This window comes from Brevundimonas sp. ABV4_179, assembly GCF_056311945.1.
In genome coordinates, this window is the sequence record NZ_CM149976.1 from 2,070,980 (window position 1) to 2,960,806 (window position 889,827).

880 protein-coding genes, 16 tRNA genes, 1 other RNA gene, 10 pseudogenes and 1 riboswitch (2 of these 908 only partly in view) are annotated in these 889,827 nt (G+C 66.1%); of the genes and pseudogenes, 415 read left to right on the forward strand and 492 right to left on the reverse strand.

Annotation, left to right across the window (positions count from 1 at the left end):
• The 3 genes from ACYX4P_RS09965 to ACYX4P_RS09975 form a co-directional block, all read left to right on the forward strand.
• Positions 1-1,594: the 3' portion of a PPC domain-containing protein gene (locus ACYX4P_RS09965; RefSeq protein ID WP_248116099.1), read on the forward strand. Its footprint begins 290 nt before the window's first position; the window shows 1,594 of its 1,884 coding nt (coding positions 291-1,884); its start codon lies off the left edge, out of view; it ends in the stop codon at positions 1,592-1,594.
• Positions 1,595-1,601: 7 nt separating this feature from the next.
• Positions 1,602-2,633: a type 2 isopentenyl-diphosphate Delta-isomerase gene (fni, locus tag ACYX4P_RS09970; RefSeq protein WP_248116101.1), complete on the forward strand. Its 1,032-nt coding sequence runs from the start codon at positions 1,602-1,604 to the stop codon at positions 2,631-2,633.
• A 44-nt stretch (positions 2,634-2,677) separates the two neighbouring features.
• Positions 2,678-2,821, forward strand: a riboswitch (yybP-ykoY riboswitch).
• A 26-nt stretch (positions 2,822-2,847) separates the two neighbouring features.
• Positions 2,848-3,420, forward strand: coding sequence for a manganese efflux pump MntP (locus ACYX4P_RS09975; RefSeq protein WP_292047648.1), 573 nt, complete (start codon positions 2,848-2,850; stop codon positions 3,418-3,420).
• A 38-nt stretch (positions 3,421-3,458) separates the two neighbouring features.
• On the opposite strand, the gene hutH is transcribed toward ACYX4P_RS09975, so the two are convergent.
• From hutH to hutG, 3 genes are read right to left on the reverse strand one after another with little or no spacing between them, the layout of a single operon-like run.
• Complete coding sequence (gene hutH, locus ACYX4P_RS09980; protein ID WP_292047646.1) at positions 3,459-4,988, reverse strand: histidine ammonia-lyase; 1,530 nt, start codon at positions 4,986-4,988, stop codon at positions 3,459-3,461.
• Positions 4,989-4,990: 2 nt separating this feature from the next.
• Positions 4,991-6,655: a urocanate hydratase gene (hutU, locus tag ACYX4P_RS09985; RefSeq protein ID WP_248116107.1), complete on the reverse strand. Its 1,665-nt coding sequence runs from the start codon at positions 6,653-6,655 to the stop codon at positions 4,991-4,993.
• Positions 6,652-7,470, reverse strand: a complete 819-nt coding sequence (hutG, locus tag ACYX4P_RS09990; RefSeq protein WP_248116109.1) for an N-formylglutamate deformylase — start codon at positions 7,468-7,470, stop codon at positions 6,652-6,654. The genes hutU and hutG overlap by 4 nt, the downstream gene beginning before the upstream one ends.
• A gap of 78 nt (positions 7,471-7,548) precedes the next feature.
• On the opposite strand from hutG, the gene ACYX4P_RS09995 reads away from it, so the two are divergent.
• The 4 genes from ACYX4P_RS09995 to ACYX4P_RS10010 are packed head-to-tail and all read left to right on the forward strand — an operon-like array spanning position 7,549 to position 14,297.
• Complete coding sequence (locus ACYX4P_RS09995) at positions 7,549-8,940, forward strand: formimidoylglutamate deiminase (protein WP_248116111.1); 1,392 nt, start codon at positions 7,549-7,551, stop codon at positions 8,938-8,940.
• Positions 8,937-9,650 (forward strand): histidine utilization repressor, encoded by a 714-nt coding sequence (hutC, locus tag ACYX4P_RS10000; RefSeq protein ID WP_248116113.1) that lies wholly within the window; start codon positions 8,937-8,939, stop codon positions 9,648-9,650. The genes ACYX4P_RS09995 and hutC overlap by 4 nt, the downstream gene beginning before the upstream one ends.
• Positions 9,647-10,858, forward strand: a complete 1,212-nt coding sequence (gene hutI / locus ACYX4P_RS10005; protein WP_248116115.1) for an imidazolonepropionase — start codon at positions 9,647-9,649, stop codon at positions 10,856-10,858. Before hutC ends, hutI begins: the two co-directional genes overlap by 4 nt.
• 37 nt (positions 10,859-10,895) lie before the next feature.
• Entirely contained in the window at positions 10,896-14,297 is a 3,402-nt protein-coding gene (locus ACYX4P_RS10010) for a class I SAM-dependent DNA methyltransferase (RefSeq protein WP_248116116.1), read from the forward strand.
• Here ACYX4P_RS10010 and ACYX4P_RS10015 read toward each other — a convergent pair.
• Both ACYX4P_RS10015 and ACYX4P_RS10020 read right to left on the reverse strand, forming a co-directional pair.
• Positions 14,294-14,671, reverse strand: a complete 378-nt coding sequence (locus tag ACYX4P_RS10015) for a response regulator (protein ID WP_248116118.1) — start codon at positions 14,669-14,671, stop codon at positions 14,294-14,296. The genes ACYX4P_RS10010 and ACYX4P_RS10015 overlap by 4 nt on opposite strands.
• Positions 14,668-16,188 (reverse strand): sensor histidine kinase, encoded by a 1,521-nt coding sequence (locus ACYX4P_RS10020; RefSeq protein ID WP_248116120.1) that lies wholly within the window; start codon positions 16,186-16,188, stop codon positions 14,668-14,670. Before ACYX4P_RS10020 ends, ACYX4P_RS10015 begins: the two co-directional genes overlap by 4 nt.
• 118 nt (positions 16,189-16,306) lie before the next feature.
• On the opposite strand from ACYX4P_RS10020, the gene ACYX4P_RS10025 reads away from it, so the two are divergent.
• Positions 16,307-17,827, forward strand: a complete 1,521-nt coding sequence (locus ACYX4P_RS10025; protein ID WP_248116122.1) for a carboxylesterase/lipase family protein — start codon at positions 16,307-16,309, stop codon at positions 17,825-17,827.
• Between the two features lie 4 nt (positions 17,828-17,831).
• Here ACYX4P_RS10025 and gor read toward each other — a convergent pair whose 3' ends face one another.
• Positions 17,832-19,214, reverse strand: coding sequence for a glutathione-disulfide reductase (gene gor, locus ACYX4P_RS10030; RefSeq protein WP_248116124.1), 1,383 nt, complete (start codon positions 19,212-19,214; stop codon positions 17,832-17,834).
• Between the two features lie 167 nt (positions 19,215-19,381).
• Between gor and ACYX4P_RS10035 the strand changes: the two genes are divergently transcribed.
• From ACYX4P_RS10035 to ACYX4P_RS10045, 3 genes are all read left to right on the forward strand, one after another.
• Positions 19,382-19,846 (forward strand): hypothetical protein, encoded by a 465-nt coding sequence (locus tag ACYX4P_RS10035; protein WP_248116126.1) that lies wholly within the window; start codon positions 19,382-19,384, stop codon positions 19,844-19,846.
• Between the two features lie 148 nt (positions 19,847-19,994).
• On the forward strand, positions 19,995-22,343 hold the full coding sequence (locus ACYX4P_RS10040; protein WP_476069402.1) for a TonB-dependent receptor: 2,349 nt from the start codon (positions 19,995-19,997) through the stop codon (positions 22,341-22,343).
• Between the two features lie 79 nt (positions 22,344-22,422).
• A complete protein-coding gene (locus ACYX4P_RS10045; protein WP_292047634.1) occupies positions 22,423-23,586 on the forward strand; it encodes a metallophosphoesterase in 1,164 nt (387 codons plus the stop codon).
• Between the two features lie 301 nt (positions 23,587-23,887).
• Here the strand turns inward: ACYX4P_RS10045 and ACYX4P_RS10050 are convergent, their stop codons facing one another.
• Both ACYX4P_RS10050 and ACYX4P_RS10055 read right to left on the reverse strand, forming a co-directional pair.
• Entirely contained in the window at positions 23,888-24,199 is a 312-nt protein-coding gene (locus ACYX4P_RS10050; RefSeq protein WP_174085765.1) for an excalibur calcium-binding domain-containing protein, read from the reverse strand.
• Between the two features lie 66 nt (positions 24,200-24,265).
• The gene (locus ACYX4P_RS10055) at positions 24,266-24,574 is read right to left on the reverse strand and encodes a hypothetical protein (protein ID WP_088582789.1); all 309 of its coding nucleotides are present in this window, start codon (positions 24,572-24,574) and stop codon (positions 24,266-24,268) included.
• Between the two features lie 12 nt (positions 24,575-24,586).
• Here ACYX4P_RS10055 and ACYX4P_RS10060 point away from each other — a divergent pair, with 12 nt between their 5' ends.
• From ACYX4P_RS10060 to ACYX4P_RS10080, 5 genes are all read left to right on the forward strand, one after another.
• Complete coding sequence (locus tag ACYX4P_RS10060) at positions 24,587-26,272, forward strand: recombinase family protein (RefSeq protein ID WP_476069405.1); 1,686 nt, start codon at positions 24,587-24,589, stop codon at positions 26,270-26,272.
• A complete protein-coding gene (locus tag ACYX4P_RS10065) occupies positions 26,269-27,147 on the forward strand; it encodes a plasmid partitioning protein RepB C-terminal domain-containing protein (RefSeq protein ID WP_088582790.1) in 879 nt (292 codons plus the stop codon). Before ACYX4P_RS10060 ends, ACYX4P_RS10065 begins: the two co-directional genes overlap by 4 nt.
• A complete protein-coding gene (locus ACYX4P_RS10070) occupies positions 27,147-28,037 on the forward strand; it encodes a plasmid partitioning protein RepB C-terminal domain-containing protein (RefSeq protein ID WP_217431704.1) in 891 nt (296 codons plus the stop codon). The genes ACYX4P_RS10065 and ACYX4P_RS10070 overlap by 1 nt, the downstream gene beginning before the upstream one ends.
• A 294-nt stretch (positions 28,038-28,331) precedes the next feature.
• Positions 28,332-28,550 (forward strand): hypothetical protein, encoded by a 219-nt coding sequence (locus ACYX4P_RS10075; protein ID WP_088582792.1) that lies wholly within the window; start codon positions 28,332-28,334, stop codon positions 28,548-28,550.
• A 64-nt stretch (positions 28,551-28,614) separates the two neighbouring features.
• Positions 28,615-28,785, forward strand: a complete 171-nt coding sequence (locus tag ACYX4P_RS10080) for a hypothetical protein (protein ID WP_242076310.1) — start codon at positions 28,615-28,617, stop codon at positions 28,783-28,785.
• A gap of 124 nt (positions 28,786-28,909) precedes the next feature.
• On the opposite strand, the gene ACYX4P_RS10085 is transcribed toward ACYX4P_RS10080, so the two are convergent.
• Both ACYX4P_RS10085 and ACYX4P_RS10090 read right to left on the reverse strand, forming a co-directional pair.
• Positions 28,910-29,599 carry a uracil-DNA glycosylase family protein gene (locus ACYX4P_RS10085; protein ID WP_165116460.1) on the reverse strand — a complete coding sequence of 230 codons (690 nt, stop codon included), beginning with the start codon at positions 29,597-29,599 and terminating at the stop codon, positions 28,910-28,912.
• Between the two features lie 4 nt (positions 29,600-29,603).
• Positions 29,604-30,545 carry a hypothetical protein gene (locus tag ACYX4P_RS10090; RefSeq protein ID WP_476069410.1) on the reverse strand — a complete coding sequence of 314 codons (942 nt, stop codon included), beginning with the start codon at positions 30,543-30,545 and terminating at the stop codon, positions 29,604-29,606.
• Positions 30,546-30,667: 122 nt separating this feature from the next.
• On the opposite strand from ACYX4P_RS10090, the gene ACYX4P_RS10095 reads away from it, so the two are divergent.
• From ACYX4P_RS10095 to ACYX4P_RS10120, 6 genes are all read left to right on the forward strand, one after another.
• Positions 30,668-31,222 (forward strand): hypothetical protein, encoded by a 555-nt coding sequence (locus ACYX4P_RS10095; RefSeq protein WP_088582796.1) that lies wholly within the window; start codon positions 30,668-30,670, stop codon positions 31,220-31,222.
• Positions 31,219-32,190, forward strand: a complete 972-nt coding sequence (locus tag ACYX4P_RS10100; protein ID WP_167544818.1) for a hypothetical protein — start codon at positions 31,219-31,221, stop codon at positions 32,188-32,190. Before ACYX4P_RS10095 ends, ACYX4P_RS10100 begins: the two co-directional genes overlap by 4 nt.
• 2 nt (positions 32,191-32,192) lie before the next feature.
• Positions 32,193-33,425, forward strand: a complete 1,233-nt coding sequence (locus ACYX4P_RS10105; RefSeq protein WP_476070256.1) for an MBL fold metallo-hydrolase — start codon at positions 32,193-32,195, stop codon at positions 33,423-33,425.
• 459 nt (positions 33,426-33,884) lie between these two features.
• Positions 33,885-35,074 (forward strand): IS3 family transposase gene (locus ACYX4P_RS10110; protein WP_269218895.1). Its coding sequence is split into 2 segments (ribosomal slippage): positions 33,885-34,143 and positions 34,143-35,074, totalling 1,191 coding nucleotides; the frame shifts between segments, so codons are not numbered across the junction.
• 241 nt (positions 35,075-35,315) lie between these two features.
• Entirely contained in the window at positions 35,316-35,849 is a 534-nt protein-coding gene (locus ACYX4P_RS10115; protein WP_476069413.1) for a hypothetical protein, read from the forward strand.
• Positions 35,850-35,973: 124 nt separating this feature from the next.
• Positions 35,974-36,417, forward strand: a complete 444-nt coding sequence (locus tag ACYX4P_RS10120) for a hypothetical protein (protein ID WP_476069415.1) — start codon at positions 35,974-35,976, stop codon at positions 36,415-36,417.
• A 114-nt stretch (positions 36,418-36,531) separates the two neighbouring features.
• Here the strand turns inward: ACYX4P_RS10120 and ACYX4P_RS10125 are convergent, their stop codons facing one another.
• Positions 36,532-37,971 (reverse strand): IS1182 family transposase, encoded by a 1,440-nt coding sequence (locus ACYX4P_RS10125; RefSeq protein WP_476069417.1) that lies wholly within the window; start codon positions 37,969-37,971, stop codon positions 36,532-36,534.
• A 208-nt stretch (positions 37,972-38,179) separates the two neighbouring features.
• On the opposite strand from ACYX4P_RS10125, the gene ACYX4P_RS10130 reads away from it, so the two are divergent.
• Genes ACYX4P_RS10130 through ACYX4P_RS10145 form a run of 4 tightly spaced genes read left to right on the forward strand, consistent with a single transcriptional unit; the run spans position 38,180 to position 44,138 of the window.
• A complete protein-coding gene (locus tag ACYX4P_RS10130) occupies positions 38,180-41,602 on the forward strand; it encodes a response regulator (protein ID WP_313015571.1) in 3,423 nt (1,140 codons plus the stop codon).
• Between the two features lie 3 nt (positions 41,603-41,605).
• The gene (locus tag ACYX4P_RS10135) at positions 41,606-42,430 is read left to right on the forward strand and encodes a CheR family methyltransferase (RefSeq protein ID WP_152950508.1); all 825 of its coding nucleotides are present in this window, start codon (positions 41,606-41,608) and stop codon (positions 42,428-42,430) included.
• Positions 42,427-43,002, forward strand: a complete 576-nt coding sequence (locus ACYX4P_RS10140) for a chemotaxis protein CheB (RefSeq protein ID WP_152950507.1) — start codon at positions 42,427-42,429, stop codon at positions 43,000-43,002. The genes ACYX4P_RS10135 and ACYX4P_RS10140 overlap by 4 nt, the downstream gene beginning before the upstream one ends.
• Positions 42,999-44,138: a hybrid sensor histidine kinase/response regulator gene (locus ACYX4P_RS10145; protein WP_152950506.1), complete on the forward strand. Its 1,140-nt coding sequence runs from the start codon at positions 42,999-43,001 to the stop codon at positions 44,136-44,138. Before ACYX4P_RS10140 ends, ACYX4P_RS10145 begins: the two co-directional genes overlap by 4 nt.
• 812 nt (positions 44,139-44,950) lie before the next feature.
• Here ACYX4P_RS10145 and ACYX4P_RS10150 read toward each other — a convergent pair.
• Positions 44,951-45,349, reverse strand: a complete 399-nt coding sequence (locus ACYX4P_RS10150) for a putative quinol monooxygenase (protein WP_165116481.1) — start codon at positions 45,347-45,349, stop codon at positions 44,951-44,953.
• 261 nt (positions 45,350-45,610) lie between these two features.
• On the opposite strand from ACYX4P_RS10150, the gene ACYX4P_RS10155 reads away from it, so the two are divergent.
• Entirely contained in the window at positions 45,611-46,906 is a 1,296-nt protein-coding gene (locus ACYX4P_RS10155; RefSeq protein WP_152950505.1) for a cation:proton antiporter, read from the forward strand.
• 378 nt (positions 46,907-47,284) lie between these two features.
• Here ACYX4P_RS10155 and ACYX4P_RS10160 read toward each other — a convergent pair whose 3' ends face one another.
• From ACYX4P_RS10160 to ACYX4P_RS10200, 9 genes are all read right to left on the reverse strand, one after another.
• Positions 47,285-47,839 carry a dihydrofolate reductase family protein gene (locus ACYX4P_RS10160; RefSeq protein WP_165116485.1) on the reverse strand — a complete coding sequence of 185 codons (555 nt, stop codon included), beginning with the start codon at positions 47,837-47,839 and terminating at the stop codon, positions 47,285-47,287.
• Between the two features lie 242 nt (positions 47,840-48,081).
• Complete coding sequence (locus ACYX4P_RS10165) at positions 48,082-48,948, reverse strand: DUF4238 domain-containing protein (RefSeq protein ID WP_313015548.1); 867 nt, start codon at positions 48,946-48,948, stop codon at positions 48,082-48,084.
• A 551-nt stretch (positions 48,949-49,499) separates the two neighbouring features.
• A complete protein-coding gene (locus ACYX4P_RS10170; RefSeq protein WP_128115720.1) occupies positions 49,500-50,627 on the reverse strand; it encodes an ABC transporter permease in 1,128 nt (375 codons plus the stop codon).
• Positions 50,627-51,571 (reverse strand): ABC transporter ATP-binding protein, encoded by a 945-nt coding sequence (locus ACYX4P_RS10175; RefSeq protein WP_128115721.1) that lies wholly within the window; start codon positions 51,569-51,571, stop codon positions 50,627-50,629. The genes ACYX4P_RS10170 and ACYX4P_RS10175 overlap by 1 nt, the downstream gene beginning before the upstream one ends.
• Entirely contained in the window at positions 51,568-52,548 is a 981-nt protein-coding gene (locus ACYX4P_RS10180; RefSeq protein WP_128115722.1) for an HlyD family secretion protein, read from the reverse strand. The genes ACYX4P_RS10175 and ACYX4P_RS10180 overlap by 4 nt, the downstream gene beginning before the upstream one ends.
• On the reverse strand, positions 52,545-53,171 hold the full coding sequence (locus tag ACYX4P_RS10185; protein ID WP_128115723.1) for a TetR/AcrR family transcriptional regulator: 627 nt from the start codon (positions 53,169-53,171) through the stop codon (positions 52,545-52,547). Before ACYX4P_RS10185 ends, ACYX4P_RS10180 begins: the two co-directional genes overlap by 4 nt.
• 262 nt (positions 53,172-53,433) lie before the next feature.
• Entirely contained in the window at positions 53,434-54,600 is a 1,167-nt protein-coding gene (gene chrA / locus ACYX4P_RS10190; RefSeq protein WP_476069424.1) for a chromate efflux transporter, read from the reverse strand.
• A 273-nt stretch (positions 54,601-54,873) separates the two neighbouring features.
• Positions 54,874-56,172 (reverse strand): cation:proton antiporter, encoded by a 1,299-nt coding sequence (locus ACYX4P_RS10195; RefSeq protein WP_313015556.1) that lies wholly within the window; start codon positions 56,170-56,172, stop codon positions 54,874-54,876.
• Positions 56,173-56,389: 217 nt separating this feature from the next.
• Complete coding sequence (locus ACYX4P_RS10200; RefSeq protein ID WP_313015558.1) at positions 56,390-56,677, reverse strand: hypothetical protein; 288 nt, start codon at positions 56,675-56,677, stop codon at positions 56,390-56,392.
• Between the two features lie 188 nt (positions 56,678-56,865).
• Here ACYX4P_RS10200 and ACYX4P_RS10205 point away from each other — a divergent pair, with 188 nt between their 5' ends.
• A complete protein-coding gene (locus tag ACYX4P_RS10205) occupies positions 56,866-57,474 on the forward strand; it encodes a hypothetical protein (protein ID WP_313015475.1) in 609 nt (202 codons plus the stop codon).
• A 66-nt stretch (positions 57,475-57,540) separates the two neighbouring features.
• On the opposite strand, the gene ACYX4P_RS10210 is transcribed toward ACYX4P_RS10205, so the two are convergent.
• Positions 57,541-58,167, reverse strand: coding sequence for a tyrosine-type recombinase/integrase (locus tag ACYX4P_RS10210; protein ID WP_313015478.1), 627 nt, complete (start codon positions 58,165-58,167; stop codon positions 57,541-57,543).
• A 357-nt stretch (positions 58,168-58,524) separates the two neighbouring features.
• Here ACYX4P_RS10210 and ACYX4P_RS10215 point away from each other — a divergent pair, with 357 nt between their 5' ends.
• Positions 58,525-61,320 carry a PAS domain S-box protein gene (locus ACYX4P_RS10215; protein WP_313015564.1) on the forward strand — a complete coding sequence of 932 codons (2,796 nt, stop codon included), beginning with the start codon at positions 58,525-58,527 and terminating at the stop codon, positions 61,318-61,320.
• 245 nt (positions 61,321-61,565) lie between these two features.
• Positions 61,566-62,432 (forward strand): NmrA family NAD(P)-binding protein, encoded by an 867-nt coding sequence (locus ACYX4P_RS10220; protein ID WP_313015565.1) that lies wholly within the window; start codon positions 61,566-61,568, stop codon positions 62,430-62,432.
• 313 nt (positions 62,433-62,745) lie between these two features.
• Here the strand turns inward: ACYX4P_RS10220 and merA are convergent, their stop codons facing one another.
• The 5 genes from merA to ACYX4P_RS10245 all read right to left on the reverse strand — a co-directional run bounded on the left by merA (position 62,746) and on the right by ACYX4P_RS10245 (position 66,852).
• Entirely contained in the window at positions 62,746-64,230 is a 1,485-nt protein-coding gene (merA, locus tag ACYX4P_RS10225) for a mercury(II) reductase (protein WP_476069429.1), read from the reverse strand.
• A 67-nt stretch (positions 64,231-64,297) separates the two neighbouring features.
• On the reverse strand, positions 64,298-65,653 hold the full coding sequence (locus tag ACYX4P_RS10230) for a dihydrolipoyl dehydrogenase family protein (protein ID WP_021696245.1): 1,356 nt from the start codon (positions 65,651-65,653) through the stop codon (positions 64,298-64,300).
• A 65-nt stretch (positions 65,654-65,718) separates the two neighbouring features.
• Positions 65,719-65,961 carry a mercury resistance system transport protein MerF gene (merF, locus tag ACYX4P_RS10235; RefSeq protein ID WP_476069267.1) on the reverse strand — a complete coding sequence of 81 codons (243 nt, stop codon included), beginning with the start codon at positions 65,959-65,961 and terminating at the stop codon, positions 65,719-65,721.
• 153 nt (positions 65,962-66,114) lie between these two features.
• Complete coding sequence (locus ACYX4P_RS10240) at positions 66,115-66,444, reverse strand: cation transporter (protein ID WP_021696243.1); 330 nt, start codon at positions 66,442-66,444, stop codon at positions 66,115-66,117.
• Between the two features lie 12 nt (positions 66,445-66,456).
• A complete protein-coding gene (locus ACYX4P_RS10245; RefSeq protein ID WP_021696242.1) occupies positions 66,457-66,852 on the reverse strand; it encodes a mercuric transporter MerT family protein in 396 nt (131 codons plus the stop codon).
• A 77-nt stretch (positions 66,853-66,929) separates the two neighbouring features.
• On the opposite strand from ACYX4P_RS10245, the gene ACYX4P_RS10250 reads away from it, so the two are divergent.
• The 6 genes from ACYX4P_RS10250 to ACYX4P_RS10275 all read left to right on the forward strand — a co-directional run bounded on the left by ACYX4P_RS10250 (position 66,930) and on the right by ACYX4P_RS10275 (position 73,412).
• The gene (locus tag ACYX4P_RS10250) at positions 66,930-67,337 is read left to right on the forward strand and encodes a MerR family transcriptional regulator (protein WP_045318677.1); all 408 of its coding nucleotides are present in this window, start codon (positions 66,930-66,932) and stop codon (positions 67,335-67,337) included.
• An 83-nt stretch (positions 67,338-67,420) separates the two neighbouring features.
• Positions 67,421-68,230 (forward strand): thermonuclease family protein, encoded by an 810-nt coding sequence (locus ACYX4P_RS10255; RefSeq protein ID WP_313015489.1) that lies wholly within the window; start codon positions 67,421-67,423, stop codon positions 68,228-68,230.
• 103 nt (positions 68,231-68,333) lie between these two features.
• A complete protein-coding gene (locus tag ACYX4P_RS10260; protein ID WP_313015490.1) occupies positions 68,334-69,605 on the forward strand; it encodes a DUF2130 domain-containing protein in 1,272 nt (423 codons plus the stop codon).
• A gap of 305 nt (positions 69,606-69,910) precedes the next feature.
• Complete coding sequence (locus ACYX4P_RS10265; RefSeq protein WP_476069432.1) at positions 69,911-72,442, forward strand: hypothetical protein; 2,532 nt, start codon at positions 69,911-69,913, stop codon at positions 72,440-72,442.
• 221 nt (positions 72,443-72,663) lie between these two features.
• Entirely contained in the window at positions 72,664-72,987 is a 324-nt protein-coding gene (locus tag ACYX4P_RS10270; RefSeq protein ID WP_039248881.1) for a helix-turn-helix domain-containing protein, read from the forward strand.
• 155 nt (positions 72,988-73,142) lie between these two features.
• Positions 73,143-73,412 (forward strand): hypothetical protein, encoded by a 270-nt coding sequence (locus tag ACYX4P_RS10275; protein ID WP_313015494.1) that lies wholly within the window; start codon positions 73,143-73,145, stop codon positions 73,410-73,412.
• On the opposite strand, the pseudogene ACYX4P_RS10280 reads toward ACYX4P_RS10275, so the two are convergent.
• Positions 73,409-74,436: pseudogene (locus ACYX4P_RS10280) on the reverse strand (IS3 family transposase); the annotation flags it as partial. The gene ACYX4P_RS10275 and the pseudogene ACYX4P_RS10280 sit on opposite strands and share 4 nt — an antisense overlap.
• Before the next feature lie 942 nt (positions 74,437-75,378).
• Positions 75,379-76,680, reverse strand: coding sequence for a mechanosensitive ion channel (locus ACYX4P_RS10285; RefSeq protein WP_088582828.1), 1,302 nt, complete (start codon positions 76,678-76,680; stop codon positions 75,379-75,381).
• Between the two features lie 224 nt (positions 76,681-76,904).
• On the opposite strand from ACYX4P_RS10285, the pseudogene ACYX4P_RS10290 reads away from it, so the two are divergent.
• Both ACYX4P_RS10290 and ACYX4P_RS10295 read left to right on the forward strand, forming a co-directional pair.
• A pseudogene (locus tag ACYX4P_RS10290) lies at positions 76,905-77,150 on the forward strand (mechanosensitive ion channel family protein); the annotation flags it as partial.
• A 151-nt stretch (positions 77,151-77,301) separates the two neighbouring features.
• Positions 77,302-77,769 carry a mechanosensitive ion channel family protein gene (locus tag ACYX4P_RS10295; RefSeq protein WP_165116560.1) on the forward strand — a complete coding sequence of 156 codons (468 nt, stop codon included), beginning with the start codon at positions 77,302-77,304 and terminating at the stop codon, positions 77,767-77,769.
• 107 nt (positions 77,770-77,876) lie between these two features.
• Here ACYX4P_RS10295 and ACYX4P_RS10300 read toward each other — a convergent pair whose 3' ends face one another.
• The 7 genes from ACYX4P_RS10300 to ACYX4P_RS10330 all read right to left on the reverse strand — a co-directional run bounded on the left by ACYX4P_RS10300 (position 77,877) and on the right by ACYX4P_RS10330 (position 84,927).
• Positions 77,877-78,380 carry a YciE/YciF ferroxidase family protein gene (locus ACYX4P_RS10300; RefSeq protein WP_088582831.1) on the reverse strand — a complete coding sequence of 168 codons (504 nt, stop codon included), beginning with the start codon at positions 78,378-78,380 and terminating at the stop codon, positions 77,877-77,879.
• A gap of 338 nt (positions 78,381-78,718) precedes the next feature.
• Complete coding sequence (locus tag ACYX4P_RS10305; protein ID WP_039248896.1) at positions 78,719-78,949, reverse strand: hypothetical protein; 231 nt, start codon at positions 78,947-78,949, stop codon at positions 78,719-78,721.
• A 699-nt stretch (positions 78,950-79,648) separates the two neighbouring features.
• Positions 79,649-80,056 carry a hypothetical protein gene (locus ACYX4P_RS10310; protein ID WP_165116562.1) on the reverse strand — a complete coding sequence of 136 codons (408 nt, stop codon included), beginning with the start codon at positions 80,054-80,056 and terminating at the stop codon, positions 79,649-79,651.
• 1,376 nt (positions 80,057-81,432) lie between these two features.
• Complete coding sequence (locus tag ACYX4P_RS10315) at positions 81,433-81,846, reverse strand: hypothetical protein (protein WP_165116564.1); 414 nt, start codon at positions 81,844-81,846, stop codon at positions 81,433-81,435.
• Positions 81,846-82,751, reverse strand: coding sequence for a hypothetical protein (locus ACYX4P_RS10320; protein WP_165116566.1), 906 nt, complete (start codon positions 82,749-82,751; stop codon positions 81,846-81,848). The genes ACYX4P_RS10315 and ACYX4P_RS10320 overlap by 1 nt, the downstream gene beginning before the upstream one ends.
• Before the next feature lie 491 nt (positions 82,752-83,242).
• Positions 83,243-83,641, reverse strand: coding sequence for an iron-containing alcohol dehydrogenase family protein (locus ACYX4P_RS10325; RefSeq protein ID WP_165116568.1), 399 nt, complete (start codon positions 83,639-83,641; stop codon positions 83,243-83,245).
• Positions 83,638-84,927 (reverse strand): energy transducer TonB, encoded by a 1,290-nt coding sequence (locus ACYX4P_RS10330; RefSeq protein WP_088582833.1) that lies wholly within the window; start codon positions 84,925-84,927, stop codon positions 83,638-83,640. Before ACYX4P_RS10330 ends, ACYX4P_RS10325 begins: the two co-directional genes overlap by 4 nt.
• A 94-nt stretch (positions 84,928-85,021) precedes the next feature.
• Here ACYX4P_RS10330 and ACYX4P_RS10335 point away from each other — a divergent pair, with 94 nt between their 5' ends.
• Entirely contained in the window at positions 85,022-85,306 is a 285-nt protein-coding gene (locus ACYX4P_RS10335) for a helix-turn-helix domain-containing protein (RefSeq protein WP_088582834.1), read from the forward strand.
• A gap of 114 nt (positions 85,307-85,420) precedes the next feature.
• Here ACYX4P_RS10335 and ACYX4P_RS10340 read toward each other — a convergent pair whose 3' ends face one another.
• From ACYX4P_RS10340 to ACYX4P_RS10355, 4 genes are all read right to left on the reverse strand, one after another.
• Positions 85,421-85,753, reverse strand: coding sequence for a DUF3768 domain-containing protein (locus ACYX4P_RS10340; protein WP_088582835.1), 333 nt, complete (start codon positions 85,751-85,753; stop codon positions 85,421-85,423).
• A 29-nt stretch (positions 85,754-85,782) separates the two neighbouring features.
• Positions 85,783-86,001 carry a hypothetical protein gene (locus tag ACYX4P_RS10345; RefSeq protein WP_088582836.1) on the reverse strand — a complete coding sequence of 73 codons (219 nt, stop codon included), beginning with the start codon at positions 85,999-86,001 and terminating at the stop codon, positions 85,783-85,785.
• On the reverse strand, positions 85,998-86,573 hold the full coding sequence (locus tag ACYX4P_RS10350) for a tyrosine-type recombinase/integrase (protein WP_088582837.1): 576 nt from the start codon (positions 86,571-86,573) through the stop codon (positions 85,998-86,000). The genes ACYX4P_RS10345 and ACYX4P_RS10350 overlap by 4 nt, the downstream gene beginning before the upstream one ends.
• 74 nt (positions 86,574-86,647) lie before the next feature.
• Positions 86,648-87,421, reverse strand: coding sequence for a hypothetical protein (locus ACYX4P_RS10355; RefSeq protein ID WP_146112059.1), 774 nt, complete (start codon positions 87,419-87,421; stop codon positions 86,648-86,650).
• Between the two features lie 410 nt (positions 87,422-87,831).
• On the opposite strand from ACYX4P_RS10355, the gene ACYX4P_RS10360 reads away from it, so the two are divergent.
• Both ACYX4P_RS10360 and ACYX4P_RS10365 read left to right on the forward strand, forming a co-directional pair.
• On the forward strand, positions 87,832-88,386 hold the full coding sequence (locus ACYX4P_RS10360) for a hypothetical protein (protein WP_088582839.1): 555 nt from the start codon (positions 87,832-87,834) through the stop codon (positions 88,384-88,386).
• Positions 88,387-88,579: 193 nt separating this feature from the next.
• The gene (locus ACYX4P_RS10365) at positions 88,580-89,647 is read left to right on the forward strand and encodes a tyrosine-type recombinase/integrase (protein WP_088582840.1); all 1,068 of its coding nucleotides are present in this window, start codon (positions 88,580-88,582) and stop codon (positions 89,645-89,647) included.
• Positions 89,648-89,696: 49 nt separating this feature from the next.
• Here ACYX4P_RS10365 and ACYX4P_RS10370 read toward each other — a convergent pair.
• Positions 89,697-89,772: transfer RNA gene (locus ACYX4P_RS10370), tRNA-Lys, on the reverse strand.
• A 157-nt stretch (positions 89,773-89,929) separates the two neighbouring features.
• On the opposite strand from ACYX4P_RS10370, the gene ACYX4P_RS10375 reads away from it, so the two are divergent.
• Both ACYX4P_RS10375 and ACYX4P_RS10380 read left to right on the forward strand, forming a co-directional pair.
• A complete protein-coding gene (locus ACYX4P_RS10375) occupies positions 89,930-91,345 on the forward strand; it encodes an amino acid permease (RefSeq protein WP_248116240.1) in 1,416 nt (471 codons plus the stop codon).
• Positions 91,345-91,698: an Hpt domain-containing protein gene (locus ACYX4P_RS10380; RefSeq protein WP_248116242.1), complete on the forward strand. Its 354-nt coding sequence runs from the start codon at positions 91,345-91,347 to the stop codon at positions 91,696-91,698. The genes ACYX4P_RS10375 and ACYX4P_RS10380 overlap by 1 nt, the downstream gene beginning before the upstream one ends.
• Positions 91,699-92,150: 452 nt before the next feature.
• Here ACYX4P_RS10380 and ACYX4P_RS10385 read toward each other — a convergent pair whose 3' ends face one another.
• Together ACYX4P_RS10385 and ACYX4P_RS10390 are read right to left on the reverse strand one after the other, a co-directional pair.
• A complete protein-coding gene (locus ACYX4P_RS10385) occupies positions 92,151-92,483 on the reverse strand; it encodes a chorismate mutase (protein WP_248116243.1) in 333 nt (110 codons plus the stop codon).
• A 40-nt stretch (positions 92,484-92,523) separates the two neighbouring features.
• Positions 92,524-93,351, reverse strand: coding sequence for a ferredoxin--NADP reductase (locus tag ACYX4P_RS10390; RefSeq protein WP_248116246.1), 828 nt, complete (start codon positions 93,349-93,351; stop codon positions 92,524-92,526).
• 109 nt (positions 93,352-93,460) lie between these two features.
• On the opposite strand from ACYX4P_RS10390, the gene ACYX4P_RS10395 reads away from it, so the two are divergent.
• From ACYX4P_RS10395 to egtB, 5 genes are all read left to right on the forward strand, one after another.
• Positions 93,461-95,710: a S9 family peptidase gene (locus tag ACYX4P_RS10395; protein WP_248116248.1), complete on the forward strand. Its 2,250-nt coding sequence runs from the start codon at positions 93,461-93,463 to the stop codon at positions 95,708-95,710.
• A 121-nt stretch (positions 95,711-95,831) separates the two neighbouring features.
• Positions 95,832-96,110, forward strand: coding sequence for a SemiSWEET family sugar transporter (locus ACYX4P_RS10400; RefSeq protein ID WP_248116250.1), 279 nt, complete (start codon positions 95,832-95,834; stop codon positions 96,108-96,110).
• A gap of 261 nt (positions 96,111-96,371) precedes the next feature.
• Positions 96,372-96,677, forward strand: coding sequence for an SCP2 sterol-binding domain-containing protein (locus tag ACYX4P_RS10405; RefSeq protein ID WP_248116252.1), 306 nt, complete (start codon positions 96,372-96,374; stop codon positions 96,675-96,677).
• A 104-nt stretch (positions 96,678-96,781) separates the two neighbouring features.
• The gene (locus ACYX4P_RS10410; protein ID WP_248116254.1) at positions 96,782-97,993 is read left to right on the forward strand and encodes an acyl-CoA dehydrogenase family protein; all 1,212 of its coding nucleotides are present in this window, start codon (positions 96,782-96,784) and stop codon (positions 97,991-97,993) included.
• A 121-nt stretch (positions 97,994-98,114) separates the two neighbouring features.
• Positions 98,115-100,286: an ergothioneine biosynthesis protein EgtB gene (egtB, locus tag ACYX4P_RS10415; RefSeq protein WP_476069444.1), complete on the forward strand. Its 2,172-nt coding sequence runs from the start codon at positions 98,115-98,117 to the stop codon at positions 100,284-100,286.
• 87 nt (positions 100,287-100,373) lie between these two features.
• On the opposite strand, the gene ACYX4P_RS10420 is transcribed toward egtB, so the two are convergent.
• Both ACYX4P_RS10420 and ACYX4P_RS10425 read right to left on the reverse strand, forming a co-directional pair.
• Complete coding sequence (locus ACYX4P_RS10420; protein ID WP_248116258.1) at positions 100,374-100,592, reverse strand: con-10 family general stress protein; 219 nt, start codon at positions 100,590-100,592, stop codon at positions 100,374-100,376.
• 126 nt (positions 100,593-100,718) lie between these two features.
• The gene (locus ACYX4P_RS10425; RefSeq protein WP_248116260.1) at positions 100,719-100,877 is read right to left on the reverse strand and encodes a hypothetical protein; all 159 of its coding nucleotides are present in this window, start codon (positions 100,875-100,877) and stop codon (positions 100,719-100,721) included.
• Between the two features lie 127 nt (positions 100,878-101,004).
• On the opposite strand from ACYX4P_RS10425, the gene ACYX4P_RS10430 reads away from it, so the two are divergent.
• Positions 101,005-101,298, forward strand: a complete 294-nt coding sequence (locus ACYX4P_RS10430; RefSeq protein ID WP_248116262.1) for a hypothetical protein — start codon at positions 101,005-101,007, stop codon at positions 101,296-101,298.
• A 3-nt stretch (positions 101,299-101,301) separates the two neighbouring features.
• On the opposite strand, the gene ACYX4P_RS10435 is transcribed toward ACYX4P_RS10430, so the two are convergent.
• Positions 101,302-102,003, reverse strand: coding sequence for an MBL fold metallo-hydrolase (locus ACYX4P_RS10435; protein ID WP_282438743.1), 702 nt, complete (start codon positions 102,001-102,003; stop codon positions 101,302-101,304).
• A gap of 204 nt (positions 102,004-102,207) precedes the next feature.
• Between ACYX4P_RS10435 and tig the strand changes: the two genes are divergently transcribed.
• From tig to ACYX4P_RS10455, 4 genes are all read left to right on the forward strand, one after another.
• Complete coding sequence (tig, locus tag ACYX4P_RS10440) at positions 102,208-103,554, forward strand: trigger factor (protein ID WP_248116264.1); 1,347 nt, start codon at positions 102,208-102,210, stop codon at positions 103,552-103,554.
• 104 nt (positions 103,555-103,658) lie between these two features.
• Positions 103,659-104,570, forward strand: a complete 912-nt coding sequence (locus tag ACYX4P_RS10445) for a hypothetical protein (RefSeq protein WP_312571093.1) — start codon at positions 103,659-103,661, stop codon at positions 104,568-104,570.
• A gap of 96 nt (positions 104,571-104,666) precedes the next feature.
• The gene (locus tag ACYX4P_RS10450; RefSeq protein WP_150823970.1) at positions 104,667-105,314 is read left to right on the forward strand and encodes an ATP-dependent Clp protease proteolytic subunit; all 648 of its coding nucleotides are present in this window, start codon (positions 104,667-104,669) and stop codon (positions 105,312-105,314) included.
• A gap of 72 nt (positions 105,315-105,386) precedes the next feature.
• Positions 105,387-105,707 (forward strand): hypothetical protein, encoded by a 321-nt coding sequence (locus tag ACYX4P_RS10455; RefSeq protein ID WP_248116268.1) that lies wholly within the window; start codon positions 105,387-105,389, stop codon positions 105,705-105,707.
• Positions 105,708-105,709: 2 nt separating this feature from the next.
• Here the strand turns inward: ACYX4P_RS10455 and ACYX4P_RS10460 are convergent, their stop codons facing one another.
• Complete coding sequence (locus tag ACYX4P_RS10460) at positions 105,710-106,357, reverse strand: HAD-IB family hydrolase (RefSeq protein WP_248116270.1); 648 nt, start codon at positions 106,355-106,357, stop codon at positions 105,710-105,712.
• 194 nt (positions 106,358-106,551) lie between these two features.
• Here ACYX4P_RS10460 and clpX point away from each other — a divergent pair, with 194 nt between their 5' ends.
• From clpX to ACYX4P_RS10480, 4 genes are all read left to right on the forward strand, one after another.
• A complete protein-coding gene (gene clpX / locus ACYX4P_RS10465; protein WP_087119136.1) occupies positions 106,552-107,820 on the forward strand; it encodes an ATP-dependent Clp protease ATP-binding subunit ClpX in 1,269 nt (422 codons plus the stop codon).
• Between the two features lie 386 nt (positions 107,821-108,206).
• Positions 108,207-110,603 carry an endopeptidase La gene (lon, locus tag ACYX4P_RS10470; protein ID WP_248116272.1) on the forward strand — a complete coding sequence of 799 codons (2,397 nt, stop codon included), beginning with the start codon at positions 108,207-108,209 and terminating at the stop codon, positions 110,601-110,603.
• Between the two features lie 102 nt (positions 110,604-110,705).
• The gene (locus ACYX4P_RS10475) at positions 110,706-110,981 is read left to right on the forward strand and encodes an HU family DNA-binding protein (RefSeq protein WP_248116274.1); all 276 of its coding nucleotides are present in this window, start codon (positions 110,706-110,708) and stop codon (positions 110,979-110,981) included.
• 33 nt (positions 110,982-111,014) lie between these two features.
• Positions 111,015-111,091, forward strand: a tRNA-Val gene (locus ACYX4P_RS10480).
• 59 nt (positions 111,092-111,150) lie between these two features.
• On the opposite strand, the gene ACYX4P_RS10485 is transcribed toward ACYX4P_RS10480, so the two are convergent.
• Positions 111,151-114,450, reverse strand: coding sequence for an autotransporter outer membrane beta-barrel domain-containing protein (locus ACYX4P_RS10485; RefSeq protein WP_248116276.1), 3,300 nt, complete (start codon positions 114,448-114,450; stop codon positions 111,151-111,153).
• Positions 114,451-114,761: 311 nt separating this feature from the next.
• Between ACYX4P_RS10485 and ACYX4P_RS10490 the strand changes: the two genes are divergently transcribed.
• On the forward strand, positions 114,762-116,012 hold the full coding sequence (locus tag ACYX4P_RS10490) for a glycosyltransferase (RefSeq protein WP_248116278.1): 1,251 nt from the start codon (positions 114,762-114,764) through the stop codon (positions 116,010-116,012).
• A 214-nt stretch (positions 116,013-116,226) separates the two neighbouring features.
• On the opposite strand, the gene ACYX4P_RS10495 is transcribed toward ACYX4P_RS10490, so the two are convergent.
• From ACYX4P_RS10495 to ACYX4P_RS10505, 3 genes are all read right to left on the reverse strand, one after another.
• A tRNA-Asp gene (locus ACYX4P_RS10495) sits at positions 116,227-116,303 on the reverse strand.
• A gap of 82 nt (positions 116,304-116,385) precedes the next feature.
• Positions 116,386-116,462, reverse strand: a tRNA-Asp gene (locus ACYX4P_RS10500).
• A 96-nt stretch (positions 116,463-116,558) separates the two neighbouring features.
• Positions 116,559-118,190, reverse strand: coding sequence for an AbgT family transporter (locus ACYX4P_RS10505; protein WP_248116280.1), 1,632 nt, complete (start codon positions 118,188-118,190; stop codon positions 116,559-116,561).
• Positions 118,191-118,395: 205 nt separating this feature from the next.
• On the opposite strand from ACYX4P_RS10505, the gene ACYX4P_RS10510 reads away from it, so the two are divergent.
• The 24 genes from ACYX4P_RS10510 (at position 118,396) to ACYX4P_RS10625 (ending at position 141,094) form a co-directional block, all read left to right on the forward strand.
• Entirely contained in the window at positions 118,396-118,773 is a 378-nt protein-coding gene (locus ACYX4P_RS10510) for an NADH-quinone oxidoreductase subunit A (protein WP_248116282.1), read from the forward strand.
• The gene (locus ACYX4P_RS10515; RefSeq protein WP_248116284.1) at positions 118,743-119,372 is read left to right on the forward strand and encodes a NuoB/complex I 20 kDa subunit family protein; all 630 of its coding nucleotides are present in this window, start codon (positions 118,743-118,745) and stop codon (positions 119,370-119,372) included. Before ACYX4P_RS10510 ends, ACYX4P_RS10515 begins: the two co-directional genes overlap by 31 nt.
• Positions 119,369-119,998, forward strand: a complete 630-nt coding sequence (locus tag ACYX4P_RS10520; RefSeq protein ID WP_374322955.1) for an NADH-quinone oxidoreductase subunit C — start codon at positions 119,369-119,371, stop codon at positions 119,996-119,998. The genes ACYX4P_RS10515 and ACYX4P_RS10520 overlap by 4 nt, the downstream gene beginning before the upstream one ends.
• An 86-nt stretch (positions 119,999-120,084) precedes the next feature.
• A complete protein-coding gene (locus tag ACYX4P_RS10525) occupies positions 120,085-121,263 on the forward strand; it encodes an NADH-quinone oxidoreductase subunit D (protein WP_248117248.1) in 1,179 nt (392 codons plus the stop codon).
• Entirely contained in the window at positions 121,260-121,937 is a 678-nt protein-coding gene (nuoE, locus tag ACYX4P_RS10530; protein ID WP_248116286.1) for an NADH-quinone oxidoreductase subunit NuoE, read from the forward strand. Before ACYX4P_RS10525 ends, nuoE begins: the two co-directional genes overlap by 4 nt.
• Complete coding sequence (locus tag ACYX4P_RS10535) at positions 121,937-122,200, forward strand: hypothetical protein (protein WP_292023269.1); 264 nt, start codon at positions 121,937-121,939, stop codon at positions 122,198-122,200. The genes nuoE and ACYX4P_RS10535 overlap by 1 nt, the downstream gene beginning before the upstream one ends.
• Positions 122,201-122,205: 5 nt before the next feature.
• Positions 122,206-123,519 (forward strand): NADH-quinone oxidoreductase subunit NuoF, encoded by a 1,314-nt coding sequence (nuoF, locus tag ACYX4P_RS10540; protein WP_248116290.1) that lies wholly within the window; start codon positions 122,206-122,208, stop codon positions 123,517-123,519.
• A gap of 2 nt (positions 123,520-123,521) precedes the next feature.
• Positions 123,522-124,013 carry a hypothetical protein gene (locus tag ACYX4P_RS10545; RefSeq protein ID WP_248116292.1) on the forward strand — a complete coding sequence of 164 codons (492 nt, stop codon included), beginning with the start codon at positions 123,522-123,524 and terminating at the stop codon, positions 124,011-124,013.
• A complete protein-coding gene (nuoG, locus tag ACYX4P_RS10550) occupies positions 124,013-126,073 on the forward strand; it encodes an NADH-quinone oxidoreductase subunit NuoG (RefSeq protein ID WP_248116294.1) in 2,061 nt (686 codons plus the stop codon). Before ACYX4P_RS10545 ends, nuoG begins: the two co-directional genes overlap by 1 nt.
• Positions 126,074-126,076: 3 nt before the next feature.
• Positions 126,077-127,150 carry an NADH-quinone oxidoreductase subunit NuoH gene (nuoH, locus tag ACYX4P_RS10555; protein WP_248116296.1) on the forward strand — a complete coding sequence of 358 codons (1,074 nt, stop codon included), beginning with the start codon at positions 126,077-126,079 and terminating at the stop codon, positions 127,148-127,150.
• 40 nt (positions 127,151-127,190) lie between these two features.
• A complete protein-coding gene (nuoI, locus tag ACYX4P_RS10560) occupies positions 127,191-127,682 on the forward strand; it encodes an NADH-quinone oxidoreductase subunit NuoI (protein WP_017503987.1) in 492 nt (163 codons plus the stop codon).
• 172 nt (positions 127,683-127,854) lie between these two features.
• Positions 127,855-128,481 carry an NADH-quinone oxidoreductase subunit J gene (locus ACYX4P_RS10565; protein WP_248116298.1) on the forward strand — a complete coding sequence of 209 codons (627 nt, stop codon included), beginning with the start codon at positions 127,855-127,857 and terminating at the stop codon, positions 128,479-128,481.
• The gene (nuoK, locus tag ACYX4P_RS10570; RefSeq protein ID WP_017503985.1) at positions 128,481-128,786 is read left to right on the forward strand and encodes an NADH-quinone oxidoreductase subunit NuoK; all 306 of its coding nucleotides are present in this window, start codon (positions 128,481-128,483) and stop codon (positions 128,784-128,786) included. The genes ACYX4P_RS10565 and nuoK overlap by 1 nt, the downstream gene beginning before the upstream one ends.
• 2 nt (positions 128,787-128,788) lie before the next feature.
• Positions 128,789-130,894, forward strand: coding sequence for an NADH-quinone oxidoreductase subunit L (nuoL, locus tag ACYX4P_RS10575; RefSeq protein WP_248116300.1), 2,106 nt, complete (start codon positions 128,789-128,791; stop codon positions 130,892-130,894).
• Positions 130,895-130,898: 4 nt separating this feature from the next.
• On the forward strand, positions 130,899-132,383 hold the full coding sequence (locus ACYX4P_RS10580; protein WP_248116303.1) for an NADH-quinone oxidoreductase subunit M: 1,485 nt from the start codon (positions 130,899-130,901) through the stop codon (positions 132,381-132,383).
• A gap of 7 nt (positions 132,384-132,390) precedes the next feature.
• The gene (gene nuoN / locus ACYX4P_RS10585; RefSeq protein ID WP_248116305.1) at positions 132,391-133,833 is read left to right on the forward strand and encodes an NADH-quinone oxidoreductase subunit NuoN; all 1,443 of its coding nucleotides are present in this window, start codon (positions 132,391-132,393) and stop codon (positions 133,831-133,833) included.
• 4 nt (positions 133,834-133,837) lie between these two features.
• Positions 133,838-134,602: a biotin--[acetyl-CoA-carboxylase] ligase gene (locus tag ACYX4P_RS10590; protein WP_045811218.1), complete on the forward strand. Its 765-nt coding sequence runs from the start codon at positions 133,838-133,840 to the stop codon at positions 134,600-134,602.
• On the forward strand, positions 134,599-135,378 hold the full coding sequence (locus ACYX4P_RS10595) for a type III pantothenate kinase (RefSeq protein WP_045811217.1): 780 nt from the start codon (positions 134,599-134,601) through the stop codon (positions 135,376-135,378). The genes ACYX4P_RS10590 and ACYX4P_RS10595 overlap by 4 nt, the downstream gene beginning before the upstream one ends.
• Positions 135,379-137,052, forward strand: a complete 1,674-nt coding sequence (locus ACYX4P_RS10600; RefSeq protein WP_248116307.1) for a ribonuclease J — start codon at positions 135,379-135,381, stop codon at positions 137,050-137,052.
• 46 nt (positions 137,053-137,098) lie between these two features.
• Positions 137,099-137,437, forward strand: a complete 339-nt coding sequence (locus ACYX4P_RS10605; protein ID WP_248116309.1) for a DUF3088 family protein — start codon at positions 137,099-137,101, stop codon at positions 137,435-137,437.
• Between the two features lie 16 nt (positions 137,438-137,453).
• Complete coding sequence (locus tag ACYX4P_RS10610; protein ID WP_248116312.1) at positions 137,454-137,720, forward strand: DUF1467 family protein; 267 nt, start codon at positions 137,454-137,456, stop codon at positions 137,718-137,720.
• Positions 137,721-137,797: 77 nt separating this feature from the next.
• Positions 137,798-139,114 carry a proline--tRNA ligase gene (gene proS / locus ACYX4P_RS10615; protein ID WP_248116314.1) on the forward strand — a complete coding sequence of 439 codons (1,317 nt, stop codon included), beginning with the start codon at positions 137,798-137,800 and terminating at the stop codon, positions 139,112-139,114.
• A complete protein-coding gene (locus ACYX4P_RS10620) occupies positions 139,111-140,397 on the forward strand; it encodes a lipoprotein-releasing ABC transporter permease subunit (protein WP_374322968.1) in 1,287 nt (428 codons plus the stop codon). Before proS ends, ACYX4P_RS10620 begins: the two co-directional genes overlap by 4 nt.
• Positions 140,390-141,094 (forward strand): ABC transporter ATP-binding protein, encoded by a 705-nt coding sequence (locus tag ACYX4P_RS10625; protein WP_248116315.1) that lies wholly within the window; start codon positions 140,390-140,392, stop codon positions 141,092-141,094. The genes ACYX4P_RS10620 and ACYX4P_RS10625 overlap by 8 nt, the downstream gene beginning before the upstream one ends.
• On the opposite strand, the gene msrA is transcribed toward ACYX4P_RS10625, so the two are convergent.
• Positions 141,095-141,703, reverse strand: a complete 609-nt coding sequence (msrA, locus tag ACYX4P_RS10630; RefSeq protein WP_314135418.1) for a peptide-methionine (S)-S-oxide reductase MsrA — start codon at positions 141,701-141,703, stop codon at positions 141,095-141,097.
• A gap of 82 nt (positions 141,704-141,785) precedes the next feature.
• Positions 141,786-142,094 carry a hypothetical protein gene (locus tag ACYX4P_RS10635; protein WP_248116319.1) on the reverse strand — a complete coding sequence of 103 codons (309 nt, stop codon included), beginning with the start codon at positions 142,092-142,094 and terminating at the stop codon, positions 141,786-141,788.
• A gap of 100 nt (positions 142,095-142,194) precedes the next feature.
• On the opposite strand from ACYX4P_RS10635, the gene dnaE reads away from it, so the two are divergent.
• The 18 genes from dnaE (at position 142,195) to ACYX4P_RS10725 (ending at position 162,433) form a co-directional block, all read left to right on the forward strand.
• Positions 142,195-145,647, forward strand: a complete 3,453-nt coding sequence (gene dnaE / locus ACYX4P_RS10640) for a DNA polymerase III subunit alpha (RefSeq protein ID WP_248117252.1) — start codon at positions 142,195-142,197, stop codon at positions 145,645-145,647.
• Between the two features lie 95 nt (positions 145,648-145,742).
• Positions 145,743-146,339: a DUF4142 domain-containing protein gene (locus tag ACYX4P_RS10645; protein ID WP_248116321.1), complete on the forward strand. Its 597-nt coding sequence runs from the start codon at positions 145,743-145,745 to the stop codon at positions 146,337-146,339.
• A 226-nt stretch (positions 146,340-146,565) separates the two neighbouring features.
• A complete protein-coding gene (gene rpsB / locus ACYX4P_RS10650) occupies positions 146,566-147,474 on the forward strand; it encodes a 30S ribosomal protein S2 (protein ID WP_248116323.1) in 909 nt (302 codons plus the stop codon).
• 110 nt (positions 147,475-147,584) lie between these two features.
• Positions 147,585-148,526 carry a translation elongation factor Ts gene (gene tsf / locus ACYX4P_RS10655; protein WP_248116325.1) on the forward strand — a complete coding sequence of 314 codons (942 nt, stop codon included), beginning with the start codon at positions 147,585-147,587 and terminating at the stop codon, positions 148,524-148,526.
• 127 nt (positions 148,527-148,653) lie between these two features.
• Positions 148,654-149,388 (forward strand): UMP kinase, encoded by a 735-nt coding sequence (gene pyrH, locus ACYX4P_RS10660; RefSeq protein ID WP_248116327.1) that lies wholly within the window; start codon positions 148,654-148,656, stop codon positions 149,386-149,388.
• A 40-nt stretch (positions 149,389-149,428) separates the two neighbouring features.
• The gene (gene frr / locus ACYX4P_RS10665) at positions 149,429-149,986 is read left to right on the forward strand and encodes a ribosome recycling factor (protein ID WP_292047592.1); all 558 of its coding nucleotides are present in this window, start codon (positions 149,429-149,431) and stop codon (positions 149,984-149,986) included.
• A gap of 37 nt (positions 149,987-150,023) precedes the next feature.
• A complete protein-coding gene (gene uppS, locus ACYX4P_RS10670) occupies positions 150,024-150,782 on the forward strand; it encodes a polyprenyl diphosphate synthase (RefSeq protein ID WP_248116331.1) in 759 nt (252 codons plus the stop codon).
• Complete coding sequence (locus ACYX4P_RS10675) at positions 150,782-151,600, forward strand: phosphatidate cytidylyltransferase (protein WP_248116333.1); 819 nt, start codon at positions 150,782-150,784, stop codon at positions 151,598-151,600. Before uppS ends, ACYX4P_RS10675 begins: the two co-directional genes overlap by 1 nt.
• Positions 151,597-152,793, forward strand: coding sequence for a 1-deoxy-D-xylulose-5-phosphate reductoisomerase (dxr, locus tag ACYX4P_RS10680; RefSeq protein ID WP_292047591.1), 1,197 nt, complete (start codon positions 151,597-151,599; stop codon positions 152,791-152,793). The genes ACYX4P_RS10675 and dxr overlap by 4 nt, the downstream gene beginning before the upstream one ends.
• Positions 152,794-152,817: 24 nt before the next feature.
• Entirely contained in the window at positions 152,818-154,035 is a 1,218-nt protein-coding gene (locus tag ACYX4P_RS10685) for a M50 family metallopeptidase (RefSeq protein ID WP_248116337.1), read from the forward strand.
• Positions 154,036-154,064: 29 nt separating this feature from the next.
• The gene (bamA, locus tag ACYX4P_RS10690) at positions 154,065-156,509 is read left to right on the forward strand and encodes an outer membrane protein assembly factor BamA (RefSeq protein ID WP_476069464.1); all 2,445 of its coding nucleotides are present in this window, start codon (positions 154,065-154,067) and stop codon (positions 156,507-156,509) included.
• A gap of 31 nt (positions 156,510-156,540) precedes the next feature.
• A complete protein-coding gene (locus ACYX4P_RS10695) occupies positions 156,541-157,158 on the forward strand; it encodes an OmpH/Skp family outer membrane protein (protein WP_248116341.1) in 618 nt (205 codons plus the stop codon).
• Positions 157,159-157,164: 6 nt separating this feature from the next.
• Positions 157,165-158,178: a UDP-3-O-(3-hydroxymyristoyl)glucosamine N-acyltransferase gene (gene lpxD, locus ACYX4P_RS10700; protein WP_248116343.1), complete on the forward strand. Its 1,014-nt coding sequence runs from the start codon at positions 157,165-157,167 to the stop codon at positions 158,176-158,178.
• 2 nt (positions 158,179-158,180) lie between these two features.
• On the forward strand, positions 158,181-158,645 hold the full coding sequence (gene fabZ / locus ACYX4P_RS10705) for a 3-hydroxyacyl-ACP dehydratase FabZ (RefSeq protein ID WP_248116345.1): 465 nt from the start codon (positions 158,181-158,183) through the stop codon (positions 158,643-158,645).
• On the forward strand, positions 158,645-159,433 hold the full coding sequence (gene lpxA / locus ACYX4P_RS10710) for an acyl-ACP--UDP-N-acetylglucosamine O-acyltransferase (protein ID WP_248116347.1): 789 nt from the start codon (positions 158,645-158,647) through the stop codon (positions 159,431-159,433). The genes fabZ and lpxA overlap by 1 nt, the downstream gene beginning before the upstream one ends.
• Positions 159,430-160,263 (forward strand): UDP-2,3-diacylglucosamine diphosphatase, encoded by an 834-nt coding sequence (lpxI, locus tag ACYX4P_RS10715; RefSeq protein ID WP_292047590.1) that lies wholly within the window; start codon positions 159,430-159,432, stop codon positions 160,261-160,263. Before lpxA ends, lpxI begins: the two co-directional genes overlap by 4 nt.
• A complete protein-coding gene (lpxB, locus tag ACYX4P_RS10720; RefSeq protein WP_248116351.1) occupies positions 160,260-161,438 on the forward strand; it encodes a lipid-A-disaccharide synthase in 1,179 nt (392 codons plus the stop codon). The genes lpxI and lpxB overlap by 4 nt, the downstream gene beginning before the upstream one ends.
• Before the next feature lie 2 nt (positions 161,439-161,440).
• Positions 161,441-162,433, forward strand: coding sequence for an FUSC family protein (locus ACYX4P_RS10725; RefSeq protein WP_248116354.1), 993 nt, complete (start codon positions 161,441-161,443; stop codon positions 162,431-162,433).
• A gap of 63 nt (positions 162,434-162,496) precedes the next feature.
• Here ACYX4P_RS10725 and gltA read toward each other — a convergent pair whose 3' ends face one another.
• Both gltA and gltX (ACYX4P_RS10735) read right to left on the reverse strand, forming a co-directional pair.
• Positions 162,497-163,798 carry a citrate synthase gene (gltA, locus tag ACYX4P_RS10730; protein ID WP_476069469.1) on the reverse strand — a complete coding sequence of 434 codons (1,302 nt, stop codon included), beginning with the start codon at positions 163,796-163,798 and terminating at the stop codon, positions 162,497-162,499.
• Positions 163,799-163,864: 66 nt separating this feature from the next.
• Positions 163,865-165,280: a glutamate--tRNA ligase gene (gene gltX / locus ACYX4P_RS10735; protein WP_248116358.1), complete on the reverse strand. Its 1,416-nt coding sequence runs from the start codon at positions 165,278-165,280 to the stop codon at positions 163,865-163,867.
• On the opposite strand from gltX (ACYX4P_RS10735), the gene ACYX4P_RS10740 reads away from it, so the two are divergent.
• Positions 165,279-167,453, forward strand: coding sequence for a ComEC/Rec2 family competence protein (locus ACYX4P_RS10740; protein ID WP_248116360.1), 2,175 nt, complete (start codon positions 165,279-165,281; stop codon positions 167,451-167,453). The genes gltX (ACYX4P_RS10735) and ACYX4P_RS10740 overlap by 2 nt on opposite strands.
• Here ACYX4P_RS10740 and lexA read toward each other — a convergent pair.
• The 4 genes from lexA to ACYX4P_RS10760 form a co-directional block, all read right to left on the reverse strand.
• The gene (gene lexA / locus ACYX4P_RS10745) at positions 167,434-168,132 is read right to left on the reverse strand and encodes a transcriptional repressor LexA (RefSeq protein ID WP_248116362.1); all 699 of its coding nucleotides are present in this window, start codon (positions 168,130-168,132) and stop codon (positions 167,434-167,436) included. The two genes, ACYX4P_RS10740 and lexA, sit on opposite strands and share 20 nt — an antisense overlap.
• 132 nt (positions 168,133-168,264) lie before the next feature.
• Entirely contained in the window at positions 168,265-169,059 is a 795-nt protein-coding gene (trpC, locus tag ACYX4P_RS10750) for an indole-3-glycerol phosphate synthase TrpC (RefSeq protein ID WP_248116364.1), read from the reverse strand.
• Positions 169,056-170,093 carry an anthranilate phosphoribosyltransferase gene (trpD, locus tag ACYX4P_RS10755; protein WP_248116366.1) on the reverse strand — a complete coding sequence of 346 codons (1,038 nt, stop codon included), beginning with the start codon at positions 170,091-170,093 and terminating at the stop codon, positions 169,056-169,058. Before trpD ends, trpC begins: the two co-directional genes overlap by 4 nt.
• 16 nt (positions 170,094-170,109) lie before the next feature.
• On the reverse strand, positions 170,110-170,700 hold the full coding sequence (locus ACYX4P_RS10760) for an anthranilate synthase component II (RefSeq protein ID WP_248116368.1): 591 nt from the start codon (positions 170,698-170,700) through the stop codon (positions 170,110-170,112).
• An 88-nt stretch (positions 170,701-170,788) separates the two neighbouring features.
• Between ACYX4P_RS10760 and ACYX4P_RS10765 the strand changes: the two genes are divergently transcribed.
• Entirely contained in the window at positions 170,789-170,992 is a 204-nt protein-coding gene (locus ACYX4P_RS10765; protein ID WP_248116370.1) for a peptidoglycan-binding protein, read from the forward strand.
• Here ACYX4P_RS10765 and trpE read toward each other — a convergent pair.
• Complete coding sequence (trpE, locus tag ACYX4P_RS10770; protein ID WP_248116372.1) at positions 170,989-172,506, reverse strand: anthranilate synthase component I; 1,518 nt, start codon at positions 172,504-172,506, stop codon at positions 170,989-170,991. The two genes, ACYX4P_RS10765 and trpE, sit on opposite strands and share 4 nt — an antisense overlap.
• The gene (locus ACYX4P_RS10775; protein ID WP_292048108.1) at positions 172,503-174,410 is read right to left on the reverse strand and encodes a SurA N-terminal domain-containing protein; all 1,908 of its coding nucleotides are present in this window, start codon (positions 174,408-174,410) and stop codon (positions 172,503-172,505) included. The genes trpE and ACYX4P_RS10775 overlap by 4 nt, the downstream gene beginning before the upstream one ends.
• A 139-nt stretch (positions 174,411-174,549) precedes the next feature.
• Between ACYX4P_RS10775 and tpiA the strand changes: the two genes are divergently transcribed.
• From tpiA to ACYX4P_RS10795, 4 genes are all read left to right on the forward strand, one after another.
• Positions 174,550-175,302 (forward strand): triose-phosphate isomerase, encoded by a 753-nt coding sequence (gene tpiA, locus ACYX4P_RS10780; RefSeq protein WP_248116376.1) that lies wholly within the window; start codon positions 174,550-174,552, stop codon positions 175,300-175,302.
• Positions 175,303-175,370: 68 nt separating this feature from the next.
• Positions 175,371-175,817: a preprotein translocase subunit SecG gene (secG, locus tag ACYX4P_RS10785; protein ID WP_248116378.1), complete on the forward strand. Its 447-nt coding sequence runs from the start codon at positions 175,371-175,373 to the stop codon at positions 175,815-175,817.
• Positions 175,818-175,942: 125 nt separating this feature from the next.
• Positions 175,943-177,595 (forward strand): CTP synthase, encoded by a 1,653-nt coding sequence (locus ACYX4P_RS10790; RefSeq protein WP_248116380.1) that lies wholly within the window; start codon positions 175,943-175,945, stop codon positions 177,593-177,595.
• Between the two features lie 104 nt (positions 177,596-177,699).
• Positions 177,700-177,858, forward strand: a complete 159-nt coding sequence (locus ACYX4P_RS10795) for a hypothetical protein (protein ID WP_248116382.1) — start codon at positions 177,700-177,702, stop codon at positions 177,856-177,858.
• Here the strand turns inward: ACYX4P_RS10795 and ACYX4P_RS10800 are convergent.
• From ACYX4P_RS10800 to ACYX4P_RS10810, 3 genes are all read right to left on the reverse strand, one after another.
• Positions 177,855-178,418 (reverse strand): GNAT family N-acetyltransferase, encoded by a 564-nt coding sequence (locus tag ACYX4P_RS10800; RefSeq protein WP_248116384.1) that lies wholly within the window; start codon positions 178,416-178,418, stop codon positions 177,855-177,857. The two genes, ACYX4P_RS10795 and ACYX4P_RS10800, sit on opposite strands and share 4 nt — an antisense overlap.
• A complete protein-coding gene (locus ACYX4P_RS10805) occupies positions 178,415-180,634 on the reverse strand; it encodes a S9 family peptidase (protein WP_248116386.1) in 2,220 nt (739 codons plus the stop codon). The genes ACYX4P_RS10800 and ACYX4P_RS10805 overlap by 4 nt, the downstream gene beginning before the upstream one ends.
• A 79-nt stretch (positions 180,635-180,713) precedes the next feature.
• On the reverse strand, positions 180,714-182,498 hold the full coding sequence (locus ACYX4P_RS10810) for an acyl-CoA dehydrogenase (protein ID WP_248116388.1): 1,785 nt from the start codon (positions 182,496-182,498) through the stop codon (positions 180,714-180,716).
• Positions 182,499-182,617: 119 nt separating this feature from the next.
• Between ACYX4P_RS10810 and ACYX4P_RS10815 the strand changes: the two genes are divergently transcribed.
• Positions 182,618-183,169 (forward strand): cytochrome b, encoded by a 552-nt coding sequence (locus ACYX4P_RS10815; RefSeq protein WP_248116390.1) that lies wholly within the window; start codon positions 182,618-182,620, stop codon positions 183,167-183,169.
• Entirely contained in the window at positions 183,166-184,083 is a 918-nt protein-coding gene (locus ACYX4P_RS10820; RefSeq protein ID WP_248116392.1) for an L-threonylcarbamoyladenylate synthase, read from the forward strand. Before ACYX4P_RS10815 ends, ACYX4P_RS10820 begins: the two co-directional genes overlap by 4 nt.
• Here ACYX4P_RS10820 and ACYX4P_RS10825 read toward each other — a convergent pair.
• From ACYX4P_RS10825 to yaaA, 3 genes are read right to left on the reverse strand one after another with little or no spacing between them, the layout of a single operon-like run.
• Positions 184,080-185,147: a patatin-like phospholipase family protein gene (locus ACYX4P_RS10825; protein WP_248116394.1), complete on the reverse strand. Its 1,068-nt coding sequence runs from the start codon at positions 185,145-185,147 to the stop codon at positions 184,080-184,082. The genes ACYX4P_RS10820 and ACYX4P_RS10825 overlap by 4 nt on opposite strands.
• Before the next feature lie 33 nt (positions 185,148-185,180).
• Positions 185,181-186,023, reverse strand: coding sequence for a 3-hydroxybutyrate dehydrogenase (locus ACYX4P_RS10830; RefSeq protein ID WP_248116396.1), 843 nt, complete (start codon positions 186,021-186,023; stop codon positions 185,181-185,183).
• Positions 186,024-186,077: 54 nt separating this feature from the next.
• Positions 186,078-186,848, reverse strand: coding sequence for a peroxide stress protein YaaA (gene yaaA / locus ACYX4P_RS10835; protein WP_248116398.1), 771 nt, complete (start codon positions 186,846-186,848; stop codon positions 186,078-186,080).
• Between the two features lie 104 nt (positions 186,849-186,952).
• Here yaaA and ACYX4P_RS10840 point away from each other — a divergent pair.
• Positions 186,953-187,283, forward strand: a pseudogene (locus tag ACYX4P_RS10840) (transposase); the annotation flags it as partial.
• A gap of 70 nt (positions 187,284-187,353) precedes the next feature.
• On the opposite strand, the gene ACYX4P_RS10845 reads toward ACYX4P_RS10840, so the two are convergent.
• The 4 genes from ACYX4P_RS10845 to metC form a co-directional block, all read right to left on the reverse strand.
• Positions 187,354-188,760 (reverse strand): FAD-binding oxidoreductase, encoded by a 1,407-nt coding sequence (locus tag ACYX4P_RS10845; RefSeq protein ID WP_248117253.1) that lies wholly within the window; start codon positions 188,758-188,760, stop codon positions 187,354-187,356.
• A 54-nt stretch (positions 188,761-188,814) separates the two neighbouring features.
• Positions 188,815-190,824, reverse strand: a complete 2,010-nt coding sequence (locus ACYX4P_RS10850; protein ID WP_374323117.1) for a DNA topoisomerase IV subunit B — start codon at positions 190,822-190,824, stop codon at positions 188,815-188,817.
• Positions 190,825-190,885: 61 nt separating this feature from the next.
• A complete protein-coding gene (locus tag ACYX4P_RS10855) occupies positions 190,886-192,232 on the reverse strand; it encodes an O-antigen ligase family protein (protein WP_248116401.1) in 1,347 nt (448 codons plus the stop codon).
• 23 nt (positions 192,233-192,255) lie between these two features.
• On the reverse strand, positions 192,256-193,434 hold the full coding sequence (metC, locus tag ACYX4P_RS10860; RefSeq protein WP_248116403.1) for a cystathionine beta-lyase: 1,179 nt from the start codon (positions 193,432-193,434) through the stop codon (positions 192,256-192,258).
• Positions 193,435-193,512: 78 nt separating this feature from the next.
• Here metC and ACYX4P_RS10865 point away from each other — a divergent pair, with 78 nt between their 5' ends.
• Together ACYX4P_RS10865 and ACYX4P_RS10870 are read left to right on the forward strand one after the other, a co-directional pair.
• Complete coding sequence (locus ACYX4P_RS10865) at positions 193,513-194,604, forward strand: amino acid ABC transporter substrate-binding protein (protein WP_292046310.1); 1,092 nt, start codon at positions 193,513-193,515, stop codon at positions 194,602-194,604.
• A gap of 33 nt (positions 194,605-194,637) precedes the next feature.
• Positions 194,638-195,993 carry a dicarboxylate/amino acid:cation symporter gene (locus tag ACYX4P_RS10870; protein WP_248116405.1) on the forward strand — a complete coding sequence of 452 codons (1,356 nt, stop codon included), beginning with the start codon at positions 194,638-194,640 and terminating at the stop codon, positions 195,991-195,993.
• A gap of 5 nt (positions 195,994-195,998) precedes the next feature.
• Here the strand turns inward: ACYX4P_RS10870 and sseA are convergent, their stop codons facing one another.
• The 3 genes from sseA to ACYX4P_RS10885 are packed head-to-tail and all read right to left on the reverse strand — an operon-like array spanning position 195,999 to position 199,526.
• A complete protein-coding gene (gene sseA / locus ACYX4P_RS10875; RefSeq protein WP_248116407.1) occupies positions 195,999-196,823 on the reverse strand; it encodes a 3-mercaptopyruvate sulfurtransferase in 825 nt (274 codons plus the stop codon).
• Positions 196,820-198,040, reverse strand: a complete 1,221-nt coding sequence (locus tag ACYX4P_RS10880) for an SAM-dependent methyltransferase (RefSeq protein WP_248116410.1) — start codon at positions 198,038-198,040, stop codon at positions 196,820-196,822. The genes sseA and ACYX4P_RS10880 overlap by 4 nt, the downstream gene beginning before the upstream one ends.
• A gap of 31 nt (positions 198,041-198,071) precedes the next feature.
• Positions 198,072-199,526, reverse strand: coding sequence for a cryptochrome/photolyase family protein (locus tag ACYX4P_RS10885; protein ID WP_312572918.1), 1,455 nt, complete (start codon positions 199,524-199,526; stop codon positions 198,072-198,074).
• Positions 199,527-199,618: 92 nt separating this feature from the next.
• On the opposite strand from ACYX4P_RS10885, the gene kdsA reads away from it, so the two are divergent.
• The 7 genes from kdsA (at position 199,619) to ACYX4P_RS10920 (ending at position 207,071) form a co-directional block, all read left to right on the forward strand.
• Positions 199,619-200,515, forward strand: coding sequence for a 3-deoxy-8-phosphooctulonate synthase (kdsA, locus tag ACYX4P_RS10890; RefSeq protein ID WP_248116414.1), 897 nt, complete (start codon positions 199,619-199,621; stop codon positions 200,513-200,515).
• Positions 200,516-200,533: 18 nt separating this feature from the next.
• Positions 200,534-202,015 carry a D-glycero-beta-D-manno-heptose 1-phosphate adenylyltransferase gene (gene rfaE2 / locus ACYX4P_RS10895; protein WP_248116416.1) on the forward strand — a complete coding sequence of 494 codons (1,482 nt, stop codon included), beginning with the start codon at positions 200,534-200,536 and terminating at the stop codon, positions 202,013-202,015.
• Positions 202,012-203,013, forward strand: coding sequence for an ADP-glyceromanno-heptose 6-epimerase (gene rfaD / locus ACYX4P_RS10900; protein WP_248116419.1), 1,002 nt, complete (start codon positions 202,012-202,014; stop codon positions 203,011-203,013). Before rfaE2 ends, rfaD begins: the two co-directional genes overlap by 4 nt.
• Complete coding sequence (locus ACYX4P_RS10905; RefSeq protein ID WP_248116421.1) at positions 203,013-204,104, forward strand: DUF3089 domain-containing protein; 1,092 nt, start codon at positions 203,013-203,015, stop codon at positions 204,102-204,104. Before rfaD ends, ACYX4P_RS10905 begins: the two co-directional genes overlap by 1 nt.
• 73 nt (positions 204,105-204,177) lie before the next feature.
• Positions 204,178-205,167: an SPFH domain-containing protein gene (locus tag ACYX4P_RS10910; protein WP_248116423.1), complete on the forward strand. Its 990-nt coding sequence runs from the start codon at positions 204,178-204,180 to the stop codon at positions 205,165-205,167.
• Positions 205,168-205,186: 19 nt separating this feature from the next.
• Positions 205,187-205,645 carry an NfeD family protein gene (locus ACYX4P_RS10915; RefSeq protein ID WP_248116425.1) on the forward strand — a complete coding sequence of 153 codons (459 nt, stop codon included), beginning with the start codon at positions 205,187-205,189 and terminating at the stop codon, positions 205,643-205,645.
• Positions 205,646-205,676: 31 nt separating this feature from the next.
• Positions 205,677-207,071: an MFS transporter gene (locus ACYX4P_RS10920; protein WP_292046303.1), complete on the forward strand. Its 1,395-nt coding sequence runs from the start codon at positions 205,677-205,679 to the stop codon at positions 207,069-207,071.
• Between the two features lie 189 nt (positions 207,072-207,260).
• Here the strand turns inward: ACYX4P_RS10920 and rnhA are convergent, their stop codons facing one another.
• On the reverse strand, positions 207,261-207,713 hold the full coding sequence (gene rnhA / locus ACYX4P_RS10925) for a ribonuclease HI (RefSeq protein WP_248116431.1): 453 nt from the start codon (positions 207,711-207,713) through the stop codon (positions 207,261-207,263).
• 111 nt (positions 207,714-207,824) lie between these two features.
• On the opposite strand from rnhA, the gene ACYX4P_RS10930 reads away from it, so the two are divergent.
• Genes ACYX4P_RS10930 through tatC form a run of 3 tightly spaced genes read left to right on the forward strand, consistent with a single transcriptional unit; the run spans position 207,825 to position 209,556 of the window.
• Positions 207,825-208,043 (forward strand): twin-arginine translocase TatA/TatE family subunit, encoded by a 219-nt coding sequence (locus ACYX4P_RS10930; RefSeq protein WP_248116433.1) that lies wholly within the window; start codon positions 207,825-207,827, stop codon positions 208,041-208,043.
• Positions 208,044-208,066: 23 nt separating this feature from the next.
• Entirely contained in the window at positions 208,067-208,672 is a 606-nt protein-coding gene (gene tatB / locus ACYX4P_RS10935; protein WP_248116435.1) for a Sec-independent protein translocase protein TatB, read from the forward strand.
• The gene (gene tatC / locus ACYX4P_RS10940; protein WP_248116437.1) at positions 208,669-209,556 is read left to right on the forward strand and encodes a twin-arginine translocase subunit TatC; all 888 of its coding nucleotides are present in this window, start codon (positions 208,669-208,671) and stop codon (positions 209,554-209,556) included. The genes tatB and tatC overlap by 4 nt, the downstream gene beginning before the upstream one ends.
• A 108-nt stretch (positions 209,557-209,664) precedes the next feature.
• Here the strand turns inward: tatC and glnA are convergent, their stop codons facing one another.
• Together glnA and ACYX4P_RS10950 are read right to left on the reverse strand one after the other, a co-directional pair.
• Positions 209,665-211,071: a type I glutamate--ammonia ligase gene (glnA, locus tag ACYX4P_RS10945; protein ID WP_248116439.1), complete on the reverse strand. Its 1,407-nt coding sequence runs from the start codon at positions 211,069-211,071 to the stop codon at positions 209,665-209,667.
• Positions 211,072-211,154: 83 nt separating this feature from the next.
• Positions 211,155-211,493: a P-II family nitrogen regulator gene (locus ACYX4P_RS10950; RefSeq protein ID WP_248116441.1), complete on the reverse strand. Its 339-nt coding sequence runs from the start codon at positions 211,491-211,493 to the stop codon at positions 211,155-211,157.
• A 117-nt stretch (positions 211,494-211,610) separates the two neighbouring features.
• Between ACYX4P_RS10950 and ACYX4P_RS10955 the strand changes: the two genes are divergently transcribed.
• Positions 211,611-212,426 carry an NAD(P)H-hydrate dehydratase gene (locus ACYX4P_RS10955; protein WP_248116443.1) on the forward strand — a complete coding sequence of 272 codons (816 nt, stop codon included), beginning with the start codon at positions 211,611-211,613 and terminating at the stop codon, positions 212,424-212,426.
• Here the strand turns inward: ACYX4P_RS10955 and ACYX4P_RS10960 are convergent.
• Positions 212,423-214,534: a GumC family protein gene (locus ACYX4P_RS10960; protein WP_248116445.1), complete on the reverse strand. Its 2,112-nt coding sequence runs from the start codon at positions 214,532-214,534 to the stop codon at positions 212,423-212,425. The genes ACYX4P_RS10955 and ACYX4P_RS10960 overlap by 4 nt on opposite strands.
• Positions 214,535-214,708: 174 nt before the next feature.
• Here ACYX4P_RS10960 and ACYX4P_RS10965 point away from each other — a divergent pair, with 174 nt between their 5' ends.
• Complete coding sequence (locus ACYX4P_RS10965) at positions 214,709-215,410, forward strand: polysaccharide biosynthesis/export family protein (protein ID WP_248116447.1); 702 nt, start codon at positions 214,709-214,711, stop codon at positions 215,408-215,410.
• Positions 215,407-216,666, forward strand: coding sequence for an MATE family efflux transporter (locus ACYX4P_RS10970; protein WP_248116449.1), 1,260 nt, complete (start codon positions 215,407-215,409; stop codon positions 216,664-216,666). Before ACYX4P_RS10965 ends, ACYX4P_RS10970 begins: the two co-directional genes overlap by 4 nt.
• Here ACYX4P_RS10970 and ACYX4P_RS10975 read toward each other — a convergent pair.
• Together ACYX4P_RS10975 and ACYX4P_RS10980 are read right to left on the reverse strand one after the other, a co-directional pair.
• Positions 216,653-217,996 (reverse strand): O-antigen ligase family protein, encoded by a 1,344-nt coding sequence (locus ACYX4P_RS10975; protein WP_248116451.1) that lies wholly within the window; start codon positions 217,994-217,996, stop codon positions 216,653-216,655. The genes ACYX4P_RS10970 and ACYX4P_RS10975 overlap by 14 nt on opposite strands.
• Positions 217,989-218,789: a WecB/TagA/CpsF family glycosyltransferase gene (locus ACYX4P_RS10980; RefSeq protein ID WP_248116453.1), complete on the reverse strand. Its 801-nt coding sequence runs from the start codon at positions 218,787-218,789 to the stop codon at positions 217,989-217,991. Before ACYX4P_RS10980 ends, ACYX4P_RS10975 begins: the two co-directional genes overlap by 8 nt.
• Positions 218,790-218,886: 97 nt before the next feature.
• On the opposite strand from ACYX4P_RS10980, the gene ACYX4P_RS10985 reads away from it, so the two are divergent.
• The 9 genes from ACYX4P_RS10985 (at position 218,887) to ACYX4P_RS11025 (ending at position 226,275) form a co-directional block, all read left to right on the forward strand.
• Positions 218,887-219,561: a sugar transferase gene (locus ACYX4P_RS10985; protein WP_248116455.1), complete on the forward strand. Its 675-nt coding sequence runs from the start codon at positions 218,887-218,889 to the stop codon at positions 219,559-219,561.
• Positions 219,558-220,508, forward strand: a complete 951-nt coding sequence (locus tag ACYX4P_RS10990) for a glycosyltransferase family 2 protein (protein WP_248116457.1) — start codon at positions 219,558-219,560, stop codon at positions 220,506-220,508. Before ACYX4P_RS10985 ends, ACYX4P_RS10990 begins: the two co-directional genes overlap by 4 nt.
• A complete protein-coding gene (locus tag ACYX4P_RS10995; protein WP_248116459.1) occupies positions 220,505-221,467 on the forward strand; it encodes a glycosyltransferase family 2 protein in 963 nt (320 codons plus the stop codon). The genes ACYX4P_RS10990 and ACYX4P_RS10995 overlap by 4 nt, the downstream gene beginning before the upstream one ends.
• Positions 221,468-221,587: 120 nt before the next feature.
• A complete protein-coding gene (locus ACYX4P_RS11000; protein ID WP_248116461.1) occupies positions 221,588-222,343 on the forward strand; it encodes a transaldolase in 756 nt (251 codons plus the stop codon).
• 2 nt (positions 222,344-222,345) lie between these two features.
• Positions 222,346-222,903: a D-glycero-alpha-D-manno-heptose-1,7-bisphosphate 7-phosphatase gene (locus ACYX4P_RS11005; RefSeq protein WP_248116463.1), complete on the forward strand. Its 558-nt coding sequence runs from the start codon at positions 222,346-222,348 to the stop codon at positions 222,901-222,903.
• 6 nt (positions 222,904-222,909) lie between these two features.
• On the forward strand, positions 222,910-223,524 hold the full coding sequence (locus ACYX4P_RS11010) for an SIS domain-containing protein (protein WP_248116465.1): 615 nt from the start codon (positions 222,910-222,912) through the stop codon (positions 223,522-223,524).
• Between the two features lie 11 nt (positions 223,525-223,535).
• Positions 223,536-224,543 carry a GHMP family kinase ATP-binding protein gene (locus ACYX4P_RS11015; RefSeq protein WP_248116468.1) on the forward strand — a complete coding sequence of 336 codons (1,008 nt, stop codon included), beginning with the start codon at positions 223,536-223,538 and terminating at the stop codon, positions 224,541-224,543.
• Positions 224,543-225,601: a GHMP family kinase ATP-binding protein gene (locus ACYX4P_RS11020; protein WP_248116470.1), complete on the forward strand. Its 1,059-nt coding sequence runs from the start codon at positions 224,543-224,545 to the stop codon at positions 225,599-225,601. Before ACYX4P_RS11015 ends, ACYX4P_RS11020 begins: the two co-directional genes overlap by 1 nt.
• Positions 225,598-226,275: a sugar phosphate nucleotidyltransferase gene (locus ACYX4P_RS11025; RefSeq protein ID WP_292046289.1), complete on the forward strand. Its 678-nt coding sequence runs from the start codon at positions 225,598-225,600 to the stop codon at positions 226,273-226,275. Before ACYX4P_RS11020 ends, ACYX4P_RS11025 begins: the two co-directional genes overlap by 4 nt.
• Before the next feature lie 16 nt (positions 226,276-226,291).
• On the opposite strand, the gene ACYX4P_RS11030 is transcribed toward ACYX4P_RS11025, so the two are convergent.
• From ACYX4P_RS11030 to ACYX4P_RS11040, 3 genes are read right to left on the reverse strand one after another with little or no spacing between them, the layout of a single operon-like run.
• Entirely contained in the window at positions 226,292-229,666 is a 3,375-nt protein-coding gene (locus tag ACYX4P_RS11030; protein ID WP_248116474.1) for an error-prone DNA polymerase, read from the reverse strand.
• Positions 229,663-231,222, reverse strand: coding sequence for a Y-family DNA polymerase (locus tag ACYX4P_RS11035; protein ID WP_248116477.1), 1,560 nt, complete (start codon positions 231,220-231,222; stop codon positions 229,663-229,665). The genes ACYX4P_RS11030 and ACYX4P_RS11035 overlap by 4 nt, the downstream gene beginning before the upstream one ends.
• Entirely contained in the window at positions 231,113-231,694 is a 582-nt protein-coding gene (locus ACYX4P_RS11040) for an ImuA family protein (RefSeq protein WP_248116480.1), read from the reverse strand. Before ACYX4P_RS11040 ends, ACYX4P_RS11035 begins: the two co-directional genes overlap by 110 nt.
• 379 nt (positions 231,695-232,073) lie before the next feature.
• Here ACYX4P_RS11040 and ACYX4P_RS11045 point away from each other — a divergent pair, with 379 nt between their 5' ends.
• The 3 genes from ACYX4P_RS11045 to ACYX4P_RS11055 are packed head-to-tail and all read left to right on the forward strand — an operon-like array spanning position 232,074 to position 234,673.
• Positions 232,074-232,667 carry a site-specific integrase gene (locus ACYX4P_RS11045; RefSeq protein WP_476069497.1) on the forward strand — a complete coding sequence of 198 codons (594 nt, stop codon included), beginning with the start codon at positions 232,074-232,076 and terminating at the stop codon, positions 232,665-232,667.
• A 57-nt stretch (positions 232,668-232,724) separates the two neighbouring features.
• Complete coding sequence (locus tag ACYX4P_RS11050; protein ID WP_185223775.1) at positions 232,725-233,822, forward strand: type IV toxin-antitoxin system AbiEi family antitoxin; 1,098 nt, start codon at positions 232,725-232,727, stop codon at positions 233,820-233,822.
• The gene (locus tag ACYX4P_RS11055; protein WP_476069499.1) at positions 233,816-234,673 is read left to right on the forward strand and encodes a nucleotidyl transferase AbiEii/AbiGii toxin family protein; all 858 of its coding nucleotides are present in this window, start codon (positions 233,816-233,818) and stop codon (positions 234,671-234,673) included. The genes ACYX4P_RS11050 and ACYX4P_RS11055 overlap by 7 nt, the downstream gene beginning before the upstream one ends.
• On the opposite strand, the gene ACYX4P_RS11060 is transcribed toward ACYX4P_RS11055, so the two are convergent.
• The 5 genes from ACYX4P_RS11060 to ACYX4P_RS11080 all read right to left on the reverse strand — a co-directional run bounded on the left by ACYX4P_RS11060 (position 234,670) and on the right by ACYX4P_RS11080 (position 239,388).
• A complete protein-coding gene (locus ACYX4P_RS11060) occupies positions 234,670-235,206 on the reverse strand; it encodes an SLATT domain-containing protein (protein WP_476069501.1) in 537 nt (178 codons plus the stop codon). The two genes, ACYX4P_RS11055 and ACYX4P_RS11060, sit on opposite strands and share 4 nt — an antisense overlap.
• On the reverse strand, positions 235,203-236,129 hold the full coding sequence (locus ACYX4P_RS11065; RefSeq protein ID WP_476069503.1) for an SMODS domain-containing nucleotidyltransferase: 927 nt from the start codon (positions 236,127-236,129) through the stop codon (positions 235,203-235,205). The genes ACYX4P_RS11060 and ACYX4P_RS11065 overlap by 4 nt, the downstream gene beginning before the upstream one ends.
• Before the next feature lie 629 nt (positions 236,130-236,758).
• Complete coding sequence (locus ACYX4P_RS11070; protein WP_404417854.1) at positions 236,759-237,316, reverse strand: DUF1353 domain-containing protein; 558 nt, start codon at positions 237,314-237,316, stop codon at positions 236,759-236,761.
• 9 nt (positions 237,317-237,325) lie between these two features.
• Entirely contained in the window at positions 237,326-238,342 is a 1,017-nt protein-coding gene (locus ACYX4P_RS11075; RefSeq protein WP_404417851.1) for a hypothetical protein, read from the reverse strand.
• Between the two features lie 29 nt (positions 238,343-238,371).
• A complete protein-coding gene (locus tag ACYX4P_RS11080; protein ID WP_404417848.1) occupies positions 238,372-239,388 on the reverse strand; it encodes a S1/P1 nuclease in 1,017 nt (338 codons plus the stop codon).
• A gap of 110 nt (positions 239,389-239,498) precedes the next feature.
• Here ACYX4P_RS11080 and ACYX4P_RS11085 point away from each other — a divergent pair, with 110 nt between their 5' ends.
• The 4 genes from ACYX4P_RS11085 to ACYX4P_RS11100 all read left to right on the forward strand — a co-directional run bounded on the left by ACYX4P_RS11085 (position 239,499) and on the right by ACYX4P_RS11100 (position 242,206).
• Positions 239,499-239,771 carry a hypothetical protein gene (locus tag ACYX4P_RS11085; RefSeq protein WP_404417845.1) on the forward strand — a complete coding sequence of 91 codons (273 nt, stop codon included), beginning with the start codon at positions 239,499-239,501 and terminating at the stop codon, positions 239,769-239,771.
• A gap of 356 nt (positions 239,772-240,127) precedes the next feature.
• Positions 240,128-240,484 carry a hypothetical protein gene (locus ACYX4P_RS11090; RefSeq protein WP_404417839.1) on the forward strand — a complete coding sequence of 119 codons (357 nt, stop codon included), beginning with the start codon at positions 240,128-240,130 and terminating at the stop codon, positions 240,482-240,484.
• A 245-nt stretch (positions 240,485-240,729) separates the two neighbouring features.
• The gene (locus ACYX4P_RS11095) at positions 240,730-241,140 is read left to right on the forward strand and encodes a hypothetical protein (RefSeq protein WP_404417836.1); all 411 of its coding nucleotides are present in this window, start codon (positions 240,730-240,732) and stop codon (positions 241,138-241,140) included.
• Between the two features lie 133 nt (positions 241,141-241,273).
• The gene (locus ACYX4P_RS11100; RefSeq protein ID WP_476069507.1) at positions 241,274-242,206 is read left to right on the forward strand and encodes a hypothetical protein; all 933 of its coding nucleotides are present in this window, start codon (positions 241,274-241,276) and stop codon (positions 242,204-242,206) included.
• On the opposite strand, the gene ACYX4P_RS11105 is transcribed toward ACYX4P_RS11100, so the two are convergent.
• Positions 242,190-242,750 carry a hypothetical protein gene (locus ACYX4P_RS11105; protein ID WP_476069509.1) on the reverse strand — a complete coding sequence of 187 codons (561 nt, stop codon included), beginning with the start codon at positions 242,748-242,750 and terminating at the stop codon, positions 242,190-242,192. The genes ACYX4P_RS11100 and ACYX4P_RS11105 overlap by 17 nt on opposite strands.
• A 145-nt stretch (positions 242,751-242,895) precedes the next feature.
• Positions 242,896-243,222: a hypothetical protein gene (locus ACYX4P_RS11110; RefSeq protein WP_404417827.1), complete on the reverse strand. Its 327-nt coding sequence runs from the start codon at positions 243,220-243,222 to the stop codon at positions 242,896-242,898.
• Positions 243,223-243,328: 106 nt separating this feature from the next.
• Between ACYX4P_RS11110 and ACYX4P_RS11115 the strand changes: the two genes are divergently transcribed.
• Genes ACYX4P_RS11115 through ACYX4P_RS11125 form a run of 3 tightly spaced genes read left to right on the forward strand, consistent with a single transcriptional unit; the run spans position 243,329 to position 244,876 of the window.
• Entirely contained in the window at positions 243,329-243,517 is a 189-nt protein-coding gene (locus tag ACYX4P_RS11115) for a hypothetical protein (RefSeq protein ID WP_404417824.1), read from the forward strand.
• 50 nt (positions 243,518-243,567) lie between these two features.
• Positions 243,568-244,398: a hypothetical protein gene (locus tag ACYX4P_RS11120; protein ID WP_476069512.1), complete on the forward strand. Its 831-nt coding sequence runs from the start codon at positions 243,568-243,570 to the stop codon at positions 244,396-244,398.
• Positions 244,399-244,453: 55 nt separating this feature from the next.
• On the forward strand, positions 244,454-244,876 hold the full coding sequence (locus tag ACYX4P_RS11125; RefSeq protein WP_404417818.1) for a thermonuclease family protein: 423 nt from the start codon (positions 244,454-244,456) through the stop codon (positions 244,874-244,876).
• Between the two features lie 62 nt (positions 244,877-244,938).
• Here the strand turns inward: ACYX4P_RS11125 and ACYX4P_RS11130 are convergent, their stop codons facing one another.
• Positions 244,939-245,337, reverse strand: a complete 399-nt coding sequence (locus ACYX4P_RS11130; RefSeq protein ID WP_472975056.1) for a GFA family protein — start codon at positions 245,335-245,337, stop codon at positions 244,939-244,941.
• Between the two features lie 286 nt (positions 245,338-245,623).
• Here ACYX4P_RS11130 and ACYX4P_RS11135 point away from each other — a divergent pair, with 286 nt between their 5' ends.
• Complete coding sequence (locus tag ACYX4P_RS11135) at positions 245,624-246,373, forward strand: alpha/beta hydrolase (protein ID WP_404417812.1); 750 nt, start codon at positions 245,624-245,626, stop codon at positions 246,371-246,373.
• A gap of 166 nt (positions 246,374-246,539) precedes the next feature.
• Here ACYX4P_RS11135 and ACYX4P_RS11140 read toward each other — a convergent pair whose 3' ends face one another.
• The 7 genes from ACYX4P_RS11140 to ACYX4P_RS11170 all read right to left on the reverse strand — a co-directional run bounded on the left by ACYX4P_RS11140 (position 246,540) and on the right by ACYX4P_RS11170 (position 254,155).
• The gene (locus ACYX4P_RS11140) at positions 246,540-247,757 is read right to left on the reverse strand and encodes a CaiB/BaiF CoA transferase family protein (protein WP_404417809.1); all 1,218 of its coding nucleotides are present in this window, start codon (positions 247,755-247,757) and stop codon (positions 246,540-246,542) included.
• A 4-nt stretch (positions 247,758-247,761) separates the two neighbouring features.
• Positions 247,762-248,982, reverse strand: coding sequence for an OpgC family protein (locus ACYX4P_RS11145; RefSeq protein WP_404417806.1), 1,221 nt, complete (start codon positions 248,980-248,982; stop codon positions 247,762-247,764).
• Positions 248,885-250,513, reverse strand: coding sequence for a thiamine pyrophosphate-binding protein (locus tag ACYX4P_RS11150; protein ID WP_404417803.1), 1,629 nt, complete (start codon positions 250,511-250,513; stop codon positions 248,885-248,887). The genes ACYX4P_RS11145 and ACYX4P_RS11150 overlap by 98 nt, the downstream gene beginning before the upstream one ends.
• Positions 250,514-250,551: 38 nt before the next feature.
• Complete coding sequence (locus ACYX4P_RS11155; RefSeq protein ID WP_404417800.1) at positions 250,552-251,034, reverse strand: hypothetical protein; 483 nt, start codon at positions 251,032-251,034, stop codon at positions 250,552-250,554.
• Between the two features lie 23 nt (positions 251,035-251,057).
• Positions 251,058-252,386 carry a tetratricopeptide repeat protein gene (locus ACYX4P_RS11160; RefSeq protein WP_404417797.1) on the reverse strand — a complete coding sequence of 443 codons (1,329 nt, stop codon included), beginning with the start codon at positions 252,384-252,386 and terminating at the stop codon, positions 251,058-251,060.
• Between the two features lie 277 nt (positions 252,387-252,663).
• Positions 252,664-252,948 carry a hypothetical protein gene (locus ACYX4P_RS11165; RefSeq protein WP_476069517.1) on the reverse strand — a complete coding sequence of 95 codons (285 nt, stop codon included), beginning with the start codon at positions 252,946-252,948 and terminating at the stop codon, positions 252,664-252,666.
• Positions 252,949-253,159: 211 nt separating this feature from the next.
• Positions 253,160-254,155, reverse strand: a complete 996-nt coding sequence (locus tag ACYX4P_RS11170) for an alpha/beta hydrolase (RefSeq protein WP_404417791.1) — start codon at positions 254,153-254,155, stop codon at positions 253,160-253,162.
• Between ACYX4P_RS11170 and ACYX4P_RS11175 the strand changes: the two genes are divergently transcribed.
• Together ACYX4P_RS11175 and ACYX4P_RS11180 are read left to right on the forward strand one after the other, a co-directional pair.
• Positions 254,049-254,402, forward strand: coding sequence for a DUF3182 family protein (locus tag ACYX4P_RS11175; RefSeq protein WP_476069519.1), 354 nt, complete (start codon positions 254,049-254,051; stop codon positions 254,400-254,402). The genes ACYX4P_RS11170 and ACYX4P_RS11175 overlap by 107 nt on opposite strands.
• Positions 254,399-255,157 carry an alpha/beta hydrolase family protein gene (locus ACYX4P_RS11180; protein ID WP_476069521.1) on the forward strand — a complete coding sequence of 253 codons (759 nt, stop codon included), beginning with the start codon at positions 254,399-254,401 and terminating at the stop codon, positions 255,155-255,157. Before ACYX4P_RS11175 ends, ACYX4P_RS11180 begins: the two co-directional genes overlap by 4 nt.
• Before the next feature lie 195 nt (positions 255,158-255,352).
• On the opposite strand, the gene ACYX4P_RS11185 is transcribed toward ACYX4P_RS11180, so the two are convergent.
• From ACYX4P_RS11185 to ACYX4P_RS11240, 12 genes are all read right to left on the reverse strand, one after another.
• The gene (locus ACYX4P_RS11185) at positions 255,353-255,994 is read right to left on the reverse strand and encodes an LPD7 domain-containing protein (protein ID WP_476069523.1); all 642 of its coding nucleotides are present in this window, start codon (positions 255,992-255,994) and stop codon (positions 255,353-255,355) included.
• Positions 255,991-256,476, reverse strand: a complete 486-nt coding sequence (locus tag ACYX4P_RS11190; protein WP_476070257.1) for a type IV secretory system conjugative DNA transfer family protein — start codon at positions 256,474-256,476, stop codon at positions 255,991-255,993. The genes ACYX4P_RS11185 and ACYX4P_RS11190 overlap by 4 nt, the downstream gene beginning before the upstream one ends.
• Complete coding sequence (gene virB11, locus ACYX4P_RS11195; RefSeq protein WP_476069525.1) at positions 256,377-257,330, reverse strand: P-type DNA transfer ATPase VirB11; 954 nt, start codon at positions 257,328-257,330, stop codon at positions 256,377-256,379. The genes ACYX4P_RS11190 and virB11 overlap by 100 nt, the downstream gene beginning before the upstream one ends.
• The gene (gene virB10 / locus ACYX4P_RS11200) at positions 257,330-258,457 is read right to left on the reverse strand and encodes a type IV secretion system protein VirB10 (RefSeq protein WP_476069527.1); all 1,128 of its coding nucleotides are present in this window, start codon (positions 258,455-258,457) and stop codon (positions 257,330-257,332) included. Before virB10 ends, virB11 begins: the two co-directional genes overlap by 1 nt.
• Positions 258,454-259,263, reverse strand: a complete 810-nt coding sequence (locus ACYX4P_RS11205) for a TrbG/VirB9 family P-type conjugative transfer protein (RefSeq protein ID WP_476069529.1) — start codon at positions 259,261-259,263, stop codon at positions 258,454-258,456. The genes virB10 and ACYX4P_RS11205 overlap by 4 nt, the downstream gene beginning before the upstream one ends.
• Positions 259,260-259,943 carry a VirB8 family type IV secretion system protein gene (locus tag ACYX4P_RS11210; protein ID WP_476069531.1) on the reverse strand — a complete coding sequence of 228 codons (684 nt, stop codon included), beginning with the start codon at positions 259,941-259,943 and terminating at the stop codon, positions 259,260-259,262. The genes ACYX4P_RS11205 and ACYX4P_RS11210 overlap by 4 nt, the downstream gene beginning before the upstream one ends.
• A 291-nt stretch (positions 259,944-260,234) precedes the next feature.
• Positions 260,235-260,726, reverse strand: coding sequence for an XRE family transcriptional regulator (locus tag ACYX4P_RS11215; protein ID WP_476069533.1), 492 nt, complete (start codon positions 260,724-260,726; stop codon positions 260,235-260,237).
• 79 nt (positions 260,727-260,805) lie between these two features.
• Positions 260,806-261,447, reverse strand: coding sequence for an NrsF family protein (locus tag ACYX4P_RS11220; RefSeq protein ID WP_404417781.1), 642 nt, complete (start codon positions 261,445-261,447; stop codon positions 260,806-260,808).
• 43 nt (positions 261,448-261,490) lie between these two features.
• Positions 261,491-261,970, reverse strand: a complete 480-nt coding sequence (locus ACYX4P_RS11225; protein WP_404417778.1) for a YHS domain-containing (seleno)protein — start codon at positions 261,968-261,970, stop codon at positions 261,491-261,493.
• Positions 261,971-262,060: 90 nt separating this feature from the next.
• Complete coding sequence (locus tag ACYX4P_RS11230) at positions 262,061-262,696, reverse strand: NrsF family protein (RefSeq protein ID WP_476069536.1); 636 nt, start codon at positions 262,694-262,696, stop codon at positions 262,061-262,063.
• The gene (locus ACYX4P_RS11235) at positions 262,686-263,228 is read right to left on the reverse strand and encodes a sigma-70 family RNA polymerase sigma factor (RefSeq protein ID WP_404417772.1); all 543 of its coding nucleotides are present in this window, start codon (positions 263,226-263,228) and stop codon (positions 262,686-262,688) included. The genes ACYX4P_RS11230 and ACYX4P_RS11235 overlap by 11 nt, the downstream gene beginning before the upstream one ends.
• A 370-nt stretch (positions 263,229-263,598) precedes the next feature.
• The gene (locus ACYX4P_RS11240) at positions 263,599-263,838 is read right to left on the reverse strand and encodes a response regulator transcription factor (protein WP_404417769.1); all 240 of its coding nucleotides are present in this window, start codon (positions 263,836-263,838) and stop codon (positions 263,599-263,601) included.
• 333 nt (positions 263,839-264,171) lie between these two features.
• Here ACYX4P_RS11240 and ACYX4P_RS11245 point away from each other — a divergent pair, with 333 nt between their 5' ends.
• Positions 264,172-264,699 (forward strand): RNA polymerase sigma factor, encoded by a 528-nt coding sequence (locus ACYX4P_RS11245; RefSeq protein WP_476069539.1) that lies wholly within the window; start codon positions 264,172-264,174, stop codon positions 264,697-264,699.
• On the opposite strand, the pseudogene ACYX4P_RS11250 reads toward ACYX4P_RS11245, so the two are convergent.
• Positions 264,689-265,966, reverse strand: a pseudogene (locus ACYX4P_RS11250) (glycoside hydrolase family 15 protein); the annotation flags it as partial. The gene ACYX4P_RS11245 and the pseudogene ACYX4P_RS11250 sit on opposite strands and share 11 nt — an antisense overlap.
• Complete coding sequence (locus tag ACYX4P_RS11255) at positions 265,963-266,952, reverse strand: SDR family oxidoreductase (RefSeq protein WP_476069541.1); 990 nt, start codon at positions 266,950-266,952, stop codon at positions 265,963-265,965. The gene ACYX4P_RS11255 and the pseudogene ACYX4P_RS11250, both read right to left, overlap by 4 nt.
• Positions 266,953-267,684: 732 nt before the next feature.
• Here ACYX4P_RS11255 and ACYX4P_RS11260 point away from each other — a divergent pair.
• The 5 genes from ACYX4P_RS11260 to ACYX4P_RS11280 all read left to right on the forward strand — a co-directional run bounded on the left by ACYX4P_RS11260 (position 267,685) and on the right by ACYX4P_RS11280 (position 273,813).
• On the forward strand, positions 267,685-268,380 hold the full coding sequence (locus ACYX4P_RS11260; protein WP_476069543.1) for a helix-turn-helix transcriptional regulator: 696 nt from the start codon (positions 267,685-267,687) through the stop codon (positions 268,378-268,380).
• A gap of 310 nt (positions 268,381-268,690) precedes the next feature.
• Positions 268,691-270,691, forward strand: a complete 2,001-nt coding sequence (locus tag ACYX4P_RS11265) for an HAD-IIB family hydrolase (RefSeq protein WP_476069545.1) — start codon at positions 268,691-268,693, stop codon at positions 270,689-270,691.
• Positions 270,691-271,833 carry a glycosyltransferase gene (locus ACYX4P_RS11270; RefSeq protein WP_476069547.1) on the forward strand — a complete coding sequence of 381 codons (1,143 nt, stop codon included), beginning with the start codon at positions 270,691-270,693 and terminating at the stop codon, positions 271,831-271,833. Before ACYX4P_RS11265 ends, ACYX4P_RS11270 begins: the two co-directional genes overlap by 1 nt.
• Positions 271,826-272,740 (forward strand): glycosyltransferase family 2 protein, encoded by a 915-nt coding sequence (locus tag ACYX4P_RS11275; RefSeq protein ID WP_476069549.1) that lies wholly within the window; start codon positions 271,826-271,828, stop codon positions 272,738-272,740. Before ACYX4P_RS11270 ends, ACYX4P_RS11275 begins: the two co-directional genes overlap by 8 nt.
• A complete protein-coding gene (locus ACYX4P_RS11280) occupies positions 272,737-273,813 on the forward strand; it encodes a glycosyltransferase (protein WP_476069551.1) in 1,077 nt (358 codons plus the stop codon). The genes ACYX4P_RS11275 and ACYX4P_RS11280 overlap by 4 nt, the downstream gene beginning before the upstream one ends.
• A gap of 383 nt (positions 273,814-274,196) precedes the next feature.
• On the opposite strand, the gene ACYX4P_RS11285 is transcribed toward ACYX4P_RS11280, so the two are convergent.
• The 9 genes and pseudogenes from ACYX4P_RS11285 to ACYX4P_RS11325 form a co-directional block, all read right to left on the reverse strand.
• Positions 274,197-275,105 carry a pepsin/retropepsin-like aspartic protease family protein gene (locus tag ACYX4P_RS11285; RefSeq protein WP_476069553.1) on the reverse strand — a complete coding sequence of 303 codons (909 nt, stop codon included), beginning with the start codon at positions 275,103-275,105 and terminating at the stop codon, positions 274,197-274,199.
• Positions 275,106-275,170: 65 nt separating this feature from the next.
• Positions 275,171-275,695 (reverse strand): hypothetical protein, encoded by a 525-nt coding sequence (locus ACYX4P_RS11290; RefSeq protein WP_476069555.1) that lies wholly within the window; start codon positions 275,693-275,695, stop codon positions 275,171-275,173.
• Positions 275,692-276,081, reverse strand: a complete 390-nt coding sequence (locus ACYX4P_RS11295; protein ID WP_476069557.1) for a DUF2568 domain-containing protein — start codon at positions 276,079-276,081, stop codon at positions 275,692-275,694. The genes ACYX4P_RS11290 and ACYX4P_RS11295 overlap by 4 nt, the downstream gene beginning before the upstream one ends.
• Complete coding sequence (locus ACYX4P_RS11300) at positions 276,078-276,734, reverse strand: hypothetical protein (RefSeq protein ID WP_476069559.1); 657 nt, start codon at positions 276,732-276,734, stop codon at positions 276,078-276,080. Before ACYX4P_RS11300 ends, ACYX4P_RS11295 begins: the two co-directional genes overlap by 4 nt.
• Positions 276,734-277,423: a hypothetical protein gene (locus tag ACYX4P_RS11305; protein WP_476069561.1), complete on the reverse strand. Its 690-nt coding sequence runs from the start codon at positions 277,421-277,423 to the stop codon at positions 276,734-276,736. The genes ACYX4P_RS11300 and ACYX4P_RS11305 overlap by 1 nt, the downstream gene beginning before the upstream one ends.
• Positions 277,424-277,560: 137 nt before the next feature.
• Positions 277,561-278,073: a hypothetical protein gene (locus ACYX4P_RS11310; protein WP_476069562.1), complete on the reverse strand. Its 513-nt coding sequence runs from the start codon at positions 278,071-278,073 to the stop codon at positions 277,561-277,563.
• Complete coding sequence (locus ACYX4P_RS11315; RefSeq protein ID WP_476070263.1) at positions 278,070-278,555, reverse strand: TetR/AcrR family transcriptional regulator; 486 nt, start codon at positions 278,553-278,555, stop codon at positions 278,070-278,072. Before ACYX4P_RS11315 ends, ACYX4P_RS11310 begins: the two co-directional genes overlap by 4 nt.
• A 12-nt stretch (positions 278,556-278,567) precedes the next feature.
• Positions 278,568-278,708 (reverse strand): annotated as a pseudogene (locus ACYX4P_RS11320) (hypothetical protein); the annotation flags it as partial.
• 465 nt (positions 278,709-279,173) lie between these two features.
• Positions 279,174-280,142: a hypothetical protein gene (locus ACYX4P_RS11325; protein ID WP_476069564.1), complete on the reverse strand. Its 969-nt coding sequence runs from the start codon at positions 280,140-280,142 to the stop codon at positions 279,174-279,176.
• 517 nt (positions 280,143-280,659) lie between these two features.
• On the opposite strand from ACYX4P_RS11325, the gene ACYX4P_RS11330 reads away from it, so the two are divergent.
• From ACYX4P_RS11330 to ACYX4P_RS11350, 5 genes are all read left to right on the forward strand, one after another.
• Positions 280,660-281,799 (forward strand): ComEC/Rec2 family competence protein, encoded by a 1,140-nt coding sequence (locus ACYX4P_RS11330; RefSeq protein ID WP_476069566.1) that lies wholly within the window; start codon positions 280,660-280,662, stop codon positions 281,797-281,799.
• Positions 281,796-284,027, forward strand: a complete 2,232-nt coding sequence (locus ACYX4P_RS11335) for a Mov34/MPN/PAD-1 family protein (RefSeq protein WP_476069568.1) — start codon at positions 281,796-281,798, stop codon at positions 284,025-284,027. The genes ACYX4P_RS11330 and ACYX4P_RS11335 overlap by 4 nt, the downstream gene beginning before the upstream one ends.
• Entirely contained in the window at positions 284,024-284,656 is a 633-nt protein-coding gene (locus ACYX4P_RS11340) for a hypothetical protein (RefSeq protein ID WP_476069570.1), read from the forward strand. The genes ACYX4P_RS11335 and ACYX4P_RS11340 overlap by 4 nt, the downstream gene beginning before the upstream one ends.
• 170 nt (positions 284,657-284,826) lie before the next feature.
• Positions 284,827-285,609, forward strand: a complete 783-nt coding sequence (locus tag ACYX4P_RS11345) for a hypothetical protein (protein WP_476069572.1) — start codon at positions 284,827-284,829, stop codon at positions 285,607-285,609.
• Positions 285,606-286,541 carry a DUF4238 domain-containing protein gene (locus tag ACYX4P_RS11350; protein WP_476069574.1) on the forward strand — a complete coding sequence of 312 codons (936 nt, stop codon included), beginning with the start codon at positions 285,606-285,608 and terminating at the stop codon, positions 286,539-286,541. The genes ACYX4P_RS11345 and ACYX4P_RS11350 overlap by 4 nt, the downstream gene beginning before the upstream one ends.
• Positions 286,542-286,788: 247 nt before the next feature.
• Here ACYX4P_RS11350 and ACYX4P_RS11355 read toward each other — a convergent pair.
• From ACYX4P_RS11355 to ACYX4P_RS11365, 3 genes are all read right to left on the reverse strand, one after another.
• A protein-coding gene (locus ACYX4P_RS11355) for an IS3 family transposase (RefSeq protein WP_191559183.1) occupies positions 286,789-287,954 on the reverse strand; the annotation gives its coding sequence in 2 pieces (ribosomal slippage) (positions 286,789-287,696 and positions 287,696-287,954; 1,167 coding nt in all).
• Between the two features lie 105 nt (positions 287,955-288,059).
• Positions 288,060-288,734, reverse strand: a complete 675-nt coding sequence (locus ACYX4P_RS11360) for a phosphatase PAP2 family protein (RefSeq protein WP_476069576.1) — start codon at positions 288,732-288,734, stop codon at positions 288,060-288,062.
• Between the two features lie 59 nt (positions 288,735-288,793).
• Complete coding sequence (locus tag ACYX4P_RS11365; protein ID WP_476069578.1) at positions 288,794-289,420, reverse strand: methyltransferase family protein; 627 nt, start codon at positions 289,418-289,420, stop codon at positions 288,794-288,796.
• A gap of 138 nt (positions 289,421-289,558) precedes the next feature.
• Between ACYX4P_RS11365 and ACYX4P_RS11370 the strand changes: the two genes are divergently transcribed.
• A complete protein-coding gene (locus ACYX4P_RS11370; RefSeq protein ID WP_476069580.1) occupies positions 289,559-289,927 on the forward strand; it encodes a PepSY domain-containing protein in 369 nt (122 codons plus the stop codon).
• Positions 289,928-290,002: 75 nt separating this feature from the next.
• Here ACYX4P_RS11370 and ACYX4P_RS11375 read toward each other — a convergent pair whose 3' ends face one another.
• From ACYX4P_RS11375 to ACYX4P_RS11390, 4 genes are read right to left on the reverse strand one after another with little or no spacing between them, the layout of a single operon-like run.
• Positions 290,003-290,617: a DedA family protein gene (locus ACYX4P_RS11375; protein WP_476069581.1), complete on the reverse strand. Its 615-nt coding sequence runs from the start codon at positions 290,615-290,617 to the stop codon at positions 290,003-290,005.
• A complete protein-coding gene (locus ACYX4P_RS11380; RefSeq protein WP_476069583.1) occupies positions 290,617-293,730 on the reverse strand; it encodes an efflux RND transporter permease subunit in 3,114 nt (1,037 codons plus the stop codon). The genes ACYX4P_RS11375 and ACYX4P_RS11380 overlap by 1 nt, the downstream gene beginning before the upstream one ends.
• A 3-nt stretch (positions 293,731-293,733) precedes the next feature.
• The gene (locus tag ACYX4P_RS11385) at positions 293,734-294,657 is read right to left on the reverse strand and encodes an efflux RND transporter periplasmic adaptor subunit (RefSeq protein WP_476069585.1); all 924 of its coding nucleotides are present in this window, start codon (positions 294,655-294,657) and stop codon (positions 293,734-293,736) included.
• The gene (locus tag ACYX4P_RS11390; protein WP_476069587.1) at positions 294,654-296,039 is read right to left on the reverse strand and encodes a TolC family protein; all 1,386 of its coding nucleotides are present in this window, start codon (positions 296,037-296,039) and stop codon (positions 294,654-294,656) included. Before ACYX4P_RS11390 ends, ACYX4P_RS11385 begins: the two co-directional genes overlap by 4 nt.
• 155 nt (positions 296,040-296,194) lie before the next feature.
• Here ACYX4P_RS11390 and ACYX4P_RS11395 point away from each other — a divergent pair, with 155 nt between their 5' ends.
• Both ACYX4P_RS11395 and ACYX4P_RS11400 read left to right on the forward strand, forming a co-directional pair.
• On the forward strand, positions 296,195-296,872 hold the full coding sequence (locus ACYX4P_RS11395; RefSeq protein WP_201097300.1) for a winged helix-turn-helix domain-containing protein: 678 nt from the start codon (positions 296,195-296,197) through the stop codon (positions 296,870-296,872).
• Positions 296,859-298,235 carry a sensor histidine kinase gene (locus tag ACYX4P_RS11400; protein WP_476069590.1) on the forward strand — a complete coding sequence of 459 codons (1,377 nt, stop codon included), beginning with the start codon at positions 296,859-296,861 and terminating at the stop codon, positions 298,233-298,235. The genes ACYX4P_RS11395 and ACYX4P_RS11400 overlap by 14 nt, the downstream gene beginning before the upstream one ends.
• A 10-nt stretch (positions 298,236-298,245) precedes the next feature.
• On the opposite strand, the gene ACYX4P_RS11405 is transcribed toward ACYX4P_RS11400, so the two are convergent.
• Entirely contained in the window at positions 298,246-298,503 is a 258-nt protein-coding gene (locus ACYX4P_RS11405; RefSeq protein ID WP_476069592.1) for an energy transducer TonB, read from the reverse strand.
• A 505-nt stretch (positions 298,504-299,008) separates the two neighbouring features.
• Entirely contained in the window at positions 299,009-301,171 is a 2,163-nt protein-coding gene (locus tag ACYX4P_RS11410) for a TonB-dependent receptor (RefSeq protein ID WP_476069594.1), read from the reverse strand.
• 156 nt (positions 301,172-301,327) lie between these two features.
• Here ACYX4P_RS11410 and ACYX4P_RS11415 point away from each other — a divergent pair, with 156 nt between their 5' ends.
• The gene (locus ACYX4P_RS11415; protein ID WP_476069596.1) at positions 301,328-301,756 is read left to right on the forward strand and encodes a Fur family transcriptional regulator; all 429 of its coding nucleotides are present in this window, start codon (positions 301,328-301,330) and stop codon (positions 301,754-301,756) included.
• Positions 301,757-301,772: 16 nt separating this feature from the next.
• On the opposite strand, the gene ACYX4P_RS11420 is transcribed toward ACYX4P_RS11415, so the two are convergent.
• Positions 301,773-302,231 (reverse strand): EamA family transporter, encoded by a 459-nt coding sequence (locus ACYX4P_RS11420; protein WP_476069598.1) that lies wholly within the window; start codon positions 302,229-302,231, stop codon positions 301,773-301,775.
• Positions 302,231-302,509, reverse strand: coding sequence for a hypothetical protein (locus ACYX4P_RS11425; RefSeq protein WP_476069600.1), 279 nt, complete (start codon positions 302,507-302,509; stop codon positions 302,231-302,233). Before ACYX4P_RS11425 ends, ACYX4P_RS11420 begins: the two co-directional genes overlap by 1 nt.
• A 131-nt stretch (positions 302,510-302,640) precedes the next feature.
• On the opposite strand from ACYX4P_RS11425, the gene ACYX4P_RS11430 reads away from it, so the two are divergent.
• Complete coding sequence (locus ACYX4P_RS11430) at positions 302,641-303,897, forward strand: hypothetical protein (protein WP_476069602.1); 1,257 nt, start codon at positions 302,641-302,643, stop codon at positions 303,895-303,897.
• On the opposite strand, the gene ACYX4P_RS11435 is transcribed toward ACYX4P_RS11430, so the two are convergent.
• Positions 303,894-304,463 carry a recombinase family protein gene (locus ACYX4P_RS11435; protein WP_476069604.1) on the reverse strand — a complete coding sequence of 190 codons (570 nt, stop codon included), beginning with the start codon at positions 304,461-304,463 and terminating at the stop codon, positions 303,894-303,896. The genes ACYX4P_RS11430 and ACYX4P_RS11435 overlap by 4 nt on opposite strands.
• Positions 304,464-304,815: 352 nt before the next feature.
• Here ACYX4P_RS11435 and ACYX4P_RS11440 point away from each other — a divergent pair, with 352 nt between their 5' ends.
• From ACYX4P_RS11440 to ACYX4P_RS11460, 5 genes are all read left to right on the forward strand, one after another.
• On the forward strand, positions 304,816-305,109 hold the full coding sequence (locus ACYX4P_RS11440) for a hypothetical protein (RefSeq protein WP_476069606.1): 294 nt from the start codon (positions 304,816-304,818) through the stop codon (positions 305,107-305,109).
• The gene (locus ACYX4P_RS11445; protein WP_476069608.1) at positions 305,106-306,722 is read left to right on the forward strand and encodes a DNA-binding domain-containing protein; all 1,617 of its coding nucleotides are present in this window, start codon (positions 305,106-305,108) and stop codon (positions 306,720-306,722) included. The genes ACYX4P_RS11440 and ACYX4P_RS11445 overlap by 4 nt, the downstream gene beginning before the upstream one ends.
• Positions 306,719-307,609 (forward strand): TniB family NTP-binding protein, encoded by an 891-nt coding sequence (locus tag ACYX4P_RS11450; protein ID WP_476069610.1) that lies wholly within the window; start codon positions 306,719-306,721, stop codon positions 307,607-307,609. Before ACYX4P_RS11445 ends, ACYX4P_RS11450 begins: the two co-directional genes overlap by 4 nt.
• A complete protein-coding gene (locus tag ACYX4P_RS11455; RefSeq protein WP_476070258.1) occupies positions 307,599-308,630 on the forward strand; it encodes a TniQ family protein in 1,032 nt (343 codons plus the stop codon). Before ACYX4P_RS11450 ends, ACYX4P_RS11455 begins: the two co-directional genes overlap by 11 nt.
• Positions 308,631-309,006: 376 nt before the next feature.
• Positions 309,007-309,279: a hypothetical protein gene (locus ACYX4P_RS11460; RefSeq protein WP_476069612.1), complete on the forward strand. Its 273-nt coding sequence runs from the start codon at positions 309,007-309,009 to the stop codon at positions 309,277-309,279.
• Positions 309,280-309,506: 227 nt separating this feature from the next.
• On the opposite strand, the gene ACYX4P_RS11465 is transcribed toward ACYX4P_RS11460, so the two are convergent.
• Both ACYX4P_RS11465 and ACYX4P_RS11470 read right to left on the reverse strand, forming a co-directional pair.
• The gene (locus ACYX4P_RS11465; protein WP_248116482.1) at positions 309,507-310,307 is read right to left on the reverse strand and encodes a DUF1365 domain-containing protein; all 801 of its coding nucleotides are present in this window, start codon (positions 310,305-310,307) and stop codon (positions 309,507-309,509) included.
• Positions 310,304-311,641 (reverse strand): NAD(P)/FAD-dependent oxidoreductase, encoded by a 1,338-nt coding sequence (locus ACYX4P_RS11470; RefSeq protein ID WP_248116484.1) that lies wholly within the window; start codon positions 311,639-311,641, stop codon positions 310,304-310,306. Before ACYX4P_RS11470 ends, ACYX4P_RS11465 begins: the two co-directional genes overlap by 4 nt.
• 195 nt (positions 311,642-311,836) lie before the next feature.
• On the opposite strand from ACYX4P_RS11470, the gene ACYX4P_RS11475 reads away from it, so the two are divergent.
• The 3 genes from ACYX4P_RS11475 to ACYX4P_RS11485 are packed head-to-tail and all read left to right on the forward strand — an operon-like array spanning position 311,837 to position 313,853.
• A complete protein-coding gene (locus ACYX4P_RS11475) occupies positions 311,837-312,415 on the forward strand; it encodes a sigma-70 family RNA polymerase sigma factor (protein ID WP_248116486.1) in 579 nt (192 codons plus the stop codon).
• Positions 312,412-313,050 carry a cadmium/peroxide/UV radiation responsive anti-sigma factor ChrR gene (gene chrR, locus ACYX4P_RS11480; protein ID WP_248116488.1) on the forward strand — a complete coding sequence of 213 codons (639 nt, stop codon included), beginning with the start codon at positions 312,412-312,414 and terminating at the stop codon, positions 313,048-313,050. Before ACYX4P_RS11475 ends, chrR begins: the two co-directional genes overlap by 4 nt.
• Positions 313,050-313,853, forward strand: a complete 804-nt coding sequence (locus ACYX4P_RS11485) for a DUF1295 domain-containing protein (RefSeq protein ID WP_476069615.1) — start codon at positions 313,050-313,052, stop codon at positions 313,851-313,853. Before chrR ends, ACYX4P_RS11485 begins: the two co-directional genes overlap by 1 nt.
• On the opposite strand, the gene trhO is transcribed toward ACYX4P_RS11485, so the two are convergent.
• From trhO to ACYX4P_RS11530, 9 genes are all read right to left on the reverse strand, one after another.
• The gene (trhO, locus tag ACYX4P_RS11490; protein WP_248116491.1) at positions 313,819-314,805 is read right to left on the reverse strand and encodes an oxygen-dependent tRNA uridine(34) hydroxylase TrhO; all 987 of its coding nucleotides are present in this window, start codon (positions 314,803-314,805) and stop codon (positions 313,819-313,821) included. The genes ACYX4P_RS11485 and trhO overlap by 35 nt on opposite strands.
• A 30-nt stretch (positions 314,806-314,835) precedes the next feature.
• Positions 314,836-314,912 (reverse strand) — tRNA-Arg (locus tag ACYX4P_RS11495).
• A gap of 19 nt (positions 314,913-314,931) precedes the next feature.
• Entirely contained in the window at positions 314,932-315,237 is a 306-nt protein-coding gene (locus tag ACYX4P_RS11500; RefSeq protein WP_248116493.1) for an ETC complex I subunit, read from the reverse strand.
• Between the two features lie 76 nt (positions 315,238-315,313).
• Positions 315,314-315,390: transfer RNA gene (locus tag ACYX4P_RS11505), tRNA-Pro, on the reverse strand.
• A 45-nt stretch (positions 315,391-315,435) separates the two neighbouring features.
• Positions 315,436-315,915, reverse strand: coding sequence for a DUF192 domain-containing protein (locus tag ACYX4P_RS11510; RefSeq protein WP_248116495.1), 480 nt, complete (start codon positions 315,913-315,915; stop codon positions 315,436-315,438).
• Positions 315,916-315,938: 23 nt separating this feature from the next.
• Entirely contained in the window at positions 315,939-316,451 is a 513-nt protein-coding gene (locus ACYX4P_RS11515; protein WP_476070259.1) for a cold-shock protein, read from the reverse strand.
• 250 nt (positions 316,452-316,701) lie between these two features.
• Positions 316,702-316,776 (reverse strand) — tRNA-Glu (locus ACYX4P_RS11520).
• Positions 316,777-316,852: 76 nt separating this feature from the next.
• The gene (gene recJ, locus ACYX4P_RS11525) at positions 316,853-318,664 is read right to left on the reverse strand and encodes a single-stranded-DNA-specific exonuclease RecJ (protein WP_248116497.1); all 1,812 of its coding nucleotides are present in this window, start codon (positions 318,662-318,664) and stop codon (positions 316,853-316,855) included.
• Between the two features lie 50 nt (positions 318,665-318,714).
• Complete coding sequence (locus tag ACYX4P_RS11530; protein ID WP_248116499.1) at positions 318,715-319,164, reverse strand: hypothetical protein; 450 nt, start codon at positions 319,162-319,164, stop codon at positions 318,715-318,717.
• Between the two features lie 45 nt (positions 319,165-319,209).
• Here ACYX4P_RS11530 and phaC point away from each other — a divergent pair, with 45 nt between their 5' ends.
• Together phaC and ACYX4P_RS11540 are read left to right on the forward strand one after the other, a co-directional pair.
• Positions 319,210-321,192, forward strand: a complete 1,983-nt coding sequence (gene phaC / locus ACYX4P_RS11535) for a class I poly(R)-hydroxyalkanoic acid synthase (protein ID WP_409514492.1) — start codon at positions 319,210-319,212, stop codon at positions 321,190-321,192.
• Positions 321,189-321,566 carry a hypothetical protein gene (locus ACYX4P_RS11540; protein WP_248116503.1) on the forward strand — a complete coding sequence of 126 codons (378 nt, stop codon included), beginning with the start codon at positions 321,189-321,191 and terminating at the stop codon, positions 321,564-321,566. The genes phaC and ACYX4P_RS11540 overlap by 4 nt, the downstream gene beginning before the upstream one ends.
• On the opposite strand, the gene msrB is transcribed toward ACYX4P_RS11540, so the two are convergent.
• The 4 genes from msrB to rplM all read right to left on the reverse strand — a co-directional run bounded on the left by msrB (position 321,563) and on the right by rplM (position 324,117).
• Positions 321,563-322,066, reverse strand: coding sequence for a peptide-methionine (R)-S-oxide reductase MsrB (gene msrB / locus ACYX4P_RS11545; RefSeq protein WP_248116505.1), 504 nt, complete (start codon positions 322,064-322,066; stop codon positions 321,563-321,565). The two genes, ACYX4P_RS11540 and msrB, sit on opposite strands and share 4 nt — an antisense overlap.
• Positions 322,067-322,106: 40 nt before the next feature.
• Positions 322,107-323,042 carry an N-acetyl-gamma-glutamyl-phosphate reductase gene (gene argC / locus ACYX4P_RS11550; RefSeq protein ID WP_248116507.1) on the reverse strand — a complete coding sequence of 312 codons (936 nt, stop codon included), beginning with the start codon at positions 323,040-323,042 and terminating at the stop codon, positions 322,107-322,109.
• Positions 323,043-323,143: 101 nt separating this feature from the next.
• A complete protein-coding gene (gene rpsI / locus ACYX4P_RS11555) occupies positions 323,144-323,638 on the reverse strand; it encodes a 30S ribosomal protein S9 (RefSeq protein ID WP_248116509.1) in 495 nt (164 codons plus the stop codon).
• 2 nt (positions 323,639-323,640) lie between these two features.
• Positions 323,641-324,117, reverse strand: coding sequence for a 50S ribosomal protein L13 (gene rplM, locus ACYX4P_RS11560; RefSeq protein WP_054765955.1), 477 nt, complete (start codon positions 324,115-324,117; stop codon positions 323,641-323,643).
• 262 nt (positions 324,118-324,379) lie between these two features.
• Between rplM and ACYX4P_RS11565 the strand changes: the two genes are divergently transcribed.
• Positions 324,380-325,777, forward strand: coding sequence for an alkaline phosphatase PhoX (locus ACYX4P_RS11565; protein WP_248116511.1), 1,398 nt, complete (start codon positions 324,380-324,382; stop codon positions 325,775-325,777).
• On the opposite strand, the gene ACYX4P_RS11570 is transcribed toward ACYX4P_RS11565, so the two are convergent.
• Positions 325,746-326,846: a COX15/CtaA family protein gene (locus tag ACYX4P_RS11570; protein WP_248116513.1), complete on the reverse strand. Its 1,101-nt coding sequence runs from the start codon at positions 326,844-326,846 to the stop codon at positions 325,746-325,748. The genes ACYX4P_RS11565 and ACYX4P_RS11570 overlap by 32 nt on opposite strands.
• 135 nt (positions 326,847-326,981) lie before the next feature.
• Here ACYX4P_RS11570 and ACYX4P_RS11575 point away from each other — a divergent pair, with 135 nt between their 5' ends.
• The gene (locus ACYX4P_RS11575) at positions 326,982-327,233 is read left to right on the forward strand and encodes a transglycosylase (protein WP_248116515.1); all 252 of its coding nucleotides are present in this window, start codon (positions 326,982-326,984) and stop codon (positions 327,231-327,233) included.
• The gene (locus tag ACYX4P_RS11580) at positions 327,233-327,427 is read left to right on the forward strand and encodes a DUF2842 domain-containing protein (RefSeq protein ID WP_248116517.1); all 195 of its coding nucleotides are present in this window, start codon (positions 327,233-327,235) and stop codon (positions 327,425-327,427) included. Before ACYX4P_RS11575 ends, ACYX4P_RS11580 begins: the two co-directional genes overlap by 1 nt.
• A gap of 66 nt (positions 327,428-327,493) precedes the next feature.
• On the opposite strand, the gene ACYX4P_RS11585 is transcribed toward ACYX4P_RS11580, so the two are convergent.
• The 7 genes from ACYX4P_RS11585 to ACYX4P_RS11615 all read right to left on the reverse strand — a co-directional run bounded on the left by ACYX4P_RS11585 (position 327,494) and on the right by ACYX4P_RS11615 (position 331,639).
• Positions 327,494-327,570, reverse strand: a tRNA-Pro gene (locus ACYX4P_RS11585).
• Between the two features lie 59 nt (positions 327,571-327,629).
• Complete coding sequence (locus ACYX4P_RS11590; protein ID WP_248116519.1) at positions 327,630-328,034, reverse strand: MerR family transcriptional regulator; 405 nt, start codon at positions 328,032-328,034, stop codon at positions 327,630-327,632.
• Positions 328,035-328,039: 5 nt separating this feature from the next.
• On the reverse strand, positions 328,040-328,348 hold the full coding sequence (locus tag ACYX4P_RS11595) for an integration host factor subunit alpha (RefSeq protein WP_248116521.1): 309 nt from the start codon (positions 328,346-328,348) through the stop codon (positions 328,040-328,042).
• Positions 328,349-328,425: 77 nt separating this feature from the next.
• Positions 328,426-329,403: a beta-ketoacyl-ACP synthase III gene (locus ACYX4P_RS11600; RefSeq protein WP_248116523.1), complete on the reverse strand. Its 978-nt coding sequence runs from the start codon at positions 329,401-329,403 to the stop codon at positions 328,426-328,428.
• Complete coding sequence (gene plsX, locus ACYX4P_RS11605) at positions 329,400-330,440, reverse strand: phosphate acyltransferase PlsX (RefSeq protein WP_248117255.1); 1,041 nt, start codon at positions 330,438-330,440, stop codon at positions 329,400-329,402. Before plsX ends, ACYX4P_RS11600 begins: the two co-directional genes overlap by 4 nt.
• Before the next feature lie 151 nt (positions 330,441-330,591).
• Positions 330,592-331,104 (reverse strand): YceD family protein, encoded by a 513-nt coding sequence (locus ACYX4P_RS11610; RefSeq protein ID WP_248116524.1) that lies wholly within the window; start codon positions 331,102-331,104, stop codon positions 330,592-330,594.
• Positions 331,105-331,114: 10 nt separating this feature from the next.
• Positions 331,115-331,639, reverse strand: coding sequence for a ubiquinol-cytochrome C chaperone family protein (locus ACYX4P_RS11615; RefSeq protein WP_248116526.1), 525 nt, complete (start codon positions 331,637-331,639; stop codon positions 331,115-331,117).
• Positions 331,640-331,730: 91 nt separating this feature from the next.
• On the opposite strand from ACYX4P_RS11615, the gene ACYX4P_RS11620 reads away from it, so the two are divergent.
• A complete protein-coding gene (locus ACYX4P_RS11620; RefSeq protein ID WP_248116528.1) occupies positions 331,731-332,210 on the forward strand; it encodes an outer membrane protein assembly factor BamE in 480 nt (159 codons plus the stop codon).
• A gap of 70 nt (positions 332,211-332,280) precedes the next feature.
• Here ACYX4P_RS11620 and ACYX4P_RS11625 read toward each other — a convergent pair whose 3' ends face one another.
• Positions 332,281-334,428, reverse strand: a complete 2,148-nt coding sequence (locus tag ACYX4P_RS11625) for a sodium-translocating pyrophosphatase (RefSeq protein WP_248116530.1) — start codon at positions 334,426-334,428, stop codon at positions 332,281-332,283.
• Positions 334,429-334,689: 261 nt separating this feature from the next.
• On the opposite strand from ACYX4P_RS11625, the gene ACYX4P_RS11630 reads away from it, so the two are divergent.
• On the forward strand, positions 334,690-334,977 hold the full coding sequence (locus ACYX4P_RS11630) for a hypothetical protein (protein ID WP_248116532.1): 288 nt from the start codon (positions 334,690-334,692) through the stop codon (positions 334,975-334,977).
• Here the strand turns inward: ACYX4P_RS11630 and ACYX4P_RS11635 are convergent.
• The 13 genes from ACYX4P_RS11635 to ACYX4P_RS11695 form a co-directional block, all read right to left on the reverse strand.
• Entirely contained in the window at positions 334,974-335,399 is a 426-nt protein-coding gene (locus ACYX4P_RS11635; RefSeq protein WP_248116534.1) for a hypothetical protein, read from the reverse strand. The two genes, ACYX4P_RS11630 and ACYX4P_RS11635, sit on opposite strands and share 4 nt — an antisense overlap.
• A 42-nt stretch (positions 335,400-335,441) precedes the next feature.
• Positions 335,442-336,431 carry a thiamine-phosphate kinase gene (thiL, locus tag ACYX4P_RS11640; RefSeq protein WP_248116536.1) on the reverse strand — a complete coding sequence of 330 codons (990 nt, stop codon included), beginning with the start codon at positions 336,429-336,431 and terminating at the stop codon, positions 335,442-335,444.
• Positions 336,431-336,955, reverse strand: a complete 525-nt coding sequence (nusB, locus tag ACYX4P_RS11645; protein ID WP_248116538.1) for a transcription antitermination factor NusB — start codon at positions 336,953-336,955, stop codon at positions 336,431-336,433. The genes thiL and nusB overlap by 1 nt, the downstream gene beginning before the upstream one ends.
• Positions 336,952-337,413, reverse strand: coding sequence for a 6,7-dimethyl-8-ribityllumazine synthase (ribH, locus tag ACYX4P_RS11650; protein WP_248116540.1), 462 nt, complete (start codon positions 337,411-337,413; stop codon positions 336,952-336,954). Before ribH ends, nusB begins: the two co-directional genes overlap by 4 nt.
• Positions 337,410-338,549 (reverse strand): 3,4-dihydroxy-2-butanone-4-phosphate synthase, encoded by a 1,140-nt coding sequence (gene ribB / locus ACYX4P_RS11655; RefSeq protein WP_248116542.1) that lies wholly within the window; start codon positions 338,547-338,549, stop codon positions 337,410-337,412. Before ribB ends, ribH begins: the two co-directional genes overlap by 4 nt.
• Positions 338,546-339,148, reverse strand: a complete 603-nt coding sequence (locus ACYX4P_RS11660; RefSeq protein WP_248116544.1) for a riboflavin synthase — start codon at positions 339,146-339,148, stop codon at positions 338,546-338,548. Before ACYX4P_RS11660 ends, ribB begins: the two co-directional genes overlap by 4 nt.
• 66 nt (positions 339,149-339,214) lie before the next feature.
• Positions 339,215-339,835, reverse strand: a complete 621-nt coding sequence (locus ACYX4P_RS11665) for a RibD family protein (protein ID WP_248116546.1) — start codon at positions 339,833-339,835, stop codon at positions 339,215-339,217.
• On the reverse strand, positions 339,835-340,305 hold the full coding sequence (gene nrdR, locus ACYX4P_RS11670; RefSeq protein ID WP_248116548.1) for a transcriptional regulator NrdR: 471 nt from the start codon (positions 340,303-340,305) through the stop codon (positions 339,835-339,837). Before nrdR ends, ACYX4P_RS11665 begins: the two co-directional genes overlap by 1 nt.
• 7 nt (positions 340,306-340,312) lie before the next feature.
• A complete protein-coding gene (glyA, locus tag ACYX4P_RS11675) occupies positions 340,313-341,596 on the reverse strand; it encodes a serine hydroxymethyltransferase (protein WP_292046249.1) in 1,284 nt (427 codons plus the stop codon).
• A 98-nt stretch (positions 341,597-341,694) separates the two neighbouring features.
• Complete coding sequence (locus ACYX4P_RS11680) at positions 341,695-342,240, reverse strand: GNAT family N-acetyltransferase (protein WP_248116550.1); 546 nt, start codon at positions 342,238-342,240, stop codon at positions 341,695-341,697.
• A 32-nt stretch (positions 342,241-342,272) separates the two neighbouring features.
• A complete protein-coding gene (locus tag ACYX4P_RS11685) occupies positions 342,273-342,455 on the reverse strand; it encodes a DUF6898 family protein (RefSeq protein WP_248116552.1) in 183 nt (60 codons plus the stop codon).
• Complete coding sequence (hemA, locus tag ACYX4P_RS11690; protein ID WP_248116554.1) at positions 342,452-343,678, reverse strand: 5-aminolevulinate synthase; 1,227 nt, start codon at positions 343,676-343,678, stop codon at positions 342,452-342,454. The genes ACYX4P_RS11685 and hemA overlap by 4 nt, the downstream gene beginning before the upstream one ends.
• A gap of 130 nt (positions 343,679-343,808) precedes the next feature.
• A complete protein-coding gene (locus tag ACYX4P_RS11695; protein ID WP_248116556.1) occupies positions 343,809-344,519 on the reverse strand; it encodes a class I SAM-dependent methyltransferase in 711 nt (236 codons plus the stop codon).
• A gap of 270 nt (positions 344,520-344,789) precedes the next feature.
• Here ACYX4P_RS11695 and hemB point away from each other — a divergent pair, with 270 nt between their 5' ends.
• Positions 344,790-345,791 carry a porphobilinogen synthase gene (gene hemB, locus ACYX4P_RS11700; protein ID WP_248116558.1) on the forward strand — a complete coding sequence of 334 codons (1,002 nt, stop codon included), beginning with the start codon at positions 344,790-344,792 and terminating at the stop codon, positions 345,789-345,791.
• Positions 345,788-346,279, forward strand: coding sequence for a GNAT family N-acetyltransferase (locus tag ACYX4P_RS11705; RefSeq protein ID WP_248116559.1), 492 nt, complete (start codon positions 345,788-345,790; stop codon positions 346,277-346,279). The genes hemB and ACYX4P_RS11705 overlap by 4 nt, the downstream gene beginning before the upstream one ends.
• A gap of 4 nt (positions 346,280-346,283) precedes the next feature.
• On the opposite strand, the gene ACYX4P_RS11710 is transcribed toward ACYX4P_RS11705, so the two are convergent.
• Positions 346,284-347,144, reverse strand: coding sequence for an NAD(P)-dependent oxidoreductase (locus tag ACYX4P_RS11710; RefSeq protein ID WP_248116561.1), 861 nt, complete (start codon positions 347,142-347,144; stop codon positions 346,284-346,286).
• Positions 347,145-347,261: 117 nt separating this feature from the next.
• Between ACYX4P_RS11710 and ACYX4P_RS11715 the strand changes: the two genes are divergently transcribed.
• Positions 347,262-348,158, forward strand: a complete 897-nt coding sequence (locus tag ACYX4P_RS11715) for a flagellar motor protein MotB (protein ID WP_248116563.1) — start codon at positions 347,262-347,264, stop codon at positions 348,156-348,158.
• Positions 348,159-348,266: 108 nt separating this feature from the next.
• Complete coding sequence (locus tag ACYX4P_RS11720; RefSeq protein WP_292046248.1) at positions 348,267-349,013, forward strand: arginyltransferase; 747 nt, start codon at positions 348,267-348,269, stop codon at positions 349,011-349,013.
• A 7-nt stretch (positions 349,014-349,020) separates the two neighbouring features.
• Here ACYX4P_RS11720 and parC read toward each other — a convergent pair whose 3' ends face one another.
• The gene (gene parC / locus ACYX4P_RS11725; protein ID WP_248116567.1) at positions 349,021-351,222 is read right to left on the reverse strand and encodes a DNA topoisomerase IV subunit A; all 2,202 of its coding nucleotides are present in this window, start codon (positions 351,220-351,222) and stop codon (positions 349,021-349,023) included.
• A gap of 134 nt (positions 351,223-351,356) precedes the next feature.
• On the opposite strand from parC, the gene ACYX4P_RS11730 reads away from it, so the two are divergent.
• A complete protein-coding gene (locus tag ACYX4P_RS11730; protein ID WP_248116570.1) occupies positions 351,357-353,087 on the forward strand; it encodes a cytochrome c biogenesis protein DipZ in 1,731 nt (576 codons plus the stop codon).
• Here the strand turns inward: ACYX4P_RS11730 and recO are convergent.
• From recO to ACYX4P_RS11745, 3 genes are all read right to left on the reverse strand, one after another.
• On the reverse strand, positions 353,084-353,815 hold the full coding sequence (gene recO / locus ACYX4P_RS11735; protein WP_248116572.1) for a DNA repair protein RecO: 732 nt from the start codon (positions 353,813-353,815) through the stop codon (positions 353,084-353,086). The two genes, ACYX4P_RS11730 and recO, sit on opposite strands and share 4 nt — an antisense overlap.
• 46 nt (positions 353,816-353,861) lie before the next feature.
• Complete coding sequence (locus ACYX4P_RS11740) at positions 353,862-354,344, reverse strand: nuclear transport factor 2 family protein (RefSeq protein WP_248116573.1); 483 nt, start codon at positions 354,342-354,344, stop codon at positions 353,862-353,864.
• 69 nt (positions 354,345-354,413) lie between these two features.
• A complete protein-coding gene (locus tag ACYX4P_RS11745) occupies positions 354,414-355,025 on the reverse strand; it encodes a flavodoxin family protein (protein WP_248116575.1) in 612 nt (203 codons plus the stop codon).
• A 174-nt stretch (positions 355,026-355,199) separates the two neighbouring features.
• Here ACYX4P_RS11745 and ACYX4P_RS11750 point away from each other — a divergent pair, with 174 nt between their 5' ends.
• Positions 355,200-356,714, forward strand: a complete 1,515-nt coding sequence (locus ACYX4P_RS11750) for an acetyl-CoA hydrolase/transferase family protein (RefSeq protein WP_248116577.1) — start codon at positions 355,200-355,202, stop codon at positions 356,712-356,714.
• On the opposite strand, the gene ACYX4P_RS11755 is transcribed toward ACYX4P_RS11750, so the two are convergent.
• The 11 genes from ACYX4P_RS11755 to folK all read right to left on the reverse strand — a co-directional run bounded on the left by ACYX4P_RS11755 (position 356,711) and on the right by folK (position 366,574).
• A complete protein-coding gene (locus ACYX4P_RS11755) occupies positions 356,711-357,949 on the reverse strand; it encodes a serine hydrolase domain-containing protein (RefSeq protein ID WP_248116579.1) in 1,239 nt (412 codons plus the stop codon). The two genes, ACYX4P_RS11750 and ACYX4P_RS11755, sit on opposite strands and share 4 nt — an antisense overlap.
• Positions 357,950-357,964: 15 nt before the next feature.
• The gene (gene era, locus ACYX4P_RS11760; protein ID WP_248116580.1) at positions 357,965-358,912 is read right to left on the reverse strand and encodes a GTPase Era; all 948 of its coding nucleotides are present in this window, start codon (positions 358,910-358,912) and stop codon (positions 357,965-357,967) included.
• Positions 358,909-359,619, reverse strand: coding sequence for a ribonuclease III (gene rnc / locus ACYX4P_RS11765; RefSeq protein ID WP_248116583.1), 711 nt, complete (start codon positions 359,617-359,619; stop codon positions 358,909-358,911). Before rnc ends, era begins: the two co-directional genes overlap by 4 nt.
• Positions 359,619-360,512 carry a signal peptidase I gene (lepB, locus tag ACYX4P_RS11770; protein WP_248116585.1) on the reverse strand — a complete coding sequence of 298 codons (894 nt, stop codon included), beginning with the start codon at positions 360,510-360,512 and terminating at the stop codon, positions 359,619-359,621. The genes rnc and lepB (ACYX4P_RS11770) overlap by 1 nt, the downstream gene beginning before the upstream one ends.
• Before the next feature lie 55 nt (positions 360,513-360,567).
• On the reverse strand, positions 360,568-360,969 hold the full coding sequence (gene acpS / locus ACYX4P_RS11775; protein ID WP_248116587.1) for a holo-ACP synthase: 402 nt from the start codon (positions 360,967-360,969) through the stop codon (positions 360,568-360,570).
• The gene (locus ACYX4P_RS11780; protein WP_248116589.1) at positions 360,966-361,703 is read right to left on the reverse strand and encodes a pyridoxine 5'-phosphate synthase; all 738 of its coding nucleotides are present in this window, start codon (positions 361,701-361,703) and stop codon (positions 360,966-360,968) included. Before ACYX4P_RS11780 ends, acpS begins: the two co-directional genes overlap by 4 nt.
• A gap of 144 nt (positions 361,704-361,847) precedes the next feature.
• Positions 361,848-362,432, reverse strand: a complete 585-nt coding sequence (gene pyrE, locus ACYX4P_RS11785) for an orotate phosphoribosyltransferase (RefSeq protein ID WP_248116591.1) — start codon at positions 362,430-362,432, stop codon at positions 361,848-361,850.
• Between the two features lie 50 nt (positions 362,433-362,482).
• Positions 362,483-363,241 carry an LOG family protein gene (locus ACYX4P_RS11790; RefSeq protein ID WP_248116593.1) on the reverse strand — a complete coding sequence of 253 codons (759 nt, stop codon included), beginning with the start codon at positions 363,239-363,241 and terminating at the stop codon, positions 362,483-362,485.
• Positions 363,238-365,307 (reverse strand): RelA/SpoT family protein, encoded by a 2,070-nt coding sequence (locus ACYX4P_RS11795; RefSeq protein ID WP_248117257.1) that lies wholly within the window; start codon positions 365,305-365,307, stop codon positions 363,238-363,240. Before ACYX4P_RS11795 ends, ACYX4P_RS11790 begins: the two co-directional genes overlap by 4 nt.
• A gap of 224 nt (positions 365,308-365,531) precedes the next feature.
• Complete coding sequence (gene rpoZ / locus ACYX4P_RS11800; RefSeq protein WP_054765722.1) at positions 365,532-365,891, reverse strand: DNA-directed RNA polymerase subunit omega; 360 nt, start codon at positions 365,889-365,891, stop codon at positions 365,532-365,534.
• Between the two features lie 101 nt (positions 365,892-365,992).
• Complete coding sequence (folK, locus tag ACYX4P_RS11805) at positions 365,993-366,574, reverse strand: 2-amino-4-hydroxy-6-hydroxymethyldihydropteridine diphosphokinase (protein ID WP_248116595.1); 582 nt, start codon at positions 366,572-366,574, stop codon at positions 365,993-365,995.
• Here folK and ACYX4P_RS11810 point away from each other — a divergent pair.
• Both ACYX4P_RS11810 and ACYX4P_RS11815 read left to right on the forward strand, forming a co-directional pair.
• Positions 366,573-367,109, forward strand: coding sequence for a LabA-like NYN domain-containing protein (locus tag ACYX4P_RS11810; RefSeq protein ID WP_292046232.1), 537 nt, complete (start codon positions 366,573-366,575; stop codon positions 367,107-367,109). The two genes, folK and ACYX4P_RS11810, sit on opposite strands and share 2 nt — an antisense overlap.
• Positions 367,106-367,744, forward strand: a complete 639-nt coding sequence (locus ACYX4P_RS11815) for a uracil-DNA glycosylase (protein WP_248116600.1) — start codon at positions 367,106-367,108, stop codon at positions 367,742-367,744. The genes ACYX4P_RS11810 and ACYX4P_RS11815 overlap by 4 nt, the downstream gene beginning before the upstream one ends.
• A 10-nt stretch (positions 367,745-367,754) precedes the next feature.
• On the opposite strand, the gene smpB is transcribed toward ACYX4P_RS11815, so the two are convergent.
• Both smpB and dapA read right to left on the reverse strand, forming a co-directional pair.
• Positions 367,755-368,225, reverse strand: coding sequence for an SsrA-binding protein SmpB (gene smpB / locus ACYX4P_RS11820; protein WP_248116602.1), 471 nt, complete (start codon positions 368,223-368,225; stop codon positions 367,755-367,757).
• The gene (gene dapA, locus ACYX4P_RS11825; RefSeq protein ID WP_248116603.1) at positions 368,225-369,109 is read right to left on the reverse strand and encodes a 4-hydroxy-tetrahydrodipicolinate synthase; all 885 of its coding nucleotides are present in this window, start codon (positions 369,107-369,109) and stop codon (positions 368,225-368,227) included. Before dapA ends, smpB begins: the two co-directional genes overlap by 1 nt.
• A 125-nt stretch (positions 369,110-369,234) precedes the next feature.
• Between dapA and ACYX4P_RS11830 the strand changes: the two genes are divergently transcribed.
• Positions 369,235-371,295 (forward strand): lytic transglycosylase domain-containing protein, encoded by a 2,061-nt coding sequence (locus ACYX4P_RS11830; RefSeq protein ID WP_248116606.1) that lies wholly within the window; start codon positions 369,235-369,237, stop codon positions 371,293-371,295.
• On the opposite strand, the gene ACYX4P_RS11835 is transcribed toward ACYX4P_RS11830, so the two are convergent.
• The 4 genes from ACYX4P_RS11835 to ACYX4P_RS11850 are packed head-to-tail and all read right to left on the reverse strand — an operon-like array spanning position 371,289 to position 374,459.
• Complete coding sequence (locus tag ACYX4P_RS11835; protein ID WP_248116608.1) at positions 371,289-372,044, reverse strand: ABC transporter ATP-binding protein; 756 nt, start codon at positions 372,042-372,044, stop codon at positions 371,289-371,291. The genes ACYX4P_RS11830 and ACYX4P_RS11835 overlap by 7 nt on opposite strands.
• Positions 372,041-373,030: a FecCD family ABC transporter permease gene (locus ACYX4P_RS11840; RefSeq protein WP_248116610.1), complete on the reverse strand. Its 990-nt coding sequence runs from the start codon at positions 373,028-373,030 to the stop codon at positions 372,041-372,043. The genes ACYX4P_RS11835 and ACYX4P_RS11840 overlap by 4 nt, the downstream gene beginning before the upstream one ends.
• Entirely contained in the window at positions 373,027-373,833 is an 807-nt protein-coding gene (locus ACYX4P_RS11845; protein ID WP_248116612.1) for an ABC transporter substrate-binding protein, read from the reverse strand. Before ACYX4P_RS11845 ends, ACYX4P_RS11840 begins: the two co-directional genes overlap by 4 nt.
• Positions 373,830-374,459, reverse strand: coding sequence for a TetR/AcrR family transcriptional regulator (locus ACYX4P_RS11850; RefSeq protein WP_248116614.1), 630 nt, complete (start codon positions 374,457-374,459; stop codon positions 373,830-373,832). Before ACYX4P_RS11850 ends, ACYX4P_RS11845 begins: the two co-directional genes overlap by 4 nt.
• Before the next feature lie 117 nt (positions 374,460-374,576).
• Between ACYX4P_RS11850 and ACYX4P_RS11855 the strand changes: the two genes are divergently transcribed.
• Genes ACYX4P_RS11855 through ACYX4P_RS11865 form a run of 3 tightly spaced genes read left to right on the forward strand, consistent with a single transcriptional unit; the run spans position 374,577 to position 377,716 of the window.
• Positions 374,577-375,980: a glycosyltransferase family 2 protein gene (locus ACYX4P_RS11855; protein WP_248116615.1), complete on the forward strand. Its 1,404-nt coding sequence runs from the start codon at positions 374,577-374,579 to the stop codon at positions 375,978-375,980.
• A gap of 18 nt (positions 375,981-375,998) precedes the next feature.
• Positions 375,999-376,910, forward strand: coding sequence for an RsmD family RNA methyltransferase (locus tag ACYX4P_RS11860; protein ID WP_248116617.1), 912 nt, complete (start codon positions 375,999-376,001; stop codon positions 376,908-376,910).
• The gene (locus tag ACYX4P_RS11865) at positions 376,907-377,716 is read left to right on the forward strand and encodes a TrmH family RNA methyltransferase (protein ID WP_248116619.1); all 810 of its coding nucleotides are present in this window, start codon (positions 376,907-376,909) and stop codon (positions 377,714-377,716) included. The genes ACYX4P_RS11860 and ACYX4P_RS11865 overlap by 4 nt, the downstream gene beginning before the upstream one ends.
• Here ACYX4P_RS11865 and ACYX4P_RS11870 read toward each other — a convergent pair.
• On the reverse strand, positions 377,713-378,990 hold the full coding sequence (locus ACYX4P_RS11870; protein ID WP_292046222.1) for an MFS transporter: 1,278 nt from the start codon (positions 378,988-378,990) through the stop codon (positions 377,713-377,715). The two genes, ACYX4P_RS11865 and ACYX4P_RS11870, sit on opposite strands and share 4 nt — an antisense overlap.
• A 58-nt stretch (positions 378,991-379,048) precedes the next feature.
• A complete protein-coding gene (gene hrpB, locus ACYX4P_RS11875; RefSeq protein ID WP_248116623.1) occupies positions 379,049-381,481 on the reverse strand; it encodes an ATP-dependent helicase HrpB in 2,433 nt (810 codons plus the stop codon).
• A gap of 148 nt (positions 381,482-381,629) precedes the next feature.
• Between hrpB and ACYX4P_RS11880 the strand changes: the two genes are divergently transcribed.
• Complete coding sequence (locus tag ACYX4P_RS11880) at positions 381,630-383,174, forward strand: amino acid permease (protein WP_248116625.1); 1,545 nt, start codon at positions 381,630-381,632, stop codon at positions 383,172-383,174.
• A gap of 39 nt (positions 383,175-383,213) precedes the next feature.
• Here ACYX4P_RS11880 and ACYX4P_RS11885 read toward each other — a convergent pair.
• The 4 genes and pseudogenes from ACYX4P_RS11885 to ACYX4P_RS11900 form a co-directional block, all read right to left on the reverse strand.
• Positions 383,214-383,298: transfer RNA gene (locus ACYX4P_RS11885), tRNA-Leu, on the reverse strand.
• A gap of 49 nt (positions 383,299-383,347) precedes the next feature.
• Positions 383,348-383,710: a hypothetical protein gene (locus tag ACYX4P_RS11890; RefSeq protein ID WP_248116627.1), complete on the reverse strand. Its 363-nt coding sequence runs from the start codon at positions 383,708-383,710 to the stop codon at positions 383,348-383,350.
• 75 nt (positions 383,711-383,785) lie between these two features.
• Positions 383,786-384,301, reverse strand: a complete 516-nt coding sequence (locus ACYX4P_RS11895; protein WP_248116629.1) for a Dps family protein — start codon at positions 384,299-384,301, stop codon at positions 383,786-383,788.
• 337 nt (positions 384,302-384,638) lie between these two features.
• Positions 384,639-384,749, reverse strand: a pseudogene (locus ACYX4P_RS11900) (hypothetical protein); the annotation flags it as partial.
• A 67-nt stretch (positions 384,750-384,816) separates the two neighbouring features.
• On the opposite strand from ACYX4P_RS11900, the gene ACYX4P_RS11905 reads away from it, so the two are divergent.
• The 6 genes and pseudogenes from ACYX4P_RS11905 to ACYX4P_RS11930 all read left to right on the forward strand — a co-directional run bounded on the left by ACYX4P_RS11905 (position 384,817) and on the right by ACYX4P_RS11930 (position 389,992).
• The gene (locus ACYX4P_RS11905) at positions 384,817-384,960 is read left to right on the forward strand and encodes a hypothetical protein (RefSeq protein WP_314135554.1); all 144 of its coding nucleotides are present in this window, start codon (positions 384,817-384,819) and stop codon (positions 384,958-384,960) included.
• 330 nt (positions 384,961-385,290) lie between these two features.
• Positions 385,291-385,947 carry a TetR/AcrR family transcriptional regulator gene (locus tag ACYX4P_RS11910; RefSeq protein WP_436355498.1) on the forward strand — a complete coding sequence of 219 codons (657 nt, stop codon included), beginning with the start codon at positions 385,291-385,293 and terminating at the stop codon, positions 385,945-385,947.
• Positions 385,944-386,342, forward strand: a pseudogene (locus ACYX4P_RS11915) (acyl-CoA thioesterase); the annotation flags it as partial. The gene ACYX4P_RS11910 and the pseudogene ACYX4P_RS11915, both read left to right, overlap by 4 nt.
• A 97-nt stretch (positions 386,343-386,439) precedes the next feature.
• Positions 386,440-387,303: a 3-hydroxyacyl-CoA dehydrogenase gene (locus ACYX4P_RS11920; RefSeq protein WP_003169322.1), complete on the forward strand. Its 864-nt coding sequence runs from the start codon at positions 386,440-386,442 to the stop codon at positions 387,301-387,303.
• A gap of 44 nt (positions 387,304-387,347) precedes the next feature.
• On the forward strand, positions 387,348-389,114 hold the full coding sequence (locus ACYX4P_RS11925; RefSeq protein WP_292046219.1) for an oleate hydratase: 1,767 nt from the start codon (positions 387,348-387,350) through the stop codon (positions 389,112-389,114).
• 152 nt (positions 389,115-389,266) lie between these two features.
• Entirely contained in the window at positions 389,267-389,992 is a 726-nt protein-coding gene (locus tag ACYX4P_RS11930) for a transporter substrate-binding domain-containing protein (protein ID WP_292046218.1), read from the forward strand.
• 31 nt (positions 389,993-390,023) lie between these two features.
• Here ACYX4P_RS11930 and ACYX4P_RS11935 read toward each other — a convergent pair whose 3' ends face one another.
• From ACYX4P_RS11935 to ACYX4P_RS11950, 4 genes are read right to left on the reverse strand one after another with little or no spacing between them, the layout of a single operon-like run.
• The gene (locus ACYX4P_RS11935) at positions 390,024-391,145 is read right to left on the reverse strand and encodes an ABC transporter permease (protein ID WP_292046217.1); all 1,122 of its coding nucleotides are present in this window, start codon (positions 391,143-391,145) and stop codon (positions 390,024-390,026) included.
• A complete protein-coding gene (locus tag ACYX4P_RS11940) occupies positions 391,142-392,305 on the reverse strand; it encodes an ABC transporter permease (RefSeq protein WP_292046216.1) in 1,164 nt (387 codons plus the stop codon). Before ACYX4P_RS11940 ends, ACYX4P_RS11935 begins: the two co-directional genes overlap by 4 nt.
• Positions 392,302-393,354, reverse strand: a complete 1,053-nt coding sequence (locus ACYX4P_RS11945) for an HlyD family secretion protein (protein ID WP_312571501.1) — start codon at positions 393,352-393,354, stop codon at positions 392,302-392,304. The genes ACYX4P_RS11940 and ACYX4P_RS11945 overlap by 4 nt, the downstream gene beginning before the upstream one ends.
• Positions 393,351-394,760, reverse strand: coding sequence for a TolC family protein (locus ACYX4P_RS11950; RefSeq protein WP_476069651.1), 1,410 nt, complete (start codon positions 394,758-394,760; stop codon positions 393,351-393,353). Before ACYX4P_RS11950 ends, ACYX4P_RS11945 begins: the two co-directional genes overlap by 4 nt.
• Positions 394,761-394,984: 224 nt before the next feature.
• Between ACYX4P_RS11950 and ACYX4P_RS11955 the strand changes: the two genes are divergently transcribed.
• The 5 genes from ACYX4P_RS11955 (at position 394,985) to ACYX4P_RS11975 (ending at position 398,575) form a co-directional block, all read left to right on the forward strand.
• Positions 394,985-395,470, forward strand: coding sequence for a TetR/AcrR family transcriptional regulator (locus ACYX4P_RS11955; protein ID WP_312573037.1), 486 nt, complete (start codon positions 394,985-394,987; stop codon positions 395,468-395,470).
• A gap of 109 nt (positions 395,471-395,579) precedes the next feature.
• Positions 395,580-395,765, forward strand: coding sequence for an NAD(P)H-dependent oxidoreductase (locus ACYX4P_RS11960; RefSeq protein WP_292074614.1), 186 nt, complete (start codon positions 395,580-395,582; stop codon positions 395,763-395,765).
• A 116-nt stretch (positions 395,766-395,881) separates the two neighbouring features.
• Positions 395,882-396,343 (forward strand): VOC family protein, encoded by a 462-nt coding sequence (locus ACYX4P_RS11965; protein ID WP_054765647.1) that lies wholly within the window; start codon positions 395,882-395,884, stop codon positions 396,341-396,343.
• Positions 396,340-397,017: a PD-(D/E)XK nuclease family protein gene (locus tag ACYX4P_RS11970; RefSeq protein WP_292046209.1), complete on the forward strand. Its 678-nt coding sequence runs from the start codon at positions 396,340-396,342 to the stop codon at positions 397,015-397,017. The genes ACYX4P_RS11965 and ACYX4P_RS11970 overlap by 4 nt, the downstream gene beginning before the upstream one ends.
• A 70-nt stretch (positions 397,018-397,087) precedes the next feature.
• Complete coding sequence (locus ACYX4P_RS11975) at positions 397,088-398,575, forward strand: ATP-dependent nuclease (protein ID WP_292046208.1); 1,488 nt, start codon at positions 397,088-397,090, stop codon at positions 398,573-398,575.
• Positions 398,576-398,655: 80 nt separating this feature from the next.
• Here the strand turns inward: ACYX4P_RS11975 and ACYX4P_RS11980 are convergent, their stop codons facing one another.
• The 4 genes from ACYX4P_RS11980 to ACYX4P_RS11995 all read right to left on the reverse strand — a co-directional run bounded on the left by ACYX4P_RS11980 (position 398,656) and on the right by ACYX4P_RS11995 (position 401,669).
• A complete protein-coding gene (locus ACYX4P_RS11980; protein ID WP_292046204.1) occupies positions 398,656-399,654 on the reverse strand; it encodes a relaxase/mobilization nuclease domain-containing protein in 999 nt (332 codons plus the stop codon).
• On the reverse strand, positions 399,651-400,172 hold the full coding sequence (gene mobC / locus ACYX4P_RS11985; RefSeq protein WP_292046202.1) for a plasmid mobilization relaxosome protein MobC: 522 nt from the start codon (positions 400,170-400,172) through the stop codon (positions 399,651-399,653). The genes ACYX4P_RS11980 and mobC overlap by 4 nt, the downstream gene beginning before the upstream one ends.
• A 257-nt stretch (positions 400,173-400,429) precedes the next feature.
• A complete protein-coding gene (locus tag ACYX4P_RS11990) occupies positions 400,430-401,305 on the reverse strand; it encodes an ArdC family protein (protein ID WP_292046199.1) in 876 nt (291 codons plus the stop codon).
• A gap of 70 nt (positions 401,306-401,375) precedes the next feature.
• Positions 401,376-401,669 carry a DUF736 domain-containing protein gene (locus ACYX4P_RS11995; RefSeq protein WP_292046197.1) on the reverse strand — a complete coding sequence of 98 codons (294 nt, stop codon included), beginning with the start codon at positions 401,667-401,669 and terminating at the stop codon, positions 401,376-401,378.
• Between the two features lie 586 nt (positions 401,670-402,255).
• Here ACYX4P_RS11995 and ACYX4P_RS12000 point away from each other — a divergent pair.
• On the forward strand, positions 402,256-403,170 hold the full coding sequence (locus ACYX4P_RS12000; protein ID WP_292046196.1) for a HEPN domain-containing protein: 915 nt from the start codon (positions 402,256-402,258) through the stop codon (positions 403,168-403,170).
• Between the two features lie 74 nt (positions 403,171-403,244).
• Here the strand turns inward: ACYX4P_RS12000 and ACYX4P_RS12005 are convergent, their stop codons facing one another.
• From ACYX4P_RS12005 to ACYX4P_RS12040, 8 genes are all read right to left on the reverse strand, one after another.
• A complete protein-coding gene (locus ACYX4P_RS12005; protein WP_292046194.1) occupies positions 403,245-403,601 on the reverse strand; it encodes a hypothetical protein in 357 nt (118 codons plus the stop codon).
• Between the two features lie 171 nt (positions 403,602-403,772).
• Complete coding sequence (locus ACYX4P_RS12010) at positions 403,773-404,096, reverse strand: matrixin family metalloprotease (protein WP_349679343.1); 324 nt, start codon at positions 404,094-404,096, stop codon at positions 403,773-403,775.
• Between the two features lie 295 nt (positions 404,097-404,391).
• The gene (locus tag ACYX4P_RS12015; RefSeq protein WP_292074619.1) at positions 404,392-405,288 is read right to left on the reverse strand and encodes a hypothetical protein; all 897 of its coding nucleotides are present in this window, start codon (positions 405,286-405,288) and stop codon (positions 404,392-404,394) included.
• 104 nt (positions 405,289-405,392) lie between these two features.
• A complete protein-coding gene (locus ACYX4P_RS12020; RefSeq protein WP_292046189.1) occupies positions 405,393-407,456 on the reverse strand; it encodes a ParB/RepB/Spo0J family partition protein in 2,064 nt (687 codons plus the stop codon).
• Between the two features lie 321 nt (positions 407,457-407,777).
• A complete protein-coding gene (locus ACYX4P_RS12025) occupies positions 407,778-408,251 on the reverse strand; it encodes a thermonuclease family protein (RefSeq protein ID WP_476069659.1) in 474 nt (157 codons plus the stop codon).
• A gap of 8 nt (positions 408,252-408,259) precedes the next feature.
• Positions 408,260-409,267 carry a plasmid partitioning protein RepB C-terminal domain-containing protein gene (locus ACYX4P_RS12030; protein WP_312570823.1) on the reverse strand — a complete coding sequence of 336 codons (1,008 nt, stop codon included), beginning with the start codon at positions 409,265-409,267 and terminating at the stop codon, positions 408,260-408,262.
• Position 409,268: 1 nt separating this feature from the next.
• Entirely contained in the window at positions 409,269-410,147 is an 879-nt protein-coding gene (locus ACYX4P_RS12035; protein ID WP_292047573.1) for a plasmid partitioning protein RepB C-terminal domain-containing protein, read from the reverse strand.
• Entirely contained in the window at positions 410,144-411,712 is a 1,569-nt protein-coding gene (locus tag ACYX4P_RS12040) for a recombinase family protein (RefSeq protein ID WP_292047571.1), read from the reverse strand. Before ACYX4P_RS12040 ends, ACYX4P_RS12035 begins: the two co-directional genes overlap by 4 nt.
• Before the next feature lie 79 nt (positions 411,713-411,791).
• Between ACYX4P_RS12040 and ACYX4P_RS12045 the strand changes: the two genes are divergently transcribed.
• The gene (locus tag ACYX4P_RS12045) at positions 411,792-412,172 is read left to right on the forward strand and encodes a hypothetical protein (RefSeq protein ID WP_292047568.1); all 381 of its coding nucleotides are present in this window, start codon (positions 411,792-411,794) and stop codon (positions 412,170-412,172) included.
• A gap of 61 nt (positions 412,173-412,233) precedes the next feature.
• Here the strand turns inward: ACYX4P_RS12045 and ACYX4P_RS12050 are convergent, their stop codons facing one another.
• The 4 genes from ACYX4P_RS12050 to ACYX4P_RS12065 all read right to left on the reverse strand — a co-directional run bounded on the left by ACYX4P_RS12050 (position 412,234) and on the right by ACYX4P_RS12065 (position 415,003).
• The gene (locus ACYX4P_RS12050) at positions 412,234-412,437 is read right to left on the reverse strand and encodes a hypothetical protein (protein WP_292047566.1); all 204 of its coding nucleotides are present in this window, start codon (positions 412,435-412,437) and stop codon (positions 412,234-412,236) included.
• A gap of 67 nt (positions 412,438-412,504) precedes the next feature.
• Positions 412,505-412,921: a very short patch repair endonuclease gene (locus ACYX4P_RS12055; protein ID WP_476069663.1), complete on the reverse strand. Its 417-nt coding sequence runs from the start codon at positions 412,919-412,921 to the stop codon at positions 412,505-412,507.
• Positions 412,922-412,962: 41 nt separating this feature from the next.
• The gene (locus tag ACYX4P_RS12060; protein ID WP_292047562.1) at positions 412,963-413,949 is read right to left on the reverse strand and encodes an HNH endonuclease; all 987 of its coding nucleotides are present in this window, start codon (positions 413,947-413,949) and stop codon (positions 412,963-412,965) included.
• A 4-nt stretch (positions 413,950-413,953) separates the two neighbouring features.
• Positions 413,954-415,003 (reverse strand): DNA cytosine methyltransferase, encoded by a 1,050-nt coding sequence (locus tag ACYX4P_RS12065; RefSeq protein WP_292047560.1) that lies wholly within the window; start codon positions 415,001-415,003, stop codon positions 413,954-413,956.
• A gap of 319 nt (positions 415,004-415,322) precedes the next feature.
• Between ACYX4P_RS12065 and ACYX4P_RS12070 the strand changes: the two genes are divergently transcribed.
• The 3 genes and pseudogenes from ACYX4P_RS12070 to ACYX4P_RS12080 all read left to right on the forward strand — a co-directional run.
• Entirely contained in the window at positions 415,323-415,571 is a 249-nt protein-coding gene (locus ACYX4P_RS12070) for a helix-turn-helix domain-containing protein (protein WP_312570817.1), read from the forward strand.
• Positions 415,516-415,881, forward strand: a complete 366-nt coding sequence (locus tag ACYX4P_RS12075; RefSeq protein ID WP_292047555.1) for a hypothetical protein — start codon at positions 415,516-415,518, stop codon at positions 415,879-415,881. Before ACYX4P_RS12070 ends, ACYX4P_RS12075 begins: the two co-directional genes overlap by 56 nt.
• Before the next feature lie 251 nt (positions 415,882-416,132).
• Positions 416,133-416,504: pseudogene (locus ACYX4P_RS12080) on the forward strand (tyrosine-type recombinase/integrase); the annotation flags it as partial.
• Positions 416,505-416,730: 226 nt separating this feature from the next.
• Here the strand turns inward: ACYX4P_RS12080 and ACYX4P_RS12085 are convergent.
• Positions 416,731-416,804, reverse strand: a tRNA-Gln gene (locus ACYX4P_RS12085).
• Positions 416,805-417,004: 200 nt separating this feature from the next.
• Between ACYX4P_RS12085 and ACYX4P_RS12090 the strand changes: the two genes are divergently transcribed.
• Positions 417,005-417,081: transfer RNA gene (locus tag ACYX4P_RS12090), tRNA-Pro, on the forward strand.
• Between the two features lie 47 nt (positions 417,082-417,128).
• On the opposite strand, the gene ilvC is transcribed toward ACYX4P_RS12090, so the two are convergent.
• The gene (gene ilvC, locus ACYX4P_RS12095) at positions 417,129-418,163 is read right to left on the reverse strand and encodes a ketol-acid reductoisomerase (protein ID WP_248116640.1); all 1,035 of its coding nucleotides are present in this window, start codon (positions 418,161-418,163) and stop codon (positions 417,129-417,131) included.
• Here ilvC and ACYX4P_RS12100 point away from each other — a divergent pair.
• From ACYX4P_RS12100 to ACYX4P_RS12110, 3 genes are all read left to right on the forward strand, one after another.
• The gene (locus tag ACYX4P_RS12100; RefSeq protein WP_248116642.1) at positions 418,162-418,704 is read left to right on the forward strand and encodes a DUF924 family protein; all 543 of its coding nucleotides are present in this window, start codon (positions 418,162-418,164) and stop codon (positions 418,702-418,704) included. The genes ilvC and ACYX4P_RS12100 overlap by 2 nt on opposite strands.
• 167 nt (positions 418,705-418,871) lie before the next feature.
• Entirely contained in the window at positions 418,872-419,699 is an 828-nt protein-coding gene (locus ACYX4P_RS12105; RefSeq protein WP_292047582.1) for a thymidylate synthase, read from the forward strand.
• Positions 419,699-420,004, forward strand: a complete 306-nt coding sequence (locus ACYX4P_RS12110) for a phosphoribosyl-ATP pyrophosphohydrolase (RefSeq protein ID WP_476069668.1) — start codon at positions 419,699-419,701, stop codon at positions 420,002-420,004. The genes ACYX4P_RS12105 and ACYX4P_RS12110 overlap by 1 nt, the downstream gene beginning before the upstream one ends.
• Here ACYX4P_RS12110 and ACYX4P_RS12115 read toward each other — a convergent pair.
• Positions 420,001-420,588, reverse strand: a complete 588-nt coding sequence (locus ACYX4P_RS12115; protein WP_248116649.1) for a hypothetical protein — start codon at positions 420,586-420,588, stop codon at positions 420,001-420,003. The two genes, ACYX4P_RS12110 and ACYX4P_RS12115, sit on opposite strands and share 4 nt — an antisense overlap.
• 56 nt (positions 420,589-420,644) lie before the next feature.
• Here ACYX4P_RS12115 and ACYX4P_RS12120 point away from each other — a divergent pair, with 56 nt between their 5' ends.
• Positions 420,645-421,172 carry a dihydrofolate reductase gene (locus ACYX4P_RS12120; protein ID WP_248116666.1) on the forward strand — a complete coding sequence of 176 codons (528 nt, stop codon included), beginning with the start codon at positions 420,645-420,647 and terminating at the stop codon, positions 421,170-421,172.
• A 47-nt stretch (positions 421,173-421,219) separates the two neighbouring features.
• Positions 421,220-421,501, forward strand: coding sequence for a YbjQ family protein (locus ACYX4P_RS12125; protein ID WP_248116668.1), 282 nt, complete (start codon positions 421,220-421,222; stop codon positions 421,499-421,501).
• Between the two features lie 22 nt (positions 421,502-421,523).
• Here the strand turns inward: ACYX4P_RS12125 and ACYX4P_RS12130 are convergent, their stop codons facing one another.
• Positions 421,524-422,621 carry an NADH:flavin oxidoreductase gene (locus tag ACYX4P_RS12130; RefSeq protein WP_248116670.1) on the reverse strand — a complete coding sequence of 366 codons (1,098 nt, stop codon included), beginning with the start codon at positions 422,619-422,621 and terminating at the stop codon, positions 421,524-421,526.
• Between the two features lie 78 nt (positions 422,622-422,699).
• Positions 422,700-423,767 carry an Mrp/NBP35 family ATP-binding protein gene (locus ACYX4P_RS12135; RefSeq protein WP_248116672.1) on the reverse strand — a complete coding sequence of 356 codons (1,068 nt, stop codon included), beginning with the start codon at positions 423,765-423,767 and terminating at the stop codon, positions 422,700-422,702.
• 147 nt (positions 423,768-423,914) lie between these two features.
• Between ACYX4P_RS12135 and miaA the strand changes: the two genes are divergently transcribed.
• From miaA to ACYX4P_RS12150, 3 genes are all read left to right on the forward strand, one after another.
• Entirely contained in the window at positions 423,915-424,724 is an 810-nt protein-coding gene (miaA, locus tag ACYX4P_RS12140) for a tRNA (adenosine(37)-N6)-dimethylallyltransferase MiaA (RefSeq protein ID WP_248116674.1), read from the forward strand.
• 5 nt (positions 424,725-424,729) lie between these two features.
• Positions 424,730-425,097, forward strand: a transfer-messenger RNA (tmRNA) gene (gene ssrA, locus ACYX4P_RS12145).
• A 68-nt stretch (positions 425,098-425,165) separates the two neighbouring features.
• Positions 425,166-425,639: an SspB family protein gene (locus tag ACYX4P_RS12150; protein ID WP_248116676.1), complete on the forward strand. Its 474-nt coding sequence runs from the start codon at positions 425,166-425,168 to the stop codon at positions 425,637-425,639.
• 3 nt (positions 425,640-425,642) lie between these two features.
• Here the strand turns inward: ACYX4P_RS12150 and ACYX4P_RS12155 are convergent, their stop codons facing one another.
• Together ACYX4P_RS12155 and ACYX4P_RS12160 are read right to left on the reverse strand one after the other, a co-directional pair.
• On the reverse strand, positions 425,643-426,002 hold the full coding sequence (locus ACYX4P_RS12155; RefSeq protein ID WP_248116678.1) for a RusA family crossover junction endodeoxyribonuclease: 360 nt from the start codon (positions 426,000-426,002) through the stop codon (positions 425,643-425,645).
• On the reverse strand, positions 425,999-426,628 hold the full coding sequence (locus tag ACYX4P_RS12160) for a peptidylprolyl isomerase (RefSeq protein ID WP_312570810.1): 630 nt from the start codon (positions 426,626-426,628) through the stop codon (positions 425,999-426,001). The genes ACYX4P_RS12155 and ACYX4P_RS12160 overlap by 4 nt, the downstream gene beginning before the upstream one ends.
• Before the next feature lie 87 nt (positions 426,629-426,715).
• Between ACYX4P_RS12160 and fumC the strand changes: the two genes are divergently transcribed.
• Positions 426,716-428,107: a class II fumarate hydratase gene (gene fumC / locus ACYX4P_RS12165; protein WP_248116681.1), complete on the forward strand. Its 1,392-nt coding sequence runs from the start codon at positions 426,716-426,718 to the stop codon at positions 428,105-428,107.
• A gap of 71 nt (positions 428,108-428,178) precedes the next feature.
• Here the strand turns inward: fumC and ACYX4P_RS12170 are convergent, their stop codons facing one another.
• A complete protein-coding gene (locus ACYX4P_RS12170; RefSeq protein WP_248116683.1) occupies positions 428,179-428,565 on the reverse strand; it encodes a YccF domain-containing protein in 387 nt (128 codons plus the stop codon).
• A gap of 95 nt (positions 428,566-428,660) precedes the next feature.
• The gene (locus tag ACYX4P_RS12175) at positions 428,661-428,900 is read right to left on the reverse strand and encodes a DUF2171 domain-containing protein (RefSeq protein ID WP_248116685.1); all 240 of its coding nucleotides are present in this window, start codon (positions 428,898-428,900) and stop codon (positions 428,661-428,663) included.
• A gap of 148 nt (positions 428,901-429,048) precedes the next feature.
• On the opposite strand from ACYX4P_RS12175, the gene ACYX4P_RS12180 reads away from it, so the two are divergent.
• On the forward strand, positions 429,049-430,296 hold the full coding sequence (locus ACYX4P_RS12180; RefSeq protein WP_248116687.1) for a patatin-like phospholipase family protein: 1,248 nt from the start codon (positions 429,049-429,051) through the stop codon (positions 430,294-430,296).
• A 2-nt stretch (positions 430,297-430,298) separates the two neighbouring features.
• Positions 430,299-430,484, forward strand: a complete 186-nt coding sequence (locus tag ACYX4P_RS12185; RefSeq protein WP_248116689.1) for a DUF4169 family protein — start codon at positions 430,299-430,301, stop codon at positions 430,482-430,484.
• On the opposite strand, the gene ACYX4P_RS12190 is transcribed toward ACYX4P_RS12185, so the two are convergent.
• Positions 430,481-431,365: a DMT family transporter gene (locus tag ACYX4P_RS12190; RefSeq protein WP_248116691.1), complete on the reverse strand. Its 885-nt coding sequence runs from the start codon at positions 431,363-431,365 to the stop codon at positions 430,481-430,483. The genes ACYX4P_RS12185 and ACYX4P_RS12190 overlap by 4 nt on opposite strands.
• Before the next feature lie 105 nt (positions 431,366-431,470).
• Here ACYX4P_RS12190 and ACYX4P_RS12195 point away from each other — a divergent pair, with 105 nt between their 5' ends.
• The 3 genes from ACYX4P_RS12195 to ACYX4P_RS12205 are packed head-to-tail and all read left to right on the forward strand — an operon-like array spanning position 431,471 to position 432,855.
• On the forward strand, positions 431,471-431,890 hold the full coding sequence (locus ACYX4P_RS12195; RefSeq protein ID WP_248116693.1) for a YbaY family lipoprotein: 420 nt from the start codon (positions 431,471-431,473) through the stop codon (positions 431,888-431,890).
• Entirely contained in the window at positions 431,887-432,111 is a 225-nt protein-coding gene (locus ACYX4P_RS12200; protein ID WP_248116695.1) for a ribbon-helix-helix domain-containing protein, read from the forward strand. The genes ACYX4P_RS12195 and ACYX4P_RS12200 overlap by 4 nt, the downstream gene beginning before the upstream one ends.
• A gap of 24 nt (positions 432,112-432,135) precedes the next feature.
• Positions 432,136-432,855: an SIMPL domain-containing protein gene (locus ACYX4P_RS12205; protein ID WP_248116697.1), complete on the forward strand. Its 720-nt coding sequence runs from the start codon at positions 432,136-432,138 to the stop codon at positions 432,853-432,855.
• Here the strand turns inward: ACYX4P_RS12205 and ACYX4P_RS12210 are convergent.
• Positions 432,836-433,078, reverse strand: a complete 243-nt coding sequence (locus ACYX4P_RS12210) for a hypothetical protein (protein WP_248116699.1) — start codon at positions 433,076-433,078, stop codon at positions 432,836-432,838. The genes ACYX4P_RS12205 and ACYX4P_RS12210 overlap by 20 nt on opposite strands.
• 138 nt (positions 433,079-433,216) lie before the next feature.
• Between ACYX4P_RS12210 and ACYX4P_RS12215 the strand changes: the two genes are divergently transcribed.
• Positions 433,217-435,568: an ATP-dependent helicase gene (locus ACYX4P_RS12215; protein WP_248116701.1), complete on the forward strand. Its 2,352-nt coding sequence runs from the start codon at positions 433,217-433,219 to the stop codon at positions 435,566-435,568.
• A 120-nt stretch (positions 435,569-435,688) separates the two neighbouring features.
• Here ACYX4P_RS12215 and lpdA read toward each other — a convergent pair whose 3' ends face one another.
• From lpdA to lipA, 15 genes are all read right to left on the reverse strand, one after another.
• Positions 435,689-437,095: a dihydrolipoyl dehydrogenase gene (lpdA, locus tag ACYX4P_RS12220; protein ID WP_312570805.1), complete on the reverse strand. Its 1,407-nt coding sequence runs from the start codon at positions 437,093-437,095 to the stop codon at positions 435,689-435,691.
• The gene (locus ACYX4P_RS12225; RefSeq protein ID WP_248116705.1) at positions 437,095-437,574 is read right to left on the reverse strand and encodes a glutathione peroxidase; all 480 of its coding nucleotides are present in this window, start codon (positions 437,572-437,574) and stop codon (positions 437,095-437,097) included. Before ACYX4P_RS12225 ends, lpdA begins: the two co-directional genes overlap by 1 nt.
• A gap of 15 nt (positions 437,575-437,589) precedes the next feature.
• On the reverse strand, positions 437,590-438,891 hold the full coding sequence (locus ACYX4P_RS12230) for a pyruvate dehydrogenase complex dihydrolipoamide acetyltransferase (RefSeq protein WP_248116707.1): 1,302 nt from the start codon (positions 438,889-438,891) through the stop codon (positions 437,590-437,592).
• Positions 438,891-439,208 carry a DUF5076 domain-containing protein gene (locus ACYX4P_RS12235; protein WP_248116709.1) on the reverse strand — a complete coding sequence of 106 codons (318 nt, stop codon included), beginning with the start codon at positions 439,206-439,208 and terminating at the stop codon, positions 438,891-438,893. Before ACYX4P_RS12235 ends, ACYX4P_RS12230 begins: the two co-directional genes overlap by 1 nt.
• Positions 439,205-440,584: a pyruvate dehydrogenase complex E1 component subunit beta gene (locus ACYX4P_RS12240; protein WP_248116711.1), complete on the reverse strand. Its 1,380-nt coding sequence runs from the start codon at positions 440,582-440,584 to the stop codon at positions 439,205-439,207. The genes ACYX4P_RS12235 and ACYX4P_RS12240 overlap by 4 nt, the downstream gene beginning before the upstream one ends.
• A 3-nt stretch (positions 440,585-440,587) precedes the next feature.
• On the reverse strand, positions 440,588-441,616 hold the full coding sequence (gene pdhA / locus ACYX4P_RS12245; RefSeq protein WP_292047539.1) for a pyruvate dehydrogenase (acetyl-transferring) E1 component subunit alpha: 1,029 nt from the start codon (positions 441,614-441,616) through the stop codon (positions 440,588-440,590).
• 135 nt (positions 441,617-441,751) lie between these two features.
• The gene (locus ACYX4P_RS12250) at positions 441,752-442,051 is read right to left on the reverse strand and encodes an FtsB family cell division protein (protein WP_282438778.1); all 300 of its coding nucleotides are present in this window, start codon (positions 442,049-442,051) and stop codon (positions 441,752-441,754) included.
• A gap of 138 nt (positions 442,052-442,189) precedes the next feature.
• Positions 442,190-443,467 (reverse strand): phosphopyruvate hydratase, encoded by a 1,278-nt coding sequence (gene eno, locus ACYX4P_RS12255; protein WP_248116716.1) that lies wholly within the window; start codon positions 443,465-443,467, stop codon positions 442,190-442,192.
• 89 nt (positions 443,468-443,556) lie between these two features.
• Positions 443,557-444,192: a hypothetical protein gene (locus ACYX4P_RS12260; RefSeq protein WP_248116718.1), complete on the reverse strand. Its 636-nt coding sequence runs from the start codon at positions 444,190-444,192 to the stop codon at positions 443,557-443,559.
• Between the two features lie 111 nt (positions 444,193-444,303).
• Positions 444,304-444,486 carry a 50S ribosomal protein L32 gene (gene rpmF, locus ACYX4P_RS12265; protein WP_026108365.1) on the reverse strand — a complete coding sequence of 61 codons (183 nt, stop codon included), beginning with the start codon at positions 444,484-444,486 and terminating at the stop codon, positions 444,304-444,306.
• Positions 444,487-444,638: 152 nt separating this feature from the next.
• Positions 444,639-445,190 carry a sugar O-acetyltransferase gene (locus tag ACYX4P_RS12270; protein ID WP_282438749.1) on the reverse strand — a complete coding sequence of 184 codons (552 nt, stop codon included), beginning with the start codon at positions 445,188-445,190 and terminating at the stop codon, positions 444,639-444,641.
• The gene (locus tag ACYX4P_RS12275) at positions 445,187-446,305 is read right to left on the reverse strand and encodes an NAD(P)/FAD-dependent oxidoreductase (RefSeq protein WP_374323121.1); all 1,119 of its coding nucleotides are present in this window, start codon (positions 446,303-446,305) and stop codon (positions 445,187-445,189) included. The genes ACYX4P_RS12270 and ACYX4P_RS12275 overlap by 4 nt, the downstream gene beginning before the upstream one ends.
• Positions 446,302-446,613, reverse strand: a complete 312-nt coding sequence (locus ACYX4P_RS12280; RefSeq protein WP_292047538.1) for a hypothetical protein — start codon at positions 446,611-446,613, stop codon at positions 446,302-446,304. Before ACYX4P_RS12280 ends, ACYX4P_RS12275 begins: the two co-directional genes overlap by 4 nt.
• 30 nt (positions 446,614-446,643) lie before the next feature.
• Entirely contained in the window at positions 446,644-447,090 is a 447-nt protein-coding gene (locus ACYX4P_RS12285) for a type II toxin-antitoxin system RatA family toxin (protein WP_292047536.1), read from the reverse strand.
• A gap of 7 nt (positions 447,091-447,097) precedes the next feature.
• Positions 447,098-448,060: a lipoyl synthase gene (lipA, locus tag ACYX4P_RS12290; RefSeq protein ID WP_248116726.1), complete on the reverse strand. Its 963-nt coding sequence runs from the start codon at positions 448,058-448,060 to the stop codon at positions 447,098-447,100.
• Positions 448,061-448,231: 171 nt separating this feature from the next.
• On the opposite strand from lipA, the gene ACYX4P_RS12295 reads away from it, so the two are divergent.
• The gene (locus ACYX4P_RS12295) at positions 448,232-449,785 is read left to right on the forward strand and encodes an AMP-binding protein (RefSeq protein WP_248116728.1); all 1,554 of its coding nucleotides are present in this window, start codon (positions 448,232-448,234) and stop codon (positions 449,783-449,785) included.
• 18 nt (positions 449,786-449,803) lie between these two features.
• Here the strand turns inward: ACYX4P_RS12295 and ygiD are convergent, their stop codons facing one another.
• From ygiD to ACYX4P_RS12315, 4 genes are read right to left on the reverse strand one after another with little or no spacing between them, the layout of a single operon-like run.
• Positions 449,804-450,562 carry a 4,5-DOPA-extradiol-dioxygenase gene (gene ygiD / locus ACYX4P_RS12300; RefSeq protein WP_292047533.1) on the reverse strand — a complete coding sequence of 253 codons (759 nt, stop codon included), beginning with the start codon at positions 450,560-450,562 and terminating at the stop codon, positions 449,804-449,806.
• A gap of 4 nt (positions 450,563-450,566) precedes the next feature.
• Positions 450,567-451,169, reverse strand: coding sequence for an NAD(P)H:quinone oxidoreductase (wrbA, locus tag ACYX4P_RS12305; protein ID WP_248116732.1), 603 nt, complete (start codon positions 451,167-451,169; stop codon positions 450,567-450,569).
• Between the two features lie 54 nt (positions 451,170-451,223).
• Entirely contained in the window at positions 451,224-451,727 is a 504-nt protein-coding gene (locus tag ACYX4P_RS12310; RefSeq protein ID WP_248116734.1) for a hypothetical protein, read from the reverse strand.
• Complete coding sequence (locus ACYX4P_RS12315; RefSeq protein ID WP_248116736.1) at positions 451,703-452,560, reverse strand: D-alanyl-D-alanine carboxypeptidase family protein; 858 nt, start codon at positions 452,558-452,560, stop codon at positions 451,703-451,705. Before ACYX4P_RS12315 ends, ACYX4P_RS12310 begins: the two co-directional genes overlap by 25 nt.
• Positions 452,561-452,669: 109 nt before the next feature.
• Here ACYX4P_RS12315 and ACYX4P_RS12320 point away from each other — a divergent pair, with 109 nt between their 5' ends.
• Genes ACYX4P_RS12320 through ACYX4P_RS12330 form a run of 3 tightly spaced genes read left to right on the forward strand, consistent with a single transcriptional unit; the run spans position 452,670 to position 455,501 of the window.
• Positions 452,670-454,043 carry an MFS transporter gene (locus ACYX4P_RS12320; RefSeq protein WP_248116738.1) on the forward strand — a complete coding sequence of 458 codons (1,374 nt, stop codon included), beginning with the start codon at positions 452,670-452,672 and terminating at the stop codon, positions 454,041-454,043.
• A complete protein-coding gene (mazG, locus tag ACYX4P_RS12325) occupies positions 454,040-454,834 on the forward strand; it encodes a nucleoside triphosphate pyrophosphohydrolase (RefSeq protein WP_248116740.1) in 795 nt (264 codons plus the stop codon). The genes ACYX4P_RS12320 and mazG overlap by 4 nt, the downstream gene beginning before the upstream one ends.
• Before the next feature lie 10 nt (positions 454,835-454,844).
• Positions 454,845-455,501 (forward strand): HAD family hydrolase, encoded by a 657-nt coding sequence (locus ACYX4P_RS12330; RefSeq protein ID WP_248116742.1) that lies wholly within the window; start codon positions 454,845-454,847, stop codon positions 455,499-455,501.
• A 6-nt stretch (positions 455,502-455,507) separates the two neighbouring features.
• On the opposite strand, the gene ACYX4P_RS12335 is transcribed toward ACYX4P_RS12330, so the two are convergent.
• From ACYX4P_RS12335 to dusB, 7 genes are all read right to left on the reverse strand, one after another.
• Complete coding sequence (locus tag ACYX4P_RS12335) at positions 455,508-457,145, reverse strand: Na+/H+ antiporter (RefSeq protein ID WP_476069687.1); 1,638 nt, start codon at positions 457,143-457,145, stop codon at positions 455,508-455,510.
• Positions 457,146-457,151: 6 nt separating this feature from the next.
• Positions 457,152-458,465, reverse strand: coding sequence for a GTPase HflX (hflX, locus tag ACYX4P_RS12340; protein ID WP_248116746.1), 1,314 nt, complete (start codon positions 458,463-458,465; stop codon positions 457,152-457,154).
• A complete protein-coding gene (hfq, locus tag ACYX4P_RS12345; RefSeq protein WP_003164861.1) occupies positions 458,466-458,711 on the reverse strand; it encodes an RNA chaperone Hfq in 246 nt (81 codons plus the stop codon).
• Between the two features lie 103 nt (positions 458,712-458,814).
• On the reverse strand, positions 458,815-459,675 hold the full coding sequence (locus tag ACYX4P_RS12350) for a D-amino-acid transaminase (RefSeq protein WP_248116749.1): 861 nt from the start codon (positions 459,673-459,675) through the stop codon (positions 458,815-458,817).
• Complete coding sequence (gene ntrX, locus ACYX4P_RS12355; RefSeq protein WP_248116751.1) at positions 459,675-461,081, reverse strand: nitrogen assimilation response regulator NtrX; 1,407 nt, start codon at positions 461,079-461,081, stop codon at positions 459,675-459,677. Before ntrX ends, ACYX4P_RS12350 begins: the two co-directional genes overlap by 1 nt.
• Positions 461,082-461,090: 9 nt before the next feature.
• Positions 461,091-463,361, reverse strand: a complete 2,271-nt coding sequence (locus ACYX4P_RS12360) for a sensor histidine kinase NtrY-like (protein ID WP_248116753.1) — start codon at positions 463,359-463,361, stop codon at positions 461,091-461,093.
• Positions 463,358-464,413, reverse strand: a complete 1,056-nt coding sequence (dusB, locus tag ACYX4P_RS12365) for a tRNA dihydrouridine synthase DusB (protein ID WP_248116755.1) — start codon at positions 464,411-464,413, stop codon at positions 463,358-463,360. Before dusB ends, ACYX4P_RS12360 begins: the two co-directional genes overlap by 4 nt.
• Positions 464,414-464,508: 95 nt before the next feature.
• Between dusB and ACYX4P_RS12370 the strand changes: the two genes are divergently transcribed.
• Entirely contained in the window at positions 464,509-465,663 is a 1,155-nt protein-coding gene (locus ACYX4P_RS12370) for a bifunctional 2-C-methyl-D-erythritol 4-phosphate cytidylyltransferase/2-C-methyl-D-erythritol 2,4-cyclodiphosphate synthase (RefSeq protein ID WP_248116757.1), read from the forward strand.
• On the opposite strand, the gene ACYX4P_RS12375 is transcribed toward ACYX4P_RS12370, so the two are convergent.
• Entirely contained in the window at positions 465,660-467,945 is a 2,286-nt protein-coding gene (locus ACYX4P_RS12375; protein WP_248116759.1) for a spermidine synthase, read from the reverse strand. The genes ACYX4P_RS12370 and ACYX4P_RS12375 overlap by 4 nt on opposite strands.
• A gap of 40 nt (positions 467,946-467,985) precedes the next feature.
• Between ACYX4P_RS12375 and ACYX4P_RS12380 the strand changes: the two genes are divergently transcribed.
• Together ACYX4P_RS12380 and ACYX4P_RS12385 are read left to right on the forward strand one after the other, a co-directional pair.
• On the forward strand, positions 467,986-468,474 hold the full coding sequence (locus tag ACYX4P_RS12380) for a CinA family protein (RefSeq protein ID WP_248116762.1): 489 nt from the start codon (positions 467,986-467,988) through the stop codon (positions 468,472-468,474).
• Positions 468,471-468,722 carry a sulfurtransferase TusA family protein gene (locus ACYX4P_RS12385; protein ID WP_248116764.1) on the forward strand — a complete coding sequence of 84 codons (252 nt, stop codon included), beginning with the start codon at positions 468,471-468,473 and terminating at the stop codon, positions 468,720-468,722. Before ACYX4P_RS12380 ends, ACYX4P_RS12385 begins: the two co-directional genes overlap by 4 nt.
• On the opposite strand, the gene ACYX4P_RS12390 is transcribed toward ACYX4P_RS12385, so the two are convergent.
• A complete protein-coding gene (locus tag ACYX4P_RS12390) occupies positions 468,679-469,524 on the reverse strand; it encodes a YihY/virulence factor BrkB family protein (RefSeq protein WP_374323123.1) in 846 nt (281 codons plus the stop codon). The two genes, ACYX4P_RS12385 and ACYX4P_RS12390, sit on opposite strands and share 44 nt — an antisense overlap.
• Positions 469,525-469,822: 298 nt before the next feature.
• Between ACYX4P_RS12390 and ACYX4P_RS12395 the strand changes: the two genes are divergently transcribed.
• A complete protein-coding gene (locus tag ACYX4P_RS12395) occupies positions 469,823-471,130 on the forward strand; it encodes a diguanylate cyclase domain-containing protein (protein ID WP_248116768.1) in 1,308 nt (435 codons plus the stop codon).
• A 10-nt stretch (positions 471,131-471,140) separates the two neighbouring features.
• Here the strand turns inward: ACYX4P_RS12395 and mfd are convergent, their stop codons facing one another.
• The gene (gene mfd, locus ACYX4P_RS12400; protein WP_248116770.1) at positions 471,141-474,587 is read right to left on the reverse strand and encodes a transcription-repair coupling factor; all 3,447 of its coding nucleotides are present in this window, start codon (positions 474,585-474,587) and stop codon (positions 471,141-471,143) included.
• Positions 474,587-474,913 carry an FAD assembly factor SdhE gene (locus ACYX4P_RS12405; RefSeq protein ID WP_248116772.1) on the reverse strand — a complete coding sequence of 109 codons (327 nt, stop codon included), beginning with the start codon at positions 474,911-474,913 and terminating at the stop codon, positions 474,587-474,589. The genes mfd and ACYX4P_RS12405 overlap by 1 nt, the downstream gene beginning before the upstream one ends.
• A 146-nt stretch (positions 474,914-475,059) precedes the next feature.
• Between ACYX4P_RS12405 and recG the strand changes: the two genes are divergently transcribed.
• Positions 475,060-477,147, forward strand: a complete 2,088-nt coding sequence (gene recG / locus ACYX4P_RS12410; protein WP_248116774.1) for an ATP-dependent DNA helicase RecG — start codon at positions 475,060-475,062, stop codon at positions 477,145-477,147.
• 198 nt (positions 477,148-477,345) lie between these two features.
• Here recG and ACYX4P_RS12415 read toward each other — a convergent pair whose 3' ends face one another.
• Genes ACYX4P_RS12415 through ACYX4P_RS12435 form a run of 5 tightly spaced genes read right to left on the reverse strand, consistent with a single transcriptional unit; the run spans position 477,346 to position 481,475 of the window.
• On the reverse strand, positions 477,346-478,140 hold the full coding sequence (locus ACYX4P_RS12415) for an MBL fold metallo-hydrolase (RefSeq protein ID WP_248116776.1): 795 nt from the start codon (positions 478,138-478,140) through the stop codon (positions 477,346-477,348).
• Positions 478,137-478,919, reverse strand: coding sequence for a TatD family hydrolase (locus ACYX4P_RS12420; RefSeq protein WP_248116779.1), 783 nt, complete (start codon positions 478,917-478,919; stop codon positions 478,137-478,139). The genes ACYX4P_RS12415 and ACYX4P_RS12420 overlap by 4 nt, the downstream gene beginning before the upstream one ends.
• Complete coding sequence (locus ACYX4P_RS12425; protein WP_248116781.1) at positions 478,919-479,908, reverse strand: DNA polymerase III subunit delta'; 990 nt, start codon at positions 479,906-479,908, stop codon at positions 478,919-478,921. Before ACYX4P_RS12425 ends, ACYX4P_RS12420 begins: the two co-directional genes overlap by 1 nt.
• Positions 479,905-480,537, reverse strand: coding sequence for a dTMP kinase (tmk, locus tag ACYX4P_RS12430; protein ID WP_248116783.1), 633 nt, complete (start codon positions 480,535-480,537; stop codon positions 479,905-479,907). The genes ACYX4P_RS12425 and tmk overlap by 4 nt, the downstream gene beginning before the upstream one ends.
• A 38-nt stretch (positions 480,538-480,575) precedes the next feature.
• Positions 480,576-481,475, reverse strand: coding sequence for a septal ring lytic transglycosylase RlpA family protein (locus tag ACYX4P_RS12435; RefSeq protein WP_248116785.1), 900 nt, complete (start codon positions 481,473-481,475; stop codon positions 480,576-480,578).
• 110 nt (positions 481,476-481,585) lie between these two features.
• Between ACYX4P_RS12435 and ACYX4P_RS12440 the strand changes: the two genes are divergently transcribed.
• Both ACYX4P_RS12440 and ACYX4P_RS12445 read left to right on the forward strand, forming a co-directional pair.
• A tRNA-Ser gene (locus ACYX4P_RS12440) sits at positions 481,586-481,672 on the forward strand.
• Between the two features lie 76 nt (positions 481,673-481,748).
• Positions 481,749-483,068 carry an Hsp70 family protein gene (locus ACYX4P_RS12445; RefSeq protein WP_248116787.1) on the forward strand — a complete coding sequence of 440 codons (1,320 nt, stop codon included), beginning with the start codon at positions 481,749-481,751 and terminating at the stop codon, positions 483,066-483,068.
• Between the two features lie 8 nt (positions 483,069-483,076).
• Here the strand turns inward: ACYX4P_RS12445 and ACYX4P_RS12450 are convergent, their stop codons facing one another.
• From ACYX4P_RS12450 to ACYX4P_RS12495, 10 genes are all read right to left on the reverse strand, one after another.
• Positions 483,077-484,195, reverse strand: coding sequence for an acyl-CoA dehydrogenase family protein (locus ACYX4P_RS12450; RefSeq protein WP_248116789.1), 1,119 nt, complete (start codon positions 484,193-484,195; stop codon positions 483,077-483,079).
• A 4-nt stretch (positions 484,196-484,199) separates the two neighbouring features.
• Positions 484,200-484,478 carry a hypothetical protein gene (locus ACYX4P_RS12455; protein ID WP_248116791.1) on the reverse strand — a complete coding sequence of 93 codons (279 nt, stop codon included), beginning with the start codon at positions 484,476-484,478 and terminating at the stop codon, positions 484,200-484,202.
• 26 nt (positions 484,479-484,504) lie between these two features.
• Positions 484,505-485,686, reverse strand: a complete 1,182-nt coding sequence (locus ACYX4P_RS12460) for an acyl-CoA dehydrogenase family protein (RefSeq protein ID WP_248116793.1) — start codon at positions 485,684-485,686, stop codon at positions 484,505-484,507.
• Between the two features lie 264 nt (positions 485,687-485,950).
• Entirely contained in the window at positions 485,951-487,105 is a 1,155-nt protein-coding gene (rodA, locus tag ACYX4P_RS12465) for a rod shape-determining protein RodA (RefSeq protein ID WP_476069700.1), read from the reverse strand.
• Positions 487,102-489,132, reverse strand: coding sequence for a penicillin-binding protein 2 (gene mrdA / locus ACYX4P_RS12470; protein WP_248116797.1), 2,031 nt, complete (start codon positions 489,130-489,132; stop codon positions 487,102-487,104). Before mrdA ends, rodA begins: the two co-directional genes overlap by 4 nt.
• Positions 489,129-489,647 carry a hypothetical protein gene (locus ACYX4P_RS12475; protein ID WP_292074633.1) on the reverse strand — a complete coding sequence of 173 codons (519 nt, stop codon included), beginning with the start codon at positions 489,645-489,647 and terminating at the stop codon, positions 489,129-489,131. Before ACYX4P_RS12475 ends, mrdA begins: the two co-directional genes overlap by 4 nt.
• The gene (gene mreC / locus ACYX4P_RS12480) at positions 489,644-490,816 is read right to left on the reverse strand and encodes a rod shape-determining protein MreC (RefSeq protein WP_248116801.1); all 1,173 of its coding nucleotides are present in this window, start codon (positions 490,814-490,816) and stop codon (positions 489,644-489,646) included. The genes ACYX4P_RS12475 and mreC overlap by 4 nt, the downstream gene beginning before the upstream one ends.
• Before the next feature lie 161 nt (positions 490,817-490,977).
• Positions 490,978-492,018 (reverse strand): rod shape-determining protein, encoded by a 1,041-nt coding sequence (locus ACYX4P_RS12485; protein WP_017504801.1) that lies wholly within the window; start codon positions 492,016-492,018, stop codon positions 490,978-490,980.
• Between the two features lie 252 nt (positions 492,019-492,270).
• Positions 492,271-492,888 carry a glutathione S-transferase family protein gene (locus ACYX4P_RS12490; protein ID WP_248116803.1) on the reverse strand — a complete coding sequence of 206 codons (618 nt, stop codon included), beginning with the start codon at positions 492,886-492,888 and terminating at the stop codon, positions 492,271-492,273.
• A gap of 5 nt (positions 492,889-492,893) precedes the next feature.
• The gene (locus ACYX4P_RS12495) at positions 492,894-493,607 is read right to left on the reverse strand and encodes a TVP38/TMEM64 family protein (RefSeq protein ID WP_248116805.1); all 714 of its coding nucleotides are present in this window, start codon (positions 493,605-493,607) and stop codon (positions 492,894-492,896) included.
• 122 nt (positions 493,608-493,729) lie between these two features.
• On the opposite strand from ACYX4P_RS12495, the gene ACYX4P_RS12500 reads away from it, so the two are divergent.
• Positions 493,730-494,935 carry a pyridoxal phosphate-dependent aminotransferase gene (locus tag ACYX4P_RS12500; protein WP_248116807.1) on the forward strand — a complete coding sequence of 402 codons (1,206 nt, stop codon included), beginning with the start codon at positions 493,730-493,732 and terminating at the stop codon, positions 494,933-494,935.
• A 9-nt stretch (positions 494,936-494,944) separates the two neighbouring features.
• On the opposite strand, the gene ACYX4P_RS12505 is transcribed toward ACYX4P_RS12500, so the two are convergent.
• From ACYX4P_RS12505 to serS, 9 genes are all read right to left on the reverse strand, one after another.
• Complete coding sequence (locus tag ACYX4P_RS12505) at positions 494,945-496,624, reverse strand: ATP-binding protein (protein WP_312572977.1); 1,680 nt, start codon at positions 496,622-496,624, stop codon at positions 494,945-494,947.
• A gap of 34 nt (positions 496,625-496,658) precedes the next feature.
• Positions 496,659-497,645 (reverse strand): protein translocase subunit SecF, encoded by a 987-nt coding sequence (gene secF, locus ACYX4P_RS12510; protein ID WP_248116811.1) that lies wholly within the window; start codon positions 497,643-497,645, stop codon positions 496,659-496,661.
• Between the two features lie 5 nt (positions 497,646-497,650).
• A complete protein-coding gene (gene secD / locus ACYX4P_RS12515; RefSeq protein WP_248116813.1) occupies positions 497,651-499,243 on the reverse strand; it encodes a protein translocase subunit SecD in 1,593 nt (530 codons plus the stop codon).
• 34 nt (positions 499,244-499,277) lie between these two features.
• On the reverse strand, positions 499,278-499,595 hold the full coding sequence (yajC, locus tag ACYX4P_RS12520; RefSeq protein WP_248116815.1) for a preprotein translocase subunit YajC: 318 nt from the start codon (positions 499,593-499,595) through the stop codon (positions 499,278-499,280).
• A 104-nt stretch (positions 499,596-499,699) separates the two neighbouring features.
• Positions 499,700-500,809 (reverse strand): peptidoglycan DD-metalloendopeptidase family protein, encoded by a 1,110-nt coding sequence (locus ACYX4P_RS12525; RefSeq protein WP_248116817.1) that lies wholly within the window; start codon positions 500,807-500,809, stop codon positions 499,700-499,702.
• Between the two features lie 104 nt (positions 500,810-500,913).
• The gene (locus ACYX4P_RS12530; protein ID WP_248116819.1) at positions 500,914-501,312 is read right to left on the reverse strand and encodes an OmpA family protein; all 399 of its coding nucleotides are present in this window, start codon (positions 501,310-501,312) and stop codon (positions 500,914-500,916) included.
• A gap of 37 nt (positions 501,313-501,349) precedes the next feature.
• Positions 501,350-501,994 (reverse strand): protein-L-isoaspartate(D-aspartate) O-methyltransferase, encoded by a 645-nt coding sequence (locus ACYX4P_RS12535; protein ID WP_248116821.1) that lies wholly within the window; start codon positions 501,992-501,994, stop codon positions 501,350-501,352.
• Positions 501,991-502,785, reverse strand: a complete 795-nt coding sequence (gene surE / locus ACYX4P_RS12540) for a 5'/3'-nucleotidase SurE (RefSeq protein WP_248116823.1) — start codon at positions 502,783-502,785, stop codon at positions 501,991-501,993. Before surE ends, ACYX4P_RS12535 begins: the two co-directional genes overlap by 4 nt.
• A gap of 138 nt (positions 502,786-502,923) precedes the next feature.
• On the reverse strand, positions 502,924-504,318 hold the full coding sequence (serS, locus tag ACYX4P_RS12545; protein ID WP_248116825.1) for a serine--tRNA ligase: 1,395 nt from the start codon (positions 504,316-504,318) through the stop codon (positions 502,924-502,926).
• Between the two features lie 112 nt (positions 504,319-504,430).
• On the opposite strand from serS, the gene ACYX4P_RS12550 reads away from it, so the two are divergent.
• Positions 504,431-506,185 (forward strand): patatin-like phospholipase family protein, encoded by a 1,755-nt coding sequence (locus tag ACYX4P_RS12550; protein WP_292046105.1) that lies wholly within the window; start codon positions 504,431-504,433, stop codon positions 506,183-506,185.
• Here the strand turns inward: ACYX4P_RS12550 and ACYX4P_RS12555 are convergent.
• Positions 506,182-507,987 carry an aminopeptidase P family protein gene (locus ACYX4P_RS12555; protein ID WP_292046162.1) on the reverse strand — a complete coding sequence of 602 codons (1,806 nt, stop codon included), beginning with the start codon at positions 507,985-507,987 and terminating at the stop codon, positions 506,182-506,184. The genes ACYX4P_RS12550 and ACYX4P_RS12555 overlap by 4 nt on opposite strands.
• 10 nt (positions 507,988-507,997) lie before the next feature.
• Positions 507,998-508,861 carry a 50S ribosomal protein L11 methyltransferase gene (locus ACYX4P_RS12560; protein ID WP_476069710.1) on the reverse strand — a complete coding sequence of 288 codons (864 nt, stop codon included), beginning with the start codon at positions 508,859-508,861 and terminating at the stop codon, positions 507,998-508,000.
• A gap of 94 nt (positions 508,862-508,955) precedes the next feature.
• Between ACYX4P_RS12560 and ACYX4P_RS12565 the strand changes: the two genes are divergently transcribed.
• From ACYX4P_RS12565 to ACYX4P_RS12585, 5 genes are all read left to right on the forward strand, one after another.
• Complete coding sequence (locus tag ACYX4P_RS12565; RefSeq protein WP_248116834.1) at positions 508,956-509,630, forward strand: hypothetical protein; 675 nt, start codon at positions 508,956-508,958, stop codon at positions 509,628-509,630.
• A gap of 113 nt (positions 509,631-509,743) precedes the next feature.
• Entirely contained in the window at positions 509,744-509,926 is a 183-nt protein-coding gene (locus ACYX4P_RS12570; protein ID WP_047413801.1) for a DUF3606 domain-containing protein, read from the forward strand.
• 217 nt (positions 509,927-510,143) lie between these two features.
• Positions 510,144-511,688, forward strand: a complete 1,545-nt coding sequence (locus ACYX4P_RS12575) for a DEAD/DEAH box helicase (protein WP_248116836.1) — start codon at positions 510,144-510,146, stop codon at positions 511,686-511,688.
• A gap of 113 nt (positions 511,689-511,801) precedes the next feature.
• Positions 511,802-512,863 carry a GGDEF domain-containing protein gene (locus tag ACYX4P_RS12580; protein WP_248116838.1) on the forward strand — a complete coding sequence of 354 codons (1,062 nt, stop codon included), beginning with the start codon at positions 511,802-511,804 and terminating at the stop codon, positions 512,861-512,863.
• Positions 512,864-512,905: 42 nt separating this feature from the next.
• Positions 512,906-513,658: a lysophospholipid acyltransferase family protein gene (locus ACYX4P_RS12585; protein WP_248116839.1), complete on the forward strand. Its 753-nt coding sequence runs from the start codon at positions 512,906-512,908 to the stop codon at positions 513,656-513,658.
• Here ACYX4P_RS12585 and ACYX4P_RS12590 read toward each other — a convergent pair.
• Genes ACYX4P_RS12590 through ACYX4P_RS12630 form a run of 9 tightly spaced genes read right to left on the reverse strand, consistent with a single transcriptional unit; the run spans position 513,651 to position 520,873 of the window.
• The gene (locus ACYX4P_RS12590; protein WP_248116840.1) at positions 513,651-514,010 is read right to left on the reverse strand and encodes a TfoX/Sxy family protein; all 360 of its coding nucleotides are present in this window, start codon (positions 514,008-514,010) and stop codon (positions 513,651-513,653) included. The two genes, ACYX4P_RS12585 and ACYX4P_RS12590, sit on opposite strands and share 8 nt — an antisense overlap.
• A 1-nt stretch (position 514,011) precedes the next feature.
• Positions 514,012-514,401: a HesB/IscA family protein gene (locus tag ACYX4P_RS12595; RefSeq protein WP_248116841.1), complete on the reverse strand. Its 390-nt coding sequence runs from the start codon at positions 514,399-514,401 to the stop codon at positions 514,012-514,014.
• Positions 514,401-514,790: an SUF system Fe-S cluster assembly protein gene (locus ACYX4P_RS12600; RefSeq protein ID WP_248116843.1), complete on the reverse strand. Its 390-nt coding sequence runs from the start codon at positions 514,788-514,790 to the stop codon at positions 514,401-514,403. Before ACYX4P_RS12600 ends, ACYX4P_RS12595 begins: the two co-directional genes overlap by 1 nt.
• Before the next feature lie 6 nt (positions 514,791-514,796).
• Positions 514,797-516,035 (reverse strand): aminotransferase class V-fold PLP-dependent enzyme, encoded by a 1,239-nt coding sequence (locus ACYX4P_RS12605; protein ID WP_248116845.1) that lies wholly within the window; start codon positions 516,033-516,035, stop codon positions 514,797-514,799.
• Positions 516,014-517,036 (reverse strand): Fe-S cluster assembly protein SufD, encoded by a 1,023-nt coding sequence (gene sufD / locus ACYX4P_RS12610; protein WP_248116847.1) that lies wholly within the window; start codon positions 517,034-517,036, stop codon positions 516,014-516,016. The genes ACYX4P_RS12605 and sufD overlap by 22 nt, the downstream gene beginning before the upstream one ends.
• The gene (gene sufC, locus ACYX4P_RS12615; RefSeq protein WP_248116849.1) at positions 517,033-517,782 is read right to left on the reverse strand and encodes a Fe-S cluster assembly ATPase SufC; all 750 of its coding nucleotides are present in this window, start codon (positions 517,780-517,782) and stop codon (positions 517,033-517,035) included. Before sufC ends, sufD begins: the two co-directional genes overlap by 4 nt.
• A 9-nt stretch (positions 517,783-517,791) precedes the next feature.
• Positions 517,792-519,258, reverse strand: a complete 1,467-nt coding sequence (sufB, locus tag ACYX4P_RS12620) for a Fe-S cluster assembly protein SufB (RefSeq protein WP_248116851.1) — start codon at positions 519,256-519,258, stop codon at positions 517,792-517,794.
• A complete protein-coding gene (locus ACYX4P_RS12625; RefSeq protein ID WP_248116854.1) occupies positions 519,258-520,397 on the reverse strand; it encodes a cysteine desulfurase family protein in 1,140 nt (379 codons plus the stop codon). Before ACYX4P_RS12625 ends, sufB begins: the two co-directional genes overlap by 1 nt.
• Complete coding sequence (locus ACYX4P_RS12630) at positions 520,394-520,873, reverse strand: Rrf2 family transcriptional regulator (protein WP_248116856.1); 480 nt, start codon at positions 520,871-520,873, stop codon at positions 520,394-520,396. The genes ACYX4P_RS12625 and ACYX4P_RS12630 overlap by 4 nt, the downstream gene beginning before the upstream one ends.
• 158 nt (positions 520,874-521,031) lie before the next feature.
• Between ACYX4P_RS12630 and ACYX4P_RS12635 the strand changes: the two genes are divergently transcribed.
• From ACYX4P_RS12635 to ACYX4P_RS12645, 3 genes are read left to right on the forward strand one after another with little or no spacing between them, the layout of a single operon-like run.
• A complete protein-coding gene (locus tag ACYX4P_RS12635; protein WP_248116858.1) occupies positions 521,032-521,682 on the forward strand; it encodes an alpha/beta hydrolase in 651 nt (216 codons plus the stop codon).
• Between the two features lie 34 nt (positions 521,683-521,716).
• Positions 521,717-522,991: an NAD(P)/FAD-dependent oxidoreductase gene (locus tag ACYX4P_RS12640; protein WP_248116860.1), complete on the forward strand. Its 1,275-nt coding sequence runs from the start codon at positions 521,717-521,719 to the stop codon at positions 522,989-522,991.
• 57 nt (positions 522,992-523,048) lie between these two features.
• Positions 523,049-523,861: a transporter gene (locus ACYX4P_RS12645; RefSeq protein WP_248116862.1), complete on the forward strand. Its 813-nt coding sequence runs from the start codon at positions 523,049-523,051 to the stop codon at positions 523,859-523,861.
• A 119-nt stretch (positions 523,862-523,980) separates the two neighbouring features.
• On the opposite strand, the gene ahpF is transcribed toward ACYX4P_RS12645, so the two are convergent.
• The 4 genes from ahpF to ACYX4P_RS12665 all read right to left on the reverse strand — a co-directional run bounded on the left by ahpF (position 523,981) and on the right by ACYX4P_RS12665 (position 528,178).
• On the reverse strand, positions 523,981-525,567 hold the full coding sequence (gene ahpF, locus ACYX4P_RS12650) for an alkyl hydroperoxide reductase subunit F (protein WP_248116864.1): 1,587 nt from the start codon (positions 525,565-525,567) through the stop codon (positions 523,981-523,983).
• Positions 525,568-525,746: 179 nt separating this feature from the next.
• The gene (gene ahpC / locus ACYX4P_RS12655; RefSeq protein ID WP_248116866.1) at positions 525,747-526,310 is read right to left on the reverse strand and encodes an alkyl hydroperoxide reductase subunit C; all 564 of its coding nucleotides are present in this window, start codon (positions 526,308-526,310) and stop codon (positions 525,747-525,749) included.
• Positions 526,311-526,472: 162 nt separating this feature from the next.
• Positions 526,473-527,675, reverse strand: coding sequence for an exo-beta-N-acetylmuramidase NamZ family protein (locus ACYX4P_RS12660; RefSeq protein WP_248116868.1), 1,203 nt, complete (start codon positions 527,673-527,675; stop codon positions 526,473-526,475).
• A complete protein-coding gene (locus ACYX4P_RS12665; RefSeq protein WP_248116870.1) occupies positions 527,672-528,178 on the reverse strand; it encodes a DOMON-like domain-containing protein in 507 nt (168 codons plus the stop codon). Before ACYX4P_RS12665 ends, ACYX4P_RS12660 begins: the two co-directional genes overlap by 4 nt.
• Positions 528,179-528,529: 351 nt before the next feature.
• Here ACYX4P_RS12665 and tyrS point away from each other — a divergent pair, with 351 nt between their 5' ends.
• The 4 genes from tyrS (at position 528,530) to ACYX4P_RS12685 (ending at position 531,319) form a co-directional block, all read left to right on the forward strand.
• Entirely contained in the window at positions 528,530-529,783 is a 1,254-nt protein-coding gene (gene tyrS / locus ACYX4P_RS12670) for a tyrosine--tRNA ligase (RefSeq protein WP_248116872.1), read from the forward strand.
• Between the two features lie 75 nt (positions 529,784-529,858).
• Positions 529,859-530,206 (forward strand): GIY-YIG nuclease family protein, encoded by a 348-nt coding sequence (locus tag ACYX4P_RS12675; RefSeq protein ID WP_348983608.1) that lies wholly within the window; start codon positions 529,859-529,861, stop codon positions 530,204-530,206.
• Positions 530,199-530,660 (forward strand): peroxiredoxin, encoded by a 462-nt coding sequence (locus tag ACYX4P_RS12680; RefSeq protein WP_248116874.1) that lies wholly within the window; start codon positions 530,199-530,201, stop codon positions 530,658-530,660. Before ACYX4P_RS12675 ends, ACYX4P_RS12680 begins: the two co-directional genes overlap by 8 nt.
• 113 nt (positions 530,661-530,773) lie before the next feature.
• Positions 530,774-531,319: a bactofilin family protein gene (locus ACYX4P_RS12685; protein WP_248116875.1), complete on the forward strand. Its 546-nt coding sequence runs from the start codon at positions 530,774-530,776 to the stop codon at positions 531,317-531,319.
• Positions 531,320-531,403: 84 nt separating this feature from the next.
• Here the strand turns inward: ACYX4P_RS12685 and prfB are convergent.
• Both prfB and ACYX4P_RS12695 read right to left on the reverse strand, forming a co-directional pair.
• A protein-coding gene (prfB, locus tag ACYX4P_RS12690) for a peptide chain release factor 2 (protein WP_248116877.1) occupies positions 531,404-532,526 on the reverse strand; the annotation gives its coding sequence in 2 pieces (ribosomal slippage) (positions 531,404-532,456 and positions 532,458-532,526; 1,122 coding nt in all).
• Positions 532,527-532,645: 119 nt separating this feature from the next.
• Positions 532,646-535,060 (reverse strand): penicillin-binding protein 1A, encoded by a 2,415-nt coding sequence (locus ACYX4P_RS12695; protein WP_476069720.1) that lies wholly within the window; start codon positions 535,058-535,060, stop codon positions 532,646-532,648.
• Positions 535,061-535,196: 136 nt separating this feature from the next.
• Here ACYX4P_RS12695 and ACYX4P_RS12700 point away from each other — a divergent pair, with 136 nt between their 5' ends.
• A complete protein-coding gene (locus ACYX4P_RS12700) occupies positions 535,197-535,625 on the forward strand; it encodes an organic hydroperoxide resistance protein (protein WP_248116879.1) in 429 nt (142 codons plus the stop codon).
• A 59-nt stretch (positions 535,626-535,684) separates the two neighbouring features.
• The gene (gene cobS, locus ACYX4P_RS12705) at positions 535,685-536,689 is read left to right on the forward strand and encodes a cobaltochelatase subunit CobS (protein WP_248116881.1); all 1,005 of its coding nucleotides are present in this window, start codon (positions 535,685-535,687) and stop codon (positions 536,687-536,689) included.
• Positions 536,690-536,692: 3 nt separating this feature from the next.
• Here cobS and ACYX4P_RS12710 read toward each other — a convergent pair whose 3' ends face one another.
• Positions 536,693-537,052 carry a phage holin family protein gene (locus tag ACYX4P_RS12710; RefSeq protein ID WP_248116882.1) on the reverse strand — a complete coding sequence of 120 codons (360 nt, stop codon included), beginning with the start codon at positions 537,050-537,052 and terminating at the stop codon, positions 536,693-536,695.
• 107 nt (positions 537,053-537,159) lie between these two features.
• Here ACYX4P_RS12710 and ACYX4P_RS12715 point away from each other — a divergent pair, with 107 nt between their 5' ends.
• Positions 537,160-537,597 carry an HIT family protein gene (locus ACYX4P_RS12715; protein ID WP_248116884.1) on the forward strand — a complete coding sequence of 146 codons (438 nt, stop codon included), beginning with the start codon at positions 537,160-537,162 and terminating at the stop codon, positions 537,595-537,597.
• A 4-nt stretch (positions 537,598-537,601) separates the two neighbouring features.
• Here ACYX4P_RS12715 and ACYX4P_RS12720 read toward each other — a convergent pair whose 3' ends face one another.
• Genes ACYX4P_RS12720 through cyoA form a run of 7 tightly spaced genes read right to left on the reverse strand, consistent with a single transcriptional unit; the run spans position 537,602 to position 544,481 of the window.
• Positions 537,602-538,150: a response regulator transcription factor gene (locus ACYX4P_RS12720; protein WP_248116886.1), complete on the reverse strand. Its 549-nt coding sequence runs from the start codon at positions 538,148-538,150 to the stop codon at positions 537,602-537,604.
• Positions 538,147-539,466, reverse strand: a complete 1,320-nt coding sequence (locus ACYX4P_RS12725) for an ATP-binding protein (protein ID WP_248116888.1) — start codon at positions 539,464-539,466, stop codon at positions 538,147-538,149. Before ACYX4P_RS12725 ends, ACYX4P_RS12720 begins: the two co-directional genes overlap by 4 nt.
• Positions 539,463-540,179 carry an SURF1 family protein gene (locus ACYX4P_RS12730; protein ID WP_248116890.1) on the reverse strand — a complete coding sequence of 239 codons (717 nt, stop codon included), beginning with the start codon at positions 540,177-540,179 and terminating at the stop codon, positions 539,463-539,465. The genes ACYX4P_RS12725 and ACYX4P_RS12730 overlap by 4 nt, the downstream gene beginning before the upstream one ends.
• Before the next feature lie 46 nt (positions 540,180-540,225).
• A complete protein-coding gene (cyoD, locus tag ACYX4P_RS12735) occupies positions 540,226-540,621 on the reverse strand; it encodes a cytochrome o ubiquinol oxidase subunit IV (RefSeq protein ID WP_248116892.1) in 396 nt (131 codons plus the stop codon).
• Complete coding sequence (gene cyoC / locus ACYX4P_RS12740) at positions 540,618-541,244, reverse strand: cytochrome o ubiquinol oxidase subunit III (RefSeq protein ID WP_248116894.1); 627 nt, start codon at positions 541,242-541,244, stop codon at positions 540,618-540,620. The genes cyoD and cyoC overlap by 4 nt, the downstream gene beginning before the upstream one ends.
• Positions 541,245-541,246: 2 nt before the next feature.
• A complete protein-coding gene (gene cyoB, locus ACYX4P_RS12745; RefSeq protein ID WP_248116896.1) occupies positions 541,247-543,250 on the reverse strand; it encodes a cytochrome o ubiquinol oxidase subunit I in 2,004 nt (667 codons plus the stop codon).
• A 13-nt stretch (positions 543,251-543,263) separates the two neighbouring features.
• Positions 543,264-544,481 carry a ubiquinol oxidase subunit II gene (cyoA, locus tag ACYX4P_RS12750; protein WP_248116898.1) on the reverse strand — a complete coding sequence of 406 codons (1,218 nt, stop codon included), beginning with the start codon at positions 544,479-544,481 and terminating at the stop codon, positions 543,264-543,266.
• Between the two features lie 214 nt (positions 544,482-544,695).
• On the opposite strand from cyoA, the gene ACYX4P_RS12755 reads away from it, so the two are divergent.
• Positions 544,696-546,048, forward strand: coding sequence for an MFS transporter (locus ACYX4P_RS12755; protein WP_248116900.1), 1,353 nt, complete (start codon positions 544,696-544,698; stop codon positions 546,046-546,048).
• An 82-nt stretch (positions 546,049-546,130) separates the two neighbouring features.
• On the opposite strand, the gene ACYX4P_RS12760 is transcribed toward ACYX4P_RS12755, so the two are convergent.
• The 5 genes from ACYX4P_RS12760 to ACYX4P_RS12780 form a co-directional block, all read right to left on the reverse strand.
• Complete coding sequence (locus ACYX4P_RS12760; RefSeq protein ID WP_476069726.1) at positions 546,131-547,801, reverse strand: alkaline phosphatase D family protein; 1,671 nt, start codon at positions 547,799-547,801, stop codon at positions 546,131-546,133.
• A 10-nt stretch (positions 547,802-547,811) separates the two neighbouring features.
• Positions 547,812-550,334: a TonB-dependent receptor gene (locus ACYX4P_RS12765; RefSeq protein ID WP_476069728.1), complete on the reverse strand. Its 2,523-nt coding sequence runs from the start codon at positions 550,332-550,334 to the stop codon at positions 547,812-547,814.
• Between the two features lie 119 nt (positions 550,335-550,453).
• The gene (locus ACYX4P_RS12770; protein WP_248116906.1) at positions 550,454-551,794 is read right to left on the reverse strand and encodes a hypothetical protein; all 1,341 of its coding nucleotides are present in this window, start codon (positions 551,792-551,794) and stop codon (positions 550,454-550,456) included.
• 14 nt (positions 551,795-551,808) lie between these two features.
• Positions 551,809-554,856, reverse strand: coding sequence for a TonB-dependent receptor domain-containing protein (locus tag ACYX4P_RS12775; RefSeq protein ID WP_312571458.1), 3,048 nt, complete (start codon positions 554,854-554,856; stop codon positions 551,809-551,811).
• Between the two features lie 70 nt (positions 554,857-554,926).
• On the reverse strand, positions 554,927-556,282 hold the full coding sequence (locus tag ACYX4P_RS12780; RefSeq protein ID WP_374323107.1) for a dicarboxylate/amino acid:cation symporter: 1,356 nt from the start codon (positions 556,280-556,282) through the stop codon (positions 554,927-554,929).
• Between the two features lie 240 nt (positions 556,283-556,522).
• Between ACYX4P_RS12780 and ACYX4P_RS12785 the strand changes: the two genes are divergently transcribed.
• Positions 556,523-558,352 (forward strand): sensor histidine kinase, encoded by a 1,830-nt coding sequence (locus ACYX4P_RS12785; RefSeq protein WP_248116910.1) that lies wholly within the window; start codon positions 556,523-556,525, stop codon positions 558,350-558,352.
• A complete protein-coding gene (locus tag ACYX4P_RS12790) occupies positions 558,352-559,683 on the forward strand; it encodes a sigma-54-dependent transcriptional regulator (protein WP_248116912.1) in 1,332 nt (443 codons plus the stop codon). Before ACYX4P_RS12785 ends, ACYX4P_RS12790 begins: the two co-directional genes overlap by 1 nt.
• Positions 559,684-559,688: 5 nt before the next feature.
• Here ACYX4P_RS12790 and ACYX4P_RS12795 read toward each other — a convergent pair whose 3' ends face one another.
• Together ACYX4P_RS12795 and ACYX4P_RS12800 are read right to left on the reverse strand one after the other, a co-directional pair.
• Positions 559,689-563,114: a trifunctional glycoside hydrolase family 18/polysaccharide deacetylase/glycosyltransferase family 2 protein gene (locus ACYX4P_RS12795; protein WP_248116914.1), complete on the reverse strand. Its 3,426-nt coding sequence runs from the start codon at positions 563,112-563,114 to the stop codon at positions 559,689-559,691.
• Between the two features lie 204 nt (positions 563,115-563,318).
• Positions 563,319-563,410: transfer RNA gene (locus tag ACYX4P_RS12800), tRNA-Ser, on the reverse strand.
• 125 nt (positions 563,411-563,535) lie between these two features.
• Here ACYX4P_RS12800 and ACYX4P_RS12805 point away from each other — a divergent pair.
• The 4 genes from ACYX4P_RS12805 to ACYX4P_RS12820 are packed head-to-tail and all read left to right on the forward strand — an operon-like array spanning position 563,536 to position 568,362.
• Entirely contained in the window at positions 563,536-565,041 is a 1,506-nt protein-coding gene (locus ACYX4P_RS12805) for an exopolysaccharide biosynthesis polyprenyl glycosylphosphotransferase (RefSeq protein ID WP_248116976.1), read from the forward strand.
• Positions 565,042-565,052: 11 nt separating this feature from the next.
• Positions 565,053-566,498 (forward strand): lipopolysaccharide biosynthesis protein, encoded by a 1,446-nt coding sequence (locus tag ACYX4P_RS12810; RefSeq protein WP_248117268.1) that lies wholly within the window; start codon positions 565,053-565,055, stop codon positions 566,496-566,498.
• A complete protein-coding gene (locus ACYX4P_RS12815; RefSeq protein WP_248116978.1) occupies positions 566,495-567,430 on the forward strand; it encodes a glycosyltransferase family 2 protein in 936 nt (311 codons plus the stop codon). The genes ACYX4P_RS12810 and ACYX4P_RS12815 overlap by 4 nt, the downstream gene beginning before the upstream one ends.
• Positions 567,430-568,362, forward strand: a complete 933-nt coding sequence (locus tag ACYX4P_RS12820) for a glycosyltransferase family 2 protein (protein ID WP_248116980.1) — start codon at positions 567,430-567,432, stop codon at positions 568,360-568,362. Before ACYX4P_RS12815 ends, ACYX4P_RS12820 begins: the two co-directional genes overlap by 1 nt.
• A 7-nt stretch (positions 568,363-568,369) precedes the next feature.
• Here ACYX4P_RS12820 and ACYX4P_RS12825 read toward each other — a convergent pair whose 3' ends face one another.
• Complete coding sequence (locus tag ACYX4P_RS12825; RefSeq protein ID WP_248116982.1) at positions 568,370-569,071, reverse strand: P-loop NTPase family protein; 702 nt, start codon at positions 569,069-569,071, stop codon at positions 568,370-568,372.
• Positions 569,072-569,119: 48 nt separating this feature from the next.
• A complete protein-coding gene (locus ACYX4P_RS12830) occupies positions 569,120-570,559 on the reverse strand; it encodes a GumC family protein (protein WP_248116984.1) in 1,440 nt (479 codons plus the stop codon).
• A 122-nt stretch (positions 570,560-570,681) separates the two neighbouring features.
• Between ACYX4P_RS12830 and ACYX4P_RS12835 the strand changes: the two genes are divergently transcribed.
• A complete protein-coding gene (locus ACYX4P_RS12835) occupies positions 570,682-571,434 on the forward strand; it encodes a polysaccharide biosynthesis/export family protein (protein ID WP_248116987.1) in 753 nt (250 codons plus the stop codon).
• 19 nt (positions 571,435-571,453) lie between these two features.
• Here the strand turns inward: ACYX4P_RS12835 and ACYX4P_RS12840 are convergent, their stop codons facing one another.
• A complete protein-coding gene (locus ACYX4P_RS12840; RefSeq protein ID WP_248116989.1) occupies positions 571,454-571,759 on the reverse strand; it encodes a sel1 repeat family protein in 306 nt (101 codons plus the stop codon).
• Positions 571,760-572,046: 287 nt separating this feature from the next.
• On the opposite strand from ACYX4P_RS12840, the gene ACYX4P_RS12845 reads away from it, so the two are divergent.
• Both ACYX4P_RS12845 and ACYX4P_RS12850 read left to right on the forward strand, forming a co-directional pair.
• Positions 572,047-572,631 carry an RcnB family protein gene (locus tag ACYX4P_RS12845; protein WP_248116991.1) on the forward strand — a complete coding sequence of 195 codons (585 nt, stop codon included), beginning with the start codon at positions 572,047-572,049 and terminating at the stop codon, positions 572,629-572,631.
• A gap of 157 nt (positions 572,632-572,788) precedes the next feature.
• The gene (locus tag ACYX4P_RS12850; protein WP_248116993.1) at positions 572,789-573,832 is read left to right on the forward strand and encodes an RcnB family protein; all 1,044 of its coding nucleotides are present in this window, start codon (positions 572,789-572,791) and stop codon (positions 573,830-573,832) included.
• Between the two features lie 120 nt (positions 573,833-573,952).
• Here ACYX4P_RS12850 and gatB read toward each other — a convergent pair whose 3' ends face one another.
• Entirely contained in the window at positions 573,953-575,455 is a 1,503-nt protein-coding gene (gene gatB / locus ACYX4P_RS12855) for an Asp-tRNA(Asn)/Glu-tRNA(Gln) amidotransferase subunit GatB (RefSeq protein WP_248116995.1), read from the reverse strand.
• Between the two features lie 96 nt (positions 575,456-575,551).
• Here gatB and ACYX4P_RS12860 point away from each other — a divergent pair, with 96 nt between their 5' ends.
• Entirely contained in the window at positions 575,552-575,890 is a 339-nt protein-coding gene (locus ACYX4P_RS12860; RefSeq protein ID WP_248116997.1) for a hypothetical protein, read from the forward strand.
• A 230-nt stretch (positions 575,891-576,120) separates the two neighbouring features.
• Here the strand turns inward: ACYX4P_RS12860 and exaC are convergent, their stop codons facing one another.
• The 4 genes from exaC to gatC all read right to left on the reverse strand — a co-directional run bounded on the left by exaC (position 576,121) and on the right by gatC (position 580,602).
• Positions 576,121-577,638, reverse strand: a complete 1,518-nt coding sequence (gene exaC / locus ACYX4P_RS12865; protein WP_292046454.1) for an acetaldehyde dehydrogenase ExaC — start codon at positions 577,636-577,638, stop codon at positions 576,121-576,123.
• 137 nt (positions 577,639-577,775) lie between these two features.
• Positions 577,776-578,750, reverse strand: coding sequence for a GAF domain-containing protein (locus ACYX4P_RS12870; RefSeq protein ID WP_248117001.1), 975 nt, complete (start codon positions 578,748-578,750; stop codon positions 577,776-577,778).
• A gap of 83 nt (positions 578,751-578,833) precedes the next feature.
• On the reverse strand, positions 578,834-580,312 hold the full coding sequence (gatA, locus tag ACYX4P_RS12875; RefSeq protein WP_248117003.1) for an Asp-tRNA(Asn)/Glu-tRNA(Gln) amidotransferase subunit GatA: 1,479 nt from the start codon (positions 580,310-580,312) through the stop codon (positions 578,834-578,836).
• Positions 580,313-580,314: 2 nt separating this feature from the next.
• Positions 580,315-580,602: an Asp-tRNA(Asn)/Glu-tRNA(Gln) amidotransferase subunit GatC gene (gatC, locus tag ACYX4P_RS12880; protein ID WP_248117005.1), complete on the reverse strand. Its 288-nt coding sequence runs from the start codon at positions 580,600-580,602 to the stop codon at positions 580,315-580,317.
• 112 nt (positions 580,603-580,714) lie between these two features.
• Between gatC and ruvX the strand changes: the two genes are divergently transcribed.
• From ruvX to ACYX4P_RS12905, 5 genes are all read left to right on the forward strand, one after another.
• Positions 580,715-581,194, forward strand: a complete 480-nt coding sequence (gene ruvX, locus ACYX4P_RS12885) for a Holliday junction resolvase RuvX (protein WP_248117007.1) — start codon at positions 580,715-580,717, stop codon at positions 581,192-581,194.
• Entirely contained in the window at positions 581,191-582,114 is a 924-nt protein-coding gene (locus tag ACYX4P_RS12890; RefSeq protein ID WP_248117009.1) for an AEC family transporter, read from the forward strand. The genes ruvX and ACYX4P_RS12890 overlap by 4 nt, the downstream gene beginning before the upstream one ends.
• Positions 582,115-582,153: 39 nt before the next feature.
• The gene (locus ACYX4P_RS12895; protein WP_248117011.1) at positions 582,154-583,137 is read left to right on the forward strand and encodes an aspartate carbamoyltransferase catalytic subunit; all 984 of its coding nucleotides are present in this window, start codon (positions 582,154-582,156) and stop codon (positions 583,135-583,137) included.
• Positions 583,134-584,408, forward strand: coding sequence for a dihydroorotase (gene pyrC / locus ACYX4P_RS12900; protein ID WP_248117013.1), 1,275 nt, complete (start codon positions 583,134-583,136; stop codon positions 584,406-584,408). The genes ACYX4P_RS12895 and pyrC overlap by 4 nt, the downstream gene beginning before the upstream one ends.
• Before the next feature lie 66 nt (positions 584,409-584,474).
• Positions 584,475-585,398 carry an alpha/beta hydrolase gene (locus tag ACYX4P_RS12905; RefSeq protein WP_248117015.1) on the forward strand — a complete coding sequence of 308 codons (924 nt, stop codon included), beginning with the start codon at positions 584,475-584,477 and terminating at the stop codon, positions 585,396-585,398.
• A 7-nt stretch (positions 585,399-585,405) separates the two neighbouring features.
• Here the strand turns inward: ACYX4P_RS12905 and ubiM are convergent, their stop codons facing one another.
• Positions 585,406-586,587, reverse strand: coding sequence for a 5-demethoxyubiquinol-8 5-hydroxylase UbiM (gene ubiM, locus ACYX4P_RS12910; RefSeq protein WP_248117017.1), 1,182 nt, complete (start codon positions 586,585-586,587; stop codon positions 585,406-585,408).
• A gap of 61 nt (positions 586,588-586,648) precedes the next feature.
• On the reverse strand, positions 586,649-587,584 hold the full coding sequence (locus tag ACYX4P_RS12915; protein ID WP_248117020.1) for a glycerophosphodiester phosphodiesterase family protein: 936 nt from the start codon (positions 587,582-587,584) through the stop codon (positions 586,649-586,651).
• A gap of 127 nt (positions 587,585-587,711) precedes the next feature.
• On the opposite strand from ACYX4P_RS12915, the gene plsY reads away from it, so the two are divergent.
• Together plsY and dprA are read left to right on the forward strand one after the other, a co-directional pair.
• A complete protein-coding gene (gene plsY / locus ACYX4P_RS12920) occupies positions 587,712-588,350 on the forward strand; it encodes a glycerol-3-phosphate 1-O-acyltransferase PlsY (protein ID WP_248117022.1) in 639 nt (212 codons plus the stop codon).
• Entirely contained in the window at positions 588,347-589,420 is a 1,074-nt protein-coding gene (dprA, locus tag ACYX4P_RS12925) for a DNA-processing protein DprA (protein WP_248117024.1), read from the forward strand. Before plsY ends, dprA begins: the two co-directional genes overlap by 4 nt.
• Positions 589,421-589,427: 7 nt before the next feature.
• Here the strand turns inward: dprA and ACYX4P_RS12930 are convergent, their stop codons facing one another.
• Complete coding sequence (locus ACYX4P_RS12930; protein ID WP_248117026.1) at positions 589,428-589,619, reverse strand: hypothetical protein; 192 nt, start codon at positions 589,617-589,619, stop codon at positions 589,428-589,430.
• Positions 589,620-589,757: 138 nt separating this feature from the next.
• On the opposite strand from ACYX4P_RS12930, the gene topA reads away from it, so the two are divergent.
• Entirely contained in the window at positions 589,758-592,385 is a 2,628-nt protein-coding gene (topA, locus tag ACYX4P_RS12935) for a type I DNA topoisomerase (protein ID WP_248117028.1), read from the forward strand.
• Between the two features lie 56 nt (positions 592,386-592,441).
• Here the strand turns inward: topA and ACYX4P_RS12940 are convergent, their stop codons facing one another.
• On the reverse strand, positions 592,442-593,752 hold the full coding sequence (locus tag ACYX4P_RS12940; RefSeq protein WP_248117030.1) for a TCR/Tet family MFS transporter: 1,311 nt from the start codon (positions 593,750-593,752) through the stop codon (positions 592,442-592,444).
• A gap of 177 nt (positions 593,753-593,929) precedes the next feature.
• Between ACYX4P_RS12940 and ettA the strand changes: the two genes are divergently transcribed.
• The 6 genes from ettA to metH all read left to right on the forward strand — a co-directional run bounded on the left by ettA (position 593,930) and on the right by metH (position 602,415).
• Positions 593,930-595,597 (forward strand): energy-dependent translational throttle protein EttA, encoded by a 1,668-nt coding sequence (gene ettA / locus ACYX4P_RS12945; protein ID WP_248117032.1) that lies wholly within the window; start codon positions 593,930-593,932, stop codon positions 595,595-595,597.
• A 29-nt stretch (positions 595,598-595,626) separates the two neighbouring features.
• Positions 595,627-596,553, forward strand: coding sequence for a 2-hydroxyacid dehydrogenase (locus tag ACYX4P_RS12950; protein WP_312571085.1), 927 nt, complete (start codon positions 595,627-595,629; stop codon positions 596,551-596,553).
• Between the two features lie 47 nt (positions 596,554-596,600).
• Complete coding sequence (locus tag ACYX4P_RS12955) at positions 596,601-597,560, forward strand: ArsR/SmtB family transcription factor (protein ID WP_248117036.1); 960 nt, start codon at positions 596,601-596,603, stop codon at positions 597,558-597,560.
• 1 nt (position 597,561) lies between these two features.
• The gene (gene metF / locus ACYX4P_RS12960; protein ID WP_248117038.1) at positions 597,562-598,503 is read left to right on the forward strand and encodes a methylenetetrahydrofolate reductase [NAD(P)H]; all 942 of its coding nucleotides are present in this window, start codon (positions 597,562-597,564) and stop codon (positions 598,501-598,503) included.
• A complete protein-coding gene (locus ACYX4P_RS12965) occupies positions 598,503-599,597 on the forward strand; it encodes a homocysteine S-methyltransferase family protein (RefSeq protein ID WP_248117040.1) in 1,095 nt (364 codons plus the stop codon). The genes metF and ACYX4P_RS12965 overlap by 1 nt, the downstream gene beginning before the upstream one ends.
• A gap of 151 nt (positions 599,598-599,748) precedes the next feature.
• A complete protein-coding gene (gene metH / locus ACYX4P_RS12970) occupies positions 599,749-602,415 on the forward strand; it encodes a methionine synthase (RefSeq protein ID WP_248117042.1) in 2,667 nt (888 codons plus the stop codon).
• 51 nt (positions 602,416-602,466) lie between these two features.
• Here the strand turns inward: metH and ACYX4P_RS12975 are convergent, their stop codons facing one another.
• From ACYX4P_RS12975 to ACYX4P_RS12985, 3 genes are all read right to left on the reverse strand, one after another.
• A complete protein-coding gene (locus ACYX4P_RS12975) occupies positions 602,467-603,021 on the reverse strand; it encodes a hypothetical protein (protein WP_248117044.1) in 555 nt (184 codons plus the stop codon).
• 139 nt (positions 603,022-603,160) lie between these two features.
• Entirely contained in the window at positions 603,161-606,340 is a 3,180-nt protein-coding gene (locus tag ACYX4P_RS12980) for a TonB-dependent receptor (RefSeq protein WP_248117046.1), read from the reverse strand.
• Between the two features lie 495 nt (positions 606,341-606,835).
• Positions 606,836-609,844, reverse strand: a complete 3,009-nt coding sequence (locus tag ACYX4P_RS12985) for a TonB-dependent receptor domain-containing protein (protein ID WP_248117048.1) — start codon at positions 609,842-609,844, stop codon at positions 606,836-606,838.
• 254 nt (positions 609,845-610,098) lie between these two features.
• Here ACYX4P_RS12985 and ACYX4P_RS12990 point away from each other — a divergent pair, with 254 nt between their 5' ends.
• The gene (locus ACYX4P_RS12990; RefSeq protein ID WP_248117050.1) at positions 610,099-610,638 is read left to right on the forward strand and encodes a hypothetical protein; all 540 of its coding nucleotides are present in this window, start codon (positions 610,099-610,101) and stop codon (positions 610,636-610,638) included.
• Positions 610,639-610,641: 3 nt separating this feature from the next.
• Here the strand turns inward: ACYX4P_RS12990 and ACYX4P_RS12995 are convergent, their stop codons facing one another.
• Positions 610,642-610,785 (reverse strand): hypothetical protein, encoded by a 144-nt coding sequence (locus ACYX4P_RS12995; RefSeq protein ID WP_248117052.1) that lies wholly within the window; start codon positions 610,783-610,785, stop codon positions 610,642-610,644.
• Between the two features lie 72 nt (positions 610,786-610,857).
• Between ACYX4P_RS12995 and ACYX4P_RS13000 the strand changes: the two genes are divergently transcribed.
• Positions 610,858-611,760, forward strand: a complete 903-nt coding sequence (locus tag ACYX4P_RS13000) for an MBL fold metallo-hydrolase (RefSeq protein WP_248117054.1) — start codon at positions 610,858-610,860, stop codon at positions 611,758-611,760.
• 9 nt (positions 611,761-611,769) lie between these two features.
• Here the strand turns inward: ACYX4P_RS13000 and ACYX4P_RS13005 are convergent, their stop codons facing one another.
• Positions 611,770-612,444: a DUF1499 domain-containing protein gene (locus ACYX4P_RS13005; RefSeq protein ID WP_248117057.1), complete on the reverse strand. Its 675-nt coding sequence runs from the start codon at positions 612,442-612,444 to the stop codon at positions 611,770-611,772.
• Positions 612,445-612,472: 28 nt separating this feature from the next.
• Entirely contained in the window at positions 612,473-614,101 is a 1,629-nt protein-coding gene (locus ACYX4P_RS13010; RefSeq protein ID WP_248117059.1) for a long-chain-fatty-acid--CoA ligase, read from the reverse strand.
• Between the two features lie 156 nt (positions 614,102-614,257).
• Between ACYX4P_RS13010 and udk the strand changes: the two genes are divergently transcribed.
• Positions 614,258-614,905, forward strand: coding sequence for a uridine kinase (udk, locus tag ACYX4P_RS13015; protein ID WP_248117062.1), 648 nt, complete (start codon positions 614,258-614,260; stop codon positions 614,903-614,905).
• 133 nt (positions 614,906-615,038) lie between these two features.
• Here the strand turns inward: udk and ACYX4P_RS13020 are convergent, their stop codons facing one another.
• Entirely contained in the window at positions 615,039-615,719 is a 681-nt protein-coding gene (locus tag ACYX4P_RS13020; protein ID WP_248117065.1) for a type 1 glutamine amidotransferase domain-containing protein, read from the reverse strand.
• Between the two features lie 120 nt (positions 615,720-615,839).
• Here ACYX4P_RS13020 and ACYX4P_RS13025 point away from each other — a divergent pair.
• The 4 genes and pseudogenes from ACYX4P_RS13025 to ACYX4P_RS13040 form a co-directional block, all read left to right on the forward strand.
• A pseudogene (locus ACYX4P_RS13025) lies at positions 615,840-616,337 on the forward strand (CE1 family esterase); the annotation flags it as partial.
• 396 nt (positions 616,338-616,733) lie between these two features.
• A pseudogene (locus tag ACYX4P_RS13030) lies at positions 616,734-616,847 on the forward strand (IS5/IS1182 family transposase); the annotation flags it as partial.
• A 788-nt stretch (positions 616,848-617,635) separates the two neighbouring features.
• Positions 617,636-618,424 (forward strand): response regulator, encoded by a 789-nt coding sequence (locus ACYX4P_RS13035; protein WP_312572352.1) that lies wholly within the window; start codon positions 617,636-617,638, stop codon positions 618,422-618,424.
• Positions 618,421-619,815 carry an ATP-binding protein gene (locus ACYX4P_RS13040; RefSeq protein ID WP_248117070.1) on the forward strand — a complete coding sequence of 465 codons (1,395 nt, stop codon included), beginning with the start codon at positions 618,421-618,423 and terminating at the stop codon, positions 619,813-619,815. Before ACYX4P_RS13035 ends, ACYX4P_RS13040 begins: the two co-directional genes overlap by 4 nt.
• Before the next feature lie 52 nt (positions 619,816-619,867).
• On the opposite strand, the gene ACYX4P_RS13045 is transcribed toward ACYX4P_RS13040, so the two are convergent.
• From ACYX4P_RS13045 to ACYX4P_RS13055, 3 genes are read right to left on the reverse strand one after another with little or no spacing between them, the layout of a single operon-like run.
• On the reverse strand, positions 619,868-620,479 hold the full coding sequence (locus ACYX4P_RS13045) for a DUF1190 domain-containing protein (protein ID WP_292046080.1): 612 nt from the start codon (positions 620,477-620,479) through the stop codon (positions 619,868-619,870).
• A 4-nt stretch (positions 620,480-620,483) separates the two neighbouring features.
• Positions 620,484-620,897 carry a DUF350 domain-containing protein gene (locus ACYX4P_RS13050; protein ID WP_248117072.1) on the reverse strand — a complete coding sequence of 138 codons (414 nt, stop codon included), beginning with the start codon at positions 620,895-620,897 and terminating at the stop codon, positions 620,484-620,486.
• 25 nt (positions 620,898-620,922) lie between these two features.
• Complete coding sequence (locus ACYX4P_RS13055) at positions 620,923-621,570, reverse strand: DUF2491 family protein (protein WP_248117073.1); 648 nt, start codon at positions 621,568-621,570, stop codon at positions 620,923-620,925.
• Positions 621,571-621,723: 153 nt separating this feature from the next.
• Here ACYX4P_RS13055 and ACYX4P_RS13060 point away from each other — a divergent pair, with 153 nt between their 5' ends.
• The 5 genes from ACYX4P_RS13060 to ACYX4P_RS13080 all read left to right on the forward strand — a co-directional run bounded on the left by ACYX4P_RS13060 (position 621,724) and on the right by ACYX4P_RS13080 (position 625,160).
• Positions 621,724-622,389, forward strand: a complete 666-nt coding sequence (locus ACYX4P_RS13060; RefSeq protein WP_248117074.1) for a YjfI family protein — start codon at positions 621,724-621,726, stop codon at positions 622,387-622,389.
• Between the two features lie 16 nt (positions 622,390-622,405).
• Positions 622,406-623,146 carry a PspA/IM30 family protein gene (locus ACYX4P_RS13065; RefSeq protein ID WP_248117075.1) on the forward strand — a complete coding sequence of 247 codons (741 nt, stop codon included), beginning with the start codon at positions 622,406-622,408 and terminating at the stop codon, positions 623,144-623,146.
• 3 nt (positions 623,147-623,149) lie between these two features.
• Entirely contained in the window at positions 623,150-624,316 is a 1,167-nt protein-coding gene (locus ACYX4P_RS13070) for a glutathionylspermidine synthase family protein (protein WP_248117076.1), read from the forward strand.
• A gap of 119 nt (positions 624,317-624,435) precedes the next feature.
• Positions 624,436-624,511, forward strand: a tRNA-Thr gene (locus ACYX4P_RS13075).
• A 22-nt stretch (positions 624,512-624,533) separates the two neighbouring features.
• Positions 624,534-625,160: a TetR/AcrR family transcriptional regulator gene (locus ACYX4P_RS13080; RefSeq protein ID WP_248117077.1), complete on the forward strand. Its 627-nt coding sequence runs from the start codon at positions 624,534-624,536 to the stop codon at positions 625,158-625,160.
• On the opposite strand, the gene ACYX4P_RS13085 is transcribed toward ACYX4P_RS13080, so the two are convergent.
• From ACYX4P_RS13085 to ACYX4P_RS13095, 3 genes are read right to left on the reverse strand one after another with little or no spacing between them, the layout of a single operon-like run.
• The gene (locus ACYX4P_RS13085) at positions 625,157-625,921 is read right to left on the reverse strand and encodes a prepilin peptidase (RefSeq protein ID WP_248117078.1); all 765 of its coding nucleotides are present in this window, start codon (positions 625,919-625,921) and stop codon (positions 625,157-625,159) included. The genes ACYX4P_RS13080 and ACYX4P_RS13085 overlap by 4 nt on opposite strands.
• Positions 625,922-625,953: 32 nt before the next feature.
• Positions 625,954-627,822 (reverse strand): ferrous iron transporter B, encoded by a 1,869-nt coding sequence (gene feoB / locus ACYX4P_RS13090; protein WP_248117079.1) that lies wholly within the window; start codon positions 627,820-627,822, stop codon positions 625,954-625,956.
• The gene (locus ACYX4P_RS13095) at positions 627,822-628,088 is read right to left on the reverse strand and encodes a FeoA family protein (protein WP_248117080.1); all 267 of its coding nucleotides are present in this window, start codon (positions 628,086-628,088) and stop codon (positions 627,822-627,824) included. Before ACYX4P_RS13095 ends, feoB begins: the two co-directional genes overlap by 1 nt.
• Positions 628,089-628,241: 153 nt before the next feature.
• Here ACYX4P_RS13095 and ACYX4P_RS13100 point away from each other — a divergent pair, with 153 nt between their 5' ends.
• Positions 628,242-628,751, forward strand: coding sequence for a c-type cytochrome (locus ACYX4P_RS13100; RefSeq protein ID WP_248117081.1), 510 nt, complete (start codon positions 628,242-628,244; stop codon positions 628,749-628,751).
• 4 nt (positions 628,752-628,755) lie between these two features.
• Here the strand turns inward: ACYX4P_RS13100 and ACYX4P_RS13105 are convergent, their stop codons facing one another.
• The 4 genes from ACYX4P_RS13105 to ACYX4P_RS13120 all read right to left on the reverse strand — a co-directional run bounded on the left by ACYX4P_RS13105 (position 628,756) and on the right by ACYX4P_RS13120 (position 634,704).
• A complete protein-coding gene (locus ACYX4P_RS13105) occupies positions 628,756-631,962 on the reverse strand; it encodes an efflux RND transporter permease subunit (RefSeq protein WP_248117270.1) in 3,207 nt (1,068 codons plus the stop codon).
• The gene (locus tag ACYX4P_RS13110; RefSeq protein WP_292046079.1) at positions 631,962-633,068 is read right to left on the reverse strand and encodes an efflux RND transporter periplasmic adaptor subunit; all 1,107 of its coding nucleotides are present in this window, start codon (positions 633,066-633,068) and stop codon (positions 631,962-631,964) included. Before ACYX4P_RS13110 ends, ACYX4P_RS13105 begins: the two co-directional genes overlap by 1 nt.
• A 113-nt stretch (positions 633,069-633,181) precedes the next feature.
• Entirely contained in the window at positions 633,182-633,790 is a 609-nt protein-coding gene (locus ACYX4P_RS13115) for a hypothetical protein (protein ID WP_248117083.1), read from the reverse strand.
• 149 nt (positions 633,791-633,939) lie between these two features.
• Complete coding sequence (locus ACYX4P_RS13120; protein WP_292046333.1) at positions 633,940-634,704, reverse strand: class II aldolase/adducin family protein; 765 nt, start codon at positions 634,702-634,704, stop codon at positions 633,940-633,942.
• Positions 634,705-634,882: 178 nt separating this feature from the next.
• Here ACYX4P_RS13120 and ACYX4P_RS13125 point away from each other — a divergent pair, with 178 nt between their 5' ends.
• Genes ACYX4P_RS13125 through ACYX4P_RS13135 form a run of 3 tightly spaced genes read left to right on the forward strand, consistent with a single transcriptional unit; the run spans position 634,883 to position 637,373 of the window.
• On the forward strand, positions 634,883-636,010 hold the full coding sequence (locus tag ACYX4P_RS13125) for a DUF2336 domain-containing protein (RefSeq protein ID WP_248117085.1): 1,128 nt from the start codon (positions 634,883-634,885) through the stop codon (positions 636,008-636,010).
• Between the two features lie 31 nt (positions 636,011-636,041).
• Positions 636,042-636,836 carry an NAD kinase gene (locus tag ACYX4P_RS13130; protein ID WP_248117087.1) on the forward strand — a complete coding sequence of 265 codons (795 nt, stop codon included), beginning with the start codon at positions 636,042-636,044 and terminating at the stop codon, positions 636,834-636,836.
• A gap of 60 nt (positions 636,837-636,896) precedes the next feature.
• Positions 636,897-637,373 carry an Hpt domain-containing protein gene (locus tag ACYX4P_RS13135; RefSeq protein ID WP_248117088.1) on the forward strand — a complete coding sequence of 159 codons (477 nt, stop codon included), beginning with the start codon at positions 636,897-636,899 and terminating at the stop codon, positions 637,371-637,373.
• A 61-nt stretch (positions 637,374-637,434) separates the two neighbouring features.
• Here ACYX4P_RS13135 and spbR read toward each other — a convergent pair whose 3' ends face one another.
• Together spbR and ACYX4P_RS13145 are read right to left on the reverse strand one after the other, a co-directional pair.
• Positions 637,435-638,574 carry a SpbR family protein gene (gene spbR, locus ACYX4P_RS13140; protein WP_248117090.1) on the reverse strand — a complete coding sequence of 380 codons (1,140 nt, stop codon included), beginning with the start codon at positions 638,572-638,574 and terminating at the stop codon, positions 637,435-637,437.
• An 88-nt stretch (positions 638,575-638,662) separates the two neighbouring features.
• Positions 638,663-639,460: a transglycosylase SLT domain-containing protein gene (locus ACYX4P_RS13145; RefSeq protein ID WP_248117092.1), complete on the reverse strand. Its 798-nt coding sequence runs from the start codon at positions 639,458-639,460 to the stop codon at positions 638,663-638,665.
• 167 nt (positions 639,461-639,627) lie between these two features.
• Here ACYX4P_RS13145 and ACYX4P_RS13150 point away from each other — a divergent pair, with 167 nt between their 5' ends.
• A complete protein-coding gene (locus tag ACYX4P_RS13150) occupies positions 639,628-640,362 on the forward strand; it encodes a TonB family protein (protein ID WP_248117093.1) in 735 nt (244 codons plus the stop codon).
• On the opposite strand, the gene ACYX4P_RS13155 is transcribed toward ACYX4P_RS13150, so the two are convergent.
• Entirely contained in the window at positions 640,359-641,372 is a 1,014-nt protein-coding gene (locus ACYX4P_RS13155) for an NAD(P)/FAD-dependent oxidoreductase (RefSeq protein ID WP_248117095.1), read from the reverse strand. The two genes, ACYX4P_RS13150 and ACYX4P_RS13155, sit on opposite strands and share 4 nt — an antisense overlap.
• 47 nt (positions 641,373-641,419) lie before the next feature.
• Entirely contained in the window at positions 641,420-643,267 is a 1,848-nt protein-coding gene (locus ACYX4P_RS13160; protein WP_248117097.1) for a phosphoenolpyruvate carboxykinase (GTP), read from the reverse strand.
• A 197-nt stretch (positions 643,268-643,464) separates the two neighbouring features.
• On the opposite strand from ACYX4P_RS13160, the gene ACYX4P_RS13165 reads away from it, so the two are divergent.
• Positions 643,465-644,100, forward strand: a complete 636-nt coding sequence (locus ACYX4P_RS13165) for a DUF938 domain-containing protein (RefSeq protein ID WP_248117099.1) — start codon at positions 643,465-643,467, stop codon at positions 644,098-644,100.
• On the opposite strand, the gene ACYX4P_RS13170 is transcribed toward ACYX4P_RS13165, so the two are convergent.
• The gene (locus ACYX4P_RS13170; RefSeq protein WP_292074727.1) at positions 644,101-644,505 is read right to left on the reverse strand and encodes a hypothetical protein; all 405 of its coding nucleotides are present in this window, start codon (positions 644,503-644,505) and stop codon (positions 644,101-644,103) included.
• Positions 644,506-644,870: 365 nt separating this feature from the next.
• Between ACYX4P_RS13170 and ACYX4P_RS13175 the strand changes: the two genes are divergently transcribed.
• Complete coding sequence (locus tag ACYX4P_RS13175) at positions 644,871-645,644, forward strand: pseudouridine synthase (protein ID WP_248117102.1); 774 nt, start codon at positions 644,871-644,873, stop codon at positions 645,642-645,644.
• Positions 645,645-645,648: 4 nt separating this feature from the next.
• Here ACYX4P_RS13175 and ACYX4P_RS13180 read toward each other — a convergent pair whose 3' ends face one another.
• From ACYX4P_RS13180 to ACYX4P_RS13215, 8 genes are read right to left on the reverse strand one after another with little or no spacing between them, the layout of a single operon-like run.
• The gene (locus ACYX4P_RS13180; RefSeq protein ID WP_248117104.1) at positions 645,649-646,401 is read right to left on the reverse strand and encodes an ATP12 family chaperone protein; all 753 of its coding nucleotides are present in this window, start codon (positions 646,399-646,401) and stop codon (positions 645,649-645,651) included.
• Between the two features lie 17 nt (positions 646,402-646,418).
• Positions 646,419-647,903: a putative 2OG-Fe(II) oxygenase gene (locus tag ACYX4P_RS13185; RefSeq protein ID WP_292048266.1), complete on the reverse strand. Its 1,485-nt coding sequence runs from the start codon at positions 647,901-647,903 to the stop codon at positions 646,419-646,421.
• Positions 647,900-648,925 carry an RluA family pseudouridine synthase gene (locus tag ACYX4P_RS13190; RefSeq protein ID WP_312571463.1) on the reverse strand — a complete coding sequence of 342 codons (1,026 nt, stop codon included), beginning with the start codon at positions 648,923-648,925 and terminating at the stop codon, positions 647,900-647,902. The genes ACYX4P_RS13185 and ACYX4P_RS13190 overlap by 4 nt, the downstream gene beginning before the upstream one ends.
• Positions 648,922-649,317 (reverse strand): fluoride efflux transporter CrcB, encoded by a 396-nt coding sequence (gene crcB / locus ACYX4P_RS13195; protein WP_292048263.1) that lies wholly within the window; start codon positions 649,315-649,317, stop codon positions 648,922-648,924. Before crcB ends, ACYX4P_RS13190 begins: the two co-directional genes overlap by 4 nt.
• A 40-nt stretch (positions 649,318-649,357) precedes the next feature.
• Positions 649,358-649,846 carry a CC0125/CC1285 family lipoprotein gene (locus tag ACYX4P_RS13200; RefSeq protein WP_248117110.1) on the reverse strand — a complete coding sequence of 163 codons (489 nt, stop codon included), beginning with the start codon at positions 649,844-649,846 and terminating at the stop codon, positions 649,358-649,360.
• A 49-nt stretch (positions 649,847-649,895) separates the two neighbouring features.
• Entirely contained in the window at positions 649,896-650,249 is a 354-nt protein-coding gene (locus ACYX4P_RS13205) for a DUF1304 domain-containing protein (protein WP_248117112.1), read from the reverse strand.
• Positions 650,250-650,275: 26 nt separating this feature from the next.
• Positions 650,276-651,001, reverse strand: a complete 726-nt coding sequence (locus tag ACYX4P_RS13210; RefSeq protein ID WP_248117114.1) for an RluA family pseudouridine synthase — start codon at positions 650,999-651,001, stop codon at positions 650,276-650,278.
• 16 nt (positions 651,002-651,017) lie between these two features.
• Positions 651,018-652,346 carry a replication-associated recombination protein A gene (locus ACYX4P_RS13215; RefSeq protein WP_248117116.1) on the reverse strand — a complete coding sequence of 443 codons (1,329 nt, stop codon included), beginning with the start codon at positions 652,344-652,346 and terminating at the stop codon, positions 651,018-651,020.
• Between the two features lie 75 nt (positions 652,347-652,421).
• On the opposite strand from ACYX4P_RS13215, the gene ACYX4P_RS13220 reads away from it, so the two are divergent.
• Positions 652,422-652,844, forward strand: a complete 423-nt coding sequence (locus ACYX4P_RS13220) for a VOC family protein (protein ID WP_248117118.1) — start codon at positions 652,422-652,424, stop codon at positions 652,842-652,844.
• 7 nt (positions 652,845-652,851) lie between these two features.
• Here the strand turns inward: ACYX4P_RS13220 and ACYX4P_RS13225 are convergent, their stop codons facing one another.
• The 3 genes from ACYX4P_RS13225 to ACYX4P_RS13235 form a co-directional block, all read right to left on the reverse strand.
• A complete protein-coding gene (locus ACYX4P_RS13225) occupies positions 652,852-653,619 on the reverse strand; it encodes a hypothetical protein (RefSeq protein WP_292048257.1) in 768 nt (255 codons plus the stop codon).
• 220 nt (positions 653,620-653,839) lie between these two features.
• Entirely contained in the window at positions 653,840-654,043 is a 204-nt protein-coding gene (locus tag ACYX4P_RS13230) for a hypothetical protein (protein ID WP_248117122.1), read from the reverse strand.
• 37 nt (positions 654,044-654,080) lie between these two features.
• Complete coding sequence (locus tag ACYX4P_RS13235; RefSeq protein WP_248117124.1) at positions 654,081-655,484, reverse strand: Do family serine endopeptidase; 1,404 nt, start codon at positions 655,482-655,484, stop codon at positions 654,081-654,083.
• A 162-nt stretch (positions 655,485-655,646) separates the two neighbouring features.
• Between ACYX4P_RS13235 and mutL the strand changes: the two genes are divergently transcribed.
• The 4 genes from mutL to ACYX4P_RS13255 all read left to right on the forward strand — a co-directional run bounded on the left by mutL (position 655,647) and on the right by ACYX4P_RS13255 (position 659,140).
• Positions 655,647-657,539, forward strand: coding sequence for a DNA mismatch repair endonuclease MutL (gene mutL / locus ACYX4P_RS13240; protein ID WP_292048271.1), 1,893 nt, complete (start codon positions 655,647-655,649; stop codon positions 657,537-657,539).
• A 38-nt stretch (positions 657,540-657,577) separates the two neighbouring features.
• Positions 657,578-658,000, forward strand: a complete 423-nt coding sequence (locus tag ACYX4P_RS13245) for a hypothetical protein (RefSeq protein WP_248117126.1) — start codon at positions 657,578-657,580, stop codon at positions 657,998-658,000.
• Positions 657,994-658,452, forward strand: a complete 459-nt coding sequence (locus ACYX4P_RS13250; RefSeq protein ID WP_248117128.1) for a low molecular weight protein-tyrosine-phosphatase — start codon at positions 657,994-657,996, stop codon at positions 658,450-658,452. The genes ACYX4P_RS13245 and ACYX4P_RS13250 overlap by 7 nt, the downstream gene beginning before the upstream one ends.
• 235 nt (positions 658,453-658,687) lie before the next feature.
• Positions 658,688-659,140 carry a hypothetical protein gene (locus ACYX4P_RS13255; RefSeq protein WP_248117130.1) on the forward strand — a complete coding sequence of 151 codons (453 nt, stop codon included), beginning with the start codon at positions 658,688-658,690 and terminating at the stop codon, positions 659,138-659,140.
• Between the two features lie 72 nt (positions 659,141-659,212).
• Here the strand turns inward: ACYX4P_RS13255 and rsmD are convergent, their stop codons facing one another.
• From rsmD to ACYX4P_RS13270, 3 genes are read right to left on the reverse strand one after another with little or no spacing between them, the layout of a single operon-like run.
• The gene (gene rsmD, locus ACYX4P_RS13260; RefSeq protein ID WP_248117132.1) at positions 659,213-659,788 is read right to left on the reverse strand and encodes a 16S rRNA (guanine(966)-N(2))-methyltransferase RsmD; all 576 of its coding nucleotides are present in this window, start codon (positions 659,786-659,788) and stop codon (positions 659,213-659,215) included.
• A gap of 6 nt (positions 659,789-659,794) precedes the next feature.
• Positions 659,795-660,208 carry a GFA family protein gene (locus ACYX4P_RS13265; RefSeq protein ID WP_248117134.1) on the reverse strand — a complete coding sequence of 138 codons (414 nt, stop codon included), beginning with the start codon at positions 660,206-660,208 and terminating at the stop codon, positions 659,795-659,797.
• A 26-nt stretch (positions 660,209-660,234) separates the two neighbouring features.
• Entirely contained in the window at positions 660,235-661,743 is a 1,509-nt protein-coding gene (locus ACYX4P_RS13270; RefSeq protein ID WP_248117136.1) for a pseudouridine synthase, read from the reverse strand.
• 12 nt (positions 661,744-661,755) lie between these two features.
• Here ACYX4P_RS13270 and tadA point away from each other — a divergent pair, with 12 nt between their 5' ends.
• From tadA to ACYX4P_RS13285, 3 genes are read left to right on the forward strand one after another with little or no spacing between them, the layout of a single operon-like run.
• The gene (gene tadA, locus ACYX4P_RS13275; protein ID WP_248117275.1) at positions 661,756-662,214 is read left to right on the forward strand and encodes a tRNA adenosine(34) deaminase TadA; all 459 of its coding nucleotides are present in this window, start codon (positions 661,756-661,758) and stop codon (positions 662,212-662,214) included.
• Positions 662,215-662,262: 48 nt separating this feature from the next.
• Positions 662,263-662,688 carry an MliC family protein gene (locus tag ACYX4P_RS13280; protein ID WP_476069765.1) on the forward strand — a complete coding sequence of 142 codons (426 nt, stop codon included), beginning with the start codon at positions 662,263-662,265 and terminating at the stop codon, positions 662,686-662,688.
• Positions 662,689-662,728: 40 nt separating this feature from the next.
• Positions 662,729-663,772 carry an NAD(P)H-dependent flavin oxidoreductase gene (locus ACYX4P_RS13285; protein ID WP_292046184.1) on the forward strand — a complete coding sequence of 348 codons (1,044 nt, stop codon included), beginning with the start codon at positions 662,729-662,731 and terminating at the stop codon, positions 663,770-663,772.
• Here ACYX4P_RS13285 and ACYX4P_RS13290 read toward each other — a convergent pair.
• Genes ACYX4P_RS13290 through ACYX4P_RS13300 form a run of 3 tightly spaced genes read right to left on the reverse strand, consistent with a single transcriptional unit; the run spans position 663,769 to position 666,025 of the window.
• The gene (locus ACYX4P_RS13290) at positions 663,769-664,356 is read right to left on the reverse strand and encodes a GNAT family N-acetyltransferase (protein ID WP_248117277.1); all 588 of its coding nucleotides are present in this window, start codon (positions 664,354-664,356) and stop codon (positions 663,769-663,771) included. The genes ACYX4P_RS13285 and ACYX4P_RS13290 overlap by 4 nt on opposite strands.
• Positions 664,356-665,462, reverse strand: a complete 1,107-nt coding sequence (aroB, locus tag ACYX4P_RS13295) for a 3-dehydroquinate synthase (protein WP_248117142.1) — start codon at positions 665,460-665,462, stop codon at positions 664,356-664,358. The genes ACYX4P_RS13290 and aroB overlap by 1 nt, the downstream gene beginning before the upstream one ends.
• Complete coding sequence (locus ACYX4P_RS13300; RefSeq protein ID WP_248117144.1) at positions 665,459-666,025, reverse strand: shikimate kinase; 567 nt, start codon at positions 666,023-666,025, stop codon at positions 665,459-665,461. Before ACYX4P_RS13300 ends, aroB begins: the two co-directional genes overlap by 4 nt.
• A gap of 125 nt (positions 666,026-666,150) precedes the next feature.
• Between ACYX4P_RS13300 and ACYX4P_RS13305 the strand changes: the two genes are divergently transcribed.
• From ACYX4P_RS13305 to ACYX4P_RS13320, 4 genes are all read left to right on the forward strand, one after another.
• A complete protein-coding gene (locus ACYX4P_RS13305) occupies positions 666,151-667,071 on the forward strand; it encodes a tyrosine recombinase (RefSeq protein WP_248117146.1) in 921 nt (306 codons plus the stop codon).
• 90 nt (positions 667,072-667,161) lie between these two features.
• A complete protein-coding gene (locus ACYX4P_RS13310) occupies positions 667,162-668,109 on the forward strand; it encodes an acetyl-CoA carboxylase carboxyltransferase subunit alpha (protein WP_248117148.1) in 948 nt (315 codons plus the stop codon).
• Positions 668,110-668,235: 126 nt separating this feature from the next.
• The gene (locus tag ACYX4P_RS13315; RefSeq protein WP_248117150.1) at positions 668,236-668,787 is read left to right on the forward strand and encodes a response regulator; all 552 of its coding nucleotides are present in this window, start codon (positions 668,236-668,238) and stop codon (positions 668,785-668,787) included.
• Positions 668,784-669,263: a chemotaxis protein CheE gene (locus tag ACYX4P_RS13320; protein ID WP_248117152.1), complete on the forward strand. Its 480-nt coding sequence runs from the start codon at positions 668,784-668,786 to the stop codon at positions 669,261-669,263. Before ACYX4P_RS13315 ends, ACYX4P_RS13320 begins: the two co-directional genes overlap by 4 nt.
• Here the strand turns inward: ACYX4P_RS13320 and ACYX4P_RS13325 are convergent.
• The 7 genes from ACYX4P_RS13325 to ACYX4P_RS13355 all read right to left on the reverse strand — a co-directional run bounded on the left by ACYX4P_RS13325 (position 669,248) and on the right by ACYX4P_RS13355 (position 677,835).
• On the reverse strand, positions 669,248-671,098 hold the full coding sequence (locus tag ACYX4P_RS13325) for an ABCB family ABC transporter ATP-binding protein/permease (protein ID WP_374321853.1): 1,851 nt from the start codon (positions 671,096-671,098) through the stop codon (positions 669,248-669,250). The genes ACYX4P_RS13320 and ACYX4P_RS13325 overlap by 16 nt on opposite strands.
• Before the next feature lie 110 nt (positions 671,099-671,208).
• Positions 671,209-672,225 carry a threonine aldolase family protein gene (locus tag ACYX4P_RS13330; protein ID WP_248117157.1) on the reverse strand — a complete coding sequence of 339 codons (1,017 nt, stop codon included), beginning with the start codon at positions 672,223-672,225 and terminating at the stop codon, positions 671,209-671,211.
• Positions 672,225-673,169 carry a mechanosensitive ion channel family protein gene (locus ACYX4P_RS13335; protein ID WP_248117159.1) on the reverse strand — a complete coding sequence of 315 codons (945 nt, stop codon included), beginning with the start codon at positions 673,167-673,169 and terminating at the stop codon, positions 672,225-672,227. Before ACYX4P_RS13335 ends, ACYX4P_RS13330 begins: the two co-directional genes overlap by 1 nt.
• Before the next feature lie 51 nt (positions 673,170-673,220).
• Entirely contained in the window at positions 673,221-674,909 is a 1,689-nt protein-coding gene (locus ACYX4P_RS13340) for a cisplatin damage response ATP-dependent DNA ligase (protein WP_248117161.1), read from the reverse strand.
• Positions 674,910-675,007: 98 nt separating this feature from the next.
• Positions 675,008-675,505, reverse strand: a complete 498-nt coding sequence (locus ACYX4P_RS13345; protein WP_248117163.1) for an RcnB family protein — start codon at positions 675,503-675,505, stop codon at positions 675,008-675,010.
• Positions 675,506-675,640: 135 nt separating this feature from the next.
• Positions 675,641-677,461: an ATP-binding protein gene (locus ACYX4P_RS13350; RefSeq protein ID WP_248117165.1), complete on the reverse strand. Its 1,821-nt coding sequence runs from the start codon at positions 677,459-677,461 to the stop codon at positions 675,641-675,643.
• Positions 677,462-677,535: 74 nt separating this feature from the next.
• Entirely contained in the window at positions 677,536-677,835 is a 300-nt protein-coding gene (locus ACYX4P_RS13355; RefSeq protein WP_248117167.1) for a BolA family protein, read from the reverse strand.
• Positions 677,836-677,880: 45 nt separating this feature from the next.
• Here ACYX4P_RS13355 and ACYX4P_RS13360 point away from each other — a divergent pair, with 45 nt between their 5' ends.
• Entirely contained in the window at positions 677,881-678,549 is a 669-nt protein-coding gene (locus ACYX4P_RS13360; protein ID WP_087119288.1) for a J domain-containing protein, read from the forward strand.
• Here ACYX4P_RS13360 and ACYX4P_RS13365 read toward each other — a convergent pair.
• The 3 genes from ACYX4P_RS13365 to ACYX4P_RS13375 all read right to left on the reverse strand — a co-directional run bounded on the left by ACYX4P_RS13365 (position 678,546) and on the right by ACYX4P_RS13375 (position 681,077).
• Positions 678,546-679,109 (reverse strand): hypothetical protein, encoded by a 564-nt coding sequence (locus ACYX4P_RS13365; protein ID WP_292046177.1) that lies wholly within the window; start codon positions 679,107-679,109, stop codon positions 678,546-678,548. The genes ACYX4P_RS13360 and ACYX4P_RS13365 overlap by 4 nt on opposite strands.
• A gap of 72 nt (positions 679,110-679,181) precedes the next feature.
• On the reverse strand, positions 679,182-679,859 hold the full coding sequence (locus ACYX4P_RS13370) for an SDR family oxidoreductase (RefSeq protein WP_248117170.1): 678 nt from the start codon (positions 679,857-679,859) through the stop codon (positions 679,182-679,184).
• A gap of 39 nt (positions 679,860-679,898) precedes the next feature.
• Positions 679,899-681,077, reverse strand: coding sequence for an N-acetylmuramoyl-L-alanine amidase family protein (locus ACYX4P_RS13375; RefSeq protein WP_292046174.1), 1,179 nt, complete (start codon positions 681,075-681,077; stop codon positions 679,899-679,901).
• Between the two features lie 509 nt (positions 681,078-681,586).
• On the opposite strand from ACYX4P_RS13375, the gene ACYX4P_RS13380 reads away from it, so the two are divergent.
• The 4 genes from ACYX4P_RS13380 to ACYX4P_RS13395 are packed head-to-tail and all read left to right on the forward strand — an operon-like array spanning position 681,587 to position 687,128.
• Positions 681,587-684,289, forward strand: a complete 2,703-nt coding sequence (locus ACYX4P_RS13380; RefSeq protein WP_292074736.1) for an Rne/Rng family ribonuclease — start codon at positions 681,587-681,589, stop codon at positions 684,287-684,289.
• A 59-nt stretch (positions 684,290-684,348) separates the two neighbouring features.
• Positions 684,349-685,749, forward strand: coding sequence for a M48 family metalloprotease (locus ACYX4P_RS13385; protein WP_248117176.1), 1,401 nt, complete (start codon positions 684,349-684,351; stop codon positions 685,747-685,749).
• A 22-nt stretch (positions 685,750-685,771) separates the two neighbouring features.
• The gene (locus ACYX4P_RS13390) at positions 685,772-686,563 is read left to right on the forward strand and encodes a DsbA family protein (RefSeq protein ID WP_248117177.1); all 792 of its coding nucleotides are present in this window, start codon (positions 685,772-685,774) and stop codon (positions 686,561-686,563) included.
• 7 nt (positions 686,564-686,570) lie between these two features.
• The gene (locus ACYX4P_RS13395) at positions 686,571-687,128 is read left to right on the forward strand and encodes a CDP-alcohol phosphatidyltransferase family protein (protein ID WP_248117178.1); all 558 of its coding nucleotides are present in this window, start codon (positions 686,571-686,573) and stop codon (positions 687,126-687,128) included.
• On the opposite strand, the gene ACYX4P_RS13400 is transcribed toward ACYX4P_RS13395, so the two are convergent.
• A complete protein-coding gene (locus tag ACYX4P_RS13400; RefSeq protein ID WP_476069775.1) occupies positions 687,125-688,846 on the reverse strand; it encodes a tetratricopeptide repeat protein in 1,722 nt (573 codons plus the stop codon). The genes ACYX4P_RS13395 and ACYX4P_RS13400 overlap by 4 nt on opposite strands.
• Positions 688,847-688,913: 67 nt before the next feature.
• Positions 688,914-690,158 carry an alkaline phosphatase family protein gene (locus ACYX4P_RS13405; RefSeq protein WP_248117180.1) on the reverse strand — a complete coding sequence of 415 codons (1,245 nt, stop codon included), beginning with the start codon at positions 690,156-690,158 and terminating at the stop codon, positions 688,914-688,916.
• Positions 690,159-690,257: 99 nt separating this feature from the next.
• On the opposite strand from ACYX4P_RS13405, the gene ACYX4P_RS13410 reads away from it, so the two are divergent.
• Positions 690,258-691,169, forward strand: a complete 912-nt coding sequence (locus ACYX4P_RS13410; RefSeq protein WP_248117181.1) for an ABC transporter ATP-binding protein — start codon at positions 690,258-690,260, stop codon at positions 691,167-691,169.
• Positions 691,159-692,016, forward strand: coding sequence for an ABC-2 transporter permease (locus ACYX4P_RS13415; protein ID WP_292046885.1), 858 nt, complete (start codon positions 691,159-691,161; stop codon positions 692,014-692,016). Before ACYX4P_RS13410 ends, ACYX4P_RS13415 begins: the two co-directional genes overlap by 11 nt.
• On the opposite strand, the gene ACYX4P_RS13420 is transcribed toward ACYX4P_RS13415, so the two are convergent.
• The 30 genes from ACYX4P_RS13420 to rpsJ form a co-directional block, all read right to left on the reverse strand.
• A complete protein-coding gene (locus ACYX4P_RS13420) occupies positions 691,988-692,905 on the reverse strand; it encodes a LysR substrate-binding domain-containing protein (protein ID WP_248117184.1) in 918 nt (305 codons plus the stop codon). The two genes, ACYX4P_RS13415 and ACYX4P_RS13420, sit on opposite strands and share 29 nt — an antisense overlap.
• A 189-nt stretch (positions 692,906-693,094) precedes the next feature.
• Positions 693,095-693,553 carry a GNAT family N-acetyltransferase gene (locus tag ACYX4P_RS13425; RefSeq protein WP_248117185.1) on the reverse strand — a complete coding sequence of 153 codons (459 nt, stop codon included), beginning with the start codon at positions 693,551-693,553 and terminating at the stop codon, positions 693,095-693,097.
• Positions 693,554-693,642: 89 nt separating this feature from the next.
• A complete protein-coding gene (rplQ, locus tag ACYX4P_RS13430; protein ID WP_087119301.1) occupies positions 693,643-694,059 on the reverse strand; it encodes a 50S ribosomal protein L17 in 417 nt (138 codons plus the stop codon).
• A gap of 109 nt (positions 694,060-694,168) precedes the next feature.
• On the reverse strand, positions 694,169-695,188 hold the full coding sequence (locus ACYX4P_RS13435) for a DNA-directed RNA polymerase subunit alpha (protein WP_248117186.1): 1,020 nt from the start codon (positions 695,186-695,188) through the stop codon (positions 694,169-694,171).
• A gap of 94 nt (positions 695,189-695,282) precedes the next feature.
• A complete protein-coding gene (rpsK, locus tag ACYX4P_RS13440; RefSeq protein ID WP_013268944.1) occupies positions 695,283-695,672 on the reverse strand; it encodes a 30S ribosomal protein S11 in 390 nt (129 codons plus the stop codon).
• A 9-nt stretch (positions 695,673-695,681) separates the two neighbouring features.
• Positions 695,682-696,050 (reverse strand): 30S ribosomal protein S13, encoded by a 369-nt coding sequence (gene rpsM / locus ACYX4P_RS13445; RefSeq protein ID WP_026108555.1) that lies wholly within the window; start codon positions 696,048-696,050, stop codon positions 695,682-695,684.
• 127 nt (positions 696,051-696,177) lie between these two features.
• Positions 696,178-696,915 carry an energy transducer TonB gene (locus ACYX4P_RS13450; protein WP_248117187.1) on the reverse strand — a complete coding sequence of 246 codons (738 nt, stop codon included), beginning with the start codon at positions 696,913-696,915 and terminating at the stop codon, positions 696,178-696,180.
• Between the two features lie 30 nt (positions 696,916-696,945).
• A complete protein-coding gene (locus tag ACYX4P_RS13455) occupies positions 696,946-697,506 on the reverse strand; it encodes an adenylate kinase (RefSeq protein WP_248117188.1) in 561 nt (186 codons plus the stop codon).
• Between the two features lie 37 nt (positions 697,507-697,543).
• Positions 697,544-698,923, reverse strand: a complete 1,380-nt coding sequence (gene secY / locus ACYX4P_RS13460) for a preprotein translocase subunit SecY (protein ID WP_248117189.1) — start codon at positions 698,921-698,923, stop codon at positions 697,544-697,546.
• A 127-nt stretch (positions 698,924-699,050) separates the two neighbouring features.
• Positions 699,051-699,644, reverse strand: a complete 594-nt coding sequence (gene rplO, locus ACYX4P_RS13465) for a 50S ribosomal protein L15 (RefSeq protein WP_248117190.1) — start codon at positions 699,642-699,644, stop codon at positions 699,051-699,053.
• A 158-nt stretch (positions 699,645-699,802) separates the two neighbouring features.
• Positions 699,803-699,991: a 50S ribosomal protein L30 gene (gene rpmD / locus ACYX4P_RS13470; protein WP_292046727.1), complete on the reverse strand. Its 189-nt coding sequence runs from the start codon at positions 699,989-699,991 to the stop codon at positions 699,803-699,805.
• 3 nt (positions 699,992-699,994) lie between these two features.
• Complete coding sequence (gene rpsE / locus ACYX4P_RS13475; protein ID WP_248117194.1) at positions 699,995-700,603, reverse strand: 30S ribosomal protein S5; 609 nt, start codon at positions 700,601-700,603, stop codon at positions 699,995-699,997.
• Positions 700,604-700,615: 12 nt separating this feature from the next.
• On the reverse strand, positions 700,616-700,972 hold the full coding sequence (gene rplR, locus ACYX4P_RS13480) for a 50S ribosomal protein L18 (protein ID WP_248117196.1): 357 nt from the start codon (positions 700,970-700,972) through the stop codon (positions 700,616-700,618).
• A gap of 3 nt (positions 700,973-700,975) precedes the next feature.
• Positions 700,976-701,509, reverse strand: coding sequence for a 50S ribosomal protein L6 (gene rplF / locus ACYX4P_RS13485; RefSeq protein ID WP_248117198.1), 534 nt, complete (start codon positions 701,507-701,509; stop codon positions 700,976-700,978).
• Position 701,510: 1 nt separating this feature from the next.
• Positions 701,511-701,909, reverse strand: coding sequence for a 30S ribosomal protein S8 (gene rpsH / locus ACYX4P_RS13490; protein WP_219895805.1), 399 nt, complete (start codon positions 701,907-701,909; stop codon positions 701,511-701,513).
• A 15-nt stretch (positions 701,910-701,924) separates the two neighbouring features.
• Complete coding sequence (rpsN, locus tag ACYX4P_RS13495; protein ID WP_017506048.1) at positions 701,925-702,230, reverse strand: 30S ribosomal protein S14; 306 nt, start codon at positions 702,228-702,230, stop codon at positions 701,925-701,927.
• A gap of 19 nt (positions 702,231-702,249) precedes the next feature.
• Positions 702,250-702,810 (reverse strand): 50S ribosomal protein L5, encoded by a 561-nt coding sequence (gene rplE, locus ACYX4P_RS13500; RefSeq protein ID WP_248117200.1) that lies wholly within the window; start codon positions 702,808-702,810, stop codon positions 702,250-702,252.
• Complete coding sequence (rplX, locus tag ACYX4P_RS13505; protein ID WP_087119312.1) at positions 702,810-703,118, reverse strand: 50S ribosomal protein L24; 309 nt, start codon at positions 703,116-703,118, stop codon at positions 702,810-702,812. Before rplX ends, rplE begins: the two co-directional genes overlap by 1 nt.
• A gap of 1 nt (position 703,119) precedes the next feature.
• Positions 703,120-703,488, reverse strand: coding sequence for a 50S ribosomal protein L14 (gene rplN, locus ACYX4P_RS13510; RefSeq protein ID WP_248117202.1), 369 nt, complete (start codon positions 703,486-703,488; stop codon positions 703,120-703,122).
• A gap of 18 nt (positions 703,489-703,506) precedes the next feature.
• Positions 703,507-703,749 (reverse strand): 30S ribosomal protein S17, encoded by a 243-nt coding sequence (rpsQ, locus tag ACYX4P_RS13515; RefSeq protein WP_087119313.1) that lies wholly within the window; start codon positions 703,747-703,749, stop codon positions 703,507-703,509.
• 10 nt (positions 703,750-703,759) lie between these two features.
• A complete protein-coding gene (rpmC, locus tag ACYX4P_RS13520; protein WP_054765463.1) occupies positions 703,760-703,957 on the reverse strand; it encodes a 50S ribosomal protein L29 in 198 nt (65 codons plus the stop codon).
• Positions 703,957-704,397 carry a 50S ribosomal protein L16 gene (gene rplP / locus ACYX4P_RS13525; RefSeq protein ID WP_087119314.1) on the reverse strand — a complete coding sequence of 147 codons (441 nt, stop codon included), beginning with the start codon at positions 704,395-704,397 and terminating at the stop codon, positions 703,957-703,959. The genes rpmC and rplP overlap by 1 nt, the downstream gene beginning before the upstream one ends.
• Positions 704,398-704,400: 3 nt before the next feature.
• A complete protein-coding gene (rpsC, locus tag ACYX4P_RS13530; protein ID WP_248117204.1) occupies positions 704,401-705,156 on the reverse strand; it encodes a 30S ribosomal protein S3 in 756 nt (251 codons plus the stop codon).
• Complete coding sequence (rplV, locus tag ACYX4P_RS13535) at positions 705,156-705,536, reverse strand: 50S ribosomal protein L22 (RefSeq protein WP_248117206.1); 381 nt, start codon at positions 705,534-705,536, stop codon at positions 705,156-705,158. Before rplV ends, rpsC begins: the two co-directional genes overlap by 1 nt.
• Before the next feature lie 3 nt (positions 705,537-705,539).
• The gene (gene rpsS, locus ACYX4P_RS13540) at positions 705,540-705,818 is read right to left on the reverse strand and encodes a 30S ribosomal protein S19 (protein WP_017506055.1); all 279 of its coding nucleotides are present in this window, start codon (positions 705,816-705,818) and stop codon (positions 705,540-705,542) included.
• A gap of 2 nt (positions 705,819-705,820) precedes the next feature.
• Positions 705,821-706,657: a 50S ribosomal protein L2 gene (rplB, locus tag ACYX4P_RS13545; protein WP_248117208.1), complete on the reverse strand. Its 837-nt coding sequence runs from the start codon at positions 706,655-706,657 to the stop codon at positions 705,821-705,823.
• 4 nt (positions 706,658-706,661) lie between these two features.
• Positions 706,662-706,964: a 50S ribosomal protein L23 gene (locus ACYX4P_RS13550; RefSeq protein WP_017506057.1), complete on the reverse strand. Its 303-nt coding sequence runs from the start codon at positions 706,962-706,964 to the stop codon at positions 706,662-706,664.
• A complete protein-coding gene (rplD, locus tag ACYX4P_RS13555; RefSeq protein ID WP_248117210.1) occupies positions 706,964-707,602 on the reverse strand; it encodes a 50S ribosomal protein L4 in 639 nt (212 codons plus the stop codon). The genes ACYX4P_RS13550 and rplD overlap by 1 nt, the downstream gene beginning before the upstream one ends.
• Positions 707,602-708,351 carry a 50S ribosomal protein L3 gene (rplC, locus tag ACYX4P_RS13560; protein ID WP_055753390.1) on the reverse strand — a complete coding sequence of 250 codons (750 nt, stop codon included), beginning with the start codon at positions 708,349-708,351 and terminating at the stop codon, positions 707,602-707,604. The genes rplD and rplC overlap by 1 nt, the downstream gene beginning before the upstream one ends.
• A gap of 21 nt (positions 708,352-708,372) precedes the next feature.
• The gene (gene rpsJ, locus ACYX4P_RS13565; RefSeq protein WP_003164367.1) at positions 708,373-708,678 is read right to left on the reverse strand and encodes a 30S ribosomal protein S10; all 306 of its coding nucleotides are present in this window, start codon (positions 708,676-708,678) and stop codon (positions 708,373-708,375) included.
• Between the two features lie 679 nt (positions 708,679-709,357).
• Between rpsJ and ACYX4P_RS13570 the strand changes: the two genes are divergently transcribed.
• Entirely contained in the window at positions 709,358-710,104 is a 747-nt protein-coding gene (locus tag ACYX4P_RS13570; RefSeq protein ID WP_248117212.1) for an outer membrane beta-barrel protein, read from the forward strand.
• Positions 710,105-710,240: 136 nt separating this feature from the next.
• Here ACYX4P_RS13570 and ACYX4P_RS13575 read toward each other — a convergent pair whose 3' ends face one another.
• From ACYX4P_RS13575 to ACYX4P_RS13585, 3 genes are all read right to left on the reverse strand, one after another.
• Complete coding sequence (locus ACYX4P_RS13575) at positions 710,241-711,137, reverse strand: head GIN domain-containing protein (RefSeq protein ID WP_248117214.1); 897 nt, start codon at positions 711,135-711,137, stop codon at positions 710,241-710,243.
• Positions 711,138-711,221: 84 nt separating this feature from the next.
• Entirely contained in the window at positions 711,222-712,136 is a 915-nt protein-coding gene (locus tag ACYX4P_RS13580; protein WP_248117216.1) for a cupin-like domain-containing protein, read from the reverse strand.
• A gap of 13 nt (positions 712,137-712,149) precedes the next feature.
• The gene (locus tag ACYX4P_RS13585; RefSeq protein WP_248117218.1) at positions 712,150-713,310 is read right to left on the reverse strand and encodes a GNAT family N-acetyltransferase; all 1,161 of its coding nucleotides are present in this window, start codon (positions 713,308-713,310) and stop codon (positions 712,150-712,152) included.
• 152 nt (positions 713,311-713,462) lie between these two features.
• Here ACYX4P_RS13585 and ACYX4P_RS13590 point away from each other — a divergent pair, with 152 nt between their 5' ends.
• Positions 713,463-713,624 (forward strand): hypothetical protein, encoded by a 162-nt coding sequence (locus ACYX4P_RS13590; RefSeq protein WP_248117220.1) that lies wholly within the window; start codon positions 713,463-713,465, stop codon positions 713,622-713,624.
• 37 nt (positions 713,625-713,661) lie between these two features.
• Positions 713,662-714,711, forward strand: a complete 1,050-nt coding sequence (locus ACYX4P_RS13595; RefSeq protein WP_248117222.1) for a L,D-transpeptidase family protein — start codon at positions 713,662-713,664, stop codon at positions 714,709-714,711.
• Between the two features lie 3 nt (positions 714,712-714,714).
• Here ACYX4P_RS13595 and ACYX4P_RS13600 read toward each other — a convergent pair whose 3' ends face one another.
• From ACYX4P_RS13600 to rpsL, 5 genes are all read right to left on the reverse strand, one after another.
• Positions 714,715-716,310: a carboxylesterase/lipase family protein gene (locus ACYX4P_RS13600; RefSeq protein WP_292074750.1), complete on the reverse strand. Its 1,596-nt coding sequence runs from the start codon at positions 716,308-716,310 to the stop codon at positions 714,715-714,717.
• Between the two features lie 161 nt (positions 716,311-716,471).
• A complete protein-coding gene (gene tuf, locus ACYX4P_RS13605) occupies positions 716,472-717,662 on the reverse strand; it encodes an elongation factor Tu (RefSeq protein WP_292021164.1) in 1,191 nt (396 codons plus the stop codon).
• A 111-nt stretch (positions 717,663-717,773) separates the two neighbouring features.
• A complete protein-coding gene (gene fusA, locus ACYX4P_RS13610) occupies positions 717,774-719,852 on the reverse strand; it encodes an elongation factor G (RefSeq protein WP_248121327.1) in 2,079 nt (692 codons plus the stop codon).
• A gap of 150 nt (positions 719,853-720,002) precedes the next feature.
• Positions 720,003-720,476 carry a 30S ribosomal protein S7 gene (gene rpsG / locus ACYX4P_RS13615; RefSeq protein WP_248121325.1) on the reverse strand — a complete coding sequence of 158 codons (474 nt, stop codon included), beginning with the start codon at positions 720,474-720,476 and terminating at the stop codon, positions 720,003-720,005.
• Positions 720,477-720,557: 81 nt separating this feature from the next.
• Positions 720,558-720,932: a 30S ribosomal protein S12 gene (rpsL, locus tag ACYX4P_RS13620; protein ID WP_008260482.1), complete on the reverse strand. Its 375-nt coding sequence runs from the start codon at positions 720,930-720,932 to the stop codon at positions 720,558-720,560.
• A gap of 429 nt (positions 720,933-721,361) precedes the next feature.
• Here rpsL and ACYX4P_RS13625 point away from each other — a divergent pair, with 429 nt between their 5' ends.
• From ACYX4P_RS13625 to ACYX4P_RS13635, 3 genes are read left to right on the forward strand one after another with little or no spacing between them, the layout of a single operon-like run.
• The gene (locus tag ACYX4P_RS13625) at positions 721,362-721,958 is read left to right on the forward strand and encodes a hypothetical protein (protein ID WP_248121323.1); all 597 of its coding nucleotides are present in this window, start codon (positions 721,362-721,364) and stop codon (positions 721,956-721,958) included.
• Between the two features lie 32 nt (positions 721,959-721,990).
• Positions 721,991-722,683 carry a hypothetical protein gene (locus ACYX4P_RS13630; protein WP_248121321.1) on the forward strand — a complete coding sequence of 231 codons (693 nt, stop codon included), beginning with the start codon at positions 721,991-721,993 and terminating at the stop codon, positions 722,681-722,683.
• A complete protein-coding gene (locus ACYX4P_RS13635) occupies positions 722,680-723,516 on the forward strand; it encodes a hypothetical protein (RefSeq protein ID WP_248121319.1) in 837 nt (278 codons plus the stop codon). Before ACYX4P_RS13630 ends, ACYX4P_RS13635 begins: the two co-directional genes overlap by 4 nt.
• Positions 723,517-723,524: 8 nt before the next feature.
• Here ACYX4P_RS13635 and ACYX4P_RS13640 read toward each other — a convergent pair whose 3' ends face one another.
• The 5 genes from ACYX4P_RS13640 to ACYX4P_RS13660 form a co-directional block, all read right to left on the reverse strand.
• Positions 723,525-723,668 (reverse strand): hypothetical protein, encoded by a 144-nt coding sequence (locus ACYX4P_RS13640; RefSeq protein ID WP_248121317.1) that lies wholly within the window; start codon positions 723,666-723,668, stop codon positions 723,525-723,527.
• Between the two features lie 40 nt (positions 723,669-723,708).
• Positions 723,709-723,843: a hypothetical protein gene (locus ACYX4P_RS13645; RefSeq protein WP_282438995.1), complete on the reverse strand. Its 135-nt coding sequence runs from the start codon at positions 723,841-723,843 to the stop codon at positions 723,709-723,711.
• A gap of 123 nt (positions 723,844-723,966) precedes the next feature.
• Positions 723,967-728,163: a DNA-directed RNA polymerase subunit beta' gene (rpoC, locus tag ACYX4P_RS13650; RefSeq protein WP_248121315.1), complete on the reverse strand. Its 4,197-nt coding sequence runs from the start codon at positions 728,161-728,163 to the stop codon at positions 723,967-723,969.
• Positions 728,164-728,289: 126 nt separating this feature from the next.
• Positions 728,290-732,405, reverse strand: coding sequence for a DNA-directed RNA polymerase subunit beta (gene rpoB / locus ACYX4P_RS13655; RefSeq protein WP_248121313.1), 4,116 nt, complete (start codon positions 732,403-732,405; stop codon positions 728,290-728,292).
• A 299-nt stretch (positions 732,406-732,704) separates the two neighbouring features.
• Positions 732,705-733,400 (reverse strand): hypothetical protein, encoded by a 696-nt coding sequence (locus ACYX4P_RS13660; protein ID WP_476069801.1) that lies wholly within the window; start codon positions 733,398-733,400, stop codon positions 732,705-732,707.
• A 98-nt stretch (positions 733,401-733,498) separates the two neighbouring features.
• Between ACYX4P_RS13660 and ACYX4P_RS13665 the strand changes: the two genes are divergently transcribed.
• From ACYX4P_RS13665 to ACYX4P_RS13680, 4 genes are all read left to right on the forward strand, one after another.
• Positions 733,499-734,047 carry an FKBP-type peptidyl-prolyl cis-trans isomerase gene (locus ACYX4P_RS13665; RefSeq protein WP_248121310.1) on the forward strand — a complete coding sequence of 183 codons (549 nt, stop codon included), beginning with the start codon at positions 733,499-733,501 and terminating at the stop codon, positions 734,045-734,047.
• Positions 734,048-734,180: 133 nt separating this feature from the next.
• Positions 734,181-734,666 carry a hypothetical protein gene (locus ACYX4P_RS13670; RefSeq protein WP_248121308.1) on the forward strand — a complete coding sequence of 162 codons (486 nt, stop codon included), beginning with the start codon at positions 734,181-734,183 and terminating at the stop codon, positions 734,664-734,666.
• Between the two features lie 135 nt (positions 734,667-734,801).
• Positions 734,802-736,757: a M61 family metallopeptidase gene (locus ACYX4P_RS13675; protein WP_292049460.1), complete on the forward strand. Its 1,956-nt coding sequence runs from the start codon at positions 734,802-734,804 to the stop codon at positions 736,755-736,757.
• 235 nt (positions 736,758-736,992) lie between these two features.
• Positions 736,993-738,981 carry a M61 family metallopeptidase gene (locus ACYX4P_RS13680; protein ID WP_248119122.1) on the forward strand — a complete coding sequence of 663 codons (1,989 nt, stop codon included), beginning with the start codon at positions 736,993-736,995 and terminating at the stop codon, positions 738,979-738,981.
• 30 nt (positions 738,982-739,011) lie between these two features.
• On the opposite strand, the gene ACYX4P_RS13685 is transcribed toward ACYX4P_RS13680, so the two are convergent.
• Entirely contained in the window at positions 739,012-739,794 is a 783-nt protein-coding gene (locus ACYX4P_RS13685) for a HisA/HisF-related TIM barrel protein (RefSeq protein WP_248119119.1), read from the reverse strand.
• 61 nt (positions 739,795-739,855) lie between these two features.
• Positions 739,856-740,056, reverse strand: coding sequence for a sulfur carrier protein ThiS (gene thiS / locus ACYX4P_RS13690; protein ID WP_248119117.1), 201 nt, complete (start codon positions 740,054-740,056; stop codon positions 739,856-739,858).
• 192 nt (positions 740,057-740,248) lie between these two features.
• Between thiS and aroQ the strand changes: the two genes are divergently transcribed.
• The 5 genes from aroQ (at position 740,249) to lepB (ACYX4P_RS13715) (ending at position 744,192) form a co-directional block, all read left to right on the forward strand.
• Entirely contained in the window at positions 740,249-740,695 is a 447-nt protein-coding gene (gene aroQ / locus ACYX4P_RS13695; protein WP_248119115.1) for a type II 3-dehydroquinate dehydratase, read from the forward strand.
• Between the two features lie 45 nt (positions 740,696-740,740).
• A complete protein-coding gene (gene accB, locus ACYX4P_RS13700) occupies positions 740,741-741,235 on the forward strand; it encodes an acetyl-CoA carboxylase biotin carboxyl carrier protein (RefSeq protein ID WP_248119112.1) in 495 nt (164 codons plus the stop codon).
• A 3-nt stretch (positions 741,236-741,238) separates the two neighbouring features.
• Positions 741,239-742,591 carry an acetyl-CoA carboxylase biotin carboxylase subunit gene (accC, locus tag ACYX4P_RS13705; RefSeq protein WP_248119110.1) on the forward strand — a complete coding sequence of 451 codons (1,353 nt, stop codon included), beginning with the start codon at positions 741,239-741,241 and terminating at the stop codon, positions 742,589-742,591.
• Between the two features lie 86 nt (positions 742,592-742,677).
• On the forward strand, positions 742,678-743,286 hold the full coding sequence (aat, locus tag ACYX4P_RS13710; RefSeq protein ID WP_248119146.1) for a leucyl/phenylalanyl-tRNA--protein transferase: 609 nt from the start codon (positions 742,678-742,680) through the stop codon (positions 743,284-743,286).
• Positions 743,287-743,430: 144 nt separating this feature from the next.
• Positions 743,431-744,192 (forward strand): signal peptidase I, encoded by a 762-nt coding sequence (gene lepB, locus ACYX4P_RS13715; RefSeq protein WP_248119108.1) that lies wholly within the window; start codon positions 743,431-743,433, stop codon positions 744,190-744,192.
• Between the two features lie 32 nt (positions 744,193-744,224).
• On the opposite strand, the gene ACYX4P_RS13720 is transcribed toward lepB (ACYX4P_RS13715), so the two are convergent.
• Genes ACYX4P_RS13720 through ACYX4P_RS13730 form a run of 3 tightly spaced genes read right to left on the reverse strand, consistent with a single transcriptional unit; the run spans position 744,225 to position 745,639 of the window.
• Positions 744,225-744,569, reverse strand: a complete 345-nt coding sequence (locus tag ACYX4P_RS13720) for an EF-hand domain-containing protein (RefSeq protein ID WP_248119105.1) — start codon at positions 744,567-744,569, stop codon at positions 744,225-744,227.
• Positions 744,570-744,590: 21 nt separating this feature from the next.
• Positions 744,591-745,250 (reverse strand): DUF2155 domain-containing protein, encoded by a 660-nt coding sequence (locus ACYX4P_RS13725; RefSeq protein ID WP_248119104.1) that lies wholly within the window; start codon positions 745,248-745,250, stop codon positions 744,591-744,593.
• Positions 745,247-745,639, reverse strand: a complete 393-nt coding sequence (locus tag ACYX4P_RS13730) for an NADH:ubiquinone oxidoreductase subunit NDUFA12 (protein ID WP_248119102.1) — start codon at positions 745,637-745,639, stop codon at positions 745,247-745,249. The genes ACYX4P_RS13725 and ACYX4P_RS13730 overlap by 4 nt, the downstream gene beginning before the upstream one ends.
• Positions 745,640-745,855: 216 nt before the next feature.
• Here ACYX4P_RS13730 and ACYX4P_RS13735 point away from each other — a divergent pair, with 216 nt between their 5' ends.
• The 3 genes from ACYX4P_RS13735 (at position 745,856) to ACYX4P_RS13745 (ending at position 750,007) form a co-directional block, all read left to right on the forward strand.
• On the forward strand, positions 745,856-748,483 hold the full coding sequence (locus tag ACYX4P_RS13735; RefSeq protein ID WP_248119100.1) for a TSCPD domain-containing protein: 2,628 nt from the start codon (positions 745,856-745,858) through the stop codon (positions 748,481-748,483).
• Between the two features lie 57 nt (positions 748,484-748,540).
• Positions 748,541-749,035 (forward strand): pentapeptide repeat-containing protein, encoded by a 495-nt coding sequence (locus tag ACYX4P_RS13740; RefSeq protein ID WP_248119098.1) that lies wholly within the window; start codon positions 748,541-748,543, stop codon positions 749,033-749,035.
• An 81-nt stretch (positions 749,036-749,116) separates the two neighbouring features.
• The gene (locus ACYX4P_RS13745) at positions 749,117-750,007 is read left to right on the forward strand and encodes a pentapeptide repeat-containing protein (protein ID WP_248119096.1); all 891 of its coding nucleotides are present in this window, start codon (positions 749,117-749,119) and stop codon (positions 750,005-750,007) included.
• A 61-nt stretch (positions 750,008-750,068) separates the two neighbouring features.
• On the opposite strand, the gene aspS is transcribed toward ACYX4P_RS13745, so the two are convergent.
• Positions 750,069-751,901: an aspartate--tRNA ligase gene (gene aspS, locus ACYX4P_RS13750; protein WP_248119094.1), complete on the reverse strand. Its 1,833-nt coding sequence runs from the start codon at positions 751,899-751,901 to the stop codon at positions 750,069-750,071.
• Between the two features lie 164 nt (positions 751,902-752,065).
• On the opposite strand from aspS, the gene ACYX4P_RS13755 reads away from it, so the two are divergent.
• The 5 genes from ACYX4P_RS13755 (at position 752,066) to ACYX4P_RS13775 (ending at position 757,542) form a co-directional block, all read left to right on the forward strand.
• Complete coding sequence (locus tag ACYX4P_RS13755) at positions 752,066-752,353, forward strand: YciI family protein (protein WP_248119093.1); 288 nt, start codon at positions 752,066-752,068, stop codon at positions 752,351-752,353.
• A gap of 87 nt (positions 752,354-752,440) precedes the next feature.
• The gene (locus ACYX4P_RS13760; protein WP_248119090.1) at positions 752,441-753,115 is read left to right on the forward strand and encodes a P-loop NTPase family protein; all 675 of its coding nucleotides are present in this window, start codon (positions 752,441-752,443) and stop codon (positions 753,113-753,115) included.
• Between the two features lie 126 nt (positions 753,116-753,241).
• Positions 753,242-753,742: a DUF3617 domain-containing protein gene (locus tag ACYX4P_RS13765; RefSeq protein ID WP_248119087.1), complete on the forward strand. Its 501-nt coding sequence runs from the start codon at positions 753,242-753,244 to the stop codon at positions 753,740-753,742.
• A 96-nt stretch (positions 753,743-753,838) separates the two neighbouring features.
• A complete protein-coding gene (locus tag ACYX4P_RS13770) occupies positions 753,839-756,055 on the forward strand; it encodes an RNA degradosome polyphosphate kinase (protein WP_292046385.1) in 2,217 nt (738 codons plus the stop codon).
• Positions 756,055-757,542, forward strand: coding sequence for a Ppx/GppA phosphatase family protein (locus ACYX4P_RS13775; protein ID WP_248119082.1), 1,488 nt, complete (start codon positions 756,055-756,057; stop codon positions 757,540-757,542). Before ACYX4P_RS13770 ends, ACYX4P_RS13775 begins: the two co-directional genes overlap by 1 nt.
• Positions 757,543-757,703: 161 nt before the next feature.
• Here the strand turns inward: ACYX4P_RS13775 and rnd are convergent, their stop codons facing one another.
• The gene (gene rnd / locus ACYX4P_RS13780; RefSeq protein WP_248119080.1) at positions 757,704-758,852 is read right to left on the reverse strand and encodes a ribonuclease D; all 1,149 of its coding nucleotides are present in this window, start codon (positions 758,850-758,852) and stop codon (positions 757,704-757,706) included.
• A gap of 79 nt (positions 758,853-758,931) precedes the next feature.
• Between rnd and purM the strand changes: the two genes are divergently transcribed.
• Complete coding sequence (gene purM, locus ACYX4P_RS13785; RefSeq protein WP_292048141.1) at positions 758,932-759,969, forward strand: phosphoribosylformylglycinamidine cyclo-ligase; 1,038 nt, start codon at positions 758,932-758,934, stop codon at positions 759,967-759,969.
• A gap of 22 nt (positions 759,970-759,991) precedes the next feature.
• Here purM and ACYX4P_RS13790 read toward each other — a convergent pair whose 3' ends face one another.
• The gene (locus tag ACYX4P_RS13790; protein ID WP_476069812.1) at positions 759,992-761,605 is read right to left on the reverse strand and encodes a S10 family peptidase; all 1,614 of its coding nucleotides are present in this window, start codon (positions 761,603-761,605) and stop codon (positions 759,992-759,994) included.
• Between the two features lie 140 nt (positions 761,606-761,745).
• On the opposite strand from ACYX4P_RS13790, the gene purN reads away from it, so the two are divergent.
• Both purN and ACYX4P_RS13800 read left to right on the forward strand, forming a co-directional pair.
• Positions 761,746-762,348: a phosphoribosylglycinamide formyltransferase gene (gene purN / locus ACYX4P_RS13795; protein WP_248119073.1), complete on the forward strand. Its 603-nt coding sequence runs from the start codon at positions 761,746-761,748 to the stop codon at positions 762,346-762,348.
• A 164-nt stretch (positions 762,349-762,512) separates the two neighbouring features.
• Positions 762,513-764,567 carry a M13 family metallopeptidase gene (locus tag ACYX4P_RS13800; protein ID WP_248119071.1) on the forward strand — a complete coding sequence of 685 codons (2,055 nt, stop codon included), beginning with the start codon at positions 762,513-762,515 and terminating at the stop codon, positions 764,565-764,567.
• Between the two features lie 80 nt (positions 764,568-764,647).
• Here the strand turns inward: ACYX4P_RS13800 and ACYX4P_RS13805 are convergent, their stop codons facing one another.
• The 4 genes from ACYX4P_RS13805 to ACYX4P_RS13820 form a co-directional block, all read right to left on the reverse strand.
• Positions 764,648-764,848: a glycine zipper 2TM domain-containing protein gene (locus tag ACYX4P_RS13805; RefSeq protein ID WP_248119069.1), complete on the reverse strand. Its 201-nt coding sequence runs from the start codon at positions 764,846-764,848 to the stop codon at positions 764,648-764,650.
• A 131-nt stretch (positions 764,849-764,979) separates the two neighbouring features.
• Positions 764,980-765,399, reverse strand: coding sequence for a nucleoside-diphosphate kinase (ndk, locus tag ACYX4P_RS13810; RefSeq protein WP_248119067.1), 420 nt, complete (start codon positions 765,397-765,399; stop codon positions 764,980-764,982).
• A 77-nt stretch (positions 765,400-765,476) separates the two neighbouring features.
• Positions 765,477-765,896: a type II toxin-antitoxin system VapC family toxin gene (locus ACYX4P_RS13815; protein WP_248119064.1), complete on the reverse strand. Its 420-nt coding sequence runs from the start codon at positions 765,894-765,896 to the stop codon at positions 765,477-765,479.
• A complete protein-coding gene (locus ACYX4P_RS13820; RefSeq protein ID WP_248119062.1) occupies positions 765,893-766,234 on the reverse strand; it encodes a type II toxin-antitoxin system Phd/YefM family antitoxin in 342 nt (113 codons plus the stop codon). The genes ACYX4P_RS13815 and ACYX4P_RS13820 overlap by 4 nt, the downstream gene beginning before the upstream one ends.
• A gap of 46 nt (positions 766,235-766,280) precedes the next feature.
• On the opposite strand from ACYX4P_RS13820, the gene ACYX4P_RS13825 reads away from it, so the two are divergent.
• Both ACYX4P_RS13825 and ACYX4P_RS13830 read left to right on the forward strand, forming a co-directional pair.
• Positions 766,281-768,203: an ABC-F family ATP-binding cassette domain-containing protein gene (locus ACYX4P_RS13825; RefSeq protein WP_248119145.1), complete on the forward strand. Its 1,923-nt coding sequence runs from the start codon at positions 766,281-766,283 to the stop codon at positions 768,201-768,203.
• Positions 768,200-768,442, forward strand: a complete 243-nt coding sequence (locus ACYX4P_RS13830; RefSeq protein ID WP_248119060.1) for a DUF2164 domain-containing protein — start codon at positions 768,200-768,202, stop codon at positions 768,440-768,442. Before ACYX4P_RS13825 ends, ACYX4P_RS13830 begins: the two co-directional genes overlap by 4 nt.
• A gap of 35 nt (positions 768,443-768,477) precedes the next feature.
• On the opposite strand, the gene ACYX4P_RS13835 is transcribed toward ACYX4P_RS13830, so the two are convergent.
• On the reverse strand, positions 768,478-769,179 hold the full coding sequence (locus tag ACYX4P_RS13835; protein ID WP_248119057.1) for an AIM24 family protein: 702 nt from the start codon (positions 769,177-769,179) through the stop codon (positions 768,478-768,480).
• A gap of 122 nt (positions 769,180-769,301) precedes the next feature.
• Here ACYX4P_RS13835 and ACYX4P_RS13840 point away from each other — a divergent pair, with 122 nt between their 5' ends.
• Complete coding sequence (locus ACYX4P_RS13840; protein WP_248119056.1) at positions 769,302-770,102, forward strand: DUF4198 domain-containing protein; 801 nt, start codon at positions 769,302-769,304, stop codon at positions 770,100-770,102.
• A 24-nt stretch (positions 770,103-770,126) separates the two neighbouring features.
• Here the strand turns inward: ACYX4P_RS13840 and ACYX4P_RS13845 are convergent, their stop codons facing one another.
• Entirely contained in the window at positions 770,127-770,336 is a 210-nt protein-coding gene (locus tag ACYX4P_RS13845) for a DUF3126 family protein (protein WP_248119054.1), read from the reverse strand.
• Positions 770,337-770,527: 191 nt separating this feature from the next.
• Between ACYX4P_RS13845 and ACYX4P_RS13850 the strand changes: the two genes are divergently transcribed.
• Entirely contained in the window at positions 770,528-770,671 is a 144-nt protein-coding gene (locus ACYX4P_RS13850; RefSeq protein ID WP_248119051.1) for a hypothetical protein, read from the forward strand.
• A gap of 7 nt (positions 770,672-770,678) precedes the next feature.
• Here the strand turns inward: ACYX4P_RS13850 and cysE are convergent, their stop codons facing one another.
• A complete protein-coding gene (gene cysE / locus ACYX4P_RS13855) occupies positions 770,679-771,506 on the reverse strand; it encodes a serine O-acetyltransferase (protein WP_248119049.1) in 828 nt (275 codons plus the stop codon).
• A 17-nt stretch (positions 771,507-771,523) separates the two neighbouring features.
• Positions 771,524-772,153, reverse strand: a complete 630-nt coding sequence (locus ACYX4P_RS13860; protein ID WP_248119047.1) for an NUDIX domain-containing protein — start codon at positions 772,151-772,153, stop codon at positions 771,524-771,526.
• A 45-nt stretch (positions 772,154-772,198) separates the two neighbouring features.
• Here ACYX4P_RS13860 and ACYX4P_RS13865 point away from each other — a divergent pair, with 45 nt between their 5' ends.
• The 3 genes from ACYX4P_RS13865 to ACYX4P_RS13875 all read left to right on the forward strand — a co-directional run bounded on the left by ACYX4P_RS13865 (position 772,199) and on the right by ACYX4P_RS13875 (position 774,718).
• Positions 772,199-772,792, forward strand: a complete 594-nt coding sequence (locus ACYX4P_RS13865) for a nitroreductase family protein (protein WP_248119046.1) — start codon at positions 772,199-772,201, stop codon at positions 772,790-772,792.
• Between the two features lie 74 nt (positions 772,793-772,866).
• Positions 772,867-773,529: a DedA family protein gene (locus tag ACYX4P_RS13870; RefSeq protein ID WP_248119044.1), complete on the forward strand. Its 663-nt coding sequence runs from the start codon at positions 772,867-772,869 to the stop codon at positions 773,527-773,529.
• Between the two features lie 67 nt (positions 773,530-773,596).
• Positions 773,597-774,718, forward strand: coding sequence for a sensor histidine kinase (locus tag ACYX4P_RS13875; protein ID WP_248119042.1), 1,122 nt, complete (start codon positions 773,597-773,599; stop codon positions 774,716-774,718).
• A gap of 4 nt (positions 774,719-774,722) precedes the next feature.
• On the opposite strand, the gene queF is transcribed toward ACYX4P_RS13875, so the two are convergent.
• The gene (queF, locus tag ACYX4P_RS13880; RefSeq protein ID WP_248119039.1) at positions 774,723-775,184 is read right to left on the reverse strand and encodes a preQ(1) synthase; all 462 of its coding nucleotides are present in this window, start codon (positions 775,182-775,184) and stop codon (positions 774,723-774,725) included.
• A 372-nt stretch (positions 775,185-775,556) separates the two neighbouring features.
• Here queF and ACYX4P_RS13885 point away from each other — a divergent pair, with 372 nt between their 5' ends.
• The 5 genes from ACYX4P_RS13885 (at position 775,557) to ACYX4P_RS13905 (ending at position 778,461) form a co-directional block, all read left to right on the forward strand.
• Positions 775,557-775,694: a hypothetical protein gene (locus ACYX4P_RS13885; protein WP_248119037.1), complete on the forward strand. Its 138-nt coding sequence runs from the start codon at positions 775,557-775,559 to the stop codon at positions 775,692-775,694.
• Positions 775,695-775,754: 60 nt separating this feature from the next.
• Entirely contained in the window at positions 775,755-776,687 is a 933-nt protein-coding gene (locus tag ACYX4P_RS13890) for an NAD(P)H-dependent flavin oxidoreductase (protein ID WP_292048130.1), read from the forward strand.
• A gap of 35 nt (positions 776,688-776,722) precedes the next feature.
• Positions 776,723-777,433: a TorF family putative porin gene (locus tag ACYX4P_RS13895; RefSeq protein ID WP_312572013.1), complete on the forward strand. Its 711-nt coding sequence runs from the start codon at positions 776,723-776,725 to the stop codon at positions 777,431-777,433.
• 227 nt (positions 777,434-777,660) lie between these two features.
• A complete protein-coding gene (locus tag ACYX4P_RS13900) occupies positions 777,661-777,795 on the forward strand; it encodes a hypothetical protein (protein ID WP_282438885.1) in 135 nt (44 codons plus the stop codon).
• A 195-nt stretch (positions 777,796-777,990) separates the two neighbouring features.
• The gene (locus ACYX4P_RS13905; RefSeq protein WP_248119031.1) at positions 777,991-778,461 is read left to right on the forward strand and encodes a thioesterase domain-containing protein; all 471 of its coding nucleotides are present in this window, start codon (positions 777,991-777,993) and stop codon (positions 778,459-778,461) included.
• Here ACYX4P_RS13905 and ACYX4P_RS13910 read toward each other — a convergent pair.
• Together ACYX4P_RS13910 and ACYX4P_RS13915 are read right to left on the reverse strand one after the other, a co-directional pair.
• A complete protein-coding gene (locus ACYX4P_RS13910) occupies positions 778,446-779,609 on the reverse strand; it encodes a cystathionine gamma-synthase (protein ID WP_248119030.1) in 1,164 nt (387 codons plus the stop codon). The genes ACYX4P_RS13905 and ACYX4P_RS13910 overlap by 16 nt on opposite strands.
• A gap of 4 nt (positions 779,610-779,613) precedes the next feature.
• On the reverse strand, positions 779,614-781,014 hold the full coding sequence (locus ACYX4P_RS13915; protein WP_248119028.1) for a pyridoxal-phosphate dependent enzyme: 1,401 nt from the start codon (positions 781,012-781,014) through the stop codon (positions 779,614-779,616).
• A gap of 105 nt (positions 781,015-781,119) precedes the next feature.
• Between ACYX4P_RS13915 and rnr the strand changes: the two genes are divergently transcribed.
• From rnr to ACYX4P_RS13935, 4 genes are all read left to right on the forward strand, one after another.
• Entirely contained in the window at positions 781,120-783,429 is a 2,310-nt protein-coding gene (gene rnr, locus ACYX4P_RS13920; protein ID WP_248119026.1) for a ribonuclease R, read from the forward strand.
• Between the two features lie 466 nt (positions 783,430-783,895).
• Positions 783,896-784,363 carry a hypothetical protein gene (locus ACYX4P_RS13925; protein WP_292046663.1) on the forward strand — a complete coding sequence of 156 codons (468 nt, stop codon included), beginning with the start codon at positions 783,896-783,898 and terminating at the stop codon, positions 784,361-784,363.
• Between the two features lie 58 nt (positions 784,364-784,421).
• Positions 784,422-785,132 carry an NUDIX hydrolase gene (locus ACYX4P_RS13930; RefSeq protein ID WP_248119022.1) on the forward strand — a complete coding sequence of 237 codons (711 nt, stop codon included), beginning with the start codon at positions 784,422-784,424 and terminating at the stop codon, positions 785,130-785,132.
• 4 nt (positions 785,133-785,136) lie between these two features.
• Positions 785,137-785,547 (forward strand): DUF5990 family protein, encoded by a 411-nt coding sequence (locus ACYX4P_RS13935; RefSeq protein WP_292046666.1) that lies wholly within the window; start codon positions 785,137-785,139, stop codon positions 785,545-785,547.
• Positions 785,548-785,549: 2 nt separating this feature from the next.
• Here ACYX4P_RS13935 and ACYX4P_RS13940 read toward each other — a convergent pair whose 3' ends face one another.
• Positions 785,550-786,116, reverse strand: coding sequence for a hypothetical protein (locus tag ACYX4P_RS13940; protein WP_248119017.1), 567 nt, complete (start codon positions 786,114-786,116; stop codon positions 785,550-785,552).
• 126 nt (positions 786,117-786,242) lie between these two features.
• Here ACYX4P_RS13940 and rpmG point away from each other — a divergent pair, with 126 nt between their 5' ends.
• Entirely contained in the window at positions 786,243-786,410 is a 168-nt protein-coding gene (gene rpmG, locus ACYX4P_RS13945; protein WP_003164451.1) for a 50S ribosomal protein L33, read from the forward strand.
• Positions 786,411-786,484: 74 nt separating this feature from the next.
• Here the strand turns inward: rpmG and ACYX4P_RS13950 are convergent, their stop codons facing one another.
• Both ACYX4P_RS13950 and ACYX4P_RS13955 read right to left on the reverse strand, forming a co-directional pair.
• Complete coding sequence (locus ACYX4P_RS13950) at positions 786,485-787,846, reverse strand: PleD family two-component system response regulator (protein WP_248119014.1); 1,362 nt, start codon at positions 787,844-787,846, stop codon at positions 786,485-786,487.
• Entirely contained in the window at positions 787,843-788,208 is a 366-nt protein-coding gene (locus ACYX4P_RS13955) for a response regulator (RefSeq protein ID WP_166622562.1), read from the reverse strand. Before ACYX4P_RS13955 ends, ACYX4P_RS13950 begins: the two co-directional genes overlap by 4 nt.
• Before the next feature lie 112 nt (positions 788,209-788,320).
• On the opposite strand from ACYX4P_RS13955, the gene ACYX4P_RS13960 reads away from it, so the two are divergent.
• From ACYX4P_RS13960 to ACYX4P_RS13970, 3 genes are all read left to right on the forward strand, one after another.
• Entirely contained in the window at positions 788,321-789,583 is a 1,263-nt protein-coding gene (locus tag ACYX4P_RS13960) for a DNA polymerase IV (RefSeq protein ID WP_292046671.1), read from the forward strand.
• Between the two features lie 176 nt (positions 789,584-789,759).
• The gene (gene pncB, locus ACYX4P_RS13965) at positions 789,760-791,055 is read left to right on the forward strand and encodes a nicotinate phosphoribosyltransferase (RefSeq protein WP_248119012.1); all 1,296 of its coding nucleotides are present in this window, start codon (positions 789,760-789,762) and stop codon (positions 791,053-791,055) included.
• 37 nt (positions 791,056-791,092) lie between these two features.
• Entirely contained in the window at positions 791,093-791,833 is a 741-nt protein-coding gene (locus tag ACYX4P_RS13970; RefSeq protein WP_248119011.1) for a polysaccharide deacetylase family protein, read from the forward strand.
• Between the two features lie 31 nt (positions 791,834-791,864).
• Here the strand turns inward: ACYX4P_RS13970 and ACYX4P_RS13975 are convergent, their stop codons facing one another.
• Together ACYX4P_RS13975 and ACYX4P_RS13980 are read right to left on the reverse strand one after the other, a co-directional pair.
• Positions 791,865-792,260 carry a hypothetical protein gene (locus ACYX4P_RS13975; RefSeq protein ID WP_248119010.1) on the reverse strand — a complete coding sequence of 132 codons (396 nt, stop codon included), beginning with the start codon at positions 792,258-792,260 and terminating at the stop codon, positions 791,865-791,867.
• A complete protein-coding gene (locus tag ACYX4P_RS13980; RefSeq protein ID WP_476069828.1) occupies positions 792,188-793,087 on the reverse strand; it encodes a hypothetical protein in 900 nt (299 codons plus the stop codon). Before ACYX4P_RS13980 ends, ACYX4P_RS13975 begins: the two co-directional genes overlap by 73 nt.
• Positions 793,088-793,199: 112 nt before the next feature.
• On the opposite strand from ACYX4P_RS13980, the gene ACYX4P_RS13985 reads away from it, so the two are divergent.
• Together ACYX4P_RS13985 and ACYX4P_RS13990 are read left to right on the forward strand one after the other, a co-directional pair.
• A complete protein-coding gene (locus ACYX4P_RS13985; RefSeq protein ID WP_248119008.1) occupies positions 793,200-793,658 on the forward strand; it encodes a RidA family protein in 459 nt (152 codons plus the stop codon).
• A gap of 8 nt (positions 793,659-793,666) precedes the next feature.
• Entirely contained in the window at positions 793,667-794,800 is a 1,134-nt protein-coding gene (locus ACYX4P_RS13990; protein ID WP_374323165.1) for a GNAT family N-acetyltransferase, read from the forward strand.
• Positions 794,801-794,803: 3 nt separating this feature from the next.
• On the opposite strand, the gene ACYX4P_RS13995 is transcribed toward ACYX4P_RS13990, so the two are convergent.
• The 4 genes from ACYX4P_RS13995 to ACYX4P_RS14010 form a co-directional block, all read right to left on the reverse strand.
• A complete protein-coding gene (locus ACYX4P_RS13995) occupies positions 794,804-795,610 on the reverse strand; it encodes a hypothetical protein (protein ID WP_248119007.1) in 807 nt (268 codons plus the stop codon).
• A gap of 103 nt (positions 795,611-795,713) precedes the next feature.
• Entirely contained in the window at positions 795,714-798,020 is a 2,307-nt protein-coding gene (gene clpA, locus ACYX4P_RS14000; protein ID WP_248119006.1) for an ATP-dependent Clp protease ATP-binding subunit ClpA, read from the reverse strand.
• Between the two features lie 13 nt (positions 798,021-798,033).
• Entirely contained in the window at positions 798,034-798,363 is a 330-nt protein-coding gene (gene clpS / locus ACYX4P_RS14005; protein ID WP_017504641.1) for an ATP-dependent Clp protease adapter ClpS, read from the reverse strand.
• 168 nt (positions 798,364-798,531) lie between these two features.
• Entirely contained in the window at positions 798,532-799,023 is a 492-nt protein-coding gene (locus tag ACYX4P_RS14010; protein ID WP_248119005.1) for a phasin family protein, read from the reverse strand.
• Between the two features lie 305 nt (positions 799,024-799,328).
• Between ACYX4P_RS14010 and ACYX4P_RS14015 the strand changes: the two genes are divergently transcribed.
• The 3 genes from ACYX4P_RS14015 to ACYX4P_RS14025 all read left to right on the forward strand — a co-directional run bounded on the left by ACYX4P_RS14015 (position 799,329) and on the right by ACYX4P_RS14025 (position 802,850).
• Complete coding sequence (locus tag ACYX4P_RS14015; RefSeq protein WP_248119004.1) at positions 799,329-800,810, forward strand: D-alanyl-D-alanine carboxypeptidase; 1,482 nt, start codon at positions 799,329-799,331, stop codon at positions 800,808-800,810.
• Positions 800,811-800,875: 65 nt separating this feature from the next.
• Positions 800,876-801,973 carry a PA0069 family radical SAM protein gene (locus ACYX4P_RS14020; RefSeq protein ID WP_248119003.1) on the forward strand — a complete coding sequence of 366 codons (1,098 nt, stop codon included), beginning with the start codon at positions 800,876-800,878 and terminating at the stop codon, positions 801,971-801,973.
• A 43-nt stretch (positions 801,974-802,016) separates the two neighbouring features.
• On the forward strand, positions 802,017-802,850 hold the full coding sequence (locus ACYX4P_RS14025; protein ID WP_292046800.1) for an alpha/beta hydrolase: 834 nt from the start codon (positions 802,017-802,019) through the stop codon (positions 802,848-802,850).
• 114 nt (positions 802,851-802,964) lie between these two features.
• Here ACYX4P_RS14025 and ACYX4P_RS14030 read toward each other — a convergent pair whose 3' ends face one another.
• Both ACYX4P_RS14030 and ACYX4P_RS14035 read right to left on the reverse strand, forming a co-directional pair.
• Positions 802,965-803,378, reverse strand: coding sequence for a hypothetical protein (locus tag ACYX4P_RS14030; RefSeq protein WP_248119001.1), 414 nt, complete (start codon positions 803,376-803,378; stop codon positions 802,965-802,967).
• Between the two features lie 7 nt (positions 803,379-803,385).
• A complete protein-coding gene (locus ACYX4P_RS14035) occupies positions 803,386-804,630 on the reverse strand; it encodes a class I SAM-dependent RNA methyltransferase (protein ID WP_248119000.1) in 1,245 nt (414 codons plus the stop codon).
• A 201-nt stretch (positions 804,631-804,831) separates the two neighbouring features.
• On the opposite strand from ACYX4P_RS14035, the gene ACYX4P_RS14040 reads away from it, so the two are divergent.
• The gene (locus ACYX4P_RS14040; protein ID WP_248118999.1) at positions 804,832-805,497 is read left to right on the forward strand and encodes a glycine zipper 2TM domain-containing protein; all 666 of its coding nucleotides are present in this window, start codon (positions 804,832-804,834) and stop codon (positions 805,495-805,497) included.
• Positions 805,498-805,589: 92 nt separating this feature from the next.
• On the opposite strand, the gene ACYX4P_RS14045 is transcribed toward ACYX4P_RS14040, so the two are convergent.
• The 5 genes from ACYX4P_RS14045 to ACYX4P_RS14065 form a co-directional block, all read right to left on the reverse strand.
• Positions 805,590-806,321, reverse strand: a complete 732-nt coding sequence (locus ACYX4P_RS14045) for a TlyA family RNA methyltransferase (protein ID WP_248118998.1) — start codon at positions 806,319-806,321, stop codon at positions 805,590-805,592.
• A complete protein-coding gene (locus ACYX4P_RS14050) occupies positions 806,318-809,050 on the reverse strand; it encodes a valine--tRNA ligase (RefSeq protein ID WP_292048073.1) in 2,733 nt (910 codons plus the stop codon). The genes ACYX4P_RS14045 and ACYX4P_RS14050 overlap by 4 nt, the downstream gene beginning before the upstream one ends.
• Positions 809,051-809,126: 76 nt before the next feature.
• Positions 809,127-809,723, reverse strand: coding sequence for a DUF2497 domain-containing protein (locus tag ACYX4P_RS14055; RefSeq protein ID WP_248118996.1), 597 nt, complete (start codon positions 809,721-809,723; stop codon positions 809,127-809,129).
• Positions 809,724-809,896: 173 nt separating this feature from the next.
• Positions 809,897-811,432 carry a TolC family outer membrane protein gene (locus ACYX4P_RS14060; protein ID WP_248118995.1) on the reverse strand — a complete coding sequence of 512 codons (1,536 nt, stop codon included), beginning with the start codon at positions 811,430-811,432 and terminating at the stop codon, positions 809,897-809,899.
• 137 nt (positions 811,433-811,569) lie between these two features.
• Positions 811,570-812,199, reverse strand: a complete 630-nt coding sequence (locus ACYX4P_RS14065; RefSeq protein WP_248118994.1) for a protein-L-isoaspartate O-methyltransferase family protein — start codon at positions 812,197-812,199, stop codon at positions 811,570-811,572.
• Positions 812,200-812,333: 134 nt separating this feature from the next.
• Here ACYX4P_RS14065 and ACYX4P_RS14070 point away from each other — a divergent pair.
• A tRNA-Cys gene (locus ACYX4P_RS14070) sits at positions 812,334-812,407 on the forward strand.
• Between the two features lie 46 nt (positions 812,408-812,453).
• Here the strand turns inward: ACYX4P_RS14070 and ACYX4P_RS14075 are convergent.
• Positions 812,454-813,278, reverse strand: coding sequence for a TrmH family RNA methyltransferase (locus ACYX4P_RS14075; protein WP_248118993.1), 825 nt, complete (start codon positions 813,276-813,278; stop codon positions 812,454-812,456).
• A gap of 49 nt (positions 813,279-813,327) precedes the next feature.
• Here ACYX4P_RS14075 and ACYX4P_RS14080 point away from each other — a divergent pair.
• The 7 genes from ACYX4P_RS14080 to mnhG all read left to right on the forward strand — a co-directional run bounded on the left by ACYX4P_RS14080 (position 813,328) and on the right by mnhG (position 819,636).
• A tRNA-Asn gene (locus ACYX4P_RS14080) sits at positions 813,328-813,402 on the forward strand.
• A 266-nt stretch (positions 813,403-813,668) separates the two neighbouring features.
• Complete coding sequence (locus ACYX4P_RS14085) at positions 813,669-816,587, forward strand: monovalent cation/H+ antiporter subunit A (RefSeq protein ID WP_248118992.1); 2,919 nt, start codon at positions 813,669-813,671, stop codon at positions 816,585-816,587.
• Positions 816,584-816,928 carry a Na+/H+ antiporter subunit C gene (locus ACYX4P_RS14090; protein ID WP_282438884.1) on the forward strand — a complete coding sequence of 115 codons (345 nt, stop codon included), beginning with the start codon at positions 816,584-816,586 and terminating at the stop codon, positions 816,926-816,928. Before ACYX4P_RS14085 ends, ACYX4P_RS14090 begins: the two co-directional genes overlap by 4 nt.
• Positions 816,925-818,520 carry a monovalent cation/H+ antiporter subunit D gene (locus ACYX4P_RS14095; RefSeq protein WP_248118991.1) on the forward strand — a complete coding sequence of 532 codons (1,596 nt, stop codon included), beginning with the start codon at positions 816,925-816,927 and terminating at the stop codon, positions 818,518-818,520. Before ACYX4P_RS14090 ends, ACYX4P_RS14095 begins: the two co-directional genes overlap by 4 nt.
• Positions 818,517-819,005 carry a Na+/H+ antiporter subunit E gene (locus tag ACYX4P_RS14100; protein ID WP_248118990.1) on the forward strand — a complete coding sequence of 163 codons (489 nt, stop codon included), beginning with the start codon at positions 818,517-818,519 and terminating at the stop codon, positions 819,003-819,005. The genes ACYX4P_RS14095 and ACYX4P_RS14100 overlap by 4 nt, the downstream gene beginning before the upstream one ends.
• Positions 819,002-819,283, forward strand: coding sequence for a K+/H+ antiporter subunit F (locus ACYX4P_RS14105; RefSeq protein ID WP_248118989.1), 282 nt, complete (start codon positions 819,002-819,004; stop codon positions 819,281-819,283). The genes ACYX4P_RS14100 and ACYX4P_RS14105 overlap by 4 nt, the downstream gene beginning before the upstream one ends.
• Positions 819,280-819,636 carry a monovalent cation/H(+) antiporter subunit G gene (mnhG, locus tag ACYX4P_RS14110; RefSeq protein WP_248118988.1) on the forward strand — a complete coding sequence of 119 codons (357 nt, stop codon included), beginning with the start codon at positions 819,280-819,282 and terminating at the stop codon, positions 819,634-819,636. Before ACYX4P_RS14105 ends, mnhG begins: the two co-directional genes overlap by 4 nt.
• Positions 819,637-819,703: 67 nt before the next feature.
• Here the strand turns inward: mnhG and ACYX4P_RS14115 are convergent, their stop codons facing one another.
• Positions 819,704-820,453 (reverse strand): hypothetical protein, encoded by a 750-nt coding sequence (locus tag ACYX4P_RS14115; RefSeq protein WP_248118987.1) that lies wholly within the window; start codon positions 820,451-820,453, stop codon positions 819,704-819,706.
• Between the two features lie 111 nt (positions 820,454-820,564).
• Between ACYX4P_RS14115 and ACYX4P_RS14120 the strand changes: the two genes are divergently transcribed.
• Both ACYX4P_RS14120 and ACYX4P_RS14125 read left to right on the forward strand, forming a co-directional pair.
• Positions 820,565-821,170 carry an LOG family protein gene (locus tag ACYX4P_RS14120; protein ID WP_248118986.1) on the forward strand — a complete coding sequence of 202 codons (606 nt, stop codon included), beginning with the start codon at positions 820,565-820,567 and terminating at the stop codon, positions 821,168-821,170.
• A 105-nt stretch (positions 821,171-821,275) separates the two neighbouring features.
• On the forward strand, positions 821,276-821,569 hold the full coding sequence (locus ACYX4P_RS14125) for a DUF8200 family protein (protein WP_248118985.1): 294 nt from the start codon (positions 821,276-821,278) through the stop codon (positions 821,567-821,569).
• A 22-nt stretch (positions 821,570-821,591) separates the two neighbouring features.
• On the opposite strand, the gene gltX (ACYX4P_RS14130) is transcribed toward ACYX4P_RS14125, so the two are convergent.
• Complete coding sequence (gltX, locus tag ACYX4P_RS14130; RefSeq protein WP_248118984.1) at positions 821,592-822,926, reverse strand: glutamate--tRNA ligase; 1,335 nt, start codon at positions 822,924-822,926, stop codon at positions 821,592-821,594.
• Between the two features lie 104 nt (positions 822,927-823,030).
• Between gltX (ACYX4P_RS14130) and ACYX4P_RS14135 the strand changes: the two genes are divergently transcribed.
• Both ACYX4P_RS14135 and ACYX4P_RS14140 read left to right on the forward strand, forming a co-directional pair.
• Positions 823,031-823,294, forward strand: coding sequence for a type II toxin-antitoxin system VapB family antitoxin (locus tag ACYX4P_RS14135; RefSeq protein ID WP_248118983.1), 264 nt, complete (start codon positions 823,031-823,033; stop codon positions 823,292-823,294).
• Positions 823,291-823,686, forward strand: coding sequence for a type II toxin-antitoxin system VapC family toxin (locus tag ACYX4P_RS14140; RefSeq protein ID WP_292048059.1), 396 nt, complete (start codon positions 823,291-823,293; stop codon positions 823,684-823,686). Before ACYX4P_RS14135 ends, ACYX4P_RS14140 begins: the two co-directional genes overlap by 4 nt.
• A gap of 25 nt (positions 823,687-823,711) precedes the next feature.
• On the opposite strand, the gene dksA is transcribed toward ACYX4P_RS14140, so the two are convergent.
• Both dksA and ACYX4P_RS14150 read right to left on the reverse strand, forming a co-directional pair.
• Positions 823,712-824,146 (reverse strand): RNA polymerase-binding protein DksA, encoded by a 435-nt coding sequence (dksA, locus tag ACYX4P_RS14145; RefSeq protein WP_248118981.1) that lies wholly within the window; start codon positions 824,144-824,146, stop codon positions 823,712-823,714.
• A gap of 179 nt (positions 824,147-824,325) precedes the next feature.
• Positions 824,326-824,751, reverse strand: a complete 426-nt coding sequence (locus ACYX4P_RS14150; protein WP_248118980.1) for a flagellar assembly protein FliX — start codon at positions 824,749-824,751, stop codon at positions 824,326-824,328.
• Between the two features lie 184 nt (positions 824,752-824,935).
• Between ACYX4P_RS14150 and ACYX4P_RS14155 the strand changes: the two genes are divergently transcribed.
• Genes ACYX4P_RS14155 through ACYX4P_RS14170 form a run of 4 tightly spaced genes read left to right on the forward strand, consistent with a single transcriptional unit; the run spans position 824,936 to position 828,413 of the window.
• Positions 824,936-826,051, forward strand: a complete 1,116-nt coding sequence (locus ACYX4P_RS14155) for a flagellar basal body P-ring protein FlgI (RefSeq protein WP_248118979.1) — start codon at positions 824,936-824,938, stop codon at positions 826,049-826,051.
• 1 nt (position 826,052) lies between these two features.
• A complete protein-coding gene (locus ACYX4P_RS14160; protein ID WP_248118978.1) occupies positions 826,053-826,355 on the forward strand; it encodes a rod-binding protein in 303 nt (100 codons plus the stop codon).
• Positions 826,352-826,789: a flagellar basal-body protein FlbY gene (locus ACYX4P_RS14165; RefSeq protein WP_248118977.1), complete on the forward strand. Its 438-nt coding sequence runs from the start codon at positions 826,352-826,354 to the stop codon at positions 826,787-826,789. Before ACYX4P_RS14160 ends, ACYX4P_RS14165 begins: the two co-directional genes overlap by 4 nt.
• A 46-nt stretch (positions 826,790-826,835) precedes the next feature.
• Complete coding sequence (locus ACYX4P_RS14170) at positions 826,836-828,413, forward strand: EAL domain-containing protein (protein WP_248118976.1); 1,578 nt, start codon at positions 826,836-826,838, stop codon at positions 828,411-828,413.
• 205 nt (positions 828,414-828,618) lie between these two features.
• On the opposite strand, the gene ACYX4P_RS14175 is transcribed toward ACYX4P_RS14170, so the two are convergent.
• Positions 828,619-830,229 carry an ABC-F family ATP-binding cassette domain-containing protein gene (locus ACYX4P_RS14175; RefSeq protein WP_248118975.1) on the reverse strand — a complete coding sequence of 537 codons (1,611 nt, stop codon included), beginning with the start codon at positions 830,227-830,229 and terminating at the stop codon, positions 828,619-828,621.
• 169 nt (positions 830,230-830,398) lie between these two features.
• Here ACYX4P_RS14175 and ACYX4P_RS14180 point away from each other — a divergent pair, with 169 nt between their 5' ends.
• On the forward strand, positions 830,399-830,929 hold the full coding sequence (locus ACYX4P_RS14180; protein WP_476069843.1) for a group III truncated hemoglobin: 531 nt from the start codon (positions 830,399-830,401) through the stop codon (positions 830,927-830,929).
• A 104-nt stretch (positions 830,930-831,033) separates the two neighbouring features.
• Entirely contained in the window at positions 831,034-833,973 is a 2,940-nt protein-coding gene (gene uvrA / locus ACYX4P_RS14185) for an excinuclease ABC subunit UvrA (protein WP_248118973.1), read from the forward strand.
• Between the two features lie 51 nt (positions 833,974-834,024).
• Here uvrA and ACYX4P_RS14190 read toward each other — a convergent pair whose 3' ends face one another.
• From ACYX4P_RS14190 to flgK, 9 genes are all read right to left on the reverse strand, one after another.
• Entirely contained in the window at positions 834,025-834,915 is an 891-nt protein-coding gene (locus tag ACYX4P_RS14190; RefSeq protein WP_248118972.1) for a hypothetical protein, read from the reverse strand.
• An 80-nt stretch (positions 834,916-834,995) separates the two neighbouring features.
• Positions 834,996-835,658: an ABC-type transport auxiliary lipoprotein family protein gene (locus ACYX4P_RS14195; RefSeq protein WP_248118971.1), complete on the reverse strand. Its 663-nt coding sequence runs from the start codon at positions 835,656-835,658 to the stop codon at positions 834,996-834,998.
• Complete coding sequence (locus tag ACYX4P_RS14200; RefSeq protein WP_312572945.1) at positions 835,655-836,593, reverse strand: MlaD family protein; 939 nt, start codon at positions 836,591-836,593, stop codon at positions 835,655-835,657. Before ACYX4P_RS14200 ends, ACYX4P_RS14195 begins: the two co-directional genes overlap by 4 nt.
• A gap of 12 nt (positions 836,594-836,605) precedes the next feature.
• A complete protein-coding gene (locus ACYX4P_RS14205) occupies positions 836,606-837,400 on the reverse strand; it encodes an ABC transporter ATP-binding protein (RefSeq protein ID WP_248118969.1) in 795 nt (264 codons plus the stop codon).
• Positions 837,397-838,512, reverse strand: coding sequence for an MlaE family ABC transporter permease (locus tag ACYX4P_RS14210; RefSeq protein ID WP_248118968.1), 1,116 nt, complete (start codon positions 838,510-838,512; stop codon positions 837,397-837,399). The genes ACYX4P_RS14205 and ACYX4P_RS14210 overlap by 4 nt, the downstream gene beginning before the upstream one ends.
• A 232-nt stretch (positions 838,513-838,744) precedes the next feature.
• Positions 838,745-840,196: a UdgX family uracil-DNA binding protein gene (locus ACYX4P_RS14215; protein WP_476069848.1), complete on the reverse strand. Its 1,452-nt coding sequence runs from the start codon at positions 840,194-840,196 to the stop codon at positions 838,745-838,747.
• Complete coding sequence (locus tag ACYX4P_RS14220) at positions 840,196-841,434, reverse strand: putative DNA modification/repair radical SAM protein (protein WP_248118966.1); 1,239 nt, start codon at positions 841,432-841,434, stop codon at positions 840,196-840,198. Before ACYX4P_RS14220 ends, ACYX4P_RS14215 begins: the two co-directional genes overlap by 1 nt.
• A 66-nt stretch (positions 841,435-841,500) precedes the next feature.
• Complete coding sequence (locus ACYX4P_RS14225) at positions 841,501-842,466, reverse strand: flagellin (RefSeq protein WP_292048049.1); 966 nt, start codon at positions 842,464-842,466, stop codon at positions 841,501-841,503.
• Positions 842,463-844,580, reverse strand: a complete 2,118-nt coding sequence (gene flgK, locus ACYX4P_RS14230) for a flagellar hook-associated protein FlgK (protein WP_292048048.1) — start codon at positions 844,578-844,580, stop codon at positions 842,463-842,465. The genes ACYX4P_RS14225 and flgK overlap by 4 nt, the downstream gene beginning before the upstream one ends.
• A 396-nt stretch (positions 844,581-844,976) precedes the next feature.
• On the opposite strand from flgK, the gene ACYX4P_RS14235 reads away from it, so the two are divergent.
• From ACYX4P_RS14235 to ACYX4P_RS14265, 7 genes are all read left to right on the forward strand, one after another.
• Complete coding sequence (locus ACYX4P_RS14235) at positions 844,977-846,548, forward strand: flagellar hook-length control protein FliK (RefSeq protein WP_248118963.1); 1,572 nt, start codon at positions 844,977-844,979, stop codon at positions 846,546-846,548.
• Positions 846,549-846,552: 4 nt separating this feature from the next.
• Entirely contained in the window at positions 846,553-847,275 is a 723-nt protein-coding gene (locus ACYX4P_RS14240; protein ID WP_292048047.1) for a flagellar hook assembly protein FlgD, read from the forward strand.
• A gap of 48 nt (positions 847,276-847,323) precedes the next feature.
• Positions 847,324-849,105: a flagellar hook protein FlgE gene (gene flgE, locus ACYX4P_RS14245; RefSeq protein WP_248118961.1), complete on the forward strand. Its 1,782-nt coding sequence runs from the start codon at positions 847,324-847,326 to the stop codon at positions 849,103-849,105.
• 172 nt (positions 849,106-849,277) lie between these two features.
• Entirely contained in the window at positions 849,278-849,562 is a 285-nt protein-coding gene (sciP, locus tag ACYX4P_RS14250; RefSeq protein ID WP_248118960.1) for a CtrA inhibitor SciP, read from the forward strand.
• A 92-nt stretch (positions 849,563-849,654) separates the two neighbouring features.
• Positions 849,655-850,866 (forward strand): tRNA 2-thiouridine(34) synthase MnmA, encoded by a 1,212-nt coding sequence (mnmA, locus tag ACYX4P_RS14255; protein WP_248118959.1) that lies wholly within the window; start codon positions 849,655-849,657, stop codon positions 850,864-850,866.
• A 187-nt stretch (positions 850,867-851,053) separates the two neighbouring features.
• A complete protein-coding gene (locus ACYX4P_RS14260) occupies positions 851,054-853,393 on the forward strand; it encodes a TonB-dependent receptor (protein ID WP_248118958.1) in 2,340 nt (779 codons plus the stop codon).
• 163 nt (positions 853,394-853,556) lie between these two features.
• Complete coding sequence (locus ACYX4P_RS14265; RefSeq protein ID WP_248118957.1) at positions 853,557-854,246, forward strand: response regulator; 690 nt, start codon at positions 853,557-853,559, stop codon at positions 854,244-854,246.
• Between the two features lie 4 nt (positions 854,247-854,250).
• Here the strand turns inward: ACYX4P_RS14265 and ACYX4P_RS14270 are convergent, their stop codons facing one another.
• The 3 genes from ACYX4P_RS14270 to ACYX4P_RS14280 are packed head-to-tail and all read right to left on the reverse strand — an operon-like array spanning position 854,251 to position 855,896.
• On the reverse strand, positions 854,251-854,598 hold the full coding sequence (locus ACYX4P_RS14270) for a VOC family protein (RefSeq protein ID WP_248118956.1): 348 nt from the start codon (positions 854,596-854,598) through the stop codon (positions 854,251-854,253).
• A gap of 42 nt (positions 854,599-854,640) precedes the next feature.
• Positions 854,641-855,357, reverse strand: a complete 717-nt coding sequence (locus ACYX4P_RS14275; RefSeq protein WP_312570677.1) for a helix-turn-helix transcriptional regulator — start codon at positions 855,355-855,357, stop codon at positions 854,641-854,643.
• Positions 855,358-855,407: 50 nt separating this feature from the next.
• Positions 855,408-855,896, reverse strand: a complete 489-nt coding sequence (locus ACYX4P_RS14280; protein WP_248118954.1) for a winged helix-turn-helix transcriptional regulator — start codon at positions 855,894-855,896, stop codon at positions 855,408-855,410.
• Positions 855,897-856,074: 178 nt separating this feature from the next.
• Between ACYX4P_RS14280 and ACYX4P_RS14285 the strand changes: the two genes are divergently transcribed.
• Genes ACYX4P_RS14285 through ACYX4P_RS14295 form a run of 3 tightly spaced genes read left to right on the forward strand, consistent with a single transcriptional unit; the run spans position 856,075 to position 857,971 of the window.
• Positions 856,075-856,932, forward strand: coding sequence for an acyl-CoA thioesterase (locus ACYX4P_RS14285; protein WP_248118953.1), 858 nt, complete (start codon positions 856,075-856,077; stop codon positions 856,930-856,932).
• 60 nt (positions 856,933-856,992) lie between these two features.
• Positions 856,993-857,271 (forward strand): hypothetical protein, encoded by a 279-nt coding sequence (locus tag ACYX4P_RS14290; RefSeq protein ID WP_248118952.1) that lies wholly within the window; start codon positions 856,993-856,995, stop codon positions 857,269-857,271.
• Positions 857,222-857,971 carry an alpha/beta fold hydrolase gene (locus ACYX4P_RS14295; RefSeq protein ID WP_292048045.1) on the forward strand — a complete coding sequence of 250 codons (750 nt, stop codon included), beginning with the start codon at positions 857,222-857,224 and terminating at the stop codon, positions 857,969-857,971. The genes ACYX4P_RS14290 and ACYX4P_RS14295 overlap by 50 nt, the downstream gene beginning before the upstream one ends.
• On the opposite strand, the gene ACYX4P_RS14300 is transcribed toward ACYX4P_RS14295, so the two are convergent.
• From ACYX4P_RS14300 to queC, 3 genes are read right to left on the reverse strand one after another with little or no spacing between them, the layout of a single operon-like run.
• A complete protein-coding gene (locus tag ACYX4P_RS14300; RefSeq protein ID WP_248118950.1) occupies positions 857,968-858,336 on the reverse strand; it encodes a 6-pyruvoyl trahydropterin synthase family protein in 369 nt (122 codons plus the stop codon). The two genes, ACYX4P_RS14295 and ACYX4P_RS14300, sit on opposite strands and share 4 nt — an antisense overlap.
• Complete coding sequence (queE, locus tag ACYX4P_RS14305; RefSeq protein WP_248118949.1) at positions 858,336-858,971, reverse strand: 7-carboxy-7-deazaguanine synthase; 636 nt, start codon at positions 858,969-858,971, stop codon at positions 858,336-858,338. Before queE ends, ACYX4P_RS14300 begins: the two co-directional genes overlap by 1 nt.
• Entirely contained in the window at positions 858,968-859,687 is a 720-nt protein-coding gene (queC, locus tag ACYX4P_RS14310) for a 7-cyano-7-deazaguanine synthase QueC (RefSeq protein WP_248118948.1), read from the reverse strand. The genes queE and queC overlap by 4 nt, the downstream gene beginning before the upstream one ends.
• 193 nt (positions 859,688-859,880) lie before the next feature.
• Between queC and ACYX4P_RS14315 the strand changes: the two genes are divergently transcribed.
• Positions 859,881-861,500 carry a response regulator gene (locus ACYX4P_RS14315; protein ID WP_312570679.1) on the forward strand — a complete coding sequence of 540 codons (1,620 nt, stop codon included), beginning with the start codon at positions 859,881-859,883 and terminating at the stop codon, positions 861,498-861,500.
• A 6-nt stretch (positions 861,501-861,506) separates the two neighbouring features.
• Here the strand turns inward: ACYX4P_RS14315 and ACYX4P_RS14320 are convergent, their stop codons facing one another.
• Complete coding sequence (locus ACYX4P_RS14320) at positions 861,507-862,538, reverse strand: ligase-associated DNA damage response exonuclease (RefSeq protein WP_248118946.1); 1,032 nt, start codon at positions 862,536-862,538, stop codon at positions 861,507-861,509.
• 84 nt (positions 862,539-862,622) lie between these two features.
• Here ACYX4P_RS14320 and ACYX4P_RS14325 point away from each other — a divergent pair, with 84 nt between their 5' ends.
• The 5 genes from ACYX4P_RS14325 to ACYX4P_RS14345 all read left to right on the forward strand — a co-directional run bounded on the left by ACYX4P_RS14325 (position 862,623) and on the right by ACYX4P_RS14345 (position 865,204).
• Positions 862,623-863,075 (forward strand): PaaI family thioesterase, encoded by a 453-nt coding sequence (locus ACYX4P_RS14325; protein ID WP_248118945.1) that lies wholly within the window; start codon positions 862,623-862,625, stop codon positions 863,073-863,075.
• A complete protein-coding gene (locus tag ACYX4P_RS14330) occupies positions 863,072-863,467 on the forward strand; it encodes a PaaI family thioesterase (RefSeq protein WP_248118944.1) in 396 nt (131 codons plus the stop codon). Before ACYX4P_RS14325 ends, ACYX4P_RS14330 begins: the two co-directional genes overlap by 4 nt.
• A 176-nt stretch (positions 863,468-863,643) precedes the next feature.
• Positions 863,644-863,994: a hypothetical protein gene (locus ACYX4P_RS14335; protein WP_248118943.1), complete on the forward strand. Its 351-nt coding sequence runs from the start codon at positions 863,644-863,646 to the stop codon at positions 863,992-863,994.
• A gap of 91 nt (positions 863,995-864,085) precedes the next feature.
• Complete coding sequence (locus ACYX4P_RS14340; RefSeq protein WP_248118942.1) at positions 864,086-864,517, forward strand: hypothetical protein; 432 nt, start codon at positions 864,086-864,088, stop codon at positions 864,515-864,517.
• A gap of 51 nt (positions 864,518-864,568) precedes the next feature.
• Complete coding sequence (locus ACYX4P_RS14345; RefSeq protein ID WP_248118941.1) at positions 864,569-865,204, forward strand: S24 family peptidase; 636 nt, start codon at positions 864,569-864,571, stop codon at positions 865,202-865,204.
• Between the two features lie 58 nt (positions 865,205-865,262).
• Here ACYX4P_RS14345 and ACYX4P_RS14350 read toward each other — a convergent pair whose 3' ends face one another.
• The 5 genes from ACYX4P_RS14350 to ACYX4P_RS14370 form a co-directional block, all read right to left on the reverse strand.
• The gene (locus tag ACYX4P_RS14350) at positions 865,263-865,736 is read right to left on the reverse strand and encodes an SH3 domain-containing protein (RefSeq protein WP_292021700.1); all 474 of its coding nucleotides are present in this window, start codon (positions 865,734-865,736) and stop codon (positions 865,263-865,265) included.
• Between the two features lie 114 nt (positions 865,737-865,850).
• A complete protein-coding gene (locus ACYX4P_RS14355) occupies positions 865,851-867,530 on the reverse strand; it encodes a lysine--tRNA ligase (protein WP_476069860.1) in 1,680 nt (559 codons plus the stop codon).
• 64 nt (positions 867,531-867,594) lie between these two features.
• Positions 867,595-867,939, reverse strand: coding sequence for a RidA family protein (locus tag ACYX4P_RS14360; protein ID WP_248118938.1), 345 nt, complete (start codon positions 867,937-867,939; stop codon positions 867,595-867,597).
• A 60-nt stretch (positions 867,940-867,999) separates the two neighbouring features.
• Entirely contained in the window at positions 868,000-868,476 is a 477-nt protein-coding gene (locus ACYX4P_RS14365) for a hypothetical protein (protein ID WP_248118937.1), read from the reverse strand.
• Positions 868,477-868,506: 30 nt separating this feature from the next.
• Positions 868,507-868,956, reverse strand: a complete 450-nt coding sequence (locus tag ACYX4P_RS14370) for an Lrp/AsnC family transcriptional regulator (RefSeq protein ID WP_248118936.1) — start codon at positions 868,954-868,956, stop codon at positions 868,507-868,509.
• Between the two features lie 136 nt (positions 868,957-869,092).
• Between ACYX4P_RS14370 and ACYX4P_RS14375 the strand changes: the two genes are divergently transcribed.
• The 3 genes from ACYX4P_RS14375 to queA all read left to right on the forward strand — a co-directional run bounded on the left by ACYX4P_RS14375 (position 869,093) and on the right by queA (position 871,980).
• Positions 869,093-870,379 carry a D-amino acid dehydrogenase gene (locus tag ACYX4P_RS14375; RefSeq protein ID WP_248118935.1) on the forward strand — a complete coding sequence of 429 codons (1,287 nt, stop codon included), beginning with the start codon at positions 869,093-869,095 and terminating at the stop codon, positions 870,377-870,379.
• A gap of 96 nt (positions 870,380-870,475) precedes the next feature.
• On the forward strand, positions 870,476-870,775 hold the full coding sequence (locus ACYX4P_RS14380) for a putative quinol monooxygenase (RefSeq protein ID WP_248118934.1): 300 nt from the start codon (positions 870,476-870,478) through the stop codon (positions 870,773-870,775).
• Between the two features lie 104 nt (positions 870,776-870,879).
• Positions 870,880-871,980: a tRNA preQ1(34) S-adenosylmethionine ribosyltransferase-isomerase QueA gene (gene queA / locus ACYX4P_RS14385; protein ID WP_248118933.1), complete on the forward strand. Its 1,101-nt coding sequence runs from the start codon at positions 870,880-870,882 to the stop codon at positions 871,978-871,980.
• A gap of 7 nt (positions 871,981-871,987) precedes the next feature.
• Here the strand turns inward: queA and pdxH are convergent, their stop codons facing one another.
• Positions 871,988-872,662, reverse strand: coding sequence for a pyridoxamine 5'-phosphate oxidase (gene pdxH, locus ACYX4P_RS14390; RefSeq protein ID WP_248118932.1), 675 nt, complete (start codon positions 872,660-872,662; stop codon positions 871,988-871,990).
• Between the two features lie 111 nt (positions 872,663-872,773).
• Here pdxH and ACYX4P_RS14395 point away from each other — a divergent pair, with 111 nt between their 5' ends.
• Both ACYX4P_RS14395 and aroC read left to right on the forward strand, forming a co-directional pair.
• On the forward strand, positions 872,774-873,508 hold the full coding sequence (locus ACYX4P_RS14395) for a DnaJ C-terminal domain-containing protein (RefSeq protein ID WP_248118931.1): 735 nt from the start codon (positions 872,774-872,776) through the stop codon (positions 873,506-873,508).
• Between the two features lie 9 nt (positions 873,509-873,517).
• Complete coding sequence (aroC, locus tag ACYX4P_RS14400) at positions 873,518-874,603, forward strand: chorismate synthase (protein WP_292048028.1); 1,086 nt, start codon at positions 873,518-873,520, stop codon at positions 874,601-874,603.
• A gap of 3 nt (positions 874,604-874,606) precedes the next feature.
• Here the strand turns inward: aroC and ACYX4P_RS14405 are convergent, their stop codons facing one another.
• Positions 874,607-874,747 (reverse strand): hypothetical protein, encoded by a 141-nt coding sequence (locus ACYX4P_RS14405; RefSeq protein ID WP_248118929.1) that lies wholly within the window; start codon positions 874,745-874,747, stop codon positions 874,607-874,609.
• A gap of 98 nt (positions 874,748-874,845) precedes the next feature.
• On the opposite strand from ACYX4P_RS14405, the gene ACYX4P_RS14410 reads away from it, so the two are divergent.
• Entirely contained in the window at positions 874,846-875,187 is a 342-nt protein-coding gene (locus ACYX4P_RS14410) for a VOC family protein (RefSeq protein ID WP_248118928.1), read from the forward strand.
• Positions 875,188-875,191: 4 nt separating this feature from the next.
• Here ACYX4P_RS14410 and ACYX4P_RS14415 read toward each other — a convergent pair whose 3' ends face one another.
• The 3 genes from ACYX4P_RS14415 to thiE are packed head-to-tail and all read right to left on the reverse strand — an operon-like array spanning position 875,192 to position 878,418.
• Complete coding sequence (locus ACYX4P_RS14415; protein WP_248118927.1) at positions 875,192-875,971, reverse strand: hypothetical protein; 780 nt, start codon at positions 875,969-875,971, stop codon at positions 875,192-875,194.
• Positions 875,972-876,014: 43 nt separating this feature from the next.
• On the reverse strand, positions 876,015-877,700 hold the full coding sequence (locus ACYX4P_RS14420) for a sensor histidine kinase (RefSeq protein WP_248118926.1): 1,686 nt from the start codon (positions 877,698-877,700) through the stop codon (positions 876,015-876,017).
• 58 nt (positions 877,701-877,758) lie between these two features.
• On the reverse strand, positions 877,759-878,418 hold the full coding sequence (gene thiE / locus ACYX4P_RS14425; protein ID WP_292047999.1) for a thiamine phosphate synthase: 660 nt from the start codon (positions 878,416-878,418) through the stop codon (positions 877,759-877,761).
• A 130-nt stretch (positions 878,419-878,548) separates the two neighbouring features.
• On the opposite strand from thiE, the gene ACYX4P_RS14430 reads away from it, so the two are divergent.
• The 6 genes from ACYX4P_RS14430 to ACYX4P_RS14455 all read left to right on the forward strand — a co-directional run bounded on the left by ACYX4P_RS14430 (position 878,549) and on the right by ACYX4P_RS14455 (position 882,706).
• Positions 878,549-878,734, forward strand: a complete 186-nt coding sequence (locus ACYX4P_RS14430; RefSeq protein WP_087119906.1) for a (2Fe-2S)-binding protein — start codon at positions 878,549-878,551, stop codon at positions 878,732-878,734.
• 143 nt (positions 878,735-878,877) lie between these two features.
• Complete coding sequence (gene bfr / locus ACYX4P_RS14435) at positions 878,878-879,378, forward strand: bacterioferritin (RefSeq protein WP_248118924.1); 501 nt, start codon at positions 878,878-878,880, stop codon at positions 879,376-879,378.
• Between the two features lie 56 nt (positions 879,379-879,434).
• Positions 879,435-879,995 carry a tryptophan-rich sensory protein gene (locus tag ACYX4P_RS14440; RefSeq protein ID WP_248118923.1) on the forward strand — a complete coding sequence of 187 codons (561 nt, stop codon included), beginning with the start codon at positions 879,435-879,437 and terminating at the stop codon, positions 879,993-879,995.
• A gap of 120 nt (positions 879,996-880,115) precedes the next feature.
• Positions 880,116-880,682, forward strand: coding sequence for an elongation factor P (gene efp / locus ACYX4P_RS14445; protein ID WP_248118922.1), 567 nt, complete (start codon positions 880,116-880,118; stop codon positions 880,680-880,682).
• A 101-nt stretch (positions 880,683-880,783) separates the two neighbouring features.
• Positions 880,784-881,590, forward strand: a complete 807-nt coding sequence (locus tag ACYX4P_RS14450; protein WP_248118921.1) for an inositol monophosphatase family protein — start codon at positions 880,784-880,786, stop codon at positions 881,588-881,590.
• 84 nt (positions 881,591-881,674) lie between these two features.
• On the forward strand, positions 881,675-882,706 hold the full coding sequence (locus tag ACYX4P_RS14455) for a glycerophosphodiester phosphodiesterase (RefSeq protein WP_248118920.1): 1,032 nt from the start codon (positions 881,675-881,677) through the stop codon (positions 882,704-882,706).
• 5 nt (positions 882,707-882,711) lie between these two features.
• On the opposite strand, the gene ACYX4P_RS14460 is transcribed toward ACYX4P_RS14455, so the two are convergent.
• Positions 882,712-884,577, reverse strand: coding sequence for an ABC transporter transmembrane domain-containing protein (locus ACYX4P_RS14460; RefSeq protein WP_292048003.1), 1,866 nt, complete (start codon positions 884,575-884,577; stop codon positions 882,712-882,714).
• Positions 884,578-884,713: 136 nt separating this feature from the next.
• Here ACYX4P_RS14460 and rpmE point away from each other — a divergent pair, with 136 nt between their 5' ends.
• Positions 884,714-884,938 (forward strand): 50S ribosomal protein L31, encoded by a 225-nt coding sequence (gene rpmE / locus ACYX4P_RS14465; RefSeq protein ID WP_087119900.1) that lies wholly within the window; start codon positions 884,714-884,716, stop codon positions 884,936-884,938.
• A 168-nt stretch (positions 884,939-885,106) separates the two neighbouring features.
• Entirely contained in the window at positions 885,107-886,669 is a 1,563-nt protein-coding gene (locus tag ACYX4P_RS14470; protein WP_248118918.1) for a L,D-transpeptidase family protein, read from the forward strand.
• A 9-nt stretch (positions 886,670-886,678) separates the two neighbouring features.
• Here ACYX4P_RS14470 and rcdA read toward each other — a convergent pair whose 3' ends face one another.
• A complete protein-coding gene (gene rcdA / locus ACYX4P_RS14475) occupies positions 886,679-887,179 on the reverse strand; it encodes a protease adaptor protein RcdA (RefSeq protein ID WP_248119141.1) in 501 nt (166 codons plus the stop codon).
• Between the two features lie 107 nt (positions 887,180-887,286).
• Complete coding sequence (locus ACYX4P_RS14480; protein WP_248118917.1) at positions 887,287-887,490, reverse strand: DUF1192 domain-containing protein; 204 nt, start codon at positions 887,488-887,490, stop codon at positions 887,287-887,289.
• An 88-nt stretch (positions 887,491-887,578) separates the two neighbouring features.
• On the opposite strand from ACYX4P_RS14480, the gene ACYX4P_RS14485 reads away from it, so the two are divergent.
• The gene (locus tag ACYX4P_RS14485; protein WP_248118916.1) at positions 887,579-888,550 is read left to right on the forward strand and encodes an NAD(P)H-quinone oxidoreductase; all 972 of its coding nucleotides are present in this window, start codon (positions 887,579-887,581) and stop codon (positions 888,548-888,550) included.
• Here ACYX4P_RS14485 and ACYX4P_RS14490 read toward each other — a convergent pair.
• Entirely contained in the window at positions 888,547-889,209 is a 663-nt protein-coding gene (locus ACYX4P_RS14490) for a beta/gamma crystallin-related protein (protein WP_248118915.1), read from the reverse strand. The genes ACYX4P_RS14485 and ACYX4P_RS14490 overlap by 4 nt on opposite strands.
• 220 nt (positions 889,210-889,429) lie before the next feature.
• Between ACYX4P_RS14490 and ACYX4P_RS14495 the strand changes: the two genes are divergently transcribed.
• Positions 889,430-889,827, forward strand: partial view of a DUF1013 domain-containing protein gene (locus ACYX4P_RS14495; RefSeq protein ID WP_248118914.1) — the 5' portion only. Its footprint extends 268 nt past the window's final position; 398 of the gene's 666 nt are visible here — the first part of the coding sequence; it begins with the start codon at positions 889,430-889,432; its stop codon lies off the right edge, out of view.

Consider the following 889,827-nt stretch of genomic DNA (forward strand, 5'->3'; position numbering starts at 1 on the left):
CGGCCTGGGCGACGGCACTAATGCGCGCCTGCGCTTCACGCCCGAGCGGGACGGCGTCTATGTGCTGAGGGCGCGCACGCTCAGCGGCCTGGACGGCGGCGACTATCGCCTGTCGCTGCAGGAACGTCCCCCCGCGCCCCGCGCCCCGCGCCCGACCGGCATCCGCGTCGGCGCGACGGTCAGCGGAGAACTGACGGACCATGATCCCGAGCAGGAGGACGGCGGACGCTATGACGCCTACGCCTTCCGAGCGGCGGCGGGCGACCGGTTCGTCATCACCCTGGACTCCAGCGACATCGATCCGCTGGTGCGGGTCGGCCGTATGAACGGCCCGGACTTCACCGAACTGGCCAACAACGACGACGCGCCCGGCGGCGGGCTGAACTCACGCCTCGTCTTCACGGCTCCGTCGGCCGGCGAGTACGTGATCCGAGCGACGGGCGTGGACGAACGCCTGGGTCGCTATGCGCTGGGGCTGGCCGAGGCGCCGCCCGCGCCGCCGTCCAAGCCCATCGCCGTCGGCGACGAGATCAAAGGCGAACTGGGCGACGACAGCGCCACCAACGACGATGGGCAGCGCGCCGACACCTACCGCTTCACCGGAACGGCCGGTCAGCGTGTCGCCATCGAAATGAAGTCCAGCGACTTCGACGCCTATCTGACGCTGCGCCGCGCCTCCGACGGCGGTCTGGTGGCCGAGGACGACGACGGCGCGGGCTCAGGCACCGACGCCCGCATCGGCCGCACCCTGGACGCGGCCGGCGACTACATCATCGAGGCGCGCGGTTTCAGCGACGAAGCCGAGGGCGACTATACGCTGAAACTGACCGAAACGGCGCCGCCGCCGCCTCCGACGCCGGCCGTATTCGGCCAGACGGCCGAGGGCGAGATCAGCGATGCGAGCCCCCAAGGGGACGATGGCAAACGCTATCACGCCTACGTCTTCACCGGGACCAAGGGGCAGCGCGTTCAGGCCATACTGCGCTCCGGCGACTTCGACGCCTATCTGGAGATCGGCAAGGCGGGCGAGGCCTTCGAGGCCTTGGCCAGCGACGACGACGGCTTGGCCGAGGGCACGGATTCACGCCTGACCTTCACCCTGCCGGAAGACGGCGACTATGTAGTGCGCGCCATGCCGCTGAGCGCAGAGGAGAAAGGGCTCTATTCCTTCGAACTGTCGGATCGCGGGCCCGAACCCAGACCCGGCAGCCTGCTGGTGGGGTCCACGGTGCGTGGCGTGCTGAAGGATACGTCGGCCCTGACGGACGAAGGCGCCTATTTCGACGCCTATCGGTTCCAGGCCAAGAAGGACGAGAAGCTGCGGCTGACCATGGTCTCCAACGCCTTCGACTCCTTTATCGACCTGGGCCGCCAGGACGACGACGGCGACTTTTCCAGCCTGGCCACCGACGATGACGGCCTGTCCGACGCTCACGCCAAGCTGGATTGGACGGCGCCCGACGACGGCTGGTATCTGGTGCGCGCCCGCGCCTATGGCGCAAATCAGACGGGCGCCTACGCCCTGACGGTGGAACGCCAGCCCGCGACGGGCGGCCGCAGCAGCGAAGCGCGGAGCCAGACGCCGTCCGAGTAGTCCCCTCATGAGCGACGCCGCCGCGCCCGACCGCAGGGAACAGCATCTGGACGTCGTTCTGGCGGGGCGGGCACGTCATGCGCGCGCCGCCGGTTTCGACCGGGTGCATTTCGTCCACGAGGCCTTGCCGGACCTTGATCACGACAAGATCGACCTGGGGGCCGACTTTCTGGGCCGGCGGCTGAAGGCGCCTCTGCTAATCTGCGCCATGACCGGCGGTCCCAGCCGGTCAGAGGCGATCAACGCCCGCCTGGCCGAGGCGGCCCAGCATCTGGGTGTCGCCTTGGCGGTGGGATTGCAGCGGGCGGCGATCAAGAACGACGACAGCGGGGGGCTGGACCGGACCCTGCGTCGTCGCGCCCCCGATACCGTCATCCTGTTCAGTATCGGCGCGGCCCAGCTGACGCGCGGCTTCGGATTGGACGAGGCGCGGCGGGCCATGGACATGATCGACGCCGACGCCTTGGTCGTTCATCTGAACCCCCTGCAGGAGGCCTGTCAGCCTGAGGGAGACCGTGACTGGTGGGGCGTGGGCGCGGCGCTGGAGGCGCTGATCCTGAAACTGGACGCCCCGGTGGTGGTCAAGGAGACGGGCGCGGGCCTGTCCGGCCGCACCGCCCGCCGGTTGATCGACATGGGCGCGGCGGCGGTGGAAGTGGCGGGCGCGGGCGGCACAAACTGGGCTCTGGTCGAGGGCGAACGGGCCTCGGACCCGTTCGATCAGGCGCACGCCGCCGTCTTCGCCGACTGGGGCGCGCCGACCGCCCAGGCCCTCGTCGATGTGCGGCGCGCCTGCCCGGAGGCCGTCATCATCGGTTCGGGCGGCGTTCGTGACGGAGTGGATGCCGCCAAGGCGATTCGGCTGGGCGCCGACATTGTGGGCCAGGCGGCGGGTGTTCTGGCGGCGGCCACGACTTCTTCGGAGGCGGTGGTCGAACATTTTCAGCAGGTGGTGCGCCAGCTGCGAACCGTCTGTTTCTGCACCGACTCCGCCAATCTGGCGGCGTTACGCCGCGCCCCCTTGCGACCCTTCGACTGATCGTGAGCGGTTGCCAAGCGCGCATCGGGTCGTGTAGAGCGCCGCCTCCTGTTGGGGAGTAGCTTCCGGCGTCGCATCGTCGGGATCGCGTCAACACACTCGCGCTTCGGCGCGTGGCGCGATCAGCGGACCACCGCCTAGCGAGACCAGCGTGTTCCACCGCCGCACCGGCCGGCGTGGGGACCGCTGTCGCTTGCCCGGTGGAGTATTTCGCATGACCCCAGGAGCCATTGCCGTTCTGTCCCTCAGCATGTCCACGGACGCCTTCGCGGCCGCCGTGGGGCGCGGTGCGTCGCACCGACCGACCGTGCCGGCCGCCGTCAAGGCGGGCCTGGTGTTCGGGGTGATCGAGGCCATCACGCCGTTGATCGGCTGGGGGCTGGGGATCATCGCCGCCGGTCTGGTCGAGCGGATCGACCACTGGATCGCCTTCACCCTGCTGCTGATCGTGGGCGGAAAGATGATCTGGGAAGGCGCCAAGCCGCGCGACGGCGACGAGGACGCCGCCCCCCGTCGCTCGGGTCCGTGGGCCTTGATCGCCACCGCCATCGGCACCAGCATCGACGCGGCGGCGGTCGGCGTGGGCCTGGCCTTCATCGGCGCCAACATCTGGGTGATCGCCGCCTCGATCGGCTTCACCACCTTCGTCCTGACCACTATCGGCATGCTGATCGGCCGGGCCGTGGGCCTGAAGTTCGGCAAGGCGGCCGAGATCGTGGGCGGCGTGGCCCTGATCGGCCTGGGCACGATGATCCTTATGGAACACCTGGGCGTTCTGGGCGGCTGATCCAGGCGCCCAGGCGCCCAGGCGGGGCGGGGCGGGGCTCAGGCGGACGGCAGCAGGTCGTCGGCGAACGCCCGGTAACGCCCCGCCCGAACGCCGTCGGTGGCGCGGGCGATGTCGGGCGCGAAATAGTGGTCGCTGGCGTAGGGGGCGGCGGCTTCGCGCACGATGGCGAAGACCTGCTCCAGCGCCGGCGAACTGGTCAGGGGGCGGTGAAACTCGATCCCTTGCGCCGCCGCCAGCAGTTCGATGCCCACCACCGTCGCCGCGTTCTCGGCCATGTCCAGCAGACGGCGCGCGCCGTGGGTGGCCATGGAGACGTGATCCTCCTGATTGGCGCTGGTCGGGACCGTGTCCACGCTGCACGGATGGGCCACCATCCGGTTCTCGGCGATCAGGGCGGCGGCCGTGACCTGGGCGATCATGAAACCGGAGTTCAGGCCGCTTTCCTTGACCAGAAAGGCCGGCAGTTCACTCATCTTCGGATCGACCAGGATGGCCGTGCGACGCTCGGACATATTGCCGATCTCGCATAGGGCCATAGCGATCTGATCGGATGCAAAAGCAACGGGTTCTGCGTGGAAGTTGCCGCCCGAGATTACGTCGCCGTCCTCAATGAAGACCAGCGGGTTGTCGGTGACGGCGTTGGCCTCGCGCTCCAGCGTCGCGGCTGCCGTCTTCAGCACGTCCAGTACGGCGCCCATGACCTGAGGCTGACAGCGCAGGGAGTAGGGGTCCTGCACCTTGGCGCAGTCGTCGCGGTGGCTGTCGCGAATGGCCGAACCGTCGATCAGTCGTCGCAAGGCGGCGGCCACGGCGATCTGGCCGGGCTGGCCGCGCAGGGCGTGAATGCGCGGATCGAAGGGGGCGTCGGACCCCTTCAGTGCATCGACCGACAGGGCGCCCGCCGCCAGGCCGGCCGCGAAAACCGCCTCGGCCGCGAACAGGCCCGCCAAGGCCAGCGCCGTCGAACACTGGGTGCCGTTCAACAAGGCCAGACCCTCCTTGGGGCCCAGCGTCAGCGGCGTCAGCCCCGCGCGCGCCAGAGCCGTTTCGGCCTCCAGCGTCTGGCCGTCCACCCGCGCCTCGCCCACGCCGATCAGGATGCAGGACATATGGGCCAGCGGGGCCAGATCGCCGGACGCCCCGACCGATCCCTTGGACGGAATGCAGGGCAGGATGCCGGCGTTGACCAGGGCGACCAACGCCTCCAGCGTCTCGCGCCGGATGCCCGAGGCGCCCCGCGAAAGAGAGGCGATCTTCAGCACCATCAGCAGACGCGTCACCGCATCCGGCAGTAGCGGGCCAACGCCGCAGGCATGGCTCAGAACCAGGTTCTTCTGAAGGGTTTCAAGGTCCTGTGGCGCAATGTTGGTGTTAGCCAAGAGGCCGAATCCGGTATTCACCCCATAGACGGTGCGCCCCTCGGCCACGATCGCCGCCACCGTCGCCGCGCCCCTTTCCACATCGGTCCAGGCGGGGTGCGTGATGGAAACCGTCACGGGGCCGTCCAGCACGGCGCGAAGCTGGGCCAGGGTCAGGGGCGCCTCGCAGATGGTCAGGGTGGTCATCGTCAGGCCTTCAGGCTGGGCAGGTTCAGTTCGTGTTCGCGGGCTGCGTTGCGCGCGATCTCGTACCCCGCATCGGCATGACGCATCACGCCGGTGGCCGGGTCGTTCCACAAGACGCGCTCCAGCCGCATGGCCGCTTCCGGCGTGCCGTCGGCGACGATGACGACGCCCGAGTGCTGGGAATACCCCATGCCGACCCCGCCACCGTGGTGCAGAGACACCCATGACGCGCCCGAGGCCGTATTCAGCAGGGCGTTCAGCAGAGGCCAGTCGCTGATTGCGTCCGACCCGTCCATCATCGCCTCCGTCTCCCGGTTGGGGCTGGCGACCGAGCCGGAATCCAGATGGTCGCGGCCGATGACGATGGGGCCGGACAGTTCGCCGGACGCCACCATCTCGTTGAACATCAGGCCCGCGCGATGGCGGTCCCCCAGGCCGATCCAGCAGATGCGAGCGGGCAGGCCCTGGAAGGCGATCCGCTCGCCCGCCATGTCCAGCCAGCGGTGCAGTCCTGTATTGTCGGGAAACAGACGCTTCATCGCCGCGTCGGTCTTTCGGATATCTTCCGGGTCGCCGGTCAGGGCTGCCCAGCGGAACGGGCCGATCCCCCGGCAGAACAGCGGGCGGATATAGGCGGGCACGAAGCCGGGGAAGTCGAAGGCGTTCTTCAGTCCTTCGTCGAAGGCGACCTGACGGATATTGTTGCCGTAATCGACGACCGGAACGCCCGCCGCCTGGAAACCCAGCATGGCCTGAACATGGGCGACGATGGACTTGCGCGCGGCCGCCGCCACCGCGGCCGGGTCGCTGACCCGCCGATCCTCCCATTGCGCGATCGTCCAGCCGGACGGCAGATAGCCGTTGACCAGATCGTGGGCGCTGGTCTGGTCGGTCACCAAATCCGGGCTTGCGCCGCGCCGCACCAGTTCAGGCAGCACATCGGCTGCGTTGCCCAACAGCCCGACCGATATCGGTTTCCCGGTTTCCTTGGCTGTCTCGATCATGGCCAAAGCCTCGTCCAAAGTCTCGGCCATGACGTCCAGATAGCGGGTCTTCAGCCGCATCTCGATCCGGCTGCGCTGGCATTCGACCGCGAGGCACGAGGCGCCGGCCATGGTCGCCGCCAGGGTCTGGGCGCCGCCCATGCCGCCCAGGCCTGCCGTCAAGATCCACTTGCCCGACCAGTCGCCGCCGTGATGCTGGCGTCCGGCCTCCATGAAGGTCTCGTAGGTGCCCTGCACGATGCCTTGCGTGCCGATGTAGATCCAAGACCCGGCCGTCATCTGACCGTACATCATCAGCCCCTTGCGATCGAGTTCGCCGAAATGCTCCCAGGTCGCCCACTTCGGCACCAGGTTGGAGTTGGCGATCAGCACCCGCGGCGCATCGGCATGGGTTCGGAACACGCCAACGGGCTTGCCTGACTGCACCAGCAGGGTCTCGTCCGCCTCCAGCGCGCGCAGGGTCTCCACGATGCGGTCGAAGGCGGCCCAGTCGCGCGCCGCCTTGCCGATGCCGCCATAGACGACCAGGTCCTGGGGCCGCTCGGCGACCTCCGGGTCCAGATTGTTCATCAGCATCCGCAGGGCGGCCTCAGCGGCCCAGGTCTTGGCGGTCATCTCCGGCCCGCGCGGACTGCGGACGATGCGGGTGTTCGGCGTGTTCATCTCTGGCTTTCCGCAAAGGCGATGCAGGCGCCGAGCACGCGGCGCAGATGGTCCCGCATCGGCTCCGCGCGTTCCGGCCGATAGGGGCTGGGCCAGTTGTCGGGCGACAATGGCCCGGCGGGATCGGCCATATAGCCCCGGTCGGCCAACTCCATCTGGATGGCGTGCATCCCCAGGCTCGGTCGTCCGTAATGGCGCGTGGTCCAGCCGCCCTTGAATCGGCCGTTGACGACCAGGCTGAAGCCGCTGATCGCGCAGGCGGCCTCGACGCCCTGAGTCAGTTCCGGCGCGCATGTCGATCCGTCGTTGTCGCCGATATTGAACTGAGGCAGTTCGCCCTCGAACAGGCGCGGCACGACCGAACGGATCGAATGGGCGTCATAGAGGACGACGGGGCCGCTCGCGCGCAGCCGATCCAACTGCCCCCGCAGCGCGGCATGATAGGGATCGAACCAGGCCGCCCGTCGCATTGCGATTTCGTCGGCGTCAGGGGCCTGGCCGTTGCGATACAGCGGTTCGCCGTCGAAGGTCTCGGTTGGGCAAAGGCCCGTCGTCGTCATGCCGGGATAGAGTGAGGCGCCGGAGGGATCGCGGTTCACGTCGATGACGCTGCGTGAAATCGCCGTCCGCACCATCGTCGCGCCCATGTCGGCCGCGAAGTCATAGAGCCGATCGACCCACCAGTCCGCGTCCTTACGCGCCAGCCAGGGCGAGGTCATTCGCGCCTCGATCTCGGGCGGAATATCGATCCCGGTGTGCGGCAGGCCGATCACCAGCGGCGCCGAACCCTCGTGGATGGTCAGCCAGTCCTTCATCCGCTCCAGCCTCCCTCGCCAAATCGATCCGTCGTGGTATGTCTAGACATATTGATCGTAGAGATGCGGACCTGTCCAGTGACCCCTGAAGCGCACCCTGTGGATCGCAGCCTCTGGTTCCAGGCCGCCCTGCTGCCGGACGGCTGGGCGAAAGCGGTGCGGATCGGGCTGGCGGGCGGGCGGATCGCCAGGGTCGAAACCGGCGTGGCGCGCCAGCCGGCGGACACGGGCGGCGGCGTCGCTCTGCCCGGCATGACCAATCTGCACAGCCACGCCTTCCAGCGGGCGATGGCGGGCCTGACCGAGGCGCGTGGGCCTTCTGACGACGATTTCTGGACCTGGCGCGCGCTGATGTATCGCTTTCTGGACCGCGGCGGGCCTGAGGAGATCGAGGCCATCACCGCCTTGGCCTTCTTGGAGATGCTGGAAGGCGGCTTCACCCGCGTGTGCGAGTTTCATTATCTGCACAACGATCCGTCGGGCGCGCCCTATGGCGATATCGCCGAGATCGCCGGCCGGATCGTTGCGGCGGCCCGGACGACGGGGATCGGCCTGACCCTGCTGCCGGTCTTCTACGCCCACGCCGGGTTCGGCGGCCAACCGCCCGCGCACGGCCAGCGGCGGTTTCTCACCGATCTGGACGGGTTTTCCGATTTGGTTGGCCGTTGCCACGTTTTGACCGCCGACATGGAGGGCGCCGTGGTGGGTGTGGCGCCCCACAGTCTGCGTGCAGTCGCGCCGGACGAACTTACGGCGATGCCGGGCTTGGCGAGCGATGGGCCGATCCATATTCATGTGGCCGAACAGACCAAGGAGGTTCAGGACTGCCTGGACTGGTCGGGCGCACGTCCGGTCGAATGGCTTCTGGCCAATGCGCCCGTGGATCCGCGCTGGTGCCTGATCCATTCGACCCATGTGACCCAGGTGGAATGGCGCGGGATCATGGATCGGCATGCCGTGGTCGGCCTGTGTCCCATCACAGAGGCCAATCTTGGCGACGGCGTCTTTCCCGCCGTCGATTTCACTCAAGGAGGCGGGCGGTTTGGTGTCGGCACGGATTCCAACGTCCAGATCGGCGTGTCCGACGAGCTGCGGATGCTCGAATACAGCCAGAGGCTGGCGCGACGGGGTCGCGGGGTCATGGCCGACCCGCGACGCTCGACGGGGCGCGCCCTCTATGACCGTGCTCTGGCGGGCGGGGCGCAGGCGGGGGGCGTCAAGTCCGGTCTGATCGCGGGCGCCTGGGCCGATATCGTGTCGTTGGATGTGGACGGGGTCGCCTTCGTCGGGCGCGACGGCGATGCGGTTCTGGACAGCTGGATTTTCGGCGCGCCGCGATCCGGCGCGATCCGCTCGGTCTGGCGGGCGGGACGCGAGGTGGTGAAGAACGGCCGCCATATCGCTCGCGACGCGGTTCAGAGCCGGTACCGCCAGGCCCTGCTGCGGATCTTGGGCGAGGCGGCGGCATGACGCTGCACCAACGCATCTATGCCGACCTGGAGCGCCGCATCCTGTCCGGCGATCTGTCGCCCGGCGACCGGATTCCGTTCGAGCATGAGTTGACCGAAACCTACGACTGCTCGCGCATGACGGTCTCCAAGGCGATCTCCGAACTGGCGGGGCGCGGGCTGGTGACGCGCCGCCGCCGCGCTGGCACCTTCGTCGCCCAGCCCAAGGCCCATGCCGCCGTATTGGCCATTCCTGATCTGCAGGCCGAGGTCGCGGCGCGCGGTCAGGCCTATGGCTATGCGCTGCTGGATCGGGTGGAGCGGAACGCCCGGGACGACGACGAAGGGGAACTGGCCGCTGGCGGGCGTCTTCTGGACCTGACGTGCCTTCACAGCGCGGACGGGGCGCCTCTGGCGTTGGAGCATCGGCTGATCGCGCTCGCCGCTGCGCCACAGGCTGTCGACGTTGATTTTCAGACGCTTTCGCCCGGCAGTTGGCTGCTGAAGTCACAGCCCTGGACCGAGGCGGAGAACCGCATTTCCGCCATCGAGGCCGACGCCATGGCCGCGCGCCTGTTGGGCCTGAAGCCCGGCGCCGCCTGCCTGTGCGTCGAGCGACGGACATGGCGGGACGGGCAGGGGGTGACGCGCGTATGGCAGACCTTTCCCGGCGACCGCTACGATCTGGTCGCCCGCTTTTCGCCTGCGCACATGAAGGACATCCGCCGATGAAGGCCGACCGCCTGCTGATCGACTGTCATGTCGCGACCATGGTCGAGGGCGGACCTCCCTATGGCGCGGTGACCGATGCGGCGGTTGCGATCGCGGATGGACGCATCGCCTGGGTCGGGCCGCGCGCCGACCTCCCGGCCATTGACGCCGCACAGACCGACCGCCTGGATGGACGCTGGGTCACGCCGGGACTGATCGACTGTCACACCCATCTGGTGTTCGGCGGGGATCGTTCGGGCGAGTTCGAACAAAGGCTGGGGGGGGCCAGCTATGAGCAGATCGCCCGCGCAGGCGGGGGCATCGCCTCTTCGGTCAAGGCGACGCGGGTGGCGACGGAAGACGATCTGTTCGTCTCGGCCATGCGCCGCCTGGCGGGCCTGAAGGCGTCCGGCGTGACCACCGTCGAGATCAAGTCCGGCTATGGCCTGGATCGCGACACTGAGCTGAAGATGCTGCGCGTCGCCCGCCGGATCGGGCGCGAAGGCGGGGTGCGTGTTCGCACCACCTATCTGGGCCTGCACGCTGTGCCGCCCGAATATCGCGACGACCGCGCCGCCTATGTCGACCTGGCCATCGGCGACATCTTGCCGGCCGCCCATGCGCTGGGTCTGGTCGACGCGGTGGACGCCTATTGCGAGCCCATCGCCTTTTCCATCCAAGAGGTCTCGCGGCTGTTCGACAAGGCGTGCGACCTGGGCCTGCCGGTAAAGCTGCATGCCGACCAGTTGTCGGACGGCGGCGGGGCGGCTTTGGCCGCGCGTCATCGGGCGTTGTCGGCGGATCACATTGAACACGCGACGAAAGAGGGCGTCGCCGCCATGGCCGCCGCCGGCGTCGTCGCGGTCCTGCTGCCCGGCGCCTACCTGATGCTGCGCGAGACCCAGGCGCCGCCGGTCGATCTGCTGCGCCGCCATGGCGTGCGAATGGCCGTCGCCACGGATTGCAACCCTGGCACCTCGCCCGTCGCCTCCATGACCGCCGCCATGACCCTAGCCTGCGTCCAGTTCCGCCTGACCCCTGAGGAGTCTTTGGCCGGGGCGACGCGAGAGGCCGCCCGAGCGCTCGGGATGCTGCAAGAGGCGGGAACGGTGGAATCGGGCAAGGCGGCCGACTTGTCGGTTTGGGACGTCTCCGGCCCGGCCGAACTTTGCTACTGGCTTGGCAAGCCGTTGCTGAACCAGCGCTATCTCAAGGGAAATCGCGTTTAGGTTGCGCTGTGCGTGAGGATAACCATAGATTGTCTGTATGCTCGCAGAACAATCGAACGATGTGGACGCCTTCATCGCGCACTGGTCCGCCGCCCCCATCAGCGAGCGCGCGCACTATCAAACCTTCATCATCCAGCTTTGCCGCCTGATCGGCGCGCCAGCCCCGGACGATGAGCGCGCCGGCGATCTGGACTACTGTTTCGAGCGCCCGATCCAGTTCCTTCACGACAACGGACTGACCACGACGGGCTGGATCGATTGCGCCAAGCGTGGCTGCTTCGTTCTCGAGGCCAAGCAGTCGCGCAAACGCCGAGACGGGGGACCGCTGGATCCCGCCGCCCAACTGGCGCTCCTTTCGAAGCCGGCCGCCAGGTCTCGCGCGCCGTCGCAGGAGGCGCTGGACCGCGTCATGCGTATCGCCAAACGCCAGGCCGAAAACTACGCCAAGGCGCTGGACGAATGGCCGCCTTTCCTGATCACCGTCGACGTCGGGCGCTCGATCGAGCTGTGGTCCGATTTTGCGAGACAGGGCAAGATCTACGCGCCGTTTCCCGACCGGGCTGGCCACCGCATCACCTTGGAACACTTGCGCTCGCCTGACGTGCGCGAGCGGCTGCGTCGAGTCTGGACCGATCCTATGTCGCTGGACCCCGCCGCGCGATCCGCGGAGGTTACGACGGACATCGCGACCTCGCTCGCCTGGCTGGTCAAGTCGATCAACAACCGCCGCCAGTTCGGGCTCGGGCGGGTGGAGCGCACGGCCCAGGCCGCCAAGACCGCCCGGTTCGTCATGCAGTGCATCTTCGCCATGTTCGCCGACAGTGTGAAACTGATAACCCACCGCAGCTTCCTGGACCTGCTCCAAAGCCACAGGGGAACGGCCGACCGCTTTCATGAGGGCGCGCGCGACCTGTTCATCACGATGGAAAAGGGCGGCTATTGTGTCGCCACGCGCCAGACTGTGCCGTGGTTCAACGGCGGGCTGTACAAGACGGTAGAAACGCTTCCGATCACAGAGGATGAACTGGCGGCGCTGATCGCGGCGGCGAAATGCGACTGGACCGATGTGGAACCGGCCATATTCGGAACACTGCTGGAACAGGCGCTCGACCCGGCTGAACGCGCGGAGCTTGGCGCCCACTACACGCCGCGCGCCTTTGTCGAGCGGCTGGTCGAGCCCACGATCATGGAGCCGTTACGGGCGGACTGGGAGGCCGTGGAGGCCGAGGCGGTCGCCGATTTCGTCCAGGGCGACACCATGAAGGCGCGCCGCCGGCTTCACGCTTTTCATGCGCAGCTTTGCAAGACGCGCGTTCTGGATCCGGCCTGCGGCACCGGCAACTTCCTCTATGTCGCCATGCGGATGATGAAGGAGCTGGAAGAGGAGGTGTTCGGCACGCTCGGCGAAATGGGCGAACACCAGGGCGTTCTGGCCTTCCAGGGCCAGGTCGTCAGCCCGGAGCAGTTCTATGGCATAGAGAAGAACGCCAACGCCGCCTGGATCGCGGAGATGGTGATGTGGATCGGCTATCTGCAATGGTATTTCAAGGCGACCGGCGGCTCCTCGCCGTCCGAGCCGATTTTGAAGAATTTTCGCACGATCCGGCATGCCGACGCCTTGCTGGACTATGCCCGCGTTGAGGCGGCGCCGGTCCAGGCAGCGGGCGTGCGAGAGGCCGAGACCTACGTCGATCCGCGCCCGACGCCCTGGCCGTCCGTGCATTTCATCGTCGGTAATCCGCCCTTCATCGGCGGCAAGGGTCTGAGACGCGAACTGGGCGACGGCTATGTGGACGCTTTGGCGACGATCAGAGGCGGGCGGTTCCTGTCGGCGGACTTCGTGACCGCCTGGTGGGATCGCGCGGCTGAAATCCTGACGCAGCCGGGGTCGATCCTGCGCCGGTTCGGGTTCATCACCACCAACTCGATCACCCAGACCTTTTCGCGCCGCGTGCTGGAGCACCATCTGCGCGCTACGCCGCCCATCAGGCTGGTCTTCGCCATTCCAGATCATCCGTGGGTCAGGGGCGCAGGATGCGCCGACGTCAGGATCGCCATGTCCGTCGCCGAGCGGGGCGAGCCGGATGGCCACGGCCGGTGGCTGCGACCTGTCGATCCCGACGCCGTGACGTTTGAGGAACGGCACGGCGACATCGGCGCCGACCTGATGCTGGACAGTCGTTTGGCGCAGGTCCGCCCGCTCAAGGCCAACGCCTGCCTGGCCTATCGCGGCGTTCAGCTGATGGGCGCGGGATTTCAGGTCACGCCTGAACGAGCAAAGGCGCTGCTGGCCGGTTCGGACGCGGATGCGCCGTCTCCGGTTCGGGATTATCGCAACGGTCGCGATCTGGCGGATCGGCCCAGGGGCGTGCAGGTCATCGACTTCTTCGGTTGGGACGAGGGCGAGGCCAGGCGTCGCCACCCTTTGCTGTTCCAGCATCTGATTGAGGCGGTGAAGCCGGAACGGGATCGAAACAATCGCGCGTCATACCGCGAGAACTGGTGGATTTTCGGCGAACCCCGGCGCGACCTTCGCGCCGCGCTGCAGGGCTTGAGCCGCTACATCGTCACGGTCGAGACGGCCAAACATCGCTGGTTCCGGTTCCTGGACGCATCCGTCCTGCCGGACAACAAGCTGGTGGTGATCGCCAGCGATGATCCGGCGGTTCTGGGCGTGTTGTCGTCGCGTCACCACCGCGCCTGGTTCGCCGCCAACGCCGGGCGAATTGGCGAGTACGAGCGCGAGGCGGTCTATGTGAAGGGCGTCTGCTTCGACGCCTTTCCCTTGCCTGATTTGACCGGAGCGGCGGCCGCAGAGATCGCCGTGCTGGCTGAAGAGTTGGATGCCCTGAGAGCATCCGTTCTTAGCGCCAGCCCGGTTCGTACCATGACCGGCCTCTACAACGACCGGGCGCGCATAGGGCAGGGCGACGCCCTGACCGAGGTCGAGCGGGAGGCTCAGGAGTCTGCGCGCATCGGTCTGATCGACCATCTGCACCAGCGTCTCGATCAGCAGGTGTCGCGCGCCTATGGCTGGCCGGACGATCTGACAGACGCTCAGATCGTGGATCGCCTGATCGGTTTGAACCACGCCCGCGCCGAACAGGAGGCGGCGGGCGAGGTCGCCTTTGTTCGGCCGGTCTATCAGGTGGACAAGGTCCGACAATCCAAAGCGACCAAGCCCGTACAACCGACGCTGCCGACCTCTCGCGAAAAGGTCTTGCTGCCCGAAGAACCCGGCGTCCTGGCGTCCAGCCTCTTGGCCATTCTGCGAAAGGAGGGGGCGCCCATGTCGCCGGGTGATCTGGTCGACGAGTTCGAAGGTAGTCGGCCGCGCGCCAGGCGGCTGATCAGCCATACGTTGAAGGTGCTGGCGGTCGCAGGCTCGGTTCAACTGACCGATGTCGGCTGGTTCGCGCCCCGGCGGATGCCGACCTAGACCTCGGCGAGGCCGATGACCTTCATCAGGGCGTCGCGGATGGCGGCTTCGGTGAAGGGTTTCTGCACGGTGGGCTGGCCGCGCCATTCGTCGGGCAGGCCGCCCTCGCCATAGCCGGTTGAGAAGACGAACGGCACGCCGCGCGCCTTCAGCGCCTCGGCGACCGGGAAGATCTGCTGGCCGGCGACATTCACGTCCAGAAGCGCGGCGTCCAACCCTTCGGCGTCGCGCACCAGGGCAAGACCCTCGTCAATAGTGGAGGCGGGGCCGACCGGCACGCATTCCATGTCTTCCAGAATGGTCTCGATCAGCATGGCGACAAGCGATTCGTCTTCCACGATCAGGACGCGGCGGCCGGTCAGGGGCTGGGTCATTTTGCGGCGGTCCTGTCGAGCGGAATCGTAAGCTCTGCAATCAATCCTTCAGGGGCGTAGACCAGATCGATCTCTCCCGCCAGATCATGGCGAATGTTTCGTTCAATCAAGCGACTACCAAAGCCTCTTCTGTCCGGTACCGTAACTTTCGGCCCGCCCATTTCGCGCCAGGTCAGGCGTAGTTTGCGATCGCGTTGATCGGCCAGCGCCCAATCGATCAGCACCCGTCCCTCAGGTGTATGCAAGGCCCCGTATTTGGCGGCGTTGGTCGCCAACTCATGAAAGATCATGCCGAGCGACAGAACCACCGACGGCTCCAGAGACACAGGCGGACCGATCAGACTGATCCGTGTCGGACCATAGGCTTCGGTTTCATGCTGCAGGATAGCGCGCAGGTCGGCGCCTTCCCAATGGCTTCGGGTCAGGAGATTGTGGGTGTGGGACAGGGACATGATCCGCGACTGGAAGGTCTCGGCGAACCCGGCTGGATCGGTATTTGACCGAGCGGTCTGGATGGCGATGGACTGGACCGTGGCCAGGGTGTTCTTCACCCGGTGGTTCAGTTCGTCGATCATCAGCTTCTGGCGCTGGGCGGCCAGGACATTGGCGGTGACGTCGTGGCCTTGCACGAAGATGCCGACGACCACCCCTGATCCGTCCCGGATCGGCTGATAGATGAAGTTCAGATAGACCGTCTCCAGCGGACCATCGGGCGTGCGTTGCAGGCGAGCGGCGCTTTCGCGGCCCTCGTAGGGTTCGCCCGTGACGAAGACGCTGTCCAGCAGGTCGAAGAAGCCCTGACCGTCCAATTCGGGCAGGGCCTCGCGCACCGGCTTTCCAGCGATGTCGCGATGGCCGATCAATTGGCCATAGGCGTCGTTGTGCATCTGGAACCGATGATCCGGGCCGGACAGAATGACCACGAAACCCGGCGCCTGCATGAACATTTCGACCAGGCGATTGCGTTCGCCTTCAAGGCGGCGATTGTCCTCCTGCACCGACTGGGCGCGGCGAAGGACCGAGCCGCCTACGATGGCGTCCAGAGCCGTGGTTGGTTCTTCCGGCCTGATCTCAGGCGACAGGTCGGTGACGTCGCTGGTGTGCTGCAGGAGCAGCTCGACCTCTCCGGCCGCATTCAGCACAGGCGTGTGCGTCGCGCTCCACACCCGTTCGACGAAGCCAACACTCCCATCGGCCAGCGTCTTTTCGACCGAGAAGCGGACGACCGCCAGATGGTCGCGCTGACGTGTATCGCGCGCCTTTTCCAGCGAATCGCGCACCTGGCGCACGTTTTCCGGTGCGTCAGACCCTGGCCCGGAATCGAAGGCGGCGAACAGCGGCTGGCCCACGATGTCCTGTCGCCGCCCCCCTGTCACATCCTCGTAGGCGCGATTGACGGCGACGATCCGCAAATCCGGCGTCAACAGCACATAGGGATTGGGCGAGCTTTCGAACGCCGCGCCCAGGGCCGCAGTCTGGGCGGCCGTCAGGCTGTCTGATGTCTTCGGATCGTTCAACGCCTACCCCGCTAGCTTGGCGATAACGCACGATGCGTGAAACGGTTCGATAGAGAGATTTCAGGGATTGTGACCGCAAGATCATTGGCCCGTCGCCAGGATTTGCTAATCAGCGAGGATGACAATCGCCGGCGTCTTCGCCACCCTCTCGCTCATGATCGCGCCCGCAGCCGACCAGCCCACCGTCCGCATCTCGCAGGGCGTCCTGACCGGACGCGCCGACGGCGACGTGGTTTCCTTCAAGAACATTCCCTATGCGGCGCCGCCGACGGCCGCGCGCCGGTGGCGGCCGCCCGGTCCCGCGCCGACCTGGCAGGGTCAGCGCGACGCCGGCGCCTATGGGCCGATCTGCATCCAGGCGCCGCCCAGCGGGGATCCTGGCGTCGGCCCCTTGCCGATGAGCGAGGATTGTCTGAACCTGAACGTCTGGCGGCCAGCCGGCTCCAGTCCGCCGGCGCCGGTGATGGTCTGGATCCATGGCGGCGGGATGGTGAACGGTTCGGGCACCGCGCCGCTGTATGATGGGGCCGCCCTGTCCCGGCGCGGCATGGTGGTCGTCACACTGAACTATCGGCTGGGACGTCTGGGCTTCTTCGATCATCCGGCCCTGGCGGCCGAGCGGCCGGCGGGCGAGGCGGCCGCGAACTATGGCCTGATGGACGTGACCGCGGCGCTGAAATGGGTGCGCGCCAATATCGCGGCCTTCGGCGGCGACCCCAAGAACGTCACCATCTTCGGCGAATCGGCGGGCGGGGCCATCGTGACCCGGCTGATGATCTCGCCGCCCGCGCGGGGCCTGTTCGACCGGGCCGTGGTCCAGTCGGGACTGGGGCGCGAGTTGCAGACTCCGCTGGACCGCAAAGGGCCGCATGGCGCTCCGTCCGCGCGCGAGAGGGGCGAGGTCTGGGCCTATGGCGCGGGTCTTCGCACGGCGGCGGATCTGCGCGCGGCGCCGGCGGACCTGTTCCTGACGCCGCCGCCGGTGTTCGCCAATGGCGACCTGACCTTGATCGACGGTCGCGTCGTGCCGTCCACGGTCGAGGCCGCCTTCAAGGCCGGGCGTCAGGCGGCCGTGCCGCTGATCATCGGCACGAACAGCGCCGAATTCTGGTGGATGCGCCCGACCGACCGCAACGGCTATGGCCAGGTCGACGACGACATGACCTGGCTGGAGCGGGCCGACGCGGTCCAAGCCTATGGCGGTCTGGAGGCGTTCGACAAGCTGGTCGTCACCGACCTGGTCTTTTCCGAACCGGCGCGGATGCTGGCGCGGCTGCACAACAAGGCCGGGCATCCGGCCTGGCTCTATCGGTTCGACGTCTCGTCGCCGCAGAATCCAGAGCCGCACGGCGGTGCGACGCACGCGATTGAACGGCCCTATGTGTTCGGCACGCTGAACACCCTGCCGTATCCAGTCGAGGATCGGGATCGCAAGGCGTCTGACGCCATGATGGGCTATTGGACCGCCTTCGCGCGCTCGGGCGATCCGAACGGCGTGGGTCGCCCGGAATGGCCGAAGGCCAGGGCAGGGGACACCCGCCTGATGAACTTCGGCAACGCCGGACCGACCGTGACGCCCGTGCCGTTCAGCGCGCGCCTTGATCTGTTGGAGCGGTTCCGCGAGCGGCCTCGCCCGTAAAGGTTCAGCCGGCGGAGGTCGCCGACGACTGCTTCTCCTTCAGCGTCACCAGTTCCTCGGCCATGGTCGGGTGAACGGCGCAGGTCGCGTCCCATTGGGCCTTGGTCAGACCGGCCTTCACGGCGATGGCGGCCAGTTGGATCATCTCCGGGCTGTCGGGGCCGACGATGTGGACGCCGACGACGCGCTGGCTGTCGGCGTCGACCACCAGCTTCATCAGGACCCGCTCGTCCGAGCCGGTGAAGGCGTATTTCATCGGGCGGAAACGAGTGAGATAGACGTCCACGCCGTTCGAGCACGACCGCCGCGCCTCGGCTTCGCTCAGCCCCACGACACCCACGGGCGGCTGGCTGAAGACGGCCGTCGCCACGGCCTCGTAATCGAAGTGCTGGGGGGTGTCGCGATAGACGGTCTGATGGAAGGCGAGCGCCTCGCGGATGGCGACGGGGGTGAGGTTCATCCGGTCGGTGACGTCGCCGATGGCCCAGATATTGTCTGCCGTGGTTCTGGAATACGCATCGACCTTGATCGCGCCTTGGTCGGTCAGCTCCACGCCGGCGGTTTCCAGGCCCAAATCCTTGACGTAGGGGACGCGGCCCGTGGCGAACATGACCACGTCGGTCTCCAGCTTCATGCCGTTTTGCAGGTGGTTGACCAGGCCGGCCTCGGTCTTTTCGATCTTCTCGTGCTGGCAGCCCAGGATGACCTTGATGCCGCGCTTCTCGATCTCGCCGGCCAGATGGGCGCGCACGTCGTCGTCGAACCCGCGCAGGATGTTGGGGCCGCGATAGATCAGGGTGGTCTCCACCCCCAGTCCGGCGAAGATGCCGGCGAATTCCACCGCGATATAGCCGCCGCCGGCGATCAGGATGCGCTTGGGCAGTTCCGGCAGATGGAAGGCTTCCTCGGAGGTGATGGCGTGTTCGATGCCGGGCAGATCCTCCGGCTTCCAAGGCCGGCCGCCGGTGGCGATCAGAATTTTCTCGGCGGTGATGCTGCGGTCCTTGCCGACGATCTCGACGGTATGGGCGTCCTTCAGCACCGCCCGCCCATGCACCAGTTCCACGCCCGCCTTGCCCAGATTGGCGGCGTAGATGCCCGACAGCCGCGCGATCTCGACGTCCTTGGCCTCCAGGAATTTGGGCCAGTCGAACGTGGCGTCGGCGAACGACCAGCCATAGCCCTCGGCGATCTCCAGCGCGTGGCTGACTTCGGAGGCCATGACCATGAACTTCTTGGGCACGCAGCCGCGGATGACGCAGGTGCCGCCGACCCGAAACTCTTCCGCGATCGCGACCCGCTTGCCATCCAGGGCCGTCAGCCGCGCCGCGCGCACGCCCCCGGAACCTGCGCCGATGACAAAGAGATCGTAGTCGTAGTCGGCCATGGCGTGCGTCCGTTCAGCAGAGACCCCATCCGAAGGGGCCTTGGCATTTAAGCCGCTCGCCGCGAAATCCAACCCCGCCCGCTTGTCGGGTTCGAGGCGCCCTCGGCGGAACGGCCGTCCATCGTTCGGGGTTCTGCCGTTGATCGAGGTCGTGAAGGGACGCGGACATGCAACCAACGAAGCTGGGATGGGCGGCGTCCATCGTCGCGTTGTGCGGATTTCTCGTCGTGGCGGGTTGCGACCGCCAGCCGGGCCAGCCCCGCGCCGAATCGACCACCCCCGCACCGACGCCCAAGCCAATCGAGGACGGGACGACCCAAAGGGCGAGCGAGACGCCGCCGGCTTCATCGACCCAGGCCTGCTACCTATCGGTCGATGGTCAGGTGCGGGTTCAGGGGCCGTGTCTGGTCTTCCCGTTCGGCGATGGCGGATACACGATGAACGCCTGGTCGAACGGCAAGCCGGCGCAGTCGCATTTCGCCGTCGTCACGACCAATGGCGACGGCGCGGCCGACGCCACCTGGAACGCCGACCCCGACGATACGCGCGCGGCGGATCCGCTCGGCACGGTCACATTCGCGGACGGATGCTGGAGCAACGACCGCGCCAGAATCTGCGCCGGGATGCGATGAGGGCGCACCCCTTCTGAAGCGGCGGACTGAACTTTAGCCTGTCTCGAAGTTGTAACGAAAGCGTAGCCGTATCGTATCCGCAGCGGCTTAGACGCGGGCCCCTCAACGGGGGATATGCGTCATGGTGTCACGTTTTAAGGGTCTGAGTTTGGCTAGCCTGCTTGCGGGCACGGCCTTGTCGGGTTGGGCCGGGGCCGCCGTAGCGGAAACCGCGGCGCCCGACCCGGCCGTCGATCAGGTCGTGCAGCGGTCGTCGGTCGATCAGCTGGACGAGATCGTGGTGGTCGGCTCGGGCCAGACCCGTTCGGTTTCGACCTTGACGCCAGCCAATCTGGAAACCCTGCCGCCGGGAACCAGTGTCCAGAAGGCGCTGAACTTCCTGCCGGGCGTCAGCGCCCAGTCGATCGACGCCCTGGGCGTCAACGAGCAGTCCCTGACCCTGCAGGTGCGTGGGTTCAACACGACCCACCTGGGCTATACGCTGGACGGCGTGCCGTTGGGCGACGGCGCCTATAACAACTACAACGGGCTGACGATCAGCCGCGCGCTGATTTCCGAGAACCTGGGCCGCGCCGACCTGGCCACCGGCATCGCGGGCCTGGCCATTCCATCCACCAGCAATTTGGGCGGCGCCCTGATCTACACCTCGCGCAATCCCAGCCGTTCGTTCGGCCTGGCCGCCAGCCAGGGCTTCGGCAGCGAGGCCTCCAAGCGCAGCTTCCTGCGTGTGGACACGGGCGAGCACAACGGGTTTTCGGCTTATGTGTCCGGCCAGTACAGCGAGCAGGACCTGTTCGTGAACCAGGGCGCCTACAAGACGTCCTGGGGGCGCCAGTTCAACGGTAAGGCCATGTACCGCTTCGATCGCGGCGCCATCACCGCCTTCGCCGACCTGTCGCGCACCAACCAGGCGGACGACGCCTATCTGTCAAAGGACATGCTGAACCGGCTGGGCTGGGACTGGGCCGGCTATGCGCCCGACTGGCAGTCGTATCTGGGCGTCGCCTATTGCGGCGTGACCAATCCGACGGCGACGGCCAGATGCGTTCCGGCGCCCGCGCCGCAGAAGAACTCGGACGTGACCTTCACCAATGGTCAGATCCTGCGCAACGACGACCTCTACTATCTGGCAGGCGACTATGATCTGACGGCCAATCTGAAGATCAACGCCAAGGTCTATCGCCACACGGACAAGGGCGCGGGCAACAACTTCATCACCGGCTGGTCCACTCAAGGGACGACGACCACGGCCGACGACGTGCCGGTTCAGATCCGCGACACGCGCTACACCATTGATCGCTCAGGCGTGCTGGGCGGCCTGAGCTGGGTCTTCGGTCCCAACCACGTCCAGGCGGGCTTCTGGTTCGAAGAAAACACCTCCAGCGCCGCGCGCTACATCCGCACCGACGTGACCGGCCCCTTCAGCCTGGCCCACTATCTGGGCGGTCAGCCGGCCCGCGCCCAATGGGTGCAGGAGACGGATTGGGAGACGCGCCAGTTCTACATCCAGGACACCCTGTCGCTGCTGAACGACGCGGTGACGATCGATTTCGGCTTCAAGAGCACCTACGCGAAGTCGGACGCCAAGGCGATCGACGGCGTCGCGGCGACCCCGCCGCCCGCCTCCAGCCAGTTCGCCAGCGGCAGCCTGACGGCCAAGGACGACTTTCTGCCCGAGATCGGCGTCCACTGGCAGGTCGCCGAGGGCCACGAACTGTACGCCAGCTACGCCGAGAACATGGCCATGTTCCAGGGTGGCTTCAAACTAGGGCCGCAGTCAGTGTCGCAGGCCCTCTGGGACCTGCAGGGCCAGTATCTGAAGCCCGAGACCTCCAAGAGCTTCGACGCCGGCTACCGCTACATCAGCGGGCCGCTTCAGATCGCGTTGGCGGCCTATCGGGTCAAGTTCGACGACCGGCTGCTGCAATACAATCCGTGCCCGACCAACCAGCAGCAGAACCCCGGCTGCGGCAACTCCTTCCACAACGCAGGAAGCGTGACCAGCACGGGTGTCGAACTGGGCGTGCTGTGGAAGCCGACCCCCTGGTTCAGCTGGTACAACTCAGCGTCCTACAGCAAGACGACCTATGACGACGATCTGAACTGGTGCACCACGACCTGCGTGGTCAAGGCGACGGCCGGCAAGCAGCAGATCGATACGCCCAAGGAGATGCTGTCCAGCGTGGTCACGGTGAACTGGCGCGGCTTCTCCGGCTCACTGATGGGCAAGTACACGGGCGAGCGGTTCTACACCTACACCAACGACCAAGGCTTCGGCGGCTATACGACCTTCGATCTGGGCCTCAGCTACGACCTGAGCGAAATCGGGGCGACCAGGGTCAAGTTCGCGGTGAACGTGACCAATCTGACCGACAAGCGCTACGCTTCAAACTTCGACGGCAGCGTCTTCGCGCCGGACGATGCGACGGGCAGCATCGTGGTCTTCCACGCATCGGCCCCGCGTCAGGTGTTCGCCACTGTGAGCTACGCCTTCTGACCCCACTCGGCGGCCTCTTTCCGCACCCGAGCGGAAAGGGGCCGTGCGTGATAAGAGACCGCATTCTGGAGACGCACCGATGACGACGCCGCGCTGGATGGTGACCCTGGGGGCGATGCTGGCGGCGTCGTGGCTGGGCCTGGCGGTGGGCGCCCGCGCCCAGGACTTCACCGTCGCGGTCGTGCCGGACACCCAGAACTATTCCGACGTGACGATGGCACAGCCGCGCGGCGAAGAGACCTTCGCCCTGGAGATGCAGTATCTGGTCGATCAGCGCGAGGCCAAGAACATCGCCTTCGTCACCTTCGTCGGCGACATCGTTCAGCACGGCGACGGGCGTTTCCGCATCCCGGCCGTGGGCGATGCCCCGGCGCGGATCATGGACACGCGGGCTGAGTGGGACATCGCCAACCGCGCCGTTTCAGTCCTGAGCCGCAGCGGCGTTCCGTTCGGGATGTCGCCGGGCAATCACGACTACGACAACTATTCCTGGTGGTCCGAGCCGGGCGGACCGGGCGCATCGCGGCCCCTGTCCGGCGGTCGCGCCTGGGGCTTCTATTTCGGGTCGACGTCGCCTCATTTCGTCGGCCGGGACTGGTATGGCGGCGCGTCCGCCAACGGGCTGAACAGCTGGCAGACCTTCGTCGGCGACGGGCAGCGGTATTTGAATCTGTCGTTGGAGATGGACCCGCCCGCCAGCGTGCTGGACTGGGCGCAGGGCGTCGTGGACGCCCATCCCGGCCTGCCGGTCATCGTCACCACTCATGAATGGCTGTCGCCCAGCAAGACCGGCGAAACCCAGCGCAGCGACAGCACCGCCAACAGCTTCGCCGGTACCGATCACCTGTCGCCGGATCAGGTGTGGGATCGCTTCATCCGCAAGAACCCGATGATCTTCCTGGTGCTGAGCGGACACGCCTATCTGCCTGCGGTCGACGGCGTCTCGCTGGGTGAAAACCTGAGGATCGACCGCAATGACGCGGGCCATCCCGTCTATCAGGTGCTTCAGGATTATCAGGCCAATACGGTCGGGCCGGACGGCCAGGCGACCTCGGCCAACGGCGGCGGCGGATGGTTGAGGTTCGTCCGCTTCGACGTGGCGCGGCGCAAGATGCATTTCTACACCTATTCGCCGCTGCTGGACCGCTACGCCGGCCGGGACGGGGAGGCGACCTTCGGCGTGGCGCCGGGCCTGTCCGATTTCGAATTGGATTTCCCGCCGCAGATCCCGGCGAAGCGCTGAGGCGCCGCGCCAAATCGACGTGGGGAAAGTCGCCCGGGCGATGGGGCGCCGGCCGAAGCGGCGCTGCGGCCGGTCAAAGCCCGTCATTTTCCAAATGGGAAGACGATGGTGGGTGATCACAGGTTCGAACTGTGGACCCGCTGATTAAGAGACGCTGTAAGTACATTGAAATAAAAGAAGAAAGCCTCCAAACAGGATCAAGCTGATACGAGCAAATTCAATGGGTTACAGCGGGTTTTCCAAATGGAATTGCGTTGCTGCCGGTTTGATAACTCATTGAAACCATTCAGTTTGGGCGTGCTCATTCGCAGCCGACGCCGTCACCATCTCGATCTAAGTGCCGTCCATAACCGGGATCGCCCCTACGCACGGGAGCCGCACCTGCCGCACGGGCCGCAGTGCAGTTCGCAAACGCGCCGCTAGACGGGGGCGACGACCTCAAGCCCCGTGGACGAGAGGGCGACGAAGAGCCTCCGCCCGCACGATGGCAGTGGTAACCGCCTCGCTTGCGATCGTTGTGGCACCCCTCTGCGTTCAGTCCGCCGGAATGCGCAGCTACAGCTATCGGTACCGCCGAGGCCGCAATGACGACGAACGCAATAATGAACTTCATGTCGGTGCCCCGTGCCAGGGCTTCATAGCTCGCAACTTTTGCGCGCGTCCAGCTCGCGTGGTTTGGTCACCGGCTAGGAAAGGCTTCGTCGAGACTATCGATTGCCATTTGAAGCGAAGCTTTAAGGCGCATTAGCGCCACGGCAGGTAGGAGCTGATCTCGTCGCGAAGCTCGTAGCACCGCTGATAATACGGCGTCTGAGTGCTGGATCAGGCGCACCAGATTTTCGCCGCTGGGCCCGTTACGGCCATCAAACCAGTTTCGCACAGCACGTTCATTTGCATTGGTGATGAGGCCGACCGCCTTGCGCGCAGAGGGACTCTCGCCCCATTCCTCGCGAAGTGCTCCAGCAATCAACTGCGGGAAGGCCTGCATCGATGCCTCCTGATGGAGAAGTTTTCCGATTTTGGGCTGAAGTTTTCAGACCATCTTTTGAAAGGACATCCATTCGGTCTGCGATTACGGCTCGATTCTCGCCGTCCATTCGGACGGATGTTTCTGGCGTGCATTATGGACCCAAAGGACGGTCAGCACGAGATGGGAGCCGCAAAACCGGTGCGGGCGGCTCAGTACGTCCGCATGTCGACGGAGCACCAAAAGTACTCAACCGAAAATCAATCTGAGGCCATCGCGGCCTACGCGGCTCGCCGTGGGTTTGACGTGGTTCGGACCTACACGGACGCTGGAAAAAGCGGGCTGAGGCTCGATGGGCGAGCGGCTTTGCAAGAGCTGATCGCCGACGTTCGAAAGGGCGCTCCAGGATTTGAGGCGATCCTGGTTTATGACGTCAGTCGGTGGGGTCGTTTTCAGGATGCCGACGAGAGCGCCTATTACGAGTTCATCTGCCGTGAGGCCGGGCTGTCGGTGCACTACTGCGCTGAACAGTTTGAGAACGACGGCAGCCTAAGCGCGACAATCATCAAGAGCATGAAGCGCGCGATGGCGGGGGAGTATAGTCGTGAGCTCTCGGCGAAGGTCTTTGCTGGACAGTGTCGCCTCATCACGCTGGGTTTTCGGCAAGGTGGCGCGGCTGGATATGGGCTGCGTCGGCAGCTAGTTGACGAGCATTTGTCGCCGAAAGGTCTGCTTGAGCGAGGCGAGCAAAAGAGCATCCAAACCGATCGTGTCGTGCTCACCCCCGGGCCGCCAGAGGAAGTCGAAGTCGTTCGACGTCTCTATAGGATGTTCGTCGTTCAGCGTCGCTCAGAACGCGAAATTGCTACGGTGCTGAACGGGGAGGGCCGGCTTACGGATTTGGGGCGTCCCTGGACACGCGGCACGGTCCACCAGGTTCTCACGAACGAAAAGTACATCGGCAACAATGTGTACAATCGCTCTTCCTTCAAGTTGAAGGCAAAGCGCGTTGTGAACGATCCAGACAACTGGGTGCGTCGCGACGGTGCGTTCGAAGGGATCGTTGAGCCGGACTTTTTCGAGGCTGCACAGCGCATCATCCAGGCCAGGTGCGTGCGATACAGTGACGAAGAGCTGCTGGCTCGGTTGTCTGACCTGCTGGCGAAAAAGGGATGGCTATCGGGGCTCGTGATCGACGAAGTCGATGACATGCCGTCAAGCTCGGCATTTCGCCACCGGTTCGGGAGCCTCGTCCGTGCTTACCAACTGATCGGCTATTCGCCAGCTCGCGACTATCGCTACATCGAAATCAATCAGGCGCTTAGAGCGATCCATCCGGATGTCATTGCGCAGGTTGTTGCTGGGATCGCACGGGGCGGGGCTGTTGTGGCAGAAGATCCGTCACATGGACTGCTGAGCATCAATGATGAGTTCACCGCATCGGTGGTGATCGTCCGCTGCCTCGAAACGCCGGCGGGCGGACTGCGGTGGAAAATCCGTTTGGATCAGGGGCTACGCCCCGACATAACCATTGCAGTGCGAATGGAGGTCGGGAACGCTGTAATCCGCGACTACTACCTGCTCCCCTGGTTCGAGTGTGGCGCGGATCCAAGCATGAGGTTGGCGCCCGACAATGGCGTGCTGCTGGACTCGTTTCGCTTCGACACACTCGACGCGTTCTTCGATCTCACGCAGCGGGTGGAGGTCCATGCAGCATGACCGACGTCGCTGAAATTCGTCTAATCCCGGTCAATGACATCACGGTGCTGAACCCTCGCGCCCGAAACAAGAGAGTGTTTCAAGAGCTGGTGACCAGCATCGAGCACCTCGGGCTGAAAAAGCCGATCACCGTCAGTCAGCGGCCCGGTCGATCGCGATACGATCTGGTCTGCGGTCAAGGGCGGCTAGAGGCGTTCATCGCGCTTGGCCAAGAGCAGATCCCGGCCGTGTTGATCGATGCCGCCGAGGAAGACTGTTTTGTGATGAGCTTGGTTGAAAACCTCGCTCGTCGACAGCACACACCGCTCGAGCTGGTCCGAGCCATCGGATCTCTTCGAGAGCGTGGGTACAGCCACAGTGAGATTGCTGCGAAGGTTGATTACAGCACGGAATATGTTGGGGCGATCTGCCATCTCTTGGAGAACGGCGAAGAGAAGCTGATCTCAGCGGTCGAGCGCGGCGTGATCCCTCACACTGTCGCTATGGAGATCGCGCATTCCAAGGAAGGGGAGGTGCAGCGCGCTCTGGCTCAGGCCTTCGAAGAAAAGGCTATTCCGGGCAATCAGGTTTTGGCCATTCGACACATTATCGAGCAACGCAGTACAAGCGGCAAAGGGATCCACAATCGTAATCGTGGCGTCCGCAATCAAAAACCGATCACGGCCGACACGCTTGTTCGGTCGCTACAACGCGAGACGGAACGTCGCGAGACTTTTGTCAGACGGGCCTCCCTAACGCGCACGCGTCTCGTGTTTGTGGTCAACGCGCTGAAACATCTGCTTGCCGATGATCATTTCGCTGCGCTCATGCGCGCTGAAGGGATCACCAGTCTTCCGTCCGCGCTCGCGGCGCGCGTCGGTTTGGAGCATCCGTGATGGCCTCCGTCAAAATCGCCTTCCAGGAACGCGTTCGATCTGTCTCTTTCGACCGCATTCTGCCCTCCAAGATGCTGTCGGCGGCGGTCACCGAAAGCGCAAAGTACAAGCGCATCGCCGCATCGATCTCAGAAGTGGGTTTGGTCGAGCCGCTGATCCTCGCCGAAGCCCGGGCAGGCGATGTCTTCACTCTTCTCGACGGCCACGTGCGATTGGCCGTGTTGAAGGAGCAGGGCGCAGTGGAAGCGCGATGCATCCTCGCCAAGGACGATGAGGCCTTTACCTACAACAAGCGCGTCAATCGGCTTCAACCGATTCAAGAGCACTACATGATTGTTCGCGCCATCGAGCGAGGGGTATCCGAAGCCAAACTCGCGCGGGCGCTCAATGTCGATGTCGGCTCAATTCGCGCCAGACGTCACATGCTCAACGGGATTCATGACGACGTCGCTGAACTGCTCAAGGACAAGCCCGTCGGCATCAATGCCTTTCAGAAGCTGCGCAAGATGAAAGCTATGCGTCAGCTCGAAGTTGCGGAGCTGATGATCTCGGCAAACAACTACAGCGCCACATATGCGAGGGCGCTTCTCGTCACGACCAAGCCCGCCGATCTCGTGAAGCCCGAAGCGAAGGCGATACGCGGCGTCAGCCCGGAACAGATCGAGCGGCTTGAGCGGGAGCTCGCTGCGGTGTCTGAAGACTTTCACGAGTTGGAGACAGCGTTTGGCGACGACACGCTGCTGCTGGTCATCGCGGCAGGCTTTTTGGAGCGGTTGCTCACCAAACGGTCGATCGAAACCTTTCTCGCAAACTCGCATCGCGAGATGCTGGAGACCTTCCGATCCGTTGTCGCAGCAACCTCGTTAGACCCTCCCGCCCAAGCGGCTTGAGCACGTCTAAGGGGACCGGGACCCTTCAAGCGCCGGGACCACCGGAGAAGCCGTCGGCGGAGGCGGATCAAGGGTGGTGGCGGGGATGACGGCGATCCCGTTCGGAGCCCGCTAGGATGGGCGTCATCTGCCCATCTAGGGTCGGTCCGGCGGGCCGACCCGCCGTTGGGATCGTGCGCCAAGCTCGACGACCGCTGCGCTCGACTAAGATCGATTTGGCGTCTCAGTGTGCATTCAAAAAACCGCACTGATCGCGGAAACCAATATGATGAGACTGGATCGAGGGGGACCAGGATGACGCAACTCGCTGGCGGATGGACGCTCGAAAAGCTCGAGGCCAAGACACCTGAAGAGCGCTTCAATGTGTGGTCGAACGCGCGGGCCAAGGGTACACTCGAGGCGGACGAGCTCGCGCAGTTTATCGAGAGGTCTGGGTTGAACTATGCGCCGACCGGCGGCATCAGCATGTCTGATCTTCGCGTGCTCGAGATGCGCCGTCATCGAGTCACCTGAGGGACAGGCAGCCTGTCTGAAGGCCACAGCCGACGGGTTGCCGGCACTCGCTGGGGTCGAGCCGATGATCGTTGAGCGGATGGGCAGCAGGTACGGTCAGATCAGCATGACGACAGTCACAGCAGGCTCGATCGTCGGCGAGCTCATGCTGAGCAAGGGCTTTAAAATCGGAAGTCAGAAGAAGATGCCCGAAGTGTCGGTGGCGCAGACTGCGGCGTTCTGGGTGGCGCGGTAAGTTCGCAGCGCAGAGGGCTCAACAGAGCTGAGTTTAGATCGCGACAAACGCAGGGGGGCGGAAGCCGCGTTCTCGTCGCTTAGGGACGATAGCACAAAGACACTGACGCGTGTCGCGCTCGGACCTACGCCAACCCGCTCAATCGCTTTCCTGCAGCCAAACAAGCTTCGACCTCCGAGCGGTCCGCCGTGGTCATCAGTTTGAAACGGCTAAGGTGAGGCAGGGCAAGCACCACGCGACCATCGGGCGCTTGATAGAGTTCGGCGAACTGCCGATTCCAGCCGACGTTCAAACGTCGCGGCGTGCCGGCTTCCAAGATCGCGGCGAGCTCTCGACCTGCCTGCTTACCGAGCGAGATCCAAAGCCTGATCGTCGGCGACTTCTTCGCGACCTCTTGCCACAACGGTCTCACCGCTGCGAGGGCGACGCCAGGGGTTGGCAGCTTGGACCAGCTCCGGCTCCTAAATGGAACAAGCTGAGCGGCGAATACGTCCCTGCTGTCGACCTCAAGCGTTTCGAGCATTCGAACGATCTGCTGCTGAAGCGGATTGTGTGAGTCCGCGGGCCCCCACTTTTGGTCGGTGTAGGCCATGCCGCCCTTAGGCCAGTCCCAATCGGCTTGCTGCGTTTGCGTGTCGCTATCTTCGCGATCCGCACCCGGGTTGAGACCGATGATGCCGACTTTGGCAGTGCTCAAGCGGTCCTCTCGGCAGTACATAAATGTCCAGCCCATCGCGGTCTCAGGCGCGTCTTTAAAGTGGTTGGCGTAAAGCTCAGCGATGGCGGCTTTCGAGAAGGGCGTGTTGGAGCTCATGAACCTAATTCGCGATCTGGTCAGAGAGGACCGGAGAGATATGGGCCGGTAGATTGGTTAGCGCGGATTGCAACAGCACGAGCGCGTCGGGCGCAAGCGTTGCATTGCGTCGACCGGCGGCCTCGGTGATCTCCCAACCGAGATTGGAGACACGCTCCATCTCAACCACGCCAACCTCGCCGAGTTGGTAATAGTAGGAGAACCCCATCCTGACTTGGCTGACGCGACTCCCGAGACAGTTTCGGAACAGGCGTCCAGCGACCTCCATTTTCGCCTCCGTATCGAGCGGCGTGAGGTGTTCGTTGCCGGGCCAAGGCGGCGACGGCAATGGCAGGCCAGCGTACGTGTCGCCGTCGGCTTCAGAAATGACCGACGCGACGAAGTCACGCTCGAAAACAGCAGCTGCAGCGGTGTCTAACTGACCTAAGCGATCCAAGCGCCATTGCTGTCTGCGCAGCAAGATCGCGGTGACGCGCCGATTGCTTTTGAGGCGTTGCACCTTCTTGGGCGAGCAGGCGTGGTCAGGTATTGCGGCGAGCAAATCGATCACGCGCTCGTCGATCGCGTCGAGATGTCGAAGGACCTTCGCTGGTCCGCGACCAGCCTCCAACACGTCCGCGAGCTTGAGGTATGAGCTCGTGCACTTCAGAGCCTTCCAGCCCAGTCGCTTCAGAGCGCGCTCGAAACCTGCCGCCTGCTTGAATCCCGACAGCGCGATCAGCGATCTTAACGAGGATGCTCTGAACCGTTCGCGCCAAAGATCGACGTCGGTCGGACAATCCACGCGCTCAGCACGCGCAGACATTTGGGCCCAGATTGCGCACCAAAGTTTTCGTCGCTCAGCTGAGATCAACGCGAGCTCAGCTTCGGCACGACCACCGAAGAATGCGACCGCCCAACCCTCGCAGGGACCTGCGATCGCCGACAACAGACTGCGCTCCATCATGTCGGGATACTGCGCGCGAGGTACGTCACAATCGGTCGTAGGTCACACCACTTGGTTGATCATTAGAAACTTCTCGCTTGCTCAAGTGAATCAATACGGTTGAATGAGCTGGGGGAGTAGCGATGGATCACAACGAAAACGAGCATCTGGCGGACTTCGTCGAGGACGCCGCCAGGCGGCACGATCCAAACGACCACTATGTGATGCAGCAGGTAGCGAGCGGTCAGGTTGCGATCAGTGACGACGACGAGCATTTTAGGTCAGCCAAGCACTTCGTCGGCCGGTTCTGGGTCGTCGAGCCGAGGAATGGCAATCCTGAGCTTGCTAGCTACCGACGTAGGTTTCAGGATGCGGAAATCGAAGACGACACGTTTATCGATTTGCATCACTCATTGACCTTCGAGCGGTGCTGGTCAGGTCTCGGCGAGAACGACCAACACCTTACTCCGCATCAGCGCCTCTCAGTGGAGGGAAGAGAGAGCAGCGACTGGCCGCGAGGGCATGTCGTTTACGCGCCTTGGGACCGGATGTGGCTCGTCACAATCGCTGAAACTCTGGCGGCCGATGACGCAACGCTGCTCGCCGTTCGGCAGCGCTTCGTCATCGACAAAACAAGCTGTCGCGTGGTTGGCGACGCGCGATTTAATGCAGACCTTCCGACGCCGGGATCCGAATGACGACGACTGACAAACTCTTCTGCCGGGGACTCACCTCGAAGCAAATGAACGCCCTCGCAGTTGCTGCGGTCGTAAGCGATCATTGGTGGCGTGACCTGCTGTCGCTTTGGAAACCGAGTGGAGTGAGTAGCGGGGAATACGGGCTGCGCTTGGCGGTCCGGCACGGCTACCTTAACTTCTATCGACACGGCCAATCGGTGGCTAAAGTCAGCTTCGACGGATCGCATCGGCCGACGCTTTCGGTCCACGCCAAATACATCTGCAACGACGATGAGCGCGGGGTGGTCGGCCAGGTCTATGCCCGCCTCGACGACCGCGGGATCAGTTGCAAAGGCCTGACATCGCGCGCCTACGAAGGGCTTGCGACGGTGAAGGCTTGGATTGACGTCGTGAACCGGCACTACGCCAAGGTCGGCGGTGAAAAACCGCTCATCGATCAGCTGCTCGACAACCCTGCGAACGACGGCGTGATCGATCTGGAGATGGGTCTTCCCGCTTGGGGCTCGCGAAGAACCGCGCCACGCATGGATGTCGTCGCGGTCGAGGAGGTCGAGGGGACGCTGACGGTTATCTTCGGCGAGGTGAAGCGCATCGACGACGGTCGAGTTCGCTCCTCGAAAGCAGAGCCTGAGGTCGTCAATCAGCTCAAGAAATACGAGAACTATCTCACCGACCCGACAAACCGCGATGCCATTGCCAACGCGTACTCACAGACAGCGATAAGTCTCCTGGAGCTGGCTGGCATGGCGCGAAGTGTCGGCGCGGAAATCACGCTGTCGGACACGATTCGTCGAGCGGCGACGACGGTGCCCCTCAACGTTGCTAGGCAAGCCGTTCTGGTCATCCTAAGACCCGGTGATCGCGGCGAAGGGAACTGGGAAGATCTACATCGGCCCGCGTTGAACGGCGCCGTCAAGTTTGTCGAAGTCCGACCGGGCGAGGCCATGAATCTTGGGGTCGTCGTTTGACGGTGAATCTCACCGTCCATCGCGCGACCGATCAGATCGGCGGGAACTGCATCGAGCTTTCTAGCGACGCCGGCAGGATCCTACTCGACGTCGGCCGACCTCTTGATGCGCCGAATGATGCGGTAGGTTTGCTGCCAACTACGCTCGATCGAGACCGACCTCTCGACGGAATGCTGATCTCACACCCTCACCAAGACCACTACGGCCTTCTCGAGGAAATACCGGCGCACTGGCCGATCTACAGCGGCAAGGCGACCGAGCGACTCATACAGCTGACCGCGATCATTTTCGGTCAACCGATGCAGCGGGAATTCCGGCCGTGGGACGTGGGCAAGGCGAACCAGATCGGACCGTTCACGGTCACACCTTACCTGACGGACCACTCGGCGTTCGATGCGCACATGCTGCTCATCGAAGTGGAAGGTCGGCGTATTCTCTACTCGGGCGACTTCAGGACACACGGGCGCAAGTCGAAGCTCGTCGAGCGCATGATGGCGTCGCCGCCGGCCGATATCGACGTGCTGCTGATGGAGGGGACCAACCTCGGCAGCGACAAACCTTGCATGACAGAGACCGACCTTGAGGCGGACTATGTCGAGCTGTTTCGGGCGACTAAGGGGCGGGTGTTTGTGGCGTGGTCTGCGCAAAACATCGACCGTACCGTCACGCTCTATCGCGCGTGTCTGAAAACCAAGCGCACGCTTGTGATCGACCTCTATACGGCAGAGGTGCTCGACGTGTTGGCGGAGCACGGTCGCATACCTCAACCAGACTGGTCGTCGATTAAGGTGGTCATCACCAGCGCGTTTTCGCGGATGTACAAGCGCAAGGGCGACGAGGCGTTCGTGACGCGCATGGCGGCGAACGGCATCTCGGCCAAGGCGCTCGTGAACTCACCTGAGAGGTGGGTGATCATGGTGCGGCCGTCTCTGATCAAGGACTACTCGCCGGCTGGGGTCACGCCGACCGCAGACGACGCGTGGAGCTACGCGATGTGGAGCGGCTATCTCAAAAACGAGGATGGCCAACGACTGCAGAACTGGTTCGGCGAGGGCCGTGCCAGGGCAAAACATCTGCACACCAGCGGGCATGCGTCGCCGTCAGATCTTCGAGCGTTCGCCAACGCGATGAAACCAAAGACGATGGTGCCGATACACGGGGTGGCGTGGGATCTCGACCGAGAGGGGTTTCCGCCGATTACGCGTCTCGTCGACGGGCAACCGTTGGTTCTGTGAGCTGCAGAACAGGCCTCAGTGTACATTCGGAAAATCGCACTGAAGACGGAAATCCGTCCGAGCCTGTCAGCCCAACTGGGACGGCCAGGGTTGGCATAACGCCACCTTCCGACAGCGAGCAGATCGACCTCGGAACAGATCATGAGCAAGCCGATGGGTGACCGCTACTGACGTATCTCTATGCGCAGTTGTCGAGGCTTAGTCAGGAGAAGACGTTGAACAGGATATCAGCTGCCGCCCTAGATTTTCGGCTTAGAGTCGAGGATGAAGCGCGTTTCCTCGAGACCTGTGAAGGGGGCGACCCTGGCACGCCTGAGCAGCCGTCACTGGGTGGTCGGGATAGAGGCGGGTTGGAGTTTGGCGGATGCGCTAGCTGACGAGCAGGGGAATCCCGATGACGTGACCCCCTGAAACTCCTCCAGGAATAGCTAGAGTCCGCCCCTCGAAAGGACGGACAGAATGAAGCGATCACGGTTCACGGAAGAGCAGATCATCGGAATCTTGCGCGAGCAGGAGGCCGGTGTCCCGGTGGCGGACCTGTGCAGGAAGCACGGGCTGAGCTCGCCGACCTTCTACAAGTGGAAGGCCAAGTATGGCGGCATGGACGTGTCGGAGGCCCGTCGTCTGAAAGCGCTGGAAGACGAGAACGCCAAGCTGAAACGGATGCTGGCGGACTCGATGCTGGACAACGTCGCGCTGAAGGATCTGCTGGGAAAAAAGTGGTGACGCCCGCTGCGCATCGAGAGGCGGCGGCGCACCTGCAGTCGGCCTACGAGATGAGCGAACGGCGGGCCTGCCGGGTGCTGGGCATTGATCGGACGAGCGTGCGCTATCAGGCGACACGACCGGACGATGGCACCCTGCGCGATCGGCTGAAGGCCCTGGCCCAGGAGCGTCGGCGGTTCGGCTATCGTCGTCTGCACGTGATGCTCCGGCGCGAGGGCCATGCGGTCAACAAGAAGCGGGTCCAGCGGATCTACCGCGAGGAAAAGCTGACGGTGCGTCGGCGCGGCGGGCGCAAACGCGCGATGGGCACAAGGCGGCCGCTGGAGATTCCTCTGGTCGCGAACCAGCGCTGGTCGCTGGACTTCGTGTCCGATCAGATGACCGACGGGCGGCGCTTCCGCATCCTGACGGTGATCGACAACTGCACACGTGAGTGCCTCGGACTCGTCGCCGACACCTCGCTGTCGGGCCGGCGGGTGGCGCGCGAACTGGACGCCATCATCCTGCGACGCGGGCGCCCCGAGACGATCATCAGCGACAACGGCACGGAATATACGTCCAACGCCATCCTGGCCTGGGCCGACGGCACCGGCGTGGGCTGGCATTACATCGCGCCGGGCAAGCCCCAGCAGAACGGCTTCAACGAGAGCTTCAATGGCCGCCTGCGCGACGAACTGCTGAACGAGACGCTGTTCCGGTCCCTGCCGCACGCCCGTGCCGTGCTCGAAACCTGGCGGCGCGACTACAACGAAACCCGGCCGCACTCGAAGCTGGGATGGCTGACGCCGCAGGCTTACGCAGATGCGCTCAACGGACAGATCGGCCGGTCCGCTGCGCTGGTTGAAGGCTGCGCTGACCGGCCTCTTGCCAACCCCACCAACCCCAGTTCAGATCAGCAAAGGACTCTCGTTATGGCTGGATGAGAAACGGGGGTCACGTCACAAGGCACGTGGCGAACTAGCGCTACCGCTGTCCAACGCGCTTACTCCATCAAAAAATCCGCGAAAGAAGCGCTCATTTGAAGGCGCTCTGGGACACCTATTCGCGAGTAATAATGACCTACAGAATGCGACTACGGGTACGTGCCTGACTTCGTCAATCTATACTGGCAGAAATGGTGGCGGAGTATTTGTTTCGCCTGACAATCTGGCCTCGGCAGCTGTTGTGTTTGCGGTCCGCCGCCTCATCAAACCGACATGGCTCAACGACCGAGACCAGTTCCTACAACCCACTCAGCCGCTGTCCGATGAGTTCAAATCCGACTGTCTCGTTTGGATGTTGTTCAACGGCGGCAACTTGACTGCCGGGGCCGACGGCCTTCACTGGAACGATCAGGACTGGTCGCTGACAAATCACTTCATCCCCTTCACCGAGGCACAAGTCGGGGTTGCGGGTCGTTTTGAGTCCGATTTCATGGTCCGGCGACTGCAGAATACACCCCTCTCGGCTGAGGCGCAGGCTGTTCTTGATGAAGGACTCAAACTGTGGCGGCGCTTTCACGCCATCCAGTTCCCTCGCAAGATCCGCGAAGAGCTTAAACTCGGTCGTCCTGATGCGGGTTGGTATCAAATTCGCCGTGCCCTCGACGCCTACGGCGATGCTGAGTTGACAGACTTTGAGCCGTTCAAACGCGCATACGCAGCACTGTCGGCCAAGCTACGCCCGATGGTTTTCGAGTTAGGTTTCCTTCCGAAGTAGGTGGCCGGCCGAACAACGATCCGGTGCCGCAACTCACTGACGGAGCCAGCCCGGCGCTGAGTGCACATTGAGACAAATGCACTCTGGGCTCGCATCGAACCACGTTCGACTGCTAAGATTCTGCATGAGTAAGAATGGCCCGACCACTGTTCGCTTCGGTTTTAGCGTAGCTGACGCTGTCAAATCGAAGGTGCCGATTGTGCGCACCAGGACGAATGGCGAGATCAATCTCGCATCACGTATCGCGAAAAAGCCAGAAGTTCTCCCTCTCGTGGAAAAACTCAGAGCGAAAGGCTGGCGGAACGGGAAGATCGCTGACTGGCTGGACGAAAACGGACATAGCGGTCGATTTCGACTGAAAGCCTGGCTGGATGCCGACAAAACGAAACCAGTGCGCACTGAATATGCAGACACAGCAGAAGAGCTGCGCCAGATCGCTGATACAGCTTTTGAGAAGCGAATTTATCGACGAGCTCGATTGGCCGAGTTCTCACCAAAACGCGAAAACTGGAAAAAACGAGATCGCTGGCCCGCCGAGCGAAAAAAGCAGAAAAAGAAGAAGCGGTAAGAGAAATCCACTGAAGGGCAGGGGAGGGGCGTCCGCTTCTGACTGAGGCCGTGTAAAAACGTGCGGCCCCACGGCGGGGCGGAAGGTGGCGACAAGGTGCGGAGCGCCTCCGTCTCAGGCCCTGATCGCCTCCATCAGCGGCTTGGTTCCGAGCACCGCCATCACCCGCTTCATGTTGTAGGCCAGGATGTGGAGGCTGATCTCGGTTTTCACGTTGGGCAACCGCTTCATCAGGAAGTGGGAGTGGCCCATCCAGGCCTTAATGGTGCCGAACGGGTGTTCGACCAGGCTTCGCCGTTCACGCATGGCTCTGGGCCTCAGGTCCATTCGGGTTTGAAGGGCATCGATCACCGCCTCATGCTCCCAGCGGGTGACCTTGCGCTCGACCGCAGGCGTGCACTGAGCCTTGATGCTACAGCCTGTGCAACTGGCCCGATCCCAGTACCGATGCAGCGTCATGCCTCTTTCGACGACGGTCATGTGGTACGGAAGCAGGGAGCCGGCCGGGCAACGGTAGACGTCTTGATCAGGTAAGTAGACGAAGTCCTGCTTGCCGAAGCGGCCATTCGCTTTGGCGCCTGACGTCAGCGTCTTTGGCACGAAGGGCGTCGCGCCCAGGGCCTCACAGGCCAGGATCTCCTCGCCGGAGAAGTAGCCCCGGTCCGCCAGCACATCGAGCCTATCCACGCCCATGGCGTCCTTGGCTTGACCGGCCATGTTCGCCAGCTGTTGCTTGTCCGAGCCGGTCATCACCACCTCATGGGCAACGATCAGGTGATGCTCGCCTTCGACGGCGGACTGGACGTTGTAGCCGACGATCCCGCTGCCCCGACCCGACGTCGCCATGGCGCGCGCATCGGGATCGGTCAAGGACACCTGGCCGTCAGGTGACGCTTCGACCTCAGCTTCCATGACCTTCAACATCGCCATCTGGGCGCGAAGGCGATCGATCTTCTCGACCAGCCTCACCGACCGTGCCTCCACGCCATCCCCCTCGTGCCGATCGGCCGTATCCAGGTCGTCGAGGTAGCTGGCGATGTGCTCGGCGACCTGCTCGATCCGGCGCTTCACCTTGTAGGCGGTGAAGTTCCTGTCGCGGGTGTTCACCGCCTTGAACTTCGAGCCGTCGATGGCAACCAGCGCCGATCCGAACAGGCCCAACTGTCGGCACAGCACCACGAACTGGGCGCACGCCGCTTGGATCGCCGAGCCATTCTCGCGGCGGAAGTCGGCGATGGTCTTGTGATCGGGCGCCAGCCTCCCCGTCAGCCACATCAGCTCGACGTTACGCTGCGCCTCACGCTCCAGACGGCGGCTCGACTGCACTTTGTTCAGATAGCCGTAGACGTAGAGCTTCAGCAGCATGGCCGGGTGATAGGCCGGTCGGCCCGTCGCCGCCGGCGTCATACCCTCAAAGCCCAGACCCTTCAGATCCAGTTCGTCGACAAAGACATCGACAACCCGGACCGCATTATCCTCGGCCACATAGTCGTCGAGACACTCGGGAAGCAGCGTCTGCTGCCGGCGATCGGCACCCTGAACGAAGCGGTTCATACCCACCTCCTGCTGACCCAGGAGGCTAACCTAATTCGCTCGAGCTGGAGACGTTTTTACACAGCCTCGACTCAAAGCGGCGGTTGGGGACGTCGGCTTTCGGTCAGGGAAATTATGAAAACAGCGGTGGCGTCCTCAGCACTGTTTGCCAAGGTGTGGCTTGCAGCTATGGACGGGCGGAATGAACTTTTCGGGTTGGAGAGCGAGCTTGGCTCAGACGCAGCATGGCGTTGGACGCATTCGATCGAAGGTCGAAATTTGGGTCGGAGTGGGCGTCGTGCTCGTTCTCGCCTTCTTCCTGATTAGCGGCGTCGTCGCCTACCTCAACGTCCAGGGCCTGCGCGCCAATAGTCAGAAGGTGGTTGGAACCCATACGACACTGGTGGCCATAGACCAGGTCCTGTCGACCGTGCAGGACGCTGAAACGGGACAGCGCGGTTACCTTCTCACGGGCCAAGACCGTTATCTTGAGCCCTACGAAGACGCCGTGGCCGCAATGGACCGTGACCTTGCGATCCTCACCGAAGTGACCTCGCGCGACCCAGCGCAGCAGGCCAACCTCAAAGAGGTCAAGCGCCATGTCGGCGTCAAGATGGAGCAGTTGACCCGGGGAATCGAAGCGCGGCGTACGGGCGGCCTCGCGGCGGCCGTCGCGATGATCGAAACCGACCGCGGCAGGACGGCGATGAATGCGATCCGGGAACGCTTGGCCATCATGCGCGCCGACGTCGCGCAGCAGCGGCGACAGTGGCTGTCTGAGATGGAGGTCGCTTACCGGACCGCCCTGCTGACCGGAATCCTGTCCGCCCTGCTCGGCGCCGCCCTCACCGTCGGAGTGTTCCTGCTCATCCGCAACAGCACGCGGGAACGCGCCCGGCGGGAGTGGCTTCAGGCCGGACAGGTCGGGCTCGCCGAAGCAATGAGCGGCGACAAGACCATCGAGGCGCTGGCCGACAGCATCTTGGGCTTCCTGGCTCGATATGTCGACTTTCAAGCCGCAGCGATCTTCAAGGGCGAAGGCGGCGTTTTCCGCCGCGCCGCCACCCTGGGCGTTCCATCAGACGCGCCCGTGCCTATGGAGTTCCGACTTAAGGAGGGCCTTCTGGGCCAGGTCGCCGCTGATGGGGCGTCAGTGCTGCTGACGGATGTCCCTCAAGGCTATCTGACTATTGGATCCGCGCTGGGACGGGATGACCCGCGTCATCTCGTCATCGCCCCTGCGAACGCTGATGGCGTCATCAACGCCGTGATCGAGTTGGGCTTTATCCATGCCCCGGGACCGCAGGTCCTTCGGCTGCTGGACGAAAGTGCGGCTGCGATAGGCGTCGCCCTCAGGTCGGCGCGCTATCGTCTGGATCTTCAGAACGCCCTCGAAGAGACCCAGCGCCAGTCCGAGGAACTACAGGTGCAGAGCGAAGAGCTTCGGGTTTCCAACGAGGAGTTGGAGGAGCAGGGGCGCGCGCTCAAGGAATCCCAGGTGCGGCTGGAGCAGCAGCAGGTGGAGCTTGAACAGACCAACAGCGAGCTGGAAGAGCAAGCACAGGTTCTGGAGGGACAGCGCGACGACCTGGAACGGACCGGCGCCGATCTGGCCCTCAAGGCCCGGGAGCTCGAAGCGGCCAGCCAGTACAAGTCCGACTTCCTCGCCAACATGTCCCACGAACTCCGGACGCCTCTTAACTCCCTGCTGATCCTGTCGAAGCTTCTCGGCGACAACAGCGACGGAAACCTGTCCGAAGAGCAGGTTCGCTACGCCCGGACCATTCAGTCCTCGGGCGACGATCTGTTGACGTTGATCAACGACATTCTCGACCTCTCCAAGATCGAGGCCGGGCACGTCCAGATCCGTCCCGAAGCTGTTTCGGTCCAGAGACTGGCCGGCGACTTGCGCCAGCTGTTCGATCCGATTGCAGACCAGCGGGGGCTGAACTTCACGATCGACGTCGCCAAGGGGACGCCCGATCTGGTTGAGACGGACCGTCAACGTCTGGAACAGATCCTTAAGAACCTGCTTTCGAACGCCTTCAAGTTCACAGAGAAGGGGAGCGTAAAGCTGAGGATCGCGCCCGGCGACCGGGGCTTGGTTTTTTCGGTGAAAGACACCGGAATCGGTATTTCGCGCGAACAGCAGAACAGCATCTTCGAAGCCTTCCAGCAGGCCGACGGCACGATCAGCCGCAAGTACGGCGGGACGGGGCTCGGACTTTCGATCTCCAGGGAACTGGCTCGGTTGCTCGGAGGCGCGATCACTCTGGAAAGCAAGCCCGGCAAAGGCAGCACCTTCACCCTCAGCGCGCCCCTCGCCTACGACGCCGCTCAGGTTGCGTCGCGCGCGCCCTTTGCTCCGCAACCCGCGGCGTCCTCAGTCACGCAGGCCGCCCCGAAATCGTCGCCCGCTGTCCTGCCCCGCGCGATTGAGGATGATCGGGACGCGCTGGCCGTGAACCGGCGCACGTTGCTGGTCGTTGAAGACGACGATCGTTTCGCCGCCATCGTCCGGGACCTGTCGCGCGAAATGGCGTTCCAGTGTCTTGTGGCCAGTAATGGCGAGGACGCGATCAAGCTGGCCAAACAGTACCGGCCGAGCGCCATCGTCCTTGACGTCGGCCTTCCTGACCAGTCCGGTCTGACGGTCCTGGACACGCTGAAGCGCGACGACCAGACCCGCCATATACCGATCCATGTGGTGTCCGCTGGAGACCATGCCACGACCGCGCGCGCGCTTGGCGCGATGGGGTATCTCACCAAGCCGGTCAAACGTGAGGCGCTGGCGGATGTCCTTCGGGCCCTGGAGGAGGACCTCACCCGGACCGTTCGACGAGTCCTGATCGTGGAGGATGACGCCGTCCAGCGCGAGGCCATGAGAGCCCTTCTGTCGAGCGGCGGGGTCGAGACGGTCGGGGTGGGCACGGCGGCGGAATGCCTTCAAACCCTCGAACAGCAGACCTTCGACTGCATGGTTGTGGACCTGTCCCTGCCCGACGCCTCCGGCTTCTCGCTGCTGGAGACGCTCAGTCTGGACGGTCAGCAGGCCTATCCGCCGGTGATCGTCTATACCGGCCAGGATCTGACGGCGGACCACGAGCAACAACTGCGCCGCTACTCCAGCTCAATCATCATCAAGGGCGCCAAGTCGCCGGAACGCCTGCTGGATGAGGTCTCGCTGTTCCTCCACCAGGTGGTCGCCGACATGCCGCCCGAACAGCAGCGCATGATCCAGAAGGCGCGAAATCGAGATGCCGTGCTGGAAGGCCGGCGCATCCTCGTCGTCGAGGATGATGTCCGAAACATCTATTCCCTCACCAGCGTGCTCGAACCTCGCGGCGCCGTCGTGCAGATCGCGCGCAACGGGCAGGAAGCGCTCGACGCGCTCGATGCGTCCGCCGCCTCTGCACCCGCCATAGACCTCGTTCTGATGGATGTGATGATGCCGGTCATGGACGGGCTCACCGCGACACAGCGCATCCGGAGCGATGGACGCTGGGGCGGCCTGCCGATCCTGATGCTGACCGCCAAAGCCATGCCGGACGACCAGGAACGCTGTCTCGCAGCAGGGGCCAACGACTACATGGCCAAGCCCCTGGATGTCGATAAGTTGCTCTCTCTGGTCCGCGTGTGGATGCCGCGCTGATCCATGGCCGACGCTCTCGAAGACCTCGAAATCCAACTGCTGCTGGAGGCGCTGTTCCAGCGCTATCATTTCGACTTCCGTCACTATGCCCGTGCGTCGATCAAGCGGAGGCTAGTGCAGGCCCGCGACCAGATGGGCTATCCGACGCTGACCGCGCTGCAGGACGCTGTACTGCACGACCCGACGATGCTGCCTCGGCTGCTGGGCTATCTGACGGTGCAGGTCAGCGAAATGTTCCGCGACCCGACCTATTTCAAAGCCTTGCGCGAGACGGTGCTTCCCCATTTGCGCACCTATCCGTCGCTCAAGGTTTGGATTGCGGGGTGCAGCACTGGCGAGGAAGTCTACTCCCTAGCCATCCTGTTCCGGGAGGAAGGGCTGTATGATCGCACCCTCTTCTATGCCACCGACATCAATCCCGATGCGCTCCGCGCAGCAGAAGCCGGGGTCTACGCCCTCGATCGGCTGCGCAAATTCACCGAGAACCACCAGAAGTCGGGCGGACGTTCGTCCCTGTCCGACTACTATACGGCCGACTACGGGCGGGCCGTCTTCGACCGTAGCCTCAGCGCCCGGGTCGTCTTCTCCGATCACAGCCTCGTCACGGACGCGGCGTTCGCCGAGATGCAACTGATCTCCTGCCGCAATGTCATGATCTATTTTGATCGCGCCCTGCAGGATCGCGCCATTGGCCTGTTCAAGGACTCCCTACCACGCGGAGGCTTCCTCGGCCTCGGCTCCAAGGAAAGTTTGAGGTTTTCGGCCCACGCCGGCGAATTTTCTGAGTTCGTCCCCCAGGAAAAGCTCTACCGAAGGCTAGGCGCATGAGTGTCCCATCACAACGCGCGGTGGTGATCGGCGCTTCCGCCGGCGCCGTGCAGGCGCTTTTAGCCATCCTTCCCATCCTCCCAGCGGACTATCCCTTGCCCATTCTGATCGCGGTCCATGTCCCCCCGGATCGAGGCAATGGTCTCGTGCCGCTGCTTCAAGCGAGCTGCGCCCTTGCGGTGCTTGAAGCCGAGGACAAGGAAAGGGTCCTTCCGGGAACCGTCTATTTTGCGCCCCCCGACTATCACCTTCTGGTCGAGCGAGATGGCGGGCTGGCCTTGTCCTCGGATGAGCCGGTCAACTATTCTCGCCCATCGATTGACGTTCTCTTCGAAAGCGCCGCCGACGCCTATGGAGCCGGCCTGATCGGCGTCGTGCTGACGGGCGCCAACAACGACGGGGCCGCCGGACTGAGAGCCGTTATGGAAAGGGGTGGCGAGGCCTTCGTCGAATGCCCGTCAGAGGCCTATGCGTCAGCGATGCCAGAAGCCGCTCTCGCGGCCTGCGCGGGCGCAACGGCCATGAGTCTGGCGGACATCGCAAACTATCTGGTGGAACTCGAATCCGCATGACGACCCTCGACGCCCCGATAAAGGTTCTTCTTGTCGATGATCTCGAGGAAAACCTCCTCGCGCTTGAGGCTTTGCTCCAGCGCGAAGGTCTCCACCTGCTCAAGGCGAAGTCCGGAGATCAGGCGCTTGAGCTGCTCCTTGCCGAAGACGTCGCTCTCGCCCTCCTAGACGTGCAGATGCCTGGCATGGACGGCTTCCAACTGGCCGAATTCATGCGCGGCAACGCCCGGGTCCGTCATGTCCCCATCATCTTCGTCACGGCGGGCAGCGCAGAACAGCAGCGCCGGTTTCGCGGCTATGAGGCCGGCGCTGTCGATTTTATACAGAAGCCGATCGAGCCTGATATCCTGCGAATGAAGACGGAGATCTTCATTGAACTCTATCAGCAGCGTGAGCGGATACGCCTGCAACGAGACGAATTGGACGTGCATGCGACGGCCTTGAGCGCCGCAGATCAACGCAAGAACGAGTTCCTGGCGGTCTTAGGTCATGAGCTACGCAATCCCATCATGGCCCTGAACGCAGGGCTGAAGTTGCTCGATCGCGCCGGCGAGCCAGATCAAGCCGCCGTCATCCGGGAGCGGATGGCGACCCAACTGTTCCACCTCTCGCGGCTTGTCGAGGATCTGCTTGACGTTTCGAGGATCGATCAGGGCAAGATCGCCCTGCGCCTCGAACGGGTGCAGTTAAAGACCGTGCTGGACTCCGCGATCGATACAAGCCGTCCCAGGATCGACGCGGGTGGGCATGCCTTCACGTTTGACCTACCGACGGAAACCGTATGGGTCACAGCCGACTTCACCCGCCTATCGCAGATCGTCAGCAATCTGCTGACCAACGCAGCCAAATACACCCCGTCGGGCGGGACGATCCAGCTCCGGGCGAACGCCGGGCCCGACTACGTCGAAGTCGCCGTCTCCGACACTGGCGTCGGCATTTCCAAGGATATGCAAGCTCGGGTCTTTGAGCTGTACACGCAGTTGAAGGGGCCCGACGATCGATCCAGCGAAGGCCTTGGCATCGGTCTGGCCCTGGTCCGCCAACTGGTCGATCTGCATAAGGGCGACATCCGCGTGGAAAGCGACGGTCCGGGCGCCGGCAGCTGTTTCACCATACGGTTGCCGCGTTCAGCATAGCATCGACCGTCGGAGTAGGCGCGGCTATTGCCAAACAATGCGGCAGTGGATGTCTGGGACTGGCGCACAGAAGTTCATTATCCGGAAGCAGGCGTCGCGACAGGGAGGCGACCTCAGAGGAGGGGGCATGCGACAGTCTGACCTGTTCCTACAACCGAAGCCCTCAGGGAACGCCGGCCGTCTAATCGGCCCCAAGGCGCCGCTTAAGCCCACGCTCATCTGGTCCATCCGACAACAGTTGAGTGTGGCTAGGAGATTTCGCGACCTCGCCATGTTCAACTGCGCGTTGGATTCGAAACTACGCGCCTGCGACCTGGTCCGACTTCGCGTGAGCGATGAGGCGAGAGGCGGTGTTCTCCGTCAGCGGTCGGTCGTCATCCAACAGAAGACCGGGAGACCTGTGCCCGTTGAGATCACCGAGCCTGCGCGTGATGCGATCGCTGCTCGCCTGAGTGTGCGGCGCCAGCCTGAAGACGACTGGCCGTTCCCAAGCCGGAGCCGGTGCGGCCAGCACATCGGCGCCAGGCCGTATGCTGGGCTGATAGACCGATGGCGCCGTTGATTGACCTAGAGCCCTAAGGGTACGGCGCTCACAGCCTTAGACGCACTAAGGTCTCGCTCATTCACAAGAATGACAGGCTATCTTCGCGCATGCCAGCTCCTGATCGGCCACAGGAGATTGGAGAGCATAGTCAGATATCTCGGTATCGAGGTGGATGACGCCTGGGAGATGTCAGAGCAAATCGACTTGTGACCCTAAGCCGGGCCCTGAAGCAGGCCCGGCGATGTCAGCTTTGGGTGGGAAGCGGATGTTAGTGGGCGGGCGCCGAGAGGCCGTACCCTCCTGCGGGCGCCGTCTCGGCCACCCTCGACATTCCCGCGATCATCGGTCGCCCTCTCGAGATCGCATCGCGGACCGCCGGAAGCGTGAGTGACGCGCCGTGCGCTTCCTTACTTTGCCATGCCTCTGTGATCCAAATCACCTCCGGCTCTAGCGGGTCCAAAGCAACGATGTAGCTCAAACAGCCCGGCAGTCCGCTTACACCCTCGATGAGGACTCTGACCAGCTCGTCGCGATGACCTGGCTGCGCTGTCATTTTGCCGATCAAGCCGTACATCGATGAACTTTCCATGTCCGCAGCAGACGCGCGAAGCGGTGAAGTGACGGCCAAGCCGACGCCAGCAACGACGATTCTGCGGCTGATTTCCATCGCAATACGTTAGCTGGCCGATAGATCGAGACAAGCGGATAGTTCCGCAACGGGTCGATTTCGGTCCTGGGCTTTGGCGCCGAACGCGGATGTTGGCCGTTAGGCCGGAAAGCAGTCGCCCTTGACGCCAAATCGGGGTGATTAGTGGACGTTCCTCATCGAAACAACGGGGCGTGGAACCATAGCCTCTAGAAACGACCGGTAACCGGACGGGCGTTGCCGCATTAAGGGAACGACGCCTTGTCGATCCTCCGGAGAGCCATGCCCGATCCCTATATCCTCATGCTGTTTGTGGTGGGGGCGCTGGTCGCGCTGGTGGCGTGGCTGCCGCTGGTGTTCCGGCGCGCGCCGCTTTCGCTGCCGATCGTCTGCGTCGGGCTTGGGGCCGCGCTGTTCAGCCTGCCGCAGGTGGGGTTCGATCCGCTGCCGCAGACCTATCCCGAGATCACCGAGCGGCTGACCGAGTTCGTGGTGATCATCGCCCTGATGGGGGCAGGGCTGAAGATCGACCGGATCTTCAATCCGAGGCGATGGGGCGTGACCTGGCGGTTGCTGGGCGTCACCATGATGCTGTCGATCGTGGCGATCGTGCTGCTGGGATGGACGGTCCTGGGGCTGGGCCTGGCGGGGGCGATCCTGCTGGCCGGCACGCTGTCGCCGACCGATCCTGTGCTGGCGTCGGACATCCAGGTGGCGGCGCCGGGCGAAGGGCGTGAAGACGAGGTGCGGTTCGGCCTGACGTCCGAGGCGGGGCTGAACGACGGGTTGGCGTTCCCGTTCGTGAACCTGGCCATCGCCCTGGCCCTGGTGGCGGCGGGCCAGAAGGACGACTGGTTCGTAGAGTGGCTGACCGTCAGCGTGCTGTGGGAAATCGGCGCCGGGCTGGGCATCGGCTGGGCGATCGGCTGGCTGTTCGGCTGGCTGACCTTCACCATTCCGGTCAGCACGCGACTGGCCGCGACGCGCGACGGGTTCATCGCCCTGGCGGCGACCTTCATCTCATACTCGGTGACGGAGATGCTGCACTGCTACGGCTTTCTGGCGGTGTTCATCACGGCGCTGGCGTTCCGGCACGCCGACCGGGACCACGATTTCCAAGTCGAGATGCACGACTTCATCGAGCAGATCGAGCGTATGGCGATGATGGTGGTGCTGGTGCTGTTCGGCGGGGCGCTGGCGTCGGGCCTGCTGGCGCCGCTGCGGCCGCTGGATGCGATGGTGGCGTTGGCGATCGTGCTGGTGGTGCGGCCTCTGACCGGGATGATCGGCTTCATCGGCTGGAGGCGGCCGATGCGCGAGAAGCTGATTCTGGCCTTCTTCGGGATCCGGGGCGTGGGGTCCTTCTACTATCTGGCCTATGGGCTGAACGCCGCGCCGTTCGAGAGCGACGACCGGCTGTGGGCCATCGTGGGGCTGATCTGCCTGATGTCGATCCTGCTGCACGGGATCACGGTCACGCCGGTGATGCGATGGTTTGACCGCAGCGAAGGCCGCGATCCGGATGCAGAGGCGGATGGGGTGCAGGCCGAAACGTCGGGGCGAGGAACGTCAGCCTGACTTTGTGACCAAGGCCGATTGGATCAGGCACCTCAAATGTCCGCTACGGGTGGTTAGCGGTCATCGACTGGCGGTAGCCTTCGCTTAGCTTCCGAGATGAGCCACTTCACGACTTCAAGGGGGATGCTTCCTTTATCAAACGTCGCCAAGGTCATCTGACCGTTTGCGTCAGCGTAGAAAACCTCTGCCAAGGGCGCGTGTTCGATCACCCCATCCGACAGTTCGAGGAACATGCCGTCACGCTGGACATCACTGCCCATGGTCAGTTGAACGATCCAGCAGGCGACTTTGACATGCGAATACCCCAGATCGCACTAGCCTAATCGGCTGGGCCGATGTCCGCCTCGGGTGGGAAGCGGACATCGTCCCAACTTTCAATCAATGAGCTCGGTAATGCATAGCGACCGCGCCGTTACTGAAAGGCTTGGTCGAGAGCAGTTCTAGTCTGCGTGTTGCGGACAAGCCGGCGTGATAAAGGGTCGGACCGTGCCCTGCGATCCTTGGATGAACGACGAGCTTGTATTCGTCGATCAGATTCAACCGATCTAGTTCCGTCGCCAGCTTGTCGCTGCCGAGGAGCACGCCAGCCGGCGTAGCGTCCTTCAGCGCTTGCACCGCCGCATGTAAGTCGCTGCCAAGATGGTGGCTGTTTGTCCACGGGAACGTCGTACGAGTCGTTGACGCCACATACTTTGGTTTGTCTTCCAGCTTGACCGCCCACTCGCGGATCGCCGCAGGTGCATCCACCTCGCCACTAGCGACGGTAGGCCAGTATCTCTCCATCATCTCGTAGGTCACACGACCCCAGAGCATCGCGCCGTTCTCGTCCATCAAGCGGGTAAAAAAGGCGTGCGTCTCGTCGTCGGCGATGCCTTCCTGATGGTCGACGCAGCCATCTAGAGTGAGGTTGATGCTGAAGGTCAGAAGTCCCATGAGGCTAGCCTATGCGATCTTGGCTCGAGCTCAACGTCCGCAACGGGTTGGTTTGCGAAGCAGCCATCGCCCCCGAAAGAGGACCTCTGATCCACGCACGGAATGTCGTCTTTCCGGCATGGTCCGCATGACCGCTCCTGGCGCAAAGCCGTCGCTCAGTGTGGATTGCGAAAAGTGCACTAATGGGGCGCGGGGAGGGGCCGCTCATACCTCATGACCGAAGTCCTCTGGCGGATGACGGCTCAGCGCGGCCGAGCAAGCGATCGCGTCAGGGCCGCGACTGCGCTCGCAAACACGGTACTCTGCTTAGCGACTCCAGAATTAAAATGTCGCACCTGATCCGGAGTGAGCGGTCCTACGGTTTCGGTACCCCGACCCTTGCCTAATCCAACGAGGATGTCGGAGGCCACCGGAAGCCAAAGCTCACACTCCGGATTACGGATATCGGTCTTTCCGGGATTTGTGAGTTTGATGACAGGGCGGCCCCCGATAATGAACCGCTTGCCGGGCTGACGAATCACCGCGATGGCGATTCCCCTACTATCTATTGCGTCCATGACCTCCCCGGAGACTCTGGCGAGCGACTCCACCCGAGCGCGTTTAATCGTCCGCTTGCGATTCTCGGGTGTATCGAGCGCCGCCAGTTCTTCACTTAGATGCGGCTGTGTCTCGCGCAGCTCGACCATCAGCGCGTCGAGCGAGCGCTCCACTTCGTCGTTAGTGGTCACGGTCAGGTGAAGGTCCGGAACGCGACGCCACTGGATCGCTAGAAATGCGGCCCAGGTGATTAGCTCGTCACGTTCTAACTCTGGCCTTTCGTTGTACCGAGCCGCATCGACGATCCGCGAGATCACACGGTCCGCAGCCTGCTCAAGGCGTCCGAGGTCCTCCTCCATACTCGACACCTTCGAGCCTTGCTCATCTTCGAAGCTGTAGAGATGCCCCTCAAGGAACAGGTTGGCCGGTCGCGATCGATAGACCGCCCCATCGGACCGCTTACGAGAATACGCGTGGAGCCAGCCGTCCTCGTCTACGAAACGCTTTTGGAGCATCTCCGGCACGAAGTGGTGCCGCTTGCGAGCCGGAGAACGGGAGTGCAGTTCACCCAAAGCCTACTTATCCCGATTTACGTTGTCCTTGGTCGACGAGTCTGGGTTGTCCCTCGCGTATTCGCGCCCATTCACCTTCACCACGTGGGCTCCCGGGTGTTCCCCGCGCTTGATCTCGGCCACCACGTTGCGCCGCGGGACATCTTTGCGTGAGCCAATGTCGTAGTGCTCATTGCGACCCCCTGGGCCGTCGTTCTTGCCTTTGATCCTGCTCATCTGCGTTCCCGTTCCGACGTTGAGATTAACGATGATGTGCGTGGTTTGTTCTCGGCGCAAGCTATCGCAGGGAGCACCTGCATGCTTAAGCAAGACGAGGCCCGTCGTGCACGCTGCTGCCTGTGGGCGAAGACCAAGCATCGTCGTTGGTGAGCTCTAGACGCGCGCATGGGGGCGACGACGGCGCTGCTGCGCGACCATTCCGCCTCTCCTGCCTCCCGATGCGGAAGGCCTCCTCTCAGTGCAGACGAAGACAAATGCACTGAGTGACGGGGCAGGGAAGGGGCGGATTTGCGCCAGGACGAGACATTGGATCCGCTACAGTTAGGCGACTTTCAATCCAATGTGGTCCGGTACCTGAGCATCGCCAGCGTCCCCACGACGCCGACGAAGATCACCAGGGCCGTCAGACTCCCCCAGGCGTTCTCGACCCCGACGCCCTTCAGCAGAGAGCCGCGCACGACCCTCAAGAAGTGCGTAACCGGCACCATGGTCCCGATCGCCTGGGCCCAGTCTGGCATGCCCCTGAAAGGGAACACGAATCCGGACAGCAGGATCGACGGAAGGACATAGAAGAAGCTCATCTGCATGGCCTGGAGCTGGGTCTTCGCGAGGGTGGAGATCAGGAACCCCAGCGCCAGCGATCCCACGATGAACAGCATCAGCCCGATCGCCAGCGCCAGCCAGCCGCCCTGCATCGGCACATGGAACAGCACCCGTGATAGGATCAGGATCACGGCGGCCTGGATCAGTCCCACCAGCACATAGGGCGCGAGCTTGCCGACCATGACCTCCAGCGGCCGGACCGGCGTGGCCAGCAGGCTCTCCATCGTGCCCCGCTCGCGTTCCCGGGCCATAGCGAGCGAGGTCATCATCACCAGGGTCATGGACAGGATCACGCCGAGCAGGCCCGGCACGACGTTGTAGGCGCTGATCTGTTCGGGATTGTAGCGGGCCTGGGTGACCACGGTGAATGGCTGGACAACGTTCGCCCGCTGCGCCAGCGGTCCGGTGAGATCACGCGCCAGCGCCCGTTCGGGCAGGCCCGCCAGCGCCGCCAGCGCCCCGCTGGTGGCCGAAGGGTCGGAGGCGTCCGCCTCGACCAGCACCACGGCCTGGTCGCCGCGCACCACGCGCCGTGTGAAATCGCCGGGGATGATGACCGAGAACTGGACCTCGCCCCGCTCCATGGCCCGGTCCAGCTCGGCCTGACTTCGCGCCATCAGGGTCACGTCGAAATAGGTCGAGTTCTCAAGAGCCCGCACCACCGAACGGGAGAAGGCGCCGTTGTCAAGCGCCAGCACAGCCGTCGGCAGGTGGCGTGGATCGTCATTCACCGCATAGCCGAACAACATCAGCTGCACGATCGGCAGCATCAGGATCATCGCATAGGTCAGCCGGTCGCGCGTCAGCTGCACGAACTCTTTGGCCATCACCGCCCAAGTGCGCGTCAGGTCAAGCATCAGGCGGCTCGTCCCTTCTCGGCGTCCAGGTCGGCGATCAGCTGGATGAAGACGTCCTCCAGACTTGGCCGGGTCTCGGTCCAGTCCAGCCCGGGACGCCGGTAGGGCTGGATCGCGGCCTCCAGGGCCGGGCGGTCACGCCCCGAGACGTGAAGCGTCGTGCCGAAGGCCGCCGCCATGTCCACGCCCGTCTGGCCGCGCAGCCGGACCGCCAGCTTGTCGGCCCCCAGCCCGTCCGCCTGTCCGACCGCATGGAAGGTGATCAGGCCCGACTGATCGATGACCTCCTCGGCCGTCCCGCGCGCCAGGGTCCGGCCGCCGGCGATGTAGGCGATCTCGTGACAGCGTTCGGCCTCGTCCATGTAGTGGGTGGAGACCAGCACCGTCATCCCGTCGGCTGCGAGCGCGTGGATTTCATCCCAGAAGGTCCGCCGCGCCTCGGGGTCCACCCCTGCCGTAGGCTCGTCCAGCAACAGCAGGTCGGGGCCATGCAAGGTCGAAGCCGCCAGCGCCAGCCGCTGTTTCCAGCCGCCCGACAGGGTCCCCGCCAGCTGCCTGCGCCGCGCCTCCAGCCCCAGCCGGGCGATCGCCGCGCTGACCTGCTCACCGCGACGATCCAGCGAGTGGACGCGCGCCGTGAACGTCAGGTTCTGCTCGATCGACAGGTCGTCATACAGCGAAAATTTCTGCGTCATGTAGCCGACGCGGGTCTTGATCTCTCGGGCCTGACGGATGACGTCCAGGCCCAGCACCGTCCCCTCGCCCGCGTCCGGCGTCAGCAGGCCGCACAGCATCCGCAGGGTCGTGGTCTTGCCCGCTCCGTTGGGACCAAGGAAGCCGCAAATTCGGCCGCGCTCGACCGTGATTCCGAAATCCTTGACGGCCTGCAGCGAGCCGAAGGCCTTGCTCAGACCGCGGACGTCGATGGCGGGGCCATCGGTCACGGAACGACCAGCGGCTCGACGTCGACCGGCAGGCCGGGGTTCAAGCTGCGGGGATCGGCCGGCCGCGCCTCGACACGATAGACCAGCCGGTCCCGGCTGCCCCGGCCATACAGGATCGGCGGGGTGAATTCCGGGCGCGGGCTCACCCAGCTGATCCGCGCGGTTCGCGTCGGGCCGCAGCCGTCGCAACCAAAACGGACCGTAACGCCGGGCCGATAGGCGGCCATCTCCGCCTCCGGCACGTAGAACCTCAGCTTGACCTCGTTGTCGGGCAACAGGGCCATGATCGGCTGGTTCGCCGCCGCGTATTCGCCGGGGCGATAGAAGATTTCCTCGACCCGGGCCGCGACCGGCGCCGTCGGCGACAGGGTCGACAGCCGCACGGTGGCCTCGCTCAGGGTCCCGCGCGCCTGGGCCGCCTGCTCGTCGGCGGCGCGGATCGCGTCCTCGCGCTGGCCCAGGGCGGCGACCTCGCGCTGGCGCCGGACAGCGGCGGCGTTGGCGCGGGCGGCGTCGCGCGCGGCCCGCACCTGATCCAGTCGGGCGGGGGCGTAGATGCCCTGGCGCACAAGCGGCTCGATGCGACCGTAATCGGCGTTGGCCTGGCGCACGGAGGCCTCGGCTGCGGCGAGCTGAGCGTCGATGACTGACAGCTCCTGGACCCGCTGGCCCTTTCGCGCATCCTGGGCCCGCGCCTCGGCGGCGCCCAGGGCGGCCTCGGCACCCTCGACCTGCGCGCCGCGCTCGCGCGGGTCAACAAGGAATGTGGGCGCGCCCGCCGCTACCCGCGCGCCTTCCTCGACATAGATGGCCGAGACCAGCCCGGCCGCCGGTGCCGCCAGATACAGTCGTTCACCTTCGACATAGCCGGTCAGGACGCGCGGGCCCTCGTCGCTGCGCGCTACCAGCCACCAGACCAGCGCAAGGACGCCGGCCGCCAGGGCGCCGCGCGCCGCGATCTTGATCCGAGGGTTCATGGCCGCATCCCCTTCAGGCAGGTATCGACATGTTGGGCGATCAGACGGTCGATCCGGACCGGCTCGGCCCCGATGGGTTCGAAGGTCTCGCGCCACAGGGCCCCCAAGAGCACTGGTCCCATCAAGCCCATGGCGAAATAGCGTGCGTCGCCGTCGCGCACCGCACCCTGGCGCTGCCCGGCCTCGATCAGTTGAGACGCCAGCTTTACGGCCGGCGCGACCATGTTCTCGTGCCAGATCACTGCCAGTTCAGGCAGGTTGCGACTCTCGGCGATAACCAGCTTGACCACGCCACTGATCCGCTGGTCCGCCAGCACCTTCTGGGCCAGCATGGCGAATATGGCGCGCACCGTCGGCTCGAACGGAGCCTCGATGTGTGACAGCGCCGCCGCCTGATGCAGGTTCGGCGCGATGGTGTCGGTTACCACAGCGCGGAACAGCTCCTCCTTGGTTTCGAAATAAAGATACAGCGCGCCTTTCGACACACCGGCGCGGCGCGCGACCTCCTCAAGGCGGGCCGCCTGAAAGCCACGCTCGGCGAAGACCTCGAGTGCTGCCGCGACGATCTCGGCCGGGCGGTTTGCGGGCCTGCGACGAAATTTAGGTTCACCGATCGGGAGCATAACCGCTCATTACTAACTGACTGGCCGGTTATCAATAGAGTTGCGAACTTCTCAGGTTGCGCTTCCGCTCGCCCAAACGCCTTATCAGCTCATCGAGCGGCCAATGGCCTAAGGTTCTGCAAAGCGCCAGGATCGGTCATTCACTGAGCGCCGGAAACACGACATTCAGCCATGCCGTCTGAGCCTAGGAACGTCCGCTTTTCGATCCGGCACCTTTGGCAGTTCCCGACCCGCTGCAGACCTGCGCGCTAGGCACAGTCTGTCAGCCGAAAGCCAATCGCCCTGCGAGAGCGCCCGTCACAATAAGCAGCGGCGGCGCCCACTTCCCTTTCGCCAGCCACACCGCTGCCAGTGCGACCGAGAAAATGAGGGCGGCGCCCCAGAGGGTCGGTGCACGCTCGGCCGTGGACCACATCAGTTGAAGACAGGTCGCGCCGATCACGCCAACGACGGCCGCTGCGACCCCGGCGAGCACGCGGTGCAGCGCCGGATTGTCTACCATGGCTTCCAACCGTTCGAACAGGATCAGGGAGAAAGCGAAAGCCGGCAGGAAGATGCCGGCTGTCACCGCCAGGGCGCCGGCCCAGCCGCCTGCGACATAGCCGGCGAAGGTTCCGAAAATCACCAGGGGCGCAGGCAAGACTCCCGCCAGGGCGACCCCGTCGAGAAAGGCTCCGTCGGACAGCCAGCCCCGCCCCACCGTGTCGGCCCGGACATAGGGAATGGCGGTGTAGGCCCCGCCGAAGGTCAGCAGCCCGCCCTTGAGCCCTGCGACAAACAGATCAAACGTTCCCGCGTGGGTGATGGGGCCGTTGACGGTGATAGCTGCATTGATCCCGCCCGAGTGCAGGGCGACAGATAGCGCCAGGGCGACCAGGCCGAGGCTCAATGCGATCCAGGGGCGCGCGCCTAAGCCGTAGATCAGCCCGCCGGCGACAAGCGGTATCCAAAACGGAGCGCCGATCAGGCTGGCGGCAAACGCCAGGCCAGCCAGCAGCCACAGCATTCGGTCTTCAAGGACGTGTTGTCCGATCCGCTGCACCGCCCTGATGATAAGCGCCACCACGACGATCTGAACCCCGAGCAGGGCGCCGGTCCAGACCGCGCGACCGGCGACCAGGACGTCATAGGTCCAGGCCGCCAGCATCATCAGGATGAAGCCCGGCAACATGAACCCGAGGCCCGCCAGAACGCCGCCTATGCGACCACGCGCCAACATCCCCATGTGTACGCAAAGCTCATGCGCCTCCGGCCCTGGAAGTGCCTGCATCACCGCCAGCAGGCGGTTGAACCGTGCGCTGGAGATCCAGCGTTCATGCTCCACGAGTTCGCGCCGGATCATGGCGATCTGCGCCACAGGCCCGCCGAACGCCAGGACGCCGAAGTGCAGAAATTTCAGGAATAGGTCGATGAGCGTGAGGCGAGGCACTCTCGCGTCTTCCTGGGTAACAGCCATCACCTTGCTCATATAGCCAAGCCCGCGCGGTACGAGAACGGACCGCTTGTATGGGTCAGGCAGGCTTTGGAAAAAAGACCCCGGTCGTCGGGGGCCGATGTCCGCTCACCACCCCTATCGGAAGTCCGCAACGTCCACTCCTAGCAAGGGTAACCGAATATCCGCTTTCGGGAGGTGAGCCAACTTCGAAAATCGACCCGTTGCGGACCTCCGACTCAGTCAGTTGGAACGGCCCTTGTCAGCAAGTCAGGCTGATGCCCCGCGCCCTGACGCCCGGGCCTCGGCCCCGTCCGTATCTGCGTCCGGGTTGCGGCCCTGGCTACGATCAAACCACCGCATCACCGGCGTGACCGTGATCCCGTGCAGCAGGATCGACATCAGGCAGATCAGCCCCACTATGGCCCAAAGCCGATCGCCGCCTTCGAACGGCGCGGCGTTCAAGCCGTAGGCCAGATAGTAGAGCGACCCCACGCCACGGATGCCGAAGAAGGCCAGGATCAGCTTCTCGCGCAGGGGCCGCTTCCAGCCGATGAAGCCGATCATCCCCGCCAGAGGCCTCACCACCACGACGATCACGGCGGCGACCGCGACGTCCAGCGGCCTCAGCGGCGCCAGCAGGCCGGAGACCAGGGCGCCGCCGAACAGGACCAGCACCACCATCATCGCCATCCGTTCGATCTGTTCGATGAAATCGTGCATCTGGGCGTGGAAGTCGTGGTCACGGTCGGCGTGCCGGAACGCTAGGGCCGTGATGAAGACCGCCAGAAATCCGTAGCAGTGCAGCATCTCCGTCACCGAATAGGAGATGAAGGTCGCCGCCAGCACGATGAACCCGTCACGCGTCGCCGCAAGTCGGATGCTGACTGGGATCGTGAAGGTCAGCCAGCCGAACAGCCAGCCGATCGCCCAACCGATGCCGAGACCGGCCCCGATCTCCCACAGGACATTGACGGTTAGCCACTCGACGAACCAGTCCGACTTTTCGCCCGACGCCACCAGTGCCAGGGCAATGGCCAGGTGGACGAACGGAAACGCCAGCCCGTCGTTGAGACCGGCCTCGGACGTCAGACCGAACCGGACCTCGTCCTCGCGGCCCTCGGTCGGCGCGCCCACCTGGATGTCGGAGGCCAGGACCGGATCGGTCGGCGCCAGGCTCCCGGCCAGCAGGATCGCCCCGGCCAGCCCCATCCCCAGCACCGTCCAGCCCAGCAGCACGATCGCCAGGATCGACAGCATCATTGTCATGCCCAGTAGACGCCAGGTCACGCCCCAGCGCCTGAGGTTGAAAACCCGGTCGATCTTCAGCCCCGCCCCCATCAGTGCGATGATGACCACGAACTCGGTCAGCCGTTCGGTGCTCTCGGGATAGGCCTGGGGCAGAGGGTCGAACCTCACCTGGGGCAGGCTGAACAGCGCGGCACCCAGGAGGACGCAGACGATCGGCAGCGAGAGAGGAGCGCGGCGGAACACCAGCGGCAACCACGCCACCATGGCGATCAGAACCGCCACCACGAAGAGCATCAGGATATAGGGATCTGGCATCATGTTCCGGGTCGGGTGATAGGGCGGCGCTCCCTTAATGCGGCAACGTTCGTCCGGTTACCGGTCGCGTATAAACGCGGTCCTTCCACGCTCCGTTTTCCATCAGGAACTTCCGCTAACCACCCCTAGCTGAACCGCGCGGAGTCCGCTTTCGGACTGTCACCGGAATGTCGGGTTTTCGGCGGGATGGTAACTTCGCAAGCCGACCCGTTGCGGACCTTTAGCGGTCGCTAGCAACATCAAGATTGACGCACCTTCGAGCGGCCTCGCCCGCTGGCGTCAGAGTGAAGTCGAACACAGGGCCATATCGGTAAAAATCAATCCGTCCCATCCGGGTAGATCGCGCCAAAAAGCCCAATCTTTCCGCCTCGACCAAAGCAAAGTCCCGGGTGCCGGGCGTATCTTTGGTCAGCAGTGCGGAGGTGCCGCCGCCAGCTTCCAAGACGGAGTTCACCTCTGTCGCTGCTTTCTTGCCGAGAAGGCTATGCCACCTTTGGATCAGGTTCATTCTCAAACTTTAACGTAGGATTGCGCTTCTGCAACCCGCCCCTAGCTGAACCTCGCGGAGTCCGCTTCCGGACCGTCACCGGAATGTCGGGTTTCCGGCAAGATGCCAGTTTCGCAAGCCGACCCTTAGCGGAAATTCAATCATGGGTTCTAACGTGCCAGATCGTTACGCTATGTCGGAGGAATCGAATGAGGTTGTTAATCGCACTGGCGGCCATCAGCGTCGCGGGCTGCGGTCAGGGGCAACTGACATGCTCTCCAGCACAGATTGTCCGGGCGACGGTGAATGACCAGGGCTTCGCCATTCCCGTCGATCTAAAGCCCTCATTCAGCGGACCGGTAGCGGAGCAATTGGCACTTCCAAGTTCTGTTCATCGGGACGACCAGGGTCGTTGGGCCTACTGTCAAAAAGCGAGTGACGAGCCAATCGTGGGTGACAGCTTTTCGTTCTACCCCGGCGCAGCGTTGCCGGATGCCTATTTCATCATCGTTGGTCGAAAGCGTCGATTTGAGCGGCGGAAACCCGACCAATATCCGCTTCACAATGAGAGCGGATTTGAAGTGACGATAACCAAAGGTCCGAAGTTAATCTTCAGTCCGGCGGGCGGTGTTCGACCTACAGCTATCGACGGGCATTGTATGCCCTGGTCTCCTGGATCGTCTGAGTATTGCAGAGTGGCGTTCACGACACTCAGCGGCGTGCCTGCGAGCGTCGATATCATCGGTGAGCAATCGCTAAGCGAGTGGCCCGCGATCCTCGCTCGGGTAGACGCCTACGTCCTACAACTGGAGACTTAGGGTCAGCTTCCCCCCCCTCTGAGACATAGGGGCAGTCCGCTTTCCGGCGGGCCGCCCCAAGCCTGCTCAGAGGTCGATCTGCTCTGAAATCTCCAGCGCGTCGTCCACTTCGATGCCGAGATACCTGACGGTGCTCTCGAGCTTTCCGTGCCCGAGAAGGAGCTGGCAGGCGCGTAGGTTTCCGGTCTTCTTATAGATCAAGGCCACCTTGGTCCGTCTAAGGCTGTGGGTGCCATAGGCGCTGGGGTTCAGGTCGATCATTCTCACCCAGGTATCGACCAGCCGAGCGTACTGCCTGGTGCCTATGTGCTCTCCATCTCGGCTGCGGCTGGGGAACAGCCAGTCGTCACGCCGTCGTCCTCGGCGCTCCAACCAGTGAGCCAGAGCTTCTCTAGCGGCCTCCGTGATCTCGAACGGCACGGGCCGACCGGTCTTCTGCTGGATGATCGTCGACCGCTGCCGAATGACGCCGCCTTGAGCAATATCGCCGAGGCGGAGTTTCACCAGATCACAGCCCCGCAGCTTGGCGTCCAATGCGATGTTGAACATCGCAAGATCCCGTATCGATCCAACGGACTTCAGGTGCTGACGGATCGCCCAGATGTGCTTTGGCTTGAGCGGGGCCTTCGCTCCGGTCATTCGACCAGCGTTCCAGGGTTTGCGGGGTAAACGAAATAGATCGGGCTGGCTCATGGCCACCTCCCAAGATCAACGCCCCCTCCGCACGATACGCTCCAAACAGCGCAGATGCGCCAGGATCAGACATTGATGGCACGCCGGAAACACGACATTCAACCAGGCCGTCAGAACCTTCGAGCGTCCGTTTTTTGTCTGGCGCTTTCGGCACTCGATCCCATCAGGACTTTAAAGCGGTCGCGCACATGGGCTGGATATACGATCCTCTTGTAGGCCATGTCGCACCGCATTCAGCCCGGCTTGGGCCTCAGCCGGAAGCCATCCCCAAACCTTGGCAGGAAAAGGCTTCGTTGAGGTGTCCGCAGCGGTCGGATACTGCTGACATCCATCTGCTTTTTCGAATGAGCCCTGTCCATGATCCAGAAGGAAGGCGTTGATCCCGATCGCGGATTCATGGTGCTGCAGCAGATGCCCGGCTTTGTGGCGGTCCTTGCTGGACCGAAGCATATCTTCGAGTACGTGAACGACGCCTACATCGTCCTTTCGGGCGATCGCAACTTCATCGGCCGCACCGTCCGCGACGCCTTCCCGGAGGTCGAGGGACAGGGATTCTTCGAACTGCTCGATGGCGTCTATTCGACGGGAGAGCCGTTCAAGGCGCAGGCCCAGCCGATCCTGCTGCAAACCCGCGAGGGCGGCCAGCGCTACGTCGACTTCCTCTACCACCCGATCCGCGACGAGGCTGGCGCGGTCAGCGGCATCTTCGTCGGCGGGTACGACGTGACGGATTCAGTGCGAGACCAAGCGCGCCTGGCGGCGCTTGAGGAGCTCGGTCGCGTGCTTCGCCTGGGCGACGACGTCGAAGCATTGCCCTATGCGGCGGCCGAGGTGCTGGGGCGCGCGCTGGGGGTCAGTCGGGTCGGTTATGGCACCATCGATGACGTGGCCGAAACGCTGCACGTCGACCGCGACTGGACCGCGCCCGGTGTTCAGACTCTGGCGGGCACGGTCAAACTACGGGAATACGGCTCGTTCATCGACAGCCTGAGACGCGGCGAGTTCATATCCATCATTGACGTCCGGCTTGACCCTCGGACAAGCGATGCGTCGGACGCGTTGGAAGGCCGCAGCGCGCGCTCGTTCGTCAATGTGCCGGTCATCGAGAGGGGTCGGCTGGTGGCCGTCCTCTTCGTCAACCATGAAGCAGTGCGGCAGTGGCGGCCCGACGAACTGGCCCTGATCCAAGAATTCGCGGATCGCACGCGCGCTGCGGCGGAGCGGGGCCGCGGCGAGGCGGCGCTGCGGGAGAGTGAAAACAAGTATCGCACTCTGTTTGAGGCCGTGGACGCCGGCTTCTGCGTCATTGAGTTGAAATACGACGACGCCGGCCAAGCGGTCGACTACCGCATGCTGGAGACCAATCCGGCCTTCGAGCGCCAGACCGGCCTGGTCGACGCGACCGGCAAATGGGTCAGCGAGATCGCGCCGGGCTTGGAGCGACACTGGTTCGACGTCTACGGCGGGGTCGGCCTGACCGGGGAGCCGGTGCGGTTCGAGAACGAGGCTGTGCCGCTCAGCCGGTGGTACGACGTCCACGCGTTCCGCATCGGTTCCGCCGAGGACCGGCGCGTCGCGGTCCTGTTCAACGACATCACCGAAAGGCGCGCGGCCGAGGAAAGACTGCAAGGCCTCAATGCGAACCTGCGGGAAATGGTCGCTGAACAGGTCGCAGAACGAGAGCAGCTGTGGTCGCTATCGCAGGACATGCTCGTCAGGGCGGACTACCGGGGGATGATGTCGGCGGTGTCGCCGGCTTGGGCGCGGGTGCTTGGCTGGAGCGAGCACGAACTGCAGTCGCGCCCCTACGCCACCTTCGTGCATCGCGACGACCGAGCCCCAACCCTGGAGGTCATCGACAGGATGTACGAGAGCCGCGAGCCTACGCGGTTCCAGAACCGCATGAAAACCACCGACGGCGAGTACAAGTGGGTCGACTGGATCGTCACGCCTGAAACCGATGCCGATGTTTTCGTCGCCGTCGGACGCGACCTGAGCCAGGCCAAGGCTCGCGAAGCCGAGCTGGAAGCCGCACAGGCCGCACTGCGGCAGTCGCAAAAGATGGAAGCCATGGGTCAGCTGACCGGCGGCGTAGCCCACGACTTCAACAACCTGCTGACGCCGATTATCGGCTCGCTCGACATGCTGCAGCGGCGGCAGATCGGCGGTGATCGCGAGCAGCGGCTTATAGACGGGGCCCTACAGTCGGCGGAGCGCGCGAAGACGTTGGTCCAGCGTCTCCTCGCCTTTGCGCGCAGGCAGCCGCTCCAGGCCTCGGCCGTCGATCTCGACACTCTGATCCGCGGCATGGCCGACCTGATCCGCAGCACTTCCGGACCACAGGTGGCGGTCGAGGTCCATGTGTCGCCGGACCTTCTGGCGGCAAGGGCCGACGCCAACCAACTCGAGATGGCCGTGCTGAACCTGGCCGTGAACGCGCGCGACGCCATGCCGGGCGGCGGGACGATCACTATCTCGGCCGACCGAGCCGAAGCTGCCGGTCCGGCGCCTGCTGATCTGCCCGCCGGCGATTTTGTTCGGCTGAGCGTCACAGACACAGGCGTCGGCATGGACGAAGCGACGCTGAAGCGGGCCACGGAGCCCTTCTTCTCGACCAAGGGCGTGGGCAAGGGCACTGGCTTGGGGCTGTCCATGGTCCATGGCCTGGCCTCCCAGCTGGGTGGATCAATGGTGATTTCCAGCCGGTCCGGCATGGGCACGCGCATCGATCTTTGGCTGCCAGTCAGCGCTGAGCGAGCCGAGATTCCGTCCGATGATGTGGGCGCAGTCGAGGCAGCGGGGCGGACGGGCGTGGCCCTCTTGGTTGATGACGAGCCCACCGTGCGCGGCAGCACTGCCGACATGCTGATGGACCTCGGCTTCGAGGTCGTAGAGGCCGAGTCGGCCGTGCAGGCGTTAGCCCTCGCGCAGGACGGCCAACATTTCGACCTGCTGCTCACCGACCATTTGATGCCGGGGATGACCGGCACCGAACTGGCCCGCGAGGTTCAGGCAAGATGGCCAGGGCGGCCCGTTCTTGTGATCTCAGGGTTCGCGGAGGGTGAAGGTGTCGACGAAGACCTGCCCCGCTTGACCAAACCATTCCGGCAGGCCGAGCTTGCCCAGATGATGGCTGAAATCACCACGCCCTGAGAGCTCTCACCGACGCCGCCGCGCATCCTTGATCGCCTTCACCTTCGGCGTCCATGGAACGAAGGAGCGGCGGTGCTCTCCTGGATTTCCGCTCTTCGCCCTTGGCACGAGCTCGGAGCGTCCCGCTTCAAGGGCGGACGTGTGCGTCTGGTTCGAACCGGTTGGCGATGACCGCTCCCACCCGTTGCTGACGCTGAACCATCAAGGCCGCTTGCGCCTTTTTCTCCGGTACAAGGGAGAAGGCCATGTTCATCATCCTCGGGGCTACGGGTCATGTTGGTTCGGCTTTGGCGCAGTCGCTTCTCGACAGAAGTCTGCCGGTCACGGCCGTTTTGCACGACGACCGGAGGACGGCAGATTGGGAGCGTCGAGGCGCCCAAGTTGCTGTGGTCGACGCCAGAGACAGCGACGCGCTTCGGGAGGTCCTGCGAACCGGAACACGGGCGTTCCTCCTTAACCCGCCGGCGGATGTCGCCTCGGACACCGACCAGGAGGAGCTGGCGACAGCCACCAGCATCATCTCCGCGCTCGATGGATCCGGCCTGGAGAAGGTCGTGGTGGAATCGACGTTCGGAGCACAGCCCGGCGAGGCGATGGGCGATCTCAGCGTGCTACACGCATTCGAACAGGCCGCACTCGCTCAACGCATCCCGGTCACGATCCAGCGCGGCGCCTATTACTTTTCAAACTGGGACGCCCAACTCGAAGAGGCCAGGCAGGGCGCCCTGACGACGATGTTTCCCCCTGACCTGAAAATACCCATGGTCGCGCCTGCAGACCTGGGCCGGGCGGCTGCCGACCGGCTGGTCGAGCCCTTCAACGGAGATACCGACCTCCATCTCGTCGAAGGCCCAGACCGCTATTCGGTCCGTGACGTTGCAGATGCCTTCACAAGTGCACTCGGGCGAAGCGTCGAAGTCCGAACTCTGCCGCCCGGCAAATGGGTTGAGGCCTATCGGAAGCTAGGCTTCTCCCAGCCTGCTGCGAAATCGTATGCGGCGATGACCAAGGCCACATTGGATGGAGAGTTCCCGGCGCTCGAAGAGACAGAGCGTGGCGCGACCAGCCTCCAAACCTACATCGAGGGATTGATGATCCGTTCGCCGGCATAATCTCCAATGTTCGCATCTGGCGAAGTTTGCGGGGACAGCATCAGGACGCGATCCCCGAACCGGATTGCAATGCCCCTGATGGGTTGGGAACGGCTGTCGGGGCGAAGTCTGACAAGCGCCAAGAGCGGACACCAACTGCCCGCCAACAAGACGACATTCCAATCGAGGCTCCGGGCTATCGAATGCCTGTGACCTCTCCGAGTGCCAAACACGGGAATCCGCTCTATTGCGGACAACAACATTCTCCGCCGCGATGCACTACCCGACCGTCACCTGATGCTCGGGGGTGAGGCAGCGGCCCAAATTGCTCGCTTCACCCCGCACAGCAGGAGAGCTTTGCTACATCCATGTCGAAGGTCTGTGCGGCGAGTTTCAGACCTTCGACCGTGGTCAGATAGGGGAAGATCGTCGCCCCCAGCTCGGCGGCCGTCATGCCGTGTTTGATCGCCAGCACCATCGTCTGAATTGCGTCCGCGCCTTCGGGGGCCATGATCTGCCCGCCGAGAAGGCGGTCCGTCGTCTTGTCGGCGATCAGTTTGATGAGCCCGCGTGTGTCGCGCGCTGCCAGTGCCCGGGGCACCTGATTGAGTGCGAGCAAGGACACCTTGATATCCAGTCCGCGCGCCCTCGCCGCCGTTTCAGTAAGGCCGACACTCGCGACCTGCGGGTCGGTGAATACCACCGCCGGCATGGTGCTGTTGTCGTAGCGATGGTCATTGCCGCCGACGGCGTTGCGCGCGGCCAGCTTCGCGGCATAGGCCGCCATATAGACGAACTGGTCACGCCCGGTGACGTCCCCGGCTGCGTAGACGCCTGGGGCCGTGGTCTCGAGATGGGCATCGACGACGATCCCGCCATGGCGGGACAATGCGACGCCCCGTGACTCCAGTCCCATGCCGTCACTGTTCGGCTGGCGGCCCGTCGCGATCAGCACCTGCTCTGCGGCGATGACCTCGACCGCCGCATCCCGGTTGCGCGCCGCGCCCTTGCCGGGCGGACGGTCGCAGGTGAGTTCGATCCCGTGCTTCGCGTGCACAATCCGCTGGTAGCCGACCCCGGTGCACACCCTGATACCCTCCGCCTCCAGATAGGTCTTAAGGGCGACGCTGAACTCCGGGTCCATGTCGGGCAACAGCCGGCTGCGGCAACAGATCGTGACGGCCACGCCAAGCCGGGCGAACATCTGTCCCAGTTCAACACCGACTACCCCACCGCCGATCACCAGCAGCGACCGGGGCAAACGTTCAAGCGCCAGCGCCGAAGTGCTAGTGAGCCACGGGACGCTATCCAGCCCCGGAATTTCGGGAACGGCGGCGCGCGCGCCCATCGCCAGAATAATCTTGCCGACCGGCATCGGTGCATCATCGACGAGCAACCTGCCGTCGACAAAGCGCGCCCGGCCTTCGACATAGGTCACGCCCGGATAGGCCGGCAGCAGGTCGACATATTTCTTCTGCCGCAGACCCGCGACCAGCTCATCCTTCGAGGCCGCGAGCGCAGCCCAGTCTTCCAGCTTGAGGCTGCCCCCCAGGCCGGGAAACCGACGGGAAGCCTGGCCGGCATGAACCGCTTCAGCGGCCCGGATCAATGTCTTGGACGGGACGCAGCCGACATTGACGCAGGTGCCGCCGATCGTCCCATGGCCGACCAGCGCCACCCGGGCACCCAGATCGGCTGCGGTGATCGCGGCGGAGAATCCCGCCGACCCCGCGCCGATGACGGCGACGTCGAAACTCGCATGGCCGGATTTTTTCGCGGTACCCGAACAGCAGTCGAGGTCCTTTGCGGGCTTGTTCATCGTGCAGTCCGTTCTGTTGGGTGGGCCAGTAGTGTCATGGGTTCAGCCGACGCGCGCGTGAGTGGCCTCAGACCATCGATCCGATGTCCGAGGCGAAGCTGGGGTAGGCAAAAATCATGGCCTTGATCTGGTTGGCGGTGAGCCCCGCGCCCATGGCCATGGCGAACAGATTGATCTGTTCCTCGGCCCCCGGCCCGATCAGATGCGCGCCGAGGATCAAGCCGGTTTTCTGTTCCACCAGCACCTTGAATCCGCTCGTGGTCGCCCCGACCCGCATCGACGAATACCAGCCGGAGGTCTTCTCGAAATGCGTATCGAACTCCAGACCCTTTTCCGTCGCCGCCGTCTCGGACAGCCCCACGGTCGCGACCGGCGGCAGGGTGAAGACCACGCTGGGTATCGGCGGATAGGACACGAGCCGTGCGTCCTTCCCGGCCAGAAGGTTCTTGCCCGCGATCCGCCCTTCATAGGCCGAGACCGGGGTCAGGTTCAGCCCGCTGTCGGCACAATCCCCGGCGGCGAAAATGGCGGGATTGGTGGTACGCATGGCGGCGTCGACCTTGATTCCGCGCTTCCCGGCGTCCACCCCTGCAGCCGGCAGGTTCAGATGGTCGATATTGGGCACGCGACCGGTCGCATGGACCACCAGATCGCAGGTCAGCACCTGGATGCCGGACGGCGTTTCATAGGACACGGCGAATTCGTCGCCCTGCTTCTCGACCTTGAGGACTTTCGCCTCGGTCTGCACGTCGATGCCCAGTTCGGTCGAGGCCTCCACCAGCATCGCCACCAGATCGGCGTCGAAGGGCCCGAGCGGCCGCCCGGCCATTTCCAGAACCGTGACGGCGCTGGCTCCGGCGCGTTGGGCGATATGGGCGAACTCCATGGCGATGAACCCCCCGCCGACAAAGACGATCCTGTCGGGGCGCTCGGACAACTCCAGAAATTCCGTGCTGGTCGTCAGCAGGTCCTCGCCGGGAATGTTCAGCGTCATCGGCCGTGCGCCGGTGGCGATGTGGAAATGCTTCGCGCGCAGGGTCTCGCCGTTTAGCGTGATCGTATCGCGCCCGATGAAGCGTGCTTCGCCATGCAGCGGGGTGATTCCGGCCTTGCGGAAGCCCGCTTCGATGCGCGACGGCATGGCGTCGGTGAAGGTGCGCTTGAACGCCATCATCTCGGGCCAGTTGACCGAGGGCCGCGCCTCCAGGCCCTTGCCGGCCATGGTGTGGGCCCAGTCCACGCCTTCGGTGACGGCAATCAGCATTTTCTTGGGATCACAGCCCCGCAGCGCACAGGTGCCGCCGTAGGGCAGGCTGTCGATGCTGGCGACTTTCCACCCCGCCGCCGCCGTCATCCGGGCGACGCCGTTGCCGCCGGTCCCGGCCCCGATCACGATCAGGTCGTAGTCATATGTGTCGGTCATGTCAGTCTTCTCCATTTCGGGGGCCTGCAGCCTCTGACGATCGGCGCTGTCCGGTGGGCCGTCGATCAGGTGGTCTTCATCCGCCGCCGACGCCGCCAGACGGCATAGACCGTCAACGCGGCGAACACGGCCAGCGCGGGCAGCAGCACAACATCGAGCCAGCCCGTCAGCGCAGAAAGCCCGACGACGCCCAGCAGCACCACCAGCACCGGAGCAAAGCAGCACAGCGCCACAATGACGTTGCCGATCACCCCCATCCGCAGCAGCAGGCTGTCGGTCCCGTCCGTCTTGTCAGCCTTGTCAGCCATAACGCCGTTTGATCCTGAAGACGCGCAGCCTTCCCCGGCTGCAGCCCGAGGCCGGGATGCACGCGATGCATTGCGTTGGTGGCCTGGTCCCACCCCCATGCGGGGGGGCGGGAGCTCTGGCGCCGATGAAGGCCGTCTTGTTGCCTGCGGGGCCTAGTTTTGTACGACGCGGGCGGGATAGCCGGCATTGGTCGAGGCGGCCGCGATCTGCGCGGCCGTGGCGCGCGCCGGGTCGTAGGTGGCGCGGGCCGTCTTTGCGGCGAAGTCCACTTCGACCGAGTTGACGCCCGGCACGCTCTCCATCGCCCTGCGCACCGTGATCGGGCAGGTGGCGCAGGTCATGTGCTCAATGGCGAAAGTCGTCTGCTGCTGGGCAGCGGCGGTCGCCGCCGGACGGTTCTGTGCCGGTCCATCAAACGCGACGGCGGCACCGACGCCAGCCACGGCCACAACGGCCAGGCCGATCAGAAATGTCTTTTTCATGGGTCTTTCCTCTCAGTAAAAATAGGGAGCCCACCAGTTGAGGGTGAGCGCGATGATGACGACGGCCAACCCGAACCAAAGGGCCAGTTTCGTGGTCCGCGCCGATTGCGGGCGAGCGCAGTAGGTCCCGTCCTCGCAGGGCGGCTTCGGCTTGAAATAGACGTGCCAGAACCCGTAGCCGAGCAGGGCCAGGGTGACGGCGGCGACATAGGGTTTGTACGGCTCAAGCGCCGTCAGGTTGGCGATCCACGCCCCTGAAATGCCAAGCATGACCAGCACCAGCGGAACGATGCAGCAGGCCGACGCCAGCACCGCGCCGATCAGCGCGCCGCCCGCGATCCATCGGCCCTGCTTCGCGCCCTCGTCCGGCGTTGATGCCGGTGGCTCCGGCTCCGGTGCTGAAAACATCGATAAGTTCTCTCGATTTCTTTCTGACTGATTTCAGCGTAATCCCTGTAGTTGCTACAGACACAAGGGCTTTTTTCATGGTGCTTCAGACGGGCTTGTTGCGGGCCCAATTGGCGAAGCTGACCGGGTGCAACCTCGAAACCATCCGCTATTACGAGAAGGTCGGACTGCTGCCCCCGCCGCCTCGTTCGGCCAACGGTTACCGGGTCTATTCGCCAGACCTGACGCAGCGGTTACGGTTCATCCTGCGTGCGCGGGATATCGGCTTCTCGATGGAGGAGACCCGCTCGCTGCTGGCGCTGACAGACACCGGGACCCAGACCTGTGCCGAGGTCAAACACAAGACCGAAGTGCAGCTGGAGGATGTGCGCGCCAAGATTGCCGATCTGCGGCGGATGGAACGGATCCTCGCCAACGCCGCCGCGAAATGCTCGGGCGGGGAAGTACCGGAATGCCCGGTTCTGGAGGCGCTTACGTCAGACTGAGGGCGCAGAGCGGACCCTGGTAAGGTCTGAAATGAGTCAAAGCCGGTCACCGCTTCGTAGGAGTTTCGACGGAAACTTGCTCAGTGCAGATCACGACAAACACCCTGAAGCCTTTTTCGCGACTACCTATGCTCCTCCTCGCGCTGGCGTCATTCGCAGTGTCAGCATGCGACCAGATTGGGGGCGCGGCGCAGAAGACCACAGACGTCATCGGCATCGGAGCGCGTTCCGAGCCCGCAGTTACCTTTCGCGCGCGCGTTGTCGGCGTAACCGACGGCGACACGCTGACTGTGCTTGATGAAGGCAATCAGCAGCACACAATCAGACTTGCCGAAATCGACGCGCCCGAACGTGGACAGCCATGGGGCACGCGCGCGAAGCAGACGCTATCATCGCTCGTGTTCGGCAAAACAGTTTCGCTGCAGCAGATCGACACTGACCGCTATGATCGTATCGTGGCACGCGTGTTTGCCGACGGGGAAGACGTCAATCGCGCGATGGTCGGGCAGGGCGCCGCGTGGGCTTACAGACGATACCTGCGTGACCAGACACTGATCGATGTCGAAGCGAGAGCTCGCCGGGATCGGCTGGGGCTGTGGTCGCTCAGCGATACTGAGACGGTTGAGCCATGGGAATGGCGGAAGGGCAAACGCGAGGATGACGGCAATATTCCAACCGACGGCTCCCGTGAGGTTCGCTCACTGCTTGCCCCACGCCAAAGCATCGTCACTGAGCGGGCGAATGAAAGCTTCAGCTGCTCTGGCAAACGCTATTGTCGCCAAATGAGCTCATGTGCGGAAGCCCACTTCAATCTAACGCAGTGCGGGGTGGCATCGCTGGACGGAAACAGTGGCGGCGAACCATGCGAAATGCTGTGTGGGACCGCCCATTAGACCGCGCGAAGAGCACAACCGCTCTGACCGCTTCTGACGTATCGTCGCGCTAGCCCTCGATTCGAAACGTTAACGCTCGAAGGCCGACGGGAGGAATACGACGATGAACGAACCCACGATCACGTGCCCCAGCTGCAAGTCAGACATCAAGCTGACGGAATCCCTAGCTGGTCCTCTCGTTGAACAAACGCGTCGCCAGTTTGTCGAACAGCTGAACGAAAAAGATCGGCTGGTTGAAAAGGTCCAGGCCGACATCGCAGCTGAGAAGAAGCGTGTGGAGCTCGAGCGTCAGGCTATTGAGGCGACGGTGGCTGCGCGCATGGACGATGCGCGCAAGCAGATTGCGACGGATGAGGCTGAGCGGGCGAAACGGATCGTCGCGGCGGACATCGAAGAGCGTGATCGCAAATTCGCGGAGCTCCAGCAAATGCTGGCCAGTCGCGAAGAGAAGCTGAAGCGCTCACAGGCTGCTGAGGCGGAGATGCTGAAGAAGCAGCGCGAGCTTGATGACAAGCTGCGAGAGATGGATCTCGCGGTGCAGCGACAGGTCAATGAGGGACTGGAGGCTGTTCGAGCGACAGCCAAACAGGAAGCTGAAGACGCGCTTTCGTTGAAGGTCAAAGAGCGCGACACGCAGATCGCGTCGATGCAGCAGAAGATCGAAGAGCTGAAAAAGAAGGCAGAGCAGGGGTCGCAGCAGCTGCAGGGGGAAGCGCAGGAACTGATTCTGGAAGACATGCTGCGCGCACGCTTCCCATTCGATCAGATCGAACCGGTCGGAAAGGGGGAGTTCGGGGGCGATGTCCTTCAGCGCGTGGTCAATCCAGCCGGCCAGGTTTGCGGATCCATCCTGTGGGAGACCAAGCGCACGCGAACGTGGAGCGACGGTTGGCTCAGCAAGTTGAAGGGTGATCTGCGGGCGGCCAAAGCTGACCTCGCGCTGATCGTCTCTCATGCGCTGCCAAAGGACATCGAGACGTTTGGGCAGATGGAGGGGGTTTGGATCACCGGACCGAAGTGCGCCATGCCCGTCGCGATGAGTTTGCGTGAAAGTCTCGTGCTCATGAATGGGGTGCGGGCGGCAGGCGAGGGGCAACAGACCAAGTCTGCGCTGATGTATGATTATCTGACCGGGCCGCGTTTTCGTCACCGCATAGAAGCGGTCGTCGAGAAGTTTTCAGAGATGCAGGAGGATCTCGCTAGCGAGCGCAAAGCGACGATGAAACGATGGGCTAGACGCGAGCAACAGCTGCACACGGTGCTGGACTCGACGGCGGGGCTCTACGGCGATTTGCAGGGGATCGCTGGCCGTTCGATGCTGGAGATCGAAGCTCTGGAAGCGCCTTTGCTGGAAGGTCCGGACGACGAAGATTGAGGTAGAAACTGAGATCGGCGCAGCCGGCGAAAAAGGCCGAGCTCTCCGAACCAAGATCCGACGAACGTGCGCCTGAGGGGGTGAAATTAATGAGCATAAGGTTTGGCGAGGGGTTTGTTATCGGGCTCTGCTTATTGGTGAGCGGCTGTGCGAGCACGGGGGCGTCTTCACAGGATGACGGCGCCGCCGGGGTGGTTTCTCTCGTGCGTGCCGCTCTCGCCCCCGCGCCTGCTGATATGCCCGCTACCGACCCATCGACCTCTAGCGCGGTTCAATCGCTGCAGTATCGGTTTGGGCTGATGGGCATGCCTGTCGATGTCGTCCGCGCTGATGCGCTGCGTGCCGCTTCAGTCGGCGGTGGGCGGCCGCTTGTGCTCACCCAATATATTCCCGGCCTGAACGGCGCGCCGGGTCGTGTGGTCCCGTTGGTGATCCAGCAGCAAAGCCCTCTGAAGCAAATCATGCAGCAGGCCGAGCTTTGCGGACGCGCGCTCGATGGCGATCCCGCGCTGATGGTTTGGAACAATGGAGTTGGGGAAACTTCACCGTCAGCCGTTTCGGCCTGTGGTGGTGACACGCCGTTTTATGAGCTGTCTCAAGCGTGGTCCGAAGCCAAGACTTGGCATTTCATGCCGCTGCCAGACTGCGGGGAAGGATCCGACGACCGGTGTGCTGCGCTGTCGAGGAAAATCGACCGGCTGAACGGCCGAGATCCCGTCGCTGAGGCGATGACCGCTGCGGCGCGTGGCGATTTTCGCCTAGGCGCCTTCAACTCCATCGGCCCTATGCCGCAAGGGTGGCGACTGCCTGGCGTAGAATGTCGATCATGGTCGCGCGACATGATTGGAGCTTGGCACGTCAATCAAGACGTCATTCGTCCGGGTGATAGCGAGCATAGCCAAGCCGCTATCGGCTTTATTGCAGCCTACAACCGCGCCGTCGTTCAAGCCCCCTCGTTTCCCTATCGCGACATCTGCGCGGTGGGTCTTGGCAAACCTGCTGCGCGATACATCGGACCGATCACCAACTGGTCTGAATACGCGCGCGCTAGAGATGCGCAGTCGACCCCGCCGAACGGCGATGTCAACGCCACGGATGTCTTCAATCGAACCGCCCTCGAGTGGGCGTCCGACGCCGATGACGAGCCAATGATGTTGCGCTTGCTGGCTGCGGGCGCAAAACCCAACCAGCCACAAGACGCGCGTGCCCCGTCGGCCTTGGCGCTCGCTCTGAAGCGCCGTCGCCCGGATTTGATCGCTGCCCTGATTGCAAATGGCGCGAAGATGACGGGGCAAACCCAGTTGTGTGAGCAGCCCTTCTACGCCTTTGTTGATGATCCCGCACCGGCAGCCGAATGCGATTGGGTCGGGCTGCTCATCGCCACGGGACGGGATGATCTCATTGGGCAAGCGGTCGCCGACGGTGGCGGGGGCGGTCTGTTTCCAGCATTTCTTAGAGCGATTGAGCAAGGCGATGACGGGCTCGCACGACGACTAGCGCCGATGGTGGACGGACCCGCCGCAGCGCAGGGTTTGATGAAGGTATTGAGCTTGGGGCGAAGCGATCTCGCGATGGCGATGGTCGTTGGCAAGGGCGGTTCGGCGGCGCGTTCACAGACCGAAGAGCGCGTATGGCGTGCTGCTGCCGAAAACCAGCATGCCGAGTCCCTGGCTTTCGTTTTCCAATATGGCGCTGACCTAAACCTCCTGACCGCCGATCGCGCAGCAACCTGTGTGAACGCTGCAGCGAGAGGTGACGACGCTGCGCTGCTAGGCTGTGTCGAGGAAGCCGGTCGACGCCGATTGGCGCTCGTCGACCAGCTTGAGAAGGGCGATTTCACAGGCTTTGTCAGGGGTGCGTCAAACGCTTCAGACCTGGTCGAAGATGCGAAACCTACGCTTCTAGAGCGGGCGGTGACTAAGGCGGATTCGGCCACGGTGCGACGTCTTCTCGATTTGGGCGCTCGACCGCAGACCACGCGTTTTCTTCTTAACGGTCAAACCGATCCGCAACCCTATCAAGGCTCGCTGAAAGCCCAAGCTGACGCGCAAGCGATGGTGTCCGACTATGCGACGGCCTCTGTCAGCAGTGGTCAGTTGACGACGCTGCAGACGGCAATCCAGCGACGCGATGCCGGACTGCTTTCTGAGTTGTCCGCTCGCGGTGCGGTTGGTCTCAAGGGCATCGCAACGTCGCAGGGGATGTCGGGAAGTCTGTCTGTCGGTCTGACTGACGAGAGCCGCGACGTTTCCATTTTTCCAAGTCGGCCGTCTTCTGAGCAGTTTGAGGCCCTGCAACTCGTCATTCCTGTGTTGGCCAAAGAGGCTAACGGCATGGCGTCTCTGGAAGAGCTGTTCTGGCACGCCATCGGGTTTGGCTTTGACGATGTGCTTGAGCTGATTGTCACCAGTGGATTCGACCCCAGTCGCGCTGTCCGGCCTGATCGGTTTTGGCAGGCCTGGTCAGGGTTGGGGAGCGCCTGCAAACCCTCAACCGGACGGCTGCTCGTTCTATACGGGGTGAATGCGCGCTATCCGCTTGATCCGCAGCTGAACGGCTGGTTGCCGCAGAAGATCGTCGCTGCAGGGTGCCGCAATCCCGACAGTGCAGCGGTGCTTGTTGAGGCCGGGCTCGCGCCCATCAATGAGCTGGATGATGGGGGAAGGACGGTGCTCGACGAGGCGCTGGCCCGACCTTATCGGCCGATGATGCAAGCTGCATTGCGGGCGCTGGGCGGACTGCCGGGCGCTGAGGTCGACGCGAGCGGACGTGTGGCGCGCATGGTGGAGCTGCGAGAAGGTTACGACTTGGATTTGGAGCAGTCCGAGCGCGAATAGCGCAGACAGAGTGTGCGATGACCGATGCTTTGGGGGAACGGTCGATCTCCTGAAGAAAGCTCGGCAGCGACACGTCAGGCTCTCTCAGTGCACATGTAGAAAAAGGCACTGAGAGCGGCGACGCGGCTTTCGATCACAGGTCGTGCCGCCGGTGCAAAGCGCCATTGCCGTACGGAGATCGGCTCTTGCGGAGGCTCCGAATTCGGAGACTATTCGTGGTCATGAGCGACTATGAAAAGCGACTGGACGTCGCCATTGGCAAAGCGATTACCGATCGCCGTGAAGCTGTTGGAATGACGCAGCGCCGTTTGGGCGAAGCGATGGGGGTGACGTTCCAGCAAGTTCAGAAATACGAGATTGGTAAAAACCGCGTCGCTGCATCGAAGCTCGTACTCGCAGCGAAAGCGTTGCGTTGTGATGTCGCTGAGCTGGTTGGGGAAGAGCGTGAGGATCTTCCTGGAACTGCCCGATTGATCAGGGCGTGGTCGAAACTGAATGCGCATCAGCGAGATGCGGTGACCTCGATGATTGAGTCTTTCGAGTAGGAGGGAGCAGCGGTTGCACCTCCCATCCGCCACCAGGCTAGACCAAATACGAAGAAGCGCAGGAGCCCGATTGAGAGGGGACTGGCATTCGTCGACATACGGCGAGCAGTTTTTGGGATGGCGGTCGGCCTGCTCCTCAGCCAGGGTGAAAGTCCATGAGAGCCCACCTCACCCTCGCTCTGTGGCTTACGGTTTTGACCGGGTGCGCCTCGCGCGACGAGGGGCCTCAAACCGACGCAGAAGTCTTTGCTCAGCATGATTTCGGAGCTTTGAACTTCAAAGCCTTAAATACGGTGGCTGTGCCTTGGAAGCTGGTCGCCGCGGCCTTGGTGCTTGATGATCCGCAAGGTGGCGAAGTCAGCCAGACGCATCTCAAGGCGCGCCTTCAGATGTTTGATCTTCCCCCGCAAAGTGGACGGGGTTAAGCCGCTCTGCATTCGGCCTCGGCGGGGCTGATATAGCCCAGTGACGAGTGCAGGCGACGGGGATTGTAGAAGCCCTCGATGTATCCGAACAGATCTCGCCGGGCCTAGTCTCGGGTTGCGTAGACGCGGTGATGGACACGCTCTGCTTTGAGGGTGTGGAAGAAGCTCTCCATCGGGGCATTGTCCCAGCAGTCGCCCTTGCGACTCATCGACGGGGTGATGCCGGATCGGGCGAGAGCCAAGCGGTAAGATTCTGCTGCATATTGGATCCCGCGATCCGAATGATGGATCAGCCCAGTCGCGGGGCGCTGGCGTTCGACAGCCATGTTGAGTGCGTCGAGGGCGATCTCGGTGTGCAGGGTTTGGCGCATCGACCAGCCGACAATCTTGCGGGTGTGCATGTCGAGGATGGCGGCGAGGTAGAGCCAGCCTTCGCCGGTCGGGATGTAGGTCAGGTCGGCGAGCCAGACCTGGTTGGGAGCCGCCGCCTCGAAGTTCCGGGCCAGCCTGTTGGGCGCGATGGGATAGCCGTGACGGCTGTTCGTCGTCCGGGCGCGACGCGGCAGGGCCGCCAGTCCCCGCAGGCCGGCGCGGCGCATCAGCCGCTCCACGCGGGATCGACCGACCCGACGCCCATGCCGCCGCAGGGTGGCGTGGACACGCGGTGAGCCGTAACAGCCGCTGCTTTCGGCATGGATCAGGCGAATGTTCTCGGTCAGCTCGCGATTGGCGACAGATCTTGGGCTCTCAGGGCGACCGCGCCAGGCGTAGTATCCGCTGGACGACAAGCCGAGGACCGCGCACATCACGCGGACCGGCCAGACCTGACGATGCCCATCGACGAACCCGAACTTCATCGGGAGGTCGCTCCGAAGATGAGCGCGGCTTTTTTTAGGATGTCCCGCTCCATCCGAAGCTGACCGTTCTCCCGCCGCAACCGGGCCACCTCAGCCGCCAGATCCGACGGCGACGGGGACGACGCCTGCGTTGTGGGGCGCCGCGACGTCCCCGTCGCTTGCACCCCGTTCGCACGGTCCCGGGCCTGGTTAAGAAACTCTCCGCCTGGGACGACTATTGCGAAGGAGAGCGGCCTGTTGTCGCCGCGATAAAGCGGCTCGGCAAGGTTTAGCTCAACTCACTGGCCCCTGGACTATTGCGTCGGTTCCCGCCGATTGCGTGACTTTGCACTTGAGACGGAATCGGTCGTCTCCTGGACGAGGCGGGTTCGAGTCCGGCAGAATATAAGGACCCCCTCGCGCCGGACCTCAACTGCGTGACGGCTCGGCATTCCCAACAACTCTCGCACGGCGCGTACCGCCGCCTGTCCGTCGTCGTTCAGGTCGGCGTGCTCGATCGCCGGTTCGGAGGAGGCGCCGTAGCGATAGCGAAGTTCGTACATAGGGATGGCAGGCCAACGGCGCGTGCCTCTACTCGTTCCTGTGTCGGCTCGGCGACGGCCCCCGCCGACATCCCCGACGATGGCCAATTCATCGCCAAGCCTTACCATCTTGATATGATCACAAATCTGATCGCGTCGCTCCCGCGGAGCTAGCCCGCGACCTGCCCGGCGACCCGGCGCGGTTGTCTGTTAGTTCGGCTCTCGGCGCGCCTGTTGCAGCCTCGATTCCGTCGAGGGCCAGCCGCTCAATTAGAACTTCGGTCAGAATTTCGGTCGCAAGCGATGTTGCCGGTGAGCCTGCCTGGCCGAAATAGCGGATCGAGGCATCCAGCTGGCTGCCATTCAAAGACCGGGCAAAAACGAGAACACAATCCCGGTCGCCTCCAGGAGAGCCTGCGCTGCTCAGGCTGAGATGTTGAAGAAGAAGATCAAGCGCTGCGCGCTCAAGGTCTCTACACGTCAGGCTGGACACCAGGGACGACTTTCCTCCCAAAAGACGCCGAGGGTGGGGCGGGGGGGCGGGACGCCGGCTGGCGCCCGCCCCGCTGTAGGCGATAACACGGAATGTTATTGGAGTGGCGTCTTGGTGACCTTGTCCGCCCACATCTGGGCCACCTTGCCCGCAGCTTCCCGTCCACCAAGCCCGAAGGCAAGAGCCGCGGCGATAGCGGCGGCCCCCAGGATCAGGCCAAACGCCAGAAGCACGATGTCGTCTGCGATCCCCATGAACCGCAGGCCCATGGCGGTAGCCAGAGCGATCGTCGCCCAGCGCACCAAGGTGGAGGCGAACCCGTCCGCGCCGCCCGTGCCCTTGTTAATCAGGTTTGCCAGAACGCCCCCGATCAGCACGCCGGCGGTGATGATGATCCCGCCGACGATGACATGGCCGGCAAGCGCCAAGATTTCCTGGAGGGTGACGGCGATTGTGCCGAACTGCAGCAGCTTGGCCGCCTCCACCGCCGTGAAGGCGACAATGGCGACCATGGCGATCTTGCCGACGATGCCGGATGGGGTCATCGGATTCGACACCTCGCCGCCAAGAGCCCGCGCAGTCGCAGGAGTGACGTCACCGGCATAGGGAGCCGTGGCCGGATTCGGCGCCGCGGGTGTTGAAGTCGAAGCTGTCAGCGAGGTCAGACTCGAGATGCTGCGGTCGAACCCGGTCGCAGGGAGGACGCGCTCGATCAGCTGAGCGACCCAGCGGCCGATGAACCAGCCGACGGCCAGAACGATCGCGGCGGCGAGCACGTGAGGAATGGCTGCGAGGACGGTCGAGAGAACGGCGACCGCCGGGATGGTCAGGGATTCGATGCCCAACTGCTCGAGGGCGGCAATGGTGATCGGGATGAGGATTAGGACGAAAACGAGGGTGCCGATCGCCGAGCTTACGCCCGTCGATCCGGTCGCCTTAGTCAATCCAGACTTCTCAAGCCAGCGGTCGGCATTGGCGGCTTGCAGCGCCGCCTCAACGACGCGCTTGGCCAAGGTTGCGACCACGAAGCCGATGAAGAAGATGAGCACCGCGCCGAGAACGCTCGGAACGAACGAGGCGACTTGATTCAGCAGCGAGTTGAGAGGGGTGACGACCTGGCCCAGATTGAGGACGCCGAGGGCGGCGACGACGCCGAAGAGCAGGATCAGCCAGAAGGCCACATCGCCGAGGCTGGCGCCGATGGAGTGTTTGGGATTGTCGCTCGCCGTAGCCTTCGCGGCGCCGGGAATGCGGTTGATTACCTTGGCTAGGGCCCACTTGACCGCCTTGCCGATGAACCAGGCCACGAAGAGGATCAGGACGGCGCCGATCGCCTTGGGCGCCCACTCATAAACGAGCGCGTTCCAGCTGATGAAATCGTAGTCTGTCGTTTGCATAGAGCCCTCTCAAACCCGGCGCCTTCGCGGGGTGTTCCATTCGGTAAAACCTGTGAGCTCGCCGCAAGTTCCGTCGCGTCCGGGACACAGCCCTGATCCGCCGTCGAGAACCTTCGTCAGGCTTGACCGGTGGGCAACCTAGGGAGCCTTGCATGACGACAGTCGCTGCCGGCGACCCGGGGCTCGTGGGGACCGTGCAAAGCGCCTTTTCCGGTGACGCGCCCATGGCGCGTGAACTGGCCGGCGTCGTCGGCGTCTATTCCGTTCGCCTCCTCGTCGCTCTCCTCATCCTGGCGGTGACGCTATGGGCATCAAAGCGTCTGGCCCGTCTAGTGCACAGAGCTGTCGACCGACTGCCCCACCACCACACCGCTGACGAGACCCTGGCTGACTTCGTGTCCGCCCTGGTCCGTTATCTCGTCATCGCGATCGGGTTAATTGCGGTCCTGCAGCAGATCGGCGTCCAGGCCACGTCGGTGCTCGCCGTCCTGGGGGCGGCGTCCCTAGCGATCGGGCTGGCGCTCCAGGGCACACTGGGCAACGTCGCCCCCGGGGAGATGATTGTCCTGTTGAGACCCTATCGGGTCGGCGACAAGGTCGAGCTCAACGGGCGACAGGAAGGTGGTCGATCTCGACCTTTTCAACACGACGGTCGTCGATTTCGACGGACTGACCCTCTACCTGCCCAACGGCAAGGTGTTCGGCGAGATGATCGTCAACATGAGCCAGTCCGGCCATCGACGCATCGAACTCGTCTTCGGCGTCGATGACGACGACGATCTGAACACGGCCTTGCGGCTCCTGATCGAGTGCGCCCAGGCAAATCAAAGCGTCCTGAACGATCCGCCGCCCTGGGCCAAGGTCACCAGTTTGGGGGACAACGCCGTCAATGTGACCCTGCGCTGCTGGGCAAGCTCCGATGACTATGTCGATGCGCGGTTCGACCTGACCAAGGCGATCAAGGAGACCCTGGAGGCGCATGGGTTGAGCTTCCCCTATCCTCATCAGGTTACGATAAACAGGCCAGGCCTCGCGAAGGTCTCTCCCGACGAAGAGCGGACGCCACTGGAACCGGCGCCCGGGGCTTGAGTCACTGCATCGGATCCGCCGCCCCTGCCAGCCATTGTTAAAGCGTCAGTTGCGGCGGCCGGTTGACGCCCCGTCGCTGGGCGACGGGGCCGTTGGGGTTCGAGGCTCTACGCGCCTTTGCGTTGCATCGCTTCGGCGTTGACTGCAGCATCAGCGATCGTGGTGAGGTCTTCGTCGGTCTGGGACTCCTCCTCGAGCGTCTCGTCTAGCAGGGCAGCGGCGTCCTCAAGACCCAGCACCAGCGCCCAGCGCTTAAGCGTGCCGTAGCGCGTGATTTCATAGTGTTCCACGGCCTGGGCCGCGGCCAGCAGGCCTGCGTCGAGCGCAGCTGTGTCCTTGTACTCCTCCATGATCTCGTCCCCCTCGGCAAGGATGCCTTCGATTGCGTCGCAGGTCTTGCCGCGGGGAGCCTTGCCGATGATCTCGAACACCTGCTGCAGGCGTTCGATCTGGCCTTCGGTTTGATCCCTGTGCTTTTCGAAGGCGGCCTTTAGCTTGGGGGACTGCGCGGCCCGGGCCATCTTCGGCAGAGACTTCAGGATCTTCCTTTCGGCATAATAAATGTCCTTAAGCGTGTCGTGGAACAGGGTGTCGAGGGTTTTCTCGGCCATGGTGCAAACTCCTGATGATGCGCCTAGCGCGCCCAGCAAAAAGGGCAGGCGGCTCTATTGGTTCCTGTTCGCAGGGCAGGCGGGTAGGCGGACGCAGGCGCAGGTCTCGACCGCCGCGAGCACCAGCGGGCCGCGTCCGACACGGTTCTGCGCAACTTCCGACGAGTCCGCTTCCAGTGAACGACGAGGCCGGCCGACCGCCCCACCTGACCGCGTCCCTCGGCCGACACGGAAACCGCCGCCTGCGGCCAACCATTCACCCTCTCCCGGGCGCCGTCGCAGGCGAAGCGGGCTTGCCCAGCAAGCCGCCAAGGAATTCGAAAGCGCCACGCTCCTTTTCATGACTGCTGACGGGAGCTGTGTTTGCGATCCGCCCGGATATGTCGTCCCGGGAAAGAACAACCCGCCAGCGACTGCTGCCCATCGGCGAGGCTGGCAGCGAACATCTGGTGGACCCGCATTGCGTTCCGATCCAGTGCCACTCCATCCATCGCAGCCCTCAAGGGCGGTAATGCGGCCTGGCCGATGATGTCCTCGCCCAGCCAGGCCGCCTGACGCAGTTCGGGCATGAGCCGCGACGCGCCAGCTTAGCCTTAACGCATGGTCATGTCAGCCGGCGTTGGTAGGGGGGGGGGGGGAGGGCCTGTAATTTTGTCGAAACAGACTCGCCGCAGCGGTCAAAAACCAAGTTCGGCCCGCCCCTGAGTCACTGAAGGTTCGGAACGGGCCTGCCCGGTTATTCCCTCCCGGATGCCTTTAACGTAACGCGAGTTGTTGAGATGGCAAGGGGCGCGGATCTCCGAATCTACGGTCTGGCGATAGTCTACAAATGACCCAGCATCGCCGCCGCTGACCCAGCATCGCCGCCGCGCGGGACGCACAGATCCGATTTTCGTTGCTTGGTCGAGCACTCGAAGCTCGCCTTTCTGGGTGAATAAAAACGGTCGTTCCTGGCGCAAAGCCGGCGCAGGCCTGTCTAAGTGTAGATCCAGACAAACCCACTGATGCGGGGAAAAATCCAACCGCATCGGCCCGTTTTACGCGCCGGGGCAGGCGCTGTGAACATTCCAGGTGTGGTCGAAGTCACACCAGCCCGATGTCCGATATGAGTCGCACTTTCGTATCGTATAGCAATATAGGGTCGTAGGCGCCTTTGATGGACCGAATAGAGTGGGATTGGTGTCAAATGCTAAAGACGGGGCTTACCAGTTTAAGCCCCGTCTATACCACGTTCACAAAAGCATTCTGTTGCCTTCAGGCATAGGATTTCATCCGTACAAATCCCATGGTGTGTCAATGTCAGACACCCCGACTGCAGCGTAATGATTGAAAAGGTGGGCGGTAGCCTCCACAAACGGCGTATACGCCTTGCCTTCGTTTGGAAGATACGCAGCGGTAAGATCAACCGCGCAATCTAGCAACGCGATGACGATGCTGCTTGCCGATATCCCTTCATCATGAAGCTGGTCTATCAATTTGTAAATTTGCTTCCTCTGGGTTTTATCTATTTCTTTGTCATTTGCGGATCCACGTTTGTTTATCTCAAAACCTCTCAAGTGGTGCTCCGAGCCGCAATAGGTCCGAGCCTCGAAAAGAGGGGTAGGGGGTCGGAACTTTAGTCCCGGCGTTAACTTTTCAGCACCGCGGCTTGCACTCTCTCGCGTTGATTTTGTCATGCGTTGGTTTCCTTTGAAGGTCGTTTGAAGCAATTGTAAAATTAGCGCCCATGAGGCGCGTTTTAATCAACTCTATCGATCAATAACAAAGCCGATTATATAATATTTACAGTTCAAAAGTGCTTTGGTGATTTAGACGTAGTGGTGTGTAAGTTGACGGGTCTCGGTCCTGAGGGGCGGGCTTGAATTGGATGTCTTGGATGCAGCTTAGCGTTAGACGTCCGAAATTACGTCGAGTACACGCTATGACCACGCGGTCTGAAAACGAAAGTGGGACTATTGTTGCAGGGGCCCGGCAATTTGGAAGGCTTTCAGCTTCCAATTTGATGCTTGGCCTTTTTCGTCGCGGTCAATGAAAGTCTCACGCCGCATCATCAATGAAGCTTTTCGCGATCAAGTGCATTAGATGGTCCAGTCGATTGCATGCCGTTTTGGTTTGATCGATGTTCGAACAAGAGTCCGCTTGATGAGGTGTGGATTCAAGTCAGATGAGCAGGCAGCGAGTATGCCTTCTTCAAGGCTGTGCGGGCTGCATTTTTATCAGCCGCTTGCATTCACATCAGCGTGTGTTCATCGATGCTGAAAATTCCCTGGCCATCGATCTCAACGTTCCTGGGGATATAGATAAAGCCCGCCTCGAAGATTCAGACATACCCACAATGTGCTCAATCCACCGTCCCCGGTTCTGGAAACAGGTTTGGCCGTTTCCGGCTAAGGGCGCGACGTTTATGACCTCTTCGAACCTGCTGCGTCGCGTCGTGCAAAGATTGTCAGGGGCTAGACAAACAGAGACACGTCAAGCCGCTTCATGGCGACGTGCAATGCCTATTTCTCTGCCGATTTCGATCGTGCTGGCCTGTCATCACGCGACCTAAAGCGACACCGGTTTCGACCGTCGTACCTTGCAATCAGCCCTATGATATGGCCGATCCGACTGAGTCGCGTCAGTTCTTCCCTCGGACCTACGCGTCCCATTCCATGGATCTAAATCTGGTCTGGTTGGCCTGGTGGTTACGAGCGGCAACCCAGTTCCCGATGGTCGACGACTCAGTTCGATCGCTCAGCCCATTTTGCTGGGGGCCTAATCAGCCATATTGTTAGACGTATGCCCCCTCCGGGGTAACACTTCTTCTTGTGCGACTGGCTAAGTTCTAGATGTTGGTGCTGGAGCACAAGCTCTCGAAATGTGCACCGTGGAGATGAAAGTCTTAACTCGCTCAAGAAGCTTTTGAAGCCCTTGATCCTCAATCAGACAAATTTCTGGCGATGCGCCACCCTGTCGGGGAGAGGTCCTTACTCGCCGGGGGAGCCTCGCTTCGCCCCGGGTCGTCATAGTTCGCTCACCATCAAATTACAGTTTGCTTATTTTCGCGATTTTACGCGTAGAGAAAGACTGCTGCATCCGGACCAAGCTTCCAGAAATCCTTGGTTACGTAGCGCGCGATGGCTTCCGGATTTTCGGCTCGACCGGCGTAGAAGTGGCCGCCCGATAAAATTCCTTTCCAAATCTCGCCGCCGTTGACGATGATGTCCTGGATCGGGTCCGGGGCCCTGACAGCTAAGTGCAAGTGGGTATTCGTCAGCGGATGTTCGAGAAATCCGATGGCGTGTCCTCGGTCGCAATCTGGCCTTTTTGACCAGCGTGGCCCGAGGCCCTTTCTATGCACGCGATTAAAAAATTCACGTGCGGTCCGATCCATCATTTCTTTTGAGACGGGTCTATTCGCGCCGAGTGTCATGAACAGATCAGGGTCGAATTCCGTCAGCCAGGCCTCGTATTGTCGACGCATTATGATCTCCTATTCACGAAGTCAGTGAGAACCGTGGTTGCATCACTCATCACCTCTTTTACGTCTGATTTTTTCATCATCTTCATTCGGTTGGTTTCGCCGAAAGCGCGTGACGGTGTCCGGATTCCTACGTCTCCGTCGGGATCGACCTCGATGATGGCGAGGTAGACCCCTGGATGCTTCAGCTTTTTGAGTCCGCGAACTCTCGTGGTGCGCCCTCCAGCGGTAGTCGCCGAATTGGATATTGCCTTCGCGGCGGCTCCGTTGATGAACGGCGCAGAGTGTGAAGCCGCGCTGTTGAGGGTCGATGCTGCGGGCGCTGACGTTTCGTGCTTAGCCCTCGTGCTTTTTGCGGCGGACATTTCCTTCCGCAGTCGAGGGATGGCCGACTCGAACTCAGCAGATGGTATTGACTGACGCTTGGCGAAAATTAGCAAAGCTTTGTCTTTGCTCAGCGTCGCTCGATGGCTGGGATCGTCGACTCGATAAAGGGCAAGGCTTTTTAGGATCACCGTCGTCGGGTCGGCGTTTTTGACTTTACCGCCCCGCCTATCCGGAGGCCCTGCTCGATCGAGCGCTTCGAGTTGCCGCATCAAACTTTCTACGACCGTCACGCGCTCTTCGGTTGTGAAGCTATCGAGGCGGAGGAGGGCTTGATAGGCGAGGGCGAGCTGAAGGCTCTTCTTGCGGCGTTCCTGGAGGGCGAGGCGGCTGGTAGTAAGCTCGGCTACCTGTTCCAACCACTGTTGAAAATCAGCAGGGTCCGCGTCGGCGAGTAGCCGCTTGGCGTCGTCTGGCGTAATGTCGGGACGTGTACAAGCCTTCTCTATCTTCTCTCGTCTGGCTGCGCCGATACGAACCGCTTGGTTTCGCTGTCGCTTCCGAAGCGTGCTTTTAGGGGGCATTCATCACCTGGAATGTTGCTTAAAGCAACATTATCGCGCGACAAGCCGGCGTTGTCCAGATCACACTGTGCTTGGGTTACTGCGCGCTGTCGGTCCGGCAGTTCGCCCTAAAGCGACGCTGAGATTCGATTGGGTGACCACCGTTGCCACTCACATCAACCTGTCGGAGTTTTCGCGATGCGCTTCGCATCCTGAGAAGCGTGTTGCGTGGTCGCCAAACCTAATCCATCCGCCGCTCACCCTACCTCGGCCCATACAGACTGGTGAGGCATCTTGGCGCGGGGCAAATGTATCGAGTAAGCCGACGTAATCTCGACCGCCTGACCCTTGCTCGCCCTGAGGCGATTTCCCTATTCTACCCTGAGGTCATCTCCAGGCTGTTTTCCTCGTCGTACGTCCCAAACGCATGTTGATCGCGAACAATCAAAGGGAGGGGAAGCTGTTGGATCACAGTCCTGAATGAATGGAATGATATCAGGCATGGGGGGGGATTAGTGTTGCTCGTTGTCAAGCCGGTCTTGGTCAAGTTGCTCCGCTAAACCGTCGAGCATATCCTCCTGATGTAAACGCTCGATCAGCGTGACAAAGCACTCTCGATCCTCTTTTGTCAGAATAACGTGCTCAGGCCCGCGTTCCAAAGACACAGCCATTCGCACTAGTGTCCAGCCGAACCGTTTTCGGACGTCGCGGTCTTCATCTTGGTCATTGATACGATTAAGTCCGCCTCGCGGATTGGTGCCGTTACAGACCGAACGATACTCTGAAAGAAGATGCTCAGAGATCGAGCTTGGACGACTCTTAGATCCAGCGACTGCCTGGGAAGCCATTTCGGTCGGGGCAAAGGAAGCCGCAATCAGGGCCGAAGCCAGTGTTGTAATGATCATGGTCATTGAGCCGCAAACGTCACATGGAAACGGATGGTTGAAGGCACGGGATCATTGCCCGACATGGCAGGTCGCAGTCTCCCGGATGATAACGCTCCTGCGACGGCTGCGGGACCTAATCCATATCGCGGTGGGCTTTCCCAGAGCGCCCCGCAATCGGCCAGACGACCGTTGGTTGTAACTGTGCACTGCAGTAGCGCCGCGCCAGTTACGCCTGCATCTATCGCGCGTTGAGGCATGGTAGGCTTTGGCTGGGAAATCCAGGATGCAGGCGTGAAGGTTGGGGGCTGCGACGCGCTCGGTCTTGAGACGTCGTGATTTAGCGAAGGGATTGCGTCTTCAGAGCGAGGTGAGGATCTCTCAGATGGGGCGGGGTCTGTCTCGGGCCTTTGAGGGCTAGCCGTAGCCGGGACCAGGACAAGCCTTCGCTTTCGACCGCTTTGGGAAACCTCGATTATCACTCCCCCGTCAGATCGCTCGAACTCAAACGTGGGGCCGGCGCCTGAGTTTGTTTGGAGATCGTTAATCTTCATCGTCTTGAGGTTGACCGCATAGGTCGTCCCTCCGCCTGCGGCATTGCCGGTATTTTGGGTCAACAACACAAAGTCACCCCAGGCCTGCGTGAAATAAACGAGCCCCAACCGCAGTGCGCGACGGCTTCGCGACCCTTCGCATCCAATGCAGAAGACGTCGTTCTCCTCATTGTTGCTGACCAACTTCAAACCTCCGCGCTCGAAGAGCGTTTGGTCGCTGGAGTAGGGATCGGATATCCTGCCTTGATCATCGGCGGGCTGCGCCGCATCCGTCGCTTCCCCGGCTCGTCTAAGGCGCTTTGTCGCTTTGGCGACCAGCTCGAAGAACCAAACGTCTGGGACAGAGGACGTTGTCTGCCGGCTACCAGATCCATCCGAAATCGATGTGGTATAGAGATACTCGCGGCCTCCAGCTTCCTTCTGGCGCGTGAACTCCAACCGATAGCTCTGACCATCGCCTGAAGCAGGGGAGACAGTGGTTGAACAGCTGACACGTTTGATCTGCGGATCTCGCCCTTCGACGGCGATATCTGCGAACTGGATCTCGTCTGCGATGATCTCTGCGATGTCAGAGCGCCGGGCGATAGCGGCGTCAACGCCATCTCCAAGAAGAAGACGATAGTCACCGAGATTGGCGATCAGGACAGAAATGACATCCTGGTGAACTTGGGGCGATGCGCAGACCTGCTCCGGCGATTGCGGGATGCAGGCCGAAAGGGGAATGGCAGCCAATAGGGCCGCCGGCGGAAGCCGGGTCATGTGAAATCCTATCAAAGGTCGCCCAGGTTGCTGCTCTTTTAGCAGCAACCTGGGCGGGGTCTAGCGAGAAGGGGATGGTTGAGTTCTTCCCCCGATGAACGTCGCTTTTTCCGAGCCTCACCGAGAGCTCGTCAGGCGGCTTGTGGAGGCCAGAATTGCTGCCGGTTTAAGCCAGCGCCAGTTGGCCGAGCGGCTGGGCGTCGATCACTCCTGGATCGGAAAATTTGAATCCGAACGGGTCCGTCTCAACGTTATTCAGTTTCTGAAGTTGGCTGACGCCCTAAACATTGACGCGGGCCGGCTGCTTGTAGGTCTTGGTGAGCTTTCCAAGATCCCAATGGTCGCGACGCGTGTCGGTGAACCAAAAAGCGCCGAATAGGACCACATAATCCCCACAACAGCTTTTGGGGAAAAACGAGAATTGGGCCCAGTTGACCGATCTAAAAGCCGTTTAGATGGATCAGGAACACATCTAGATGGGTCTGAGGGGCGCTTAGTACTCATCAGCCAGCATAATGGTCATGACGCGCTGGGTGATGTTTGGATCTGACGGATCGTCAGAGGCATATCGACGATCCAGATCGTAATAATCGATTTTCCAGAGGACACGGTTGCCCTCGATATCGATCGCGCCGAAATCGTGCTCGTTATAAGGGTCGTTACCAGCGGGAAAGTTGGTTTCTCGCGCGATCGCAGCGCGAACCTGAGCGGCGAAGGGAAAACCGAATTCCAACAGCCCTCGCGTTACAAGAATCAGCCCGCCTTGGCCGGACGCGCGCAGTTGATCGTTCAGCTCGCGAATGCGCGCAGTCTTTTCGTCTGTCATTTTAGGAAATGCCTTTTGCGGCGAAGACGCTAGATTCGATCCAGCGCCATCAGCGTGAGAACGAGCACAAGCCCGTTCGATTGGGAAAGCTGACGCGGAAAATCAGCCAACGCAGTGGTTTCAATTGTCACTCGCACCGAATGGCCACCATCGAGATCGATACCCGCAATTTCTAGTTGGGGGTCTAACGCGATGGAATGGATGGCGATCGTGACTGGGTCGATCAGCTCAGAAAGCGAGCGGGTCACAGCGTGTGCACCAATCGATGTTGCGCGCGACTATCGCCATCGATGTAGCGTTGCGTCGTCTCGATCGACTGATGCCCGGCTAAAAGTTGGACATCCCTGAGGCTTGCGCCGGCGCGGTGCGCTGCTTTTGCTGCGGCGGTTACGAACGTGCGCCGTCCAGAGTGCGACGAACAGCCGTCCGCGCCAATGGCGTGAAATGCGCAGCTGAACCAGTTGACGATACTGTTTGCGCGCATCCCTCCGCCTCTTAGCGAGCGCACGACCGGCCCTATGCGTAGTGCCTTTGGGGCCAGCTTGACCAGGGCCTGACTGAGTTCTGGATGGATGGGAATGCGACGGCCGGATCCCTTCTTAGCGATCGCGTCTCTAAGCTCGATGATGTTCGACACTTGACCTCTAGCGTCCGTGACCATGGACCAGTCCAACCCCGCGATCTCGCAGGCTCTCAACCCGGCGCGGACCGAGAGTAGCACGATGACGCGATCTCGCTCTGGGGTCGGGGAGCGCCGAGTGTGTGCGAGCAGTCGCCGAAGCTCGCCGCTGGTGAGGATCTTTGCTTGTCTGCCGGCCATGAAGTTCCTTTCTGGGCATGCAAAAATGCCCCCGCGCTTGGGGCGCGGGGGCAGGGTGGTAAGAGCTGTCGAAGTCAGCCCTCGTGGAGCTGAATAAATGCGTTCATCGGGCGACGGCCGCTGCCCCGAACGCTGAAGCTATCTGTCGGGGCATGCGTGTAGGCCGTTCGAAAGTTCGCGAGCCCGAGTTGCTCCGGCGGCGCCCGTGTAGCCGCCAGCATGGCGAAGCCCTCGGTTGGTAGCGTTCTTTGATAATGCGCTGCCCCGATTGCTAAGCCGCCGCCGAGGAAGCTGCTGGCGCATGCGAGCCCGTGACGATGCCAAAGGACTTCCCGACCGGGGGCGTCGAACCCGTGGATAGGGTTGAGGAGCACGCGGGGCCAATGAGTGCGAATTCGGTGGTAAAGGTCTGAAAGCCAGAGCCACGATTCCGTTGGCGTCAGGTCGTCCCATCCATCTGGAACGGCCGTCTTGTATCGCATGGCTCGCAGCTTGGTCGTTGGGCCTAGCGCAAGTTCGGAGAAGACGAAGCTGTCGTAGCAGAGGCACAGCATCGCGATGTCGCCGTTGGGGAGCGGCAGAAAACGATCTTCGGTGAGAGCATCCTCATGGTCCAAGAGATACGGGGCACGACCATATTCATTGGTATCGCCATCTGTCGGGAAGATTTTTCGGACGACCGCGAGACAGCCATCCTGATTGAATGCCGCTAGAGCCTGGTCTCCTCGAAACCCCCACGGGCGGAACCGGTTGGTGTCGATCCCTGTCACGATGACGCACCCGGGCGACCCTTCACTGAGCTTACGAACGGCCTGGACGCAGATGTCGCCGACAGATGCGTCGATCATCGCGCGTCTGAGTGTGGTTGGAGCCGGAGCGAGCCAGTCTGCTGTTCGAAGGTAGCCAGCGGGGAAGACAATGGTGTCGAGAGCGCGCCACCCCCGGCGCCGAATGGCGCGCATGATTGTGACCATAAAGTCGAGGCGAAGCTCGGTCGATCGGGGGCGTGTGGCGGGGGAGCCTTTGACGTGAATGCTCACGATCCGCGCTGGCCGTGAGCCCCGCATTTCGCTGAGCATGGACTGATCTCGATGTGTTTGGCTGGCAATCCATGATACCATCGATTTGCTGCAATGTCAATAACGCATTGAAAAGGCATGTAAAAAACGCCGAACTGAGCCGGCCGCCTTCAAAAAATATCCGATTGATATTGTTATATCAGCATGATACCTTTCGCTCGTAATCGGAGAGGCAAGGCATGCGCAGATCGCAGCTAGTGAAGTTGGTGGGGTTGAGCGAGGAGGCCTTTAATCTTCTCAAGGCCCGTAAACATGTCCCGATGCGTGGGCGGCCTCCTGGTTCGGGGTGGCAGGATTTCACGGTTGAGGACGCCATCGCCTTTGAGGCGGCTGTCGCATTGGCGCGATGTGGCGTTAAAAAGAATAACGCGCGTGCGTGGGTCGATCTCTATTTCGACGTGGCCATCGAGCGCGCGAGCGAGAACGACCGCAAGTCTACCGATCCCGTCTATCTCGGCGTGGTGACCTCCTTCGGCATCGCAGAGACGACACTTGTCGCCGACGACCAGTTTCCGTTGGTTGGATCAGCGAGTGACATCGCGAGCGAGCTGCAAAGCATCCAGGAAGCCCTCGGGCAGGATCGCTGGCTAGATGGTCTCATAACCATCAATCTCAATCTTTGTGTCCAGCTCGTCTATCTGCGGGCGGAGCAGGCCCTGATTGCTGATGATCGGCTCGAAGAGCTCGCGACCCTGTTCGGCGCGCGCAGCCGCATGATCACGATCGTTGAGTAGGGGGCGATAATGCCAAGGGCTTCAACAAGATTCACAAAGGCGGATGTGGCGCGCGCCTTGAAAGGGGCCAATGAAGCGGGGTTCGACGCGACCAGCGTCGAGATAATGCCTGACGGCGTGATCCGCATCTCAAAGGGCGGGGTGACCGTAGAGCCCGTCCTAAGTGCGTATGATCAGTGGAAGGCTAAGCGGGGTGCGCATTAAGCTGAAAGGGCTCAACGTCGTGCGCAAGACGCGCGCCGACGGAACGAAGGTCATTTACTACTACGCTTGGAAGGGCGGTCCGCGCATCGAGGGCGAGCTGGGCTCTGCCGAGTTTATGGAAAACTACAACGCGGCCCTCAACGACCGTCGGCGCAAGCCGTCCGATACTCTCGTCGCCCTACTGGACGCCTATGAGTCCTCGTCAGACTTCCGCAGTCTCGCCGAACGTACGCGCACAGATTACAAAAAGCATCTTCGAGCGATCGCCAGCGAGTTCGGCGACTTCCCTATCGCCGCGCTGAGCGACAAGCGCGTGCGGGGCGACTTCTTATCCTGGCGCGACCGCTTAGCGTTGAGCTCGCGACGTACAGCTGACTACCGGTTCACCGTCTTCGCGCGCGCTCTGTCTTGGTCCGTTGACCGGGGGCTCGCCCCTTTCAATCCATTGGAGCGACAAGGGCGCGTCTATCGTGCGACGCGACGGGATAATGTCTGGACCGACCATGATGAAGCGACCTTCCTGGCGCAGGCCCCTCGCCATCTCCAACTAGCGTTGCTTCTCGCGTTATGGACCGGGCAACGGCAGGGGGATTTGCTGCGGCTGAGCTGGAGCGACTATGATGGCGATGTCATTCGGCTCAAGCAGCGCAAAACAAGAGCGCGAGTGGCGATCCCTGTCGGCGCCCCTCTGAGGGCGGCCCTCGAGACGCTCGCCATCCATACGGGCGACAGCGAGACGATTTTGACCACTGAAGCGGGACGGGCTTGGACCGAATCTGGTTTCCGCGCTTCGTGGAGAAAGGCCTGCGCCAAAGCTGGCATCGCCGACGTCACGTTCCACGATCTGCGCGGAACGGCGGTCACCCGTTTAGCTATGGCGGGTTGCAACGAAGCTGAGATCGCTACGATCACGGGCCATAGCCTGCGAGACGTCGGTGCGATCCTCGATGGCCACTATCTCAAGCGCGATCATTCGCTCGCTGTGTCTGCGATCAAGAAGCTCGAAGCGAGAGCTGGCTTTCCAACTTTTTTCCCAACTAAGGCTGAGCGCACATAGTCGCTTCCCAATGGTGGGGGATTTTCTCTAGCAAAAACAAGGGGGACGATGGTGGGTGATGTAGGGTTCGAACCTACGACCCGCTGATTAAGAGTCAGCTGCTCTACCGACTGAGCTAATCACCCACACCGATCGTCATGTCTTCGGCGGCGATTGGCCTTGCCGAAGGGCGCTCCTACTACCCAGCGGTTCGGGGGTTGGCAAGCGCTTTCGCAAACTTTCTTCGACAGTTTATGCTGATGACGGAATCGGCCGCAGCAAGGCGGCGGGGGGAACAGGCACATGGCATTCTGGAACCGGCGTCGATCAATCGACGCCATGCTGAGGCCCCACGACGGACCGGGCCTGAAACCGACCTTGAGCTGGCCGCACCTGCTGGCGCTGGGCGTCGGCGCCATTGTGGGCACCGGAATCCTGACGCTGATCGGCGTGGGGGCGGGCCTGGCGGGTCCAGCCGTGCTGATCAGCTTCGCCCTGGCGGGTCTCGTCTGCGCCTGCGCGGCCCTGGCCTATGCCGAACTGTCGACCATCATGCCGGCCTCGGGCAGCGCCTACACCTATTCCTACGCCGCGCTGGGCGAGATCTTCGCCTGGGTCGTGGGGTGGAGCCTGATCCTGGAATATTCGCTGGTGGTGTCCACGGTCGCGGTCGGCTGGTCCGGCTATGCCGTGCCCTTCCTGGCGGGGCTGGGGCTGGATCTGCCGCTGGCGCTGTCGGTCGGGCCGCACGTCGAGGGCGGGCTGATCAACCTGCCGGCCATCTTCATCATCGCCGTGGTGACCGGGCTTCTGCTGCTGGGCACGCGCGAGAGCGCGACCGTCAATGCGGTGCTGGTCTTCGTCAAGATCGCCGCCCTGGTCGCCTTTATCGCCATCGCCATGCCGCACTTCGACGCCGGAAACTTCACGCCCTTCATGCCCAACGGCTTTGGCGCCCCCTTTGTCCAGACGGGAGTCATGGCGGCCGCGGCCATCATCTTCTTCGCCTTCTATGGCTTCGACGCCATCGCCACGGCGGCGGAAGAGACCAAGAAGCCCGAGCGCGATCTGGCCATCGGCATCGTCGGCTCGATGGTGGTCTGCACCATCCTCTATATCGCTGTCGCGGCGGCGGCGATCGGCGCGGCGCCCACCGCCAGCTTCTCCGACAGCCCCGAGCCCTTGGCCCACATCATGCGCGGCCTGGGACAGGGCGTCGCCGCCCAGTGGATCGCGGCCGCCGCCGTGATCGCCCTGCCCACCGTGCTTCTGGCCTTTCTGTTCGGTCAGAGCCGCATCTTCCTGGGCATGGCGCGCGACGGCCTGCTGCCCACCCGCCTGGCCAGGATCTCCAAGCGCGGCGTCCCGGCGGTCGTGACTATCTTCACCGCCATCGTGGTGGCCTTCCTGGCGGGTATCATGCGTCTGGACGAACTGGCGTCCCTGGCGAACGCGGGCACCCTGATGGCCTTCATGGCCGTGGGCGTCAGCCTGATCGTGCTGCGGGTGCGTGAACCGGGCCGCGTGCGCCGGTTCAAGGCGCCGCTGTGGCCCCTGGTCGGCGGTGTCGCCATCATCGGCTGCATCATCTTCTTCTTCAGCCTGAAGGGTTCGACCCAGGTCTATTTCCTGCTGTGGAACCTGTTCGGCCTGGCCGTCTATCTGCTTTGGTCGTCGCGCAACTCGCGGCTGGCCAAAGGCGAGGAGCCGTCGGCCTGATGGCGCGACGCGATCTGACGGGCGCGGTCGACTTCTCGGTGCTGGAAGGCATGACCGGGGGCGACCGCGCTATCAACGAGGAGGTGCTGGGCCTGTTCGTCAATCAGGCCGCCCTGTGGTCGGCGCTGCTGGATCCGAAGGTCGAGGGGTGGCGCGACGGGGTCCACACGATCCGGGGCGCGGCGGCGGGCATCGGTGCGCGCGATCTGGCCGCGACCTGCGCCGAAGCGGAGGGGGCGGACCAGCGGCTGGCGGCGCCTGCGGTCGAGCGGGTCCGTGACGCCCTGGAGGCGGCGCTGGCCGATGTGGCGGCCTATCGCCACGAACTGATGCTGAGCGGCCTGAAGGGCTGAGGCCGCCGGGCGGAAGTTGGACCCGGAAAAAACAGTCCAAGTGTCCACGTGGGGCCAACTTCGTCGACTGCCCGGAATTGCACTGCACTTCGGAAATGCGTGCAAAGTGCAAGAGAGTGCAATTTCGGCAGACGAGACGCGCCGCGATGTCAAAGACCGGACGGCCATTATAGGGCGCCTGGACCGGGTGTTGGGTCGATTGACGCTGCTGGGGCGTAAGAAGCTGTTTTCGAAACAGGATGTTTTCGCAGTTGGGATGGCTGAGCCTCGCGGACGCGATCCAGCCAAGGCTCATTTCACGTCCTTCTCCCGCTCGTCACGGCGAAAGTCGGGACCCAGCGCCTTGGCATCCCTGACCGCACCGGATGACCAGCGGCCCGTGATCCCACGCGACGTTCGTCCAAGGGTCTGGCGAAGGTCTGGGGCCCGCCGGGATGAGCGGATAGAGGGGTTTAGCTGCGCGTCCGGTCGTAGGTGGAGAACTCGTGGGCGATGCAGCGGTCGATGAGCAGGCGCCAGACGGGTTCGGCGATGTCGGGCGACAGATTATGCGCTTTAGCCGAAACGAGGACCTTGGCCACCACGTCGTCGATGCGGGCCTGGTCGAAGACGGCGTCGCGGTCGGGCTTGATGCGGGCCGCGGCGTCCATGTAGCGCTGGCGTTCGGCCAGGAGGGCGACCAGGGCGCGGTCCAGGGCGTCGACGCCCTGGCGAACCTCGGCCATCGACTGGCATTCGGCGGGATCGACGCGCGGATCGACGGCGACAAGGGCGGGCTTTGACATGGCCGTGGGTTAGCGGGTCAGACCGCTCAAGCCAAGACGTTCAACCGACGAAGGCGCGTTCCAGGACGTAGTCGGCCGGTTCGGCGTTGGAGCCTTCCTTCAGCCCATAGGTCTCCAGCAGTTCGCCGGCTTCCTTGATCATGGCCATGGAGCCGCACAGCATGGCGCGGTCGCGGGCGGGGTTGAACCCCTCCGGCAGGCCCAGGTCGCGGAAGAAGTCGCCGGACTTGATGCGGTCGGTGATCCGGCCCGGCGTTGCGAAGGCTTCGCGGGTCACGGTGGGGTAATAGGTCAACTGGGCCTTGGCCTCGTCGCCGATCAGGGGATCGTCGTAGATTTCGCGGGTGAAGAAGTCGCGGTAGGCCAGGTCGGCGACGCTGCGGACCGTGTGGATCACATAGACATGACCGAAGCGGGCATAGGTGTCGGGGTCGCGCGCGACGCTGAGCCAGGGGGCCAGGCCCGTGCCGGTGCCGATCAGGAACAGGCGCTCGCCGCCGGTCAGAGCGTCCAGAACCAGGGTGCCGGTGGGCTTCTTGCCCATCAGGACGGTGTCGCCGGGCTGAATCTTTTGCAGGCGCGAGGTCAGGGGGCCGTCGGCGACCTTGATGGAGAAGAACTCCAACTCCTCGGCCCAGCAGGGGCTGGCGATGGAATAGGCGCGCAGGACCGGCTTTGCGCCGTCCTCGCCCGGCAGGCCGATCATCACGAACTCGCCCGATCGGAATCGGAAATCCTCGGGCCGTTTGACGCCGAAGCTGAACAGGCTGTCGGTCCAGTGGCGGACCCACAGAACCTCAAGTTCGTTGAACGGGCTGGCCTTGCCAGGAACCTTGGCGGGGGCGGGGGATACGGCGGCGTCTGTCATCGTGCGGTCTCTGTAAGCTGAGAGCCGGTCGCAGGAAAGAAAAAGCGTTTCGCCCGGCGACGACATTTCCTCGTGACGGCTTGCAGAAGCGCGGTTAGCGTCCCGGCCCATGCGCACCGTCCTTCTCGCCTCGACCATCCTCCTGTCCGCCACATCGGCGCTTGCGCAGGAGACGCCATCCAACATCCTGACGCCGGAGCGGGTGTTCGCCAGCCCCAATCTGAACGGACCGGTGGCCAAGGGCGTCAGCCTGTCGCCGGACGGGCAACTGGTGGCCTTCCTGCGCTCGCGGCCGGACAATGTGGATGTGCAGGACCTGTGGGCCGCGCCGACCGGGGCGGGAGAACCCTATAAGCTGATCGACGCGCGGGCCCTGGTTCCCGATGCGGGCGAGTTGTCGGAGGCCGAGAAGGCGCGGCGCGAGCGGATGCGGATCAGCGCGCGCGGCGTGGTGGAATATTCGTGGGACCAGCAGGGGCGCTATATCCTGGCGCCGCTGGAAGGCGACATCTTCCTGGCCAATCGGGCCGACGGCAAGGTGCGCCGCCTGACCGAGACGCCCGCCGACGAGATCGACGCCAAGGTCTCGCCCAAGGGCAGCTATGTCTCCTATGTCCGCGAGCAGAACCTGATCGTCTATGATCTGGCGAGCGGCAAGGAGACCCCGATCACCGATGACGGCGCCGGCCTGATCACCTGGGCCACCGCCGAGTTCATCGCCCAGGAGGAGATGGACCGCGACACCGGCTATTGGTGGAGCCCGGACGAACGCTACATCGCCATGACCCGCGTGGACGAAAGCCCGGTGGACGTCGTGCCGCGCTTCGAGATCACCGGCGGCGGCGCGACCATGGTCGAGCAGCGCTACCCCCGCGCGGGCCGGCCCAATGCCGTGGTTGAACTGTATGTCCGCGATCTGCAGAGCGGTGCGCGGGTCAAGGTGGACCTGGGCGCCAACACCGACATCTATCTGGCGCGGGTCAACTGGTCCGGCGACGGCAGGACCCTGTATGTCCAGCGCCAGTCGCGCGACCAGAAGACGCTGGACCTGCTGAGCGTCGATCCGACCACGGGCGCCTCGCGCGTGATCCTGAGCCAGAAGGCCCAGGCCTGGGTCGATCTGAACGACGATTTCAGGGTGCTGTCGGACGGGCGTTTCATCTGGTCCAACGAGGATTCGGGGTGGCGGCACCTGTATCTGTACGACCGCAACGGACGACGGCTGCGGGCGATCACGCGAGGCGACTATCCGGTCAAGCATCTGGACGGGGTCAATGAACAGACCGGCGACGTCTATTTCACGGCCTCGATGCGGGACGCCAAGGAACTGCCGATCGAGCAGCAGATGTTCCGCGCCAATCTGAACCGCACAGTCGATCCGGTCGCCGTGACGCCGGGCGGCGGGTGGTGGACCGTGTCGGTGAACGGGCCGGCGACGGCCTATGTCGGCAACTATTCCGACCCCGCCACGCCGCCGCAGTCGGCGCTGTACCGGATCGACGGGACGCGGGTGCGCTGGATCGAGGAGAACAGGCTGGACGCCAGCCATCCGTTCGCCCCCTACGCCTCGCGCCTGCGCGCACCGGAGTTCGGGACGATGCAGAGCCACGGCCAGACCCTGGTCTGGCGCATGACCACGCCGCCCGACTTCGATCCGTCCAAGACATACCCGGTGGTGATGCAGGTCTATGGCGGCCCCGGCACGGGCGCCGGCGTGCAGAAGAGCTGGCAGCCGCTGACCAACCAGTTGCTGACCGAGGCGGGCTACATCGTCTTCCGCGTCGACAATCGCGGCGAGGGCGATCGGTCGCAGGCGTTCGAGACCAGCATCTATCGCCGCCTGGGCATTCCGGCGGTCGAGGACCAGGCCCAGGCCGCGCAATGGCTGAAGACGCTGCCCTATGTCGATCCTGACCATATCGCGGTGATGGGCTGGAGCTTCGGCGGCTTCCTCAGCCTGCTGACCCTGACGGACAAGGACGCGAACCTGGCGGCGGCCCTGGCGGGCGCGGCGCCGACGGAGTGGAGCCTGTACGACACCCACTACACCGAACGCTACATGTCCACGCCGCAGGCCAACCCGGAAGGCTATGCCGCCACCGACATCCTGCCGCGCCTGGACGACATGACCGGCCGCCTATTGCTGCTGCACGGCATGGCCGACGACAACGTCATCTTCGGCAATGCGACGCGCGTCATCGACGCCCTGCAGGCCAAGAGCCAGCCGTTTGAGATGATGCTGTATCCCGGCCAGCGGCACGGCGTTCGCGGCGACCCGAGACAACTGCAGCAATGGCGCACCTATCTGGACTTCCTGGACCGCACGATCGGCAAGCGGGCCGCGCCCAAGGCGGACTGATGCTCGGATCCGCCGGTCGAGCATCCTTTCGCCCCGCCGCGCTTTCGGTGAATGGGGCCTAAGGCTGAGGGTGAGGGTCAAGAATGGCGAGACAGGGCGAACGCACGCGAAAGATCGTTTCATGAGCGACCTGATCGCCAATGTCGTCGGCTCGGCGGCGGCCGTGTGTTCGATCACCAGTTTCGCGCCCCAGGCGGTCAAGATCTGGAAAGAGCGCGATGCGTCGTCGGTCAGCCTGAAGACCTATTCGCTGACGGTGACCTGTTTCGTGCTGTGGGTCGTCTATGGGGTGATGACCCAGGCCTGGCCGGTCACGGTCGCCAACGCCTGCGCCCTGGTGATGGCGTCGGGCGTGTTGGTGATGAAGTGGCGGTTTCGCGACGGCGACCCCGACGCCTGACCATTTGATCTTGATCAAGGCGGCCGTGGGCGTTCGCGCACACACATTCGGCAAAGGAGATTTCCGATGCCCGAAGCCGCCGTTCCCTTCATCGCCGCCATCGTCGCGGCCTTCGTCTTCTTCATGGTCGCCGTGGGCGCGGCCGCCCTCTACGCCCGCGAACCCGATCAGAAGTGATCCAACCTTCCCCGACGTGATCTTGGCGCCCCCGCCGATGCGGGCTAACCCATAGCGACAACGTCCAACAGGGAGACGCCCCCAATGCCTGATCTCGCACAAGTCACCGAACACATCCGCGGCGCCGTCGGCGACAACTCCGGCCTCGGCAAGACCGTCAAGCTCGACCTGGGCGACCAGGGCAAGATCTTCATCGACGGCGCCTCCACGCCGAACACGGTGACGAACGAGGACAAGCCCGCCGACGCCACCGTCTCGATCAAATGGGATGACTTCATGGCTCTGTCGGAAGGCAAGCTGGACCCGATGATGGCCTTCATGCAGGGCAAGCTGAAGATCGCCGGCGACATGATGATCGCCCAGAAGCTGGCGCCGCTGCTGAAGCGCTGATGCCGGTCTGAACGACCATTTAGGGCGGCGCGGCTCTCGATCGGGAGCCGCGCCGTTTTCGTATCGAGCGCTCGGTAGAAGCGCGAACGGGAAGAGGAAACGACATGGACTTCAAACATTCCGACCGCGCCCTGGACTGGCACGCCCGCGTCCGCCGTTTCCTGGACGAGCAGGTGATCCCGCGCGAGCATGAATATTTCGCCCAGGTCCGCGAGGACGCGACCCGCCAGCCGCCCGTGATGGAGGCGATGAAGGCCGCCGCGCGCCAGGCGGGGCTTTGGAACATGTTCCTGCCGGGAGAGCACGGGGCGGGCCTGACCAATCTGGAGTATGCGCCCCTGGCCGAGATGATGGGCCGCCATCTGTGGTCGGCCGAGGTGTTCAACTGCAACGCCCCCGACACCGGCAATATGGAAGTGCTGCATATGTACGGGAATGCGGCCCAGCAGGATCGCTGGCTGAAGCCGCTGATGGCCGGCGAAATCCGCTCCGCCTTTCTGATGACCGAGCCGGAGGTCGCATCCTCGGACGCCACGAACATCCAGACCCGGATCGAACGCGACGGCGATCACTACGTCATCAACGGCCGCAAATGGTGGTCGACCAATATGGGCCACCCGAACGTCGCCATGACCATCGTCATGGGCAAGACCGACCCGGAGGCCGCGACCCACGCCCAGCAGTCGCAGGTGATCGTGCCGGTCGATGCGCCCGGATTCCGCGTCGAGCGAATGCTGTCGGTGTTCGGCTATGACGAGAAGCCCATCGGCCATGCCGAGGTCGTGCTGGAGAATGTGCGGGTGCCGGTCGAGAACCTGATCGCCGGCGAGGGGCGGGGCTTCGAGATCGCGCAAGGGCGGCTGGGGCCGGGCCGCATCCACCATTGCATGCGCGTGATCGGGGCGGCGGAACGGGCCTTGGAGTTGATGGTGACGCGGCTCTTGAACCGCACCGCCTTCAGAAGACAGTTGGCCGAGCATTCGGTGTGGGAGCAGCGCGTCGCCGACGCCCGCACCAATATCGAAATGTGCCGCCTGCTGGTGCTCAAGGCCGCCTGGATGATGGACGAGGTCGGGGCCAAGAACGCCCGCTCCGAGATCGCCCAGATCAAGGTGGCGGCGCCGAAGATGGCGCTTCAGGTCATCGACGACGCCATCCAGGCGTTCGGCGGGGCCGGGGTGTCGGGCGACACGCCTCTGGCCGAGCTGTATGCCGGGGTGCGCACCCTGCGCATCGCCGACGGCCCGGACGAGGTTCACAACCGCACCATCGCACGGCTGGAATACGCCAAACATGGGGGACGCCCGGCGCGCTGACCGAAAGTCGTTTCTGGCCAATCGGTTGGGAACCTTGGCTGGTCGATGGCGTTGGAACGATCAAGGAACGGCAGGGCGTTGAGTCGGGGTCGTCGAGCGGTCTAGCCACGGAACGGCCGGCATGAATGCGCGCTTTGAACCCGATGCGGGGGTTGCGTCTGACGTGGCGCGTTACCGAGCCGTGCGTGCAGTCATGGTCGATCTGGCGCAGGGTTTGTCGACCGAGGACCTGTCGGCCCAGTCCATGCCGGATTGTAGCCCCGGCAAGTGGCATTTGTCCCATACCAGTTGGTTCTTCGAGGCGATGATCCTGAGCGACGACCCGGCCTATCGGCCGGTCGATGCGCGGTTCCAGCAGTTGTTCAATTCCTACTACGAGGCGCTGGGCGAGCGGGTGGCGCGTCATCAGCGTGGCCTGATGACCCGGCCTTCCGTCGACGAGGTGCTGGCCTATCGCCGCGAAATCGACCGTCGCATGGTCGACTGGCTGGCCCAGGCGCCGTCGGGCGGTCAGCATCGCTATCTGCTGGAACTGGGCCTGCATCACGACCAGCAGCATCAGGAGCTGTTCCTGATGGATATTCTGAACCTGCTGTCGCGCTCGCCGCTGGATCCGGCTGGCTATGAGGTCGAACCGCGCACGGAGCCGCTTCAGCCGGCGCGCGGCGGCGTCGTGGCCCTCGACGGCGGTCTGGTCACCGTCGGTCACGACGGGGCGGATTTCGCATTCGACAACGAAGGCCCGGCGCACCGGGTCTGGTTGGAGCCGTTCGCCTTGGCCGCCGATCTGGTGACGAACGGCGACTGGCTGCGGTTCATGGCCGACGACGGCTATGGGCGCGCCGATCTGTGGCTGTCGGACGGCTGGGCGGTGGTGAAGGCCGAGGGCTGGATCGCGCCGCACTACTGGCGGCGCGACGGCGAGGACTGGACCGTGATGGGGCTGACCGGCCGCGCGCCCGTCGATCCGGCCGCCCCGGTGCGCCACATCAGTTTCTACGAAGCCGACGCCTATGCGCGTTGGGCCGGAAAGCGCCTGCCGACCGAGGCGGAGTGGGAGCATGCCGCCGCGACGAAGGGCGACGCCTTCTCCAACCTGTCGGGCGAGGTCTGGCAGTGGACCGCCAGCGCCTATGCCCCCTATCCGGGCTTCCAGCCCACGCCGGGCACGGCCGCCGAATACAACGGCAAGTTCATGGCCAATCAGATGGTGTTGCGGGGCGGCGCCTTCGCCACGCCGCCCGGCCATGCGCGCCTGACGTACCGCAACTTCTACTATCCCCAGCAAAGGTGGGCCTTCATGGGTCTGAGACTAGCCGAAGACGCCGCCGCGCGTCGCGACGATCCGTCCGCGACCCGCGTGGACGACGCCCAGACCGAGGCCTTCCGCCGCGACATGATCGACGGCCTGTCGCAGCCGCAGAAGGCCGTGCCGCCCAAATGGTTCTATGATGCGGAGGGGTCGCGCCTGTTCGAGGACATCACCGCCCTGACGGAATACTATCCGACGCGGCAGGAGACGGCCCTGCTGCGCGAACGGGCGGCGGAACTGACGGCCGACTTCGGGTCTGATGCGGTGTTGGTGGAGTTCGGATCGGGCGCCAGCGAGAAGACGCGCATCCTGCTGGACGCCGTGCCGGACCTGGGCGCCTATGTGCCGCTGGACATCAGCGAAAGCGCCCTGGCGCACGCCGCTCACCGTATCGGCGCCGACTATCCGCAGTTGCGGGTCGAGCCGTTGCTGGGCGATTTCGAACATTTGTCGCCCCTGCCGGACGACCTGCCCAAGGGGCGCAGGATCGGCTTCTTCCCCGGCTCGACCATCGGCAATCTGCAGCCGGACGAGGCGGTGCGCTTCCTGGCCGCGGCGCGCCGGATGCTGGGGGAGGGCAGTCTGTTCATCCTGGGGACCGATCTTGTGAAAGATGCGGGCGTGCTGGTCGCCGCCTACGACGACGCGAAAGGGGTGACGGCGGCGTTCAATATGAACCTGTTGGTCCGGGCCAACGCCGAACTGGGCGCCGATTTCGATCTGGACGTCTTCGCGCACCAGGCGGTCTGGAACCCCCAGGCCTCGCGCATGGAGATGCATCTTCGAGCGGCCAAGCCCACGACCGCCTTCATCGACGGCCGGACCTTCCGCTTCATGGAGGGCGAGACGATCCACACCGAAAGCTCGCGCAAGTTCACGCCCGAGACCATTACGGCCATGGCCGAGGCGGCGGGGTGGACGGTGTCGCGCCTGGACGTTTCGTCGGAACCCAGTGTGGCCCTGTCGCTTCTGCGCGGCTGATCGGCCGCCTTCGCGACTGTCGCAATAAGAAAGGGCGGCTCATCCTGCGATGGGCCGCCCTTTGATATGGAGTGGGATCTAACCCGCTCAGTCCGGGCTTTCCGCCGGATCCTTTTTCGTGCCGTGCGACGCCTCGCCGCCCTTGCGGCCGGCCTGGGCGGCCAGGCTGCGATCCTGGGAGAAGCTGCGCTTCTCGCTGGGCACGCTGGCGCCGCCCTTACGGGCGATCTCGCGCTGACGTTCGGGGTCCATTGAAGCAAAGCCTCGCTTGGAAACGCCTGAGGGTCGGGTGGGTTGGCTGTCCATCGGTCTTCCTTTCAGTGTCGCCGTTGCGCTTGCTGAAGTGAACCCAGTGACTCGGTGACGGTTCCGTTCGGAACCCTGTTTTACTGTCATGGCTCTGAGCATCTCTTCGCGCCTCGACTTCGGCCATCAGCCATAGGGGCGCGAATCACCTTCATCGCCGCCGCCGGGTTCCATGGGCGGAACTTCGTCCGGCGTATCCGACGGCTGGATTTCGGGTTCGGGCGTGGGGGCGGGCGGGATTTCGGGCTGGGGGGCGCCCGAGGGCGTGGGTTCGATATAGGTCATGGCCATCTCCTTCTGTTGAGGAGACAACGCCCGGCGCGACGCCGCGTTCGACGGACTGGCGCGCCGTCATGCCGCAGGGGAACTTCGTGGGTCGCGGCTGGTTTGATCTGCGAACCCGGAGACCGACATGACACAGAGCCCCATCGCCGCCCCAACCCCCGACGACATCGTCATCGAAGACGACAGCCTGAACCAGCGGCTGGATCGCCAAGCGGACGCCATACTGGCCTCGGGCGAAGACGACAGCTTCGCCCCGACCACCTCTGTGCGTCAGGCGGTCAAGGACGACGCCGAGCGAGTGCGCCAAATGGTCTCGCACCAGATCGACGACGCGCGTGACGGCATCCGCGACGAGCCGATCCGAACGACCCTGTACGCCCTGGGCGTCGGCGTCATCATCGGTATGTGGCTGCGCCGCTGATCGTCAGGCGGGCCCGACCGGCTCTCGCCGGATCGGCGCCTGCCTGAGGGCGGCGTCCGAGACGAACGGATTGGTGCGGCGTTCTTCGCCGAAGGTCGAGATCGGCCCGTGTCCCGGCACGAAGGTGACGTCGTCGCCCAGCGGCCACAGCTTTTCGACCACCGAGCGGATCAGAGCGGACGGGTCGCTCATGGGGAAATCGGTCCGTCCGACCGACCCCTTGAACAGCACGTCGCCGACCTGAGCGAATCGCGCCGTCCGGTTGAAGAAGATGACGTGACCGGGCGTGTGTCCGGGACAGTGGCGCACCTCCCACTGGGTCTCGCCCAGGCTGAGGGTGTCGCCGTCTTCCAGCCAGCGGTCGGGCGTGAAGGGACGCGCGTCGGGCAGGCCGTACATCCGGCCGCTTTCGACGATGCGGTCGATCCAGAACTGATCGGCCTTCTGTGGTCCGATGATCGGAACGCTGCTCTTTTCCTGCATCTCCGCCGCGCCGCCCGCGTGATCCAGGTGGCCGTGGGTGATCCAGATCTGGTCCAAGGTCAGGCCACGCCGTGCAACCTCGTTCAAAATGACATCCACCGATCCGCCAGGGTCGATAACGGCGGCCTTGTTCGTCGCGGTGCACCAGACGGTCGTGCAGTTCTGCTGAAGCGGGGTGACGGGCGTGACGAAGACGCCAATGGGGGAGGCGGGCTGGCTCATCGCGCCAGTATAAGGCCGGCCGATGCGCGAAACCACCGGCGGCGATCACGCCCGCGTTGACCTTTTGGACCCTTCTCGACATAAGGGCGGGCTTCGAGGCGCCGCTGCTGCCCATGACCTGGGCGGGGCGGCCTTCTTGCTTTATCCATTCCGCGCCCGTCGTGTCCCACGATCATGCGCCCCAGAGCGTCAGAAGTCCCGACCATGCAAGTCGTCGAAAAGTCGAACGAAGGCCTCAGCCGCGTGATCGCGGTCACCATTCCCGTCGCGGAGCTGAACGAAAAGCTCGACGCCCGCGTCAAGGAAGTCGCCCCTCAGGTGAAGCTGAAGGGCTTCCGTCCGGGTAAGGTGCCGGTCGCCCACGTCAAGAAGACCTTCGGCCGCGAGTTCATGGGCGAGATCATCAACGCCGAGCTTAACGAAACCAGCCAGAAGGCCCTGGACGAGGCCAAGATCCGGCCTGCTGCTCCTGCCGAGATGAAGCTGACCAGCGACATGGACAAGGTGATCGCCGGTCAGGAAGACCTGGCCTATGAAATGTCGCTGGAGATCATGCCGGAGTTCGAGCCGGTCGATCCCAAGACCCTGAAGCTGGAACGCCCTACCTATGAGGCGTCGGACGCCGATCTGGACGAGGCCCTGACGGAACTGGCCGGTCAGGCCAAGACCTACGAAGACAAGAAGGGCAAGACCGTCAAGGCCGCCGAGGGCGACCAACTGACGATCGACTTCCTGGGCAAGCTGGACGGCGAACCCTTCGAAGGCGGCGCCGCCGAGGATGCGGACCTGGTGATCGGCTCGGGCCGCTTCATCCCCGGCTTCGAAGAGCAACTGACGGGCACCAAGGTCGGCGAGGAAAAGACCATCGAGGTCACCTTCCCTGAGAACTATCAGGCCGCGCATCTGGCCGGCAAACTGGCCACCTTCGACATCAAGGTGAAGGCCATCAAGGCTGAGGCCGAAGCCAAGATCGACGACGAGTTCGCCACCCGCATCGGTCTGGAATCGCTGGATAAGCTGAAGGAACTGCTGAAGTCCAACCTGGACCAGCAATACGCCGGCGCCGCCCGCTTCAAGCTGAAGCGCGCCCTGCTGGATCAACTGGACGAAGCCCACGACTTCCCGCTGCCGCCCAAGATGGTGGACGCCGAGTTCGACGGCATCTGGCAGCAGGTCGAGGCGGACAAGGCGGCGGGTCGCCTGCCGGAAGACGACGCCGCCAAGTCCGAGGAGGACCTGAAGGCCGAATACAAGAAGATCGCCGAGCGCCGCGTGCGTCTGGGCCTGGTGCTGGCCGAGATCGGCCGCGCCAACAACGTCCAGGTCACGGATCAGGAGCTGAACGCCGCCATCCTGCAGGAAGCGCGCAACTATCCGGGCCAGGAACAGGCCGTCCTGAACTTCTATCGCCAGAACCCCAACGCCGCCGCCCAGATGCGCGCCCCCATCTATGAAGAGAAGGTCGTCGACCTGATCGTGGGCGTCGCCGATGTGACCGACAAACCGATCACCAAGGAAGAGCTGCTGAAGGAAGAAGACGAAGAGGGCTGAGCCCGGCGGATTACAATCGTTTAACTGGCGGTTGTGACATCATCTTCGGTAAAGCTTGAAGGGTCCGCGATGCGGGCCCTTTTTGTTTTCCAAGGCTGATCCCCATGTCCCTGCCCGGCGCGTTTTTGGCCGCCCTTCTCGTATCCGGCGCCCAGGCTCAGGATCCCGCGCCCACCGCCCCGCCTGTGGACCTGGAGGACATCACGGTCGAGGGGCGTTCGACGCGGCAGGCGGCGCAGCAGTTCGTCCAGCGCGTCGCCGCCGCGCCGGCCGGCGCCCGACTGGGACGGTGGAATACGCCCGTCTGTGTCAGCGTGGCCAATATGAAGGCGCCCTACGGCCAGATGCTGGCGGATCGGATCGGCGATATAGCCACAGAACTTGGCGTGAGCGTCGGCGCGCCGGGGTGTACGCCCAATGTGCTGGTGATCGCCGCCGACGATGGCCCGGCCGTCGCCTCCGCCTTGGTCGAAGGTTGGCGTCGTCGATTCCGGCCGCCGATCGACAACACCAACATGGGGCTTGCGGCGCTGGAACGGTTCAAGATCAGCGATGCGCCCGTGCGCTGGTGGCATATTTCATTGCCCGTATCCGCCGATACAGGACAACTGGCGGCTCGCGTCGCTGGAGAGGATCCGCCGACCATCGCCTCACGCAACCTCAGCCGGATGCGTTCGCCGCTTCGTTACGACCTCAGCTCGGCCACGGTCGTGATCGATATGGCCAAGGCGAACGGCGTGATGTTGCCGGCGCTGTTGGATTACACCGCCATGGTGGTGCTGGCCCAGGTCGATCCGCGTTCGGATTATTCGGATCAGCCCACCATCCTGAACCTGTTCAATGCGCCGGAGGGTGTCACGGGGATGACGGACTGGGACCTCGCCTATCTGCACGCCCTGTATGAAGCCGAACCGGATCGCGCGTCGGCCCGCGCCCAGGAGGCGGCGGTGTCCGACAGGTTGGAAGCCCGGCGTCGCCGGTCGGCCGGCGAGCCCGAAGAGTCACAGCCGCGCTGACCGGGCGCTTGCATACGCAGGCGTCGAACGCGATATGCTGAATGCAAAGCCGTCGCATCCACTGCGGCCGCAGTCCGTAAGACCAAAAAGGCATCCATGCGCGATCCGATCGAACTGATGAATATGAACCTCGTGCCGATGGTGGTGGAGCAGTCCAGCCGGGGCGAGCGGTCCTTTGATATTTTCTCGCGTCTGCTGCGTGAGCGGATCATCTTCCTGACGGGGCCGTTCGAGGACGGCATGGCGTCGTTGATCTGCGCCCAACTGCTGTTCCTGGAATCGGAAAATCCGAAAAAGGAGATCAGCATGTACATCAACAGCCCCGGCGGTCAGGTGACCTCGGCGCTCGCGATCTACGACACCATGCAATACATCAAATCGCCGGTCTCGACCGTGGTGATGGGCATGGCGGCCTCGGCCGGCTCCCTGATCCTGACGGCGGGCGCGGCGGGCCAGCGGATCGCCCTGCCGAACGCGCGGGTCATGGTGCACCAGCCGTCGGGCGGGTTCCGGGGCCAAGCGTCGGATATCGAACTGCACGCCGCCGACATCCGCTACACCAAGCGACGTCTGAACGAGATCTACGTCCACCACACCGGACGCACCTATGAGGAAGTCGAGAAGACGCTGGATCGCGACCACTTCATGTCGGCCGAGGAAGCCAAGGCCTGGGGCATCGTGGACCATGTCTATGATCGCCGCGAACAGGCCGACGCCGATGGCGTGAAGACGCCTGGCCACTGATTCGACCGGATCGAAACCGGAAGGGCGCGCCCCTCGCGGCGCGCCCTTTTCATTTGTGCTATCGGAACCGTCATGCAGTTCACGCGAGATCAGACCGGCCAGATCGAGGTCGATGGCGAGGCCTATGTGTGGGAGCTGCGTCGCCAGCCCCGGCCCAAGGGCGGCAATGTCTGGGAGGGGATGGCCGTGTCGCTGCGTCACCTGGACTACAAGCGCGAGGCGATCGTCCAGTTTCCGCCGCCGCTGCGCCCCAACGGCCGCCCGGACGTCGAGAAGCAGCGCGTTAATGTCGATGCGGTGCGCACCGCCGTCGCCTCCATCATGGCGGCGGGTTGGGACCCGACGACGCGCGGCAAGCCCATGGTGTTCGACGTCGACGCCGACGGCAACTGAGGTCAGGGCTTCTCGCGAAAGACGCGGAAGCCGGCCTCCTGGGCCATCGCCAGCATTTCGGCGTCGCCCGAGGTGTCGCCATAGGCGGCGACCAGCGTCATGGTGTCGCCATAGGCCGCCTTCAGCCGCCGCACCTTCTCCGCGCCGCGACAGTTGGGGCCGGCGAAGTCGCCGGTGATCCGGTCGGCGGCGTCAAAGACGAACTCGGTCCCCAGCAGGGCCTCGGTGCCCAGGCGTTTCGCGAACGGGGCGACCGTGGTGACGGGCGAGGCGGTCACGATGACGCGGTGGGCGCCGCGCCGGCCCCAGTCGTCCCAGACCTTGAGCGCGTCAGGCCGCATGAAGCGGGGCCAGATCTGATCGGCGAACCGGGCGGCTTCTTCCTCCAGCGTGTGGCGGTCCACGCCGTGCAGAAACTCGCGCACCGAGGCCGCCTTGATCCGGCCCCGGTCTCTATCGCGGGCATAGGCGGCCAGGGCCGGCGCCAGCTTGACCAGACCCAGCGCCCAGCCGCCCGGTCCGACGCGCCAGCGCAGGAATTCGGTGAAACTGTCGCGAATCGTCAGCGTGCCGTCGAAATCGAAGGCCACGATCGGCTGGTCGGGACGAGGGGACTGGCGCTCCGCACCGCGAATTCCCATGTCAGACATTCGCCTTGATCCCCGTCGACACTGATCCATCCACGCACTGCAACAATCCCCCGTCGCCTTCGGGGTTGTCGTGGAACGTGTGATGGGTGATTGTCATTTTTTGAAGACCTTCGCGTCCAGAGTGCTGGAATCAACGTGAGGGAAGCGCGTTACGGGCCATTTCGGTCCGCACCGCGGGAGTGAGATAAGGGTCTATGACCAAAGCAGCCGGCTCTGACGCCAAAAGCACCCTGTACTGCTCGTTCTGCGGAAAGAGCCAGCACGAGGTCCGCAAACTGATCGCGGGCCCGACCGTGTTCATTTGCGACGAGTGCGTCGAACTGTGCATGGACATCATCCGCGAAGAGCACAAGATCGGCTTCAAGAAGACGACCGATGGCGTGCCTTCGCCGAAGGAAATCCGCGACGTGCTGGATGACTATGTCATCGGCCAGGCCCACGCCAAGAAGGTGCTGTCGGTCGCGGTGCACAATCACTACAAGCGTCTGAACCACGCGACGAAGAACAACGACGTGGAACTGGCCAAGTCCAACATCATGCTGATCGGGCCGACCGGCTCGGGCAAGACGCTTCTGGCCCAGACGCTGGCGCGCATCATCGACGTGCCCTTCACCATGGCCGACGCCACCACCCTGACTGAAGCCGGTTATGTGGGCGAGGATGTCGAGAACATCATCCTGAAACTGCTTCAGGCGTCCGACTACAACGTCGAACGGGCGCAGCGCGGCATCGTCTATATCGACGAAATCGACAAGATTTCCCGCAAGTCCGACAATCCCTCGATCACCCGCGACGTGTCGGGCGAGGGCGTGCAGCAGGCCCTGCTGAAGATCATGGAAGGCACTGTCGCCTCCGTGCCCCCGCAGGGCGGCCGCAAGCATCCGCAGCAAGAGTTCCTGCAGGTCGACACCGCCAACATCCTTTTCATCGTCGGCGGCGCCTTCGCCGGGCTGGAGAAGGTGATCTCGGCGCGCGGCGCGGGGGCCTCCATCGGGTTCGGCGCTCAGGTCAAGGAAATCGACGAACGCCGGACGGGCGACATCCTGAAGGGCGTCGAGCCGGATGACCTGATGCGTTTCGGCCTGATCCCGGAATTCATCGGCCGTCTGCCGGTTCTGGCGACGCTGGAGGACCTGGACGAAGCCGCTTTGGTCACCATCCTGACCGAGCCGAAGAACGCCCTGGTCAAACAGTACAAGCGTCTGTTCGAGATGGAGAATGTCGAACTGACCTTCACCGACGACGCCCTGACCGCCGTCGCCAAGAAGGCGATTACGCGCAAGACGGGCGCGCGCGGTCTGCGTTCGATCCTGGAAGGCATCCTGCTGGAGACCATGTTCGAACTGCCGACCTTCGAAGGCGTCGAGGAGGTGGTGGTCAACGCCGAGGTCATCGACGGCAAGGCCCAGCCGCTGCTGATCTATTCGGAAGCGTCCAAGAAGAAGGCCGACGGCGCGGCCTGATCGAGTCCGAAAACCGAAATACGCAGGCCGGGGAGGGTGACCTCCTCGGCCTTTTTCTTGGGTTTATGGTCCAGGCGTCTCCGCTCCATGCAATGGGGGGCGCGCGCCTAGGGTGGCGGAATGTCATCCCAGCCAGCGCCGCGCTGCGCTTAACCCTCGATGCGAAAAGAGCGCGGCCGAAGACGCTCGTCTGGCCTTCCAGACGGCTTTGCGACCACGCAGATGTGGGCCGTTCGCCCGTCACGCTTGAACCGCGGGTCTTTCAAACCACATACTCATCCGAACGCCGTCGGAATCGACGGGTCGTCACGCGCTGTCCGGGCCTGTTGTCCGGGCGACCGTGGCGGCGGGCCGGAGATACGCAATGGCCCGGGAGTATGTGCATCATGACTGAAACCAAGATCCTGCCCGTCCTGCCGCTGAGAGACATCGTCGTCTTCCCGCACATGGTCGTGCCGCTGTTCGTCGGCCGCGAGAAATCGGTGAAGGCCCTCGACGAGATCATGAAGGGCGAAAAGCAGATCCTTCTGGCCACCCAGAAGAACAGCGTAGACGACGACCCGTCACCCGACGCCATCTATCCCATCGGGGTGTTGGCCTCGGTGCTGCAACTGCTGAAACTGCCGGACGGCACCGTCAAGGTGCTGGTCGAGGGCAAGGGGCGCGCGCGCCTGACCCGCTTCACCGACCGCGAGGAGTATTTCGAGGCCGAGGCCGTCGAGATCGAGGACGAACCGGGCGAGACCTCGCAGGCCGAGGCCATGCTGCGCGCCGTGGTCGAGCAGTTCGAAAACTATGTGAAGCTGAACAAGAAGGTGCCACCCGAGGCCCTCAGCTCCATCCCTCAGATCACCGACGCCTCCAAGCTGGCGGACTCGGTCGCCGCCCATCTGTCGGTCAAGATCGCCGACAAGCAGGGCCTGCTGGAAACCTTCGACGTGCCCAAGCGGCTAGAGAAGGTCTATGGGCTGATGGAGGGCGAGATCAGCGTCCTGCAGGTCGAGAAGAAGATCCGCTCGCGCGTGAAGCGCCAGATGGAGAAGACCCAGCGCGAATACTATCTGAACGAGCAGATGAAGGCGATCCAGCGAGAGTTGGGCGAGACCGACGACGCGCGCGACGAGATCATGGATCTGGAAAAGCGCATCCGTAAGACGCGCCTGTCCAAGGAAGCCCGCGCCAAGGCTGAGGCCGAGGTCAAGAAGCTGCGCAACATGTCGCCGATGTCGGCGGAATCGACCGTGGTCCGCAACTATCTCGACTGGCTGCTGTCCGTGCCGTGGGGCAAGGCCAAGCAGAAGCCGATCGACCTGCAGAAGGCCGAGGACATCCTGGAAGAGGATCACTTCGGGCTGGAGAAGGTCAAGGAACGCATTATCGAATATCTGGCGGTCCAGGCGCGCACCGGCAGTTTGAAAGGCCCGATCCTGTGCCTCGTCGGCCCTCCCGGCGTCGGCAAGACCTCGCTGGCCAAGTCCATCGCCAAGGCGACCGGGCGTGAGTATGTCCGCATGTCGCTGGGTGGGGTGCGTGACGAAAGCGAGATTCGCGGCCACCGCCGGACCTACATCGGCTCCATGCCCGGCAAGATCATCCAGTCGATGAAGAAGGCCAAGACGACCAACGCCTTCGTCCTGCTGGACGAGATCGACAAGCTGGGGTCCGATTGGCGGGGCGATCCGTCTTCGGCCCTGCTCGAAGTGCTGGACCCGGCGCAGAACTCGACCTTCGGCGACCACTATCTCGAGGTGGACTACGACCTGTCGCAGGTCATGTTCGTGACGACCGCGAACAGCCTGAACATGCCGCAGCCGCTGATGGACCGGATGGAGATCATCCGGGTGTCGGGCTACACCGAGGACGAGAAGGTCGAGATCGCCAAGCGTCACGTCCTGCCCAAGCAGTTGGCGGACCATGGGCTGAAGGACGGCGAGCTGATCGTGCCGGACGACACGATCCGCGACCTGATCCGCTATTACACCCGCGAGGCCGGGGTGCGTTCGCTGGAACGGGCGCTGGGCGGACTGGCGCGCAAGGCGGTTCGCGAAATGGCCAAGACCGGCGCCAAGTCGATCACGGTCGATGAGGCCAAGCTGGCCGACTATGCGGGCGTGAAGAAGTTCCGCTATGGCGAGACGGACGAGGAGGATCAGGTCGGCATCGTCACCGGTCTGGCCTGGACCGAGTTCGGCGGCGACATCCTGACCATCGAGGCGATCAAGATGCCCGGTCGCGGCCGCATGACCGTGACCGGCAATCTGAAGGACGTGATGAAGGAGTCGATCTCTGCGGCCGCCTCCTACGTCCGCTCGCGGGCCCTGGCCTTCGGCGTCAAGCCGCCGGTGTTCGAGAAGACCGACATCCACGTCCACGTGCCGGATGGCGCCACGCCCAAGGACGGGCCGTCCGCCGGCGTCGCCATGACGGTGGCCATGGTCTCGGTCCTGACGGGCATCCCGATCAGGAAGGATATCGCCATGACCGGCGAGATCACCCTGCGGGGCCGTGTCACCGCCATCGGCGGCCTGAAGGAGAAGCTGCTCGCGGCCCTGCGCTCCGGCGTCAAGACCGTGCTGATCCCGCAGGAGAACGAGAAGGACCTGGCCGACGTGCCGGACAATGTGAAGTCGGCGTTGGAAATCGTGCCGATCTCCACGGCGGACGAGGCGTTGAAGTGGGCCCTGGTCGGCACCCTGACCCCGGTCGAGTGGGACGAGGCGGCCGAGCCGTTGCCGGCCCCCGTGCCGCCGCTGGACGGACCCGCCACGACCGTCAGTCACTGACGCCGGGTTGAAGAGGAAGCGCCGCCGGTCAACACCCGGCGGCGTTTTCGTTTTTGACGCCACCGGCGATCTGGCCTTTAGTGATTCGGCTTGGAGGGCAGGATGACCAAGGCAGAACTGATCGGCCGCATGGCCGCAGCGGCGAACATCAGCCGCGACCAGGCGAAATCGGCGCTGGAGGCCTTTACCGACGGCGTGGCCGAGGCTCTGACCAAGGGGCAGGACGTCAAGCTGATCGGCTTCGGCAGCTTCGTCGCCGTGGATCGCAAGGCCGGCGTGGCCCGCAATCCCCAGACCGGCGCCGCCGTGGCCCGGCCAGCGTCCCGCACCGCGCGCTTTCGTCCAGGGGAAGGCTTGAAAAGCGCCTTGAACGGTTGAGGCGGGAAGGGCATAAGCCCGTCTCCGATTTGAGGGCGGCTAGCTCAGCTGGTCAGAGCATCTCGTTTACACCGAGAGGGTCGGCGGTTCGAACCCGTCGCCGCCTACCATAACAAAAGGCCGCCGGAGCGATCCGGCGGCCTTTTGCATTTTTGGCTCTCTCTTCAGATCAGAAGCGGAAGCTGGCCCGCAGCAGCAGCGAATAGCGGACGTAGTCCTCCAGCAGTTCCGCGTCGCCCGTCAGCGACAGCATCCCCAGCTCGTTGCCGAAGTTCAGGCGGAAGCCCAGGATCGGTCCGCCGCCCTCGATGGCGTCCGGCGACAGGATGAAGTCCGGGCCGCCGCTGGCGAAGCGGGCGATGGTCTCGCCGGCGTCCACCGAGATGTTCTGGCGATAGCCGACGCGCAGTTCGGGGCGGATCCAGCCGTTGCGGCCGAAACCGTAGCCGATGTTCATCGCCGCCACGGCCGAGAAGATGTGGCTGTCGCGCGAATCGATGTCCAGATCGAAGCCGTCGCCCCCGCCGCTCTCGCTGCGGGCGCCTTCCGACAGGCGGAAATACTCGCCGTAGATTTCCGGCCGCACGTTCAGGCGGCCGAAGTTCCGCTCATAGCTGGCGCCGCCCGCGACGGCGGCGGTCCAGCCGTGCCAGTCGGACTTGTTGTTCAGATAGACGCCGCTGGCGACCAGTGAGCGGTCTGCGTTGAAGCTGGCGTAGCCGCCGGCCGCGCGGGCCCAGGTCGTCCAGTACTGGCCCTGGGCGCGCCAGTAGAGACCCAGTTCCAAGAGGTTGGCGGACAGGACCTCTTCGGCTTCGGACTCGGGGTCCTTGATGTCCGAGGAGGTGAAGGCGGCAGAGATGCCGACCGCGCCGACGCTCGTGCCCTTTTCCACGCCGCCCGCCACGCCGAAACCCTCGGAGCGGAAGCCGTAGGAATCGGTCTTGTCCTTGTCGGCATAGAAGTTGATCTCCTGCACCCAGGCGCTGGTCTCGCCCGGCGCGGCGACGGCGTTGCGGCCGGTCAGGGCGCGGGTCACGGCGTCGACGCCGGCCGACAGCGACATCAGCGGACCGCCCGAGTGGTCGGGCAGCATCTGCTCATAGGCGTCGATGAAGCCGTCTCGGGTCGTCTGCGACAGGAACAGGTTGCGCACCGTCTCATTGGACCCCAGGGCCGCATAGACGGCGTCGTAGGCCGAGGCCTCGACCGGGATCAGACTGGCCTCGGCGGCCGTGCGGCGACGGGCGTCGACATAGACGGTGTTGGCGGCCTGATTGACCCCGGCCTCGACCACATAGAGGTAGGGCGAATTGTCGGTCAGCTGGCTTTGGTTGATCTGGCCGACGTTCAGCGAGCCGGCGGTGATGATGTTGAACCGCTCGGGCCCGTCCAGCAGGGATGAGAAGCGCACGCCCAGCTTGGACCCGGTGGCCAGGGTCGCATTGCCGCTGACGTTGAAGCCGCCGGCGCGGTCGTTGGCCGGGTCCAGATTGACCAGCAGCGACCCCTCGGCGCCCACGTTCAGGCTGGAGATGCCGACGGCGCCGGTCTGGGTCGCGTTCAGCGTCCCCTTGCCGATGTTGATGTCCAGCAGGTTGTCGCCGTTCTTGATCGCGCCGGTCACCACGGCGCCGCCGCTGATGTTCAGCTTGTCCGCCCCGGCGCCGAAGTCGATGTCGCCGTTGACGACGCCGTTCTCGATATTGAGCGTGTCGGCGCCCGAGCCCAGCTTGATCGCGCCGACGATGGCCGGTTCATTGGCGTCCGGCACGCCGTCCTTGTCGGTGTCGACCGCCGTGCTGCCGGCGGGAGCGGGAATGCCATACTGGCGCAGGGTGACGCCGCTGGTGTTGGCCGACAGGTCGATGGCGGTGACGGTTCCCGTCACCGGGTTGGTGTCGGCGGTGTTGGGGGTGAGCGAGCCGATGATGGAGCCGGCGTTGTTCAACTGGGTCAGAGCGCCCGACTGATCGCGGATGACCACGGCCGAACCCTGGTTGCCGCCGAAGGAGGCGACCAGATTGCCGGTGTTGGTCAGGGAGCCGACGTTGGCGCCCGCGCCGATCAGAATGCCCGTCGCACTCTGGGTCTCCTTGCCCGAGGCCACGGCCTGAATGGCGCCGGTGTTGACGATGGCGGGCGCGGTCACGCCCGAGCCGATCCACAGGCCGGTGGCGCTGGCGTCCACGGCGGTGGAGGACACGCCGCCCTCGTTGCGCACGCCGCCCGCGACATTGACCGCCTGGCCGCCCGTGACGCCCAGCTGCACGGCGCGCGATTCGACGCCGGAATACAGGCCGGACGCCGTGATGGAGCCGCGATTGATCAGGCCATAGGCCGCATCGCCCGTTCCGACGGCGCCCAGATTCACCGCCTGGGTGGTCGAACCCACCAGCAGGGCGGGCGCGCCGCCCAGCGAGGTGATCGAGGCGGTCGTCTCGCTGGCGTCGGGGATGCCGTTGCCGTTGCGGTCGGGATCGTCGCGGTTCTTGATGCCGTCGCCGTCGTCGTCCTCGTCGCCGTTCTTGACGCCGTCGCCGTCGTCATCGCCCTCGATGCCTGCGGCGGAATAGGCCAGCGCCTTGTCCAGCAGGACGCCGCCCGCCACGCTCGCGCCGATGCGCACCGCGGGTCCGCCCTGCAGCAGGTCGTCGGCGTCCAGTTCGTCCAGGAACAGGGTCGAGGCGTTGTCGAAGGCGCCCGTCGCCGGACGCGCCGGCGGCGGGGTGGTGTAGCGATAGCCGGTGGCGACGACGGAGGAGTGGATCTTCACCGCCCCGCCCACATCGCCCTCGATCGACACGCCGGTCGCATTGGCCCCCAGGGCCGAGATCGAGCCGGACAGCTCGACATTGCCGGAGACCGGGCCGGTCGTGCGGATGCCGGCCGTATTGTCGCCGGTCACGCGGATCGTGCCCAGGCTTTGCAGCTTGCCGTTCAGGCCGGTCTCGACCGCCAGGCCGTAGGAGTTGTTGCCTTCGACCGTGATGGCGCCGGTGCTTTCGACCAGGACGTTGCCGGTGAAGGGCGCGGGGCCGACCACGCGCACGCCGTAGCGGCCGGTTCCGGTGGCGAAGGGACCGTCCAGGTCGCCGTCGCCGTCGACATCCTTCACGTCAGCCGCTTCCTGGGTGTCGTTGACGGTGATGGCGCCGCCGACGATGACCGATCCGGTGTTGCCGCCGTTGACCAGCAGGCCGGTCGAGCCGTCGGCCGACTTGTCCATGGTGATGGAGCTGCCGCTGTCCAGGTCGACCGTGTGGTTGGAGTTCAGCGTCACGGCCGCGCCGGATGTCACCGCGACGCTGCCGCCGCTGGCCAGGCGAATATTGTCAGGGCCGGTCCCGGTCGCGTTGGACGTCTGGATCGGCGTGGTGCGGGCGTTTGAGATCACGATCTCGGCCTGAGAGCCGGTGGCGACCATCAAAGGGGCGATCGCCACGGCGCTCGCGAGCAGAATACGCATTCGGTAGAAACCCCTGGTGGTCACGCACAACGGTACAGGCGACCCCTTAGCAGGGTCTGCGGCAGCCTTCCTCAAGTTTATCGAATTTGAGGCGAATACAAGGCCGCAACTGCCGGATCGTCGGCCTATGCCGTGACTGACGTTCTGACAAATCCAAGCTTTGCGGCGAATACGGAGCGATTTGGCGGGGCTGCTCTTGAGCTTTGCCACGGCCGGGTTTACGGGCGACGAAAGGCTTGGCGCCGCGTCGCGACGACGCATCCAACGAACCCCTTCGGCGTTCGACAGCCCCAGCCATACGAGAACGCCCCATGAGCATGACCGACCTCGACGTCCAGGAAAGCGAACTCCGGTTGATTCCGGGGCTGGACGTGGAAGTCGCCGACACGCTGCGCGCCCTGAAGGCGGCCGCGATGGACGACCGGCCGCGGCTGGTGGACACCACCATGCTGTATGCGCCGCGATCCGGGGGCGTGAAACGCTATCTCCTGTCCAAGAAGGCGTGGATAGAGGCCAACCGCCCGGGGGTCAGCCATTCGCTGATCGTGCCGGGCGCGCGGCACAAGGCAGGCGCGGACGGGGTGGTGCGGCTGCGCGCCACCAAGCTGCCGTTCGGCGACGGCTACCGCTGGCCGACGTCGGTCAAACGTTGGAGCGCCTGGGTCGCCGCGATGAAGCCGTCGATCATCGAGGCTGGCGACCCCTACACGCCGGGGCAGGGCGCTCTGGAGGCCGGACAGCGGGTCGGATGCCCCGTCGTCGGCTTCTGTCATTCGGACCCGGCGGGTCTGGCGGCGCTGCATTTCGGCGAATGGGCCAAGAAGCCGGTCGAGAAGCGCTGGGCGCGTCTGTTTTCGCAGTTCGACCGGGTGGTTTCGCCGAGTCGGTTCATCGCCCGACGGTTGGAAGAGGCTGGCGTGGACAATATCGTCATCCGCCCCCTGGGCGTCGAGATCGACACCTTCCGGCCCGAACGCCGCGACCGGCAATGGCTGCTGGACCGACTGGGCCTGGACCAGGACGCGCGCCTGCTGTGCTTCGCCGGACGGCCGGCCAAGGAAAAGAACGTCGACGTGCTGATCGAAGCGGTCCAGAAGCTGGGCGCGCCCTATCATTTGGTCTTGGTCGGCGCCGGGTCGGGCATGCCGGACGAGGACCGGGTCATCTCCCTGCCTTACGAGACGGACCCCCGCGCCGTCGCCAAGATCATCGCCAGCTGCGACGCCTTCGTTCACGCCAACGACAAGGAGCCGTTCGGCCTGATCGTGCTGGAGGCCATGGCCTGCGGACGGCCGGTCGTGGGCGTCAACGCCGGCGGCGTGGCCGAAACCGTGGACGATACGGTCGGGCAACTGGCCGCGCGCGCCGAGGCGACGGACTACGCCGAAGCGGTCGAGGCCCTGTTTGCGCGCGATATCGAGGCAATCGGCCGGGCTGCGCGCGAAAAGGCCGTCAGTCAGTTCGCGTGGAACCGCGTGTTCGAGGATCTGTGCGCCGTCTATGGCCAGCTGACCGGCGAGGCGACCTTCATGACGCCTGACGCGGGACTGCAACTGCACTGAGCTTACGACGGTCTTCAGGACAGGCCCTTGGAACCCAGGGCCGAGTTTCCGTCGCTGGGTTCATTCGAACATCGATGCGAGCCCCCTGGGTTCCGGGTTCGTCCTTCGGACGCCACGGAATGACGGCGCTGAGTTATCGACTGAATTCGAGGGCGGGACCCGTCCGCGCAGGCGGGGGCGCGCCACTTCTTTATAACGATGTCAGAAAAAGAAGTGGCGCGAGTGACGGGGCTCGAACCCGCGACCTCCGGCGTGACAGGCCGGCACTCTAACCAACTGAGCTACACCCGCGTACCTGCGACGAAACTTTTGAGCTGTTTCGAAAGCTTCTTGGGAAGGCGGTGTGCGCCACTCTTTCTATCTCTAGAGAGAGTGGCGCGAGTGACGGGGCTCGAACCCGCGACCTCCGGCGTGACAGGCCGGCACTCTAACCAACTGAGCTACACCCGCGTTTCCCGGCCGAAGCGGCTGTGCGCCCCGGCGAGGGGCGTCGTTTAGGCGGCTCGACCCAGCGCGTCAAGCGACCTTTTCGGAGAAAGACGTCGGTCAGCGCGACGGGGCTGTGGACGGCGCCACGACGGCCGCCTGGGGCGGACTGTGCGGACCGGCCAGGCCGCCCGCTGCAGGCTCCTGAGCGGCGACGGCGGGGGCGGGCGGCTCGTAATGGACGCCGACGCCCGGCCCCAGCGGCAGGTCGAAGGCGACCCAGGCCGCCACCATGCAAAGCCCCGCGATCAGAAACGCCCCGGCGTAGGGCAACATGGTGGCCATCAGCGACCCCAGGCCGAATCGCGGATCCCATCGCTGGGCGAAGGTCAGGATCAGCGGAAAATAGCTCATCAGCGGCGTGGCGATGTTGGTCACAGAATCGCCCATGCGATAGGCGGCGGTCGTCATCTCGGGCGAGATGCCCAGGAGCATGAACATGGGCACCACGATGGGCGCCAGGGCCGACCACTTGGCCGAGGCCGATCCGATGAACAGGTCGAAGAAGCAAGAGACGAAGACCACGCAGATCAACAGCAGCGGGGCGGGCAGGGCGATGCTTTTTAGCCCGGCCGCCGCATGGACCGCCAGGATCGGCCCCAGCCCCGACCAGTTGAACATGGCCACGAAATGGGCGGCGAAGAAGGCCAGCACGATGTAGGGCGCCAGCTGGGCGATGCCGTCGCGCATCATGGCCACCAGATCGCGGTGCGACTTGATCGCGCCCGATCCTGCGCCGTAAGCCCCGCCCGCTACGAAGAAGGTGACGGCGAAGAAGGCGACCAGCGAGCGGTACAGAGGGTTGAACCGCTGCTCCGGATCGGCGTCGGGATCCACGAAGGGGGAGCCGGGCAGGGCGGTGATCAGAGTCCACAGCGCCATCATGCCCAGCACCGCCAGGCCGGCGAAGGCCAGGCCGCGCTTCTCGGCTGCGGTCAGGGGCTGTTTCTCGTTGGCGGCGGGGGCGGCGACGCCCTCGGCGGGCTTCCATACCCCCAGGCGCGGTTCGATGACCCGGTCGGTGAGGAACCAGACGATGGGGGTGAAGACGAGGACGACGCCGACGATGAAGAACCAGTTGCCGGCGATGTTGACCGAATAGGATGGGTCGATCAGCCGGGCGGCCGGCTCGGTGATTCCCAGAATCAGGGCGTCGCTGGCGCCCGGGAACAGATTGCCGGCGTATCCGCCCGATACGGCGGCGAAACCGGCCGCAAGGCCCGCCAGCGGATGACGCCCCGCGGCGGCGAAGATCACCGCAGCCAACGGTATGACCACGACGTAGGAGGCGTCCGACGCATGGTGCGAGACCATGCCGGTGATGACCACGACCGGCGTCAGGATCACGCGCGGCGCATTCAGCAGGGCGCCGCGAATGGCCGTGGCGAAGAGGCCCGTCCGCTCGGCGACCGAGGCGCCGTATATGATGGTGATGACGATCCCCAGCGGCGGGAAGTCGGCCAGGGTGCGCGGCATGCCGATGATCAGCCGCTCCAGATTTTCGCCCGACAGCAGGCTTTGCGCCGCCAGCCGGTCGCCGGTGACGGGATTGACCGCCGACCAACCCAGACCCGCCCCGATCAGGCTCAGCACGATCAAGCCGCCGATCAGCCACAGGAACAGGAAGACCGGATCAGGCAGCCGATTGCCGATCCGTTCGACGGCGTTCAGGGCGCGGCTGGCGACGCTCATTCGGATGACTTTCGGTTACGCGAGAGAGGTCGCCATAGGGCTTTGACCACGCAAGACGCGCAAGCGCCGGGCCTGCGACATATGGCGCGCAAACTTGCGATCCATTCTCAATGAAAAGCCAATGTCCGCAGGGGTTTGAACGGCGACGTTGTTGGGTCTAAGAAGCGCCGAATCCCGCCTCTCCCCGGCGGACGAGGTTCTTCGAATGAACGCATTTCTTCTAGAATATCTGCCCGTGCTGGTGTTCGCCGGCGTCGCGGCCTTCATCGGCATCCTGTTCATCGCGCTGCCGCTGCTGCTGGCGCCGAAGAACCCGGATAGCGAGAAGCTGTCGGCCTATGAGTGCGGGTTCAACGCCTTCGACGATGCGCGCATGAAGTTCGACATCCGCTTCTATCTGGTGTCGATCCTGTTCATCATCTTCGACCTGGAAGTGGCGTTCCTGTTCCCGTGGGCGGTGTCGATGTTCGACCTGTCGCATGCCGGCATGGTGTTCGCCTTCTGGTCGATGATGGTCTTCCTGGGCGTTCTGACCATCGGCTTCATCTACGAATGGAAGAAGGGAGCCCTGGAATGGGAGTAGTCGCCGCTTCCAAGCCCGCCGGCCTGGTGTCCGCATCGGGCGCGCCGCTGGTTCCGGCCGGAGCCGCCGCGCGTTCGACCGTCGAGGGCTATGACCCTAAGGTCCACGACAAGTTCTTCGAGGCCGTGAACATGGAGCTGGGCGAGCGCGGCTATCTGGTCGCCGCCGCCGATGACGTGATCAACTGGGCGCGCACCGGCTCGCTGATGTGGATGACCTTCGGTCTGGCCTGCTGCGCCGTCGAGATGATCCAGATGTCGATGCCGCGTTTCGACGTCGAGCGCTTCGGCATGGCGCCGCGCGCCAGCCCGCGCCAGTCGGACCTGATGATCGTCGCCGGCACCCTGACCAACAAGATGGCCCCCGCCATCCGCAAGGTTTACGACCAGATGCCCGACCCGCGCTACGTCGTGTCGATGGGCAGCTGCGCCAACGGCGGCGGCTATTATCACTACAGCTACAGCGTCGTTCGCGGCTGCGACCGCGTGGTGCCTGTGGACGTCTATGTGCCGGGCTGTCCGCCCACGGCCGAGGCGCTGCTGTACGGCCTGCTGCAACTGCAGAAGAAGATTCGTCGCACGGGGACCATCGACCGATGACCTCTTTGGCTGTTCAGGCCCAGCACGAGGCCGTTCTGACGCCGCTGGGCGCCGAGATGGTCGGGGCCTTGGGCGTCGAGGCCCAGGTGGCCTTTGGCGAACTGACGCTGGTGGCGCCGCGCGACCGGATCGTCGAGGTGATGACCGCGCTGCGCGATCAGTTCGGGTTCCAGCAACTGCTGGATCTCTGCGGCGTGGACTACCCGGATCGCAAGGAGCGGTTCGAGGTGGTCTATCACCTGATGTCGTTGACCCGGAACGCGCGCCTGCGCGTCAAGGTGTCGACCGATGAGGTGCAGCCCGTTCCGTCGATCATCGCCGTCTATCCGGCCGCCAACTGGTTCGAGCGCGAAGCCTACGACATGTACGGCATGCTGTTCTCGGGCCACCCCGACCTGCGCCGCCTGCTGACGGACTATGGTTTCGAGGGGCATCCGCTCCGCAAGGACTTTCCCATGACGGGCTATGTCGAGGTCCGTTACGACGAGGAACAGCGCCGCGTGGTCTATGAGCCGGTCAAGCTGACGCAGGAGTTCCGCACCTTCGACTTCCTGTCGCCGTGGGAAGGCGCCGAATACCCTGCGCCGGTCCTGCCGGGCGACGAAAAGGCGGGAGGCCAGGCGTAATGGCTGACGGAAACCCCACCGTGGCGCCGCTGGGCGTGGACGTGTTCGAGGACGACCTGGACACCCGCACCGCCCACGCGCGCGAGATGGAAGACCGCAAGTTCACCATCAACTTCGGCCCGCAACACCCGGCCGCGCACGGCGTGCTGCGCCTGGTGCTGGAGCTGGACGGCGAGATCGTCGAGCGCGTCGATCCGCACATCGGCCTGCTGCACCGCGGCACCGAGAAGCTGATGGAGGCGCGCACCTATCTGCAGAACGTGCCGTATCTGGACCGGCTGGACTACGTCTCGCCGATGAACCAGGAGCACGCCTTCTGCCTGGCCATCGAGAAGCTGCTGGGCATCGAGGTTCCGTACCGGGCGCAGCTGATCCGCGTCCTCTATTCGGAAATCGGCCGCATCCTGTCGCACATGCTGAACGTGACGACCCAGGCCATGGACGTCGGCGCCCTGACGCCGCCGCTCTGGGGCTTCGAGGAACGCGAAAAGCTGATGGTGTTCTACGAGCGCGCCTGCGGCGCCCGTCTGCACGCCAACTATTTCCGTCCGGGCGGCGTCCACCAGGACCTGCCGATGGACCTGATCGACGACATCGGCCGCTGGTGCCAAGAGTTCCCGCCGGCGCTGAAGGACATCGAAAGCCTCGTCACCGAAAACCGCATCTTCAAGCAGCGCAACGTCGATATCGGCGTGGTCTCGAAGGAACAGGCCCTGGCCTGGGGCTTCACCGGCGTCATGCTGCGCGGATCGGACATCGCCTGGGACCTGCGCAAGTCGCAGCCCTATGAGTGCTATGCCGAACTGGAGTTCGACGTTGTGGTCGGCAAGAACGGCGACTGCTGGGACCGATATCTGGTGCGCATCGAAGAGATGAAGCAGTCGGTGCGGATCATGGAGCAGTGCATCCATAAACTGCGCAACTGCCCAGGCGAGCCGGTGATGATCGAGAACAACAAGATCGTGCCGCCGCGTCGCGGCGAGATGAAGCGGTCGATGGAATCGCTGATCCACCACTTCAAGCTCTACACCGAAGGCTTCTCGACGCCCGAGGGCGAGGTCTATGCCTCGGTCGAAGCCCCCAAGGGTGAGTTCGGCATCTATCTGGTGTCGGACGGCACCAACAAACCCTATCGCGTGAAGATTTCGGCGCCGGGCTTCCGCTCGCTGCAGGCGATGGACTGGATGAACCGGGGCCACCAGCTGGCCGACGTGTCCGCCATCCTGGGCTCGCTCGACATCGTTTTCGGAGAAGTGGACCGATGAGCGTTCGTCGTCTCGCCAAGGACCAGCCCGCCTCGTTCGCCTTCTCGGCCGACACGATGGCCAAGGCCGAATGGTGGATCAAGAAATACCCGGAAAGCCGTCGTCAGTCGGCGGTGATCCCGGTTCTGTGGCTGGTGCAGAAGCAGGAAGGCTGGGTGTCCGAACCCGCCATCCGCGCCATCGCCGAGCTGCTGGGCATGGCCTATATCCGGGTGCTGGAGGTCGCGACCTTCTACACCATGTTCATGCTGGAGCCGGTCGGCAAGACCGCGCTGATCCAGGTGTGCGGCACCACGCCGTGCATGCTGCGCGGCGCCAATGAACTGATGCGCGTCTGCAAGGAGAAGATCGGTCCCAAGGATCATCTGTCCGCCGACGGCCGCTTCACCTGGCAGGAAGTAGAATGCCTGGGCGCCTGCTCCAATGCGCCGATGGCCCAGATCAACGACTACTATTTCGAGGACCTGACGCCCGAGACGATCGGCCAGATCATCGACGACTTCGCCGCCGGCAAGACGCCGGAGCGCGGGTCCTATGTCGGTCGCACCAATGCGGCGCCGGAGGGCGGGCCCAAGACCCTGCTGGACGCCAAACTGTATGACGGCTCGGCCGCCAAGCCGATCAAGAAACTGCCGAACAGCGACCCGGCCCCGGCCGAGAAGGCCCCGGCCTGATGTCGCCGCCCGATCTGAACACCGACGAGGGCCGCGCGGCCTATCGCAAGGAACTGCGGGGCGTGGGTCGTCCGTTGCGCGCGGGCGGCCTGGCGATGGTCGTCGGCGCCGCCATGTTGATCCTGATCTCGCGTCAGGGCGTGGTCGGGCCATGGGCGGTCAACGTCTCCTACTTCATGCTGGCGGCTGGCTGGGCGATGGTCATCGCCGCCATCTGGATGCGCACCCGCCACCACAAGCGCCGTCTGGCGGAAGGACTCTGAGGGCCATGGTCGGCATTCTCGAAGACAAGGACCGGATCTTCACCAACCTGTACGGCTTCCATGACTGGGGCGTAGAGGGGGCGAAGCAGCGCGGCGCGTGGAACGCCACCAAGGACATGCTGGACCTTGGCCGCGACTGGATCATCAACAACGTCAAGGCCTCGGGGTTGCGTGGCCGTGGCGGCGCCGGCTTCTCGACCGGCCTGAAGTGGTCGTTCATGCCCAAGGAAGTGAAGGATCGTCCTCACTACCTGGTCATCAACGCCGACGAATCCGAGCCCGCGACCTGCAAGGACCGCGAGATCATGCGCCATGATCCGCACCTGCTGATCGAAGGCGCGCTGATCGCCAGCTTCGCGATGCAGGCCCACGCCTGCTACATCTATCTGCGCGGCGAATACGTGCTGGAGCGCGAACGGATGGAAGCCGCCGTCAAGCAGGCCTATGAGGCCAAGCTGATCGGCGACGGCAACGTCCACGGCTGGGACTTCCACGTCTATATCCACCACGGCGCCGGCGCCTATATCTGCGGCGAAGAGACGGCTCTGCTGGAATCGCTGGAAGGCAAGAAGGGCCAGCCGCGCCTGAAGCCGCCGTTCCCGGCGGGCGCGGGTCTGTACGGCTGCCCGACCACGGTGAACAATGTCGAGTCCATCGCCGTCGTCGGCACCATCCTGCGTCGCGGCGCCGACTGGTTCGCCGGCTTCGGTCGTCCGAACAACACCGGCACCAAGCTGATGTCCCTGTCGGGTCACATCAACACGCCGTGTGTGGTCGAGGAGGCCATGTCGATCCCGCTGCGTCAGTTGATCGAGGATCACGGCGGCGGCGTTCGCGGCGGCTGGGGCAATCTGAAGGCCATCATTCCCGGCGGCGCGTCCTGCCCGGTCATCACCCGCGAGCAGGCCGAGACGGTCCTGATGGACTTCGATTCCATGCGCGAGATGCGTTCGTCGCTGGGCACCGCCGGCGTGACCGTGATGGACGAGTCGACCGATATCGTGAAGGCCATCGCCCGCATCAGCTACTTCTTCAAGCACGAGAGCTGCGGCCAGTGCACGCCGTGCCGCGAGGGCACCGGCTGGATGTGGCGCGTGCTTGAGCGGATGGCCGTGGGTGAGGCCGATCCTTCGGAAATCGACCTGCTGCTGGATGTCGCGGGCCAGGTCGAGGGCCACACCATCTGCGCCCTGGGCGACGCCGCCGCCTGGCCGGTTCAGGGCCTGATCCGTCACTTCCGTCACGAGATCGAAGAGCGGATCGCCAACTACCGCAGCCGCCGCGCGAACTTCGCCGGCCACGCCATCGCCGCGGAGTAGGGATGCGCCTATCACCCGCCATCGTGATCGGAGCCTTCGCTCTCGCCGCTTGCGGCGAGCGTGACCCTGCGCCCACGCCTGCGGAAAAGGTCTCGGCCGAGGTGAAGACGTCGGACGGGGTGCAAACCGCGCCGAAGGTCCTGACCGTTGGCGAACTGCGCCGGGTGTGCCGGGCTGGTCTGGCCCAGATACACGGCCAAACGCCGTCGGCGATCACCCTTGACGGGGTTCAGGACGGGGTGTTGCGCGCCTCGTGGCGGGCGCCGGTCGACGGCGGCCGGATGCGCGCCGAGTGCCGCGTCGAGAACGATCTGATCGTGTGGAAGCCACTCGATCTGCCCGATGCAACGCTCGTTCGCTGGATGAACCAGTCGGGCGATCCGGTGATCCGCTACGTCATGGACGGCGAGACGATCACCATCACACAGACGCTCCCGGATGGGACGACGGAACGCGCCGATCTGGCCGTTCCCGCTGAAGAAGAGGCCCGCTGATGCCAGTCGCCAAGGTCAACGGCGTCGAAACCGAGTTCGAGCCCGGCATGACCGTGCTCCAGGTCGCCGAACGCGCGGGGCAAGAGATTCCGCGCTTCTGCTACCACGAGCGCCTGTCCATCGCCGGCAACTGCCGGATGTGCCTGGTTGAGGTGAAGCCCGGACCGCCGAAGCCGCAGGCCTCGTGCGCGCTTCCGGCCGCCGATGGCCAGGAAATCTTCACCGATACGCCGATGGTCAAGAAAGCCCGCGAGGGGGTGATGGAGTTCCTGCTCATCAACCACCCGCTGGATTGCCCCATCTGCGATCAGGGCGGCGAGTGCGATCTTCAGGACCAGTCGGTCGGCTATGGCCGCGACGGCTCGCGCTATTCGGAGAACAAGCGCGCGGTCGAAGAAAAGGCGATGGGTCCGACCATCAAGACCTTCATGACGCGCTGCATCCAGTGCACGCGCTGCGTCCGCTTCATCACCGAAGTCGCCGGGGCGCCGGACATCGGCATGATCTCGCGCGGCGAGGACGCCGAGATCACGACCTATCTGGAGAAGTCGGTCGCGTCGGAATTGTCGGGGAATGTCAACGATCTGTGCCCGGTCGGCGCCCTGACGCACCGTCCGTGGCAGTATCACTACCGTCCGTGGGAACTGAAGAAGACCGAAACCATCGACGTCATGGACGCCCTGGGCTCGAACATCCGCGCCGACTATCGCGGGTCCGAGGTCATGCGCGTGCTGCCCCGCGTTAATGAGGGCATCAACGAGGAGTGGCTGTCGGACAAGAGCCGCTACGTCGTCGATGGCCTGACCGCCCGCCGTCTGGACCGTCCGTGGATCCGCGAGAACGGCAGGCTGCGCGCCGCATCGTGGAACGAGGCGCTGGACGCCGTGGCCGCCAAGCTGAAGGCCGCGCCGGCCGACCGCATCGGCGTGATCGCCGGCGACCTGCAAGACGCCGAGTCGATGAAGGCCACGCTGGACCTGTTCCGCGCCCTGGGTTCGAAAAATACTGACTGCCGCCAGGATGGCGCGGCCCTGGGCTATGGCCCACGCGAGGGCTGGCTGTTCAATTCCGGCCTGGAAGGCATTGAAAAGGCGGACGCCATTCTGATCGTGGGCGCCAATCCCCGCGTCGAGGCCCCGCTGCTGAACGCGCGCCTGCGCAAGACATGGCTGAAGGGCGACGTCGAGATCGGCGTCATCGGCGAACAGGCCGATCTGACGTTCGACTACGCCTATCTGGGCGCTGGAACCCAGACGCTGGGCCAACTGCCCAAGTCGGCGATGGACATCCTGACCAAGGCCGAGCGTCCCGCGATCATCGTTGGTTCCGGCGCGCTGGGCGGGGAGGGCGGCGCGGCCGTCCTGAACGCCCTGGGCGCCCTGGCCAAGACCGTCGGCGTCGTCACGGATGGCTGGAACGGCTTCAACGTCCTGCACCATGCCGCCGCCCGCGTCGCTGGTCTGGACATGGGCTTCGTGCCGGCCCAACCCGGTGAAAACGGGGGCGGCCTGACGGTGGCCGAGATGCTGAAGCCGGACGCGCTGGACGTGCTGTTCCTGCTGGGCGCCGACGAGGTCGATCCGACCGGCTCAAACGCCTTCCGCGTCTATCTGGGCAGCCACGGAGACCGAGGCGCGCACGGCGCGGACGTCATCCTGCCGGGCGCGGCCTACACCGAGAAGTCGGGCCTCTACGTCAACACCGAGGGGCGGGTGCAGATGGCCGAACGGGTCGTCTTCCCGAAAGGCGAGGCCAAGGAAGACTGGGCCATCATCCGGGCCCTGTCGGCGCGCGTCGACAAGACCCTGCCGTACGACACGCTGGAGCAACTGCGCGCCAAGCTGATGGGCGATCATCCGACCTTCGGCCGGATCGACTATCTGCCCGCGCCGGCGACGTTCGACGTGGCGGCCCTGGGCGCCAAGGGCGATCTGGGCGACCGCGCCTTCGTGTCGGCCGTGGCCGACCCGTATCTTTCCAATCCGATAGCGCGCGCCAGCGCGACGATGGCCGAGTTGTCCGCCCTGCGGATCGCCCCGGTCGCTTTGGCGGCGGAGTAAGTCATGGACCCCGTTTCCTTCTGGGCCACCCCGCTGGGATGGACGCTGATCACGCTCGGTCAGGTTCTGCTGATCACCGTCGGCGTGCTGATCGCCGTCGCCTTCCTGCTGCTGGCCGACCGCAAGGTCTGGGCCGGCGTGCAGATGCGTAAAGGGCCGAACGTCGTCGGTCCCTTCGGCCTGCTTCAATCGTTCGCGGACATGATCAAGTTCGTGCTGAAGGAGGTCGTGATCCCGGCCGGCGCCGACAAGGCCGTCTTCATCATCGCCCCGATCATCACCGTGATCCTGGCCTTCATGGCCTGGGCTGTCATCCCATTTGCGCCCGGCTGGGTGGTGTCGGACCTGAATGTCGGCATTCTGTACATCTTCGCCGTGTCGTCGCTGGGCGTTTACGGCATCATCATGGGCGGCTGGGCTTCGAACTCGAAGTATCCGTTCCTGGGTTCGCTGCGTTCAGCGGCGCAGATGGTGTCCTATGAAGTCTCGCTGGGCCTGATCATCATCAATGTGATCCTGCTGGCCGGCACCATGAACCTGTCGGCCATCGTCGAGAGCCAGAAGGGCATGTTCTGGAACTGGTACGGTTTCGGCGGCGGCGCCGATACCTGGCCGCTGGTCGTGATCCTGTTCCCGATGTCGATCATCTTCTTCATCTCGGCCCTGGCCGAGACCAACCGTCCGCCGTTCGACCTGCCTGAGGCCGAGTCCGAACTGGTCGCCGGTTATCAGGTGGAATACAGCTCGACCCCGTATCTGCTGTTCATGATGGGCGAGTACGTCAACATCGTCTTCATGTCGGCTATGATCAGCCTGCTGTTCTTTGGCGGCTGGAACCCCGGCGTGCCGCAGGCATGGATGGACAGTCTGCCGGCCTGGATCGCCTATGCGATCTACCTGCTGACCTTCATGGCCAAGACGGTCTTCTGGTTCGTCATGATCTCAATGGTGAAGGCCTTCGTGCCGCGCTATCGCTACGATCAGCTGATGCGCCTGGGCTGGAAGATCTTCCTGCCGACCTCGCTGGTGGCGGTCGTCATCGTCTCGGCCTGGCGCGTGTTCGTGGTGGGGTCGTGATGGTCGCGCCGAAGACGCCTGCTTTCAAGGATAAGTGCTGATGTTCACCCGTATCGTCCAGGCGACCAAGGGCGCGATGATGCTGGACGTCATCGGCGCCATCGGCCTGTCGCTGAAATATATGGCGCGGCCGAAGATGACCGTGAACTATCCGTTCGAGCGCAATCCGCAGTCGCCGCGCTTCCGCGGCGAGCATGCGCTGCGTCGCTATGCGAACGGCGAGGAACGTTGCATCGCCTGCAAGCTGTGCGAAGCCATCTGCCCCGCCCAGGCCATCACCATCGAGGCCGAGCCGCGCGCCGACGGCAGCCGCCGCACGACCCGCTACGATATCGACATGGTCAAATGCATCTACTGCGGCCTGTGCCAGGAGGCCTGCCCGGTGGACGCCATTGTGGAGGGGCCGAACTCGGAGTTCGCCGTCGAGACGCGCGAAGAGCTGCTCTACGACAAGCAACGCCTGCTCGATAACGGCGACCGCTGGGAACGGCAGATCGCCAAGAATCTGGAACTCGACGCGCCTTACCGCTAGAGCGTGATCCCGAAAAGTGGCTACCGGTTTTTCGGACAAGATCACGTTCCACTACAGTTGCCGTTCAAGACCTCTTCAAGAGGAAGAGGTCTTGAACTAGGCAGCATCTCGCTAAACGGGTCGCCGATTCCAAACGGGGTCGCGGCCGATACGAAAGGGGCTTCGTCCCGACATGCTGCAAGGCATAGCCTTCTATCTGCTGGCGGCGGTCGCCACGGTTTCCGGCCTTCTGGTCGTGACCGCGCGCAACCCGGTGCACAGCGTTCTGTGGTTGATCCTGGCCTTCTTCTCGTCGGCAGGTCTGTTCGTCCTGCTGGGGGCCGAGTTCCTGGCGATGCTGCTGGTCGTCGTCTATGTGGGCGCGGTGGCGGTGCTGTTTCTGTTCGTCGTCATGATGCTGGACGTGGACTTCTTGAAGCTGCGGGAGGGCTATGCGCGCTATCTGCCGCTGGGTGCGATCATCGCCGCCGTACTGCTGGCCGAGATGATCATCGTGTCTGTCGCCGTGGTTCAGGGCGGGGCTGCGGCGGGCGTGCCGGCGCCAGGCGCGCCGGACGCCAGCGTCACCAATGTCGAGGCCATCGGTCGCGTGCTCTACACGGATTACGTCTACTTCTTCCAGGCGGCCGGGATCGTGCTGCTGATCGCGATGATCGGCGCCATCACCCTGACCCTGCGCCACAAGCCGCATATCAAACGCCAGAACCCTGGCGATCAGGTGAACCGCGACCGTCTGAAATCAGTCGAGATCAAACCCGCCGCGACGGGCGAGGGCGTCAGCGCCGAGGAGCTTCTGTGATGATCGGCCTGACCCACTATCTGACGGTCGCTGCGATCCTGTTCACCATCGGGGTCTTCGGCATCTTCGTGAACCGCAAGAACGTCATCATCATCCTGATGTCGATCGAGCTGATCCTGCTGGCCGTGAACATCAACTTCGTCGCCTTCTCGACCTATCTGAACGAGATCAGCGGGCAGATCATGGCGATGTTCGTCCTGACCGTCGCCGCCGCCGAGGCCGCCGTCGGCCTGGCGATCCTGGTGACTTTCTTCCGTAACCGCGGCGACATCGCCGTCGACGACGCCTCCGTGATGAAGGGTTGAGCGTGACTTTCCATACCCTCGTCATTCTCGGGATTTTCGCCCCGCTGCTGGGCGCGGCCATCGCCGGCTTCTTCGGGCGCCGCATCGGCAACATCCCGTCGCAGGCCGTCACGACCGGCCTGCTGTTCTTCTCGTGCGCCGTCGCCTGGACGGTGTTCGGGCAATGGACCTGGGGCCATCTGGAGCCTTTCACCATCCGCCTGGCGCCGTTCATCAACGTCGGCGACTTCCAGTCGGCTTGGTCGATCCGCATCGACGCCCTGTCGGCGACAATGCTGATCGTGGTGACCAGCGTGTCGTCGCTGGTCCACCTGTATTCCTGGGGCTACATGGCCGAGGACGACAGCCGACCGCGCTTCTTCGCCTATCTGTCGCTGTTCACCTTCATGATGCTGGCGCTGGTGACGGCGGCCGACTTCATGCAGATCTTCTTCGGTTGGGAAGGGGTGGGCCTGGCGTCCTATCTGCTGATCGGCTTCTGGTTCAAGAAGCCGACGGCCAGCGCCGCCGCCATCAAAGCCTTCGTGGTCAACCGCGTCGGCGACTTCGGCTTCGTCCTGGGGATCATGACGATCTTCTGGATGTACGGCACGATCAACTTCGCCGAACTGTTCCCGCTGATCGCCACAAAGGCCGGCACGACTTGGGAGTTCCTGGGCGTCCAATGGTCCGCGCTGGACCTGGCCGGTTTCCTGCTGTTCATCGGCGCGATGGGCAAGTCGGCCCAGTTCTTCCTGCACACCTGGTTGCCGGACGCGATGGAAGGTCCGACGCCCGTATCGGCCCTGATCCACGCGGCGACCATGGTCACCGCCGGCGTCTACATGGTCTGCCTGCTGAGCCCGATCTATGAATATGCGCCGGGCGCGTCGCAGATCATCGCCATCATTGGCGCGATCACGGCGCTGTTCGCCGCGACGGTCGGTCTGACCCAGAACGACATCAAGCGGGTCATCGCCTATTCGACCTGTTCGCAGCTGGGCTACATGTTCTTCGCTGCTGGCGTCGGCGCCTATCAGGCCGCCATGTTCCACCTGTTCACGCACGCCTTCTTCAAGGCCCTGCTGTTCCTGGGCGCCGGTTCGGTGATCCACGGCATGCACCACGAGCAGGACATGCGGAAAATGGGCGGTTTGTGGAAGCTCCTGCCCGTCACCTATGCGGTCATGACCATCGGCACCATCGCCATCACCGGCCTGGGCATCCCTGGCGTCGGCGGTTTCGCGGGCTTCTATTCCAAGGACTCGATCATCGAGAGCGCCTACGCCTCGGCGGCCTCGGGTCACTCGGCCATCGGCCTGTTCGCCTTCTTCGTCGGCATCATCGCCGCCGGTCTGACGGCCTACTATTCGTGGCGCCTGGTCTTCATGACCTTCCACAACAAGCCGGTGTGGAAGGAAGAGGGCGACGCGCATCATGCCGCCCATCACGGGGATGATCACGCCTCGCACGCCCAGCTGGAAACGCACTCCGAACCGGTCACGGACGACCACGCGCACCACGGTCATGCTCATGACGACCATGGCCATCATGGCCCGCTGAAGCCGCACGAGAGCCCGCTGGTCATGCTGATCCCGCTGATCCTGCTGTCGGTCGGCGCGGTCGCCGCCGGCTTCGTCTTCGCGCCGCACTTCATCGGCCATCACGAGGGCGAGTTCTGGCGCGGGGCCATCTTCACCGGAGCGCACAATCACGTCCTGCACGAGAGCCATTCGGTCCCGACCTGGGTGAAGTGGTCGCCGCTGATCCTTACCCTGATCGGTACAGCCTTCGCCTACTGGATCTATGTCGCCCGCGAAGGCATGGGCCGTCGCATGGCCGAGCGGAACGGCGTCATCTACCGCTTCCTCTACAACAAGTGGTATTTCGACGAACTGTACGACGTCGTCTTCGTGCGCGGCTTCCGCGCCGTCGGGAACTTCTTCTGGAAGGTCTGCGATGTGAAGCTGATCGACGGGCTGGGGCCGAACGGCGCCGCCTGGGTGTCGCTGAAATCCGCCGCTCGACTGGCCAAGATCCAGTCCGGCTATGTCTATCACTATGCCTTCGTGATGCTGCTCGGGGTGGCTGGCTTGCTCACCTTCGCCATCCTCGCGTGGGGAGCCTGATCTCGTGCCCTACATCCTGAGCCTCGTTACATTCCTGCCCCTGGTCGGCGCCCTGGCGATCTTCGCCGCTCGGCTGACGTCCAAGTCGGCCGATGCGACCGCGCCGGCCGCCCGCTGGATCGCCCTGATCACGACCCTGGTCGTGCTGGCGGTTTCGGTCGTGCTGGTCTCTGGCTTCGACCCGGCTGACACCGCCTATCAGTTCGTGGAGTTTGCGCCGTGGTTCGCCGGCGCCAGCTATCACCTGGGCGTGGACGGGATTTCGGTCCTGTTCGTCCTGCTGACCGCCTTCCTGATGCCGATCTGCATCCTGGCCAGCTGGAAGTCGGTCGAGACGCGCGTCGTCGAATATATGATCGCCTTCCTGGTGCTGGAGACGCTGGTCATCGGGGTGTTCACCTCGCTGGACCTGTTCCTCTTCTACATCTTCTTCGAAGGCACCCTGGTCCCGATGTTCCTGATCATCGGCATCTGGGGCGGTCAGAACCGGATCTACGCGGCCTACAAGTTCTTCCTATACACGCTGCTGGGGTCGGTGCTGATGCTGCTGGCCATGCTGTGGATGGCGCATGAAGCGGGCACCACCAGCATTCCCGAGCTGAAGCGTTTCGCCTTCGATCCGGCCGTTCAGCCGATCCTGTGGCTGGCCTTCTTCGCCTCGTTCGCGGTCAAGATGCCGATGTGGCCGGTCCACACCTGGCTGCCCGACGCCCACGTTCAGGCGCCGACGGCCGGTTCGGTCATCCTGGCGGGCATTCTGCTGAAGCTGGGCGGATACGGCTTCATCCTGTTCAACGTGCCGATGTTCCCGATGGCGTCGGAGATGTTCCGGCCGCTGGTCTTCACCCTGTCGGTGATCGCCATCGTCTATACGTCGCTGGTCGCCTGGCGTCAGACGGACATCAAGAAGCTGATCGCCTATTCGTCGGTCGCCCACATGGGGTTCGTCACCTTGGGCATCTTCTCGGGCAACGACATCGGCATGCAGGGCGCCATCTTCCAGATGATCAGCCACGGCCTGATTTCAGGCGCGCTGTTCCTGTGTGTCGGCGTCGTCTACGACCGGATGCACACCCGCGAGATCGCCTTCTACGGCGGACTGACGTCCAAGATGCCGTGGTACGCGGCCATCTTCCTGATGTTCACCATGGCCAACGTCGGCCTGCCGGGCACCTCGGGCTTCATCGGCGAAGTATTGACCATGACGGGCGCCTATCAGGCCTCGACCTGGGCGGCGCTGGTCGCGGCCTCGGGCGTGATCTTCTCGGCGGTCTATGCCCTGACCCTGTACCGCGCGGTCATGTTCGGCGAGATCACCAATCCGAAGCTGGAGACCATCACCGACATCGACAAGCGCGAACTGCTGCTGTTCGTGCCGCTGATCGTCGGCACGCTCTGGCTGGGGGTCCATCCGGCCTCCGTCCTCGATTACACCGGGCCCGCCGTCGAGGCCCTGACCAGCGCCTATCGCGCCGCGATCGGCGGGTGAGACCATAATGCCTGATCTGTCCTCCGCCCTGCATCTCGCCGCCTCGGAAGTCACCCTTGCGGTCGGCGCCCTGGTCCTGCTGATGGTCGGCGCCTTCGTCGGCGACAAGAGCGCCCGGCTGGTGTCGATCCTGTCGGTCCTGCTGCTGATCGCCGCCTCGGTCATCGCCATCGTCGGCCCGTGGGGCGTCGCCTTCAACGGGGCCTATGTAGCCGATCCGCTGGCCATCTACGCCAAGAGCCTGATCTATCTGTCGGCCGCCGTGGCGGTCGTGCTGGGTGACGGCTGGATGAAGCGTACGCGCATCGCCAAGTTCGAATATCCGGTCCTGATCGTGCTGGCCTCCGCCGGCATGGGGATGATGGCGTCGTCGGGCGACCTGATCTCCATGTATGTCGGGATCGAGCTGCACTCGCTGGCCCTGTATGTTCTGGCGGCCTTCCACCGCAACGACGTCAAGGCGTCGGAAGCGGGCCTGAAGTATTTCGTCCTTGGCGCCCTGTCGTCGGGCCTGCTGCTTTACGGCTCGAGCCTGATCTACGGTTTCGCCGGTTCGATGCGGTTCGAGGACATCGCCGCCTTCGCCGCCGACAACCCCGGCCCCGGCCTGATCTTCGGTCTGGTCTTCCTGATCTGCGGTCTGGCGTTCAAGGTTTCGGCCGCGCCGTTCCACATGTGGACGCCCGACGTCTATGAGGGCGCGCCGACGCCGGTCGTGGCCCTGTTCGCCACGGCGCCCAAGGTGGCGGCCATGGTCCTGATCGCCCGCGCGCTGGAGCATGGCTTCGGCGACGCCCACGCCCAGTGGTCGCAGGTCCTGATCGCCATTTCGCTGATCAGCTTCGTCGTCGGCGCCTTCGGCGGTCTGGCCCAGAAGGACATCCAGCGCCTGCTGGCCTATTCGTCGATCGCCAACATCGGTTACGCCCTGCTGGGCGTCGCGGCGGGCACGGCCGAGGGCCTGCAGGCCATGCTGATGTTCATGACCCTTTACGTCATTGATCAGCTGGGCTTCTTCGCCATTCTGCTGTCGCTGTCCAAGTCGGGCCGTCCGATCCGCCGCATTGCGGATCTGGCCGGTCTGAAGAAGGACCGCCCGCTGACCGCCGTCGCCCTGACGGTGCTGTCGCTGTCGGTGCTGGGGATGCCGCCGTTCTCGGGCTTCTGGGGCAAGTACTATGTGTTCGGCGCCGCCGCCGATGCGGGCCTGTGGCCGGTCGCGGCCGCGGGTCTGGTGGCTTCGGTCGTCGCCGCCTTCTACTATCTGCGCATCATCAAGCTGATGTGGTTCGATGCCCCCGTGGATGACATCGCCACCGACGCCGCGCCGGTCGAGGCCAAGTGGATCGGCTGGGCCTGCGCGGCCTTCGCCTTCCCTCTGGTCATCGTGGGTCTGACCTGGCTGGAGCCGCTGACCAAGGCCGCGAGCGCCGGCTTCGGGAACGGGTAGGGCGTTGACGCCCGCCCCCTTGGTCATCCTCGACGAGATCGACTCGACGCTCTCGGAGGCCCGACGGCTGGCGGAGGCCGGCGAGGTCGGTCCGAAGTGGATCATCGCGCGCCGTCAGACCGCGGGGCGTGGCCGCCGGGGCCGGGCCTGGGTGGACAAGCCGGGCAATCTGGCCGCGACACTGTTGATCAGGGTTCATGCGACACCGCGAGAAGCGGCGCAGGCGACGTTCATCGCCGCGTTGGCGGTTGCGGATCTGCTGGATGTTTTCGTGTCGCCCGCGCTGGTGTCCATCAAATGGCCGAACGACGTCCTGCTGGACGGACGCAAGGTGTCCGGCATCCTGGTGGAGAGCGGGGTCCATGCGTCGGGCGGGCTCTGGCTGGGCATCGGCATCGGCGTGAACCTGACCCACGCTCCCGAAGGCACTGAAACCGCCGCGGCGGCGATGTCCGAAAAGCTGCGGGAAGATCATGCGTTCGCGCCGCCCATCGAGGCCGCCGCCGAGATTTTGGCCGAAACTTTCGCGGTCTGGTGGGGACGCTGGCAGACGCTGGGCTTCGAGCCGGTGCTGGACGCCTGGACCAGTCGCCTGACCGGGTTGAACGGCCCGTGCGTCGCGCGTTTGGACAACGAAACCGTTGAGGGTCTGGCCGAGGGCGTGGAGCCGGACGGCGCCTTGCGCCTGCGTCTCGCCGATGGTTCGGCGCGCCTGATTTCCGCTGGCGACGTCTTCTTCGGTTCGGCGCCCAACGTCGGTGCCGTCTGATGCTTTTGGCCATCGAGCAGGGCAACACCAATACGTTGTTCGCCGTTCACGACGGATCGGAATGGATCGCCCAATGGCGCGCCGCCACCGAGGCCAGCCGCACGGCGGACGAATACGCCGTCTGGCTGAACCAGTTGATGGTCATGAAGGGGTTGGCGGTCGCCGACCTGACCGGCTGCATTATCTCCAGCGTCGTGCCGCAGTCGATCTTCAATCTGCGCAACCTGGCGCGCCGTTATCTAAACATCGAGCCGCTGGTGATCGGTGAGAATGTCGACCTGGGCATCGACGTGCGGATCGCCAAGCCCAGCGAGGCCGGCGCCGACCGTCTGGTCAACGCCATTGGAGCCAAGCTGCTGTATTCGGGCGACCTGATCGTGATCGACAGCGGCACGGCGACGACCTTCGACATCGTGGCGCACGACGGCGCCTTCGAGGGCGGACTGATCGCGCCGGGCATCAATCTGTCGCTGCAAGCCCTGCACGAGGCGGCGGCCAAACTGCCGCGCATCGCCATCCAGCGGCCTGAAAACGTCATCGGGCGCGGCACGGTCGAGGCCATGCAGTCGGGCGTTTTCTGGGGCTATATTTCGTTGATCGAGGGCCTGGTCGCGCGCATCAAGGCCGAGTGGGGTCGACCCATGACGGTCATCGGCACCGGCGGCGTCGCCAGCCTGTTCGAAGGCGCGACCGACAGCATCGACCACTTCGATTCCGACCTGACCATTCGCGGCCTCCTCGCAATCTGGCGTCGTAACGCCCATTTGACTGACTGAATGAAAAAGCAAAACCAAGACGAACTCGTTTTCCTGCCGCTGGGCGGCTCGGACGAGGTCGGTATGAACCTGAACGCCTATGGCTTCGGCCCGGAGGCGAACCGTGAATGGCTGATCGTCGATGTCGGCGTCACCTTCGGAGATCTGTCCACGCCGGGCGTGGACGTGATCGTGCCCGATCCGACCTATCTGCAGGGCGAGACGATCAAGGGCATCGTCCTGACCCACGCGCATGAGGACCATATCGGCGCCCTGGGCTGGCTGTGGCCGCGCATCAAGGCGCCGATCTACGCCACGCCCTTCACGGCCTATCTGATCCGCGACAAGCTGCGCGAGCGCGGCATCCTGGATCAGGTCGAACTGATCGAGGTTCCGCTGGGCGGCACGGTCGACATCGGTTCGTTCGGCGTCACCTTCGTCAACATGACCCACTCGATCGCCGAACCAAGCGGCCTGGCCATCGACACCCCGCTGGGGATGGTGTTCCACACCGGCGACTGGAAGATCGACGACCAACCGGTGATCGGGACCAAGACCGACGCCCCCGCCATTCGCGCCCTGGGCGACGAGGGCGTGCTGGCCATGGTGTGCGATTCCACCAACGTCTTCGTGCCGGGCGTCGCCGGGTCCGAGGGCGATGTCGCCGTCGCCATCTCCAAGCTGATCGCCAGCCTGAAGGGCCGCGTCGCCGTGGGCTGTTTCGCCTCCAACGTCGCCCGGATGGACAGCGTGATCCGCGCGGCCGAGGCCTGTGGGCGTCGTGTCGCCCTGGCCGGCCGGTCGATGCACCGGATCACGGCGGCGGCCAAGCACGTCGGCATGCTGCAGGACGTCAAACCCTTCCTGTCGGACGAAGAGGCCCGCGTCTGGCCCGCCGATCAGATCCTTTATCTGTGCACCGGCAGCCAGGGCGAGGCGAGGGCGGCCCTGTCGCGCGTCGCCGATGGGACACACCCGACGGTCAAGCTGGGCCTGGGCGATCACTGCATCTTCTCGTCGCGCCAGATCCCGGGCAACGAACTGGCCATCGGCAATCTGCAGGACCGGCTCGCGGATCGCGGCGTGCGCCTCTACACCGAGAAGGATCACCCCGGCATCCACGTCTCGGGCCACCCCTGCCGCGACGAGCTGAAGCAGATGTACGAATGGGCGCGGCCGCAGATCGCGGTGCCGACCCATGGCGTTCGACGCTTCCTGCTCGAACACGCCAACCTGGCCAAGGAGGTCGGCGTTCAGGAGACTGTCACGCCGCGCAACGGCGACATGGTGCGTCTGGCGCCCGGACCGGCACAGATCATCGACGAAGTGCCGAACGGCCGCCTGTATGTCGACGGCGGGATGCTGGTCACCGAACAGGGCGAGGCGCTGAAGGAGCGTCGGCACGCCTCGACCAACGGCGTGCTGATCGTCAGCTTCGCCCTGGACAAGCGCGGCCGGATCGTCAGCGACATCGACATCCGCAGCGTGGGCCTGCCGGGCGACCTGCAGAAGCCGCTGGGCGATGTGCTGGACGACCTGGCCGAGCGCGTCGAACAGGTGGTCAAGAACCTGAAGGGCGAGGCGCCGGAGGACGAGATGGTGGTGGAACAGGCCATCGCCCGCGTGCTGAAGAAGGCCAGTCAGCAGGTCTGGGATCGCCGTCCCATCGTCGAGACCGTCGTCCTGCGCGTCTGAGATTAGCGGTCGCGACAGGCCGCCCGCATCGGCTATAGGCTGAGGCATGGCCGAGACGCTCTTTCTGCTGAATCCCGACTGGCACGACGATCAGGGCGGGCCGTGGTTCTGCCCGCCCGGCGCCTATATCGAGGGCGTTCTGGCCTTCTATCCGCGACTGCGCGAGGCGCTGAACGTGGTCTATCTGGACCATGCGAAGCCGCGACCGCCGGTGATCGAACAGGTGGGCGAGGCGCATCAGAGCTGTCCGATCCTGATCCTGGACGGCGAACTGGACTGGCCCGACGCGCAGGTCAGCGCGGCGACCGGGCGGCGTTTCCTGCAGGATCACGCCATCGCCCCCTATCTGGCGGCCCGCTACGGCGTCGGCCGCCCGCATCCCTGAAGCAAAGAGGCCCGTCATGCCCATCGGCCCGCTGACCATGATCGGCATCTACATCATCGTCTGGTGGACGGTGCTGTTCGCCGTCCTGCCGCTCGGCACCTCGCAGGAAACCCACGAGCCGCCGACCGACGGCGCCCAATGGGGCGCGCCCCGCACGCCGAACCTGAAGAAAAAGTTCCTGACCACCACCTGGGTCTCGGCGATCGTCTGGGCCTTCGTCATGGTGCTGATCTTCACCGGCTGGCTGCCGCTGCCGGACTTCTCGCACGCGCCTGCAGTCTAAACCGCAAGCCGGTCTAGCTTTCGCCCCGCTCCAGCGGCTAAAGCCTTGTTCCGTCTCTACGCCTAGGATTCCCGATCATGCGCCTGTCGCGCTTTTTCCTGCCCACGCTGAAGGAAGCCCCTTCGGACGCCCAGATCGTCTCGCACCAGCTGATGCTGCGCGCCGGCATGATCAAGCAGGAGGCCGCCGGCATCTACGCCTGGCTGCCGCTGGGTCTGAAGGTGCTGCGCAAGATCGAGCAGATTGTGCGCGAGGAGCAGACGCGGGCAGGGGCGGTCGAACTGCTGATGCCGACCCTGCAACTGGCCGACCTGTGGCGCGAGAGCGGCCGCTACGACGCCTATGGCCCCGAGATGCTGCGCATCACTGACCGGCATGAGCGCGAACTGCTGTACGGCCCCACGAACGAGGAGATGGTCACCGACATCTTCCGGGCCTATGTGAAATCCTACAAGTCGCTGCCGCTGAACCTGTTTCACATTCAGTGGAAGTTCCGCGACGAGCGCCGCCCGCGCTTTGGCGTGATGCGCGGCCGCGAGTTCCTGATGAAGGACGCCTATTCGTTCGATCTGGACGAGGCGTCGGCCCGCACCGCCTACAACCGTATGTTCACGGCCTATCTGAACACCTTCGCCCGTATCGGCCTGAAGGCCGTGCCGATGCGCGCCGATACCGGCCCCATCGGCGGCGACCTGAGCCACGAGTTCATCGTTCTGGCCGAAACCGGCGAGAGCGAGGTCTTCTGCGACCGCAAGCTGGTCGAGATGGCGCCGCCCGGACACGATCTGGACGCCGAGGCGCTGCAGGCCGTGTTCGACGAGCGCACGGCGCTGTACGCCGCGACCGAGGAAATGCACGACCAGGCCCAGTTCGAAGCCCAGACCGCCGAAAGCGACCGTCTGTCGGCCCGCGGCATCGAGGTCGGCCACATCTTCTATTTCGGCACCAAATATTCCGCGCCGATGAAGGCCAAGGTCGCCGGGCCGGACGGTCAGGACACCGAGGTCCATATGGGCAGCTATGGCGTCGGGGTGTCGCGCCTGCTCGGCGCCATCATCGAGGCCAGCCACGACGAGGGCGGCATCATCTGGCCCGACGCCGTCGCGCCCTTTGATGTCGTGGTCATCAATCTGCGCGCCAACGACGCCGCCGTCTCGGCCGCCTGCGAAGATGCGGTCGCCCAGCTGGAAGCCCTGGGCAAGGATGTGCTGTACGACGACACCGACGAGCGTCCGGGCGGCAAGTTCGCCACCGCCGACCTGATCGGCGTGCCGTGGCAGTTGACCATCGGGCCGAAAGGTCTGGCGGACGGCGTGGTCGAGCTGAAGCGCCGCGCCACCGGCGAGAAGGTCTCGGTCGCCCTGGCCGAAGCCATCGAAAGGCTGACCGCTTGAGCCTGCCGTCCCAACCGTCCGGCGCCTTCTCCTCCTGGGAGATCGGCCTGGCCCTTCGCTACCTGCGCGCTAAGCGCAAGGAGGGCGGGGTGGCCACCATCGCCGTCATCAGCTTCATCGGCATCATGCTGGCCGTCGCCGTGCTGATCAGCGTAATGAGCATCATGTCCGGCTTCCGCAGCGAGCTGCTGGGCCGAATGCTGGCCTTCAACGGGCACATGTATGTTCAGGGGCCGGTCCTGACGTCGCCGGATCGGGATGCGGTCCTCAAGAAGATCGAGGCCATCCCCGGCGTCTATAGCGTCAATCCGCTGAACGAGGCGCAGAGCCTGATCCGCGTAGGCAGCTATACGACCGGGGTGATGGTCAAGGGCATTCGTCCGCAGGACCTGGCCAAGACGCAGTATGTGTTCGACAGCCTGTCGCCGCAGGAGCGCGATAGCTTCGGCAAGGGCGCCTATGGCGGCGACCGCGTCCTGATCGGCGCGGCCCTGGCCAACTCGCTGGGCATTCGGGTCGGCGACGCGATCACCGTCTATTCGCCGACCGGCGCCGACAGCGCCTTCGGCAATTTGGGCGGTCTGGAGAAGACCTATTTCGTGGGCGGCCTGTTCCGTTCGGGCGCCGCCGATTACGACCGCGCCTTCATGTTCATGCCGCTGGAGCAGCAGCAGCTGTTCTTCGGCAAGGAAGGCGTCTGGGACGCCATCGAGATCAAGGTCGATGACCCCGATCAGGTCGGCACCCTGACGCCCGCCATACGCGCCGCCGCCGGCCCCGGCTCGGTCGTCAGCGACTGGCGCGAACGCCTCGCCGCCTTCTATGGCGCGCTGAAGGTCGAGCGGGTGGCCATGAGCATCATCCTGGGCCTGGTCGTCGCCATCGCCGCCATGAACATCATCTCCGGCATCGTCATGCTGGTGAAGAACAAGGGGCGCGACATCGCCATCCTGCGCACCATCGGCGCCAGCCCGTCGGCGATCCTGCGCGTCTTCTTCATGGCCGGCGCCATGATCGGCGTGGCGGGCACACTGGCCGGACTGCTGCTGGGCCTGCTGTTCTGCTGGAACATCGGCGCGATCCAGCATTTCCTGGAGTGGGCGCTTCAGACCAAGCTGTTCGATTCCGACGTCTATATGCTGGACGCCATTCCTGCCCTGGTCGATCCGATCGACGTGACCTGGGTCGCCTTCTGGTCGTTGCTGATGAGCTGTATCGCCAGCCTGCCGCCGTCGTGGAATGCGTCGCGCATCGATCCCGTGGAGGCGCTCCGCTATGAGTAAGGCTCCCATCCTGTCGGTGCGCGGCCTGACCCGCACCTATCCCACGGCCCAGGGCGGACTGACCGTTTTGAAGGGCGTCGATCTGGACGTGTTTCCGGGCGAACTGGTCGGGCTGATCGGACCGTCGGGGTCCGGCAAGTCGTCACTGCTGCACGCCGCCGGTCTGTTGGAAAAGCCGACCAGCGGTACGGTGGCCATCGATGGCGAACAGGTCGGCGATCTGGACGAGCGCGCGCGCACCCGGCTGCGCCTGGGCCGGATCGGCTTCGTCTATCAGTTCCACCATCTGCTGCCCGAGTTCGACGCCCGCGACAACGTCGCCTTGCCGATGCGGATCGCCGGCCTGGGGCAGGATGAGGCCCGCAAGCGCGCTGAAGTCACCTTGACGGCGCTCGGCCTGGGCGAGCGCCTGACGCACCAACCGGCGCAACTGTCGGGCGGCGAGCAGCAGCGCGTCGCCATCGCCCGCGCCCTGGCCAACGGTCCACGCCTGCTGCTGGCCGACGAGCCGACAGGCAACCTTGACCCGATCACCAGCCAGTCGGTGTTCGAGGCCCTGCGCGACCTGGCCAAGACCACGGGCGTCGCCGCCCTGATCGCCACGCACAATATGGAGTTGGCCGGTCATATGGACAGGGTCTTCGCCCTGCGCGACGGCCATCTGGAAGAGCGCGCGGCCGAAAGCCACGCCTATTGATCAACTGACGGCGGCGTCGCCCCAGATGGCGCGCAGCCGTTCCGGCCGGCGGCAACCGATCCGATAGGCCTGATAGCTGGCGGCGTGGCGTTTGGCGTAGTTCTGATGCTCTTCGGCCGCCGGCCAGAAGCGCTGGACGCCGACGACCGGGGTGGTGAAGCTCTTTCTCAACACCCGCATCGCCGCATCGCGGGAGGCGACCGCATCGGCCCGCTGCTGGTCCGTAGCGAAGACCGCCGCACGATAGGATGGGCCCTGATCGCAGAACTGACCGTTTGGATCGGTCGGGTCGATGGTGCGCCAGTAGCGATCGACCAGGGCGCGATAGCTGACGACGCGCGGATCGAAGGTGACCTGCACCGCCTCCATATGGCCGGTCCCGCCGCGCACCACCTGCTCATAGGTCGGATTGGCGGTGTGGCCGCCGACGAAGCCCGACACGGCGGACCGCACGCCGGGCACGTCTTCGAACGCCTTTTCCTCCGACCAGAAACAGCCGCCCGCGAAGATCGCCGTCCGCAGGTCCGGCGCACGGGACTGAGCATAGACGACCGGCGACGCCAGCAAAGCCGCTCCCGCCAGAATGGAAACCCCAAACCGCATCGCCATTACCTGTTGTTGTCTGGTCAGGAATACGTGGGCGACAGCCGTTCGGTTTCAGGCCGCAGGCATCGGCTGACCGTCGCGGCGATCACCGCTGCGCTTGACGAGAACGCACAGGGAACATAGAACAGAGAGAGAACATTTTCGAGGTCGGGAAAGCCATGCCGCGTTTGATGAGGGATATGTTGTCGTTGGCCTGCTGCGGCGGTTTCGTCTGGATGGTCTGGACGTTGGCGTTCAGTGTCACCGCCGTCTGAGGAAGGATCCGGTGGGCGTTGGCGTCTGAAATGCGTCGACGAACATCAATAGGTTCAATCAAGTTCAGACGATGAGGCGCTGTTTTCCAGTCTCGCGACCATCGGTTCGCCGTTCTTCTGGGGATGATGCAGCGCCGCATCGGGTTTGCCATGGTGGCGCGGCGCAGGATGTGAGACTCGCTTTAGGGTGATGATAGGCGGACGTTGCGTCGCCCAGACGGAGAGCCAGTGAGCCAGCGGATGAAGAGCCAGGGTTTCGTGCATCTGCGGGTTCGGTCGGCCTATTCGCTGCTGGAAGGCGCGATCAAGGCCAGCAAGGTTGGCAAGCTGGCGGCGGACGCGGGTATGCCCGCCGTCGCCGTGGCGGACCGGGCCAATCTGTTCGGGGCGCTGGAGTTCAGCCAGACAGCCAAGGATGCCGGCGTCCAGCCCATCGTGGCCTGCGCCCTGCCGGTCGTAGGCGTCGGCGGCCAGGTCAATGCGCGCTGGGCCAAGACGCCGACCGTTGTTCTGCTGGCGCAGGATATGACGGGCTGGCTGAACCTGTGCGCCCTGTCGTCCTCGGCCTATCTGGACGCGGGCGAAATGGCCGAGCCGGGCGTGGCCTGGGACCAGGTCGTGGCGCGATCCGAAGGCTTGATCCTGCTGTCTGGCGGCCCCGACGGCCCGGTCGACCCGCTGTTCGCCCAGGGAAAGACCGCCGAGGGCGTCGGGACGCTGGCGGAGATGAAGGCCGCGTTCGGCGACCGGTTCTACGTCGAGCTTCAGCGCCATGGCCTGGACGATGAACGCCGGGCCGAGCCGGGGCTGGTGGAATGGGCCTACGCCAACGACGTCCCGCTGGTCGCCACCAACGATGTCTATTACGCCAAGGCCGCCCAGGCGAAGTCGCACGACGCCCTGCTGTGCATCGCAGACGGCGCCTTCACCGGCCAGGAGGACCGTCGCCGCATCACGGGAGAACACTGGTTCAAGTCGGCGGAGGCGATGCGTGACCTGTTCGCCGACCTGCCGGAAGCTTGCGACAACACCATCGACATCGCACGGCGCTGCGCCTTCCTGGTGCAGACCCACGCCCCGATCCTGCCACGCTTCGACACCGGGGCAGGGCGGTCAGAGGGGGACGAACTGGCTCACCAGGCGCGTGAGGGGCTGAAAGTCCGCCTGACTCAGGTCGATCCCGCCGTGCCCGAGGCGGAATATTGGTCTCGGCTGGAGTGGGAGGTCGGGATCATTCAGCAGATGGGGTTCCCTGGCTACTTCCTGATCGTGTCGGACTTCATCAAATGGGCCAAGACCCACGGCATTCCGGTTGGGCCTGGGCGGGGGTCCGGCGCCGGTTCGCTGGTGGCATGGTCCCTGACCATCACCGATCTGGACCCGTTGCGGTTCGGCCTGCTGTTCGAGCGGTTCCTGAACCCCGAACGTGTCTCCATGCCCGACTTCGACATCGACTTCTGCCAGGAGCGGCGCGAAGAGGTGATCGACTATGTCCAGGCCCACTACGGCAAGGACCGGGTGGCGCAGATCATCACGTTCGGCACGCTACAGGCGCGGGCGGTGCTGCGCGACGTCGGGCGTGTGCTGCAGATGCCGCTGGGCCAGGTGGACCGGCTCTGCAAGATGGTGCCGAACAACCCGGCCAACCCCGTGACCCTGGCCCAGGCCATCGAGTTGGAGCCGCGCCTGAAGGAGGCGAGGGACGCCGAGCCGGCGGTCAAGACCCTTTTGGAGACGGCGCTGGAGCTGGAGGGGCTTTACCGCAACGCCTCGACCCACGCCGCCGGCATCGTCATCGGCGACCGACCGCTGACCGAGTTGGTGCCGCTGTATCAGGACCCGCGTTCGACCATCCCGGCCAGCCAGTTCAACATGAAGTGGGTGGAGCCGGCGGGCCTGGTGAAGTTCGACTTCCTGGGCCTGAAGACCCTGACCGTGCTGGATCGGGCGCGGGGCTATCTGGAGCGGCGCGGCGCGGCGCCCGAATGGAACCAGCTGCCGCTGGACGATGCGCGCACCTATGAACTTATGGCGTCGGGGCAGACGGTCGGGGTGTTCCAGCTGGAATCGCAGGGCATGCGCGACACCCTGCGCAAGATGCGTTGCGGCTCCATCGAGGAGATCACCGCCCTGATCTCCCTCTACCGGCCGGGGCCGATGGAGATGATCGACACCTATATCGACCGCAAGTTCGGTCGGGCCGAGGTGGACTATCTGCACCCCAGTCTGAAGGAGGTGCTGACCGAGACCTATGGCGTCATCATCTACCAGGAACAGGTGATGAAGATCGCCCAGATCCTGGCGGGCTACAGCCTGGGCGAGGCCGACCTGCTGCGTCGCGCCATGGGCAAGAAGAAGAAGGAGGAGATGGACTTTCAGCGAGCGCGCTTCATCAAGGGCGCGCTCGAGAAGTCAGTCTCCGAGAGCCAGTCCGGCTCTATCTTCGACCTGGTGGCCAAGTTCGCGGGCTATGGCTTCAACAAGTCCCACGCGGCCGCCTATGCCCTGATTTCATTCCAGACGGGGTGGCTGAAGGCCAATCAACCGGTCGAGTTCTTCGCCGCGTCGATGAGTCTCGACCTGTCGAACACCGACAAGCTGGCGGTCTTCTATCAGGATGCGCGTCGCTTCGAGGTGCCGGTGCTGTCGCCCGACATCAACCGCTCGTCCGCTGACTTCGACGTGGCGTGGGACGATGCGAAGGGCGCGGTCCTCTATGCCCTGGGCGCCATCCGAAACGTGGGCCTGGAGGCGATGAAGCACGTCATCGAAGTGCGCGAGACCGGCGGGCGGTTCGCCGACATCTTCGACTTCCTCGAACGGGTCGATCCCCGCAGCGTCAACAAGCGCGCGCTGGAGGGCCTGGCCAAGGCCGGCGCCTTCGACAGCATTCATCCCAACCGCCGCCAGTTGGTCGAACAGGCCGATGTGCTGATGGCCTATTGCCAGAGCGTGGCGGCCGAGCGGGCCTCGTCGCAGGTGTCGCTGTTTGGCGGCGATCAGGCTCACGCAGCGCGCCCACGCCTGAAGACGGTCGAACCCTGGGTTGGGCCGGAACGGCTGGATCACGAGCTGGCCGCCGTGGGATTCTATCTGTCGGGCCACCCGCTGGACGAGATGACGTCGGCCTTGAAACGCAAGCGCGTCACCTTTGTCGCCGAGGCCATCCCGCTGGCGGAATCGGGGCACGAAGCCTTCCAGATGGCGGGTATGGTTCGGCGCAGACAGGAACGGGCCAGCGCCCGGACAGGCGAAAAGTTCGCCTTCGTCACCTTTTCGGACCCGACGGGCGAGTTCGAATGCCTGTTCCCGCCTGAACAACTGCGCAAATGCCGAGAGGTGCTGGAGCCCGGCGCCTCTGTCATGGTGCGGGTCCGCGCCAAGGCGTCCGAAGGGGAGGTGCGTTTCTTCGGCGACGATGCGTCGCGCATGGACAATCTGCTGGACGACGCCAACATCGGCCTGCGTATCCATGTCTCGGCCCGAACCGCCGACGCCGACGCCTTGAAGGGCCGGCTGGAGCGCGCCCGATCCGGCGCCATCGGCAAGGGCGGCGAGATTTCGCTGATGATCGCCGGGCTGGAGCAGGGGCGGGAGGTCGAGGTCAAATTGCCTGGACGCTATCGCCTGGACGGCGCATTGCGCGGTGCGCTGAAATCCGCGCCGGGTGTGGTCATGCTGGAGGACGCATAGGGATTTGCAGGCGTGAGCTTATGGTCAAGCTGTTGATTTTTCGGAACCTCACGGGCGCGTGATGGGTTTGGTCAGTCCATAGGGAGACTGTTCCAATGAAATATCTCGCCATCGCCAGCGTCGCCTCGCTGGCTCTCCTCGCAGCGTGCAACCAAGGTGGAGACAGCGCCGGCCAGAACGCCAGCGAAGCCGTCAACGCCACCCAGGACGCGACTTCGGGCGTCGTCGGCCAGACCTCGGCCATGACCATGGGCGCCAACACCGTGGACGGCTTCGTGACCGGTCTGGGCACGAGCAACATGTACGAACTGGAAGCGGCCAAGATCGCCGCCGCCAAATCGACCAACGCCGACGTAAAGGCGCTGGCCGCCATGATCACCAAGGACCACACCGCCGCCGGCGAGAAGCTGGGCGCTGCAGTCGCGACCGCCGGTCCGAACGTGGCCATCCCGACCACTCTGGACGAGCGCCGCAAGGGTCTGATCGACAACCTGAACGCCGCCACGCCCGGCGACTTTGACAAGGTCTATCTGAACCAGCAGGTCGCCGCCCATAACGAGGCCCTGACCTTGCTTAACGGTTTCGCCGGCAACACGGACGCTCCGGCCCTGTCGACGCTGGCGCGCGAACTGGTGGCCCCGGTGACCGCGCATCGCGACCGCGCCCAAGCGCTGCTTGATGCGATGAAGTAAGGATTACGCCTTAGGGCTGATCGGGAAAGGCGGTCTCGAGAGGGGCCGCCTTTCTGCTGCGCGCGACGCAGCGCTTGCTATTCGAGGCCATCCCGCCTACATGGCCCCCGCATTTCGCAACGCGGGTGAGGCGCGATTCGGGGAGAAATCCCGGCACGCACCATTCCGAGGGTCGTCGACCTTTAATCCCCCGCGCCACGTTGATCGGAAAAAGGATTGAACGATCATGGCTCTGCCTGAATTCTCGATGCGCACCCTGCTGGAAGCGGGCGCCCACTTCGGCCACCAGACGCACCGCTGGAACCCGAAGATGGACCGTTACATCTTCGGCTCGCGCTCGAACATCCACATCATCGACCTGTCGCAGACGATGCCGCTGTTCCACCAAGCTTTGGTGGCCGTGCGCGACGTCGCCGCCAAGGGCGGTCGCGTCCTGTTCGTCGGCACCAAGCGCCAGGCTTCCGAGCCGGTCGCTGAAGCCGCCAAGCGCTGCGCCCAGTACTATATGAACAACCGTTGGCTTGGCGGTACGCTGACCAACTGGCGCACCGTCTCGGGCTCGATCGCTCGTCTGCGCGAACTGGAAGGCATCCTCGAGAACGGCGGCGAAGGCCGCGTCAAGAAGGAACTGCTGACCTTGCAGCGCGAGAAGGACAAGCTGGAACTGTCGCTGGGCGGCATCAAGGACATGGGTTCGATTCCGGACATCATGTTCGTGATCGACACCAACAAGGAAGCGATCGCGATCCAGGAAGCCCGCAAGCTGAACATCCCGATCATCGCCATTTTGGACACCAACTCGGACCCGGACGGCATCACCTATCCGGTGCCCGGCAACGACGACGCCGCGCGCGCTATCCAGACCTACTGCGACCTGATCGCGGACGCGGTTCTGGACGGTCTGGCCGCTGGCGCCTCGGCCTCGGGCGTGGACCTGGGCGCTTCGGAAGCCCCGGTCGAGCCGATGCTGCGCGAAGCCTCGGCGCCGGTCGCCGCTGAAGCCGCTCCGGCCGGCACGGAAGGCGCCGCCGCCGAGCTGGAAGCCGCCGCTCAACCGGCCGTCGCCGATGAAGCGGCCCAGGCCGCCACTTCGGAAGCCAACGACGCGGTCGAAACCGAGAAGGCCACGGGCTGATGGCCCGCAGGGCGGCGCTCGGGTTTTCGAACGCCGCCTGACGAAATGACACACGGCCGGGCTAAGTCAGTCCGGCCGTTCCCACATACGAATCCCCCAAGGAGAAGAACATGGCCGAGATCACTGCCGCCCTCGTGAAGGAACTTCGCGAGCGTTCGGGCGTCGGCATGATGGACTGCAAGAAGGCCTTGCAGGAAAACGACGGCAACATCGAAGCCGCCATCGACTGGCTGCGCGCCAAGGGCCTGTCTAAGGCCGCCAAGAAGGCCGACCGCGTCGCAGCCGAGGGCCTGGTCGCCGTGGCGTCCAAGGAAGACGGCAAGGGCGAAGTCGCCGCCGCCATCGAGTTCAACGCGGAAACCGACTTCGTCGCCCGCAACGAGCTGTTCCAGAACGCCGCCAAGTCGTTCGCCCAACTGGGCCTGGAGCACCACTCGGTCGAGGCCCTGCACGGCGCCGAACTGGAATCCGGCAAGACGGTCCAGGATGAAGTGACGAACATGATCGCCACCATCGGCGAGAACATGCAACTGCGCCGCGCCGCCCGCCTGTCGGTGTCGGAAGGCGTGGTTTCGACTTACGTCCACAATGCGGTTTCGCCGGGCGTGGGCCGCATTGGCGTTCTGGTGGCGCTGGAAGGCGAGGGCGACAAGACCGCTCTGCGCGAACTGGGCCGCAAGATCGCCATGCACGTCGCCGCCACCGCGCCGCTGTCGCTGAACACGGACGACCTGGACCCCGCCGCCATCGAGAAGGAACGCGCCGTTCTGATCGAAAAGGCCAAGGAGGAAGGCCGTCCGGAAAACATGATCGAGAAGATCGTGGAAGGTCAGATCAACAAGTTCCAGAAGGACGTGGTGCTGTCCAAGCAGCCGTTCGTGATGGACCCGGACGTGACCATCGAACAACTGGTCGCCAACTCGGCCAAGGAACTGGGCTCCTCCAATCTGCATCTGGCCGGCTTCGTCCGCCTGGCGCTGGGTGAAGGCGTCGAGAAGGTCGAAGGCCCCGACTTCGCGTCGGAAGTCGCCTCCATGATGGGCGGCAACTAAGCCCCTATCCCCTCATTCGTGAGGGTTTTGTATCAGAAGGGCGCGTTCGGCTTTGATGGCCGGCGCGCCCTTCGTCTATAAGAAGTCGCCTGATTCAAGGGCGCAGCAGCCAACGGACCCTCCGCACATGCCCGACGCCCCCAAAACCTTCCGCTACAAACGCGTCCTGCTGAAGGTCTCCGGCGAGGTGCTGATGGGCGATCAGTCGTTCGGGGTGGACATGAAGACGGTGGACACGGTCGCCAAGGCCGTCGCCGACGTCGCCGCCGAGGGGATCGAAATCTGCCTGGTCATCGGCGGCGGCAACATCTTCCGCGGCCTGTCCAAGGCGGCCGCAGGAATGGAGCGCGCCCAGGCCGATTACATGGGCATGCTGGCCACCATCATGAACGCCCTGGCCATGCAGTCGGCGCTGGAGAAGATCGGCGTCTCGACACGGGTGCAGAGCGCCATTCCGATGGCCGCCATTGCTGAACCCTACATCCGTCGGCGCGCCTTGCGTCATTTGGAAAAGGGCAGGGTTGTGATCTTCGCCGCCGGCGTGGGCGCTCCCTTCTTCACGACGGATTCGGGCGCCGCTCTGCGCGCCGCCGAAATGGGCTGCGACGCCCTGCTGAAGGGCACCAGCGTCGATGGCGTCTATACCGCCGACCCCAAGAAGGACGCCACCGCCACCCGTTACGAAACCCTGACCTATCAGGACGTGCTGGCCAAGGATCTGCGGGTCATGGACGCCTCGGCCATCGCCATGATGCGCGACACGGGCATTCCCATCGTGGTCTTCTCGATCCGGGAAGACAATTCGCTTCGCCGGACCCTGACCGGCGAAGGCACGTTCACGGTCATTCAGGACGTCGCTTAAGCGTCCGCACGACCAGGAAAAACGAAGAGAGACCAAGACCATGGCAAAACCCGATCTCAAGACCTATCGCGACCGGATGGACCGTTCGGTCGCCGCCCTGAAGGAAGAGTTCAGCGGCCTGCGCACCGGCCGCGCCAACGCCGGCCTGCTGGAGCCTGTGCGGGTCGAGGCCTATGGTTCGGCCTCGCCGCTGACCGCCGTGGCCGCCATCAGCGTGCCCGAGCCGCGCATGATCAGCGTCAGCGTCTGGGACAAGGGCATGGTCGTCGCCGTCGAGAAAGCGATCCGCAACGCCAACCTGGGACTGAATCCCATTGTCGATGGTCAGACCCTGCGCATTCCCGTGCCGCCGCTGACCGAGGAGCGCCGCAAGGATCTGGTCAAGCTGGCCGGCAAATACGCAGAGCAGCAGAAGATTTCGGTCCGCAACGTCCGCCGCGACGCCAATGACGACCTGAAGAAGGCCGAAAAGGCCGGCGACATCAGTCAGGACGAGCAGAAGAAGATGGAGACCGAGGTCCAGAAGGACACGGACGCGGCCATCAAGCGCATCGACGAGGCCTTGAAGACCAAGGAACAAGAGATCATGCAGGTCTGAGGCGAAACGGCTTGGGCCTGAAGGGATCGCACGACAGATGACGGCAGACAGCGCCGCCTCTTCAGGGCCGAGCCTCGCGGGTCCGCGCCATGTCGCCATCATCATGGACGGCAACGGCCGCTGGGCCAAGGCGCGGGGACTGCCGCGCGCCTTGGGCCACCGCGAGGGCGTGCAGGCGTTGAAACGCACCATCCAGGCGGCTCCGGACCTGGGCATCGAATGCCTGACCGTCTTCGGCTTTTCGACCGAGAACTGGAGCCGTCCCGAGGACGAGGTGTCGGACCTGATGGGTCTGGTGCGGACCTATGTGGCCAGCGATCTGGCGCGGCTGGAGAAGGCGGGCGTCCGCCTGAGGATACTGGGCCGGCGCGAAGGGCTGCCCGCCGACATCGCGGCCATCATCGACAGGGCCGAGGCGCAGACGGCGCACAACGACCAGTTCCTGTTGCAGGTCGCCTTCAACTATGGCGGTCGCGCCGATCTGGTGGACGCCGCGCGTCGGCACATGGCGCGGATGGCGGCCGGCGAGACGACCGAACCCCTTACGGAACAGGCCCTGGAGGCCGGACTGACCACGGCCGGTTCGCCGCCGCTGGATCTGATCGTGCGGACATCGGGCGAGCAGCGGCTGTCGAACTTCCTGTTGTGGGAGGCCGCCTACGCCGAACTGGTCTTCCAGGACATCCTGTGGCCCGACTACGGTCCCAAGGCCCTGGCCGAGGCCATCCAAGCCTTTGGACGGCGCGACCGCCGGTATGGCGGCCGTGTTGTCCCGCCCTTGCGCGAAACAGCCTGATGGCGGTCAAGCCTCGCGACATCGCGCTGCGCGCTGCATCCGCCGTGGTTCTGGCGCCGGCCGCCGTGGCTGCGACCTGGGCCGGCGGCGTCTGGTTCCTGGCTCTGATGGTGGCGGCCAGCATCGTTCTGGCGTTCGAATGGGCGGCGATGAGCGCGCCCCACGCCCGGCGCGTGATGGGCGGGGCCGTCGGCTTCGGCGTCGTCGCGGCCGTGATCAGCGCGCATTTCGGCGTGATGTCGGTGGCCTTCATCATGCTGGTGTTCGGGGCGGCCGCCGCTGGCGTCTATGCCCGCAGTCGAGGGCAGGAGGCGTTGGATGCGGCCTATGGCGTGCTCTATTTGGGATGGCCTGCCGTTCTGCTGATCTGGCTGCGCGGCGTCGACAGCCCCATCGGACTGCATTGGACCGTGCTGGTGTTCGCGGTGGCCTGGTCGGCGGACATCGTCGCCTATCTGGCCGGTTCGACCTTTGGCGGGCCTAAGCTGTGGCCCCGCTTTTCGCCCAACAAGACCTGGTCCGGCTTCATCGGCGGCATATTGGCCGGCGCGGTCGCCGGCGGCTTGATGACGACCTGGGTCGATATGGGGGCCTTGACCGTGATCTGGGGCTCCATCCTGGGCCTGGCGGCCGCGCTGGCCACCATGGCGGGCGACCTGTGGGAGTCGGCGTTGAAGCGGCGGTTCGGGGTCAAGGACGCCGGCAACACCATTCCCGGCCACGGCGGTCTGCTCGACCGCGTCGACGGGCTGATGTTCGCCGTGGTCGTGGTGGCGGCCGGGCGATTGCTGCTTCTGATGCTGGAGCGTGGCGCGTGATTCATCGTCGCGTCACGGTGCTGGGCGCCACCGGCTCGGTCGGTTCCTCGACCCTGGACCTGATGGCCCAGGCCGAGGCCTCGGGAACCGGGGCCTTCGAAGTCGAGGCCCTGACGGGCGGCGCCAATATCCAAAAGCTGGCCGAACAGGCCCGGCGGTGGAAGCCCAGGGTGGCGGTCACCGCAGATCCGGCGCGCTTGGACGACCTGCGGGTCGCCCTGGTCGGAACCGACATCGAGGCGGCGGCCGGCGAGGCGGCCATCGTGGAGGCGGCGACCCGACCGGCAGATTGGATCATGGCCTCAATCGTGGGGGCCGCGGGTCTGAAGTCGGCCTGGGCGGCGGCGGGGACGGGCGCGACCCTGGCCCTTGCCAACAAGGAGAGCCTGGTCTGCTGCGGTCCCGCCTTGATCGAGCGGGTCAGGCGGGCAGGGGGACGGCTGATCCCGGTCGATTCGGAACACTCCGCCATCTTTCAAGTCTTTCCGGCGGAGGCGCCCGAGCGGGTGTCCAAGCTGATCCTGACCGCTTCGGGCGGGCCATTCCGGCAGACCCCGCGTGAGCATATGGGGGCGATCACGCCGGAGCAGGCGGTGGCCCACCCCAACTGGAGCATGGGGGCCAAGATTTCTGTCGACAGCGCCACCATGGCCAACAAGGGCCTGGAGATGATCGAGGCGGCCTATCTGTTCGACATGCCGCAGGATCGGATCGACGTGGTGGTCCACCCTGAATCGATCATCCACAGCCTTGTGGAATATGTGGATGGATCCACTCTGGCGCAGATGGGGCCGCCGGATATGCGCACGCCGATCGCCTGCGCCCTAGCCTGGCCGGACCGCATCGCCTGGCCAGCGCCCCAGTTGGACCTGGCCACGCTGGGCAGACTGACATTCGAGGCGCCGGATTTGGCGCGCTTCCCGGCCCTGGATCTGGCGCGTCAGGCGCTGAAGGCCGGGGGCGCGGCGCCGGCCGTTTTCAACGCCGCCAACGAGGTCGCAGCCTTCGCCTTTCTTGACCGGACGCTGGCCTTTCTCAATATTGCCGCAGTCGTCGCCGAAACCCTTGAACGTGCGACGAAAGCGGGGATGGTTTTCGGCTCTGGAGACGCCTGCGGCGCGGCCCTGTCGGTCGATGCCGAGGTTCGTCTGATGGCCCGTTCCATAATCGCTGGACTGGCGAGCGCGGCCTGATCGGTCGGGGGAGACGATTTTCGAATGCTGGGCGTCCTGGGTCAGATCCTGATCTACATCGTGCCTTTCCTGCTGGTGCTGACCTTTATCGTCACCATCCATGAACTGGGTCACTTCCTGGTCGCGCGCGCCTTCGGCGTGAAGGTGGATCGTTTCGCGGTCGGCTTCGGCAAGGCCGTCTTCAGTCGCACTGATCGGCACGGCATAGAGTGGCGGCTGGGTTGGCTGCCGCTGGGCGGCTATGTGAAGTTTTCCGGCGATCTGGATGCGTCCAGCGTGCCGGATCAGGCGGGGCTGAACGAACTGCGCCAGCGTGTCGTCGCCCAGAGCGGGCCAGGCGCCGAGCGCGACTATTTCCACTTTAAGCCCGTATGGCAGCGCGCCCTGGTCGTCGCCGCCGGGCCTGTCGCCAACTTCATCCTGGCCATCACAATCTTCGCCATCGTCTTCATGGCTGTGGGCGTCCAACTGCGTCCGGCGCGCGTGGCCCAGGTGCAGGCGGGATCGCCGGCTGCCGCCGCCGGTTTCCAGGTCGGCGACCTGATCACGGGCGTGAACGACAAGGCGATCAAGGACGGCAGCGCGGTGACGCGCACTGTCATGCTGTCGACCGGCGATCCCGTGCGGTTCACGGTAGAGCGCGGCGCACAGACGTTGCACCTGACGGCGGTGCCTGAGCGGCGCGAGGAGAACGACCCGGTCGCCGGCCGCGTCAAGGTCGGCCGCATCGGTCTGGGCCTGGGGTCGACCGCCGCCGACGTTCGACACGTCCGCTATGGCCCCGTCAGCGCCGTGGTCGAGGGCGTGCGCCAGACCGGTGATGTGATCGGCTCGACCCTGACCTATCTTGGACGCCTGGTGACCGGCCGAGAGTCCGGCGATCAGTTCAGCGGACCGTTGGGCATCGCCAAGGCCACCGGATCGCTGACGACCGCTGCGGTCGAGGCCAGCCCGGCGCCCGGTCAGATGGCGATCAATCTGCTTCTGACGCTCACGACCTTGGCCGCCATACTTTCGATCGGAATCGGCTTTCTAAATCTGCTTCCCATTCCGATCCTCGACGGCGGGCATCTGCTTTTCTACGGCTATGAGGCCGTGGCCAAGCGACCTGTGTCGGCGCGGTTCCAGGAGATGGGCTATCGCGCAGGTCTTGCGCTTTTGGCGGGATTTATGTTGTTCGCGACGTGGAACGACCTACAGAAGCTCAACCTCTTCCAATTCCTCGGCGGGCTCGTCTCTTGAGCCGACGCCAGCCCCCGATGGTTTCCCGAATGAATGACATGACCTCTCGCGCCGCCGTTCGATTGAGCGCCCGTTCCAGCCTGCTGGCGCTAGCCGTCGCCGCAGGCCTCGGCGCACCCGCCCTGGCGCAGACCGCACCGGCGCAAGCCACGCCCGCAACGCCGGCGCCCACACCTGCTCCCCAAGGCGCCGCCGCCGAACAGACTCCGCGCGTCGAGATCGCCGCGCCCCAGACGATCACGATCAACCGCATCATCGTGCAGGGCGCGCAGCGGATCGATCAGACGACGGTTCTGTCCTACCTGCCGATCCGTCCCGGCGATGCGGTGGACGCCTCTGTGCTGGATGTCGCGGTGCGCACCCTGTCGCGCACCGGCCTGTTCGCCGATGTGCAACTGGGCGTGCAGAACGGCGACCTGATCGTTCAGATCAAGGAAAACCCGATCATCAACCAGGTGGTGTTCGAGGGGAACAAGGCGCTGTCGCAGGACAAGCTGACCAAGGAGGTCACCCTGGCGCCGCGCGGCATCTACACCCGCGCCAAGGTGCAGGAAGATGTCGGCGCCATCGTCGAACTGTATCGCCTGCAGGGCCGGATATCCGCGACCGTCACGCCCAAGCTGGTCCAGCTGGATCAGAACCGCGTGGACGTGATCTTCGAGATCAACGAAGGGCCGCAGACCGGCATCAGCGCGATCAACATCCTGGGCAACCATGCCTTCTCAGACCGCGATGTGCGCGGGGTGATGGTCACCGAGAAGTCGACATGGTGGAAGTTCTTCTCCAACAACGACAACTACGATCCCAACCGCCTGGAATACGACCAGGAGCAACTGCGCAAGTTCTACACCAACCGGGGCTATTACGACTTCCGCGTCATTTCCTCTGTCGCCGAACTTCAGCCTGACGATCAGGCGTTCCAGCTGACGCTGACGCTGAACGAAGGCGACAAGTACAACTTCGGCGAGGTCAAGGTCGTCACCCAGAACGACCGCCTGAACGCCGACTTCCTGCAGCGCCTGATCCCGATCCGCTCGGGCGACCTGTACGAAAGTGACAAGATCGAACAGGCGGTCGACGCCCTAACGTTTGCGGCGGGTTCGGCCGGTTACGCCTTCGTCGAGATCAATCCGACCTATCGGGCCAATCCCGACGCCGACACGGTGGACGTGACCTTCAACGTGTCCGAGGGACAGCGGGTCTATATCGACCGCATCAATGTGGTCGGCAACACCCGCACCATCGACCCGGTGATCCGGCGCGAACTGATGCTGACGGAAGGCGACGCCTTCAACCGCGCCCTGATGGAGCGGTCGCGCAACAACCTGCGCGCCCTGGGCTTCTTCAAGGACGTGAAGGTTGAGGAGACGCGCGGCAGCGCGCCGGACCGTACGGTCATCAACGTCAACGTTCAGGAACAGCCCACCGGCGAACTGTCGGTCGGCGCGGGCTTCAGCTCGGTCGACTCATTCACCGTAAACCTGGGCATCTCCGAGCGGAACTTCCGTGGACGCGGCCAGAACGTGGTGGCCCGACTGGAGTGGGGTTCGCTGCGTCAGCAGGTCGACTTCCGCTTCACCGAGCCGAAGTTCCTGGGCCGCGACCTGCGCGCGGGCTTTGATCTGTTCCACTCGCGCTATGACCTGAGCAAATACTCGTCCTACGATTACCGCTCGACCGGCGGCGGGGTGCGGCTCTCCTATCCGCTGAACGGCAATATGCTGCTCAGCACCCGCTACTTCCTGAAGTCGGACGAGATCATCGTTCCGTTCGGCTATTGCTCTGGCGTGGGGCAGGGTTCGTCCGCGCTGTGCGACCAGGTGGGCAGCTTCATCAACTCGTCCGTCGGCTATACGCTGCAGATGAACTACACCAATGATCCGGTGCGGCCGACGCGCGGTTGGGCTGGCTCGTTGCGTCAGGATCTGGCCGGTCTGGGCGGCGACGTGAACTATGTGAAGACCGAGGCGGACGCCAGCTGGTACTATGGGTTCACGCCCAACTGGGTGGTCAGCCTGCAGGGTTCAACCGGCTATGTCAGCGGCTGGAACGGCGATCCGATCCGCATCAACGATCGTTTCTTCAAGGGCGGGAACAGCTTCCGCGGCTTCGAGACAGCCGGCATGGGGCCGCGCGATCTGAACACGACCGATGCGCTGGGCGGCAACTTCTACGCCATCGGCACGGTCGAGCTGACAGTGCCGAACTATCTGCCCGAGCAGTACGGCATCAAGACGTCGCTGTTCGCCGATGTCGGTACGCTGGGCGTGCTGGATGATCGCTACAAGCTGACCTCCACCGGGACGGTGAACCCGAACATCGCCGACGAACTGTCGCTGCGCGCGTCGGCCGGCGTCAGCATCCACTGGAAGTCGCCGATGGGTCCGATCCGCTTCGACATCTCCAAGGTCCTGTCCAAGGAAGACTACGACAAGACCGAATCCTTCCGCTTCTCGACCTCCACCCAGTTCTAATCGCGGCATTTCGACCGCACGAGGAAATCCCATGAAAGCTCTGATCATCGCGGCGACCGCCGCCGCTTCGCTTCTCGCCACCGCCGCCTCGGCGGCCACGGCCCAACAGGCGTCCGCCGCCCCCGCCAACCCCGGCCCGGTGATCCCCGGCGTGTGCGTCTATTACAACGCCCGTCTGCTGGCCCAATCGTCGGCTGGCCAGGCCGTCGAAACCCGCATGCAGCAACTGGCCCAGGAAGTTCAGGGCGAACTGCAACCCTACGCCACGGCGATCCAGAGCGAAGCCCAGCAACTGCAGACGTCGGGCGCCAGCCTTCCGGCCGATCAACTGCAACAGCGCCGCCAGGCCCTGCAACAGCGCGCGCAGGAAGCCCAGCAGCTGGAAGCCACCCGCGAGAACGAGTTACGCTACACCCTGGGCATGCAGCGTCAGGCGATCACCGAGGCCGTCTCCCCGATCCTGACCGCCCTGTATCAGGAAAAGGGCTGCGGCCTGCTGCTGGACCGCGAAAGCGTCTTCATGATGAACCCGGCCATGGACGTGACCGATCTGGCCATCCAGCGCCTGAACACCGCCCTGCCGACGCTCAGCTTCAACCGCATGACCGTGCCGGCTCAGACGCAGGCTCAGCCGGCGGCCGCGCGCTAAGTCTCGATGCCCGATTCCCGCTTTTTCGAAACCCTGTCGCCCCTCAGTGTCGCCGAACTGGCGGCCAGGATCGGCGGGGAGGTCGAACGGGGCGGGGATCGCATGATCGCCTCCGTCGCGCCCCTGTCCTCAGCGGACGGGGGCGCGATCGCGTTTTTGGGCGACCGCAAGTTCGCCGGAGCGCTGAAGGAAACCCGCGCCGGGTGCGTGATCTTGCCGTCGGAGGCCGTTGACGCGGCGCCGGCGGACGCCGCCGTGATCGTTTCCCGCACGCCACAGGCCGCCTGGGCCAAGGCGTCGATCCTGTTGCATCGGCCGATCCTGCTGGACGCCGCCATCGCGCGCGCGGAGGCGGCCGAAGACGACAGCGTCGTGATCGAGCCGGGCGCCGTGCTGGGCGCGGGCGTTCGCATCGGTCGCGGCTCTCGCATCGGGGCCAACAGCGTGATTGCGCCGGGCGTCCAGATCGGACGCGACTGCGCGATCGGCGCCAACGTCAGCGTCGGTTTCGCCCTGATCGGCGACCGGGTGAAACTGTATGCCGGGGCGCGGATCGGCGAGGCGGGTTTTGGCGCGACCGGAACCCAGGCCGGGGTGATGGACATTCCGCAGCTGGGCCGGGTTATCCTTCAGGATGGGGTGACGGTGGGCGCCAACAGCTGCATCGACCGCGGCGCCTATGACGACACCGTCATCGGCGAAAACACCAAGATCGATAATCTGGTCATGGTGGGCCACAACTGCGTCATCGGGCGCAACTGCCTGCTGGTCGCCAATACGGGCATTTCCGGCTCGGTCACGGTCGGCGACAACGTCATCTTCGGCGGCAAGGCGGGGATCGGCGATCACATCACGATCGGCGAGGGCGCCCGTATCGCGGCCGGCGCCGGGGTGTTGGCTGACGTTCCGGCGGGCGAAACCTGGTCGGGTTATCCGGCCCGTCCGATCCGACAGTTCTTGCGCGAGACCGTCTGGCTCGCCAAACAGGCCTCATCCAAGAAGGCCCCGAAGGAATCATAGGGATGAGCGAAGACGGCAAGATCGATTACGCCGAGGTGATGCGGCGGCTGCCGCACCGCTATCCCTTCCTGCTGGTGGACAAGGCCGAGGACTTCGTGCCCCGCACCTCCATCGTGGGCATCAAGAACGTCACCCATAACGAGCCCTTCTTCCCCGGCCATTTCCCCATCGACCCGGTTATGCCGGGCGTGCTGATCGTCGAGGCCATGGCCCAGACCGGCGCCTTGCTGATGTCCAAGACGCTGGATGTCGCGGTGGCGGACAAGGTCATCATGTTCATGTCCATCGACGGGGTGCGGTTCCGCAAACCCGCCCGCCCCGGCGATCAGTTGCGCATGGAGGTCAAGGTGATCAAGGCGCGCGGCGACGCCTACAAGTTCCGGGGCGAGACCTTTATCGACGGCAAACTGGCCGCCGAGGCCGAGTTCATGGCCATGGTGGTGACGGTGCCGGAGCCGGCCGCCTGATGAGCATCCACCCGACCGCCCTCGTCGATGCGTCCGCCCTCCTGGCTGACGGGGTGCAGGTAGGGCCGTGGTGCACGGTCGGGCCGAACGTGACGCTGGGCGAGAATGTGCGGCTGGTCAGCCATGTCGTGATCCAGCAGGACACCGCGGTCGGGGCGGACACCTCGATCCATCCCTTCGCCGTCATCGGCGGCGATCCGCAGCACAATGGCTACAGGGGGGAGGCCGTGAGGCTCGAGATCGGGCGCAACAACCTGATCCGCGAACACTGCACCTTCAACCGGGGGACGCCGCAGGGGACGGGCGTCACGGTGATCGGGTCGAACAATCTGTTCATGACCGGCGCCCACATCGGTCACGACTGCGTTGTGGGCGATAATGTCGTCATGGCCAATAACGCCACCCTGGGCGGTCATGCCCAGGTCGGGGACAAGGTCTTCCTGGGCGGCCTGTGCGCGGTTCATCAGAACGGACGGGTGGGGCAGGGCGCCATAATCGGCGGTCTGGCCGCCGTGACGCGCGACGTCATCCCCTATGGCTCGGCCTGGGGCAATCATGCGCGGTTGAGAGGGCTGAATCTGATCGGCCTGAAGCGCAAGGGCTATGGCAAGGATCAGGTGCGGCGTCTGCTGGCCGCCTATCGCGAACTGTTCGAAGGCGGGGGCGAGTTCGCGGGGCGCCTCGAGGGTGTCGCCGCCCGCTATTCCGACCTGCCCGAGATCATGGAAATCCTGACCTTCATCCGCGAGGGCGGCAGGCGGCCGCTGTGCCTGCCGAACGCGGAATGAGCGTCAAACTGGGTCTGATCGCGGGCGGCGGCGATCTGCCGCAGGCGGTGGCCCAGCGCTGCGAGGCCGAGGGGCGCGCGGTCTATGTTGTGCGGCTGGACGGGTTTGCCGGCCCGCATCTGGCGCGTTGGCCGGGCGACGATTTCGGCATGGCCCAGATCGGCGCGATCCTGAAGGCGTTGAAGGCTCAAAAATGCGGCGCGGTCTGTCTGGCGGGCATCGTCAGCCGGCCTGATTTCAAGACGTTGAAGCCGGACTTCAAGGGCGCGACCCTGCTGCCCGGCATCGTGGCCGCTGCGGCCAAGGGCGACGACGCTCTTTTGCGCAAGATACTGTCGGTGTTCGAGGCGGAGGGGTTCGCGGTCGAGGGCGCCGACGACATACTAGGCGGTGAGACGCTGGCCCCCGGCGCCTTGGGCGCGTTGACTCCGACGCCCGAGCAGCTTTCGGACCTGAAGAAAGCGCTGCACGTCGCTGAAAGGTCTGGCGAACTGGATATCGGCCAAGGGGCTGTCGTGTGCGACGGTCTGGTGCTGGCGGTCGAAGCTCAAGAGGGCACGGACGCCATGCTGGGGCGGGTCGCCAATCTGCCGGCCGACCTGCGGGGTTCGACTGCCGACAGAAAGGGCGTGTTGGCCAAGGCGCCCAAGCCGATCCAGGACCTGCGGGTCGACATGCCGGTGATCGGGCCACGCACGGTTGAGATGGCGGCGGCGGCGGGACTGGCGGGCATCGGCGGGGTCGCGGGCCGGCTGATCCTGATTGACCGCCCTGGCATTGTCGCGGCGGCGGACCGGCTGGGCCTGTTCGTTTGGGGCGAGGAACAATGAGCCGGCCCCTGAAGATCATGCTGGTTGCGGCCGAGGCGTCGGGAGACGCCTTGGGCGCGGGCCTGGCCAAGGCGCTGCGGGCGCGGCTGGGCGACGATGTGGCCTTCGTCGGCATCGGCGGGCCGCGAATGGCCACAGAGGGCGTGGTCAGCCCGTTCGACATCGCCGAACTGTCGATCTTGGGCTGGATCGAGGGTCTGCGCGCCTATGGCAAGGTCAGGCGCCGGGTCGCGGAGACAGCGGCCTTGGCCGCGCGCGAACGGCCGGACGCCGTGGTCCTGATCGACAGCTGGGGCTTCACCATTCGCGTCGCCCAGGCCATCCGAGCCGCGCGGTCGGATGTAGCCTTGATCAAATATGTCGGCCCCCAGGTCTGGGCTTCCCGTCCCGGTCGGGCCAGGACGCTGGCCGGGGCGGTCGATCATCTGCTGGCGCTCTATGGCTTTGATGCGCCCTGGTTCGAGCGCGAGGGTCTGGCGACGACCGTGGTCGGCTCGTCTGCGCTGCATATCGACATGGCCCATGCTGACGGGAAGGCCTTTCGCGCGCGACGCGGCATAGCGGCGGACACGAAACTGCTGCTGGTCTTGCCGGGCAGCCGGCCCAGCGAAATCGCGCGCATGACCCCCGTCTATGAGGAGACGGTGCGCAAGCTGAAGGCCATCGACCCCGCACTGGAGATCGCCGTGATCGCCGCGGGCACGGTGGCCGACGACGTCGCCGGCCGGATCGCGACCTGGCCCTTCCGCGTGCATCTGGTGGACGAGGCCGAGAAGTACGACGCCATGCGCGCCGCCGATGTGGCCCTGGCCACCAGCGGCACGGTCTCGACCGAACTGGCCTTGGCTGGCGCGCCAATGGTCATCGCCTACAAGATCGACGGCCTGTCGTATCAGCTGATGAAGCGGATGGTGACAGCCAAATACATCACCCTGTTCAACGTCGCCGCCGACGACCAGATCGCGCCTGAATACATTCAGCACGAGGCGACGCCGGCCCTGCTGGCTTCCGCCGTCGGTCGGCTGCTGTCCGATCCCGAAATGGCCGAGGCGCAGGCGCGGCGCCAGACGGCGGCGCTGGATCTGATGGGGCGCGGCGGGCCCGATCCGTCGGAACTGGCCGCCGACGCCGTTCTGCGCGTCATCGCGGCCAAGGTCGGCGCGGGGCCGAGCTGACCGTGGCCCGCGCCCTCAGCCCCCGTCGTGCGGCCGAGGTGCGGGCGGCGCTGCAGATGGCGGTGGCCGCGACGGCCGCGCTTTATCTGGCCACCCTTCTGCATCTGCCCCATCCCTATTGGAGCGTGATCTCGGCCATTGTGGTGGTGCAGGCCAGCGTCGGGGGAGGGGTGGTGGCGATCGCGCGAGACCGGGCGCTCGGCACAATGACTGGCGCACTCGTCGGCGCGGCGATCGCCTTCGTCCGGCCGCCGGGCATGGAGAGCCTGGCCCTCAGCATCGCCGTCTCGACGGCGGTGCTGGCCTTCTTGGGAGCCGGACGCCCCTGGTTGAAGATCGCCCCGGTGACGGCGACCATCGTCATCGCCGGGGGCGCGGGATCGGAGGGGCCCGCATCCTTGGCGCTGGATCGGGTGATGGAAATCCTGGTGGGCAGCGGGGTCGGCGTGGTCGCCATACTGGCCTTGTTTCCGCGTCATGCGCGCCAGGCGTTCAAGCTTCAGGCCCGCGAAGCGGCGGGCGAAGCCGCCGTGCTGCTGGCCCTTGTGGCCAAGGGCGACGCCAAGGATGCGGCCGAGTTGACCCGCCGTCACGCCGATTTGAAACGGCGTCTGGACGCCCTGGCCCAGGCGGCCAAGAATGTCGTCGACTTCCCTGGCGTGCAGCGCGAGACGGCCGACCGGGCCGCCCTGGCCCGCGCCTTCTGGCGGGTGCGCAGCGACATCGTCATCTTGGGCCGTGGTTTTCATGACGAGGGGGCGGATGGGCGGTTGACGCCCTGGTCCCAGGACGCCGCGCGCGCCGTCGAACGGCTGGAAGCGCTGTCGCGGGGCAAGGCCGCCGATCCTATGGGGCCCATCGACCAGAGCCTGGCCCTGTCCATCGCGGTCGAGGGCGACGACATGGCCTTGGGCGCCGCCGCCATCGGCGCGGCCCACATGCACCGGGACCTGGACGACCTGGCCGCGCGTTTCCGGGATCTGCGCCTGGTCTGATGGACCAAACGAAAACGCCGGGGAGGTCCCCGGCGTTCTGCATTTCGGATGCTGGACTGCCGATCAGCCGCGCTGGTCGATGGCCACGTAATCGCGCTCGGTCGGGCCGGTGTACAGCTGGCGCGGGCGGCCGATCTTCTGCGACGGATCCGACATCATTTCTTGCCACTGGGCGATCCAGCCCACGGTGCGGGCCAGGGCGAACAGGACGGTGAACATGGTGGTCGGGAAGCCCATCGCCGACAGGGTGATGCCCGAATAGAAGTCGACGTTCGGGAACAGCTTGCGCGAGGTGAAATATTCGTCCGACAGGGCGACCTTCTCCAGCTCCTTGGCGACCTGGAACAGCGGATCGTTCTCGCGGCCCGTGGCGGCCAGCACTTCATAGGCCGACTGCTGCATGACCTTGGCGCGTGGATCGTAGTTCTTGTACACGCGGTGGCCGAAGCCCATCAGCTTGTACTTGCGGTCCTTTACGCCCTGAATGAACTCAGGGATCTTGTCGGGCGTGCCGATTTCCTTGAGCATGTTCAGCGCCTCTTCGTTGGCGCCGCCGTGCGACGGCCCCCACAGGCAGGCGATGCCGGCGGCGATACAGGCGAACGGATTGGCGCCCGACGAACCGGCAAGGCGAACGGTCGAGGTGGATGCGTTCTGCTCGTGGTCGGCGTGCAGGGTGAAGATGCGGTCCATGGCGCGAACCAGGGCCGGATCGACGTGATAGTCTTCGGCCGGCACGGCGAAGCACATGCGCAGGAAGTTCTCGGCGTACGACAGGTCGTTGCGCGGCGAGATGAAGGGCTGGCCGACGTGGTATTTGTAGGCGCGAGCCGCGATGGTGGGCATCTTGGCGATCAGGCGGATGGCCGAGATGTCGCGCTGGATCGGATCATGGATGTCCAAGCTGTCGTGGTAGAAGGCCGACAGGGCGCCGACCGTGCCGACCATGATCGACATCGGGTGGGCGTCGCGGCGGAAGCCCTCGAAGAAGCGGTCGAACTGGGCGTGCAGCATCGTGTGGGTGGTGATGCTGTTTTCGAACTTCTCGAACTGTGCGGCGGTCGGCAGTTCGCCGTGCAGCATCAGATGGCAGACTTCCAGGAAGTTCGACTTCGACGCCAGTTGATCGATGGGATAGCCGCGGTGCAGCAGCACGCCGGCGTCGCCGTCGATATAGGTCAGGGCCGATTCACAGGCCGCCGTAGAGGTGAAGCCGGGATCGAAGGTGAAGGCGCCCGTTCCCGCATAAAGCTTGCGGATGTCGATGACGTCCGGGCCGGTGGAGCCCGAAAGGACCGGCAACTCGATGGTCTTGTCCTCGAAGGACAGGGTCGCCGAGCCGGCGGTTTTGGCTTGTTCAGTCATGAATGCCCCTTTGCATCATACGTCCAGGCGCGGGGAGGCGCCGGGCGCTTTTTGGTTTGTGGGTGATCACTTAGTCTGTTGCAGCGCATCATCCAAGCGTCCGAGACTTTCGTCGCGACCGAGAGCGGATAAAGTTCGTGCGATGTCGGGCGAAGCTGACCCTGCGGTAAGCGCCGCGCGCATCGGCGGGCCGATTTTTCCAAAGCCCACGCGCTCGGATTCGGCGAAGGCCTTCAGTTCAGCCTCCAGGGCGAAGACGTCCCAGGACTGGAACAGGGCCAGCCGGTCGCGCAGTCGCGACAGGCGATCCAGCGTCTCGCCAGACAACAGGCCGCGGGCCTTTTCGTCGAGCGTCAGAGGTCGGGTCTTCAGCACGAATGCGGTCTGATCGGCCAAGTCTAGCACCGTCTTGGCGCGGTCCTTGACGAAGGGCATGGCGCGCTGGAGCCGGGCCTCGTCGGCCTCAGCCAGGACGTGCCCTTTCTGCAGGTGAGCGTCCAGCGCCAGCTTGGCCAGTCGTTCGTCGTCGGCCAGACGCAGCCAATGGGCGTTGACGTGGGCCAGTTTGTCGAAGTCCAGCCGAGCTGGGGCCTTGCCGATGCCGGCCAGATCGAACCAGGCGATGGCCTGGGCGTCGCTGAACAGTTCGTCGTCGCCGTGCGCCCAACCCAGTCGGGCCAGATAGTTGCGCATGGCCTCCGGCAGATAGCCCATCTCGGCGTATTCATGCACCGCCTGGGCGCCGTGCCGTTTGGACAGTTTGGCGCCATCCGGCCCGTGGATCAGCGGGATGTGGGCGAAGACGGGCCGCATCCAGCCCAGGGCGTCGTAGATCAGGCTCTGACGCGCGGCATTGTTCAGGTGGTCGTCGCCGCGAATGACGTGGGTCACGCCCATGTCGTGATCGTCCACCACCACGGCCAGATTATAGGTCGGGGCGCCGTCCGAGCGCAGTAGGACCAGATCGTCCAGATCGTCGGTCGACCAACTGACCGCGCCCTGGACCTCGTCGGGCACCGTCACCGTGGTCGATTGCGGCCGGCGGAACCGCACGACGTGGGGCAGAACCAGATCGTCAACGGTGGGCTCGCGGTCGCGCCAAGGCGATTCGAAGCTGCGCTTCTCCGCCTTGGCCTCATCGCGCAGACGGCCCGTCTCCTCGGCGGAGGTGAAGTCGCGATAGGCGTGGCCGGCTTCGAGTAGTTGATCGACCACCTCGCGGTGGCGGTCGGCGCGGCTGAACTGGAACACAGGCTCCTCGTCGGCGAACAGCTCCAGCCAGCTCAGCCCGTCGAAGATCGCCCTGACGGCCTCATCGGTGGAGCGCTCGCGGTCGGTGTCTTCGACACGGATCAGGAAACGCCCTGCGTGTCGCTTGGCGTACAGCCAGTTGAACAAGGCGGTTCTCGCCCCGCCGATATGCAGATAGCCTGTCGGCGAGGGGGCGAAGCGGGTGACGACAGTCGAAGAAGGTGAGGTCATGGGGGAGGGGTCCGTAGGCGAGGCCCTTATACGCTCCGATGCGGCAAAGCCTACCCCCGGCGCGCGATTGCAATCCTGGCTGGCCGATCAGGTCGGCGCCCAGGCGCTGCGATGGCGGCTGTGGGGGCCGGTGGCGTTCGGCGGCGGGTGCGCCTTCTATTTCGCCCTGCGGTCCGAGCCGCCGTTCTGGCCGCTGGTGTTGGCGGCGGTCGCGGCTTTTGCGTTCTGGGGCTTGGCCAAGGCGCGGGGAATGACGCGGCGCATCACATGGCCCCTGCTGCTGATCGCCTGTCTGGCGGGCGGCCTGGCGGCGGCCAAGGCGCGCACTGGCTTCGTCGCCGCCCCCATCGCACCGGTGCTCGGCGAGCCGACGGCGATCGAGGCCTGGGTGGTCGATGTGGACAGCCCTGGCCAACGCGGCGCCCGGGTGGTGATCGCTCCCGTCTGGATTCGCGGCCTGGCGCCAGACCAGACGCCGGTGCGCCTTCGCGCCACCGTGCGGGGCGAACCGCCCGAACCGGGCCGGGCCATACGTGTGTTCGCCATCCTCAATCCGCCGCCGGCGCCGGCCAGTCCCGGCGCCTACGATTTCGGCCGGAACGCCTTCTTCCAGGGCATGGGCGGGGTCGCCTTTGCGCTGGGAGAGACGCGCGAGGCGGACCTGCCCCGCCCGCCGTGGCGCCTGCGGCTGGAGATGGCGGTGAACGGCGCGCGCTACGCCCTGGCTCAGCGCATCGTGGCGCGGTTGGGCCAGCGGACGGGCGGGATCGCGGCCGCCATGACCACCAGCCACGAGACCTGGATCAGTCAGGAAGACATGGATGTGATGCGCGATTCCGGTCTGGCGCATATCCTGTCGGTGTCGGGTCTGCACATGGCCATCGTCGGCGGCTTCGTCTTCTTCGCCGTACGCCTTGGCGTCGCGGCATGGCCCTGGTTGGCGCTGCGGGTTTCGGGCAAGAAGGTCGCGGCTTTGGCGGGCCTGGTCGCGGTGGGGGTCTATCTGGTGGTGTCCGGCGCGCCGCCGCCGGCCGAGCGGGCCGCCATCACCGCCGCCATCGCCTTTCTCGCCATCCTGCTGGATCGGCAGGCGGTGACCATGCACGGCCTGGCGGTTGCGGCCTTCGTCGTGCTGGCCATCCAGCCGGAGGCTGTCGTTACGCCCGGCTTTCAGATGTCGTTCGCGGCGACCGCGGCGCTGGTGGCCTTGGTCGAGGCCTGGCCCAAGCGACCGCGCGAAATTTCCGCACCCTGGCCGATCCTGGCGATACAGCGGTTCGCCGGCTGGATCACGGCGGCGGTGGCGGCCAGCCTGGTCGCCGGCATGGCGACCGGGCCATTCTCCATGCAGCATTTCAACCGCACGGCCGTCTATGGCCTGCTGGCCAATCTCGGCACATCGCCGGTGGCGGACTTCATTTTGATGCCGGCCTTGGCGCTGGGTGCGGCGCTCGAACCCCTGGGGCTGGGCGGCCCCTTCCTGGCGGTGGCGGGATGGGGCGTCGATCTGATGCTGGCGATCGGGTCGTGGACGGCCAGCTTACCGGGGGCCGTTAGAACCATACCGAGCGCGCCCGACGTCGTTCTGCCCATCGCCTTCGTCGGCGTGCTGTTCATCTGCCTGTGGCGCGGGCGGCTACGCTGGATGGGTTTGCCGCTGGCGGCGGCGGTGCTGATCTGGCCCCGTCCGTCGGCGCCTGACCTTTGGATCGGGGACGGCGGAACAAACGCGGCCTTCAATCGGCACGGCGCGGCGGTCGTCGTGTGGCCAGGCGTGCGAGAGTTCGCCGCAGACCTGTGGTCCCGGCGAAGGGGGCTGGCCCTGACCAAGCGGGAAATGGACGGCTGGACCTGCGATCGCTTCTCGTGCCGGCCCCAAAGCCCTGTTGCTGGACCGATCGCATTATGGTGGGGCAGGCGGGCGCCCGATCCCGAACGTCTGGCGGCATTGTGCGAAACGGCCGAGGTCGTCGGACTCCGCGCCGCCGTCCCAGATATTCCCGCATCCTGCGCCGGCCGTCTGGTTCTGGACGGGGTGGATTTCTCTAAGGGCGGGGCGGTCGAACTATGGCGCGATGGCGTCGGCTGGCGCGCGGTCTGGACGACCGACGTGCGCGGCAACCGTCCCTGGACGCGCCAACCCGACCCCGATGTCAGTGATAGCGGCGCATGAGCCCCACCAGCTTGCCCTGAACCTCCACCTGATCAGGGCCGAAGATGCGGGTCTCATAGTTGCGGTTGGCCGGTTCAAGCGCGATGGAGCCGCCCTTGCGGCGCAGGCGCTTCAGGGTGGCTTCCTCGCCCTCGACCAGGGCGACGACGATCTCGCCATTGGTCGCGGTGTCGCCGCGCCGGATCACCACCAGATCGCCGTTCAGTATGCCGGCCTCGATCATAGAATCGCCCTCGATCTCCAGCACGTAGTGATCGCCCTTGCCGAGCATGGATTCCGGCACCGGTAGGCGGTCCTGTTCATGCTGAATGGCGGCGATGGGAGTGCCGGCGGCGATCTTGCCCAACAGCGGCAGATCGCGCGTGTCGTTGGCGGCCATAGGCGCGGTCTCGCGAACCGGTGCGCCGCCTTCGATCACGTCGGGCTTGAACCCGGCCCGGCCGCGCGGCGCGCCGGCGGTCGCCTGTTCGGGCAGTTTGGTCACTTCCAGCGCGCGGGCGCGGTGGGCGAGGCGGCGGATGAAGCCGCGCTCCTCCAGCGCTGTGATCAGCCGGTGGATGCCCGACTTGGAGGCCAGGTCCAAAGCCTCCTTCATCTCGTCGAACGAGGGAGAGACGCCCGTCTCCTGGATCCGTTCGTGGATGAACATCAGCAGTTCGTGCTGTTTGCGCGTGAGCATCGCCAAGCCCTCAAGCGCCCTCTCCGTAGAATCGGAACGGGCCGTGAACATTGATGATGTTCTGTAAGTGTTCCTTCCTAATGTCAACTTAACGGCCGCGCTGGCCCGCATCGGGCCAAGGAAAGCCGTGCCTCAGGCCGCCAGCAGCGCTCGCGTCGCCGCCTCGACATCGGCTTGGCGCATCAGGCTTTCGCCGACCAGTATGGCCTGGGCGTGGGCGGCTGAGACCCGCGCGACATCATCCGGCGTGAAGATTCCGCTTTCCGCGACCAGAAGGGCGCGCACAGGGCTGAGCATCGACAGGCGTTCGGTGACCTCCAAGTCGACCTCGAACGTCCGCAGCGAGCGATTGTTGACCCCCACCAGATCACCGCCCAGCGCACAGGCGCGGGCCATCTCGTTCTCGTCGTGCGTTTCGATCAGGGCGTCCATGCCGAACCGTTCGGCCTCCGCCAGCAACTCGGCCGCAAGCCTGTCGTCGATCATGGCCAGGATGATCAGGATGCAGTCCGCGCCCAGAGCGCGGCTTTCCGCCACCTGCCACGGATCGACCAGGAAATCCTTGCGCAGGCAGGGCAGGGCGACGGCCTCGCGCGCGGCGGCCAGATAGGCGTCGTCGCCCTGGAAGCTGGGGCCGTCGGTCAAGACCGAAAGACATGCGGCGCCCCCCGCCTGATAGGCGCGGGCCAAGGCGGGCGGATCGAAATTGGGGCGAATCAGACCCTTGGACGGGCTGGCCTTCTTGATCTCGGCGATCAGGGCGGGGCGACCCGTCTCTTCTTCGACCCGCTCCAGGGCGGCGCGAAATCCGCGCGGCGCCGAGGCGGTCTTGGCCATGGCCTCGATCGCGTCCTGAGACGTGGCGGCTTTTCGGGCGGCGACGTCCTCGCGCTTGTAGACGGCGATACGGTCGAGAACGTCGGTCATGCGTCGGCTTCGGGGTCCAGCGGAGTCGTGGTGATGCGGGCCAGACGCTCTAGCGCCTGTGCGGCGCGGCCGTCGTCGATGGCGGCGGCGGCCAGCACCGCGCCCTCGGCCAGATCGGCCGCCTTGTCCGCCACGACCAGGGCGGCGGCGGCGTTCAACAGGACGATGTCGCGATAGGCGCCGGCCTGGCCCGCCAGCAGGGCGCGCAAGGCGGCGGCGTTCTCCTCGGCGTCGCCGCCGCGAATGGCGTCGATGGGGCTGCGCGACAGGCCGGCGTCCTCTGGCGTGACCTGGAACCGTCGGACGGCGCCGTCCCTCCATTCGGCCACCTCGGTCGGGCCGGATGTCGCCAGCTCGTCCAGCCCCTGCCCGTGGACGGTCCAGGCGCGCGTCGCGCCCAGCCGCCCCAAGACATCGGCCAAAGGCTCCAACAGACGCGGATCATAGACGCCCATGACCTGACGCCGTGCAGACGCTGGGTTCGAAAGCGGACCCAGAAGATTGAATACGGTGCGAAAACCGATCTCGCCCCGCACGGGCCCGACGTGACGCATGGCCCCGTGATAGGCGGGCGCGAACAGGAAGCAGATACCCGCCTCGTCCAGCGCCTTCCGTTGCTGCGCCTGATCGGCCATCAGGTTCACGCCCAGGATCGACAACACGTCGGAAGAGCCTGATTTAGACGACATGGCCCGGTTGCCGTGCTTGGCGACCTTCAGCCCCGCGCCAGCCAGAACCAGGGCGGCGGCGGTGGAGATGTTGTAGGTGTGCTGACCATCCCCGCCGGTGCCGCAGGTGTCGATGACTTCGTAAGGGTGATTCAGCGTCAGGGCCGCTTCGCGCATGGCCGAAGCGAAGGCGGCGATCTCATCCACCGTTTCGCCGCGCATCCGCATGGCGGTGACGGCGGCTGCGACCTGGGACGGGGTCGGCTCGCCCCGCAGACAGGCGGCGAAGAAGTCGTGCGCCTGTTCCGACGTCAGCGGTCGGCCCTCGACCAGCCGGGCCAGGATCGGCTTGAACCCTTCCGCCATGGTCAGTCCGCCACGATCAGGCGGCCGCGAGGCGCTTTACGCCGGCGATATCGAGGAAGTTGGCCAGCATGTCATGGCCGTGTTCGGTGGCGATCGATTCCGGGTGGAACTGCACGCCGTGGATCGGACGGACGCGATGCCGCAGGCCCATGATCTCGCCGTCGGCGGTCCAGGCGGTGACCTCCAGGTCATCGGGCAGGGTTTCGCGCCGGACGGCCAGCGAATGATAGCGGGTGGCGGTGAAGGGCGAGGGCAGGCCGGCGAAGACGCTCTGGCTCTCATGCAGGATGGGCGACGTTTTGCCGTGCATCAGGGTCTTGGCGCGGATCACATCGCCGCCGAACGCCTGACCGATGGCCTGATGACCCAGGCAGACGCCCAGGATCGGCATGGAGGCCGGCGCCGTCTGGATCAGCGGCAGGCAGATGCCGGCCTGATCCGGCGCGCAGGGGCCGGGGGACAGCAGGACGGCGGCGGGGTTCAGCGCCCACGCCTGGTCCACCGTCAGGTCGTCGTTGCGCACCACATGCGTCGGCGCGCCCAACTCCGCGAGGTAGTGGACGAGGTTGTAGGTGAAGCTGTCGTAGTTATCGACGACGAGGATCATGCCTTGGCTTCTAGGCGCGACAGGCGTCCGCGCCAAGCCAGCGCGGCGGTAAAGCGCATTTTAACTCGCATGGACGCAGGATGCGGCTGTGAAACTGACCGCAGAAAAAGACATCGCCGCCAAGATCGCCGCCGCCAGGGCCAGGCTGGTCGTGGTCGAAAGCCCGCCGAGCGCGGCCGCCGCCTTGGGCGCCGCCGCTCTGGCGGCGATGGCGGCGCTGCTGATGGCCGGAGTGGTCATCGTCGGGCCGGGCGTCCAGTTCGACGACCCGACGACGACGCTGACCCGCTAGCGATTGCCGGTGCGAAAGCGCCAGGCTTCCTCGGCCGCCCGCATCGGCGCGCGCGCCTTGTGCTGGGTTTCGGCGTATTCGGCGGCCGGATCGCTGTCGGCGACCACTCCGGCCCCAGCCTGAACGAAGATGCGGTCGTCCGCGAACAGGGCGGTGCGCAGGGTGATGCAGATGTCCGCCTCGCCACCGGCCGAGATATAGCCGACGCCCCCGCCGTAGCCGATGCCGCGCTTCTGGCTTTCCAGTTCGTCGATGATCTCCATCGCGCGAACCTTGGGCGCGCCCGACAGGGTGCCGGCGGGCAGGGCCGCCAGCAGGGTGTCGACGGCGTCGAGACGCGGATCGGCCTTGCCCCGCACGTTTGAGACGATGTGCATCACCTGGCTGTAGCGTTCGACGACGAAGCTTTCCGTCACCTCCACCGTGCCCGGCGCGGCCACGCGGCCCACGTCATTGCGGCCCAGGTCCAGCAGCATCAGATGCTCGGCCCGCTCCTTCGGATCGGCGAGCAGTTCGACTTCCAGCGCCTTGTCCGCCTCGGGCGTCTCGCCGCGCGCCCGGGTGCCGGCCAGCGGACGAATGGTCACTTCGCCGTCCTTCAGCCGAACCAGGATTTCCGGGCTGGATCCGGCCAGCTGGAAGCCGTCGAAATTCAGATAGAACAGATAGGGCGACGGGTTCTGGCGGCGCAGCGATCGATAGAAGGCGAAGGGATCGGCCGACCAGGGCGCGGAGAATCGGTGGCTGAGCACGACCTGAAAGATGTCGCCGGCGGCGATATAGTCCTTGGCGCGCGCCACCATCTCGCCAAAGCCGGCTTCGTCCACCGGCGAGGCGAAGGCCGGCGCCTGGGTTTTCTGAGGCGCGGCGCGGACTGGCAGCGGATCACGCAAGGCGGCTTCGAAGGCGTCGAGCCGCGCCACCGCCGCGTCGTGGGCGGACTCAGGCTCTAGTCCCGCGTCCGGGTAGGCGGCGGAGACCAGGACGATCTCATGACGCACCGAATCGAAGATGGCGACCAGCGACGGCCGGGTCAGGACGGCGTCTGGCAAATCCAGCGGGTCGGGATTGGGCGCACCCAACGGCTCCAGCAGCCGCACCATGTCATAGCCGAACACCCCGAACAGGCCCGCCGCCATGGGCGGAAGGTCGTCGGGCAGATCGAACCGCGAGGCCGCGATCAGGCCGCGCAGCGACTGAAGCGCCGGCAGGCTCTCGGGTGTGAAGGCACCTTGGCCGATGGCCTGCCCACGGGCCATCTCGGCCGCGTTCGCCCGGCAACGCCAGACCACGTCGGGGTCCAGCGTCAGGATCGAATAGCGACCGTTGACCGCACCGCCTTCCACCGATTCCAGCAGGCAGGCGTAGGGGCGGTCCAGGCCCAGTTTCAGATAGGCCGAAACCGGCGTTTCCAGATCGTCGATGATCCGGCGCACGATCACCTGCGGCCGACCGGCCCGAAGACCGGCGGCGAAGGCGTCGAAATCGGCGTCGGCAGGCGTCGCCGTGCTCATTGCGCCGGGGCGGCGGGCTTGGCGTCGGCCGACAGGCCCAGCGCAGAAAGCGCCTGGGCTGGATCGTTCTTGGCCTTGGAACGCTGGGCGCCGGCGGTGAAGGACGACTGAACCATGGCCTGGACCAGTTCCTGGGTCAGACGCGGACGGACCTGTTCGGCCAGCGGGCCGGCGGCGGCGGGATTGGCGGCATGGATGTTGTCCACGCGACCGACGACATAGGCGGTCTGCGACGCCGGCTGCGAGAAGGCCTGGCCCTTGGACTGGCCAAACAGACCCTGCAACACGCCCTGTCCCAGCGACTGCTGGGTTTCCTGATTGCGGACCACGCCGGTTCGGACCGTGAGGGGCGCGTTCACCGAGCGGGCGACGGCGGCGATGTCCTCGCCATTGCGGACGCGGCCGGTCAAATCCTCAGCCTTGGTCGACAGACGGCGCATCGTTTCGCGCTGGATCCACTGTTCGGCCAGGGGCGCGCGGACTTCGGCCAGGGTCGGCAAGGCCGAGGGGCGGATGTCGTTGACGCGGATGGCGAAATACTGGCCCTGGCCGGCGTCGACCACGTCGCTTTCGCCGCCCTTGGTCAGGCTCCAGGCCGTCTCGAAGATTTGCGGCGGGGCGTTCAGCGCCTGACCGTTCGGCAGCTTGCCGTCCTTTGTGAACGGCGGCAGGTCGACCATGCGGCCGCCGGCTTCACGCGCGGCGTCGGCCAGGGACTTACCGGCCGTGCGGGCGGCTTCGTACTTCTCGACCTTGGCGTAGGTCTGGGTCTTCACATCCTCGGCGCGTAGTTCCTGGATCAGCTCCTGGCGGGCGCTTTCCAGCGACGCCGGGGCGGCGGGCTGAATGGCCGTGACCTTGGCGACGGCGAAACCGACGCCGGCCTGGACGGGATCGGACACCTGATTGGCTTGCAGGCCGAAGACGGCGCCGGCCGTGGCGGCGTCGCCGATGGCGGCGCGCGGGGTGGCCTCGAAGCTGGCGGGGGCGATGTTGTTGGCGCGGCCCACGTCGGCGGGCGACTGACCGGCGCGCAGGGCGGCGGCGATCTTCTGGGCCGTCTCGCGGTTCGGGGCCGTCAAGGTGACGAAGGTGCGGGTCTCGGGCTTGCCCAATGTGTCCTTCTTAAACTCGAAGCGCTCACGAATACGATCTTCCGAGATCGGCGCATTGCCGGCGTTGTCGGGCGTGAACAGCACGACCGAAACCATGCGGAACTCGGGCGCGCGCAGACGCTCGGCGTTTTCCTGGATGAAGGCGTTCAACTGGGCGTCGGTCGGGGCGGGAACCTGGCCCGCCATGGCCGAGGTCACTTCGAACCAGCGACCATCGCGCGTTTCAAGCGCCGAACCGGCCAGCAGGGCGCCGTAGATGCGCGGCACGCGGGCGCCGGCGAAGACGGCGGCGCCGAAATGTTCGGTGGCGTATTGGTCACGCAGGTCCTGCTCCAGCATGGCCGGCGTCAGGTTCTGCTGGGCCAGGGCGGCCTGATAGGCCTGCTGGTCGAACTGGCCGGTGACAGAATTGAAGAAGGCCGGAATCTTGCGGATCTGTTTGACGACCAGTTCCTGGCCAGGGCGGATGCCCGCTTTCCAGGCCCAGTTCAGGAAGCCCAGCTGTTCGGTCTGCTCGGCGAGGAAACGGGTGTGGATGTTCTCGGCGACCAGATCCTGATTGGTCAACGGGCGGCCCACCTGCTGCTGCAGCCGCTCGCGCACTTGGTCGAATGCGGTCTTGAACTCGGCCTCGTTCATCGAACGCTCGCCGGCGTCGATCACATGCTTCGGCCCCAGGTTCGAGAACACGTCCATGCGCGCGCCGACGATGACGAAACTGATCGCGATCAGGACAAGCAGGGCGGCCGCCCATTTGGATCGAGAGAAGGCGCGGAAGGCGGTGAGCATTCGAAAACCCGGGACAGGCCGATATTGGCGTCAGCTGTCGCGTATAGTCGCGCCGGGCACGCCCCCGCAAGGATGGCATGATGTCGAGATTGCGGCGCGCCTCTTGGCTTCGCGGTTTACGCCCCCTAGAGAGGCGGCCATGAAACAATCCGTGAAGATGATCGTCGGCAATTGGAAGATGAACGGCCTGGCCGGGGCCTTGGATGAAGCGCGGGCGATCCGAGACGCCGCAAAAACCCTCGATGGCGCCTGTCGGGTCGCCCTGTGTCCGCCCGCGACGCTGGTCGAGCGTATGGCGACCGTGTTGAAGGACGGGGCGACGGCCGTCGGAGGGCAGGACTGCCACGCCAAGCCGTCAGGCGCCTTCACCGGATCGGTTTCGGCCGAGATGCTGGCGGACGCAGGGGCGACGCTGGTGATCCTGGGGCACTCCGAACGCCGGGCGAGCTTTGGCGAGACGGACGCCGAGGTTTCGGCCAAGGTCGAAGCGGCATTGACTGCAGGCCTTGAACCAATCGTCTGCGTCGGCGAGACCCTGGCGCAGCGTGAGGCGGGTGAAGCCATCGCCGTGGTGTCCGCGCAGGTCGAGGGTTCGTTGTCCGACAGCCTGTCGGAACGGCCTTTCGCCGTGGCCTATGAGCCGGTGTGGGCCATCGGCACGGGCCTGACGCCCACTTTGGATCAGATCGCAGAGGTCCATGCGGCCGTCCGCGCCGCCATCGTCAGGCGGTTGGGGGAGGGCGCGCGCGCCGCGCCGATCCTGTATGGCGGTTCGGTCAAGCCGGATAACGCCCGCGACATCCTGGCCGCGCCTGAGGTCGGCGGAGCCCTGGTCGGCGGTGCATCGCTGACGGCGGCGGATTTCATTCCGATCATCCAGGCGGCCGTCTGAGGATGGTTTGCCCCCGGCGCGCTTCGATGATAGAGGCCGCCGCTTGATCGGCGCAGATCCGCGCCCACATGATTGACACCATGCTCCAGACCATTCTGCTCGTCGCCATTATCATCGTCGCCGTCGCCCTGACGGGGGTGGTGCTGCTCCAACGGTCCGAGGGCGGCGCCCTGGGCATGGGCGGCGGACCTTCGGGCTTCATGACGGCGCGGGGCGCGGGCAATCTGCTGACGCAGATCACCTGGATCTTGGCGGCCCTGCTGTTCGTTTTGACCATCGTGCTGACCGTGGTCGGCAACATGGATCGCGCCTCGGTTTCGGGCATCGACGCCGACGCCGTCGGATCGCTGGCCACCACGCCTCAGAGCCAGGCGCCGCAGCAGCCCGCGCAGCAACAGCCAGCCACACCGGCGCAGCCGGCGGCGCCGTCGCTGGACGATCTGGAAGCCAGTCTGCCGTCAGCGGGCGCCCGGCCCGCGACGGCCCCGACCCCGGCCCAGCAACCCGCCCAGTAAGGGTCGGAAATCCCGACCAGAGTTTTGGAAAGCGCGCCGCAGGGCGCGCTTTCTTCTTTTGATCAACAGTTCGATTCGCCGCGGGCCATGCGCCGTTTGCGAATCATGGAGTAAGGTGTCCCCCCATGGCTCGCTATGTGTTCATCACCGGCGGCGTGGTTTCCTCGCTAGGAAAAGGCCTCGCCTCCGCCGCTCTCGGCGCTCTTCTGCAGGCGCGCGGCTACAAGGTCCGCCTGCGCAAGCTGGACCCCTATCTGAACGTTGATCCGGGCACCATGAGCCCCTATCAGCACGGGGAGGTCTTCGTGACCGATGACGGCGCCGAGACCGACCTGGACCTGGGCCACTATGAGCGGTTCACCGGCGTGTCGGCGGCCAGGTCCGACAACATCACCACGGGCCGGATTTATTCGACCATCCTGGAGAAGGAGCGTCGCGGCGACTATCTGGGCGCCACGGTGCAGGTCATCCCGCACGTCACGGATCAGATCAAATCCTTCTGCCTGACGCCGGCCCTGACAGATGTGGGCGAGGATGTGGACTTTGTGCTGGTCGAAATCGGCGGCACGGTCGGCGACATCGAGGGACTGCCCTTCTTTGAAGCCATCCGCCAACTGGGTCAGGACCTCCCGCGCGGCCAGTCGTGCTTCGTCCACCTGACTCTTCTGCCCTTCATCAAGACAGCCGGGGAGATGAAGACCAAGCCGACGCAGCACTCGGTCAAGGAACTGCGATCCATCGGCATCCAGCCCGACATCCTGCTGTGCCGCTGCGAACAGCCGATCCCGGCCGAGGAAAAGCGCAAGATCGGCCAGTTCTGCAACGTGCGTGAAAGCGGCGTCATCCAGGCGATGGATTCGGCCGACATCTACGCCGTGCCGCTGGACTATCACCGCGAAGGTCTGGACCGCGAAGTTCTGGCCCATTTCGGCATCACGGACGCGCCGGAGCCGGACCTGACCCGCTGGCAGGAAATTTCTCGCCGTCGCCTTCACCCCGATGGCGAAGTCACCATCGCCGTGGTCGGCAAATATACGGTCCTGAAGGACGCCTATAAGTCCCTGATCGAGGCGCTGCATCACGGCGGCGTGGCCAACAACGTCAAGGTCAACATCGATTGGGTGGAGGCCGACACCTTCGAAGGCGATCCTGAAGCGTGCGAGGAGCGGCTGCAGGGCGCGCACGCGGTCCTGGTGCCCGGCGGGTTCGGCGAGCGTGGATCGGAAGGCAAGATCGAGGCGGCGCGTTTCGCCCGCGAACGCAACATCCCCTATTTCGGCATCTGCTTCGGCATGCAGATGGCGGTGATCGAGGCGGCGCGGAACCTGGCAGGCTACCCCAAGGCGTCCTCGACCGAGTTCGGCCCTACGGACGAGCCAGTCGTCGGCCTGATGACCGAATGGACGCAGGGCAACCAGCGCGTCCTGCGACAGCAGGGCGGGGACCTGGGCGGCACCATGCGTCTGGGCGCCTATGATTCGACGCTGACGTCGGGATCCAAGATTGCGGAGATTTACGGCGCGACCGCCATCAGTGAACGGCACCGCCATCGCTACGAGGTCAACATCAACTATCGCGAAGCGATCGAGGCCAAGGCGGGGCTGGTCTTCGCCGGTCTGTCGCCGGACGGCGTGTTGCCCGAGACGGTCGAACGTCCCGACCATCCGTGGTTCATCGGCGTCCAGTATCATCCCGAACTGAAGAGTCGCCCGTTCGCGCCCCACCCGCTGTTCGCGAGCTTCATTGGCGCGGCCGTAGTCCAAAGCCGTCTGGTTTGATGTAACGTCGTTCACGGACCTGCGATTCCGTCAGGCGCGACTTTTGCGTTAAAGTGAACGGAACGGATCGATTTGGCACGATCCGAGATCGCGTGGGACCGTCGATGATCGGCGAGATGCTTTACCACCTGCATCGGCATGTCCGATTGGTGTTGATCGCCGGTGGGCTGATGTTCCTTATCGGTGTGGCCCTGCTCGGCTATGAGGCCGTGCGGCACATAGACGATCAGTCGAACCGGCCCGTGGCGTCGTCGCAGGCTTAACCGCGCTTCTTGTCTACCAACGGCAGGCCTGGCGCGTCGGGCGATGAATCGCCGCCCTGGCCCAGGGCACGCTGCATGAAGACCACGTCTCGCCAGTCGTCGTGCTTCCAGCCGGCCGCCTTGAAGACGCCAGCGTCGAGGAAGCCGCGTGTCCGATGCAGGGCGATGGAGCCGACGTTTTCCGAATCGCCGATGACCGCCACCATCTGACGAAGGCTCAACGCTTCGCAGCGCTGGATCAGGGCATCGAGCAGGGCGCCGGCGACGCCCTGTCCGCGCGCCCAAGGCGCGACGTAGATCGAATCCTCGACCATATAGCGATAGGCTTGGCGTGTGCGGAACGGCGCAGCGTAGGCGTATCCGGCGACCCGGCCGCCGATTTCGCCGACCAGACGGGGCAGGCCCAGGGTTTGGACCACCGCCAGACGTGACGCCATCTCGGCCTCGTCCGGCGGTTCCAGCTCGAACGTGCCTCGCCCGTTGGCGACGCTCTCCGCATAGATGGCGGTGATCGCCGCGATGTCGTCGGGACGGGCGTCGCGAACCGTTGGTGCGCTCACGCCGTCTCCCACCCCTTGTCGACGGCCCAGACGGCGAAGGCGTAGTCGTGGGCGACTTCCTTCAAATAGTCGAATCGCCCGGCCGCCCCGCCGTGGCCGGCCTCCATGTTGATCTTCAGCAGCACAGGCTTGCCCGAGGTCGTGGCGGGCCGCAGCTTGGCGACCCACTTCTCCGGCTCCCAATAGGTGACGCGCGGGTCGGACAGGCCGCCGGTGGCCAGCACGGCCGGATAGGCTTTAGGCGCGACCTGATCGTAGGGGCTGTAGCTGAGCATATAGTCGTAGGCGGCCGCATCCTCGATGGGGTTGCCCCATTCGGGCCATTCGGGCGGCGTCAGCGGCAGGGAGGTGTCGCTCATGGTGTTGATCACGTCCACGAATGGCACCTGACCGATCACGCCGGCCCACAGGTCGGGCCGCATATTGGTGACGGCGCCCATCAGCAGGCCGCCCGCCGATCCGCCCTGAGCGACGATGTGCCCGGTCGTCGCGTATTTGCGGTCGATCAGATGTTCGGCGGCGGCGATGAAGTCGGTGAAGGTGTTCTTCTTCGTCATCTTCCGGGCGTCCAGGAACCAGCCCCAGCCCTTGTCGGAGCCGCCCCGAATGTGGGCGATGGCGTAGATCCAGCCGCGATCCACCAGCGACAGCCGGTTGGTCGAGAAGCTTGCGGGCATGGGAATGCCATAGGAGCCATAGCCATAGAGCAGCAGGGGCGCCGAGCCGTCGACCGGCGTCGATTTTCGACGCAGCACCGTCACCGGCACAAGCTGTCCATCGGACGCCGGGGCGTTCAGACGCTCCACCACATAGTCTTCGATGTTGTGACCGGACGGAATCTGCTGGGTCTTGCGCAGCGTCCGTTCCCGCGTCGCCATGTCGTAGTCGAAGGTCTGGGTCGGGGTGGACGGCGAGTTGTAGGCGTAGCGGGTGGTCGTCGTCTCGAACTCCGACGCGCCGGCCAGCGACAGGGCGAAGGCCGGCTCGTCCACCGCGATCTCATGCTCAGCGCCGGCCCGGTCGCGGATGATGATCCGGGTGTTGGCGTCGGCGCGTTCCTGGCGGGCCAGATGGGCGGAGGTCAGGTCGAGACCTTCGATGAAGCGGCCGGGCGTGTGGGCGACCAGATCGGTCCAGTTCGCCTTCGACGGCGTCGCGCTCGGGGCCTGGACGATCTTGAAATCGATAGCGTCGTCGGCGTTGGTGCGGATCACCCAGCGGTCGCCCCAGTGATCCGCGTCATAGCGAACGGCGACGACGCGCGGCTCCAGCACCACCGGCTCGGCGGTCGGTGTCGCGGCGGGGATATAACGGGCTTCCGACGTTTCCTGGTTCTGGATGCCGATCAGGATGAACTGATCGTCGGCGGTGCGGCCCACGCCGATGAACATGCCGTCGTCGGCCTCTTCATAGACCAGTGTGGTTTCGCCGCCGCGCGCAGGGCGACGGAAGATCTTGTCCGGGCGGCCGTTGTCGTCGCGGTTGGTCCAGAAGATCCACTGGCTGTCGGGCGAGAAGACGAAGTCGCCGGTGGCGCTGTCGATCACATCAGGCAGAACCTCGCCCGTGGCGATGTCCTTGACGTAAATCTTGTGGACCTCGGACCCTTGGGCGTCCTCGGCATAGGCGAACAGGGCGTGGTCGGGGCTGTGGGAGGCGGCCGACACTTCCGAATAGGCCTTGCCTTTGGCCAGGACATTGGCGTCCAGCAGCAGTTGCGGGGTCGGAGCCATGACGAAATTCTTCGTCACCGGCTGGCCGTCCACCATCCATGTGCCTTGGCGTTCTACTCGCATGTAGCGGGGGTGCTGATCGCCGGTCTTGTATTCGACGTAGTAGTTCCAGCCGCCATCGGGCGCGGGCACCGAACTGTCGTCTTCCTTGATGCGACCGCGCATCTCGGCGAACATCGTCTGCTGCAGCGGCAGGGTGGAGGCCATCATGGCCTCGCGATAGGCGTTCTCGGCCGTCAGATGCTCCTTGACCTCGGCCTTGATCAGGGTCGGGTCGCGCAGAACCGCCTGCCAGTTGTCGTCCTTCATCCATTGATAGTCATCGGTTCGGGTGCGGCCCAACTGTTCGATGACGACAGGTATCTTCTTGGCGACGGGCGGTTGGGGCATCGAGGCTCCGGCAGGTTGGCGGGCGAGGGCAGGGGCGGCCGAGGCGGCCAGGGCCGTGGCTGCCGTGGACATGATCACTTGCCGACGGTTCATCGGTCGCTCCCTGCATTTGAAGGTCAAGGCCGCACCTTGCGGGCCTCCGACGACGAAGGTCAATGAGGCGCCACGCGGTTCAGCCCGCCAGCGCCTCGACCGACAGGCGTTGCAGCAGGGCGCCGCCCTGGCCCACGGCCGCCAGGCGGCTGGAGACGTGGCCCAGCACATTGGCGGCGTAGATTTCGTAGAGGTCCAGCTTGCCCTGCAGCCAGGCCGGATCGCCGTCCTTGGCGTCGAGCCGGGCCTTGGCCGCCAACGCGCCTTTGGCCAGCATCCAGCCGCCGACGACGTCGCCCAGCAGTTTCAGATAGGCGTCGGCGGCGGCCAGAACGTCGGCCGCCGCATTCGCGTCAGCCTTCTGGTCCAACAGCCAGAGGGTTGCGTCCTCGACCGCCTCGATGGCCGTGGCGAACCGTTCGACGGGCTTGCCGGGATAGAGCGCCCCGAGGTCGGCGAGCGTCGCCTTCATGTCCGCAATCAGGGCCTTGGCCGATTCCCCGCCGTCCATCGACAGCTTGCGCCCGACCAGGTCCATGGCCTGGATGCCGTTGGTGCCTTCGTAGATCGGGGCGATACGGGCGTCGCGATAGTATTGGGCCGCGCCAGTCTCCTCGATAAAGCCCATGCCGCCGTGGACCTGCACGCCCATCGAGGCCACGTCGCACCCGACGTCGGTGGACCAGGCCTTGGCGATGGGGGTGAACAGGTCTTCGCGACCCTTCCAGCGGCGGCGCTCCTCCTCTGTCGCGGCGTGTCGGGCCAGATCGGCGGCGACGCCGGTGGACAGGCAGATGGCGCGGGCGGCAGAAATCTTGGCCTTCATGACACCCAGCATCCGGCGCACATCCGGGTGATCGAAGATCGGCGCATTGGCCTCGCCCGTCCAGACAGAACGGCCCTGACGACGCTCCAGCGCATAGGCCAGGGCGTGCTGATAGGCGCGTTCGGCGACGCCGACGCCCTCGACTCCGACAGCCAGGCGGGCGGCGTTCATCATCACGAACATGTGGGCCAAGCCTTGGTTGGGCTGTCCGACCAACTCGGCGGTCGCGCCCTCATAGCTCATGACGCAGGTGGGCGAGGCGTGGATGCCCAGCTTGTGCTCGACCCCGACCGGGCGGAAGGCGTTGCGGTCGCCCAGGCTTCCGTCGTCCTTGACCGCGAACTTGGGCGTCAGGAACAGGCTGATCCCCTTCGGCCCCTTGGGCGCGTCGGGCAGTCTGGCCAAGACCAGATGGACGATGTTGTCGGTGGCGTCGTGGTCACCCCAGGTGATGAAGATCTTCTGGCCGTTCAGCGCATAGGTGCCGTCGCCGTTCGGCGTGGCGGTGGCGGTCAGGGCGCCCAGGTCCGACCCGGCGCCCGGCTCGGTTAGGACCATGGCCCCGGTCCATTCGCCGCTGACTAGTTTGGTCAGATATTTCGACTTCTGCTCCGGGGTGCCGACCTGCTCCAGCGCCTCAATGGCGGCCAGCGACAGCATGGGACACAGGCCGAACGCCATATTGGCGGCGTGCACGGTCTCATAGGCGGCCAGCTCCAGCGCCTTGGGCAATGCTTGGCCTCCGGCCTCGGCCGGGGCGGACAGGCCGGTCCAGCCGCCGGCGGCGAACTGGCGATAGGCGTCGGCGAAACCCGGCGCGGCGGTGACGGCGCCGTTGGCGTAGGTCGAGCCCTGCTGGTCGCCGATGCGGTTCAGGGGCGCCAGCACCTCTTCGGAAAACTGGCCGGCGGCCTCGATCACGGCCGCGGCGACATCGGCGTCGTAGTCGGGAAAGGCGCCGGTCGCGGCGACGTCGGCCATGCCGGCGACGGCTTCCAGGGTGAAGGCCAAGTCTCGAACGGGCGCGCGGTAGGTCATGGGTTTCCTCAATCGTCTTTGCGGCCTAAGTGCCGCGTCGAGGCGGGGTGTCGCAAGCGTCTTGGCGACGCGCCTCGTCTCTGCGCAAGGTGACGTAGTGCCGTCACGGAAGGGAAGCCATGGGCGAACCGCGAAATCGATATTCGATCGTGTCCCTGGTCCTGCACTGGGGGATCGCGGCGGCGGTCCTGATCCAAGTGCTGCTGATCACGGCGCACGAGAATACCGAGGGCCCGCTGTCGGGCCAGTTCGTCATGCTGCACAAGTCGCTGGGTCTGACGATCCTGGCGCTGACGCTGGCGCGCATCGGCTGGCGTCTGGCCCATCCCGCCATCGCCCTGCCGTCCGACCTGCCGCGCTGGCAGAGGGTGGCGGCGCGGGCGACCCATGTGCTGTTCTATCTGGCGCTGATCGTCATTCCAATGACCGGCTGGCTGGCGTCTTCGGCCGGCGGCCGCGCCATCCAATGGTTCGGCCTGTTCGAATGGCCCTTGCTGCCCATCGGCGGGGGGCGAGAGGCGGCGCGGGGGCTGATGGCCATCCATGGTCTGGCGGTGAAGGGGCTGTATGTCCTGATCGCCCTGCACGTCCTGGCGGCGCTGAAGCATCAGTTCATTGACCGGGACAATGTGCTGCACCGGATGATCCCGCTGATTCCGCGCAGACCATGAGGGCGACTCCGCAAGAGGCCGCCGACGCCCTGAAGGCCGGGGCCCTGATCCTGCTGCCGACCGAGACCGTCTATGGCCTGGGCGCCGACGCCGGCGACCCGAAGGCGGTCGCGGCCATCTTCGAAGCCAAGGGGCGGCCACGGTTCAATCCACTGATCTCGCATGTCGCCGAAGCGGCGGCGGCGGCCGAGATCGCGGTGTTCGGCGCCACGGCCCAGGCTCTGGCCGACGCCTTCTGGCCCGGACCGTTGACGATCGTCGCGCCCGTTCGTTCCGCCGCGCGGGTCTGTGACCTAGCACGCGCCGGTCTGGACAGCGTGGCGATCCGGGTTCCGGCCCACCCGATGGCTCGGGCGGTTTTGGCGGCGTTCGGCGGGCCTGTCGTGGCGCCCTCCGCCAACCGTTCGGGACGGCCCAGCCCGACGACCTTCGACGATGCGTTGGAGGAAACCGGCTTCGCCGTCGCCGCCGCCGTCGATGGCGGGCCGTGTCAGGTCGGGCTGGAAAGCACGGTCGTGTCGGTGCTGGACGGCCGTGTCGCCTTGTTGCGGCCCGGCGCGGTGACCCGGGCCCAGATCGAGACCGTGGTCGGGCCGCTGGCCGACAGCGGGGAGGGGCGCCGTTCTCCCGGACGGCTGGCGCTGCACTATGCGCCGGACGCCCCGGTGCGGATTGCAGCGGACGTCGCAAGGCCAGGCGAAATCCTGCTGGGGTTCGGCCCCGGCGTGGGCGAGGCGCGCTGGAGTCTGAGCCCCGCCGGCGATCTGGCGCAGGCGGCCGCCAATCTGTTTAGGTTGCTGCGCGAGGCGGATCGCACACGCCCGGTCGGCATCGCCGTCTCGCCGATCCCGCCAAAGGGCCTGGGAGAGGCCATCAACGATCGTCTGAGACGGGCCGCCGGCTTCGTCGGTTAGCCGAATCGGGCCTGCATATCGACGCTAGCATGGCGCCCAACGGCGCCCAGACAACTGTCCAGCCATTCGTCGGCGGCGGCGCGGCCGCGCGTCTTCAAATCGTTCAGGAAGCTCCATTCGGTGTTGAACTTGGTGCGCAGCGACAGGTCCGACAGCCAGCGATCCGCCTCGATGGCGTGCATTCGAACGTGGCGGTATGGCCCTTGGCCGCCCACGTCGATCTGACCCTGACCGATCATCTCGCCCGCGATGGCGATGGCGCGAAGTTCCGCGACCAGGGGGGCGTTGAAGACAATCTCGTTCAGCCGATCCATGATGTCGGCGGCGCTGCGCGGCGTTTCCTCGCGCGTCATGGGGTTCAATGTGACTAGAAGCACATCGTCCGGCGTATCCTCGCCCGTCAGGGGCCACAGTGGCGGATTGGTCAGATAGCCGCCGTCCCAATAGGGCTCGCCCTCGATCTCGACCGCCTGAAACAGGTGGGGCAGGCAGGCCGACGCCATCAGGACATCGGCGTTGATCTCGCTGGCGGTGAATATCCGCGCCCTGGCCTGACGCACCGCCGTCGCGGCGACGAACAGCTTTATGTCGGTCGCCTGAACGGCGCCGAAATCGACGGCGGCTTTCAGAACCCGTTTCAGGGGATTGTGGTTCAGGGGGTTGAATTCATAGGGGCTCATCGACAGGGCCAGCGTCTCGCCGGCGCGCCAGAAGGGATTGTCCTTCATCCAGTCCGGCGGCTGGGCGGCGTTCCAGATAGCGCTGTCGCCAAAGACGTTGCGGCCGCCCGACTGGTTCACCTCGCGCCACAGCCTGTCCAGGGCGGCGCGGGCGTCGCCTGCCGCCAGACCCGAGACCAAAGCGGCGGCGTTCATGGCGCCGGCCGAAACGCCCGAGATGGCGCGAATGTCGAGGCGGTCGTCTTCCAGCAGCCGGTCCAGCACGCCCCACTGGAAGGCGCCGTGCGCGCCGCCCCCCTGAAGCGCCAGACAGATCGGCCGTTTGCCCGATGGTTGAGCGGTCGCGTCCGCCGGTTGGGGGGGCTTGCGTCTGAAGATCGCCATATCGCCCCCGCGTCCGCCCCTGCCTGTCAGACCCTATTGCGCGGTCCAGCCGCCGTCGATGGAGAAGCTGGCGCCGTTGGCCGAGGCGCCCAGGTCGCTGACCAGATAGAGGAACATCCCGGTCAGTTCCTCGGTCGTCACGAACCGTTTGGTCGGTTGGGCGGCCAGGATCACGTCGGTCAGCACCTGCTCCTCGCTCATGTTGCGTGTGCGGGCCTGGTCGGCGATCTGTTTCGACACGATGGGGGTCTCGACGAAACCGGGGCAGATGGCGTTGCAGGTGATGTTGTCGCGCGCCAGTTCCAGCGCCACGGTCTTGGTGAAGCCGACGATCCCATGCTTGGCCGCCACATAGGCCGACTTGAACGGACTGGCGACCAGGCCGTGGGCCGAGGCCATGTTGACGATCCGACCGCGCCCCTGCGCCTTCATGATCGGGATGGCGGCGCGCGTGGCGTAGAAGGCCGAGGACAGGTTGATGGCGATAATCTTCTCCCACTGATCGGCAGGGAAGTTCTCGACGGATTCGACATGCTGGATGCCGGCGTTGTTGACCAGGATGTCCAGCCGACCAAGCTCGCGCTGCGCAAAGGCGACCATATCTGCGATCTGGTCGCCTTGGGTCATGTCGGCGGGATGATAGAGGACGCGCCGCCCGGACGAGCCTTCCAGATCGGCGCGGGCGCGTTCGATTTCGAGCGGATCGCCCAGGCCATTCAGCACCACGTCGCCGCCCGCCGCCACCACCGCCCGCGCCAGTGCCAGACCGATGCCGGAAGTCGAGCCGGTGACGACCGCGACCTGACCGGACAGGTCGCCGATCTGGCGAAGCAGCGAGGCCTGATCTTGGGTCGAGGAGTGAGGCCGTTCTGACATGGGTCCGCCCTTTATGATCTTTCGGTCGAGACTAGCGGCATGACGCGCCGTTGATCAAGAATTTCGCGACCTGATGAATATCCAGTCGCTGCCGGTCGATGCGGCCTTGTCGAAACGGTAGCCGTCGCGGTCGAAAGCCTTCAGATCCTCGACCCGTTCCACCCGCTCGTCGATGGCGAAACGGGTCATGGCGCCGCGCGCCTTCTTGGCGAAGAAGGAGACGATGCGGGTCTCGCCGTTTTTCTCCTCGCGGAACTGCGGCGTGACGACCGGCAGGTTCAGCGCCTTGGCGTCCACGGCGCCGAAATATTCCTGGCTGGCCAGGTTCACCAGGGTGGGATCAGCCTGATCGGCCGCGTCCGCGTTCAACTGTTTGGAGATGCGGTCGCCCCAGAAGTCGTAGAGGCTGTTGCCGCGCTGGGTCTTCAGCCGCGTACCCATCTCCAGCCGATAGGGTTGGATTCGGTCAAGCGGACGCAGCAGCCCATAGAAGCCGGACAGGATGCGGACGTGCGCCTGGGCGAAGTCCAGGGCCTTGGCGTCCAGCTCACGCGCCTGAAGCCCCTCATAAACATCGCCGGCGAACGCGAACGCGGCCTGGACGCCGCCGGTCGATTCGGGCTCGAAGGCCTTGAACCGCTCGACGTTCAGGGTCGCCAGATCGTCGGAAATCCCCATCAACCGGCGCAGATCAGCCTTGGTCTGCAACCGGGCGGTCTTGGCCAGACTGTCGGTGTCTTCCAGAAAGCGGCGGTCAGAGCCGGGCAAGGCCGGGTCGGCCGGGGTGAAGTCTAGTCGCTTGGCGGGGGAAAGAACGATCAGCAAGGCAGCCTCCGTGACAGCGCGGCTGACATAAGCCGGTTCGCACACGATTTGAACCGGGCGCAGCCGCTAAGCCGGGCGCGCCACTACCGCAAGGTATGCGACCGGTCAGCGACTACATCGGCGCTGCCGCTCTTCTGGACAGCCTGCCACGCGCCCAGTGGCTTCTGGGAGACCGGGGCTACGACGCCGACTGGTTCCGGGACGCCTTGCAGGCCAAGGGGATCACGCCGTGCATCCCAGGCCGCAAAACCCGCACCGAACCGATCCGCTACGACAAGCGCCGCTACAAACGGCGCAACCGCATTGAGATCATGTTGGCTGCTACGCGCCGCCCTTCGGGTCGGCAGGCTGAAAGACTGGCGACGGGTCGCCACGCGCTATGATCGCTGCCCGAACGTCTTCCTGTCCGCCATAGCCCTCGCGGCCACCTTCTAGCTATGAGTCCTGAGCCTAAGCTTAGCCTTGCGGCATTTAATTGGAATTGAATGACAGGGATGATCGCCGATCAGAACAGGACAGCGGGGTTCATTATCCGCCTGGGATCAATCGCGAGGCGGATGGCAGCCATTGTTTCGATTTCGAGCGGCGTCTTGTAGCGTTTGACTTCATCGGTCTTGAGCCGGCCGAGCCCGTGTTCGGCCGAGATCGAGCCGTCGTAGCGCGCGACGACGTCGTGGACGACCTGGGAGCCTTCCTTCCAGCGCCCGATGAAGGCGGGGATATCCTGACCGACGCCCGGCAGGATGTCGTAGTGCAGATTGCCGTCGCCGACATGGCCGAAGACTGAGATTCGCGCGCCCGGATGGAAGCGTTCGACGGCGGCGGAGGCTTCGTCGATGAAGTCGGCGATGCGGCTGATGGGGACCGAGACATCGTGTTTCCAGCCGCCGCCCTCAGGCTTGAGCGCCGCAGAATGTTCTTCGCGCAGACGCCAGAAGGCGGCGCGCTGGGCGTCGTTCTGGGCTAGGGCGGCGTCGTTGATCAGGCCTTGTTCGAAGGCGGCCTCAAGCAGCCGTTCAAGCTGGGCCTCGGCGCCGCCGGGCGTGCCTGAAGCGATCTCGATCAGGACGTACCATTCGGGGGTCGACTCCAGCGGTTCCCGGGTGTCGGGGATGGTCTTGAGCACCAGCTCCATGCCAAGGCGCTTCATCAGTTCGAAAGCCTCCACGCCGCCGCCGGTCTCGGCCTTGGCGCGGGCCAGAAGTTCTACCGAGGCGGCTGCGGTCTCCAGACCGACAATGGCCACCGCGCGCGACCGCATGATGGGAAACAGCTTCAGTGTGGCGGCTGTGACCACGCCCAATGTGCCCTCCGCGCCGATAAAAAGATGTTTGAGATCATAGCCGGTGTTGTCCTTGCGCAGCCGCTTCAGGCCGTTGAAGACCTCGCCATTTGGCATGACGGCTTCGACCCCCAGCACCAGATCGCGCATCATGCCGTAGCGCAGAACCTGGGTGCCGCCCGCATTGGTCGAGATCACGCCGCCGATGGTTGCCGATCCCTCGGCCGCCAGGCTGAGCGGAAAATAGCGGCCCGCCGCCGTCGCCGCCTGTTGCGCCTCCAACAGGGTCAGACCGGCCTCGACCGTCATGGCGTCGTCCAGCGGGGTGACGTCGCGGATGGCGCGCAACTTCTTCAGCGACAGCAGGACTTCGCCGAAGGGAATCTGGCCGCCGACCAGGCCGGTGCCGCCGCCCTGGGGGGTGATGGCGACGCCCTCGCGCGCGCAGATGGCCACGGCGCGGGCGACCTCCTCCGTCGAACGCGGGGTCAGCAGGATCGGCGTGTTCCCGGTCCAGCGATTGCGCCATTCGGTCAGGAAGGGCGCGACGACGTCGGGGTCCTGGGTCCAGCCGCCGGAACCCAGGGCGGCCTTCAGGTCGTCGAGGACGGCGGATGAGGGGGCGGTCATGCTCATGCCTCCTTGTGTCAGGCGTCGCCGTGCGTTGGAAGGGCCGCGATGGCGTCAGACGTCCAGTTCTTCCTTCACGAACTGCGCGTTTTCCTGAATGAACTGGAAGCGGGCGTCGGCGCGCTTGCCCATAAGCCGTTCGACCAGATCCTCGACGCTGGATTCCGCGTCGGGAACGGTGATGCGCGCCAGGGTCCGCTTCTTCGGGTCCATGGTGGTTTCCTTCAGCTGGGACGCCATCATTTCCCCTAGGCCTTTGAAGCGGCCGATCTCGGTCTTCTTGCCCTTGAAGACGGTGGCCAGCAGTTCATCGCGGTGGGCGTCATCGCGGGCGTATTCGCTCAGGGGGCCGGCGGATATCCGATAGAGCGGCGGCAGGGCCATGAAGACGCGGCCTTGACGGATTGTCTCGGGCATGACGCGATAGAAGAAGGTGATCAGCAGGGCGGCGATGTGGGCGCCGTCCACGTCGGCGTCGGTCATGATGACGATCCGCTCATAGCGCAGGTCATCGATGTTGAAGCGATTGCCGGGCTGGACGCCCAGGGCCAGGGCCAGATCGGACAGTTCGACGTTCTGGCGCAGCTTGTCGGCGGTGGCCGAGGCGACGTTCAGGATTTTGCCGCGCAGCGGCAGGATGGCCTGGGTCGTGCGGTCGCGCGCCTGTTTGGCCGAGCCGCCGGCCGAATCGCCTTCGACGATGAACAGTTCGGTGCCTTCGGCGGCCTGACGGCTGCAGTCCGACAGCTTGCCCGGCAGGCGCAGCTTGCGGGTGGCGGCGGCGCGCTGGACCTCCTTGTCCTTGCGACGGCGCAGGCGGTCCTCGGCGCGGTCCACGACGAAACCCAGTAGGGCGTTGGCCTGTTTGGGGCTTTCGGTCAGCCAGTGGTCCAGCGGGTCGCGCAGAAGCTGCTCCACCAGACGCGCGCCTTCGGGCGAGGACAGGCGGTCCTTGGTCTGACCCTGGAACTCGGGATTTCTGATGAAGACGCTGATCAGGGCGCCGGCGTTGGCGATGACGTCTTCGGCGGTGATGATGCCTGCGCGCTTCTCGTTGGTCAGCTCGCCATAGGCCTTTAGGCCCTTGACCAGGGCGGCGCGGAAGCCCGCCTCGTGCGTGCCGCCATCCGGCGTCGAGACGGTGTTGCAGTAGGACTGGATGAAGCCGTCAGACTCACCGAAACCGATGGGCGACCAGGTGACGGCCCATTCAAAGGCGCCGGCCTCGCCCTGACGTTCGGCGCGGCCGGCGAAAGTGGGGGTGACGGTCTCAAGCTGGCCGATGCGGTCGGTCAGGGCGTCGGCCAGACCACCGGGGAAGTGAAGCAGGGCCTGGGCCGGGGTGGCGTCGGTGATCCGGTCCGGCGCGCAGGTCCATTTGATCTCGACGCCGCGGAACAGATAGGCCTTGGACCGCGCCATGCGGAACAGGCGGGCGGGCTTGAAGGCCGCGCCCATGCCGAAGATTTCGTCGTCCGGCTTGAACCGGATCAGGGTGCCCTTCTTCTTCGACGGCTGGACCTGCAGGATGGGACCAAGGACGTGGCCGCGCGAGAAGGACTGCTTCCACTCAAACCCGTCGCGCCAGACGGTGACGTCCAGATGTTCCGACAGGGCGTTCACGACAGAAACGCCGACGCCGTGCAGACCGCCAGAGGTTTCATAGGCCTTGCCCGAAAACTTGCCGCCCGAGTGGAGGACTGTCATCACCACCTCCAGCGCCGACTTGCCGGGATGTTTCGGGTGGGGATCGACCGGAATGCCGCGCCCGTCGTCGCGCACCGACAGATAGCCCTCGGCGTCCAGGTCTACGGTGATCAGTTTGGCGTGGCGGGCCACGGCCTCGTCCATCGCATTATCGAGGACTTCGGCGAACAGATGGTGCAGAGCGCGTTCGTCGGTGCCGCCGATATACATGCCGGGGCGTTTGCGGACGGGTTCCAGCCCCTCCAGCACTTCGATCGACGAAGCGGAATAGCCGGTGGCGGCCGCCGTAGTCGCCGTGGCTTGAACAGCGGGCGGCGCAGGCGTGGGGACCACCGCGGGCGCAGTCTGAGGCTGCATCGCCGCAGCGGGCTGCGACGCCTTTTGAGGCGGCTCGGGTTTGCGAGCTTCGGGTTCGTCGTCAAAAGCGAAGAGGTCGGCGGCCATTCACATAGTCTGAGGCGATTCGGGGCCGGTTCTGGTAGGCCCGCAAAGCCGGTCGAGCAAGCGGCGCGCGCACGGGCGGCGGATCGAAGGTTACGGCGCGCGTCAGAATGGCCAGCATCAGCGACCAAGGCAGGCTGGCGTGGTTCAGCAGCACGCTTTCCGACAGGCTGAGCGCGATAAAGACCGACAGATAGCCGACGCTCCAATAGCCTTCGCGCGCGCCCAGGCCGTTGGTGCGGGCCAGGATCATGACGACGGCGATGACGATCAGGGCCCCGACTGCTATCGCGCCGGGCCAGCCCAACTGGACCAGAAGGTCGATCCAGCCATTGTGGGCGCTGGGTACGGGCCACTGGGTCTGGATGCGGATTTCGCGCGCCGGGACCGAGTCCACGCCCCAGAAGGCGCTGAAGCCGTATCCGGTCCAGGGGCGTTCGGCCACCTTGCGCATAAGGGCCTCCCAGATCAGGGTTCGTCCGGTCAGGGAAGGGTCCTTTCCCAGGGCCTGGAGGATGGAGGCCGAGGCGACGTGCCACGCCCAGCCGCCGCCGACAATCCCGACCACAGCGGCCCACAAGGAGACGATAGTCACGGCCGCGCCCCCCTGCTTCAAGACCCACCAACCGCCCACCATGCCGACGCCGATCATCAGGCACAGCAGGGACGTCTTGGACTGGGTCGCCAAGACCAGCAGGGTCGTCAGGGCCAGCGTCAGCAACGCGGCCCAGGGCTTGCGTCCGTTGGCGGCGATCTGGTCGGCCGCCAGACAGGCCGCCGCCGAAACGGAGCCGACGACCATGACCAGGCCCATCTGGTTCTTCTCGTACCACAGGCCGCGCCAGAGACCGGCGTTGTCGAACTGGTGCACGCCCACCTTTGGATAGGCGAACACCATGATCAGACTGCCCACCGCCATCACCAGACAGGTGTGCATCAGGACGCGCGGCAGGGCGGCGCCGCGAAACACGGCCCCCAGATAGACGGCGAAGGCGCTGTTGATCGCCATGGCGATGACGCGGCGATCCGTGACCTCTGGATCGATCGACCAGTATTGAGAGACGTAGGCCAGGGCGACCAAGGCGCCGACCATCAACCAGGCAGGCCAGGCGCGGATCGCCTTGTCGAAGCGGAAGACCAGAAGGCCGGCCGTGACGGCGTAAACCGGCAGCCAGATCAGTCGCAGCACCGGCGTCTCGGCCTGGTCCGGCGCGATCACAGGCGCGATCAAGGCGCCCGTAAGCATGAAGACGACGAAGCCTGCGGCCAGCTGCTCCCACAGCGGCGGCGAATCATTCGGGACCTGGGCTGGCGATGCGCGCACGAACGGACAGTCCGTTGTCGCGCTTAAGGAAGGGTGAGCGCGGCGCGGAAGGCGCCCAGGCCGACCTCCAGATCGGCGATCAGGTCGGCCGGGTCCTCCAGCCCGATGTGCAGCCGGATCAGTTCACCCTCAAGCTTCGGAGGATGGGCGCGATAGGCCATCTGGTGCGTCTCATGCGTGATCAGGCTTTCGAACCCACCCCAGGAATAGCCCAGGCCGAACAGGGTCAAGGCGTCCAGAAAGGCCTCGCCCGCCGCCGGGTCGCCGCCCTTCATCACCACGCTCATCAGGGAGGCGGCGCCGGTGAAGTCGCGGGTCCAGAGGTCATGACCGGCCGCGCCGGGCAGGGGCGGATAGAGAACGCGCGAAATCTCGGGGCGGGCCTGAAGCCACTCGGCGACCCTCAGGGCCGAACGCGCCTGTTCGGCATAGCGCAGCGGGAGGGTGCGAAGGCCCCTTAGCGCCAGCCAGGCGTCGTCGGGCGAGACGTGCCAGCCCAGATCCTCGATGGCGTCGGCGATGGCGCGGCGGCAGGCGGGGGCGTTGACGGCGATGCCGCCCATCAAGACGTCGGAATGGCCGCCGACATATTTCGTCACGGCCTGGACGCTGACATCGACGCCCTGGGCGAGGGGACGATAGGCCAGGCCCGCCGCCCAGGTGTTGTCCATGATGGTCAGCACGCCCCGCGCGCGACAGCTAGCCGCCACCGCCGCCGCATCGACCATGTCAAAGGTCAGGGACGCGGGCGATTCCATCAGCACAAGGCGCGTCCGGTCGCCCACCGCCGCGATTATGGTCGCCGCATCGGCGTCGGCCGGAAGGAAGCGGGTCGTGACGTCGCGCGCGGCCTGATAGCGGCTGAGGAAACGTCGCGTGGGGCCATAGAGGGCGTCGGTCGTCACCACCTCGTCGCCGGGTCGCAACAGGGCTAGAAGCGGAACGGTGACCGCCGCCAGACCCGAAGGGACCAGAAAGGCTTCGTCGGCGCCTTCAAGGTCGGCCAGGGCGCGACGCAGCTGACGCGCCGCGTTGGTTCCCGACAGGCCGTAGGTCGGACCTTCCGTTTCGTCGCGCATGACGGCGGCGGCGTCGCTGAGCATTGTTGAGGCGCGTTCCAGCGGCGGATTGACGGGGCGGCGGCCCTCACCCCGGCGCGTGGCGGAGGCGATCAGGCGGGTGCGGTCCGAATGCGTCGGCATGGGGAATCCATGGTTGCGGTTCAGGGCCTAAAGGCCTCTAAAGCCTGCATGGGCGCAAGCGGCGAGGGACCAAACGCGATGCGGTGCTGGATGATCGGGACGATGGCCGTGGTGCTGCTGGCCGCCGGCTGTGGACGCCAGGATGCGTCGCCCGCCGCCCCCGAAACCGCCGCGGCGCCTTCAGCGAGCGGCCCCGCCGCCCTGCCTGAAAGCCCGACCGTGAAGGCGATCAAGCGTCGCGGGCGACTGAACTGCGGCGTTCACCAGGGGCTGGTCGGCTTCGCCTATACCGACAATCGGGGCCAGTGGCGTGGGTTCGACGTGGACTTCTGCCGCGCGACGGCTGCGGCGGTGCTGGGCGACGCTAATGCAGTGCGGTTCGTGCCGCTGTCGGCCGCCGACCGGTTCGCCGCCCTGAACGACGGGCGGATCGACGTGCTGTGGCGTAACTCGTCATGGACGATGACCCGTGACGCGGGGGAGGGCTTTGTCTTCGCGGGCGTCAACTATTACGACGGTCAGGGTTTCCTGGTCCGGCGCTCGCTGAAGCTGAACAGCGCGACGGAGCTGACGGGGGCGCGAGTTTGCGTTCAGTCCGGTTCGACCTCCCAAGCCAACGCCGCCGACTATTTCGGATCGCGCGGCATCGAATACCGGCCTGTGGTCTTCGATACCGAAGAGGCGGCGCGCGACGCCTACAACCGCGAGGATTGCGACGCCTTCAGCGCGGATATCTCGGCTCTGGCCGCGGCGCGTACAGTGCTGAGCAACCCCACCGAACATGTGATCCTGTCGGACGTGGCGTCCAAGGAGCCGCTGGGGCCGGTGCTAAAGGTAGGCGACGAGCGCTGGGCCGCGACCGTGCGATGGACGCTGAACGCCTTGATGCTGGCTGAGGAACTGGGCGTGACGCGCGAGGGCGCCGACGACCTGGCCAAGACCGCGAGCGACCCGCGTGTGCGGCGATTGCTGGGCGCGGAGGGCGATTTCGGCCCGATGTTGGGGCTGTCCAAGACCTGGGCCAGGGATGCGGTCTCGGCGGTTGGGAACTATGGCGAGATCTTCGAGCGGAATCTGGGTTCGCAATCGGCGCTCGACCTGGACCGCGGTTTGAACGCACAATGGAACGCGCGTCCAGCCGGCTTGATCTATGGGCTGCCGATCCGATAAGCGCCGAAAGCAGCATTGCTTCCTGGGGGAAATATGACCGAGACGAAACGCGGCCTCGCGCTGCATTGGCTGATGCTGATCGGCTTTTCCGTGGGATTGGTCGGGGGGCTTTTGGTCAATCTGGCCGTCGGCGCCGATACGGCTTGGGTCGTCTGGCTGACGGACAATGTGACTGGACCGATCGGTCAGATATTCCTGCGCCTGCTGTTCATGATGGTGATCCCGCTGCTGTTCTCGGCCCTTGTGGTCGGGGTGGCCGAGATGGGCGACCTCAGCGCCCTGGGCCGCGCGGGCATCAAGACCCTGTTGCTGACCATCGTGGTGTCCAGCATCGCCGTGGTCATCGGCCTGGTGATGGTCAATGTCTTCCAGCCCGGTCGCGGGGTCGATCCGGCGGTGGCGCAGCAACTGCTGGCCCAGGGCAAGGACGGGGCGGCCAGCATCGTTCAGACCGGTCGCGACAGTTCGATCCAGCTGGGCGACTTCTTCCTGGACCTTGTGCCGTCCAATGCGGTCACCGCGGCGGCGGAGAACGCCATCCTGCCGCTGATGGTCTTCGCCCTGTTCTTCGGCATCGGCCTGGTCATGGCCAAGAGCCCGGCGACGGATCGGCTGCAGGAGGTGATCCAGGGGATTTTCGAGGTCTCCATGACCCTGATCAACCTGTTCATCAAACTGGCTCCGCTGGCCATCGCATGCCTGATGTTCAACCTGGCGGCCCTGTTCGGGTGGGATCTGCTGGTCCGGCTGGCGGCCTTCGTCGGCGTCGCCGTAGGTGCGATGGCGATCCATATGTTCGTGGTCTATCCGCTGGTGATCTGGCTGCTGGCCGGGCGTTCGCCTATCGCCTTCTTCAAGGGCGTGCGCGAACCGATGGTGGTGGCCTTCTCGACCGCCTCATCCAACGCCTCGCTGCCCGTGTCGCTGAAGGCGGCGGAGGAGCAGCTGAAGCTGCCGCGCAAGATCGCCCGCTTCGTCCTGACCGTGGGCGCCACCGCCAACCAGAACGGCACGGCCCTGTTCGAGGGGGTGACGGTGCTGTTCCTGGCCCAGTTCTTCGGCATCGACCTGACGATCACCCAGCAGGTGGTGGTGATGCTGGTCTGCATTCTAGGCGGCGTAGGGACGGCGGGCGTGCCGGCCGGCTCCCTGCCGGTGGTGGCCATGATCCTGGTGATGGTGAAGGTGCCGCCCGAAGGCATCGGCCTTATCCTGGGCGTGGACCGTTTCCTGGACATGTGCCGCACCACGCTGAACGTGACCGGCGATCTGGTGCTGGCGACCGTTGTGTCGCGCGGCGAGGTCGATACCTCGGACGCACAAGACCTGAACGCAGCGGAGGGCCTGCCTGGCGCGGCTCGACGCGGCCTGACACACGAAACGGCCTGAAGGGATCAGTCGGTTTGGACGGGCGTGTCCATGCGCCCGCCCCATTCCGACCAGGAGCCATCGTACAGGCGCGACGGCCGGCCCAGTTCGGCTAGGCCCAACGTCAGAACGGCGGCGGTCACGCCAGAGCCGCAGGTGGTGATCGCGGGCCGGGCCAGATCCACCCCGGCGTCGACGAAGGCTTGGGCCAGGGCGTCACCGGGCTTCATCTTGCCGTCTGAATCGAGCAATTGGCCGAAGGGCAGGTTGAGAGCGCCCGGCATATGGCCGCTGCGAACGCCAGGGCGTGGTTCGGCCGCCTTGCCCGCGAACCGGCCCGCGCTCCGCGCGTCGATGACCTGAGCGTCCCCCTTAAGCGCGTCTCGAACATCGTTCAGCCCGGCGACGGCGGATGGCGCCTCGATTGCATCGAACGCGGCGGGCTGGGCGGCAGCGTCGCCTTGCTCCAGCGCAAACCCACGAGATCGCCACACCGGCAGGCCGCCATCCAGAACCCGCACGTCGCGCGCGCCCATGGTCCTGAACATCCACCAGACGCGGGCCGCCGAGAACAGACCAGCCGTGTCATAGATCACGATCAGGTCGTCCGCCGCCACGCCCAGCGCGCCGACCGCTTCGGCGAAGGCCGTTGGCGTAGGCATCATATGGGGTAGGGGGCTGTCGCGGTCCGACACGGCGTCCAGGTCGAAGAAGACGGCCCCCGGAATATGCGCCTGCTGGAAATCGGCGCGCGCGTCGCGGCCGTCCAGATGCCAGCTGGCGTCCACGATCCGCAGATTGGGCTGGCCCAGCCGGTCCGCCAGGTCCTCGACCGAGATCAGAAAGCTCATGCGCGCGCCAGGGTCAGTTGGATCACATCGGTGCGGGCCGAGCGAAAACCCGCCTCGCAATAGGCCAGGTAGAAGCGCCATAGACGTCGGAAACGTTCATCGAAACCGCGCATGCGGCTGATGTCGCTCCATGCCGCCTGGAACCGCTCGTCCCAGAGCTTGAGCGTTTCGGCGTAGTCTTTCCCGAACCGCTCCACCGCCTGCCAGGTCAGGCCTGCAGCCTTTGTCACCGGAGCGAGACGCTCTTCGGACGGCAGCATTCCGCCGGGGAAAACGTATTTCTGGATGAAGTCGGTGCGGGCGTTGTATTCGTCGAACAGGGCGTCCTGGATGGTGATGATTTGAAGGCCCGCCACGCCGTTAGGGGTCAGGACATCATGAATCTTGCCGAAATAGGCGGGCCAGTATTCCTTGCCGACCGCCTCGAACATCTCGATGGAGGCGACACGGTCGAAGCGGCCCTGAACGTCGCGATAGTCGATCAACCGGATGTCGGCGCGTTCCGACAGCCCGGCGTTCGACAGTCGGGCCTTGGCGAAGTCGTGCTGCTCCTTTGAAATCGTGATGCCCGTGACCCTGGCGCCGATGTCGCGCGCCACGAACTCGGCGAAGCCTCCCCAGCCGCAGCCGATCTCCAGCACGGTCATGCCGGGCCTTATGTCCATCATCCGGGCCAGGGCGGCGTATTTCTCGCGTTGGGCGGCCTCAAGCGGTTCGCCCGCACGGCCGAAGCGAGCCGAGGAATAGGTCATCGAGCCGTCCAGCCAACTGGCGTAGAAGGTGTTGCCCAGGTCGTAGTGGGCGTGGATATTCTTTTTGGACCCGGCGCGGCTGTTGCGGTTGCTGCGATGAGACAGCCAGTTGACCGCCATCATCAGCCAGTTGCCGTCGAATAGGCGGCGGATGTGATCGTAGTTGTCGACCAGCGTCTCCAGCAGGGAGGCCAGGTGCGGGCTGTCCCATTCGCCGGCCATATAGGCCTCGGCGAACCCGATGTCGCCGGCGGCAAGGACGCGGCGGGCGAAGCGGTAGTCCTTGACGTTCAGAATGCCGCAGGGCCCCGGCCGGTCGCCCTGCAGGACATGCACCTCGCCGTTCGGCAGTTGGACGGTCAACCGGCCGAAGGTCCAGTTCCTGGCCAGCAGGCGCAGCATCATCGCAAACACGCGAGGGGTCTGGCGGAAGACGGTTTCGAGATCGGCGCTGGCGACGCTCATGCATAGACTTTCGGCTTGGAGGACATGTCGGTCAATCGCGATCGCTTGGATCGTCGCCGCGACCGGTGACGGTTTTTAGAGCGTCGAGCGCGCGGGCGCGGGCCTTCTCGTGCTCGACGATGGGTCTGGGATAGTCGTGGCCCAGACGCACCCCCGCATCGCGCAGCACCTCGGCCGGCGCCGTCCAAGGGGCGTGAAGCCAGCGGTCGGGCAGGCGGGCCAGTTCGGGAACCCAGCGACGCACATAGCCGCCTTTAGGATCGAACTTCTCGCTCTGGGCCATGGGATTGAAGATGCGGAAATAGGGCGAAGCGTCGGCGCCCGAACCCGCGACCCACTGCCAGTTCTGCACATTGCTGGCCAGGTCGGCGTCCACCAGAGTATCCCAGAACCAGGCCTCGCCTTCGCGCCAGTCGATCAGCAGATGTTTGATCAAGAAGGAGGCGACGATCATTCGCACGCGATTGTGCAGCCAGCCGGTGGTCCAAAGTTGGCGCATCCCGGCGTCCACGAGCGGATAGCCGGTTCGGCCGCATCGCCAAGCCTGTAGACCTTTTGGGTCGTTGCGCCACGGCATGGCGTCGTATTCGGGCCGGAAGGCGCGATCGACGATGTAGGGGAACTGATGCAGCAGATGGGCCGAAAACTCGCGCCAGCCGACTTCGGCGACGAACTTTTCAGCCTCGGCGGGTGAGGCCTTGCCGACCTCGGCGGCCTGGCGGGCGCGTTCGATGGCGCGCCACGGACTGATCTCGCCCCAGTGCAGATGCGGGGAAAGGCGGCTGGATGCGGGACGGTCGGGAAAGTCCCGATCCTTCGTATAGGTCGCCAAGCCGCCGGCAAGGAAGGTCGACAGCGCCTCCAACGCGCCCGCCTCGCCCGGGGTCCAGTCGAAGCCGCCGGACCAGTCGGGGGATGTTGGATGCAGGCCCCAGTCGTCCAAATCGTCGCTGGCGATCCGCTCGGGCGTCTCGATTCGCCGTGGACCTGTCGTGTGCGGGGGCGGCTCCGACGTCGAAAGCAGCGTTTTAAGAAAGGGGGTGAAGACCTTGTACGGGTTGCCCGATCCGTTCAGAACGGCGCCCGGCCGACACATCAGAGTTCCGTTGAAACCCCGGCATTCGACGCCGTCGGCCTTCAAGGCATGGGCGATCTCCGCGTCCTGTTCGAAGGCTTCCGGCTCGAACAGGCGGTTCAGGAATACGGCGTCGGAGCCGGTTTCCGCGATCAAGGCCTGCAAGACGGCCGCAGCGCGGCCACGGCGCAGGATCAGGCGCGTTCCGCGATCCTTCAGCGTGGCGTCCAGGGCGCGAAGGGACTTGTTGAGCCACCATTGCGACGCCGCGCCGATAGGCCGGTCGTAATGGTCTTCCAGAATGAAGATCGGCAGGATGGGCCGACCCGTCCCGGCCGCATGGTTAAGGGCTGGATTGTCCTGAAGCCGCAGATCGCGCCTGAACCAGAGAATGACAGGCTTATTGGCCAAGCAGGCGAACTCCGTGATAACTTGCGCCCATCGCCGACGAGCGCCAACTGATGGCCTCAGGTTTGCGGCAGTCACGCACGCAGACCCTCTAAATGCAGAAAGCCGTACCCGTGAGCCGACCCAACGCTGTCATTACGTTGTCCGAAGGTCTTCGGACGCCTGTCGTCATCGGCGGCGGCGCACGAATCGCCTTCATCGCGGGACCGTGCCAGATGGAAAGCCGCCAGCACGCGCTGGAAACGGCGCACCAACTGAAGGAAATCGGCGAGCGGCTGAACGCGGGCATCATCTACAAAACCAGCTTCGACAAGGCGAACCGCACCAGCGCCAGCGCGGCGCGCGGGATTGGCCTGAAGGACGCTCTGCCGATCTTCGCCGAGATTCGCGATGTCACCGGCCTGCCGACCCTGACCGACGTCCATTCCGAGGCCCAGTGCGGGCCGGTGGGCGAGGTGGTGGACGTGCTGCAAATCCCCGCCTTCCTAAGCCGCCAGACCGATCTGCTGCTGGCCGCCGCCGCCACGGGCAAGGCGATCAACATCAAGAAGGGTCAGTTCCTGGCCCCGTGGGACATGAAGAATGTCATCGCCAAGGTCGTCGGCGCGGGCAATCCGAACGTCATGGCCTGCGAACGCGGCGCCAGCTTCGGCTACAACACCCTGGTCAGCGACATGCGGGCGCTGCCGGTGTTGCGCGACATCGGCTGCCCGGTCGTGTTCGACGCGACCCACAGCGTCCAGCAACCAGGTGGACAGGGCACGTCGTCGGGCGGTCAGCGCGAATTCGTGCCGGTTTTGGCGCGCGCCGCCGTCTCGGTGGGCGTGGACGCCGTCTTCATCGAGACCCATCCCGATCCCGACCACGCGCCCTCGGACGGCCCGAACATGGTGCCGCTGGGTCAGTTCGAGGCCCTGGCCGCGCAACTGATCGCCTTCGACGACCTGGCCATCAAGCTGGGAGCCAAGGCGCCGGTGGCGCGGGCGGCGTGAATCCTTTAGGTCGGGCGGATGTCTGACACCCTGGATCTGGCCGCCCTGCAGAGCCTGCTGGAGCGCGTTCGCGGTCTCAAGATCGCCTGCGTCGGCGATCTGATGCTGGATCGCTACGTCTATGGCGAAGTCAGCCGCATTTCGCCCGAAGCGCCGATCCCAGTGCTGCGGACCGCGCGCACCGTCGCCATGCCTGGCGGCGTGGGCAATGTGGCGCGCAACATCGCCGCGCTGGGCGGCGTTGCGCGTCTGGGCGCCGTGGTCGGAGACGATGCGGCGGGGGCGGAGTTGACCGCTTTGATCGACGCCGAAGCCGGCATCGAAGACGTGTTGGTCAGGCCTCCCGGGGCTGTGACGATCGTCAAGACGCGGTTCGTCTCGGCGGGGCAGCAACTGCTGCGGCTGGACGATGAGGCGGCGCCGGCCAGGGTAGAGGATTCCGACGCGTTTTCCGAAGCGTCTGTCTATTTGTTGTCAGACTATGCGAAAGGCGTCGTAGGCGACGCCTTGATCGCTGCGGCCCTGAAGGCGGCCAAGGGATCGGGCGCGCCTGTCGTGGTCGATCCAAAAGGGCGCGACTTCGCCCGTTACGGCGCTGTGGACGTCATCAAGCCCAACGCTTCGGAGCTGGCGGCGGCGACGGGCCTGCCGGTTGGAACGGACGCGGAGGTGGAGGCGGCGCTCGACGCCCTGCTGGCCGCCACCACCGCCAAGGCCGTCATCGTCACGCGCGCCGGCAAGGGCATGAGCCTGGCCCGGCGGGGCGCGCCGGTGAAGCATTTCCCCGGCCGGGCGCGCGAGGTGTTCGACGTGTCCGGGGCCGGCGACACGGGTCTGGCCGCCATCGGCCTGGCGCTGGGCGCGGGCGCTTCGTTGGAAACGGCGGTGCAGTTCGCCATCCTGGCCTCGGGCGTGGTGGTCGGCAAGGCGGGGACCGCCGTGGTTACGCCGGCAGAGCTGATCGAGGCCGAGGTGAGCCAGCACGCCAGCGCCGCCGTCGCCAAGGTCACGCCGCTGGACGAGCTGGACGCCGACGTCGAGACGTGGCGGCGTCAGGGGCTGAAGGTCGGCTTCACCAACGGCTGTTTCGACATTCTTCACCGGGGCCATGTCGCCTATCTGGCCCAGGCGCGCAGTTGGTGCGACCGGCTGGTGGTGGCGCTGAACACAGACGCCTCCGTCCGGCGATTGAAGGGCGAGGGACGGCCGGTCAACGACCTGGACAGCCGCGCGGTCGTCATCGGCGGCCTGGCCAGCGTGGATCGCGTGACCAGCTTCGACGATCCGACGCCGCTGGCGCTGATCGAAAGACTACGCCCTGATGTCCTGATCAAGGGTTCGGACTATACGCGCGAAGGCGTAGTGGGCGGCGATCTGGTTGAAAGCTGGGGCGGAGAGGTCAAGCTGGCCGATTTCAAGGACGGCTTCTCGACCACGCGGACCATAGAGAAGATGACAACCGGCGCCCCGGCCGCGCCGGCGACAGGACAAGAGCAATGACCCCGCGCATGATCGTGGTGACCGGCGGCGCCGGATTTATCGGCTCCAACATCGTGGCGCGCCTGACGGCCGAGACGGCCTATGACGTCGTGGTCTGCGATCGCCTGGAAACGGCCGATCTGGCCAAGTGGAAGAACCTGGCCAAACATCCTATCGCCGACTTCTGGTCGCCCGAAGAGCTGTTCGAACAGCTGGAACGCCACGCCGAGCGGATCGAGGCCGTCGTCCATATGGGCGCGATCTCTTCAACGACGGAGCCGGATGCGGACCTGATCCTGCGGACCAACTTCACCCTGTCGCGCGACCTGTGGGATTGGTGCGCCATCCGTGACGCGCGGATGATCTACGCCTCGTCGGCGGCGACCTATGGCGACGGAGAGACGGGGTTCAACGACGATGACGATGCGGAGTCACTGTCTCAGCTTCGGCCGCTAAACGCCTATGGCTATTCGAAGATGCTGTTCGACCAGTATGCGGCGCGCCAGGCGGACCGAGGCCAGGCGCCGCGTCAGTGGGCCGGGCTCAAGTTCTTCAACGTCTATGGCCCGAACGAGGGACACAAGGGCGGTATGAAGTCGGTGGTGGCCCAGATCTGGCCCAAGGTGCAGGCAGGTGAGGCCGTGACCCTGTTCCGCTCGCATAATCCGAATTATTCGGACGGGGGCCAAATGCGCGACTTCGTCTATGTCGACGACGTGGTCGACATCATCGAATTCCTGCTGCAATCGCCTGAGGTTTCGGGCGTGTTCAACGCCGGGTCGGGACAGGCGCGTTCGTTCGCGGACCTGGCCAGGGCGACATTCGCCGCCGCGGGCAAGGCCCCGTCCATCGACTATGTCGATACGCCGGTCTCGATCCGGGATCGCTACCAGTATTTCACGGAAGCGCGCATGGACCGCATTCGCGCCGCCGGCTTCCAGGGGCAGTCCACGCCGTTGGAAGAGGGTGTACGACGCTACGTGCAGAACTTCCTGTCGACGGCCGACCCGTACCGCTGATGCGCCGGCTGACCTTCAGGCAGTGGGTCGGCTATGCGGGGTTCGCCGCCGTCTTCGTGATGACCGCCGCCGTCGCCGTCTGGAGCGGCGATATCTTGCGGGCTGGACTGGACCCGCAGGTGCCGTTCCAGACCTATGAGCCGCCGGCCGAGCCGGACTATCGTTCGGCCCTGTCCTGGGCGTTGCAGGACGACGGAAGGTCGGATCAGGCCTCGGTGTTCTTCGTCATGCCGACGACGTTCGATGGCGGTTCGGGCTGGAACGGGGCCATCGATGACGCGCGGGCGAACGCCTATATGCGCCGCGTGGTGCTGCCGAACTATGCGTCGCCGTTCGCGCGCGAGGCCAAGGTCAGCGCGCCGCTGTATCGACAGGCCAGCCTCTATACCCGGCTGACGCTGCGCGACGACGCACGCGAGGCCAGGGCCTTCGCCTATGGGGACGTGAAGCGGGCCTTCGATCTGTGGCTGCAGAACCATCCGAACGGGCCCATCATCATTGCAGGGGTGGAGCAGGGCGGCGAACTGGCGGCCCGTCTGGTGCGTGAGGAACTGCAGGCGCATCCGGCGCTGAAGGCGCGTCTGGCCGCCGCCTATTTGATCGAGACGCTGGTGAGCCGCGAGATGTTCGATGGACGCATCGCGCCCTGCGACGCCGCCGACCAGACCGGCTGTCTGGTTGCCTGGATGTCGGTGCAGAACGGCGATGATTCGGCTGCCCGTCGCGCCCTTCGTCGCGCCCTGGAGTGGAACGACCGGGGCGAACTGGTAGGCTTGGAGACCCCGTCCATCTGCGTCAATCCCGTCACCGGCGCCGCCGCCCACCCGCGCGCCGAAGCGCGACAGCACAGCGGCGCAACCAACGCGACCGGCCTGGAATGGGGCGCGCGGCCGGCCCTGACCGGGCGGCTGATCTCGACCGAATGTCGCGGCGGCCTGCTGTGGCACAGCGCGCCTGACGCCGATTTCCTGACCGCCGGAGGAAGCTGGGCGGATCGGCGCAAGATCGAGCCCTACAATCTGTTTTACGGCGATATAGAGCGCGACGTGGCGACGCGGATCGGCGCCTGGCGGCGGCGAAACGGCGCCTGACAACAAGGGCCGCCGGTTTCTGTAGCGCCGCTCGCGCGCAGCGGGTAGGCTTGCCGCCTCAGGGAGGATCCGAATGGACGTGACCACCATCTTCGCCGGCGTCGTGCTGCTGCTGGCCATCGTGCTCTTGATCAGCGTGATCAAGATCGTGCCGCAAGGCCGTGAATTCACGGTCGAACGTTTCGGCAAATATACCAAGACCCTCAGCCCCGGCATCGGCTTCCTGACGCCGTTCGTGGAGCGGGTCGGCCGTCGCATGAACATGATGGAACAGGTGCTGGACGTCCCGACCCAGGAGGTCATCACCAAAGACAACGCCATGGTGAAGGTGGATGGCATCGTCTTCATCCAGGTGATGGACTCGGCGCGCGCCGCCTATCGCGTCGACGATCTGCCCTACGCCATTTCGCAACTATGCATGACCAACCTGCGGACGGTGGTCGGTTCGATGGAGCTGGACGAGGTTCTGAGCCAGCGCGACAGCATCAACACCCGCCTGCTGCACGTCATCGATGCGGCCACCGAGCCCTGGGGCGTCAAGGTCAACCGCATCGAGATCAAGGACCTGACCCCGCCGACAGACATCACCAACGCCATGGCTCGCCAGATGAAGGCCGAACGCGAGCGCCGCGCCGTCATCACCGAGGCCGACGGCGAGAAGTCCGCCGCCATCGCCCGCGCCGAGGGCGCCAAACAGGCCGCCATTCTTCAGGCCGAGGGCCGCAAGGAAGCCGCCTTCCGCGACGCCGAGGCCCGCGAGCGGGAGGCCGAGGCCGAGGCCCGCGCCACCGCCATGGTGTCGGAAGCCATCGCGCGCGGCGACGTGAACGCCATCAACTATTTCGTGGCGCAGAAATACGTTGAGGCCTTCGCCGAATTGGCCCGCAGCCCGCAGCAACGCACCGTGATCGTGCCCGCCGAAATGGGCGCCCTGGTCGGCACCATCGCCGGCATCGGCGAGATGGTCGGCCTGGCCAAGCAGCAGAGCGGACCCACGGCCGCGCCCGCACGCCCCGCGCCGCCGCGTCGCCCCGCGCAAGGCAGCGTCCCGCCCTCCGCCTGATTTCTTAGGAAGCTGATCGATGACCGCGCTCGCCGATTTCTATGTCGCCCAGCCGTTCTGGATCTGGCTTGCTGTTGGCGTGCTGCTGCTTGCGGTGGAGGCGATGTTCTCGACCGAGTGGCTGCTGTGGCCCGCAGTCTCGGCCGGGGTCGTCGCGGTGATGACGGCGGCGGGCGTGCGGCTGGGCCTGCCGGGCGAGGTCGCGGTGTTCGCCCTCTTGACCGTGATCTCGACCCTGCTGTCGCGCCGACTGATCGCCAAGGCCAATCCCGACGGTCCCGACATCAACGACCGCGACGGCCGCCTGATCGGCCAAAAGGCCAGGGTGGTCCAGGCCTTTGTCGATGGACGGGGCCGGGTCTTCGTCTCTGGCGCCGAATGGTCAGCCGAGATCGAGGGCGAGGCGCCGGGAGAGGGGCAGGATGTCGTCGTCAAGCGCGTCGACGGCTCTCGCCTGACGGTTCAGGCCAGCGTCTGAACCGTTACGCGGTCGCCCGCGTTGGCGTGGGATGACTAGCCAGTATGTCGCAGCCGACGGCCTGCCCACGCCTCGGCGCTATTGGGCCATCGTGTCCATCGGCCTGGGCATCACCCTGGCTGTCTTGGACGGCGCCATCGCCAACGTCGCCCTGCCGTCCATCGCCCGCGATCTGCAGGCGTCGGCCGCAGCCTCGATCTGGATCGTCAACGCCTATCAGATCGCCATCGTCGTGGCCCTGCTGCCGCTGGCGTCGCTGGGCGAGATCGTGGGGTATCGCCGTGTGTCCCAGATCGGGCTGGCGGTTTTCACCCTGGCGTCCATCGCCTGCGCCCTGTCCGATTCGATCCTGACCCTCAGCCTGTCGCGGGTTCTGCAGGGATTCGGCGCGGCCGGGATCATGAGCGTGAACGGCGCCCTGGTGCGCTTCACCTATCCGCAGCGAATGCTGGGGCGGGCCGTCGGTATCAATGCGGTGATCGTGTCGATGGCCGCCGCGGCCGGCCCGACCATCGCCAGCGCGATTCTCAGCGTCGGCGAATGGCGTTGGCTGTTCGCGCTGAACATTCCGTTGGGCGTCCTGGCGGTGTCGATGGCGGGGTTCACCTTGCCGCACAATCCGTTGCACAAGCGACGGCTGAACATCGTCGGCGCCCTGTTGAGCGCGGCCGCCTTCGGCTTCGTCATCACCGGGATGCAAGCGCTTGCGCATGGCGAGGCGTCCATCTTCGGCTTCGGCCTGACGGGACTTGGGCTGGCGGCGGGCGTCCTGCTGGTTCGACACGAGAAGCCCAGCAAGACGCCGTTGATCCCGCTCGATTTGCTGGCGCGACCGATGTTCGCCTTGTCGGTGGCGACGTCGATCATTTCCTTCACCGCCCAGATGATGGCTTTCGTTGCCTTGCCCTTCTTCCTGCAGGGCTCGCTTGGACTAAGCGCGGTGCAGACGGGGCTGCTGATGACGCCGTGGCCGCTGGGGACCATGTTCGCCGCGCCGCTGGCCGGAGCCTTGTCGGACCGATATTCGGCCGGCGTGCTGGGGGCCGTGGGGCTGACGCTGTTCGCCTGCGGGCTTATGGCGCTGAGCCTGTTGGACGCCGAATCGTCGCATTTCGACATCGTCTGGCGCATGGCCCTGTGCGGAGCTGGATTCGGTTTCTTCCAGTCGCCCAACAATCGCGCCATGTTGTCGGAGGCCCCGCGTGAGCGGGCTGGTGCGGCGGGCGGGGCGCTGGGGACCGCGCGCGTCCTGGGTCAGTCGATGGGCGCCGTGGTCGTGGCCTTTCTGCTGTCGGCCGCGCCGCAGAGCGGCGTGCGGCATGGTTTCCAGATCGCCGCCACAGCCGCCCTGTTCGGCGCGGTCATGAGCGGATCACGCATCCGCCGCCGACCGGCCGAGCCGGAAAAGGAAGTCGAGGTCGTCTAAGGTTCGATCCACATTCAGCTTTCTAATGTCATTCCAAGGGCGTCCGAAGGCGGAATCCGAAACCTGGAAGTCGTGCATCAGGCTTTAGGTCTGTCCAACAGTCCGGGCGTGCCCCTGGGTTCCAGGTTCTTCGCTGTAAACAGCCCGGCAGTGACCACCAGGCCTGGGCCCACAGATGTGCAGTTGAACCTAACGCCCCTTCAGCTCCGCCACGCCGCGATTCGCCAGTTGGTCCGCGCGCTCGTTCAGCTCATGGCCGGCGTGGCCCTTGACCCAGCGCCATTTGACGTCGTGGCGCGTGCGGGCGGCGTCCAGTCGCTGCCAAAGGTCGGCGTTCTTGACCGGCTTCTTGTCCGCCGTCAGCCAGCCGCGCGCCTTCCAGCCGCGCATCCATTCAGTGATTCCCTGCATCACATACTTGCTGTCGGTATGCAGCTCGACCTTACAGGGCCGTTTCAGGGCCTCCAGAGCCATGATGGCGGCCATCAGCTCCATCCGGTTGTTGGTGGTGTTGGGCTCGCCGCCCCAGAGTTCCTTTTCGTGGCCGCCGCCTGCCTGAAGCACGGCGCCCCAGCCGCCAGGTCCGGGATTGCCCTTGCAGGCGCCGTCGGTGTGGATGATGACGTGATCGGAGGGACTCATGGTCGCGCAGGCCTACAGCCTCCCTTGGCGGGACGCCATGACTGCGCCTATATGCGGGTCGAATAAGAGTGGATGGGATCGGATGACCGATCCCCGCGAGGAGAATACGCCATGGGCTCCATGAGCATCTGGCACTGGGCCATCGTCATCGTCGTGGTCGCCCTGCTGTTCGGCGGGCGCGGCAAGCTGTCCGGCATCATGGGCGACGCCGCTAAGGGCATCCGCGCCTTCAAGGACGGACTGAAGGACGAGGACAAGAAGGACGGTCCGCACGAGGGCGTCAGCTCGCTGCCGCGCACCGAGGCGGAAAAGGAAGAGCTGAAGCGCTAGCCGTCATCTGTAAGGGTTGACGCATGGGCGGGCTCGCCCCCGGAGTGGGGGGTTTCGAATTAGTGGTGATCGGCATCGTGGCCCTGCTTGTGGTGGGACCAAAGGATTTGCCGATCCTGATGCGTCGCGTCGGCCAGATGGTGGCCAAGGCGCGCGCGATGGCCAATGAGTTTCGCACCAGCTTCGACGAAATGGCGCGCCAGTCCGAGTTGGACGACCTGCGCAAGGAGGTCGAGGCGCTGCGGACCGGGCAGGGGGCGATGTATCCGCTGGGGCCCGAGGCCGACGCGGCGTTCAAGGACATCAACGCCGGACTGACCGCGCCGACGACATCGACGCCCCGGCCGGCGCCCGTGCCCGAAGCGCCGGTGATGACGCCGGCGGCGGACGAATGGCCGGACGTCGGCGCGTCGGTGAACGCTGAACCCGCTCTCGCACCCGAGGCCAAGCGCACGCCGACTGTGAAGAAGGCTGCGGCGAAGCCCCCGACTGTCGCCAAGACCAAGGCGCCGAAGACGGCCTCGGATAAACCGAAGGCGGCCAGACCGGCTGCGACCAAGACCGTCAAGACCGCTGCGGCCAAGGCCGCCAAGCCCAAGGGCGCGCGCAAGAAGGCTGTCGATCTTTGACCCTGTCCGATCGTGACGAAGCCGAGATCGAGGCGTCGCGGGCGCCTCTGATGGACCATCTGATCGAGCTGCGTCGGCGGCTTCTGATCTGCGTCGTCGCCTTTGCGGTCGGCTTCATCGGCTGTTTCGCCTTTTCCGAGCCGATCTATCTGTTTCTGGTCAAGCCGTTCGTGGCGGCCCAGGCCTTCTATTCGTCGGTCGGCCCACATGGTCACGTCTCGCCGCTGGACCTGATCCTGGGCACGGCCGGGCTGAAGCCCCTGCCGCACGTCAACGGCCATACGGTCAATCTGATCTATACGGCGCCGCTGGAAATCCTGTTCACCAAGATGAAGCTGGCCGGGTTCGGCGCGGTGTTCGTGGCCTTCCCCGTACTGGCCTGGCAGTTGTACCGCTTCGTCGCGCCGGGGCTTTATCGCAACGAGCGCGGCGCCTTCCTGCCGTTCCTGGTGGCGGCGCCCTTGCTGTTCCTGCTTGGGGCCGCGCTGGTCTATTTCGTCATGCTTCCCTTCGTGATGTGGTTTTCGCTGAGCCAGCAGATCGTGGGCGACGGAGTGGCGGCCAATCTGCTGCCCAAGGTGTCGGACTATCTGAACCTGGTGACGGCGCTGCTTCTGGCGTTTGGCCTGTGCTTCCAGCTGCCGGTCGTGATGACCCTGTTGGGGATGGCGGGTCTGATCAATTCCAAGCTGATGTCGTCGGGCCGCCGCTACGCCATCGTCGCGGTCGTGGTGGTCGCCGCCGTCGTGACCCCGCCTGATCCGATCAGCCAGCTGATGCTGGCCGTGCCGATGGTGCTGCTCTACGAGGTTTCGATCTGGTGCGTGCGGCTGATCGAACTGCGCCGCAAGAAGGCCGACGCGCTGGAAGCCGAGATGGCCTGACGATCCGATAGAGCGGCGAGGGCGTGGCGTTTCCCCAGCCAATCCGAGACATGAAAAAGGGCCGGGGAGCGATCCCCGGCCCTTCGTCTTTTTACGCCGATCCTGCGATCAGCAGCTGTAGTACATGTCGAACTCGACCGGGTGCGGATGCAGTTGCAGGCGCATCACCTCTTCCATCTTCAGCTCGATGTAGCTGTCGATGAAGTCGTCATCCATGACGCCGCCCTTTTTGAGGAAGGCGCGGTCCTTGTCCAAGTTCTCCAGCGCTTCACGCAGCGAGCCGCAGACCTCGGGGATCGAGCCGCGCTCTTCCGGCGGCAGGTCGTAGAGGTTCTTGTCGGCGGGCGCGCCCGGATCGATGCGGTTCTCGATGCCGTCCAGGCCGGCCATCAGCAGGGCTACGAAGGTCAGATAGGGGTTGCCCATCGGATCGGGGAAGCGGGCTTCCAGACGCTTGGCCTTGGGCGAGGAGACGTGTGGGATGCGGATGGAGGCCGAACGGTTGCGCGCCGAATAGGCCAGCTTCACCGGGGCTTCGTAGCCGGGCACCAGACGCTTGTAGGAGTTGGTGGTCGAGTTGGCGAAGGCGTTGATGGCCTTGGCGTGCTTGATGATGCCGCCGATGTACCACAGGCATTCTTGGCTCAGGCCGGCGTACTGGTCGCCGGCGAACTGGGGCTTGCCGTCCTTCCAGATCGACATGTGAACGTGCATGCCCGAGCCGTTGTCGGCGAACATCGGCTTGGCCATGAAGGTCGCCGACTTGCCGTAGGCGTGGGCCACGTTGTGGATGACGTACTTATAGAGCTGAAGGCGGTCAGCCATGGTCAGCAGGTCGGAGAACTTCAGACCCAGTTCGTGCTGGGCCGGGGCCACCTCGTGGTGGTGCTTCTCGGGCTGCAGGCCCAGGTCGCGCATGACGCCCAGCATTTCGCCGCGCAGGTCCTGGCCGGAATCGACCGGATTGACCGGGAAATAGCCGCCCTTGGGTCCGGGGCGGTGGCCCATATTGCCTTCGGCATATTCGGCGCCGGTGTTGGCGGGCAGTTCCGTCGAATCGTAGCTGTAGCCGGTGTCGTGCGGCTGGGTAGACCAGCGCACGTCGTCGAAGATGAAGAACTCGGCTTCCGGGCCGAAGAAGACCTGATCGCCCACGCCCGACGACTGCACATAGGACAGCGCCTTCTTGGCCATGGAGCGGCTGTCGCGGTTATAGGGCTCGCCCGTGTCGGGGTTCAGCACGTCGCAGAACAGGAACATCGTGGTCTGCTGGTAGAACGGATCGATGTAGGCCGTGGTCAGGTCCGGCTTCAGCAGCATGTCGGACTCGTTGATGGCCTTCCAGCCGGCGATGGACGAGCCATCGAACATCGTGCCTTCCGTCAGGAAGTCCTCGTCGACCAGATCGACGTCGAAGGTGACGTGCTGCAGCCTGCCGCGCGTGTCGGTGAAACGGACGTCGACATATTGGACGTCCTTTTCCTTGATCTCCTTGAGGATCTTGCTGGCGCTCATTCTCGGAAGTCCTGTTTTCTTATCGTTTGGGGAGGAAACCGGACCACGACCCGAGGGCCGAGGCCGGGGAGGGGTAGTCAACGTCAGACGGCCTGTGCGCCCGTTTCGCCGGTTCGGATGCGGATCACCTCGGCGACGTCGGACACGAAGATCTTGCCGTCGCCGATCTTGCCCGTGCGAGCAGAGGTCTGAATAGCCTCGACCACGGCGGGCGCCATGTCGTCGGCGACGACAACCTCGATCTTGATCTTGGGCAGGAAGTCGATGACGTATTCGGCGCCGCGATACAGTTCGGAATGGCCCTTCTGGCGGCCATATCCCTTGGCCTCCAGCACAGTCATGCCTTGCACGCCCACATCCTGGAGTGCCTCTTTGACGTCATCCAGCTTGAAGGGCTTGATGATGGCTTCGATCTTCTTCATGGCGACCCCTGAGCGGCGCACGAAATGCAGCGGCGCTCGGGCCTGAATGGGACACACCAAGGGCGCTGAAAGCAAGCAGTTTTCGCAGAAGAGCCACGGATAATCGGAAGGCGGACAATGCAGACCAACGACCCCGCGCTATGGCGCAGTTTTCTGCCCTGGCCGAGCGCAGAGACGCACAAACATGCTCGGGGGCGTTTAGTGGTGGTGTCGGGTCGAGCGCATCACACGGGCGCGGCGCGGCTGGCGGCGCGGGCGGGACTGCGGATGGGCGCGGGCGTAGTGCGAATCCTTTGCCCGCCCGATGCCGCAGCGGTGATCGCTCCGGCCATTCAGGCGATCATGCTGACGCCCTTCCCCTCGGCGGAGGCGCTGGGGCGCGAGGCGAGCAGCGCCGATGCGATCGTGGTCGGCCCGGCGGCCGGCGCCGACGAGGCGACCGTGGCGAACATCCATGCACTGGCCGGGACAGGGGCGGTGCTGGTGATCGACGCCGACGGCCTGTCGGTCTTCAAGGGACGGACGGTCGAGTTGATCGGTTTGCTGGACCGCGACGACATCCTGACCCCGCACGAGGGCGAGTTCGAGCGGCTGTTTCCTGGCCTGCTGAAACAGGGACGCGAGGCCGCCGTGGCGGAGGCGGCCAAGCAAGCGCGGGCGGTGATCGTGCTGAAAGGCTCGCAGACCCTGATCGCGGCGCCGGACGGGCGGGTGCGATTCAATCCAAACGGCTCGCCCTGGCTGGCCACCGCCGGCAGCGGAGACGTGCTGGCCGGGATCATCGGCGGCCTGACGGCCCAGCGGATGGATAGTTTCGAGGCGGCCTCGGCGGCGGTCTGGATCCATAGCGATGCGGCGAACCGGTTCGGACCGGGCCTGATCGCCGACGACCTCAGCGAGATCCTGCCCCGCGCCCTGGCGGCGCTGCGCTAGATGCGGGTGTAGATGAAGCGGGGGATGTGGAAGCGGCGCATGTTCAGGATGACGCCCGCCACCGTCCCGCCCGCCGCCGTGACCCGTTCAATCAGATTGGCGGCGACGGCCGTGCGCGTCTCCTCCGCCTCGATCACCACCAGCGACAGGTCCGTCAGCGGCGCAAGCAGCAGGGCGGCGGAGGATCGGTGCAGCGAGGGCGTGTCCACGATCACCACCGGGAACCGCGCCTTAACCCCATCGACAAAGTTGCGCCAGCGCGCCTCGGAAATGTTCGAGCCGGTGCGCGTCATCGGCGTGGTGACGTACAGATTACTGTCCTCGACCCGCAACACATAGGGGCTGTCGGGGATGTTGGTCAGTCGTCCGCCCAGGCCGTGAATGGCCATGGCGACGCTGGCGTCCTCTCGCGGTTCGGCGTCGATCAGCAGGGTCTCGACACCCGATCGGAAGGCCGAGGCCATCGCTAGGTCCAGCGCGATGCTGGTGACGCCCACGCCGTCCTCTGGCCCGATCACCGCTAGCGCGGCCTGGCCATCGGCGTTTTCCCGCAAGCGCCGCAGGATCAAAGCCGCCTGATCCGCCGTCAGCCGCGACGTCAGCGGGCGCCAGCGGGGCAGGGGGCTGTCGTCGTCGTCGCCCAGCGGCACGGTGGCCAGGACCGGGGCGCGCAGACGCACCTCCGCATCGCGCGGGGTCAGTATGACGGGCGAGGCGGCGGCCGAAACGATGATGACGGCCAGGGCCGCCAGGCTTCCGACGACCAGACCTGCCGCCAGGATCAGCAGCCGGCCGGTGCGGGCCTTGGTCGGCGGTTGGGCGGCCTCGATGACACGCACATTGGCGTTTGCGCCGGCGATTGAGCTTTGCAGCCGCGAATCCTCGGCGTTCTCGGAAACGCTGCGATAGGCGGTTTCGGTCAGGGTGCGCTGGCGCGTCAACTCGCGATAACGCGGCCCGATCTCGACCAAACTGGCCAGGCGGCTGCGCGCGGCGCCGAGGGCGTCGGACAGCTGTGCGCGTCCCGACTGCAGACCGGCCAGTTCGCCGCGTGTGGTGGCCAGTTGTGTCTCGATCTGCTGGCTGACGGGGTTGGGGCCGCTGCGGACCAGAGTCGTCTGCGACGGGGGCGCGGCGGCGATCTGGGTTTCAAGGTCGGTGATTTGACGATCCAGTTCGACCACGAGCGGATAGCCGTCGGCATAGCGGGCGGCGGCGACCCGACGACGCTCGCGCAGCAGCATCAGATTGTCGGTCAGGGCCGTGACCTGTTGAGAGCGGGTGTCGTCGGTGTTCAGCGCGATCTGGGCCGAGGCGTTGCGCAACTGCTGGGCCAGCCGGTCGGCGCGTGCGGCGGCGGTGGCGATCAACTGGTCCTGAGCGGCCAACTGAGCGGTCAATGCGGTCTGCTGCGACTGCACGCCTTGGATTTCCTGATCGTAGTCGCCGATGGCGTAACGGTTCGACAGGTCGGCGATCTGGGCCTCGGTTGCGGCCAGTTGATCGGACAGGCCGCGCTGCTGATCGTTGACGGCCGCGCTGTCGGCGCGCTGGAATATTTCGCGGCGGCTGGCGATGTAGTTCTGAACCAGGCGATTGACGAAGTCGGCCGCCACCTTGGGATCGCTATGACGCAGACGCACCTCGATGGTGTTGGACTGGGGTACGTTTTCGATCGTCAGGTCGCGGCCGAGTTGCTCTAGAGCCGCGTTCATGCCTGCCGGGCCGGCTTTCGCCTTGGGATAGACGCGCGTCAGGCCGATGTCGGTCAGGGTCTTCTCGCGGATTTCACGCGAGCCCAGGATTTCCATTTCGGCATGGACGATCTGGGCGCGGTCGAAGGTCTGCGGATTGCCGGTCGCGTCTTCGCCCACCGAGCGGCGAAACACATAGTCGTCGCCCAGCAGGATCAGCAGGCGTGACTGGGCGGTGTAGATCGGTTGGGCCAGGGTCGCGGCGGCCAGGGCCAGCAGAACGGGGATCAGGAACGCGATCAGCGCCTTGCGCCAGTGATAGAAGACAGGCGTCGCCAACTCGCGAATCGTGATCGCCGCCCCGGCGTTTCTGGGGCGTTGGTCGTCTTCGAGTTTCAGCGTCTGGTCGGTCAATACGCGGCTCTGGAGCAGGACGATCCCGCCGACGGGGGCGAGGCTGCCGGTCAGCCTGTCTCATAAAGCCCTGAGTCGTAGGCGCAACGCCAGTCCGGCCTTGGCATTGTCGGTGAAAAACAGAAAGATGGCGCAGGCGGCGGCGCGCGAGTCGGTCCGCGACAAGGAACCCCGATGGCCGTCTGGCGCACGATCGCGATCGCCCTGGTGCTGTTTTCGGCCGCCTGCGCTTCGGGCGGCGGCGTGCGGGGGCAGGCCCAGCCTTATGATTTCGCGCCCTGGGGGCAGGACGACTATCAATATCGGCTGGCGGCGGGCGACGCCCTGCGGCTGGGCTTTCTGGTCGAGGACGGACTGAACGCCGACGTCGTGCTGGGGCCGGACGGCCAGGGCGTGTTTCCCGTGATCGGTCCGTTGCCGGTCGGCGGCCTGACCGTGCGCGACGCCAGCCAGAGGCTGACGGAAGCCTATGCCGGGGTGCTGCGCAATCCGCAGGTCCAGATCAGCGTGTCGACCTATGGCGCGTCGCAGATCTATGTGGGGGGCGAGGTCAAGACGCCGGGCGTGGTTCAGATACGCGGCGAGATGAACACGGCCCAGGCTATCTTCGCGGCCGGCGGATTCGCCGAGACGGCGGGGACGGGCAAGGTGGTTGTGCTGCGGCGCGTGGCGGACGGCCGGCTGGCGTCGCGGATCGTGGACGCCAAGGCCCTGCTGAACACCGACCCGCGCCAGGACTTCCTGCTGCATCCGGGCGATCTGATCTTCGTGCCGCGTAGCGCCATTGCGGAGGTCAATCTGTTCGTCCGGCAATATCTGAATGGCATCCTGCCTTTCAACTTCGGCTTCAGCTACGATCTGAACCGCTTCCGATGAGGAGGCTGGCGGGGCGGATCGGCCGCGCGTCGCCCTATCTGACGGCCATCGTCGAACAGGGGCTGTTCTCGCTGCTGAACCTGGGCGTCGCCTTGGCCCTGGGACGGGTGATGGCGCCCGATCAGTTCGGCGCCTGCGTGCTGTGGTTCTCGGTCGCCTATGTGCTGGCCAGCGTGCAGAACGCGGTCAGCGTGGCGCATCTGCAGGTCCTGCCCAACGGCAGGGGCGTCGACGCCACCCGGTTCGCGACCGAGCGGCTGATGCTGGGCGCCACACTGTGTTTCTGGGTGGCGGTCGCGGCTAGCGTCGCCCTGGCGGTCGAGCTGATGACCGGCGACGGGCCGTTCGCGGCCTGGGCGGCGGTGCTTTTCGTGCCGGCCTATCTGTTGCAGCAATATGTGAGGCTGACCTTATTCAGCCGAGGCGAACCGGGCGGGGCGACGGTTCAGACAGGGGCTGTGCTGGCGGGGGCGGCGGCGTTCCTGGCGTTGGGGTCGACCGTGTTTCGGCCCCTGCAGGCCGAACATGTGCTGGCCCTGATGGGCGCGGCCTATGCGGTTGTGGGTCTGGTCGGGTTGGCTCGGGCCAGCAGGGGTTTGTGGGTCGGCTTGGTGGGCGCCTTGCCGAGCTATGTGGCCTATGGCCGGCAATCCGGTTGGCTTTTTCTGGGGGTGTCCAGCACCGAAGTTCTGGCTCGGTTCTATGTGTTCGCCATCGGCGCCGCCTATGGGCCCGGGGTGCTGGCGGCCCTGTCGTTCAGCCAGACGTTCCTGCGGCCCGTGCCTCTGCTGGCCTCGTCTTGGAGCATGGCGGCAAGAAGCGATCTGGTGGCGCGGCGAGAGGTCGACGACTGGCGCGGCTATGTTCGGCTGTTGACGATGTCGGCCATGGCCGGCTCGACCTTCGCCCTGGTCTGGGCGGGTCTGGTGTGGGCGGCCTGGCCCACGATCACCGGCCTGGCGTTCGACGGCAAATACGCCGAGGCCCGATGGATGCTGCCGCTGTGGGGGCTCAGCGTGGCGTTCGGCTTCACTCAGGTGGTGGTCAGCACGGGCTTACAGATTCTGAAGGCGTTCAAGGCCTTGGCCATCGCTAACGCCTCGGCCTCGGCAGTCGCGGCGGTCGGGGTGCTGTGGGGCATCGGCCGGCTGGGACCGGCCGGCGCGATCCTGGGCACGGCGGCCGGCCAGGCGCTGGAGGCGGCGGCGATGCTGGCGGTGCTGGTCGTGTTGATCCGCCGTCTCAGGCGCGGATGAAGCGTCGCTCGATTTCAACCCCCAACAGAAGCAGCACCGTGCCGAAGATGGAGTTGGCGGTGAAATAGCTGCTTTCCATGAAGTTGTGGCCGAACACCATCAGCGGAAAGACGCCCAGCAGAATGGCGGCGCCCAGCCGTCCGCGATCCCCGCTCACGGCGTCTCGGATCAGGATGAGACCGCCGACGATCCAGCGTAGGAGAACGATGACGGCCCCCGTCAGACCGATCATGCCGGTCGTGACCGCCAGGTCCAGGAAGCCGTTGTGCGCTTCGTTGGTATAGGCGTCGGGCTGGGCGAACCAGGCGTCGGTCTGCAGGCTGGGCTGGACGGTCGGGTTGATGTCCCAGAATGAGCCGAAGCCCCAACCCTGAATCGGCCGCTTGACGAACTCGTCCCAGACGAAGGCCCAGACTTCGGTGCGCTGGGTGAAGGTGATGCCGGCGAACGGCGCCCAGGGATCGGCGCCGACAACGAGACAATAGGCCAGCCAGCCGAAAGCGACCCCCGCCACCATCAAGGCGGCTATGGCGATCAGACCCCATCGCACGATGCGGCGCTGCGCCATCAGGGACACGATGACCGGCGTGGCGCAGGCCAGGGCGGCGAACAGGCCCATGCTGGTCTTGGACAGGCTGGCGACCAGCAGCACCAGGGCCAGGACAGTGACGCCCCACCAGAAGGCGCGCGCCCGCCAGTCAGTCCGAGACCAGGCGTAGGTTCCACAGACGAAACCCGCCAGCAGCATGACCGCGCCCAGAGTGTTCTTGTGCGAATGGATGGCGGCCAGACCCAGCGGCGTCATCGACACGCCGGGTGCTGCGACCCAGGACAGGATGTCGACGCCCACCAGCACGGCGCACCCCGTCGCCATCGCAAGGTGCAGTCGTCGACTGTCGTCCAAACCGACTGCAATAGCCACGCAGATCAAGAGATTGATCGCATAGAGGATCAGGCGGCGCGTGGAGACCGCAGGGTCCAGGGCCCAGCGAGTCGTCAGTACAAACCAAGCGAACAGGAGCAAAAGGGGCAGCAGCTTCAACAGCATGGCCGGAAGCGCCCGACGACGGAACCACAGCAGCGGCGCCGAGAGGCCGAACAGTCCCAGCCAGACGAGCCGGTTCACCGGCGACGCCTCGGCCCCGCCGGTCAGGGGATCGACGACAATCTCATGCTGATAGGGATTGGGGCCTATGCAGATATAGAGCAGCATCAACACCAGCACCGCGCCGGCCCACAGGGCGATGGCGCGGTCGGCTTGCGCGCCGCGTCGACGCGCGTCCTGATCCAGACGTCCCTGCCAATCCTGAATGCGCGCGGCGTCAGCCACGCGGACTCGGGGACTTGAGCCGCAGGCGGTAGGCGAGGGAGTCGATCAGGCCAAGGCCCAACCCGTAGAGACCACGCACCAGATAGCGGCGCCACAGACGACCCGGCTCGCGCGCCAGGCGATAAAGCCAGACCAGTCCCCGATCCTCCATCCAACGGGGCGCGGGCGGGGTGCGGCCGATCAGGGTTGTGATCGAACTGCCGATGCAAAGGCCAAGGCCCGTGGACCGCCCATCCTCCATGATGCGCAAACACAGCTTTTCCGACTGTGGGGGGCCCATGGCGATGAAGATGAAGCGGGCGGGGTGGGCGACGACGAACTCCACCGCCGTCTGAACCGCTTCGGCATCGCGGATGAAGCCCATCGGCGGATTATGATGGGCGACGCGCGTCAAGCCGAACTGACGGACCAGGTCAGCGATGACCGAGGCGTCTCCACCGATGATGGTGATGGGGTCGGCGGGGCCGATCACGGTCTTGAACAATCGTTCGACCACATGGGATCCTGGCGCGAACCCCAGGTCCACACCACCGATTGCGGCGGCCTTGCGCAACACGCGGCTGTCGTTGGTGCTGAGCCAAGCGCGAGCGCTGATGCGGTCGAACGCCTGGTCCTTGCGGCGCAGCCAGGCGTGTTCGGCGTTTGGCGTGATCAGGAGGTCGAAGGGCAGGTCGGCCGGACGCGCCGCCAACGCCGCGACTGTCTGGTCCGTCGTCATCCGATGAAACCGCAGGCCCGCGAAGCGCACCTCGGGCTGCGGCTGAAGACGGCTGTTGGGCGACAGGCTGTTCATGATGCGACCGTTCTGCGTTGCATCGCGGCAAACTGCAATTCGCTTGCCGCGATAACGGCGACGCGCGACATGGCGTGGTTCTTGATATAGGGGCGGCATGAGCGACGCCGCCTTGCCATTGTCGAACGAAAAACCCGCTTTGCCGCGTCTGGCAGGCGGCCGTGACGTGCGCCTGGGATTGGCGTTGAAACGGCTGATGGACATCGGAATTTCAGCCGTCCTGCTGGTGGTCCTGTCACCCTTGCTGCTGGCCATCGCCCTTCTGGTCAGGGCGACCTCGCCTGGTCGGGCGTTGTATGGCGTGGACTGGGTCGGGCAGGGCGGCCGCCGTTTTCGAGGCTATAAGTTCCGAACCATGGGGATCGACGCTGATCGCCAGGAAGAGGCGCTGCAGTCCCAGAACGAGATGCGGGGGCCAGCCTTCAAGATGGAGAATGACCCGCGCGTCACGCCGCTGGGACGCGTGCTGCGGCGCTATAGCTTGGACGAGTTCCCGCAGCTGTGGAGCGTACTGAAGGGCGACCTGAGCCTGGTCGGGCCGCGCCCGCCGCGCGTGCATGAATACGCGCGCTTCACCCCCTTCCAGATGAGCAAGATGGCGGTCAAGCCCGGGATAACCTGTCTGTGGCAGGTCGAGGGGCGCCATCGGATCAACGACTTCGACGAATGGGTGCGGCTGGATATCCGCTATATCGAGACCTGGTCGCTGGGACTCGATGTCTGGATCCTGATCCGCACGGCCGGGGTGGTGCTGCGGGGGACCGGCGCATGAGCGTGGACATAAGCGTCGTCATCCTGAGCTATGATCGGGTGCATCTGCTGGAGCGGACGTTGCGCGGCTGCGCTGTTCAGGGCGGGGACTGGGGCGGATTCGAGATCATCGTCGTGGATAACCACCCCACTCAACTGGCGCGGGGGTTGGTCGAGCGGCTGGCGGTCGAGACGGGCGTGGCCATGACCTATCTGGCCGATCCGCGACGCAACATCTCCATTGTCCGAAACAAGGGCATCGCCGCCTCGCAAGGCCGCTATATCGCCTTCATAGACGACGACGAAGAGCCTCAATCCGGCTGGCTGGCGGCCCTGACGACCTGTCTGGACCGCACCGGCGCCGATGCCGCCTTTGGCCCCAAACTGCCAGAGTTCGAGGGCGGACGCGCGCCGGATTGGGACCCCGCTGGTTGGCGCTATACGCTCGATTTCCAGATGCCGGCGGACGAGCAGATCCATATGTTCGGTCGGCTGCGCAAACGCGGCAAGGGCCTGGGCAGCGGCAATGCGGCCTTCCGGGTCGCAACCTGCCTGGAGGGGGCAGAGCCGTTCAGCGTGGCGTTCGGCGACGCCAATGGCGAAGACACCCAGCTGCTCTTTCGTTTGGCGATGGCGGGGCGGCGCTTCGTATGGTGTCCCGACGCCGTGGTTCGGGAGTTCATCGAGACCAGCCGCGCGCGGCCGGACTATATGATCACGCGCATGAAGCGCGGCTCGCAGCACTATGCCGTGTGCCGGATCGATACGAGCGACAACAAACTCCTGACCAAGGCCAAGGTGGCCCTGCTCGGCCTGGCGCAGACGACGGTGCACGCCGGCCTCTATGTCGCCGCGGGCGAGTTTCTGGATCGCAAGCAGCGCTACGATCACCGGATCGGCATGGCCAAGGGCCTGGGCAAGCTGACCTGGCGCGCCCCTATCGGCTTCATCGCGGAGAAATCGGCGTGAGCGAGGCGGCGCCCGACCTGACGCTAGCCATACTGACCTATGATCGGCCCGAGGGGCTGGAGGTGACGCTGCGGTCCTGTCTGGCCCAGACGAACAGCCTGGGTCTGGCGCTGGAGATCGTCGTGGTGGACAACCATCCCGGCGGGGCAGGGAAGAAGGTGGTCGAGTCGTTGGCGCCCAACTCGCTCTGGCCGATCCGCTACATTTCGGACCTGACCCGAAACATGGCCGCCGTGCGAAATCGCGGATTCAGGGAAGCGCGCGGGCGCTGGCTGGCGGTCATCGACGACGACGAGATTGCCGATCCCGACTGGACCGACGCCCTGGTCGGTGCGCTGAAAGCCACGGACGCCGACATCGCTGTGGGTCCCCGTTTCGCGGTGTTCGAGGATGGGGCGCCGCCCGCCTATGATCCCGAAGGCCGCCAGTTTGTGCGCGACCTGGGTCTGGCCGATCTGGCGGAGATCGAACTGACCGGACCGTCCGGGCGGCCGCGCTATGGCCTGGGCACCGGCAATTCCATCTTCGATGTGAAGCGGTGTTTTCCTGACGGCCAGGCCGCCATGCGCGAAGCCTTCGGCTATGCGGGCGGGGAGGACGCCGAGCTGTTCGTGCGGCTGCATCGTCAGGGGCGGCGCATCGTCTGGGCGGCGCGTGCTCGCGTCACAGAAGTGGTGTTTCGAAATCGGACGGCCATCCCCTATCGGCTCATCCGCACCCGTCGCGAAACGCAGCACTATGTCTCGATCTACGTCGATGGGGCGCGGCGCCCAGCCCTGGCGCGGGCTGAATTATTCGGAAAAGGGTTAATACAAACGGCCGTCGGCGGCGCCCTGTCCTGGCTGACGGGGGAGGACCGCTCGACCTCTCGCCTCAGGTGGCGACTGCTGACACAGCATGGATTGGGCAAGCTGACGTGGCGCCGGCCGGTGGGCTTCATCGATGAGACAATCGTCTGACAACCATGGCGAGCCTTAACCTTTTCGATTAAGGGGGCGTCGTTTTGCAGCCGATATAGTCGGCCCACGGCACGCATCTTGGAGGATGCAGGGCCGAACCGTTTTCCGAAGGATTTCCCCATGCTGACCCAGGTCGATCGACCCATCGTCTCGAAGGCGCCGCCGATGCCGTTGATCGCGGGGCTGAAGCTGTTCGGAGACGGGGCCAGCCTGGCGGATTTCTCGCGCCTTCACGCGCAGGGCATGGTCACGGGATTCACGACCAATCCGACCCTGATGTTCAAGGCGGGCGTCAAGGATTACGCCGAGTTCGCGCGGCAATTGATCGCCCTGATTCCCGACATGCCGCTGTCGTTCGAAGTCTTCTCCGACGACTTCCAAGAAATGGATCGCCAGGCGCGGGTGATCGCCAGTTGGGGCGACAATGTCTATGTGAAGATTCCGATCACCAACACCAAGGGTCAGTCCAGCCTCCCGATGGCGCGCGCTCTTGCCGCTGACGGCGTGAAGCTGAACATCACCGCCATGCTGACGCTGGAGCAGGTGGCCGAGGCGATCGAAATCCTGGCCGACGACACGCCCGCCATACTCTCGGTCTTCGCGGGGCGGATCGCGGACACTGGCGTCGATCCTGCGCCGGTCATGCGGGCCGCCGTGGCCATGGCCGCGCGCAAGCCGCTGGCCGAAGTTTTGTGGGCCTCTACCCGCGAAGTGCTGAACGTCTTCCAGGCGGCGGAGTGCGGTTGCCACATCATCACCGCCACGCCGGACATTCTCAAGAAGCTGGACATGGCGGGCAGGGATCTGGACGCCCTCTCGCTGGATACCGTGGCCATGTTCCGCGCCGACGCGGTGGCGGCGGGCTTCACCCTGTAATCATGTCAGGTCGTCCCGCCATATTCCTGGACCGCGACGGCGTTCTGAACGACGTGGTGTGGCGCGACGGCAAGCCGGCGTCCCCGCGCACCGTGGACGAACTGCGGATCGCGGACGGAGCGGCCGAGGCCGTGCGAGCGCTGGGCCAGGCGGGCTATCTGACCTTCGTCGTTACCAATCAGCCCGACGTGCGACGCGGCAAGATGAGCGCCGAGGCGCTGGACGCCATCCACGCCGCCCTGGTCCGATCCGTGCCGGTGGACGAGGTCCGGGCCTGTCTGCACGACAACGCCGACCTGTGCGATTGCCGCAAGCCCAGGGCCGGGATGTTGTTGGACCTGGCGGCGCGCTGGAACATCGATCTGGCCGACAGCTGGATGGTGGGCGACATGGACCGAGACATCGCCTGCGGCCGCGCCGCCGGGTCGCGGACCGCCCTGCTGGCGCGACCTTACAACAGCCAGGCCGGGGCCGATGTGGTCGCCGCCGATCTTCATCAGGCCGTGGCCTGGATTCTTCAAACCACGCCGGCCGATCCGGCGCCCGCCCTTCAGGACTAAACAGCCATGTTCGCCGACCATTTCTTCGCCGCTGCCGAAAAGGCCATGGCCGCCATCGACCGGAACGCCGTTGAAGCCATGGCCCAGCGCCTGGCCGAGGTGCGCGAGCGCGGTGGGCGCCTGTTTCTCATCGGCGTTGGCGGCAGCGCTGGCCACGCCAGCCACGCCACCAATGACTTCCGCAAGATCTGCGGCTTTGAAGCCTATTGCCCGACCGACAATGTCTCGGAACTGACCGCCCGCATCAATGACGAGGGCTGGGAAGGCACCCTGTCGACCTGGCTGGAGACCAGCCGCCTGAAGCCCGAAGACGGCCTGCTGATCTTCTCTGTCGGCGGCGGCAGCATCGAACCGCCCGTCAGCGCCAACATCGTGCGCGCGATCCAGCTGGCCAAAACCCGCGGCTCTATGGTCACCGGCATTGTCGGCCGCAACGGCGGCTATACGGCCGAGGCCGCTGACGCCTGCGTCATCGTGCCGACGGTCGATCCGCAACTGATCACGCCGCTGGTCGAGGGTCTGGCCGCCGTGGTCTGGCACCTGCTGGTGTCCCATCCGGCCCTGGCGCTGCACAAGGGCCACTGGGAGCAGATCGCACCCGTCGCCGCTCCTGCCGCCTGAGCCGTCGCCCGATGATCACAACCCGCACCCCGCTGCGCGTCACCCTGGGTGGGGGCGGCACCGATCTGGAAAGCTATTACCGCAACGACGGCGGCTTCATTTTCGGCATGGCGCTGGACAAATACATCCGTGTCGTCGCCCATCGTCCGGCCTTCGACGACCGGGTGGTGGTGTATGGCCCCCAGCCCGAGGTGTCGCCGCGCGCGACCGGGGTACAGCATGAACTGGTGCGCGCCGCCCTGATGGCGCACGGGTTTGACGACCGGCTTGAGACTGCGTCGCTGGCCGATATCGCAGGCGGTACGGGGCTGGGGTCCTCGTCCAGCTTTCTGGTCGGCTTCCTGAACGCCCTGCACGGTCTGAAGGGCCAGAAGCCGTCGCCTCAGGCCCTGGCCGAGGAAGCCTGCGATCTGGAGATCCGTGTCCTGAGCAAGGGCATCGGCAAGCAGGACCAGTATATGGCGGCCTTTGGCGGCCTGACCACGCTGGACATCGCGCCGGACGGTCTGGTGGTGGTCAAACGGGTCGATCTGGACGCTGAGGTCGAGGCGGCCTTCATCGAACACACCCACATCTATTACACTGGCCTGCGCCGCGACGCCGCCGTGGTTCTGGCCGATCAGCACACGGCCATGTTGTCCGAGGCCGCCCCGCGCCGCGAGACGGTCAGCGATAGTCTGGGGTTCATCAAGGATTTGGGCTACCGCATCCGGGACGCCTGGATGGCGGGGGATCTCGACGGCTGGGGCCGTATGCTGGACGACCACTGGAGCCAGAAGAAAAAGCTGTCTGGCAAGATCAGTTGGTCCGCCGTCGACGACCTGTATGACCATGTGAAGCGCGATATGGGCGTGACCGGCGGCAAGGTGATCGGCGCCGGCGGCGGCGGCTTCCTGATGCTTTTCCACCCCGGCGACGGCGCTGAGCTTGAGGCCTATATGGCCAGCCATAACATGCCCCGTCTGCGCTATGGCATCGACCGAACCGGTTCGCGCCAGATGGCCGAAACGCCCCTGTAATGGTGCGTGCCGGGCAAACGCCGAACTGGGGCGTGCGGGCGCGTGCGCCGCTGCGGCTCGGCCTGGCCGGCGGCGGCACCGATCTGTCGCCCTATTGCGATCAGTTCGGCGGCGCGGTTCTGAACGCCACGATCGACCGGTTCGCCTTCGCCCACATCGATGCGAATCCCGAAGGCCGGTTGGCCTTCCGGGCGCGTGATATCGGCGTCGAGGAGGTGATGGACCCGGTCATGCCGCCAGTCGATGGGGGTGATCTGGGGCTTCACCGTGCGGTCTATCGTCACGTCGCCGAACGTTGGCTGGGCGGAGCGACGCCGCCGTTGACGGTCTCCACCACTTCGGACGCGCCGGCCGGTTCGGGTCTTGGGTCGTCGTCGGCCCTGGTCGTGGCGTTGGTCGAGGCTTTTCGGGTGGCGCTGGATTTGCCGCTCGGGCCCTATGATGTGGCGCGGCTGGCCTATCGGATCGAGCGGGTGGAACTGGGGCTGTCCGGCGGGCGACAGGACCAGTATGCAGCGGCCTTCGGCGGCGTGAATTACATCGAGTTTCTCGCCGACGAACGGGTAGTTGTGAACCCGTTGCGCGTCCGGCGCGCCTATCTGAACGAGCTGGAATCCTCCCTCGTCGTCTGTTTCACCGGCCAGTCGCGGCGGTCCGAAACCATCATCAACGAGCAGGTTAGGGGGCTCACCGATCTGGACGCCGGCGTTCTGGACGGCATGCATCGCCTGAAACAGGACGCAACAGCGATGAAGGAGGCGGTCCTGGAAGGCGACATGCGCCGCGTCGCCCGCGTACTGATGCGCTCGTGGGAGGCCAAGAAGATGACGGCGTCCGGCATCGCCACGCCCAAGGTCGATCAGTTGTTCGACCTGGCTCTGCGCGAGGGCGCGTGGGGGGGCAAGGTGTCCGGGGCGGGAGGCGGCGGCTTTCTGATGTTCTGCACCGACCCCGAAAACCGCTATCGACTGACCGCAGCGCTGAACGAGGCGGGCGGTGCGGCCAGCGCCGTCAAGTTCACCCTGGACGGCGCCGAGGCCTGGAGCGTGCCGCGATGAGCGCAGGGCAGGCCGTCTTTCTGGTCGGGGGCAGAGGGTCGCGCCTTGGCGACCTGACCCTCGACACGCCCAAACCCCTGTTGCCGGTGGGGGGACGCCCCTTCATAGAACACTTGCTGGACAAGGCCGTGCGCGAGGGGTTCGACGATCTGGTCCTGTTGGCCGGCTATCGGCATGAGGCGATCAAGGCCTATGCGGGGGAATGGAGCGGCGTTCCATTGCGGCTTTCCATAGAGCCGGAGCCGCTCGATACGGCTGGCGCAGTCGCGCACGCCGTGTCGCTGTTGCGCGACGATTTTCTGCTCGTCAACGGCGACACCTGGTTTGATTTCGAGTGGTCCAGCCTGCGGCTGTCCGGCGGATTTTCCGGCCTAGTCGCCGCACGCGATGTTTCGCCGGCGGATCGCTACGAAACCCTCGACATCCGCGAGGGCCGGGTCGTCGCCATCCGCCCGCGCGCCGACCTGGCGGCCGGTGTCATCAACGGCGGCGTCTATCGTCTAAGGCGAGATGTCTTCGCCGATGTGCGCGGCCGAGCCTCGCTGGAGAAAGACACTCTGACCACCTTGTGCGCTGACGGCCTGCTCGGGGCGGAAACCAGGACCGGCGCCTTCATCGATATCGGACTGCCGCATAGTCTGAAGGCGGCGAACGACCTGTTCCCTCCAAGTTAGCAGAGCGGCGGCCGGGTCAGTGGAAATCCCGCGACCCCGGCAGGATGCGGATGTTTCGCGGGTGGCGGTGTGTGGGTTGGCGAGGCTGCTGAGGGTGAGCCACGACGTCGGCGCGGGCCAGTTGAATATTGGTCTGCCGGTCCTGCGACAGGGTTTCCAACTCGGTGGATCGATCAAAGACCTTATGGACCACGACATGGACCACATCCTCCGGGCTCTTTTCTATGACGCCCTCGACCAGCATCAGGCGCGCGGACATCACCTCGCGTCGGAACTGTTCGAACATACGCGCCCATAGGACGACATTGGTGATCCCGGTCTCGTCTTCCAGCGTCACGAAGATCGCATTGCCCTTGCCTGGTCTTTGACGCACCAGAACCACGCCGGCCACCTGAACCCGGGTTCCGCCTTTAAGGGCTTCCGCCGCCTGGCACGTCAGAACGCCTTCGGCATTGAAGGTCGGGCGCAGGATGTGCATGGGGTGCGCCTTCAGCGACAGGCGCGTGGTCTGGTAGTCGGCCGCCACATGCTCTCCCAACGACATCTGCGGCAGGCGACAATCGGGCTCGTCGCCCAGTTCTCGCGCATCGGCCGCGGCGAACAGGGGCAGTGGGGCGTCGTCTGGAAGCCGGCGGACGGCCCATAACCCCTCTCGCCGCCCCAGATTCAAGGAGCGAAAAGCGTCCGCGTCCGCAAGCTTGCGCATCGCCGCAGTCGGCAATGCGGCGCGTCGCGCAAGGTTCTCCACGTCGCGGAAAGCCGACCCGATCCTGGCCTGAACCAAGGCTGTCGCCCAATCCTCTCTGAACCCGTCGATCTGACGCAGCCCCAAGCGCAAAGCCGGCTCGCCCGAGGTCGGCTCCAGGGCATTGTCCCAGTCGCTGAACGCCACGTCGATCGGCCGGATTTCCACGCCCCCTATCTCATGGGCTTCGCGCACGATCTGAGCCGGCGCGTAGAAGCCCATCGGCTGGCTGTTGAGCAAGGCGCAGGCGAAGGCGGCCGGATAGCGACATTTGAGATAGGCCGAGACATAGACCAGGCGGGCGAAGGACACGGCGTGGCTTTCGGGAAATCCGTAGGAACCGAACCCCTTGATCTGATTGAAGCATCGGCGTGCGAAGTCCGCGTCGTAACCCCGCGCGATCATATTCGTGACCATCAGGCCCTCGAACCGCTCCAGATCGCCTTCGCCCTTGAACGTGCCCATGGCCTTGCGAAGACCGTTGGCCTGTTCGGGCGTGAACTGGGCGGCGACCATGGCGATCTTCATCGCCTGTTCCTGGAAGAGCGGCACGCCCAGGGTCTTCTTGACGATGGACTCCAACTCGTCCTGCGGATGTTCGAGGCCGGGCCGGGGGTAGTCCGGTTCTTCCAATCCGGCGCGCCGCCGCAGATAGGGATGGACCATGTCGCCCTGGATCGGGCCGGGTCGGACGATCGCCACCTGGATGGCGAGGTCGTAGAATTTTTCCGGTTTCAGGCGTGGCAGCATATTGATCTGGGCGCGGCTTTCGACCTGGAACACGCCGATCGAATGCCCCTTCCGCAGCATGGCGAAGACATCCTCCTGGTCGTCTTCGATGGTGTGCAAGGCATAGGTCTTGGCGTGGTTCGCCTGGATCAGATCGAAGGCTTTTCTGACGCAGGTCAGCATGCCGAGCGCCAGGACATCCACCTTCATGAGACCCAGGTCGTCGATGTCGTCCTTGTCCCATTCGATAAAGGTGCGGTCCGGCATGGCCCCATTGTGGATGGGCACGATCTCGTCCAGCCGACCCCGCGTCAGGACAAAACCGCCGACATGCTGGCTGAGGTGACGGGGGAAGTTCAACAGGCGCGAGGCCATCTTCACCGCGCGCGAAATCATTGGATTGGCGGGGTCCATGCCGGCCTGTTCGACATGAGCCTGGGTGATATCCGCGCCCCAACTGCCCCAGTGACTGGCGGCGAGACGTGCGGTCACATCCTCGCTGAGCCCCAGAACCTTGCCGACTTCACGGATGGCGCTGCGGGGGCGGAAATGGATAACGGTGGCGGCGATGCCCGCGCGATGTCGCCCATAATCCTGGTAAAGATACTGGATGATCTCTTCGCGCCGCTCGTGTTCGAAATCCACGTCAATGTCGGGCGGTTCGCCGCGACTGGATGACAGGAAACGTTCGAACAGAAGATCATGCTGCGCGGGGTTCACGCTGGTGATGCCCAGCACGTAACAGACGGCGGAATTGGCCGCCGACCCCCGTCCCTGACACAGGATGCCCAAGTTCTCCGCCTTCTGGACGATGCGGTGGATGGTCAGGAAATAGGGAGCGTATTCGGCCGTCTTGATGAAGGTGAGCTCCTTTTCCAGCGTCGCGCGCACGCTTTCGGGAATGCCGTCGGGATAACGCATTCCGGCATTGCGCCACGTCAAATGACTCAACCAATCATCAGGCGTCTTGTCCGGCGGTATGGGCTCATGGGGATATTCGTATTTGAGATGCGCCTTCAGATCGAACATCACGCGCGCCAGAAAATCGGTCGTCTCAGGCACTGCGGCGGGGTAATCCCTGAACAGCCGTTTCATCTCGGAGGCGGTTTTGAGATGGCGTTCCGCATTGGCTAACAGCCGGTGGCCGGCGACCTCCAGGGTGGTGTTTTCGCGGATACAGGTCAGGACGTCCTGTAGGTCACGCTGCTCCGGCGCGTGGTACAGCACGTCATTGACCGCCAGCAGGGGAACGCCCGTGTTTCGAGCCATGGCCTGCAATCGCGCGAGGCGGCGGCGGTCATCTCCCTTTCGGAGCATGGCGGCGCCCAACCAGACCGCACCGGGCGCGCCCTGGGCGATCCGAGACAAGGTGGCCTCAAACCCCGCCAGCCGATCGGGCGGCATGACGATAAGCAGGATGTCTTCGGGAGCGGCCAGCAAATCGTGAAGACCGATTTCGCACTGGCCTTTCTTCGCGCGCCGATTTCCCAGCGTGAGCAACCGCGTCAGACGTCCCCATCCGGCGCGGGTTTCGGGATAGGCGAGGATGTCGGGCGCGCCGTCGCTGAAAACCAGACGCGCGCCCAGGATCAGTTTGAAGGTCTGGGCGCGCCGCCTGACCTGGTCGGATAGGGCCGGATCAATGGTGTGGTCTTCATCGACGGTGACTTCACCCGGCCCCGAGCCTTCTCGTCGAAAGTCAGGCGGAAGAAGACCATGTTCTCGCAAGGCCTTTAGCGCGCTCCAGGCGCGGACCACGCCGGCGACGGTGTTGCGATCCGCGATGCCCATGCCGGCATGACCCCGCAGGAGCGCCGTCGCCACCATCTGTTTGGGGGATGAGGCCCCGTGAAGAAACGAGAAGTTGGTCGTCGTCGCCAGTTCGGCGTAATCGCCAGAAGGATCAGGTTCGATCATGCGAACAGGCCATGGATGAACCAACGTTGCTGTTCATCGACGCCGTATTCGCCTTGACGAAACAGCCAGAAACGGCGGCCGTCCGTGTCCTCCACGCGATAGTAGTCGCGGGTGCGCTGTCCCGGCGCACGCCACCATTCTCCAGCGATCCGCTCCGGCCCTTCGGCGCGTGTGACCTGGTGCAGAACGCGACGCCAGCGGAACTTCAACGGATGACCGTCGGGCACTTCGGCCAGGGTCTCGATCGGCTGAGGCGGATCGAACAGCTGCAAGGGGCGCAAGGGCGGATCGTCCGGGTCCAGGTCAGGCCAGTCGCCGTCGCCGGACCGGGCCGAGGCCTGAACCCGTCGCGAGGCGCGTTCTGGAATATGGGACGCGAACGGCTCGAACCGGATCACCGCCTCGGGACCCAGCCGGGCGGTGAGTTGATCCACCAGCAGGCTGAGGGACTCTTCGCCCGGCGCGTCCTCCTCTAGTCCCTGCTGAGTCGGTGTCAGGACCTGCGTCCACACGACCGTCATCCGCGTCTGATCGAACCCGAATCCGGGATCCAGCGGATTGGGCAAGGCCGCGATCCGTTCCTGAAACAACCTCAGGATCGCCTTTTCATCCCGTGTCGGTCGCCCCGTGCGCACGACAATGCGCCGCACCGCGCCATCCACGCGATAGAAGCCCGCCTCGAAGGCGCGGCCGCCCAGGCTGATCTGGTCCAACTGGGTCATGGTCTCGATCAGCAGGTCGGACAGGATGCGGTCGATATCCTCCAGAGTCGTGATCGGCTCGAAGAAAACCCGGTCGACAACCACGGGAGCGGGGGGACGATGAGGGACGATGCGAATGTCCTCTTCACCCAGGATGCGCGCCAATCGGTTCGGGAACCCGACGCCAAATCGCGCGGCCAAGGGCGCGCTCGCCCGGTCGTCCAGATCGCCCAGTCGCTTCAAGCCCAAGCGGCGCAAAGCCACCTCGTCCTTGTCGGGCAGTTCCAGCGCGGCGACCGGCAAACGGCGGACAGCCTGGCGATCCTGCCCCGGTTCGAACAGGCCGCCGGGACCGAAGCGAACAAGCGCGCGCGCGGCCTGCGGCGTTGCAGCCAGGGCGCACCGGGTCTGAAGGCCGAAGTGCTCGCCGCGAGCTTGGACTGCGTGCAGCAGCCCCTTTTCGTCGCCGAACAGATGCGCGCAGCCGGTTGCGTCCAGGATCAGGCCATCCGCAGGATCAAGCGCGATCATGGGGGTGAAGCGGTCGAAATCCTCCAGAACCTGTTCGAGAAAGGCGGCATCAGCATCCGCCAAATGCGGGACGACACGCAGATCCGGCGTGCGTGCGCGGGCGTCGGCCAGGCTCAGTCCAGGCGTCAGCCCCACTCGTGCGGCCGATGGATCGACAGCGGCCAGCCTCAGTGCGCCCTTGACCTTTTCCGTCAGAACCAAGGGCGAGGTATGGTCAGGCGGCGTATCGTCTTTCGCCTCCTGGCGCAGCAGTCGGTCGCTGGCCAGCCAAGGAAACCAGACCGCCAGGTAACGGCGGGGGCGGCTGAAATGATCTCTGCTCACGATCCCACTCCACGATGCTTGTTCCTGTCTGCCCGCCGCCCCGCCGCCGCAGCAGGGTCACGGAAAAAGACGGACGGCCCGGCGCTCCGCCTTCCAGGGGGACCGAGGCCGATGAGGCCACAGACCATCGGCTTTCGGCGGCGCTGGGGCAGGGCGCGGCGGCGGCGCGCGCCAGAAACAGTGTTCCCCCTCCGGTTTCAGCCGCCAGCGCCAGACGTCGGCTGGCCGTCATGCTGAAAGCCTTCGCTTCGCCCCAGGCGCTCAACACCACCGCGCCCACGGCGAGACAGCGCAAAGCCTCTTCACCCACGGCCAGCAGGGTGTGCACGTCGCGAGTCCGCACCAGCAGAATGTCACGGGCCGACAGGCCCATTTCATGCAGGCCACGCCCGTAAGGGCGCCCCGTCTCTTGCGCCATCATGTCGTGCATGCCCCACAGGATCGGCCGATCCCCCCTGATGGTCTGGGCCATCCCCAATCCGAAAGCGTTGAGAGCCACGGCGTCCGCTGGCGTCGCGGCATAGAGGTCATGCACGACCCCTGGGATCAAAGGCGCAAGAGGGGTGTCACATATCCCGCGCGCGCCGATGGCGACCCGACGATCACCAAGCCGCTCAAGCCTTTCCAGCCGAGCCTTCAAAGCCGCCAAGGCGTCAGGTTGCGAACAAATGTTCCTCATTTGTTCTAGAAAGCCCAAAACCTCTAACCAGAGTCAAGCAGAGCAATGGGCTAGGTTTCAGAGACCTGTGCTTAAGGGAGCACACGGAATGCATAACAAGTGTCGCTGATCTGAATGCTTGCGACCCGTGGCCTCGGCCTTCCGTCGCAAGATGCCGAGGGCATGGCGCATAATGCGCCAAATCCGACCTCGGTTGTACGAGGCGACGCGCGAAAGGGCTAAGAACCCGAAGAAAGAGCGTTGGCGGGAAGAGTGCGAGCAGTTCCACGACTTCGTCCTGTTCATGGTCAACACCGGGCTGCGTCCCGACGAGGCGCAGCGCCTCGAGTTCAGGGATGTCTCGATCGTCGAGGACGAGGCGACCGGCGAACGGATCTTGGAGATCGAGGTGCGCGGCAAGCGCGGGGTCGGCTACTGCAAGAGCATGCCGGGCGCCGTTCGCCCCTTCGAACGTGTGTTGAAGCGCAAGAACGGTCAGCCAACCGATCTCGTCTTCGGTCTGGTGCAGCGTGAACTGCTGAACGCGATCCTGGACGAGCTGGGTCTGAAGAAGGACCGGGATGGCAAACCGAGGACAGCCTACAGCCTGCGCCACACCTACATCTCCATGCGGCTGATGGAGGGCGCCGACATCTACCAGGTCGCCAAGAACTGTCGGACGAGTGTGGAGATGATCGAGAAATACTACGCCTCGCACATCAAGAACGTCCTCGACGCCTCGGCAATCAACGTCCGCAAGCCGAAGCCGACGAAGCGAAAGTCATGAGAGGCGGATAGCGCCTGATCGTCGTCGCCAGAGACCGAACTTGATTATTTCAGTGAAATGACTTATTTCAGCGTGATGATGAAACAGGACTTCTCAGTGAAAGAGACCGAGAGGGCGGTAGCGGAAGCGCTGCGGGAAATCCTCAGCGGTGTTCCTCTCGTGGATTTTTGCTCGATCAAGTCCGAGGTCGAGACGCCAGCTGGTAGGCACGTAGACTTCATCGCCGATATCGCCATCGATGCTCGCCCGTACAAGATCCTTTTGGAGGTCAAAAGCTCGGGCCAACCGCGCGCCATCCGTGGGGCGATCGATCAAGCACGCCATGCCGCAGAACGGGTCGGAGGCAAGTTCGTAGCGGTCGTGGGAGCGCCCTACATCGCGGACGCCGCCCGGCGCCTGTGCGAAGAGGCCGGGGTGGGCTGGATCGATCTCGCGGGTAACGTCCGCATCGTCGGCCCGGGCCTCTACATCGATCGCCAGACGACCGAGAAGCCCAAGGCGGTTGCGCGCGAGCTAAAGTCGCCGTTCGCGCCGAAATCGGCTCGGGTTCTCCGTTGTCTTCTTGAGACGCCCGGCCGAGCCTGGAAGGTGACGGACCTCGCCGAAGCCGCCAATGTGAGCTTGGGCCAGGTCAGTAACGTCCGGCGCGCGCTGATTGATCGTGAGTGGGCCTTGGCCGACTCTGACGGGCTGCAACTCACCGATCGCGAGGGGCTCCTGCGCGGCTGGCGAGAGAGCTACGAACCGCATGTGGGCGAGCGCCGACGATACTACACGACCTTGCATGGCAAGCGGCTGGATGTGGCGTTGCGAGACGCCCTGCGTGAGGCCCAGTCCTTAGGCCGGGCCGCAGCCATGTCCTTCACGGCAGCCGACTGGTGGGCGCCCTACGCCCGTGTGCCGATGACCTACCTCATGGCCGAACCCGGCGCCCTGCCGGCCTTGGTCGAGCATCTTCAGCTCAAGCCCGCCGAAAGCGGGGCCAATGTCGAGATTCTGATCCCCGACGAGGCCGAGCTGCTCGACAATCTGCGTCAGCCCGCGCCGGGTTTCTGGACGACCAGCCCGCTGCAGACCTACCTCGACCTCGGGACGGGTGGCGAACGCGGACAGGAGGCGGCGGATCATCTGCTCGCCAGCGTGTCGCAATGGTGAAGTCGGAACCGCAGAGCGCGGCGGACTACCCCGCACGTAGCACCGCCGCCGTCCGCCAGACCCTCGTCGAGATCGGCCAGATTCTAGGCGGCTATGAAGGCAAGTTCGCCGTGGTCGGCGGCGCCGTGCCGTGGCTGTTGCTCGAGCCGGACGACATGGTCCATGTCGGGACCTTCGACATCGATCTCGCGCTCGACCCGGTCGCGCTCGGCGACACCGAGTACGCGGATCTGGTGCACGCGCTTCAGGCCCATGGCTACGAGCGTGGCCCGGAGGATCGGGCGTTCCAGCTAACCCGGGAGGTTCCCGCCGAAGACGACGGTCCCCCGATCAAGGTCGTCGTCGACTTCCTAATGCCGCGGGATGCGGAGGTGCCGAAGCGGGAGCGGCCGCTCGTGAAGGACTTCGCGGTCCAGAAGGCGCATGGGGCCGACTTGGCGATCGACTTTCAGGCGCTGATCGAGATCGAGGACCGGATGCCGGGACGGTCCGGGACCAACCGCGTGAAGATCGCGGTGGCCTCGATCCCGGCGCTTCTCGGCATGAAGGGGCATGCCCTCGTCGGCCGCTTCAAGCGCAAGGACGCCTACGACATCTATTATTGCGTCAGAAACTACCCGGGCGGCCCCGAAGCCCTGGCAGAAGCCTGTCGGCCCCTGTTGGAACGGGCCAGCGCCCTTCAGGGCTATGAGAAGATCGCCGGCAAGTTTCGGGAGGTCGATGACCATGGACCTACCTGCGTTCGCGAGTTCGTGGAGAGCAGCGCGGCACTTGGGGATCGGACCCCGGAACAGTGGCAGACGGACGCCTACGGACAGGTCCGGGCCTTCCTGGACGCGCTGGGGCTCTAGCCGCCGGCGAGCGCCAGTTCCTCGGCGGTGTACTCCGCCGATCCGCCCTGGATCGACTTGAATGCCTTCTTGTGGGCTCCGGACGGGATCGGCAGGGACTCGGACTGCAATGCGCCGATCTTCTCCGTCAGCTCGGAGAGGCGCGACCGGAGCCCAGCGATATCCATCATGCCCACGTCGATCTGGACGAACTGGCGCAGAGCGCGCCGTAGTACGCCGTAGGAGACGCCGCTTCGATGGTGTTGGGACGCTCGCTCAGAAGGATTGAGGAAGGTCATCAGGGCCGTGATGGCGGCGCCGACAAGCGCGAGCGAACCGCCGATGGCCGGATCCATGTCCGCGAGAATAGTGGCTCCGGCGGTCGCGCCAATGAGCGCTGCCGGAATGCCGAGCCAGTAGGTGCGGGCGCGCCAGGCGCTGGCGGCCTCGAAATGACCCTTCTCGGAATAGAGGGCGTCCACAGCCAGTCGGCGGGCCTCAGCCAGAATGGCGTCGCGAGGGTCGCTTTCAGTCGGGCTGACGGTATCAGTCATGACAAAGGTCCAATCGCGGAGCCGAACAGCGACCGCCATTCCGCGCCCGCTCGGCGGTCGGCGTTTACCGCCTCACACTGGCAGGCGCGCTGGGCGGTCGCCAAGGCCGTTCGCGCTCGCGAAGCCCAAGCGTCGCCGATCGACACCCACTCGCCGGTTCCAGGCATCTGGACCCAGCCGCCGACATACCGGAGCATAAACTCGAAGAAGTCGCGGACCATCCAGTCCTCATAGCCAAGGGTCGCGTGCCGCCAGGTTTCGAGGAAGGCCACGGCCAGCCGCTCAAGCATGAACGACTTTATCGGCGCACTGGCATGACGCTGCCACTGTTTGGCCATTCGGATCAGGCGGCGTGTGGCGCCGAAGGTGGCGCGATCCGACGCTTCGAGCACCGAGAGTTCAGCCCAGGGATCGGTTGTGCGGTAGGAACCGCCACCATTCGCATCGGCGATCAGATGTTGGCCCGTGTCGAGACGGAAGGCCGGGATGACCTCGACAGGCATGGTCGCGAAGGGGACGACGACGACCTGGCCATCGCCTCGGATCGCGGTTTGGGGATAGGTCTGGGCCAACGCCGAGCGAACTTCCTGCAACAGTTGCGATTGGCGGTTGCCCACGCGGCCCTCGTAACGATGGAAGGTGTCGATAGGCATGCAGAACAGGACATCGATGTCGCGCGGCGGGGCCACTCGCAGCGTCTTGGCCCAGGACCCGATCAGCAGGCTGTTCTGCGCTGCATCGCCATGGCCGTAGTACCAGCGATTGAGCGCGGCCCGAACGCCCGCCTGCTTGCGTTGGCCGTCGGCCTCCTGCTGGTCAGTGATCCCCAGTCTCTGGATGAAGGCAGAGAAGCGCGGCCCCACGAGCATCCACTTCGGAGGGGGCGGTGGGAGAGTGGAAGACAGCGGAACGAGGAAGCTCAAAGGTGGACCTAGGAACGGCGGCGCAGAGCCGGCATATCGGCGATATAGGTATCGCTCCCGCTTCTGCGAGGCCTGTATGCGAAGGGGATGTGCGTCTGGAGACACGCAGCGGCGTGCTGCTGATCGACGAGCGCGGGCCGTCATGGCGTGACGACACGAACGCGGATACAAGGCCGGCTCGGCTGGCGGGCGTGGCGAAACTGGTAGACGCAACGGACTTAAGCTGAGGATTGAGTGCGCCGGGGGAAATCCCGGACGTAGAACCGCTCAAAGTCGGGGAACCCTGTCAGATGGCGATCCCGAGCCAAGCCCGTCTCCGGACGGGAAGGTGTAGAGACTAGACGGGCGGCGTCTAAGGCCTTCGGGCTATGACGAAGGGATAGTCCAGACCACGAACGGCCCTGATCAGGACCGGCGGCGAAAGTCGAAGTGGTACGAAAATCCGTCGGGCATTGCCCATGCCGGTTCGACCCCGGCCGCCCGCACCAACCCAAATCTTGTGAGATCTCGATCCATGGGGGGCGGATCTGCTAGCCGACGGCTGACCCTGACAGAGGGTTGAAGACTGAACTCGCCCCGCCGTCTATCGGTCCGAAGCAGCGGCCTTGGCGAGCGGTCCGGTGACGTGTTCATGACTGTCGATCGGAAGCGGCGGAGGTGGGGGCAGAGACGGCGCGCTCGCCCTTCTTCGCGATAGGCTTGCCGAGTTTCTGGCGTTCGGCGCGAATCTCGCCAGCTCGGTCCCAGCCGCGCTGGCCGCCGAAATTGACCGCCAGCCAAATCACCAGCCGCTCCCAGCGACCGACGTTCCGCTCGATCATGCCTTCCAGCAGGATGTCGTCAGCTTCCTTGCGGCTATAGGCCGTTGCCCGCGTCACCCCGACCGTATCGTTCCAACGGCCATCGCCCTGGGTGTCGTAGAGGAAGTCGTGAACGATGGCGGCCTTCACCCAGGGACCGTCGGGCGGATAGAAGGACCAGACCAGCCGCGGGATCGAGGTCAGGTCAGTGACGAACCCCGCCGGCACGATGATCTCCTCGTCGCGTTTGGGGCCGCTGTAGTAGGACATCGGCCGCTGCAGCGCCCAGAGCGACCGGCCGTCTCGGATCGCCGGGCCGTCCCGGTTGTCGAGCAGCACCAGATAAAGCTTGTGCGGAAAGCGTCGGCGCGGCTTGGACGGCGGCATGGTTCGGTCTCAGCCCCCAGCTTCAATCAAGAGCGCCGAGTCGCTCGTTGGACGTCTGGCGGAGCTGCCCGGTCGATCGACCAGAGGCGGCGCGCCGGTGGAGAACAAGGCCTCGACGAGGTCCGCAACCTCCGCCTCTCGCTCGACCGCATCGAGGATTGCCGCCAAGTTGGCGCTCCTGATCGACCCGTCCAAGTGAACCCCCAAGGCGTCGGGGCACAACTCGCTGTGAACCTTCCGGGCAGAAGATGCGGCCAAGGCAATATGATTCCGAGAGGGCGGGGCGGCGTAGAATTCGCACGCGTACGCCCGACTGATGAGCGCATCCGGCACAGGGCGATGACGGGTCGTGAGAACCTGTTGAACGATCGCGACCCGTCGGGCCCGCAGTTGAGACGCGGCCTGTTCGTAGACATCCACGGCGAGGATCTTCCAGACTTCGGGGCGTCTCAGCGCTCGGGCCAGGTCGTCGCGGGAGGGCGGAAAGACAGAGACGCCCAGACGATGACCGATCCAGTCTCCGACATAGTAGCCGGTGACGACGCCCACGACGCCGACCACGATCGCGCTGGTCGCTCGGCCCAGGCGCCTCAGCTCCGCCACCCGATCGGCGCGATACCGGTAGCGTTGAAGCGCCTCACCCGGGACCAGAAACGACTTGGCGCCCAGGGTCGCCGCGCCGCCGGCCAGCGCGATTGTGAGGGTGGTCGGAAGCTCGATCGAGATGGCGCCGGAGAAGGGCTCGAAACCTCGCGGAGCCTCTCGCGAAGACGAGATCGTGTCAGTGTCCGGATCGTAGGCGACGAAATGCTCGCCCTCGTAGATGACGAGCCGCACCTCGCGTTCCGTTCGCATGGCACCGACCTCACCGGACAAGGCGGCCGCCCAGGCCGCGTTGGATCGCGTGTCCATGAAGCCATGAACGAGGCCTGCGGCTGTCGTGACCAGAAAGAAGGCGCCGAAGGTGGCGCCCAGGATGGCGGCGGTCGGGAGCGGACGGTCGCGCCTCAGCGTGGATTTCGGCATCGATCGAACTTGGGTCAGGGCGTTCGCCTCTAGGCCGGTTGGTCGCCGTTCGCGGTGGGGCCCGTATAGCCCGGATCAAGCGCCTGGTTCATCAGGTGCGCCAGCCGAAAGCCCGCGTAGCGGACCCGGTTCTCAGCCACCCGATCATGGGCGGCCAGATAGGCGGCGTCGATCACCTGGCGGCGTTTCGGAGCGTTGCCGACCAGCGTCGGCGCGGTGTCGGAATACTGGCAGTTCGCGCCGATCCGGACGCAATAGAGGGTCGCCGGGGCCAAGGCGATCTGGAAGGATTCGTCGGCCCAGGCGCGCGGGTCGCCCCGGACAATCGTCTCTTCCTCGGCCAGGCTCGTATTGGCCATCAGTGTATCGACCGCCCGATAGGTGATGGTCCTTTCACCCCAGGTGGATCGGAAGTCGGCGCGCCTGCGGACCCGGTCGAACAGGCCGGCCTCCAGAATGCAGGCGTCCCAGATGGAGTGGAGGTTATCGGACCGGTACCTGGATCCCCCGCAGCGGAAGCTCGGCACGCCGATGCGGTTGCCGCCCCGGTCGTCGGCGAAGGAGACGTGCAGCGGCTGGTGGATGTCGCCGAGCCAATGTCCGAGCGCCATCAGGGCGAACACCCGGTCCTCGCGTGAGCGGGAGGAGTCCCTGAGGATGCCGAGATCGCGGTCAATGCCGGAGAGAATGCAGTTGCCGTCGCGCGGGCAGGCCGCGCTGTCGATCGTCAGGACGTTCCGGCCGACGTTGATGAAATGGTCCTGGAGGTGACGGCGCGGCATGGCGTCTTCTTCCAGGCATCCAATGTTGAAGGAGGTGTAGTGGCGGTCCGCGATCTGGCCTCGTCCCGGGACGTGGATTCCGCCCGAGCGAGACTGCAGCAGGTCGGTCAGGGCGGCGCGGGTCGCCGGCGTGAGATTGCGATAGGCAAGGTCGCAGACGGTGAGATGACCTTTCTCGCCCCAGGCCTTCGCCTCGGTCGGCGCCAGGGTCATGCCGACCATGATCGTCAGAGCCAGGATCGCTGCTGAAATCAACCAAGTCATCGCAACCTCCCCAAAGTCGAGCGAACCTTGTTCTCTCGTCGAGGTTGCGTCAATCGGATTGTGCTGACCGCGACGATGGGCCGTGCCGCGACTCTGTCTAGGATCGGTGGATGACCCGTGACGAACTCGACCTGGCGCTGGATGGCATGGCGAACAACGAGCCGGACCAGCAGCCTGGAGTGATCACGGTCGAGGCTGATCACTGGTGCGCTCACCTCTCCCAAGTCCGGGCGAGCTCCGCCTCCCTCGCGGACGGCATGCGCTATCGAAACATCAAGATCCTGGTCTTCTCCGCTTTCGAGACTGCGGTGGTCACGCGCGCTGAAGCCTGTGGGCGCGGCGAACCCTATCGTGACCTCACCCCGCGGCCTAAGACCGCCTAGCTCGGACCCTTACCGCCGCGCACGAGACCTGAACGCCGTCGCGCAGGCCGAACGCGAGCTCCTTTCGGAAACCAAGGAACGGGCGATGGTCGAGGGACGCCTCCATGCCGGAAAGGCAACGCCGGTTCGCGCTGTACGGCAAGCGGGCGTCGACAATCCTACGACCGGAACTGTCGTGCGGAGATATTCGGCCACTTTACCCGGTGGGGGCCTTGTCTCGGACCGTCCAAGGGGTGTCAGAACGCCGGGCGCGAGGTTTCAGGCCACCCGATCGGCCCGGTGCCAGAACCTGTGCTGACCTTTTTATCCTTGCCGACTCAGTCCCCAACAGCCGTTCGGGCCTTGGGGAGGGGCGTATGACGGCGGAGGAGTTTCAGGCGCTCGCCCTTCGACTGGGAGCCGTGGAGATGCATCCGATCCTGGACACCATCCGTTTCCGGGTGGCGGACCGCACGTTCGCCACCTTGGGATGGCCGGAACGCGGATGGGCGGTCGTTCAGTTGTCCGCCTCCGCCCAGGCTGCTGTTCTGGCCAGCAGCAATGCCTTCGCTTCGGACGGCGGACGGCGGGGCGAACGCGGCGTCACGCTGATCAGGCTCGACCGGGTCGATGCGCCGATGTTGGCGGAGGTCTTGGCTGACGCCTGGCGCGAGGCCTACCGGTCCCGCGATGTGATCGCGGCCGGCGCCGCCACGACAAGCGCGCGGGTCTAGCTTCTATCGTCTCGAGAGCGCGCGGGGCCTGATCGCGTTGGACGGCTCCGTCGAACATTTGCCCGAAGGCCGGAGTTCCGGCCTTCGGCGTCGAAGGCGGCACGCCGATCACCTGTACGGACGACGGGCGTCGACCGGCCGTCGAGCGCAGATGTACGCGCAGACCGCCCTGGTCCATGTCGTGCCGGCTTCGTCGAAGATTAACGAGGCGCAGGCTTTGCTGTTCGCGTTGTTCAGCCGCCGTCATGGCCCAGGTGGGGACTGCGGGATCGGGACTGTCGAATTACCCCGGACGGGAGGTCGGCGACAGCTCCTCGTTCGTCGTCACCGCCGCCAGCGTCGCCGCCACGAAGGCGTCGAACCTGTCCGGATCGCCGAGCGCTTCGCGAGCGGCCTGCCCCCAAGTCGGATGTTCCTTCTCGCGCGTGTCGAAGGCGCGGGTGCTGGACGCGGTGATCGAGGCCGTCAATCCGGAGGAGGCGGGGCGCATCGCCGGGTTCAAGAAGGCGGACATGGCCGAGGCAGCCGAACGGCTGGTGGAAGGGGAGGGGTGGCTTCCTGTTCCCTTGCGGACGGTGTCGGATGCGGCCGAGCCGGAGGATCAAGACCCTGAGGTGTCGCATGACGACGACGCCTACTCAGTCGCCGCCGAATAGCGTCGCACCCCCGTCCGAAAACTCGCCGCGCGCCCTTTGGGGGCGCGCGGCTTTTTCTTGCGCTCTGCGCTCATGCCGGGCCACCTGATCGACAGAGCATGATCATGCGAGGCGGACAGGTGTGGAGGTGATGATGTTCGAAGCGGTCAGCGAAAACGTGGGCCCGCTTCGCGTGGTGATCGACACCAATGCTTTGACCAGCGACGAACTGCGGGCCTTCCTATCCGCGTCCAAGGCGAACCGGGCAGTTCTCCCCGACTACGTCGTGATGGAGCGGTTCAAGCCGGATAACCTTCAGGCCCTGCGCGACGGCTTCTCGGTCCTGAAGCCGTTCGCCGATCAGGTCGTGATCCTGAAAAGCACCGGTGACGTATCGCGCCTGAACCCGGACCACGAAATCTTCCCGGACGCGATGATCGACACCGATCAGACCGAGGCGTTCGAGGAGTTCTTTGAGCTCCTGGACCACGCGCTCGACGGCGACGAAACCCTCCTTGGTCAACTTCGCGAACGCGCCGGATGGGCGCAGGCGCAGATGTCAGTGGTCCTCGCCGGCTCCTCCAACTTCTCGGCCGATCTCGCCGAGTTCGAGGCCTTCTTCACGGCATCCGATCTCGCTCACGTGCGTCGCGGCGGGAGGCTCACGCCCGCCATGCACGACAAGTTCGACACCGCCGTTAGCGCGGTGGCTCATTCCGTCTTCCAGAATGCACCGGGTCCACTCGACTATCCGCGCGACGAAAACTGGCCACATCACTTCATTCTGCGAAACGCCTTCTGTCACGGCGTCTACATGCTGTCCTTCATCCAGCGCGGTATCGGCGCTCGCAAACCCGAGAAGGCGCGCAACGACGTCGTGGACGTCCTACTCGCCACCTACGGCACCTATTTCAACGGGGTGATGTCCAACGACGATCTGACAAACCACGTCCATCACATCAGCCGCTTCCTGCTGGAAGCCGACGGCGTTCCGCTGTCGCCGGACTACCTTCAGCTTTTGTCCGAGGCGTCAGGCCATGAACCGGCGATGCCCGACGAAGGTGCCCCGGCTAGTGAAGGCGCTTGAACGCCCAGAGATGGCCGTAGAGCTCGGCCAGCTCGGCGGCCTTGGCCGTGGAGAATCCTCGCGCGGCCAGAAGGGGCCGAAGCTCGGCTTCCGGCAGCTCCTGGCGGCTTTCACGGACCAGTTCATAGAATCGTTTCCAATCGAGCGGATGCAGTGAGGACGTGTTCGCGAGGAGGGCGAACCGGTCCAGGAGGGCCTTATTTCGCGGGGACATCTTGAACCGATCGGAGCCGAACCGTTCGATCCGAAGACGGTATCGGGTGGACTGACTCCGGTTCAGCACCGTCAGCAGTGGCGACACCAAACCTCGGGCTGCTTCGCAATAGACCGCGTTAGTCGGCGGATCGGGGTTCCAGCGCTGCGCGCGCATTTCGACGGCCACCCCTCCCGCCGTGTCCGGAGGCGCCAGAAGTTGAAAACCCAACGCCCAATGCGGACCGTCCCGCCGAAGCCGAAAGTTCACGGCGTCGAAGCCGACCGTGCTCACGGCGTCGCGATGGTGTTCGACATCGAAACGCCCGGACGCCCGACCGATGTCGGCCATCTGGCTGAGGAAGACGCCGCGATCACCGCTGACGGCGATATCTATACCGGGAAGCCAATCAGAGATCTCAGTATCCATCTTCAAGCTTTGCGACCCCAGCGGCCTCGATCACGTTCAAGGCCAGCCCCAAGCGCGACCCACCGTCTCAGGACAGCCGGGTGATATTGGCCACATAGCCGCGCAAAGACGTCGGCATCGTCACCTTACCCCAGTAACGAGCGGCGGCGGTGGACACCTTTCGAATGACAAGGGTGTCGAGACTGGCGTCAAGCCCGGCGACGACAGTTCTGCCGACAGCATCGATATCGTCCTGGGCTTCGAAGAGGATGAAGGAGGTCGTTTCCTCCCAATAGCCGGGATCGAAGGCTGTGACGGCGTCGTAGATGGATTGGCGACGGACCGTGTCGGCGCCTTTCGAGGTTGAGCGATCCGTCGAGACCTTGAAGCTCAGCCAATAATTCACGATCGCCATTTTCAGCCTCCCGAACGAACGCCGAGACAGGGCTGGCGCAACACGTATATGGATGTGGCGAAGCTATGCTGCAACCGCAAGTCATTCGAGTTAGGCCCTGATATCCATGCGCGAAGTCATCTACGAAAATCGGGACGCGACCGTCTGGTGCGTGACCGGCGAGGACGGCGCCCAGCACTGGGAGACAAAGGTCGGCATCCAGCGGGTGCTTCCGTTCGAGACCGAGGAGAAGGCATTGGCGCATGTTCGCCTGTGGGAGGGCGAAGCACGGCATGATCGCCTGCACCGGCCATGACCAAAGCTCCGAGCAAGGCGGGGAAGTCTTCGTCTGGCGCGCCGCCGAGCGTGGCCTACGAAGACTGCATCGTCAGCTTCACCGATGTCCTCGGCTTCCGGCGCCTCCTCAAGAGCCGCGAGGCGACGGAGGTCATGGACGTTCTGAACCAGATGCAACTATTCAGGCAGTCGGTGGACGACGACAAGCCTGTGAAGGTCAAGGACGCTCGCCTGACAAGCCGGCCGTTCGCGTTCGCCATGTCTGACGCCATCGTGCGGGTTCGCCCCTACAACACCCAGTATCGCGACGGGGCCCTGGTCTGGGAGCTTTTCGATCTGGTGCATGCCCAGATCGAAATGGTGAACCGGGGTGTTCTTGTTCGAGGGGGCATGACCGTCGGACAAGCCTACATCGGCTTGAAGGGGCAGGGTCCGGTGTTCGGTCCGGCGTTGGCCAGAGCCTATGAGATCGAAACCGACGAGGCCGTCTATCCGCGGATAGTCGTGGATGACGCACTGCTTGAAGCACATCGCGCCGACAAACGGCTCTGGATGTCAGGCAACAGCTATGCTGACGAAAAGAAGGCGGTGGCTGGTCTGCTGGCCACTGGTGACGACGGCATCCGCTATATCGACTATCTGGCGCAGATCGGCGAGTTCGACAGTCCGGCGCATTATCTGGAGTTTTTGGGACGGCACGCGGAACTGATCCGCAAGGGGCGGGAAGAGACGAAAACCGACCGGCGGACAGCCCGAAAGTTCGAATGGCTGGCCCGGTATCACAATGCCCAGGTCATTCTGCAAAAGAAGAACGTCCTAAGCTCCGCGGAGCGTCGCCAGTCCTTCTTCGAGGAGTTCGACGTCGATGCCGAGGACTTCTACGACGAAGTGGAAGTCTGACTTGGGTGAACCTGACCCCGAGCTAGCCAGGGGCTACATACTTCGGGTCGGCGGTATGATCGCGGCGGCGGTTTGCGTTGCGGGCTGCGGCGTGGACCGGCAGCCGACGATTGAGGGACGCGCCACGGTCATCGACGGGGATACGCTGGAGATCCAGGAACAGCGCATTCGGCTCTGGGGTGTCGATGCGCCTGAGAGCCGGCAGTCGTGTCGGCTGGAAGGTCGCGACGTCGCCTGCGGACGCACCGCCGCCAACCGGCTCGATCGATACCAGCAGAACCTGGAGCAGGGCGGGAAGTGGATTGGCGAAAGCGATGACGACGGCTTGGTGATCTGGGATCAATCCCAAATCCTTGACTACGAGATCGACGTGGTCACGGAGGCCGCGCAAGATCTTCGCAAAGCTTTCGCCCTTGCGCTTTATCACCATTGGGAGCGCTCTGCGCGCGGCTGGTCCAAGGCCGATAAAGCGCTGTGATCGCCGCGCCATCTCTAGTTTGCGGACTGGAGCCAAGGGCTGCTTGTGGCGCAACGGTGACGTTACGCATGCCGTTCGCGAGAGTGCTGCGGTCTATCGAGGGCGCAAAGCCACGGCTCGCGACGAACCACCCAAGATTCGTACTGCGGCTCGAGCATCCCCGGCTCATCCAAGCTGCCAAGGGAGATTTCCACCTCATCCCCGTTGATCGCGATGACACGTGATCCGCAATCGCCGCAGAACTGTCTGTCATAGCCCGGCGAGCTAAGCCAGCTGCGCGGTTTGCCGATCACCTCGACAACCGCGGCTTGAAATACGATGAATGGGTTGAACGCAGCCGCGTGAGCCTTTCGGCAAGTCATGCAGTGGCAGAGTCCGATCCGCAGAGGCTCGGACCGAGCTTCGAAGCGGATTGCGCCGCAGGCACATCCTCCAGCAAGTGGTATCGATCCTTTCAGCATGACACTGCAACGCCGGCTCCGTTCATCCGATCCGCATCGGTTGGCTTGGCGGCCTGACTTGCAATCTTAAGGCCGGAACGTCCGAAAGTTGGAGATTTAGGAATGTCTACCCTTGGCGTATTGCGGATGTCCGACGCCGCAAACTAAAATATTCGCAAGCCGGCGCTTCGATGGCCGGGCAAGGGCTGATCGACCGATCGCTGTTCGGGCGCAGTCAAGAGAGATATCAATATCTCTCGGGTCGCGTTTGGGGGATCGGATGCGAAGTAAGAACCTGCCGATAATCGTGACAGCGATTTTCTCGCTCCTTCTCCTGGGCGGCTGTTCGCAGTTGATCCGCGACCGAATCTACTTTCCCTCGCCTCTGGCCGCGACGCCGTCCTGGGAGCGCCAACCCGAGCCGATGACCGTGACGACGGCGGACGGGCTGACGCTGAGGGGGCTCTACTGGGCGCCCCAAGGCGAAGAGCGCGACGTTGTCGTCTACTTCCACGGTAACGGCGGAAACCTCCATCGCGACGGCGCCTACGCCCAGGCCCTGGCCCGGAATGGACATGGGCTGCTGATGACCAGTTACCGGGGCTATTCCGGCAATCCGGGCAGGGCGACCGAGGCCGGGCTCTCGGCGGACGCCGATGCGTTCGTGGCCGAGGCGTACGAGCGCCTGCCGACGGGTGGGAAACTCTATGTTTTCGGTCATTCGCTCGGTGGCGCGGTCGCTCTGGGGGGAGCCTCCCGGTGGCCCGTGTCCGCCGTCGCCACTCTGGGGACGTTCGGCGCCATCGCCGACTTCGCGCCGGGGTGGGTTCGCGGCGTGATGCCTGATCGCTTCGATAACCGTCAGGCGATCGCGCGGATCACGGTTCCCGTCATCCTGTTCCATGGAACCGCGGACACCACGGTGCCCTTCGCGGCTGCAGCGGAATTGAGGGCGGCCTCGAACGGTCACGCCATGGTCGTTCCGCTGGAGGGCGCGGGTCACCACCCCGACATGCAGCGGTTGGCTCCGCTGGTCTGGGAAGCTCTGAAGAACTGACCCGCCGCCAGGCCCACTTTTCGACGCGCGCGGGCGCTGGAAGTCAACCGCCCACAGGCGCGTCGATAGGCGCGCACGCCTTGCGACGCCCGCCCAGGTCAAGCCGCGTTGTCAGATGACGCCCCTGCCATGACGCCGGCGGCTCCCGACCAACCCGCGTGAGCCGTCATCGCTCACTTCCGTCGCCAGTCTCTAGGCGGGAGAGCTCGACTTGTATCTCCTCACTGTGCTCGCCGAGATGCGGCGGAGGCCGATCGAACCGCACGGGCGTCGCCGACATCTTGAGGGGATTGCCGAGCAGTCGCAGGGGACGGCCGTCGGAGCCCGACATCTCCACCACCATGTCGCGCGCGAGCGTATGGGGGTGATTTACGACCTGATCGATGGTCGCCACTCGCCCGGCCGGGATTTCGGCGGCGACGAGGCGGCGCTCCCAAGTCTCGGCCGTGTCCGCCCTCAAGGCCGCGGTCAGGACGTCGTCGAGTGCGTCGATATTGGCGACCCGATCCCGGTTGCGGCGGAACCGCTCATCATCGGCGAGTTCAGCAAGACCGATCGCGGCGCAGAAGCGACCGAACTGTACGTCGTTGCCGACGGCGATTGCAATCTCGCCATCAGCCGTCCCGAAGGTCTGGTAGGGCGCGATGTTCGGATGCCGGTTGCCGATCCGCCCGGGCGTCCTGCCCGATACGAGATGGTTCGTGGCCGCATTGATCAGCCAGGCGACCTGGCTGTCGTAGAGCGCCAGATCGATATACTGGCCCTCGCCCGTGCGGTCGCGGTGCCGAAGCGCGGCGAGAATGCCGACCGTCGCGTACATGCCGCACATGACGTCGGCGACGCCGACACCGACCTTGACCGGTCGGCCTCCGGCCGCATCGCTGTCGCCGGTGATGCTCATGAGGCCGCCCATCGCCTGGACGAGGAAATCGTATCCGGTGCGGTCGGCATAGGGCCCGGTCTGTCCGAAGCCCGAGATCGCACACCAGACGATGTCCGGCTTGATCTTGCGCACGTCATCATACCCCAGACCGCGTCGGTCGAGGTCTCCGGGCTTGTAGTTCTCGACGACGACATCCGAGACGGCGACGAGGCGCTTGACGAGGGCCCCGCCCTCCGCCGTCGTCAGGTCGATGGCGATCGATCGCTTGTTGCGATTGGCGGAAAGAAAATAGGCGCTGAGGTCGCTGTCGGCGCCATCGGCGCGCGGAACGAACGGCGGTCCCCAGCTTCGCGTATCGTCCCCGACGCCGGGCCGTTCGACCTTGATGACGTCCGCCCCGAGGTCCGCCAGCAACTGCGTCGCGGTGGGGCCGGCCAGGATGCGGGACAGATCGAGGATTCGCAGCCCCGACAGGCTGGCGGGTGGGAGGCTGTCCGTCATCGGCTCAGGCCTTCCAAGGCATGGCTTTGAATCCGCGCACGAGATAGGCCGTGCCGATGACGACCGCGAAACCCGCAAGGTTGCCGAGGGCCTCCAGAAGGACGCTCCGGCCGGTGGCGTCGAGGGCGATTCCGATCGCCTGCGCCAGGACCATGCTGGTCACGAACACGGCGAGAGACTGCTGGCCGACGACGCTGATCACACGCACGGCGAGGCCCTTGAGACGCTCGCCTCTCTCGCCGACGACGTAGACGGCGATGTAGGCGAGGGCGAGGAAGTGAACGAGCCGCAGGGCGCCGAAATCCGTCTTGTCGGTGAGCGGCGCCAGGGCGGCGGCGGCGGAGCGCAGGAGCGGCTGGGCGTTCAGGAGGACATACCAGGCGAACGGCACGGTCGCGACGACGCACAGTATGGCGAGAGCGAGGACGCGCCGGCTCCTGCCCGGCGTGGGGACGGTCCCGCGCATGATGAAGAAGCCCGTGAAGAAGAGCAGCTGCCATCCGAACGGGTTGAGGAACCAGGCCCTGTCGGACCAGGGCTCGGCCGGCAAGCTCGCATATCCGAATTGAGCGGCGGCCCACAGGACAGCCATGAGCGCGAACGGCAAGGCGCGGTGGACGCGCTCTGCGAACACCATCACCGGGAGCAGCGCCAGGATGACGATGTACATCGGCAGGATGTCGAAATAGTTCGGCACATAGGTCAGCGTCAGCAGGCCGACGAGCAGCCTCGCCGGATCCTCGACGAACGGGATCAGGTTGAGCCGGCCGAGATAGGAAACGCCATCGGGGGTGGTTCCCGCGACCGTCACAAGGGCGACGACGGCGATGAAGACGATCACATGGGCCCAGTAGATCTGCCAGATGCGCTGGACGACGCGGGCGATCAGCGCCGTCGCGCCGTGGCGATCGAAGGTCGCGCCGAAGGCGATCGCTGACGCCATGCCCGACAGGAACACGAACATCTCCGTCGCGTCGGAGAAGCCGAAGCGTGCCGGAATCCACAGGGCCCATCGGTCGTTGGGGATGTGCGCGACCAGGATGATGAGCATGCCGACGCCCCGGAAGAAATCGAGGCGAGGGTCGCGTGCTGGTCTTGAGGCGCGCGTTTGCGGCGCCGCTTCCGGGTCAGAAGGCGCCGTCATAGCCGGCGACATCGAACCGGCAGGCGATGAGGGTGAACGCGTCGCGAAGGGCGGCAGCCTCAAGCGCAGAGCGTAGGTCATTGGAATTCTCCACGTTGACGCCGTGACCGCCGAACCCTCTGGCGACGGCGGCGAAGTCGGTTTCGCCGAGCGTCACCCCGGCGGTCGCAAGACCGGCGGCGGCCTGTTTGATTTCGATCAGCGCGAGGCTGCGATCCTGGAAGACGACGATCGTCAACGGCAGGGCGAGGTCGCGGACCGTGGCGAGCTCGCCGATCCCCATCTCGAGGCCGCCGTCGCCCATCACCGCGAAGACCCGCCGGGATCGATCCGCCGTCTGGGCGCCGATGGCGAGCGGGAGAGCCGCATTCATGGTGCAGAATCCCGCCGACTGAAGGAGGGTGAGCGGATTTCTGGCCTTCCACTTCTGCGACAGGAGGATGCGATGGGCGCCGCTGTCGACCGTCACGATCGCATCCGGACCGGCCGCGCTGTTCAGGAGATGGACGATCGTGTGCGGGCCCCAGAGCGCCTGCGGCGAGAAGAGGCGAAAGAGATCGACCTTGGCGCGGGTCGGCTCATCGTTCGTCCACGCGCCGCGCCTGCGGACGGCGTTGTTCAGCCCGTCCAGGAACGCCTTGGTCGAGGCCGTCACCTGAATGGCGGCATGGTGCATGCCGTGGTCGGGAGGTGAACGGCCGACTTCGATCAGCTTCCACGGATCGTCGACGAAATCGAGCCAGCCGAGGCGCATTTCGATCGGGTCGTAGCCGATCAGGAGGAGCAGGTCGGCTTGGCTCGCCAGATCGAACAGGATGCGGTCCGCCAGTGGCGAAAGGCCGGCGGCGCCGAGGGAGAGCGGGTGATCCTCCGGAATGACGCCCTTGGCCTTGTAGGTCGTCACGACCGGAGCGTTGATCGCCTCCGCCAGCTGAAGGAGCGCGTCGCCGGCGCCATCCCTCGCCGCCTCGAAGCCGGCGATGATCAGCGGTCGCTTGGCTTGGCCGATCCGCTCGGCGATCCTGCGGACCGCCGGATCTGTCTCGGTCACCGACGGGGTCAGGACGACCGGCGGCTGGACCGCCGCCTGCGCCGGTACGGTCGCCGCCGCGGTCGCGGGCGACAGGTCCAGATGAACCGGACCCCGGGGCTCCGTCATCGCGATCGCGATGGCGCGCGCGACAGTCGAGGACGCGCTCTCGGGCTCGACTTCGAACGACGCCTTGACCAGGGGCCGCAAGAGCGCGGCGTGGTCGATGACCTGATGGGTGTAGCGCGCCCGGGTCGCTCGATCGACGACGCCCGACACGACGATCAGGGGCGCCCGCTCCTGGGCGGCGTCGGCGATGCCGTTGACCGCATTGGTCAGGCCCGGGCCCACCGTGGTGACGAGGAGCTCGGGATGGCCGGTCATGGCGCTCGCGCCAGCGGCCATGATCGCCGCCGCCGTCTCGTGACGGGCGAGATGGAAGGCGATGCCGGCCTTGCCGAGGCCGTCGATAAGCGTGACGACCTCCCCGCCGGGCATGCCGAAGGCGTGGCGCACACCATGCGCGTGGAGACTGGCCGCGACGATGTCGGCGACCCTTGGGGGCGTGCTTCTAGCCGGCATGTGGAAACGTCTCGAAGGTCGGTGCGCGTTGACGGCCGTTATCGCTCGAGGAAGCGAACGACGTAGGCGACGATCAGGCCGAACAGGAGGTGGCCGACCAGCGAGGCCCAGGTCAGGGTGACGAAGCCCAGGAAGGGCGGCAGGCCCGCGAACAGATGCGCCATCACATAGAGGGCGAAGATCCAGAGACCCACCCCGAAGCCGGCGCCGGTCAGGGCGACGGGCAGGCCGGGGACGATCAGGCGCTGAAGCGGCCGCGCGATGAAGAGGTAGCCGAGCGGATAGAAGACCACCCCGACGACGGCATGGATGGCCTCGGCGACCAGCGTGTTGTTGAAGCCGAACACCGATTGCACCAACGCCGCCGGCTGGAGCGGACCGCCCACCCAGAGCGGCGTGATCAGGCGCGCCCAAATCTCCCAGACGATGTCGGCGGCCAGGCCGGCTAGCAGCGCGGTGCGGATCAGCTTCGGCTGGATCTGCGGGAAGAGGCTCGTCTTGTTCATTTCCATCGTGGTCATGGAAAACTCCTTGAAATGGGGGCTTAGGCGGAAAGGCGCCGGTTTTCGGGGCGTTCGATCAGCTGGAACAACCGGTCCTCCGCCTTGAGCCGCTGGCGGACCTGACCGATCCGGGAGACGGCGGCGCCACCCGCGCTGCTGCCTGCGGCCCTGGCGAGCGCGAGCACGAAGACATCGCGCTGGGCGTTGCTGCCGCCGATCGTCGGCAGATTGGAGATCATCCGGTCGATGACCTGACGGTCGGCCGGTGCGTCGAACCCGGCGAGTACCCGCGCCATCGGCGCGCCGATCTTCGCGGCGACCCGCGCTTGATCGCCCTGGCCGAGCGCCTTCCTGTCGAGCTCCGCAACGAGCGTGCTGACGCCGCCGAGATCGCCGACGGCGACCATGGCCGCGAGATTGTGGAGCGCGGCGAAGATCAGGGTCGTATCCTTCCGACGCGCGTGAGCGACCTGCGCCAGTTCCGTCCAGCGGTCGCCGACATGGACGCCGGAATGCTCGAGCCGCCAGAGCAGCGACACCGCATTCGCCATGTCACGGAAATCGTCCGTCGGCTGCGGGCGGACCTCGTCGTCGTAGATCTGCAGGACCCGATCGTGGTCGCCGCGCTCGAGGTGAAGCAGGCCGAGATGCCAGGCCATGTGGAACGAGAAGTTGTTGCAGCGAGACCAGGCGTCGCGGCCGTTCTCGAGCCAGTCGATCCCGTTCGCCGTATCGCCCCGCATCTCGAACACGTGCGAGACCGCATGCAGCCCCCAGGCGTCTTCAGGCTGGATCGCCACAGCCTGCTGACCGAACCTCAAGGCGTCGGCGTAGAGACCCTGCTCTTCGAGCGAAAACGCATGGCAGCCGAGGACGAATCCGGCTCCCGGCGCCGTCACGTCGAGGTGAGCGACAGCGCGCCGGCTGCTGGTGAGCATGCCCGCCTGATCGCCGGCCATGAATCGCAGCGACTGCGAAAGCTTGAACGTCAGGAGCGTCGCCGGGCGGGCTTCAGAGCCGTGGTCGAGACTATCGGCCGCGCGGAGGAACTCGCCGGCGCACGCCGCGGCCAGGGCGTCGACAAGGATACGCTCGTCGGCCGAGCCGCCATGCTTGATCACCAGCGCCGTTCGCGCGTCCACGAGCGCGGCCTGGGCGACGGGGTGAAGTTCCGATCGACCCAGAATGAGGTTGGCGAACCCTTTGACCGCATGAGCCGCGACATGATCCGGGTCGGCCGCCAGCGTGGCCTGCAGAGCGGCGCCCGTGCTCGGCCGGTGCGCCGCGAGGCCGAACACCGTGTTCTCGAACGCGGTCTGCGCCACCCGACTGTCGGTCGTGGTGAAGAGGCCGTAGCAATCGCAGTTCATCCCGTCGCTCCGTAACGAAAGCGGCCTTCTCCCCGAGGTGCGAGGACGCGACCGACAATGCGTTTTCGTGAGCGGCGCGCTTCCCGTTACAGCGAAGTCTGCATTTTCTTGTGGTCGGGCGCGGGCGGGCGTCTTTCCGGGCCGGGCACGGGGGCGCCTTTTCGAACGGATCAGGCGCCTGACGCCACAGGGCCTCGGTCGTGATCCGCAGCTGTGTGATCGACGCGGCCCTTGCCGCCGTCAGGCGGGCGAGCCTCGCTCGGTTGCGCCGTCGGACCTAATGAAACGAAGGTTTGGTCGCGCCGGGAGCGAGGTCCGTCATGTCCAGACTGGCCACCATGTCGTCGATCTCGGCGTGCAACTTGTTGAGGTCGAGGCCGTCGAAGCGGGTCTCCGCCGCCTCGCGCCAGGCGAGGCGCAACAGGTCTCTGGCCTCCTCCGCGTCGAGATCGTCGAGATAGGCCAGACCGCGTTCCGCCAGCAGCCGTCGCGCGACGATGCCGGCCCTCCGGGCGAGGTCCTCGTAGATCTCCGTTTCCTCGTCGGTCACGTCTTCGGCCACGATGGTCTTCCGGGACGGCGAATAGGGGACGGGCCTGGAACTTCTGCGAGGAAGCCCGGGGTTTCGGAGCCGGCCGCCGCCGACGTCAGAAACGTCCCCCGGCTCCCGGTCGGTCCCTATCGATCCGGAACCCGTCTCCTCCAACCTACAGGCTGTAGGGACGCAGGCAATGCCGGGACATCGGCGGCGGGGCCGACGCATGCGGCCGTCGTCAGACTGCGGCGCGCTTCAGCTCGTCGGGAGAAGGGGCGCGGTCGAGGCGGACGCCGAGCGCATCGGCCATATCGACCCTGTAGGCCTCGGCGAACCTCCGGCTGACCGTCGCACGCGGCGCGACCAGGTCGAAGGCGTGGAAGGCGCCCTGCGCGACGTGCAGCCCACAGGCGACGCCTTCGGCCTTCAGCCGGGAGGCGTAGGCGAGGTCTTCCTCATGGAACAGGTCCTGGTCGCCCACGCCCAGCCACGTGCGGGGAAGGCCCGCGAGGCTCGTCGATCGCGCCGGCGCGGCGTAGGGCGAAACGGCTCGCGACGGATCTTCGGTCCGCAGATAGGCCGCCCAGCCGAAGCGATTGTTCGCCGGACTCCAGAGCGGGTAGGCTCGCCCGTCGCCGGCCTCGCGTTCCGCGGTTCGATCGTCGAGCATGGGATAGAGGAGCAGTTGGAAGGCGATCGACGGCCCTCCCAGATCCCGCGCGGCCAACGCCAGTCCGGCCGTCAGACCAGCTCCCGCACTGCGTCCGCCGACGGCGATGCGCTCCGGATCCAGTCCCAGTTCGAGCGCCGAGCCGTGAACCCACTCCAGCGCGGCGAGGGCGTCGTCCAGCGCGGCGGGATAGGGGTGGGTCGGCGCGAGGCGATAGACGGGCGCGACCACGACCACGCCCAACGCCTTGCAGAGGCTCAGGCTATGGGCGTCATCGTCCTCCGGCCGACCCAGAACAAAGCCGCCGCCGTGAAGCCACAGGATGGCGGGTCGAGGTCCGACTTCTTCGACAGGACGGTAGACCAGCAGGCTCACCGCGCCGCCGTCCGCACGCGGTGCGCGCGCCCACCTTCGCTCCACGCCGTCGTGCACCCGGTCTTTGCGGAAGGAGAAGACGGTGCGGAGACGCTGGACGAGGCCGACCATCCTCGGACCCAGCCGCAGCTTCGGGAGCCAGGCGGCCACCCCTCGCAGCTCGGGATCGAATCTCTCTTCGACCTTCATTCTGGACGCCCGGAATAAACGGGGGAACGCGCCTGTCGTCCGACCATCGCACCGTCTCGGCGGAGCCACGGGCGCGGAGCTCGCCGCCCTGGAAGCCTTCGCCAAATCTCCGCAGCTGAGCGCGGTCACGACGGCGACGGTCGAGATTTACGGCGTCGCGGATACGCCGCCGGACGCCGTGATCTATTTCAAGGGTACGGATCCCGTGGTCGGCCCCATGACCAAATACGCGGCGAGGATCGGGTGAAAGGCGCCAAGGCGGTCGATGAGGGACGGGTCGATCTCTCGGTCGAGGGACAGAGACTGACCGGAACTCTGCTCCAGCCGGAAGCGCCGGTGCCCGGCCTGCTCTTCGTGCACGGCTGGGGCGGAGATCAGGAGGAGGATCTCGGCCACGCCGAGGAGCTGGCTCGCCTCGGGTGCGTCTGTTTCACCTTCGACCTCAGAGGCCACGCGGGCAGCGGCGCCAGTCGCGACGACGTGACCCGACAGGACGGCCTGGACGACGTCAAGGCGGCCTACGACTATCTGGCCTCTCAACCCCTCATCGACCCTTCCGCCATCGGCGTCATCGGCACCAGCTACGGAGGCTATCTCTCCGCGCTTCTCACCAGGGAACGCCCGGTCCGCTGGTTGGCCTTGCGTGTGCCGGCCCTGTATCCCGACAGGGACTGGGACGTGCCCAAGGCGAAGCTGAACAAGGATGAGGTCGCGGCCTATCGGAAGCGGCTCCGATCTCCGGATGAAGACAGGGCGCTCGCCGCCTGCGCGGACTTCGACGGTGATGTTCTGATCGTCGAATCCGGGGAGGATGACCGCATCCCCACAGAGGTGATCCTTTCCTACCAGGCGGCATTCAAACAGGCGAGTTCGTTCACCCACCGCCTCATTCCCGGCGCGTCCCATGCGATGCGAGACCCGGCGCACCAGCGGGTTTACTCGACCATGCTGATCAACTGGATCGAAGAGATGGTTCGAGCCAGCCGCCGTGCCTATCGCTGAAGGCCGCTCGCCACGACAACCCCCTGAACCTGGCGCAGAACGAGAAGGGAGGCTGGGCTCGAGGCCAGCTTTGTCTCACCTTGGAGCCGAGGCGGTCTTCATGCTTTCGTCTCGCCGGAAAGCGATGTCAGCGCCTCCTCATAGATCAATGCCGCCAGCCTCGGCGCGGGCAGACAGGTTCGCCTGTGGCCGACCCTATCGCTCTCGACGCCGCTCTGCTCCCCGGCTCGTGTGGGTATCGCGGCGGGGGGTCTGTTCCGTCTCCGATCGCGCCCGGGACCACGCCCTCTCCATAAGCCGCGCCTGGGCGGCGGGATCGGCGATCAGGGCGCGGACCACCACGGCCGCCATCTCCAGCCGACGTTTGACGGCTTCCGGTGAGAGCCTGATGTCTGTGTTTCGGTTGGGGCGCCGTCCGGCGGTTCGGTCTGGATCGTCATTGGCGGCCTGGCGATCACGTTCGGACGGCTTGTAGCCGGCGACCTCGAGGCCGAGCGTCCGTCCCTGAACCCAGACCTCGCGGCGGAAGGCTTCATCACCCGAGACCCTGATCCGCGACCATCCCCGATGCTGTGCGATCCGGAGCATGGAGGCGACCGAGTCCGGGTAGGCGTGGAACGAGGACAGTGCACGGCCATGATCCCGGAACACGGGTTCGGCGGTCTTGTGGTCTCGGTAATAGCGCTCCGGTCGCCCCTGCCGATCCCGCTCGATCAGGTACCGGTCCAGAAGCTGGGCGGGAACGTCGCCCTTGTCGAGGGAGCGTCGCTCCGGCGCGACGTCGCCTTGAGGAGCTAGACGGTTGTTCGGAGGGGCTTTCGCCGGCTGCCGGGTCATGTGTTGCGCTCCCGCTGTTCGGAGGCAGGCGTCGCCACAACCCGATCCAGCCAGACCTGCACCTCGGCCTCACTGGCGCCGGGCGGCGGCGGCGTCAGACCCTCCGCGGTGAATCGGCGAACGATGCTGTCGAAGTCCATGTCGGTCGCCTCTGTCGACAGGGCCGGCAGGCTGGGCCCGGTCACGGCCGGCCGAACAGGAAACGGCGCAGTCGCGATCTCGGGGGGCGGGCGCACCCGCGCCATGAAGCGCCTGTCGCGATAGAAGACCAGCTTGCGCCCGCGGGTCGGCGACAGTCCGGCCTTCAGGACGATCAGCGCCTTCGAAGAGAGCTGCATCAATTCCTGGGGCAGCATCAGTGCGCGTCTCTGGTCGGAGTCGGTCAAACTGCGTCGGCCCTGACCGAGGCCGATCGGCCGGCTGCGGCTGCGGGCCCGATAGGTGTAGTATCGTCGCGCGGCAGATCGCGGCCGCCTTCGGATTCGCGCACCAGAAGCGTCAGTTGCTCGAACGCCAGGGTGGCGGAATCGGCGTGCACCGTGGTGATCGAACCGGGATGGCCGGAGTTGACATTGCGCAGGAAGAAGAAGGCTGTCCCGTCGCGAAGCTCCTGAAGGAGAATTCGATCCGGCCGCATCCGCAACGCGCTTTCCAGCAGCGCCTTCGGGCCGACCTTGGCCAGGCCCTGACCGTCCTTGGAATAGAGCAGATGCACGACGTTGCGCTGGGGCAGGACCAGCTCGCGCGTGTCCTCGATCGTCAGCAGCCGTTCGTGCGCGGGAATGAGTTCGACCAGGCCCTTGGCGAAGGTCGTCTTTCCTGAACCCGTCGCGCCCGAGATCAGGATGTTGCGGCGGCTCTCGACGGCGAGCCTGAAGAAGCCGATCCAGTCTCCTGTCTCGCGCAGGCGGATGAGCGCCGCGTCGGTCTCATCCATCTCCCCGCCGCAAACGCTTTCGGCCGCGTCGAACAGCCCCGCCGCCTGAAAGTCCTCCAGGCCCATTCGCCTGCCGGAGGGCTTCCGGATCGTCAGGGAGACGGCGCCGGCGGGCACGGCCGGGGGCAGGACGATCTGACACCGGGCGTCGCCCGGCAGGACCGTTGAACAGATGGGATGCTCGGCGTCCACGTCCTGTCCGGTGTAGGCGGCCGCCGCCACCGCCAGGGTGCGGAGCCAGCTCTCCGTCAACGCCGGCACGGCGTGCCAGCGCCACCCGTCAGGGTGTTCCACCCCGACCTCGCCCGGTCGGTTGACCACCACCTCGGTCACCGTCTCCGGCGCGAGGAAGGGGCGCAGCGGAGCGAGATAGTGATCGATGACGGAGGTGTCCCGCATCACCTCGGCCGCAGGCGATAGACGTCCGAAAAGTCGAGGTCCTGCGCCACAAAGATCGACACCTCCGACCCCTGCGCCTTGCGCAGGGTCGGTCGGATGCCGACCGAGCCCTGCAGGGCGACCGACGCCGCGTCCGACGGCGCGCGGGCGGCGGATGGAAAGGATGGGCCGCCCCCGGTCGCCGCAGAGGCGGCGTCGTCGACGATCGACAGCAGGAGTGCTCCGCCGAACCGGTCCCAGAACCGATTGTCCACGGCGCCATCGAACCCGGCGCGTCCCAGGGCGTCCGCGGCCGGCGAGGCGAGGGCCACGGCGACACCCGCGGGCGTGACGGCGCGCGTCCAGAGGACGAACAGGCGGCCACGGCCCGGCTCAACGCCGCCCTGATATTCTCCGAGAACCCGCGTCCCCCGCTCCAGAAGGACGACCGCGCCGCTTTCTGAATAGACGTCGCGCGAGACCACGCAGCTGACGAAACCCGGGGTCGAGCTGTCCATCGCCGTCTGAAGGGTACAGGGGACGCTGGCCCCCGCCGTGAGCAGGAGATGACGATCCGGCAGACGCCCGGCCCTCGCCGAGGCGATCGGGCTGACCCGTCGCAGCCTGTCGAGCGCATGGTCGGCGTCATCGGCGCCGGCCGCGGGGACCGGGGGGCGGACGGCGGCCGGTCGATCGCCGGCGCCCGGCCGGCTGTAGGCCAGAAGCGGGGCGCGCTGGGCGCTTTCAGCGATTGCGCGCCTCTGCTCCTGCGGCGTCGGCCCGTCCGTCGCACCGCCACGCGGGTCGGTCTCGATCGCGGGGATCTGATCGTCCTCGTCCCCCAGGGTCGGCGCGAACGGATCGCTTCCGGCGGTCTCCAGCAAGGGCGGCTCCAGCCGACGCGCCGGCTCGAAGGGCGCCAACTGGCGAGGAGGGGTGTCGTCCGGTTCGCGATCGCGCTCCCGCGCATCGCCGCGGTCCCAGGTCGCGAACAGGAAGACGCCGCAACCGGCGGCGAGCGCCGCGAGGGTGATCATCCGGCCCTGTCGACCACCGAGCCGGCCGGCGATGGGGGATATGCCCCGGTCCCGCAGTGGCGTCGGCGGCTCCGGAGCCTGCGCGGGCGGGGGCGGGGTCTCGGCGGTCATGGACGCTCCCCCGCCACGGTGCGATCGACGGCGGGAGACGCCGTCCCGGTGCCGGTGGCGCGGCCGCGCGGATCGAAGGCCTCGTTGAAGATGCAGAGGACCGCCTCGCCCTGACGCAGTCGCAGGCCGGAGACCACCCCGTGTACGACCACGAACTCGCCGCGGACATCATAGGGGACGAGCCGCTCGGTCCCGTCGGCGGAGACCTCGAAGACGGCGGGCGCCGGCTGGGCGCCCGGGAAGCGCAGCACGGTGAACCGCCCGTTGTCCGTCACCTCGCTCGGCTGCAGGCTGGCGTCGCCCTGCACGGAATAGGCGAGATTGCGCGGCCCTTCGAGGGCGCCGGCCTGGAGTTCGAGCCCGACAAGCCGCGCCTCCGCCGCTTCGGCGGACGCGGCAAGCGCCGCCGCCAGCCGATCGCGCTCGTCGTCGGGATAGCGGAAGCGGATCTGATAGACCGTCTGCGCCGAGCGTTCCTGCGCCTGAAGCTCGAACACGTAGTGACGGGCCACCCCGTCCCGTTCGGTGACAACCAGAAGATTGGTGGACTGATGCCGCTCGCGCGGCTTGAGAAAGAGAACCGAGCCCTCGGCGGCCACTTCCCAGGCCACACTGTCGCCGATGGCGGCGTGGCGGATGGCTTCGTCCGGCGAAAAGATGATCTGGGTCGCCGTGCGGAAGGCGCCCGAGACCGTATAGATCCCGTCCGGCGCATAGGTGAGCTCGCGGATCCGATCGGTCTGCGCCAGGACTGGGCTCGCCGTCGTCGCAAGGACGACGGCGAGGACGACGGCAGGGATCTTCATCGGATGACCTCCGGGTCGGCGCGATAGGATGTCACCTGAAAGCCGAGCGGATTGCGCAGCCGGTCCGCCTCCGACATCGGCGCGCGCGTGTAGGCGAAGGCGATCGTGGCGATCCAGTCGCTTTCGGCGACCTGCTGGGCCTGCCGCACCGTCCGGCGAAACCGGACGTTGGCGACGCTGTCATTGATGAAGCCGATCGCCCGTATGGAGACCACGGCCTCGCCGTCGCGCCCGTAGAAGTTCTGAGGACTGTCGGGATTAGAGCCGCGGTAGAAGTCGGCCCAGCGGCGTTGCTCGGCCGGACCCGACAGGATCGACACCTGGCGGTAGGCGTCCTCAGCCGCGGGATCGAGATAGCCCTCGCGGCCTCGCACATACTGGCCGAGGAAATATTTGCTGACCGCCTCGTCGTAGCGAACCGGTCCGTCATCCGCAGAGAGGCCGCGCACCACATCGACCGATCCCGTGGTCCGGTCGACGCGGATGACGAAAGGCTCGCTCGTCTTGAGCGGTGTCAGAAAGCTCACCGCCACGGTCGCCGCGACCGCCAGCGCCGACGCGGTTCCGGCCGCCGCCCAGGCCAGGTTCCGGGACCGGAAGGCGCTGGCCAGGCGATCCTGATCCCAACGGCGCGCCTCCGCGAAATAGCGCTTCAACTCGCTCGAGGGTACGCCGGTCATGCGCACCCTCCGGAAGACGGCGCCGGCTCTGCGTCAGCGGACGGCGAGGGCGAGGGCCGGGCCGCTGAAGGCTCGAGGATGGTGCCGTAGGGATTGGCGGGACGGCGATGGCGCCCGTCGCACACCGGCGGCGCATCCGTCGGTCCCGTGGCGCATTCGTGCTGGCGGGTCGTGAGTTCATCCCCGATGGGTGTCGGAGCCGGGGCGTGTTCAAGGCGCATGCCGCCATTCCGGCAGACCTCGCGACGGGCGACCATCCCTGAGATTCACGGCCGGGATCACACGGTGGGATCAGGGCTCCCGATCGCTGTCTTCGCGCGTCGGCGCCACCAACCGCTGGCGTCGTTCGTCGATCCAGGCCTGCGCCTCCGCCTCTCTGTTGATCGCCTGGTCGGCGAGCTCCCTCAGCGTCCTCGTGAAGGCGTTTATGATCGTGCGGCCGTCGAGATCGGCAATCGCGTCCCCCGTCTCCTCGTCAAACTCCTGAAGGACGATCGTGAGGATGGTCGCCAGCTTGTTGTCCATGCATCGGACGGCGAACTCCGGGGACCCCAGCGCCAGCGCGGCGATGATCGCATGGGGATCGCTGTCGGTGACCTCGGCGAACCGATGGATGCGCTCGAGATTGATCCGACCCGCTCCGGCCTCGAAATGCTCATAGGACCGGACGGCCATGTTCATTCGGCCGGCGACGTCGAGCGTCCGGAGTCGACGGCGCGACCGAATGAGCCGCAGGCTGGAGGACAGCACCGCGCGGGATACGGGGAGGTCGCCGCTTTCCATCTTCAGGTGGCCAGACGTGCTTCACGGGGGGTCGCCGGGCTCATCAACCGGACGAACCCGACGGACGCCATGCGTGAGTTCACCACCGCAAGAGCGTGCGCCCGGCCAGGAACCCCACAAGCGCGGCCGCCGCGACGCCAAGGGAATACCAGGTGGCCACGAACGCCAGAGAGACCTCCGGGCAGAAGAAGAAGCCGTAGGCTGCGGCGGCGATCGCGCCTGCCGAGGCCCCGAGCGCCGCCCCGGCCGCCCGGGGCCGGACGGGGGCGAATTTGCGCATGGCGTAGACGAGCAGGGGGGCGGGGAACAGAGTGACGATCAGAATGTTGCGGCCACAGATCGTCCAGGTGTCGCCCAGCCAGATGGCCAGACGATCAGCCGGACGGGTCGCCACCAACTCGATCGCGCCGGCGGACCCGCCGATCGCCAGGACGAGCAGGAGCATCGCGGCGGCGCCACGCGCGTCGACCCCGGGACGGCCCAGGTGCGACGCCAGGCGGAGAGACGCCGCCGCCAGCGCCAGCACATACAGCTCCTTCAACCACAAGCCGGGCGGAGGATGGATGTCCAGGTGGCCGACCCCGAAGATGGCGGCCACGCCGATCATGGCGGCGATCGCCGAGCCGACCACCGGCCAGCCCCAGATCCGCGTTCGAGACGCCGCCCTGAGATCGGATGAAAGAGCGTCGATGAGGCGCTCGGTCGTGAGAGTTGTGGTCATGGGATGGGACAGATCGAGGAGGAAGACCGGCGAGCGCGCGGCGTCACCGCCGGGCTGCACCACGCTGTGCAGTCAGGACCCGGGGCCAGTTCGCGCGACCCCGCACGATGGAGGCGGCGCGATCCGCCTCCCACAGCGCCTTCGCCTGCGCGTTGAAGTTCAGGAACAGCTGGCCATCGACGATCCGCCATTGCAGCGGATCCCCGGGCGCCAGGTAGTTTCGACTGACCGCCCAGGCGCAGTAACCGCCGAACTGGGGCGCATAGGTTTGCGGCGCAGCGCGAAACCGCGCCAGATTGGCCGCGCTGGCGAACCGCCAGGTGGCGCCGTTCCAGCGCGTGGAGTGTGCGTCAAGACCTCGCCTCGGGCGTCCCTCGGTGAAATAGCTGACGGTGTCGTAGCCGCGCAGGGCGAGCCCGGCTCCATCGACGTCGATGGCCGGAGAATCCGCATGCGCGCTCGATGCGGCGAGGGGGACGAGCGTGGCGCAGGCCGCGACGAAAAGCAGGGAGCGACGGTTCATGAGAGCCTCGGTAGGGAACGGTACCCCTCATTCGTCTCCGCCGCCGGATCGGTTACAGGATCGTCTGTCCCGGCCGCTTCGCCCGAGACATCACCAGCGCAGGGCGAACCGCCCCGCGATGCCGCCGCACACGCCGGCCGCGGCCACGCCGAGCGTGTACCAGGTCGCCACGAAGGCGGCGGTCGCCTCATCGCAATGGAGCACGCCGTAGGCCGTGGCCGCGAGGCCCCCGGTGACGAGCCCGAGAGCGACCCCGGCGGCGACGGGACGGGTCGGCGCGAGCTTGCGAGCGGACAGGAAAACCAGCGGCCCCGCCAGCAGCGAGACCATGACGATGTTGCGGCCGCAGACCGTCCAGGTGTTGCCGAGCCAGGTCGAGAGTCTCAGATCCGGGCGCGTCAGCGCGATCTCGGCGCCGCCCCACGCCACGGCGAAGGCCACGATCAGGACGAGGGCGATCACGGCGCGCCGGGGATCCGTTCCCGGCCGCCCCAGACGGGTCGCCAGCCAGACCGACGCGGCGCAGAGGCCCGCAGTATACCCTCCCTTCACCCAGGGGGTGGGGGAGCCGAGCGCTGTCAGAAGGTCAGGGCGTATGTCGAGCAAGAGGGCCACGGCCAGAACCGCGATGGCCGCCGCCACGCCGAGCAGTCTGGAGTCGAGGCGCGCCATGCCGGTCGGTTCGATGCCGGCGGCAAGGGCGTCGATGAGGTCGTCAGTCTTCATGATGCGCCACGCTGGCGGAGAGGGTCTTCATCGATCGATGCACGCTGACCTTGGCCGCACCTTCCGTAAACCCGTTGCGGGCTCCAGCCTCCGCCAGACTGTAGCCGCCGATACGCACATCCTCGATCAGACGTCTTTGCCGTGACGGCAAGATGGCCATTACCTTCGTCAGATCGCGGCGGATGGCCCCGTCCTCCACAGTATGCTCCGCGAAAAGGATCGAGACATCGTCGATCGGGATGTCGGACCGGCGGCTCATCCTCCGGAAGTGGTCGATCAGCTTGTAGCGCGCAATGGCGTAGATCCACGCCGTCGCGGGAAGGGTGCGATCATAGGTGCCTCTCTTGGCGTGGATCGCGATCAGACATTCCTGGACGAGATCCTCGACGTCCGCATCGCGACCGATCAGCCGCTGCTTGAAGAAAGGAGTCAGCACGGCGCGCAAGGCGATGAGGAACATCCGCCAGGCGTTGGCGTCACCGTCCAATCCCCGCAGCATATCCGCTTTGAGTTCGGCTTCCTTGTCGATCAAAGGGCGATCCATCGTTCGTGCTGCACGCGCAAGCGATTGTTCGTTCCACCAAGGCAAAGGTTACACACGGGATCGAAAAAAATAGATTTGCTTGCGAACGGCCGGGACTTCGCCCGCCTTTCAGGGCGCGCAGAGACTGCGTCCCGGGCTTTCGCGCGAGGTCTTCGGCAGGCTCTCGATGGCGGTTCGCGCCGGGTTCGACAGGCGATCATCCCGGCGCTAGTCTGACGTTCGGCGGGTTCGGGGACAGCTAGGCGCTGATCTTGAGCCAGGGGACGCATCGCGTCGGCGGCGATCAGCGCTGAAACTCCCGGCTTCCTCACAGAAGTTCCAGGCCCGCCCCCTTCTCCTCCGGGCCGGGACGGGACCATCATCCGATTTCCGGATCGATCAAGCCTTCCCTCACGGCCACGGCGACCGCCTCTATCCGGGTTCGGACTCTCAGTTTGGCGCAGGTCTTCTCGAGGTAGCTGTCCACGGTTCTCGGAGAGAGTCCGACGATCTGGCCGATGTCGACGGAGCTCTTTCCCCGGCTGACCCATTGCAGACATTCGGCCTCCCGCGCGCTCAGGAGAGGTGTGGGTCGAGCCCCTTGAGGTGCGCAGTCCATGGTCGTTCCCTAAGTTGTCCGGCGCACGTTGGGAGGGAATCGCGTTTGAGGGCAACGACAGTGATTGGCGGTCGATCCGCAAGAAATCTGCGCGGACAGAGCGGGCCGCGCCCGGGCGCCCGGGTTGCGCATCGTGCGACTTTGATTCATGATTCCGTCGCCGGCGCCTGCGTCGGTGGGGCCTGGAATCCCCTGTGCGACACTGATCATCGACGGCACGCGTGGAGCGCGGATGCCGGTCGCCGACGACGTCGGACCCCTGCGCTTGCGCATGGGCCCGGGTCGCGAGCCGCCTCGGGATTCCCGACTTCTCAGGAGAGCCGGAGAAGCGTTGTGACAGAGGCGAAACAGCTCGGCGTCAACGATCAGGACGGGCTGAACCGCCTGTATCGGCAGTACAGCGTCTGGCTGGGCCGACGCCTTCGGCCCGCGCTGGGGTCGGAGGCCGCCGCCGACGTCGTGCAGGAAACCTACATCCGCGCGGCGCCCTACGCCCTGAGCGATATCCGCCATCCCAAGGCGTTTCTTCTCAAGATCGCCATGAACCTCCTGAGAGACGAGCGACGGTCCAGAGCGCGCCGTGAACCGGCGGAGCACGGCCCTGACATGGTCAACCACGAGCACGCTTCGCAGATCGAGGAAATCCTGCTCGCGCAGATTCTCCATTCGATGCCGGCCCTGTACCGGCATGTTTTCGTGCTCAATCGCTTTGACGGCATGACCTATCCCGAAATCGCCCGGACCCTCGACGTGAGCGTGAAAACGGTGGAGTGGCGGATGGCCAGCGATCGCGGCAGTTGGTCGGCAGCTGCCCGTCATCGGCCAGCTCGACGGCGCGGGCGAGCGCCTGCCAACAGCTGATCTTCGACATCGTGTAGTGCTGGACGTCCTCCAACTCCCACATGCCGGCGTCAGGCTGGCGCCAGAGGTCGGCGCACTGGTCGGCCAGTTCCGACAGAAGCTGGGCGCTGGCGCTGTCGAGGATGTTGCCGCAACCGACGAAGCGCGAGGCGGTCTCGAAGATGTCGCCGAAAACGCCGTGCTGGCGCTGGGCGGCCGCGCGGTTTCCGGTCACAACGGGGCGCGAGCGCCGATAACCGGGCATGTCCCAGTGGGTTTCGCCGGGCACGGCGTCGCCGTCGAGCGTGTAGCAGACCTTCGGGCCGTGATCCCGAAGCTGCTTTAGGAGCCAGGTGAAGGCCGCCTTAGCCTCGGCCTGGGCGCCGGCCGCGAGGAAGGCCTCGATGGTGTAGCCGGCGTCACGCACCCAGGCGTAACGATAATCCCAGTTCTTGTCCGAGCCGATCCGTTCCGGAAGAGAGGTCGTGGCCGCTGCGGCGATGGCGCCGGACGGTGAATAGAGAAGGAGTTTGAGCGCCAGTGCGCTGCGGACGAAGGCATCCCGGTAGAGGGAGGGCGCGTGAAGCCGCGCCGACCAGTCCTTCCACTCCTGATCGGAAAGGTCGATGCGGCAGTCGATCTCTTCGATGGTCGGCGCCACCAGCGGCTCGTCGCGTCCGGCCACGATCGCGACGGTGCGACGCTCGCCGGCGCGCACCGTGATGTCGGCGAGGATACGCTCGTCGGACCAGACGCAATCGATCCGGGGATCGTGGACGAACAGGCCGAGCACGCGCTCAACGTGGAAGACCGTATGTGCGCCGATCTTTGAATGGTAGGGGTTCGCAGTGTCGCCCCGACGCCCTGGCCGCATCTCCATCGCGAAGGTCATCGCCCCCTCGAGACCGTCGATCCGGCGGGCGAGCTCGCACCAGGGGAGACGACCCGCCGTGCCGCTGTTGAGGCTTTCGGTCAGACGCGCGCGGCCTGATGCTGTCACGAACTCCGTCTCGAGCACATTGCTGTCGTCGCGGTAGCGTCGGGTGGCGGTGAAGGGCTGGTCGGGCGTCAGAGAGAACCGGCCGCCGTCGGGGTCGAGCAGGCGGTCGAACAGGGGAGGGGCGTCCATGGCCGGGACCGCCCACCAGTCGAGGCTCCCGTCCAGGCCAGAGAGGGCGACGGTGCGGCCTTCGCCGAGGACGCCGTAGTTCTCGAGCGGAAGGGCGCCGTCGGGGCGCAAGCACTCCGCCTGAGCTGGCGGTTGCGGCGTCATCGGTGAGACGGTCATCGTCTGGCGCGCCCCGCGGCGAAGCCCAGGACGCCTCCCAGTGCGGCCAGGGCGACGGGGGCGACGACCTTGAGAAACAAGACGTGCCGGCTGCTGACCCACCCCACGACGGGCCTCACCACGCGATCCGACCCAGGGCCGTCGATGCGCGCCGGACCGCCCGAAGGTGCGTCCAGATTACCTTCGCGATAACTTGCGGCTTCTCCAAGCTGTGCGTCGATCATCCGGCCTGCCTGACGATCGGCCAATCCGGGCGCGAGGCGTTGAGAGGCGGCCATCAACCAGGTCGATCGCCCGACCCAGATCTGGCGCGTCGGACGCGCGACTGCGGCCCACACGGCATCCGCGCAGAGGCGGGGGTCGAAGAGAGGATCGGGAATGATCTGCTCGCGTCCCGTCCGGTTGCGGGCCCACGTCGATTGGGGCGTATTCACCGCAGGGAGATAAAGGGTCGTGAGCGTGATTGCGGAGCCCTCCGCCTGGAGTTCAGCCCTCACCGCGTCGGAGAAGCCGTCGATGGCGGCTTTGGCGCCGCAGTAGGCTGCCTGCAGAGGCGCCGCTCGCAGGGCAAGGCCGGATGATATCTGGACGATCGCTCCCCGACCGACAGGCCGCATGGCCTTGAGAGCGGCGCGAACTCCATAGACCTGCGAAAGATAGGTCGTCTGTGTAACCCGCAGGTACTCAGCGTCTGTAATGTCCTCGGCCGCGCCCAGCACCGTGGACATCGCATTGTTGACCCAAGCGTCGATACGGCCCCAGGCGGTCATCACCGCCTCGCCCGCCCTGCGGACCGCTTCAGAGTCCGCCACATCCGCCTCAAGCGTCATCACCCGACCTGAGTGAGGGGACAGCTGCGATGCGGCTGCGTCTAGACGCTCGGCATGCCGCGCAATCAGAGCGACGTCCCAGCCGGACCTTGAGAAGCGGTGCGCGATGGCGAGACCGATGCCGGCGCTTGCTCCGGTGATGACGATGACGGGCATGGAGTCCTGAGCAGGACGCCGGCGGAACGATGCGCCGAACGAGGAGGGGGAGGGATGGGAGAACGAGGCTTGTCTCCGAAGGTTGCCGCCAGCGAGGGCGACCGTGATGCGACGACTGGCTGTCGCGAGATGAGCCGGAGAAGCGACTTGCGATACGCCAAACAGCCGGGACCTTGACCTGCCAGCTCAACGGCGTGCGAGGTCTGGCCTCGAATACGCCGCGAAAATGACGACTTCGAAGGCGGCAGTTGAGAGTGGGGTGAGGCACAGGACGCTGGGGTGCGATCGGGCGGCCGCATCGTCGCCGCTCTCACGATCCCTCGCAGAACCCTGGGTCGCCCTAGGTGGCCGACGCATGGCGGAACGTGTCTAACTGACCGCCGAAGTCCAGGCCGTCACCCCCAGAAAGCCGATACCTGCGGCGACAAAGAGGGCGACCCAGATCCAGTCCTGCACGTCACGACGCCGCATGGCCGGCCACCGAGCTCCACTGGTCGAAATGTCTGCACTACCTCAAGGCCTGCATCCGCGAAACACGCGCCGGCCTCGTCCCCGATGTCCGCAATGCGACGTAAGGTTTGCGTTTAATCTGTTAGCAGCGTCTGAGCCCTAGCGGGGGTCGATGAAGCCGGTAAAACGGGTGTCCTTCATCATCATCGCTCTCAACTTGGCCGCGGTCGTCGCGGCGCTTCTTTAAGACTCTGTCCCGGTTCCCTACAGCCTAACCTTCACATGGCGTCTCCCAAAAATCTTGGTGCCTTGCTGGACTCGCTGCGCGGGCGACGGCATCCGGTCACCGCGGCACAACTCGCGGCCGAGTTCGGGAGATCCGAACGGACGATCTACCGCGATCTCGCCTTTTTGCGAGCCCAGGGGGTGAGGATCGATGGCGCTCCGGGCTTCGGCTACCTCTTGCGATCCGATCGCCTTCTTTCACCGCTCCTCCTGACGGCGTTGGAAGCGGAGGCCTTACTCCTCAGCCTGCGAGCCCAGGCGGAGAGCGACGATCCTCGTGTGTCGCCAGCGGCGCGATCCTCGGCTGCCAAGATCGCCGCGCTTCTGCCGGAGCCTGCGCAAGGCGCGCTCTGGCTCAACCGACACCCAGCTTCGCCTCCGTGCGATGTCGACGGGCTGGCAGCAACGATCCGCGGCGCTATCCGCAGCGGGCACAAACTCGGCCTGGACTACACCGACGCCGAAGGACAGCGCACCGAGCGGATTGTCTGGCCCATCGCCACGGGTTTGTTCGGAGCCACCGAAATCCTGGCGGCGTGGTGCGAACTCCGCTCGGCGTTCCGGCACTTCAGTCTGCGGCGCATCGCTCAGCTCGAAACTCTGGGAGTTCTCTCGCCCAGGCCTCTTCCGAGCCTGTTCGCCGAATGGGAAACTGCGCATCCCGGAAAGCTGGCCCCGGGATGCCGCCTTTAGCCGGGGCGCGCGATGGGTCGGTCCGCGCGCCGCAGCGCGCAGGACCGAGCATAGGGCGGCGTCGAAGTAGGGAACGCTGTCACAGACGATGACGGAGCGGCGATCGAGGTTCTGAGCCGAGGGATGTCACGCCGTCGAGGTTACGGTGATCCGCGAGCCGGAGGATATCCGCACCGACACGACGCGGGTGGAGGCGGCGCGACCGGTCGCCCATCAATACCCTTGTCAGGGGTGTGTCAGGAGGCGCGGCACGGACGCGGCCGACGCGGAGCCTATCGGCAAGCGCAGCATTAGGTCCGCCGGAGGGCCTGTGCACATCATTCATATCGCTCTGGGGGGCTGCCTCAAGGCTCCGCCGGTTCAGTTCGGTCTCACCGCCGATACCGGCGGCCATATCGCCTATGTTTTGGAAGCCGCCATCCACCAAGCCAGGCGACCGGACGTTTCGCGTGTCGAAATCTACACCCGCCGTTTCGCGGAGGCCGGCCTCGGCGCCGTATACAACCAGGCGGAGGAACCGGTCGCGCCGGGCGTTACGATCCGCAGGATCGCAACGGCTTCGCCGGGGTATCTGTCCAAGGAAGCGCTTGATCGTGAAACGGCCGACTTCGCCCGGGCGTTCTGCGAAAGGCTGGAAGTCGAAGGCGTCCTGCCCGACGTCATCCATGCGCATTTCGCCGATGCCGCGTCGGTCGCGCTCGAGGCCCGACGGCGTTTCGGCATTCCCTTCGTCTACACCCCCCATTCCCTGGCCAGGGACAAGGCGGCGACAGGGGCGCCTGGCCTCGACGCCCGGGTCGCTGCGGAGACGACCGCCCTCGCGCAGGCCGACGCCGTCATCGTTTCCAGCCGTGAGGAGCGAGATCGTCAGGTCGGCGCCTATGGGGTTGCAGACGCCCATCGGCGGACCGTGGTGGCGCCGCCCGGTCCCCCGACCCCGGCCGATCCTGACTTCGCCGCCTGCGACGCCCTGCTGTCATCGCTCGATGCGCCGGAGAAGCCGATTCTGCTCGCGGTCGCCCGTCCCGTTCGCAAGAAGAACCTGCACGGGCTTCTTCTGGCCTTCGCGGACAGTCCCGAGCTCCAGCAGGCCTGCAATCTCGTGATCCTGGCGGGGCAGGACACCCCCGAGCGGTCCGGCGAGGAAAGGGCCGTCGTCGACGGTCTTGCGGCCTGTGTTGGCGACCGGGGTCTGGCGGGGCGGGTCTGTCTTCCAAGCTCGCACACCCAGGGCGAGGTTCAGGCTCTCTACCAGCGCGCCGCCCGCGACGGCCTCTTCGCCAATCCCGCTTTGCACGAACCCTTCGGCTTGACCCTCCTCGAGGCGGCGAGGGCGGGCGCCCCAGTGGTCGCGACGGACCGAGGCGGCCCGGCCGAGATCGTCAGCCGGATCGGCCACGGCCTGCTTGTCGATCCCCTGGACGAACAGCGCCTCGCCGAGACCTGTCTGCGTCTGATGACCGACCGGCCTCTGCGGGATCGCCTGGCCGCCCGAGGACCGGCAGGTCTGGCCCGGTATGACGGTCGACGCTATGGACGGGGGTCAGTTCTCGTCTATCGCGCGATCGCGCCGCAGCCCCGTCTGCTCGTTTGCGATATCGACGGCACCCTTACGGGATGTCGCGATGCCGCCCGACGTTTCGCGCGATGGCGCAACGAGGCGACGTTCCCCTTCGTGGTGGCGACGGGCCGCGATCTCGCCACGGCGCGCCGCATCCTCTCGGATTGGTCGCTGCCGGAGCCCGACGCCTTCATCACCGACGTCGGCACGGCCATCCATCGGGCCGAGGCGAACGGCTGGGCGAGATGCGACCGCTTCCATGACCAGCTTCTTCGGGGCTGGGACGTCGATCGGCTCTCGGCGCTCGCGGATGATGCAGGGCTGACACCGCAGTCGCCGTCCTGTCAGACGTCCGTCAAACTCAGTTATTTCGGAGACGCCGCCGCGGCGGACGGTTTGCGAAGGCGGATTGTTCTGTCCGGCCTGCACGCCCGGGTCGTTCACTCCCACCGCCGGCTGATCGACGTTCTTCCGTCCGGGGGCGGCAAGGCGCGGGCTGTGCACGCCTACGCGGCCTCTAGGGGATGGACGCTGGCCCAATGCGTCGGCGCCGGCGACAGCGGGAATGACGAGGATATGCTAAACGCCTGCGGGCGCGCCATCGTCGTGGGCAACGGCGACGCGGACCTGGCCGGATTGGCGCCGCGTCGCGGCCTCATGAGGAGCCGCGCGCGTCATGCCGATGGCGTGCTTGAGGCTCTGGCGGCGTTCGGGGTGATCCCGGCGCCTGCGACGCGGTGGGCGGCGTGATGCGCCCATTCGGATATTTCGTTCATCACCAAGGGCGCGGCCACGCCGAACGGCTTGCCGATCTGGCCTGGGCGCTCCCGCGCGAGCGACCGCTCACCGTCTTCTGCGCCAAGACCGAGATCTTTCCCGTCCTCCCCGATCACGTCGAGGTCGTCGCCATTCCCTCCCTGTTCGAGCGACAGGGCGACGAAGCTCCGGGCGGCGATTTGCCTACGCCGGACACCCTCCACTGCGCCCCGGTGGGATGGCCGGGGATACGCCGGGCTATGGGTCTGATGAGCGACTGGTTCGCGCGCGAGGATCCCGAACTCATGGTGTCCGACGTCTCCGCCGAAGTGGCCCAGCTGGCGCGCCTGTGCAGCGTCCCGCACGTCAAGGTTTTGCAGCATGGCGACCGGTCCGACCCCGGCCATCGCGCCGCCTATGACGGGGCGGTCGGCCTTCTTGCGCCTTTCGACGCGGTCCTCGCCCAACCCGATTGGACGCCTGCGATGCTGGGCAAGACGCATTTCGCGCCTGGCCTCGGAGTACGGGGAAACGCGCCGGACCAGGCGGTCGCTCGTCGCGCGCTGGGTGTCGGCGAAGGTCAGAATGTCATCCTGGTGATCGCCGGCGCCGGCGGTTCGGGCTTCGGCCAGGCGCCCCTGGGGGTGGGGGCCCGGGCTCGGCCGGACAGTCTGTGGCTGACCATCGGTCCGGTGGAGCGCGACTGGCACGCCACCGAACCGTCGAACCTTCGCCACTGCGGTTGGGTCACCCAGCCCCAGCTTCACCTGGCGGCCGCCGATCTCGTCGTGGCCTCCACAGGAAACACCACAACCCAGATGATCCTTGCGGCCGGCAAGCCTTGGCTGGCCGTACCGGAATGGCGCTATTTCGACGAGCAGCACAGGAAGGCCGACTGTCTCGCACACGCCGGACTGGCGACCGTGCGCGCCCATCTGCCGTCTTCCCCGGAAGCCTGGCGAACGGCGATCGACCAGGCGCTGCTGACCCACAATCCGGCGAGGCAGCGCGCTGCCGCCGGCGAGGGCGGGGCGGTGCGCGCCGCCGCCTGGCTTGAAGACCTCGCTGATCAAGTCTGGCGCCGCCAAGGCGACCCTGACGCCCTTCTCCTGTCGATCGGAAGCTCCCATGTCTGACGTCTCCGTCATCACCCTCGCCCGAGGCCGCGACGACCACCTCGTCAATCTTGTCAAAGGACTCGCAAACCAGAGCGTGCCGCCGAACGAACTGGTCGTCGCTGTCATGCAGGAGACGCCTTACGTCCTGCCGGACGTCGGTTTTCCGATCCGCCAGTTCCACGTGCTGGGCGACGACCTTCCGCTCGCAGCGGCGCGAAACGCCGCCGCCAGACGGGCTGTGGGTCGGGATCTGGTCTTCCTGGACATGGACTGCATCCCGGCGCCGGATCTCGTCGAAATCTACCGCGATCGGCTCGAACGTCTCGACGGCCTTCTGATGGGGGAGGTGCTGTACCTGCCCGGGGGGGCGACTGAGGGGGACTGGGATTGCAGCGCCTTCGCCGCCCAGGGCGTCAAACACTCGGATCGGTACGGTCCTCCGGCGTCCGAGATCGAACCGTGCGCAGACTACCGCTGCTTCTGGTCGCTGAACTTCGCCATCCGGCGCGACACCTTCCTCGCGGCGGGAGGCTTTGATGAACGCTACCGGGGTTATGGCGCGGAGGACACGGACTTCGGAAAGTCCGTCACCATGGCGGGCGTTCCCCTCGCCTGGATCCAGGGCGGGCTGGCCTTCCATCAGTACCACCCGCACTTCATGCCGCCGGTCCACCATCTCGACAGCGTGGTGCGCAACGCCGAGCTCTTCGAGGCCAAATGGGGCTATCGCACCATGGGCCATTGGCTGCACGCCTTCCGGTTGATGGGCCTTGTGGACGACGCCGAGGGCGCGCCGATCCGCATATTGCGCCGGCCCACGCAGGACGATTTCGCCCTTACCGGCCAGCAGAGCCATCAGCCCTACGCCAACAGCGCGCGTGTGATCCGATTGCTGCAGGCGCGCGCGGAGACGGTGGCGGCGTGAGGATCGCCGTCCTGAGCCACCTTCGCTTTCCGGTGGCGCGACCCTATGCGGGAGGAATGGAGGCCCACAGCGCCATGCTGGTGGAAGGCCTCCGGCGCCGGGGCCACGACGTCGTCCTGTTCGCGTCCGGCGACAGCCGGGTCGATGTTCCTTTGCACCCGGTCCTGGACCGCGCCTATGAAGCGGATTTTCCGTGGGCGACGTGTCGGGGCGGTCCGGCTTTGACCAGCCTGCTCGATGAGGCTTACGACAAAGCCTGCCGGGCGATCGCCGAAGGCGGGTTCGACGTCGTACACAACAACAGTCTTCACCGCTTTCCGCTTCAGCGCCAATGGACCGACCTGACGCCTACGGTCACCTCTCTTCACGTCCCGCCTTACCCGGCTCTGCATGGTTTCGTCACTCAAAGCCCCTCGCCCCGACATCGTCTAACCGTAACGTCGGGACGGCAGATGGACCTGTGGTTTCCAGAGGGACCGCCGCCTGAAGCTACCATTCTCTACAACGGCGTGGACCCGGATCTTTGGGAGTTTTCCGAAAAGGGCAACGGTCAGGCAGTCTGGAGTGGCCGCTTGTCCCCGGAAAAGGGTGCACATTTAGCCATCGCAGCGGCGCGACACGCTGGTCTCGCCCTAACCCTTTGTGGCCCCATCGACGACAGGGCCTATTGGGATGAAGCCGTTCAACCCTTGCTCGGTGATGGCGTCCTCTATGGCGGACATCTCTCTACCAGTAGTCTGTCCCAGCTTGTCGGAGAGGCGTCCGTCTGTCTCTTCACGCCATGTTGGGATGAGCCGTTCGGCCTGGCTGCTGTCGAGGCTATGATGTGCGGTACACCGGTCGCGTCTTTCTCCGCCGGAGCGGCGAGAGAGATTGTCGGCGATGGTGGCGTGATCGCAGATCAAGATACCGCGCATGCGTTGGCATCTGCGATCAGCATTGCGAAGTCGCTCGGTCGTGAAGAGGTGCGAAGGTCAGCCGTGAAACGATTCTCGATCGATCGCTGGCTCGACGGCTGCGAGATTGCTTACGCGCAGTCGGTTGAGGGCGACGCCGAGAAAGCGTCGCCGTAGCGGACATCAAACTCCGTGGCACAAGAAGAATTTCCTTGGAACGGCGGATCAAATTCGCCGTGGAACACCGAACCGATCTCCGCCCGCTTCTAGAGCGCCGATTCGGACCGCGTGGTCGGCCCAAGACGCCACGAGCGCGGTCGGCCCAAGACGCCACGAGATTGATCATTCGATCGCCGAACAGAAGTTCCAGCCGTCGCGACTACGGACACGATCGCTTGGGCAGTGTTGGCTTTTCCACCGTGTCGGCGATTCAGACGGGTCCGCTGACGATTGTCGCGTCTTGCTGGGGTGGTGCCATGAGATCTGGTGTGCCGACATCAGGCGTAAAGACGAAGAGAACGGCTCGTCCTGATAGCATGCACAGGCTAACGGGTCTGAGCTCAGTGATGGATGACCATGCGGGCTGCGGGGTAGTCGAGCGTGAAGGTCCGGCCAGCGAAGGCGTTGCCTCCGAGGGCACCCTCCACCGGCTGATCCATCATGCCGCTCATGAAGGTGTGGAAGGCGTCGTCGGGTCGTCGGGTGAACCACACGGGCCCTAGCGTCACCCCGCCCAAGGTCAATGAGGGAACTTCGATCATCGGCGCGCTGGAGCCAATCTGGGCGTCCTCGACCACCCGCCATTCCGGGTGGGCCGCACGCCAAGTTTCGAACCGAGCTTCCGAGATCATGCTCGTGGCGCGCAGGGCGGGTCCGTTGTCGTCCAGGGCCGCCAAGGCGTTCTGGGAGAGCAGGGTGGTCGCGCCGGTATCGAACAGGAGAGGAACCGGCTGACCATCGATCTGGGCGACGACCCGCGGGAAATGCGTCGTGCGTTGATCGTCCCGGGTCTGGAAGGTGAGCGGCAGAACGACGAGGCCGGCCGGCGGCGTCCAATCAGCCGCCTCGCGGGTCAATCGTCCGCGCGGAAAATCGAATGTCCAGATGCGGTCGGCGAACCAGAGCGCTCCGAGCATGGCATCATGGTCGAACAGTGCGCTTGGCGCCTGACCCGGTCTGCCGTGATCAACCACGCCGACTGCGAGGCGGGGCAGGGGGGCGATCGCCGAGCCAGTCGACAGTTCGGGATAGCGCGCAGCGTCGCCTGCTTCCGCCGCTTCAACGACCAAATCCAGGCGTGCGACGGCCTCGCGGGTGACGTAGCGGCCTCCGCCCGTGTCGGTGAAGAAAACGACAGGCTCGCCCCGCCGGGTTTCGCCATCGAGGAGGACGCGGCCGGCCACGAACCGGGCCGGCATGTCCGCGGCCGAAGTCTGTGCCTGGGCGACGCCGCCGGCGATGACGATCACGGCGAAGAGGACGGCGGTTGCAGATTGGAGAAAGCTCGGTTGGGCTGACATGGCGGGCGGTCCGGTCAGTCCGCCGTCGCGTTCGACAGGCGCGGCGGACGCGGATTGCGCCCGAAAGCCTCGTCGCAAACAGCGCGCCCCAAGGCTTCCGCCGCCAGCATCTGACGATCCGCCAGCAGTCCGGCGAGGCCGCCTCCAACCTCTACGGCGGCCTCCATCGGAACGCGGCCGACGATCCGCCTGCGCGCGGGATCGACGAACTCGACCACCGCCCGGATCGACTGACGCCCGCCTCCGTTCAGGAGGGTGTTGAGCCGGCCTGCGCGATCGAGGTCCTCGACATGGATCCGTATGTCGACCGGCGCCGTCCCGTGCATGCACAGTGACAGCTCTTCACGCATTTCTTCGGCGACGGTGTCGGGGAAATCGTCCCCGGCGTTCACCCAGTCGGTCGAGAGAATGATCGCCCCGGGCTGGGCGGTCTCTTGAAGCCCCGGGGGAAGCGCAATAGCGGCACGGCCCTGAACGACAGGGGCGCAGGCGGTCGTCAGAAGCAGGACGGCGCAGGATGCCGTCAGAACCGGATTCATGGGAGCTCCAGTTTTGGAAGCGGACGAGGTCCGGGAAGGGTCGGCCGTCGATCGAGTAGCGCGAGTCCGATCGTGGTGATGAGATGAACCGTCGCGCCGAGCGCCAGCGCTACGGCAAGGACGGTCGCGCCCTGCGCCATGAAGCCGACCACGCCTGCGGCGAAGACCGTCGCCTTGAACAGCAGGAGGGCGATGCGTTTCAGTCGGCGCGACGCCTTGGGAGCCGCCCAGACACGCCACAGACCCAGCACAACGACGATGGCGGACGAGGCGGCGACGACGGGGTGCCACGGCGTCACCGAGGCCGCGCCCCACCCGACGCCGGCTACGGCAGCGATCTCGACGGCGAGCGCGGCGACGTCGTTGAGCAGATGGAAACGCGTCATGGCCGCAGGCTCGCGGCCCAGCGGCGTTCGTCCGGCGAAAGTTCGCGGTCGTCGGTCACGTTCCAAACGAGGTTCTGGAGCCGGAGGATATCCGCCTCTGTCTCGAACGTCCGGCCCGCCGGACTTTCGATCAGGGCGACGAGTTTGCTGTCGGTCGTGACCGGACCGGGCCTGAAGGTGTCCCAAGACGCTGAAGGGCCGCGCTCGTGGTTGAGGCACTGGAGCGCCAGCTTGACGAAGACGGGCTGGTCGCCCGGAGGGACCTCGAAGCTCTCCACGATCACCAGCAGGCCGTTCTGCGTCTCGTCGTCGAAAGAGACGAAGGTCAGACCGGCCGGCAGCTCGACCCGGATAGGGTGCGCCGTGGTATTGATGAAGCTGAGGCACAGCCGGACATAGACGCCCACGCCCAGGGTATGATCCGGATCGGTTTCGTCGGGTCGACGGCATTTGCTGCGATCAAAGCCCTCGACCGGTTCCTGGATGACGAGGCCGGCAGGCCAGGCGAAGGCTTCACCGACCGGCATGCCGGTTTGAGGTCCGACGCCCGGCCGGTCGGCCGCCGCTGAAGGCGATGATCCGACGGTTAGGAGAGCCGCCGCAAGGGCCAGCGAGGCGAGCCGACCCGGCCTGGCGGTCAGGATGCCTGTCATCAGAACACCTCGTGCCAGGTGTCGGCGCCGGAATAGGCGTCCTGCCGGCCCAAGCAGATCAGCCCCGGGTATTCGGCGACGACCGGATTTGCACCGCGCGTACTGATGCGATGGCGGAGTTGCCGACAGGAAAAGCCCCCAACCGGGATTTCGCTTACGACGGTGATCCGGCCGTCGTGGGCTCCGCCGCGCCAATCTATGACTCGGCCGGGCGTCCAAGCGCCGATCACGGCCGACCAGGCGGAATAGGTGTCGTCATGCGGCCTGAGCGCCTTGCGCCAGCTGTCGATATCCATCGAGGCCTCGCAGCCCGAACAGGCGTAGCGGCTGGCGTCGCGATAGGCTTGACGCTGCGCTTCGTCTTCGGGCCGGAAGGCGAACTGAGTCGGCCGCACGACGGCGCGATGGCCGGCGTTGGTCGGCCACGGCTCCACGCCCGGCGGCGGAGGCTCGACGGCCGAGGGCGCGGCTGCGGCGTCCTCGTCCGCATTGCGGTGGGAGGAAGGCCCGGTCCGTTCGGGTCGGGTCGCGGCGGAGCGGTCGGTCCGGGGACGTACCGCGTCCTCGACCGCGCGTTCGGCCATCCGGCCGAGCAACCGGCCGAAGTCTTGGGCGGCGGCGGGGGGAGGGGCGCACACGAGCGCCGTGACCACGGCCGTGACGGCCGTGGCGGCGGAAGCGAGTTTCATGAGAGAGGACTTTCGGAGAGGCGATCGCGGATCCGCGAGACGCCGGACGGCTCAGTCGCTGAGCTTGGAGGAGACCATGGCCAGGCCGGCCAGGCCCAGGAAAACGAGGAAGAAGATGAGCAGCGAGGGAAGGGGCGTCACTGCGGCGTTCCCCCGAACATCCGACCGGCCACCTCCGGCGTGTAGAACGCGAGGTAGCGGTCGGCGCCGCGGGGCGGCAGAACCTCGATCAGGAACCGGTTCTCTATCCAGAGTTCCACCAGATCAAACACTCCGCCGCGATCGCACGGAACGGCGCGCCATCCCTGACGCTCGCCGACGGCGATGATCTCTTCGGAGGTCAGGGCGCTGGTGATCGCGACGTGGAAACCGCTCGCGGCCTGGGCCTGGCCGTCCTGCCGGATCTGGACCTCCCAGGGCATAACTTCCGGGCCGTTGGCCTTGCGGGCCGGATCGGCGTCGCCGGCGCCCGGATTGTGGGCGGACGCTTCGGGGAGGACCTCGACGCCGACGCCGGAGCCGTCGCGAGCGATCGCGACCCAGGCGTCAGGCACGACGGGAAACGGCATGGCCATTCCGTCGATCAGGACGGCGAAGACTTCGGCGACCGCCTTAGGATCGCGTGCGGGGAGAGAGAAATGACAGATCATGAGGAGCTTTCTTCGGGCGAGGTCGCCAAGGGCGCACCGCCTCGGGTCTGGAGATCTTTGATGAGAGTACGCACCGCCCAGGCGACGGCGTCGGACGCGTCCGGGCCATCGAGGCCCCACTGTTCTCGCAGGGAGAGCCACGGGTAGGCGGAATACAGGCACTGAAGGACGGCGGCGGCGCGGGTCCGGTCGGCGGGCGAGAGGTCGGGCGCGCCTTGCGCCACCGCCGTCTCGAACGCCAGTCGTCGGGCATCGTCCTGACTAGCGCGCATTTTCCGACCGCTGTCGGTGGTCATTATGCCGAGGATGTGGCCGGGGGCCTGGTCGAAGGAGGCGTAAAGCGGCTTGAGACGGCCGGCGATGTCCTCGAGACGATCTGGGAAGCCTCCGGCGACGCCCTGAAGCTCGTTGCCGCGCTTCCAAAGTGCTTCGTCGAGCACCGCCCGGCTTGGAAAATGACGGTACACGGTCATCTCGGTCACGCCCGCCGCCTCCGCGATCTTTCGGTTGCTCAGCCCCGACGGTCCTTCACTTTCGAGCACGCCCGCCGCCGCTTCGAGGATGCGGGTGCGGGTGGCGTCCGCCTGGTCACGGCGCAGGCCTGAGCGATAGGGTCGAGTGGCTGTAGTTGTCATGATGTTAGTAGCTATAACATCAACAGGGCTATGACAACATTAATGTTTGGTTAGATGCAGAAGCACCTAGTGTCGACGCCAGCCTACGTGTCGAATGACCTCGCTGGTGTTGTCTCAAAACGCGCGACTGGACGGTCCACGAGATACCAATCCGCTAGCGTCGTCGATCTTTAGGATCGAGCGCCGTTAGGTCGGATTGGCATTGAGGCTCTCAACCTGCGTATCTTTGGTGCGGCTGATTCAAACTGAAGACGGTCGCGCCGAGCGGAGGCGGCCGAGGGCGCGGTTCCTACTCTCAACGATACCACTGATGGAAATCTGCGCCGCCGGTGTGCGCTGTGTTGCACATTCCCTTACACACTACCCTTCGATGTGCTACGAAGTGCTGTACTATCAATTATTTAGATGTGGCGTGTGTGACTTACCTGCTTAGCCAATCGCGGAACGAGGCGAAAGACCTGCTGCTTACGGGACAGCATCCGGCATTGCCAAACTGAGAGGGCCCACCCAGCGATCAGAGCCCTGACGAAGCTCAATCTTGGTCCCGGTATGGCTCACGTCGAAGCGGATCGGCGAGGTTTCCGACTTCGACCAGATCGCCAACGGTTCAATGTTGCCTTGGCTGAGAAAAAGGGCGGCGGCTGACATGCGTTCGGCTGATCGCACGAGCACCTGCCTAGCCGCCCGGATCTGTTTCAGCTTGTCGCGCCTGGCAGTCGGAGCCAGGGCTTTCGCCCAGGCCTGAGGGTCCGCGCCAGCTTCAGTCGCCGCCCTGCGGATGCTCAGAGCCGCCTCGGACAGTTCGCGGCTCATCGACCAAGAGCCTGTTAGGAAGGCAGGGCCACGGATTGAAGCCAGCGCTCGGCCGCTGGAGGATCTGAGAACTGCCCCTCGGGTCTTGATATCGCGGGACAAGGCAAGGCGGAGGGTTTTCATTGTTCGCCCGAACTCGCGATGCGCCTGTTCGGCGGCTGAGGCGCGTCCTTGGTGATCTGCGATCCACTGCAAGAAGGCGTCGGCCCGCCGGACGTGATGAAAAAGCGCGGCGGCCTCCTCTCGCTCCTTCTGGGAGCGGCGGAAGGCGTTCTTTGCTGTCTGCAGTCGGTTGTCGGTCCAAATGCTGAGGCTACATTTGGGCCCGATGGCGTAGATCGCCTCGGTGTGCGCGCACCAGATCAATGTCCCGTCGGACAAGTACTTCGGAGAAGTCGGGCTACAAATCGGGCACGGGGCACCGTCCCCGTTCGGGCGCAGCTTCTTATTGATGCTGATTTTTTCGAGAAGCACCTCCACCTCGCCGTCCACGGGCGGCCTGGTGGTGCTGATCGCATGGAAGGTCTCCGGCTGACCGGTTGTCCTCACGTGGTCTTCGAACGCGGCGATGAGCGACTGGGCAGGAGGCTCAGGGAAATGGCTTCGAAGGACGAGATTCACGCCGGTCTCCTATCGCAGGCCACCCGCTACGCGCGTGCAGCCGTCTAGCTCATGGTAAGGTGTTCTTGTTTTGTGCGAAATGCTCCCTCTAGCGGCAGAGAGAGGGAGGATCGCTAAACCTAGTAGTGTGTCGCTCCAGCAACACCATATCTGGACTTTAACTCCGAATCACGCGAATCTGGATAGCTTCCGTTAACTGCGCTTTTCATCTTCGCCCGGCGCCCCATACTGATGGGTGCGTACCGGCGATTCGTGTGCGCGGGTGGCTGGCTCGAACCAGCGCAATGCTCTCGGGAGGGGGCGAACGGGAGGCTCAGGCCAACCAACCACGGCCAGCCGGCCGGGGTCCACGGGGAGAGGCGACCACCAGACTTGGCCGTCGCAGGAAGTCGTCTCTCACCCGCTTTTCTTTCAACCGATCGCAGATCGGCCCCGGATATAAGCGCGCTTCTCCTCGGCTTACAACAGCCATGAGAGCCTCCCGGCGGCCGCCTGCGGCAAAGCAAATCCGGACAACATGACCGCTAAGGTTAGCTTTTTCCGCGTCGGCAACGGCGACATGACCCTGATCACCCTGCAAAGCGGCAGGACGATCCTGATTGACTGCAACATTCGCGCGGCGGCGGATGACCCCAACGACGAGACCGCTGACGTGGCCTCGCAGCTCCGGGCTCGCCTCCGTACCGACGATGCCGACCGGCTGTACGTCGATGCGATGATCCTCTCCCACCCCGATGCGGATCACTGCCGCGGCCTTGAGAAGCATTTCCATCTCGGGCCGATCGCGGACTACGACGCCGACGGCGACAAGATCGTCATCCGAGAGATGTGGTCTTCGCCGATGGTGTTCCGCCGCGCCTGTCGTAGCCACACCCTCTGCAGCGACGCCAAGGCCTGGAATCGCGAAGCCAAGCGTCGGGTGAAGGTCTTCAAGGACGAAGGCGCGTGCAAGGCGAATGAGCGCGTGCGCATCATGGGCGAAGACGAGGATGGCAAGACCGACGATCTCGCCGCCATCTTGGTGAAGATCGATGAGGTCACCTGGGAGATCGACGGATCGAGCGAGGATCTGTTCGAGGCCCGCTTGCTCGCGCCGCTCCCCAAAAGCGAGGATGACGAGGAGGAAGAGGCGCTGTCAAAGAACGACAGCAGCATCATCATCCAGTTCAGCCTCGCCAGCGAGCAGGGCAACGATCCGGTACTGTTTCTCAGCGGCGGTGACGCGGAGGTCGGCATCTGGGAACGTCTCTGGGACAGGAAATCGTCGACGCCGGAACACCTCGCCTACGACCTGCTCCAGACGCCCCACCACTGCAGTTGGCATAGCCTGTCGTGGGACAGTTGGAGCGACTGTGGCGAAGAGGCGGAAGTCAGCGATGATGCGCGCAACGCCTTGGGACAGGCCCAGTCGGGGGCGAAGATCGTCGCCAGTTGCAAGCCGATCCAGGACGACGACTGCGATCCGCCCTGCGTGCGCGCGAAGCGCGAGTACGAAGACATCCTCGATGGGGTCAACGGCGAGTTCGTCTGCGTTGGGGATGACGGTCCGGACCCGCTGGAATATGAGATCGGTCGCGGCGGCCTTACCATCCTCAAGGCTGCGGCGACCCGTCGCGGTCCGACGCTGATTGGCGTCACCCCCCAGGGGCACGGGTGACCGAGCTGCTGGTAGAGTATGCTTGCCGGCAGGTTGCCCGACACCCTTCGGTTCGTAGCATCGAGGCGCCCGTAGCGGCCTTCGGCACGACGACCGTTGAGTTCGAGCTCGACTTGTCCCTGGGCCACCGATGGGTGGCCCAGGGCGCCAGCCCGTCTGGCATTCGTCCGGTCGAGCGGGTCCGCCTCGACTTCGGCCCCCTCTATCCCACGAAGGCGCCTGGGCCCTCCTACCGTGCCGATCTCGGCCGAGGATTTCCCCACGTTCAGCCATGGCTGACCCCAGACGGGCGGCCGGTGCCGTGCCTGACGGAGGCGCCGATCGATGACTTTCATGCCGTTTATGGTCTTCACGGCCTGATCGATCAGTTCGTCGCGTGGCTGCAACGTGCGGCGTCCGGCGCTCTGATAGATCCGCAGCAGGGCTGGGAGGTGTCTCGCCGCGACGGCTACATCGACAGCGTGCTCGTCGACGTGGCTGCCATCCGAAAGCTGCCGGACGCTCAACCTGGTGGGCGGTTCGGTTACGCTTATCTCCAGACCAGATTTGCCGCTCATCAGCTTGGCAAAGGAGGTCCAGGATCCTGGCTCGGTGAAGTGGGGGACCTCGTCAAGCTCGACGATGCGAGCCTTGGCGGGCGAGCGACCCAAGATGTTGTGTACGGCGAAGGTGTCTGTCTGGCGGTGTGGGCCACAGCAGGGGAAGACGAACCGGCTCCCGTGTTTCCGGAGTATGAGCCTGATGACGTGGAGACATACGCCGACCTGATGGCGAAGGCTGAACGGCTCAAAGTCAGTCGCCGCTTGGGCATGTATCTCGACATTCTGACCAACAATGCCCCGTACGGCGGGAACGCCGCCAGACTCCCAGTCGTGGTGTTGATGTTGGTCCGCCGTCCGTTGCCTTTGGCCGGTTCGGATAGCGACATTGAAGTGTTCGCCTACTCGCTGCCTCTGACTTTCCCGTGCAAGCGAGCGAAACTGGATCCTGAGACCAAAGTGGACCGCCTTGCCGTACGGGATCGGCTATCGCGCCAGCTTCTGCGCCGTGTGAGCGGGGGGCCGGAAGTTGCGACTCGCTGGGCCCTGATAGGAGCCGGAAGCCTAGGCTCGAAGATTGGGATTCACCTCGCACGGCAAGGCGTCACCCCGATCGCTGTTACGGACAAATCCCAGCTGCTTCCGCACAACGTTGCGCGTCATGGCTTGTTACCGACAACCGGCGGCCTCGGCCTCGAATGGCGAGGCCCTAAGTCCTCTGCCCTAGTCGAGGCGATCGCCAGCATTGTGCGAGAACCGCTATACGATCTTCCTGGCGATGCCACAGAGGCCTTGATGCTCATGGAGACATGGGCTGACCGGCCCGAAGTGATCGTCAATACGACCGCCTCGTTGGCCCTAAGGGCGGGCGCGGCGCAAACGCCGTCCTCAGCCCGTTGGATAGATGCGGAGCTTTTTGATCGAGCGTCGCTGGGGACTCTGCGGGTGGAGGGGCCAGACCGTAATCCCTCGATCGAGGAACTGGCCGGCGTCGGCTATGCCACGGCAGCGCGCGACGAAAGTCTGGCTCAGCACATATTCGAGGGAGCCGGCGTATCACGCCTGGCTCTGGGGGAGGGCTGTGGTTCATCGACCATGATTGCGGACGACGCCCGTCTTTCGGTCCAGGCCGCGGCGATGGCCGAGTCGATCGGACAACACTTGGCGCAAATGCCGGCCGAGGGTCTGGTCCAGACTTGGCGACGCGATGGCGGAGGCCTGAGTCACGAGACCACCCTGATCTCTCCCTTTTTCCGACTGGCCCTCGCGGACGGCTGGACCCTGTCGATCGCGCCGACCGTGAGCGACGCAATCGACGCCGAAGTCGGCAGGTGGCCCAAATCCGAGACCGGCGGCGTACTGATCGGCAGGGTGTCGTTCATCACTCGGACCATCTACGCGCTGGATACGATGCAAGCGCCCAGCGACAGCAAGCGCTCGCCGTCATTCTTTGAACTCGGTGTGGCCGGACTGGCAGGTGCGATCGCTGACCTATCGGCCCGGACGGGCGGCGCCTTGTACTGCGTCGGGACGTGGCACAGTCATTTGGGCGCCGCCAACCCATCGCAGGTCGATCGGGCGACGGCGGCGAAGCTGGGCAAGGATGCGGCTTATCCGCTCGCACTGCTTATCCGCGGCAGGGACGGTTATCAGGGTGTTTTCGCGGGCTACCGAGAGGAGGGCAGGTGAGCCAGAACTTCGATCCGTACGAGTATATCGCGATTATCACGCCGGGATCGGTCGTGGCCGCTGGCGTGATCTTGCTCTGGCCGGAAGCGAGGGCGCTGGTTGAGATAGATGGCTTGTCCGTCGGGGACCTCGGCATGTTCCTGATCTGCGCCTTCGTCGCGGGGCACCTCGTTCAAGGACTGGGCAATCTGGTCGAATGGATAGCCTGGGCGCCGTTCGGCGGCCTTCCCTCCCGTTGGCTTCGCCGACCGAACGGGCTGGTTGCCCCAGCTCAGCGAGAAGCGTTCCTTGCCAAGCTCGCAGGGCTTTCCGGCGTCGAGGCTCCAGCGGATCTGGGCGGGCGGCAATTCGACGGCCTAGTTCGCCAAGTTTATGCACTGCTCGCGTCCGCCGGCAGAACCAGTCGCATCGACCTCTTTAACCGCACCTATGGCCTGATGCGTGGCCTGACCGCGGCTTTCCTGCTGTTGGGCGCCTGGTTCCTGATCGTTCGTTGGCCAGATGTTCGCTACGCCCTGGTCGCTGGCGTTGCGGGGATGATCGCGTCCCTTCGAGCATGGCGCTTTGCGCGATATTACACGCGGGAACTGGTCGCGGAGTTCCTGATTCACGAGGGGCGCCCGCAGTGACGACGGATCAATCGGAGCAACGCCCGACCAAGACTGGAGGCCTTGGGGCCCAGCTGTTGCTTCGCTTCTCAAGACCAATGCGGGAACGCCCGCAGAAGCGCGCAACGAGGAAGGCGCGCTCCGGCGTGAACCTATTCTGGCCCTTGCTGGGAGTAGGAACGGTGACCGGGATGTCGATCCTGCTCATCGGCCTCGACGGCGGATGTAAACTTGTCTCCACCGAGACGTGTCGGACCGTCATCGTGCCTGTGACCACGATCGCGTGGTCGTGGCAGTCGCTTCTGGGCGCGATCTTCACTCTGCTGGCGGCTGTCTACGGCGCTTGGTTCGTCCTGCGCCAGATTCAGCAGAATGATCAACAGGAGCAGGACCGAAAGGCTCGCCGTCTCCGGGCCCAGCGTGCTTCCATGCCTTTGGTGATGAGCGACCTCTGTGATTTCGCGGAACAGAGCGTTGAGCGGCTGAAGCGGGCGCTGCCTCTCGCGCTGCGATATGGAAGTGTGACGGGAACCCGGTTTGCCCCGCATGCACCAAAGCTGGCGCCTGGAGCGGTCAAGGAAATCACCGCGATGATCGAGGCCGCCGATGACGCCGAAGCGGATGCCTACATCGACCTGTTGGCGGAGCTGCAGGTTCACCTCGCGCGATGGCGCAGTTTTGAAGCGGACCTGACGGCCCGCCGCAACGGCCGCGTGCCGCGAGACATCGAAATCGAGATCGTCGACGCCGCGGAAATCTACGCCCGTGCCTCGAACCTTCTCGCCGTTGCGAGACCAGGGCGTCGGTCGGAGGAAGGTCCCATGAGCCGTCGATCGGCGATGACGGTCCTGGGGTTGCACGACGCGATTTATGACAACGCGAAAGGGTATGCTGAGCGTGCCGACGCGCGGACGCCGTTGGTGTTGCCGGACAGTGAAAACCCTGCCGACGCGGGGTCGGCCGTCGGCGCATGACGTCCAATCCGCCCCGCAAGCACCACTTCGCGCCCGTGTTCTATCTCAATCGGTGGACCGGCCCGGATGGACGCCTCGAGCAGTATGACCGGCCGTTCGGCGATGCCGTGAAGCGGCGGCGGGTGTTCCCGGCGGGTACTGGATACGAGGACGGCCTGTACAGCATGCCCGGTATGCCGCCCGACCTCATGCAGCAGGTGGAAGAGCGGTTCATGCAGCAGGTCGATCATCAGGCCGCGGGCGTGCTCGCGCTTCTGGAAAGCGGTCAGTTTCCCCGGACGTCCGTCGCGAGAAGTGCATGGTCACGCTTCATTCAGTCCCTGCAGTTGCGCACGCCTGCGGACATCGCCGGGATCAAGGCGCGAACCCGAGCGGATTGGGTTGTCAATCAGCCTGAGATTCAGGCGGCATATGAGGAGATGGTCCGGCAGGAGGGCGATCCGGCGACCTTCGAGGACTTCATGACCGCGCGGGATCCGGAGATCGTCGAACGGGTCGCCATGCAGATCGCGACGGTGCTCATCGACAATCCCACGATGGGCGAGTTCATCAACAACATGCGCTGGGGCGTGGTCGATGTGGCGGCGTCCAACCTGTCGCTTCTGGTTTCCGACTGGTGCGTCGATCAGGTCTCGGGCTTGCGAGATCCGCAGGCCTTCATCCATTTGCCGATTGGGCCCAAGCGCCTGTTCGTTGCGGCCAATGATCAAGGGACGATCGACGCGCTTCGGCGGGCTCCTGCTCGAGAACTGGTAAGGCGCCGCAATCTGACAACCGTCGCCCTGGCCCGCAGATATGTCTGGGCGACGGATCGGCGGCAAGAGGCGTTTATTCACGCGAACTTCGGGTCGGTCATCAGGCCCACTCTCGGGGAGCGGCTGGCTGATCTTGGTGCAGCGGCCGAAGGTCAAAGCGGGATGATTACAACCTGAGTATAGCCCAAGGCGCCATCGCTTGTGGGAAGGGCGACATACTCGGCGCCGGACTTTTCCAAGGTCTCCCGAACCAGCGCGCTGAATGCTTCGCCTGACCCCGAGAGGATGAAGCCGTGATCGGTGTCCTGAACGTTCGACGCTCGTGCGTCGCCCTTCAGCGCGATGAGAAGTGGTCCCATAATCAAGCACTCAGGATGGGTTTTGCAGATGCGAGATGAGGCGCCCCCCTCTGGTCCCTCGATCATTATGAGAGTCCAGGGGGTTGATAGCCGATCTGCTTCGCCGACGGGAGCGGCCGTGCGGCGGAGCTGATCAAGTTGCGCAGCCGAACGGCCGCGGGGTTCAGGCGCACCGCCTCCGGGGTCAGTCCCCCGTGCGCCGAGTGCGGCCTGACGTGGTTGTAGTCGATGCGCCAGCGCTCGATGACGGCGCGGGCCTCGGCCAGGGTGGCGAAGACCTCCTCGTTCAGACACTCGTCGCGGAGCCTGCCGTTGAAGCTTTCGACGAAGCCATTCTGCTGCGGCTTGCCCGGCGCGATGTAATGCCAGGCCACGCCGGTGCGGTTGGTCCATTCCAGGATGGCCCGGCTGGTCATCTCGGTCCCGTTGTCGCTGACGATCATGGCCGGACGCCCGCGTCGGGCGATCAGCCGGTCCAACTCGCGCGCCATGCGTGAGCCGCCGATCGAGGTGTCGACCACCAGAGCCAGGGCCTCGCGCGTGAAGTCGTCCACGATGCACAGGATGCGGAAGCGTCGGCCCCACGACAGACTGTCGGCCACGAAGTCCAGCGACCAGCGCTGGTTTGGGCCGTCCGGCAGGGCCATGGGCGCACGGGTTCCGGTGGCCCGCTTGCGGCCCCGTCGCCGTCGCACCGCCAAGCCTTCCTCCCGATAGAGCCGGAACAGCCGCTTCTTGTTCATGCTGAGGCCCTCCCGTTGCAACAGAATGCCCAAGCGCCGGTAGCCGAACCGGCGGCGCTCAGCCGCCAGGCTGCGCAGGCGCTCGCGCACCTCCACATCGCCCTGTTCAGGCTCGCGACGCACCGTCTTCGGATCGATCTGAACCAGCCCGCAGGCGCGCTTCTGGGAGAAGCCGCGCTCCGCCATCAGACGAAGCACGGCCGCTCTGCGCGCTGCAGGCCCGATCAGTTTTTTCCCAGAAGATCCTTCAGCGCCGACACGTCCAGCATCGACTCCGCCAGCAGCTTCTTCAGCCGCCGGTTCTCGTCTTCCAGCGCCTTCAGCTTCGTGGCGTCCGACACGCTCATGCCGCTGTACTTCGCCTTCCACCGATAGAAGGTCTGCTCGCTGATCCCGTGCCTTCGGCATACCTCCGCCGTCGGGCTTCCGGCCTCCTGCTCGCGCAGCACGCCTATGATCTGCGCTTCGTTGAACCTGCTCTTCTTCACGTCCGTCTCCTTGATGAAACGGACTCTCACTCAAAACGAGGGATCAGGAAGGGGGCGCCTCAGAGAGTAGCGCAGTCTGGTTGTGAGAAAAGACAAGCGCGGCGGTTATGAGGTCGCTTCGGCGGTTTTGCCGGTCGTCAGATTGAGCGCGAGCCAGCCGAGGATCGTCCAGGCGCTTCCCAGCGCCCAGCCGGCGATCACATCCGTCGGCCAATGCACGCCGAGATAGGTCCGGCTGATGCAGATCACGATGACCAGAACGGCGGCCAGAACGCACACCGCCGCTCTGGATCCTGCGGAGCGAAGCGCGGGGATCAGAAGGATCGCCAACATCATGTAGACGGCCGCGGATACCGCCGAATGGCCGCTGGGGAAGCTGTTGGAATAGACGTAGCTCTCATGCGGCACCAGCGCCGGTCGGGGCCGGGCGTAGAGCACCTTGAGGAGGTCGCTGGACAGCTGGGCGCCGAGGACTGTCACGGCCAGGATCATCGCCTCACGTTGGCGCGCCAGTCGCCACAGGCTGATGACGGCCACCACGGTGATAAGGGTCAGGACGGTGAACCCGCCCAGCGCGGTGACATCCCGCATCGCCTCCTCGAACACCCGTGATCCAATGGGGTCGCTGAGGTCTGCGGGATTGCGCATCCGGAGCAGAGCCCATTCGTCGAAGGCTTGGGTCTCTCCTTCGAGCGCTTCGCCGCCCAGGGTCAGGCAGCCCCACAGGGTGAAGCTTGTGAGACAGAAGGCGAGGAGCACCCGTCCGACCGGTCGGCTCAACAGGCGTTTCAGTTTCCCTGCAGACTGAAGCCTGCGAGCGCTCTGTGCTTTTCGGCGCGTCATGGCAGGACGATCGGAGCGTGAAGCCACCCCGCCTTCTGGGCCGTTTCGACCATCTCAAACAGGGGAATGGCGATCAGGAACGCCAGACCGTCCCGAAGGGTGAGCAGGAAGAAGGCGGGGCGAACTTCCAGGCGATCCTCGTCGCGCCAGAGGCGGAAGTCGGGCCAGAACCGCGGCGTGCGCTCGTAGTAGGCGGCGTAGACGTCGCCGAAGTTGGCCAGCAGCCAGACTTCCTCGCGTTTGACCGTGGCGTAGAAGACGATCACCGCGATGAGCAGGAACACCGTGGCGAGGACGATGCTGCCCGTCTGGGCGCCCATGCCGAAAGCGCCCATGAAGCTGAAGACATAGAGGGGGTTGCGGCTCAGCGAATAGGGACCGCGATCCACGATCTCGGCCTTCTTGCGCCCGCCGATATAGAGGGAGCACCAGGCTCTTCCCACAATGCAGATGACGATCAGCCACAGGCCGACCGCCTCCAGCGCTTCGTGAAAAACGGTTTCGCCGGCGAGCGTCTGGCTGAGTGCAGCCACGGCGATCACAGCGATGATCGCCACGAACAGCACGGCCTTTCGGATCAACTGGGTTCTCTGGATGTCGCGAGCAGTATTCAAGGTCTTCATCCGATCAGTTGGGGATGCTGGAGTTGACGGGCGACGCGAAGGGAGGCGTCGGGGTTTCGTAATGTTGGCTCAACGGTGAGCGGAGGGGCCTCAGGGCAGGCTCCTCCTCGCGGACATCCGGTCCGCGAGGAGAACCGCATGAAGAAGTTGCAGATGATGGGGCTCGCCGCCGTCGCGCTGGCGGGTTCCGCCGGAGGCGTGGTCGCCTTGACCACCCACGTGCCGGCGCAGGATGAGGACGCCGCGCTGCTGGCGCGGACATCCGTAGCGCTGTCACAGGCCGTGTCGATCGCCGAAGCTCGCACCCAGGGGCGCGCCGTCGAGGTCGCTCTAGAGGGCACGGCGAGCGGTCCGGTCTGGGATGTTACGACGGTCGGTTCGGCCGGCGAACAGAAGGCCCGGATCGACGCGACCTCGGGCTCCATTCTGGCCATTGCGGCCGACACCGAAGATCGTGAGCAGGGGGAAGCCGAGGACGGCGAGGAAGACGACGACGGCACCCGCTGAGCGCGCGCTGTCAATGCAGGTTGAGCCGCAACGCTTCCCCCGGCGTTGCGGCTCTTCGCCTGTGCAATCGCCGATCTAGTCATTGGCGCCCGCCTGGTGTCGCGGAAAGACGATGACCCGCCAGATCCACGTGACGACGCCGGCGACGAGCAGGAAGGTCGTGATCGGATCGAGCCAGCTGGCGACCCGTTCGTACTGGCTTTCCAGCACATAGCCGGCGGCGGTCAGGGCGAAGGTGAAGATGGCTGTGCCGAGCAGAGTCCAACCGAGGAACGGGGCGGGCCGCATGTCCGCGACCCCGGCCGGGATCGAAATCCAGGTCCGGACAATGGGCAGGAGCCGGCCGAAAAAGACCGCCGGCGCGCCAAACCGTTGAAAGAACCGGGTCGACCGGTCGATATCCTTCGGTGTGAGGGTGAGCCAGCGCCCGTGTCGGGAAGACCACGCGCTGAGCCGATCCGCTCCGATGCGCCGGCCGAGTTCGTACCAGATGGCAGCGCCCGCGGCGGCGCCGAGCGTCCCGGCCGTCACCGCTAGGAAGAAGTTCATGTCCCCGCGCGCTGCGGCGAAGCCCGCCAGGGGCATGATCAGCTCGGACGGGATCGGCGGGAAGATGTTCTCGGCGAACATCAGGATGAGCACGCCCAGCACGCCCGTTACGGTGATGATCTGGACAATGAGATCGAACATCAGGCGATGGCCTCCTGGAGGCGGATTGTCGGAGCGCCAGGCGCGGGAAGGGGGCGCCAGAAGCGCCAGACCAGCGCCGGCAGAACGAGCAGGGTCATCAGGGTGGACGAGATCAGGCCGCCGAGGATGACGATGGCCATCGGTCCCTGGATCTCGCGACCGGCCTGACCGGTCTGCAGAGCCAGCGGCAGGATGCCGAGGCCCGTGACGAGCGCCGTCATCACGATCGGCGTCAGCCGCTCCCGTGCCGCTAGGATCACCGTCTCCAGCGACCAGGCCTCGCCCTCGTGCGACACTAGGTGCTCGGCATGGGAAATGAGCAGGATGGCGTTTCGGGACGCGATGCCGAAGAGCGCCACGAAGCCGACCAGGGCGCCCAGCGACAGGCTGGCGCCGGTCAGGGCGACGGCGATCACGCCTCCGACCAGAGCGCCCGGCGCGGTTCCGAGGATCAGGCCGACGGCGCGGCCGCTGCGGAAGGCCAGCAGCAGCAAGACCACGACCCCGATCACGGCGATCGCCGTGTTGAGCAGCAGATCATTGCGCGCGGAGGCCGCCCCGGCCGCCGCCCCGGCGTATTCAACATAGACGCCCTGCGGAAGCCTGACCTGCGAGGAGATCGCGGTCCGGGCGGCCAGGGTCACGCGAGCCACATCGCCGGGCGCAGGATTGGCGGTCACGGTCTGGACCGGGCGGCCTCCATTGTGAGCGATGACGGTGCGGCTTTCGGCCAGTCGCACGTCCGCGACCTGGCGCAGCGGGACAACGGCGCCCGAGGATGAGCGAAGGAGCAGGTCCCCGACAGCTTCCGGCTGATTGCGCAGGGAGGGCGGTGTGGTGACCGCGATGTCGATGGCGCGATCCAGGCCATAGATCTGGGCCGGGATCGCGCCTTGATAGGCGGTCTGGACGGCGTTCAGGGCCTCGGCCGGCGACAGGCCGTAACGCGCCAGCGCGGGCAGGTCGAGCTCGACCCGCACAGCGGGGGTGGACGGCGGCGTTCCCAGCTGGACGTCCGTCGCGCCCGGTAACTTGCCCAGCACCGTGCTGATGTCGCGGGCGGCCTGATCAATCTTGTCGAGGTCTCCGCCAAAGACGTTGACCACCAGACTGGCGGTCTCGCCGCTCAGGGACTCGCCGATCCGATCGCCCAGGAAGGTCAGCACTTCGGTCTCAAGCCCGGGATAGCTGGCGAGGATTTCCTGGATGCGCGCCTGAATCTGATCCTGTCGGGCGCCTGAGAGGCCGGGCTCAAGTTCGACATGGAACTCGCTGCGTTCCGTGCCCCAGGTGTCCTCGCCGCCCTGGGCCCGGCCAATCTGCTGTTCGACGGACCGGATGCCGGGCACCGCCAGAAGATCGCGGGTGATGGCCTTGCCGTAGGTGCGCATCACCGTGAGAGAAGCGCCCGGCCGGGCGGCGACGCCGAGCACGAAATGGCCTTCGCGGAAGGCCGGCAGCAGTTCGCTGTTGAACAGGGCGAAGCCGGTCGCCGACATCAGAAGAGCCGCCACGGAGACGATCACAGCGCCGCGGGGACGGGCGGAGATGCGTCCCAACAGACCGGCGTGGCGGTCCTTGAGCCGCGCCAGCACGCGGGGTTCCTCGGAAAGACGCGCCGATCGAAGCAGCAGCAGGCTGAGCGCCGGGGTCACCACCACGGCGACGGCGAGGGAGGCGAGCGTGGCGAGGATGATGGCGGCGGCCAGAGGGCTGAAGAACGCGCCCTGGAGGCCGTGAAGGAACAGGACCGGCGACAGGACAAGAGCCACGACCAGGGTCGCGTAGATCACCGGCGCCCGCACCTCGAGAGAGGCCTTGAGGATGGTCGCGGCCGCCGGTTCGCCGCCGTCGCGGGTCCTGAGGCGCCGGACGATATTCTCCACATCGATGACGGCGTCGTCGACGACGACACCAAGCGCCACGGCCAGACCGCCCAGCGTCATGGTGTTCACCGTAAGGCCCATGCGGTCGAGCACCACGACGGCGATCAGCAGGGACAGGGGGATGCTGAGGAAGGAGATCAGCACCGCACGGGCATTGCGTAGAAAGAGGAACAGCACGACCGCGATCAGCAGGGCGCCGATGACCAGATCGTCGACGATGCCGCCCAGCGCGGCCTCGATGAAGTTGGCCGGGCGGTGCAGGTCCGCGTTGACCGTGACCCCGGCCGCGTCGAGCGTAGGCTTGAGTTCGGCGAGCGCCTTTTCGAGTTCTCTGGTGGCTGTCAGGGTGTTGGCGCCGTACTGGCTCGACAGGCTGACCAGGACGCCCGGACGACCCATGATCAGCGCATCGCCATTCAGCGGGGCCATGCCGTCGACCACGTCGGCCACATCGGACAGGCGCAGGGCCACACCGTCCAACGTCGTGATCTGCGCCGCTCCGACCTCGGCCGCAGTGGCGGCCTGTCCTTGCGTCTCGATCAGGATCCGTTGTTCCGCGGTGTCGATGAAGCCGCCGCCGGTTACGCCCGTCGCGCCCTGGACGGCCGTGATGATGTCGGAGAAGCCCAGCTCCCGCAGGGCGAGGTCAGAAGGGCGGACGCGCACTTCGATGCGGCGCGCCTCCCCGCCATAGACCGTGGCCCGGGCGACGCCCGGCGCGGAGAGCAATCGGGGGCGGACGGTCCACTGGACGAGATCCCGCAGCTCGGCCGGCGTCAGCTTATCGCTGGTGAAGCCGACCTTGAGCAGGTCCATGGTCGAGGAGGTCAGGGGCGCCACCTTGGGCGCGCCGGCGGCGGCGGGCAGGCCGCTCGACGCTTCCCCCAGCGCCTCGGCGACGATCTGGCGGGACCGATAGGGATCGGCGCCGTCCTTGAAGGTGACGGAGACGATGGAGATGCCCTGGGTCGATTCCGACCGCACGACCTCGACCCCGGAAGCGCCCGCGACCGCCTGTTCGATCGGGCGCGTCACCAGCTGTTCGACCTGCTCGGCGGTCAGGCCCGGGGCCTCGGTCTGCACCTCGGCCTGGGCGGGGACGAACTCCGGAAAGACGTCGTATGACGCCCGGGTCAGGGTCAGGCCGCCGAAGAGCAACACAAGGGCGGCCGCGGCGAGAACGATCCGGGCGCGATCCAGTGACCAGGCGACGACGGCGTTGAGCATGGATCAGGACCCCGCCAGTTCCGCCGCATACAGGGCCGAGGCGCCGCGGGTCGCGATGATTTCTCCGGGGCGCACGCCGGAGTCGGCGAACAGTCCCCGGTCGACGACCGCGACGGCGCCGAGCGCACGGCGTTCAAAGGCGCCCGGCGCGGTCCGGACATAGACCCAGCTCTCGCCCTCGGCCCGCAGCACTGCCGAGTCCGGCACAAAGACGCCGGTCGATCCGGCGCCGGCGGGCAACCGGACGGGCACGACAAGTCCGGTGGCGAGGCGCCGCGCCTGGCTGCCCGACGCCAGGGCGAGGCTGCCTGAAGATTGCAGGCGGACGTCGGCGGTGCGCGCCGCGCCGAGCACCCGCGCCGGTATCAGGCCGTTCGGCCCGAGATCGAGCGTGACCGTACCGCTCAAAGGCGTGGTGGGACCATCGATGCGAAGGAGGGCCGCGTCACCGCGCGCGATAGAGGCCATCAGGGCGCGACGCTGGCCGTCGCCGAGCGCCGCCAGCGCTGGTCCCCATTCCAGCCCCATCCTCGTCCGCAGAAGGGTGACCCGGGACTGATCGGCCGTGGCCTGGGCGGCTGCGGCCTCGGCGACCTTGGCCGCCACCATCTGATCTTCCGAAGCGAGGATGCGGGCGCGCGACGCCTCGGCGCGGGAGGCCCCTGCCGCAGCGAGCGCCGCTGTGAGGTCGGCGTCCAGCGTCGCCAGCGGTACGGGGTCGATCACCCGGGCATAGCCAGTGGCGCCCGGCGCCCAACTCATGGCCTCCAGAGGCGCCGTCTGGACGGCCAGTCTCGCCTGCTGTGCGGAGGTCAGGCCCGCTTTCGGCGCGGCGGCCGGCGCCGGAGCGGCAGGCGCGGCCCCGAGCAACAGAACGACGGCGAGGGCGGCGATCGGGGCTGCGTGCCCCAGGCGGTGAAGCATCATGAGCTGGCGTCCAGACTGGCCATGGCGTTCGCGATGACGATGAGTTCGGCAGGATCGGAGGGCCGGCGAATGGCGGCCTCGAGGTCGGCGATCGCAGTCGCGCGCAGACGCAGGGCGTCGATTTCCGCAAGGCGGGCGTCGAGAACGCCGGCCTGGGCCGCGATCAAATCCGTCCGATCAAGCTCGCCCAGTTGAACCACTCGATGCGTCAACCGCTCGGACCGCTGAGCGAGCGGCAGGTCCCGGGACCGCAATTGGATCAGGCTGTCGTCCGCCGCCCGCAGGGCTTCGACGGCCGCATCCGTCTGGGCGTAGACGGCGGCCTGGGCGCTCTCCAGCGCCTTGCCCGCTTCGGCCCGGCGCGCCTCCGCTTCGCGGATCGCGGCGCGGTTCAGGTCGGGCGGGGGCAAGGCCAGGCCAAGATTGAACGGCAGTTTGGCGACGCCGCGTTCCCACGTGTAACCAGGGCTCAGTGTCACCTGGGGGTACTGGCCTGCTACCGCCTGACGCACGGCTTGCTCGGCCAGATCATAGTCGATGACCGCCTTCAGGACGTCCGCGCGAGCCGTGGCGGCGTCCAGCCGCGCGTCGCGAAGCTCGGCTGGCGTCGGGAGGATCATGGCCGGATCGACCGTCACCTCGAGATTAGCGATGGCCTCAACCGGCAGGCCGAGGGCGGCGGCCAGGGCCGCGGTGGCCTGGGCCTCGGCGCCCCGGGCGGTCGTCAGTCGCTGGCGGGCCAAGGCATGGTCGCTCTGCGCCGCCAGCGCCACGGATCGTCCATCCTCGCCGGCCGCGACTCGACGCTCCATGGCCGCGCCGCGCTGTTCCCGCAACGCGACCTGGTCTGACGCCAATGCGATCTCCTGCCGGGCGACGGTACGATCCAGAAGCGCCCGGCGAAGCGTGGAGCGGACGGTCCAGACGGCTTCCGCGACGTCATAGCGGGCCTTCAGGACGGCGAGGTCCGCGCTGTCCAGTCGCGCTTCCCGGCGCGCCCCGGCGTCGACCGGTATGTCGACGGCGCCGCCGAACAGCCACGGGTGCTGAGGATCGGCCTGACGCGAATACTCGGCCGTCAGCGTCAGGGTCCAGGCGGACCCGACGCGCGCTGTCCGCGTGGCGGCCACCGCAGACGCGTAAGCGGCCTTGGCCTGATGGACGGAGGGCGCATTGACCAGCGCGAGCTCCAGAGCCTCGGCTTCGCTCATGATGCGCCCGGCAGGCCAAACCGCCCGGCGATCCTGGTAGGCCTGAGCCGTAACGACCGGATCGATGGGAGCGGGTCGATACGTCGTACAGGCGGACAGACTTGCGCCCACGGCGGCGATCAGCACGACCGTGTGCGACAGTGGCGGGAAGGCGCGGCGAAAAGCGGGCACGGACAGTCTTTCGGGACGATCCGCCAGCCCTAGCGCGATGCGTTTACGCGTAGTCTGACGGCCCCGTTAAAACCGTCGCAGAGAGGCCGTGTGGTCCTTTCGCCCCGCGCATCCGCGTGATTGGATACTGTCGAAGCAGGCGGCCGAGGCGCGACGTGAAGGTTCTGGTTATCGAGGATGACGCCCGCACGGCTTCCTTTATCGGGCGGGGGCTGACAGAGGCCGGCCACACCGCGGATTTGGCCCATAACGGAGACGACGGCCTGCATCTCGGCCTGGCCGGGGGCTACGATGTGCTGGTCATCGACCGAATGCTGCCGGGCTTGTCCGGTCTGGAGGCCCTGCGGGCGCTTCGTGCCGAAGGCGTCCGTGCGCCCGTTCTTCTCCTGACGGCCCTTGGCTCGGTCGACGATCGGGTCGCGGGTCTGGAGGGCGGTGCCGATGACTACCTGGTCAAACCGTTCGCGTTCAGCGAACTGTTGGCGCGCCTGAACGCCCTGGTGCGGCGACCGCCTCTGGCCGATATCGAAACGCAGATCCGGATCGCGGATCTTGAGATCGACACCCGGCGTCGACGGGTCATCCGCGCCGGCAGGCGCATCGATCTGACGCCTCAGGAATACAAGCTGCTGGAGTTTCTGGCCCGGCGGGTGGGTGAGACAGTGACCCGAACCATGCTGCTGGAGAACCTGTGGGGCTTCCACTTCGACCCAAGGACCAACATCGTCGACGCCCACGTGAGCCGACTGAGATCGAAGGTCGACAAGGGCTTCGATTCAGAGCTGATCCGGACGCTTCGAGGCGTGGGATATCTCATCGATGAACCGGAATAGGCCGCGGGCGCGACTTTGGCAGACCACCACCTTCCGGCTGGCGGTCCTGTTTGCGACGATCTTCGGCATCGGTTCGGCGGCGTTGCTGGTCGTGCTGGATCTCGCGGTCGCCGATTTCGCCGAGGAGACAGCCCGCGATGCGCTGCGGGACCAGATGGCGGTCCTGAAGGCGGACGCCAACGCAGAGGGCGGCCTGGCCCTGATCTCCGCGCTTCGAGAGCACGTCGAAGGCGGCCTTCCGGAACGCTTCAGCTATGTGGTGATCGCACCGACCGGCGAGCGGCTGGACGCGGGCCTGCCGCGCGCGGTGGAGACAATCTCCGGATGGGGTGAGCTGCGCATTCCAACCCGGGAAGAACAGCCGGGTCCGGATCCCTACAACATCAACCTCATCGTCCTGACCGACCGCGCCTCCGACGGCACCTTCATTGCGGTCGGCCGGGACGACTACGCCCTGTCGGAGCTTCGGGAATGGCTTCACAAACTCGCCGTGTGGGGCGGATCGGCAATGGTGTTGCTGGCGCTGCTGGGCGGCGTCGCGGCAGGGCTGATCCTTCTGAACCGTCTGAAGGCGGTCGGTGCGGCGGCCGAGAAAGTCATGCGGGGCGATCTAAGCGAGCGGTTGCCTTCGCTAGGCTTGGGCCGGGAGTTCGACGATCTGGCCGACATCCTGAATGTCATGCTGGAGCGGGTAGAGGACGCGATGGTCGCCTTGCGGCAGGTCTCCTCCGATGTCGCCCATGACTTGCGAACGCCGCTGACCCGGCTGCGCAACACGCTTGAGGAAGCGCAGCAGGCCGATGCCAGCCAGAGAGACGGGCTGCTGGCGGAAGCGATCGGGGATACGGACCGTCTGCTGGAGATCTTCAGCGCGCTGCTTCGCCTGGCCCAGATCGAGGGTGGGGCGGAGCGGCGGTTCATCGTGATGAACCTTACCGAAATCGTCGACGACGTCGTGGAAGCCTACCGGCCGGCTGCGGAGGAGGGGGAAGGGGCCCTGACGGTGCAGGCTGACGGTCCGGCCATCATGTCCGGCGACCCGACGATGCTGGCCCAGGTGGTGGCGAGCCTCATCGACAACGCCATCACGCATGGGGGACCAGGCGGGGCAATCGTGATCGCCGTGCATGCGCTGGACGAACAGGTCGAACTCAGTGTGACCGACAATGGCCCGGGCGCGCCTGCTGAGGAGTTGTCGAAGCTGACCCGCCGCTTCTACCGCCTCGATCGCAGCCGCAACACCGTTGGGTCCGGCCTCGGCCTTTCCATGGTGGCCGCCATCGTGGATCTACACCGGGGCGAGTTGATCCTGGAGAACAGCCACCCCGGCCTGAGGGTACGGATGGTCTTTCCGGGCGGCTGAACCGGCAGGATCAGTTCAGGGTGAACTCGATGGCGACAGTGAGCGTCAGAGGCGCCGGCAGGTTTTCCGGGACGGACGGCAATGGCGTGGCCCGCCGGACGGTGTCGAGCGCCTCGCGGTCGAGCGCCGCGACGCCCGAGGACCGATCGAGACTGATCGCACTCGGCCGACCAGCGCGGCTCAATGTAAATCGGACATAGCCCGTACCGGTTTCGCGGCGAGCCCGGGCAGACGCCGGATAACGCTTCACCTGGGCGAGGCGCGCCATCACCCGTCCTTCAAAACTGTCCCTGGCCGCCGGCGTCGGTGACGCAGGCGGCGGATCGACACGCGGCGAGGCCGGAACGGGCGTCGGCGCTGCGGGCGGCGCAGGGGCGAGGGGCAGAGGTTCCACCGCCGCCGCAAGCGGGAGCGGCGTAGGCCGTGGCGCGGGCGGCGCTGCCGCTGGCGGCGGCGGCGTGGTCGACCGGATCACGTTCTGACGCGGGCGCGGATCCTCAGGCGGGCTCGGCGCCTTGGGGGGTGATGGACGCACCCGGGGCTCAAGCTGCACGAGGATGACCGGTTCCGCCGAGGGCTCGCGCCGCAGATCGGGGCGGACGATCGAAAGCCCCCCGATCGCAGCGGCGTGGCCGACAACAACGATCAGGACCGCGAGCATACGCTCACGGCCCCGACGTCGTGATCCTTGAACGGCGACTGGCGTCAGCACGGGGATGGGCTCGCCAGTCGCCGATCTGGACGGGTAGGAGGCGCCGTCCATTTCATCAGGCCTAGAACCGCGTGGTCAGGCCGACCCGGAAGGCGCGCGGGCCGCCCGGAGTGATGTTGTTGTTGCTGTGAGCCGTGGCGAAGTAGTCCTCGTCCAGAAGGTTCTCGACGTTGAGCTGAATGTCGATCCGATCGGTCAGCGCATAGAACAGAGCACCGTCAACGCGGGTGAAGCTCGGCATCACCTGGGTGTTGTCCGACGCTGTGAAGCGGTCGCCCTGGTAGATGACGCCGAGGCCGGCGCCGAAACGCGGCGTGAAATCATAGCGGCTCCAGATCGAGGCGCTGTTCTCCGCCACGTTGGCCAGCTTGTTGCCGGCCAGGACCGTCGTCGATTGCGCCGCCGTGATTTCGGCGTCGAGATGCGTGTAGGCCGCAACGACGCTCCACTGTTCGGTGATCTGTCCCGTGGCGCTCAATTCCACCCCCTTGCTGCGCTGGCCATCGACGAGGATGGACTGCGCCGGATTGGCTGGGTCAGGCACGACGACATTGCTACGATCGAGCTGGAAGACGGCGGCGGTCAGGCTCAGGCCCGGCGTCACGTCCCATTTGGCGCCGAGTTCGTAGTTGTCGAACTCCTCGGGATCGAGCGCGCGGTTCGTCGGGGTCAGGCCGGTCAGTTGCTCGCCCGAACGCGGCAGGTAGGTCTTGGTGTAGCTGCCGTAGAGCGAGAGATTGTCCATGGGCTTGAACACCAGGCCGGCGCGCGGCGACCACAGATTGTCGGTCGCCTCCGTGCGGACGTTGTTGCGGCGGTTCAGAACCTCGCTTTCGATATGCTCGTAGCGCACGCCCAGGATCAGCTGCAGTTGCGAGGTCAACTCGATCTGGTCCTGCAGATAGCCGGCCGCCAGCTTCGTCACCCCCTCGTTGCTGGCGTCCGACGCGCTCGGCGCCCAGGTCAGCGGTTGATTGATCGTCGGGTTGGTCAACGGGGCGTTGAAGGTCGTGCCGCCGCCCGGGAAGTACCCAGTCAGGCGCAGGTTGTCGGTTTCCTGGCGACCAAACTCGGCGCCGGCCAAGAGGGTGTGCCTGATCGAGCCGGTGTCCGCGTAGAAGACGAGGTCCGTCTGGTTGATCAGGTTCTGACGCGTGGTGGCGTTGTTGTACGCCGAGATCGGCACCGTCTGTGCGGCGGCGTTTACTGCGCCGGGGAAGACGTTCTGGTAGAACTTGTCGTAGTCGGCCAGGCGGGTACGGTTGCGCAGGGTCAGTCCGTTATCGAACCGGTGCTCGAAGGCGATGCTCAGCGCATCGACATCGGTATCGGTCGGGCTACGAGCCGGGTCGCCGAAGAAGGTGTCCCGATAGCCGTCCAGCGGACGGGCCGGGTTGGCCCGCGTTCCGCCCGGGTTGGCCGAGACGCCCCGGTCGGCGATACGGCGGTCTTCAAAATGCTCGTAGCCCAACTGCAGCAGGGTGTTGTCGCCCAGGCGGAAGCTGGCGGTCGGGTTGATGCCGAACTTCTCGTAGGTCACGCCGTCCCGGTAGCTGCCGCTGTCCTCATAGAGGCCCGTGACGCGCAGCGCGGTCGTATCGCTGACCTCGACGTTGTAGTCGACGGCGCCGCGATAGAAGTCATGCGAGCCCGCCTCCAGGCGCAACTCGTTCTCGATGTCCCAGCCGGCTTGGCGGGTCACGCGATTGATCAGACCGCCCGAGCCGCCGCGACCGAAGATCATGGCGTTGGGGCCCTTCAGGACCTCGACGCGCTCCACATTGTAGAGGTCGCGGTAGTACTGGGTGTCGTCGCGAAGGCCGTCGGTGAAGTAGTCCGCCGTCGAGGCGATCCCGCGGAAGATGATGGCGTCGCGGTTGCCTTCGCCCTGGGCATAGGTCACCCCGGGGACGTAGCGGACCAGGTCATTCAGGCCCACCAGGCCCTGATCGTTGATCTGATCGCGGGTGACGACGGTGATCGCCTGCGGCGTGTCGATCAGAGCAGTCTCGGTCTTGGTGGCGGAGGTGCTGGTCGGCGCCACATAGCCCTGATCCCTACGCGGCTGGATGCCGAAATCTCCGGCCTGATCGTCAACGCGGAGGGTGCCGAGCGGCACGGTCGGCTGCTGCTGGGCAAAGGCGGGAGCCGCCACGCACAGAGCCGTGGACGCCAGCAGAACGGGGGCGAGTTTGCGGATGAGCGGGGTCTGGATCGGGTTCACCTGAAGGTCCTCACGCGGCGGGATAGCGCCGTTCGTTTTTGCGATTCATTCGCGGGACCGCCAGCTACTGCGATTGATAATGCCTTTCAACAAGCAAGCGGGGCCTTGGCCTCAACCGTAATCTCCTCGTCATGTTACGCGAATGTTCGCCCTCTCATGGTCCCGACCATCGAAGGAGCGCTCTTGGAAATATGGGATGCTTGCCGGCGGCGGGGCTTGCGGCCGACGGGTCCGCGTCTGGCCGTCGCGAAAGTCTTTGCAGACACCGATGACCTGTTGGACGTCGACACGATCTGGCGGCGTCTCAATGTGGAGGGAGGCAGTCTCTCCCGCACGGCCATCTACCGGGCGGTGAAGGATCTGAGCACTGCTGGCGCCATTCGGGTGCACGCTGTCGCAGGCAGTGGGAGGACCTATTTCCAGAAGCACACCGAGTTGCCGCCAATCAGCCTCGTCGACGTTGACCAGGGAGACATCATCGCCCTGAACGCCCCCGACCTCGCCGCACGGATCGGCAAGGCCGTGAAGAGCGCCGGCTATGATCTTGCAGGTGGGATGGAGGTTCGCGTGACGCGCCGTCGCTGAATTCCAGCGCGAAGCCTCAGGCTGATTTGAAAGCGATCAGAATGACGCCGGATGTGATCAGCGCCACACCCAGCCAGGCGCGCGGTGAAAGCTGTTCCCCCAGAAAGGCGACACCGAAGATCGCCACGAGCACGACGCTGATCTTTTCCACCGGAGCCACCTGCGCCGCCTGTCCGAGACTGAGCGCGCGGAAATAGCAAAGCCAGGACGCGCCGGTCGCGAGGCCAGAGAGTACCAGAAAGAGCCAGGCGCGAGCGGGCAAGGGCTCGCCCGCCTGAAACCCGCTGGTCAAGGCGACGATGGCGCCGGCGAAGACGAGGATCACCAGCGTCCTGATGAAGGTCGCGAGGTTGGGATCGATCGTCTGAACACCGGCCTTTGCAAAGATCGCGGTCAGCGCCGCGAAGCCGGCCGAGAGCAAGGCCCAAGGGAGCCAATGGGTCGTCGATAGTCCTGTCTCGATCCACCGGCTCATCAGTCCTCTGCTCCGTTTGGCGGTCGGGCAGGGGGTAGGGGTGAGGCCGTATGGCCGCGCGGATCGCCAGCCTCCTTAGGCAAAAACCGGAGGATCCACAGGCTGATCGCGGACAGGATCACAAAGCCTGCGGAACCCACGGCGACCTGATGCGGAAGCAGTCGCTCCCAACCGAGTACGGCTGCCAGCCCCAGTGCGAAGAACCCCAGCGCGACGTAGCCGAGCCAGCGCGCCCACAGGATCAACGAGATCGATTTCTGATGAGGAGACAGAGCCATCACGGTCCCTTGGCGGGTTCGCGGCCCATTTCACTACGAAGACGACGATTTTTCCAACACTGTCCTTCGGTGCACCTCCGACGAGCTGCCTGCGCCATTGCGCCGACGACGGCCTCCGATAGCTTGAGTGAATGTCCGACGAGGTCGAAGTCTATGTGGGGCGCATCGCGCTCCCGTCCGCCGAGATTCTCGGCTGGCGAAATCTGGTCGATACAGTTTTCACGGAGGCCGATTTCGTGTCGCGGCCCCGGGCGTCTGCGCATCGGCAGTTGCGAGAACATGCGGACCGCTATCGTGACGAGCCGCTGGCCAACTACCAGTATCTGCGCGCGCCCGCCCGCACTGTTAGAAAGCGCCTCCTGATCCAGGGCTACACGACGGAATTCTGCGCCCAGTCCTGGGACATCGCGCGACGCCACGCGGTAGAAATGCACCGCCGTTGGGCCAGCCCCGACGGGGACACCGCGGCGGCGCTGGCCGTCATGGAAACTCTTTCCTATGAGGCGTGGAAGAAGGCGGTGGCCGAGGCCGCCCGTTCAAAGCGGCTGATCGCCGGCCGCTACCAACCCTGGGATCTGCTGAGCCTGCTGGACGGCCCGAACGATCCCTTCGTTCAGCTGGCCATGCTCACAGAAATAGAAGCCCGGTCCACGGTCTGGATGGACTGTTCCCACCTCTATGAGGACGACGCCTTCGTTGTGCCCCCACAGGAGCTGGCGCGTGAGGAACAGGCAGAGGAGGCGCTTTACCCGAACGGCAAGATCATTGTCCTGACCGAAGGCAAATCCGACACGCGCATCATCACGGCGGCGCTGCGAGCCTTCTATCCCGAGTACGCGGACCTCTACCAGTTTATCGACTTCGATGAATTTCGCATCGAGGGCGGCGCATCTCTCCTGGCGGGGATGGTGAAGGTGCTGTCCGGCGCCCGTGTCCAGAACCGCCTTCTGGCGCTGTTCGACAACGACGCCGCCGGGCTGGAGGCCATGGCCTCGCTGAAGACTGTGAAGTTTCCCCGCACCGTGAGACTGCGGTCGTTGCCTCGCACCGAGCTCGCCGCCGACTATCCCACCTTGGGGCCGGCGGGTCTCACCCGAATGGATGTCAACGGTTCCGGGGCGCCCTTGGAGCTCTACCTGGGCCGTTCCTCGCTCACGGACGCAACCGGCGCTCTGAGACCCGTTAGATGGAAGGAATGGAAGGGCGGCGTGGAGCGCTACCAAGGGGTGGTTCAGGACAAGGACGCGGTCGCCAAAGCGTTCGAGAACGCCATCCAGGGCACGCATCAGCCTGCGGCCTTACGCAGACGGTTCCCTGAAATGGACCTCTTGCTGCGATCCATCTTCGACGCGTTCGAGGACAACGCTCCGCCGCTGGACCTGCCTTAGGAACCGACGCCTTCCGGATGCCGCGCGAGCGAGCGGTAGAGCGTGCTCCGAGAGACGCCGAGCGAGGACGCCACGCCTGCCATCGTCTGGTCCGGATGCTTGAGAAGGAGCCGGGCCTGGGCGACCTGACGTTTGGTGAGCGACTGACGGCGTCCGCCATTTCGGCCCCGAGCGCGCGCAGCGGACAGTCCGGCCATCGTGCGTTCACGGATCAGGTCCCGTTCCATCTCGGCGAGCGCCGCCATCATGTGGAAGAAGAACCGTCCGGCCGGCGTTGTCGTGTCGATGCCGTCGGTCAGGCTCCTGAACTCCACGCCCCGACCCCGCAGGCTGGCGACGAACTCGACGAGTTGGCCGACGGTCCGGCCCAAACGGTCCAGCTTCCAGACGACGAAGACATCTCCCGCCCGGGCGTGGGACAGGGCTTCAGTCAGCGCGGCCCGCTCCGTCCTTACGCCCGACGCCACCTCGCAGAATGTACGCTCGCATCCTGCCTTCTCCAGCGCGTCGGTCTGAAGGGCGAGGTTCTGGTCCGGGGTCGATACCCGCGCATATCCGATCAGCATGTCGCAAAACCCGTCAGCGTCTACGATCCTGACACATAGAATCAGCGACAGGGTTTCGACACAAGCGGCGCCGAGCAAACGCGCAGGTCGTGTTCAGTTCATAAGCAGTGCGTCAGAAACGAACGTTTGTGAGACAGGGTCGACTTGGCGTTCACGCGATATGCCACATCGCGCGCGAGTCTCACGCGAAGTTGATGAGAGGCAATATTCGTGCTAATTCAATTAAGTCCTTGCGAGGTGTTCAGGTCAATTCGCGCGCGCCAATAGCTCGCAAACCGCGACCTCGCCAGAGTTGCGATGCTTCGTATTCGGAGTCGTGACTTGTCCTCCCATCTAGCTGGAGGCCTTGCTCATGACCGACCTGCCGTCTTCTCAAGAACCCCGTCCGCTACATCAGGAAGACCCGCTCGCCGGGCTGCCGGAGTGCGTGATCGTCGCCACAGAACAGCTTCTCTGCGATCTCCTTGAGGCGGCGACCGCCGAGGTCGACCTAGACAACTGGGATGTCCAGGCGGCCGAACTCGACGTCGCGGTGAAGGGGGCTCGAACTGCCTGGTTGGTCACCGTCACCGATCTGAGCACGAGATCGATCTTGGGTTCGACCACGGTGTTCGAGCCGGTCTCAACTGAGGCGGTTGCCGCGTGAGCGCGGTCGAGCCGATCACGGGCGGCGATCTCGAAAGCATGTCCGAGGAGCGGTTTGCGCAACTGGCCGCCCGGGCCCGAGGTATCGCTGAGCTCGCGACGCGTCAGCACAGAACGGCGTGGGATGTGGAAGCGGCAGCAGAACGCGCCGGCGTCAGCCGGGCGACCGTCTACCGGGATCTGCAACGCGCCCGAGGGGAGGGGAGGACGACCATCCGGGACCTGACGGGTCGCAAGGGCGGCTTCCCCAAGGGCCGGAGCCGCCTTCATCCGCATGTGGAGGCCGTTGTGGCTGAAGCACTGAGGACCCACTACCTGTCGCCCAACAAGCCGCCTTTGACGGAGACGGTGAAGGTCATCGACTCCGCCTGTGAACGACTGGGCCTCCCCGGTCCGAGATACACAACGATCCGACGTCGCCTTCAAAGAATGAAGCGCGCAACGGTGCTTGGACGTCGCGACGGCAAGAAGGCGCGTGAAGCTGCGACGGCCCGGCCGGGCAGCTATGAGATCGAGCACCCTTGGGACTGCTGGCAGATCGATCACACCAAGGCCGACGTCATTCTCGTCGACAAGGAGAGCCGCAAGCCGGTCGGGCGTCCGTGGCTGACGGTCATCATCGACGTCGCCACCCGAATGGTGGCGGGCTTCTACGTCTCGCTCGAGCCACCCTCGATCCTGCGGGCCGGGACCGCTCTGGATCTGGCCGTGCAGCACAAAGGCGCGTGGTTGAAACAGATGGGGCTCGACTATCGCTGGCCGATCGAAGGATTGCCCAAGCTCGTCCATTCTGACCGTGCCGGCGAATTCCAGTCTCGCGCCTTTGAACGGGCGTTGGCCAATCAGGGAGTCGAAACCTTCCTGCGGCCCGCCGGCAAGGCCCACTGGGGCGGCCACATCGAGCGAATGATCGGCACGATGATGGGCCGGTGCAAGATGCTGCCGGGCGCCACCCAGCGAAGCCCCAAAGAGCGCGGCGATTACGACGCCAGCAAGGGAGCGGCCCTGGATATCGACCAACTCGAGCTCTGGTTCGCCCACCAGATCTTGGGTGAGTACCACAACACCGTTCACAGCGCGCTCGGCTGCACGCCGCTCGAGGCTTGGGACCGTAAGGTGGCTGGCCTGCATCCGCGGCGACCGGACGATCCCGAGGGCTTCCGGATCGATCTCTTCCCGGAAATCAGCCGCACTCTGACCCGCACAGGCCTGAAGGCCTTCGGCGAGGAGTACGCGTCAGAAGACACCACGCTCGCCTACGCTGAAGGACGAGCTAAGGTGCGTCTCAAGTTCGATCCCCGGAACCTCGGCTGCGTCTACCTCCAAGTGGCCAAGCGATGGATCCGCGTTCCATACCGGCTGCCGAACTACTCTGGGCGCTATCCAACGCTCTGGTTCTACAGCTACGCCCGCCGACTCGCGCAGGTGCTCGGCGCGCCCCTCGAGGGCATCCTGGCGCGCGCGGCCCGCGAGCGCGCGGAGGAGTTGCTTCACGGCGAAGCCCATGGCTCCCGCATCGCCCGGCTGGCCGTCGAGCGCCTCCGCCACGCCCGCACAGCCACGGAAGCGCCACCGACGCAGCACGAGGACGATAGCTGGGGAGGCGCGCTGTGACCGACGACACCGGCGATCCCTTCGCGCACTTGGACGAGAGGGTAAAAGACCGCGCGCTGGCGGACGACGCATCGCGTCTGGCGCTGATCTCCAGCGATTGGTGGATTTCCTATCCGCCTGGTGACGAGGTCATAACCAGGCTGTTCGAGTTGATCGATCTGCCGCTCAGGCAAAGGCCGCCATCCGTCGTTGTCCACGCGCCGCCGAACTATGGGAAATCGGCGATCATCGACCGGTTCAAGGCGCTCTACGCCGGCCGGGTATCTCGTGATGAGGCTGACAAGGACGGCGTCGTCGTTATTCAAGCGCCGCCCACGGTCGACGAGAAGCGCCTCTATCTCGAGATACTCTCTGCGATCGGCGCGAGCGCCCCCGAGACGACGACGGCGCGGCTTCGGGCGATGGTCGTCAATCAGCTCCGCCTGCGTCGCACCCGCCTGCTGATCATCGACGAATTGCAGCACGCCTTGCTGCAGCGGGCCAGCGCCCAGCAAGTCGTCCTGAACACCCTGAAGTACCTGTCCAACGAACTGGGCCTGTCCATCGCCGGCTTCGGTTCGCGGGAGTCGAAGGCCCTCGTTTACTCCGACGAGCACCTTGCCCAGAGGTTCGAGGTTATCGCCCTCCCGGCCTGGGACAAGAAGCACAGCTGGGTCGTCGACGTGGTCCGCCAGCGCATCGCGTTGTTTCCCCTGCGTCGGCCGACCGTGGTCGATCGACGCTTCATGAACCTGCTGCTGCAGCTGTGCGGCCCCACGGGCGGGCGAATGCTAACCATGCTGGAGCGCTGCGCACGTTCGGCTATTCGGGATGGCAGCGAGCGCCTGTCGGCTGAGCTGCTCGAAGCTGTGGCGCTCAAGGGCGAGCGGCTTGAACATGGGCTTTGATCGGCCGCAGGGGGCCACGCTCTCATTTCCCGCCGTCAGGCGGGAGGAGGGGGAAGCTCTATCCTCCTGGCTCGCCCGCATCGCCCGGGCGCATCTGTTGGATCTGGATCATGTCGCCGCCGAGATCGCCTGTCGCCTGCAGTTGGTCGACCACGCGCCTGGCGAAGACGTCCTCGTTCAGATCGCACTGCGCACCGCCGTCGACCTCGACCAGGTCAGAGCGGCGGTGCATCCACTTCTCACGACGGCCGATCGCCTTTCCCGAGGAGAGTTGGACTGGCGCGTGTGCGCCTGTTGTCTGATCGACGACGCTGAGGCGGGGAGGGTGCCCTATGTGAGGACCGCGTGGACCCACCCGCTTTCGACGGTCTGTCCCCTTCATCGCGCACCACTCCTGATACCGACAGAGGCGCAAGCCTCAGCCATGCTTCCGTTCGATGTCAGCTTGTCCCGTCAGGATCATGGGTTGTCGCACCTCGGGCAGGAGCCCTTAGACAGCCTTCTATTCGCCGCCCAGATGGTCGACCCAGCCCAGTCAGCCTCTACGGACGTCATAACCTCAGTCCGCGAGGTGAGGGACCTCGTCGATGCGCTTTCGGTCCAGATCAGCCTCGCCCTGGGAAGGGGCGCTGCGCTGACCCTTTTCGAGGAGCCTCGCCGGGGCCGTCATATCGCGCCGCTTGCGCTCACCCTGCCAGAGGGCATCCTGACAACGTTGGATCCGGCCGATCGACTTCTGTTCGCGAGGGCAGCCATCGCTCTGCGGTGGCCGTCGCCCGGCTATCGCCAGGAGCACGAGGTGTTGGGCGACTGGTTCTCACGCGTTGTAGCGGTCGTCGTGCCCAAGGGCCGACGCCGGGTGATCGGCGACGTCGGCATGGACCCGCTCGGTCTGTTGGCCGTTGCGATGCCAGCCCAGCCATTCCATCAGCTACGAGCGAGAGCGGGAGGCTGGTCGGATGAGTTCCGGGCACGTTGGGCGGCTGCCGAGCAACTGGCCGCCTTGGCTTGCCTCAACTGAACCACGCTCGCGGATCACTCTCGACGATGCTTCTGGCGCGAGTTGGGACCGCGCCGCGCCCGCGCTAGCGCCGAGATGAGCGCGCCTAGGACGAGCACCCCAAAGAAAGTCAGCACGACCGGTATCGAGAACTCGTCGAGCATGGAGAGACCTTCGATGAACGTCGTCAGGACACTATATCGCTCCCTGGCAAGATCGGAAGACGGCGTCTTGACCGCTTCGACTAGACGTGGACTCCACGATCAGCGATTCTCCCGACAAAGCAGGGAGTTTGCCGATGACAGAGCCAGAACCGACGCGAGCCCACCAGGAGGCAGCGTGGGAAGTGCCACGCACGAACCTATCGATGCGGATTCCTCGATGGGCCCACAAGCGCATGAAGGCCAAGGCCCGCGACGAGGGCAGGACCGCCGCCGATCTCTACACGGACGTCGTGGGCGACTTTGTTGAAAACGAGATTGACCGCTGGAAGAACGGATTGATCGCGGGGCCGACGTCATCGCCGTCGACCTCACTGGTGGTGCCGCGGCCATTGGCGACGCGCGTCCGAGCCATCGCTGAAGACCGCGACGTCATCATCAGCGACATCATCTATACCGCAGTCCTGCTTTACCTGGGCGAAGCGCCTCCGAGCGCCGCCGCCGCCTGAGCCACGAGCCAGGCCGGCCACACAAGCTGCGCTCATGAGCACAGAGTCGCAGCATTTCGATCAAACGCTACTGATCTGAACTCAAACCCGCTGCGAACGGTCGTAGCCGGTGAGATTCTCAGCGAATGGAAAAAGCGACAACAAGGTACCGGTTTCGACTCGCATCAAGTATCGCCTAAGATATATTATGCGAAATAACTGTCGTTCGGTTGTCTAGTCGTCGCTATTCAATGGCCTAGCCGGCTTTCCTCAGCCGTCGCTTGGTAAGTGGCCGGCGTTTGCGCTGGCGGGGGCTGGTTGGTGAGTCGGACGCCTTTGAGCCAGAGCTTGAGCGCTTCCCAATGGATCGCAGCCATGACCTTAAGCGTCATCAGCGGGATGGACGCAGCGACGGATACGATGACGCGATCGGTCAGGGGTTGGCGCCAAGCCTTCATGGCGGCGTTGATCAGGACGCCGTCGGCGTCCAGGCCGTCGATGGTCATGTCCAGTTGATCGCCCGGCGCATGGCCGCGAAACCGATAGTCCATCTCCATGCCCATGAATGGCGAGACATAGAGCGCCTTGGCCGCCCCCTGACGGATCAGGCCCTTGGCTTGGTCGGCCGCCGGCACAGGAATGACATAGACGTGACGCACGCCGAAGGTGCTGGTTACCTCATAAACCATGGCCGCCAAACGCTCATCGGGATGATGGCAGTAATAGAGGCTGATCGGATTGAAGACGTAGCCCAAGACGCGGGGCATGGTTAACAGGCGGACCGGCCCCAAACCGATGTCGATCCCGGCCCGCGCCAGCCATGCCTGAACCTGGGGCCTGAGATCGCCGGAGCCGTCGCCATAGTCTCGGTCATGGAAGGACAGCAGGTTGAAACGGTTGCGAGAGAAAAGACGTAGCCGCCGGGCTGCGTCTTCGATCTCGCTCAGGTCCAGAAACAGCCAGAAGACACGGTAATCCAACTGGTGAACCTTGGGTCGCAGCCGACGGTGCATGACCCGGCCGCGATAGAGGGCCGATGCCCCGCTCATGCCGCGCGTTCAAGATATGGGGTCGGGCTGGCGATTAGATGGATGCGGCCGCTCTCGTTATCGACCGCCCAGGGCCGGCGCACACCACCCAACTGTTCGGCGACGGCCAGGCCGGATTGCAGGCCGTCCTCGTGGAAGCCGGCGCCGAAGTGCGCGCCGCAGAACCAGACGCCCCCCTGCCCTTGCAGGCTCCACAACTGCTTCTGGGCGGCGACGGCGGCCGGATCGAAGATCGGGTGTTCGTAGATCTCGCTGCGCAGAAGGGTGTCGGGACGCGGCGGACGCGGCGGGTTCAGGGTCACGAACAGATCGTCGCCCGCCAGCCCCTGGAGCCGGTTCATCCAGTAGGTGACACACAGGCCGGAGTCCGCTCCGATATAGTTCCAACTGGCCCAGGCGCGGCGACGACGCGGCATCAGGGAGGCGTCCGTATGCAACACGGTCAGATTGCGACTGTAGCGGAAGGCGCCCAGCAGCGACTGCTCGGCCGAGGTAGGCTGATCCAGCATGGCCAGCGCCTGGTCCGCGTGGGCGCCGATGACGACATGATCGAAACGTTCGACGCCGCCGTGGCTGTCGTGAACGATCACGCCGTCGTCGGTGCGACCGATCAAGACGACGCCGTGATCCAGCCGAATGTCCTGAAGCGCGCGCGCCAGGTGTTCGACATAGACGCGGCTGCCGCCCTCGACCGTGCGCCACATCGGGCGCCCCACTAGTTTCAGCAGACCATGATTGCCGCAGAAGCGGATGAAGGACTCCGCCGGATAGTCCATCAGCGTATGGGCCGGCGACGACCAGATGGCGGCGGCCATCGGCAGCAGGTGATCGTCGCGAAACGCCTCGCTGAACCCTTCGCGTTTCAAATAGTCGCCCAGCGTCAGGGACGGATCGTTCAGACCGACCAGATCGCGCGGCGCCTCGCGATAGAAGCGCAGAATTTCGGTCAGCATGGACCAGAAGCGCGGCCTCAGGGCATTGCGACGCTGGGCGAACAGGCCCGGGGCCGCGTATTCGAACCGTCCATCATCCAGCGACACGGCGAACGACATGTCGGTGGCGCGGGTCTGAATCCCCAGATGCGTGAAAAGGGCGATCAGATTGGGATATGTGGCGTCGTTGAAGCAGATGAATCCGGTATCCACCGCGATCTCGCCGGACGGCACGCCCGCCGTCACCGTATTGGTGTGCCCGCCCAGACGGTCCGCCTTTTCATAGAGCGTGACCCGGTGTTTCTGCGATAGAAGCCAGGCTGAGGACAGGGCCGCGACGCCCGAACCGACAACGGCGATCTTCAGGGGTTCGAGGGACGATCTTGCGGGCGAGACGGACATGGAGGCTCCAGGGCGCGCCCGCAGGCGCGGCGACGACGCATGGAGGATTTACGGCCCTGCGTCATGATCGGATCGCGATTGATCCAGACATTTCCGCCCGCCGTATTAGGGTTCATGCATGGCGAACCCCAATCCTTCGCACCCACACGGTCCGCAACCTTGGCGCCCCGACCGGGCGTCTCCCGTTCTGGCCGAATGACCCGTCCTGACGCGCCCCTGGATCCCCGGCTGCACGATCAGATGATCGAGGCGATCGCGCTGCGGCGCGACCGGGCGGCGTTCGCTTGCCTGTTCGAATATTTTGCGCCGCGCCTGAAGGCCTGGCTGATCAAGTCCGGGGCCACGCCGGGCGCGGCGGAGGATTTCGCCCAGGACGCCATGCTGACGGTTTGGCGCAAGGCCGATCTGTTCGATGGCCGCAAGGCGCGGGCGGCGACCTGGATCTTTACCATCGCTCGCAATCGCCGCCTGGACATCCTGCGTCGCGACGCCCGGCCGCTGCCGACGCCTGAGATCGAACTGGCGGGTGAAGACGTTCTGCGGCCGGACGAGCTGTTGTCCATGTCCCAGGATGCCGACCGGGTGCGTGACGCCCTGGCCCGTCTGAGCCCCGAACATGTCGAGGTGCTGCGCCTCGCCTTCTTTGTCGACAGTTCCCATTCCGAAATCGCGCGTCAGTTGGATCTGCCGCTGGGCACCGTGAAATCCCGCATTCGAAACGCCATGACCAAGCTTCGCCTGATACTCGCTCCGTCCGAAGAGGCCTCGCGATGAACGCGCGCCGCAATCCGTCCGAAGACCTGCTGCTGTCCTATGCGTCCGGGTCGTTGAGCGCGCCGGAAGCCGTGGTGGTCGCCGCCCATCTGGCCCTGCGCCCCGCCAATGACGCCTGGGTGCGAGAGTTGCAGGCGGTTGGCGGCGCATTCCTCGACGACGCCTCGCCCGTCGATTTGTCAGAGGATGCGCTGGCGCACGCCTTGGCGCGGATCGAGACGGATGCAGGCGCGGCGAAATCGCCTGCCCCGCTGAATGACATGCCCGAACTGCCAGAGCCGCTTCGCCGCTATGCGCTCGGCCCCTGGCGTTGGATCGGCCCGGGTATGCGGGTTCGCGATGTTCATGCGCCTCGCGATGGCGACTGCCGCGTCATTCTGTTGCGAATCGAGCCGGGTCGCGACACGCCGAAACATACGCACGGCGGGGTCGAACTGACCTGCGTCATCTCGGGCGCCTACGCCACCGAAACGCAACGGTTCGATGTCGGCGATCTGGAAGAGGCCAACGACGACGTGCTGCACCAGCCGCGCGTCGTCTCTGACGAGGCCTGTCTGTGCGTGGTCGCCCTGGATGGACAGATCAAGCTGGACGGCTGGATGGGCCGGTTGCTGCAGCCGTTCGTGCGCCTGTGATGGGCCTGGTCGGCCTCTGGGGCGTGGCTGCCCTGTTCATAGTCTTGGTCATGTGTGCCGCCTGGGTCGTGCAGCGCCGGACCGGACAAGGCGGATGGGCGGACGCCTTTTGGTCGTTGGGTCTGGGGGCGGCCGGCGTTGGCGTGGCCCTGTTTCCACTCGACGGCGCCGCTCCCTCCCCTCGTCAATGGCTGGCGGGTTTGCTGATCGGCGCCTGGGGTCTGCGTCTGGGGTTACACATCGCCAAACGCGCGGCGGCCGAAGGCGAGGACGCCCGTTACGCAAGGCTGCGCCAGGACTGGGGCCGGGGCTTCCAGGCGAAGATGTTCGGATTTTTGATGTTGCAGGCCGGCGCTGCGGCCTTTCTTTCGCTCAGCGTTCTGGTCGGCGGACGCAATCCGGCGCCGGGTCTCACGCTTCAGGACGTCTTGGCGGCGCTGATCTTTATCGGCGCCCTGCTCGGCGAGGGCGTGGCTGACCGGCAGTTGGCCGCGTTCAAGCGCGATCCCGCCAACAAGGGCAGGGTGTGCGATGTGGGCCTGTGGGCCTGGTCGCGGCACCCGAACTATTTCTTCGAATGGTTGGGCTGGTGCGCTTGGCCCATTTTCGCCATCGGCCTCAGCGGCGACTGGCTTTGGGGTTGGCTGGCGCTGACGGGCCCCGCTTACATGTATTGGCTGTTGACCAAGGTGTCGGGCGTGCCGTTGCTGGAGGCGCACATGAAGCGGTCGCGGCCGGACGCCTTCGCCGCTTACGTCGAGAAGACGCCTAGCGCCTTCTTCCCGCGTCCGCCACGCCGTTAGGATTGGGCGAGGCGCCGATATGGGTCTGCCCACGCTTTTGGGCGATCTCGATTTGGCGATGCCGTTCGGCGTAGCGGGCGCGTTGGCCCTCGTCGCGCGTGTCGTGACAGCGTGCGCAGCAGACGCCCTCGACGTAATGCACAGATGCGCGGCCAACCTCGTCCACCGGCAGACGGCAACCGCGGCACAGGGTATGCGCCCCCTGGATCAGGCCGTGACCGACAGAGACCCGCTCGTCGAAAACAAAACACTCTCCATGCCATAGGCTATCTTGTTCGCTCGTCGTCTCAAGATAACGCAGAATCCCGCCCTCCAGGTGGTGGACGTTCTTTATCCCTTCGGCCTTGAGGAAGGCGGTGGATTTCTCGCAGCGGATCCCGCCGGTGCAATACATGGCGACCCGCCGCGCGCCGGTCTGCGCCAGCAGGGCGCGGCCCTCGGTGCGGAACCAGTCGGGGAAATCGCGAAAGCTCTCTGTATTGGGCTTCACCGCGCCTTCGAAGGCGCCGATCTCGCTCTCGTAGGCATTGCGCGTGTCGATCACCAGGGTCTCAGGATCGGCAATCAAAGCATTCCAGTCCGCGGGCGAGACGTAGACGCCGGCGTCGCGCGCCGGGTCCAGGTCCGGCTGGCCCATGGTGACGATCTCCGTCTTGACCCGCACCTTCATCCGATGGAACGGCGAAATGTCCGTCCAGGCGTATTTTAGTTCCAGCCTGTCGAACCCCGGTAGGGCGTGGATGGCGTCCAGCACCGCCTCGACGCCGTTGATCGGCCCGGCGATGGTGCCGTTCAACCCCTCGTGGGCGACCAGCAACGTCCCCCTCACCTGCCCTGCGTCGCAGACAGCCTGCAGCCTTTCGCGAACCCTAGCGGGATCGGCGACCGGCGCGAACCGATACAGCGCCGCCACGCGGATGGCCTGTTCGGGCGAGGTGGGGATGTCGGTCATGTGCGGACCCCATACGCGCCGCGCCGGGAATGGCGCGCCCAGCAGGACTCGAACCTGCAACATCCCGCTTAGAAGGCGGGTGCTCTATCCGGTTGAGCTATGGGCGCTTTTGGCCGGACGCAGGCGTCAGTGCGTCCAGGATTGCTTGCGGTTGGTGGCGAAGTTGTCGGCATAGGCCTTGATAATCACCGGCGGATCGTTCGGCTCATGCAGACGGAAGGCGATGCCGTGACGCTCGGCGTATTCGACGGCCTCTTCCTTCGAATCGAAGTTCATGCGGACCTGGCCGTTCATGTCGCTGGAGCTGGTCCAGCCCATCAGCGGGTCGATGGTGCGCGCCGAGGCGGGTTCGAACTCTAGCCGCCAGTCGCGGCTCTTGGCCTTGCCTGACTGCATCGCGGTCTTGGCCGGGCGGTAGATGCGAGCGAGCATGGGCGGGTCCTCAGTGACGGCGAGCTTTCGCCCCTGCCATAACGCGCGCCGGATGCGGAATCCAGCGGCCTTCCGTTGGTCGGGGCGAGAGGATTCGAACCTCCGACCCTCTGGTCCCAAACCAGATGCGCTACCAGGCTGCGCTACACCCCGGACCGAACGGAGCGCCCTATTGGCACTTCGCGCGGCAAACCGCAATCAAGGCTTGAAATAAGGATGTAAAACTTTGTCGCCGGGCTGTGCGTTGATCTCGGCGGCGCGGCCGGCGCGGAGTTCCAGCACGCCGTTGGCCGCCCCGTTGGACGGTATCGGCGCCTCGGAAAACGGCGTGGCGTGCGAGGCGATGGAGACGATGCGCCCCTTGGGGTCGATATAGAGAATGTCCAGCGAACTGGGGGTGTTGCGCATCCAGAAGCTCTGCTCGCGCGGCGCCTCGCCGGGCCATTGGAACAGCATGCCGCGATCCGCCTCCAACGGCGGTCGGAACATCAGACCACGCTGACGCTCCGGTTCGTCATCGGCGATCTCAACCCAGAACTGGTGTTCGCCCGAGGTCGTGACGATGGCCAGACTTTGCAGCGGCTCGCCATTGGGGCCGGTCGGCGCCTTGGCCGCGCAGCCGGCGACGGCCAGAATCAGCAGCCCTGCCAGAATCAGTCGTCTGCTTGCGTCGATCATGCGCCTCTCCTGGGCGCCGGATATCAGTCGCCCGTTCTGATGTCCGCGACCACCAGCCCCTTGGGCCCATTGGCGAATCGCACCCGCACCGTATCGCCAGGGATCAGATCGTCCAGGCCGCAGCGACGCAGCGTCTCGATATGGACGAAGATATCGCCTGGCTCGCGATCACGCACGACGAATCCGTAGCCCTTGGTGCGATTGAACCATTTGACCAGCGCGGTCTCCAGTTCGTCGTCCGACAGTTCGACCGAGGCGGTTGGCGGTGGCGCGCGACGAACAGGCGGGGCCGAATCTCCATAGCCGAGATCGTGGATCGCCACCGTCTGCCACCCCTTTGGACGTTTGACGCAATCGCAGGTGATCGGCGCACCTTCTTCCGCGTCGCGGCCAAGGTCGCGAAGGCTGCTGATGTGCAGCAGCACGTCGCGCATTTCAGTCAGCGCCGGATCATTGGGAACGATGAAGCCATAGCCCTTTACGGCATCGAACCATTTCACCCGCCCGATGACGCGAACGGTCTGCGCCGTGTCCATCTCGTTGTAGTCAGACAACTTAAGACCCCCGTCCGCGCGTTTAGCGGACTCGGTCTATGTTTAACACCGTTCCGCGAAACTTTGAAAAGCGGAAAATGCACGCGATGGGCGAAGATTAACGTTATTGGTCAATAACGACTAACCACGAACGCGCACGGCGCGGTTCCGCGATGCGGAACATCAGCAATATTGGTCGGTGGAAATTGATCGTCGCCAGAGCCATTCGGCTAGACGATCGGCCTGCCCCGCGTGGCAGTCCCTAGGGGAGTCGAACCCCTCTTTTCAGGTTGAAAACCTGACGTCCTAACCGATAGACGAAGGGACCGCTGCGCGGGAGAGCCGGCGATATAGCCGCGCCCTCGAAACGGTGCAAGCGTGGATTTTCAGTTTTTTGGGCGCGTTCAGATCATCCGGGGATCGGACACATCCTCGATCTCGAACTGCACGCCCTTACGGCCATTCCAGTCGTCGGCCTTCAGCCGACCAACGACGCTCAGCCCCCCCTGCCCCGCCAGAAGCGCCTGGCCGGTCGGCAGATCGGCGCAGCGCCAGGCGATGGCCCGAACCGAGGCGCCATCCGGCCCGACCAGCCGGCACCGCACATGGCCGCCGTTCATCGCAATCGGCTCACGCGCCTGAACGCCGTTGAGCGCGAATGTAGGTTCGGGATTGGCGGGACCGAAGGGCGCCAGGCGCTCAAACGATTCGAACAAGTCGCGCGTCGCGGCGGACGGATCGATCAGGGCGTCGATCTCCAACACATCCTGAGCGACCGCCTCGACACGTTCCTGCGCCAGCCGGTCGTTTAAAAAGGCGTTCAGTTCCGCCAGACGCGCGCCGTCCATCGTCAGACCTGCCGCCATCGCGTGCCCGCCGCCGGCGATCAGGACGCCGTTTTCCCATGCCGCCTGGATCGCGCGCCCCAGGTTCATGCCAGGCTGGGACCGTCCTGAACCCTTGCCGATGCCGGTGATGGGATCGATGCCGATGACGATGACGGGCTTGCGCCAGCGTTCGCGCAATCGACCCGCGACGATGCCGACCACGCCGGGATGCCAGTCGTCGCCGGCCACCACGACCACGGCGCTGTCGTCGGCGTGAGCGCCCGTCGCCTCGACGCGACGCACGGCGGCCTCCGTCACCATCCGCTCCACCTCGCGCCGCGACACGTTCAGGGCGTCCAGTTCGATGGCCAGGGCCTCGGCTTCTCTGGGGTCGTCGGTCGACAGCAGGCGTGCGCCCAGGTCCGAACGACCGATCCGCCCGCCCGCATTGATTCGCGGTCCCAAAATGAAGCCCGCGTGATTGCTCTTGGCAGGCCCCGGTTCGGCCCCCGCGGCCGCCAGCAGGGCGCGCAGACCCGGATTGCGCCAGTCGCTCATCACCTTCAGCCCCAGGCCCGTCAGGGCGCGGTTGAAGCCGGTCAGGCCGGTGACGTCGCAGATCGCGCCCAGGGCGGCCAGGTCCAACCACTGTCGGATGTCGGGCTCGGACCTGTTTGCAAACAGGCCGCGCCTGCGCGCCTCGCGGTTCAGGGCGGCCAGAAGCACGAAGACCACGCCCGCCGCCGCCAGGTTGCCTTGGCCAGAGTTGCAGCCCGGCCGGTTGGGATTGACGACAGCCAAAGCCGTCGGCGGTTCGCTGCGCATCATGTGGTGGTCGATCACCACGACGTTCAAAGCGATGGTGGCGGCATGGGCCAAGGCTTCGTTCGCCGCCGCGCCGCAGTCTACGGTGATGACCAGATCTGCGCCCGACGCCTTCAGGGTGTCGAAGGCCTTGGCGCTGGGGCCGTAACCTTCGGTCAGGCGATCGGGAACATAGATGGGCAGTTCGTGGCCCATGGCCCGGAACCAGCGCACCAGAAGGGCGGCGCTGGAGGCGCCGTCGACGTCATAGTCGGCAAAGACATGGATGCTCGCCTGGGCCTGGAGCGCGTCCAGAATGGCTTCGGCCGCCGCGTCCATGTCCATGAAGCTGGACGGATCGGGAAACAGGGCCCGCAGGGTCGGCGTCAGAAAGTCCGCACCCTGATCCGCCCGCACGCCGCGCGACGCCAGGGCGCGGGCCAGAACTTCTTCCAGGCCCAGGGTCTGCATGTGGGCGCGCACGACCGCCGCGTCGGCCAGCCTCTGTCGCCAGGCGCGGCCGGACAGGGATCGGGACACGCCCAGAAAGGCGTTCAGTGTTTTTGCCGCGCTGTCGTCAGCCATAGGCGCATCATCGGCGGATTCTGCCGGCGCGGCGACCGCCAGTGTCGATTTCACCGCGCAGGGCGGCGGTCAAGCGGCGGCGGCGCCTTCGCCCTGTCGCGCAGGCTCTGGGCGAAGGCCTCGATCTCGGCCTGGGTGCGCGCGGCGTCGGGCGATACGGGAACGGTCGCGACCTTGGCGTTGATCTGGGCCGCTAAGGCCTCGGGATCGTTCAGTGTCCAATCGATTCGGGCGATCTCGCCGTTCAGGGCGGCGTTGTCGGCCTGAAGCCGTTGGGCGTTCGCTGCGACCTGACGCACGTCCGGCAGGCTGGTCGGCGCCGCCGGGAAGTCCTCCCAGCGCGGATAGTGGCGGTTGGCGTCGACCAGTTCCTGGACGCGCGGGGCTAGCGGCGAGGCGGCGTCGGTCTTGGCGGCCAGGCCGCCGGAGCAGGCGCCTAATGCCCCTGTGATCGCGACTGCGGCGATCAGGATCATCCTTTTTGAGAGCGGCGCGTTCATTTCCCGGTCGGTCTTATGCCATCATGGCCCCGCGCGGAAGGGCGGATGAACCAGCCCGCAGCGCAGGAAGCGCGAAGGACGATGATGGCCAAGCCTCCCCCGCCCCCAAAGGACACGACCGACAAGCCTGCGCGTAAAGCCGGCCGCCCCACCTCCGCCAAGCCGCGACCGCCGCGTCAGCCCAAGGAACAGCTGAAATCCTTGCCGGACGGGCCGCCGCCGGCCGATGAACCCCAGTCCGCCTTTGCCGGCGCCGAGCAGGCCGCGCTGATCGAGACGCTGTCGCTCAATCTGGCCAAGGCGGCGATGATGGCCCAAGGCGCCATGGCCGAGGCTGCTCTGAACCAGGCGGTCAAGAACCCAGACGGCGCGGCGACGCTGACGCCTGACCCTTTCAACGTCGGGCCCGCCATGACGTCGGTGATGACCAGCCTGGCCGCGCGCCCCGAGAAGCTGTTCCACGCCCAGGCCGACCTGTTCGGCCGCTACATGGACCTGTGGAGCACCACGGCGCGTCAGGCGGCGGGCGAGACGCCGGACCCCGCCCCGGCCGACAAGCGCTTCAAGGACCCCGCCTGGTCGGAAAACCCGATGTTCGACATGATGCGGCGGTCCTATCTGCTGACGTCGGACTGGATGAACGGCTTGGTGGCAGGGGTCGAGGACGTCGATCCGGCGGTAAAACGCCGCGCTCAATTCTTCACCCGCCTGCTGACTGACGCCTTCTCGCCGTCGAACTTCCTGGTCTCCAACCCGGTCGCGCTGAAGGCCCTGGCCGAGACCAGCGGCGAATCCCTGGTCCGGGGGATGCAGAATTTCGCCGCCGACCTGGAGCGCGGCGGCGGTTCGCTGCGCATCAGTCAGGCCGATTACGGAAAGTTCGTCGTTGGCGAGAATGTCGCCACGGCGCCGGGCCAGGTCGTCTGGCGCGACGAACTGTTCGAACTGATTCAGTACGCGCCGGACAGCGAGATGCAGCATGAGATCCCGCTGCTGATCTTCCCGCCGTGGATCAACAAATTCTACATCATGGACCTGCAGCAGGCCAACTCGCTGATCCGCTGGCTGTCGGCGCAGGGGTTCACCGTCTTCGTCTGTTCCTGGGTCAACCCGGATCGCGACAAGGCTGATTTCGGCTTTGACGACTATCTGGAGAAGGGCGTCTATCGCGCCGTCGAGAAGACGCTGGAGCAGGCGGGTGCGGATCGACTGAACGCCGTCGGCTATTGCATCGGCGGCACTCTGCTCGGCGCCGGTCTGGCGCATATGGCGGCCAAGGGCGACGCACGCGTCGCCGCCGCCACCTTCTTCGCCGCCCAGCACGATTTCGCCGAAGCTGGCGACCTGCTGCTGTTCACCGACGAACACTGGATCGCCGAGATCGAGCGTCAGATGGATGCGGCGGGTGGCGTACTGCCCGGTGCGGCGATGGCTGAGACGTTCAACGCCCTGCGGTCAAACGACCTGATCTGGTCCTTCTTCATCAGCAACTATCTGCTGGGCAAGGATCCGCCGGCGTTCGACCTGTTGTTTTGGAACGCCGATCAGACACGGATGCCCAAGGCGCTGCATCTAGAGTATCTGCGCCAAATGTACGGCGCCAACGCCCTGGCAGAAGGCGTGTTCGAGATCGGCGGCGTGACCGCCGACCTGTCGAAGGTGAAGATCCCGCTGTATTTCCAGGCCAGCCGCGAGGACCATATCGCGCCGATGAACTCGGTCTATCGCTCGGCGCGACTCTTCGGCGGGCGGGACGTGACCTTCACCCTGGCCGGATCGGGCCATATCGCCGGCGTCATCAACGCCCCGGCGGCGCGAAAATATCAGCATTGGATCAACCCCGCCCTGCCCGACACCCTGGCGGAGTGGCAGGCGGGCGCGACGGAGCATCCCGGCAGCTGGTGGGAGCACTGGGCGGCGTGGCTGCGCGAACGATCCGGCAAGCCGATCCCCGCTCGTGATCCGGCGAAAGGGCCGCTAAAGCCCATCGAGCCCGCGCCCGGCAGCTATGTGAAAGTGAAGTCTTGAACCGTATCGAACCGAACGCCCTTCTGGCCCTCAGCACGGGCGTGGCCCTGGCGCTTTTGCTCATGACCGCCAGCGTGTTCGGGGAGCCGGGCAATACGCTGAAATACGTCCTGTCGGCCGTAGTCTGCGCCGGCACCTTCGTGCTGTTGAACGGGCGGGTGGCGCGGATGATGAAGCGGCCGGCGGTCCAGCCGATGATCCACGGGGACGCCCCCGGCACGGCCGTCTGGTCGGGCCTTTTTCCGCTGATGGTCATCGCCATGGCCTGCGCGCCGGTCTTCTTCCCCGGTCATGACTACGGCCTGCTGGTCATCATCGCATCGGTCATCTTCGGCGCGACAGTGGACTCCGCCGTCCGAGCGCGTCGCCTCTAGGCGGCTGCGAACTTCAGCGCTACGCCATTGTTGCAGTAACGTAGGCCCGTCGGGCGCGGGCCGTCCGGGAAGACATGGCCCTGGTGGGCCAAACAGCGGGCGCAATGGTATTCGGTGCGTGGAACGCCGATGGCCAGATCGCGCTTCTTGCCGATATTGGCGGCGATCACGTCGTAGAAGCTGGGCCAGCCCGTGCGGGAATCGAACTTCCATTCCGATCGGAACAGCGCCAGATCGCATCCCCTGCACGAGAAGACGCCGCGTGCATGCTGGTCGTTCAAGGGGCTGGAATAGGGACGTTCGGTTCCGTCGTGCCGCATGACGCGCCAGGAGGCGTCGCCCAAGCGTCGTCGCCAATCCGCATCCGACACCCGACGATAGGACGAGGCGGCGTACTGACTTTCCCCGGCTTCGGACATCTCGGGCGAACAGGCGGAAAGAGCGAGCGCGCCGGCGCTCATCAGAAGGCCCCGGCGATGCAGGATCAGGGACTGGGTCATGTCCCTGATACGACGAAGGCCGCCGAATGGTTTCAGCGCCTCAGATCAGGCCTGTCGCCTCGTCCAGGCCCAGCATGATGTTCAGGTTCTGAACCGCCGCGCCCGAGGCGCCCTTGCCCAGATTGTCCAGCAGGGCGACCAGCCGCGCCTGTTCGCCATTGCGATCACCGAACACGTGCAGCCGCAAGCGGTTGGTGCCGTTCAGACCCTCGGGCTCGATACCGGCCATGGCCTCGGTCTCCTCCAGATCCGCGACCTCGACGAAACGCTGGCCGTCATAGGCCTCGACCAGGGCGCCGTGCAGCCGTTCGACCGAGGGCGTTTCGGGCAGCGCCGCCAGATGCAGCGGAACCTCGACCAACATGCCCTGGCGATAGGCGCCGACGGCGGGCGTGAACAGGACGTCGCGGCTCAGCCCCGCATGCCGGGTCATCTCGGGCACATGTTTGTGCTTCAGCGTCAGCCCATAGGCGCGATAGGCGGTCGCGGCGCCGGGCGCTTCGAACTCGGCGATCATGGCCTTGCCGCCACCGGAATAGCCCGACACCGCATTGACCGTGATCGGATAGTTGGCCGGAACCAGACCCGCCTTCACCAGCGGCCGCATCAAACCGATGAAACCCGTCGGATAGCATCCGGGATTCGACACGAACTGGGATCGCGCGATCAGCGCGCGCTGCCCCGCATCCATTTCTGGAAAGCCGTAGGCCCAGCCTGGCGCGACCCGATAGGCGGTCGAGGCGTCGATCACCTTCACGGACGGGTTCTCGACCATCGTCACGGCTTCCCTCGCCGCATCGTCGGGCAGGCACAGGATCACGGCGTCTGCACCGTTCAACGCCTCGCGCCGCGCCTCCACATCGCGACGACGCTCCCCCAGCAGGACCAGTTCCAGATCCGGGCGCGCTTCCAGCCGCTCGCAGATCTCAAGCCCCGTGGTGCCGGCCTCGCCGTCGATGAAGATGGTGTGGGTCATCTGTCTCTCCCGTCCCTTCTCCGCTTAAGGAGCAAAGGCGCAAGAAAAAGGGCGCTCCGGGTGTCCCCGAAGCGCCCAAAATCCGAACCGCGTGAACGCGATCAGCGCTTCGAGAACTGGAAGCTGCGGCGCGCCTTGGCGCGGCCGTACTTCTTGCGCTCGACGACGCGGCTGTCGCGGGTCAGGAAGCCGTGCGGCTTCAGAACCTTGCGGAGTTCCGGTTCGAAGTGCGTCAGGGCGTGCGACAGGCCGTGGCGGATGGCGCCGGCCTGGCCCGACAGGCCCGAACCCTCGACGGTGCAGATCACGTCATACTGGGTGGCGCGGTCGGCGACGTTCAGCGGCTGGGCCACCATCATCTGCAGAACCGGACGGGCGAAATAGGAGGCCACGTCCTTGCCGTTCACGGTGATCTTGCCGGCGCCGGGCTTCACCCACACGCGGGCGATGGCGTTCTTGCGCTTGCCGGTCGAATAGGCGCGGCCCTGCGCGTCCAGCTTCTGGACGTAGACGGGCGCGTCGTTCTCGGCCGAGGCCGACAGGCCCTTCAGGGCGTCAAAGCCGGTGGCGGTTTCGGTGTTGGTCACGTCGGTCATGCTCAGACGCTCCGGGTGTTCTTGGGCGACGCCGACTTGAAGTCGATCGTTTCCGGTTGCTGGGCTTCGTGGTCGTGCTGGCTGCCGGCGAACAGGCGCAGGTGCGTCATCTGCTTGCGGGCCAGGGGGCTTTCCTTGGGCAGCATGCGCTCGACGGCCTTCTCGAGCACGCGCTCGGGGAAGCGACCGCCCAGAACCTTTTCCGGGGTCGTCGACTTGACGCCGCCGGGGTGGCCCGTGTGGCGATAGTAGATCTTGTCGGTGTTCTTCTTGCCGGTGAACACCACCTTGTCGACGTTGGTGACCACGACGTAGTCGCCGCAATCGACGTGCGGGGTGTAGTCGCCGCGGTGCTTGCCGCGCAGACGGTTGGCGATGAAGGTCGCGAGGCGGCCCACGACGACGCCTTCGGCGTCGATGTGGATCCACTTCTTCTCGACCTCGGCCGGCTTCAACGAAGCCGTGGTGCTCTTCAGCATGAGGGGGTTCCTGGAGACGAAAATCGGGTCCGGCCCCCGAAGGAACCGAATGAAGGCGCGCTGATACCGGAGACGATCAGTCGCGTCAATGCGCAAGATCGGCGTCCGCATGATGTAAGTATCGGATTTTTATACATATTTGCAATGCGGTATCAAAATACCCGACTGCATAACCCGTATGGACGTTACAAAATAACAAATTCTGTCATCAAACCATGACGTTTTGCCGCCATCCGGGGCGCCAAGCCTTTCGGAGCATCCCATGCATCTTCATCGTCGCGGACTGATCGCCTCCAGCGCCGCCCTCGCCTTCTCGGGTCTAGCCCGAAGCGTCCAGGCGGCCGAGGAGACCTATCTGAACGAGGTCGAAGGTTATGGTCCGCTGACGCGCGATCCCAACGGCCTGCTGGATCTGCCGGACGGCTTTTCCTACCGAATCGTGTCCCAGGGCGGCGAGACCATGGCGGATGGTCTGCTGGTCCCCGGTCAATTCGACGGCATGGGCTGTTTCGGCCTGGGCGGGACGCGCGTCGCCCTGGTCCGCAACCATGAACTGAAAGGGTCGTCCGCCGCGCACCGCAACTGGGGACCGGGGGGCTATAATCAGCAGCGGATCGGCCTGCTGGATGCAACGTGCGCCTATGACACCTATAAGGACGGCCGCCCTCTGCCCGGCGGCACGACTACGGTGGTCTATGACCTGGCGACCGGCAAGACCGAGCGCCAGCACCTCAGCCTGGCGGGCACCAGCACCAACTGCTGTGGCGGGCCGACGCCCTGGGGTTCATGGCTGACCTGTGAAGAGACTCAGGAGACGCCTGCCGACGCCGACGTAAACAAGGCCCACGGCTATGTCTTCGAGGTGCCGTCGCGCGCCGAGGGGCTGGTGGATCCCATTCCCTTGACCGCCATGGGCCGGTTCGACCACGAGGCTGTGTGCGTCGATCCGCGCACCGGCATCGTCTATCTGACTGAGGATAAGCAGGACGGCCTGTTCTATCGCTTCATCCCCGAGAGGCCGAGAGAACTGGCCAGGGGCGGCCGGTTGCAGGCCATGGTCGTGCGCGCGCGGCAAGGGGCTGACACCTCCAACCACCAGGATCGGCTGTGGTCGGTCGGCGACTGGCTGGACGTGAACTGGATCGACATGGCCGAGGTCGACAGCCCCAAGGGCGACCTGCGCCAGCGGGGTCACACAGACGGCGCCGCCCTGGTCGCCCGGGGCGAAGGCGTCTGGTGGGGCGACGGCGAGCTTTATCTGACCGCCACCTCGGGTGGGCCGATCCAGCGGGGGCAGATACTGCGCTACGTCCCCTCGCCCGACGAAGGCCGTGCGGGCGAGGCGCGTCGACCGGGCCGGCTTCAGTTGTTCGTCGAAAGCACGAATGAGAAGACGCTCAACATGGGCGACAACATCACCGTCGCCCCTTGGGGCCATCTGATCGTATGCGAGGACAACTATTCCAGCGACATCAGGAACCACCTGAAAGGCGTGACGCCGGACGGCAAGATCTACACCCTGGGCCGCAATGTGTTTCAGGGAAACTCGGAGTTCGCAGGCGCGGTCTTCTCGCCGGACGGATCGACCCTGTTCGTCAACATCCAGTATCCCGGCATGACCCTGGCGATCACCGGCCCATGGCGCGCGGCCCGGACATGAAGATGCGGGGCTGGGCGCGCAGCACCAGCCACAGGTTCGCCGTCGCCAAGGCCAGGACGACGGCGGCCCCGCCCTGGTGCAGCACCCCCAGCCACACCGGCACGGCGTTGATCAGGGTGACTACGCCCAGCAGGGCCTGGGCCCAGATCGCGCCGGCCAAGGCGAAGGCGCCGAACCCCATGCCTTCGGCCACGCGCCAACGCCAGGCCTGGAAGGCGTAGACGGTGACGGCGATCAGCAGTCCATAGGCGACCATTCGGTGGTTGAACTGGGTCAGGGCCTGATCGTGCAGCAGGGCGCCCGCCCCCAGGCTCCAGTCAGCCGGCGGCAGGACCTGGCCGTTCATCAGGGGCCAGTCGGTATAGACCAGCCCGGCATGACCCCCGGCGACCAGGGCGCCCAACAGGCACTGCAGGAAGACCAGCCCCAGCAGCAGACCCGCGCCCCGCGCCCAGCCGGCAGGCGGACGACCGTGATCCTGGCCGCTCCAGGCCTCCAGCCCGGTCCAGATCAAGGCGGCGAACAGAACGAAGGCCAGGCCCAAGTGAGTCGCTAACCGCTCGGGCGCGACACTCACGCGCTCGGACAGGCCGCTGGACACCATCCACCAGCCGATCAGCCCCTGAAGCCCGCCCAGCGCCAGCAGAACCACACAGCGCCAGATCAGCCGATCCGGCATAGCCCATTGACGAAACACCGAGCGCGGCGGCGCGGCGCGGCACAGCAGGAAGAAGACCAGCGGCAGGGCGAACACCGCCCCGACCAGCCGCCCGATCAGCCGGTGCAGCCATTCCCACCAGAAGATGCCCCGGAACTCCCCCAGGCTCATGCCGGCGTTGATCTGGGCGTATTGGGGAATCTGTTTGTACTTCTCGAACGCCTCGTTCCACTGGGCGTCGTTCAGAGGCGGGATGGCGCCCATGATGGGCTTCCACTCGGTGATCGACAGGCCCGAACCCGTCAGGCGCGTAATGCCGCCGATGACGACCATCAGGAACACGATGACCGCCGTGGCGAACAGCCACGCGGCCACGGCGCGATTGCGATCTGGATTTCCGAAACGGTTCATTCGACGCCCGACGCTGACCCGGATATGCTGTCGCGCTCGACCATGACCAAATCGCGACCGTGGCGGTATGCCCCGGTCTCGAGGCAAGATCGAGTCGGATTGAGTTAACGGCGCTGACGCCGCAGGAGATCAGGGTTGCAGTACGCCGATATCGCCGCCGCCATCGCAGGTGGATTGCTTCTGGCCTGGATCGCGGACCTGCTGACCGGGCGTCGCGGATTCGGCGGGACGTCGCTGGTGTCCGGGGTCGGCCTGGTCTGCGGCTGGTTCCTGGCGGTGCGGGTGTTTGCGATCGGCACGATGGACAGCTGGGTTTGGGTGCCCTGGGCCCTGGTCGGATCTGGGGTCTGCCTGGTCGCCTTCTTCCTATTCAGGAACAAGCGCTGATGCCGCCCCGCGCGCGTCGATTCGTCGCCGCGATCGGCGTGCTGGCCTTTCTGGTCTTCTGGGTCTGGAGCCTGATCGCCCTGCGCGGCCTGTTCCCGGCCTCGGCCTGGATCGACTTCATCTTCTTCGGCGTGGGCGGCACGGCCTGGGGCCTGCCGTTGATCCCATTGCTGAAGTGGGCCGAACGCGGCTGAGGCCGGATATGGCGATGGGGCCGCCCGCAAGGACGACCCCACCATCAACATTCTATTTTTCAAGAATGGTCGGAGCGACAGGATTCGAACCTGCGACCCCTTGACCCCCAGTCAAGTGCGCTACCAGGCTGCGCCACGCTCCGAAGGCGCTCCCTATAGACGGGGGAATCCGGGATCGCAAACGCTAAAACGACTTATCCACCTACCGCGCGAGAATGGCGTCCAGCCGGGCCTTGGCCTGTTCCAGATCGGCTAGAAGCCGCTGCAAACCGGAGGTTTCAAGTCGCGCCGCATCGGGGGTCGGCGTCTGTTCGCGCGGCCCGTCCTCGATCAGATCGGCGGCGTCGGCGCCCACCAGCTTTTTCAGCCCCTGCTCCTTGTGCAGACGCTGGACGCCGCGAATGGTCAGACCGTCGTCATGCAGCAGCCGCTTGACCGTCTTGAGCACCAGAACGTCCTGCGGTCGATAGAATCGACGCCCGCCGGCGCGTTTGACCGGCGTTACGAACTCGAACTTGGTTTCCCAGAATCGAAGCACATGCTGCGGCGCCCCGACCTCTTCGGCCGCTTCGGAAATGCTGCGAAAGGCGCCGGGGCTCTTGGCCACCAGCGTCAGGCCTCGACGACGGCGTCGTGAACCCGGCTTTTCATGATCTGGGAGGCGCGGAAGCTGATGACGCGGCGCGGATTGATGGCCGCCGGCTCGCCCGTCTTGGGGTTGCGACCCATGCGGGCGCGCTTCTCGCGAACCTGAAAGACGCCGAACCCCGACAGTTTCACCGTCTCGCCGCGTTCCAGCGATTCGACGATCAGCTCCAGCGTTCGTTCGACTAGTGCCGAACATTCCTGACGCGACAGACCGACCTCGTCGTGGACGGCCTCGCACAGATCCGCGCGGGTCACAGTCTGTTGGCTGGCCATCATATCCCCCGCTCGCGCGATCAACTCGTTGTCATAGGGACGCAAAGGCCCCGAAAAATCAATGCCGCTAGGCGACTTTAGAGCCGCAGGGCGCAGGCGCCCCAGGTCAGGCCGCCGCCCATGGCCTCAAGCAGCACCATGTCGCCCTTCTTGATGCGGCCGTCTTGGATCGCGGCGTCCAGCGCCAGCGGGATGGAGGCGGCAGAGGTGTTGGCGTGCGTGGCGACGGTCGAGATCACCTTGTTCTCGTCCAGCCCCAGGCGGTCGCCCACGCCCTTGATGATGCGCTGATTGGCCTGATGAGGCACGAACCAGTCGACGTCCGAAATCTGGATGTTCGCCGCTGCACAGGCCGCGGTGATTCCCTCAGCGATATTGACGACCGCATGACGGAAGACCTGGTTTCCGGCCATGCGCAGATGCCCGACCGTGCCGGTCGTCGCAGGCCCGCCGTCGACATAGAGAAGGTCGGTCTTGGAACCGTCCGCGCGCAAAGCGAAGCCCAGCATCCCCTGATCGTCCGATGTCCCCTGCCCTTCGCGCGGCTCCAGCACGACCGCGCCGGCGCCATCGCCGAACAGGACGCAGGTGGTTCGGTCGGTCCAGTCCATCAGCCGAGTCATTTCTTCGGCCCCGATCACCAGGGCGCATTTCGACAGGCCGCGCGCCACGAAACCGTCGGCGACGCTGAGCGCATAGACGAAGCCCGAACAGACCGCCTGGACATCGAAGGCCACGCCCACGCCGGCCCCCAGCTTGCTTTGAACGATGGAGGCCACGGCCGGGAAGGTCATGTCCGGCGTGGTGGTGGCCACGATGATCAGATCGACGTCCGTCGGCGTCTTGCCGGCGTCCGCCAGAGCTTTCCTGGCCGCCTCGACCGCCAGGTCGCTGGTCGGCTGGTCGTCGCGCGCCTTGTGGCGCTGCTTGATGCCGGTGCGTTCCTGGATCCATTCGTCGGAGGTGTCGACGATCTTGGCCAGATCGGCGTTGGTGACGATCTGCTCCGGCAGGAAGGAGCCGACGCCGGTGACGACGCTGCGGGTGACGCTCACTGGACGGTTTCTCCCACGGGGGCGGCGGCCTTGGCGTGATCGAACACGGCGTCCAGCTTGCCCAGGTTGTCCCCCACCTTGCTCATATAGTCGCTGCGGGCCAGATCGACAGCGATGCGGATGGCGTTGCCGAACCCCTTGGCGTCCGCGCCGCCGTGGCTTTTCACCACGATGCCGTTCAGACCCAGCAAGGGACCGCCGTTGATGGCGCTGGGGTCGATCTTCTGACGCATCTTCTTCAGGGCCGGCATGGCGATGGCGGCGCCCAGCTTTGACTGCAGATTTGAAGTCAGGGCTTCTTTCAGCAGGGCCGAAATATAGCGAGCCGTGCCCTCGGCGGTCTTCAGGGCGATGTTGCCGGTGAAGCCGTCGGTGACAACAACATCCACCGTGCCCTTGGCGATGTCGTCGCCCTCGACGAAGCCATGATAGTTCAGGTCGAACGGGCCATCGCGCAGGATAGCATGCGCCTCCTTGACCTGTTCATTGCCCTTCATGTCCTCGGAGCCGACATTCAGCAGGCCGATGGTCGGGCGCGCCACCCCGCGCACCGCCGCCTGGAAGGCCTCGCCCATGATGGCGAACTCGATCAACTGCTCCGCGTCGCTGCCGATGTTGGCGCCCACGTCCAGAACGGCGGTATGCCCCTTGAAGGTCGGCCAGCTCGCGACGATAGCCGGCCGTTCCAGGCCGGGCGCGGACATCCGCAGGATCAGCTTGGCGATGGCCATCAAGGCGCCGGTGTTGCCGGCCGAGACCACGCCACCCGCCTCGCCCGTCTTCACGGCCTCGATGGCGTTCCACAGGCTGGAGCCCTTGCCGCGCCGCATCGCCTGGGCCGGCTTCTCGTCCATAGCCACGACCTTTTCGGTGTGTCGGATGTCGATGATGTCGGCCGCCAGGTTGCAGCGGGCCAGCTGCGCCCGGATCTGGGTCTCGTCGCCATGCAGCAGGAACCGCACGCCCTCGCCATTGTGGGCGGAGAGGTAACTGCTGATGCCGGGAACGACGACGGACGGCCCGTGATCGCCGCCCATGGCGTCAAGCGAGATCGTAACTGGGGTGGGCAAATGGACCTCGTGTGGCCGCGTCGTCTTGTCGCGCGACGCTTTCAGATTGGGCGCTGGACGATAGCGCCGACGCCGGGGGATGCAACCACCCGGTCCCTACGTCAACCTCGGCCCCGCCTCAGGCCGGATCTTCGCGATCCTTCAAGGCCTTCAGAGCGGCGAACGGCGAGATTTCACTGGGTTCTTCCGGTTGCACGAACTCCGCGCCCGGCTTGCGGGGGAACGGGTCCAGCGACAGCACCAACTGTTCGACGGCGTACTGGCCCAGGTCGATCTTGCCATCCTCGATCAGGTCGGCGCCCTCCTCGTCCAGCGTGATCTCGATCTCGTCGGTTTCCTCGGCCGCCGCCTCGGCCATCTGGATCGAGAAGCGTCGGTCAACATCGACCGGCAGCGGCTCCAGCGTCAGACCGCAGGTCTGGACGGCGTGGGCGACGACCCGGCCCCTCATCGTCCATTCGCTGGTGGAAGGCGTGGGCTTTATCTCCAGATCGACGATGAAATCCTCAAGCCGCTGCAGATCCAGGGATTGAGCGATTCGTTTGCGGGTGTCGGCGTCCGGTTCCAGCCGACGGCTCAGGCCGGCGCCGATCTGATTGATGCGAACCACGTCGCTGAAAGGCTGCGTCATGCTCATCTCGTTAAACCTCGGCCCAGGCTGGCGTCGCCAGCACGGTCTTGTAATCTTGTGCGCCCAGCGCCGACCGGCTGGCCAGGGCGTAGTCCGCCAAGGCGGCGGCGTGATCAGCTTGCGTCTCCGCATAAACGTTGCGGGCCATGGCCTCGGCCAAGGTCGTGGCGTCGCCGGCCCTTAGCGGCGCCTCATAGGCGTTCATGCGGCCATAGACCGCTTCGCCCAGCTTACGCATCTTCTTGCCCACCGAGACGTCGCCCACGCCTTCCTCGCGCAACGCATTATCCAGCGCTGATACATAGACGTCGAATACCGCCTGGGCCGCGTCGCGTCCTTGGGCCGTGTCTTCATCGCGCAAGCGCAGCACCAGCAGCAGCACGTGCAACGTATAAAGCTCGAATCGGGCGTCTATGCGGTCGGCGACGCCCAACCGCGTGTAAAAGACGGGATTTCGCGCCTGAGACACGGCCTTGGCGTAAAGATCGTCGCCGATGCGCGGCCCAGATCTGGGTTTGAACAGGTTTTTCAGCATGGGTTCCTACGGCCCCTTTTCCGCCGCGCCGTTGAACTAGGACGCAGGTCCGTCTAGGTCAAAGACCTTGTTCTCTCGCAGGCGCCCGACCATGTCCCGTTTCGTCCCGCTTCTCGCCGCCGTTTCGCTGGCCGGTTTCAGCGCCGCCTGCGCGCCCGTTATCGGCTCCAACGGCTTCCAGGCCATCGACGCCAAGCCCCAGGACGTGGTCGCCGGGACCGACACCAAGGAGACGGTGCTGGCCAAGCTGGGCTCGCCCTCGACCACCTCGACGTTCGAACCTAACCAAGTCTGGTACTACATCAGCCAGACGACCGAGAAATACACCTACAACCTGCCCAAGGTCTCCAGCCGCACTGTGACCGAGATCACCTTCGCGCCCGGCGGCGATCAGGTGGCGGCGGTGCGGACCCTGGGTCTGACCGACGGCGAGGACGTCGCGATGAACCGTAACGAGACCCCGACGCGCGGCCGCTCGCTGACGGTTCTGGAGCAACTGCTCGGCAACGTCGGTCGCGGCCAATTGCCCCGCACGGAAGACGACACGCCCGGTCAGCGCCGCCCCGACTAAGTTCGCCCGCCTCCAGACAAGCGAACGGCCCGGAGATCGTTCTCCGGGCCGTCGTTGTTTCGGAACGGCTCTAACCGACCGAGCCGCTGGCCAGCATCGCCAGCAGAAGCAGGGCGACGATATTGGTGATTTTGATCATTGGATTGACCGCCGGGCCGGACGTGTCCTTGTAGGGATCGCCGACCGTATCGCCGGTCACGGCCGCCTTGTGCGCCTCCGACCCCTTACCGTGGACGACGCCGTTCTTGTCGGTGAAGCCTTCCTCGATCACCTTCTTGGCGTTGTCCCAGGCGCCGCCGCCCGAGGTCATCGAAATGGCCACGAACAGGCCGGTCACGATCACCCCCATCAGCATGGCGCCGAGGGCGGCGAAGGCGTTGGCCTTGTCCGAAATGCTCAGCACCGCGACGAACAGAACGATAGGCGACAGCACCGGCAGCAGCGACGGCGCGATCATCTCGCGGATCGCCGCCTTGGTCAGGATGTCGACCGCCCGCCCGTATTCCGGTTTGACCTGATAGGTCATGATGCCCGGGTTCTCGCGGAACTGCCGCCGCACCTCTTCGACCACCGATTCGGCCGCCCGCCCGACCGCCATCATCGACATGCCGCCGAACAGGAAGGGCAGCAGCCCCCCGAACAGCAGACCGACGACGACGTACGGATTGGTTAGGTCGAATGCGACCTCCCCCATATTAGCGAAGAACGGATAGTCCGCCGGATTGGCCGAGAAATACTGCAGGTCCGACGTGTAGGCCGCGAACAGCACCAGCGCGCCGAGACCCGCAGAACCGATGGCGTAGCCCTTGGTCACCGCCTTGGTCGTGTTGCCGACCGCATCCAGCGCATCTGTCGAATGGCGCACCTCAGCCGGGAGGCCGGCCATCTCGGCGATGCCGCCGGCGTTGTCGGTGACGGGACCGAAGGCGTCCAGCGCCACGATCATCCCCGCCACGCCCAGCATGGTCGTTGTGGCGATGGCGATGCCGAACAGGCCCGCCAACTGGAAGCTGACGATGATGCCGACGATGATCGTGAGAGCCGGGAGAGCCGTGGCCTCCAACGACACCGCCAGACCCTGGATGACATTGGTGCCGTGACCGGAGACCGAGGCGTTGGCCACCGACCGCACCGGCCGGAAGCCCGACCCGGTGTAGTATTCCGTCACCACCACGATCGCCGCCGTCACTACCAGTCCGACCATGCCGGACCAGAACAGCGCCATGGGCTGGATCTCCAACCCGCTGGCCGTGACGATAGGCCCTGTCACCATCTGGTTGATGACCCACCAGACCGCCCCAATCGATAGGACGCCGGTCACGATCAGGCCCTGGTACAGCGCGCCCATGATGTTGCGGCTCTTGCCCAGTCGCACGAAGACGCTGCCGACGATGGAGGTGACCACGCAGACGGCGCAGATCGCCAGCGGCAGGACCATCATGACATCCACATAGGGCTGGCCTCGGAAGAAGATGGCGGCCAGCACCATGGTCGCCACCGTCGTCACCGCATAGGTCTCGAACAGGTCGGCAGCCATGCCGGCGCAGTCGCCGACGTTGTCACCGACATTGTCGGCGATGGTGGCGGCGTTGCGGGGATCGTCTTCCGGGATGCCCGCCTCGACCTTGCCTACCATGTCGCCGCCGACGTCGGCGCCCTTGGTGAAGATGCCGCCGCCCAGACGCGCGAAGATGGAGATTAGCGATGCGCCGAAGCCCAACGCCACCAGCCCGTCGATGACGTCGCGTCCGGTCGACGCCAGCCCCAAATGCTGGGTCAGCACGATATAGTAGCCCGACACCCCGATCAGGGCGCCGCCCGCCACGAACATGCCGGTGATGGCGCCCGATCGGAACGCCAGGTCCAGCCCCTTTGCCAGACCTTGGGACGCGGCCTGGGCTGTGCGGACATTGGCGCGCACGGATATCAGCATCCCTGCATAACCGGCCGCCCCGGACAAGAAGGCCCCGATCAGGAAGCCGATGGCGGCATAGACGCCGATCAGAAAATAGGCCGCGATCAGGATCAAGATCCCGACCAGACCGATGGTCAGATATTGCCGTTTCAGATAGGCGGAAGCGCCTTCCTGAATGGCCGCTGCGATCTCTCGCATCTTGTCGTTTCCGGTGCTCGCCTTCATCAGCACGGCGGTCTGAACGGCGCCGTAAAGCACCGCCAGAACGCCCGCCGCGAAGACCAGCGTAAGTGAGTTCGTCATTGGCGTTTCCATGCCCTTGCAACCAGGCGCGCAGGCCATGGGCGGCGGTCGGGCGTTGTCGCCTCTGTCCGCCTTCCGGTCCCCCCGCACGCGGCGAACGCGTCAGTGCGTCCTTTGGGATTTGCATACCAACGGTGTCACGGCGGGAGTTTCGATGCAATCACACCAGGTGGCCGTGAGAGCGACCCGCTTCAAAACAACCTGAGACCGTTGCCACTTCGCGCAGATCGTGAGACCCTTCATGAGAATGAGGTTTTGCAAATGATCTTGAATGTCGCGTTTTTCGTCGCAGCCTTAATGGTTCAAGACCAACCGGCGGCGCCCGCACCGGCTACGGCCCAACCCGCGCCCACCACGCAGGCGGCGCCTCAAAGGTCGCGTCGGATCTGCGAAACGCGCGCTCCTACCGGCCGACGGCTGCAGCAGCGCATTTGCTATACGCCTGAGCAGCACGCGGCGCTTGTCGCGGCGAAGCGCAAGGAAGCGGAAGACGTGGTGGCCGGCGGGAACACCTTAGACGAGGAAGCCAAAATCCTCGGTGGCATCTAACGCGGCGTCGGTATCCCTGTCCGGCGACGCGGTGTCTGGCTGAGCACCTGGACACGCCGGATGGAGCCGCGCCCGGAAATCGCGGCCGAAGCCGAAACAAGGGCGGCGGAAAGGGCGCGTTCATCCAATCGGGTCCAGTCGCCGGGCACGGTGAAGGGCGTGCGATGGGCGGCGCGGACCAGGGCGTCGCGAAAGAAGGCTTCCTTGGGCTTGATCTGTTCCATCGTCTTGCCGGCGCCCAGTTCCAGTCGAAGCGCGACGAAGACGTAGTTGCGAAGCCGGCCGCCGTCGATGACCGGTAGGCCCAATCCGGCGATGCTCAAGGACGCAGGCGCGGCAGGTGCGTCGCTGGAGGCGGCGGGGCGCGGCAGGCCGCCTGCAAGGGCGACGGTCCCGGCGGCTATCAGGGTTCTGCGATCCATCACGACTCTTTAGCCGATGGGCGTTAGGATTCCCTTGCCGCCTCAGCCATGGGTCCAGCCGCGACGTCTCATTTCGATCGGACGACCGTCGTGGATCGCGGTCAGGCCGGCGCCGGAAGTTACGTCGCCTATTCGCGTCAGTCGGACCAGTCGCTTCTCGGCCTCGCGACGCAGCGCCTCCTCATGGCGGGGACGGGCGGTGAAGGCGATCTCGTAGTCGTCGCCGCCGCTGGCCAGGTCTTCCAACGACAGTTGAGCATCGACGCGGTCGTCGAACCACGCCTGGGCGGCGGCCGACAGCGGCAGAACGTTCAGGTTAAGGGTGACGCCGACGCCGCTGACGTGGGCGATATGGCCCAGGTCCGCCGCCAGACCATCGGACACATCCACCGATGCCGTCGCGAACTCTCGGATCGCCTGTGCGAAATCCAGGCGCGGCGTCGGCGTCCGGTAGCGGTCGATCAGAGCCGCGAGACGCACCTCGTCCAGCGACAGTTCACCCCGCGCCGCCCGCAGGCCCAGAAACCCATCGCCGATGGCGCCGGTGACGAAGACCAGATCCCCCACCTGCGCCCCCGCCCGCGAAACCGCCGCGCCCGCCGACACCCAGCCCAGGGCAGTCAGGGAGAAGCTGGCCGGTCCCGGCGTCCTGACCGTGTCGCCGCCCAGCAGGGCCACGCCGAACCTGGCCTGATCCTCGGCCAGACCCGCCGCAAAGGCTTCGCGCTCTGGCCAGCCGCAGCGTTCCGGCCAGAAGCAGGACAGCAGATAGCCGAACGGCTCGGCGCCCTTGGCCGCCAAGTCCGACAGATTCACCCGCAGCAGCTTCCTGGCCACGGTATTCATCGGATCGTCGGGCAGGAAATGCACGCCCTCGACCATGGCGTCCTTGGTCAGGACGAGGTCATGGCCGGGACGCGACGGCAACACAGCCACGTCGTCCATAAGCCCCCTCGCCCACTCGGGATGGGCCAGGGGCCTCAGCAGCCTCTCGATCGTCTCGAACTCGCCCGCGACGTCGAGCGCGGGCATTATTTGCGCGTGTCTTTGGCTACGCCGTCCAGCGCGGCGTTGACGAAGCGCGCCTCGGCGTCGTCGAAGAAGGCCTTGGCCAGCTCGACGTATTCGTCGATCACGACCTCGCGCGGCGTCTCGGGGTGTTTCATCAGCTCCCAGGCGCCCGACCGCAGAAGGGCGCGCAGGGTGGCGTCGATCCGCTCCAGCTTCCAGTTGGAGGCCAGGCGCGCCTTGATGGCGGCGTCGATATCGCGCTGGCTTTCGATCACGCCGCGCACGATGTCTGCGAAATAGGCCTCGTCGGCCTCGGCCAGGGCCTCGCCCTCGATGTCGGCGTCGAAGCGGAAGTTGGAGAATTCGGTGATCACCGTCTCCACGCCCTCGCCCGCAAGCTCCATCTGATAGAGCGCCTGCACGGCGGCGAGACGCGACACGGTTCGGGCGCGGCGCTGTTTGGAGGTCAGATTCGGCTCGGCGCGCTGCCTTTGGGCTTCGGCGAGTTGTTCGAGGACGGCTTTTACGCTGTTCGGTTCAGTCATGCGCCGACGCCTACGCGCAATCGCTTCTTCAAGGCAATCAGTTCCAGACAGGCTTTCGCCGCCCCGCCCCCCTTATCCCCTTCCGACAACCGCGCCCGATACCAGGCCTGATCCTCGTCCTCGGTCGTCAGCACGCCGTTGCCAATGGCCAGACCCTTGACCCCCAGGGCCATGATGCCGGCCGCCGACTGATCCGAGACGATCTCGAAATGATAGGTCTCGCCGCGGATGACCGTGCCGAGCGCGACATAGCCGTCATAGCGTGGCGCGGTCGGGAAGCGTCCCGCCTCTTCGGCCATGGCGATCGCGGGAGGGATTTCCAGCGCGCCGGGCACGGTGATCACGTCGAAGTCGGCGCCGCGCGCCTTCAGCGTCTCCTTGGCGCCCTCGAGAAGGGCGTCCGCCAGCTCGTCATAGAACCGAGCCTCAACGATCAGAATACGGGGGGCTTCGCTCACGCCTTGGTCTCTCCATCCATGTCCCGCCAGCCGACGATGCGCAGGCCGTAGCCTTCCAGCGCGGTTGGTTCGGGTCGGGTCGAACTCATCACGATCATGTCCTTGACGCCCAGGTCCAGCAGGATCTGCGCCCCGACTCCGTAAGCCCGCAGCGACCGATCCACCGCCGTTGGCCGGTCCGCCCCCGCCAGCCGCTCGGCCAGCGATGTCAGCGACGGGTCGCGCAGGAACACGACCACGCCGGGGCCCTCATGGTCGGTGATCTGGCGCAGGGCGCTGGGCACATAATCCTGGCGCGCCTCCACGTGACCCAGCAGGTCGCAGGCGAAATCGACCTGATGCATCCGCACCAGGGTCGGCTTGGACGGGTCGATCCGGCCGTGGACCAGGGCGACGTGTTCGGCCCCCTCGATGGTGTTCTTGTACAGCATCAGGCGGAACGGTCCGCCGTGCACACTGTCGAACGGGGTGTCCATAATCCGCTCGACGAAGCGTTCTGTGCGGCGGCGATAGGCGATCAGATCGGCGATGGTGCCGATCTTCAGCCCATGCAGTTGGGCGAAGGCCACCAGATCGGGCATCCGCGCCATCTCGCCGTCGTCCTTGATGATCTCGCAGATCACCCCGGCGGGCGTCAGGCCGGCCATGCGGCTGATGTCCACGGCCGCCTCGGTGTGGCCAGCGCGGACCAAAACGCCGCCATCGCGCGCCACCAGGGGGAAGATGTGGCCGGGTGAGACGATGTCGTCCATGCCCTTGGACGCATCGGTCGCCACATGGATGGTGCGCGAGCGGTCGGCGGCGGAGATGCCGGTCGTGACGCCCTCCTTGGCCTCGATGGAGACGGTGAAGGCCGTCTTCATGCTCTCGCGATTGTCGGCGGCCATCGGCGGAAGGCGCAGTTGCTGCGCCCGCTCGGCCGTCAGGGCCAGGCAGACCAGGCCCCGCGCCTGGCGGATCATGAAGTTGATCTGGTCCGGCGTGGCGAACTGGGCGGGGATGATGATGTCCCCCTCATTTTCGCGGTCCTCGGCGTCCACCAAGATGTAGGGACGGCCGTTGCGGGCGTCCTCCAGGATGTCCTCGATCGGACTGATTGGGCTGTCGTTCACATTGGCGGCCGGGACTTGCATCATGCCGTCTCCTGCCACCGCGCGAGGTAACGCGCCAGCATGTCGATCTCCAGATTGACCAGATCGCCGACCTTGAGCTCCCCCAGCGTCGTCACCGCCCAGGTGTGGGGGATGATGTTCAGCCAGAAGACCTGCCCCTCGACCGCGTTAACGGTCAGGGACACGCCATCAACGGTGATCGAACCCTTGCCGGCGATATAGCGATGCAAAGGGGACGGAGCCTCGACCCCGATCCGGTGCGATCCGCCCTCCGGCGTGATGGAAACGATGCGTCCCAAGCCGTCGACGTGTCCTGAAACGACATGGCCGCCCATCTCGTCGCCCAGTTTTGCCGCCCGTTCCAGGTTGACGCTGTCCCCCACGGCCCAGGAGCCAAGCGTGGTCTTGGACAAGGTCTCGTTCGACACCTCGACGGCGAACCAGCCCCCATTCTCGTCCAAGCCCTTCTCCGTCACAGTCAGGCAGCAGCCCGCATGACTGATGGAGGCGCCCAGGTCTATGCCTGCGGTGTCCCAGGCCGTCTCGATCTCATAGCGCAGGTCGCGGTCGGTCTCGCGAACGTCGCGGACGCGGCCGATGTCGGTGACGATGCCGGTGAACATTTGGCGTTGGCCCCTTTCGGACCCCGAAAACACAGTCTGAATAGTCTCAATCGTCTGAAATCGACATCACAGACGGACGTAGCGTTCCCACAGATCGGCGCCTACGGGCTCAACGCCCAGGCGACGGAACTTGGGGGCGTCGGACAGCTTTGCAAGAGCCAAGGCGGCGACGCAGGGCCGCCCCTCCCCTCCCAGCAGCATGGGCGCGCGGAACCATTCCAACGCATCGACGGCCTTGGCGCGCAGGAAGGACGCCGCGACCTGCCCGCCGCCCTCGATCAGAACCGAGGTCACGCCAGCGTCTTTCAGGGCCTTCAGCACAGCGGGGATGGCCGGACGGCCGTCTTCCGCTTCAACCCGCCGCACCTTGGCCGACCCGATGGCTTGGGGCTCGGCGGAGGTCAGGATCAGGGTGTTCTCGCCAGCGACCTTCGCTGTGCAAGGCGTCCGAAGCCGGCTGTCCAGCACAACCCGCAACGGCTGGTCCACGGCGCGGCCCGGCAGGCGGGCGGTCAGTTCGGGATCGTCGTGCAGCACCGTCGCCACGCCGACCAGAATGGCGTCATGGGCGGCGCGCAGCCTGTGGCCCTCCAGCCGCGCCGCCTCGCCGGTGATCCACTGGCTTTCACCCGAGGCCGTGGCGATCCGCCCGTCCAGCGAGGTCGCCAGTTTCAGGGTGACCCGCATCAGACCTTGCCGGTCGGCTCGTCCAACCCTTCGTCGCCCAGGAATTTTGCGAAATCGCCGGTGTGGCGGAAATCCTTATAGACCGAGGCGTAGCGGACATAGGCCACCTCATCCACGCCCTTCAGCGCCTTCATGATGAAGTCGCCGACGGTGCTGGACGGGATTTCCGTTTCGCCCAGACTTTCCAACTGGCGGACGATCCGGTTGACCATCTGCTCGACCTGATCGGCCTGGACCGGGCGTTTGCGCAGGGCCACGCCTAAAGAGCGTTCCAACTTGTCGCGTTCGAACGGGGTGCGTCGTCCGTTGCGCTTCAAGATGACCAGTTCGCGCAACTGGACGCGCTCGAAGGTCGTGAAGCGGCCGTTGCAGTTGGGACAGGACCGGCGGCGACGAATGGCCGAGCCGTCGTCCGACGGTCGGCTATCCTTAACCTGCGTATCCTGATGACCGCAAAACGGGCACTTCATCAGCGGCTTACCCGTAGATTGGGAAGCGATGCGTCAACTCGCGCACCTGAGCAGCGACACCAGCGACCACGGCCGGATCGGCTTCGTCGCCGCCGTTCATCGACGAGACGACGTCGGCGATCCAGTGACCGATCTGTTTGAACTCTTCTTCGCCGAAGCCGCGCGTGGTGCCTGCGGGGGCGCCCAGGCGGACGCCCGAGGTGACGGTGAAGGGCGCAGTGTCGAACGGCACGCCGTTCTTGTTGCAGGTCATCAGCGCCTTTTCGAGTTCATGCTCGGTCGCCTTGCCGGTCACACCCTTTGGCCGCAGGTCGACCAGGGCCAGGTGGCTGTCCGTGCCGCCCGAGACGATGGCCAGACCGCGCTCGATCAGCACGCCGGACAGGGCCTGGGCGTTCTTGACGATCTGTTGGGCATACAGCTTGAACTCGGGCTTCAGCGCCTCGCCGAAGGCCACGGCCTTGGCGGCGATGACGTGTTCCAGCGGGCCGCCCTGCAGGCCGGGGAAAACGGCCGAGTTGATCTTCTTGCCCAGATCAACGTCGTTAGACAGGATCATGCCGCCGCGCGGGCCGCGCAGGGTCTTGTGCGTCGTGGTCGTCACGACGTGGGCGTGCGGGATCGGGTCGGGATAGGCGCCCCCGGCGATCAGACCGGCATAGTGGGCCATATCGACCATCAGATAGGCGCCGACCGAATCTGCGATCTCGCGGAAGCGCTTGAAGTCGATGTGGCGCGAATAGGCGCTGGCGCCCGCCAGGATCAGCTTGGGCTTCTCCTTCTCGGCCATTTCGGCGACGTGATCGTAGTCGATCAGGTGGGTGTCTTCGCGAACCTTGTAGGTCACGGGGCGGAACCACTTGCCCGACTGGTTGGCTGGTGAACCGTGCGTCAGGTGTCCGCCGCAGGCCAGATCCATGCCCAGGAAGGTGTCGCCGGGCTGCAGCAGGGTGAAGAAGACGGCCTGGTTGGCCTGGGCGCCAGAGTGAGGCTGGACGTTGGCGAAGGCGGCGCCGAACAGCTTCTTCGCCCGCTCGCGCGCAAGATCCTCGGTGATGTCGACGAACTCGCAGCCGCCGTAATAGCGGCGACCGGGATAGCCTTCCGCATATTTGTTCGTCAGGACAGAGCCTTGCGCGTCCAGCACAGCCTGGGAGACGATGTTCTCGGAGGCGATCAGTTCGATCTGTTCGCGCTGACGGCCCAGTTCACCCTGGATGCCCTTGAAGACGTCCGGGTCGGCGTCAGCGAGCGTTTTGGTGAAATAGGCGTCGTGAGTGAAGGCCGTCACGCTGAAATCCCCGCAAATCAGAAGCTGGCCTATCTATCCCCAGCCGCGCGCGACCACAACATCTTGTGGCGCGGCGTTCAATGAATGGCCTGCGCCCGCTAGACTGTCGAAGTCTGTGGCACCCGCCACTCGCGCCGAAGCGCGCCATAGACCACCATGTCGCACAGCCCCTTGTGGGTCGTCTCGTGCTCCCTCAGACAGCCCTCCCGCACTAGGCCGAGGCTTTCGGCCAGAGCGATGGACGCGACATTCTCGGCGTCGATTTCCGCATAGACCCGTCGGCGGCCCTCGCGCGCGAAAAGATAGGAAATCAGGGCAGTCATACACTCCTTGGCCGCCCCACGACCCTGATGGTCGATGACCGTGACATAGCCGACTTCGAACACGCCCTCGTCTCGACCGGGAAAGGCGACGTATCGACCGGCGACGGCCCCTGTGGTTCGATCCACGGCGATCCAGCTGCGGCCTGGCCATGTCGGATCGGTCAGCCAGTCCGCCAGTTCCGCCTCGCTGCCGAACGCGCCGCGCGACATGTAGAGACACTGGGCGTCGTCGGACAGGGTGGGAAACAGCGCCGTTGCGTCCTGGCGAACCAGCTTCCGCATTTCGAAACGGGGTGTGTCGAGGGTGGGCGTATCAAGCATCGTCGTGTTCGAACCAGCGAGCGTGACGCGGGCTATGTCGCCAAGGCGCGTCGCAACTTGGCGATCGCCACCCGTTCGACGGACTTCGGCTCGTTCACCGGGCCCATGGCGCTGACCTCGCGGCCGGTGGCGACGTGGATGGCCGAGCATTTGACGTAGGGGCCGTTACGGGTGAACTCGACGATGACCTCACCGAGGTCGTCGCCGGTCGTCATGCGGCGACGGGACGGCGCGCCACGTTGCAGTGGGCGAACAGCTTGTCCATCGCCTGGACCAGATGGTCCATCATGGCGTCGGTGTGGTTCGGCGAGGGTGTGAAGCGCAGGCGCTCGGTTCCCTTGGGCACGGTCGGATAGTTGATCGGCTGAACATAGACGCCGTATTCATCCAGCAGCATGTCCGAGATCATCTTGCAGTGGATCGGATCGCCCACATGCACAGGCACGATGTGGCTCTCGCTTTCCATCACCGGAATGCCGGCAGCGGCGAAGCGAGCCTTCAGCGTCGCGGCGCGTTCCTGATGTTTTTCACGCAGTTCCGGATGGCTTTTCAGGTGACGCACAGAGGCTAGCGCCCCCGCCGTCAGGGCCGGCGGCAGGCTGGTGGTGAAGATGAAGCCCGAAGCCCAGCTGCGGACCGCGTCCACGATCACGGCGTCGGCCGCGATATAGCCGCCCATCACGCCGATGGCCTTGCCCAAAGTGCACTCGATGATGTCGATCTGGTTCAGAACGCCGTCGCGTTCGGCCACGCCCGCGCCCGTGCGTCCATACAGGCCAACGGCGTGCACCTCGTCGAGATAGGTCATGGCGCCGTATGTCTTGGCCAAGGCGATGGTGCCGGCCAGGTCGGCGATGTCGCCGTCCATCGAATAGACGCTCTCGAATGCGATCAGCTTGGGCGCGTCGGCGGGCGCGGCGGCCAGCAGGCTTTCCAGATGCGCCAGGTCGTTGTGCATGAACACATGACGCTCGCCCCCGCCATGGCGGATGCCGGCGATCATGGAGGCGTGGTTCACCGAGTCGGAGAAGACGATCAGGCCGGGCAGAATCTTCTGAAGCGTCGACAGCGTCGCCTCATTGCCCACATAGCCCGATGTGAAGAGCAGCGCCGCTTCCTTCTGGTGCCAGTCGGCCAGCTCGGCCTCCAGGTCCACCGCCGAACGGGTCGTGCCGGAAATGTTGCGGGTGCCGCCGGCGCCGGCGCCCACGGCGTCGATCTCTTCGTGCATAGCCGACAGCACCGCGTCGTGCTGGCCCATGCCGAGATAGTCGTTGGAGCACCAGATGACGACATCCTGTTCGGACCCATCTTCACGGCGACGCACGGCGAGCGGGAACTGGCCACGCACGCGCTTGAGATCGGCGAAGACGCGATAGCGTCCTTCGCTGCGAACCTGCTCCACGGAGCGGTTGAAGGCGGCCTTGTAATCGAACAACGCGGAGTCTTTCGCTTATGGCGACGGCTGAACGTTTTCTGCTCTCCCCGCGCCGCCTTGTCCATGTCCGCGACATGGACAAAACGACCCAAACCGTTAATTGATAACGGTTCTCACTAGCCTGAGCGGGTTAGCCCGGCTTGCGGAAGCGATAGACGAATTGGTCTGTCCTGCCGCGAATCCTCTCGTCGAAGACGTTCAGGCTGTGATCGTCGGCCGGGTTGGCGACGGCTGTGCTTTCGCCCTCATAGACAAATCCGGCCGCCTGGACCTCGCGCTTCAGATAGTCGCCTTCGATCCGGTGCAGGGTCTGGACCGCCGAAACGCCGGTTCCCGGCGCGGCCTGGTGGTCGATCAGGATGTAGCGACCACCCGGCCTCAGGGCGGCGAAGGCGGCGGCGTTCATCCGGGCGACGTCGGTGTTGAAACCGGGGATGTGGAAGTCGTGGTACTCCTGGCTCATGAAGATCATGTCCAGCGGCTCGGCGAAGGTCATGGAGTCCAACAGGCCGTTGACCCGCGCCACGTTCGGATAGGCAGCGGCCAGGGCGTCGGCACCCGCGTTTTCGCGCGCCATCGTCCGCTCGGGCACGAAGGCGTAGACGCGGCCAGTCGGGCCGACGACGTCGGAGAACAGGCGGGTGAAATAGCCGGAGCCGGGGCGGATGTCGGCGACCTTGTCGCCGGGCGCCAGCTGGGCGAAGGCCAGCATCTCGGCCGGATGACGCAGCGCATCGCGCGCCACCTCTTCGGCGGGACGCCTGGGGTCGGCGAAGGCCTCGGCGTACAGGTCGGCATAGCCTGCGGGTTCGGCGTCAGCCGCTGCCTGATCTGCCCTCAAGGCATAATCCGAAGCCGATCTGACGACCGTGCGCTCCCCACCGTCCGAGTCGATGATGATACAGCCGGATAGGCCCGCCGCCGAAGCCAAGGCCGTCACGTTCGTCGCCAATTTCCAGATCATCGCCGTCTCCCTTGATTGTCGCGATAGGCCCGCATTTCACCGATCCGCGCAAGCGGCGATCACGACCGAAACGATCCGACGCATCTCGCGATTTGCGCCGTTCGCCCTGCGGCGCTAGTCCCACGCCAGATTTCGCAAGGTCACGCCATGCTTCCGTATCAGCCCGCCCCCTTCCCGCTCGCCCGGCCGCGCCGCCTGCGCGCCAGCTCATGGGTGCGCCGCCTGGTGGCCGAAACCACCCTGACGCCGGCCGATCTGATCTGGCCGCTGATCGTGCATGACGGGGTGGAGGATCGTGTTCCGGTCGCCTCCATGCCCGGCGTGTTTCGGCTTTCGCCCAAGGCGGCCGCGGCTGCGGCGGTCCAGGCGCGTGACCTCGGCATTCCGATGGTGGCTCTGTTCCCCAATGTCGATGGCGCGATCAAGGATGCGGTCGGCACCGGGGCGACCGATCCCGACGGCCTGATCCCCGACTGTATTAAGGCGATCAAGGACGCTGCTCCCGAGATCGGCGTCATGACCGACGTGGCGCTGGACTGCTACACCGACCACGGGCACGACGGGGTGATGGAGGGAGAGCGGGTTTTAAACGACGCTTCGCTGGACCGCCTGGCAGAACAGGCCTTCATTCACGCCCACGCCGGAGCCGACGTCGTGGCGCCTTCCGACATGATGGACGGGCGCATCCAGGCGGTGCGCGAAGCGCTGGAGGCCAATGGATTTCAGGACACGCTGATCCTGTCCTACGCGGCCAAGTTCGCCTCGGCCTTCTATGGCCCCTACCGCGACGCCGTGGGGTCGTCCGCCATGCTGAAGGGCGACAAGAAGACCTATCAGATGGACTACGCCAACTCCGACGAGGCGCTGAAGGAGGTGGCCATGGACCTGTCGGAAGGCGCCGATGCGGTGATGGTCAAGCCGGGGATGCCCTATCTGGACATCGTGCGCCGGGTTTCGGAAACCTTCCGCGTGCCCACCTTCGCCTATCAGGTGTCGGGCGAGTATGCGATGATGCAGGCCTCCATCGCCAATGGCTGGCTGAATCAGGATCGTGCCATTCTGGAGACCCTGCATGGATTCAAGCGGGCCGGTTGCGCGGGCGTCCTGACCTATTTCGCCCCCCAGGCCGCGCGTTTGCTGGGCCGATGACCGTCGAGATTCGGCCGGTCACGGACGCCGACTGGCCGGGGCTCTGGCCGATCATCGAGGCCGTCACGCGCGCGGGCGAGACCTACACCTATCCGCTGGACATGACCGAGGCGCAGGCGCGCGGGTTTTGGACGCCGTCGGCTCCCGGCGGAACCCTGGTCGCGGTCGAGGACGGTCGGGTGCTGGGCGCCGCCAAGATCATCCCGAACCAGCAGGGAAACGGCGCCCACGTCGCCAACGGCAGTTTCATGGTCGCGCCCCAGGCGCGCGGACGCGGCGTGGCCCGCGCCCTGGGCGAGGCCGCCCTAGCCTTCGCCCGCGACGCCGGATTCAAGGCCATGCAGTTCAATGCGGTCGTGGAAACCAATACAGTCGCCGTCGCCCTGTGGCGAAAGCTTGGCTTCGACATCGTCGGGACGGTCCCCGAAGCGTTCGATCACCCGACGCACGGCCTGGTCGGGCTGCACGTCATGTATCGGCGCCTCTGAACCATCAGTTGCGAGGCTGCAGCCGCGCCGCCAGGCTGGAAGTGTCCCAGCGATTTCCGCCGATGCCCTGCACCTCGGCGTAGAACTGGTCGACCAGAGCCGTCAGGGCCAGTTTGGCGCCGTTCGACCGCGCCTCGTCGAGCACCAGACCCAGATCCTTGCGCATCCAGTCGACGGCGAAACCGAATTCGAACTCGCCCCTAGCCGCCGTCTTCCAGCGGTTGTCCATCTGCCAGCTCTGCGCCGCGCCCTTCGACACGGCCTCATAGGCGGCGTCGGTGTCGAGACCCGCGACCTGTGCGAAATGCACCGCCTCGGCCAGGCCCTGGACCACGCCGGCGATGGCGATCTGGTTGACCATCTTGGTCAGTTGGCCCGATCCCGCCGGCCCCATGTGTTTGATCGCCTTGGAATAGGCGTTCAGGGCGGGCTCCACCCTAGCCAGAGCCTCGGCGTCCCCGCCCGCCATGACGCTGAGCTGGCCGTTTTCAGCCCCGGCCTGACCGCCCGACACGGGGGCGTCCACGAAGCGGCGCCCCTGCCCCGCCGCCAGATCGGCCATCTCGCGCGCCAACTTGGCCGACGTGGTCGTGTGGTCGACGATGACGGCGCCCTCGGCCAAATGCGGCACGGCCTCGGTCACAACCGCGCGCACATCGTCGTCATTGCCGACGCACAGGACGAACAGGTCCACGCCTCGTACCGCCTCGGCCACGGTCATCGCAGCCCGCCCGCCGGTCGCGGCGGCCCAGGCCTGGGCCTTCGCGGGCGTGCGATTGAAGCCGGTCACGTCGTAGCCCGCCTGAACCAGATGACGCGCCATGGGGGCGCCCATAACGCCCAGGCCGGCGAAAGCGATCTTCATGTCAGGCTCCTGAAAGCGTTTGCGTCGGACTAGGCCGCGTCGCGGCGGCGTTCAAGGTCAACGCGCGGTTAACCTTGCCGGGTCAGAATGGGACACCACTCCTCGGGATGCATATCCATGTCCGTGAGCGATCGTCCGATCCTCATCAAGAAGGTCAAGAAGGTCTCCGGCGGGGGCCACCATGGCGGCGCGTGGAAGGTGGCCTATGCGGACTTCGTCACCGCAATGATGGCCTTCTTCCTACTGATGTGGCTGATCAACGCGACCGACCCCGAGCAGAAGAAGGGCATCGCCGAATATTTCGCACCGGCCAGCGTATCGGAGACCACCTCAGGCTCGGGCGGCATCCTGGGCGGTACGGCGTTGGGTGACGACGGCCCCAAGAGTTCCGGCTCCCAATCCGTGCTGCAGCAACTGGCGCCCGAGGCGCCGGCGACCGATCAGACTGGACCCAGCGCCAACCTATCCTCGGCCAGCGACGCCGCGCTCCAGGCCGAAATGCAGAAGCGCGAGGCGGCCGAATTCGCCAGCGCAGCCGAATCCCTGCGTCAGGCCATGCAGTCGATGCCGGAACTGGCCGAACTGTCCAAACAACTGATCGTGGACCAGACGCCGGAGGGCCTGCGCATCCAGCTGGTCGATCAGGAAGGTCGGTCCATGTTCGACAACAACTCCGCCCGCCCCAACGCACGGGCCCAGGTGCTGCTACGAGCGGTGTCCAAGGTCATCAATCAACTGCCCAATCGCATCTCCATCACCGGCCACACGAGCGCCACGGCCGGCTCCAATCGCGCCAGCGCGCCGGCGGACTGGAGCCTGTCGTCACAACGCGCCAACGCCTCGCGTCTGGTGCTGCAATCGGCCGGGGTCGACGCCGACCGTATCTATTCGGTGGCGGGCAAGGCGGGTTCCGATCCGCTTTATCCCGACGACCCCAGCCTGGCCGGCAACCGGCGGATCGCCATCGTCCTGCTGCGTGAGGCGCCCGTCCTGCCCACGGACACCTCGCTGTGACCCGCCCGGCTGCAACGCCGACGCTTGCAGCCGGCCCGCGAATGACGGCAAATCGCGCCATGAGCCTGATGTCGCAAAATCGGCAAGATCGGATGCGGACCTGAGGCCGTGACCCAGCACGTTCCGACACGACAGCTTCGCTTCTTCATGACCTCGGTGGCGCCCTGCCCCTATCTGCCCGGCAAGACCGAGCGGAAGGTGTTCGCCAACCTGCCCTTTTCCGACGGCGCCCACGTCAACGACGAACTGACCCTGGCCGGATTTCGCCGCAGCCAGAACATCGCCTATCGCCCGGCGTGCGAGGCCTGCGACGCCTGCGTTTCTGTGCGGCTGCCCGTACCGCGCTTCGACTTCAGTCGGTCGCAGCGCAAGGTGCTGGCCCGCAACGAGGACCTGTCGCGCGCCCTGGTCGAGGCCGAGGCCACCACCGAGCAGTTCCAACTGCTGCGTCGCTATCTGACGACCCGCCACCCGACCGGCGGCATGAGCGACATGGGCTGGCTGGACTATGTCGCCATGGTCGAGGACACGGCCGTCCGCACCCATCTGATCGAATACCGCCTGCCCTCCACCGATGGCGGGCCGGGCGATCTGGTCGCCGTGACCCTGACGGACCTGCTGAAGGACGGCCTGTCGATGGTGTACAGCTTCTACGATCCGACGATGGATCGGCGCAGCTTGGGACGGTTCGCCATCCTGGATCATGTCCGCCAGGCCGCGATCGTGGGCCTGCCCTATGTCTATCTGGGCTACTGGGTCAGGGGCTCGGCCAAGATGGACTACAAGGCCGACTTCCGCCCGATGGAGATGCTGGGCAAGCTGGGCTGGACCCCGCTGGAGGATCAGGCGACCTGACGGCCGCCTACCTGAACTTCCTGAGGCCGCGCGGGCCCTGACGACCGGCGCCGGCGCGTTTGCCCAGCCAGTCTTTCCAGTCAGGCCAATTGCGACGACGCCCGCCTCCGTCCGCCCATTCCGGCCCCTGCTCGGCGCTGAACACCGCGACATCGGCCAGACCGCCTTGTTTGAAGTTCTGCAGCTTGACACCCTTGCCGCGGCCCATCTCGGGCAGTTCCGCCAAGGGGAAGATCAGCGTCTTGATATTCTCGCCGATGGTGGCGATGTGGTCGCCCGTCACCCGCAGCATGGCCAGCATTTCGCCGTTCAGAACCTGTTTGCCGCCCCGCTTCTGGGCCAGGGTGTCGTCTTCCGGCGCGATGAAGCCGTAACCGGCCTTGGACGCGATCAGCAATTTTGCGCCCGGCTGGTGCGCCAACACGGCGATGATCTCGGCCTTCTCATCCAGATCGATCATCAGGCGCAGCGGCTCGCCATGCCCACGACCGGACGCCAGTTTGTCGGCGCCGATCGTGAAGATGCGCCCGTCCGAGGCCCCGACCAGCAGTTTGTCGGTCGTATAGGCCGGGACCAGATAGGCCAGTTGGTCGCCTTCCTTGAACTTCAGTTCCGATGGATCCTCGACCTTGCCCTTTGCGGCGCGAATCCAGCCGCGTTCCGACAGGATGACGGTGATGGCCTCGCGCGGGATGAAGGCCTCGGGAGCGACAAAGGCGGACGCATCCACAGCGTCGGCGATCAGGGTCCGGCGCGGGGAAATCAGCGCCTTGCGAACCGCCTCCAGTTCCTTGGAAATCGCCTTCCACTGCTTGCCTTCCGACGACGTCAGCGCCTTCAGGTTGGCCAGTTCGTCCGACAGTTCTTTGAATTCCTTTTCGATCGTCATCTCTTCCAGACGCGCCAACTGACGCAGCCGGGTGTCGAGGATGAAGTCGGCCTGAACCTCGGTCAGACCAAACCGCGCGATCAGGACGGCCTTGGGCTGTTCTTCCTCGCGGACGATGCGGATGACCTCGTCCAGATTCAGGAAGACGATCCGCAGACCTTCCAACAGGTGCAGCCGCTTCTCAACCCGCGCGATCCGCCATTCCGAACGGCGGTTCAGCACTTCGCGGCGGTGATCCAGGAAGGCCCGCAGACAATCCTTCAGCCCCATGACGCGCGGCGTGCCGCTGGCGTCCAGCACGTTCATGTTGATCGGGAAGCGGACCTCCAGATCGGACAGTTTGAACAGGCTTTCCATCAGCATCTCGGGCTCGATGGTGCGGTTCTTCGGCTCCAGGATCAGGCGGATGTCTTCGGCCGACTCGTCGCGCACATCGCCCAGCAGCGGCGCCTTCTTGTGCTCGATCAGGTCCGCCAACGCCTCGATCAGGCGCGACTTCTGCACCTGATAGGGCATCTCGGTGATGATGATCTGATAGGCGCCGCGATCCAGCTTCTCCTCGACCCATTTGGCGCGCAGTCGCACCCCGCCCCGGCCCGTCTCATAGGCGTCCAGAATCGAGGCGGCGCCTTCAACAGACACGCCGCCCGTGGGGAAGTCGGGACCGGGAACCAGTTGCACAAGTTCGGCGGTCGTCGCCTCGGGCCGCTCCAGCAATAGCTGGCAGGCGTCGATCAGTTCGCCGACATTGTGCGGCGGGATCGAGGTGGCCATGCCGACCGCGATGCCGGATGACCCATTGGCCAGCAGATTCGGGAATCCGGCCGGCAGGACGACCGGCTCTTCGTCCTGATCGTCATAGGTCGGGCGGAAATCGACGGCGTCCTGATCGATGCCGTCCAGCAGCAACACGGAGGCGGGCGTCAGCTTGCACTCGGTATAGCGCATGGCCGCGGCGCTATCGCCGTCGATATTGCCGAAGTTGCCCTGACCATCGACCAGCGGATACCGCTGGGCGAAATCCTGGGCCAGGCGCACCAGGGCCTCATAGATCGAGGCGTCGCCGTGCGGGTGGTATCCGCCCATGACCTCACCCACGACCTTGGCGCATTTGCGCGCCGCAGCCTGCGGGTTCAGCCGCATCTGGTGCATGGCGTACAGGATGCGCCGGTGCACAGGCTTGAAGCCATCGCGCACGTCAGGCAGGGCGCGGTTGGTGATGGTCGACAGGGCGTAGGCCAAATAGCGGCGGCTGAGCGCCGTCTCCATCGGCTCGTCGATGATGCGGCCGCCTTCCGGCGGCGGGGCGTGGATCGTCATGGCTCTGCGAATCGGGGATCGGAAGCGATAAGTCTAGCCCGCCCGGCCGCAGTTTGGGGGATAAGCCGACGCGGAGGGTGACCGAAAGTCTGCGCCGTTCGTATGAAGTCACACACTCTGCGTCAGGCCGTCCGATGATCCTGTTCCTGCTGTCCTATCTCGCCGGTGTTCTGACCATCGTCAGCCCCTGCATCCTGCCCGTTCTGCCGTTCGTGTTCGCTCGGGCGGGCCGGCCGTTCTTGAGAAACGGCTTTCCGCTGCTTGTCGGCATGGCCGTCACCTTCGCCGGGGTCGCCACCCTGGCGGCCCTGGGCGGCGGCTGGGCTGTGCGGGCCAATGCGGTCGGGCGCTGGATCGCCCTGGCCGTCATGGGCGTACTGGGCCTCAGCCTGTTATTCCCCGCCCTGGGTGATCGGCTGACGCGCCCGTTCGTGGCGGCGGGGTCCTGGCTGACGGACAAGGCCGAGCGGCATGGCGGAGACCAGGGCGACGTGCGGGCCTCCCTGTTGCTGGGCGTGGCCACGGGGCTGCTGTGGGCGCCGTGCGCGGGTCCGATCCTGGGATTGATCCTGACCGGCGCAGCGCTTCAGGGCGCGGGCGTGGGCACGACGGTCCTGCTGCTGGCCTATGCAGCGGGGGCAGCGACGTCGCTGGCCCTGGCCCTGCTGGTCGGGGGGCGGGTGTTCAAGGCTATGAAGGGCGCGCTGGGCGTTGGCGAATGGGTGCGCCGGGGCCTGGGTGTTCTGGTCATGATCGGCGTTGTCGTGATCGGCCTGGGAGCCGACACCGGCTTGCTGACCCGTATTTCGGTTGGCAGCACGGGCCGGATCGAACAGGCGCTGCTGGGCGGGATCGGTCGTGGGATGCCGACGAACGCCGCGCCGACGAACCTGGCCGATCTGCCGGTCGAGGGCGTGATGCCGCCGCTGACCGGCGCCACGACCTGGATCAACACCCCGCCGCTGACGACCGAGCAGTTGCGCGGCAAGGTGGTGGTGGTCGATTTCTGGACCTACTCCTGCATCAATTGCATCCGCTCCATCCCCTACGTCCGCGCCTGGGCCGAGAAGTACAAGGATCAGGGGCTGGTGGTGATCGGCGTCCATACGCCCGAGTTCGCCTTCGAGAAGTCCGAGGCGAATGTGCGTCAGAACATTCGGCGGCTGGGCATCGCCTATCCGGTGGCGATGGACAATGATTTCGCCGTCTGGCGCGCGTTCAGGAACCAGTATTGGCCCGCCCACTATTTCATCGACGCCAAGGGCCAGATTCGCCACCATCACTTCGGCGAAGGCGACTACGCCGGATCCGAGCGCGTCATCCAGCAACTGCTGAAGGAGGCCGGCGCGGCCGGTGTCGCCAATGATGTGGTCAGGGTTCAGGCCAGCGGGGCCGAAGCGGCCGCCGACATGGGACAGGTCGGCTCGCCCGAAACCTATGTCGGTTATGCCCGCGCCGAAAACTTCCGCTCGCCCGGCGGCCTGGGCCGCGACATCGTCAAGACCTATGCGGGCGCGCCGTTGCAACTGAACGACTGGAGCCTGGTGGGCGACTGGCGGGTCACGCGCGAACACGCCGATCTGCAGAACCCTGGCGGTCGCGTCGCTTTCCGGTTCAAGGCGCGCGACCTGCATCTGGTCATGGGCCCCAGCCAGACCGGCGCCACGCCCCGATTCCGCGTCACCATCGACGGCGCCGCCCTGGGCGTCGACGCCGGTTCGGACATCGACGCCCAGGGCCTGGGCCGCATTCAGGGTGAAAGGCTCTATCAGTTGATCCGCCAGGCGGGGCCGGTGCGCGAACGCACCTTCGAGATCGAGTTCCTTGACCCCGGCGTTCAGGTCTTCGCCTTCACCTTCGGCTAAAGCCGGCCGGCCTCGGCCAACTTGTCCAGCATCCAGACGCGGGCGGGCGGCAGAGGCCGGTTCTGGGGGTGGAACACGAACTGCTCCAGGAAGTGGCCGGTCAGGTCGAACCCGGCCCGAACATCGCCCTCGATCAACCCCGCCTGCGCGCCCAGCATGAAGGGCGGCAGCGCCAGCATCTTGTCGGCATAAGGAGCGCCGGCGTCACGGCTGACCGCCCGGCCGGTGCGGGGACTGACATAGATCAGGTCATCCGCCGTGCCGGTCGCCGCACATTTCGACAGGTCCAGACCAAAACCCAGATCCTCCAGCAGCCCGGCCTCGAACCGTACGAAGATGGCGGGCCAGACATCCGGCAGGGCGAAGGCCGTCATCAAGGCCTCGAACGCCAGGAAGACGCCGGGATGCGGCTCGCGCTCCGGCAAGGCGCCCTGCGCCACCCCGGCTGCGGCCGCCAGGCCTGTCAGGGCCAGGGCGTCGTCGAACAGGGCGCTGGGGCCCTCCCCCACAGGTTCCAGCCGCGCAGCGCCCAGATGGTCCGCTGTGCGCGCCCGGTAGTCCGCCACCACCCGCGCCCCTGCCTGCAGAAAGGGCCGCATCTTGCGCGACGCGCCACCCGCCACATAGGCCGAACGCCTTCCGTGCCCCTCGGTCAGCAGGTCGACAACCGCGCCCGTATCGCCGTGGACGCGGGCCGACAGAATATAGGCCTCTTCGTGGAAATCCATCGCCACGACTTAGCGCGGCCCCGCGAAGTTGGCCATACGTTCCGCCCTAATGCGCGGGCGCCGCGTCGCCCTTGATCAGGGCCACGACCGCATCGGCCTTGTCGTTAGGCACTGCGATGCTGAGCACATATTGTTCGATCTTCCACCCGTCGTCCGTCAGGCGCATGACGCCAGAGCCGCGCGTCTCGCCATAGGACGGGCTTGCCAGCTTCTCCTCGAACCAGGCGATGCAGCGGCAGTCGATCGGGGCGATGGTGATGGTGCGAGACATAGCGGGAAACGACCAGGCGCTGTCGTGCTTGAACCACGGCTCGGCGAAGGCGCGGAACTGCTCCATCGTCCAATGCTCACTGGCGTCGGTGCCGACGAAGCGGGCGTCTGGGGCGAACAGGTTGAAATAGGTCGCTTCGTCGGCGGTGGACGAAGCCTGGTTCAGGCGATCCAGCACCGAGGCCACCTGCGCCTCGGCGGTAGGGGCGGCTGTCGTGGACTGCGACAGGGCCAGGGCGGCGATCAAGGCGGTGAACATGGCGATCTCCCTTCGTCGGTTTGGGACGGTGCAGCCCCGGACGTCCTGCCGCAAGCCGCAATCGGGCGCTTAGTCCGCGCTTTCCGGCACGGGATAGGTATCCGGTTTCAGCACCTTGGCCAGGGCCAGCAGATTGCGCGCGGCGTTTCGGCCCACACGGTCGGCGTAGTCGTGGCCCTGGTCCGTCTCAACATAGTCCGGCCCCGGTCCCGGCCCCAGGTGCCAATAGGTCCAGCTTTGCGCCGGCATGGTGAACCCCATGTCGATCAGCGCCTGGGATACGGTGGCGACGATGTGGTGGGCGCCGTCCTCGTTGCCCGTGATCACGATGCCGCCCACCTTTCCGAAGGCGACGGGCCGGCCGCTATCGTCGGTCTCCTCGAACAGGGCGTCCATCCGCTCCAGGGCGCGCATGCAGACGCTGGACATTTGGCCAACCCAGGTCGGCGTGGCGAACACCACGATATTGGCCGCCATTATCTTTTCGTGGACCGCAGGCCAGTCATCGCCCTCGCCCTGATTAGTCTTCACGCCGGGCTTTAGGTTCAGATCGACCAGGCGGACCAGATCCGTGTCCGCGCCGCCCTTCTTCAATTCGTCGATCACCACCTGGGCCAGGGCCTCGGTGCTGGACGTCTCAGGCGACGGCTTCAGCGTGCAGTTCAGGATCAGGGCTTTCATCGGCGGGTCCTTTGATGGGCCTCCAGCTAACCGATGGCCGCATTCGGCGTTCCCCCTTGATCGAGATCATGGACGGGGGGCGTCGTCTCGACCAAGGTCGAATGGATCACCGCCGTCGCCCCGACTAGCACCGGGCGGCCCCAGGCCCTCCCCGGCCGCAGCCCACAGCCGTCCATGTCATCGCGTATCCGCAACCAGGCCCTCAAATCCAAGGTCATGTCGGCCCACGACGCCGCCGCCCTGATTTCTCCCGGCTCGACCATCGGCATGAGCGGCTTCACCGGATCGGGCTATCCCAAGGCCGTACCGCCCGAGTTGGCCCGGCGGATCGAGGACGCCCACGCCGCCGGCGACGCCTTTCGCCTGAATCTGTGGACCGGCGCCTCGACAGGGCCGGAGTTGGACGGCGCCCTGGCCAAGGCCGACGGTATCGAGCTGCGACTGCCCTATAACTCCGACCCCATAGCGCGCGAGAAGATCAACGCGGGCCAGATGGAATACCTCGACATGCACCTAAGCCAGCTGGCGCCTGCCGTCTGGCAGGGTGTGCTGGGGGCGCTGGATACGGCGGTGATCGAGGTGTCGGCGATCAACGACGATGGCTCGCTGGTGCCGTCATCGTCCATCGGCAACAACAAGACATGGTTGGACCGCGCCGACCGCGTGATTCTGGAGGTCAACCGCTGGCAGAACGCGGCGCTGGAGGGGATGCACGACATCTACTACGGCACCGCCCTGCCGCCCGACCGCGTGCCTATTCCGCTGACGCGGCCAGACCAGCTGATCGGCCAGCCCAGCCTGCGTTGCGACCCCGACAAGATCGTCGCCATCGTCGAGACAGATGCGCCGGACCGCAACCTGCCCTTCGCCGCGCCCGACGCCACGGCGCGCGCCATCGCCGGTCATCTGATCGAGTTCCTGAAGCACGAGGTGAAGGTCGGCCGCCTGCCCGCCGGCCTGCTGCCGCTGCAATCCGGCGTCGGCAATGTCGCCAATGCTGTGCTGGCGGGCCTGATGGACAGCCCGTTCGAACGGATGGCCGCCTATACCGAAGTCATCCAGGACGGGATGCTCGACCTGCTTGACGCGGGCAAGCTGACGGTCGCCTCAGCGACCGCATTTTCGCTCAGCCCCGAGGCGGCGGCCGATCTGAACGGTCGGATGGCCCAGTTCCAGGGCAAGATCATCCTGCGCCCGCAGGAAATCTCGAACCACCCAGAGCTGATCCGTCGCCTGGGCTGCATCGCCATGAACGGACTGATCGAGGCCGACATCTATGGCAACGTCAACTCGACCCAGGTGATGGGATCGCGCATCCAGAACGGCATCGGCGGATCGGGCGACTTCGCGCGCAACGCCTTTATTTCCTGCTTCGTGACGCCCTCGACGGCCAAGGGCGGCAAGATTTCCGCCATCGTGCCCATGGCCAGCCACGTCGATCACATCACCCAGGACGTGCAGGTTCTGGTCACCGAACAGGGGCTGGCCGATCTGCGCGGCCTGTCGCCCAAGCAGCGCGCCCGGGTCATCATCGCCAACTGCGCCCACCCCGACTATCGCGACGCCTTGGTCGACTATTATGGCCGGGCGCTGAAGGGATCGTACGGCCTGCAGTCTCCGCATCTGTTGGACGAGGCCCTGTCCTGGCACCAGCGCTTCATCGAGACGGGCTCGATGAAACCGACCTAGCGCGCCAGGGTCGTCGGGAAGTCACGCCCGAGGGCCTCGGCCATGCCCTGTTCCGCGATCAGGAACACCTGGTCACGCAGATGATAGTTGTTGGACAGGACAATCACCGTCACGTCCTGATCCGGTTGATAGAGCATCAGGTTGCGAAACCCGCCCCAACTGCCGGTGTGATAAATCTGGCGGTCCTGGAAGCTGGGCCGAACCTGATCGCCCAGACGGTTCGAGAAGATGCCATATCCCCAGTCGCGGCGCGGATGGCTGCGCTCGTTCGGTTTGGTGTCGGCGGGCGCGTGGTCGGCCAGCATCTGCTGATAGCTGGCCGGCGTCAGCAGCGATCCGCGATGCAGGGCCCGCTGCCAGACCAGCAGGTCGTCCAGCGTCGAATAGACGGCGCCCGCCCCCGCCACGATGGAGGTGTTAGCGTTCGGCTGGGCCGCCAGGCCGCCAGGGAAGTTGGCGTATCCCATGATGACGCCGTGATCGCCGCCGTCCAGATCCAGCCCGGTCTCCTTCATACCCAGCGGCTTGAAGAAGGCGTCGCGCATATAGGTCTGGAACGGCTTCCCACTGGCCTTTTCAACAATCGCGGCGGCCAGGTTGAAGCCGGCGTTGTCGTATCGAACCTCGGTTCCCGGCTCGAACTGAAGGCCGAACCGCTTGGAATCCTCGGTCAGGTCCTCCAGCGTGGCGTGGGTTGTGCGACGCATCCCCCAGCCCGGCCGCGCCATCAGGTCTGGAATGCCCGAGGTATGCGACAGCAGATGGCCGATGCGGACGGCCTGCCACGCCGCCGGACACGGCTGAATCCATTTGCAGATCGGATCGGAGACGTTCAGACGGCCTTCGTCCTGAAGCTTCAGAATCGCTGTTGCGGTGAATTGCTTGGAGATCGAGGCCAGGCGGAATCGCGATTCCAGCTTCAGCGGCCGATCCAGTTCGTAGTTCGCCTTGCCGTACACCTGACGGAACAGCACCCGGTCGCCCTTGGCCACCAAAACCGCGCCCATGAAGCGCCCCGCCGCCGCTTCGCGATCAAGGCGGGCGGTCAGTTGCGGCAGGTCCTGGACGACTATGACGGGAGGACGCGGCGGAGCGTTTGCCCGTTCAGCGATCAGGGCCGTGTCGCTTTTGGGCGCGACGGTCGTGGCCACGCCCGCCCAAATCGCCGCGCCAAGGATCAGCGCCCCGAGGACGCCCAGAACGAGCCGGGGATGCCCCCCGGCGGTACGCGGCACTTCAAACACGGGAACTCAGACGTCGAAATCCAAACCGAACTGGGCGTACAGGGCGCGGCTGTCCTGCCATTTCGGATCGACCTTGACGGTCAGGAACAGATGGACCTGGCGGCCCAGGATATCGTTCAACTCCTCGCGCGCCTTCTGGCCGATCCATTTCAAGGTCTGACCGCCCTTGCCCAGCACGATGGGCCGCTGGCTCTCGCGCTCGACATAGATCGTTTGTTCGATGCGGGCCGAGCCGTCGGCGCGGTCCTCGAAACTGGTCGTCTCCACCGCCGCCGAATAGGGCAATTCCTCGTGGACGCGAAGATAGACCTTCTCGCGCGTGATCTCCGCAGCCAGCACGCGGACCGGAACGTCCGCCGCCTGATCCTCGGGATAGAGCCAAGGGCCCTTCGGCATCGAGCGCGCCAACCGCTGCTTAAGGTCTTCGACGCCGTCGCCGTTGGCGGCCGAGATCATATAGACCTCTTCATAGACGCCGCTCTCGAACAGTTTCTGCGACAAGGCCAACAGGGTGTCGCGGCGCATGCCGTCGATCTTGTTCAGCGCCAGGATGACCTTGGTCTGGGTGGCCTGAAGATTGGCGATGATGGTCTCGGTGTCCTCGGCCGAGCGGCGGTCGGCCGCCGTGCCCTCGCGCCCTTCGGAATCGATATGCGACTGGGCGTCGATCAGGTGAACCACGACATCGGCGTCCTCCGCCCCGCCCCAGGCCGAGGCGACCATGGCCCGGTCCAGCCGACGGCGCGGCGTGAAGATGCCCGGCGTGTCCACCATGACGATCTGGGCGTCGCCCTCCATGGCGATGCCGCGCACGGGAAAGCGGGTCGTCTGCACCTTCTGGGTGACGATGGAGACCTTGGACCCGGTCAGCCGGTTGACCAGCGTGGACTTGCCGGCGTTCGGCGCGCCGATGATGGCGGCAAAGCCTGCGCGCTGGTTTTCGATATCGGTCAAATGACGCCTTCACGTTTGAGCAGGGCCATTGCGGCCGCCTTCTCCGCCTCCTGACGCGAACGCCCTTGCGCGGTCAAGGGCTGCACGTCCTGCACCGTCACTTCGACGGTGAATGTCGGCGCATGATCCGAACCCGTCCGATCCGCCACGCGATAGGTCGGCAGCGGCCGTCCCTGCCCTTGCGCCCACTCCTGCAAGGCCGACTTGGGATTGGTCACGGTGCGGGACGGCGGCGCCGACAGTTCCTCAGCCCAGGCCTGTTCGAAGAAAACGCGCGCCGCATCCAGGCCGCCGTCCAGATAGACCGCCGCCAACAGGGCCTCGACCGCATCGGCGATGACGCCCGCCTTGCGACGTCCGCCGGTCTTGGTCTCGCCTGGCGACAGCCTAAGCGCCAGGCCGACGCCCAGGGCCTCGCCCACGCGGGCGCAGGCGTTCTTGTCGACCAGAGCGTGCAGACTGGACGACAACTGGCCCTCGTCGGCCGTGGGAAAGTCGCTGGACAGCCGCTCGGCCACCAGCAGCCCCAGCACCCGGTCGCCCAGGAACTCCAGCCGTTCGTTGTCGCGCGGGCCATGCACGCCCGCCGGCGCCCCCTCACCCACACTAGCGTGGGTCAGGGCGCGCTCCAGCAGCGCCTTTTCCTTGAACGCATGGCCGATACGGCGCTCAAGCGCGACGACCGCCTCGGCCCGCAGATTGGCCATCAGTGCAGGACGTTGAAGAACCGGTCCAGACGCACGTTGAACCAGCTGACGGGGTTCCACAGCGAGGAGCCGGGCTTCCACGAGAACAGGATGATCTGCGCCTTCCCGACCAGGTTCTCGGCCGGGACCATGCCTACGCCGCTGGACTGTTCGACGCGGCTGTCGATCGAGTTGTCGCGGTTGTCGCCCATCATGAAGTAATGGCCGGCAGGCACCTCATACGCGAGGGTGTCGTCCAGATCGTTTCCGGGACCGAAGTCCTGGGTCATGAAGCTCTTGCCCCCGGGCAGGGTTTCGCGGACCTCGGTGACCGGGCGCGGGCCGAAGATGTCCTCGATCTCGGTCCGGCTGACGATCACGTCCTGAACGGGCTTGTCGTTGATATACAGCTTGTTGGCGATCATCTGGATGCGGTCGCCAGGCAGACCGATAACGCGTTTGATGAAGTCGGTCTTGTTGTCGCGCGGCAGTTTGAACACGACGATATCGCCGCGCTTGGGCGCCGAGCCCATGATCCGACCATCGAACAGCGGCGGGCTGAATGGGATGGAGTGTTTTGAGAAGCCGTACGACCATTTCGACACGACGATATAGTCGCCTTCGTACAGGTTCGGCTCCATCGAGGCGGACGGAATGGTGAAGGGCTGGAACAGGAATATCCGCAGCACCATGGCGATCAGCAGGGCGAAGACGATGGTCTTGAAGATTTCGCCGGTCTCGCTGGCGGCCGACGCCTTTTTGCCGCGTTGGCCGGGCTTGTTGGCGTAAACCTTCTGGTTCGCCGTGGTCGGCTCCTGAACCGACTTGACCGGAGCGTCGGCTTCCGACGCCGCAAAACGTTCCTCGGGGGTGGCGTCGCGATTGGCGTCGTCGGGCTTTTGGTCTTCGCTCATGCGATCAGGCATCCTCGCCGCGTCCGCGCGGTCATCGGGCACGCCTATAACCTGATTACGACTGCGGCAAGGCTTCGATCACCACGAAAGCCAGTGCATAGGGATGTTCGTCGCTCAGCGTCAGGTGGATTTTCGCCTCGTGCCCCGCCGGCGTCAGACGCGCCAGATGCTCGGCCGCATGGCCGGTCAGCGCCATCGTCGGCTGGCCCGAGCGCAGGTTCACCACGCCCATGTCGCGCCAATAGACATCGGCCCGCATCCCCGTGCCCAAGGCCTTTGCGCAAGCCTCCTTGGCGGCGAACCGTTTGGCGTAGCTCCAGGCCGGGTCCGGTTTGCGGTCCGAGCGCGTACGTTCCAACTCGGTGAAGCAGCGGTTCTTGAAGCGATCCCCGAACCGATCCAACGACGTCTGGATGCGGCGGATGTCGGAAAGATCGGCGCCGACCCCGATGATCATGCCGCGTCCATCGCAGCGCGCATCCGGCGGATGGCGGCGTCCAGACCGATGAAGATCGATTCGCCGATCAGAAAATGGCCGATGTTTAATTCGCGGATTTCCGGGATAGCCAGCATGCGCGGAGCCGTGTCGTAATCCAGCCCATGCCCCGCATGGACCTCAAGCCCCAGGATGTCGGCCTGGGCGGCGGCGGCGGCGAGACGTTCGAACTCCACCTCGCGTTCGCCGGGATCGGTCAGATGGCAGTAGCGGCCCGTGTGAAACTCAACCACCTGGGCGCCGACGGCGGCGGCGGCCTTGACCTGAGCTTCGGACGGTTCGATGAACAAGGACACCCGGATATCGGCCCCGGCCAGCGTCTTCACGACGGGGGCGATAAGCGCCTCTTGACCGGCGACCGCCAGTCCACCCTCGGTCGTCACCTCCTCGCGCCGTTCGGGCACCAGGCAGGCGGCGTGCGGCCGGTGACGCAACGCGATGGCCAGCATCTCATCCGTCACAGCCATCTCCAGGTTCAACGGCTTGCCCGCGCGGGCACACAGGGCGCTCAGCACGTCGATGTCGGCGTCGGTGATATGGCGGCGATCTTCGCGCAGATGGGCGGTGATGCCGTCGGCGCCGGCGGCCAGCGCCGCCTCGGCCGCACGGGCCGGATCGGGATGCGCCCCGCCGCGCGCGTTCCGTACGGTGGCGACGTGGTCGATGTTGACGCCGAGGCGGACGCGCTGGTTCATCTCAATTCCCGCTCATCCCGACGAAAGCCGGGACCCAGTTCTTTTGTATCACCGTCCGCCTGCCGACGGCCTGCGCGTCTAAGTTCCGCCCATCGCCCAAAGTGCTGGGTCCCGGCTTTCGCGGGAATGAGCGGACAGAGGATTTCACTTCGACAAACGCCGGCTGCCAGGATCTTCCACCGGCAGCGCTGCCAGTTCCGGCGGCAGGGCGTGGGCGGGATAGGCCGGTACATCCAGCGAGGCCAGGGCGATCAGGGGCACGCCCACATCCGCCTTTCCGCCCGAGCGATCAACGATACAGGCCGCCGCGATGACCTCGCCGCCGGCCGCCTGGATGGCCGCGATGCATTCGCGCGAGGACAGGCCGGTCGTGACGATGTCCTCGACCATGACGACCTTCTCGCCCGCCTCGACCGAGAAGCCGCGACGCAGTTTGAAAGCGCCGCCTTCGCGCTCGACATACATCGAACGAACCTTCAAGTGCTTGGCCGTCTCATAACCGGGAATGATGCCGCCCACAGCCGGTGAGATGGCGACATCCACCGGACCGACCTTGGCCACGATCTTCTCGGCCAATGCCTTGCACAGGCGCTCGCAGCGCGCGCCGTCCATGAAGACCAGGTTCTTCTGCAGGAAGACCGGGCTGTGCAGGCCGGAGGATAGGACGAAATGGCCTTCGCGCAGGGCGCCGGCGTCGCGGAATTCGTTGAGGACGTCTTGGGTGTTCATGACGGCGTTCTAGACCCGGATCGCGCGCGGATGAACCCACCCGCTGCGCTTCAGTCGATGTTTTCGTTCGGCCGCAGACCGCGCGCCAGAAGTTCCGCCCAGACACCCTCGGCGTCTTCCGCGAAACCGATCAGGTCCATATCCGAGGCCGCGATCATCCCGTGCTCGATCAGGGCCTCGAAACCGATCACCGACGTCCAATAGGCCTTGTCCACCAGAACGACGGGCACCGGCGGCGCCTTGCCCGTCTGGCGCAGGGTCAGGATTTCAAACATCTCGTCGAAGGTGCCGAATCCGCCCGGAAACACCACCAGGGCATTGGCGCGCATCGCCAGATGCATCTTCCGCATCGCGAAATAGTGAAATAGGAAGGTCAGTTCGGGCGTCGAATAGGCGTTCGGCTCCTGCTCGTGCGGCAGGGTGATGTTGAAGCCGACCGAGGGTGCGCCAGCTTCGAGCGCCCCGCGATTGGCCGCCTCCATGATGCCCGGCCCGCCGCCGGTGGCGATGACATTGTCGCGCGGTTCGCCGATCGATCCCCGAAACGCACCGCCCCGTTCGGACGCCAGCCGCCCAAAGGCCCGCGCCTGTTCGTACCAGCGATGGCCTTCGCGGATGCGGGCGCTGCCGAAGACGACGATGGTGGAGCGCACGCCCCAGGCCCTCAGCGCCTCCTCGGCCTTGGCGTATTCCATCAGGAACCGCACGCCGCGCATGGAATCGCCCATCAAGAAATCCTGATCCATCGCCGCCATGCGATAGGACGGCGACGCCATCTGGGCGGCGTTCGGCTTGGTCGTTTCGGTCATTCGCCGCGCGCGCGTTCCACGGAATCCACGGACGGATTGGCGCGCAGCGCCGCGATGATCATGGTCGCGTGCTTGGCGTCCTCGACCTCGACATCCACGTCCACGTCGAAGAAGTCTTGCTGACGGTGCGCCATCGACAGATTGATGATGTTGCCGCCAGCCTCCCCGATCAGGGTCGTCACCTGACCCAGCACGCCCGGCGCATTGCGAATCGTCGCACGGATGCGAGCGGCGGCGACCGCATCCGTCTCGGCCTGGGGCGTCCACTGCAGATCGTGCCAGACCGAATCGTCGTCGGCGAATGCCGCCAGGGTCTGGCAGTCGATGGTATGCACCGTCAGTCCGGCTTCCGGCTCCAGAATGCCCACAATTCGGTCACCCGGCACCGGGGTGCAGCATTGGCCGAAATGGACCGACACGCCGGGCGTCAGACCGCCGCCGCGCACGAACAGACGCGCCTTGTCGCCCTCGATCCGCTGCTTCTCCGGCCCGGCCTTCAGTCGTCCCTTCAGGGCGGGGAACAGAATCTCGGCCGTCGCGGTCGGCGAAAGACGCCCGCGCCCCAGCCCCTCGAACAGATCGTCCTCGCTGGTCGTGGCCAGGGTTTCCAGCACCGGCTTCAGCGACACGTCGGCCAGCGACTTGTCGATGCGCGCCAGGGTCTGGTCCAGGGCGACGCGGCCCAGCTTGACGAACTCCTCGCGCTCGGAGGTGCGGATATGACGACGGATGGCGGACCGGGCGCGGCCCGTCACGGTCAGGCTGCGCCAGTCGGCCGGCACCTCACGCTTGGAGCCGCGAATGATCTCGACCACGTCGCCGTTCTGCAGCGGCGTGCGCATCGGCTTCAGCTCGCCGTTGACCTTGACGCCAACGGCGGTGTCCCCGACCTCGGTGTGGACGGCGTAGGCGAAGTCAAGCGGCATTCCCCCGCGCGGCAAGGTGACCAGTTGCCCCTTCGGCGTGAAGACGAACACCTGATCCAGGTACATTTCCAGCTTGGCGTGTTCGACCCAATCCTCGCCGCCTTCGCCGTGTTCGATGACCTGAACCAGATGGCGAAGGTTCTGCAGCGGGTCGCGACCACCGCCCTGCTCCATCGCCTCGCGGTCGAAGCCATAGGACTGGTTTTTGTAGCGCCAGTGGGCGGCGACCCCGTCCTCGGCGACGCGGTCCATCTCCTCGGTGCGAATCTGCATCTCGATCCGCAGGCCGCGCGGGCCAACGACCGTGGTGTGCAGCGAGCGATAGTTGTTCGACTTCGGCGTGGAGATGAAGTCCTTGAACCGTTCCGGCACCATCGGCCATTCGCGGTGGATGACGCCCAGCGCGCGGTAACAGTCGTCTTCCGCCTCCACGATGACGCGGAAACCATAAATGTCGGACAGCGACGAGAAGCCGACCGACTTCCTCTGCAGCTTGCGCCAGATCGAATAGGGGGTCTTCTGCCGGCCATAGACCTTGGCCTTCAGCCCGGCCTCTGACAGCACTCGCTCGACCTCGCCCGCCACGCCTTCGATGGCGCGACCATGCTCTAGCTTCAGCGCTTCCAGCCGCCGCTCGATGGCGGTCTTGGCGGTCGGGTTCAGATGGGTGAACGCCAGTTCTTCCAGCTCGGACGCGATCGAGTGGATGCCGATGGACCGGCCCAACGGTGCGTAGACCTCCAGCGTCTCGCGGCTGATCCGCTCGCGCTTCTCGGGCTTCACGTACTGGAGCGTGCGCATATTGTGCAGGCGGTCGGCCAGCTTGACCAACAGCACCCGCACGTCCCGACTGATGGCAAGGATGAATTTGCGCAGGTTCTCGGCCTGGCGCGTGTGCTCGGCCTGAAGCTCCAGCCGCGACAGCTTGGTCACGCCCTCAACAAGGACCGCGACCTCTTCGCCGAACATGCCGGCGATGTCGTCGCGCGTCGCGGAGGTGTCCTCCACCACGTCATGCAGCAGGGCGGTGACGATGGTGGCGGTGTCGAGCTTGTAGTCTGTCAGTATGCCCGCGACCTGGATCGGGTGGGCGAAATAGGGATCGCCCGAGGCCCGCAACTGCGAGCCGTGCATTTTCATCGCATAGACATAGGCGCGGTTCAGCAGCGCTTCGTCGGCGGTTGGGTCATAGGCCTTTACGGCCTCGATCAGCTCGAACTGACGCAGAATAGGCGCGCGTTTCAACTTCGGAGCCGAATCGGCGGGCGCCGTCTGGGGTTCGTTTTTGTTTGCAGCTTGGGGCGCCGGCGGAACCGCGTCGGTCCGCGCCGGCAGAATAGTGACGCCAGGGGCTCCCTCGGGCGTCAGTACCGCTCCTCCTGGCCGCCGTCGCGGTCGCTTTGCAACGCGCGGATCAGCTCGGCCTCGGCCATGTTCATGTGCTGCGGTTCGGCCAGCAGGGCGACCGTTTCCGCCTCGTCCTCGGCTTCCGTCCGCTCATCGACGCGCTGCAGCGTGGTGATGATGGTCTCGCGCAGTTCGTCCGGCGCCACGGTGTCGTCGGCGATCTCGCGCAGGGCGACGACCGGGTTCTTGTCGTTGTCGCGGTCGATGGTCAGTGCGGCGCCGTTGGCGATGCTGCGAGCGCGGTGGCCGGCCATCAGCACCAGCCCAAAGCGGTTCGGAACCTTCTCGATGCAGTCTTCGACGGTGACGCGGGCCATGAAATTCCTCGAACGCGGGGGAGAACCGCGTCAAATACAGATGGAGACTGCTTTTTGCAACGCCACAGGGGCGGAAGTTGGGCGCAGCCGCCCTGCCCGGCTCACCTCGTGGGGCGCGCGTCCGATCCGACCGAAGCCGTGCCGGCCAAATCAAGCGCCCTTCTTCCATCGGTCGGATGCGTCCAGTCGGGCGCGATCTCTGCGATCGGCCCCATCACGAACCCTCGTTCGGCTGCGCGGGGATGGGGAAGGATCAGCCCGTCCAGATCGCCGCTCATCCGCCCATAAGCGATCAAGTCCAGATCAAGTGTGCGCGGGGCGTTGCGGACCGAACGCTGGCGGCCGAACGCGTCCTCGATCCGGCCCAGCGTCGCCATCAGAGCATGCGGGTCGTGGGCGGTGCGCACAATCGCAACCCCGTTCAGGAACGGCGGTTCGGATGGGTCGGGCCAGGCCAGGGACGACCACCAACTCGAACGCGCGACGATGTCTATCCCCTCGCTGCGGAACCGCGCCAGCGCCGCCTCCAGCGCTTCGCGGCACGAGGCCCATGCCCCCTTGTCATTGCAGCCCAGCGCAACGATGACTGCCTGATCCAGGTTCAGCGTCTCGTCGATTCCCACATCGGCGCGGGCCTTCGCCGGGGCGTCATTTTCTTCATTTCTTTTGTCGGCTTCAACCATGTTTCATTCCACCGACCGCCTGGCGATCTTCATCGACGGGTCCAATCTCTATTCCGCCGCTCGCGCGCTGCAGCACGACATGGACTTTCGCCGAATGCTGGACTGGTTCCGCGAGAAATCCGTCCTGACCCGCGCCTACTATTACACGGCCATAATCGAGGGCGAAGAGTTCTCGCCGGTGAAGCCGCTGGTGGACTGGCTGGACTACAACGGGTTTTCGGTCGTTACCAAGTCGGTGAAACGCTTCACTGACGGCGCCGGCCACAGCCGGATCAAGGGCAATATGGACATCGAGATCGCGGTGGACATGCTGGAGTTGGCCCCGCACATCGACCACGCCGTGCTGTTTTCCGGCGACGGCGATTTCCGCCGCGTGGTTCAGGCGATTCAGGCCAAGGGGGTGCGGGTCACGGTGATCTCCACCCAAAGGACCCAGCCGCCGCACATCGCCGACGAGTTGCGTCGCCAGGCCGACGCCTTCCTGGACCTGAACGACCTGATGGCCGAGTTCGGCCGCCCGAAGGCCGCGCAATGAGCCTGACGCCCGAGCCGCCTCGCGACTGCCCGCTGTGCCCGCGCCTGGTCGAATACCGCCGGGAGAATGCGCGCCGGAACCCCGACTGGTGGAACGGTCCGGCCGCCTCCTTCGGTGATCCGAATGCGCGCCTGCTGATCGCGGGCCTGGCTCCGGGCCGAACGGGCGCCAACCGCACCGGCCGCCCCTTCACTGGAGACCATGCCGGCTGGCTGCTTTACGACACGCTGAAGAAGGCTGGGTTCGCGCACGGCCATTACGATCCCAACGGGCACGACGACCTGACGCTGACGGATTGCATGATCACCAACGCCGTGCGCTGCGCCCCGCCTGGCAACAAGCCCCTGCCGATCGAAGAGACCAACTGCCGCCCCTTCCTGATCGACCGGCTGAAGCTCCTGCCCAATCTGAAAGTGATCGTGACCCTAGGCGACGTGTCGCGTCGCAACATCCTGAAGGCCTTCGGACGGCCGGCGTCAGCCATGCCGGCGGGCCATGGGGCACAGGGCGAAGCAGGCGGCTATATCATTCTGAACAGTTATCACTGTTCGCGATTGAACACGAACACAGGCCGGCTGACGCCCGAGATGTTCGAGGATATCTTCGCGCGCGTTCGCACTCTGATCGAGGGCTGACCTTCGCGGATCAGCCCTTGTCGCGCATCAGCCGGGCCTTGTCGCGCTGCCAGTCGCGATCCGCGCTGGCCTGCCGCTTGTCGTGCAGCTTCTTGCCCTTGGCCATGGCGATCTCGATCTTCGCCTTGCCCGCCTCGTTCAGATACAGCCGCACCGGAATGATGGTCTGGCCGTCGCGCTGAACGGCGCCGATCATCCGGTCGATCTGTTTGCGATGCAGCAGCAGCCGGCGCGGACGACGCGGTTCGTGGTTGAAGCGATTGGCCTGTTTATAGGGCGGGATGTCAGCGTTGATCAGCACCAGATCGCGCCCCTCGGGCGAGACATAGCTTTCGGCGATATTGGCCCGACCATCGCGCAGCGCCTTGATCTCGGTGCCCAGCAGTTGGATTCCCGCCTCGACGAAATCCTCCAGGAAATAGTCGAACCTGGCTCTGCGGTTCTCCGCCAGAACCTTGGTTTTCGGTTTTTCGGACGCCATCAGCCGACGCCCGCATCCGCCATGGCGCGGTCGATGATCGGCTTGACCGCTTCCGACGTCGGCGAAAGCGGCAGGCGCGCATCCTCATTGCACAGCCCCAACTTGGCCAAGGCGTATTTGGTCGGCGACGGGGAATTGTCCAAAAACAGCGCCTTGCACAGGCCGATCAACCGGCCTTGCCATTCCCGCGCCGTGGCGTAGTCGCCGGCCGTCATGGCGTTGTGAAGCGCGACCATGGCCTCGGGCGCCACATTGGACGCCACGGAGATCAGCCCCACGCCGCCATGCGCGTGATAGCCCAGATAGCTGGGATCATCGCCGGAGATCAGATCGAACTGGCCGGCGATATTGGCGCGCATCCAGCTGACGCGGCTCATGTCGCCCGTGGCGTCCTTGATGCCGACGATGTTGGGGTGGGCGGCTAGACGCGCCACCGTCTCGTTGGTCATGTCTGACCCCGTCCGTCCGGGCACGTTGTAAAGCAGGATCGGCAGTTGAACCGCGTCGGCGACGGCCTCGAAATGAGCGGCCATGCCCGCCTGAGACGGGCGGATGTAATAGGGCGTGACGATCAGCGCCCCGTCCGCGCCCACCGTCTTGGCGTGACGGGTCAGGTCGATGGCTTCCTTGGTGTAGGGCGATCCGGTTCCGGCGATGACGCTGACCCGGCCGGCGACGAGACGCACGCACAGTTCGATGACGTGCTTGTGCTCGTCCAGGTCCATGCTGGCGCCCTCGCCTGTGGTGCCCATTGGTACGACGCCGTGAACGCCTGCGGCGATCTGACGCTCGAGCAGTTTGGCGAATGCGGCTTCGTCCACGTTTCCGTCACGAAGTGGTGTGATCAGGGCGGTGATCACGCCCTTGAACAAGGGGGCGTTCATGAGACTAAGCTGGCCTGCGTGGGGAGTGACGATGGACGGATGTTCATCGCCTTTGCAATGAGCGCGGGACGTTAGGTCGCCAGCGGCTCCGCCGCAACCAGGATTGAATGGGAACAGGACAGATCATGATCGCGACCAGTCTGGCGGCGGCCCTCGCCGTCCTTGCGCCGAACCCGCAGGACGTCCTGCCCACCCAGCCTGTGCCCTATGCGTCGGCGTCCTCGTCCGTGCCCGGCTATTCCGCCACCTATCAGGGCCGCGTGCTGAACGATCAGGACACGGCGCTGTTTCGCCAGGGGCTGGCGGCGGCCCGCGCGCGCGACGTCTTCGGCGCCCAATCCGCCATGTCGCAGATTCGCGACGCCTCGGCCCGCAAGCTGGTCGAATGGGCCCTGATCGACACCTCGGGCGAACAACTGTCCTACGCCGATCTGGCGCGGGGCCAAGGCGATCTGGCCAATTGGCCCCGCGGCGAATCACGTCGCGCCGCCGCCGAGAAGGTTCTGGATCGGTCCGGCCTGGGCGCCGACGCAGCGCTGTCGCTGATGTCGGACGGCAAGCCGACGACGGTCGAGGGCGCCATCGCCTATGCCTCGGCGCTGGAGCAGCGTGGGCGCCAGGATCAAGCCCGCGATCTGGTGCGCGACTGGTGGCGCACGCGTTCGTTCGACGACGCGCCGCAGTCACGAATCCTGGCCCGTTGGGGCGCGTGGCTGACGCCGGCGGATCACGAGACACGCCTGAACATGTTGTTGCTCGGCCCGCACGGCCCGGCGACGCGCAGCATGGTCAATCTGGTGTCGCCCGAGCGCGCCGCCATCGCCAACACGGTCATGACCCTGCGCTCGGCCTACAGCCCCGACGCCGTCATCGCCAATCTGACGCCCGCCCAAGCGGCTGATCCGGCCGTGGTGCTGGAGCGCGTCCGTCTGTTGCGGTCGCAGAACCGCCAGTCTGAGGGCTTCGCCCTGCTCGCCAACCTGCCGCCCGCCCCGTCGCACACGACCGGCGATAACACCCTGTGGAGCGAGCGTCGCAACTATTTCCTGGACGCCCTGCAACAAGGCAACTGGCGCGCCGCCTATGACGCCATGAATGGCCACGGCTTCACCTCGGGCGACCGGATGGTGGACGCCGAGTTCTTCGCCGGCTGGGTCGCCCTGACCAAGCTGAACCAACCCGAGGTCGCGGCCCGCCACTTCGAGGCCCTGCGCACCGCCTCCTCCACCCCCATCACCCAGGGTCGCGCCTACTATTGGCTGGGCCGGGCGGCCGAGGCGCGCGGCGAACGCGACGCGGCGCTGGGCTACTATCGCAACGGCGCCCAGCACTGGCAGACCTTCTACGGTCAGCTGGCGGCCGAAAAGGCGGGCATGACCACGCTTCAGCTTCCCGGCGAACCCGTCCCGTCCCAGGCCGACATCGCCCGGTTCGAAGGCAATGAGATCGTGCGCGCCACACGCATCCTAGGCGAAACCGGCGAGATGAGCCTGCTGCGCGTCTTCGCCTATCAGCTCGACAACGATCTGCCCACCATCAACGATCTGGCGCTTCTGATGGACCTGTCACGCGGCTATGGCGAAGGCTTCACCGCGATGATGGTGGGACGCGCCGCCAGCCAACGCGGCTTCGTCATGCCCGAGCGGATGTATCCGGTGCGTATCCCGCCCCAGGTCGCCGGCGCGGCCCCGTTGGAGTTCACCCAGGCCATCACACGCCAGGAGTCCAGCTTCGATCCCCGCGCCCGCTCCGGCGCCGACGCGCGCGGCATGATGCAGTTCCTGCCGTCCACCGCCTCGGGCGTCGCTCGTCGCCTCGGCATGGGTTATTCGGCCGAACAGTTGTGGGATCCCGACTACAACATGACCTTGGGCAGCTATCATCTGGGCGAGCTGATGGCCGCCAACAACGGCTCCATGCTGCTGGCGACGGTGGGCTACAACGCCGGCCCGGCGCGTCCCAGCCAGTGGATCGCGCGCTGCGGCGACCCGCGCGGCGATGCGGTCAAGACCATCGACTTCATCGAATGCGCGCCCTTCACCGAGACACGCAACTATATGATGCGGGTGATGGAGAATATGGCGGTCTACAAGGCGCGCCTGAACGGCGGCACGGCCCCACTGACGCCCTCGGCCGACATATCGCGCGGCGCGGCGGCAGGCCCCAGGCCCTACGCGGGCTACTGAGCGCGGCGGGCCGTCAGCAGCGGTCCGTTCGGCCCTTCGACCCAGCCGCCGTCCAGCCCGAACGTCCGACGCAGGATGTCGGGCGCCAGGGCCTGCATCGGCGGGGCGTCGGCGACCACTTGGCCGTGAGCCAGCACCACAAGCCGGTCTGCGACGTTCGCGGCCAGGGCGAGGTCATGCAGACTGACCAGCACCCCGGTGCCGCTGTCGGCCCGCACCCTCAATCGCTCCAGTACCAGCCGCTGGGCATCCGGGTCCAGCCCAGCAATCGGCTCGTCGGCCAGCAGCAGCGGCGCATCGACCACCAGCGCCCGCGCCAGCAGGACCCGCGCCCGCTCGCCGCCCGACATTTCCGCCACACCGCGATCCGCCAGATGACCGGCCCCCACCTCCTCCAACGCCGCGCCGGCCCGCGCCAGGGCCTCGGCGCCCGACAGGAAGGGCGCGCCAAGGGCCGCCACCTCAATGGCCGGCAGGTTCCAAGCGATGCGTCGTTCCTGCGGCAGATAGGCCGCTCGTTCCGCGCGCTGACGATGAGACAAGTCGGCGATCCGCGTCCCGCCCAGCCTGACCTGACCGCCAGTGGTCGCCAGCAGGCCGACAGCCGCGCGAATGGCGCTGCTCTTGCCCGCCCCGTTCGGCCCGCACAGGGCGACGACCTCGCCGGCGGACACCGAAAGGTTGACACCATCCAGCACGACGGCCTTGCCCAGCCGCGCCTGAACATGCTCCAGCGACAGCAGGCTCACAGCCGCCACTCCCTCGCCGCGCGCCAGGCGATCAAGGCGAACAGCGGCGCGCCGATCAAGGCCGTGAACACGCCCAGCTTCAGCTCCTGATCCGTGGGCGTCAGCCGCGCCAGCAGATCCGCGACGACCAGCATCAGTCCGCCGGCCAGCGCCGAGGGCGCCAGTATCCGCTTCGCGTCCCCCCGCACCGCCGCCCGCACCAGATGCGGCGCCGCCAGACCGACGAAGCCGATGACGCCGGCCGCCGCAACCGCCGCCCCTGTGGCCAAGGCCGCCGCGATCAAAGCGAATGCCCTGAGCCGCCCCATGTTCAGACCCGACGACGCCGCGCCCTCGTCGCCCAAAGTCAGCATTCTCAGGCCCTGTCCAGACAGGACTGCGAATACGGCCGCGACGATCAACGCCGGCGTCACCCAGGCCACGTCGATCCAGCTTCGGTTCTGCACCGATCCCAACAGCCAGGACATGACCTCGGCCTGCGCAATAGGCGATGGCGACAGGTTGAAGATCAAAGCGGTGGCGGCGCCGGCGAAGCTGGACAAGGCCACGCCGAACAGGATCAACGCTTCCGGCGCCCGCATCGCTCTGGACGCGACGATCAACAGGCCGCCCGCCAGCGCGGCCCCCGTCAAGGCCGAAATTTCGATCAGGCCGGGCACAATCGCTGCGCCCAGGACGATGGCCAAGGCGGCGCCCAGCGCCCCCGTCGCCGACACGCCCAGCACGCCCGGATCGGCAAGCGGATTACGCAACAGCCCCTGCATCACCGCCCCAGCCAGCCCCAAGGCCGCGCCGACGACAAGGGCGCAAACCGCGCGGGGCGCCCGCACCTGCCACAACACTTCCGCCGGTCCCGACGTGGGATCGCCGAAGGCGGCGCCATACTGCGCCCCGGTGAACGCCGTTTCGCCCATCAGGATCGCCAGCGCCAAGGCCGCCGCGATCAGCAGTCCCAGGATAAGGCAGAGTCGCACCATGCCGCTCATGGCCGCCCCTCAGCCATCATCGCCACCGCATCGGCGGCGAACCAGGCTGGGCAGGTCAGGGTCGCTGCGGGCAGGCGCGCCGCCGTCCGCCCCTCGGCGGCCCGACGAACCACCGGATGTCGGCCCGGTCCGCGCAGGTCGGCCCGCAACTGATCGAAGAAGCCCAGGATGAACCGCGCCGGCGGGTTCATGGCGATCCGTTCCACGCTAATCGCGCCGAAACCGGGCGTCGTCGTCAGATTGCGGAAACCCGCCGCCCGCATCATGGCGTCCATCAAGGTTCCTGGTCCCGAGGTGAAGCCTCCCGAGGTCAGATAGACCGCGCCCGGCGCCTGGGTCGCACTTCGCGCAGGCGCGGCGTGGGCCAGCTTGGCGTCCATCCGCTGTTCCAGCCTGTTTCCGCGCTCCACCTGGCCCAGCCCGCCGGCCACCGTGCGAATGTTGCGGCGAACACCCTCCAGATCCACGGCGTCCTCGATCGTGATCACCCGGACCCCGCGCTGTTCAAGCGCCGTCAACAGCCGAGGCTCGCCGCCCCAATAGCGCACCACGACATCCGGCCGAAATCCGACGGCCGCCTCCAGCGTCGGCCGTAAACGCAGCCGCCCGGCGGCTTCGCGCCGCAGCCAGGCGTCGGGATCGTCGGCGCGGGGCGACAGCGCCAATCGCGCATCCGGCGAAAGCGCCAACACATATTGATCCGCACACTGATCAAGCGCCATGACGCGCAAAGGGTCGGCGTCGGCGAAGCCGGCAGCGCCCAGCAGCATCAGGCCCGCCAGAGCCCCCAAGGTCCGCCTCATGGTCTGGGCAGGCCGGCGAACACGGCGTCCAACATCGTGCCGACGAGCAGCTGACGATCCGCCCACGGAAAATACGGCTTGGTGATCATCAGCGACACCACGCCATGCGCTGTCGCCCATATGGCCTGGGCCAAAAGACTGGGGTCGCCCGTCAGCTCGCCCGCCGCCACCGCGTCGGCCACCGTCGCCTGCAACGTCGTGAACAGGCCGGCGCCCAGTTCGCGCGCCATGTCCTGGGCGCCCTCTCGCGCTTCCACCGGCCGCGTCAGATAGATCAGGCGATAGGCGTTGGGATGGGCGAAACCGAACGCGACATAGCCTTCGATCATGCGGCGCAAACGCTGAATCGGCGGCCAATCCTCGTCGGCCACCGCGGCATTGGCGGCGATCAGGCGGGCGAAAGCGTCGCGGCAGATTTCCTGCAGGATCGCGCCCTTGTCCGGGAAATGCATGTAGAGGGCCGTCGAAGACAGGCCGACCTCGTCCGCGATCTTGCGGATGGTGGCGCCTTCATAGCCGTGCTCGACGAAGATTCGCTCGGCCGCCGCCAGGATTTCGCCGCGCCGAGAATGGCCCTCGCCCTTGGGCTTTCGGGTCGTGCGCGAGGATGTCGAGGCGTCGGACAAACGGCTGCTCCAGATCGGGCGTCCTGAATAGCGACAATCCGTCCACGGCGCCAACCGGCTTGCCGAACGCGGTTGCTTGCCATAGCGATTACAGGTTGAACGCAGCGCGGGGGCGAGGTGGCGAAGGACTGGACGCATCCGGGCATCACGCCGCGCACCAGTGGGGCGTGGCGGCGTGCGCCCAGCGGATTTCAAGTCCTGGCGACGACGGTGATCGTCGGCGGCTATGTCTTCGCGGTGATCAGATGGCCTCAGACGGCATTCCTGGCCGGATTGCTGATCGTTCAGGCGGCCATCGTCCTGTCCGCTGTATGGAAGACGGTCATCGCCATCGCCAGCCTGCGACGTCCCAGGCCGGCGCCCGTGCCCATCGAATGGCCGCGCTACAGCATCCTTGCGGCTTTGCACGACGAAGCGGCGGTGGCGCCGGAGTTGATCGCCAATCTGGCGCGCATCGACTATCCGGCCCACCGGCTGGAGGCCTTCATCGTGCTGGAAGCCCACGACGCCGCGACCCTGGCGGCGGTCGAGGCGGCCCCCAGGCCCGCTTGGCTGAAGACCTGCATCGTCCCGCCCGGCCATCCGCTGACCAAGCCGCGCGCGCTGAACCATGCCTTGACCCAGGCGCGCGGCGACCTGGTCACCATCTATGATGCCGAAGATCGCCCCCATCCGCACCAGCTGCGCCGCGCCGCCGCGCGCTTCGTCGCCGAACCCCGGCTGGGCTGCCTGCAGGCGCCGCTACGGATAAGGCCCTCGGGCCGCGTGGGCTCGACCTTTCTGGACCGCCAGTTCGCCCTCGAATACGCGGCCCTGTTCGAGGTGACCCTGCCCGGCATGGCGCGCCTCGGTCTGCCCTTTCCGCTGGGCGGGACCAGCAACCACATCCGAATGACGGCGCTGCGCGCGGCAGGCGGCTGGGACGCGCACAATGTCACCGAGGACGCGGACCTGGGCTTTCGCCTGTGGTCGCTGGGCTGGACGCTCGATGTGATCGATTGCCCGACCTGGGAGACGCCGCCCGGCCCCCTGGATCGCTGGCTGCCGCAGCGCACGCGCTGGCTTAAGGGCTATATGCAGACGTGGGGCGTACATACCCGACGTCCGCGCCGGTTGGGGCGGCGCGGCCTGCTGTCGCTGGTCATGACCCTGGGGACGGCGATCCTGGCGGCGGGAGCCCATGCGCCCACCCTGGCCTGGCTGGCCTCTGCCGTGCTGGTCGGATTGCACGCCGGGATCGCGCCGGCGACGCCTTTGGCCTCCATCGCGGTTCTGGCGGCCGGGGTGATCGCCGCCTGGATGGGGTGCGCGGTCGGGGCGCGGCGCGCCGGGCTGGACTATCGGCTCGGCGACATGTTGGCGGCGCCCGCCTATTGGTCCCTGCTCAGCCTGGCCTTCGTCCACGCCGCCTGGCGGCTGATCGTCGAGCCGCACGTCTGGGACAAGACCCCGCACGACAGCGAGCTTCAGCCGCAAGAACTGGTCGTGATCTCTGACGACGCTGGACGCGAGGCGGCTTGAGCGCCTATCAGCCCGACGATGGCGCCCGTGCTCTCCAAGACCCCCGAAACCCTCGTGACCCGCGGCTGGTCGGACTACGCCCTGCTGGATTCGGGCGACGGCAAGAAGCTGGAACGCTACGGCCGCTATACGGTGGTCCGGCCCGAGCCGCAGTGTTTCTGGTCCCCGCACGATCCCGCCGCCTTCGAGGCCGCGACGGCCCTCTTCGATCCGCAGCAGGAGGAAGAGGATTCCGGCCGCTGGAAGTTCGACAAGCATGGCCCCGTCGACGCCTTCCCGCTGAAATGGCGCGACGTGAAGTTCACGGGCCGGTTCACCCCCTTCCGCCACCTGGCCTTCTTCCCCGAACAGGCCGCCAACTGGGAATGGCTGGACCAGCGGGTCCGCGACTTCCCGCAATCAGCGGGCCGCGCCCTCAAGCTGCTTAACCTGTTCGGATACACCGGGGTCGCCAGCTTGGCTGCGGCTGCGGCCGGCGCCGAGGTCACCCACGTCGACGCCTCCAAGAAGTCCGTCGCATACGCCCGCGAGAACGCGGAACAGTCAGGCCTGGGCCAGCATCCGATACGCTGGATCGTCGAGGACGCCCGCAAATATGTCGCGCGCGAGGTTCGTCGGGGCTCGAAATACGACGGGATCATCCTGGACCCGCCGAAATACGGTCGCGGACCGACCGGCGAAGTCTGGCGTCTGTTCGAAGATATGCCGGGCCTGCTGAAGGACTGCGCCGGCCTGTTGGCCGACGACGCCGACTTCCTGCTGCTGAACGCCTATGCCGCCCGCGTGTCTGGTCTGTCACTGGCGCACCTGATGGCCGAGGCGACGCATGATCGCGGCGGGCGCATCGACTGGGGTGAACTGGCCCTCTCCGAAGACGGGCCGCACGCCCGCGCCATCGGCCTGTCCTTCTTCGCGCGGTGGTCGCGATGAGCGCGCGGGACGAATACCGCGTCATCACCTCGCTGACGAACGACACCATCAAGGCCATCCGCGCCCTGCATATGCGCAAGGAACGCGACCTGACGGGCACCTTCCTGGCCGAAGGTCTGAAGTTTATCGGCGAGGCGCTGGATCAGGGTCGTGCGCCGAAAATGCTGTTGGTCGGCGAGGACGCCCGCGCCCACCCGTTACTGGACCGCGCCAAGGCGGAAACGCGCAAGGCGGGCGGCGAGGTCATCATCGTCACCCACGCCATCCTGGAAAAGATCAGCCGGCGGGATAACCCCCAGACCGTGCTGGGCGTATTCGAACAGGCCTATGCGCCGCTCGACAGCCTGAACCCCGCCGAGGCCCCCTGTTGGGTCGCGCTGGAGCAGGTGCGCGATCCGGGCAATCTGGGCACCATCATCCGCACGGCGGACGCCGCGGGCTGCGGAGGCGTCATCCTGATCGGCGACTGCGTCGATCCCTATTCGGTCGAGGCCGTGCGCGCGACCATGGGCTCGGTCTTCGCCGTTTCGATCACCAGGACGACGCCGGAAGCCTTCGTGGCGTGGCGCCAATCTTGGCCCGGCAGCGTCGTCGGCACCCGCCTCGACGCCACCGTCAGCCACCGCTCGGCGGTGATGCGCAAGCCGGCCCTGATCCTGATGGGCAATGAACAGGCAGGCCTGACCGACCAACTGGCCGCCGCCTGCGACGTCAACGTCAAGATCCCGATGCGCGGCCGGGCTGACAGCCTGAACCTGGCCATCGCCACCGGCATCATGGTCTATGCTGCGACGGACGAGGCCTAGCGCTTCTCTTCCGGCACAACCCAGCCCATGCCCCACAGGGCGGCTATGGAGATCAGGGCTGACAAGGCCAGGTAACCGCCCACCGCCGCCGGCCCGAACCCCTCGGCCAGTTTCAGCGCGATATAGGGCGCCAGCGACGCGCCCAGAATGCCCGCCAGATTGAAGGCCATCGACGCCCCGGTGTACCGCACCGCTGTCGGGAACGGTCGGGCCATGGCCGCGCCGATGGGTCCATAGGTGCAGCCCATCAGGGCGAACCCCAGCGCGAAGAAGATCAGCAATCCCGTCAGACCGCCGCCGAACAATGGCGCGAAGAGGAAGCCGAACAGGCCGATCCCGACTGACGACGCGATCAACACCCTCACCTGTCCATATCGATCCGCCAGCAGGGCCGTCACCGGAATGAAGGCGGCGAAGAACAGCACGCCGATCAGCTGGATCGGCAACACGTCGGCCCGCGCCAACCCCATCCCCGTCGTCGCCCATCCCAGGGCGAAGACCGTCATCAGATAGAATAGGGTGAAGGTGGTCACGCCGCTAAATGTCCCTAGAACAAGTGCGGCCTTGTGATGCGAAAACAGGGTCACGGCCGGGGCCTTGACCCGCTCGTCGCGGTCCACGGCCTTCTGGAACTCAGGCGTCTCGGTGATCTTCAGCCGCACCCACAGGCCGACGAACACCAGGATGGCGCTGGCCAAGAAGGGGATGCGCCAGCCCCAGCTCTCGAACGCGCCTTCGCTCAGGGTCGAGGTCAGGGCGATGAAGGCGGTGGTGGACAGGATGAAGCCGATGGGCGCGCCCAGTTGGGGGAACATGCCGAACCATGCCTTCTTGCCGGGAGGCGCATTCTCGGTGGCCAGAAGGACCGCCCCGCCCCACTCTCCGCCTAGACCCAGCCCCTGTCCGAATCGGCAAAGCGCCAGCAGCAGGGGCGCCAGCAGGCCGACCTGCTGGTGCGTCGGCAACAGACCGATGGCCACGGTCGACAGGCCCATGGTCATCAGCGCCGCCACCAGCGTCGCCTTGCGCCCGACCCTGTCCCCGAAATGTCCAAACGCCAAGGCGCCGATTGGCCGCGCGAAGAAGGCGATGGAGAAGGTGGCGAACGACGACAGCAGCGCCGTGCCCGGATCCTCGCCCGGGAAGAACAGCGTCGGAAACACCAGCACCGCCGCCGTGGCGTAGATGTAGAAGTCGAAGAATTCGATCGTCGTGCCGATCAGGCTGGCGAACAGCACGCGACCCGTGGAGTTCTTGGGCAGGACTTCGGACATGGTTTCGGCTCCCAACAGCCCCTGCGATGCCCGCAAGCCGGCCATGCCGTCAAGCCGATCAGGTTCCGCGCGGCTTCACCCGGTTCGTCGGTTGCGCCTGGGCCGGATTCTCGGGCCAGGGGTGCCGCGGATAGCGGCCCCTCATCTCGCCCCGCACCGCCGCCCAGGACCCGGCCCAGAAGCGCGGCAGGTCCTTCGTCACCTGCACCGGCCGGCGCGCGGGGGACAAAAGCGCCAGGGTCAGGGGGACGCCGTTCGCCACGGTCGGATGGGTCGTCACCCCGAACAGTTCCTGCACGCGAATGTCCACGCGCGGTCCGCCCTCGGCCGAATAGTCGATGGCCGCCGATCCCAGCGGCGTCACCAGCCGCGCCGGCGCCAGTTCGTCCAACCGACGCTGCAAGTCCCACGGGATCAGCCCGCGCAGCGCTTCCGCCAGTCGCGCGTCGCTGATGGCGTCCAAAGCCTTCGCACCCTCCAGCAAGGGCCACAGCCAGTCTTCGCGCGCCGCCAGTAGAGCGGCGTCCGATACATCCGGCCAGCCAGCGTCCTGACCGTGCAGAAAGGCCAGTCGCGCCCTGAGGCCCGTCGCCTGTTCTCCCCAGCGCAGCGCGCCCAGACCCTCGGCCTCCACCTCTGATCGCAGGGCGGCGGCCAGCATCTTCGCGTCAGGCGCGCCCATCACCTTCTCATCCAGAACGATGGCGCCGATCCGTCGAGACCGCCGGATCACCGCCCGGCCGGACGGTTCGCGCGCCATCCGGTCCTCGGTCGTGATCAGACGCGCCAGCTTGGTTTCCACTTCGGCGGCGTCGAGAGCAGCCGCCAATCGCACCCGGTCGCGCACATCGCCGCCGCTCAGCTCGGCGACCGCCAACCACGGCGCGCGCGCCAGATGGTCGGACGGCTCCAGCACGGCGCCCCGTCCGCTGGCCAGCAGCAACTCGCCAGACCTGCCCCGCGCCTTCGCGATCCGCTCGGGGAAGGCCTCGGCCAGCAAAAGCCCTGGATGGACCGTTTGGCCCGACCCGCCGCCCGCCGCCTTGGCCCAGCGATCCGCCAGTTTCAGGGCATCACGCGCGCGGGGCGACCGATCCCGCGTCAGGCCGACCAGACGGTCCGAAAGATCGACGCCTGATCCGCCCAGCCCGGGCTCACTCAACACCGCCGCGATCCGCGCGCCGGTCAGGGCGTCGCCCCGATCCGAGGCGACCGCGACCATATGGGCCAGGCGCGGCGACAGCGGGATCTTCGTCAACCGCATCCCATGTGCGGACAAGCCGCCATCAGCGTGCAGCGCGCCCAACCGGGTCAGCACCTTTCGCGCCTCGGCCATCGCGCCAGTTGGCGGCGGGTCCAGCAGCGCCAGTGCTTCGACCGACCGCGCGCCCCATCGCGCCAGATCCAGCGCCAGGCCGGTCAGGTCCGCCTCCTGGATCTCGGGCCGCTGGTGAGCCACAAGCCCCCGCGTCTGCTCCTCTTCCCACAGGCGGTAGCAGACGCCAGGCCCTGTCCGCCCCGCCCGCCCGCGCCGCTGTTCCGCCGAGGATCGGCTGACCTTGACCGTCGCCAGCCGCGTCAGGCCGCTCGACGGTTCGAAACGCGGCACGCGCGACAGGCCGCCGTCGATCACCACCCGCACGCCCTCGATGGTCAGACTGGTCTCCGCGACCGAGGTGGCCAGCACAAGCTTGCGCCGTCCCGGCGCCGCCGGCGCGACGGCGCGGTCCTGTTCGACGCGATCCAGCCCGCCGTAGAGCGGTGTTACGTCCACGTCGCCCAGCCTCAGACGTTCCTTGACCAGACGCGAGACGCGGTGGATTTCCCCCTGCCCCGGCAGGAAGACCAGGATCGACCCGCTTTCCTCGCCCAAGGCGGTCAGGCAAGCCCCCGCCACCGCCTCTTCGAGCCGCTCCGCCGGATTGCGGCCCAGATAACGGGTTTCGACCGGAAACGCGCGGCCTTCCGCCTCGATCACCGGCGCGCCGTCCAGCAGACGCGAAACGCCGACCACATCCAGCGTCGCCGACATGACCAGCAGACGCAAATCCTCACGCAACAACCCTTGCGTCTCGCGCGCCAACGCCAGGCCCAGGTCTGCGTCCAGACTGCGTTCGTGAAATTCGTCGAACAGGACCGCGCCAACGCCCTCCAGTCCCGGATCGTCCAGAATCATGCGGGTGAACACGCCCTCGGTGATCACCTCGATCCGGGTCGTGGCCCCGATGCGGCTTTGCAGACGTGTGCGATAGCCCACCGTCCCGCCGGCCTGCTGGCCCAGCGTCGCCGCCATCCGATCCGCCGCCGCCCGCGCCGCCAGCCGCCGCGGTTCCAGCACCAGCACCTTGCCGTCGCCCAGCCACGGCTGGTCCAATAGGGCCAGCGGCACGACCGTCGTCTTGCCCGCGCCGGGCGGCGCCGCCAGCACAGCCGTGTTTCCGGCGCCCAAGGCGGCCTTCAGCGGGTCCAGAACGGCATGGATCGGCAACATATCCGGCCTGTAGCCGACCCTGGGGCGATCACGAAAGCGTCGTCCGGCCTTTACTGCGCCGTCATGCGCGTTGCGCACCGTCACATCCCCCGCTAGCGTCCGCCCAAACCCAGCCGAGGGGCTGGCTTATAATGTGGGGAATAAATCTATGTGGCGCGTCAAATCGTTGGATGCGATTCTCGCATCCGCGGAGAAAAAATCGCTAACCCGAACCCTGGGCCCCGTTCAGCTGACATTGCTGGGCGTGGGCGCGATCATCGGCACCGGCATCTTCGTCCTGACCTCCGAGGCCGCCCAGAAGGCCGGCCCCGGCATGATGTGGAGCTTCGTCATCGCCGCTGCGGTCTGCGCCGTAGCGGCGCTTTGCTATTCGGAAATCGCTTCGATGGTGCCGGTCTCCGGCTCGGCCTACACCTACACCTATGCGGTGATGGGCGAGTTGCTGGCCTGGATGGTGGGCTGGGCGCTCATTCTTGAATACGCCGTCGCCGCCTCGGCGGTCTCCGTCGGATGGTCCGGCTATTTCATCGGCCTCCTGCAGAGTTGGGGCGTAACCTTGCCACAGGCCATAGCCGTCGGCCCCTACGCCGGCGGCATGATGAACCTGCCCGCCCTGCTGATCGCCCTGGTGATCACCGGCCTGCTGATGATCGGCACCAGTGAAAGCGCGCGCGTCAACGCCGTTCTGGTGGCGATCAAGGTCACGGCCCTGACGGTCTTCATTGTCCTGACCGTGCCGGTGCTGAAGGGCGCCAACTTCACGCCCTTCACGCCCAACGGCTGGTTTGGCGATGGTCATGGCGCGGGCCTTGGCGTCGTCGGAGCCGCAGCCTCGATCTTCTTCGCCTATGTCGGCTTCGACGCCGTTTCCACGGCGGCCGAAGAGACCAAGAATCCGCAACGCAACGTGCCCATCGGCCTGATCGCCTCGCTGGGCATCTGCACCATCTTCTATCTGCTGGTCGCCGCCGGCGCGATCGGCGCGGTCGGCGCTCAACCCCTGCTTGGTCCGAACGGCGAGGTGCTGCACGCCGGTTCGTCGGCCCTGGCCGCGCAGTGCTCAACCTTCTCGTCGATGCAGGAGCCTCTGGTCTGCTCGCGCGAAGCCCTGGCCCACGTTCTGCGTGTTGTCGGTCATGAGCGGATCGGCGACCTGATCGGAATTGCCGCCTTCCTGGCCTTGCCGTCGGTCATCTTGATCATGCTGTTCGGTCAGACCCGCATCTTCTTCGTGATGGCGCGCGATGGCCTGCTGCCCGGCTTCCTGGCCACCATTCACCCTAAGTGGAAGACGCCGCACGTCGTCACCATGATCACGGGCGCGGCCGTAGCCGTGTTCGCCGCCTTCCTGCCCGTCGGGCAGTTGGCGGACATCTCCAACTCCGGCACCCTGTTCGCCTTCTTCATGGTGGCGATCGCGGTGATGATCCTGCGCGTGACCCAGCCGAACCGTCACCGCCCGTTCAAGACGCCCCTGGTGTGGATCATCGCCCCGCTGGCGGTGCTGGGCACCCTGGGCCTGTTCTTCAACCTGCCGACGGAATCCAAACTGGTTCTGCCGATCTGGGGCGCCATCGGCCTAGTGGTCTATTTCGCCTACGGCTATCGCAAGAGCCACGTCGGACGCGGTCTGGTCGAGGTCCACGAGACGGACAGCGACGCGCCTCCGCCGCCTGTTCCGCCGATCAAATAAGAAGAAAGGCCCCGGAGCGATCCGGGGCCTTTTTTACTTTGGTGCGGATGAGAGGACTCGAACCTCCACGCCTCTCGGCGCTGGAACCTAAATCCAGTGCGTCTACCAGTTCCGCCACATCCGCATTCAGGTAGGCCGTCGCCTCTAGAGGCTGGCGACCGTCAGGGCAAGGGTCAACGACGCCCCGCCACCAGTTCATTGCGGATATTGCGCCCCAGCGGATCGCGCGCTTGCCAGCTGTCGCCAACGTCGGCCTCGACCATTCGGCTGCAGAAGCGCGGCAGGATCTGGCGCGGAGCGAACTCGCTGAGACAGATTCGACCATTCTCGGCCGTCCAACGCGCGTTCAGCCGCCGCCCGTCTGAAAACTGGGACGTGTATCGCCCGTCAGGCTCGAAGAAATGCTTCACCCATTGTCCGTTGGGATAGTGGGACACGATGGTGTTGCCAAAGGCGTTCGACATGTCCGCGCTGGCCGTCGATGCGGCAGCCAAGCCCGCCAGCGCCAATCCGCCGATCCAGATGCCGTATTTCAACCCGTCCCTCCTGCGCTGTCCCCGGACACGACTATCGACGTTCCATAAGACAGCACAAGCGGGACGGTTCCGCCGTCAGCCGTTGCCGCGACGCCCCGATTCGAAGAGGAACCAGACGCGCTTCTCGCTCTCGTCGATCCAGTTTTCCAGCAGGCTGGCGGTGGCGATGTCGTTATGCTCGTCGCACAGGTCGTGCGCCTCGCGCATCCGGGCGATCAACTCGCCGTTGTCGTCGCGAAGCTCGGCCAGCATGTCCAGCGGATCGACATAGTCCGCATCGTTGTCGGCGACGCGCGTTTCCTTGGCGATCTGACCGATGGAGCGCAATGTCGTTCCCCCGATCTTACGCGCGCGCTCGGCCATCGGATCCGTCATGGCCAGGATTTCCGCCGACTGGTCGTCCAGCAGCAGGTGATAATCCCGGAAATGCGGCCCCGACACGTGCCAGTGGAAGTTCTTGGTCTTGATGTAGAGCGCGAACGTATCGGCCAACAGCGCGGTCAGAGCAGCGGAAATGTCCCGCGTCGCCTCTTCCGACAGGCTGGTTGGCGTCCTCAACGGCGCCAGACGTTTCTCACGGGCGGTGACCATTCTCGTTCTCCTCAGCAACGGCTGCCGTCTAGCTAGGAAGCGGACAAGCCCAACGGAAGCCCTGCATCGGACGATAATGCTGAAACCATTAAAGGTGATCGGCGTCGCGGACCTTTGTCGGCGGTGGCTGGGGAACTAGGACTCGAACCTAGAATGACGGTACCAAAATCTGGAATTTCCGACGACGAAACAGATATTTAGCCTGTAAAACCCTCGCCTTTTGCACCTAACAAGATCAATGACTTAGCTTGGCCCCGTAAAACCCAATCGGGACGGAGTGGCATCGATAGTGAAGGCGGCGGCACGGCGAATCCCGCTGCCGCCGCCCAGTCGGACGCTAGGCCCAAACCTTATTCAAGACTGCCGCAGCAAGCGCCGCCTTGTCCTGGGGGAGGAACCGTCCGTAGTGCGCCTGGACGGTCGCAGGCGTGTCCTGAATGGCGTAGCTCGGGGAGACCGGCCGATCCGGCGGCGCAGCCGCTTCACCCTGGCCCGCGCGAGGGCGGAGCACCGACTTGATGGCCGAAACCGTTGAGGCGGTCGACCCCGCAGAAGCGCAACTCCTGGCGCAACTGCGCTTCGCAGCCAGTCCGGACCTGTTCAGCATCCTGGTGACGCGACGCGGAATGGAAGTGGCGCTCGTCAGGCGGCCCCAGTAACCGCCGCCAATCGGCGCGAGCCCGATCGGCCTGGAGGCGACGTCCGGAGCAGGCGGACAGGCCCGCGATGGTTTCTCGGCAGAAAAAAGGGGCCGTCATGCGGCCCCGAAGTTCATAGGGAGGAAAACGCCCCAGGAAGGGCGACACCGAACTTATGTTGCAGCGCAGCATCGTGCAAGCTTCGTTCATCGATGAATGAATAGCCGCCGGCAGGAACGCCTGAACCTGTCCAGGCCCGGCGGCCCGGACGCCGGGCGAAACACTCTCCTGGCTGCCATATTTCAAATATCACACGATATGCGACTCGAATATCGTGTGATATGTGAGTTGATGTTCCACGACGACGGCAAAGGTCACGACGCTATGAGGGTCAACCGGAAGGAAGCGCAAGGGCGGACCCGACGTCGCCTCTTGGCGGCCGCCCACGCCTCGATCGTCGAGGAGGGCGTAGCCGCCCTGTCGATCCGCAACATCTGCGGCGCGGCCGGTCATTCCCAGGGCGCCTTCTATTCCAACTTCGCCACCAAGGACGACCTGCTCGTCGAGATCATGGAGACGCACATCCATGACGAGGTGATGTTCCTCCGCGATCTGATCCGCCGCGCCGATGGAGACGACATCGAACGGACCCTGCTTGGTCTGGCGGGCCGATTGTCCGATCTGGCGGCCCAACCCGAATGGTCCCTGCTGTCCGTGGAGTTGCAATTACACGCCCGTCGGGATCCCGACTTCGCCGAACGACATCGCGAGAGCAAGGCGTCCTGTTATCGACTGTTCGGCGACCTCATAGAGGAACTGGCTCAAAGGTTCGACCTGCGCCCTCTCCTGCCGCCGTTCCAGGCCGGGATTGGTCTTTACGGCCTCTGGATGGGGCTGGCGGTCCAGGGGGATATCGAAGGAGCCGCCGCCCGGGACGCCATGTTGCTGGCCTTCTTTCGCGCCACCGCGGGCCTGCAGGCCAGCCCTCTCGAAAGCGTCCGGGGATGACCTCCGTCCTGCCGAGGCATCGTCGAATCGGCTGTCATCCGTCCGGCGCGCCCCTGAAGGGCGAGGTGGACGAACAGCGGCGGTTCCACCTTTGCTTCCAGGCGCAGGACGAGGACATCGACGAACTCGGCCATGTGAACAATGCGGTCTGGATCGTCTGGATCCAGGACGCCTCGGTGGCGCACTGGTTCGCCATGGCCTCCCCGGGCGATGTGGACCGCTACGTCTCGGTGGTTCTGCGTCATCAGGTCGATTACCGCGGCAATATCGCGGCCGGAGAGGCGGTGACCGCCGTCACCTGGGTCGAGGACTCGCTCCGCGGCGCGCGCTACCGGCGCCGGATCGACTTCATTGACGTCAAGGGCCGGGTCGTCGTCGCGGGCCTGGCCGAATGGGCCGTGATCGATCGATGCACCCACAAGCTTGTTCGCGTCGTGCCTGACATGGCGGCGCCGTTTCCTTCTCCAGGACAACTGAAACAGGAATCCGACGATGGGCGAAATCAAGAAGGTGGTCGTGATCGGGACGGGCGTCCTGGGAAGCCAGATCGCTTTTCAGACCGCCTACAGCGGCTTCGACGTCATTGCCTGCGACGTCAGCGACGACGTCCTCGCCAAGGCGCGCCTGCGACTGGCGGCCTTGGTCGAGACGTACCGGAAGGAGGTTCCGGGCGCGGTCGGCGGAAAGGAGGCGGAGGCCATAAGGCGTCTGACGCTGTCGACGGATCTGGCGGCCGCCGTCGCCGATGCGGATCTCGTGATCGAGGCCGTGCCCGAGGTTCTGGCTTTCAAACAGGCGGTCTATGAACAGTTGGCCACGCTCGCGCCGGCCAGGACGATCTTCGCCACCAACTCCTCCACCCTTCTGCCGAGCGCATTAAAGGCGTTCACCGGCCGACCCGACCGGTTTCTCGCGCTGCATTTCGCCAACAACATCTGGAAGTTCAACACCGCGGAGGTCATGGGAACGGACGACACCGATCCGTCGGTGTTCGAGACCGTCCTGAAGTTCGCTGCGGACATCGGCATGGAGCCGATCCCGATCCGCAAGGAAAAGGCCGGTTACATCCTCAACTCCCTCCTGGCACCATTCCTGAACGCCGCCGCCGATCTGGCGGCGGGCGGCTATGCCGATCCCCACGATGTCGACAAGGTCTGGCGGATCGCGACGGGCGCGCCGATGGGCCCCTTCCAGATGTACGACGTCATCGGCCTGAACACGCCCTACAACATCCTGTCGCAGGGCGACGCCCGCGCCCGCGCGCTCGCCGCCTGGCTGAAGGAAAACTACATCGACAAGGGCAGGCTGGGCGTCGCCTCCGGCGAAGGCTTCTACAGCTACAAATCCACCGACTGAGCCCTGACCAAATCCTCCCCCACGCCCAACCGAAGGAGTTCGCCGTGCACTACAGCAGTGGAAACTATGAGGCCTTTGTTCGTCCCCGCAAACCCGAGGGCGCCGACAGGAAGACGGCGTGGTTTGTGGGATCGGGGCTGGCCGGTCTCGCGGGGGCCGCGTTCCTGATCCGGGACGGCGGCGTGCCCGGTGATCGCATCACCATCCTTGAGGAACTGGAGATTCCCGGCGGGGCGCTCGACGGGCTGGACGTGCCGGAAAAGGGCTTCGTTATCCGCGGCGGTCGCGAGATGGAGGAGCATTTCGAGTGCCTGTGGGATCTCTATCGCTCGATCCCCTCGCTAGAAATCGAGGACGCCAGCGTTCTTGACGAATTCTACCGGCTCAACAGGGACGATCCGAACTTCTCCTTGCAGCGTACAACCCAGAACCAGGGCCAGGACGTCCCGGACAAGCATCTGCTGACGCTGAATGACCAGGCGCAGAAGGATCTAATCTCCATCTTTCTGGCGACCCGCGAGGAGATGGAGAACAAGCGGATCAACGAGGTCTTCAGCGAGGACTTCCTCAAGAGCAATTTCTGGCTCTACTGGCGCACCATGTTCGCCTTCGAGGAATGGCACTCGGCGCTGGAGATGAAGCTCTATCTCCACCGCTTCATCCACCACATCGCCAACCTGGCGGACTTCTCCTCGCTCAAGTTCAACCGCTACAACCAGTATGAATCCATGGTCCTGCCGCTGGTCAAATGGCTGACCGAACGCGGCGTCCGGTTCCGCTACGGCGTGGAGGTCACGGATGTGGACTTCGACATCCAGAACGGACGCAAACAGGCTACCCGCGTTCACTGGATCGAGAAGGGCGAGGAAGGCGGGGTCGATCTCGGCGACGACGATCTCGTCTTCATCACCATCGGATCGCTGACGGAAAACTCAGACAACGGCGACCATCACACGCCGGCGAAGCTGAAGGAAGGCCCCGCTCCCGCCTGGGACTTGTGGCGACGCATCGCGGCCAAGGATCCGTCCTTCGGACGTCCGGACGTGTTCGGCGCCCATATTCCCGAGACCAAATGGGCCTCGGCCTCGATCACCGCCTTCGATCCGCGGATCGCCCACTATGTCGAGAAGATCACCAAGCGGAACCCGTTCACCGGCAAGATCGTCTCGGCCGGCATCGTCACGGTCAAGGATTCCAGCTGGCTGCTCAGTTGGACGGTGCATCGCCAACCGCATTTCAAGAAACAGCCCAAGGACCAGATGATCGCCTGGTTCTACGCCCTCTTCGTCGACACCCCCGGCGACTATGTGAAGAAGCCCATGCAGGACTGCACCGGCGAGGAGATCACCCAGGAATGGCTCTATCACCTGGGCGTGCCGGTAGAAGAGATTGCGGAACTCGCCGCCAAGGGCGCCAGCACCGTCCCGACCATGATGCCGTACATCACCGCCTTCTTCATGCCGCGTCAGGCCGGCGACCGGCCGGACGTGGTGCCGGAAGGCGCCGTCAACTTCGCCTTCATCGGCCAGTTCGCGGAATCGAAACAACGCGACTGCATCTTCACCACCGAATATTCGGTGCGTACGCCGATGGAGGCCGTCTATACTCTGATGAATGTCGAACGCGGCGTGCCGGAAGTGTTCAACTCCACCTATGACATCCGCACCCTGCTCGCCGCCGTCACGCCTCTGCGGGATGGCGAAGGCATCGAAGTTCCCGGCCCCGCCTTCCTGCGCAAGGCGCTGATGAAGAAGCTTGAAGGCACCGAGATTGCGAAACTGATCGAGGAGTTTCACCTGATATCGGAGTGAGCGAAGCGCGACGTCGTCGCGAAGGAAGGTGAAGGATGGCTGACGACGATCACCGAAGCGGACCCGCCGCAGGCCGACGGCAACGGCTTTCTCAAGGGCTGGACGGAGCGGCGCCGTCCAGTTCCCTGCATGAGAAGGGAATGGACGTGTCGATGCACATCATCCGGTCCGAACTGGCGCCCCTGGGGCGGTTGCGCGTGGCGATCAATCTCGGCAATCCGGTCCTGGCGCAGAGGGCGGCGGACGGGGCTCTCGCTGGCGTGTCGGTCGATCTCGCCTGGGAGATCGCTGTGCGCCTCGGCGTGGAGATGGAGCTGTCGAACTTCGCCACGGCGGGGGCGGCGCTTCAGGATCAGGCCTGCGATCTCGCCTTCCTCGCGATCGATCCGGATCGTCGCGCCGTCCTGGACTATACCGCGCCCTACGTCCGGATCGAAGCCTCCTATCTGGTCCCCTCCGAGTCCCGCTTCCGCTCCGTCCGCGACGTGGACGTTGCGGACGTGACGATCGCGTCGGGCCTGAACACCGCCTACGATCTCTTTCTCAACCGTTCGCTGAAACAGGCCCGACGGATTCATACGCCCTCCTCCCAGGCAGCCGTCGCCCTCTTCCTGGAGGGCGGCGCCGATGTCTGCGCCGGTGTGCGCCAGACGCTTGAGGCGGCGGCGCGCGACCGGGCCGGCGTCCGCCTGCTCCCGGACAGTTTCCAGGCCATCGACCAGGCCGTCGCCCTCCCCCGCGAGCGGCCTCACGGGCGCGGTTTCCTGGAAGCGCTCCTCGAAGATCTGGTCGCCTCCGGCTTCGTCGCCCGAAGGCTGGTCGCCAGCGGACAGGACGCCGCCCTCGCGATCGGTCCGGGACGCCCGGCGCCGGCCTAGGCTGCGGCGGGCGATCATTCCCAGCCGCAGTTCACGCTCCGGTCGAGGGCGCTCCGGACGGCCGGGTGAAGCGCCACCACGCCACGCCGCCGTAAAGGAGGATGAGGCCCAGGAGGTTGAGAACCTCGCGCCCCTGTTCGACGAGGCTGGCCCCCATCTGGTTCACCCCGACCATGAGATGGATTCCGGGCGTCGTGGGCAGCAGTCGGGCGAGGAAGGCGAGCCAGGTCGGCGTCGCCTCCGCGGGCCAGGACAGTCCAGCGAGAAAGAAGATGACCAGGGAGGTGCCCATGAGCAGTTGCAGGGGCCGCTCGCGGGTGCGGAAGACGCTCGCCAGGGCAAGCGCCGCTGCAACCGTCGCCGCCACGAAGAGGCTGCCGGCCACGATCAGCGTTCCGGGCGCGGCGGCGGCCCGTGGATAGTCTTGGAACCAGAAGACGAAGCCGGCGTAGTAGGCGACATCGATCCAGCCGATGACGAAGAAGGCGAGCGCGACGCCGAGGAGACGACGGGACGCAAACCGAAGCCGGCCCCCCTCGCCACGCAGGGTGGCCGCCAGCATCGCCAGTCCCATCAGCAGCGTCTGATGAATGATGAGGAAGCCGACGCCCGGAAAGACGGTGCTGCCGTATCCTTCGCGGGTGTTGAACAGCGGGTGCGCGATCACCGACAGGGCCGGCGGCGCCGGCGCGCCCTGCGCCATCGCCTGATCGACGGCGGCCTCGCCCGCCTCGGCCGTGATCGCCGCGCCTATGCCGGCCAGCGCCGTGCTGCTGCGCAGCAGATAGGCGCCGTTGCCATAGAGGGCCACCGTCCCTTGCCCGCCGGTGAGGATGCGACGTTCGAACCCCGCAGGCACGACGACGATCGCCCCCGCCCCTCTCGTCCGCAACCAGTCGTCCGCCGCCTCGGGCGACGGCAGGCGGGCGACGAGATCCGCCTGCTGCAGACCCGAGAGCTTGTGCACCAGCGAACGGCTGGCCCCGGTGTTGTCCAGATCCACCACGGCGACCGGGATCCGGACGGCGACCTCGCCGGAATAGGCGGAAGGGTAGAAGAAGGAATAGAGGATCGTCGACACCACGATCAGCATGAAGGCCGACCGGTCGGCGAGGACCGCGCGAAACGTCGCGATGAAGGCCCGGCCGATCAACGTCGCCCCCAGACATCGGGTTTGCGGGAGGCGGCCAGATATCGCGGCAGGCCCAGCCCGAACCCCACGACCGCGAAGGTCATCAGGATCAGCAGCAGTTTGGCCGACATCGCCGCGGGCGCGCCCATCATCCATTGTTCGGCGACGAGACGGGCGAAGGTGGTGTAGGGCAGAAGCGCGCTCCAGACGCGCGCGAAGGCCGAAGCGGATTCGATTGGAAAGACGGCCCCGGCGAAGGCGAAGGAGGCGCCCGCATAGAGGGCGGTCATGGACAGCGCCTGCCCCATGGACAGCGTCAGGCCGACGATCAGCGTGGCCATACCCGCATAAGCGAGATAGAGGCCGACATAGCCCGCCAGGAGCAGGCCGACGCTGCCTTCAACCGGCCAGCCGCGAAACGCCGCGAGATAGATGGTCGCCAGGGCGCCCCAGACGAGAAAGATCGCCACATAGGGCGCGATCTTGCCCACGACCGCCGCAGCGGCCTCGCGCGGCGGCCCGGCCAGCCAGCCGCCGATCGTCCCGTCTCGCAGTTCGCGTCCCAGGGCGCTGACGACCGCCACCATGAACAGCAGATGCAGCAAGGCCGGGTGGATCAGGGCGACCAGTTGCAGCTCGTAGCTGGCCTGGGGATTGTAGAGGATGCGGCTCTGGACCTGGATCGGCGCCGGCCGCACCCGGCCCGGGCCGAGGATCGCCGCGCTCTGTTGCGCGGCCAGGGTCCGGGCCTGGCTCTGGATCACGGCGCCGACCTCGCGCAGCACTGACCCCGAGGGCGTGGAGTAGCTGGCGTTGTAGAAGACCAGCACCCTGCCCGCCTCGCCGCGCAGCACCGCGCGTTCGAGCCCTTGCGGCAGCATGACGATCGCATAGGCGCGGTTGGACCGCACCACGCTCTCGGCCTCGGCCATATCCTTGGGGCGGGCCGCCACGTGCAGGCCGGGCGAGGCGTCCAGACGACGAACCAGATCGCGAGCGACGCTTCCGCCGTCGGCGTCGACGACGGCGACCGGCAGATCGCGCATGACCCCCGCCGACATCTGCACGGCGACGAGGGCGAGAAGCGCCAGCGGTAGCCAGACGACGAGGAACAGATCCCAGAAGCTCCCGCGCAGAAAGGCGATCTCGCGTCGGGCGCCGGCGAGAAACGCCGCGATCATTGCGGCCAGTCGAACAGGACGGTCATGCCCGGCCGCAGCCCGTCGACGCGCGAGACCGGTGCGACGCGCACCTCGAAACTCTTGACGTCGAAGCCGCTCGACTGCCGGGTCGCGCGCCAGGTCGCGAAATCTCCGGCGGGAGCGATGAAGGTCACCCGGAACCGGGCCGTGCGGTTCTCCAGAGCGGGAATACGACCCGTCAGAGTCTGTCCGCGTCGAATCCCGCTGAACTGATCCTCGCGCAGGGTGAGCGTCACCCAGGGATGCTCTATGTCCGTGAGCATGAAGACCGGGAACCCTTGGGGGACCAGTTCGCCGGGCTGGGCGAGCCGCCGGCCCACCTCGCCGGACGACGGCGCCAGCACCCGGGTTTCGCGCTCCGCCGCCTCGACCTCCGCCACGGCGCCGCGCGCCTGCCGCACCTGTCCCCCGGCCGCCTGGCGATCCTGTCGGCGCGCCCCGGCCAGCGCCAGGTCATACTGGGCGCGAGCGGCGCGGGCGGCCTCCGTCGAGGCCACCGCATTGGCCCGGCTCTCGTCGCGCTTCTGCCCCGCGATCACGCCCTGATCGTACATCTCCTGGGTGCGGGCATACGTCGTCTGGGCCAGATCCGCCGCCGCCTGCGCGCGCCGCCATTGCGCTTCCGCGGCCCGGATATCCTCCGGACGCGCACCTTCGTCGGCCTTGTCGGCCGTGGCCTCGGCGGCGACGAGGGCGCCGCCCGCCTGTTCTGAACGTGCCGCGACCTCGGGACTGTCGAGGGTGTAGAGCAATTGGCCGGCCCGGACCGGCTGCCCCTCCTCCACATGGAAGTCGACGATCCGCCCCGTCACCTTGCTGGTGATCCGAAGCTCCCGCGCATCCACCATCCCCTGAAGCTGATCGGGAACGGGTCGGTAGCTGAGCCAGAGGCCGACGCCGAGCCCCGCCACGATCAGCGCCCCGATGCCGAGGGGCAGCAGTTTGCGGCGCCGTCGAGACGGTCCGGCGTCGCCCCGTTCCCCGCCCGGCTCCGTGTTCGGCGTCGGCGTGTCCTGGGTGTCGGTCATGGCGCGATCCTTTCGCCCTGGTCGATATAGTCGGGCATGTCCTCGATCCGGCCGCTGACATGAAGAAGGCGGGCGAGCGCGACCACGAAGTCATGGGCGGCCTGGGCGCGCTGGATCCGCGCGCGTCCGACGCCGAGTTGGGCGTCGATGACGTCGAGCGAGGTGGTTTGCTGCACCTGGTAGCCGACCATCTGGACGCGCAAGTTCTCCTCGGCGGCGACGATGGCGCTGTCGGTTCTCTGGAACCGCCGCCGGGCCGCTTCCGCGTCGTTCCAGGATCGGGTCACGCCGATCTCGATCTGGCTTTGCGCCTCGCGCAGCCCCGCCTGGGCCTGGGCGACCTTCTCGCGCGCGGCGCGGACATTCTGCGAGCGATCGACGCCGGAGAAGAGGGTGTAACGGAGACCGACCCCCACGGACCAGTCCGGATCGGTCAACAAGGTGTCCCGACGATCAAAGTTGTACTGGGCGAAGCCATAGACCGTCGGCAGAAGCTCGGCGCGCTGGGCGGTGACACCGGCTTCCGCCTGGTCTTCCAGGGCCTGGAGCCGCTCCAGCTGCGGGTGGGCGCGATAGGCGGCTTGCAGATAGGTTTCCAGCGGCTCGAGCGGCCGGAGAAGCACGAAGAGAGACGTAGCCGGATCGATCCCCGACGGCGCCCTCAAGGTCCCAGAGAGCGCCGTGTCCGCGCTGGCCAGATTGGCTTCGGCCGTCTCCAGTTCGCGCGCCGCGTCGTCACGCGCCACCTCCACCTGCAGGCGCTGGGCGCGACTGATGAACCCGCCGCGCTCCAGAATCGTCGCATCGGCCAGGTGGCGTTCGAGGCCCGCCAGGACGTCGCGGCGGACGTCCCGAACCCGGGTGAGCAACTGTTGCCCGAAATAGAGTTCGGTCATCTGCAACAGGGCGTTATCAACGACGATCTGGCGCTCAGCCCGGGACTGGCCGAGTTGAGCCTCAGCGGCCGCCTGGGCGGCCGGAATCCGGCCGCCGGAATACAGCGGGACGGTGGCGGTGACGATCGGCCGCGTGCTGTCGCGTTCCATCTGGAACTGCAACGGATCGCTGATGGCGTAGTCCTGAGCGACATCCGCCAAGGGCCCCAGCGGCAGATAGAGGGTCTTTTGATACCGCATCATCTGGCCCTCGAACTCCACCGTGGGCAGCCGCAGCGTCCTTACAGCGTTTTCCTGGGCTTCCCGGCTGCGGACATCGGCGTCCGACGCCTCAATGGCGTCCGAGCGTTGCAGGAGCCTGGCCTGCGCGTCGCGATAGGTCAGGGGCAAAGGACCAACGGTCTGGAGGCCGGAGGTTTCGGCGTCAGAGATCTGGGCCTTGGATGCGGGAGCGTAGGCGGCCGCACAGGCCGAGGAGATCAGCAGGATCAGCAGGATGGAAGGGCGCAAGGTCGCGAGGTTCTCCTTGGCCGACCGTAGCGTTGACATCGATCCATCTCAATACATACCTGTATCGAATGATCCAGAAGACTGCTCTCTTGAGCCCAAGGCCTGTCCGGAGCCGTCCCACGCGTGCCCAGACGCGCGAGCGTATCCTCAACGGCGCCCTGGAAGCCTTCGCCGAACGCGGTTTCTAGGGGGCGACACAGGAGGACATCTGCGAACGGGTCGGATTGAGCCGGGGGGCGTACAACTCCAATTTCCGGTCCAAGGAGGAGCTGTTTTTCGCCATCTACGATCGGACGATCGAACGGCTTGAACGGCATCTCGAAATCTCGATCGCTTCGGCCCAGTCCAGACCGGGACCGGCGGCGGAGAACTTCGTCAGGGCGTTCATCGCCGGCTACGCCTTCGACCGCAGTTGGTATCTGCTGCAGGCGGAGTTCGGCCTGCACGCCCTGCGCAACCCCGCAGTGGCGAGCCACTACGCCGCACGGCAGGCTCGCATCCTCTCGGTTATCGAAGAGGCCGTCTGCCGCGTATGGAGCGGAATCGAGCCCGGCCGCCCCCACGCGTCTTCTCGCGTCGCTCGCCTCATTCTGGCGGTCCACGAAGGCGCCATGTTCCAGCGCCTGCTGGAACCATCCGCAATCAAGGACGGGGAATTGCTCGCCCTCTTCGCCGAGTTTCTGGTCTCAAGGTCCGTCATCGACGCGTGATGAGCGTGGCGCCGCCCGCTCGCCTCCGCCTTCGGCAACGACCGCGATGCAGGCGGCGCAACGCGAGGACAGAACGCCGCCAGCCAGCAGCCTCTATACCGAAGGCCCCTTGGCGAGCCTGGATTTTCAGGAACCCTATCTTCGCCTCCTGCTCGGCTTCATCGGGATCAGCGATGTCGCGTTCGTCCAGGCTGAGCGGATCAGCCTTGGACCGGACGCCCGAGAAGCGGCGATCAACCAGGCGAAATCCACAATCGCGGTCGTCGCCGCTCAGCCCTTGTCCGACGACGTCTAGACCCCGCCTCGGCGAGCCCCCGGCTGGCCAGCCCGAGCCCTGCCCTTGGGAGCGAGCGAGCCACCGATGCCCCACCCACGTCCCGCCGTCGCTGCGCGTTGAAATGGAGGTCTTCCATGCCTGACTTCGCGCCGCCCGCTGTGAATCACGGCTCCGTTTTCGCCGACATGCGCGCCCACCACGTCGCCATCCGCACGCCCGATCTGCAGCAAGCTCTCGACTTCTACGTCGGCGTTCTGGATTTCCGCATCGTTGCGACCTGGCCTCACGGCGACAGCCTGCTCGCCTATATCGCCCCGCCCGCTGACGACCATTTCTACGTCGAGATTCTGGGAGGCGGCGCGCCAGTACCGGTCGAGACTCGCCCCTACGCAGATTTGAGCGATAGCCTGCAGTATCGCGGCTATCATCACCTCTGTTTCGCCGTCGCCAGCGTGGACGCGACCATCGAGCGACTGCGCGCACGCGCGGTGACGATCGTGACAGATCCCTTCGTCGTCCCCGCGATCAACCGCAAGCTCGCGTTCTTCTGCGACCCCTTCGGCAATCTCATCGAACTCGCAGAGGTCCTGAGTTGATCACAGACCATGTCGCCTATGATCGACCGGCAGCGGAGGCCGCGCTGACAATGCCGTCCCACCCCGCCATCGCGACATCGACGACGCTGTCGAGTTCGGAACGGTCGGACCGGGAAAGCGGCGCGCTGATCACCGGCGTTGTCGACCTTCTGGAGCGCGTTGAGGCTTCGCCATCGGGCGATCCGCACCGCGAGGCGGTCGGGATCGTCGATTTCAAGGCCCACCGGATAACTTCTATCGAACAGTTCGACGAGCTGAAACTCCAGGCGGAACGACAACTGCGACTTTACGCTCACGCAGTTCAGTACGCCTTCCCCTATCAACCGGCGACCGCCACCGCCCAGCTAATCATTCCGAAGGAACCAGTCCCGGAACTCGCGAGCCAGGGCGTTACGGACAGGATCAACATCGATGTGTCCCCCGCCAGCCAGGGCGCGGCCCTGGACGAGGTGCGGACGGCCGTTGCAGGGATCAAGTCTAGCCTCAAGTCACAGGACTTCCCGTGTTATGGTCCCCTGAACGGCTGGTGCAAACGTTGCGATTTCCGGACTTTCTGTCCCGGTTTTGTCACCTGGCGCAGACTCAATGCATCCTCGCCATCTCCGCCTCAACCGGTAGAGGAGCGTGAGGCCGAAGTTGACGCGGTGATGGTGGATCAACTTGCCGGGTCGTAGACTTACTCACGCCGAACGCCGCCTCGGGGAGTTCTGGGACAATCCTCCCCCGGCCTTCCAACGTCCCCTCTTGCGGCAACTTCGGGTGGAAGGTGGTCCCGGACTGCGCGGCATCCGTCAGGTGGTGGTCTCCTTCCACTATCCGTTGACGATTGTCTGCGGCCGAAACGGAGTTGGAAAGTCGACCGTTCTGGGTCTGGCGGCCCTGTCAGCCCGCCCGCCTGCCGATTGGCGGGTGTACTGGGGCAACGCCCGCCCCCGCACCCAGCCGGACGCACGCACGCGATATGCGTTCAACGACTTCTTCCATCGTCGTCGCGGCGCGCCCGCCCTTGAGGGGCTTCGCCTGACCTGGGTCCTGATGGATCGGGGCAATGAGGTCGAGATAGTGGACCGCTTCGAGGACGGCCGCTGGAGGGGAGTCGCGGATCCTGGGCGTCACAGGCGAGCTGGCGAACGACCAGCCCGAGAAATCGACTTCATTCCGATGGCCCGGGTTTTGCCGGCGAGTGAGCTGGGCGCCCTGCGCGCTGCCTTCAACCGTGACGCCGTAGAGGCCGTTGAACCGCTTACCGAGGAGTCTATCGGCAAACTCTCCTACATCATGGGCCGCCCCTACACCCAGGCGGAGACACAGTTCGTTCGCGGATTGGGCCTGGCGTCCGCAACCTCAGGCGTCGCCTACACCGGCTTCGACATGGGCGGCGGCGAGAGTTCGGTCATCGTCCTGCTGTCGCGTCTTCAGGCCATGCCGATCGGGGGTCTCGTCGTCATTGAGGAGATCGAGCTCGGCCTGCACGCGGAGGCCCAGATTCGGCTGATCAGCGTTCTGCTCGAATTCTGCACTGAGCGCCGGCTTCAGATAATCTGCACCAGTCATTCGGAGACTGTTATCGACGCGGTCCCTCGTCGCGCGAGAGTTCTGCTGCGACGCCACGGTGGGGAGCATGAGGCGATGGCCCATGTCAGCACCCGCTTTGCCGTCCATGAAATGGCCGGTCAGGTTCAGCCTGAACTGCTGATCTACACCGAAGATGCCTTCGCCGCGATGCTGGTGGAGGAGGCTATCGCGGGGCCCATGAGGCCTCGAATCGCCATCAAGGACGTGGGAAGCAACGCCACGCTGGCGCGGCAATCCGTCGCTCACCTCCGCATGAACCCCCAGCTCAAAGCGCTGAGCGTCTACGATGGAGACTGCACCGAAGCTGAGGTCGAGGGTTGGGTTCGTGGTGAACGCGGCGAACGCGTCCTGAACCCGGACTCCCTCATTCTTCCCGGCGATGGCCGACCGCCCGAGGCCTGGCTGCTCGGGGAGCTCGCCGGAGAGTATCGCGACCAGTTCTGTGCCGAACTCGCCTGTACGCCAGCAATCGCGGACGGGCATGTTCAAGCCATGAGCGTGCGCCCCGATCACCACGACAGCGGATTCGAGCTCGCCCAACGAACGGGGCTCGCCCCGGATCAGGCTCGCCGGATGATCATCCGCGCCGTCGCCCGGACACATCCGGCCCTCGACCCGCTGCGCGCCCGGATCTCGGACCTTCTGGACGCCCAGTGATAAGCGTTCGGCTCACCAACCGCCGCTACGAGCCACGTTCAGCCGTGTGAAAATGTTGCATGTGCGCCAAATGGAGGCCTTCACAGCTCCCTCTGATGGTCAGTGGGCCGCCGCTCGTCATCCGGCCTGATCAAGGTCATCTGTCGATCTTTCAGCGTCGAGAAACGACGTATGTATCCCCTCAAAGCGAGGCCCAGCGCCCTGTCTTCCCGCCGAGCCGAGCGCGAAAGAGCGATCGCTTCTACCGTCAACCACCGACGTATGCGCTCACGCCTCTCTGTTTGCTTGGCTTCCCAGGGTGCCGCTGTGCGCTGGCTGGGTCCATTACGCTGATGAGAGTTGATCCGGACGCGGGGTCCCCGACCATCCTGCTCAGACCAGCGCTCGCGCATCTTGCGTACCGGCATAGGTTCAGCCCGGCATCGCACTCCGCGCGCCCGGCGTGGACTAGCCTCCGCCTCCACGCGGCGGTCACGAAGCGCCTGCGCAAAGCGCTGGCGCCAGACCTCAAGGTCCGCCTTTCTGGGATTGAGCCGCGTTCCATCCGAACCCAACGCTCTCACCGTCAGATGCACGTGAGGATGACCGCCCTCGTCATGCAGGGCGAACACATAAGGAAACCGCGCCCCGAACGACTCCGCTGCAAAGGCTCGCGCCGCATCGTGCAGCCGCATCGGATCTGTGCCCCTTGGCATACTCAGCACGATCGAGCGGGAAAGAGGCCGATCCCGCCGACCGCGCGGCTCCAGCATTGCCTCCACCGCCCAGTCCGATGCGAGCACCCTCATAGCCGCCCGCCCCTCGAACCGCTCGCCGTCCGGACCCTCAAGGTTCAGGCTGCCGTTGCGGCTGGTGTAATCGAGGTGCCGCATCAAATGATCCCCATCGCGCGTGCTGCCGGTGACCTTGACCATCACCTCAGGGGCGCGCCGGATGATCCGCGCGAGCTGCGCATAGGCGGCCGCGTCGCCGGCCCGTCCGGACGGCCTCAACACCGGCTGGGTGATCCGAGCCCGGCGAACGTCAATGGGCGGGCGCAGCGCCTCCTCGAATCCGAGCGGCCTGCGGAATTCGGTCACGGCTCGGCCGACCAATAGGCCAGGTTGCCGGCGAAGGCCTCATCCAGCCCGTTCAGATGCGCTCGGATCTCGGCGGCGAAGGCGGCCAGCTGGGCCACTTCCAAGTCGAGGACGGACCCTTCCATCACAGCCGTGTTAAGGGCGCGGGCGATCTGGTTGATGTTCACGCCGATACGGTGAAGCTCGCGCCGGACGCCGATCAGGGCCATCGACTCCGGCGGCGTCAGTTGCAGCCGCCCATGCAATCGCCGACGGATGAGGGCCGCCGCCCATTGCGTCCGCAACAGCCCGGCGCGGGCCGCCTCGGCCTCCAGGCGCGCCATGTCGTCGTCGGACAGCCGGAGGGTCAGCTTGGCCGACTTCGCGCCGGGCGGGGCTTGTTCGGGCTTCGACAGGGACGCCTGTGCGGCCCTCTCCATGATCGCCCGCAGGTAGCGGGACCGTCCGCCGCGCGCGGCCGCCGCCGCGTCGAAGCGGCGGACCAGATCGGGCGGGAGGCGAAGGGTGATGCGGTCCATCGGGAAACGGGTCTGTCAGACATTGCCGGCGCAAAGCCTATCCTGCCCTAGACCGCGAACCGCCTCGTCCCGCAGCCCTACGGAGGTTCCCCGCCCTCCCCTCGGCGGCCGCAATCGGCCGCTCGCCCGCCGCCCTGAAGGGCGCCCCAACCGAGAGCGGCGACACCCTCATCTCATCTCTCGGCCCCCATCCGAGCAAGAAAGAAGCCGCGCCCGGTCAGGACGCGGCTCAAGCTCAAAGCGATGATGTCAGCCCATCAGGGATGCGCCTCATGCAGCCAAGCGACCGCCCTTTGCGCATGCGCCGCCGCCGAGAACAGGAACCGCTTGTCGGCCTTCAGCACCTCGAGCCAGTGGCCGAGATAGGCCGCGTGATCCTCGCGCGGCTCGAGTTCGAGGCCGAGGTCGGCGCAGAGGAAGGCGGCGCCGAGTTCGGCGACCAGTTCCTCGCGTGCGTAGGCCTGGGTCGAGCGGCTGAAGTCGCGGGCCAACCGGGACTCATGGCCGGTCCAGTGCACGCATTCATGACCGAGCGTGGCGTAGTAGGCGCCCGCGTCTCTGAAGGTCTCGAAGGGCGGCATCTGAACATGGTCGGACGCCGGGACGTAGTAGGCGGCCGATCCGCCGTGGCGGATGTCGGCGCCCAGCCCGGCGAAGAAGCGTTCGATCGCTTCCCGCCGCGCGTCGGGATTGACGGGTTCCGCTGGCGTCGGACGATACGCGTCCGGCAGGTCGTCGATCTGTTCGATGTTGAAGACGGTGTAAGCCTTCAGGAACGGGATGCGCTGTTCGACCTCCTCGCCTGCGTGGTCGGTTTCGGTGCGGACGATCTGGTTGGCGTAGATCACGGTGGAGCCCCTCTCGCCCCTGCGGACATGGGCACCCAGCGCCAGAGCCTGACGGAAGGTCATCCAGGTCGGCGAGGCGAACCCTCGACTGAAGGCCTCCGACCACAGCAGCAGGATGTTGACGCCGCTATATGGCGTACCGTCGTGGCGGAGCGGACGGGTGACCGGGGCGCCTCCGGTCCAGGGCTGGGTCCACGGCCGGACGCCGGCCTCCAGCTGGTCGATGATCTGGTTGGTGATCCGGGCGTAGATGTCCGGACGAGCGGGATCGACGGGGCGCGTCATGGCGGCCTCCTCAAGGATGGATTGTTCGGATGAAGGGGCAGCGGCGCGTCCGACGCGCCGCCGCTCCGGTTCAGCGGGACCAGATCAGGCTGTGCCCGCCCTCGATCTCGACCAGCGAGGCGTAGATCGGCGCCGGGAAGCTGGGGTCGTCCAGTTTGACCGAGAGGTATTCCCGGTTCTCGCGGGAGGTCTTCTTCCAGGCTGCGCCGAACTCGGTCTGACCCGCGAAGATGCGGTAGTCCGGCGCCTTGTCGTCAGTCTTCTCGTTCGGGCGCAGGCTCGCGCTCTTGACGTTGAGGGTCAGGGTCTTGATCGACCCGGTGTAGCCGTCGCCTTGGGCGGTGAAGGTTCCGATGGCGGCCATGTCAGTCTCTCCTTTGCTGTCGGGCCACGCCTGTCGCGGCCTCGATGGCGATCGGGAGACCGGGGGCCGGTCGGCGCGCAGGGCGAGCGCAGTCGAGCCCCCGCAGCGCAGCGGAGGACCGCAAGCGAGAGTTTCTTGTCCCGCGAGGAGGCCGTCAGGCCGGGGAAGAAAGTCGAACGCGCGGTTGCGTCCAGCCGGCCGGCTTCCGGTCAGATCCGCCTTTTCGAGAGGCCGCGCGGTGGCGCGCGCAAACAGGGGAAAGACCCACAGACCGTCGGAGCATCACTGACGCAGGCGACATGACCCAAAGATCACGACCCGCTCTGACGCCTGGAGCCGCAGACCACAGCCCACATTGAAAGGGGAAAAGGTGCGGGCGTTGGAACCTCTGCGTGGAGGCCCGGGACTTTCAGGCGGCGCCGCGACGATTTTCCGGCGGACCGGCCCTACGGCGAACAGACGACGCCCTATGGAACCGGCGCCCGCGGCGGCTAGGGTAGCGATTGTCAGCGCCGGAGCCTAGTTGCGTGCGGATCGGGGCGTTTCGACTCTTGCGTGTCGGCCCCGCATTTCGGAGACTCCAGGCATGAAACGTCCGCTGAGGAAATTGCCGCTCGCGAAACAGCGTGAACTCGACGCCGCCGTCGGGATCATCCAGGAGGGCTTCGCCAGGGCCATCGCCACGCGTCGGGCCGACCGGCTGAAGAACGGCCGCATCCTCAAGATCATCCTGTTCGGCAGCTATGCGCGCGGCGACTGGGTGCACGATCCGGTCGGGCGCTATTTTTCGGACTTCGACCTGCTGGTCGTGGTGGACCACGAGGACCTGACCGACTTCGAGTTCTGGGAGGACGTGGAGAAACGCCTGCTGGCCGAACTGTCGGCAAACGCCATGCGCACGCCCGTCAGCCTGATCATCCATAGTCTGGACGACGTGAACTGGAAGCTGGAGCACGGGCGCGGCTTCTTCATCGACATCGCCCGCGACGGCGTGGTCCTGCAGGACACGCCCGGCGTGACATTCTCAGAGCCCCAGCCCCTGCCGCCGTCCACCGCGTTGGAAGAGGCGAAGGAGTACTATGAGGAATGGAAGCAAGACGCCGACGAGTTTCTGGCGACGGTCGAATTTTGTCGGTCTCGGGGCTTCACGAAGAAGGCCGCATTCAATCTGCATCAAGCAGCGGAGACAATTTATCAGGGGCTCCTGCAGGTCCTGACCTTCTATTCGCCCAAGAGCCATAACCTCATCCGCCTCCGAAACATGACGGAGCCGCTCGAACCGAGCCTGCGCGAAGTCTGGCCGCACGACACCAAGTTTCAGAAGCGCTGCTTCGAACTGCTGCGGGCGGCCTACGTCAAAGCTCGCTACTCACGCCACTACCGCATCACTGACGAGGAACTGGCCTATCTCACCGAAAGGATCAGGGTCCTGCGCCAAGTCGTCGCAGAGGCTAGTCAGAAGCGCATCGCCGAGCTCCGCAAGACGGCCGATCAGGCCTGACCTAGGCCGCGCGTTCTGCTGCCGCCGCTGGCCGCCCGGCCGAGACACGACCGGGCGGCCGACTGAACCGAAATCTAATCGCGGCTGTCGCTGAGGTCGATCAGCGAGAAGATACGGCGCGCCACGTCACAATCGGCGTCTGTTCGGCAGTTCGCCGTGGCGCCAAGTTCCATGCCTCTCCCCGGCGTCGGCGCCGACTGATGTGTCTGCGCTTCCGGCCGCCTGACCCGCATGCGCAACGTCCTTCCACCAGCGAAGGCATCGGTCGCCGCGTAGGAGACGAGGTCGGCCTCCTGCCCATCGACCTTCATGCGATCCTGCGACCAATCCTGCTGGCCCAGAGGGCCTTCCGGAAAGCCGACCTGGGGCCGGTATTCGAAGACGATTTCGGTGGCGTCGTTCCCGACCACGATGAAGCTGGGATCGCGCACGCCGGAAGGCTTGGGAACTTCGCGGAACTCCGGAGGCACATGGATCGTGCAACAGGGATCGAATGCGACTGCCCGCCAGTCGGCCGGAACGGCCTGCTGCCCTCGTCCGGGATCGGCGGAGCAGGCCGCCAGTGAACTGGTGAATAAGATCGCGACAACAACGGCTCTCATCTATCGGGCTCCGTACTGTCGGCGCAGTTCCGCCGCCTCCGCAGCGCAGGGACGCGTGCGGGTGTCCCCGGCGAAGGTGCCGTAACTCATGGCGCAGCTGTAGTCGTTGTGATGACCAAAGCCGAGCGTGTGCCCAAGCTCATGCAAAGCCACATATTCGAAACTGTAGCGGTTCGACGCCACCCCGCCGCTCGTCGGACACTGGAGGTCGCCATCCGCAGTATAATAGGAACCGTTCCAGTAGAGCATCTGGTCGTTGATGCCGATCCAGGCCGAGTTCATCGTCGTGCCGGTGTTCGGATATCTTGTAGCTTGGCCAGGCACGGACGGGCCTAGCCGCTGCGGCGCAAATGTGACCCGACCGACGTAGGCTTGGCGGTCCGTCTGATAGTTCTGCGAGGTCCACCCATACGTCCACCGCGATCCCTGAGCATTCCACGTATTGATGGCGCGCTGGGTCGCAGCATCGCAAGCGGGCGGCATGTCTACGTGAATGAAGACCTGTGCCGAGGGCGTCGCCCACTTCCGTTCCATTGGCGGTGTTTGCGCAAACACCGGCGTAGCGGCGAGGCATGTGCAAAGGGCCAGAGCCGCCGGGCGGAAAACCATTGATGCGGATTTATTGAGCTGCATTTCTAGCTTCCTCGATAGAAGAAAGACGGGGTTGTCCGATGACTGTGGGCATCAGGCCCTCTGGAGAAACCAGATAGCCCGGCATGATCTGCGCATAGGCTGCATCCTGGCCCTGCCTGCCTGCCTCAGCGACCAACTGCTGGTAATAGTCTCGCGACAGGAGCAGCAGGAATTGCTCGCCCGCAGCGGGACGCAGGTCGGTGCTGACGTCCATCGTTTCCGTGGACTGCTGTCGAAGGGCGAACTCGGCGCCTGGTGAAAGATCGCCTTTAAGGCGGTCCACCACCCGAAATCGGACTGTTGAACCGAACCCATCGCCTGCGCTGGTCTGGCGCTGATCCAGCGCCTCAGCCACGACGATACTCTGGGCAAGAGCGGCCTGCTGTTGGAAAGTGGCCTCCCCTCGGATCGCGGCGGACGCCGCTTCGAACACATCGACGCCGCGCGCGCGATTCCGGAGAATATCCGCAGGCCGCAATCCGGCGGCCGCAAGCAGCTGGATAACTTCAACATTCAGCGCCGACTCCAGCCGAGCCCGCATCTGCGGGTTTCGTCCGAGCCCATTGGGGGCGATGCGTGCGTTGGCCAAAAGCGGTCTAAGCTGAGCGACTAGTGCATTTGCGCCCCGTCGGGAAAGCGCGGCTTCCCTGATCCGTTGGCGCTCTGCCGTTCGCTCAAGGAACGCTTCGACGGGATCGGTGGGTGCCGCCGTAGTCGGACGCTCGATCCCAGCGGGAGCATCGGGGGATGCCGTCGCCGGGGCGGTTTGGGCGTTCACAGCCGACGCCAAGGCCGTGGACAGAACAACCGCAGCTATAGATGCGAGTGGCTTCACTGTTTCCTCCTGGTTGTAGTCCTTTTTCCAATCCCATTCGCCGATCAAGGTTCCGGGAATTGCGTAGATGACCGTCGAGCGTCTCGTCCCGATAAAAGACGACCGCGCGACCCCCGACGCGCGGTCGCAATGCGCCACAGCGATCGTTTGTTTTATTCAGCCGCGCAGGGATAAGCGTGGTCATCCGACGTTGCGGCGTCCTCCACATCAGCCTCTTCAACCGCCGCGGTGCGCAGCACCGGCGGCAGCCACCCCCTGCCCTCCAGCAGCCGCTCCGCCGCCTCGGCCATGTCGGCCTTCTTCATCCCGGCGATCCGCCCGGCCTCCTCCGCGCCGACCGCCTCGGTCACCGCCTCCAGCACCCGCGCCTTGGACACCCGCGAGAAATACCCCGCCGCCGTCGCCGACCACGTGCCCGTCATGTCCAGACCGACCGCCGTCGCCAGCGTCTCGGCCTGGGTCAGGGCGCCGGGCCTGCGGTCGTGCGGATCACGCACGGCGTAGAGGCCGACGCCCGCGCAGACCGCCATCAGGTCCAGCAGGTCGGCCCGGTCCATCGGCGCCAGGACGGCCCACAGGTCCTCGGCCTTCTCCGGCAGCCGCGCGCCCCACGCCTCCAGCCTGTCGGCGACCCGCCGTCCGGTGGGCGCATCGCTGACGCCCGGGGCGAGGCGCTCAAGACCGGTCACGGACAGGCGCAATTGCAACGGCGTCCAAAGGCCGTAGCCCGGGTAGAAGACCTGCAACGCCAGCGCATGGACCACGGTCAGCAGGGCGGCTGCGATATCGGCCTGCACCGCGTCCCGCAGGCCCATGGTCCTGTGCGCGGTCAGGTCCATGACCAGCCGGTCTGACAGGGGCGCGAGCCCGCCCTCTTCGTCCGGGTCGGGTGCGACAGCGGCGGAAGACGCCTCCACGCCGTCGTCGTCCCCGGTCGCCTCCCCTACCTCCCAAGGCGGCGGCTCATTCGCCGCGTCATCGGCGCGGACCAGTCCGCGCTCGAAACGGGCCAGCCCGTCATAGCCCAGCAGGACCATGACCCCGGCCCGCGCCCTGGCCTCGGGCGCATAGTCGAAGTCGGGACCGAAGGCCTGCAAGGCCCGGTCGATCTCCTCCAGCCGGGCGTCCACCTCGGGCGGCAGGGTCTCCGCAGCGTCCGTCTCGGAGACGAGGCGGTCGTATTCCTCGCACAAGGCGGCGATCTCGGCGGCGTCCGCCTCGGAGCGGGCGACCTCGACCGGATAGACCCGACCGAAGGCCGAGGCCTCAGCATAGTCTGAGCCGACCTCGGCCCATTTCCAGCCCTCGCGGGCGCGGACCTCCTCGGCCAGCCCGGCCAGCTTTTCAGCCACCAGCCGGTCCAGCAGGCTCACGTCCTCAAGCCAGCCGCCGCCGTCCTCCGTGAACAGGTCGCGCAGGACCGGCCCGCCCGCCTCGGCATAGGCCTCCACGCCGATGAAGATCGCGCGTCGGTCGTCGGCCCGGACCTTGGCCTCGGTCATGGCCCGGCGGATGGCGTAGGCCGGGGTATGCGGCCCGGCCTGCTCCAGCACCTGCCGCTGCCGGTCCTGATCCTCGCTGACGCAGAAGGCCGTCAGCTGGTCCAGCGCCAGCGTCCCTTCCCGATAGGCCGCCATCAGTTCCGGCGCCGCCGCGCCGAGCCGCAGCCGCTGGCGCACCACCTGGGCCGTCACCCCGAACCGCGCGCCGATCTCCTCGGGGCCGTAGCCCTTCTCGTCCGCGAGCCGCCTGAAGGCCTCGAACTGGTCGGCGGGATGCATGGCCTCACGGGTGATGTTCTCATCGAGGCTGATCTCATGGGCGTCGTTGTCGGCGTCCACGATCACCCGCACCGGATGGGTCCGTTTGATCGCCTTGCGCTTGACCAGCAGCCTGAGCGCCTGGCGCCGCCCTTCGCCGATGGTGACGAGGAAGTCCCCGGTCGGGGCGCCCTCCCCGTCCCGCTCGATCTCGACCACGGGCGGCTGCAACACCCCCTTGGCCCTGATGGAGGCGGCCAGCGCCTCGATGGCCGCCGCCGAATGTTTCACCTTCCGGGCGTTCCTCGGGGACGCCTTCAACCGGTTCAGGGGCACGAGGATCGGGGCGCCGTGACCCGGCGGCGAGGCCGCCGCAGGATCGGCGGCCTCGATGGCGTCCGCTGCGGAGGCGGCCGCCGCCGCAGGGGTGTGGTCTTTGGAAGTTTGAGCCGACATGTCTGCCTCCTTTGGGCATGGGTTGCAGGCACGCGAACCGCGCGCCTGAAACTCTGCCCGTCGGCGAGACCGGGGTAGCAAGGGCCAGGGCGGACCGGCCGGAGGGGGATCGCCCGGCCTGCACAAGCCTCGAGACCCGTGCGCGCCGTCGCCCTCTTCGTCGGCGCGGAAGGCCGGGGAGACCGGCCGGTCCGGCGGCGGAGCCGCGGACCCTGGCGCGCGCGAGGGCGGAGCCCTTAGCCTTCAACCTGATCGGGTGACCATGGCGCGCAGCAAGGTCGAAGGGGTCGGTCGATCACGCCTGACCCCGAGCTACGCGTGCTACTGTCGCCTCCGGCGGCGCCATTCCCAGGGCGCCTCCACCGTTCCGACCCAGACACCACGCCGCGCCCGGCGCGCGGCCGTCTCCTCACTCAGATAGGCTGTCCCGGCATAATCGGCGTAACGGAGCGCCCAGCCCTCCCGGACCAGCCAGGCGCCGATGTCCTCATCCCCCACGCGGCAGTCGGCAACCATGCGGCCATAGCGGTCCCGATCCCGCTCGAAGCAGCGGACCGCCTGATCCCGCAACCGCGCGTCGAGGGCATTCGCTGCCGCCGTTCCGCACCGCCATGTCCCGTCGTCAGGGGTCCCGCAGGTCTGTCGCCCCTCGGGGGCATCCACGCCCCAGAGCCGAACGCGCTGCCCTTGGATCTCCAGTGTGTCCCCGTCGATCTCCGAGGCGCGGCCCGCAAGACCCGGCTCGACCGGGACGCAGGCGATCAGAATCAGAAGGAGAGGAATCGTGCGCAGCATTCCCCTTTCTACCCCAGCGCCGTCAGCTGATCAGAAGGACCCGCCTCCGGACGAGGACTCGGCCATGGAGAGGTCTCGTCGGCGCCATCGCCCTCGGCAGACGAGCCGTCATCGTCGTCATCATCTTCGGCGGCCGCCGCGTCCAGGGAGGCCACGCTGATGATCGAGCGGAAGCCTGAGAGGATTTCCGGATGACGCGCGGCGAGCCACTGCTCGATCGCCGGATTGGCGACCAGCCGCGACAGGTAGCCGGAGGCGATGACGAGATGCAGGACGTCGTCGCCGTAGGAGGCCTCCAGCGTTCTGAAGTCGGCGGTGAGCGACGCCATCTCGCGCTCCATCCGCGCCATCTGCTCCGCCGTCATACCGCCGATCTTCTTGGGCTTGTGGGACTGGACCAGGTCCGACTGCCGTGTCGCGGCCAGCAGGGCCCGGGCGTAAGAGCCAGTGAAGTTGCCGGCCGAGATCATCAGCTCGGCCGCCTCGATCTGGCGGACCGCCCGCATCTTGCGCAGCATTGTGAAGGTGGACGGGTTGACCGAGCGGTCCTTCAGCAGTTCGACCACTTCCGGGCAGATGCCGCAGAGCATGTCGCGCTTGCGCTGGATCGCCTTCACGTCCACGTCCAGCGCCCGGGCCAGCTTCTCGGCCGGCACGCCGCGCTCCAAGGCGCGCACGATCATGTAGTGCTCCTGGATGGTCGCCAGCCGGTTGACCCGGCGGTTGTAGGTGAAGGCCTCGTCGTCGTCGGAGACCAGGCAGCGGATATCCCGCTCCCCCAGTTCCTTGAGGATCGACAGGCGGACGTGACCGTCCAGCAGCATCCAGGACCCCTGCCCGCGCGGCCGGGCGACCACCAGGGGCTCGATTACACCGACCTCGGCCACGGAGCGCGCGATGCGCCGGTATTTGACCGAGCGCAGCACACGGTCCTCGACCTGCCGCATCGGCAGGATGTCCTCGATCGGGATGACCCGCAGGTCGCGTTCGAAGGCGGCTTTGACGGGCCTGTCCATCTCAGCCCTCCGCGCGGCCCAGCCGCTCGGCCAGCGGCCTGGGCAGGGTGTGCATGGACTCGGCGCGCAGCAGGGTGACGAAGTGGTCGTCGTCCAGCAACTGACGCAGTCCGTTGACGACGAACAGAAGACGGCTCTGGGCCAGGGACGCCTTCTTCACCAGCAGCTTCTGACGATCGGTCTCGCGGCGGTAGGCCCGCACCAGGGCGTCGGCCGTCACCGGCCGGCCCGCGCGCGGTCCGCGCGAGCCGCTGAGGCCTGCCTTGCCGCTGGTGCGGCGCTGCTCGATGATCCGGCGGATCGCCAGCACCTGGTTGCCCGGCAGGGCCTTCTGCTCATAGGCGTCGGCCAGGGCCGCCTGCACCTCTCCCTCTCCAGCCTTGGCGATCTCTACCGCGACCGAAGGCGGAATGAGCCCGCGTTCGACGGCGGTAATCAGCCGCTCCTCGCCGTTGTCGAGCAGGAAGCAGATGGCCCAGACCCATTCGGGGCTGGAGTCCGTTTTGGTGGCGATCTCCTGGGTGGAATAGCCGCGCGTCTTCAGGGCGCCGATCTCCCGGACCAGATCGAGGGGGCGATGCTGGCGCCGGGCGAGGTTCTCCACCAGACTCATGACGAAGCAGTCCTCGGGCGTCGCCTCGGCGATCACGGCCGGGATCTCGGTCTGACCGAGCGCGATGAAGGCCTCCAGTCGCCCCTGGCCGCAGATCAGGTCGTAGCCGCCGTCCTCGCGCGGGCTCACCGTGATCGGCTTCTTGAGCCCCAGGTTGGCGATGCTGGCGACCAGTTCGTCGAAGATGCGTCGGTTGCGGACGCGCGGGTTGAGGATGGTGATCGCCGATACCGGGACGGAGCGGATTTCAGGGACAGCCGGGTTCACGCGGCGCTCCTCAGGGTCGCGCGGCCGGTGAGTTCGAAGAAGCGCTCGAGGTCGTCGAACCGGTAGGCGTCGAGCGACACTCCATTGGTCTCGGCCAACCGGACCCGGTCCTGCAGGCCCAGGTCGATCCAGGGCAGCAGATAGTAGTCGCGGACGGCGGCGTTGGTCCCGTCCATCCGCGCGGCGATGGTGATGTCCGGCTTCAGGCCCGCGTCGAGACGGATCTTCCAGCGCAGGTCGCCCGACGCGGTCCGGGTCGAGCGGACGATTGCCAGTGAGGCGGTGAACTCCTCATTGATGGTGAGCAGATCGGTGACCGGATCGACGCGGACCGCGCCGCCCAGGCGTTCGATCTGCGCGACCGTCCCGGACACTACCTCCGGATGGAGGGTGCGCAGGAAGCGGTTGGTTTCCAGATAGCGATAGTCGCGCGAGGGCGACCAACCGACCAGTTCATAGGCCCGCATCAGGCTGCCGAACCTCTGGCGATAGGTGGAGCTTGACGGCATGTCCTCAAGCTCGTCGATGATCAGGCCCGACAGGCAGCCGCGGCGCTCGAGCAGTTCGGTCAGCCGCTCCAGCATCTCGGCGTCGGTGTAACGGCGGCAGCGTTCGGCGATGATGCGCTGGGCCGCCGCGAAGAAGTCCGGGTCGACGATGCCCTCGAAGGCCCCGTCCGCCCGCACCCACATGTCCGGCGTATTCGCGACGCGCTTTTTCTTCAGCTTGAAGGAGACGCGGTTGTAGACGTTGTTGCCGATGTATTTTTCATTGGTGAGGATCTGGTGGACGACCCCGCGCGTCCACGGGCGGCCAAGGTCCGTCACCTGCCCTTCTCCGTTCAGGAGGGCGGCGATCTCCCGCTCGGAACGGCGGTTCAGGACGAACATCCGATAGATGCGCTGAACAAGATCGATCTCCTCGGCCGGACCCGGCGTCAGGACCACCCGATCGGTCTGCAGGCTCTTGTGCTCGCCGCGCAGCAGCGTCGCCTTAGGCCGTCGCTGCTCGTCGACGAGTTGCCGCCGCAGGCCGTAGCCGGCCGGTCCGCCCTGGCGGTAGCCCAGGCCGATCAGGCGGCATTGGCCGGTGAAAACCTTGACCGAGAGCTCGCGGCTGTACTCGCCGGCCATGGCCCGCTTCATGCTCTTGATGATAGTGGCGCTGAGACTGCCGTCGTTCTCGAACTGCTCGGCGCAGTAGTGGATGCTGATGCCCGCCTCGCGGCACAGGAACTCGTAGTAGGCGCTCTCGTCGGCGTCCTGGAACCGGCCCCAGCGGCTGACGTCGTAGACCAGCACCACCTCGAAGTCGGCGCGCCCGGCCTGCACGTCGGCGATCAGCCGCTTCAGGGCGTCACGACCATCCAGCCGCAGCCCGCTCTTGCCGTTGTCGGCATAGGTCTCGACGATCTCGAACCCGCGCTGAGCGGCGTAGCGGGCGATGATCTCGGCCTGGCTTTCGGTCGAGTACTTCTGGTGCTCGGTTGACATCCGCACATACTGGGCGGCGCGGATCATGCGCGCGGGTCGGGCGCCCGCACGGCTGTCTTCGGTCTGGGTCATTCAGGGTCGGACGCCTTCTCGGGCGTCTCAGGTCCTCGTCAGTTGGCTTTCCAGTCAAGCTAGCGGCCGGGAGCCCTGAATGTCGTCTACGCAGAACGACCGAAAACTTCGGTCGGAATCCGGAAGAAGTTTTCTTCAATCCGGCACGTCCGGCGGCGTCGACCGCTTCGCCGAAGCCATCGCCGGCGCGCTCCGCCGGGAGTTCGGCACCGTGCCCGGGGCCGTCAAACAGGTTGTCCGCATCACGGGGGCGAACGAACGCGCCGTGCGGAACTGGTTCGAAGCCCGCAATGCGCCGAACGGCGAAAATCTCGTCATCCTCATGGGACGCTCCGATGAGGTTCTGGAGATCGTCCTGCAGCTTGCCGGACGTCAGGAACTGGTCACGGCCCGTCGGCTGTCCGGCGCGCGCGACAAGCTGCGCGAGATGCTGGCTCTCATGGACGATCTGCAGTCATGAGGGCCATAGCCCGATCCCAAGCGGCCGCGCTATCGGCCTGCGGAGAACAAACTTACGAGGATTAGGCCCTGCCGCGCACCTGATCCTTAGGAGCGAGAATATGCAGCCGCCCGTTGTCGGACGGCAGCCAGGCCAGGAAGGTCGCATCGGGAAATCCCGGCGCCCGGCACGTCAGCTCGACCGGATCGTCGCGGATGATCTCCATCCCATTCTCCTCAGCGGCCTTGCGCAGCAGTCGCTCGAGATCGGCCGGAGCCTCCATCATCGCCATTCCGAAAGGGGAAAGCGTGCGTCGGCGAAGGGGTAATCGCCGTCCGGCAAGCGGGGCGTGGTCATGACGTCGTCTCCTCGGGCGGAACACTATCGGAAGCGGCGGCCTGCGCGAAGACGGCTTCCCTAAGGGCCCCTTCGATGACGGCCTCCTCTTTCAGTCCGCACTCCCACAGCACCAGAACGCGCCAGCCGTCGGCCTCGAGTGCGGCGATCTGGCGGGCGTCCCGCTCCACATTGGCCGCGAACTTGGCCTGCCAGAACTCGACGCGGGTCGAAGGAGTGCTGGCGCGGGAGCATCCGGGATGCCTGTGCCAGAAGCAGCCGTGGACGAAGACTACGAGCCGGTGTTTCGGAAAAACGAGATCGGGCCGTCCCGGGAGATCCTTCCGGTGGAGGCGGAAACGCAGTCCCATGCGGTGGGCGATGCGTCGGACGCGGACTTCCGGAGCGGTGTCCCGACCTCGGATCTTCGACATGTTGGCGCTTCGGCGCACGGGGTCGAGCCTGTCGGCCACCGTCAGTCGGCCCGTGAAGGGTCCGGGGCGACCAGTTTTCCGGCATGCACCTGATCGTGGTGGACGTTGCATAGCGTCACCAGATTCCCGACCGTATTGGCTCCGCCGTCCTTGTGATGCGTCACATGGTGCAGCTCGAGGAACTTGCGGGGGTCTTCGGTGCGGAGTTGATCCCGCGTCCAACCGCAGTGACGGCACGCGAAGCCGTCGCGCTCAAGGACGGCGACGCGCACGTCGTCGGGAATTCGCCGATCGTGCTCGGGAGCCTGCTTGTCTTCATCCAGGACATAACTTCCCACGGGCAGATCCGGACGTCCCTGCATACGGGTGAAGATGGGCCAACCCTCTTCGGTGCGGAGCTCCCGGACACGACGGGCCCATTCGCTTTTGTCGCCCGCGAGGTAGCGCAGCTCCTCGAGCGTCACCGGCGTGCCGACATTGGCCCGCAGATACGCCAGGATCTTGGCCTTCACTCCGAGCTTCTGCTTGCGGATGGTGTTGAGCAGGTTCCAGCGGTGCGCGGCGTCCCGGTCCTGGTCGGCGCGGGCGAGAAAATAGTGGTCGGGACGGACCGCGTCCAACGCTAGGCCCAATGCGGCCGCGAGATCCTCGGCGGCCTCGGTGTTCTCTTCAGCCAGCTCCCTCAGCGTCATGCCGGTGTAGATCCACCAGCCGAACTGCACGCGCAGTTCGCGCACGCGCCGGGCCCATTCGCCGATCCCGGAGACGACGAGCAGCTCGTCCCCTTCGATCAGGGTCATGGGATAGCGACGCAGATAGGCGATGATCCGTTCGCGGGCCGAGCTGGTCGCTTCGGGCAGAAGACTTACGCCCAGAGCGCGCAGTTCATGAAAGACCGGGACCAGGCTTCGCACCTGATCACGCAGGTCGGCGCCTTCCAGCCGCGCGGCGAAGGCGTCCAGCATGTCCTTAAGCCGTGCGACTTCGTTGGAACGGTCGATCGGCAGGAGGGGAAGCGGGTCGCTCAAGGCGTCAGGCGCTCATCGCCAGCGGATTGAGCATGCGCATCACCATGCGCCCCAATGCGGCCGCCAGGGCGGGGGGCACGGCGTTGCCGATCTGCCGGGCGATCTGGGTCTTGTTGCCGACGAAGGTGAAGTCGTCGGGGAAGCCCATCAGACGCGCCGCTTCCCGGTGTGTGATCGGCCGGTCCTGATCCGGGTGCAGATAGCGGCCCTTCTCGGGCTTGAAGAACTCCGTGCGGATGGTGACGGAGGGACGGTCCCACCAGAGCCGGCCGAACAGGTCGGTCCCACCCGAGGTCTTGCGGACCCAGCAGTCCGGCGTCAGCTCCGGCGCATTGCGCTGAAGATCGAAGCGGTTGCCGCCCGGCGGCACGGCCTTGTAGCGCGCGATGCTGCGGGCGGTCGGCGTGCGGCCGAAGTGCAGGTCCATGGGCGCGCCGACGCCGATCTCGGTGCCGATCGGCTTGGGAAGGTCGCCGATGACCTGACGCACCGTCCGCCACGGCGGAAGGTTCAGTCCCTTGTTCGGTTCGGCATGGGTCGGACGCGGCGGGAAGTCCGGCTCGGCGATGCGCCGCCATCCGACCACGATGGTCCTGCGCCGGGTCTGCGGCGCGCCGTAGTCGGCCGCATTGACGATCGCCGCCTTGGTCTCGAAACCGAACTCAGCCGCCTTGGCGCGGATGGCGTCCAACTCCGGGGACCGGAACAGCTCCGCCACATTCTCCATGATAAAGACTCGGGCGTTCGATCGATTGGCGATCTCGAGATAGGGCTCCCACAGAGCCCTGCGGCTGTCACCGTCGCGTTTCTTGTTGAGCAGGCTGAAGCCCTGGCAGGGCGGACCGCCGATCACGACGTCCGCTTCGGGGATATCGGCCGTGAGCAGCCACTCCTCGATGTTCGCGCAGTAGGCTTCGCCGGGGAAGTTCGCCTTGTGCGTCTCCACGGCGGCGGCGTCGTTGTCCAGAGCAAGGATCGGCTCGATGCCTTCCTGACGGAAACCGAGCGACATACCGCCCGCACCTGAGAAGAGATCGATCAACCGATAGGACATGACGTCATTCTGCCTCTGGGAATGATTCGACGCACCATTACGACGTCCCCCTCCCTCCATACCCCAAAGGGGGCTCTCCCCGAAGGGCGGAAGCCATTCATCGACCACGACCACGCCGGAAACGGTCGCATCGATGCGAGCTCGGCGCGAGGGTCCACCGGAGTCTGCTCTTCGGACACTCAAGCGGGCTCTCCTCAGACCTCGCACCGGAGACCTGCGGGATGGTGCTCGGACCCGCGCGGGGCTCTGATTCGTCAGGGTCCGGCGGCCTCCCGAGCGTCTCGGAAGCCGAACCCCGATCATTCCGATGGAGCAGCCCATGGAGCCCCGCCTCCTCACAGAGCAGGAAGCCGCCGACTATCTCCGGCTGCCGGCGGCGACCCTCCGCAAGCTGAGCTTCGGTCACGTGCGTCTCGGCGCGCGACGGCGTTATGACCGCAAGGCCCTGGACGCCCATCTTGACCGGCTCGCCGGTCTGGATTCTTCTGGAGAACCTAAGGTGAACGAGGCCGATGCCGAACTCGACCGATTCATTGCCGATCACCCGGATGTTGCCGGGCGTGCATAGGGTCCGGCGCGCCAAGGCGAACCGGGTCTTCGAATACTGGTACGCGTGGCGCGGCGGTCCGCAGATCCTGGCGGCTGCGGCCTCCAATCCGAGGTCGCTGGCGCGCGAGGTCGCCCGCAAGGCGCCGACTGCGGCGGCGGCCTACCGGACCCAGGCGAGACCCGAGAAGCGGCCGGTCGATCATCTGACGCTTTACGGGCTCATCACCCGCTATCTCGAACTGATGACCGTGGACCGCAGTCTGGCCCCCGCACCAAGGTCGATCGTCGAAAGCACCTCGACGTCGTGCGCACGGAACTCGGCGAACTGACGCTGAACGCGCTCACTGCTCCCAAGGCCCGATCCTTCTTGCTCGGGTGGCGAGACCGGCGCGCCGCCACGCCGAAGACGGCCGACGAGCTGCTGGGCGCTCTGTCGCTGGTGTTCAACTGGGCTGTGAACCGCGGCGAACTAGCCCTTAATCCGGTAGCGAATTTTCCCCGCATCTATGAGGTCAACCGAGCGGAGATCATCTGGGAGCCTCATCATCTTCAGACGATCCTGGCGCATGCCGACCCGCCGGTGGCTGCGGCCATCCGGCTGGCGGCGGTCACCGGCCTCCGCAAGAACGATCTCATCGCCCTGCCCTGGAGCGCCGTGAAGGACAGCGCCATCATCTGGCAGACGGGCAAAAGCCGGGGTCGCAAGACGGTGGTGATCCCGATCACCGAAGACGTGCGCGCTGTGCTGGATGAGCTTGAACGCGGCGCCTGTCCGACCGTTCTGGCTACATCGGAGGGCGAACCGTGGACGCCGCCCGGCAACGGGCTCGACAGCGGGGTCAGGCGGGCCCGAGTGGACGCGGACGACGCCGCCAGGGCTCGCAACGGACCGGGCGCGACGGCCGGCCTTGAAGGGCTGCGGTTTCATGACCTGCGGGGCACGGCGGCGACGAACTTCATCCGGGCGGGCCTGCCGCTCGACGATGTCGCCACCATCCTGGGCTGGGAGCTGGATCGGGTGAAGGAGATCGCCCGCCGCTACGTCACCGGCGAAGCTATCGGATTGGGCATGATCGCACGGCTCGAAGAGGGCTGGAACAGACGGGCAACTGTAAAACCCGCTGTAAAACCCACCCCGCGTGGAGGGGCTCGAAGGCGCTCAAATGCAGTGAGGGCGGTGGCTGGGGAACTAGGACTCGAACCTAGAATGACGGTACCAAAAACCGTAGTGTTACCATTACACCATTCCCCAGCAGGACCGGCGTTTCCGCAGCGCTCTGTGCGGCGGAGGCGGTCAGATAGGCCAAACCGATTTGGGATGCAACACCCTCTTTCACGACTATTTTCGGTCTGTGCGAAGAAGGTCGAAATGGGTGCTTGCGGCCTCTCGAACCCATGGCTATAAGCCGCGTCCTCACTTCGGGGCGACGCCTTATGGCCCATCCCCACGGTCGGAGTGTGGCTCAGCCTGGTAGAGCACTGCGTTCGGGACGCAGGGGTCGGAGGTTCGAATCCTCTCACTCCGACCATCTTCTCCTTCGAGATTTCCGACGATCATGCGTCGCCCGACGCGCGGTCAATCATCGTTCGCCGCCGCCTCCATCGCCTGGCGCGCCACAGCGTTCAGATGCGCTCCGACCGACTCGATGGTCCGCAAGCCCAAGGCCGTTCGACGCGCCGTCAGATCGGTCGAACCGGCGTCGTAATCGGCCATCAGTCGGCGCACGAAGTCGCCGTCCTGAACCTCGACCAACACCTGATCCATCGCCTGTCGCGATTCCGGGCCGATGACGCGCGGGCCTGTCAGATAGGCGCCGTATTCCGCCGTGTTGGAAATCTTGGCGAAGGCGCCCGCGACGCCGCGTTCGTACATCAGGTCGGTCACCAGCTTGGTCTCGTAGAAGCACTCGAACCACGCCACCTCTGGCGGATAGCCGGCGGTCACCAGCTTCATGAAGGCCGCGTCGATCAGTTCGGCGATTCCGCCGCACAGCACCACCTGTTCGCCAAACAGATCGCTCTCGCACTCGTCGCGCATCGTGGTTTCAAGAATGCCCTTTCGCCCGCACCCCAGCGCCGCCGCATAGGACAGACCCAAGGCGTGGGCGTCGCCGGTGGCGTCCTGCTGCACGCCGAACAAGCAAAAAACGCCCTCGCCAGCCTCGTACAGGTCGCGGATGCGCGGCCCTATGCCCTTCGGCGAGGCCAGGATCACGTCCAGATCCGCGCGTGGTTCAACCAGTCCGAATCGGACCGACAGGCCGTGGGCGAACACCAAGGCCGCGCCCGGCCGCACGTTCGGCTCCAACTCGTCTCGCCACAGATCGCGGTGCGCCTCGTCGGACGTCATGACGGCCACCACATCGGCGCCCGCCGCCGCCTGACCGGCCGTCATCACCTCGAATCCATCGGCGCGCGCCAGATCGCGCGTCTTTGAGCCGGCCTTCAGCCCCACCACGATGTCGCTCACGCCAGAATCGCGCAGGTTCAGCGCATGGGTGCGGCCCTGACTGCCATAACCGATCATGGCCACGCGCTTGCCGCGAATGATCGAAAGGTCGCAGTCGCGGTCATGGAAGACGGGCAGAGGATTGGGTATGGTCTGGGTCATGGCCGTCTTCATAACCCCTTCCTCCGTCGTCGCCTTCTGGAAAGAGGCCGGACCCGAAAAGTGGTTCGCCAAGGACGATGCGTTCGACTCTCTTTTCCGCGAGCGGGGCCGCGACGTCCACTGGGCCGCCGCGCGGCGCGAACTGGACGACTGGATGGCGACGGCCGAGGGCGCCCTGGCGCTGCTAATCCTGCTGGACCAGTATCCGCGGAACAGTTTCCGCGGCACAGCGCATCAGTTCGCGACCGATCCGCTGGCGCTGATGTTCGCCAATCAGGCGGTGGCGCGCGAACTGCATCTGGCCGTCGAACCGGCGTTGAAGAACTTCATCCTGCTGCCGTTCGAACATTCCGAAAGGATCGAGGATCAGGACCGCTACATGGCTTTGATCGCCGGCGACGCGGAGTTGGAGAAGTGGGGCAAACTCCATCGCGACATCATCGTTCGCTTCGGCCGCTTCCCCCACCGAAACGCGGCACTGGGCCGTCAGACTACACCTGAAGAACAGGCCTTTCTGGACGACGGCGGATTCGGGGGCTGATTCGCCCACAAGTATCTCCAGCCCCTAGCGTATTGATAAAATTCAAGACGCGACCCTTTAGTTAGGAAGTTCTTAAGTGACTCAGCGCGGCCTTGGCCGAGGTTGGGGACATGATGATGGACGGCAGCGGGCAGTTTGCTACTGGATCGGACTTGAGGTCATCGCCCCTGAACGAGCCCCTATCCGCGCCGGCCGATCATCCTGAGCGTCAGTATCTAAATCTGCTGCACGACATCCTGAACAACGGCGTGAGGCGCGACGACCGCACCGGCACCGGGACCCTGGGCGTGTTCGGTCGCCAGATGCGGTTCGATCTGACCAAGGGTTTTCCTGTCCTGACGACCAAGAAGCTGCACCTGCGCTCCATCATCGTCGAACTGCTGTGGTTCCTGCGCGGCGAGACCAACATCGCCTATTTGAAGGATAACGGCGTCCGCATCTGGGATGAATGGGCCGACGCCGAAGGGGAGCTGGGGCCGGTTTACGGCAAACAGTGGCGTTCCTGGACCGCGCCCGACGGTCGGGTCATCGACCAGATCGAGAAACTGGTCCACGGCTTGAAGACCAATCCTAACAGCCGCCGCCACATCGTCACCGCTTGGAACCCGGCGGACGTGGACGACATGGCCCTGCCGCCCTGTCACTGCCTGTTTCAGTTCTTCGTCGCGGACGGCAAACTCAGCTGCCAGCTGTATCAACGCAGCGCCGACGTCTTCCTGGGCGTGCCGTTCAACATCGCCTCCTACGCATTGCTTACGATGATGCTGGCCCAGGTCGTGGGGCTGGAGGCGGGCGACTTCGTCCACACCTTTGGCGACGCCCACCTGTATCTGAACCATCTGGAACAGGCCGAGCTTCAGCTGACGCGCGAGCCCCTGCCCCTGCCGGTCATGCGGATCTCGCCCAAGACCGACCTGTTCGCCTTCGAGCTGAGCGACTTCACGCTGGAGGGCTATGAGGCCTGGCCGCACATCAAGGCGGCTGTGGCGGTCTGATGAACGTCAAGGACCTGCAGGCCGACGTCCTGCGCATTTCCGACATCTATGCGGCCGAACACGACATCGACCGTGATCGGGACTGGGCGATGTTGAAGCTGCAGGAAGAATTGGGCGAACTGACCGCCGAGCATCTGCGCCTGACCGGCCGTGCGCGGGGAGCGCCCGATACCCACGCGCTGGGCGACGAGGCGGCGGACGTGCTCGGGATGTTGCTGATCTACTGCGCTCGATCAGGCGTCGATCTGGAGCAGGCCATACGGCGCAAATGGCTGAAATGGCTGGAGCCGCAAGCCGCGCCCTAAACCTCCGGTGCAATCATGATCATCGGCTTCAGGCGCTGAACAAGGTCCTGGTCCGTCGTGATCCGATCCACCACGATGCGGTTCTTCATCATCCCCATCTGCATCGTGGCGCGGAAGGCGATCACCTCGCCGGGCGCGGCGATGAAGCCTTCCAGCGTCGGCTTGTTCTGCTTGCCGGCCAGGCCGCCGAACGCCATCGAAAGCTGGTGGCCGCCGGGCGCGACGGAGACGGCGGTGAAGCGCGGGCTCTTAAGCTGGGCCACGAACCGATCGTCCAGCGACAGATCCAGCCCCGCCGCCTTGCCCACGAAACCCTCGCGATAGACGATCAGCAGGGCCTGGTCGTGGGACTGGGGTCGGAACTCCAGCGTGGCCTGCTTCTGCTCCGGAGTCGCGGCCTTGCCCCGCTTCGTACCGACCAGATTGGCCATGATGTAGGCGGTGAACACGCCGAAGAAGGCGCCGGCCATGATTGGCAAAAACCCGGAACGCGCCCCCAGCGACGAGAAGAAGAACGCCAGGCCGAAGCTGACGGCGAAGCCGACCACCAAACCGATGATGATGGAGGGGATATACTTGCTCATGGCTGGGCTCGCGTTCATGGGTGGCCCACCTCAACGCAGCAGTACGGTCAAGGTTCTTGCCCCAGCCCATCATCTCCCTGGTTGTCGCGCGTGGACGCAACGGCGTCATCGGTCGGGACGGCGACCTGCCCTGGCGGCTGCGCAGCGATCTGCAGCGCTTTAAGGCCATCACCATGGGCAAGCCGTGCTTGATGGGGCGCAAGACCTGGGAGAGCCTGCCGCTGAAACCCCTGCCCGGCCGTCTGAACCTGGTCATGACCCGAGACGAATCCTACGAGGCCGACGGCATGGCCAAGGGCGCCCTGGTCTGCTCCACCCTGGACGAAGCCATCGAGATCGGACGCGAAACGGCCCAGGACGACGGCGTGGACGAAATCTGCGTCATCGGCGGCACGGCCCTATTCGCGGCCGCCCTGCCCCGCGCCAAACGCCTTTACATCACCGAGGTCGACGCCGCCCCCGAAGGCGACGCCGTCTTTCCCTCGTTCGACGAAACGGCGTGGGTCGAGGTATCGTCGGAGTCGCATCCGGCAGGCGACAAGGACGATCACGCCTTCACCTTCCGCATTCTCGAACGTCGCTAGGAGACTTCCATGTACGTGACACGACCAACGACCTGCCGGGCTTTCGCGTGACCCGCCACATCGGCCTGGTGCGCGGCGTAACGGTGCGTTCGCGCAATGCCATCTCGGACGCTATCGGCGGCGTGCAGTCCATGCTGGGCGGGCGCGTCGGCGCCTATGTCAAACTGGCCGAGGCCGGTCGCCAGGAGGCATACGACGAACTGGTCAAACACGCCGAGGCCCACGGCGCGAACGCCATCCTGGCCGTCCGCTATGACGCCACTGAGATCATGCCCGGCGTGACCGAGGTGTTGGCCTACGGCACGGGCGTCATCGTCGAGCCGGCCTGACCGGCTCGACGACGCTGAACGGTCAGGACAGGCTCATCAAGGCCGAACGTTCGAAGTTCTGAAGCTCATCGGTGCGGCCATCGCGCACCTTGGCCACCCATTGCGGATCGGCCAGCAAGGCGCGGCCAACGGCGACCAGATCGAACTCCTCCGCCTCCAGACGGCGCAGCAGGCCGTCCAGCGACGCGGGCTGTGACGCCTCGCCGCCGAAGGCTGCGATGAACTCGCCGTCCAGGCCGACCGAACCCACGGTGATGGTCGGCTTGCCGGTCAGCTTCTTGGCCCAGCCGGCGAAATTCAGATCGGAACCGTCAAACTCCGGCTCCCAGAACCGGCGTTGCGAACAGTGGAAGACATCGACCCCGGCCTCCGACAACGGCGACAGCCATTCGGACATCTGATCCGGCGTCTCGGCGATGCGGGCTGCGTAATCCTGCTGTTTCCATTGCGACAGACGCAGAATGACCGGAATGTCCTCGCCCACGCCGTCACGCACGGCCTTGACGACCTCCACGCCGAACCGGGCGCGGTCGGCGATGGTCGCCCCGCCCCAGCGATCTTCGCGCGTATTCAGCCCGCCCCAGAAGAACTGATCGATCAGATAGCCGTGGGCGCCGTGGATTTCGACGGCGTCGAAACCCAGGTCGCGCGCGGCGCGGGCCGAGCGGCCGAAGGCGGCGATCACGTCGGCGACGTCCTCTTCGGTCATCGGCTCGAACTTGGCCTTGCCCGGCGCGGTCATGCCCGACGGGCTGTCGACCTTGCCCAGCGGCTCCCACTCCGCGCCCTGACCGCGCGCCGAGCCGACGTGCCATATCTGCGGCGCGATCAGGCCGCCGGCGGCGTGGACCTCGTCCACCACGGCCTTCCATTGCGGCAGGGCCTCGCCGTGGAAGACAGGCACATTGACGTCATTGCGCGCAGCCGGCCGCTCGATCACCGTGCCCTCGGTCACGATCAGTCCGACGCCGCCCTCGGCCCGCCGACGATAGTAGCCGGCGACATCGGACGTCGGCACGCCATTTGGCGAGAAGGATCGCGTCATGGGGGCCATGACGATACGGTTAGGCAGGGTCAGCCCCTTGACAGTGAAGGGGCGAAACAGGGCGTCGACGCTCATTGGCTATCCTTGGCGATTGGCAGCACCCAAGGTGGCGAATAGGGTTGCCTTTGAAAACCCCCGGCCCGACGGATTTTTCTAAAGGTCGAGCGCAGAGGCCGTCGCCGCAGCGATGATGTCGAAACGGCTAGCCACGTCGCCCAGGGGATCCGCCGCCGCCAACGGTCGTCCCGCATCGCCGGCCTGACGCAAGGCGGCGTCCAGCGGCAGGTCGCCCAGGAAGGGAATGGACAGCCGCTCCGCCTCGGCCTCTCCGCCGCCGCGACCGAAGACGTCGCCGCTCATATTCTCGATCAGGCCCAGGGTCGGCACGCCCACCTTCTGGAACAGGGTATGCGCCCGTCGCGCATCGGCCAGGGCCACCTCCTGCGGGGTGGAGACGATCACCGCTCCGTCCAGCGGCGTCTTCTGGATCAGGGTCAGTTGAACATCGCCCGTGCCAGGCGGCAGGTCGATGACCAGGACGTCCAGCGGGGCCTCTGAAGTGCCCCACCGCGTTTGGCTCAGCATCTGGGTTATGGCCTGCGACGCCATGGGTCCGCGCCAGATCATGGCGTCGTCCATCCTGGTCAGCAGCCCGACCGACATGGCTTTCAGCCCATGCGCCTGATGCGGGATGATGGCGCCATCCTCATAAGCCGGCTGACCGGAGACGCCCAGCATGGTCGGCAGCGACGGCCCATAGACATCGGCGTCCAGCACGCCGACCGACAGACCGCGACGCGACAGGGCGACGGCCAGATTGACCGCGACCGTCGACTTTCCCACCCCGCCTTTCCCGCTGGCCACCGCCAGGACGCGCCGGACGTGGGCGGGACGATCTGTCGGAACGGGCGCCTTGGGCCGTCCCTGATCGACGGCCGCTTTCGACAGGCCGGCCGTGCGCGGCGCGGGCGCCGACGCCGCTTCCGCCGTCAGGATGACGGACACTCGCGCCATGCCAGGAATAGCCTTCAGCGCAGCCTCGGCCGCATCGCGCACCGGGGCGTAGGCGGCCGCCTGGCGACGATCGACCTCCAGCGCGAAACCCGCGCGGTCGTCGGTCACGACCAGGCCCTGGACAAGGCCGGCGGCGACCAGCCCCTGGCCCGACAAGGGGTCGATGACGGCGTCCAGAGCGGCGATGACGGCGGTGCGTTCGACCAAGACGATCTCCCAGAAGGCTTGCAGGCGATAAGGCGCGCGTTCTATCGCCGTCCAAGCCCTGCCGCGAGCCTCGATTTGCCCAAACCGCCATCCGTCACCTTGCTCGCCGGCCCCACTGCGTCCGGCAAATCCGCGTGGGCGTTGAAGATGGCGCTCGAAACCGGCGCGGTGATCATCAACGCCGACAGCCAGCAACTCTACGCCGACCTGCGCATACTGACGGCCCGCCCCTCGCCCGAGCATGAGGCGCTGGTCGACCATCGGCTGTATGGCGTGGTCGATGCGGCCGAGGCCTGGTCGGTCGGCAAATGGAGCCGCGCCGTTCTCGATCTGCTGGCCGAACTGCGCGACGAAGGCCGTCCGGCCATCCTGGTCGGCGGCACTGGCCTCTACTTCATGGCGCTGACGCGCGGTCTGGCCGAGATTCCCCCGGTGCCGTCATCGGTGCGTGACAGGACCGAGGCAGACTATCTGCAGGACGGCGAGGCCGCCTTCCGCCAGCGATTGGCCGAGGTCGATCCGGCCTCCGCGCTCGCCATCGAACAGGGCGACCGCCAGCGGCTGGTGCGGGCCATGAGCGTCCATGCCGCCACGGGCCGCACCATCAGCGCCTGGAAGGCGGAGACCCGGCCCCTCCTGTCGCCAAGCGACTGGACCGGCCTGGTGATCGAACCTGAGCGGGCGCGGCTTTACGAAAACTGCGACCGCCGCGTGGACCAGATGATGGACGAAAGCGTGCTGACAGAGATTCGGGCCCTGATGCAGCGGAACCTGGACCCCACGCTGCCCGTGATGAAGGCTGTCGGTCTGCGGGAACTGACCGCGCATCTATCGGGCGAAACCGACATCTCGACCGCCGTCGCCGCCCTGAAGCAGGCGACCCGAAATTACGCCAAGCGCCAGTTGACCTGGTTCCGAAACCAGACCGCGGAATGGTCGCGAATCCAAGGCCCTTAGACAACGCGCTTGGAAAGCGTCCGCCATCGCCCTATATTAGAACCGTCCGGTTTCGGCCGGACTATGGCGATAAACGCGCTTGTAATAAGCGGACCGGACCCGGGTGCGATTCCCGGCGGCTCCACCAACTTTCTCCCCGCGTTATCGGCGGAGGCGACATGGGGCCGACTAGCATCGACGGACGTGTAAAGAGGATTGCTTTCGCTCGTCCTGGCCCACCGTATCGGGCCATTTTCTAACTGCGAACGATAACTTCGCTGGAGAAGTCGCTCTCGCCGCGTAATGCGGTTCGGGTGATTTCGAACCTTAAGTCCTAGGGGTTCAGATCCTTGGGCGGGGCCTGTCGGGAGCCTGGCAACAGAATCCCGGCGCTTTACCGTAATGACATCTATCGTCCGCGCCCCAGCGCCGCTATCAGTCGCGCTCTGTTGCGAGGTGACGATGAGCGACCAGACCCCTCCGGTCGATGAGATGCAGTATGAGCGGCTGGCGCACGAGGCCCTTCGTGGCGTCATGCGCGCGGCGTTGGAACGGGTGCTGTCTGACGGCCTGCCCGGCGCACATCATTTCTACATCACCTTCAAGACCCGCGCTCCGGGCGTCAGCGTCGCCCCCGATATCCTGGCGAAATACCCCGACGAGATGACGGTCGTTTTGCAGCATCAGTACGAGGACCTGCGCGTCGAGGCGGACAAGTTCTCCGTCAAGCTGCGCTTTGGCGGCATGCCCAAGAGCCTGGTCATCCCCTATTCGGCCGTCACCCGCTTCTACGATCCCAGCGTGCAGTTCCTGCTGCAGTTCGAGGAGCCGGAGATCGTCGAGGTGGTCGAGGAAACGCCGGCCCCGCCCCACGACCCGTCGCCCGCTTCGGATGGCCCCAAGGTCGTCTCGCTGGACCAGTTTCGCAAGAAATAGGCGTCAGGGCCGACGCGGATAGGAGCGGATCACGATCCGCTCTCTGTCGCCCTCGTGCCGCTCGACCAGAAGCCGTGCGACCTGAGCGTCGTCGTGGAACAGATAGCCCTTGATCGAATCCAGCAGCGCCTTGGCCAGATTGTCCAGGTCCATCCACGGCGGTTCGCCGACATGCTCCATGCGGATTTCCACGACATGGTCGCCCCAGGAAGGCCGCGCGCCGCGCCACTCCTTGCGCATGAACTCATAGACCAGCGGCTTGTAGTATTTGGCCTGGGTCGTCAGGCCGTCGATCACGATCTCGACCGCGTCGCCGTCTTCGCGCGCCCTGACCTTGCCGGTCCCGATCCAACCGGCGGTCAAGGGCGTAGGCCCGCCGTGCAAACCTTGGGCGAAGGGTCCAGAAGTCGAGCCGAGCGGATGGCGACAGGCGGGATCAATCGTTCTTGGGCGTCGGCTGGCATCTTTTGTATTCGCCGCGCGACATCAAACCCCTGGATCACCTTACCAAAGGCGGCGAAACCCTGACCATCGGGATTACGCATCCCGCCAAAGTCGAGACTGGGCGTATCCTCGATCACGATGAAGAAACTGGAGGTGGCTGTGTCCGGCCCATCACGCGCCATCGACAGGGTTCCGGCGGTGTGGCGCAGGCCGGTGTCTCGCGTTCGCTCCAGCACGATGGGCGGACGCGAGTCGTCGTCACTGCCGCGCGGGGTCGCCGCCTGGATCACATCGATGGGGTGGGGATTGGCGGTATTGGTCGACCGGACGACGGTGCGGAAGAAACTGCCGCCGTCATAGTCCCCGAAGACGACATAGCCGATGAAGTTGCAGGCCGTCACCGGCGCCGCCGCGGCATCCAGCGCCAACACGATCCCACCGGCAGACGTCTCCAGGGCCACGCGGGGACGCTGTGGATCGACCTGGGTCGTCGCACAGCCTGCGAGCGCCAGCAGCGCCGCAGTCGCCATCGCCTCTCGCCTCATGGCCGTCCCCTCGCCTTGCCCTGCATGACGACCGTGCTACACCGCCGCGCAACCCATCGCCACGCCTGACAGACGAGATTTCCGCCCATGAGCAACGTCCGTATCGAAACCGACACTTTCGGCCCCATCGAGGTCGCCGCTGATCGTTACTGGGGCGCCCAGGCGCAGCGTTCGCTGGGCAACTTCAAGATCGGCTGGGAAAAACAGCCCCTGCCAGTCGTGCGCGCGCTCGGCATCGTCAAACGGGCGGCCGCCGAAACCAACCGCGACCTGGGCAAGCTGGACCCCGCCCTGGCGGAAGCCATAGTCAAGGCCGCCAACGAGGTCATCGAAGGTAAGTTGAACGACCACTTCCCGCTGGTCGTCTGGCAGACGGGTTCGGGCACCCAGTCGAACATGAACGCCAACGAGGTGATCTCGAACCGCGCCATCGAGATCCTGGGCGGCGAGATGGGCTCCAAGAAGCCGGTCCACCCCAACGACCACGTGAACATGAGCCAGTCGTCCAACGACACCTATCCCACGGCCATGCACGTCGCCTGCGCCGAACAGGTGGTCAACGACCTGCTGCCCGCGCTGAAGCACCTGCACGCTGCGCTGGACGCCAAGGCCAAAGCCTGGGCCCACATCATCAAGATCGGCCGCACCCACACCCAGGACGCGACCCCCCTGACGCTGGGTCAGGAGTTCGGCGGCTATGCCCAGCAGGTCGAGAACGGAATCAAGCGCATCGAACAGACCCTGCCCGCGCTTATGGAACTGGCCCAGGGCGGCACCGCCGTCGGCACGGGCCTGAACGCCCCCATCGGTTTCGCTGAAAAGGTCGCCGCCCAGATCGCCGAGATCACCGGCCTGCCCTTCACCACGGCGCCGAACAAGTTCGAGGCCCTGGCCGCCCACGACGCCATGGTCTTCAGCCACGGCGCCATCAACACGGTCGCCGCCTCCCTGTTCAAGATCGCCAACGACATCCGCTTCCTGGGCTCCGGCCCGCGTTCGGGTCTGGGCGAACTGGCCCTGCCGGAGAACGAGCCGGGTTCGTCGATCATGCCGGGCAAGGTCAACCCGACCCAGTGCGAAGCCCTGACCCAGGTCTGCGTCCAGGTGTTCGGCAACAACGCCGCCCTGACCTTCGCCGGATCGCAGGGCCACTTCGAACTGAACGTCTATAACCCCGTGATGGCCTACAACTTCCTGCAGTCGGTGCGTCTGGTCGCCGATGCGGCCATCAGCTTCACCGACAACTGCGTCGTCGGCATAGAGGCGCGTGAGGATAATATCGCGCGCGGCCTGAACAACTCGCTGATGCTGGTCACGGCGCTGAACGGCAAGCTGGGCTATGACATCTGCGCCAAGATCGCCAAGACGGCGCACAAGAACAGCACCACCCTGCGCGAAGAAGCCGTAGGCGGCGGCTATCTGACCGACGCCGAGTTCGACGAGGCCGTCCGTCCCGAGAAGATGATTTCCCCGGGCTGAGCCTCGAGACAGACCCATAAGGACACGGCCGGTTCTCGCAGGAGAACCGGCCGTTTTCGTTTCTGCAGCGACTAAGGCTTGTCGCGGATCGTGCGCCCGACCGGCGCCAGCGCCAGCTTGGCCAGTTCCAAATCTTTCAGAGCGAACGGAATGCCGATGATCGAAACGAACTCGGCGACCGCGATCATCAGATGAGACAGGGCGATGTACCAACCCGCGAACACGAACCAGATCACGTTCAGCACCACGCCCAAACACCCGGCCACAGGGTGCGCCTCCTGCCAGACGATCTCGCGGCCAAACGGCCAAGACGAGTAGCCGGCGATACGCCAAGCCGCGAAGGTCCACGGCAGACCAACCACGGTCAACGCCAGGATCGCGCCGCCAAGCAACCACAGCAGGCCCGACAGCCAGCCCCCGAACACGAACCACAGAATATTCAGGATCAATCGGATCACGGGGCGGCTCCAGCATGGCGGTTCTGCATGGCGAGATACCGAAAAGGCCCCGCCGGTGACAGCGGGGCCTCCATCCGTAACGCCTTCCTTGACGTCTAGTGCGGCTTTTCCGACCAGCGCGACTTGGCCTCGTCCTTGGTCAGGGTCAGATGGACGTGTTTGTCATCGACGCTGGCGACCCAGCTGACGGGGATCAAATGGTGTTTGAAACCCCCGGCCAAATCCATCTTCGCCAGTTCGATCTGGTCGCCGAGCACGTGGTCCACGCGACCGACATGACCGCCGTCCGAACCGACGACTTCCAGATGTTCCTTGATGAGTGAAACGTCGACCATGGTCCAATACAGGGTTTGTCCTGTCTGCGAGAACGTGAGCCTCCTGCCGGGGTTTCAAACGGCGACGCTTAGGAATGCGCCTTGTCTCTGGCGGCCGGAACCGTGACGCTGTATGTGACGGGCGTTCATACACACTGGAACTGAGCGAATGCGGCGGATCGGGTTTGGTCTTTTCGGCGTCGTTATGGCCTTGGCGCTGTCCGCTTGCGGCACGCTGGATCGGCCCACGGGTCCGCTCAGGATCGCGGACGGAACCTTGGTCAAGGCCGAGGATCCCCGTATTCGCAGCAACGACCAGGCGCGCCTGCAAGCCTTCACCCAGGAAATCGCCGGCCGTCTCCGCCCCGATCATCCGACAACCATCCTGGCGCTGTCTGGCGGCGGGGCCAACGGCGCCTATGGCGCAGGCCTTTTGACGGGCTGGAGCGAGCATGGGGACCGACCGACCTTCGACGTGGTGACGGGGGTCAGCACCGGCGCCCTCGCCGCCCCCTTCGCCTTCCTGGGCTCGGACTGGGATGACGAACTGCGCCACGCCTACACCAGCGGCGGGGCCAGCAATATCCTGAGCTGGCGCAGCTTCGCCGCCTTCCTGAACCCCAGCCTGTTCTCGTCACAGGTCCTGCGCAATCTGGTCGACGACAATGTCACCCCCGAACTTCTGCAAGCCGTGGCGCGCGAACACGCCAAGGGGCGTCGCCTGCTGGTCGCGACGACCGATCTGGACAGCGAGCAGACCGTCATCTGGGACATGGGCCTTCTGGCCAGCCAGGGCGACGACAATGCGCGCGAGTTGTTCAAGGAGGTGCTGGTCGCCTCGGCCAGCATTCCAGGCGTCTTTCCGCCCGTTCTGATCGCTGGCCTGCAGGGCCATGATAAGGTGGTGCTGGAGATGCACGTGGACGGCGGGGTGAACACGCCGTTCCTGGCCATTCCAGAGGACCTGATGCTGTGGACACGGCCTCGCGACGAGGGTCGCGTCGGCGCTCTCTACGTCATCATCAACGGCCAGACGGGCCGCAACGACGGCGTCACCCCTGGCCGTTTGTCGGGCATCCTGTCGCGCACCTACGACAGCATGAGCAAGGCGTCTCTACGCACCCATCTGGCGATCACCACGGCCTTTGCTCAGCGGAACGGCCTGGACATGTCGCTGTCGGCCATTCCCGACAATGTAGAGGCGTCCAGCCTGAAGTTCGATCAGGAAACCATGTCCGCCATGTTCGAACTGGGCCGTCAACGCGGCCGCGGCCCGGATGCCTGGACCCGGCTGGACAAGAAGCAGGCCGACCAGCCCTTCATCCCCCAGACCCGCGTGGACGAAAGCCAGGTGCCGGCCGTCCTGGCGCCCGAGCCGTCCAGAAAGCCTGACCAAGCCGAAACGCCCAAGACCTGATCGTGGGCGAGATCGTCAACCTGAACCGCGCCCGCAAGTCCCGGGCCAAGGCGAGCCAGAAGGCCGAGGCCGCCGCCAACCGGGTCGCCCACGGCCGCACGAAAGTCGAGAAACAGGCCGCCAGCCTGGATCAGGCCCGCGCGTCCCGCCTGCTGGACGGCAAGAAGCGCGAAACACCCGACGACTAGGTCTTAGGCGCTCGGATCAGCATGACCTGCCCCGCCAGCACCAGGCCCAGACCGATCAGGGCGCTCCAGCCGAAGCGCGCGCCTTCGAACATCACCGACACGAGCATGGCGATGGGCGGCGTCAGGGCCGAGATATAGCTGGCCAGGGCGTACCCCCGCTGGCGGGCGATGGTGAAATACAGGCCGAAGGCGATCACAGACCCGAACAGCGAAAGGTGCAACAACGACAGCAGATAGGCCGGCGTCGGCTCGATCCGCCACGTCACGCCCGTCGCAAATCCATACAGCGCCAGCATCGCGGCGCCGTAAGCCATCGCCCAGGCTGTCGCGGGCAGAACCGGCGCCCCCGCCTGTTGCGAACGCCAGGCGAACCAGTTGCCGAGCGCCGAAGCCAGCACCGCCGTCAAGGCGAAGGCCACGCCCAGTCCCGGATTGAGGCCCGCCCCATTCGTCGCCATCTGCCCATAGGACAGGACGCTGACCCCGATCACGCCGAACACCGCGCCCATCCAGGCCAAAGGCGCCGCCTTCTGTCCCGCCAGCACCCGGAACAGGATCAGGTTCACGAAGGCCAGGGCCGCGAAAATGACCGCCACGACGGCCGAGGCCACCTGCCCCTCGGCCGCATAGACAAAACCATAGCTCACCGCGAAGACGAAGGCGCCCTGGCCGATGGCGGCCATATGCTGCGGCCGTGTCAGCCCCAGCGGACGGCGCGTCGCCGCACAGAAGCCAAACAGCACGACGGCGGCCAGACCGAAGCGCCAAACGATGGAGACGACCGAATCCACCGGCCCCAGCTGCAGGGTGATCGCATACCAGGTCGTGCCCCAGATCAGGGCGCAGGCGGCGATGGCGGCGATGGCGAAGCGGCGGCTCAAGCGCGGTCTCCAGACAGGCGCGCCCCGCTTATCAGCCCCAAGGCCCTTCCGCCCCTCACATCTTGCGCCCGAGTGTGACATGCTGGCCCAAAAAAGGAGATCGTCATGCGAAACGCCGTCTTCGTTCTGCCCGCCGCCGTGGTGCTGGCCGCCTGCGCCACGCCGAGCCAAACGCCGCCGCCGATGACCACGGGCACGACCATCGTCAATGTCACCGCCCTCGATCGCGAACGGATCATGCTGCCGCCCGGCCATGTGCTGACGGTGCGGGTCGAGGATGTCAGCCTGGCCGACGCCCCCGCCCAGGTCCTGGCGGAAACGCGACAGACCCTGACTGGCGGACCGCCCTATTCGGTCACGCTGGGCTTTCCGACATCGCAGATCGATCCACGTCGCACCTATGCCGTGCGGGCCGAAATTCGCGATCCGTCCGGCGCCCTGGTCTTCACGACCGACACGCGCCACGCCGTCCTGACCCATGGCGCGCCGGCGTCGGCCGAGATCGTGCTGAAGTCCGCACGTTGAGCGGCCTGTCCAAACGTTCCGTCGCCCTTGCGGGTCATGCGACATCGGTGGCGCTGGAGCCCGAGTTCTGGGCCGTGCTGGACCGGATCGCGGCGACGCGCAGCCTCAGCAAGGCCCAACTTCTGGCCGAGATCGACGCCGGGCGCGGACGACGTCCGTTGGCTTCGGCCTGCCGCCTGCTTGCGCTGGACTGGGTGGCGGACAACGGGCACGCGGCATAACCTGGCGAGAATGGAGATGCGATCATGAGCGACAATCGTCTGGTCCCCGCTGCGTTGTTCGGCGGACTGCTCGCTGTCGGCTTTATCGGCGCGGGCGCCCTGATCGGCCAGGGGGTGATCCATGCCCGCGCCGGCGACCGCACGGTGACGGTGCGCGGCCTGTCAGAGCGAAACGTAAAGGCCGACCTGGCGGTGCTGCCGCTTCGGTTCACGGCCTCTGGCGATGTCCTGTCCGAAGTGCAGGGCAAGATCGACAATGACCTGGGCCTGGTCCGCCGTTTTCTGACCGGCCAGGGCTATCCCGCGTCCGCCATCGAACTGGGACGGCTGGAGGTCGCTGATACCCGGTCACGCGAATACGCCGCTCAGAACGGCGGCCCGCGCTTCATCCTGGCCCAGACGGTGGTGGTGCGGACCAACGACGTCGCGCGCGTCCAGGCCACGACCCGCGCCTTGAACGACCTGGTTCGCCAGGATGTGGTGCTACAGGACTTCCAAGGCCCGTCCTACATCTTCACCAAGCTGAATGACGTTCGGCCGCAGATGATCGCCGAGGGCACGGCCGCGGCCCGCGCCGGCGCCGAACAGTTCGCCAAGGACAGCGGAACGCCGCTGGGGCCCATCCGCCAGGCGACGCAGGGCTCCTTCGAGATCCTGCCCCGCGACGGCTCCGGCGACAACGAGGGCGCCTCGATCGACAAGAAGGTGCGTGTCGTGACGACCATCACTTACAGCCTGAAATAGCGCTGTCGTCACAGGCGTCTTGCGTGCCGATCACGGAAGCGGGGCGCTTGGCGGAAGGATCGGCCTCGGCGGCGCCGGGGCCGCCCATCTCGACCAGCACGACCCACGCCCCCAGCAAGACGAACATCCCGAGCATGCCCGCCGTAAAGGCGATCCAGCCGGAGCGACCCCTCTGTCGTTGGGCGCTCGACGCCGCCCGGTCGATGTTGGTCGTGCGTTGCATCGCAACAGGGAACCGGCCGTCGGACCGGCAGGTTCCGTGTTTTGATTGCGGCGCCGGCCCTGACATTGCCTTTCGGTCCCCTTATGTTCCGCTCTCGATTCTGCCTGACGCCCCTGAACGACGGATAGTTCTTCGCCCGTGACCGATCTTCCCGCCCCCCGTATTTCCGACCTGGCCCGCGCCCGCGCGCCCGAGGAGGCGCAGGCGCGCGACTATCTGGCCGGGCTGAACCCCGAACAGCGCGAAGCGGTGGAGACGACCGAGGGGCCGGTGCTGGTGCTGGCGGGCGCGGGCACGGGCAAGACGCGGGTTCTGACAACCCGACTGGCGCACATCCTTGCGACGGGCCGGGCCAAGCCGTGGGAGCTGCTGGCCGTCACCTTCACCAACAAGGCCGCGCGCGAGATGCGCGAGCGGATCACCCATCTGATCGGCCCATCGGCTGAAGGTTTGCGCTGGCTCGGCACCTTCCACTCCATCGCCGCCCAGATTCTGCGCCGGCACGCCGAACTGGTCGGGCTGAAGTCCACCTTCACCATCCTGGACACGGACGACCAGGAACGGGTGCTGAAACAGCTGTTGGAAGCGGCCAATGTCGACACCAAGCGCTGGACGCCCAAATCGCTGTCGGGCCTGATTGACCACTGGAAAAACCGCGGTTGGACGCCCGATAAGCTGCCGCCCGGCGAAGACTTCGCCAACGGCAAGGGTCAGGGCTTGTATGCCGCCTATCAGGCGCGGCTGCGCTCGCTGAACGCCTGCGACTTCGGCGACCTTCTGCTGCACAACATCACCATCCTGTCGCAGCACGCGGACCTGGCCGAAGAATACCGCCGTCGCTTCCGCTACATCCTGGTGGACGAGTATCAGGACACCAATGTCGCCCAGTATCTGTGGCTGCGGCTGCTGACGGCCTCGACCGGCAATGTCTGCTGCGTCGGCGACGACGATCAGTCGATCTATGGCTGGCGCGGCGCGGAGGTGGACAACATCCTGCGGTTCGAGCGTGACTTCCCCGGCGCCAAGATTGTCAAGCTGGAGCGCAACTATCGCTCGACCCGTCATATCCTGGGCGCAGCGTCCGGCCTGATCGCCGCCAACCGCGATCGTCTGGGCAAGACCCTGTGGACCGAGGACGACGGCGGCGACAAGGTGCGCGTGCGCGGCGTCTGGGACGGCGAGGCCGAGGCCCGGCTGATCGGCGACGAGATCGAAACCGCGCGCCGCCCCCACGCCGGCGAACCCGGCCTGAAATACAAGGACATGGCCATCCTGGTCCGCGCCTCGTTCCAGATGCGCGCGTTCGAGGAACGGCTGGTCATGCTGGCCATCCCCTACACAGTCATCGGCGGGCCGCGCTTCTTCGAGCGGGCGGAAATCCGCGACGCTCACGCCTATCTGCGTCTGATCCTGTCCGAAGACGACGACCTGGCGTTCGAGCGGATCGTCAATGTGCCGAAACGCGGCATCGGCGACACCTCGGTGCAGAAGATCCTTCAGATCGCCCGCGAACACGGCCTGTCGGCCCTGACCGCCGTGCGCGGCCTGATCAACACCGACGAGCTTCAGGCCCGCACCCGCACCGCCCTGTCCAACTTCGTGCGCGACATCGACCGCTGGCGCGTGCTGTGCGAGACCACGCCCCACTGGCAGGTCATGGAGACGGTGCTGGAGGAAAGCGGCTATACCGACATGCAAAAGGCCGACCGCACCAGCGGCCAGACGCGGCTGGAAAACCTGAAGGAGCTGGTTCAGTCGATGCAGCAGTTCGAGACGCTTCAGGCCTATCTGGAGCACGTCTCGCTGGTCATGGACCTGGAGCGCGCCAACAGCGACGATCCCAACGGCGACGGGGCGGTGCAGATCATGACCCTGCACGGCGCCAAGGGGCTGGAGTTCCCTCTGGTCTTCCTGCCCGGCTGGGAGGAAGGCGTCTTCCCCTCACAGCGCAGCATCGACGAGAAGGGCGAAAAGGGTCTGGAGGAGGAACGCCGCCTGGCCTATGTGGGCGTGACTCGCGCCAAGCAGGATGCGCGGATTTCGTTCGCCGCCAACCGGCTGGTCTATGGCCGCTGGACCTCGCAACTGCCCAGCCGCTTCGTCGACGAACTGCCCATCGCACACGTCGATCCGCAATCCGACACCGGCTACTACGGCGCCTCGGCCGGAATGAAGGAAGCCAAGAGCCGCTGGGACGACGCGCCATCGTTCGGCAGCGGCTATTCCTCGCCCGGCTGGAAACGCGCCCAGAGCTTCACCGCCGCCCAGACGCCCGCGCGCATTCCCGCCCGCAAAGCCGTCATCGAAGGCGACGGCCGCCTGGTCGCCACCGCCGTCAAATCAAGCTCGAAATGGGCCAAGGGCGAGCGGGTCTTCCACCAGAAGTTCGGCTACGGAAACGTCCGTGTCATCGAGGGCAACAAGTTGCTGGTCGAGTTCGAGAAGGCGGGAGAAAAGCGCGTGATCGACAGCTTTGTCGAGAAGGCCTAGATCTGGCGATCTACCGCAATTGAAATAGCCGCCCATAGCAGCCCTTTAGGCGGGCTAAGGCCGTTTACAGGATCGAAAAACGGCCCCGAAATCCATTTCGGGGCCGTTTGTGTGCCGGAATCAGAGGTGAATGGTGCGCCCGTAGGCGTCCAGCGCCGCCTCGTGCATGGCCTCCGACATCGTCGGGTGCGGATACACGATGCCGTGTATGTCCTCTTCCGTCGCCTCCATGGTGATGGCGGTGACGTAGCCCTGGATCATCTCGGTGACTTCGTGGCCCATCATGTGGGCGCCGATCAGGGCGCCGGTCTTGGCGTCGAAGATCACCTTGACGAAGCCGTCAGGCTCGCCCGCCGCAACGGCCTTGCCATTCACGCGGAAGGGGAAGCGGCCGATCTTGACGTCGCGCTTCTCGGCGCGGGCGGCCTGTTCGGTCACCCCAACCGAAGCGACCTGCGGCTGGGCGTAGGTGCAGCCAGCGATGGGCGAATGGACGTTCGGCGTCTTGTAGCCGGCGATGTGTTCGGCGGCGTGGATCCCTTCATGCGACGCCTTGTGCGCAAGCCAGGGCGCCCCGGCGCAGTCGCCGATGGCGTACAGGCCCTTGACGTTGGTCTGGCAGTGGCTGTCGGTCTTGATGTGGCCGCGGTCCAGTTCGACGCCCAGCGCCTCCAGACCGATGCCGTCGGTGTTGGCGGTGATGCCGACCGCAGAAATGCAGACCTCGGCCTCCAGCGTTTCGGCCTTGCCGCCGATCTCGACATCCACCTTCACACCCGTCGCGCTCTTGGTCACCTTGGTCACCTTGGCGCCGACCTTGAACTTGATGCCGCGCTTTTCGAACGACTTTTGCGCCGCCTTGGAGACCTCTTCGTCCTCCACCGGCATGATGCGGTCCACGGCCTCCACGACCGTCACCTCGGCGCCCAGGGCGCGATAGAAGCTGGCGAACTCCATGCCGATTGCGCCCGAACCGATGACGACAAAGGTCTTGGGCATTTTCTTGGGCGCCAGGGCGTCGCGATACGCCCAGATCTTGTCGCCGTCGGCTTCCAGACCGATCTGCGGCAAGGCGCGGGCGCGGGCGCCGACGGCCAGCATCACCGACTTGGCCTCAACGGTGCGCGATCCGCCCGCCTTCAGGGCGATCACGACCTTGGGCGCAGCCGCCCCCTTCTCCAGCTTGGCCGCGCCTTCGATCACCTCGATCTTGTTCTTCTTCATCAGGAAGGCGACGCCCTTGTTCATCGTCGCCGCGACGCCGCGCGAGCGCTGGATGATGGCGTCGAAGTCGAACGACGCGCCGGACGCCGACAGACCGTATTCCTTCAGGTGCGACAGGCTCTCGAACTTCTCGCCCGACTTCAGGAGGGCCTTGGTCGGGATGCAGCCCCAGTTCAGGCAGATGCCGCCCAGATTCTCGCGTTCCACGATGGCGACCTTCTGGCCCAGTTGACTGGCGCGGATGGCCGCGACGTAACCGCCGGGGCCCGAGCCGATAACGACGAGATCGAATTCAGCAGCCATTAGATCAACTTCTCGATGTCGGCCTTGATGGCCTCGGGTTCAGTCTGCGGGGCGTAACGGGCGACCACCCTGCCCTCGCGGTCGGTCAGGAACTTGGTGAAGTTCCACTTGATGGCCTGGGAGCGCAGGAAGCCCCGCTTCTGCTGGGTCAACCAGGCATAGAGCGGATGCCGGTTCGGCCCGTTGACCTCCACCTTGTCGAACAAGGGGAAGCTCACGTCGAAACTGGCGGCGCAGAAGGCGGCGATCTCCGCCGCCCGGCCGGGCTCCTGATTGCCGAACTGGTTGCAGGGAAAGCCCAGCACCTCGAACGGCGCATCCGCGAAATCCCGGTGCAGCTTCTCCAGACCGTCATACTGGCCGGTGAAGCCGCACTTGGACGCCGTGTTCACGATCAACAGCGCCTGACCGCGAAAGCGGTCCAGCGAGACGTCCGCGCCGTCGATGGCCCGGGCGGAGAAGTCATAGACCGAGGTCATGACCTCACCCTCCCCTTACGCCAGCATCGCGACGGGATCTTCGATCAGCGGCTTGAACGCCTGCAGGAAGCGGGCGCCGGTCGCCCCATCCACCACGCGGTGATCGCAGGTCAGGGTCACGGTCATGACGGTGGCCGCGACGATCTGGCCATCCTTGACGACGGCGCGCTGCTCGCCCGCGCCCACGCTCATGATGCAGCCCTGCGGCTCGTTGATGATCGAGGTGAACTGCTTGATGCCGAACATGCCCAGATTAGACACCGAGAAGGTGCCGCCCTGGAACTCTTCCGGCTTCAGCTTGCGGTCGCGGGCGCGCTTGGCTAGGTCCTTGGACTCGGTGGCGATCTGCGCCAGACCCTTGGTCTCTGCCTTCCTGATGATCGGCGTGATCAGGCCGCCATCGATGGCCACGGCCATGGAGACGTCGGCATTGTGATGCATGGCGATGCCTTCCGGCGTGTAGGAGGCGTTCGCTTCCGGCACGGCCTTCAGCGCCAGGGCGGCCGCCTTGATGACGAAGTCGTTGACGGAGACCTTGATCCCCTGCGGCTCCAGCATCTTGTTGACCTTGGCGCGCACGGCCATCAACTGATCGATCTCGACATCGATGAACAGCGGGAAGTGCGGCACGTTCTGAACGCTGTCGACCATGCGACGCGCCACGGCCTTCTTCATGCCGTCCAGCGGGATCAGGTCGTAGCTGCCGTCGGGAATGCCCATCTGAGCCAGCGATTGCGCCTTGCGCGGTTCGGCTGCTGCGGCGGCGGTCGTCGTCGCGGTCGACGCGGCTGCGGGCTGGGCCGAACCCTTGCCGGCGGCCTCCACGTCGCGCTTGACGATACGGCCATGCGGGCCGGTGCCCTTGATCGACTTCAGATCGACCCCGTTCTGGGCAGCGATGCGACGCGCCAGGGGCGAGGAGAAGATGCGTTCGCCGTTGTCGGACTTGGGCGCCGCCGGCGCCGGCGCAGCGGCGGCCTTCGGAGCCTCGGCGGCAGACGCAGCCTTGGCGGCCTCCTGCGGTTTGGCGGCGGGCGCGTCTTCGGCTTTGGCCGCGGGCTTGGGCGCAGCAGCGCCGTCCTCGTCCTTCAGGCGGGCGATGGGCGTGTTGACCTTCACGCCTTCAGTGCCTTCAGCGACCAGAATGTCGGTGACTTCACCTTCGTCCACGGCCTCGACCTCCATCGTGGCCTTGTCGGTTTCGATCTCTGCGATCACGTCGCCGGCGGACACGACGTCGCCGACCTTGACGTGCCACTTGGCCAGCACGCCCTCCTCCATGGTCGGAGACAGGGCCGGCATCAGGATATCGGTCATCAGGCGTTTCCCCCGGTTTGCGTGGTCGGCTCGGCGACGGTGCGGACGTCGTTCGCCTTCACCACTTCGCTGAGACCTTCGAGGATGCGGTGGTAGGCCGCGGTTTCATCGTGATCGTGACGCACGGCGTAGCCATGAGCCATGTGACGCGCCGCATAGGCCAGCAGACGGCCGAACTGGATCGGATCGGTGAAGGCGGGCTTGACCGCCATCACCGGCTCTTCCTTGGACCACCACATCCGCAGCAGTTCGATGGCCTGGGGATCAGCCGCGACGCTGTCCGGCGTCGTCAGCATGAACTCCGAAGCCTCGGTCACGCCATCACCTGCTTCACGGCGGCGACGATCTTGTCAGCGCCCGGCAGCGACAGGGCTTCCAGGTTGGCGGCGTAAGGCAGCGGCACGTCTTCCTGGTGAACGCGCAGCGGCGGCGCGTCCAGATAGTCGAAGGCGTGTTCGATCACGCGGGCCACGACCTCGGCGCCCACGCCCATCGGACCCCAGCCCTCTTCGGCCGAGACCAGACGGTTGGTCTTCTTGACGCTTTCGACGATGGTCTCGTGATCCAGCGGACGCAGGGTGCGCAGGTCGATCACTTCGGCCTCGATCCCTTCTTCGGCCAGCTTCTCGGCGGCTTGCAGGGCGAAACCGACCATGCGGCTGTGCGCCGTGATGGTGACGTCCTTGCCTTCACGCCGGACCTTGGCCTTGCCGATGGGCAGGACATGGTCCTCGACCTCCGGCACGTCGAACTCCAGGCCGTACATCATCTCGTGTTCGAGGAAGACGACGGGGTTAGGGTCGCGGATGGCGGCCTTCAGCAGCCCCTTTGCGTCGGCGGCGTCATAGGGCGCGATCACCTTCAGGCCCGGAACCTGTGCGTACCAGGCGGAATAGTCCTGGCTGTGCTGGGCGCCCACGCGGCTGGCGGCGCCGTTCGGACCGCGGAAAACGATGGGCGCCTTGATCTGACCGCCCGACATATAGAGCGTCTTGGCGGCCGAGTTGATGATGTGGTCGATGGCCTGCATGGCGAAGTTGAACGTCATGAACTCGACGATCGGCTTCAGGCCCGCCATTGCGGCGCCGACGCCCAGGCCGGCGAAGCCGTGCTCGGTGATCGGTGTGTCCACGACGCGCTGGTCGCCAAACTCCTGCAGCAGGTCGCGGCTGACCTTATAGGCGCCCTGATACTGGGCGACTTCCTCACCGATCAGGAAGACGCGGTCGTCGCGACGCATCTCTTCGGCCATGGCGTCGCGCAGCGCGTCGCGCACGGTCGTCTTGACCAGTTTGGCGTCAGCCGGGATTTCCGGGTCGCGCAGTTCGACCTTGGGCGTCGAGGTTTGCGACGGCGCCTTTTCGGGGTCGCCGGTCTTGCCGTCAGCCGTCGCCTTGGGCGCATCGGCTTCGGCCTTGGCGGATTCAGCCTTGGGCGCAGGCGCTGCGGCGCCGTCTTCGCCGGCCAGACGCGCGATCGGCGTATTGACCTTCACGTTCTCGGAACCCTCGGCGACCAGGATTTCCAGCACTTCGCCTTCATCCACGGCCTCGACTTCCATCGTGGCCTTGTCGGTTTCGATCTCGGCGATCACCTGGCCGGCCGACACGGTGTCGCCCGCCTTGATATGCCATTTGGTCAGCGTGCCCTCTTCCATCGTGGGGGACAGCGCCGGCATCAGAATGTCGGTCACGGATCAGGCCTCCACGTAGACGTCGGTATAGAGCTCGGACGGATCGGGTTCCGGGCTCTCTTGGGCGAATTGAACAGCTTCGGCGACGATCGCCTTGATTTCGTTATCGATGACCTTGAGCTCCTCTTCGGTCGCCTTGGCGGCCGACAGCAGCATCTTCAGATGATCGATCGGGTCGCGGGTCTTCTTGACCTCGTCGACCTCTTCCTTGGTGCGGTATTTCGCCGGATCGGACATCGAGTGACCGCGATAGCGATAGGTCTTCACCTCCAGGATGAAGGGGCCGCCGCCTTCGCGGGCGCGCTTCACCGCGCGGGCCGTGGCGTCGCGCACAGCAAGCACGTCCATGCCGTCCACCTGCTCGCCCGGAATGCCGAAGCTGGCGCCGCGCTGGTACAGTTCGGTCGTCGAGGACGAGCGTTCGATGCTCGTGCCCATGGCGTACTGGTTGTTTTCGATGATGTAGATGGCCGGCAGCTTCCACAGCTGCGCCATGTTGAAGCTCTCGTACACCTGACCCTGGTTCGAGGCGCCGTCGCCGAAATAGACGAAGGCCACCGAATCGTCGCCGCGATACTTGCCGGCGAAGGCCAGGCCGGTGCCCAGCGCCACCTGGGCGCCGACGATGCCGTGACCGCCGTAGAAGCCGGTCGGCACGTCGAACATGTGCATCGATCCGCCCTTGCCCTTGGACGAGCCGCCGCTGCGGCCGGTCAACTCGGCCATGACTTCCTTCGGATCCATGCCGGCGGCCAGCATGTGGCCGTGGTCACGGTAGCCGGTGATGATCTTGTCGTGGCCCTGTTTGACGCTCTCCTGAACGCCCACCGCCACGGCCTCCTGGCCGATGTACAGGTGGCAGAAGCCGCCGATCAGACCCATGCCGTACAGCTGGCCCGCGCGCTCCTCGAAGCGGCGGATCAGAACCATCTCGCGATAGAAGCGAAGCAGGTCTTCCTTGGACGCCGTCGGCGTATTGGGCAGTTTGTCAGGCGTGGTCGTCTGAGCGGATTTGGCTGGGGCTTTCGCCATCCGGTATCTCCCGGCTAGGCGTCGAAAAGCGACGCCTTCTTATCGTTACGGAAGGGGGCTTTAGCAGCCTTCCTTCCCGGAACGCAAAGGGGTGCGGGCCGGGCTGTAACAATAGTTCAAGTGGCTGGGGCGGCTTCAGCCCTGCTCGGCCGGCGCCGAGACGCGGATCACATAGTCCCGGGGGTCGGAGAAGCCCAGCACGGCGCGTGCCCGTTCCTCCAGCAGATCGCGCGACAGACTGTCGGTGCGCAGATATCGAACCCGGGTCTCCAGGTCGCGCCGCTGTTCCGTCAGATGCGCCAACTGATCTTCGCGCTGACCCAGCAACGCATCGCGCGAGGCGCCGCTCAGCAACCCGCGCTCACCCGTCAAAGCCTGCACGCCGAGATAGGCGAGCAACAGCAGCAGGGCACAGGATACGCGGTAAGGTTTCATCCGTTCGGGCACTAAAGACGCTCCTTCTGAGCGCGAGAACACAGTTCATGAACCGTGCCAGAAAATGCCTAACGAAATGTAGCTTGACCGTAAGAAAGTCGGCGAAGAACGCTGATTCTCCGCCGACAATTCCGATGCTTACTTCAACAGCATGCCGTCGCCGAAATAGACGCCCTGGTCACCCAGCATCTCTTCGATGCGCAGCAGCTGGTTGTATTTGGCCACCCGGTCCGAACGGGCCAGCGAGCCGGTCTTGATCTGTCCGCAGTTGGTGGCGACGGCCAGGTCGGCGATGGTGGAATCCTCGGTCTCGCCCGAACGGTGGCTCATCACGGCGGTGTAGCCGGCGCGTTGGGCCATATCGACCGCATCCAGCGTTTCGGAAAGCGTGCCGATCTGATTGACCTTGATCAGGATCGAGTTGGCCAGCCCCTCGCCGATGCCGGCCGCCAGACGCGCCGGATTGGTCACGAACAGATCGTCGCCGACCAGCTGGACCCGGTCGCCCAGACGCTCGGTCAGCAGGCGCCAGCCATCGAAATCATCCTCGGCCATGCCATCCTCGATCGATACGATGGGGAAGCGTTCGCACAGATCAACCAGATAGGCGGCCATGCCGTCGGCGTCGACGGTCTTGCCCTCGCCGGCCATGACGTATTTGCCGTCCTTGAAGAACTCGGTCGAGGCGACGTCCAGACCCAGATGGAAGTCCTCGCCCGCCAGATAGCCGGCGGCCTGCCCCGCCTTGGTGATGAAGCTCAGCGCCTCTTCGGCCGAGGCCAGATTGGGGGCGAATCCGCCCTCGTCGCCGACGTTGGTGTTGTGGCCGGCGTCCTTCAACTGCTTCTTCAGCGCGTGGAAGATTTCCGTACCCATCCGCAGGGCGTCGGTGAAGGTTTCCGCGCCGGTCGGCAGAATCATGAACTCCTGGATGTCGATGGGATTGTCGGCGTGGGCGCCGCCGTTGATGATGTTCATCATCGGCGTCGGCAGGACGCGGGCCGAGACCCCGCCGATATAGCGATACAGCGGCAGCCCCGACGAAATGGCGCTGGCCTTCGCCGCCGCCAGCGACACGCCCAGGATGGCGTTGGCGCCCAGACGGCCCTTGTTGGGCGTGCCGTCCAGTTCGATCATCGCCTCGTCCAGGCGGCGCTGGTCTTCGGCGTCCATGCCCGACAGAGCGTCGAAGATTTCGCCGTTCACGGCGTCGACGGCCTTCTGAACGCCCTTGCCGCCCCAGACTTCCTTGTCGCCGTCGCGCAGTTCCACGGCCTCGTGCGCCCCGGTGGACGCGCCCGAGGGCACCGCGGCGCGGCCGAACGAGCCGTCGTCCAGAATCACATCCACTTCGACCGTCGGGTTGCCCCGGCTGTCGAGGATCTGGCGGGCGACGATGTCGGCGATGTCGGTCATGGCTCGGCTCTTTGGCTCAAGGCGGAAGTGAAGTCAGACGGGTTTAGCCGCCCGTCCGTGAAAGGCCAATGCCGCCGTGCGCCGTCAGGTCAGGAACAGCCCTCGACCAGTTGGATCGACGGATCGCCCGCGTGGATAGCCATGACCTTGCCATCCGTTCCGATCTCATAACGGACGCCGCGCGCCGACGGATCTGTGACATAGTTTGTGGAGCCGCCACGGGCCCAGGCGAACAGGTCCTCGCCTGGCGCGGGCTGATATTTGTGGGGCTGGGCGAAGATCGCACCGCCATAGGCCTGCTTCACCGCCATGGCCGTATCGCCCAGGCCGAAGCCCCGGTCGGTCTTGATCTTGGCGTCGCGCATCAGGGTGATTCGCGTCAGCTTGCCATCCTGAATCATGACGTTGATCCCCTGCGGCGCGCGGACGGGATGGAACTGATCGCAGACCTCGGGCTCCGCGCCGCCGACGGCGTTCGGGTTGGCCCGGTCGCCCCAGGCTGCGACCAGATCGGTCTTGCTCATGCCGATCCGCGCGCTCCCCAGACCTTCGGCGGTCAAGATGTGGGGATCGGCGGCAGGTGTCGCGGCTGGAGACGTCTCTGCCGGCGTCATCGCGACCGGGGTCGCGTCAGACGGCGCCTCTCCAGTCCGCCGGTCATCACGTCCGCAGGCGGCGAGGGTCAAAAGCGCGCAGGCGCTGACGGCGGTGAGACGAATCATCATGCGGTGATCTCCAGTAGAAGCTTCACCGCGCACAACGCACGAAAACGGCGCGCGGATCACCGCGCGCCGCAAATTCTCGCTCGACCCTAAGGGCCGACGTCCGTGAAAGACCTAGTCTTCCTTGGGCGTGATGACCTGACGACCACGATAGGTGCCGGTCTTCAGGTCGATGTGGTGCGGGCGCTTCAGCTCGCCCGTGTCCTTGTCCTCGACGTAGACGTTCGAGGTCAGGGCGTCGTGGGCGCGGCGCATGTTGCGACGCGAGGGGGATACTTTGCGCTTCGGAACGGCCATGTCCGTCTCAATCTTCTAAGTCGGGCGCCGCCCAGAGCCTAAGCCTGTCTGGCGCGAAAACGATAGCGGCGGCCCCCAACCCTCATCAGAGGTATCAGAGCCGCCACGCGAGGCGCGGCTTATGCATGAACCGCGCGACGATTTCAAGGCGTTTAAGCAGGCGTCAGACGACGCACGATCCTGGCCGGATTGCCGACCACAACGACATCTGACGGCACGTCCCTGGTGACCACCGCGCCGGCCCCGATGACCGACCGATCGCCAATGGTCACGCCGGCCAGAACGATGCCCCCTCCGCCGATCCATACATCGTCGCCGATCACGATGGGCCGCGCCGTCTCCTTGCCCCGGCGGGCGACCGCATCCAGCGGATGCTCGGGCGTCAGCAGTTGAACGCCCGGCCCGGCCTGGAAGTTGTCGCCGATTCGAATCTCCGCGCAGTCCAGAAAAACGCAGTTGGCGTTGGCGAAGGCCCGCGAACCCAGATGGATATTGACGCCATAGTCGCAGAAGAAGCCCGGCATGATGACAGCCTTGCCGTCGGCGGCGTTGACCAGTCGGTTGACCAGGGCGCTGCGACGGTCGCGATCCGGTTCGGCGTTGATGGCGACGGTCAGGCCCACGGCGCGGGCGCGACCGTCCCGCAGGTCCGCATCGCCCGGATCATAGGGCAGGCCCGCCAGCATCTTCTCGCGTTCGGTCATTGGGTCTCCGTCAGAGTGTCGGCCACGGCCTCGCCGATGGCGAGGGAACTGGTCAGGCCGGGACTTTCGATGCCGAACAGGGCCATCAGGCCGTCGATGCCGTGATGCTCGCGCCCATGCAGCTGAAAGTCCGGCTGCGGCTCGCCCGGACCATGCAGCTTGGGTCTGATGCCCGCATAGTCCGGCGTCAGGGCGCCATGGGGCAGGCCGGGCCAGAAACGACGGATGTAACGCGCGAACTCAGCGGCCTTGGCCGGATCGACCGAATAGTCTTCGACCTCGACATAGGCCAGATCGGGGCCGAACACCCCCTGCCCGCCCAGGTCCTTGCGGTAGTGGGTGCCCAGGGCGCCGGGGATGGGCGGCGGATAGATCAGCCTATCGAACGGCGCCTTGCCCATCAGCCGGAAATAGACGCCCTTGCCGAAATGGCCGACGGGAATGTCCTGGGCTGGATAGCCCTCGATGCACGCCGCGACGGCCTGCGCCGACAGGCCGGGCGCGGTGATCAGAAGGCGGCTGGTGACGGTCATCGCCCCCTCCCCGCCGACGCGGACGGAGAACCCGCCGCCCGACATCGGCTCGGCGCCCTCGAACGGGGCGGATGTCACGACCGACCCGCCCGCATCCTCGATCTCGCCCTGCAGGGCCAGCATATAGCCGTGACTGTCGAAAAGACCGCTTTCTGGCGACAGGATGGCGGCGTGGGCGTTCAGTTCCGACTCCAACGCCCGCGCCTGGGCGCCTGTCAGATGCGCCAGCCCCTCCACGCCGTTCGCCGTCGCCTGTTCGAAGATGGCTTCGATCCGTCCGACCTCGGCCTCCTCGGTGGCCACGACCAGCTTGCCGCATTTCCAATGGTCGATCTTGCGACTGGCCAGGAAGTCATACAGCGTCCGCCGCCCCTTGACGCAGAACTTCGCCTTTAAGGAGCCGGTCGGATAATAAAGCCCGCCGTGGATCACCTCGGAATTGCGCGAGGAGACTCCCTGACCGATTTGGCCTTCCTTCTCCAGCACCAGCACCGTCAGGCCGCGCTTCGACAACGCCCGACCGCAGGCCAGGCCCACAGCCCCGGCGCCCACGACAGTCGCGTCGAAATCGAAGTCTTTCAGCAAAACGCAGCCATCTTTGTACTCACGAACAGCGACAGCGGCCACAAGGGCAGGATCGCAAAACCCCACCATGCGCGCGGCTCGTTACGAACGACGAATGCTCTCCACCCATTTATGAGCACGCCGATTATTGCGATCGGCAAAGTCAATGCGCTCATGATGAAGAGGTGTGCCGGCCATCCTGCACATGAATCACTCGCCATTCCGGACATGGCCGCGAACAGCAACAGCATGGGAGAGGCGAGAACGAAGGCGCAGGTCGACAAAACAAGAACCGTGAGCAGAACCCAGCTGCGACGCTTGTACAACACGGGCCTCGACATCGACATCGCGCGTCCTCAGCGAAACCGTCTAGCGGCTTCGCTTTCGAAACACCCTATCAGCTTTTCAACGGCACGGTCGAAGTTGGCCGACAGCATCAGGTCCAGCATTCGCGACTTGAAGGCGAAGTCGATCATGAACTCCAGCCGGGTCCCCTCGGGATGCGGGAAGAACTCCCAGCGGTTCTTCAGGTGTTTGAACGGCCCGCGCAGCAGGCCGACCTCGACCTTCGGCGCATTGCGGTCGTGCCGGACCCAGGTCGAGAACCGCTCTTTCAGCACCGCGAAGCCGACGCCTGCCTCGGCGTCCACCACGGTCACGCCGTCGCCCTCGACCCGGTCGTTCCAGACGCGCATCGATGTGACCCAGGGCACGAAATCGGGATAGGCCCGCACATCGGCCACCAGATCGGCCAGCTGTTCGGGCGCATAGGGCAATATGCGCGTGACGCGATGGACAGCCATTCCAAGCTTAACGCTTCAGCTGCGCCTCGCGCGCGGCCTTCAGCCGGGCGAAGTCGTCGCCGGCATGGTGCGACGAGCGCGTCAGCGGCGACGAGGACACCATCAGGAACCCCTTGGCGCGGGCGATCGCCTCATAGGCCTTGAACTCTTCCGGCGTGACGAAACGGTCGATGGCGGCGTGTTTGCGCGTCGGCTGCAGGTATTGGCCGATGGTGATGAAATCGACGCCGGCGGACCGCATGTCGTCCATCACCTGCATGACCTCTTCCTTGGTCTCGCCCAGGCCGACCATGATGCCGGACTTGGTGAACTGCTCGGGGTCGCGTTCCTTGACCATCTGCAGCAGGCGCAGCGAGTGGAAGTAACGCGCGCCCGGCCGGATCTTCAGATACAGGCGCGGAACGGTCTCCAGGTTGTGGTTGAAGACGTCCGGCTTGGCGTCGATCATCACGGCGGCCGCCCCATCCTTCCTCAGGAAGTCGGGCGTCAGGATCTCGATGGTGGTGTTCGGCGCCTGAATGCGAATCTGGCGCACGACCTCGGCGAAGTGGGCGGCGCCGCCGTCGGCGACGTCATCGCGGTCGACCGAGGTGATGACGACGTGGTTCAGGCCCATCTGCTGAACCGCCAGGCCTACCTTGCCGGGTTCGTCCGGGTCCAGCGGCTGCGGCAGACCGGTCTTGACGTTGCAGAAAGCGCAGGCCCGCGTGCAGGTGTCGCCCATGATCATCAGCGTGGCGTGCTTCTGGCTCCAGCACTCGCCTATGTTCGGGCAGGCCGCCTCTTCGCAGACCGTGACCAGCCCCTTGGAGCGGACGATGTCTTTGGTGGCGTTGTATTGACCCGAACCGGGCGCCTTGACCCGCAGCCAGTCGGGCTTCTTCAGAACCACGGATTCCGGCCGGTTCTGCTTTTCTGGGTGACGCAGCTCCGACGGCTTGCGCTGCAGGGTGTCGATCAGGGTGACCATGGCCGGTATTTCGGCTTTCCGCGCCCGGAAGGCAAGGCACAGCCGGTTACAGACCGCGACCTTACGGGAACTCACGCGACGTTACGCATCTTTTCAAGAAGACGCGGGGTCATTAATGACAGACGCCGGAAAAACAGCGAGGGCTTCTTGCGCCCTCCATAGGAGACGCGCTTGCGCCAGGCCCTGGATCCGTCGCTTTACGAAGAAACCCTGATCGACGCCTTGATCGAGGCGCGCGCACGGTTCGGCGACAAGGAAATCCTTGAAGACCAGGACCGTCATCCCCTGACCTATACCGGCCTGATCCGCGCGGCCTTCGTGCTGGGCCGCAAGATCGCGCAGATGACCGAACGGGACGAACGGGTCGCCATCCTGCTGCCGTCGTCGATGGGGGTGGTGGTCACCTTCTTTGGTCTGCACGCCCACGGCCGCGTGCCCGTGATGCTGAACTTCACCGCCGGCGAGGCCAATCTGAAGGCGGCCATCAAGGCGTCGGGCGTCAGGAAGGTGCTGACCGCCAAGCGCTTCGTCGACCAGGCCAAGCTGGACGATCTGATCGTGGAGCTGAAGACGGTCGCCGACGTCGTCTGGCTGGACGATGTGCGAAAGACCATCGGCCTGGCCGACAAGCTGTATGGCCTGGCCGCCGGCGCCGCGCCCAAGCGGTTCCGCGTCAGGACCGACCCGGATTCGCCGGGCGTCGTCCTGTTCACCTCGGGCAGTTTCGGCACGCCCAAGGGGGTGGTGCTGAGCCAGAAGAACCTGGTCGCCAATGCCCGTCAGGTCGCGGCTCACATCGACCTCGATCCGTCCTGGGTCATGTTCAACCCCCTGCCGACCTTCCACTGTTTCGGCCTGACCGGCGGCGTCATCCTGCCGCTGCTGCAAGGGCTGAAGGCGTTCCAATATCCCTCGCCGCTCCACGCCAAACAGATCACAGACCTGCTGCCCCAGGTGAACGCCTCGATCCTGTTTGCGACCGACACCTTCCTGAGCCAGTACGCCCGCGTCGCCGAACCGAACGATTTCGCCACGCTGAAGTTCGCCGTCGCCGGCGCCGAGAAGGTGCGCGAGGAGACCCGCACCCTGTTCAACACCAAGTTCGGCGGCGTCGAACTTCTGGAAGGTTATGGCGCGACCGAGGCCTCGCCCGTCATCGCCGTCAACCACCCGGACCGCAACGCGCCGGGGACCGTGGGCCAGATGCTGCCGGGCATTGACTGGAAGCTGGAGCCGGTCGAGGGGATCGAGGGCGGCGGCCGCCTGTTCCTGAAGGGTCCGAACGTCATGAGCGGCTATGTGACTTCGGCCGAGCCGCTGGCCTGGGATGCGGTCGGCGACGACTGGCTGGACACCGGCGACATCGTGGACGTGGACGCCGAGGGCTATGTCACCATCAAGGGGCGCGCCAAACGTTTCGCCAAGATCGGCGGCGAGATGGTGTCCCTGACCGCGGTCGAGGGCATAGCCGGCGCGGTCTGGCCCGAGCGTCGCCACGCCGTCGTCGCCATTCCCGACAGCCGCAAGGGCGAGAAACTGGTGCTGGTGACGGACCACGACACGGCCGAGGTCGCGCCCTTGGCCGAATGGGCCCGCACCAACGGCGCGCCGGAACTGATCGTGCCCAAGAAGATCGTCAAGGTCGCCGAGGTGCCCGTCCTGGGCACCGGCAAGACCGACTATGTCGCCATCCAGAAGATGGTCGAGGCGGAAAAGGCGGTCTGATCGGGCCGCCTCTGGGCGTCAGCCGATCCGCACGCCGGTCATCGAGATTGAACCGCCGTCGATGTGGTCGTTGAAGAAGCTGACGGGCTCGCCCGGCTGCTGCTGGGCGGCGATATAGAGGACCGGCAGATAGTGTTCGTCGGTCGGCACGCTCAGTTGCGCGTCTTCGGCCAGGCCCACCCAATTGATCAGGGCGTCGTGGTCTCCCCGTTCGAACGCCGCCTTCACCGCCCCATTGAAGCCGGTCGCCCAGGCATAGGGCTCGGCCCCGCCCTCGCGCTTCCAGGTGCGCAGATTGTGCACGAAGTCGCCCGATCCGGCGATCACGATCCCCTCGTCCCGCAGCGGCGTCAGTGTCCTGGCCAGATCGTAATGCTGGCGCGCCGTCAGATCGCGATCCAGCGACAGTTGCACCACCGGCACGTCGGCCTCCGGCCAGACGTGGCACAGCACCGACCAGGTTCCGTGATCCAGACCCCACTGTTGGGTCTGGACCGCGCCGGTCAGCGCCGACACTCGGGCCGCCAGTTCGGGCGATCCGGGCGCCGGATACTGCATCTCATGCAGTTCACGCGGGAAGTTGCCGAAATCGTGGATGGTTTCAGGCTTGTCCTGCGCCGTGACGCCCAGCCCGCGCGTCTCCCAATGGGCGGAGATCATCACCACGCCCCGGGGCTTGCCGATGGCCTCACCCAGGTGGCGCCAGGCGGCCCCATAGGGACCGCCCAACGCATTCATGGGCGAACCGTGGCCGAAGAAGACGGCGGGCTGGCGCATGGGGTCAGCCGTGCAGCTTCTTGGCCAGTTCGGCGATGTGCTTGCCCTGGAAGCGCGCGCCGCCCAGGTCGATGTCGCTGGGCTGACGCGAGCCGTCGCCGCCGGTGATGGTCGAGGCGCCATAGGGCGAACCGCCGTGGATCGCATCCAGCGTCATCTGCGCCTGATAGGAATAGGGCAGACCGACCACCGGCATCCCGTGGTGCATGAAGAAGTTGTGCAGCCCCTGGAAGGTGGTTTCCTGGCCGCCGTGCTGGGTCGCCGTGGCCGTGAAGGCGCCGCCGATCTTGCCGATCAGCGCGCCCGAGAACCACAGGCCGCCGGCCTGGTCCAGGAAGGCGCGCATCTGCGAGGCGGCCGAGCCGAAACGGGTGCCGGCGCCGATGATGATGGCGTCATAGTCCTTCAGGTCGTCGATCTTGGCGACCGGCGCCTTCTGATCCAGCTTGTAGTGCGAGGCCTTGGCCAGTTCTTCCGGCACGGTTTCCGGTACGCGCTTGATGTCGACCACCGCGCCTTCGACCTCGCGCGCGCCTTCGGCGACGGCTTCGGCCATGGTTTCCAGGTGGCCATAGGTCGAATGATAGAGGACCAGAATTTTCGGCATCGGGGAGAGGCTCCATTGAATGACAGGGGCCGTTATTTGCAACAACGACCGTTGCTAACTTGGCGCGTCATCCGGCTTGGCGCAAGTCCCAGGCTCGGTTTCCGGCTCGAACGGACACACGGCCGCGTAGAAGTCCGCCGATCCCGGCGCGACGCGGCCGCCCTGGCGATGAAAGCGATGCTCCATCACCATGGCCTGCTGCTCGATGTTCAGGTCGTCCCAGCGACAGGTCGCGACCGCTTCATAGGCGTAGGAGGCGGCCGTGTCGCCGGCCTTCAGCTTGGCCCACAGCAGATTGACGCCCTGCTGCGCCTGCCAGACGTGGGTCAGTTCGTGGATCAGCACGCCCTGCGCGCGCACCGACACGGCGGTGAAATCCGCGATCAGGTCCCGTTGCGGCCAGACGATCCAGTCGCGCCCGAACCAGCGCCCGGCCACGAAGGCGCGCCGGAACGGCCATCCGATCAGCCGGACGGTGTCCAGCCGCAGCGCGGCGCCGAACGCCTCGCGCGCCAGCGCCGCCTCGGCCTGCGTCAGGGCGCGAATGAAGAATCCCACGGCCGCACATACTCCCAATGCCACGGTTCATAGACGTAGGGGACGAATCCGAATCGACCCGCATTCTCGACCAGCCAGCGATAGGTCGCCGTCCGCGCCATATATTCGCGGCTGGCCGGGGTTGTAGAGTCGACACCCAGCCCCGGCGCCTGACCGACGTACAGATCGACCGCCGTTCCGGTGCGATGCGGCGAACAGACGGCGCGGCGCAGGCCATCGCAGTTGCCCTGCTGGGCGCAGCGCGCCGCATCCGCCTCAGGATCGCGGAAGCCCGAGAAGATCTGCAGCAGTTCGGGGTCGGCCGCGACCTCTGGAGCCTCGGCGCGGGCGGCGGCGACCAGCCGGCGATAGGCGTCCAGCACGTCGCGCCGCAACAGCCGCGTCAGCCGGTCGGCGTGTTCCTCTTCCGCGACCAGATAGCCCAGTTGGTTGATCGGCGGCGGCTCGGGGCACAGGCCGCCGACGCGCGCCATCACGAACGGCCGCCGCTCCTGCCACAGACCGCGAAACACCTGAAAGGTCGCGGCGTCCAAGAGGCCGGTCGGCGCCAGCCCGTGCGTCTGCTGGAACCCCGCCAATTGCGAGGCGAAGATCGGCGTGCCCGCCCCGCAGCGCGTGTGAAGCTCCTGCTGGATCAGCGGCAGATAGGGCCGCCACCCCCATTCCATCGCCCCGAACGGCGTCCAGGGCATGGCGTAGGCCGCCTCGGCATTGGCCAGACCTTGCGCGCGCCAGACGTCGGCGTTGGTGTGGCAAGGCCCCGCCGCCCTGGCCTGCCCGGCGAAGAGCGTTCCCAGGACCAGACCAAACAGGGCGAACAGGCGAAGCGACATGACCTCAGAAGGCCCCAAGCCGGCCGTGAAGTCCACCATACCGCTGACGCGCCAAAGCTGCGATGGTGCAGGAGGTCCGACTCATCCGGGCCGTTTCGGACCCTCTTTCATGACCGCCCGATCCGCGCCCGCCCGCGCCACGCCCCGCCGCTCCAACGCCGTTCTGGCCGCCTTCTCCGGCCCCTGCCTGCCCCTGGCGGCCTTCGGCGTGGCCCTGCCCGTCACCCTGCCCGAGTTCTACGCCACCTTCGTCGGGCTGGAGCTGGGCGTGGTGGCGACCGTCTTCATGGCGGTGCGCCTGATCGACATCGTCTTCGACCCCTTCATCGGCTGGGGCATGGATCGGACCAGGACCCGGTTCGGGCGCTATCGTCCGTGGATGGCGCTGTCGACGCCCATGCTGATGCTGGCCGCCTATATGATGTTCGTCGTGGTTCAGCCGGGCGCGCCGCCTATCTACCTGTTCGGCTGGCTGCTGTTTCTCTATCTCGGCTTTTCCATCGGCACCCTGGGCCAGTTGGGCTGGGCCGCCGTCCTGGCGCCGCAGTACGATCAACGTAGCCGCGTCTATGGCTGGTGGCAGGTGTTCAACATCATCGGCGTGGTGTTGATCCTGGTGCTGCCGACCGTGGTGGTTCAGACGGGGATCGGGACCTATGCCGACGGCGTGCGGATCATGGGCTGGGCCATCGTGATCGCCCTGCCCGTCACAATCGGCCTAGCCATGGTCGCCGTGCCCGAGCCGGTCACGACCGGCGGCCAGCCGCACGGCAGCCTGGGCGCCTATCTCAGCCTGTTCAAAAAGCCGGTGGTCAGAAAGCTGCTGCTGTCGGACCTGCTGCTGGGCGTGGCCCCGGGCATCACCGGCTCGTTGCTGTTCTTCTTCTTCGGCCAGATCAAGGGCTACGATCACACCCAGGCCGGGCTGTTCATGCTGTTCTATTTCGTCGCAGGTCTGTGCGGTGCGCCCTTCTGGGCCTGGTATGCGACCCGCGTCGGCAAGGATCGCGGCCTGGCGGCGGCCAGCGTGGTGTCCGCCGTCCTCTACGTCGGCGCGACCCTGGTTCCGGGCGGCAACTTCGTCTTGACGGCGGTGGTCATGTTCATCGCCGGCCTGCCCTATGCGGCGGGCCTGTTCCTGACGCGCGCCATGATGGCCGACGCCGGCGACGAGGAGCGGTTCGAGACCGGCGTGGACCGCACCGGCCTGATGCTGTCGATCCTTTCGGCCACCACCAAGATCGGCCACGTCGTCGCCCTAGTGCCCTATCTGATCCTGCAGGGCGTCGGCTTCCGCGCCCTGCCTGGCCCGGCCGGCAACAGCGACCTGGCCCTGCTGACGCTGCAGATCCTGTTCATCGCCGTGCCGGGTGTTCTGCTGGTCCTGGCGGGCGTGGTGTTGAAGAACTATCCGCTGACCGCCAAACGCCACGACGAAATCCGCGCCGCTCTGGAAGCCCGAGACGCCGGGGCCAGGGTATGAGGCCGATCGACCGCCTGCTGGGCGTGATGGAACGACTGCGCGACCCGGACGGCGGCTGCCCCTGGGACGTGGAGCAGACCTTCGCCACCATCGCACCCTACACCATCGAGGAAGCCTATGAGGTCGCCGACGCCATCGAGCGCAACGATCTGACCGAACTGAAAGGCGAGCTTGGCGACCTGCTGTTCCAGGTCGTCTTCCACGCCCGGATGGCCGAAGAACAGGGGCTGTTCGCCTTCGACGACGTGGTCACAGCCATCGCCGACAAGCTGGAACGTCGCCACCCCCACGTCTTCGGCGACGAGGCCCAGCGGTCGTCCAGGGAACAGAACGTGGCCTGGGAGGTCATCAAGGCCGCCGAGCGCAAGGACCGCCAGAAGCCCGGCGTCCTGGACGATGTGCCCGTCGGCCTGCCCGCCCTGACCCGCGCCGCCAAGCTGACCAAACGCGCCGCTCGCGTCGGCTTCGACTGGCCCTCGACCGACGAGGTGTTCGACAAGCTGGCGGAAGAGGTCGAGGAGTTGCGTGTCGAGATCGCCGCCGGCGACCGGGCCAAGGCGCGCGAGGAGTTGGGCGACCTGCTGTTCGTCGTCGCCAACCTGGCCCGTAAGCTGGATGTCGAGCCCGAGGATGCGCTACGCGCCGCCAACGCCAAGTTCGTTCGCCGTTTCGGCTTCATCGAAGCGGCGTTGGCCAGCGAAGGCCGCACGCCCGACCAATCCACGCTCGAAGAGATGGATCGCCTCTGGGACGCCGCAAAGGTCTCGGAGAAGGCCGCGCTCCACAGCTGAACGGCCCCGCGTGACCTACGACCTGATCATATTCGACTACGACGGCGTCGTCGCCGACAGCGAGGTGCTGAACAGCACCGTCATGGCCGAACAGCTGACCGCCCTCGGCCTGCCGACCACACTGGACGAGGTGCTGGGCGCCTATATGGGCAAGCGCTGGCGCGACAATCGCCCGGCGGTCGAGGCCCGTTTGGGTCGCCCCTGCCCGGACGACTTTCATACCACCTGGTTCGCCACCTGCCGCCAGCGGGCGCCGCATCAGCTGACGCCCGTTCCCGGCATGATCGACTTCGCCTACGCCCGGCCAGAGGCGCGCTGCATCGCCTCGTCCAGCGGCCCGGACTGGATCGGCGTCGGACTGGATCTGTTCGGCCTGACCGATCATTTCGACGGCTCGGTCTTCACAGGCCTGGCGGTCGAGCGTGGCAAGCCGCACCCCGATCTTTTCTTGCACGCCGCCCGGACCATGGGCGTTGATCCAGCCCGCACCGTGGTCATAGAGGATTCCGAGGCGGGCGTCTCCGCTGGCGTCGCGGCGGGCATGACGGTGGTCGGCCTGCTGGCCGGCGGCCACGTGCGCGACGGCCATGCCCAGCGTCTGGCCGCGCGCGGCGCCCATCATCTGGCCCACAGCTACGCCGACGTGGCCGCCTTCATGGATCGCTGATCCCGATCAGGAGTAGCGCAGTTCCTGCAGGTCCACTTCGCGGATCAGCTTCTTGGCCGTCTCCTCGTCCAGTCGACGCAGGCGCGCCAGCCGCCCAAGTTCCTCGCGCTCGGCCGCCAGACCCGCCATCCGCAGATGCCGTTCAATGGCGTCGCTCAACCGCGCGGTCTCCACATCGTCCTCGTCGGTGCGGGTGCGGCTTTCGATCCGATGGCGGTACAGTTCCATGATCCGGCTGGCGACATCGGAATACAGGTCGGGATTGGCCTTGCCCTCGGCCATGGCGTGCGATGCATCCTCCACGGCGCGCAGGGCCGCGGAGGCCGCGGCGACCCGACCGCGATCCTCCTCGCGCTCATGCGAGGGTTCGGGCGGCAGCTCCACCCCCTTCAACAGGCGTGGCAAGGCGAAGGTCGCCACCAGCAGCGACACGATGATCACCGCCGCCGCCAGGAAGATGGCCAGGTTGCGCGACGGCATGGGCGATCCATCACCCAGCACGAACGGCAGCGTCAGAATGCCTGCAAGCGTGATCGCGCCCCGCACCCCCGCCAGCGACATCACCAGCGTCAGCCGCAAGCCCACGCGCGACGGCGGCTGGCGATTGCGGCGCCGATACAGGGTCAGCTTCAGCGAGGTCCAGACCCAGATGAACCGCAACGCCGCCAAGGCCGCCACAATGGCGATCACATAGACCGCCAGCCACCAGACCTCGGGCCGGCTTGTCCCGCGCACCACCTCGGCCGCGCGTGACAGGATCGACGGCATCTGTTCGCCCAGGATCACGAAGATGATGCCGTTGGCGACGAACTGCACCGTGTCCCACACCACGCTGCGCCGGATGCGGGTCATGGCCATGGACTGGCCGGGAATGCCGCCACGCTCGGTGAAGCTCATGGTGATGCCGGCGGCGACGGCGGCCAGAATGCCCGACGCCTCCAGCTCTTCGGCGATCAGATAGGCGGCGAACGGTATAAGCAGGCTGACCAGGATCTGCGCCCCGACATCCTCGCCCCAGCGCCGGCTGATGATGGTCTTGGCGTAGCTGATGGCCATGGCGCTGGCCACGCCGACCGCCACCCCGACAAGAGCCAGCCATAGGAAGGCGCCGATGGCGTTGCCGATGGAAAAGGCGCCCGTCGTCGCCGCGATCACCGCGATCCGCATACAGGTCAGGCCCGTCGCGTCGTTCAGCAGCGACTCGCCCTCCAGAATGTGGATCAGCCTTTTGGGGATGGGCGCGCGGGCGGCGATGGCCTGAACCGCGATGGGGTCGGTCGGCGACAGAATGGCCGCAAGCGCAAAGGCCACCGGCAACGGCATTTCCGGGATCATCCACCACAGCAGGAACCCGAGCCCCAGCACGGTGAACAGCACCAGGCCCAGCGCCAGTTCCAGGATCACCGCCCGGTCGCGGAACAGATCTTCCTTGGGGATGCGCCACCCGTCCAGGAACAGCAGCGGCGGCAGGAACAACAGGAAGAAGATGTCCGGTTCCAGATCGACCGTGGACCCGGTGATCAGCACCAGGGCGGCCCCCAGCGCGATTTGCACCAGCGGCAGGGCGATCCGGGTCATGCGCGCGATCGAACCCGACACCACGACAGCCACAAGCAGCAGCAGTATGGTTTCGATCAGATGCATTGGGACTTAACCGGCCAGATCGGGATACAGACGCTCGAATCGTCCAAGCGCCCCCGGATGCAGCCGCACCGTGACATGAGTGCGGCCAAGCTCATCCGTATCGCGCGTCGTCACCCGACCGTGTTCATACAGCCAGGCCAGCGCCTCTCCCTGATGCGGCGCCAGCGTCACCTGGGTTTCCGGGTCGTCGTCGATCAGGCCGGTGATTGCCTGGCGCAGAGGCTCGATCCCCTCGCCCGTCCAGGCGGACACGGCGACCGCCTCGCCTTCCTTGGCCAGGCGTTCGGCCTGACCCAGCACGGCCTCGCGCGTCTCGTCGTCCAGCAGGTCGATCTTGTTCCAGACCTCCAGCACCCGGCGGGTCTTGCCCTCGGGCGTCTCGATCTGTTTCAGCACCGCCTCGACGTCCTTGGCCTGGGCGTCGCTATCGGTGGAAGCGATGTCGCGAACGTGGAGGATCAGATCGGCTTCACCGACCTCTTCCAAAGTAGCGCGGAAGCTTTCGACCAGTTCGTGCGGCAGGTCAGAGATGAAGCCGACGGTGTCCGCCACGATGGCCGGGCGGCCCTGCGGCAGGCGGATCGTGCGCTGGGTCGTGTCCAGCGTCGCGAACAACAGGTCCTTGGCGAAGACCTCCGATCCCGTCAGCCGGTTGAACAGCGTCGACTTGCCCGCATTGGTGTATCCGACCAGGGCGATGGTCGGGAAAGGAACCTTCTGGCGCTGTTTGCGGTGCAGGCCGCGCGTGCGGCGCACCTCTTCCAACTCGGCCTTCAACCGCACGATCCGGTCGGCGATTAGGCGCCGGTCCAGTTCGATCTGGGTTTCGCCGGGGCCGCCGGTCGAGCCGGTGCCGCCGCGTTGCCGTTCAAGGTGGGTCCAGGTCCGCACCAGACGTGAACGCTCGTAATCCAGTCGCGCCAGTTCGACCTGCAGACGGCCTTCCTTCGTCCGCGCCCGGCGACCGAAGATTTCGAGGATCAGGCCGGTGCGGTCGATGACCTTCACCTCCCACGCCTTTTCCAGATTGCGCTGCTGAACCGGGGTCAGGGCGTCGTCGACGATGACCGCCTCGGCCTCAGCGGCGCGCACCAGGGCGGCCAGTTCCTCGACCTTGCCGGACCCGAACAAGGTCGCAGGCGTGGTCCCGCGCAGCCGCACGATCTCCTCGGCGCGCACGTCGAGATCCAGCGCGCGGGCGAGGCCCGCCGCTTCCTCAAGGCGCTCGCTCGCCAGCCGCGGGCTGTCGGAGCGTCGGTCGGGATGGAGGACGACCGCCCGGATCAGCGGGACGGCGTGGTCGATCAATTTTTGGGTCAATCAGTCTTCTTCGGCGTCGGGCTCGTACAGTTGCACGGGCGCGGACGGCATGATGGTGGAGATGGCGTGCTTGTACACCAGCTGGGACTGGCCATCGCGGCGCAGCAGCACACAGAAGTTGTCGAACCAGGTCACAATGCCCTGCAACTTGACCCCATTGACCAGGAATATGGTCAGCGGCGTCTTGGTCTTGCGGACCGAGTTGAGGAAGGTGTCCTGAAGGTTCTGGCGTTTGTCTTGCGACATGGCAGGTTTTTCCTGTTCTTCGTTGTTCGTCGCCGATTGACCGGCGCGGGGCCGATGCGGCCGGCCGCGACCTTAGCCGCCGGCCGCCCGCAGGGGCAACGGCCTAAATGGCCTCTCTGCGCGCCTGTTCAAGATAAACGTCGCGCAGACGCGTCGCGACCGGGCCCGGCTTGCCGTCGCTGATCGTCACGCCGTCCAGCGAAATCAGCGGCATGACGAAGGCGCTGGCGGCGGTGACGAACACCTCGCGCGCGCGTTTGGCCTCCTCGACCGAGAAGGGGCGTTCGTCCAGGGCGATGCCCTCGGCCGCGACCAGCTTCAGCACCGCTTCGCGGGTGATCCCGCGCAGAATATTGCCCTGGGTGTCGCGTGTGCGGAGACGGCCCTCTTCGTCGACGATCCACGCGTTGGTCGATGCGCCCTCGGTCACCAGACCCATATCATCGTACATCAGACATTCGTAGGCGCCGCGTTCGCGTGCGGCCTGTTTGGCCAGCACATTGGGCAGCAGTCCCACGGTCTTGATGTCGCAGCGGCCCCAGCGGATGTCGGGTTGTGTTACGCCCGCTGCGCCCTTCGCCGCCATCGCCTGGCCACGCGCACGGTCGACTGGCTTGGCCGTCACGATCACGCTGGGCGCCGCGTCGCTCGGAAAGGCATGGTCGCGCGCCGCCGTGCCCCGCGTAACCTGCAGATAGACGATGCCCTCGCGCACCAGATTGCGTCGAACCGTCTCGCGCAACACCAGACCCAGCGCCGCCGCCGTCATCGGGATCTCGATCTTCAGCGCCTCTAGGCTGCGGTTCAGCCGCGCCATATGGCCGTCGAAATCGGCCAGACGACCGTCCATCACCGACCAGACCTCATAGACCCCGTCGGCGAACTGAAACCCGCGATCCTCGATATGCACCACCGCCTGCCCATGCGGCCTATAGGCGCCGTTGACGTAGGCGACGCGCGACATCAGGCCGGTTCGTCCTCTTCCCCGCCCCGTGCAGGGGACACGCCTAGGGACTTCAACTTCCGGTGCAGGGCCGAACGCTCCATGCCGATGAAGGCGGCGGTGCGCGAGATATTGCCGCCGAACCGCATGATCTGGGCCGCCAGATATTCTCTCTCGAAAACCTCGCGCGCCTCGCGCAACGGCAGGGCGATGGTGCGCTCACCGCCCAGGTTCGCCCCCCCGCCGTTCGATGTCGCCACCTCCTGCGGCAGCATGTCAGCCGTGATCGTCTCAGCTGGATCGCCGGTCGCCAGGATCAGCAACCGTTCGATATTGTTGCGCAGTTGACGGATGTTGCCGGGCCAGGGATGAACCTGCAGCACCGCCACCGCATCGTCGCCGACGATCCGTCTAGGCAGGCCTTGAGAGGCGCTGATGGTGTCCACGAAATATTCCACCAGTTCGGCGATGTCCTCACGTCGCTCCGACAGGGCCGGCACGCGGATCGGCACCACGTTCAGGCGATGGAACAGGTCCTCGCGGAACCGCCCTTCGGCGATCTCCGACTTCAGGTCGCGCGAGGTCGAGGTCACGACGCGGACATCGACCTGCACATCCTGCTCGCCGCCGACGCGGCGGAACCGCTGATCGACCAGGACGCGCAGAATGCGGCTCTGGCTCTCGCGCGGCATGTCGCTGATCTCGTCCAGATACAGCGTCCCGTTGTGGGCGCGTTCGAACACGCCGATCTTGCGCGGCCGACCGTCCTGTCCCTCCTCGCCAAACAGCTCGACGTCCAGACGTTCCGGCGTCATGCCGGCGGCGGAAATGGCCACGAACTCGGCCCGCGCGCGCGGGCTGCCTTCATGAATCTGGCGCGCGACCAGCTCCTTGCCCGATCCGGCGGGGCCTGAGATCAGGACGCGGCTGTTGGCCTGGGCCACCTTGGCGATGGTGCTACGCAGCGCCTGAGCCGCCTGCGACCGGCCGATCAGGCCAGACGGCGTCATGGTCTGGGCGCGCAAGCGGCGGTTCTCGCGCTTCAGCGTCGCCGCCTCGATGGCGCGCTCCACCACCACCACCAATCGATCCGACTTGAACGGCTTTTCGATAAAGTCATAGGCCCCGCGCTTCAGCGCCGTCACCGCCGTCTCGATGTTGCCGTGTCCCGAAATCATAACCACGGGCAGGTCGGGGTCGAGTTCCTTGACCACCTCCAGCAACTCCAGCCCGTCCAGCCCCCCGCCCTGCATCCAGATATCCAGAATCGCCAGCGAGGGCTTCCTGGCCCGGATCGCGGCCAGGGCCTCGTCGGAGTTGGCCGCGACGCGCACCGCGTGGCCTTCGTCCTCTAGAAGGCCGGAGACCAGGTCGCGGATGTCGGCTTCGTCGTCGACGACCAGAATGTCGGAACCGGTAGGTCGCATCTTGCCTCGCTATTCGGCGGCGACGGTCTGGAGCCTGCGCTCCACGCCGTCGCCGGCCTTGCCGTGGGGGTTCAGGGGAAAGATCATGCACACGCGGGCGCCACGCAGCGTCTGAGCGTCGGCCAGCTTCAACTCGCCGCCGTGGTCCTCGCAAATGCGTTTGACAATGGCCAGGCCCAGGCCCGTGCCCTTTTCGCGCGTGGTCACATAGGGTTCGGTCAGACGGTCGCGGTCGCGCGCCGGCAAACCCACCCCGTCGTCCTCAATCACAAAGGTCGCGTGGCCATCCTCGACCACCAGCGAGGCGATGACGCCGGGATCGTCCGACGCTGCATCCTCGCCCGCCGCCGCCCGCCGCGCCGCGACGGATTCGCCGGCGTTCTTCAGGATGTTCAGCAGGGCCTGCCCCACCATCCGTCCGTCACTTTCCAGCACGACCGGCGGCAGCGGCTCCACGATATCCACCACGATGTCCGGCGCCGCGACCCGCTGGGCGAACACCGCCTCGCGCAACATCTCCGACGGGTTCGACGGGGCGAAGCGCGGCGCCGGCATTCGGGCGAAGGATGAGAACTCATCCACCATCCGGCCGATATCTCCGACCTGGCGGATGATGGTGTCGGTGCAGCGGTCGAAGATCTCGACATCCTCGCCGATGCGCGCGCGGTATTTGCGCTTCAGCCGCTCGGCCGACAGCTGGATCGGCGTCAGCGGGTTCTTGATCTCATGGGCGATGCGACGGGCCACGTCGCGCCAGGCGGCGTTGCGCTGGGCCGTGACCAGGCGGGTGATATCGTCGAAGGTCAGGACCATCTCGCCCCCCTGCCCGCCCTCGATGCGAACGCGCAGGCGCCGGGTGTCCCCGCCCCGGCTGACATCGATGTCTTCCTCGATATGGGCTTCCGCCCGGCGCACCAGATCGCTCAGTTCCGGCGACAGGGCGCCCAGTTCGTGCCCCAGCACCTCGGCTTCCTCGATGTGCAGCAGTTGCAGAGCGCTGTCGTTGATGGCGGACACCCGACCGCGCCGATCCAGGCCGATCACGCCGGCGCTGACGCCCGACAGCACCGTCTCGATGAAATGGCTGCGGTCCTGCGCCTCGTCGCTGGCCGCCTTCAGCGCGCTCTGCTGGCCCTGAAGATCGCCGGTCATACGGTTGAAGGCGTCCGACAGGGTGGCGATCTCGGCCGGGGCGCCGGCGCTGTCCACCCGCGCGGTGAAGTCCCCGCCCGCGATCTGGCCTGCCGCCTTGACCAGCCGTCCGATTGGAGCCGAAATGCTGCTGGCGGCCGACATACCCAGCCAGACCGCGCCCACCAGCACCAGCAGCGCCGTCTCCAGATAGCTGAGAATGAAGGCCGACTGGATTCGCGCTCGGCTTTCCTGCGCCTCTCGATAGGCCTGGATCGACTGGTCCGAGGCGTTCATCCGCGCGATCAACCCGTCTTGCAGCGGCCGGACCAGATAGAGGAAGGCGTCGCCATACGCCGGCAAGGCGATGATCGACCTAACAGTATCCGGGTTCTGCGTGACATCGGTCGGCGGCTTGCCGTCCTGGGCCGCCGCTTCAAGGTAAGTGCGCGGCGGCGCCAGATAGGGCGGCGCGCCTAGCTGCTCAGCTCGCGCCAGAACTTCGCCCTCGGCGTTCACGATGTAGATGGCGGGATAGCGAAAGATGTCGCCGACCTGAGCCAGGGCGGCGTTGAACTGAATGCGGTCCGCAAACAGGCCCTTCGCGCTGTCTAGCTGCTCCGAAATGGTGACTAGATCGGCATCCATCGAGTTGGCGACGTCGCGAACGTAAGCTCGACCGATGATGGCGCCGTTGTCGACCGAAGCGCTGACGTTTTCGCTGAACCACTGGTCCACCCCCCGATTGACCAGTACGCCGAACACCAGGGCGATCAGCACCGACGGGATCAGCGCCACCATAGAGAATAGGGCCACGAACCGCAGGTGCAGGCGCGAGCCCGCCTCTTCCGTGCTGCGCGCCAAGGTCAGCACGCGACGGCCCACGATGAAGGCCAGCCCGGCGATCAACACCAGATTGGCGACCAGTACGATCAGGGCGATTTCGCTGCTTGATCCGCGCGCCACCCCGCCTCCAGCGCCGGGAGCCACCGCCACCAGCCAGATCGCCGCCGCCGTGATCGCCACGGCCAGGAAATAGGCTACCCCGAACCCGGTCCGCGCCCGTTCCGTATCGACCCACCCCCAGAACGACTCGTCGTCCGGCGTTCGGCCGGGCGAAGGTGTCGTCGCTGAAGGCGTATCCGTCATGCCACAGCACTCTCCATTACCTGTGGCCTGTTTTCAACAACGGACTTGCTGATCTGCGACCGATTCGATCGCCATAGGTCTTGCATCGCGGCTTCGATGGCCTGCGGCTCATCCAACCGGCAAATTCTTGCCTTGGCTTCGCGGCGGTGTTGCGGATCGGCCGGCCACGGCGCCTGCTCGATGTACCAACCCAGATGTTTGCGGAACATCTTCAGGCCCAGAGGCATGCCGTAGAAGGCGATGGACGCGCGCAGATGCTCCACCACGATAGTCAGACGAGCCTCCGGGCCGGGCTCGGCCAGATCAACCCCGTCGCTCAACGCCCGATCCAGATGCGCCGCCAGCCAGGGTCGCCCATAGACGCCGCGTCCCAGCATCAGCCCGTCCGCCCCGGACTTCGCCAACGCCTCGCGGGCCGCCTCGGCCGTAACGATGTCGCCATTGACGATGACGGGGATGTCCACCGCCGACTTGACCGCACCCACCGCCGCCCAATCGGCATGGCCGGTATAAAACTGTTTGCGGGTGCGGCCATGAACCGTCACCGCCTTGACCCCGATCTGCTCGGCCCGCGCTGCCAGATCGGCGGCGTTGCGGCTTTCATCGTCCCAGCCCAGCCGCATCTTGACCGTCACCGGCCGCGCGGTCGCCTCGACTACCGCTTCCATGATCCGACACGCCAGATCCGGCGTCCGCATCAGGGCCGAACCGGCGGCCGAGCCCGTGACCTCCTTGGCCGGACAGCCGAAGTTCAGATCGACGATGTCGGCCCCGGCCTTCTCGGCCATGCGCGCGCCCTCAGCCATCTGTTCGGGGTCGCGTCCGACCAGTTGGATCACCGTCAGCGGCAGGCCCGCCCCGACCGCCGCCCGCCGCACCACATCGGGCCGCGCGCGCGCCAACTCCTTGGCCGCCACCATTTCGGTCGCGACATAGGCGGCGCCCAGCCGGGACGCCAGCACGCGGAACGGCAGGTCGGTCACGCCCGTCATCGGCGCCATCAGCACCTGGCCGGGCACGGTCACGTCGCCGATCTGAAGGGTCTTGGCCATCCGCGCCTTTCGCAGCATCACAGCCCCCTTCGTCAAGCATGACCGCGGCCGATTGATGGTTTCGCCCCGTCGCGGCGCGCACTATCAAGGCCGCCATGACTTTTTCGGGCATCATCGTCGCGGCCGGCTCCGGTTCGCGGGCCGGAGGCGACAAACAGTGGCGGCGGCTGGGCGGCAAGCCCGTGCTGCGCTGGTCAGCCGAGGCGCTTCTGCACGCTGGAGCCGCCGAACTGATCGTGGTCGTTGCGGCGGGCGCGGAAGGCCGCGCGGCCGACGCCCTGAACGGTCTGAACGGCTGGCGCGCCATCGCTGGAGGCGACGCCCGCGCCGATTCGGTGCGGGCGGGTCTGGCCGCGCTGACCTGCGGCCTCGATCAACCCATTCTGATCCACGACGCGGCGCGTCCGCTGCTGGGCGCCCAGATCATCGCGCATCTGGTCGCGGCGCTAGACGACGCCGACGGCGCCCTGCCCGCCCTGGCCCTCGCCGACAGCCTGCGTCGCGCCGAGGATCGGACGATCACCCAGGCGGTGGCCCGCGACGACCTATGGCGCGCACAAACCCCCCAGGCGTTCCGGCGCGGCGTGATCGAAGCCGCCTACGCCGCCTGGACCGACGCCGATCCGCCGACGGACGAGGCCACGGTGGTCCAGCGGGCGGGCGGACGCGTCGTTCTGGTTCCCGGCGATCCCCGCCTGTTGAAACTGACCTTCCCCGAGGATTTCGCCATGGCCGAGGCCCTGCTGTCGCAAGACGCCCCACGCTATCAGACCCGCATTGGCTCGGGCTACGACGTGCATCGCTGGGGCCCGGGCGGTTCTGTCTGGCTATGCGGGATCGAGGTGCCGCACGATCAGACGCTGATCGGCCATTCCGACGCCGACGCCGGGCTTCACGCCCTGACCGACGCCATACTGGGCGCTATCGCGGCCGGCGACATCGGCGACCATTTTCCGCCGACCGATCCCAGGTGGAAGGGCGCCTCGTCCGACCAGTTCCTGGTCCACGCCGCCGAACTGACGGCCCAGCGTGGCGGGCGGATCGTCAATGTGGACGTCACCCTGATCTGCGAACGCCCCAAGGTGAAGCCGCACCGCCAGGCCATGCGCGACCGCATCGCCGCCCTGCTGGACCTTCCGCTGGACGCCGTCAGCGTCAAGGCCACCACGACCGAGGGCCTGGGCTTCACCGGCCGGGGCGAGGGTCTGGCCGCGCAGGCCGTCGTCGCGGTGGAAATGCCCGTCCGCTAGCGCGAATATCGCATCTGGCGCACCAGCGACCCGAACAGATTGACGTAATCGTCCGTCCACGGACGAACGTCGGTCCTGTCCAGCACGCGCCAGCGGCCGTCGTCGCTATAGGGCTTCACCGCCGCCTCGCTCTTGCCGATCAGCAGGGCCTCGGTCGAGGCCTCTGCCATCTGGCCCTGCTCCGATTTCTCCAGATAGACCTGGTGCAGGTGGGGCGCGGCCAGCGCCTGCGCCGCCGCCTCGGCCGGCCGGGTGATCTCCAGGTTTCGGTTCGACAGGTGCAGGACCACCACCCCGTCCGGCGCCAGCAGCCGCAGATAGCCCTTGATCGCCTCGACCGTCAGCAGATGCGTCGGCACGGCGTCCGAGGAAAAGGCGTCGATGATCAACAGGTCATACGACCCCGCCGGCTCTCGATCCATGGTCAGGCGCGCATCGCCGATCACTGTGCGTACAGGCCCGTCGGCGCAGCCGTCGATGAAGCTGAACCAGCGCGGATCGCGCGACAGGCGGTCCACCATCGGATCGATCTCGAAGAAGGTCAGCCGATCCTGCTCGCGCTTATAGGCCGCCATGGCGCCCGATCCCTGACCGACCACCCCGACCCGCGCCCCGTCCAGATGACGCGCCTGGGTCTGCAACATGGCCTGGCCCAGCGGGGTGGAGGTGGCGTAATACAGGGTCGGCTGACAGAGGCGCGACGGTACTTGCGCTTGCGCCCCATGCAGGGTCGTGCCGTGCATCAGCACATGGACCGGCCCCCCCATCCGCGGGTCGTCGATCTGGGCCACCCGCATGACGCCAAAGAAGCTGCGCTCCGACAGGGCCCAGTCATAGCCTCTCGCCAGGTGATAGCCCGACCAGACGATGGCCCCCAGCACCACGGCGAACATCACCGCCCGGTTTCGCACCAGGAAGGCGAACATGGCCGCAATGCCCAGGATAGCTTGAGCTATGCGGATCAACTGCGCGTCAGGCACAGCCGCGCGGATGTCGGGGGCGTAACGCACCGCCTCCATCGACAGCGGCCCCAGGAAGGCGATCACGACGCCGGCGACGCCGCACATGATCTCCCACGGCTGCATCTCGCGCCGGCTCCACGGCCTTAGCAAGGCGGCGGCGACCAGGACCAGCGGGTATTCCCAGACCATGTTGAACACCATCGGCGCCATCAGGCCGTTGAAGGCCCCGCCGACCACGCCGCCCAGCGACAGCAGAAGATAGAATTCGGTCAGCCGATCCGGCGGCGGCCGCCGGGCCGCCAGCCGTTGATGGCACATCAGGGCCGTGAAGAAGAAAGCCGCCAGATTGACCGTAAAGACCAGCACCCACTCGCCAGTGCGAAAGGCGATCAGGGCCGCGAAGGCGGCCGCCATCGCGCCCTGCACGCTCAGGGCCAGAACCGGCGGAATGGCCGGCCGCGTCTGGAAGGCGATCACGAAGGTCAGCAGATACAGCGCCAGCGGGATCACCCACAGGAAGGGCGCCGAGGCCACATCGGTGGTCAGATGCGCCGTCACCCCCAGCATCAGGCTGGACGGCGCGGCCGCCAGCAGCACCAGCATCCCTTTTTCGCGCCACGGGATGGGCGCGCTGACCGCCAGGGGCGCGGGCTCGGCCGCCGCGGCCTCGCGCCGGCGCCAGACCAGCAATCCCAAGCCGATCACCAGGGCTACGAACAGGCCATAGCCCAGGCTCCACCCCAGCCGCTGCCCCGACAGGCTGGCCAGAGGTTCGATCAGGATCGGATAGGCCAACAGCGCCAGAAAACTGCCCAGGTTGGACGCGGCGTAGAGGACATAGGGGTTCTTGCCGTCCGCATGGCCCGCCCGCACCCGCGCGTACCAGGCCTGCAACAGGGGCGCGGTCGCCGAAAGCACCGCTAACGGCGCGCCGATCGAAACCGCCAGAGTGGCCAACAGCCACAGCGCTGGCTGCGTTGCATCGGGATCGCCGAACACCCCGCTGATCCTCAGCGGCAGGAACAGCGCCGCCAAGGCCAGCAGAACCAGATGCGTTCCCACCTGCGCCCTCAGGCTGGGCAGGCGCTGCAGCAGATGGGCGTAGGCGTATCCAGCCAGCAGCGCGGTCTGGAAGAAGACCATCGAGGCGTTCCACACCGACGGCGACCCGCCCAGCGTCGGCAGGATCAGCTTGGCCGCCATCGGCTGAACCACGAAGACCAGACAGGCCGAGGTGAAGATGGCGACCGCGAACAGGATCGGCGCCAGGGGGTCGGCCTTCCGGCCGGCGGTATGCAGCGGTTCGACGGCCTCGGTCATGCCTCTGGTTAGAACCGGGTTCGCGGCCTATGAAAAGACAATGTTCCCCCAAGACATCCAGCGCCTGGCGCAACAGATCGTCGCAACCGCGACGGAACGCGGCCTGATGCTGACAACGGCCGAAAGCTGCACCGGCGGCCTGGTCGCCGCCGCCCTGACGGCCGTTCCCGGATCGTCCGCCGCCCTGGATCGCGGTTTCGTCACCTACAGCAACGCCGCCAAGGTGCAGATGTTGGACGTGCCCGAAGAAACTCTGGCCCGTCATGGCGCGGTGTCGCAGCCGACTGCTCGCGCCATGGCGATGGGTGCGGCGGCCCGTTCTGACGCTCAGGTTTCAGTCTCCGTCACCGGCGTGGCCGGCCCCGGCGGCGGATCGGCGGACAAGCCGGTCGGACTGGTGCATTTCGCCGCTTCGGGGCCTTTGGGCGTCGTCCACCGCGAGATGCGGTTCGGCGACATCGGCCGCGACGCCGTGCGTCTGGCCAGCGTGCGCGTGGCGCTGGAGCTGCTGGCGGATCGGCTGGGGTGAACGATCCCGTCGTCGTCGATGCACGCGGCCACCGCTGCCCGGTCCCCAGCCTGAAGCTGATGAAGGCGATGCAGGACGCCGCCCCCGGCGCCCGGTTCGTTCTGTTGGCCACGGACCCGATGGCCCGGATCGACGTGCCGTTCCTGATGTCTCAGAAGGGCGGAAAGGTCCTCGCCATAGAAGAGGTCGACGGGATCTTGCGTCTTACGATCGAGATCGGCGGCTGGCCCGACGCTCCGACAGATTGACCACGCCGGCCGGCACGGCCTCCAACTCGGCCTGTTTCTTGGCGGCCAGCTCCATTTCCGTGGCGAAGGCCCCGCCATAGAAGATGGCGTTGACGTTCCACGACAGCCAGATCAGCAGCACGACCACCGCGCCCACCGACCCATAGGTGGCCCCCAGGGGCGCGATCTGCTCGACATAGATGGCGCACAGCCACGACGACACCACCGACATCAGCGTCGCGACCAGACCGCCCACCGCCGCCGGCAGCCAGGCGACCGGCGTCCGGTGGCTCATGGCGTAGCGATAGAGCAGCGTCATCCCGATCACCAAGCCGATGGCGGGCAGGAAGGAGTCCAGCGGCGCCATTGCCTTAGCCTGCGACTCGGCCGCCGCCGACGAGGCATGGGCCAGGATCCGTACCGTCACCACCGCGCCCGACACCACGGTGAACAGGGCGAAGGCGAAGACGGCCACAAAGAAGGCCAGCAGGTTGAATTTGAAGAAGCCATGCGGCTCCGTCTCATCATGGATCAGGTTCAACCCGGCCAGCAAGGCCTTGAATCCCCTGTGCGCCGCATAGGCGCCCACGAACAGGGCGAAGGCGCTCTGGGCCGAGACGGTCCGGGCTGAGGCGTTGCTCAACCGGGCGATCTCGTCCTGAAATATGGTCTGGGCGGCGTTGGGCAAGAGGTCCGACAGGGCGGCCGCCTGGGCGCTGACCTCGCTGATCGACAGGCCCAGCTTGTAGAATCCGATCAGGATGGCGATGGCCGGAAACACCGCAAGCAGGGCGAAGAACGACACCCCGCCGGTATAGAGCATGACGTCGCGCCCCCAACTGCGGGTGAAGGCCCTGACCGCCAGCCCGCCCCAGAATTTGGGCGCCTTCAGCACCGATCGTGTCAGCTGTTCGCTCAAGCCGGTCCCCACAACCGTTACTGCAAGCGGCGGAACCTAGCGGATTCCGCCGTCGGTTAAAGTCTCATCCGCGTGAGGACGGTCTTTCCACGATCCCGCCACGATGCGACGCGGCGTGACATTGCATCCTTAACACCCTCGTCGTTATGGTCCGCCCGCTTCTCGCCCAGCTTGGGCTTAAGGGGCTACGGAGACGACCGGCTTGGCTTTCGACGCGCGTGTATTGATCCTGGCGGCCGACGACGGCCGGATCGGGCCGCTCGCCGCCGGGCTGGACGCCTTGGGATGGCGCACGGTGACGGCGCGCGACGTCGTCTCGGGCGAGATGACGCTGAAGGATTTCCCGCTGGAAGCCGCCGTCGTCGACATCGACGGCATGGGCGAGGACGTTGCTCTGCGTCTGCGCGCCGCCGCCGAACCGCGTCGCCTGCCCATTCTGGTGATCGGCGCCCGCCCCGACAGCATCGGCGGCGCCGACATGACCATGTCCGTTCCGCCGCACCCGGCCCAGGCGGCGCTTCGGCTGGAGCAGTTGGGCCGCGCCGCCATCGCCGAGGAGGAGTTTCGCCTGCGCGTCACCACCTTCGCCACGCGCGGCGTCACCCTGGACGCCCGCACCCAGGACGACGGTCCTCTGCGCGTGCTGGCCGCCGGGGTGGCCGACCGCCGTTTCCTGGCCCTGTCCAACGCCCTGACCGCTGCCGGCGTTGAGGTGATCGCGGCCCCTACCCCCTACACCGCCTTCGACTATCTGCACGAAAGCCCGTTCGACGCCGCCGTCCTGTGGGGCGCCCAGGATCACGCGCCCGCCCTGTCCATTGCGGCGGGCATGAAGCGCAACACCCGCCTCTACCACATCCCGCTGATGCTCTATCTGCGCGGCAAGAACGAGATCAGCCTGTCGGAGCTGTTCAATCGCGGCTTCGCCGATGTCGCCTCGGTCGATACGCCGGAAGGCGAGACGGCCGAGCGGATCCTGGCCCTGGCCGGCGCCCACCGCACCCACCTTGGCATTCGAAAGACGCTGGATTCGGTGCGTGGTCTGGAGCTGATGGACCCAGAGACGGGCCTGTTCACGCCCGAACTGTTCGCCAGCCACCTGGCCCGCGTGGCCGAGGCGTCGCGCGCGCGCAAGCGCCCGCTTTCCGTCTGCGTCCTGCGGGTGCGAGAGACCGAGGCGGTCACCTGGGCGCGGCAGGGCGGCTGGCTGGACCGCGCCATGCCCCAGATCGGGGCCATGGTCTCGCGCCTTGTCCGAGTCGAGGATACGCCGGCGCGTCTGGCCAAGGAGGTCTTCGCCCTCGCCCTGCCCGCCACCCATGCCGAGCCGGCGCGCCTGGCGGCCGAACGGATCGCCGCCGTCATCGGCTGCACCGCTTTCGACGCTGGCCCTGATCGTTCGCCGTTCGTGGCAGAGTTCGACGTCGGCGCCGCCGAGATGCGCCCCGACGAAAGCGCCGCCGCCCTTCTGGAACGGGCATCCGCCGACCTGTTCGAGAAGACGCGCTGACGGCGGGCGTCTACACCCCCGCCACCCGCGCCAGATCGGCGGTGATCCGTTCCGCCACCTTCAGTCGATCTTCCGCCGTGGGCCAATCGCCCGACACCACGATCTTCTGATCCGGCCTGATCTTCCAGAAGGCCTGGTTCTTCTGGATCAGCCCCACCAGCCCAACGGGATTGGGGAAGCTGTTGTCGCGCAGGGTCAGAACCGCGCCGCGTGGGCCGATGTCGATCTTTTCGATACAGGCCTTGCGGCAATTGGCCTTGATGCCGACGATCTTCAGCAGTTGCTGCGCTTCGTCGGGCAAAGGTCCGAAACGGTCGATCAGCTCGGCGGCCAGGGCTTCGCGATCCTCGCTCCGCTCGGCGTCGGACAGACGGCGGTAAAGGCTCAGACGCACGTTCAGGTCCGGCACGTAATCTTCTGGAATCAGGACAGAAGCCCCAACGTTGATAGACGGCGACCAGCCGCGATCCACGGTCACGCCCTCGCCCTTCTCCTTCAGCTCGGCGACCGCGTCCTCCAGCATCTGCTGGTACAGTTCGACGCCGACCTCGCGGATATGGCCCGACTGTTCGTCGCCCAGCAGATTGCCGCCGCCGCGCTGATCCAGGTCGTGGCTGGCCAGTTGGAAACCGGCGCCCAGATTGTCCAGCGACTGCAGCACCTGCAGACGCCGCTCGGCCGACAGGGTCATGGGCTTGATCGGATCGGTGGTCAGATAGGCGAAGGCTCGCGCCTTGGACCGCCCGACCCGTCCCCGAATCTGATAAAGCTGAGCCAGGCCGAACATGTCGGCCCGGTGCACGACCAGCGTATTGGCCGTCGGAATATCCAGCCCGCTTTCGACGATGGTGGTCGAGACAAGCACGTCGTACTCCCCGTCGTAGAAGGCGCTCATCACCTCCTCCAGCTGGGTCGCGCTCATCTGGCCGTGGCCGACGACGAACTTCACTTCGGGGACCTGTTCGCGCAGGAACTTCTCGATGTCCGGCAGGTCTTTCAGGCGCGGCGCGACATAGTAGGCCTGACCGCCGCGATATTTCTCGCGCAGCAGGGCCTCGCGCACCAGCACCGGATCCCATGGCGTCACATAGGTTCGCACCGCCAGGCGGTCGACCGGCGGGGTGGCGATGATCGACATCTCGCGAATTCCGGTCAGGGCCATCTGCAGGGTGCGCGGGATCGGCGTGGCGGTCAGGGTCAGCAGATGCACGTCGGCCCGAAGCGTCTTCAGCTTCTCCTTGTGCTTGACGCCGAAATGCTGCTCCTCGTCCACGATCACCAGGCCCAGGTCGCGGAACCCGACCTGTTCGGCCAGGACCGCATGGGTGCCGACCACGATCTCGACCGAGCCGTCCTTCAGGCCCGCCCGCGTCTCCGTCGCCTCCTTGCCCGTCACCATCCGCGACAGCTGACGCACCTTGACCGGCCAGCCGGCGAACCGTTCGGTGAAGGTCTTGAAGTGCTGACGCGCCAGCAGGGTGGTCGGGGCCACCACGGCCACCTGTTGCCCCGTCATGGCCACCACGAAAGCCGCCCGCAGCGCAACCTCCGTCTTGCCGAAGCCGACGTCGCCGCAGATCAGGCGATCCATCGGCACGCCCTTGCCCAGGTCTTCCAGCACGTCGCCGATGGCGTTCAACTGGTCGTCGGTCTCTTCATACGGGAAGCGCGCGCAGAATTCGGCGAACAGACCGGGCGGCGGGGTGACGGCCTCCGTCTCGCGCAGCGCGCGCTTGGCGGCCAGGGCGATCAGCCCCTCGGCCATGGCGCGCAGCCGCTCCTTGGCCTTGGCCTTGCGCGCCTGCCAGCCCGCGCCCCCCAGCCGATCCAGCTGAGCCCCTTCGGAATCCGAGCCGTAACGGGTCAGAAGGTCGATGTTCTCGACCGGCAGATACAGTTTGCTCTCCCCGGCGTACATCAGCTCCAGGCAGTCGTGCGGCGCCTGCTGGATATCCAGCGTCTTCAGGCCCTCGTAACGGCCGATGCCGTGATCCAGGTGGACGACCAGATCGCCGGTCGTCAGGGCCGAGGCCTCGGCCAGGAAGTTCGAGGCCCGGCGCTTCTTCCGGGGCCGCGCCAGACGGTCGCCCAGGATGTCGGTTTCGGAGATTACGGCCACATCGTCGGTGACGAAGCCATGTTCGACCGGCAGGACGCCCCGCAGATACAGGTCCTCGGGCGCCGACTGCACATCGGCCCAGTCGCGCACGGCGACGATGTGATCCAGCCCATGGTCGGCCAGCATGGTCGCCAGTCGCTCGGACGAGCCTTCGGTCCAGCTGGCGAACAACACCCGCTTGCCCTCGCCTTTCAGCGTCTGGGCGTGGGCGGCGACAGCTTCGAACAGATTGACGCTGTCCTGCGCCCGTTCGGCCGCGAAGGTTCGGCCCAGCCGTCCGCCCGCGTCCTCGCTGCCGTTAGAGAAGGGCGTGAACCGCCGCACCGCCCGGCCCGCCAGCGCCTGATTCCAGTCGCCCGCGTCCATATAGAGTTGCTTCGGCGGCAGGGCGCGATTGGCGACTGCGCCCCCCTTCGCTTTCGCCGCCTCCGCGCGCGCCTCATAGGCGTCGGCGATCAGGTCCCAACGCTCGCCACGCGCCGTCTCGACCTGATTGTCCAGAAACACCTGCGCCTGATCCGGCAGATAGTCGAACAGGGTGTCCAGGCCGTCGTAGAACAACGGCAGCCACTGCTCCATGCCCTGACGCCGCGCGCCCTCGCTGATCGTCGCATACAAAGGATCGTCTCCCGGCGCCCCGAACAGGTTCAGGTATCCGGTGCGGAAGCGCGAAATGGCGGCGGCGTCCAGCAGGGCCTCCGACACCGGCGCCAGCGACACGGCCTTCATCTGCCCCGTCGAACGCTGTGTCTCGGGATCAAAGGTGCGGATCGATTCCAGTTCGGAGCCAAACATATCCAGCCGCACCGGCTCGGCGAAGCCGGGCGGATAGACGTCCACCACCCCGCCGCGCACGGCGAACTCCCCGCGTTCCGAAACGGTGGAGGCGCGGACATAGCCGTTGGCGGCGAAATACCGCTCCAGCGCCTGAATATCCAGGTCGCGGCCGACCTTGGTCTCGAAACCGGCCTGAAGGGTCACGGACCGGGGCGGCGTGCGCTGCATGGCTGCCGAAATCGTCGTGACGACCAGCACCGGCGCGTCGTCCGGCTTGCGTTGCGCCAGCCGCGTCAGGGTCGCCATCCGCTGCGCCGCAATGCCCGCCGTGGGGCTCAGCCGGTCATAGGGCAGGCAATCCCAGGCCGGATACTCCAGCACTTCAATATCTTGCGAGAAGAACTTAAACGCCTGAACGAAGGCGCCCGACCGCTGATAATCCCGCGCGACGAACAGGGCGACGTCGCCCGCCGCCTTCAGACGCTCGGCCGTAATCAGGGCGTCCAGCCCCTCCGGCGCCCCGCCCAGGTCGGCGTCGGTCCGCATCACCTGCTGATCCATCAACCGATACCCTTGCTGACTTCGGCGGCGACATGGGCGCGCATGAAGGCGCGCACCTTGGCCATCACCGGCGTCTCGAACTCGGGCGGCGTCGGCTCACGCTCGATGATCCAGCCATAGAGCCACTGATCCTCCTCCTCGATCAGCCGCTCGAACAGGTCCAGCTCGGCGTCGGTCAGGGTCGGCGCCACCTGGTCCGAGAATGGACCCAGCACCATGTCGGCCTCGCGGAACCCCCGGCGCCAGGAGCGGAATTGGATGCGGCCCAGGCGCTGCTTGCGGTCCTGGGTCATTTCGCCTTCGGGGCGCGCGTCGATTTCGGCCACAAGAATCCTTGCCCGTTGAATATGCCGGTGCGCTCAAGCAGCGATCCGCCGCGTGGCGAGCGATGGCGCACCCGAAATGGAAGAAGCGCAGATAGCGTTCCTCGCCCTGTTTCGCCACCCGTCATGGTCACGCTATGTTCCCCGCGATGCGCCCGCCGAGTCTCTTTCCCCTGTTCGCCGAGGTTTCGACCCTGAAGGGCGTGGGTCCGCGCGCCCTGCCCCTGGTGCAGAAGGTCGCCGGGCCGCTGGTGCGCGATCTGGTCTTCCTGTCGCCGTCGGGCGTCATCGTCCGCCGTCCGATGCAGGCCGCCGACGCGGTGGACGGCGAGGTCGGCGTCTTCGAGGTGACCATCGACCGGATGTTCGTCCCCAGCCGGCCAGGCGCCCCGCTGAAGGTGCGGGCGACCGACCCCACCGGCTTCGTCCACCTGGTCTGGTTCGGCGGATCGGCCCAGCACATCGACCGACTGCTGCCGCGTGGTGAGACGCGGCTGGTCTCGGGCAAGGTCGAGCGCTTCAATGGCGAGGTCCAGATCGTCCATCCCGACATCGCCGCGCTGGACAAGGCCGCCGACATCCCCGCCTCCGAACCCGTCTATCCGGCGACCCAAGGACTGACCTCGCGCCAGCTTCGCAAACTGGTCCAGGCCGCCCTGCCCGCCGCGCCGAATCTGGCCGAATGGCAGGATGCGGCCTGGCTGAAGAAGCAGGGCTGGCTGTCCTGGCGCGCCGCGCTGGACGCCCTGCACGCCCCCGCGGGCGAACCTGACCTGTCGCCCGAAGCGCCTGTCCGTCAGCGCCTGGCCTATGACGAATTCCTGGCCCACCAGTTGGCCCTGGCCCGCCGCCGTCGCGCGAGAGAGATCAAGCCCGCGCCCGTCATCGCGCCGGGCGCGGCGTCCGACCATCTGCTTCAGGCCCTGCCCTTCCAGCTGACAAACGCTCAGGCCCAGGCTGTCGCGGAAATCCGCCGCGATCTGGCCGGCGGCAAACAGATGGGCCGTCTGCTGCAGGGCGATGTGGGTTCCGGCAAGACCGCCGTCGCCGCTCTCGCCCTAGCCGACGCGGCGTCCAGCGGTTTCCAGTCCGCCCTGATGGCGCCGACCGAAATTCTGGCGCGCCAGCACTACGAGAAGCTGGGTCCCCTGCTGGGAAGCGCGGGCGTCGACGCTGTCCTGCTGACCGGCCGCGACACCAACGGCCAAAGGCGCGAGAAACTGGCCGCCCTCGCATCGGGCCAGGCCCAGGTCGCCATCGGCACCCACGCCCTGTTCCAGGACGCCGTGCGTTTCGACCGGCTGGCCCTGGCCGTCATCGACGAACAGCACCGTTTCGGCGTCAGCGAGCGCCAGCGTCTTCAGGCCAAGGGCGACCCGCGTCTGGGCGCCGTTCACCTGCTGACCATGTCAGCCACCCCCATCCCCCGCACGCTTGAGTTGACGCAGTACGGCGAACTGGAGGTCAGCCGCCTGATGGAAAAGCCGCCCGGCCGCACCCCCGTCACCACCGCCGTCCTGCCCCTGGCCCGCATCGGCGAGGTCGCCGCCCGTTTGAAGACCGCTGTCGAAAGCGGCGCCCAGGCCTATTGGATCTGCCCCTTGGTCGCGGAATCGGAAGCCATAGACCTCGCCGCCGCCGTCGACCGCGCCGACGACCTTCGCCGCTTGCTGGGGGTCGAGGTCGGCCTGGCCCACGGCCAGATGCCCGGCGCCGAGCGCGAGGCGGTCATGGCCGACTTCGCCGATGGCCGCCGGCCGGTTCTGGTGGCGACCACGGTGGTCGAGGTGGGGGTCGATGTCCCCAACGCCTCAATCATGGTGATCGAACACGCCGACCGTTTCGGCCTGGCCCAGTTGCACCAGCTGCGCGGTCGCGTCGGTCGCGGCGCCAAGGCCAGCGCCTGCATCCTCCTGTATGGCGGACAGGACGGGGGCCTGGGTGACACGGCGAAAGAGCGGCTCGACACTCTGCGCCGCACCGAGGACGGCTTCGTCATCGCGGAGGAGGATTTCCGCCTGCGCGGCGGCGGCGACCCGCTGGGCCTGAAACAGAGCGGGTTTCCCGCCTACCGTTTCGCCGACCCGATCAAGCACCGCACCCTGATGCTGGCCGCAGCCGACGACGCCCGACTGATCCTGAACCGCGACCCCGATCTGACCTCCGAACGCGGCCAGGCGGTGCAGGTGTTGGAGGAGCTATTCGACTGGAAAGGCCATAAGGCGGGGTCGGACTGACAGGCGGCGCGGCTCTCCATCCTAATCGGGTAGGAAAAGCCGAATCCAGTCAGGGACGTGCGCCGCAGCAGCGTCATTCGACCCAACCTAGCCCCAGGCCGTGTTAGTCTTGTGGATCGGTCTTTGACATCGTTGGTAAGTTGGACTCGTTGGACTGTTTTTTTGGGTTCAACTTCGCGCCTGGAAACGATCCGGTCCTTAACCGATTATCCCGCTCCACCCATCGAAACCAACTTCGACATTCGCCGGAACAAGCGCCGACAACGCCTTGTAATCCATGTCGATATGCAGGTTGGTCAGCACCGCCTGCTCCACATCGGCGGCGGCGATCCATTCCAGCGCCTGGTCCAGATGGGCGTGGGTCGGGTGGGGCGTGTACCGTAGGGCGTCCACGATCCACAGCTGGCAGCCCGCCACAGCTTTCAGGGCCGCCTCGTCCAGGTCCGACACGTCGCTGGAATAGGCCATGTCGCCCAGCCGGTACCCTACCGACCGGATCGGTCCGTGCGCCTGATCGAAGGTCGTGACCGGGACCGCGCCGCCCGCCCCCTCGACCGACCACGCTTCGCCATGCGGCGGAATCGTGTGCGCCTCCAGCAACGGCGGATAGCCCAGCTTGGTCGCGAAGATATAGTCGAACCGATGCGTCAGCGACGTCCGCGTCGCCGCGTCCATCCAGGCTGGAATCCGCTTTCGCGCCCGCGCGGCGAAGGTGCGCAGATCGTCGATCCCATGCGTCTGGTCGGCATGATCGTGGGTGTAGAGCACGGAGTCGACGTGCATAGTCCCGCTCGCCAGCATCTGCTCGCGCAGGTCCGGCGAGGTGTCGATCAGGACATTGGTCACGCCGTCCGCTCCGGCTTTGCGGGCCAGCATCGAACAGCGCGTGCGACGGTTCCTGGGCTCGCCCGGATCACAGGCGCCCCAGTCGCCGTCGCCGCGCGGCACGCCGCCTGACGATCCGCTACCCAGGATGACGACCTCGAAACTCATGCCGATCTCGGTATCCGGTCAAAAAGGCCGAAGAAGGCCTCGGTCGTGATCCGGTCCGCCTCCTCGGCGGTCCAGCCCCGAATTTCAGCCAGCTTGTCCATCACATGACCGATATAGGCCGGCTCGTTGCGCCGCCCCCGATGCGGAATGGGCGCCAGATAGGGGCAGTCGGTCTCCACGATGATCCGGTCGCCCGGCATGTCGCGAATGACCGCCCGCACATCCTCGGCCGCCTTGAAGGTGGCGATGCCGGACACCGAGAACCACGCCCCCATTTCCGCAGCAAACTTCGCCAGTTGCGGCCCGCTCGTGTAGCAGTGCATCAACATCTTGAACCGCCCGGCGGCGCATTCCTCGCGCAGGATATCCGTCATCACCTCGTCCGCCTCTCGGGTATGGATCACCAGCGGCAGACCGGTTTCTCGCGCGGCAGCCACATGCTGGCGGAACACCGCGGCCTGAATCTCGCGCGGGCTGAGGTCATAGTGGAAATCCAGGCCGCACTCGCCGATCCCCACCACCTTGGGCCGCTGCGCCAGTTCGATCAGGGTCGCCGCCGTCAGGTCCGCCGCATCCTTGGCCTCGTGCGGATGGACCCCCACCGTGCACCAGATGTCGTCATGCGCCATGGCGATCCCATGGGTCGCCTCGAAGGTCGTCAGCTTGTCCGAAATCTCGACCATCAGCCCGACGCCCGCCTCGCGCGCCCGCGCGATAACGGCGTCCCGGTCCTCGTCGAACTGCGGCGCATGCAGGTTCACATGGCTGTCGATCAGCATCAGCCCATCCCCCCCTGTTGGACCTGAACCCGGCGGATGTCCGCCAGGGCGCCGGCCAGCACGTCGCCGCGATCCAGGTTCAAACCCGCCGTCCGTTCCGGCAGGGGCTGCAGCCGCTCCCACAGATCGGCCCAGCGATGGCCGCCGGACCCGCCGCCCAGCGCCCGCATCTTCACCGCCGAAATCAGTCGGTCCATCAGCACTTCGAACCGTTCCTGCCCTTCGGCGCCCCGGAACTTGTCGGCGACCGCAAGGGCCTCGGCCCGGTCGATGTCGCCCTCCACCCAGCGCCGCGCCAGTTGATCCATCTCGAACGTCCCGCCCGAAGCCAACGCCAGGGCCGCGCCCGGCGATCCGCCCGCCATGGCCGCCGCGTGTTCGGCGTCCTCGCGCTCAACGCCCGTCCGGTTACGAACCAACGCCTCCAGCCGATCCGGCGTCCAGATCGGGAAACTCAGCCGCCGACACCGCGAGCGGATGGTCGCCAGCAGCCTTCCTGGCGCATGGGTCACCAGAAACAGCACCCCACGCTCGGGCGGCTCTTCAAGAACCTTCAGCAAGGCGTTGGCGGCGTTGACATTCAGGTCGTCCGCGGCATCGATGATCGCCACCCGATGTTGGGCCTGAGACGGGCTCTTGGAGAAGAACTCCGGCAGTTCGCGCGACTGGTCGACCGAGATCGACTTCTTGGTCTTGCCCCCTTCGACCAGCCGCTCCAGCACCAGGAGATCGGGGTGGGCCTGGGCCGAGATCAGCCGACTGACCGAATCGTCGCGCCGCGCTCCCAAGGGCCCGCGCGCTGGATCGGCCGCAGCCCCCAGCAGACGCCGCGCCGCGCGATAAGCGAAGGTCGCCTTGCCCACGCCCTCGACCCCGCACAACAGCCAGGCATGATGCAGCCGCCCCCGCTCCCAAGCGTCCAAAAACGCCGCCTCGGCCGCCGCATCGGGGACCAGATCGAATCGGTCGCGAGGATGATCCTCGCTCACAGCAGCCGGTCCTGAACCGCCCGCCAGACCCGCGCCTCCACCTCGTCCAGCGAACCGACCGCATCGATCAGCACGCACCGTTCGGGATGCGCCTCTACGATCCTCAGGAACCCTTCCCGCAGACGCTGATGGAAGGCTAGCCCCTTGGATTCGAACCGCGTCTCGAACAGGCCGCGCCCGAACGCACGCTCTAGCCCCACCTCGACCGGCAGATCGAAGATCAGGGTCAGGTCCGGCTGGTCCGCGCCGACCACGCCGGCGTCGATCTGTTCGATGAAGCTCTGGGCCACGCCGCCGCCCGCGCCCTGATAGGCGCGACTGCTGTCGGCGAACCGATCGCACACCACCCAGTCGCCGGCCTCCAGCGCCGGTCTCACCGTATGCTCCAGATGATCGGACCGGGCCGCATACATCAAAAGGGTCTCGGTCATGGCCGACCACGGCTCGGCCTCGTTGGCCACCACCAAGTTGCGGATCACCTCGGCGCCCTTCGATCCGCCGGGTTCGCGCGTGCGCACCACCTGCCGGTCGCCCAGCACGGGTTTCAGCCGCTCGACCAGTCGCCCGACCTGGGTCGACTTGCCGGCGCCCTCGCCGCCTTCGAAGCTTATGAAACGTCCACGGGTCACGGGCGCACTAATGGCGTCCCGGGCGCGGGTGGCAAGCCTTAGCCGCCGGATATCAACAGGGCGTCGGCATATCCGCGCGCCATGACCGCCTGACGGGCGCTCTCGGCCGCCGCCTGATCGATCCAAGGTCCGACCAGAACCCGGTATCCGCCGCCGGTCTCGTCCACCTTGGCCCGCGCGCCCAGCCGTTCGGCGATTCGCTGGGCCGCACCCGGATCGCGGAAGGCGCCCGCCTGCACCCAATAGGATCCGCCAATGGGGGCGACCGGCGTCGGAACGGCCTGCGGCGGCGCATAGGCCGGCGGCGGCGTATAGGGTGGTTGTGGCGTGTAATAGGGTTGAGGCGTCGTCTGGATCGGCGCGGGCTGAACATTCGCCATCTGCACGGTATGCGGCTCGCCCGTCCTCGGGGCCTCGGCCCTCAGGACCGTGCCGCCGCCCAAACGCGGCGCCTGGCCCAGATAGCGCACCCGCACCCGCGCCACGCCGTCGCGCCGCATATCCAGTTCGTCCGCCGCTTCGCGCGACAGGTCGATGATGCGCCCATCCACGAACGGGCCGCGGTCGTTGACCCGCGCCACGATCCGCCGCCCGTTGTTCAGATTGGTCACCTCCACCAGGCCCGGCAGCGGCAGGGTCTTATGCGCCGCGGTCAGGGCGTGCATGTCGAACCGCTCTCCGGTCGAGGTCGGGCGGCCGTTGAAGGCGTCGCCATACCAGGACGCCATGCCCACCTCGTCATAGTTCGGCTGGTCCTTGGGCGTGTACCAGCGCCCGCGCACCTGATAGGGCCGCATCGTGCCCGAAACGATAGGCGCCGGATCCTTGACGACCGGGATGCCGCCCGCCCCGCGCGCGCCCCCCAAGCTGGAACAGGCCGCCAGCAGCGAGAACAGCCCCAGCACCAGGGCGCCGCGCATCCATCGTCCAGCCGTCATCCGCCTCGCCTCGTCTCCGTCGCTGTTAAAAACAGGATGAACGAAGACATTTCCGCTTTGGTTAACGTCCCCTTCCCCTGCTATGGCGTCCGCTCCGCTCGACGCGGCGAGGAAGTGTGGCCGAGTGGTTTAAGGCACTGGTCTTGAAAACCAGCGACGGTGTGAGCCGTCCGTGGGTTCGAATCCCACCGCTTCCGCCGTCTCCCATGTCTTAAGCCCTTGCGTCTGCCCGCCCGGACGTTAGGAACCGGCTCCCCTTTCAGGAGCGCGGCCATGACGGCGACGAAACCGATGACCATCGGCATCGACTTCGGCACGACCAATACGGTCGTGGCCTTGAGCGATGCGGACGGCGTCGCCCATCTGGCGACGTTCGACGCGGTGGAAGGTCAGACCACCACCTTCCGTTCGGCGCTCAGCTTCCAGACCCATCCCGGCGTGGACGGCCAGCCGCCCGAGCGGGTGGTCGAGGCCGGGCCCTGGGCCATCGCCGCCTATGTCGAGGATCCGCTGGACACACGGTTCATCCAGTCGTTCAAGACCTTCGCCGCCAGCGCCGCCTTCACCGAAACCCGCATCGACAACAAGCGCTACGCCTTCGAGGATCTGCTAGCGGCCTTTCTGCTGCGGCTGCGTCATCATGCGGGCGACGCGCTGGACGCCATGCCGCCGGCCGTGGTCGTGGGTCGTCCGGTCACCTTCGCCGGCGGCAATCCCGACGAGGCGCTGGCCTTGGGACGCTATCAGGCGGCCTTCCAGCGGCTCGGCTTCACCGACATCCGCTACGCCCATGAGCCGGTGGGAGCCGCCTTCTACTTCGCACGCAAGCTGACGCAGGACGCCACGGTCTTGGTCGCCGATTTCGGCGGCGGCACCAGCGACTTCTCCATCATCAGGTTCGAGCGGACGGACGACGGTCTGCGCTCGACGCCCCTGGCCCGTTCGGGCGTCGGCGTGGCGGGCGACGCCTTCGACTATCGGATCATCGACCAGTTGGTGTCGCCCGAACTGGGCAAGGGCGGATTGTACAGCTCGGTCGGAAAGCAATTGCCGATCCCGCAGCGGTATTATTCCGCCTTCGCCCGCTGGGACCAGTTGGCCCTGTTGCGCGCATCGCGCGACATGCGCGACATCCGGGCCCTGGCCCGCACCGCGCTGGAGCCGGAGAAGATCGAACGCCTGATCGAAGTGCTGGACGACAACCACGGCCACGACCTGTACCGGGCCGTGTCGACCCTCAAGATGGCCCTGTCCGCCAATGACACGGCCACCTTCCGCTTCCACGCCGGTGACGTGCACATCGAAAAGCCGGTCGCACGCGTGGAGTTCGAGGGCTGGATCGCGCCGGAACTGCACGCCATCGAAGGCGCCGTGGATCAGGCGATGGCGCGCGCGGGGCTGGCGCCAGACGGCATCGACCGGGTCTTCCTGACCGGCGGCACCTCGTTCGTGCCAGCCGTTCGCGCCATTTTCCAGAACCGTTTCGGCCAAGACCGCATCGAAACGGGCGGCGAATTCGAATCCATCGCCGCCGGTCTGGCCCTGATAGGCCGCGAACCCGATCTGGACCTGTGGAGCGAAAAGGTCGTCTAGAACCGAACCTAAAACCCCTGCGCCCGCGCCACCCGTTCGGCGTGGAACCCGGGGTCTCCCAGCAGTTCGTTCAGCACCCGTACCCGCTTCATGAACAGACCGACGTCGAACTCGTCGGTCATACCGACGCCGCCGTGCATCTGCACCGCTTCCTGCACCGCCAGTTCGGCGACGCGGCCGGCCTTGGCCTTGGCGATGGACGCGGCCAGCGAGGCGTTATCCCGCCCCTCGTCGATGGCCAGTTGCGCACCCAGCGTCGCCGCCCTCGCCAGTTCCAGTTCCGAGAACAGATGCGCCGCCCGGTGCTGCAGCGCTTGGAACTCGCCGATCAGCTTGCCGAACTGCTTGCGGGTCCGCAGATAGTCCATCGTGACCTTGAACGCCTGGTCGCCCGCCCCGGTCAGGGTGGAGGCCGCGCAGGCCCGGCCCAGCGTCAGGGCGCCGTCCAGCAGCGCCTCGCCCTGCCCCACGTCGCCGATCACCGCATCGGCGTCGACCGACACGTCGGTCAGGGTGATGCGCGCGGCGTTGTGCGCGTCCACCATGGCCGTGCGTTCGACCGCCACGCCCGCCGTCGCCGGATCGACCAGAAACAGGGTCACGCCCTCCTCCGCCCTGGCGACCACGATCAGGGCGTCCGCCACATGGCCGTCCAGCACGAACGCCTTGGCGCCGTTCAGCCTGAAGCCGTTGCCCGCCCGCTCGGCCCGCGTGGCGATGCGCGACGGCGCGTGTTTGGCGCCCTCGTCCACCGCCAGGGCCAGGATCGCTTCGCCCGCCGCGATCCGGGGCAACCAGCCCTGCTGCGCCTCCGATCCTGCGTCCATCAGAACCTTGGCCGACAGGACCGACGACCCCATGAACGGCGACGGCGTCAGGGTGCGCCCCAGGCTCTCGGCGATCACTCCGGCCTCGACGGCGCCCAGCCCCATGCCGCCCATCGCCTCGGGGATGATGACGCCGGCGAACCCCATCTCTCCGAACGCGCGCCACAGGTCGCGCGACACGCCGTCGGGATTGCGGTCGTCCCTCAGCCTTCGCAGATGGGCGATGGGGGCGTTCTCGTTCAGGAAGCCGTCGGCGGCGTCCTGCAACATCGTCTGTTCTTCGGTCAGGATCAGGGGCATGGGTTCAGTCTCCTGACTGCGCAGCGAAGTATGAGAAGGCGAGATAGATCGCCTGATAAGCGGGTGACGCCAGGAGGGCGACTTCCTGCGATGGTGACGGTCGTGGCGAGAATTTTGCCAGCCCGGCGACAATTAAAGCCACCCCGGGCGCGAGAAAGAAAAACTTGGCGCTCCAAGTCGGTGCAAGTTCGCTCCAAGACATGCCCCATCCCATAGGCGTCAGCATGAAGAAGCTCAGCATCCCGCTGAGAACGACGCCGACTACCGCGATACCGAAAGGCAAAGGCCGTTCTATTACGCCTGTCACCTTCACGCTCCCGGCAGCTGCAGCAGGTGTTTGGCGATGATGTTCAACTGAACCTCGCTGGTCCCGCCCTCGATGGAGTTGGCCTTGGTCCGCAGCCAGTCGCGCGCCGCCTTGCCGTCATGCGAACGCTCGCCCTCCCATTCCAGCGCATCGGCCCCGCCTGCCGCCATCAGCAGTTCGTGCCGCCGCTTGTTCAGCTCGGACCCATAGTATTTCAGCATGGAGGCGATGGCCGGATGCGCCTGTTTGGCCTTCACCTGATCCCCGACCCGCTCCATCGCCAAGCGGAAGGCGGCGGCGTCGATCTCCAGGTCCGCGATTCGGGCGCGCAGCATCGGCTCGTCCAGTCGCCCGGCTTCGTCGGCCCCGATGGCGTCCAGCGCCACCTGCCCGACCGGCCGCCCGCCGCCGACCTCGCCCATCGCGCCGATCATGGTCCGTTCGTGCGCCAGCAGATATTTGGCCACATCCCAGCCCCGGTTCAGCGTCCCGACCAGGTTCGCCTTCTCCACCCGCACATCGTCGAAGAAGGTCTCGCAGAAGGGCGACTTGCCGCTGATGAGGGTGATCGGCCGCGTCGTCACGCCCGGCGTCCTCATGTCAAACAGCACGAAGCTGATGCCCAGATGTTTAGGCGCATCCGGGTCCGTCCGCACCAGGCAGAAGATCCAGTCGGCCTTGTCGGCATAGGAGGTCCAGATCTTCTGGCCGTTGACGATCCAGTGGTCGCCCCGATCTTCAGCTTTCGTCTGGATCGACGCCAGGTCCGACCCGGCGCCCGGCTCGGAATAGCCCTGGCACCAACGAATCTCGCCGCGCACGATCTCGGGCAGGAACCGCGTCTTCTGTTCCTCGGTCCCGAAGGCCAGCAGCGCCGGGCCCAGCATCCAGACGCCGAAACTGGCCAGGGCCGGCTGCGCCTTGATGCGCCGCAGTTCCGAGGCGAGCACCTTGGCCTCCTCGCGGCTGAGCCCCCCGCCGCCGTATTCCTTCGGCCATTCCGGCGCGGTCCAACCGCGCGCGCCCATCCGCTCCAGCCATTGTTTGTGCGCCGGGGTCTTGAACGTCGGATTTCGCCCGCCCCAGATCATCTCGTCGTCGGCCATCGGCCCGCGACACTCGGCCGGGCAGTTGTCAGCCAGCCATGCGCGGGTCTCGGCGCGGAAGCGCTCCAGGTCGGTCATGCATCGTCTCCCTTTCGTCCCCGCTGACGGCCTCAACCGCCGCGAAAAGATCGTTGGAAACGAGCTTATCTTCGAAATCGCCCGCTTAGGAAGCGAAACCTGAATGCCGATCACCTAGAGCCTGATCCGATGAGATGGAATCGCTTCGCGATTTCATCGATGCGGTGAATCAGGCTCCAGGTTTCGGCGAGAGCCTGATTCTGGGTTCAGTCGGAACTGCAAGGCGGTTCCGTCTAAAACGACCATTCTCTGGCTGACATAACGTCAGATCAGCCCATGCCCCTTGGGCAGTTCGGCATAGCGGTGGACGCCCGTGGCCATGACCAGCCCAAAGCCGATCATCACCGTCAGCATCACCGTGCCGCCATAGGACAACAGCGGCATCGGCACCCCGACGACAGGCGCCAGCCCCATCACCATCGCCCCGTTGATCAACACATACAGGGCGAAGGTCGCCGTAACCCCCGACGCCGCCAATCGTCCAAAGTGACTGTGCGACAGCGACGCGATCCTAAGCGAGATCAGGATGATGGCGGCATAGCAGGCCAATAGGGTGAAGGTGCCCACGAAGCCGAACTCCTCGGCGAAGGCGGCGAAGATGAAGTCGGTCTGGCGTTCGGGCAGGAACTCCAACTGGCTCTGGCTGCCCAGACCGAAGCCGCGCCCCAGCGGCCCGCCCGACCCCATGGCGATCTTTGACTGCACGATCTGATAGCCCTTGTCCGCCATATCGGCCTCGGGGCTCAGGAAGGTCAGCACGCGGTGGCGCTGATAGTCGTGCATCCCGAACATGACATAGGGCGGAACCAGCACCGCCGCCGCTACGATCAGCGGCACGATGATCCGCCAGCTCAGTCCCGCCACGAACATCATCGCCGCCCCCGTCAGGCCGATCAGCATGGCCGAGCCCAGGTCCGGCTGGTGCGCGACCAGAAGGAACGGCAGGCCGATGATCCCGACCGGGAAGATCAGCTTCCAGTGGAAGCTGGCCTCCTTGGCCGAGGCGCCGTGATACCAGCGGGCCAAGGCCAGAACGACGCCGATCTTCATGATCTCCGACGGTTGGATGCGGGTGAAACCCAGATCCAGCCAGCGCGTCGCCCCCAACGCATGATACCCCAGCGGCGTCTCCACCAGCGCCAGCAGAACCAGCGCCAGCCCATAGATCGGATAGGCCAGGGCGAACCAGTAGCGGATGGTGATCAACGACAGCGCCAGCATCAGCGCCAGGCACATGCCGAAGCGGATCAGGTGTTTGGCCGCCCACGGCGACCACGATCCGCCCGCCACCGAATACAGCATCAGGGCGCCGGTGCCGGCGACCACGCACAGCAGCGCCGTCAGCCGCCAATCGATCTGACCCAGCTTGGTCGAGACGCGCTCGCGCTCGCCGGGTCGCGACAGGGCCGAGGCGGTCAACGGCCCGGCTCGGACAGATAGGGGCGCGGGCCGCTGGTCGCGCCGGGGGTCGTGCGCGTCGGCTCAGGGGCGGCGACCACGTCCGGCTCGGGCGCCGCGCCCACCACCCCGTCCTCGACGATGGCGTCGCCGGTCGGCTCGGGCGGCAGGGGCCGTTCGATGCGGGCGCGCATGTCCGGGTCCTTCAGCAGGACCGTGCGCATCACCTCGCGCGCGCGCGGCGCGCCGGCCGTGGCCCCGCCCTTGCCCCCGTGTTCGACGATGACCGCCACCGCATAGCGCGGCGCATCCACCGGGGCGAAGGCGACGAACAGATTGTGGTCCTTCAGCGCCCAGATGTCGCTCTTGCGCGAGCCGGTGCCATAGTTGCGCACCTGGGCCGTGCCGGTCTTTCCGGCCATCTGGATATCGCCCAGGCCCAGCTGACTCTGGCGATAGGCGGTGCCGGATCGGTCGTTCGCCACCGCGATCATGCCCTGGCGCACATATTCGATATGTTCGGGCTTGAACGGCAGGTCGGGCGCCTCGGCGCCGCTGGGCTGTTCCACCCCGCCGATGGACTTGATCAGACGCGGCTGCAACGCCTTCTTGCCGTTGGCCAGACGCGAGGTCATGACCGCCAGTTGCAGGGCGTTGACGGTGATCGCCCCCTGGCCGATGGCGACAGAGGTCGTCTCGCCGGGGTGCCAGACCGGATCGCGCGGGAAGGTCCGCGCCTTCCATTCGGTCGAGGGCAGCAGCCCCTTCTTCTGATTGTCCACCCCGATGTCGAAGGTGTGTTCGAACCCGACCGCCAGCGCCGCCTTGCGGATATTATCCACGCCCGCCCGGTTGCACATGGCGTAGAAATAGACGTCGCAAGAGTTCTTGATGGCGTTGTGCATGTTCTGCACGCCGTGGCGGCCCCAGCAGCGCTGCACCCGGTTGCCGGTGCGATAGGCGCCGGTGCAGACCACGGTGATGTTGGGATCGACCCCGGCTTCGAGCAGGGCCAGCGCCGTTGTCGGCTTGAACGTCGATCCGGGCGGGAAGGTGCCGTTGATCGTCTTGTCCAGCAGCGGCTTGCGCTCATAGTCGGCCAGGGCGCGATAGGTCTTGGTCGGCACCCCGCCGACGAACAGGTTCGGATCGAACGACGGCGCCGACATCATGCACAGGATGTCGCCGTTGCGCACGTCCATCACGACGCAAGCGCCTGATTCGTCGCCGAACACCTCCAGCGCCCGGTTCTGCACGTCGGCGTCCAGCGTCAGCACGACTTCCTTGCCGGGGACGGCCGGGCGCGATCCGCCGATGTCCTCGGCGACCACGCGCCCGCGCGCATCGACCTCGACCCGGTTGCCGCCCGGTTCGCCGCGCAGCGACAGGTCCAGCGCCTTTTCTACGCCTTGGCGCCCGATGCGGAAGCTGGGGTTGAACAGCAGCGGCGGCGGCTGCTGGCCCTTGTCGCGCAACGCCTTGACGTCGCGGTCCGACACCTTGGCCACATAGCCGACGACGTGAGCGAAGGCCCCGCCGAACGGATAGTAGCGGGCCTCGTTCATATCCACCATCACGCCGGGCAGTTCGTTGGCGTACTGATTGACCTTGGCGAACTCCTCCCAGGTCAGGTCGCTCTTGACCGGCACCGGGTTGAACTTGGACGCCGCATTGACGTCGCGGATGATGGCGCGGCGGCGCTCCAGCGTGTCGGGCAGAACCTGACCCAAGAGGTCCAGCGTCTGGTCCAGATCCTTGGTCTCGTCGCGCACGACCAGCACGCGGAAGCTGGGCCGGTTGCCGGCGATGACGACGCCGTTGCGGTCCTTGATCAGACCGCGCGGCGGCGGGACCATGCGGAAGTTGAACTGGTTTTGGGACGACAGGGTCGCATATTCCTGGGCCTGCACGACCTGCAGTTGGCCCAGCCGGCCGATCAGCGCCGTGATCCCCAGCGCCGTGGCCCCGCCCACGATGAAGGTGCGCCGCAGGAAGGAGCCCTGCCGCTCGTTGACGTCTTCGAAGAAGATGGAGGGTTCGCCGCTCATCGGAACCGAATATCCCCGTCATCGAACCGGTCCAGCATCCAGTTGGCCACTGGATACAGCATCAGCGTCGGCGCGATCTGCGCGATCAGCGGCACGATGGCCGGCGCATTGGCCGCCCGCACCGCCACGATCATATAGGCCAGTCCAAAAGCGCCCAGCGTGCACGCCGCATAGGCGCCGAACCGGATCAGCCCCTCATGCCCCGCCATCAGGCTGCGCGACATCAGGACCGTGAAATAGACCGCCATCAGGCACAGCGCCCACAGCCCCAAGGGCGCGTTCCAGAACAGGTCCAGAAACAGGCCCAGCGCGAACAGCACCGCCGGCGCCGTCATCGACGGCCGGATCAGCGGCCAAGCGAAGGCCAGGATCATCGGCGCGACCGGCTCGGGCAGATGCAGACCGAACACCTGCACCGGAGTCGCCAGAACGACAGTGGCGGCCACGGCGGCCAAGGCCGGATAGACGATCCACTGCAGGGGCCCGACGACACGAACCGCGACCGGCCGTCTCACAGCGCCCCCCCCGGCGCCGGCGCGGGCGCGGGCGTCCCTGCCGGGACAGCGGGGTTGGCGGCCGGCGTCTGCGGCGTTCGTGCAGACGGCCGAGGCGTTGACGGCGCCGTACGGGTCGTGGCGGCCGCAGGCGGAGCGGCCGGAGGGGATTCAGCGACGGCGGCGGCGGCCCTCGCCCGCTCGGCCTGTTGCTGGGCCTGGGCCTGTTGGGCGGCCTGACGACGCGCAGCGGCGTCGCGAATGGCGCTCAGTTCGGCCGCGTTCGGCTCCGGCGCCGTGGTCAGGCCCGCCAGCGGCGGCGCGTTCAACGCCTCGGGGCTGACCAGCTGGCCGAAGCTCTGGAACAGCAGCACCCGCACATAATCCACCGCGCCGTGGTCGCTGAACAGTTTGACGCGCCAGGCGCCGTCCACGCCCTTGGCCGCCACGCCGATCGGCAGGCCGCGCGGCAGGCCGCCGCCGTCGCCCGAACTCAGGATACGGTCGCCTGCCTGCACCGCCCCGGCGCCACGGATGAACTCCAGACGCGGGCTGTCGCCGCCGTCGCCGGTCAACATGGCGCGCGCGTCGGTGCGTTCGATCATGACCGGCGTGCGCGACGCCACGTCGGTCAGCAGAACCATCCGACTGACGCGCGGGGTGACGCCCGTGATCCGTCCGACCAGGCCGTGTTCGCTGATGACCGGATTGCCGATCCGCACGCCCTGGGCCGAACCGACGTCCAGCAGTTTGGCGCGATTGAACGGGCCGCGCGCGTCAGAGATCGCCCGCCCCGTCGCCATGGCCACCGCCGGTTCGACCCGCAGGCCCAGCATGGCTTCGTAGCGGCTGTTGACGTTCTTCAGGGCGATCGCCTGGTCGCGCCATTCACGCAGTTCGGCGTTTTCGGCCTTCAATCGACGGTTCTCGCCGATCGCGAAGAAATAGCCGCCGATATAGTCGCGCACGCCTCCGGCCCAGCGCACGGGCGCCGCCAGAACGCCGCCGACCGGCCCGGCGGCCGTCTCGAACCCGCCGCGCGCCGCGCCAACGCTGGAGCCGCCCTCGGCCGTCGGCCGGTCGCCCAGCAACAACACCACGGCCCCGACGATGGCCACGACTGCGACCACCGCGGCGGTCCAGACCAGCGGCACCTTGATGTTCTCAAAAGGTCCGTCGCGAAACGCCACGGGCGACCTTTCACTCAAAAGGATTGGAATCGGCGGGACGCCACCCGCCGCACGCCCTGCCTATCGCAAAATCAAGGCCGGAATGGAACCGTGATCGTGCAGGTCGGGCAAGGATTTGCGGCCAAGCTTTCACCCGGCCGCCATGGGGTCGAACCGCGAGATCAGAGCGCGGAGTCGAGCACGCCCTTCATCCAGCGCGGATGTTCCAGCACGCGGCCGCAGCCGATGGCCACGCACGACAGCGGATCGTCAGCCACCGAGACCGGCAGGCCGGTATGGTCGCGGATTTCGACATCCAGGCCACGCAGCAGAGCGCCGCCGCCGGTCAGCATAATGCCCTTGTCGGCGATGTCGGCGGCCAGTTCCGGCGGGGTGGCTTCCAGCGCGACCTTCACGGCCTCGATGATCTGCGTCACCGGCTCGGCCAGGGCTTCGGCGGCCTGGCGCTCCGAGATACGGACTTCGCGCGGCACGCCCTGCATCAGGTCGCGGCCCTTGACCTCGATCGACAGGCCTTCGCCGTCGGCCGGGATCCGGGCGGTGCCGATGTCCTTCTTGATGCGTTCGGCGGTCGTTTCGCCGATCAGCAGATTATGGTTGCGACGCATGTAGCTGATGATGCTGTCATCCATCTTGTCGCCGCCGACGCGGACCGAACGCGAATAGACGATGCCCGACAGCGACAGCACGGCGACTTCCGTCGTGCCCCCGCCGATGTCGACGACCATCGAGCCGGTCGGCTCGTGGATGGGCAGGCCGGCGCCGATCGCGGCGGCCATCGGCTCGTCGATCAGGCCCACGCGGCGGGCCGAGGCGTTCAGGCAGCTGTCGTTGATCGCGCGGCGCTCGACCGCCGTGGCGCCCGATGGCACGCAGACGATGATCTTGGGGTTCACGAAACCCTTGCGGTTATGCACCTTGCGGATGAAGTGCTTGATCATCTCTTCGGCGACTTCGAAATCGGCGATGACGCCGTCGCGCATCGGGCGGATGGCTTCCATGTGGCCCGGCGTGCGGCCCAGCATCTGCTTGGCCTCTATCCCTACGGCGTGGACCACCTTGCGGCCGCCAACGTTTCTCAGCGCCACGACGGAAGGCTCGTTCAAGACGATGCCCTTGCCCTTCATGTAGATCAGGGTGTTGGCGGTGCCCAGGTCCATCGCGATGTCATTCGAAATCGCGCCGAAAAGGGAAAAACTCATGGGAATCGATACCGTTGTTAGCTGGCCAGGGCGTCTTCAGTGTTCGCAGTCGACTTGGCGACGCCCCAACTGCCCCGACATCCCCACGCCGGACAGTTCCTGATCTTCGCCACGCCTACCGACGGCGGGTTTGCCTGTAAGAAAACGGGAATACAAGCCCCGATGACAGTCTCGTCATAACAGAAACCCGCAGGGACCTTGCGCGCCAAAGAGCGGCGGACCGCCCTTGCCCCGCTCGCGGTCCCCGGATCGTCAGACGGCGGACAATCCTTCGGCCTCCAGCACCCGCTGCACGGCCGGTCGGGCCTGCATCCGGTCCAGGTGATCGTTCAGCTTGGGGAACCGCGCCAGGTCCAGGAAGCCGGCCTGCCGCCCCCAGCGCGTGAAGACGCTAAGATAACCGTCCGCCACCGTATAGGCGTCGCCCATGACCCACGGCCCCTTGAACAGGGCGTCTTCCGCCAGCCGGTATTTGACCAGGGCGGCCTCCAGCGCCGCTGCCTTGGCTTCGCCCTCCAGCGGCGGCCGCGCGAACAGGGCGCGCGACACCGCCGGATGCAGCGACGCCCCCAAGAAGCCGTTGAAGGATTGCATCTTGCCGAAGTTGAAGCTGGAATTGTTGTCGGCCAGATTCGCCTCGGGATGGGTCTGGGCGACATAGCCCATGATGACCAGGTTCTCGGTCAGCACGCCCTCGTCCGTCACCAGGGCCGGGGTGACGCCCGCCGGATTGATCGCCAGATAATCGGGTGTCTTCTGCTCGCCCTTCTTCAGGTCGATCCTGATCGCCTCATAGTCCGCGCCCGCCTCTTCCAGGGCGATGTGCGAGGCCATGGCGCAGGCGCCGGGCGAATAATAGAGCTTCACCATCGTCTTCAGTCTCCTCTGGCGGCTTCTCGCCGCTTGACCAGTTCCCGCACGACCAGCATCAGCGCCAACCAGGCCAGGGCCACGCCCGCCAGTATGGCCGACGTCCAGATTCCATCGCCGCTGACCGCGGTCATGAAGGACCCGCCGAAGAAGGCCACCAGGGCCGTCTTGGGCAACACGCCCAACGCGCAGCCGGCCAGAAAGCCCATGAACGACGCCCGCGCCGCGCCGAACGCCATGTTCACGACGATGAAGGGCGCCGACGGCACATTGCGTATCATGAAGCTGGCGTAGAAGGCGTTCTTGCCGACAAACCGCGTCAACCGTCCGACCGTCTTGCCGCCGTGCCGTTCCAACAGCCTTGCCGTCGGCCCACGCCCCAGCCAATAGGTCACGCCCGCCGACACCACGGTCGCGATCCAGCTGTAGAGAAAGCCGAACCAGGGTCCGAACGCCACCACGCAGGCGGCGATCAGGATGAACTGCGGCGCGCCGAAGAAGGCTGAGACGGTGAAGACAACGACGGCCGCGACCAAGCCCCATGGCCCATGGCGGAACCCGGCCAGCCAGGCTTCCAACTGCTCCTCGGCGTCCAGACCCAACTGGCTCTTTCCTACCGCGAACAGGGCGATCATGGCGCCCAGCAGCAAGGCCGTCGCCAGCACCGCGCGCCAGCGACGCGCCTCCATGTTCGACAGGAAATCGATGATCCAACGCATCAGACCGGCCGCTTATCACCCGTCGGCTGCATTAGCGAGCGCCAGCGCATTGTCCCAGGCGGCGACGGCGCGTAAACAACCCCGCCTCCCCGGCATGAATCTTTCAAATCGACGGGATTATGATGTCCAGCCTGCAATCTTCCGCCCTCGCCCGCGTCAAGCCTTCGGCCACCATCGCCGTCACCGCGCAGGCCCGGAAGCTTAAAGCAGAAGGCCGCGACGTGATCGGCTTGGGCGCCGGCGAACCCGACTTCGACACGCCCGACAACATCAAACAGGCCGCCATCGACGCCATCAATCGCGGCGAGACCAAATACACCGACGCCGACGGCATGCCCGAGCTGAAGGCCGCCATCGTCGCCAAGTTCAAGCGTGAAAACGGCCTCGATTACACGGCCGCCAACATTCACGTCGCACCGGGCGGCAAGCCGGTCATCTTCAACGCCCTGGTCGCCACCCTGAACCCCGGCGATGAAGTCATCGTGCCTGCCCCCTATTGGGTCAGCTATCCCGACATGGTGCTGCTGGCGGGCGGCGAGCCGGTCATGGTGGTCGGAGAGGAGAAGGACGGCTTCAAGCTGCTGCCCGCCACGCTTGAGGCCGCGATCACGCCTAGGACGCGCTGGCTGATCCTGAACAGCCCGTCCAACCCGACGGGGGCCGCCTATACCCGCGCCGAACTGGAGGCCCTGGCCGAGGTGCTGCGCCGCCACCCCCACGTCTGGGTGCTGACCGACGACATGTATGAGCACCTCGTCTATGGCGACTTCGAATACACCACCATCGCCCAGGTCGCGCCGGACCTGATCGACCGCACACTGACGGTCAACGGCGTGTCAAAGGCCTATGCCATGACGGGCTGGCGCATCGGCTATGCCGGCGGCCCCAAGGGCCTGATCGACCTGATGCGCAAGGTGGCCAGCCAAACCACCTCCAACCCCGCCAGCATCAGCCAGTGGGCGGCGGTCGAAGCTTTGAATGGCCCGCAGGGATTCATCCCTGAGCGCAAGGCCGCCTTCGAGAAGCGCCGCGATCTGGTCGTGTCGATGCTGAACCAGGCAAGCGGCATCACCTGCGCCACGCCTGAAGGCGCCTTCTACGTCTATCCTTCCATCGCGGGCCTGATCGGCAAGACGACGGAGAGCGGCGCGGTGATCGATGGCGACTCGACCTTCGCCGCCGAACTGCTGAACGCCGAGGGCGTGGCCGTGGTCCAGGGCGAGGCCTTCGGCCTCAGTCCCTATTTCCGCATCAGCTACGCCACCTCCGACGCGGTGCTGGAAGAGGCCTGCACCCGCATCCAGCGCTTCACCGCCTCGCTGCGCTAATCCTGGTCGTCAGGCCGTCGCAGGTCCGAAATCGGATGTGCGGCGGCCTGGCCCCTGGCGTGGTCCCTGGCGCAGGGCGGACTGAACCCGGTTGATCAGTTCGCTGCGACGGTAGGGTTTGCCCAGCACGTCCATCGCCTCCGCCTGCGGGCCGTCCAGCGCCATCTGATCGTTGTAGCCCGTCGTCATCAGGATCGCGGCGGCCTCGCTGCGCTCCCTGATCTGGTTTGCGAACACCAGGCCGTTCATGCCGCCCGGCATCACCACGTCGGTGAAGACCAGATCGAACGGGTTGCCTTCCCTCAGGGCCGTCTCGAACAGGGTCAGCCCCTCCTCCCCGCTCAGCGCCACGGCGACCTCATAGCCGGTCTCGACCAAGGTGTCGCGCGCCAGGGAGGCGATCTCGGCGTTGTCGTCCACCACCAGGATGCGCGGCGGGGCGGCGTCGTCGACCGCATCGGGCCGATAGCGCGAGGTCGGCGCCTCGGCCCCATCCTCGTTCGTCACGGCGACGGGGAAGATCAGACGAACGGTCGTGCCGTCGCCCGGCTGGGATTCGATCTCCAGACGACCGCCGGACTGCTGGGCGAACCCATGCGCCATGGCCAGCCCCAGCCCGGTTCCCTGCCCCGTCGGCTTGGTGGTGAAGAAGGGTTCGGTCGCGCGCGCCAGGACATGTTCGGCCATGCCGTCGCCGTCGTCCGCCACGGTCAGCGTCACATAGTCGCCAGGCGTCAGATCGCGCGAGGCCGCATCGCCGTTCAGCGTAAGCGTCTCGGTGCTGACCGTCACCGCGCCGCCGTGACCCGAGGCGTCGCGCGCATTCACCAGCACGTTCAGCAACGCCATCTCCAGATGGACCGGGTCCACCATCACGCGCGGCAGGCGCCGACGCAGGTGCAGCGACAGGTCGATCTTGGACCCCACGGCGCTGTCCAGCAGGTCTGAGATGGAGTTGACCAGTTCGGTCAGATCCACGCCATTGGGTTCCAGCCGACTGCGACGCGCAAAGGCCAGCAGTTGCTGCGTCAGCTTGGCGCCCCGGTCGGCCGCCGTCGAGGCCACGCCGACGAACCGCTTCACCCGCTCCACATCGTCGGGCGCGGCGGCGATCCGCTCCAGACTGCCGCCCACCACCTGCAACAGGTTGTTGAAGTCGTGCGCCAGACCGGCGGTCAACTGGCCGATGGCCTCCATCTTCTGGGCCTGACGCGACACCTGCTCGCTTTCGCGGCGGCGCGTCACATCCAACTGGCTGGCGAAGAAATACAGCAGTTCGCCATGCTCGTCGAAAATCGGCCCCATGAAGACCGCGTTCCAGAACGGGCTGCCGTCCCGGCGATAATTCAGGATCTCGACCGCAATCGCCCGCTTGGCCGCCACCGCGTCGCGAAGCTCGCCAACCGTGTCACGGTCGGTCTGGGCGCCCTGCAGGAAACGGCAGTTGCGCCCGACCACCTCAGCCTCTTCATAGCCCGTCAGGTCCAGCAAGGCGTTATTGGCGAAGGCGATGGGATTGTCGGGCTGACGCGGGTCCGAAATTATCATCGGCATCCGCGTCATCTGGATCGCCGCGAAGAAGACGTCGCCCTGATCGCCGAACCCCGGCTCGGTGATGGTGCTTTGGCGCCAGTGGCTCAGATGCGGCCCCTCGTGCGCGCCCGTCGTGTCCTTGCTTTTGTCGGTCATGATCGGAGCAACGCGATGAGGGGCCGTGGGTTCGTCACGGCCGGCTGGCCATGCCCAGTTTGACCGGCTTGGCGTCGTCGGACGCCCCGCCCCCGCGCCGTACGCCCCACAGCAGGATGATCGGCGCGCCGACGTAGATCGACGAATAGGTGCCGATCACGATGCCGAACATCAGGGCGATGGAGAAGCCGAACAGGGCCTCGCCGCCGAAGATAGCAAGCGCCGCCAGCACCATGACGGCGGTGACGCCGGTGATGATGGTCCGCGACAGGGTTTCGTTCAGCGACAGGTCGATCACGTCGCGCAGCGGCATGGTCTTGTATTTGCGCAGATTCTCGCGAAGGCGGTCGAACACGACGACGGTGTCGTTCATCGAATAGCCGATCACGGTCAGGACGGCGGCGACCATGTTCAGGCTGAACTCCAGCTTGAACAGCACGATCAGGCCGAACGTCAGGATCACGTCGTGCAACAGGCCGACCACGGCGCCGAACCCGAACTGCGGTTCGAACCGGAACCAGATGTAGAGGAACATCAGGCCGATCGCGACGCCCAGGGCCAACAGGCCCGAGGTGAACAACTCGCCCGAAACCTTGGAGCCGACGACGCTGACGCCGGAATAGGCGACCTGGCCCACCGCATTGCTGATGGCGCCTTCGACCTGCTGGACCACCTGCGTCTGGTCGCGGCCTTCCGGCACCTGGAAGCGAAGGATTGCGGTCGATCCGTCATCGGCGTTGGTGTCGCGTCGCGCGATGCCCTGCACCTGCACGTCGCCCAGGTTCAGGCCGTTCACGGCCTCGCGCACACGATCCAGCTGGATTTCCTGGCCGGCGGGCTTGGACACTTCCATCGAGGCGCCGCCCCGGAAGTCGATGCCCATGTTCAGGCCCGGCACGAAACAAGACACGATCGAAGCCACGCACAGCAGGATTGAAACCACGCCGGCCGCGCGGGAATATTTGACGAAATGGAAGTTCGTCGTCTGCGGCAGCAGTTTGATAAGGGGCCATCCACGCATCGACGTCACTCCGCGATCGGCAGTTTTTTGGGCTTGGCCTTCTTGAGCCAGTAGCCGAGCAGGACCTGGGCGACCAGGACCGAGGAGAAGACCGAGGTGAACACGCCGATGGTCAGGGTCCAGGCGAAGCCGCGCACCGGCCCTTCCCCGAACACGAACATGATGCCGGCGGCGACCAGGGTGGTCAGGTTTGCGTCGATGATGGTGCCCATGGCCTTGTTGAAGCCGGCGTCCATCGAGGCGATCACGCTGCGACCCGCGCGGGCCTCGTCGCGCATCCGCTCATAGATCAGCACATTGGCGTCCACGGCCACCGCGAAGGTCAGGATCAGACCCGCGATGCCGGGCAGCGTCAGCGTCGCCTGCGTCAGCGACATGGCCGCCACGATCAGCACGCCGTTCAACACCAGGCCGACCACCGACACGCCGCCGAACAGCAGACCGTAGGCCAGGATCATGAACACCACGATGATGACGAAACCGACCGCCGTGGACAGGGCGCCGGCGGCGACCGCGTCCGCGCCCAGTTCGGCCGTCACGGTGCGGCGCTCCTCCACGTTCAGCGGCGCCGGCAAGGCGCCCCCGTTCAGCAGGTTCACCAGGGTCGAGGCTTCCTGGATCGAGAAGTTGCCGGTGATCTGGCCGGAGCCCGAGGTGATCGCGCTCTGGATCGTCGGGGCCGAAATCACCTTGCCGTCCAGGATGATGGCGAAGGGTTTCTGCAGGTTGGCGGCCGTCGCCTCGCCGAACCGGCGCGCGCCGGCGCCGTCGAAGCGGAAGTCGATGGCCGGACGCCCGCTCTGGTCCGAACCAACGCCCGCGCGGGTCAGGTTCTCGCCCGAAACCAGCACGCGCTTCTTGACCAGATAGGGGGTGCCGTCCTCGCCTTGCAGCAGTTCGGAATCCGGCGGCACGCGGCCGGCCAGGGCGTCGTTCACCGAGTTTTCGACATCCACCATCTGGAAGGTCAGTTGCGCCGTCTGGCCGATGACCTCCTCCAGCTTGGACGGATCGCTCTCGCCCGGCGCCTGGACCACGATCCGGTCGGCGCCCTGGCGGGTGATGGAGGGTTCACGCGTGCCCAGGCTGTCGATCCGGCGGCGCACCACCTCGATCGACTGGTCCACGGCCGTCGCGCCCATGCCGTTCAGTGCGGCGTCGGTATAGGCGAAGCGGACGCGGCCGTCGCCCAGGCGAGTCGCGGCGCGCTCGACCTGACCGCCCGGTCCGGTCTGTCCGCCCAGCTGCTGCAGCGCCTTGAACGCCGCGTCGGTCTGGGCCGGATTGGCCAGGGTGGCGACCACGCCGCCGGCTTCACGCTGGAAGCCGTTGGTGGCGATGCCCGCGCCGCTCAGCGTTACGCGCACGTCCTCGATCAGGTTGGTGACGCGCTTTTCGCGCATCTTCGGCACGTCGACTTCCAGCAGCAGGTACGACCCGCCCTGAAGGTCCAGCCCCAGGTTCAGCGCGTTCCTGGGCAACCAGCCTGGCAGCGCCTCTCGCTGGGCCGGGCTCAACAGGTTGGGATAGGCCAGCAGGCAGCCGATGATCGCCGAAGCGACGACGAGGATGACTTTCCAGCGCGACAGCTGAATCATGAGGGCGGTCTCGGTTCAGCGATACGCGAGCGTATCAGGCCTTGGAATCGTTGGCGGCGATGGCGGTGCGGTTGCGCACCTCGGCGATCATGGACTTGACCACGCGGACGTTGACGCTGGGCGCGATCTCGACGTTGACCTCGGCGTCCTCGACGCGCGTCACCTTGCCGATCATGCCGCTGCCCAGAACGACGGTGTCGCCGCGCTTCACGGCGCCGATGGCGGCGGCGTGTTCCTTGGCGCGCTTCTGCTGCGGACGGATCAGCAGGAAGTAGAACAGGATGAAGATGCCGATGATGGGCGCAAAGCCGATCAGTTGCGCCATCAAGCCGCCGTCAGCTGCTCCGCCCATGGGTAGTCTCCGAATACCAAAAGGGCGGCCCTCGTCGGCGCGCCCATTAAAACGAGGCGCGGAACCTAGTTCTGGTCATTGCAGAATGCAACGCGGCTAAAGCGTCAGCGCGGCAATACGGTCAGGGGATCGACCGCGACGGGGTCGTCGCCACGCATCTGGCGCGTCTCGAAGTGGATAGAGGGGCGCCCGTCGCCAGCCGTCAGGCCCACGGTGCCGACCTGCTGGCCCGCCCGCACGTCGTCGCCATCCTTCACCGTCGCCGAGCCCAGATGGCCATAGACGGTGCGCCAGCCGTTGGCGTGGACGATCAGGACCGTCAGACCCTGACCGACCAGATCGCTGCCGACATAGGCCACACGGCCGGGCGCCGAGGCGCTGACCGCCGCGCCGGCCGAGGCGCCGATGTTGATGCCGTTGTTGCGCTCACCCATGCCGACGGGGCCGAAGCGGCGAACGATGTCGCCCCGCACGGGCCACAGCAGATTCGGCTGGCCGGCAGCGACGGCGCTCTGCGCGCCTGGCGCCTGGGCGGCGCCCGACGAAAACGGCTGCGTCACCGGCCTTGTCTGCACCGGCAGCGCCGCATTGCCCGAGGGCGGCGGCGGCGGCGGCGGGACCACGCCGTTGTTGGGCACCAGAACCCCGACGGGCGAGGCGCCGGTCGCATAGGGATCGCTTCCCGTATCCACCGCCGCTTGCGGCAGGATGATTCGCTGACCCGAAGTGATGGCGCCGCGCGGCCCCAGGCCGTTCAGGTCGATCAGGGTCTGCACCGGGGTCTGGAACCGACGCCCCACGCCCGAGATGGTGTCGCCCGGCTGAATCACATAGGCCGCGCCGGGTCGAACCGGCCCCGACGGCGCAATGGACGGCGCAGGGTATGAAGGCTGAGAGGCGGCCGGCGTAGAGGTCGGCTGGCCGTGCGTCACCGTGACCGGCGGCGGAAGGGCCCCGCCCTCCACCTGACCAACGGGCGCCGTCGCTGGCGGCGGCGATTCATAGGGCGCAGGACGTGCGGGCTGACCCTGCGCCACGCCCGGATAAGCCGACTGCCCGGCCCCTGCGGGCGGATAGGCCCCGCGATCCGGCGCCGGCGCGGGCGCCGCATGGGTGGAGTACCTCGGTTCGGACGGATAGGTCATGCAGGCCGCCGCGCTCAGCGAAGCTCCCGCGATCAACGCCGCTCTCATCCAGCCCGAAATCACCGCCACCGGCCGCTCCTCGCATGGTTAAACTCGCCCGCCCGGTGTGCCCGCTCGCGCCCCTTAAGCCAACCCCGCAATCGTCGCGGAATTGGGGCGTGAAGGTTAATGCGCTACAAGTTCACATCCACGGTGACACGCCGGTTGAGCGGCTCGCGCACATCTCGGTCGGTCGGCTTGGCCAGCGCGCGCGTTCCATAAGGTCGAATCTCAATTCGAGCAGGCTCCAATCCGAGCCGGACCAGCTCCGTCGCCATAGACTGAGCGCGTCTCGCGGAAAGCTCGTCGCTAAACGCCTGCCCCTCTGCTGTGTCCATGTGAGCAGCGATCACCACACGATAGCTGTCAGGTCCATAACGCTGGACGTAGCCGGCTACCTCCCTGGCCGTTTCATATCCCTTGGGCGAGAGATCGGCCTTTCCATAGGGAAAATAGTCCAGGAACGGGTGCGCCATCGCCGGTGACGACAAGGCGATGCTCGACGATGCGAGGACTGCCAGCGGCCATTTCATGTCCGCAAGGTTCGCCCGAAAGAGCCTTAGAGACAAGTCACCCTTCCTTCGCCGTTCCCTCGACCAGCGGCACGAACCGCACTTCGGTCAGGCTTTCGCGGCGGAAGGAGCCGTCGCCCTGGCCGACGTAGCGATGCAGCATCTGCACCGAGGTCCGGCCCACCGGCGCGACCAGCACGCCGTTCGGCTTCAGCTGTTTCAGCAGTTCGGTGGGCTCGGTCGGCGAGGCGGCCGTGACCATGATCCGGTCGAACGGCGCCTGTTCGGCCCAGCCCAGGCCGCCGTCGCCATGTTTGGTGATGACGTTTTCGATGTCCAGCGCGCGCAGCCGCGCTTCGGCCTCGACCAGCAGGCTGCGGTATCGCTCGACGGAATAGACATAGCGCGCCAGGCGGCTGAGGACCGCGCACTGGTATCCGCTGCCGGTTCCGATCTCCAGCACCCGGTGCCGGGCCTGGACCTCCAGCGCCTGGGTCATCAGGCCGACGATATAGGGCTGGCTGATCGTCTGGGCGCAGTCGATGGGCAGGGCCTGGTCCTCCCAGGCCTGATCCAGGAACTTCTCGTGCACGAAGACCGCCCGGTCGATGCTCTCCATCGCCTTCAGCACGCGCGGGTCCGTCACACCCTGCTGACGCAGCGACAGGATCAGCCGGCCGGCGCGGTCGTCGTGCAGGTTCATGCGGCGGCGGGCGCCGTCTTGGGCGGCGCCCCGCCCAGCACCTTCTTCAGGTCATAGACGCTGGACATATGCGTCAGGTCGATATGCAGCGGCGTGACCGATATCCGCCCCTCGTCGATGGCGCGCAGGTCCGTGCCCTCGGCGTGTTCGCGCTTTTCGCCGCGGAAGCTCATCCAGTAATAGTCGCGTCCGCGCAGATCGGTGCGGCGCACGGCGTGCATCTCGCCCACGTCGCGGAACCCTTGCGTCGTCACCTCGACCTGATCCACATCCTCGGGTCGGCGGTTGGGGAAGTTCAGGTTCATCACCACGCCCGGCGCCCATTTCTGCGCCAGCAACCGGCCGATGATGGCGGGCGCAAAGGCTTCCGCCGTCTCCCAATGCGCTACCACCTCGTCGTGGAACCGCTCCAGGCTCTGGCTCAGAGCGATGGAGCGGATACCGAAGGCCATCCCCTGCAGCGCGCCGGCCACCGTGCCGGAGTAGCTGACGTCCTCGCCGATATTGTGCCCGCGATTGACGCCCGACAGCACCAGATCGGGCTTCTCCGGCATCAGGTCGTTGACCGCCAGCACGACGCAGTCGGTCGGCGTCCCGGTCACGGCGAACCGCTTTTCGCCCGGGTTCAGCACGCGCAGCGGCTCGGTCAGGGTGATCCCCCGCCCCTTGCCCGACTGTTCAACGGCGGGCGCGCACACCCAGACATCGTCGCTGATCGTCCGCGCGATCCGCTCCAGACAGGCCAGACCCTCGGCCTCGATCCCGTCGTCGTTGGTCAGAAGAATTCGCACTCTAAACTCCGCTCATCCCCGCGAAGGCGGGGACCCCGTTCTGTCGCTCGGCAGTGCGTTGGATCGAAGGCGCGCGAACATCATCCGCCCCTCGCCCAAAGCACTGGGTCTCGGCTTTCGCCGGGATGAGCGGAAAGATCATTGACCGCCGCCAACGAACTGAAGACCGCCCATATAGGGCTGCAGCACCGCCGGCACCGCGATCCGCCCGTCGTCCTGCTGATAGTTCTCCATGATCGCCACCAGCGTCCGGCCGACCGCCAGGCCCGAGCCGTTCAACGTATGGACGAACTCGGTCTTCTTCTCGCCGGCCCGCTTGAACCGCGCGTCCATGCGTCGCGCCTGGAAGTCGCCGCAGTTCGAGCAGCTGCTGATCTCGCGATAGGTCCCCTGGCTGGGCAGCCAGACCTCCAGATCGAAGGTCTTCTGCGCCGAAAAGCCCATGTCGCCCTTGCACAGCAGCATCCGCCGGAACGGCAGCTCCAGCGCCTTCAGCACGGCTTCCGCGCACTGCGTCATCCGCTCATGCTCGGCGTTGGAGTCCTCCGGCCGCGTGATCGACACCATCTCGACCTTCGAGAACTGGTGCTGACGGATCAGCCCGCGCGTATCGCGCCCCGCCGACCCCGCCTCGGCCCGGAAGCACGGCGTCAGCGCCGTCATCCGCATCGGCGTCGCCAACTCGTCCTCGGACAGGATGGTCTCGCGCACCAGATTGGTCAGGGAGACTTCGGCGGTGGGGATGAGCCAATGGTGCGTGCGATTTGCCAATTGCTCAATCATCGCCGCACTGAATTCGGCGTCGGTCTTACCTTCGGCAGATAACCCTTTTTGCCAAATTGCCGGATCAATCACAGTGGATGCGTTGAAAAGGTCTTCGGCAAACTTCGGCAGTTGCCCAGTCCCAAACATCGCATCGTCACGCACCAGCAGCGGCGGGTTCACTTCCAGATAGCCGTGCTGATCCGTCTGCAGGTCCAGCATGAACTGGCCCACGGCCCGTTCCAGCCGCGCCAGCTGCCCCTTCAGCACCGCGAACCGCGCGCCCGACATCTTGGCCGCCGCCTCGAAGTCCAGCATCCCCAGGGCCTCGCCCAAGTCGGCGTGATCCTTGGCCGGACCGGTGCGACGCGGTTCGCCCCAGGTCGAGACCTCAACATTGCCCGCCTCGTCCTCACCGTCCGGCACATCCTCGGCCGCCAGGTTCTTCTGCGCCGCCAGCAGGTCGCGCAGTTCCTTGCCGACGCGCGCCTCGACCTCGGCCGCCGCCGCGATATCGCCCTTCAGCGCCTCGACCTCGGCCTTCAGCCGATCCGCCTCGGCCATGTCCTTGCGCCCCATGGCGGCGCCGATCAGCTTGGAGGCAGCGTTGCGCTTAGCCAGGGCGTCCTGCCCCGTCGTCTGGGCGTTACGCAGTTCGCCGTCCAGCCGCAGGATGTCGGCCGTCAGCCCGTCGGCCTCGTCCACCCCGCGCGACGACCAGCCCGCCACGTAAACCTGGGGGTTCTCGCGAATGGCTTTGATGTCGTGCATGGTCTGAAACTTCGGTCAGGCGGGAGAAGCCGAACGCTCTACCCGCCCGCGCCGTCACGGGCAACGCGGAAGCCAATGCACCCGGCGCAGAATCAAGCCTACAACCCCTGACATGGCCACGGTTCGTCCCGATACGCTGGCGGCGTCGCTCGCGCGCATTTTCGAAGGTCGAATGATCTACCGGGCCAGCTGGTTCGCCCTGACCGGCGGAGAGCCGCTGTTTGCTCAGGGCGATCCGGCCGACACCCTGTATCTGCTGCGCTCGGGCCGCCTGGGCGTCTTCAAGCTGGAGCCGGACCAGCCCGCCCAGTTGCTGGGCGTGGTCAAGGCGGGCGAGCCGGTGGGCGAGATGGCCATGCTGGCCGGCACGCCCCACACCGCCACCGTCGTCGCCCTGCGCGACAGCGAGATCCTGGCCCTGCCGCGCGAAGCCTTCTTCGAGGCGGCCCGCACCGAACCCGACCTGATGGTCGAGCTGTCGCGCCTGATGATCCACCGCGCCCGCGAACGCACCGCCGGCGCATCAGAGCCCAGCGTCTTCGGCTTCGTTTCGGCCCGCCCCCGCCCCATCCGCGCCTTCGTCGAACGGATCGGCGCGGCCATCCAGGCCATGGGCTTCACCTGTCAGGTCATCGACCAGTCGGCCCTGGCCTCGGCGTCCGAATGGTTCAGCCGGGTCGAGGGAGAACACGACTACGTCCTTTATGTCGCCGAACAGGATCAGCCCGGCTGGGCCAATCTGTGCGCCCGTCAGGTGGACCGCATGTTCATCGTCGGCAGCGGGCTTCTGGCCCCGCCGTCTTCCGTGCCGCGCCGTCATGGTTTCGGCGACGGCCGCCGCCTGACCGATCTGATCCTTCTGCGCGATCCGCGCATGCATCACCCGGCCAACACCCGCGTCTGGCTGGACGCGCTTCAGCCCGACCGCTGGTTCCACTGTGTCGAAGGGCTGGCGACCGACGCCGAGCGGATCGCCCGCGTCGTCACCGGCACGGCGGTCGGTCTGGTGCTGTCGGGCGGCGGCGCGCGCGCCTATTGCCACATAGGCGCGGTCAAGGCCTTGCAGGACGCCAGGGTCCCCATCGACTTCGCCGGCGGCGCCTCCATGGGCGCCGTGGTCGCGGCCGGCCCGGCCCTGGGCTGGGATCATGAACGGTTGGATTTCGAGATCCGCCGCGCCTTCGTGGAATCCGACCCCCTGTCCGATCTCGCCGTGCCGATCATCGCCATGTCCCGCGCCCGCAAGGTCGCGGGCCTGTTGCAGCGCGCCTATGGCGACATCGACCTGGCGGACCTGGCCCTGCCCTTCTTCGCGGTGTCGTCCAACCTGACCTCGGGCCGGATCGAGGTGCATCGCACCGGCCTGATGCGCCGGGCCATGCGCGCCTCCATCGCCATTCCCGGCGTCCTGCCGCCCGTCGTCATCGACGGTCAGGTGCTGGTGGACGGCGCCGTGCTTAAGAACTTTCCCACCAGCGTCATGCGCCAGCTGAACAGCGGCCCCATCGTCGGCGTGGACATGTCCCAAACGCGGGGCGTCGATCCGCAGGCGCTTGAGAACCCGCCGTCCTGGTGGAAATGGATCCTGTCGGGCGCCTGGAAGAGCGGGCCGCCCATCGTCTCCATCCTGATGCGCTCGGCGACCATCACCACCGACACCGAAATGGCGCAGGCCCGCGCCGACGCCGACGTCCTGGTCCTGCCCCAGGTCGCCGGCGCCGACATCCGCGACTGGAAGACCTACGACGCCCCGGTCGCCACCGGCTATTCGGCGATGAACGCAGCGCTCGACGCTCTACCCTGTCCCGTCTCGCAGATCAGGCATTGTCCCAAGGACGCTCTCCTGTCGGACGAAACGGAGGTCTAAAGCGGCGCGCAGGCCGCCTTCAGCCAATCGCCCGCCGCGCCGTCCACCAGCGGCCCGACCTTGGCCATGGTCTCGGCGTGATAGGCGTCGACATAGGCCCGTTCGTCCTGGGTCAGCATCTCGACGGCGATCAGCCGGCGGTCGATAGGCGCGAAGGTCAGCTGTTCGAACCCGTGCATCGGCCGCTCGCCGCCCTCGGGGACCACGGCCGGCGTCACCACCTGCAGGGTCTCGATACGGATGCCCCAGTGGCCTTCGCGGTAGTAGCCCGGCTCGTTGGACAGGATCATCCCTTCCAGCAGCGGCTGGCTGGTGCCCCATTTGGCGATCCGCTGCGGCCCCTCGTGGACGCCCAGATAACTGCCGACGCCGTGGCCCGTGCCGTGATCGTAATCCAGCCCCGCCGCCCACATCGGCGCCCGCGCGATGGCGTCCAGCGCCATGCCGCTGGTCCCGGCGGGGAAACGGATCGTGGCCATGGCGATATGGGACTTCAGGACCAGGGTGAACTTGCGCTTCTGATCCTCGGTCGGCTCGCCGATGGCCATGGTGCGGGTCACGTCGGTCGTGCCGTCCAGATATTGGCCGCCGCCGTCCACCAGCAGCAGCGAGCCCTTCTCCACCTTTCGGATCGTGGCGCCGACCGGCTTGTAGTGCGGCAGCGCCCCGTTCGGCCCGGCCCCGGCGATGGTGTCGAAGCTGAGGTCCTTCAGCGCGCCGGTCTCTTCGCGGAACCGCTCCAGCGTTTCGACCACCTCGCGCTCGTTCGGCAGGGTCTCCTGTGCAACCGTATCCACCCAATGCAGGAACCGGCTCAGCGCCGCCCCGTCGCGGATATGGGCCCGGCGGCTGCCCTCGATCTCGACCGCGTTCTTGGCGGCGCGCGGCACGGCGCATGGGTCCATCGCCCGCACCACCGTCGCCCCCGCCGCGTCCAGCCGGTCGAAATACCAGGCCGAGGACAGGGCGGGGTCGATCATCACCCTGCGCCCGGCCAGACCGTCCAGGGCCTCGCCCAACCGCTCCGGCGCCTCCAGCTGAACGGCGTCGCCCAGCCAGGCCGGCAGGGCGTTCGTCACCTTGGCCGGATCCAGGAACAGCCTGGCCCGACCATCCGCCTCGACCACGGCCTGGCCGATGGGCAGGGGCGAGCGGATCACGTCCCCGCCCCGCACATTGAACAGCCAGGCGATGGACATGGGCGCGGTCAGCACCACGGCGTCCGCGCCTGCCTCCGCCACCGCCTTGCCGATCCGCGCCCGCTTGGACGCGTGGTTCTCTCCTGAATAGACATCCTCGTGCGAAACGACCGGCGCCGTCGGCTGGGCCGGGCGATCCGCCCCCCAGGCCAGGTCCAGCGGATTGGCGTCCACCGCCCGCAACTCGGCCCCCGCCTTCTTCGCCGCCGCCTTGAAGGCGACCAGAGCGTCGGGGCTGTGCAGACGCGGATCATAGCCGATCACCGCCCCCCTGGCCGCCGTTTCCAGATAGGCGGCGACCTCGGTCAGCTCTCGCCGTTCGAACAGGGCCGGATCGGTCTGGGCCTTCACCTGCACCGTATAGCGGCCGTCGGTGAACATGCTGGCCCGATCCTGGAACACCACCGCCGCCCCGGCCGAGCCGGTGAAGCCGGTCGCCCAGGCCAGACGCTCGTTCGCGTCCGGCAGATACTCGTTCTGATGCTCGTCCTCGTGCGGGATCAGAAAGCCGTCCAACCCCTGCTTGGCCATCTCGGCGCGCAGCAGCGGCAGGTGTTTGGCCCCAAAGGACGGATCGGTCGTTTCGTCAAAGGTCTGGCGCATCATCTTTCCCTCAGGCCTTGCGTAGCTGCAGGGCGCTCCAGGCGTCGTGGTGGATGGTCTGTTCGACTGTGAAGCCCAGCGGCAGATAAGCCTCCAGCACCCGCTCCTCCTGCGTCCGCAACAGGCCCGACAGGATGGCGACCCCGCCCGACTTCAGGGCCGCGCCGATCTCGGGCGCCAGATGAACCAGCGGCGCGGCTAGGATGTTGGCGAACACCAGATCATAGGGCGCGTGCCGGGCGATGCGCGGATCGCTCAGACCGTCGGCGAAATAGAAGTCGCACTTGGCGTCGTTGATCTCGGCGTTCTCATTGGCGATGCGGGCCGAAGGTTCGTCGATGTCGGTGCCGACAGCGATGGGCGTGCCCGTCTTGGCCGCAGCAATGGCCAGGACCCCCGTGCCGCAGCCGACGTCCAGCACCTCGTCGAAGGTCTCGGTCTCCAACAGTTTGTCGAACGCCTCCAGACAGCCGACCGTCGTGCCGTGGTGGCCCGTGCCGAAGGCGGCGCCCGCGTCGATCTTCAGGTTCACACGGCCTTCCGGCACCTTGCCCTGATCGTGCGCGCCATAGACGAAGAACCGCCCGGCCTCGACCGGCGGCAGGCCCGACAGCGACATGGCGAGCCAGTCGGCGTCGGCCAGTTTCTCGACCTCCACCGTCACCGCATGGTCGGCCAGAACCGCCTTCAGCCCCTCCACCTCGTCGTCGGTCGTGGGAAAGGCGTCGATGCGCCAGATCCCGCGATCCTCGTCCTCTTCCAGGATGGAATAGGTCGCGCCCTCCAGCCGGGGATCGAGGTCGATGGCGGCGGCGGCGGCCTCGGCGGCGGCTCGGGGGCCGCGGGCGATTATCTGAAGAGCGGACTCGGACATTTCTCAAACACCGGTATCATGGCGAATCATTGCGGCCCGGCGCTGTGCTGGCCCGTTTGTCGCGTTCGTCTAAACCGAGGGGTCGGGGAAATACATGGCCAAAGCACCATCCGCGTCTAAACCTGCCGCCGAAAAGCCGGCGACCGCCAAACCGGCGGCCAAGAAAGCCGCCGCTCCGAAAGCCGTGAAGCCCGCAGAACCGGCCAAGGCTGCGCCCAAGACCGCAGCCGCCAAGGCCCCGAACGTCAAGGCTCCGACCGCGAAGGCTGCACCCGCCAAGACCGCTGCGCCAAAGACTGCAGCCCCCAAGGCGGCTGCACCGAAGGCCGCCACGCCTGCCGCGACCAAGGCGGCCGCACCCGCTAAGAAGGCTGCGCCCGCCAAGGCCGCAACGCCCAAACCCGCCGCCAAGGCGCCTGCGGCGAAGTCGGCCGCTGCAAAGCCGGCCGCCAAGACTGCGCCCAAGGCCGCCGCGAAACCTGCGGCGAAGACCACCGCACCCAAGGCTGCCGCTCCGAAGACCGCCTCGCCGAAGGCCGCTGTAGCGCCCAAGGCCGAAACCAAGGCTCCGGTCGCCGCCGCGCCGCCCGCTCCGGCTCCCGCGCCCGATCCGAAGCCCGTCGAAACGCCCAAGCCGACCGAAGCCGCCAAACCCGCAGAGGCGGCGAAGCCCGCTCCGGCTGCCACGCCGAAGGCGGAAGCGCCCAGGGCGGAAGAGAGCAAGGGCTTCTTCGCCAAGCTGGGCGACATGATCTTCGGCAAACGCTGATTTCGGACATCCCGCCAACCGGATCGCCGGACGGAGCCACCGTCCGGCGATTTGCGTTTAAGCTCACGCCCAGGCGCTAGTGCGCCGCACCGAAGTTGAGATGGAGATCGCCCGTGGCGGGACTGAAGGACAAACGCGGCTTCATCGACAAGGACCGGCTGGACCTGTCCGAACGTCAGGCGGTCGAATACTGGATGAAACGCTGGGGCGTGACGCGCGATCAGATCACAGCCGCCCACCGCAAAGTCGGCCGCATGACCAAGGATATCGCCGCCGAACTAGGCAAGAAGCGCTGATCCAAGCTGCCGATCACTCCAAGGATATCGATCGGACCCAGCCCGCCCTACCCCTGCTGGGCCGCGCGCAAAAACCATGAATACTTGACTTTGGCGCAGGGGCTTCTATATGCCCCCCAGCCTCGGGACAGGTCTGCGATACGCGCCGCCCGCTCGCCCAAAGAGGGGCGGTTCCGTCGCTGCTATGCACGCAGACGCTTTATCTTCCCTAGGATTCATGACCGAATTTTCCCAACTGGGCCTTTCGCCCACGACCCTGAAGGCCGTCGCAGAGACGGGCTACACGACCGCCACCCCCATTCAAGAACAGGCCATTCCGGTCGCCTTGGCCGGACGCGATGTTCTGGGCATCGCCCAGACCGGCACAGGCAAGACCGCCGCCTTCACCCTGCCCCTCGTCGAGCGGCTGGCGACGGGCCGCGCCCGCGCCCGGATGCCCCGCGCCATCGTCCTGGCCCCCACCCGCGAACTGGCCGACCAGGTCGCCGAGAGCTTCGCCAAATACGCCAAGGGCACCAAGCTTAGCTGGGTGCTGCTGATCGGCGGCGTTTCCATGGGCGACCAGGTCGCGGCGCTGAACAAGGGTGTCGATGTGCTGATCGCCACGCCCGGCCGCCTGCTGGACCTGTTCGAGCGCGGCAAGATGCTGCTGACAGGTGTCGAGATCATGGTCGTCGATGAAGCCGACCGCATGCTCGACATGGGCTTCATCCCCGACATCGAGCGCATTTTCAAACTGACGCCGCCGCGTCGCCAGACCCTGTTCTTCTCGGCGACCATGCCGCCCGAGATCACCCGCCTGACGACCGCCTTCCTCAAGGATCCGACCCGGATCGAGGCCTCGCGTCCGGCGATGACGGCCGACACCATCACCCAGTATCTGGTCCGCATCCCGACCAGCGACCCCAAGGCCAAGCGCACTGCTCTGCGCGTCCTGATCGAACGATCCGACGTCAAGAACGGCATCGTCTTCTGCAACCGCAAGTCCGAAGTCGATATCGTCGCCAAGTCCTTGCAGAAGCACGGTTTCGACGCCGCCGCCATCCACGGGGACCTGGATCAGGCCCACCGGATGAAGACTCTAGCCGACTTCCGCGCCGGCAATTTGAAAATCCTGGTCGCCTCCGACGTCGCCGCGCGCGGTCTGGACATCCCGGACGTCAGTCACGTCTTCAACTACGACGTCTCGCACCACGCCGACGACTATGTTCACCGCATCGGCCGCACCGGTCGCGCGGGTCGCCTGGGCCAAGCCTTCATGATCGTGACCCCGTCCGACGACAAGTCGCTGGATAAGGTGCTGAAGCTGATCAAGAAGGACCCGGAAGAACTGGTCTTGGACGACATCGACTTCGCCGCCATCAAGGATGGTCCGCGCCGTGACGACAAGCGCGGCGGTCGTGAACGGTCCGGCGAACGTGGGCGTGGACGCGCGCGGGGCGCCGAAACCCCGATCGTCGAACCGACCGAAGTCGCCGTCGCCGCCGACGCTCAGGACGCCGAACCCACGCGCAGCCGCAGCCGCCGCAAGGCGCGCCCCGACGCCAAGGTCGAGGTGGAAGCCCCATTGGCCATGGTCGAGGCCTCAGCCCCGGTCGAGACGCCGCGCGCCGCACGCGCCGACCGCGAACCTCAGCTGCTTCAGTCCGACCGTCGCGGCGACCGCAAGCCTGTCCGCGAGGACAACGGGCGTCAGGGCGTGCGGGGTTTCGGCGACGACATACCGGCTTTCCTGCGCCGCTCTGTGGTTGTCCGCGCCTGATTTGACGACAAGAAACGGCGTGCAGAAAATCCGCGCCGTTTACCCTGCATTACGGAACAGCCCTTAGTCTCCACCTCCAAGACGTTCCCAGAACGGGGCCGGGGGAAAGACGAATGTCCAAACAGGTCGAGACGGCGCTACGGGGCCCGCAAGCTTACGCCCTGGCGCGCAACGTCATCGCCGAGATGGAAAAGGCGGGCGTTTGGCCCACGCCGCTGAACTTCGAACTCTGGCTCCATTACGTCAGCGATCCCGACGGCGCCCTGGCGCGTGAGATTCGCCTGCTTCTCGAACAATCGGTCGCCATCTCCGACAAGACCGCCGAAATGCTGGCCGCCGAATTCCTGCCGCGCGGCCGTCTGCCGGACCAGATTCGCGATGTCGGCGCCGTTCTGGACCGCGAGCTGGCCAGCGTCGCCAACGCCATCGCCATGGCTCACAAGACCCAGGCCGATTACGGCGAGACCCTGGCCGACGCCTCCCACACCATGGAAAACGCCGAGGATCCGACGGCTCTGAAGTCCCTGGTCGGCGGCCTGACCACGGCGACCAAGCGGGTGCGCCGCGAGACGGCCATCCTGGAGAAGCGGCTGGAGAAGTCGAACAAGGAGGTCATTCGCCTGCGCGAGAACCTGGAGCAGGTCCGTCGCGACGCCATGACCGACGCCCTGACCAACCTGGCCAACCGCAAGGCGTTCGACGAACGGCTGGAAGCCGCCTGCGCGCCTGACGACGCTTCGCCGCTAGGTCTGGCCATCCTCGACATCGACCATTTCAAGCGTTTCAACGACACCTGGGGTCATCAGACGGGCGATCAGGTTCTGCGCTACGTCTCCACCGTCCTGTCCATTATCTGCGGCAATCACCGATTCGCCGCGCGGTTCGGGGGCGAAGAGTTTGCGATCATCTTCCCGGGCGAGAGCGCCGGCGTGGTGATGGCCGCCCTTGAAAGCATTCGCAGCGACGTGGCCTCTCGCGCTCTGCGCCGGCGCTCGACCAACGACGACCTGGGCTCTGTCACGATATCGGCTGGTTTCGCCCAGCGCCGCAAGGGCGAAACGGCCGCCAGCCTGCTGGAACGCGCCGACGCCGCGCTTTACGATTCCAAGCGCAAGGGGCGCAACTGCATCACCGCCGCCCCTGCGGCGGACCCGGCGCAGCGACAAGTCGCCTGATAACGGGCCTGACAAGGCCAAGCTTTCTGCCATAGTCGCCCGATGCGCAGCTTCGCCTTCAACATCGCCTACTGGATTCTTTCGATCGGCTATGGCCTGACCGCCGCCTTCGCGGCGCTGGCGCCTGGTCGCGGGCCGGCCAGCTGGGTCATCCGCCGCTATGTAAAGCGCATGGTCCAGGCCATGGCCCTGTTCGCCGGCATCCGCCTGCGGGTGCTGGGCAGGGAGCGACTGCCCGAAGGGGCCTTCATCATCGCCTCCAAGCACCAGAGTTGGGGCGACGGCTTCGCCACCTATGATCAGTTCGACGACCTGGCTTTCGTCACCGGCGACCACCTAGAGAAGTTTCCTTTGCTAGGCGGGGTGCTCAAGAAACTGGGGGCCATCGTCGTCAACTCCTGCGGCGGCCACGAAGCCCGAAAGGCCCTGGCCATGCGCGCCGCCGAAGCCCGCGCCGAAAACCGGAAGATTCTGATCTATCCCGAGGGTCACCTGGCCCCCGTTGGCCAGAAGTTCAAATATCGGTCGGGCGTCTGGCACATGTATCGCGACTTCGACATGCCGGTCGTTCCGCTGGCCACCAACCTCGGCCTGTTCTGGCCTGAGGAGAAGTATGAGAAGCACCCAGGCACGGCCACGCTCGACTTCCTGGAACCGATCCCGACCGGCTTGAAGAAAGAAGAGTTCATGGCTCATCTGGAAGCGGTGATAGAGGCCCGCTCCGCCGAGCTGGTCGCCGAGGCCAGGGGTCAGCCCGTTTCGCCTGCCGTGCTGATCGACACCCCGGCTAGGTAGCGGGTCTCGGCTTCTTCCCCGAGACCTTCTTCAGCGCAACCTCCAACGACCGCCGCGCCCAGGCGACCGCTTCCTCGGGATCGTCCAACGCCGTTTCCGGCAGAGTCCAATAGCTCATGCTCAGGGTCCGACCGTGCTTGGTCGGAAAGGTGAAGGGCCGCGACCCGGCCGCCACGAACGCCTCGCCCAGAGCGTCATCGCCCTTCAGCCAGACCACGCCGTGGTCCAACAGAGCGAAGATCACGCCAGAGGCATAGACCCCCGCGCCGCCGAACATCCGCTTGATCTCCAGCCGCGCCAGGCCGGCGAAATGCTCGCGCACCCATTCGCCGAAGTCCGCATCATAGGCCACGTCAGGCGCTGGCGGCCGGCACGATGGTCACGCTCTCGCCGCAGCCGCAGGCGTCCGTCTGGTTCGGATTATTGAACACGAATTTGGACGAAAGCCGCGTCGTCTCGTAGTCGATCTCGGTGCCGATCAGGAACAGCACGGCCTTGGGCTCGATCAGGATGGTCACGCCCTTGTCCTCGACCACCTCATCCAGCGGCTCGACCGCATCGGCATAGGCGAAGGTGTATTCTTGCCCCGCGCAGCCACCGTTCTTGACGCCGATGCGCAGACCGATGTGGTCATTCTCCGCGTTGTCCAGGATTTCACGCACGCGCTCGGCGGCGGCGTCGGTCAGGGTGACGGCCTTGGGGCGCGGACGACGCGGGCGGGATGTGGCTTGAAGCTCGGTCATCAGAACATATTCAAGGCGAGTTTCGCCTCGTCGCTCATCTTGGAGGAATCCCACGGCGGGTCGAACACCAGATTGGCCTTGGCGCTACGCACGCCCTCGACCTTCTCCACCGCCGTCTCGACCCAGCCCGGCATCTCGCCCGCGACCGGGCAACCGGGCGCCGTCAGGGTCATGTCCACCACCACGTCGCGATCGTCGTTCACGTCCACGCGATAGATCAGGCCCAGCTCATAGATGTCGACCGGGATTTCCGGGTCATAGACGGTCTTCAGCGCCTCGATCAGGTCTTCGGTCAGCTTGTCCAGCTCACCCTGCGACAAGGCGCTCTTCTGGGGTTCGTCCCAGGCGGTCTGGAAGGCGTCGCTGTCTTGAAGGGTCTCGTCGGTCATCGGGCTTTACACAAAGAAGTTCCGCGCCTTGATCAGCGCGTCCACGAAGGCGTCCGTATCCTCCAGGGTGTTATATAGGGCGAAGGAGGCGCGCGTGCTCGACGTCACGCCCAATCTTTTCGCCAGCGGCTCGGCGCAGTGGGTTCCGGCCCGCACGGCGACGCCGTAGCGGTCCATGATCTGGGCCACGTCATGGGCGTGCGCGCCTTCTACGGCGAAGGTTAGAAGTGCGCCCTTGCCCTCGGCCTGGCCCAGAATCCGCAGCCAGTTCTGACCCTGAAGCCGATCCAGCGCATGCTGATACAGGGCATGTTCATGCGCCTGCACCGCCGCGCGGTCATATTGCGCCAGCCAGTCCAGCGCCACGCCCAGACCGATGGCCTCCAGGATCGGCGGCGTGCCGGCCTCGAACCGATGCGGCGGCTTGGCGTATCTGATCTGATCCTGAGCCACCGTCTCGATCATCTCCCCGCCCCCCTGATAGGGCGGTAGAGTCTCCAGCGCCTCGGCCTTGCCATACAGGGCGCCGATGCCGGTGGGCGCAAACAGCTTGTGGCCCGTGATCACATAGAAGTCGCAGCCGATGGCCTGGACATCCGGCGTCGCATGGACCGCGCCCTGACAGCCGTCGATCAGCACCTGCGCACCAGCCGCATGGGCCAGTCGCGTAATCTCGGCGACCGGATTGATGGTGCCCAGCACGTTCGACATATGGGTCACCGCGACCATGCGCGTCCTTGGGCCCAACAGGTCGACGTAGGCCGCCATGTCCAGCGCGCCGTCGTCCTTGATCGGCGCCCATTTCAGCACCGCGCCGTAGCGCTCACGCAGAAAATGCCACGGCACGATGTTGGAGTGGTGCTCCATCTCGGTGACGATGATCTCGTCGCCCGGCTGGATCGACAGGCCCAGCCCGTTGGCCACCAGATTGATCGCCTCAGTCCCGCCCTTGGTCCAGACGATCTGGTCCGAGGTTTCCGCATTCAGGAACCGCGCCACGATCTCGCGCGCCTTCTCGAACGCCTCGGTCGCTTCGTTCGACAGGGTGTGCAGGCCGCGGTGGACGTTGGCGTAGCCGCCCTCCATCGTCGCGACCAGAGCGTCGATCACCGCGCGCGGCTTCTGCGCCGAGGCGGCGTTGTCCAGATAGATCAGCGGCTTGCCGTTCACCTGTCGCGACAGGATCGGAAACTGCGCCCGCACGGCGTAGGGATCGAACGTGGTCACAAGCGCGCCGTCAGCCATTCCCGCGCCACCTCTCTTGCGCCCTCGTGATCAATGCGGTCGATGACCTCGATCAGGAAGGCCTGGGTCAGCAGGGCGCGGGCCTCGTCGGCCGGAATGCCGCGCTGCTGCATGTAGAACAGGGCGCTTTCGTCCAGCGTCCCCACCGTATTGCCGTGCGCGCACTGCACATCGTCGGCATAGATGATCAGTTCCGGCTTGGCGTCGATCTCGGCCCGTTCGGAGGCGATCAGGGCGTGGTGGCCCATCCGCGCATCAGTCCCGTCCGCCCCGCGCTCAACTACGATCTTGCCCTGGAAGACGCCGCGCGCGGTATCGCGCGCCACGCCCTTGATCAACTGGCTCGTCGTGCCGTCGGCGGCCAGATGGCTGACGACCGAGGTCACGTCCGCATGGCGCGAACCGTTCAGCAGATACAGACCGTCGACCTGTGCGTGAGCGCCTTGCGCGAAATGCTTCACGCGCGTTTCCAGCCGCTGCAACTTGGCGCCGGTCGTTAGGACCGTCTGGCGAAACACGCCGCCCGCCTCGACGCGCACATCGGCCTCGGTGATGGAGATGGCGTCCTCGGGCTCCTCGACCAGAACCACGCGCGTCACATCCGCCCCCGCCGCCACATCCAGCTCCAGCCGGTTATGGGCCACATAGGCCGAGCCTGAGCCCTCGTGCGTTTCCAGGAGCAGCAGCCGCGCCCCTGCCCGCGCCGACACCCGCGCGCTGGCAGTATGGCCCGTGCCGACGGCGTCAGACACATAGCGAAGGCGCAGCGTCTGCTCGCCCGAGGCGATGAAGTCGGTCACGCCGATCGCGCGACCGTTGGCGAAGATGATCGCCTCGCCGCCCAGGTCGTCGAACACGCCGGGCGCAGACGCTTCCGCCTGCGGCGACGGCTGCGGCGCTTCGCGAAGATACCGCTTCAGGTCGCTGTACTTCCACGCCTCGACCCGCCTTGTCGGGAAGGTGGAGGCGTCCGTCAGGTCAATCCGGGAAGCGGGCGTCATGCGGCTTCGGGCAGATACTTGTCGTACCCTTCCGCCTCCAACTGCAGCGCCAGTTCCGGCCCGCCCGAGGCCACGATGCGACCGCCGGCCAGCACATGCACCCGGTCGGGTTTGATGTAGTCCAGCAGGCGCTGATAATGGGTGATGACCAGCATGGCGCGGTCGGGCGAGCGCAGCGCGTTCACCCCTTCCGACACGATGCGCAGGGCGTCGATGTCCAGGCCCGAATCCGTCTCGTCCAATATCAGCAGCGACGGCTCCAGCAGGGCCATCTGCAGGATCTCCATCCGCTTCTTCTCGCCGCCGGAGAAGCCGACGTTCAGCGGCCGCTTCAGCATCTCAAAATCCATCTTCAACGCCTTGGACGCCTCGCGCACCAGCTTCAGGAAGGCCGGCGCGGCCACCTCCTCCTCGCCCCGCGCGCGCCGCTGGGCGTTCAGGGCCGTGCGTACAAACGTCAGCGCCGGCACGCCGGGAATCTCGATCGGATACTGGAAGGACAGGAAGACGCCCTTTGCCGCGCGTTCGGCGGGTTCCAGCGCCAGCAGGTCGTCGCCCGCCCATTCGACCGCGCCTTCGGTCGCCTCATAGCCCGGCCGACCCGACAGGGCGTAACCCAGCGTCGACTTGCCCGCCCCGTTCGGCCCCATGATGGCGTGCACCTCGCCCGCTGGAACATCGAGCGTCAGGCCCTTGAGGATCGGCTTTTCGCCGACGGAGACGTGGAGGTTGTTGATCTTCAGCATTGTTCTTCTTTACCCGACCGAGCCTTCAAGGCTGATCGCCACTAGTTTTTGCGCCTCGACGGCGAACTCCATCGGCAGCTTCTGCATGACATCGCGGACGAAGCCGTTGACCAGCAGGGCCACCGCCTCCTCCTGCGACAGGCCGCGTTGCTGGGCGTAGAACAGCTGGTCGTCGGACAACCGAGTCGTCGTCGCCTCGTGCTCCAGCTGAGCCGAGCCGTTGCGGGCCTCGATATAGGGGATGGTGTGCGAGCCGCACTCCTTGCCGATCAGCAAGCTGTCGCACTGGGTGAAGTTGCGTACCCCCGTCGCCTTCGGATGCACCGAGACCAGACCGCGATAGGTCGAGTCCGACCGACCCGCCGACACCGCCTTGGCGATGATCCGCGACTTCGAGTTCTTGCCCAGGTGGATCATCTTGGTGCCGGTGTCCGCCTGCTGATGCCCGTTGGTGATGGCGATGGAATAGAATTCGCCCGAGCTTTCCTCGCCCTTCAGGATGCACGAAGGATACTTCCAGGTTACGGCCGAACCCGTCTCGACCTGGGTCCACGACACCTTGGACCGGTCGCCCCGGCAATCCGCCCGTTTGGTGACGAAGTTGTAGATGCCGCCCTTGCCCTCGGCGTCGCCGGGGTACCAATTCTGGACGGTCGAGTATTTCACCTCGGCGTCGTCCAGCGCCACGATCTCGACCACCGCCGCATGCAGTTGGTTCTCGTCGCGCATCGGCGCGGTGCAGCCCTCTAGGTAGGAGACGTAAGCCCCCTTGTCGGCGATAATCAGCGTCCGCTCGAACTGCCCGGTCTGGCTGGCGTTGATGCGGAAATAGGTCGACAGCTCCATCGGGCATTTCACGCCGGGCGGGATGTAGACGAACGAGCCGTCCGAAAAGACCGCGCTATTCAGGGCCGCGAAATAGTTGTCCGAGACCGGCACCACCGACCCCAGATATTGACGCACCAGATCAGGATATTCGCGCAAGGCCTCGGAAATCGGCATGAAAATCACGCCGACCTTGGCCAGTTCCTCCTTGAAGGTGGTAACCACGGACACGCTGTCGAACACGGCGTCCACGGCGACCTTGGGCGCGCCCTGCACCCCCGCCAGCACCTCCTGCTCCTTCAGCGGAATGCCCAGCTTCTTGTAGACTTCCAGTATCTCGGGATCGACCTCGTCCAGAGACTTCGGGCCTTCCTTCTGCTTGGGCGCCGCATAGTAGAACAGGTCCTGATAATCGACCAGCTCATACTTCACGGCCGCCCAGGTCGGTTCCTCCATCGCCAGCCAGCGCTCATAGGCGGCCAGACGCCATTCCAGCATCCATTCCGGCTCGCCCTTCTTCTCGGAGATGAAACGGACGATGTCGGCGTTCAGGCCACGCGGCGCGAACTCCTGCTCGATGTCGGAGGTAAAGCCGTGCGCGTACTTCTCCAGCGCGGCGACGGCGTCGATGGTTTCCTTGACGGCGGCCATCAGGCGACCTCTCTCACGCGCTCGGCGGCGCGTGTCTTATGCTTGTTGTAGGCGGCGACCCAGGCGTCGGCGAACCTTGCCCAGTCATTTTCACTCGTCCCCCAGCCGCCGGAGACGCGCACGCCCCCGGTCGCCAGGGTGTTCAGGCCCATGGCGCTGATGGTCTTGGACGGCTTGACCTTGCCAGAAGAACAGGCCGAACCCGCCGACACCATGACGCCGGTCATATCAAGAATGATAAGTTGTTGCGGGCTGTCCCAGCCTTCGACCGCCATGAACAGGGTGTTGGGCAGACGCGGAACCGCGCCGCCAATGATGACGGCGCCCGCCGCCACGACCTTGGCCTCGGCTGCATCACGCCAGGCCACGTGCGATTCCATCGCCTCCAGATCACGCGCGGCGCAGTCGGCGGCGACGCCGAACCCCGCTATGCCTGGCACATTCTCGGTTCCGGCGCGCAGGCCCCGCTCCTGTCCGGCGCCATGCAGAATGCGGACGCCCGACACGCCTTCCTTCAGGATCAGCGCGCCCACGCCCTGCGGCCCGCCGAGCTTGTGCGCCGAGAGCGTCAGGCTGTCGGCGTCCAGCACCCGAATATCGACGCCGATCTTGCCCGCCGACTGGATGGCGTCGACGTGCAGCCAGCCGCCGGCCGCCCGCACCAGCGCAGCCGCATGACTAATCGGCTGGATCACGCCGCTTTCATTGTTTGCATGATGGATGGCGACCACGGCCCGGCCCGGACGGCTCAGCGCCTCAGCCAACCACTCCAGATCGACAACGCCATTGGCATCGACCGGCAGCACTTCGACCGGCGCACCCGCGTTCGCCGCCGTCTCGGCCACGCACGGATGCTCCGTCGCCGATACGATCAGACGCTCGCAGCCCGCCGCCAGCGCACTGGCGACGCCCTGGGCGTTGGCTTCGGTGCCGCCGCTGTTGAACACCACCGCCGTCGGGTCCGCCCCGACCAGTTCGCCAACCTGCGCCCGCGCCGTCTCGACCCGCGCCCGCGCGCGGCGGCCCGCCGCATGGACCGCAGAGGGGTTGCCGTTGTCGGCCAGGGCCTTCGCCATAATCTCCAGCACTTCCGGTCGCACCAGGGCTGAGGCGTTGTAATCCAAATAGACGCCGCTCATGCCGCGACCCCCACGGCCGAGGGCTCCACATTGCGCCGGCGCTGGCCCGTGCGGTTCATCACCACATCCTCCAGCGACACGCCGGCCAGATAGCGATGGATCTCGTCGCCCAGGTCTTCCCACAGATTATGCGTAATGCAGCGTTCGCCAGCCAGCATGCAGCCCTTGGGCGAGCCATGCGCCACGCAGCGCGTCGCCCGGATCGGCTCATCGACTGCCAGAACGATTTCCGCCACCACCGTCTCGTGCGCCGCCTTGGCCAGACGGTATCCGCCGCCCGGTCCCCGCACGCTCTTGACCAGTTCGCTTTTGCGCAGCCGGGCGAAAAGCTGCTCCAGATAGCTCAGCGAAATCTCCTGGCGCGCGGCGATTTCGGCCAGCGACACGGCCCGGATTTCGCCGCCCTCGCCGCGTCCGTTCTTGGCCAGATCGGCCATCGCCATCACGGCGTATCGTCCCTTGGTCGACAGACGCATTTCGCACCTTCAAAAATTGCGCGCTTTTCGGGGCTCCTGTGCTAGAACCCGCGCCTTCGCAAAGGCGGCGCGCTTGCGGAGGGACTTATAAAGTCCCACCTCCGCGGTCAAGTATTACGCACTCGCGAAATGACAGTTGAACGGATTCCAGAGCCCCTATGCCTGAAGTCATCCTGCCCGGCGCCTCCGGTCGCATCGAAGGCCGCTATTCTCCCGGCAAGCGCCCGAACGCTCCGATCGCCCTGATTCTGCACCCGCACCCCAAGGCGGGCGGGCATATGAACAACCCGGTCGCGGTCACCCTGCACCAGCTGTTCCAGCAGCGCGGCTTCGCCACCCTGCGCTACAATTCGCGCGGCGTGGGCAAGTCGCAGGGCGAGTTCGATAGCGGCATCGGCGAGCTGGCGGACGCCGCCACTGCGCTGGACTGGCTGCAGTCAAACAACCCCGGCGCCAGCCAGACCTGGGTCGCCGGCTATCAGTTCGGCGCCTATATCGGCATGCAACTGCTGATGCGCCGCCCCGAGACGGATGGCTTCATCTCGGTGTCGCCGCCGTCGAACATGTACGATTTCAGCTTCCTGGCCCCCTGCCCGGCGTCCGGCCTGTTCCTGCACGGCACCGCGGACACGATCGTGCCCCCGGTCGAGGTCGAGCGCGTGGTCAACAAGCTGCGCACCCAGAAGGGCATCGTCATCGACTACGAACTGGAAGAGGGCGCCAGCCACTTCTGGCAGGACCACATGAGCGCGGTCGAAACCCGCGTCGGCGCCTATCTGGACAAGCGCCTGGAAGAAAAGCCCGCCTGACCCTAGATACGCGGTCGCCTTCAGGAGACCCCGTATGCGGCACGACATTGTCATCATCGGCGGCGGCGCGGGCGGGTTGGAGCTTGCCTCCCGTCTGGGTCGCCGGTTTGGCCCGCGTGAGGGGCGCCGCCGCGTCCTGCTGATCGACCGATCCATTTTCCACCTGTGGAAGCCCAGCCTGCACGAGGTCGCGGCCGGATCGCTGGATTCGCACCAGGAGGGTCTGTCCTATCCGGTCTTGGCGCGCCGCAACCATTTCAGCTTCGCTTTCGGCGACCTGACGGGGCTGGACGCCGACGACAAGACCCTGACCCTGGCCGAAATCCGCGACGACGACGGCGAGGTGCTGGTCGCGCCCCGCACCCTCGGCTTCGAGACCCTGGTTCTGGCCATCGGCAGCGGCTCGAACCTGTTCGGGACGACGGGCGCCGCCGAACACGCCCATCTGCTGGAGAATGTCTCCGACGCCGAAGCCTTCAATCGACGCCTGACCTCAGCCTTTCTGGCGACGGCCTATTCGGACGAGCGGACGCTGAACATCGCCATCGTCGGGGCCGGCGCGACGGGGGTGGAGCTGTCCACCGAACTGATCGAGGGTCATGACGAACTGTCCGCCGGCCTGACGTCGGACCAGAAGTTCGATCTGGCCGTCACCCTCGTCGAGGCTGCGCCCCGCATCCTGGGCGGCCTGCCCGAGCGCGTCTCGACAAAGGCAGCCCATGCGCTTCAAGCCAAGGGCGTGCGCCTATTGACCGACGCCAAGGTCAACGCCGTCCATGCCGACCGGCTCGATACCTCGAAGGGCGATGTACCCGCCGACCTCATCGTCTGGGCCGCCGGCGTCAAGGCGGCCGACACCAACCCGGACCTGGGACTGGCGACGGGGCGGCTGAACCAGTTCGTCGTGGACGACCATCTGCGCACCTCGGCGCCGGGCGTATACGCCATGGGCGACTGCGCCGAGGCGCCCGGTCCAGACAGCCGCCCCGTGCCCGCCCGGGCCCAGGCGGCGGCCCAACAGGCCGCCTATCTTGCCAAGGCCCTTTCCCATCCCGGCCGCGATCCCGGCCCCTACGTCTATCGCGACAAGGGTTCGCTGGTGTCGCTGGGCGGGGACAAGGGCGTGGGCGCCTTAATGGGCGGCCTGGGCGGTCAGAACTTCCTGATCGAGGGCCTGGTCGCCAAATGGGCCTATATGGCGCTGCATCTGGATCATCACCGCGCCATTCTGGGGGTGCGCCGCACGATCCTGCTGGCCCTGTCGCGCCTGCTTCATCGCCGCGTTTCCGGGCGGCTGAAACTGCACTGATACGGGCGGTTAAGGCTTGATCGTCATGATCGCGCCGAAACTGTCGCGAGCCGTCCCATGCGTCTGATCCCGCCCACCCTCCTCGTCGGCGCCCTTCTGCTGTCGTCGCCTGTGGCGGCGCAGGATCGGGTGCAGCGCGAATTCTGCGCCGACCGTCCGGGTCAGGGGACGCCCGCCTGTGTCCTGGACCAGGGGCGCTGGCAGGTCGAACTGGGCCTGTTCGACGCCAGCCGCCAGAGCGACGACGGCGCCAGGATCCGCGCATGGGACGCGGGCGACCTGCTGGTCCGTTACGGCCTGACCGGCCTGACCGAACTGCAGATGGGCCTGACCAGTTGGAATCATGAGACCGTCACCGACCGCGCCAGCGGCGCGCGCGAGGTGTCGAAAGGGGTCGGCGACCTGACGCTCGCGCTGCGTCATTCGCTGGCCAATCCCGACGGTTCGGGCGTGTCCGCGGCGGTTCAGGGATTCGTCACCGCACCGACCGGCGCCCGCGACATCCGCGCCGACGGGTTCGAAGGCGGAGTGATCTTGCCCGTTTCGCTGCCGCTCGACGCCGATTGGAGCCTCAGCCTGTCGCCTCAGGTCGGCTGGGTGTCCAATGCGGACGGCGAGGGTCGCCATGCGGCGTACACGATGGTCGCCGGCCTGGGTCGCGACATCGGTCAGTGGAACCTGGGCGCCGAACTCTGGATCAGCCGCGACGACGATCCCGCGCAGCCGACCACCCAGTCCACCTTCGATCTGACCGCCGCCTGGTCGCCCCCCGCCCTGCCCGACGCCCAGTTGGACTTCGGCGTCAACCTGGGCCTGAACGACGATAGCCCCGATGTGGCTTTCGGCGTTGGTGTCGCCCGGCGGTTCTGAGACGATTGCGACAGTTGCGTTCCACGTGACAGATTGTCTTGTCCAAGCCGCAACCATCGCTGGCGGCGTCGTCAATGATCGGCGGGCCGTGCAAAGCCCCTTCGCACGGCCCCGATCGCTTACGCCGCCTCGACGTCCTCTTCGGCCGGGACGGTGCGGATCATATAGTCGAAGGCGGACAGGCCCGCCTTGGAGCCTTCCCCCATGGCGATGACGATCTGCTTGTACGGCACGGTCGTCACATCGCCGGCGGCGAAGACGCCCGGCTGGCTTGTCTCGCCGCGATGGTCGACCTCGATCTCACCGCGCGTCGTCAGGGCGACCGCGCCATGCAGCCATTCGGTGTTCGGAACCAGACCGATCTGCACGAAGACGCCCTCCAGATCGACGTCGTGATGGGCGTCGGCGTTGCGGTCCTTGTAGGACAGGCCCGTCACCTTCTCGCCGTCGCCATGCACTTCGGTCGTCAATGCAGATGTCACGATCCGCACGTTGGGGAGGGTCGCCAGCTTCCGCTGAAGCACCGCATCGGCCCGCAGTTCGCTGTCGTATTCGATCAGGGTCACATGGGCGACGATGCCGGCCAGATCGATGGCCGCCTCGACGCCTGAGTTGCCGCCGCCGATCACCGCCACGCGCTTGCCCTTGAACAGCGGGCCGTCGCAGTGCGGGCAATAGGCCACGCCCTTGTTCTTGTACTGATCCTCGCCCGGCACGTTCATCTGGCGCCAGCGGGCGCCGGTCGACAGGATCACCGTCCGCGACTTCAGCGACGCGCCGTTCTCCAGCACCACCTCATGCAGACCGCCCGGAACCTTGGACGGCGCCAGCTTGGCCGCCTTCTGCAGGTTCATGATGTCCACCTCGTACTCGCGGACGTGCTGCTCCAGATGGGCGGCCAGCTTCGGCCCCTCGGTATGGGGCACCGAGATGAAGTTCTCGATGGCCATGGTGTCCAGCACCTGCCCGCCGAATCGTTCGGCCGCGATGCCCGTGCGGATGCCCTTGCGCGCCGTATAGATGGCCGCCGCCGCGCCGGCGGGACCGCCGCCGATGACCAGCACGTCGAACGGATCCTTCGCCTTGATCTTCTCGGCGGCCTTCGCCTCGGCGCCGGTGTCGATCTTGGCGACGATCTGCTCCAGCTCCATCCGGCCCTGACCGAACAGTTCGCCGTTCAGGAAGACGGTCGGCACGGCCATGACCTTGCGGGCCTCGACCTCGTCCTTGAACAGGCCGCCCTCGATGGCGACGTGCTTGATGCGCGGATTGATGACGCTCATCAGGTTCAGCGCCTGCACCACGTCGGGGCAGTTCTGGCAAGACAGCGAGAAATAGGTCTCGAACAGATAGTCGCCCTCCAGGTCCTTGACCTGTTGGATCACCTCCTGCGCCGCCTTGGACGGATGGCCGCCGACGTGCAGCAGAGCCAGAACCAGCGAGGTGAACTCGTGGCCCAGCGGAATGCCCGCGAACCGCACGCCGATGTCCGTGCCCTTGCGGCGGATCAGGAAGCTGGGCTGCCGTTCGTCGTCATAGTCCCGGCCCATCTCGACCTTGCCGTGCGAGACCGAGACGATGTCCTCCAGCAGGACCTTCAACTCCTGCGACTTGGGTCCCGCGCCCAGCGAGGCGACCAGTTCCACCGGATGGACGATGTTCTTGAGGTAGCCCTCGAGCTGAGATTTCAGATTGGCGTCGAGCATGGGGGTCCTCGTGAATTCTGGGATTGGACGTCGCCCTCAAGCCGCCTCGGCGAGGGCTGGACGCAAAAAGGCCGCAGGGTTGAAACGCTACGCACCCCACGGCCTCTGCGGGCGCCGGATCTTGTCCGGCGCCGATGATCGGCGGCGTTTGAACCGCGCCGCCGATCAAACCTGGGGTCTTAGATCTTGCCGACGAGGTCGAGCGACGGGGCCAGGGTGGCTTCGCCTTCTTCCCACTTCGCCGGGCAGACTTCGCCGGGGTGCGAACGCACATACTGGGCGGCCTTGACCTTGCGCAGCAGTTCCGCGGCGTTGCGGCCGATGCCTTCCGAGGTCGTCTCGGTGAACTGGATCACGCCGTCAGGATCGACCAGGAAGGTGGCGCGGTCGGCCAGGCCCACGCCCGGACGCATGGCGTCGAAGTTGTTGGTCACCACGCCCGAGGGGTCGCCCAGCATGGTGTAGGTGATCTTGCCAATGGCCGGCGACGAATCATGCCACGCCTTGTGCGAGAAGTGGGTGTCGGTCGACACCGAATAGATTTCGACGCCCAGCTTCTGGAACTCGGCATAGTGGTCCGCCAGGTCTTCCAGTTCGGTCGGGCAGACGAAGGTGAAGTCGGCCGGATAGAAGAAGAAGATCGCCCACTTGCCCGCAACATCGGCGTCCGTGACCGTCAGGAACTTGCCGTCCTTATAGGCTTCGGCCGTGAACGGCTTGAGGGTCGTGTTGATGAGGGCCATGCGGAAAATCCAATGCAAGTGGTTGGGAGGCCCCTTCCTACCGCACCGCACCAAATAAGCCCAATCACTTATTTGCAGGTGCGTGATAGATTTTAGTTATACAAAATGATGCGCCCTAACCCGTCATTCTCGGCCTTGCCTCCAGGATGACGAAGACCAGCGTCAATACAGAAGGAACGGCCGCCTGGTCTCCTCCCACGCCCCCTCGTCCGGTTTGGTGGCCGCATCCAGGTCGGCCGGCGTCGCGCCCGCGTCGTCCGCCCATTTCCGCAAACCGGGCCCGCCGTTGATCACGTCGATGGGAAGCTTGCCGAACGCATACTCATACGGAAAATCACGCCACAGATCGTAGTCTGGGTACAGCCGCCGGATCGCCTTGAACCCCAGCGCCTGAACCCGCCACGGCCTGAACGCCGCATGGTCGTAGGCCGGATCGTCGACGTGGATCTGGACGCCGCTGCACAGTTTGCCGACATGCTTATGGAAGGTCGGCTCGAACCACATGGGTCGCAGCACGCAGCCCGCCAGCCAATCCGGCGCCAGCGCCTTCATCTCGGCGATCACCGCCCGCGCGTCGATGTCGGGCGCCCCGAACAACTCCAGCGGCCGCGTCGTACCCCGCCCTTCCGACAGGGTCGCCCCCTCCAGCATCACCGTCCCGGCATAGGCCCGCGCCATCGACAGGTTCGGGGCATTGGGGCTGGGGTTGACCCACGACCGTTCGCCCAGCGGCCAGCCGAAGCCCGGCCCCTGCTCGGGCGCCCAGCCCTGCATCTCGATCACCCGATATTCGACGTCCAGCTTGAAGTGATCGATGAACCACCGTCCCAGTTCGCCCAGGGTCATGCCGTGGCGCATCGGCATCGGCCCGGCGCCGACGAAACTCTCGTATCCCGGCTTCAACGTCAGCCCCTCGACCGGCCGTCCCGCCGGATTGGGCCGATCCAGCACCCAGACCGCCTTGCCGCATTTCGCAGACGCCTCCAGCACATAGAGCAGCGTCGTCACATAGGTGTAGATGCGGCAGCCCAGGTCCTGCAGGTCGATCAGGATGACGTCGAACGTCTCCATCCATTCGTCCTTGGGCCTACGCACCTCTCCATACAGGCTGAAGACAGGAATGCCGTGGACCGGATCGCGATAATCCGGGCTCTCCATCATATTGTCCTGCAGGTCGCCCTTCATCCCGTGCTGGGGTCCGAAGGCGGCGCTCAGCGCGATCTCGGGACAGGCGGCCAGCACATCCACCGCATGGGTCAGGTCCTTCGTCACCGACGCCGGATGCGCCAGCAACGCCACGCGCCGCCCCTTCAACGGCGCCCGCAGCGCAGCGTCGGACAAAAGGCGGTCGAGACCGAAATTCATGTCAGCTCCAGCGCGAACGAGTCGGGATGATGAAAGTCGGGCTTATCCGAAGGATGCGCCAGCGCCCAATAGCCCATCGCCCCGTCCAACCCTTGGATCACCGCCGTCAGCCCCACGGGCTTGGCCGCATCCTCGGGCAACGTCACGTCGGCCGTCAGCACGAACCGCCCCGGCGCCGTCCGCGTGACGATGAAAGGCGCCGACATCTCCAGCGCTTTCATCCCCTCGCGATAGCCGTCGAATCGATAGGCCGCCCACGCCCCCGATGGCGACAGATTGTACTCCACATAGCCATCCGCCGTCCGCACGAACGCCTCGAAACAGGTCGCCCGCCACAGATCGTCGGTCCGCACCCGTTCCGCGCCTTGCGGCCATCGCAGCATTTCGACCGGCCCGGCCAGCACATATTCCAGGCTCAACACTCGCCCCGCCCGCCGCGCCGCGACCTCCAGCGTCAGCCCCGCAGGGCTGGATGTCGGGTGCGGGATCAGGGGCAGGCGCATACCTCTTCGTATCGCAAGCCCGGCGCCGGTCAACGGCGTCTCCATCCCATTGGTCGGCGTCAATCCCTTTGCCCACAAGGCTTTGCGCCCGGCATCATGGCTTTTGGCGCCCGCTTTTCAGGTCCGGTCTATAATGCCGGCTCCCGCCATTTGGAGCGCGCCGCCCAATTACACCTTCTTGCACATTGCACTGTTTTCTACGGTGCAGTGCAATTTCGCCCGACCCGTATTTCAGACTATTCAGACTATTCAGACGGTGTTTTCTCGCCCGACCGTCCGAGCCCCTCGTCTCTCCTAACCCGCCAGCAAAGGGCAGACGCCTGTCGGCATCTTTGCTAACGGAGCTTCGCCATGACCGAACACACTTTCAAATCCGACTTCCTCCGCACCATGCAGGCGCGCGGCTATATCCATCAGATCACCCACCCGTCCGAGCTGGACGAGGCGGCGACCACAGGCGTGGTGATGGGCTATATCGGCTTCGACGCCACGGCGGCGTCGCTGCACGTCGGGCACCTGATCCAGATCATGCTGCTGCGCCGTCTTCAGCAGGCGGGGCACAAACCCATCGTCCTGATGGGCGGCGGCACGACCAAGGTGGGCGACCCCAGCTTCAAGGACACCCAGCGTCCCCTGCTGACCGAGGAGCGGATCGCCGAGAACATCGCCGGCATCAAGGGCGTGTTCGAGAAGTTCCTGACCTTCGGCGACGGCCCGTCCGACGCCACCATGGTCGACAATGACGAGTGGTTGTCCAAGCTGGGCTACCTGGAGTTCCTGCGCGACTACGGCACCCATTTCACCGTGAACCGGATGCTCAGCTTCGATTCCGTCAAGCTGCGCCTGGAGCGCGAGCAGCCGCTGACCTTCCTCGAATTCAACTACATGCTGATGCAGGCCACCGACTTCCTGGAGCTGAACCGCCGCTATGGCTGCACGCTACAGATGGGCGGTTCGGACCAGTGGGGCAATATCATCAACGGCGTCGAACTTACCCGCAAGGTGGACCAAAAGGCGGCCTTCGGCCTGACCACGCCGCTCTTGTCCACGGCCTCGGGCCAGAAGATGGGCAAGACCGTGGGCGGGGCCGTCTGGCTGAACGCCGACGCCCTGTCGCCCTATGACTACTGGCAGTACTGGCGCAACACCGAGGACGGCGACGTAGGCCGCTTCATGCGCCTGTTCACCGACCTGTCGGACGACGAGATCGCGGGATATGAGGCGCTGGAAGGCGCCGCCATCAACGACGCCAAGAAGGCGCTGGCCGACGCCTGCACGACCATGCTGCACGGCGCCGAAGCCGCCGCGACCGCACGCGCCGCCGCCGAAACCGCCTTCGAAAAGGGGCAGGTCTCGGCCGACCTGCCGACCGTCGAACTCTCTGCGTCCGAGGTTTACGGCGCCATGATCGCCGCCGTCGTGACCAAGACCGGCCTGACGGCCTCCAACGGCGAGGCCCGACGCCTGGCCCAGGGCGGCGGCCTTCGTCTGAACGACGCCGCCGTGTCCGACGGCGGCCAGCTGCTTACCGAGGCCGACCTCAAGGACGGCGTCATCAAGCTTGCCGCCGGCAAGAAGAAGATCGTGTTGGTGAAGCCGGTCTGATCCGCTCCCTAATCCCGCTCATCCCCGCGAAAGCGGGGACCCAGAGGGTGTCAAAGCATAGCCTTCTTCACCTACATCGTCGCCAGTCGGCGAAACGGTACCCTTTACACGGGTTCGACCGACGATCTGATCCAGCGCGTGGACCAGCACAAGAACAAGACCTTCGCCGGCTTCACGGCCAAGTACGACGTTAATGTGCTGGTCTGGTTCGAGGTTCACGAGACTCGCGAAGGCGCTTTTCGTCGCGAACGGCAGATCAAGAAGTGGAACCGCAGTTGGAAACTCGAACTGATCGCGAAACAGAATCCAGACTGGCGTGATCTCTTCGACCATGTTCGCCTTGGCGATTTGAAGGACGCTGAAGACTGGGTCCCCGCTTTCGCGGGGATGAGCGGAAATAAAGAAGGCGCTTCCGATGATTGAACAAGGCCTCCTCGCCCCCGCCCTGGACCGGCCCGCCGACAACGGCGGCCACGTCTCCCTCGCCGCCCTCAAGGGCAAGCCCGCCGTCGTCTATTTCTACCCCAAGGACGACACGACCGGCTGCACGCGAGAGGCGCAGGACTTCACCGCCCTAGCCGCCGAGTTCGCCGCCCTGGGCGCGACCGTCATCGGCGTGTCCAAGGACACGGTGAAGAAGCACGACCGCTTCAAGGCCAAATACGACCTGGCAGTCGTCCTGGCCTCCGACGAGGACGGCGCCGCCTGCGAGGCCTGGGGCGTGTGGGTGCAGAAGAAGCTGTACGGTCGCGAGTATATGGGCATCGAGCGCGCGACCTTCCTGGTCGATGCGGATGGCCGGGTGGCCCGCGTCTGGCGCAACGTCAAGGTCGCCGGCCACGCCGCCGAAGTGCTGGAGGCCGTAAAGGCTCTGTGATCGGCGAGCGCCGTTCGGAAGCGGCGCTTGACCTGGGCCGCCCGCCCACGGCCTAGTGGGCCTGAGGGCTATAGGGGCTTGGCCGGCCTTGGCTGGCAGATGCGGAGCGCACCATGTTCACCAAGAGCAAATCCTACGACAACGGATCACAGGGGCTGGGCATCCCCCCGGCGCCAGAGCCCACCCCGGCGCCTGCGCCCGCCCAGACGCCCCTGCCGACGGCGGCGGCGGCCCCGCGCGCGCCAGAGCCTGCACGGACGGCGCCGCGATCCAGCAACCTGTCCACCCTGTCGGCAGGCGTGAAGTACGAAGGCAACATCTCCGGCGCCGGCGAGCTTCAGGTCGACGGCTCGCTGAAGGGCGACGTGCGCGTCTCGCGCGTGGTCATCGGCGAAGGCGGCTCGGTGGAGGGCACGGTCCATGCCGACGTGCTGGACGTGCGCGGCCGCGTCTCGGGCGCCATCGTGGCCAAACAGGTCAAGCTCTACGCCACCGCCCGGGTCGAGGGCGACATCACCCAGGAGCAGTTGGCTATCGACCAAGGCGCCTGGTTCCAGGGCCGCTGCAACCAAGCCAAGCGCGACACCCCCGGCGCCGCCATGCTGGAAGCGCCAAAAACTGAAAAGGCGGACAAGGCCGAGACCAAGTCGCCGGCCTGAACCTGCAATCGACGCGGGCTCAAGCAGGGCCAAAGGCTGGTAGCCTAAAATGAAAGGGGCGGTCCATCGGACCGCCCCTTTTGCCTAATCGACGCTGGATCCTCGCGTCTCGCCGACCCGGGCCGCAAGCGCGGCGCCCATGAAGGCGTCCAGATCGCCGTCCAGCACCCCCTGGGTGTCCGAGGTCTCAACCTCCGTCCGCAGGTCCTTCACCATCTGATACGGCTGCAAGACATAGGATCGGATCTGGTGGCCCCAGCCGATGTCCGTCTTGGCGTCGGCCAGAGCCTGGGCCGCCGCCTCGCGCTTCTGCAACTCCAGCTCGTACAGGCGCGCCCGCAGCATCTTCCAGGCCATTTCGCGGTTCTGGTGCTGCGACCGGCCTGCCTGGCAGGCCACGACGGTGTTGGTCGGGGTGTGCGTCAGGCGCACGGCCGAGTCTGTCTTGTTGATGTGCTGACCGCCCGCGCCGGACGCGCGATAGGTGTCGGTGCGCACGTCCGAGGGGTTGATGTCGATTTCGATGGCGTCGTCCACGACCGGCGACACCCCGATGGACGCGAAGCTGGTGTGGCGCTTGGCCGCCGCGTCGTAGGGGCTGATGCGGACCAGCCGGTGAACGCCCGATTCGGACTTCAGCCAGCCATAGGCGTTCGGCCCCTCGATCAGGATGGTGGCCGACTTGACCCCCGCCTGTTCGCCCTCTTCGTGCGCCTCGATCGTGACCTCATAGCCGTGCGCCTTGGCCCAGCGGGAATACATCCGCAGCAGCATTCCGGCCCAGTCGTTCGACTCGGTGCCGCCGGCGCCGGAGTTCACTTCCAGATAGGCGTCGTTGCCGTCGGCCTCACCGGACAACAGGGCTTCCAGTTCGGCGCGGGCGGCGCGGTCCTTGATGCCGCGCAGCGAAGCACGCGCGTCTTCCAGCGCGCCCTCGTCGCCTTCCTCATCCGCCATCTCGGCCAGCATCACCCCGTCCTCGAGGTCCTGCTCCATCGCCTTGACGGTGTTGATCTTGCCTTCCAGCTGCGAGCGCTCGCGGCTGACGGCCTGGGCCTCGTCGGGCTTGTCCCACAGCGTCGGATCCTCGACCCGCGCGTTCAGCTCATCGAGCTTTCTTAGAGCGACATCCCAGTCAAAGACGCCTCCTGAGCAGAGCAACGCTCTGCTCGATGTCGGCCTTCATGGCCTCGACATCCGGTCTCATCGCAATCTCCGCGACACAACGCCCTCAAGTAGCGAGGCCCGCAGGCCGCGCGATAGGGCAGGATTAATGGAAAACGGCGCGCCACGAGGACGCGCCGTTCGATGGGCCTACCTAGAGCCTCAGTACAATCCGCTCAAGTCCTCTGCCGGCGCCTTCTTCGGCGGCGGCGGGGCCGAGGGAGCGGGCGCAGACGCCGGTGCGCCGCTGGCGGCCTCCTGCTCGCGCCGGATCACGTCATAGTAGTTCTGGGGTCCGACGGGTTGCGCCGGGCCAGTCGGCGCCGATGGCGGGGCCTGACGTTCGGTGCCCGGACGGAAGGCTTCCTCGATGCCGTTCACGGTGCGGAAGATGGCGTTCTTGGGCCGCACGAACGGGCGAGCCGGCCGTTCCTTCAGCGCCGTCTGCATGAAGTCGGTGAACACCGGCACGGCGGCGGACGCCCCGGCTTCGCCGGAACCCAGCGAGCGATTGTCGTCGAAGCCGATGAAGACGCCGACCACGATGTCGGTGGTGAAGCCCACGAACCAGGCCGAGCGATATTCATTGGTCGTGCCCGTCTTGCCCGCGACCCACGGCCCGAGGCCCCGGGCGCTGGCGGCGGTGCCGCGCTGAACCACGCCTTCCAGCATGGAGCTCATCTGATAGGCGGTGATCGGGTCGATCACCTGCGTCCCGCGCTGTTGCAGGCGCGGGGATTCCTGGCCCGAGAAGCCGCGTCCGCACTCGCGGCAGCTACGGTTGTCGGCGCGGAAGATGGTCTCGCCGTCGCGATCCTGCACATAGTCGATCAGATAGGGCGTCACCCGTCGGCCGCCGTTGGCGAAGGCGGAATAGGCGGCCGTGATGTCCAGCGGCGTCACCTCGCCCGCGCCCAGCGACACCGAAAGGTTGGGCGTCATGCCCGGCAGACCCATCCGATCCGCCTGTTCCACGATCTTCTTCATGCCAACCGACTGGGCCAGGCGCACCGTCATCACGTTGCGCGACAGTTCCAGCCCGCGCCGCAGCGTCTGCGGGCCGTAATACTGGCGGCTGTAGTTCTCGGGCGTCCAGCGCTGGCCGTTCGGTCCGCCGGCGAAGCTGATCGGCGCGTCCAGGACGATGGAGGCGGGGGTGAAGTCTCCCTCCAGCGCGGTCGCATAGACGAAGGGCTTGAACGCCGATCCCGGCTGGCGCTTGGCCTGGGTCGCGCGGTTGAAGCTGGACAGGGCATAGGAGTAGCCGCCGACCATCGCCAGCACCCGGCCCGACTGCGGCTCGATCGCCACCAGGGCGCCGTTGACGCGCGGGACCTGTTTCAGAGCGTACTGGCCGCCCTTGGGCTCCACGAAGATCAGTTCGCCGCGTTTCAGTTGGCGATTGGCGTTGGCCCAGGCGGCGTCGGCGGCCAGCAGGGTTCCGGTCTTGTCGGTCTTGGCGGTGCGGATGCGAACGGTGTTGCCGCTGACGCTCTCGATGGCGGCCGCTTCCCAGGAACGGCGCTCGGGCGGGATCTGGCCCCGCAGGGCCTCGGCCTGCCAGCCCGGCTCGAACTCGGTCGTGCCCCAGCCGCCGCGCCAGCCGTGACGCCGGTCATAGTTCTCCAGCCCCTGCATCAGGGCGCGGCGCGCCGCCGTCTGCAGCGTCGGGTCCAGCGTCGTGCGCATATAGAAGCCGCCGGCGCGCAGTTGTTCGCCGAACTGAGGATTGGCGGCCGCCTGACGACGCGCCTCCTCCACGAAGAAGTCGGCGTCCTTGTAGTCTGAACGCTGGGGGGCGTCACGCGTGACCAGCGGCTTGGCGCGCGCCTCGGTCAGTTGCTGCGGGGTCAGCCAGCCGCTCTGCTCCATCTCGCCCAGCACCCAGTCGCGCCGCCCCTTGCCCGCGCCGGGGCGGCGTTTGGGGTGATAGTTGTTCGGCCCCTTGGGCAGCGACGCCAGGAAGGCCGCCTCGTCCGGCGTCAGCTGGGCCAGCGACTTGCCGAAATAGTTGTAGGCCGCAGACGCGATGCCGAACGACCGATATCCCAGGAAGATTTCGTTCAGATAAAGTTCCAGGATCTGCTGCTTGGACAGGGTCGCCTCCAGCCTGTTGGCCAGGATGGCTTCCTTCAGCTTGCGGTTCAGGCTGGATTCGTTGGTCAGCAGGACGTTCTTGGCCACCTGCTGGGTGATGGTCGAACCGCCTTCAAGCCGCCGGCCCGAGGCCAGGTTGAACACGTTCTTCAGCGACGCCCGGCCGATGCCGCCCACGTCGATTCCGCCGTGCTGGAAGAAGTTCCGATCCTCGGCCGCCAGGAAGGCGTGGATCACCGTCTGCGGAATCTGATCGTAGGAGACATAGATTCGGCGCTCGTCCGAAAACTCGCCGATCAGGGTGCCGTCGCCGGCATAGACCCGCGTCGCGGTCGGCGGGCGATAGTCCGCCAGTTCCGAAGCGTCTGGCAGGTCGTGGAACAGCCACGCCGCATAGACGGCGACGACCAACCCCGCCAGGGCGATGGCGCCCAGCAGAACCATGCCCGCCCACACGAACCAGCGTTCGGCAATCTTCACTGCGTACTCCGACGACGCGCCTCGAAAGGCTGCTTTAGCCCGCGTCGCCGGTGGATTGCTAGAGCGGGGATGCAACGCCCCCTTCCCGTCTGCCGTTTGCCCCCTATCTCAAGCCCTCACCCTCTAGGAGCCCACCATGGAAGTTCTGTATCGCGCCCAGTCCACCGCGTCCGGCGGAGGCCGCGAGGACGGCCGTTCCGCCACCGACGACGGCAAGATCGACGTTAAACTGTCCACGCCCAAGGAAATGGGCGGCAAAGGCGGCGACGGGACCAATCCTGAACAGCTGTTCGCCGCAGGTTACGCCGCGTGCTACCTTGGGGCCCTGCGCCTGGTCAGCGGCAAGGCCGGCACACCCGTCAGCCCTGACACCAAGGTCACCGCCGGCGTCGGGTTCGGCAAGAACACCAAGGGTGAAGGCTTCAACCTGGATGTCGATCTGACCGTGACCGATCATGGGCTGGACCAGACCGTCATCGACGACCTGATCGAAAAGGCGCACCAAGTCTGCCCCTACTCCAACGCCACGCGCAACAACGTCGATGTTCGCCTGAGCGCGAAATAACCGACGCCAAGGGCCGCGCGCGTGTTGAGCCGCGCGCGCGGCGCCTCTAGATGAGGTCCATGACCTCCCCGCTCGACGCCTCCCCCGATCCCCTGCTGACGCTCGAACCGCATCGCCGCGTGACCCTGCGCGAAGCCTTCGGCGTGGACAGCGACATGACCGTGCCCGCCTTCGACGAGCGCGACAGCCATGTGCCCGAGATCGACGAGGCCTATCGCTTCGATCCCCAGACCACCATCGCGATCTGCGCCGGCTTCGCCTTCGACCGCCGCGTGATGGTTCAGGGCTATCACGGCACGGGCAAGTCGACCCATATCGAACAGGTCGCCGCCCGCCTGAACTGGCCTTTGGTCCGAGTGAACCTGGACAGCCACGTCAGCCGGATCGACCTGATCGGCAAGGACGCCATCGTCCTGAAGGACGGCAAGCAGATCACCGAGTTCCGCGAGGGCATCCTGCCCTGGTCGCTGCAACGCCCCGTCGCCCTGGTGTTCGACGAATATGACGCCGGTCGTCCTGACGTGATGTTCGTGATCCAGCGCGTGCTGGAGGCGCAGGGTCGCCTGACCCTGCTGGACCAGAACCGCGTCATCCGCCCGAACCGCTATTTCCGCCTGTTCGCCACGACCAACACCATCGGCCTGGGCGACACCACGGGCCTGTATCACGGCGCGCAGCAGATCAATCAGGCCCAGCTGGACCGCTGGAACATCGTCACGACGCTGAACTACCTCGACCATGACGTCGAGGCCGAGATCGTCGCCGCCAAGGTGCCCGAGTGGAAGGACGCCGAAGGCAAGCGCCGCATCGCCGCCATGGTCCGCGTCGCCGACATGACCCGGAACGCCTTCATGAACGGCGACATCTCCACCGTCATGTCGCCCCGCACGGTGATCACCTGGGCCCAGAACGCCATCATCTTCGGCGGCGACCTGGCGCTCAGCTTCCGTCTGACCTTCCTGAACAAGTGCGACGAACTGGAACGCGCCACCATCGCCGAGTTCTACCAGCGCGCCTTCGGCGAAGACCTGCCCGAAGCGGCGACGCGGGTGAAGGTGGGCTGACCTCTATCGGCGCGCCTCTTCGCCGCCGCCGATGAAGGCGCCGGCGATCCAGCTGACGACGCCGGTCACGATGGCCGCGCCGATGCCGGCCCACAGGCCGTCGATCACGAAGCCGCCCAGGAAGACCGACGTCAGGCCGATCATGGCCGCGTTCACGACCAGCAGAAACAGACCCAGGGTCACGACGGTGATCGGGAAGGTCAGCACGACCAGGATCGGCCGCACGAAGGCGTTGACCAGGCCCAAGATGATGGCCGCTGCGACCAGCGAACCGGTGCTGGTGAAGGCCACGCCCGGCACGACCTTGGCCGACAGCCACAGGCCGGCCATGGTGACCAGGGCCTGGATGATGAAACGGATCATGACGTCCCTCGCGGTGTTCAAGCGTGACCATAACACATGACGCAGACGAAGGCTCCCCCTTCGACCTGCCCGCTGCTATCGAAAGCCATACCGCACGGAGACCGCCCATGAGCCTGCACGGCGCCTATGACCCGAACAACATCTTCGCCAAGATCCTACGCGACGAAATCCCCTCGGTGCGAGTGTGGGAGGACGACCACGTTCTGGCCTTCATGGACGTGTTTCCCCAGTCGGAAGGCCATGTTCTGATCATCGCCAAACAGTCCAAGGCGCGCAATCTGCTGGAGGTCGAGCCAGAGGTTCTGACCCGGATGACCGCCGCTCTGCAGCGCACAGCCAAGGCGGTGGAAAAGGCGCTGCAGCCCGAAGGTTTGGCCGTCATGCAGTTCAACGGCGATGCGGGCGGTCAGACGGTCTTCCACCTGCATTTCCACATCGTGCCGCGCTGGGCCGACCGGGAGATGAAGGGCCACGGCCATGCGCCGATGGCCGATGCCACGACCCTGCGCGCCCTGGCCGACCGGATCGCGGCCGAGTTGGACTGACGTCTCAGTTCACGCGGCGCTTTTCCAGCTTCCGGGCCAGGGTGCGGCGATGCATTCCCAGCCGGCGCGCGGCCTCGGAAATGTTGAAGTCGGTCTCGACCAGGGTCTCGTGGATTCGCTCCCACTCCAGGGTCTTGATCGAGGTCGGCCGGGCGCCCAGCGGCGTTTCGGCGTCGCCATCGGCGCGGGCGAATGCGGCCTCGATGTCGTCGGTGCCGGCGGGCTTGGCCAGATAGTGACGCGCGCCCAGCTTGATGGCTTCGACCGCCGTGGCGATGCTGGCGAACCCCGTCAGCACCACGATGTTCATGGCCGGGTCGAAGGCGTGCAGCGCCTCAACGCAGGTCAGGCCCGACGCCCCGCCCAGCTTCAGGTCCACGACCGCATAGCCCGGCCGATGCACCTTCAGCACATCGGCCATCTGATCGGGGTTGGCGGCGCTGACGACCGTATAGCCGCGCCGCTCGAACGACCGCCGCAGAGTGGCTGAAAAGGAATCGTCGTCCTCGACGATCAACAGCAGGCGGTCGTGATTGTCGGCGTCATCGGTCATGGGCGATCCTTTGGCGACAGCGCCGACAGCGGCAGGGTCAGACGCACCTCTGCGCCGCCAGCGGGCGGATTGGAAGCATCGACTTGTCCGCCCAGCGAACGGACCACATTCATCAGCAGAAACAGGCCCAGGCCCGCGCCGGCCCTCGGCTTGGTGGAATTATAGGGTTTGCCCCACGACTTCAGCACGACGGGCGCAAAGCCCGGCCCATCGTCGCGCACGGCGATGACCAGATCGTCGTCGGTTTGGGCGCTGGTGACCAGCACCCGCCTCGCCCCCGCCTCGACCGCATTGTCGAACACCACGCCCAGCACCTGTCTCAGGGCCGGATCGGCGATGATCAACGGGTCGTCGTGCAGTTCGTCGCGAATATCCACCGCCACCCCGTCACGGCTCCAACTGGCCACGACGTCGGCCAGAAAGGTGCGCACGGTCGTGCGCTGGGGCGCCAGCCCCCTCGCCTCGCCGGCCGACAACAGTATGCCGGTCACGATGGCCTTGCAGCGTTCCACCTCGGCCCGCATCGTCTCCATGTCCTGGGTCAGATCGGCGTCCTGCGTCAGGGCCGGCATCCGCTTCCAGTCGCTGAGAATGACCGACAGCGAGGCCAGAGGCGTGCCCAGTTCATGCGCCGCGCCAGAGGCCAACAGGCCCAGGCGAACGATGTGATCATGTTCGGCCGTCTGCTGGCGCATGGCGGCCATGGCGGCGTCGCGGTCGCGCAGGTTCTGGCTGATCCGGGTGACGAACAGCACCAAGAGCACCGCCATCAGCACGAAACAGATCAGGCTGCCCTGCAGATAAAGGCCCAGCAGCGACCCCTCGCGCGCCGACGGCAGGTTCAGCGGCAAGGAATGCAGGCCGAGCCCGGCGAAGCACAGGGTCGTCACCGCGATCAGGGCCCAGGCATAGACCGGCGCCAGCAGCACCGCCCCCAACACCACCTGCAACAGATACAGCGCCGCGAACGGATTGGCGGCCCCGCCGGTCAGGAACAGCAGCCAGGTCAGGGCCGCAACATCGGCCAGCAGGGCGATCATCAGGGCGCGGTCGTCGACCTCCGCCTGCCGCGCCGCTAACGGCGCGCTGACCAGATTGACCAACACCAGACCAGCCGGCGCCGCCAGCAGCCACAGGATGGGCAGCGGAATGCCCATCACATATTCGACCATCATTATGGTCGCCATCTGCCCCGCCACCGCCAGCCAACGCAGCTGGATCAGCAGCAGCATGTTGCGGCGGTTTGCCCCGCCGTGGCTCGCGACCTCGCCGCGCGGCCCGCCCAGACCGAGCAGACGCTGGAGCGAGGTTGTCACGCCTCGCCCCGATCCGCGGACCGCCGCCACTCGCGCCGGAACAGCGCCAGGCCGACCAGGGTCAGCAGCGCCATGCCGAACCAGGTCAGGGCGTAGATCAGATGGCTGTTGGGAAAGCGAATGACGGTCAGTCCGCCCAGCGGCCAACCGCCGGGATTGGGGGTGGCGTCGGCATCGACGAAATAGGGCGCCACGTCGCTCAAGCCCCGCCGCGCCGCGATGGCGCCGACGTCGCGCGACCGCCAGCGGTCGTGCTGAGGATCGTTGGCGCGAAGGAACCCGCCCTTCGGCTCGGTGATCCGGAGCAGTCCCACGACTGTCTGCGGACCGGCGTTCTGACCGTCGGCGCGCGTTTCGGGCGTCTTGCGCCCCGGCGGCGCAAAGCCGCGATTGACCAGAACCGTGAAGCCGCGCGCATCGACCAGCGGCGTCATCACCCAGAAGCCCGCCCCCGCGTCGGTCACGGCCTGAACTAGGGTCTCCTTGTCATGCAGATAACGCCCGCGCAGGACCACGCGGCGGTATTGATCGTCCTGACGGGTGACGGCGGGCCATTGATCCGGTCCCGGCGCAGGGGTCGGCGCGGCATGGACGCGCGCATCGACCTGGGCGATCAGCGCGGTCTTCCAGGCCAGGCGCTGGACCTGCCAGACGCCTAGGGCTGCGAAGCCGGCGAACAGAACCAGCAGAGCGACCGACACGGCCAGCCGCATCGGTCGTCGGGTCTTGTCTGGAGAAAGCGCGCGGATGTCGCCCCCGTCAGCCGATCATCTGCGTCATGTCGTGCGTCGCCGGCATCATGTTGGTGTTGAGGTGGTACATGACCCACAGCGAACCCGACAGGGCGATGACCACCACGATGATGGTGAAGATCAGCGCCAGCATGGTCCAGCCGCCTTCGGACTTGGAGTTCATGTGCAGGAAGTAGATCATGTGGACCACGATCTGCACCACGGCGAACGCCATGACGATCAGCGCCGTCGCCTGGGCCGGCAGGGCGCCGGTCATGACCAGGGCGAACGGAATGGCCGTCAGGATCACCGACAGCACGAAGCCGATCATATAGCTCTTGAACGAGCCGTGATTGTGGGCCTCGTGACCCAGGTGATCGGTCTCGTGCGAGTCCGGGCTGTGGTCGTTCTTGTCAGCGCTCATCGCACCATCCCCAGCAGATAGACGAAGGTGAAGACGCCGATCCAGATGACGTCCAGGAAGTGCCAGAACATCGACAGGCACATCAGCCGGCGCTTGTTGGCGGGGATCAGCCCCTTCATGCCGACCTGCACCATCAGCGTCACCAACCAGATGATGCCGAAGGTGACGTGCAGGCCGTGGGTTCCGACCAGGGTGAAGAAGGCCGACAGGAAGGCGCTGCGTTGGGGCGTGGCGCCCTCATGGATCAGATGCCCGAACTCATAGAGTTCGATGCCCAGGAACGCCAGGCCGAACAGGCCCGTGATGGCCAGCCAGACCAGGGTCTGGCGCGTGTTGTTCCGGTCCATCGCCAGCATGGCGAAGCCGTAGGTGATCGACGAGAACAGCAGCATGGCGGTGTTGACCGCCACCAACTCCAGATCGAACAGCTCCTTGGGCCCAGGCCCGGCGGCGTAGTTGCCGCCCAGCACGCCGAACACGGCGAACAGCATCGCAAAGATGAGGCAGTCGCTCATCAGATAGAGCCAGAAGCCCAGCATGGTGCTGGAGCCTTCCTCGTGGTGCGGCTCCTCTTCCAGGTGGAAGACGGTGGGGTCGTCCAGCTTGATCGCGGTCGCGCTCATGATCAGGCCTCCGTTCCGGCCAGGGCGCGCGTGCGCGCCTCTTCGGTCGCGCGCACCTCATCCGCAGGGATGTAGTAGTCGCGCTTGTAGTTGAAGGTATGGCCGATCGAGACCGCCAGCACGCCGACGAAGCACAGGGCCGCCAGCCACCAGATGTACCAGACCAAGGCCAGGCCCATCACCAGGCAAAGGCCCGAGATGATGATCCCCGCCCCCGTGTTCGACGGCATGTGGATCGCCTTGTAGCCGGTCAGCGGACGCTGATAGCCCTTGTTCTTCATGTCCCACCAGGCGTCGGCGTCATGGACGACCGGCGTGGAGGCGAAGTTGTAGTCCGGCGGCGGCGACGACGTAGCCCACTCCAGGGTGCGGCCGCCCCACGGATCGCCCGTCGTGTCGCGCAGCTTGTCGCGGTTGATGATCGACACGGCGAACTGGATGAACATGGCCGCGATGCCCAGAGCGATCACGCCCGCGCCGATGGCGGCGATCACGAACCAGATCTGCAGCGACGGATCGTCGAACGCCCGCATCCGGCGCGTCACGCCCATCAGGCCCAGGACGTACAGCGGCAGGAAGGCCAGCCAGAAGCCCGGCACCCAGCACCAGAAGCTGACCAGGCCCCACTTCTTGTCCAGCTTGAAGCCGAAGGCCTTGGGCCACCAGAAGTTGATCGCCGCGAACAGGCCGAACAGCACGCCGCCGATAATGACGTTGTGGAAGTGGGCCACCAGGAACAGCGAGTTGTGCAGCACGAAGTCGGCCGGCGGCACCGCCAGCAGCACGCCCGTCATCCCGCCGATCACGAAAGTCAGCATGAAGGCGATCAGCCACATCATCGGCAGTTCGAACCGGATGCGCCCACGATACATCGTGAACAGCCAGTTGAAGATCTTGGCTCCCGTTGGGATCGAGATGATCATCGTCGTGATGCCGAAGAAGCTGTTCACCGAGGCGCCCGACCCCATGGTGAAGAAGTGGTGCAGCCACACCAGGTACGACAGCACGGTGATGACGACCGTGGCGTAGACCATCGAGGTATAGCCGAACAGCTTCTTGCTGGAGAAGGTCGAGGCGATCTCGGAGAAGACGCCGAACAGCGGCAGGATCAGGATGTAGACCTCGGGGTGGCCCCAGATCCAGATCAGGTTCACGTACATCATCGGGTTGCCGCCGAAGTCGTTCGTGAAGAAGTTGGTGCCGACGTAACGGTCCAGCGTCAGCAGGGCCAGGACGGCCGTCAGGACCGGGAAGGACGCCACGATCAGCACGTTGGTGCACAGCGAGGTCCAGGTGAAGACGGGCATCTTCATCATGCCCATGCCCGGCGCGCGCATCTTCACGATGGTGGCGATCAGGTTGATGCCGGACAGGGTCGTCCCCACCCCCGCGATCTGCAGCGCCCATATGTAGTAATCGACCCCAACGCCGGGGCTATAGCCAATGCCCGACAGCGGCGGATAGGCCAGCCAGCCGGTGCGCGCGAACTCGCCCACGAACAGCGAGGCCATGACGATGATCGCGCCGGCCGTGGTCATCCAGAAGCTGAAGTTGTTCAGGAAGGGGAAGGACACGTCGCGCGCGCCGATCTGCAGCGGCACCACATAGTTCATGATGCCCGTCACCAGCGGCATGGCCACGAAGAAGATCATGATCACGCCGTGGGCGGTGAAGATCTGGTCGTAGTGGTGGGCGTTCAGATAGCCCTCGGACCCGCCAAAGGCCATGGCCTGCTGGATTCGCATCATGATGGCGTCTGCGAAGCCACGCACGAACATGATCAGCCCCAGGATCATGTACATGATCCCGATCTTCTTGTGATCGACCGTGGTGAACCACTCTTTCCAGAGATAGCCCCACAGTTTGAAATAGGTCAGCGCGCCCAGCAGGGCGACGCCGCCCAGGGCCACGACGATCATGGTCACGACCAGGATCGGCTCGTGCAGGGGCAGAGCCTCAAGCGTCAGGCGCCCGAAGATCAGCGGAAGGATTTGGTCAGCGTTCATCGAACTCGATCGCTCAGGCGTTGGGTGCGGAGCGGACGCCGGTCGGCGCCGCAGCGAAGGCGCCGGGCGCCACGGGGGTCAGGGCGGCCAGGGAGGCGCGCTTGGGCGACAGCCCCTGCCCGGTAAGCCGATCCAGGCTGGAAGGCGCGACGACCGTGTCCAGCGCGGCGCGGCGAACGCGGTCGGCGGCGGCCGCCTCGGCCTGCAGCGGCGTGCAGATGGTCATGACGTAGCTGTCGTTGGAGCCGAAATAGGCCGGCGACTTACCGCGACCGGCGTATTTGTCATAGACCAGAGGCATGGTGTTGCGCACAGAGGCCATGGTCATGCCGCCCTGTTTGTCGATGGCCATCATCTCGCCCATGCACATCTTGCCCGGCTCGACGCACATGTTCAGGATCGCGTCCCACAGCATCCCGTCGACGCTGGCGAAGTGCATGGCCGGGACCTTCTCGCTGGGCTTTTCCAGCTCCAGATAGCGGTCTCGGTCCAGCGTTTGCGCGCCCTGACGCACGCCGGAAATCCAGCGGTCGAACCCGGCCTGGTCCAGGCCATGGAAGGCGAAGCGCATGTGCGAGAAGCCGTCGCCGGAATAGTTGGCCGAGAAGCCTTCGTATTCGCCCGCGCGGTTGATGACGGCGTGCAGCTTCGTCTCCATGCCCGGCATGGCGTAGATCTGGCCGGCCAGGGCGGGGATGTAGAAGCTGTTCATCACCGAGGACGAGGTGATGTGGAAGCGGATCGGGCGATCCACCGGCGCGGCCAATTCGTTGACCGTCGCGACGCCGTACTGCGGATAGATGAACATCCACTTCCAGTCCAAGGCTACGACATTGACCTGCAGCGGCTCGACGTTCTCGGGGACGGCCTGGCCCGGCTTGATCCGGTCGATGGGACGATAGGGGTCCAGCAGGTGGGTGCCCGCCCAGGTCAGGGCGCCCAGGCAGATGATGATCAGCAGCGGCGCGGCCCAGATCACCAACTCCAGCGATGTCGAGTGATCCCAGTCCGGCTGATACTCGGCATCCTTGTTCGACGCGCGATACTTCCAGGCGAAAAAGACGATCAGCGCCATCACCGGCAGAATGATGATCAGCATCAGCAGGGTGGAGACCATCAGCAGGTCGCCCTGCTGGGCCGCCACGTCGCCGGCGGGTTTCAGGACGACCAGGTCACAGGCCGACAGCAGGGCCACGACGGGCGCGAGCAAAAGTAGGCGCAGACGGCGCAAGGCGGATCCAATCGGAAAGCGTCGGGCAAGGGGGAGGCGCCGCGACGGTTGGCGTTCGAACTGCGCCCGATAGTCAGCTTCGATCTGGAACGACATTGGACAATCTGTCCTATCCTCTTGAGGCCGCTTTCATCGCAAAGGGCGCCCGTTCATAATGCGGCGATCCGCCGTACGCCTTTCCAAGCCTACTGTCTCACACGGAGCGACCAAGCCCATGTCCGCCTCGACGACCCCTTCGTCCGAGTCGCTGGAACGCGACGCCGCAGCCCTTCACACGGGCCACGGCAAGGTTGACGCCGGCGAGATCGCCATCGGCGTCATTATCGGCCGAACGTCGGAGTTTTTCGACTTCTTTGTTTACGCCATCGCCTCGGTGGTCGTTTTCCCGCAATTGATCTTCCCCTACGCTGGCGCCGTGGGCGGCACGCTGCTGTCGTTCGCCATCTTCGCCCTGGCCTTCCTGTTCCGTCCGCTGGGGACGGTGCTGTTCATCGCCATCGACCAGAAGTTCGGTCGCGGCGCAAAGCTGACGACCGCCCTTCTGCTGCTGGGCACCTCTACCGTTTCGGTGGCCTTCATCCCCAGTTACGATAGCATCGGCATATGGGCGCCGATCCTTCTGGCCTTGACCCGCATCGGCCAGGGCGTGGCGCTGGGCGGCACCTGGGATGGTCTGGCCTCGCTGCTGGCCTTGAATGCGCCGGAGAAGAAGCGCGGCTGGTACGCCATGATTCCGCAACTGGGCGCGCCCATCGGCCTGCTGGTCGCCTCGGCCCTGTTCGCCTTCTTCCTGAACACCCTGTCGGCGCCCGACTTCTTGGACTGGGGCTGGCGCTATCCGTTCTTCGTGGCCTTCGCCATCAATGTGGTGGCCCTGTTCGCCCGTCTTCGCATCGTTGTGACGCCCGCCTTCCAGAACCTGTTCGAGACGCGCGAACTGCAGCCGACGCCCGTCGGCCAAGCCATCCGCGCCGAAGGGCCCAAGATCGCCATCGGCGCCTTCGCCCCCCTGGCCAGCTTCGCCATGTTCCACATGGTCACCGTCTTCCCGCTGTCCTGGGTGTTCCTTTTCACCAATGAGACCCCCGTCCGCTTCCTGCTGATCGAGATGGTCGGCGCCGTGTTCGGCCTGATGGCCATCCTGGCGTCGGGGGTTCTGGCCGACCGTTACGGCCGCCGCACCCTGCTGGCCATCACCGCCGCCGGCATCGCCGCCTTCTCGGGCTTTGCGCCGCAACTGCTGGATGGCGGCGCCGTCGGTGAACTGGTCTTCATGATCTCGGGCTTCATCCTGCTGGGCCTGTCCTTCGGCCAGGCCTCGGGTCCGGTGGCGTCCAGCTTCAGCCTGACCAACCGTTACACCTCCTCGGCCTTGACGTCGGACCTGGCTTGGCTGTTCGGCGCCGGTTTCGCCCCGCTGGCGGCCCTGTGGATCTCCAGTCAGTTCGGCCTGATCGCGGCCGGCGCCTATCTGCTGTCTGGCGCGATCTGCACCCTTATCGCCCTGTGGCTGAACCGCGAGCTGGCGCGCAGCTCTTCGGACAAGACCCGCGCCAAGCCGGTCTGATCCCGGTTCAGACGCCACGCAAAAAAGAACAGGGCCCGCAACGACTGCGGGCCCTGTTTTCGTTTCGGGGTCGTCGCCTTGGTCAGGCTTCGGTCAGATCGCCGTCCGGCGTGACGACGAAGGTCTTCAGCCGCTTCAGCTCATAGGGTTTGGCCATGATGGTGGACACGGCCCATAGCTCGCCCGTCATCCGCTCGCGCGTGACGGTCAGCAGCACATAGCCCTTGGCCGTCTGGTCGCAGAACTTGACCTCCGGGTTGGCCGCCGACAGCGCTGCGCCCAGCGGCAGACCGCCGACATGATCGCCCGGCGAAGGGCTTGAGATCGAGGAGGTTCCGAACTCGATCGCGCGACGCGCGCCGGCCCTGTCGTGCAGTTCGTTGACCCAGAAGGCGTGACTGTCGCCCGCCAGCACGACCGGCGAGACGCCCGCCGCCGCAAACGTTTCGTACAGGCGCTCACGTCCGGCCGGATAGCCGTCCCAACTGTCCAGATTGAACGGCAGGCCCAGTTTGAACAGCTGGATCGCCGCCTCGACCTGGGGCCGCACATCGGCGGGCAGGGTCGCCATCATCTGCTGCACCTGTTCGGCCGGCATCATGCGCGAGATATCCGGCCCCTTGACCCGCGCCATGATCACCTGATTGCCGATGATCTGCCACGGACGACCGGCAGCCTTGGACCGGCTCAGCGTCTCGCCGACCCAGCGCCGCTGCGCCTCGCCCAGCAGGTCGCGATCCGGCGCCTGACGCAAGGCCTCGAACGCTGCGACATCCGGCGCACCCTCGGCGGTCTTGGGAATATCGGCGAAGGTCATCTGCTGGCCGCGCGCCAGCAGCCGTGTCTCGACCATCGTCAGACTGGCCAGATCGCCGAAGTCGAAGCTGCGGTTGATCGCCTCCTTCAGCGTGCCCGCCTTGGGCTCGCGGATCGGCATCCATTCGTAATAGGCGCGAAGCGCGGCGGCCTTGCGCGTGGCGAAGTCGCCTTCGGTCGCGGGTTGATGGTTTTCCGCGCCCGTCATCCAGGTGTCGTTGGCGACCTCGTGATCGTCCCAAACGCAGATGAAGGGCGCACGGGCGTGGGCGGCCTGCAGGTCGGGATCGGTCTTGTACTGGGCGTGACGGGTCCGGTAGTCGGCCAGGGTCACGATCTCATGCGGCGGCTGGGGCGCGCGGTCCAGCGCCGCCCCGGACGTCATGCCGTAATCATCGGCCGCCGCACCGTACTCATAGATGTAGTCGCCCAGGTGAACGACCGCGTCCAGCCGCTCCAGTTTCGACAAGGCGTCATAGGCGTTGAACAGCCCGCCCGGATACAGCTGGCACGACACCACGCCCAGCGTCAGATCGGCCGTCGCCCCTTCCCGCAGGGTCCGCACCCGGCCGACCGGCGAGACGACCTCGCCCGCGACGAAGCGGTAGAAGTAGTCCTGGCCCGGCGCCAGTCCGTGCCCGTCCAGGTCATGTTTGACGGTGAAATCCCGCTCGGCCGAGGCTTTCAGACCCGATGCCCGGCGAACGACATCGCGGAAATCCGCATCGCGCGCGACCTCCAGCACCACCGCCACCTCGCCGCTCGACGCATCAGCGGGGGTGACGCGCGTCCAGAAGACGGCGGAGCGGGTGTCGGGATCGCCGCTGGCCACCCCGTGCAGAAAGGCGACCCGGCCTGTGGCGGCGGCTTGGGCCAGGGCGGGCGTCGCGGCCCCCGCCCCCATCAGGCCCAGAAGACTGCGGCGATCCAGTTTCATCGTCACGCCCTCAGAGCTTCAGCTTGAACGTCAGGCCGTACGACGCCGGCCGTCCGGCGATGAAGGTCGGCATGCCCAGGCCGTCGCCGGTGTTGCCGGCGTCCTTGATGTATTTCTCGTCGAGGATGTTGTCGCCAAAGGCCTCCACGCCCCAGTTGGCGCCGTTCGGCGTGTAGCGAACGCGCAGGTTCAGCAGGCCGTAGGCGCCCTGATATTCGTCCTGGATCAGGTCGGCGACGATCGACCCACTGGCCACGGTCTGCAGGTCCGGGCGGTCGTTGTCGTCGTCGAAGAAGATCTTGGACTGCCACGTATAGGTCGGCTGAACCTCGATCTCGCCGCCGGCCGTGGGCAGGCGCCAGGTCGCGCCGATGGAAGCGGCATGGTCGGGCGACAGGCGGAACTGATTGCCGTCATATATGCCGTTCTCGAACCGCGAATGGTTGTAGGCATAGGTGGCGAACAGGTCGAACGTGGGCGACAGGGCGAAGTTGGCCTGGCCTTCAAAGCCGTAGGACTTGGCCTCGCCGGCGTTGGTGGTCACGAAGGTCGTGCCCTGCTGCACAGTCGTCTGGAAGTTCTCGTAGTTGTAGAGGAAGACCGCCCCGTCCAGCCGTAGCCGCCCGTCCATCAGGGCTGACTTGGCGCCGACCTCGTAGCTGTCGACCGTCTCGGCGTCGACCGGGGTGAAGCGCGCAGCCCCGCCGGGCGCGGACGGCGGACCGGCGCTGATCACCTCCGGCCGGCGACCCCGCGCATAGTTGGCGTAGACGTTAGTGGCGTCGGTCAGGGCGTATCGCGCCGTGACGCGCCAGGTCACGCCGTCGTCCTTGGAGTTGAAATAGCCGAAGTCGCCGTTGTTCGTCGTCGGTTGGGAGGTAAGGCCGAACAACGGGAACAGGTTGGCCGGCAGGGCCAGATAGGCCGGATTGGCCAACGCTCCCAAGAAGGCCGGAACCTGCGCCGCCGGAATGGCGCCCGCCTGAAGCGCTAGCATACCGCCCAGGGTCGAGCGGCTCTGCACCGAACTGGCGAAGCCGGTCGTCTTGTCGTCGCGGGTATAGCGCACGCCCGCCGACATCTCGAACCGGTCGGTGAAGGCGTAGGTCACGTCGGCGAAGACGTCATAGGACGTCAGTTCCGAGCTGTTGATCGGCGTCTCGATGTGTGCGGGCTTCAGATTGGCGGCGATAGGGCCTGCGAAGGCGCCGGCGCCCAGCGGCGTCAACAGACCACCCAGCGCGGCCTGGGCGATGCCCGGATAGAGGGACAGCGGCAGGGTGCGATCTCCGACCGTCGTGGCCGAGCCGTCCAGCAAACCGGCCAGCTGGACCAGCAGCAGCCGTTCATCGAACTGCGTCGGCGCGCGCTGATAGCCCTTTTCATGGAACCAACCCGCGCCGACGAAGCCGCCGAGCCGCCCGCCATTGTCGAAGCCCAGGCGCAAGTCCTGGCTCCACTGTTCGCCATGCGTGTCCTCGGCCGCCGTCAGGATCGGCAGGGAGACGCCGTCCGCGTCGAAGGTCTCGTAGTTGGTGAACTCGCGATAGGCGGTGGTCGAGTTCAGCGTCCAGTCGGCGTTGAGATTGAAGCGCGCCAGCCCCGTCACGCCCCAGACCTCGCGGTCCAGACCCAGCGCCTTGCCGCCGTCGAAGGCCGCGCCCGGCGTCAGGGCCGCCCCTTCCCACGGCGCCTTGCCGCCCAGGATCGCGCCGGTGTTCGGATCGGCCGGAGCATAGGCGATGGATTTGAACGAGGTGCCGGAGGCATTGTCCTTCTGATAGTTGCCGATCACGTCGAACCGCGTGGCGTCGGACGGCGCCCAGGCGCCCGATAGACGCAAGCCGCGGGTCTCGATGGCGTTATAGTCCTCGCCGCCCAACAGATTGTCGACCGAGCCGTCGCGGGTCTTCAGTCGCGTGGCCAGACGCAGGCCCGCGGTCTCGCCGACCGGCAGGTTCAGGGCGCCCTCCACCATGCGATAGCCTTCGTTGCCGGCCTCGATATTGGCGTAGGCGTCGGTCACGCCGGGCCGCGCGCGGTTCTGAACCAGGTTGACGGCCCCGATCAGAGCGCCACGTCCGTACAAGGTCGATTGCGGCCCCTTGGCCACCTCGACCCGCTCCAGATCGAACAGTTCGACGTAAGAGCCGCGCGACTTGGAGATCGATACGCCATCCTGGAAAACCGACACGCGCGGCTCGGCGGTGGCCGATCCCGAGTCGGAGGTGATGCCGCGCATCACGAACCCCGGATTGTTCGGCGACTGGTTCTGCACCAGGAAGCCCGGCACGAAGGCCGACAACTGATCGAACTCCTGAATGCCCAGGTTCTCCAGGAACTGACCGGAATAGGCGGTCAGGGCGAAGGGCACGTCGATGGTCTTCTGTTCGCGCAGCTGGGCGGTGACGATCACCTCGTCCACGGTGCTGACCGGTGCGGCCTCCTGCGCCCAGGCGGCGGTTCCGCCCATCATGGCGCCCGTCAGGGTCGCGGCGGCCAGCAGGCGCGCCTTCAGCGTGGTCTTGAACATTGGATTCCCCAGATTCGGCTAAGCTGGGGCCGTGCCTACGCGCCGGCCATGTCGGCCGAACGACGCCGCCGCGTCGTCTTCGCAACGTGGCGAAGACACATCGGCGACGATTGATCCGCCTACCGACGAGGCGACGCGACGTCCGTGGAGGGATGGAAGTCCGGGTCGAAGTGGCAGCCGCCATCATAACGCGGCGCCGCCGCCTGACACAGGACCGCGACGCTGGCCGGCGTCGGCTTCGCCCCATCGTCCAGCCAACGCATCATGGCTTGGAACAGGCCGACATATTCCGGGGTCGCCAGACGGCTGTGCTGATCCTCGTCGGTGAAGGTCTGAACCAGCAGGTCGGACCGACCTGCGGCGGCGACCGTATCGCGATAAAGCGCCTCGTTCGACACAAAGGCCGTCGGGTCGTTCTTGGCGTGGATTGTCAGGGTCGGCGCCGCGATCAGACCGCTGAGATCGGCGTCATAAGCCAGGCGCGCAACGCCCATCGGATCGGCCATGAATCGCGTCACCCCGGCGTTCAGCGCCGCGTCGTCATGCGAGCCCTGATAGACTGTCCGGCTGTTGTCGAACGGGTTCAGCCCGTCCAGCCGGCGTTGCACCATGTCGCGGAACAGGAAGGTGGCCCAGGCCAGGTGCGCGACCAACTGGTCCTCGCGGATGCCGGTCACGTCCAGGATGTCGGCCAGATTGCGTTTCTGCTCGGCGGTGCGCCGGGCTTCCGGCAGGCCGACGCCCGTGCAGGTCCGGACCCGCTCGGCCAGTTGCGCGCGGGTCATGTTGCTGTCCGCCGGCAGGCCCTGCCACAGAGGATATTGCATTTCGTCCGGGCGCGGATGGTTGCGGCAGTAGAACTGATAGACGGCCCTCAGATCGGCGCGGAACCGATAGGTGCGCGTGCCCCCGCCGATCACGCCGTTGGTAAGGACCACGCCGTCCCAGACCCCCCGCCCCTCGGCGTCGCGGGCATAGAGTTCAGCCGCCTTAGCCGCGACATTTCCGCCCCAGGACTGACCGTGGAGCAGGGTGCGGCGCGGCCGGCCGAAGGCGTCCCAGAAGATCTGGCGCAGATCGTCCGTGTCCTCGGCCGCCATCCGCACGCCATAGCCGCCGCGACGATAGGTCGATCCAGCCCAGGCGAAGCCTTCCTGAACGGTCATGGAGAACCGCTCCAGATCCTCCAGCGGATCGTTCGCTTCCGGGGCACCGGTGCGCGGCCCGCCGTGAGCGTGAACGATCAGGGCGCCGTTCCAGGTCTTGGGAACGGCGATCCAGTAAAAGCCCCCCTTGGCCGCCCTGCCCGTCCAACACCGCGTTTCGGCGGGCAGGAAGTCGGGACAGGTCGCCGTCGTCGGCACGGGATCGGCGGCGACGGACGCCGCCAGCGACGACGTGGCCGGCGCGACGACTGCGGCGACCAGGGCCGCCAGGGTCCGAACAGCAAGAACCTTCATCGCGCCGACCTTCCTCAGAACGTCTTGGAGACGTTGACGTACCAGTAGCGGCCCCACGGGCTGTGCACCGTGCCGCGATAGCCGTTGTCGGCCAGCGGCGGACCTTCATTGGTCAGGTCGCGTGCGCCCAGACGGACACGTGTCTCATCGGGGAAGGCGTAGTCGACATAGCCGTTGATCGTCTGGCGGCCGTCGACCTCCCACGGCGAGCCGGAGCGTCCCAGCAGGCTGGCCTGTTCAAACCCGCTGACATACTGACTGGATGCGCCCGCACGCCACGGGCCCTTGCGCCAGGTCAGGCTGGCGTTGACCCGCCATTCGGGCCTCCCGTTCTGCCCGATCAGCTGGCTGGGGTCCGGCAGGGTCGTACCGGCGTTGATCGTGCCGGCGGCGCGCGCGGCGAACAGCTCGTTGACGATGTCGCCGGGGTCGCGCGTGAATTTCTCGAGCTTGGAGGCGTTCACATTGACGATGAAAGTGCCGTAGCGCGTGCGGCGCAGCGACCAGTTCATCGCCAGGTCCAGACCGCTGACCGTTTGCGGTTGCAGGTTTATGAAGCGGTCGTTGATCGAGACCACATCGCCTGCGGGCGCCAGGCCGGTGCCATCGAACAGCTGGATATCCTCCAGCGACGGCGCACGGCGGTTCACCAGAGGATTGGTCTGGCCCTGCACACGGTACAGATAGTCCAGCGCGACGGCTGTCTGGGCGCCCAGGAGGCCGACGATCTTCTGCTGCTCGATCCGCCAGCGATCGATGGTGAAGGTGAACTCACCGAAGCGGCGCGGGATGAAATGCGGCTGCAGCACAAGCCCGTACGATGAGTTGGTGCTCTCTTCCGGCTCCAGATCCGGGTTGCCCGCGACCAGAAGCGAGACGCTGGACAACGGCCGCGAACAATCCGCGAAGTTGTTGATGCGTCCCGCGCGCAGATCGGCTTCGCAGCGCACATAGTCCACGCCGCTGGCCAGACGGCCATACTCGGTGGCGTTGGTCTGTTCCAGGTTCGGCGCGCGGAAGCCCTGCGAATAGGACCCGCGAACACGCACGCCGTCGATCACATCCCAGGCCGCGGCGATCTTGGGTTTGGCGACCGAGCCGAAGTCCGAATAGTGTTCATAGCGACCGGCCAGTTGCAGATCGACGCGCTGGACCAGCGGGATGTTCATCTCGGGCGAGATGACAGGCACCGCGAACTCGATATAGGTCGAAAAGACGTTGCGGCTGCCCTTCGTGTCCGGGTTGGGGCTGACGGCCGAGACATTCGATGCGTTCTTCTCGCCCGTCACCATATCGGTGAAGGTATAGGCTCCGTCCAGATTCGCGTCGCGGTCGTCGCTCTGGGTCTCGCGACGCGCTTCAAGCCCGAAGGCCATGCCCACCGGCCCGGCGGGCAGGTTGAACAGATCGCCGCGCGACAGCTTGAAGTCGGCCAGGCTCAGGGTGGTCTTGGACACACGGCGCATGTCGAAGACGATGGCGTCGATCGCCGCCTGCGAACTGGGCGAGCAATCTCCATAGCTAGTGGTGGTCACGCAACCGCCGCCGAACGGATTGTAGGCGTCCGGGGTGGACAGGGCCAACTGCTTCTGCAGCGCCGTCATATTGATGTTGGGCGAACTGTCGGTCGCCTTGGCTTCAGAATACAGCAACGCCGTCTCCCAGTCGAAGCCGCGCCACTCGCCGCGCAGCCCGCCCAACAGGCGCGCCTGATAGTTGTCGACCTTGACGATCTGGAATCCGGTGTCGACGAACCGATAGTTGGTCAGCAGGACGGGCAGGCCGCCCGTCGGCACGCCCGTCAGGCCGGGCAGACGATTGGGATTCAGCGCGCCATCGGCGAAGCGAACAGGACCGAACGGGTTGTAGTAGTTGCTGGCGGGAATCCAGATCTGGTTCAGATTCACCACCGGCGGCTGCACCGCGCGGCTGCTGGCGCTGTAGTACCCGATCTCGCCAAAGGCCTCGACGTCAGGCGTGATGTCGTAACGCCCCGTCAGGAAGACGTTCATCCGTTCGACGGATGGCCGCACCGTGGTGCCGACGCGGGTGTCGTAGCGCATATCGCGGTTGGTGGTGTTGAACGCATGGTTCCCGCTGGCGATGCAGATGTCGTTGCCGACGCTGACGCCGCAGCCGAAGCTGGTCGGCTGATAGCGGAAGGCGCCCTGCGCATTTGTCACCGCCGCCCCGTTCGAACGGATCGCAGATCGCGCCCCAACCGACAGGCGCGCCCACGGGGTGTTCGATGATCGACCATCGAGCGTCTGCACACCCGCGAAATCAGGATAGCCCGCGAACAGGTCGCGAATGTCGTCAGAGCGGGTGAAGTCCTGATCCGACGCCCACAGCGCAGAGCGCGAGGCATAGTTGGCGAAGATCGAGAGGTTGCCGCGATCGAAATTCTTGCCCGCGAACAGGTTGGTTTCGAAGTCGCGCATCTGCGTGCCCTCGGCGCCGCCGTAACGGGCGCTGATGGACAGCCCGTCGATGTTGTCGCGCAGCACGGTGTTGACCACGCCCGCCACGGCGTCCGCGCCATAGATGGCGGCGGCGCCGTCCAGCAGCACCTCCAGACGCTCCAGACCTGCAACCGGAATGGCGTTGGAGTTGTAGCTGAGGACCGGCACCGTGCCGGTGTCGGACGTGCCCTGGCTGGTGGGGTGCTGCACCACGCGGCGGCCGTTCAACAGGACCAGAGTGTTGCCCACGCCCAGCGAGCGCAGATTGACCGAGTTCACGTCGCCACGGGCCGAGTTGGAGGTCTGGGCGCCGCTGGAGCTGTCGAACTGAACATCCCCCATCTGCGGAATGGTGCGCAGCAGTTCGTCGCCTGTCGAGGCGCCGGTGGCCTCGATCTGCTCGCGGTCCGCGACCACCACCGGCAGGGCCGCCGTGGTGCGGGCGCCGCGGATGTTGGTGCCGACGACGACGATGTCATCGACCTGAGCAGGCCCTTCGGCGGCGATCGGTTCGGCCTGCGCCCAGGCGCCGCCAGCGGCCATCAGCGTCACAGCCGAAGCCGTGGTCGCCAGCAGGGCGAATTTCGAGTGTCTGGTCATTCCTGTTTCCTCCTCCTGGGCCGTCGTTGATCGACGGTCCCGTCTCCTGTTGGTTGTCGTCCTCGCGCCTTTAGTCCTTGGCGAGGACCAGATCGTCTCCCGGCCCGGCCGCCGGATCGGGGCCGACGGCGATGGGTTGGGGTTGTCCATTCAGCGCCGCGGCCAGGGCGTCGCGATCCAGCGCGTTCTCCCAGCGGGCCACCACGATGGTGGCCACGGCGTTGCCGATGAAGTTGGTCAGGGCCCGGCACTCGCTCATGAAACGGTCGATGCCCAGGATCAGCGCCATGCCGGCGACCGGCACGTCCGGCACGACCGACAGGGTCGCCGCCAAGGTGATGAAGCCGGCGCCCGTGATACCCGCCGCACCCTTCGAGCTGAGCATGGCGACCAGCAGAAGCGTGATCTGCTGCCAGATGGTCAGGTCGATGTTCAGCGCCTGGGCGATAAACAGGGCCGCCATCGTCATATAGATGTTGGTGCCGTCCAGATTGAACGAATAGCCGGTGGGGACCACCAGGCCGACGACAGACTTGGCAGCGCCCGCGCGCTCCATCTTCGAGATCAGGCTGGGCAGGGCGGCCTCGGAGCTGGACGTGCCCAGAACCAGCAGCAGTTCTTCCTTCAGATACCGGATCAGCTTCAGGATCGAGAATCCGTTGGCGATGCCCACCAGCCCCAGCACGCCGACGACGAAGATGATGGCCGTGACGTAGAAGGTCACGATCAGCGCCGCCAGATTGGCGATGGAGGCGATGCCATAGGCCCCGATGGTGAAGGCGAACGCCCCGAACGCCCCGATGGGCGCCGCCTTCATGACGATGGCCACCAGTTTGAACACCGCCACGCTCAGCGTCTCGAACAGGTCGAGCACCGGCTGGGCGCGCTCGCCGATCAGCGCCAGGGAGACGCCGAACAGGATGGAGACGAACAACACCTGCAGGATGTTGCCGGTTGAAAAGGCGCTGACCAGGGTGTCGGGAATGACGCCCATCAGGAAGCCGACGATGGTGCTCTCATGGGCGGCGGCGGCGTATTGTTCGACCGCGCCCGCGTTCAGCGTCGCCGGATCGATGTTCAGCCCTTGGCCGGGACGCACGATGTTGGCGATGATCAGGCCCACGATCAGGGCCAGGGTCGAAAAGACCAGGAAATAGGCGAAGGCCTTGGCCGCCACGCGCCCGACGCTGCCGAGGTCGCGCATCCCGGCGATGCCGGTCACGATGGTCAGGAAAATCACCGGTGCGATGACCATCTTCACAAGCTTGATGAAGCCGTCGCCCAACGGTTTCAGCCTCTCGCCGAACTCGGGCCAGAAATGGCCGATCAGCGCACCCAATGCGATGGCGATCAGCACCTGGAAGTACAGATGCCGATAGAACGGCCGGCGCACGACCGGCGCGGTCTCTGATGGGACTGGGATCACGAATGGCTCCTGATGTGCGGCCAGGCCGCAGTCTCCTCGATGGGCGCGATCTTCGCCGCGCTCCGGTCCGCCAGACCATTCCCCATGCCGCCATCGATGCAAAGCTGCACGATGATGATGGGCCATTTTGTTGTTTTTATTGAGCTATAAGGCGAAGCCCACGACAGTGTCACCGGCTATCGTGCGATATTTCGCGCGGACGACTAGCATCACAGTGCGATTATCCGCACAGTCGCCATCATGACGTCCTCAGCCTCAGTTGGTGTGGAATGCCGCAAGCGCTCACGAAAGCCTCTTCGGCTGGCGCTGGCCGCATGGCTGGCGGCCGCCGTCTTCGCCGCGTTGGCGACAGGCGAAGCGGCGCGTCGTGGCGCGCAGGCGGAGTTGGCGCGTCAGGCGCAGTCGGCGGCGGCGCTTCATGCCGCCGTGCTCCGTAGCGAACTGGAGAAGCACCGCTCCCTGCCACTAGCCCTGTCCGGCGATCCGGACATAGCAAACCTGCTAAGATCGCGCGCGAACGCCGCCGATCCGGTCAATGCGAAGCTGGAGGGTCTGGCGCGTCAGACCCGTGCGGCGGCGATCTATGTCATCGACGCAGGCGGGCGCACGCGCGCGGCCAGCAACTGGCGCCTGGCGACCAGTTTCGTCGGCGCCGACTACGGCTTCCGGCCCTATTTCATCAATGCGATGAGAAGCGGCCAGGCCGAATTCTTCGCCCTGGGCACCGTGTCCGGCCGGCCGGGTCTTTATCTGGCCCGGCGCGTGGACGCCGCCGATGGCCGGCCGCTGGGCGTCGTTGTTGTGAAGGTGGAGTTCGACGCGCTGGAGGCCGAATGGCGTGCGTCGGGCGAACCGGCCTATGTCGTCGATCCAGCCGGCGTCGTCCTGATCACCAGCGTCCCGGACTGGCGGTTCAGAACGCTCGACCCTCTGGATGAGACGCGCCGTCGCCTGACCCTGACCGGCCAGACGCTTCGCGCCGAGGCGCTGCGTCCCCTGCCCTTCGATACGCCGCCGGACGACCAGCCGCGTCTGATGCGGACAGCGCCCATCGGCGGAGAGCAGCGCTGGATGCACGCCGCCGTCGGGACCGACACGCCGGGCTGGACCCTGCACCTGCTTTCGCCCAGTCGCGGCGCGGTCGAAGCCGCCGTAGCCAGCGCCCGCGCCCTGGCGGCCCTGATTGTGACCCTGCTGGCGGGGCTGATCGCGTTCCTGCTGCGCCGACGTCACCAGGCCCTGGTCCGGGCCCGCGCCGAGGAGGACGCCCGGCACGAGCTTGAGCGGCGCATCGACGAACGCACCCGCGAACTCAGCGACGCCAACGTCGCCCTCAGCGGCCAGATCGAGGAACGCCGACGCGCCGAGGCGGCTCGCGAACTGCTGCGCGACGAACTGGTGCAGGCCAGCAAACTGGCCGCCCTTGGCCAGATCGTGGCCAGCGTGGCCCATGAAATCAACCAGCCGGTCGCCGCCATCCAGACCCAGGCTGAAACCGCCGCCATCCTGCTGGATCGTCAGGACGCGGCCACGGCGCGCACCGCCCTGTCGCGCATCGGCGATTTGACCCAGCGGATCGGGTCGATCACCGAGAACCTGCGCACCTTCTCGCGCAAGACCGACCCCAAGATCGGCGTGGTGCGGTTGGAGGACGCCATCCACGGGGCCCTGCTGCTGACGCGCGGCCGCCTGGACGAGGGCGGCGTCGTTCTGGTTCGCGAAGGCGACGCCGACGTGGCCGTGCGCGCCGACCGCTTCCGCCTGGAGCAGGTCATCGTCAATCTGGTCAAGAACGCCGCCGAGGCGTTGGAGGGGCGTCCCGGCGCCCGGTTGACGCTGCGGGTGGAGCGATCGGAGGATCGCGTGCGCCTGATCGTGGCCGACAACGGGCCGGGCGTGCCCGCCGAGGTTCGCGCCCAATTGTTCACCCCCTTCATCACCACCCGCGCCAACGGCCTGGGCCTGGGTCTGGTCATCTGCCGCGATCTGGTCGCCGGGTTCGGCGGCGAACTGGATCTGGCCGACACCAGCGAAGGCGCCGCCTTCGTCGCCACCCTGAGGATCGCCTGATGCAGTTCGCCCGCCTGACCGCCGTCGCCCTGATCGAGGACGACGCCGATTTCCGCCAGGCCCTGGTCGGGCGGCTGACGCTGGAGGGTCTGGACGTCCATGCCTTCGCCAGCGCCGAAGCGGCGTTGAAGGCTGTCGATGCGGACTTTCCAGGCGTGGTCGTGACCGACCTGCGGATGCCCGGTCTTGACGGGCGGCAGCTGCTGGATCGGCTTCAGGCGCTGGACGCGGCCCTTCCGGTCATCATGATCACGGGCCATGGCGACGTCGCCGATGCGGTCGCGGCCATGCAGGCCGGCGCCTATGACTTCGTGGCCAAGCCCTTTCCCTTCGAACGGCTGCAGGACAGCCTGAACCGGGCGCTGGAGAAGCGGGGCCTGGTGTTGGAGAACCGCCGCCTCCTGGCCATGGCCTCCGACAGCGGTCAGGAGTTGCCGCTGGCCGGGGCCTCGCGCGCCATCACCGCCCTGCGCGCCACCATCGCCCAGATCGCCGACGCCCGCATGGACGTGCTGATCGAGGGCGAGACCGGCACGGGCAAGGAGGCCGTCGCCCGCGCCCTCCACAACGGCGGGCGGCGTCGGCTGGCGCCCTTCGTCGCCGTCAACTGCGGCGCCCTGCCCGACGGCCTGATCGAAAGCGAGCTGTTCGGCCATGAGCTGGGCGCCTTCGCCGGAGCCCTGCGTCGCCGTGTCGGCCATGTGGAACGCGCCCACAACGGCTCGCTGTTTCTGGACGAGGTCGAGAGCATGCCGCTGGCCGTCCAAGTTAAGATGTTGCGGGTGCTGGAGGAGCGCGAGGTCCATCCCATCGGCGCCAACGAGCCGCGCGCCCTGGATCTGCGCGTGCTGGCTTCGTCAAAGATCGACCTGGAGGCCGGCGCGCGCGCCGGGACCTTCCGCGAAGACCTCTATTACCGGCTGAACGTGGTGCGACTGCGCGTGCCGCCGCTGCGCGAACGGCGCGAGGATATTCCCCTGCTGTTCGCCCACTTCCTGCGCCGCGCCGCCGACCGTCATGGGATCGAGCCGCCCGCCGTCTCGGACAGCGTGCGTCGTCGCCTGGTCGAGGCCGACTGGCCCGGAAACATCCGCGAACTGGCCCATTTCGCCGAGCGGGTCGCCCTGTCGCTGGACGACGCCGCGCGCCCGGCCGACGACGGCCTCAGCCTGCCCGACCGCCTCAACCGGTTCGAAGCGGAACTGTTGCGCGACGCCCTACAGACCCACCAGGGCGACATCGCCGCCGTCCTGGCCGAGATGCGTGTTCCGCGGAAGACGCTTTACGACAAGCTGGCCCGCCACGGCCTGAAGCCGGCCGCCTTCCGCTAGCACCTTCAGCCGGCCGGCGCCTGAACGTCTCCGGTGCGCTTCAGCTTGCCCCAGGTCTGGCCCAGGCCGGACAGGGCCCGCTCCAACGCGCGCCAGACGACCACATACATGATCTGGCGATAGACAAACCGCTGGGTGGGCAGCAGCCACAGGTCGCCGCGCTTTTCCCGATCAAAGCCAAAGGCGACCCAGCCCGCCGCCAGCTCCAGCAGGGTGAAGGCGACATAGACACCCAGGGTGAACCACAGGGTCGGATTGGGCGCCGCGTCCACATCGGCGTGCTGCGCCGCCGCCAGCCAGGCCAGGCCCTGCATCAAGATCGCCGCCGCCAGCTGCAGGTCGATCAGCGGCGCCAGCACCTGGCCAACGATCTGGAACAGCCACAGGCTGGGCAAGGCCAGCCCGCCGAACCAGCCGTGCCGGAACGTCGAGCGCCGGTGTTTCCACAGGCATTGCAGGGTGCCGAAGCTCCAGCGGAAGCGCTGCTTCAAAAGACCGCCTAGCGACGACGGCGCCTCTGTGAAGGCCAGGGCGGTCGGCTCGTTGGCGATGACCCAGCCCGCCTCGCGCACCCGCCAGGTCAGGTCCATGTCCTCGGCCAGGGTATCGGAGCGGTAGCCGCCCAGGCTTCGCAACGCCTCGGCGCGCCAGGCCCCGATGGCGCCCGGCACCACAGTCACCGCATTAAGCAGGGCCAGCGCCCGCCTGTCGATGTTCTGGCTTGTGATGTATTCGATGGATTGCCAGCGCGTGACCAGGTTGCTGCGGTTGCCGACCTTCACATTGCCCGCAACGGCCCCAACCTTGGGATCGGCGAACCAGGCGGCCAGTTTCGCCAGGGCGTCGCCGGACAGCTGGGTGTCGGCGTCGACGCCCACCACCACCGGGGCCGCGGCCTCCGTCAGCGCCAGGTTCAGGGCCGAGGCCTTGCCGCCGTTTGGCTTCCGCTTCAGCCGAACGCGCGGATCGTCGCCGAAGGCCGCCTTCACCACATCATAGGTGCCGTCGCTGGAACCGTCGTCGACCACGATGACCGATACGTCGACGTCGCGGCTGGACAACAGGCTGTCTATGGTCCGACGGATCACCGTGGCCTCGTTGTAGGCGGCGACCAGCACGTCCACGCGCGGCCTTGGCGCGGCCAGATCCAGCGGCTCTGCCCGGCGCCTGCGCCGCGACGCCAGCGCCAGCATCAGCACGATCCGGGCCAGGCCCAGGCCGATGGCCAGGTTGAAGCCGACGAACAGCACAACCCCGACCGCGTGCGAGAAGCCGAACGCCGCCGAATCCGCCGCGATCAGCGACCGCTCGCCCTTCGGCAGGGCCGGCATGGTCTGATCCGGGGTGCGCCCGACCAGGCCGCCGATGGTCGTCAGGCGATAGCCGCGCGCGCGCAGGGCGTCGATCAGCACCGGCAGGGCCTTGACCGTGGCGGACCGGTCGCCCCCGGCGTCGTGCAGCAGGATGGCGTGGCCTGCATCGGCCTGGGCCAGCACGTCCGCCACGATCTCGTCGGGCCGCAGGCGGTGCGTGCCGCCATCGGGGTTGGGGCGGCTCAGGTTCCAGTCGTTCGGGTCGATGGACTCGCCGGCCGTCGTATAGCCCAGCTTGGACGCCACCGCGATCGGCAGGATTTCGCCATAGGACTCCGGCTCTGAGTCGGCGTTGTAGGGAGGGCGGAACAGGGTGACCTGACGCCCCAGAATGCTTTCCAGCGCCCGGTCCGTCGCCGTCAGCTCCAGCCGCACCCGCTCCTCGTCCACATGGGCCATGTTGGGGTGGGTGAAGGAGTGGTTGCCGATCTCATGGCCCTCGTCACGCACACGCCGAACAAGGGCGGGGTTGGCCGCCGCATTGCCGCCGATCATGAAAAAGGTCGCCTTTACGCCCTTGGCCTTCAGGACATCCAGGATTTCGGGCGTCCATTCGGGATCGGGGCCATCGTCGAATGTCAGGGCCAGGGTGCGGTCGGGCGCCCCGGTGCGACGCACGGTCCAGGCCGAGGGCCAACGGGTCCAGACCTCGTCGCTGATCAGGCCGCTGACCGGGTCGACGGCGATGCGCCGTTCGCCCGCATGGGGGGTGTCGATCACGTTCAGCAGTTCACCCTGGCCGGTGAAGGCGATCTGCTGGGTCAGGGCCACGTGCTCCAGCGCGGGGATCACCTTGATCGCAGGCGCGGCCTGACGCCCAAACACCTTCCAACTGGCGGGATCTTCCTCTCCCAGGGCCCACAGGGCTGCACCGCGCAGCCCCCTGCCCCGGCCCATCGTCATGGCGTTGGCGACCGAGGCGGCGTCCTGCATCCAGACCTCGTGCGCGCGGCCCTGATCGTCGGTGTAGCGGAAGGTCGGCTGCAGAGCCTGGGGGTCGAAATCGACCACATTGGCGGGATTGTCCTCGGGCCGATAGCCGCGCGCCGTCGCCAGCGCCGCCGTCGTGGTCAGGGATTCGGCTGAACGGTCGCCATCGCGCCAGTCATAGGAATAGGCCCCGATCCCCAGGATCAGCTTGTCCGCAGGCACAAGCTGGGTGAAGCGCGTCAACGCCTTGTCCACAAACAGGGCCGAAGAGATCGGGCCCGGCAGGCTGTCTTCCCCGTGTTCGTCATAGGCCATGATGGCGGCGTAATCGACGACGCTGGACAGGGCGCGGATGTCGTGATCGCTCAGCCCCACTTCCAGTGCGATGGACAACTCGCCCCCCTGGGCGTGCAGCCGCTGGCGCAACTGCGCCAGCCATGGCGTCAGCCGTTCGATCTGCTGCGGCGTCACCTGTTCGAAGTCGATCTGCAGACCGGCGAAGCCGTTGGCCTGAACGAAGCCGACCAGCTGATCCATGACGTGTTGTGCGTTGGCCGGCGACAGCATGCGGTCGATACGGCCGGCGTCGAAACGCCCTTCCGTGGCGTTGCCGACCACCGGCACGATCTTGACCCCATGCGCGCGAGCCGCCGCGATCAGCGGCTTGGTGGTGGGGTTGCGCGTCGGATCCCAGTCCTTGGTCAGGATATCGCCGCCGTCGTCACGCAGCTCGATCCAGGTCGGATAGACATGGGTCAGATCACCCGCATGGCGCGCGAAGGAATCCAGCGCTCCGTCCTCCCACGGCGCGAACCAGGCGCCGGCGATGGGCGCGCCATTGGTCGAGGCCGCGCGGCTCGCCGGCCGCTGTCGGTGGGCGATGTAGTTCAACAGGGCGCGCTCGGCCCCATGGGTGCGATGGGCTGCCGCCGACGCAGCAGGCGACACGACCGACAGACCCGTCAGACTGGGCAGGATCATCAGACTGGCCACGAATCCCGCCAGCACGACCCCCGCGACGATCGCCGCCGCCAGCGCGGCCATCCGCATCCGCCGCGCCCGACGCCCCGTCGCGTCCAGAAACACCGCCGGCCCGTCGCCCTGCGGTTTAGAAGCGTCCGACGTCATCTCAGCCCAACCCCGTCGCGGCCAATCCCGCGTCACGTCGTCGCATATCGATCAAGAACGGCGGGATATGGGCGAAGCTGCGCCCGGGACGGGGCCTGCGGAATTTCACGTCGCAGTTGTCCAGACAGATCGCGAGGGCGCGATTGTGGACGCGGCCCTGCGTCGGCAATGCTGTCTGTCCATTTTTTTGAAAGAGAGAAAAAATGGCGGAGACGGAGGGATTCGAACCCTCGGTACCGGTTACCCGGTACGACGATTTAGCAAACCGTTGCCTTCAGCCACTCGGCCACGTCTCCTGCGAGGGCGTCGATAGCGGAGGCTGATGCGTCGCGCAATCCGGTTCGCGCGAAAGGTTTCATGTTAACGCGACATAGAGGCCGAAGCGGCAGAATGGCGTTTCGTCAAACGACCCTGGACCCCGATGCTCGACTGCCCCGAAAGTCTCGCCGCCCGCGCGCCGGGCCAGGTCCGCGGGGCGCAGCGCCAAGGCCGCGCTGCGCGGGGACCGTTCCGGCCCGAGGTCTGGCTGAACGCCCGCCAGCGTTCGGCGGTTCGTTTGTCGGCGCATTATTTCAGGCTGATCGATGTCCTGGTGGTGATCGGCGTGACCCTGGCGGCGGTCTTGGCCGCCCGCCCCGCCGCCTTGGGCGAGATGACGATGGCCGACATCGCCCCGTTGGCGCTGGGTTCGGTCTCGGCGCTGGCGGCGCTGAGAGCGTTTCAGCTTTATCGTTTCGCACGCAAGACGACGTGGATTCTGCATCTAGCCGGCGTCGCCGCGTGCGGCCTGATCGCCGGAGGCGCCGCCTTGCTGGCAGGCCTGGTGGTTGGGACCGATGATCTCAGCCTCGTCGGCGCCTGGGCGGCTGCGGTCGCCATCGGCCTGATCGGTCTTCATGGCCTGTGGCTGGGTCTGATCGCCCGTTGGCGACGGCAAGGCGCCCTGTCGCCCAATATCGTCGTTGTCGGCGCGACCCGAAACGCCCAAGCCCTGATCGAACAGGCGCTGGAACGGCGCGACATGAATGTGCTGGGGGTGTTCGACGACCGGCTGGCGCGCGCGCCGCAAAGCGTCGCCGGCGTCCCGGTGCTGGGGGACGCCGACGCCCTGATGACGCATCGGATCATGCCCTATGTCGACCGGATCGTTCTGGCCATAGATCCTGAGGCGGGTCAGCGGGTGCGCGATCTGATGCAACGTCTGCAGACCCTGCCCAATCCGCTGACGGTTCTGGTCGATTCGGAACTGGGCCGCGACGGCGTGTTGAACCGTTTGGCCAATGCGCCGCTGGCCGCGCTGGACGGACCCGCCGACCACGACCGGCGCGCCTTCAACAAGCGGATGCAGGACTTGCTGGTGGGCGGACTGGCCCTGATTGCAGCGGCGCCCGTCATGGCCCTGGTCGCCTTGGCCGTGCGTCTGGACAGTCCCGGCCCCGTCTTCTTTCGCCAGCGTCGCCACGGCTTCAATCACGAGAGCATTGTGGTGTGGAAGTTCCGGTCCATGCGCCATGCGGCCGCCGACGCCACGGCGTCGCGTCAGGTCTGCGCGCACGACGACCGCGTGACCCGCGTGGGCCGCTTCATCCGCGCCACCAGCCTGGATGAGTTGCCCCAGATCTTCAACGTTCTGTCGGGCGAGATGTCCCTGGTCGGTCCGCGCCCCCACGCCATCGGCATGAAGACCGGAGAAACCGAGTCCGCCCTGCTGGTCGCCGAATACGCCCATCGCTGCCGCATCAAACCCGGCATGACCGGCTGGGCCGCCATCCGGGGATCGCGCGGCCCGGTCGATACCGAGGCCCAGGTGCGCGAGCGCGTGCAGTTGGACATCGAATATGTCGAGCGCCAATCCTTCTGGCTGGACCTATGGATCATAGCCGTGACCATCCCCGTGCTGCTGGGCGACCGGGCGGCCGTGCGTTGAGCGAGCAGCGCATGTTCTGGCGCGGCGTCTGGGGCTATCTGCCGGCCCAGATCGTTCAGGGGGTGGTCGGTTTCCTGACCCTGTATGTCTTCACGCGCCTACTCAGCCCCGCCGACTTCGGCCATTACGCCCTGGCGTTTTCGGTGACGACCCTGGCCCATACGGTGACCTTCAGCTGGCTGGAGGCGTCGATGGCGCGGTTCTGGGCGGCCGAGCGGACGCCCGAGGGTCTGGCGGCCCATTTCGCCAGCCTGTATCGCACCTCCTTCACCATCATCGCCGTCTTCATGCCCATCGCGGCCCTGGTCGTGTGGCTGGCGCCGCTGACGCCGGCGTTCAAGGTGGCGGTCGCCTTCGGTCTGGCGGGCGCGCCGGTGCGCAACCTGGCCAAGCTGGCCCAGGAGCGGTTCCGCGCGGCGGGTGAGGTGTCCAAGGCCGCCTGGGTCGACATCCTGGTCGCCGTGCTGGGCTTCCTGGTTGGGGCGGGGTTCGCCTTGGCGGGCGCCGGCGCGGCCTCGCCGCTGCTGGGCCTGGCCATCGCGCCTCTGTTCGCCCTGCCCTTCATCCTGCCGGGAGAGTTGCGTCAGACGACGGGCGGAACGGTGGATGGCGCGCGGCTGCGAGCCTACGCCGCCTATGGCTATCCGATCGCGGCGTCCCTGACCTTGGCGCTTGTGCTGGCCTCGACCGACCGTTTCCTGCTGGCCGCCTTCATGGATGCGGCGGCGGTGGGCGCCTATCACGCCAGCTACAGTCTGGCGAACCGGACGCTGGACGTCATCTTCATCTGGTTGGGCGCCGCGGGCGCGCCGGCCATGGTCATGGCGCTGGAGCGCGGCGGGCGCGAGGCGCTTCGCAAGACGGCGCTGGAACAGGGTTCGACCCTGATCCTGATCGGCCTGCCCGCCGCCGTAGGCCTGTCGCTGGTCGCGCGACCAATGGCGGAGCTGATGATCGGGCGTGATCTCAGGGACGCCGCCGCCCTGGTCACGCCGTGGATAGCGGCCTCGTCCTTTCTGTCGGGGCTGATCGCCTACTATTTCGGTTTCGGCTTCACCCTGGGCAAAAAGACAGGGTTGCTGCTGATCACCATGGCCATCCCGGCGCTGTGCAACGTCGGGCTGAACCTGATGATGATTCCGAGACTGGGGGTGGTGGGAGCCGCCATCGCCACCGCCGCCAGCTTCGCCATAGGTCTGATCGCCTGTTTGGCGCTCAGCCGTCGCGCCATCGCCCTGCCCGTGCCTTGGGACGCGCTGGCGCGCTGCGGCCTGGCGTCAGCGGTCATGGCCGCCGTGGTCCTGATGCTTCCGCCGCTGGGCGGTCTGGTTGAGCTGATCCTGGATGCCGGCATAGGCGGCCTGGTCTATGCCGGCGCCGCCCTGGCGCTGAACGCCGCCGGGGTTCGCGATGTGCTGAAACGCTTGGTCCAGGCGCGCCGTGGGGCAGCCGCATGACCGGGGCCGCCATCCACGACAACGCCGCCTGGGCGACCGCCCGACCGACGATTTCGGTCCTGATCCCCTTTCTGAGAGACGATCCTCAATCGCTGATGGAACTGCTGGATCGAGAGGCGGATGCCTTGAACGGCGCGGTCGAGTTGATCCTGCTGGACGACGGCACGGCGGACGCGCCCCTAACCGATCGGCTTCAAACTTCCGCCGACGCCTCGCACCTGCCGGTTCGGCTGATCACCCTGCCTGCCAACGAAGGCCGCGCGCGGGGACGCAACCGCCTGACCACCGCCGCGCGCGGACAGGCCTATCTATTTCTGGACAGCGACATGCGGCCCGACACGCCGCACTTCCTTCAGACCTGGCGCGCCTTGGTCGCCGAGACGGATCCGGCAGCGGCCTTTGGCGGCTTTTCGCTGGATCAGGCGCCGACCGACGCCCGCTTCGCCGTTCACCGCGCCCTGTCGGCGGCGTCAGAATGCGTGCCGGCCGCGACCCGCGCCCTAACGCCCGAGAAATACGTCTATACGTCCAACCTGCTGGTGCGGCGCGACGTCTTCGCCGCCGAATCCTTCGATCCCGGCTTCACCGGCTGGGGTTGGGAGGATGTGGAGTGGGCCATGCGCGTCTCGCGCCGCTTCGCCGTCGTTCATATCGACAATCCCGCGACGCACATGGGCCTGGATACGGTTGAGGATCTGGCGCGCAAATTCGACCAGGGCGCAACCAACTTCGCCCGCGTCGTCGACCTGCACCCCGCCATCGTCCAGACCTACCCCAGCTATCGCGCCGCGCGGGCCTTGAAGCGTATGCCGCTGCTGCCTGCGGTTCGCCGGGCGATGAAACAGGCCGCCCTGACGTCCGCCCTGCCTGTAAAGGCTCGCGCCTTTGCGCTGAGGCTCTACCGCGCCGCCGTCTATGCGGATGCGATCTGATGGCCGCCGACGTCGCCGTCATCATTCCCACCCTGCGCCGGCCAGAAGGTCTGGAGCGGGCTCTGCGCTCGGTCTTCGCCCAGGTCGGTTCGCTGGACCGCATCGCCGCCGTCGTGGTCGCAGACAATGATCCCGACGGCTCGGCTGCTCCGGGGGTGCAGCGGCTGCGGGCCGACGCGCCAGTCCCGCTGATCTACGCTCATGCGCCTGTTCCTGGGGTGGCGACGGCGCGTAATGTGGGTCTAGCGGCGACCGATGCGCCTCTGATCGCCTTTCTGGACGATGACGAAGCGGCCTCGGCCGGCTGGCTGGCGGCCCTGCTGGACGCCCAGATCCAGACCGGCGCCGACGTCCTGTTCGGTCCCATTCGGGGCCGCGTGCCGGAAAACACCGGCTGGACAAGCGCCTATCTGGAGCGGTTCTTTGGCCGGGACGGGCCGGATGTCACCGGCCTGACCGATCATATCCACGGCTGCGGCAACAGTCTGATGGTGCGCGCGGCCGCCCTGCCCGGCGCAGCGCCATTCGACGTGGCCATGAACGAGACCGGCGGCGAGGACGACCGACTGTTCACCGACCTGATGGCGCGCGGCGGCCGTTTCGGCTGGGCCGCAGGCGCTTGGGTGGACGAGTTCGCCCCCCCGCGCCGCGCGACCCTGCGCTACGCCCTGACCCGCGCCTTCGCCTATGGTCAGAGCCCCAGCCAGATGGCGGCTGACCGTCGTGATTGGCCGGGCGTCGTCAAGTGGATGATGGTCGGCGCCGTTCAGACGGCGATCTGGGGCGTCGCGTCGCTCGTCTCCCTCCTGCTGCGCCGTCCTGATCGGGCCGAAACCTATGACAGATGCGCCCGAGGCCTCGGCAAGGTGTTCTGGACAAAGGGCTTCGAGCCGAAGCTGTACGGCGCGGCCATGCTGGCGCGCACCGACTGATCCAGCGTCACCCCGTTAGACGCTGCAGAAATCCGGGGACGCGATAGGTCGAGCGGTTCATCACCACCCCGGCGATCCGCCCGCCCACCGCCTCGATTTCGTCGCGCAGGATCACCGGCGCGCTGGCGGCCGTGCTTTCGGCGGCGACCACCAGTACGGTGGTGTCGACGAAGGGGGCCAGGATGATGGCCATGTCGTTGCGGTCGGCCGCCGGGGAATCGATGACGATGGTGTCTGCATGGGGACGCAGCGCCTCCCAGTATCCCGGATCGCCCAACGCCTCGACCCGATGCCCGGACCGCAAGGCCTCCATGTGGAAGTGGGTCACCCACAGCCTGCCGCCCAGACACGACCGGGCGGTCATCAGGCGCGCGTCCGGCACAGGTTTGCCGTCGCGCCCCGTCACGCGCGGCGTCACGGCGTAGAACGTCGACCCGTCGGGCGAGGCCTGGGCCGCCTTGCCGATCTGGCCGAACCGATCCGGCTCGGCCGACACAGCCTCCAGCTGCCCCTGCTGCGCCAGATCGCCGTCGATCAGCCAGACAGGTTTGCGCGCCCGCACGGCCGCCAGACGGGCGAACTCGCGCGCGACGGTCGAGACGCCCTCTCCGGTCGCGGCGGCCGCGAACTGGATGACGCGCGCGCGGTGCGCCGGCGCGGTTCCCAGCGCGGCCCACAAACCCGCCATTTCAGACGTCAGATCGACCATCGAATCGCCAAGGCGCTCCCTCGAACCCCTAGCCTAGCACGGCATCGGTCAGCCCGCCTTCGCCGGGGCGACGGCCAGGACGGGCATGTCCAGCGTCCGGCCGACAGAAGCCGGCGTGGTGAAGCCTCGCCGCGTGAAGACCCGCAGCAGACCCACGCACAGAGCCGTGAAGGCCGCGAACAGGAAGACCGCCGCCAGCAGTGGAATCTTCAGGCTTTTGCCCGTCGCCGGAGGCTGAGCGCGCTCGATGACGGTGACGTTGTCGGCGCCCGCCGCGACCAGGGCGTTGTCGGCCCGGCTCTGCGTCTCGCGCTGCTGGAACTCGCGGATCGACGCGCTGAGAACCTCGCGATTGCCGGCCAGGGTCGTATTCTCGGATTCCAGCGCCGTGAGTCGCGCCTGACGGCCGCGAAGATCATTCAGCTGCCGATCCAGGACCGACAGGCGCGCCGCCAACGAATCCCGCTCGGCGCGCGTGTTGATGCGGTTGGTTTCCAGCTCGGTCCAGACGGGGTTGGGCCCTGTCCGAACTTCCTTGGCGCCCACCGCCGTTCCGGTCGAGACATAGGCCTGAAGCTGGTTGATCCGCGCCTCGATGTCCTTCACCGGCTGTGCGTCGGGCTGATAGCGCGACAACAGCTGTTCGCGCTCGGTGCGCAGCTGCAGCACCTGGTCCTGAGCCGAGATGTTCAGATCCTGTTGCAGCGCGACCTCGGCCGGCGTTCCCGCCTGTTGCGCCGTCAGGGTGTTCAGCCTCTGGCTGGTCTGGTTCAGCTGGCTCTGGGTCGACATCCGGTCGGTGAATACGCTCTGATAGGTCGCCGCCAGCGTGGCCTTGGCCGCCGCGAAGTCGCCGATCTGGTTGGAGGTCAGAAAGGCCTCATAGGCCCGGTCCGCATCGCCCAGTTCGTCCTCGAAGGCCACGCGCTGGCTGGCGATGGCCGGCGTCTTGTCCTGGAACACTTCGCGGCGATAGATCAGATACTGTTCGATCACGGCGTTCAGCACCCGCGCGGCGCGCTCGGGATCGTCGGCCTTGTAGGTCAGATGGATCACTGCGCTGCCGGGCGCCGTGGCGACGCCCAGGCCGCCGCCTATCGCCTTGGTCGCGGCGGCCTGCGCCTTCTCCGCCCCGCCCTTCGGCGCTTCACCCAGGATTGCGGCGGGGCCCAAGGCCTGGACCACCTTCTGGCGCACGGCGCTGGAACCCAGGATGGCGGCTTCGGAGTTGGCGACCTCGTCGCCCTGCGGCGCCTGTCCCCGTTCCGCCGTGCCCACGCGCGGCTGATAGACATATTCCTGGCCGACGCCGGCGAAGACCGATCCAGTGGCGGTGTAGCTCTTCTTCAGGGTCATCGCCGCCGCGAATCCCAGCCCCAGGATCACGACGAAGACCAGGATCATCAGCAGCAGTTCGCGAAACAGCAGGCCGATCACGTCCAGCACGCCGTAGCGCGGTCTTGCCGTGACGTATGCCGTGGAACGCATCGAACGCGCCGAATCCCTAGAAAGACCTGTTGCAGCCACCCTTCGCCCACCGGCGTTAACCGATGATTACCCATAACCGACGACCCTGCCTCCAACCGCTGCTCAAGGGCCGACCGATTCTCATGCCGACAGATCGCCGCCTGTTCCTGCTGACCCTGGGTTCGGCCTCTATCGCCTCGTCGCTGGCGGCGTGCGGGGGCGGCATGGGCGCGCCGCGTTCGTCATTCGACGGCGGCCGGGCGCCAGACCGCGATCTGAACGGCCTGGCCTTCGCCGACTGGACGGACCGCCAACCGGAATATCTGCTCTATCCCGGCGACGAGATCGAGGTGGCGACGCCCACGGCGTCCGAGTTGACCCGCACGGTCAAGGTCGGGCCGGACGGTCGCATCGCCCTGCCGCTGATCGGGTCGGTCATGGCGGCGGACCAGACGCTGCCCCAACTGCAACAGAACCTGGTTGGCGCCTATGCGTCCCAACTGATCCGACCGGTGGTCGAGGTGACCCTGCGCCAGGCAGGGCCGATCCGCGTCTGGGTGGACGGCGAAGTCCGCACGCCGGGCGTGTTCGAGATGGTGGGCGAGTTGGACGCCTATCAGGCCATCATCCAGGCCGGCGGATTCGCCCCAACATCGCGACCGGACCAGGTGGCGTTGATCCGTCGGGGTCCGGGCGGATCGCGCATGATGCGCGTCGTGGATCTTCGGCCGCGTCGGGGCGAGGTCGTGGCCTTGCGGCGTGGCGACATCCTGTTCGTGCCGCGCTCGACCCTGGGCGAACTCGCGGCCTTCTTCACCCAGGTCCGCGCCGCCCTGCCCATCGGCTTCAGCTATTCGATCAACGGCACGCGCGGAAACGGCTTCGCCCAGTTCTGACGGGCTGTCGCCTGGCGGGTCAGGCGACCAGCTGAACCACGCCCTGGTCGATGTAGCGGCGCGCGGCCTTTTGCGCCTCGGCGATCTCCTCGCGCTCCATCTCCATGCTCATCTCGCGGCGATAGACGCGCGCTTCGACCGAGCCCTTCATGGCCGCCAGGTTGAAGATCATGTGAGCCGACACCCGGTCCATCGGGCAGCCGCCCGATCCAGCCGAATACATCATGCCCAGTTTGAACAGGTCGTCGCCGGACATGTCCGGCGTCGGCAGCGGCAGCCCGTCGTTCTGGGCTTGCAGATCATGCGCCAGTTCTTGCGCGTTCATCACCGTATCTCCTGAACGGGCGCCGTTCTGGACCCGCCTCATGAGACCTCATCAAATACCGGCGGTTTGAAGTTAAAGTTAACGGCGAACGGCGTGACGCGGGGTTTTCAGTAAAGCAGGAATGAATACTCGCCCGGTGATTCACAGCTCAAAAACCCGATTGCGAACGGCTCTGAGAACCTGACTGCGCCATTCAGCAGGCATTCAGCCGCCAGTGGCGAAGCTGGCGGTCATCAACGGGTCGATCCGGCGTCTTCGTCGGCCGCCCCAGAAATGGAGCACTTCTGATGAACCGCCTCACCAAGGCCGCCGTCGTCGCCCTCGCCCTGTCGACGACGGCCGTGCCGATGCTCGTTCAGGCCCAGGACCGCGACCGCCGCGAGTATCGCCAGGATCGACGCGACGACCGACGCGACTTCCGCCACGAGCGGCGCGATGATCGTCGCGACTGGCGCGACGGTCGATACGCGAATCGCGGCGATTACTGGCGCGACCGCCGTGATGACCGCAGGGACTATTGGGCCGAGCGTCGCGACGACCGCCGCGATTGGCGCGGCGACCGCTGGGATCGCAACAATCGCGACTGGTGGCGTGGCCGCGCCGACTTCCGCGGCTACAACGGTCCGCGCGCGGGCTACTGGTATGCGCCCAGCTACGGCTACTATCGGGTCGAACCGCGCTACTATGGCTACCGCTGGCGCACCGGCGGCTATCTGCCGTCGCAGTATCGGACCTACTATGTCCGCGATCCCTATGTTTATGGCCTCCGCGAAGCGCCGCGCGGCTATCGCTATGTTCACGCCGGCAACGACATCCTGATGATCGCGGTGGCCACCGGCCTGATCGCCAGCGTCATGTCCGGCGTCTATTGAGCCGGTTTGACGCGAGTATCGAGAAGCCCCGCGGTCGTCTGCGGGGCTTTTTTCTTGGCGGCCGCCAGCTGAAAACCATGTTCAGTCTGGGTTCATCGACAGGGCCGCATCGTCTGCCCAAGCCGCCGGAAAACCGGCGTGCAGGAACGCAAAGACCATGAAACGCCTTCTGATGGCTTTCACCGCCATCGCCGGCGTCGCCGGCCCCTTGGCCGCTCCACTTCAAGCCCTGGCGCAGGATGCGACGGAACAGCCCGCGCCGCGCCGTGAACGTCCAGATCGCCGCGCGGATCGCCCCGACCGGCCCGCGATAACTCGCGAGACGCAGCCCCGCTTCGAGCGGCCCGCGCGTCCCGAGGCTGGCGGTCCTCGCCCTGAACGGCCAGAGGGTGGTTGGAACCGGCCTGACCGGCCGAACGGCGGCCAACGGCCCGACCGACCGGAAGGCGGTTGGAACCGGCCCGACCGTCCGAACCCTGGCGGCACGCGACCAGAACGGCCCGAAGGCGGCTGGAACAGGCCTGACCGCCCCAACGGGGGCGGCACGCGTCCTTATCGCCCCGACGCCGGTGCGCCGCGCCCGGACCGGCCTACACCCGGCGGTCAACGCCCTGACCGGCCGGAAGGCGGCTGGAACAGACCGGACCGGCCCGGTCCTGGCGGACGCCCGGATCGTCCCGAAGGGGGATGGAACCGGCCAGATCGTCCGAACCCCGGCGGCCCGCGCCCTGGACGTCCAGATGGCGGTTGGAACCGCCCCGACCGGCCCGATGGCTGGAACCGGCCGGATCGCCCCCGCCCGGGCTGGAACAACGACCGCGACCGCGAACGTCTGCGCCGCGAGTTCCGTCAGCGGTTCGACGCCGAGCGTTGGCGGCGCGACTTCTATCGCGAACGTCGCGCCGACTGGTGGCGCAACGACAACCGATTCCGGGGCTATGACGGCTTCCGGTCGGGCTTCTACTTCGCGCCAGGCTGGGGCTACTACAGCGTGCCACGTTCCTATTGGGGACGGAGTTGGTCGGTGGGGCAATATCTGCCTGACGCCTTCTGGCGCTATCAGCTGCAGGACTGGCGGACTTATGGGCTGGGCTATCCGCCGCCCGGCACACGTTGGGTCTCGGTCGACAACACCCTGTATCTGATCGACGAATTCGACGGCTACATCATCGATGTCGTTCGCGACGCCTGGCGCTGGTGATCGCCAACCGGTCTTGCTGACTTGAGCCCGGCTGCCGGGCCTTTCATTAAGAAGGCCCCTATTGAAAAGCCCCCGCAGAGCGATCTGCGGGGGCCTTCGCCGTTCACGCGACCTTGGTCGTCACAGGCCCAGCTTGGCCTTCAGGATGTCGTTGACCGCCGCCGGATTGGCCTTGCCGCCTGTGGCCTTCATGACCTGCCCGACGAACCAGCCGATGGCCTGGGGCTTTTCGGCCACGGCCGCCGCCTTGTCGGGGTTGGCGGCGATGATCTCATCCACGGCCTTTTCGATGGCCCCGGTGTCGGTGACCTGTTTCAGGCCGTGCTTCTCGACCACGTCGGTCGGCGAGCCTTCGCCGTTCCAGACGTGGTCGAACACCTCCTTGGCGATCTTTGACGAGATGACGTTGGTCTCGATCAACTCCACCAGTTGCGCCACATGCGCCGCCGGCAGGGGGTTTTCGCTGAAGTCCTTGCCGTCGGCGGCCAGACGCGCCGAGACCTCGTTCGTCACCCAGTTCGACACCAGCTTGGCGTCGCGGCCCTTGGCCGCCGCCTCGAAATAATCGGCCTTGGCCTGCTCCGAGATCAACACGATGGCGTCATATTGCGACAGCCCATAGTCGGCCATCAGACGCTTGCGCTTGTCGTCCGGCAACTCGGGCAAGGACGCCTTGATCTCGGCGATCCAGGCCTCTTCCAGATCGAGCGGAAGCAGGTCGGGGTCGGGGAAGTAGCGATAATCCTGCGCCTCTTCCTTGGACCGCATCGAGCGCGTCTCGCCCTTGGTCGGATCGAACAGGCGCGTCTCCTGCGTGATCGAACCGCCGTCCTCCAGAATCTCGATCTGGCGGCGCGCCTCATACTGTATCGCTTGAGAAATGAAGCGGAAGCTATTGACGTTCTTGATCTCGCAGCGCGTACCCAGGTAGCTGAAATCGCCCCTGGCCTTGAACTTGTCGTAGTTGCCCGCACGGCAGACGGACACGTTCACGTCGGCGCGCAGATTGCCCTTCTCCATGTCCCCGTCGCAGGTGCCGAGGTAGATCAGGATGGTCCTGATCTTCTTCACATAGGCCACAGCCTCTTCCGGCGTGCGCAGGTCGGGACGCGACACGATCTCCATCAGCGCGGTTCCGGCCCGGTTCAGGTCCACATAGCTTTCGGTCGGCGACAGGTCGTGGATCAGTTTGCCCGCATCCTGCTCCAGGTGCAGCCGCTCGATTCCGACGTTGAAGAAGCTGCCGTCCTCGGCCTCCACCTCGACCAAGCCTTCACCCACGATGGGGTAATAGAGCTGGCTGATCTGATAGCCGGTCGGCAGGTCGGGATAGAAGTAGTTCTTGCGGTCGAACTGGCTGCGCCTGTTGATCTGGGCGCGAAGGCCCAGGCCCGTCTTCACCGCCTGTTCGACGCAGTGTTTGTTCAGCGTCGGCAGCATGCCGGGGAAGCCCGCGTCCACCAGCGACACCTGCTCGTTCGGTCCCGCGCCGAAGCCGACTGCGGCCCCGGAGAACAGCTTGGCCTTGGACGCCACCTGGGCGTGGATTTCCAGCCCCATGACGATTTCCCAATCGCCGGTGCGGCCCTTGATCGTTTTCGCGGTCGAAACAGTGTCGGTCATGCGCCCGTCCTAGCGCCCTCGTCGGCGGCGAGAAAGGGGGCTGTCTTGATGATGTCGCGAAAGGCGATCAACTTCCGCCTCTCAAAGGAGATTTCGATGACCAAGACCCTGTTCGCCGCCGCTGCGGCCTCTCTGCTCGCGGTTGGCGCCGCCTCGGCGCAGACGGAGCCCGCCCCTGCCCCCGCCCACGACCATCACGCCGTGGATCACCAGGCCGCCCATCCGACGATCGACAGCACCATCGAGGCGCTGGTCGCCGATCCGGCGACCAAGGCCGTGCTGGACAAGCATCTGCCCGGCATCGACCGTCACCCCGCCTACGCCCAGTTCAAGGGCATGACCCTGCGTCAGGTCGCGCCCTTCTCTCAGGGCAATATCACTGACGCCAAGATCGCGGCCATCGACACGGATCTGAAAGCCATCCCGGCCGCCTGATCCATTTTTCGCGCAAAGGAACAGAGGCGGCCGGTTCGCCCGGCCGCCCGCCGACGACCACCCTGGTCCCGTTCCGGCGCCATGTCGAAGATCGACACCAGAAAATCGCCGGACGGACGGACCGAAAGCAGGACATCGGCCCGCCCGCCGGAAGTTTCACTCGCCGTGGGAGTTGGCCGGCGGGCAAGGCACAGGATGGTCGATCCGAGGTCGACCATCCTTGATTCAGATCAGAAGAAGCCCAGCTTGTCGGGGCTGTAGCTGACCAGCAGGTTCTTGGTCTGCTGATAGTGGTCCAGCATCATCCGGTGGTTTTCACGCCCGATGCCCGACTTCTTGTAGCCGCCGAAGGCCGCGTGCGCCGGATACTGGTGATAGCAGTTGGTCCAGACCCGTCCGGCCTGAATGGCGCGGCCGGCGCGATAGGCGGTGTTCATGTCGCGCGACCACACCCCGGCGCCAAGGCCGTATTCGGTGTCGTTGGCGATAGCGATGGCTTCTTCCAGCGTCTTGAAGGTGGTCACAGCCAGAACGGGGCCGAAGATCTCCTCCTGGAAGATTCGCATGTTGTTCGTGCCCTTGAACACGGTCGGCTCGACGTAGAAACCGCCCGACAGATCGTCCTTCAGCACGGCCTGTTCGCCCCCGGTCAGAACCTCTGCGCCCTCGGCCTTGCCGATATCCAGATAGCTCAGGATCTTCTTCAACTGCTGGTCCGACGCCTGGGCGCCGACCTGGGTTGCGGGGTCGAGCGGATCGCCCTGTTTGATCGCCTTCACCCGGGCGATCGCCTTCTCGATGAAGGCGTCATAGATGTCCTCGTGCACCAGGGCCCGGCTGGGGCAGGTGCAGACCTCGCCCTGGTTCAGGGCGAACATGGCGAATCCTTCCAGCGCCTTGTCCAGGAAGGCGTCGTCGTGATCCATCACGTCCTTGAAGAAGATGTTCGGCGACTTGCCGCCCAGTTCCAGCGTCACCGGGATGATGTTCTGGGTGGCGTATTCCATGATCTTCTGACCAACGGCGGTCGAGCCGGTGAAGGCGATCTTGGCGATGCGCGGATTGGTGGCCAGAGGTTCCCCGACTTCGACGCCCGTGCCCGAAACGATGTTCAGCACGCCGGCCGGCAGCAGGTCCTGGATCAGTTCGACGACCAGCAGGATGGAGGCCGGGGTCTGTTCGGCCGGCTTCAGCACGATGCAGTTGCCCGCCGCCAGGGCCGGAGCGATCTTCCACGCCGCCATCAGGATCGGGAAGTTCCACGGAATGATCTGCCCCACCACGCCCAGCGGCTCGTGGAAATGATAGGCGACCGTGTTGTGGTCCAACTCCGAAATCCCGCCTTCCTGGGCGCGGATGCAGCCGGCGAAATAGCGGAAATGGTCGATGGCCAGGGGGATGTCGGCCGCCAGCGTCTCGCGCACCGGCTTGCCGTTGTCCCAGGTCTCGGCCTCCGCGACGGCCTGCAGATTCTGTTCGATCCGATCGGCGATGCGGTTCAGCAGCAGGGCGCGCTCCGCCACGCTGGTCTGGCCCCAGGCGTCCTTGGCGGCGTGGGCGGCGTCCAGCGCCTTTTCGACGTCCGCCGCGTCCGACCGGGCCACCTCGCACAGGACGCGGCCGTTCACCGGGGAGGTGTTCTCGAAATAGCGGCCGTTGACCGGTGGGACCCACTGTCCGCCGATGAAGTTGTCATAGCGCGCCTTGAACTTGGGGGTGGCGGCGCGACTGAATTCGGGCTTGGTCATGATGGCTTCCTGACGTGCTTCTCGGGCGTCGCTTATCGACGTCGTTGGGACCGGAAGCTCGTCCTAGGGGCGCGTGGGCGCCAGACCGGCCGTTCATGGTGCGCTGCAAACCTGTCGCAGGTTTGCGACAGTCGCGATCAGTGGGCGGCGCCGGCAAGGCCCAGCCGGTGCAGTTTGCGATGCAGGGTCGCCCGGCTAACGCCCAAACCTCGCGCCGCCGCCGACACATTGCCGTTGTTCAAAGCCAGGGCCCGCCGGACCGCTCCGCGCTCGGCCTCCAAAAGGTCCGCCTCGATGGAGCCGCCGCCCAGAACCTCCCAGGCCGCCAACTGCCCCGCGATCCGCTCGTCCGTGATCGACAGCGCCAGTCGCGCCGCACGGGTCGCCCCGATGACTAGGTCGTCGCGGTCCACGGCCAGCAGGGCCGCCGTATTACGTTCGGCCACGTCGCCGGCCAGGACGATCCGCGCCTCGGAAAAGGCCTTGCGGAAGGTCTGGGCCTCGATGGCGCGCGCCGCATCCGCCACGGCGGCGGTGATCAGCCCAAGCATGGCCTCGGTCTGATCCGCCCGGCAGGACGACACGTCCAGCGCCCCCGCCAGCCGCCCCAGATGATCGTAGATCGGATGGCTGGAACAGCTCAGCCCGGTGTTTCGCGCATGGAAATGCTGGTCGCGGTGGATGGTCACCGCCCTCTTTTCGGCCAGGGCCGTTCCGATGCCATTGGTGCCTTCTACCGCCTCGGACCAGACCGCGCCGGGCCACAGTCCCCAGCGATGGAAGGTGTCGTCGTCGCTGGCCATGCCGCGCCGCTCGACCGGCACGCCCGATGCATCGCACAGCAGAACACAACATCCCGCGTCGCCCACGGCCAGGAACAGCCTATCAAGCACGCCCTGCGCCGCCTGCGTCACCGGCTCCATCGCCTCGCGCGCGGCCCGCAGTTGGCCTTCGGTCAGGGTGACCACCTGGCCCCGACTTTCAGGATCCAGGCCATAAAGCGTCATCGACCGTCGCCACGACGCCGCCAGCGCCGACCGCGCGGGCCCTGCCCCATCGTCCAGCACCTGTTTGATCAGGCTGCGGTGGTCGTTTCCCGTTCGCTCGTCCATGGTTGGCTCCCAGGTCTTGCAACTGGAGCCATCAGACGCCCGCGGCCCGCGGGCGTCAATGCGACCATCCTACGCTGGACGGCCTACCACCAGCGGTCCGGCTTGGCGGTGAAGCCCGCCGCGCGTTCCAGCGCCGCGCCGACCTGGAACACCGTCGCCTCGTCCAGGGCCTTTCCGATGACCTGAAGGCCCAGCGGCAGACCGCCCGAATCCACCCCTGCCGGCACGGAAATGCCCGGCAGACCGGCCAGATTGGTCGTCACCGTGAAGACGTCGTTCAGATACATGGTCAGGGGGTCGATCTGCTTGTCGCCCAGGGCGAAGGCGGCCGACGGCGTCGACGGCGTCAGGATGGCGTCCACCTGACCCCAGACATTGTCGAAATCCTCGGCGATGCGGCGACGCACCTTCAACGCCTTGACGTAATAGGCGTCGTAGAAACCGGCCGACAGCACATAGGCGCCGATCGTCAGGCGACGCTGCACTTCCTTGCCAAAGCCCTCGGCGCGCGAGGTGGCGTACAGGTCGTCCAGCGACTTGAACTCCTCCGCGCGATGTCCGAACCGCATCCCGTCGTAACGGGCCAGGTTCGACGACGCCTCGGCAGGCGCGACGATATAGTAGGTCGGCAGGGCGTATTTGGTGTGCGGCAGGCTGATCTCGACGATCTCGCAACCGGCGTCCTTCAGCCAGGCCACGCCCTGATCCCACAGCGCCTGGATTTCCGCCGGCATCCCGTCCACGACATATTCGCGCGGCACGCCGATGCGCAGGCCCTTGACCGACTGGCCGACCGACTGGGTCCAGTCAGGCGTCGGGATATCCAGGCTGGTCGAATCCTTGGCGTCGAACGAGCACATGGATTGCAGCAGCAGGGCCGCGTCCTCGACCGTCTTGGTGATCGGTCCGGCCTGATCCAGCGAACTGGCGAACGCCACCATGCCGAAGCGGCTGGCGCGGCCATAGGTCGGCTTGATGCCGACCGTGCCGGTGAAGGCGGCGGGCTGGCGGATCGAGCCGCCGGTGTCCGATGCGGTGGCGGCCAGACACAGGTCGGCGGCGACCGCCGAGGCCGAACCGCCCGACGAACCGCCCGGCGTCAGCTCGGCGTTCGAGCCCGTCGATTTCCACGGGTTCTTCACCGGCCCGAAGGCCGAGGTTTCGTTGGAGGAGCCCATGGCGAACTCGTCCATGTTCAGCTTGCCCAGCATGACCGCCCCGTCGCGCCAGAGATTGGCGGTCACGGTCGATTCATAGGGCGGGACGAAGCCGCGCAGCATGTTGGAGCCTGCCGTCGTCTGCACGCCCTCGGTGCAGAACAGGTCCTTGATGCCCAGCGGCGCGCCTTCCAACACGCCGCCCTCGCCTGCCGCCAGACGGGTGTCGGACGCCTTGGCCATTTCCAGCGCCTTGTCCGCCGTCACCTCGACATAGGCGTTCAGCGTCGGGTTTGAGGCTTCGATATTGGTCAGGAAGGCTTGGGTGATTTCAGCCGAGGAGAATTCCTTGGCCTTCAGGCCGTCGACGGCCGCCTTCAGTGTCAGTTTGGTCAGGTCGCTCATGATCAGTCGACAACCTTGGGCACGACGAAGAAGCCGTCAGCCGACTTCGGAGCATTGGACAGGACGGCGTCGCGCTTGGCGCCGTCCGTGACGACATCGTTGCGCAGGCGCAGCGGCTGGGCCACGTTCGAGGTCATCGGCTCCACGCCTTCGACATCCACCTGATCCAACTGCTCGATCCAGTTCAGGATGCCGTTCAGCTCCTGCGCCAGCGGTTCCAGCCGGTCCTCGGGGGTCTTGATGCGGGCGAGATGCGCAACCTTGCGCACCGTCGCAGCGTCGATGGCCATGCGGCCCTCCAATACACGTCGATAAGGAATGTATCGGCGGGATAGCCTTCCGACCTCGGATTCACAAGGCGACGCCTTTGACTTCCGCCGGTTTGCGGCCTACCGCCCGGCCGTGCCCGTTCTCGACCTCCTCGACCTGCCCGCCGCCTGCCCGCCCGACACGCCGTGGATGGGGCTGGACCTGGGCGAGAAGACCATCGGCGTCGCCGTGTCGGACTCCACGCGCCTGATCGCCTCGCCGCTGGAGCTGATCCGCAAGTCCAAGTTCACCGTCGAGGCCGAACACCTGTTCAAGCTGATGAACCACCGCAAGGTCTCGGCCCTGGTCATCGGCCTGCCCGCCAACATGGATGGGACCGAAGGCCCCCGCGCCCAGTCCTGCCGCGCCTTCGCGCGCAATCTGGAGCGGCTGCGCCCCATCAATATCGCCTTCTGGGACGAGCGATTGTCCACCAGCGCCGTTGAACGCTTCCTGATTGAAGACCTGGACCTGAACCGCAAACGTCGCGCCCAGGTCGTCGACCGCACCGCCGCCGCCTGGATTCTGCAAGGGGCGCTGGATCGGGTGCGGGATCAGGCGACCTGGATTTGACAGCCCTGACCGCGGGCATCCTGCCCGTCTTTCTGATGATCGCCCTGGGCTACGGCCTGCGCAAATCGGGCTTCCTGCCCGACGAAGCCTGGCGGCCGATCGAGAAGCTGTCGATCAACATCTTCTATCCCAGCTTTTTGATCCCCGCGATCTGGCACGCCGATCTGGCGGGCGGCGGCGCGACGGTCGCAGGTTCTGCCGCCGTGGGCGCAACCCTGATCGTGGCGGCGGCGACGCTGGCGGCCAAGCCGCTGATCAAGCTGGACGGCCCCGCCTACACCAGCGTCTTTCAGGGCGTGATCCGCTGGAACAGCTTCGTCTTCGTGCCGGTGATCCAGTCGATCTATGGATCGGAAGGCACGGCCCTGGCCGCCGTGGCCATCGCCTTCATCATTCCGGTGACCAACATCGCCTGCGTCGCCGTGCTGGCGAAATGGGGCGCCTTGCACCGCGAACCGTCAGTTCTCGGTTTGCTGAAGTCGATGATCGCCAATCCGATCCTGCTGGCGTGTCTGATCGGTCTGGCGCTGAACGTCCTGCGCGCGCCGCTGATCCCCGGCCTGTCCGAGGTCATGAACCTGCTGGGCGCCGCCGCCTTGCCGCTGGGCCTGATCGTCGCTGGCGCAGGCCTGTCCTTCGCCGAGGTGAAACGCCGCCGCAAGACCATCGCCGCCGTCACCTTGGTCAAGCTGGGCGTCATGCCGCCGCTGATGTGGTTCATCGCCTGGGCGCTGGGCGGCGACAGTCTGGCGCAAGGCATCGCCCTGATTTGCGGGGCCGCGCCGGGCTCGGCGGCCTCTTATGTGCTGGCGCGTCAGATGGGCGGCGACGCGCCTCTGATCGCGGGTGTCATCGCCCTGACCACCGTGGGCAGCGCGGTCGTCATCCCCATCCTGCTGGCCCTGTTCCACTTCACCTGACTGGCTTTCAGGCCGAGTCGCGCCTATAGCCGCGTCTCGATGACCCAGCCCGCTCAAGTCACCGATCAGACCATCCGCGACCGGCTGATCCCGTTCCCGAAATCCCACTTCCTCGCGGCATCTGACCTCAATCCGTTCGTGACGCCGCAGTTGCTGGAGCTGGGCGACGCCTTCGTCGCCTTCAACCGCCAATCCTCCAAGGCGCTGGACGTGCTGCACGGTCGAACGGTGGTGAACCTGTTCTTCGAGAACTCGACCCGCACCTCATCCTCGTTCGAGATCGCGGCCAAGCGTCTGGGCGCCGATGTCGTCACCATGCCGGTCGCCTCGTCCTCGGTGAAGAAGGGCGAGACCCTGATCGACACGGCGGTCACGCTAAACGCCATGAAGCCCGACATTCTGGTCGTGCGCCATTCGGCCTCGGGGGCGGCTGAACTGCTCAGCCAGAAAGTCGGTTGCGCGGTGGTCAATGCCGGCGACGGCCGCCACGAACACCCGACCCAGGCCCTGCTGGACCTGTTGTCCCTGCACCGCGCCTTTGGCGATGTGACCAGTCTGACCGTCGCCATCTGCGGCGACATCACCCACAGCCGCGTGGCCCGCTCCAACGTCGCCCTGCTGCAGATGATGGGCGCGCGCGTCCGCCTGATCGGCCCGCCGACACTGGTGCCCGGCGACGCCGACCGCTGGGGCTGCGAGGTCTTCCACGACATGCGCGAGGGGCTTCAGGGCTGCGACGTGGTGATGATGCTGCGCCTGCAGCTGGAGCGGATGGCGGGGGCCCTGGTCCCCTCAACGCGCGAATATTTCCGTTTCTGGGGCCTGGACCGCGAGAAGCTGGCCTGGGCCAAGCCCGGCGCCAAGGTCATGCACCCCGGCCCGATGAACCGCGGCGTCGAGATCGATTCCGAGGTCGCCGACGACCTGAACGTTTCCCTGATCCAGGATCAGGTCGAGATGGGCGTCGCCGCCCGCATGGCCGTCCTCGCCTCCCTCTCCGCCCGTTGGGGAGACGCCCGATGACCACTCTGGCAATCGTCAACGCCCGTCTTCTGGACCCCGCCAGCGACTATGACGGTCTGGGTTCGGTCCTGATCGAGGACGGACGCATGGTCCGCGTCGTTCACGGCGCCGCGCCTGATCTGGCCGCCGATCAGATCATCGACGCTGATGGCCTGTGCCTGTCGCCCGGCCTGATCGACATCCGCGTCAAGACCGGCGAACCCGGCGCCGAGCCCAAGGAGACGTTGAAGTCCGCCAGCTTGGCCGCCGCCGCCGGGGGCGTGACGACCATCGTCGTCCAACCCGACACCGACCCCGCCATCGACGATCCGGCGGTGATCGACTTCATCCAGCGTCGCGGCGCGGCCCTCAACCTGGTCAATGTCCGCGCAGCCGGCGCCGCCACCAAGGGGCTGGACGGCCAACGCATGGCCGAGATCGGCCTGATGGACGAGGCGGGCGCCCTCTATTTCACCGATGTGGACAAGGTCGTCGTCAACAGCCGCACCCTGCAACGTGTTATGAGCTACGCCGCCGCCTTCAACGCCCTGATCGCCTGCCGCCCGGCCGATCCCTGGCTGACCGAAGGCGCCGTCGCCGCCTCCGGCGAACTGGCCACGCGCCTGGGCCTGTCAGGCAGCCCGGCCATCGCCGAGCGCATCGGTCTGGAACGCGATCTGGCCCTGGTCGAGCAGACCGGCGCCCGTTTCCTCGTTGACCAGATCTCGACCGAAGGCGCGCTGGAGACGCTGGCCCGTGCCCGCGCCAAGGGGCTGGAGGTCGCCGTCAGCGTCTCGATCAACCACCTGTGCTTCAACGAGGTGGACATCGGCGACTATCGCACCTTCTATCGCATCGACCCACCGCTGCGTTCAGAGGCTGATCGTCAGGCCCTGATCGAGGCCGTGCGCGAAGGCCTGATCGACGTCATCACCTCGGCTCACGCCCCCGCCCCGGCCGAGGACAAGCGCCGCCCGTTCGCCGAGGCCGCGCCTGGCGCCATCGGGCTTGAGACCCTGCTGCCCGCCGCCCTGACCCTGCATCACGAGGACGGTCTGGAACTGCTGGACGTCCTGCGTCCCCTGACCCAGGGTCCCGCCGCCCTGCTGGGTCTCGACGCGGGCGTCCTGGCTGAGGGCGCGCCCGCCGACCTGATCCTGTTCGACCCCGGCGCGCCGGTCATCATTGACGCCGACGCCCTGCACTCCAAATCCAAGAACTCGCCGTTCGATGGTCGCCGGTTACAGGGCAAGGTCGTCGGAACTTGGGTGGCGGGGCGCAAGGTTCACTGACGCTCCGGCTTTCCGCCACATTCCGCCCTGAGGCTCGACGAAAGTGAGGCTTGGGAGGAGTGGGGCATGACTCTCTGGAAATGCGGCGCGGGCCTTGGGCTGGTTTTTGTCGCCGGCGCCGTGATGGGCTGTTCGCAACCGGCGGACGCCCAGTCCTCGCCGGCGCCGGGCGCCACCGAAGGCGCGCCTTACGTTTTGGCCGGCACCCAAGTCTGGACCGTACCCGACCCCGTTTCGGGCCGTGACTATCAGGTTTTTGTCAGCCTGCCCGCCAGTTATCAGGCCAATCCCCAACGCCGCTACCCGGTCCTCTATGCGACCGACGCCGACTACGCCTTCCCGATCATCCGCCAGATCGCCCGGCGGGTGAACCTGGATGGCCCGGTGATCGAAGAGTTCATCCTGGTCGGCCTGTCCTATTCAGGTGGCGACAGCGGCACCGTCAGCCGCAACCGCGACTACACGCCGACGCCAAACGGCCCCAGCAGGGCGAGTTCAACACCCCATGGCGGCGGCCCCGCCTATCAAGCCTATCTGAAGACCCAGGCCCTGCCCTTCGTCGAGAACCGTTTCCGCGCCGATCCTGCCCGCCGCGTGTTCCTAGGCCATTCCTACGGCGGTCTGCTGGGCGCGCAAATCCTGTTCACCGATCCCGGTCTGTTCCAAGCCTACATATTAGGCAGCCCGTCCTTCTGGTACGACAAGCGCCACATCATGGGGATGGAGGCGAACTACGCCCGCACCCACCGCGACCTGCCCGCCGACGTCTTCATGTATATCGGCGGCTGGGAGGTTCCCAGACCCGACCGCCGCAACACCTCTGGCGCGGATATGGTGGGCGACGTTCACGCAATGGAGCGCACGCTGCAATCGCGCAGCTATCCGCATCTGACCGTCCGATCCGTCGTCCTGCAGGACGAGGACCATCTGACCGTCGCTCCGGTCGGGTTCACGCGCGCGCTCACGGCGGTGCTGCCGGCCCGTCCCTGACGTCGGGCTAGGCGGTCAGCATCCGCTTCACCACCGCCTTGAACGGCGTGGTCGACTGACTGGCGCGCAGCATCGCGCCTCTCGCCAGTCGGGCCGGCGGGGCTTCCTGGGTGAACAGGCGCGCAAGGGCGTTCGTGCACCGATAAAGCGGCCAGCTGGCGAGGCGATGTTCATGCTGATAGCGCGCCAGCAGACGTCCCGAACCGATGTCCGAGCGTCGCGCCTCCCGCACCACCCTGGCCAGAGTCTCCTGCCCGCGCAGACCCAGGTTGAAGCCATGGGCGGTGACCGGATGCATTCCCACCGCTGCATCGCCGATCAGGGCGAAGCCGTCGCCCGCGAACCGATGGCTCCAGGTCGTGGCCAGCGGATAGGCGTGGCGCCCACCGACCAACTCCAACCCGGTCAGCCGCCCCTTCAATCGCCGCTCCATGGACGACGAAAAGGCCTCGGGCGATTGCGCCATCAGGTCGGCGATGGCGGGGGCCGCCAGGGTCATCACCACCGAGGACACCCGTTGCTGAGCATCCGAAACGGGCAACAGGGCGATAGTCTGGCCGTGGTCGAACCATTCGGTCGCCACATGACCGTGCGCCTGATCGTGCCGCATCCGGCAGACCATCATCGAACGACCCAGCCGATTGATCTCGGCCCCCACGCCCAGTTGGTCACGCATGAAGGAGAGGCGCGAATCCGCCGCCACGATCAGTTCGGCCCAGATCGTCGCGCCGTCGTCCAGCGTCAGCCGTCCGCGCGGTCTGTGAGGCTCGATCCGACAGTCGGCCACCCGCCGTCCGGCCATCAGATCAACGCCTGCCTGACCCTCGACGACCTCGAAAAGGGCGCGCCGGATCAGATGATTGGGAATCAGTACACCCAGCCGGTCCGCATTCACGCCGCCGAAGGTCAGGGCGAAGGGCGAGCCGCCGTCCAGCACCCTCGCCTGACGCAGGTCCGAGATGTCATCGGCCGGTATCCGGTCCCAGACGCCCATCGTCTTCAGCAGGCGCATAGAATGGTGCGTCAACGCGATCTCGCGCCCGTCGAACGCGGGATCGCGCAGGCTCGCCTCGGTCTGCCCCTCGATCAGGGCGACGGACAGCCCGGCTCCCGCCAGCGAACGGACGAAGGCCAAGCCTGCCGGCCCGGCCCCGACCACGGCGATATCGAACGTCAGATCCTGGTTCATCGGCGCGCTCCTGCCTGATCGCAACGCCAGCGCCCTTGATGCAGCGCAAACCTGGGCGAGGTCAGCGCGGACGCGGACAGGTGGCGGCCTTGGCCACCTCGGCGCCCAGCACCGACTTGACCGCCAGCGGCGTGTCGGTGGCGATCACCGTCACGCCCTGGCCCACCAGATCGCGATATTCCGACACGTCGCCGTCGGCGGCATAGCGGTCGTCGCGCCGAACACCCTCGGCGCCCAGGGTGCCAAACTGAACCTCGACACCGGCTTCCCGGAGGGCGCGCCACAGCGCCGGACGTTCCTCGCGCGTGCCGGTCCAGGCCAGGATTTGCGGCGCGTTCAACCCGCGCAGGTTCGCCACGCTGCCCAAGCCCGCCGAAATCATCATCTCCGGCGCCATGGCCGCCACCGCCCGCGCATCGGCGTCGTTGTAGGTGATCAGGATGACCCGGTTCGCCGCACCGGACCGCCGCACCTGGTCGATCACCGCTCGCGCCAGATCGACGGTCGTACCGCCCTCTGCGGGTTTCAGGTCGATGCTGGCGATGGCGCCCACGCGACCGGCGGCGTCCAGCGCCTCGCCCAGTGTCGGCGGCGCGGCGCGGGTCAGGGCGCCGTTCGACCCCTTTAGCCTGGCCCGCTTCACCTGGGCCAGGGTCAGGTCCGCGACCCGTCCGCGCCCGGTGGTGGTCCGCTCCATCGTCTCGTCGTGCATCAGCACCAGATGACCGTCGCGCGTCAGAACCGCGTCCAGCTCAAGGATCGCATTGGGGATGGCCCGTCCCGTCGCCTCGATGGCGGCGATGGAGTTTTCCGGCTGGTCCGGCGCCGAGACCGCCCGGTGCGCCGAGATCGCCACGCCGCCCTCTCGCACACAGTCGAAATAGGCGGCCATGGCTGGTCCACCGGCGGGCGTCGGCGCGCCAGGCGCCGGCGCGCCGACGCAGGCGGCCGTGGACATCAGCAGGGCGACGGCGGCGGCAGTCGAGATTTGGCGCATCGAACTCTCCGGCAGGGCGGGCGGACCAGACGCTGCGCAGATCGCCAGGTCAAGAGGTCGGATCGCCCTTGCTCCGCGCCGTGCGCCGACGCATTTTGCCGCAACGACACGCGGGGAGCGAATCAAAGTGCAGGATCTGGCGGGCCCAGCGGTGGGAACCTTGGCGCTGGTCGCCCTGGGCGGCTATCTGCTCGGCTCCATTCCGTTCGGCGTGGTCATCACCCGCGCGGCGGGCGCCGGCGACGTGCGCAACATCGGTTCCGGCAACATCGGCGCGACGAACGTGCTGCGCACCGGCCGCAAGGACCTGGCCCTGGCCACCTTGCTGCTGGACGCCGGCAAGGGCGCCGCAGCCCTTCTGATCGCACGGCATCTGTTCGGCAGCGAACTGGCCGGCGCCATCGCCGGCGGCGCGGCCTTCCTGGGCCATCTGTTCCCTGTCTGGCTGGGGTTCAAGGGGGGCAAGGGCGTGGCGACCTTCTACGGCCTGCTGCTGGCCGCCGCCTGGCCTCTGGGCCTGATGGCCGGGGCCGTCTGGCTGCTGTCGGCCTTCCTGTTCCGCTACTCGTCGCTGGCCGCCCTGATCTCCTCGGCGGCGGCGCCGTTGCTGGCGCTTCTGCCCTTGGCGGCGGTGGGCCTGCCGGTCGGAAGGCCGATCCTGATCCTGACCGTTTTCGCCGCCGTTCTGATTTGGGTGCGCCACCACCAGAACATCGCCCGGCTGCTCAAGGGCGAGGAGCCGCGCATCGGGGCCAAGAAGGCGTGAGCCTGACCCCGGCCGAACGATTCGCCCGGTTGCGGCTGGCCCGCACCGATCGCATCGGCCCTGTCGCCTTCACTCAGCTCGTGGGACGCTACGGCTCGGCCATCGCCGCGCTGGACGCCCTGCCCGGCCTGGTCCGCAAGTCCGGCGCCGCCTCCACGCCCCCGCCGGTCCAGGCGGTCGAGCGCGAACTGGCTGCTGGCGAGGCTATCGGCGCGCGGCTGCTGGTGCTGGGCGACGCCGACTATCCCGAAATGCTGGCCGCGCTCGACCCGCCGCCGCCGATCCTGTGGACGCGCGGCGACGCCGGACTGCTGAACCGCCCCTGCGTCGCCATCGTCGGCGCCCGCATCGCCTCGGCGGGCGGCCAGCGGATCGCGCGCGGTCTGGCCCAGCAGTTGGGTCAGGCTGGCCATGTCGTCGTGTCCGGCATGGCGCGCGGCATCGACGCCGCCGCCCACGAAGGCAGTTTGTCGAGTGGGACCGTCGCGGTCCTGGGCGGCGGGGTGAACGATATCTATCCGTCGGAGCACGCCGACCTCTACGCCCGCCTGACAGAGCGCGGCTGCATCGTGTCCGAAAGCCCCATTGGCGCCCGCGCTCAGGCCCGCGACTTTCCACGTCGAAACCGCATCATCTCGGGCCTGTCGAGGGGCGTGGTGGTGGTCGAGGCCGAGATTCGCTCCGGTTCCCTGATCACCGCGCGCCTTGCCGCCGAACAGGGCCGCGATGTCTTCGCCGTGCCCGGCTCGCCGCTGGATCCCCGCGCGCGCGGCCCGAACGAACTGCTGCGTCAGGGCGCAATCCTGTGCGAGGGCATAGAGGACATCGAGCGCGCGTTCGACACCCTGCGCACCCTGCGCGAACCGCCGTCCGAGCCTTTGCGTTACGATGACGAACTGGATCAGGCGTTCCTGGAGCGAGTAGCCGGCCTGCTTTCACCGACACCCACGCCTCGCGACGAGATCGCGCGCGCCCTGAACGCCCCGGCCGCCCAGGTCGCCGCCGCCCTTCTGGAACTCAGTCTGGTCGGCCGCGCCGAACTGCTCCCGGGCGGCTTGGCGTCGAGTTAGAGTCTGTCTATCCGGGCGGCAGCGCCGCCGCGCCGGCTGCATCCTCCAGCAACCCCGCCAGGCGGCCGTCGCCTTCCTCTCGCGCCATCCGCGCCATTTCCAGCGCCATGGCCCCGATGTATTCGCGCGTCGGAAAGACCCCCGCCTCAATGTCGTTCTGATCGTCGGGCGAGGTCGCCGGATCCTTCACGCTAGCCATGATCGCCTCCGTTGTGACGACTACAATCTAACCGCGCTTATGCAGAATACAACTATCTAAGGCTGTAAGGCGACGGGTGCGATTGACACACGGCTCCGCTCCAACCACGTTCGCGCCCCTTCCCGAGACCGGACCGATATGAACCTCGTCATCGTCGAGAGCCCCGCAAAGGCCAAGACCATCAACAAATACCTGGGCTCGGACTATGAGGTCCTGGCTTCGTACGGTCACGTGCGCGACCTGCCGTCCAAGGACGGCTCGGTCCTGCCCGACGACGACTTCTCTATGCATTGGGAGGCCGACGCCAAGGGCGCCAAACGCCTGTCCGAAATCGCAGAGGCCGCCAAGCGCGCCGACCGCGTCATCCTGGCGACCGACCCCGACCGCGAAGGGGAAGCGATCAGCTGGCACGTTCTGGAAGTCCTGAACAAGAAGAAGGCGCTGAAGGACACGCACGTCGAGCGGGTCACCTTCAACGCCATCACCAAGTCCGCCGTGCTGGAGGCCATGGCCAATCCGCGTCAGTTGGATATGGAGCTGGTCGAGGCCTATCTGGCCCGGCGCGCGCTGGACTATCTGGTGGGCTTCACGCTGTCGCCCGTCCTGTGGCGCAAGCTGCCGGGCGCCCGTTCAGCCGGGCGGGTGCAATCCGTCGCCCTTCGCATCGTCGTCGATCGCGAAATGGAGATCGAGAAGTTCAAGCCTCAGGAATACTGGTCCATCGAGGCCGACCTGAACGCCGACAGCCCGCCCTTCACCGCCCGACTGGTCAAACATGCCGGCAAGCGCGTGCAGCGTCTGGACATCAAGGACGAGGCGACCGCCAGCGCCGCGCGCGCCGCCATCCTGGCCGGCGACTTCACCATCAACTCGGTCGAGAAGAAGCCGGTTCGCCGCAATCCTTCGCCGCCCTTCACCACCTCGACCCTGCAGCAGGAAGCCTCGCGCAAGCTGGGCTTCACCGCCCAGCGCACCATGCAGGCGGCGCAGAAACTGTATGAGGGCGTCGACGAGACCGGCGGCCTGATCACCTATATGCGGACCGACGGCGTGTCGGTCAGCCCGGAAGGTCTGGCTCAGGCGCGCGAGGTGATCGGCAAGGAATACGGGCCCGCCTATGTCCCGGCCGAGCCGCGCTTCTACAAGGTCAAGGCCAAGAACGCCCAAGAGGCGCACGAGGCGATCCGGCCGACCAATATCGCCCGCCACCCCGATTCCGTGCGTCTCGATTCGGATCTTCAGCGTCTCTACGAACTGATCTGGAAGCGGATGGTCGCCTCGCAGATGGAGGCCGCGCGCCTGGACCGCACCACGGTCGAGATCGAGACGCCCGACGGCCAGACCGGCCTGCGCGCCACCGGCCAGGTGGTCACCTTCGACGGCTTCCTGGCCGTCTATGAGGAAGGCCGCGACGAGAAGCAGAAGGGCGCGGAGGGCGACGAGGGCGAGGACGACACCAGCCGCCTGCCCGCCCTCAAGGAAGGCGCCAAGGCCAAGGTCGACGCCATCCGCACCGACCAGCATTTCACCGAACCGCCCCCGCGCTATTCGGAAGCCACCCTGGTCAAGAAGCTGGAAGAACTGGGCATCGGCCGCCCGTCGACCTACGCCTCGACCCTGTCGACCCTGCGCGACCGCGAATATGTCCGGGTCGACAAGAACCGCTTCTATCCCGAGGACAAGGGACGGCTGGTCACGGCCTTCCTGGAGCAATTCTTTAAGAAGTGGGTCGAGTACGACTTCACCGCCGCGCTGGAGACCCAGTTGGACGAGGTGTCCGCCGGCGAACTGAACTGGAAGGTGCTGCTGCGCCAGTTCTGGCAGGACTTCCACGCCGCCACCCAGGCCGCCGGCGAACTGCGCACCACTGCGATTCTGGACGCTTTGAACGAAAGCCTGGGCGCCCACATCTTCCCGGACAAGGGCGACGGCTCCGACCCGCGCGAATGCCCCCTGTGCCATGAAGGCCAGCTAAGCCTGAAGACCAGTCGGTTCGGCGCCTTCATCGGCTGCTCGCGCTATCCCGACTGCAAATACACCCGCCCCGTCGCCAGTCCCTCGGCCGAAGATGGCTCGGCCGAAAGCGGCGATCGCGAACTGGGCCTCGATCCGGCGACCGGGCAGCCCGTGCAGCTGAAGATCGGCCGCTTCGGACCCTATGTCGAAATCACGCCGCCGGATGGCGAGAAGCCGAAACGCTCGTCCCTTCCCAAGGGCTGGTCGCCCGCCTCGCTTGATCTGGACCGGGCGCTGCGCCTTCTGGCCCTGCCGCGCGAGGTCGGGGTCCACCCCGAAGACGGCAAGATGATCACGGCGGGCCTGGGACGTTACGGTCCCTTCGTCCTGCACGCCGGGACCTACGCCAATGTCTCGGACATCGACGAGGTGTTCGAGGTGGGGCTGAACCGCGCCGTCGCCCTGCTGGCTGAAAAGCGCGCCGGTCGTCCCGGACGCGGCGCCGCCGCAGCGCCGCTGAAGGACCTGGGCGCCCACCCGGAAACGGGCGAGCCGATCCACGTCATGGCCGGCCGCTTCGGCCCGTACGTCAAGTCGGGCAAGATCAACGCCACCCTGCCCAAAGGCACGGCGCCCGAAGACCTGACCCTGGAAGACGCCCTGCCCCTGCTTGCCGCCAAGGCCGGCGCCGCGCCCAAGAAGAAGGCGCCCGCCAAGAAGGCCGCCGCGCCGAAAAAGGCCGCTGGCAAGAAACCGGCGGCCAAGAAGGCTCCGGCGAAGAAGGCTGGAAAGTCCAAGACCGAGGACTGATCCGTGGTCGCCTTTCCGTCACGCCGCGACGGAAAGGCGCGTTCGGCGCTGCTGCGTCAAAGCGGGTCGTGATTCCCCGCCTTAACCCTTTCGGCCCGCTCCGCCCGGCGCGCGGTGATCCAGGCGATCACCCCGGCCAGCGCCAGGACGAGGGCCGAGATGTAGAAGCTCAGGCCCGGGCCGTGGACGACGGCGTCGATGATGCCCAGGCCATGCCGGTCCAGCCAAGTCGTCAGGGGCGCGAACCCGCCGCCGACCGACAGCGAATAGATCCAGCCGAAGAACAGCGGCGAGGCGACGCCGGCGATGGAGGCCACGCTCATGGTCGCGCCCTGAAGTTGGCCCTGTTCGCTCTCGGACACCTGTCGGGTCATCAGCGACTGCAGCGTCGGCATGGCCAGCCCCCAAAGCGCGTTCGGCAGCATGGCGGCGACGAACATCCATCCCGTCGGCGCCCAGCCCATCAGGGCGATGCCGACCGTGCCCCCGACCAGCCCCAGCAGCATGGTCTTGCGATCCCCCAGCGCCTTGGTCACCGGCCCGACGACCAGTCCCTGCATCCCCATGTCCAGCGCCCCGACCATGGCCAGCAGCAGCCCCACCTCGCGCGGTCCCCAGCCATAGCGGTACTGGGCGTAGAGGACGAAGACCGCCGAAAAGACGTGGTGGGCGAAGTGCAGCAGGAAGGTCACGCCGGCCAGCCCCGTCAGCTCCGGGTGACGACCCAAAAGCACCATCGCCCCGACGGGGTTGGCGCGCCGCCAGCTGAACCTCATCCGCTTCTCGACCGCCAAACTCTCGGGCAGGATGATCAGGCCGTAGAGGAAGGCGATCCCGGACATCAGGGCCGCGGCCCAGAAGGGCGCGCGCGGGCTGATCTCGCCCAGGAAACCGCCGATCACGGGACCCAGCACGAAGCCCCCGGAAAAGGCCGCGCCGATCAAACCGTAAGCCTTGGCGCGCCCTTCGACCGGGGTGACGTCAGCCATATAGGCGTAGATCGTCGTGAAGCTGGACGATGTGACGCCCGCCACGATCCGCCCCACCGCCAGCCACCACAGGTTCGGCGCCACCGCCATCAACACATAGTCGATGGCCAGCCCCGCGCAGCTCAGCAGAATCACCGGCCGTCGCCCGTACTGGTCCGACAGCGACCCGATGATCGGCGAGGCGACGAACTGCATCCCCGCCCACAGCGCCACGAACACGCCGTTGATCACGCCCGCCTGGGCGTTGGAGCCGACGAAATCCTCGATCAGCTGGGGCAACACCGGGATGATGATGCCCATGGCGACGATATCGAGCACCGCCGTCACGAAGATGAAGCCGATGGCCGCCTTCAAGCGTCTGTCTGAAATCGCGGTCATGGGCAGGTCTCGGCTATTTGGTCAGGCTCAATACGCGCGCTGTCGTGGTTCGCACAGCGCCGAATGGGCGTCTTGGCCGGCCTGCCCGCCGCTCGCCTCATTTGCTCTCGGGCGTCAGGATCGCTACATCCGCGCCATCCTCCCATCCGACGAACCCGAAGGGCGACACCGCACCTCATGGCGCAGCAATATATTTTCCAGATGCAGGGTCTGACCAAGACCTTCCCCGGCGGCCGCAAGATCTTCGAGAACATCTGGCTCAGCTTCTACAACGACGCCAAGATCGGCGTCGTCGGCGTCAACGGCTCGGGTAAGTCCACCCTGCTGAAGATCATGGCTGGCCTGGACACCGAGTTCACGGGCGAGGCCCGCGCCGCCGATGGCGTCAAGCGCGGCTATCTGGAGCAGGAGCCCCAGCTCGATCCCGCCCTGAACGTCCGCCAGAACGTCGAGGCCTGGTGCGAGGAGAAGCAGTGGGTCAACCGCTTCAACGAGGTCGCCGCCGAACTGGGCGAAAACTACACCGACGAACTGATGGAGGAGATGACCTCCCTTCAGGAGAAGATCGACGCCGGCGACGTCTGGGACATCGACAGCCGCATCGACCAGGCCATGGGCGCCCTGCGCTGCCCGCCCGACGACTGGGAAGTCACCAACCTGTCCGGCGGTGAAAAGCGCCGCGTGGCCCTGGCCCGCCTGCTGCTGTCCAAGCCCGACATGCTGCTGATGGACGAACCGACCAACCACCTGGACGCCGAATCCGTCGCCTGGCTGCAGCATCACCTGGAGAACTTCCCCGGCTGCGTCATCCTGGTGACCCACGACCGCTACTTCCTGGATCAGGTCACCAAGTGGACGCTGGAACTGGACCGCGGCAAGGGCCACCCGCACGAGGGCAACTATTCCTCGTGGCTGGAAGCCAAGACCAAGCGGGTCGTGCAGGAGCAGTCGGAGTCCGAAGCCCGCCAGCGCGCCCTCACCCGCGAACTGGAATGGGTCCGTTCGGGCGCCAAGGCTCGTCAGGCCAAGTCCAAGGCCCGTCTGGCCGCCTACGAGCGGATGGTCGAGGAACAGGAATCGATGCGCGGCGCCCAGACCCACGCCCACATCCAGATCCCGCCCGGCCCGCGCCTGGGCAATGTCGTCCTGGAAGTCGAAGGTCTGCAGAAGACCTATGGCGACAAGGTTCTGTTCGACAACCTGACCTTCAAACTGCCGCCCAACGGCATCGTCGGCGTCATCGGCCCCAACGGCGCCGGCAAATCGACCATGTTCAAGCTGATCACCGGCCAGGAAACGCCTGACGGCGGCACGATCAAGGTCGGCGAAACCGTCAAGCTGGCCTACGTTGACCAGTCGCGCGACGACCTGAAGCCGGACGAAACCATCTGGCAGGCCATCTCGGGCGGCACCGATGTGATGATGGTCGGCAAGCGCGAGATCAACACCCGCGCCTATGTCGGCAGCTTCAACTTCAAGGGCGGCGACCAGCAGAAGAAGGTCGGCCAACTGTCCGGCGGTGAGCGCAACCGCGTCCACCTGGCCAAGACCCTGGCGTCCGGCGGCAACCTGATTCTGCTCGACGAACCGACCAACGACCTGGATATCGAAACGCTTCAGAACCTGGAAGAGGCTCTGGAAGAGTTCGCGGGCTGCGCCGTGGTCATCTCCCACGACCGCTGGTTCCTCGACCGTCTGGCCACCCACATCCTCGCTTTCGAGGGCGACGGTCATGTGGAATGGTTCGAAGGCAACTTCGAAGCCTACGAACAGGACAAGATGCGCCGGCTGGGCGCTGACAGCATCATCCCTAAGCGCATCCAGCACCAGAAGTTCGGTCGGTAATCGACTGATCGATAAAGAGGAGCCGCTGCATGACCCAACGCCCCGCCGTTCTCATCATGCAGCGGCATCTCGCCCCGCTCTCGGGCTTTCTCGAGAGCGCCTACGATGTGTACCGCTTCTGGGAAGGCCCGCCGGTCGAGGCCGCCCACGACATTCGCGTCATGGTCGTCGCCGGGGAATACCCGCTCGATAAGGCGTTGATCGAACAACTGCCCAATCTCGGCCTGATCGCCTGTTTCACCTCGGGCTATGACGGGATCGACATCGAATGGTGCCGGGGGCGCGGCCTGCCCGTCACCCACGCCCCGGGCGTCAACCACGAAGACGTCGCCGATCATGCGCTGGGCCTGATCCTGGCTGCACGGCGTCAGATCGCCTCCGGCGACCGTCAGGTCCGCAGCGGCGAATGGACCATCGAGACCCGCACCATCACCGCCTCCATCGGCGGTCAGAAACTGGGCATCGTCGGCCTGGGTCATATCGGCAAGGCCGTGGCCAGACGCGCCGAGGCCTTCCATATGGCCGTAAGCTGGTGGGGACCGCGCTCGCACGAGGCCGACTGGCCCCGCGCCGAATCCCTGCTCGCCCTGGCCAGGGCCAGCGACATCCTGGTCGTCGCCTGCAAGGCGGATGAGACAAATATCGGCCTGATCTCACGCGAAATCCTTGAGGCGCTCGGCCCCGACGGCCTCCTGGTCAATGTTTCGCGCGGACAGGTGGTGGACGAGGACGCCCTGATCGCCGCCCTGAAGTCAGGAACGCTGGGTCAGGCTGCTCTGGACGTTTTCATCACCGAGCCGACCGACCCCGCCCGCTGGGCCGACGTGCCGAACGCCCTGCTGACCCCTCATACCGGCGGCGCCACCACAGCGGGGGTTCAGGGCATGCTGGTGCTTCTGATCGAGAATCTGCAGGCGCATTTCGCCGGCCAACCACTGAAGACCCCCGTCCATTAGCCGGATTTTGCTTGCCAAATCATATAAGGATATCTTTATATGACTAAATGAGCCTTTCCGCCGATCAGACCGTCGAAGCCCTGCGCGCCGCTGGCGAGCCCACCCGCCTGCGGATCCTGTCCCTGCTGGCCGGGGAAGAACTGTCGGTCATGGAGATGTCGCGGATTCTGGACCAGAGCCAGCCGCGCGTGTCGCGCCATCTGAAGCTGATGACCGACGCCGGCCTGATCGAACGCTTTCCCGATGGCGCCCGCGTCTATTACCGCCTATCGCACGACGCCCAGGCGCGTCGCCTGATCGACACCGTGCTGGACATCCTGGCCGAGGACGCGGGTGAGGCCGATCACCGTCGTCTGGACGAGGTTCGCAAGGACCGTGAAGAAGCCGCCGTCAGCTATTTCGAGCAGGTTGCGCCTCAGTGGGACCGCCTGCGCAGCCTCTACGTCAGCGAAAGCGCCGTCGAGGCCGCGCTGGAGAAGGCCGTCGGCCCCGGCCCGTTCCAGCGCGTCGTCGATCTGGGCACCGGGTCGGGCCGGATGCTGACCCTGTTCGGCAAGAAGGCCAAGATGTCGGTCGGGCTGGACCTCAGCCAGAACATGCTGAACATCGCCCGCACAAACGTCACCAAGGCGGGCGTGGAGCAGGTCGAACTGCGCCACGGCGACATCTTCGCCACCCGCCTGCCCGCCGCCAGCGCCGATCTGGTGATCGTGCATCAGGTGCTGCACTACCTGTCCGACCCCGCCGCCGCCGTCGCCGAGGCCGCGCGGCTGGTCAGCCCCGGCGGCCGTCTGGTCATCATCGACTTCGCCCCGCACGACTTCGAACACATGCGCGAGGCGCACCAGCATCGCCGCCTGGGTTTCGCCGACAGCGAGATCAACGGCTGGCTGCAGGACGGCGGCCTGACCCCGTCCGCCCCCATCGCCCTGCCGCACGACGACGAGGGCCTGACCGTGACCATCTGGACCGCCGAGCGCCGCGCCCAGGACAGAAAGACCGCCTGATATGGCATCGCTTGCTGAAGCCCGCGCCCTGCTGCTGTCCCCGCTCGGCCCCGTCGCCCGCGCCGGCTCGAACCGCGACGCCGTGCGCGTCTCTTTCGAATTCTTTCCGCCCAAATCGGACGAGGCCGAAGCCAATCTGTGGAAGGCCATCCGCCGCCTGGAGCCGCTGAACCCCGCCTTTGTCTCGGTCACCTATGGGGCTGGCGGATCGACGCGCGAACGGACCCATCGAACGGTCCAGCGGATCATCACCGAAACCCGCCTTCGCCCCGCCGCCCACCTGACCTGCGTCGACGCCAGCCGCGAAGAGGTTGATGAGGTTATACAGGGTTACAAGACCATCGGCGTCGATCACATCGTCGCCCTGCGCGGTGATCCGCCCGGCGCCTCCGGCATTGGCGGGGCCTATCAGCCCCGCGCCGACGGCTACGCCAACGCCACCGAACTGACCGCCGCCATCAGCCGCATCGGCGGCTTCGACGTCACGGTCGGCGCCTATCCCGAACGCCACCCCGAAAGCCCCTCCATCGACCATGACATCGAGGTGCTGAAGGCCAAGATCGACGCTGGCGCGACGCGGGCGGTCAGCCAGTTCTTCTTCGACATCGACGCCTTCCTGCGCTTCCGCGACCGGGTGCGGGCGGCGGGCGTGACCATTCCGCTGATCCCCGGTGTCATGCCGGTGTCCAACTTCAACGGCCTGAGGCGGATGTGCGGATCGTGCGGCGCCTCGGTGCCCGACTGGCTGGCCGGACATTTCGACGGGCTGGACGACGACCCGGAGACCCGCAAACTGCTGGCCGCCTCGGTCGCCGCCGAAACCTGCGCCCGCCTGCAGGAAGAGGGCTTCTCGGACTTCCACTTCTACACTCTGAACCGCGCGGATCTGGTCTATGCGATCTGTCGCGTGCTGGGCGTGCGTGAAACCAAGGTTGCGGCGTGATGACCTCTCCCCTCACCCGCTCGGAACGCATCGCCGCCCTGCATCAGGCCGCCAAGGACCGCATCCTGGTCCTCGACGGATCGTGGGGCGTGATGATCCAGCGTCGCGGACTGGACGAGGCCGACTTCCGCGCCGATCGTTTCGTCGCCGCCAACGGCTATGACGAGAAACACCAGATGAAGGGGAACAACGACATCCTCTGCATCACCCGCCCCGACGTCATCGCCGACCTGCACGACCAGTATTTCGCCGCCGGCGCCGACATCAGCGAGACCAACACCTTCTCGGGCACCACCATCGCCCAAGAGGACTATGCCCTGGACGCCCAGGCGGTGTGGGACATCAATCTGGAGGGCGCGCGACTGGCCCGCGCCGCCGCCGACCGCTGGACCGCCAAGGAGCCGCACAAGCCGCGTTTCGCCGCCGGCTCCATCGGTCCGCTGAACAAGATGCTGTCGATGTCGTCGGACGTGAACGACCCCGGCGCCCGCAGCGTGACCTTTGATCAGGTCTATGAGGCCTATCGCCATCAGGTGAAGGCGCTGAACCAGGGCGGCGTCGACCTGTATCTGATCGAAACCATCACCGACACGCTGAACTGCAAGGCCGCGATCAAGGCGATCAAGGATCTGGAAGACGAGGGCATGGACGCCCTGCCCATCTGGATTTCGGGCACCATCACCGACCGTTCGGGCCGCACCCTGTCAGGCCAGACGGCCGAAGCCTTCTGGAACAGCGTGCGCCACGCCAAGCCGTTTGCCGTCGGCTTCAACTGCGCGCTTGGCGCCGACCTGATGCGCCCCTTCATCGCCGAATTGAGCCGCGTCGCCGACACCCTGGTCGCCGCCTATCCCAACGCCGGCCTGCCCAACGCCATGGGCCAGTACGACGAGGAACCGCACGAGACCGCCCATTTCATCGAGGAATGGGCGGCGTCCGGCCTGGTCAACATCGTCGGCGGCTGCTGCGGCACGACGCCGGACCACATCAAACACGTCGCCGAGGAAGTCGCGCCGCTTAAGCCCCGCGCGATCCCGGAACGGCCGGTGGCCTTGCGTCTGTCCGGCCTCGAACCGTTCGAGATGGTGGCGTGACACACTCCTCTTCCCGCTCATCCCGGCGAAAGCCGGGACCCAGTTCTTTGGGCGATGATCGTCAGCCCGACGTCACCGCCCCCGATCCCCAGCACCGTGCCTCCCAAAAGCACTGGGTCCCGGCTTTCGCCGGGATGAACGGAGTTTTTGCTTGAGACCCACCTTCATCAACGTCGGCGAACGGACCAACGTCACCGGCTCGGCCAAATTCCGCAAACTGGTGGTCGAGGGCGACTATTCGGCCGCGCTGGACGTCGCCCGCCAGCAGGTCGAGGCCGGCGCCCAGATCATCGACGTCAACATGGACGAGGGCCTGCTGGACGGCGTCGTCGCCATGCGGACCTTCCTGAACCTGATCGCGGCCGAGCCCGACATCGCCCGCGTGCCGGTGATGATCGACAGTTCCAAATGGGAGGTGATCGAAGCGGGCCTGAAGTGCGTTCAGGGCAAGCCCATCGTCAACTCGATCAGCATGAAGGAGGGCGAACAGGCCTTCCGCGACCATGCCATCAAATGCCTGCGTTACGGCGCCGCCGTCGTGGTCATGGCCTTCGACGAGGTGGGTCAGGCCGACACCGCCGCGCGCAAGATTGAAATCTGCACCCGCGCCTATGACATCCTGGTCAACGAGGTCGGCTTCCCGCCCGAGGACATCATCTTCGATCCCAATATCTTCGCCGTGGCGACGGGGATCGAGGAGCACGACAACTACGCCGTCGACTTCATCGAGGCGGTCAGGGTCATCAAGGCCACCCTGCCCTACGCCCGCATCTCGGGCGGGGTGTCGAACGTCTCGTTTTCGTTCCGTGGCAACGAGCCGGTGCGTCGGGCGATCCACAGCGTCTTCCTGTACCACGCCATCAATGCGGGCATGGACATGGGCATCGTCAATGCGGGCGACCTGCCCGTCTATGACGACATCGACCCTGTGCTGCGCGATGCCGTCGAAGACGTCATCCTGAACCGCCCCCAGCGGACCAACGTGTCCAACACAGAGCGGCTGGTGGACATGGCCCCGTCCTACAAGGGCGAAAAGGGCGCGGCCAAGGTGGTCGATCTGAGATGGCGTGAAGGCACGGTTGGTGAGCGCATCACCCACGCCCTGGTCCACGGCATCACCGAATATATCGAGGCCGACACCGAAGAGGCCCGCCTGTCGGTCGAACGCCCCCTGCACGTCATCGAAGGTCCGCTGATGGACGGGATGAACGTGGTCGGCGACCTGTTCGGATCGGGCAAGATGTTCCTGCCCCAGGTGGTGAAATCCGCCCGCGTGATGAAACAGGCCGTCGCTTGGCTGGAGCCTTTCATGGAGGCCGAAAAGGCCGGCAAACCCCGCGAGCAGGCGGGCCGGATCCTGATGGCCACCGTCAAGGGCGACGTCCACGACATCGGCAAGAACATCGTCGGCGTCGTGCTCCAGTGCAATAATTACGAGGTCATCGACCTGGGCGTCATGGTCCCGGCCGACCGCATCCTGGACGAAGCCAAGGCCCATGACGTCGACATAATCGGCCTGTCCGGTCTGATCACGCCGTCCCTGGACGAAATGGTCTTCGTCGCCGCCGAAATGGAGCGGCGCGGCTTCGACATCCCCCTGCTGATCGGCGGCGCAACCACCAGCCGCACCCATACGGCGGTCAAGATCGAACCGGCCTACAGGCGGGGATCGACCACCTATGTCATCGACGCCAGCCGCGCCGTCGGCGTGGTGTCCGGCCTTCTGTCCCCGACCGAAAAAGCCCGAAACGAAGCCGCCACCCGCGACGAATACATCCGCATCCGCGAGCAATACGCCCGCGGGCAGGAGGTGAAGGCCCGCGCAACCCTGCAGCAGGCGCGCGATAATCGGTTCCGCACCGATCCCACCCAGCCCATGCCCGGCGCCCCGTCCTTCATCGGCGTGAAAGCGTTCGACGCCTGGGACCTGCAGGACCTTGCCGACCACATCGACTGGACCCCCTTCTTCGCCAGTTGGGAGCTGATCGGCCGCTATCCGCTGATCCTCGAAGACGAGACCGTCGGCCAGGCCGCGCGCGACCTGTTCCAGGACGCCCAGGCCATGCTGAAGCGGATCGTGCAAGAGAAATGGTTCACGGCCAGGGGCGTCGTCGGCTTCTGGCCGGCCCGTGCGGTCGGCGACGACATCGCCGTGTTCAGCGACGCGACCCGGTCCGAGGAAATCGCCCGTTTCCACACCCTGCGCCAACAGATCAAGAAGTCGAACGGCAAGCCGAACCTGGCCCTGTCGGACTTCATCGCCGAGGACGGCGACGACTATATCGGCGCCTTCGCCGTCACCGCAGGGCACGGCGAACTGGAGATCGCCAAACGGTTCAAGGATGCGGGCGACGACTACTCATCCATCATGGCCACGGCCTTGGCCGACCGCCTGGCCGAAGCCTTCGCCGAACGCCTGCACAAGGAAGTCCGCACTGAGCTGTGGGGCTACAAGGCCGACGAGGCCACCAGCGTCGATGACCTGATCGCCGAACAGTATCAGGGCATCCGCCCTGCCCCCGGCTATCCGGCCCAGCCCGATCACACGGAAAAGGCCACCCTGTTCCGTCTGCTGAACGCGGGCGAGAACGCTGGCATGGCCCTGACCGAAAGCTACGCCATGACGCCGCCTGCCTCGGTCTCCGGCCTCTACTTCGGCCATCCGGGCAGCCACTATTTCGGCGTCGGCAAGATCGACCGCGATCAGGTCGAGGACTACGCCCGCCGCAAAGGCATGACCCTCGCCGAAGTCGAGCGCTGGCTGGCGCCCATCCTCAACTACGATCCCCACGCGGCGCCACGCGAAACGGCGGCCTGAGCCCGGGCTCCGGCCGCCGTTCTGGATCGGACCGGCAGAGCCGTCGTCGACTTAGTTGATGCCGACGCTTTCCAGCGTCGCCGGCGGCGTCGTGATGTTCTCGCGGATGCGGCGCGCGGCGTGTTCGCACCGCCCCGGCAGGCCGAAGAACAGACCGAACGACTGGCTGCGGGCCTCGGCGTCCGGGTTTTCGATCAGCGTGGCCCACTGCGCCTTGACCGCAGCGACGGCCCGATCGGCCTCAGCCTTGCTGGCGGCGGACTGACGCGGCGCGGCGGCGGCCAGGGCGGTTCGGAAATCCTGGGCCTCAAGCCGCCCCAGGCGAACAAGTTCGACATCCTCGGGCGCATGAGCTGGCAAGGTGTCGCCCAGATCGGCGTGACCGCTGACCAGCGCATCGCACCAGGCCACCAGGGCGTAATCCGCGCTGGGCGCGCCTCGCGGCAGCGGGCGCGCATAGGCGATCGCCTCGCGTGTCTTCAGCGCGTCAGCGCTTTCCACCGAGCGATTGCCCGTGACGATCGGACCGTCCTGCGATTGCGCCATGACTGACCCGGCGGCCAGCACGGACAGAACGGAGAGAGCGGGAGCGAGCAGTTTCAGCATGATCTTCCTTCGATGCGACGCGAACGAGCGCCGATCACCAACGCTCGCCCGCCCCGATGGTTTTTCTACGGCGACGCTCAAACGAAAAAGGCGGCGGAGCGTGGCCCCACCGCCTCAGTTTCAGTGATCCTGTCGAGATTTAGAAGGTGTACTTCAGGCCAAAGCGAAGCGAACGCGGAGCCTGATAACCACGCGGCATGCCATAGTACGGCGACCGAGCGGTAAGCACATTGCCGGACGTACGGATCAAACCTTGCTCAACGACACGGGTGGCCGCGTCATTGTCGAAGAGATTGAACACATCCACCGAAGCAGTGACATTGCCGCGAGCAGATTCCACCACCGTGTAGGATAGGTTCAGATCGGTTTGGAAGACCCAGTCGGTCTCACCTTGCGATCCACGCGGCGTTTGGATGGTCGTGTTGCCGGGGCCGAACGGGCAATACCACCCCGAAGGCGTACCAGATTGCGGCGCGAGCGGATCAACTGACAGTGGAACCCGCCCAATGCAACCATACTTGCGGCCCGACTGAGCGGTGAAGTTGGCTCCTACATTGAACCGATCAGTCAACGCCCAGTTTCCGTACAGTTTAATCGTATGGGCGTGGTGGTTCGGCAGATACCCGAACGAACCAAGTTGGTTTGCAACGTGGTCGTAATCTTGCGTTGCCGATGTATCGGTCTGACCTATATCCGACTTGACTGCCCCCTCATAGTTGCCCTCGGACTTGGCAAGCGTATAGGAACCTGCCAGGCCCCACTTACCGTCAAACTCACGACGGAATGTGAACTCCAAAGCCTTGTAAGTACGTTCGACCTTGTCAAAGCCCAAATCTGCGGCGGTCAACTCGATCGTTTGAGGGTTATAGGCCGGATTTGGATTGCCCGCCGCATCCGTCCGCGTGTCGCCTTGCAGATCGACAAAGACCGTCGCACCGTCGCCCGGATTTATCAGGACATAAGGGAATAACGATGAGAAGGCGGCATCGCCCGGCCCAGACTGACCGCAGGCGATATTGTTGCGCACGCAATAGCGCACCACCGCATCACCGATGGCGGTATCTTCGATCGCGCTTTCCAGATTCCGATAAATACCGCGCACGCCCAAGGACCAGTCTGCGAAACGCCCATCGGTGATCGTGTGCTCGTAACCGAGAACGAATTCGCGCTCATACATGGGCTTTAGGTCGGCTTCGACCACAGAACGCGGATCAGGAGCGCCTGGCGGGCTCAGATAGTCGAACTGATACAACGCACCATAGGTCGGGTAGCCGCCAGCGTTCAGCACCACATTGCCAGAGGTGTCACGGTTCGGTCCAGCATAATAGGCGTCAGTATACACTTCACCTGATGAGCCTCGAATCGATGTATTTGTGGCGATAGGCAGATAATAGTCACCCATCGACCCATATACTCGGTCAACCTTGTTACCAAATGGATCCCAGTTGAAACCGATGCGTGGAGCCCATTGGTCTTTCAGATCAATGTAGGGTTCGCCGGCAACATTGTTGTAAACGTATTGATCGTTACGAACGCCCAGTTGCAGGCTCAGGTTATCGGTTATGTCCCACGAGTCTTGAATGTAGAAGGCGGATTGTTCACCGGTGAACGAGCCGTCATTGGCAAATGTGACGATATTCAAGCAACCCAGCCCCGCCGGAGCGATCCCCGCACACTGGGCTGGTGTAAGGACGTTGTACAGAGCGCCGCCAGAGTATGCGGTTGTTGCGGAACTCACCAATTCTTCGCGATCATAGCCGACGCGAAGATGATGTTCGCCCAGAAGGTTAAAATAGAAGTCCGCATCGACCCGATAGGTTTTACGAGTATCCTCGCCCGCCAAATTATAGGGCCCTGCCTGGCGGCCGACACCTACATAGCCAGCTCCGCCCGGACGGGCGTAGTCGTAAACTCCGGGCAAGCTGATGGGATTTCCGTAATCAAGATAGCTAGCTTCATTTCGGCCATATAGAGCCGACAAGGTAAACCAGTCCGTGAATACGCCCGTGTATTTGTAGATCTGCGTCAATCCGCCGGCATCGGATGAAAGCGGATCTGTGACCGCAGTAAGACCCGCCGACGTTGTCGCGCTGTAGGTGCGCGTTTGGCTCTCTGTGGTCGTTTCATCGTTCAACCATGTAGCCTCAATACGATGCTTAGGATTAATGACGAAATCGAGCTTCAAAGCCCAACGTGGGTCGTCGTAAGACGAAATACCTTGGCTGTAGGTAGCGCCGGGCGTAATCGCGCCATTCGCAGAGTTATAAGCAAACGAGCGTGAAAGCGCGCCCTCGCTCTTTACATCCCGGATGTTATAGACACCAAAGAAGAACAAGTGATCTTTGATGATGGGTCCGCCCAGAAACGCCGAATAATCAGTGGTTTCTGCGTAGCTATACTGGTTATAGACCTCAATACCCGCAACGTTGTTTCCGCCCTGCTGATAAGACGTGCCACGCGAGCTACGCAGTTTATCCGGTGTATAATAAACGCTTAACCCGCCTGTAAACTCATTAGTACCTGATCGGGTGACAATGTTAACAATACCGCCGGTGGCTCTGCCATACTCGGCTTGATAGCCGCCCGTCTTCACATCGATCGACTGGATGAAATCGAACGGTACTTCACCATAGCCTAGGAAAGTCCGTTGGTCCGTAAGGTTAAGGCCGTTAACATAGTAGGCGCTTTCGGCAGCCGACGTACCGGAGAAGGACGCCAAACTCTGGTTCCGTCTAGAGCTAGCGCCGATCGTTGCATCAGGCAGGCTAGCACCAGGAGCCAAAAGGGTGACGGCGTTGATGCTGCGGCCAACGGGAACCTTGTTCGCCAGATCTTGGACGTCAACTCTCAACCCAGTGTCCGTCGCATTGAAGTCCTGCACGCGCCTCGCGGCGGTGACGACGATATCGCCCAGGTCCGAAGCCTGCGATGAGCCGCTGGATCCCAGCACGAAAGCATAGGAAGAGCTGCCCGAACTGACCGACGCTCGTTGCGAAATCGATGCGTAAGACGGGTGGCTAATGCTGATCTCATAAGAACCGACCGGCAGAGCCGGCATGCGAAATGCGCCGTTGGCGTCGGTCGTCGCCGACCGCACCGAGCCCTGGCCCGACGTCGCATTCACGATAGCGCCCGAGATCGGCGCCCCAGCATCGTTAGTTACTGTGCCGGTCAACACGCCGCTGGTGTAGTCTTGTGCTGTTGCCGACGTCGCCGACAACATAATCGTCGTAGCTGGTATTGCCACTGCCACAGTCAGGGCAAGGCCGCTGATCATCGTTCCCGCCAACAGGCGCTGACGTATTGTCTGGATACTCAAAACTGAACCCTCCCAATGCAGGTCCGACAACGCTGAAATCGTCGGCGCAAGAATACCCTACGCCACGATGCGCGTAGATCGGAAAGAAGGATAGCCGCGTACAAGCCGAGCGCTAGCCATATTGCGACAAGTTGACGCCATCGGCGCCAAGTTGTCGCAATATCGCCACATGATCGCGAGAGCCCCCTCCCTTGATGCGTTAAGGCCGCTTCCGCGCCAAAACCGCGAGGACCAAGACAGAAGACGCGTGGGTATTATATGTAGGGAAAGCGAACTTTATAGTAGTGAAAAATATTACACTCTTTTATTAGGTACGTATCTAAATATACAATTCCATTATATTACCCAAATATAAATAAGTATCCATTATTTTTACGATGCCTTCTGTCCAGGACTATTTTTTTAATGCCTACCGCGCCATCTACCGATGGTAATCAATCCAAAAAAAAGCGGCGAAGCAAACGCTTCGCCGCCTCAAACTTGGCTAGAAGATAATCAGAACTTGGCGGTCAGGCCGACATAGTAACGACGACCCAGGACGTCATAGGTGGAAGGATCGGTGTTGGCCTGGACACCCGGAGAATAGGTGTTGGGGTCCTGATCCGTCAGATTGTTGACGCCCGCCCGCAGAACGACGGTGTCGTTTACAGCCCACGACCCGTTCAGATCGAAGTAGTGAACGGCGTCCAGCGTATTCGTCGTGCCGAACTGGGTCATTTCACCCACCCGACGCCAACGGACGCCCGCACCGAACGGACCGTTCTTCCAGTTCAGCGACGTCAAGAGCTTCCATTCGGGGAAGGTGTTGCCGAAGACGCTGTCGATGGTGCCCGTGCGATTGATGAACGGGCCGCCTTCGGTATCCTGACGCTCCCAGTTCTCCAGCCAGCCGACCACAACGTTCAAGTTAAGCGACCCGAAGTCCGGCAGGCCAACCTCGCCCGTCTGGATGCGATAATCCAGTTGGGCATCGATGCCTGACGTTTTCAGCGTCGCCAGGTTCTGGTTGAGTTCGCGCGCCTGCACGACGTTACCGGTGTTGGGGTCACGCTGGAACAGCTGGCAGTAGCCATTGTTCGGATCATAGGTCGGGTTTTGACCTTGAGCGTTGTAGCAGCCCTGCAGCTGGGCCGAGGCGCCAACCGTACCGATCACGTTCGTGATTTCGATGTTGTAGTAGTCCAACGACGCGGAGAAGCCCGAGAGCCAGGGGCTTTGGAAGCGCGACTGATAGACAGCCCCAACCGACCAGGTGTCGGCCGTTTCTTCTTCCAGGTTCGGATTGCCGCCGGTGATCCCGGTGACTTGGTTGTTGGCGAACTGATAGGTGCCGATCGCGCCTGCCGAGATGCCTTGAGCTACGCAGAGGTCACGCACCTTGGTCGCATTGGCGCCGGCGCGATAGCTGCTGCGAATGTCGCAAGGATCACCCGACAGCCCCGTTGCCGAAACAGCGCCGATCGAGGGGAAGCTGGTGTTGGTCGGCGCGAACAGTTCGCCGATGGAAGGCGCCCGGACGGCGCGGTTGGCGCCGCCGCGCAGACGGAAGCCGTCGAAGACGCCCCATTCCAGATCAGCCTTATAGGCCGACACGCCGCCGATCGAGCTGTAGTCCGAGTAGCGGTAACCCAGTGTCAGGTCGAGATCCTGAATGAACGGCATGTCGCTTAGCAGCGGCAGCAGAACTTCGGCGAACAGTTCCTTGGAATTGGTCGTCCCGGTCAGACCTTGAGAGGCGTTGAAGCCCGCGATTTCCGACCCGCCGATCTCGCCGCCGTCCGCCAGTCCGTTCGCGCCTAGGTGAGGCGTGCGGGGGTTCTGTTGAGCCAGCGCAGCGTCGGGGCGGAAGATGTAGTCGTCTTGACGATATTGTACGCCGAACGCCCCACGGGCTTCCCCGGCGGGCAGTTCGAACAGCTTGCCTTGCAGCGAGCCTTCAACGATCGTCTGCTCGGAGATCGTCGTGTTCTGTCCGCGACGCGCGATGTAGTTGATGCACTCGGCCGACAGGTTGGATTGACCGAACGGATTGAACCCGCCAGCGCAAAGGCTACGGCCGCCGTCTGGTGCGTCCAGCAGGCGCTGAACGGCCGAACGCGACACGTTGCCGGTTTGGGTCGTGGTGTTATCGACGCGTCCATATTGGGCGTAGATATCGTAGGTCCATTCGCTTTGCGGAACGCGCCCACGAACGCCCGTGGTGAGTTGATAGACAGTGTAACGATCATTGCCGACCCGGCCGCCCAGCTCGTTGAACCGCTTGTTCAGCAGGAACGATCCGTTCGGGGTGGCGCGGGCGTTCAGGAAGCTACGCAGCGTGGCCCCGATAAACGGATTGGTCGCGGGCACGCGGAACCCGGTGCTAGGCACGTTGCCCGCGGCCGGGGTCGCCGCCAGTTCCTGCTCTGCCGTGTATTGCGTGAATAACAGGCTGCCGTAAACTTCGGCGTTTTCGTTGATCTTGTAACGGCCACCCGCATAGGCGTTGTAACGATCCAGCGGCAGCTGAAGCGTGTTCAGAGCGCCGGTGTTATAGGTGTAGGAGCCGGCGCCGGGCGTTGCAAAACCGTCATAGTCGATGCCGCCCGGGCTTTGGAAGTTGCGCGTCAGCACGTAGCTGTACAGCGAGCCATTATTGTTGAAGCCGAATTGTCCCGAGTTGGCGACGCATGGCGCCGTGGGGTTTGGCGTTGTGGGGCAGACGGTCGGCGCGCCGAAATAGCTGTTGATGAAGGCTTGACTGGGCAGGTTTGAGGAGTCGAACGTCGTCGATCCCAGCGGCGACGTCCCCGAGGCGCCCGAGATGGCCGCCCAGTCACGCGCAGCATTGTAGATCTGTGCGCGGGTCGATCGGCCCAGCGACAAGACCATGTTGCCGCGGTCGTCGGCAAAGTTGCCGCCAAGGGTGACCGAATAGGATTGCGTGACGCCGTCGCTACGGTCGGTTTCGCCGTATTGGGCGTCGACCTGCACGCCTTGGAAGCTCTCGTCCAGAATGAAGTTGGCCACGCCGGCCAGAGCGTCCGAACCATAGGCCGCCGACGCGCCGCCCGAGATCACTTCCACGTTCTTGATAAGCGCGGTCGGAAGAATGTTCACGTCCACAACGCCGGATGCGTTCGACGGCACGACGCGACGGCCGTTCATCAGAACCAGCGTACGGCTGGTGCCAAGACCGCGCAGGTTCAGGTTCGCCTGACCGCCATTCGAAGGGTTGTTCGATGTCGCGTTGATGGACGGAACAAACTGCGGCATGTCGTTCAGCAGACTGTCGATCGTCACCGAGCCTGTCGCCTGGAAGTCCTCGGACGTGACCGTGACGATGGGGCTGGCCGAGCGATAATCCTGACGCGCGATGCGCGAGCCCGTCACGACGATCTCGCCAACTTCGGTCGCTTGATCATTTGACGACTGGGCGAACGAAGGCGTCGCCGCCAGGGCCATTGCAGCTCCGCCGATGATCGTAGTGGCGAGCAGGCTGCGGCGATACTTGGTGTTATTCAAAATTTAATTCTCCCCGGAGAAGAGCCAGCCCGTGAAGACGGGCGCCCTCGACATGGCAATTTACCGACCTGAAAGTCAGTTGAAGAGGAAAGCACAGGAAAGATGCTCGCAAGTCCAGTGACAAGACAGCGCTTTCACCGCATTCTCGACACACCTGTCGTAAAGACGACACACTCCTGTTGCCCGACCGCTGCTGGGCGGGCCCGAATATTCCGCCATATAGCTGCCCGATACTTCCAGGTGAGATGAAAAAAATGCGCTACAATTTCTTGGCTGTTAGAAACAAGCTTGTCGCCAGCTGCGCTGCAGCAACATTTTTCATCGCCTTCCCGGCGTCGGCTCAAGACATAAATGCTTCTGCGTCAGCCAACATGATCGCCGCTTTGACACAATGCCGGTCGATACGGGACGACGGTGCCCGCTTGGCCTGTTTCGACAGCGCGGCGGCGATCTTGGCTGCTGCAGGCGAAGTTGCAATCGTCACTCGACAGGACGTCGCGCAGAATCAGCGGCGGCTTTTTGGATTCAGCGTGTCGGCTTTGAATCCTTTCGACAGCTCAGGTCGTAGTGACAACCTGCAATCCATCTCCGCGACGATGACCGGGGCGCGGGATCTGGGGCGGGGCGAGTGGCTGATCACGCTGGACGATGGATCGGTGTGGCGTAAGACCGACAGCGCAGACGTCCAGTTTTCGACGCGGCGTCAGTATCCGGTCACGGTGCGACGGGCCAGCTTGGGCAGCTACATGATGAAGGTCGGCGACGCCCCGCCGTTCCGCGTCAAACGCGAATAGGCTTCAGCGCTGGATCGCCGCCCGCGACGCATAGGGCGCAGGTTCGGGGGTGCAGGAGGCGGCGAGTTGGATCGCGGCGAGACACAGCACGGCGGCCGCGACGAGCGCGGGCCGATTTGATACAGCGGCGAGGACCGAACGGGCCATGGCGGGTGCTCCGGCAATGATGACCGAAATCCTAACGCAAGCGGCGCGCCAGATGGACGAAGGTGCGGCGGCATGATTCCGTTCGTGCGGACGTTCGACTTCGCCTATGGGCGGCGCGACCAGGTTTCGGCCCTGGTGCAGCGGGTGGTGGCGGACAATCCGGGACCGTTCACCTTCACCGGCACAGGGACCTACATTGTCGGGCGGGCGGAGCCGGGCGCGGCCGTTGCGGTGATCGATCCGGGGCCGATGGATATGGCGCATCTGGAGGCGCTGCTGGCCGCGACGGCGGGGCGGCGGGTCAGCCATGTGCTGGTGACCCATACGCATCGGGACCATGCGCCGCTGGCGCAACCGTTCGCCGAGGCGACGGGCGCGCCCATTCTGGCGGCCCGGCCTCCGGCCCGCGAAACCCATGCGTCCGGCACGCTGGACGAGGAGGAGGACGGCGATTTCGCGCCCGACGTCGTACTGAATGGCGGCGAGGTCATCGCGGGCGAAGGCTGGACGTTGGAGGCCATGTTCACGCCCGGCCATGCGTCGAACCACATGGCCTTCGCCCTGCGCGAGGAGAACGGCCTGTTCTGCGGCGACCATGTGATGGGCTGGTCCACGACCGTCGTGGCGCCGCCGGACGGAAACATGCGCCAGTATATGGCCAGTCTGGACGCCGTGATCGCGCGAGACTTCGACGTGCTGTGGCCGACGCACGGGGCGCCGGTCACCAAGGTTCGGCCGTTTCTGGCGGCCTATCGCGCCCACCGGCTGGATCGCGAGGCGCAGATCGCAGCGCGTCTGGCAGCGGGCGACCGAACCATTGCCGAAATGGTGCCGGACCTTTACGCCGCCGTCGATCCGCGCCTATGGCCGGCGGCGTCCCTGTCTGTGCTGGCCCACCTGACCAAGCTGGTCGAAGACGGGCGCGCGATCTGCGACGGCGAGCCCGATCTGGCGGCGCGGTTCCGGCCCGTTTGATCCGAAAGGTCAGCGAGCGGCGGCCAGTTCGCCTGCGATGCGCGCGGCCAGGCGGCAGGTCGCGCCGCCGTCGGGACGGGCGTCGCGGGCGGCGACGCGGATGTCGGTGCGGCCGGGGCGGATGCGAACGACCGCATCGCTGACGAAGCCGAACCAGGCGCCTTCATGCGCGGCCTCGACCTCGAACGTTGTAGCGCGGTTCACCACAAAGCCGGCGTCGACCAGGGCCGACGTCGCCTGTTGGGCCAGGACCTGGCTGGGAATGGCGACCACCGCCTCGCAGGCGGCCGGGGTCGATCCGCGATGCAGGGCGGCGACGGCGCGCGAGAAGGCCGGCGGCTCCTCCACATTGGTCGTGACGTCACGCGGCTTCGGCGTCGCGTCCCGGCCCTGACGCTCGATAAATCCCACCACCGCCGCGCCGGCGAACACCAGGGCCGCGAGGGCATAGCCCCCCCTGCCCCGAATGTCCCGCAGGGCTAGCACGACCGCGACCAGCCCCGCCGCCAGCCCGATCCAGGCCAAGGTGCGCGCCACCGTCCAGGTCAGCAGATCATAACCGACCGAAAGATCGACCCCGCCGAACCGGGTCGCCGCAATGGCCGCCACGATCAGCACCAGCGGCGACGCCGCAAGCGCCGTCAGCCACGGCAGGATGGCGGGAACAGGCTTTCGGATCGGCATTCAGGCTCCGGTTCGGCTCAGACGCCCATCAGGCGGCGGTCGGCAGACGGTAGTCCTTGAACCGTTCGCGCAACAGCTTCTTGTCGATCTTGCCGGTGGCACCCAGAGGGATTTCGTCCACCGCGACGACATCGTCGGGCATCCACCATTTGGCGATCTTGCCCTGCAGGAAGTCCAGATGCTCCTGCGGATCCAGCGTCTGGTCCGGCTTCAGCTTCAGGATCAGAACCGGTCGCTCGTCCCATTTGGGATGGGCCGCGCCGATCACGGCGGCGATCTCGACCTTGGGGTGGCCGACGGCGATGTTCTCGATCTCGATGGAGCTGATCCATTCGCCCCCCGACTTGATCACGTCCTTGGCGCGGTCGGTGATCTGCATGAAGCCGATTTCGTCCACCGTGGCGACGTCGCCGGTGTCGAAGAATCCCTCGTCGTCCAGGATCGAACTGTCGTCCTTGAAATAGCCCTTGCTGATGGTCGGCCCCTTGACCATCAGGCGGCCGAAGGTGACGCCGTCGTGGGGCAGTTCCACGCCCGCCTCGTCCTTCAGCTTCAGTTCTATGCCCAGCGGCGGCACGCCCTGTTTGAGCCGGTACTTCATCTGCTCGTCAAAGGGCAGTTTCAGGATTTCCGGCGGCAGGTTGGCGACCGTGCCGATGGGCGAGGTCTCGGTCATTCCCCAGGCGTGGGTGACCTCGACGCCGAAATCGTCCTGGAAGCCGCGGATCAGGCTTTCCGGGCAGGCCGAACCGCCGATCAGAACCCGTTTCAAGGTCGAGAACCCAAGGCCGTTCTGCTTCATATGGGCGAACAGCCCCTGCCAGACGGTGGGCACGGCGGCCGAGAAGGTGACGCCTTCCTGTTCGATCAACTCATAGATCGACGGGCCGTCCATCTTGGCGCCCGGCATGACCAGCTTGGTCCCCGCGGCGGGCCCGGCGAAGGCGATGCCCCAGGCGTTGGCGTGGAACATCGGCACGACCGGCAGGATCACCTCCTTGGGCGTGGCGCCCATGACGGTTGCCTGCAGCCCCATGAAGGTGTGCAGGAAGTTGGAGCGGTGCGAATACAGCACCCCCTTGGGATTGCCGGTCGTCCCCGAGGTGTAGCAAAGCCCGCAGGCGGTCTGTTCGTCGAAATCGCCCCAGACCACGTCGGTCGATTGGCCGGCGATGGCGTCCTCATAGGCCACGGCCTTGGGCAGTTTGGTCTGCGGCATATGGGCGGCGTCGGTCATGACGACGACGCGCTCGACCGTGGGGATGTGCGGCAGGATGGCGTCCAGCAGCGGCACGAAGGTCAGGTCGACGAAGATGATCCGGTCTTCGGCGTGGTTGATGATATAGACGAGTTGTTCGGGGAACAGGCGCGGGTTCAGGGTGTGGCACACCGCCCCGATGCCCATGATGCCGTACCAGGCCTCGATATGGTTGGCGGTGTTCCAGGCCAAAGTGGCCACGCGGTCGCCCGGCTTGATTCCCCAGTCCTTCAGGGCGTTGGACACGCGCTTGGCGCGGTCGTGGATGGCGGCGTAGGTCGTGCGGACGATGGGCCCCTCGACCGAGCGGGTCACCACTTCGCGCTCGCCATGCCAGTTCCTGGCGTGATCGATGATCTTGTCGACCGTCAGCGGCCAGTCCTGCATCAAGCCCAGCATATCGTTTCCTGTTCCTTGGGTGCGTCTGATTGGATGCGACGCTTGGGTGGACGCTAACATTGGTTATCAGCGATAAGCAACGTGCCGCGACGTCATCTGCGGCGCGACGGATCGTCCCCGTGGCGCTGGCGGCGCGAGCGCTCTAGAAGGCGCCTCATGACCATATTGATCGCGATCACGGGCGGCTCCGGCTCGGGCAAGAGCACTCTGGCGGAGGCGCTGGTGTCCGCCTTGCCGGGCGGCGCGGCCGTGCTGGTGCGCGAGGACAGCTATTACAAGGACGCGGCCGCCCTGCCCGGCTTCGACGCCGCGACGTTCGATTTCGACGACGTGTCGGCGCGCGATCACGACCTGATGATCGCCGATCTGAAGGCGCTGAAGGCCGGACGCGGGGTGACGGCGCCGGTCTATTCCTTCATCCACCATGGACGAGAGCCGGGCGGCGAGCCGATCCCGCCGTCCCAGGTGGTGATCGTGGAGGGCACCCATGTCCTGTGCACGCCGGACCTGACGGCCCTGTTCGACATCCGGGTTTTCGTGGACACCCCCGCCGACATCCGCTTCATCCGCCGCCTGCTGCGCGATCAGGCCGAACGCGGCCGGTCGGCGGATTCGGTCGTGGCGCAATATCTGGCCACAGTGCGGCCGGGCCACGAGCGACTGACCGAGCCGTCGCGCACCCATGCCGACTTCATCGTCGCCGACGCCACCGCCGCCGTGCGCCTGGAAGACCCCCAGGCCGTTGTGCGCTTGGCCGCGCCGGTCTTGGCCCATCCTCTGCTGCAGGCCCTGCTGGACAGTTAGGGCCAAGGATTTCGATCCCGTCGATACGGATACCAGACTTGGCGTCACTCCTCGATCCCGCCTTACGGTTTCGGATACGACCATCCACCGCTTCGCAATCCCTCCCCGCACAGCGAGGAGAAGATGCCGTCGATCACCCCTTCAACAACCCCAGCAGCGACTCGGCCGCCGCGCGTGACGACCCCGGGTTCTGGCCGGTCACCAGCTTGCCGTCGGTCAGCACGTATGACCCCCAGTCCGGCCCCTTGGAATAGTCGCCGCCGTTGGCGATCAGCACATTCTCGACCAGGAACGGAACCACGTCGGTCAGGCCCACGGCGTCCTCTTCGGAGTTGGTGAAGCCCGTCACCTTGCGGCCCTCGACCAGCGGCTTGCCGTCCGGCCCGTTCACCGACTTCAGCACGCCCGGCGCGTGGCAGACGAACCCGGTCGGCTTGTCGGCCCTGGCGAAAGCCTCGATCAGAGCGATGGAGTCCGCGTCATTGGCCAGGTCCCACAGCGGCCCGTGGCCGCCCGGATAGAAGACGGCGTCGAAATCTTCGGCCTTCACCGACGACAGGACGACGGTCGCGGCCAGGGCGGCTTGCGCCTCGGCGTCGGCCTTGAAGCGGCGCGTGTCCTCTGTCTGGGCGCCCGCGTCGTCGCTCTTGGGGTCCAGCGGCGGCTGTCCGCCCTTGGGCGAAGCCAGCACGATCTCGGCCCCCGCATCCTTCAGCGCGTAATAGGGCGCCGCCAGTTCTTCCAGCCAGAAGCCCGTCTTCTTGCCCGTATCGCCGAGTTGATCGTGCGACGTCAGCACCAGCAGGATTTTCATGAAACAGGTTCCATCTCGTGGGGCGTCCACAGATGGGAAGGCTGCGCGCCCGCCTCAAGGCTGGTCTGCGCGCGCGAAACGTCCCAACCTGCGTGTTTGAGTCACCAGAGGCGGAACCCGATGAAACGTTTGATCGGCCTGATCGCGGCCCTCGCCGGCCTTTGCCTGTTCGGCCAGACGGCCCAGGCGGCCGCGCCGTGCGGCCTGGGCCAGCCAGGCCAGACCCAGGCGGTCGCCATCGGCGGATCGGGTCGGACCCTGCTGCTGCACATCCCGACCGGGTTCGACCCCGCCCGTCCTGCGCCGCTGGTCTTCCTGCTGCACGGCAGCGGCGGCACGGGCGCGTCCATGCTGGCCTCGTCCCGGCTGGCCGAGGCGGCGGACAGGCATGGATTCATCGTCGCCGCCCCCAACGCCGGCATTCCGGTCGAGCGGGGCTTCGTCTGGAACATCCCCGGCGTGCCAACCATCACCGGCGCCGTGCCCGGCCCCGGCGACGCCGACGATGTCGCCTATTTGACGACCACGATCCGCTATCTGGCGGAACAGGGCTGCGTGGACGACAGCCGCGTCTATGCGACAGGCCTGTCGGGCGGCGGGCGGATGACGTCCTGGCTGGGGTGCGTCGCCGCCGATCGCTTCGCCGCCATCGCCCCGGTCGTGGGCCTGCGCGCCGGCAATCCGAGGAAGGATCGCCCCGATGAGCCCGACCCCGCCACCTGCCGCCCCTCGCGCCCCATGCCGGTCATCGCCTTCGCCGGCGACGCCGACACGACCAATCCCATCCAGGGCGGCGGCGCGGGCTACTGGAGCTACACCATGCACGCCGCCGAACAGCGCTGGGCCCAGTTGAACGGCTGCACCCAGGTGCGCGACACCCGGTGGATCGCCGATAAGATTTATGAAGAGGGTTACGCCGCCTGCCGCGACGGCGCGGACGTGGTGGGCCGCATCACCTCCGGCGGCGGCCACAGCTGGGTCGCCGACAACGACGCCCTTTGGGCCTTCTTCGCCGCCCATCAGCACGCCGCCGGTGCGCTTTAAAAGGGGGATAAGGACCAGCGTCTTGGCCGCTCGCGCGATGGCTTCTCGACCAAAATCCATCTCCGCTGCAACGCTCAAGGCCTGTATTCCCTCAAGCCGCAGCCGCGAGACACCTCTATCGAACTTGCCAAAAGGTCGAGAACCTGTTCGCCTGCCTCAAGGTCTGTGCGCATCGCTATCCGTTACGACCGATGCGCACAGACCTTCATTGCCGCCGATCGCGGCAATCCATGATCTTCTGGATCAATAGGTCCTAAGCCTTGGTCAGGCCGATCAGCGACCTGTCGGAGCCGGGGGCGCAGGCGGGGTGCGGACGTCGACAGGCGGGGGCGGCAGGATGCCAGGGAGCGCAGGCGGCGGGGCGACACCGGCTGAAGGCGGAGGCGGCGGCGGACCACCTTCGGGTCCCAAGGCCTGAGCCAGGGCACGCCCATCGGGTCCAGGCGGCGGGGGCGGAGGCGCGGGTCGACCTTCGGGGCCCGCCACGCCGGGACGCGGCGCGGGACCACGCGGCTCGGCCTGCCGACCGAAGAGACCTCGACGATGATGGGGCGGGGGCGGCGCGGGCGCAGCGACGGGCGGCGGCGGCGCGGCGACGGGCGGCTGTTGCTGCGACGGGACAGCCTGGGCCTCGGCGCCGGACGCCGCGCCCAGCGCCGCGAAAGTCGCGACGGCGGCCAGCAGTCTGCGGTTCAGGGGACGGGAAGAACGCATAGATCTCTATCCTTGGGTTGACGGAGACCGAGGCGGCGACGCCCCTCGGCAAGGCCCTTGTTCTCGGCCCGCCCAAAGGCGCCGCTGAGACCCGGACGTATCGGCGTGTATCCAGCGGCGCCTGAGTTGTGTCGGCATGTGTCGATGCGATGGACGACATGAACCGACACGAGAAACCCCGCGACAGACGCATCGCGACACGCCACACAGACGCGATGAACCCGTCCGCCACGCTCCTGGTCGTCGATGACGATCGCGACATTCGCAGCCTGCTGGCCGAACGGCTGGAAGGCGAAGGCTACGGCGTGATTCAGGCCGCAGACGGCAAGGCCATGCGGCGCGCCCTGTCAGACAAGACCGTGGATCTGGTGATCCTGGACCTCAACCTTCCGGGCGAGGATGGCTTGACCCTATGTCGCGACCTGCGCGCCAGCTCGGCCGTTCCCGTCATTATGCTGACCGCGCGCGGCGAGGCCATCGACCGGATCGTGGGACTGGAGATGGGCGCAGACGACTATCTGGCCAAGCCGTTCGAGCCGCGCGAGCTGTTGGCCCGTATCCGAAGCGTTCTGCGACGCACCCGGGCGCTGCCGGCCAATCTGGAGCCCACGACGCAAACCCGCGTCCATTTCGCTGGTTGGACGCTGGACCGCGAACGCCGCCTGCTTAGCGCGGCCGACGCACGCTTGGTCAGTCTGTCCAGCACCGAGTTCGACCTGCTCGACGCTCTGGCCGCCCACGCCGGCCGGGTGCTGAGCCGGGAGCAGCTTCGCGCTCTAGCCGCCGCGTCCGACACCGACGACCGCGCCATAGACCTCAGGGTCAGCCGGCTCCGTCACAAGCTGGGCGACGACGCCCGGTCGCCCGAACTGATCAAGACTGTGCGCAATCTCGGCTATATGCTTGCTGCGACGGTTTCGAGCCCTGACGCGGCGCCCGAGGGATGACGCGCGACACCCTGGCGCGTCGAATCTTCCTGATCCTGCTGATCGGGGCCGCCCTGTCGGCGGCGGCGGCGCTCTGGCTGTCCGACAGCCTCTATCGCCAGCGACAGGCCGACCAGGATCGCAGCCAGGCGGCGGCGCGCATCGCCGCCGCGCTTCCCGTCCTGAGGTCAGGCGCCGATGTCAGGGGCGTGGCGCGCGCGGCCGAAGGGATCGTTCCGGGGTCCGCCGACGTCGCCCTGACGCGACGATTGGCCGAAACCCTGGGCCAGGGCCAGGCCGTGGCCTATCAGACGCGAGCGGCGGATTGCGTGCCGCCTCCGCCTGCTCATCTGCCCGGCCGGACGCCGCCCGGACCGCCCCTGCCCCCGCTGTCCGTAGCGCCCGGAAGCACGGCGCCCGCCGCGCCCCACCCGCCTGTCGGTCCCGCCGAGCAGAACTGCCGCCTGATCGTCGCGCAGACGGGGCAAGGAACGCTGGCCTTGACCACCGCCCTACCCCCGCCGCCCGCGCCCCTGGCCGCCGACCGCTTGGGACTGGTGTTTCTGGGCGTGATGGCCCTGGCCGCCGCCCTTCTGGCCTGGATCGCGGCCCGACTGGCGGTTCAGCCCCTGCGCAGCCTAAGCACGGCCGCAGCGGCGCTTGGAGACGACCTGGACCGTCCGCCGCTTCCTCTCGCCGGCCCTGAGGAACTGCGCGATGCGGCCGCAGCCTTCAACACCATGCAGATGCGCCTGAAGGCCGCGCTTTCCGACCGCACGCGAATGCTGGCCGCCATCACCCACGACCTGCAGACGCCGCTGACCCGGATGCGGCTTCGGCTCGACAAGGTGACGGACGCCGAACTGCGCGCGCGTCTGCTCGCCGATTTCGCCGCCACACAGGTGCTGATCCGCGAAGGTCTGGACCTGGCGCGCGAGGTGGAGGCGAGCGAGCCGACCGGACAGGTCGATCTGCCCTCCCTGGTGTCCGCCCTGGTGGAAGATATGGCCGACGCCGGCCTGCCGGTTCGCGTAATCGAAACCTGCGCCGCCGTCGCGCCGACCCGGCCTCAAGCGCTTCGTCGCGCTCTGGGCAATCTCATCGACAACGCCGTTCAGCACGGGGGGGCGGCGGACGTCGCCCTGATCCGTGACCCGAGCGGAGATATCGCCATCACGGTGCGCGATCACGGTCCGGGCGTACCGGAGGATCAGCTAAACGCCGTGCTGGAGCCATTCCATCGCCTGGACGCCTCGCGATCACGCGACAGCGGCGGCGCGGGCCTCGGCCTCACCATCGCCCAGCGCATGGCGGCCCGCAGCGGCGCCAGGCTGACGCTGTCCAACCACCCCGACGGCGGCCTGGAAGCGCGTCTTGTGTTCGCGCAACTCGGCCCGCAGAATCAGGTTTGACGCCAGCCGTGATTGCGGAAAGCCTTCGTGTCTCCGAAGGAGCCAGGATCAGTTAACCGCCGTAACCCCGGCCGCCGCCGCCGAAACCGCCGCGCGAGACGACCGTGGTGCGGCTCTGCACCCGCGTCGGAGCCTGGCGCGCCACATCGCCGTGTTCGCGCGCATTGGTCAGGGTCTTGCCGGTGCGATAGTCGCGATAGGCGTAACCGCCGCCGTAGCCGTTCGACAGCCGCCCCTCCCGGTCGCGATACAGCGGTCCCCCGCCGCGATAGCCGCCGTTCAGCATCTGGCTGACGATGAAGCCGGTCAGCAGCGGGCTGAAGAAGGAGCCCCCGTTATTGTTCGGCTGGCATTGCGAAGGCCCCCACTGGCCCTCGCATTCCTCGCGCGTGGCGTAACGGGGCGCGGTCTTGGCGGCCTCCCGCTGGGCCTTGGCGAGGGCGGCGTCGCACTCGTTATCGGGAATGTCGTTGGCGGCCTTGCACTCGTCCAGCGATTGATAGGCCAGGGTCGGTTCAGGTTCGGGCGCCGGAACGCGTTGAGGCGAGCCGCAGGCGGCTAGCGAAAAGCTGGCGGTCGCCATCAGGCTGCTGACATGAAGCACGCGCGAGCGTTTCAGTCGGCGCATGGTCTCGGTCTTGGGCAGGTCCTTGGGATCGGTCATGGGTTCACGACGTCATGCAGGCGGCGTTGAGCAGGCCGACGCAGATGGAGATGGAGGCCAGATAGACGGCCGCGGCGATCTCGCCCGCCTCGATGCGGGCGACCAGGTTGCGAAAGGCCATGCGGCTGATGGTGACGAACACCACGATCTGGATCACGCCGGCCAGCAAGGCCCAGGCGGCGAACTCCATCAGGCTGACGGTGTGCGAAAGGGCCGAGGCCAAAGGCAGGACATAGCCGATCAGCGCGCCGCCCAGCGCGATGGCGGCGGCCGTGTTGCCTTCGCGGATCAGCGTATGCTCGTGATAGGGCGTGACCCACTGGTAGATCAGTTTGAAGGCCAGGGTGAAGGCGCCCGCCATGGCGAAGGCGATCAGGAAGGCGATCGCCCCCTGCTGAAACACGAACCAGTCGAACATCGGTCTTGCCCCTCGGATTGCGCGGTCAGGCGCGGAACTCGGCCATTTCCAACGGAATGCCGATCATGATTTCATGCGTGGTGTCGCCGCCGTCAGGCTGCTGCTCCAGAGCCAGCATCAGTTCGCGGCCGCCGCCCAGTTCGCGCGCATACAACATGCAGGTCTGAAAGATCTTGGCATAGGGCGTGGTCGCGGCGCGGTCGTCCCAGATCGTCTCCCATAGGGTGACGGGCGGCTGGATGGCGTCGCTCTCGGCGAACCAGAAGCGGGGATAGTCGGGCAACTCTTCGGCCGCGCCGTGAAACACCGGCGCCGACAGCCGGTCGCGCCAGATTCGGCGTTCGCGCTCGCCCGGCGGATAGGCTGAGGTCCATGGCACGAACAGGCTGAAGTCATAGCTTTCCAGACCCGCCTCGTCATCGCTCATGGCCTGAAGCATGACGTGGTCGTCGGTGTAGAAGCGATGCACGAACTGACCGCTGTCCAGACTGACCAAACCTTGCGCCGAGATGTCCAGCACGTCGCGATCCAGGGTGAAAGGCGTCTCTCCGCCCAGCCGGCGCCAGGACAGCGGGTCCAGCGACACGGTGCGGCCCACTGTGATGTTGCGCACCGTCGCCAGCCGATTGGCGGGCGCGGCCTTCTCCGACGATCCGAAAAGCTTCTTGAACATGGGCGACTATCTAGGCCCGATCCACGCCGACGGCGAGCGGACAGCGACGATGCGACCGAATGAGGCGGTTCATGGCGTGACATTCCGTCCGATCTTGCGTCAAGTCAAGCGTTCATGTTACACGTTACATGTAACGATATGCCAAACGACACCTTGCCCTCTTCCGCCGCCACCGACCGCATCCGAGCGTGGCGACAGGCGCGCCGTGAGGCGGGCCTGGTGAAGCTGGAGCTTTGGGTGCCAGCGGCCGCCCGCGACGACGTCAAGGCGGCCGTGCGCGCCATCGTCACAGATTCCACGCGCGGGCCGCAGCTTGCCCAACGCCCGCGCCGCCCCACTTCCGATTCCATCACCCCCGGAGACGACCATCAAATGGACGCCGTGATCGAAACCCCCTGGACCGTGCCGACCATCAAGGCGGCGCTGGACGGGTCCACCCTGTTGCGCGAGGGCGAAATGACCCTGCGCGTGGTTGAGGGCGCCGAGCCCGTTCTGTTGGCGACCATGCATGAGTACGGCGACCTGCCGGTCTATCTCAGCGTCGGCGGCGCCCAGATCGTCTGCTCCGTGCTGCTGTGGCCCGTGTCGGAACAGACCGACCGCCACGCCTTCAACGAGTTCCTGCTGAAGGCCCAGCGAGTAGTGCCCCTGTCCAACTTCGCCATCACCAACGTCGGCGGCGAGGATGTGTACGAATTGATGGGCGAACTCTCTTGCAAGACGACGCTGCAGACCATCCTGATCGAACTGCGCACCCTGGCCGAGAATGCGATCGACGCCACCGAACTGCGTGAAACCTTCGGCGCCGACGCCGCCTGATCCCGGAAGACCGACCATGTCCATGCTCAGAAAACTGTCCGCCCTGTTTCGCGGCACGGCCCACGATGCGGCCCAGGGCGTCGTCGACGCCAATGCGCTGAAGATCCTCGACCAGGAAATTCGCGACGCCGACAACGCCCAGGGCAAGGCCCGCGATGATCTGGCCGGCCTGGTGGCGCGCCGCCGCATGGCCGAAAACGAAATGACCAGCTTCCGCGACCAGATCGCCAAATACGAAAGCTCGGCCCGCACCGCCCTGGGGCAGGGCAAGACGGACCTGGCGCGCGAAGTCGCCGGCCGCATCGCCGAGCTGGAGGTCGAGATCACCAGCCGCGCCCCCCTGATCGAGGACATGAAGACGGCCGAGACGCGCCTGCGCACCGCCATCGCCTCTACGGACCAGAAGATCGAGACGCTTCGTCGCGAGATCGACATCGTCAAGGTCAACGATTCCGTCCAGCGCGCCCAGACCTCGGTGGCCTTGAACTCGGCCGGCGCCCAGTCGCGCATCGGCTCGGCCGCCGACAGCCTGCAACGTATCAAGCAACGTCAGGCGATCCAGGAAGAGAAGCTGAACGCCAGCCAGGCGCTGGAAGATCGCCGCACCGGCGCCGACCTGGACGCAAAGCTGCGCGAGGCCGGCATCCTGCCCGGTCATTCGTCGGCCGACGACGTCCTGGCCCGCCTCAGCCAGCCGGACGTGACGGTGGTCACGCCGCGGATAGGCCAATCTGCGCCCGACAAAGACCAGGCCTGATCCATGGAGCGTCTGCGCTTCGATCCCCGCACAGACTGGGACGCCAAGGCCGAGGAGCTCGGCTTCACCTGGCGCCACACCGACGGCAAACCCTATTGGGACGAGACGGCGGCATACGCCTTCTCCTTGGCCGAGATCGAAGAGGGGATCGAGGCGCCGACCGAGGAACTGCACGGCCTGTGCCTGGAACTGGTCAACGAGGCCGTCCAGTCCGAACGGCTGATGGAGCAACTCGATATTCCCGAGACCATGCGGGACTATGTGGCCGACAGCTGGAAGCGGGGCGATCCCTCCCTCTATGGCCGGTTCGACTTCGCCTACGACGGCGCGGGTCCGGCCAAGCTGTACGAATACAACGCCGACACCCCGACCAGCATCTATGAGACGGCGGTGTTCCAGTGGTTGTGGCTGGAAGATCAGATCAAGGCCGGCGCCCTGCCCGCCGATGCGGATCAGTTCAACAGCCTGCATGAGAAGCTGGTCGATCGATTCCGCGCCATCTTCCCGGACGGCGGCTTCGTGCATTTCGCCTCGGACGCCGACTTCGTCGAGGACCGTCAGACGGTGCGCTTCCTTGAAGACCTGGCTCAGCAGGCCGGGCTGGAGCCCCAGTTCGTCGCCATCGACCAGATCGGCCTGAACGCAGACGGCCGGTTCGTGGATCACGACAACTGGATCATCCAGGCGCTGTTCAAACTGTATCCGTGGGAGCAGATGCTGCGCGACGAATACGCCGCGCCCTTGCCTACCGCCGACGTGACGGTGTTGGAGCCGGCGTGGAAGAGCATCCTGTCCAACAAGGCCATCCTGCCCCTGTTGTGGGAACGCCATGCCGGTCACCCCAACCTGCTGGAATCCTATTTCGAGGGCGATCCGGCCGAAAGCGCGCTGGGATCGTCCTATGTCCGCAAGCCCCTGTTCTCGCGCGAAGGCGACAATGTCGAACTGATCGACCAGGGCCAAACCGCCGCAGAGGTCGTGGACGGCGGCTATGGCGAAGGCCGCTACATCCGCCAGGCCCTGCACAATCCGCCGAACTTCGACGGCAACCACGTGATCGTCGGGTCGTGGGTGGTCGGAACGGCACCGGTGGGAATCAGTCTGCGCGAGGATATCGGCCGCATCACCCGCAACACCTCCCGCTTCGTACCGCACTTCATTCGGGGCTGAGGTCGAGCCGTCCGCAATAATGCGCTTTCGGGCCGAAAGGTCGATTTGTCCGCTTACGGCGCAGGCTCGTCTTGCGTCGCGGCTTCGGTCTGGACATAAGGGCGAAACCGCACACGCGGGCCGGCTTAGCTCAGTTGGTAGAGCGCCAGTTTTGTAAACTGGATGTCGCGGGTTCGATTCCTGCAGCCGGCACCACCTTCTTTCGACCAATGGGGCGATGCCCGACACCACCAACAAGCTGGGCCACAAGATCGGCGCGCGCGGCGGCAGAACCCGCCAGGCGATCCTCGATGCGACCCGACGCCTGTTGAACGCAAGGCATTACGGCGAGATTCGGGTCGCCGACCTGGCCTCGGAAGCCGGTGTGTCGCCATCGAATTTCTATACCTATTTCAAGACGGTCGAAGAGCCGGTTCTGGCGTTGTGCGAAGTTGCGGCGACCGATTTTCAGGGCTTGGCGACCTATTTTCAGGCCGATTGGCCGGGCGACAAGGCCTTCACCATCGCCCGCGCCTTCATCCTGGACGTCATGGCGATCTGGCGCAGCCACGGTCAGGTTCTGCGGGTCGAGCATATGCTGGCGGACAATGGCGACGCCGCCTTCGTGGAAAGCCGCGTGCGCCGTCTGCGCCGGCTGCACCTGGCCATTGAGCGCCGCGTCGCCCAGGCCCACGCCAGCGGCCTGCACCCCAAGGACTACAATCCCCGCCTGGCCTCGTACCAGATCGCCTCCATCGCCGAATCGACCGCGGCCAGCTTCGATCTGTTGCGCCGAGCGGATACGCCGGAGGCCATCCTGGACACGGCGGCGATCATCGTCGTCAAGCTGACGACCGGGCGCTAGAGCCCCAGCGGGCCGTAAAGCCAGGTCAGCCAGATCCCGACCGCCAGGAAGACGCCGAACGGCAGCCTGTCCGTCGCACTGACAGATCGCCGCACCACCAGCATTCCGAACACCAGGCTGAGACCCACGGCGCAGGCCCACAGCAGGACGCTGGGCAGGCCGATCCAACCGACCCAGGCCCCGGCGCCCGCGAACAGGAAGGGATCGCCGCCCCCCAGCCCCTGACGCTTACGGACGGCCTGATAGAGCCAGCCCACCAGCCACAGCCCGCCGAACCCCGCCGCCGCTCCGATCAGGTGCGTCAGGGCCACGTCCCAGCCAGCCCCCATGGCCACGACAAGGCCGGTGGCGATCAGCGGCAGGGTCAGGATGTCGGGCAGCCAGAAGTTTTCGCCGTCCACAATGGCGATCAGCAGCAACTGCCAGCCCAGGACCGCCGTCGCCAACGCCATGAACAGCGACGCTTCCTCCCCGATGGCCCACAGCCCCGCCCAAACGCCGATGCCGGCCGCCGCCAGTTCGATCAGCGGGTAGCGCCTTGAAATCCGCGTGTCGCAGCGCGCGCAACGGCCGCGCAAGGCCAACCAGCTGACCAGCGGAACCAACTCCCACGGGCGCAGCGGCTGGTCGCAGCCCCGGCATCGCGACCGGGCCATGACGATGTCCTCGTCACGCGGCAGGCGAACACTGGCGGCGGCGATGAAACTGCCGAAAACCAGGCCCAGGCCGCCCATGACGGCGGCGGCGATCACAGGGTTCATGAGCGGGTCCAGACGGCGACGACCGTCGTGGCTTAACCGCCTCCGAGCGCCACCGCTACATGATAGGTCACCAGCGACGCCAGATAGGCCAGTCCGAACATGTAGCCGATCATGATCCAGGTCCACTTCAGCGAGTTGGTCTCGCGCCGCACCACGCCCAGCGTCGCCACGCACTGGGGCGCGAAGATATACCAGGCCAAGAAGGACAGCGCCGTGGCCAAGGACCAGTGGGAGGCGAGCGTAGAGGCCAGCAGGCCCGTCGCATTCTCCGCATCCGCAATGGCGTAGGTAGTGCCGAGCGCCGCCACCGCGACCTCACGCGCCGCCATGCCGGGGATCAGGGCGATGACCATCTGCCAGTTGAAGCCGATGGGCGCGAAGATCGGCTCCAGCGCGCGGCCGATCATTCCGGCGAACGAATAGTCGATGGCGGGCAAAGTCGCATTCTCGGGCGGATAGGGGAAGGTCGCCAGAACCCACAGAATGACCACGGCGGGCAGGATGATTCGCCCCGCGCGGTTCAGGAAGATCTTGGCCCGGAGCCACAGGTTGAAGCCGACGCTCTTCAGGTCAGGGACCTTGTAGGTCGGCAGCTCCATCATGAAGGGCTCCACCGCGCCGCGCCAAAACACCTTGCGGATCACCAGCGAAACAGCGAGCGCGCTGAGAATGCCGGCCGCGTAGAGGCCGAACATCACCAGTCCCTGCAGATTGGCGAAGCCCCATACCCGCTCGTTCGGGATGAAGGCGGCGATGATCAGCGTATAGACCGGGATGCGCGCGGAGCAGGTCATCAGAGGCGCAACCAGAATGGTGGTCAGGCGATCCCGCTTGGAATCGATCACCCGCGCCGCCATCACGCCCGGAATGGCGCAAGCGAAGCTGGACAGCAGGGGAATGAAGGCGCGCCCATGCAGCCCCGCACCGCCCATGATCCTGTCCATCAGGAAGGCCGCGCGGGCCATATAGCCGAAGTCTTCCAGCGCAATGATGAACAGGAACAGGATCAGGATCTGCGGCAGGAAGACCAGCACGCTGCCGACCCCGGAAATGATCCCGTCCACGATCAGGCTTTGCAGCAGGCCGTCCGGCAGCACATTGGCGACCAAGCCGCCAAGCCAGCCAATGCCGGCTTCGATGCCGTCCATCAGGGGCGCGGCCCAGCTGAACACCGCCTGGAACATGACGAACAGCAGGGCCAGCAGAATCAGAAGGCCGCCGACTGGATGCAGCAGCACTGAGTCGATCTTGCCCGTCAGCGTATCGGGCCGCTCGGGCGGGCGCACGCAGGCCTTCATGATCCGCTCGGCCTCGCGCGCCGCGCTGCGCAGTTCAGCGGCGTCGGGCGTATGCCAGGAATTTTCGCCGAGCGCAGCGGCGTCGGCCTGAATCTCGATGGCGGCGATCAACTCGTCGACGCCGCGCTTTCGCGTGGCCACGGTGGTGATGATCGGCACGCCCAGTTCGGCGCGCAGCGCCTCCAGATCGATCCGCAGGCCCTGACGCTGGGCGATGTCGTACATGTTCAGCGCCAGAACCATCGGTCGGCCGACGGCCTTCAGCTCGAGGATCAGGCGCAGCACCAGACGCAGGTTGGTGGCGTCGGCGACGCAAACCACCACGTCTGGCGGCGTCTCTCCGGCCAGGCGCCCCAGCACGGCGTCGCGTGTCACCTCCTCATCCGGGCTGCGGGCGCGCAGGGAATAGGTGCCGGGCAGGTCCAGCACCGACATGGTGCGGCCGGACGTGGCGCGGATCAGCCCTTCCTTCCGCTCCACCGTGACGCCTGCATAATTGGCGACCTTCTGATGCGCGCCGGTCAGGGCGTTGAACAGGGCCGTCTTGCCGCTGTTGGGATTGCCGACCAGGGCGACGCGGGCGGTCTTCAGGGCGACGTCCATCAGACGACGTCCAGCTTTATTGTGAGGCTCTCGGCCTCATGCCGACGCAGGGCCACGCGCATGTCGTCCACCTTCATGGCGATCGGATCGTGACCGAACAGGCCTTCATGCAGCAGTTCGACCTGGGCGCCCTCGACGAAGCCCAGCTCCAGCAGACGGCGCTCCAGCTCCACGGCCTCGCCCTGGTGATGACAATGGGCGCCCACCTGGACAATGACGCCGCGGTCGCCGCGTCGGGCCTGGCTCAGCTTTATGGTGTCGGTCAAAGTTTACGCTCGCACGGGCGAGGCCGCTCCCCGACGGCTCCGCGTTTCCTTGACAGTGATTATCAGGTGCGGACACCCCTCGTCCAGCGGGACAGCTTGACCAATTGCCGCGCGCGCGCATTGCGCTATCAGACCCAGGAACAGGAGCCGTCCATGTCCCGCCTCGCCCTCGCCGCCCCGCTTCTTCTGGCCCCGATCCTGGGCCTGGCCGCCTGCGGACAGGATGCGCCCTCTACGCCGGCCATGACCCCGGCCAAGCCGGCTCATGTCCTGACCGAAGCCGAAAAGGCCAGTCTGCTGGCCGCCCTGCCCGCGCCTTACAACACCGGCGATCTGGAAAATGGGCGACGCGCCTTCGCCCGCTGCCGATCCTGCCACACCATCGGCGAAGGCGGCGCGGACATGGCCGGGCCGAATCTGTACGGCGTGTTCGGCCGCAAGGCGGGCGACCGACCGCGCTACAACTACTCTAACGCCATGCGGACGGCGAACTTCGCCTGGGATGCGGAGAAGCTGGATCACTGGCTGCAAAACCCGCGCGGCTTCCTGCCGGGCAACAAGATGACCTTCCCCGGCCTGCCCGACGCAAAGGACCGCCGCGACGTCATCGCCTTCCTGAAGGTGGAGACGGGCTACAAGCCGGAGCCTGCGCCCGCCTCCTGATCGGTCAGGCCTCCGCTATCGGCTTTTCGCCGCCGTCGCGCATCTCCTGGGCTTCCCATTCCTCGATCTTGCGCGCCGTCCATTCGGGCGACTTGGTGAAGCGCGCCAGGACGCCATAGATCACCGGCACCACGAACAGGGTCAGGACGGTGGCGAAGATGGCTCCGGTGAAGATCACCACCCCGATGGTCTGGCGGCTTCCGGCGCCCGCACCCTGCCACAGCACCAGCGGCAAGGCGCCGAATGCGGTGGCGATGGAGGTCATGATGATCGGGCGAAGGCGCAACGACGAGGATTCGATGATCGCCTCGCGGATCGACCGGCCCTGATCGCGCAGCTGGTTTGCGAATTCCACGATCAGAATGCCGTTCTTGGCCGCCACCCCGATCAGGATGATCAAACCGATCTGGCTGTAGATGTTCAGGCTGGACCCCGCCATCAAAAGGCCGAACAGACCGCCCGCCGCCGCCAGCGGCACCGTCAGCATGATGACCGCCGGCGTGATCCAGCTTTCGAACTGCGCCGCCAGCACCAGGAAGACCAAAAGCAGCGCCAGGCCGAAGGCCGCGACGACCGCCCCGCCCGCTTCCTGCTGGTCGCGCGCGGCGCCGCCCCACTGGACCACGACCCCGCCTTGCGGCTGTTTGGCCGCCTCGGCGCCCAGGAACTGCACCGCGTCGTCGATGGTCGTGCCGGGGTTCAGATCGGCCTGAAGCGTGATGGCCCGCTGGCGATCCAGACGCCGCCGATCCGGCGTGTCGCCGCTGGTCTTTGTCGTAACCACGGCCGACAGCGGCACCAGCTGTCCGCCGCCGGTCGCGACATAGAGAGCCTCCAGGTCCGAAACCTCGCGCCGGTTCTCCCGCTCGGTCTGCAGGATGACGTCATACTCCTGACCGCCCTTGATATAGGTCGTGGCGCGGCGAGAGCCGAACATGGTCTCCAGGGTTCGGCCGATGGACTGTGACGATACGCCCAGCGCCGCCGCCTTCTGCGGATCGACGTCGACCAGCAGGCGGGGCGAGTTGGGCTCATAGTTCAGGCGCGGACGCGAGAAGCCAGGGTTGCCTTGGGCCGCCGTCAGGATCGGCTGAAGCCAGTTGTAGATCTGCTGATAATCGCTGCCCGTGGCGATCAGCTCGATGGAGTTGGAATTGCCGCCGCCGCGCTGGAAGGCGCCGGGCGTGGAGGCGTTGACCTGGGCGTCCGTCTGGCCGCGCAGCTTGCCGTTCAGCTCCTGCGCGATCTGGGCGGCCGAACGGTCCCGCTTGGACCAGTCAGCCAGGGTCAGCACCGCATTGCCCGAGTTGAAGCCGCTGCCGCCGAAGCCCGGCGCGGACACCAGATAGCTGTCCGCTTCGCCGCTGGCCTTATATTCGGCCAGCAACGGCTCCAGCCCCAGCATGATCTTGCGGGTGTAGTCGAAGCCCGCGCCTTCCGGTCCGGCGACGCGCACGGTGACGCGCCCGCGATCCTCGTCCGGCACCAGTTCGTTGGGCAGCAGCAGGAATATGCCCCCCGCCCCCGCCGCCACCAGCAGGATCAGGGCGCCCACCCCGATCACGGCGATCCGACGCCCCAGCAGCATGTCCAGCGAGCGTGAGTAAGACGACTTCAGGCGATCCATGCCCCAGTCGACCCGGCGCGCGATCCAGCCGCCGGTCTGGGCCGGCTTCAGAATCTTGGACGCCAGCATCGGCGACAGGCTCAGCGCCAGGAAGGCCGAGAAGGCCACAGCCGCCGCGATGGCCGCCGCCAGCTCCACGAACAGACGCCCGACGTATCCCGGCAGGAAAAGCAGCGGCGCGAACACCGACAAGAGCACGATGGTCGTGGCCACCACGGCGAAAAACACCTGACGCGCCCCGCGCTCGGCCGCGACCAGCGGCGGCTCGCCGTGATCCAACCGCCGCTGGATATTTTCGACCACCACGATGGCGTCGTCCACCACCAGGCCGATGGCCAGCACCAGGGCCAGCAGCGTCAGCAGGTTCAGCGAGAACCCCAGCGGGGCCAGCACGATGAAGGTCGCCAGCAGGCAGATGGGCGCGACGATCGACGGGATCAGCGCAGCCCGCAAACTGCCCAGGAAGATGAAATTGACCAGGGCCACCAGCGCCATCGAAATGCCGATGGTGATCCACACCTCGTCGATGGCGTGAGAGGTGAAGACAGAGTTGTCCGAGCCGATCTCGATGGTCACGCCGGGCGGAAGGGTGGGCCGGATCTGATCGATCATCTTGTGAACGCCGTCGGAGATGGCCAGGTCGTTCGACTGGGCCTGGCGCGTCACGGCCAGGCCGATCTGATCCATGCCGTTGCCCCGGAAAAGGCGACGATCCTCTTCGGGCGCCTCCTCGACCCGCGCGATGTCGCCCAACCGGGTGACATAGGTGGGCTGGCCCTGGATGATGGCCGAGGAACCGCTGCCCGTGCCGGTGGCGACCGAAGCCGAGGCCGAGGCCGACCCGCGCGTGCCGATGGGCAACTGGCGAAAATCGTCGGGCCGGGCGTAGGTGCGCGCCACGCGCACGGTGTAGTTCTTGGCCGTGGATTCCAGCGATCCGGCCGGAAGCTCGACGTTCTGGTTGGTCAGGGCCATCTCGACGTCGTTGACCGTCAGTCCACGCGCCGCCATGGCCGCCGAATCCAGCCAAATCCGCATCGAATAGCGCTGCTCGCCATAGATGTTCACCTGGGCCACGCCCGGCACCGTCGCCATCCGGTCGACCAGATAGCGGTCGGCGTAGTCGGTCAGCTGAAGCCGGTTCATGCTGGTCGAGCGCAGGAACACGATGATGATCGGCTGGCTGTCGGAATCGGCCTTGGCCACCTCGGGCGGGTCGGCCTGGTCCGGCAGTCGGCCGACCACGCGGCTGACACGGTCGCGCACGTCGTTGGCGGCGTCGTCGATGTTTCGATCCAGAGAGAACTCGATGTTGACGCTGGAGCGACCGTCGCGGCTGGTGGAGTTGATCCGCTCCACCCCCTGGATCCCGGCGATCTGTTGTTCCACCGGCTCGGTGATACGGCTCTCGATCACTTCAGCCGAGGCGCCGGCGTAGCTGGTGTTGACCGACACGATGGGCGGATCGACATCGGGCAGTTCGCGCACAGGCAGGAAGAAGAAGGCCGCCGCGCCGATCACGCACAGCACGATGGCGGCGACGGCCGCGAAGACCGGCCGCCGGACCGAGACATCGGACAGCATCATTGGGCGGCGCCCGACTTGCGCTGCGCCCCGGCCACGCTGACGGGCGCGCCTGGCTGGATGCGGTTCAGGCCCGAACCCACGATCCGCTCGCCGGGCTCGACGCCCGACAGGATTTCCACAAAGCCGTTTTCGACAGCGCCGGTCTCGACCTCGACCCGCTGGGCGGTCGAACCGTTCTGACCGGGCGCGATGCGATAGACGAAGGCGCCGGAGCCCTCATACTGCACCGCCGCTTCCGGCGCCGCGGCCGTCTGGCGCTGGCCCTGCTGCACCACGACACGCAGCAGCATTCCGGGTCGTATACGGCCGCCGGGATTGGGGAATTCCGCGCGGGCGGTGGCGGCGCGCGTCGCCTCGTTGACGCGCGTATCGATAAGGGCGATCCGCCCCTGGAACGGCGCATCGCCATAGGCGTCGGCCGTCGCGGTGATCGCTGCGCCCGGCTGCAGCAGGTTCAGATACCGCTCGGGCAAGGGGAAATCGACGCGAATGGTCGAGGTGTCGTCTAGGGTCGCGATCACCGCGCCCGGATTGATCAGGGTGCCGGGCGTCACGGTCGTCAGGCCCATCCGACCGGCGAACGGGGCGCGGATCACCCGGTCGCCGCGCCGCGCCTGCGCCGCCTGCAGCGAGGCGCGCGCGGTCTCCAGACCCGTCTCCGCCTGCTCCAGCATGACCTGAGGGGCCACGCCGCGATCAGCCAGCGCCTTGTAGCGATCATATTCGCGCTGGGCCTGATTGACGTTGGCGCGCGCCTCGATGATGGCGGCGTCCTCTTCGCGCGCCTGCAACTCGACCAGCGGCGCGCCCGCCGACACCAGCTGACCATCGGTGAACAGGACCCGCGTGATCAGTTCCGTAGTGGACGATGTGACATTGACCGAGCGCTGGCCGCGCGCCACGCCCAGCACCCGGATCTGATCCGAGAACGGACGCTGGGTCACCACGGCTTCCGACACCTGCTGCCCCCCCCTGCGTCCGCCGCCCGCGCCCGGCCCTTGGGCCGACTTGTCGTTGGAGGTGGCCACCTTGACCACGGCGGCGACGACCATCAGCGCCAGAAGAATCGCGGCGGCGACGAGGAAGAAGTGACGTTTGATCACGCGGCGGAACTCTCGATCAGGGGACGCCGCATGCATTACCGGCTAATGCGGCTTGCGCAACGTAATCCGACACTAACGCGCCAGGCGCAGATTTCCGTCGCGGAAATCCGCCCTTAGAACCGACGCCAGATCGCGATGACCGGGCCATGGGCGACCGGCGTCTCGCGGCCTGCGACGGTTTGCCGCCATCCGCCCTGCAGGCTCCAGGCCCCCAGGTCGCGCACCACCGACGCCTCCATCGACAGCCAGCGGGCGCCGCCGTCCGCCGCCCCGCCAAAGACCTGGCCAAGCGCCATCCAGCCGCGGCCGAACCGCGCGCCCGCCGTGGCGTCGATCCGCGTCTCGTCGGGCAGACCGTCGCGCAGACGCCGCGCGGCCTGAACCTCCACGAACGACTGCTGCATCCCCCATCGCGGCCCCAGCGACCGGCCCGCCGACAACCGCGCCTCCCAGTCGTGTTCGCCCACGCCCGGCGGTGCATAGTCCGCGTTCCGCCCCTTCCCGGCCCGGCTGTAGCCGCCGTAAAGGCTGATGGCGTTTCTGTCGTCGCGAAACACCTGCCAGGTCGCGCCGATCTCGATGGGACCGCGCCCCTCATACTCGACGAAAGCGTCCTCGCCCTCCTGCCAGTCGGCCTTCAGCTGCAGGGTGAGCCGATCCGTCGCCCCGTATTCGGCGAACAGGCCCAGGCGCGCATCGCGTCGCACGGCCGCCAAGGCCATCTCGTCGCCGGACGGATCGAAACCGCTGTCGGCCTTCAGACGCTCGTATTTGACAATGGCCTGGCCCTGCCCCTTGGGCTGGACCCAGGCGCCGGCATGGGCCGTCTGGGCGACGCCGAGGGACAGGACGCCCCCCGCCGCCGCCAGGATCAGGCGTCGTAGCCCGGCGACCTGCGCTCCAGTTGCCGCAGCGCGCCCGGCCAGGCCAGCGCCGAGACGAAGCCGATCCCTCGTCCCTGCTCCTTGGTCTCCTCCTGCGCCGCATCCGGGGCCAGCAGCACGTGCTCGCGCCCGCCCGACAACGCCGCCACCTGCTGCGCGCAGGCCCTTTCCAGGAAGAAGATGCCGATCCATGCCTGCGCCGCCGTCTCCCCGACCGCCAGCGTGCCGTGGTTGCGCAGCAGCATCAACGGTTTATCCCCCAGGTCGGCGACCAGACGTTCGCGTTCGTCGTGATGCAAGGCCAACCCCTCGTACCCATGATACGCAACCTGATGCTGCAGTAAACAGGCGTTCTGGCTGATCGGCAGCAAACCCTCCGCCTGGGCGGCGACGCCGACGCCGCCGACTGTGTGCAGGTGGATGACGAACTTGGCGTCTTCGCGCGCGGCATGGACCGCCGAATGGATGGTGAAGCCGGCCGGATTGATGAAGCTGGTCGTGTCCTGAACGATATTGCCTTCCAGATCGACCTTCACCAGCGACGAGGCGGTGATCTCGTCGAAGTAGAAGCCGTAGGGATTGATCAGGAAATGATGTTCCGGCCCCGGTACGCGCGCCGAGATATGGGTGAAGATCATGTCGTCCCAGCCGTGCAGCGCGACCAGCCGATAGAGGGCCGCCAGCTCGACCCGCACCTGCCATTCGGCCTCCGACACGCGGGACTTGATCGAGGGATTTGCACCGTCCGCCATGGTTTCCTCCTGCCTCTGCATGGGCGTTTGGACAGACCGTCTCCCTCGCGGCGCGCGGCGTCAAGTGCGCGCGCCAAGACTGACGCAGCGTCATCTTGACCGCCCGAACGTGGTTAACCCGGTCTTTACGACGCCAGCTTAAGGGTATGCGCGTCCATCGACGGTTCGGGGAGCCGCTGTGTCTGTCGTTCAACTCGAGCCGGCCCGCGATGGCTGGGACGACCGCACCGTGGCGCAGCTGCTGACCCTAGCCAGCAGCCGCTCGGCCGAGGATCGCCAGCGCCTTCTGCTCAAGGTGACCGGCCTGTGCGAGGCCGCGCCGCCGCCGCCCAGCGTCGCGCCGCTTCTCGCCGACATCTTCCTGACCCTGACCGCCCAGGCCGAACGCGACATCCGGCTGGCGCTGGCCGAACGGATCGCCAGCGCGGATTGGGCGCCGCCCGCCCTGGTCAACATGCTGGCGCTGGACGAGATCGAAATCGCCCGCCCCGTCATAACCTCCAGCCCCCTGCTGAAGGACGCCGACCTGATCCGCCTGCTGATCGAGGCGACGCTGGAGCATCAGATCGCCGTGGCCCGCCGTCCGCGCCTGTCGAGCGACATCTGCGACACCATCATCGACCGCGGCGAGGCGGTGACCATGACCGCCCTGGCCTCGAACCGCACCGCCCAGCTCAGCGAGGCGGCGATGCGCCGGCTGGTCGATCAGTCGCGCCGCGTCGCGGGCTTGCGCGCGCCCCTAACCCGTCACCCCCGCCTGAACCAGGATTTGGCGCAGGAACTGTATCAATGGGTGGGCCAGGCCCTGCGCCAATCCATCGGCGAACGCTTCCGCATCGACGACACCCAGTTGAACGCCGCCGTGCAGCAAGCCGCCGCCGTCGCGGTCGGCACGCCGGAGTGGCGCGCCGCTCCAACCAGCCGCCTGGCCGAAAACCGAGAGCGTTCCGAGATGGAGCGCCGCCTGGTGGACAAGCTGCAAGCCGCTGGCCAGCTGCGTCCCGGCCTTCTGGTCCGCGCCCTGCGCGAGCAGCGTTTCGAACTGTTCGAACAGGCCCTGGCCGTATTGGGCGGCTTCAGCGACGGCCAGGTCCGCCAGGCCATGCGCGCCCCCACCGCCGAGCCGCTCTATCTGGCCTGTATCGCGGTCGGGGTGGACAAGGCCGTCTTCTCCTCCCTGCTGATAGAGGTGCGAAAGCTGACCGGCGGTCTGCCCGGCGACGGCGGCTGGACCGCCACGCCGATGAACGCCCATTCCGCCGCCCGCGCCTTCCGTCAGATGATGCAAAACCCCGCGATCGTTTGACTTCGCCGCCAAGCTCGGCTCACGTCGCGCCGTGACCCAGATCCGGCCTTCTCAGACCACGACTACCCCCGCACTAGCCTTCGTGGCCAGCGACCGACCTGAGGCTCAGGAGGCCCGGGCGGCCCTGACCGCGCGCTATGGCGCCGTGCCGGAAGAGAACGCCGACGTCATCGTGGCCCTGGGCGGCGACGGCCAGATGCTGGAGACGCTGCATGGGAATATGCGCCGTCGCACCCCGGTCTATGGCATGAACCGCGGTTCGGTCGGCTTCCTGATGAACGACTACGAGGAAGACGGGCTGCTGGAGCGGATCACAACCGCCGAACGCACCACCATCCACCCCCTTCAGATGGACGCCTGGACCGAGGCGGGCGAGGTCCACACCGGCCTGGCCATCAACGAGGTCTCGCTGCTGCGCCAGACCCGCCAGAGCGCCAAGCTCAGAATCACGGTCGACGATCGGGTGCGGCTGGAGGAACTGTCCTGCGACGGCTGTCTGGTGGCCACCCCCGCCGGATCGACCGCCTATAACCTATCGGCCCATGGCCCGATCATTCCGCTGGACGCCCGCATTCTGGCCCTGACGCCGATCAGCGCCTTCCGCCCCCGCCGCTGGCGCGGGGCCCTGCTGTCCCACGGCGCGCGCGTGCGATTCGACGTGCTGGAGGCCGATAAACGCCCGGTCTCCGCCACGGCCGACAATTTCGAGGTCCGGCGCGTCGCCCGGGTCGAGGTGCGCGAGCGGCGCGACGTGGCCCTGACCATGCTGTTCGACGCCGGCCGGTCGTTCGACGAGCGCGTGATCGCCGAACAGTTCGCCAACTGACTGGTGACGGCTTCTTAAGCCAAGCCCGTTAGCGTCCGCGAAAGACCTATGGAGCCCGCCATGAGCAACCCGGCGCAAATCACCCCTCCGACCAACGCCCTGCGCCTGAAGGTCGGCGGCGGTTTCGGCATCAACGCCGACGCCATCGCCAAGGCCGAAGAGGCGCTGAAGGCCATGTCGGCCCAGTTCGGCCAGTGGCTGAACGACGAGATCGTCAAGCTGGACCAGGCCCAGGCCGACATCCGCGACCAGGGCTACACGCCCGCCACCGCCGAGGCCCTGTACTTCCGCGCCCACGATCTGAAGGGCCTGGGCACGACCTATGAGTATCCGCTGGTGACCCGGATCGCCGGTTCGCTGTGCAAGATGCTGGACGACGCAGAACGTCGGATGTCGGCGCCCCTTCCGATTTTGGACGCCCATATCGACGCCATTCGCGCCGTGGTCCGCGACCAGATCAAGACCGACGAACACCCCACCGGCCGCGACTTGGCCGAAACGCTGGAGCAGCGGGTCGCCCAGCATCTGGCGGGCTGACCGAAGCCGAAGACCGCAAGTAAAAAGGCCCGCCGTTCGGCGGGCCCTTTGTCGTTGGCGATCAGGCGGCGGTGGCGGCGACGTGGCCGGCGGCGGGCGAATGGTCCAGCCGCTCCATCAGATAGGCCAGGTCGTCGCGCAGCACGTTCGGGCGCTGCGTCAGGAACCGCTCCAGCATCTGTTCGCGGAACAGGGTGCTGGACGTGTCGATCCCCTCGGCCGCCAGCGCCCGCCAGGTGTCCACGCCGGCGCGGAAGGCGGGGAACAGGCGCGGCGGCAGGCCCGCCCGATCATAGATGGCCTTCAGCCCCAGCGGCCCGGCGTCGTGCACCATCAACCAGGCGCGGTGATGGGGCGTATTGGCCAACTCCGCCAGACCATATTCGAACATGGCCATCTGCCCCCGCGCCAGGCCCCGCAGCAGCAGCGAGGCGTTCAGGACCCGCCGCGCATTCAACTGGGTCATGAACGCGCCTAGGTCCGCACTGACGCCCGCCTGATCGACCAGATCGACGGTCGTGCGCTCTCGCGCATACTGGGCCAGGCGGATGGCGGTCTCTGGCGCCACGGCGTGGCGGCTGATCAGATGTTCGCGCACCGTGTCGCTGGCCAGTTGGATCAGCCGCTCGGTGATCTGCAACGGCAAAACCTGGCGATAGGCGACGGCGGTCAACACCTTCGGCGCCTCGACGAACCGCTCCAACAACACGGCCAGCGAGCCTTCAGACAGATCGGCGTTGTCGTTGGCCGCCAGAACCCGCACTGCCTGCTCGCAGCCCTCGCCGGCGAGAACATCGGCGACGTCGCGCGACACCCGCGTCCGACCCGCCACCGCCACCTGGCGCACGACCGATCCGGCGCGCACGATCTCGATCAGGTCCTCGTCGCTGAACGCGGGCGAGGCGGCGATGATCGGCAGGGCGATGCTGTCCAGGTCGCCGGCCAGCTTTCGCGCCACATCGTTGGGGATCAGGTCCGACGCTTTCAGCGTCACCGCCATGGCGCGCCGCACCAGTTCGGCCGCGTCGTTAGCCAGCATCCGCAGAATCTTCTGCGCCGCCGCCCGGTCCTCCTCGCCCAGTTCGGCCCGCTCCATGTTGCGACACAGCTTGTGCGCCGCCTCCGCGCGCTCGTCGTCGTCCGCAGCCTTTATCAGGCGACGAATGTCCACTTCGGTCAGGCGTGCGCGATAGGCGGTCATGGACGGCTCGTCAGGGAATCGGGCGTTGATCCCAAAATGAGACTGCCATGCTTAACGGGCGGTTTACCACCGGTTGAAGTTCACCGACTCAGGTGGATTCCTTGCCCATCGGCGAGAATGCGCCGCCGAAACCGCTGCTTGACGACCCGTCCTGGCCCAGCAGCAGGGCCAGAAGGCCCTGATCCTGTTTCAGCCGATCCAACCGCGCCGCCAACATCTGGTCCTTTTCGCTCAGACTGGGCGTCGAAAAGCGCGTCTCTCCTGCTCCCGCCGCCGGCGCGCCCTCGCCCGCCGTACGCTGAAGATTGGCGTGAACCTCGGCCACAGTCGCCGCGCGTCCATCGCGATAGAAGATGCTGCGGTTCGCGCGCGCCGCCTGGGGAAACAGGGCCGCCGCGCTGCCGCCAGGATTGCGGTCCATCGCCTGCATCAGATCCGCCGCCCCCGCCGGTCCCAGGAAGTGAGCGGCGTAAAGATCGCCCGCCCCCGGCTCCTTGCCGGTGCGCCCGCGCAGATAGGCGGCGTTGGACGCCGTCAGCTCCGCCGCCATGGTCGACGCGGCGTGCGGATCGAACCGCAGGTCCAGCACAACATTGCGCGCCGAACCCTCCACCCGCCAGCGACCGTCCGATCCGCGATGGATCAGGTCGGCGTATTGCCCATAGCCATGCTGGGCGCCGTGTTGCTTGACCGTGCCCAGCCAGGTCTGTTCGATGAATTGAAACAGACCCGCAGCCGATGATGTCGGGGCCTTGGCCGAAGGGTTCATGGCGCTTTCGCGACGCGCGGTCTTGACCATGAAGTCATAGTCCACGCCCACGGCGGAAGAGGCGCGCCTGATGGCCGCCTCCACGCCGCCTGCCGATGGAATCGCTCCGATGCCCATGCGCGCAATGGTCGGCGAACGTGGTTAACCAATCCCTAATCCTTAACGGCGGTGTTAACGGATCGACGTTGGTCGAACGCACACGCCTCGCCGCAAAGCCGCCACAACCTGCGCGCTCAACTTCACCTTACGGGAGCTGCGGGGGCGGCGAACGAGGGAGTTAGGCCATGATGATGCAAACCGCCGGGGGCCCCGGCTTGATCAGCCCCATCGACTTCGGGGAACGCAAGAAACCCATCCCGCGCTGGATGCTGGTCGCCATCGGCGTCTCGGTGGTCCTGCACGTCGCGGCGGGCGTGGTGCTCTACAATCAACGGTTCGAGCTGAGCGGCTTGGCCGAACCGACAGAGCCTGACAAACCTATCGACATCTTCTTCCAACGGCCGCCTGAGCTCAAGCCGCTGCCGCCGACCGTCACGGCGGCCCCGCCGACGCCGATCCACAAACCGACGCTGACGGTGCCGGTCGATGTGCCGACGGTGGCGCTGACCCCGCCCGATAACCCCACGACCACGGCGCCGCCCGGACAGCTGATCGTCAGCACGGCGCCCACGGGCGTCGAGGGCGGCACGGCCACGGTCGAGACCCCGCCCCGCGCGCCCTCGGTGATCAACAACCCGACCTGGGCCAGCCGTCCGTCGGCGGCCCAGATGGCGCGGGCCTATCCCTCTCGCGCGGCCGACAACGGGACGCCGGGTTCCGCCAGCCTTTCGTGCATGGTGCGGGTCGACGGCGGTCTGACCGGCTGTCGCGTCGTGGGCGAAACGCCCAGCGGTCAGGGCTTCGGTCGCGCGGCGCAGAGCCTGACGCGCGACTTCCGCATGAATCCGCGCACCGTTGACGGCCGCCCCGTCGACGGGGCCACGGTCAACTTCACCGTCCGCTTCGCGATGGAGGGCTAGAACCGACCGGGGTCGAGGGCGCGGGCGTGCGGCGACGCCGCCCGCCCCTCGATCGCATCGGCGACCACCTGGCCGACCAGCGGCCCCAGCAGCCAGCCATTGCGGCGCGGCGCCAGGGCCAGGAACAACCCCGGTCCACCTGGCGCCGCGCCCGCCAGCGGCAGACCGTCCGCCGTCGCCCCACGCACGCCGGCGCGCCATTCGATGTCCAGCGGCTCGGGCGTGCGACCCAGAACGCGCCACGCGGCCTGAACCAGCCGCTCGCCCGCCGCCGCGTCCGGCGCCGTGTCACGACGTCCCGGCTCCATCGTCGCACCCACGACCACGCCCGTCCCCATCGGCGCGACATAGGCGCCGGGACCGCGCACCACATGGGCCGCCAACCCCTGCGTCGTTATGCCGATCTGACCGCGAATCGGCTGGATCGCCTCCACCCGTTCGCGCACCGCCCGGGGCAGGCCAGAGACCGCGCGCTCGGCGCCCGTCGCCAGCACCACGGCGTCGGTCAGCAGTTCGCCCCGATCCGTCTGGACACGCCAACCGTTGCCCACGCGCGCGACCGCCTCCACGCTGCCGGTTAAGACAGCATCGCCCAAGACCGCCTTCATCGCGGCCATCGCCTGGTCGGGATCGACCTGATAGTCCTCGTCCGTGACGGCCCGGTCGCCGTTCAACCGCGCCTGGAACCCCAGCGCCCGCATCCGCGCGGCGATCCCCGCCGCATCCGCGCCGCGCCATTCCGCCGATCGCCGCGCCAGAGCGATCCCGGCCGCCTGGGCGAAACCCGGCCACAGATCGCGCGACGCGCGGAACAGGACGGCCCGTTCGGGCGAGGCGTCGTCGATCGCCGCCTCCATCGCCGGCGCGATCATGCCCGCCGCGACCGCCGAGGCGTTCGCTTCGCCGGGATCGACCACCACGACGGACCGCCCGCGCCGATGCAGTTCAAACGCCGTGCACAGGCCCAGCACGCCGGCGCCGACGATCACGATGGAGGAGGAAGACGTCACGGCCCGTTTGATCGACCCGCGACGCCCTCAATGCAAGGGCCGGCGACCTATTCCGCCGCCATCGAGGCCCCTGCAGCCCGGTCGAGCCGCGCGACCAGCGCCGCGTGCTGGCCCCACAAAGCGGCCGGCAGCCGCTCGCCGAACCGCCGATAGAAGTCGGGGATCAGCGCCGCCTCCTCGGCCCACACGCCGGCGTCCACCTCGAGCAGGATGGACAACTGCGCCGGCGTCAGGTCCAGGCCCGACAGGTCCAGCGCCTCGGGCGGCGGCACCCGTCCGACGGCGGTGTCCACGGCCGACGCTTCACCGTCGATCCGTTCCGAAATCCACTTCAGCACGCGCGCATTGTCGCCGAATCCGGGCCAGACGAACCTGCCGTCCTGATCCTTGCGGAACCAGTTGACGAAGAAGATGCGCGGCAGTTTCGCGGGGTCGCGCCCCTGCCCCATCTTCAGCCAGTGAGCGAAATAGTCCCCCATGTTGTAGCCGCAAAAGGGCAGCATGGCGAACGGGTCGCGGCGCAGTTCCCCGACCTTGTTCTCGGCCGCCGCCGTGCCTTCCGACGCCACGGTCGAGCCCATGAAGACCCCGTGCTCCCAGTCGAACGCCTCTGTCACCAGCGGCACCGCGCTGGCCCGACGTCCGCCGAACAGGATGGCGTCGATGGGAACGCCCCTGGGGTCTTCCCACTCCGGCGCAATGGCCGGGCATTGACCGGCCGGCGATGCGAAGCGGGCGTTCGGATGGGCCGCCGGCTCGCCCGAAGCCGGATCGTGCGGCTGACCCTTCCAGTTGGTCAGGCCGTCGGGCGCAGTCTTGGTCATCCCCTCCCACCACACATCGCCATCTTTGGTCAGGGCTGTGTTGGTGAAGATGGTGTTGGACGCCAGGGTCTCCAGCGCATTGTGATTGGTGTCGCGGCTGGTGCCGGGCGCGACGCCAAAGAAGCCTGCCTCCGGGTTCACGGCATACAGCCGCCCGTCATCGCCGAACCGCATCCAGGCGATGTCGTCGCCGATGGTCTCCGCCTTCCAGTCCGACAACGTCGGTTGCAGCATGGCCAGATTGGTCTTGCCGCAGGCCGAGGGGAAGGCGGCGGCGACATATTTGGCGCGTCCCTTGGGATCGGTCAGCTTCAGGATCAGCATATGTTCGGCCAGCCAGCCCTCGTCGCGGGCCATGACCGAGGCGATCCGCAGCGCATAGCATTTCTTGCCCAGCAGGGCGTTGCCGCCATAGCCGGACCCATAGGACCATATCTCCCGCGTCTCGGGGAAGTGCACGATCCATTTGTCGTCGTTGCAGGGCCAAGGCACATCGGCCTGCCCCTCAGCCAGCGGCGCGCCCAGCGTATGAACGGCGGGCACGAACACACCCTTGTCGCCCAGCTGATCCAGCGCAGGCTTGCCCATGCGGGTCATCACCCCCATCGACAGGGCCACATAGCCGCTGTCGGTGATCTCGACGCCCAGGGCGCTGATCTCCGACCCCAGCGGCCCCATGCAGAAGGGCACGACATACAGGGTCCGCCCCACCATGCAGCCGTCGAACAGCCCGTCCAGACGATCGCGCATCTCGACCGGATCCGCCCAGTTATTGGTCGGGCCGGCGTCGGCCTCATTCTCGGAACAGATGAAGGTGCGGCTTTCGACCCGCGCCACGTCGCGCGGGTCTGACGCGGCGGAGTAGCAGCCCGGACGCTTGGTCTGATCCAGCGCCTTCAGCGTGCCCTTGGCCAGCAGGTCGGCGACGATGGCCTGCTTCTCAGCCTCGGACCCGTCGCACCAGTGGATGCGGGCGGGTCGGGTCAGGGCGGCGATCTGCTCGACCCAGGCGATCAGCCCGGCATGATGGGTGGGCGCCGGACGCAATCCGGGCGTGGAGGGAATGGACAATGGACGTCTCCTGAGCAAAGGAGGTCTGGCGATCTGACGCCGCCATGACCCGAAAACACTACGATCACGCACTGTTACAGACGAAATGCGCCGCAGCGGTTTCGCCGTCAAATCGCGCACGAAATGGACGCATCGCCCGGCTTTCTCGGCAAGAAATCGCAGATGATCAAAATCCCCGTCGGGAGTATTCAGGACGTATGAACAGCCTGGATTTCATCGCCGCCCTGCCCGACGGCGCCCTGACCTCGCCGGCCGCGCGGCGCAACGCCCAGGCCATCCTGCGGGTCCTGCGCGCCCATCTGCCGGCCGCTGGATCGGTGCTTGAAGTCGCCTCGGGATCGGGCGAACACGCCGTCGCCTTTTCGTCCGCCCTGCCGGGCCTGCGCTGGACGCCCAGCGACCCCAGCGCCGAGGCGCGCGACAGCATCACCGCCTGGAGCCGCACGGCGGCGCTGCCGAACCTGCAGCCGCCGCTGGCCCTGGACGCGCAGAATCCCGCGACCTGGCCGACGGACACTTTCGACGCCCTCTATTGCGCGAACATGACGCACATCAGCCCCTGGTCGGCGACCGAGGGGCTGATGGATCTGGCCGGCCGAACCCTGCGGCGGCCAGGCGGGCTGCTCATTCTCTACGGCCCCTATCGCGAGGCGGGCGCCGCATTGGCGCCGTCAAACGCCGCCTTCGACGACAGCCTGAAGTCGCGCAATCCCGACTGGGGCCTGCGCGACCGCGACGCTGTCCAGACCCTGGCCCGCGCGCAGGGCCTGGTCGCCACGCTCAGGGTCCAGATGCCGGCCGAGAACCTGATGCTTCTGTTCAGGACCGCCTGATCAGGACAGGGCGGCGACCGCCCTGGACAGGTCCGTGCGTTCGTTCAGCACGGTCGGCTGTCCGCCGCTGAAGATCGCCGCATCGGCCTGGACCGTCGCGCCGAACCGTTCCCCCGTAAGGGCGACGCCGTCCGCAAAGGCGATGATGATCAGGTCGTTGGCGCGCGCCAAGTCGATCAGCGCGCGCACGGCGGCCAGCGACGCCTCGTCGGTCGACCCGCCCGGAACGACCAGCCCTTTCAGGCGCCCTTCTGCGATGTCCTTGGCCGTGGCGGTCGCCAGCACGGTCACCCCGCCCGACACCAGACTGGCCTCGCCGGTCGACATCGGCGCCAGTCCCACGCCCTCGGCCCGCAACGCGCCTTCCACATCGCCCAGCGCGCCAAAGTCCATATTGCGCCGCATCACCAGCCCCATGCGCAGACGGGTCGGAACAGGGCGATTGTAACCGGTGCGGCGGGGTCCAGCGGAAGATTTGTTTTGAGCGTACAAGACGTATCCTTTTTCAGTTTCAATAATGTCTTAGATTCACGGCCTCGGGCGCGCAAATCCTTCACCCATGACGCCAGAAAATAGAAATCGACGGGTTCGACCGGCGTCGTCCCGCACTCTGGCTTATCTGGGGTATGCGGACGGATATAGTGCGGACGCCTTCCGCATCAACCCACGCGCCTGCAAATCGGCCGCTTTCGTTTTCTGAGAATGAAGGCCGGCTTGCCCGCCCAGATGACCGGCTCTAGAGAGCGACATCGACTGGACGACGGAATCGCATGGCCTTCACCCGCACCTATGATGGCGACGAGCCCGTTCGCGTGAACAAATGGCTGGGGCAGACCGGCGTCTGTTCTAGGCGCGAGGCCGACAGTCTTATCGCCAACGGCCTGGTCTCCATCGACGGCGAAACCATCGGCGACGCGGGCCGCAAGATTCAGCCGGGCGAGACCCTGACCCTGAACGACACCGCACAGGCGGCCCTGGCGTCCGGCATGACCCTGGTGCTGCACAAGCCGGTCGGATACGTCTCGGGCCAGCCCGATCCCGGCAAGATCCCCGCCGTGCGCCTATTGAAGACGCCCAACCGCATCGGCGAGGGCGAGACCCCCGCCCGCGACGCCTCCCTGCCCCCCATCGGCCGGCTGGACGAGGACTCTCGCGGCCTTCTGCTCCTGTCGTCCGACGGCGTGGTGGCCAAGGCGGTGATCGGCCCGTCATCCGAGCTGGACAAGGAATATCTGGTCGTCGTCGATGGCCAGATCACCGAGAGCAAACTGGGTCTGCTGCGTCACGGCCTGTCGCTGAACGACAAGCCGCTTAAACCCGCCCGCGTCACCCAGACCGGGCCCCAGGGCCTGCGGTTCATCCTGACCGAAGGCAAGTATCGCCAGATCCGCCGGATGTGCGAACTGGTCGGGCTGGAGGTCGTGGACCTGCACCGCATCCGCATCGGTCCGTTGCTTCTGGGCGACCTGCCCGAGGGTCGCTGGCGCCACCTGACCGATCAGGAACGCACGGCCCTGATCGCCGCCTCTACGGCCTCGGCCTGACGCCCTAATCGAGCGCCCTGAACCACCGATCCAACAGGTCCGCCTCGTCGCGGCGCGCCTGGGTGCGTTCGGCCGCCTCTGCGTCCACGCCCCACTGGTCTTCCTGGAACGCCTCGTCGATCCGCGACAGATCGAAGGCCTCGCCGCCCGCCAGCGCGCCCTGCTCGACCGCCAGCGCCAGCACAGCCGACCCCAGCAAAGGAACGGCCGTCGCGAGGCCCGTCAGGCGGAAGTCATCCAGCGTCAGGGCGTGGGCCTTCACCCGCGCGATAGCCTCGGGCGACTGGGGCCGATGGACGATGCCGCTGGTCGGCTCCAGCACCACACCCATCTCGCGCGCGGCCCAGGCGCGCCACGGCCCCCATTCGCGGTCCTGTCGCTCGACCAGCGCCGTGGGATGCTCGGCCAGGTAACAGACCACGTCCGATCCGGCATAGGCCGCGATCTCGTCGGCCACCGCCTCGCGCGCGCCGCCGATCCGGTCGATGGCGGTAGAGGCCAGCCGGGTCGCCGGCATGGTCGAGGGATCGAGAAACTGCCCTTGCGCCGCCCATTCGTCAGCCGCCATCCTCGCCGCCGCCTCGGTCGGCAGAACCAGCGGCGTCTTGTCCGGCGTCTTGGGCGTGCGGCCATCCAGCAGCACGGCCCAGCCGCCCTCAGTGTGCGCGCCCACGCCCGCCTCGGTCCAGAAGCGGGCGATGCGGTCGGGCGAAAGCTCAACGAAGCGCGGGCGATGCGGGGCGGGCTGGTCGGTCATGGGGGCTCCGTAGAAAATCAGGCCGGCACGACGTCGAACGCCAGCGTCAGGCGCGACGCCTCGCCGCCGAACGGCTGGGTGCCGTGCCACATATAGGAGGGAAACAGCACCAGCGTCCCCGCCTGCGGTCGCACATGATGCTCGGCCGGCAGGTGCGGCAGGCCAGGCGGCGCCCCGAACCGCAGCCAGCCCTCGCGCCCGTCGCCCTCCACCGAGGGCGGAACCTCGATATGACAGGCCGAGGACAGCCACCCGTCCGAATGAATATGATCGGCATGAAACCCATTGGGGCGCAGCCGCACCGACCAGCTGCCCTTGATGCGATAGTCGCCGGTGTTATGCGCCCTCAACGGATCGTCGCCCTGGCCCAGCGCCGCCATATAGGCCCGGATCGGCGCGTCGATGGCGGCGAAGAAGGCGCGGATCGCCGGATCGTCGCTCTGCGCCAGCGGCGCGGCCGTCTGCGATCCGCCACGCAACGACTGACCGACCGGATGGGTCTTCAACCTGTGCAGCCGGTTCAGCGCGGCCGCCAGATCGGTCAGATAGTCCCCAAGGGTCGCCCAACCGTCCGGCGTCGCCAGCCGAAAGGGCCGCACAAAGGCGTCATAGTCATAGAGCTGCGCATAGCGCGCATCGCCCAGCATTCGCCATGCCGTCGCCTGGTGCGCCAGAACGTGCTGGTTCAGCGGCTCCTGGGCCCTGAGCGCCCTGATCGGCTCCAGCGCCGCATCCGGTCGACCGAGCGCCAGCAGGCATTCCGCCTGGGTCGCCATCACCGCCGGCGCGGCCGCCCCTGCCAGCGCCGCCGCCCGGTTCGCATGATCCAGCGCCCGCTGCGGGTCCAGCCCCAGACAGGCCTGCGCCGCCGCCAACTCGCCCGGCGCGTCCAGCGGCCCAGCGACCAGGGTGCGATACGCCCCCTCGACATCGCCAGCATACTCTAGCAACCGCGCCTTGATCCGGCGCAGCCCCGCATCGCCCGGCGCCGCCGCGATGGCGAGATCCAGCGGCGCGCTGGCGGCCGCAAGGTCTGCGTCACGCATCCAGATCAACTGGCTGAGGTCTCTCAAGACCTCGCCATAACCGGGGCGGCGCGCCAAGGCTTGGCGATAGGCGCCCTCGGCCGGTTCGAACCGGTTCTGGGACTGCAGCGCCCTTGCCAGCACCAGCCAGGTCTCCGGCGCATCCCCGCCCAGCGCCATGGCCTCGCGACAGACCGCCTCCGCCTCGACCGCGCGTCCAAGGTCGCCCAGCGTCGAGGCCAGATTGTGCCGCGCCGGCACGCTGGTGGGACGCGCCGCGATCAACCGTCGCGACAGCGCCAGACTGTCGTCCAGACGCCCGGCTTGCTTGGCCATGTCGGCATGGATGGACAGGGCTTGCCACGGCGCATCCGCCCGCTCCGTCACGGCCGCCAGCACAGCCAGCGCCGCATCCCGCCGACCGACGCGGGCCAGGGCCTGGGCGCGTTCGACCTCGGCCTGGGCGCCGATGGTCACCTGATCCTCTTCACGCCCAGGAAGGGATCGTCCTCGGCCTCGTCTTCCGTGAAGCCAAAGTGGGCGAAACCGGCCTTCATCTCAGGGCTCAACGGCGCCGTGACCTTCAGGACGCCGCCGCGCGGGTGGTCCAGCTCGATGCTGCGCGCGTGAAGCTGCAGCTTCAGCGGCCCCGACAGTTCACGTGATTTCTCGTCGCCGTATTTGGGATCGCCCAGGATCGGATGGCCGATCCCCGCCATGTGCGCACGCAGCTGGTGCGTCCGCCCGGTAAAGGGCCTCAGCGCCATCCAGGCCGCGCGTTGGGACGCCCGGCTGATGGTCGAAAACGCCGTCTCTGCCGGTTCGGCGCGCGGGTCCTTGCGTTCGGCCGGGCGCATCATCTCGAAGTCGTTGATGCCGGTCTTCTTCAGCGGCATGTCGATCTGGCCCGAATAGGGTTTCGGATTGCCGATGACGATGGCCCAATAGGTCTTCTTGGCCTGACGCCGCGCGAAGGCCCCCGCCAGACGCTTGGCCGCCTCGGGCCCCTTGCCCAGCAGCAGGACGCCGGAGGTGTCGCGGTCCAGACGGTGGACCAGACGCGGGCGCTCCAGCCCCTCGCCCCAGGCCGACAGCAGACGGTCGACGTGGCGGCTGGTCTTGGTCCCGCCCTGCACCGCCAGGCCGTGCGGCTTGTTGATGGCGATCACCATGTCGTCTTCGTACAGGACCAGCGACTTGGCGAAGGCGATGTCCTTTTCCGACAGCGTATGCGCGTCGCCCGCCTGACGCGAGGTGTCGTCCGGGATCGGCGGCACACGCACGGCGGCCCCGGCGGTCAGGCGGCCTTCGGGCTTTATGCGGGCGCCGTCCACGCGAATCTGGCCGCTACGGGCCATCTTCTGCACCTGAATGTTGGACAAATGCGGCCAGCGTCGGCGGAACCAGCGGTCCAGGCGAATGCCGTCCTCGTCCTCGGCGACGTAGATCGTCAGGACTTCACGCTTTGGGGCGTCGGCTGCGGGCGGCTGGTCGGTCAAGCGGATACTCCAAAGGCGCGGCGGGCGATCATCAGGCCCACGAACAGGGCCGCGATGGCCAGGACGACCGAGCCGACCACATAGGCGGCGGCCAGGCCGATCTGGCGACGCTCGATCATCTGCACCGCCTCCAGCGAATAGGACGAAAAGGTCGTGAACCCGCCCAGCACGCCTACGGCGGCGAACAGGCGCACCGCCTCCTGCTGCGCCGCGCCCCGAAACGCCAGCCAACCGACCAGCAGGCCCATCAAAAGGCCGCCCGCAACGTTGGCGGCGAATGTGCCCACCGGCCATCCGGCGTTCGGCGCCCACCGGCCGGCCGCGACGCCCAGCCCATAGCGCGCCACCGAACCGATGGCGCCGCCGGCCGCGACGAGAAGAAAACGTGTCATCGTGCGGCCTTCTATACGCGGTCCGCAGCGAAAGCGATGGTCAGCGCGGGATCGAGCCCTGCACGGAGCGTGCATCATAGGCATAGGGGCTGTTGGGCTTGGCGCCCCGGCCCATGACCACCTCCAGGGTGGTGGAGGTCGGCTGCGGCCCGCTGAAGTTCAGACCGACGCCAACGCCCACGCCCGAGGCGGAATAGCCGCCGTACCGGCTGCTTCCGCCGCCAATGGAGACGCTGGGGCTGACGCCGCCCGCCCCGCCGGCACGGCCGTCTGTCCAGCTTTGCGTCACCTCGAACCAGTCGTAACCCTGTTCGGTCGTCAGATCCGCCGCGCGCACCAGCGCCCAATCGGCCACGCGACCAGCCGCGCCCACGCCGTTGTAGGTCACGCGGTAGCGGTTGCTCTCGATCCTCTGCTCGGAATAGCCCTGCCCGCCCGGTCCGCGTTGGGCTGCATAGGGCGCCAAGCTGGCGCAGGCGGTCAGGGCCAGGGCGGACAGGCCGGTCAGGGCGATGGCGAGGCGCTTCATCAGATAAATCCTTTCAACGACATAGCGTCGCAACCGGGTTGGCGTTCCCTCATAGACGCAGCGCCAGCGCGATCAGGGCCAGGGTCGCAGGAACCGCCTGCACCAGCAGGATCTTCCTGCTGACCGTCGCCGCCCCGTAAAGCCCCGCGACCAGCACGCAGGCCAGGAAGAAGACCTTGATCTGAAAGCCGCCCGCGCCCAGCCACAGCCCCCACGCCAGACCGGCGACCAGAAAACCGTTGTAGAGGCCCTGATTGGCGGCCAGCACCTTGGTCAGTTCGGCTTTTTCCACGCTCATGCCAAAGGCGTTGCGCCCGCGCGGGCTGGTCCACAGCGCCATCTCCAGCACCACGATATAGGCGTGGATCAGCGCGACGATGACGATCAGCACGGTCGCGATCACAGGCGGCCCTCTGGGTTCGACCGATCTTATAGACCCAGGGCGGTCCGCAGGGTGTGGAAATCTTCAGGCGGCGCGGCCTCGACCGTCGTCGTCCCGCCCTCGGGATGCGGAAAGCTCAGCTTGGCGGCGTGCAGCATCAGGCGCGGCGCGGCCCCGACCGGCGTGGTCAGGGCGCCGCCATACCGCACATCGCCGATCAGCGGCCGGCCCAGATGCGCCATATGCACCCGCAACTGGTGCATCCGTCCGGTCAGCGGCTCAAGTTCCACCACCGCTCCGTGATCGCTGGCGGCCAGGGTGCGGTACCGGCTCTGCGACCCTTGCGCGCCCGGCGCGTCGAAGGCGACGACCCGCATATAGGATTCACGTCCGATTTCTTCGCGGCGCAGCGGCGCATCGACCGTGCCGGCTTTCGGTTCCGGCGCCGCCGACAGCAGGGCCAGATACGACTTCCTGAACCGCCGCATCTGCAACGCCTTGCCCAGAAAGCTCGCCGCCGGCTTGGTCTTGGCCGCCAGGATCACGCCCGAGGTGTCGCGATCCAGCCGATGCACCAGTTCCGGCCGCTTGCCGTTCGACCGCGCGAACGCCCACAACAGATCGTCCAGCGTATGCGCCTTGATCCGCCCCCCCTGGCTGGACAGGCCGCTGGGCTTGGAAAAGGCGATGACGTGCGCATCTTCGTGGATCACCCACGAACGGACGGCGGCGATTTCGTCGTCGGACAGGGCGACGGGCTGGCGGTCGGTCATCCGGGGCTTCTAGAGGTCAGTCGCCCGCCGCGTCCACAGCGCCGTCCACCGCCATCCTCGCCCGCATAGCGGCCCAGCGTTCCAGCCGCAGCTTTACCTTCTCCTCATGCCCCTCGCCCTTGGGCTTGTAGAAGGTGCGGCGCTCCATCTCGTCGGGGAAGAAGTTGGCGCCTGAGAAACCCTCGGGCGTGTCCGGGTCGTACTGATAGCCCTTGCCGTAGCCCAACGACTTCATCAGCTTGGTCGGGGCATTGCGGATATGGGCGGGCGGCATCAGAGAGCCGGTCTCATAGGCCGCCTTCTTGGCCGCCTTGAACGCCTCATACACCCCCACCGACTTGGGCGCCGTGGCCAGATGGACCACCGCCTGGGCCAGGGCCAGTTCGCCCTCGGGACTGCCCAGAAAGTCGTAGGTGTCCTTGGCCGCATTGGCGACCAGGATCGACAGAGGGTCCGCCTCGCCGATGTCCTCCACCGCCATCCGCACGATCCGCCGCGCCAGATACAGCGGATCCTCGCCCCCGTTCAGCATCCGCGCCAACCAGTACAGCGCCGCATCCGGGTCCGACCCCCGTACCGATTTATGCAGGGCGGATATAAGGTTATAGTGTTCTTCTCGACTCTTGTCATAGGCGGGCGCCCGCCGTTGCAGAACGCCCGCCAGCCCCTGCACGTCCAGCCTTTCGCCTAGCGGCAGGTCGAACAGCACCTCCGACATGGTCAGCAGATACCGCCCATCTCCGTCGGCTAGGGCCAGCATCGCCTGACGCGCTTCGGCCGTCAGCGGCAAGGTTCGGTCCATATGCGCCTCGGCCCGGCTCAGCAGTTGATCCAGCGCCGCATCGTCCAGCCGTTTAAGCACATAGACCTGGCTGCGCGACAGCAAGGCCCCGTTCAGCTCGAAACTAGGGTTCTCGGTCGTGGCGCCGACCAGCGTCACAACCCCCGCCTCGACGAAGGGCAGGAAGCCGTCCTGCTGGGCGCGGTTGAAGCGATGGATTTCGTCCACGAACAGCAAGGTCGATTGCCCCGCCGCCCGACGCATCCGCGCCGCCTCGAACGCCTTCTTCAGGTCCGCGACGCCCGAAAACACCGCGCTGATCGCCTGATATTCATAGCCCGCCGCCTGGGCCAGCAGCCTGGCGATGGTGGTCTTGCCGGTCCCCGGCGGCCCCCACAGGATCATCGAGCCCAGACGTCCAGCCTCAATCATACGCCGGATCGGGCCGCCGGGGCCGAGCAGATGATCCTGTCCCACCACCTCGTCCAGCGTGCGCGGGCGCAGGCGGTCGGCCAGCGGGGCGTCGGGGGGCAAAATGCCGGAGGCTTCGAAAAGATCGCTCATGAGTGCGACCTATGTAGGCGTTCGCCAAAGGCTTTTCACGCGCTAGTATGGCGCCCTGCCACGGAGACCGCCTTGATGACCGACGCCAACCCCGCCCAGGGCCCGACTTCCGGCGTGACGCCCCACCTCACCATCCCGTCGCGCGGGGCCTCAGCGGCGGTCGATTTCTACATCATCGCCTTCGGCGCAGAGGTGCTGCACCGCAGGCTGGCCGACGACGGCGAGCGGCTGATCCACGCCCATCTTCTGATCAATGGCGCCAGCGTCATGCTGGCCGACGAATTCCCGGAACACACTGGCCAGTCCAATATCCGCCCCGTCGGCGTCAGCCTGCATCTTCGGGTCGCTGATCCCGACGTTTGGTGGACCCGCGCCATGGTGGTGGGCGGCGCCGAGCCGGTTGTGGACATGGCCGACCAGGTCTGGGGCGACCGCTACGGCCAGCTCCGCGACCCCTTCGGCCACACCTGGTCCATCGGCGGGCCGACGAAGGGCTGAGACGAGCCTAGTTGCACACTACTGTGTTAGAGCGGGCGACGTTCTGACGCCGAAGGGCGCGTCGACGGGATTCGCCCAACCACTCGCCGCGTCGGTCGATCTGGTATTCCACAATGGTGTTCGGCAGGCAGGACCTGGCCATCGTTTCCTCGACAAGCCAGGCTTTGGTGTTGGCGTCGAAGTCTGCCCAGGCTCCATCTAGCCGTTCGACCGCAGTCGAGCCAGCCTCGCGATACAACAGCCATCCGGGATTGATCCCGTTCCGATTCATGAAGGCTCGCTGTTGTGCGGCTATGGCCTCCAGATCGACGCCAGAGTCCGCCATGCCGTTCGCGGCGGCTTGGGTCCGCGAGATCAGACTGGGATCGATACCACCATGGATCACGATGACCGCGCCGGGCTCGACAATCAGTCGCCTAGCTAGCGGCAGAAGGTAGTTGGCGCAGGACGAGTTGCACTCGCCCACAACCCGCATCGTCAGCCCCCGCCCTTCGAACCGCTCGGCGATGCGCATCGCCTCACCGGCCGACCCGCCGCGACTGGTCAGCACCAGTTCGGTCGTGGTCGGCACAAGAGCTCGCTCGACACAGGTTGCCAAATCCGCATCAATCAGACCCGAGATAACGAAGGTCGACGGAGTGAGTTGACGACAAGGTCCGCTCCGCTCATTAGCTGCCGCTGGCCCCACCGCAGCAAAAATAATCAATGCCAGCAGCCCGGTACAGGCCAGCCATTCTGTATGGTTCACAATCATCAGCCGTCCGAGGTCGTTCAACAAGGATGACCTGAGCGAGCGTAATGTCAATCCAAGGTAACCATCGAGCGACTGATGGCAAGCAGCCTTCCTTATCTCATCACGCCGCGCACCTGACGCCCGCCCCGGTTGATGACGACCTCCCAAGGGCCAGGTCCCGCCCCTGCGGCTTCGATGTCGCGGGCCGAGGCGATGGCGCGGCCGTTGATGCTGACGATCAGGTCGTTCTGACGGAAGCCTGTCAGTCCTTATTACGGGCTTTCGCCGCGTCTCGATTTTCGACCGACACCTTTTCGATCTTCGTCATCTGGTGATCCATCAAACTAACGGGGCGGATGACGCAACCTCGCTGGGCAAGCCACGACGCCAATTTCCAGGCGGCGATAAGGACGGCGGCAAGGCCGAGCGTTCCGATGAAAAGTCCGACGGTTGTTGGCTCACTCATGGGTTACAATCACCACAATCGAATACTGTGTCCAACCCTATCTCAGCACGCCGCGCACCTGACGCCCGCCGCGGTTGATGACGACCTCCCAAGGGCCACGTCCCGCCCCTGCGGCTTCGATGTCGCGGGCCGAGGCGATGGCGCGGCCGTTGATGCTGACGATCAGGTCGTTCTGACGGAAGCCTGCACGCGCGGCGTAACCGCGACCGGACACGCCTGTGACGATCACCCCCGTCGCGAAGGGATCGCCGCCCAGCCGGTCGGCCAGGGCCGGGTTCAGGGCCACGACCTCGGCGCCCGCGAACGGACCGGACGCGATGATCACGCCGCCGTTGGGATCAGCGTCGCCCGGCAGAGGCTGGACCCGCGCGTTCAGCGTCTGGGCCCGACCATCACGCAGGATGGCGACCTGCACCTGATCGTTGGGATTGCGAGAGCCGACGCGGTAATTCAGCCCGCCCTGGTCGTTGATCTCCTGACCATCGACGGCGGTGATGACGTCGCCCTGGCGCAGGCCCGCGCGCGCGGCGGGCCCGTTGGCGTAGACATCGGTCACCACAATCCCTTGCGGCCGGCTCAGACCCAGGCTGCCGGCGATGTCGCCGGTGACGGTGTCGCCCTTCACGCCCAGCCAAGGGCGCACCACCTGTTTGGCGCCGCCCAGCGCCGAATCCACGACCCGCTTCACCATCGCCGCAGGCACGGCGAAACCGACGCCCGCCGACGAACCCGAACGCGAGAAGATGGCGGTGTTGATGCCGATCAGATCGCCGTCCATGTCCACCAGCGCCCCGCCTGAATTGCCGGGATTGATGGCCGCATCGGTCTGGATGAAGGAGCCGCTGTCGGAAATGCCGGTCTCTGTCCGGTTAAGGGCCGAGATGATGCCGTTGGTCACCGTCTGGCCCACGCCGAACGGGTTGCCGATCGCCAGAACCAGATCGCCGACCTGCTGTTCTTCCTTGTCGTCGATGGCCAGCACCGGCAGGCGCTCGCCCACATTCTCCAGCCGCAGCACGGCGATGTCGCTACGCTCGTCCGCCAGGATAACGGTGGCGGGGAACTCGCGCCGGTCGTTCAGCACGACCTTGATCTGCTGGGCGCCCTGGATGACGTGGTTGTTGGTGACGACGATTCCGTCCGAACGCACGATAACGCCCGACCCAACGGATTCCGCCACCCGCGCCTGGGGAACCCCGCCGCCGAACAATTGCCAGAACGGATCGGCCTGCACCCGCTGCACGCTGCGCGCCGAGATGTTGACCACCGCCGGCGCCGCCGAGCGGACCACGGGGGCGAAGCTGGACTTCATACCCCCGGCGTCGCTGGGCACGTTTCGCGTCGGCTGGGCGAATTCGCCCTCCTGCGCCTTGGACGGTTGAGGGTTGCCACAGGCCGACAGGGCCAGTGTGGCGGCGAGCACGATCGATCGGGTCTTCATGGTCATCCGAGAAAGGTCAGGCGGTCAGCCGCGCCATTCCGCACCCGGTTTCGGGCTGGATCAAGGCGCGCCATCAGCAGAACGGTCAAGCTGTCGAGGCGTTCCCCGCCGGTCGAACGCCAGATGGCGCGAATCCCCCGCGCGCCCTATCTTCGCCTGCTCATGCCCATCCGTCGCCTTTCCCCCGAAACCGTCAACCGCATCGCCGCCGGCGAGGTGGTCGAGCGGCCGGCCAGCGCCATCAAGGAGCTGGTCGAGAACGCCCTGGATGCGGGCGGCCGCAATATCGAGATTCAGGCGGACGGCGGGGGCCTGTCGCGCATCCTGATCGCCGACGACGGCAAGGGCATTCCGCGCGAGGAACTGCCTCTGGCCATCGAGCGCCACGCCACCTCCAAGCTGGAGCCGGACGACGCGGGCGACGTGGACCTGCTGCGTATCCACACCCTGGGCTTCCGGGGCGAGGCCCTGCCCTCCATCGGCTCGGTCGCCCGTCTGTCCATCACCACCCGGTCCCGTGACGAGACCGACGCCTGGGCCATCACGGTCGAGGGCGGCGAGACCCGTCCCCTGGCCCCCGCCCCCTTCCCCGGCCCGCACGGCGCGCGGGTCGAGGTGCGCGACCTCTTCTACGCCACCCCCGCCCGGCTAAAGTTCATGAAGTCCGAACGGGCCGAGGCCATGGCCATTTCGGAAGAGATCAAGCGTCAGGCCATGGCGCATGAGGCCGTCGCCTTCACCCTGTCGCTGGACGGCAAGACCACCCTGCGCCTGCCCGCCGAACATCCCGGCGATGAAGGCCGGCTGAAGCGCCTGTCCGTCCTCCTGGGCCGCGACTTCGAGGCCAACGCCCTGCTGATCGATCAGGAGCGGGACGGCGTGCGCCTGTCGGGCTACGCCGGCCTGCCCACCTATTCGCGCGGGAATGCCGCGCATCAGTATCTTTTCGTCAACGGCCGCCCGGTGAAGGATCGCCTGGTGCAAGGGGCCCTGCGCGGCGCCTACGCCGACTTCCTGGCGCGCGACCGCCATCCGGCCGCCGTTCTGTTTCTCGACATCGATCCGCTCTATGTCGACGTCAACGTCCACCCCGCCAAGGCCGAGGTCCGGTTTCGCGACCCGGCCCTGGTGCGCGGCCTGATCGTCGGCGCCCTGCGCCACGCGCTCCACGCCGCCGGCCACCGCGCCTCCACCACAGTCGCCGCCGACGCCCTCTCGGGCTTCCAGCCCCATACCGGCGTCGCATCCGGCCCAGCCTACAGCCCCAGCGCCCGCTCGGCGCAGGGTTTCAGCGGCTGGACCGGCTGGTCCCAGCCCGCCGCCGCCGCCCAGGTCCTGCCCGGCCTGAACGAACGCAGCGCCCGCGTCGAACCCAGTTGGGACGGTCCGTCATGGCCTCAGCCTTCAGCCGAACACGACGGGTCCACTCACGACTCACGGCTCACGGCTCACCCTTCGCCCCAAGACCCCCTCGACTATCCGCTGGGCGCAGCGCGAGGACAGCTTCACGCCAACTATATCGTCGCCCAGACCCGCGACGGTCTGGTCATCGTGGACCAGCACGCCGCGCACGAGCGGCTGGTCTATGAGCGGATGAAGGCCCAGATGGCCGAAGGCGCCGTGACCCGGCAGGCCCTGCTGACGCCTGAGGTGGTCGATCTGGACCCCGCCGAGGCCGAGCGCGTCGCCTCGCGCGCCGAGGAACTGGCCGAGATGGGCCTGATCGTCGAGGCCTTCGGCGCCGGGGCCGTCCTGGTGCGCGAAACCCCGGCCATGCTGGGCGATACCGACGTCCAGGGCCTGATCCGCGACATCGCCGACGATCTGTCCGAACACGGCCAGGCCCTGTCGCTCAAGGAAAGGCTCGCCGCCATCTGCGGCACCATGGCCTGCCACGGCAGCGTTCGCTCGGGCCGCGTCCTCTCGGCCCCCGAGATGAACGCCCTGCTCCGCCAGATGGAAGCCACCCCCCACTCCGGCCAATGCAACCACGGCCGCCCCACCTATGTGGAGCTGAAACTGCACGATCTGGAGAAGCTGTTCGGACGGCGGTGAGTGATGAAACGCAGCCGTAAGCCTGCTAGATAACGATAATGTCCGCCCTCGTTCTCATCGCTGCTCTGGCGTGCGCCTCGCCCGATCCTGTCGCGTACGGCCAAGCCGCTCAGGCGTCCTGTGCGCAACCCGCCGCCCTGCTTCCAAACGCCAGAGAACGCCGCGCGATTCTAGGCGCGCTTCGTCCTGTGGTGGAGCGGGAGTTAGGCGGGCCGATCGAGTTCGTGGTCACCCAGATCCGCGTGATCGGCCCCCACGCTTTCGCCATCGTGACGCCCCAACGCCCCGACGGCGGCGCGATCCGTCCCACCAACGACGAGATGGACGGCGTGCGTACCGAAGCCATCCTCGCCAAACGGAACGGTCGCTGGCATGTCGTCAAGCATGGCATCGGCGCCACCGACGTCTGGTATGCTGGCGAGATCGACAACTATCCCGTCAACCTGATCCCGGCATGTTGAAGCCCTCCGTCCTCTTCGTATGCCTCGGCAACATCTGTCGCTCGCCTCTGGCGGAGGCGGCCCTGCGGGCTGAGGCGCAGCGGTTGCGTAGGGATTTGATCGTGGATTCCGCCGGGACCGGGGACTGGCATGCGGGCGAGGCGCCGGACCCGCGGGCGCAGGCGACGGCGCGACGTCATGGGGTCGAAATTTCGGGATTGAAGGCGCGCCAGGTGACACCGGCGGACTTTCGCCGCTTCAATCATGTGATCGCCTTGGACCACGAGAATCTGAAAAACCTGCGCCGCCTGCGTCCCGACGATGCGACCGCCGAGCTCAGCCTGCTGCTCGACCATGTTCCCGGCCGCGAGGGCCAGGCGGTGGCGGACCCCTATTTCGGCGACGACGACGGGTTTGAGATCACCTGGGCCGAGGTGACGGCGGCGGCGCGCGGCCTCGTCGCCAAACTGTAACCCGCTCCCGTCGGGAGAGGGCTTGAGCGCACGCGCAGCGGCCGTCTTGGCGCGACCCCAAGCGCGGCGCGAGGCAGCCGGGGGATGAGGGTCGGATGCTTGACCTCTGTCCTGCGACGGCTCACGCTGACCGATGGAGCCGACGCCCCCATCCGGCCCCACCTTCTCCCACCGGAAGAGGGAAAGCATGACGCCACGTCCGCGTTTGACGTAGCGGCGGTTTACGGCTGCGGTCATGACCGATGTTTATCGCATCCGCGCCGCTCAAACCTGGGCCCAGGCCCGCGCCGACTATCTGTCGGGCCTAAGCGCAGAGGCCGTGTGTCGCCGCCACGACCTGGGCCTGTCCGCCTTTCGGCGTCGCGCCCGCAAATATGGCTGGCGGCGCAGCGATCAGGTCGAGCCCCCGCCCGGCGAGACCGATCTGAGCCTTTACGACGATGTGGACATCAACGACCTGGCCCAGACAGCGCGGCTGCGTTTCATCGAGGCGACGGAGGGCGGTCGGGCCACCGACGCGCGTCGCTGGCAGCGCCTGTGGCTGGACCTTCGCGACGCCTCCCGCGAAGCCGACGCCGAATTCTTCAAGGGCATGAGCCGTGAAGAGACCCGCGCCCTGATGGAGTTGGAACGCCGCGAGATCGAAGAGGAGGACGAGGCCCTGCTGGGTCCGCCGCCTGCGGACTGATCCCGCTGCGACCCGCTCGCAAAAATCTGCACGAAAGTGCACTCAAAAAAGTTCTGAGCGCAGTTTTCCAGATCAGGCGGTCGGGGCCAGCACCTTCAGGAACAGCACCCGCGCCGCGCCATAGTCGCGCGCGTCCAGCCGCTCATAGCCGGGCGTGTCGATCTCCGGCTCGTCCGAACCGCGCTCGAACACCACGATGGCGCCGGGCTTGAGCCAGTTCCCCTCCAGCAGGCGCGCCAGCGTCTGTTCCCCCAGCCCCTTGCCGTAGGGCGGGTCCAGAAAGGCGATGTCGAACGCCTCCGCAATGGGGCCTGGCCGCACGCCCAAATCGGTTGCGCTGCGTCGATGCACCCGTGTGCGCCCCATCAGTCCATAGGCGTCGGCGTTCTCGCGGATGGCGCCGCGCGCGTCATCCTCGATCTCCACGAACAGGCAGAAGGCCGCCCCCCGGCTGACCGCCTCGAACCCCAGGGCGCCCGACCCGGCGTACAGGTCGATGACCCGCGCGCCCTGCAAGCCTTCGCCCCAGGCGGCGTGTTCCAGAACGTTGAACACCGCCTGGCGCGCGCGGTCAGAGGTCGGGCGTGTGCCCTTCCCTTCCGGCGTGACGATGGAACGGCCCTTAAGGCTGCCTGCGACAATCCGCATCCTTCGTCAGGCCTCTGGCGGAGCGAACTGAGCGTACAGTTCGTCGGTGGTCAGGCGGGGCCGATCCCCCGCCAGGGCATAGGTCTCGGGCTTGCTGTCGATGCAGAACTCGTCCTCCAGCACGAAGGCGGACGGATCGTCGAACGCCTGGGCCGACACCATGGTCAAGGCGCCGTCGTTGGAGCGCCAGAACAGGCCGGTCCCGCACGCCGGGCAAAACTGGCGCGTCGCCCACTCGGACGAGGCGTAGGTCGCCACCGCCCCCTGAACCTGCACGCTGTCGCCGCAGTCCACGCTGAACAGGATGCCGTCCGACAGGCGCCGGCACATGCCGCAATGGCAGGCGTGCATCCCGCCTCTGGGCATGGCGCTGAATGTCACGGCGCCGCACAGGCACCGGCCGGTGGAAGACGACGTCATGCCTTAGCTCTCCTCGGCGGCGCGTCTCAACGAGGCGCGCGCGGCTTGCCGCCGGGGCCACGCCCGCTGGTTCCCGATGGCCCAGCCGGCTTGGCGCCGGAACGCGGCTTGAAGTCGCGCCCTCCCGAGCCCGCGCCAGGACCAGCACGCCCGGCAGGCTTGGCGCCGGGCCTTGCCCCTGCGGGCTTCCTGCGGTCGTCAATGAACTGGTCGTCGCGCGGCTTGAAGGCGCGCTTGGGCCGGTCGCCGTCCTCCCGCGCCGGACGCTCCCCGACGGGAGCGGTGCGCTCGCGCGGCTTGAAGGTCTTGGAATGTTCGAACCTGGGCGCGGCCTTGGCCCAGCCCTCCTTCTTGGCCGGGCGCTCGCGGCGTTCGACGGCGTCGGCCTGGGCGGTTTCGGCGGCGCGCACGCGGCTGGGCTTGCGCGACGGATCCGACATGGCCGAACCCGATCGGCCCTTGACGATGGGCGTGGACACGCGGCGGCCGGGGATGGGCGCGGGCGTCTCGACCGTATTGCCGGTGGGCAGGTTCTCGGGCCGGATGTAGTCGGCCAGCAGTTCGCGGATCACGCGCGGCCCGACCTCCTCCACCGCCCCGACGGGCAGCACGTCCAGGCGGAACGGGCCATAGGCCAGACGGATCAGGCGGTTGACCGTCAGGCCGACCGATTCCAGCACCTTGCGGACCTCGCGGTTCTTGCCCTCGGTGATCGAGACCGAGATCCACAGGTTGGCCGGGGCCTTGCCGTCCTCGGCCTTGCTTTCCTTGGCCTTGTCCAGCTTGGCCTCGATGGGACCATAGGACACGCCGTCCACGACCACGCCGTCCTTCAGCGCGTCCAGCTGTTCCTGAGTGATCTTGCCGCGCGCCCGCGCCCGATACTGACGCACCAGCGAGGTGGACGGCAGTTCCAGCGCCCGGCTCAACTCGCCGTCATTGGTCAGCAGCAACAGGCCTTCGGTCGCCAGGTCCAGTCGCCCGACCGAGATCACGCGGGGCAGGCCCGCAGGCAGGGCGTCGAACACCGTCGGCCGCCCCGTCGGATCGCTGTGGCTGGTCAAAAGGCCCGCAGGCTTGTGGTAGCGCCAGACGCGCGTCGCCTGGGTCGAACCGATGGGCTTGCCGTCCACGGTGATCACGTCGTCGCGCGTCACCAGCGTGGCGGGCGTGTCCAGGATGCGGCCGTTGACCGCCACCTTGCCCAGGCCGATCAGCCGCTCCACCTCACGGCGCGAGGCGATGCCGGCGCGGGCCATGGTCTTGGCGATTCGCTCGGCGCGCAGCGGGGTTTCGGGCGTCTTGGACTTGCCGTCCTTGCCGCCCTTGTCGGTGCGCGGCTTGTCGCTGCGGGGGCGGTCGGCCTTGTCGCCGAAACGCTTTGCGCCGTCGTCGCGAGGGCCGCGCGGCTTGTCGCCGAATGATTTCGTCCCGTCGCCGCTCTTGCGGGGACCGGAGGATTTAAAGGGCCGGGGCGACCGTTCGTCTTGACGGGCGCGGGGCTTCTTGTCGTTGTCGTCTGTATGGCGGACCATGATGAGCGGTTCATGCGCATGGCGCTGGACCAAGCGCAAGCGGCGGCGGACGCAGGAGAGGTGCCCGTGGGCGCAATTCTTGTCGATCCCGCCTCAGGTGAGGTAATTTCGACCGGCGCCAATGGCCCGATTGCGTCCCGCGACCCCACCGCCCATGCCGAGATCGTCGCCATGCGGCGCGCGGCGACGGCGCTGGATAACTACCGCCTAACCGGCCTTACTCTCTATGTAACGCTGGAGCCCTGCGCCATGTGCGCCGGCGCCATCAGCCACGCCCGCATCGGCCGCGTGGTCTGGGCCGCCGACGATCCAAAGGGCGGCGCCGTCATTCACGGGCCGCGTCTGTTCGAACAGTTGACCTGCCACTGGCGCCCAGCGACCGACTCAGGTCTCCTGGCCGATGAAGCGTCGTCGCTGCTCAAATCCTTCTTCCGTCAGCGGAGGGGAACGGGGGCAGGCCGCGCACGTTAGACCGCCGCGAAAGCGGCGCCGTTGGGCGACGCCGTGGAGGAAAAGACCTTGTTCAAGCCGGATCTGCCGCAGTCGATCGTGTTCAGCGGCCTGGCCGCCCTGGCCCTGCTCACCGCCTGCGGCCCGGACCCCGACAAGGCGCCCCGCAGCGGCGATGAGGTCAAGGATCGCGCCGTCGCCGCCCAGACCGCGCGTCAGCGCACAGGCGCCGAGATTCAGGACCGCACCCTCAACCGCGTCGTCCACACCGTCTATCTGTGCGACAATGGCGAGCGCCTGTCGGTCGATTTCGACAATCCGCGCCAGATGGCCACCGTCCGCAACTCGTCCGGCGAGGCGGTGGACCTGTATCAGGAACGCGCCGCCGACGGGATCTGGTACCGCGCCTCCAACGTCGAACTACGCGGCAAGGGCGTGCTGGCCACCTGGTCGGTCGAGGGCCGCCAACCGACCGACTGCCGCGCCGTCGACTGACGCCGTTGCGGCGGACGCCAACGGCGCCTAGCTGGAGCCCATGTCCCTGATCGACCGCCTCGGTCTGAGCGTTCCCGTCATCCAGGCCCCGATGGCGGGCGTCTCCACGCCACGGATGGCGGCGGCCGTCTCCAACGCTGGCGCCTTGGGCTCCATCAGCGTCGGCGCGACCGATGCGGTCGGCGCGGGCCAGATGATCGCAGACACCCGCGCTCTGACCGACCGCCCCTTCAACGTCAATCTGTTCGTCCACGCCGCGCCGCGCCGGGATCCTGTCAATGAGGCGGCCTGGCTTCAGGCTCTGGCGCCCCAGTTCGCGGCCTTCGGCGCCGCGCCGCCGGCCGGTTTGGGCGTGATCTATCGCAGCTTCGCCGACGACGACGCCATGCTGGCCCGATTGCTGGCCGATCCGCCTGCGGCGGTCAGCTTTCATTTCGGCCTGCCCGACACTACCCGCATCCGCGCCCTGAAAGCGGTCGGTTGCCTGCTGTTGGCCACCGCCACCACGCTGGACGAAGCCCTGACCTGCAAGGCGGCCGGCGTGGACGCCCTGGTGGCGCAAGGCTGGGAGGCTGGCGGCCATCGCGGCATGTTCGATCCCGACGCCGAGGACAGCCGCCTGGGCGCGATGGCCCTGACCCGACTTCTGGTCGCCCGCGCCGGTCCCGTCATCACCGCCGGTGGGATCATGGACGGACAGGGCGTCCGCGCGGCGCTGAATCTCGGCGCCGTCGCGGTCCAGATGGGCACCGCCTTCGTCGCCTGTCCCGAAAGCGCCGCCGACGCCGGATACCGCGCCGCCTTGGCTGGCGACGCCGCGCTCCATACCGTCATGACCCGCGCCATATCCGGCCGCCCCGCCCGCTGTCTGGCAAATCGCTTCACCGCTTGGGACGCGACGACCGCGGCCGTCCCGCCCGACTATCCGGTCGCCTATGACGCCGGAAAGGCGCTGAACGCCGCCGCCAAGTCCGCTGGTGAGTTCGGCTTCGGCGCCCAATGGGCCGGTCAGGGCGCCGCCCTGGCCCGCACCCTGCCCGCCGCCGACCTGATCGCGGCGCTGGTCGCGGAGATGGACGTCTAGCCGAACGCCGCCAGCCGCCGCTCCAGGCGGTCGCGGACCTCGGGCCAGTCGTCGTCGATAACGGCGAACATGGCTGTGTCGCGGGCCCGGCCGGTCCAGGTGGTCTTGTGCTTTCTCAGCACCCCCTCGGGCTTGGCGCCCAGTTTCAGGATGGCGGCCTGGCTCCGCGGGTTGAGGGCGTCGGTGATGATCTCGACCCGCACCGCCCCGGCGTCGAAGGCATGGGCCAGCAGCAGTCGCTTGCACGCCGGATTGATGGGGCCGCCCCGCGCCTCGGGTCGATAGAAGGTCGAGCCGATCTCGCAGCGGCGATGGGCGGGATTGATCTCGTAAAGGCTGGTCGTGCCCACCACCGCCCCGTCCGAGCGCCGCCGCACCGCATAGGCGATCCGCGTCCCGGTCCGCATCGCCGCCAGCGCCGCCTCCCACCAACCGTCGAAATGGTCCCCATAGGCGGGCCCCACCATGATCTCCCAAGCGTCAGGATCGCAATCCAGCGCCGCACGGATCTCGGCCTCCAGCCCGTCTTCGAACGGCTCCAGCCGCACGAAACCATCCTCCAGCGGCCCCATGCCGATCCGCATCACGCGGTCGCGCCTTCTTCGATCAGGAAGGCCCGAACCTTGGCCGCATCCACACCCTTGGCCACGAAAGCCTCACCGATTCCGCGCGCCAGGATCAGTGTCAGCGCCCCGCCCTCGGCCTTCTTGTCCCCGGCCATCAGGGCCAGCAGACGGTCGGCCCCGAACGCGCCCGCCTGTTCCAGCCGCGTCGGCAAACCCGCGGCGGCGACCACCGCTTCGACCCGCGCGACATCGGCGGCCGAACACAGACCCTCGCGCGCCGAATAGCGGAAGGCCATGCAGCAGCCCAGCGCCACCGCCTCGCCGTGCGCCAGCGCGCCTTCGTCAAAGCCCACTTCCGTCTCGACCGCATGGCCGAAGGTGTGGCCCAGGTTCAGCAGGGCGCGCCGCCCGGCCTCTTTTTCGTCTTCACCAACGATGGCGCTCTTGATCTCGACCGAGCGGATCACCGCCCGTTCCAGCGCCGCCGGATCACCGTTGGCGCCCACAGCGCCCTCGCCCGCCAGCCAGTCGAAGAAGGCCGCGTCGCAGATCAGCCCGTGCTTCAGCACCTCGGCCCAGCCCGAGCGCACCTGACGTTCCGGCAGGGTCGCCAGCACGTCGATGTCGGCCAGCACCAGACGCGGCTGATGGAAGGCGCCGACCAGATTCTTGCCGCGCGGCGTGTCGATGGCCGTCTTGCCGCCGACCGACGAATCCACCTGGGCCAGCAGGGTCGTCGGTATCTGCACAAAGTCGATGCCGCGCATGTAGAGCGCCGCCGCCAGACCGGCCAGATCGCCCACGACCCCGCCGCCCAGGGCGATGACCACATCCTTGCGGTCCAGCCCGATCTCCAGCAGCCGATCCAGCACACGTTCCAGCTGGGCGAAAGACTTCGACCCCTCTCCCGCCGGCACGGCGACTATCTGGGTGTTCACACCCGCCGTCGCCAGCGATTCGGCCAGGGCCGCGCCGTGGATCGCCGCCACAGTCTCGTCCGTAACGATGACCGTGCGCCCTTTCGCCAGGGGCGCGATGCGCCCGCCCGCCTGGGCCAGCAGGCCGCGCCCGACCACGACGTCATAGGCGGCGAAGGCGCCGCCGCTCACGGCAAGGGTGGTCATGTCCGGGTCTCCGCGCGTCTTCGATTGCGCCAGTGCCGGCGCAGGTTCTTGTGAATGGCGTCCACCGCCTGGCCGTGCGAGCCTTGGCCCACGTCCACCGTCACGTCCGCCTCGCCATAGATGGGATAGCGCGCCTCGGCCAAGGTGGTCAGCACCGCCAAGGGGTCCTTGCCGCGAAGCAAGGGCCGCGTGTCGCGTCGCGCCACGCGCTCTGCGATCACGGTCAGATCGGCCCTCAGCCAGATGGTGTCGGCGCGATCCTTCAGCAGGGCCCGCGTTTCGGCGTTCATCATCGCCCCGCCGCCGGTGGCCAGCACGATGGGCGGACCCTCCAGCAGGCGACGCATCACCCGCGCCTCGCCCGCCCGGAACTCGTCCTCGCCCAAGGCCGCGAAGATTTCCGACACTGTCATGCCGGCCGCCGCCTCGATCTCCACATCGCCGTCGGCAAAGGGCAGCTTCAGTCTATTGGCCAGCCGGCGCCCGACTGACGATTTGCCCACCCCCATCAGCCCGACCAAGGCTATGATGCGCGTCGGCGCCGGATTCGCGCGCCGCCTCATCCGGCGGCTCCGGCGGAACGGACGGTCGAAGGAACGGCGAAGGCGAAGGCGCAGGCAGGCATGATCCCTGAAACCTCTACACCAAGCCAGACCATGCGCCATCCGTTCGGCGCGCGGATCGTGCGATGACGCCTCAGATCGAGGCCTTTCTGGAGATGATGGCGGTCGAACGCGACGCCTCGCCCCACACCCTGTCGGCCTATGGTCGCGACCTGGCCGATGCGGAAACTGCGCTGGCCGAGGCGGGCGGCCTGATGCAGGCGGACGCCGAGGCGGTGGAAGCCTGGTTCGCCGATCTATCCCGACGCGGCTTGTCGGCCGCCACCGCCGCACGCCGCCGGTCCGCCGCGCGTCAGTTTTATCGATTCGCCCTGGCCGAGGGCTGGCGCGCGGACGATCCATCGCGCCGCCTCGACGCGCCCAAACAAGGGCGGTCCCTGCCCAAGGTGCTGAGCCGCGCAGAGATCGACGCCCTGCTGGCCGCCTCGGCCGCCCGCGACGCGGCGGCGGGCCTGCGCCTAGTCGCTCTGGTCGAGATGGCCTACGCCTCGGGGCTGCGGGTGTCCGAACTGCTGGGGCTCAAGATCGAGGCGGTGCGGCGCGATCCGGCCTATCTGATCGTGCGCGGCAAGGGCGGCAAGGAACGGCTCGCGCCCCTGAACCCCGCCGCCCGCGAGGCGATCAAGGCTTGGCTGACCGCCCGCGACGCCAAACTCAAGGGAAAGGATGGGCGCAAGCCTGACGGACCCGACAGCCCCTGGCTCTTCCCCTCCTTCGGCCGCAGCGGCCACCTGACCCCGCGCCGCTTCGCCCAGTTGCTGGACGAGGCCGCGATCACGGCCGGCATCGACCCGGCCCGCGTCAGCCCCCACGTCCTGCGCCACGCCTTCGCCACCCACCTGCTGGAAGGCGGCGCCGACCTGCGCATCGTCCAGACCCTGCTGGGCCACGCCGACATCGCCACCACCCAGATCTACACCCACGTCGCCACCGACCGCCTGGCCCAGGTCGTCCACCAGAACCACCCCTTGGCGCGCGACGACTGAACCGCCGCTTGCCGGGCGGCGTTGACCTCTCTAGTTTCCCCTGCCTTCCCCAAGGGCGCTCTTGCCCGTTTGCAGTTCCCGGACGCCTTGATGGCCACGCACTATCTCGACTTCGAAAAGCCGATCGCCGATCTGGAAGCCAAGATCGAGGAACTGTCGCTGCTGTCCGACACCTCGGGCGATTTCGACAATGAGATCGAGGCCCTGCGCAAGAAGGCCGATCAGCTGCGCAAGAAGACCTATGCCGGTCTGGATCCCTGGATGAAGACCCAGGTCGCGCGCCACCCCCAGCGTCCGCACTTCGTCGATTATGTCGAGGGTCTGTTCACCGACTGGAACGAACTGCACGGCGACCGTCAGTTCGGCGACGACCAGGCCATCCTGGGCGGTCTGGCGCGGTTTCGCGGTCGGCCGGTGGTCATCATGGGCCACGAAAAGGGTCATGACACCACGACCCGGATCACCCACAACTTCGGCATGGCGCGCCCCGAAGGCTATCGCAAGGCCGTGCGCCTGATGGACATGGCCGAGCAGTTCGGCCTGCCGGTCCTCAGCTTCATCGACACGGCCGGCGCCTATCCGGGCCTTGGCGCCGAGGAGCGGGGCCAGGCCGAGGCCATCGCCCGCTCGACCGAACGCTGCCTGACGCTGGGCGTGCCTTCCATCGCCACCATAACCGGGGAAGGCGGTTCGGGCGGGGCCATCGCCATCGCGGCGGCCAGCCGGGTTATTATGCTGGAGCATTCGATCTATTCGGTCATCTCGCCCGAGGGCGCGGCGGGCATTCTGTGGCGCGATGGCGCGCGGGCCAAGGATGCGGCCATGGCCATGAAGATCACCGGCCCCGACCTGATGCAGTTGAAGATCGTGGATCGCCTGATCGAGGAGCCGACCGGCGGCGCTCACACCGACCGCGAGGCCGCCATCGCCAAGGTCGGCGACGTTCTGGCCGAGGAACTGAGGGGCTTCGCCGGCCTGTCGCCGCAGCAGATCAAGACGCAACGCGCCGAACGCTTCTACGCCATCGGCGCACTGTAGGGCGCCAGCGCCAGCGTTAACGCAGCGTCCATCATCGTCTGACAGGCTGACGTCCTATCCACAACGGTTGCGGGGCGCACGGCCGGCCATGATAACGAGGGCGGGTTCGATCCGGGGCCGAACGGCATGAGCGGCGGCGAATCTCTGCGTGAAAGCGCCGTCTTCAATCTGACGGGCGCGGTTACGATGATCGTCGATGATTCGCCCTTTTCGCTGACCCTGACGGCCAACGCCCTGGCCGGTTTCGGCATCAGACCCAGCTTCGCCATCGGCAGCGGGGCCGAGGCCAAGCGGCTGCTGGCCGAAAAGACGGTCGATCTGCTGGTCATCGACACCGACATGCCTGACATTGACGGGTTCGAACTGGTCCGCTGGCTGCGGCGGTCCGGCCCCAACCCGAACGCCTTCATCCCCGTCATCATGACCGCCAGTCATATCCGGCGCGGCCGGGTCGCCGAGGCGCGCGACTGCGGGGCCAACTTCGTCGTGACCAAGCCGTTCAGCCCAGCGCTGTTGCTGGAGCGCATTCTTTGGGTGGCGCGCGACACCCGGCCGTTTCTCGAGGTCGGGGACTACCTTGGGCCGGATCGGCGCTTCCGCCACACCGACTACGAAGGCGTCGAACGTCGTGCGGACATGTTGCGCCGCAAGACCGCGATGGAGAGCGTGGCTCTATGACCGTCATCACCCACAACCAGAAACGCTCGCGCCTGGCCGAAATGATGGATCGGCCCGGCGGGATCAGCGTCGGCGTCGCCCTGGCCCAGGCCAGATCCAATCTGGACGCCCTTCAGAGCCAGGCGCGCGACATCATCGCCCAGAACATCGCCGTCCTGCTGACCAAGCCCGACCCCGACCTGATCGAGCCGTTGCGGCTGGATGCGGCCTATTCGGCCTCCAGCCAGATCATCGACGCGGCCAGCCCCTTCTCGATGGACGACCTGTGCACGGCGGCCAAGGGACTGTGCGACCTGCTGGACGCCGCGCCGCGCCAGGGCGGCTTCGACTGGCGCATCGCCACCGTCCACGCCCAGGCCATGAAGGTGCTGCTGTCCCTGCCGGCAGAGGAGCAGGCCGCCCGCACCGCCATCCTGACCAATCTGCACGAAGTCCTTCGTCGCAAACTGCCGGCCGCCGATCAGTCTGCGGTCTGAGCCGCCTTTCCGGCGCGGGTCTGCTTCTTCCACAAGGCGGCGTATTCCCCGCCCTGACGCGCCACCAGTTCGTGGTGGGCGCCGCGTTCGACGATCCGCCCGGCCTTCAGGACCAGTATCTGATCGGCGTCCGCCACGGTGGACAGGCGGTGCGCGACGACCAGGGTCGTGCGGCCATTCCGGGCCTTGCGCAGGGTTTTCTGGATCGCCGCCTCGGTTCGACTGTCCAGGGCGCTGGTGGCCTCGTCCAGGATCAGGATGCAGGGGTCGGCCAGCAGGGCGCGGGCGATACCGACCCGTTGACGCTCGCCGCCCGACAGCTTCAGCCCACGTTCGCCGACCTTGGTCTGCATTCCTTCGGGCAGGCCCCGGATGAAGTCGGCCAGTTCCGCCGCCTCGGCCGCCGCCCAGACCTGGACTTCGTCGGCGTCTGGGCGAGCGAAGGCGATGTTGGCCGCCAAGGTGTCGTTGAACAGGGCCACATCCTGCGGCACCAGGGCCACCGCCGCCCGCAACGACGCCTGGGTCACATCGCGCGCGTCGCGACCGTCGATCAGCACCCGCCCTTCCTGGGGGTCCAGAAGGCGCAGGGCCAGTTTGACGATGGTGGACTTGCCCGCGCCGGACGGCCCGACCATGGCCGTGGTCGTACCGGGCGGGGCGAAGAAGCTGACATCCTCCAACCCGTTGGCTCGCGCGTCGTGGCGGAAACCCACATGCTCGAACCGCACGGCCGCACCGCGCGCATCGGCCGGGCGCGGCAGGGCGACGGCGTCGGGCGCATCGGCCACCTGCGGCGTCTGGCGCGTCACCTTCAGCATCTCCTCCATGTCGATGAAGGACTGGCGGATTTCCCGATAGGCGAAGCCCAGGATGTTCAGCGGCGCATACAGCGAAATCATGATCAGGACGGCGGCGGTCACATCGCCCGGCCCCATCCGTCCTGCCGCCGCCTCGAACCCGGCCATCACCGCCATGACGCCCAGTCCCAGGTTCATGACCAGGGCCTGCATCCCGTTCAGCAGGGCCAGCGAGCTGTTGGCCTTCAGCGACGCCTGGGCGTAGTCGCCCAGCGCTCGCTCATAGGTCTGCGCCGCGCGCGTCTCGGCGCCAAAGGATTTCACCGTCTCATAGTTCAGCAAAGCGTCCACCGAGACGCCGGCGGCCTCGGAATCGGCGGCGTTCATGATCCGCCGATGCTCCAGCCGCCAGTTGGACATGGCGAAGGTGGCGATGGTGTAGATGACCACGACCGCCACGGCGACGGCGGCGAAGCGCCAGTCGTATTTGCCGCCCAGCACAGCGGCGGCCAGCACCAGTTCGACCCCGGTCGGGACCAGGTTGAAGGCCAAGATGCGCAGCAGGAAATCGACCGCGCGCGATCCGCGATCCATCGTCCGCGACAGGGCGCCCGAGCGTTTGGTCTGGTGAAAATCCAGCGACAGGCTCAGCGCATGCGCAAAGGCTTCGGCCGCCGTGGCGCGCTGGGCGGCTGCGCGAACGGGTGCGAACACGACGTCGGAAATCAGCGGCGAGGCCGCCGAAAGCAGCCGCACCAGGGCCCAGCCCACCGCAAAGGCGGCGAAGCCCCAGCCGACGGCGACCGCCGCCCCCTGCCCGGCCGCCAGCCGATTGACCGCCGCGCCGAGCACCAGCGGCGCCAACACCCCAAGCCCCTTGCCCGTCAGCGTCAGGGCGATGGCCGAGATCAGCCGCAGCCGAAGCTGCGGCGCGCCCGAACGCCCCACCAGCCGCGCCAGATCCGCGAGCGCCGTCAGCGTCGCCGGTCCGTCCGCCTTGTCATCCATGCTCCCGGCCTGCTGCGCCTTGACCATCGGGTCGCGCCGGCCGCCTGAGCGCTCTCCACGCATCGCCATCCGCCGCATATGGAAAGCCATTGCGACCGGGGAAAGGCCACGCTGACGCGCGGCCGGGGATTAGTCGCTCAATCCAGCCCGACGATGGCGTCCAACAACTCGTCCACCGCCGCCGCTTGGGTGGCCCAGGAACAGACGAACCGCACCGACCCGTCGTCGAACGGATAGCAGGCCCAGCCCAGGTCGATCAGACGCGCATGCGCCTCGGGCGACATCCGCACGAAAACGGCGTTGGACTCCACCGGATGGGCCAGAACGAAGGATGATCGTGTGGCGATGCCCGCCGCCAGCCGCTGCGCCATCAGATTGGCGTGGGCGGCGCCCGTTTCCCAGTCGCCGCTTTCCAACAGGCCCAGCATGGGCCCGGACAGCAGTCGCGTCTTGGACGCCGTCTGCCCGGCCTGCTTCAGTCGGTTGTCCAAACGCCGCGCCAGGGTCTTGTCGAACAGCACGATGGCCTCGGCGCAGTTCGCCCCGGCCTTGGCCCCGCCGAACACCAGCACATCCACGCCCAGGCGCGGAATATCCTTCAGGTCGAACCCCGCCGCCGCCGCATTGGCCAGCCGCGCCCCGTCCATATGCACGCGATAGCCCCGCGCCTTCACGGGCTCGATCAGGTGGCGCAGTTCCTCCTCGGTATAGATCCCGCCATATTCCGTGGCCTGGGTCAGGGACAAGGCGGCGGGCGGCTGACGATGGCCGACCTCGGCCTCGGCCAACTGCGCCTGCAGGGCCAGGGCGTCGATCTTGCCCGAAAAGCCTGGCAGGCCGATCAGGCCGACGCCATGACCGAAGAAGCCCGGCGCGCCCGTCTCGTCGGTGCAGATATGCGCCGCATGATGCGCCATCACCGCCTCATAGGGCTGGGCCAGCATCGACAGGGCGATGGCGTTGGCGGCCGTGCCGCTGAACACGAACCGCACCTCGGCGTCCGCATCCAGCCGCTGCCGGATCTGATCGGCGGCGCGCGTGGTCACGTCGTCGCCGCCGTAAGCACGGGCGAACCCCTTGTTGGCGCGCACCAGGCCTTCGATGGCGCTCAGCGCCATGCCCGCCGTATTGTCGGACCCGAAATCGTAGCGCATCAGCCGGCCTTGCCCGGAAGACTGCGAACCGGCGCGTCGATGGTGTCGTGACCGGCGTCGCCATAGGGTACGGCGACCTGATGCGGGAACGGAATCTCGATCCCGGCCCCGTCTAGCGCTTCCTTGCCGCCCTGCATCAGATCGGCCTGGGTCTGCCACCAGTCGCCGACCTTGACCCAGGCGTGCAGAGTGATCTGGACCGAACTGTCCAACAGGCCCGTCACCCCCGTCCACGGCTTGGGATCGTGCAAGACCTTGTCGTGCGACCCGGCGACGTCAGCCAGCACCTGACGCGCCTGGTTCAGGTCGTCGCCATACCCGACAGTGAAATGAATCTCGATCCGCCGGGTCTGCTGCCCCGTCAGATTGGTCAGGGAGTCGCTCAGGACCTTGGAGTTTGGAATGACGATCTTGTGGTTGTTGGCGTTCGACAACTGGGTCGTGAACAGGTCCAGCCGCTGCACCGTGCCCGACATCCCGCCCACGTCCACCACGTCGCCGACGCGATAGGGCCGCAGCACCAGCAGCATGATACCCGACGCCACGTTGGACAGCGTGCCCTGCAACGCCAGACCGACCGCCAGCGACGCCGCGCCCAGCACCGCGATGATCGAGGTCGTCTGCACCCCCAGCCGTTGCAGCACGGCGATCATGCCGACGATTATGACCACCACCCGCACCACCTGTACGGCGAAGCTGAGGACCGTCGGGTCGTGCCGGAAGCCGCGCACCCGCGACAGGGCCTTGCGCGCCGCGCTGGACGCCCATTTGGCCGCAAACAGGGTCGCGACGAAGATCAGGATGGCGATGGTCAGGTTGACGGCGAATTCGCCGGCCAGTTCGGTCAGTTTGGCGATCATGACCGCATCGACCGCAATGGCCTTGCGGCCGGCGGCGACCGCTTGGTCCAGGGAGGCGACGTCAAGAGAGAGGGTCGAAGACATGGGCCGGGTCTAACGCTTGACGCCGCGATTGGAAGCCCCGAGCGCCCGTTTTCATGCCTTGGCGATGCGTCCGCCGCCGCTTTCTATGGCGTCCAGCAGGTTCATCACATTGTCCAGGGTGTCGGCCTCGCGCGCGGGCTTGTCCCAGCGGATGCGGCTGACGCGCGGAAATCGCATGGCCACGCCCGACTTGTGCCGGGTCGAGCGGTTCAGCCCCTCGAAGGCGATCTCCAGAACCAGGCCGAAATCCCGCTCGGCCCGCACCGAGCGGACGGGTCCGAAACGATCCACCGTGTGATCCCGTACGAACTTGTCCAACTGCTTCAACTCCTCGTCGGTGAAGCCGAAATAGGCCTTTCCGACCGGCGTCAGCACCCCGTCATCGGTCCAGACGCCGAAGGTGTAGTCGGAATAGAAGCTGGATCGCTTTCCGTGCCCGCGCTGGGCGTACATCAACACCGCGTCGATGACGTGCGGGTCGCGTTTCCACTTGAACCACGGCCCCTTGGGCCTTCCGGCCAGATAGGGACTGTCCCAGCGTTTCAGCATCAGCCCCTCGGCCGCCGCCCCGACCGGCGGATCGGCCCTCAGGCGCGCCAGCTCGTCCCAGTCGGCATAGTGGACCAGCGGCGACAGATGCAGCCGCTCGCCCGCATGATCGGCCACCAGCGTCTCCAGCCGCGCGCGACGCTGGCGCAGAGGCAGACTGCGAAGGTCTTCGCCGTCCTGCGCCAGCAGGTCATAGGCCACCACCGCCGCCGGAAAGGCCTGCATCGCCTTGGCGTCCACCGTCTTGCGGTTCAGCCGCTGCTGCAGATCGCCGAACGGCGCCACCGCCCCCTCGCGCCAGACGATCAGTTCGCCGTCGATGGCGCCCTCAAACGCCAGGGCGTCCATCACATCGGGGAAGGCCGCCGAAATCTCGTCGCCGGTGCGGGAGTAGAGTTTGCGCACCTCGCCCTCCAGCACGGCCTGGACGCGGATGCCGTCCCACTTCCATTCGGCGGCGTAATCGGCGGGCGACAGTTTGGGCAGATCGACCGCCTCGTCGATGGCGACCGCCAGCATGACGGGCCGGAACCGACCGGGCGCATCGGGGCTTGGCCGCTCGGCCCGCCCCTCCAGCCAGGCGAACAGGTCGGCATAGGGCGGCTCCACCGCGTGCCAGACCTCCTCGATGGCCGAGGCGTCCAGCGCCTCCAGCGTCGTCTCCCCTTCGTCGCCGTCCGGCGACGGCGGCGTGGGCGCGACGTCGGGGCGCATCATCGCCGCCGCCGTCTTGGCCAGCCGCGCCGACAGGCCGACCCGCAGGGCCCCGGTCATCAGCTTCAACAGCGCCCACCGCCCCTTGGGCTCCAGCGCATCCAGCCAGTTTTCCAGCAGGCCCCGCACCTCGACCCGGCTGGCCGTCCTCAGCGCCTCGACCACCTCGGCCAGTTCCGGCTCGCGGTTGGGGCGGCGGTCCGGCGTCACCGGCCAGATCAGGGCGACCGTCTCGGCCAGATCGCCCACATAGTCGTAGGACCAGCCGAACAGCACGCTGTCCACCCGCCCCTCCACCGCCTTTCGGATCATGGCCGGCTTGGCGGCGTCGAAGGTCAGGTCGCCGGTCAAGGCGGCCAGCGCCCACCCCCGGTCCGGGTCCGGCGTCGCCCGCAGATAGTCGCGCACCAGCACCAGTTTGGCGTTGCGCGACGCCGTTAGCGACAGGCGATCCAGAAGTTCGGCGAAGGCGCGCATTTCCATCCCTGTCCTGGCGCGCCAACCGTCGCCGCTGGTCTCAAACGAAAAACGCCCCGGAGGTTTCCCTCCGGGGCGCTTGTCGCCGGTGCGACGGCCTAGTTGAACAGGCCCGCGATCACGGCGGTGATCAGACCACCCGCAACGGCCGCCAACACGACGTCGTTGCCGCTGCGGACATATTGATAGCCGTGGGGCGGGGCGCGCAGACCGTAGCGGCCGTAGTCGCGCACAACATAGTCGTTGGTGCGGTAGTAGGACGGCATCCGCTGACCATATCGCCACGACCGGACCTCATAACCGCGCGGCGGCACATAGCGCGGCGCCTGATAACGGCGCTGGGCCTGCTGCCAGCGGGCGTAGGCGCGCTGTTCTTCGCGATAGGCGTGGCGCTCGCGCCGTTGCTCGTGGCGGAAGTCGCGGCGGTCATGTCGCTGCTCACGACGGAAATCGCGGTGATCCGGGCCGGGCCCATGGCGCGCGGCGGGGCCGTGCGGACCATGCGGGGGCATGGGCTGTGCCGAGGCCGCACCCGCGGCGCCCAGGGCGCCGGCGGCCATGACTGCAGCGATCGCGGCGGTGAGTGTCTTTCTCATGGTCGTGTCTCCATCTGCGGCCGAAACGATTCGACGCTTTGCCTTTATGGAGGGGGCGGCCTGAGGCCAGTCTGAACCGCGTCGTTCGGCCGAGGTTCATCGCACGGCCGCACTCTGGCCGTAATGGATCGTACGTCAGGCGGCGGCCGAAGCCTCCGAGGGCTGCTCGAAGGCCATGGCGACCGCGTCGCGCCCCCCGCCGACCCGGCCCATCAGCAGGGCCAGGGCGCTGAAGTCGATCGGCTTGTTCAGATAGGCGTCGGCTCCGGCATTCAGGCCCGCCTCGTGATCCTCCGACCGCGCGGAGGCGGACAACACGACGATGGGCGTGTCGGCGTTCAGACCGCCGCTTTCGCGGATCAGGCGTGTCGCGCTCAATCCATCCATCACCGGCATGTTGACGTCCATGATGATCAGGTCGAACGGCTGGCTGGCGGCGCTATCGACGGCGATCTGGCCGTTTTCGGCGGTGGCGGTGATATGGTTGGCCGAACTCATCCACGCCTCCAGGATCATGCGGTTGACCGGATGGTCCTCGACCACCAGCACGCGAAGCGACTCGCCGCCCTCGATTTCGGCACGGACTTCTTCAGCCATGACCGGCTTGGCCCATTCCACCACCTCGGCCTCGATATCCAGGGTGAAGCACGAACCTTCCGCCAGTTTGGAGGTGACGGTGATGTCCCCGCCCATGATGTTGGCCATGCGCCGCGCGATGGTCAGGCCCAGACCCGTGCCGCCGAACCGGCGCGTGGAGGAGCTGTCCACCTGGGTGAACGGCAGGAACAGCCGCTCCAGATCGGCCGCCGCGATGCCGGCCCCGCTGTCCTGGACGATGAACTGGAAACGCACGCGCTGATCCGAAATCCGGTGCGAGCGCACGGTGTAGTGGATGCGTCCCGCCTCGGTGAACTTGACCGCGTTGGACAACAGGTTCTGCACGACCTGGCAGACGCGCAACGGGTCGCCGCGCACCACGGTCGGCGTTTCGCCCTCGAAGGTGGAGACGAACTCCAAACCCTTCGCCTCGGCCTGGGCCTCGAACGGGCCGGTGATGCGCTTGTGCAGACTGTCTATTGAGACATCTACGACCTCGAAATTCATCTTGCCCGCCTCGATCTTGGTCATGTCGAGGATGTCGTTCAGCAGCGACAGCAGATTGTCGCCCGAGTTGCGAATGATCGACAGATACTCCCGCTGGGTCGTCTCCAGTCGTGTCGCGCTGAGAAGTTGGGCGGCGCCCAGCACCCCGTTCATCGGCGTTCTAAGCTCGTGCGAGATCACGCCCAGAAAGTTGGACTTGGCGTCATTGGCGGCGTTGGCCTTGTCGCGGGCCGCCTCAAGCTCTTCAATCAGATGCGCCTGGTGCGCCTGGAAGACGCGAATACGTTCTTCGCGCAACAGGGTCATGGTCACCAGAACAAACAAGCCGGCGGCGGTGAACGGCAGAACCGCCAGCATGGACCAGAACTCGGCTCCGCCCCACAGGCTCATCAGGATGATCGCCGCTGAGGCGCCATAGGGTGATGAAATGATCAGGGCCTGTCGCGGCGAACTGCGAAGCTGAGCGAAAACCAGCACGTAGCCGGAAATGATCAGGGCCAAGGCCAGCGGCTGACCAAAGCTGGCGCCGGAAAACCACGCCAGCAACGGCGCCGTCGCCCACGCGCCGGTGGTGACGGTTGCGACAGTGGGAAAGACCAGCCCCCAGCCGCCTTCAACGCGATGGCTGACTCGACGCTCGACCACGCCGCGAACCGACCCTGCCACGACAGTCAAACCAAACCAAAGCGTCGCCTTGAACCATCCGATCGTGCCCAGCAGTCCCAGGGCCCAGGAGGCGATGATCATATAGCGCAGATATTGCGTCTGCAGGATGGCCGTCAGGGCCTGGGATGCATCCCCGGCGCGCTGATCGCCTGGCAGCGCCTTCGCAACGCCGTCTGATTCCACCATAGCCCAGAGCCCCACCTTCTGTTTGGTGGCGTGACGCTATGACGAAGATTCTAAGACGATGTGAACGCTGGTTTTTACGCCTGCGCCTCGTCCGGGGTCAGGGCCTTGATCGACAGGGCGTGGACCGGCCCGGCCAGTTCGGCCTTCAACAGGGCGTTGACCGCGCGTTGACGCGCCACGCGCGACTGGCCCTGGAAAGTCTCCGACACGATCACCAGATTGAAGTGGCTTTCGCCGCCAGGCTTGGCGTCCATCCCGCCTTCGTGATGGTGGCCGGCGTGCCGCCAGCTGTCATCTTCGATCTCCAGCCGTCGGGGGGCCAGGCCCTCCGTCAGTTTTGCACGAATAATTGCCGCGACCGGGCCTTCCGACATGATCGATTCCTTGATGCCGTCCAATTCGGCCCTACACTTCGGCTGATGTCCGCCTCCTTTCAATACAAGCCGCGCTTCACCGACATCCGCGTGAAGCCGCCCAAGCCCGAGGAAGAGGCGGCCCAAGCCGACGTTCTTCACCTCAAGCCGGGCGAAAAGCCCTGCCAGTGGCCCGATTGCCGCAAGGCCGCGACGGCCAAGGCGCCCAAGTCGCGCGACCGGCTGAACGACTTCTACGAGTTCTGTCAGCCCCACGCCGGCGAATACAACAAGGGCTGGAACTTCTACGCCGGCATGAGCGAGGGCGAGGTCCGCGCCGCCCAAGAAAATGAGGCCATGACCGGCGGCCGCCCGACCTGGGAGATGAAGGCCGGCAAGTTCACGCGCGAGGCCGCCGCCTTCGCCTCCAAGATGGGCACGTCGAACACCACCGGCGCCGGCTCATGGCGCGACAGCTTCGGCCTGTTCGGCCGCAAGGGCGATCAGGCGCCGCAGTCCCCGACCGAGGATCGCCGCGTGGGCAAGCTGGAACGCGCCGCGCTCGCCGACCTGGGCCTGGATCCCGGCGCCGACAAGGCCAAGGTGAAGGCCAGTTATCACGAGATGCTGAAACGCTTCCACCCGGACACCAACGGCGGCGACCGCGGCGCCGAGGCCAAGCTGCAGCGTGTCATCAAGGCCTGGAAGACGCTGAAGAAGGCCGGGTTGGCCTAAGACCTGCCCGGCGCCTTGGAGATCAGTTGATCCGCGATCATTTGCTGGGCCTTGGCGTTCATATAGATCAGCGCCTGTTCCGCCGCGGCGCGATCCGCCCGGTTCGCCGTCGATAAGCCGAGCGACGCCAGAAAAGTCGCCCCCGCGCGTTGATCGGGGCAGGCCGGCCCTTCGATGCCGAACGGTTTGGCCGCGTTGTTGAAAACGCAACTGCGGGCGGCCTCGCTGGCCTCATCCCAGGCCCGATCCAGGCTCGCCCTGCTCAAGCCTTTCTCGCGTTCGACCCGCGCCGAAGCTCCCAGTTGGATCACATGGGAAGCAATGGCGGCATGGATCCAACGAGGCGGCAAATCAGATCGGCCCGTACAGTCCTGTGAGATCGCCAGAAGGTCGGCGCCGCGTTGCGACAGGGCGCGCATCCCTTGCGACATGCTGCGGTCATAGGCAGTCATCACCGCCTGCTGCTCCGCCTCCGGCAGGCGCGACCAAGCACAGGCTCCCGTCGCCAACGGCACGTCCGTCGCAGACAGGATCGCAAGCGCAGCGACAACCTGAATCATGGACACCCCCTACGTCCCAACCCGTGACTGTTACTGGCACAATCGAGAGGACAACGGCAAGCGGTCGGGGTGTCACTCTGCGTAGATCATCTTGCGGGTCATCCCGCCGTCGACGGTCAGGACCTGTCCCGTCACGAAGCTGGCCTGGGCAAGATACAAGACCGCCTGGGCGATGTCGCCGGGACGGCCGACGCGGCCGACCGGGTGCTGATCGTAATCGACCGGCCGCAGGCCTTCGCCGTCGGAAATCCAGCCCGGGGCGATGGCGTTGACCCGAATCTTCGGACCCAGGCTGATCGCCAGCGCATGGGTCAGGGCCACGAGCGCGCCCTTCGACGCCGCATAGGCTTCGGTCTCCGGCTCCGACATGAACGCGCGGGTGGAGGCCATGTTGACGATGGCCCCGCCCTCCCTGAGCAAGGGAATGGCGGACCGACACATCAGGAAGGTGCCGGTCAGGTGGCTGTCGACCACCTTGCGCCAGTCGGCCAGCGACAGATCGGCTAGCGGCCCATTGACCGGATCGGCGACCCCGCCGTTGTTGACCAGCAGATCAAGCTGCGACCAGCCCAAGGTTTCGAAGGCGCGCGCGACCGAGGTCTCGTCTCCCAGATCGCAGTCGATATGGCGCGCCGCGCCCTTCCCCGCTTTCAGGTCGAACGAGGCGACGTCCCATCCCTGGTCGATGAGCGACTGGCACAATCCCGATCCGATCAGGCCCGATCCGCCCGTGACGATGGCTTTCTTCATGGGCCTCACAACTGGTCGGACCCGGGTTGGTTGCGACGGTCAGGGTTGTCCGGCGGCCAGACCGTTCGAAGCGGTCATCATCGGCGCGGCCGGTTCGCGGAAATAGCGGTCGATGCCGTCCGCGACCGTCTTCATCAACCGGCGGCGGGCGCGCTCGTCGGTCAGCATCCGCTCGTCCTCGGGATTGGTGATGAAACCCATCTCCAGCAGCACCGCCGGCACGTCGGGCGCCAGCAGCACGGCCAGACCGGCGTCGCGGTGGCTACGGCGCAGCAGCGGCGTCTCGGAACCTTCCAGATGGGTCAGCAGAACGCGCGCGAACTGGGCCGATCGGTTCTGCGTCGCGCGCTGGGTCATGTCCAGCAGTATGCGGTCCACCGAGGGATCGCGTCCCGGCAGATGCAATTCGCGGTGCCAGTTGTCGCCGCGCGTGAACTCTCGCACCGCCCGACCCGCCCCCTGTTCGGACAGGGTGTAGACGCTGGCCCCGCGCAGAGCCGGATCGGCGCCGGCGTCTGCGTGCAGGGAGATGAACAGGTCCGCGTCCGCCTGGCGTGCGATGGCCACGCGACGATACAGATCGACATAACGGTCGTCCTCGCGCGTCAGTCGCACGCGATAGCGCCCAGTCCGCTCCAGCTCGCTCTTCAGCGCCAGGGCGGCGGCCAGGGTCACGGTCTTTTCGCGTGCGCCGGCGCCGCTGGCGCCGGGATCGTTGCCGCCATGGCCTGCGTCGATGACGATCAGCGGCTTTCCTGACCGACGCGGCGCGGGCGGGGGAACCGATGGCGACGGCGCACGGGCGGCCGCGACGGCGCCGCCCACCGCCTTCAGGTCGATGACATAACGATAGTGGCTGACCCCGTCGCCGGGCGGCAGCAGAAAGCGCCGCTCGATCTCGCTGCCGCGCGCCAGCTCCAGCTGGATGCGCGACGATCCGCCCGAAGCCGACACGGCGTAGGATCGCACCAGCCCCGAACCGTCCCCGTTCAGCCCACGGCCCGGCGCCACGCCGTTCAGCGCCAGGGTGACACGCCCCTGCCCGCCGGCGTCGACCACCCGGCCCTGCGCCGCCTTTTCCAGATCGATGACCACGCGGGTCCGGTCGCCGTCCGCGCCGAAGCGCACGCTGAGCACATCGCCCTGAGCGCCCCAGGCGAAGCCGCGCGTGCCGAACAGCCCCACGCCGCAGATGACCACGAAGGCCAGGGCGGTCATCGCCCATTCCTTCGCGCCCCAGCGCATCAGACCTGTCAAAACGCGACCGCTCATTTGCGCCGACGAACCTACTGAAAGCCTACTCGACCCTCAGGATGCCAGACGCTCGTATTCAGGGGGTTAAGGCCAACGCCTTTTAATTCGCGAATTGCGTGACTATGCTGTGACCGCTCGCGAACCGATCGCGCCGATTTCGCCCTTTGCGAAGCCTGGCGCGCCCTCCTCGCGGCGATGACTTTCACCAATCCTAGAATCTCCCGGCATCGCCGAGGATTCGAAGAGCGGACCAGGGACGCGGCCTTCCCAAGGGATTGGCGCGCCCGGTTCAGGACCGACGACTTCCATGGGCCTTAACGCCTGCGCACCCCAACGGCTTGATCAAGCCTGCTTCGCCGTTCTCGGCGAGGGGATGTCGCGCGCGCCGGCCCTCACCTTCATTCGGCGAGCCGCCATGACCCTGTTCCGCCATCCGGGACGGTCGGCCTGCGCGCGCCAGAGAGAGACCTTCCATGTCAAAGACCATGCTGATCGACGCGGCCCACCCGGAGGAAACCCGGGTCGCCATCGTGGACGGACGCCAGATTGAGGAATTCGATTTCGAATCCCGTGCGAAGCGCCAGCTTCGCGGCAACATCTACCTCGCCAAGGTCACCCGCGTAGAGCCCAGCCTTCAGGCCGCCTTCGTCGAATACGGCGGCAATCGCCACGGCTTCCTGGCCTTCAACGAAATCCACCCGGACTACTACCAGATCCCCGTCGCCGACCGCGAAGCCATCATGGCCGAGGCGCACGACGACGACGACGAGGACGATCTGGACCGCGAATCGACCGGCGACGACGTCGATCCCGACGCCGCCCTGGCCGATGAGGAGCGGCTGAAGCGGCGCCTGATGCGTCGCTACAAGATCCAGGACGTCATCAAGCGTCGCCAGATCCTGCTGGTCCAGGTCGTCAAGGACGAACGCGGCGCCAAGGGCGCGGCCCTGACCACCTGGCTGTCGCTGGCCGGCCGCTACTGCGTGCTGATGCCCAACACCGGCAAGGGCGGCGGCATTTCGCGCAAGATCACCAACACCTCGGACCGTCGTCGCCTGAAGAGCGCGGTCGCGGCTCTGGACGTGCCCACGGGCATGGGCCTGATCATCCGCACGGCCGGCGCCAAGCGCACCAAGGCCGAGATCAAGCGCGACTACCAGTACCTGCTGCGCCTGTGGGCGACGATCCGCGAGACCACGCTGGCCTCTCACGCCCCCTCGGTGATCTACGAGGAGGAAAACCTGGTCCGCCGCGCTGTGCGCGACATGTTCGACAAGGACTTCGACGGCATTCAGGTCGAGGGCGTCGAAGGCTTCAAGGAAGCGCGCGACTTCATGCGCGTGCTGATGCCCGCCCAGGCCAAGAAGGTTCACCTGTATCGCGGCTCGCGGCCCCTGTTCGCGGCCAACGGCATCGAGGAGTTGCTGACCCAGATCCACCAGCCGGTCGTGCCGCTGAAGTCGGGCGGCTATCTGGTCATCAACCAGACCGAGGCCCTGGTGGCCATCGACGTCAACTCCGGCCGCGCCACCAAGGAGCGCAACGTCGAGCAGACGGCGTTCAAGACCAATATGGAGGCGGCTGTCGAGGCTGCGCGCCAGTTGCGTCTGCGCGACCTGGCCGGCCTGGTCGTGATCGACTTCATCGACATGGACGAGGGCAAGAACAACCGCGCCGTGGAGAAGGTGCTGAAGGACGCCCTTTCGTCCGACCGCGCCCGCATCCAGATGGGCCGCATCTCGCCCTTCGGCCTGATGGAGATCAGCCGCCAGCGTCGCCGCCTGGGCGTGATCGAGGGCGCGACCGAGGCCTGCCCCCACTGCCAGGGCACCGGCCGGATCCGCTCGGCCGAATCCGCCGCCCTGATGACCCTGCGCGCGGTCGACATCGAGGCCGGCAAGAACGGCGCAGGCGTCGTTGTGCTGAAGGTCTGCACCGCCGTCGGCCTGTATATCCTGAACCACAAGCGCGCCTATCTGCAGGCCCTGCTGGAACGTCGCGGCCTGAACGTCATCGTCCAGATCGACGACAGCCTGGGTCAGGGCGAACACAGTATCGAGCGCACCGAGACCAACGAGGACTTCGTCGCGCCCGAGATCGAAATGCCCGATCTGGACGACGACTTCGACGCCTCGCTCTATGAGGACGAAGAGGACGACGAGGACGAGGAAGTCGTTGCCGACGACGAGGACGACGACGAGGACTCGCTGGAGCGCGAGGACACCGACGACGACGAACCACGCGAGCGGTCGGAGCGTCACGACGGAAACGGCCGCGGTCGCAACCGTCGCCGTCGTCGCGGCGGTCGGCGCGACGAGGGGGCCGTGGACGCCGTGTCCGCAGACGACGCCTCTGACGACGAGGAAGACGAGAACGGCCGTCGTCGCCGTCGCGGCCGTCGCGGCGGTCGCCGGATGCGCGAGGACGGGGATCGCGACGTCTATACCTGGGTGCGCGGCCGCACGCCCTCGCTGGACGAGCCCTATGTCTGGTTCGACCCGCTGAACCCCGGTCGCGGCGAGGGCCGCAGCGAGCGCTTCGAACGCGCCGAACGTCTTGAAGCCGACGCCAGCGTCGAGCCTCTGACCGCGACAGTTGACGAAGCCAATGCCGAAACCACGAACGAGGAAGGCGGCCGTTCGCGTCGCCGCCGTCGTCGCGGTCGCGGTCGTGGCGGCGAGGCCGGCGCGGCGCACGAGATCAAGGTCGAGAACCGCGCCACCAACGAAGGCATGCCGCCCGACGGCTCGCCCGAGACGCCGATGGCGGTCATGATCCAACCGACCAGCGAAACCGTCGAGGCCGCCGCGCCGGCACTTGCGCCCGAACCGCAGCGCCGCCGCGTGCGTCGCAAGTCGGCCAGCGCCAGCCTCGAGGTCGCGACCGAGCCGCACCCCGACACGGCCATCGAGCCGAACGAGGCGACGGTGGAAGGCGAACCGGCCGATCTGGACGTCACACCGCACGAGGCGCTCGTCTCGGAGACGGTCGAGATCGCCCCGGTCGAGCAGCCCGCCGCGCCTGCTCCGACGCCGATCGAGCCCTCGCCCGCCGTCTTGGCCGAACCCTTCGTTGCGCCAAAGCCCGAGATCGATGTCGAGGCCATCATCGCCGAGGATCCCAACCAGATCGTCGCGCCGCCCGAAAAGCCCAAACGCGGGTGGTGGCGCCGCTGATCGGTCAAGATTATATTGTCAGGATGCAGGCGGGGGCCGGTCGCTATTGGAGTTCAGCCATGAGGTGGCTTCCCCGATCTGCATCCCGTCTTCTGGCGGCGGCGGCGACGGCCTTTATGGCCTTGTCCGTCGCCGGCCAGGCCGCCGCACAGAGCCTGATCCGCGACACCGAGATCGAGGGCATCGTGCGCGAATGGGCCGACCCGGTCTTCACGGCCATGGGGCTGAACCCGTCCGACATCCAGGTCCTGCTGGTCAATGACGACGAACTGAACGCCTTCGCCACGCGCGGGCGGATCATGGGCGTCAACACCGGCCTGATCCTGCGCACCAAGACGCCCAACGAACTGCTGGGCGTGATGGCGCACGAGGCCGGCCACATCAAGAACCGCCACACCCTGCGCGACGGCGCCCAGAACGCCGGCAAACAGCCGATGTTCATGACCATGGCCCTGGGCGCCCTGGCCATCGCGGCGGGTGCGCCGGACGCGGGCGTGGCCTTGCTGGGGTCCAGCCAGTATTTCGGCGCCCTGGGCGCCCTGCGCTACATGCAGGGCCAGGAGGGCGAGGCCGATCTGACCGGCGCGCGCGGCCTTGAGGCGGCCGGTGAATCCGGCGCGGGCCTGGTGTCCTTCTTCGACAACTTCCGCTCGCAGGAAGTCTTCTCCGACGCCCGGCGCTATCCCTACTTCCGCAGCCACCCCCTGTCGTCGCAGCGCATAGAGACCCTGCGCCGCTATGTGCAGGAACAACCGCACTACGACCACCGCGACAGCCCCGAGCGTGTGGCTCAGCACGCCCTGATCCTGGCCAAGATCCACGCCTTCATGGACGCGCCGACTGCGACGCTGCGGGACTATCCCTCCACCGACGTCTCCCTGCCCGGCCGCTACGCCCGCGCCATCGCCTGGTATCGCGACGGCCAGACGGACAAGGCCTTGACGGCCGTGGACGCCCTGATCGCCGGCGATGTCGCGAACCCTTATTTCCAGGAACTGAAGGGCCAGATTCTCTTCGAGGAGGGCCGCCCCGCCGAAGCCGTCGCCTCTCACCGCGAAGCCGTGCGACTAAAGCCCGACGCTCCTCTGCTGCGCGTCAACCTGGCCCACGCCCTGATCGAAACCAACGACAAGGCCAATCTGGACGAGGCCATCGACCAGTTGAAACGCGCGGTCGTCGCCGAAAAGGACAACACCATGGCCTGGCGTCTGCTGGCCCAGGCCTACGCCGCCCAGGGCAAGGAGGGCGAGGCGCGCCTGGCCTCGGCCGAATACTATTTCGCCGGCGGCGACGAGAAACAGGCGACCCAGTTCGCCCTGCGCGCCCGGTCCATGCTCGACCCCGGCTCCATCGAATGGCGCCGGGCGGTGGACATCGTCCTGGCCTCGGGCGCCACGCCCGACGATCTGCGCGACCTCGACCAACGCGAGGCCGCCCGCCGGCCCACGACCCTGAACTGACTTTCCCCGACTGCGAGCCTTCATGACCGACGACGCCCCCGCGCCTGCACCCGAACCCCACGCCGCCGCCCAGCCCAGGACGGCGGGGCTGCTGAGCGGCGGGCGCGCCGGCTACATCGCCCTGGGCCTGTCGGTCGTCGCCCTGGGTCTGGCGGCCGCCCCCTATTTCACCGGCGGCTCCAATGTCCGCACCTATTTGCTGAACCACCCCGAGGTCTTGCAGGAGGCCAGCCAGGCGCTGCAGGCCAAGGAAGGCCAGGCCCGCGTTGACGAAACCAACGCCGCCGCCGCCGCCAACGCCGGCCTTCTGGCGCCCGACAGCCGCGATCCCGCCTTCGGTCCGGCGGACGCCAAGGTCACGGTGATCGAATTCTTCGACTTCCGCTGTCCCGGCTGCAAGGCAGTAGCTCACGACTATCGCGCCCTGATGGCGGCCCACCCTGAGGTTCGGTTCGTCTTCAAGGATTGGCCCATCCTGGATCGCGGCGACGACATCACCTCGCAATACGCCGCCCGCGCCGCCCTGGCCGCGCATCAGCAGGGCAAATATCTGGAGGTGTACGACGCGCTGATGAACGAGCGCGCCCTGACCCTTCAATCCATTGACGCCATCCTGGCCGCGCATGGCGTGGACATGACCCGCGCCAAGGCGACCCTGGCCTCGCCCGAGACCACACGCCACATCGCCGACATCCACACCACGGCCGCCGCCCTGCGCCTGCAAGGCACCCCGACCTTCTTCGTCAACGGCAAGGCCGCCGCCAGCATCGACCCTGCCGAGATCGGCAGGATGATCGAGGCCGCAAAGAAATAGGCCCGCGATGCTGAACCGCCTGCCCTGGGCTTTGGTCGTCTTCCGGCTGCTGTGCGCGCCTGCGCTGGTCGGCTTGGCGATCATCGCGCCTCAGGCGGGCGGGACCGCCGCGATCCTGCTGTCCCTGGCGGTGTTGTCCGACATCTTCGACGGCGTCATCGCCCGTCGGCTGAAGGTGGTCACCCCAACCCTTCGACGCTGGGACGGTCGGGCGGACGTGATCTTCTGGTTGAGCGCCGCCTGGGCCCTTTGGCTGATGCATCCGGCCCTGGCGGCGATAGTGGGGCCGCTGGCCTTGATCCTGCTTGTCTTGGAGCTCGCCAATCACGCGGTCAGCTTCGCGCGCTTTCGGCGCGAGGCTTCGCCGCACCACTGGCTGTCCAAAATGTTCTGCCTGTGTCTGTGGGCGCTGTTCGTTCAGCTGTTCGTATCTGGCCAGACGAGTTGGCTGCTGTGGCTGACCTTCGGCCTGGGCGTGCTGTCGCAGATCGAGGCTTTCGCCATCACGATGCGGCTGAGGGCGTGGCGCTGCGACGTGCCGTCCGTTTTCGCCCTGGGGCGTTAGGCCTCGGCCAACGTCATCTGACCGCCGATCCATTCGACGCCCGCGTGGCGCAAGGCGTCGTTCGCCGCCGCCTCGTCGCCCATCGCCTGTTCGGCGCGATAGAGGACATAATAGCTGTAGGGGTCGTTGGGCCAGTCCTTCAGCAGTTCGCCGATCTTGGCCTTGGCCCCCGCCGCATCGCCCGACGCCAGCAAGGCGGCCGCCACGCTGCGGCGGGTCGGATACCAGATCATCGGCGGATCACCCCCTTCGGGGTTCATCGCCTGGATTTGCGCGGCACGGCCATAGGCGGCGATGGCGGCGGGATAGTCGGCCTCGATCATGGCCGCCCGCCCCTCCAGCACCTTCTGGAACAGTTCGGCGAAGCCGGTCTCGCGATCCGCCATCGGTCCCTTGAAAGCCTTATCGGCCAACAGCGCGGCGATGCCCGCCGCCTCGGCCCGCACCGCCCGCGCGTCGTCGCGACGCGCCGCCGCCTCGCCCCGCGCATAACGCCAGCCCACCCGCATCAGCGGCCGACCGGCGTCCGGCTCCGGCAGGGCCGCGACCTGAGCCGCCGTTCCGAACCGGCCGTATAGGGCATAGGCGTCGGCCGCCATGATCTGGCGATAGGCCCAGTAGTCGTCCTCGCCCGCCTGGGGCGCGCCCAGCAGCGTCGGATAGGTCGCCATATACCAGTCGGCCAGCTCCAGCCCCTTTTCGGCCCCGCCCGCCATCAGGGCGCCGCCCATGCCGAAATGGATGTTGTGCGCGTGCAGTCTCATGCCGCGAATGCCGCCGGGCGGTCCGACCAGCTGATCGTAATTCTTGTCCAAGGCCACGGCCTGGACGTTGGACATCATCGCCTCCTTGTAGCGCCCCACGCGATAGAAGGTGTGCGACGGCATATGCACCAGATGGCTGGCCCCCGGCGCCAGCAGGGCCAGCCGTTCGCCATAGGCCAGGGCCCGGTGCGGGTCGTCCGACCATTCGGTCAGGTGGATATACAGGTGGATGGCGCCGGGATCGTTCGGCTGGACCGTCAGGGCGTGTTCCAGGATCGCCATGGCGCGGGTCACGGCCGGATCGGCCGCCTTGCCGTTCTTGTCCCACCACTCGCCCTCGGGCTGCAGCATCCAGGCGTCGGCGGCGATGCTGGCGATGGAAACGTCTTCGGGATGGCGTTTGGCGATCCGGTCCATCGCGCGCGCGAACCGCAGGGAGCGCGTATCTTCCTTGCCGGAATAGCGCTGGATCAGCGCGTCGATCATCTGGCGCTGAACCGGCGTCGCGTCGCGGGCCAGCTGACGCGCCTCGCGCGCGACCCGTAGGCCGGTGGCGATAGAGTCAGGGTCGCCCCCGCCCCCGTTCAGGTTCGGCCCGATGGCCCAGGCCTCACCCCAGGCGCACATGCCGCACGAGGGGTCCAGCTGACGCGCCTTTCGAAACGCCCGCACCGATTCGGAATGTTCGAACGCCCAGCGCAGCCGCACGCCATAGTCGAACCACGCCTGGGCCTCGGGCGTCTTGGCGTCCACCGGAAAGCCGTCGCTGCCGAAACCGGGCGCCATGACCATGTCCGCGGTCGGTTGGACGTCGCCGACCGCCCCCACCCGGCCGCAGACCTGCGGATTGGCGATCAGGGCCAGGGTGGCCGCCGTGGCGGTGGCGTCGGCGACGGCCACCGGCGCAATCAAACAGGCGATCGAAACCGTCGCCACCCACAGGCCCTTACGCATCGCCGCCTCCCCGCGTTTGCGACGGCTATTGTGCGCCGGAATCGCGGACGCGCCAATGCGCAGCCGTTCAGGGCCGGGTGACGGCCAGGGTATCCTCGGGCCGACCGTCACCCGCCGGCGCCGTAAGACCCAGCATCCGCGCCAGGAAGGGCTGAACGTCCACGCTGTCCAGGTCGCTCAGCCGCCGCCCCACAACCACGCCCGGACCGTGGGCGATGAAGATCGCGGCCATCTCGGGCGCCTGGTTGTCATAGCCGTGGGCCCCGCCCGGGCGGGTCACGGGCCGGTCCCGCGTCGCGGTCAGCCAGCCGGTCTCGACCATGCAGACGATCTGGCCCACGCGCGGGTTGGACCCATAGACCAGCCGCGCCGGCACATCGGCCTTGTTCCAGCATTCCATGTGCGGATGCCGGCCGACCAGCTTCTGCTGCACCTCCGCCTCGCGGCCCGGAGCCGGGTCGGCGGTCAGCACCGCCCCGCCATAACCGATCTTCAGCGCCGCCGGGTCGATGATATCGTCGATCCAGACCACCCGGTCGGGGGAAGTCGCCGCCATTCCGTGATCGGACACCACCACCAGCAGGGTCCGGTCGTACAGGCCCCTGGCTTTCAAGCCCTCTATCAGCCGCCCGATAGACGCATCGACCGAGGCCGCAGCCGCGCGCGTTTCCGGCCCATCCGGGCCGTTGCGGTGGCCGGCGGTGTCGACAATGTCGAAATACAGGGTCTCCAGCCTGGGTCGCTGATCCGTCGGCAGGTCCAGCCAGGACAGCAGCCGATCCACCCGCGCGTCGCCCGGCATGCCCTGATCGAACGGCGCCCACTGGCTGGGACGCACGCCGTGGATCTCGACCTCCGATCCCGGCCAGAACATGGTGCCGGTGCGCACCCCCGCCTTCTCGGCCGTGACCCAGATCGGCTCGCCCTGAGCCCAGAAGCCGCTTTCCTTGCTGGCCATGGTGAAGACGCCCAGTTGCGCGTCGGTGAAGCGGTTGGCCACCACCCCGTGATGGTCGGGGTGCAGACCCGTCACCAGCGTATAGTGGTTGGGGAAGGTCACGCTGGGGAACGACGGCCGCATCGGCCCGAACGCGCCCCCGGCGACCAGCCCGTCCAGCACCGGCGTCTGGCCCTTGCCCATATAGTCCGGCCGGAAGCCGTCGATGGAGATCAGGATCACCCGATCCGGCAGGGCGGCCTGAACCGCTGCGCCGGCCACGCCCTGCTGCGTCTGCACAGGCGGCGTCCCGGCGCAGGACGACAAAGCCAGGGCGCCGGCGGCGATCAGACCGGCGAGCGGGAAACGAAACATGGACGACCTCGGATACGACACGAAACCATTGCCTAAACTTAATGCGCGACAGGCGCACGACGGCTTGTCGGAACGTCGTTCTCGCGCCAAGCTTGCATCATGGACACCGTCATCGAAATCCGCAGCCTCACCAAGACCTATGGGGCGGTGAAGGCCCTGGACGGTCTGACGCTCTCGATTCCGCGCGGCGGGGTCTATGGAGTGCTGGGCCCCAATGGGGCGGGCAAGTCGACCCTGTTCCGCACTCTGCTGGGCCTGATTCGGCCGACCGAGGGCGACGCCACGGTGATGGGCGGCCGCATAGGCGATCCGGCGGCGATGCGCCGCATGGGCTCCATGATCGAGACGCCGCGCTTTCCCCCCTTCATGACCGCCCGACAGGTGCTGGTCTGGCTGGCCCAGGCCCATGGCGGCGTCAGCGGGACCGAGATCGACAACTGGCTTCAGCGCGTGGGTCTAGCCGAGGCCGCAAACCGTCGCGTGCGCGGCTTCTCCGTGGGGATGCTGCAACGTCTGGGCGTCGCCGCCGCCCTGATGACCAAGCCCGATCTGGTCATTCTGGATGAACCGACCAGCGGCATGGACCCCCCCGGCATCCAGGAAATGCGCGCCCTGATCCGCAGCCTGGCGGACAACGACGGCGTGACCGTCATCCTGGCCAGCCACCAGCTTCAGGAGGTTCAGCGCGTCTGCGACCGCGTGGCCATCTTCAACAAGGGCAAGGTCATAACCGAGGGCCGGGTCTCGGACCTGACCGCCTCAGGCGAGCGTCTTCGCCTGTCCGTCACCCCCCTGGCCAAGGCCATGGCCGTGCTGGGCCAGCGCGCCGCCCTGGACGGGGACGCCGTTCTGGCCACGGCGCCCCGCGCCGAGGCCCCCGCCCTGATCAAGGCCCTGGTCGAAAACGGCGTCGACATCGAGGAGGCCCGTTGGATCGGCGCCGACCTGGAAGACGTCTTCATGAGCGAGACCGGCTGGACCGGCGTGCAGGAGCAAAACCGTGCTGGCTGACGCGATCCGATCCGAAACCTATCGCCTGTCGCGCAACCGCACCGCCCTGTTCTGGAGCGTGCTGTTCGTGCCGGTCATCAGCCTGGTGCTGGCCACCATCGGCTTCGTGGTCGCCAAGGCCAATGAGGCCAAGTTGGTCGGCAAGCTGCCGCCGGAACTGATGACGGGCGGCCCCCTGGACCTGGGCCTGACGCTGGTCAAGAGCGCCGGCGACTTCGCCAACCCCGCCATCCTGATGTTCGTCCTTATCGGCGCGGCGACTATCTACGCCGGCGACTATCGGTGGGAGACCTGGCGCTTGATCAGCGCCCGCAACACCCGCTCCAACCTGCTGGCGGGCAAGGTCGTGGTCACCGCCCTGCTGATTGTCGCCGCCACCTTCGCCGCCCTGGTGTCCGACCTGATCGCCAGCTTGATCCAGGCGGCGGTGTTCGGCCGGCCCCTGACCTTCTCTATGACGGGCGCCGCCGCCGCCGACTTCGGCCTTCTGGCCCTTACCGGCTGGGCGCGAATCCTGCAGTTCACCATGCTGGGCCTGTTGGCGGCGGTCATGACCCGCTCGCTTCTGGCCGCCCTGTTCGCGCCGCTGGTGATCGGCATCGGCCAGTTCTTCCTGCCGCAGATTCTGATGCCGATGGGCGTGACCCCCGACGGCTGGCTGTTGCCGCTGCTGTCGCCGGGCATGGCGACCGACCTGCTGAAAGCCGTCATCCAGGGCGGGACGGCGGCGGCGGACCTGCCGGATCATGCGCTGTTGAAAGGCGTGCTCGGCCTGGCCCTGTGGATCGTCGTTCCCTTCGCCGCCGCCGTGGCCTGGTTCAACAAGCAGGACCTGTCAAAGGAGTAGGCGGCGGCGGACTGCGTTCGCCTTCCCGCACCAGCCAATCTCGGAAGGCGTCCACGGCGGGGTCGCGCCGCCCTTCCGGCCGCAGGAAGGCGAACCACGACGCGCGTTCCACAAAGCCGAACGGCGCGACCAGCCGCCCGGCTAGGACGTCGGGCGCCACGAAGGCCCAGGGCGCAATGGCCACGCCCAGGCCAGATGCGGCCGCCTCGACCAGCGAATGGTTGTGGGCGAACTCCCGCTCCGGCGCGTCGCCCTTCAACGTCACGCCCGCCAGGTCCGCCCACACCGTCCACGCCTGCCGGAAGGTGGCAGAGCGCAGACGCGGCGCCGCTCCGACCGCCTGAAGCGTGGGCATCTTCGCCATCAAGCCCGGCGCACCGACCGGCCCCTGGTGCTGTGACAGGAAGCGCGTGCTTTCGGTGCGGACATGGCGCTGATCCGGCTCCACGATGCGAATGGCGCCATCGAACCGATCCCGGCGAAAATCGACCGGCAGATAAGATTCCGACAGCCGCACCCTGACCTCGGGATGCGCCTCCAGAAAGCTCGGCAGGCGCGGGATCAGCCATTTCAGCGCAAAGGTGCCCAGGCAAGAGATTTCGATTTCTCGCACCGTCTCACCCCGCGCCTCGGCCACCGCCTCGGTGATCGCCCCGAAGGCGGGCGTCAGAGCCTCCGCCAACCGACGGCCGGCCTCCGTCAGGACCAAGGCATGGCGCGGTCCGCTGACCAGCCGCACGCCCAGCGCGGCCTGCAGCGCCGCGATCTGGCGGCTGACCGCCCCGTGGGTGACGCACAGTTCGGCGGCCGCCCGCGTCATGCTGGCGTGGCGGGCGAACACCTCAAAGGTTCGCAGCGCATTCAACGGCGGCGGCGCACGGCCCGTCATGTGACCTCCCCTCACACAGACCTCACCGCATAATCGATATCGCGGCGCGCGCCTATCGGCTTCAACCTGGCTGATGTCGCACTTCGATCCGCCGCCCCGCCCGCCCCGCCGTCCAATGCAGGACCAGATCGCCTATGGGCTGTGCATATTGCTCATATGGATAATGGCGCTGGCCGCGATTTTGGACGCCTAGAGCCGCTTTTCCATGAAGACGTCGGCTCGGGCATAGGGTGTCGGCCGGGCAGGCAGATGCGCGAACCCAAATCGTTCATACAGGCTCACCGCCGAGGTCAGTCCGCTGTTGGTCTCAAGGTACAGACGCCCCACGCTCATCCGACGCGCCGCCGCCTCGCAGGCCTCCAGCAGGCGCCGCGCCAGCCCCTGCCCCCGCGCCCCTGGCGTCACAGTCATCTTGCACACCTCCACGCCGCCCTCGATCGGCAGGATGGCGCAGCAGCCGATGGCCCGCCCGTCCTTCTCCACAATGAAGATACGCCCGCCCCTGTCCAGAAACGCCCCTCGCGGATCGTCCATGGCCAGTCTGTCCTTGGCCTCGATCTCGAACCCGCCCTCGGCCAACCAGGCCGCGTTCAGCTGCGCCCAGGCGGCGGCGTGGTCGGGGCGGTAATCGACGATGGCGGCGGTCATGGCCGCCTGATGCCCGATCCGCCGGCCAAACAAAAGGGCGGCCGGATCGCTCCGACCGCCCTTTCGGCGTTTGGTCTGTCGACCGGGTTTTAGTCTTCGTCGCCTTCATAGGCCAGGACCGGACCGGAGTCCTTGCCCTTGGCTTCGACGTCGCGATCGACGAACTCGATCACAGCCATCGGGGCGTTGTCGCCGTGGCGGAAGCCGGCCTTCATGATGCGGATATAGCCGCCGTTGCGCTCGCTGTAACGCGGGCCCAGCGTCTCGAACAGCTTGCCGACTTGCGGCACGTCGCGAACCTGGCTGATGGCCTGACGACGCGCGTGCAGATCGCCCTTCTTGGCCAGGGTGACCAGCTTCTCGACGAAGGGACGCAGTTCCTTGGCCTTGGGCAGGGTCGTGGTGATTTGCTCGTGCTTGATCAGCGAGGCGGCCATGTTCGCGAACATGGCGGTGCGGTGGCTGGTCGTGCGACCGAGTTTACGATGGGCGGCGCCGTGGCGCATCTGGGTCTCTCCTACTCCGGGTCCGGTATCTCCTGATCGGAGACCTAGGCCCGTAATCTTCTAACCGCCCCGTCATTCTCCTCGAGAGGAGACGGGCGGAGGGTTGAACTTAGATCTGGTCGTCGAACTTCTTGGCCAGGTCTTCGATGTTTTCGGGCGGCCAGTTCGGCACGTCCATGCCGAGGCTGAGGCCCATCGTCGTCAGAACTTCCTTGATCTCGTTCAGCGACTTGCGGCCGAAGTTCGGGGTGCGAAGCATTTCGCCCTCGGTCTTCTGGATCAGATCGCCGATGTAGACGATGTTGTCGTTCTTCAGGCAGTTGGCCGAACGGACCGACAGCTCCAGCTCGTCCACCTTTTTCAGCAGCGCCGGGTTGAAGGGCAGGTCGGGCTTGCCGTCCGACTGCTCGACAGCCTTCTTGGGCTCTTCGAAGGTGATGAAGATCTGCAACTGGTCCTGCAGGATGCGCGCGGCGTAGGCCACGGCGTCCACAGGCGTCACCGCGCCATTGGTTTCGACTTCCAGCAGCAGCTTGTCATAGTCCAGCGACTGGCCCTGACGGGTCGGCTCGACACGGTAGGCCACCTTCTTGACCGGCGAATACAGCGCATCCACGGCGATCAGGCCGATGGGCGCGTCTTCCGGGCGGTTCAGTTCGGCCGCGACATAGCCCTTGCCGTTCTGAACGGTCAGTTCCATGCGGATCGAGGCGCCGTCGTCCAGCGTGCAGATGACGTGATCGGGGTTCAGAACCTCGATGTCCGCCGGCACGTCGATCTGGCCGGCCGTCACCGCGCCGGGGCCCGTGGCGCGCAAAGTCATGCGCTTGGGACCTTCGGCGTGCATACGCAGCGCCAGTTGCTTGATGTTCAGGACGATGTCGACCACGTCTTCGCGCACGCCTTCCAGCGACGAGAACTCATGGACCACGCCGTCGATCTGGATGGCGGTGACCGCCGCGCCTTGCAGCGAGGACAGCAGAACGCGACGCAGCGCGTTGCCGAGCGTCACGCCGAAGCCACGCTCGAGGGGCTCGGCCACCAGGCGCGCCTTGCGCTGGGCGTCGGAGCCGGTCTCGATCTGGGGCTTCTCGGGACGGATCAGCTCTTGCCAGTTTCTTTCGATCATTTTGTCCCTCGAACGGGTTTCGTCGGCTCCGGCCTTGTCGACGAGGCCATGGTGGAGCCGACGGAGATGGGGTGTGCCTGGAACGAAGTCGCGATTAGACGCGACGACGCTTGGGCGGACGGCAACCGTTATGCGGCATCGGCGTGACGTCGCGGATGGTCGTGATCGTCAGGCCGACCGACTGCAGCGCGCGCAGGGCCGATTCACGGCCGGAACCCGGACCCGAAACGTTCACCTCCAGCGTCTTCACGCCGTGTTCCTGCGCCTTCTTGCCGGCGTCTTCCGCAGCCATCTGGGCGGCGTAGGGGGTCGACTTACGCGAACCCTTGAAGCCCATGTGACCGGCCGAAGACCACGAGATCGCGTTGCCCTGGGCATCGGTGATCGTGATCATGGTGTTGTTGAACGAAGCATTCACGTGGGCGACGCCCGAGGTGATGTTCTTGCGCTCGCGCTTCTTTACGCGACCCGGTTCCTTGGCCATGTGTCTGTCTTACTTCTTCTTGCCGGCGATCGGCTTGGCGGGACCCTTGCGGGTGCGGGCGTTCGTATGGGTGCGCTGGCCGCGGACCGGCAGGCCCTTGCGGTGACGCAGGCCGCGATAGCAGGCCAGATCCATCAGACGCTTGATATTCATCGACGTCTCGCGGCGCAGGTCGCCCTCGACGGTGTGATCCTTGTCGATCGTTTCGCGGATCGACAGGACTTCGGCGTCCGTCAGCTGGTTCACGCGACGGGCGGGCTCGATGCCTACCTTCTCGGTGATGTCCTTGGCGGCGGCGGGGCCGATGCCATGGATGTACTGAAGCGCGATTTCCACGCGCTTGTTGGTCGGGATATTGACGCCAGCAATACGGGCCACGAAATTCTCCAGATACGCGTTAGTCAGACGCAACAAACGCTCCGGTTAACAAACCAGGAGCGTGGCGCCCTTCGCGGGAAGGCGCCCTTATACAGATGATTCACAGGCAGTCAATGTCTGCCGTGGATCAGCGAGGCGGTCGCCCGAAATCCACGCCGACGGTGACGCGCTGGCCCTCGACCGGGCGGCCGTTTTCGGTCGGCGGCTGGAAGCGGAAAAGGCCCGACACCTGCAGGCCCGCTGCGCCGAAGCCCAGGCCCGGCGGGGTTTCATCCACGACGCGACAATCGTCAAGCCGGCTGTCCAGCCGGATGAGGCACGACAATTCGGCCCGGCCATAGCGACTGCGCGCGGCCGGCGGGTGGTTAGCGCGGATCTGGCCCATCGTGGGGCCCGTCACCAGGCGCGGTCCGGTCGAGCCGCCGCCCAGACCGGACCCCGGCCCGACGCCTGAGCCGCTGCCCGCCCCCTGCCCGCCCTGGCCGAAGCCGGGATTGGGCGACGGCGCGGGCGCGACGCCGACGACGGGCGCAGGAACCGGCGCCTGTTTGGGCGGGGCCGGCAGTTCGGGCGGTCGCGGCTGTTTCGGCGGCGGGGGTGTGTGGATACGTGACGGGGCGGCGGGCGCGCCGCCGCCGGTCTGCGGCGCCGGCGGCTGTTCTGACACCGGCGGCGGCGGATCGTACAGAACCACCTCAAACGGCTGCGGCTCAGGGACGGCCGGAACCTGCGGCGCCCGGCCGTCGACCTGGCCCAGCAGCAGAAACAGCCCCGTTTCCGCCCCAGCCACGGCGCAGAAAACGGCGAAGGCGCGCCAGCGTTTGCGGGCGCGCCTCTTGTCGGGATTGGCGTCGTCGTCGTTCATCGGACGTCTAACGCCCGAGCCAGGCTTTGGTCACGCCAAGGCTTCGTCGATCGCCTTGGCGACGAACTCGATCGAGCCCATGCCGTCGGCCTCGGTCAGCTTGCCCTGCTTTTCATAATAGGGAAGCAGCGGGGCGGTGTTGCGGTTGTAGGCCTCCAGCCGCACCTTGAACGATTCGGGATTGTCGTCGGGCCGCCCCTGGTCGGCGAAGCGCTTGGCGATCCGTTCGGTCAGGGCGGCGTCGTCCACCTTCAGCCGCACCACGGCGTCGATCTGGGCGCCGCGCTTGGCCAACATGGCGTCCAACGCCTCGGCCTGGGCCACCGTGCGGGGAAAGCCGTCGAAGATGGCGCCCCCCGCGGCCTCGGCCTCGGGCAGGCGGTCCTCGATCAAGGCGATGACGATCTCGTCAGTGACAAGATCGCCGCGCGCCAGCACGTCCTTGACCTTCACGCCCAGTTCCGAGCCCGAGGCGATGGCCGCCCGGAGCATGTCGCCGGTGGAGAGCTGGACCATGCCCTTCTCTTCCACCAGCCGCTTGGCCTGGGTGCCCTTGCCCGCCGCCGGCGGTCCGAACAGGATCAAGTTCATGCTTCAGCCCTCCCCTGGGCGTCTGACAACCTAAGACTTAGCGGCGAACGGGCGTGGGAGCGCCGCGACCGCCACGACCACGCAACTTGGCCTTCTTGATCAGGCCTTCGTACTGGTGCGCCAGCAGTTGTGACTGAATCTGGGCCACAGTGTCCATCGTCACAGAGACCACGATCAAGATGGACGTTCCGCCAAAATACAGGCTGTTGCCGAATTGGCTGACGATGAATTCCGGCAGCAGGCAGACAGCGGTGATGTAGGCGGCGCCGATCACCGTCAGGCGGGTCAGCACATAGTCCAGATATTCCGCAGTACGTTTGCCCGGCCGGATACCCGGCAGGAAGCCGCCGTATTTCCGCAGGTTCTCAGCCGTGTCCTCCGGGTTGAAGGTGATGGAGGTGTAGAAGAAGCAGAAGAAGACGATAAGGGCGGCGTACAGCGCCATGAACAGCGGCTGGCCGTGCGTCAGCTGCGCCGTCACCAGCGGCAGCCAACTCATCCAGCTGGGCAGGTCGGCGTTGGCCGTCATGGTGGCCACCGTCGTCGGCAGCATCAGCAGCGACGAGGCGAAGATCGGCGGGATCACGCCGGCGGTGTTGACCTTCAGCGGCAGGAACGAACGCTCGCCTCCCGCCATGCGGTTGCCTTCCTGACGCTTCGGATACTGGATCAGAAGACGGCGCTGGGCGCGTTCCATGAAGACGATGAAGACCACGGTGGCCACGGCCAGAACGGCGATGAACAGCAGGGCGAAGGCCGACATCTGACCTTGTTGGGCCAGCCCCAGCAGGCGGGCGACAGTGGACGGCAGGACCGCCACGATGCCCGCGAAGATGATCAGCGAAATGCCGTTGCCGACGCCGCGCGCCGTCACCTGCTCACCCAGCCACATCAGGAACATGGTGCCGCCGGTCAGGGTCACGACCGTCGAGACGATGAAGAAGACGCCGGGATTGTCGACCAGACCGGCCGTGCTGTTCAGGCCGGCGGCGATGCCGAACGACTGCGCCAGCGCCAGGAACACCGTCAGATAGCGGGTGTACTGGTTCAGCTGCTTGCGGCCGCTTTCGCCGCCTTCCTTCTTCAGCTTCTCCCAGGGCGGATACACCGTGCCCATCAGCTGCACGATGATGGACGCCGAGATGTAGGGCATCACGTTCAGCGCGAAGATGGCCATACGCTCGACCGCGCCGCCCGAGAACATGTTGAACATGTCCAGGATGCCGCGCTGGCCCGAGGGGTCCTGGAAGAACTGCAGGAAGGCCTGCGAGTTGATGCCCGGGATCGGCACATAGGTGCCGATGCGATAGACCAGAAGCGCGCCCAGCGTGAACAGCAGGCGCTTGTGCAGCTCGGTCGCTTTCGCGAACGAGCCCATGTTCATATTGGCGGCGAGTTGTTCTGCGGCCGAAGCCATTATGCGTCCCCACGACTGATTGAGTCGTCAGATAGGCGAGAAGCGGCGCTCTTGCGAGGCCGCTTCCGTTCTTTCGTCGTCGCAGGTGTAATCAGGCCACGGCCTAATCGCCGCGACGACGCGTTGCTTAGGCCTTGGCGGCGGCGCGCTTGGCGCGGGCCGAGATCTTGTTCTCGTCGCCGCGCGGAGCCTTGGGCGCCGGGGCCTTGCCCTTGGCGGCGTTGCGCTTCTCGACGCGCGCGGCGGCCTTGGCTTCGGCTTCGATGCGTTGTTCGACGACCGAACCGCCCGCCGCTTCGATAGCTTGCTTGGCGCCCGACGTCGCCGACCATACGACGAGGTTCAGCGCTTGCTTCACTTCGCCGGTGCCCAGCAGGCGCACGCCGTCCTTGACGCGGCGGATCACGCCGGCGGCGACCAGGGCGTCGCCCTTGATTTCCGACTTGGCGTCCAGCTTGCCGGCGTCGATGGCGTCCTGCAGGCGCCACAGGTTCACTTCAGCCAGCTTCAGGGCGTTGGGATTGTTGAAGCCGCGCTTGGGCATACGCATGTACAGCGGCATCTGGCCGCCTTCGAAGCCCAGCAGGCTGACGCCCGTACGCGACTTCTGACCCTTGACGCCGCGACCGGCGGTCTTGCCCTTGCCCGAACCGGGGCCACGGCCGACACGCATGCGCTTCTTGTGCGCGCCTTCGTTGTCGCGGATTTCGTTCAGTTTCATGTGCCTGATCCTTTCGGGTTCTAGCGCCGGACACGACCTCGAGAATGAGGCGGCCAGACTCGGCTCGGAAAAAATGAAGGGCCGCTCATAGGCGACCCCCGAAACATAAGCAAGATGCGAAACGCCCTCCCCCGGTGTTCCGAGGGAGGGCGAAAGGCTTACTTCTCGACCACTTCCACCAGATGGTGGACCTTGGCGATCATGCCGCGAACCGAAGGGGTGTCCTCCAGGGTCGCTTCACGACCCATGCGGTTCAAGCCCAGGCCCACCAGGGTGGCGCGCTGGTCATTCTTGCGGCGGATCGGCGAAGCGATCTGCTTGATGGTGACGGTCTTGTTCTCGGCCATGACTTAGGACTCCACAGCTTCCGGCGTCGAGGCGCCGTCGTTGCGGCGGCCCATCAGGTCGGCGACCTTCTTGCCACGCTTCGAAGCGACCTGACGCGGCGACGACTGGACCTTCAGGGCCTCGAACGTCGCACGGATCATGTTGTAGGGGTTCGACGAGCCGGTCGACTTGCCCACGACGTCCTGGACGCCAAGGGTTTCGAGGACCGCACGCATCGGACCGCCGGCGATGACGCCGGTGCCGGGAGGGGCCGCGCGCATCATGATCTTGCCGGCGCCCCAACGGCCGTTGCCGTCGTGGTGCAGGGTGCGGTTCTCGCGCAGAGGAACGCGGATCATCGTCTTCTTGGCTTCTTCCGTCGCCTTGCGGATGGCTTCCGGCACTTCACGCGCCTTGCCGTGACCGAAGCCGACCCGGCCCTTGCCGTCGCCGACGACCATCAGGGCTGCGAAGCTGAAGCGACGGCCGCCCTTAACGGTGGCGGCGACGCGGTTGATGTGGACCAGCTTCTCGACGATGTCCGAATCCGGGCCATCGACAGCGGGAGCGTTGCGGTTGTCACGACGGTTGCGATCGTTGCCGCCGCCGCCGCGTTGGGGTTGTTGCGCCATCTGTCGCGTCCCTTAGAAGTTCAGGCCGGCTTCACGCGCGGCTTCCGCCAGCGCCTTCACCCGTCCGTGATAGATGTACTCGCCGCGGTCGAAGACGACGTCCTTGACGCCTTTCTCGATGGCGCGTTCGGCGATCAGCTTGCCGATCGCGGCGGCCGCGGCCGTGTCCGAACCCCGCTTGCCCTTGCCGCCTTCCAGCGACGAAGCGGCGGCGATCGTCACGCCCTGGGCGTCGTCGATGATCTGGGCCGAGATGTTCTTGTCCGAACGATAGACCGACAGACGCAGACGACCGTTGGCGACAGCCTTCAGGCGACGGCGAGTGCGCTCTGCGCGGCGCTTGGCTTGTTGTCGAAGAGAGAGAGCCATGACTTACTTCTTCTTGCCTTCCTTGCGACGCACGGTCTCGCCGGCGTAACGGACGCCCTTGCCCTTGTAGGGCTCCGGCGGACGCAGCTTGCGGATGACCGCGGCGACCTGACCCACGGCCTGCTTGTCCGAGCCCGAGATCTTGATCTCGGTCTGCTTGGGCACAGCGAAGCTGACGCCGGCCGGCGGATCGATATCGACTTCATGCGAGAAGCCGAGTTGCAGCGACAGGGCGTTGCCCTTCATCGCGGCGCGGTAACCCACGCCGACCAGTTCCAGCGACTTCTCGAAGCCCGAGGTGACGCCGGTGACCATGTTGTCGACCAGGGTCCGCGACAGACCCCACATCGCGCGGGCGCGAGGGGTGTCCGAACGCGGGGTCAGCGACAGTTCCTCGCCTTCCTGCTTGACTTCGATCTCGTCGGCGACGGTCCAGGCGCGTTCGCCCTTGGGACCCTTGACGGTGATGTTCTGGCCGTCGAGCGTGACAGTCACGCCCTTCGGCACGGCGATGGTTTTCTTGCCAATACGGGACATATCAGTAGACCCTGCAGAGGACTTCGCCGCCGACATTGGCGTCGCGAGCGGCGGCGTCGGACATGACGCCCTTCGAAGTCGAAAGGATCGAGATGCCGAGGCCGTTCTTGATCGGCTTCAGATCGCCGATCGCCGAATAGACGCGGCGGCCAGGCTTGGACACGCGCGCGATCTCGGCGATGACGGGTTGGCCGTCGAAGTACTTCAGCTCGATCTCGAACTGCGGAAACTCACCCGGGTTCTGAACCAGGTTGTAGCCGCGGATGTAGCCTTCGTCCTGCAGCACGTCCAGGACGCGCTGGCGAAGACGCGAAGCGGGGGTCAGCACCTTGGAACGCTTGCGGGTCGCCGCGTTCTTGATGCGAGCGATCATGTCGCTCAGGGGATCGTTGATCATCATGTCTGTTCGCTCCCCTTACCAGCTCGACTTCGTCAGGCCGGGAATCTGGCCCAGGTTGCCCAGTTCACGCAGCGCGATCCGGCTCATCTTGAGCTTGCGATAGAAAGCACGCGGGCGACCCGTCACTTCGCAGCGGTTGCGAATGCGGCTCGGCGCGGAGTTGCGCGGCAGGGCGGCCAGTTGCAGGCGCGCCTCGAAGCGCTCCTCCAGCGGCAGGTTTTCGTCGTTGGCGGTCGCCTTCAGGGCGGCGCGCTTTGCGGCATACTTCGCAACCAGGGCCTTGACGGCTTCGTTGCGGTTTACGGCGCTCTTCTTAGCCATTGTTCTCTTCCCTTCCCGCTCAGTTCTTCACGAACGGGAACTTGAACTCGGTGAGGAGAGCCTTGGCTTCCTCATCGGTCTTGGCCGTGGTGCAGACGACAATGTCCATGCCCCACATCTGATCGATCTGGTCGTAGTTGATCTCGGGGAACACGATGTGTTCCTTCAGGCCGGTGGCGTAGTTGCCGCGACCGTCGAAGGACGTGCCCTTCAGACCACGGAAGTCCTTCACGCGCGGCAGGGCGATCGTGATGAACCGGTCCAGGAACTCGTACATCTGGTCGCCGCGCAGCGTGACCTTGCCGCCGATGACCATGCCTTCACGCAGCTTGAAGCCGGCGATGGAGTTGCGGGCCTTGGTGGCGACGGCCTTCTGGCCGGCGATGGCCGTCAGGTCCTTGAGGGCGGTGTTCACCTTCTTGGAGTCCGCGACGGCTTCGCCGATGCCCATGTTCAGGACGATCTTGTCCAGCTTGGGCACCTGCATTTCGTTCGTATAGCCGAACTTGTCCTTCATCACCTGGCGGATGCGCGAGTGATATTCGCCTTTAAGGCGCGGAGCGTACTTTTCGGTCGCCATCAGATGACGTCTCCCGTCGTCTTGGCGATGCGGACCTTGGTGTCCCCATCGATCTTGAAGCCGACGCGGGTCGCCTTGCCGTTGGCGTCGGCGATCGCGACGTTCGACAGGTGAAGCGAGGCTTCCTTGTTCTTGATGCCGCCTTGCGGGTCAGCCTGGCTCGGGCGCGTGTGGCGCTGAACCATGTTGACGCCTTCGACGACGACGCGGTTTTCGGAAGGCAGGACCTTCAGCACATTGCCCGTGCGGCCCTTGTCCTTGCCGGTGAGGACGACGACGCGGTCGCCCTTCTTGATCTTGGCGGCCATGTTACAGGACCTCCGGAGCCAGCGAGATGATCTTCATGTGGTTCTTGGCGCGCAGTTCGCGGGGAACCGGGCCGAAGATCCGCGTGCCAACCGGCTCGTTCGCCTTGTTGACGATGACGGCGGCCGACTTGTCGAAGCGGATGACCGAGCCGTCCTTGCGTTGGATGTCCTTGGCGGTGCGCACGACGATGGCGCGAACGACGTCGCCCTTCTTCACGCGACCACGCGGGATGGCTTCCTTCACGGAGGCGACGATGGTGTCGCCGATCGAGGCGTAGCGGCGCTTGGAGCCGCCCAACACCTTGATGCACATGACCCGGCGGGCGCCCGAATTGTCGGCCACTTCCAGGTTAGTTTGCATCTGGATCATAAGATCAGATCCTTCTGATTACGAGGCCGAGGCCGGGGAGATGACTTCCCAGCGCTTCAGCTTGGACTTCGGGGCGCACTCGACGATGCGAGCGATGTCGCCGACCTTGAGCGCGTTGGCTTCGTCGTGCGCGTGGTACTTCTTGGAGGACCGGACGGTCTTCTTCAGAAGCGGGTGGAGCAGCGTGCGCTCCACCTTCACGACGACGGTCTTTTCGCCCTTGTCGGACACGACCACGCCTTCGAGAATTCGCTTGGGCATATTCGTTTCCTTACGAGGCCGCACGCTTCTCGCGCAGAAGCGTCGAGATGCGAGCGATGTCTTTGCGCACTTCACCCACGCGGTGGGTCTTTTCCATTTGGCCGGTGGCCGCCTGGAAGCGCAGGTTGAACTGTTCCTTCTTGAGCTTCAGCAGCTCGTCGGCCAGTTGGTCGGTCGTTTGCGACCGCAGATCGGCGATCTTGGTCATTAGGCGGCTACCTCGACATGAGCGACGCCGGCGTCGATGCGGGTCACCACCTTGGTGCGGACCGGCAGCTTGGCTGCGCCGAGACGGAGCGCTTCGCGGGCGACATCGTCCGGAACGCCGTCGATTTCAAACAGGATGCGGCCAGGGTGGCAGCGCGCGGCCCAATGGTCCACGGCGCCCTTGCCCTTACCCATCCGGACTTCGGCCGGCTTGCCCGTGACGGGCAGGTCGGGGAAGACGCGGATCCAGACGCGGCCTTGGCGCTTCATCTGGCGCGTGATCGCGCGGCGAGCCGCTTCGATCTGACGCGCGGTGATGCGTTCCGGCTCCAGCGTCTTCAGGCCGTACGACCCGAAGTTCAGCGAGAAGCCGCCCTTGGCCGAGCCGTGGATGCGGCCCTTGAAGGCCTTGCGGTACTTGGTCTTCTTCGGTTGCAACATGACTTAGTTCTCACGTCCCCGGTCGCGACGCGGACCGCGGTCGCCACGGGGGCCGCCGCGTTCGCGGCCTTCGTTCGAGGACGGACCCGAAGCTTCCTGGGCCCAACGCTTGTCCTGCGCCATGGGATCGTGCTCCAGCACTTCACCCTTAAAGACCCAGACCTTCACGCCGATGATGCCGTAGGTCGTCTTGGCTTCGTAGAAGCCGTAGTCGATGTCGGCGCGCAGGGTGTGAAGCGGCACACGGCCTTCGCGGTACCATTCCATACGCGCGATTTCCGCGCCGCCCAGACGACCCGAGACATTCATACGAATGCCCTTGGCGCCCAGACGCATGGCCGACTGCATCGAACGCTTCATGGCGCGACGGAAGGCCACGCGGCGTTCCAGCTGCTGCGCGATGTTCTCGGCGATCAGCTGTGCATCGGTTTCCGGCTTGCGGACTTCGATGATGTTCAGGTGAACTTCACCCTCGGTGCGCGCCGAGATGTCCTTGCGGAGCTTCTCGATGTCGGCGCCCTTCTTGCCGATCACGACGCCAGGACGGGCGGCGTAGATGGTGATGCGGCACTTCTTGTGCGGGCGCTCGATGATGATGCGCGACACGCCGGCGGCGGCCAGACGTTCCTTCAGCCACTCGCGCAGCTTCAGGTCCTGGTGCAGCAGGCGGGAATAGTCGGCGCCGGCGGCGAACCAACGGCTGTCCCACGTGCGGTTCACGCCGAGGCGCAGACCGACCGGATTGATTTTCTGTCCCATCAGGCGGCCTCGCCGGCTTCACGGACCACGATGGTGATCTCGCTGAACGGTTTCAGGATGCGCGACGAACGACCGCGAGCACGGCTCGCGAAACGCTTCATCACCAGGTTCTTGCCCACGAAAGCCTCGGCGACGACCAGGTTGTCGATGTCGAGGTTGTGGTTGTTCTCGGCGTTGGAGACGGCCGAATACAGGACCTTGCGGACGTCGCCGGCGATGCGCTTACGGCTGAACTCCAGCTCGTTCAGCGCCTTCTGAACCGGCATGCCGCGGATCGAAGCGGCCACCAGGTTCAGCTTTTGCGGGCTGATGCGCACGTTGACCAGCTTGGCGCGGGCCTCGGTCGGGGCGACCCGACGCTCGTTTTTTGTCTGGGCCATCGGTTACTTCCTTTTGGCCTTCTTGTCCGCCGCGTGCCCCGGGAAGTTCCGGGTCGGGGCGAACTCGCCGAGCTTCATGCCGACCATCTCTTCCGAGACCGACACGGGCACGTGCTTCTGACCGTTATGGACGCCGAACGTCAGACCGACGAACTGCGGCAGGATGGTGGAGCGGCGCGACCAGGTCTTGATCACGTCCTTGCGGCCCGACGATTGAACGGCGTCGGCCTTCTTGAGCAGATACCCGTCGACAAACGGGCCTTTCCAGGAGGAGCGGGCCATTCTTAGCGAGCCTTCTTAACGTGGCGGGTACGGATGATGTACTTGTCCGTAGCCTTGTTCTTGCGGGTACGAGTGCCCTTGGTGTCCTTACCCCACGGCGTGACGGGGGTGCGACCACCAGAGGTCCGGCCTTCACCACCACCATGCGGGTGGTCGATCGGGTTCATGGCGACGCCGCGAACGTGCGGACGCCAGCCCATGTGACGCTTGCGACCGGCCTTGCCCAGGTTCTGGTTCATGTGGTCGGGGTTCGAAACCGCGCCCACCGTGGCGATGCAGCCGTCCAGGACCATGCGCAGCTCGCCCGAGCCGAGACGGATCTGGGCGTAGCCCTGATCGCGACCCACCAGCTGGGCGTAGGCGCCGGCCGAACGGGCCAGTTGAGCGCCCTTGCCCGGCTTCATTTCGATGTTGTGGATGATCGTACCCACCGGCATCGAACGCAGCGGCATGGCGTTGCCAGGCTTCACGTCGGTCTTTTCGCCCGCGATGATCGTGTCGCCCGCCTTAAGGCGTTGCGGCGCGATGATGTAGGTCTTCTCGCCATCGGCATAGGTGACCAGCGCGATGAAGGCCGTGCGGTTCGGGTCGTATTCCAGACGCTCGACCGTGCCGACCATGTCCCACTTGCGACGCTTGAAGTCGATCTTGCGGTACAGGGTCTTGGCGCCGCCGCCACGGAAGCGGACCGCGATGCGACCGCCCTGCCCGCGTCCGCCCGACTTGGTCAGGCCTTCGGTCAGCGACTTTTCCGGACGGCCCTTGTGGAGTTCCGAACGGTCGACCAGCACGAGGGCGCGACGGCCCGGCGAAGTCGGATTGTAGGTTTTCAAGGCCATCTGATCAGAGCCCCGTGGTGACGTCGATCGACTGGCCGTCGGCCAGCGTCACGATCGCTTTTTTGATGTCGACGCGACGACCCAGGATGCCCCGGAAGCGCTTGGTCTTGCCCTTTTGGACCAGGGTGTTGACCTTGACGACGTTGACTTTGAACAGGCTTTCGACCGCGGCTGCGATCTCGTCCTTGGACGCCGTGTCGGCGACGCGGAAGACGACCTTGTTCTGCTCGGACAGGATCGTGGCCTTTTCGGTGATCACCGGGGCCAGGATGGTGTCGTAGTGCTTGGCGGTAGGTTGAGCGGCCATTACGCGGCTTCCTTATCGCTGAAGCGGGCTTCGATCGCCTCGATGGCGGCCTTGGTCAGCACCAGCTTGTCCGCGCGCAGGATGTCATAGACGTTCAGGCCGGCGTTCGGCAGCACGTCGATGTGCGGGATGTTGCGTGCGGCCAGGCCGAAGTTCGTGTCGACTTCGGGACCCGCGATGATGAGAGCCTTGGTCCAGCCCAGCTTGCCGAACGTCTCGCGCAGGGCGGCCGTCTTGGCCTCCTTGACCGAGACGGTGTCGACGACGATCAGGTCGCCGGACTTGGCCTTGGAGGACAGGGCGTGACGCAGAGCGAGCGCGCGGATCTTCTTCGGCAGCGAGAAGCCGTGGTCGCGAACGACCGGACCGAAGGCGCGCGAGCCGCCGACGAACTGCGGGGCACGGCGCGAACCGTGACGAGCGCCGCCGGTGCCCTTCTGCTTGTACATCTTCTTGCCCGTGCGAGAGTTCTCGTTACGGGTTTGAACCTTGTGCGTGCCGGCGCGGCGCTTGGCCAGCTGCCAGTTGACGGTGCGAGCCAGGATGTCGCCGCGGATGGCGTCGATGCCGAAGACGGCGTCCGACAGCTCCACGTCGCCAGCAGCCTTGCCGTCGAGTTGGATGACAGAGAGTTTCATTACGCTTCACCGCCTTCGGTCGCTTCGACAGGGGCTTCTTCAGCCGGCGTCGAGGCGGGTTGAGCAGCAGACTTGCTCGACTTAAGCGCGCCAGGGAACGGAGCGTCAGCCGGACGAGCCTTCTTGATGGCGTCGCGAACCTTGACGTAGCTGCCGTCGTGACCCGGGACGGCGCCCTTGATCAGGATCAGACCACGCTCGGCGTCCACGCGGACGACGGTCAGGTTCTGGGTGGTGACGGTTTCCGTGCCGTAATGGCCGGCCATCTTCTTGCCGGGGAACGTGCGACCCGGGTCCTGACGGTTACCCGTCGAACCGTGCGAACGGTGCGAGACCGAGACGCCGTGGGTGGCGCGAAGGCCGCCGAAGTTCCAGCGCTTCATGGCGCCGGCGAAACCCTTACCGATGGTCTCGCCCTGGATGTCCACCTTCTGGCCGACCAGGAAGTGTTCGGCCGACAGTTCGGCGCCCACGTCCAGCAGACCGTCCGCATCGACGCGGAACTCGGTGACATAGGCCTTGGGCTCGACTTCCGCCTTGGCGAAGGTCTCGCGTTGAGCCTTGTTGGTGTTCTTGGCCTTCTTCGTGCCAGCGCCCAGCTGGAGAGCGACGTAGCCGTCACGCTCCTGGGTACGTTGGCCGACGACTTGGCAGCCGTCGAGCTGCAGCACAGTGACCGGTACGTGCGCGCCGTCATCGGCGAACACGCGGGTCATGCCCAGCTTCTTGGCGATCACGCCCGTGCGCATCGGATCCCGCCTCTTTCTACTTTAAATCTTGATCTCGACGTCCACGCCGGCGGACAGGTCGAGCTTCATGAGCGCGTCCACGGTCTGCGGGGTGGGGTCGACGATGTCGAGCACGCGCTTGTGCGTGCGGATTTCAAACTGCTCACGCGACTTCTTATCGACGTGCGGAGAGCGGTTCACGGTGAACTTTTCGATCAGGGTCGGCAGCGGAATCGGACCGCGAACGGTCGCGCCGGTGCGCTTGGCTGTATTGACGATCTCGCGCGTCGAGAAATCGAGGACGCGATGATCAAAGGCCTTGAGCCTGATGCGGATGCTTTGATCCATATCGGTGCTTACTTCCAATGCGGTCGGAGGACCGCGTCCCTGTGAACCATTTCAAAGACCGAAGGCCTTCGGGCACGAGGCCCTCAGGATACGCAAATCCGCAAAAACGATCGGCCCACGCAGTTCCCCGCGAAGGCCGCTGAAGTCCCAAGAAGCTGCAAAGAACAGTGACTTAGGTCGTTCTTGCGAACCGCGTCTGCACCGAAGTGCACAGCCGGTCCAACAAGAGTGGTGGCTTATGCCTACCGATTCCGATTTCGTCAAGCGGCGAAACCAAGGCGCAGACAGGATTCTGTTGTCACTCGGCCCTGTCGTGCCCCACCCCGGATGCGCGCGGTCCGGCCGGCGGATTCCACGACATATATATGTGTAGATCATCGGGCCAACGTCATGGGCCAAAGAACGCCGGCCGGCGTTCGAACAAGGGAACGGTCGAGGCGCCTGCAGACCAATGGCGAGCGTGAGGGCATGCTTTAGCCGTTCCGGGTTCACGTTAACCACCTGCCACCGCTTCTCCGTGTTGCCGACACATTCCTGCCGCACACCGTGACAGTCGCGCAACAATTTGGCGACAGAGACTTATCGAACAGCGGTTTGATGCTGCACCTCGGCCTTATGCTGATAGCAGGCGCCCCTCCCTGGACCCCCATCCGGGCAAGACTGCTAAGGACAAGACAAAATGAAGACGATCCTCCTCGCGTCGGCCGCCGCCGCCACCCTGTTCGCCGCTCCGGCCTTCGCCCAAGATGCCATCGGTTCGGTCGGCCTGGGCTACACCCACACCGACACCGAGGGCTTCAAGACCGACGGCGCGACCCTGGACGGCGTGACCGCCATGAAGGTCGCCCCGGAATGGACCGTGACCCTGAACGGTTCGGTCGCCTACTCCGACAGCGACCTGGGCGACGACACCGTCGGCGCAGCCGCCGCTCACCTGACCAAGACGTTTGGTTCGGATCTGCGCGCCGGCGCCTTCGCGGGCGTTTCGGACCTGGGCGGCGAGAACTACTTCTCGGTCGGCGGCGAAGTGCAGAAGTATCTGGCCTCCGCCACCCTGACCGGCGTTGTCGCCTACACCGATCTGGACGGGGCTGACGCCTGGACCTTCGGCGGCGACTACGCCTACTACGTCAACCCGTCGCTGCGCCTGAACGCCGGCGTGTCGTACAACAACATCGACACCGACGTGGCCGGCAAGGTCGACGCCTGGGCTTACGGCGTCGGCGCCGAGTACCAGCTGGACAACAGCCCGATCAGCCTGTTCGGCTCGTGGCAGCGCGTTTCGCTGAACGATGTGGACGTCGATGCCGACAACTTCGTCATCGGCGCACGCTACAACTTCGGCGGCGCGCTGCAGACGCTGGACCGCGCCGGCGCCAACCTGGGCCGCACCCTGGCGGGCCTGCCGGGCATCCGCGGCTTCTGATCGAGCCGCTGGCGAGAGCCGGAAGACAAAGAGGCCCCGGCGGAGCGATCCGCCGGGGCCTTTTCTATGGGCGAAAGGAAAAGGCCCCCGGGGTTCCACGACCGGGGGCCTTGCCTTTAAAGCGATGAGGCGGACCTCAGCGCCCGATCTGCAGCGTGCCCGATCCGACCACGGTGCGCGACACCGCGCCGGTGGCGGAGGCGACGCGGACATTGCCAGATCCGGCGATGGCCACGCTCAGGTCGCGGGTCGCGCCGCCGTAGCGCACGTCGCCCGATCCGCCGATGGCCACCGACAGCTTGTCCATCCGCCCCTGGCGAACATTGATCCCGCCCGATCCGCCAATGGACAGGTCGCCGTCGCCCCCGGCGCTGGCCACCTCGACATTGCCCGATCCGCCCACGGCCGCCTTCAGGTCGCCGGTGGGGCCGGCGTAGATGCTGCCCGACCCGCCCACATTGGCTTCCAGCGCGCGCGAAGAGCCGGCTCGGATCGAGCCGGAGCCGCCGACGCCCAGCGACACCCGCCCGTCGACATTGGCCACGTTCCACGCCCCGCAGCCGCCGCTGTTCAGCTCGACAGAGCGCGCGCCGCGTCCGACCGAGCCGAAAACAGCCCCGCCGGCGCTGACATCCACGTCGCGCGGCGTGCGGATCACGATCATCGGCGCGTCCTCCAGGCGCACGCGGCCCAGGTTGCCGACCTCGACGGTCGCGCCACGGCCCGGCTGGCTGGCGTCGGCCCGGCTGGTGTTGCAGCCGCCAATGCGATTTCCGCCATTGGCCCAGAAGCCTCCGTTACGGCCCAGGCCGCCATCGATGCGGACCCCGCCGCCTTCGCGGCGCACCTGCACGGCCGGCAGCCCCGAGGCGCCCTGCGTCACCTCGACCCCCACATCCTGGCGATCCTCCACGATCACGACGACCCGCGCCACGAGGTTGCGAATCTGGACCTCTGCGGCCGATGCGGGGGCGGCGGCCAGCCCCGTCAGGGCGGCGGCGGCGGCGGCGGCGGCGATCAATGCGGTCTTCATTCGGCTGTTCCCTTCCCGTCTATGCAGGGGAAGGTGCACGCCGCGCGCCGCCAAGTCATTTTAACTTCAGGTCATGAACGCGATTTAACCCGCGGGCCTCAGCGTCCCCGCGCCGTCCGCGGCCCCGACCTCGGGTTCGAAATCACGCTCGAAATGGGCGATTCGGCTCTTCATCGCGCCGGCCTTCTTCAACGCCAGGGATGCGGCCCAGCGCGCGGCCAGTTCCGGCGTGGCCATCTCGTCCGTCTGGCGCGGCCGACCGCCCCGGCTGCGGATCACGGCATTGGTGAACAGCGCCCCATTTCGGAACCGCGACGGCCAGGTCTGAAAATCCATCGACAGGCTGACGCAGAACCGATCCAGATTCTCCACCCGGTGCGGCGCATACAGGGGCCAGGTCAGCGCCCGTCCCGGCTCCAGATCCATGATTTGGGCGTCGTCCTCGAACGCCAGCGTATAGGGCAGTTCCTCAGTCGTCTGGCGCGTCACCACCTGTTCCATGTTGCGCTCTGGCAGGTGACGTTCGTCGCCCGGATAGACGAACAGCCGCTTGCGCCCGCGCAGGTGAAACAGCACCACCCCCGCCGCATCGAAATGATACGGAACCCGCGCCTTGGGCGACGACAGGATCAACTGCCCCGCGTTCCGCACCGCTCGCATTCCCGGATAGGTCGCCTGGATGGCCGCAAAATCCTTCATCGCCGCCGCCCATAGTTCAGGCCAGCCACGTTCGACCTCGCGCAGATTGACCCACAGTCGGCCCTGTTTGATCGCCTCCAGCAGGTCTTTCCCCGACAGACGCCCGCGCGCCCCGGTGCGCAGCGACACCTGTCCCTCATCGTCGTAGTCGTACAGATTGATGTCGAACAGGTCGGCCGGATACCGGTCCAGCACCGCCGCCAGGGCCGCGTCCTCGGCGAAGCCCTGCGCCACCAAGGTGTGCGGATGATCTCTGGCCTCGACGATCGGGCCGGGATAGCGGGTGCGGCGTGTGGTCATGACAGCCTCTCCTTCACGCATGGGCGACGCGCGCCGGCGTCTTCTTGCGGGCGGCCAGTTTCTGCGCCATCGCGCGAGCGGCCGCAGCCGTGCCTTTCAGCCGTCCGGCCGACGTCGGCTCGCACGCCTCGATCGTGGCCCAGCGGCGGCGCAAGGAGGTTCGCACCTTCTCGCCCTTGTCCCCCGCCTTCGCCAGCGCGCCCACGGCCATGTCGCCCAGCGCCTGGCTCAGCCCCGGCTTCAGCACCACGGCCTCGCGCACCGTCTGGCGGGCGTTGACGAAATACTTCTTGTAGGGCTCGCCCTCGAACCCGAAGTCAAACACCCGGAACTCCTCCGCTGAGGCCAGCCGCATCGTGTCCATGCTCAGCAGGATGCCCGGCGAACACCGCGCCAGCCCCGGCTCATAGACCGGGAACCAGAAATGGTAGTGCCGCCCGGCATGGAGCGAAAACTCGACCGCCACCAGCTTGTCGCCCGCGTGCATCGCCGCCATCGAGGCGCCGAAGTCCTCGCGCCGCTCGGCCATCAGGGCGTGCAGCAGGTCCCGCGTCCAACCGCACGCGAAGATGTCGTGCAGGCCCGAGCGCCGATACTGCGCCGCCTTCAGGTCGATCAGTTGGTTCAACAGCGCGGGGTCGCGCAAGCCTCTCTCGACCCGGACCGGCCCCAGCTCGGCCTCCAGGCTGCGACGCGCCCGCTCCTTGTCCTTGAAGTATTTGCCATACGTCGTGCGCCGCTCGGCGTACCAGGCGTCATAGCCGTCTTCCGGCATGGCGGCCTGCACCGTCTGGCGCGTCTGGCCCGCCTCGCCCGCGCCGATCCAGCCCGGCACGTTCAGCCTGCGCGCCTTCAACAGCCGCGCGACATCCTCCAGCGTGATCGTCTCGCCCGCCGGCGCGATCACCCCGTGATAGTCGTTCATCGGCGCGCCCAGCGGCTGCAACGCCCCGCCGCGCCGCTGATGCGGGAAGAAGCCCACGATCCGGCCGTCGCGGCGGAACACCGCGATGGCCGCGCCGGGGCAGACGCGGCTGGCGATCTGGGCATAGTCCCAGCGGAAATAGGGGCTGGCCAGATCCGGGTTCTCGGCTGTCCAGGCGCGCCACAGGGCGACAGCGGCGCCATCCAGCGCTTCGGCCTCCACAATCTCGACCTGCAGGTTTCCGCTCATGCTCATCCTTCGTCGGGCCGTGCGCCGCAAGGTCCGTTTCTCAGCCTACCCTTGCACGGCGCGCGTTTCAGCAGGGTTGATCGGCATGGTGAACAAGCGTTGACGGAGCCGTCGCCCTCCCCGTGCGTTTCCTGACCTCCAAGGAGATGACCATGACCGACAGCCGCCCCGACGACCGCAAGGTCGAGAACGAAAACCTTCGTCCCGACAAGCCCGGCGAGCCCCCGCGGCCGGCGACCGAACCGCAGGGGTCGAAAGGCTCGTCCAACTCCGGCGAGACCGAAACCGATCCCGCCACGGGCAAGCCGAACTGAACACGCCCCTCTCCGACCGCCTGCCGAAAGCCATTCGATGAACCGTCCCGCCTACCTCGCCGCCTTCGCCGTCCTGTCGCTCGCCGCCTGTTCGCCCCAGCAGGAGGCCAAGGCCCCCGCCGCCCAGGTCGGACAGACCGGCCCCCTGTCGCGGGACGCGATCGAAAACGCCGCCTACGCCCCTCCGGCCCAACCGACGCCCCAGCAAGGAAGCGCCCAGCCCCCCGCCCAAACTCAGGCCCAGCCCGATCCCGCCCTGATCCGCGCCCAGGTTCTTCTTGAACGGGCGCGCTTCTCGCCCGGCGCCATCGACGGCCTGGCCGGCTCCAACATGAAACAGGCCATCTCCGCCTTCCAAAAGGCGCAGGGCCTGCCGGTCAACGGCCAGTTGGACGCCGAGGTCATGGGCCGCCTGCGCGCGGTCGGCGCCGGCGCGATCACAACCACCTACCAGATCACCCAGCAGGACATCGCCGGCCCCTATCTCGGCGCCGTGCCGACCGATCTGGCGGCTCAAGGCCAGGCGGAGCACATGGGCTACGCCAACATCGTGGAGGCGCTGGCCGAGCGGTTCCACGTCACCGAGGCCCTGCTGCGCGCCATGAACCCCGGCGCGGACTTCAATCGCGTCGGTCAGTCGCTTCTGGTCCCCGCCGTCAATCACACGCCTCTGCCGGCCGATGTCGATCATATCGACGTCGACAAGTCCGAAGGGTCGGTCCGCGCCTTCGACGCCGACGGCAAGCTGATCGCCTACTTCCCCGCGACCATCGGCAGCGGCGACAACCCCACTCCGACCGGCACGGTCAAGGTCAATGGCGTGGCTCGCAATCCCGACTATACCTACGACCCATCCAAGCTCAGCTACGGCGACGGCAAGGAGAAGGTGGTGGTCAAGCCGGGCCCCAACAATCCGGTCGGCGTCGTCTGGATCGACCTGAACAAGCCCAGCTACGGCATCCACGGCACGCCAGACCCGGAACTGGTGGGCAAGACCGCCTCTCACGGCTGCGTCCGCCTGACCAACTGGGACGCCTGGACCCTGGCCGACAAGGTCAAGCCCGGCGTGACCGTGCGCTTTATCTAGGCGTCAGTGGACCGCGCCGAACGACGTCCCGTCCCAGAAGGCGCAGTGGTGACGTTCGAAGAAGTCGTGGTCCATCCGGTCGCCTTCGGGCGCGAACACCCGCACCGGCCCCGCCCCCTCGACGCGGGGCCATTCGGCGCCAAAGCCCGGCGCGCCGAACGCCGCCCAAAGGCGCTGCATCCGGTCCGACAGCGCCTTCTGCTGCGGGGTGAACCGCTTCACATCCGCGAAGACCCAGCTGGTCCCGAAGACATAGGCCAACTCGCTGGCGTGATAGGCGCCCAGGTCCAGCCCCACGATCCAGGCCGGCAGAACGAACGGCGCCTGGCGATCCGCGAACTCATAGCCCCAGACCGGCACATGGGCCGACAACACGCGCCGCAGGGCTTGGGACGGACAGGCGAACCTCTGGTCGGTGAAGTTCGCAGCGATGGCGTAGGCGGGCCCGTCCTCTCCGACAGGATAGCGCTCCAGCACCCGCGGGCCCTCGTCGCCATACATCCACATCGTCTCCTTCCTATACCGATCCATCGTCTTGACCTCGTTGGCGAACAGCCGGCCTTCGTCCAGATTGGCGCCGACCAGCACCGGGACCTGGGTGAACCGCCCCTCGCGCAGCGCGTCCGCCGGGCTTTCCGGCACGGTCGCGTCCGTATGCACCGGCCCCCACGACCCCGGCCCGTTGATCCCCGCCCTCAGCGACGCCGCCCGCGACAGCCGCCACGCCGGAAGAGCCTTCAAACAGGCGATCTGATCCCCTTCGTCGCACCCCAGCCGTTCGGCGAACATCGGCCCCGACTGGGCGGCGTCCTGCGCGCTGATCAGGGATGACGGCTCCAGACAGCCGCCGCTCTGCATGATGACCCGCTGATACAGCCCCTCCGACCCCGGCGACGCCATCAGATAACAGGCCGTCCAGGCCCCCGCGCTCTCCGCGAACAGGGTGACATTGGCGGGATCGCCGCCGAAGGCCGCGATATTGCGATTCACCCATTTCAGCGCCGCCTGCTGGTCCATCAGGCCGAAATTGCCGCCGAAACCCTCGCCGGTCGCCTCAAACCCCGGATGGGCCAGCCAGCCCAGGGCGCCCAGCCGATAGTTCATCGTCACCACCACCCGCCCCTGATCGCGGGCCAGCTTCGAAGGGTCGTAGTTGGCGCCTGCCCCCACGGTGAAGGCGCCGCCGGGGATATAGACCATCACCGGTCGGGCCTCTTCCGGCTGACCGGCCGGTGCGTAGATATTCAGATAAAGACAATCCTCGGACCCGACCACGATCCCTCCGCCACCGCCCAGAATGGCGCGCCGCCCGATGGCCTGGGTGCAGTCCGACCCGATCCGCGTCGCATCGCGCACGCCGGCCCATGGCTGGACAGGCTGCGGCGCGCGCCAGCGTCCGTCGCCCACCGGCGGCGCGGCGAACGGCACGCCCAGGAACGCCCGCGTTCCATCCCCCTCGACCCCGCGCACCGCCCCGTCCTCCGTCGACGCCAGCACCGTCTTCCCATCGCTGGCGAACCGGACATGATCGACTTTGCCCGGATGGGTGGCGCAGGCGGTCAGCGCGATCAGGCACGCAAGCAGGGGTATCAGGCGCATCGGGAACCTTGGCTGTTCGGCAGTCCACCCGAACGCCTGAACACGCAACCCGTTGCGGACCGGCGCTATGTCTCGCCGCAAAGCAAAAGCGGCCCCCGGATCGCTCCGGGGGCCGCTCTGTACGCTACTCGGTCAGCCGGTGGGCTGGGTCGTGTCGTCGATTACTCGACGATCTTGGCCACGACGCCGGCGCCGACGGTGCGGCCGCCTTCACGGATGGCGAAGCGCAGGCCCTGGTCCATCGCGATCGGCGTGATCAGCTCGACGCTCAGCTCGGCGTTGTCGCCGGGCATGATCATCTCGACGCCTTCCTTCAGGTGCACGATGCCGGTCACGTCCGTCGTGCGGAAGTAGAACTGCGGACGATAGTTGGTGAAGAACGGCGTGTGGCGGCCGCCTTCTTCCTTCGTCAGGATGTAGGCTTCGGCCTGGAACTTGGTGTGCGGGGTGATCGAACCCGGCTTGCACAGAACCTGACCGCGCTCGACGTCTTCGCGCTTGGTGCCGCGCAGCAGAACGCCGACGTTGTCGCCCGCCTGACCTTGGTCCAGCAGCTTGCGGAACATTTCCACGCCCGTGCAGGTCGTCTTCTGGACCGGACGGATGCCGACGATCTCGACTTCCTCACCGACCTTGACGATGCCCTTCTCGACGCGGCCCGTGACCACGGTGCCGCGGCCCGAGATCGAGAACACGTCTTCGACCGGCATCAGGAACGGCAGGTCGACCGGACGTTCCGGCTGCGGGATGTAGGCGTCGACGGTTTCCATCAGGGCCAGAACGCGCTGTTCGCCGATTTCCGGGTTCACGCCGTCGGTCGCGGCCTTGGCCGAGCCCTTGGTGATCGGAATGTCGTCGCCCGGGAACTGGTAGCTGCTCAGCAGCTCGCGCACTTCCATTTCAACCAGTTCCAGCAGTTCTTCGTCGTCGACCAGGTCGACCTTGTTCATGAAGACCACCAGGGCCGGCACGCCGACCTGACGGGCCAGCAGGATGTGCTCGCGCGTTTGCGGCATCGGGCCGTCGGCGGCCGAAACCACCAGGATCGCGCCGTCCATCTGCGCCGCGCCCGTGATCATGTTCTTCACATAGTCGGCGTGGCCGGGGCAGTCGACGTGGGCGTAGTGACGGTTGGCCGTCTCATATTCCACGTGCGCGGTGTTGATCGTGATGCCGCGGGCCTTTTCTTCCGGCGCAGCGTCGATGTCGGCGTAGTTCATCGCCTTCGCGCCGCCAGCCTTCGCCAGCGTCATCGTGATCGCCGCCGTCAGCGTCGTCTTGCCGTGGTCAACGTGACCGATCGTGCCGATGTTGCAGTGCGGCTTCGTGCGTTCGAACTTTTCCTTGGCCATTCTCTAGCTCCTAAGGTCCCCGAACCGGGGTTCCTGCAGTTTGGGGGTTAAGGGCGCCCGGCCGACGGCCGACCGGGCGCTATTTAGGTGCGCTTTTCCAAAAGGAAAAGCTTAGGCGTACTTCTTGATCACTTCGTCGGCGACGTGTTGCGGCACCGGCTCGTAGTGGTCGTATTGCATGGTGAACTGGGCGCGGCCCTGCGACATGCCGCGCAGCGTGTTCACATAGCCGAACATGTTGGCCAGCGGCACGAAGGCGTTCACGACAGTGGCGTTGCCGCGCATGTCCTGACCCTGGATCATGCCGCGACGGCCGTTCAGGTCGCCGATGACCGAGCCGAGGTATTCCTCGGGGGTCACGACTTCCACCGCCATGATCGGCTCGAGCAGCTTGGGCGCACCCTTCTCCTTCAGTTCGCGGAAGGCGGCGCGCGACGCGATTTCGAACGCCAGCACGCTGGAGTCGACGTCGTGGAACTTGCCGTCCGTCAGCGTCGCCTTGAAGTCGATCAGCGGGAAGCCGGCCAGCAGGCCGTTGTCCTTGGCCGAGTTCAGGCCCTTTTCGACGCCGGGGATGTATTCCTTCGGCACCGCGCCGCCGACGATCGAGTTCTCGAACACGAAGCCCGAGCCCGGCTCGCCGGGTTCGAAGGTGATCATGACGCGGGCGAACTGGCCCGTACCGCCGGTCTGCTTCTTGTGGGTGTAGTCGATGTCGACCTTGCGGCCCAGCGATTCACGATAGGCGACCTGCGGCGCGCCGATGGTGGCCTCGACCTTGTAGGTGCGCTTCAGGATGTCGATCTTGATGTCCAGGTGAAGCTCGCCCATGCCCTTCAGGATCGTCTGGCCCGACTCGTGGTCGGTCGAGACGGTGAAGGACGGATCTTCCGAAGCCAGCTTGGCCAGGGCGACACCCAGCTTTTCCTGGTCGGCCTTGGTCTTGGGCTCGACCGAGATCTCGATGACCGGGGCCGGGAATTCCATCTTCTCCAGGATGACGGGCGACTTCAGCGGATCGCACAGGGTGTCCCCGGTGCGGGTTTCCTTCAGGCCGGCCAGGGCGACGATATCGCCGGCGTAGGCTTCCTTGACGTCTTCGCGGTTGTTGGAGTGCATCTGCAGCATCCGGCCGACGCGCTCTTTCTTGTCGCGGCTGGAGTTCAGCAGGCTCATGCCCGTTTCCATCTTGCCCGAATACAGGCGGCAGAAGGTCAGCGAGCCGACGAAGGGGTCGTCCATGATCTTGAAGGCCAGAACCGACAGGGGCTCGTCGTCCGACGCCTTGCGGGTGATGGGTTCTTCGGTCTTGAAGTCGATGCCCGGGGTCGGCGGGATGTCCAGCGGCGACGGCAGATAGTCGACCACGGCGTCCAGCAGCGTCTGCACGCCCTTGTTCTTGAAGGCCGAGCCGCACAGGATCGGATAGAAGGCGCCGGTCAGCACGGCCTTGCGGATGCACTTCTTGATGGTGGCTTCGTCGGGCTCGTTGCCTTCGAGGTAGGCTTCCATCGCCTCGTCGTCCAGCTCGACAGCGTTGTCGATCAGGTACTGGCGGGCTTCGTTGGCCTTGTCGACCAGGTCGGCGGGGATCTCTTCGTCACGGTAGGACGCGCCCAGGCCGTCGTTGTCCCAGACCACGGCCTTCATGCGGACCAGGTCGACCAGGCCCTTCAGCGAGCTTTCGGCGCCGATGGGGAATTGGATCGGCACGGCCTTGGCGCCCAGACGGTCGCGGATCGATTCCACCGACTTGTCGAAGTCGGCGCCGATCTTGTCCATCTTGTTGACGAAGACGATGCGCGGCACCGAATATTTGTCGGCCTGGCGCCAGACGGTTTCGGTCTGCGGCTCGACGCCGGCGTTGCCGTCCAGCACCGTCACGGCGCCGTCCAGAACGCGCAGCGAACGTTCGACCTCGATGGTGAAGTCCACGTGGCCGGGGGTGTCGATGATGTTCAGGCGCTTGTTCTGCCAGAAGGCGGTCGTCGCGGCCGAGGTGATGGTGATGCCGCGTTCCTGCTCCTGGTCCATCCAGTCCATGGTCGCGGCGCCGTCGTGGACTTCGCCGATCTTGTGGGATTTGCCGGTGTAATACAGGATCCGCTCGGTCGTCGTCGTCTTGCCCGCGTCGATGTGGGCCATGATGCCGAAGTTGCGGTAGTCCTCGAGCTTGTGCGTACGAGCCATGAAAACGTGCCTTGGAAGTAGTGCAGGACGCGAAGCGCGCCCTCGGGGATGATCGTCGATGCGGCGGATAAGCGAGCGCGGGCGATTTAGCTCAAACCGCCCGCGCCGGATAGTCTCAGATAGTCGCCGCAGTTGGCGCTTTTAAGACGCTTACCAGCGATAGTGGCTGAAGGCGCGGTTGGCTTCGGCCATCTTGTGGGTGTCTTCGCGCTTCTTGACCGCGGTGCCGCGGTTGTTCGAAGCGTCCAGCAGCTCGGCCGCCAGCTTTTCCGTCATGGTGTTCTCGCCACGCTTGCGCGCGGCGTTGACCAGCCAGCGGATGGCCAGGGCGCGGCGGCGGTCCGGGCGGACTTCGACGGGCACCTGATAGGTGGCGCCGCCGACGCGACGCGAACGGACTTCGACCGACGGGGCGACATTGTCCAGGGCGGCGTGGAAGGTGGCGACCGGCTCTTGGTCCTTCTTCTTGTCGGCCAGGATGTCGAAGGCGCCGTACACGATGTTTTCGGCGACGGCCTTCTTACCTTCGTACATGACGTAGTTCATGAACTTGGTGACGACCAGGTCCCCGAACTTCGGATCCGGCAGAACTTCACGCTTCTGGGCGCGGTGACGACGCGACATGGGTTATTCCTTGCAGTGCCCGGCCTGCGCCGGGAATATCTAGAAAAGGCGTCCGGGCGCGACGGCCCGGAAGCGAATGGCTTACTTCGGACGCTTGGCGCCGTAGTGCGAACGACGCTGCTTGCGGTCCTTGACGCCTTGGGTATCCAGAACGCCGCGCAGGATGTGGTAGCGAACGCCGGGCAAGTCCTTCACGCGGCCGCCGCGGATCAGAACGACCGAGTGTTCCTGCAGGTTGTGGCCTTCGCCGGGGATGTAGCACACGGCTTCGTAGCCGTTCTTGGCCAGACGGACCTTGGCGACCTTACGCAGAGCCGAGTTCGGCTTCTTCGGGGTCGTGGTGTAGACGCGGGTGCAGACGCCGCGACGCTGGGGCGAACCCTCCAGGGCCGGCACCTTGTTGCGGGTGGGCTTGGGCTTGCGCGGCTTGCGGATCAGCTGGTTGATCGTAGGCATTCGAAACTCGTCTCGACTTCTGATGGAGGCGTGTGTCTTTCGACCGAAGCGCCTCTCGCCTTCTTGTGAACGGGGGACCATCCCCTCGCCCGGGTGTCATCGAGACTGAGGGCCTGACCCGAACGCCCCCGGTTTGCTCCGGTGAACCGGAAATACAAAACACAAAGGGCCGGAACGCGCGCTTTGGGCGTTCCGGCGGGCACAGCCCGTCCGTTCGATTGTCACGCTCTCGGCAACCGGCGAACCGGCCACGCCTCGAGAGTGCGCGGCTTCTACGCGGGATGGGGCCTCAGGTCAAGAACGCCCGTTAACCCCTCGCTCCGCACCGCATTACGAACGAGCGCGACCGTCTTCATTAGAGCGTCGTTCGGCCTGAAACCCGCCACGCTTCGCGTTCAGCTTGATCGAACGACCAACCGGGGATGGTTTATGGCGGGGCTGGCCAGAACAGGGGCGATTACGCTCTCGCTTGCGATCAATGCAAGCGTGCTGGCGCTGCTCGACCTTGAGGATCGACGCCCGGCCTCACGACGAATCCCGGCGTCGTCTCCCATCTACGTCGATATCGAGCCCGTCTTCATCAAGCCCCCAGTCCAGCGACAGCCACCCCCTGCCATGCAGGCGGCGGCAGACCGCCCGGCGGCGCCCTCCCCGCAACTTCTCGGGGATCGACCTTCGGCGCCGACCAAGCCGCCGAAGTCGGATGTTGCTGCGACGCCCGACTACGATCCGCGCTGGACCGTCCGCCCCCGCGCCTCGGCCAACCTCGCCTGGCCGCCGGGCGCTGCGGCGCGGAGCGAAGGGCCGGATTGCCGCCCCGGTGAAGCGCGATCTTTGCAGGACAGGCAGACCTGCCGCGCGCTGGCCATGGCGGCCGCGGAGCCCTCCGCGCCGATGGTGCGCTCCAGTGACGAGGATCGGACAGCGGCCTTCGCCAAGGAGGCCGCTGTCAAGAAACGCTGGCGCGACTACCGCGAGGGAGACGGCCCCTACCCCGGCCTTCGATCCTTATTCGGCTTGAACTGACGCATGGCGGATTCGATGTCGGACCTGACGCGATGAGGGCGAACGCGACCGGCGCCCGTCTGGCTTGGCGCAAGGCGGGCTTTGCAGCGGCGTCCGTCGGCCTGAACGCGGGGGCCGTCGCGCTTCTTTGCATGACCGATGTGAAGCTGGGCGTCCGGCCGCCGTCCGCCGGGTCGATAATCGTCTATCTGGACGACGCCTGGCCGACCCTTGCCCGCGCGCCGAAGTCGGCCTCCGCCCCTCCATTGGAGGAAACACTCGCCGCGACCCGCCGGCCGCAGGCGTCCCCGACGGATGCGTCGGACAGCGGCGGAACGGCCATGTCGCCGCGCCAGGCCCTGACCGAGGCGGCAACGCACGACGGGATCGACGGCCGCTGGCGGGTCGATGCCGCCGTTCCGGGGCAGAGGGTCCCCCTCCTGTCGTGCGACGCCCCTCACCGCCTGTCGCTCGACGCCCGCCGTGTCTGCGAAGACCGCTGGGCCGACGCCGAGGCCGTTCCCGTCATCCGGGGCACGGGCGATGCGGAACGCGACGCCGCCTTCGCTCGTCAAGGCGCGCGCCGTCTGGCGGAGTGGGAGGCTCAGCGGGCCGATCCGTCGCGCGTCAAAGGGTCGTGCGAAGACCCAAACCCCGTGGCAGGATGCCCCGACGTGAATATTCGGATCGATCTCTTCTCCTCGCGGGACGGCTTCCTGCCCAACCTCAGAAAGCGTCGCGAATGACCGCTGCGTCGATGTTTCCGCCTGGCCCCTGGTCGCGACGGCGCCGCCCGGACTGGCGAAAGGTCGCCCTGGCCTCCGCCTCGGTCGTCATCAACGCCGGTCTGATCGCCGTCCTGTCCCTGACGGCCCTGGGGATCGACGCGCCGCTGACCGCGCCGGAACAGCGGCCCGTCTATGTGGACATCACGCCGCGTCCCCTGCTGCCGGACGAACGGCCGCGCCCGGCGATCCAGCCGCCGGCCCCGGCGCCCGCCGCCGCGCCGCGCGACGCCCGCAACATTCAGACCCCGGCCACGCCCCAGGCGTCGCCCCTGCCGGATGCGCGCCCGGCGCCCCTGCGTCCCCGCCTCGCCGCGCCCGCGCCGCAGGGCGTGCCGGTCCCCGCCGATCCGTGGCGCGTCGATCCGGGCGACCGGACCAACGCCATGGCCCGCGCCCTGCGCCAGGGTTTGATCGGCTGCACCACCCCGGATCGGTTGAACGCCGCCGAGCGCGCCCATTGCCGCGAGGACGCCATGCGTCGCGGCCTGAACGCCGCCCCGATCACCGGCACCGGCAACCCCGAACGCGACGCCCGCTTCGCCCGCGAGGGCGCGCGACGCCTCGCGGAATGGGAGATGATGAACCGCCCCTTGTCCGGGGGCGTCGGCGTAGTCGGGCCGGGCGACTGCCCCGGCTCCAACTTCGGCACGGGCTGCGCCGGGGCTCACCTGGGCGACGTTCCCGGCGTGGAAATGCGCCAAGGCGCGGAGTCGACGATCAACCGAGGCGAACGCCACCGTCAGGGCTTCTCGGCGAGCATCGGCGGATTACGCATTGGCGGTAAGGACTGACAACGACGTCAGCGATGATCCTGACAGTGGATATCGTGCATCACCTGCCCAAGATGCATCGCGCCCATGGCAAGACCGACGTAGCCCACCCCGCACCACAGGACGACGTTCAAGGCGATCGCAGCGGGCGACGCCCGTTTTTCCTTGGTCATGATGCGCCCCACACACGCCTTGGGCAGCCGAGCGGCTGGTTCATCCGTGGTCCTGGCAATGGGCGTCGTGCATGGCGGCGCCGAGATTGAGCATCATCGTCTTGGCCTCCACCCAGACGAACAGCGACAACACCAGGGCCGTCAGCCCCCACAGCACCTTGTCCGATTTCGTCACGGCGGCCTCCCGAACAACCTCGAACTATCTCCGCACAACCCGACGCCGCGTCAAGCCACAAGAAAAAGGGCGGCGCCGTCGCCGGCGCCGCCCTCTTCATGTCGTTGGTTCCGAACCCGGAGATCAGCCTTCGCTGCTCTCCAGCTCCAGTTGCAGATCGGCCGGCAGCGGCTCGATCGCATCTTCGCGGGCCTGGGTCAGTTCCGCGTCGCGCTCGTTGGCGATCTTCTGCAGGCTGCGCAGATAGGCGCCCGTGCCCGCCGGGATCAGACGACCCACGATCACGTTCTCCTTCAGGCCCTCCAGCATGTCCTTCTTGCCGTGGACCGAGGCCTCGGTCAGGACGCGCGTGGTTTCCTGGAAGGACGCCGCCGAGATGAAGCTGCGGGTCTGCAGCGACGCCTTGGTGATGCCCAGCAGGACGGGCTGGGTGGTGGCCTGACGACCGCCGCGCTTCTCGACCTTGGCGTTCTCCAGGACCGCTTCGGCGACTTCGACGGTGTCGCCGCGGATCAGGGTGGTTTCACCCGCGTCCAGGACTTCCACCTTCTGCAGCATCTGACGCACGATGACTTCGATGTGCTTGTCGTTGATCGGCACGCCCTGCAGGCGATAGACCTCCTGCACCTCGTTCACCAGATATTCGGCCAGCGCCTCGACGCCCTGGATGCGCAGCAGATCGTGCGGATCCGGGTTGCCGTCGATGATGTAGTCGCCCTTCTGGATCAGATCGCCGTCGTGGACGGAGATGTGCTTGCCCTTGGGGATCAGGAACTCGACCGGCTCGCCCTGCACGCCGTCGGCGTTGACTTCCGGCGTGATCTTGATGCGGCGCTTGTTCTTGTAGTCGCGACCGAATTCGACGCGACCATCCATCTCGGCGATGACCGCGCAGTCCTTGGGACGGCGAGCTTCGAACAGTTCGGCGACGCGCGGCAGACCGCCGGTGATGTCGCGGGTCTTGGCGCCTTCGGTCGGAACGCGGGCGATGATCTCGCCAGGCTTGACCTCGTCGCCGTTCGACACGGACAGAACCGCGCCCACCGGCAGCAGATAGCGGGCGTCAGAACCGGACGACAGCTTGGCGTAGGCGTCGCCCAGGGTGACGCCCATGGCCGGACGCAGGTCCGAACCACGCGGGCTGGCGCGCCAGTCGGAGACCACGCGCTGGGCGATGCCCGTCGCTTCGTCGGTCTCTTCCTTGACGGACAGGCCTTCCACCAGGTCCTCGAAGCGGACGACGCCGCCCACTTCGGTCAGGATCGGGGTGGTGTAGGGGTCCCACTCGGCCAGGCGTTGGCCGCGCGCGACCTCGCCGCCGTCCTTGACGCGGATGCGGGCGCCGTACGGAGCCTTGTGGGTCTCGCGGTCCTTGCCGTCGACCACGACGGTCACGGTGACGTTGCGGCTCATGGCCACCAGGTCGCCGTGCGCCGCGACGACGGTCGGGCCGGCGATGCGGGCCGTACCGGCGTTGGTCGCCTCCATGAAGGAGGTTTCCGCCACCTGGGCCGTGCCGCCGATGTGGAAGGTCCGCATCGTCAGCTGGGTGCCCGGTTCGCCGATCGACTGGGCGGCGATGACGCCGACCGCTTCGCCGATGTTGACGTTGGTGCCGCGCGCCAGGTCACGGCCGTAGCAGTGGGCGCAGATGCCGGCGTCGGCTTCGCAGGTCAGGGCCGAGCGGACCTTGACCGACTGCACGCCGGCGGCGTCCACGGCCTCGACCACTTCTTCCACCAGATAGGTGTCGGCGGGGAACAGGACCGTATCGGTGCCCGGCTCCTTGATGTCCTCGGCCGCATAGCGACCCAGGATGCGCTGACCCAGCGAGACCAGCACGTCGCCGCCCTCCATCACCGCACGCAGGGTGATGCCGCGCGTCGAGCCGCAATCCTGCTCGGTGACGATCGAGTCCTGCGCCACGTCCACCAGACGGCGGGTCAGATAACCCGAGTTGGCGGTCTTCAGCGCGGTGTCGGCCAGACCCTTGCGGGCGCCGTGGGTGGAGTTGAAGTATTCAAGGACGGTCAGGCCTTCCTTGAAGTTCGAGGTGATCGGCGTCTCGATGATCTCGCCGGACGGCTTGGCCATCAGGCCGCGCATCCCGCCCAGCTGCTTCATCTGCGCCTGCGAACCGCGGGCGCCCGAGTTGGCCATCATGAAGACCGAGTTGATGTCGGGGTTCTCGCCCTCGATCAGCACGCGCGGCTGCGCGATCTCTCCCATCATGGCGTCGGCGATCCGGTCCGTGGCCTTGGCCCAGGCGTCGACGACCTTGTTGTACTTCTCGCCGCGCGTGATCAGGCCGTCGGCGTACTGTTGTTCGTACTCCTCGACCTGGGTGCGGGTCTCGGCGACCAGTTCGACCTTTTTGGCCGGGATCACGATGTCGTCCTTGCCGAACGAGATGCCTGCCTTGGCCGCCTCGCGGAAGCCCAGGCCCATCATCTGGTCGGCGAAGATGACCGTCGCCTTCTGACCGCAGTGGCGATAGACCACGTCGATCAGGTTCCCGATCTCCTTCTTGGTCAGGTTCTTTTCGAGCAGGCGATAGCCGACGTTCGGGTTGCGCGGCAGCAGGGCCGCCAGCTTCATCCGGCCGGGCGTGGTGTCGATGACCTTGGTCACCTCATTGCCTTCGGCGTCCTGCTCGGTCCAGCGCGCCTTGATGCGGCTGTGCAGGGTCACGACCTTGGCGTCCAGCGCGGCGTCGATCTCGCCGATGTTGGCGAACAGCTTGCCTTCGCCCGGCTCGCCGTCCTTGACCAGCGACAGATAGTACAGACCCAGGACGATGTCCTGCGACGGCACGATGATCGGCTTGCCGTTGGCGGGCGACAGGATGTTGTTGGTCGACATCATCAGCACGCGCGCTTCCAGCTGGGCCTCAAGGCTCAGCGGGACGTGAACGGCCATCTGGTCGCCGTCGAAGTCGGCGTTGAAGGCGGTGCAGACCAGCGGGTGCAGGCGGATGGCCTTGCCCTCGATCAGCTTGGGTTCGAACGCCTGGATGCCCAGACGGTGCAGCGTCGGCGCGCGGTTCAGCAGAACCGGGTGCTCGCGGATGACCTCGTCCAGGATGTCCCAGACGGCGGGCTGCTCGCGCTCGACCATGCGCTTGGATTGCTTGACGGTGCCCGACAGGCCCTTGGCGTCCAGACGCGCGTAGATGAACGGCTTGAACAGCTCCAGCGCCATCTTCTTGGGCAGGCCGCACTCGTGCAGCTTCAGTTCCGGTCCCACGGTGATGACCGAACGGCCCGAATAGTCGACGCGCTTGCCCAGCAGGTTCTGACGGAAGCGACCCTGCTTGCCCTTCAGCATGTCGGCCAGCGACTTCAGCGGACGCTTGTTGGCGCCGGTGATGACGCGACCGCGACGGCCGTTGTCGAACAGGGCGTCGACGGATTCCTGCAGCATCCGCTTTTCGTTGCGGATGATGATGTCCGGCGCCCGCAGCTCCATCAGGCGCTTCAGGCGGTTGTTGCGGTTGATGACGCGGCGATACAGGTCGTTCAGGTCCGAGGTCGCGAAACGACCGCCGTCCAGCGGCACCAGCGGACGCAGTTCCGGCGGGATGACCGGCACGATGGTCAGGATCATCCATTCGGGCTTGTTGCCGGACTCGAGGAAGGCCTCGATCAGCTTCAGGCGCTTGGAGGCCTTCTTGGCCTTCATTTCCGAGGGATTGTCGGCCAGCTCGCCACGGTGCTTTTCAGCCTCGGCGTGCAGGTCGATGCCCATCAGCAGGTTGCGGACGGCCTCGGCGCCGATCTCGGCGGTGAAGCCGTCGTCGCCGAACTCTTCCTGATAGCGATAGAACTCGTCTTCCGTCAGCAGTTGGTTCTGCTTCAGCGGAGTCAGGCCCGGCTCGGTGACGATGTAGTTTTCGAAGTACAGGACGCGCTCGACGTCCTTCAGCGCCATGTCCAGCATCAGCGAGATGCGGCTGGGCAGCGACTTCAGGAACCAGATGTGGGCGACCGGGGCGGCCAGGTCGATGTGGCCCATCCGCTCGCGGCGAACGCGGGCCAGCGTGACTTCGACGCCGCACTTCTCGCAGATGATGCCCTTGTACTTCATGCGCTTGTACTTGCCGCACAGGCATTCGTAGTCCTTGGTCGGGCCAAAGATACGGGCGCAGAACAGGCCGTCACGCTCGGGCTTGAACGTGCGGTAGTTGATGGTTTCCGGCTTCTTGATCTCGCCGAACGACCACGACCGAATCTTCTCCGGCGAGGCCAGGGCGATCTTGATCTGGTCGAAGGTCGGGGTGACCGGGACCGGGTTGAAGATGTTCAGGACTTCCTGGTTCATCTTGGTTTCCTTCTGCGGCGCGAGGGCCGCTTAAAAACTTCGTCGATGGAGAGCGGCTCGTGATCCGTGAGCCGTGAAGCGTGACGGGATCGGCCCACTCACGATTCACGGCTCACCATTCACGCCTCAGCTGTTCTCCAGCTCCACGTTCAGACCCAGCGAACGCATTTCCTTGATGAGCACGTTGAAGCTCTCGGGAATGCCGGCCTCGAAGCTGTCGTCGCCGCGGACGATGGCCTCGTAGACCTTGGTCCGGCCGGCCACGTCGTCGGACTTCACCGTCAGCATTTCCTGCAGGGTGTAGGCGGCGCCATAGGCTTCCAGAGCCCAGACCTCCATTTCCCCGAAGCGCTGACCGCCGAACTGCGCCTTGCCGCCCAGCGGCTGCTGGGTGACCAGCGAGTACGGGCCGATGGAGCGGGCGTGGATCTTGTCGTCGACCAGGTGGTGCAGCTTCAGCATGTAGATGTAGCCCACCGTGACCGGGCGCTTGAACTGCTCGCCCGTCTGGCCGTCGTACAGGATCGACTGGGCCGACTTGTTCAGCCCCGCCTCTTCCAGCAGACGCTCGATGTCGCCGATGTGCGCGCCGTCGAAGACGGGGGTCGCGAACGGCACGCCCTTGGACAGGTTCTTGGCCAGCTCGATCAGCTCTTCCTCATCCTGCGGCAGAGGGGTTTCCTCGCCGTAGATTTCGGTCAGCCGCTCGACCAGGGCCTGCTTCTGCCCGCCCTGCTGCCAGGCTTCCAGCAGACCGGAGATCTGCTTGCCCAGACCCGCTGCGGCCCAACCCAGATGGGTTTCGAAGATCTGGCCGATGTTCATGCGCGACGGCACGCCCAGCGGGTTCAGAACGACGTCGACGTGGGTGCCGTCTTCCAAGTGCGGCATGTCCTCGATCGGCAGGATCTTGGAGATGACGCCCTTGTTGCCGTGACGGCCGGCCATCTTGTCGCCGGGCTGCAGCTTGCGCTTCACCGCCACGAAGACCTTGACCATCTTCATCACGCCGGGGGGCAGTTCGTCGCCGCGCTGCAGCTTCTCGACCTTGTCTTCGAAACGACGGTCCAGTTGCTTGCGGGCGTCTTCGAACTGGCGCTTCATCGCTTCCAGCTCGCCCATGGTCTTTTCGTCGTCCAGGGCGATCTGCCACCACAGACCACGGCTGACCTCGGCCAGCTTCTCGTCGGTCAGCTCGCCGCGGCCGATGCCCTTGGGCCCCGACACGGCGTTCTTGCCGACGATCAGCGGCTTCAGGCGGCCATAGACGTTGCGCTCCAGAATCTTGAGCTCGTCGTCGCGGTCCTTGCCCAGGCGTTCGATCTCGGCGCGTTCGATCGCCATGGCGCGCTCGTCCTTGTCGACGCCGTGACGGTTGAAGACGCGAACGTCGACGATGGTGCCGGCGACGCCGGGCGGCAGGCGCAGCGAGGTGTCGCGCACGTCCGAAGCCTTCTCGCCGAAGATGGCGCGCAGCAGCTTCTCTTCCGGGGTCATCGGGCTTTCGCCCTTCGGCGTCACCTTGCCGACCAGGATGTCGCCCGGCTGGACCTCGGCACCGATGGCCACGATGCCCGCTTCGTCGAGGTTGCGCAGGGCTTCCTCGCCGACGTTGGGGATGTCGCGCGTGATTTCTTCAGGCCCGAGCTTCGTATCGCGGGCGGCGACTTCGAACTCTTCCAGGTGGATCGAGGTGAAGACGTCGTCGCGCACGATGCGCTCGGAGATCAGGATGGAGTCTTCGAAGTTGTAGCCGTTCCAGGGCATGAAGGCGACCAGGGCGTTGCGGCCCAGGGCCAGTTCGCCCAGGTCCGTCGACGGACCGTCGGCGATCACGTCGCCGCCCTTCACCTGATCGCCCACGCGCACGATCGGGCGCTGGTTGATGCAGGTCGACTGGTTCGAACGCTGGAACTTCGACAGACGATAGATGTCGACGCCCGAGCGGGCGGCGTCCACGTCGCCTGTGGCGCGCACGACAATGCGGGTGCCGTCGATCTGTTCGACGACGCCGTCACGACGGGCGACCACGACAGCGCCGGAGTCCACGGCGACGACCGCTTCCATGCCGGTGCCGACCAGCGGCGCGTCCGACTGCACCAGCGGCACGGCCTGACGTTGCATGTTGGCGCCCATCAGCGCGCGGTTGGCGTCGTCGTTTTCCAGGAACGGGATCAGGGCCGCAGCGACCGAAACGACCTGTTTCGGCGACACGTCCATCATGTCCACGGCGTCCTTGTTCAGGAGCTGGGATTCACCGTTGATCCGGCCGGGGACTAGGTCCTCGACGATCTGGCCGTCCTTCAGTTCGATATTGGCCTGAGCGATCGTGTACTTCGACTCTTCCATGGCCGAGATGTAGACCACCTCGCCCTGGGCCTGGCCGTCCTTCACGCGACGATACGGGCTTTCGATGAAGCCGTACTTGTTGACCCGCGCGTGGGTGGCCAGCGAGTTGATCAGGCCGATGTTCGGGCCTTCCGGCGTTTCGATCGGGCAGATGCGGCCATAGTGCGTCGGGTGCACGTCGCGGACTTCGAAGCCCGCGCGCTCGCGCGTCAGACCGCCCGGGCCAAGCGCCGAAAGGCGACGCTTGTGGGTGATTTCCGACAGCGGGTTCGTCTGGTCCATGAACTGCGACAGCTGCGACGAACCGAAGAACTCGCGAACCGCGGCGGCGGCCGGCTTGGCGTTGATCAGGTCGTGCGGCATGACTGTGTCGATATCGACCGACGACATGCGCTCCTTGATGGCGCGCTCCATCCGCAGCAGGCCGACGCGGTACTGGTTTTCCAGCAGCTCGCCGACCGAACGGACGCGGCGGTTGCCCAGGTTGTCGATGTCGTCGATCTCGCCCCGGCCGTCCTTCAGGCCGACCAGAATCTGCAGCACCTTCAGCACGTCTTCCTTGCGAAGGACCCGGATCTCGTCGGAGACCTCGGGGCTTTCCAGACGCATGTTCATCTTGACCCGGCCGACGGCCGACAGGTCGTAGCGTTCGCTGTCGAAGAACAGCGAGTTGAACATGGCTTCGGCGGCTTCCGGGGTGGGCGGCTCGCCCGGGCGCATCACGCGATAGACGTCGAACAGGGCGTCCTCGCGGTTGTCGTTCTTATCGACGCGCAGGGTGTTGCGCATATAGGCGCCGACCGTGACGTGGTCGATGTCCAGCACCTCGATGGTGGTGAAGCCGTTCTGCTCCAGCACTTCGATGGTCGGGGCGTCCAGTTCGTCGCCGGCCTCGGCGTAGATTTCGCCGGTCTCGAAGTTCACCGCGTCATTGGCCAGATATTTGGTCAGCAGGGCGTCGGCGGCCAGCGAAAGCGACGTCGTGGTGTCGCCCAGCTTCTTGGCGGCGCGCGCGCTGATCTTCTGGCCGGCCTGGGCGATCACTTCGCCGGTGTCGGCGTCGACCAGGTCGAACTCCGGCTTCACACCGCGCCAGCGCTCGGCCTTGTACGGCGTGACCCAACCCTCGCCGCGCTTCTCGTAGGGCACGGTCTCGTAGAAGGTCTTCAGGATTTCCTCGCCGTCCATGCCCAGCCCCATCAGGAAGGTCGTGGCCGGCAGCTTGCGGCGGCGGTCGATGCGGACATAGACCACGTCCTTGGCGTCGAACTCGAAGTCCAGCCACGACCCGCGGTACGGGATCACGCGGGCGGCGAACAGCAGCTTGCCCGAGGAGTGCGTCTTGCCCTTGTCGTGATCGAAGAAGACGCCCGGCGAGCGGTGCATCTGCGACACGATCACGCGCTCGGTGCCGTTGACGATGAAGGTGCCCTTGTCCGTCATGAGCGGGATGTCGCCCATATAGACGTCCTGCTCCTTGATGTCCTTGACCGAACGGGCTCCCGTTTCCTCGTCGGTCTCGAACACGATCAGGCGCAGCTTGACCTTCAGCGGCGCGGCATAGGTCATGTCGCGCTGAATGCACTCCTCGACGTCGTACTTCGGCTCTTCGAACTCGTACGAGACGTATTCCAGGATGGCGCGTTCGTTGAAGTCCTTGATCGGGAACACCGACTTGAAGACCGCCTCGATGCCCTGCTCCTTGCGCTGGCCCGGACGGACCTCACGCTGCAGGAACTGTTCGTAGGAGGCGCGCTGAACCTCGATCAGGTTCGGCATCGCCACCGCTTCGGGAATGCGCCCGAAGGATTTGCGGATGCGCTTCTTGCCGGTGAACGAGGTGGCGGAGGCGATCTGACCGTTGATGGCGAGATCGTGGGCGACGTCAGTCATTCAGTGTTTCCCATGACGCACGACCCGGGAAAGCCGTGCGTGAAATGCAGCAGCCACGGCGCGCCTTTCAGCGTCCGCAGCCAGGTTTTCGGCGCCCACCCTCGGCCCGCTGCCGGGCCAGGACGCCTGAAATGTACCGGCTCCCTGGGGAAGGAGCCGCGCCTTCGCACGGTCGGAGGGCGACGGACCGGGCCTCGGCGCTTGCGCGCAGACTCATATGGAGTGGTGCGGGAACGCGCACATATACGCGCATTCGCGACGAAATAAAGGCCCCGGGCCAAATCTTGCGCGGGCGAACTTCAGTTCGGCGTTGGCCCGCTTGTCTCGAACCGTGTCGATCCATCCGATTGAACGGTCATGACAAGATTCAGGGACGTATTCAGACCGCAGGCGGTCCAGGTCCAACGCTCGGTCCATTGCGTCGGATTGAGCGGATCGCCGGTCAGGGAGGTCATTTCCGTATTGGTCAGTCGGCCGGCGGGCTGAGGAACCCGGCCCCTGCAGGATCCGCTATCGGCGTTGAGCACGGGGATCAGCCGAGGCGTGACCTGCTGGAGAATGTCCATATAGAGCCTGGGTCCGGTCATGGTGCCGCCCACGCTCATGTTCAGTCCGCGCCACTGTCCGCCATGAAAGAAGACCAGGACATTGATTTCCCGGTCGGCCCCGCACCAGGGAACGACCGTGCGGATCAGCGCCTCTCCTCGTTCCACCTGCTCACCGTTCGGCGCCACCTTGATCGGCAAGCTCTCCATGGCGCTGCGCGCCACGATGCTGTCGGGGGGCGCGCTTGTGTCGCTGCAATCCGGCGACACGCCCGCCGCGGCCCAGGACGCCAGAACATCCCGAACGACCGGCTTCCAGTTTCGGTCAGCGGTCGCCTTGATCAGGACGGCAAGCGGCTCGGTCGGGCTCAGAACCTCCACCGGACGATAGATGGGCGCGGTGGCGACGACCTGCGCCGGCGGCTCGGCGGCCTGGATCATGACTGGCAAAACGTCGCTCCCCGTGTCCGCGACATCTCTCAAACCTCACGGGTTTGGGCAAGCTCTACATCTGGCGGCGTTGCGTTCGCGTTGCTAGACGTGCTCGCATGATCCGCATCGCACTTCCCCTGTTCGCCGTCCTCGCCCTGTCCGCCTGCGCCACACGCCAGCCCGTGACCTATGCCGAGACGGCGTCCGCCGCCGCCCGCGCCGCCGCCCAGGTTCAGGGCGAGGCCGGCCTGACGGCCCAGCAGCTGTGGGACCAGGGCAACGCCGACTATCTCGCGTGGAACGGCGCGCGGCGCGGCTGGACGACCACCGAGAGCGGGCTGCAATACCGCCGCGTCGGAAAGGCTCATCCCGACGGCGCCCAGCCCTCCGGCTCCGACACGGTCAAGGTCCACTATCGCGGCACCTTCATCGACGGGCGCGAGTTCGACAGCTCCTATTCCCGCAACGAACCGGCCGAGTTCCCGCTGAACCGCGTCATCAAGGGCTGGACCGAGGGCGTGGCCCTGATGCACGTCGGCGAGATCTACGAGTTCGTCATCCCCGCCTCCCTGGCCTACGGCTCGCGCTGGGTCGGCGGCGACGAACTGCCGCCCAACTCCACCCTGCGGTTCTCGGTCGAACTGCTGGAGGTCAAGCCCGGCTGAACCCTGGAAATAGGATGGTTGGCGCCCGCTCTCCATCCTATGTGCGGACAACGCAGCCCGTGGTTTCAATGCCTTGCAGGCCGCCAGCGTCAATTTTCCGGCCATAGGAAGCGGCGCGCGCATCATGGTCGGCATGACCGATGACCGCTCCGATCCCCAACCGAACGCCCCCGACTGGACCCGACGGTCCGCTGCGACGTGGGCCGCCGCCCGCAAAGACTATCTGGCCGGCGGTTTCGCCGTCGAGGTATGCGAGCGTCACGGCCTCAGCCTCTCGACCTTCCGCTGGCGCGCCCGCACCGAGGGGTGGCGCAGATCGGATCAACCCCATGGCGCAGTGTTCGAGCCGCTCGCGGACTACGAACTGGACTTCATCGATCAGCGCCTGCCCTGCAACGCCGCCGACATGGCGCGATTGGCTTGGGCCAACGCATCCAAGGCGATGATCGACGGAAAACTGATCGAGGCGCGGGGCTGGTCGCGACTGCACCGGGATCTGGAGGCCATAGCCAAGATCGACGACCATGCCGTACGCTACTATCGCGGCATGGCGAACGACCCGAAAAGACAACACAATCTGCCAACCACGCCGCCTCTTCGTCCGATGGAGGAAGACTGAGCGAAATTGCACTTTCTTGTACATTGCACGCGTTTTCGGAAGTGCAGTGCAATTTCGGATCACCGCTGACGCTTGACGCCCCCGCTCCTGCGGCGGACTGTCGCGCCTCCCCCCGGAAGGCTTTGAGAGTCCGTGATGATCCCCACCCGTCTTCGCGTCGCCGGTCTGGCGCTTCTGCTCGTCTCGGCCGCCCCTGCCGCCTTGGCGCAGCAGGCCTCGACCTACGCCCCCGCCCTGCCCGCGCCCCTGCCGCCGATCCCGGACTCCCAGGACGTGGCCTATCCCGGCGTGATCAAGCTGGATATCGACGCCACCAACCTGTCGCAGCGCATCTTCTCCGTGACCGAGACCATTCCCGTCGCCCAGGCCGGGCCGATGGTGCTGTATTTCCCTGAATGGCTGCCCGGCAACCATGGCCCGGTCGGCCCTATCCCCCAGCTTGCGGGAATCGAGATCACCGCCGGCGGCCAGCGGGTGGAATGGGTGCGCGACACCCTTCGCCCCTTCGCCTACCACATCGTGGTTCCCGCCGGCGCGACCGCGCTTGAGGTGAAGCTGCAGCACCTTTCGCCGACCGCCGGCGCCCAGGGCCGCATCACAATGACGCCTGAGATGCTGAACCTTCAGTGGGAGAAGATGCTGCTCTATCCGGCCGGTCACTGGTCGCGAAACATCATGGTCCAGCCCACCGTCAAACTCCCGACCGGCTGGCAGTTCGGCACGGCGCTGGAGCCGCTGGAAAAGAACGGCGACGTCCAGACCTTCAAGCCGGTCGATCTGGAAGTCCTGATCGACAGTCCCATCTTCGCCGGCGTCCACTATCGCCAGATCGACCTCGATCCCGGCGGCCGCTCGCCCGTGCGGGCCAACATCGTCGCCGACGAGGCCGACAGCCTGAACGCCACGGACGAGCAGATTCAGATTCTGCGGAATCTGGTGACGCAGATGGACCGCCTCTATGGCGCGCGTCACTTCGACCACTACGACTTCCTGATCGCCATGACGGACAAGCTGGGCGGCATCGGGCTGGAGCATCACCGCAGTTCCGAAAACTCGGTCGATCCCGCCTTCTTCACCGGCTGGGCCACGCACCTGTCCGACCGCGACCTGCTCAGCCACGAGATGAACCATTCCTGGGACGGCAAATGGCGCCGCCCCGCCGACCAGTATGTGCCCAACTTCAACTCGCCCCTGCAGAACAGCCTGCTGTGGGTCTATGAGGGCCAGACTCAATACTACGGCCAGGTCATCGCCGCCCGTTCGGGTCTTCTGACCGCGCAACAGGCGATGGACGCCCTGGCCCTGACGGCGGCGACCTATGACGCGCGCGTCGGCCGCCAATGGCGCGCTCTTCAGGACACCACCAACGACCCGATCATCAGCCAGCGCCAGGCCAAGGGCTGGCTGTCGTGGCAGCGCGACGAGGACTACTATTCCGAGGGCCAGCTGATCTGGCTCGACGTCGACACCCTGATCCGGGAGAAGACGAATGGCCGCAAGTCGCTCGACGACTTCGCCCGCGCCTTCTACGGCGTCCAGGATGGCAGCTACGCGCCCGCCCCCTATACGTTCGAGGATGTAGTCGCGGCCCTGAACGGCGTGGTCGCCAGCGATTGGGCCACCTTCCTGCGCACCCGTCTGGACGCCGATGGTCCGAACGCCCGCGCCCCGCTGGACGGCCTGGCGCGCGGCGGCTGGCGCCTGGCCTTCGCCGACAAGCCCACCGACTATATGAAGACCCTGTACGCCGAGCTGAAGCGCAACGACTTCACCTATTCCCTGGGCTTCCAGACCGGCGAGGGCAACAAGATCCGCAGCGTCCAGTGGGACAGCCCGGCCTTCAAGGCGGGCCTGGCCGTGGGCATGGAGATCGTCGCCGTCGACGGTCAGGCCGCCACGCCCGACAGGCTCTCCGCCGCCGTCACCGCCGCCAAGGACCCGGCTGTCCCCGTTGCGCTGATCGTCAAGGACGGCGACCAGTTCAAGACCGTCGTCCTCGACTACCACGACGGCCTTCGCTACCCCCGCCTGGAACGCATCCCCGGAACGCCCGACCGCCTTACCGACATCCTGACGCCAAGGCGGCGATAAAAATATCCTTCTCCCGCTGGGAGAAGGCGGCCCCCCAAGGGGTCGGATGAGGGTCGGGTCGCGGGCCAAGTCGCACCACCCGACCCTCGCCCTTTCGCCTTGCGGATCGCCTGCGGCTCTCCGAGGCTCAAGCCCTCTCCCAAAGTGAGAGGGTTTAAGTCGCGGCCATCTGTCCCTTGACGCATCGCCCGACGTCCTCGACGGTGCGCGCCTGCCTTCATGCCTGGATGACCGAATGCCGCGTACCCGCCTGACCGCCGCCTGCCTCGCCGTCCTGATGACGACCGCCGCCGCACCTGCGATGGCTCAGACCTTCCGGTCCACCCCCGTCATCACCGACGCCGCCCAGGCGCCGCTGGCCCTGCCCCGCGCCCAGCCGGCCATCCCCACGCCGCAGGACAAGCCCTATCCCGGCGTCATCCAGTACCGCGCCGACATCACCGATCTGGACCGCCGCATCATCCGGGTGCGCCAGACCATCCCGGTCGCCGCCGCCGGTCCGCTGACCCTGCTCTATCCGAAGTTCCTGCCCGGCAACCACGCCGCCACCGGCCCCATCCAGCTGCTGTCCGGCCTGACCGTGACCGCCAATGGCCAGCGGATCGAATGGCTGCGCGACACGCTGGACCCCTACGCCTTTCACCTCGACATCCCGGCAGGCGTGACCAGCATCCACGTCGCGTTCCAGCAGTTGACCCAGCCCGACAGCTCCAACTGGCGCGTGCTGATGACCCCGGCCATGGTCAATCTGCAATGGGAGAAGGCCATCCTCTATCCGGCCGGCTATTTCAGCCGCCAGATCCAGGTCGCCCCCTCGGTCGTCCTGCCCGCCGGCTGGAAATACGGCACGGCCCTGACCACGGCGTCCCAGGACGGCGACGTGGCGACCTTCGCCCCCACCGACCTCTACACCCTGATCGACAGCCCCATCTTCGCCGGCGCCCATTATCGCCGCGTGGACATCGACCCCAGCGGCGCCCCGTCTGAATCAAGGGTCCACCTGAATATCCTGGCCGACGAGGCCAAGGGTCTGGCCGCCACGGACGACCAGTTGAAGCTGTTCGAGAACATGGTCCAGCAGGCCGACCGCCTGTTCGGCGCCCGCCACTTCGACCACTACGAGTTCCTGTTCGCCCTGACCGACCAGATGGGCGGCATCGGGCTGGAGCATCATCGCTCGTCCGAGAACACCGGCGCCCCCGACTTCTTCACCAACTGGGCCAAGAGCGCGGGCGACCGGGGCCTCCTGCCCCACGAATACGCCCACTCCTGGAACGGCAAGTTCATGCGTCCGGCGGACGAACTGACCGCCAACCACAACGTCCCGACCCAGAACACGCTCCTGTGGGTCTATGAGGGTCAGACCGAATACTGGGGCGACGTGCTGGCCGCCCGCGCCGGCCTGCATTCCAAGGGCGTCGCCCTGGCCACCCTGGCCAATGTGGCGGCCTTCTACGACCAGCAGCCGGGCCGCCAGTGGCGCGCGCTTCAGGACACCAACAACCACAACCTGCTGGGCTATCGGGTGACGGGCCAGTATCCGTCATGGATGCGCGGCACCGGCGACTATTACCGAGAGAGCCTGCTGGTCTGGCTGGACGCCGACACCCTGATCCGCGAAGGCACGAACGGTCGCAAATCCCTCGACGACTTCGCCCGCGCCTTCTTCGGCCACGACGACGGCCAATGGGCGCCGCAGGGTTATACGTTCCAGGATGTGGTCGCGGCCCTGAACGCCGTCTATCCGCACGACTGGGCCGCCTTCCTACGCAGCCGCCTCGACGCCGTCGGCCCAGACGCCCGCGCGCCGCTGGACGGCCTGGCCCGCGCCGGCTGGCGCCTGACCTACACCGACACGCCCAACGCCGACGAAAAGGCGGTTCAGAGCGGCTGGGCCAACGACTTCCAGTATTCGCTGGGCTTCACCCTGTCGGGCGACAAGCTGACCAATATCCGCTGGGGCGGCCCCGCCTTCGAACAAGGCGTCGGCGCCGGCTGGACGCTGGTCGCCGTCAACGGCAAGGCCGCCTCGGCCGAGGTCCTCCGCAACGCCGTCACAGCCGCCAAGGGAACGGACGCCCCTCTCGAACTGCTGCTGAAATCCGGCGACCGTTTCCGCACCGTCGCCTTCGCCTACCACGACGGCCTGCGCTATCCGCGCCTGGAACGGATCGAGGGAACCCCCGACCGCCTGTCCGACATCCTGGCGCCCCGGCGGCGCTGAGGCTGTCACCCGGCGCCCGATATCGGAAGGTCAGATCAGCCCCGCCAGCGGCGACGACGGGTCGGCGTACATCCGCTTGGCCATCCGACCGGCCAGATAGGCGTCGCGGCCGGCCATGACCGCGTGTTTCATGGCCCGGGCCATGCGGATGGGATCTTTGGCCCCGGCGATGGCGGTGTTCATCAGCACGGCGTCGCAGCCCAGCTCCATCGCGCGAGTCGCGTCCGAGGCCGTGCCCACGCCGGCGTCGACCAGCACCGGAACCTTGGCCTGCTCCACGATCAGGCGAACATTGACCTCGTTCTGGATGCCCAGACCCGAACCGATCGGAGCGGCGGCAGGCATGATGGCGGCGGCGCCGGCGTCCTCCAGCCGTTTGGCCATCACCACGTCGTCCGTGCAATAGACCATGACGTCGAACCCGTCCTTGATCAGCAGGTCCAGCGCCCGCAGCGTCTCGATCATGTCGGGATACAGGTGGGCGGTGTTGGACAGCACCTCCAGCTTGACCAGGCTCCATCCCCCCGCCTCGCGCGCCAGACGCAGGGTCCGCACCGCATCCTCGCCGGTGAAACAGCCGGCGGTGTTGGGCAGGAAGGTGAAGCGGTCCGGCTTCACATAGTCGACCAGCATCGGCTGGGTCGGGTCCAACAGGTTCACCCGGCGCACGGCCACGGTCACGATCTCGGCCCCCGCAGCCTCGGCGGCGGCGGCGTTCTGGGCGTAGTCGGCGTATTTGCCCGTGCCCACGATCAGGCGCGAGGTGAAGGTGCGGCCCGCGACGGACCAGGTTTCGGAGGCTGTATCGGTCATGGGGCTGACCTAAGCCTCCGATGGCCTCAGGGAAAGCCGTCGTTGCCCGATTTGATCGCGATCAGCCCCCGCCCACGAACTGGACCAGTTCGATGTGGTCGCCGGGCGCGATGGGGGTGGAGGCGTGGAGCGAGCGGGGCACGATTTCCAGATTGCGCTCGACCGCCACCTTGCGCGGGTCCAGCGCCAGTTCCTCGACCAGGGCCAGGATGGTGGCGGCCTGGACCAGGCGGGGTTCGCCGTTCAATTGGATCTGGTTCATGGCGGCTCTCCGTCTGGCGTGCTGCGCAGATAGACGGCGGCGGGCGACTTCGCCAGAGTACGGCGCCCGGCGAACCCCATCCGACACCCCTGCCTCGGCGTAAACTTCGATACGCCGACCGTTTGACCCAAGCCCAGCGTCCGCTAAAAGGCCCCTCTTGCGCCGCACTGCGCCGGATCGATTCCTGGGACCATGGCCGAAACGCCCGTCATTCATGTGCTGAACGGCCCCAACCTGAACCTGCTCGGGGTTCGGGAGCCTGACATCTATGGCCGCGACACCCTGGCGGATATCGAGCAGCGGTGCGTCAAGGCGGCGGGCGGCGCGCAGGTCGTGTTTCGCCAGACCAATCACGAGGGCGCGCTGGTCGACTGGATTCAGGAAGCGCGAGAGGGCGCCGACGCCCTGATCATCAATCCGGCGGCCTACAGCCACACTTCGGTGGCCCTGCACGATGCGTTGAAGATGCTGTCGATCCCGGTGATCGAACTGCATCTGTCCAATCCGGCGGCGCGCGAGACGTTTCGCCATCACTCCTATGTGTCGTCCGCGGCGACCGGCGTCATCGCCGGTTTCGGCGCGACCGGCTATGAACTGGCCGTCCAGGCGGCCCTGACCCTGATCCGGGAACGGCCCTGAGGGCCGCCCGTTCGCTTACACACACGAAAGACAAGGCGCATTCCAATGGCCGATGACAAGAAACACGCCGAAATCGACGCCGCTCTGGTTCGCCAGCTGGCCGAGATTCTGAACGAGACCGACCTGACCGAGGTCGAGGTCGAACGCGGCGAACTGCGCATCCGCGTCGCGCGCGAAATCACCGTCAACGCCGCCCCGGTCCAGTACGCCGCCGCACCCGCTGCGGTCGCCGCCGCGCCCGCCGCCGCCGCTGCTGCGCCTGCCGCCATGCCCAGCGATCCCGCCGCCATCGTCGCCCGCGCGGGCGAAGAGGTGAAGTCGCCGATGGTCGGCACCGCCTACCTTCAGCCCTCGCCCGAGGCGCCGGCCTTCGTCCAGCCGGGCGACAAGGTCAAGAAGGGCCAGACCCTGCTGATCGTCGAGGCGATGAAGACGATGAACCCGATCCAGGCCCCGCGCGACGGCGTGGTCGCCGACATCCTGGTCGGCGACGCCCAGCCGGTCGAGTTCGGCGAAGCCCTCGTCCTGCTCGAGGCGTAAGCCATGTTCACCAAGGTTCTGATCGCCAATCGCGGCGAGATCGCCCTGCGGGTCCACCGGGCCTGCAAGGAGATGGGCATCTCCACTGTCGCCGTCCATTCCGAGGCCGATAGGGGCGCCATGTGGGTGCGACTGGCGGATGAGAGCGTCTGCATCGGCCCGGCCTCGGCCGCCAAGTCTTATCTGAACATCCCCTCGATCATCGCGGCGGCCGAGATCACCGGCGCCCAGGCCATCCACCCCGGCTATGGCTTCCTGTCCGAGAACGCCCGCTTCGCCGAGATCGTCGAAGCGCACGGCATGACCTTCATCGGTCCCAAGCCCGATCATATCCGGGTCATGGGCGACAAGATCAGCGCCAAACAGACCGTCAAGGACGCGGGCATCCCCGTCGTCCCCGGTTCCGACGGCGAGGTCGAGACGGTCGAGGCCGCCATCGAGGCGTCCAAGTCCATCGGCTTCCCGCTGATCGTCAAGGCGGCGGCGGGCGGCGGCGGACGCGGCATGAAGGTGGCCCTGACGCCCGACGACCTGGTCGAGGCGGTCCAGACCGCCCAATCCGAGGCCAAGGCCGCCTTCGGCAACGGCGCCGTCTATATGGAGCGCTACCTCCAGAAGCCGCGCCACATCGAGATTCAGGTCATCGCCGACAGCCACGGCAATGTCGTCCACCTGGGCGAACGCGACTGCTCGCTGCAACGCCGTCACCAGAAGGTGCTGGAAGAGGCCCCCTCGCCCGCCCTGTCGGCGGAAGGTCGCAAGAAGATCGGCGAAACGGTCAACAAGGCCATCGCCGCCATCGGCTATCTTGGCGTCGGCACCATCGAATTCCTGTGGGAGGACGGCGAGTTCTTCTTCATCGAGATGAACACCCGCCTGCAGGTCGAACACCCGGTCACGGAAATGATCACCGGCGTCGATCTGGTGCGCGAACAGGTGCGGATCGCCGCCGGTCTGCCGCTGTCGTTCACCCAGGACGACATCGAGTTCAAGGGCCACGCCATCGAGGTGCGGATCAACGCCGAGAACCCCGAGACCTTCACCCCGTCGCCGGGCAAGATCACAGACTTCCACGCCCCGGGCGGCCTGGGCGTGCGTCTGGATAGCGCCATCTACGCCGGCTATTCGATCCCGCCCTATTATGACAGCCTGATCGGCAAGCTCATCGTCCACGGTCGCGACCGCGAGGAGGCCATCGCACGCCTGAAGCGGTCGCTGGGCGAGGTGGTCATCGGCGGCGTCGACACCACCATCCCTCTGTTCCAGAAGCTGCTGGCCGAGCCGGACATCCTGTCGGGCGACTACGATATCCACTGGCTGGAGAAATGGGCTGCCCGTCAGAAGGGCGACGCCTGACGGACCCCGATTTCAGCGCCAGCGGGCCTTTCGGCGGTTTCGGCCCCGAGGACCTGCTGGCCTGCTACGCCCGGGGCGTGTTTCCGATGGCCGAGGCGCGCGATGATCCGCGCGTCTTCATCATCGAGCCGAACCAGCGGGGCGTCATACCGCTGGACGCCTTCCACATCCCCGCCCGCCTGCGACGCACCGTGCGGGGCGAGCCGTTCGAGGTGCGCATCGACACCGCCTTCGAAGCCGTGCTGGACGGCTGTGCGGCGGCGCAAGGACCGGATCGCGAAGACACCTGGATCAACGCGCCGATCCGGCGGCTGTATGCGGCCCTGTTCGCCATGGGTCATGTCCACTCCATCGAATGCTGGCGCGACGAGCGGCTGGTCGGCGGACTTTACGGCGTATCCCTGGGCGGCGCCTTCTTCGGCGAGAGCATGTTCAGCCGCGAGCGCGACGCATCGAAAGTGGCGCTGGTGCATCTGGTCGCGCGGTTGAGGAAGGGCGGCTGGACCCTGTTGGACGCCCAGTTTCTGACCGATCACCTCAGCCAGTTCGGCGCGGTGGAGACGCCGCAGGCGGCCTATCTGAGGCGGTTGGCGCCCGCGCTGAAGGTCACGGCCGACCAGGCGGCGCTGCTCGCGCCGCTGACCGGCGCCGAGGCGGTTGAGGCGGCGCTCGCTCCAGGCGCATCCCCCAGCTGAAGCCGCCTGCCGGGTGCGGGGTCGTCCTGGGCCGCTACGGAATGACGAATGGTGCAGGCTATAGGGCTTGTCCGGACACGATTTCGGACCTGTCCCGACACGGATCCGCTGGCGTCGGTTCCGCGTGTCGGCCTCGATGGCGCCATGACCGACACATCGACACCCCCGCCCCGCCCGTCCGCCTTCAAAGAGGCCCGCGAAATCGTCCTGACGCTGGTCGTCGCCCTGATCGTGGCGACGCTGTTGCGCCTTCTGCTGTTTCAGCCCTTCACCATCCCGTCCTCGTCGATGGAGCCGGGACTGGTGACCGGCGACTATATCGTCGTGTCCAAGTTCGCCTATGGCTGGAGCGAAGCGTCGCTGCCGCTGGCGTCGTCGATCAGGCCGGGACGGCTGATGGGGGCCCAGGCGCGTCGCGGCGACGTGGTGGTGTTCCGCCTGCCGCGCGATCCCAGGCAGGTCTGGATCAAGCGGGTCGTGGGCCTGCCTGGCGATACGGTTCAGGTGCGGGGCGGCGTGGTCTTCGTCAATGGCGCGGCCGTGCGCCAGACGCGGCTGGATTTCGTCGCCGATCACGATGCGCCGCAGCGCCGGGTGCAGCGGGTGCGCGAGACCCTGGCCGACGGTCGCAGCTACGTCACCTATGACGGCGGGCCGGGCCTGCCCGGCGACGACACGCCGCCGCGCCGCGTGCCGCCGAGCCATTATCTGATGATGGGCGACAATCGCGACAACTCGCTGGACAGCCGCTGGCCGCCGGAGATCGGCGTGGGCCTGCTGCCGGCCGAGAACATCGTCGGCCGCGCGGCGATGGTGCTGGCGTCCTGGAAACCCGGCGCCGGCCTGTTCAAGCCGTGGACCTGGCTGAACCTGCAAGGGGACCGCTTCCTGGTTCCGGTGCGATAGACCGTCCCCCAAATGGCGACGGAGACGACGGCCTAACCCGCCCGATACTCGTCGAAGCTGACCACGCCGTCGTGGTTTCGATCCAGACGGTCGAAGGCGGCCCGGCTGGGGGCGGCCGACCGGGATTGAGCCAGGGCGGGGACCGCGACGGCGCCCAGAGCCAGGCCGGCCAAGGCGGCGGCGGCGAGCTGACGCCAGCCGGTGGGGATTGAGCGTCGAGCGGCGGTCTGGTTCAGTTCGGCGTCGATGAAGCGGCGGATCGCCTCGCTGGCCGTGCGGCCCTCGGCCTGGCAGCGGGCCATGAAGGCGGTCTTGGCGGCGTGTGACAGACGGACTTCCACCGTCTCGTCCTTCTTCAACGGTCGTTTGCGATCCATGCCGATTCTCTCGCCAGTCGATCAGTTCTTACAGCCGACCACCCATGCGTCGTAATAGGGGTTCTGCACCCCGCTGACCGCCGGTGACGAGGCGAACATCCAGCCCCGGAAGATCTGGCGCGACGTGGTCTGGCCTCGCGGCTGCAGCGAGACGTCCATATAGGCGATGGAATCTTCGGTCAGTTCGTCCGGCGTCGTCACCTCGCAGGCGCGGGCGGCGAAGACCAGGTTGCGGTTGAAGCGCACAGGCCGGCCCCCGACCTCGACCTCGAACTTCATCGTCTCGGCCGTGACCTTGTCGATGGCCTGGATGACCGCGAACTTGCGTCGCTGGCGACGGCCGGGCGTGGCGGGCTGGTCGATGGCCTTTTCAGCGACGGGGCGTTCGGCCTTGACCTCTTCCTCGGCCTTTTCCTCGACGGCGGCGTCCTCGGCGATGATGACGGCCGGGGGCGGCGTCACCGCGACGGGCGCGCGCGGGGCGGGCGCGCCGGCGGGCGGCGTCTCGGTCGGCACGTTCGACGCCGGCTGCGCCGGAGTCTTTCGCAGAATGTCGCCGATGGGATCCTGGACCGGGCGCGCATCGCGCGGCGCGTCCTGAAGCACGCTGGCCGTGACGGCCCCCGCGCTCAGCACGCCGATCAGGGCGCCGGCGCCCATCAGGATCCGGCGGGTTTTCACTCGGGCGTCCAGGCCTGATAGTCTCCGGTCGCGGCCGGGCGCTTGGCCTCGTTGGCCAGCGAGCCGGGCGGGCGCCAGGCCAGGGGGGTGCCGGTCAGGTTGGGCAGATGCTCCTTCTCCCATGCGCGACGCGGCAGCGGCTGCTCGGTCGGCGGCAGATCGAAGGTGTAATGCAGCCAGCCGTGCCAGTCGGGCGTGACCTTGGACGCCTCGGCATAGCCGTCATAGATCACCCAGCGACGCTTGCGGCCGTCATAGCTGACGTTGTCGCGGCTCTCGTAATATCGATTGCCGTTCTCGTCCTGACCGACAAAGCGACCGCGCTTGGCGATGGTGAAGCGGGTGCCGATCGTGGCGCCCTCCCACCAGCCGAAAATCTTGCTCAACACGTCGTGAAATCCAACCGTAAGGGTTCGTCGGACTCAGGGCCCGACGCTCGCGCGGATCATAGAAACCCGCGTCCTCTTCGTCCAGCGTTCAGGCGGCAGCGCCGGGGTCAAAGGTCGAATCGATATCTTGTGGGCAACCTGGCCCTGCGACACCAGATGTATTGGACAAGTGCGGTCTTGGACCTAGGCTGGCGCGAACCCATCGGAGAGACCGCCATGCGCAATCAATCCGTCTTCGCCCCTCGCGCCCGGCGAGTCGCGATGGAGCACCACGTCGTGGAGCGGCCCGCCGGCGTGCGGCCGGTGCTGGCCCCCGTCGGCTGGTCGGAGGCGCAGATCGAGGCCTGGCTGGACTGGATCGCGGCCCAGGGACCGTCCGACGACACCTGCGGCGACTGGCTGGATGGGGGCGTGGACGCCTGGTCCGCCCTTCTGGCCAGGACCGGCGTGGCGGAGGGTGTGTTCGATGCGGCCCAGGCCGCGGTGTTCGCCGATGAGCTTTCGGCCGTCATCAGGCTGGGGCTGGCGGCGCCGGCGCGATCGGGCGCGGCGGCGACGGGTATGGTGGACCTGAACGATCCGGGCGCGGCCGCCGTCCTTGCCGATCACGGCGGACGCCGCTCCGCCGCGCGCCTGGGCGCCCAGGCGGCCCAAGCCCTGGCCGACGCCCTGGCCGGGGTCGCCGATGCGGTGGGTCGGTGCGAGGGACCGCGCGGCGACTGCGGCGATCCTTCGCGCAACCCGGCTCTGGGGCGGGCGGCGGCCCTGGCCCGGCGTTGCGGGGCGTCGGACGCCGACATCCTGCGGGCGGTGGACGGCGAACGTCCCCTGCCCGACCTGGGCCCCGCCATAGAGGCCGCGCCCCTGGTGGCGCTGGCCGACCGGACGCAGATCGCAGCGGGCGCGCCAGAGGCCCTGCTGGCTGCCAGGGCGGCGCTCGATGGCGGGCTGATCCTGGCCTTCGATCCGCGCGATGCGGAGACGGCGACGGCCCCGACCACCGCGCGCATGGTCATCGACCTGCCCGCCGTGATGGCGCTGGACGGCGAGACCGCCGACGATCTGGCCGCCCTGACGCGATTGCTGATCACGGCGCTGGACCTGTCGAGCCCCACGCCTGGCGTCCTGGCGCTGGGGCTGGAAGGGCTGCTGGAGGCCGTGGCGCCGTTGGGCGAGGCGCGGACGGCGCAGGCTCAATCGTTGGCGGCCCTGGTCGCGGCGACCGCGGGCGAGACCTCGGCCGATCTGGCCGCCCTCCGGGGCGCGGCGCCCGACTGGGACGAGGTGCAGGCCGCCGCCCAGGAGACCCGGGCCGCCCGACGCCGGGCGCTGCAGGGCGAAAACGATCCCGTTGCGGAGGCCGCGCTGAAGGCCCTGAAGGCGAAGCCCCGTCCGCGACGGCATTCGGCCATCGGCCTGTTTGTGGACGATGCGGAGGCGCGGCTGCGGCTGGGCCGGGGGCGCATCGCCGCCGTTGATGTGTTCCAGACGGCGGACGGCGAGATCGGGCGGCGGCTGCATCCGGCGCTGGCGGCGGCGCTGGGCGCGGCGGGCGGCGACGTCCAGGCGGCCGAACGCCATGTGTTCGGACGCCGCACCCTGGTCGAAGCGCCGGGCCTGGATCATGCCGCGCTGCGGACGCTGGGCTTCACCGACATCGAACTGGCGGCCATCGAGCACGCCCTGGCCTGGGCCGAGGATTTCGACGCCGTCTTCTCCGCCCCCGTCCTGGACGCCGGCTTTATCCGCGACGTGCTGGGCGTCGAGGACGGAGACGGCCTGCTGCTGACGCTGCTGGGGGTGTCGGACGAGGCCGAGGCCGCCGCCGCGCGCTGGGTGTTCGGTCACGGCGACCTCTCGACCTGGCCCGAGGCGCCGGCGGCCGTCGCCGCCCTGCTGGCCGATCCCGAAGGGGCGGCGGCCGAACTGCGCCAGGCCATCACGCCGTTCAGCGACCTGGCCGACATCGCGCCCGAGACCACCCATTGGCGCACCACGGCGGGCCAGGCGGCGCGGCTGATGGGTCAGGCGGCGCTGGACGGCCGCCGCGCCATCCGGCTGCAACGCGCCGAGCCGCCGGCCCGCCCGCTGCTGACCCTGCCCGCCGTCGAGACGGCCGCTCGGCCCGAACCGGCGCGCGAGGCGCCGCGTGCGACCGAACGGGTGGTGGAAAGGGTGGTCGAGCGCGAGCGCGCCCGCCGCAAACTGCCCGACCGCCGCAAGGGCTATATCCAAAAGGCGGCCGTGGGGGGCCACAAGGTCTATATCCACACCGGCGAATACGAAGACGGCGAACTGGGCGAGATCTTCATCGACATGCACAAGGAAGGCGCCGCCTTCCGCAGCCTGATGAACAACTTCGCCATCGCGATCAGCATCGGCCTGCAATACGGCGTGCCGCTGGACGAGTTCGTGGACGCCTTCGTCTTCACCCGGTTCGAACCGGCGGGCCGCGTGACGGGCAACGATTCCATCCGCTCGGCCACCTCGATCCTGGACTACATCTTCCGCGAGTTGGGCGTCTCCTATCTGGACCGGCATGAACTGGCCAATGGCGAGGCCGAGGCCCTGGACGGCGACGGGCTGGAGGGCGGCGCGCCGCAGGGCGAGGCCGTCCCCGCCGCTCGCTTCATCTCCAAGGGGTTCGCGCGCGGGTCCGCGCCCGACAATCTGGTGGTCCTGCCGTTCGGCAAGAAGACCGAGCCGGACGCCCGCGCCTCAACGTCGGGCGAGGCCGTGGCCTGCCCCGCCTGCGGCGACTTCACCCTGCAACAGCGCGGCGGCGGCTGGACCTGCGACACCTGCGGGGCCGCGCCGGCGCTGAAGGGCGGGGATCAGGGCTAGGTTAAGGGTTATGGCCTAGGGTTTGCTTCAGGACGATCAAACGTCGGAGCCCGGTCCATGAAACGCACACTCTCTCTCGGTCTGATCGCAACCGCCTTGCTGGTCGTGGCGACCCCCGTCCTGGCCCAGAACGCCGGCCAGATCGCCAGCGTCCGGCGCGGCGCCTCCTGCGCCGGCTGCAACCTGTTCCAGGGGGATTTCTCGGGCCTGGAGGCGCGCGGACTGAACCTGGCCGGCTCGCGCCTGCGCCAGTCGGACATGAGCCTGAGCGTGATGAACCGCACCCGCTTCTCCGGCGCCGATCTGCGCGACGTGGAAGGCTATGGCGGGGTCTTCTCGGGCTCCAACTTCACGCGCGCCAACCTGACCAACGCCAGTTTCGTGGGCGCCTATCTGGAAGGCGCGAATTTCTCGGGCGCGACGCTGGCGGGCACGAACCTGTCGGGCGCCCAGTTGGCGCGTGCCACCGGCCTGACGCAGGGTCAGCTGAACCAGGCGTGCGGCGACGGCTCCACCGTCTTGCCGCGCGGCCTTCGCATTCCCGCCTGCTGAGGGCCGCCGATCTTGCCTCGATTTAACGAAGTTACCTCGATTTAAGTAGGTCGCGCGGGGCTTTCGGGGCATTCAGGTCTCGTGAAACAGATCGCTGAACATATCCGGTTTCGACCCTCCTTGGCCCTGCTGGCGCTGGGCGCGGCGCTGATGGCGTCTCCCGCCATGGCCGGGGTCGAGATGTCGATGCAGGACCGGGACGTGGCCCGAACCGTGTCGCTGGGCGGATCGTGCAACCGCTGCGAACTGTCGGGTCGCAACCTGTCGGGCGCCACCTTCACGGGCGCCAGCTTCATGAACGCCACCCTGGTCGGGGCCAATCTGCGCGGCGCCGAGATGATGGGCTCCAACTTCTCGGGCAGCGACTTCAGCCGCGCCAATCTGTCGGGCGTCCAGATCATCGGGGCCAACTTCAGCTCGACCAACTTCACCAGCGCGGTCCTGACCGGGGCCGAGGCTCAGGGCGCCGGCTTCGTGCGCGCCAATATGAGCCGAGCCGAAATCTCGGGCGCCCAAATGCACGGGGTCAACTTCAACGGCGCCACCCTGTCCGGCGCCAAGTTCATCGGCGCGGAACTGTTCGGCGCGACCCTGGCCAATGTCGTCGCCGTGGGCGCCGACTTCACCGGCGCCGAAATCCATGCCTCCAACCTGTCGTCCGGCGATTTCAGCAATGCCCGCTTCACCGGATCGACGCTGGACGGCGCCCGTCTGACCGGCGGACGTTTCTCCCGGACAGACTTTTCCGAGGCGTCGATGCACCGGACGGACATTCGCGGCGCCGACCTGTCCGGCGCGCGCGGCCTGACGCAGGGCCAGATCAGGACGGCGTGCGGCGACGGCTCGACCCGCCTGCCCGGCGGACTGACCGCCCAGGCCTGCCGCAGCAGTGCGATCACGGTGATCCGCACCCCGCCGGCTCCGCCCGTGCCGCCTCGGGTCAGGAATTTCGTCGCGGTCGCCGGGAACTGAACAGCAAAAAGGGGACGCCCGCCTGGCGTCCCCTTCTTCGTTTCAGCGATGACCGCGCCGATCAGACCTTGATCGGCGGGGCGGTGCGGATGTGCACGTCCTTCAGCTGGCGCTCCTCGGCCTCGGTTGGGGCGTTCATCAACAGGTCCTCGCCCTGCTGGTTCAGCGGGAAGGCGATCACTTCACGGATGGCCGTCTCGCCGGCCAGCAGCATGACGATGCGGTCGATGCCGGGGGCCAGGCCGCCGTGCGGCGGGGCGCCGAAGCGGAAGGCGTTCAACATGCCGCCGAACTGCTCCTCCACCACCGAGGCGTCGTAGCCGGCGATCTCGAAGGCCTTCAGCATGATCTCGGCCTTGTGGTTCCGGATCGCGCCCGAGCACAGCTCATAGCCGTTGCAGACGATGTCGTACTGATAGGCGCGGATGGTCAGCGGATCCTGATTTTCCAGCGCCTCCAGCCCGCCCTGCGGCATGGAGAAGGGGTTGTGGCTGAAGTCGACCTTCTTCTCTTCTTCCGACCATTCGAACATGGGGAAGTCGACGATCCAGCAGAATTTGAACTGGTTCTCGTCGACCAGCTTCAGCTCGGTCCCGACGCGGGTGCGGGCCAGGCCGGCGAACTTGGCGAAGGTCGCGGGCAGGCCGGCGACGAAGAAGGCGGCGTCGCCCTGGCCCAGGCCCAGCGACGACATCAGGGCCTGGGTCGGCTCCTGACCCAGGTTCTTGGCGATCGGGCCGCCCCAGACGCCCTGATCCTCGGACCAGAAGATATAGCCCAGGCCGGGCTGGCCCTCGCCCTGCGCCCAGCTGTTCATGCGGTCGCAGAAGGCGCGCGATCCGCCGGTCGGCGCCGGGATGGCCCAGACCGCGTTCTTGTCGTCCGCGCCCAGGATCTTGGCGAACAGGCCGAAACCGCCGTTGCGGAAATGGTCCGACACCACCTGCATCTTGATCGGGTTGCGCAGGTCCGGCTTGTCCGAACCGTACCAGGCCATCGACTGGGCGTAGGTCAGGCGCTCGAAGCCCTTGTGCTCGAACGTCTCGCCGAAGTCGTTGGTGAAGACGTGCGGCTGGTCGATGGGCGAGACCGGCTTGCCCTCGCCGAACTCCTCGAACACGCCGTGCATCAGCGGTTCGATGGCGGCGAAGACGTCTTCCTGGGTCACGAAGCTCATCTCGACGTCGAGCTGATAGAACTCCAGCGAACGGTCGGCGCGCAGGTCTTCGTCGCGGAAGCAGGGCGCGATCTGGAAATAGCGGTCGAAGCCCGAGACCATCAGCAGCTGTTTGAACTGCTGCGGCGCCTGGGGCAGCGCATAGAACTTGCCCGGATGCAGGCGCGACGGCACCAGGAAGTCGCGGGCGCCTTCCGGCGACGAGGCCGTCAGGATCGGCGTCTGATATTCCAGGAAGCCTTGGCCGACCATGCGCTGACGGATCGAGGAGATCACACGCGAACGCAGGACGATGTTCTTGTGCAGACGCTCGCGGCGCAGGTCCAGGAAGCGGTTGGCCAGGCGGATGTCCTCGGGATACTCCTGATCGCCAAAGACCGGCATCGGCAGTTCGGCGGCCTCGGACAGCACCTCGACGCCCTGAACGCGGACTTCGATCTCGCCAGTCGGCAGATTGGGGTTCACCACCGAGGCGTCGCGGGCCACGACCTCGCCGTCCACCTTGATGACGCTCTCGGCGCGCAGGCGTTCGACGGCGGCGAAGCCGGGCGTCTCGGGGTGCAGCACCAGCTGCGTCAGGCCGTAGTGGTCGCGCAGGTCGATGAACAGCAGGCCGCCGTGATCGCGCTTCCTGTGCACCCAGCCGGACAGGCGGACGGCGGAACCGGCGTCGGAGGCGCGAAGCGCGCCGCAGGTGTGAGAGCGATAGGCGTGCATGGAACGAACCGTCTGGAGACTTTGGCGGTGGAATCCGTCGCCGTCGGCGCCGGAAATCGAAGCGGCGTAGGGCGCATCATCGCCCCGGAAAGTCAAGGTTTCAGCCGTTGCAAAGCCCCGCGCGGCGAACGATATCTGGCGCCCATCGCGTTGTAGAGGCCGCCATGTTCATCGTCATCATCACCTACACCCAGCCGATCGAAGCCATCGAGGCGCGGACGGTCGAGCATCGCGAATGGCTGGACCAGCACGTGGCCAGCGGACTGGTGATCGCCGCAGGGCCGATGGTTCCGCGCACCGGCGGGGTGCTGGTCGTGGCCAGCCGGGTCGCCAAGGAAGAGCTGGAAACCCTGCTGAAGGACGACCCGTTCCACGTTCATGGTCTGGCCGACTATTCAGTGACGGAGTTCAAGGCGGGCAAGCTGAACCCCGCCATGGTTCCGTTCGCCTGATTTCATCCACAGCGACGCGGCTTCCCTCCCCGGAACCAACAGAGGGGCGCCGACGCGGTTAATCCCGGCCTCTGCTATGACGGGGGCATGACCGCGCTGAGCGCCCCGTCCCGTCCGACCGCCGAACAGCTGCGTCTGCCGCTGGAGCGCCACGCCGTGGGCGAGGCCTTCGTGGTGTCGGACAGCAACGTCGAGGCGGTCGCCTTGCTGGGCCGCTGGCCGGACGGGGTCGCGCCCGTGCTGGCGCTGCATGGCCCGGCCGGATCGGGCAAGAGCCGCCTGGCCGCCGACTGGGCCGAACGGGTCGGGGCCGCGCCGCTGACCGGCGCGGAGGCGGCCCTGATCGATCCGCGGGAGTTGGAAGGCCGCCCGGTTCTGCTGGACGACGCAGATCAGGCCGACGACGAGAGCCTGTTTCACCTGATCAACCTGGCCGGTTCGGTCGGAGGGGCGTTGCTGATGGCGTCGCGCCTGGCGCCGCGCCAGTGGTCGGTCGCCCTGCCCGACCTGCGCTCACGGCTGGACGCGATGCGGACCGTGGCGGTCCAGGCGCCCGACGACGCGGTGCTGTCGGCCATTCTGCGCGCCCGCTTTTCGGAACGCAGCATCACCCCGGCCGACGAGGTGATCGACTATCTGGTGCGCCGTCTGGACCGATCCGGCGACGCCGCCGCAACGGTGGTGGAGCGGCTGGACGCCCTGCATCGTCCGGTCACGCGCGTCCTGGCCCGACAGGTGCTGGACGCGATGGACGCCGGCTGACATCCCGACATCCGGGATATGCACAACATCGCATTTGGAATCGTGGCTGAATTTTGAACGCTTAGCTTTGCCTTGGCGTTGAGCCGCCGGAGCGACCATGCGCTCCAGCAAACGGGAAACGTCCAAATGCGTGTTCAGCTTGTCATGATCTCCGCCGTCGCCCTGCTCGCGGCCTGTTCCAACGGCGACGACGCCAAGACGGCCAAGGGCGAAACCACCGCGCCGGCAACCGCCTCCATGCCCGCGCCGCAGCCGGGCCTGTGGCAGCAGACCGTTTCGGGCCCGCAGATGCCGCAGCCGACGACGATGAAGATCTGCATCGGCGAGACCGCGCCCGGCTCCAACCCCTTCAACGCCCCCCAGCAAGGCGTGACCTGCAGCGAGAACAGCGTCAAATCGGTTCCCGGCGGCGCCGAGTTCCACGCCGTCTGCAACGCCCAGGGCATGACGGTGACGTCGGACGGCAAGGTGTCCGGCGACATGCGCACGGCCTATAAGGTGGACATCACCACCAAGACCACCGGCCCCAACGTTCCGCCGGCCATCGCCGAGATGAAGATGACCATCGACGCCAAGCGCTTGGGGGACTGCCCGGCCGGCACGGCGCCCAACACCATCGTTCAATAAGCCACACAGCCGGGGCGGCCGCTGCGTCGCCCCGGCGCTTCACGATTTTCGCCGCGCCCGCTTGCGGCCGTCACAGACGCGCGCGAGAACCGGGTCATGACCGACGCCGCGATCCACGACGACACCCGAGGCGAAGAGGTTCCCGCCTCTCGCGCCCCCCAGCTGGCCCTCAGCGAAGAGCTGTTGGCCTCGCCCAGCCGGTTCTTCAATCGCGAGACCTCTTGGCTGGCCTTCAACGAGCGGGTGCTGGAGGAAGCGGCCAACGCCAACCATCCGCTGCTGGAGCGGCTGCGTTTCCTGTCCATCTCGGCCAATAATCTGGACGAGTTCTTCATGACCCGCGTCGCCGGCCTGAAGGGGCAGTTGCGCGAGCGGGTGCGGGTTCTGTCTTCCGATGGTCTGACGCCCGCCGAACAGCTGGAGCGGATCAATGTCGCCGCCGGCGAACTGATGGCCGAGCAGCAGTTGCGCTGGCGTCAGCTGAAGAAGGAGCTGACCGTCGCCGGCATCGAGGTCGTCGATCGCCAGCGCATCACCAAGACCGAGCGCGAGCGGCTGGAGCCCGAGTTCCTGAACCAGCTGTTCGCGGTGCTGACGCCCCTGGCCATCGACCCGGCGCACCCCTTCCCCTTCCTGCCGAACCTGGGCTTCTCTCTGGCGCTTAAGCTGAAGCGCAAGGGCGAGACCAAGACCTTCTACGCCCTGGTGCCCGTGCCGACCCAGGTCCGCCGGTTCTGGGAGTTGCCCACCGACGGCCGTTCCACGCCGGGGCACAAGCGGTTCATCACGCTGGAAAACGTGCTGCTGCTGTTCATCGACCACCTGTTCCCCGGCTGCGAGGTCCAGGAAAAGGGCGTGCTGCGCCTGATCCGCGATTCAGACATCGAGATCGAGGAAGAGGCCGAGGATCTGGTGCTGGAGTTCGAGGAGGCGCTGAAGCAGCGTCGCCTGGGCTCGGTCGTGCGGGTCAAGATCGAGGCCTCCATGCCCGCCGATCTGCGCGACTTCATCGTGGGCGAACTGGAGGCGGCGCCTCAGGACGTGGTTCTGGTGGACGGTATGCTGGGTCTGGCCCAGCTGTCGGACCTGATCGGCGGCGGCCACCCGGATCTGAAGTTCAAGGGCTATGAGCCGCGCTATCCGGAACGGGTGCGCGACAACGGCGGCGACGTCTTCGCCGCCATCCGCGAAAAGGACATGCTGATCCACCACCCGTTCGAGAGTTTCGACGTGGTGGTTCAGTTCCTGCGTCAGGCGGCGCGCGATCCGAACGTGATCGCGATCAAACAAACCCTGTACCGCACCTCCAAGGACAGCCCCATCGTCGCCGCCCTGATCGAGGCGGCCGAGAACGGCAAGAACGTCACCGCCCTGGTCGAACTGAAGGCCCGGTTCGACGAAGAGGCCAATCTGCGCTGGGCGCGGGCGATGGAGCGGGCCGGCGTCCACGTCGTCTTCGGCTTCGTCGAATACAAGACCCACGCGAAGGTCAGCGTGGTTGTCCGCCGCGAAGGCGATGCGCTGAAGACCTATTGCCACTTCGGCACCGGCAACTATCACCCGGTCACGGCCAAGGTTTACACAGACCTGTCGCTGTTCTCTTGCGATCCCGTCCTGGGGCGCGATGCGACAAAGGTGTTCAACTACATCACCGGCTATGCGACGCCCGACCATCTGGAAGCCTTGGTGGTGTCGCCGCTGAACATGAAGTCCACGCTGATCGAACTGATCGGCAAGGAGATGTCGGCCGCCGCCATGGGCAAGCCCGCCGCCATCTGGGTCAAGCTGAACTCGCTGGTGGACGTGGAGATCATCGACGCCCTCTATCGCGCCAGCCAGTGGGGGGTGCGGATCGACCTGGTGGTGCGCGGCATCTGCTGCCTGCGGCCCGGCGTGACGGGCCTGTCGGAGAACATCCGGGTCAAGTCCATCGTCGGCCGCTTCCTGGAACACAGCCGCATCGTCTGTTTCGCCAACGGCAAGGACCTGCCGCACGACAAGGCCAAGGTCTTCATTTCGTCCGCCGACTGGATGACGCGCAACCTGGATCGCCGGGTCGAGCTGATGACGCCGATCCGCAACGCTACGGTCCACGACCAGGTGCTGGACCAGATCATGGTGGCCAACCTGAAGGACGACGCACAAAGTTGGGTGCTGGACGCCGAGGGGCGCTATACCCGCGTCGCGCCCGCCGATCCTGAGCGGCCCTTCTCGGCCCACAAATATTTCATGACCAATCCCAGCCTTTCGGGACGTGGCCGCAAGGCCAAGAGCCTGCCCGCCGTGCTTCGATACGAGCGTCCCGGCCGCTGATGCCCGACGCCGTGCTGACCGACCGCGACATCGCGGCCATCGACATCGGCTCCAACTCGGTGCGGCTGGTGCTGTACCGGCTGGAGGGCCGGGCGATCTGGACCGTCTATAACGAGAAGGTGCTGGCCGGCTTGGGCCGCGACCTGCCGACGACGCGCAAACTGTCGCCGGAGGGCGTGGTCATGGCCATGACGGCGCTGCGCCGCTTCGCCGCCGTGCTGGAGGGCGTGCGGCCGGACGCGACCCTGATCGCCGCCACCGCCGCCGTGCGCGAAGCCCTGGACGGGCCTGAGTTCTGCGAGCGTGTCGCCGCCGAGACCGGTCTGAACATCCGCGTCCTGTCGGGCGGGGAAGAGGCAAAATACGCCGCCATGGGCGTGCTGGCCGGCGCGCCCATGGCGCACGGCGTCTCGGCCGACATGGGCGGCGCCAGCCTGGAGCTGACCCGATTGAACGGAGACGGGGTGGAGCACGGACTGACCCTGCCGCTGGGGCCCTTCGCCCTGGCCGAGGGCAAGGGATTCGACGCCGACCGGATCAAGACCCGCATCGACCAGGCGCTGAAGCCCGTCGCGGCCCAGTTCAAGAGCGATCGCCTCTATGCCGTGGGCGGCGCGTGGCGCACCCTGGCGCAGGTGCAGATGACGCTGAAATCCTATCCGCTGCGGGTCGTGCATCAGTATCAGATGTCGGCCGAAGACGCCCTGGAGACGGCGCGTCTGGTGGCGCAACAGTCCGTCGCCGGCCTGGCCAAACTGCCCGGCGTGTCCAAGAAGCGCGCCGAGACCCTGCCCTACGCCGGCCTGGTCCTGGAGGCGCTGATCAAACATCTGGGCCTGAAACAGATCGAGATGTCGGCCTGGGGCGTGCGCGAGGGCCTGTTGTTCGAGACACTGGACGAGGCGACGCGCACCGCCGATCCGCTGCTGGCGGGCTGTTCGGCGCTGGGCGGCCGCCAAGGCGTGGCCCCCGCCCTGCCCGGCGCGCTGAACGGCTGGATTTCCGAGATCGTCGCCGCCTTGCCCGAGGTGTTCGGAAAGGAACGTGACGCGGTCCTGGTCGGCGCCGCCTGTCGGCTGGCGGACCTGGGCGCTCGTCTGCACCCGGACCACCGGCTGGAGCTTGTGTTCGACCAGGTGCTGCGCGCGCCGGTCGCCGGCATCAGCCATGTGGAGCGCGCCTTCCTGGCCAGCGCCCTGAACGCCCGCTACGGCGGCGCGCCCGCCACGCCCCAGCCCGAGGTCATCGACCGGCTGCTGGACGGCGACGCGGCCAAACGCGCCCGCGCCCTGGGCCTGGCCATCCGGCTGGCCTGCGACCTGTCCGGCCGATCGCCGCAACTGCTGGCCAACGCCACGGCGCGCGTGAAGGGCGGCGACCTGCGCCTGACCGCGACGGAAGGCTACGCCGACGTCCTGCTGGGCGAACAGACGAAGAAGCGCGCCAAGGCCTTGGCCGAGGCGATGGAGCTGGGGCTGAGGATTTGAGGCCAAAGGCTCCTCCCCACTGAGTGGGGAGGTGGGGCGGCGCGCCTTCCGCGCCGTGACGGAGGGGCTCTAAGCCGCGTCACGGGCGCCTGTGGGACTTCAAGAGCCCTTCCATCGCCTCGCGGTCCCCCTCCCCGCAAGGCGGGTAGGAGACGTTCAGGCTACTCGATCTCGACGACTTCCACCCGCGCGCCATTCAGCACCAGGGCGATCTCGCCGCGTTTCAGCTTCAGTGCATCCTCACCGAAGATCTGGCGACGCCAGCCCTTCATGGCGTCGATGTCGGCGTCGTCGCTGATGGCGATCTTCTCCAGGTCCGCGACCGTGGCGATCAGTTTGGAGGCCACGCCGGCGTTGTCGCTCTTGGCCTTCAGCAGCACCTTCAGCAGTTCGACCACCGATGGCGGGGCGGGCTGACGGTGGGCCGGGCGCTCCATTTCGGGCGCGAAGGCTTCAGGATCGGCCAGGACGCGCTTCAGCTCCTCGGCCAGCTCCAGCCCCAGGCGCGAACCGCCGAATCCCTTGGGCACCGAACGCAGACGGTTGAAGGCGTCCGGGTCGGTGGGGGTCTGCTGGGCGATCTCGTCCACGCCCTCGTCCTTCAGGATGCGGCCGCGCGGCTGGTCCCGCTCCTGCGCCGCGCGCTCGCGCCAGACGGCCACGGCCTTGAAGGCGGCCAGATATTTGGCCGAGAACTTCTTGGGCTTCAGCCGCTTCCAGGCGTTCTCGGGATTGGTGTCGTAAAGGGCCGGATCGGTCAGCCCCTCCATCTCCGACATCACCCAGTCCAGCCGCCCTTCCTTCTGCAGCCGGTCGCGCAGCTTGGGATACAGGGCCGCCAGATGGGTCACGTCGCCCAGCGCATAGACCAGCTGGCTGTCGGACAGCGGCCGACGCGCCCAGTCGGTGAAGCGGCTGCCCTTGTCCACCTCGATCCGCAGCGTCTGCCGGACCAGCGAATCATAGGCCACCTGCTCGCCAAAGCCCGCCGCCATGGCCGCGACCTGGGTGTCGAACAGGGGTTTGGGCATGGCGCCCAGCCGCACGAAGATTTCCACATCCTGGCGACAGGCGTGGAAGACCTTGATGATCCTCTCGTCGCGCAACAGGTCAAGGAACGGCTCCAGGTCCAGCCCCTCGGCCATCGGGTCGATGATCGCGGCATGGTCGGCCGACGCGGCCTGGATCAGGCACAGCCGGGGCCAATAGGTCGTTTCCCGCATGAACTCGGTATCGACCGTGATGAAGGGGGCGGAGGATACGCGGGCGCAGAACTCGGCCAGCGCCTCATTGGTGGTGATCGGCGTCATTCCGGTGCTATAGCCCCCCGCAACCCATGTGTGGCAAGACCCGCGCTGCATTTCCGCCCCGATTCCAGGCCCAAGATCCATGAGCGACACCCAAAAGCCTCTCGAAAACGGCCTGACCTACGCCGATGCGGGCGTGGACATCGACGCCGGCGAAATGCTGGTCGAACACATCAAGCCCTTGGCCAAGTCCACGGCCCGCCCCGGATCGGAGCCTTCGCTGGGCGGTTTCGGCGCCCTGTTCGACCTGAAGGCCGCCGGGTTCGAGGATCCGCTGATCGTCTCCACCACCGATGGCGTGGGCACCAAGCTGAAGATCGCCATCGAAACGGGCCGCCATGACGGCGTGGGCGTCGATCTGGTCGCCATGTGCGTCAATGACCTATTGGCCCAGGGCGCCGAACCGCTGCTGTTCCTCGACTATTACGCCACGGGCCGGCTCGAGATCGACGCCGCCCGCCGCGTCGTCGCCGGCATCGCCGAAGGCTGCCGTCAGGCTGGCGCGGCCCTGGTCGGCGGCGAGACCGCCGAAATGCCGGGCATGTACACCGACGGCGACTATGACCTGGCGGGCTTCAGCCTGGGCGCCGTCGAGCGCGGCCACGCCCTGCCCTATCTGGATCGTCAGGCGGCGGGCGACATCATCATCGGCCTGGCCTCCACCGGCCCGCACTCCAACGGCTATTCGCTGGTGCGTAAGGTGGTCGAGAAGTCCGGCCTGGCCTGGGGCGACGACGCCCCCTTCGCCAAGGACCGCTCGCTGGCCCAGGCCCTGATGGAGCCGACCCGCATCTATGTGAAGCCGGTCCTGCCGATCATGAAGGCGGGCCTGGTCAAGGGCGCGGCCCACATCACCGGCGGCGGCCTAATCGAAAACCCGCCCCGCTGCATCGCCGAGGGTCTGCAGGCCAAGTTCGACTGGGACGCCTGGCCCATGCCCGCCGTGTTCCAGTGGTTGGCCGAAACCGGCGGCATAAGCGACCACGAGATGCGCCGCACCTTCAACTGCGGCGTCGGCTTCATCCTGATTGTCTCGCCCGAAAACGCCGAGCCGGTCCTTGCCGCCCTGCTCAACGCCGGCGAAGTCGCCTTCGTCTGCGGACAGTTGGAAGCGGCCTGAGCCGCTTCCAACGCCTTTGCATCTACCGCGCGCCGCCGTTCGCCGTCTGGGCGTAGAAGCGCGATAGATCGGTGTGAAGCTTCACCAGGGCGTCGTGGCTCAGATACATCATGTGCCCGCCCTCGTAGTAGGTGAACTCAAGGTTCGGCCGGATGCTGGGCTCCAGCATCATCTGCGCCAGGTCGAACTCTGTCGAGAAGAAGGGCGTGGCGGCGTCGTAATAGCCGTTCAGCGACATGACCTTGAGATACGGGTTGCGCCGCATCGCCGTGGCCAGGTCGACGGCGGTGTTCGGCGTGGTCTGCGGCCCGCCCACCGGCGGACGGTGGCTCCAGTTCCAGTTGAAGCCCGGCAGGCCCCGCGCCGACATCCGGTATTCGACGTCGGTCTTGTAGTTCAGCTGATTGGCCACATAATCGCGGAAGACGCCGAAATAGGCCCCGGTGACGGCCGAGCTGGACGGATCATCCTCGGGCTCCCCGCCTGAAGCGTCCTCGTCCAGACCCAGGTAGCGGGTGTCCAGCCGGCCGATGGTCTGGCGCCGGTCGCGCAGCAGCTCCTTGCGGAAGCTACTCAGGTCCACGCGCATATTGGCGTTGTCGATGAAGGTGGTCGACAGGCCGGTCAGTTCGCTCATCTGGCGCACGATGTCGGCGCGCTCGGCCTGAGAGATCATATGCCCCTTGGCCAGGGCCGAGGCGTAGGGCCCCAGCGCGAAGTCGCGGGCACGCTGAACCTGCTCATCGACCGTGGCGGCCGGATTGGCCAGCTTCCTGTGATACCAGGCCGTCGCCGCATAGGTCGGCAGCAGGGTGACGAAGTTCTGCGGATAGCCCGGTTGGCGCACGCCATAGTTCATGATCGACGACAGCAGAACGACCCCGTTCAGCGACATCCCCCGATCTTCCAACTGGAAGGCCACGGCCCCGGTGCGCAGCGTGCCATAGGATTCGCCGATGATGTATTTCGGACTGGACCAGCGGCTGAACTTGGTCGTGTATCGCATGATGGCGCGGGCGAAGGCGTCGGCGTCGCCGTCCACGCCCCAGAAGGTCGAACCGGGCGTCTCGCCCAGCGGCCGCGAGAAGCCGGCCCCGACCATATCGATGAAGACCAGATCGGTCTGGTCCAGCAGGGTCTGGTCGTTGGGGCCGAAGGCGAACGGCGCGGGGCGGACCACGGTCGGCCCGTCGGTCTGAACCCGCATCGGCCCGAACGAGCCCATGTGCAGCCACACGGTCGGCGAGCCCGGCCCGCCGTTGTAGAGATAGGTCACTGGCCGCGTTCCGACCGGCTGACCGTCCAGCGTATAGGCGGTGTAGAACAGGCTGGCGGTCGGCATCCCCGCATCGTCGCGGATCGTCAGGGTGCCCGCCGTCGCGTGATAGCGCAGGGTCTTGCCGTGGGCGTTGACCGAATGGGCGGTGACCACCTCGGTCTCCTGCACCGGGGCGCGGGCCCAGTCCTTCTCGATGGCCTCAGCGTTGGCGTTGCGGAATCGGTCGGTCGCGGAGCGCATCGACGCGCCCCCGCCGTTGTTGCTGCTGCTGTTGTTGGCGCCGCTCTCCTGCGCCAGCGCCGCCACGGGCGCGCCCAACATCGCGGCGATGGCCGCGAGGCAGATCAGTCTGTCCATACGATAGTCCCCTGTACGCGCCGACCCGCAACCCCTCGCCGCGCGGCCGACGTTACAGGCTAACGTCCCGGTGGAGCCGACCACAAGGGTCATTCGCGTTTCGTCTTGCCAACCGCCGCCCGCCCGGCCAATGCGAGGCCATGTCGTCCTCCCCCCTACCGCCCGTCCGCGTCGCCGTCCTGATTTCCGGCGCCGGGTCCAACATGGCCGCGTTGATCGATGCGGGGCAGCGGACGGACAGCGGCTACGAAGTGGCGCTGGTGGTGTCCAACATCGAGGGCGCGGGCGGTTTGGCCATCGCGGCGGCCAAGGGCGTGACCACGGCGACCGTGGCCCACAAGCCGTTCAGCAAGGACCGCGAGGCGCATGAGCGGGCGGTGGACGGCGTGCTGCGAAGCGCCGGGATCGAGGTCGTGGCCCTGGCCGGCTATATGCGGGTGCTGACGCCCTGGCTGGTCGGCGGCTGGCGCGGACGGATGCTGAACATCCACCCCAGCCTTCTGCCGCTGTATCCAGGTCTAGACACCCACGCCCGCGCCATAGCCGCCAGCGACGCCGAGGCGGGCTGCACCGTGCATCTGGTGACCGAAGGCGTCGATGAAGGCCCGATCCTGGGTCAGGCCCGCGTGCCGATCGTCGCGGACGATACGCCGGAGGCCTTAGCCGAACGGGTCAAGACGGCCGAGCATGAGCTGTATCCGCGCGTGCTGGGCGCGTTCTGCAGAGATTTGGGGCGGGGTTAGGCCCCGCCCCCATTCGTCATCCTGGGCACGAGACCTGGGATGACGGGCTCAAGAGCAGCCTTCGCTTCCCGACCGAACCGCCCCGAAGATTACAAAAACGTCATGCGACAGACCGCCGCACCGGCGCGATGGTGCCGCCGATCAAAATCGGGACCCTGTCTTCCATGAATCGCATTCGTCTGATGGCCGCCTGTTCGGCCTGTATCGTCGTCGCCCTGACCGGCGGCGCGGCCTCGGCCCAGGAGCATTCGCACGGTCTGCCGGGCGCGCCTTCTCCGTTCGGAACCTGGGGCTTCGACCTGACCGGGCGTGACACGACCGTGAAGCCAGGCGACGACTTCAACGAATACGCCAACGGGACCTATCTGCGCACCACCGAGATTCCGGCGGACAAGGCCCGCTTCGGCCCGTTCGACGTGCTGTACGAAAACGCCCAGGCGCAGTTGAAGGCCATCATCGAGGCCAGCGCCGCCAATCCGGCCAACGCCAACGCCCAGAAGGTCGGCGCCCTTTACGCCAGCTTCATGGACGAGGCCCGCGTCAATCAGTTGGCGGCGACTCCGCTTGCCGCCGACCTGGCGGCGGTCAAGGCCGTCACGGACCACGCCGGCATGGCCCGCCTGATGGGGCAGAGCCACGAAGGCTTCGGCGCCTCCCTGTTCGGCCTCGACGTGTTCGAGGACCTGCAGAAGCCGGACATGAACTCGGCCTATCTGGGTCAGGGCGGCCTGGGGCTGCCGGATCGCGACTACTATCTGAAGCCGGACTTCGCCGCTCAGCGCGAAGCCTATCTGGCCTATCTGACCCGGACACTGACGGCCATCGGCTGGACCGATCCGGCCAAGTCCGCCGCCGACATCCTGGCCTTCGAAACCAAGGTGGCCGAAAAGCACTGGACCACGGTCGAGCGCCGCCAGATCGACAAGCTGTACAATCCCGCCAAGGCGGCGGACCTGCCGACCCTGGCCCCCGGCGTCGACTGGGCCGCCTTCCTGTCGGGCGCCAAGGTGACGGACGTCGAGACCCTGGTGCTGATGGAGAACACCGCCATCCCCGGCATCGCCCAGGTGTTCGCCGACACCCCGATCGAGACGCTGAAGGCCTGGCAGGCGTTCAACGTGGTCGATCAGGCCAGCCCCTATCTGTCGCAGGCCTTCGTCGACAGCCGCTTCGAGTTCCGGGGCAAGACGCTGCGCGGCCAGCCCGAGAACCGCCCGCGCTGGAACCGGGGCGTGGCCCTGGTCGACGGTCAGCTGGGCGAGGTCTTGGCCCAGGAATACGTCCGCCTGCACTTCCCCGCCTCGTCCAAGGCGCAGATGGAGGCCCTGGTCGGCAATATCCGCGACGCCATGACCGAGCGGCTGAAGCACGTCGACTGGATGAGCGAGCCGACGCGCGAACAGGCGCTGTACAAGATGTCCAAGTTCGGGGTGAAGATCGGCTATCCCGACAAATGGCGCAGCTATGACGGGCTGGAGCTGAAGCCTGACGATCTGTACGGCAACGTCGAACGCTCGGCCGCCTTCGAATGGGATTACAAGCGCGGCAAGATCGGCAAGCCCGTCGATCCGCTGGAATGGGGCATGACGCCCCAGACGGTGAACGCCTATTACAACCCGCCGCGCAACGAGATCGTCTTCCCCGCCGCCATACTGCAGGCGCCCTTCTTCGATCCGAACGCGGACCCGGCCGTCAACTATGGCGGCATCGGCGCGGTGATCGGTCACGAAATCACCCACGGCTTCGACGACCAGGGCCGCAAGTCCGACGGCGACGGGGTGCTGCGCGACTGGTGGACGCCGGAGGACGCCGCCCGCTTCGAGGAGCGCGCCAAGGTGCTGGGCGCCATCTACGACAAGCTGGAGCCGATCCCCGGCGTGCACGTCAACGGCGAGCTGACCATGGGCGAGAACATCGCCGACCTGGGCGGCCTGCTGCTGGCGCTGGACGCCTATCACAAGTCGCTGAACGGCCAGCCGGCGCCGGTCATTGACGGGCTGACGGGGGATCAGCGCGTCTTCCTGGGCTGGGCGCAGGTGTGGCGCGAGAAATCGCGCGAGGCCGCGCTGAAGGAGCAGTTGACCACCGATCCCCACTCGCCCGGGCCGGTGCGTGCGGCCACGTCTCCGCGCAACATCGACGCCTGGTACGCCGCCTTCGGCGTCTCGCCGGACCAGAAGGAATATATCGCGCCGGACGCCCGCGCGCGCATCTGGTAAGCGCGCTCGACGTCAGACGCAGAAAAGGCCCAGAGCGTACGCTCCGGGCCTTTTTGTCATCCGGCCCTGAGGCCCTGGATTTAGCGGGGCTTCGTCGCCGCGCCGGCGACGGCCCCGATGGCGGCGCCCGCCACGGTCGAGCCGGTATTGCCGCCGATGGCCTGGCCGGCGACCGCGCCGCCCAGGGCGCCGGTGGCGGCGCGTTGTTCCATGGTCTGGCCGCAGGCGGCCAGCAGGGCCACGACGCCGACGACGGGGGCCAGTTTGATGAGGGTCTTCATAAGTCTTCTCCGAGACAGCGAGGGGGACGATGCTGACCGAACGGAAAAGGCCCGCGTCCGGTTCCGAACGCGGGCCTTTCATTCTAGGTGTCGCTATGCTCGGGACGCGGTCCCTCGCGCGGCCTCGGGCCTTAGCCGACGATCTGGTCGTCGGTGAAGAACTGAGCGATCTCGATCTTGGCGTTGTCCTGGCTGTCCGAACCGTGGACCGAGTTTTCGCCGATCGACAGGGCGAACTGCTTGCGAATGGTCCCTTCGGCGGCCTGTTCCGGGTTGGTGGCGCCCATGACTTCGCGATAGGCGGCCACGGCGTTGTCGCCTTCCAGCACCTGAACCACGACCGGCTCGGCCGTCATCTGCTCGACCAGTTCGCCGTAGAACGGACGCTCGGCGTGGACTTCGTAGAATTTCTTGGCCTGGTCGGTCGACAGCTTGACGCGGCGCTGGGCCACGATGCGCAGGCCGGCGCCTTCGATCACGGCGTTGATCGCGCCGGTCAGGTTGCGGCGCGTGGCGTCGGGCTTGATGATCGAGAAGGTGCGTTCGGTCATGGGATGTGACTTCTTGTTCAGTCGATTGAAGGTCGCGGGCTTATAGCGACGCGCCGTCCCCGCGCCAAGCCGCCGTTTCAGCAGGCGACGGCGCGCACGTGACCCGCCGCCGCATAGGCTAGGATGGCGCGGTCGCGGGTGATGAGCGTCAAATCATGAGCGCGTGCTGTGGCGATCAGCATTCGATCGGTCGGGTCTCGATGGGTTAGATCAGGCAACTCGTTCACATCAAGCATCAGATCAACGTCAAGAGACAGCAGATGCGCGCGCGTGGCCCTTACCGCCTTGGACAGCCAGCCCCTGACGTCTCCACCGATCACGACCTCCAACGACCGTTTCTGGCGGATTATTCCCAACTCCCATGCCGTCGCAGCGGACACGTGGACACCGCCGTTGGTGCTGGCCGCCACAACCGCAGCGGCAGCTTCTTCACGAATGGACGCCCCCAAAACGATCCAGATCAGAGCATGGGTGTCGAGCAGCACACCGTCGCTCATTCCTCGCGTAGTCCGAGCTTGAGGTCGTGTTCAGGATCGTCCACCCCCATATCGGCCTCGACCGTCGTTCCAAACACCTGTTCGTAAATGGGTTTCGCCAAATCGATGCTTGGGTCGATCACGAGCGAGCCCTTCATGCTCCCGAACATGCTGTGGGGATTCCAAGGCTCTTCGGCCGCTGCTTCTGGAGCAACCAGAACGGCAGCCTCCTTGCCCCGTTTAGTGATGTGAACCTTCTTCACAGCGCCCGAGTTCACGCGGTCCAAAAGGTCCAGACACTTGGCCTTGAACTCCGTCGCCGTTATGACGACCTCGCCGCTTACAAGATCATACGTCATGACTGGTCATATAGAGATGACCAGTCAGAAAGTCCATGCGCCGACCATGCTCCAGATCACCGACCTGACCTTCAACGCCTGGGGCCGCAAATTCCTCGTCGACGCCTCCGTCAGCCTGCCGCCCGGCGCCAAGGTCGGTCTGGTGGGGCGCAACGGCATCGGCAAATCCACGCTGTTCAAGCTGATCCTGGGCGAATTGAACGCCAATGGCGACGAGATCAGCCTGCCCAAGACCGCACGGATCGGCTCGGTCGATCAGGAACACCCGGCCACCCCCGTCAGCGTCATCGACACCATTCTGGAGGCCGACGTCGAGCGCCACACCCTGCTGGGTCGGCTGGAGACGGCGGAACCGGAGGAGATGGGCGAGATCTGGTCGCGCCTGATCGAGATCGACGCCGACGCCGCGCCCGCCCGCGCCGCCGAAATCCTGGTCGGCCTGGGCTTCGATCAGGAGAACCAGGCCCGGCCGATGTCGGAGTTCTCGGGCGGTTGGCGGATGCGCGTGGCCCTGGCCGCCGCCCTGTTCGCCGAACCGGACATGCTGCTGCTGGACGAACCGACCAACTACCTCGATCTGGAAGGCGCCCTGTGGCTGGAGGCGCGGCTGAAGAAATACCCGCACACGGCCCTGATCATCTCCCACGACCGGGAAATGCTGAACGAGGTCTGCACCCATATTCTGCACCTCGCGAACCACACCCTGACCCTCTACACCGGCAACTACGACGCCTTCGAAAAGGCCCGGGCGGAAAAGGCCCGGTTGCAGCTGTCGGCCAAGGCCAAGCAGGACGCCGAACGCGCCCACCTTCAGGCCTTCGTGGATCGGTTCAAGGCCAAGGCCTCCAAGGCCGCTCAGGCCCAGTCGCGCATGAAGCGGCTGGAGAAGATGCAGCCGGTCGCCACCACCATCGAGGAACGGGTCGCCCCCTTCACCCTGCCCTCGCCGCCGCGCCCGCTGGCCCCGCCCCTGATCCGGCTGGAGCGGGCCAATGTCGGCTATGAGACCGGCAAGCCGATCCTGCGGAACCTGAACCTGCGGATGGATCTGGACGACCGGATCGGCCTGCTGGGCGTCAACGGCGCGGGCAAGTCGACCTTCGCCAAGATGATCGCCGGCGCCCTGAACGTGTCGGAGGGGGAACTGCACCGCGACAAGAAGATGAAGGTCGGCTGGTTCCACCAGCACCAGATCGAGGCGATGGACCCCACCGACACGCCGCTGGAGATCGTCCGCCGCGCCATGCCGGACGCGCCCGAAAGCGCCCGCCGCTCCAAACTGGCCCAGTTCGGCCTGGGCTATGAGAAGCAGGAGACCACGGTCGACAGCCTGTCGGGCGGCGAACGCGCGCGCCTGCTGCTGAACATGGTGGCGATGGACGCGCCTCACGTCCTGATCCTCGACGAACCGACCAACCACCTGGACATCGACAGCCGCCGCGCCCTGCTGGATGCGCTGAACGACTACACCGGCGCCGTCATCCTGATCACCCACGACCGTTCATTGATGGAAATGGTGGCCGACCGGCTGTGGCTGGCCGCCGACGGCACGGTGAAGCCGTTCGACGGCGACATGGACGACTACGCCAAGTTCGTCCTGGACCGCGCCAAACAGGCCATCGCCAAGCCCAGCCAGATCAAGAAGGACGAAGCCAAATCCGCCGCGGGCGCCCCTCAAGCAGCGAGCGCCAATTCTTCGAAAGGCGGCGGCGCGAGCGATAGGAGCAACAAAAAACGATCAGGCCCTTCCCCCTCGACGCTGCGTCATGCGGTGAAGAAGGCCGAGGAGACCATGACCCGCCTGACCGCCGAGATCGCCCGCATCGACGACGACATGGCTTCCGCCTCGGTCAGCAATCCAAAAGCCCTGGAAGGCCTGACCCGCGCCCGCGCCAAGACCGAGGCCGATCTGGCCGCCGCCGAGGCCGCCTGGGTCGCGGCGGAGGAAGCCCTGGCCGAGGTCGCATGACGCCCATCCGCTTCAGCCGCGAGGAGGTCGCCGCCGTCACGGCGAAGCTGCGCCCCTATTTCCGGGACGAGTTGGACGTCGAACTGCGCGATCTTCCAGCCGAGATGCTGATCGACTTCCTCGCCCGCGAGATCGGCCCCTTCTTCTACAACCGCGCCCTCTATGACGCCCAGGCCGTGCTGAAGAAGAAGGCCGACGACATCGGCGAAGCCATCGCGGGGCTGGAACGCGCGGAGTGACGGCGGGGCGCGTCACGCCACCCCGCCCCATCGCCTCAGCCGCCGCTGTTGGCCTGCATATAGGTTTCCTCGTAGGGCTGGACCACGACCCAGCCCTCGCCGGCGAACTTCATTTGGATGCTCTCGCCCGAGCCGCGTCCGACCAGGGTCTTCAGCGAGATGTCGGTGGCGATTTCCGGCGACAGGCTGCCTGACCAGGCCACGGTGGCGTTGGGGTCGGTGAAGACCGGGCCGGTCGCCGCGCTGACCTTCAGGATCAGCGGGTCGTAGTGGGAGGTGATGGCCACGATCCCGCTTCCGCTCAACTTCACGTTGAACAGACCCCCGGACATCATCCCCGCGACCCGCTTCATCATGGTGATCTGGTTGCTGATCCCCGTCTCCAGCGCCAGCACGTCGTTGCCGTTGACGAAGATGGTCTCGTTATCCAGCCGCAGCAGAGTGATCTTCTTGCCCGTGTCGGCCAGATAGACGCGGCCCTGGCCCTCCATCTTCATCAGGACCATGCCCTCGCCGCTGACGGCCTTCTTCAGCAGGTTGCCCAGGCCCTGCTCCATCAGACCCTGGCGCGTGAACTTCACCTGGCCCGTGCGCGCGACCATGGCGCCGGACTTGGCCCAGACAGATCCGTTCAGCCGAACCTCAAGCAGATAGGCGTTTTCCAGTTCAAAGGCGTCCGGGCTGACGTCCTTCTCTCTGTAGGCGGCGACGAATTCGGCGACGGTTTTCACGGGCATGGCGACCTCGATCGGTGTTTCACGGACGCTCAGCCTGGCCGCACATCGTCGTTTCACGCAAGGCCATAATATTGCAAACGCCTCGCAATATTATATGATTGAACGGACGCAAGAGGCCGAGCATGACAAGACCCATCCTTCACGCCAGCCTGCTGGCCAGCCTGCTCGCCGCATGGGGCGCCGGCGCCGCCCAGGCCCACTCGCCCTATCTGCGGCCGAACGTCTTCGACGCGACCAACCGCGACCATGTAACGGTCGAGGCGGCCTTTACCGAGGATGTGTTCAACGCCGAGGTTGTCATGCGCTCCGACCATTTCCACGTGGTCGGGCCGAACGGCGACACGCCGATCACCACCGTCACCTATCTGCGCGACCTGACGGTGTTCGAGGCGCCGACGCCGGTGGACGGTCTGTATCGCCTGTCGTCCGGCGCGCGCGAGGGGCGGGCCGCCAAGATGTATCAGACGCCATCCGGCTGGAAGATGGTGGGCGAGGAGGACGCGCCGCCCCCGCCCGGGGCCGAACTGGTCGATGTGCAGAGCATCACGGTCGCCGACGTCTATGTGGTGCGCGGCGCGCCCGACGACGCGGCGCTGAAACCCTCGGGCCATGGGCTGGAGCTTCAGCCCCTGATACAGCCCGGCGACATCGTGGCGGGCGAGGACGCGCCCTTCCGCCTGCTGTTCGACGGCCAGCCGGTCGCGGGCGGCGACGTGACCGTCTTTCGCGAGGCGGGCCAGTACGACGGCCGCAAGATCGAGACCGAAACCCGCACCGACGCCTCGGGCCGGATCACGCTCAGGGTCGCCGAACCGGGCGCCTATATGACCCAGGTGCGTCACCGCATCGCCGCCCCGGCGGGCGCGCCGACGCCCTATCGCAGCTACACCCACACCCTGACCTTCATCGCCCACGCGGGCTGAAGGTCAGGCGAGCCTATCGTCGTCTCAGTCCGGGAGGTCTTCGGCCAGGATGGCCATTTCGAACATGAAGGAGCCTTCCTCGTCCTCGTCCTCGAAGACGATGCCGATGAACTCATCGCCGACATAGACCTCGGCCGAATCGTTTTGCTTGGGGCGGGCCTTCACGATGATGCCGCCGGTGTTGAAGGTGCGCTTGAGGTGGCCCTCGATGCGCTTCAGGTCGGTGTCTTTCACGGATGGCCTCATGGTCTTGGATTGGCGGCGGACCCTAGAGAAGTCCGGGGGTCAGGGGAACCGCCGCCCGTCATTTTCCACACCCGCGACCGGCTGAACGGAAAATGTGCGGCGTCGTTCATTTTCCTTTACGGCCCCCGACGCGCGGCGACGTCAGATAAGTGTCACCGTTCGTTTCGGGGGAAACGCAGATGCTGTTGTCGATCATGGTCGGCGAAGCGCTTTATATCGCTCACCGCTGTCGGCGGGCGCTTCTGGCCTCGCCGGTCGTCCTGGCCTGCGCCATGACGGCCATGGCCCTGTTCCATCACGGGCCGGCGTCGCCGCACGGCTGACGCCCGCTCAGATCACGAAGTCATAGACCACGTCGGCCAGGGTGTGATCCATGGTCCGCGCCGGCTCGGCCCCGGTGGGGCAGTTGACCAGACGCGCGGGCACGCCCGCCACGGTGCAGCCGGTGGGCACCGCCTTCAGCACCACCGAGCCGGACGCCACCTTGGCGTAGTCGCCGATGTGTATATTGCCCAGCACCTTGGCCCCCGCGCCCAGCAGCACGCCCTTGCCGATCTTGGGGTGGCGGTCGCCGCGCTCGGCCCCCGTCCCGCCCAAGGTGACGTTGTGCAGCATGGATACGTCGTCGCCGACCACCGCCGTCTCGCCGATGACGATGCCGGTGCCATGGTCCAGGAACAGCCCCTTGCCCAGCCGCGCGGCCGGGTGGATGTCCAACTGGAACAGCTCCGAAATCCGGCTCTGGAAGTGGAAGGCCAAGGTCTCGCGTCCCTGCCCCCAAAGCCAGTGCGCCACGCGCCAGCCCTGCAAGGCCTGGAAACCCTTGAAATACAGGAACGGCTGCAACAGGTTGCGGATCGCCGGGTCGCGTTCGGCCACGGCCTGCAGGTCCGCTTCCGCCGCCTCGACGATCGACGGATCGGCCTTGAACGCCGACAGGCAGACCTCGCGCACCGACATGGCGCTCATTTCGCCGTCCGCCAGCTTGCGTGCGATCTGGAAGCTGAGCGCGCCGGCTAGGTCGTCGTGCGACAGGATCACCGCATTCATCTGCGAACCGAGTTGCGGTTCCTCGCGCGAGGCGGCCTCGGCCGAGGCGCGCAGCTGGCGCCACACGCTTTCGGTTTCGTTTTCCGCGACGACTTCAAGCTTGGCCATGACCGGCTCCTTCGCGCTCATCCTACCCGCCTCAGCATGGCCTGCGCCAGCGCCTGGGGCAGTTCGCCGACCATCGCCATATGGTAGGCCCTGTAGGCCGTCGCCACCGTCAGCCCGTCGCGCACCGTCCCCCGCCCGATCTCGTCCAGCAGATCCTGGAACGGCACGCGAACCACGGCGATCACTTCGGTCGGATCGGGCGCCGTCGGGGCGGGCGACAGGCCCCAGGCGATCCAGGTCATGCCGATCTCATCGGTGATGGAGTTGGACATCTCGACCTTCAGCGCCGGCGCCCAGTGTTCGGCGCGCAGCCCTGCCTCCTCGGCCAGTTCGCGCCGCACGCCGTCGAACGGGTCTTCGTCAAGCGGCGCTCCGCCCTCGGGCATTTCCCAGCTATAGTTGGCCAGGGCGAACCGCTGCTGGCCCACCAGGGTCACGGTCCCGTCGTCATGCACGGGCAGGACGCCGGTCCCCACATTCTTGAACCGCACCACGGCGTAGTCGGCCTTCATCCCCGTCGGCGCCGTCGCCGGGTGCCGCGTCAGGGCCATCCACGGGCTGTCGAACACCGTCTCGGTTCCGTCGCTGCGCCAGGCCGGCGGCTTGGCCAGACCCTCGGCCCATTTCGGTTCATCGGAATTGCGCATGGACGACCTATGGCGGATGGGCGGTCGAAAGCCTAGCTAGACGGCATGACCGCGCTAAACGAGCCCCTTCCCCCGCCCGTTCCGTCCAAGGCTTTCCTGGATCGGCTGGCCCAGCGCCGCTCGGCCCCGGCCCAGGCGCTGGTCGCGCCCGGCCCGTCGCCGGCCGAACTGGATCACATCCTGGCCCTGGGCGCCCGCACGCCCGATCACGGCAAGCTGTTTCCCTGGCGCTTCGTGGTCCTGGGGCCTCAGTCGCGCGCCGAGATCGCGGGCAAGCTGGCGGTGCTGGTCGAGCTGAGGAACGGCCCGGCCAAGGACCAGGCGGTGCTGGCCAAGCTGACCGCCGCGCCCGTCACCATCCTAGTCGTCTCCACCCCCGTCCCCAACGCCAAGCCGATCTGGGAGCAGCAGTTGTCGGCCGGGGCGGTGTGCATGAACCTGGAGCACGCGGCCGGCGGCTTCGGCTATTGCGCCAGCTGGATCACCGACTGGTACAGCTACGATCCGCAGGCCCTGCCCCTGTTCGGGGTCAGCGAGAACGAGAGCGTCGCGGGCTTCATCCACATCGGCACGCTGGACGAACCGGCGCTGGAGCGACCGCGCCCGGATATGTCGACCAAGGTCACACGCCTGCCGTAAGCCGGTGACATAAGGTCGCCCTGCGTCGGTTCGACCTCTCGACCGACCCCGCCTTTCTCCCCCAAGGCCTTCGTATGGATTCCCTGTTGCAAGCCGTGGGCGACTTCATCGCCCGCAACCATATGTGGGCCGGCGTCCTGTTGGGCCTGGTCACCTTCTTCGAGTCGCTGGCCGTCATCGGCGCCTTCGTGCCCGCCACCGGCCTTCTGGTCGCGGCGGGCGGCCTGATCGCGGCCGGGGTGCTGGACCCCGTCAATGTCATCGTCGGCTGCGTCATCGGCGCGGTGATCGGCGACGCCGTCTCCTACTGGGCCGGACGGCGCCTTGGCGTGCGGTTCCTGCAGCGCCCGATGTTCAAGGCCCACCGTCGCCGCATCGCCTGGACGCGCCTTTACTGCCGTCGCTACGGCGTCATGTCGATCTTCGTGGGCCGTTTCTTCGGCCCCTTGCGCGCCTTCGTGCCGCTGACGTTGGGGATGCTCAGGATGCGTCAGCGCGCCTTTCAGTTCGGCAATGTCACCTCTGGCGTCGTCTGGGTGCTGGCCATGCTGGCGCCGGGGTATCTGGCCGCGCAGGGGCTGGCGCGGATGGAACTGCTCAGCGAGGCCCACGGCCCCACCCTGCTGATCGGCGCCGTCGCCCTGGCCATCCTGATCGTGGCCGTCGCCTACCGCCTGCTCAAGGCCCGCATGAGCCGCAAGTCCGCCGTGATGCGCGGGGCTCTGGAGAGCCGTTAGGGCCGCCGGTCCGGCGCGCGCGGAAGTCCTTGCTAAGGCGACGGTTTCCTCCATAAGTCACAAAGACATGTCGCCAGCCGAGCCCCCGACCGCCGCGCCTCTGGAGCCTTCGCTGCGGTTTCTCGCGGGCGGAGGGGCGGCGACGCGGTTGATCCTTGATCGCGACTGGTCCGACCACCCCCTGGGCCCGCCTCAGGACTGGCCGCCGGCGCTCAAGACCGCGCTCAGCCTGGTGCTGAATTCGCCCGAATCGATGATCCTGGCCTGGGGCGAGACGGAACTATGGTTCTTCTTCAACGAAACCTATTTTCCCTTGCTGGGTCCGCGCCTCGGCTGGGCCATGGGATCGGCCTTCATCGAGGTCTGGGCCGACGGATGGGAACAGGCCAAGCCGATCATCGACGAGGCCTTCGCCGGCCGCAGCCGCCGGTTCATCGACCTGCCGTGGAAACTGGCCACAGACCGGGGTCTGGCCGACACCTGGTGGACCTTCTCCTATTCGCGCGTGCTGAACGCCGAAGGCGGCATCGACGGCCTGTTCATCTTCACCAATGAGACTACCAGCCGGGTTTTGGCCGACGCCGCCCGCCTGCAGGCCGAGGATCACAACGCCATCCTTGCGGCCGAGACGACCCACCGGCTGAAGAACACCCTGGCCATGGTTCAGGCCATCGGCCGGCAAAGCCTGAAGGGGCTGGATCGCGACCGCATCCAGGTGTTCGAGGATCGCCTGATGGCCCTGGGCGCCGCCCACAGCGCCCTGACCGAACAGAACTGGCAGAGCGCCGATCTGTCCGTCCTGGTCTCGAACGCCCTGGCCAATGTGTTGCCGGGAGAAAGCTTCAGCCTGAACGGTCCGGCCTTTTCGGTGTCCGACCGCTCGGCTCAGTCGATCACCATGCTGATGCACGAGATGGCCACCAATGCCCTGAAGCACGGCGCGGCCTCCACCCCTAACGGCCGGGTCGAAATCGACTGGCGGTTGGATGGCGACCATGTCGTGCTGAACTGGCGCGAAGTCGGCGGACCGGCGGCCGAACCGCCCGCCCGGCGCGGCTTCGGGTCCAAACTGATCGAACGCGGGCTGTTCGGCACCGGAGGCGCCGATGTGCGCTATACGCCGCAGGGGCTTCTAGCCACATTCACCGCCTGCGCCGACAGGCTCGCGCCCGGCTCTCAGCCGTCCTGATCGGTCAGCCTCGGCCGCGATAGGTCGGCACGCCCTGATCCGGCAGCCACAGTCCCTCAGGCGCCGCCCCCGTCTGCCAGAAGACGTCGATGGGAATGCCGCCGCGCGGATACCAGTATCCGCCGATCCGCAGCCATTTCGGAGCGAGCAGGTCCGCCAGCCTGCGGCCGATGGCGACGGTGCAATCCTCGTGGAAGGCGCCGTGGTTGCGGAAACTGGTCAGGTACAGCTTCAGGCTCTTGGATTCGACCAGCCAGTCGCCCGGCGCATAGTCGATGACGATGTGGGCGAAGTCCGGCTGGCCGGTCACCGGGCACAGGCTGGTGAACTCGGGCGCCGTGAACCGGGCCAGATAGAGCGTGTCCGCGTGCGGGTTCGGCACCCGCTCCAGCACGGCGGTCTCGGGGCTGGTCGGTGCGGCGGTCTGGGCGCCGAGCTGGCTCAGATTGTCGGTGTAGTGGGTCATGCCGGGCATTTAGGCCCTTGCGGCGCGTCTGAAAATCCTCCCGCATCTAGCGAAGACTAAAGACACCCCATCCATCCTATCTCTCGACAACTTCAGTCGCCGTTTCAACGTCTTTATGCCAGGCAGCGTCAATCGACCGACCGCCCCCGCAAACGCCCGTATAATGCGCCGTTTCGAACAGCAGGACGAAGGGTTGGACCCACTTGAACTCGCTGGACTGTTTTTTTCCAAGTCCAACTTCACCCGCACAATTGCACGCCCTTGGACTTTGCACGCCCTTCCCGAGTGCAGTGCAATTTCACGACCACCCGACTTCAGACGATTGAGACCCTGTTTTTCGCGCTCATGTCTCAAATCTAGATTGGACCACCGATGACAGCAGGGCTCGGTCTTGGACAGGCCGGCATCCACGTCGTGCAGCGCGGCCGGCTGGATCCGGCAAGTCTCGGCCCAAGCGACGAGGACCGGACCTTCACGGTCGGCGTGCCTTTCAACGCACCGCCGCGCTGACGATTGCCTTCCCCCGCAATAGCCCGCTAAGCGTAGCGAAAGAAAACCAAGGAGATGCCCGTGGCCATTCCCACCTCGCTGCAAAAAGGTCTGACCCTGCCGATCATCTCGGCGCCCATGTTCCTGGTCTCGGGGCCGGACCTGGTGGTCGAGGCGTGCAACGCCGGGGTGATCGGCACCTTCCCCTCGCTGAACCAGCGCACGACCGAGGGCTATCGCGAGTGGGTCCAGGACATCAAATCGCGGCTGAAGCCAGAGGCCGCCGCCTTCGGCGTCAACCACATCGTGCACCAGACCAATCCCCGGCTGATGGCCGATCTGGAGGTGTCGGTCGAGGAGAAGGTGCCGCTGATCATCACCTCCTTGGGCGCCGTGCGCGACGTGGTCGATGCGGTGCATGGCTATGGCGGTCAGGTCTTCCACGACATCGCCAACATCCGCCATGCGCGAAAGGCGGCCGAGGCGGGCGTTGACGGCCTGATCCTGGTGGCCAACGGCGCCGGCGGCCACGCGGGCATCATCAACCCGTTCGCCCTGGTTAATGAGGTCCGCAGCTTCTTCGAGGGCACGATCATTCTCTCGGGCGCCCTGTCGACGGGTCAGGACGTGGCCGCCGCCCTGATGCTGGGCGCCGACTTCGCCTATATGGGCACCCGCTTCATCAATACGAACGAGGCGATGGCCGTCCCTGCCTACAAGCAGATGATCATCGACAGCGGCTCGACCGACATCGTCCATACGCCCGCCGTCTCCGGCATTCCGGCCAACTTCATGAGCAAGTCGCTGATCGAGAACGGCGTCGACCCCAAGCAACTGCCGGACCACAAGCTGGACATGGGCGCCGAGGCCAAGGCCTGGAAAACCGTCTGGTCGGCGGGCCAGGGGGCGGGCGCCATCCACGACGTCCTGCCGACCGCCGAACTGGTGGCGCGCCTGCGACAAGAGTTCGCTCAGGCCACGGATCAATTCGCCATCAAGACCGGAGCACGTTAAAGGCGCCGAACCGCATTTCGCGCGTTGGAGCCGTCATGATCCGCACCGCCGCCCCCATGTTCGCCGCCGTCGCCGTCACCGCCGCGCTGGCTGCACCGGCGGCGGCCCAAACCGCCTCGGCTCCGTCGTGGAGGGACGCCTGGTCGTTCGAACTGGGCGCCGGCACGGACAATCGGTCCAAAAATGCGTCGAAGTCCGGCAATGACGGCTACGCCTTCGGCTCGGCGACGTGGCAGAGCGCGGACGGCCTGTTCTACGCCGGCCCCGGCTTCGAGACCGTCCAGTCGGGCGGCTCGAATGTCGAGGCCGAGTTCGTCATCGGCTATCAGCCCGAGGCCTTCGGCTATCAGTTCGACGTCAACCTGGCCTACAAGAACCGCCTGGGCGCCGAGCGCGGCTATGACGAGGACGCCTGGGAGTTGACCGGCAACATCAGCCGCTCCATCGGCCCGGCCAGCGCCCGACTGCAGGTCCAATATTCGCCCGACGCCGCCAACTCGACCCAATCCTTCACCTGGATCGAGGGCCAGATCGGCTGGGACTTCACCCCCCGGCTGAACGGCGCGGCGGCGGTGGGGCGGCGCGACCAGACGGGCGGACCCGACTACACCGGCTGGAACGCCGGCGTGACCTACGCCCTGACCAACGCCCTGTCGCTCGATGTCCGCTATCACGACACCGACGCCGACACCTTTGGCGAACAGTACAAACAGGCCCTGGTCGCCAAGGTGTCCTACGACTTCTGACGCCACCCTTGCAGAACGGGGGCGTGTCGATCCCTCTCAGCGTAACGCCGCTGCTCTTGTCACGCACCGAGGTCCCAAAGCCGATCCAATTCAGACCCGACCGGCCGACCAGGGTTCCCTGCCTGCGGCCAACGCCAGACGGACGTGTCGAGATGGCTACCGGCTCTGCTAAATGTTGCAATCCCACCAAAGGCTGCGGCTTCATCGCGCCACATGACGGCGGCAGGATGTCTTTGTCCACGGACACGCTCCAGGCGTCCAACGCGAACGCGCCTAGCCCCGAAAAGGCCGGCGTCATCGCCTTCGACGGCGAGCTCACCAACCTGCGCGCCAACGCCGCCTGGTGGAACACGGCCCCTTGACCCAGGTGATGGCCGCCAGCGACATCCCCCCGATCATTGACGTCGAGATCGCCGTGCCGCCCTGCCCAAGCCCGCAAAGGCGCCAGTGAAACGCCCCGCCCCCGAGAAGAAGCTGCCGCCCGTCACCGGCCACCAGACCGTCCTGGCGGGCTGAGGGCTGGCCGCGTCCCGAAGGCAGTTGCTAAGGAAGGCGTCATGACCAATGACGCCCTTCAATCCTACCTCCGCGATCATATCCCGCTGTCCCAGGCGATGCAGGTCGAGGTCATGACGGTCGATGCCGACGCTCTGACGCTGCAGGCGCCGCTGGCCCCCAACATCAACCATCGTGACACGGTCTTCGGCGGCAGCGCCTCGGCCCTGGCCATCCTGTCGGCTTGGTCGCTGGTACATACGAAACTGAAGGCCGAGGGGCTGACGGCGCGACTGGTGATCCAATCCAACACCGTCCACTATGACCAGCCTATCGCAAGCGCGTTCCAGTCCACCGCCGTGCTGGCCGATCCCGACAACTGGTCGCGCTTCCTCGCCCTGTTCAACCGCAAGGGCAAGGCGCGGATCACAGTCGCCGCGACCTTGACCGAGAACGGTCAGGCCGCGGGCCGTTTCGAAGGCAGATTCGTCGCCCTCAGGATGGACGACGCCGGGGGTCAGCCCAGCGCTTGATCCAGGTCCGCGATCAGGTCCTCGACGTTCTCCACGCCGACTGACAGGCGGAACAGGTTGTCGCTCACGCCCCCCGCCTCGCGGACCTCCTTGGGGACCGAGGCGTGGGTCATGATCGCCGGGTGGTTCACCAGGCTTTCGACGCCGCCCAGCGATTCCGCCAGGGTGAACACCTGAACCCGCTCCAGCACGCGCTTGGTGCGCTCCAGATCGCCATCCAGGATGACCGTCACCATGCCGCCGAAGCCGCCGTGCATCTGGCGCGCGGCCAGCTCATGCTGCGGGTGGGCGATCAGGCCGGGATAGATGACCCTGGCGATGCCCGCCCGCGTCTCCAGCCAGCGCGCCACGGTCAGGGCGTTTTCGCAATGCGCCTTCATCCTGAGCGCCAGGGTCTTCAGGCCGCGATTGGCCAGGAAGGCGTCGAACGGCCCCATGATCCCGCCGACAGAGTTCTGCAGGAACTTGATCCGCGTCGCCAGCTCAGCGTCTGCGGTCGCCAGCACCCCGCCGATGATGTCCGAATGGCCGTTCAGATATTTGGTCGCCGAATGCATCACCACATCGGCCCCCAGGCTCAGCGGCTGCTGGCAGAAGGGGGTGGCGAAGGTGTTGTCCACGATCAGCAGCAGCCCGTGCGCCTTGGCCACTTTCGACAGGGCGGCGATGTCGGCCAGCTTCATCAGCGGATTGGTGGGCGTCTCGACCCACAGCATCTTCGTCCTGGGCGTGATCGCCGCCTCGACCGCCGCGATGTCGCTCAGGTCCACATAGGCGAAATCCAGACCCATGGTGCGCCGCCGCACCCGCTCGAACAGCCGCCACGAACCGCCGTACAGGTCGTCGCCTGTAACGATATGATCGCCCGCGTCCAGCAGTTCCAGCGCCGTCGACGTCGCCGCCATGCCCGAGCCGAAGCCGAACCCGTGCGTGCCGCCCTCCAGGTCCGCGATACAGGCCTCGAACGCCTCGCGCGTCGGATTCTTCCCGCGCGCGTATTCGTAACCCTTGTTCACGCCTGGGCTTTCCTGGGCATAGGTCGAGGTGGCGTAGATCGGCGTCATCACCGCGCCCGTCGTCGGGTCGGGATGCTGTCCGGCATGGATGGCGCGGGTCGAAAACCCTTTGCTGTTCTTCTTGTCAGACATGGGCTTAGCGATTCAGGCTGAGGTGGTTGATCAGGTCGGTGCGCGTGATCAGGCCGACGAACTTTTCGCCGTCCAGCACGATGGCCACGCGGTCGCGGTCGAAGACGGGGATCAGGGCGTCCAGCGGCTCCTTCACCTGAACCGTGTCCAGATCGCGCGTCATGGCCGAGGACACCGGCTTGGCGAACCGCTCCTTGCGCGTGATCTCGTCGGTGTTCATGACCTGGATCAGATCGCTTTCGTCCAGGATGCCGACCAGACGGCCGTCCTCTATGATCGGCAGTTGCGACACGTCCGCGCCCTTCATCCGCTTGAAGGCGGTGTCCAGGGTGTCGCCGGGGCCGGCGACGACCACGTCGCCCTTGTCGTATTTGCGGTTGATCAGGTCCGACAGGTCGCCGTGGATTTCCCGCTCGCCCAGACCCTGATCCGCCAGCCAGGCGTCGTTATAGACCTTGGACAGATATTTGGCGCCTGTGTCGCAGACGAATGTGACGCAGGTCTTGGCCTCGGTCTGCTCTCGGCACCAGCGCACGGCGGCGGCGATCAGGGTGCCCGACGACGACCCCGCCAGAATCCCTTCCTTCAGCAACAGTTCGCGCGCCGTGGCGATGGCCTCGACGTCAGGGATGGAATAGGCCCTGTCGATCAAGCTCATGTCCGCCGTGTCGGGCACGAAATTCTGACCAATGCCTTCAACGGTATAGCCGCCCTCCGGCCCCGGCACGCCGTCGTTGACGATGCCCGCCAGGGTCGAACCGACCGGATCGGCCAGGATGATCTCGGCCTTGGAGCCGACGCTTTTCAGATACCGGGCCGTGCCGGTGATGGTGCCGCCCGAACCGATGCCGGCGACGAAGGCGTCGATGTCGCCGCCCGTCTGTTCCCAAATCTCCGGCCCTGTCGTCTTCACATGGGCCTCGGCGTTCGATTGGTTGGCGAACTGATTGACGTAATAGGCGCCGGGGATGGCCTGCGACAGGCGCTCGGCCATATCGGTGTAATATTCCGGGTGGCCGTGCGGGACATCCGAACGCGTCAGGCGAACATCGGCGCCCATAGCCCTGAGATGCTGGATCTTTTCCTTGGACATCTTGTCCGGGATGACCAGAAGCACCTTATATCCCCTTGCGCGGCCGACCAGCGTCAGAGCCAGGCCCGTATTGCCGGCCGTCGCCTCGACGATGGTTCCACCTTCCTTCAGCCAGCCTTCCCGTTCGGCGGCGTCCAGCATCTCGATCGCGATCCGGTCCTTGATCGAGCCGCCGGGGTTCTGGGACTCCAGCTTGAGCAGCAGGCGGCATTTCCCGGTGTCGATCTTCGTCACCTCCACCATCGGCGTCTTGCCGATCAGATCCAGCGGCGACGATACGGTCGCGCTCAGGGCGGGGGCGTTGAGGGACATCGAAGACTCCATTCGGGATCGGCGGAAGCTGAAGCCCCACATCCACCCGGTCAAATCACGCAAGATTTGACCCAAACGCGCGGTTCCGCGCTACGTAAAGACCTAATGACCAAATCATCCAAGAGACCGCCCGCCGGTCTCCCCGACAAAGACACCCTCGTCGCCTTCCTGCGCGAGGCCGGATCGGCCGAGAAGACCGATATCGCGCGCCACTTCGGACTGAAGGGCGGCGACCGCCGGGCCCTGCGCGAAATGATCCGCGAGCTTGAAGCCGAAGGCCGGCTGGGCAAGCGCGGCCGCAAGGGCTTTTCCGAAGCCGGCGCCCTGCCCCCCGTCGGCGTCGCCGATGTGATCGAGCGTGACGGCGACGGCGAACTGCACGTGCGCCTGGTCGAGGCCAGCCCCGACGCCCCCCACGCCCTGCTGATCCCCGACAAGACCAAGGCCGCCCCCGGCCTGGGCGACCGACTGCTGGTCAAGTTCCAGCGCGGCGCCGAAGGCTGGGAAGCCCGCCTGATCAAGAAGTTGGATATCGGCATAAACCGCGTCCTGGGCGTCATCCGCAAATCGGCGCGCGAAACCCGCGTGGAGCCGGTCGACCGCCGCTCCAAGGACGTCCTGCTGGTGCCCCAGGCCCAGTCCGGGAGCTTACGCGACGGCGATCTGGTCCTGGCCGCCATCGAAAAGGGCGACCACCGCTATGGCCCCAAGCGCGGCAAGATCCTGGAGCATATCGGCAAGGAGGACGATCCTCGCGCCGCCTCACTGATCGCCATCTACGCCCACAGCATCCCCACCGGCTTCTCCGAGGCGGTCGAGCGCGAAGCCGAGGATCAGGAACTGCCGACGCTGAAGGGCCGCGAGGACCTGCGCGAGGTTCCCTTCATCACCATCGACCCCGCCGATGCGCGCGACCATGACGACGCGGTCTATGCGGTGCGCGACGAAGATCCAAAGAACCCTAGCGGCTGGATCGTCTGGGTCGCCATCGCAGACGTCGCCGCCTATGTCCGCCCCGGCTCTCAACTGGACCGCGAGGCGCGCGAAAAAGGCAACTCGACCTATTTCCCCGACCGCGTGGAGCCGATGCTGCCGGAGGTGCTGTCGAACGGCCTGTGCAGCCTGAAGGAGGGCGAGAACCGCGCCTGCCTGGCCGTGCGGATGGTCTTCGACAAGGATGGCCGCAAGACGGGCCACAGGTTCGTGCGCGGCCTGATGCGGTCGCACGCCAAACTGTCTTACGAACAGGCCCAGGCCGCCATTGATGGCCAGACCGACGACACGACCGGCCCGATCATGGAGGCCATCCTCTATCCGCTGTGGAACGCCTATCACGCCATGCTGAAGGGTCGCCTCAAGCGCAGCCCCCTGCAGATCGAATCCGCCGAACGCCGCATCCGCATGGCGCCGGACGGCGGCATCGCCTCTATCGAGAAGCGCACCTCGCTGGAGGCGCACCGGCTGATCGAGGAGATGATGATCCAGGCCAACGTCTGCGCCGCCGAGACGCTGGAGCAGAAGAAGACCCCGCTCATTTACCGCATCCACGACGCGCCCAGTCAGGAGAAGATCTTCAATCTGGCCGACTTCCTGTCGACCATCGGCAAGCCGTGGAACAAGGGCGAGCCGGGCACGACCAAACGGTTCAACAAGCTGCTGGACGAGACGCGCGACACCGAACACGCCGATGTCGTCAACGAGGTCGTGCTGCGCACCCAGATGCAGGCGATCTACAGCCCCGAGAACGTGGGCCACTTCGGCCTGAACCTGGACCGCTACGCCCACTTCACCTCGCCGATCCGACGTTACTCCGATCTGATCGTGCACCGGGGCCTGATCCGCGCTCTGAACCTGGGCAAGGATGGGCTGACCGACCGCGAAATCGCCGAACTGCCCGCCATCGCCGAACAGGTGACGACGACCGAGCGCCGCTCGATGGCCGCCGAACGCGACGCCATGGACCGCTATATCGCCGCCTTCCTTGAGGAGCATATCGGCGCGACCTTCGCCGGGCGCATCACCGGCGTCACCCGCTTCGGCCTGTTCATCCGACTGGAGGACACGGGCGCGGATGGTCTGGTCCCGGTCTCGACGTTGGGCAGCGAATATTTCACCCACGACGACCGCGCCCACGCCCTGGTCGGCGAACGCACCGGCAAGCGCTTCACCCTGGGCCGGATGGTCGAGGTCAAGCTGCGCGAGGCCACGCCCGTCACCGGCGGTCTGGTCTTCGAGATGCTCAGCGAACCGGAACCTCGCGATCCCAACGCTGCGGCCCCGCGCTATGGCGTGCGCGGGCGGGGCGGCGACGGCCCGCCGATGCGCGGCAAGAACCGCCCCGGCGGCCCCAAGCCCCGCAACGGCGCCAAGCCGTCCGGCGGCCTGAAAGGCGTCCGCAAGGGCAAGCGGAAGTGACCCCAACATCCGCTCATCCCGGCGAAAGCCGGGACCCAGGTCTGCGGGCGAAGAGCGCTGGTCGCGAGACACAAACGCCAATCCCGACCGCCGGTGCGAACGAAAGCACTGGGTCCCGGGTTTCGCCGGGATGAGCGGGATGAAGGATCAGCCTTTCGACGCCGCACTCGCTCGCCTGAACGCAGCCGAGCGCGAACTGCTGATCCTTCTTGGGCAGGGCCACACGGCCAAGTCCATCGCCGTCCTGAAGGGGCTGTCCGAACTGGCGGTGAACGAACGTTTCCGGTCCGCACGACGCAAGACCGGCATCGGCTCCAGTCGTGAAATCGCCCGCCTGTTGGTCGCCCAAGAAAATCGTGACGATTTAATCGATCTGGCGCCGCTCCCGACAGACGCCTCAAAGCCTCCGCGTCCCGACGCGCCGCCTCTGGGCCGCGCGTTCCTCACCCGACGTTGGAGACCGATCATGATCACCGCCGCCCTGCTCGCCGCCAGCCTGCTGTCTTATGAGACCGCGAAGTCGCCCACTGAGCCGAATCCGGCGCCGACAACCTTGTCTGCCCAGAACGCGCCGGAACGCCAGACGCGCCCTGATCCGGAAGTCCTTGAGGCCGAGGTGGCGAACGGCCCTCGAGACGCAGCCTGGTCGCCACGAGCCGAACAGGCGCTTTCACAGGGCTATCACGATGTATCCGCCTTCGACGAAGACATTACGTCCGTAAAGGTCACCTGCGCGTCTACCCTCTGCGAGGTGTCGGGCGAAACCCGTCCGAACCTTTCGAACGCGGACCGCGACCGACTGATGGCCGCCTTCCTGACACTGCGACCGTCGGACGAAAAGATTCGCCTGACATCGGTCACTCATCGCTTCGGCTACCGGCCCGACGAGCAGGAAGCGGGGACCTATGTCGCGTACTGGCGGCGCAGAGACTGACGTCCGCCGGGAGGTCAGGCGGCTTGCCCCATCTTTCGTCCCGGTTCATTGATCGGGCATGTCTGCCGCCCCCTTCGACGCCACTCAGGACCTGGCCGACGCGCCGCGCGTGACAGGCGTGCGGCAGAGGCCCAAGGACGCTGCGACCCTGATCCTGACGCGGGGCGGGTCGCGGCCCGAGGTGCTGATGGGGCGTCGCGCGCCCGGTCATGTGTTCATGGCGTCGAAATGGGTGTTTCCGGGCGGGCGGATCGACCGCAGCGACTTCACCGCCGCCTCGACGGGCGATCTGTCGTCCGACGTCGCGCGGAGGCTGGAGATCGAGTTGCCCGCGCGCCGCGCGCGAGCCCTGGCCCTGACCGCCGTGCGCGAGACATTCGAGGAGACGGGTCTGATCCTGGGTCGGCCCGCGCCGTCAGCCAGCGTCGCCGGACCGTGGCGCGAGTATCGGCAGGCGGGCGCCCTGCCCGATCTGTCGGTCCTGTCCTATATCGCGCGCGCCATCACCCCGCCTGGCCGCGCACGTCGGTTCGACGCGCGTTTCTTCATGGCGCAGGCCGAGGCCCTGCTGACGCCCGAGCCGACGGCGGGATCGGGCGAACTGGACGAGATCGCCTGGCTGCCGCTGGATCAGGCGCGCGCGCTGGACCTGCCGGCCATCACCCGATTCGTGCTGGGAGAGTTGGCCGAACGATTGACGCAGCCGAACCGTCCCCTGCCCTTCGTGCGTATGGCGCACGGACAGCACCGCGTCGAACACAGGGACTGACCCCATGGCCGCCGCCATCACCCTGCGCCTGACCATCGCCGCCCCGGTCGCGGGCGTCGCCTACAGCCTGCAAGACAAGGCCAATATGCCGGTGGGGGCGCGCATCGCCGGCGACGGCCCGATCAGTTTCGACGCGCCGATCACCCTGTCCGACGACGGCCGCCTGACCGGCCCCTTCGTGCGGCGCGAGGGGTCGACGCGGCGGTTCGTCTATATCGCCATCGGAACCTCGGCTGGTCAGCACGCCAGCGAATGGAGCCGCCGCGCCAAGATCGACGTTCACGACATTTCCGCCGATATGCTGACCCAGGCGCGTCAGGGACGTGTGCTGGAGATCATCCTGCCCGGCCGCGCCCGGAACGGCGGCCCGGCCTGCGCCACGGTGCGGCCGCTTCAGGCCTGGCGCGCCATCTGACCTTAGTCCGCGATCGGCTTGCTCAGGTCGAACTCGACGCGGAAATGGCGGTTGGGGCGGCGCAGTTCATAGGCGAACATCCGGTCGGGATAGACCTCCATCGCCCAGACATTGGTGGTCGAGACCGCCGCGTCATTGGCGTTGAACAGAGCGACAGATTCGGCGTCCACCGGGAACTCCTGCCGCTCGGCCGTGCCGGCGTTGGCCGTGTCGCCGCCGTACCAGTGCAGCACGTCGGTTGTTCCGTCGGCGTGCCGATGGTCGTGCTTCAGCCGCAGACCGGCGCCCATCTTCGTCACGACCCAGGTCCGCGAACGATCCGCCCCCACGGCGAAGGGAATGCGCACCTCGTCCGACGAACAGTCGCGGACGTGCATGATCAGCCGCTCGCTGGCGAACCTGGCGTCGGCGGCGTCGGTGGTGACGACACGGCCTTCGAATCGCTGGCCGCACAGGGCGTTCAACCGCGCCAGGAAATCGTGCTGCGCCGGCGCGGGAGACGCGGCCGCCACGCCGGCGGACGCGAGGGAGATCAGGGCCGCAGCGGCCAGCAGGGATGCGATTTTCATGCGGTCAGACTATATGTGCGCCCCGCCCCATCAACGCGTCATCGCGCCCGTTGACTTTGGGGCGATCCTGAGTATGTTCCGCGCCTCTTATTTTAAGCGGCTTTCGCCGTCGCAGAGGTAATTCCGATGGCCAAACCGGCTTCCATCAAGATCCGCCTGAACTCCACGGCCGACACCGGCTTCTTCTACGTCACCAAGAAGAACGCCCGCACCATGACCGAGAAGATGGTCGTCAAGAAGTACGACCCCGTCGTGCGTAAGCACGTCGAGTTCAAGGAAGGCAAGATCAAGTAAGCACTTGATCGGCTGAAAATCGAGGACGCCCGGCTGGTCTCCAGCCGGGCGTTTTTCGTTGTCGGGGCCTGACCTCAGGCCGCGCGGGCGATCACCCGATTGCGGCCGGCGGCCTTGGCCTCATAGACCCCTTCATCGGCGCGTTTCAGCAGACCTTCGGGCGTGTCGCCGTCGCCGACCGTGGCGGCCACGCCGATCGAGATGGTGATGGTGATCTGCTCCTTGCCGCCCATGACCCGGAACGGGGCGGAGGCGACATCGCGGCGGATGCGTTCGGCGACACGGCCCGCGTCCTCCAGACTAGCGCCCGGCATGACGACGACGAACTCCTCGCCGCCCATGCGGCACGGCAGATCCACGGCGCGGACGTTGGTGGCCAGGCGCACGGCGAACTCGACCAGCACCTCGTCGCCGGCATCGTGGCCGAAGCCGTCGTTGACCGACTTGAAGTGGTCGATGTCCAGGACCAGCACCGCCACCTGGGCGCCGCCCTGGGCCGCACGGCCTACCAGGGCCTGCAGCTGGCCGGTCATGTAGCGCCGGTTATGCAGGCCGGTCAGGGCGTCCGTGACGGCCATCTCCATGCTGCTGTCCAGCTTATGACGCAGGAAGTCGGTGTAGCGTTTGCGGCGGATCTGGGTGCGGACCCGCGCCGACAGTTCCTCGGTGTCGATTGGGCGCGGCAGGATGTCGGCGGCGCCCAGCTCCAACGCCTTGACCATGCGCGGCCGTTCGGCTGCATCGACTATGGCCAGGATCGGCGCTCGGCGGGCGTCGCCCGACTTGGCCTGGGCCACGATCCGCAGACCGTCGAAGCTGGTCGCCGCCACATTGACGATGATCAGGTCCAACACGCCGCGCGCCGCCGCCAGGGCCGCATCCGGGTTGGATTCGATGGTGACGCGGTGTTCCGAACCCAGTTCATGTGCGATCTTCTCGGCCTGTCGCAGGTCATCGTCCACGATCAGCACGCGGCCGCCCTCGCTGCGCAGCCGGGTCGCTCCGTCAGAATCGACGCCCAGGCGCCGGCCGCTTTCCTCGCGCTCGCGCAGTTCGTCCATCACCTGTTTCAGCCGGGTCAGCGACTTGACCCGCGCGAACAGGATCACGTCGTCGATGGGTTTGGTCAGGAAGTCGTCGGCGCCCGCCTCCAGCCCGCGAATACGGTCCTGACGCCCGTCCAGGGCGGTGACCAGCACGACCGGGATGTGGCGGGTCGCAGCCTCAGCCTTCAGCCGTCGGCAGGTCTCGAACCCGTCCATGCCGGGCATCATGACGTCCAGCAGGATCAGGTCCGGCTGATGCTCAGCCGCCAGAGCCAAGGCCGTGACCCCGTCGTTGCAGGTCAGGGCGTCGTAATATTCAACCGTCAGCTTGGCTTCCAGCAGGCGGACGTTCACGTCCACGTCGTCGACCACGAGGATGCGCGCGCTCATCCCAGGTGCTGCCGGATTGTGTCGAGGAAATGCATGACCGAGATCGGCTTGGAGATATAGGCCTCGCAGCCGCCCTGGCGGATCCGCTCCTCATCGCCCTTCATAGCGAAGGCGGTCACGGCGATGACGGGGATGTGGTTCAGTTCCTCGTCGTCCTTCAGCCATTTGGTGACTTCCAGCCCCGAGATTTCCGGCAGCTGGATGTCCATCAGGATCAGGTCGGGGTGATGGGCGCGGGCCAGGGCGAGCGCCTGCAGCCCTTCACGGGTCTGCAGGGTCTCATAGCCCTGGGAATCGAGCAGATCATGAAACAGCTTCATGTTCAGCTCGTTATCCTCGACGATGAGGACTTTCTTGGACATCATCACCTGACCTGCGCGCCCCTCTGACGCGGGACGCCTCGTTGGTCGCATTCGTAGGCGGGCAGTCTTAAGTTGGGGTGAAGCCAAACTTACGGAGACCTTAAGCGTGGCCATGAAGGCCATATGTCGCGACTGCCTTTGGACCGGCGAAGACCCCGCCGGGCCGCCGGATGGCCGATGTCCGGCGTGCGGATCGCGACGGATTGTCGCCGATCCCGAACTGGACCAGCTGTCCATCGCCCACATGGATTGCGACGCCTTCTACGCCTCGGTCGAGAAGCGCGACCGGCCGGAACTGCGTGACAAGCCGGTTATCGTCGGCGGAGGCAAGCGCGGCGTTGTGTCCACCGCCTGCTATGTCGCGCGCCAGTACGGCGTCGGCTCGGCCATGCCGATGTTCAAGGCGCTGAAGGCCTGCCCGGAGGCCGTGGTCATCCGGCCCGACTTCACGAAATACGTCTTCGAATCCCAACGTATCCTGGGCGCCTTGGGACAACTGACGCCGCTGATCCAGCCGCTGTCGCTGGACGAGGCCTGGGTCGATCTGTCGGGAACCGAACGACTGAACGGCGGGCCGCCCGCGCTGCAGTTGATCCGGTTTCAGAAGCGGATTGAGGAGGCGACCGGCCTGACCGTGTCCATCGGCCTGGCGCCCAACCGCTTCCTGGCCAAGATGGCGTCGGAGATGGATAAGCCGCGCGGCTTCTCCGTCGTGGGGACGGCGAATGCGCAAAGCCTGCTGGCGCCCCGCCCCGTCACCGCCCTGCCCGGCGTCGGCCCGGTGTTCGGCAAGGCGTTGCGCAGCGACGGCTATTCCACCATCGGCGACCTGGCGCGGGCGGACGTGCGCGATCTGGTCAAACGCTACGGCGAATCGGGTTTGCGCCTGCACGACCTGGCCCACGCCCGCGACGCCCGCGCCGTGAACCCCGAGCGGGACCGCAAGGGGATGAGCGCCGAGACCACCTTCAACGAAGACCTGACGTCGGCCGAGGCGCTGGAGGCCGAGCTGTGGCCGCTGTGCGAGAAGCTGGCGTCCAAGGCCCGCCGCGACGGGGTGGCCAGTCGTGTCCTGGTGCTGAAGCTGCGGCGCGCGGATTTCAAGATCGTGACCCGCCGCATCACCCTGCCCGATCCGGTCCAGACCGCGCGCGCCCTGTTCGCCGCCGGGCGGGACCTGTTGAAACCGGAACTGGGCCGCCCCTATCGCCTGATCGGCATCGGCATGGCCGATGTTCAGGACGCGGAGGACGCGCCCGCCGGCCTGTTCCAGACACCCGAGACCCGCGCCCTGAAGACCGAACGCGCCATCGACGTGCTGCGTGAGAAGTTCGGCAAGGACGCCGTGGTGGCGGGGCGGGCGCTGAAGGGGTGAAGAGATCCCCGCCTCGTCATTCTCGGGCTTGACCCGAGGACCGGGGTTTCCGCCGCATTGCGCCCGAACTGACGCACAGTCCGTCCAACATCCGATCCTCGGGTCAAGCCCGAGGATGACGGAGGAAGAGGCGGAAAAAACGTGCACTCCCCGGTCCCATCGGCTCAAATGCCGTCATGGATCTCGCCAAACGCGCCTATGACCACGGCTTTCGCCTGGACCCGATCGTCCGCAGCCTGCTGGACACCGACTTCTACAAGCTGCTGATGCTGCAGATGATCTGGCGCGAGCATCGCGACGGGCCGGTCACCTTCCAGGTCATCAACCGCACCAAGACCGTGCGTCTGGCCGAAGAAGTCGACATCGCGGCCCTGCGCGAACAGTTGGATCACGCCCGCACCCTGCGCTTCACCAACAAGGAGTTGGTCTGGCTGGCGGGCAACAGCTTCTATGGGGTGAAGCAGATCTTCTCGCCGGATTTCATCGCATGGCTGACCGACTACCAATTGCCGGAATACGATCTGTCGGTTCAGGATGGTCAGTATGTGCTGACCTTCTCCGGCGCCTGGGCCGAGGTGACGCTGTGGGAAATCCCGGCGCTGGCCATCCTGAACGAGTTGCGCTGCCGGGTCGGGATGCAGCGGCTGGGTCGCTTCGAACTGGACATCCTGTATTCGCGCGCCAAGACCCGGCTTTGGTCCAAGGTGGAGCGGTTGCGGCTCCTGCCCGATCTTGCCCTTTCGGACTTCGGCACCCGGCGACGGCACGGTTTCCTGTGGCAACGCTGGTGCATTCAGGCCCTGAAGGAGGGTCTGGGCCGGTCCTTCATCGGCACATCGAACGTGCTGCACGCCATGGAGAACGATCTGGAGGCCATCGGCACCAATGGCCACGAGCTGCCGATGGTGCTGGCCGCCCTGGCGCCCGACGACGCGGCCTTGGCCCAGGTCCCTTACGCCGTGCTGGACGAGTGGCGCAGACATTATGCGGGCAATCTGCTGATCGTCCTGCCCGACGCCTTCGGCACCGAGGCCTTTCTGGATCAGGCGCCGGAATGGGTGGCCGACTGGACCGGCTTCCGTCCCGATTCCGCCCCGCCCATTCCCGCCGGCGAGCGGTTGATCGGCTGGTGGACAGCGCATGGGCGCGATCCGAAGGAGAAGCTGCTGATCTTCTCGGACGGCATGGACATCGACAGCATCGAGGCGACCCACGCGCACTTCCACGGTCGCGCCCGTCTCAGCTTCGGCTGGGGCACCAATCTGACCAATGACTTCCGCGACTGCTCGCCCGCCTTCGCGCCTGAACTGGAGCCTATTTCTCTGGTCTGCAAGGTGGCCGAGGCCGGGGGGCGACCCGCTGTCAAACTGTCGGACAATCCTGAAAAAGCCGTGGGCGATCCGGCCGAGATCGAACGCTATCGCCGCGTCTTCGGCGTGCGCGGCGTAACGGCGCAACCTGTCACCGTCTGAAACCCGACCTTAAGGCGGCTGTGGGATAAGGCCGGTCATGAGAGCCTTCATCGACAAGATGCGCCGCCGCGCCGGCCGCTATCTGGACGTCCGCCCCGTCGATATCCGACCGGCGCGCGGGGTTCTGAGCCTGTCGTTCGATGACATCCCCGCCAGCGCCTGGACAGAGGCCGGACCCATTCTGGCCCAGCATGGCGTCAAGGCGACCTATTATGTGTGCGGCGGTCTGGCGGGCGGGCGGAACCTGGACCTGCCTCAGTTCGAGGTCGAGCATCTGCAGGCCCTGCACGCGGCGGGGCATGAGGTCGGCTGCCATACCTACGAACACGTCTCGACCCTGACCCTGTCGCCGGCCGAACTGGACGCCAGCCTGGCGCGCAACGCCGCCTGGGTGGCCGAGCGGCTGAATGGTTATGAAATGCAGACCTTCGCCTATCCGTTCGGCGACTGCGCGCGGACGGCCAAGCCAGTGATCGACCGCCGGTTCCTGTGCGGACGCGGGGTGCGCGATGGCGTCAACACAGGAACTGCGGACCGTAATCTGTTGCAGGCCATCGGTCTCGAGAGCCGCCGCCTGCCGGGCTATGATCTGGAGAAACTGATAGAGCAGACGGCGGAGTCAAAGAGTTGGCTGATCGCCTATGGCCATGACGTCAGCGACGCCCCGACGCCCTATGGATGCCGGCTAGAGGACATCGATCGTCTGATCCGCCTGGCCAAGGCGGCAAACCTGGACATTCAGCCGGTTGCGGCGGCATGGCGGCTGGCGACGACCTGAATCGCTGAACTGAGGCCGCGCCGCAGGCCGGTCAGCCTTTTCCTCGCCTTCTCAACAGCCCGATGGACCATTCCCCCAGTCCGAGCACCACAGCGGCCGCCAGCGCGACCAAGGCAATCTGGCCGTGTGACCATCCCAGAAACACCGTGGCCAGCGGGTGTTCGCCTTGGGTCGGCGCATCGAACACCCAATGCACGTCTCGGCCCCGCACGCCGGCCCCGGTCACGACCTGTTCACCCCCTAATCGGTCGGCCATCACCGGCCTTATGACGGCGTTCAGCAGGACGCCGACGAACAGCGGGCCGATAAGCCAGAGATTGGCCGACAGGACCTTGGGGCGTCGTGGCTTCAGGGTCAGGCGACGCCTCCGGCCTTGCGCCGATCCGCCCAGGCGATCAGCTCTTTCCTCGGCCAGATCATCAACCACGACCGCGCGGTGTATTCGCCACTGTCGATCAGCGCCTTCCTCGACGGCGAAGCTGTACCTGCCCGTTCGGTGTGGATCGGCGCCGGGCCCTGATGCACCATGAAGGCGCCGCCGTTCAGAGGGTTCAGTCGCAGGTGGGCCAGACGCGGGCTGATCTCGGTCAGGGGCGGATCGTAGAACCAGCTGGAGCCGATCATGCCCGCGAGTTCGGGGCGCGCGCGGCACAGTTCGGCCGCCGTGGCCCAGGCCGCATTCCAGCCCTCCTCGTTGAAGCCGCGCAGCCAGCGGCTTTCGGTATGCACCTCCAGCCACGGCTCCCTCTTCGCCCCCGCCGCAAGATATCGGAACAGCGGCTTCAGACCCCAGCCCTGGCGCACATGGGTGATGATCTGGCCCGGCCCAACCGGCGAGCTCAGGTCGATCACCTGACTTTTGGCCGCAGGCACGCTGAGCGCCAGCGAGAACCGCACATCCTTGGACCAGTGATCGAACTCATAATCGCCCTCGGCCTTGCTAAGGAAGGCCGCCAACTGGTCGACCCAATACGGATAGAGGGCCATCACCTCGGCAGGCAGGCTCATCGTCCGCACACGGTCGGGCAGTTGCAGCGTCCACGCCGCCACCAGCCCGCGTCGCACGTCGTTGGACGCATCCGCCCCCAGCACCTGATCGACCGCCTTGGCTGGCGCCTCGAAATCCCAGTGCGGCGCGGCCTCCGCGGCCTTGGCGGCGGCGGGCGCCAAGGCCGCGTCCACACGGGCGTGGTCCTCGGGAGAGAGCCTGTCCAGCACGGCCTGGAAGGCGGCGACATCGGGCGTCAGGTGCATATCCATGTTCGCCAACGTCGCACACAGCAGTTGGCGAACCTTTAAAGCCCGCCGAACGGGTGACGCCGCCCTTGCCGCACGCTAAACCCGCGACCAGATAAAAGGAGCCCCCATGACCGTTGAAGCCCGCATCGCCGAACTCGGCATTACCCTTCCGGAACCGGCCAAGCCGGTCGCCAGCTATGTGTCCTTCGTCCGCTCCGGCAACCAGATCACCATTTCGGGCCAGCTGTCGAACGACGCCAATGGCGGGATCAAGGGCACGGTCGGCGTCGATGTGACCCCGGAACAGGCTGTCGTGGCCGCCCGCCTGTGCGGCATCAACCTGATCGCCCAGATCAAGGCCGCCGTCGATGGCGACCTGGAGCGCGTCGTCCGCATCGTCAAACTGGGCGCCTTCGTGCAGGCGGGTCCTGAGTTCGAAGCCATCCCCGCCGTCATCAACGGCTGCTCGGACCTGATGGTCCAGGTCTTTGGCGAGGCCGGCAAACACGCTCGTTCGGCCGTGGGGGTCTATAAGCTGCCGCTGGGCTTCGCTGTCGAGATCGACGCGATCGTGGAGATCCGCTGATCTTTCAAATCTCGGTTCACGACGGGATCGCCGACATCGGCCGCGAGGCCTGGGACGCCTGCGCGCGTCCGACCGGCGATCCTTTCGTGTCCTACGACTTCCTGCACGCCTGCGAGGCGTCCGACAGCGCCACGCCGCGCCAGGGCTGGGCCCCGCGACATCTGGCGCTGCGCGATGGCGACAACGCGGTGCTGGGCGTGACGCCCCTCTATCTGAAGGGCGACAGCCAGGGCGAATATGTCTTCGACCACAGCTGGGCCGACGCCTATGAGCGGGCCGGCGGCCGTTACTATCCCAAGCTGCTGTGCGCCGTGCCGTTCACGCCCGCGACCGGACCGCGCTTCCTGAACCACCCGGACGCCGACGCCGCGACCGTGCGCCAGGCCCTGCTGCAAGGCGCCCTGACGCTGGTGGAAAGGCTGGGCGTCTCGTCCCTGCACGTCAACTTCCCCACCGCGCCGGAGTGGGAGGCCATGACCCAAGCCGGCCTGCTGCCGCGCCAGGACATCCAGTTCATCTGGCGCAACGAGGGCTATCAAACCTTCGACGACTTCCTGGCCGCCCTGTCGTCCAATCGCCGCAAGTCGATCCGGCGCGAGCGGCGCGAGGCCCAGGCGTGTCTCGATATCCGCATCCTGACCGGCGCCCAGATCGAACCTGCCCATTGGGACGCCTTCTTCGCCTTCTATATGGACACCGGCTCGCGAAAATGGGGTCGGCCCTATCTGACGCGCGACTTCTTCGACCGCATCGGGGCGACGATGGCCGACCGGATCGCCCTGGTCATGGCGTTTCGCGACGGCGCGCCCATCGCCGGCGCCCTGAACTTCATCGGTCGCGACGCCCTCTATGGCCGTCAGTGGGGAGCGCTTGAGGACGTGCCCTTCCTGCATTTCGAGCTGTGCTACTATCAGGCCATCGACTTCGCCATTTCACGGGGCCTGTCCCGCGTCGAGGCGGGCGCGCAAGGCGAACACAAGATCGCGCGCGGCTATCTGCCCTCCCCCGTCTATTCCGCCCATTTCATCGCCGACCCCGCCCTGCGCGACCCCGTCGCCCGCTATCTGGAGCGCGAAGGTCCGGCGGTCGAGGAACAGAGGGTCGCGATGACGGCCGAATTGTCGCCGTTCAAACAGGCCTAGCGGTCAGCTGATCCAGCTCTCTTCGCAGCGGCTATTTCGCCATCCCTTGAGCGTTCGAGTATAGAAGCAGGTCTGGCCCCCGCCGCCCAGCATGATCCACTCCTGACCGACCGACAGCGCTGCGCGTGTTCTGAACAGCGAATAGGTCGGGGGTTCGACAGAAAACCACGGGTGAAAATCTCCGATAGGATACCCCTGATCGACGCCCGGCTCAGGAAGTCCAAAAGAGCGCCAATCGCAGTTCGCCTTCGCCTCCAGACGCATGCCGCCGGCCACGCCCTCCGGCGAAAATTCCTTCAAAGCCTGAGCCATCAAGGCGCAGTCATCAGCCGTGACACGGCCTACCCTGACGACCGGGACGGTGAAACCCGCCCAGAGCGACGCAAAAACCACCAAGATCGCTGCTGCAATGGCCGTGGGCTTGATCCACCTGTCGGACGAATCAAGCCTTCCCCGCCACATCAGATCGAAAGCCACCCAGGCGACAGTCGTCACCAGCCCCAAGCCGGCCATCCATCGATAGATCGAGGCGCGGTTGTCGATATTCAGACGAATCATCAACTCCGCAGACACGAAGGCGCAGATCATCAGGACTGTCGCCGCCGACGAATAGGCGCCTATGCGGCTGGGAGATCGCTTCGAAACCCAGTCGTAGGTCCGGTCTGCCGCCAAAAGGCAGATCGCGAAGATGACCAGGAAGATCACGTCGCCATTAAATCGGAAACCCTGAAACCAGACGGCTATGACGATGACAAGAACGGCCAAGACCGACGCTGCCACGATCAAGGCCCTCACGACCTTCAGGTTCATTGCACACCCCCCACCCCCACCCACCAAGTTCCACAACAATCTGGGAAACAAAAAAAGCCCGGACGGCGACGTCCGGGCCTGTCCTTTCGTTGCCTGCTGGCGATCAGGCCGTTTCTTCTTCCTCCTCAGACTTCGCCGGGGCGCCCGAGGGGCTGGCGATGTCGAAGTCGATCTTGCCGTCTTTGAGCTGGACCTTGACGTGTCCGCCGCGCGTCAGGCGGCCGAACAGGATGTCGTCGGCCAGCGGCTTCTTGATCGAGTCCTGGATGACCCGCGCCAGCGGACGAGCGCCGTACAGTTCGTCGAAGCCGTTCTTGGCCAGCCAGTCGGCGGCCTCGTCAGTCAGTTCGATGGTGATGTTGCGGTCCGCCAGCTGGGCTTCCAGCTGCAGCACGAACTTGGTCACCACCGAGCGGATCGTATCGGCGCCCAGCGACTTGAAGGCCACGATCGCGTCCAGGCGGTTCCTGAACTCCGGCGCGAATAGGCGCTGGATGGCCTTGTCGTCCTCGCCCTCGACCTTGCCCCGACCGAAGCCGATGGAGGCGCGAGCGTTGTCGGCGGCGCCGGCGTTGGTGGTCATGATCAAGATGACGTTCCTGAAATCGACCTTCTTGCCGACCGCATCGGTCAGCATCCCGTTGTCCATCACCTGCAGCAGGATGTTGTAGACGTCCGGGTGCGCCTTCTCGATCTCATCCAGCAGGATGACGGCGTGCGGATGCTGGTCCACGGCGTCCGTCAGCAGGCCGCCCTGGTCATGACCGACATAGCCCGGAGGCGCGCCGATCAGGCGGCTGACCGTGTGACGCTCCATATATTCGGACATGTCGAACCGCTGCATCTCGATGCCCAAAGTGGCGGCGAGTTGCTTGGCCACCTCGGTCTTGCCCACGCCGGTCGGGCCGCTGAACAGGAAGCTGCCGATCGGCTTGTTCGGGTCGCGCAGACCCGCCCGCGCCAGCTTCATCGCCGCCGAAACCTGTTCGATGGCCTGTTCCTGACCGAAGACGACGCGCTTCAGATCGGTCTCCAGCTCGCGCAGGCTTTCGGTGTCGGACTTGGACACCGACTTGGCGGGGATGCGGGCCATCTTGGCGATGACGGCCTCGACCTCCTTCTGGCCGATGACCTTCTTGCGCTTGGATTCGGTCAGCAGCATCTGGCCGGCGCCCGCCTCGTCGATCACGTCGATCGCCTTGTCCGGCAGTTTGCGGTCGGTCATGTAGCGGGCCGACAGCTCGACCGCCGTGCGGATCGCGCTGTCAGTGTAGCGGACCTTGTGGTGCTGCTCGTAATAGGTCTTCAGACCCTTCAAGATCTTCACCGTATCCTCGACCGTCGGCTCGTTGACGTCGATCTTCTGGAAGCGACGCACCAGGGCGCGGTCCTTCTCGAAGTGCTGGCGATACTCCTTGTAGGTCGTTGACCCCATGCAGCGCAGCGTGCCCGACGCCAGGGCCGGCTTCAGCAGGTTGGACGCATCCATCGCCCCGCCCGAGGTCGCGCCCGCGCCGATCACCGTGTGGATCTCGTCGATGAACAGGACCGCGTTCTCGTGGTTCTCCAGCTCCTTGACGACCTGCTTAAGCCGCTCCTCGAAGTCGCCGCGATAGCGAGTGCCGGCCAGCAGCGCGCCCATGTCGAGCGAATAGATGGTGGCGTCCTTCAGGACGTCCGGCACCTCGCCGTTGACGATCTTGCGGGCCAGGCCTTCGGCGATGGCGGTCTTGCCGACGCCAGGATCGCCGACCAGCAGCGGATTGTTCTTGGTCCGGCGGCACAGGATCTGGATCGAGCGTTCGACCTCGGCCTGGCGACCGATCAGCGGATCGACCTTGCCCTGACGCGACTTCTCGTTGAGGTCGACGCAATAGGCTTCCAGCGCCTCGCCGCCCTGTTTGACGGCCGACTGGTCCTCGGCCTCTTCGGGCGAGGCCCCCTTGGCAGGTTTGGCCTCGGAGGCGCCGGCCTTCTTGGCGATGCCGTGGGCGATGAAGTTGACCGCGTCATAGCGCGTCATGTCCTGCTCCTGCAGGAAATAGGCGGCGTGGCTTTCCCGCTCGGAGAAGATGGCGACCAGCACGTTCGCGCCGGACACCTCTTCGCGGCCCGACGACTGGACGTGGATCACCGCGCGCTGGATCACGCGCTGGAAGCCGGCGGTCGGCTTTGCGTCCTCGCCATCGGCCGTGGCCAGGGCGGCCAGGTCGTTGTCGACATAGAGGGTCAGGGCCGCCTTGAGCGCGTTCAGATCGACATTGCAGGCGCCCATGACGCCGGACGCATCCGGGTCGTCGATCAGCGCCAGCAGCAGATGCTCCAGCGTGGCGTATTCATGCCTGCGCGCATTGGCGTATCCCACCGCGCGGTGCAGGGTTTCTTCGAGAGGACGGGAAAATGAAGGCATCGGGAGGCTCCTCTCAGTCCTTTTCCATCGTGCATTGCAGAGGGTGCTGGTGGCGACGCGCCGTCTCGATGACCTGCGCGACCTTGGTCTCGGCGACCTCATAGGTGAAGACGCCGCAGACCCCCACGCCATGCTGGTGCACATGCAGCATGATGCGGGTCGCTTCCTCGCGGCTCTTCTGGAAGAACCGCTCCAGCACATAGACGACGAACTCCATCGGCGAATAATCGTCGTTCAGGATCAGCACCCGATACAGCGAGGGCTTCTGAAGTTTCGGCTTGGTTTCGGTGACGACGGCGGTTCCTTGACCGCCGCCCGTCTCGCCGGGCCTTTGTATGGGCATTCGTGTTCCGTAATCGGGGAGTCGTCTTGGCTAACAGATAGGGAATGATGGCCTGATTTGAAGCGGCGTCCAGTCACGGATTGCGTGAATGGCAAATCACGGATGCCGAACGAAAAAAGGCCCCGGAGCGAACTCCGGGGCCTTTTCGATCTACAGGGTCGCTGCGACTTAGCGTGCGGCCTGGAAGCTTTCGACCGAGGCGGTGACGCGCTCGTTGAGCGGCTTCAGGCTGTCCTTGACCGTGGCGGCGACGATCTCGTTCGTCTTGGTCATTTCGGCGACGTAGCGTTCCATGGACTTCTTGGCCCAGGCGGTCTGCAGTTCGAAGAACTCCTGCACCGAGCGGGCGGTCGACAGTTCCTTGGAGGCGGCGACGCCGTCTTCCCAGGAGGTCTTGGCGAAGCCCAGAGCCTGTTGCGACAGGGCCTCGGCGCCCTTTTGGGCGACGGTGGCCGACTCGACCATGGCGTCCAGGTTCTTCTTGCCGTGGGCGTTCAGCTCGCCCAGCGAGGCGACCGACTTGTCGATGCCTTCGCGGAAGGCCTGGGTTCCGGCGGCCTGCAGGGTCTCGGCCTGGGCCTTGACCCTGGCGCCGGCCGAAGCGGTGGCGGCGGCGGCTTGATCGGCGGTCTTCTTCATCGTCTCGGCGGCGTCGGCCATGATCGTCTCTCCGGTGTTTGCCCGCCCGGGGGCGGCGGTGCGGAAAATCTGACGCGAGGCGAACCCTCGCAGAACCACAATATGCTGCAAGTGCGAAAGGAATGCAAGGCCGCATTGTGCGCTGCACAATGTGATCGCCGATAAGCTGATAGGCATAACCCCGATAGACGGTTCAAATTCGCGTTGACGGGCGGTTAACCACCATGAAACCCCAGGTTCCTATGCTAACCCTTTCGTCGCGTCGGCCGGGGGGCCTGCCGCACCCTGCTCGCCAAGGGCTTGATTACCAAAGGGTTGTATCACCCATGATCGCCTTCCTCCGCCGCGGCCTTTTCGCCCTCCTGGCCGCCTCGCTGGTGCTGGGCGTCAATGTCCGCCCGATCGTGGCCCAGTCTCAGGAAAGCAGTCGCTATGCCGCCATCGTGATCGATGCGGCGACCGGAGAGGTGCTGTTCGCGCGTCATGCCGACAGCCGTCGCTACCCGGCGTCCCTGACCAAGATGATGACCCTGTATCTGACGTTCGAAGCGCTGTCGCAGGGCAAGGCGAACCTGAACGACGTATTGACCATCTCGCCGCGCGCTGCATCCCAGCCGCCATCGAAACTGGGTCTGGCGGCGGGTCAGACCATCACCCTGGACAACGCCATGCGCGCCACCGCCGTCCGATCGGCCAACGACATGGCCTTGGCCATCGGGGAGCATATCGGCGGGTCCGAGGCGCGCTTCACCAATATGATGACGATGAAGGCGGAACAGCTGGGCATGACCCAGACCCGCTATGTCACCGCCAACGGCCTGCCCGATGCGCGCCAGCTGACCTCGGCGCGTGACCAAGCCATCCTGGCGCGGGCCATCATGCGCGACTTCCCTCAGTATTACAGCTACTTCGGTCTGCACGACTGGGCCTATAACGGCCGCAACTATCGCAACACCAACGGCCTGCTGCCGACGGGACGCGGCTATGACGGGATGAAGACCGGCTACACCAACGCCTCGGGCTACAATCTGGCGGCCTCGGCGGTGCGCGACGGGCGTCGCCTCATCACCATCGTCCTGGGCGGTCGTTCGACGGCCAGCCGCAACGCCCATGTCGCCGAACTGATGGACACCGGATTCGAGGTCGAGCGCCGGCGGGCGCAGGGCGAACGGATCCAGGTCGCCCAGACATTCTTCGAGCAGCGCGGCTTCGGCGTGGGCGGGGAGTCCGCGACCGGCGACGCGCCCATCGCTTACGCCTCGATCCGCGACGACGAGGATGGCGAGGCCCCAGGCTCCACCGCCGTCGCCTATACGGCCGCCCCAGCGCCGGCCGTTCCGCCGACCCGCGTAACGCCGGCGCCGTCCGAACGCGCGGCCAGCCAGCGCGCGGCGGCGACCGTCCAGGCCGCCGGTCAGGCCGCCGCGACGAATGCGCGCGCGCCGCATAACGTCACCGCCTCCTTGAACGGCGCGCCGGCGAGCGCGACCATCGCCCCTTCGACCACGCCGCGTCGCGCCACGCCCCCGGCGCCTGCACGGGAATCGGCGCGCACGGCCGCCCGCGCGCCCGCCGGACGCTGGGCCGTTCAGGTCGGCGCCTTTCGCGACGAGAAAGTCGCCAACGACTGGCTGACTGAGCTGAATCGTCGCTTCCGCGCCCAGTTCGCCAGCGCCGAGCGCAACGTCCAGACCGCCGGCGACTGGTATCGTTCGCGCTTCACCGGCCTGACGGAGACGGCCGCCAAGGGCGCCTGCGAGGCCCTGGCCGAACGGCGCGTGACCTGCATGGTCATCGGCCCCGACTGATCCATACGAACGAGCAGGGACAAATGTTCTTGCTTTGTTCCGATTGATGAAGCATCATCCTTCCCATGGAAACCGCCAAGGGAAGAGGCGCGCGTTCGAATGCCACCGGCCGCTACGAACCTGAGCAGCACCTGTCGTTCGACGACGGCTGGACGCGCGACGACGCCGAGGCCGCGCCCCTGCGCACCACCCTCACGCCGGAACACGCTCGCACGATCATCGCCCGGAACGACAGCCCGGACATCGGATTCGACCGCTCCATCAACCCGTACAAAGGTTGCGAACATGGCTGCATCTACTGTTACGCCCGTCCGTCCCATGCCTGGATGGGCCTATCCCCGGGCCTGGATTTCGAGAGCCGCATCTTCTTCAAGCCCCAGGCCGCACGTCTGCTGGAACAGGCCTTCCTCGCACCCCGATACCGATGCAAGCGAATCCACATAGGCGGCAACACAGACCCCTATCAGCCGATCGAGCGTGAACTGGGATCGACCCGTTCGATCCTGGAGGTGATGCAGCGGTTCAACCATCCGTTCAGCATCATCACCAAGTCGGTGCTGATCGGGCGCGACGCCGACATCCTGGGACCGATGGGCAAGGCGGGCCTGGCCTCGGCCTTCGTCTCCATCACCACCCTGGATCGCGGACTGGCCCGCGCGATGGAGCCGCGCGCCTCCACCCCCGCCAAACGGCTGGAGGCCATTTCCAGATTGGCCGAGGCGGGCTGTCCGGTCGGCGTGGGGTTCGCTCCGGTCATTCCCGGCCTGAACGACCACGAATTGGAATCGATTCTCGAAGCTGCCGCCAAGGCGGGCGCGACGCGCGCCATGTATGTGACGCTGCGCCTCCCGCTCGAGATCAAGGATCTGTTCCGCGAATGGCTGGCCGACGCCCGCCCGGATCGGGCCGCGCGGGTCATGTCGCTGATCCGGCAGACGCGGGGCGGAAAGGATTATGACGCCGACTGGTCTCAGCGGATGAAGGGCACGGGCCCGGTCGCCGAACTGATCGGCGCGCGCTTCAAGGCGGCGGTCAAACGCTATGGTCTGGATACGCCTCACCGTCTGCTGGACGAGACGCAGTTCCGTGTGCCCGCCGACGCCCGCCCGCAGATGGATTTGTTCGACCTGCCGCAGGCCGCCCCCGAAGTCAGGATTGCCTAAAGGCCACGCTTGGGTTTAGCGTCCCTCGTCCTTGGGGAATGGCATGATCAAACGTCTATCGACGCTCGTCGGCACGGCCGCTCTTCTTGCCGGCTGCGTCACCGTGGAGGTGCCCGAGGGCCAGTTCTTCTATCCTGACGCGCGTGTGAGGGCCGAGAAGATGGTTCTGACGCCCGGCCCCGCGGTGGCGGGCGGCGAGACCCTGTCCCTGCCCTATTCCGGCGGGGCGGTCGCCGCGACGCGGGTCAGGACCGGCCGGCCGGATGCGCCCTTGATTCTGTACTGCGGCGGCAACCTGTTTCGGCGCGGCGTCAACGGGGCGGCGGTCTCGCGCGAACTTGCGCCGTTCGGCGACGTGCTGATGTTCGACTATCCCGGATCGGGCGACACGCCGGGTCAAGCCGATTTCGCCAGCTACCGCGCCGCCGGAGAGGTCATCGCGGCCAGCGCCCGCGCCCAGGCTGATGCGGAGGGACGCCGGCTGATCGCCTGGGGCCACTCGCTGGGCGGTCCGGTGTGCGCGGATGCCGCACGCCTCATTCGCGCCGACGCCGTCGTGCTGGAGGCCACGACGCCGACCGCCCGCGCGGCCGTGGACCAGATGCTGGGGCTGTGGCGGCCCCTGATCCGCGTCCAGATGGCCGACACCCTGGCCGCCATCGACGTGCCGGCCACGCTGGACGGCTATCTGGGGCGGGTCGTGGTGCTGGAGGCCGGGCGCGACCAGACCCTGCCGCCCGCGCTGAGCCGCAACCTGGCCAGGGATTTGGAGGCGCGCGGTGTGGATGTCCGGCGCCTGGTCTTCCCGCGCGCCGACCATGGCGACATTCCCGACCAGCCCGACTTCGCCGGTCGGGTCGCGGCCGCTTTGAACTAGGTTCAATAGGACTACAGAGTCGTTGCTCGACACGTTCAGCGCCGTAGCGTGCCCCGCTGATTCCAGGTTCGTCCTACGGACGCCCCGGACTGACGGTTTAGGGCCGAATATCGCCTAGCCGTGGTCGTCGGCGTCCGAGAGATCGATGGCGCGGGTCACCAGATCGCGCCAGGTGGGATCGCTGTCGTCGACCAGATCGACATCCTCCATCAGGGCCACCGCCCCCTCCCCGTCCGGCAGGATCAGGCCCAAGACCTCCATCTCTTCACCGTCGGCGCCCAGGTGGCTTTCGGCCTGGACCGCGACGGCCGCCTGTTCGCCGTCCTCGTCCCACCAGATCACCGGCTGCGGCAGGTCCATGGCGATGGGGCGTGGATCGTCGGTGTCGCCCAGCGCAAAGATGGCGCGGCGCGCCTGCACGTCCTCCAGCGTCGCGACCGCCCCGGTGAAGGCCTTCAACCGTCCCCAGTCGTCGGCGTCGAAGCCGCCGCCATCTTCCTCTACAAGGTCGTCGGTCATCTCGGTCATGATCGTCCTATCGGGTGAAAACGCCGACCAGTTCAACGTGGGCGGACCACAGGAACTGGTCGATGGGCGTGACCGTCTCCAGCCGGAACCCGGCGTCGATCAGGACGCGGGCGTCGCGCGCGAAGGTCTGGGGATTGCACGACACCCCCACGACGACGGCCGCCTTGGTCGTGGCGATCTGGGCTGTCTGTTCGACGGCGCCGGCGCGGGGCGGGTCGAACACGATGGCGTCGCACCCCTTCAGGTCATAGGGCGTCATCGGGCGGCGGAACAGATCGCGCGCCTCTGCCGTGATCGCCTTCATGCCCTTGGCCGAACCCACGGCGGACTTCAGGGCGTCGATGCCGGGCCTTGACGCATCGGCGGCGATCACCGGGGCGACCGTCGCCAGGGGGAAGGTGAAGGTTCCCGCCCCGCAGAACAGGTCCGCGACCTTCTTGGCCCCCTTCACCGCCGCGACCGCGCGCGATGTCATGGCCAGTTCGGCCGGCGGCGCCGCCTGCAGGAAACCGCCGGCCGGCAGGGCGACCGTCGCCGGTCCGAAAGCCACCATCGGCTGGCGCGCCATCACCAGGGTTTCGCCCGCCAGGCTCAGTCGCGCCAGGTCGGCCCGGTGCGCGGCCTGAACCGCCTGGGCGCGCGCGTCGGCGGACAGGCCGCCGCCCGATCGCCGCTCCACCCCCGTCACATCGACGTCCAGCCCGGCAAGGGTCCAGGTGACGTGCAGCGTCGGGGCGGATTTGGGATGTTCGAAGAAGGCCGCCGCCACCTGCGTCAGGGCGGGAATGGCCTGAACGATGCGGGCGTCCGCCACGGGACAGGCCATGACCTCGACCAGTCGCCAGGACCGCCGCGCCTTGAACCCCAGCACGACGCGGCCATCCGCATCGCGACGGGCGTGCAGGGCCACGCGGCGGCGGCTGCCCGGCGGCGTGGCGATGGTCGCCTCGACCTCCGTCTCGATCCGTTCGCGGGCCAAGGCCAGCCGGACCTGATCGCGCTTCCAGTTCAGATAGGGCTGTTCGGCCCAATGCTGCAGCGAACAGCCGCCGCAGTCGCCGTACTGGGGCGAGACCGGCGCAATCCGATCCGGGCTGGGGGTGACGATCTCCACGCCTTCCAACCGACCGTCCACGAGTTGGCCGCGCACCGTCTCACCGGGCAAGGCCAGGCTGGCGAACACGGGGCCCGCGGGCGTGCGGGCGACGCCGTCGCCCTGGCCGCCGACGCGGTCGATCGTGAAAGTCTCCATCGCAGGGCTTCTAGCCGCCGCCGAAAGACCGCTCAAGTCGCGCCAGGATCAACGCCCGTCCACTCGCCTGAAAGATGAACGAAGATGAACAGACCGCTCAAATGCCGTTCAGCTTTGCTGTCTTAAATCGGACTGCAACGAGACACGAGGCTTGCCGTTAACCGTTGACGGAAATCGTTCGGTCCTCGGAAGGGTTGAAAAATGCGTCTCTCCAAGTCTTCGCTCGCCGCCGCAGCCGCCCTGGCGCTCGGCGTCACCGCCGCCCCGATGGCGGCTTCGGCTCAGAATTATTATGGCTATGGCTACAGCCAGAACTACGGCACCGGCGCCTATGCGCCTTCGTATAACTACGGGCGCGGCTACCCCTCCTACGACCCCTGCTCGCGTGAGCGTCAGGGCCGCACGGGCGCCGGGGCGGTGATCGGCGGCGGCGCGGGCGCCGTTATCGGGTCGCAGTTGGCCGCGCGCGGTCGTCGCACTGAGGGCAGCATTCTGGGCGGCGTGCTCGGAGCCGTGGTTGGCTCTCAGGTCGGCCGTTCCAGCTCCGACGCCTGCCGCACCTATCAAAGCAGCTATGGCTCCAGCGGCTATTACAACCAGGGGTACAGCCAACCGACCTACGGCTACTATGACAACCGCTATACGGGCGATCAGGGCTATCGCTACGACGACTACGACCGTCGTTCGGACTACGCCTATGACAGCGGCGGCTACTACGACGACCGCTCTCGGCCGGTCGATTCCTATCGCAACTCCGACGGATGCCGCCTGGCCGAAAGCCAGATCCGTCTGCCCGATGGTCGCACGGACACGCGCTACGTCCGCACCTGCCCCGACCAGTATGGCCGCTATCGCGTCGTCGATTAATTTTCAGCCCCCCTGTCGATCGACGATGTGACGGGAGCCGCCGGAGGATCAGTCCTCCGGCGGTTTCTCTTCTGGGGGAAACGCGCGTCGGATCAGTGGCGCACGGCCCAGAGCAGGAATTCGATATTGCCGTCGCCGCCCGTGATGGGGCTGTCGGTCACGGCCTGAACCGCCCAGCCCAGGTCTTCCAGCCAATCACGTACGCGCTGCACAGCGGCGGCATGAGCGGCCGGATCCTTGACCACGCCCTTCTTGCCGACCGACCTGGGGCCATCGCCCTCGAACTGGGGTTTGACCAAGGTGATCAGGTCCGCGCCCGGCCCGGCCAGAGCCAGGGCGGCGGGCAGAACCTTGGACAGGCTGATGAAGCTGGCGTCGCAGACGATCAGCGACGGCGCCACGGGGATCAGTTCGGGGGTCAGGTCGCGGGCGTCGGTCCGCTCCAGGTTCACGACGCGGGGGTCGGCGGCGACCTTTGGATGAAGCTGGCCCGTTCCGACATCGACCGCGAAAACTTGCACTGCACTGCGGTTCAGACAGACCTCGGTGAAGCCGCCGGTGGAGGCCCCGACGTCCAGCACCGTGCGCCCCTCGACCGCCACCGGCCACAGGGCCAGGGCGTGATCCAGCTTCAAGGCGCCCCGCCCCACCCAGCGATGGGCCGGTTCGGCCTGGATATCGGCGTCTTCGGCGATCTGTTCGGACGGCTTGGCGACGAGGCGACCATCCGCCCTGACCCGCCCCGCCTCGATGGCGGCGCGGGCGCGGGCGCGGGTGTCGAACAGCCCGCGCGAGACGAGCAGCTGGTCGATGCGGGATTTCACCCGATCTCGCTGAGGCGGGCCAGGGCCGCCTGCAGCTTGGCCTTGCCAGCCTCGGCTTCGGCCAGTTTGGCGCGCTGTTCCTCCACCACGTCCGGCGCGGCGCGCGAGACGAAGTTGGGATTGCCCAGTTTCTTGTTCACATGGCCGATGTCGCTGTCGAAGGCGGCGATCTCCTTCTCCAGACGCGCCCGTTCAACGGTCAGGTCGATGACGCCCGCCAGCGACAGGGCGACGGTCGAGGCGCCGGACACGAAGGTCACGGCGCCGGTCGGCGCCGCATCGGCCGAACCGACCTCGGACACGCGGCCCAGGGTCAGGATCAGGTCGCGATGACGGGCGATCCGCTCGGCCGTAACAGCATCGGGCGCAACGAAGGCCAACGGCGGCTTGGCCGACGGCGGTACGTTCATTTCGGCGCGCAGCCCCCGGATTTCACCGATCAGATCGACCAGCCAGCCGATCTCGGACTGTGCCGAAGCGTCGATGAAGGCGTCCGGCAGAACGGGCCATTCGGCGCCGATCAGCAGGGTCTCGCGCGCCGGACCTTCCTTGCCCAGTTCGGCCCAAAGCTCCTCGGTGATGAACGGCATGACCGGATGCAACAGCTTCAGCGTCTGATCCAGCGTCCAGGCCGTCATGGCGCGCGTCTCCGCCTTGGCGGCCTCGTCCGATCCCTGGAACACTGGCTTGGCCAGTTCCAGATACCAGTCGCAGAAGACGTTCCAGACAAAGCGATACAGCGCGCCCGCCGCATCGTCGAACCGCCCGCCTTCGATGGCGTCGGACACGGCGCGTTCGGCCTTGGTCAGTTCGCCGCGAATCCAGCGGTTGATCGTCTGCTCGACGGTCGCGGGATCAAAGCCTTCGACGCGGCGCGCCTCGTTCATCTGGCTGAAGCGCGCGGCGTTCCACAGCTTGGTGCCGAAGTTGCGGTATCCCTCAATGCGTTGCTTGGACAGCTTGATGTCGCGCGTGCCCGACAGGATGGCCATGGTGAAGCGCAAGGGGTCGGCGCCCAGCTCGTCGATGATGCCCAGCGGGTCGATGACGTTGCCCTTGGACTTCGACATCTTCTGGCCCTTCTCGTCGCGGACCAGACCATTGATGATGACCCGCTTGAACGGAACCTCGCCGTCCATGAAGTGCAGGCCCATCATCATCATCCGGGCGACCCAGAAGAAGATGATGTCCGCCGCCGTTACCAGATCGCTGGTCGGATAGAACCGCTCCAGATCCTCGGTCTTCTCGGGCCAGCCCATGGTCGAGAACGGCCACAGGGCCGAGGAGAACCAGGTATCCAGAACGTCCTCGTCCTGGGTCAGAGCGACCTCGGAATCATAGTCCGCCATCGCCTGTTCGCGGGCGTCCTCTTCCGTTTCGGCGACATAGATTTCGCCGTTCGGGCCGTACCAGGCCGGGATGCGGTGGCCCCACCAGAGCTGGCGCGAAATGCACCAGGGCTCGATATTGCGCAGCCATTCGAAATAGATCTTTTCGTACGACTTCGGCTCAAACACCGTATCGCCCTGCTCCACCGCCTTCAGCGCAGGCTGGGCCAGGACCTTGGCGTCGACGTACCACTGGTCCGTCAGCCACGGCTCGATTACCACGCCCGAGCGGTCGCCGTGCGGGACGACGTGTTTGGTCTTCTCGATCTCGCGCAGCCAGCCCTCTTCCTCGGCGCGGGCGACGATGGCCTTGCGCGCGGCGAAGCGGTCCTGACCCACATAGTCCGAGGGCACGTCCGGCGTGTCGGCGTCGGTGACGCGGCCAAACGCATCCAGAATGTTCAGCGACGGCAGACCCGCGCGCTTGCCCACGCCGAAGTCGTTGAAATCATGCGCAGGCGTGATCTTGACCGCGCCCGAGCCCTTGGTCGGATCGGCGTAATCGTCGGCGACGATGGGGATGCGACGGCCGACGATGGGCAGGGTTACGAACTTGCCGACCAGACCGGCATAGCGTTCGTCCTCAGGATGCACCGCCACGCCTGTGTCGCCCAGCATCGTTTCCGGCCGGGTCGTCGCCACGACGATGAAGTCGCGCGTTTCCCATTCCGTCGCCTTGCCGTCCTCGTCGAAGGCGACCGGGTGTTCATAGGTCACGCCGTCGGCGAGCGGATAGGCGAAGTGCCAATAGGCGCCGTCCATCTCGCGCTGTTCGACTTCCAGATCGGAAATCGCCGTCTGGAAATGCGGGTCCCAGTTCACCAGCCGCTTGTCGCGGTAGATCAGGCCCTCCTTGTGCAGCTGCACGAAGACCTTGCGGACGGCGGCGTTCAGCCCTTCGTCCAGGGTGAACCGCTCGCGCGACCAGTCGCACGATGCGCCCAGGCGGCGCAGCTGGCGCACGATGGTGCCGCCGCTCTCGGCCTTCCATTCCCAGATCTTCTCGATGAAGGCGTCGCGGCCCATGTCGCGGCGGCCGATGTTGCCGGCCGCGCCCAGTTGACGCTCGACCACCATCTGGGTGGCGATGCCGGCGTGGTCTGTGCCGGGCAGCCACAGCACCGCCTTGCCCTTCATCCGGTGATAGCGGGCCAGGATGTCCTGCAGCGTATTGTTCAGCGCATGGCCGATATGCAGGCTGCCCGTCACATTCGGCGGCGGAATGACGATCGAATAGGCGCCCGCCTCCCCTTCCGTGCGGGGCGCGAAAAGGCCGCTCTCTTCCCACTGGGCGTAAAGGCGGGGCTCGGCGGCCTGGGGTTCGAAGGTCTTCTCAAGCATTTGGGTATCTCGGAATGCAGAAAGGCGGCCCCTTTTCGGAGCCGCCCCTCGGATTAGTCTGGGTTGAGGCGAAGGGCTAGGCGCTGCGCGCGATGCGTTCGACTTCCTTACGTACCTGGGCCTCAACGATGGCCGGCAGATTGGCGTCCAGCCAATCCTTCAGCAGGGGCCGCAACATTTCGGCGACCATGGCCTCCACCGTATTGCCGCTGACGAAGGGCAGATCGCCGGTCGAGGCGGCGGGCGCGGGTTCCGGCTTCTTGAAGCTGGCGGCCAGGCCGGCGAAGGCCGAGGCGGCGCTGGCGGCGGCGCTTTCGCCGACCAGGGTGTCGTAGGCCTGTTCCCGCGCCGGCTGCGCGGGGGGCTCCGGCGGCTGATAGGTTTCGGTCGGCGTCACATCCAGGTCGCCGATCGTCTCGACCGGGGCCGCGTCGTAACGGTCGGTCAGCTCCAGCACGTCGTCCTCCACCGACGAGGTCGGTTCGGGCTCGAACGGGGCGGCGAAGACGGCCTGCGCCGCTGCGGGCTGGGGCGCGGGTTCAGGCTGGGCCTCGATCTCAGGCGTCGCGGCGGCGGCCGGGGTTTCGGCCGGGGCCTCGTCTTCGGAGATGATCCGGCGAATCGACGCCAGGATCTCTTCCATGGTCGGTTCCTGGGCGGACTGATCGGTCATGGCGCAACCTTGGGCGTGGCCTGGGAAGAAACTGGCTCACGGAACGATCCGCGCGCCGCGAACGGGACGACGCCAGACGACGGATCGTCTGGAATCTATGTGTTGTCGTCGCATCTTCGCCCGATTGAATCAACGGGCGCGTTCGCAGCGGCCGGTTCGTGGTCCGCTAAGGATCAGTTCCGGGGGGCGGTGCGAACGACCTCGCCCTTCAACTGGGCGTCGATGGGCGCGTCAGGCGCGTCCACGGCCCCGACGATGGGCGGCGAGGCCACGCGGTCCAGCGTTTCAATAACGCCATCCCACGGCAGGCCGCCGCGACCCTTGACGCGATCATAGTTGGTCACAGGGTCATAGACCTCGACGGTCGGGTTCAGCGCCGGCCCTTCCAGCTGGCCCATGGCGGCGAGCAGCGAGGCGCGCGCGACATATTCGGCGGCGCGGGCGCTGGCGACGGCGGTCTGTGACGCGCGCAGCGTCACTTCCTGGTTCAGGACGTCCAGCGTGGTGCGCAGGCCGACCTGCGCCTCCTGACGGACGCCCTCGGCGGCGACGGATGCGGCGCGCACAGCCTCAGTCCCGGCCGTCACATTGGCGCGGGTCGACAGAACCTGAGCATAGGCCGAGCTGACGTTCTGCAGCACGGTTCGACGTTCGCCCTCGATGGCCATCTGGGCTGCGTTGGCGCGCTCCAGCGCCTGGGCGACGCGGGACTGGTTCAGTCCGCCGGTGAACAGGGGCACCGACAGGGTGGCGCCGGCGGTGAAGCTGCGACGGTCGGCCAGCTGGCCCAAATCACCCAGATCGTTGGACGATCCGCCGTAGGAGGCGGTGGCGCGCAGCGACGGCATATATTCCGAGCGGGCGGCGGCGACGGCGGCCTCGGCTCCCTGAAGCTGATAGGTGGCGGCCAGGACGCTCGGATTGCGTTGCAGCGCCGTCTCCATGGCGACATCGAAGTCGGTCGGCACGGCCGGCAGGGTCGGCGCGGCCTCCAGATCGGTCGGCGACTGACCGACCACGGCGGCGTAGGCGGCGCGCGACGTGGCCAACTGGGCCTGGGCGTTGGCCAGATCGGCCTCGGACTGGGCCTGGGACGCCTCGGCCTGGGCGACGTCGGTGCGTGTGATCTCTCCCACTTCGAAGCGGGCGCTGGTCTCTTCCAGCTGGCGTTGCAGGACGCTGAGGTTCTCCTGGCGGATGCGCAGGATCTCCATGTCGCGGGTCACGTTCACATAGGCCTGGATGACCGACAGCATGACCGATTGTTCGATCTGGCGCAGATTCTCGCGGCCAGCCAGCACGCCGGCCTGCGCCTGGTCGATGGCGCGGGCGGTGCGGCCGCCGGTCCACAGGCTCTGGCTGACGCTGACGCCAAGATTGGCGCCTTGGGTCTCGGACGATTTGGTCGAAATCTGGGTGTCCGGGATGCCGTCCCCATTTGTATCGACGAACTGGGTCACGGCGGGGAAATCGCTGCGCGTATAGTCCACGCCGGCCGAGGCGCTGAGCGTCGGCCGCAGGCCCGAACGCGCCTGGACCACCGATTCGTCCAGGGCCCGCTGATTGGCGCGCTGGGCCAGAAGGTTGGGATTGGTGCGATAGGCCAGGGCGATGGCGTCCTGAAGCGTCTCGGCCCAGGCCGGCGCGCCCAGGCCGGTCATCACGGCGACCACTGCGGCCGAAGCCAGCACACGCGAGCGTTTCAACATTGTCCGTCCTTGCCCGACGCCCCGAAAGAACGCCCGAATGTTTTCTCAAGCGTAACTGCGGCCTGACTGAACCACACGCCAGTTAAGTTTTCTTCACGGTTGCGGTCGCGCGATCCGTCGCCCCACCGATCATGTTTCTACAGCGCGAAGGTAGGCGCCGGCGTCAACTCGGCAAGGACCGCCGGCGACGAATCGAACAGTTCACGCCGCGACAGTCCCTCGGGCGTCTTGACGAACAGGGCCGCCTTGCCGATGGCGCCGCGACGTTCCACCACCACGATCCGCCCGCCGGGCCGCAGGGCGGCGCCCCACGAATCGGGCAGGGCCTGGATTCCACCCTCGGAAACAATCAGATCCCAGTTCTCGCCGGTCGGCTGCGAAAGCGGCTGAACCGCCGTCGCGACGCCTTCAGCGGCCAGGGCTTCGCCGACCACGCCGAACACCGCCTCGCCTGATTCCTGCGCCGTGACGGCCAAGCCCATGCGGGCCAAAAGGGCGGCGGCATAGGGGGCGGCGATGGCCAGGGCCTTCTCGCCCTCGCGCGCATCAGCGGCCTGCAACAGCTTGGCCACGTCGCGGGCCGGCATCAGACGGCGATCCCCGGCGATGGCTAGGGCCTCTTCGGAATAGGCGGCGAAGGCGCGATCCGGGGCGCAGTACTGCTCGCGCGGCACGGCCATCATGGCCAGGTGAATCGCGCGATCCGTCACGTCGTTCACCCGCACCTGCGAGTCGACCATAGCCTTGCGCTCGGCGGTGAAATCCATCTGTGGGCAGCCTTCAACGATAATCCGGGAGGAAAACTCGCGCGCTTATAGTTCCGTGCGTTGCAGCGGACAATCCGATCTGATAGCGAACGCCCCTCGCGATGACCGCCCCCGAGAAATCGGGGACAAAAAGCGGCCTGATGGCGGAGTGGTGACGCAGAGGACTGCAAATCCTTGCACCCGGGTTCGATTCCCGGTCAGGCCTCCATCGCGACAGACCAACGAAGGCCGTCCCTCGGGGCGGCCTTTTCGTTTCACGGTTCCAAGGCCGTCGTCGTCAGATGATGCAGGGCCACGGCGCTGGTCGCGGCGACATTCAGCGAATCGAACCCGCCCGCCATGGCGATGCCTATGGGACGACAGCGGGCGATCACCGCCTGGGGCAGCCCCGGCCCCTCCGATCCCAGCACCACCGCGACCGGCCCCTTGCGACGATAATCCGCCAGACGCGCGCCCGCCGAGGGGGTCAAGGCCAACACCTCGACGCCCGCCTGGGCCAGGGCGTCCAGAGTTTCGGACGATTCGGCGACGGCGAAGGGCGTGCGCAGGACCGCCCCGACCGACACCCGGATGGCCTTGCGATAGAAGGGATCGCAGCAGGTCGAATCCAGCAGAACCGCCTTGGCCCCGAACGCGGCGGCGTTACGGAACAGGCCGCCCATATTGTCGTGATTGCCGATGCCGCTGGCGACGACGAAAACATCGTCCCCCACCACGTCCGACAACAGGCTCTGCACGGACGGGCTCGCAGGCTTCTCGCCCAAGGCCAGAATGCCTCGGTGAAGTTCGAACCCGGCGATCCGGTCCAGCACGGCCTGGCGGGCAACATAGACCGGCGCATGCGCCGGCAGCGCTCGGATTACGTCGTCCAGAGCCGAAACGCGCTTCTCCGCCAGCAGCAGCGACCGGGGCCGACACCGCGAGGCGCTGGACGCTAGACCACGAACCACCACCTCCCCTTCCGCGATGAAGAGCCCTTGGCGCCCTGTCAGATCGCGCTCGCGAATGTCGCGATAGGCGGCGACGCGCGGGTCCTCGGGGTCTTCGATAAATATCGGCTCGATGGTTCGATTTCCCATTGCAAGATCGGAACGCCCGCTGCTATACGCCCGCCTCCCGAGCAGATGTTCCGCAGTAGCTCAGTGGTAGAGCAGCCGACTGTTAATCGGCTGGTCGTAGGTTCGAATCCTACCTGCGGAGCCACTCTGGTGTAAAGGTCGACAGGTTTCGAAACCTCGACCTTAAAACCTTCAAGTCGCTTGAGTATTCGGTTCTTCATTTGCGGAGACCGTCGGACCAAAGCCGCGCATTGTCTGGCGGATGTGGGCTCGACGCCTCTTGATGCCCCGCCACGCCGCGCTGTGGTGTCGCTTTGACGCGCTGCTTTTCGGTCCGTAGGTGAGAACCTTGGCGAACCTTGAGCGTTCGCCAAAGCCCCATGCGATCACCCGGAGAGACGCGCCGCCTCTATGTCCATCAGCTTTCTCCTTCTGATCATCCTGATCCTGCCCTTCATGGGCGCGATCGCTGCGGCCGGCTTGCCGCGCCACGCCCGCACGGCCGCCGCCATCCTGTCTTGGATCGTGGCCCTGGTCAGCCTGGGGTGTCTGGCGGCGCTGTGGCCGATGTTCCAGGATGGGGAGACGCTGAAGTTCGAGATTCCCTGGCTGCCCTCGCTGGGGGTCAATCTGGTGCTGCGTCTGGACGGCCTGTCGTGGCTGTTCAGCAGCCTGATCCTGGGCATCGGCGCCTTGGTGGTGCTTTACGCCCGCTATTACATGTCGCCGAAGGATCCGGTGCCGCGCTTCTTCTCCTTCCTGCTGGCCTTCATGGGCGCGATGCAGGGTGTGGTGCTGTCCGGCAACCTGATCCAGTTGGTCGTTTTCTGGGAGATGACCAGCCTCTTCTCCTTCCTGCTGATCGGCTACTGGCACCAGAATCCGGCGGCGCGCGAAGGCTCGCGCATGGCGCTGACGGTCACGGCGACGGGGGGAATCGCCATGCTGGTCGGCATGATCCTGATCGGGCGGATCGTCGGCAGCTATGATCTGGATGTCGTCCTGGCGTCGCGAGAGGCGATCCAGGCCAGTCCGCTGTATATGCCCGCGCTGCTGCTGCTGCTGGCGGGCGCCATGACCAAGAGCGCCCAGTTCCCCTTCCACTTCTGGCTGCCGCGCGCGATGGCGGCGCCCACGCCGGTCAGCGCCTATCTGCATTCGGCGACCATGGTGAAGGCGGGCGTCTTCCTGCTGATCCGTTTCTGGCCGGTCTTTGCGGGAACCGAGAGCTGGTATCTGATCGTCGGCGGCATGGGTCTGGCGACCCTGTTGCTCGGCGCCTGGTGCGCCATCTTCCAGCACGATCTGAAGGGCCTGTTGGCCTATTCGACCATCAGCCATCTGGGCCTGATCGTCCTGCTGCTGGGGCTGGGAAGTCCGCTGGGCTGTATCGCCGCCGTCTTCCACACCGTGAACCACGCCACCTTCAAGGCGTCCCTTTTCATGGCCGCCGGCATCATCGACCACGAAGCCGGCACGCGCGACATGAGGAAGCTGAGCGGCCTTTTCCGCTTCATGCCCTTCACCGCGACCCTGGCCATGGTGGCGGCGGCGGCCATGGCGGGCGTGCCTCTGCTGAACGGCTTCCTGTCGAAGGAGATGTTCCTGGCGGAGGCGGTGGCTAGCGTGAACACCCACGGCCTGAACCTGGTCCTGCCCGCCCTGGCCACATTGGCTAGTGCGTTCAGCGTTCTGTATTCGCTGCGTTTTATTCATACGACCTTCTTTGGCCCGCCGCCGACCGAACTGGACCGCGTCCCGCACGAACCGCCGGCCTGGATGCGTCGTCCGGTCGAGGTGCTTGTGGCCTTGTGCCTGGTCGTCGGCATCTTCCCAGCCGTGACCGTCGGGCCGTTCCTGAAAAGCGCGGCGGTCTCGGTCCTCGGCTTTGACCTGCCCTATTACAGTCTGGCTCTGTGGCACGGCTTCAACCTGCCGCTGGTGCTGAGTTTGATCGCCCTGGGCGGCGGGGTGGCTCTGTATGTGGCGTTCGGCGGCCGCATCAACGCCAATCCGCGCGGCGGACCGTGGGGCTGGAAGCGGCTGAATGGCGGCTGGCTGTTCGAACGTAGCATGACCGGCCTGTTCAACGGTTCGGCGGCGGTTGTCCGCCTGTTCGGAGCCACGCGCCAGCAGCCGCAGTTGCGCGCCATCGTTCTGGTCGCCCTGCTGGCGGGGGGCCTGTCCGCGATCGGCGCGGGGCTGATCATTACGCCGATCATGCCGACGCCGACCCTGGCGAACTGGGCCTTTGCGGGCCTGTGGTTGGTCGGGGCCAGTTGCGCCGTCGCGGCGGCCTGGCAGGCCAAATACCACCGGCTGGCGGCCGTCGTGCTGATGGGCGGCGCCGGTCTGGCCAGTTGTCTGTCCTTCGTCTGGTTGTCCGCGCCAGACCTGGCCGTGACCCAATTGCTGGTCGAGGTCGTCACCACCGTCCTGCTGCTGCTGGGCCTGCGCTGGTTGCCAAAGCGGCTGGAGACCATCCGCCTGCCCCCGGCGATGGAGAAGCGTTCGCGTCGCCGTCGCCGTATCGACCTGATCGTCGCCGCAGCCGTCGGAACGGCGCTGGCCGCCATCGCCTATGCGGTCATGACGCGCCCGTCGGTGGAAGGAATTTCGCGCTTCTTCGTTGAGCACGCCTACAAGGACGCGGGCGGCCGCAACATCGTCAACGTGATCCTGGTCGATTTCCGCGCCTTCGACACCTTCGGCGAGATCACTGTGCTGGGCGTCGTCGGCCTGACGGTCTTTGCGCTGCTGCGGCGGTTCCGTCCCGCCGACGACACTCTGTCGGGCCCCAGCCAGCAACGGGTTCAGAATGCGGCCGACAGGGATCGGCAAGACCGTTCCGAAGGCGACACGCTGAAGGAGACCATGCTGATCCCGCGCGTCGTGATGCGCTGGCTGTTCCCCTTCATCATTCTGCTGGCCGTACACCTGTTCCTGCGCGGCCATGACCTGCCGGGCGGCGGGTTCGCGGCCGGGGTGGCGCTGTCGATCGCCTTCGTGCTGCAATATATGGCCTCCGGCGCGCGCTGGGTGGAGGAGCGGTTGGCGATCCGGCCGATCGTCTGGATCGGCGCGGGCCTGGTGATCGCGGCGCTCAGCGGCGTCGGGTCGTGGCTGTTCGGCTATCCGTTCCTGACCTCCTGGTTCCAGTATGCCGAGTTGCCGATCCTGGGCCGCGTCCCCCTGGCCAGCGCCGTGGTGTTCGACCTGGGCGTCGTGGTGCTGGTGGTCGGCGCCACCGTCCTGACCCTGGTCGCCCTGGCGCACCAATCGCTGCGCAAACCGAAACAGATAGACGCCGAGGAGGGAGAGCCGTCATGATGGAACTGGTTCTCGCCCTGGCCATCGGCGTTCTGGCCGGATCGGGCGTATGGCTGCTGCTGCGACCACGCACCTTCCAGGTCATCATGGGGCTGTCGCTGCTGTCCTATGCGGTCAACGTCTTCATCTTCGCCATGGGGCGGCTGAAATCGGGCGCCCCGCCCGTGCTGGCAGGCGAGGTGTCCGATCCTGCGCGCTATACCGATCCGACGCCCCAGGCGCTGGTCCTGACGGCCATCGTCATCAGTTTCGCCCTGACGGCCCTGTTCCTGGTGGTCATCCTGGCGGCGCGCGGCATCACCGGCAGCGACCATGTCGACGGCAAGGAGCCTGACGCATGACCGACTGGACCGCTCATCTGATCATCGGCCCCATCGTCCTGCCGATGATCATCGCTTCGGCCATGCTGCTGATCGACGAGCGCCGCCGCGTTCTTAAGGCGGTGCTTAGCCTCGCCGCCATGGCGGCCATACTGGTCATGGCCCTGATCCTGCTGCACGAAAGCGCCAACGGCGCCCTGGACGGCGGCGACACGGCGCGGGTCTATCGCCTGGGATCTTGGGCCGCGCCCTATGGCATCGTTCTGGTCGCCGATCGGCTATCAACAATGATGGTGGCCTTGACCAGCGTTCTGGGCGGTTGCGCCCTGATCTTCGCTCTGGCGCGTTGGGATCGGGCCGGGCCGCGTTTCCACGCCCTGTTCCTGCTGCTGATCATGGGTGTGAACGGCGCCCTTCTGACCGGCGACCTGTTCAATCTGTTCGTCTTCTTCGAGGTGATGCTGGCCGCGTCGTACGGCCTGGCCCTGCATGGTTCGGGCGAGGCCAGGGTGCGGGCGGGCGTGATCTATATCGCCGTCAATCTAACCGCCTCCCTGCTGTTTTTGATCGGGGTCAGCCTGATCTACGGGGTGACAGGCACGCTGAACATGGCCGATCTGGCGCTGCGCGTGCCGGCCATCGCGGCGGCCGACCTGGGCCTGTTCCACATCGGGGCGGCGGTGCTGGGCACGGCCTTCCTGATCAAATGCGCCATGTGGCCTTTGGGCTTCTGGCTGACCTCGACCTATTCGGCCGCCAGCGCGCCGTCGGCGGCGGTCTTCGCCATCTTGTCCAAGGTCGGGGTCTATGTGGTCATCCGCCTCAGCCTGCTGCTGTTCGGCGCGGGGGCCGGCGCCTCGGCCGGGTTCGGCCTGACCTGGCTGATGGCCGGCGGCCTGGCGACCATCGCGTTCGGCACCTTCGGCCTGATCGCCTCGCGTGACCTGTCGCGCGCCGCGGGCTTCGGCGTGATGATCTCTTCCGGCACCGTGCTGGCGATCCTGGGCGTCGGCGATACGGCGGCCCTCAGCGGCGCGCTCTTCTATCTGATTGGATCGACCCTGGCCTGCGCGGCCCTCTTCCTGCTGGCCGAGATTCTTCAGCGCGGGCGCGAGGCCGATGTGGGCGAGGCCCGCGCCGTCTTCGACGACGAATATCGCGATCCGTTCGACGACGAGGAACGCAACGAGCCCGGCTTGGTCATTCCGGCGGCGGTGGCAGCCCTGGGCGGGGCCTTCCTGATCTGCACCCTGATGGTGGCGGGCATGCCGCCCCTGGCGGGCTTCGTCGGCAAGCTGTCGATGATCGACGCTCTCGTGCGTGTCGGCGGACCGGCGCAATGGACGCTAACGGCGGTGTTGTCCATTTCCAGCCTGGGCGCCCTGATCGGTCTGACACGCCTGGGCGTCGGAGCCATCTGGACCCGCGAAGAGGATGCGCCGGCGCCGGTGGTGGGCGCGGCGGAACTGACGGCCGTCGCCGGCCTGCTGGGCGCCTGTGTTCTGTTGGCGGTCTTCGCGGGGTCCGCCCTGATCTACACCGACCATACCGCCGCCTGGCTGGCCGAACCGAAGGGCTATATCCACGCTGTCATGGGCGGAGGCGGCCGATGAGACGCATCCTGCCCTACCCTATCCTGTCGCTGGGCCTTTTCGTCGCCTCGATCCTGCTCAGCGCCTCGGTCGCGCCGCCGTCCCTCGTGCTGGCGCTGCTGCTGGCCCTGCTGGCGCCGATCGTTATGCTGGCGCTGGGCGTGGATCGCGTGCGGCTGAAGTCGCCACGCGCCATGATCCGCCTGGCCGTCGATGTCATCGGCGATGTGGTGCGTTCCAACTGGGCGGTGTCGCAGATCATCCTGGGGCGCAGGCGGCATGAGCGCACGTCCGGCTTCATCCATATTCCGCTGGATTTGCGCGACCGATACGGCCTGGCGGTGCTGGCCATCATCATCACCTCGACGCCCGGCACCCTGTGGGTCGAGTATGAAGCCGCCACGGGCCGCCTGCTGCTGCATGTGCTGGACCTGGTGGACGAGGAAACATGGGTGCGGCTGATCAAGGACCGCTACGAGCGCCGACTGATGGAGATCTTCGAATGACGGCGGCGGTGCTGACCTGGGGCCTGGGTCTGGCCCAGTTGATGCTGGTCTGCGCCATGGGCCTGGCGGCGTGGCGGATCATCCACGGCCCGCGCGCCCAGGATCGCGTCTTGGGCATGGACACTCTTTATCTGAACGGCATGCTTCTGGTCGTGGTGTTCGGCATCCGCACAAGCAGCCAGCTCTATTTCGAGGCCGCCCTGGTCATCGGCATGCTGGGGTTCGCCGCCACCGTGGCCCTGGCCAAGTTCCTGATGCGCGGCGAGGTGATCGAATGATCCAGGCTGACGTCCCTGCATGGGCCGCATTCGTCGTCGTCGGTCTGGCGCTCTCTGGATCGACCCTGTCGCTGCTGGGCGCGGTTGGTCTGACGCGGTTGAAGACTTTTTACGAGCGGGTCCACGCCCCCACCCTGGGCGCGACACTGGGAATGGCGTTGATCCTTCTGGCGTCCATCGTCTGGTTCACGACGGCCGAGCGGCGGTTCATGCCGCGGGAACTCCTGATCGGCCTGTTCCTGACGGTGACCACGCCGGTGACGCTGATCCTGCTGGCCCGCGCCGCCCTGTTCCGCGACCGCACCGAAAACGGCGAAGGTAAAAAGAAGCCCGACAGGGGGCTGCCGGGCTGAAACAAGGTTCGGTGATGGCGTCCCTGAGGACGAGCCCCATTCGTTAACCGAATTGGTTTCCCAAGCCTTAACGCCCTGCTCGATCCGGCAGCCAGGCGCTTTGATGTCCGTCCGGCGCTACGGGCCATACGATACGCCATCCCTGCCCCGCCCGCGAGATGGCGAAGCCCCCGCCCCCCGCGTCGCCCGGATAGTCGAAGGTCTGACCGTCTACGGTGATGGCGGCGGCCGCCGCTCGGCCGACCATGGCCCGCCATTGCCCTCGCGGGGCCGGGGCGGCGTTGGTTTCCGCGCCGCCGATGGCGACAACCGGCGCCTTGGGCCCGGCCGGCCCCGAGACAACCAGGGTCGAGCCGTCCGAATCGACCGCATTCAACACGCCTGATCCATCCAATCTGAGGGTCGGTTGGCCTGCGGCGATCAGGGCGACCGGCCCTGCCCCGCCCTGGATAACCACCAGCGTCTCGGGCGAGATGGCGGCGTCCTCGCCTACCTGGACCTCCGGCGTCAGGCGCACGTCGCCCTGCAGCGGCGGCAGTCTGAGTTCGAAACGCCCCGCCGCATCGGCGTTGACCGCCACCGCCGCCACATCCGGCGCCCGCAACACCACGCGGGCGTTGGGGTCGGCCGCGCCGCGCACGATCAGCACGGCGCCGTCGCGCATCACCCCGTCGATCATGGGGGGCCGCACCCAAGGGGAAGCCTTCTCCGCACCGGCCGGTCCGGCCACCCCGCCATCGCTGCGCGAACACGCCGACAGCACCAGACCCGACGCGGCAAGGCCCGCGACGATCGTTACGTTGATCCGACGTTTCATCCTTGGCCTCGACGATATAGGACTGGCGACCCAGCGGCTCGCGCTGGTGTTAGCGCGAGCGCCGCCGGTTTGGCCATGGGCCAGGCCGGCATTCGTTTTGTTAGAGGCCCCATGTCCCTGCCCCCCGTTTCGTTTCTGCCCTTCCACGGCTCTTCCGTCTGCCTGTTCTGCGGCGCCTCCGAGACCGCTGATCCCGCCTATACCGAGGCGGCCTACGCCTTTGGCCGGGCGACCGCTCAGGCGGGCTGGCGGTTGGTCTATGGCGGCGGCGGCGTCGGTCTGATGGGCGCGTCTGCGCGCGGTGCGCACGAGGCGGGCGGCAGGGTCGTCGGCATCATGCCGGCCTTCCTGCGCAGCCGCGAACGCCTGTTCGACGAAGTCGAAACCGTCGTCGTCACCTCGATGCACGAGCGCAAGCAATTGATGTACGATCAATCCGACGCCTTCGTCGTGGCGCCCGGCGGCATCGGCACGCTGGAAGAGGTGGTCGAACTGCTGTCATGGAAGCGGCTGGACCTGCATCACAAGCCGGTCGTCTTTCTGAACCTGAACGGCTTCTGGGACGGCTTCTTCGCCCTGATGCGCCACAGTGTGGACGAGGGCATGACCCCGCCGTCCTTCCTGGACGCCTGGACCGTCGCCGATACGGTGGAGGAGGCAATGCGGCTGATCCAGTCGCCCGAAGCTGCCCAGCCTCAGAAACATGATCGCCGGTAAGTGATCGCCGCTTACATTCGCGCCTATACGTATTGACAGTTTTTATCCGAAACTGACATTGGGGCGCGGCGGCACGACGCCGTTCTTCTTATCGGACAGTTTCTCATGCGCGCCCTGCTTATCGCCGCCGCCCTTTTCGCCGCCGCTCCGGCCATGGCCCAGCCCCCGGCCGCCACCAGCCTGACCCTGGCCGACGCGGCCAAGGCCCCCGCACGCGCCACCATCATCGACGGCGCGCGCTGGTCCTGCGAAGGCGCGGCCTGCATCGCCTCGGGCGGCACGGAACAGCCCGCGACGCGCGCCTGCCGCCGCGTGGTGCAGAAGTTCGGTCCCGTGACCGCCTTCTCCTACAAGGGCGTCGCCCTCAGCGCCGATGAGTTGGCCGTCTGCAACGCCTGATGTCGGGGCGGCCTGAGGCGGCTTAGGCCGCCTCGCCTCTCAGGCGCCGTTGGATGGTCTCGCGACCGATCAGGGGGGCCAAGCCCGCCATGTCCGGCCCGTGCGCCTGTCCCGTCAGCGCCAGACGCAGCGGCATGAACAGCGCCTTGCCTTTGGCGCCGGTTTCGGTCTTCACCGCATTGGTCCAGGTCGACCAGGCCGTTTCGTCGATCACGTCCGGCAGCAGACCAGCGGCCGCGTCGATGAAGCCCGCATCCTCGATGACCGGCTGGATCGGCCCCTGAACGATTCTCGCCATTTCAACGACGTCGCCGAACTTATTCAGATTGCCTCGCACCACGGACCAGAATGTCTCGCCAAGGTCCACGCCCAGCGCCTGAAGCCGAGGCTTGGCCGTGTCGTAATCCATGACGTGCAGCGCCTGGGCGTTCAGGCGGTCCAGATCCGCCGTGTCGTAGCGCGCCGGCGAACGGCCCATCTTGGAGAAGGCGAAGCCCGCGCCCAGCGCCTCGATCGATGCGCCGACCTCCAGCGGATCTGACGTGCCGATCCGACCCAGGTGGCTGGTGATGGCGATAGGCTCATAGCCCTGGTCGCGCATGTCGCTGATCGACAGCGATCCCAGACGCTTGGACAGGGCGGCGCCATCCGCACCGACCAGCAGCGGCATATGGGCGAAGCCGGGGACACCCGCCCCAAGCGCCTCGAATATCTCGATCTGGGCGCCGGTGTTGGTGACGTGATCCTCGCCCCGAATGATGTGGGTGATGGCCATGTCGATGTCGTCCACAACCGACGGCAGGGTGTAGAGGAACAGGCCGTCCTCGCGGATCAGCACGGGGTCGGACATGGAGGCGGTGTCCACCTCGGCATGGCCGCGCGCCAGGTCTTCCCAGGATACGCGCTTGCCTTCCAGCTTGAAACGCCAGTGCGGACGCCGGCCTTCGGCCTCGTAGGCGGCCTTCTGGTCGTCGGTCAGGTCCAGCGCGGCGCGGTCGTAGATCGGCGGCAGACCGCGCGACAACTGCACCTTGCGACGACGGTCCAGTTCGTCGGCCGTCTCATAGGCGGGATACAGCCGGCCGGAAGCCTTCAGCCGTTCCGCCGCCTCCTCGTATCGGTCGAACCGCTTGGACTGGTTGTACCGCTCGTCCCACAGCATGCCCAGCCAGGTCAGATCGTCCTCGATCCCCTGTTCGAACTCCGGCGTAGAGCGAGCCAGGTCGGTGTCGTCGATACGCAGCACGAACGACCCGCCCTGCCCCTTGGCGAACAGCCAGTTCACCAAGGCGGTGCGGACATTGCCGACGTGCAGCTTTCCCGTGGGCGACGGGGCGAAACGAACCTTGACGGACATGGGAAGACGACCTTGAAAGCGAGGCGGCTAGGTCGCGCCGCAACCGGGAGAAGTCAAGGCGCGGGTTGGATTGCGGCCGTCGTCATGATAGATTCCGACCAATCATGAACGCACCTGTACAGATCAGAAAGCCAGAGGTCGTGGAGCGGTTGCGCGAAATAGCGCGCCTGGAAGGCAGGTCCATTACCGACTTGGTCGAAGACATGGTCAGGGAGCGCGACGAGCGCCTGATTGCCCGACGCGAGGCCGAGATCGAGGCCAAGCTCGCAGCCGTCGAAGAAATCGTGGCGCATTTCAACAGCCTGCCGATCATCGGCCCCTTGCTTACCGACGATGACCTCTACGATGAAGACGGCCTGCCCAAATGATCGTTGTGGATGCCTCCGCCTTGGTTGCGGTGCTTCTCCAAGAGCCGGAAAGCATGGTGTTCCGTCGGATGATGGCGCGCGAAAAAGACTTAGTCTTGTCTCCTGTCGGCTATTGGGAAGCTGCGACCCGTCTTAGGTCGCTACGCGGCGAGCCCGGTGTAGTAGATTTGGATCTCGTGATCGCTAAGCTGGGCATACGGATCGCCCCAGCCACCTCGCGAACGGCATCCTTGGCTGCAAGCGCTGAACGAGACTTCGGCAAGCGAACGGCCGCCAAACTCAATCTCGGCGACTGTTTCGCCTACGCCCTGGCCAAGGAAAGCGACGCCCCATTGCTGTTCAAGGGCGACGATTTCGGCCGAACGGATCTGACGCCCGCCCTGTCCGACTGATCGGGCCGAGCAGTCAGGCCGACGATCAGTCGTCGCGGTGAACGCGCTCGCGGCGCTCGTGCCGTTCCTGGGCCTCGACCGACAGGGTTGCGGTGGGACGGGCTTCCAGACGACCCAGGCCGATGGGCTCGCCCGTGTCCTCGCAATAGCCGTAGGAACCGTCCTCGATCCGGCGCAGAGCGTCGTCGATCTTGGAGATCAACTTTCGCTGGCGGTCACGGGTGCGCAACTCCAGCGCGCGGTCGGATTCGGACGAGGCCCGGTCCACCAGATCGGGGTGGTTCTCGGTCTCGGCCTTCAGATTGACCACCGTGCCCTTGGACTCGCGAAGGATGTCCTCCTTCCAGTCCAGCAGCTTCTTCTTGAAATAGGCCTGCTGCCGTTCGTTCATGAACGGCTCGTCGTCGGACGGGCGGTATGGGCCGGATTCGTCGGTCACAACGGACGCCAAAGCGTTCATCGATCTCACGCTCTCTAACACGCCCCCCTGTGGCGCAGATGGCCGTATAGTCAGCCTGACGAGTCGCGGCAACGCGGTTCTCGATTCCGTGATGCAAATAAGGCGAACGACCTCGCCAGAGTGACAAATGTCACTCACCCTTCAAGCTTAGCCGTCTGACATCTGTGGATTTTTCGGCGTCAGCCGCGCGGACGGCGCATTTCCGCCTTTGCCAATTCGACCGAGGCGCGCAGGTCGATCTGGTCCAGCACGGCGTTCAGGCCCGGATCACCGTCATCCGCCCGTTCCTCGCGCAGACTGCGCGCCAGTCGATCCAGCGAGGCCTCGTCCGCATCACCATTGAGAAGCGCCAGTTTCAGTTCGTCCAGACGATCCAATAGGCCGCCGCCGCGACGGATGGCGCGACGCCGACGCTCCAGCGGCCCCTCTATCCCCTGCAATGCCATCAGGGCCGAGACGTCCGACACGCCGCTCGCGGCGGCGCTGGCCGTCGCGGCCGTCGGCGCTGGGGCAGAGGCCGCTTGGCCCAGCGAAAAGCCGCTGGCGGATCGCGTCGCGCGCGTGCTGGTCGGCGTGCTGACGCCGTTTGGCCCGACAACCTTCATGCCCACGCGCTCCGCATCATGGGATCATGGATGGCGCCCCGCGATGACTGTTTAGTTAACGCCCCGGCAAATCCTGCCGTCTGTTCATCGTTCTAGCGAAGCCGCACGTTGATTTCCCTGGGTTAATCGTACGGCACGATCCTGGCATGAACGGGGGACGTAAAGCCGCGTGGACGTTCGACCGATGCAAAATCTGCTTGCCCGCCTTGCCGCCTGCGCCGTCGCCGCCCTGACGGTTTCGGCCGGTCCGGCCCTGGCCCAGATGCAGTCGCGCATCAAGGACATCGCCGCCGTCGAGGGCGTGCGCGGCAACCAGTTGGTCGGCTACGGCATGGTCATGGGCCTGAACGGCACGGGCGACAGCCTTCGCAACTGCCCCTTCACCCGTCAGTCTCTGGAAGGCATGACCGAACGGCTGGGCGTCAATATTCGCGGCTCCAACGCCAACACCAAGAACATGGCCGCCGTGATGGTGACGGCCGACCTGCCGGCCTTCGCCACACCCGGTTCGCGCATCGACGTGTCGGTCGCCTCCATGTGCGACGCGAAAAGCCTGCTGGGCGGCTCGCTGGTCGTGACCAGCCTTCAGGGCGCCGATGGTCAGGTCTATGCGGTGGCGCAAGGGTCGGTTCAGACCGGCGCCGTCTCGGCCTCGGGCGGATCGGGCTCGTCGGTCACGCGCGGGGTGCCGACCGCCGGCCGCATCGCCTCGGGCGCCCTGGTCGAACGCGAGACCGGCTTCCAGATGGCGAACATGAACGAGGTGCGACTGAACCTGCGCAACCCTGACTTCACCACCGCCCAGCGCGTCGCCGCCGTCGTCAACGCCGCCTATCCGGGCGCGGCCCTGGCCGAAAACGGCACTGTGGTCGCCCTGCGCGCGCCGGCCCAGCTGGGCATGGCGGGCTTCATCAGCCGCATCGAGAACCTGCCGGTCAGCGTCGACACACCGGCCAAGGTCATCATCGACGAGGTCAATGGGGTCATCGTCATGGGCGACGCCGTGCGTATCTCTCGCGTGGCCATCGCCCAAGGCAATCTGACCATATCGGTGGACGAACAACCTATCGTCAGCCAGCCCGCACCCTTCAGCCAGGGCCAGACCGCCGTCGTCCCCTCAAGCCAGGTCAATGTCGAGGAGGAACTGGGCACCCAGATGCGTCTGGTCGGCGGAGGGGCCAACCTGTCCACCCTGGTCAACGGCCTGAACGCCCTGGGCGTCAGCCCGCGCGACATGATCAGCATCCTGCAGGCCATCAAGGCCGCCGGCGCCCTGCAAGCCGATATCGAGGTGATGTGACATGACCGACCTGACCGTCTCCGCCGACCTGCTTCGTCCGACCGCCGCCGCGCCCACGGTCGCCAATCGCGACAAGATACAGGAAACCGCCAAGGCCTTCGAGGCCACCTTCATCTCTCAGATGCTGAAACCGATGTTCGACGGCCTGTCGACCGACGGCCTGTTCGGCGGGGGTCAGGCCGAGGGGACCTGGCGCAGCTTCATGCTGGACGAGATGGCCAAGACCACCGTCGCAGCCGGCGGGATCGGCCTGAGCGGCCCGGTCATGTCCGAAATGTTGAAGATGCAGGAGGGCCGGCGATGAGCGACAGCGAACTGGCCCAGGCGCGCGTGCGCCAGCTGATCGTCCTGACCAAACGGCTCACCGATCGGCTGTCGGCCGAAACCCAGGCCTTTGCGGACCGCCGGCCTCAGGATGTCGCGGCCGGTCTGGCCGAGACCCAAGAGATGGCCAATCTGTATCGGCGCGACACGGCCCATGTGAAGGCCAATCCCGCCCTGCTGCGCGACGCGCCTTTGGATGACCGCAAGGCCTTGGTCGAGGCCACGCGGGTCTTCGACACCGTGCTGAACGCCCATGCCCGCGCGGTCGAGGCGGCGCGCCAGATTTCTGAGGGGCTGGTCCGCACCATCGCCGCCGAAGTCACAGCCGCCCGCACGCCGCCCAGCGCCTATGCCGCCGACGGCCGCGCGGCCCTGGGCGACGGACGCGCCGTCGCCTTCAACAGGATGGCCTGATCGGGCATTGCCGATTTTTTAAGCGCATGTGGATCAGCATGGCCTCATGACGCTGACGACCCGTCTTCTTGGCCTGGCCTTCGCATCCGCCGACACCCTGGTCGAGGTGGCCCCGAACGGCGTCGTCGCCTTCGCCATCGGCGCGGGCGCGGCGGCGGGCGAGGACGCCGGCGCGACATGGACCGGGCGGCCGCTTGCCGACCTGCTGCACGACGGCTCCGCGATCCTGGCGACCCTGCAGGGGATGAAGGCTGGCGTGCGGATCGCGCCAACCTGCATTCTTGTTTCGGCTGGCCCCGACCGCGTGAGGCGCGCGACCTTCCGCGCCTTCGTCCTGCCGCAGATGGCCCCCGCCGTGTCCTGCGCCATTTCCTACGACGGCCCGGCTTTCGCCGTCGCCGATCTTGAAACTCGCCCCCTGATGGACCCGGATGCGTTCCTGGCCGATGCAGGACGCGTGCTGGAAGCCAACCCCGACCTGGCCCTGTCCTTCCTGGACATACAGGGGATGGAGAACGTGGGCGACGATGTGGTTGATCGGCTGAACCGACGCATCGAGGCCACCCTGCAATCGGCCGCTATCCAGGGATCGGGCGCCGCCCAGTTGACGGCTGTGCGCTTCGCCCTGTTGCGCCCCGCCAATGACCGCCGCGACATCGCCGCAGAGATCGTCGAGGCGGGCCGCGCCGAAGGGCTGTCGCTGGGGGCCGAGGCGTTCAACTCGCCCGTGCCGCCCGGTTCGGATTCTCTGTGCGTGCTGCGCGCCATGCGTTTCGCTATTGAGGGCTGCTTGAAGGGCGACGGCCTGGCCAATCCCCAGATCGCCTTCGCGGACTCGCTGAAACGCACCTTCCGCGACGCTGAAACCTTCCGCAGCGTGGTGAAGTCGCGCGAATTCCAGGTCCACTATCAGCCGATCGTTCATCTGGACTCGCGGGCCGTCCATCACTTCGAGGCCCTGGCGCGGTTCAAGGGCAATAACGGCCCTGCCGACGCCATCCGCATGGCCGAAGAGTTGGACCTGATCGAATCCTTCGATCTGGCCGTGGCCGAAAAGGTGCTGAGACGGATGCGACAGCCCGGCGCCGGTCTGCTGAAGATGGCGATCAACGTCTCGGGCGCCTCTCTGGGCGACGACACCTATGTCGAACAGCTGCTGCGCATGACCGCCGGCGCGCCCGAGGAACGCCGCCGCCTGATCGTCGAAGTCACCGAAACCTCGGCCGTCGCCGACATCGAGGCGGCGGACCGCCGTCTGGCCAGCCTGCGCGAAGCCGGGATCAAGGTCTGTATCGACGACTTCGGCGCCGGCTCCGCCGCCTTCGACTATCTGCGCAAACTGTCGGTCGACGCGGTCAAGATCGACGGCGCCATCGTGCGCGACATCGAAACGGACGACCGCTCAAAGGCCATGCTGCATAGCATCGTCGAACTGTGCCGCTCGATGAAGCTGGAGACCATCGCCGAGATGATCGAGACAGACCGCGTCGCCAACGAGCTCAAGACGGCGGGCGTCGAATACGGCCAGGGCTGGCTGTTCGGCCGCGCCGAGGCCGAGCCCCGCACCCAGCTCAACACCCCTTCGATGGTCCGCCGCAAGGGCGCCGTGGAAGCCTGGGGCTGACGGCTGAACGTCGCGTTTGCGACTTAGCCATCTTGTTTCCGTCGGTAAAGCCATGACGGATCAAGGACTTGAACTCGACCGTCGTCAATCGACCTATCATAGGGTTAAACCACGCGACGATGATCCGTTCGGTCTTTGAAAACTCAAACCCACCCAGAAGTTGGACTTGTTGGACTGTTTTTTCTGACTTGGAGTCCAAGTCCGATCACAGGGCCAGGGTGCGCGTGACCTCCAGCGCGGCCAGGAAGTCCGCATCATGGCTGACGACGACAAGCGCTCCGTCGTAAGCTTTCAACGCCGCCTCGACCGCTTCGACCGACTCCAGGTCCAGATGGTTCGTGGGTTCATCCAGCACCAGCAACTTCGGCGGGGTCGGACCCGTCATGACGCAGGCCAGCGCCGCTCTCAGCCGCTCGCCGCCTGACAGGTCTCCGACCCGGCGATGCGCCGCCGTATTGCGAAACAGGAACCGCGCCAGCGCCGCCTGGGCGTCGTTCGCGGACCCGTCGGGGTTCAGCCGTCGCCACGCTTCGACCAGCGTCTCGTTCCGATCAAGGATCGCCGCCTCTTGATCCAGCAGTGTCGCCCGTACCGGCCGCTCGACCGAACCCCCGTTCGGCTCCAGATCCCCGACGATCAGCCGCAGAAACGTCGTCTTTCCCGATCCGTTCGGTCCGGTGATCGCCAGCCGCTCCGGCCCGACGATCCTCAGGTCGATCGGTCCGACGACGGCTCGGCCCTGCGGCGTCGCCCATGCCGCCCGGTCCAGCGCCAACACGGTGCGGCCGGCCGCCAGACCCGTCGCAGGCATCGGGATCGACAGGGTGCGTGTCCGATCGACCCGCTCTCGCGCCGCCGACAGCGCGGCCTGGGCCTCTTCCGACTGGCGAACGGCCAGCAGCCGGTCGCGCCCGCCGCTGTTCTCGGCCCGCTCGGCGCGCGCGCCCAGCAGGACCTTGGGCATATCGCCCTTGGCCGCCTTGCGTCGGCCCGCCGCGTCGCGCCTTGCCTTGGTTACCGTCCGCTTCTGCGCCTCGGCGCCCAGGCGGGCCATGTCGCGCTCGGCGTCGTCCAGCCCCCTCGCCGCCGCCTCCCGCTCGACCGCCTTGCGCTCGGCATAAAGGTCATAGCCGCCGCCATAGATCGCCACGCCCAAGCTCGACATCTCGACGATCCGATCCATCCGGCGCAGCAGGTCGCGGTCATGGCTGACCGCCACGACCCCGCCGTCCCAGCGCCCGATCACCTCGGCGACCAACGCCCGCGCCTCCGCATCCAGATGATTGGTGGGCTCGTCAAGCAGGATCAGGTCCGGTCGCGCCAGCATCAGACCGGCCAGCCGCAACCGGGTCTGCTCCCCACCGCTCAGGCTGGCGGTCGGCCGATCCAGCGACAGATCGGCCAGTCCGACGGCGCTCAGCGCCTCGTGCAATCGCACCTCCAGCGTCCAGTCGGCGTTCGCCAGATCGTCGGCTGAACCCTCGCCGGCCACGACCCGCTCGATGATCGCCAGCCCCTCGGCGGCGCCCAGCGTATGCGCCGCCGTCTCGTCCGGCGCTGGGTCATGGCGCTGATCCAGAACCCCGACCGACCCGGCAAGAGACACCGCCCCCTGGGCCGGCGCCGAGGCGCCCGAGATCAGGCGCAGCAGGGTGCTCTTGCCTGCGCCGTTACGGCCGACGACGCCGGTTCGCTCAGCCCCGAACGTCAGGCTCAGATTGTCGAATAGGGTTACGCCCTCAGGCGTCCTGGCGGCGACCTTGTCGAGTGTCGCGCGTGCGGACGGGGACGCGTTTCGGCTTGGGCTGGTTGGCATTGAGGAGCACGAGCAGCATGGCGGACAGGGCGGAACCGGTGGCCAATGCGATGATCATGATCTTCTTACCTTCTGCAAAAACGCTTCAGAACACGGAGGATGGGTCCAGATCGGACGATGCGCAAGCCCGACGACGAACACGGCCGCGTGAGCCGGGGCGGAACGTCCGATGGCCAAACCCGGGCGCCCGCCCTATCTGACCGCCATGCCCAGTCCGTTCCACATCGAAGACGCAGCCGGCGCCGCCGCCCGCCGCGAGGCATCCGTTCAGCGTCTGCGCGACGAAACCGGCATAGACGAGGCCATGATCGACGCCCTGGTCGAGCGCTTCTACGCCCGCGTCCGGGACGACCATCTGATCGGCCCCATCTTCGCCGACCACATCACGGAATGGGCGCCGCATCTGGCGCAGATGAAGCTATTCTGGTCGTCCGTGGCCCTTTCGACCGGCGCCTATCAGGGGCCCCCCATGCCCAAACACCTGCCCCTGCCGATCGACGCCCGCCACTTCGACCGCTGGCTGGAGTTGTTCGTGGAAACGGCGCATACGCTGTGCCCGCCCGTCGCCGCCGCCCATTTCATCGAACGCGCCCGCCGTATCGCCGAAAGCCTTGAGTTGGGCGTCGCCACCGCCAGCGGCGCGATTCTGGCCAAGGGCGAGCGGTTCATCCGCAAGGCTGAAGCCTGGACGCCGGAATAGCAGCCGCAATGTTCTCACATTGTTCTTGCTGAATAGCGCGAATTGATCCCCATATAGCGTCGTCGCGCCGGAGCCGTCCGGCCCTCCCCGCGTTCCCGGACTCCATGACTGAAAAGCACAACTTCATCCGCGTTCGCGGCGCCCGCGAGCACAATCTCAAGGGCGTGGACCTGGATATTCCGCGAGAACAGCTGGTGGTGATGACCGGCCTGTCGGGCTCGGGCAAATCCTCTCTGGCGTTCGACACCATCTATGCCGAGGGCCAGCGTCGCTATGTCGAGAGCCTGTCGGCCTATGCGCGCCAGTTTCTGGAGCTGATGGGCAAGCCGGACGTGGACCTGATCGAGGGTCTGTCCCCGGCCATCTCCATCGAACAGAAGACCACGTCGAAGAACCCGCGCTCGACCGTCGGCACGGTGACCGAGATTCACGACTATATGCGTCTGCTTTGGGCGCGCGTGGGCATCCCCTATTCGCCCGCCACCGGCCTGCCGATCGAGAGCCAGACCATCAGCCAGATGGTCGACAAGCTGACCGCCCTGCCGGACGGAGAGCGCATCCTGCTGCTGGCCCCCGTCGTGCGCGGCCGCAAGGGCGAATACAAGAAAGAGATCGCTGAGTGGCAGCGTCAGGGCTTCCAGCGCCTGAAGATCGACGGACAATTCTACCCCATCGACGAAGCGCCGACGCTGGACAAGAAGTTCAAGCACGACATCGACATCGTCGTGGACCGGATCGTCACCAAGCCGGATCAGGAAGGCCGCTACGCCGACAGCCTGCAAACCGCTCTGAGCCTGGCGGACGGCGTCGCCAACGCCGAGTGGGCGTCCACGAACGAGGGCGAAACCGCGCCCCAAACCATCCTGTTCTCGGAACGGTTCGCCTGTCCGGTGTCCGGCTTCACGATCTCCGAGATCGAGCCCCGCCTGTTCTCGTTCAACAACCCCTTCGGCGCCTGTCCGGTGTGCGACGGGCTGGGCGTGAAACTGGCCTTCGACGCCGATCTGGTCATCCCGGACCGCGACAAGACCCTGCACGCCGGGGCCGTCGCACCTTGGGCGCGCGGGCCTTCGCCCCTCTACACCCAGACGCTGCAGTCGCTGTCGCTGCACTATGGCTTCTCGATGGATGTGGCGTGGCGCGAACTTCCGGCCCAGGCGCACAAGGCGATCCTGTACGGAACCGGCTCTGAGAAGATCAAATTCACCTACGACGACAACGCCCGCAAATATGAGGTGTCCAAACCGTTCGAGGGCGTCCTGCCCAACCTTGAACGCCGCTGGCGTGAGACGGACAGCGCCTGGGTGCGCGAGGAACTGGGTCGCTACCAGTCCGAAACCCCATGCGACGCCTGCCACGGCAAGCGGCTGAAGCCTGAAGCCCTGGCGGTCAAGGTTGGGGGCGAGGACATCGCCGACATCTCCATGCTTTCGATCTCCAAGGCCTATCTGTGGTTCTCGACCATCGAAGAAAGCCTGACGGACAAACAGGCCGAGATCGCCCGGCGGATTCTGAAGGAGATTTGCGACCGGCTGCGGTTCCTGAACAATGTCGGCCTGGACTATCTGAATATGTCGCGCTCATCCGGCACCCTGTCGGGCGGCGAGAGCCAGCGCATCCGCCTGGCGTCCCAGATCGGCTCGGGCCTGACCGGCGTTCTGTACGTGCTGGACGAACCGTCCATCGGTCTGCACCAGCGCGACAACACACGCCTGTTGGAAAGCCTGAAGGGTCTGCGCGATCTGGGCAATTCGGTGCTGGTGGTCGAACACGACGAAGAGGCCATCCTGACCGCCGACTACGTCATCGACATGGGGCCGGCCGCGGGCGTTCACGGCGGCACGGTCTGCGCCGAGGGCACCCCGGCCGAGGTCATGGCCAACCCTAACTCCCTGACCGGCAAATATCTGACCGGCGAACGGGAAATCGAAATCCCCGCCGATGGCCGACGCCCGATCAACCGCAAGCGGATGCTGAAGATCAGCGGCGCGACCGGCAACAATCTGAAGAATGTCACCGGCGAAATCCCGGTCGGCGTCTTCACCTGCATCACCGGCGTCTCGGGCGGCGGCAAGTCGACCTTCACCATCGAGACCCTGTACAAGGCCGCCGCGCGTCGCCTGAACAATGCGTCCGAAGCCCCCGCCCCCTTCGACCGGATCGAGGGGCTGGAGCATTTCGACAAGGTCATCGACATCGACCAGTCGCCCATCGGCCGCACCCCGCGCTCTAACCCCGCCACCTACACCGGCGCCTTCGGGCCGATCCGCGACTGGTATGCGGGCCTGCCGGAATCCAAGGCGCGCGGCTATGGGCCGGGCCGGTTCAGCTTTAACGTCAAGGGCGGGCGCTGCGAGGCGTGTCAGGGCGATGGCGTCATCAAGATCGAGATGCACTTCCTGCCCGACGTCTACGTCACCTGCGACGTCTGCAAGGGCAAACGCTACAATCGCGAAACGCTGGAGATCGTGTTCAAGGGCAAGTCCATCAGCGACGTGCTGGACATGACGGTCGAAGAGGCGGCCAGCTTCTTCAAGGCCGTGCCGCCGATCCGCGACAAGATGCTGACGCTGGAGCGGGTGGGTCTGGGCTACGTCAAGGTCGGCCAGCCCGCCACCACCCTGTCGGGCGGCGAGGCCCAGCGGGTCAAACTGTCCAAGGAGCTGTCGAAACGCGCCACGGGCCGCACCCTGTATATCCTCGACGAGCCGACCACCGGCCTGCATTTCGAAGACACCCGCAAACTGCTCGAGGTGCTTCAGGAACTGGTCGAGGCGGGCAACACCATCGTGGTGATCGAGCACAATCTCGATGTCATCAAGGTCGCCGACTATCTGCTGGACTTCGGCCCGGAAGGCGGCGACGGCGGCGGCGAGATCGTCGCGGTCGGCACGCCCGAACAGGTCGCCGACAACACCGCCAGCTGGACCGGCAAATACCTCAAGGAAGTGCTGGATCGGCACGAAGAGCGCCGCAAGGCCCGCGTCGCGGCTCTGGGCGGCGACGCCAAGCCGGCGCGTAGGAAGGCCAAGGCGTCAGCCTGACGGGATCAGACGGTCCTCCTCGCTTTTGCGGCGAGGAGGACAGGTCGAGGCTCAACGGCCCTTCAACGCCCGAATGTCCTGCCAAGCCGCCGAAAACGGCGCGTATAGGACAGCCAACTGTAATGCCGACAGGAAGGCGTTGACGATCGAGGACAGCAGCAGCGCGGGCCAGGCGTTGGCCAGGACCTGGGCCAATCCCATGTCCGCATAACGCGACAGGCTCTGCACGCCCCCGGTCACCAGATCAGCCGCCGCTCCGATGATCATACCCAGGATGCTGACGATCAGGGACATGATGACGGCGATCACCGCCATGCCCAGCAGCGGCCAAAAATGCCCCTTGGTGGCCGAGAAGGATTCCAGGATCACGACCTTGCGGCGATCCACCGTCATCGGCACGGCCAAGCTGAACTTGACCGCCAGCCAGACAACCAGGGCGAAGGCGGCGAAGATCAGCAGCACACCGGGCAGGATCAGCAGCGGCTGACCCGAGGCGGCGCCGACACCGATCGCGGCGCCGACCACCGTCATGGCCACGGCGGACGACAAGCCGACGATCAGGGTGGTGGCGAGAGTGACGACGAGGACCCGCACTTCATCCATGCCGAGCCGCAGATAGCCCCAGCGCGACTCCTGCGGTCGCAGGACCGAGCGCGCCACAGCCGCGCTCAGAACCGTTCCGATGGCGATGCCAAGGGGCGCGGCCAGGAAGAAGGCGCTGGAGTAGAGGGGCACCAGGGCCTGGAAGTCGGCGATGGACGGATTGGCCGACTGTTCCAGCGCCTCGCCCGCCGCCATCAGGTTCGCCCATTTGTCCGCACCGAATCCGAACATGACGACGTACAGCAGCAGATAGGTCAGGCCCCAGACCAGGGCGACGATCGGATGACGGCGAACGACCCGGAACCCTTCGAAGGCCGCGTCGGTGGCGGAAAAACTCATGACAACTCCGGGTGCAGATTCGCCGTCACCCTAACGCATCCGCGAACCGGCGTCCCCTGGTGTGCGGGCACTGGCCCGCCTCACCGTCCCGACTGAATGGTCCAGTCCGCGATCTGGGTGTTTATGTCGCGCGTGGCGGTGTCGAAAGCCGCGACGATGGCGGAGACGCGGTTCTCTCCAGCCGGCTGGGTCACGGTGAAGACCCGCTCGACCGCACGCCCCTGCTCGGGCCGGATGGCTGTGCCGCTCGCCTGACGCTCAGGCGTCGAGCGCAACTGAGCACGGGCGGTGATCACCACATCCGGCGCGGCGCCCGGCGCGGCGTAGCGCGCCTCGAACGTCGTGACCGTAACCTGAAGCACCAACGGCGGCGTGCCCGGCTCGCGCCGACCCAGCACGCGGATGCGGTCCGCGCGGTTGGCGAAGGCGGCCTTCAGGCTGTCGTCGAACAGGGTGGAAGCGGGCGAGACCCACCGCGCGCCGCCGATATAGGCGGTCTCCAATCCCGTGACGCCCAGGATGCGGTCGTCGCCAGCCGCCTCCGGGAACTCGATTCGACGAATGGAGACGGTCAGGGGCGCAGGGGCGTCGCCGATGGCGGACGGCGCCTCCATCGGCAGGCCGAAGCGGTAGTTCTGCACCGGGTCAGGCGTGCGCAGCAGAGAACACCCGCCCAGCGCCGACAGGACGGCGACGCCCGCCGCGAGACGTAGGCCGGAACGAACGACGGGAAGGTTGATCACGGCTGAACCTCCAGCTCTTTGGATTGGGGACGCCCGATGAAGTCGCGCGGGCTGGCGCGAACCTGATCGATCAGGGACTGCAGCGACCGGGTGGCGTCCTGCAACTCTTCGATCGTACCGGTCAGTTGCGGCAGGCTGGACGTCGCGAAGTCGCCCAAGGGCCGTTCCAGACCGCTGATCGAACGGTTGGCCGAGGCGATGGCCGTACGGGCCTCCGCCGTGGCGGCGTTGATGTTGGCGATGGCCTGACGACCGTCGGTGTTGATGATCTGGCGGGTGTCGACGGCCAGGGCCTGATATTCCTTCACGGCAGCGTTGGCGTTGGTCACGGCCTCTTCCAACTGTTGGAAGATGGCCTTGCGCGCTTCAAGCTCGGTCGTCAGGGCCTCGACGTTCTTTACGCTGGTCGAGAAGCTGCGGATGTTGTCGTCGGACATGACGCGGTTGATCCGGTTCAAAGCGTCCACCGTCTGGGCCAGCACGGTGCCCGATCCGCTGAGCAGTTCGGCGATGGGCGACGGCTGGCTCTGCAGCACAGGCACCACATTGTCGGGATATTGGTCTCTCAGCAACGCGCTATTGGGCGAGCCGGCGGTGATCTGGATGTAGTTCAGGCCGGTGATGCCCTGCGGTTCCAGCTGGGCGCGCGACGTGACGCGGACCGGCGTCGTGCCGTCCACGCGGACGCGGGCGATGACCTGATCGCCGCGTTTGGTGTCGATATTCAGATCGGTCACCTCACCGACGCGAATGCCGTTGAAATGGACCTCTCCACCCTCCGACAGCCCGTTCACCGGTCCATAGAAGACGATGTCGTACAGGTCGTAGTCGCGGTTGAACTGCAGCCGGGCCAGCCAGATGGTGAACACCGCCAGCGCCGCCAGAAGGCAGACGGTGGCGATCCCAACGGCGGCGTAATGTGCGTCTCGTTCCATGCTCGGCTCTCCTCAGGCCGCCGTCTTGGTGGCTGCGCGACCGCGCGGCCCCAGGAAGTATTCCTTGATCCACGGATGGTCGGAGTGTTCCAGCTCCTGCACCGTGGCCTTTTCGACCACCCGCTTGTCCGCCAGGACCGCGACCTTGTCGCAGATGGCGTAGAGGGTATCGAGATCGTGGGTGATCATGAAGACCGACAGGCCCAGGTCGTCGGCCAGCTGACGGATCAGATCGTCGAAGGCCGCCGCCCCGATCGGGTCCAGGCCGGCGGTCGGCTCGTCCAGGAAGACAAGTTCAGGGTCCAGCGCCAAGGCGCGGGCCAGACCGGCGCGCTTCTTCATGCCGCCCGACAGTTCGGCGGGCTTCAGATAGTGGTGCTCGGGCTTCAGACCGACCATGGCGATCTTCAGCTCGGCCAGTTCGTAGATCACCGACTTGGGCAGTTTGGTGTGTTCGACCAAGGGCGAGGCGACGTTCTCCAACACCGTCAACGAAGAGAATAGTGCGCCCTGCTGGAACAGAATGCCGGTGCGGCGTTCGATATCGGCCGACTGCGCGTCTGTCAGGCTGGCACGGTCGTAGCCCAACACCTTGACCGAGCCGCCTTCGGGTTCCTTCAGGCCGATGATGGTGTTCAACAAGACCGTCTTGCCCGCACCCGACCCGCCGACCACGCCCATGACCTCGCCGCGTTGCAGGTCGAGGTCCAGGTTCTCATGGATGGTGCGCTCGCCGAATTGGCTCAGCAGGCCGCGAACCTCGATCAGGTTTTCCGGTTCGGATTTTGCAGTCGTGCTGTCGGTCATATGTTCAGCTCAAGGAAGATCAGAGCAAACACGGCGTCCAGCAGGATGATGGCGAAGATGGCCTGAACCACGGCCGCCGTCACGCGGCGTCCCAGGCTTTCGACATCGCCAGCGACAGACATGCCTTGGCGGCAACCGATGGCTGCGATGACCAGGGCGAAGACCGGCGCCTTCACCAGACCCACCATCATGTGTTGGGCCATGCTGCCGTCCTCGACCAGACGCTGGAAGAAGAAGGACGGGCCCAGGCTCAGGGAGCTCCAACACACGACCAGGCCGCCGACAAGCCCGCCGATCATGCCCATGAACGTCAGCAGGGGCAGCATCAGCACCAGGGCGGCCACGCGCGGCACTACCAGGGCCTGGAACGGATTGACGCCCATGACCTGCATGGCGTCGACCTCCTGGTTCATCCGCATGGAGCCGATCTCGGCGGCGAAGGCGGAGGAGGAGCGGCCGGCCAACAACACCGAGGCGATCACCACGGCGAACTCGCGGAACATGGCCACGCCGATCAGCTGCACCGCAAAGACCTGGGCCCCGAAATCGGTCAGCAGATCGACGCCGATGAAGGCCACCACCGCCCCGATGAAGAAGTTGGTGATCATGACGATGGGAATGGCGTCCAGGCCGGCCCGCTCGGCCTGGCTGACCCAGGCGGGCCAGCGGATGCCGCCGGGACGTCGCACAGCCTCGACCACCGCCGCCATCAGGCGACCCAGGAAAGTCAGGGACAGCATGGCCTCGCCGCCGAAGTCATAGACCCCGCGACCGATCTTGGCGAAGGTTCGCACGAAGGCGCTGGGCCGTTTCGGCGCCGGGGCGCTCTTGCGCTCCAGCAACTCGATCATGTGATAGATGCGACCGGCCTCGGGCCGATCCTTCCACTGGCTCTTGGACAGCCGCCCGCTGGAGGCCTGGACCAGGGCCAGCGCGCCGGCGGTGTCGAACCGGCCCAAATCGGACGTGTCGATGCTGGCGATCTCGCGCCCTTCCAGGTCGCGGCTCAGCTCCGTCGGCAAGCGGCCGAGCGCCGTTGTGGTCCAGTCGCCGGTCAGACGCAGCCTTGCCGCGCCATCCGTCTCCACAATCTCGTATTGCGCCTGGTTCATCGGACCTCGAACGACAGGTCGGACATCGCGATCATCCCCTGGCAGCCCTTCTGGGCAGCCGAAATCCCTGCCGCGCTAATGGTCAAGGCGGCATCCGATGTCAACGCGCGATGACATTCACGCGGATGATTGTCGCTGAACCGTGTCGCGGCCGCCTCCCCCAGGATCGTTTCGCCAAACAGTCACGCTGGCGTGGATGCCAAACGCGGCCGAACGGGATTCGTTCTCTGCTTCAGTCCATACGCGCGCGAACGGCGATCAGATCATCGATGAACAGCCGACGCGCCTCGGCCTTCGCCGCCACATCGGGCAGGCGGAGCAGATACGAGGGATGGACGGTCGGCAGGGCGGTTTCGCCGTCCGGCAGCGCCAAGGGGGCGCCCCGTTCGCTCATGACCGCCGGCTTTCGACCGAGCACCGCCAGCCCCGCCGTGGCCCCCAACGCCAGAATAACCTCTGGCTTGATCAGCCTGCGCTCGGCGTCCAGCCACCAGCGGCAGGCCTGAACCTCCCCGGCGTTGGGCGTCTTGTGCAGACGGCGCTTGCCGCGCGGCTCGTGTTTGAAGTGTTTCACCGCGTTGGTGACATAGACATCGGATCGGTCGATCCCTGCTTCCTCCAGGGCGATGTCCAGCACCTCGCCCGCCGGTCCGACGAAGGGGCGGCCGGCCAGATCCTCCTGATCGCCCGGCTGTTCTCCGACGATCATCAGCCGCGCCGTCTTGGGGCCCTCGCCGCACACCCCCTGGGTCGCATCGCGATACAAGGCACAACGGCGGCAGGCCTGAACCCCCTCGGCCACCTCGGCCAAGGTGCTGGGAACCGCCTCGGCGTCGGGTCGCGCGGCGTGTAGATCGGGCGCGAGAGCGCGGGCGAAGCGGGGGTTCGGAGACGGGGCGGGCGTGGCGACCATGACTTCGGTTCGAACCGACGAGGCGGCGACCAGTTCCGGGATCAGCGCGGCCTCCGGCAGGTTCTTCCAATAGCCCTTGGCCATCTCGCCCTGCATGGTCTTCACCTTCAGTCGGGCCGGATTGAAGGTCGAGGCATAGTAGGTCTTCCAGAAGTCCTCGATCTCATCCTCGGCCGGGGCCATGTCGCGCGTCGCGGGCGGGCCGAACCGCAGGCGCTCGCCATCCCAAAAGGCCGAACCGTCCGGCGTCAGGATCGACCAGCGCATGGTCGTGAACCGCCGCTGGAAGAAGGGGGCGGTTCTCTCCAGCACGCGATGCGGCGGCTCGAACCAGGCCACCCAGGCCTCGCCCCGATCGTCATGCACCTGCCGAAAGCGCACGAAGGCCTTCATCTTGTGCGAGGCGCGGCTGACGTTCTTTGCCCGCTCCAGCGCATCGGCCAAGTCGCGGTCGGAGATCACCCGGATGAGATCGGGGTCGTCCTTCAGCCGCCACAGCAGCCGATACATCAGATCGAACCGATCCTCGGAGCGGTGCAGGATGACGCTTTCCGCCAGTTCGACAAAGGCCTTTGGGACAGTGAACTCGGCCTCAACCGGCGCGCCTATGACATCCGAGCCTGACGCGATGTCGAACAAACCGCCCTGGCCGGCGCCGCCCGCGACCGCGAAACGCGCCGCAGCCGGCTCCACGCCTGCCAGCCGAAACGCCCTCGCGGCCTTCCGCCAGCCGTCGAAGTCCGTCTCATCGTTCAGGACCGCGACCGGCATCAGAACAGGCTCAACTGTTCCGGCGCGCGGCCGCCCACCTGCGTCTTTAAGTCGGCGGCGTCTGTCAGGGCGCCGGGCGTCCAGTCCAGCGCCGTGATGAAGGGCCGCACCTTGGCGACCGAGCGCGTCAGCCGCCCCACATCCTCCAACCGCAGCGTTCGATAGCGTCTGACCGACACGATCCGATCCACCGCCTTCACACCCAGTCCCGGCACGCGCAGCAGCATTTCACGCGGCGCGCGGTTCACATCGACGGGGAACTGCTCACGCTTGTTCAGCGCCCAGGCCAGCTTGGGATCGATGGCGAGATCAAGCATGCCGCCCGCCGCCCCCTCACCGATCTCCGGAGCCGAAAAGCCGTAAAACCGCATCAGCCAGTCGGCCTGATACAGCCGATGCTCGCGCATCAGCGGCGGCTTTGACAAAGGCAGGATTGCGCTGGAATCCGGGATGGGGCTGAAGGCGGAATAATAGACCCGGCGCAGGCCATATCCGCCATAGAGCGAGGCGCTGCGATCGAGGATTTCCGTATCCGGCGCGCCGTCCGCACCAATGATCAGCTGAGTGCTCTGGCCGCCGGGCGCAAATTTGGGCGGCTTGACCTTGTCGCGCCTGCCCGGTTTAGCCGCCTCGACGCCCAGCCGCACCTGCCCCATCGCCTTCTTGATGACCCCGACATCCTTCTGCGGCGCCAGTCGGGCCAGCGCCTCATCGCGCGGCAATTCGATATTGGCCGACAGCCTGTCTGCGTAGAGGCCCGCCATCTCGACCAATCGCGGGTCTGCCTCGGGGATCAGTTTCAGATGGATGTAGCCCCGGAAATCGTGGACTTCTCGCAGCGTCTTGGCCACCAGAACCAGTTGTTCCATCGTATAATCGCTGTTGCGGATCACGCCCGACGACAGGAACAGACCTTCGATATAGTTGCGCTTGTAGAAGTTCAGCGTCAGGTCGACCACTTCGTCCACATCGAACCGCGCCCGCTCCACATTCGACGACGCGCGATTGATGCAATAGGCGCAGTCGTAGATGCAGAAGTTGGTCAGCAGTATCTTTAACAGACTGATGCACCGCCCGTCCGGCGTATAGGCGTGGCAGATGCCCATGCCTTCGGTCGAACCGATCCCCTTGCCCCCGACCGAGTTTCGCTTCGACGTACCGGACGACGAACACGAGGCGTCATACTTCGCCGCATCGGCCAAAACCGACAGTTTTCGACGAAGATCGAGACGCGCCATAGTTCATGCTATGTTCTTATGTCCCATCAAGTCCAGCGTAGCCGTTTCTTTTTAGTTTCATAAGGTTCAGCGCAGGAGGTCGAGCAGCGAGGTGTTCCGCAGCGTATTGATGACCTGAGCCGACGCCTGGATCGCGACCTGCGCCTGCTGCAGGTCGGTGATTGCGCGGGCGGGATCGTAGGCCGTCTTGTCCTTCATCATCTTCTGCAGCGCGGTCTTCTGCCCCTGCTGGCCGTCGAGCGTGGCTTCCACATGGTTTTGCATCAGCCCGTTCTTGGCAGTCTGGTTGGTCAGATCGACGTTGGCCTTGTCCAATTCACCAAGCTGCGCCTTCAGGAAGGCGGTGACGTCGGCGCTGGGCTGGCCGGTCAGCGTGCCTGCACCGGTCGGCGTATAGGTCACGCCGTTCACCGTGACCGCCGCGCCGTTCTGGAAGGTCTGGATGTTGCGGAACACCTCGGTCAGGGGACCGCCGATCTCGCTGGCCAGAAAGCTGGTCTCCAACGTCGTCTTTTCGTCGATGCGCGACCTTTGCTTCAGGGTGTCGTTTGCGAAGGTCGAGGCGGTCGAGGTCGCCGTCGCCAGATCGGCCATGGTGACGGCGGTCGCCGGCGCGACATCGCCCTGGCCGCCCGCAAACAGATACGATCCCTGATATTGGGCGTTCAATCCGCCCTGAACGGTCTGATATTGCAGGCCCAGTTCGGTCATCAGATTGGTGATGTCGCCCGCCGCCAGGCTGTTGGCGATGGCTTCGCGCGCGCCGGTTCCGCCCTCGTAGATGCTGCCCATGGCCAGATCCTGCGCGCTCAGCCGTGCAGCGACCGTCTCGCCGGTGCTTATGAAGCCGTCTAGTCGCGCCTGGGTCGAGGTCAGGCTTGTCAACTGTTCGGCGCCCCGGCCATAGCCGGCCATGTCGGTGGCGATCTTTTCGCTGTCTATCCGCTCCTGCGCCTGCTGCGCGCGGCTTTGCGCGGTCATCAGGCTGAGCAGGGCCGACTGGAAGTTGCCGTTGGTGGAGACGCGGGTCATCGCAGAATTCCGATCAGGACGTCATACATGTCCTTGCTCGCCTGGATCAGGCGGGCCGAGGCGTTATAGGCTTGCTGGAACGTAGTCATATTGACCAGTTCTTCGTCCATATTGACGCCCTGAGCCGAGGCGCGGCGGCTGTCCGCCTCCTTGGACAGGGCGGCGGCCGTCTCGCTGCGGGTCTTGGCGGCCGAGGCCTTGCCGCCGATGTCGCCGGCGAAATCCGCCGCATAGGCCGACAGGGTCTTGGTTCCGCCCAGGCTGCCGCCCGCCGCCCCGAAGGCGACGCTGCGCTTTCCGACGTCGCCCAGGGCCAGACCGCCGCGACCGTCGCTCTTGCTCAGCGCCGGCGTGCCCGTGGCGGCCGACAGGTTCAGCTGCGCCAGCGCCAGCTTGCCGGGATCCTGCTGGATGTCGCTGCGAACGCTGTAGGCGCCGGCCCGCGTTGCGCCCGTGGCGCCCAGGCCGAACAGCTGGGACATGGACACGCCGGAGGGCGTCTGCGTCGTGCCGTCCGTGACGATGCTCATCGTCGTGGTGGCGGGATCATACGCCTTGAACGCCAGCTTGCCCGCCGCATCCAGGCTGAAGGCGCCGTATCGGCCGACGCCGGTGATGGGATCGTTCAATGCGCCCAGCAGTTCGCCCATCGTGCCGGCGCCTGCCGGGACGGCCACGGTGACGTCACGCTGGCGTGCGCCGGATTCGCCGGCGAAGCGGAAGGTCAGGCTCTCGCCCGCGTCGAAACCATGCTGTGATGACAGGGCCAGGCCCGTCTCGTAGAAGGTTGGGGTTGTGGTCGACACCAGGTCGTTCAGACCGAACCAGTGGGAGAAGCCGCGCCCGCCCTTGCTGCTGGGCGACGTCGCATCGTCGGCGATGGCCACGCCGTTTGCGCCCGCGCCGTCCAGCTGCAACCGACCGTCGGCGAAGCTGGCCGTGACGGTCCCGCCCATCTGGGCGTTCAACACGCTCAGGAAGGTGGAAGGATCGGCGGCAGCGCCGTTGATCGTCATCGTCGCGCCCGAAAAGACGATCTGGGCCGAGGCCTGGACTACGCCGGCGGCGTTGACGGCCGTGATGGTGGTCGCGCCCGCAAAGCCGGTCAGCGCGTTCTGCAGCGACTGCCCCGTGTTGCGGCCGGTCAGTGTGGTCGGCGCAGGCAGGCTGCTGCTGGCGTTGTGGGCGCGGTTCAGTTCATCCGCCAGCTTGGCCGTCAGTTCCCCCAGACGCGCGGCGGCGGCCGGCGCATCCACGTCGCGCATCTCGATCAGCCCACGAATCTGGCCCGACGACACGCCGTCCAGCAACGGCCAGCGGGTGCCGCTGGGTTCGGTGATCATGATGTCGGAAAAGGCCGTGGTCGCATCGACCGTCCCGGCTGTCTGATAGGACACGGTCGCATGGCCTTCGCCCACCAGGGTCGTGCCCGCATTGGTGCGCAGGGTCACGCCGCCGTTCGACCGGGGCTCGACCTTCACGTCCAGATATTTGGAGAGTTCGTTGATCAGGCCCAACTGAGCGTTCTGCGCACCCGTCACGTCCTGATTGGTGACCGACCCGCCGGCGATGGTCTTGTTCAGCTTGTCGATCTGCTCCAGCAGCGGATTGATCGTCTCGACCGCGCTTTGCAGCCGGCTATCCGCCTCCTGACGTGCGGACTGGATCTGGGAGGCGACGCCGGCCGCCTGATTGAACAACGACTGGGTCTTGTAGATCGTGTCCTGGCGTGCGGCCGACGACGTCGGCGTTTCGGCCAGCGCGGCGTAGGTGGCGAACAGCTTGTCGACCTGGGCGAAGAAGTTTGTGTCGCTGCTGGGATCGCCGAAGGGGTTCTGGATCTGAGCATATAGTTCGGCGCGCACGCCCTGACGCGCCGCGTCGGCGCCCGCGCTGAGCCCCGCAGCCTGGAGGAACCGATCAGTGGCCAGACGGACGCGCGTGATATCGACGCCGGAGCCGTATCCGTTGGTGACGGCGGCGGACTGATCGGCGACTTTGCGGACATAGCCGGGCGTGTCGACATTGGCGATATTGTCGGCGGTGACTCGCAACTGCGACTGGGCGGTCTTCATGCCCGAGGTCGCGATGTTCATGATCGAGTTCAGCGACATGGACGCATCTCCCCCGCCCTACCCGGCAAGCCCTGCACGGCCACGCGCAGTTCTTGCCCAGCCACGCCCCATCGCCGCTCGACCAGAGCGTTGTTTTTCCAAGGGTTCGTGGATTGGCCATCCGTCATGATCGATCAGACGGGCAAACGTCGGGCCAGTAGCGGAGGAGATCATACAGTCGGCGACCGGCATCCGCGTTTCGTTCGCGACAGCCGGGCAAAAAGTGGCGATAGCGCGGCAATAATCGACCGTCGCCCAGCCAGGTGACGCACTGTAGTCGACTCTTCTCATTGTTTTATATGGATTATTTCTCTGGCCCGCGCCTTGCGTTCAAGCGGATCGAACCCTTGGCGCGACAGGCGCCGTCGTCTCCGCTCCGAAAGCCGCCCCTCGACCATGTCGATCGCCCCCACCCTGTTCGCCCCTGCCGCGCCGGTTTCGACCGGAACGTCGGCGGCTGCGTCGGGTGCGCCATCGGACGCCGACCTGTTCTCGAACAAGATCGCCGCGCAGACAGCCGAGGACAGGCCCGCCCGCCCGACCCAGCCGACGGCCAAGCGTCTGGTCGCCGACACGACGCCAAGCGCCGACAATCCCGCCTTGATAGAAACGCCGGGCAAGCGCGACGGCTTCGGCGTCCTCAAGTCCACCACGGGCCCTGAAGACCAACCTAAGCCCGCCCAGCCGGACGACGCGACCGACCAGTCCGAAAACAACGCGGCGGCTTGCACGCCGACCGTCAGTATTGTCGTTCAACAGGCGCCCGTCGCCCCCGCCCCTTCGCAACAGCAAGCGTCGACGGCCAACGCGGCCCCCTTCACATCCGACGAACCGTCTCTGCCGACATCGGACGAGAAGGCCGCAGACGCGGGTGTTCGCCCCGTCGGCAAAACCTTTGGCGGGCAGCAGGAAACCGTTCTTACGGCGAGCGCTGTCTCGACGCCGACGTTCGCCGCGCCCCCTGATCTATCCGCAGTGGGCGTTAAGATGTCCGCTATGGGCCAGCAATCAAAGGCCGACGACGCGATCAAGGCAGCCATCGGCAAGGTGATGGAGGACGCGCAGGTTCCGTCTGCTCAGGTCCAGATCGCAGTCGCGACCACGACACCCAAACCTGCCGCCTCGACGCCCGATGTGACCGCTGCGGTCACAGCCGCACTGATGGGCGACGCCGAAGCCGACGCCAGGCCTGACGATGCGGCCGGTCGACTGAAGACAGATCGGCCGACGACGCCTAGCCCCAGCCGCCACGAAGCAAGCCAACGTGCAGAATCTGGACTGGCCGACGCTTCGGCCACGCCAACCTCGACCGGCGTCGAGACCAAGACCATGACCGAGACGAATGCCGCCGCGACCCTGTCGTCCTCCGCCGCCGACGCCAAGGCCGAGTCCGGAGACCCGACGACTGCCGCAAGCGCCGCGCCTGACGGCGCCGACAGTGCGAGCCCGAGCGCCGCGAGCAGCGACACGGCGCGCAGCCAATCGGCGGCAACTGCCGACCACGGCCCGGCCCTGTCCACCCTGTCGCGGGCGACAGTCGAGACCACCGCCCATCTCGCGGCGCAGATCGCGCGCAAGCTGGACGGTCGATCCACCCGTTTCGACATGGTGCTGACGCCCGAAGACCTGGGCCGCGTCGATGTCAGTCTGGAGATCGGCAAGGACGGGCAGTTGTCCGCCCGCCTGGCCTTCGACAATCCCGCCGCCGCCGCCGACCTGCGCGGCCGCGCCGACGAACTGCGCCGACAGCTCGAGGCCGCCGGATTTCAGATGGCCGAGGATGCGCTGGACTTCTCACAGCGCGATCCATCGGCCGGCGGCGGCGCCTTCGAGCGTCAGCAGCAGCGCAACGCCCTGTTCGCCGGCGGCGGCCGCCTGGCGGTTCAGGCCGACATGCCCATTCTTCCAGGACCCGGCGCCTGGACCAACCATTCCCTGACGCCTGATCGCGTCGATCTGAAGGTCTGACACCATGGTCGACGCCGTATCCACCAGCACCGCCGCCGGCCGCATCACCAGCGGCACAACCGCCCTGGCCTCGAACTTTGAGACCTTCCTGACCCTGCTGACCACGCAGATGAAGAACCAGGACCCGCTGTCGCCGCTGGATTCCAACCAGTTCACCGCGCAACTGACCCAGATGGCCGGGGTGGAGCAGCAACTGCTGACCAACGACCTGCTGACCAGCCTGTTGAAGGCGCAGTCGGCCGGTGGTCTGGACAACGCCTCCAACTATATCGGCAAACAGGTCACCGCAGCCTGGACCGCGACCGAGTTCAACGACGGCAAGGCGACCTGGGCCTATGAACTGGGCAAAAACGCCGACAAGACCACGCTGCAGGTCGTCGACAGCAAGGGCGCCGTGGTCTGGGAAGGCGCCGCGCCGGACAAGACGGCCGGCCTGCACACATTCGACTGGGACGGCAAGATGAAGGACGGAAGCGCCGCCCAGGACGGCGGCGTCTATACGCTGAAGGTCGCCGCGACCGACTTCTCCGGGGCCTCCATCGACAGTCAGGCCCTGATCCAGGGCCGCGTGACCGGCGTCGAGATGTACAACGGCGCGCCCTACCTGGTGATCGGCAAGTCGATCCTGCCCCTCTCGACCGTGATCTCGCTGAACGAGAACACGGCTCAAGCCAACAATGACGATACGGAGAATCCGAAAGTCACCACCGAGGAGGCGGCCGCATGATGCGCTTCGCCGCCTTCCCGATGATTTCCTTGTAAGGAGCGTTCTTCCATGAGCCTCAACAGCGCCATGCTGGCCGGCGTGTCCGGTCTCGCCGCCAACTCCGCCGCCCTGGCGGCCATTTCCCAGAACATCGCCAATGTGAACACCGTGGGCTACAAGCGCACCGCGGGCGAGTTTCAGACCCTGGTCAACAGCCAGACCAAGACGGGCAGCGGTTTCTCCGCCGGCGGCGTCGCGGCCAATACCCGGTCCTTCATCAGCCAGGAAGGTCAGCTGCAACGCACGACCGAGAATACCGACCTGTCGGTCAACGGTCAGGGCTTCTTCGTCACCACCACCCAGCCCGAAGGCAACGCCGCTACGGACACGCGCCTGTTCACTCGCGCCGGGGCATTCCGCGTCGACAAGCTGGGCTATCTGAAGAACAGCGCGGGCCTGTACCTGCAGGGATGGCCCGTGGATTCCAACGGCGACATCGCGACCGATCCTTCCGACCTGTCGCGTCTGCGTTCGATCAACATCGGCTCGGTCGGCGGTACGGCCGAACCCACGACCCGCGTCCAGATCAACGCCAATCTGCGCTCGACCCAGAGCGTGTCCAGCGCGGCGGCGGCCCAATCCTACAAGGGTGTGGAGGACACCACCACACCCAGCCCCGCCAAGCACGACGTCGCCGTCAGCTATTCACGGATCGACGCGAACAACTATGCGGTGACGATCAAGACCGGCATCACCAAGATCACGGGAACGGCGACCTATGACGCCAGCGGCGCCTTGACCGGCTTTGCGCCGGACAACGCCAACAGCGCCAATGGTTCCGCGACCAGCACCGCCACACAGATGACCATCACGCCGACCAGCGCGGGGACGGCCGGCGCGCCCTTCACCCTGAACCTGTCGGACCTGGGCCTGACCACAAATGGGATGGCCAAGACGAAGTACGATCCGTTGGTCAACTCGATGGCGATGTATGACGCAGACGACGACAGTCCGGCGGGCGTTAAGCCGGACTTCAAGATGAACATCCCGGTTTCCGACTCCAAAGGCGGCCAACGCAATCTGGAAATCCGTTTCCTGAAGAGCGAACAGCCGAACCAGTGGTACGCCGAAATCGTCTCGGTTCCCGCCAGCGACGTCGTAACCGGCGCGCCCTATTCCAACGGCCAGATCAAGACCGGGCTAATCGCCTTCACCCCGTCCGGGCGTCTGGACGTCGATACGATGAAGTCCTGGCCGACAGGCAAGGGCCTGTTCGACGACCCGTCGAGCGCCAGCCTGTCCTTCCTGAAGTCGGACCCCAACAACACCATCGACCCCAACGATCCGACCGACAATGGCAAGATCAAATGGGCCGACGGCCTGGGCATCGCCGATCAGATCGTTAATCTGGACCTTAACACCTCCGCTGGCGGTCTCAGCCAGTTGAACACCGCCTCGGTGGTTCAATCCACCATCACCAACGGCACCGCCTTCGGCAATCTGAGCAAGATCGCCATCGATGAGAGCGGGTTCGTCACCGCCATCTTCGACAACGGCGTTATGCGTCGCATCGCCCAGGTCGCGGTCGCCACCTTCCCCAGCCCCGATAGCCTGAAGGAGGTGTCGGGCAACGCCTACGCCGTCAGCCTGCAGTCCGGCACGTTCAACCTGAAAACGGCGGGGACGGGGGGCGCGGGTTCGATCGCGTCCCAGCAGCTGGAGTCCTCCACCGTCGATCTGTCGGCGGAATTCACCGGCCTGATCACGACCCAACGGGCCTATTCCGCCTCGTCCAAAATCATCACCACGGCCGATGAAATGCTGGCCGAGCTGATCAACATCAAACGCTGATCGGCGAGTAAGTAAGCGTTAGTTTCGATGAATCGTCGCGAAAGCAAGGTTTACGGAGTCGTTCGTGCGGGGAAGGATTTTATCCGTTCCTTCACCACGACGCTTAAACGGGCCTTAGGCGAGGTCGCCTATTTTCATGACACTACGGTGTTGGTGAAAGAGGCATAGGACCATGTTGCAAGAGCGACGCCTTAATAGCAAAGGCGAACAATACGTGGTCGGACCGACTGGCACGCCCCTGACTCTGAACGACCTGCCGCCGTCCAATACCGACCGCTGGGTCATCCGCCGCAAGGCCGAGGTCGTCGCCGCCGTTCGCGGCGGCCTGATCAGCCTCGACGACGCCCTGGCGAAGTATCGCCTGACGGCGGAGGAGTTCCTGGCCTGGCAAAAGGCGATCGACAAATGGGGCATGCAGGGTCTGCGCACCACGCGCATCCAGACCTACCGCTCCTGAGGGTTTCCCCGAAGACGAAGAAGGGCCGCATCCGGCGACGGGTGCGGCCCTTTTCGTTTGCGGGCCTCGAAATCGCGCCGGTTCCGCACTAAATGGCCGCAATGACATTGGTCGAAGATTTCTGCCCCGTTCCAGATATCGCCCGTACCGACATGGATGCGGCGGTCGAGAGCGCGCGGGCGGCGGTGGGCCTGCCTGTCGGCGCGCGCGTCGTGGCGGCGATGTCGGGCGGCGTGGATTCCACCGTCGTTGCGGCGCTGCTTCACAAGGCCGGCTACGATGTCGTCGGCGTCACGCTCCAGCTTTACGATCACGGCGCGGCGCTGAAGAAGAAGGGCGCCTGCTGCGCGGGCCAGGACATTCACGACGCACGCCTGGCCGCCGACATGATCGGCATTCCGCATTATGTGCTGGACTACGAAAGCCGGTTCAAGGACGCGGTGATCGACCAGTTCGCCGACAGCTATCTGAAAGGCCAGACGCCGGTCCCCTGCATCCGCTGCAATCAGACGGTCAAGTTCCGCGACCTGCTGGACGTGGCCCGCGACCTGGGCGCCGAGGCCATGGCGACTGGCCACTATGTGCGCCGCGCCGTCGCCGGCAATCGCTCCCAGATGCGCAAGGCGATAGACCATTCGCGCGACCAATCCTATTTCCTGTTCGCCACGACCCAGGATCAGCTCGACTATCTGCGCTTCCCCCTGGCCGATCTGGAGAAGCCGCAGGTGCGCGGCGTCGCCGCCGAACTTGGGCTGAAGATCGCCGCCAAACCGGACAGCCAGGACATCTGTTTCGTCCCTTCCGGCGACTACCGCACCCTGATCGACCGCCTGCGGCCGCAAGGTCGCGAGGCCGGCGAAATCGTGCATATGGACGGCCGCGTGCTGGGCAAGCATTCCGGCATCACCGACTACACGATCGGTCAACGGCGGGGTCTGAACGTCGCCGTGGGCGAGCCGCTGTTTGTGACCAAACTGGAGCCCGAAACCCGCCGCGTCGTGGTGGGACCACGCGAAGCGCTACTGACCGCGTCCCTGACCCTGGAAGAAACCAACTGGCTAGGCGACGAGGCCACGATCCGCCAGGCGGCCGAAGCCAGCGTCCCCGTCCTGGCCCGCGTCCGCTCGACGCGCCAGCCCTCTCCTGCCCGTCTGACGCTGATCGACGGCGAGATTTCGGTCGCGTTCAATCAGGGCGAAGAAGGCGTCGCTCCGGGTCAGGCGTGCGCGCTTTACGACCCCGCCGACCCGGACCGGGTTCTAGGGGGCGGATTCATCCGCGACACGGCGGCGGCGGCGGCCTAGCCTCTATTCTAATCTTCACCCTGGCTTCCCTCATGAGATTTGTGGAGACTGTGTGGAGATTGGTTGGATTTTTATCGGACGTCGGGCTTAGCGATAGACATCAAACCTGCATCCCAGTGTCGCGCGCCTGTGAACTGCATATCGCAAAGGCGGCGTAATCCCCGGCTCGACTAAGCAGGGGATATAAATGCACCGTCAAACCAAACTGCGCCTTCAGCTGCTGCTGGGGACCGCGCTTCTCGCCGCGCCCGTCACCGCCCTCGCCCAGACCGCTCCGGCGCCCGCCGCCAATTCGCCCGTCGGCCTGGACGACATCGTCGTGACCGCCACCAAGCGCGAGACCAATCTGCAGGATACGCCGATCTCCATCTCGGTGGTGAACTCCGAGGCGCTTCAGAACCGCCACGTCCAGAGCCTGATGGATCTGGCCGACGGCGCGGTGCCGTCGCTGCGCGTGGCCACATTCGAGGCCCGTCAGTCCGCCCTGACCATCGGCATTCGCGGCATCGTGCCGAACGACGCCAACCAGCCCGCCCGTGAGCAGGGCGTCGGCGTCTATGTCGACGGCGTCTATCTGGCCCGCCAGCACGGCCTGGCCTCCGCCCTCCTCGACATCGAGCGCGTCGAAGTGCTGAAGGGTCCGCAAGGCACCCTGTTCGGCCGCAACACCGAAGGCGGCGCCCTGTCGCTGGTCACCAAGAAGCCCACGGGCGTCTTCGGCATGCGGGCCATCGCGGGCGTCGGCAATCTGGAATCCTACAACTCCGAACTGCACGTCGACTTCCCCGCCATTGGCGACTTCGCCTTCAAGGTGGACGGCGTGCTGCAGGTCCAGGGTCCGGTGACCGAGAACATCCTGCCGGGCGAAACGGGCTTTGGCCAATACGACCGTCGCGGCCTGCGCTTCCAGACGCGCTGGACGCCCAGCGAGAACTTCACCGCCGACCTGGCCGCCGATGTCGGCAAGGACAAGAACACCCCGTTCTACAGCCAACTGCTGAACTTCAACCCGAACGGGCTGACCGTCGTGCCGTTCACTTCGGCCTCTGTGCCGTCTGGCAGCATCCGCGGCCTGTCGCCCCTGGTTCAGGTCGAAGGCTCCAAGCGCATGACCCAGGCCGACATCGGCGTGCCCCAGCAGTGGAGCGTGGACGACACGCGCGGCGTCGATCTGCACATGTCGTATCGTCCGACCGACGCCCTGGAAATCCGTTCGATCACCGCCTACCGCGATCTGGACGTCGAACAGTACGACAACATCGCCGGCGCCCACCGCCCGCCCGTCGTCGGTCCGAACGGCAAGTTCAGCCGCTATTCGCTGGCCGGCTTCTGGCAGCACCAGTTCAGCCAGGAACTGCAGGCCGTCGGTTCGCTGGGTGACAGCATCGACTACGTCGGCGGCGTCTTCTACTTCAAGGAAACGGTGTCCGACGACGCCTCGACGCCTTCGACGAACCAGTGGAACGCCGACGGCACGGGCTACACCATCCTGGATCCGACCCCGACCATCCGCGGCTTCCGCTCGATGGACCGCAAGTCGACCGCCCATTCGGAGTCCAAGGCCATCTACGGTCAGGCCACCTGGACCCCGGCCAGCATGGACGCCCTGCACCTGACGGTCGGCGGCCGCTACACCTGGGATGACAAGGACGGCGTGCTGGAGTTGGTCAACAATGACCTGCCGATCGTCAATGGCGTGAAGGGCGTGCTGCGGTTCAACTCCAAGGTCGATCGCTTCGACCCGCTGGTCACCCTGGCCTATGACGTCACCGACAGCATCAACGTCTACGGCAAATATTCGACCGGCTATCGCGCCGGCGGCGCCTCCTCGCGCTCGCTGACCTATCGTTCGTTCGATCCCGAAGAGGTGAAAGCCTATGAACTGGGTCTGAAGAGCGACCTGTTCGACCGTCGCGTCCGCCTGAACGCGGCCATCTATGCGATGAACCGCACCGACAGCCAGATCGACTTCAGCCTGGTCACCGTCCAGGGCGCGTCGACCCGCAACACGCTGGAGACGATCAACGCCCCCGGCACCACTAAAATCCGTGGTCTGGAGCTGGAAGGTCAGTTCCGCGCGACCGACAACCTGACCCTGTCGGCCTCCTACGCCTACACGGACGCCAAGGTGCCGGACACGGTGAACCCCTTCAACGGCCAGACCCAGAAGGTCTTTATCGCCTACACGCCGGAAAACGCCGCCAGCTTCGCGGCCGACTGGAACTCGCCCTTCATGGGCGCGACCCTGAAGGCCCACGTCGACGCCAACTACGCCGACGCCAACCACAGCTTCGAGCAGTTCGAGATCAAAAACGACTCGTCCTTCGTGGTGAACGCTCGCGTCGCCATCGCCGACATCACCACCCGTGACGGCGGCCCGCTGCTGGAAGTGGCCCTGTGGTCGCGCAACCTGCTTGACGAGACCTACGTCTATCGCCGCGACCCGTCGAACCGGAACACCCTGGGCGACTACGGCAACTTCAACAATCCGCGCACCTTCGGCATCGAGTTGCGCGCCTCCTACTGAGACGTTCCTCCCGAACGACCACTGGCCCCCTTCCGCCTCGGCGGGAGGGGGTTTTTCTTCGTCTGCGTGAAGCCTTTGCGACGGGGCGATGAAACTTGTCCGAAGGCGCCCGGTTTTGCTGGATTTCGGCGCGGACGCCGGTCATGGCGGCGACGGAGACCCCATGAGCAGCCTGATCCTGATCGCCGATGACGACCGCGAAAGCGTCGAGACGCTGGATGCGGCCCTGCGTCGCGAGGGTCTTCGCACCGTCGTCGCCGACGACGGGCAACAGGCCATAGAGTTGCACGCCGCTCTGAAGCCCGACCTGGTGCTGCTGTCGGTGGCTTTGCCCTTGCGCGACGGCTGGGACGTGTTGGGCGAGTTGCGGCGGCGCGGCGACACGCCGGTCGTCATGATCGGCGAACAGGATCAGCCCCATCATCGGCTGCAGGCGCTGCGCATCGGCGCCGACGACCATCTGACCCGCCGCTCCGATCCGGTCGAGGTGGCCGCCCGCGTGCAATCCATCCTGCGTCGCGCGACCGGAGGACGAAACGCCAAGGTGCTGCGTGTCGGCCCGCTGGAGGTCCAGTTGGAGAACTATATGGCGGCGGTGCTGAACACAGGGGGGCGGCGCCGGCTGGACCTGACCCTGACCGAGTTCCGCATACTGGCGCACATGGCCCGCACGCCGCTGCGCGTCTTCAGCCGAAGCGAGATCATGCAGGCTTGTTTCGACAACCAGGCGGTGCTGGAACGCACCATCGACAGCCATGTCAGCCACCTGCGCCGCAAGCTGGAGGGCGCCGACGCCGCCGGCCTGCTGACCAATGTGCGCGGCGTCGGCTATCGCCTGGAGGCGGAGGCCTGACGCCTTACGCCGGCGCGAACACCCGCAAACGATGTCCGTCCGGGTCGCCGGCGACGAAGCTGCGACCACATCCCAGATCATGAGGCGGCGTCAGTATGCGCGCGCCGCGATCCCACCAATCGATATGGGCCTGATCGACCGCCGCTACGCCGTCCATTGGAAAATCGATCTCGCGGACCGAACCGCCCTCCCCGCTGCGCCGCATCAGGCCCAGCGCACGACCCGAACTCAGCTTGAACAGCGCCCGATCCGGCCGCGTCACCAGCGGCTGGCGCCCCAACAGACCTGCATAGAAGCGCGCGCTGACCTCCGGGTCGGCCACGGTCAGCAGAATGTCCTCGATCTCGCCCATAGGCCCTCTCCCTCGTTTCGACAGAGGACAGACTATCGGCGGTTACTGCCAGTTTCCGTCAGCATGATGCCGCGCGTGGGCGCGCTCGTGCAATTCTTTCCAGCGCTTCATCAGGCCTTGGCGTCGGGCGGGATAGCGGCCCTCCATCACCTCGGCCTCCACGATCCGGTCGGTGCGGAAACTGCGGAAGTCGTCGCGCAGCTCGCACCAAGCGATCAGCAGGCGCACCCGGTCGAAGAAGGCCAGGGCGAAGGGCCAGACCAGTCGCTCCGACGCCGCCCCCGCCTCGTCGCGATAACACAGTCTCAGCCGCCGCTCCGTGCGGATGGCCTTTCGCAGCAGGGCCGGATCGACCGCATCGACAGGGAAAGGCGCACCCGGCACGACCAACAAGGCCGAGGTGTCCATCTCCTCGCGCAGATCGGACGGAAGCACCGCCGAAATCCGACCCAAAGCCGCCAAGGCCGCGTCGCGCATCCGTGGGTCGGCCCGGTCCGCCACCCACCGCGACCCCAGCACCAGGGCCTCGATCTCTTCCGGCGTGAACATCAACGGCGGCAGCATGAAGCCGGGCTTCAAAACATAGCCGACCCCCGCCTCCCCCTCGATCGTCGCCCCTTGCGCCTGCAGACTGGCGATGTCGCGATAAAGCGTCCGCAGGCTGACGCCCATCTCTTCGGCCAAGGCGCGTCCGCTCACCGGCCGCCGATGACGACGCAAGACGTCCAGCAGATCGAGAAGACGCTCGGAGCGGGACACCCGACGATCTTAGCAGACATCCTGCCGAGAACTGGCAGCAGAAGCGTCGATCAGGCCGCTTCCTTGGGCATGACGTCGCCGACGGTGGGTCGGTTTTCGGCCCGGGTCAGTTTGATGTCGCGCGGCTTCACGATTTCGCCGCAGCAGCCGCAGGCGATGCGGGGCGTCAGGGTGTGGCCGCAGGTCTTGTGAATCATGTCGATGCCGCTGTCGGCGTCGCCATAGACATGTTTGGCGCCCCAGCCGTGCAGGGTGACCAGCACACCGTACAAATCCTTGCCCTTGGCCGTCAGCACATATTCGTTGCGAGGCGGGCGCTCGGAATAGAGGCGCGGCTCCAGCACGCCATGCTGGACCAGGCTTTTCAGACGCGAAGCCAGGACGTTGCGCGCCACGCCCAGGTTCTCCTGCCACTGTTCGAAACGGCTGACGCCGTTGAAGGCGTCGCGGATGACCAGAAGGGTCCACGGATCGCCGATCACCTCAAGAGTGGCGGCGATGGAGCAGCTTTGGCGGCTGTAGTCGGCGGTGCGTCCCATGGATGGAAAGTGACCCCGCGTCAGCCGTTTGGCAAGGGTTGCAAATCCAAACCCTCTCGGTCAGTCTTGTTTGGCAACGGACGTTCGAGCCGCCCGGTTCGTTCGCCTGTTCCTTCGACTGGCGGAAGCTCTGGATTTCGGGCTTCCGCCGCTCTTTCGCCTGACGCAGGATCGCGCCATGTCCGATGTTCAATCGCCCGTGTCGCTCGACGCCGCCCTGGCTTTTCAAACGCTCGCCGACGGCGGCTTGTCCGCGCCTGTGCCGGGATGTTTTTCCAACGGTCCGTTGTCGCTGCCGCCCCAGAAAGGCTTTCCGTTCGGTGGGCTGCTTGCGGCGATGTGCGCCCGGTCCATGCGTGAGGGACTGGGCCTGAACCCCGCGCTGCGATCCCTGTCGGTGCAGTATCTGTCGGCGGCGACCTTTGACGAACAGGTCGCCTTTCGGTCCCGGTTGCTGCGGGGCGGAAGAAACGTCGTCTATGCGGCCGTCGAAGCCGAACAGGACGGGCGCATGACCCACCATGCCACCGGCACCTATGGCTTGGACGCCCAGACGCCAGCGGTGTCGCCGCTCCACCGCCCGCCCCCGCCGCGGGACAGTTTGAATCCCCGAGCGACCATTCACGGTCCGATGGCCCCGCATTTCTCTCGGCACGTGGAATATCGGTTCGACGGGGGTCCCAATATCCTGGGCGGGAATGCGGGCAAGGCGGCGGTCGAACGGACTTGGATGCGGATGGCGGATAAACGCGCGCTGGACGAGGTGGGGCTGTGCTACCTGCTCGACGCCCTCTATCCGCCCGCCTGGACCCTATCGAAGACGCCGGCGCCGATGACGACGGTGGACCTGCGGATCGATATCCTTAACGACCCCACTCCCGAGAACGCGCTGGACGGTTGGGCCTTTTTCGAGTTCAGGATGCTGGACCTGGGTCTGGGCTGGACGGTGGACGAGGCGACGGCCTGGGGCGCGGACGGCGTTCCGCTGGCCCTGTCTCGACAGCGGCGCAAACTGCTGCCGCAACGCAGCGGCTGAGCCGGGTCAGGCCTCGTTCATCATTATCGGCGACTATTCCGCATCTCTGGAGCCGTCCTCATGCGCCGTCGAACTCCCCTGTTCCACCTCTCTCAGGCCGTCCTGATCGCCGCGGGCTGTCTGTCGCTCCAGGGCTGTCTGGTCGGCGCGGTCGTTGGCGGAACCGCCGCCGTGGTCGGGGGCACGGCCAAGGCCACGGGCGCGGTGGTCGGCGCGGGCTTCGACGCCGTCACGACCTCGGACGAGGAAACCCGCTTGAAGCGGGAACGTGAGGCACGCGATTATGAACGTGAACAACGCCGTTGCGAACAGCGCCAACGCCAGGGCCGCAGATGCTGAGGCTGCGATCACGCCGCTGGTCCTGATCCCCGGCCTGGCCTGCACGGCCGAGATGTTCGTCCCTCAGATCGCGGCGCTCAGCCCGCACAGGCCGGTTACCGTCGCCTCGATTGTGGAGGGCGACAGCATGGCCCAGATGGCCGCCGCCATCCTGCGCGACGCCCCGCCCCGGTTTGCACTCGGTGGCATTTCAATGGGCGGCTACATCGCGTTTGAAATCCTGCGGCAGGCGCAGGAACGCGTGGAACGGCTGGCCCTGCTGAGCACCACCGCCCGTCCCGATGCGCCGGAACAGACGGTGCAGCGACAAGCCCTGATCGAACGGGTTGATGCCGGTGAACTCGAAGTCCTGCTGCGAGAAGTCTCGCCGCGTCTGGTGCATCCGCTACACAAGGACGATCAGACGCTGATCGACACCCAGGTCCGCATGGGGCTGGAAATCGGCGTTGCAGGCTTCATCCGCCAGCAGAAGGCCAGCATCAAACGGGCCGACTCACGCCCCGACCTGCCCGCCATCCGCATTCCCACGCTGGTTCTGGTCGGCGACCGCGATCCCCTGACCCCGCCGATCCGCTCGCGAGAGATGGCCGACGCCCTGCCCGACGCCTGCCTGGTCGTCGTCGCCGACTGCGGCCACGCCTCGACGCTGGAACAGCCGGCCGCCGTCAACAAGGCGCTGGCGGAATGGCTGGCCGCCTAAAGGCTCAGCGCACACCGCTCGTTGATGGTGGGACGCGCCACCTGAATGCGGCACAGGCCGGGCCATTCGGGCTTCAACTGCGCCACGAACCACAGGCACAGGTTCTCCAGGCTGGGCAGCTCCAGCCCCGCATGCTCGTTCAGCATCCCATGGTCCAGCGTCTCGGCCGCCGCCTTCAGCGCCCGGTCCAGCGCGCCCAGGTCCGCCACCCATCCGTGTTCGACATCCAGCACCTCTGACCGCACCGTCGCCTCGACCGTGAAGGAATGGCCGTGGACGCGGCGATAGATGCTGCCCTCGGGTTCGTTGGGGAAGTGGTGGGCGGCGTCAAACGTGGCCTGTTTGGTGATCTCGAAGACGGGCATTAGCGGACGCCGATATATTTGTGGGTCTGGACGCTGAGGCGCCATTGGGGATGGGTCAGGCAGTATTCGATGGCGGCGGCGGTGTTCGCGACCTGATCCGGCCCATCCATCGGCTGCAGCCAGAAGCGTTCGAAATCCAGATGCTCGAACCGGTCGGGCATGGCCTTGTCCTGCGGAAAGACCAGCTTCAACTCCTGCCCGCGCGTCTGGACGACCGGCGCATCCGCCTTGGGGCTGACGCAGATCCAGTCGATGCCGTCGGGCGCCGCAAGCGTGCCGTTCGATTCTATGGCGATTTCAAACCCGCGCGCATGCAGAGCCGCGATCAGCGGCGCATCCAGCTGCAGCAGAGGTTCACCGCCGGTGCAGACCACCAGTTTCGGATCGCCCTCGCGTCCACGCCACAGCGACGCCACATGATCGGCCAACAGGTCCGCCGTCGTGAACTTGCCGCCCCCGCCGCCGTCCACGCCGACGAAATCGGTATCGCAGAAGGTGCACACCGCATTCGCCCGATCCTGCTCGCGCCCGCTCCACAGATTGCAGCCGGCGAAACGCAGAAAGACCGCAGGCCGCCCCGCCTGTCCGCCCTCGCCCTGCACGGTCAGAAAGACCTCCTTGGCCGAATAGGTCATCTTGAGGCTATCCATTCCGCGTGACCGGCTGCGCGCAGTTCGCAAGCCGGGCATTCGCCGCAGCCGTAGCCCCAGGCGTGACGGTGCGTTCGGTCGCCCTGATAGCAGGTGTGGCTGTCCTCGATGATCAGCTCGACCAGATCGGTCCCGCCGATCTGCTGCGCCAACTCCCATGTCTGGGCCTTCGTCAGCCACATCAGCGGCGTCTCGATCACCACCGGCTTGTCCAGCCCCAGCGAAAGCGCTCGCGCCATCGCCACCATCGTCTCATGACGACAGTCGGGATAGCCGGAATAGTCCGTTTCGCACATGCCGCCGACCAGCACCTCCAGCCCGCGCCGGTCCGCCAGCGCCGCCGCCGCGACTAGGAAGATCAGGTTGCGACCGGGCACGAAGGTGGTCGGCAAGCCGCGAGCGTCCATCTCGATCTGGCGGTCTGCCGTCAGGGCGCTCTCGGCGATCCGGCCGTATCCGGTCAGGTCCACCACATGATCGTCGCCCAGACGATGCGCACACTGCGACAGCGCCTTCGTCATGCTGTCGCGCACCGTCTGGCGCGCCTGCATCTCGACCGCATGGCGCTGGCCATAGTCGAAGCCCACCGTCTCGACCCGGTCGAACCGCTCCAGCGCCCAGGCCAGACAGGTCGCGCTGTCCTGTCCGCCTGAGAACAGGACCAGGGCCGTTTTTGGGGTCTTTTCCAGGATGACGCTCATGACAAACCTGCGGTCGGCCGGTCGGCCGCGCGCATGGACAAAAGGATGGAGACCTAATTGGGTCGGGCGGGCCTCATACACCAGACCCTCGCCGGGGGCAAAAAGGGCGGATTTGCGTCGCGCTTGCCGCAGCTTAACCAATCGGCAAGCGATTTCAGGCTTATACTCAAAACGAGTAGGAGTTCCGGGCAGTATGCCGACCATCGAAACCCTTTCCGAGCGTCCAAAGCCGGTGGCTCCGACGACGCTTGGGTGCGAGGTGCTGGCGCGTTTCGAACGCGAACCAGACACGCTGGTCATACCCGTCGTCGATGGCGACCGCCCCGTCGGCCTGGTCGAGCGCACCGCCTTTCTGGAAAAGATCGCCGCGCGGTTCGGCCACGCCCTTTACGACCTTCGCCCCATCACCTTCGCCATGGACGCCGAACCGGCGGTGGTGGAAGCCGGCGTTCGCATCGACGCCTTTTGCGACATCATGCTGAAGGGCGGCCCCGCAGCCTTGCTGCGGGGCTTCATCGTGACCCGCAACGGCGCCTATTCCGGTGTCGGCACCGCCGCGACCCTGCTGCAAGCGGTCAATACGCGCCAACGCGAACAGAACGAACAGCTGGCCGAACAGGCCGCCATCCTCAGCGACACCCGCGCCCAGGCGATCGCCGCCGCTCGCGCCAAGAGTCAGTTCCTGGCCATCATGAGCCATGAACTGCGCACGCCGATGAACGGCGTGCTGGCGGTCGCCGAACTGCTGCGCCGCCAGCCCCTGACGGCCACAGCCCAGGCGCATGTCCAAACCATAGTGGATTCGTCCGAGACCCTGCTGCGCATCCTTCAGGACGCGGTTGACCTGTCCAAGGCCGAGGCGGGCGAGCTGGAGCTGGCCAGCACGCCGACGGCTCTGCGCGCCCTCATGGACGACATCCAGTCGATGTGGGAGCCCCGCGCCTCTCAGGACGGCGTGACCCTTCTGGTCGGCTATGAGGGCGACACCGAACTGGCGGCCGTGATCGACGGCGTTCGCCTGAAACAGGTGTTCAACAATCTGATCGGCAATGCGCTGAAGTTCGCCCGCAACGGCGTGGTCGAAGCCGGGCTGAAGGCCTGGGTCGAAGGCGACGGCATACGTATGGAAGCCCGCGTTCGCGACGACGGACCCGGCGTGGATGTCGACCGGGTCGATTCCATCTTCGAACCCTTCGTCCATGGCTCGGGGCCCGACGGCGCCGGTCTTGGCCTCTCTATCTGCCGCCAGGTCATCGACCGAATGGGCGGTCGGATTTGGGCCGAAAACAACAAGGGACGTGGCGCCACCTTCGCCTTCGACCTGACCGCCCCCCGCGCGGCGGTGGAGGCTGAGGTCCAATCGAATGTCGCCGACCTGGCCAGTTTCGACCTTACGGCGGCGCCGCACATTCTGATCGTTGACGACAACGCCACCAACCGCGTGGTCGCCCAGGCGCTTTGCGAAATGTTCGGCTGCAGTTCCGAGTTGGCCGAGGACGGGCTGGAGGCGCTGCAAGCCGTTCAGGAAAGCCGCTACGATCTGGTCCTGATGGACATCAAGATGCCGCGCATGGACGGGGTTCAGGCGACACAGGCTATTCGCGCCCTGCCCGCTCCCGTCGGCCGCGTGCCTATCGTGGCCCTGACCGCCAACGCCGACCCGGAAGACGCCAAACACTATCTGTCCATCGGCATGGCGGCGGTGGTCGAAAAGCCGATCAAGCCCGAACGCCTGCGCATGGCCATGAACGCCGCCTTGGCGGTGGCGCAGGACGTCGAAAACGAGGATGCATCGGGCCGATCAGCCGCCTGACCCGTCTCAATCCGGCCTGACGTCCAACGCCTCCTCGTCCTCCTCGTCATAGCCGACAAGACGTAGCGCTCTGGCCTTCTGTCCATTGATCTCCGCCCAGCGCAACAGACCCTCCTCGCGGCCATGGGTTATCCAGACCTCCTCGGGCTTCAGTTCGATGAAGGTCGCCGTCAGTTCGTTCCAGTCAGCATGGTCGGACACGATCAGGGGCAGTTCCACACCCCTCTGACGCGCACGGGCCTTCACCCCCATCCAACCCGAGGCGAAGGCCGTGACCGGGTCGGCGAACCGGCGCGCCCAGCGATCCTGAATGGCCGACGGCGGCGCGATGGCGACCTCGCCGCCCAAGGCGTTCCTGGGCAGGTCGCGCGTCGGCAACAGCGGCCCCAGGTCAACGCCTTCGCGTTCGTAAAGGGCGTTCAACCGCTCCATCGCACCGTGATAATATATGGGTCGCTCCCACCCTGCTTCACGCAGCAGACGAATGATGCGTTGCGCCTTGCCCAGCGCATAAGCCCCGACCAGATGCGCCCTCTCCGGGAACTGACCTAGGGAGCGCACCAGCCGCCCCACCTCCTCTTCGGCGGGCGGATGGCTGAACACGGGCAGGCCGAAAGTCGCCTCGGAAATGAAGACATGACACGGGATCGGCTCGAACGGCGCGCAGGTCGGATCGCGGCGGCGCTTGTAGTCGCCGGAAACGACCATGGTCAGTCCCTTCCAGCGCACCTCGACTTGGGCCGAGCCAAGCACATGACCCGCCGGCGCCAGCCTTAGGTCGACGCCGTTGATCGCCGTCGCCTGACTATATTCGACCGACTGGGCCTGGCCGGTGAAATCGGCGCCATAGCGCTCGGCCATGATCGCCAGTGTCTGCCGCGTCGCCAGCACGGCCCCGTGTCCCGCCCGCGCGTGATCGGAATGACCATGGGTTATCACCGCCCGATCCACCGGACGCACCGGATCGACATAGAAGTCGCCTGGCGGGCAATAGAGGCCCGCAGGCGTCGGGTGCAGCAGGTCTTCGGCTCGGATCATGGCTCCCTAACGCACTCGACGCCGTCCGGTCGCCGATCCATACAGGACCATCCGCAAACCGCGCCCGAAAGGCCGTCCTGCTTGATGTCCGACAGCTTCCTGACCTCCATCCTGCCCCAACTCGCGGCTGGCGCGGCCCATACCGGAGCGCTGGGCTTCGCCTTCGACGGCCTGCACGATGGCGAGCCGCGCATTCGTGTGCCCTGGCGCGAGGATCTGGTGGGCGATCCCGACAGCGGCGTGTTCGCCGGCGGTCTGGTCACGACCCTGCTGGATCATATCGGCGGCCTGGCCGTCTGGACGGCCCTAGACGCCTTCCAACCCGTCGCCACGGTCGACTTGCGCGTGGACTATATGCGCGCCGCCCGGCCGCATCGAGATCTGTTGGCTCAGGGCGTTTGCTATCGCATGACCCACACCATCGCCTTCGTGCGGGCCTGGGCCTTCGAGGACGATCCGTCCGACCCGGTGGCGGCGGCCCAGTCGGCCTACATCTTCAATCCGTCTCGCGAACGCCTCGTCGGAGCGGCCGCATGACCGATACCCTCGCCACCCTGCCCTACGCCCGTTTCCTGGGTCTGAAAACGCTCGTCAGCGGCGACGAGATCACTGTGATCATGCCGTTCGCGGACAAGTTGATCGGCAATCCGATGCTGCCGGCGCTGCACGGTGGTTCGACGGCCGCCCTGCTGGAGATGACCGCCATGGCCCAACTGGCCCTGGCCTTTCCCAGTGCGCGCCTGCCCCGTCCGATCAACGTCACGGTGGCCTATCTCCGCACCGGGCGGCCCATCGACGTCTTCGCCCGGGCCAGGATCAGCCGCGCTGGCCGCCGTCTGGCCCATGTCCAGGCCGAGGCTTGGCAAGAAGAACGTTCACAGCCCATCGCCAGTCTGACCGCACACTTCCTGCTCGACAACCGGAACTGATGGTCAGGGCGCGAAGAGGCGATTGGCGCCAGATGCCCTTCGCTCCTGACATTCAAGCGACAGCGATGACGCGCATCTCAACGCGCGATTGTCATGAGGTATGAACATACCCCTATCAAACAAGGTTAAGACGTGATAACCATAACACCTCTTTAACCACACCTTGAGGGGCTCTCATGGACCGGACTGAAGTCGTCACCAGCGTTGCTGGCGATCTGCATGCTACCGAACTCGCGATCGACGCCGCGATCACTCAGGCGACGACCCTGGTTCAATCCTTCATCGGCGCCCGCGCCGCACTTTCGCTGTCGCCGGTCAGCGGCACGATGTCTCAGGCCAAGGCCATGGAAACCATCGCCGCCTTGTCGGCCGCGCGCGAATCCATCGTCGCCTGCCACGCCGAACTGCAAAAGGACCACCGTCGCCTGGGCTACGGCACCTACGCCGCCGGCCCAATCGCCAAGCCTGACGATTGGCTGGACCCGAAGGCTGCCTTGACGCCGACGCACCTGCACCGCGTCGCGTGAATTGTTGGTAAGCTTAGCTCACCCCGACTTCCGTTTGTCTTGAGTTCGGTCATTATCGCCCCCGCGCATTTTTGCACGGGGGCGATTTGCCATGCTCAATATCGTCTACGTAGTCTTCGGCGCGGTCTTCATGGTCGGCATGGCGCTGTTCGCTTTCTTGAAAGGCGGACAAGCGGAGCGCTTCGGCGCGGGCGCATATCTTTTCGCTTGGTTTGCCTCGATCATTCTTCAAGAAAACAGCGGCTTTCGCGGAATGCCGGTCGGTCTTTTCTTGATCGACGTCGTCGCTCTTTTTGTTTTTGTCGGCCTTTCCTGGCGATATCGGCGATCATGGCCAGTATGGGTTAGCGGCATTCAGCTAATCACGGTGATGTGTCACATAATGATACTTACCAAGCAGCCAGTTTTACTGGCTTCGCTTATTACCGTGATGAATCTTAACAGCTATCTTATTATCGGCTTTATGATCGTCGGCACTTTCTTCTCATGGCAAGACCGCCACGCAGCGGAACTTAATAGGTAGAAATTCCTATCCTTAACGCCTATCCTGTGGCGAATCAGTCGTTGGGACGCCATGCCGCTGTCGCATGCCAAACTTTGGAAAGCCGTCGATAATCTGGCGCGGCGAGAAGGTCTGACGCCATCGGGCCTGGCACGGCGCGCGGGGTTGGACGCCACCAGCTTCAATCCCTCCAAACGGTTCGGGGCGGGCGACCCGCCGCGCCCTCGTTGGCCCTCGACCGAAAGCGTGACCCTGGTTCTTCAAGCGACGGGCGTGTCCTTGGGGGACTTCGCGGCCTTGGCCGAGGATGCGCCTGAGCGGCCCGCGACCGTTCCGTTGCTTGGCCTGGCCAAGGCGGGCGACGACGGCTTTTTCGACGATGCCGGCCTACCCACGGGCGACGGCTGGGACCAGACGGAATTGCCGCGCGCCAAGGACACCCTGTTCAGCATGACCATAGACGGCGATTCGATGTCGCCGCTCTACCGCGAGGGCGACCGGGTTCTAGTGGATCAGGAAGAAACCCGTGTCCGACGCGGCGACCGCGTCGTCGCGCGATTGATGACCGGCGAGACCATCGCCAAAGAGGTGGCCAGCCTGACCAGCCGCACCGTCACCCTGGCGTCCATCAATCCCGATTATCCGCCCCGGATCGTGCCCCGACGCGACATCGAATGGATGGCGCGCATTCTGTGGGTCAGTCAGTAGCGGACATGCAAAGGCCCCGCGCGGCGAACCGGCGGGGCCTCATCGAGCCGACTAGATCTTAGTTGGCCGTGACGTAGTGGGCGTTCACCCAGCCGCCGCCGGCGATCTGCACCCATTCGCCCTGCGAACCGATGGCGGTGAAGGGCTGACCCGCCGAAAGCGTGCCGGCGGTGCGATAGTTGGTGCCCGGGCCGCTGCGGATGCGCAGGTTGGACGAGGCGCGATATTGCGAGCCGTTCGACACCGAGGCCGCACGCGCGCGCTGCTGGTTGCAGCCGATGTAGGAACCGGCGGCCGCGCCGGCGCCGGCGCCGACGATGGTGCCGGCTGTACGTTCGTTACGGGCCAGGTTCGATCCGACCACGCCGCCGACGACAGCGCCGATCAGGGCGCCCGCACGCTGGCGACCGCCGGGGGCGTCGCAGTTGGTGACGCCGTTGGCCTGAGCCTGTGCAGCCATCGGGGCGGCGGTCACCATGGCGGCCAGAGCCGCAGCGGTGGCCAGACCGGTCTTGAAAATCTTGTTCGACATAACTCTTCTCCTGTCAGCGCGTTTGCCGATGGGTGGAGAATGCACGAACGAACCTGAAGGCTCCCGGAGCTTCGCCGTTATTTTCGGTTCATGTTGATAGCCGCCCAAACGATGTCAGGCGACCAGTTCGCCTTTCGCGCCCGCTTCGATCAGCGCGATCGTCTGCGGCAACCCGTAGATCGCGGCGAACGAGCCGAAACGCGGCCCCTGAGAGGCGCCCAGCAGAACTTCGTACAGCGCCCCGAACCAGGCCCGCAGCGGGTCGAAGGCGTGATCCTTGCCCACCGCATAGACTTCGTTCTGGATCAGTTCGCCGTCCGTCGTGTCGGCAGGCAGCCTCCTCAGACGCGTCGCCAAATCCTGCAGCGCCGCCTTCTCCTTGTCGTCCGGCAGGCGGTACGACTTGGAGGGCTTCACGAAGTCCTCGTAGTAGTTCAGCGCATGGTCCATCAACCGGTCCAGCAGCGGCTCGTTCTCGGGCGTCGCATCCGGCAGATATTTGGCGAAATAGGCCCACAGTTGCGCCTTGCTGGACGCATTGGCCACGCCCACTAGGTTCAGCAACAGGGCGAACGACACAGGCGACGTATGGGTCGGCGGATCGCCCGCGTGGATCGACCAGACGGCGTTGTCGATCCGCTTGGCCGGCTCCTGCGTCTTGTAGCTTTCGATGAAGGCCAGATAGTCGTCGATGGCGCGCGGAATGACGTTGAAGTGCAGGCTCTTGGCCGACTTGGGCGACTGGAACATGTACCTCGATAGGCTCTCGGGCGTGCCATAGCGCAGCCACTCGTCCATCGTCAGGCCGTTGCCCTTGGACTTGGAGATCTTCTTACCCTCGATGTCGAGGAAGAGTTCGAAGTTGAAGCCTTCGGGCGGGGTGCCGCCCAGTGCGCGGCAGACCTTGGAGCTTTCGCGCACGCTCTCGATCAGGTCCTTGCCCGACATCTCGTAATCGATGTCCAGCGCGACCCAGCGCATGGCCCAGTCGGGCTTCCATTGCAGCTTCACATGACCGCCCGTGACTGGCACCTCGGTGCGGTTGCCCGGTTCGCCGGCAGGGTCTTCGAAGGTGATCGTCCCCTTCTCGACATTACGCGCCAGCGTCGGCACCTGCAGCACATGGCCGGTGATGGGGCTGATCGGCAAGAAGGGCGAATAGGTCGCGCGCCGCTCTTCACCCAGGGTCGGCAGCATGATGGCCTGAACCGCGTCAAACCGCTCCAGCAAAGTCAGCAGGGTCGCGTCGAACCGCCCGGACCTGTAGGTCTCGGTTGAGGACATGAACTCATAGTCAAAGCCGAAGCTGTCCAGGAACGCCCGCAGACGCGCATTGTTGTGCGCACCGAAACTGTCATGGGCGCCGAACGGGTCGCGCACGCGGGTCAGCGACAGATGCAGGTCTTCGTGCAGAATCTCCGGGTTTGGAATGCCTTCCGGCACCTTGCGCAGACCGTCCATGTCGTCGCTGAAGGCGATCAGGCGCGTCTTCCAATGATCGCCGGTCAGGGCGCGGAAGGCGTTGCGCACCATGGTCGTGCGCGCCACTTCGCCGAAGGTGCCCATGTGCGGCAGACCCGATGGGCCGTAACCCGTCTCCAGGGTCACCGGCCGCTGCAGGGCCTCGAACCTGGCCAGCGCCTCGTCAGCCTTGCCCGCGTCGATCAGGGCCTTCGCCTCGGCGCGATCCGCCTCCGCCAGCCGTTTCTTCAGCACGTGGGCCAGAAGATTGCGGGCTTGTTCAAACGGCCAGGACTTGGCCTCGCGGGCGAGCGTTTCGAGGTTCTGTAGCATGGGCGGCGGTTTGCAGGCTGCAAACCCTGCGGTCAACCGTCCGCCGCCCTTTGCGGACGGGCTTTTAGCCCTTTGCGGCGGTGACGATGATCTCGACCAGATAGTCAGGCGACGCCAGCCTGCTTTCGCCCGTCGCACGGGCGGGCGGATTGGCGGTGTCGACCCAGGCGTCCCAGACGCTGTTCATCGCCTCGAAATCGCCGATATCAGCCAGCCAGATCTGGGCCATCAGAATCTTCGACTTGTCGCTGCCCGCCTCGGCCAGCAAGGCCTCGATCTCGTCCAGAGCCGTCTTCGTCTGAGCGACCACATCATCGCCCGGCTCGCCCACCTGTCCCGCTAGATAGATGGTGTCGCCGTGGATGACGGCCTCGCTCATGCGGGCGCCAGGCTGGATGCGGGTGATCATGATGAAATCCTCTCTGTCATCCCGCACCTATCGCCCTGCTCGTCCTGCTGTCGAGCCCCCTCAGCGGCGGTTCAGACCCGCGACGGTCAGGCCCACCACCAGCGCGCCCGCGCCGACGATCACAGCGTCCTCGATCAATCCGCTCTTGGTCTGGCCTATGCGCGCCATAGCCTTCTTGCGACCGGCCAGCGTCAGATAGGCCAAGGGAACGGCCGTCGCCACGGCGACGCCCGCGCCAAGCTTCTCCTTGCCGCGCGGCGCCAGGGCCGATCCGGCGATGCCCGCGCTCATGATCCGCGCCAGCAGGCCCAGAAAGACGGTCCTGTCCGGTGCCGATTTCATCTTGTCGCCGAACAACTCCCCAACGCCCATCAACAAGGCCCCAAACTTAAATAGGGGCTGGTTCAGCAAAAAGACCCGCCCAGGCATGGGCTTGTGCGCCAGTTCGGCGATGGCGATGGCCGCCATCGGGGTCATGGAGCGGGCGCTGGCGACGGCGCCGATGAGGGCGGAGGGAACAAGGTCGGTGGGCTTCATGCCATCTGAACACCCCAAGACGACGAGGGTTCAGCCCGCCGCCGCCAGCACATTGCGGATCGCCAGGCTGGAGTGGATGCGCGACACGCCGGGCAGGCGCGACAGCACGTCCTTGTGGATCACCTCATAGGCGGCGATGTCCGGCGCCACGGCCCGCACGATATAGTCCGCCGCCCCCGCCATCAGATAGCAGTCGCGGATTTCCGGGTGGTTCCTGACCGCCGCCTCGAACCGGCGCATGTGGTCGTCGGTCTGCTTCTCCAGCGTGATCTCGACATAGGCCACCACCCCGTCGTCGCCGTCATTGGCCAGTATGGCGGCGTAGCCCCGGATCACGCCCCTTTCCTCCAGCCGACGCACGCGCCTGAGACAGGCCGAAGGCGACAGGCCGACCGCCGTCGCCAGGTTCGCATTGCTGATCCGCCCGTCGGCGCGCAGGTGCCGCAGGATGCGTTGATCGACAGGATCGAGGAGGGTCACAATTTTCCGCCTTCTGACCGCAGATAATTGCGTAAACCGTCTATCAGCCGCCGACCATTGCGCAAACAGGCAGGATCATCGAACGCCGCACGACTAACTTGGCTGGAACGGGAAACAGTCGGCTTGGAAGCGTCACATGCGGGTTCTGGTGCTTGGTTCGGGCGTCATCGGCGTCACCACCGCCTGGTATCTCAGTCAGGCAGGCCATGAGGTCGTCGTGGTTGATCGCGAAAGCGGCCCGGCGCTGGAGACCAGCTTCGCCAATGCGGGTCAGGTCTCCCCCGGCTATTCCGCGCCCTGGGCCGCGCCGTCGATCCCGGTCAAGGCGATGAAATGGCTGCTGATGCGCCATGCCCCTCTGATCATCCGGCCGCAACTGGACATGGCCATGATCCGCTGGACGCTGGCCATGCTGCGCAACTGCACCCACGAACGCTATGCGCTGAACAAGGGCCGGATGGTGCGCCTGGCCGAATACAGCCGCGACCAGTTGGACCTGCTGCGCCGCCAGACCCGCATCGCCTATGACGGACGCGAGCAAGGCACGTTGCAGCTGTTCCGCACCGAAAAGCAGCTGGCCGACGTGCATAAGGACGTCGACGTCCTGCGCGCCCAGGGCGTGCCGTGCGAGGTTCTGGACCGTGCAGGCTGTATCGCTGCAGAGCCGGGCCTGGCGGCGTCGGACGTCCCCTTCGTCGGCGGCCTGCGCCTGCCGAACGATGAGACGGGCGACTGTTTCCTGTTCACCAATGCTCTGGCCAAGATGGCGACGGAACAGGGCGTGGTCTTCCACAATGGCGTCCAGATTCACGGCCTGACCGAAGCCAATGGCCGCATCGTCGGCGCCCGCACCAGCATGGGCGCGCTGCAGGCCGACGCCGTCGTCGTGGCCCTGGGCTCCTATTCGCCGCAGATGGTCGCGCCGCTGGGACTGAAACTGCCGGTCTATCCGGTGAAGGGCTATTCGATCACGGCCCGGATCACTGACGCCGACCGTGCCCCCGTCTCGACCGTGATGGACGAAAGCTACAAGGTCGCCATCACCCGTCTGGGCGACCGCATCCGGGTCGGCGGCATGGCCGAACTGTCCGGCTACAACAACAGCCTGCCCCTCCTGCGCCGCGAAACGCTGGAGCAGTCGGTCGGCAGCCTGTTCCCCGGCGGCGGCGATCTGAAGGGCGCCAGCTACTGGTCCGGCCTGCGCCCCATGACGCCAGACGGCACGCCCGTCATCGGCGCCACCCGCATTCCCGGCCTCTATCTGAACACCGGCCACGGCACCCTGGGCTGGACCATGGCCTGCGGCTCCGCTCGCGTCCTGGCCGACATGATCGACGGCGCCGAGCCCGAGATCGAGACACGGGACCTGGCATCGAGCCGCTATGGATCATGGGCGGGGGCGTTTGCGCCCGGGTTTGGGTGAAAGACTGGAAGGGCCGGACTTTTACGTGTCACGCAAGGACGCAAAATCTCGTATCCCGCCTATTGTAGACATCAGCTCCTTCGCTACGCTCGGCACATGCTGCTGATCATCGGAACCATTCGACTGCCCTCATCAAATCTGGATGCTGCTCGTCCAATCATGAAGCGTATGGTTGACGCCAGTCGCGCCGAGGAAGGGTGCATTGAATATGTCTATGCCGAAGACGTGTTAGAGCCCGGCCTTATTCACGTTAAAGAACGCTGGAATGGACAGGCAGAACTTGATCGACATTTCGCCTCCAAGCACATTGCCGAGTGGCGCGCAGCTTGGTCGGGCCTCGAAATAAGCGATCGGAACCTGTTCGTTTATGATGTGGACGAGCCCCGCCGCACCTAATCCGCAATTCGCTCTTCCCCTTCACGGGCATCGCGCGCGTCCGCTTCCAGCCGCACTCATTCAAATCATAGCGCACCCTGTCTGACGCTCGTATAGAGCGCCCGATGAAGACTGCTGATTTCGATTTCGACCTGCCCGAGGACCGCATCGCCCTGCGTCCGGCCGATCCGCGCGATAGCGCCCGCCTGCTGGTGGTCGATGGGAATGCGCTTCAGGATCGGGTCATCCGCGACCTGCCCGACTTCCTGCGTCCCGGCGACGCCTTGGTGTTCAACGACACGCGCGTGATCCCTGCGCGCCTGTCGGGCGTTCGCCAGCGCCCGAACCCCGTCGTCGGCGGGCCGGAAGGCGACACATTGACGGTCGCGGTCGAGGCCACCCTGCACCACCGCGACGCCCCCGATGTCTGGTCCGCCTTCATGAAACCGGGCAAGCGCATCAAGCCGGGCGACCGGATTCGTTTTGGAAACGAAAGTGACGCAGCCTGCGACCTGGGTCGTCTGGACGCCACCGTCACGGCCAAGGGCGACGACGGCCTGATCGCGCTGAAGTTCGACCTGTCCGGCCCAGTGCTGGACGACGCCATTCGTGATGTCGGGGTCATGCCCCTGCCGCCCTATATCGCCGCCAAACGGCCCGAGGACGACCGCGACCGTTCCGACTATCAGACCGTCTATGCCCAGCATGACGGATCGGTCGCCGCTCCCACGGCGGGCCTGCACTTCACCCCTGCCCTGCTGGACGCCATTCGGGCGAAGGGCGTCTCGACCCACGCCCTGACCCTGCACGTCGGCGCCGGCACCTTCCTGCCGGTCAAGGCCGACGATCTGGCCGATCACAAGATGCACAGCGAATGGGGCGAGGTGCCGCCCGAAACCGCCGCCGCCCTGAACGCCGTCCACGCCGCTGGCGGCCGCATCGTCTGCGTCGGCACCACCAGCCTGCGCCTGCTGGAAAGCGCCACGGCCGAGGATGGCGAGATCAAGCCCTTCCACGGCGACACGGCCATCTTTATCACGCCGGGCTATCGGTTCCGCGCGGTCGACGTGCTGATGACCAACTTCCACCTGCCCAAATCGACTCTGTTCATGCTGGTCAGCGCCTTCGCCGGACAGGCCGTGATGAAGGCGGCCTATGCTCACGCTGTCGCCGACGGATATCGCTTCTATTCCTACGGCGACGGATCGCTGCTGTTCCGCGCCTGATCGCGGCTCAGGGCCACAGGCGGCCCGAGCGCCAGTTGTCGCCGTCACGGTCGAACCGCAGTCGGTCATGCAGTCGGAACGGCCGGTCGCGCCAGAACTCGACCGATTGCGGCACGACGCGCCAGCCGGTCCAGTGGGACGGGCGCAGCACCTCCTGACCGTCGAACCGCGCCGTCTCGCGACCAACCGCCTCCTCCAACGCCGGGCGATCCGACAGCGGGCGCGACTGGTCCGAGGCCCAGGCGCCGATCCGGCTTTCGCGCGCGCGGCTGGCAAAATAGGCGTCGGCCTCGGCCGCCGTCACCGGCTCTGCCGCACCCCTTATCCGCACCTGACGCCGCAGCGACTTCCAGTGAAAGGTCAGGGCGGCGACGGGGCGACCCGCCAGTTCGACACCCTTGGCGCTCTCGCTGTTAGAATAGAAGGTGAAGCCGCGCGCATCCACGTCCTTCAACAATACGATCCGCGCATCGGGCAGGCCGTCCGCATCGACGGTGGACAGGGTCATGGCGTTGGCGTCGTTCGGCTCGTGCGCCCGCGCGTCGGCCAGCCATTCGATGAACAGCCCCATGGGTTCGGCCCGCGCGAAGATACTCTCGTCGCCATTGGCGGCCAGGGCGGCGGCGTAGTCGCGGGCGTATTCCTCACGCGACGGGCTGGGCGGGATCACGGATGCGGTCATGACGCCGATTTAGCGGCTAGGCTTTTCGGTGCAAATGATCGACGTCAAAAACGGCCGCATCTCGATCACGGTTAACCGACCATTGACCCTGATCGGCGAACGGTTGCGGCCATGAGCGCGCACCGTCCTTCATCCGACGTCTCCGGCGTCCGCGAAGCCTTAGCCGTCTTGGGCGTCGTAGCCGATGTGGACGCGCCAACCTTGAAGGCCGCCTTCCGCGAGGCGGTGAAGGCGGCGCGGCCGGATCAGGCGGGCGGCGACGCTGAACGTTTCCGGCGTGTGATCGCAGCCTATCGCCTGATCCAGGCGCACCAGCCTGGTCAGGCCGCCTTGGCCCCGCCCCGCATTCGCCCGGCGCCCGCGCCCGTCCTGGCCCTGTCGCCGATGCAGGCCCTGGCCGGCGGTAAGGTGGAGATCAGGCTGGGCGCCCGCACCGTGCGCGTCACGACGCCGAAAGGCTTGCGCACCGGGGACCATCTGCGACTGCGACGGGGGGCGGTGGACGGAGCGGACCTGTATCTGGCCGTGCTGATCCGGCCAGAAGACGGCCTATCCGCGATGGGCGACGACCTGTTCATGTCCTGGCCAGTCGAGCGCCGCCTGATGGCCGATGGCGGACGGGTGGAGATCGAGACCCATATGGGAACCCGCTCGGCCTGGATCACGGCGGATATGGCGCCGCCCATCCGCGTACGGTTGAAGGGACTGGGCCTGCCCGCGCGTGGATCGCGGGCGGCGGGGCATCTGTTCGTGACCCTGACGCCGTCGTCGGACACCCCGTCCGCAGCCGAAGACCTGCTGGTCCGGTTCACGCGGGTCTGGACGCAGGAACGTCTGGCGGCCTAAGTCGGGGCCATGTCGCACAACACCTTCGGCCATCTGTTTCGCGTGACCACCTGGGGCGAGAGCCATGGCCCGGCCATCGGCTGCGTCATCGACGGCTGCCCGCCCCTTCTGCCGCTGACCGAGGCCGACGTCCAGCCGTGGCTGGACCAGAGAAAGCCGGGCGGCAGCCGCTTCGTGACCCAGCGAAAGGAAAGCGACACGGCTCGCATCCTATCGGGCGTGTTCGATGACGGCGACGGCCCCGTCACCACCGGCACGCCGATCTCGATCCTGATCGAAAACGAGGACCAGCGGTCCAAGGACTATGGCGAGATCGCCCGGGCCTACCGGCCGGGCCACGCCGATTTCGCCTACCAGATCAAATACGGCGTGCGCGACCACCGGGGCGGCGGACGATCCTCGGCGCGCGAAACCGCCAGCCGCGTGGCGGCCGGGGCGGTGGCGCGCAAGGTGCTTGGCGAAGGCGTGAAAATCCGCGCGGGCGTCGTCCAGATCGGTCCGCACCGGATCGCGCCTGACCAGATCGACTTCGACGCCGTGCATGGCAACCCGTTGTTCGCCGCCTCGGCCGAGGTCGTGCCGACGTGGGAGGCCTATCTGGACGGCGTCCGAAAGGCCGGGTCATCGGTCGGCGCCGTGGTGGCGCTGGAGGTCACGGGAGTTCCGGCCGGGTGGGGCGCGCCGATCTACGCCAAGCTGGATTCCGAACTTGCGGCGGCCCTGATGTCGATCAACGCCGCCAAGGGCGTGGAGATCGGCGCGGGCTTTGACGCCGCCGAGCTGACGGGCGAGGAAAACGCCGACGAGATGCGGCTGGACCTCAACAAACAGCCGGTCTTCCTGTCGAACAAGGCGGGCGGCGTGCTGGGCGGGATTTCTACGGGCCAGCCCGTCACGGCGCGCGTGGCGTTCAAGCCGACCTCCTCTATCCTCACGCTGCGACAGACGATCACCCGCGACGGCGAGGAGACGGACCTGCGCACCAAGGGCCGCCACGACCCCTGTGTCGCCCTGCGCGCCGTTCCGGTGATCGAGGCCATGGCCGCCTGCGTCCTGGCCGACGCCTTCCTGAGGCACCGCGCCCAGGTCGGCTAGGGTTCAGCGGCTCGCGCGTCGGCGCGCAACGTCGGCGGGTTGAATGGGAGCAGCGCCCGGAACCGGCCGCACGACCGCCAGCGGTCGCTCCTCCCGCTGCATCAGGGCGACCAGGCCCGCCAATCCCGTGGTCATCACGATCACCGCTCGACTCCTGCAACTGCGAACCGTTTGCAGGTTTGCGCAAGTCGCGCGGTCGTGCAAGAGCCTGTTTTGGTGGCTTGGAAAACAGGAGATCAACCGTGCGTGAAGACGGGAAGCTAGACTATCTGGAACTGCCAGCCGCCGACCTGCCGGAAACCAAGGCCTTCTACAGTCAGGCGTTCGGCTGGACGTTCGTAGACTACGGCCCGACATACGCCGCCTTCGACCAGGGTCTGGAAGGTGGTTTCGACGCTGATCCGGCCGACCGGACGCCGGCGCCCCTGCCCGTTCTCTACGCTCACGATCTGCAAGCCATGCTGGCCCGCGTCGAGGCGGCGGGCGGGCGCATCGTCAAGCCGATCTACGCCTTCCCCGGTGGGCGGCGTTTCCACTTCGTCGACCCTGCCGGGACCGAAATGGCGGTCTGGTCCGAGACCTGAAGTCTCAGCGCGGATCGACCGACTGGCCGATCCGCTCGGCTAGGTCGCGGTCCGCGCCTACGACGCTGGCGATCCAGACGTGGATTTCCTTGGGCGTCGTGGCGCGCTGGAACAGATGCTCCATCGCCAGACGCCGGCCGCCCTCGTTGACGACGATGGAGGTCCGGCCGCCTGTGCGGATCATGTCGCCGTCATAGATGGGAAACTGCGACGAAGGCCCGGCGTAGATCATGGCCAGCGTCAGGTCGCCGCGCTGGATGCGATAGATGGCCGCGTCCGCGCCCGCGCGCGCCGGAACCATGACCACGCCAGCCGGAAGCTCGATTCGGAACGGCAGGGCGGCGATCCCCGCCGCATCCAGCGCGGCGGGGGCTGGCGTTGCGGCAGGCGCGGGCGACGCTGCAGCCGGCGATGCAGCAGGCGCGGTCTGCGCGGGCGCCGGCGTTGTCGTGGCGCGCGCGGAAGGTGGCGCAGCGCTGGGCCGACTGGGGATCGCTGTCCCCGGCGCGGGCGTCGGCGAAGTCGTCGTAGGACGAGCGGCCGGCGTGGACGCTGTCGGACGGCTGGCGCCCGGCGCTTGGGACGCCGACGCCGGGGTTTGGGTTCGCGTCGTCGCAGCAGACGGCGGCGCAGCGACGGGCGCTGGCGTCGTGGCGCGCGTGGTCGTCGATGCCGCGGCGGGGGGCGCGCTGTTCAGGTCGCGTGTCAGGTCGCTGCCGGCGCGCGGGGGCGAAGCGGCCTGACCGGACAGGACGACGGCGGTGGCGAGGGCGATCAGGGTCATGTCCGAACCATTGCGCGGCGCGGCCGGGTTCGCAAGCTCAGCTTCAAGCCTTGGGGATCAGAACCCAGAAGGTCGCGCCCTCGCCCGGCGCCGATATCACGCCGATGGAGCCGCCCTGCAACTCGACCAGCCGCTTGGCCAGGGCCAGACCGACGCCATGCCCCTCGACGGCCGAGCGTTCTAGCCCCAGGCGGTTGAAAGGTTCGAACAATTGCGCCTGTTTCTGCAGGGACAGGCCAGGTCCGAAGTCGCTGACCTCGATCCGCACGCAATCGTCAGCGCGCAGCGCGCGCAGGACGACGCGCCCGCCCGAAGCTCCGTATTTCAGCGCATTGACCGTCAGATTGGTGATGACCTGCGCCAGACGCTGGGAATCCGCCACGGCGACCAGTCCGTCCCCTTCGCACACCACATCGATCGCGATCTTGCCAGCGGGATCCGCCCGCAACAGGCAGGCGCGTCGCACATCCTCCAACAGGCCGGGAATGTCGGTGGGGCGCAGATCAACCCTTACCGCGCCGGATTCCGCCCGCGCGACATCCAGCAGGTCGTGCGCCAGGGCCTCGATCTGGCGCGCCGTGCCGACCAGCATGTCGGACATCTCGGCCTGCTGCGGCGTGACCGGCCCAAGCTGGCCCTGACGCCACAGGTCGCCGATGCCGATGATGCCCGCGACCGGGCTCTTGATCTCATGGGCGACATTGGCCAGCAGGCGGGACTTGGCCTCGGACGCCTTCTCCGCGCGTTCGCGGCCCACGCGCGCGCGCTCGGCCAAGACATCGCGCTCTTCCAGCAGGGATGCGACCAGCAGGATCGGCATATAGCCGATCAGCACCAGCATCTGGGCCATCATGACCTGTTCGGTCGTGTTGCCTTGCCTGTAGGGGCCATGCTCCATCATGGCCCCGCCGACCGAAAGCAGAGCCACCAGTACAAGAGTGAAGGCCGTGCCCGCAACGCCGAGCCGAACGGCTATGGCCATGAGCAGCGGCAGCAGGAAAAAGCGCGGCGTCGCGTAGCCGCTGAAGCTGACGTAGTAAAAGACGACCACACAGCCCAGCAGGACGCCCGCCTCGATCATCTTGGCCGGCCGCATCAACCGCGCCACGGTGGCGCGCGTCAACGAAAGCCCCATCGAGCCCAGCACCGCAATGCCCAGCGCATGACCGAACCACCAAGTCTGGAAGCCTTGCCATAGGTTCGGCTGGCCGCTCTGCCACTGGATCAAAACGCTGCACAGGGCGGCGGGGATGGGGGCCAGCACGGCCGCGAAGAGCAGGAAGCCGGCCGCACCGTTCAGCGTCGACAGGTTCAGCGTCGGGGCGAAACGCCGCGCCAACAGAACGGCGGAGACGATCTCGACCATGCCTGCGGCCGTGAAGGCCAGCGCGAGCAGCGGCTTGTTGCCCGCAATGATCTCGCCGATCAGGAGGCTGATCGTCAGAACGGCGGCGAACATCAGGTCGCCGGCGCGCCCCCGGCTTGTGCGCAGCCACACCGCGATAGCCACCCCGCTCGCGCCCCACAGAGCGGCGACCAGACCAGTCGAGCGCCCATACGTAATGGCCATGGCGACCAGCACGGCGACCGCCACACCGGTCAAAACCGGCGCCAGAGGCTGGAAGGCGTCAGGGCGATCGCGGTCAGATGAGAATTGAGCAGCCTTCGGCGCCGTCGTCGGGGAGGAGACGGGAGGGACGTCGCTGTTGAGCGCGCGGCTCATCATCATGAAAGCGTCCTGACCGAATGTCGTCAGGCGCACATGACCACAGGGTTCCTAACATCCCTTAAAGTTGGAAGTTCAACTTTTGATTGAACAGCTTAACCGCAGCGGCTGCGCCGCCGTGATAACTCCAAATTCCTCCGCTGACGGCCACGAAATCCGCGCCTGCGCGCGCCATGACCTCGGCCGTCTCGACGGTGATGCCGCCGATCGCGACGCAGGGCGTCTCGACCGTTTCCTGCCAGATGGTCAGAAGCTCCAGCGGGGGAGTATGCACCGTTTCCTTGGTCGTCGTTGGATAGAAGGCGCCGAAGGCGACGTAGTCCGCGCCGCCCTCCGCCGCATCCCACGCCAGATCGCGGTCGTCGTGACAGGTGACGCCGATCATGGCGTCTAGCCCCATGATCCGCCGGGCGTCGGCCAAAGAACTGTCCTCCTGACCAATATGCACGCCGTCGCAGCCGGTGGCGCGCGCCAGATCGGGCCGGTCATTCAGGATCACCGCCACATCGTATCGCCGCGCGATCGGGGCCAGCACCGCGACGGCCTGTCGGATCACCTCATCGTCCGCAGGCTTGAGACGAATCTGCAGCGCCGCCACGTCGCCAGCCGCCAGCGCCTGATCCAGCATCTTCGAAAAGGCGTCCAGATCGGGAATGGACGGCGGCGTGATCAGATACAGCCGGCACGGAGGGCGGTCGGGGACGTTGGGTGTCTTGGCCATGACTGTCCTTCCCTCCCCTGCGACGTCGCGTCAACGGTCACGGGCGACCGATGCCGTGAGAACGACTTGCAATCGCCAGATGAGATGCTATAGCGAACCATTCTCAGTCGGTGGATCGCGTAGAACACTCGTGTACGTCTGCAACTGCAACGGCCTTCGCAAACGGGATGTGGCCCAGTCCATCGAGGCGGGCGCCCAACGCCCGCGCGACATCTTCGCCAGTCATCAATGCCAAGCGCAGTGCGCCAAATGCGTCTGCGAAATGCGCCAGATGATCCAGGATAGTCGCGAAGCGTTCGCACTCGCAGCCGAATAGGTCTCGCCGCCCATCGCGGCCGAAAATCACTCGCACTATCAATGTAGTGATAAAAACTCGCAAATAAACAATGCGGGTTTTACTGTGGTATGCCCTCGCTCGACAGCGGCAGCGACGCCGCAGAGAGATCAAGGACCATGGCCATGAAGGGCGATCCCGCAATCCTGCGCACGCTGAACGCAGTGCTGACCAACGAACTGACGGCAGTGAACCAGTACTTCCTGCATGCCCGCATGTTCGAAAGCTGGGGCCTGGCCCACCTGGGCAACGTCATCTACGAAGAATCGATCGGCGAAATGAAGCACGCCGACATGCTGATCAAACGCATCCTTTTCCTGGACGGCCTGCCGAACCTGCAGGATCTGCGCAAGCTCAAGGTCGGTGAAGATCCCATCGAATGCCTGGGCGCCGACCTGCAGCTTGAGCTGGACAGCCGCGCGACCACCGCCGCCGCCGTGACCCAGTGCGAGGAGGCGCGCGACTACGTCAGCCGCGACCTCTTGATGAAGATCCTCGCCGACACCGAGGAACATATCGACTTCCTGGAAAACCAGCACAAGCTGATCCAACTGATGGGCGCGCAGAACTATCTGCAGTCGGCCATGAAGGAGATCGTGACCGACGGCGCCGCAACCGGCGCCTGACGGGAACCGTGATGCGCTCCGGTCATTAGCCTTCCGAGGGCAAGCTGGAGCGCACCATGACCGACATTGACGACGCCATCGACGACGTGCGCGACGCCGCCGCCGACCTGCTGAACAGCCAGGGTCGCAGCACCGGCCATGTGGTCGCGGGCATCGCCCTGACAGTGGGTTTCGCCCTGTTGGCGCATACAATCGCCTCGGGCGCGTTGAAGCCCCGTCGCAACCTGAAACAGGTGCGCGACAAGGATCTGCCGATCACCGAGAAGCCAAAGGGGGCCTTCAGCCTGATCCTGCCTGCGGTATTTTCGGCCACCACCCTGTCGGCCGTGCGTGTGTGGAACGCCCCGCCGCAAAAGGAACGCACCCGCGCCATGGGACTGTGGGTCGCCGCTCAGACGGTGAACGCCGTCTGGCTGGGCCTGCGGCCTTCTTCCATGGCGCGGCAGGTGATGGCCGCCATGTCTTCGGCCGGTCTCGCCGCCGCCTTCGCCCATGAGGCGCGAAAGCTGGACGAAGGCGCCGGCAAGATGGCCGCCCCGACCGGATCGGGCGTGCGTCTGGGCAACTTCCTGCATCGCAAGGCCGACGACGCCTCGCGCGAGCGCACCCTGCATTAGATCGCGTCGGCTTGGATTTTGCCCTGCCTTGCCCTTTGCGAGGGCTTCCTCTAGGGATCGCGCCCTTCGCCACGCTCCGGAACGGTCGCGCGGGCGCAACCCCAATTCCGATGTGACCCCATGAAGATCAACGGCAACACCATCAAGCCCGGCATGGTCCTGCAGCACAATGGCGGCCTGTGGGTCGTCACCAAGGCCAGCCACGTCAAGCCCGGCAAGGGCGGGGCCTTCGCCAACGTCGAGGCCAAGAATCTCGAAACCGGCAACAAGCTGAACGAACGCTTCCGTTCGGAAGACAAGGTCGAGCGCGTGACGCTGGAGCAGAAGGACTTCTCCTATCTGTTCGACAATGGCGAAAGCCTGGTCTTCATGGACGACGCCACCTACGAGCAGATCGAACTGCAGAAGGACTGGGTCGGCGAAGAGCGCATCCCCTATCTGCAAGAAGGCATGAAGGTCGTCATCGAGATGCACGAAGAGCGTCCCATCGGCCTGGAACTGCCTGATCAGGTCGTGCTGGAAGTCGCCGAGACCGAGCCGACCGTGAAGGGTCAGACCGCCTCGTCCTCCTACAAGCCCGCGCTGGCCTCGAACGGCGTACGCATCATGATCCCGCCCTATATGTCGGCCGGCGAGCGCATCGTCGTCGACACGACCAGCGGCGAATACGTCCGCCGCGCGGACTAATCCTGACCACGCCCCTGCGGGGGCCGTTCCCTTTTCTTGAACTTCTCCGCATATCCGGGCCAGAGCGCCTTTCAAGGACATGCGGACCAGGAGATCCGCCGATGGCCCTCGCTTCCGCCCTGCTCCAAGTCATGACCGACGCGGTGCGCAAGACCGCCCGTCCGATGCTGCGCGACTTCGGCGAAGTCTCCCAGCTTCAGGTGTCGCGCAAGGGGCCCGGCGATTTCGTCACCGCCGCCGACCTGAAGGCGGAAGACACTCTGTTCGAACTGCTGATGAAGGCCCGCCCCGGCTACGGCTTCCTGGGCGAGGAGCGCGGCATGGTCGAGGGGACCGACAAGTCCCACACCTGGATCGTCGATCCGATCGACGGCACCACCAACTTCATGCACGCCATGCCCCACTTCGCCATCACCGTCGGGCTGGAGCGCCGGGCGCCCGACGGCTCGTCCGAGATCGTCGCAGGGGTCACCTACAATCCGGTGATGAACGAGCTGTTCTGGGCCGAAAAGGGCAAGGGCTGCTATCTGAACGACCAGCGCATCCGCGTCGCCGGCCGTCGCGACCTGTCCGAAAGTCTGATCGCCACCGGCCTGCCCTTCATCGGCAAGACAGGCCATGCCCAGGCGATCAAGGATATCCACGCCGTCGGCCAGCGCGTCGCCGGCATACGCCGCCTGGGCTCGGCCGCCCTGGATTTCGCCTGGGTCGCGGCCGGTCGCTACGACGCCTATTACGAACGTAACTTGAAGCCCTGGGACGTGGCCGCGGGCATCCTGTTCGTCACCGAGGCGGGCGGGCGCGTCACCACCATCGACAACGACGGCGATCCCAAGACGGGTGCGTCGATCCTGGCGTCGAACACCGAACTGCACCCGCATCTGCGCAAGGTGCTGCAGGGGGCGTAGGCTGAAGGCCTCCGTCTCTCCGCTGGGAGGCGGAGCCTCTGGCGCTGTCATGCCCGCGTCGCGTGCCCGCCCTATCCAGCGGTCATGATCCGCGCCATCCTGACCGCCCTGATCCTGTTCACAGGAGCCCCCGCCGTGGCGCAGCCCCTGATCATCGCCCACCGCGGCGCATCGGGCGAACGGCCCGAACACACCCGGTCCGCCTATGAACTGGCCATTGAACAGGGCGCGGATGTGATCGAGCCCGATCTGGTCATGTCGAAAGACGGCGTCTTCATCGACCGGCATGAAAACGAGATCGGCGGCACGACCGACGTCGCCAGCCGCCCGGAATACGCCGACCGCAAGACCACCAAGACCATAGACGGCGTCGTGACCACCGGCTGGTTCACCGAGGACTTCACCCTGGCCGAGCTGAAGACCCTGCGCGCCGGTGAGCGCCTGCCTCAGGTCCGCACCGGCAATGTCGCCTATGACGGGCGCGACCCCATCCTGACCTTTGACGAGGTAGTGGAGATCGCGCGCGCGGCGTCGGCACGCACCGGCCGCACCATCGCCGTCGCGCCAGAGCTGAAACACCCGACCTATTTCGCCGGGATCGGCCTGCCCATGGAGGACGCCTTCGTCGCCGAACTGGAGCGGCTGAACCTGACGGGCGCCGACGCCCCCATCATCGTCCAGTGTTTCGAGGTCGGACCGCTGGAGCGGCTGTCACGCCGCATCAAGGCCCCGCTGGCCCAACTGATCGCCGCAGGCGGCGCGCCCCACGATCGCCCCGACCTGACCTATGCCCAGATGATCACGCCTGATGGCCTGAAGGCTGTCGCCGTCTATGCCGCATGGGTCGCGCCTGACGTGACGCTGGTCATGCCCCGCGACACCCAGGGCCGTTCGACCGCGCCGTCTTCATTGGTCGGCGACGCCCATGCCGCAGGCCTGAAAGTCGTCGTCTGGACCCTGAGAGCGGAAAACGTCTTCCTGCCGCTGGAGCGTCGTTCAGGCGCCCTGCCCGCCGCCCACGGCGACATGGCGGGCTATGTTCGCGCGCTGGCTGACACAGGGGTGGACGCCATCTTTAGTGATTTTCCTGCACTGGCGCGCGAGGGGCTGCGTTAAGCCCCTTACGTCGCCCGGAACTGCAGTTCAGCCAGACGTGCATACAGCCCGCCCTGCGCCACCAGTTGATCATGCGTACCTTCTTCGACCACCCGACCATCGTCCATCACCACGATGCGGTCTGCGCGTAGAACGGTCGCTAGACGGTGGGCGATGACCAGCGTGGTGCGCTCCTCCATCGCCTGATCCAGCGCGACCTGCACCAGACGTTCGCTCTCGGCGTCTAGGGCGCTGGTGGCCTCGTCCAGCAACAGGATCGGAGCATCGCGGACCAGGGCCCGGGCGATAGCCAGACGCTGGCGCTGACCGCCAGACAGGCTCTTGCCGCGTTCGCCCAGGGGCGTGTCGAACCCTTCCGGCAGGGCGTCGATGAAGCCCAGGGCCTGGGCCTTCTCGGCGACGATGCGGGCCTCATCCAGCGTCGTCTCCTCGCGGCCGAACTGGATGTTCTCCAAGGCCGAGCCTGAGAACAACGGCGTTTCCTGCGACACCCAGGCGAAGCGATTGCGAACGGCGACAGGATCAGCCTCGCGCACGTCCACGCCGTCGACCGACACCAGCCCGGTCTGCGGGTCATAGAAACGCAACAGCAGGCGGAAGACCGTGGACTTGCCCGCGCCGGACGGCCCGACCAGAGCCACCGTCTCACCAGGCCGCACGGTCAGGCTGAAACCCTTCAGCGCAGGCAGGTCAGGCCGTCCCGGATAGGAGAAGCCGACCGCCGACATCGAGACCTCGCCGCGCGGCGGCTGAGGCAGGGCTGTGGCGTGGGCGGGCGGCGCGATGCCCGGCACGGCGCGCATCAGTTCTTCGATCCGCTCCATGGCGCCCGCCGCCTTCTGCACGTCGCCCCAGCTCTCGCCCAGGGCGCCGACGGCCCCGGCGGCGAAGACCGACAGCAGCACGAATTGCAGCAAGGCGCCGGGCGACATGTCGCCCTTCACCACATCCTGCGCGCCCAGCCACAGAACCAGGGTTACGCCGCCGAACATCACGACGATGATCAGGGCCGTCATCCAGGCCCGCGCGGCCATACGAGTCAGGGAGGCGCTGAACGCGTCCTCCACCGCCGCACCGAAGCGGTCGATGGCGCTGCGTTCACGACCAAAGGCCTGCACCGTCTCGATGGCGTCCACGCTCTCACCGGCGAAACCGACGGCGTTGGCGAATCGATCCTGCGACTTGACCGTCAGCTTACGAACCCGGCGCCCGAAAATGAAAATCGGCCCCAACAGGAACGGCACGATCAGCAGGACCAGTCCGGTCAGCTTGGGGCTGACGAAGAACAAAAGGGCCACGCCCCCGATCAGCGTCAGGAAGTTGCGCAGCGCGTAGGACACCGACGTGGTCATCAGCGTCTCGACCAGAGCGATATCGGTGGTCAGGCGCGACAGCACCTCGCCCGTACGCATATGGGCGTAGAAGGACGGGTCCAGCGTCAGAATGCGTCCGAACAGCCCCTTTCGCACATCCGCAATGACCCGCTCGCCCGTCCGGGTGACGTAGTAATAGCGTGCGGCGGTGGCCAGCCCCAGGAACAGGGCGTTGGCGCCCAGCATCAGGAACCAGATGTTCAGGTTGGCGCCGCCCGCCTCGAACCCATGGTCGATGGCCCCCCGCGCCAGCGCCGTCAGCCCCAGGGAGGCGGCGGTGGACAAGAGCAGCCAGAAGACCGCCATCAGGGCGTGTCCCTTGTGCCGCAAGGCGAAGGGGATAAGGCGGGCCAGGGGGCGGATGTCGCGGCGCTTGGCGCGCTTGGCCCCCGCCTCGGACATCTGTTCGGCCAGAAGCGCGCCGGCGCTGGGCCGACCCTCGACCGAAGCCAGACCGGAGGCGCGATTGGAGGGGGAGGAAGCGGTCTGATCGGTCATGGTGCCCGCCTCTTGCCCCGGAACGCCCCCCGGTGTAAACGCCGCGCTCTTTTCCGCTGGACCTTTCAGCGGGATTCTCATTTTCACGCGCACAGACGGTCGGCATCGTCACCGCGCCAGAGACCGGACGACGACCATGAAAGCGGACACGCATCCCGACTATCACTTCATCACCGTGGTGATGACCGACGGCACTTCCTACCAGACCCGTTCGACCTACGGTAAGGAAGGCGACACGCTGAACCTGGATATCGATCCGACGACGCACCCGGCCTGGACCGGCGGCAACGCCCAGCTGATGGACCGCGGCGGCCGCGTTTCGCGCTTCAACAACAAGTTCGCCGGCTTCATCAAGAAGTAAGGCCCGACTTGAGACTTCGCTGCGACATACTGCAGCAAACAGGTCACCAAGAGCGTCGGTCGAAAGGCCGGCGCTTTTTGTTTGGCCGGAACGCCGATAATGTAGGGGCGTTCGGGTACCAGGGGCATCGGCCACGCTGGCCGAAGCGATCGAAGAAGCGGACAGGTTATGAATAGACGGCAACTGGGTCTGGGCGTCGCCACGGCGGCCATGGCCCTCGGTTCCACGGCGCGCGCGCAACAGGTCTTCGTGCAGCGCGGCCCGGAGGCGACCGCCTTCTACAACAGCTTCAACGACCAGATCTCTCGTCTGCCGCAAACCCAGCAGGCCGACGTCCGCGCCTTTTACGAGTTGAACAACTGGCGGCCCGTGTGGAACGCCGAACGGGTGCGGGCTCTGAATACGGCCGCGTCGCGTGCGGACAAGCATGGCCTGGCCGCCAACGATTATTTCGACTTCGTGGGCCTGGCGGCGGACCCCGCCAGCGCGGATTTGCGCACGACGGCGGCGGCCTTGGCCTATGCCCGCGTGCTGGCCGAAGGCAAGGTGCGGCCCGAGACGGTCGAAGACCTGTGGGAAATGCAGAAGAACCGCGTGGACCTGCCGCGCGGACTGACCGACGCCCTGAACCGTAATGTGCTGGCCAACTGGTACGATGGCCTGGCGCCGACCGACATCGGCTATCAGAACCTGTCGGCGGGCTATGTGCGCTATCGCCGACTGGCGGCCCAAGGCGGCTGGCCTCGTTTCGCGCAGGGCGCGACCATCGAGCCGGGCAATAGCGACCGCCGCATCCCCGCTCTGATCGACCGGCTGACCGCCGAGGGCGACCTGTCGGCCGCCGACGGCGCGCGGTTGAAGGCGCAGGGCCTGACCTACAACGCCGAGCTGCAGCGCGCGGTGCAAAGCTTCCAGAACCGGCATGGCCTAGGCGCCGACGGCCGTATCGGCGCGGGCACCCAGCGGTCGCTGGGCGCCTCGGCCGAGGACCGCGCGCGTCAGATCGCCCTGAACCTGGAACGCCGCCGCTGGCTGAAGCGCGAAGTCGCGCCCGAACGGATCGAGGTCAACACCGCCGCCGCCATCATGGTCTATTGGAAGGACGGCAAGCCGGTTCACTCCAACCGCGTCGTAGTCGGCTCGGCCGAGAACCAGACCCCCAGCCTGGAAAAGCCGTTCGCCTCGGTGGTGGCCAATCCGCCCTGGTATGTGCCGGCCGGCATCGCACGTCGCGAAATCCTGCCCAAGGGGCCGGGCTATCTGGCCGCCAACGACATGTATGTGAAGGACGGCATGGTCATTCAGCGCGCCGGTCCGCGCTCGGCCCTGGGCTATGTGAAGTTCGAACTGCGCGACAGCTACGCCATCTTCCTGCACGACACCCCCTCCAAGGCCGCCTTCAACCTGTCCACGCGCCAGCGCAGCCACGGCTGCGTGCGGGTTCAGAATGCGGTCGAGTTCGCCCGCCTGCTGCTGTCGCCCGATCCGACCAAGCTGGGACAGTTCGACGCCGCGCAGGACAGCCGTGAAACGACACGGGTGACGACAGGGCGCGAGATTTCCGTGCGCCTGCTGTACTGGACCGCCTTCGTCGACGGTCAGGGGCGTGTCGCGTTCCGCGAAGACGTCTATGGCCGCGACGACAAACTGGCCCAGGCGCTTGGCATTGGGGTCAACCTGCCCAAGCCCATCGACGACGGCCGCGCCGACGCCAACGACGTCGGCCCATAACGCTAGCGATCAGCCCCGGAAGGCGGCCTCCAGCATTCCCATCTGGGACAGCACGGGGTTCTCCGGGGCCTTCTCCTGGTCGTCGAGATACATGCGGCGATCCAGATACAGGGTCCGTTCGAACAGTTTTTCGGACCGCACCAGATATTCGACCAGGGCGATCGGCAGTTCGGCGTGGCTGGGTTCGGCCTCGACACGGCGATCGTTCAGGCGATAGCGCGGCTCGCAAGCCGTCTCGGGCGACATGTCGTCCTCCCGGACGGCGCGCTGGACCAGCAGCCAAGAGGCGATCTGCATCAGCCGGGTCGTCAGCTTCATGCTCTCGGCCGCATAGGCCAGAGCGGCGGCGCGCGACAGCATCTTGGAATCGCGACGTCCCTCCCCGTCCAGATAGGCGGCCGTCTCCTCCACCAGTTCCATGCCTTCGCGGAAGGTGCGGTCGAACAGTTCCGACCGGGCGAAATCGCGCACCGTGCGGCTGCGGTCGGCGGAGGCGTGGGCGAAGGTCATTTCAGCTTTGATCATTGGATATGCGGAACCGTCCTGCAATCGGTCCCTGACGGAGCCGTTCGACAAAACGATGCAACGCTCATGCCATGCCGCGACGGCTTTCGCGATCAGGATCCGAAGTTGAACAGGGCGTCAGCGGCGTTTTTCTTGGACCGTTTGGCCTCAATGGCGGCGCGAGTGCGGGCGATCTCGTCGTCCAAGGCGGCGATGCGTCCCTCCAGATCCTCGATGGAATAGACGTCCAGATCTTCGCGCGACAGGGCGCGCAGCGGTTCGCCGCGCCGGGGCCGGGGCTCCAAATCCTCGAACATCGTCTGCGCCTTTCGTTCCGGTGATGGCCAAGGCGGGCCGGGGCGCCTATCTGAACGCCCTGACACGGACGAAAGCAAGGCGAGTGCGATGCGGGTCATCCAGATCGAAGGCGGCGCTGGGCCGGCCGAGGCGTTGAAGGTCGCGCAACGTCCCGATCCCGTCGCCGGACAGGGACAGGTGGTCGTCCGCGTGCGGGCGGCGGGGGTTAACCGGCCGGACCTGCTGCAACGGACCGGCGCCTACCCCCCGCCGCCCGGCGCGTCCGACATCCTGGGGCTGGAGGTCGCCGGCGAGATCGCTCGGGTTGGGAAAGGCGTCACGCGCTGGCAGGTCGGCGACCGGGTCTGCGCGCTTCTGGGTGGGGGCGGATACGCCGAACAGGCGGTGGTGGACGCCCGCCACGTCCTGCCGATCCCGGAGGGACTGGATTTCGTTCAGGCGGCCGCCCTGCCCGAAACAGTCTTCACCGTCTTCGCCAATGTGTTCGAGGCGGGCGCCCTGAAAGCCGGCGAGACGCTTCTGATCCATGGCGCGACCAGCGGCATCGGCGTCACGGCGATCCAGATGGCCAAGGCGGCGGGCGCCACCGTCATCGCCACCTCTCGCGGCGCCGACAAGACGAAGGCGGCGGCCGATCTGGGCGCCGACGTCAGCCTGGACGCCCGAACGGACGATCTGGAAGCGCGTATCAAGGCTGCGGGCGGCGCCGATGTCGTGCTGGACATGGTGGGACGCGACTACGCCCATCTGAACCTGAACAGCCTCAAGGCCGGCGGACGCTGGGTGGTGATCGCGTCGCTGACTGGCCCGAATGTCGAGATGGACCTGCAGCGGATCATGCTGAAACGCCTGACCCTGACAGGATCGACGCTACGCAGCCGCTCTGCGGACGAAAAGGCGCGACTAGCCGCAGCGGTGGAGGCCAAGGCATGGCTCTGGATCGCATCCGGCGCGGTCAAACCGCCCATTGACGCCGTCTATCCGCTGGCGCAGGCGGCCGATGCACACGCCGAACTGGAGGCAGGCGGGCACATCGGCAAGATCATGCTGCAGGTCTAACGGCGGGGACGCCAGCCGCCGTCGACTGGACGCAACGACGAGATGCTGTCGTTGAATCCGCCGATCAGATTGCGGATGTCGCCTTCGACAATCCTGCAGCGCCCCCGGAACTCCGCGTCGGTGCAGACCTCCCACCGGCCCTGCACGCGCACGGAGCTGATGCGGTCGTTGAACGGGGTGCGGCCCAGGTTGCGATCCTCGCTGGTGAACTCGCGCGAAGCGCCCCGGAAGTTAGAGTTTTCATAGACGACGATCGAGGATCGGCCCCAACCGCCATTTCCGCCGCCCCAACCGGGGCCGCCCCAACCCGGCCCGCCATGGCCCGGACCGCCGTTGCCCGATCCCCAGCCGCCGCCGTCGCCAGGTCTCCAACCACCGCCAGGCCGCCCAGGCTGGCTGTCCTCATAGTCGCCACGAAAGCGACCGCAGACCAGCAGGCCGTTGTCGTTGTTGATCTCTTCGTTGCCGCACCGCGCCAGTTCGATGGATGTCCCACGAATCCGACCACGGACGTCACGACAATCGGCGTAAAGCCGACCACGATTTGTGTAGGCCTCGGTGCATGACTGGCTGTAGCCGCCACGGGGTGCGACCCGCTGGGTGCTGTAGTCCTGACCAGCCATCGCGGCGGCCAGGGCGGCCGAAAGTAGAATGGACATGGGGTTCTCCTCTCCCTGAGGCTCAAAGCCTTCACTACCGCAAGGGTTGCACCGGACGGATGAACCGTTGCTGTATGCGATTGTCGGGCGGCGTTTTCTTTTCGCGCGAATAGGCCTATATCGAAATCATAAGCGCCCGGTCGAAAGGCCGGGCGCCGTCGTATCCAACGCCAGCCGAAGCCTCATTCGGCGGCTCCTACAACACCGGGACGAACGCCCCATGAGCGACATTCTGATGCCCAAGGCCACCGCGGTCTGGCTGGTCGACAACACCTCCCTCAGCTTCGAGCAGATCGCCGATTTCTGCGGTCTTCACCCGCTGGAAGTCCGCGGCATCGCCGACGGCGATGTGGCGCGCGACATTCGCGGCGTCGATCCTGTGACCGGCGGCCAGCTGACGCGCGAAGAGCTGGACAAGGCGCAAGCCGACGAAAACTATCGGATGAAGGCCATCGTCAGCCGCCACGCCGAACTGCTGAAATCGGCCAAACCGGCGCCGAAATACACTCCCGTCTCACGTCGCCAGGACCGGCCGGACGCCATCGCCTGGTTCGTGCGCAACCACCCCGAGGTGACCGACGCCCAGATCGCCAAGATGCTGGGCACCACCAAGTCCAC

Excerpts from the sequence above, each read along its gene's own strand:
- fni (WP_248116101.1), top strand. The coding sequence starts at position 1,602 with ATGAGCGACGCCGCCGCGCCCGACCGCAGGGAACAGCATCTGGACGTC.
- ACYX4P_RS09975 (WP_292047648.1), top strand. The coding sequence starts at position 2,848 with ATGACCCCAGGAGCCATTGCCGTTCTGTCCCTCAGCATGTCCACGGAC.
- hutH (WP_292047646.1), bottom strand. The coding sequence starts at position 4,988 with ATGACCACCCTGACCATCTGCGAGGCGCCCCTGACCCTGGCCCAGCTT.
- hutU (WP_248116107.1), bottom strand. The coding sequence starts at position 6,655 with ATGAACACGCCGAACACCCGCATCGTCCGCAGTCCGCGCGGGCCGGAG.
- hutG (WP_248116109.1), bottom strand. The coding sequence starts at position 7,470 with ATGAAGGACTGGCTGACCATCCACGAGGGTTCGGCGCCGCTGGTGATC.
- hutC (WP_248116113.1), top strand. The coding sequence starts at position 8,937 with ATGACGCTGCACCAACGCATCTATGCCGACCTGGAGCGCCGCATCCTG.
- hutI (WP_248116115.1), top strand. The coding sequence starts at position 9,647 with ATGAAGGCCGACCGCCTGCTGATCGACTGTCATGTCGCGACCATGGTC.
- ACYX4P_RS10010 (WP_248116116.1), top strand. The coding sequence starts at position 10,896 with ATGCTCGCAGAACAATCGAACGATGTGGACGCCTTCATCGCGCACTGG.
- ACYX4P_RS10015 (WP_248116118.1), bottom strand. The coding sequence starts at position 14,671 with ATGACCCAGCCCCTGACCGGCCGCCGCGTCCTGATCGTGGAAGACGAA.
- ACYX4P_RS10025 (WP_248116122.1), top strand. The coding sequence starts at position 16,307 with ATGACAATCGCCGGCGTCTTCGCCACCCTCTCGCTCATGATCGCGCCC.
- gor (WP_248116124.1), bottom strand. The coding sequence starts at position 19,214 with ATGGCCGACTACGACTACGATCTCTTTGTCATCGGCGCAGGTTCCGGG.
- ACYX4P_RS10035 (WP_248116126.1), top strand. The coding sequence starts at position 19,382 with ATGCAACCAACGAAGCTGGGATGGGCGGCGTCCATCGTCGCGTTGTGC.
- ACYX4P_RS10045 (WP_292047634.1), top strand. The coding sequence starts at position 22,423 with ATGACGACGCCGCGCTGGATGGTGACCCTGGGGGCGATGCTGGCGGCG.
- ACYX4P_RS10050 (WP_174085765.1), bottom strand. The coding sequence starts at position 24,199 with ATGAAGTTCATTATTGCGTTCGTCGTCATTGCGGCCTCGGCGGTACCG.
- ACYX4P_RS10055 (WP_088582789.1), bottom strand. The coding sequence starts at position 24,574 with ATGCAGGCCTTCCCGCAGTTGATTGCTGGAGCACTTCGCGAGGAATGG.
- ACYX4P_RS10060 (WP_476069405.1), top strand. The coding sequence starts at position 24,587 with ATGGAGAAGTTTTCCGATTTTGGGCTGAAGTTTTCAGACCATCTTTTG.
- ACYX4P_RS10065 (WP_088582790.1), top strand. The coding sequence starts at position 26,269 with ATGACCGACGTCGCTGAAATTCGTCTAATCCCGGTCAATGACATCACG.
- ACYX4P_RS10070 (WP_217431704.1), top strand. The coding sequence starts at position 27,147 with ATGGCCTCCGTCAAAATCGCCTTCCAGGAACGCGTTCGATCTGTCTCT.
- ACYX4P_RS10075 (WP_088582792.1), top strand. The coding sequence starts at position 28,332 with ATGACGCAACTCGCTGGCGGATGGACGCTCGAAAAGCTCGAGGCCAAG.
- ACYX4P_RS10080 (WP_242076310.1), top strand. The coding sequence starts at position 28,615 with ATGATCGTTGAGCGGATGGGCAGCAGGTACGGTCAGATCAGCATGACG.
- ACYX4P_RS10085 (WP_165116460.1), bottom strand. The coding sequence starts at position 29,599 with ATGAGCTCCAACACGCCCTTCTCGAAAGCCGCCATCGCTGAGCTTTAC.
- ACYX4P_RS10090 (WP_476069410.1), bottom strand. The coding sequence starts at position 30,545 with ATGATGGAGCGCAGTCTGTTGTCGGCGATCGCAGGTCCCTGCGAGGGT.
- ACYX4P_RS10095 (WP_088582796.1), top strand. The coding sequence starts at position 30,668 with ATGGATCACAACGAAAACGAGCATCTGGCGGACTTCGTCGAGGACGCC.
- ACYX4P_RS10100 (WP_167544818.1), top strand. The coding sequence starts at position 31,219 with ATGACGACGACTGACAAACTCTTCTGCCGGGGACTCACCTCGAAGCAA.
- ACYX4P_RS10120 (WP_476069415.1), top strand. The coding sequence starts at position 35,974 with ATGAGTAAGAATGGCCCGACCACTGTTCGCTTCGGTTTTAGCGTAGCT.
- ACYX4P_RS10125 (WP_476069417.1), bottom strand. The coding sequence starts at position 37,971 with ATGAACCGCTTCGTTCAGGGTGCCGATCGCCGGCAGCAGACGCTGCTT.
- ACYX4P_RS10135 (WP_152950508.1), top strand. The coding sequence starts at position 41,606 with ATGGCCGACGCTCTCGAAGACCTCGAAATCCAACTGCTGCTGGAGGCG.
- ACYX4P_RS10140 (WP_152950507.1), top strand. The coding sequence starts at position 42,427 with ATGAGTGTCCCATCACAACGCGCGGTGGTGATCGGCGCTTCCGCCGGC.
- ACYX4P_RS10145 (WP_152950506.1), top strand. The coding sequence starts at position 42,999 with ATGACGACCCTCGACGCCCCGATAAAGGTTCTTCTTGTCGATGATCTC.
- ACYX4P_RS10150 (WP_165116481.1), bottom strand. The coding sequence starts at position 45,349 with ATGGAAATCAGCCGCAGAATCGTCGTTGCTGGCGTCGGCTTGGCCGTC.
- ACYX4P_RS10155 (WP_152950505.1), top strand. The coding sequence starts at position 45,611 with ATGCCCGATCCCTATATCCTCATGCTGTTTGTGGTGGGGGCGCTGGTC.
- ACYX4P_RS10160 (WP_165116485.1), bottom strand. The coding sequence starts at position 47,839 with ATGGGACTTCTGACCTTCAGCATCAACCTCACTCTAGATGGCTGCGTC.
- ACYX4P_RS10170 (WP_128115720.1), bottom strand. The coding sequence starts at position 50,627 with ATGCTTGACCTGACGCGCACTTGGGCGGTGATGGCCAAAGAGTTCGTG.
- ACYX4P_RS10180 (WP_128115722.1), bottom strand. The coding sequence starts at position 52,548 with ATGAACCCTCGGATCAAGATCGCGGCGCGCGGCGCCCTGGCGGCCGGC.
- ACYX4P_RS10185 (WP_128115723.1), bottom strand. The coding sequence starts at position 53,171 with ATGCTCCCGATCGGTGAACCTAAATTTCGTCGCAGGCCCGCAAACCGC.
- ACYX4P_RS10195 (WP_313015556.1), bottom strand. The coding sequence starts at position 56,172 with ATGATGCCAGATCCCTATATCCTGATGCTCTTCGTGGTGGCGGTTCTG.
- ACYX4P_RS10200 (WP_313015558.1), bottom strand. The coding sequence starts at position 56,677 with ATGAACCTGATCCAAAGGTGGCATAGCCTTCTCGGCAAGAAAGCAGCG.
- ACYX4P_RS10205 (WP_313015475.1), top strand. The coding sequence starts at position 56,866 with ATGAGGTTGTTAATCGCACTGGCGGCCATCAGCGTCGCGGGCTGCGGT.
- ACYX4P_RS10210 (WP_313015478.1), bottom strand. The coding sequence starts at position 58,167 with ATGAGCCAGCCCGATCTATTTCGTTTACCCCGCAAACCCTGGAACGCT.
- ACYX4P_RS10215 (WP_313015564.1), top strand. The coding sequence starts at position 58,525 with ATGATCCAGAAGGAAGGCGTTGATCCCGATCGCGGATTCATGGTGCTG.
- ACYX4P_RS10220 (WP_313015565.1), top strand. The coding sequence starts at position 61,566 with ATGTTCATCATCCTCGGGGCTACGGGTCATGTTGGTTCGGCTTTGGCG.
- merA (WP_476069429.1), bottom strand. The coding sequence starts at position 64,230 with ATGAACAAGCCCGCAAAGGACCTCGACTGCTGTTCGGGTACCGCGAAA.
- ACYX4P_RS10230 (WP_021696245.1), bottom strand. The coding sequence starts at position 65,653 with ATGACCGACACATATGACTACGACCTGATCGTGATCGGGGCCGGGACC.
- merF (WP_476069267.1), bottom strand. The coding sequence starts at position 65,961 with ATGGCTGACAAGGCTGACAAGACGGACGGGACCGACAGCCTGCTGCTG.
- ACYX4P_RS10240 (WP_021696243.1), bottom strand. The coding sequence starts at position 66,444 with ATGAAAAAGACATTTCTGATCGGCCTGGCCGTTGTGGCCGTGGCTGGC.
- ACYX4P_RS10245 (WP_021696242.1), bottom strand. The coding sequence starts at position 66,852 with ATGTTTTCAGCACCGGAGCCGGAGCCACCGGCATCAACGCCGGACGAG.
- ACYX4P_RS10250 (WP_045318677.1), top strand. The coding sequence starts at position 66,930 with ATGGTGCTTCAGACGGGCTTGTTGCGGGCCCAATTGGCGAAGCTGACC.
- ACYX4P_RS10260 (WP_313015490.1), top strand. The coding sequence starts at position 68,334 with ATGAACGAACCCACGATCACGTGCCCCAGCTGCAAGTCAGACATCAAG.
- ACYX4P_RS10265 (WP_476069432.1), top strand. The coding sequence starts at position 69,911 with ATGCCTGTCGATGTCGTCCGCGCTGATGCGCTGCGTGCCGCTTCAGTC.
- ACYX4P_RS10270 (WP_039248881.1), top strand. The coding sequence starts at position 72,664 with ATGAGCGACTATGAAAAGCGACTGGACGTCGCCATTGGCAAAGCGATT.
- ACYX4P_RS10275 (WP_313015494.1), top strand. The coding sequence starts at position 73,143 with ATGAGAGCCCACCTCACCCTCGCTCTGTGGCTTACGGTTTTGACCGGG.
- ACYX4P_RS10285 (WP_088582828.1), bottom strand. The coding sequence starts at position 76,680 with ATGCAAACGACAGACTACGATTTCATCAGCTGGAACGCGCTCGTTTAT.
- ACYX4P_RS10300 (WP_088582831.1), bottom strand. The coding sequence starts at position 78,380 with ATGGCCGAGAAAACCCTCGACACCCTGTTCCACGACACGCTTAAGGAC.
- ACYX4P_RS10305 (WP_039248896.1), bottom strand. The coding sequence starts at position 78,949 with ATGCCCGAACTGCGTCAGGCGGCCTGGCTGGGCGAGGACATCATCGGC.
- ACYX4P_RS10310 (WP_165116562.1), bottom strand. The coding sequence starts at position 80,056 with ATGACAAAATCAACGCGAGAGAGTGCAAGCCGCGGTGCTGAAAAGTTA.
- ACYX4P_RS10315 (WP_165116564.1), bottom strand. The coding sequence starts at position 81,846 with ATGCGTCGACAATACGAGGCCTGGCTGACGGAATTCGACCCTGATCTG.
- ACYX4P_RS10320 (WP_165116566.1), bottom strand. The coding sequence starts at position 82,751 with ATGCCCCCTAAAAGCACGCTTCGGAAGCGACAGCGAAACCAAGCGGTT.
- ACYX4P_RS10325 (WP_165116568.1), bottom strand. The coding sequence starts at position 83,641 with ATGACCATGATCATTACAACACTGGCTTCGGCCCTGATTGCGGCTTCC.
- ACYX4P_RS10330 (WP_088582833.1), bottom strand. The coding sequence starts at position 84,927 with ATGACCCGGCTTCCGCCGGCGGCCCTATTGGCTGCCATTCCCCTTTCG.
- ACYX4P_RS10335 (WP_088582834.1), top strand. The coding sequence starts at position 85,022 with ATGAACGTCGCTTTTTCCGAGCCTCACCGAGAGCTCGTCAGGCGGCTT.
- ACYX4P_RS10340 (WP_088582835.1), bottom strand. The coding sequence starts at position 85,753 with ATGACAGACGAAAAGACTGCGCGCATTCGCGAGCTGAACGATCAACTG.
- ACYX4P_RS10350 (WP_088582837.1), bottom strand. The coding sequence starts at position 86,573 with ATGGCCGGCAGACAAGCAAAGATCCTCACCAGCGGCGAGCTTCGGCGA.
- ACYX4P_RS10355 (WP_146112059.1), bottom strand. The coding sequence starts at position 87,421 with ATGATCGACGCATCTGTCGGCGACATCTGCGTCCAGGCCGTTCGTAAG.
- ACYX4P_RS10360 (WP_088582839.1), top strand. The coding sequence starts at position 87,832 with ATGCGCAGATCGCAGCTAGTGAAGTTGGTGGGGTTGAGCGAGGAGGCC.
- ACYX4P_RS10375 (WP_248116240.1), top strand. The coding sequence starts at position 89,930 with ATGGCATTCTGGAACCGGCGTCGATCAATCGACGCCATGCTGAGGCCC.
- ACYX4P_RS10380 (WP_248116242.1), top strand. The coding sequence starts at position 91,345 with ATGGCGCGACGCGATCTGACGGGCGCGGTCGACTTCTCGGTGCTGGAA.
- ACYX4P_RS10385 (WP_248116243.1), bottom strand. The coding sequence starts at position 92,483 with ATGTCAAAGCCCGCCCTTGTCGCCGTCGATCCGCGCGTCGATCCCGCC.
- ACYX4P_RS10390 (WP_248116246.1), bottom strand. The coding sequence starts at position 93,351 with ATGACAGACGCCGCCGTATCCCCCGCCCCCGCCAAGGTTCCTGGCAAG.
- ACYX4P_RS10395 (WP_248116248.1), top strand. The coding sequence starts at position 93,461 with ATGCGCACCGTCCTTCTCGCCTCGACCATCCTCCTGTCCGCCACATCG.
- ACYX4P_RS10400 (WP_248116250.1), top strand. The coding sequence starts at position 95,832 with ATGAGCGACCTGATCGCCAATGTCGTCGGCTCGGCGGCGGCCGTGTGT.
- ACYX4P_RS10405 (WP_248116252.1), top strand. The coding sequence starts at position 96,372 with ATGCCTGATCTCGCACAAGTCACCGAACACATCCGCGGCGCCGTCGGC.
- ACYX4P_RS10410 (WP_248116254.1), top strand. The coding sequence starts at position 96,782 with ATGGACTTCAAACATTCCGACCGCGCCCTGGACTGGCACGCCCGCGTC.
- egtB (WP_476069444.1), top strand. The coding sequence starts at position 98,115 with ATGAATGCGCGCTTTGAACCCGATGCGGGGGTTGCGTCTGACGTGGCG.
- ACYX4P_RS10420 (WP_248116258.1), bottom strand. The coding sequence starts at position 100,592 with ATGGACAGCCAACCCACCCGACCCTCAGGCGTTTCCAAGCGAGGCTTT.
- ACYX4P_RS10425 (WP_248116260.1), bottom strand. The coding sequence starts at position 100,877 with ATGACCTATATCGAACCCACGCCCTCGGGCGCCCCCCAGCCCGAAATC.
- ACYX4P_RS10430 (WP_248116262.1), top strand. The coding sequence starts at position 101,005 with ATGACACAGAGCCCCATCGCCGCCCCAACCCCCGACGACATCGTCATC.
- ACYX4P_RS10435 (WP_282438743.1), bottom strand. The coding sequence starts at position 102,003 with ATGAGCCAGCCCGCCTCCCCCATTGGCGTCTTCGTCACGCCCGTCACC.
- tig (WP_248116264.1), top strand. The coding sequence starts at position 102,208 with ATGCAAGTCGTCGAAAAGTCGAACGAAGGCCTCAGCCGCGTGATCGCG.
- ACYX4P_RS10445 (WP_312571093.1), top strand. The coding sequence starts at position 103,659 with ATGTCCCTGCCCGGCGCGTTTTTGGCCGCCCTTCTCGTATCCGGCGCC.
- ACYX4P_RS10450 (WP_150823970.1), top strand. The coding sequence starts at position 104,667 with ATGCGCGATCCGATCGAACTGATGAATATGAACCTCGTGCCGATGGTG.
- ACYX4P_RS10455 (WP_248116268.1), top strand. The coding sequence starts at position 105,387 with ATGCAGTTCACGCGAGATCAGACCGGCCAGATCGAGGTCGATGGCGAG.
- ACYX4P_RS10460 (WP_248116270.1), bottom strand. The coding sequence starts at position 106,357 with ATGTCTGACATGGGAATTCGCGGTGCGGAGCGCCAGTCCCCTCGTCCC.
- clpX (WP_087119136.1), top strand. The coding sequence starts at position 106,552 with ATGACCAAAGCAGCCGGCTCTGACGCCAAAAGCACCCTGTACTGCTCG.
- lon (WP_248116272.1), top strand. The coding sequence starts at position 108,207 with ATGACTGAAACCAAGATCCTGCCCGTCCTGCCGCTGAGAGACATCGTC.
- ACYX4P_RS10475 (WP_248116274.1), top strand. The coding sequence starts at position 110,706 with ATGACCAAGGCAGAACTGATCGGCCGCATGGCCGCAGCGGCGAACATC.
- ACYX4P_RS10485 (WP_248116276.1), bottom strand. The coding sequence starts at position 114,450 with ATGCGTATTCTGCTCGCGAGCGCCGTGGCGATCGCCCCTTTGATGGTC.
- ACYX4P_RS10490 (WP_248116278.1), top strand. The coding sequence starts at position 114,762 with ATGAGCATGACCGACCTCGACGTCCAGGAAAGCGAACTCCGGTTGATT.
- ACYX4P_RS10505 (WP_248116280.1), bottom strand. The coding sequence starts at position 118,190 with ATGAGCGTCGCCAGCCGCGCCCTGAACGCCGTCGAACGGATCGGCAAT.
- ACYX4P_RS10510 (WP_248116282.1), top strand. The coding sequence starts at position 118,396 with ATGAACGCATTTCTTCTAGAATATCTGCCCGTGCTGGTGTTCGCCGGC.
- ACYX4P_RS10515 (WP_248116284.1), top strand. The coding sequence starts at position 118,743 with ATGGAAGAAGGGAGCCCTGGAATGGGAGTAGTCGCCGCTTCCAAGCCC.
- ACYX4P_RS10520 (WP_374322955.1), top strand. The coding sequence starts at position 119,369 with ATGACCTCTTTGGCTGTTCAGGCCCAGCACGAGGCCGTTCTGACGCCG.
- ACYX4P_RS10525 (WP_248117248.1), top strand. The coding sequence starts at position 120,085 with ATGGAAGACCGCAAGTTCACCATCAACTTCGGCCCGCAACACCCGGCC.
- nuoE (WP_248116286.1), top strand. The coding sequence starts at position 121,260 with ATGAGCGTTCGTCGTCTCGCCAAGGACCAGCCCGCCTCGTTCGCCTTC.
- ACYX4P_RS10535 (WP_292023269.1), top strand. The coding sequence starts at position 121,937 with ATGTCGCCGCCCGATCTGAACACCGACGAGGGCCGCGCGGCCTATCGC.
- nuoF (WP_248116290.1), top strand. The coding sequence starts at position 122,206 with ATGGTCGGCATTCTCGAAGACAAGGACCGGATCTTCACCAACCTGTAC.
- ACYX4P_RS10545 (WP_248116292.1), top strand. The coding sequence starts at position 123,522 with ATGCGCCTATCACCCGCCATCGTGATCGGAGCCTTCGCTCTCGCCGCT.
- nuoG (WP_248116294.1), top strand. The coding sequence starts at position 124,013 with ATGCCAGTCGCCAAGGTCAACGGCGTCGAAACCGAGTTCGAGCCCGGC.
- nuoH (WP_248116296.1), top strand. The coding sequence starts at position 126,077 with ATGGACCCCGTTTCCTTCTGGGCCACCCCGCTGGGATGGACGCTGATC.
- nuoI (WP_017503987.1), top strand. The coding sequence starts at position 127,191 with ATGTTCACCCGTATCGTCCAGGCGACCAAGGGCGCGATGATGCTGGAC.
- ACYX4P_RS10565 (WP_248116298.1), top strand. The coding sequence starts at position 127,855 with ATGCTGCAAGGCATAGCCTTCTATCTGCTGGCGGCGGTCGCCACGGTT.
- nuoK (WP_017503985.1), top strand. The coding sequence starts at position 128,481 with ATGATCGGCCTGACCCACTATCTGACGGTCGCTGCGATCCTGTTCACC.
- nuoN (WP_248116305.1), top strand. The coding sequence starts at position 132,391 with ATGCCTGATCTGTCCTCCGCCCTGCATCTCGCCGCCTCGGAAGTCACC.
- ACYX4P_RS10600 (WP_248116307.1), top strand. The coding sequence starts at position 135,379 with ATGAAAAAGCAAAACCAAGACGAACTCGTTTTCCTGCCGCTGGGCGGC.
- ACYX4P_RS10605 (WP_248116309.1), top strand. The coding sequence starts at position 137,099 with ATGGCCGAGACGCTCTTTCTGCTGAATCCCGACTGGCACGACGATCAG.
- ACYX4P_RS10610 (WP_248116312.1), top strand. The coding sequence starts at position 137,454 with ATGCCCATCGGCCCGCTGACCATGATCGGCATCTACATCATCGTCTGG.
- proS (WP_248116314.1), top strand. The coding sequence starts at position 137,798 with ATGCGCCTGTCGCGCTTTTTCCTGCCCACGCTGAAGGAAGCCCCTTCG.
- ACYX4P_RS10625 (WP_248116315.1), top strand. The coding sequence starts at position 140,390 with ATGAGTAAGGCTCCCATCCTGTCGGTGCGCGGCCTGACCCGCACCTAT.
- msrA (WP_314135418.1), bottom strand. The coding sequence starts at position 141,703 with ATGGCGATGCGGTTTGGGGTTTCCATTCTGGCGGGAGCGGCTTTGCTG.
- ACYX4P_RS10635 (WP_248116319.1), bottom strand. The coding sequence starts at position 142,094 with ATGCGGCGCTGCATCATCCCCAGAAGAACGGCGAACCGATGGTCGCGA.
- dnaE (WP_248117252.1), top strand. The coding sequence starts at position 142,195 with ATGAAGAGCCAGGGTTTCGTGCATCTGCGGGTTCGGTCGGCCTATTCG.
- ACYX4P_RS10645 (WP_248116321.1), top strand. The coding sequence starts at position 145,743 with ATGAAATATCTCGCCATCGCCAGCGTCGCCTCGCTGGCTCTCCTCGCA.
- rpsB (WP_248116323.1), top strand. The coding sequence starts at position 146,566 with ATGGCTCTGCCTGAATTCTCGATGCGCACCCTGCTGGAAGCGGGCGCC.
- tsf (WP_248116325.1), top strand. The coding sequence starts at position 147,585 with ATGGCCGAGATCACTGCCGCCCTCGTGAAGGAACTTCGCGAGCGTTCG.
- pyrH (WP_248116327.1), top strand. The coding sequence starts at position 148,654 with ATGCCCGACGCCCCCAAAACCTTCCGCTACAAACGCGTCCTGCTGAAG.
- frr (WP_292047592.1), top strand. The coding sequence starts at position 149,429 with ATGGCAAAACCCGATCTCAAGACCTATCGCGACCGGATGGACCGTTCG.
- uppS (WP_248116331.1), top strand. The coding sequence starts at position 150,024 with ATGACGGCAGACAGCGCCGCCTCTTCAGGGCCGAGCCTCGCGGGTCCG.
- ACYX4P_RS10675 (WP_248116333.1), top strand. The coding sequence starts at position 150,782 with ATGGCGGTCAAGCCTCGCGACATCGCGCTGCGCGCTGCATCCGCCGTG.
- ACYX4P_RS10685 (WP_248116337.1), top strand. The coding sequence starts at position 152,818 with ATGCTGGGCGTCCTGGGTCAGATCCTGATCTACATCGTGCCTTTCCTG.
- bamA (WP_476069464.1), top strand. The coding sequence starts at position 154,065 with ATGAATGACATGACCTCTCGCGCCGCCGTTCGATTGAGCGCCCGTTCC.
- ACYX4P_RS10695 (WP_248116341.1), top strand. The coding sequence starts at position 156,541 with ATGAAAGCTCTGATCATCGCGGCGACCGCCGCCGCTTCGCTTCTCGCC.
- lpxD (WP_248116343.1), top strand. The coding sequence starts at position 157,165 with ATGCCCGATTCCCGCTTTTTCGAAACCCTGTCGCCCCTCAGTGTCGCC.
- fabZ (WP_248116345.1), top strand. The coding sequence starts at position 158,181 with ATGAGCGAAGACGGCAAGATCGATTACGCCGAGGTGATGCGGCGGCTG.
- lpxA (WP_248116347.1), top strand. The coding sequence starts at position 158,645 with ATGAGCATCCACCCGACCGCCCTCGTCGATGCGTCCGCCCTCCTGGCT.
- lpxI (WP_292047590.1), top strand. The coding sequence starts at position 159,430 with ATGAGCGTCAAACTGGGTCTGATCGCGGGCGGCGGCGATCTGCCGCAG.
- lpxB (WP_248116351.1), top strand. The coding sequence starts at position 160,260 with ATGAGCCGGCCCCTGAAGATCATGCTGGTTGCGGCCGAGGCGTCGGGA.
- gltA (WP_476069469.1), bottom strand. The coding sequence starts at position 163,798 with ATGACTGAACAAGCCAAAACCGCCGGCTCGGCGACCCTGTCCTTCGAG.
- ACYX4P_RS10740 (WP_248116360.1), top strand. The coding sequence starts at position 165,279 with ATGGGGGAGGGGTCCGTAGGCGAGGCCCTTATACGCTCCGATGCGGCA.
- gltX (WP_248116358.1), bottom strand. The coding sequence starts at position 165,280 with ATGACCTCACCTTCTTCGACTGTCGTCACCCGCTTCGCCCCCTCGCCG.
- lexA (WP_248116362.1), bottom strand. The coding sequence starts at position 168,132 with ATGCTCACGCGCAAACAGCACGAACTGCTGATGTTCATCCACGAACGG.
- trpC (WP_248116364.1), bottom strand. The coding sequence starts at position 169,059 with ATGACCGACGTTCTCGACCGTATCGCCGTCTACAAGCGCGAGGACGTC.
- trpD (WP_248116366.1), bottom strand. The coding sequence starts at position 170,093 with ATGGCGGAAGGGTTCAAGCCGATCCTGGCCCGGCTGGTCGAGGGCCGA.
- ACYX4P_RS10760 (WP_248116368.1), bottom strand. The coding sequence starts at position 170,700 with ATGATCCTCGTCGTCGATAACTACGACAGCTTCACCTACAACCTCGTC.
- trpE (WP_248116372.1), bottom strand. The coding sequence starts at position 172,506 with ATGAGCACGGCGACGCCTGCCGACGCCGATTTCGACGCCTTCGCCGCC.
- ACYX4P_RS10775 (WP_292048108.1), bottom strand. The coding sequence starts at position 174,410 with ATGCTCACCGCCTTCCGCGCCTTCTCTCGATCCAAATGGGCGGCCGCC.
- tpiA (WP_248116376.1), top strand. The coding sequence starts at position 174,550 with ATGAAACAATCCGTGAAGATGATCGTCGGCAATTGGAAGATGAACGGC.
- secG (WP_248116378.1), top strand. The coding sequence starts at position 175,371 with ATGATTGACACCATGCTCCAGACCATTCTGCTCGTCGCCATTATCATC.
- ACYX4P_RS10790 (WP_248116380.1), top strand. The coding sequence starts at position 175,943 with ATGGCTCGCTATGTGTTCATCACCGGCGGCGTGGTTTCCTCGCTAGGA.
- ACYX4P_RS10795 (WP_248116382.1), top strand. The coding sequence starts at position 177,700 with ATGATCGGCGAGATGCTTTACCACCTGCATCGGCATGTCCGATTGGTG.
- ACYX4P_RS10805 (WP_248116386.1), bottom strand. The coding sequence starts at position 180,634 with ATGAACCGTCGGCAAGTGATCATGTCCACGGCAGCCACGGCCCTGGCC.
- ACYX4P_RS10810 (WP_248116388.1), bottom strand. The coding sequence starts at position 182,498 with ATGACCTACCGCGCGCCCGTTCGAGACTTGGCCTTCACCCTGGAAGCC.
- ACYX4P_RS10815 (WP_248116390.1), top strand. The coding sequence starts at position 182,618 with ATGGGCGAACCGCGAAATCGATATTCGATCGTGTCCCTGGTCCTGCAC.
- ACYX4P_RS10820 (WP_248116392.1), top strand. The coding sequence starts at position 183,166 with ATGAGGGCGACTCCGCAAGAGGCCGCCGACGCCCTGAAGGCCGGGGCC.
- ACYX4P_RS10825 (WP_248116394.1), bottom strand. The coding sequence starts at position 185,147 with ATGGCGATCTTCAGACGCAAGCCCCCCCAACCGGCGGACGCGACCGCT.
- ACYX4P_RS10830 (WP_248116396.1), bottom strand. The coding sequence starts at position 186,023 with ATGTCAGAACGGCCTCACTCCTCGACCCAAGATCAGGCCTCGCTGCTT.
- ACYX4P_RS10845 (WP_248117253.1), bottom strand. The coding sequence starts at position 188,760 with ATGACCGCCCCCTCATCCGCCGTCCTCGACGACCTGAAGGCCGCCCTG.
- ACYX4P_RS10850 (WP_374323117.1), bottom strand. The coding sequence starts at position 190,824 with ATGCAGCCTCAGACTGCGCCCGCGGTGGTCCCCACGCCTGCGCCGCCC.
- metC (WP_248116403.1), bottom strand. The coding sequence starts at position 193,434 with ATGCCGACGCATTCGGACCGCACCCGCCTGATCGCCTCCGCCACGCGC.
- ACYX4P_RS10865 (WP_292046310.1), top strand. The coding sequence starts at position 193,513 with ATGCGGTGCTGGATGATCGGGACGATGGCCGTGGTGCTGCTGGCCGCC.
- ACYX4P_RS10870 (WP_248116405.1), top strand. The coding sequence starts at position 194,638 with ATGACCGAGACGAAACGCGGCCTCGCGCTGCATTGGCTGATGCTGATC.
- sseA (WP_248116407.1), bottom strand. The coding sequence starts at position 196,823 with ATGAGCTTTCTGATCTCGGTCGAGGACCTGGCGGACCGGCTGGGCCAG.
- ACYX4P_RS10880 (WP_248116410.1), bottom strand. The coding sequence starts at position 198,040 with ATGAGCGTCGCCAGCGCCGATCTCGAAACCGTCTTCCGCCAGACCCCT.
- kdsA (WP_248116414.1), top strand. The coding sequence starts at position 199,619 with ATGCAGAAAGCCGTACCCGTGAGCCGACCCAACGCTGTCATTACGTTG.
- rfaE2 (WP_248116416.1), top strand. The coding sequence starts at position 200,534 with ATGTCTGACACCCTGGATCTGGCCGCCCTGCAGAGCCTGCTGGAGCGC.
- rfaD (WP_248116419.1), top strand. The coding sequence starts at position 202,012 with ATGACCCCGCGCATGATCGTGGTGACCGGCGGCGCCGGATTTATCGGC.
- ACYX4P_RS10905 (WP_248116421.1), top strand. The coding sequence starts at position 203,013 with ATGCGCCGGCTGACCTTCAGGCAGTGGGTCGGCTATGCGGGGTTCGCC.
- ACYX4P_RS10910 (WP_248116423.1), top strand. The coding sequence starts at position 204,178 with ATGGACGTGACCACCATCTTCGCCGGCGTCGTGCTGCTGCTGGCCATC.
- ACYX4P_RS10915 (WP_248116425.1), top strand. The coding sequence starts at position 205,187 with ATGACCGCGCTCGCCGATTTCTATGTCGCCCAGCCGTTCTGGATCTGG.
- ACYX4P_RS10920 (WP_292046303.1), top strand. The coding sequence starts at position 205,677 with ATGACTAGCCAGTATGTCGCAGCCGACGGCCTGCCCACGCCTCGGCGC.
- rnhA (WP_248116431.1), bottom strand. The coding sequence starts at position 207,713 with ATGAGTCCCTCCGATCACGTCATCATCCACACCGACGGCGCCTGCAAG.
- ACYX4P_RS10930 (WP_248116433.1), top strand. The coding sequence starts at position 207,825 with ATGGGCTCCATGAGCATCTGGCACTGGGCCATCGTCATCGTCGTGGTC.
- tatB (WP_248116435.1), top strand. The coding sequence starts at position 208,067 with ATGGGCGGGCTCGCCCCCGGAGTGGGGGGTTTCGAATTAGTGGTGATC.
- glnA (WP_248116439.1), bottom strand. The coding sequence starts at position 211,071 with ATGAGCGCCAGCAAGATCCTCAAGGAGATCAAGGAAAAGGACGTCCAA.
- ACYX4P_RS10950 (WP_248116441.1), bottom strand. The coding sequence starts at position 211,493 with ATGAAGAAGATCGAAGCCATCATCAAGCCCTTCAAGCTGGATGACGTC.
- ACYX4P_RS10955 (WP_248116443.1), top strand. The coding sequence starts at position 211,611 with ATGCAGACCAACGACCCCGCGCTATGGCGCAGTTTTCTGCCCTGGCCG.
- ACYX4P_RS10965 (WP_248116447.1), top strand. The coding sequence starts at position 214,709 with ATGGCCGTCTGGCGCACGATCGCGATCGCCCTGGTGCTGTTTTCGGCC.
- ACYX4P_RS10970 (WP_248116449.1), top strand. The coding sequence starts at position 215,407 with ATGAGGAGGCTGGCGGGGCGGATCGGCCGCGCGTCGCCCTATCTGACG.
- ACYX4P_RS10980 (WP_248116453.1), bottom strand. The coding sequence starts at position 218,789 with ATGAACAGCCTGTCGCCCAACAGCCGTCTTCAGCCGCAGCCCGAGGTG.
- ACYX4P_RS10985 (WP_248116455.1), top strand. The coding sequence starts at position 218,887 with ATGAGCGACGCCGCCTTGCCATTGTCGAACGAAAAACCCGCTTTGCCG.
- ACYX4P_RS10990 (WP_248116457.1), top strand. The coding sequence starts at position 219,558 with ATGAGCGTGGACATAAGCGTCGTCATCCTGAGCTATGATCGGGTGCAT.
- ACYX4P_RS11000 (WP_248116461.1), top strand. The coding sequence starts at position 221,588 with ATGCTGACCCAGGTCGATCGACCCATCGTCTCGAAGGCGCCGCCGATG.
- ACYX4P_RS11005 (WP_248116463.1), top strand. The coding sequence starts at position 222,346 with ATGTCAGGTCGTCCCGCCATATTCCTGGACCGCGACGGCGTTCTGAAC.
- ACYX4P_RS11010 (WP_248116465.1), top strand. The coding sequence starts at position 222,910 with ATGTTCGCCGACCATTTCTTCGCCGCTGCCGAAAAGGCCATGGCCGCC.
- ACYX4P_RS11015 (WP_248116468.1), top strand. The coding sequence starts at position 223,536 with ATGATCACAACCCGCACCCCGCTGCGCGTCACCCTGGGTGGGGGCGGC.
- ACYX4P_RS11020 (WP_248116470.1), top strand. The coding sequence starts at position 224,543 with ATGGTGCGTGCCGGGCAAACGCCGAACTGGGGCGTGCGGGCGCGTGCG.
- ACYX4P_RS11025 (WP_292046289.1), top strand. The coding sequence starts at position 225,598 with ATGAGCGCAGGGCAGGCCGTCTTTCTGGTCGGGGGCAGAGGGTCGCGC.
- ACYX4P_RS11030 (WP_248116474.1), bottom strand. The coding sequence starts at position 229,666 with ATGATCGAACCTGATCCTTCTGGCGATTACGCCGAACTGGCGACGACG.
- ACYX4P_RS11040 (WP_248116480.1), bottom strand. The coding sequence starts at position 231,694 with ATGGCCCAGACCATCAGGGGGGATCGGCCGATCCTGTGGGGCATGCAC.
- ACYX4P_RS11045 (WP_476069497.1), top strand. The coding sequence starts at position 232,074 with ATGCGCCAAATCCGACCTCGGTTGTACGAGGCGACGCGCGAAAGGGCT.
- ACYX4P_RS11050 (WP_185223775.1), top strand. The coding sequence starts at position 232,725 with ATGACTTATTTCAGCGTGATGATGAAACAGGACTTCTCAGTGAAAGAG.
- ACYX4P_RS11055 (WP_476069499.1), top strand. The coding sequence starts at position 233,816 with ATGGTGAAGTCGGAACCGCAGAGCGCGGCGGACTACCCCGCACGTAGC.
- ACYX4P_RS11060 (WP_476069501.1), bottom strand. The coding sequence starts at position 235,206 with ATGACTGATACCGTCAGCCCGACTGAAAGCGACCCTCGCGACGCCATT.
- ACYX4P_RS11070 (WP_404417854.1), bottom strand. The coding sequence starts at position 237,316 with ATGCCGCCGTCCAAGCCGCGCCGACGCTTTCCGCACAAGCTTTATCTG.
- ACYX4P_RS11075 (WP_404417851.1), bottom strand. The coding sequence starts at position 238,342 with ATGCCGAAATCCACGCTGAGGCGCGACCGTCCGCTCCCGACCGCCGCC.
- ACYX4P_RS11080 (WP_404417848.1), bottom strand. The coding sequence starts at position 239,388 with ATGACTTGGTTGATTTCAGCAGCGATCCTGGCTCTGACGATCATGGTC.
- ACYX4P_RS11085 (WP_404417845.1), top strand. The coding sequence starts at position 239,499 with ATGACCCGTGACGAACTCGACCTGGCGCTGGATGGCATGGCGAACAAC.
- ACYX4P_RS11090 (WP_404417839.1), top strand. The coding sequence starts at position 240,128 with ATGACGGCGGAGGAGTTTCAGGCGCTCGCCCTTCGACTGGGAGCCGTG.
- ACYX4P_RS11095 (WP_404417836.1), top strand. The coding sequence starts at position 240,730 with ATGGCCCAGGTGGGGACTGCGGGATCGGGACTGTCGAATTACCCCGGA.
- ACYX4P_RS11100 (WP_476069507.1), top strand. The coding sequence starts at position 241,274 with ATGTTCGAAGCGGTCAGCGAAAACGTGGGCCCGCTTCGCGTGGTGATC.
- ACYX4P_RS11105 (WP_476069509.1), bottom strand. The coding sequence starts at position 242,750 with ATGGCCGACATCGGTCGGGCGTCCGGGCGTTTCGATGTCGAACACCAT.
- ACYX4P_RS11110 (WP_404417827.1), bottom strand. The coding sequence starts at position 243,222 with ATGGCGATCGTGAATTATTGGCTGAGCTTCAAGGTCTCGACGGATCGC.
- ACYX4P_RS11115 (WP_404417824.1), top strand. The coding sequence starts at position 243,329 with ATGCGCGAAGTCATCTACGAAAATCGGGACGCGACCGTCTGGTGCGTG.
- ACYX4P_RS11125 (WP_404417818.1), top strand. The coding sequence starts at position 244,454 with ATGATCGCGGCGGCGGTTTGCGTTGCGGGCTGCGGCGTGGACCGGCAG.
- ACYX4P_RS11130 (WP_472975056.1), bottom strand. The coding sequence starts at position 245,337 with ATGCTGAAAGGATCGATACCACTTGCTGGAGGATGTGCCTGCGGCGCA.
- ACYX4P_RS11140 (WP_404417809.1), bottom strand. The coding sequence starts at position 247,757 with ATGACGGACAGCCTCCCACCCGCCAGCCTGTCGGGGCTGCGAATCCTC.
- ACYX4P_RS11145 (WP_404417806.1), bottom strand. The coding sequence starts at position 248,982 with ATGACCTACGCTCTGCGCTTGAGGCTGCCGCCCTTCGCGACGCGTTCA.
- ACYX4P_RS11150 (WP_404417803.1), bottom strand. The coding sequence starts at position 250,513 with ATGCCGGCTAGAAGCACGCCCCCAAGGGTCGCCGACATCGTCGCGGCC.
- ACYX4P_RS11155 (WP_404417800.1), bottom strand. The coding sequence starts at position 251,034 with ATGACCACGATGGAAATGAACAAGACGAGCCTCTTCCCGCAGATCCAG.
- ACYX4P_RS11160 (WP_404417797.1), bottom strand. The coding sequence starts at position 252,386 with ATGAACTGCGATTGCTACGGCCTCTTCACCACGACCGACAGTCGGGTG.
- ACYX4P_RS11170 (WP_404417791.1), bottom strand. The coding sequence starts at position 254,155 with ATGAAGGTCGAAGAGAGATTCGATCCCGAGCTGCGAGGGGTGGCCGCC.
- ACYX4P_RS11185 (WP_476069523.1), bottom strand. The coding sequence starts at position 255,994 with ATGACCCGGCAGCCGGCGAAAGCCCCTCCGAACAACCGTCTAGCTCCT.
- virB11 (WP_476069525.1), bottom strand. The coding sequence starts at position 257,330 with ATGCGGGACACCTCCGTCATCGATCACTATCTCGCTCCGCTGCGCCCC.
- virB10 (WP_476069527.1), bottom strand. The coding sequence starts at position 258,457 with ATGACCGCCGAGACCCCGCCCCCGCCCGCGCAGGCTCCGGAGCCGCCG.
- ACYX4P_RS11205 (WP_476069529.1), bottom strand. The coding sequence starts at position 259,263 with ATGAAGATCCCTGCCGTCGTCCTCGCCGTCGTCCTTGCGACGACGGCG.
- ACYX4P_RS11210 (WP_476069531.1), bottom strand. The coding sequence starts at position 259,943 with ATGACCGGCGTACCCTCGAGCGAGTTGAAGCGCTATTTCGCGGAGGCG.
- ACYX4P_RS11215 (WP_476069533.1), bottom strand. The coding sequence starts at position 260,726 with ATGGAAAGCGGCGACCTCCCCGTATCCCGCGCGGTGCTGTCCTCCAGC.
- ACYX4P_RS11220 (WP_404417781.1), bottom strand. The coding sequence starts at position 261,447 with ATGACCACAACTCTCACGACCGAGCGCCTCATCGACGCTCTTTCATCC.
- ACYX4P_RS11225 (WP_404417778.1), bottom strand. The coding sequence starts at position 261,970 with ATGAACCGTCGCTCCCTGCTTTTCGTCGCGGCCTGCGCCACGCTCGTC.
- ACYX4P_RS11230 (WP_476069536.1), bottom strand. The coding sequence starts at position 262,696 with ATGAAGACTGACGACCTCATCGACGCCCTTGCCGCCGGCATCGAACCG.
- ACYX4P_RS11240 (WP_404417769.1), bottom strand. The coding sequence starts at position 263,838 with ATGGACTGCGCACCTCAAGGGGCTCGACCCACACCTCTCCTGAGCGCG.
- ACYX4P_RS11255 (WP_476069541.1), bottom strand. The coding sequence starts at position 266,952 with ATGCCCGTCATCGTCATCACCGGAGCAAGCGCCGGCATCGGTCTCGCC.
- ACYX4P_RS11260 (WP_476069543.1), top strand. The coding sequence starts at position 267,685 with ATGGCGTCTCCCAAAAATCTTGGTGCCTTGCTGGACTCGCTGCGCGGG.
- ACYX4P_RS11270 (WP_476069547.1), top strand. The coding sequence starts at position 270,691 with ATGCGCCCATTCGGATATTTCGTTCATCACCAAGGGCGCGGCCACGCC.
- ACYX4P_RS11275 (WP_476069549.1), top strand. The coding sequence starts at position 271,826 with ATGTCTGACGTCTCCGTCATCACCCTCGCCCGAGGCCGCGACGACCAC.
- ACYX4P_RS11290 (WP_476069555.1), bottom strand. The coding sequence starts at position 275,695 with ATGAATCCGGTTCTGACGGCATCCTGCGCCGTCCTGCTTCTGACGACC.
- ACYX4P_RS11295 (WP_476069557.1), bottom strand. The coding sequence starts at position 276,081 with ATGACGCGTTTCCATCTGCTCAACGACGTCGCCGCGCTCGCCGTCGAG.
- ACYX4P_RS11300 (WP_476069559.1), bottom strand. The coding sequence starts at position 276,734 with ATGACAGGCATCCTGACCGCCAGGCCGGGTCGGCTCGCCTCGCTGGCC.
- ACYX4P_RS11305 (WP_476069561.1), bottom strand. The coding sequence starts at position 277,423 with ATGAAACTCGCTTCCGCCGCCACGGCCGTCACGGCCGTGGTCACGGCG.
- ACYX4P_RS11310 (WP_476069562.1), bottom strand. The coding sequence starts at position 278,073 with ATGATCTGTCATTTCTCTCTCCCCGCACGCGATCCTAAGGCGGTCGCC.
- ACYX4P_RS11330 (WP_476069566.1), top strand. The coding sequence starts at position 280,660 with ATGACCGCTAAGGTTAGCTTTTTCCGCGTCGGCAACGGCGACATGACC.
- ACYX4P_RS11345 (WP_476069572.1), top strand. The coding sequence starts at position 284,827 with ATGTCGATCCTGCTCATCGGCCTCGACGGCGGATGTAAACTTGTCTCC.
- ACYX4P_RS11350 (WP_476069574.1), top strand. The coding sequence starts at position 285,606 with ATGACGTCCAATCCGCCCCGCAAGCACCACTTCGCGCCCGTGTTCTAT.
- ACYX4P_RS11365 (WP_476069578.1), bottom strand. The coding sequence starts at position 289,420 with ATGAAGACCTTGAATACTGCTCGCGACATCCAGAGAACCCAGTTGATC.
- ACYX4P_RS11370 (WP_476069580.1), top strand. The coding sequence starts at position 289,559 with ATGAAGAAGTTGCAGATGATGGGGCTCGCCGCCGTCGCGCTGGCGGGT.
- ACYX4P_RS11375 (WP_476069581.1), bottom strand. The coding sequence starts at position 290,617 with ATGTTCGATCTCATTGTCCAGATCATCACCGTAACGGGCGTGCTGGGC.
- ACYX4P_RS11380 (WP_476069583.1), bottom strand. The coding sequence starts at position 293,730 with ATGCTCAACGCCGTCGTCGCCTGGTCACTGGATCGCGCCCGGATCGTT.
- ACYX4P_RS11385 (WP_476069585.1), bottom strand. The coding sequence starts at position 294,657 with ATGATGCTTCACCGCCTGGGGCACGCAGCCCCGATCGCCGCCCTCGCC.
- ACYX4P_RS11400 (WP_476069590.1), top strand. The coding sequence starts at position 296,859 with ATGAACCGGAATAGGCCGCGGGCGCGACTTTGGCAGACCACCACCTTC.
- ACYX4P_RS11405 (WP_476069592.1), bottom strand. The coding sequence starts at position 298,503 with ATGGCGCGCCTCGCCCAGGTGAAGCGTTATCCGGCGTCTGCCCGGGCT.
- ACYX4P_RS11415 (WP_476069596.1), top strand. The coding sequence starts at position 301,328 with ATGGTCCCGACCATCGAAGGAGCGCTCTTGGAAATATGGGATGCTTGC.
- ACYX4P_RS11420 (WP_476069598.1), bottom strand. The coding sequence starts at position 302,231 with ATGAGCCGGTGGATCGAGACAGGACTATCGACGACCCATTGGCTCCCT.
- ACYX4P_RS11425 (WP_476069600.1), bottom strand. The coding sequence starts at position 302,509 with ATGGCTCTGTCTCCTCATCAGAAATCGATCTCGTTGATCCTGTGGGCG.
- ACYX4P_RS11430 (WP_476069602.1), top strand. The coding sequence starts at position 302,641 with ATGTCCGACGAGGTCGAAGTCTATGTGGGGCGCATCGCGCTCCCGTCC.
- ACYX4P_RS11435 (WP_476069604.1), bottom strand. The coding sequence starts at position 304,463 with ATGCTGATCGGATATGCGCGGGTATCGACCCCGGACCAGAACCTCGCC.
- ACYX4P_RS11440 (WP_476069606.1), top strand. The coding sequence starts at position 304,816 with ATGACCGACCTGCCGTCTTCTCAAGAACCCCGTCCGCTACATCAGGAA.
- ACYX4P_RS11455 (WP_476070258.1), top strand. The coding sequence starts at position 307,599 with ATGGGCTTTGATCGGCCGCAGGGGGCCACGCTCTCATTTCCCGCCGTC.
- ACYX4P_RS11460 (WP_476069612.1), top strand. The coding sequence starts at position 309,007 with ATGAAGGCCAAGGCCCGCGACGAGGGCAGGACCGCCGCCGATCTCTAC.
- ACYX4P_RS11465 (WP_248116482.1), bottom strand. The coding sequence starts at position 310,307 with ATGAGCGGGGCATCGGCCCTCTATCGCGGCCGGGTCATGCACCGTCGG.
- ACYX4P_RS11470 (WP_248116484.1), bottom strand. The coding sequence starts at position 311,641 with ATGTCCGTCTCGCCCGCAAGATCGTCCCTCGAACCCCTGAAGATCGCC.
- ACYX4P_RS11475 (WP_248116486.1), top strand. The coding sequence starts at position 311,837 with ATGACCCGTCCTGACGCGCCCCTGGATCCCCGGCTGCACGATCAGATG.
- chrR (WP_248116488.1), top strand. The coding sequence starts at position 312,412 with ATGAACGCGCGCCGCAATCCGTCCGAAGACCTGCTGCTGTCCTATGCG.
- ACYX4P_RS11485 (WP_476069615.1), top strand. The coding sequence starts at position 313,050 with ATGGGCCTGGTCGGCCTCTGGGGCGTGGCTGCCCTGTTCATAGTCTTG.
- trhO (WP_248116491.1), bottom strand. The coding sequence starts at position 314,805 with ATGACCGACATCCCCACCTCGCCCGAACAGGCCATCCGCGTGGCGGCG.
- ACYX4P_RS11500 (WP_248116493.1), bottom strand. The coding sequence starts at position 315,237 with ATGCTCGCTCGCATCTACCGCCCGGCCAAGACCGCGATGCAGTCAGGC.
- ACYX4P_RS11510 (WP_248116495.1), bottom strand. The coding sequence starts at position 315,915 with ATGATCGACGCAAGCAGACGACTGATTCTGGCAGGGCTGCTGATTCTG.
- ACYX4P_RS11515 (WP_476070259.1), bottom strand. The coding sequence starts at position 316,451 with ATGGACACGGCGCAGACCGTTCGCGTCATCGGGCGGGTGAAATGGTTC.
- recJ (WP_248116497.1), bottom strand. The coding sequence starts at position 318,664 with ATGGCTGACGACAGCGCGGCAAAAACACTGAACGCCTTTCTGGGCGTG.
- ACYX4P_RS11530 (WP_248116499.1), bottom strand. The coding sequence starts at position 319,164 with ATGAACGCGCCGCTCTCAAAAAGGATGATCCTGATCGCCGCAGTCGCG.
- phaC (WP_409514492.1), top strand. The coding sequence starts at position 319,210 with ATGAACCAGCCCGCAGCGCAGGAAGCGCGAAGGACGATGATGGCCAAG.
- msrB (WP_248116505.1), bottom strand. The coding sequence starts at position 322,066 with ATGACCCAGTCCCTGATCCTGCATCGCCGGGGCCTTCTGATGAGCGCC.
- argC (WP_248116507.1), bottom strand. The coding sequence starts at position 323,042 with ATGACCCACACCATCTTCATCGACGGCGAGGCCGGCACCACGGGGCTT.
- rpsI (WP_248116509.1), bottom strand. The coding sequence starts at position 323,638 with ATGACCGACGTGACCAACACCGAAACCGCCACCGGCTTTGACGCCCTG.
- rplM (WP_054765955.1), bottom strand. The coding sequence starts at position 324,117 with ATGCTGAAGAGCACCACGGCTTCGTTGAAGCCGGCCGAGGTCGAGAAG.
- ACYX4P_RS11565 (WP_248116511.1), top strand. The coding sequence starts at position 324,380 with ATGCATCTTCATCGTCGCGGACTGATCGCCTCCAGCGCCGCCCTCGCC.
- ACYX4P_RS11570 (WP_248116513.1), bottom strand. The coding sequence starts at position 326,846 with ATGAACCGTTTCGGAAATCCAGATCGCAATCGCGCCGTGGCCGCGTGG.
- ACYX4P_RS11580 (WP_248116517.1), top strand. The coding sequence starts at position 327,233 with ATGCCGCCCCGCGCGCGTCGATTCGTCGCCGCGATCGGCGTGCTGGCC.
- ACYX4P_RS11595 (WP_248116521.1), bottom strand. The coding sequence starts at position 328,348 with ATGGCCAGCCAACAGACTGTGACCCGCGCGGATCTGTGCGAGGCCGTC.
- plsX (WP_248117255.1), bottom strand. The coding sequence starts at position 330,440 with ATGGGCGGCGATCACGGGCCGTCCGTCGTCGTTCCCGGCATCAGCAGT.
- ACYX4P_RS11610 (WP_248116524.1), bottom strand. The coding sequence starts at position 331,104 with ATGACGCAGCCTTTCAGCGACGTGGTTCGCATCAATCAGATCGGCGCC.
- ACYX4P_RS11615 (WP_248116526.1), bottom strand. The coding sequence starts at position 331,639 with ATGCTGAAAAACCTGTTCAAACCCAGATCTGGGCCGCGCATCGGCGAC.
- ACYX4P_RS11620 (WP_248116528.1), top strand. The coding sequence starts at position 331,731 with ATGTCCCGTTTCGTCCCGCTTCTCGCCGCCGTTTCGCTGGCCGGTTTC.
- ACYX4P_RS11625 (WP_248116530.1), bottom strand. The coding sequence starts at position 334,428 with ATGACGAACTCACTTACGCTGGTCTTCGCGGCGGGCGTTCTGGCGGTG.
- ACYX4P_RS11630 (WP_248116532.1), top strand. The coding sequence starts at position 334,690 with ATGATCTTGAATGTCGCGTTTTTCGTCGCAGCCTTAATGGTTCAAGAC.
- ACYX4P_RS11635 (WP_248116534.1), bottom strand. The coding sequence starts at position 335,399 with ATGGATCGCAGAACCCTGATAGCCGCCGGGACCGTCGCCCTTGCAGGC.
- thiL (WP_248116536.1), bottom strand. The coding sequence starts at position 336,431 with ATGCCCGCGCTCGACGTCGCGGGCGAGTTCGAGACGATCGAGAGGCTG.
- nusB (WP_248116538.1), bottom strand. The coding sequence starts at position 336,955 with ATGACTGAACCGAACAGCGTAAAAGCCGTCCTCGAACAACTCGCCGAA.
- ribB (WP_248116542.1), bottom strand. The coding sequence starts at position 338,549 with ATGATGCAAGTCCCGGCCGCCAATGTGAACGACAGCCCAATCAGTCCG.
- ACYX4P_RS11660 (WP_248116544.1), bottom strand. The coding sequence starts at position 339,148 with ATGTTCACCGGCATCGTCACCGACATCGGCCGCGTCCGCGACGTTCGC.
- ACYX4P_RS11665 (WP_248116546.1), bottom strand. The coding sequence starts at position 339,835 with ATGCGGGTCACCCTGAAACTGGCGACCTCGCTGGACGGGCGGATCGCC.
- nrdR (WP_248116548.1), bottom strand. The coding sequence starts at position 340,305 with ATGAAGTGCCCGTTTTGCGGTCATCAGGATACGCAGGTTAAGGATAGC.
- ACYX4P_RS11680 (WP_248116550.1), bottom strand. The coding sequence starts at position 342,240 with ATGCTTGATACGCCCACCCTCGACACACCCCGTTTCGAAATGCGGAAG.
- ACYX4P_RS11685 (WP_248116552.1), bottom strand. The coding sequence starts at position 342,455 with ATGACGACCGGCGACGACCTCGGTGAGGTCATCGTCGAGTTCACCCGT.
- hemB (WP_248116558.1), top strand. The coding sequence starts at position 344,790 with ATGCTTCCGTATCAGCCCGCCCCCTTCCCGCTCGCCCGGCCGCGCCGC.
- ACYX4P_RS11705 (WP_248116559.1), top strand. The coding sequence starts at position 345,788 with ATGACCGTCGAGATTCGGCCGGTCACGGACGCCGACTGGCCGGGGCTC.
- ACYX4P_RS11710 (WP_248116561.1), bottom strand. The coding sequence starts at position 347,144 with ATGAAGATCGCTTTCGCCGGCCTGGGCGTTATGGGCGCCCCCATGGCG.
- ACYX4P_RS11715 (WP_248116563.1), top strand. The coding sequence starts at position 347,262 with ATGTCCGTGAGCGATCGTCCGATCCTCATCAAGAAGGTCAAGAAGGTC.
- parC (WP_248116567.1), bottom strand. The coding sequence starts at position 351,222 with ATGACGATCCACGCCCCGCCGCCGGAAGGCGGCCGCATCATCGACGAG.
- ACYX4P_RS11730 (WP_248116570.1), top strand. The coding sequence starts at position 351,357 with ATGATCCTGTTCCTGCTGTCCTATCTCGCCGGTGTTCTGACCATCGTC.
- recO (WP_248116572.1), bottom strand. The coding sequence starts at position 353,815 with ATGGATTTCCACGAAGAGGCCTATATTCTGTCGGCCCGCGTCCACGGC.
- ACYX4P_RS11740 (WP_248116573.1), bottom strand. The coding sequence starts at position 354,344 with ATGTTCACCGCCTTGATCGCCGCCCTGGCCCTGTCGCAGTCCACGACA.
- ACYX4P_RS11745 (WP_248116575.1), bottom strand. The coding sequence starts at position 355,025 with ATGAAAGCCCTGATCCTGAACTGCACGCTGAAGCCGTCGCCTGAGACG.
- ACYX4P_RS11750 (WP_248116577.1), top strand. The coding sequence starts at position 355,200 with ATGTCATCGCGTATCCGCAACCAGGCCCTCAAATCCAAGGTCATGTCG.
- rnc (WP_248116583.1), bottom strand. The coding sequence starts at position 359,619 with ATGGCCAATCTGCGGGCCGAGGCGGTCGTCGCGCTTGAGCGCCGTATC.
- lepB (WP_248116585.1), bottom strand. The coding sequence starts at position 360,512 with ATGAGCGAAGACCAAAAGCCCGACGACGCCAATCGCGACGCCACCCCC.
- acpS (WP_248116587.1), bottom strand. The coding sequence starts at position 360,969 with ATGATCATCGGGGTCGGCGCCGATCTTTCCGACATCCGCCGCATCCAG.
- ACYX4P_RS11780 (WP_248116589.1), bottom strand. The coding sequence starts at position 361,703 with ATGAACCAGCGCGTCCGCCTCGGCGTCAACATCGACCACGTCGCCACC.
- pyrE (WP_248116591.1), bottom strand. The coding sequence starts at position 362,432 with ATGAACACCCAAGACGTCCTCAACGAATTCCGCGACGCCGGCGCCCTG.
- ACYX4P_RS11790 (WP_248116593.1), bottom strand. The coding sequence starts at position 363,241 with ATGACCGAAACGACCAAGCCGAACGCCGCCCAGATGGCGTCGCCGTCC.
- ACYX4P_RS11795 (WP_248117257.1), bottom strand. The coding sequence starts at position 365,307 with ATGAAAATGCACGGCTCGCAGTTGCGGGCCTCGGGCGATCCCTATTTC.
- rpoZ (WP_054765722.1), bottom strand. The coding sequence starts at position 365,891 with ATGGCCCGCGTCACCGTCGAAGACTGCATCGAGAAGGTTCCGAACCGC.
- ACYX4P_RS11810 (WP_292046232.1), top strand. The coding sequence starts at position 366,573 with ATGTTTCATTCCACCGACCGCCTGGCGATCTTCATCGACGGGTCCAAT.
- folK (WP_248116595.1), bottom strand. The coding sequence starts at position 366,574 with ATGGTTGAAGCCGACAAAAGAAATGAAGAAAATGACGCCCCGGCGAAG.
- ACYX4P_RS11815 (WP_248116600.1), top strand. The coding sequence starts at position 367,106 with ATGAGCCTGACGCCCGAGCCGCCTCGCGACTGCCCGCTGTGCCCGCGC.
- smpB (WP_248116602.1), bottom strand. The coding sequence starts at position 368,225 with ATGGCGTCCGAAAAACCGAAAACCAAGGTTCTGGCGGAGAACCGCAGA.
- dapA (WP_248116603.1), bottom strand. The coding sequence starts at position 369,109 with ATGAACGCCCCCTTGTTCAAGGGCGTGATCACCGCCCTGATCACACCA.
- ACYX4P_RS11830 (WP_248116606.1), top strand. The coding sequence starts at position 369,235 with ATGATCGCGACCAGTCTGGCGGCGGCCCTCGCCGTCCTTGCGCCGAAC.
- ACYX4P_RS11840 (WP_248116610.1), bottom strand. The coding sequence starts at position 373,030 with ATGAGCGGCATGGTGCGACTCTGCCTTATCCTGGGACTGCTGATCGCG.
- ACYX4P_RS11845 (WP_248116612.1), bottom strand. The coding sequence starts at position 373,833 with ATGAGGCGGACCTTGGGGGCTCTGGCGGGCCTGATGCTGCTGGGCGCT.
- ACYX4P_RS11860 (WP_248116617.1), top strand. The coding sequence starts at position 375,999 with ATGGCGCCCGTGCTCTCCAAGACCCCCGAAACCCTCGTGACCCGCGGC.
- ACYX4P_RS11865 (WP_248116619.1), top strand. The coding sequence starts at position 376,907 with ATGAGCGCGCGGGACGAATACCGCGTCATCACCTCGCTGACGAACGAC.
- ACYX4P_RS11870 (WP_292046222.1), bottom strand. The coding sequence starts at position 378,990 with ATGTCCGAAGTCCTGCCCAAGAACTCCACGGGTCGCGTGCTGTTCGCC.
- hrpB (WP_248116623.1), bottom strand. The coding sequence starts at position 381,481 with ATGTTGCCGATCCATGCCGTTCTGGACCCGCTGAAGGCCGCCTTGGGC.
- ACYX4P_RS11880 (WP_248116625.1), top strand. The coding sequence starts at position 381,630 with ATGTGGCGCGTCAAATCGTTGGATGCGATTCTCGCATCCGCGGAGAAA.
- ACYX4P_RS11895 (WP_248116629.1), bottom strand. The coding sequence starts at position 384,301 with ATGGTCACCGCCCGTGAGAAACGTCTGGCGCCGTTGAGGACGCCAACC.
- ACYX4P_RS11910 (WP_436355498.1), top strand. The coding sequence starts at position 385,291 with ATGTTCCACGACGACGGCAAAGGTCACGACGCTATGAGGGTCAACCGG.
- ACYX4P_RS11920 (WP_003169322.1), top strand. The coding sequence starts at position 386,440 with ATGGGCGAAATCAAGAAGGTGGTCGTGATCGGGACGGGCGTCCTGGGA.
- ACYX4P_RS11930 (WP_292046218.1), top strand. The coding sequence starts at position 389,267 with ATGCACATCATCCGGTCCGAACTGGCGCCCCTGGGGCGGTTGCGCGTG.
- ACYX4P_RS11940 (WP_292046216.1), bottom strand. The coding sequence starts at position 392,305 with ATGATCGCGGCGTTTCTCGCCGGCGCCCGACGCGAGATCGCCTTTCTG.
- ACYX4P_RS11945 (WP_312571501.1), bottom strand. The coding sequence starts at position 393,354 with ATGACCGACACCCAGGACACGCCGACGCCGAACACGGAGCCGGGCGGG.
- ACYX4P_RS11965 (WP_054765647.1), top strand. The coding sequence starts at position 395,882 with ATGCCTGACTTCGCGCCGCCCGCTGTGAATCACGGCTCCGTTTTCGCC.
- mobC (WP_292046202.1), bottom strand. The coding sequence starts at position 400,172 with ATGGACCGCATCACCCTTCGCCTCCCGCCCGATCTGGTCCGCCGCTTC.
- ACYX4P_RS11990 (WP_292046199.1), bottom strand. The coding sequence starts at position 401,305 with ATGACGCGCCCCGTCGATCCCGCTCGTCCGGACATCTACGCCCGGATC.
- ACYX4P_RS11995 (WP_292046197.1), bottom strand. The coding sequence starts at position 401,669 with ATGGCCGCCATCGGAACCTTCACCGCCCAAGGCGACGGCTACACCGGG.
- ACYX4P_RS12000 (WP_292046196.1), top strand. The coding sequence starts at position 402,256 with ATGAAACGTCCGCTGAGGAAATTGCCGCTCGCGAAACAGCGTGAACTC.
- ACYX4P_RS12020 (WP_292046189.1), bottom strand. The coding sequence starts at position 407,456 with ATGTCGGCTCAAACTTCCAAAGACCACACCCCTGCGGCGGCGGCCGCC.
- ACYX4P_RS12025 (WP_476069659.1), bottom strand. The coding sequence starts at position 408,251 with ATGCTGCGCACGATTCCTCTCCTTCTGATTCTGATCGCCTGCGTCCCG.
- ACYX4P_RS12030 (WP_312570823.1), bottom strand. The coding sequence starts at position 409,267 with ATGGACAGGCCCGTCAAAGCCGCCTTCGAACGCGACCTGCGGGTCATC.
- ACYX4P_RS12040 (WP_292047571.1), bottom strand. The coding sequence starts at position 411,712 with ATGACCCAGACCGAAGACAGCCGTGCGGGCGCCCGACCCGCGCGCATG.
- ACYX4P_RS12045 (WP_292047568.1), top strand. The coding sequence starts at position 411,792 with ATGTCGTCTACGCAGAACGACCGAAAACTTCGGTCGGAATCCGGAAGA.
- ACYX4P_RS12050 (WP_292047566.1), bottom strand. The coding sequence starts at position 412,437 with ATGATGGAGGCTCCGGCCGATCTCGAGCGACTGCTGCGCAAGGCCGCT.
- ACYX4P_RS12055 (WP_476069663.1), bottom strand. The coding sequence starts at position 412,921 with ATGTCGAAGATCCGAGGTCGGGACACCGCTCCGGAAGTCCGCGTCCGA.
- ACYX4P_RS12065 (WP_292047560.1), bottom strand. The coding sequence starts at position 415,003 with ATGTCCTATCGGTTGATCGATCTCTTCTCAGGTGCGGGCGGTATGTCG.
- ACYX4P_RS12070 (WP_312570817.1), top strand. The coding sequence starts at position 415,323 with ATGGAGCCCCGCCTCCTCACAGAGCAGGAAGCCGCCGACTATCTCCGG.
- ACYX4P_RS12075 (WP_292047555.1), top strand. The coding sequence starts at position 415,516 with ATGCCGAACTCGACCGATTCATTGCCGATCACCCGGATGTTGCCGGGC.
- ACYX4P_RS12100 (WP_248116642.1), top strand. The coding sequence starts at position 418,162 with ATGGCCGTCTTCATAACCCCTTCCTCCGTCGTCGCCTTCTGGAAAGAG.
- ilvC (WP_248116640.1), bottom strand. The coding sequence starts at position 418,163 with ATGACCCAGACCATACCCAATCCTCTGCCCGTCTTCCATGACCGCGAC.
- ACYX4P_RS12110 (WP_476069668.1), top strand. The coding sequence starts at position 419,699 with ATGAACGTCAAGGACCTGCAGGCCGACGTCCTGCGCATTTCCGACATC.
- ACYX4P_RS12115 (WP_248116649.1), bottom strand. The coding sequence starts at position 420,588 with ATGAGCAAGTATATCCCCTCCATCATCATCGGTTTGGTGGTCGGCTTC.
- ACYX4P_RS12130 (WP_248116670.1), bottom strand. The coding sequence starts at position 422,621 with ATGAGCGTCGACGCCCTGTTTCGCCCCTTCACTGTCAAGGGGCTGACC.
- miaA (WP_248116674.1), top strand. The coding sequence starts at position 423,915 with ATGGCGCTCGAAACCGGCGCGGTGATCATCAACGCCGACAGCCAGCAA.
- ACYX4P_RS12150 (WP_248116676.1), top strand. The coding sequence starts at position 425,166 with ATGAGCGACCAGACCCCTCCGGTCGATGAGATGCAGTATGAGCGGCTG.
- ACYX4P_RS12160 (WP_312570810.1), bottom strand. The coding sequence starts at position 426,628 with ATGAGGCGAGAGGCGATGGCGACTGCGGCGCTGCTGGCGCTCGCAGGC.
- fumC (WP_248116681.1), top strand. The coding sequence starts at position 426,716 with ATGAGCAACGTCCGTATCGAAACCGACACTTTCGGCCCCATCGAGGTC.
- ACYX4P_RS12175 (WP_248116685.1), bottom strand. The coding sequence starts at position 428,900 with ATGGTCGACGTTTCACTCATCAAGGAACATCTGGAAGTCGTCGGTTCG.
- ACYX4P_RS12180 (WP_248116687.1), top strand. The coding sequence starts at position 429,049 with ATGCGGCGGATCGGGTTTGGTCTTTTCGGCGTCGTTATGGCCTTGGCG.
- ACYX4P_RS12195 (WP_248116693.1), top strand. The coding sequence starts at position 431,471 with ATGCGAAACGCCGTCTTCGTTCTGCCCGCCGCCGTGGTGCTGGCCGCC.
- ACYX4P_RS12205 (WP_248116697.1), top strand. The coding sequence starts at position 432,136 with ATGAGCGACAATCGTCTGGTCCCCGCTGCGTTGTTCGGCGGACTGCTC.
- ACYX4P_RS12210 (WP_248116699.1), bottom strand. The coding sequence starts at position 433,078 with ATGCAACGCACGACCAACATCGACCGGGCGGCGTCGAGCGCCCAACGA.
- lpdA (WP_312570805.1), bottom strand. The coding sequence starts at position 437,095 with ATGGCTGCTGAATTCGATCTCGTCGTTATCGGCTCGGGCCCCGGCGGT.
- ACYX4P_RS12225 (WP_248116705.1), bottom strand. The coding sequence starts at position 437,574 with ATGACCTCGGTCTATGACTTCTCCGCCCGGGCCATCGACGGCGCGGAC.
- ACYX4P_RS12230 (WP_248116707.1), bottom strand. The coding sequence starts at position 438,891 with ATGACCGATATCCTGATGCCGGCCCTGTCTCCGACCATGGAGGAGGGC.
- pdhA (WP_292047539.1), bottom strand. The coding sequence starts at position 441,616 with ATGGCGAAAGCCCCAGCCAAATCCGCTCAGACGACCACGCCTGACAAA.
- ACYX4P_RS12250 (WP_282438778.1), bottom strand. The coding sequence starts at position 442,051 with ATGAAACCTTACCGCGTATCCTGTGCCCTGCTGCTGTTGCTCGCCTAT.
- eno (WP_248116716.1), bottom strand. The coding sequence starts at position 443,467 with ATGACCGACATCGCCGACATCGTCGCCCGCCAGATCCTCGACAGCCGG.
- ACYX4P_RS12260 (WP_248116718.1), bottom strand. The coding sequence starts at position 444,192 with ATGATGATTCGTCTCACCGCCGTCAGCGCCTGCGCGCTTTTGACCCTC.
- rpmF (WP_026108365.1), bottom strand. The coding sequence starts at position 444,486 with ATGGCCGTTCCGAAGCGCAAAGTATCCCCCTCGCGTCGCAACATGCGC.
- ACYX4P_RS12270 (WP_282438749.1), bottom strand. The coding sequence starts at position 445,190 with ATGACCGAACGCGAGAAGATGCTGGCGGGCCTGCCCTATGATCCGGGC.
- ACYX4P_RS12285 (WP_292047536.1), bottom strand. The coding sequence starts at position 447,090 with ATGGCTGTCCATCGCGTCACGCGCATATTGCCCTATGCGCCCGAACAG.
- lipA (WP_248116726.1), bottom strand. The coding sequence starts at position 448,060 with ATGGTCACCCTGATCGACACCCTGCAGCGCAAGCCGTCGGAGCTGCGT.
- ygiD (WP_292047533.1), bottom strand. The coding sequence starts at position 450,562 with ATGCGCCAGCCCGCCGTCTTCTTCGGCCACGGTTCGCCCATGAATGCG.
- wrbA (WP_248116732.1), bottom strand. The coding sequence starts at position 451,169 with ATGCCGAAAATTCTGGTCCTCTATCATTCGACCTATGGCCACCTGGAA.
- ACYX4P_RS12315 (WP_248116736.1), bottom strand. The coding sequence starts at position 452,560 with ATGTCGCTTCGCCTGTTCGCCCTGTTTGGTCTGGTCCTGGGAACGCTC.
- ACYX4P_RS12320 (WP_248116738.1), top strand. The coding sequence starts at position 452,670 with ATGACCGCCCGATCCGCGCCCGCCCGCGCCACGCCCCGCCGCTCCAAC.
- mazG (WP_248116740.1), top strand. The coding sequence starts at position 454,040 with ATGAGGCCGATCGACCGCCTGCTGGGCGTGATGGAACGACTGCGCGAC.
- ACYX4P_RS12335 (WP_476069687.1), bottom strand. The coding sequence starts at position 457,145 with ATGCATCTGATCGAAACCATACTGCTGCTGCTTGTGGCTGTCGTGGTG.
- hfq (WP_003164861.1), bottom strand. The coding sequence starts at position 458,711 with ATGTCGCAAGACAAACGCCAGAACCTTCAGGACACCTTCCTCAACTCG.
- ACYX4P_RS12350 (WP_248116749.1), bottom strand. The coding sequence starts at position 459,675 with ATGTCGCGCGTCGCCTACGTCAACGGCGCCTATAGGCCGCATGGGCAG.
- ntrX (WP_248116751.1), bottom strand. The coding sequence starts at position 461,081 with ATGCGACCTACCGGTTCCGACATTCTGGTCGTCGACGACGAAGCCGAC.
- ACYX4P_RS12360 (WP_248116753.1), bottom strand. The coding sequence starts at position 463,361 with ATGACGGATACGCCTTCAGCGACGACACCTTCGCCCGGCCGAACGCCG.
- dusB (WP_248116755.1), bottom strand. The coding sequence starts at position 464,413 with ATGGCCAAGACCCTTCAGATCGGCGACGTGACCGTGCCCGGCCAGGTG.
- ACYX4P_RS12370 (WP_248116757.1), top strand. The coding sequence starts at position 464,509 with ATGACTTTTTCGGGCATCATCGTCGCGGCCGGCTCCGGTTCGCGGGCC.
- ACYX4P_RS12375 (WP_248116759.1), bottom strand. The coding sequence starts at position 467,945 with ATGACCGAGGCCGTCGAACCGCTGCATACCGCCGGCCGGAAGGCCGAC.
- ACYX4P_RS12380 (WP_248116762.1), top strand. The coding sequence starts at position 467,986 with ATGTTCCCCCAAGACATCCAGCGCCTGGCGCAACAGATCGTCGCAACC.
- ACYX4P_RS12390 (WP_374323123.1), bottom strand. The coding sequence starts at position 469,524 with ATGCTCTATACCGGCGGGGTGTCGTTCTTCGCCCTGCTTGCGGTGTTT.
- mfd (WP_248116770.1), bottom strand. The coding sequence starts at position 474,587 with ATGGATCAGCAGGTGATGCGGACCGACGCCGACCTGGGCGGGGCGCCG.
- recG (WP_248116774.1), top strand. The coding sequence starts at position 475,060 with ATGCGCCCGCCGAGTCTCTTTCCCCTGTTCGCCGAGGTTTCGACCCTG.
- ACYX4P_RS12415 (WP_248116776.1), bottom strand. The coding sequence starts at position 478,140 with ATGAGTTTCGAGGTCGTCATCCTGGGTAGCGGATCGTCAGGCGGCGTG.
- ACYX4P_RS12420 (WP_248116779.1), bottom strand. The coding sequence starts at position 478,919 with ATGCTGATCGACAGCCATGTGAACCTGCATGCGCCGCAGTTCGACGAG.
- ACYX4P_RS12435 (WP_248116785.1), bottom strand. The coding sequence starts at position 481,475 with ATGACGGCTGGACGATGGATGCGCGGCGCCCTGGTGCTGGGGCTGTTC.
- ACYX4P_RS12445 (WP_248116787.1), top strand. The coding sequence starts at position 481,749 with ATGACGGCGACGAAACCGATGACCATCGGCATCGACTTCGGCACGACC.
- ACYX4P_RS12450 (WP_248116789.1), bottom strand. The coding sequence starts at position 484,195 with ATGCCCCTGATCCTGACCGAAGAACAGACGATGTTGCAGGACGCCGCC.
- ACYX4P_RS12460 (WP_248116793.1), bottom strand. The coding sequence starts at position 485,686 with ATGACCGACCTGGAGCGCTTCCGCGCCGAGACCCGCGCATGGCTGGCT.
- mrdA (WP_248116797.1), bottom strand. The coding sequence starts at position 489,132 with ATGAGCGGCGAACCCTCCATCTTCTTCGAAGACGTCAACGAGCGGCAG.
- ACYX4P_RS12485 (WP_017504801.1), bottom strand. The coding sequence starts at position 492,018 with ATGAGTTTTTCCCTTTTCGGCGCGATTTCGAATGACATCGCGATGGAC.
- ACYX4P_RS12490 (WP_248116803.1), bottom strand. The coding sequence starts at position 492,888 with ATGGTGAAGCTCTATTATTCGCCCGGCGCCTGCGCCATGGCCTCGCAC.
- ACYX4P_RS12495 (WP_248116805.1), bottom strand. The coding sequence starts at position 493,607 with ATGCGTTGGATCATCGATTTCCTGTCGAACATGGAGGCGCGTCGCTGG.
- ACYX4P_RS12500 (WP_248116807.1), top strand. The coding sequence starts at position 493,730 with ATGTCCAGCCTGCAATCTTCCGCCCTCGCCCGCGTCAAGCCTTCGGCC.
- ACYX4P_RS12505 (WP_312572977.1), bottom strand. The coding sequence starts at position 496,624 with ATGACCGACAAAAGCAAGGACACGACGGGCGCGCACGAGGGGCCGCAT.
- secF (WP_248116811.1), bottom strand. The coding sequence starts at position 497,645 with ATGCGTGGATGGCCCCTTATCAAACTGCTGCCGCAGACGACGAACTTC.
- secD (WP_248116813.1), bottom strand. The coding sequence starts at position 499,243 with ATGATTCAGCTGTCGCGCTGGAAAGTCATCCTCGTCGTCGCTTCGGCG.
- yajC (WP_248116815.1), bottom strand. The coding sequence starts at position 499,595 with ATGGGCGGAGCAGCTGACGGCGGCTTGATGGCGCAACTGATCGGCTTT.
- ACYX4P_RS12530 (WP_248116819.1), bottom strand. The coding sequence starts at position 501,312 with ATGAAATGGCCGCTGGCAGTCCTCGCATCGTCGAGCATCGCCTTGTCG.
- ACYX4P_RS12535 (WP_248116821.1), bottom strand. The coding sequence starts at position 501,994 with ATGAACCTGCACGACGACCGCGCCGGCCGGCTGATCCTGTCGCTGCGT.
- serS (WP_248116825.1), bottom strand. The coding sequence starts at position 504,318 with ATGCACGACATCAAAGCCATTCGCGAGAACCCCCAGGTTTACGTGGCG.
- ACYX4P_RS12550 (WP_292046105.1), top strand. The coding sequence starts at position 504,431 with ATGGCCACGGTTCGTCCCGATACGCTGGCGGCGTCGCTCGCGCGCATT.
- ACYX4P_RS12555 (WP_292046162.1), bottom strand. The coding sequence starts at position 507,987 with ATGCGCCAGACCTTTGACGAAACGACCGATCCGTCCTTTGGGGCCAAA.
- ACYX4P_RS12560 (WP_476069710.1), bottom strand. The coding sequence starts at position 508,861 with ATGTCCGAGTCCGCTCTTCAGATAATCGCCCGCGGCCCCCGAGCCGCC.
- ACYX4P_RS12565 (WP_248116834.1), top strand. The coding sequence starts at position 508,956 with ATGGCCAAAGCACCATCCGCGTCTAAACCTGCCGCCGAAAAGCCGGCG.
- ACYX4P_RS12575 (WP_248116836.1), top strand. The coding sequence starts at position 510,144 with ATGACCGAATTTTCCCAACTGGGCCTTTCGCCCACGACCCTGAAGGCC.
- ACYX4P_RS12580 (WP_248116838.1), top strand. The coding sequence starts at position 511,802 with ATGTCCAAACAGGTCGAGACGGCGCTACGGGGCCCGCAAGCTTACGCC.
- ACYX4P_RS12585 (WP_248116839.1), top strand. The coding sequence starts at position 512,906 with ATGCGCAGCTTCGCCTTCAACATCGCCTACTGGATTCTTTCGATCGGC.
- ACYX4P_RS12595 (WP_248116841.1), bottom strand. The coding sequence starts at position 514,401 with ATGACCGAGCTTCAAGCCACATCCCGCCCGCGTCGTCCGCGCCCCAAG.
- ACYX4P_RS12600 (WP_248116843.1), bottom strand. The coding sequence starts at position 514,790 with ATGACCGACGAGACCCTTCAAGACAGCGACGCCTTCCAGACCGCCTGG.
- ACYX4P_RS12605 (WP_248116845.1), bottom strand. The coding sequence starts at position 516,035 with ATGGCTGACGGCGCGCTTGTGACCACGTTCGATCCCTACGCCGTGCGG.
- sufD (WP_248116847.1), bottom strand. The coding sequence starts at position 517,036 with ATGACGCCCGCTTCCCGGATTGACCTGACGGACGCCTCCACCTTCCCG.
- sufC (WP_248116849.1), bottom strand. The coding sequence starts at position 517,782 with ATGCTGAAGATCAACAACCTCCACGTCTCCGTCGGCGAAAAGCCGATC.
- sufB (WP_248116851.1), bottom strand. The coding sequence starts at position 519,258 with ATGGCCGCCGTCAAGGAAACCATCGACGCCGTCGCCGCGCTGGAGAAG.
- ACYX4P_RS12625 (WP_248116854.1), bottom strand. The coding sequence starts at position 520,397 with ATGAGCGGCGTCTATTTGGATTACAACGCCTCAGCCCTGGTGCGACCG.
- ACYX4P_RS12630 (WP_248116856.1), bottom strand. The coding sequence starts at position 520,873 with ATGCGTCTGTCGACCAAGGGACGATACGCCGTGATGGCGATGGCCGAT.
- ACYX4P_RS12635 (WP_248116858.1), top strand. The coding sequence starts at position 521,032 with ATGCCTGAAGTCATCCTGCCCGGCGCCTCCGGTCGCATCGAAGGCCGC.
- ACYX4P_RS12640 (WP_248116860.1), top strand. The coding sequence starts at position 521,717 with ATGCGGCACGACATTGTCATCATCGGCGGCGGCGCGGGCGGGTTGGAG.
- ACYX4P_RS12645 (WP_248116862.1), top strand. The coding sequence starts at position 523,049 with ATGCGTCTGATCCCGCCCACCCTCCTCGTCGGCGCCCTTCTGCTGTCG.
- ahpF (WP_248116864.1), bottom strand. The coding sequence starts at position 525,567 with ATGCTCGACGCCAATCTGAAATCTCAGCTCGAGGGCTACCTCAAGAAC.
- ahpC (WP_248116866.1), bottom strand. The coding sequence starts at position 526,310 with ATGGCCCTCATCAACACGACCCTCAAGCCGTTCACGGCCGAAGCCTAT.
- ACYX4P_RS12660 (WP_248116868.1), bottom strand. The coding sequence starts at position 527,675 with ATGAATTTCGGTCTCGACCGCCTTTTGTCCGACGCTGCGCTGCGGGCG.
- ACYX4P_RS12665 (WP_248116870.1), bottom strand. The coding sequence starts at position 528,178 with ATGCGCCTGCCCCTGATCCCGCACCCGACATCCAGCCCTGCGGGGCTG.
- tyrS (WP_248116872.1), top strand. The coding sequence starts at position 528,530 with ATGACCGAACACACTTTCAAATCCGACTTCCTCCGCACCATGCAGGCG.
- ACYX4P_RS12680 (WP_248116874.1), top strand. The coding sequence starts at position 530,199 with ATGATTGAACAAGGCCTCCTCGCCCCCGCCCTGGACCGGCCCGCCGAC.
- ACYX4P_RS12685 (WP_248116875.1), top strand. The coding sequence starts at position 530,774 with ATGTTCACCAAGAGCAAATCCTACGACAACGGATCACAGGGGCTGGGC.
- ACYX4P_RS12700 (WP_248116879.1), top strand. The coding sequence starts at position 535,197 with ATGGAAGTTCTGTATCGCGCCCAGTCCACCGCGTCCGGCGGAGGCCGC.
- cobS (WP_248116881.1), top strand. The coding sequence starts at position 535,685 with ATGACCTCCCCGCTCGACGCCTCCCCCGATCCCCTGCTGACGCTCGAA.
- ACYX4P_RS12710 (WP_248116882.1), bottom strand. The coding sequence starts at position 537,052 with ATGATCCGTTTCATCATCCAGGCCCTGGTCACCATGGCCGGCCTGTGG.
- ACYX4P_RS12715 (WP_248116884.1), top strand. The coding sequence starts at position 537,160 with ATGAGCCTGCACGGCGCCTATGACCCGAACAACATCTTCGCCAAGATC.
- ACYX4P_RS12720 (WP_248116886.1), bottom strand. The coding sequence starts at position 538,150 with ATGACCGATGACGCCGACAATCACGACCGCCTGCTGTTGATCGTCGAG.
- ACYX4P_RS12730 (WP_248116890.1), bottom strand. The coding sequence starts at position 540,179 with ATGCGGCTGGCCGTGTCGGTCGCTCTGCTGGTTCTGTTCGCCGGCTTC.
- cyoD (WP_248116892.1), bottom strand. The coding sequence starts at position 540,621 with ATGAGCGCTGACAAGAACGACCACAGCCCGGACTCGCACGAGACCGAT.
- cyoC (WP_248116894.1), bottom strand. The coding sequence starts at position 541,244 with ATGAGCGCGACCGCGATCAAGCTGGACGACCCCACCGTCTTCCACCTG.
- cyoB (WP_248116896.1), bottom strand. The coding sequence starts at position 543,250 with ATGAACGCTGACCAAATCCTTCCGCTGATCTTCGGGCGCCTGACGCTT.
- ACYX4P_RS12755 (WP_248116900.1), top strand. The coding sequence starts at position 544,696 with ATGTCCGCCTCGACGACCCCTTCGTCCGAGTCGCTGGAACGCGACGCC.
- ACYX4P_RS12760 (WP_476069726.1), bottom strand. The coding sequence starts at position 547,801 with ATGAAACTGGATCGCCGCAGTCTTCTGGGCCTGATGGGGGCGGGGGCC.
- ACYX4P_RS12765 (WP_476069728.1), bottom strand. The coding sequence starts at position 550,334 with ATGTTCAAGACCACGCTGAAGGCGCGCCTGCTGGCCGCCGCGACCCTG.
- ACYX4P_RS12770 (WP_248116906.1), bottom strand. The coding sequence starts at position 551,794 with ATGAAGGTTCTTGCTGTTCGGACCCTGGCGGCCCTGGTCGCCGCAGTC.
- ACYX4P_RS12775 (WP_312571458.1), bottom strand. The coding sequence starts at position 554,856 with ATGACCAGACACTCGAAATTCGCCCTGCTGGCGACCACGGCTTCGGCT.
- ACYX4P_RS12785 (WP_248116910.1), top strand. The coding sequence starts at position 556,523 with ATGACGTCCTCAGCCTCAGTTGGTGTGGAATGCCGCAAGCGCTCACGA.
- ACYX4P_RS12790 (WP_248116912.1), top strand. The coding sequence starts at position 558,352 with ATGCAGTTCGCCCGCCTGACCGCCGTCGCCCTGATCGAGGACGACGCC.
- ACYX4P_RS12795 (WP_248116914.1), bottom strand. The coding sequence starts at position 563,114 with ATGACGTCGGACGCTTCTAAACCGCAGGGCGACGGGCCGGCGGTGTTT.
- ACYX4P_RS12805 (WP_248116976.1), top strand. The coding sequence starts at position 563,536 with ATGCTCGACTGCCCCGAAAGTCTCGCCGCCCGCGCGCCGGGCCAGGTC.
- ACYX4P_RS12810 (WP_248117268.1), top strand. The coding sequence starts at position 565,053 with ATGTTCTGGCGCGGCGTCTGGGGCTATCTGCCGGCCCAGATCGTTCAG.
- ACYX4P_RS12815 (WP_248116978.1), top strand. The coding sequence starts at position 566,495 with ATGACCGGGGCCGCCATCCACGACAACGCCGCCTGGGCGACCGCCCGA.
- ACYX4P_RS12820 (WP_248116980.1), top strand. The coding sequence starts at position 567,430 with ATGGCCGCCGACGTCGCCGTCATCATTCCCACCCTGCGCCGGCCAGAA.
- ACYX4P_RS12825 (WP_248116982.1), bottom strand. The coding sequence starts at position 569,071 with ATGGTCGATCTGACGTCTGAAATGGCGGGTTTGTGGGCCGCGCTGGGA.
- ACYX4P_RS12830 (WP_248116984.1), bottom strand. The coding sequence starts at position 570,559 with ATGCGTTCCACGGCATACGTCACGGCAAGACCGCGCTACGGCGTGCTG.
- ACYX4P_RS12835 (WP_248116987.1), top strand. The coding sequence starts at position 570,682 with ATGCCGACAGATCGCCGCCTGTTCCTGCTGACCCTGGGTTCGGCCTCT.
- ACYX4P_RS12840 (WP_248116989.1), bottom strand. The coding sequence starts at position 571,759 with ATGAACGCGCAAGAACTGGCGCATGATCTGCAAGCCCAGAACGACGGG.
- ACYX4P_RS12845 (WP_248116991.1), top strand. The coding sequence starts at position 572,047 with ATGAACCGCCTCACCAAGGCCGCCGTCGTCGCCCTCGCCCTGTCGACG.
- ACYX4P_RS12850 (WP_248116993.1), top strand. The coding sequence starts at position 572,789 with ATGAAACGCCTTCTGATGGCTTTCACCGCCATCGCCGGCGTCGCCGGC.
- gatB (WP_248116995.1), bottom strand. The coding sequence starts at position 575,455 with ATGACCGACACTGTTTCGACCGCGAAAACGATCAAGGGCCGCACCGGC.
- ACYX4P_RS12860 (WP_248116997.1), top strand. The coding sequence starts at position 575,552 with ATGACCAAGACCCTGTTCGCCGCCGCTGCGGCCTCTCTGCTCGCGGTT.
- exaC (WP_292046454.1), bottom strand. The coding sequence starts at position 577,638 with ATGACCAAGCCCGAATTCAGTCGCGCCGCCACCCCCAAGTTCAAGGCG.
- ACYX4P_RS12870 (WP_248117001.1), bottom strand. The coding sequence starts at position 578,750 with ATGGACGAGCGAACGGGAAACGACCACCGCAGCCTGATCAAACAGGTG.
- gatA (WP_248117003.1), bottom strand. The coding sequence starts at position 580,312 with ATGAGCGACCTGACCAAACTGACACTGAAGGCGGCCGTCGACGGCCTG.
- gatC (WP_248117005.1), bottom strand. The coding sequence starts at position 580,602 with ATGGCCATCGACGCTGCGACGGTGCGCAAGGTTGCGCATCTCGCCCGC.
- ACYX4P_RS12895 (WP_248117011.1), top strand. The coding sequence starts at position 582,154 with ATGACCCAGCCCGCTCAAGTCACCGATCAGACCATCCGCGACCGGCTG.
- pyrC (WP_248117013.1), top strand. The coding sequence starts at position 583,134 with ATGACCACTCTGGCAATCGTCAACGCCCGTCTTCTGGACCCCGCCAGC.
- ACYX4P_RS12905 (WP_248117015.1), top strand. The coding sequence starts at position 584,475 with ATGACTCTCTGGAAATGCGGCGCGGGCCTTGGGCTGGTTTTTGTCGCC.
- ubiM (WP_248117017.1), bottom strand. The coding sequence starts at position 586,587 with ATGAACCAGGATCTGACGTTCGATATCGCCGTGGTCGGGGCCGGGCCG.
- ACYX4P_RS12915 (WP_248117020.1), bottom strand. The coding sequence starts at position 587,584 with ATGCGCCAAATCTCGACTGCCGCCGCCGTCGCCCTGCTGATGTCCACG.
- ACYX4P_RS12930 (WP_248117026.1), bottom strand. The coding sequence starts at position 589,619 with ATGGCTAGCGTGAAGGATCCGGCGACCTCGCCCGACGATCAGAACGAC.
- topA (WP_248117028.1), top strand. The coding sequence starts at position 589,758 with ATGAACCTCGTCATCGTCGAGAGCCCCGCAAAGGCCAAGACCATCAAC.
- ACYX4P_RS12940 (WP_248117030.1), bottom strand. The coding sequence starts at position 593,752 with ATGACCGCGATTTCAGACAGACGCTTGAAGGCGGCCATCGGCTTCATC.
- ettA (WP_248117032.1), top strand. The coding sequence starts at position 593,930 with ATGGCGCAGCAATATATTTTCCAGATGCAGGGTCTGACCAAGACCTTC.
- ACYX4P_RS12950 (WP_312571085.1), top strand. The coding sequence starts at position 595,627 with ATGACCCAACGCCCCGCCGTTCTCATCATGCAGCGGCATCTCGCCCCG.
- ACYX4P_RS12955 (WP_248117036.1), top strand. The coding sequence starts at position 596,601 with ATGAGCCTTTCCGCCGATCAGACCGTCGAAGCCCTGCGCGCCGCTGGC.
- metF (WP_248117038.1), top strand. The coding sequence starts at position 597,562 with ATGGCATCGCTTGCTGAAGCCCGCGCCCTGCTGCTGTCCCCGCTCGGC.
- ACYX4P_RS12965 (WP_248117040.1), top strand. The coding sequence starts at position 598,503 with ATGACCTCTCCCCTCACCCGCTCGGAACGCATCGCCGCCCTGCATCAG.
- ACYX4P_RS12975 (WP_248117044.1), bottom strand. The coding sequence starts at position 603,021 with ATGCTGAAACTGCTCGCTCCCGCTCTCTCCGTTCTGTCCGTGCTGGCC.
- ACYX4P_RS12990 (WP_248117050.1), top strand. The coding sequence starts at position 610,099 with ATGCGCTACAATTTCTTGGCTGTTAGAAACAAGCTTGTCGCCAGCTGC.
- ACYX4P_RS12995 (WP_248117052.1), bottom strand. The coding sequence starts at position 610,785 with ATGGCCCGTTCGGTCCTCGCCGCTGTATCAAATCGGCCCGCGCTCGTC.
- ACYX4P_RS13000 (WP_248117054.1), top strand. The coding sequence starts at position 610,858 with ATGATTCCGTTCGTGCGGACGTTCGACTTCGCCTATGGGCGGCGCGAC.
- ACYX4P_RS13005 (WP_248117057.1), bottom strand. The coding sequence starts at position 612,444 with ATGCCGATCCGAAAGCCTGTTCCCGCCATCCTGCCGTGGCTGACGGCG.
- ACYX4P_RS13010 (WP_248117059.1), bottom strand. The coding sequence starts at position 614,101 with ATGCTGGGCTTGATGCAGGACTGGCCGCTGACGGTCGACAAGATCATC.
- udk (WP_248117062.1), top strand. The coding sequence starts at position 614,258 with ATGACCATATTGATCGCGATCACGGGCGGCTCCGGCTCGGGCAAGAGC.
- ACYX4P_RS13020 (WP_248117065.1), bottom strand. The coding sequence starts at position 615,719 with ATGAAAATCCTGCTGGTGCTGACGTCGCACGATCAACTCGGCGATACG.
- ACYX4P_RS13035 (WP_312572352.1), top strand. The coding sequence starts at position 617,636 with ATGAACCGACACGAGAAACCCCGCGACAGACGCATCGCGACACGCCAC.
- ACYX4P_RS13040 (WP_248117070.1), top strand. The coding sequence starts at position 618,421 with ATGACGCGCGACACCCTGGCGCGTCGAATCTTCCTGATCCTGCTGATC.
- ACYX4P_RS13045 (WP_292046080.1), bottom strand. The coding sequence starts at position 620,479 with ATGACCGATCCCAAGGACCTGCCCAAGACCGAGACCATGCGCCGACTG.
- ACYX4P_RS13050 (WP_248117072.1), bottom strand. The coding sequence starts at position 620,897 with ATGTTCGACTGGTTCGTGTTTCAGCAGGGGGCGATCGCCTTCCTGATC.
- ACYX4P_RS13055 (WP_248117073.1), bottom strand. The coding sequence starts at position 621,570 with ATGTTCAAGAAGCTTTTCGGATCGTCGGAGAAGGCCGCGCCCGCCAAT.
- ACYX4P_RS13065 (WP_248117075.1), top strand. The coding sequence starts at position 622,406 with ATGTCCATGCTCAGAAAACTGTCCGCCCTGTTTCGCGGCACGGCCCAC.
- ACYX4P_RS13070 (WP_248117076.1), top strand. The coding sequence starts at position 623,150 with ATGGAGCGTCTGCGCTTCGATCCCCGCACAGACTGGGACGCCAAGGCC.
- ACYX4P_RS13080 (WP_248117077.1), top strand. The coding sequence starts at position 624,534 with ATGCCCGACACCACCAACAAGCTGGGCCACAAGATCGGCGCGCGCGGC.
- ACYX4P_RS13085 (WP_248117078.1), bottom strand. The coding sequence starts at position 625,921 with ATGAACCCTGTGATCGCCGCCGCCGTCATGGGCGGCCTGGGCCTGGTT.
- feoB (WP_248117079.1), bottom strand. The coding sequence starts at position 627,822 with ATGGACGTCGCCCTGAAGACCGCCCGCGTCGCCCTGGTCGGCAATCCC.
- ACYX4P_RS13100 (WP_248117081.1), top strand. The coding sequence starts at position 628,242 with ATGTCCCGCCTCGCCCTCGCCGCCCCGCTTCTTCTGGCCCCGATCCTG.
- ACYX4P_RS13105 (WP_248117270.1), bottom strand. The coding sequence starts at position 631,962 with ATGCTGTCCGATGTCTCGGTCCGGCGGCCGGTCTTCGCGGCCGTCGCC.
- ACYX4P_RS13115 (WP_248117083.1), bottom strand. The coding sequence starts at position 633,790 with ATGGCCTTGGCGGCCGTGCGACGCGATGCGCGCCTGGGCCTGTTCGCC.
- ACYX4P_RS13120 (WP_292046333.1), bottom strand. The coding sequence starts at position 634,704 with ATGGCGGACGGTGCAAATCCCTCGATCAAGTCCCGCGTGTCGGAGGCC.
- ACYX4P_RS13135 (WP_248117088.1), top strand. The coding sequence starts at position 636,897 with ATGAGCAACCCGGCGCAAATCACCCCTCCGACCAACGCCCTGCGCCTG.
- spbR (WP_248117090.1), bottom strand. The coding sequence starts at position 638,574 with ATGACCGCCTATCGCGCACGCCTGACCGAAGTGGACATTCGTCGCCTG.
- ACYX4P_RS13145 (WP_248117092.1), bottom strand. The coding sequence starts at position 639,460 with ATGGGCATCGGAGCGATTCCATCGGCAGGCGGCGTGGAGGCGGCCATC.
- ACYX4P_RS13150 (WP_248117093.1), top strand. The coding sequence starts at position 639,628 with ATGATGATGCAAACCGCCGGGGGCCCCGGCTTGATCAGCCCCATCGAC.
- ACYX4P_RS13165 (WP_248117099.1), top strand. The coding sequence starts at position 643,465 with ATGAACAGCCTGGATTTCATCGCCGCCCTGCCCGACGGCGCCCTGACC.
- ACYX4P_RS13170 (WP_292074727.1), bottom strand. The coding sequence starts at position 644,505 with ATGCGGCGCAATATGGACTTTGGCGCGCTGGGCGATGTGGAAGGCGCG.
- ACYX4P_RS13175 (WP_248117102.1), top strand. The coding sequence starts at position 644,871 with ATGGCCTTCACCCGCACCTATGATGGCGACGAGCCCGTTCGCGTGAAC.
- ACYX4P_RS13180 (WP_248117104.1), bottom strand. The coding sequence starts at position 646,401 with ATGACCGACCAGCCCGCCCCGCATCGCCCGCGCTTCGTTGAGCTTTCG.
- crcB (WP_292048263.1), bottom strand. The coding sequence starts at position 649,317 with ATGACACGTTTTCTTCTCGTCGCGGCCGGCGGCGCCATCGGTTCGGTG.
- ACYX4P_RS13200 (WP_248117110.1), bottom strand. The coding sequence starts at position 649,846 with ATGAAGCGCCTCGCCATCGCCCTGACCGGCCTGTCCGCCCTGGCCCTG.
- ACYX4P_RS13210 (WP_248117114.1), bottom strand. The coding sequence starts at position 651,001 with ATGACCGACCGCCAGCCCGTCGCCCTGTCCGACGACGAAATCGCCGCC.
- ACYX4P_RS13215 (WP_248117116.1), bottom strand. The coding sequence starts at position 652,346 with ATGAGCGATCTTTTCGAAGCCTCCGGCATTTTGCCCCCCGACGCCCCG.
- ACYX4P_RS13220 (WP_248117118.1), top strand. The coding sequence starts at position 652,422 with ATGACCGACGCCAACCCCGCCCAGGGCCCGACTTCCGGCGTGACGCCC.
- ACYX4P_RS13230 (WP_248117122.1), bottom strand. The coding sequence starts at position 654,043 with ATGAGTGAGCCAACAACCGTCGGACTTTTCATCGGAACGCTCGGCCTT.
- ACYX4P_RS13235 (WP_248117124.1), bottom strand. The coding sequence starts at position 655,484 with ATGAAGACCCGATCGATCGTGCTCGCCGCCACACTGGCCCTGTCGGCC.
- mutL (WP_292048271.1), top strand. The coding sequence starts at position 655,647 with ATGCCCATCCGTCGCCTTTCCCCCGAAACCGTCAACCGCATCGCCGCC.
- ACYX4P_RS13245 (WP_248117126.1), top strand. The coding sequence starts at position 657,578 with ATGTCCGCCCTCGTTCTCATCGCTGCTCTGGCGTGCGCCTCGCCCGAT.
- ACYX4P_RS13250 (WP_248117128.1), top strand. The coding sequence starts at position 657,994 with ATGTTGAAGCCCTCCGTCCTCTTCGTATGCCTCGGCAACATCTGTCGC.
- ACYX4P_RS13255 (WP_248117130.1), top strand. The coding sequence starts at position 658,688 with ATGACCGATGTTTATCGCATCCGCGCCGCTCAAACCTGGGCCCAGGCC.
- rsmD (WP_248117132.1), bottom strand. The coding sequence starts at position 659,788 with ATGCGGATTGTCGCAGGCAGCCTTAAGGGCCGTTCCATCGTCACGCCG.
- ACYX4P_RS13265 (WP_248117134.1), bottom strand. The coding sequence starts at position 660,208 with ATGACGTCGTCTTCCACCGGCCGGTGCCTGTGCGGCGCCGTGACATTC.
- ACYX4P_RS13270 (WP_248117136.1), bottom strand. The coding sequence starts at position 661,743 with ATGGTCCGCCATACAGACGACAACGACAAGAAGCCCCGCGCCCGTCAA.
- tadA (WP_248117275.1), top strand. The coding sequence starts at position 661,756 with ATGCGCATGGCGCTGGACCAAGCGCAAGCGGCGGCGGACGCAGGAGAG.
- ACYX4P_RS13285 (WP_292046184.1), top strand. The coding sequence starts at position 662,729 with ATGTCCCTGATCGACCGCCTCGGTCTGAGCGTTCCCGTCATCCAGGCC.
- ACYX4P_RS13290 (WP_248117277.1), bottom strand. The coding sequence starts at position 664,356 with ATGCGGATCGGCATGGGGCCGCTGGAGGATGGTTTCGTGCGGCTGGAG.
- aroB (WP_248117142.1), bottom strand. The coding sequence starts at position 665,462 with ATGACCACCCTTGCCGTGAGCGGCGGCGCCTTCGCCGCCTATGACGTC.
- ACYX4P_RS13300 (WP_248117144.1), bottom strand. The coding sequence starts at position 666,025 with ATGAGGCGGCGCGCGAATCCGGCGCCGACGCGCATCATAGCCTTGGTC.
- ACYX4P_RS13305 (WP_248117146.1), top strand. The coding sequence starts at position 666,151 with ATGACGCCTCAGATCGAGGCCTTTCTGGAGATGATGGCGGTCGAACGC.
- ACYX4P_RS13310 (WP_248117148.1), top strand. The coding sequence starts at position 667,162 with ATGGCCACGCACTATCTCGACTTCGAAAAGCCGATCGCCGATCTGGAA.
- ACYX4P_RS13315 (WP_248117150.1), top strand. The coding sequence starts at position 668,236 with ATGAGCGGCGGCGAATCTCTGCGTGAAAGCGCCGTCTTCAATCTGACG.
- ACYX4P_RS13320 (WP_248117152.1), top strand. The coding sequence starts at position 668,784 with ATGACCGTCATCACCCACAACCAGAAACGCTCGCGCCTGGCCGAAATG.
- ACYX4P_RS13325 (WP_374321853.1), bottom strand. The coding sequence starts at position 671,098 with ATGGTCAAGGCGCAGCAGGCCGGGAGCATGGATGACAAGGCGGACGGA.
- ACYX4P_RS13330 (WP_248117157.1), bottom strand. The coding sequence starts at position 672,225 with ATGCGCTACGATTTCGGGTCCGACAATACGGCGGGCATGGCGCTGAGC.
- ACYX4P_RS13335 (WP_248117159.1), bottom strand. The coding sequence starts at position 673,169 with ATGTCTTCGACCCTCTCTCTTGACGTCGCCTCCCTGGACCAAGCGGTC.
- ACYX4P_RS13340 (WP_248117161.1), bottom strand. The coding sequence starts at position 674,909 with ATGCGCGCCTTCGCCGAACTTCTGGATCGCCTGTCGCTAACGGCGTCG.
- ACYX4P_RS13345 (WP_248117163.1), bottom strand. The coding sequence starts at position 675,505 with ATGAGAAAGACACTCACCGCCGCGATCGCTGCAGTCATGGCCGCCGGC.
- ACYX4P_RS13350 (WP_248117165.1), bottom strand. The coding sequence starts at position 677,461 with ATGGTGGAATCAGACGGCGTTGCGAAGGCGCTGCCAGGCGATCAGCGC.
- ACYX4P_RS13355 (WP_248117167.1), bottom strand. The coding sequence starts at position 677,835 with ATGTCGGAAGGCCCGGTCGCGGCAATTATTCGTGCAAAACTGACGGAG.
- ACYX4P_RS13360 (WP_087119288.1), top strand. The coding sequence starts at position 677,881 with ATGTCCGCCTCCTTTCAATACAAGCCGCGCTTCACCGACATCCGCGTG.
- ACYX4P_RS13365 (WP_292046177.1), bottom strand. The coding sequence starts at position 679,109 with ATGATTCAGGTTGTCGCTGCGCTTGCGATCCTGTCTGCGACGGACGTG.
- ACYX4P_RS13370 (WP_248117170.1), bottom strand. The coding sequence starts at position 679,859 with ATGAAGAAAGCCATCGTCACGGGCGGATCGGGCCTGATCGGATCGGGA.
- ACYX4P_RS13375 (WP_292046174.1), bottom strand. The coding sequence starts at position 681,077 with ATGACCGCCCTGGCCTTCGTGGTCATCTGCGGCGTGGGGCTGTTCGGC.
- ACYX4P_RS13380 (WP_292074736.1), top strand. The coding sequence starts at position 681,587 with ATGTCAAAGACCATGCTGATCGACGCGGCCCACCCGGAGGAAACCCGG.
- ACYX4P_RS13385 (WP_248117176.1), top strand. The coding sequence starts at position 684,349 with ATGAGGTGGCTTCCCCGATCTGCATCCCGTCTTCTGGCGGCGGCGGCG.
- ACYX4P_RS13390 (WP_248117177.1), top strand. The coding sequence starts at position 685,772 with ATGACCGACGACGCCCCCGCGCCTGCACCCGAACCCCACGCCGCCGCC.
- ACYX4P_RS13395 (WP_248117178.1), top strand. The coding sequence starts at position 686,571 with ATGCTGAACCGCCTGCCCTGGGCTTTGGTCGTCTTCCGGCTGCTGTGC.
- ACYX4P_RS13400 (WP_476069775.1), bottom strand. The coding sequence starts at position 688,846 with ATGCGTAAGGGCCTGTGGGTGGCGACGGTTTCGATCGCCTGTTTGATT.
- ACYX4P_RS13405 (WP_248117180.1), bottom strand. The coding sequence starts at position 690,158 with ATGTTTCGTTTCCCGCTCGCCGGTCTGATCGCCGCCGGCGCCCTGGCT.
- ACYX4P_RS13410 (WP_248117181.1), top strand. The coding sequence starts at position 690,258 with ATGGACACCGTCATCGAAATCCGCAGCCTCACCAAGACCTATGGGGCG.
- ACYX4P_RS13420 (WP_248117184.1), bottom strand. The coding sequence starts at position 692,905 with ATGACGGGCCGTGCGCCGCCGCCGTTGAATGCGCTGCGAACCTTTGAG.
- ACYX4P_RS13425 (WP_248117185.1), bottom strand. The coding sequence starts at position 693,553 with ATGACCGCCGCCATCGTCGATTACCGCCCCGACCACGCCGCCGCCTGG.
- rplQ (WP_087119301.1), bottom strand. The coding sequence starts at position 694,059 with ATGCGCCACGGCGCCGCCCATCGTAAACTCGGTCGCACGACCAGCCAC.
- ACYX4P_RS13435 (WP_248117186.1), bottom strand. The coding sequence starts at position 695,188 with ATGATCGAAAGAAACTGGCAAGAGCTGATCCGTCCCGAGAAGCCCCAG.
- rpsK (WP_013268944.1), bottom strand. The coding sequence starts at position 695,672 with ATGGCCAAGGAACCGGGTCGCGTAAAGAAGCGCGAGCGCAAGAACATC.
- ACYX4P_RS13450 (WP_248117187.1), bottom strand. The coding sequence starts at position 696,915 with ATGAACGACGACGACGCCAATCCCGACAAGAGGCGCGCCCGCAAACGC.
- ACYX4P_RS13455 (WP_248117188.1), bottom strand. The coding sequence starts at position 697,506 with ATGAACTTGATCCTGTTCGGACCGCCGGCGGCGGGCAAGGGCACCCAG.
- secY (WP_248117189.1), bottom strand. The coding sequence starts at position 698,923 with ATGGCTTCGGCCGCAGAACAACTCGCCGCCAATATGAACATGGGCTCG.
- rplO (WP_248117190.1), bottom strand. The coding sequence starts at position 699,644 with ATGAAACTGAACGAAATCCGCGACAACGAAGGCGCGCACAAGAAGCGC.
- rpmD (WP_292046727.1), bottom strand. The coding sequence starts at position 699,991 with ATGGCCGAGAACAAGACCGTCACCATCAAGCAGATCGCTTCGCCGATC.
- rpsE (WP_248117194.1), bottom strand. The coding sequence starts at position 700,603 with ATGGCGCAACAACCCCAACGCGGCGGCGGCGGCAACGATCGCAACCGT.
- rplR (WP_248117196.1), bottom strand. The coding sequence starts at position 700,972 with ATGGCTCTCTCTCTTCGACAACAAGCCAAGCGCCGCGCAGAGCGCACT.
- rplF (WP_248117198.1), bottom strand. The coding sequence starts at position 701,509 with ATGTCCCGTATTGGCAAGAAAACCATCGCCGTGCCGAAGGGCGTGACT.
- rpsH (WP_219895805.1), bottom strand. The coding sequence starts at position 701,909 with ATGATGATCAACGATCCCCTGAGCGACATGATCGCTCGCATCAAGAAC.
- rpsN (WP_017506048.1), bottom strand. The coding sequence starts at position 702,230 with ATGGCTAAGAAGAGCGCCGTAAACCGCAACGAAGCCGTCAAGGCCCTG.
- rplE (WP_248117200.1), bottom strand. The coding sequence starts at position 702,810 with ATGGCGACCGAAAAGTACGCTCCGCGCCTTAAAGGCGAATATCACTCG.
- rplX (WP_087119312.1), bottom strand. The coding sequence starts at position 703,118 with ATGGCCGCCAAGATCAAGAAGGGCGACCGCGTCGTCGTCCTCACCGGC.
- rplN (WP_248117202.1), bottom strand. The coding sequence starts at position 703,488 with ATGATCCAGATGCAAACTAACCTGGAAGTGGCCGACAATTCGGGCGCC.
- rpsQ (WP_087119313.1), bottom strand. The coding sequence starts at position 703,749 with ATGCCCAAGCGAATTCTCGAAGGCGTGGTCGTGTCCGACAAGGGCGAA.
- rpmC (WP_054765463.1), bottom strand. The coding sequence starts at position 703,957 with ATGACCAAGATCGCCGATCTGCGGTCGCAAACGACCGACCAACTGGCC.
- rplP (WP_087119314.1), bottom strand. The coding sequence starts at position 704,397 with ATGTTGCAACCGAAGAAGACCAAGTACCGCAAGGCCTTCAAGGGCCGC.
- rpsC (WP_248117204.1), bottom strand. The coding sequence starts at position 705,156 with ATGGGACAGAAAATCAATCCGGTCGGTCTGCGCCTCGGCGTGAACCGC.
- rplV (WP_248117206.1), bottom strand. The coding sequence starts at position 705,536 with ATGGCCCAGACAAAAAACGAGCGTCGGGTCGCCCCGACCGAGGCCCGC.
- rpsS (WP_017506055.1), bottom strand. The coding sequence starts at position 705,818 with ATGGCCCGCTCCTCCTGGAAAGGCCCGTTTGTCGACGGGTATCTGCTC.
- rplB (WP_248117208.1), bottom strand. The coding sequence starts at position 706,657 with ATGGCCTTGAAAACCTACAATCCGACTTCGCCGGGCCGTCGCGCCCTC.
- ACYX4P_RS13550 (WP_017506057.1), bottom strand. The coding sequence starts at position 706,964 with ATGGCCGCTCAACCTACCGCCAAGCACTACGACACCATCCTGGCCCCG.
- rplD (WP_248117210.1), bottom strand. The coding sequence starts at position 707,602 with ATGAAACTCTCTGTCATCCAACTCGACGGCAAGGCTGCTGGCGACGTG.
- rplC (WP_055753390.1), bottom strand. The coding sequence starts at position 708,351 with ATGCGCACGGGCGTGATCGCCAAGAAGCTGGGCATGACCCGCGTGTTC.
- rpsJ (WP_003164367.1), bottom strand. The coding sequence starts at position 708,678 with ATGGATCAAAGCATCCGCATCAGGCTCAAGGCCTTTGATCATCGCGTC.
- ACYX4P_RS13570 (WP_248117212.1), top strand. The coding sequence starts at position 709,358 with ATGAAGACGATCCTCCTCGCGTCGGCCGCCGCCGCCACCCTGTTCGCC.
- ACYX4P_RS13575 (WP_248117214.1), bottom strand. The coding sequence starts at position 711,137 with ATGAAGACCGCATTGATCGCCGCCGCCGCCGCCGCCGCCGCCCTGACG.
- ACYX4P_RS13580 (WP_248117216.1), bottom strand. The coding sequence starts at position 712,136 with ATGACCACACGCCGCACCCGCTATCCCGGCCCGATCGTCGAGGCCAGA.
- ACYX4P_RS13585 (WP_248117218.1), bottom strand. The coding sequence starts at position 713,310 with ATGAGCGGAAACCTGCAGGTCGAGATTGTGGAGGCCGAAGCGCTGGAT.
- ACYX4P_RS13590 (WP_248117220.1), top strand. The coding sequence starts at position 713,463 with ATGACCGACAGCCGCCCCGACGACCGCAAGGTCGAGAACGAAAACCTT.
- ACYX4P_RS13595 (WP_248117222.1), top strand. The coding sequence starts at position 713,662 with ATGAACCGTCCCGCCTACCTCGCCGCCTTCGCCGTCCTGTCGCTCGCC.
- ACYX4P_RS13600 (WP_292074750.1), bottom strand. The coding sequence starts at position 716,310 with ATGCGCCTGATACCCCTGCTTGCGTGCCTGATCGCGCTGACCGCCTGC.
- tuf (WP_292021164.1), bottom strand. The coding sequence starts at position 717,662 with ATGGCCAAGGAAAAGTTCGAACGCACGAAGCCGCACTGCAACATCGGC.
- fusA (WP_248121327.1), bottom strand. The coding sequence starts at position 719,852 with ATGGCTCGTACGCACAAGCTCGAGGACTACCGCAACTTCGGCATCATG.
- rpsG (WP_248121325.1), bottom strand. The coding sequence starts at position 720,476 with ATGTCGCGTCGTCACCGCGCCCAGAAGCGTGAAGTTCTGCCGGATCCG.
- rpsL (WP_008260482.1), bottom strand. The coding sequence starts at position 720,932 with ATGCCTACGATCAACCAGCTGATCCGCAAGCCGCGCAAGCCCAAGCCC.
- ACYX4P_RS13625 (WP_248121323.1), top strand. The coding sequence starts at position 721,362 with ATGGCGGGGCTGGCCAGAACAGGGGCGATTACGCTCTCGCTTGCGATC.
- ACYX4P_RS13630 (WP_248121321.1), top strand. The coding sequence starts at position 721,991 with ATGAGGGCGAACGCGACCGGCGCCCGTCTGGCTTGGCGCAAGGCGGGC.
- ACYX4P_RS13635 (WP_248121319.1), top strand. The coding sequence starts at position 722,680 with ATGACCGCTGCGTCGATGTTTCCGCCTGGCCCCTGGTCGCGACGGCGC.
- ACYX4P_RS13640 (WP_248121317.1), bottom strand. The coding sequence starts at position 723,668 with ATGACCAAGGAAAAACGGGCGTCGCCCGCTGCGATCGCCTTGAACGTC.
- rpoC (WP_248121315.1), bottom strand. The coding sequence starts at position 728,163 with ATGAACCAGGAAGTCCTGAACATCTTCAACCCGGTCCCGGTCACCCCG.
- rpoB (WP_248121313.1), bottom strand. The coding sequence starts at position 732,405 with ATGACTGACGTCGCCCACGATCTCGCCATCAACGGTCAGATCGCCTCC.
- ACYX4P_RS13665 (WP_248121310.1), top strand. The coding sequence starts at position 733,499 with ATGATCCGCATCGCACTTCCCCTGTTCGCCGTCCTCGCCCTGTCCGCC.
- ACYX4P_RS13670 (WP_248121308.1), top strand. The coding sequence starts at position 734,181 with ATGACCGATGACCGCTCCGATCCCCAACCGAACGCCCCCGACTGGACC.
- ACYX4P_RS13675 (WP_292049460.1), top strand. The coding sequence starts at position 734,802 with ATGATCCCCACCCGTCTTCGCGTCGCCGGTCTGGCGCTTCTGCTCGTC.
- ACYX4P_RS13680 (WP_248119122.1), top strand. The coding sequence starts at position 736,993 with ATGCCGCGTACCCGCCTGACCGCCGCCTGCCTCGCCGTCCTGATGACG.
- ACYX4P_RS13685 (WP_248119119.1), bottom strand. The coding sequence starts at position 739,794 with ATGACCGATACAGCCTCCGAAACCTGGTCCGTCGCGGGCCGCACCTTC.
- thiS (WP_248119117.1), bottom strand. The coding sequence starts at position 740,056 with ATGAACCAGATCCAATTGAACGGCGAACCCCGCCTGGTCCAGGCCGCC.
- aroQ (WP_248119115.1), top strand. The coding sequence starts at position 740,249 with ATGGCCGAAACGCCCGTCATTCATGTGCTGAACGGCCCCAACCTGAAC.
- accB (WP_248119112.1), top strand. The coding sequence starts at position 740,741 with ATGGCCGATGACAAGAAACACGCCGAAATCGACGCCGCTCTGGTTCGC.
- accC (WP_248119110.1), top strand. The coding sequence starts at position 741,239 with ATGTTCACCAAGGTTCTGATCGCCAATCGCGGCGAGATCGCCCTGCGG.
- aat (WP_248119146.1), top strand. The coding sequence starts at position 742,678 with ATGGCCGAGGCGCGCGATGATCCGCGCGTCTTCATCATCGAGCCGAAC.
- lepB (WP_248119108.1), top strand. The coding sequence starts at position 743,431 with ATGACCGACACATCGACACCCCCGCCCCGCCCGTCCGCCTTCAAAGAG.
- ACYX4P_RS13720 (WP_248119105.1), bottom strand. The coding sequence starts at position 744,569 with ATGGATCGCAAACGACCGTTGAAGAAGGACGAGACGGTGGAAGTCCGT.
- ACYX4P_RS13735 (WP_248119100.1), top strand. The coding sequence starts at position 745,856 with ATGCGCAATCAATCCGTCTTCGCCCCTCGCGCCCGGCGAGTCGCGATG.
- ACYX4P_RS13740 (WP_248119098.1), top strand. The coding sequence starts at position 748,541 with ATGAAACGCACACTCTCTCTCGGTCTGATCGCAACCGCCTTGCTGGTC.
- aspS (WP_248119094.1), bottom strand. The coding sequence starts at position 751,901 with ATGCACGCCTATCGCTCTCACACCTGCGGCGCGCTTCGCGCCTCCGAC.
- ACYX4P_RS13755 (WP_248119093.1), top strand. The coding sequence starts at position 752,066 with ATGTTCATCGTCATCATCACCTACACCCAGCCGATCGAAGCCATCGAG.
- ACYX4P_RS13760 (WP_248119090.1), top strand. The coding sequence starts at position 752,441 with ATGACCGCGCTGAGCGCCCCGTCCCGTCCGACCGCCGAACAGCTGCGT.
- ACYX4P_RS13765 (WP_248119087.1), top strand. The coding sequence starts at position 753,242 with ATGCGTGTTCAGCTTGTCATGATCTCCGCCGTCGCCCTGCTCGCGGCC.
- ACYX4P_RS13770 (WP_292046385.1), top strand. The coding sequence starts at position 753,839 with ATGACCGACGCCGCGATCCACGACGACACCCGAGGCGAAGAGGTTCCC.
- ACYX4P_RS13775 (WP_248119082.1), top strand. The coding sequence starts at position 756,055 with ATGCCCGACGCCGTGCTGACCGACCGCGACATCGCGGCCATCGACATC.
- rnd (WP_248119080.1), bottom strand. The coding sequence starts at position 758,852 with ATGACGCCGATCACCACCAATGAGGCGCTGGCCGAGTTCTGCGCCCGC.
- purM (WP_292048141.1), top strand. The coding sequence starts at position 758,932 with ATGAGCGACACCCAAAAGCCTCTCGAAAACGGCCTGACCTACGCCGAT.
- ACYX4P_RS13790 (WP_476069812.1), bottom strand. The coding sequence starts at position 761,605 with ATGGACAGACTGATCTGCCTCGCGGCCATCGCCGCGATGTTGGGCGCG.
- purN (WP_248119073.1), top strand. The coding sequence starts at position 761,746 with ATGTCGTCCTCCCCCCTACCGCCCGTCCGCGTCGCCGTCCTGATTTCC.
- ACYX4P_RS13800 (WP_248119071.1), top strand. The coding sequence starts at position 762,513 with ATGAATCGCATTCGTCTGATGGCCGCCTGTTCGGCCTGTATCGTCGTC.
- ACYX4P_RS13805 (WP_248119069.1), bottom strand. The coding sequence starts at position 764,848 with ATGAAGACCCTCATCAAACTGGCCCCCGTCGTCGGCGTCGTGGCCCTG.
- ndk (WP_248119067.1), bottom strand. The coding sequence starts at position 765,399 with ATGACCGAACGCACCTTCTCGATCATCAAGCCCGACGCCACGCGCCGC.
- ACYX4P_RS13815 (WP_248119064.1), bottom strand. The coding sequence starts at position 765,896 with ATGAGCGACGGTGTGCTGCTCGACACCCATGCTCTGATCTGGATCGTT.
- ACYX4P_RS13820 (WP_248119062.1), bottom strand. The coding sequence starts at position 766,234 with ATGACGTATGATCTTGTAAGCGGCGAGGTCGTCATAACGGCGACGGAG.
- ACYX4P_RS13825 (WP_248119145.1), top strand. The coding sequence starts at position 766,281 with ATGCTCCAGATCACCGACCTGACCTTCAACGCCTGGGGCCGCAAATTC.
- ACYX4P_RS13830 (WP_248119060.1), top strand. The coding sequence starts at position 768,200 with ATGACGCCCATCCGCTTCAGCCGCGAGGAGGTCGCCGCCGTCACGGCG.
- ACYX4P_RS13835 (WP_248119057.1), bottom strand. The coding sequence starts at position 769,179 with ATGCCCGTGAAAACCGTCGCCGAATTCGTCGCCGCCTACAGAGAGAAG.
- ACYX4P_RS13840 (WP_248119056.1), top strand. The coding sequence starts at position 769,302 with ATGACAAGACCCATCCTTCACGCCAGCCTGCTGGCCAGCCTGCTCGCC.
- ACYX4P_RS13850 (WP_248119051.1), top strand. The coding sequence starts at position 770,528 with ATGCTGTTGTCGATCATGGTCGGCGAAGCGCTTTATATCGCTCACCGC.
- cysE (WP_248119049.1), bottom strand. The coding sequence starts at position 771,506 with ATGGCCAAGCTTGAAGTCGTCGCGGAAAACGAAACCGAAAGCGTGTGG.
- ACYX4P_RS13860 (WP_248119047.1), bottom strand. The coding sequence starts at position 772,153 with ATGCGCAATTCCGATGAACCGAAATGGGCCGAGGGTCTGGCCAAGCCG.
- ACYX4P_RS13865 (WP_248119046.1), top strand. The coding sequence starts at position 772,199 with ATGACCGCGCTAAACGAGCCCCTTCCCCCGCCCGTTCCGTCCAAGGCT.
- ACYX4P_RS13870 (WP_248119044.1), top strand. The coding sequence starts at position 772,867 with ATGGATTCCCTGTTGCAAGCCGTGGGCGACTTCATCGCCCGCAACCAT.
- ACYX4P_RS13875 (WP_248119042.1), top strand. The coding sequence starts at position 773,597 with ATGTCGCCAGCCGAGCCCCCGACCGCCGCGCCTCTGGAGCCTTCGCTG.
- queF (WP_248119039.1), bottom strand. The coding sequence starts at position 775,184 with ATGACCCACTACACCGACAATCTGAGCCAGCTCGGCGCCCAGACCGCC.
- ACYX4P_RS13885 (WP_248119037.1), top strand. The coding sequence starts at position 775,557 with ATGACAGCAGGGCTCGGTCTTGGACAGGCCGGCATCCACGTCGTGCAG.
- ACYX4P_RS13895 (WP_312572013.1), top strand. The coding sequence starts at position 776,723 with ATGATCCGCACCGCCGCCCCCATGTTCGCCGCCGTCGCCGTCACCGCC.
- ACYX4P_RS13900 (WP_282438885.1), top strand. The coding sequence starts at position 777,661 with ATGTCTTTGTCCACGGACACGCTCCAGGCGTCCAACGCGAACGCGCCT.
- ACYX4P_RS13905 (WP_248119031.1), top strand. The coding sequence starts at position 777,991 with ATGACCAATGACGCCCTTCAATCCTACCTCCGCGATCATATCCCGCTG.
- ACYX4P_RS13910 (WP_248119030.1), bottom strand. The coding sequence starts at position 779,609 with ATGTCTGACAAGAAGAACAGCAAAGGGTTTTCGACCCGCGCCATCCAT.
- ACYX4P_RS13915 (WP_248119028.1), bottom strand. The coding sequence starts at position 781,014 with ATGTCCCTCAACGCCCCCGCCCTGAGCGCGACCGTATCGTCGCCGCTG.
- rnr (WP_248119026.1), top strand. The coding sequence starts at position 781,120 with ATGACCAAATCATCCAAGAGACCGCCCGCCGGTCTCCCCGACAAAGAC.
- ACYX4P_RS13925 (WP_292046663.1), top strand. The coding sequence starts at position 783,896 with ATGATCACCGCCGCCCTGCTCGCCGCCAGCCTGCTGTCTTATGAGACC.
- ACYX4P_RS13930 (WP_248119022.1), top strand. The coding sequence starts at position 784,422 with ATGTCTGCCGCCCCCTTCGACGCCACTCAGGACCTGGCCGACGCGCCG.
- ACYX4P_RS13935 (WP_292046666.1), top strand. The coding sequence starts at position 785,137 with ATGGCCGCCGCCATCACCCTGCGCCTGACCATCGCCGCCCCGGTCGCG.
- ACYX4P_RS13940 (WP_248119017.1), bottom strand. The coding sequence starts at position 786,116 with ATGAAAATCGCATCCCTGCTGGCCGCTGCGGCCCTGATCTCCCTCGCG.
- rpmG (WP_003164451.1), top strand. The coding sequence starts at position 786,243 with ATGGCCAAACCGGCTTCCATCAAGATCCGCCTGAACTCCACGGCCGAC.
- ACYX4P_RS13950 (WP_248119014.1), bottom strand. The coding sequence starts at position 787,846 with ATGAGCGCGCGCATCCTCGTGGTCGACGACGTGGACGTGAACGTCCGC.
- ACYX4P_RS13955 (WP_166622562.1), bottom strand. The coding sequence starts at position 788,208 with ATGTCCAAGAAAGTCCTCATCGTCGAGGATAACGAGCTGAACATGAAG.
- ACYX4P_RS13960 (WP_292046671.1), top strand. The coding sequence starts at position 788,321 with ATGAAGGCCATATGTCGCGACTGCCTTTGGACCGGCGAAGACCCCGCC.
- pncB (WP_248119012.1), top strand. The coding sequence starts at position 789,760 with ATGGATCTCGCCAAACGCGCCTATGACCACGGCTTTCGCCTGGACCCG.
- ACYX4P_RS13970 (WP_248119011.1), top strand. The coding sequence starts at position 791,093 with ATGAGAGCCTTCATCGACAAGATGCGCCGCCGCGCCGGCCGCTATCTG.
- ACYX4P_RS13980 (WP_476069828.1), bottom strand. The coding sequence starts at position 793,087 with ATGCACCTGACGCCCGATGTCGCCGCCTTCCAGGCCGTGCTGGACAGG.
- ACYX4P_RS13985 (WP_248119008.1), top strand. The coding sequence starts at position 793,200 with ATGACCGTTGAAGCCCGCATCGCCGAACTCGGCATTACCCTTCCGGAA.
- ACYX4P_RS13995 (WP_248119007.1), bottom strand. The coding sequence starts at position 795,610 with ATGAACCTGAAGGTCGTGAGGGCCTTGATCGTGGCAGCGTCGGTCTTG.
- clpA (WP_248119006.1), bottom strand. The coding sequence starts at position 798,020 with ATGCCTTCATTTTCCCGTCCTCTCGAAGAAACCCTGCACCGCGCGGTG.
- clpS (WP_017504641.1), bottom strand. The coding sequence starts at position 798,363 with ATGCCCATACAAAGGCCCGGCGAGACGGGCGGCGGTCAAGGAACCGCC.
- ACYX4P_RS14010 (WP_248119005.1), bottom strand. The coding sequence starts at position 799,023 with ATGGCCGACGCCGCCGAGACGATGAAGAAGACCGCCGATCAAGCCGCC.
- ACYX4P_RS14015 (WP_248119004.1), top strand. The coding sequence starts at position 799,329 with ATGATCGCCTTCCTCCGCCGCGGCCTTTTCGCCCTCCTGGCCGCCTCG.
- ACYX4P_RS14020 (WP_248119003.1), top strand. The coding sequence starts at position 800,876 with ATGGAAACCGCCAAGGGAAGAGGCGCGCGTTCGAATGCCACCGGCCGC.
- ACYX4P_RS14025 (WP_292046800.1), top strand. The coding sequence starts at position 802,017 with ATGATCAAACGTCTATCGACGCTCGTCGGCACGGCCGCTCTTCTTGCC.
- ACYX4P_RS14030 (WP_248119001.1), bottom strand. The coding sequence starts at position 803,378 with ATGACCGAGATGACCGACGACCTTGTAGAGGAAGATGGCGGCGGCTTC.
- ACYX4P_RS14035 (WP_248119000.1), bottom strand. The coding sequence starts at position 804,630 with ATGGAGACTTTCACGATCGACCGCGTCGGCGGCCAGGGCGACGGCGTC.
- ACYX4P_RS14040 (WP_248118999.1), top strand. The coding sequence starts at position 804,832 with ATGCGTCTCTCCAAGTCTTCGCTCGCCGCCGCAGCCGCCCTGGCGCTC.
- ACYX4P_RS14050 (WP_292048073.1), bottom strand. The coding sequence starts at position 809,050 with ATGCTTGAGAAGACCTTCGAACCCCAGGCCGCCGAGCCCCGCCTTTAC.
- ACYX4P_RS14055 (WP_248118996.1), bottom strand. The coding sequence starts at position 809,723 with ATGACCGATCAGTCCGCCCAGGAACCGACCATGGAAGAGATCCTGGCG.
- ACYX4P_RS14060 (WP_248118995.1), bottom strand. The coding sequence starts at position 811,432 with ATGTTGAAACGCTCGCGTGTGCTGGCTTCGGCCGCAGTGGTCGCCGTG.
- ACYX4P_RS14065 (WP_248118994.1), bottom strand. The coding sequence starts at position 812,199 with ATGGATTTCACCGCCGAGCGCAAGGCTATGGTCGACTCGCAGGTGCGG.
- ACYX4P_RS14075 (WP_248118993.1), bottom strand. The coding sequence starts at position 813,278 with ATGGGAAATCGAACCATCGAGCCGATATTTATCGAAGACCCCGAGGAC.
- ACYX4P_RS14085 (WP_248118992.1), top strand. The coding sequence starts at position 813,669 with ATGTCCATCAGCTTTCTCCTTCTGATCATCCTGATCCTGCCCTTCATG.
- ACYX4P_RS14090 (WP_282438884.1), top strand. The coding sequence starts at position 816,584 with ATGATGGAACTGGTTCTCGCCCTGGCCATCGGCGTTCTGGCCGGATCG.
- ACYX4P_RS14095 (WP_248118991.1), top strand. The coding sequence starts at position 816,925 with ATGACCGACTGGACCGCTCATCTGATCATCGGCCCCATCGTCCTGCCG.
- ACYX4P_RS14100 (WP_248118990.1), top strand. The coding sequence starts at position 818,517 with ATGAGACGCATCCTGCCCTACCCTATCCTGTCGCTGGGCCTTTTCGTC.
- ACYX4P_RS14105 (WP_248118989.1), top strand. The coding sequence starts at position 819,002 with ATGACGGCGGCGGTGCTGACCTGGGGCCTGGGTCTGGCCCAGTTGATG.
- mnhG (WP_248118988.1), top strand. The coding sequence starts at position 819,280 with ATGATCCAGGCTGACGTCCCTGCATGGGCCGCATTCGTCGTCGTCGGT.
- ACYX4P_RS14115 (WP_248118987.1), bottom strand. The coding sequence starts at position 820,453 with ATGAAACGTCGGATCAACGTAACGATCGTCGCGGGCCTTGCCGCGTCG.
- ACYX4P_RS14120 (WP_248118986.1), top strand. The coding sequence starts at position 820,565 with ATGTCCCTGCCCCCCGTTTCGTTTCTGCCCTTCCACGGCTCTTCCGTC.
- ACYX4P_RS14125 (WP_248118985.1), top strand. The coding sequence starts at position 821,276 with ATGCGCGCCCTGCTTATCGCCGCCGCCCTTTTCGCCGCCGCTCCGGCC.
- gltX (WP_248118984.1), bottom strand. The coding sequence starts at position 822,926 with ATGTCCGTCAAGGTTCGTTTCGCCCCGTCGCCCACGGGAAAGCTGCAC.
- ACYX4P_RS14135 (WP_248118983.1), top strand. The coding sequence starts at position 823,031 with ATGAACGCACCTGTACAGATCAGAAAGCCAGAGGTCGTGGAGCGGTTG.
- ACYX4P_RS14140 (WP_292048059.1), top strand. The coding sequence starts at position 823,291 with ATGATCGTTGTGGATGCCTCCGCCTTGGTTGCGGTGCTTCTCCAAGAG.
- dksA (WP_248118981.1), bottom strand. The coding sequence starts at position 824,146 with ATGAACGCTTTGGCGTCCGTTGTGACCGACGAATCCGGCCCATACCGC.
- ACYX4P_RS14150 (WP_248118980.1), bottom strand. The coding sequence starts at position 824,751 with ATGAAGGTTGTCGGGCCAAACGGCGTCAGCACGCCGACCAGCACGCGC.
- ACYX4P_RS14155 (WP_248118979.1), top strand. The coding sequence starts at position 824,936 with ATGCAAAATCTGCTTGCCCGCCTTGCCGCCTGCGCCGTCGCCGCCCTG.
- ACYX4P_RS14160 (WP_248118978.1), top strand. The coding sequence starts at position 826,053 with ATGACCGACCTGACCGTCTCCGCCGACCTGCTTCGTCCGACCGCCGCC.
- ACYX4P_RS14165 (WP_248118977.1), top strand. The coding sequence starts at position 826,352 with ATGAGCGACAGCGAACTGGCCCAGGCGCGCGTGCGCCAGCTGATCGTC.
- ACYX4P_RS14170 (WP_248118976.1), top strand. The coding sequence starts at position 826,836 with ATGACGCTGACGACCCGTCTTCTTGGCCTGGCCTTCGCATCCGCCGAC.
- ACYX4P_RS14175 (WP_248118975.1), bottom strand. The coding sequence starts at position 830,229 with ATGCCAACCAGCCCAAGCCGAAACGCGTCCCCGTCCGCACGCGCGACA.
- ACYX4P_RS14180 (WP_476069843.1), top strand. The coding sequence starts at position 830,399 with ATGGCCAAACCCGGGCGCCCGCCCTATCTGACCGCCATGCCCAGTCCG.
- uvrA (WP_248118973.1), top strand. The coding sequence starts at position 831,034 with ATGACTGAAAAGCACAACTTCATCCGCGTTCGCGGCGCCCGCGAGCAC.
- ACYX4P_RS14190 (WP_248118972.1), bottom strand. The coding sequence starts at position 834,915 with ATGAGTTTTTCCGCCACCGACGCGGCCTTCGAAGGGTTCCGGGTCGTT.
- ACYX4P_RS14200 (WP_312572945.1), bottom strand. The coding sequence starts at position 836,593 with ATGGAACGAGACGCACATTACGCCGCCGTTGGGATCGCCACCGTCTGC.
- ACYX4P_RS14205 (WP_248118969.1), bottom strand. The coding sequence starts at position 837,400 with ATGACCGACAGCACGACTGCAAAATCCGAACCGGAAAACCTGATCGAG.
- ACYX4P_RS14210 (WP_248118968.1), bottom strand. The coding sequence starts at position 838,512 with ATGAACCAGGCGCAATACGAGATTGTGGAGACGGATGGCGCGGCAAGG.
- ACYX4P_RS14215 (WP_476069848.1), bottom strand. The coding sequence starts at position 840,196 with ATGCCGGTCGCGGTCCTGAACGATGAGACGGACTTCGACGGCTGGCGG.
- ACYX4P_RS14220 (WP_248118966.1), bottom strand. The coding sequence starts at position 841,434 with ATGGCGCGTCTCGATCTTCGTCGAAAACTGTCGGTTTTGGCCGATGCG.
- ACYX4P_RS14225 (WP_292048049.1), bottom strand. The coding sequence starts at position 842,466 with ATGACCCGCGTCTCCACCAACGGCAACTTCCAGTCGGCCCTGCTCAGC.
- flgK (WP_292048048.1), bottom strand. The coding sequence starts at position 844,580 with ATGTCGCTGAACTCGATCATGAACATCGCGACCTCGGGCATGAAGACC.
- ACYX4P_RS14235 (WP_248118963.1), top strand. The coding sequence starts at position 844,977 with ATGTCGATCGCCCCCACCCTGTTCGCCCCTGCCGCGCCGGTTTCGACC.
- ACYX4P_RS14240 (WP_292048047.1), top strand. The coding sequence starts at position 846,553 with ATGGTCGACGCCGTATCCACCAGCACCGCCGCCGGCCGCATCACCAGC.
- flgE (WP_248118961.1), top strand. The coding sequence starts at position 847,324 with ATGAGCCTCAACAGCGCCATGCTGGCCGGCGTGTCCGGTCTCGCCGCC.
- sciP (WP_248118960.1), top strand. The coding sequence starts at position 849,278 with ATGTTGCAAGAGCGACGCCTTAATAGCAAAGGCGAACAATACGTGGTC.
- mnmA (WP_248118959.1), top strand. The coding sequence starts at position 849,655 with ATGGCCGCAATGACATTGGTCGAAGATTTCTGCCCCGTTCCAGATATC.
- ACYX4P_RS14260 (WP_248118958.1), top strand. The coding sequence starts at position 851,054 with ATGCACCGTCAAACCAAACTGCGCCTTCAGCTGCTGCTGGGGACCGCG.
- ACYX4P_RS14265 (WP_248118957.1), top strand. The coding sequence starts at position 853,557 with ATGAGCAGCCTGATCCTGATCGCCGATGACGACCGCGAAAGCGTCGAG.
- ACYX4P_RS14270 (WP_248118956.1), bottom strand. The coding sequence starts at position 854,598 with ATGGGCGAGATCGAGGACATTCTGCTGACCGTGGCCGACCCGGAGGTC.
- ACYX4P_RS14280 (WP_248118954.1), bottom strand. The coding sequence starts at position 855,896 with ATGGGACGCACCGCCGACTACAGCCGCCAAAGCTGCTCCATCGCCGCC.
- ACYX4P_RS14285 (WP_248118953.1), top strand. The coding sequence starts at position 856,075 with ATGTCCGATGTTCAATCGCCCGTGTCGCTCGACGCCGCCCTGGCTTTT.
- ACYX4P_RS14290 (WP_248118952.1), top strand. The coding sequence starts at position 856,993 with ATGCGCCGTCGAACTCCCCTGTTCCACCTCTCTCAGGCCGTCCTGATC.
- ACYX4P_RS14300 (WP_248118950.1), bottom strand. The coding sequence starts at position 858,336 with ATGCCCGTCTTCGAGATCACCAAACAGGCCACGTTTGACGCCGCCCAC.
- queE (WP_248118949.1), bottom strand. The coding sequence starts at position 858,971 with ATGACCTATTCGGCCAAGGAGGTCTTTCTGACCGTGCAGGGCGAGGGC.
- queC (WP_248118948.1), bottom strand. The coding sequence starts at position 859,687 with ATGAGCGTCATCCTGGAAAAGACCCCAAAAACGGCCCTGGTCCTGTTC.
- ACYX4P_RS14315 (WP_312570679.1), top strand. The coding sequence starts at position 859,881 with ATGCCGACCATCGAAACCCTTTCCGAGCGTCCAAAGCCGGTGGCTCCG.
- ACYX4P_RS14320 (WP_248118946.1), bottom strand. The coding sequence starts at position 862,538 with ATGATCCGAGCCGAAGACCTGCTGCACCCGACGCCTGCGGGCCTCTAT.
- ACYX4P_RS14325 (WP_248118945.1), top strand. The coding sequence starts at position 862,623 with ATGTCCGACAGCTTCCTGACCTCCATCCTGCCCCAACTCGCGGCTGGC.
- ACYX4P_RS14330 (WP_248118944.1), top strand. The coding sequence starts at position 863,072 with ATGACCGATACCCTCGCCACCCTGCCCTACGCCCGTTTCCTGGGTCTG.
- ACYX4P_RS14335 (WP_248118943.1), top strand. The coding sequence starts at position 863,644 with ATGGACCGGACTGAAGTCGTCACCAGCGTTGCTGGCGATCTGCATGCT.
- ACYX4P_RS14340 (WP_248118942.1), top strand. The coding sequence starts at position 864,086 with ATGCTCAATATCGTCTACGTAGTCTTCGGCGCGGTCTTCATGGTCGGC.
- ACYX4P_RS14345 (WP_248118941.1), top strand. The coding sequence starts at position 864,569 with ATGCCGCTGTCGCATGCCAAACTTTGGAAAGCCGTCGATAATCTGGCG.
- ACYX4P_RS14350 (WP_292021700.1), bottom strand. The coding sequence starts at position 865,736 with ATGTCGAACAAGATTTTCAAGACCGGTCTGGCCACCGCTGCGGCTCTG.
- ACYX4P_RS14355 (WP_476069860.1), bottom strand. The coding sequence starts at position 867,530 with ATGCTACAGAACCTCGAAACGCTCGCCCGCGAGGCCAAGTCCTGGCCG.
- ACYX4P_RS14360 (WP_248118938.1), bottom strand. The coding sequence starts at position 867,939 with ATGATCACCCGCATCCAGCCTGGCGCCCGCATGAGCGAGGCCGTCATC.
- ACYX4P_RS14365 (WP_248118937.1), bottom strand. The coding sequence starts at position 868,476 with ATGAAGCCCACCGACCTTGTTCCCTCCGCCCTCATCGGCGCCGTCGCC.
- ACYX4P_RS14375 (WP_248118935.1), top strand. The coding sequence starts at position 869,093 with ATGCGGGTTCTGGTGCTTGGTTCGGGCGTCATCGGCGTCACCACCGCC.
- ACYX4P_RS14380 (WP_248118934.1), top strand. The coding sequence starts at position 870,476 with ATGCTGCTGATCATCGGAACCATTCGACTGCCCTCATCAAATCTGGAT.
- queA (WP_248118933.1), top strand. The coding sequence starts at position 870,880 with ATGAAGACTGCTGATTTCGATTTCGACCTGCCCGAGGACCGCATCGCC.
- pdxH (WP_248118932.1), bottom strand. The coding sequence starts at position 872,662 with ATGACCGCATCCGTGATCCCGCCCAGCCCGTCGCGTGAGGAATACGCC.
- ACYX4P_RS14395 (WP_248118931.1), top strand. The coding sequence starts at position 872,774 with ATGAGCGCGCACCGTCCTTCATCCGACGTCTCCGGCGTCCGCGAAGCC.
- aroC (WP_292048028.1), top strand. The coding sequence starts at position 873,518 with ATGTCGCACAACACCTTCGGCCATCTGTTTCGCGTGACCACCTGGGGC.
- ACYX4P_RS14415 (WP_248118927.1), bottom strand. The coding sequence starts at position 875,971 with ATGACCCTGATCGCCCTCGCCACCGCCGTCGTCCTGTCCGGTCAGGCC.
- ACYX4P_RS14420 (WP_248118926.1), bottom strand. The coding sequence starts at position 877,700 with ATGATGATGAGCCGCGCGCTCAACAGCGACGTCCCTCCCGTCTCCTCC.
- thiE (WP_292047999.1), bottom strand. The coding sequence starts at position 878,418 with ATGGCCAAGACACCCAACGTCCCCGACCGCCCTCCGTGCCGGCTGTAT.
- bfr (WP_248118924.1), top strand. The coding sequence starts at position 878,878 with ATGAAGGGCGATCCCGCAATCCTGCGCACGCTGAACGCAGTGCTGACC.
- ACYX4P_RS14440 (WP_248118923.1), top strand. The coding sequence starts at position 879,435 with ATGACCGACATTGACGACGCCATCGACGACGTGCGCGACGCCGCCGCC.
- efp (WP_248118922.1), top strand. The coding sequence starts at position 880,116 with ATGAAGATCAACGGCAACACCATCAAGCCCGGCATGGTCCTGCAGCAC.
- ACYX4P_RS14450 (WP_248118921.1), top strand. The coding sequence starts at position 880,784 with ATGGCCCTCGCTTCCGCCCTGCTCCAAGTCATGACCGACGCGGTGCGC.
- ACYX4P_RS14455 (WP_248118920.1), top strand. The coding sequence starts at position 881,675 with ATGATCCGCGCCATCCTGACCGCCCTGATCCTGTTCACAGGAGCCCCC.
- ACYX4P_RS14460 (WP_292048003.1), bottom strand. The coding sequence starts at position 884,577 with ATGACCGATCAGACCGCTTCCTCCCCCTCCAATCGCGCCTCCGGTCTG.
- rpmE (WP_087119900.1), top strand. The coding sequence starts at position 884,714 with ATGAAAGCGGACACGCATCCCGACTATCACTTCATCACCGTGGTGATG.
- ACYX4P_RS14470 (WP_248118918.1), top strand. The coding sequence starts at position 885,107 with ATGAATAGACGGCAACTGGGTCTGGGCGTCGCCACGGCGGCCATGGCC.
- rcdA (WP_248119141.1), bottom strand. The coding sequence starts at position 887,179 with ATGACCTTCGCCCACGCCTCCGCCGACCGCAGCCGCACGGTGCGCGAT.
- ACYX4P_RS14480 (WP_248118917.1), bottom strand. The coding sequence starts at position 887,490 with ATGTTCGAGGATTTGGAGCCCCGGCCCCGGCGCGGCGAACCGCTGCGC.
- ACYX4P_RS14485 (WP_248118916.1), top strand. The coding sequence starts at position 887,579 with ATGCGGGTCATCCAGATCGAAGGCGGCGCTGGGCCGGCCGAGGCGTTG.
- ACYX4P_RS14490 (WP_248118915.1), bottom strand. The coding sequence starts at position 889,209 with ATGTCCATTCTACTTTCGGCCGCCCTGGCCGCCGCGATGGCTGGTCAG.